This is a genomic window from Klebsiella terrigena (genome assembly GCF_012029655.1).
GTDB lineage: Bacteria > Pseudomonadota > Gammaproteobacteria > Enterobacterales > Enterobacteriaceae > Klebsiella > Klebsiella terrigena.
Genome location: NZ_CP050508.1, coordinates 2,967,511 through 3,883,109 on the forward strand (window position 1 = coordinate 2,967,511; position 915,599 = coordinate 3,883,109).

842 protein-coding genes, 3 tRNA genes, 20 pseudogenes, 2 riboswitches and 1 other annotated feature (1 of these 868 running past the window's edge) are annotated in these 915,599 nt (G+C 57.9%); of the genes and pseudogenes, 384 read left to right on the top strand and 481 right to left on the bottom strand.

Annotated elements, in window-relative coordinates; genetic code table 11:
* Positions 1-124: 124 nt before the first annotated feature.
* The 8 genes from atzF to HCK03_RS14040 form a co-directional block, all read right to left on the bottom strand.
* Positions 125-1,921, bottom strand: a complete 1,797-nt coding sequence (atzF, locus tag HCK03_RS14005) for an allophanate hydrolase (protein ID WP_167691766.1) — start codon at positions 1,919-1,921, stop codon at positions 125-127.
* A complete protein-coding gene (gene uca / locus HCK03_RS14010; RefSeq protein WP_167691767.1) occupies positions 1,918-5,523 on the bottom strand; it encodes an urea carboxylase in 3,606 nt (1,201 codons plus the stop codon). Before uca ends, atzF begins: the two co-directional genes overlap by 4 nt.
* 168 nt (positions 5,524-5,691) lie before the next feature.
* On the bottom strand, positions 5,692-6,327 hold the full coding sequence (locus HCK03_RS14015) for an urea amidolyase associated protein UAAP2 (RefSeq protein ID WP_041145463.1): 636 nt from the start codon (positions 6,325-6,327) through the stop codon (positions 5,692-5,694).
* Between the two features lie 10 nt (positions 6,328-6,337).
* Complete coding sequence (locus HCK03_RS14020; protein ID WP_167691768.1) at positions 6,338-7,066, bottom strand: urea amidolyase associated protein UAAP1; 729 nt, start codon at positions 7,064-7,066, stop codon at positions 6,338-6,340.
* Between the two features lie 4 nt (positions 7,067-7,070).
* Positions 7,071-7,850 carry an ABC transporter ATP-binding protein gene (locus HCK03_RS14025; protein WP_143716755.1) on the bottom strand — a complete coding sequence of 260 codons (780 nt, stop codon included), beginning with the start codon at positions 7,848-7,850 and terminating at the stop codon, positions 7,071-7,073.
* On the bottom strand, positions 7,847-8,662 hold the full coding sequence (locus HCK03_RS14030; protein ID WP_041145460.1) for an ABC transporter permease: 816 nt from the start codon (positions 8,660-8,662) through the stop codon (positions 7,847-7,849). The genes HCK03_RS14025 and HCK03_RS14030 overlap by 4 nt, the downstream gene beginning before the upstream one ends.
* A 24-nt stretch (positions 8,663-8,686) precedes the next feature.
* Positions 8,687-9,745, bottom strand: coding sequence for a putative urea ABC transporter substrate-binding protein (locus tag HCK03_RS14035; RefSeq protein ID WP_041145459.1), 1,059 nt, complete (start codon positions 9,743-9,745; stop codon positions 8,687-8,689).
* Between the two features lie 57 nt (positions 9,746-9,802).
* A riboswitch (guanidine-I (ykkC/yxkD leader) is annotated at positions 9,803-9,901 on the bottom strand.
* A gap of 185 nt (positions 9,902-10,086) precedes the next feature.
* Positions 10,087-10,719, bottom strand: coding sequence for a LysE family translocator (locus HCK03_RS14040; protein ID WP_041145458.1), 633 nt, complete (start codon positions 10,717-10,719; stop codon positions 10,087-10,089).
* Positions 10,720-10,738: 19 nt separating this feature from the next.
* Positions 10,739-10,819: riboswitch (ZMP/ZTP riboswitch) on the bottom strand.
* Between the two features lie 358 nt (positions 10,820-11,177).
* On the opposite strand from HCK03_RS14040, the gene katG reads away from it, so the two are divergent.
* Positions 11,178-13,355: a catalase/peroxidase HPI gene (gene katG / locus HCK03_RS14045; RefSeq protein WP_115192809.1), complete on the top strand. Its 2,178-nt coding sequence runs from the start codon at positions 11,178-11,180 to the stop codon at positions 13,353-13,355.
* A gap of 50 nt (positions 13,356-13,405) precedes the next feature.
* Here the strand turns inward: katG and zapE are convergent, their stop codons facing one another.
* Positions 13,406-14,428 carry a cell division protein ZapE gene (gene zapE, locus HCK03_RS14050; protein ID WP_167691769.1) on the bottom strand — a complete coding sequence of 341 codons (1,023 nt, stop codon included), beginning with the start codon at positions 14,426-14,428 and terminating at the stop codon, positions 13,406-13,408.
* 127 nt (positions 14,429-14,555) lie between these two features.
* Entirely contained in the window at positions 14,556-15,449 is an 894-nt protein-coding gene (locus tag HCK03_RS14055; RefSeq protein ID WP_167691770.1) for a LysR substrate-binding domain-containing protein, read from the bottom strand.
* A gap of 142 nt (positions 15,450-15,591) precedes the next feature.
* On the opposite strand from HCK03_RS14055, the gene HCK03_RS14060 reads away from it, so the two are divergent.
* The 3 genes from HCK03_RS14060 to HCK03_RS14070 all read left to right on the top strand — a co-directional run bounded on the left by HCK03_RS14060 (position 15,592) and on the right by HCK03_RS14070 (position 17,647).
* Entirely contained in the window at positions 15,592-16,134 is a 543-nt protein-coding gene (locus tag HCK03_RS14060; protein ID WP_076947163.1) for a sugar ABC transporter, read from the top strand.
* On the top strand, positions 16,121-16,963 hold the full coding sequence (locus HCK03_RS14065) for an MBL fold metallo-hydrolase (RefSeq protein WP_167691771.1): 843 nt from the start codon (positions 16,121-16,123) through the stop codon (positions 16,961-16,963). The genes HCK03_RS14060 and HCK03_RS14065 overlap by 14 nt, the downstream gene beginning before the upstream one ends.
* Before the next feature lie 165 nt (positions 16,964-17,128).
* Complete coding sequence (locus HCK03_RS14070; RefSeq protein ID WP_115192814.1) at positions 17,129-17,647, top strand: ClbS/DfsB family four-helix bundle protein; 519 nt, start codon at positions 17,129-17,131, stop codon at positions 17,645-17,647.
* A 57-nt stretch (positions 17,648-17,704) separates the two neighbouring features.
* On the opposite strand, the gene HCK03_RS14075 is transcribed toward HCK03_RS14070, so the two are convergent.
* Positions 17,705-17,866, bottom strand: coding sequence for a hypothetical protein (locus tag HCK03_RS14075; protein ID WP_167691772.1), 162 nt, complete (start codon positions 17,864-17,866; stop codon positions 17,705-17,707).
* Between the two features lie 175 nt (positions 17,867-18,041).
* On the opposite strand from HCK03_RS14075, the gene HCK03_RS14080 reads away from it, so the two are divergent.
* A complete protein-coding gene (locus HCK03_RS14080; RefSeq protein ID WP_167691773.1) occupies positions 18,042-19,451 on the top strand; it encodes an MFS transporter in 1,410 nt (469 codons plus the stop codon).
* A gap of 92 nt (positions 19,452-19,543) precedes the next feature.
* Here the strand turns inward: HCK03_RS14080 and HCK03_RS14085 are convergent, their stop codons facing one another.
* Positions 19,544-20,425 (bottom strand): LysR family transcriptional regulator, encoded by an 882-nt coding sequence (locus HCK03_RS14085; RefSeq protein ID WP_041145449.1) that lies wholly within the window; start codon positions 20,423-20,425, stop codon positions 19,544-19,546.
* A 201-nt stretch (positions 20,426-20,626) separates the two neighbouring features.
* Here HCK03_RS14085 and HCK03_RS14090 point away from each other — a divergent pair, with 201 nt between their 5' ends.
* Both HCK03_RS14090 and HCK03_RS14095 read left to right on the top strand, forming a co-directional pair.
* Positions 20,627-21,430: a helix-turn-helix transcriptional regulator gene (locus tag HCK03_RS14090; RefSeq protein ID WP_143967171.1), complete on the top strand. Its 804-nt coding sequence runs from the start codon at positions 20,627-20,629 to the stop codon at positions 21,428-21,430.
* 80 nt (positions 21,431-21,510) lie between these two features.
* A complete protein-coding gene (locus HCK03_RS14095) occupies positions 21,511-22,131 on the top strand; it encodes a LysE family translocator (RefSeq protein WP_167691774.1) in 621 nt (206 codons plus the stop codon).
* A 48-nt stretch (positions 22,132-22,179) separates the two neighbouring features.
* On the opposite strand, the gene HCK03_RS14100 is transcribed toward HCK03_RS14095, so the two are convergent.
* The 6 genes from HCK03_RS14100 to HCK03_RS14125 all read right to left on the bottom strand — a co-directional run bounded on the left by HCK03_RS14100 (position 22,180) and on the right by HCK03_RS14125 (position 28,830).
* Positions 22,180-24,480 carry an FdhF/YdeP family oxidoreductase gene (locus HCK03_RS14100; protein WP_167691775.1) on the bottom strand — a complete coding sequence of 767 codons (2,301 nt, stop codon included), beginning with the start codon at positions 24,478-24,480 and terminating at the stop codon, positions 22,180-22,182.
* A 226-nt stretch (positions 24,481-24,706) separates the two neighbouring features.
* Positions 24,707-25,624, bottom strand: a complete 918-nt coding sequence (locus tag HCK03_RS14105; protein ID WP_115192819.1) for a bestrophin family protein — start codon at positions 25,622-25,624, stop codon at positions 24,707-24,709.
* Positions 25,625-25,871: 247 nt separating this feature from the next.
* A complete protein-coding gene (locus HCK03_RS14110) occupies positions 25,872-26,747 on the bottom strand; it encodes an oxygenase MpaB family protein (RefSeq protein ID WP_041145445.1) in 876 nt (291 codons plus the stop codon).
* A gap of 152 nt (positions 26,748-26,899) precedes the next feature.
* Positions 26,900-27,331 carry an OsmC family protein gene (locus tag HCK03_RS14115; RefSeq protein WP_041145444.1) on the bottom strand — a complete coding sequence of 144 codons (432 nt, stop codon included), beginning with the start codon at positions 27,329-27,331 and terminating at the stop codon, positions 26,900-26,902.
* A gap of 94 nt (positions 27,332-27,425) precedes the next feature.
* Complete coding sequence (locus HCK03_RS14120; protein WP_167691776.1) at positions 27,426-27,905, bottom strand: GNAT family N-acetyltransferase; 480 nt, start codon at positions 27,903-27,905, stop codon at positions 27,426-27,428.
* Between the two features lie 34 nt (positions 27,906-27,939).
* Positions 27,940-28,830 (bottom strand): LysR family transcriptional regulator, encoded by an 891-nt coding sequence (locus HCK03_RS14125; RefSeq protein WP_041145442.1) that lies wholly within the window; start codon positions 28,828-28,830, stop codon positions 27,940-27,942.
* Positions 28,831-28,943: 113 nt separating this feature from the next.
* Here HCK03_RS14125 and HCK03_RS14130 point away from each other — a divergent pair, with 113 nt between their 5' ends.
* The 4 genes from HCK03_RS14130 to HCK03_RS14145 all read left to right on the top strand — a co-directional run bounded on the left by HCK03_RS14130 (position 28,944) and on the right by HCK03_RS14145 (position 34,084).
* Complete coding sequence (locus tag HCK03_RS14130) at positions 28,944-29,795, top strand: Vmh family MBL fold metallo-hydrolase (RefSeq protein ID WP_041145441.1); 852 nt, start codon at positions 28,944-28,946, stop codon at positions 29,793-29,795.
* Positions 29,796-29,953: 158 nt separating this feature from the next.
* On the top strand, positions 29,954-30,094 hold the full coding sequence (gene sra, locus HCK03_RS14135; protein WP_004861775.1) for a stationary-phase-induced ribosome-associated protein: 141 nt from the start codon (positions 29,954-29,956) through the stop codon (positions 30,092-30,094).
* A gap of 172 nt (positions 30,095-30,266) precedes the next feature.
* Positions 30,267-31,964: an NAD-dependent malic enzyme gene (locus HCK03_RS14140; protein WP_041145440.1), complete on the top strand. Its 1,698-nt coding sequence runs from the start codon at positions 30,267-30,269 to the stop codon at positions 31,962-31,964.
* Positions 31,965-32,371: 407 nt separating this feature from the next.
* The gene (locus tag HCK03_RS14145) at positions 32,372-34,084 is read left to right on the top strand and encodes an ABC-F family ATP-binding cassette domain-containing protein (RefSeq protein ID WP_167691777.1); all 1,713 of its coding nucleotides are present in this window, start codon (positions 32,372-32,374) and stop codon (positions 34,082-34,084) included.
* 55 nt (positions 34,085-34,139) lie between these two features.
* Here the strand turns inward: HCK03_RS14145 and HCK03_RS14150 are convergent, their stop codons facing one another.
* Positions 34,140-34,739: an inorganic diphosphatase gene (locus tag HCK03_RS14150; protein WP_041145437.1), complete on the bottom strand. Its 600-nt coding sequence runs from the start codon at positions 34,737-34,739 to the stop codon at positions 34,140-34,142.
* Positions 34,740-34,995: 256 nt separating this feature from the next.
* Here HCK03_RS14150 and adhP point away from each other — a divergent pair, with 256 nt between their 5' ends.
* A complete protein-coding gene (adhP, locus tag HCK03_RS14155) occupies positions 34,996-36,006 on the top strand; it encodes an alcohol dehydrogenase AdhP (protein WP_041145436.1) in 1,011 nt (336 codons plus the stop codon).
* 42 nt (positions 36,007-36,048) lie between these two features.
* On the opposite strand, the gene HCK03_RS14160 is transcribed toward adhP, so the two are convergent.
* Positions 36,049-36,618, bottom strand: coding sequence for a hypothetical protein (locus tag HCK03_RS14160; RefSeq protein ID WP_167691778.1), 570 nt, complete (start codon positions 36,616-36,618; stop codon positions 36,049-36,051).
* Positions 36,619-36,910: 292 nt separating this feature from the next.
* Between HCK03_RS14160 and HCK03_RS14165 the strand changes: the two genes are divergently transcribed.
* From HCK03_RS14165 to HCK03_RS14190, 6 genes are read left to right on the top strand one after another with little or no spacing between them, the layout of a single operon-like run.
* Positions 36,911-38,533: a TIGR04028 family ABC transporter substrate-binding protein gene (locus tag HCK03_RS14165; protein WP_041145434.1), complete on the top strand. Its 1,623-nt coding sequence runs from the start codon at positions 36,911-36,913 to the stop codon at positions 38,531-38,533.
* A 10-nt stretch (positions 38,534-38,543) separates the two neighbouring features.
* Positions 38,544-39,488, top strand: coding sequence for an ABC transporter permease (locus HCK03_RS14170; RefSeq protein WP_041145433.1), 945 nt, complete (start codon positions 38,544-38,546; stop codon positions 39,486-39,488).
* On the top strand, positions 39,485-40,336 hold the full coding sequence (locus tag HCK03_RS14175) for an ABC transporter permease (RefSeq protein ID WP_135184703.1): 852 nt from the start codon (positions 39,485-39,487) through the stop codon (positions 40,334-40,336). The genes HCK03_RS14170 and HCK03_RS14175 overlap by 4 nt, the downstream gene beginning before the upstream one ends.
* On the top strand, positions 40,333-41,937 hold the full coding sequence (locus HCK03_RS14180; protein ID WP_167691779.1) for a dipeptide ABC transporter ATP-binding protein: 1,605 nt from the start codon (positions 40,333-40,335) through the stop codon (positions 41,935-41,937). Before HCK03_RS14175 ends, HCK03_RS14180 begins: the two co-directional genes overlap by 4 nt.
* The gene (locus tag HCK03_RS14185; protein ID WP_115192826.1) at positions 41,934-42,923 is read left to right on the top strand and encodes a putative FMN-dependent luciferase-like monooxygenase; all 990 of its coding nucleotides are present in this window, start codon (positions 41,934-41,936) and stop codon (positions 42,921-42,923) included. The genes HCK03_RS14180 and HCK03_RS14185 overlap by 4 nt, the downstream gene beginning before the upstream one ends.
* Positions 42,924-42,932: 9 nt before the next feature.
* Positions 42,933-44,024: an alkylhydroperoxidase domain protein gene (locus tag HCK03_RS14190; RefSeq protein ID WP_041145429.1), complete on the top strand. Its 1,092-nt coding sequence runs from the start codon at positions 42,933-42,935 to the stop codon at positions 44,022-44,024.
* 42 nt (positions 44,025-44,066) lie between these two features.
* Here the strand turns inward: HCK03_RS14190 and araJ are convergent, their stop codons facing one another.
* Entirely contained in the window at positions 44,067-45,218 is a 1,152-nt protein-coding gene (gene araJ / locus HCK03_RS14195; RefSeq protein ID WP_041145428.1) for an MFS transporter AraJ, read from the bottom strand.
* Positions 45,219-45,555: 337 nt separating this feature from the next.
* Here araJ and ppk2 point away from each other — a divergent pair, with 337 nt between their 5' ends.
* A complete protein-coding gene (ppk2, locus tag HCK03_RS14200; protein WP_041145427.1) occupies positions 45,556-46,374 on the top strand; it encodes a polyphosphate kinase 2 in 819 nt (272 codons plus the stop codon).
* A 147-nt stretch (positions 46,375-46,521) separates the two neighbouring features.
* Positions 46,522-46,953 (top strand): VOC family protein, encoded by a 432-nt coding sequence (locus tag HCK03_RS14205; protein WP_041145426.1) that lies wholly within the window; start codon positions 46,522-46,524, stop codon positions 46,951-46,953.
* Positions 46,954-47,001: 48 nt separating this feature from the next.
* Here HCK03_RS14205 and fdnI read toward each other — a convergent pair whose 3' ends face one another.
* From fdnI to fdnG, 3 genes are read right to left on the bottom strand one after another with little or no spacing between them, the layout of a single operon-like run.
* Positions 47,002-47,658 carry a formate dehydrogenase-N subunit gamma gene (gene fdnI / locus HCK03_RS14210; protein WP_041145425.1) on the bottom strand — a complete coding sequence of 219 codons (657 nt, stop codon included), beginning with the start codon at positions 47,656-47,658 and terminating at the stop codon, positions 47,002-47,004.
* Entirely contained in the window at positions 47,651-48,535 is an 885-nt protein-coding gene (gene fdxH, locus HCK03_RS14215; protein WP_076947191.1) for a formate dehydrogenase subunit beta, read from the bottom strand. The genes fdnI and fdxH overlap by 8 nt, the downstream gene beginning before the upstream one ends.
* Positions 48,536-48,546: 11 nt before the next feature.
* Positions 48,547-51,594, bottom strand: coding sequence for a formate dehydrogenase-N subunit alpha (fdnG, locus tag HCK03_RS14220; protein ID WP_167691780.1), 3,048 nt, complete (start codon positions 51,592-51,594; stop codon positions 48,547-48,549).
* Between the two features lie 225 nt (positions 51,595-51,819).
* Here fdnG and yddG point away from each other — a divergent pair, with 225 nt between their 5' ends.
* Positions 51,820-52,698, top strand: coding sequence for an aromatic amino acid DMT transporter YddG (gene yddG / locus HCK03_RS14225; protein ID WP_041145421.1), 879 nt, complete (start codon positions 51,820-51,822; stop codon positions 52,696-52,698).
* Here yddG and benD read toward each other — a convergent pair.
* The 7 genes from benD to HCK03_RS14260 all read right to left on the bottom strand — a co-directional run bounded on the left by benD (position 52,695) and on the right by HCK03_RS14260 (position 58,937).
* Positions 52,695-53,468, bottom strand: coding sequence for a benzoate diol dehydrogenase BenD (gene benD, locus HCK03_RS14230; protein WP_167691781.1), 774 nt, complete (start codon positions 53,466-53,468; stop codon positions 52,695-52,697). The two genes, yddG and benD, sit on opposite strands and share 4 nt — an antisense overlap.
* A gap of 9 nt (positions 53,469-53,477) precedes the next feature.
* Complete coding sequence (gene benC, locus HCK03_RS14235) at positions 53,478-54,494, bottom strand: benzoate 1,2-dioxygenase electron transfer component BenC (RefSeq protein WP_167691782.1); 1,017 nt, start codon at positions 54,492-54,494, stop codon at positions 53,478-53,480.
* Positions 54,495-54,503: 9 nt separating this feature from the next.
* Positions 54,504-54,989, bottom strand: a complete 486-nt coding sequence (gene benB / locus HCK03_RS14240; RefSeq protein WP_041145418.1) for a benzoate 1,2-dioxygenase small subunit — start codon at positions 54,987-54,989, stop codon at positions 54,504-54,506.
* The gene (locus HCK03_RS14245) at positions 54,989-56,371 is read right to left on the bottom strand and encodes a Rieske 2Fe-2S domain-containing protein (protein ID WP_128878254.1); all 1,383 of its coding nucleotides are present in this window, start codon (positions 56,369-56,371) and stop codon (positions 54,989-54,991) included. The genes benB and HCK03_RS14245 overlap by 1 nt, the downstream gene beginning before the upstream one ends.
* Before the next feature lie 135 nt (positions 56,372-56,506).
* On the bottom strand, positions 56,507-57,433 hold the full coding sequence (gene catA / locus HCK03_RS14250; RefSeq protein WP_167691783.1) for a catechol 1,2-dioxygenase: 927 nt from the start codon (positions 57,431-57,433) through the stop codon (positions 56,507-56,509).
* A gap of 75 nt (positions 57,434-57,508) precedes the next feature.
* On the bottom strand, positions 57,509-57,799 hold the full coding sequence (catC, locus tag HCK03_RS14255) for a muconolactone Delta-isomerase (RefSeq protein ID WP_041145415.1): 291 nt from the start codon (positions 57,797-57,799) through the stop codon (positions 57,509-57,511).
* Between the two features lie 19 nt (positions 57,800-57,818).
* Positions 57,819-58,937 carry a muconate cycloisomerase family protein gene (locus HCK03_RS14260; RefSeq protein WP_041145414.1) on the bottom strand — a complete coding sequence of 373 codons (1,119 nt, stop codon included), beginning with the start codon at positions 58,935-58,937 and terminating at the stop codon, positions 57,819-57,821.
* 302 nt (positions 58,938-59,239) lie between these two features.
* On the opposite strand from HCK03_RS14260, the pseudogene HCK03_RS14265 reads away from it, so the two are divergent.
* Positions 59,240-60,075: pseudogene (locus HCK03_RS14265) on the top strand (IclR family transcriptional regulator domain-containing protein).
* Here HCK03_RS14265 and HCK03_RS14270 read toward each other — a convergent pair.
* A complete protein-coding gene (locus tag HCK03_RS14270; RefSeq protein WP_167691784.1) occupies positions 60,070-61,569 on the bottom strand; it encodes an MFS transporter in 1,500 nt (499 codons plus the stop codon). The pseudogene HCK03_RS14265 and the gene HCK03_RS14270 overlap by 6 nt on opposite strands.
* 120 nt (positions 61,570-61,689) lie before the next feature.
* On the opposite strand from HCK03_RS14270, the gene HCK03_RS14275 reads away from it, so the two are divergent.
* The 6 genes from HCK03_RS14275 to narI all read left to right on the top strand — a co-directional run bounded on the left by HCK03_RS14275 (position 61,690) and on the right by narI (position 70,674).
* Positions 61,690-62,277: a TetR family transcriptional regulator gene (locus tag HCK03_RS14275; RefSeq protein ID WP_167691785.1), complete on the top strand. Its 588-nt coding sequence runs from the start codon at positions 61,690-61,692 to the stop codon at positions 62,275-62,277.
* Positions 62,278-62,581: 304 nt separating this feature from the next.
* A complete protein-coding gene (locus tag HCK03_RS14280) occupies positions 62,582-63,970 on the top strand; it encodes a NarK family nitrate/nitrite MFS transporter (RefSeq protein ID WP_041145411.1) in 1,389 nt (462 codons plus the stop codon).
* A 68-nt stretch (positions 63,971-64,038) separates the two neighbouring features.
* Positions 64,039-67,779, top strand: coding sequence for a nitrate reductase subunit alpha (locus HCK03_RS14285; protein WP_167691786.1), 3,741 nt, complete (start codon positions 64,039-64,041; stop codon positions 67,777-67,779).
* On the top strand, positions 67,776-69,302 hold the full coding sequence (narH, locus tag HCK03_RS14290; RefSeq protein ID WP_041145409.1) for a nitrate reductase subunit beta: 1,527 nt from the start codon (positions 67,776-67,778) through the stop codon (positions 69,300-69,302). The genes HCK03_RS14285 and narH overlap by 4 nt, the downstream gene beginning before the upstream one ends.
* Positions 69,302-69,997: a nitrate reductase molybdenum cofactor assembly chaperone gene (narW, locus tag HCK03_RS14295; RefSeq protein ID WP_041145408.1), complete on the top strand. Its 696-nt coding sequence runs from the start codon at positions 69,302-69,304 to the stop codon at positions 69,995-69,997. Before narH ends, narW begins: the two co-directional genes overlap by 1 nt.
* Entirely contained in the window at positions 69,994-70,674 is a 681-nt protein-coding gene (narI, locus tag HCK03_RS14300; RefSeq protein WP_041145407.1) for a respiratory nitrate reductase subunit gamma, read from the top strand. Before narW ends, narI begins: the two co-directional genes overlap by 4 nt.
* A gap of 30 nt (positions 70,675-70,704) precedes the next feature.
* Here narI and HCK03_RS14305 read toward each other — a convergent pair whose 3' ends face one another.
* From HCK03_RS14305 to HCK03_RS14360, 12 genes are all read right to left on the bottom strand, one after another.
* Positions 70,705-72,144, bottom strand: coding sequence for an anion permease (locus tag HCK03_RS14305; RefSeq protein ID WP_167691787.1), 1,440 nt, complete (start codon positions 72,142-72,144; stop codon positions 70,705-70,707).
* A gap of 94 nt (positions 72,145-72,238) precedes the next feature.
* The gene (locus HCK03_RS14310) at positions 72,239-74,833 is read right to left on the bottom strand and encodes a bifunctional aconitate hydratase 2/2-methylisocitrate dehydratase (RefSeq protein WP_167691788.1); all 2,595 of its coding nucleotides are present in this window, start codon (positions 74,831-74,833) and stop codon (positions 72,239-72,241) included.
* 58 nt (positions 74,834-74,891) lie between these two features.
* Positions 74,892-75,440 carry an RBBP9/YdeN family alpha/beta hydrolase gene (locus tag HCK03_RS14315; RefSeq protein ID WP_123551445.1) on the bottom strand — a complete coding sequence of 183 codons (549 nt, stop codon included), beginning with the start codon at positions 75,438-75,440 and terminating at the stop codon, positions 74,892-74,894.
* Between the two features lie 21 nt (positions 75,441-75,461).
* On the bottom strand, positions 75,462-76,337 hold the full coding sequence (gene citG / locus HCK03_RS14320) for a triphosphoribosyl-dephospho-CoA synthase CitG (protein ID WP_041145403.1): 876 nt from the start codon (positions 76,335-76,337) through the stop codon (positions 75,462-75,464).
* Entirely contained in the window at positions 76,309-76,851 is a 543-nt protein-coding gene (gene citX / locus HCK03_RS14325) for a citrate lyase holo-[acyl-carrier protein] synthase (RefSeq protein ID WP_052474511.1), read from the bottom strand. Before citX ends, citG begins: the two co-directional genes overlap by 29 nt.
* 5 nt (positions 76,852-76,856) lie before the next feature.
* Positions 76,857-78,377: a citrate lyase subunit alpha gene (citF, locus tag HCK03_RS14330; protein WP_167691789.1), complete on the bottom strand. Its 1,521-nt coding sequence runs from the start codon at positions 78,375-78,377 to the stop codon at positions 76,857-76,859.
* Positions 78,378-78,397: 20 nt separating this feature from the next.
* Positions 78,398-79,273: a citrate (pro-3S)-lyase subunit beta gene (gene citE / locus HCK03_RS14335; protein ID WP_115192841.1), complete on the bottom strand. Its 876-nt coding sequence runs from the start codon at positions 79,271-79,273 to the stop codon at positions 78,398-78,400.
* A complete protein-coding gene (citD, locus tag HCK03_RS14340) occupies positions 79,273-79,563 on the bottom strand; it encodes a citrate lyase acyl carrier protein (protein ID WP_041145400.1) in 291 nt (96 codons plus the stop codon). The genes citE and citD overlap by 1 nt, the downstream gene beginning before the upstream one ends.
* 26 nt (positions 79,564-79,589) lie before the next feature.
* Positions 79,590-80,657 (bottom strand): [citrate (pro-3S)-lyase] ligase, encoded by a 1,068-nt coding sequence (citC, locus tag HCK03_RS14345; RefSeq protein ID WP_167691790.1) that lies wholly within the window; start codon positions 80,655-80,657, stop codon positions 79,590-79,592.
* A 23-nt stretch (positions 80,658-80,680) separates the two neighbouring features.
* Positions 80,681-81,544, bottom strand: a complete 864-nt coding sequence (locus tag HCK03_RS14350) for a fumarylacetoacetate hydrolase family protein (RefSeq protein ID WP_143967192.1) — start codon at positions 81,542-81,544, stop codon at positions 80,681-80,683.
* A 69-nt stretch (positions 81,545-81,613) separates the two neighbouring features.
* Entirely contained in the window at positions 81,614-82,858 is a 1,245-nt protein-coding gene (locus HCK03_RS14355) for an MFS transporter (RefSeq protein ID WP_041145397.1), read from the bottom strand.
* Between the two features lie 71 nt (positions 82,859-82,929).
* Complete coding sequence (locus HCK03_RS14360; protein ID WP_148249851.1) at positions 82,930-84,018, bottom strand: 4-oxalomesaconate tautomerase; 1,089 nt, start codon at positions 84,016-84,018, stop codon at positions 82,930-82,932.
* A 155-nt stretch (positions 84,019-84,173) separates the two neighbouring features.
* Between HCK03_RS14360 and HCK03_RS14365 the strand changes: the two genes are divergently transcribed.
* Positions 84,174-85,103 carry a LysR family transcriptional regulator gene (locus HCK03_RS14365; protein ID WP_167691791.1) on the top strand — a complete coding sequence of 310 codons (930 nt, stop codon included), beginning with the start codon at positions 84,174-84,176 and terminating at the stop codon, positions 85,101-85,103.
* A gap of 38 nt (positions 85,104-85,141) precedes the next feature.
* On the opposite strand, the gene nhoA is transcribed toward HCK03_RS14365, so the two are convergent.
* The 4 genes from nhoA to HCK03_RS14385 form a co-directional block, all read right to left on the bottom strand.
* Positions 85,142-85,987: an N-hydroxyarylamine O-acetyltransferase gene (gene nhoA, locus HCK03_RS14370; RefSeq protein ID WP_167691792.1), complete on the bottom strand. Its 846-nt coding sequence runs from the start codon at positions 85,985-85,987 to the stop codon at positions 85,142-85,144.
* A 79-nt stretch (positions 85,988-86,066) separates the two neighbouring features.
* Positions 86,067-87,719 (bottom strand): ABC transporter permease, encoded by a 1,653-nt coding sequence (locus HCK03_RS14375; protein ID WP_134525836.1) that lies wholly within the window; start codon positions 87,717-87,719, stop codon positions 86,067-86,069.
* Positions 87,720-87,770: 51 nt separating this feature from the next.
* Entirely contained in the window at positions 87,771-88,739 is a 969-nt protein-coding gene (locus HCK03_RS14380; protein WP_041145392.1) for an ABC transporter substrate-binding protein, read from the bottom strand.
* Positions 88,736-89,440, bottom strand: a complete 705-nt coding sequence (locus tag HCK03_RS14385) for an ABC transporter ATP-binding protein (protein ID WP_166793775.1) — start codon at positions 89,438-89,440, stop codon at positions 88,736-88,738. Before HCK03_RS14385 ends, HCK03_RS14380 begins: the two co-directional genes overlap by 4 nt.
* 211 nt (positions 89,441-89,651) lie before the next feature.
* Between HCK03_RS14385 and HCK03_RS14390 the strand changes: the two genes are divergently transcribed.
* From HCK03_RS14390 to HCK03_RS14400, 3 genes are all read left to right on the top strand, one after another.
* The gene (locus HCK03_RS14390; RefSeq protein WP_041145390.1) at positions 89,652-90,233 is read left to right on the top strand and encodes a flavin reductase family protein; all 582 of its coding nucleotides are present in this window, start codon (positions 89,652-89,654) and stop codon (positions 90,231-90,233) included.
* Positions 90,234-90,366: 133 nt separating this feature from the next.
* Positions 90,367-90,870, top strand: coding sequence for a MarR family winged helix-turn-helix transcriptional regulator (locus HCK03_RS14395; RefSeq protein ID WP_115192850.1), 504 nt, complete (start codon positions 90,367-90,369; stop codon positions 90,868-90,870).
* Positions 90,867-91,655, top strand: coding sequence for a DNA alkylation repair protein (locus HCK03_RS14400; protein ID WP_167691793.1), 789 nt, complete (start codon positions 90,867-90,869; stop codon positions 91,653-91,655). Before HCK03_RS14395 ends, HCK03_RS14400 begins: the two co-directional genes overlap by 4 nt.
* 13 nt (positions 91,656-91,668) lie before the next feature.
* Here HCK03_RS14400 and HCK03_RS14405 read toward each other — a convergent pair whose 3' ends face one another.
* Entirely contained in the window at positions 91,669-92,493 is an 825-nt protein-coding gene (locus HCK03_RS14405; protein WP_123551434.1) for a helix-turn-helix domain-containing protein, read from the bottom strand.
* Positions 92,494-92,696: 203 nt separating this feature from the next.
* Here HCK03_RS14405 and HCK03_RS14410 point away from each other — a divergent pair, with 203 nt between their 5' ends.
* From HCK03_RS14410 to HCK03_RS14420, 3 genes are read left to right on the top strand one after another with little or no spacing between them, the layout of a single operon-like run.
* Positions 92,697-94,268 (top strand): alpha-L-rhamnosidase-related protein, encoded by a 1,572-nt coding sequence (locus HCK03_RS14410; RefSeq protein WP_167691794.1) that lies wholly within the window; start codon positions 92,697-92,699, stop codon positions 94,266-94,268.
* 25 nt (positions 94,269-94,293) lie between these two features.
* Positions 94,294-95,676 carry a glycoside-pentoside-hexuronide (GPH):cation symporter gene (locus HCK03_RS14415; protein ID WP_115192854.1) on the top strand — a complete coding sequence of 461 codons (1,383 nt, stop codon included), beginning with the start codon at positions 94,294-94,296 and terminating at the stop codon, positions 95,674-95,676.
* A 42-nt stretch (positions 95,677-95,718) separates the two neighbouring features.
* Positions 95,719-97,335: a carbohydrate porin gene (locus HCK03_RS14420; RefSeq protein ID WP_041145384.1), complete on the top strand. Its 1,617-nt coding sequence runs from the start codon at positions 95,719-95,721 to the stop codon at positions 97,333-97,335.
* Between the two features lie 107 nt (positions 97,336-97,442).
* Here the strand turns inward: HCK03_RS14420 and pptA are convergent, their stop codons facing one another.
* From pptA to HCK03_RS14435, 3 genes are all read right to left on the bottom strand, one after another.
* A complete protein-coding gene (pptA, locus tag HCK03_RS14425; protein ID WP_123551432.1) occupies positions 97,443-97,670 on the bottom strand; it encodes a tautomerase PptA in 228 nt (75 codons plus the stop codon).
* A 68-nt stretch (positions 97,671-97,738) separates the two neighbouring features.
* Positions 97,739-98,356, bottom strand: a complete 618-nt coding sequence (locus HCK03_RS14430; RefSeq protein WP_134525830.1) for a glutathione S-transferase family protein — start codon at positions 98,354-98,356, stop codon at positions 97,739-97,741.
* Positions 98,357-98,433: 77 nt separating this feature from the next.
* Positions 98,434-99,438, bottom strand: coding sequence for a LacI family DNA-binding transcriptional regulator (locus tag HCK03_RS14435; protein ID WP_041145381.1), 1,005 nt, complete (start codon positions 99,436-99,438; stop codon positions 98,434-98,436).
* Between the two features lie 304 nt (positions 99,439-99,742).
* Between HCK03_RS14435 and HCK03_RS14440 the strand changes: the two genes are divergently transcribed.
* Positions 99,743-100,939 (top strand): L-talarate/galactarate dehydratase, encoded by a 1,197-nt coding sequence (locus tag HCK03_RS14440; protein WP_076947228.1) that lies wholly within the window; start codon positions 99,743-99,745, stop codon positions 100,937-100,939.
* A gap of 199 nt (positions 100,940-101,138) precedes the next feature.
* The gene (locus tag HCK03_RS14445) at positions 101,139-102,449 is read left to right on the top strand and encodes an MFS transporter (RefSeq protein ID WP_167691795.1); all 1,311 of its coding nucleotides are present in this window, start codon (positions 101,139-101,141) and stop codon (positions 102,447-102,449) included.
* A gap of 65 nt (positions 102,450-102,514) precedes the next feature.
* Here HCK03_RS14445 and HCK03_RS14450 read toward each other — a convergent pair whose 3' ends face one another.
* The 9 genes and pseudogenes from HCK03_RS14450 to HCK03_RS14495 form a co-directional block, all read right to left on the bottom strand.
* Positions 102,515-103,381, bottom strand: a complete 867-nt coding sequence (locus HCK03_RS14450; RefSeq protein ID WP_167692449.1) for a transporter substrate-binding domain-containing protein — start codon at positions 103,379-103,381, stop codon at positions 102,515-102,517.
* A gap of 23 nt (positions 103,382-103,404) precedes the next feature.
* Positions 103,405-104,184 carry an amino acid ABC transporter ATP-binding protein gene (locus tag HCK03_RS14455; RefSeq protein ID WP_041145377.1) on the bottom strand — a complete coding sequence of 260 codons (780 nt, stop codon included), beginning with the start codon at positions 104,182-104,184 and terminating at the stop codon, positions 103,405-103,407.
* Positions 104,168-105,094, bottom strand: coding sequence for an amino acid ABC transporter permease (locus HCK03_RS14460; protein ID WP_041145376.1), 927 nt, complete (start codon positions 105,092-105,094; stop codon positions 104,168-104,170). Before HCK03_RS14460 ends, HCK03_RS14455 begins: the two co-directional genes overlap by 17 nt.
* A 9-nt stretch (positions 105,095-105,103) precedes the next feature.
* Positions 105,104-105,613 carry a GNAT family N-acetyltransferase gene (locus HCK03_RS14465; RefSeq protein WP_041145375.1) on the bottom strand — a complete coding sequence of 170 codons (510 nt, stop codon included), beginning with the start codon at positions 105,611-105,613 and terminating at the stop codon, positions 105,104-105,106.
* Between the two features lie 11 nt (positions 105,614-105,624).
* Positions 105,625-107,897 (bottom strand): annotated as a pseudogene (locus tag HCK03_RS26385) (NtaA/DmoA family FMN-dependent monooxygenase).
* Between the two features lie 31 nt (positions 107,898-107,928).
* Positions 107,929-109,050 (bottom strand): M20 peptidase aminoacylase family protein, encoded by a 1,122-nt coding sequence (locus tag HCK03_RS14480; protein ID WP_123551427.1) that lies wholly within the window; start codon positions 109,048-109,050, stop codon positions 107,929-107,931.
* Complete coding sequence (locus HCK03_RS14485) at positions 109,047-110,048, bottom strand: LLM class flavin-dependent oxidoreductase (RefSeq protein ID WP_167691797.1); 1,002 nt, start codon at positions 110,046-110,048, stop codon at positions 109,047-109,049. The genes HCK03_RS14480 and HCK03_RS14485 overlap by 4 nt, the downstream gene beginning before the upstream one ends.
* Positions 110,049-110,153: 105 nt before the next feature.
* On the bottom strand, positions 110,154-110,699 hold the full coding sequence (locus HCK03_RS14490; protein WP_167691798.1) for a P-loop NTPase family protein: 546 nt from the start codon (positions 110,697-110,699) through the stop codon (positions 110,154-110,156).
* 105 nt (positions 110,700-110,804) lie between these two features.
* The gene (locus tag HCK03_RS14495) at positions 110,805-111,203 is read right to left on the bottom strand and encodes a (R)-mandelonitrile lyase (protein WP_115192862.1); all 399 of its coding nucleotides are present in this window, start codon (positions 111,201-111,203) and stop codon (positions 110,805-110,807) included.
* 108 nt (positions 111,204-111,311) lie between these two features.
* Here HCK03_RS14495 and HCK03_RS14500 point away from each other — a divergent pair, with 108 nt between their 5' ends.
* Both HCK03_RS14500 and ansP read left to right on the top strand, forming a co-directional pair.
* The gene (locus tag HCK03_RS14500) at positions 111,312-112,199 is read left to right on the top strand and encodes a LysR family transcriptional regulator (RefSeq protein WP_167691799.1); all 888 of its coding nucleotides are present in this window, start codon (positions 111,312-111,314) and stop codon (positions 112,197-112,199) included.
* Positions 112,200-112,387: 188 nt separating this feature from the next.
* The gene (gene ansP, locus HCK03_RS14505) at positions 112,388-113,851 is read left to right on the top strand and encodes an L-asparagine permease (RefSeq protein WP_041145367.1); all 1,464 of its coding nucleotides are present in this window, start codon (positions 112,388-112,390) and stop codon (positions 113,849-113,851) included.
* A gap of 57 nt (positions 113,852-113,908) precedes the next feature.
* On the opposite strand, the gene HCK03_RS14510 is transcribed toward ansP, so the two are convergent.
* A complete protein-coding gene (locus HCK03_RS14510) occupies positions 113,909-114,130 on the bottom strand; it encodes a YgdI/YgdR family lipoprotein (protein ID WP_041145366.1) in 222 nt (73 codons plus the stop codon).
* Between the two features lie 142 nt (positions 114,131-114,272).
* On the bottom strand, positions 114,273-115,334 hold the full coding sequence (gene yncE / locus HCK03_RS14515; protein ID WP_076947241.1) for a 7-bladed beta-propeller protein YncE: 1,062 nt from the start codon (positions 115,332-115,334) through the stop codon (positions 114,273-114,275).
* Positions 115,335-115,594: 260 nt separating this feature from the next.
* On the opposite strand from yncE, the gene pqqU reads away from it, so the two are divergent.
* Together pqqU and rihA are read left to right on the top strand one after the other, a co-directional pair.
* Positions 115,595-117,706: a TonB-dependent receptor PqqU gene (gene pqqU / locus HCK03_RS14520; RefSeq protein ID WP_167691800.1), complete on the top strand. Its 2,112-nt coding sequence runs from the start codon at positions 115,595-115,597 to the stop codon at positions 117,704-117,706.
* Between the two features lie 256 nt (positions 117,707-117,962).
* Positions 117,963-118,898, top strand: coding sequence for a pyrimidine-specific ribonucleoside hydrolase RihA (rihA, locus tag HCK03_RS14525; RefSeq protein WP_143967205.1), 936 nt, complete (start codon positions 117,963-117,965; stop codon positions 118,896-118,898).
* Between the two features lie 268 nt (positions 118,899-119,166).
* On the opposite strand, the pseudogene HCK03_RS14530 reads toward rihA, so the two are convergent.
* The 3 genes and pseudogenes from HCK03_RS14530 to HCK03_RS14540 all read right to left on the bottom strand — a co-directional run.
* Positions 119,167-119,256, bottom strand: a pseudogene (locus HCK03_RS14530) (DUF596 domain-containing protein); the annotation flags it as partial.
* A 245-nt stretch (positions 119,257-119,501) separates the two neighbouring features.
* Positions 119,502-120,539 (bottom strand): NADP-dependent oxidoreductase, encoded by a 1,038-nt coding sequence (locus HCK03_RS14535; protein WP_123551423.1) that lies wholly within the window; start codon positions 120,537-120,539, stop codon positions 119,502-119,504.
* 64 nt (positions 120,540-120,603) lie between these two features.
* Complete coding sequence (locus tag HCK03_RS14540) at positions 120,604-121,179, bottom strand: helix-turn-helix domain-containing protein (RefSeq protein WP_167691801.1); 576 nt, start codon at positions 121,177-121,179, stop codon at positions 120,604-120,606.
* Positions 121,180-121,384: 205 nt separating this feature from the next.
* Here HCK03_RS14540 and HCK03_RS14545 point away from each other — a divergent pair, with 205 nt between their 5' ends.
* Positions 121,385-121,903, top strand: a complete 519-nt coding sequence (locus tag HCK03_RS14545; RefSeq protein ID WP_041145361.1) for a GNAT family N-acetyltransferase — start codon at positions 121,385-121,387, stop codon at positions 121,901-121,903.
* The gene (locus tag HCK03_RS14550) at positions 121,900-122,349 is read left to right on the top strand and encodes a DMT family transporter (protein WP_143716801.1); all 450 of its coding nucleotides are present in this window, start codon (positions 121,900-121,902) and stop codon (positions 122,347-122,349) included. Before HCK03_RS14545 ends, HCK03_RS14550 begins: the two co-directional genes overlap by 4 nt.
* Positions 122,350-122,357: 8 nt before the next feature.
* On the opposite strand, the gene HCK03_RS14555 is transcribed toward HCK03_RS14550, so the two are convergent.
* Both HCK03_RS14555 and HCK03_RS14560 read right to left on the bottom strand, forming a co-directional pair.
* On the bottom strand, positions 122,358-122,591 hold the full coding sequence (locus HCK03_RS14555; protein WP_041145359.1) for a YdcY family protein: 234 nt from the start codon (positions 122,589-122,591) through the stop codon (positions 122,358-122,360).
* Between the two features lie 17 nt (positions 122,592-122,608).
* The gene (locus HCK03_RS14560; RefSeq protein ID WP_123551421.1) at positions 122,609-124,210 is read right to left on the bottom strand and encodes an ABC transporter substrate-binding protein; all 1,602 of its coding nucleotides are present in this window, start codon (positions 124,208-124,210) and stop codon (positions 122,609-122,611) included.
* Between the two features lie 269 nt (positions 124,211-124,479).
* On the opposite strand from HCK03_RS14560, the gene HCK03_RS14565 reads away from it, so the two are divergent.
* Positions 124,480-125,913 carry an aldehyde dehydrogenase gene (locus HCK03_RS14565; protein WP_134525817.1) on the top strand — a complete coding sequence of 478 codons (1,434 nt, stop codon included), beginning with the start codon at positions 124,480-124,482 and terminating at the stop codon, positions 125,911-125,913.
* 28 nt (positions 125,914-125,941) lie between these two features.
* Here HCK03_RS14565 and HCK03_RS14570 read toward each other — a convergent pair whose 3' ends face one another.
* On the bottom strand, positions 125,942-126,691 hold the full coding sequence (locus HCK03_RS14570) for an alpha/beta fold hydrolase (RefSeq protein WP_167691802.1): 750 nt from the start codon (positions 126,689-126,691) through the stop codon (positions 125,942-125,944).
* Positions 126,692-126,761: 70 nt separating this feature from the next.
* Positions 126,762-126,935 carry a GhoT/OrtT family toxin gene (locus tag HCK03_RS14575; RefSeq protein WP_148249824.1) on the bottom strand — a complete coding sequence of 58 codons (174 nt, stop codon included), beginning with the start codon at positions 126,933-126,935 and terminating at the stop codon, positions 126,762-126,764.
* Positions 126,936-127,126: 191 nt separating this feature from the next.
* Here HCK03_RS14575 and yncL point away from each other — a divergent pair, with 191 nt between their 5' ends.
* A complete protein-coding gene (gene yncL, locus HCK03_RS14580; RefSeq protein ID WP_071844919.1) occupies positions 127,127-127,222 on the top strand; it encodes a stress response membrane protein YncL in 96 nt (31 codons plus the stop codon).
* Positions 127,223-127,273: 51 nt separating this feature from the next.
* On the opposite strand, the gene HCK03_RS14585 is transcribed toward yncL, so the two are convergent.
* Positions 127,274-127,567, bottom strand: coding sequence for a hypothetical protein (locus HCK03_RS14585; RefSeq protein ID WP_167691803.1), 294 nt, complete (start codon positions 127,565-127,567; stop codon positions 127,274-127,276).
* A gap of 617 nt (positions 127,568-128,184) precedes the next feature.
* Here HCK03_RS14585 and HCK03_RS14590 point away from each other — a divergent pair.
* Complete coding sequence (locus HCK03_RS14590) at positions 128,185-128,307, top strand: small membrane protein (protein WP_095097533.1); 123 nt, start codon at positions 128,185-128,187, stop codon at positions 128,305-128,307.
* A gap of 653 nt (positions 128,308-128,960) precedes the next feature.
* Here HCK03_RS14590 and patD read toward each other — a convergent pair.
* From patD to HCK03_RS14620, 6 genes are all read right to left on the bottom strand, one after another.
* Positions 128,961-130,385, bottom strand: a complete 1,425-nt coding sequence (gene patD, locus HCK03_RS14595) for an aminobutyraldehyde dehydrogenase (RefSeq protein ID WP_167691804.1) — start codon at positions 130,383-130,385, stop codon at positions 128,961-128,963.
* A 22-nt stretch (positions 130,386-130,407) separates the two neighbouring features.
* On the bottom strand, positions 130,408-131,214 hold the full coding sequence (locus tag HCK03_RS14600) for an ABC transporter permease (RefSeq protein ID WP_041145353.1): 807 nt from the start codon (positions 131,212-131,214) through the stop codon (positions 130,408-130,410).
* Positions 131,204-132,133 (bottom strand): ABC transporter permease, encoded by a 930-nt coding sequence (locus HCK03_RS14605; RefSeq protein WP_167691805.1) that lies wholly within the window; start codon positions 132,131-132,133, stop codon positions 131,204-131,206. The genes HCK03_RS14600 and HCK03_RS14605 overlap by 11 nt, the downstream gene beginning before the upstream one ends.
* Before the next feature lies 1 nt (position 132,134).
* Complete coding sequence (locus HCK03_RS14610; protein WP_041145351.1) at positions 132,135-133,148, bottom strand: ABC transporter ATP-binding protein; 1,014 nt, start codon at positions 133,146-133,148, stop codon at positions 132,135-132,137.
* Positions 133,149-133,165: 17 nt separating this feature from the next.
* A complete protein-coding gene (ydcS, locus tag HCK03_RS14615) occupies positions 133,166-134,311 on the bottom strand; it encodes a putative ABC transporter substrate-binding protein YdcS (protein ID WP_041145350.1) in 1,146 nt (381 codons plus the stop codon).
* Between the two features lie 300 nt (positions 134,312-134,611).
* Positions 134,612-136,030, bottom strand: a complete 1,419-nt coding sequence (locus tag HCK03_RS14620) for an aminotransferase-like domain-containing protein (RefSeq protein ID WP_041145349.1) — start codon at positions 136,028-136,030, stop codon at positions 134,612-134,614.
* 314 nt (positions 136,031-136,344) lie between these two features.
* Between HCK03_RS14620 and HCK03_RS14625 the strand changes: the two genes are divergently transcribed.
* The 4 genes from HCK03_RS14625 to HCK03_RS14640 all read left to right on the top strand — a co-directional run bounded on the left by HCK03_RS14625 (position 136,345) and on the right by HCK03_RS14640 (position 139,273).
* The gene (locus HCK03_RS14625) at positions 136,345-137,742 is read left to right on the top strand and encodes a cytochrome ubiquinol oxidase subunit I (RefSeq protein ID WP_115192872.1); all 1,398 of its coding nucleotides are present in this window, start codon (positions 136,345-136,347) and stop codon (positions 137,740-137,742) included.
* Positions 137,742-138,752, top strand: coding sequence for a cytochrome d ubiquinol oxidase subunit II (cydB, locus tag HCK03_RS14630; RefSeq protein WP_041145347.1), 1,011 nt, complete (start codon positions 137,742-137,744; stop codon positions 138,750-138,752). Before HCK03_RS14625 ends, cydB begins: the two co-directional genes overlap by 1 nt.
* Positions 138,752-138,877, top strand: coding sequence for a DUF2474 domain-containing protein (locus HCK03_RS14635; RefSeq protein WP_071844918.1), 126 nt, complete (start codon positions 138,752-138,754; stop codon positions 138,875-138,877). Before cydB ends, HCK03_RS14635 begins: the two co-directional genes overlap by 1 nt.
* Before the next feature lie 162 nt (positions 138,878-139,039).
* Positions 139,040-139,273 carry a DUF2554 family protein gene (locus tag HCK03_RS14640; RefSeq protein WP_041145346.1) on the top strand — a complete coding sequence of 78 codons (234 nt, stop codon included), beginning with the start codon at positions 139,040-139,042 and terminating at the stop codon, positions 139,271-139,273.
* A 12-nt stretch (positions 139,274-139,285) separates the two neighbouring features.
* Here HCK03_RS14640 and HCK03_RS14645 read toward each other — a convergent pair whose 3' ends face one another.
* Together HCK03_RS14645 and HCK03_RS14650 are read right to left on the bottom strand one after the other, a co-directional pair.
* A complete protein-coding gene (locus HCK03_RS14645; protein ID WP_041145345.1) occupies positions 139,286-141,250 on the bottom strand; it encodes a peptidase U32 family protein in 1,965 nt (654 codons plus the stop codon).
* A 233-nt stretch (positions 141,251-141,483) separates the two neighbouring features.
* Complete coding sequence (locus tag HCK03_RS14650; protein WP_115192873.1) at positions 141,484-142,032, bottom strand: helix-turn-helix domain-containing protein; 549 nt, start codon at positions 142,030-142,032, stop codon at positions 141,484-141,486.
* A gap of 312 nt (positions 142,033-142,344) precedes the next feature.
* On the opposite strand from HCK03_RS14650, the gene HCK03_RS14655 reads away from it, so the two are divergent.
* A complete protein-coding gene (locus HCK03_RS14655) occupies positions 142,345-143,511 on the top strand; it encodes a benzoate/H(+) symporter BenE family transporter (protein ID WP_167691806.1) in 1,167 nt (388 codons plus the stop codon).
* Here HCK03_RS14655 and HCK03_RS14660 read toward each other — a convergent pair.
* Positions 143,491-144,357 (bottom strand): helix-turn-helix domain-containing protein, encoded by an 867-nt coding sequence (locus HCK03_RS14660; protein ID WP_115192875.1) that lies wholly within the window; start codon positions 144,355-144,357, stop codon positions 143,491-143,493. The genes HCK03_RS14655 and HCK03_RS14660 overlap by 21 nt on opposite strands.
* A gap of 182 nt (positions 144,358-144,539) precedes the next feature.
* Here HCK03_RS14660 and HCK03_RS14665 point away from each other — a divergent pair, with 182 nt between their 5' ends.
* Complete coding sequence (locus tag HCK03_RS14665) at positions 144,540-145,436, top strand: DMT family transporter (RefSeq protein ID WP_041145341.1); 897 nt, start codon at positions 144,540-144,542, stop codon at positions 145,434-145,436.
* Between the two features lie 85 nt (positions 145,437-145,521).
* On the opposite strand, the gene HCK03_RS14670 is transcribed toward HCK03_RS14665, so the two are convergent.
* Both HCK03_RS14670 and HCK03_RS14675 read right to left on the bottom strand, forming a co-directional pair.
* Positions 145,522-146,190: a DUF3313 domain-containing protein gene (locus HCK03_RS14670; protein ID WP_141334527.1), complete on the bottom strand. Its 669-nt coding sequence runs from the start codon at positions 146,188-146,190 to the stop codon at positions 145,522-145,524.
* A gap of 134 nt (positions 146,191-146,324) precedes the next feature.
* Complete coding sequence (locus HCK03_RS14675; protein ID WP_167691807.1) at positions 146,325-147,917, bottom strand: ABC transporter substrate-binding protein; 1,593 nt, start codon at positions 147,915-147,917, stop codon at positions 146,325-146,327.
* Positions 147,918-148,029: 112 nt separating this feature from the next.
* On the opposite strand from HCK03_RS14675, the gene pepT (HCK03_RS14680) reads away from it, so the two are divergent.
* Positions 148,030-149,259 carry a peptidase T gene (pepT, locus tag HCK03_RS14680; RefSeq protein WP_041145338.1) on the top strand — a complete coding sequence of 410 codons (1,230 nt, stop codon included), beginning with the start codon at positions 148,030-148,032 and terminating at the stop codon, positions 149,257-149,259.
* On the opposite strand, the gene tehB is transcribed toward pepT (HCK03_RS14680), so the two are convergent.
* Entirely contained in the window at positions 149,256-149,852 is a 597-nt protein-coding gene (gene tehB, locus HCK03_RS14685; RefSeq protein WP_148249812.1) for a tellurite resistance methyltransferase TehB, read from the bottom strand. The two genes, pepT (HCK03_RS14680) and tehB, sit on opposite strands and share 4 nt — an antisense overlap.
* A gap of 2 nt (positions 149,853-149,854) precedes the next feature.
* Positions 149,855-150,853 carry a dicarboxylate transporter/tellurite-resistance protein TehA gene (gene tehA, locus HCK03_RS14690; protein ID WP_041145336.1) on the bottom strand — a complete coding sequence of 333 codons (999 nt, stop codon included), beginning with the start codon at positions 150,851-150,853 and terminating at the stop codon, positions 149,855-149,857.
* 111 nt (positions 150,854-150,964) lie between these two features.
* Here tehA and ydcK point away from each other — a divergent pair, with 111 nt between their 5' ends.
* Entirely contained in the window at positions 150,965-151,951 is a 987-nt protein-coding gene (gene ydcK / locus HCK03_RS14695) for a YdcK family protein (RefSeq protein WP_167691808.1), read from the top strand.
* A 1-nt stretch (position 151,952) separates the two neighbouring features.
* On the opposite strand, the gene rimL is transcribed toward ydcK, so the two are convergent.
* The 5 genes from rimL to ycaC all read right to left on the bottom strand — a co-directional run bounded on the left by rimL (position 151,953) and on the right by ycaC (position 157,156).
* Positions 151,953-152,525: a 50S ribosomal protein L7/L12-serine acetyltransferase gene (rimL, locus tag HCK03_RS14700; protein ID WP_134525806.1), complete on the bottom strand. Its 573-nt coding sequence runs from the start codon at positions 152,523-152,525 to the stop codon at positions 151,953-151,955.
* 63 nt (positions 152,526-152,588) lie between these two features.
* Positions 152,589-154,244, bottom strand: a complete 1,656-nt coding sequence (locus HCK03_RS14705) for a glucan biosynthesis protein D (RefSeq protein ID WP_167691809.1) — start codon at positions 154,242-154,244, stop codon at positions 152,589-152,591.
* A 189-nt stretch (positions 154,245-154,433) separates the two neighbouring features.
* Positions 154,434-155,207, bottom strand: a complete 774-nt coding sequence (locus HCK03_RS14710; RefSeq protein WP_041145332.1) for a transporter substrate-binding domain-containing protein — start codon at positions 155,205-155,207, stop codon at positions 154,434-154,436.
* Between the two features lie 11 nt (positions 155,208-155,218).
* Positions 155,219-156,388 (bottom strand): pyridoxal phosphate-dependent aminotransferase, encoded by a 1,170-nt coding sequence (locus tag HCK03_RS14715; RefSeq protein ID WP_076948051.1) that lies wholly within the window; start codon positions 156,386-156,388, stop codon positions 155,219-155,221.
* A gap of 144 nt (positions 156,389-156,532) precedes the next feature.
* Positions 156,533-157,156, bottom strand: a complete 624-nt coding sequence (ycaC, locus tag HCK03_RS14720; RefSeq protein WP_143716815.1) for an isochorismate family cysteine hydrolase YcaC — start codon at positions 157,154-157,156, stop codon at positions 156,533-156,535.
* 189 nt (positions 157,157-157,345) lie between these two features.
* Between ycaC and HCK03_RS14725 the strand changes: the two genes are divergently transcribed.
* Positions 157,346-158,242: a LysR family transcriptional regulator gene (locus HCK03_RS14725; protein ID WP_167691810.1), complete on the top strand. Its 897-nt coding sequence runs from the start codon at positions 157,346-157,348 to the stop codon at positions 158,240-158,242.
* On the opposite strand, the gene HCK03_RS14730 is transcribed toward HCK03_RS14725, so the two are convergent.
* Both HCK03_RS14730 and hglS read right to left on the bottom strand, forming a co-directional pair.
* On the bottom strand, positions 158,181-159,689 hold the full coding sequence (locus tag HCK03_RS14730) for a carboxylesterase/lipase family protein (RefSeq protein ID WP_148249810.1): 1,509 nt from the start codon (positions 159,687-159,689) through the stop codon (positions 158,181-158,183). The two genes, HCK03_RS14725 and HCK03_RS14730, sit on opposite strands and share 62 nt — an antisense overlap.
* A gap of 42 nt (positions 159,690-159,731) precedes the next feature.
* On the bottom strand, positions 159,732-161,075 hold the full coding sequence (gene hglS / locus HCK03_RS14735) for a 2-oxoadipate dioxygenase/decarboxylase HglS (protein WP_041145327.1): 1,344 nt from the start codon (positions 161,073-161,075) through the stop codon (positions 159,732-159,734).
* Positions 161,076-161,317: 242 nt separating this feature from the next.
* Between hglS and pcaH the strand changes: the two genes are divergently transcribed.
* The 3 genes from pcaH (at position 161,318) to HCK03_RS14750 (ending at position 163,771) form a co-directional block, all read left to right on the top strand.
* On the top strand, positions 161,318-162,058 hold the full coding sequence (gene pcaH / locus HCK03_RS14740; RefSeq protein WP_167691811.1) for a protocatechuate 3,4-dioxygenase subunit beta: 741 nt from the start codon (positions 161,318-161,320) through the stop codon (positions 162,056-162,058).
* The gene (pcaG, locus tag HCK03_RS14745; RefSeq protein ID WP_041145325.1) at positions 162,055-162,675 is read left to right on the top strand and encodes a protocatechuate 3,4-dioxygenase subunit alpha; all 621 of its coding nucleotides are present in this window, start codon (positions 162,055-162,057) and stop codon (positions 162,673-162,675) included. The genes pcaH and pcaG overlap by 4 nt, the downstream gene beginning before the upstream one ends.
* Positions 162,676-162,847: 172 nt before the next feature.
* Positions 162,848-163,771, top strand: coding sequence for a LysR substrate-binding domain-containing protein (locus HCK03_RS14750; protein WP_041145324.1), 924 nt, complete (start codon positions 162,848-162,850; stop codon positions 163,769-163,771).
* Between the two features lie 3 nt (positions 163,772-163,774).
* On the opposite strand, the gene HCK03_RS14755 is transcribed toward HCK03_RS14750, so the two are convergent.
* A complete protein-coding gene (locus HCK03_RS14755) occupies positions 163,775-164,095 on the bottom strand; it encodes a hypothetical protein (RefSeq protein ID WP_041145323.1) in 321 nt (106 codons plus the stop codon).
* A 38-nt stretch (positions 164,096-164,133) separates the two neighbouring features.
* Here HCK03_RS14755 and HCK03_RS14760 point away from each other — a divergent pair, with 38 nt between their 5' ends.
* Positions 164,134-166,506, top strand: a complete 2,373-nt coding sequence (locus HCK03_RS14760) for a membrane-bound PQQ-dependent dehydrogenase, glucose/quinate/shikimate family (protein ID WP_041145322.1) — start codon at positions 164,134-164,136, stop codon at positions 166,504-166,506.
* A 115-nt stretch (positions 166,507-166,621) separates the two neighbouring features.
* Here the strand turns inward: HCK03_RS14760 and HCK03_RS14765 are convergent, their stop codons facing one another.
* The 4 genes from HCK03_RS14765 to cybB form a co-directional block, all read right to left on the bottom strand.
* Positions 166,622-167,740 carry an S-(hydroxymethyl)glutathione dehydrogenase/class III alcohol dehydrogenase gene (locus HCK03_RS14765; protein WP_041145321.1) on the bottom strand — a complete coding sequence of 373 codons (1,119 nt, stop codon included), beginning with the start codon at positions 167,738-167,740 and terminating at the stop codon, positions 166,622-166,624.
* A gap of 24 nt (positions 167,741-167,764) precedes the next feature.
* Positions 167,765-168,040, bottom strand: a complete 276-nt coding sequence (locus HCK03_RS14770) for a metal/formaldehyde-sensitive transcriptional repressor (protein ID WP_041147608.1) — start codon at positions 168,038-168,040, stop codon at positions 167,765-167,767.
* Between the two features lie 104 nt (positions 168,041-168,144).
* Complete coding sequence (locus HCK03_RS14775; protein ID WP_041145320.1) at positions 168,145-168,618, bottom strand: GNAT family N-acetyltransferase; 474 nt, start codon at positions 168,616-168,618, stop codon at positions 168,145-168,147.
* Between the two features lie 109 nt (positions 168,619-168,727).
* Positions 168,728-169,255 (bottom strand): cytochrome b561, encoded by a 528-nt coding sequence (gene cybB, locus HCK03_RS14780; protein WP_041145319.1) that lies wholly within the window; start codon positions 169,253-169,255, stop codon positions 168,728-168,730.
* Between the two features lie 230 nt (positions 169,256-169,485).
* On the opposite strand from cybB, the pseudogene HCK03_RS26550 reads away from it, so the two are divergent.
* From HCK03_RS26550 to HCK03_RS14790, 3 genes and pseudogenes are all read left to right on the top strand, one after another.
* Positions 169,486-169,548 (top strand): annotated as a pseudogene (locus HCK03_RS26550) (hypothetical protein); the annotation flags it as partial.
* Positions 169,549-169,595: 47 nt separating this feature from the next.
* Positions 169,596-169,940, top strand: a complete 345-nt coding sequence (locus HCK03_RS14785) for an SOS response-associated peptidase family protein (RefSeq protein ID WP_071844917.1) — start codon at positions 169,596-169,598, stop codon at positions 169,938-169,940.
* A 142-nt stretch (positions 169,941-170,082) separates the two neighbouring features.
* A complete protein-coding gene (locus HCK03_RS14790; RefSeq protein ID WP_227503234.1) occupies positions 170,083-170,601 on the top strand; it encodes a DinB family protein in 519 nt (172 codons plus the stop codon).
* A 131-nt stretch (positions 170,602-170,732) separates the two neighbouring features.
* Here the strand turns inward: HCK03_RS14790 and HCK03_RS14795 are convergent, their stop codons facing one another.
* From HCK03_RS14795 to HCK03_RS14810, 4 genes are read right to left on the bottom strand one after another with little or no spacing between them, the layout of a single operon-like run.
* Positions 170,733-171,377, bottom strand: a complete 645-nt coding sequence (locus HCK03_RS14795) for an ABC-type transport auxiliary lipoprotein family protein (RefSeq protein WP_041145317.1) — start codon at positions 171,375-171,377, stop codon at positions 170,733-170,735.
* Complete coding sequence (locus tag HCK03_RS14800) at positions 171,377-172,315, bottom strand: MlaD family protein (protein WP_041145316.1); 939 nt, start codon at positions 172,313-172,315, stop codon at positions 171,377-171,379. Before HCK03_RS14800 ends, HCK03_RS14795 begins: the two co-directional genes overlap by 1 nt.
* Positions 172,316-172,318: 3 nt before the next feature.
* Positions 172,319-173,119, bottom strand: coding sequence for an ABC transporter ATP-binding protein (locus HCK03_RS14805; protein WP_115192883.1), 801 nt, complete (start codon positions 173,117-173,119; stop codon positions 172,319-172,321).
* Positions 173,113-174,258 carry an MlaE family ABC transporter permease gene (locus HCK03_RS14810; RefSeq protein ID WP_167691812.1) on the bottom strand — a complete coding sequence of 382 codons (1,146 nt, stop codon included), beginning with the start codon at positions 174,256-174,258 and terminating at the stop codon, positions 173,113-173,115. Before HCK03_RS14810 ends, HCK03_RS14805 begins: the two co-directional genes overlap by 7 nt.
* A gap of 350 nt (positions 174,259-174,608) precedes the next feature.
* Between HCK03_RS14810 and HCK03_RS14815 the strand changes: the two are divergent.
* Positions 174,609-174,887, top strand: a pseudogene (locus tag HCK03_RS14815) (transposase); the annotation flags it as partial.
* Between the two features lie 163 nt (positions 174,888-175,050).
* Here HCK03_RS14815 and HCK03_RS14820 read toward each other — a convergent pair.
* From HCK03_RS14820 to HCK03_RS14830, 3 genes are read right to left on the bottom strand one after another with little or no spacing between them, the layout of a single operon-like run.
* Entirely contained in the window at positions 175,051-175,896 is an 846-nt protein-coding gene (locus tag HCK03_RS14820) for a pirin family protein (RefSeq protein WP_041145313.1), read from the bottom strand.
* Positions 175,897-175,910: 14 nt separating this feature from the next.
* Positions 175,911-176,963, bottom strand: a complete 1,053-nt coding sequence (locus tag HCK03_RS14825) for an Atu2307/SP_0267 family LLM class monooxygenase (RefSeq protein ID WP_041145312.1) — start codon at positions 176,961-176,963, stop codon at positions 175,911-175,913.
* Between the two features lie 47 nt (positions 176,964-177,010).
* Entirely contained in the window at positions 177,011-177,625 is a 615-nt protein-coding gene (locus HCK03_RS14830; RefSeq protein ID WP_041145311.1) for an FMN-dependent NADH-azoreductase, read from the bottom strand.
* Positions 177,626-177,762: 137 nt separating this feature from the next.
* Between HCK03_RS14830 and HCK03_RS14835 the strand changes: the two genes are divergently transcribed.
* Entirely contained in the window at positions 177,763-178,671 is a 909-nt protein-coding gene (locus HCK03_RS14835; protein WP_041145310.1) for a LysR family transcriptional regulator, read from the top strand.
* Between the two features lie 269 nt (positions 178,672-178,940).
* On the opposite strand, the gene HCK03_RS14840 is transcribed toward HCK03_RS14835, so the two are convergent.
* The 5 genes and pseudogenes from HCK03_RS14840 to HCK03_RS14860 form a co-directional block, all read right to left on the bottom strand.
* Positions 178,941-179,723 carry a DUF2971 domain-containing protein gene (locus HCK03_RS14840; RefSeq protein WP_041145309.1) on the bottom strand — a complete coding sequence of 261 codons (783 nt, stop codon included), beginning with the start codon at positions 179,721-179,723 and terminating at the stop codon, positions 178,941-178,943.
* 287 nt (positions 179,724-180,010) lie between these two features.
* Entirely contained in the window at positions 180,011-182,212 is a 2,202-nt protein-coding gene (locus HCK03_RS14845; RefSeq protein WP_052474506.1) for a family 16 glycosylhydrolase, read from the bottom strand.
* 15 nt (positions 182,213-182,227) lie between these two features.
* Positions 182,228-183,034, bottom strand: a complete 807-nt coding sequence (locus HCK03_RS14850; RefSeq protein ID WP_167691813.1) for a glycosyltransferase family 32 protein — start codon at positions 183,032-183,034, stop codon at positions 182,228-182,230.
* Positions 183,035-183,310: 276 nt separating this feature from the next.
* Positions 183,311-183,543, bottom strand: a pseudogene (locus HCK03_RS14855) (DUF4113 domain-containing protein); the annotation flags it as partial.
* Positions 183,534-184,415, bottom strand: a complete 882-nt coding sequence (locus HCK03_RS14860; RefSeq protein ID WP_206110924.1) for a LysR family transcriptional regulator — start codon at positions 184,413-184,415, stop codon at positions 183,534-183,536. The gene HCK03_RS14860 and the pseudogene HCK03_RS14855, both read right to left, overlap by 10 nt.
* 102 nt (positions 184,416-184,517) lie before the next feature.
* On the opposite strand from HCK03_RS14860, the gene HCK03_RS14865 reads away from it, so the two are divergent.
* Complete coding sequence (locus tag HCK03_RS14865) at positions 184,518-185,531, top strand: aldo/keto reductase (RefSeq protein ID WP_167691814.1); 1,014 nt, start codon at positions 184,518-184,520, stop codon at positions 185,529-185,531.
* A 530-nt stretch (positions 185,532-186,061) separates the two neighbouring features.
* Here HCK03_RS14865 and HCK03_RS14870 read toward each other — a convergent pair.
* Positions 186,062-186,655 carry a TetR/AcrR family transcriptional regulator gene (locus HCK03_RS14870; protein ID WP_041145306.1) on the bottom strand — a complete coding sequence of 198 codons (594 nt, stop codon included), beginning with the start codon at positions 186,653-186,655 and terminating at the stop codon, positions 186,062-186,064.
* Positions 186,656-186,796: 141 nt separating this feature from the next.
* Between HCK03_RS14870 and HCK03_RS14875 the strand changes: the two genes are divergently transcribed.
* From HCK03_RS14875 to HCK03_RS14885, 3 genes are read left to right on the top strand one after another with little or no spacing between them, the layout of a single operon-like run.
* Positions 186,797-187,852, top strand: a complete 1,056-nt coding sequence (locus HCK03_RS14875) for a sugar phosphate isomerase/epimerase family protein (RefSeq protein ID WP_167691815.1) — start codon at positions 186,797-186,799, stop codon at positions 187,850-187,852.
* Between the two features lie 25 nt (positions 187,853-187,877).
* Positions 187,878-188,774 (top strand): alpha/beta fold hydrolase, encoded by an 897-nt coding sequence (locus tag HCK03_RS14880; protein ID WP_167691816.1) that lies wholly within the window; start codon positions 187,878-187,880, stop codon positions 188,772-188,774.
* A complete protein-coding gene (locus HCK03_RS14885; RefSeq protein ID WP_167691817.1) occupies positions 188,764-189,672 on the top strand; it encodes an alpha/beta hydrolase in 909 nt (302 codons plus the stop codon). The genes HCK03_RS14880 and HCK03_RS14885 overlap by 11 nt, the downstream gene beginning before the upstream one ends.
* A 77-nt stretch (positions 189,673-189,749) precedes the next feature.
* Here HCK03_RS14885 and HCK03_RS14890 read toward each other — a convergent pair whose 3' ends face one another.
* Entirely contained in the window at positions 189,750-190,241 is a 492-nt protein-coding gene (locus tag HCK03_RS14890) for a GNAT family N-acetyltransferase (RefSeq protein ID WP_143716831.1), read from the bottom strand.
* 134 nt (positions 190,242-190,375) lie between these two features.
* A complete protein-coding gene (locus HCK03_RS14895) occupies positions 190,376-190,921 on the bottom strand; it encodes a cysteine hydrolase family protein (protein ID WP_167691818.1) in 546 nt (181 codons plus the stop codon).
* A gap of 463 nt (positions 190,922-191,384) precedes the next feature.
* Between HCK03_RS14895 and HCK03_RS14900 the strand changes: the two genes are divergently transcribed.
* A complete protein-coding gene (locus HCK03_RS14900; protein WP_167691819.1) occupies positions 191,385-192,281 on the top strand; it encodes an ATP-grasp fold amidoligase family protein in 897 nt (298 codons plus the stop codon).
* Positions 192,282-192,307: 26 nt separating this feature from the next.
* Here the strand turns inward: HCK03_RS14900 and HCK03_RS14905 are convergent, their stop codons facing one another.
* Positions 192,308-193,390 (bottom strand): ATP-binding protein, encoded by a 1,083-nt coding sequence (locus HCK03_RS14905; RefSeq protein WP_167692450.1) that lies wholly within the window; start codon positions 193,388-193,390, stop codon positions 192,308-192,310.
* Positions 193,391-193,398: 8 nt separating this feature from the next.
* Positions 193,399-194,103 carry a response regulator gene (locus tag HCK03_RS14910; protein WP_041145299.1) on the bottom strand — a complete coding sequence of 235 codons (705 nt, stop codon included), beginning with the start codon at positions 194,101-194,103 and terminating at the stop codon, positions 193,399-193,401.
* A 383-nt stretch (positions 194,104-194,486) separates the two neighbouring features.
* Here HCK03_RS14910 and crrC point away from each other — a divergent pair, with 383 nt between their 5' ends.
* The 10 genes and pseudogenes from crrC to gap all read left to right on the top strand — a co-directional run bounded on the left by crrC (position 194,487) and on the right by gap (position 208,307).
* Positions 194,487-194,885: a colistin resistant protein CrrC gene (crrC, locus tag HCK03_RS14915; RefSeq protein WP_167691820.1), complete on the top strand. Its 399-nt coding sequence runs from the start codon at positions 194,487-194,489 to the stop codon at positions 194,883-194,885.
* Positions 194,886-195,131: 246 nt separating this feature from the next.
* On the top strand, positions 195,132-196,046 hold the full coding sequence (locus tag HCK03_RS14920) for an ABC transporter six-transmembrane domain-containing protein (RefSeq protein ID WP_141334653.1): 915 nt from the start codon (positions 195,132-195,134) through the stop codon (positions 196,044-196,046).
* A 40-nt stretch (positions 196,047-196,086) separates the two neighbouring features.
* Positions 196,087-199,182 carry a multidrug efflux RND transporter permease subunit gene (locus tag HCK03_RS14925; protein WP_167691821.1) on the top strand — a complete coding sequence of 1,032 codons (3,096 nt, stop codon included), beginning with the start codon at positions 196,087-196,089 and terminating at the stop codon, positions 199,180-199,182.
* 627 nt (positions 199,183-199,809) lie between these two features.
* Positions 199,810-199,958 (top strand): annotated as a pseudogene (locus HCK03_RS26390) (DDE-type integrase/transposase/recombinase); the annotation flags it as partial.
* Positions 199,959-200,208: 250 nt separating this feature from the next.
* Positions 200,209-201,927: a hypothetical protein gene (locus tag HCK03_RS14930; protein ID WP_167691822.1), complete on the top strand. Its 1,719-nt coding sequence runs from the start codon at positions 200,209-200,211 to the stop codon at positions 201,925-201,927.
* A gap of 250 nt (positions 201,928-202,177) precedes the next feature.
* On the top strand, positions 202,178-204,058 hold the full coding sequence (locus HCK03_RS14935) for a hypothetical protein (protein ID WP_167691823.1): 1,881 nt from the start codon (positions 202,178-202,180) through the stop codon (positions 204,056-204,058).
* Positions 204,059-204,337: 279 nt separating this feature from the next.
* On the top strand, positions 204,338-204,910 hold the full coding sequence (locus tag HCK03_RS14940; RefSeq protein ID WP_143716834.1) for a hypothetical protein: 573 nt from the start codon (positions 204,338-204,340) through the stop codon (positions 204,908-204,910).
* 177 nt (positions 204,911-205,087) lie between these two features.
* Positions 205,088-206,659 (top strand): sensor domain-containing diguanylate cyclase, encoded by a 1,572-nt coding sequence (locus HCK03_RS14945; RefSeq protein ID WP_167691824.1) that lies wholly within the window; start codon positions 205,088-205,090, stop codon positions 206,657-206,659.
* Between the two features lie 201 nt (positions 206,660-206,860).
* Positions 206,861-207,109: a hypothetical protein gene (locus tag HCK03_RS14950; protein WP_167691825.1), complete on the top strand. Its 249-nt coding sequence runs from the start codon at positions 206,861-206,863 to the stop codon at positions 207,107-207,109.
* Positions 207,110-207,308: 199 nt separating this feature from the next.
* Complete coding sequence (gap, locus tag HCK03_RS14955) at positions 207,309-208,307, top strand: type I glyceraldehyde-3-phosphate dehydrogenase (RefSeq protein ID WP_167691826.1); 999 nt, start codon at positions 207,309-207,311, stop codon at positions 208,305-208,307.
* A gap of 48 nt (positions 208,308-208,355) precedes the next feature.
* Here gap and aldA read toward each other — a convergent pair whose 3' ends face one another.
* From aldA to HCK03_RS14995, 8 genes are all read right to left on the bottom strand, one after another.
* Complete coding sequence (aldA, locus tag HCK03_RS14960) at positions 208,356-209,795, bottom strand: aldehyde dehydrogenase (RefSeq protein WP_041145293.1); 1,440 nt, start codon at positions 209,793-209,795, stop codon at positions 208,356-208,358.
* Positions 209,796-209,996: 201 nt separating this feature from the next.
* Positions 209,997-210,800, bottom strand: a complete 804-nt coding sequence (locus HCK03_RS14965; RefSeq protein WP_041145292.1) for a YdcF family protein — start codon at positions 210,798-210,800, stop codon at positions 209,997-209,999.
* A gap of 77 nt (positions 210,801-210,877) precedes the next feature.
* Positions 210,878-212,314, bottom strand: coding sequence for an amino acid permease (locus tag HCK03_RS14970; RefSeq protein WP_041145291.1), 1,437 nt, complete (start codon positions 212,312-212,314; stop codon positions 210,878-210,880).
* Between the two features lie 10 nt (positions 212,315-212,324).
* Entirely contained in the window at positions 212,325-213,320 is a 996-nt protein-coding gene (gene astE / locus HCK03_RS14975; RefSeq protein ID WP_135184770.1) for a succinylglutamate desuccinylase, read from the bottom strand.
* Between the two features lie 10 nt (positions 213,321-213,330).
* Positions 213,331-214,671, bottom strand: a complete 1,341-nt coding sequence (gene astB, locus HCK03_RS14980; protein WP_041145289.1) for an N-succinylarginine dihydrolase — start codon at positions 214,669-214,671, stop codon at positions 213,331-213,333.
* Between the two features lie 22 nt (positions 214,672-214,693).
* Positions 214,694-216,160 (bottom strand): succinylglutamate-semialdehyde dehydrogenase, encoded by a 1,467-nt coding sequence (gene astD, locus HCK03_RS14985; RefSeq protein WP_167691827.1) that lies wholly within the window; start codon positions 216,158-216,160, stop codon positions 214,694-214,696.
* Positions 216,151-217,173 carry an arginine N-succinyltransferase gene (gene astA / locus HCK03_RS14990; protein ID WP_166793774.1) on the bottom strand — a complete coding sequence of 341 codons (1,023 nt, stop codon included), beginning with the start codon at positions 217,171-217,173 and terminating at the stop codon, positions 216,151-216,153. Before astA (HCK03_RS14990) ends, astD (HCK03_RS14985) begins: the two co-directional genes overlap by 10 nt.
* A gap of 18 nt (positions 217,174-217,191) precedes the next feature.
* Positions 217,192-218,397 carry a bifunctional succinylornithine transaminase/acetylornithine transaminase gene (locus HCK03_RS14995; protein WP_143716838.1) on the bottom strand — a complete coding sequence of 402 codons (1,206 nt, stop codon included), beginning with the start codon at positions 218,395-218,397 and terminating at the stop codon, positions 217,192-217,194.
* 234 nt (positions 218,398-218,631) lie between these two features.
* On the opposite strand from HCK03_RS14995, the gene HCK03_RS26555 reads away from it, so the two are divergent.
* From HCK03_RS26555 to HCK03_RS15025, 7 genes are all read left to right on the top strand, one after another.
* Positions 218,632-218,742: a hypothetical protein gene (locus tag HCK03_RS26555; RefSeq protein WP_320158117.1), complete on the top strand. Its 111-nt coding sequence runs from the start codon at positions 218,632-218,634 to the stop codon at positions 218,740-218,742.
* A 182-nt stretch (positions 218,743-218,924) separates the two neighbouring features.
* The gene (locus tag HCK03_RS15000; RefSeq protein ID WP_041145285.1) at positions 218,925-220,199 is read left to right on the top strand and encodes a Glu/Leu/Phe/Val family dehydrogenase; all 1,275 of its coding nucleotides are present in this window, start codon (positions 218,925-218,927) and stop codon (positions 220,197-220,199) included.
* A 393-nt stretch (positions 220,200-220,592) separates the two neighbouring features.
* A complete protein-coding gene (locus HCK03_RS15005) occupies positions 220,593-221,024 on the top strand; it encodes a MarR family winged helix-turn-helix transcriptional regulator (RefSeq protein WP_041145284.1) in 432 nt (143 codons plus the stop codon).
* Positions 221,024-222,676: an MFS transporter gene (locus tag HCK03_RS15010; protein WP_041145283.1), complete on the top strand. Its 1,653-nt coding sequence runs from the start codon at positions 221,024-221,026 to the stop codon at positions 222,674-222,676. Before HCK03_RS15005 ends, HCK03_RS15010 begins: the two co-directional genes overlap by 1 nt.
* Before the next feature lie 28 nt (positions 222,677-222,704).
* Positions 222,705-223,790, top strand: coding sequence for an HlyD family secretion protein (locus HCK03_RS15015; RefSeq protein WP_115192911.1), 1,086 nt, complete (start codon positions 222,705-222,707; stop codon positions 223,788-223,790).
* A complete protein-coding gene (locus HCK03_RS15020; protein WP_167691828.1) occupies positions 223,787-225,172 on the top strand; it encodes an efflux transporter outer membrane subunit in 1,386 nt (461 codons plus the stop codon). The genes HCK03_RS15015 and HCK03_RS15020 overlap by 4 nt, the downstream gene beginning before the upstream one ends.
* A 15-nt stretch (positions 225,173-225,187) precedes the next feature.
* Positions 225,188-225,847, top strand: a complete 660-nt coding sequence (locus HCK03_RS15025; protein WP_041145280.1) for an O-methyltransferase — start codon at positions 225,188-225,190, stop codon at positions 225,845-225,847.
* Between the two features lie 790 nt (positions 225,848-226,637).
* Here the strand turns inward: HCK03_RS15025 and hrpA are convergent.
* The gene (gene hrpA / locus HCK03_RS15030) at positions 226,638-230,483 is read right to left on the bottom strand and encodes an ATP-dependent RNA helicase HrpA (RefSeq protein ID WP_266096260.1); all 3,846 of its coding nucleotides are present in this window, start codon (positions 230,481-230,483) and stop codon (positions 226,638-226,640) included.
* A 258-nt stretch (positions 230,484-230,741) separates the two neighbouring features.
* On the opposite strand from hrpA, the gene azoR reads away from it, so the two are divergent.
* From azoR to nadS, 3 genes are all read left to right on the top strand, one after another.
* Positions 230,742-231,347 (top strand): FMN-dependent NADH-azoreductase, encoded by a 606-nt coding sequence (gene azoR / locus HCK03_RS15035; RefSeq protein WP_123551366.1) that lies wholly within the window; start codon positions 230,742-230,744, stop codon positions 231,345-231,347.
* Positions 231,348-231,588: 241 nt separating this feature from the next.
* Complete coding sequence (locus tag HCK03_RS15040) at positions 231,589-231,921, top strand: type II toxin-antitoxin system RelE/ParE family toxin (RefSeq protein WP_041145277.1); 333 nt, start codon at positions 231,589-231,591, stop codon at positions 231,919-231,921.
* Position 231,922: 1 nt separating this feature from the next.
* On the top strand, positions 231,923-232,207 hold the full coding sequence (gene nadS / locus HCK03_RS15045; RefSeq protein ID WP_041145276.1) for a NadS family protein: 285 nt from the start codon (positions 231,923-231,925) through the stop codon (positions 232,205-232,207).
* A 25-nt stretch (positions 232,208-232,232) separates the two neighbouring features.
* Here the strand turns inward: nadS and paaY are convergent, their stop codons facing one another.
* The 13 genes from paaY to paaA form a co-directional block, all read right to left on the bottom strand.
* Positions 232,233-232,829, bottom strand: a complete 597-nt coding sequence (paaY, locus tag HCK03_RS15050) for a phenylacetic acid degradation protein PaaY (protein ID WP_167691830.1) — start codon at positions 232,827-232,829, stop codon at positions 232,233-232,235.
* Between the two features lie 9 nt (positions 232,830-232,838).
* A complete protein-coding gene (gene paaX, locus HCK03_RS15055) occupies positions 232,839-233,765 on the bottom strand; it encodes a phenylacetic acid degradation operon negative regulatory protein PaaX (protein ID WP_166793726.1) in 927 nt (308 codons plus the stop codon).
* A gap of 130 nt (positions 233,766-233,895) precedes the next feature.
* A complete protein-coding gene (gene paaK / locus HCK03_RS15060; RefSeq protein ID WP_167691831.1) occupies positions 233,896-235,212 on the bottom strand; it encodes a phenylacetate--CoA ligase PaaK in 1,317 nt (438 codons plus the stop codon).
* Between the two features lie 26 nt (positions 235,213-235,238).
* Positions 235,239-236,444: a 3-oxoadipyl-CoA thiolase gene (pcaF, locus tag HCK03_RS15065; RefSeq protein ID WP_041145272.1), complete on the bottom strand. Its 1,206-nt coding sequence runs from the start codon at positions 236,442-236,444 to the stop codon at positions 235,239-235,241.
* Entirely contained in the window at positions 236,444-236,866 is a 423-nt protein-coding gene (gene paaI / locus HCK03_RS15070) for a hydroxyphenylacetyl-CoA thioesterase PaaI (protein WP_041145271.1), read from the bottom strand. The genes pcaF and paaI overlap by 1 nt, the downstream gene beginning before the upstream one ends.
* Positions 236,856-238,283 (bottom strand): 3-hydroxyacyl-CoA dehydrogenase PaaH, encoded by a 1,428-nt coding sequence (gene paaH / locus HCK03_RS15075; protein WP_167691832.1) that lies wholly within the window; start codon positions 238,281-238,283, stop codon positions 236,856-236,858. The genes paaI and paaH overlap by 11 nt, the downstream gene beginning before the upstream one ends.
* 3 nt (positions 238,284-238,286) lie before the next feature.
* On the bottom strand, positions 238,287-239,075 hold the full coding sequence (gene paaG / locus HCK03_RS15080) for a 2-(1,2-epoxy-1,2-dihydrophenyl)acetyl-CoA isomerase PaaG (protein WP_167691833.1): 789 nt from the start codon (positions 239,073-239,075) through the stop codon (positions 238,287-238,289).
* A gap of 2 nt (positions 239,076-239,077) precedes the next feature.
* The gene (gene paaF, locus HCK03_RS15085; protein WP_115192920.1) at positions 239,078-239,845 is read right to left on the bottom strand and encodes a 2,3-dehydroadipyl-CoA hydratase PaaF; all 768 of its coding nucleotides are present in this window, start codon (positions 239,843-239,845) and stop codon (positions 239,078-239,080) included.
* Positions 239,842-240,912 (bottom strand): 1,2-phenylacetyl-CoA epoxidase subunit PaaE, encoded by a 1,071-nt coding sequence (gene paaE / locus HCK03_RS15090; protein ID WP_167691834.1) that lies wholly within the window; start codon positions 240,910-240,912, stop codon positions 239,842-239,844. Before paaE ends, paaF begins: the two co-directional genes overlap by 4 nt.
* A gap of 7 nt (positions 240,913-240,919) precedes the next feature.
* Positions 240,920-241,417, bottom strand: coding sequence for a 1,2-phenylacetyl-CoA epoxidase subunit PaaD (paaD, locus tag HCK03_RS15095; protein WP_076945451.1), 498 nt, complete (start codon positions 241,415-241,417; stop codon positions 240,920-240,922).
* Between the two features lie 12 nt (positions 241,418-241,429).
* On the bottom strand, positions 241,430-242,185 hold the full coding sequence (gene paaC, locus HCK03_RS15100) for a 1,2-phenylacetyl-CoA epoxidase subunit PaaC (RefSeq protein ID WP_041145266.1): 756 nt from the start codon (positions 242,183-242,185) through the stop codon (positions 241,430-241,432).
* A 7-nt stretch (positions 242,186-242,192) separates the two neighbouring features.
* Positions 242,193-242,480, bottom strand: a complete 288-nt coding sequence (paaB, locus tag HCK03_RS15105; RefSeq protein WP_041145265.1) for a 1,2-phenylacetyl-CoA epoxidase subunit PaaB — start codon at positions 242,478-242,480, stop codon at positions 242,193-242,195.
* An 11-nt stretch (positions 242,481-242,491) separates the two neighbouring features.
* On the bottom strand, positions 242,492-243,421 hold the full coding sequence (gene paaA / locus HCK03_RS15110; protein WP_041145264.1) for a 1,2-phenylacetyl-CoA epoxidase subunit PaaA: 930 nt from the start codon (positions 243,419-243,421) through the stop codon (positions 242,492-242,494).
* A 285-nt stretch (positions 243,422-243,706) separates the two neighbouring features.
* Here paaA and paaZ point away from each other — a divergent pair, with 285 nt between their 5' ends.
* Positions 243,707-245,752 (top strand): phenylacetic acid degradation bifunctional protein PaaZ, encoded by a 2,046-nt coding sequence (paaZ, locus tag HCK03_RS15115; RefSeq protein ID WP_167691835.1) that lies wholly within the window; start codon positions 243,707-243,709, stop codon positions 245,750-245,752.
* A gap of 187 nt (positions 245,753-245,939) precedes the next feature.
* Positions 245,940-248,207 carry a primary-amine oxidase gene (gene tynA / locus HCK03_RS15120; RefSeq protein WP_167691836.1) on the top strand — a complete coding sequence of 756 codons (2,268 nt, stop codon included), beginning with the start codon at positions 245,940-245,942 and terminating at the stop codon, positions 248,205-248,207.
* Between the two features lie 323 nt (positions 248,208-248,530).
* Here tynA and HCK03_RS15125 read toward each other — a convergent pair whose 3' ends face one another.
* The 5 genes from HCK03_RS15125 to HCK03_RS15145 all read right to left on the bottom strand — a co-directional run bounded on the left by HCK03_RS15125 (position 248,531) and on the right by HCK03_RS15145 (position 255,014).
* Positions 248,531-249,433 carry a LysR family transcriptional regulator gene (locus HCK03_RS15125; RefSeq protein WP_115192925.1) on the bottom strand — a complete coding sequence of 301 codons (903 nt, stop codon included), beginning with the start codon at positions 249,431-249,433 and terminating at the stop codon, positions 248,531-248,533.
* 28 nt (positions 249,434-249,461) lie between these two features.
* Positions 249,462-250,655 carry an MFS transporter gene (locus HCK03_RS15130; RefSeq protein ID WP_167691837.1) on the bottom strand — a complete coding sequence of 398 codons (1,194 nt, stop codon included), beginning with the start codon at positions 250,653-250,655 and terminating at the stop codon, positions 249,462-249,464.
* Between the two features lie 136 nt (positions 250,656-250,791).
* Positions 250,792-251,682 (bottom strand): oxidoreductase, encoded by an 891-nt coding sequence (locus HCK03_RS15135; RefSeq protein ID WP_167691838.1) that lies wholly within the window; start codon positions 251,680-251,682, stop codon positions 250,792-250,794.
* A 127-nt stretch (positions 251,683-251,809) separates the two neighbouring features.
* A complete protein-coding gene (locus tag HCK03_RS15140; protein ID WP_134525749.1) occupies positions 251,810-253,339 on the bottom strand; it encodes a DUF2235 domain-containing protein in 1,530 nt (509 codons plus the stop codon).
* Positions 253,340-253,514: 175 nt separating this feature from the next.
* Complete coding sequence (locus tag HCK03_RS15145) at positions 253,515-255,014, bottom strand: aldehyde dehydrogenase family protein (RefSeq protein ID WP_167691839.1); 1,500 nt, start codon at positions 255,012-255,014, stop codon at positions 253,515-253,517.
* Positions 255,015-255,248: 234 nt separating this feature from the next.
* Between HCK03_RS15145 and feaR the strand changes: the two genes are divergently transcribed.
* The gene (feaR, locus tag HCK03_RS15150) at positions 255,249-256,157 is read left to right on the top strand and encodes a transcriptional regulator FeaR (protein ID WP_041145257.1); all 909 of its coding nucleotides are present in this window, start codon (positions 255,249-255,251) and stop codon (positions 256,155-256,157) included.
* Here the strand turns inward: feaR and HCK03_RS15155 are convergent, their stop codons facing one another.
* The 3 genes from HCK03_RS15155 to HCK03_RS15165 are packed head-to-tail and all read right to left on the bottom strand — an operon-like array spanning position 256,158 to position 259,334.
* Positions 256,158-256,481, bottom strand: coding sequence for a YdbL family probable chaperone protein (locus HCK03_RS15155; RefSeq protein WP_041147600.1), 324 nt, complete (start codon positions 256,479-256,481; stop codon positions 256,158-256,160).
* A 7-nt stretch (positions 256,482-256,488) separates the two neighbouring features.
* Positions 256,489-256,659, bottom strand: coding sequence for a YnbE family lipoprotein (locus HCK03_RS15160; RefSeq protein ID WP_370461201.1), 171 nt, complete (start codon positions 256,657-256,659; stop codon positions 256,489-256,491).
* A 14-nt stretch (positions 256,660-256,673) separates the two neighbouring features.
* Positions 256,674-259,334: a YdbH family protein gene (locus HCK03_RS15165; RefSeq protein WP_167691840.1), complete on the bottom strand. Its 2,661-nt coding sequence runs from the start codon at positions 259,332-259,334 to the stop codon at positions 256,674-256,676.
* A 214-nt stretch (positions 259,335-259,548) separates the two neighbouring features.
* On the opposite strand from HCK03_RS15165, the gene HCK03_RS15170 reads away from it, so the two are divergent.
* From HCK03_RS15170 to hslJ, 3 genes are all read left to right on the top strand, one after another.
* Complete coding sequence (locus tag HCK03_RS15170) at positions 259,549-260,049, top strand: DedA family protein (protein ID WP_167691841.1); 501 nt, start codon at positions 259,549-259,551, stop codon at positions 260,047-260,049.
* Between the two features lie 147 nt (positions 260,050-260,196).
* Positions 260,197-261,186: a 2-hydroxyacid dehydrogenase gene (locus HCK03_RS15175; RefSeq protein ID WP_041145255.1), complete on the top strand. Its 990-nt coding sequence runs from the start codon at positions 260,197-260,199 to the stop codon at positions 261,184-261,186.
* A 122-nt stretch (positions 261,187-261,308) separates the two neighbouring features.
* Positions 261,309-261,731: a heat shock protein HslJ gene (gene hslJ, locus HCK03_RS15180; protein WP_041145254.1), complete on the top strand. Its 423-nt coding sequence runs from the start codon at positions 261,309-261,311 to the stop codon at positions 261,729-261,731.
* Positions 261,732-261,817: 86 nt separating this feature from the next.
* On the opposite strand, the gene HCK03_RS15185 is transcribed toward hslJ, so the two are convergent.
* Positions 261,818-262,084 carry a putative hemolysin gene (locus HCK03_RS15185; protein WP_041145253.1) on the bottom strand — a complete coding sequence of 89 codons (267 nt, stop codon included), beginning with the start codon at positions 262,082-262,084 and terminating at the stop codon, positions 261,818-261,820.
* A gap of 301 nt (positions 262,085-262,385) precedes the next feature.
* On the opposite strand from HCK03_RS15185, the gene HCK03_RS15190 reads away from it, so the two are divergent.
* The 8 genes from HCK03_RS15190 to uspF all read left to right on the top strand — a co-directional run bounded on the left by HCK03_RS15190 (position 262,386) and on the right by uspF (position 274,335).
* Complete coding sequence (locus tag HCK03_RS15190) at positions 262,386-263,384, top strand: LacI family DNA-binding transcriptional regulator (protein WP_041145252.1); 999 nt, start codon at positions 262,386-262,388, stop codon at positions 263,382-263,384.
* A 45-nt stretch (positions 263,385-263,429) separates the two neighbouring features.
* A complete protein-coding gene (locus HCK03_RS15195) occupies positions 263,430-265,115 on the top strand; it encodes a glycoside hydrolase family 13 protein (RefSeq protein ID WP_167691842.1) in 1,686 nt (561 codons plus the stop codon).
* On the top strand, positions 265,102-266,499 hold the full coding sequence (locus HCK03_RS15200) for a PTS transporter subunit EIIC (RefSeq protein WP_076945435.1): 1,398 nt from the start codon (positions 265,102-265,104) through the stop codon (positions 266,497-266,499). Before HCK03_RS15195 ends, HCK03_RS15200 begins: the two co-directional genes overlap by 14 nt.
* Positions 266,500-266,623: 124 nt before the next feature.
* Entirely contained in the window at positions 266,624-268,183 is a 1,560-nt protein-coding gene (locus tag HCK03_RS15205) for a carbohydrate porin (RefSeq protein ID WP_167691843.1), read from the top strand.
* 271 nt (positions 268,184-268,454) lie between these two features.
* Positions 268,455-271,982 (top strand): pyruvate:ferredoxin (flavodoxin) oxidoreductase, encoded by a 3,528-nt coding sequence (gene nifJ, locus HCK03_RS15210; protein ID WP_167691844.1) that lies wholly within the window; start codon positions 268,455-268,457, stop codon positions 271,980-271,982.
* 360 nt (positions 271,983-272,342) lie between these two features.
* Complete coding sequence (ompC, locus tag HCK03_RS15215; protein ID WP_041145247.1) at positions 272,343-273,461, top strand: porin OmpC; 1,119 nt, start codon at positions 272,343-272,345, stop codon at positions 273,459-273,461.
* Between the two features lie 145 nt (positions 273,462-273,606).
* Positions 273,607-273,819 carry a KTSC domain-containing protein gene (locus HCK03_RS15220; protein WP_041145246.1) on the top strand — a complete coding sequence of 71 codons (213 nt, stop codon included), beginning with the start codon at positions 273,607-273,609 and terminating at the stop codon, positions 273,817-273,819.
* 81 nt (positions 273,820-273,900) lie between these two features.
* Positions 273,901-274,335, top strand: a complete 435-nt coding sequence (gene uspF / locus HCK03_RS15225) for a universal stress protein UspF (protein ID WP_041145245.1) — start codon at positions 273,901-273,903, stop codon at positions 274,333-274,335.
* Positions 274,336-274,542: 207 nt separating this feature from the next.
* On the opposite strand, the gene HCK03_RS15230 is transcribed toward uspF, so the two are convergent.
* Positions 274,543-277,209: an autotransporter outer membrane beta-barrel domain-containing protein gene (locus HCK03_RS15230; RefSeq protein ID WP_167691845.1), complete on the bottom strand. Its 2,667-nt coding sequence runs from the start codon at positions 277,207-277,209 to the stop codon at positions 274,543-274,545.
* 1,146 nt (positions 277,210-278,355) lie between these two features.
* Here HCK03_RS15230 and HCK03_RS26645 point away from each other — a divergent pair.
* The 3 genes and pseudogenes from HCK03_RS26645 to ttcA all read left to right on the top strand — a co-directional run bounded on the left by HCK03_RS26645 (position 278,356) and on the right by ttcA (position 279,933).
* Positions 278,356-278,559: a hypothetical protein gene (locus tag HCK03_RS26645; protein ID WP_407692388.1), complete on the top strand. Its 204-nt coding sequence runs from the start codon at positions 278,356-278,358 to the stop codon at positions 278,557-278,559.
* A 50-nt stretch (positions 278,560-278,609) separates the two neighbouring features.
* Positions 278,610-278,891: pseudogene (locus HCK03_RS15235) on the top strand (tyrosine-type recombinase/integrase); the annotation flags it as partial.
* 106 nt (positions 278,892-278,997) lie between these two features.
* Positions 278,998-279,933, top strand: a complete 936-nt coding sequence (ttcA, locus tag HCK03_RS15240; protein WP_041145244.1) for a tRNA 2-thiocytidine(32) synthetase TtcA — start codon at positions 278,998-279,000, stop codon at positions 279,931-279,933.
* 48 nt (positions 279,934-279,981) lie between these two features.
* Here the strand turns inward: ttcA and dbpA are convergent, their stop codons facing one another.
* The 7 genes from dbpA to HCK03_RS15270 all read right to left on the bottom strand — a co-directional run bounded on the left by dbpA (position 279,982) and on the right by HCK03_RS15270 (position 287,177).
* Positions 279,982-281,355 carry an ATP-dependent RNA helicase DbpA gene (gene dbpA, locus HCK03_RS15245; protein ID WP_041145243.1) on the bottom strand — a complete coding sequence of 458 codons (1,374 nt, stop codon included), beginning with the start codon at positions 281,353-281,355 and terminating at the stop codon, positions 279,982-279,984.
* Between the two features lie 14 nt (positions 281,356-281,369).
* Positions 281,370-281,555, bottom strand: a complete 186-nt coding sequence (ynaL, locus tag HCK03_RS26650; protein ID WP_115192936.1) for a proline-rich small protein YnaL — start codon at positions 281,553-281,555, stop codon at positions 281,370-281,372.
* A gap of 282 nt (positions 281,556-281,837) precedes the next feature.
* Positions 281,838-282,821, bottom strand: a complete 984-nt coding sequence (zntB, locus tag HCK03_RS15250; RefSeq protein WP_041145242.1) for a zinc transporter ZntB — start codon at positions 282,819-282,821, stop codon at positions 281,838-281,840.
* Between the two features lie 63 nt (positions 282,822-282,884).
* Complete coding sequence (locus HCK03_RS15255; protein WP_167691846.1) at positions 282,885-283,841, bottom strand: ROK family protein; 957 nt, start codon at positions 283,839-283,841, stop codon at positions 282,885-282,887.
* Complete coding sequence (locus HCK03_RS15260; RefSeq protein ID WP_041145240.1) at positions 283,838-284,698, bottom strand: ABC transporter permease; 861 nt, start codon at positions 284,696-284,698, stop codon at positions 283,838-283,840. Before HCK03_RS15260 ends, HCK03_RS15255 begins: the two co-directional genes overlap by 4 nt.
* A 1-nt stretch (position 284,699) precedes the next feature.
* Positions 284,700-285,620: an ABC transporter permease gene (locus tag HCK03_RS15265; RefSeq protein ID WP_167691847.1), complete on the bottom strand. Its 921-nt coding sequence runs from the start codon at positions 285,618-285,620 to the stop codon at positions 284,700-284,702.
* A 24-nt stretch (positions 285,621-285,644) separates the two neighbouring features.
* A complete protein-coding gene (locus tag HCK03_RS15270; protein ID WP_041145238.1) occupies positions 285,645-287,177 on the bottom strand; it encodes an ABC transporter substrate-binding protein in 1,533 nt (510 codons plus the stop codon).
* Between the two features lie 230 nt (positions 287,178-287,407).
* Here HCK03_RS15270 and HCK03_RS15275 point away from each other — a divergent pair, with 230 nt between their 5' ends.
* The 3 genes from HCK03_RS15275 to HCK03_RS15285 are packed head-to-tail and all read left to right on the top strand — an operon-like array spanning position 287,408 to position 291,827.
* Complete coding sequence (locus HCK03_RS15275) at positions 287,408-288,544, top strand: ROK family transcriptional regulator (protein ID WP_115192938.1); 1,137 nt, start codon at positions 287,408-287,410, stop codon at positions 288,542-288,544.
* 10 nt (positions 288,545-288,554) lie between these two features.
* Positions 288,555-290,006, top strand: a complete 1,452-nt coding sequence (locus HCK03_RS15280) for a M81 family metallopeptidase (protein ID WP_167691848.1) — start codon at positions 288,555-288,557, stop codon at positions 290,004-290,006.
* Positions 290,007-290,009: 3 nt separating this feature from the next.
* Entirely contained in the window at positions 290,010-291,827 is a 1,818-nt protein-coding gene (locus HCK03_RS15285; RefSeq protein ID WP_167691849.1) for an ABC transporter ATP-binding protein, read from the top strand.
* A gap of 47 nt (positions 291,828-291,874) precedes the next feature.
* On the opposite strand, the pseudogene HCK03_RS15290 reads toward HCK03_RS15285, so the two are convergent.
* Positions 291,875-292,137 (bottom strand): annotated as a pseudogene (locus tag HCK03_RS15290) (ferric-rhodotorulic acid/ferric-coprogen receptor FhuE); the annotation flags it as partial.
* Between the two features lie 77 nt (positions 292,138-292,214).
* Between HCK03_RS15290 and HCK03_RS15295 the strand changes: the two are divergent.
* A complete protein-coding gene (locus HCK03_RS15295; protein WP_123551347.1) occupies positions 292,215-292,961 on the top strand; it encodes a DeoR/GlpR family DNA-binding transcription regulator in 747 nt (248 codons plus the stop codon).
* Positions 292,962-292,974: 13 nt separating this feature from the next.
* On the top strand, positions 292,975-294,057 hold the full coding sequence (locus HCK03_RS15300; RefSeq protein ID WP_123551346.1) for an oxidoreductase: 1,083 nt from the start codon (positions 292,975-292,977) through the stop codon (positions 294,055-294,057).
* A 195-nt stretch (positions 294,058-294,252) separates the two neighbouring features.
* On the opposite strand, the gene umuC (HCK03_RS15305) is transcribed toward HCK03_RS15300, so the two are convergent.
* Positions 294,253-295,515 (bottom strand): translesion error-prone DNA polymerase V subunit UmuC, encoded by a 1,263-nt coding sequence (umuC, locus tag HCK03_RS15305; protein ID WP_115192943.1) that lies wholly within the window; start codon positions 295,513-295,515, stop codon positions 294,253-294,255.
* Positions 295,499-295,936, bottom strand: coding sequence for a translesion error-prone DNA polymerase V autoproteolytic subunit (umuD, locus tag HCK03_RS15310; RefSeq protein WP_052474614.1), 438 nt, complete (start codon positions 295,934-295,936; stop codon positions 295,499-295,501). The genes umuC (HCK03_RS15305) and umuD overlap by 17 nt, the downstream gene beginning before the upstream one ends.
* Before the next feature lie 277 nt (positions 295,937-296,213).
* On the opposite strand from umuD, the gene HCK03_RS15315 reads away from it, so the two are divergent.
* From HCK03_RS15315 to HCK03_RS26395, 6 genes and pseudogenes are all read left to right on the top strand, one after another.
* Positions 296,214-296,408, top strand: coding sequence for a hypothetical protein (locus HCK03_RS15315; RefSeq protein WP_041145231.1), 195 nt, complete (start codon positions 296,214-296,216; stop codon positions 296,406-296,408).
* A 157-nt stretch (positions 296,409-296,565) separates the two neighbouring features.
* Positions 296,566-296,811 (top strand): DinI family protein, encoded by a 246-nt coding sequence (locus tag HCK03_RS15320; protein WP_041145229.1) that lies wholly within the window; start codon positions 296,566-296,568, stop codon positions 296,809-296,811.
* Between the two features lie 755 nt (positions 296,812-297,566).
* A complete protein-coding gene (locus HCK03_RS15325; RefSeq protein ID WP_139339383.1) occupies positions 297,567-297,686 on the top strand; it encodes a small membrane protein in 120 nt (39 codons plus the stop codon).
* A gap of 282 nt (positions 297,687-297,968) precedes the next feature.
* Positions 297,969-298,064, top strand: coding sequence for a YnaM/YnfT family protein (locus HCK03_RS26655; protein ID WP_353853576.1), 96 nt, complete (start codon positions 297,969-297,971; stop codon positions 298,062-298,064).
* A gap of 592 nt (positions 298,065-298,656) precedes the next feature.
* A complete protein-coding gene (locus HCK03_RS15330; RefSeq protein ID WP_041145228.1) occupies positions 298,657-299,229 on the top strand; it encodes a DJ-1/PfpI family protein in 573 nt (190 codons plus the stop codon).
* A 246-nt stretch (positions 299,230-299,475) separates the two neighbouring features.
* Positions 299,476-299,622: pseudogene (locus tag HCK03_RS26395) on the top strand (hypothetical protein); the annotation flags it as partial.
* 42 nt (positions 299,623-299,664) lie between these two features.
* Here the strand turns inward: HCK03_RS26395 and HCK03_RS15335 are convergent.
* Both HCK03_RS15335 and HCK03_RS15340 read right to left on the bottom strand, forming a co-directional pair.
* Positions 299,665-300,576 (bottom strand): NmrA/HSCARG family protein, encoded by a 912-nt coding sequence (locus HCK03_RS15335; RefSeq protein ID WP_206110954.1) that lies wholly within the window; start codon positions 300,574-300,576, stop codon positions 299,665-299,667.
* Positions 300,569-301,417, bottom strand: coding sequence for an MBL fold metallo-hydrolase (locus HCK03_RS15340; RefSeq protein ID WP_115192997.1), 849 nt, complete (start codon positions 301,415-301,417; stop codon positions 300,569-300,571). The genes HCK03_RS15335 and HCK03_RS15340 overlap by 8 nt, the downstream gene beginning before the upstream one ends.
* 82 nt (positions 301,418-301,499) lie before the next feature.
* On the opposite strand from HCK03_RS15340, the gene HCK03_RS26400 reads away from it, so the two are divergent.
* Positions 301,500-302,426 carry a LysR family transcriptional regulator gene (locus HCK03_RS26400; protein WP_228283791.1) on the top strand — a complete coding sequence of 309 codons (927 nt, stop codon included), beginning with the start codon at positions 301,500-301,502 and terminating at the stop codon, positions 302,424-302,426.
* Here the strand turns inward: HCK03_RS26400 and HCK03_RS15355 are convergent.
* Positions 302,419-303,318: a LysR family transcriptional regulator gene (locus HCK03_RS15355; protein ID WP_167691852.1), complete on the bottom strand. Its 900-nt coding sequence runs from the start codon at positions 303,316-303,318 to the stop codon at positions 302,419-302,421. The genes HCK03_RS26400 and HCK03_RS15355 overlap by 8 nt on opposite strands.
* 142 nt (positions 303,319-303,460) lie before the next feature.
* Between HCK03_RS15355 and HCK03_RS15360 the strand changes: the two genes are divergently transcribed.
* The gene (locus HCK03_RS15360) at positions 303,461-304,390 is read left to right on the top strand and encodes an aromatic alcohol reductase (RefSeq protein WP_115192999.1); all 930 of its coding nucleotides are present in this window, start codon (positions 303,461-303,463) and stop codon (positions 304,388-304,390) included.
* 14 nt (positions 304,391-304,404) lie between these two features.
* Here the strand turns inward: HCK03_RS15360 and HCK03_RS15365 are convergent, their stop codons facing one another.
* Positions 304,405-304,998 (bottom strand): TetR/AcrR family transcriptional regulator, encoded by a 594-nt coding sequence (locus tag HCK03_RS15365; protein WP_228283743.1) that lies wholly within the window; start codon positions 304,996-304,998, stop codon positions 304,405-304,407.
* 74 nt (positions 304,999-305,072) lie between these two features.
* Here HCK03_RS15365 and bdcA point away from each other — a divergent pair, with 74 nt between their 5' ends.
* Positions 305,073-305,786: an SDR family oxidoreductase gene (gene bdcA / locus HCK03_RS15370; RefSeq protein WP_115193000.1), complete on the top strand. Its 714-nt coding sequence runs from the start codon at positions 305,073-305,075 to the stop codon at positions 305,784-305,786.
* A gap of 83 nt (positions 305,787-305,869) precedes the next feature.
* Here bdcA and HCK03_RS15375 read toward each other — a convergent pair whose 3' ends face one another.
* Positions 305,870-306,106, bottom strand: a complete 237-nt coding sequence (locus HCK03_RS15375; protein ID WP_134525736.1) for a YgdI/YgdR family lipoprotein — start codon at positions 306,104-306,106, stop codon at positions 305,870-305,872.
* Between the two features lie 199 nt (positions 306,107-306,305).
* Positions 306,306-307,922: a peptide ABC transporter substrate-binding protein gene (locus tag HCK03_RS15380; protein WP_167691853.1), complete on the bottom strand. Its 1,617-nt coding sequence runs from the start codon at positions 307,920-307,922 to the stop codon at positions 306,306-306,308.
* 188 nt (positions 307,923-308,110) lie between these two features.
* On the opposite strand from HCK03_RS15380, the gene mpaA reads away from it, so the two are divergent.
* Positions 308,111-308,824 (top strand): murein tripeptide amidase MpaA, encoded by a 714-nt coding sequence (mpaA, locus tag HCK03_RS15385; protein ID WP_076945412.1) that lies wholly within the window; start codon positions 308,111-308,113, stop codon positions 308,822-308,824.
* Here the strand turns inward: mpaA and ycjG are convergent.
* Positions 308,815-309,780: an L-Ala-D/L-Glu epimerase gene (gene ycjG, locus HCK03_RS15390; protein ID WP_041145225.1), complete on the bottom strand. Its 966-nt coding sequence runs from the start codon at positions 309,778-309,780 to the stop codon at positions 308,815-308,817. The genes mpaA and ycjG overlap by 10 nt on opposite strands.
* A gap of 103 nt (positions 309,781-309,883) precedes the next feature.
* Between ycjG and tpx the strand changes: the two genes are divergently transcribed.
* A complete protein-coding gene (gene tpx, locus HCK03_RS15395) occupies positions 309,884-310,390 on the top strand; it encodes a thiol peroxidase (RefSeq protein WP_041145224.1) in 507 nt (168 codons plus the stop codon).
* A gap of 71 nt (positions 310,391-310,461) precedes the next feature.
* Here tpx and HCK03_RS15400 read toward each other — a convergent pair whose 3' ends face one another.
* The 8 genes from HCK03_RS15400 to pspA all read right to left on the bottom strand — a co-directional run bounded on the left by HCK03_RS15400 (position 310,462) and on the right by pspA (position 317,509).
* Positions 310,462-311,517 (bottom strand): AbrB family transcriptional regulator, encoded by a 1,056-nt coding sequence (locus HCK03_RS15400; protein WP_167691854.1) that lies wholly within the window; start codon positions 311,515-311,517, stop codon positions 310,462-310,464.
* Positions 311,518-311,586: 69 nt separating this feature from the next.
* The gene (gene tyrR, locus HCK03_RS15405; protein WP_115193003.1) at positions 311,587-313,128 is read right to left on the bottom strand and encodes a transcriptional regulator TyrR; all 1,542 of its coding nucleotides are present in this window, start codon (positions 313,126-313,128) and stop codon (positions 311,587-311,589) included.
* A 189-nt stretch (positions 313,129-313,317) separates the two neighbouring features.
* Positions 313,318-314,379, bottom strand: coding sequence for a YcjF family protein (locus HCK03_RS15410; protein WP_076945408.1), 1,062 nt, complete (start codon positions 314,377-314,379; stop codon positions 313,318-313,320).
* Positions 314,376-315,773, bottom strand: coding sequence for a YcjX family GTP-binding protein (locus HCK03_RS15415; RefSeq protein ID WP_041147595.1), 1,398 nt, complete (start codon positions 315,771-315,773; stop codon positions 314,376-314,378). The genes HCK03_RS15410 and HCK03_RS15415 overlap by 4 nt, the downstream gene beginning before the upstream one ends.
* A gap of 121 nt (positions 315,774-315,894) precedes the next feature.
* A complete protein-coding gene (pspD, locus tag HCK03_RS15420; RefSeq protein ID WP_041145220.1) occupies positions 315,895-316,113 on the bottom strand; it encodes a phage shock protein PspD in 219 nt (72 codons plus the stop codon).
* A gap of 18 nt (positions 316,114-316,131) precedes the next feature.
* A complete protein-coding gene (gene pspC / locus HCK03_RS15425) occupies positions 316,132-316,491 on the bottom strand; it encodes an envelope stress response membrane protein PspC (protein ID WP_041145219.1) in 360 nt (119 codons plus the stop codon).
* Entirely contained in the window at positions 316,491-316,715 is a 225-nt protein-coding gene (pspB, locus tag HCK03_RS15430) for an envelope stress response membrane protein PspB (RefSeq protein ID WP_041145218.1), read from the bottom strand. The genes pspC and pspB overlap by 1 nt, the downstream gene beginning before the upstream one ends.
* 128 nt (positions 316,716-316,843) lie before the next feature.
* Positions 316,844-317,509: a phage shock protein PspA gene (gene pspA / locus HCK03_RS15435; protein ID WP_041147594.1), complete on the bottom strand. Its 666-nt coding sequence runs from the start codon at positions 317,507-317,509 to the stop codon at positions 316,844-316,846.
* A 152-nt stretch (positions 317,510-317,661) separates the two neighbouring features.
* Between pspA and pspF the strand changes: the two genes are divergently transcribed.
* The gene (gene pspF, locus HCK03_RS15440) at positions 317,662-318,651 is read left to right on the top strand and encodes a phage shock protein operon transcriptional activator (RefSeq protein ID WP_166793725.1); all 990 of its coding nucleotides are present in this window, start codon (positions 317,662-317,664) and stop codon (positions 318,649-318,651) included.
* Here the strand turns inward: pspF and HCK03_RS15445 are convergent.
* Positions 318,642-320,033 (bottom strand): MFS transporter, encoded by a 1,392-nt coding sequence (locus HCK03_RS15445; RefSeq protein ID WP_167691855.1) that lies wholly within the window; start codon positions 320,031-320,033, stop codon positions 318,642-318,644. The genes pspF and HCK03_RS15445 overlap by 10 nt on opposite strands.
* 25 nt (positions 320,034-320,058) lie before the next feature.
* Positions 320,059-321,228, bottom strand: a complete 1,170-nt coding sequence (locus HCK03_RS15450) for a M20 aminoacylase family protein (protein WP_041145216.1) — start codon at positions 321,226-321,228, stop codon at positions 320,059-320,061.
* Between the two features lie 173 nt (positions 321,229-321,401).
* Between HCK03_RS15450 and HCK03_RS15455 the strand changes: the two genes are divergently transcribed.
* Positions 321,402-323,744, top strand: coding sequence for a helix-turn-helix domain-containing protein (locus HCK03_RS15455; RefSeq protein ID WP_167691856.1), 2,343 nt, complete (start codon positions 321,402-321,404; stop codon positions 323,742-323,744).
* Here HCK03_RS15455 and HCK03_RS15460 read toward each other — a convergent pair.
* The gene (locus HCK03_RS15460; protein ID WP_041145214.1) at positions 323,710-324,552 is read right to left on the bottom strand and encodes a helix-turn-helix transcriptional regulator; all 843 of its coding nucleotides are present in this window, start codon (positions 324,550-324,552) and stop codon (positions 323,710-323,712) included. The two genes, HCK03_RS15455 and HCK03_RS15460, sit on opposite strands and share 35 nt — an antisense overlap.
* 97 nt (positions 324,553-324,649) lie before the next feature.
* Here HCK03_RS15460 and HCK03_RS15465 point away from each other — a divergent pair, with 97 nt between their 5' ends.
* From HCK03_RS15465 to sapF, 10 genes are all read left to right on the top strand, one after another.
* Complete coding sequence (locus HCK03_RS15465) at positions 324,650-325,555, top strand: SDR family oxidoreductase (RefSeq protein WP_167691857.1); 906 nt, start codon at positions 324,650-324,652, stop codon at positions 325,553-325,555.
* Between the two features lie 174 nt (positions 325,556-325,729).
* Positions 325,730-326,017, top strand: a complete 288-nt coding sequence (locus HCK03_RS15470) for a hypothetical protein (RefSeq protein WP_041145212.1) — start codon at positions 325,730-325,732, stop codon at positions 326,015-326,017.
* Between the two features lie 150 nt (positions 326,018-326,167).
* Entirely contained in the window at positions 326,168-326,365 is a 198-nt protein-coding gene (locus tag HCK03_RS15475; protein ID WP_041145211.1) for a hypothetical protein, read from the top strand.
* A 153-nt stretch (positions 326,366-326,518) separates the two neighbouring features.
* Entirely contained in the window at positions 326,519-326,833 is a 315-nt protein-coding gene (locus HCK03_RS15480; protein WP_041145210.1) for a PTS sugar transporter subunit IIB, read from the top strand.
* Positions 326,834-327,130: 297 nt separating this feature from the next.
* On the top strand, positions 327,131-328,699 hold the full coding sequence (locus tag HCK03_RS15485; RefSeq protein ID WP_167691858.1) for an EAL domain-containing protein: 1,569 nt from the start codon (positions 327,131-327,133) through the stop codon (positions 328,697-328,699).
* A gap of 550 nt (positions 328,700-329,249) precedes the next feature.
* The gene (sapA, locus tag HCK03_RS15490; RefSeq protein ID WP_052474495.1) at positions 329,250-330,923 is read left to right on the top strand and encodes an ABC transporter substrate-binding protein SapA; all 1,674 of its coding nucleotides are present in this window, start codon (positions 329,250-329,252) and stop codon (positions 330,921-330,923) included.
* Positions 330,920-331,885: a putrescine export ABC transporter permease SapB gene (sapB, locus tag HCK03_RS15495; protein WP_041145208.1), complete on the top strand. Its 966-nt coding sequence runs from the start codon at positions 330,920-330,922 to the stop codon at positions 331,883-331,885. The genes sapA and sapB overlap by 4 nt, the downstream gene beginning before the upstream one ends.
* Positions 331,872-332,762 carry a putrescine export ABC transporter permease SapC gene (sapC, locus tag HCK03_RS15500; protein ID WP_123551339.1) on the top strand — a complete coding sequence of 297 codons (891 nt, stop codon included), beginning with the start codon at positions 331,872-331,874 and terminating at the stop codon, positions 332,760-332,762. Before sapB ends, sapC begins: the two co-directional genes overlap by 14 nt.
* Positions 332,762-333,754: a putrescine export ABC transporter ATP-binding protein SapD gene (sapD, locus tag HCK03_RS15505; RefSeq protein WP_045855077.1), complete on the top strand. Its 993-nt coding sequence runs from the start codon at positions 332,762-332,764 to the stop codon at positions 333,752-333,754. The genes sapC and sapD overlap by 1 nt, the downstream gene beginning before the upstream one ends.
* A gap of 1 nt (position 333,755) precedes the next feature.
* Positions 333,756-334,565, top strand: coding sequence for a putrescine export ABC transporter ATP-binding protein SapF (gene sapF, locus HCK03_RS15510; RefSeq protein ID WP_041145205.1), 810 nt, complete (start codon positions 333,756-333,758; stop codon positions 334,563-334,565).
* Between the two features lie 71 nt (positions 334,566-334,636).
* On the opposite strand, the gene HCK03_RS15515 is transcribed toward sapF, so the two are convergent.
* From HCK03_RS15515 to HCK03_RS15540, 6 genes are all read right to left on the bottom strand, one after another.
* Positions 334,637-336,013 (bottom strand): purine-cytosine permease family protein, encoded by a 1,377-nt coding sequence (locus tag HCK03_RS15515; RefSeq protein WP_041147591.1) that lies wholly within the window; start codon positions 336,011-336,013, stop codon positions 334,637-334,639.
* Positions 336,014-336,120: 107 nt separating this feature from the next.
* Complete coding sequence (locus tag HCK03_RS15520) at positions 336,121-337,623, bottom strand: HAL/PAL/TAL family ammonia-lyase (protein WP_167691859.1); 1,503 nt, start codon at positions 337,621-337,623, stop codon at positions 336,121-336,123.
* The gene (locus HCK03_RS15525; RefSeq protein ID WP_041145203.1) at positions 337,620-338,414 is read right to left on the bottom strand and encodes an ABC transporter ATP-binding protein; all 795 of its coding nucleotides are present in this window, start codon (positions 338,412-338,414) and stop codon (positions 337,620-337,622) included. Before HCK03_RS15525 ends, HCK03_RS15520 begins: the two co-directional genes overlap by 4 nt.
* A gap of 1 nt (position 338,415) precedes the next feature.
* On the bottom strand, positions 338,416-339,147 hold the full coding sequence (locus HCK03_RS15530) for an ABC transporter permease (protein ID WP_134525722.1): 732 nt from the start codon (positions 339,145-339,147) through the stop codon (positions 338,416-338,418).
* A 9-nt stretch (positions 339,148-339,156) separates the two neighbouring features.
* Complete coding sequence (locus HCK03_RS15535; RefSeq protein ID WP_167691860.1) at positions 339,157-339,876, bottom strand: ABC transporter permease; 720 nt, start codon at positions 339,874-339,876, stop codon at positions 339,157-339,159.
* A 12-nt stretch (positions 339,877-339,888) separates the two neighbouring features.
* Positions 339,889-340,746: a transporter substrate-binding domain-containing protein gene (locus tag HCK03_RS15540; RefSeq protein WP_041145200.1), complete on the bottom strand. Its 858-nt coding sequence runs from the start codon at positions 340,744-340,746 to the stop codon at positions 339,889-339,891.
* Positions 340,747-340,965: 219 nt separating this feature from the next.
* On the opposite strand from HCK03_RS15540, the gene HCK03_RS15545 reads away from it, so the two are divergent.
* The 7 genes from HCK03_RS15545 to osmB all read left to right on the top strand — a co-directional run bounded on the left by HCK03_RS15545 (position 340,966) and on the right by osmB (position 347,663).
* Positions 340,966-341,508 (top strand): HutD/Ves family protein, encoded by a 543-nt coding sequence (locus HCK03_RS15545; protein WP_115193016.1) that lies wholly within the window; start codon positions 340,966-340,968, stop codon positions 341,506-341,508.
* A gap of 297 nt (positions 341,509-341,805) precedes the next feature.
* Positions 341,806-342,594 (top strand): enoyl-ACP reductase FabI, encoded by a 789-nt coding sequence (fabI, locus tag HCK03_RS15550; protein WP_041145198.1) that lies wholly within the window; start codon positions 341,806-341,808, stop codon positions 342,592-342,594.
* Between the two features lie 206 nt (positions 342,595-342,800).
* The gene (locus tag HCK03_RS15555) at positions 342,801-343,958 is read left to right on the top strand and encodes a CMD domain-containing protein (RefSeq protein WP_041145197.1); all 1,158 of its coding nucleotides are present in this window, start codon (positions 342,801-342,803) and stop codon (positions 343,956-343,958) included.
* A gap of 80 nt (positions 343,959-344,038) precedes the next feature.
* Positions 344,039-345,973, top strand: a complete 1,935-nt coding sequence (locus HCK03_RS15560; RefSeq protein ID WP_167691861.1) for an exoribonuclease II — start codon at positions 344,039-344,041, stop codon at positions 345,971-345,973.
* Between the two features lie 177 nt (positions 345,974-346,150).
* The gene (locus HCK03_RS15565; protein WP_041145195.1) at positions 346,151-346,333 is read left to right on the top strand and encodes a YciZ family protein; all 183 of its coding nucleotides are present in this window, start codon (positions 346,151-346,153) and stop codon (positions 346,331-346,333) included.
* A gap of 72 nt (positions 346,334-346,405) precedes the next feature.
* On the top strand, positions 346,406-347,155 hold the full coding sequence (yciT, locus tag HCK03_RS15570) for a DNA-binding transcriptional regulator YciT (RefSeq protein WP_115193019.1): 750 nt from the start codon (positions 346,406-346,408) through the stop codon (positions 347,153-347,155).
* 289 nt (positions 347,156-347,444) lie between these two features.
* A complete protein-coding gene (osmB, locus tag HCK03_RS15580) occupies positions 347,445-347,663 on the top strand; it encodes an osmotically-inducible lipoprotein OsmB (protein ID WP_032688354.1) in 219 nt (72 codons plus the stop codon).
* A gap of 103 nt (positions 347,664-347,766) precedes the next feature.
* Here the strand turns inward: osmB and yciH are convergent, their stop codons facing one another.
* From yciH to pgpB, 5 genes are all read right to left on the bottom strand, one after another.
* The gene (gene yciH / locus HCK03_RS15585; RefSeq protein ID WP_041145193.1) at positions 347,767-348,093 is read right to left on the bottom strand and encodes a stress response translation initiation inhibitor YciH; all 327 of its coding nucleotides are present in this window, start codon (positions 348,091-348,093) and stop codon (positions 347,767-347,769) included.
* Positions 348,093-348,830 (bottom strand): orotidine-5'-phosphate decarboxylase, encoded by a 738-nt coding sequence (gene pyrF / locus HCK03_RS15590; protein ID WP_123551333.1) that lies wholly within the window; start codon positions 348,828-348,830, stop codon positions 348,093-348,095. Before pyrF ends, yciH begins: the two co-directional genes overlap by 1 nt.
* 195 nt (positions 348,831-349,025) lie before the next feature.
* Complete coding sequence (lapB, locus tag HCK03_RS15595) at positions 349,026-350,195, bottom strand: lipopolysaccharide assembly protein LapB (RefSeq protein WP_041145191.1); 1,170 nt, start codon at positions 350,193-350,195, stop codon at positions 349,026-349,028.
* Between the two features lie 6 nt (positions 350,196-350,201).
* The gene (locus HCK03_RS15600; RefSeq protein ID WP_041145190.1) at positions 350,202-350,510 is read right to left on the bottom strand and encodes a LapA family protein; all 309 of its coding nucleotides are present in this window, start codon (positions 350,508-350,510) and stop codon (positions 350,202-350,204) included.
* A 144-nt stretch (positions 350,511-350,654) separates the two neighbouring features.
* Positions 350,655-351,413, bottom strand: coding sequence for a phosphatidylglycerophosphatase B (pgpB, locus tag HCK03_RS15605; protein ID WP_041145189.1), 759 nt, complete (start codon positions 351,411-351,413; stop codon positions 350,655-350,657).
* A 164-nt stretch (positions 351,414-351,577) separates the two neighbouring features.
* On the opposite strand from pgpB, the gene ribA reads away from it, so the two are divergent.
* Positions 351,578-352,168 (top strand): GTP cyclohydrolase II, encoded by a 591-nt coding sequence (gene ribA / locus HCK03_RS15610; protein WP_041145188.1) that lies wholly within the window; start codon positions 351,578-351,580, stop codon positions 352,166-352,168.
* Between the two features lie 44 nt (positions 352,169-352,212).
* Here the strand turns inward: ribA and acnA are convergent, their stop codons facing one another.
* The 4 genes from acnA to topA form a co-directional block, all read right to left on the bottom strand.
* Positions 352,213-354,885: an aconitate hydratase AcnA gene (acnA, locus tag HCK03_RS15615; RefSeq protein WP_115193022.1), complete on the bottom strand. Its 2,673-nt coding sequence runs from the start codon at positions 354,883-354,885 to the stop codon at positions 352,213-352,215.
* A gap of 401 nt (positions 354,886-355,286) precedes the next feature.
* Complete coding sequence (locus tag HCK03_RS15620; RefSeq protein ID WP_071844914.1) at positions 355,287-355,454, bottom strand: YmiA family putative membrane protein; 168 nt, start codon at positions 355,452-355,454, stop codon at positions 355,287-355,289.
* A 244-nt stretch (positions 355,455-355,698) separates the two neighbouring features.
* A complete protein-coding gene (cysB, locus tag HCK03_RS15625) occupies positions 355,699-356,673 on the bottom strand; it encodes an HTH-type transcriptional regulator CysB (RefSeq protein WP_041145186.1) in 975 nt (324 codons plus the stop codon).
* Between the two features lie 333 nt (positions 356,674-357,006).
* Positions 357,007-359,604: a type I DNA topoisomerase gene (gene topA, locus HCK03_RS15630; RefSeq protein WP_123551331.1), complete on the bottom strand. Its 2,598-nt coding sequence runs from the start codon at positions 359,602-359,604 to the stop codon at positions 357,007-357,009.
* Positions 359,605-360,015: 411 nt separating this feature from the next.
* Between topA and HCK03_RS15635 the strand changes: the two genes are divergently transcribed.
* Positions 360,016-360,267 carry a YciN family protein gene (locus HCK03_RS15635; RefSeq protein ID WP_041145184.1) on the top strand — a complete coding sequence of 84 codons (252 nt, stop codon included), beginning with the start codon at positions 360,016-360,018 and terminating at the stop codon, positions 360,265-360,267.
* 61 nt (positions 360,268-360,328) lie between these two features.
* Here HCK03_RS15635 and sohB read toward each other — a convergent pair whose 3' ends face one another.
* Positions 360,329-361,375: a protease SohB gene (sohB, locus tag HCK03_RS15640; protein WP_041145183.1), complete on the bottom strand. Its 1,047-nt coding sequence runs from the start codon at positions 361,373-361,375 to the stop codon at positions 360,329-360,331.
* Positions 361,376-361,630: 255 nt separating this feature from the next.
* Here sohB and HCK03_RS15645 point away from each other — a divergent pair, with 255 nt between their 5' ends.
* Together HCK03_RS15645 and cobO are read left to right on the top strand one after the other, a co-directional pair.
* The gene (locus HCK03_RS15645) at positions 361,631-362,392 is read left to right on the top strand and encodes a YciK family oxidoreductase (RefSeq protein ID WP_041145182.1); all 762 of its coding nucleotides are present in this window, start codon (positions 361,631-361,633) and stop codon (positions 362,390-362,392) included.
* On the top strand, positions 362,389-362,979 hold the full coding sequence (cobO, locus tag HCK03_RS15650) for a cob(I)yrinic acid a,c-diamide adenosyltransferase (RefSeq protein ID WP_076945384.1): 591 nt from the start codon (positions 362,389-362,391) through the stop codon (positions 362,977-362,979). Before HCK03_RS15645 ends, cobO begins: the two co-directional genes overlap by 4 nt.
* Here the strand turns inward: cobO and HCK03_RS15655 are convergent.
* From HCK03_RS15655 to rnm, 9 genes are all read right to left on the bottom strand, one after another.
* The gene (locus HCK03_RS15655; RefSeq protein ID WP_115193023.1) at positions 362,951-363,925 is read right to left on the bottom strand and encodes a helix-turn-helix transcriptional regulator; all 975 of its coding nucleotides are present in this window, start codon (positions 363,923-363,925) and stop codon (positions 362,951-362,953) included. The two genes, cobO and HCK03_RS15655, sit on opposite strands and share 29 nt — an antisense overlap.
* 24 nt (positions 363,926-363,949) lie before the next feature.
* Positions 363,950-366,301, bottom strand: a complete 2,352-nt coding sequence (locus tag HCK03_RS15660; protein ID WP_167691862.1) for a beta-glucosidase — start codon at positions 366,299-366,301, stop codon at positions 363,950-363,952.
* Positions 366,302-366,319: 18 nt separating this feature from the next.
* Entirely contained in the window at positions 366,320-367,684 is a 1,365-nt protein-coding gene (locus tag HCK03_RS15665) for an MFS transporter (RefSeq protein WP_167691863.1), read from the bottom strand.
* Positions 367,685-367,858: 174 nt separating this feature from the next.
* The gene (rluB, locus tag HCK03_RS15670; protein WP_041145177.1) at positions 367,859-368,737 is read right to left on the bottom strand and encodes a 23S rRNA pseudouridine(2605) synthase RluB; all 879 of its coding nucleotides are present in this window, start codon (positions 368,735-368,737) and stop codon (positions 367,859-367,861) included.
* Positions 368,738-369,026: 289 nt separating this feature from the next.
* A complete protein-coding gene (locus tag HCK03_RS15675; RefSeq protein ID WP_167691864.1) occupies positions 369,027-371,630 on the bottom strand; it encodes a bifunctional diguanylate cyclase/phosphodiesterase in 2,604 nt (867 codons plus the stop codon).
* Positions 371,631-371,656: 26 nt separating this feature from the next.
* The gene (locus HCK03_RS15680) at positions 371,657-374,137 is read right to left on the bottom strand and encodes a bifunctional diguanylate cyclase/phosphodiesterase (RefSeq protein ID WP_167691865.1); all 2,481 of its coding nucleotides are present in this window, start codon (positions 374,135-374,137) and stop codon (positions 371,657-371,659) included.
* Positions 374,138-374,211: 74 nt separating this feature from the next.
* Positions 374,212-375,645, bottom strand: a complete 1,434-nt coding sequence (locus HCK03_RS15685) for a GGDEF domain-containing protein (RefSeq protein WP_115193026.1) — start codon at positions 375,643-375,645, stop codon at positions 374,212-374,214.
* 166 nt (positions 375,646-375,811) lie between these two features.
* Entirely contained in the window at positions 375,812-376,432 is a 621-nt protein-coding gene (locus HCK03_RS15690; RefSeq protein ID WP_076945377.1) for an L-threonylcarbamoyladenylate synthase, read from the bottom strand.
* Positions 376,433-376,447: 15 nt separating this feature from the next.
* The gene (rnm, locus tag HCK03_RS15695) at positions 376,448-377,311 is read right to left on the bottom strand and encodes an RNase RNM (RefSeq protein WP_167691866.1); all 864 of its coding nucleotides are present in this window, start codon (positions 377,309-377,311) and stop codon (positions 376,448-376,450) included.
* Positions 377,312-377,446: 135 nt separating this feature from the next.
* Here rnm and trpL point away from each other — a divergent pair, with 135 nt between their 5' ends.
* The 6 genes from trpL to trpA all read left to right on the top strand — a co-directional run bounded on the left by trpL (position 377,447) and on the right by trpA (position 384,138).
* On the top strand, positions 377,447-377,494 hold the full coding sequence (trpL, locus tag HCK03_RS26660; protein ID WP_115193975.1) for a trp operon leader peptide: 48 nt from the start codon (positions 377,447-377,449) through the stop codon (positions 377,492-377,494).
* Positions 377,471-377,566, top strand: a sequence feature (Trp leader region). Its footprint overlaps the gene before it by 24 nt.
* A gap of 35 nt (positions 377,567-377,601) precedes the next feature.
* Positions 377,602-379,164, top strand: a complete 1,563-nt coding sequence (locus tag HCK03_RS15705; protein WP_041145172.1) for an anthranilate synthase component 1 — start codon at positions 377,602-377,604, stop codon at positions 379,162-379,164.
* Complete coding sequence (gene trpD, locus HCK03_RS15710) at positions 379,164-380,759, top strand: bifunctional anthranilate synthase glutamate amidotransferase component TrpG/anthranilate phosphoribosyltransferase TrpD (protein ID WP_041145171.1); 1,596 nt, start codon at positions 379,164-379,166, stop codon at positions 380,757-380,759. Before HCK03_RS15705 ends, trpD begins: the two co-directional genes overlap by 1 nt.
* A 3-nt stretch (positions 380,760-380,762) precedes the next feature.
* Positions 380,763-382,121, top strand: a complete 1,359-nt coding sequence (gene trpCF / locus HCK03_RS15715; RefSeq protein ID WP_115193028.1) for a bifunctional indole-3-glycerol-phosphate synthase TrpC/phosphoribosylanthranilate isomerase TrpF — start codon at positions 380,763-380,765, stop codon at positions 382,119-382,121.
* A 14-nt stretch (positions 382,122-382,135) separates the two neighbouring features.
* Positions 382,136-383,329 carry a tryptophan synthase subunit beta gene (gene trpB / locus HCK03_RS15720; RefSeq protein WP_041145169.1) on the top strand — a complete coding sequence of 398 codons (1,194 nt, stop codon included), beginning with the start codon at positions 382,136-382,138 and terminating at the stop codon, positions 383,327-383,329.
* The gene (trpA, locus tag HCK03_RS15725) at positions 383,329-384,138 is read left to right on the top strand and encodes a tryptophan synthase subunit alpha (protein WP_041145168.1); all 810 of its coding nucleotides are present in this window, start codon (positions 383,329-383,331) and stop codon (positions 384,136-384,138) included. Before trpB ends, trpA begins: the two co-directional genes overlap by 1 nt.
* A gap of 23 nt (positions 384,139-384,161) precedes the next feature.
* Here trpA and HCK03_RS15730 read toward each other — a convergent pair whose 3' ends face one another.
* Positions 384,162-384,626, bottom strand: coding sequence for a MarR family winged helix-turn-helix transcriptional regulator (locus HCK03_RS15730; protein WP_167691867.1), 465 nt, complete (start codon positions 384,624-384,626; stop codon positions 384,162-384,164).
* A 76-nt stretch (positions 384,627-384,702) separates the two neighbouring features.
* Between HCK03_RS15730 and HCK03_RS15735 the strand changes: the two genes are divergently transcribed.
* Entirely contained in the window at positions 384,703-385,650 is a 948-nt protein-coding gene (locus HCK03_RS15735; RefSeq protein WP_167691868.1) for a quinone oxidoreductase family protein, read from the top strand.
* A gap of 157 nt (positions 385,651-385,807) precedes the next feature.
* On the opposite strand, the gene HCK03_RS15740 is transcribed toward HCK03_RS15735, so the two are convergent.
* Entirely contained in the window at positions 385,808-386,716 is a 909-nt protein-coding gene (locus tag HCK03_RS15740; protein ID WP_167691869.1) for a LysR family transcriptional regulator, read from the bottom strand.
* Between the two features lie 120 nt (positions 386,717-386,836).
* Here HCK03_RS15740 and HCK03_RS15745 point away from each other — a divergent pair, with 120 nt between their 5' ends.
* Together HCK03_RS15745 and HCK03_RS15750 are read left to right on the top strand one after the other, a co-directional pair.
* On the top strand, positions 386,837-387,544 hold the full coding sequence (locus HCK03_RS15745; protein ID WP_167691870.1) for an SDR family NAD(P)-dependent oxidoreductase: 708 nt from the start codon (positions 386,837-386,839) through the stop codon (positions 387,542-387,544).
* 302 nt (positions 387,545-387,846) lie between these two features.
* The gene (locus HCK03_RS15750; RefSeq protein ID WP_041145163.1) at positions 387,847-389,322 is read left to right on the top strand and encodes an alpha/beta hydrolase; all 1,476 of its coding nucleotides are present in this window, start codon (positions 387,847-387,849) and stop codon (positions 389,320-389,322) included.
* Positions 389,323-389,407: 85 nt separating this feature from the next.
* Here the strand turns inward: HCK03_RS15750 and HCK03_RS15755 are convergent.
* A pseudogene (locus HCK03_RS15755) lies at positions 389,408-389,530 on the bottom strand (OmpW family outer membrane protein); the annotation flags it as partial.
* Between the two features lie 601 nt (positions 389,531-390,131).
* Between HCK03_RS15755 and HCK03_RS15760 the strand changes: the two are divergent.
* Entirely contained in the window at positions 390,132-391,553 is a 1,422-nt protein-coding gene (locus HCK03_RS15760; protein WP_167691871.1) for a PIN-like domain-containing protein, read from the top strand.
* A gap of 22 nt (positions 391,554-391,575) precedes the next feature.
* On the opposite strand, the pseudogene umuC (HCK03_RS15765) reads toward HCK03_RS15760, so the two are convergent.
* The 3 genes and pseudogenes from umuC (HCK03_RS15765) to HCK03_RS15775 form a co-directional block, all read right to left on the bottom strand.
* Positions 391,576-392,620, bottom strand: a pseudogene (umuC, locus tag HCK03_RS15765) (translesion error-prone DNA polymerase V subunit UmuC); the annotation flags it as partial.
* Between the two features lie 4 nt (positions 392,621-392,624).
* A pseudogene (locus HCK03_RS15770) lies at positions 392,625-392,714 on the bottom strand (S24 family peptidase); the annotation flags it as partial.
* A gap of 229 nt (positions 392,715-392,943) precedes the next feature.
* Positions 392,944-393,546, bottom strand: a complete 603-nt coding sequence (locus tag HCK03_RS15775; RefSeq protein ID WP_041145160.1) for a TetR/AcrR family transcriptional regulator — start codon at positions 393,544-393,546, stop codon at positions 392,944-392,946.
* A 144-nt stretch (positions 393,547-393,690) separates the two neighbouring features.
* On the opposite strand from HCK03_RS15775, the gene HCK03_RS15780 reads away from it, so the two are divergent.
* Positions 393,691-394,098, top strand: a complete 408-nt coding sequence (locus tag HCK03_RS15780; protein ID WP_076945365.1) for a RidA family protein — start codon at positions 393,691-393,693, stop codon at positions 394,096-394,098.
* 265 nt (positions 394,099-394,363) lie between these two features.
* Here the strand turns inward: HCK03_RS15780 and HCK03_RS15785 are convergent, their stop codons facing one another.
* The gene (locus HCK03_RS15785) at positions 394,364-394,855 is read right to left on the bottom strand and encodes a DMT family transporter (protein ID WP_041145156.1); all 492 of its coding nucleotides are present in this window, start codon (positions 394,853-394,855) and stop codon (positions 394,364-394,366) included.
* A 9-nt stretch (positions 394,856-394,864) separates the two neighbouring features.
* On the bottom strand, positions 394,865-395,299 hold the full coding sequence (locus HCK03_RS15790) for a DMT family transporter (RefSeq protein WP_041145155.1): 435 nt from the start codon (positions 395,297-395,299) through the stop codon (positions 394,865-394,867).
* A 99-nt stretch (positions 395,300-395,398) separates the two neighbouring features.
* Here HCK03_RS15790 and HCK03_RS15795 point away from each other — a divergent pair, with 99 nt between their 5' ends.
* On the top strand, positions 395,399-396,334 hold the full coding sequence (locus HCK03_RS15795) for a LysR family transcriptional regulator (RefSeq protein ID WP_167691872.1): 936 nt from the start codon (positions 395,399-395,401) through the stop codon (positions 396,332-396,334).
* A gap of 50 nt (positions 396,335-396,384) precedes the next feature.
* A pseudogene (locus tag HCK03_RS26485) lies at positions 396,385-396,495 on the top strand (integrase); the annotation flags it as partial.
* Between the two features lie 32 nt (positions 396,496-396,527).
* On the opposite strand, the gene ompW reads toward HCK03_RS26485, so the two are convergent.
* Entirely contained in the window at positions 396,528-397,163 is a 636-nt protein-coding gene (ompW, locus tag HCK03_RS15800) for an outer membrane protein OmpW (RefSeq protein WP_041145153.1), read from the bottom strand.
* A 363-nt stretch (positions 397,164-397,526) separates the two neighbouring features.
* On the opposite strand from ompW, the gene HCK03_RS15805 reads away from it, so the two are divergent.
* Together HCK03_RS15805 and HCK03_RS15810 are read left to right on the top strand one after the other, a co-directional pair.
* Entirely contained in the window at positions 397,527-398,270 is a 744-nt protein-coding gene (locus HCK03_RS15805; RefSeq protein WP_167691873.1) for a YciC family protein, read from the top strand.
* 54 nt (positions 398,271-398,324) lie between these two features.
* The gene (locus tag HCK03_RS15810; RefSeq protein ID WP_045855040.1) at positions 398,325-398,861 is read left to right on the top strand and encodes a septation protein A; all 537 of its coding nucleotides are present in this window, start codon (positions 398,325-398,327) and stop codon (positions 398,859-398,861) included.
* Between the two features lie 119 nt (positions 398,862-398,980).
* Here HCK03_RS15810 and HCK03_RS15815 read toward each other — a convergent pair whose 3' ends face one another.
* Positions 398,981-399,217, bottom strand: coding sequence for a hypothetical protein (locus HCK03_RS15815; protein WP_041145150.1), 237 nt, complete (start codon positions 399,215-399,217; stop codon positions 398,981-398,983).
* A gap of 183 nt (positions 399,218-399,400) precedes the next feature.
* Here HCK03_RS15815 and yciA point away from each other — a divergent pair, with 183 nt between their 5' ends.
* A complete protein-coding gene (gene yciA, locus HCK03_RS15820) occupies positions 399,401-399,799 on the top strand; it encodes an acyl-CoA thioester hydrolase YciA (RefSeq protein WP_041145149.1) in 399 nt (132 codons plus the stop codon).
* A gap of 32 nt (positions 399,800-399,831) precedes the next feature.
* Here the strand turns inward: yciA and HCK03_RS15825 are convergent, their stop codons facing one another.
* On the bottom strand, positions 399,832-400,368 hold the full coding sequence (locus tag HCK03_RS15825; RefSeq protein WP_076945361.1) for a YniB family protein: 537 nt from the start codon (positions 400,366-400,368) through the stop codon (positions 399,832-399,834).
* A 151-nt stretch (positions 400,369-400,519) separates the two neighbouring features.
* Here HCK03_RS15825 and hxpB point away from each other — a divergent pair, with 151 nt between their 5' ends.
* The 4 genes from hxpB to HCK03_RS15845 all read left to right on the top strand — a co-directional run bounded on the left by hxpB (position 400,520) and on the right by HCK03_RS15845 (position 404,303).
* Entirely contained in the window at positions 400,520-401,188 is a 669-nt protein-coding gene (gene hxpB, locus HCK03_RS15830; protein ID WP_115193052.1) for a hexitol phosphatase HxpB, read from the top strand.
* A gap of 144 nt (positions 401,189-401,332) precedes the next feature.
* Positions 401,333-402,094: a 2-dehydro-3-deoxy-D-gluconate 5-dehydrogenase KduD gene (gene kduD, locus HCK03_RS15835; RefSeq protein ID WP_167691874.1), complete on the top strand. Its 762-nt coding sequence runs from the start codon at positions 401,333-401,335 to the stop codon at positions 402,092-402,094.
* A gap of 91 nt (positions 402,095-402,185) precedes the next feature.
* Positions 402,186-402,776: a metal-dependent hydrolase gene (locus tag HCK03_RS15840; protein ID WP_041145145.1), complete on the top strand. Its 591-nt coding sequence runs from the start codon at positions 402,186-402,188 to the stop codon at positions 402,774-402,776.
* A gap of 135 nt (positions 402,777-402,911) precedes the next feature.
* On the top strand, positions 402,912-404,303 hold the full coding sequence (locus HCK03_RS15845) for an L-cystine transporter (RefSeq protein WP_076945358.1): 1,392 nt from the start codon (positions 402,912-402,914) through the stop codon (positions 404,301-404,303).
* A gap of 72 nt (positions 404,304-404,375) precedes the next feature.
* On the opposite strand, the gene cedA is transcribed toward HCK03_RS15845, so the two are convergent.
* The gene (gene cedA, locus HCK03_RS15850; protein ID WP_041145143.1) at positions 404,376-404,615 is read right to left on the bottom strand and encodes a cell division activator CedA; all 240 of its coding nucleotides are present in this window, start codon (positions 404,613-404,615) and stop codon (positions 404,376-404,378) included.
* Positions 404,616-404,799: 184 nt separating this feature from the next.
* Here cedA and katE point away from each other — a divergent pair, with 184 nt between their 5' ends.
* Positions 404,800-407,058, top strand: coding sequence for a catalase HPII (gene katE, locus HCK03_RS15855; protein WP_167691875.1), 2,259 nt, complete (start codon positions 404,800-404,802; stop codon positions 407,056-407,058).
* Positions 407,059-407,114: 56 nt separating this feature from the next.
* Here the strand turns inward: katE and chbG are convergent, their stop codons facing one another.
* The 7 genes from chbG to osmE all read right to left on the bottom strand — a co-directional run bounded on the left by chbG (position 407,115) and on the right by osmE (position 413,055).
* Positions 407,115-407,873, bottom strand: a complete 759-nt coding sequence (gene chbG / locus HCK03_RS15860; RefSeq protein ID WP_167691876.1) for a chitin disaccharide deacetylase — start codon at positions 407,871-407,873, stop codon at positions 407,115-407,117.
* Positions 407,874-407,885: 12 nt separating this feature from the next.
* Entirely contained in the window at positions 407,886-409,232 is a 1,347-nt protein-coding gene (locus HCK03_RS15865; protein WP_167691877.1) for a 6-phospho-beta-glucosidase, read from the bottom strand.
* Between the two features lie 102 nt (positions 409,233-409,334).
* A complete protein-coding gene (gene chbR / locus HCK03_RS15870; RefSeq protein ID WP_123707623.1) occupies positions 409,335-410,159 on the bottom strand; it encodes a transcriptional regulator ChbR in 825 nt (274 codons plus the stop codon).
* Positions 410,160-410,186: 27 nt separating this feature from the next.
* Positions 410,187-410,534, bottom strand: a complete 348-nt coding sequence (chbA, locus tag HCK03_RS15875) for a PTS N,N'-diacetylchitobiose transporter subunit IIA (RefSeq protein ID WP_041145138.1) — start codon at positions 410,532-410,534, stop codon at positions 410,187-410,189.
* Positions 410,535-410,586: 52 nt separating this feature from the next.
* Positions 410,587-411,945 (bottom strand): PTS N,N'-diacetylchitobiose transporter subunit IIC, encoded by a 1,359-nt coding sequence (chbC, locus tag HCK03_RS15880; RefSeq protein WP_041145137.1) that lies wholly within the window; start codon positions 411,943-411,945, stop codon positions 410,587-410,589.
* Between the two features lie 167 nt (positions 411,946-412,112).
* On the bottom strand, positions 412,113-412,433 hold the full coding sequence (chbB, locus tag HCK03_RS15885; RefSeq protein WP_041145136.1) for a PTS N,N'-diacetylchitobiose transporter subunit IIB: 321 nt from the start codon (positions 412,431-412,433) through the stop codon (positions 412,113-412,115).
* Between the two features lie 283 nt (positions 412,434-412,716).
* A complete protein-coding gene (gene osmE / locus HCK03_RS15890; protein ID WP_041145135.1) occupies positions 412,717-413,055 on the bottom strand; it encodes an osmotically-inducible lipoprotein OsmE in 339 nt (112 codons plus the stop codon).
* 277 nt (positions 413,056-413,332) lie between these two features.
* On the opposite strand from osmE, the gene nadE reads away from it, so the two are divergent.
* Both nadE and cho read left to right on the top strand, forming a co-directional pair.
* Positions 413,333-414,157 (top strand): ammonia-dependent NAD(+) synthetase, encoded by an 825-nt coding sequence (nadE, locus tag HCK03_RS15895; RefSeq protein ID WP_045855467.1) that lies wholly within the window; start codon positions 413,333-413,335, stop codon positions 414,155-414,157.
* 101 nt (positions 414,158-414,258) lie between these two features.
* Positions 414,259-415,131, top strand: coding sequence for an excinuclease Cho (gene cho, locus HCK03_RS15900; protein ID WP_115193059.1), 873 nt, complete (start codon positions 414,259-414,261; stop codon positions 415,129-415,131).
* Positions 415,132-415,213: 82 nt separating this feature from the next.
* Here cho and spy read toward each other — a convergent pair whose 3' ends face one another.
* The 6 genes from spy to astC form a co-directional block, all read right to left on the bottom strand.
* Entirely contained in the window at positions 415,214-415,696 is a 483-nt protein-coding gene (gene spy / locus HCK03_RS15905) for an ATP-independent periplasmic protein-refolding chaperone Spy (protein WP_076945352.1), read from the bottom strand.
* A gap of 356 nt (positions 415,697-416,052) precedes the next feature.
* A complete protein-coding gene (gene astE, locus HCK03_RS15910) occupies positions 416,053-417,018 on the bottom strand; it encodes a succinylglutamate desuccinylase (protein ID WP_123551307.1) in 966 nt (321 codons plus the stop codon).
* Between the two features lie 10 nt (positions 417,019-417,028).
* On the bottom strand, positions 417,029-418,354 hold the full coding sequence (gene astB, locus HCK03_RS15915) for an N-succinylarginine dihydrolase (RefSeq protein WP_167692452.1): 1,326 nt from the start codon (positions 418,352-418,354) through the stop codon (positions 417,029-417,031).
* The gene (astD, locus tag HCK03_RS15920) at positions 418,354-419,829 is read right to left on the bottom strand and encodes a succinylglutamate-semialdehyde dehydrogenase (protein ID WP_167691878.1); all 1,476 of its coding nucleotides are present in this window, start codon (positions 419,827-419,829) and stop codon (positions 418,354-418,356) included. The genes astB (HCK03_RS15915) and astD (HCK03_RS15920) overlap by 1 nt, the downstream gene beginning before the upstream one ends.
* On the bottom strand, positions 419,829-420,860 hold the full coding sequence (gene astA, locus HCK03_RS15925) for an arginine N-succinyltransferase (protein WP_115193063.1): 1,032 nt from the start codon (positions 420,858-420,860) through the stop codon (positions 419,829-419,831). The genes astD (HCK03_RS15920) and astA (HCK03_RS15925) overlap by 1 nt, the downstream gene beginning before the upstream one ends.
* Complete coding sequence (gene astC / locus HCK03_RS15930) at positions 420,857-422,077, bottom strand: succinylornithine/acetylornithine transaminase (protein WP_041145128.1); 1,221 nt, start codon at positions 422,075-422,077, stop codon at positions 420,857-420,859. The genes astA (HCK03_RS15925) and astC overlap by 4 nt, the downstream gene beginning before the upstream one ends.
* Before the next feature lie 446 nt (positions 422,078-422,523).
* On the opposite strand from astC, the gene xthA reads away from it, so the two are divergent.
* The 8 genes from xthA (at position 422,524) to HCK03_RS15970 (ending at position 430,187) form a co-directional block, all read left to right on the top strand.
* Positions 422,524-423,330 carry an exodeoxyribonuclease III gene (xthA, locus tag HCK03_RS15935; protein WP_167691879.1) on the top strand — a complete coding sequence of 269 codons (807 nt, stop codon included), beginning with the start codon at positions 422,524-422,526 and terminating at the stop codon, positions 423,328-423,330.
* Between the two features lie 209 nt (positions 423,331-423,539).
* Complete coding sequence (locus tag HCK03_RS15940; protein WP_407692389.1) at positions 423,540-424,214, top strand: TVP38/TMEM64 family protein; 675 nt, start codon at positions 423,540-423,542, stop codon at positions 424,212-424,214.
* Positions 424,201-424,911 (top strand): TVP38/TMEM64 family protein, encoded by a 711-nt coding sequence (locus HCK03_RS15945; RefSeq protein WP_167691880.1) that lies wholly within the window; start codon positions 424,201-424,203, stop codon positions 424,909-424,911. The genes HCK03_RS15940 and HCK03_RS15945 overlap by 14 nt, the downstream gene beginning before the upstream one ends.
* On the top strand, positions 424,908-425,477 hold the full coding sequence (locus HCK03_RS15950; protein ID WP_167691881.1) for a carboxymuconolactone decarboxylase family protein: 570 nt from the start codon (positions 424,908-424,910) through the stop codon (positions 425,475-425,477). Before HCK03_RS15945 ends, HCK03_RS15950 begins: the two co-directional genes overlap by 4 nt.
* A gap of 2 nt (positions 425,478-425,479) precedes the next feature.
* Complete coding sequence (locus HCK03_RS15955) at positions 425,480-426,652, top strand: ABC transporter substrate-binding protein (protein WP_167691882.1); 1,173 nt, start codon at positions 425,480-425,482, stop codon at positions 426,650-426,652.
* Complete coding sequence (locus tag HCK03_RS15960; RefSeq protein ID WP_167691883.1) at positions 426,625-428,160, top strand: ABC transporter permease subunit; 1,536 nt, start codon at positions 426,625-426,627, stop codon at positions 428,158-428,160. The genes HCK03_RS15955 and HCK03_RS15960 overlap by 28 nt, the downstream gene beginning before the upstream one ends.
* On the top strand, positions 428,160-428,792 hold the full coding sequence (locus HCK03_RS15965; RefSeq protein WP_167691884.1) for an ATP-binding cassette domain-containing protein: 633 nt from the start codon (positions 428,160-428,162) through the stop codon (positions 428,790-428,792). Before HCK03_RS15960 ends, HCK03_RS15965 begins: the two co-directional genes overlap by 1 nt.
* An 87-nt stretch (positions 428,793-428,879) precedes the next feature.
* The gene (locus HCK03_RS15970; RefSeq protein WP_167691885.1) at positions 428,880-430,187 is read left to right on the top strand and encodes a sulfurtransferase; all 1,308 of its coding nucleotides are present in this window, start codon (positions 428,880-428,882) and stop codon (positions 430,185-430,187) included.
* Positions 430,188-430,192: 5 nt separating this feature from the next.
* Here HCK03_RS15970 and HCK03_RS15975 read toward each other — a convergent pair whose 3' ends face one another.
* Positions 430,193-430,816 (bottom strand): CDP-alcohol phosphatidyltransferase family protein, encoded by a 624-nt coding sequence (locus tag HCK03_RS15975; protein ID WP_115193071.1) that lies wholly within the window; start codon positions 430,814-430,816, stop codon positions 430,193-430,195.
* Positions 430,817-430,903: 87 nt separating this feature from the next.
* Here HCK03_RS15975 and HCK03_RS15980 point away from each other — a divergent pair, with 87 nt between their 5' ends.
* Both HCK03_RS15980 and gdhA read left to right on the top strand, forming a co-directional pair.
* A complete protein-coding gene (locus tag HCK03_RS15980; RefSeq protein WP_041147588.1) occupies positions 430,904-431,314 on the top strand; it encodes a pyrimidine (deoxy)nucleoside triphosphate diphosphatase in 411 nt (136 codons plus the stop codon).
* A gap of 308 nt (positions 431,315-431,622) precedes the next feature.
* Positions 431,623-432,966: an NADP-specific glutamate dehydrogenase gene (gene gdhA / locus HCK03_RS15985; RefSeq protein ID WP_167691886.1), complete on the top strand. Its 1,344-nt coding sequence runs from the start codon at positions 431,623-431,625 to the stop codon at positions 432,964-432,966.
* An 84-nt stretch (positions 432,967-433,050) separates the two neighbouring features.
* On the opposite strand, the gene HCK03_RS15990 is transcribed toward gdhA, so the two are convergent.
* Both HCK03_RS15990 and selD read right to left on the bottom strand, forming a co-directional pair.
* The gene (locus tag HCK03_RS15990; protein WP_167691887.1) at positions 433,051-435,009 is read right to left on the bottom strand and encodes a DNA topoisomerase III; all 1,959 of its coding nucleotides are present in this window, start codon (positions 435,007-435,009) and stop codon (positions 433,051-433,053) included.
* 4 nt (positions 435,010-435,013) lie between these two features.
* Positions 435,014-436,057 (bottom strand): selenide, water dikinase SelD, encoded by a 1,044-nt coding sequence (gene selD / locus HCK03_RS15995; RefSeq protein ID WP_041145116.1) that lies wholly within the window; start codon positions 436,055-436,057, stop codon positions 435,014-435,016.
* Between the two features lie 227 nt (positions 436,058-436,284).
* Between selD and phoC the strand changes: the two genes are divergently transcribed.
* Entirely contained in the window at positions 436,285-437,031 is a 747-nt protein-coding gene (gene phoC / locus HCK03_RS16000; RefSeq protein WP_115193073.1) for an acid phosphatase PhoC, read from the top strand.
* Positions 437,032-437,076: 45 nt separating this feature from the next.
* On the opposite strand, the gene HCK03_RS16005 is transcribed toward phoC, so the two are convergent.
* Positions 437,077-437,628: an NAD(P)H nitroreductase gene (locus HCK03_RS16005; protein ID WP_041145114.1), complete on the bottom strand. Its 552-nt coding sequence runs from the start codon at positions 437,626-437,628 to the stop codon at positions 437,077-437,079.
* Positions 437,629-437,793: 165 nt separating this feature from the next.
* Between HCK03_RS16005 and sppA the strand changes: the two genes are divergently transcribed.
* The 5 genes from sppA (at position 437,794) to yajD (ending at position 443,859) form a co-directional block, all read left to right on the top strand.
* Complete coding sequence (gene sppA / locus HCK03_RS16010; protein WP_041145113.1) at positions 437,794-439,647, top strand: signal peptide peptidase SppA; 1,854 nt, start codon at positions 437,794-437,796, stop codon at positions 439,645-439,647.
* Between the two features lie 626 nt (positions 439,648-440,273).
* Positions 440,274-441,290: an asparaginase gene (gene ansA / locus HCK03_RS16015; protein WP_115193075.1), complete on the top strand. Its 1,017-nt coding sequence runs from the start codon at positions 440,274-440,276 to the stop codon at positions 441,288-441,290.
* 10 nt (positions 441,291-441,300) lie between these two features.
* Positions 441,301-441,942 (top strand): bifunctional nicotinamidase/pyrazinamidase, encoded by a 642-nt coding sequence (gene pncA / locus HCK03_RS16020; RefSeq protein WP_041147587.1) that lies wholly within the window; start codon positions 441,301-441,303, stop codon positions 441,940-441,942.
* A 169-nt stretch (positions 441,943-442,111) separates the two neighbouring features.
* Positions 442,112-443,365, top strand: a complete 1,254-nt coding sequence (locus HCK03_RS16025) for a chitinase ChiD (RefSeq protein WP_167691888.1) — start codon at positions 442,112-442,114, stop codon at positions 443,363-443,365.
* Between the two features lie 149 nt (positions 443,366-443,514).
* A complete protein-coding gene (gene yajD / locus HCK03_RS16030) occupies positions 443,515-443,859 on the top strand; it encodes an HNH nuclease YajD (RefSeq protein WP_041145110.1) in 345 nt (114 codons plus the stop codon).
* Positions 443,860-443,930: 71 nt separating this feature from the next.
* Here yajD and HCK03_RS16035 read toward each other — a convergent pair whose 3' ends face one another.
* Together HCK03_RS16035 and msrB are read right to left on the bottom strand one after the other, a co-directional pair.
* Positions 443,931-444,206 carry a YeaC family protein gene (locus HCK03_RS16035; protein ID WP_041145109.1) on the bottom strand — a complete coding sequence of 92 codons (276 nt, stop codon included), beginning with the start codon at positions 444,204-444,206 and terminating at the stop codon, positions 443,931-443,933.
* A 44-nt stretch (positions 444,207-444,250) separates the two neighbouring features.
* Entirely contained in the window at positions 444,251-444,664 is a 414-nt protein-coding gene (gene msrB, locus HCK03_RS16040; RefSeq protein ID WP_041145108.1) for a peptide-methionine (R)-S-oxide reductase MsrB, read from the bottom strand.
* Positions 444,665-445,003: 339 nt separating this feature from the next.
* On the opposite strand from msrB, the gene gapA reads away from it, so the two are divergent.
* On the top strand, positions 445,004-445,999 hold the full coding sequence (gene gapA / locus HCK03_RS16045; protein WP_041145107.1) for a glyceraldehyde-3-phosphate dehydrogenase: 996 nt from the start codon (positions 445,004-445,006) through the stop codon (positions 445,997-445,999).
* A gap of 87 nt (positions 446,000-446,086) precedes the next feature.
* Complete coding sequence (locus tag HCK03_RS16050; protein ID WP_167691889.1) at positions 446,087-446,971, top strand: D-hexose-6-phosphate mutarotase; 885 nt, start codon at positions 446,087-446,089, stop codon at positions 446,969-446,971.
* A 92-nt stretch (positions 446,972-447,063) separates the two neighbouring features.
* On the opposite strand, the gene HCK03_RS16055 is transcribed toward HCK03_RS16050, so the two are convergent.
* From HCK03_RS16055 to HCK03_RS16065, 3 genes are all read right to left on the bottom strand, one after another.
* On the bottom strand, positions 447,064-448,521 hold the full coding sequence (locus tag HCK03_RS16055; RefSeq protein WP_041145105.1) for a DASS family sodium-coupled anion symporter: 1,458 nt from the start codon (positions 448,519-448,521) through the stop codon (positions 447,064-447,066).
* A 98-nt stretch (positions 448,522-448,619) separates the two neighbouring features.
* Positions 448,620-449,474 (bottom strand): aldo/keto reductase, encoded by an 855-nt coding sequence (locus HCK03_RS16060; RefSeq protein WP_167691890.1) that lies wholly within the window; start codon positions 449,472-449,474, stop codon positions 448,620-448,622.
* Between the two features lie 91 nt (positions 449,475-449,565).
* Positions 449,566-450,312 carry a MipA/OmpV family protein gene (locus tag HCK03_RS16065; RefSeq protein WP_041145103.1) on the bottom strand — a complete coding sequence of 249 codons (747 nt, stop codon included), beginning with the start codon at positions 450,310-450,312 and terminating at the stop codon, positions 449,566-449,568.
* A gap of 429 nt (positions 450,313-450,741) precedes the next feature.
* On the opposite strand from HCK03_RS16065, the gene yeaG reads away from it, so the two are divergent.
* Complete coding sequence (yeaG, locus tag HCK03_RS16070; protein WP_041145102.1) at positions 450,742-452,676, top strand: protein kinase YeaG; 1,935 nt, start codon at positions 450,742-450,744, stop codon at positions 452,674-452,676.
* A gap of 155 nt (positions 452,677-452,831) precedes the next feature.
* Positions 452,832-454,112, top strand: a complete 1,281-nt coding sequence (locus tag HCK03_RS16075; RefSeq protein WP_041145101.1) for a YeaH/YhbH family protein — start codon at positions 452,832-452,834, stop codon at positions 454,110-454,112.
* 211 nt (positions 454,113-454,323) lie between these two features.
* Here HCK03_RS16075 and HCK03_RS16080 read toward each other — a convergent pair whose 3' ends face one another.
* Together HCK03_RS16080 and HCK03_RS16085 are read right to left on the bottom strand one after the other, a co-directional pair.
* A complete protein-coding gene (locus tag HCK03_RS16080; RefSeq protein ID WP_167691891.1) occupies positions 454,324-454,626 on the bottom strand; it encodes a putative quinol monooxygenase in 303 nt (100 codons plus the stop codon).
* 263 nt (positions 454,627-454,889) lie between these two features.
* On the bottom strand, positions 454,890-455,201 hold the full coding sequence (locus HCK03_RS16085) for a hypothetical protein (RefSeq protein WP_041145099.1): 312 nt from the start codon (positions 455,199-455,201) through the stop codon (positions 454,890-454,892).
* Between the two features lie 345 nt (positions 455,202-455,546).
* On the opposite strand from HCK03_RS16085, the gene HCK03_RS16090 reads away from it, so the two are divergent.
* Entirely contained in the window at positions 455,547-457,079 is a 1,533-nt protein-coding gene (locus HCK03_RS16090) for an EAL domain-containing protein (protein WP_167691892.1), read from the top strand.
* Between the two features lie 318 nt (positions 457,080-457,397).
* On the top strand, positions 457,398-459,170 hold the full coding sequence (locus HCK03_RS16095) for a sensor domain-containing phosphodiesterase (RefSeq protein WP_167691893.1): 1,773 nt from the start codon (positions 457,398-457,400) through the stop codon (positions 459,168-459,170).
* 160 nt (positions 459,171-459,330) lie between these two features.
* On the opposite strand, the gene ampC is transcribed toward HCK03_RS16095, so the two are convergent.
* Positions 459,331-460,488 (bottom strand): class C beta-lactamase, encoded by a 1,158-nt coding sequence (gene ampC, locus HCK03_RS16100; protein WP_041145096.1) that lies wholly within the window; start codon positions 460,486-460,488, stop codon positions 459,331-459,333.
* Positions 460,489-460,616: 128 nt separating this feature from the next.
* Here ampC and ampR point away from each other — a divergent pair, with 128 nt between their 5' ends.
* Entirely contained in the window at positions 460,617-461,486 is an 870-nt protein-coding gene (gene ampR / locus HCK03_RS16105; RefSeq protein ID WP_143967343.1) for a LysR family transcriptional regulator AmpR, read from the top strand.
* Positions 461,487-461,570: 84 nt separating this feature from the next.
* Here the strand turns inward: ampR and HCK03_RS16110 are convergent, their stop codons facing one another.
* Together HCK03_RS16110 and HCK03_RS16115 are read right to left on the bottom strand one after the other, a co-directional pair.
* Positions 461,571-462,131, bottom strand: coding sequence for a nucleotidyltransferase family protein (locus tag HCK03_RS16110; RefSeq protein ID WP_148250478.1), 561 nt, complete (start codon positions 462,129-462,131; stop codon positions 461,571-461,573).
* A 98-nt stretch (positions 462,132-462,229) separates the two neighbouring features.
* On the bottom strand, positions 462,230-463,114 hold the full coding sequence (locus HCK03_RS16115; protein ID WP_115193087.1) for a LysR family transcriptional regulator: 885 nt from the start codon (positions 463,112-463,114) through the stop codon (positions 462,230-462,232).
* Positions 463,115-463,311: 197 nt separating this feature from the next.
* Here HCK03_RS16115 and HCK03_RS16120 point away from each other — a divergent pair, with 197 nt between their 5' ends.
* On the top strand, positions 463,312-464,448 hold the full coding sequence (locus HCK03_RS16120) for an alpha/beta hydrolase (RefSeq protein ID WP_167691894.1): 1,137 nt from the start codon (positions 463,312-463,314) through the stop codon (positions 464,446-464,448).
* Between the two features lie 200 nt (positions 464,449-464,648).
* On the top strand, positions 464,649-465,842 hold the full coding sequence (locus HCK03_RS16125) for an MFS transporter (protein WP_167691895.1): 1,194 nt from the start codon (positions 464,649-464,651) through the stop codon (positions 465,840-465,842).
* Here HCK03_RS16125 and HCK03_RS16130 read toward each other — a convergent pair whose 3' ends face one another.
* Entirely contained in the window at positions 465,843-466,049 is a 207-nt protein-coding gene (locus HCK03_RS16130) for an AzlC family ABC transporter permease (RefSeq protein WP_227503281.1), read from the bottom strand.
* A gap of 96 nt (positions 466,050-466,145) precedes the next feature.
* Between HCK03_RS16130 and HCK03_RS16135 the strand changes: the two genes are divergently transcribed.
* Complete coding sequence (locus tag HCK03_RS16135) at positions 466,146-466,421, top strand: type 2 periplasmic-binding domain-containing protein (protein WP_228283744.1); 276 nt, start codon at positions 466,146-466,148, stop codon at positions 466,419-466,421.
* Positions 466,422-466,489: 68 nt separating this feature from the next.
* Here HCK03_RS16135 and HCK03_RS16140 read toward each other — a convergent pair whose 3' ends face one another.
* The 6 genes and pseudogenes from HCK03_RS16140 to HCK03_RS26410 all read right to left on the bottom strand — a co-directional run bounded on the left by HCK03_RS16140 (position 466,490) and on the right by HCK03_RS26410 (position 469,348).
* Entirely contained in the window at positions 466,490-466,834 is a 345-nt protein-coding gene (locus tag HCK03_RS16140; protein ID WP_076945314.1) for a cupin domain-containing protein, read from the bottom strand.
* Between the two features lie 51 nt (positions 466,835-466,885).
* Entirely contained in the window at positions 466,886-467,386 is a 501-nt protein-coding gene (locus tag HCK03_RS16145) for a P-loop nucleotide/nucleoside kinase family protein (protein ID WP_115193090.1), read from the bottom strand.
* Between the two features lie 51 nt (positions 467,387-467,437).
* The gene (locus tag HCK03_RS16150) at positions 467,438-468,187 is read right to left on the bottom strand and encodes an SDR family NAD(P)-dependent oxidoreductase (RefSeq protein ID WP_167691896.1); all 750 of its coding nucleotides are present in this window, start codon (positions 468,185-468,187) and stop codon (positions 467,438-467,440) included.
* Between the two features lie 68 nt (positions 468,188-468,255).
* Positions 468,256-468,768, bottom strand: a complete 513-nt coding sequence (locus HCK03_RS16155) for a helix-turn-helix transcriptional regulator (RefSeq protein ID WP_228283793.1) — start codon at positions 468,766-468,768, stop codon at positions 468,256-468,258.
* 60 nt (positions 468,769-468,828) lie between these two features.
* Positions 468,829-468,945: pseudogene (locus tag HCK03_RS26490) on the bottom strand (HTH domain-containing protein); the annotation flags it as partial.
* Positions 468,946-469,000: 55 nt separating this feature from the next.
* Complete coding sequence (locus HCK03_RS26410) at positions 469,001-469,348, bottom strand: hypothetical protein (protein WP_228283745.1); 348 nt, start codon at positions 469,346-469,348, stop codon at positions 469,001-469,003.
* Positions 469,349-469,604: 256 nt separating this feature from the next.
* On the opposite strand from HCK03_RS26410, the gene HCK03_RS16165 reads away from it, so the two are divergent.
* Together HCK03_RS16165 and HCK03_RS16170 are read left to right on the top strand one after the other, a co-directional pair.
* Positions 469,605-470,048 (top strand): MarR family winged helix-turn-helix transcriptional regulator, encoded by a 444-nt coding sequence (locus tag HCK03_RS16165; protein WP_227699850.1) that lies wholly within the window; start codon positions 469,605-469,607, stop codon positions 470,046-470,048.
* 54 nt (positions 470,049-470,102) lie between these two features.
* Entirely contained in the window at positions 470,103-470,681 is a 579-nt protein-coding gene (locus HCK03_RS16170) for a TetR/AcrR family transcriptional regulator (protein ID WP_167691897.1), read from the top strand.
* On the opposite strand, the pseudogene HCK03_RS16175 reads toward HCK03_RS16170, so the two are convergent.
* Positions 470,657-471,764 (bottom strand): annotated as a pseudogene (locus tag HCK03_RS16175) (iron-containing redox enzyme family protein). The gene HCK03_RS16170 and the pseudogene HCK03_RS16175 sit on opposite strands and share 25 nt — an antisense overlap.
* 211 nt (positions 471,765-471,975) lie before the next feature.
* Between HCK03_RS16175 and HCK03_RS16180 the strand changes: the two are divergent.
* The 6 genes from HCK03_RS16180 to HCK03_RS16205 all read left to right on the top strand — a co-directional run bounded on the left by HCK03_RS16180 (position 471,976) and on the right by HCK03_RS16205 (position 479,365).
* Positions 471,976-472,875, top strand: a complete 900-nt coding sequence (locus HCK03_RS16180; RefSeq protein ID WP_167691898.1) for a DMT family transporter — start codon at positions 471,976-471,978, stop codon at positions 472,873-472,875.
* 48 nt (positions 472,876-472,923) lie between these two features.
* On the top strand, positions 472,924-474,063 hold the full coding sequence (locus tag HCK03_RS16185; protein ID WP_143716903.1) for an MFS transporter: 1,140 nt from the start codon (positions 472,924-472,926) through the stop codon (positions 474,061-474,063).
* Positions 474,036-475,265, top strand: a complete 1,230-nt coding sequence (locus tag HCK03_RS16190) for an aminotransferase class I/II-fold pyridoxal phosphate-dependent enzyme (RefSeq protein WP_123551281.1) — start codon at positions 474,036-474,038, stop codon at positions 475,263-475,265. Before HCK03_RS16185 ends, HCK03_RS16190 begins: the two co-directional genes overlap by 28 nt.
* Positions 475,266-475,349: 84 nt before the next feature.
* A complete protein-coding gene (locus HCK03_RS16195; protein ID WP_266096246.1) occupies positions 475,350-476,510 on the top strand; it encodes an aromatic amino acid transport family protein in 1,161 nt (386 codons plus the stop codon).
* A gap of 97 nt (positions 476,511-476,607) precedes the next feature.
* Complete coding sequence (locus HCK03_RS16200) at positions 476,608-478,356, top strand: glycoside hydrolase family 13 protein (RefSeq protein WP_052474612.1); 1,749 nt, start codon at positions 476,608-476,610, stop codon at positions 478,354-478,356.
* Positions 478,357-478,801: 445 nt separating this feature from the next.
* Positions 478,802-479,365: a YagU family protein gene (locus HCK03_RS16205; RefSeq protein WP_041145078.1), complete on the top strand. Its 564-nt coding sequence runs from the start codon at positions 478,802-478,804 to the stop codon at positions 479,363-479,365.
* Between the two features lie 112 nt (positions 479,366-479,477).
* Here HCK03_RS16205 and HCK03_RS16210 read toward each other — a convergent pair whose 3' ends face one another.
* Both HCK03_RS16210 and HCK03_RS16215 read right to left on the bottom strand, forming a co-directional pair.
* On the bottom strand, positions 479,478-480,806 hold the full coding sequence (locus HCK03_RS16210; RefSeq protein ID WP_167691900.1) for a 6-phospho-alpha-glucosidase: 1,329 nt from the start codon (positions 480,804-480,806) through the stop codon (positions 479,478-479,480).
* An 11-nt stretch (positions 480,807-480,817) separates the two neighbouring features.
* Positions 480,818-482,353 (bottom strand): PTS transporter subunit EIIC, encoded by a 1,536-nt coding sequence (locus tag HCK03_RS16215; protein ID WP_123551277.1) that lies wholly within the window; start codon positions 482,351-482,353, stop codon positions 480,818-480,820.
* A gap of 261 nt (positions 482,354-482,614) precedes the next feature.
* On the opposite strand from HCK03_RS16215, the gene HCK03_RS16220 reads away from it, so the two are divergent.
* Entirely contained in the window at positions 482,615-483,313 is a 699-nt protein-coding gene (locus HCK03_RS16220) for a GntR family transcriptional regulator (protein WP_167691901.1), read from the top strand.
* A gap of 186 nt (positions 483,314-483,499) precedes the next feature.
* Here HCK03_RS16220 and HCK03_RS16225 read toward each other — a convergent pair whose 3' ends face one another.
* Both HCK03_RS16225 and HCK03_RS16230 read right to left on the bottom strand, forming a co-directional pair.
* On the bottom strand, positions 483,500-484,144 hold the full coding sequence (locus tag HCK03_RS16225; RefSeq protein ID WP_041145074.1) for a TenA family protein: 645 nt from the start codon (positions 484,142-484,144) through the stop codon (positions 483,500-483,502).
* A complete protein-coding gene (locus HCK03_RS16230; RefSeq protein ID WP_041145073.1) occupies positions 484,144-484,989 on the bottom strand; it encodes a BtpA/SgcQ family protein in 846 nt (281 codons plus the stop codon). Before HCK03_RS16230 ends, HCK03_RS16225 begins: the two co-directional genes overlap by 1 nt.
* 26 nt (positions 484,990-485,015) lie before the next feature.
* Here HCK03_RS16230 and HCK03_RS16235 point away from each other — a divergent pair, with 26 nt between their 5' ends.
* A complete protein-coding gene (locus HCK03_RS16235; RefSeq protein ID WP_041145072.1) occupies positions 485,016-485,885 on the top strand; it encodes a PfkB family carbohydrate kinase in 870 nt (289 codons plus the stop codon).
* A gap of 3 nt (positions 485,886-485,888) precedes the next feature.
* Here HCK03_RS16235 and HCK03_RS16240 read toward each other — a convergent pair whose 3' ends face one another.
* Positions 485,889-486,842: an ABC transporter substrate-binding protein gene (locus tag HCK03_RS16240; RefSeq protein ID WP_041145071.1), complete on the bottom strand. Its 954-nt coding sequence runs from the start codon at positions 486,840-486,842 to the stop codon at positions 485,889-485,891.
* 343 nt (positions 486,843-487,185) lie between these two features.
* On the opposite strand from HCK03_RS16240, the gene HCK03_RS16245 reads away from it, so the two are divergent.
* From HCK03_RS16245 to HCK03_RS16280, 8 genes are all read left to right on the top strand, one after another.
* Entirely contained in the window at positions 487,186-488,208 is a 1,023-nt protein-coding gene (locus HCK03_RS16245) for a LacI family DNA-binding transcriptional regulator (protein WP_041145070.1), read from the top strand.
* A gap of 380 nt (positions 488,209-488,588) precedes the next feature.
* Complete coding sequence (locus tag HCK03_RS16250) at positions 488,589-489,335, top strand: ATP-binding cassette domain-containing protein (protein WP_161795676.1); 747 nt, start codon at positions 488,589-488,591, stop codon at positions 489,333-489,335.
* Between the two features lie 18 nt (positions 489,336-489,353).
* Complete coding sequence (locus HCK03_RS16255; protein WP_166793722.1) at positions 489,354-490,355, top strand: ABC transporter permease; 1,002 nt, start codon at positions 489,354-489,356, stop codon at positions 490,353-490,355.
* 3 nt (positions 490,356-490,358) lie between these two features.
* Positions 490,359-491,438, top strand: coding sequence for a phosphotriesterase family protein (locus tag HCK03_RS16260; RefSeq protein ID WP_041145068.1), 1,080 nt, complete (start codon positions 490,359-490,361; stop codon positions 491,436-491,438).
* A gap of 14 nt (positions 491,439-491,452) precedes the next feature.
* Positions 491,453-492,208: a glutamine amidotransferase gene (locus tag HCK03_RS16265; protein WP_041145067.1), complete on the top strand. Its 756-nt coding sequence runs from the start codon at positions 491,453-491,455 to the stop codon at positions 492,206-492,208.
* Entirely contained in the window at positions 492,208-493,323 is a 1,116-nt protein-coding gene (locus tag HCK03_RS16270; protein WP_135184876.1) for a M20 family metallopeptidase, read from the top strand. The genes HCK03_RS16265 and HCK03_RS16270 overlap by 1 nt, the downstream gene beginning before the upstream one ends.
* 94 nt (positions 493,324-493,417) lie before the next feature.
* On the top strand, positions 493,418-494,230 hold the full coding sequence (locus HCK03_RS16275; protein WP_041145065.1) for an AraC family transcriptional regulator: 813 nt from the start codon (positions 493,418-493,420) through the stop codon (positions 494,228-494,230).
* Positions 494,231-494,307: 77 nt separating this feature from the next.
* On the top strand, positions 494,308-494,670 hold the full coding sequence (locus HCK03_RS16280) for a cupin domain-containing protein (protein WP_167691902.1): 363 nt from the start codon (positions 494,308-494,310) through the stop codon (positions 494,668-494,670).
* 104 nt (positions 494,671-494,774) lie between these two features.
* Here the strand turns inward: HCK03_RS16280 and argC are convergent, their stop codons facing one another.
* A complete protein-coding gene (gene argC / locus HCK03_RS16285) occupies positions 494,775-495,698 on the bottom strand; it encodes an N-acetyl-gamma-glutamyl-phosphate reductase (protein ID WP_228283747.1) in 924 nt (307 codons plus the stop codon).
* 112 nt (positions 495,699-495,810) lie between these two features.
* Between argC and HCK03_RS16290 the strand changes: the two genes are divergently transcribed.
* Positions 495,811-496,698 (top strand): LysR family transcriptional regulator, encoded by an 888-nt coding sequence (locus tag HCK03_RS16290; protein WP_041145062.1) that lies wholly within the window; start codon positions 495,811-495,813, stop codon positions 496,696-496,698.
* 56 nt (positions 496,699-496,754) lie between these two features.
* On the opposite strand, the gene ttrR is transcribed toward HCK03_RS16290, so the two are convergent.
* Entirely contained in the window at positions 496,755-497,369 is a 615-nt protein-coding gene (gene ttrR / locus HCK03_RS16295; RefSeq protein ID WP_041147584.1) for a tetrathionate respiration response regulator TtrR, read from the bottom strand.
* Entirely contained in the window at positions 497,344-499,116 is a 1,773-nt protein-coding gene (gene ttrS / locus HCK03_RS16300) for a tetrathionate respiration histidine kinase TtrS (protein WP_167691904.1), read from the bottom strand. Before ttrS ends, ttrR begins: the two co-directional genes overlap by 26 nt.
* 178 nt (positions 499,117-499,294) lie before the next feature.
* Between ttrS and ttrB the strand changes: the two genes are divergently transcribed.
* The 3 genes from ttrB to ttrA are packed head-to-tail and all read left to right on the top strand — an operon-like array spanning position 499,295 to position 504,104.
* Positions 499,295-500,023, top strand: a complete 729-nt coding sequence (gene ttrB, locus HCK03_RS16305) for a tetrathionate reductase subunit TtrB (RefSeq protein ID WP_143716914.1) — start codon at positions 499,295-499,297, stop codon at positions 500,021-500,023.
* Entirely contained in the window at positions 500,024-501,046 is a 1,023-nt protein-coding gene (ttrC, locus tag HCK03_RS16310) for a tetrathionate reductase subunit TtrC (protein ID WP_167691905.1), read from the top strand.
* Positions 501,039-504,104: a tetrathionate reductase subunit TtrA gene (gene ttrA / locus HCK03_RS16315; RefSeq protein WP_167691906.1), complete on the top strand. Its 3,066-nt coding sequence runs from the start codon at positions 501,039-501,041 to the stop codon at positions 504,102-504,104. The genes ttrC and ttrA overlap by 8 nt, the downstream gene beginning before the upstream one ends.
* A gap of 121 nt (positions 504,105-504,225) precedes the next feature.
* Here ttrA and HCK03_RS16320 read toward each other — a convergent pair whose 3' ends face one another.
* On the bottom strand, positions 504,226-505,374 hold the full coding sequence (locus HCK03_RS16320) for a glycosyltransferase family 9 protein (RefSeq protein ID WP_134528452.1): 1,149 nt from the start codon (positions 505,372-505,374) through the stop codon (positions 504,226-504,228).
* A gap of 263 nt (positions 505,375-505,637) precedes the next feature.
* Between HCK03_RS16320 and HCK03_RS16325 the strand changes: the two genes are divergently transcribed.
* Positions 505,638-506,138: a YbaK/prolyl-tRNA synthetase associated domain-containing protein gene (locus HCK03_RS16325; protein ID WP_041145057.1), complete on the top strand. Its 501-nt coding sequence runs from the start codon at positions 505,638-505,640 to the stop codon at positions 506,136-506,138.
* 126 nt (positions 506,139-506,264) lie between these two features.
* A complete protein-coding gene (locus tag HCK03_RS16330; protein WP_041145056.1) occupies positions 506,265-506,711 on the top strand; it encodes a DUF441 domain-containing protein in 447 nt (148 codons plus the stop codon).
* On the opposite strand, the gene HCK03_RS16335 is transcribed toward HCK03_RS16330, so the two are convergent.
* Positions 506,695-507,489, bottom strand: a complete 795-nt coding sequence (locus tag HCK03_RS16335) for an AraC family transcriptional regulator (RefSeq protein WP_167692454.1) — start codon at positions 507,487-507,489, stop codon at positions 506,695-506,697. The genes HCK03_RS16330 and HCK03_RS16335 overlap by 17 nt on opposite strands.
* A 97-nt stretch (positions 507,490-507,586) precedes the next feature.
* Between HCK03_RS16335 and HCK03_RS16340 the strand changes: the two genes are divergently transcribed.
* Positions 507,587-508,771, top strand: coding sequence for a CynX/NimT family MFS transporter (locus HCK03_RS16340; RefSeq protein ID WP_041145054.1), 1,185 nt, complete (start codon positions 507,587-507,589; stop codon positions 508,769-508,771).
* A 64-nt stretch (positions 508,772-508,835) separates the two neighbouring features.
* On the opposite strand, the gene HCK03_RS16345 is transcribed toward HCK03_RS16340, so the two are convergent.
* The gene (locus HCK03_RS16345) at positions 508,836-509,528 is read right to left on the bottom strand and encodes a CTP synthase C-terminal region-related (seleno)protein (protein WP_076945280.1); all 693 of its coding nucleotides are present in this window, start codon (positions 509,526-509,528) and stop codon (positions 508,836-508,838) included.
* A 335-nt stretch (positions 509,529-509,863) separates the two neighbouring features.
* Here HCK03_RS16345 and HCK03_RS16350 point away from each other — a divergent pair, with 335 nt between their 5' ends.
* Positions 509,864-510,304, top strand: a complete 441-nt coding sequence (locus HCK03_RS16350) for a helix-turn-helix domain-containing protein (protein ID WP_041145052.1) — start codon at positions 509,864-509,866, stop codon at positions 510,302-510,304.
* 93 nt (positions 510,305-510,397) lie between these two features.
* Here HCK03_RS16350 and HCK03_RS16355 read toward each other — a convergent pair whose 3' ends face one another.
* Together HCK03_RS16355 and HCK03_RS16360 are read right to left on the bottom strand one after the other, a co-directional pair.
* Positions 510,398-511,765 (bottom strand): L-serine ammonia-lyase, encoded by a 1,368-nt coding sequence (locus HCK03_RS16355; RefSeq protein ID WP_041145051.1) that lies wholly within the window; start codon positions 511,763-511,765, stop codon positions 510,398-510,400.
* Between the two features lie 63 nt (positions 511,766-511,828).
* Positions 511,829-513,112 carry an HAAAP family serine/threonine permease gene (locus HCK03_RS16360; protein WP_041145050.1) on the bottom strand — a complete coding sequence of 428 codons (1,284 nt, stop codon included), beginning with the start codon at positions 513,110-513,112 and terminating at the stop codon, positions 511,829-511,831.
* A gap of 674 nt (positions 513,113-513,786) precedes the next feature.
* Here HCK03_RS16360 and HCK03_RS16365 point away from each other — a divergent pair.
* Entirely contained in the window at positions 513,787-514,263 is a 477-nt protein-coding gene (locus tag HCK03_RS16365; protein WP_041147582.1) for a 2-thiouracil desulfurase family protein, read from the top strand.
* Entirely contained in the window at positions 514,250-514,615 is a 366-nt protein-coding gene (locus tag HCK03_RS16370) for a DUF488 domain-containing protein (RefSeq protein WP_041145049.1), read from the top strand. Before HCK03_RS16365 ends, HCK03_RS16370 begins: the two co-directional genes overlap by 14 nt.
* On the opposite strand, the gene HCK03_RS16375 is transcribed toward HCK03_RS16370, so the two are convergent.
* Positions 514,605-514,856: a putative hemolysin gene (locus HCK03_RS16375; protein WP_041145048.1), complete on the bottom strand. Its 252-nt coding sequence runs from the start codon at positions 514,854-514,856 to the stop codon at positions 514,605-514,607. The two genes, HCK03_RS16370 and HCK03_RS16375, sit on opposite strands and share 11 nt — an antisense overlap.
* 301 nt (positions 514,857-515,157) lie before the next feature.
* Here HCK03_RS16375 and HCK03_RS16380 point away from each other — a divergent pair, with 301 nt between their 5' ends.
* The 3 genes from HCK03_RS16380 to HCK03_RS16390 all read left to right on the top strand — a co-directional run bounded on the left by HCK03_RS16380 (position 515,158) and on the right by HCK03_RS16390 (position 516,658).
* Complete coding sequence (locus HCK03_RS16380; RefSeq protein ID WP_167691907.1) at positions 515,158-516,171, top strand: sensor domain-containing diguanylate cyclase; 1,014 nt, start codon at positions 515,158-515,160, stop codon at positions 516,169-516,171.
* A gap of 57 nt (positions 516,172-516,228) precedes the next feature.
* A complete protein-coding gene (locus tag HCK03_RS16385) occupies positions 516,229-516,333 on the top strand; it encodes a YoaK family small membrane protein (protein ID WP_041145046.1) in 105 nt (34 codons plus the stop codon).
* A 202-nt stretch (positions 516,334-516,535) separates the two neighbouring features.
* On the top strand, positions 516,536-516,658 hold the full coding sequence (locus tag HCK03_RS16390) for a hypothetical protein (protein ID WP_115193110.1): 123 nt from the start codon (positions 516,536-516,538) through the stop codon (positions 516,656-516,658).
* Between the two features lie 42 nt (positions 516,659-516,700).
* On the opposite strand, the gene HCK03_RS16395 is transcribed toward HCK03_RS16390, so the two are convergent.
* From HCK03_RS16395 to HCK03_RS16410, 4 genes are all read right to left on the bottom strand, one after another.
* A complete protein-coding gene (locus tag HCK03_RS16395; RefSeq protein ID WP_041145045.1) occupies positions 516,701-516,964 on the bottom strand; it encodes a DUF2534 family protein in 264 nt (87 codons plus the stop codon).
* Positions 516,965-517,091: 127 nt separating this feature from the next.
* Positions 517,092-517,730 (bottom strand): leucine efflux protein LeuE, encoded by a 639-nt coding sequence (gene leuE / locus HCK03_RS16400; protein WP_041145044.1) that lies wholly within the window; start codon positions 517,728-517,730, stop codon positions 517,092-517,094.
* Between the two features lie 91 nt (positions 517,731-517,821).
* Positions 517,822-518,736, bottom strand: a complete 915-nt coding sequence (gene lpxP, locus HCK03_RS16405; RefSeq protein ID WP_167691908.1) for a kdo(2)-lipid IV(A) palmitoleoyltransferase — start codon at positions 518,734-518,736, stop codon at positions 517,822-517,824.
* Positions 518,737-519,309: 573 nt separating this feature from the next.
* Positions 519,310-520,092: a class I SAM-dependent methyltransferase gene (locus tag HCK03_RS16410; RefSeq protein WP_167691909.1), complete on the bottom strand. Its 783-nt coding sequence runs from the start codon at positions 520,090-520,092 to the stop codon at positions 519,310-519,312.
* Between the two features lie 265 nt (positions 520,093-520,357).
* Between HCK03_RS16410 and fecI the strand changes: the two genes are divergently transcribed.
* From fecI to fecE, 7 genes are all read left to right on the top strand, one after another.
* On the top strand, positions 520,358-520,879 hold the full coding sequence (fecI, locus tag HCK03_RS16415) for a ferric citrate uptake sigma factor FecI (protein ID WP_041145041.1): 522 nt from the start codon (positions 520,358-520,360) through the stop codon (positions 520,877-520,879).
* Positions 520,876-521,823: a ferric citrate uptake sigma factor regulator FecR gene (gene fecR / locus HCK03_RS16420; protein ID WP_167691910.1), complete on the top strand. Its 948-nt coding sequence runs from the start codon at positions 520,876-520,878 to the stop codon at positions 521,821-521,823. The genes fecI and fecR overlap by 4 nt, the downstream gene beginning before the upstream one ends.
* A gap of 97 nt (positions 521,824-521,920) precedes the next feature.
* Positions 521,921-524,251, top strand: coding sequence for a TonB-dependent Fe(3+) dicitrate receptor FecA (gene fecA / locus HCK03_RS16425; protein ID WP_167691911.1), 2,331 nt, complete (start codon positions 521,921-521,923; stop codon positions 524,249-524,251).
* Between the two features lie 91 nt (positions 524,252-524,342).
* The gene (locus tag HCK03_RS16430; protein ID WP_167691912.1) at positions 524,343-525,245 is read left to right on the top strand and encodes a Fe(3+) dicitrate ABC transporter substrate-binding protein; all 903 of its coding nucleotides are present in this window, start codon (positions 524,343-524,345) and stop codon (positions 525,243-525,245) included.
* On the top strand, positions 525,242-526,240 hold the full coding sequence (gene fecC / locus HCK03_RS16435) for an iron-dicitrate ABC transporter permease FecC (protein WP_167691913.1): 999 nt from the start codon (positions 525,242-525,244) through the stop codon (positions 526,238-526,240). The genes HCK03_RS16430 and fecC overlap by 4 nt, the downstream gene beginning before the upstream one ends.
* A gap of 2 nt (positions 526,241-526,242) precedes the next feature.
* Positions 526,243-527,190, top strand: a complete 948-nt coding sequence (gene fecD, locus HCK03_RS16440) for a Fe(3+) dicitrate ABC transporter permease subunit FecD (RefSeq protein WP_228283794.1) — start codon at positions 526,243-526,245, stop codon at positions 527,188-527,190.
* A complete protein-coding gene (gene fecE / locus HCK03_RS16445) occupies positions 527,191-527,958 on the top strand; it encodes a Fe(3+) dicitrate ABC transporter ATP-binding protein FecE (RefSeq protein WP_041145035.1) in 768 nt (255 codons plus the stop codon).
* 25 nt (positions 527,959-527,983) lie between these two features.
* Here the strand turns inward: fecE and fraE are convergent, their stop codons facing one another.
* Positions 527,984-529,027, bottom strand: a complete 1,044-nt coding sequence (fraE, locus tag HCK03_RS16450) for a fructose-asparagine asparaginase (protein WP_076945267.1) — start codon at positions 529,025-529,027, stop codon at positions 527,984-527,986.
* Between the two features lie 311 nt (positions 529,028-529,338).
* Here fraE and HCK03_RS16455 point away from each other — a divergent pair, with 311 nt between their 5' ends.
* Entirely contained in the window at positions 529,339-530,538 is a 1,200-nt protein-coding gene (locus HCK03_RS16455) for an HD domain-containing phosphohydrolase (protein ID WP_141334722.1), read from the top strand.
* Between the two features lie 83 nt (positions 530,539-530,621).
* Positions 530,622-532,406, top strand: a complete 1,785-nt coding sequence (locus tag HCK03_RS16460; RefSeq protein ID WP_167691915.1) for a diguanylate cyclase — start codon at positions 530,622-530,624, stop codon at positions 532,404-532,406.
* Between the two features lie 10 nt (positions 532,407-532,416).
* Here HCK03_RS16460 and HCK03_RS16465 read toward each other — a convergent pair whose 3' ends face one another.
* Positions 532,417-533,346 (bottom strand): LysR family transcriptional regulator, encoded by a 930-nt coding sequence (locus HCK03_RS16465; RefSeq protein WP_167691916.1) that lies wholly within the window; start codon positions 533,344-533,346, stop codon positions 532,417-532,419.
* A gap of 133 nt (positions 533,347-533,479) precedes the next feature.
* On the opposite strand from HCK03_RS16465, the gene HCK03_RS16470 reads away from it, so the two are divergent.
* On the top strand, positions 533,480-534,535 hold the full coding sequence (locus tag HCK03_RS16470) for an SDR family oxidoreductase (protein WP_167691917.1): 1,056 nt from the start codon (positions 533,480-533,482) through the stop codon (positions 534,533-534,535).
* Positions 534,536-534,726: 191 nt separating this feature from the next.
* On the top strand, positions 534,727-535,209 hold the full coding sequence (locus tag HCK03_RS16475) for a cold-shock protein (RefSeq protein WP_041145029.1): 483 nt from the start codon (positions 534,727-534,729) through the stop codon (positions 535,207-535,209).
* A 150-nt stretch (positions 535,210-535,359) separates the two neighbouring features.
* Here the strand turns inward: HCK03_RS16475 and HCK03_RS16480 are convergent, their stop codons facing one another.
* Positions 535,360-535,899, bottom strand: a complete 540-nt coding sequence (locus HCK03_RS16480) for a DUF2058 domain-containing protein (RefSeq protein ID WP_041145028.1) — start codon at positions 535,897-535,899, stop codon at positions 535,360-535,362.
* Between the two features lie 425 nt (positions 535,900-536,324).
* Here HCK03_RS16480 and HCK03_RS16485 point away from each other — a divergent pair, with 425 nt between their 5' ends.
* The 3 genes from HCK03_RS16485 to HCK03_RS16495 all read left to right on the top strand — a co-directional run bounded on the left by HCK03_RS16485 (position 536,325) and on the right by HCK03_RS16495 (position 539,182).
* The gene (locus tag HCK03_RS16485; protein ID WP_228283748.1) at positions 536,325-536,858 is read left to right on the top strand and encodes a glyoxalase superfamily protein; all 534 of its coding nucleotides are present in this window, start codon (positions 536,325-536,327) and stop codon (positions 536,856-536,858) included.
* Between the two features lie 288 nt (positions 536,859-537,146).
* Positions 537,147-538,124, top strand: a complete 978-nt coding sequence (locus HCK03_RS16490; RefSeq protein ID WP_041145026.1) for a DUF1852 domain-containing protein — start codon at positions 537,147-537,149, stop codon at positions 538,122-538,124.
* A 26-nt stretch (positions 538,125-538,150) separates the two neighbouring features.
* Positions 538,151-539,182, top strand: coding sequence for a methionine synthase (locus HCK03_RS16495; protein WP_123551240.1), 1,032 nt, complete (start codon positions 538,151-538,153; stop codon positions 539,180-539,182).
* A 5-nt stretch (positions 539,183-539,187) separates the two neighbouring features.
* On the opposite strand, the gene HCK03_RS16500 is transcribed toward HCK03_RS16495, so the two are convergent.
* The 3 genes from HCK03_RS16500 to HCK03_RS16510 are packed head-to-tail and all read right to left on the bottom strand — an operon-like array spanning position 539,188 to position 542,316.
* Positions 539,188-540,051, bottom strand: coding sequence for an efflux RND transporter periplasmic adaptor subunit (locus HCK03_RS16500; RefSeq protein ID WP_041145024.1), 864 nt, complete (start codon positions 540,049-540,051; stop codon positions 539,188-539,190).
* Positions 540,048-540,263 (bottom strand): DUF1656 domain-containing protein, encoded by a 216-nt coding sequence (locus HCK03_RS16505; protein WP_041145023.1) that lies wholly within the window; start codon positions 540,261-540,263, stop codon positions 540,048-540,050. The genes HCK03_RS16500 and HCK03_RS16505 overlap by 4 nt, the downstream gene beginning before the upstream one ends.
* Entirely contained in the window at positions 540,253-542,316 is a 2,064-nt protein-coding gene (locus HCK03_RS16510; protein WP_167691918.1) for an FUSC family protein, read from the bottom strand. The genes HCK03_RS16505 and HCK03_RS16510 overlap by 11 nt, the downstream gene beginning before the upstream one ends.
* Positions 542,317-542,393: 77 nt before the next feature.
* Here HCK03_RS16510 and HCK03_RS16515 point away from each other — a divergent pair, with 77 nt between their 5' ends.
* Entirely contained in the window at positions 542,394-543,188 is a 795-nt protein-coding gene (locus tag HCK03_RS16515; protein WP_143716930.1) for an AraC family transcriptional regulator, read from the top strand.
* A gap of 120 nt (positions 543,189-543,308) precedes the next feature.
* Here HCK03_RS16515 and HCK03_RS16520 read toward each other — a convergent pair whose 3' ends face one another.
* On the bottom strand, positions 543,309-543,524 hold the full coding sequence (locus HCK03_RS16520; RefSeq protein WP_115193125.1) for a hypothetical protein: 216 nt from the start codon (positions 543,522-543,524) through the stop codon (positions 543,309-543,311).
* A gap of 481 nt (positions 543,525-544,005) precedes the next feature.
* Between HCK03_RS16520 and iraP the strand changes: the two genes are divergently transcribed.
* Positions 544,006-544,347: an anti-adapter protein IraP gene (gene iraP, locus HCK03_RS16525; RefSeq protein ID WP_135184893.1), complete on the top strand. Its 342-nt coding sequence runs from the start codon at positions 544,006-544,008 to the stop codon at positions 544,345-544,347.
* Between the two features lie 49 nt (positions 544,348-544,396).
* On the opposite strand, the gene HCK03_RS16530 is transcribed toward iraP, so the two are convergent.
* A complete protein-coding gene (locus HCK03_RS16530) occupies positions 544,397-546,571 on the bottom strand; it encodes a TonB-dependent siderophore receptor (protein ID WP_041145020.1) in 2,175 nt (724 codons plus the stop codon).
* Between the two features lie 818 nt (positions 546,572-547,389).
* Positions 547,390-547,662 carry a Ni(II)/Co(II)-binding transcriptional repressor RcnR gene (rcnR, locus tag HCK03_RS16535; protein ID WP_115193127.1) on the bottom strand — a complete coding sequence of 91 codons (273 nt, stop codon included), beginning with the start codon at positions 547,660-547,662 and terminating at the stop codon, positions 547,390-547,392.
* Between the two features lie 123 nt (positions 547,663-547,785).
* Between rcnR and HCK03_RS16540 the strand changes: the two genes are divergently transcribed.
* Positions 547,786-548,904 (top strand): nickel/cobalt efflux protein RcnA, encoded by a 1,119-nt coding sequence (locus tag HCK03_RS16540; RefSeq protein WP_148250595.1) that lies wholly within the window; start codon positions 547,786-547,788, stop codon positions 548,902-548,904.
* Between the two features lie 252 nt (positions 548,905-549,156).
* On the opposite strand, the gene HCK03_RS16545 is transcribed toward HCK03_RS16540, so the two are convergent.
* Positions 549,157-549,957 (bottom strand): SDR family NAD(P)-dependent oxidoreductase, encoded by an 801-nt coding sequence (locus HCK03_RS16545; protein ID WP_167691919.1) that lies wholly within the window; start codon positions 549,955-549,957, stop codon positions 549,157-549,159.
* 96 nt (positions 549,958-550,053) lie between these two features.
* On the opposite strand from HCK03_RS16545, the gene HCK03_RS16550 reads away from it, so the two are divergent.
* Both HCK03_RS16550 and HCK03_RS16555 read left to right on the top strand, forming a co-directional pair.
* On the top strand, positions 550,054-550,422 hold the full coding sequence (locus HCK03_RS16550; RefSeq protein ID WP_135184895.1) for a MerR family transcriptional regulator: 369 nt from the start codon (positions 550,054-550,056) through the stop codon (positions 550,420-550,422).
* A 64-nt stretch (positions 550,423-550,486) separates the two neighbouring features.
* A pseudogene (locus HCK03_RS16555) lies at positions 550,487-550,631 on the top strand (integrase); the annotation flags it as partial.
* A 138-nt stretch (positions 550,632-550,769) separates the two neighbouring features.
* On the opposite strand, the gene icd reads toward HCK03_RS16555, so the two are convergent.
* Complete coding sequence (gene icd, locus HCK03_RS16560) at positions 550,770-552,020, bottom strand: NADP-dependent isocitrate dehydrogenase (protein ID WP_041145017.1); 1,251 nt, start codon at positions 552,018-552,020, stop codon at positions 550,770-550,772.
* 233 nt (positions 552,021-552,253) lie between these two features.
* Between icd and rluE the strand changes: the two genes are divergently transcribed.
* The 5 genes from rluE (at position 552,254) to purB (ending at position 556,735) form a co-directional block, all read left to right on the top strand.
* Positions 552,254-552,904, top strand: coding sequence for a 23S rRNA pseudouridine(2457) synthase RluE (rluE, locus tag HCK03_RS16565; protein WP_041145016.1), 651 nt, complete (start codon positions 552,254-552,256; stop codon positions 552,902-552,904).
* 18 nt (positions 552,905-552,922) lie between these two features.
* On the top strand, positions 552,923-553,369 hold the full coding sequence (locus tag HCK03_RS16570) for an NUDIX hydrolase (protein WP_143716938.1): 447 nt from the start codon (positions 552,923-552,925) through the stop codon (positions 553,367-553,369).
* Between the two features lie 185 nt (positions 553,370-553,554).
* Positions 553,555-554,661, top strand: coding sequence for a tRNA 2-thiouridine(34) synthase MnmA (mnmA, locus tag HCK03_RS16575; RefSeq protein ID WP_141334716.1), 1,107 nt, complete (start codon positions 553,555-553,557; stop codon positions 554,659-554,661).
* Positions 554,662-554,719: 58 nt separating this feature from the next.
* The gene (hflD, locus tag HCK03_RS16580) at positions 554,720-555,361 is read left to right on the top strand and encodes a high frequency lysogenization protein HflD (RefSeq protein ID WP_041145013.1); all 642 of its coding nucleotides are present in this window, start codon (positions 554,720-554,722) and stop codon (positions 555,359-555,361) included.
* Positions 555,362-555,364: 3 nt separating this feature from the next.
* Positions 555,365-556,735 carry an adenylosuccinate lyase gene (gene purB, locus HCK03_RS16585; protein ID WP_041145012.1) on the top strand — a complete coding sequence of 457 codons (1,371 nt, stop codon included), beginning with the start codon at positions 555,365-555,367 and terminating at the stop codon, positions 556,733-556,735.
* Between the two features lie 6 nt (positions 556,736-556,741).
* Here purB and HCK03_RS16590 read toward each other — a convergent pair whose 3' ends face one another.
* Complete coding sequence (locus HCK03_RS16590; RefSeq protein WP_123551235.1) at positions 556,742-557,659, bottom strand: LysR family transcriptional regulator; 918 nt, start codon at positions 557,657-557,659, stop codon at positions 556,742-556,744.
* A 100-nt stretch (positions 557,660-557,759) separates the two neighbouring features.
* Here HCK03_RS16590 and HCK03_RS16595 point away from each other — a divergent pair, with 100 nt between their 5' ends.
* Complete coding sequence (locus tag HCK03_RS16595) at positions 557,760-558,071, top strand: nuclear transport factor 2 family protein (protein WP_076945233.1); 312 nt, start codon at positions 557,760-557,762, stop codon at positions 558,069-558,071.
* Entirely contained in the window at positions 558,071-558,850 is a 780-nt protein-coding gene (locus tag HCK03_RS16600) for an SDR family oxidoreductase (protein WP_167691920.1), read from the top strand. The genes HCK03_RS16595 and HCK03_RS16600 overlap by 1 nt, the downstream gene beginning before the upstream one ends.
* A gap of 19 nt (positions 558,851-558,869) precedes the next feature.
* On the opposite strand, the gene HCK03_RS16605 is transcribed toward HCK03_RS16600, so the two are convergent.
* Positions 558,870-560,084 carry an MFS transporter gene (locus HCK03_RS16605; protein WP_167691921.1) on the bottom strand — a complete coding sequence of 405 codons (1,215 nt, stop codon included), beginning with the start codon at positions 560,082-560,084 and terminating at the stop codon, positions 558,870-558,872.
* Between the two features lie 116 nt (positions 560,085-560,200).
* Here HCK03_RS16605 and HCK03_RS16610 point away from each other — a divergent pair, with 116 nt between their 5' ends.
* The 4 genes from HCK03_RS16610 (at position 560,201) to HCK03_RS16625 (ending at position 564,223) form a co-directional block, all read left to right on the top strand.
* Complete coding sequence (locus HCK03_RS16610) at positions 560,201-560,641, top strand: winged helix-turn-helix transcriptional regulator (protein ID WP_076945230.1); 441 nt, start codon at positions 560,201-560,203, stop codon at positions 560,639-560,641.
* Positions 560,642-560,822: 181 nt separating this feature from the next.
* Positions 560,823-561,497: a two-component system response regulator PhoP gene (gene phoP, locus HCK03_RS16615; protein WP_041145006.1), complete on the top strand. Its 675-nt coding sequence runs from the start codon at positions 560,823-560,825 to the stop codon at positions 561,495-561,497.
* Positions 561,494-562,960: a two-component system sensor histidine kinase PhoQ gene (phoQ, locus tag HCK03_RS16620; RefSeq protein ID WP_148250416.1), complete on the top strand. Its 1,467-nt coding sequence runs from the start codon at positions 561,494-561,496 to the stop codon at positions 562,958-562,960. The genes phoP and phoQ overlap by 4 nt, the downstream gene beginning before the upstream one ends.
* 141 nt (positions 562,961-563,101) lie before the next feature.
* The gene (locus HCK03_RS16625) at positions 563,102-564,223 is read left to right on the top strand and encodes a ribosomal protein uL16 3-hydroxylase (RefSeq protein WP_041145004.1); all 1,122 of its coding nucleotides are present in this window, start codon (positions 563,102-563,104) and stop codon (positions 564,221-564,223) included.
* Between the two features lie 415 nt (positions 564,224-564,638).
* Here HCK03_RS16625 and HCK03_RS16630 read toward each other — a convergent pair whose 3' ends face one another.
* The 5 genes from HCK03_RS16630 to pepT (HCK03_RS16650) form a co-directional block, all read right to left on the bottom strand.
* Positions 564,639-565,499, bottom strand: coding sequence for a ketose-bisphosphate aldolase (locus tag HCK03_RS16630; RefSeq protein WP_123551230.1), 861 nt, complete (start codon positions 565,497-565,499; stop codon positions 564,639-564,641).
* Positions 565,500-565,502: 3 nt separating this feature from the next.
* The gene (locus tag HCK03_RS16635; protein ID WP_167691922.1) at positions 565,503-566,915 is read right to left on the bottom strand and encodes a PTS fructose transporter subunit IIC; all 1,413 of its coding nucleotides are present in this window, start codon (positions 566,913-566,915) and stop codon (positions 565,503-565,505) included.
* Between the two features lie 22 nt (positions 566,916-566,937).
* On the bottom strand, positions 566,938-567,411 hold the full coding sequence (locus tag HCK03_RS16640; protein WP_041145001.1) for a PTS sugar transporter subunit IIA: 474 nt from the start codon (positions 567,409-567,411) through the stop codon (positions 566,938-566,940).
* Complete coding sequence (locus HCK03_RS16645) at positions 567,401-568,924, bottom strand: BglG family transcription antiterminator (protein WP_143716943.1); 1,524 nt, start codon at positions 568,922-568,924, stop codon at positions 567,401-567,403. Before HCK03_RS16645 ends, HCK03_RS16640 begins: the two co-directional genes overlap by 11 nt.
* A 397-nt stretch (positions 568,925-569,321) precedes the next feature.
* Positions 569,322-570,554, bottom strand: a complete 1,233-nt coding sequence (gene pepT / locus HCK03_RS16650) for a peptidase T (RefSeq protein ID WP_041144999.1) — start codon at positions 570,552-570,554, stop codon at positions 569,322-569,324.
* A 274-nt stretch (positions 570,555-570,828) separates the two neighbouring features.
* On the opposite strand from pepT (HCK03_RS16650), the gene potA reads away from it, so the two are divergent.
* The 4 genes from potA to potD all read left to right on the top strand — a co-directional run bounded on the left by potA (position 570,829) and on the right by potD (position 574,703).
* Positions 570,829-571,947: a spermidine/putrescine ABC transporter ATP-binding protein PotA gene (gene potA, locus HCK03_RS16655; protein ID WP_167691923.1), complete on the top strand. Its 1,119-nt coding sequence runs from the start codon at positions 570,829-570,831 to the stop codon at positions 571,945-571,947.
* Positions 571,931-572,788, top strand: a complete 858-nt coding sequence (gene potB, locus HCK03_RS16660; protein WP_041144997.1) for a spermidine/putrescine ABC transporter permease PotB — start codon at positions 571,931-571,933, stop codon at positions 572,786-572,788. Before potA ends, potB begins: the two co-directional genes overlap by 17 nt.
* Positions 572,785-573,576, top strand: coding sequence for a spermidine/putrescine ABC transporter permease PotC (potC, locus tag HCK03_RS16665; protein ID WP_041144996.1), 792 nt, complete (start codon positions 572,785-572,787; stop codon positions 573,574-573,576). The genes potB and potC overlap by 4 nt, the downstream gene beginning before the upstream one ends.
* A gap of 80 nt (positions 573,577-573,656) precedes the next feature.
* On the top strand, positions 573,657-574,703 hold the full coding sequence (gene potD, locus HCK03_RS16670; RefSeq protein ID WP_167691924.1) for a spermidine/putrescine ABC transporter substrate-binding protein PotD: 1,047 nt from the start codon (positions 573,657-573,659) through the stop codon (positions 574,701-574,703).
* Here potD and HCK03_RS16675 read toward each other — a convergent pair.
* From HCK03_RS16675 to lolC, 7 genes are all read right to left on the bottom strand, one after another.
* Positions 574,700-576,331: a long-chain fatty acid--CoA ligase gene (locus HCK03_RS16675; protein WP_167691925.1), complete on the bottom strand. Its 1,632-nt coding sequence runs from the start codon at positions 576,329-576,331 to the stop codon at positions 574,700-574,702. The two genes, potD and HCK03_RS16675, sit on opposite strands and share 4 nt — an antisense overlap.
* A 106-nt stretch (positions 576,332-576,437) precedes the next feature.
* Positions 576,438-576,731 carry a hypothetical protein gene (locus tag HCK03_RS16680; RefSeq protein WP_115193145.1) on the bottom strand — a complete coding sequence of 98 codons (294 nt, stop codon included), beginning with the start codon at positions 576,729-576,731 and terminating at the stop codon, positions 576,438-576,440.
* A 188-nt stretch (positions 576,732-576,919) separates the two neighbouring features.
* Positions 576,920-577,744 carry a Sir2 family NAD+-dependent deacetylase gene (gene cobB / locus HCK03_RS16685; RefSeq protein ID WP_115193146.1) on the bottom strand — a complete coding sequence of 275 codons (825 nt, stop codon included), beginning with the start codon at positions 577,742-577,744 and terminating at the stop codon, positions 576,920-576,922.
* A 14-nt stretch (positions 577,745-577,758) separates the two neighbouring features.
* Positions 577,759-578,670, bottom strand: a complete 912-nt coding sequence (gene nagK, locus HCK03_RS16690; RefSeq protein WP_041144991.1) for an N-acetylglucosamine kinase — start codon at positions 578,668-578,670, stop codon at positions 577,759-577,761.
* A 73-nt stretch (positions 578,671-578,743) separates the two neighbouring features.
* Complete coding sequence (gene lolE / locus HCK03_RS16695; protein WP_076945223.1) at positions 578,744-579,988, bottom strand: lipoprotein-releasing ABC transporter permease subunit LolE; 1,245 nt, start codon at positions 579,986-579,988, stop codon at positions 578,744-578,746.
* Positions 579,988-580,689 carry a lipoprotein-releasing ABC transporter ATP-binding protein LolD gene (gene lolD / locus HCK03_RS16700; RefSeq protein WP_041144989.1) on the bottom strand — a complete coding sequence of 234 codons (702 nt, stop codon included), beginning with the start codon at positions 580,687-580,689 and terminating at the stop codon, positions 579,988-579,990. The genes lolE and lolD overlap by 1 nt, the downstream gene beginning before the upstream one ends.
* Positions 580,682-581,881, bottom strand: a complete 1,200-nt coding sequence (gene lolC, locus HCK03_RS16705; RefSeq protein ID WP_134525563.1) for a lipoprotein-releasing ABC transporter permease subunit LolC — start codon at positions 581,879-581,881, stop codon at positions 580,682-580,684. The genes lolD and lolC overlap by 8 nt, the downstream gene beginning before the upstream one ends.
* Before the next feature lie 352 nt (positions 581,882-582,233).
* On the opposite strand from lolC, the gene mfd reads away from it, so the two are divergent.
* Positions 582,234-585,680 (top strand): transcription-repair coupling factor, encoded by a 3,447-nt coding sequence (gene mfd / locus HCK03_RS16710; RefSeq protein ID WP_167691926.1) that lies wholly within the window; start codon positions 582,234-582,236, stop codon positions 585,678-585,680.
* 163 nt (positions 585,681-585,843) lie between these two features.
* Complete coding sequence (gene ldtC / locus HCK03_RS16715) at positions 585,844-586,806, top strand: L,D-transpeptidase LdtC (RefSeq protein ID WP_041144986.1); 963 nt, start codon at positions 585,844-585,846, stop codon at positions 586,804-586,806.
* Positions 586,807-587,356: 550 nt separating this feature from the next.
* On the opposite strand, the gene bhsA is transcribed toward ldtC, so the two are convergent.
* Positions 587,357-587,614: a multiple stress resistance protein BhsA gene (bhsA, locus tag HCK03_RS16720; protein WP_041144985.1), complete on the bottom strand. Its 258-nt coding sequence runs from the start codon at positions 587,612-587,614 to the stop codon at positions 587,357-587,359.
* A 248-nt stretch (positions 587,615-587,862) separates the two neighbouring features.
* Here bhsA and HCK03_RS16725 point away from each other — a divergent pair, with 248 nt between their 5' ends.
* Together HCK03_RS16725 and HCK03_RS16730 are read left to right on the top strand one after the other, a co-directional pair.
* On the top strand, positions 587,863-588,498 hold the full coding sequence (locus HCK03_RS16725) for a TetR/AcrR family transcriptional regulator (protein ID WP_041144984.1): 636 nt from the start codon (positions 587,863-587,865) through the stop codon (positions 588,496-588,498).
* Positions 588,499-588,762: 264 nt separating this feature from the next.
* Complete coding sequence (locus HCK03_RS16730) at positions 588,763-590,949, top strand: TonB-dependent siderophore receptor (protein ID WP_115193152.1); 2,187 nt, start codon at positions 588,763-588,765, stop codon at positions 590,947-590,949.
* Between the two features lie 54 nt (positions 590,950-591,003).
* Here the strand turns inward: HCK03_RS16730 and HCK03_RS16735 are convergent, their stop codons facing one another.
* From HCK03_RS16735 to hinT, 8 genes are all read right to left on the bottom strand, one after another.
* The gene (locus HCK03_RS16735) at positions 591,004-591,543 is read right to left on the bottom strand and encodes a glycine zipper 2TM domain-containing protein (RefSeq protein ID WP_052698707.1); all 540 of its coding nucleotides are present in this window, start codon (positions 591,541-591,543) and stop codon (positions 591,004-591,006) included.
* Positions 591,544-591,805: 262 nt separating this feature from the next.
* Positions 591,806-593,110 carry an NAD(P)/FAD-dependent oxidoreductase gene (locus tag HCK03_RS16740; RefSeq protein WP_076945221.1) on the bottom strand — a complete coding sequence of 435 codons (1,305 nt, stop codon included), beginning with the start codon at positions 593,108-593,110 and terminating at the stop codon, positions 591,806-591,808.
* A 237-nt stretch (positions 593,111-593,347) separates the two neighbouring features.
* The gene (ycfP, locus tag HCK03_RS16745) at positions 593,348-593,890 is read right to left on the bottom strand and encodes an alpha/beta hydrolase YcfP (RefSeq protein ID WP_041144980.1); all 543 of its coding nucleotides are present in this window, start codon (positions 593,888-593,890) and stop codon (positions 593,348-593,350) included.
* Positions 593,891-593,926: 36 nt separating this feature from the next.
* Positions 593,927-594,937: a beta-N-acetylhexosaminidase gene (gene nagZ, locus HCK03_RS16750; RefSeq protein ID WP_161795650.1), complete on the bottom strand. Its 1,011-nt coding sequence runs from the start codon at positions 594,935-594,937 to the stop codon at positions 593,927-593,929.
* 28 nt (positions 594,938-594,965) lie between these two features.
* A complete protein-coding gene (gene thiK / locus HCK03_RS16755; protein ID WP_041144978.1) occupies positions 594,966-595,781 on the bottom strand; it encodes a thiamine kinase in 816 nt (271 codons plus the stop codon).
* Positions 595,762-596,391, bottom strand: coding sequence for a penicillin-binding protein activator LpoB (gene lpoB, locus HCK03_RS16760; RefSeq protein WP_161795674.1), 630 nt, complete (start codon positions 596,389-596,391; stop codon positions 595,762-595,764). The genes thiK and lpoB overlap by 20 nt, the downstream gene beginning before the upstream one ends.
* Positions 596,392-596,412: 21 nt before the next feature.
* Positions 596,413-596,787: a YcfL family putative periplasmic lipoprotein gene (locus tag HCK03_RS16765; RefSeq protein WP_167691927.1), complete on the bottom strand. Its 375-nt coding sequence runs from the start codon at positions 596,785-596,787 to the stop codon at positions 596,413-596,415.
* Between the two features lie 3 nt (positions 596,788-596,790).
* A complete protein-coding gene (gene hinT / locus HCK03_RS16770; RefSeq protein WP_041144975.1) occupies positions 596,791-597,147 on the bottom strand; it encodes a purine nucleoside phosphoramidase in 357 nt (118 codons plus the stop codon).
* Between the two features lie 362 nt (positions 597,148-597,509).
* Here hinT and fhuE point away from each other — a divergent pair, with 362 nt between their 5' ends.
* Positions 597,510-599,693, top strand: coding sequence for a ferric-rhodotorulic acid/ferric-coprogen receptor FhuE (gene fhuE / locus HCK03_RS16775; protein WP_167691928.1), 2,184 nt, complete (start codon positions 597,510-597,512; stop codon positions 599,691-599,693).
* 114 nt (positions 599,694-599,807) lie between these two features.
* On the opposite strand, the gene ptsG is transcribed toward fhuE, so the two are convergent.
* From ptsG to yceD, 14 genes are all read right to left on the bottom strand, one after another.
* A complete protein-coding gene (gene ptsG, locus HCK03_RS16780; RefSeq protein ID WP_041144973.1) occupies positions 599,808-601,241 on the bottom strand; it encodes a PTS glucose transporter subunit IIBC in 1,434 nt (477 codons plus the stop codon).
* Between the two features lie 304 nt (positions 601,242-601,545).
* Complete coding sequence (locus HCK03_RS16785; RefSeq protein ID WP_167691929.1) at positions 601,546-602,331, bottom strand: metal-dependent hydrolase; 786 nt, start codon at positions 602,329-602,331, stop codon at positions 601,546-601,548.
* 10 nt (positions 602,332-602,341) lie between these two features.
* A complete protein-coding gene (gene holB, locus HCK03_RS16790; protein WP_123551217.1) occupies positions 602,342-603,346 on the bottom strand; it encodes a DNA polymerase III subunit delta' in 1,005 nt (334 codons plus the stop codon).
* Positions 603,343-603,984 (bottom strand): dTMP kinase, encoded by a 642-nt coding sequence (gene tmk, locus HCK03_RS16795; RefSeq protein ID WP_041144970.1) that lies wholly within the window; start codon positions 603,982-603,984, stop codon positions 603,343-603,345. The genes holB and tmk overlap by 4 nt, the downstream gene beginning before the upstream one ends.
* Positions 603,974-604,996, bottom strand: a complete 1,023-nt coding sequence (gene yceG, locus HCK03_RS16800) for a cell division protein YceG (protein ID WP_041144969.1) — start codon at positions 604,994-604,996, stop codon at positions 603,974-603,976. The genes tmk and yceG overlap by 11 nt, the downstream gene beginning before the upstream one ends.
* A 2-nt stretch (positions 604,997-604,998) precedes the next feature.
* Positions 604,999-605,808, bottom strand: a complete 810-nt coding sequence (gene pabC / locus HCK03_RS16805; RefSeq protein ID WP_041144968.1) for an aminodeoxychorismate lyase — start codon at positions 605,806-605,808, stop codon at positions 604,999-605,001.
* Between the two features lie 131 nt (positions 605,809-605,939).
* Positions 605,940-607,181, bottom strand: a complete 1,242-nt coding sequence (gene fabF / locus HCK03_RS16810) for a beta-ketoacyl-ACP synthase II (protein ID WP_041144967.1) — start codon at positions 607,179-607,181, stop codon at positions 605,940-605,942.
* Between the two features lie 89 nt (positions 607,182-607,270).
* On the bottom strand, positions 607,271-607,507 hold the full coding sequence (acpP, locus tag HCK03_RS16815) for an acyl carrier protein (RefSeq protein WP_000103754.1): 237 nt from the start codon (positions 607,505-607,507) through the stop codon (positions 607,271-607,273).
* A 210-nt stretch (positions 607,508-607,717) separates the two neighbouring features.
* A complete protein-coding gene (gene fabG / locus HCK03_RS16820) occupies positions 607,718-608,452 on the bottom strand; it encodes a 3-oxoacyl-ACP reductase FabG (protein WP_041144966.1) in 735 nt (244 codons plus the stop codon).
* Positions 608,453-608,464: 12 nt separating this feature from the next.
* The gene (gene fabD / locus HCK03_RS16825; protein WP_143716949.1) at positions 608,465-609,394 is read right to left on the bottom strand and encodes an ACP S-malonyltransferase; all 930 of its coding nucleotides are present in this window, start codon (positions 609,392-609,394) and stop codon (positions 608,465-608,467) included.
* A gap of 15 nt (positions 609,395-609,409) precedes the next feature.
* Complete coding sequence (locus tag HCK03_RS16830; RefSeq protein WP_041144964.1) at positions 609,410-610,363, bottom strand: beta-ketoacyl-ACP synthase III; 954 nt, start codon at positions 610,361-610,363, stop codon at positions 609,410-609,412.
* Positions 610,364-610,417: 54 nt separating this feature from the next.
* Positions 610,418-611,515 (bottom strand): phosphate acyltransferase PlsX, encoded by a 1,098-nt coding sequence (gene plsX, locus HCK03_RS16835; RefSeq protein ID WP_206110955.1) that lies wholly within the window; start codon positions 611,513-611,515, stop codon positions 610,418-610,420.
* 150 nt (positions 611,516-611,665) lie between these two features.
* Complete coding sequence (gene rpmF / locus HCK03_RS16840) at positions 611,666-611,839, bottom strand: 50S ribosomal protein L32 (protein ID WP_071844907.1); 174 nt, start codon at positions 611,837-611,839, stop codon at positions 611,666-611,668.
* A gap of 16 nt (positions 611,840-611,855) precedes the next feature.
* A complete protein-coding gene (gene yceD, locus HCK03_RS16845) occupies positions 611,856-612,377 on the bottom strand; it encodes a 23S rRNA accumulation protein YceD (protein ID WP_041144962.1) in 522 nt (173 codons plus the stop codon).
* 141 nt (positions 612,378-612,518) lie between these two features.
* Between yceD and HCK03_RS16850 the strand changes: the two genes are divergently transcribed.
* A complete protein-coding gene (locus HCK03_RS16850) occupies positions 612,519-613,103 on the top strand; it encodes a Maf family protein (protein ID WP_041144961.1) in 585 nt (194 codons plus the stop codon).
* 85 nt (positions 613,104-613,188) lie between these two features.
* Here the strand turns inward: HCK03_RS16850 and rluC are convergent, their stop codons facing one another.
* The gene (gene rluC / locus HCK03_RS16855; RefSeq protein WP_166646121.1) at positions 613,189-614,142 is read right to left on the bottom strand and encodes a 23S rRNA pseudouridine(955/2504/2580) synthase RluC; all 954 of its coding nucleotides are present in this window, start codon (positions 614,140-614,142) and stop codon (positions 613,189-613,191) included.
* Between the two features lie 822 nt (positions 614,143-614,964).
* Here rluC and rne point away from each other — a divergent pair.
* Entirely contained in the window at positions 614,965-618,351 is a 3,387-nt protein-coding gene (gene rne / locus HCK03_RS16860) for a ribonuclease E (protein WP_167691930.1), read from the top strand.
* Between the two features lie 39 nt (positions 618,352-618,390).
* Here rne and HCK03_RS16865 read toward each other — a convergent pair whose 3' ends face one another.
* Entirely contained in the window at positions 618,391-619,419 is a 1,029-nt protein-coding gene (locus tag HCK03_RS16865) for a LysR family transcriptional regulator (RefSeq protein ID WP_167691931.1), read from the bottom strand.
* 16 nt (positions 619,420-619,435) lie between these two features.
* Between HCK03_RS16865 and HCK03_RS16870 the strand changes: the two genes are divergently transcribed.
* Positions 619,436-620,650: an MFS transporter gene (locus HCK03_RS16870; RefSeq protein ID WP_041144958.1), complete on the top strand. Its 1,215-nt coding sequence runs from the start codon at positions 619,436-619,438 to the stop codon at positions 620,648-620,650.
* Between the two features lie 52 nt (positions 620,651-620,702).
* Here HCK03_RS16870 and murJ read toward each other — a convergent pair whose 3' ends face one another.
* From murJ to rimJ, 4 genes are all read right to left on the bottom strand, one after another.
* Positions 620,703-622,238, bottom strand: coding sequence for a murein biosynthesis integral membrane protein MurJ (gene murJ / locus HCK03_RS16875; protein ID WP_133597467.1), 1,536 nt, complete (start codon positions 622,236-622,238; stop codon positions 620,703-620,705).
* Positions 622,239-622,349: 111 nt separating this feature from the next.
* Positions 622,350-623,273, bottom strand: a complete 924-nt coding sequence (locus HCK03_RS16880; protein WP_041144956.1) for a Gfo/Idh/MocA family protein — start codon at positions 623,271-623,273, stop codon at positions 622,350-622,352.
* A 2-nt stretch (positions 623,274-623,275) separates the two neighbouring features.
* Positions 623,276-623,923, bottom strand: a complete 648-nt coding sequence (locus tag HCK03_RS16885; protein WP_041144955.1) for a YceH family protein — start codon at positions 623,921-623,923, stop codon at positions 623,276-623,278.
* A gap of 9 nt (positions 623,924-623,932) precedes the next feature.
* On the bottom strand, positions 623,933-624,517 hold the full coding sequence (rimJ, locus tag HCK03_RS16890; protein ID WP_041144954.1) for a ribosomal protein S5-alanine N-acetyltransferase: 585 nt from the start codon (positions 624,515-624,517) through the stop codon (positions 623,933-623,935).
* Positions 624,518-624,746: 229 nt separating this feature from the next.
* On the opposite strand from rimJ, the gene mdtH reads away from it, so the two are divergent.
* From mdtH to HCK03_RS16925, 7 genes are all read left to right on the top strand, one after another.
* Positions 624,747-625,955 (top strand): multidrug efflux MFS transporter MdtH, encoded by a 1,209-nt coding sequence (gene mdtH / locus HCK03_RS16895; protein WP_041144953.1) that lies wholly within the window; start codon positions 624,747-624,749, stop codon positions 625,953-625,955.
* A gap of 113 nt (positions 625,956-626,068) precedes the next feature.
* The gene (locus HCK03_RS16900; RefSeq protein WP_041144952.1) at positions 626,069-626,629 is read left to right on the top strand and encodes a lipoprotein; all 561 of its coding nucleotides are present in this window, start codon (positions 626,069-626,071) and stop codon (positions 626,627-626,629) included.
* A gap of 122 nt (positions 626,630-626,751) precedes the next feature.
* Positions 626,752-627,798: a dihydroorotase gene (pyrC, locus tag HCK03_RS16905; protein ID WP_041144951.1), complete on the top strand. Its 1,047-nt coding sequence runs from the start codon at positions 626,752-626,754 to the stop codon at positions 627,796-627,798.
* Positions 627,799-627,869: 71 nt separating this feature from the next.
* Positions 627,870-628,121, top strand: a complete 252-nt coding sequence (dinI, locus tag HCK03_RS16910) for a DNA damage-inducible protein I (RefSeq protein ID WP_041144950.1) — start codon at positions 627,870-627,872, stop codon at positions 628,119-628,121.
* Positions 628,122-628,512: 391 nt separating this feature from the next.
* Entirely contained in the window at positions 628,513-628,767 is a 255-nt protein-coding gene (gene bssS / locus HCK03_RS16915) for a biofilm formation regulator BssS (protein ID WP_041144949.1), read from the top strand.
* Between the two features lie 125 nt (positions 628,768-628,892).
* A complete protein-coding gene (gene solA / locus HCK03_RS16920) occupies positions 628,893-630,011 on the top strand; it encodes an N-methyl-L-tryptophan oxidase (RefSeq protein ID WP_167691932.1) in 1,119 nt (372 codons plus the stop codon).
* A gap of 76 nt (positions 630,012-630,087) precedes the next feature.
* On the top strand, positions 630,088-630,201 hold the full coding sequence (locus tag HCK03_RS16925; protein WP_167691933.1) for a YceO family protein: 114 nt from the start codon (positions 630,088-630,090) through the stop codon (positions 630,199-630,201).
* Here the strand turns inward: HCK03_RS16925 and trhO are convergent.
* Positions 630,187-631,251 (bottom strand): oxygen-dependent tRNA uridine(34) hydroxylase TrhO, encoded by a 1,065-nt coding sequence (gene trhO / locus HCK03_RS16930; protein ID WP_041144947.1) that lies wholly within the window; start codon positions 631,249-631,251, stop codon positions 630,187-630,189. The two genes, HCK03_RS16925 and trhO, sit on opposite strands and share 15 nt — an antisense overlap.
* 210 nt (positions 631,252-631,461) lie before the next feature.
* On the opposite strand from trhO, the gene HCK03_RS16935 reads away from it, so the two are divergent.
* From HCK03_RS16935 to HCK03_RS16945, 3 genes are all read left to right on the top strand, one after another.
* Positions 631,462-632,385, top strand: a complete 924-nt coding sequence (locus HCK03_RS16935; protein WP_167691934.1) for a Kdo(2)-lipid IV(A) acyltransferase — start codon at positions 631,462-631,464, stop codon at positions 632,383-632,385.
* A 148-nt stretch (positions 632,386-632,533) separates the two neighbouring features.
* Positions 632,534-633,784: a multidrug efflux MFS transporter MdtG gene (mdtG, locus tag HCK03_RS16940; RefSeq protein WP_041144945.1), complete on the top strand. Its 1,251-nt coding sequence runs from the start codon at positions 632,534-632,536 to the stop codon at positions 633,782-633,784.
* A gap of 91 nt (positions 633,785-633,875) precedes the next feature.
* On the top strand, positions 633,876-634,262 hold the full coding sequence (locus HCK03_RS16945) for a MysB family protein (protein WP_041144944.1): 387 nt from the start codon (positions 633,876-633,878) through the stop codon (positions 634,260-634,262).
* Here the strand turns inward: HCK03_RS16945 and HCK03_RS16950 are convergent, their stop codons facing one another.
* The 3 genes from HCK03_RS16950 to mdoG form a co-directional block, all read right to left on the bottom strand.
* Positions 634,263-634,490, bottom strand: a complete 228-nt coding sequence (locus HCK03_RS16950) for a YceK/YidQ family lipoprotein (RefSeq protein ID WP_041144943.1) — start codon at positions 634,488-634,490, stop codon at positions 634,263-634,265.
* Positions 634,491-634,556: 66 nt separating this feature from the next.
* Positions 634,557-637,085, bottom strand: coding sequence for a glucans biosynthesis glucosyltransferase MdoH (gene mdoH / locus HCK03_RS16955; RefSeq protein WP_041144942.1), 2,529 nt, complete (start codon positions 637,083-637,085; stop codon positions 634,557-634,559).
* Positions 637,078-638,631 carry a glucans biosynthesis protein MdoG gene (mdoG, locus tag HCK03_RS16960; RefSeq protein ID WP_076945190.1) on the bottom strand — a complete coding sequence of 518 codons (1,554 nt, stop codon included), beginning with the start codon at positions 638,629-638,631 and terminating at the stop codon, positions 637,078-637,080. Before mdoG ends, mdoH begins: the two co-directional genes overlap by 8 nt.
* Positions 638,632-638,883: 252 nt before the next feature.
* Here mdoG and mdoC point away from each other — a divergent pair, with 252 nt between their 5' ends.
* Positions 638,884-640,047, top strand: coding sequence for a glucans biosynthesis protein MdoC (mdoC, locus tag HCK03_RS16965; protein ID WP_041144940.1), 1,164 nt, complete (start codon positions 638,884-638,886; stop codon positions 640,045-640,047).
* A gap of 50 nt (positions 640,048-640,097) precedes the next feature.
* On the opposite strand, the gene HCK03_RS16970 is transcribed toward mdoC, so the two are convergent.
* From HCK03_RS16970 to ghrA, 6 genes are all read right to left on the bottom strand, one after another.
* Positions 640,098-640,688, bottom strand: a complete 591-nt coding sequence (locus HCK03_RS16970; protein ID WP_167691935.1) for a TetR/AcrR family transcriptional regulator — start codon at positions 640,686-640,688, stop codon at positions 640,098-640,100.
* A 65-nt stretch (positions 640,689-640,753) separates the two neighbouring features.
* Complete coding sequence (gene ymdB / locus HCK03_RS16975) at positions 640,754-641,278, bottom strand: O-acetyl-ADP-ribose deacetylase (RefSeq protein ID WP_041144939.1); 525 nt, start codon at positions 641,276-641,278, stop codon at positions 640,754-640,756.
* 395 nt (positions 641,279-641,673) lie between these two features.
* Positions 641,674-642,165, bottom strand: a complete 492-nt coding sequence (locus HCK03_RS16980) for a DUF1097 domain-containing protein (RefSeq protein WP_123551476.1) — start codon at positions 642,163-642,165, stop codon at positions 641,674-641,676.
* A 102-nt stretch (positions 642,166-642,267) separates the two neighbouring features.
* Positions 642,268-642,822, bottom strand: a complete 555-nt coding sequence (locus HCK03_RS16985) for a TorD/DmsD family molecular chaperone (protein WP_041144937.1) — start codon at positions 642,820-642,822, stop codon at positions 642,268-642,270.
* 22 nt (positions 642,823-642,844) lie between these two features.
* Entirely contained in the window at positions 642,845-643,582 is a 738-nt protein-coding gene (locus HCK03_RS16990) for a phosphatase (RefSeq protein ID WP_041144936.1), read from the bottom strand.
* An 84-nt stretch (positions 643,583-643,666) separates the two neighbouring features.
* Positions 643,667-644,605: a glyoxylate/hydroxypyruvate reductase GhrA gene (gene ghrA / locus HCK03_RS16995; RefSeq protein ID WP_167691936.1), complete on the bottom strand. Its 939-nt coding sequence runs from the start codon at positions 644,603-644,605 to the stop codon at positions 643,667-643,669.
* Between the two features lie 267 nt (positions 644,606-644,872).
* Here ghrA and HCK03_RS17000 point away from each other — a divergent pair.
* Positions 644,873-644,960: transfer RNA gene (locus tag HCK03_RS17000), tRNA-Ser, on the top strand.
* Between the two features lie 188 nt (positions 644,961-645,148).
* Here the strand turns inward: HCK03_RS17000 and HCK03_RS17005 are convergent.
* Positions 645,149-646,054: a LysR family transcriptional regulator gene (locus HCK03_RS17005; RefSeq protein ID WP_167691937.1), complete on the bottom strand. Its 906-nt coding sequence runs from the start codon at positions 646,052-646,054 to the stop codon at positions 645,149-645,151.
* A gap of 113 nt (positions 646,055-646,167) precedes the next feature.
* Between HCK03_RS17005 and HCK03_RS17010 the strand changes: the two genes are divergently transcribed.
* The 5 genes from HCK03_RS17010 to HCK03_RS17030 all read left to right on the top strand — a co-directional run bounded on the left by HCK03_RS17010 (position 646,168) and on the right by HCK03_RS17030 (position 649,857).
* On the top strand, positions 646,168-647,028 hold the full coding sequence (locus HCK03_RS17010) for a pirin family protein (RefSeq protein WP_167691938.1): 861 nt from the start codon (positions 646,168-646,170) through the stop codon (positions 647,026-647,028).
* Positions 647,029-647,047: 19 nt separating this feature from the next.
* A complete protein-coding gene (locus HCK03_RS17015) occupies positions 647,048-647,725 on the top strand; it encodes an isochorismatase family protein (protein ID WP_123551205.1) in 678 nt (225 codons plus the stop codon).
* A 145-nt stretch (positions 647,726-647,870) separates the two neighbouring features.
* Positions 647,871-647,958: transfer RNA gene (locus HCK03_RS17020), tRNA-Ser, on the top strand.
* Positions 647,959-648,118: 160 nt separating this feature from the next.
* Positions 648,119-648,412 carry a YciI family protein gene (locus tag HCK03_RS17025; RefSeq protein WP_115193161.1) on the top strand — a complete coding sequence of 98 codons (294 nt, stop codon included), beginning with the start codon at positions 648,119-648,121 and terminating at the stop codon, positions 648,410-648,412.
* Between the two features lie 203 nt (positions 648,413-648,615).
* Complete coding sequence (locus HCK03_RS17030) at positions 648,616-649,857, top strand: MFS transporter (RefSeq protein WP_041144930.1); 1,242 nt, start codon at positions 648,616-648,618, stop codon at positions 649,855-649,857.
* Positions 649,858-649,949: 92 nt separating this feature from the next.
* Here HCK03_RS17030 and phoH read toward each other — a convergent pair whose 3' ends face one another.
* The 4 genes from phoH to efeU all read right to left on the bottom strand — a co-directional run bounded on the left by phoH (position 649,950) and on the right by efeU (position 654,551).
* Positions 649,950-650,738, bottom strand: a complete 789-nt coding sequence (gene phoH, locus HCK03_RS17035; RefSeq protein ID WP_041144929.1) for a phosphate starvation-inducible protein PhoH — start codon at positions 650,736-650,738, stop codon at positions 649,950-649,952.
* A 509-nt stretch (positions 650,739-651,247) separates the two neighbouring features.
* Positions 651,248-652,531 carry an iron uptake transporter deferrochelatase/peroxidase subunit gene (efeB, locus tag HCK03_RS17040; RefSeq protein WP_123551203.1) on the bottom strand — a complete coding sequence of 428 codons (1,284 nt, stop codon included), beginning with the start codon at positions 652,529-652,531 and terminating at the stop codon, positions 651,248-651,250.
* Between the two features lie 4 nt (positions 652,532-652,535).
* The gene (gene efeO / locus HCK03_RS17045) at positions 652,536-653,663 is read right to left on the bottom strand and encodes an iron uptake system protein EfeO (RefSeq protein ID WP_167692456.1); all 1,128 of its coding nucleotides are present in this window, start codon (positions 653,661-653,663) and stop codon (positions 652,536-652,538) included.
* A gap of 48 nt (positions 653,664-653,711) precedes the next feature.
* Complete coding sequence (gene efeU / locus HCK03_RS17050; protein ID WP_167691939.1) at positions 653,712-654,551, bottom strand: iron uptake transporter permease EfeU; 840 nt, start codon at positions 654,549-654,551, stop codon at positions 653,712-653,714.
* 273 nt (positions 654,552-654,824) lie between these two features.
* On the opposite strand from efeU, the gene HCK03_RS17055 reads away from it, so the two are divergent.
* Entirely contained in the window at positions 654,825-656,009 is a 1,185-nt protein-coding gene (locus HCK03_RS17055; RefSeq protein WP_041144925.1) for a NupC/NupG family nucleoside CNT transporter, read from the top strand.
* A gap of 94 nt (positions 656,010-656,103) precedes the next feature.
* Here HCK03_RS17055 and HCK03_RS17060 read toward each other — a convergent pair whose 3' ends face one another.
* A complete protein-coding gene (locus tag HCK03_RS17060) occupies positions 656,104-656,538 on the bottom strand; it encodes a DUF3574 domain-containing protein (RefSeq protein WP_041144924.1) in 435 nt (144 codons plus the stop codon).
* Between the two features lie 147 nt (positions 656,539-656,685).
* On the bottom strand, positions 656,686-658,194 hold the full coding sequence (gene putP / locus HCK03_RS17065) for a sodium/proline symporter PutP (protein ID WP_041144923.1): 1,509 nt from the start codon (positions 658,192-658,194) through the stop codon (positions 656,686-656,688).
* A gap of 481 nt (positions 658,195-658,675) precedes the next feature.
* On the opposite strand from putP, the gene putA reads away from it, so the two are divergent.
* Entirely contained in the window at positions 658,676-662,638 is a 3,963-nt protein-coding gene (putA, locus tag HCK03_RS17070) for a trifunctional transcriptional regulator/proline dehydrogenase/L-glutamate gamma-semialdehyde dehydrogenase (RefSeq protein ID WP_167691940.1), read from the top strand.
* A gap of 136 nt (positions 662,639-662,774) precedes the next feature.
* A complete protein-coding gene (locus tag HCK03_RS17075; RefSeq protein WP_041144921.1) occupies positions 662,775-663,170 on the top strand; it encodes a lysozyme inhibitor LprI family protein in 396 nt (131 codons plus the stop codon).
* Here HCK03_RS17075 and rutR read toward each other — a convergent pair.
* Positions 663,167-663,805, bottom strand: a complete 639-nt coding sequence (gene rutR, locus HCK03_RS17080) for an HTH-type transcriptional regulator RutR (protein ID WP_041144920.1) — start codon at positions 663,803-663,805, stop codon at positions 663,167-663,169. The two genes, HCK03_RS17075 and rutR, sit on opposite strands and share 4 nt — an antisense overlap.
* Before the next feature lie 285 nt (positions 663,806-664,090).
* On the opposite strand from rutR, the gene rutA reads away from it, so the two are divergent.
* The 7 genes from rutA to rutG are packed head-to-tail and all read left to right on the top strand — an operon-like array spanning position 664,091 to position 669,509.
* Positions 664,091-665,182, top strand: a complete 1,092-nt coding sequence (gene rutA / locus HCK03_RS17085; protein WP_041147574.1) for a pyrimidine utilization protein A — start codon at positions 664,091-664,093, stop codon at positions 665,180-665,182.
* Positions 665,182-665,892, top strand: a complete 711-nt coding sequence (rutB, locus tag HCK03_RS17090; RefSeq protein WP_041144919.1) for a pyrimidine utilization protein B — start codon at positions 665,182-665,184, stop codon at positions 665,890-665,892. Before rutA ends, rutB begins: the two co-directional genes overlap by 1 nt.
* Entirely contained in the window at positions 665,885-666,280 is a 396-nt protein-coding gene (rutC, locus tag HCK03_RS17095) for a pyrimidine utilization protein C (protein ID WP_041144918.1), read from the top strand. Before rutB ends, rutC begins: the two co-directional genes overlap by 8 nt.
* The gene (rutD, locus tag HCK03_RS17100; RefSeq protein WP_115193164.1) at positions 666,277-667,077 is read left to right on the top strand and encodes a pyrimidine utilization protein D; all 801 of its coding nucleotides are present in this window, start codon (positions 666,277-666,279) and stop codon (positions 667,075-667,077) included. Before rutC ends, rutD begins: the two co-directional genes overlap by 4 nt.
* A complete protein-coding gene (locus HCK03_RS17105; protein ID WP_041144916.1) occupies positions 667,074-667,664 on the top strand; it encodes a malonic semialdehyde reductase in 591 nt (196 codons plus the stop codon). The genes rutD and HCK03_RS17105 overlap by 4 nt, the downstream gene beginning before the upstream one ends.
* A gap of 9 nt (positions 667,665-667,673) precedes the next feature.
* Entirely contained in the window at positions 667,674-668,168 is a 495-nt protein-coding gene (gene rutF / locus HCK03_RS17110; protein WP_041144915.1) for an NADH-dependent FMN reductase RutF, read from the top strand.
* Between the two features lie 21 nt (positions 668,169-668,189).
* Positions 668,190-669,509: a pyrimidine utilization transport protein G gene (gene rutG, locus HCK03_RS17115; protein ID WP_041144914.1), complete on the top strand. Its 1,320-nt coding sequence runs from the start codon at positions 668,190-668,192 to the stop codon at positions 669,507-669,509.
* 35 nt (positions 669,510-669,544) lie between these two features.
* On the opposite strand, the gene HCK03_RS17120 is transcribed toward rutG, so the two are convergent.
* Positions 669,545-670,486: a DMT family transporter gene (locus tag HCK03_RS17120; RefSeq protein WP_041144913.1), complete on the bottom strand. Its 942-nt coding sequence runs from the start codon at positions 670,484-670,486 to the stop codon at positions 669,545-669,547.
* A 173-nt stretch (positions 670,487-670,659) separates the two neighbouring features.
* Positions 670,660-670,833 carry a con-10 family general stress protein gene (locus HCK03_RS17125; RefSeq protein WP_041144912.1) on the bottom strand — a complete coding sequence of 58 codons (174 nt, stop codon included), beginning with the start codon at positions 670,831-670,833 and terminating at the stop codon, positions 670,660-670,662.
* A 382-nt stretch (positions 670,834-671,215) separates the two neighbouring features.
* Here HCK03_RS17125 and wrbA point away from each other — a divergent pair, with 382 nt between their 5' ends.
* The gene (gene wrbA, locus HCK03_RS17130; protein ID WP_041144911.1) at positions 671,216-671,812 is read left to right on the top strand and encodes an NAD(P)H:quinone oxidoreductase; all 597 of its coding nucleotides are present in this window, start codon (positions 671,216-671,218) and stop codon (positions 671,810-671,812) included.
* A 20-nt stretch (positions 671,813-671,832) separates the two neighbouring features.
* Positions 671,833-672,060: a YccJ family protein gene (locus HCK03_RS17135; protein WP_041144910.1), complete on the top strand. Its 228-nt coding sequence runs from the start codon at positions 671,833-671,835 to the stop codon at positions 672,058-672,060.
* 50 nt (positions 672,061-672,110) lie between these two features.
* Here HCK03_RS17135 and agp read toward each other — a convergent pair whose 3' ends face one another.
* Positions 672,111-673,358 (bottom strand): bifunctional glucose-1-phosphatase/inositol phosphatase, encoded by a 1,248-nt coding sequence (gene agp / locus HCK03_RS17140; protein ID WP_123551198.1) that lies wholly within the window; start codon positions 673,356-673,358, stop codon positions 672,111-672,113.
* A 259-nt stretch (positions 673,359-673,617) separates the two neighbouring features.
* Between agp and HCK03_RS17145 the strand changes: the two are divergent.
* A pseudogene (locus tag HCK03_RS17145) lies at positions 673,618-673,827 on the top strand (SDR family oxidoreductase); the annotation flags it as partial.
* Between the two features lie 24 nt (positions 673,828-673,851).
* On the opposite strand, the gene HCK03_RS17150 reads toward HCK03_RS17145, so the two are convergent.
* Positions 673,852-674,076 carry a hypothetical protein gene (locus HCK03_RS17150; protein ID WP_041144908.1) on the bottom strand — a complete coding sequence of 75 codons (225 nt, stop codon included), beginning with the start codon at positions 674,074-674,076 and terminating at the stop codon, positions 673,852-673,854.
* A 231-nt stretch (positions 674,077-674,307) separates the two neighbouring features.
* Between HCK03_RS17150 and HCK03_RS17155 the strand changes: the two genes are divergently transcribed.
* Positions 674,308-674,430, top strand: a complete 123-nt coding sequence (locus HCK03_RS17155; RefSeq protein ID WP_095096195.1) for a small membrane protein — start codon at positions 674,308-674,310, stop codon at positions 674,428-674,430.
* Between the two features lie 73 nt (positions 674,431-674,503).
* Here the strand turns inward: HCK03_RS17155 and HCK03_RS17160 are convergent, their stop codons facing one another.
* Together HCK03_RS17160 and HCK03_RS17165 are read right to left on the bottom strand one after the other, a co-directional pair.
* Positions 674,504-675,895, bottom strand: coding sequence for an APC family permease (locus HCK03_RS17160; protein WP_041144907.1), 1,392 nt, complete (start codon positions 675,893-675,895; stop codon positions 674,504-674,506).
* 353 nt (positions 675,896-676,248) lie between these two features.
* Positions 676,249-677,670: a glutamine synthetase family protein gene (locus HCK03_RS17165; RefSeq protein ID WP_041144906.1), complete on the bottom strand. Its 1,422-nt coding sequence runs from the start codon at positions 677,668-677,670 to the stop codon at positions 676,249-676,251.
* Positions 677,671-677,895: 225 nt separating this feature from the next.
* On the opposite strand from HCK03_RS17165, the gene puuD reads away from it, so the two are divergent.
* The 5 genes from puuD to puuE (HCK03_RS17190) all read left to right on the top strand — a co-directional run bounded on the left by puuD (position 677,896) and on the right by puuE (HCK03_RS17190) (position 683,619).
* On the top strand, positions 677,896-678,648 hold the full coding sequence (gene puuD, locus HCK03_RS17170; protein WP_195709582.1) for a gamma-glutamyl-gamma-aminobutyrate hydrolase: 753 nt from the start codon (positions 677,896-677,898) through the stop codon (positions 678,646-678,648).
* A 25-nt stretch (positions 678,649-678,673) separates the two neighbouring features.
* The gene (gene puuR, locus HCK03_RS17175) at positions 678,674-679,231 is read left to right on the top strand and encodes an HTH-type transcriptional regulator PuuR (RefSeq protein ID WP_041144904.1); all 558 of its coding nucleotides are present in this window, start codon (positions 678,674-678,676) and stop codon (positions 679,229-679,231) included.
* Positions 679,232-679,535: 304 nt separating this feature from the next.
* Positions 679,536-681,023 carry an aldehyde dehydrogenase PuuC gene (gene puuC / locus HCK03_RS17180; protein WP_167691941.1) on the top strand — a complete coding sequence of 496 codons (1,488 nt, stop codon included), beginning with the start codon at positions 679,536-679,538 and terminating at the stop codon, positions 681,021-681,023.
* Positions 681,024-681,025: 2 nt separating this feature from the next.
* Entirely contained in the window at positions 681,026-682,306 is a 1,281-nt protein-coding gene (locus HCK03_RS17185; RefSeq protein WP_167691942.1) for an NAD(P)/FAD-dependent oxidoreductase, read from the top strand.
* Between the two features lie 47 nt (positions 682,307-682,353).
* Positions 682,354-683,619, top strand: coding sequence for a 4-aminobutyrate transaminase (gene puuE, locus HCK03_RS17190; protein WP_115193168.1), 1,266 nt, complete (start codon positions 682,354-682,356; stop codon positions 683,617-683,619).
* A gap of 29 nt (positions 683,620-683,648) precedes the next feature.
* Here the strand turns inward: puuE (HCK03_RS17190) and HCK03_RS17195 are convergent, their stop codons facing one another.
* Entirely contained in the window at positions 683,649-684,626 is a 978-nt protein-coding gene (locus HCK03_RS17195) for a LysR family transcriptional regulator (RefSeq protein WP_167691943.1), read from the bottom strand.
* Positions 684,627-684,708: 82 nt separating this feature from the next.
* Between HCK03_RS17195 and HCK03_RS17200 the strand changes: the two genes are divergently transcribed.
* Entirely contained in the window at positions 684,709-685,794 is a 1,086-nt protein-coding gene (locus tag HCK03_RS17200; protein ID WP_167691944.1) for a tartrate dehydrogenase, read from the top strand.
* A 114-nt stretch (positions 685,795-685,908) separates the two neighbouring features.
* Here the strand turns inward: HCK03_RS17200 and ptsP are convergent, their stop codons facing one another.
* Complete coding sequence (ptsP, locus tag HCK03_RS17205) at positions 685,909-688,410, bottom strand: phosphoenolpyruvate--protein phosphotransferase (RefSeq protein WP_167691945.1); 2,502 nt, start codon at positions 688,408-688,410, stop codon at positions 685,909-685,911.
* Between the two features lie 310 nt (positions 688,411-688,720).
* On the opposite strand from ptsP, the gene HCK03_RS17210 reads away from it, so the two are divergent.
* Genes HCK03_RS17210 through HCK03_RS17230 form a run of 5 tightly spaced genes read left to right on the top strand, consistent with a single transcriptional unit; the run spans position 688,721 to position 693,682 of the window.
* Positions 688,721-689,797: a PTS fructose transporter subunit EIIC gene (locus HCK03_RS17210; RefSeq protein WP_167691946.1), complete on the top strand. Its 1,077-nt coding sequence runs from the start codon at positions 688,721-688,723 to the stop codon at positions 689,795-689,797.
* 20 nt (positions 689,798-689,817) lie between these two features.
* Positions 689,818-690,138, top strand: a complete 321-nt coding sequence (locus tag HCK03_RS17215; RefSeq protein WP_167691947.1) for a PTS fructose-like transporter subunit IIB — start codon at positions 689,818-689,820, stop codon at positions 690,136-690,138.
* A gap of 48 nt (positions 690,139-690,186) precedes the next feature.
* Positions 690,187-692,484, top strand: coding sequence for a formate C-acetyltransferase (locus HCK03_RS17220; RefSeq protein WP_167691948.1), 2,298 nt, complete (start codon positions 690,187-690,189; stop codon positions 692,482-692,484).
* Positions 692,450-693,325: a [formate-C-acetyltransferase]-activating enzyme gene (locus tag HCK03_RS17225; RefSeq protein ID WP_167691949.1), complete on the top strand. Its 876-nt coding sequence runs from the start codon at positions 692,450-692,452 to the stop codon at positions 693,323-693,325. The genes HCK03_RS17220 and HCK03_RS17225 overlap by 35 nt, the downstream gene beginning before the upstream one ends.
* A gap of 15 nt (positions 693,326-693,340) precedes the next feature.
* A complete protein-coding gene (locus tag HCK03_RS17230; RefSeq protein ID WP_143967458.1) occupies positions 693,341-693,682 on the top strand; it encodes a PTS fructose-like transporter subunit IIB in 342 nt (113 codons plus the stop codon).
* Positions 693,683-693,734: 52 nt separating this feature from the next.
* On the opposite strand, the gene HCK03_RS17235 is transcribed toward HCK03_RS17230, so the two are convergent.
* Entirely contained in the window at positions 693,735-694,502 is a 768-nt protein-coding gene (locus tag HCK03_RS17235; RefSeq protein ID WP_041144893.1) for a phytanoyl-CoA dioxygenase family protein, read from the bottom strand.
* A 251-nt stretch (positions 694,503-694,753) separates the two neighbouring features.
* Between HCK03_RS17235 and HCK03_RS17240 the strand changes: the two genes are divergently transcribed.
* Positions 694,754-695,587 (top strand): helix-turn-helix transcriptional regulator, encoded by an 834-nt coding sequence (locus HCK03_RS17240; RefSeq protein WP_041144892.1) that lies wholly within the window; start codon positions 694,754-694,756, stop codon positions 695,585-695,587.
* Between the two features lie 8 nt (positions 695,588-695,595).
* On the opposite strand, the gene HCK03_RS17245 is transcribed toward HCK03_RS17240, so the two are convergent.
* The 8 genes from HCK03_RS17245 to hpxU form a co-directional block, all read right to left on the bottom strand.
* Positions 695,596-696,501 carry a GGDEF domain-containing protein gene (locus HCK03_RS17245; protein WP_167691950.1) on the bottom strand — a complete coding sequence of 302 codons (906 nt, stop codon included), beginning with the start codon at positions 696,499-696,501 and terminating at the stop codon, positions 695,596-695,598.
* A gap of 297 nt (positions 696,502-696,798) precedes the next feature.
* Positions 696,799-698,061 (bottom strand): allantoate amidohydrolase, encoded by a 1,263-nt coding sequence (gene hpxK, locus HCK03_RS17250; RefSeq protein WP_167691951.1) that lies wholly within the window; start codon positions 698,059-698,061, stop codon positions 696,799-696,801.
* Positions 698,058-699,299 carry a pyridoxal-phosphate-dependent aminotransferase family protein gene (locus HCK03_RS17255; protein WP_041144888.1) on the bottom strand — a complete coding sequence of 414 codons (1,242 nt, stop codon included), beginning with the start codon at positions 699,297-699,299 and terminating at the stop codon, positions 698,058-698,060. The genes hpxK and HCK03_RS17255 overlap by 4 nt, the downstream gene beginning before the upstream one ends.
* 10 nt (positions 699,300-699,309) lie before the next feature.
* Positions 699,310-700,050, bottom strand: a complete 741-nt coding sequence (locus HCK03_RS17260) for an amino acid ABC transporter ATP-binding protein (protein WP_041144887.1) — start codon at positions 700,048-700,050, stop codon at positions 699,310-699,312.
* Positions 700,031-700,687: an amino acid ABC transporter permease gene (locus HCK03_RS17265; protein WP_041147572.1), complete on the bottom strand. Its 657-nt coding sequence runs from the start codon at positions 700,685-700,687 to the stop codon at positions 700,031-700,033. The genes HCK03_RS17260 and HCK03_RS17265 overlap by 20 nt, the downstream gene beginning before the upstream one ends.
* The gene (locus HCK03_RS17270; RefSeq protein ID WP_041144886.1) at positions 700,687-701,352 is read right to left on the bottom strand and encodes an amino acid ABC transporter permease; all 666 of its coding nucleotides are present in this window, start codon (positions 701,350-701,352) and stop codon (positions 700,687-700,689) included. Before HCK03_RS17270 ends, HCK03_RS17265 begins: the two co-directional genes overlap by 1 nt.
* A gap of 9 nt (positions 701,353-701,361) precedes the next feature.
* Positions 701,362-702,147 (bottom strand): transporter substrate-binding domain-containing protein, encoded by a 786-nt coding sequence (locus tag HCK03_RS17275; RefSeq protein WP_041144885.1) that lies wholly within the window; start codon positions 702,145-702,147, stop codon positions 701,362-701,364.
* 214 nt (positions 702,148-702,361) lie between these two features.
* Positions 702,362-703,201 (bottom strand): MurR/RpiR family transcriptional regulator HpxU, encoded by an 840-nt coding sequence (gene hpxU, locus HCK03_RS17280; RefSeq protein WP_167691952.1) that lies wholly within the window; start codon positions 703,199-703,201, stop codon positions 702,362-702,364.
* A gap of 251 nt (positions 703,202-703,452) precedes the next feature.
* On the opposite strand from hpxU, the gene hpxW reads away from it, so the two are divergent.
* From hpxW to hpxZ, 4 genes are read left to right on the top strand one after another with little or no spacing between them, the layout of a single operon-like run.
* Positions 703,453-705,036 (top strand): oxamate amidohydrolase, encoded by a 1,584-nt coding sequence (hpxW, locus tag HCK03_RS17285; protein WP_167691953.1) that lies wholly within the window; start codon positions 703,453-703,455, stop codon positions 705,034-705,036.
* Positions 705,037-705,045: 9 nt separating this feature from the next.
* The gene (gene hpxX, locus HCK03_RS17290; RefSeq protein ID WP_041144882.1) at positions 705,046-705,234 is read left to right on the top strand and encodes an oxalurate catabolism protein HpxX; all 189 of its coding nucleotides are present in this window, start codon (positions 705,046-705,048) and stop codon (positions 705,232-705,234) included.
* Entirely contained in the window at positions 705,231-706,628 is a 1,398-nt protein-coding gene (locus tag HCK03_RS17295; RefSeq protein ID WP_167691954.1) for an AtzE family amidohydrolase, read from the top strand. The genes hpxX and HCK03_RS17295 overlap by 4 nt, the downstream gene beginning before the upstream one ends.
* On the top strand, positions 706,625-707,011 hold the full coding sequence (hpxZ, locus tag HCK03_RS17300) for an oxalurate catabolism protein HpxZ (protein ID WP_041144880.1): 387 nt from the start codon (positions 706,625-706,627) through the stop codon (positions 707,009-707,011). The genes HCK03_RS17295 and hpxZ overlap by 4 nt, the downstream gene beginning before the upstream one ends.
* 51 nt (positions 707,012-707,062) lie before the next feature.
* Here hpxZ and puuE (HCK03_RS17305) read toward each other — a convergent pair whose 3' ends face one another.
* From puuE (HCK03_RS17305) to HCK03_RS17315, 3 genes are read right to left on the bottom strand one after another with little or no spacing between them, the layout of a single operon-like run.
* On the bottom strand, positions 707,063-708,007 hold the full coding sequence (gene puuE, locus HCK03_RS17305) for an allantoinase PuuE (RefSeq protein WP_143716985.1): 945 nt from the start codon (positions 708,005-708,007) through the stop codon (positions 707,063-707,065).
* A gap of 24 nt (positions 708,008-708,031) precedes the next feature.
* Positions 708,032-708,769, bottom strand: a complete 738-nt coding sequence (hpxA, locus tag HCK03_RS17310; RefSeq protein ID WP_041144878.1) for an allantoin racemase — start codon at positions 708,767-708,769, stop codon at positions 708,032-708,034.
* Positions 708,769-709,485: a GntR family transcriptional regulator gene (locus HCK03_RS17315; protein WP_123707359.1), complete on the bottom strand. Its 717-nt coding sequence runs from the start codon at positions 709,483-709,485 to the stop codon at positions 708,769-708,771. The genes hpxA and HCK03_RS17315 overlap by 1 nt, the downstream gene beginning before the upstream one ends.
* 143 nt (positions 709,486-709,628) lie before the next feature.
* Here HCK03_RS17315 and HCK03_RS17320 point away from each other — a divergent pair, with 143 nt between their 5' ends.
* Positions 709,629-711,128 (top strand): NCS1 family nucleobase:cation symporter-1, encoded by a 1,500-nt coding sequence (locus HCK03_RS17320; protein ID WP_115193183.1) that lies wholly within the window; start codon positions 709,629-709,631, stop codon positions 711,126-711,128.
* Between the two features lie 109 nt (positions 711,129-711,237).
* Positions 711,238-712,563 carry a guanine deaminase gene (gene guaD / locus HCK03_RS17325; protein WP_115193184.1) on the top strand — a complete coding sequence of 442 codons (1,326 nt, stop codon included), beginning with the start codon at positions 711,238-711,240 and terminating at the stop codon, positions 712,561-712,563.
* Positions 712,564-712,589: 26 nt separating this feature from the next.
* Here the strand turns inward: guaD and uraH (HCK03_RS17330) are convergent, their stop codons facing one another.
* Both uraH (HCK03_RS17330) and uraD read right to left on the bottom strand, forming a co-directional pair.
* Positions 712,590-712,916 (bottom strand): hydroxyisourate hydrolase, encoded by a 327-nt coding sequence (uraH, locus tag HCK03_RS17330; protein WP_041144874.1) that lies wholly within the window; start codon positions 712,914-712,916, stop codon positions 712,590-712,592.
* Positions 712,913-713,431, bottom strand: coding sequence for a 2-oxo-4-hydroxy-4-carboxy-5-ureidoimidazoline decarboxylase (uraD, locus tag HCK03_RS17335; protein WP_115193185.1), 519 nt, complete (start codon positions 713,429-713,431; stop codon positions 712,913-712,915). The genes uraH (HCK03_RS17330) and uraD overlap by 4 nt, the downstream gene beginning before the upstream one ends.
* Positions 713,432-713,746: 315 nt before the next feature.
* Between uraD and hpxO the strand changes: the two genes are divergently transcribed.
* Complete coding sequence (hpxO, locus tag HCK03_RS17340) at positions 713,747-714,901, top strand: FAD-dependent urate hydroxylase HpxO (RefSeq protein WP_135184958.1); 1,155 nt, start codon at positions 713,747-713,749, stop codon at positions 714,899-714,901.
* Between the two features lie 6 nt (positions 714,902-714,907).
* On the opposite strand, the gene hpxR is transcribed toward hpxO, so the two are convergent.
* Positions 714,908-715,840, bottom strand: coding sequence for a LysR family hpxDE operon transcriptional regulator HpxR (hpxR, locus tag HCK03_RS17345; RefSeq protein ID WP_041144871.1), 933 nt, complete (start codon positions 715,838-715,840; stop codon positions 714,908-714,910).
* Positions 715,841-715,967: 127 nt separating this feature from the next.
* Between hpxR and hpxD the strand changes: the two genes are divergently transcribed.
* Together hpxD and HCK03_RS17355 are read left to right on the top strand one after the other, a co-directional pair.
* Positions 715,968-717,005 carry a molybdenum cofactor-independent xanthine hydroxylase subunit HpxD gene (hpxD, locus tag HCK03_RS17350; protein ID WP_041147571.1) on the top strand — a complete coding sequence of 346 codons (1,038 nt, stop codon included), beginning with the start codon at positions 715,968-715,970 and terminating at the stop codon, positions 717,003-717,005.
* Positions 717,006-717,017: 12 nt separating this feature from the next.
* Positions 717,018-717,989 (top strand): PDR/VanB family oxidoreductase, encoded by a 972-nt coding sequence (locus tag HCK03_RS17355; protein ID WP_167691955.1) that lies wholly within the window; start codon positions 717,018-717,020, stop codon positions 717,987-717,989.
* Positions 717,990-718,379: 390 nt separating this feature from the next.
* Here HCK03_RS17355 and HCK03_RS17360 read toward each other — a convergent pair whose 3' ends face one another.
* From HCK03_RS17360 to HCK03_RS17375, 4 genes are all read right to left on the bottom strand, one after another.
* A complete protein-coding gene (locus tag HCK03_RS17360) occupies positions 718,380-718,541 on the bottom strand; it encodes a hypothetical protein (protein WP_167691956.1) in 162 nt (53 codons plus the stop codon).
* 83 nt (positions 718,542-718,624) lie between these two features.
* Positions 718,625-719,653, bottom strand: a complete 1,029-nt coding sequence (locus tag HCK03_RS17365; protein ID WP_167691957.1) for an ABC transporter ATP-binding protein — start codon at positions 719,651-719,653, stop codon at positions 718,625-718,627.
* A 1-nt stretch (position 719,654) separates the two neighbouring features.
* The gene (locus HCK03_RS17370) at positions 719,655-721,229 is read right to left on the bottom strand and encodes an ABC transporter permease (protein WP_167691958.1); all 1,575 of its coding nucleotides are present in this window, start codon (positions 721,227-721,229) and stop codon (positions 719,655-719,657) included.
* 22 nt (positions 721,230-721,251) lie between these two features.
* Positions 721,252-722,268 carry an iron ABC transporter substrate-binding protein gene (locus HCK03_RS17375; protein WP_115193191.1) on the bottom strand — a complete coding sequence of 339 codons (1,017 nt, stop codon included), beginning with the start codon at positions 722,266-722,268 and terminating at the stop codon, positions 721,252-721,254.
* Between the two features lie 544 nt (positions 722,269-722,812).
* On the opposite strand from HCK03_RS17375, the gene HCK03_RS17380 reads away from it, so the two are divergent.
* Together HCK03_RS17380 and HCK03_RS17385 are read left to right on the top strand one after the other, a co-directional pair.
* The gene (locus tag HCK03_RS17380; protein ID WP_115193192.1) at positions 722,813-723,130 is read left to right on the top strand and encodes a putative quinol monooxygenase; all 318 of its coding nucleotides are present in this window, start codon (positions 722,813-722,815) and stop codon (positions 723,128-723,130) included.
* Positions 723,131-723,214: 84 nt separating this feature from the next.
* Positions 723,215-723,550: a gamma-glutamylcyclotransferase family protein gene (locus HCK03_RS17385; protein WP_167691959.1), complete on the top strand. Its 336-nt coding sequence runs from the start codon at positions 723,215-723,217 to the stop codon at positions 723,548-723,550.
* A gap of 43 nt (positions 723,551-723,593) precedes the next feature.
* On the opposite strand, the gene HCK03_RS17390 is transcribed toward HCK03_RS17385, so the two are convergent.
* The 3 genes from HCK03_RS17390 to HCK03_RS17400 form a co-directional block, all read right to left on the bottom strand.
* On the bottom strand, positions 723,594-724,622 hold the full coding sequence (locus HCK03_RS17390; protein ID WP_167691960.1) for an LLM class flavin-dependent oxidoreductase: 1,029 nt from the start codon (positions 724,620-724,622) through the stop codon (positions 723,594-723,596).
* A 178-nt stretch (positions 724,623-724,800) separates the two neighbouring features.
* Entirely contained in the window at positions 724,801-726,252 is a 1,452-nt protein-coding gene (locus HCK03_RS17395) for an MFS transporter (protein ID WP_167691961.1), read from the bottom strand.
* 46 nt (positions 726,253-726,298) lie between these two features.
* Complete coding sequence (locus HCK03_RS17400) at positions 726,299-726,898, bottom strand: TetR/AcrR family transcriptional regulator (protein ID WP_041144862.1); 600 nt, start codon at positions 726,896-726,898, stop codon at positions 726,299-726,301.
* A 110-nt stretch (positions 726,899-727,008) separates the two neighbouring features.
* On the opposite strand from HCK03_RS17400, the gene HCK03_RS17405 reads away from it, so the two are divergent.
* Positions 727,009-727,404, top strand: coding sequence for a RidA family protein (locus tag HCK03_RS17405; RefSeq protein WP_041144861.1), 396 nt, complete (start codon positions 727,009-727,011; stop codon positions 727,402-727,404).
* Between the two features lie 135 nt (positions 727,405-727,539).
* Here HCK03_RS17405 and HCK03_RS17410 read toward each other — a convergent pair whose 3' ends face one another.
* Positions 727,540-728,127, bottom strand: coding sequence for a TetR/AcrR family transcriptional regulator (locus HCK03_RS17410; protein ID WP_167691962.1), 588 nt, complete (start codon positions 728,125-728,127; stop codon positions 727,540-727,542).
* A 345-nt stretch (positions 728,128-728,472) separates the two neighbouring features.
* Here HCK03_RS17410 and HCK03_RS17415 point away from each other — a divergent pair, with 345 nt between their 5' ends.
* Entirely contained in the window at positions 728,473-729,228 is a 756-nt protein-coding gene (locus HCK03_RS17415) for an SDR family oxidoreductase (protein WP_167691963.1), read from the top strand.
* Between the two features lie 56 nt (positions 729,229-729,284).
* Here HCK03_RS17415 and HCK03_RS17420 read toward each other — a convergent pair whose 3' ends face one another.
* From HCK03_RS17420 to HCK03_RS17470, 11 genes and pseudogenes are all read right to left on the bottom strand, one after another.
* Positions 729,285-729,824: a cytochrome b gene (locus HCK03_RS17420; protein ID WP_041144857.1), complete on the bottom strand. Its 540-nt coding sequence runs from the start codon at positions 729,822-729,824 to the stop codon at positions 729,285-729,287.
* Complete coding sequence (locus HCK03_RS17425) at positions 729,821-730,876, bottom strand: catalase family peroxidase (RefSeq protein WP_167691964.1); 1,056 nt, start codon at positions 730,874-730,876, stop codon at positions 729,821-729,823. The genes HCK03_RS17420 and HCK03_RS17425 overlap by 4 nt, the downstream gene beginning before the upstream one ends.
* 340 nt (positions 730,877-731,216) lie before the next feature.
* Positions 731,217-732,866 carry a putative bifunctional diguanylate cyclase/phosphodiesterase gene (locus tag HCK03_RS17430; RefSeq protein ID WP_167692457.1) on the bottom strand — a complete coding sequence of 550 codons (1,650 nt, stop codon included), beginning with the start codon at positions 732,864-732,866 and terminating at the stop codon, positions 731,217-731,219.
* A gap of 403 nt (positions 732,867-733,269) precedes the next feature.
* Positions 733,270-734,229 (bottom strand): YbgA family protein, encoded by a 960-nt coding sequence (locus HCK03_RS17435; protein WP_115193196.1) that lies wholly within the window; start codon positions 734,227-734,229, stop codon positions 733,270-733,272.
* A 13-nt stretch (positions 734,230-734,242) separates the two neighbouring features.
* A pseudogene (locus tag HCK03_RS26560) lies at positions 734,243-734,320 on the bottom strand (DUF3833 domain-containing protein); the annotation flags it as partial.
* A gap of 21 nt (positions 734,321-734,341) precedes the next feature.
* Positions 734,342-735,562, bottom strand: a complete 1,221-nt coding sequence (locus tag HCK03_RS17445) for an SAM-dependent methyltransferase (protein ID WP_167691965.1) — start codon at positions 735,560-735,562, stop codon at positions 734,342-734,344.
* Positions 735,559-736,281, bottom strand: a complete 723-nt coding sequence (locus tag HCK03_RS17450; protein WP_041144854.1) for a DUF1365 domain-containing protein — start codon at positions 736,279-736,281, stop codon at positions 735,559-735,561. Before HCK03_RS17450 ends, HCK03_RS17445 begins: the two co-directional genes overlap by 4 nt.
* Position 736,282: 1 nt before the next feature.
* Complete coding sequence (locus tag HCK03_RS17455; protein WP_167691966.1) at positions 736,283-737,539, bottom strand: NAD(P)/FAD-dependent oxidoreductase; 1,257 nt, start codon at positions 737,537-737,539, stop codon at positions 736,283-736,285.
* On the bottom strand, positions 737,536-738,255 hold the full coding sequence (locus tag HCK03_RS17460; RefSeq protein WP_041144852.1) for an SDR family NAD(P)-dependent oxidoreductase: 720 nt from the start codon (positions 738,253-738,255) through the stop codon (positions 737,536-737,538). The genes HCK03_RS17455 and HCK03_RS17460 overlap by 4 nt, the downstream gene beginning before the upstream one ends.
* A complete protein-coding gene (locus HCK03_RS17465; protein ID WP_041144851.1) occupies positions 738,252-738,686 on the bottom strand; it encodes a nuclear transport factor 2 family protein in 435 nt (144 codons plus the stop codon). The genes HCK03_RS17460 and HCK03_RS17465 overlap by 4 nt, the downstream gene beginning before the upstream one ends.
* 219 nt (positions 738,687-738,905) lie before the next feature.
* Positions 738,906-739,634, bottom strand: coding sequence for a MerR family transcriptional regulator (locus tag HCK03_RS17470; protein WP_123551174.1), 729 nt, complete (start codon positions 739,632-739,634; stop codon positions 738,906-738,908).
* A 118-nt stretch (positions 739,635-739,752) separates the two neighbouring features.
* On the opposite strand from HCK03_RS17470, the gene HCK03_RS17475 reads away from it, so the two are divergent.
* Complete coding sequence (locus HCK03_RS17475) at positions 739,753-740,277, top strand: lipocalin family protein (RefSeq protein WP_115193200.1); 525 nt, start codon at positions 739,753-739,755, stop codon at positions 740,275-740,277.
* Between the two features lie 119 nt (positions 740,278-740,396).
* Here HCK03_RS17475 and HCK03_RS17480 read toward each other — a convergent pair whose 3' ends face one another.
* A complete protein-coding gene (locus tag HCK03_RS17480; RefSeq protein ID WP_227503277.1) occupies positions 740,397-740,876 on the bottom strand; it encodes a GlcG/HbpS family heme-binding protein in 480 nt (159 codons plus the stop codon).
* A gap of 18 nt (positions 740,877-740,894) precedes the next feature.
* On the bottom strand, positions 740,895-741,305 hold the full coding sequence (gene uraH / locus HCK03_RS17485; RefSeq protein WP_041144847.1) for a hydroxyisourate hydrolase: 411 nt from the start codon (positions 741,303-741,305) through the stop codon (positions 740,895-740,897).
* A gap of 135 nt (positions 741,306-741,440) precedes the next feature.
* Between uraH (HCK03_RS17485) and hprR the strand changes: the two genes are divergently transcribed.
* Together hprR and HCK03_RS17495 are read left to right on the top strand one after the other, a co-directional pair.
* Entirely contained in the window at positions 741,441-742,121 is a 681-nt protein-coding gene (gene hprR, locus HCK03_RS17490; protein WP_167691967.1) for a response regulator transcription factor HprR, read from the top strand.
* Positions 742,114-743,469: a heavy metal sensor histidine kinase gene (locus HCK03_RS17495; RefSeq protein ID WP_123551173.1), complete on the top strand. Its 1,356-nt coding sequence runs from the start codon at positions 742,114-742,116 to the stop codon at positions 743,467-743,469. Before hprR ends, HCK03_RS17495 begins: the two co-directional genes overlap by 8 nt.
* Positions 743,470-743,743: 274 nt before the next feature.
* On the opposite strand, the gene HCK03_RS17500 is transcribed toward HCK03_RS17495, so the two are convergent.
* A tRNA-Ser gene (locus HCK03_RS17500) sits at positions 743,744-743,831 on the bottom strand.
* 143 nt (positions 743,832-743,974) lie between these two features.
* Positions 743,975-745,603, bottom strand: coding sequence for an ABC transporter substrate-binding protein (locus HCK03_RS17505; protein WP_167691968.1), 1,629 nt, complete (start codon positions 745,601-745,603; stop codon positions 743,975-743,977).
* 267 nt (positions 745,604-745,870) lie between these two features.
* On the opposite strand from HCK03_RS17505, the gene yccA reads away from it, so the two are divergent.
* A complete protein-coding gene (yccA, locus tag HCK03_RS17510) occupies positions 745,871-746,530 on the top strand; it encodes an FtsH protease modulator YccA (RefSeq protein ID WP_041144843.1) in 660 nt (219 codons plus the stop codon).
* Positions 746,531-746,617: 87 nt separating this feature from the next.
* Positions 746,618-746,947 carry a sulfurtransferase TusE gene (tusE, locus tag HCK03_RS17515; protein ID WP_167691969.1) on the top strand — a complete coding sequence of 110 codons (330 nt, stop codon included), beginning with the start codon at positions 746,618-746,620 and terminating at the stop codon, positions 746,945-746,947.
* Here the strand turns inward: tusE and yccX are convergent.
* From yccX to HCK03_RS17530, 3 genes are read right to left on the bottom strand one after another with little or no spacing between them, the layout of a single operon-like run.
* The gene (yccX, locus tag HCK03_RS17520) at positions 746,944-747,225 is read right to left on the bottom strand and encodes an acylphosphatase (RefSeq protein ID WP_167691970.1); all 282 of its coding nucleotides are present in this window, start codon (positions 747,223-747,225) and stop codon (positions 746,944-746,946) included. The genes tusE and yccX overlap by 4 nt on opposite strands.
* Before the next feature lie 53 nt (positions 747,226-747,278).
* The gene (locus tag HCK03_RS17525) at positions 747,279-748,067 is read right to left on the bottom strand and encodes a helix-turn-helix transcriptional regulator (RefSeq protein ID WP_041144840.1); all 789 of its coding nucleotides are present in this window, start codon (positions 748,065-748,067) and stop codon (positions 747,279-747,281) included.
* Positions 748,068-748,085: 18 nt separating this feature from the next.
* Complete coding sequence (locus HCK03_RS17530) at positions 748,086-748,640, bottom strand: YbhB/YbcL family Raf kinase inhibitor-like protein (protein WP_041144839.1); 555 nt, start codon at positions 748,638-748,640, stop codon at positions 748,086-748,088.
* 218 nt (positions 748,641-748,858) lie between these two features.
* Between HCK03_RS17530 and rlmI the strand changes: the two genes are divergently transcribed.
* Both rlmI and hspQ read left to right on the top strand, forming a co-directional pair.
* Positions 748,859-750,034 (top strand): 23S rRNA (cytosine(1962)-C(5))-methyltransferase RlmI, encoded by a 1,176-nt coding sequence (rlmI, locus tag HCK03_RS17535; RefSeq protein WP_172620479.1) that lies wholly within the window; start codon positions 748,859-748,861, stop codon positions 750,032-750,034.
* A 59-nt stretch (positions 750,035-750,093) separates the two neighbouring features.
* The gene (hspQ, locus tag HCK03_RS17540) at positions 750,094-750,411 is read left to right on the top strand and encodes a heat shock protein HspQ (protein WP_167691971.1); all 318 of its coding nucleotides are present in this window, start codon (positions 750,094-750,096) and stop codon (positions 750,409-750,411) included.
* Positions 750,412-750,444: 33 nt separating this feature from the next.
* Here the strand turns inward: hspQ and HCK03_RS17545 are convergent, their stop codons facing one another.
* Positions 750,445-750,858 (bottom strand): CoA-binding protein, encoded by a 414-nt coding sequence (locus tag HCK03_RS17545; protein WP_134525489.1) that lies wholly within the window; start codon positions 750,856-750,858, stop codon positions 750,445-750,447.
* A 154-nt stretch (positions 750,859-751,012) separates the two neighbouring features.
* Here HCK03_RS17545 and mgsA point away from each other — a divergent pair, with 154 nt between their 5' ends.
* Positions 751,013-751,471, top strand: a complete 459-nt coding sequence (gene mgsA / locus HCK03_RS17550) for a methylglyoxal synthase (RefSeq protein ID WP_041147568.1) — start codon at positions 751,013-751,015, stop codon at positions 751,469-751,471.
* A gap of 28 nt (positions 751,472-751,499) precedes the next feature.
* On the opposite strand, the gene helD is transcribed toward mgsA, so the two are convergent.
* Entirely contained in the window at positions 751,500-753,554 is a 2,055-nt protein-coding gene (gene helD, locus HCK03_RS17555; protein ID WP_167691972.1) for a DNA helicase IV, read from the bottom strand.
* A gap of 122 nt (positions 753,555-753,676) precedes the next feature.
* On the opposite strand from helD, the gene HCK03_RS17560 reads away from it, so the two are divergent.
* Both HCK03_RS17560 and yccS read left to right on the top strand, forming a co-directional pair.
* A complete protein-coding gene (locus HCK03_RS17560; protein ID WP_041144834.1) occupies positions 753,677-754,123 on the top strand; it encodes a YccF domain-containing protein in 447 nt (148 codons plus the stop codon).
* Positions 754,124-754,140: 17 nt separating this feature from the next.
* The gene (yccS, locus tag HCK03_RS17565; protein WP_041144833.1) at positions 754,141-756,276 is read left to right on the top strand and encodes a YccS family putative transporter; all 2,136 of its coding nucleotides are present in this window, start codon (positions 754,141-754,143) and stop codon (positions 756,274-756,276) included.
* A 13-nt stretch (positions 756,277-756,289) separates the two neighbouring features.
* Here the strand turns inward: yccS and HCK03_RS17570 are convergent, their stop codons facing one another.
* Complete coding sequence (locus HCK03_RS17570) at positions 756,290-756,889, bottom strand: TfoX/Sxy family DNA transformation protein (RefSeq protein ID WP_041144832.1); 600 nt, start codon at positions 756,887-756,889, stop codon at positions 756,290-756,292.
* A gap of 465 nt (positions 756,890-757,354) precedes the next feature.
* Between HCK03_RS17570 and sulA the strand changes: the two genes are divergently transcribed.
* Together sulA and ompA are read left to right on the top strand one after the other, a co-directional pair.
* Positions 757,355-757,864, top strand: a complete 510-nt coding sequence (gene sulA, locus HCK03_RS17575) for an SOS-induced cell division inhibitor SulA (RefSeq protein WP_041144831.1) — start codon at positions 757,355-757,357, stop codon at positions 757,862-757,864.
* Positions 757,865-758,216: 352 nt separating this feature from the next.
* Positions 758,217-759,287, top strand: coding sequence for a porin OmpA (gene ompA, locus HCK03_RS17580; RefSeq protein ID WP_076945486.1), 1,071 nt, complete (start codon positions 758,217-758,219; stop codon positions 759,285-759,287).
* 103 nt (positions 759,288-759,390) lie between these two features.
* Here ompA and matP read toward each other — a convergent pair whose 3' ends face one another.
* Positions 759,391-759,843 (bottom strand): macrodomain Ter protein MatP, encoded by a 453-nt coding sequence (gene matP / locus HCK03_RS17585; RefSeq protein WP_041144830.1) that lies wholly within the window; start codon positions 759,841-759,843, stop codon positions 759,391-759,393.
* A gap of 185 nt (positions 759,844-760,028) precedes the next feature.
* On the opposite strand from matP, the gene HCK03_RS17590 reads away from it, so the two are divergent.
* Both HCK03_RS17590 and fabA read left to right on the top strand, forming a co-directional pair.
* On the top strand, positions 760,029-761,786 hold the full coding sequence (locus HCK03_RS17590) for an AAA family ATPase (RefSeq protein WP_167691973.1): 1,758 nt from the start codon (positions 760,029-760,031) through the stop codon (positions 761,784-761,786).
* Between the two features lie 69 nt (positions 761,787-761,855).
* The gene (gene fabA, locus HCK03_RS17595; RefSeq protein ID WP_041144828.1) at positions 761,856-762,374 is read left to right on the top strand and encodes a bifunctional 3-hydroxydecanoyl-ACP dehydratase/trans-2-decenoyl-ACP isomerase; all 519 of its coding nucleotides are present in this window, start codon (positions 761,856-761,858) and stop codon (positions 762,372-762,374) included.
* A 64-nt stretch (positions 762,375-762,438) separates the two neighbouring features.
* Here fabA and rmf read toward each other — a convergent pair whose 3' ends face one another.
* From rmf to rlmKL, 6 genes are all read right to left on the bottom strand, one after another.
* Entirely contained in the window at positions 762,439-762,606 is a 168-nt protein-coding gene (rmf, locus tag HCK03_RS17600; protein WP_004871568.1) for a ribosome modulation factor, read from the bottom strand.
* A gap of 256 nt (positions 762,607-762,862) precedes the next feature.
* Positions 762,863-763,426 (bottom strand): membrane integrity-associated transporter subunit PqiC, encoded by a 564-nt coding sequence (gene pqiC, locus HCK03_RS17605; RefSeq protein ID WP_041144827.1) that lies wholly within the window; start codon positions 763,424-763,426, stop codon positions 762,863-762,865.
* On the bottom strand, positions 763,426-765,063 hold the full coding sequence (pqiB, locus tag HCK03_RS17610) for an intermembrane transport protein PqiB (protein WP_167691974.1): 1,638 nt from the start codon (positions 765,061-765,063) through the stop codon (positions 763,426-763,428). The genes pqiC and pqiB overlap by 1 nt, the downstream gene beginning before the upstream one ends.
* Positions 765,053-766,321 carry a membrane integrity-associated transporter subunit PqiA gene (gene pqiA, locus HCK03_RS17615; RefSeq protein WP_115193224.1) on the bottom strand — a complete coding sequence of 423 codons (1,269 nt, stop codon included), beginning with the start codon at positions 766,319-766,321 and terminating at the stop codon, positions 765,053-765,055. Before pqiA ends, pqiB begins: the two co-directional genes overlap by 11 nt.
* Positions 766,322-766,335: 14 nt before the next feature.
* On the bottom strand, positions 766,336-768,243 hold the full coding sequence (locus tag HCK03_RS17620) for an ABC transporter ATP-binding protein (RefSeq protein WP_041144824.1): 1,908 nt from the start codon (positions 768,241-768,243) through the stop codon (positions 766,336-766,338).
* A gap of 12 nt (positions 768,244-768,255) precedes the next feature.
* The gene (rlmKL, locus tag HCK03_RS17625; RefSeq protein WP_076945079.1) at positions 768,256-770,361 is read right to left on the bottom strand and encodes a bifunctional 23S rRNA (guanine(2069)-N(7))-methyltransferase RlmK/23S rRNA (guanine(2445)-N(2))-methyltransferase RlmL; all 2,106 of its coding nucleotides are present in this window, start codon (positions 770,359-770,361) and stop codon (positions 768,256-768,258) included.
* 98 nt (positions 770,362-770,459) lie between these two features.
* Here rlmKL and HCK03_RS17630 point away from each other — a divergent pair, with 98 nt between their 5' ends.
* Positions 770,460-771,569: a YcbX family protein gene (locus HCK03_RS17630; RefSeq protein ID WP_041144822.1), complete on the top strand. Its 1,110-nt coding sequence runs from the start codon at positions 770,460-770,462 to the stop codon at positions 771,567-771,569.
* A gap of 37 nt (positions 771,570-771,606) precedes the next feature.
* Here the strand turns inward: HCK03_RS17630 and zapC are convergent, their stop codons facing one another.
* Positions 771,607-772,149, bottom strand: a complete 543-nt coding sequence (gene zapC / locus HCK03_RS17635) for a cell division protein ZapC (RefSeq protein ID WP_041144821.1) — start codon at positions 772,147-772,149, stop codon at positions 771,607-771,609.
* A gap of 167 nt (positions 772,150-772,316) precedes the next feature.
* Positions 772,317-773,327 (bottom strand): quinone-dependent dihydroorotate dehydrogenase, encoded by a 1,011-nt coding sequence (gene pyrD / locus HCK03_RS17640; protein WP_041144820.1) that lies wholly within the window; start codon positions 773,325-773,327, stop codon positions 772,317-772,319.
* Between the two features lie 253 nt (positions 773,328-773,580).
* Between pyrD and ssuE the strand changes: the two genes are divergently transcribed.
* Genes ssuE through ssuB form a run of 5 tightly spaced genes read left to right on the top strand, consistent with a single transcriptional unit; the run spans position 773,581 to position 777,825 of the window.
* Complete coding sequence (gene ssuE / locus HCK03_RS17645; RefSeq protein ID WP_041144819.1) at positions 773,581-774,156, top strand: NADPH-dependent FMN reductase; 576 nt, start codon at positions 773,581-773,583, stop codon at positions 774,154-774,156.
* A complete protein-coding gene (locus HCK03_RS17650; RefSeq protein ID WP_041144818.1) occupies positions 774,149-775,111 on the top strand; it encodes a sulfonate ABC transporter substrate-binding protein in 963 nt (320 codons plus the stop codon). The genes ssuE and HCK03_RS17650 overlap by 8 nt, the downstream gene beginning before the upstream one ends.
* Positions 775,108-776,253, top strand: a complete 1,146-nt coding sequence (gene ssuD / locus HCK03_RS17655) for an FMNH2-dependent alkanesulfonate monooxygenase (protein ID WP_041144817.1) — start codon at positions 775,108-775,110, stop codon at positions 776,251-776,253. The genes HCK03_RS17650 and ssuD overlap by 4 nt, the downstream gene beginning before the upstream one ends.
* A gap of 10 nt (positions 776,254-776,263) precedes the next feature.
* Positions 776,264-777,055, top strand: coding sequence for an aliphatic sulfonate ABC transporter permease SsuC (ssuC, locus tag HCK03_RS17660; RefSeq protein WP_041144816.1), 792 nt, complete (start codon positions 776,264-776,266; stop codon positions 777,053-777,055).
* The gene (ssuB, locus tag HCK03_RS17665) at positions 777,052-777,825 is read left to right on the top strand and encodes an aliphatic sulfonates ABC transporter ATP-binding protein (RefSeq protein WP_041144815.1); all 774 of its coding nucleotides are present in this window, start codon (positions 777,052-777,054) and stop codon (positions 777,823-777,825) included. The genes ssuC and ssuB overlap by 4 nt, the downstream gene beginning before the upstream one ends.
* 50 nt (positions 777,826-777,875) lie before the next feature.
* On the opposite strand, the gene pepN is transcribed toward ssuB, so the two are convergent.
* On the bottom strand, positions 777,876-780,491 hold the full coding sequence (gene pepN / locus HCK03_RS17670) for an aminopeptidase N (RefSeq protein ID WP_041144814.1): 2,616 nt from the start codon (positions 780,489-780,491) through the stop codon (positions 777,876-777,878).
* Positions 780,492-780,820: 329 nt separating this feature from the next.
* Between pepN and pncB the strand changes: the two genes are divergently transcribed.
* The 4 genes from pncB (at position 780,821) to HCK03_RS17690 (ending at position 786,646) form a co-directional block, all read left to right on the top strand.
* Positions 780,821-782,023 carry a nicotinate phosphoribosyltransferase gene (gene pncB / locus HCK03_RS17675; protein WP_167691975.1) on the top strand — a complete coding sequence of 401 codons (1,203 nt, stop codon included), beginning with the start codon at positions 780,821-780,823 and terminating at the stop codon, positions 782,021-782,023.
* A gap of 166 nt (positions 782,024-782,189) precedes the next feature.
* Complete coding sequence (asnS, locus tag HCK03_RS17680; protein ID WP_041144812.1) at positions 782,190-783,590, top strand: asparagine--tRNA ligase; 1,401 nt, start codon at positions 782,190-782,192, stop codon at positions 783,588-783,590.
* A 591-nt stretch (positions 783,591-784,181) separates the two neighbouring features.
* Entirely contained in the window at positions 784,182-785,264 is a 1,083-nt protein-coding gene (locus HCK03_RS17685) for a porin (protein ID WP_135184977.1), read from the top strand.
* Between the two features lie 191 nt (positions 785,265-785,455).
* Positions 785,456-786,646, top strand: coding sequence for an amino acid aminotransferase (locus HCK03_RS17690; protein WP_041144810.1), 1,191 nt, complete (start codon positions 785,456-785,458; stop codon positions 786,644-786,646).
* A 66-nt stretch (positions 786,647-786,712) separates the two neighbouring features.
* On the opposite strand, the gene HCK03_RS17695 is transcribed toward HCK03_RS17690, so the two are convergent.
* The 7 genes from HCK03_RS17695 to cmoM form a co-directional block, all read right to left on the bottom strand.
* On the bottom strand, positions 786,713-787,360 hold the full coding sequence (locus HCK03_RS17695) for an MBL fold metallo-hydrolase (RefSeq protein ID WP_041144809.1): 648 nt from the start codon (positions 787,358-787,360) through the stop codon (positions 786,713-786,715).
* A gap of 13 nt (positions 787,361-787,373) precedes the next feature.
* Positions 787,374-787,925, bottom strand: a complete 552-nt coding sequence (locus HCK03_RS17700; RefSeq protein ID WP_041147566.1) for a YcbK family protein — start codon at positions 787,923-787,925, stop codon at positions 787,374-787,376.
* Positions 787,926-788,229: 304 nt separating this feature from the next.
* Positions 788,230-790,020, bottom strand: a complete 1,791-nt coding sequence (gene ldtD, locus HCK03_RS17705; RefSeq protein ID WP_148250651.1) for a L,D-transpeptidase — start codon at positions 790,018-790,020, stop codon at positions 788,230-788,232.
* 197 nt (positions 790,021-790,217) lie between these two features.
* Complete coding sequence (mukB, locus tag HCK03_RS17710; RefSeq protein ID WP_115193230.1) at positions 790,218-794,666, bottom strand: chromosome partition protein MukB; 4,449 nt, start codon at positions 794,664-794,666, stop codon at positions 790,218-790,220.
* Positions 794,666-795,370, bottom strand: a complete 705-nt coding sequence (gene mukE, locus HCK03_RS17715; protein WP_041144806.1) for a chromosome partition protein MukE — start codon at positions 795,368-795,370, stop codon at positions 794,666-794,668. Before mukE ends, mukB begins: the two co-directional genes overlap by 1 nt.
* Positions 795,351-796,673: a chromosome partition protein MukF gene (gene mukF, locus HCK03_RS17720; RefSeq protein WP_041144805.1), complete on the bottom strand. Its 1,323-nt coding sequence runs from the start codon at positions 796,671-796,673 to the stop codon at positions 795,351-795,353. The genes mukE and mukF overlap by 20 nt, the downstream gene beginning before the upstream one ends.
* Complete coding sequence (cmoM, locus tag HCK03_RS17725; RefSeq protein ID WP_041144804.1) at positions 796,670-797,470, bottom strand: tRNA uridine 5-oxyacetic acid(34) methyltransferase CmoM; 801 nt, start codon at positions 797,468-797,470, stop codon at positions 796,670-796,672. The genes mukF and cmoM overlap by 4 nt, the downstream gene beginning before the upstream one ends.
* Positions 797,471-797,590: 120 nt before the next feature.
* Between cmoM and elyC the strand changes: the two genes are divergently transcribed.
* On the top strand, positions 797,591-798,370 hold the full coding sequence (elyC, locus tag HCK03_RS17730) for an envelope biogenesis factor ElyC (RefSeq protein ID WP_115193231.1): 780 nt from the start codon (positions 797,591-797,593) through the stop codon (positions 798,368-798,370).
* Here elyC and HCK03_RS17735 read toward each other — a convergent pair.
* From HCK03_RS17735 to HCK03_RS17795, 13 genes are all read right to left on the bottom strand, one after another.
* Positions 798,347-799,240 carry a YcbJ family phosphotransferase gene (locus tag HCK03_RS17735; protein ID WP_041144802.1) on the bottom strand — a complete coding sequence of 298 codons (894 nt, stop codon included), beginning with the start codon at positions 799,238-799,240 and terminating at the stop codon, positions 798,347-798,349. The genes elyC and HCK03_RS17735 overlap by 24 nt on opposite strands.
* Positions 799,241-799,379: 139 nt before the next feature.
* Positions 799,380-800,126: a 3-deoxy-manno-octulosonate cytidylyltransferase gene (gene kdsB, locus HCK03_RS17740; protein WP_041144801.1), complete on the bottom strand. Its 747-nt coding sequence runs from the start codon at positions 800,124-800,126 to the stop codon at positions 799,380-799,382.
* Positions 800,123-800,305, bottom strand: coding sequence for a protein YcaR (ycaR, locus tag HCK03_RS17745; protein ID WP_041144800.1), 183 nt, complete (start codon positions 800,303-800,305; stop codon positions 800,123-800,125). The genes kdsB and ycaR overlap by 4 nt, the downstream gene beginning before the upstream one ends.
* 154 nt (positions 800,306-800,459) lie before the next feature.
* Positions 800,460-801,689 carry a winged helix-turn-helix domain-containing protein gene (locus tag HCK03_RS17750; protein ID WP_167691976.1) on the bottom strand — a complete coding sequence of 410 codons (1,230 nt, stop codon included), beginning with the start codon at positions 801,687-801,689 and terminating at the stop codon, positions 800,460-800,462.
* 57 nt (positions 801,690-801,746) lie between these two features.
* The gene (gene lpxK / locus HCK03_RS17755; RefSeq protein ID WP_167691977.1) at positions 801,747-802,727 is read right to left on the bottom strand and encodes a tetraacyldisaccharide 4'-kinase; all 981 of its coding nucleotides are present in this window, start codon (positions 802,725-802,727) and stop codon (positions 801,747-801,749) included.
* A complete protein-coding gene (msbA, locus tag HCK03_RS17760; protein ID WP_041144797.1) occupies positions 802,724-804,472 on the bottom strand; it encodes a lipid A ABC transporter ATP-binding protein/permease MsbA in 1,749 nt (582 codons plus the stop codon). The genes lpxK and msbA overlap by 4 nt, the downstream gene beginning before the upstream one ends.
* A 36-nt stretch (positions 804,473-804,508) precedes the next feature.
* Positions 804,509-806,773 (bottom strand): ComEC family protein, encoded by a 2,265-nt coding sequence (locus HCK03_RS17765; protein WP_167691978.1) that lies wholly within the window; start codon positions 806,771-806,773, stop codon positions 804,509-804,511.
* Between the two features lie 209 nt (positions 806,774-806,982).
* Positions 806,983-807,270, bottom strand: coding sequence for an integration host factor subunit beta (ihfB, locus tag HCK03_RS17770; protein ID WP_004100704.1), 288 nt, complete (start codon positions 807,268-807,270; stop codon positions 806,983-806,985).
* 151 nt (positions 807,271-807,421) lie between these two features.
* Positions 807,422-809,095 (bottom strand): 30S ribosomal protein S1, encoded by a 1,674-nt coding sequence (gene rpsA, locus HCK03_RS17775; RefSeq protein WP_004860074.1) that lies wholly within the window; start codon positions 809,093-809,095, stop codon positions 807,422-807,424.
* 135 nt (positions 809,096-809,230) lie between these two features.
* Complete coding sequence (gene cmk / locus HCK03_RS17780; protein WP_041144795.1) at positions 809,231-809,914, bottom strand: (d)CMP kinase; 684 nt, start codon at positions 809,912-809,914, stop codon at positions 809,231-809,233.
* 193 nt (positions 809,915-810,107) lie between these two features.
* Positions 810,108-811,391 carry a 3-phosphoshikimate 1-carboxyvinyltransferase gene (gene aroA, locus HCK03_RS17785; RefSeq protein ID WP_167691979.1) on the bottom strand — a complete coding sequence of 428 codons (1,284 nt, stop codon included), beginning with the start codon at positions 811,389-811,391 and terminating at the stop codon, positions 810,108-810,110.
* Positions 811,392-811,463: 72 nt separating this feature from the next.
* Positions 811,464-812,552: a 3-phosphoserine/phosphohydroxythreonine transaminase gene (gene serC, locus HCK03_RS17790; RefSeq protein ID WP_041144793.1), complete on the bottom strand. Its 1,089-nt coding sequence runs from the start codon at positions 812,550-812,552 to the stop codon at positions 811,464-811,466.
* Between the two features lie 311 nt (positions 812,553-812,863).
* On the bottom strand, positions 812,864-813,556 hold the full coding sequence (locus HCK03_RS17795) for a DUF421 domain-containing protein (RefSeq protein WP_041144792.1): 693 nt from the start codon (positions 813,554-813,556) through the stop codon (positions 812,864-812,866).
* 138 nt (positions 813,557-813,694) lie between these two features.
* Here HCK03_RS17795 and ycaO point away from each other — a divergent pair, with 138 nt between their 5' ends.
* The 4 genes from ycaO (at position 813,695) to pflA (ending at position 819,976) form a co-directional block, all read left to right on the top strand.
* Positions 813,695-815,455: a 30S ribosomal protein S12 methylthiotransferase accessory factor YcaO gene (ycaO, locus tag HCK03_RS17800; protein WP_041144791.1), complete on the top strand. Its 1,761-nt coding sequence runs from the start codon at positions 813,695-813,697 to the stop codon at positions 815,453-815,455.
* 383 nt (positions 815,456-815,838) lie between these two features.
* Positions 815,839-816,696: a formate transporter FocA gene (gene focA / locus HCK03_RS17805; RefSeq protein ID WP_041144790.1), complete on the top strand. Its 858-nt coding sequence runs from the start codon at positions 815,839-815,841 to the stop codon at positions 816,694-816,696.
* Positions 816,697-816,747: 51 nt separating this feature from the next.
* Positions 816,748-819,030, top strand: coding sequence for a formate C-acetyltransferase (gene pflB, locus HCK03_RS17810; RefSeq protein WP_041144789.1), 2,283 nt, complete (start codon positions 816,748-816,750; stop codon positions 819,028-819,030).
* Between the two features lie 205 nt (positions 819,031-819,235).
* Positions 819,236-819,976, top strand: a complete 741-nt coding sequence (gene pflA / locus HCK03_RS17815) for a pyruvate formate lyase 1-activating protein (RefSeq protein ID WP_167691980.1) — start codon at positions 819,236-819,238, stop codon at positions 819,974-819,976.
* A 165-nt stretch (positions 819,977-820,141) separates the two neighbouring features.
* Here pflA and HCK03_RS17820 read toward each other — a convergent pair whose 3' ends face one another.
* From HCK03_RS17820 to lrp, 9 genes are all read right to left on the bottom strand, one after another.
* Positions 820,142-821,290 (bottom strand): MFS transporter, encoded by a 1,149-nt coding sequence (locus HCK03_RS17820; protein WP_041144787.1) that lies wholly within the window; start codon positions 821,288-821,290, stop codon positions 820,142-820,144.
* 273 nt (positions 821,291-821,563) lie between these two features.
* Complete coding sequence (locus HCK03_RS17825; RefSeq protein WP_115193239.1) at positions 821,564-822,427, bottom strand: dimethyl sulfoxide reductase anchor subunit family protein; 864 nt, start codon at positions 822,425-822,427, stop codon at positions 821,564-821,566.
* 1 nt (position 822,428) lies between these two features.
* Positions 822,429-823,046 (bottom strand): DMSO/selenate family reductase complex B subunit, encoded by a 618-nt coding sequence (locus HCK03_RS17830; RefSeq protein WP_167691981.1) that lies wholly within the window; start codon positions 823,044-823,046, stop codon positions 822,429-822,431.
* 10 nt (positions 823,047-823,056) lie between these two features.
* A complete protein-coding gene (gene dmsA / locus HCK03_RS17835; RefSeq protein WP_167691982.1) occupies positions 823,057-825,495 on the bottom strand; it encodes a dimethylsulfoxide reductase subunit A in 2,439 nt (812 codons plus the stop codon).
* Positions 825,496-825,696: 201 nt separating this feature from the next.
* The gene (gene serS, locus HCK03_RS17840; protein WP_041144783.1) at positions 825,697-826,989 is read right to left on the bottom strand and encodes a serine--tRNA ligase; all 1,293 of its coding nucleotides are present in this window, start codon (positions 826,987-826,989) and stop codon (positions 825,697-825,699) included.
* Between the two features lie 92 nt (positions 826,990-827,081).
* On the bottom strand, positions 827,082-828,425 hold the full coding sequence (locus tag HCK03_RS17845) for a replication-associated recombination protein A (RefSeq protein ID WP_041144782.1): 1,344 nt from the start codon (positions 828,423-828,425) through the stop codon (positions 827,082-827,084).
* A gap of 8 nt (positions 828,426-828,433) precedes the next feature.
* On the bottom strand, positions 828,434-829,045 hold the full coding sequence (gene lolA / locus HCK03_RS17850) for an outer membrane lipoprotein periplasmic chaperone LolA (RefSeq protein WP_041144781.1): 612 nt from the start codon (positions 829,043-829,045) through the stop codon (positions 828,434-828,436).
* Positions 829,046-829,177: 132 nt separating this feature from the next.
* Positions 829,178-833,377: a DNA translocase FtsK gene (gene ftsK, locus HCK03_RS17855; RefSeq protein WP_167691983.1), complete on the bottom strand. Its 4,200-nt coding sequence runs from the start codon at positions 833,375-833,377 to the stop codon at positions 829,178-829,180.
* Between the two features lie 135 nt (positions 833,378-833,512).
* Entirely contained in the window at positions 833,513-834,007 is a 495-nt protein-coding gene (lrp, locus tag HCK03_RS17860) for a leucine-responsive transcriptional regulator Lrp (protein WP_000228469.1), read from the bottom strand.
* Between the two features lie 531 nt (positions 834,008-834,538).
* Here lrp and trxB point away from each other — a divergent pair.
* From trxB to infA, 5 genes are all read left to right on the top strand, one after another.
* Positions 834,539-835,507 carry a thioredoxin-disulfide reductase gene (gene trxB / locus HCK03_RS17870; RefSeq protein WP_167691984.1) on the top strand — a complete coding sequence of 323 codons (969 nt, stop codon included), beginning with the start codon at positions 834,539-834,541 and terminating at the stop codon, positions 835,505-835,507.
* Between the two features lie 113 nt (positions 835,508-835,620).
* On the top strand, positions 835,621-837,387 hold the full coding sequence (cydD, locus tag HCK03_RS17875; RefSeq protein WP_041144778.1) for a heme ABC transporter permease/ATP-binding protein CydD: 1,767 nt from the start codon (positions 835,621-835,623) through the stop codon (positions 837,385-837,387).
* Positions 837,388-839,109 carry a heme ABC transporter ATP-binding protein/permease CydC gene (gene cydC / locus HCK03_RS17880; RefSeq protein ID WP_141335019.1) on the top strand — a complete coding sequence of 574 codons (1,722 nt, stop codon included), beginning with the start codon at positions 837,388-837,390 and terminating at the stop codon, positions 839,107-839,109. It begins immediately after the preceding gene.
* 144 nt (positions 839,110-839,253) lie between these two features.
* Complete coding sequence (gene aat, locus HCK03_RS17885; protein ID WP_143717256.1) at positions 839,254-839,958, top strand: leucyl/phenylalanyl-tRNA--protein transferase; 705 nt, start codon at positions 839,254-839,256, stop codon at positions 839,956-839,958.
* A 511-nt stretch (positions 839,959-840,469) separates the two neighbouring features.
* Positions 840,470-840,688: a translation initiation factor IF-1 gene (infA, locus tag HCK03_RS17890; RefSeq protein WP_002211347.1), complete on the top strand. Its 219-nt coding sequence runs from the start codon at positions 840,470-840,472 to the stop codon at positions 840,686-840,688.
* A gap of 136 nt (positions 840,689-840,824) precedes the next feature.
* Here infA and clpA read toward each other — a convergent pair whose 3' ends face one another.
* On the bottom strand, positions 840,825-843,104 hold the full coding sequence (gene clpA, locus HCK03_RS17895; RefSeq protein WP_076945049.1) for an ATP-dependent Clp protease ATP-binding subunit ClpA: 2,280 nt from the start codon (positions 843,102-843,104) through the stop codon (positions 840,825-840,827).
* Between the two features lie 30 nt (positions 843,105-843,134).
* A complete protein-coding gene (clpS, locus tag HCK03_RS17900; RefSeq protein WP_041144775.1) occupies positions 843,135-843,452 on the bottom strand; it encodes an ATP-dependent Clp protease adapter ClpS in 318 nt (105 codons plus the stop codon).
* A 325-nt stretch (positions 843,453-843,777) separates the two neighbouring features.
* Here clpS and cspD point away from each other — a divergent pair, with 325 nt between their 5' ends.
* Entirely contained in the window at positions 843,778-843,999 is a 222-nt protein-coding gene (gene cspD / locus HCK03_RS17905) for a cold shock-like protein CspD (protein WP_041144774.1), read from the top strand.
* 68 nt (positions 844,000-844,067) lie between these two features.
* Here cspD and macB read toward each other — a convergent pair whose 3' ends face one another.
* The 3 genes from macB to HCK03_RS17920 all read right to left on the bottom strand — a co-directional run bounded on the left by macB (position 844,068) and on the right by HCK03_RS17920 (position 848,886).
* Positions 844,068-846,014 carry a macrolide ABC transporter ATP-binding protein/permease MacB gene (macB, locus tag HCK03_RS17910; RefSeq protein ID WP_135184984.1) on the bottom strand — a complete coding sequence of 649 codons (1,947 nt, stop codon included), beginning with the start codon at positions 846,012-846,014 and terminating at the stop codon, positions 844,068-844,070.
* Positions 846,011-847,126, bottom strand: a complete 1,116-nt coding sequence (gene macA / locus HCK03_RS17915; protein WP_167691985.1) for a macrolide transporter subunit MacA — start codon at positions 847,124-847,126, stop codon at positions 846,011-846,013. The genes macB and macA overlap by 4 nt, the downstream gene beginning before the upstream one ends.
* Positions 847,127-847,227: 101 nt before the next feature.
* Entirely contained in the window at positions 847,228-848,886 is a 1,659-nt protein-coding gene (locus HCK03_RS17920) for an ATP-dependent endonuclease (protein WP_076945046.1), read from the bottom strand.
* 392 nt (positions 848,887-849,278) lie between these two features.
* Here HCK03_RS17920 and aqpZ point away from each other — a divergent pair, with 392 nt between their 5' ends.
* The 4 genes from aqpZ to hcr all read left to right on the top strand — a co-directional run bounded on the left by aqpZ (position 849,279) and on the right by hcr (position 853,778).
* Complete coding sequence (gene aqpZ / locus HCK03_RS17925; RefSeq protein WP_041144770.1) at positions 849,279-849,974, top strand: aquaporin Z; 696 nt, start codon at positions 849,279-849,281, stop codon at positions 849,972-849,974.
* A 126-nt stretch (positions 849,975-850,100) separates the two neighbouring features.
* Positions 850,101-851,000, top strand: a complete 900-nt coding sequence (locus HCK03_RS17930) for a LysO family transporter (RefSeq protein WP_041144769.1) — start codon at positions 850,101-850,103, stop codon at positions 850,998-851,000.
* 145 nt (positions 851,001-851,145) lie between these two features.
* Positions 851,146-852,798, top strand: a complete 1,653-nt coding sequence (gene hcp / locus HCK03_RS17935) for a hydroxylamine reductase (RefSeq protein WP_115193244.1) — start codon at positions 851,146-851,148, stop codon at positions 852,796-852,798.
* Positions 852,799-852,809: 11 nt separating this feature from the next.
* The gene (hcr, locus tag HCK03_RS17940) at positions 852,810-853,778 is read left to right on the top strand and encodes an NADH oxidoreductase (protein ID WP_167691986.1); all 969 of its coding nucleotides are present in this window, start codon (positions 852,810-852,812) and stop codon (positions 853,776-853,778) included.
* Between the two features lie 49 nt (positions 853,779-853,827).
* On the opposite strand, the gene HCK03_RS17945 is transcribed toward hcr, so the two are convergent.
* Entirely contained in the window at positions 853,828-854,262 is a 435-nt protein-coding gene (locus tag HCK03_RS17945; protein ID WP_041144767.1) for a DoxX family protein, read from the bottom strand.
* 151 nt (positions 854,263-854,413) lie between these two features.
* Between HCK03_RS17945 and poxB the strand changes: the two genes are divergently transcribed.
* The 4 genes from poxB to HCK03_RS17965 all read left to right on the top strand — a co-directional run bounded on the left by poxB (position 854,414) and on the right by HCK03_RS17965 (position 859,804).
* The gene (poxB, locus tag HCK03_RS17950) at positions 854,414-856,132 is read left to right on the top strand and encodes a ubiquinone-dependent pyruvate dehydrogenase (RefSeq protein ID WP_115193245.1); all 1,719 of its coding nucleotides are present in this window, start codon (positions 854,414-854,416) and stop codon (positions 856,130-856,132) included.
* A 116-nt stretch (positions 856,133-856,248) separates the two neighbouring features.
* Positions 856,249-857,250, top strand: coding sequence for a low-specificity L-threonine aldolase (ltaE, locus tag HCK03_RS17955; RefSeq protein WP_123551148.1), 1,002 nt, complete (start codon positions 856,249-856,251; stop codon positions 857,248-857,250).
* A gap of 10 nt (positions 857,251-857,260) precedes the next feature.
* The gene (locus HCK03_RS17960; RefSeq protein WP_167691987.1) at positions 857,261-858,694 is read left to right on the top strand and encodes a DUF2867 domain-containing protein; all 1,434 of its coding nucleotides are present in this window, start codon (positions 857,261-857,263) and stop codon (positions 858,692-858,694) included.
* 96 nt (positions 858,695-858,790) lie between these two features.
* Positions 858,791-859,804 (top strand): NAD-dependent epimerase/dehydratase family protein, encoded by a 1,014-nt coding sequence (locus HCK03_RS17965; RefSeq protein WP_041144763.1) that lies wholly within the window; start codon positions 858,791-858,793, stop codon positions 859,802-859,804.
* A gap of 7 nt (positions 859,805-859,811) precedes the next feature.
* Here HCK03_RS17965 and HCK03_RS17970 read toward each other — a convergent pair whose 3' ends face one another.
* On the bottom strand, positions 859,812-860,642 hold the full coding sequence (locus tag HCK03_RS17970; RefSeq protein ID WP_167691988.1) for an N-acetylmuramoyl-L-alanine amidase: 831 nt from the start codon (positions 860,640-860,642) through the stop codon (positions 859,812-859,814).
* A 531-nt stretch (positions 860,643-861,173) separates the two neighbouring features.
* On the opposite strand from HCK03_RS17970, the gene yahO reads away from it, so the two are divergent.
* Positions 861,174-861,446 (top strand): DUF1471 family periplasmic protein YahO, encoded by a 273-nt coding sequence (yahO, locus tag HCK03_RS17975; RefSeq protein WP_041147562.1) that lies wholly within the window; start codon positions 861,174-861,176, stop codon positions 861,444-861,446.
* 305 nt (positions 861,447-861,751) lie between these two features.
* The gene (locus HCK03_RS17980; protein ID WP_041144762.1) at positions 861,752-862,939 is read left to right on the top strand and encodes an OmpP1/FadL family transporter; all 1,188 of its coding nucleotides are present in this window, start codon (positions 861,752-861,754) and stop codon (positions 862,937-862,939) included.
* Between the two features lie 52 nt (positions 862,940-862,991).
* Here HCK03_RS17980 and HCK03_RS17985 read toward each other — a convergent pair whose 3' ends face one another.
* Positions 862,992-863,858: a hypothetical protein gene (locus HCK03_RS17985; protein ID WP_228283749.1), complete on the bottom strand. Its 867-nt coding sequence runs from the start codon at positions 863,856-863,858 to the stop codon at positions 862,992-862,994.
* Between the two features lie 309 nt (positions 863,859-864,167).
* On the opposite strand from HCK03_RS17985, the gene HCK03_RS17990 reads away from it, so the two are divergent.
* From HCK03_RS17990 to artJ, 6 genes are all read left to right on the top strand, one after another.
* Positions 864,168-864,686, top strand: a complete 519-nt coding sequence (locus tag HCK03_RS17990; RefSeq protein WP_115193250.1) for a lipoprotein — start codon at positions 864,168-864,170, stop codon at positions 864,684-864,686.
* 223 nt (positions 864,687-864,909) lie between these two features.
* The gene (gene artP / locus HCK03_RS17995; protein WP_041144760.1) at positions 864,910-865,638 is read left to right on the top strand and encodes an arginine ABC transporter ATP-binding protein ArtP; all 729 of its coding nucleotides are present in this window, start codon (positions 864,910-864,912) and stop codon (positions 865,636-865,638) included.
* A gap of 20 nt (positions 865,639-865,658) precedes the next feature.
* Positions 865,659-866,390 carry an arginine ABC transporter substrate-binding protein ArtI gene (artI, locus tag HCK03_RS18000; protein WP_041147560.1) on the top strand — a complete coding sequence of 244 codons (732 nt, stop codon included), beginning with the start codon at positions 865,659-865,661 and terminating at the stop codon, positions 866,388-866,390.
* Positions 866,391-866,396: 6 nt separating this feature from the next.
* The gene (artQ, locus tag HCK03_RS18005) at positions 866,397-867,113 is read left to right on the top strand and encodes an arginine ABC transporter permease ArtQ (RefSeq protein ID WP_041144759.1); all 717 of its coding nucleotides are present in this window, start codon (positions 866,397-866,399) and stop codon (positions 867,111-867,113) included.
* Positions 867,113-867,781, top strand: coding sequence for an arginine ABC transporter permease ArtM (artM, locus tag HCK03_RS18010; protein WP_076945036.1), 669 nt, complete (start codon positions 867,113-867,115; stop codon positions 867,779-867,781). Before artQ ends, artM begins: the two co-directional genes overlap by 1 nt.
* Positions 867,782-867,962: 181 nt before the next feature.
* Positions 867,963-868,694, top strand: a complete 732-nt coding sequence (gene artJ / locus HCK03_RS18015) for an arginine ABC transporter substrate-binding protein ArtJ (protein ID WP_041144757.1) — start codon at positions 867,963-867,965, stop codon at positions 868,692-868,694.
* A 75-nt stretch (positions 868,695-868,769) separates the two neighbouring features.
* Here the strand turns inward: artJ and HCK03_RS18020 are convergent, their stop codons facing one another.
* The 12 genes and pseudogenes from HCK03_RS18020 to HCK03_RS18075 form a co-directional block, all read right to left on the bottom strand.
* Positions 868,770-870,242, bottom strand: coding sequence for a sensor histidine kinase (locus HCK03_RS18020; protein WP_041144756.1), 1,473 nt, complete (start codon positions 870,240-870,242; stop codon positions 868,770-868,772).
* Positions 870,239-870,955 carry a response regulator transcription factor gene (locus HCK03_RS18025; protein ID WP_041144755.1) on the bottom strand — a complete coding sequence of 239 codons (717 nt, stop codon included), beginning with the start codon at positions 870,953-870,955 and terminating at the stop codon, positions 870,239-870,241. Before HCK03_RS18025 ends, HCK03_RS18020 begins: the two co-directional genes overlap by 4 nt.
* Positions 870,956-871,033: 78 nt before the next feature.
* A complete protein-coding gene (rlmC, locus tag HCK03_RS18030; protein ID WP_167691989.1) occupies positions 871,034-872,164 on the bottom strand; it encodes a 23S rRNA (uracil(747)-C(5))-methyltransferase RlmC in 1,131 nt (376 codons plus the stop codon).
* 42 nt (positions 872,165-872,206) lie between these two features.
* Positions 872,207-872,696: pseudogene (locus HCK03_RS18035) on the bottom strand (YbjO family protein).
* 60 nt (positions 872,697-872,756) lie between these two features.
* A complete protein-coding gene (potI, locus tag HCK03_RS18040) occupies positions 872,757-873,602 on the bottom strand; it encodes a putrescine ABC transporter permease PotI (protein ID WP_041144752.1) in 846 nt (281 codons plus the stop codon).
* Positions 873,599-874,552, bottom strand: coding sequence for a putrescine ABC transporter permease PotH (gene potH, locus HCK03_RS18045; protein WP_041144751.1), 954 nt, complete (start codon positions 874,550-874,552; stop codon positions 873,599-873,601). The genes potI and potH overlap by 4 nt, the downstream gene beginning before the upstream one ends.
* 10 nt (positions 874,553-874,562) lie before the next feature.
* Positions 874,563-875,696 carry a putrescine ABC transporter ATP-binding subunit PotG gene (potG, locus tag HCK03_RS18050; protein WP_115193252.1) on the bottom strand — a complete coding sequence of 378 codons (1,134 nt, stop codon included), beginning with the start codon at positions 875,694-875,696 and terminating at the stop codon, positions 874,563-874,565.
* 163 nt (positions 875,697-875,859) lie between these two features.
* On the bottom strand, positions 875,860-876,972 hold the full coding sequence (potF, locus tag HCK03_RS18055; protein WP_041144750.1) for a spermidine/putrescine ABC transporter substrate-binding protein PotF: 1,113 nt from the start codon (positions 876,970-876,972) through the stop codon (positions 875,860-875,862).
* A gap of 347 nt (positions 876,973-877,319) precedes the next feature.
* Complete coding sequence (locus tag HCK03_RS18060; protein WP_041144749.1) at positions 877,320-877,802, bottom strand: type III secretion system chaperone family protein; 483 nt, start codon at positions 877,800-877,802, stop codon at positions 877,320-877,322.
* Positions 877,803-877,890: 88 nt separating this feature from the next.
* A complete protein-coding gene (gene rimK / locus HCK03_RS18065) occupies positions 877,891-878,793 on the bottom strand; it encodes a 30S ribosomal protein S6--L-glutamate ligase (RefSeq protein WP_167691990.1) in 903 nt (300 codons plus the stop codon).
* A 116-nt stretch (positions 878,794-878,909) separates the two neighbouring features.
* Entirely contained in the window at positions 878,910-879,632 is a 723-nt protein-coding gene (gene nfsA / locus HCK03_RS18070; protein WP_041144747.1) for a nitroreductase NfsA, read from the bottom strand.
* Positions 879,616-879,906 carry a YbjC family protein gene (locus tag HCK03_RS18075; RefSeq protein WP_041144746.1) on the bottom strand — a complete coding sequence of 97 codons (291 nt, stop codon included), beginning with the start codon at positions 879,904-879,906 and terminating at the stop codon, positions 879,616-879,618. The genes nfsA and HCK03_RS18075 overlap by 17 nt, the downstream gene beginning before the upstream one ends.
* 205 nt (positions 879,907-880,111) lie before the next feature.
* On the opposite strand from HCK03_RS18075, the gene HCK03_RS18080 reads away from it, so the two are divergent.
* Positions 880,112-880,375, top strand: a complete 264-nt coding sequence (locus tag HCK03_RS18080; RefSeq protein ID WP_004859945.1) for a GrxA family glutaredoxin — start codon at positions 880,112-880,114, stop codon at positions 880,373-880,375.
* A 6-nt stretch (positions 880,376-880,381) separates the two neighbouring features.
* Here HCK03_RS18080 and ybjM read toward each other — a convergent pair whose 3' ends face one another.
* Complete coding sequence (gene ybjM, locus HCK03_RS18085) at positions 880,382-880,765, bottom strand: inner membrane protein YbjM (RefSeq protein ID WP_115193255.1); 384 nt, start codon at positions 880,763-880,765, stop codon at positions 880,382-880,384.
* 269 nt (positions 880,766-881,034) lie between these two features.
* Here ybjM and HCK03_RS18090 point away from each other — a divergent pair, with 269 nt between their 5' ends.
* Entirely contained in the window at positions 881,035-882,720 is a 1,686-nt protein-coding gene (locus tag HCK03_RS18090; RefSeq protein WP_041147558.1) for an aspartate:alanine antiporter, read from the top strand.
* Positions 882,721-883,043: 323 nt separating this feature from the next.
* Here the strand turns inward: HCK03_RS18090 and HCK03_RS18100 are convergent, their stop codons facing one another.
* From HCK03_RS18100 to HCK03_RS18220, 26 genes are all read right to left on the bottom strand, one after another.
* A complete protein-coding gene (locus HCK03_RS18100) occupies positions 883,044-884,366 on the bottom strand; it encodes a hypothetical protein (RefSeq protein ID WP_134525471.1) in 1,323 nt (440 codons plus the stop codon).
* 12 nt (positions 884,367-884,378) lie between these two features.
* Positions 884,379-885,236, bottom strand: coding sequence for a DNA-processing protein DprA (locus HCK03_RS18105; RefSeq protein ID WP_134525470.1), 858 nt, complete (start codon positions 885,234-885,236; stop codon positions 884,379-884,381).
* A 181-nt stretch (positions 885,237-885,417) separates the two neighbouring features.
* Positions 885,418-885,723 (bottom strand): hypothetical protein, encoded by a 306-nt coding sequence (locus tag HCK03_RS18110; protein WP_134525469.1) that lies wholly within the window; start codon positions 885,721-885,723, stop codon positions 885,418-885,420.
* A gap of 70 nt (positions 885,724-885,793) precedes the next feature.
* Complete coding sequence (locus HCK03_RS18115; RefSeq protein WP_134525468.1) at positions 885,794-887,473, bottom strand: hypothetical protein; 1,680 nt, start codon at positions 887,471-887,473, stop codon at positions 885,794-885,796.
* A 3-nt stretch (positions 887,474-887,476) separates the two neighbouring features.
* Positions 887,477-888,025, bottom strand: coding sequence for a baseplate complex protein (locus tag HCK03_RS18120; RefSeq protein ID WP_134525467.1), 549 nt, complete (start codon positions 888,023-888,025; stop codon positions 887,477-887,479).
* Positions 887,997-888,719 carry a hypothetical protein gene (locus HCK03_RS18125; protein WP_134525466.1) on the bottom strand — a complete coding sequence of 241 codons (723 nt, stop codon included), beginning with the start codon at positions 888,717-888,719 and terminating at the stop codon, positions 887,997-887,999. The genes HCK03_RS18120 and HCK03_RS18125 overlap by 29 nt, the downstream gene beginning before the upstream one ends.
* A 39-nt stretch (positions 888,720-888,758) precedes the next feature.
* Entirely contained in the window at positions 888,759-888,938 is a 180-nt protein-coding gene (locus tag HCK03_RS18130) for a hypothetical protein (RefSeq protein ID WP_141335015.1), read from the bottom strand.
* Positions 888,939-888,940: 2 nt separating this feature from the next.
* A complete protein-coding gene (locus HCK03_RS18135; protein WP_141335013.1) occupies positions 888,941-891,445 on the bottom strand; it encodes a phage tail-collar fiber domain-containing protein in 2,505 nt (834 codons plus the stop codon).
* Between the two features lie 9 nt (positions 891,446-891,454).
* A complete protein-coding gene (locus HCK03_RS18140) occupies positions 891,455-892,093 on the bottom strand; it encodes a hypothetical protein (RefSeq protein ID WP_141335011.1) in 639 nt (212 codons plus the stop codon).
* Positions 892,086-893,270, bottom strand: coding sequence for a baseplate J/gp47 family protein (locus HCK03_RS18145; RefSeq protein WP_167691992.1), 1,185 nt, complete (start codon positions 893,268-893,270; stop codon positions 892,086-892,088). Before HCK03_RS18145 ends, HCK03_RS18140 begins: the two co-directional genes overlap by 8 nt.
* Positions 893,267-893,596 (bottom strand): DUF2590 family protein, encoded by a 330-nt coding sequence (locus tag HCK03_RS18150; protein ID WP_117083115.1) that lies wholly within the window; start codon positions 893,594-893,596, stop codon positions 893,267-893,269. The genes HCK03_RS18145 and HCK03_RS18150 overlap by 4 nt, the downstream gene beginning before the upstream one ends.
* Complete coding sequence (locus HCK03_RS18155; RefSeq protein WP_167691993.1) at positions 893,593-895,476, bottom strand: phage tail tape measure protein; 1,884 nt, start codon at positions 895,474-895,476, stop codon at positions 893,593-893,595. The genes HCK03_RS18150 and HCK03_RS18155 overlap by 4 nt, the downstream gene beginning before the upstream one ends.
* Entirely contained in the window at positions 895,476-895,631 is a 156-nt protein-coding gene (locus HCK03_RS18160) for a DUF6890 family protein (RefSeq protein WP_157770524.1), read from the bottom strand. Before HCK03_RS18160 ends, HCK03_RS18155 begins: the two co-directional genes overlap by 1 nt.
* Before the next feature lie 32 nt (positions 895,632-895,663).
* Positions 895,664-895,957: a putative phage tail assembly chaperone gene (locus HCK03_RS18165; RefSeq protein ID WP_206110925.1), complete on the bottom strand. Its 294-nt coding sequence runs from the start codon at positions 895,955-895,957 to the stop codon at positions 895,664-895,666.
* Positions 895,908-896,102 carry a hypothetical protein gene (locus HCK03_RS26415; protein ID WP_228283750.1) on the bottom strand — a complete coding sequence of 65 codons (195 nt, stop codon included), beginning with the start codon at positions 896,100-896,102 and terminating at the stop codon, positions 895,908-895,910. The genes HCK03_RS18165 and HCK03_RS26415 overlap by 50 nt, the downstream gene beginning before the upstream one ends.
* Positions 896,074-896,406 (bottom strand): hypothetical protein, encoded by a 333-nt coding sequence (locus HCK03_RS18170; protein WP_167691995.1) that lies wholly within the window; start codon positions 896,404-896,406, stop codon positions 896,074-896,076. Before HCK03_RS18170 ends, HCK03_RS26415 begins: the two co-directional genes overlap by 29 nt.
* Positions 896,406-896,747, bottom strand: a complete 342-nt coding sequence (locus tag HCK03_RS18175) for a M15 family metallopeptidase (protein WP_115667889.1) — start codon at positions 896,745-896,747, stop codon at positions 896,406-896,408. Before HCK03_RS18175 ends, HCK03_RS18170 begins: the two co-directional genes overlap by 1 nt.
* Positions 896,744-897,034 (bottom strand): phage holin family protein, encoded by a 291-nt coding sequence (locus HCK03_RS18180; RefSeq protein WP_042920132.1) that lies wholly within the window; start codon positions 897,032-897,034, stop codon positions 896,744-896,746. Before HCK03_RS18180 ends, HCK03_RS18175 begins: the two co-directional genes overlap by 4 nt.
* A gap of 9 nt (positions 897,035-897,043) precedes the next feature.
* Positions 897,044-897,502: a phage protein gene (locus HCK03_RS18185; protein ID WP_038431874.1), complete on the bottom strand. Its 459-nt coding sequence runs from the start codon at positions 897,500-897,502 to the stop codon at positions 897,044-897,046.
* Complete coding sequence (locus HCK03_RS18190; RefSeq protein ID WP_167691996.1) at positions 897,499-898,617, bottom strand: DUF2586 domain-containing protein; 1,119 nt, start codon at positions 898,615-898,617, stop codon at positions 897,499-897,501. The genes HCK03_RS18185 and HCK03_RS18190 overlap by 4 nt, the downstream gene beginning before the upstream one ends.
* Complete coding sequence (locus HCK03_RS18195; protein ID WP_167691997.1) at positions 898,604-899,320, bottom strand: hypothetical protein; 717 nt, start codon at positions 899,318-899,320, stop codon at positions 898,604-898,606. Before HCK03_RS18195 ends, HCK03_RS18190 begins: the two co-directional genes overlap by 14 nt.
* Positions 899,320-899,823, bottom strand: coding sequence for a phage tail protein (locus HCK03_RS18200; protein ID WP_167691998.1), 504 nt, complete (start codon positions 899,821-899,823; stop codon positions 899,320-899,322). Before HCK03_RS18200 ends, HCK03_RS18195 begins: the two co-directional genes overlap by 1 nt.
* Positions 899,820-900,272 carry a head completion/stabilization protein gene (locus HCK03_RS18205; RefSeq protein ID WP_167691999.1) on the bottom strand — a complete coding sequence of 151 codons (453 nt, stop codon included), beginning with the start codon at positions 900,270-900,272 and terminating at the stop codon, positions 899,820-899,822. Before HCK03_RS18205 ends, HCK03_RS18200 begins: the two co-directional genes overlap by 4 nt.
* 96 nt (positions 900,273-900,368) lie before the next feature.
* The gene (gpM, locus tag HCK03_RS18210; RefSeq protein WP_167692000.1) at positions 900,369-901,070 is read right to left on the bottom strand and encodes a phage terminase small subunit; all 702 of its coding nucleotides are present in this window, start codon (positions 901,068-901,070) and stop codon (positions 900,369-900,371) included.
* A gap of 3 nt (positions 901,071-901,073) precedes the next feature.
* Positions 901,074-902,096 carry a phage major capsid protein, P2 family gene (locus tag HCK03_RS18215; RefSeq protein ID WP_167692001.1) on the bottom strand — a complete coding sequence of 341 codons (1,023 nt, stop codon included), beginning with the start codon at positions 902,094-902,096 and terminating at the stop codon, positions 901,074-901,076.
* A gap of 62 nt (positions 902,097-902,158) precedes the next feature.
* Positions 902,159-902,953, bottom strand: a complete 795-nt coding sequence (locus HCK03_RS18220; RefSeq protein ID WP_167692002.1) for a GPO family capsid scaffolding protein — start codon at positions 902,951-902,953, stop codon at positions 902,159-902,161.
* A gap of 172 nt (positions 902,954-903,125) precedes the next feature.
* On the opposite strand from HCK03_RS18220, the gene HCK03_RS18225 reads away from it, so the two are divergent.
* The 3 genes from HCK03_RS18225 to HCK03_RS18235 are packed head-to-tail and all read left to right on the top strand — an operon-like array spanning position 903,126 to position 906,267.
* On the top strand, positions 903,126-904,901 hold the full coding sequence (locus tag HCK03_RS18225; RefSeq protein WP_167692003.1) for a terminase large subunit domain-containing protein: 1,776 nt from the start codon (positions 903,126-903,128) through the stop codon (positions 904,899-904,901).
* A complete protein-coding gene (locus HCK03_RS18230) occupies positions 904,898-905,947 on the top strand; it encodes a phage portal protein (protein ID WP_167692004.1) in 1,050 nt (349 codons plus the stop codon). Before HCK03_RS18225 ends, HCK03_RS18230 begins: the two co-directional genes overlap by 4 nt.
* The gene (locus HCK03_RS18235; RefSeq protein WP_134525461.1) at positions 905,944-906,267 is read left to right on the top strand and encodes an Ogr/Delta-like zinc finger protein; all 324 of its coding nucleotides are present in this window, start codon (positions 905,944-905,946) and stop codon (positions 906,265-906,267) included. The genes HCK03_RS18230 and HCK03_RS18235 overlap by 4 nt, the downstream gene beginning before the upstream one ends.
* A gap of 305 nt (positions 906,268-906,572) precedes the next feature.
* Here the strand turns inward: HCK03_RS18235 and HCK03_RS18240 are convergent, their stop codons facing one another.
* From HCK03_RS18240 to HCK03_RS26425, 7 genes are all read right to left on the bottom strand, one after another.
* The gene (locus HCK03_RS18240) at positions 906,573-908,639 is read right to left on the bottom strand and encodes a replication endonuclease (RefSeq protein WP_134525460.1); all 2,067 of its coding nucleotides are present in this window, start codon (positions 908,637-908,639) and stop codon (positions 906,573-906,575) included.
* Between the two features lie 34 nt (positions 908,640-908,673).
* Positions 908,674-908,907, bottom strand: coding sequence for a DUF2732 family protein (locus HCK03_RS18245; protein WP_134525459.1), 234 nt, complete (start codon positions 908,905-908,907; stop codon positions 908,674-908,676).
* A 66-nt stretch (positions 908,908-908,973) separates the two neighbouring features.
* Complete coding sequence (locus tag HCK03_RS18250) at positions 908,974-909,375, bottom strand: hypothetical protein (RefSeq protein ID WP_134525458.1); 402 nt, start codon at positions 909,373-909,375, stop codon at positions 908,974-908,976.
* Positions 909,375-909,803, bottom strand: a complete 429-nt coding sequence (locus HCK03_RS18255; protein WP_134525457.1) for a hypothetical protein — start codon at positions 909,801-909,803, stop codon at positions 909,375-909,377. Before HCK03_RS18255 ends, HCK03_RS18250 begins: the two co-directional genes overlap by 1 nt.
* Complete coding sequence (locus HCK03_RS18260; RefSeq protein ID WP_134525456.1) at positions 909,793-909,987, bottom strand: phage filamentation protein Fil family protein; 195 nt, start codon at positions 909,985-909,987, stop codon at positions 909,793-909,795. The genes HCK03_RS18255 and HCK03_RS18260 overlap by 11 nt, the downstream gene beginning before the upstream one ends.
* Before the next feature lie 9 nt (positions 909,988-909,996).
* The gene (locus tag HCK03_RS18265; protein WP_042920091.1) at positions 909,997-910,500 is read right to left on the bottom strand and encodes a phage regulatory CII family protein; all 504 of its coding nucleotides are present in this window, start codon (positions 910,498-910,500) and stop codon (positions 909,997-909,999) included.
* Between the two features lie 32 nt (positions 910,501-910,532).
* The gene (locus HCK03_RS26425) at positions 910,533-910,754 is read right to left on the bottom strand and encodes a hypothetical protein (RefSeq protein WP_032411932.1); all 222 of its coding nucleotides are present in this window, start codon (positions 910,752-910,754) and stop codon (positions 910,533-910,535) included.
* Between the two features lie 133 nt (positions 910,755-910,887).
* Between HCK03_RS26425 and HCK03_RS18275 the strand changes: the two genes are divergently transcribed.
* The 5 genes from HCK03_RS18275 to HCK03_RS18295 all read left to right on the top strand — a co-directional run bounded on the left by HCK03_RS18275 (position 910,888) and on the right by HCK03_RS18295 (position 915,186).
* Positions 910,888-911,499 carry a phage repressor protein CI gene (locus HCK03_RS18275; protein ID WP_042920088.1) on the top strand — a complete coding sequence of 204 codons (612 nt, stop codon included), beginning with the start codon at positions 910,888-910,890 and terminating at the stop codon, positions 911,497-911,499.
* 26 nt (positions 911,500-911,525) lie between these two features.
* Positions 911,526-912,605, top strand: coding sequence for a hypothetical protein (locus tag HCK03_RS18280; protein WP_167692005.1), 1,080 nt, complete (start codon positions 911,526-911,528; stop codon positions 912,603-912,605).
* A 26-nt stretch (positions 912,606-912,631) separates the two neighbouring features.
* Positions 912,632-913,705, top strand: coding sequence for a hypothetical protein (locus HCK03_RS18285; protein ID WP_042920085.1), 1,074 nt, complete (start codon positions 912,632-912,634; stop codon positions 913,703-913,705).
* Complete coding sequence (locus HCK03_RS18290) at positions 913,683-914,054, top strand: ASCH domain-containing protein (RefSeq protein WP_032428730.1); 372 nt, start codon at positions 913,683-913,685, stop codon at positions 914,052-914,054. Before HCK03_RS18285 ends, HCK03_RS18290 begins: the two co-directional genes overlap by 23 nt.
* A gap of 79 nt (positions 914,055-914,133) precedes the next feature.
* Positions 914,134-915,186: a phage integrase gene (locus tag HCK03_RS18295; protein ID WP_141335010.1), complete on the top strand. Its 1,053-nt coding sequence runs from the start codon at positions 914,134-914,136 to the stop codon at positions 915,184-915,186.
* A 222-nt stretch (positions 915,187-915,408) separates the two neighbouring features.
* Here the strand turns inward: HCK03_RS18295 and HCK03_RS18300 are convergent, their stop codons facing one another.
* Positions 915,409-915,599, bottom strand: partial view of a TetR/AcrR family transcriptional regulator gene (locus tag HCK03_RS18300; protein ID WP_041144744.1) — the 3' portion only. The gene runs 355 nt beyond the window's last position; only the last 191 of its 546 coding nucleotides appear in the window; its start codon lies beyond the right edge, outside the window; it ends in the stop codon at positions 915,409-915,411.

Here is a 915,599-nt window from a genome sequence, read left to right on the forward strand (position 1 = left end):
GCCTTATCGGCGCGGGAGCCCTACGGAAAGGTTGCTAATGAATTGGCAGAAATGTTTCAGCATGTGAGTAGCGCCAGCCCAGGGCGGGCCGACGCTATTTTTTCAGAATATGTGACACCGTCACCTAGCGCGCCAGCCAGGCCCGCCATCCGCCGTAGGCCGTAATATCGGTCGCCCCCTGCAGGCCGTACCCCTCGCAGATAAAGCCGCTGAGCCAGCGCCCGTCCGCCAGCTCCACTTTACCCAATCCTAGCGGAGCCGGGATCACCGCCAGGAGCGATCCCAGCTCGGCGGAGGGCAGCTCCCACACCTCCACCGCAATGGCCGCCCCGCCGCTCTCGTCCCGCACCATTCCCGGGCGCCTGCCGTCGGCCAGCGCGTAGAGCCGATAGCAGGCCGCGCTTTCCGTCGCCGCCAGCAGGCGTCCGCCCCGCTCCCGCAGCTGTCCGTTTAGCGCCAGCCCGTCGAGATGGGCGCCGCAGACCACCAGCGCCTGGCGATCGTGGCAGGCGCTAGCCGCCGGCGGCTCGGGGGCTATCAGCGCCCCGCCAGGCAGCGGCAGAGGCTGCGCCCGCTGGAAAGCATCGGCCAGCCCGAGCAGGTACTGGTCGGTGAAGGCCCGGCCAAAGAGCGTCACGCCGGAAGGCAGACCGTTCGCCAAAAAGCCCGTCGGCACGCTGACGGCCGCATAGTCCAGCAAATTCATAAAGTTGGTGTAATAGCCCAGATCGGCGTTGCGTTTCACCGGCTCGGCTTCCAGCTCCGCCAGGGTGACCGGCCGCGGATAGGTCGGCGTCAGGACGCACTCCACGCCGTCGAGCAGGGCATCACATTGCGCCTTATAGGCCTGCAGCTGATACATCGCCTGAAAGGCGGCGACCGCGTCGGTTTGCGGCGCCTTCGCCAGCACGTCGCGGATCACCGGCAGGACCGCCTGCGGTTCCCGTTCAATCAGCGGCCCCGCCACCGCGTAGCGCTCCGCCACCCACGGCCCGTCATACAGCAGGCTGGCAGCGGCGAGAAACGGCGCCATATCGATGCTCACCGCCACGCCGCCAAGGGCCAGCAGCCGCGCTTTGGCCTGTAAAAACAGCGCTTCACTCTGCGCGCAGCCGAGGAAGTTGAGCGTCTGCGGAACGCCGAAGCGAAAGCCCGGCGCGGGGGCCCCGAAGGCCTGCGCCGCGTTCCACTGCGGATTACGGCGGCTGTAGGCATCCCGCGGATCGACGGCGGCGGTCAGCGCCAGCAGCCGGCTCGATTCGGCGGCGGTGGCGGTGAAAAAGGTCGTGCAGTCGAGCGTCCGGCAGGCCGGCACCACGCCGGCGGTAGAGATCAGCCCTTTGCTGGCCTTCAGCCCGACCAGGTTGTTTAGCGATGCCGGAACTCGCCCGCTGCCGGCGGTGTCCGTACCGAGCGCAAAGCTGGCGACGCCGAGCGCCACCGCCAGCGCCGAACCGGCGCTTGAACCGCCCGACGGATACGCAGGGTGCACGGCGTTGCGGCAGCGCCCGTACGGCGAGCGCGTGCCATTGAGGCCGGTCGCAAACTGGTCAAGGTTGGTTTTACCGACCGGAACCGCGCCCAGCGCAATCAGCTGAGCCACAATCGTCGCGTCCCGCTCGGCGGTATAGGCGAACGCCGGACATCCTGCGGTGGTGACGATCCCGGCAAGATCGATATTATCCTTAATGGCAAACGGCACGCCGTACAGCGGCAGGGTCTCCGGCGAGACGCCGTCCAGCGCCGCCAGCCAGGGCTCCTGCTCCTCTGCCGTCAGAATATGAATAAACAGCTGATACTCTGGGTTCAGCGCGCTGGCCCGCTGGCGCAGCTCCGCCATCAGCGCCCGGGGCGTCAGACGACCGTCGCGATAGCCCGTCGCCAGGGTACTCAGGCGTAGGTCAAAACTGTGCTGATTCATACGTTTTCCTCCATTATTACCGCCACCCGTTGCCCGGCGCGAACCGAGGCCCCCGGCTGGACGTTCACCTCGGCAATCACCCCATCGCAGGGGGCCAGCAGCGGGATCTCCATTTTCATCGACTCCAGCACCAGCAGAACGTCTCCGGCGCGAACCCGGCTGCCCGGCGCGGTTTGCACCTGCCACAGGTTGCCGGAAACGGGGCTTTCTACTCCCTGCTGCCCGCTCTGCAGCGGCGCGTCTGCGCCCTCTTCAACCGCCGCCTCCTGGCTCTCGAAATGCGCCTGACCGCTGGCTATCCAGCGCTCGCGCTCCTCGTTAAACGCGCGCTGCTGGTGCTGGCGGAAGGCGTCAATGCTCGTGGCCTCGCGCTCAAGGAACTGCTGATACTCCGCCAGCCGCAGGGTGCTGTGCTCAATGTGCAGCGGATAGCGGCCGAGCGGAAAATCACGACGGATCTGCAGCAGCTCTTCGGCGGATACCGGATAGAAGCGCAGCTGGTCGAAGAAGCGCAGCAGCCACGGCTTGCCGGCAAAATCGGCCACCTCGTGATAGCGATTCCACATCTGCAGCGTGCGGCCGACGAACTGGTAGCCGCCGGGGCCTTCCATGCCATACACGCACAGGTAGGCACCGCCAATCCCGACCGAGTTTTCCGCCGTCCAGGTGCGCGCCGGGTTGTATTTGGTGGTCACCAGCCGGTGGCGCGGGTCGAGGGGGGTGGCCACCGGCGCGCCGAGATAGACATCCCCCAGCCCCATCACCAGGTAGCTGGCGTCAAACACCGTATCCCAGACCGCGCGTTCGTCGGGCAGATCGTTAATCCGCCGGATAAACTCAAGATTGCTGGGGCACCAGGGCGCGTCGCGGCGAACGGTGGTCATATATTTATCGATAGCCTTGCGGCAGGCCGGGTCGTCCCACGACAGCGGCAGGTGCACCACGCGCGTGGGAACCTCGAGATCGTCGCTAACGCACACCGTCGCCCATTCCGCGCGCACCCATGCCAGCAGCGCCTCCAGGGTCAGGGTTTCCGGCTGGAAGTGAACCTGCAAAGAGCGGATCCCTGGCGTCAGGTCGATAACCCCCATCCGGGCCTGCGCCTCCAGCGTCTGCATCAGCGCGTGGATACGAAAGCGCAGAACCAGATCCAGCTCCGCCTCTCCGGCCTCCAGCAGCAGATGGGTATCGCCGGAGAGCCGCGCCACCAGGCGTTTACTGCCTTCCCCGCAGCTCATCACTACCGGTGACGCCAGCGGCGCCGGCTGCCAGCCGATAGCCGCCGGTTCAAGGGTCGCCAGCTCCTCGCGGCGGCCCTGCGCCAGACGACGGGCAGTGGCTAAATCGACCGCCGCAAAGCGGACCTTATCGCCGGCTTTCAGCTGCCCGAGCTGCCACAGGTCGGCCTCAATCACCGTGACCGGGCAGACAAATCCGCCGAGGCTCGGGCCGTCCGGACCGAGGATCACCGGCATATCGCCGGTAAAATCGACCGCCCCGACAGCGTAGGGATTATCGTGAATATTCGACGGATGCAGCCCCGCCTCACCGCCGCTGTCGCGCGCCCACAGCGGTTTCGGGCCAATCAGCCGCACGCCGGTGCGGCTGGAGTTGAAATGGACCTCCCAGTCGGTGGCAAAAAAGGTAGCGATATACTCCGCGGCAAAGAATTCCGGCGCGCCGTGGGGGCCGTAGATCACCCGCAGCGTCCGCACCGCGTCCAGATGGGTCTGCAGCGCAACCGGCAGCGTGGTGCCAGCTTCTGCGCCGGGCGTCGGCGCGAGGTGCAGAACGTCGCCGCTGCGCAGCGCGCGTCCGGCGTGGCCGCCAAACTGTCCGAGGGTAAAGGTGCTTTTACTGCCTAAATAGTCCGGCACCTGAATGCCGCCGCGCAGGCAGAGGTAGCTGCGCACCCCCGCGCCGCTGACCGGGCCGATTTTCAGCGTCGCGCCGGCGGGAATAGTAAAGACGCGGTTCATCGGCTGGGCCACGCCGTCGAGGGTTACCGCCACCGCTGCGCCGCATATCGCCGCCTCGGCGAGGCAGTTAAACTTCAGCGTTGGTCCGCTGAGGGTGATTTCCAGCGCCGCCTCGCCCTGCGGATTGCCGAGCAGCCGGTTGCCGAGGCGCAGCGCGCGATCGTCCATCGGCCCCGACGGCGGAACCCCCACCGCCCAGTATCCGAGGCGCCCCGGATAGTCCTGAACGCTGGTCTGGGTCCCGGCACTCAGCACCTCGACGGTTGCCGCCCGATAGCTCAGCTGCTCGAGGCAGCGGGTCCAGGGTTCGCCCTCGGTAAAGGGGGCGAAAGCCAGAATCTGCTGCAGGTAGAGACGATTGGTTTCCACGCCGTACAGCCGGGTTGCCGCCAGCGCTTCGCTGAGACGGGCGATAGCCCGCTCGCGGTCGGGCTGCCAGGCGATCGTTTTTGCCAGCATCGGGTCGAAGAACGGCGGCACCTCGCAGCCGGCCTCCACCCAGCGGTCAATTCGCAGGGTTTCCCCATCCGCCGGCGGGAAGGTCGCTTCGCTGAGCAGCCCCGGCGAGGGCTGGAACTGGCGGCCGGGATCTTCGGCGTAGATCCGCGCCTGAATCGCGTGGCCGCGCGGCTGCAGATCCGCCATCAGCCGGGACAGCGGCGGCAAATCCCCCGCCGCCAGGGCGACCATCCAGCGCACCAGATCGACGCCCCAGACCTGCTCGGTCACACCGTGCTCGACCTGCAGGCGGGTGTTGACCTCGAGAAAATAGAAGCGCTGCGCCAGGCTGTCGTAAACAAACTCCACCGTCCCGGCGCTGCGGTAGCTGACCGCTTTACCCAGGGCGATGGCCGCCTCGCACAGCGCCTGCGCCATGCCCGCGGGCAGGTTAGGGGCCGGCGTCTCCTCGATAACCTTCTGGTTACGTCGCTGAATCGAGCAGTCGCGCACGCCGAGGGCGATAACTTCCCCCTGCCCGTCGCCAAAGATCTGCACCTCAAGGTGGCGCGCGCGGGAGATATATTTTTCAACGAACACGCCGGCATCGCTAAAGTTGTTCTGCCCGAGGCGGCGGACGGTCTCAAAAGCCTCCGCCAGCTCGTCGGCATCGTGGCACACCCGCATGCCGATCCCGCCGCCGCCGGCGGTGCTTTTGAGCATTACCGGATAGCCAATCTCCTGCGCGGCGCGGCACGCCTCGGCGCTATCGGCCAGCAGATCGGTTCCTTCCAGCAGTGGCAGCCCCTGCGCTTTAGCCAGCGCCCTGGCGGTATGCTTAAGGCCAAAGGTCCGCAGCTGCTGCGGCGTCGGGCCGACGAATACCAGTCCGGCGGCTTCGCAGGCTTCGGCGAAGGCGGCGTTTTCCGAGAGGAAACCGTAGCCGGGGTGGATCGCCTCGGCGCCGCTTTGCCGCGCGGCGGCGATGATTTTCTCCACCACCAGATAGGTTTGCGCCGCCGGGCCGTCGCCAAGGCTAAGCGCTTCATCGGCTTCGCGAATATGCAGGCTGCTGAGATCGGCATCGGAATAGACGGCGACGCCTTTAACCTGCATATCGCGCAGCGTGCGCAGAATTCGGCAGGCGATGGCGCCACGGTTGGCAATAAGTAGCGTATTGAACATAAGCGGGACTCACATCAGGGCGGGTCGTCCCGCAGCAAAATAGCGTTCTTCCCGGGGTCGTCCCCGGGGCGCGTCGGCGTCAGGATTTGCGCGACGGCGTACTGTTCAGGCGTTCGGCGCGTACGGCAAACAGGCGATAGGCCATCAGCCGCCAGCGCTGCCAGCGGGTCAGTTCCATACCAGCACCTCCGCCGGGGTTGGATTCCAGCCGTTGCACGGGTTATTGAGCTGCGGGCAGTTGGAGATCAGCACCATGGCGTTACACTCCGCGCGCAGCTCGACGTATTTCCCGGCGGCGGAGATACCGTCTTCGAAGGTCAGCCCGCCTTCTTCCGTCACCGGCACGTTCATAAAGAAGTTGATGTTGGCGCCGATATCACGCTTGTGCAGGCGGCCGTCGTGCAGGCAGGCGCAGAGGAAGTTGTCCCTGCAGCTGTGCATATAGCGCTTATCGGCGGCATAGCGCACGGTGTTACTCTCCTGAGCGCAGGCGCCACCGAGGGTGTCGTGGCGGCCGCAGGTATCGGCAACGATGGTCAGCAGCGGCCGGCCAAGATTCGAGAACAGCACGCTGCCGGCGGTCAGATAGACGTTCCCCTGACGACGCAGCGTGCGCTGCGGATCGTAGCGTTCGCGCGGGTTATCGGCGTTATAAAACAGAGTGTCGATAGCCTGGTTGCCTTCAAGATCGAGCAGCCGCAGGGTTTGTCCTTTCTTCACTTCGAACAGCCAGGGTTCGCCCGCCGGGATCACGTGACGATAAACGGCATCAGCCGGGTTGCGGGGACTGGTAACAAGGCTCATGGTCGGCTCCTCAGAGGGCAAAAAGTTGGGTATTGGCAAACGCGCGCTGGTTTTCATCGCGGGTGAGCAGCGAGGCGACCGCCGCCTGGGCATCGTCAGCGTCGAACCAGCTCAGCTGGACCGGACGCGGGGCATACTCCGTAGAGGGGTCCTGCGGATGCGGCAGCGCGGTAAGGACGATCAGCACGTCCATCGGCGCAAACAGCTCGACGTAGCGCCCGGCGCTGGACGGCGCGGCGCAGAAATGGAAGCTGCCGTCGGCGGCGACGGTGACCTTGCTGAAGAAGTTGACCACCATCAGCAGATCCTCCAGGCCCAGATCCCATTTGCCCATTTCAACCAGCAGGTTATCGACGCCGTTGCGGTAGTAGCCGTTGCGCAGCTCCTGGTAGCGGCCGGCGCCGTACTTTTCTAAGGTCTCTTCGGCGTTGAGCACGCCGCCAAAGGGATCGTGCCAGCCGCTGCTATCGGCGACGATCCCCGCCAGCACGCGGCCCATATCAGAGTAGAAGCAGTGCCCGGCGGTCAGGCGCGCGGTGTGCTGCCCTTTCAGGGTATCCGGCAGGTTCAGGCGTTCGCTCTTTTCATGCGGATTGAGCATCATCATGCTGACGTTAGCCTCGCCGTCGATATCGGTCAGGCGCAGGATTTGCCCGCGGCGCAGAATAAACGAGGTATGGCCGCCGCCCGGGACAAACTCTTCGCGCAGGCTCGGTGCGGAGTGAAAAAGTGGCTTCATCTGACTATCTCCTTAATGCATAAACGTTGTTATCGCTGCCGGTGCCGAGCATCTGCGACATGCGGGCTTCGTTAAGCGGTATGTCGTAGGTCACGCGCGCGCCGTAGGCGTTGGGCGCCTGCGGGTCGTGGCGCACCTTGTCAAAGACCAGCAGCCGGGTTCCGAGATTGAAGCCTTCGGCCAAATCGTGGGTGACCATAAAGACCGTCATCCGCGTTTCGCTCCACAGCTGCAAAAGCAGCGCGTGCATATCCTTGCGGATACCCGGGTCGAGGGCACCAAACGGCTCATCAAGCAGCAGAATACGCGGCTGCATCACGAAGGCCTGGGCGATAGCCAGCCGCTGCTGCATGCCGCCGGAGAGCTGCGCCGGGTACTTATCGAGCGCGTGGGAAAGGCCGACTTTCTCCAGCATCTGCGCCGCCCGTTCGCGGGCGAGCCGCCTGCGGGCGCCAAAGAGACGGCCAAGCAGCGGCGAGGCCGGCAGCTCGAGGCCAACGGTCACGTTATCCAGCACGTTGAGATGCGGGAATACCGAATAGCGCTGGAACACCACGCCGCGGCTGCGGTCCGGCTCGGCGGCCAGCGGCTGGCCGTCAAGGGTGATGGTGCCCCGGGTCGGCTTCTCCTGGCCCAGCAGCAGGCGCAAAAAGGTCGATTTCCCGCAGCCGGAGGCCCCGACCATTGAACAGAACTCCCCCTCCCTGACCTCGAGATTGATGCGCTCCAGCACCACGTGGTCGCCGTACTCCTGCCAGATATTTTTAATGGCAATAAAGCTCATGCCCGGCCTCCTTCCGCCCACGGGAAGCAGGCTTTATGCAGCTGCCGCAGGGCCAGATCCATCAGCCAGGCCAGCAGGGTTATCCAGATGACGTAGGGAATAATGACGTCCATCGCCATATAGCGGCGAACAAGGAAAATGCGGTATCCGAGACCGGCGGTGGCGGAAATGGCCTCCGCCGATATCAGAAACAGCCACGCCGAACCCAGCAGCAGACGCAGGGAGATAATCAGGCGCGACAGCAGCTGCGGCAGCACCACCCGCAGCACCAGCGTCCAGCTGTTGGCGCCGAGGGTCTGCGCTTTAATAAACAGCTCCGCCGGAATTTCCCGCGCCCGCTGCTCGAGATCGCGCGCCAGCATTGGCGTCACCCCAATAACAATCAGCATCACCTTGGAGAGCTCATCGAGACCAAAGACGATAAACAGCACCGGCAGGATCGCCAGCGGTGGGATCATCGAGATCACGGTCATCAGCGGCGACAGCGCCGCGCGGTAGAGCGGGAAAACCCCGGCGGCGATACCGATGCTCAGCCCTATCAGCGAGGAGAGCGCCAGCCCGGTCAGCAGGCGACTCAGGCTGATCAGGGTGTCGGCCCACAGCAGGTATTCGCCGCTGCGTTTGTCCGGCGTGAACGCCATCCGCTCGACGGCGGCGACCATTTGCGTCAGTCCGGGCAGCAGCTTGTCCTGCGGATTGGCCTCCAGCCGCAGCGCAGAGCCGATAACCCAGGCGGCGATCAGCAGCACAAAGGGCATCAGCATCAGCATCATTCGCATGCCCTGCTGTGGATGGCGGTTAATTTGTCGCATGGCGTTGACTCCCGTCAGCAATCATTACAGCTGGCCCGCGGCGGCCATCTTCAGGTAGCTATCGTCGAAGCGCAGCTTGACGTTGCCCGCGTCGCCGACGGTGACGTTGCCCGGGAAACTCATGCCGATAAAGTCAGCGCTCTGGGCGCCCTCGCCCAGCAGCCCTTTGTCAAAGGAGAACTGCGCCACGCGCTGCATGGTTTTGGCCAGCTCCGGGGTGGAGATAAATTTGAGGGTCTCGTCGGGAGTCCAGAACAGATGGGTGGTTTTCAGCTGCGCCTCATAGCCCGCGAGGTCGGTGCCGGAATCGGCCGCCATGGCGCTCAGCGCCGGCTTATCCCCGGCCTGCATTTTGCTCATCATCTCAAACCACGCGCCGGTCAACGCCTTGCCGAGAGCCGGGTTGTCCTTCAGGGTTTGGCTGTTGACCACCATCATGTCGATAAGCTCTCCGGGCACCTGGGAGGAGCTAAAGACTTCGCTGGTTTGTGGGGTCTTTTTGATAACCGACAGCTGCGGGTTCCACGCCACGGCGGCGCGCACGCTGCTGGTGCCGAAGGCCGAGACAATATCGGCGTCAGAGGTATTGACCACTTTGACGTCTCGCTCCTGCAGTCCGGCCTTTTCCAGTCCGCGAACCAGCAGATAGTGCGAAACCGAGAGCTCCGGGAGGTAAACCTGCATCCCCTTGAGGTCGCTCAGCTTTTTGCCCGCGCCCTTCAGCACCACGCCATCGTTGCCGTCAGAGTAGCTGCCGGTGATCAGCGCGGTGGTATCCACCCCGCCGGCGGCAGGAATGGTCAGGGCATCCATATTGGTCATGGTGCAGCCGTCGAACTGGCCGGCGGTATACTGGTTAATCGATTCGATGTAGTCGTTGAGCTGCACGATATTGATCTTGATACCGTACTTGCTGGCCCATTTATCGATGATTTTTTCGTTGCTGATGGTGCCCCAGGGCATCCAGCCGGCATAAATCGTCCAGCAGATGTTGAACTCTTTTTTCACCGCGGCAAAGGAAGGGAAACTGGCCAGCAGCGCCAGGGACAGGACAAAAGAACGGAGTAGTGGCGATCGCTTCATGATGAACCTCTGGTTGGCACAAAAAACAGGAGCAGCGCGACACCTACTGGTGCTGCTGTCTCCCGGGCTTTTGTCCCGCCGTGTAACCTCGCAGAGGTCGCCAGCTCTCGGACCAGTCATTCACCTGCGTGAACCGGAACCCTAGCCAGCTATTTGATCATCTAAATTGTATGGTGCGCTGCCTTCTGTTTTTATCTTGCAAAGCATATGCCAAAATAATAATTAGCATAAAATCAACAGGATGGAATATTAACCGCCACCAGCACACCAGGATGGGGAGCCGTTTTGGGGCAACGCGTAGATTTGGTGCAGAGGGAGGCAGGCTCGCGCCTGCCGGGGCGTTATTTGCGCGCTTCAAAGGCGATTTTAACCGCCATTCCTGCCAGCACCGTCGCCATCAGCCAGCGCTGAAAGCGCTGCCAGAGCGGGCGACCGGTAAGAAACCGCGACACCTCGCCGGCCATCAGCACAATCAGCGCGTTGACCGCCACGCTGATCGATGCCTGGGTGAAGCCGAGCACCAAAGACTGGCTGAGAATGCTGCCGTGGCCGGGGGAGATAAACTGCGGTAAGAGCGACAGATACATAATGGCGATTTTAGGATTCGCCAGATTGGTAATAAAGCCCATCAGAAAGAGCTTACGCCCGCTGTCTGCCGGCAGGTCGCGCACGGCAAAGAGCGAACGTCCGCCCGGTTTTATCGCCTGCCAGGCCAGGTAGAGTAAGTAGACGACCCCGCTGATGCGCAAAATATCGTAGGCATAGGGCACCGCAAAAATCAGCGCGGTAATCCCCAGCGCCGCGCACAGCATATAAAAGACGAACCCCAGCGCCACGCCGCCTAATGAAATCAGGCCGGCGCGTTTGCCCTGGCAGATCGAGCGCGAGGTCAGGTAGATCATATTCGGCCCGGGGGTCAGCACCAGCCCCAGGGCAACGAACGCGAATGTTATTAACGAACTCAATTCAGGCATAGTTTATCTCCACCAGACAAAGTTATGCCCAGGCGCGCGGCGGTCGCGACCATGCTCCCCGACAGTATTCTGTCTCAAGGCGCCAGTTACATGGCCGTGAATAGTAATAGCCTGTCGCTCACCGCTCAGCAACCCCTCAAATTTCGCCGCTTATGCCCGGCTTCGCCTGATGGGTAATGCCGGTGTTGCCCGCCGCCGCTGGTGCATAAGATTTTTCCTGGTGGGCTGGCGCTTTTATCGCCAAACGTGCCGCGACGATTTCCTAAACTAATACGTTAATACTATGGTTAGTAAGTCGCTTTTACGTATTTCGGAGCTTAACCACAAATAACATATGGATTTCTTTATCACCCGCTGTTAAAAGGATATAACTATTAATTCCGTAGATTTATTCAAGTATCACTTATTGAAAGCAGTGTATATCGTAATGGCATTCACAAAAGTAAACGGAGCCTGATATGAGCACGTCTAACGATTCATCTAACAACGCGTCCGCAGGGAAGTGTCCTTTTCATACCGCGGCGCCCACGCAAAGCGCCGGCGGCGGCACAGCTAACCGAGACTGGTGGCCAAACCAGCTGCGTGTGGATCTGCTGAACCAGCACTCCAGCCGCTCGAATCCGCTGGGTGAAGAATTTAACTACCGGGAAGAGTTTAAAAAGCTCGATTACTCCGCGCTAAAAGCCGATCTGAGAGCCCTGCTAACCGACTCCCAGGAGTGGTGGCCGGCAGACTGGGGCAGCTACATTGGGCTGTTTATTCGTATGGCCTGGCACGGTGCCGGTACCTACCGTACCGTTGACGGGCGCGGCGGCAGCGGCCGCGGCCAGCAGCGTTTCGCCCCGCTGAACTCCTGGCCGGACAACGTCAGCCTGGATAAGGCCCGCCGCCTGCTGTGGCCGGTCAAACAAAAATATGGCCAGAAAATCTCCTGGGCCGACCTCTACATGCTGGCGGGGAACGTGGCGTTGGAAAATGCCGGTTTCCGTACCTTTGGCTTCGGCGCCGGACGCGAAGACGTGTGGGAACCGGACCTCGACGTTGACTGGGGTAATGAAAAAGCCTGGCTTGAGCACCGTCATCCGGAAAGCCTGGCGCAGCAGCCGCTGGGCGCCACCGAAATGGGCCTGATTTACGTCAACCCGGAAGGCCCGAACGCCAGCGGCGAGCCGCTCTCCGCGGCGGCGGCGATTCGCGCCACCTTTGGCAACATGGGGATGGACGATGAAGAGATCGTGGCCCTGATTGCCGGCGGCCATACGCTGGGTAAAACCCACGGCGCGGCCGTCACCAGCCACGTAGGCGCCGAGCCGGAAGCTGCCGGCATTGAGGCTCAGGGTCTCGGCTGGTCCAGCACCTACGGCAGCGGTGCCGGGGCGGACGCTATCACCTCGGGCCTTGAGGTTGTCTGGACCCAGACGCCGACCCAGTGGAGCAACTACTTCTTCGAAAACCTCTACAAATATGAGTGGGTACAGACCCGCAGCCCGGCTGGCGCCATTCAGTTTGAAGCCAAAGACGCGCCAGACCTGATCCCCGACCCGTTTGACCCGGAGAAAAAGCGTAAGCCAACGATGCTGGTTACCGACCTGACGCTGCGCTTCGACCCGGAATTCGATAAGATTTCTCGCCGCTTCCTCAACGATCCGCAGGCGTTTAACGAAGCCTTTGCCCGCGCCTGGTTCAAGCTGATTCACCGCGATATGGGGCCAAAATCCCGCTACCTCGGACCGGAAGTCCCGAAAGAAGACCTGATCTGGCAGGACCCGCTCCCGGCTGCTGTCCACAGCCCGAGCGAGGCGGATATTGCCACCCTGAAAACCGCCATCGCCGATGCGGGCCTGTCGGTGAGCGAACTGGTTTCCGTTGCCTGGGCTTCGGCTTCCACCTTCCGCGGCGGAGATAAGCGCGGCGGAGCAAACGGCGCGCGTCTGGCGCTGGCGCCGCAGAAAGACTGGCCGGTCAACGCCATCGCGGCGAAGGTTCTGCCAACCCTGCAGGCGATTCAAAAAGCCTCCGGTAAAGCATCGCTGGCCGATATTATCGTGCTGGCAGGCTCGGTCGGCGTTGAGCAGGCCGCCGCTGCCGCGGGCGTATCGGTCACCGTGCCGTTTGCGCCGGGCCGCGTGGATGCCCGTCAGGATCAGACCGATATCGAGTCCGTCGGTTTGCTGGAGCCGCTGGCGGATGGTTTCCGCAACTATCGCCGTATTGAAGGGGGCGTTTCTACCGAGACGCTGCTGCTGGATAAGGCCCAGCAGCTGACGCTGACCGCGCCGGAGCTTACCGTGCTGGTCGGGGGTTTACGCGTGCTGGGCGCCAACTTTGACGGCAGCCAGCACGGCGTCTTCACCGACCGCCGCGGCGTTCTCAGCAACGACTTCTTCGTCAATCTCCTGAGCATGGCGACCGTCTGGAAAGCCACCGACGAACGGGGCGAACTGTTCGAAGGCCGCGATCGTAAGAGCGGCGAGAGCCGGTTCACCGCCACCCGCGCCGACCTGGTGTTCGGTTCCAACTCGGTGCTGCGCGCGCTGGCAGAAGTTTACGCCAGCCAGGACGCGCAGCAGAAGCTGGTCACCGACTTCGTGGCGGCCTGGACCAAAGTGATGAACCTCGACCGTTTCGATCTGTAATCTCCCACCCCGGCAGGCTTCTCGCCCGCCGGGGCTTCTCTCTTCCCGCCCTATCCTTGCCGCAGCTGCTGCAGCCGACTGTAGGTTCGCTGAATATCTTCCCGCTCAACTCCCGCGACCAGCTCGGGTAATCCGCATTCGCTCACCAGCACCAGGCGACACTGCTTCTCATAGAGCACATCCACCAGGTTGATAAACCGCTGCTGCGCCGCCGGTCCCGCGTGACCTAAAGGCGGCACCGCGTCCAGCAGCCAGCATGAATGGCTTTCGCACAGCGTCAGGTAGTCCATCACCGACGTCGGGCCCTGGCACAGCTGGCTGAAGGTAAAATGTAAAAAAGCCGCCGGCGCGGAGGCCACCTCAAGGGTGCGATACCCGACCGGCAGCGTCAGCGCCCTGGCGGCGGGCTCGGGTAAAGCATGCCGCCTGCGGGTGTGGTCCGACGGCCGGATCAGCAGCAGGCCCTGGCAAAACGGGCTCTCCGCCGGCGCGTGGCGCGCCCGGTAGTCCTCTTCACCGTCGAGCGCGACTACCGTCATATGCTGTTTAATTAACGCAATCGAAGGCAAAAAGCGCGCATGGTATAGCGGATCTTCCAGCAGCCGTTCCGGAGGGTAGTTGGAGGTTGCCATCAGGACGACGCCGCGCTGAAACAGCTGCGCCAGCAGCGGCTTAACCAGCATCGCGTCCGCCGGATCGTGGAGATGGAACTCGTCAAAACAGATCAGTCGGCAGCCGTCGGTCATCTGCGCGATGACCGCAGGCAGCGACGGCGAGGTGGGCGCGTTCAGGCGCTGATGCAGTTCGCGAAAAAAAGAGTGGAAGTGCACCCGGCGCTTAGCCGCCAGCGGCAGGCCGGCAAAGAAGCTATCGACGAGCAGGCTTTTGCCGCGCCCGGTGCGCCCCCAGACGTAAAGCCCTTTGCCGGGAGCGGCGCTTTGCGCCAGCAATCTCCGCCCCAGCGCATCAAGCTGCGCAACCAGCGCCTGCTGGTCGCTATCAAGGCTCAGAGCCAGCTCCCGAGCCCGCTGCGCCATCAGCGCGGTAAAACTAAAATCGCTCGTTCCTTGCATGATTCTCTCCTTTCTGGGTCAGCGGCGGCGGTTCAACGACGGCAGTGTAGGGACAATTGCTTGCCTTGACCACACCCAGGCCAGCCGGAGAGCGTTAACCGCACCGGCGGCAAAAAAACGCCGCCCGTTACGCCGGTTCGCCGCTGATTTCCGCCACCAGCCAGCGCTCAAAATCCTCTAATGCGCTCTCGTTAATCCCCGTTTCAACCGGCTTGACCAGGCAGAAATTTTTGTTCAGCCGCGCGGAAACCGGCCAGGGGGCAACCAGCGCCCCGCTGCTGAGCTCGTTTTCGACGTACACCTGCGGCACCAGCGCAACGCCAAGCCCGGCCTGCACGGCGGAGATGGCCATTTCATGCAGATCGTAGCGCACGCCCCGGGACGGATTGTCCAGCGCGATGCCGCTCTCCTCGGCGTAGCGCTGCCACGCATCCGGATTTTGCCGTCGGTGAATACGCGGCAGCGCGTTCAGCTGCACGCCGCTGTCCCGCGCGGTCAGCAGCGAGGGATGGCACACCGGGACCAGCTTTTCCTGGAGCAGAAAGCGGATACGCATTCCGGCCCACGCCGGGTGCTCAAAATGAACCGCCGCGTCAAACCCGCTGCCGGTCAGAATAAAGGGGTCCGTATGGGCCGCAATATTCAGCGTGATATCCGGGTACCGGCGGTTAAAACCGCTGAGGCGCGGGATCAGCCAGCGGCTGGCGAAGGTCGGCAGCACGGCGATTTCGAGGCTGCGGCTGCCGTCGGCCATTCCCGTCAGGTACTGGGTGTCCCGGTCGAGGCGCTCAAGCGTTTCGCGCACGCGGTGGGCGTAGCGCGCGCCGTTCGGGTTCAGCCGCACGCGGGTTCCGGTGCGGTCGAATAACCGGCAGTTCAGCAGGGCCTCAAGTCGCCCAATCTGCCGGCTGACCGCGCCTTCGGTCAAGGAGAGCTCCTCCGCCGCGCGGGCAAAATTACCGTGCCTTGCCGCCGCGTCAAACGCCTGTAACGACGCGCTGCTGGGCAGTTTTCTTCGCATGATAGCGCCCCTGGATATGAGAACCTTTAGTGACGAAATGTCACTACATGATGAGATAATATCGATTCAGGCGGCTAAATACAGCCAGTAACATGATGAAATATCAGCAATGCGCTGTTCACCTTCATGCAGAGGCCCGTTTATGCTTTATACCGTTGAATGCACCTATACCGACCCGACAAGCGAAGCCGAATGGAATGATTTTTACACCCGGGTGAAGCTCCCGGCGCTGCTGAGCGTTGACGGCTTCAGCACCTCCCAGCGCTTCAGGGCCCTCACCCCGGGCTGCCCGGCCTGGCTGGCCATTCACACCGTTCGCGATGCCGCGGTCCTCGCCGGCGCGGAGTACCGTCTCAAGGGCGGCGGCAGCTTTGCGCAGTGGCAGGCCAACATCGGCGACTGGCGTCGCGGTCTTTATCAGTGTGCGGAGCCAGCTCCGGCGGTGGCCGCAGAGCAGATCCTGCTGCTCACCGGGCAACCTCTCGACTTTATTGACCACGAGCTGGGCTACCGGCCGTGGCTGCTGCGGGCCGCCGGTCTGGATAGCGCCTCTGAAGACCGGCTGGCATACGTGATTCCGGCAGACAAGGCCCGCCTGCTCGCCGCTGCGGCGGATATCTGTCTGTATCGGCCGATAACCGACCAGCTGTATCCCCAACAAGGAGGCATTCATGAGCATAATTAAACCCATCAGCCGTCGGGTTGGCGATTATCAGGTGACCGCGTTGAGCGACGGGAATATGTCCGTCAGCCTCGGCATCCTCTCCGGCATTGATCCGGCAGATGCGGACGAAAGGCAGCGCGCGGCCGGGGTAGCTGACCCGCAGGCGTTGCATATCAACGCCTATCTGATCCGCGGCCGAGGGCGCACGATCCTCGTCGATTCCGGTACCGGCGGTCGGAATAACGCCGGAGGTCAGCTCCCCGCGCGCCTTCGCCAGCTGGGCATCGCGCCGGCCGACGTCGATACGATCCTGCTGACGCACGGTCACCCCGACCATATTGGCGGACTGCTCGATGCCGACGGCGAAGCCGTCTATAAAAATGCGCGGCTCTATCTGCACCCCCGCGAGGTCGCATACTGGCAGGATGACGTTCTGATGATGCGCGCCAGCGAGCGGGTTCAGGGTAACTTCGCGCTGTTTCGCCGCACCCTGGCAGCCTATGAGGGGCGGGTAAACCTGCTAACGGGCGATGAGCTGCTCCCCGGCATTCATCCGGTCTGGCTGCCCGGGCACACGCCGGGTCACAGCGGATTTCGTATCGATGCCGGCGATAAGCCCCTGCTGATCTGGGGCGACATTGTGCATTTCCCACACATTCAGTCGGCCCTGCCGGCCGTCGCAGTCGCCTTTGACGCCGACCCCGCCGAGGCGGCAGACACCCGGAGACGCATTCTGGCGCAGGCGGCAGGCGAGCAGTGGCTGATTGCCGGCATGCACCTCGCCAGCGCCGGCTTTGCCCGGCTGGAAGCCGTTGATGACGGTTACCGGATTGCCTATCAGCAGGACTGAAGATCGGTGCGGTACTCTTCCCCGCAGCGGGAGGACGGAAAACAGGCCACAGAGAGCGGGGAAAGATACGGCATTCTCAACTTTGTGGCCTCAGCGTGCGCCTGGGCTCATTTTCAGCGCTACTATTTGCGCGTGTACCGAACCCAACGTGAGAGGGAATTCTTTATGAGCGTGCCGCAAACAAAATCAGAATTACTCAGCGCTATCGATAAAAACTTCGACAAATTAATCGGCTACCTGCATGCCATACCGGCAGAACTTACCGCAGAGCGCGCAATGGATGGCCACGCCAAAGGCAGCCAGATGAGCATTCATAACCTCGTTTCTTACCTGCTGGGCTGGAATGCGCTGGTCGTAAAGTGGATCGTTTCTGATGCTAAAGGGCTCGCCGTCGATTTTCCGGAGACCGGCTATAAATGGAATCAGCTTGGCCTTCTGGCGCAAAAATTTTACTCAGACTACAGGGATTTAAGCTACAGCTCGCTAATCGCTGAGCTGCAGACGGTCAACAATGAGATAGTGCGGCTGATTGACGAGCGCAGCGATGACATTTTGTACGCAAAGCCCTGGTACACAAAATGGACGATGGGGCGAATGATCTCATTTAACACGTCGTCACCTTATGCGAATGCCTGCGGACGCTTAAGAAAGTGGGCGAAAGAGAATGATATCCGCTTACAGTAAACGCCTGGGCGCAACGAGTCCGAATGAGTCATCCCCGTCCGCCGGCGGCGGCGGCGGTTACGCCGGGGCGTCATCGATAGTGACATTGATAACGACATCGATAACGACATCGATAACGACATTGATAACGATATCGATAACAACATAGATACGCTTCGCGACGCTAATCCCCTCTCCCGTCTTCGCCACCCGAACCTGATCCTGCGGCCCGTTAGTCATTTCATTCAAATCCACGGCACCCGATCGCGAAAAACCAGCGTATTCCACAACCCCTGAGAAAATTAACCAGATATCCATCTGAAGAATGGATATAGAGCGGTCGATTAAAAATTTAATACTATTAACAATCAATTAACATTAGCAGGCAAACATTTTATCTGAGGAAAATAATAATATGTCTACCACCCACGTTCTGGGGGATGCGCCCTTTGCCCCCGCAGGACAGCCCCACTCCAGCCTGACCAGCCGCATCGATGCCCTGCCTGCCTCCTTCGGCCTGTGGTCATTTATCACCCTGCTGGCGCTCGGTGGTTTCTTCGAGCTGTACGATCTTTTTCAGACCGGGTACATCAGCACCGGCCTGCTGGCGGAGAATATCTTTCACGTCGGCGCGCAGGGCATTTTCGGCATATCGGATCAGGCCGCCTTCGCCTCGGCGACCTTTTTCGGCCTGTTTATCGGTGCCAGCCTCCTCGCGCCGCTGGCGGATAAGCTCGGCCGCCGCCTGACCTTTATGTTTGCGCTCGCCTGGTACGGCGTATTCTCGCTGCTGATGGCCTTTCAGAGCAGCGCGGAGGGGGTTATTTTCTTCCGTTTCCTCGTCGGCATTGGCCTCGGAATTGAGCTGGTCACCATCGACACCTACTTAAGCGAATGGGTGCCCACCCACCTGCGCAACAAAGCTTTCGCCTTTGCCTTTTTCATTCAGTTTCTCTCGGTGCCCGCCGTGGCGCTGATGTCATGGATGCTGGTGCCGATCGCCCTGTTCGGCCTGAGCGGCTGGCGCTGGGTCATTATCTTCGGCGCGCTCTGCTCGCTGGTTATCTGGGTCATTCGCAAGAAGCTGCCGGAATCGGCCCGCTGGCTGGAAGTCAAAGGCCGCAACGACGACGCCCATGCGGTGATGTGTGAGATGGAGCAGCGCTGCGGTATTGCCCCCTCGCCGCAGCACCGGATCCAGGCCGGGACAACGAAAACGCAGACCGGTACCTTCAAGGAGATTTGGGCGCCGGAGTATCGCAAACGCACCATCATGCTGATGGTCATGAACTTCTTCCAGGCGATCGGCTTTTTTGGCTTCGGCAACTGGCTGCCGGCGCTGCTCTCAGGCCAGGGCGCGAGCATAACCCACAGCCTGCTGTACGCCTTTTTCATTACCCTCGCCTATCCGATTGGCTGCCTGTTCTGCACCCGCTTTGTTCACCGCTTCGAGAACAAATGGCAGATCGTCCTCTCCGCGCTGATGACGGTGGTGTTCGGCACCCTTTTCGCCCTGCAAAATAGTCCGGTAATGCTGGTTATCTGCGGCTTTATGATCACCTGGTCCAACGCCTGGCTGACCATCAGCTATCACGCCTATCAGGCCGAGGTGTTCCCGACCCACATTCGCGCCCGGGCGGTCGGCTTCTGCTACTCGTTCAGCCGCCTCTCGACGGCCATCACCAGCATTCTGATCGGCATCATTCTGCAGTACGCCGGTGCGCCGGGGGTGATCAGCTTTATCGTGGCCAGCATGCTGATGGTGATGCTCTCGGTCGGTATTTTCGGGCCCAAAACCCGCGGTATCAGCCTCGAAAAAATCTAGCCACACGCCTTGTCGCCGGAATGCTTCCGGCGGCAACGGCGGCGCGTATGCCGCTGGCTGAACGAAAGTGACGCCAGCAAACGCCGGACCGCTTAGCCAAATATCGCCTGCGCGTCGGCAAAGCATTTTTCCGCCAGCGACGACACCGGCTCTTGATTGCGCATAATCAGCGCCAGCATCGAATCCACTGCCGTTTCGGCAATTGGGATAATCTCCAGGTTGTCGCTCAGCGCCTCCAGACCGTTGTTGAGCGGCATAATGGCGCAGCAGATGCCCGCCTGCACCGCCTGTATGATCTGGAACGTGGAGTCGCTTTCAAAGACGTATTTCGGCGTCAGCCCTTTGCCCTTAAAGCTCATTTCGATCGATTCGCGGTAGTACATCCCTTTGGTGAGAAAGCCGAGCGGCAATGCGGCCAGCGTCTCCCAGTCGGGGATCCCCGCAGCGAACTGAAAGTGGCGCCGATCGTGCAGCAGCCCCATTCGGGTCGCCGGGAGCCACTGCACGTTGAAAAGCTGGCTATCGACGTGGTGCAGATAGCAGATCCCGAGGTCGAGCTGGTTACGGCTCACGCCATCGATAATCTGCTCCGAGGTCAGCGACAGCAGGCTAAACTGCAGCTCGGGATACTTTTCGCTCAGGGGCTTAATCAGCTGCATCGGGTTGAGGCTGGCCAGCGGCACCATGCCGACCCGCAGCTGGCCAACCATCTGCCCGCGGCAAATGGCTGCCTCCGCCTCCAGCCCGTCGTGGGCGGCCAGCAACGCCCGCGCCCACGCCAGAATGCGTTCCCCTTCGGGAGTAAAGCCCTCGAAGCGCTGCCCGCGCTGGATCAGCACGAGGTTCAGCTCCTCTTCCAGGCTGCGAATGCGCATCGAGAGCGTCGGCTGGGTGATATGACAGGCCGCTGCGGCCTGGCCAAAATGGCGGGTCCGGTCGAGGGCGATCAGGTACTTGAGCTGTTTAATATCCATGATTGATCCACTTATTTGCGCTCGCGCGTAATGGTGCGCCAGCGCGATACAGAGCGCTAGTGTAGCCCAAATATGTTAGCCAAATGTTATTTTAAGGCCTAAAAATGCCCGCTGCCGGCGCCGCCAAACGCGCCGCACGCTTGATTTAAGGGCTGACGCTGCCAAACTGGGTACAGGGCTATCGGTAAACGGAGGGGCAAGGTGAAGCGCTATGTACATCAGGTTGAGCAGCACAAAGTTCCGGTCGCCGGGCTCGAAGCGCTGTCGCTATTGACCGAGCACAGCTTCTCCCGCCACTCTCACGACCGGTTCGGCATCGGCGTGTTTACCCACGGCGCCCAGCGTTCGTGGAGCCATATCGGCAAAGTTGACGCCGCTGCCGGCAACGTCATTATGGTCAACCCCGGCGAAATTCACGACGGCGCGCCGCTGCACGGCCCTCGCGGCTGGCAGATGCTGTATATCGATCCCCATTTAGTTGAGCAGGCGCTCCCCGAGGGCGCAAAGGCGGAGGATATTATCCTGCGCCCGGTGGTTGAGGATCCTCGGCTGAACGGGCTGATGGCGCGCATGTTCAGCGAAATCCGCGCCGCGTCCCCCGACGGCGGCGCCGTAGAGGAAGCCTTTCTTCTCTGCCTGATGCAGATCTCCCGCCGCCACCTGCTGGTGAAGCCGCCGGGAGAGCCCGGCTCGCCGGGCATCGCTCTGGCAAAAGAGTATCTCGACGATGCGCCGGAAAATAAGATAACCCTCGAGCATCTCGCCGCGCTTTGCGGTATCAGCCGTTTCCAGCTGATACGCGGCTTCGCCCGCGCAACCGGGATCACCCCGCACGCCTATCTGATCCAGTCCCGCGTGCGGCTGGCCCGCAGGCTGCTGGCGGAGGGGAACGGCCTGGCCGAAGCGGCGCTGATGGCGGGCTTCGCCGATCAGAGCCACTTCACCCGCGCCTTCCTGAAGCAGTTCGGGATGACGCCGGGATACTACCTCACCGCAATCGGCTAGCCTGCCTGCAATTTTGTTCAATACGCGCCGGCTTCGCTGCGAAATACTCAGGCTCTTTCCCCTTAAACGAAGAGCATGCTATGTCGCTTATCACGCCTGAATTTCTTATTACCTCCCTGATCGTTGTCGTCGCCCCCGGCACCGGCGCGCTCTACACCATTGCTACCGGACTCTCCGCCGGCAGCAGAATGAGCTACGCCGCCGCGCTGGGCTGCACGCTGGGGATTATTCCTCATATGCTGGCGGCGGTAACCGGACTGGCGGCCATTCTCCACGGCAGCCCGCTGGCGTTTGAGGGCGTGCGCTATCTCGGCGTCGCCTGGCTGCTGTATCTGGCGTGGATAACCCTCAGGCAGCGCGGCTCGCTGCGCCTCGACGCGGCAGATACCGCGCGGAGCGCGGGTAAAATCGTCACCCACGCGGTATTGATAAACCTGCTTAATCCCAAGCTTCCGCTCTTTTTTCTGGCGTTTTTACCGCAGTTTATACGCAGCGATTCCCCCTCGCCGACGGGAGATATGCTGCTGCTGGGCGCCATTTTTATGCTGATGACCCTGCTGGTGTTTATGCTCTATGGCGCCTTTTCCGCCGCCATGCGCCGCCACGTCCTCACCCGCCCGGCGATCCTGCGGGGTCTGAGCCTGGGCTTTGCCGCCGGTTTTGTTGCGCTGGGCATCAGGCTTATTCTGACGCCGCGCTGATACGGGGCCTCGCCGGCGGCGGCTGCCGACGACGAGGTGCAGGAGGTGCTAGCGGAGGCCCGCGACGGGCAGGATCTCTTTCGAGCGCAGCGTCAGGCGAACCGGTACCGATTTGTAGGACGGCGTCCCGCTCTCTTCATCAAGATAGTTGAGCGGAACCAGAACGTTAGCCTCCGGATAATAGGCGCCCACGGTGCCCGGCGCGATGCTGTAGGCCACCAGCGTAATGTCCTCAAGACGCTGGTGGCTGTCCGGCAGCGCGGTACTGATATCCACCCGGTCGCCGTGCTCCAGCCCCATATTTGCCATGTCCTGCTCGTTCATAAACAGCACGTCGCGGCGGCCAAAGACGCCGCGATAGCGGTCATCGAGCGCATAAATCGTGGTGTTGTACTGGTCGTGGCTGCGCAGCGTCACCAGGCGCATAACGTCCTCCCCGCCCACCTGCACGTTTTCATGAACGCCGTGGAAAACCGAGAACATCGCTTTGCCCGTTGGCGTCGGCCAGACTCGCTCGGTGGGCGGCAGCGGCATGCGGAAGCCGCCCGGATGACGAATGCGCTGGTTGTAGTTTTCAAAGCCGGGAACGGTGCGTTCAATCAGCTCGCGGATGCGATCGTAGTTTGCCACCAGCGCCAGCCAGTCAACTTTGGTGTTCGCCAGCGTCGCCATCGCCATCCCGGCCACAATCGCCGGCTCGGAGCGCAGCTGCGGTGAGGCCGGCTTCAGCTTGCCCGACGAGGCGTGGACCATCGACATCGAATCCTCAACGGTAATCGACTGGCGGCCGCTTTGCTGGACGTCGAGTTCGGTACGTCCCAGACAGGGCAAAATATAGGTCTCTTTAGCCACCAGCAGGTGCGAGCGGTTGAGCTTGGTACCAACGTGTACGCTCAGCTCCAGCCCCTGCATCGCCGGGAAGGCCTGCTGACGATCGGGCATGGCGACGGCAAAGTTGCCGCCGAGGCACAGCAGCGCCTTCGATTTCCCCGCAATCATCGCCTCCAGCGCCTTCACCGCATCGTGGCCATGCGCCTGCGGCGGAACAAAGCCGAACTCACGCTGCAGGCTGGCGAGGAAGCTGGCGCTCGGCTTTTCGGTGATCCCAACGGTGCGGTTGCCCTGCACGTTGGAGTGCCCGCGCAGCGGACAGATCCCGGCGCCCGGTTTGCCAATATTGCCGCGCATCAGCAGCAGGTCGGCGATCAGGCGCACGTTTGAGGTGCCCTTGTTATGCTGGGTGATCCCCATGCCGTAGGTGACGATGGTGGCGTTGGATTTGGCATAGGCCGCGGCGACGCGCTGCAGGTCGTCGCGGGTCAGGCCCGATTCGCGCTCGATGTCGTGCCAGCGGGTCAGGCGCAAATCATCGGCAAAGGCGGGAAAGTTCTGCGTATGTTCGGCAATAAAAGCGCTGTCGAGGACATTATCCAGATCGTCATCCATCTGCAGCAGCGCCTTGGCAATGCCCTTCAGCGCCGCAGCGTCGCCGCCGGCCTTGACCTGGAAATAGGTCGAGGCGATGTTGGTTGAGCTGTAGGTCGCCATTTCGATCACGTTCTGCGGGTCGGCAAAACGCTCCAGCGCCCGCTCTTTTAGCGGATTGAGGACAATTATCGGCACTCCGCGCCGCGACAGCTCGTGCAGGGTTCCCATCATCCGCGGGTGGTTGGTTCCCGGGTTGTGGCCGATGGAAATAACCAGCTCGGTTTGCTCAAAATCATCCAGCGAAACCGTCCCTTTGCCAATGCCAATCGACTGCGGCAGCCCGACGCTGGTTGCCTCGTGGCACATATTGGAGCAGTCAGGGAAGTTGTTGGTGCCGAGCTCGCGAGCGTAAAGCTGGAACAGCCAGGCGGCTTCGTTGGAGGCGCGCCCTGAGGTGTAAAACTCGACCTCATCCGGCTGCATGCCGCTGACAATCTCGCCGATTCGCGTAAAGGCGCGCTCCCAGGAGACCGGGCGCAGGGTGTCGCTGGCGCGATCGTAGACCAGCGGATCGGTTAAGCGGCCGTAGCCTTCCAGCTCAAAATCGCTTTTCGCCAGCAGGGAACTGACCGTATTGGCCGCCAGAAACTCGGCGGTGACGCGTTTGCTGGTCGCTTCCCAGGTCACCGCCTTGGCGCCATTCTCGCAAAACTGGAAGGTCGACTTGTGCTCTTTGTCCGGCCATGCGCAGCCCGGGCAGTCGAAACCGTCCGGCTGGTTGGTGCGCAGCAGCGTCGCGGGGGCATCAAGGGCATCCATCTGGGTGCGAACGGCGATGGCGGTGGCTTTCAGCGCGCCCCAGCCGCCGGCCGGGCCGTCATAGGGATGAACCCCCGGCACTGCGCGTCTTTTCTTGTTCATGCTAGCTCCTGAATGCACCGTCGATAAGCAGGTAAATGCGTGCGTCAGACCGCCTTATCAGAGCGATCGCACTGTTTTTTGGCCGCTCGCCGGCGCGAGGTGAACATCCGCCGCCGACGAGGGTTTTTGTTAACGAAAGAATAACAATCGAGGCCGAGACTGTATAATCAATGTTATCTATCACGCATTAGATTTAACTTATTTAACATTAGCAGCGCGGCGGGGATCAGGTCAGGTTGTAGTACCTGTCGGGCTGAACTTTTTCCGGCAGCGGATGCTGTCCGGTCATGTCCAGCAGATTGCGCTCGATGGTATTGCACATTGCGTTGAGCGGCAGATCGTTGGCGGCAATGCCGAACGGATCCTCCAGCTCTTCCGCCAGCGAATCCCATGACAAAAAGGCGTAGGAGATAAAGACCGAGACAAACGGCGTCATGTAGTGCAAATCGCCGACCAGCGCAAACGGCAGCAGCGTGCAGAACAGGTAGACGGTGCGTTGCAAAATCAGGGTGTAGGCAAAAGGCACCGGCGTCGTCGCTAAACGTTCGCAGCCGCCCAGCACGTGCGCCAGCTCGTCCAGCTTATTGTCCATCAGGCCGTAGGTGATATCGCTGACCTTCCCCGCTTCGCGCAGCTGGCCTAGCTCATGCCCCACCAGCAGCAGGATGCGGTTAGTCGGCATCGAGCTGGCGATAATTTCCGCCACCGCATCGCGCGGCAGCAGGCGGTAAAGGTCGGCGCTGGGATCGGTTTTTCGCAGCTGATGTTTCAGGCTCCAGCTAAAGGCAATCAGGTAGCTGGCTATTTTTTTATGCGTTTCTGCGGCGGCCGGCAGAATATTTTTCAGCTGGCGCATCAGCGTGCGCTCGGCAATTAATACCGTTCCCCACAGGTTGCGCGCCTCGACGAAGCGGTTATAGCTGGCGCTGTTGCGAAAGCCGAGAAATATCGCGATGGCGATACCCAGCAGGCTAAACGGCGCAACGGTTAAATGGATCCCCAGCTGTTCATACCACTGATAGCTAATAATCGCGATAATCGACATCAGCACGTTTAGCAGCAGGCGAAAGACGATTTTTGACAGCACCGAACCGTGCCAGTCAAACAGACGAAGGAACCAGTGTTGTTCTGGTCGGATAATCATTGTACTACTTCCTGATGAGCGCCATTGCGCATGGCTTAATATTATCTATTACGCCATTGGCTTATTTTATTGAGCACTAACACGACAATGCGTTAATTGCGTTAATTATTGACCACTAATAAGAGAGGGATTAATGGCCCGTTAATTATGGTCTCTTTTTATTTATCCGGCAATACGCGGATCCCGGCGGTAATAAAACGCCGGATCGGTTAACCCCTCTTTTATCAGGGCTAACCGGGCGGCAGGGTTACAGCACCCCGCCGTTCATCCGCCGCATCGCGCAGTGCCAGGCTCCGTTACGCACCGAGGCGCGCAGCACGCGGGCAATGCCGTGCACCGCCAGGCGGGTGGCCTGCCGCTGCAGGGGATTCATCCTGAGGGAGAGCATCTCCTGCGCCCAGGGCGGCAGCAGATCGACCCCCGCGCGCATCATCAGCTGGCCCACGGGCTGACTCAGCCGCCCGGGCAGGCGGGTAGCAAACAGCACCTGGGCGACCTCCAGCGTACGTTCGTCGCAGCGCAGGCGCGGGCGCATATCCTGCAAATACTCCGCCACCTGGCGCGGAGTGAGCGGAATATCCCGCGCGCCGAGGCGGCGGGCAATCTCTCCGGCCTCGGCAAAATACTGCGCCTGGCGCGCTTCGCTCACTACCGTTCGCCGGTAGCGCAAATGCGAAGCCATAAAGCTGCTGCACTCGGCCACGTGTACCCAGGTTAATAGCGCCGGATCGCTGGCTGCGTACGGCGTCCCGTCGCGGTCCTGCCCGCTGACCCGCAGATGAATCCCCCTGATCTTCGCGATCAGTCGCTCGGCGTCGTCGGTGGTACCAAAAGTAGTGGCAGAAATGAACTGGCTGGTGCGCCGCAGGCGGCCAAAGATGTCTTCGCGGAAGTTAGAGTGATCCCAGACGCCGGCCAGCGCCAGCGGGTGGAGCATCTGCAGAAGCAGCGCGCTGATGCCACCGCAGAGCATTGAGGTAAAGTCGCCGTGTACCGGCCAGATAGCCGAGCGTGGGCCAAACAGCCCCGGCTCGCCGAGCGGGCGTTCAAAATCAATCTCTTTCAGCGCCATGCCGGTTAAACCCAATACCTGCGCTTCAATCATACCGCGTATGCTGGTCATTACTGTGCCTGCTCCTTTTCATCACAGGCAAAACATACCATTAATTGACGGCGGACTCATTTGCCGGCAGCGGCTTTTAGGCACAATGCGCGGTGCCCGCAGGCTGCGGGCACGCGGTGGCGTCAAGCCGGGAATAGCACAGGAATGGGCGTTTACGGATTGAGCTTATATTCCAGGCTCACTTCGGCATTGAGCACCTGCGAAACCGGGCAGCCCGCTTTCGCTTTGTGAATGATGCTTTCAAACGCCGCATCGGCAATGCCCGGCAGCACGATCTGGCTCTGGAGCGCCACCTTAGTGATGGCGAAGCCGCTGGCGGATTTATCGAGGGTCACCACGGCGACCGTATCAATCGAGGTTGGCGTATACCCTTCTTCACCCAGCATCAGCGATAGCGCCATCGAGAAGCAGGCCGCATGGGCCGCACCGATGAGCTCTTCCGGGTTGGTACCCTTCACGCCTTCAAAGCGGGTATTGAAGCCATAAGGTTGCTGGTTCAGCGCCCCGCTCTCCGTTGAGACGGTTCCTTTACCGCTTTTCAGATCCCCTTCCCAGTGCGCTTGACCTTTCTTATGAATTGCCATGGATTCGCTCCTTTTTTGACGTTAAAGGAGTAAGTATAGGAGCGGATAGCGGATTCGGCCTGCACCATTTACCCCGGGAGGTGATTTTGCCCCGCTACCCGGCGTCGATATTTTTACTCATATTGATACCGGTGATCCCAAAGCCGCTGGCCTCGTACAGGCGGCGCGCGCGCGCGTTATCCCCGGCGACCCGCAGCTTTATCTGCGCAAAACCCTGCTGTCGGAGATCGTTTTCCAGCGCCGCCATTGCCTGTTTGCCCAGCCCCTTCCCCTGACTGTCGGGGTGAATATAGAAGTCGCAAATAAAGGCCGATCGCATTTTGGCGTCCGGCTTATACCACAGGTAGCCAACCTGCCGCTCCGCGTCGCCGACACGTTCAATCAGGCAGAGTAAAACCTGGCCCGGCGTGCCCGCGCCTTCAGGGAGGCTCTCGGCAATCTCCTGCTGCGCCTGGGCGCGGGCAGCCTGAGCGGAAAGGCCGTAGTTATCCGCAATTTCAACGGCGTAATCGGGGATAAAATAGGCGAGCCAGGCCGCATAGTCGGCCTCCTGCATCGGTCTGAATATCATCATTGTTCCATTCCTTTAGTGACGTGTTTAACGGCTGCTAGCCGTTCGCGGGCTGCGCCAGTCGCTGCTGTATATCGTCGAGAAACAGCTGCAGCGCGCTGGGCTGGTAGTCGCGCGAGAGGTAGAGGCCAAAAACGCTCAGCGGCTTCGGCGTCCAGCCCGGCAGTATCGCCTTCAGCGCTCCGCTGCTCAGCGCGCGCTGCGCCTCAAGCTCGGGGAGCATCGCGATACCGCAGCCGGCCACCGCGGCCTCCAGCAGCAGGGAGGAGATCCCGGCGCTTAAATTTCCCGATACCGCCACCGCCGCGCTCTCCCCCTCGGGGGAGATAAACTGCCAGGTCTGGGTGGCGAAGTGGCTGTAATGCAGGCAGTTGTGCTGGCTCAGGTCGTCGGGGGTCTGCGGCTGCCCGTTCAGCTGCAGCCAGCGCGGCGAGGCGCAGAGCACCGACCGGCAAACTCCCAGCCGGCGGGCGATGGCCCCCGGCTCCGGGTTATCGGTGATGCGGATTGCCACATCGATGCGTTCGCCTATCAGGCTGACCGGATGGTTGTTGATATCCAGCTCAAGACGCAGCTGCGGATAGCGGGCGAGAAAATCCGGCAGCAGCGGCGAAATAAGCTGCATCGCCGTAAAGTGGGCGCAGGCCACCCGCAGCGTACCGCTGGGCACCGCCCGCTCGGTTTGCCCGGCAATTTCGTCCGACAGCTGCGTCAGGCTGCGCGTTTTTTGCAGCACCTTCTCTCCGGCGGCGGTGAGCGTTAGCCGGCGCGTGGAGCGGTGGATCAGGCGGCTGCCGGCCCAGTGCTCCATCTGCTCAAGATAGCGGCTGACCATCGGCCGCGACATGCCCAGCGCCCGCGCGGCGGCGCTGAGGCTGCCCAGCTCGCAAATGCGGATATACACTCTGGCGGCGATAATTCTATCCATACGTCGTTTCCATCTGCACGTTTTATGAAACTCAGCATCTCTTTTTTCAGGAATTTTCGCAAATCAGGAAATACGTAAAATAGCGTTATTCACCCGACATTGAGAAAACAATCATGAAACTATCGACCCTTGCCATCGCCACCGCCCTGTTCAGCAGCGCCGCCTTCGCCGCACCGCTGCAGCTGCAAACCTATAACCCGCAGGATAAAGGGATTTTTGCCGTCAACTCAACGCTGGCCTCCGGCCCTCACGAAGCAGTGCTGTTTGACGCCCAGTTCAGCGTCAAGGACGGCGAGAAGCTGGTAGAGATGATCCGCAAAAACGGCAAGCCGCTGAGCCGGATTGTGATCACCTCCGGCGATCCGGATTTCTACTTCGGCCTTGAGCCGCTGGTTAAAGCCTTCCCGCAGGCCAAAATTGTCGCGACACAGGAAGTGGTTAATCACATTAACGCCACTAAAGCCGCGAAGCTGGCCTACTGGGGACCGCAGATGAAAGACGGCGCCCCGCAGCAGGTCTATGCTCCGCAGGTGATTGAAGCCCACACCTTTACCATCGACGGCGAGAAGGTCGAAATCCGCGAGCCGGATAGCTATGCCGCCTTTGTGTGGATCCCGGGTAACAAGGCCATTCTCGGCGGTACCGGTGTCGCATGGGACATGCACGTCTGGACCGCCGATACCCAGACCGCTGAAAGCCGCCTCCAGTGGCGTAAAACCCTCGACGATATGGCCGCGCTGCATCCGCAGCAGGTGATTCCGGGGCACTATCTCGGCACGCCGCCGGCAGGCGACCGCGCAATCGTCTTCACCCGCGACTACCTGCAGCAGTTTGAGCAGGCGCTGCAGAACCATAAGGATTCCGCCGGCGTGATCAAAGAGATGAAGCAGCGCTGGCCGAAGCTGGCGGAAGAGAGCTCGCTGGAGCTGAGCGCAAAGGTCAACACCGGCGAGATGAAGTGGTAGCCGCAGACTGTTCCTAATCCGCGCACATGAGGTTGCCATTGGTGAAAATATAGACCACCATAGAGTGCGCGGTTCGGTTAACGGGCCGCCGTTAGGGTTATATTTCGTCCGGTTTCGCCGGGCTTGTCCTTGAAACAGAAGTGGATTAAGGAGTAAGAATGAAATCGAACCATCAGGCACGTCATCTTCTCGGTCTGAACTATAAGCTGTCCCAGCAGAAAAAAGTGGTGCTGGACGGCGATGTGGAAACCACCATCAACCACGCTCATGCCACCGGCCGTAAACGCCGCGCGGGCTAATTTCTCGACTGAGTGATGATAAAAACACCGTCCTTTTGCCAGGATGGTGTTTTTTTAACGCTATCCCCCCTCTTTAACAGCAACTGCTCTATACTCTGCCCGCAGCATTCCCTGCCAGCCCGCTCGTCTATCGCCGCGCCGGGCCTGAAGCGAATATCAAGGAGTTAGTGCGATGCAATTCACCCATAAAAAAAACCGTTCCCTGTACATCCCCTACGCGGGCCCCGTCCTGCTCGAGTTCCCGCTTCTCAATAAAGGTAGTGCCTTCAGCATTGAAGAGCGCAGCAGCTTCAACCTGCTGGGCCTGCTGCCGGAAGTGGTTGAAACCATCGAAGAGCAGGCCGAGCGCGCGTGGATCCAGTATCAGGGGTTCAAAACCGAGATCGACAAGCACATTTACCTGCGCAATATCCAGGACACCAACGAAACCCTGTTTTATCGCCTGATTGGCAACCATCTTGAAGAGATGATGCCGGTCATCTATACCCCGACGGTCGGCGCCGCCTGCGAACGCTTCTCCGAAATCTATCGCCGCGCCAGGGGCGTATTTATCTCCTACCAGAACCGACATAACCTCGACGATATCCTGCAAAACGTGCCTAATCACAACGTTAAGGTGATCGTGGTTACCGACGGTGAGCGAATCCTCGGTCTTGGCGATCAGGGCATCGGCGGAATGGGCATCCCTATCGGGAAGCTGTCGCTGTACACCACCTGCGGCGGGATCAGCCCGGCCTACACCCTGCCGGTCGTGCTGGACGTCGGAACCAACAATCAGCAGCTGCTCGACGATCCGCTGTATATGGGCTGGCGCCACCCGCGTATCACCGATGATGAGTACTATCAGTTCGTTGATGACGTTATCCAGGCCATTAAGCACCGCTGGCCGGACGTGCTGCTGCAGTTTGAAGACTTTGCGCAGAAGAACGCCATGCCGCTGCTTAACCGCTACCGGAATGAAATCTGCTCGTTCAACGATGATATCCAGGGCACCGCTTCGGTCACCGTGGGTACGCTGATCGCCGCCAGCCGCGGCGCCGGCAGCCAGCTGAGCGAACAGAAAATTGTCTTCCTCGGCGCCGGTTCCGCCGGCTGCGGTATCGCCGAGCAGATCGTCGCCCAGATCCAGCGTGAGGGCCTGAGCGAGGAAGCCGCGCGCCAGCGCGTCTTTATGGTCGATCGCTTCGGCCTGCTCACCGACGCGATGCCGAACCTGCTGCCGTTCCAGAGCAAGCTGGTGCAGAAGCGGGACAATCTGCAGCAGTGGGATACCACCAGCGACGTCCTCTCTCTGCTCGACGTGGTGCGCAACGTCAAGCCCGATATTCTGATCGGCGTTTCCGGCCAGCCGGGACTGTTCACCGAAGAGATTATTCGCGAGATGCATAAGCACTGCCCGCGGCCGATCGTCATGCCGCTGTCGAACCCCACTTCCCGGGTAGAGGCGACGCCGCAGAACATTCTTAGCTGGACCGACGGTGAAGCGCTGGTTGCCACCGGCAGCCCGTTTGCGCCGGTGACGCTGAAAGGCAAGCAGTACGTGATTGCCCAGTGCAATAACTCCTACATCTTCCCGGGCATTGGTCTCGGGGTGATCGCCTCCGGCGCTTCGCGGGTCACCGAGGATATGCTGATGGCCGCCAGCGAAACCCTGGCGAAGCACTCGCCGCTGGTGAACAACGGCGAAGGCCCGGTGCTGCCGGAGCTGAAGGATATTCAGACCGTGTCGCGCGCCATCGCCTTTGCGGTAGGTAAAGTGGCTCAGGAACAAGGGGTGGCGGTGAAAACCTCCGCTGAGGCGCTGCTGCAGGCGATAAGCGATAACTTCTGGCAGCCGGAGTATCGCAACTACCGCCGGACGTCGATTTAATTGCTATTCACCTGAACAAGCTATTCGGATAAACATCTGGATAACGGCAAACGCGGCGGGCCTCAACGGGGCCCGCTTTTTTTGCTCACCGCTTTTGCCCTGCCTCCCTTTACCCGCCTCCCTGCCATTTTTAGCCGCTGGCAAAATCGACGATCTCCCTCTACACTGCCTGCACCCATCAACTAACTGAATAGAAAAGGAGGATCCCATGCCGTACTGTGAAATGTTTAATTTTTCACATACATTTGGCGATCGCACCCCCTCAAGCGTTATCGGTATCGTGCTGCGATAACTTTAGCTTGAGCGAAGAAACCAAACCTTAGTCCCCTTCCCTCGGGCTTACCGGGTTATCGTCAGCGATGTTTGACGAGGCATTTCCATGCCTGTAACTCTTGAGTAAGTTCACAATGAGCACATTCTTAACCGCACAATCTCTGTACGTTGAAACGGCATTTGGCCCCTTATTCAACGATCTCTCCTTTACCCTCAAAAAAGGCGACCGCGTTGGCCTGATTGGCTATAACGGCTGCGGAAAAAGTACCTTACTGCAGGTGCTCGACGGCACGCTTACGCCCAATTCCGGCCGCGTGGCGCTGGCTAACCACTGCCTGATGGCCCGCGTGGAGCAGCATCTGCCGCAGGCGGTATTAGCACAATCGCTGGTGCAGGCGGTACTCGCTCGCCTCCCCGCCGCGGGTCGGGAAAACCATCGCTGGCAGGCGGAGCGCCTGCTGGCTGAAATGGGTTTTGACGGCGACAGCTTCGAGCAGCAGGCGGCCACCCTGAGCGGCGGCCAGCATACCCGACTGCTGCTGGCGCGGGCCCTGATCCAGCAGCCTGATCTGCTGCTGCTTGATGAACCCGGCAACCATCTCGATCTGCCGACCCTGCTGTGGCTGGAAAGCTTCCTGCAAACCTGGCAGGGGAGCTTCGTCGTGGTGTCGCACGACAATCTCTTATTGGATGCTGTAACTAATAGTAGTTGGATCCTGCGCGACAGCAGCCTGCACGCCTTCTCTCTTCCCTGCAGCGCCGCTCGCCAGGCGCTGCAGGAGCAGGACGAAAGCGACGCCCTGCGCCATAGGGCCGAGCAAAAGGAGATCGACCGCGTCACCGCCAGCGCCAGGCGGTTAGCCACCTGGGGCCAGGTCTATGACAACGAAGATCTCTCGCGCAAAGCCAAACAGATGGAAAAACAGGTACTGCGTCTGCAGGAGAACCAAACCAGCGTGACCGCCGGAACGCCGTGGCGGCTGGCGCTACACGGCGACGCGGTGCAGGCCGACCGGCTGCTGGAGATGGAAGGACTGCCGGTCCCGCCGGCGCCGGGCCTGCCCGCCCTCTTTACCACCGGGCTGGCGCGGCTGAAAAGCGGGGATCGGATCGCCATTATGGGGCGCAACGGCGGCGGAAAATCGTCGCTGCTGCGCCTGCTGTGGCGACAGCTGCAGCAGCCGACGCCGGACGCCGGGCTGCGCCTGCATCCCCGCCTCAGCCCGGGTTATTATGACCAGACGCTGCATCAGCTGGATGATAATCACAGCCTGCTGGAGGCGCTTGAGGCCTTCGCTCCGGCGCCGGAGGCGCGTAAACGCGCGCTGATCTCCGCCGGCTTCGGCTGGGCTCGTCACGGGCAGAAAGTCAGCACCCTCAGCGGAGGCGAGCGCTCCCGCCTGCTGTTTGTCGGGCTGTCGCTGGCGCGCTATAGCCTGCTGCTGTTAGATGAGCCCACCAACCATCTTGATATGGAAGGCAAAGAGGCGCTGGCGGATACGCTGCGGGACTACCCCGGCGGCCTGCTGCTGGTCAGCCATGACCGTCAGCTGATCGCTCGCAGCTGTAACCGCTTCTGGCTTATCGACGACCAGGGCCTTAGCGAATGGCACGACGTTGACGAGGTCTATGCCCGGCTGAGCAATGCGACCGGCCGCAGCGAACGGCCAGCGCAGGCACCAGCGGCGCTAACGCACGTGGAGGAGAGCGACGCGCTGCTGGAACGGTTGATTAGCCTGGAGCAGCGCCTGGCCGAGGATATGGCGCGCAAGCCTAAGCATCAGAAACCGCAGCAGCAGGCGCGGTGGCAAGAGGAGATCGCACAAATCAATGCCAGACTGAGTTAATACCCAACCCGCCCGGCCCACGGCGTCAAGCCTGGGCCGGGCTGCGTGTGGCAGATTACTGCGGCTGCTTCGCTTTCCAGGCATCCCATGCCTGTTTAATTTCCTGCTTCGCCGCCGCGGCATCGTTAAAGCCGTTCAGCTCGACCTTTTTGCGGCCCTCCGGCAGCTGCTTATAGACCCGGAAGAAGGCCTGCAGACGCTCCTGCTCCATTTTCGGCAGATCGCTGATGTTCTTAATATCATCATAGGTCGGGTCAATTTTGCTGGCCGGAACGGCGATGATTTTATCGTCCTTCTCACCGCCATCGATCATCTTCAGTACGCCAATCGCCCGCAGCTTAATCAAGGTGCCGGGTGCCATCGGCGCACGGGTGTAGAACACCACGTCAAGCGGATCGCCATCACCGGCCAGCGACTGGGTCAGCGAACCGTAGTTGGCCGGATAAGCCACCGGCATCGACTGGAAGCGATCGGCGATGATAAAGCCGGTTTTGGCGTCAGTTTCATATTTGATAATGCCACCGGTCGGAATTTCGGTAACCGCATAAAACTCCTCCGGATTATTTTCCGGCTGCGGGAAATCCAGCACGTTGTGGGCCTGAGCGGCGGCGGAGAAGAGCAGTGTTGCGGCGAGGATGTTTTTTACCAGATGCATTGGGTTATCACTCTGTTGTTATAAGAAATTGTCCGCTAACAGCCTGCCGGTCGGCGATGAAAGGAATATGACCAATTCATGACATAAATATTAACCGCCATAATATTGACCAACAAACGAACCTTTTGCTACGCACGACGATCATCGCCACATTTTTACCTATTCAACTTGCATTGCGCGGCATAAGCGTTAATCCTTAATGAGTATTATTCACAGAGAATGCGACGTAATTTGTCACTAATATCAAGGAGAAAATATGAAAGCTGCCGTTGTCACTCACGACCATCAGGTCAATGTAACGGAAAAAACGCTGCGTCCCCTGCAACATGGCGAAGCGCTGCTGAAAATGGACTGCTGTGGCGTCTGCCACACCGACCTGCACGTCAAAAACGGCGATTTTGGTGATAAAACCGGCGTCATCCTCGGACATGAGGGCGTCGGCGTGGTGCTGCAGGTCGGCCCCGGCGTCAATTCACTGAAACCCGGCGATCGCGCCAGCGTGGCATGGTTCTTTGAAGGCTGCGGCCACTGTGACTACTGTAATAGCGGCAACGAAACGCTCTGCCGCTCGGTAAAAAACGCCGGTTTTACCGTTGACGGCGGCATGGCTGAAGAGTGTATCGTTACCGCCAACTACGCGGTAAAAGTGCCGGATGGCCTCGACTCCGCGGCGGCCAGCAGCATCACCTGCGCCGGCGTCACAACCTACAAAGCGGTGAAGGTCTCCCACATCAAGCCGGGCCAGTGGATTGCGATCTACGGCCTCGGCGGCCTGGGTAATCTGGCGCTGCAGTATGCGAAAAACGTCTTCAATGCCAAAGTTATCGCCATCGACGTCAACGACGAGCAGCTGAAGCTGGCCGCAGAGATGGGCGCCGACCTGACCATCAACTCCCGCAACGAAGATGCGGCGAAGGTGATTCAGGAGAAGACCGGCGGCGCCCATGCCGCGGTGGTCACCGCCGTCGCGAAGGCCGCCTTCAACTCCGCCGTTGACGCGGTGCGCGCCGGCGGACGCGTGGTGGCCGTTGGCCTGCCGCCGGAAGCCATGAGCCTCGACATTCCGCGCCTGGTGCTGGACGGCATCGAAGTGGTGGGTTCGCTGGTCGGTACCCGTCAGGACCTGATTGAGGCCTTCCAGTTTGCCGCCGAAGGGAAAGTGGTGCCGAAAGTGACGCTGCGCCCGCTGGGCGATATCAACGCCATCTTTAAAGAGATGGAACAGGGGCAGATCCGCGGCCGGATGGTTATCGACTTCCGCCGCTAGCCAATGCGCCTCTCCCGGATCGGGGAGAGGCGTCTGCTCAGGTTATACGCACGGCCCCGTCGCGCACCCGTACATCATGACCAGCGGGAAGAGTGGTGCCAGCGGGATCAGCGCAATGGTTCCGAGGGTAGAAAGCGTTTGCGTCCGATCGTTGATCGAGACGACCACCGGGCTGGAGAGCCGCCACGACTCTTCAAGCTCGTTCGGGTCCCCTGCCGTCCAGTAGCCGCTCGCTTTAAACAGCACGCCGAGATGTTCACTATCCAGCGCCGTCGCTTTATATTCCCTGGTTAATATCGTCTGCTGCGCCGCGTCCAGTTTACGCTTATCAAGCACCACCAGATATTCCGCCACCACCTCATGCTGCTCAACCGCAAAGTTTACCCGCACGCCCGAGGCGACTTTATTAAAACGCTGGTAGAAGCTGCTGTAGCGCTGATACTCCTGCGGAGCGCCGTCGCGATAAAAGCGATAGGTGTATTTGTTGGACACTGCAATAACACCGGCCGAGATTGGCTTAACTTTCGTTATGGTATCGGTCGGCGGTAAATTCGGCGCCGCGGTGCAGCCGGTCAATACCGCCACCGCCAACGCCAGTAAATATTTCAGCATTACCCTTTTCCCGTTTAGCGACATTCATTTGTCAGCCATTAATCTATCAACCCTAAGTATCATCTCAATCTTTTTATTAAATTATGGGATGAGTGCCAGACGACAAAATAAAAAATGCTTAACGCATTCACCCCGCAGTTAAGCGGCAAAAGAGGCTCCCGCCAACGCGGCGTCATTTGAATACTGAAGCGTATTAATGCTTTTTACGCACATGCTTAGCGCAATTCCTTCGTTCCTTTGTCAATAACCGCGCCGGATGATGACAACACAATAGATAACAAAGGAATTCACCATGCAAAGCCGTTTTCGCCTGCCCGCGCTGGCAGCACTCTTTTTATCAGGCGCCTTTTCCGCCTGGGCCGCCGAAACTCCGGTTAAAGGCGGCACCCTGATCTACCTTGAGCAGCAGCCGCACACCAACCTTTATCCGCCCGCCGGCGGCTTCTACCCCAACGGCGGGATCCTCAACCAGATCACCGATAAGCTGACCTGGCAGAATCCCAAAACCTTAGCGGTCGAGCCGTGGATTGCCGAAAGCTGGACCACCAACGCCGACAAAACCGAATATACCTTCAGGCTGCGTCCCGGCGTGACCTTCTCCGACGGCACCCCGCTGGATGCCAACGCGGTCGCGAAAAACTTCGATACCTACGGGCTGGGGAATAAAGCCCACCGCCTGCCGGTCTCGGAGGTGATAAACAACTACGATCGCAGCGAGGTCATCGACCCGCTGACGGTAAAGTTCTATTTCAAAAAGCCGTCGCCGGGCTTCCTGCAGGGCACGGCAACCATCGGCTCGGGGCTGGTATCGCTTAGCACGCTGCAGCGCAACTTCGAGGAGCTCGGCGATGCGCGCAATATTATTGGCTCCGGGCCGTTCAGCGTTAAAGATGAAAAGCCGGGCCGCGAGCTGACGCTGGTTGCCCGCAAGGATTATCAATGGGGGCCCAAAAACCTGCCGCAGCAGGGACCGGCGAACCTCGACGGCATTACCTTTATCGTGACCCCGGAAGATAGCGTGCGCATCGGCGCCCTGCTGGCGGGCCAGGCCGACTTTATCCGCCAGGTGCAGGCCTACGATGAAAAACAGACCACCGACCAGGGCTTTATCCTCTACGCCGCGCCAACGCGCGGGGTGAACGACAGCCTGAGCTTCCGCCCGGACAACCCGCTGGTTTCCGACCTGCGCGTGCGCCAGGCGCTGCTGCATGCCACTAACGCAAAGCAGGTCGTCGATACCCTGTTTTCCACCAACTATCCGCAGGCAACCTCCGCCATCGCCAGCTCGGCGGCGGGCTATGTCAACCTCAGCGACAGGCTGACCTTCGACCCGGCTAAGGCCAACGCCCTGCTGGACGAAGCGGGCTGGAAGGCGGCGGCCGACGGCATTCGCGCCAAAGATGGCCAGCGGCTGGCGCTGACGGTCTACGAATCGCTGCCGCAGCCGCAAAATAAAGAGGTGCTGCAGCTGGTTGCTCAACAGTGGCGCCAGGTCGGCGTGGCGCTCAGCGTCAAGGCCGGAGACGCCGGCAGCAGGACCCTCGATAACCTCGATCCGCTGAAAACGCCGCTCACCGTGTCCGAAGTCGGCCGCGCCGACCCTGACGTGGTGAAAAGCATGTTCTTCCCGGGCAACCGCGATGCCCTGCTGCAAAAAGGCGGCTCCAGCGACAAGGTGCAGAGCTTCCGCGACGATAAGCTCAACGCCCTGCTTACCGCCATCTCCGCCGAGGTTGACGCGCAAAAGCGCCTGCAGCTGACCGGCGACGCTCAGCGCTATCTGCTGGATAACGCCTACGTGATCCCTATCTTTGAAGAGCCGCAGGTCTTTGCCGGAGCGAAATGGGTGAAAGGCGTCAGTTTTGAAGCGGTTGGCCGCCCGTCGTTCTACGGCGCGTGGCTCGACAAGCGCTAAGGAGTCGACGATGAGCCACTATCTTCTCAGCCGGCTGGGCCAGGGTGTCCTGGTGCTGTGGGCGGCGTTTACCCTCTCCTTCGTGCTGCTGCAGGTTCTGCCGGGGGATGCGGTGCTAATCAAGTTCCAGAATCCGGACCTTGGCCTCAGCCCGGCGCAAATCGCCGAAATGCGCCTCGCCTACGGCGCCGATAGTCCGCTGTGGCGGCAGTACCTGCACAGCCTGCTGGCGATGCTGCGCGGAGATTTTGGCTACTCGCTGCAGGCGGGGATCGCGGTCAACGCTCTGCTCGCCAGCAATCTTCCGCAAACCCTGAGCCTCGCGATCCCGGCCTTTATCGCGGCGATCGCGCTGGCGTTTACCCTCGCCTTCGCCGCCCGGCTGCCGGGGCTACGCTGGCTGAGTAACGCCCTGCAATCGCTGCCGGTGCTGTTTATCTCCCTGCCCACCTTCTGGCTCGGCATCGCCCTGATTCAGCTGTTCTCTTTCCAGCTGCGCTGGGTCCCGGTGATCAACCCCAGCCCGCTACAGGGGCTGATCCTGCCGATTATTGCCGTCGCGGTGCCGATCTCCGCGCCGCTGGCGCAAATACTGCTGCGCAGCATGGACCAGGTTGCCGCGCTGCCTTTTGTCGCCGTCGCCCGGGCGAAAGGAATGAGCGAAACCGGCGTGCTGTGGCGGCACGTCATCGGCAACGCGCTGCTGCCGGTGCTGAACATCGCCGGCCTGCTGCTGGGCGAGCTGATCGCCGGGGCGCTGATTACCGAAACCGTATTTGGCCGCGGCGGCCTCGGGCAGCTCACCCAGCAGGCGGTGAATAATCAGGATATCGCCGTCCTGCAGGCGGTGGTGATGATCTCGGCCCTTGGCTTCGTGCTGATTAATCTGCTGGTCGATCTGCTGATGCCGCTGTTCGATCCTCGTCTGAAACCGCTTGCCGGAGGTGCCCTATGAGCCTGGTTGATTACGCTATCGCCGCCCGCCGTCGGACGTTTAGCCGGCGCACCCTGCGCCTGCAGCCGGGGCTGTGGCTGGCCTGGGCGGTCATCGTTACCGCCGTGCTGCTGGCCGTCGCGCCGCAGCTCTTTACTCCCTATAGCCCGCTGGAAGGGATACCCGGCGCCCAGCGCCTGGCGCCGCAGGCCGGACACTGGCTCGGCACCGACCAGCTGGGTCGCGACCTGTGGGCGCGAATTGTCTACGGCGCCGTGCACTCCCTCAGCGCGGCGCTGGCGGCGGTCGCCATCGGGCTGATCGTCGGCAGCGCGCTCGGCACCCTTGCCGGCGCCGCCGCCGGACGCGTGGAGTCGGTGGTGATGCGGCTGGTTGACGTCCTGCTGGCGATCCCTTCGCTGCTGCTGTCGCTCACGGTGATCATCATCCTCGGCTTCGGCACCGTTAACGCCGCCGTGGCCGTTGGCGTCGCCGCGATTGCCAACTTTGCCCGCCTGGCGCGGGCGGAAGTGGTCCGCGTACGCCATAGCGATTACGTCGAGGCGGCTTACGGCAGCGGCGGGACCTTCTTCGCCGTCTTCTGGCGACATATTCTGCCGAACTCGCTGACCGCCGTGCTGGCTTTCGCCACCCTGCAGTTCGGCCAGGCAATCCTCGCGCTCTCAACCCTGAGCTTTCTCGGCTACGGCACCCCGCCGCCGGTCCCGGAATGGGGGCTGCTGATTGCCGAAGGGCGTAACTATCTTTCAACCGCCTGGTGGCTAACCACCTTCCCCGGCGTAGCGGTGGTGGCGGTGGTGCTCGCCGCCAACCGCATCAGCCGTCAATTTAGCGGAGAACGCGCATGAACGTATTAAGCGTTGAAAACCTGCGTATCAGCTACCGCTCCCGGCAGGAGTGGCGCGAGGTGGTGCACGGCGTCAGCTTTAGCATCAGGCGCGGCGAAATGCTGGCGTTCGTCGGCGAGTCCGGCTCCGGCAAGACCACCACCGCCCAGGCGATTATCGGCCTGCTGGCAGATAACGCCCGCCGCGACGGCGGGAAGATCGTCATTAACGCGCAGGATATCAGCGGCTGGTCGGGTAAGCGGCTCGATAGCCTGCGGGGGGCGCGCATCAGCCTGGTGCCTCAGGACCCGGGCAACTCGCTGAACCCGGTGCAGACTATCGGCGCCCAGGTCGGGGAGATCCTGCGTCTGCATCAAAAGCACAGCGCCGCCGAGCGCAAGAGTCAGGTGCTGGCCCTGCTGGAGAAAGTCGGCCTGAGCCATCCGGAACAGCGCTTTAACCAGTATCCGCACCAGCTCTCCGGCGGCATGAAGCAGCGGGTGCTGATCGCGATAGCCATCGCCCTGAAGCCGGATTTAATCATTGCCGACGAGCCCACCAGCGCCCTCGACGTCACGGTACAAAAGCGCATTCTCGACCTGCTCGATACCCTGCGCCGCGAATCCGGCACCGCGGTGCTGTTTGTGACCCACGATCTGGCGCTGGCGGCGCAGCGCGCCGAACGCCTGCTGGTGTTTCGCCACGGCGAGATTCAGGAGCACGGCGCTACGGCAGACGTGATCCGCACGCCGCAGCACGCCTACACCCGCCAGCTGCTCAGCGACCTGCAGGGGCAAAACCTCACCATCGCCCCGGCGGGCGGGCGCGGGCTGGCGACGCCGGCTATTCGCCTGGAAGGCGTCAGCAAGCGCTTCTCGTTGGGCCATTCGCATCTGCAGGCGCTGGACAGCGTGAGCTTCGAGGTGCGGCGCGGCAGCACCCACGCGCTGGTCGGCGAATCCGGTTCAGGGAAAACCACCCTCGCGCGGATCCTGCTCGGCTTTGAGCGCGCCGACAGCGGCGAGATTGCCATTGACGGCATCAATGCCGGACATTTAAGCCGCGAAGCGCAGCGCCAGCTGCGGCGCAAAATTCAGTTCGTCTACCAAAACCCGTTCGCCTCCCTCGACCCGCGCCAGACGCTGCAGGAAATTATCGAGGAGCCGCTGAAAAACTTTGACCGACTCAGCCCGACCCAGCGGCGCGCCCGCGTCGAGGCGGTTGCCGCCAGGGTCGCCCTCGCCCCCGAGCTGCTGGGGCGAACCGCCCGCGAGCTCTCCGGCGGCCAGCGCCAGCGGGTGGCGATTGCCCGCGCGCTGGTACTGGAGCCGACCATTCTGGTGCTGGATGAAGCCACCTCGGCGCTCGACGTCACGGTGCAGGCGCAAATTCTTGCCCTGCTCCAGCAGCTCCAGCAGCAGCTGGGGCTGACCTATCTGTTTATTACCCACGATCTGGCCACGGTGCGCCGCATCGCCCACAGCGTGACGGTGCTGCGCGCCGGCCTGGTTGTCGAGCACGGTGAGGTTGGCCGCCTGTTCGCCGCGCCGCAGCACGATTACACCCGCGAGCTTATAGCCGCTATTCCTCATTTTTCCACCTCAAGCAAGGAGGTTGCATGACGCGTAAACGTCTGGGCTTTTTCACCCGTCTGCTGGACGACGCGGCGCCGAAGGAGCGCTATCGCCTGGCGACCGAGCAGATCCGTCACGCCGAACGACTCGGCTTCGATAGCGCGTGGATTGCGCAGCACCATTTCCATGAGCATGAGGGCGGCCTGCCGTCGCCGCTGGTGTTTCTCGCCCATGCCGCCGCGCATACCGAGCGTATTCGCCTCGGTACCGCCATCATTACCCTGCCGATGGAGGATCCGCTGCGCGTTGCCGAAGACGCGGCGGTGCTGGATCTGCTCGCGGACGGGCGGCTAGAAGTGGGCTTTGGTTCGGGCGGCACGCCGACCTCGTTTTTACCCTTTGGTCTTACCAGCGAGCGGCGGGGGGAGGTTTTTGCCGAACACCTGCATCTGATCCAGAGCGCCTGGCGCGGCGATTCACTGGCCCATCCGGATAACCATCTCTACCCGCCGGCGCCGCAGCTCGCGGAGCGCATATGGATTGCCACGTTCTCCGCCGAAGGGGCTATCCGTGCGGGCCAGGCCGGGCACGGGCTGATGCTCTCCCGCACCCAGCCGCGCCCCGTCGGTCAACCGCAGCTGCCGCTGGACGCCATCCAGAATCCGATTATCGACGCCTACCTCAGCGCGCTCCCGGCGGGGGTCGCACCGAGGATCCTCGCTTCACGCACCGCGTTTGTTGCCGACAGTCGGCAGTACGCCCTGCAGGTGGCGGAGCCGGGCCTGCGTCGTCAGGCGGCGGCGCACCGCGCTGCCGGACATCAGCTTATTGGTGACACTGTCACAGATTATCTCTCTCAGCTGGATGCGCACGTCGGCGATGTCGAACAGGTGAAGGCTTCGCTGGCGCAGGATAGCGTGCTGGCGCGGGTGACCGATATTTCGTTCCAGGTCCACTCCGTTGAACCTTCGCATCGCGACACGCTGCGTTCTATTGAGCTGATCGCTCAGCATATTGCCCCGCAACTACAGTAAGGAGTCACCATGACACTGAGTCAGGATATTTTGGCTGAGCTGGCCGATATTGCCCCGAATTCCGCATTGGCCGAGGCCCGCGCGGTGCGCGAAGCGGCCACCCGCCATGCGCAGGGCAGCTATGAAACGCTGTTTGGCCAGGAGGAGGAGGATTTCCCGCTGAGCGAGCGCTTTGCGGTGGCCGCGAAGGTGGCCAAGCTGCACCAGGCCGACGCCCTCGCCGCCCACTACGCCGGATTTGGCCTTGCCGACCCGACGTCGCCGCGGCTGATCCCGGCGCTGGGATTTGCCCGCCTGCTGACCTTTACCCCAATCGAGGCCACGCCGTCGGCGCTGCAGGCGTTAACTCACGCCGGCTGGAGCCTGCGGGCGGTGGTCACCCTCGCCCAGCTCATCGCCTTTGTGAGCTTCCAGAGCCGGCTGATCGCCGGCCTGCGGCTGCTGAACGGTAAGCCAACGGCCAGCGCGGAGACGCCGGTGGTTGCCGGCTTCTGGCATACCGCGCCGCAGACGGTCAGCGGCAGGCGTGCGCCGGTGCACTTCACCCGCGACGAGCTGGGCTGGGAGCCGTGGATCGCCGCCAAACCGCTGGACGAATTCAGCGAGGACGAGCGCAACATCCTGGCGAAATATGGCCACAGCGACTCGCCCTATTTTCGCCTGCTGGCCCGCAACCAGCCGCTGCTGGAGCAGCGCACGCTGACCGACAAGGGTATTTTCTATACGCCGGGCGGGCTGCCGCGCGCCGAAAGGGAGCTGGCGGCGACGGTAGCCAGCAAAATTAACGGCTGTATTTATTGCGCTTCGGTGCACGCCCGCAAGGCGGCCCAGCTGGCAAAAGAGGAGACGGCGGTGGAAACCCTGCTGGCAGTGACGCCGGGAGATAACCTCGGCGACGGCCAGTCGGCGCGCTGGCAGGCGGAAATTGATTTTGCCGCCGCGGTCTCGGTCACCCCGTCGGCGCTCAACGCTGCCCATCTGGCCGCCGTTGAGCGTCAGGGGCTCGATACCCTCGCCCAGCTCGACCTGCTGCAATCCGCGGCCTTTTTCGCCTGGGCAAACCGCCTGATGCTGACCCTCGGCGAGCCGTTTACGGATTGACTCTTCGGCCCCGCGCGCCGCACCAGGCGCGGCGCGCGGCGGCTAGCGGAGGCTGCGCTGATAGCGAGCGTAAATCAGCAGCGAACTCATGGCGAGGAAGGAGAGCCCGGCGGCAGGCAGCGCAACCGAATTCCAGCCAAAGCCCCAGGTCAGCATCATTCCCCCGCACAGGGCGCCAATCGCGCTGCCGAGGTTAAAGGCAATCTGTCCCCCCGCCGCCCCCAGCATCTCTCCGCCGCGGGCGTTTTGCAGCAGCAGGATCTGCAGCGGCGCCGCGAGCGCAAACAGACCGGTACAGCAGATAAAGGCCAGCAGCAGCGCCGCCGGCTGACGATCGCCGAAGATAAACATCAGCAACAGCACCACGGCAATCATACCGTCGGTGGCGGCGGCAATGCGCAAAGGGCTAAAGCGGGCGGAAATTTTGCCGCTGAGCACGTTGCCCAGCACCATTCCCAGACCCACCAGCATCATAATAAAGATGATCGCGCCTTCGGAAAAACCGGCAACGTTAATCATAAACGGCTTGATATAGCTGAACCACGCAAATACGCCGGCGTTACCAAACAGCGTCGCGGCAAATATCAGCCACGGCGCCGGTGATTTTAAAAAGTAAAACTGTTCGCGCAATCGCGTCGTCGATTTATCAAACAGCGTCGGCACCCAGCGGATAATTGACAGGAAGACCGCGACGTTAAACAGGGAGAGGGCCATAAAGGTGTCGCGCCAGCTAAACTGGTGCCCGAGCCAGGTTCCGGCAGGCACGCCGATCAGGTTGGCCACCGTCATCCCGCCTATCATCCCGGCGACCGCCGCGGTGACTTTTCCCGGCGGGGCTATTTTCGACAGGATAATCGCGCCGACGCCAAAAAAGGCGCCGTGGGGGAAGCCGGAGACCAGCCGGCCGACCGCCAGCATGGCGTAGCTCGAAGAGAAGGCAAAAATGGCGTTACCGATAACGGTGAGCGCGGCGAGAAATAGCATGATCGATTTTAACGAAAAGCGGCTCGAAATCAGCGCCATCACCGGCGCGCCGATCACCACCCCGCAGGCGTAATAAGAGATCATATTGCCGGCGACGGGGATCGAGATCCCTACGTCGTGGGCCACTTCCGGCAGTACGCCCATGATGCCAAATTCCGCCATTCCCAGACCAAAGGTGCCAAGCGCTAACGAAAAAATCGTCTTTTTCATACTTCTGAACCTTAAATAACGCAGGCCTGCCCCGGCCGCAAACGGGCGCGACGGCAGGCCGGGCAACGTGGCAAACAGGTCAATCCCGGCGGTATAACCCTTTGTTTTTACTTTCGGTCGGCATTATTGACTATTCGGCAACCGCAGGCCAGACAAAAACGTGAAGTGACCTGTTTATCCATATAACGGCGCGATCGCTGCATGAATATCGCTTCTGCCGCTTAATTAGCGGGCGGCGCGGCGGCGGTGAATGAATATTTTCCGCCGTACGCTGGCGCTGTTATTACACTTCATAGTAGAGCGCTGACCCGGCGCGATATACGACGGAGAAGAGCCCATGGGAAATAAGAAAAAGAGCAAAGCCATCGACAGCGTCGGTAAAACCGAGCCGCTCGGCGAAAAAGAGTATCAAAAGGCGCTACGCAAGCTGCACGTTGAGCTGGTCAAGCTGCAGCTGTGGGTCGTCAGCCAGGGGCTGAAGGTCTGCATTGTGTTTGAGGGGCGCGACGGCGCGGGGAAAGGCGGCACCATCAAAGCCATCACCGAGCGGGTTAGCCCGCGCGTGTTTCGGGTTATCGCCCTCCCGGCCCCCACAGAGCGCGAGAAGAGCCAGCTCTACTATCAGCGCTATATTCCCTTTTTACCCGCCGCCGGAGAGATAGTGATCTTCGACCGCAGCTGGTACAACCGCGCAGGCGTCGAGCGGGTGATGGGCTTTTGTACCCCCGAGCAGACGGATAAGTTCCTTGAAGGCGCGCCGATGGTCGAGCGGGCGATGGTCGAGTCCGGGATCATTTTGCTGAAATACTGGCTGGAGGTGACCCCGGAGGAGCAGGAGCGCCGCCTGCGCGACCGCATCAACGACGGGCGCAAGATCTGGAAGCTGTCGCCAATGGACATCAAGTCGTTTAACCGCTGGGACGACTACACCGCCGCCAGGGACGCGATGTTTGCCGCCACCGATACCGCCTGGGCGCCGTGGTTTGTCGCCCGTTCGGAGGAGAAGAAGCGCGTTCGCCTGAACATCATTACTCACCTGCTGGCGCAGATCCCCTACAAGAACCCGCATATCGATCCGGTTAAATTGCCCAAGCGCAAAACGGGCAAGAGTAAATCCAGCGAGTACCCCTTCCGTTTTATCAAGGAACATTTCTAGCCTCTCCCGCCGGCTCCCGCATCGGCGGGAGCCTCTTCGCCCTACCTGTTTTGGCGATCGTCAATGGCACAATTCGCGCTTTACCTCAAGTTAACCTGAGGTATTACCGTTGTCGGCAGAACAAAACGACCTAACAGGAGCAGCATGATGCAGGAAGTAGACAGCGGTTTTACCCACGTCGCCTTTATGGTGCGCGATCTGCAAAAAAGTATCGATTTTTATACCCGCTACACCGCCATGCAGGTGATCCACCGGCGCTCGCCCGATCTGCCCTCCGCGCGCCACGTGGCGTGGCTGAGCGACCGCACCCGCCCGTTTGCGCTGGTGCTGGTGCAGACGGATAGCCACACCGATACCCCGCTTGGGCCCTTCGGTCACCTTGGGGTAGCCTGCGCGACGCGCCAGGAGATCGATGAAAAAACCGCGATAGCGCGCCGCGAGGGCGTGCTGCGCAGCGAGCCTGAACAGCTCGGCGAGCCGGTGGGCTACTACGTGTTCTTTGCCGACCCGGACGGCAATACCCTCGAGCTCTCTTACGGCCAGCGGGTGGGGCTGGAGGTCCTGCGCGGCGAAGGCTAAAAAAAATGGCGCGACATCGGTCGCGCCATGCAGAATTCCGCGGCAGGCCTATTTTATCCCCTGCGAACTCTCTTTCTTCGCCTCCAGGCGCTCGACGTCGCGGTACCAGCGCGGGTGGTGTTTTTTCGCCCAGCGGCGGCTCACCTTGCCTTCAACCATGCCTTTAATCGACCCCTTCACCCAGAACGCCATATACATATGGATCAGGATGGCGTGGATCAGCACAATCGCCGACGCCGCGTGGATCAGCAGGCCGTAGCGGATGACCTGAATCGGGAAATAGTGCGCAAACCAGGGCCGCCAGATAATCACCCCGGTCACCAGCAGCACAAAAATCATGCTCATGATGGTCCAGAACATCATCTTCTGCCCGGCGTTATATTTCCCGACGCGCGCCACCTTATGCTCGTTGCCTTTCAGCACCTCAACAATCCCCTTCAGCCACGGAATATCCTGCTTGTCGGGGATGTTATGCTGCACAAAACGGACGAACATAAACATCAGGGCGATAAAGATAACCACCCCAAAGAAGGGATGCAGAATGCGCCCCATCTGCGGCGTACCGAAAGTTTCCGTCAGCCACTGCAGACTCGGGAAGAAGAACGAGATCCCGGACAGTGAAACCAGAAAGAAGCAGATAACCACCGTCCAGTGACAGGCGCGGTCGATAAACTTCGTGCGCACAATCATCTTCGATTTACTCATCATGTTCCTCCTCATCGTCATCCACTTCCTTGTTCGGTCCGATACCGATGTAGTGATAGATAAGCCCGGCAAAGGTGGCGACAAAGCCCAGTGCCGAGAGCGGCTTCAGCGCCCCTTTCCACAGATTGATGCTGGTATCGATTTTCGGATCGTTCGGCAGCTTGTGGTACAGCTCCGGCTGGTCGGCGTGATGCAGCACGTACATCACGTGCGTGCCGCCCACGCCCGGCGGGTTGTACACCCCGGCGTGCGGATAGCCGCGCGCCTTCAGCTTGTTGACCCGCTCCTGCGCCACCTCCAGCATCTCTTTCTTGCTGCCGAAATGAATCGCCCCGGTCGGGCAGGTTTTCACGCACGCCGGCTCCTGACCGACGCTGACGCGGTCGACGCAGAGCGTGCATTTATAGACCCGGTTATCCTCTTTATTGAGGCGCGGGACGTTAAACGGACACCCGGCAATGCAGTAGCCGCAGCCAATGCAGTTTTCCTGCTGGAAGTCGACGATGCCGTTCGCGTACTGAATAATCGCGCCGGCCGAGGGGCAGGCCTTCAGGCAGCCCGGATCTTCGCAGTGCATGCAGCCGTCTTTACGGATCAGCCACTCCAGCCTGCCGTTCTGTTCGGTTTCGCTAAAGCGCATCACCGTCCAGGATTTGGCGCTGAGATCCGCCGGGTTATCGTAAACCCCGACGCAGTGCCCCACCTCATCGCGGATATCGTTCCACTCGGAGCAGGCCACCTGGCAGGCCTTGCAGCCCACGCAGGATGACACATCGATAAGCTTGGCGACTTCCGCCTTAAAGTCCCGCGCGCGGGGCGCGGGAGTGATAGGGTTCGTCGCGGAGCGTTTAATAATGTCCTGTGTTTCCATCGCCATTGAATCGCCCCTTACGCTTTCTCGATGTTGACCAGAAACGCCTTATACTCCGGCGTTTGCGAGTTGGAATCGCCGACGTTCGGCGTCAGGGTATTGGCGATGTAGCCTTTACGGGCCACCCCTTCAAAGCCCCAGTGCAGCGGGATCCCGACGGTTTCCACCTGCTGGCCGTTGACGTTAAGCGTCTGCAGGCGCCGGGTCACTACCGCCACCGCGCGAATAAAGCCGCGCATGCTGCTGACCGTCACGCGATCGCCGTTGGCAATCCCCTTGGCTTTCGCCAGCCCCTCGCTGATTTCGACGAACTGCTCCGGCTGCGCGATGGCGTTAAGCAGCGCGTGCTTGGTCCAGGTGTGGAAGTGCTCGGTCAGGCGATAGGTGGTGCCGACGTACGGGAACCTGTCTTTCTTACCTAAGCGCACGGCATCCTCTTCGTACAGACGCACCACCGGACTGGAGATAACGTTCGGGTGCAGCGGGTTGGTACCCAGCGGCGTCTCCATTGGCTCGTAGTGCTCAGGGAACGGACCTTCCGCCAGCTTATCCAGCGCAAACAGCCGGCCGAGACCCTCCTGCTGCATGATAAACGGACCGGTTTTGCTCCCCGGCGGCGCGGTGTTGAAGTCCGCAATATCGTTCCCGACCCACTTAGCGCCGTTCCACTGGATCAGCATCCGTTTCGCATCCCACGGCCTGCCGTAGATATCCGCCGACGCGCGGTTATAGAGCACCCGGCGGTTTAGCGGCCACGCCCAGGCCCAGCCCAGGGTGTTGCCAAGGCCCGACGGATCGGCGTTGTCGCGGTTGGCCATCTGGTTGCCCTGCTCGGTCCAGCTGCCGGTATAAATCCAGCACGAGGATGAGGTTGAGCCGTCGTCGCGCAGCAGCGCGAAGCTGTTCAGCAGTTGGCCTTTTTTCGCCACCAGCGCGCCGTTGGCGTCGTAGAGATCCGCCAGCGCGTAGCCGTTGCTCTCTTTTGCCACCTCTTCCGATTCCGGACGATCCGGCTGCTTGTAGTCCCAGGCCATTTTCAGCAGCGGCTCGACGCCTTTGCCGCCCTCGGCGCGGTACATTTCGCGCAGACGGTGGTAGATACCGGCAAGGATTTCGCCGTCGTTGCGCGCTTCGCCCGGCGCGTCCTGGCCCTTCCAGTGCCACTGCAGCCAGCGTCCGGAGTTGGCGATAGAGCCATCTTCTTCGGCAAAGCAGGTGGACGGCAGGCGGAAGACTTCCGTCTGGATCGCCGCCGGGTCAACGTCGTTGGACTCGCCGTGGTTTTGCCAGAAGACGGAGGTTTCGGTCACCAGCGGATCGATAACCACCATGTACTTCAGGTTGCTGAGGCTGCGCACCACCTTGTTTTTGTCCGGGAAGGACGCCACAGGGTTAAAGCCCTGGCAGAGGTAGCCGTTGACTTTGCCGCCATCCATCATGTTGAAGTACTTGATAACGTCGTAGGCCTGATCCCATTTCGGTAACCAGTTAAAGCCCCAGTCGTTCTCTTTTTGCGCCGCGTCGCCGTAGAAGGATTTCATCAGGCTGACGAAGAACTTAGGATAGTTGCTCCAGTAGTTCACCTGCTCGTCCAGCGTCGCTTTTGGCGTGTTGGCCTGCAGATAGCTGTGCAGATCCGTCTGCTTTTCCGCCGGCAGCGTCAGATAGCCGGGCAGGCTGGTTGACAGCAGGCCAAGGTCGGTCAGCCCCTGGATATTAGAGTGGCCGCGCAGCGCGTTGACCCCGCCGCCCGCCATCCCCATATTGCCGAGCAGCAGCTGGATCATCGCCATGGTGCGGATGTTCTGCGCCCCGACGGTGTGCTGCGTCCAGCCCAGCGCATAGAGGAAGGTGGTGGTGCGATCCGCCGCGCTGGTGGAGGCCAGCACTTCGCACACCTTGAGGAAGTCCGCTTTTGGCGTCCCGCAGATGTTCTCCACCACGTCCGGCGTATAGCGGGAGACGTGCTGTTTTAGCAGGTTCCAGACGCAGCGCGGGTGGGTCAGGGTTTCATCGCGTTTGGCAAAGCCGTTTTCATCAAACTGGTAGTTCCAGGAGGACTTATCGTACTGGCGTTTTTCAGCGTCGTAGCCGCTGAACAGGCCGTCATCGAAGGCAAAATCATCGCGCACCAGCAGGTTAGCGTTGGTGTAGTGCCTGACGTATTCGGCGTTAATTTTGTTATTTTCAATCAGGTACAGCAGTACCCCCGACAGGAAGGTAATGTCGGTGCCGGAGCGGATTGGCGCATAGATATCGGCCACCGATGCCGTACGCGTAAAGCGCGGATCGACGACGATAAGCGTCGCATCGTTATTGTTCTTCGCTTCTAACGCCCAGCGGAATCCCACCGGATGTGCTTCAGCGGCGTTGCCGCCCATCACCATCACTACGTTAGCGTTTTTGATATCAACCCAGTGGTTGGTCATCGCACCGCGACCAAATGTTGGAGCAAGACTTGCTACCGTTGGTCCGTGTCAGACGCGCGCCTGGTTATCTACCGCCAGCATGCCGAGAGAGCGCACAAACTTCTGCGTCAGCATGCCGGTTTCATTACTCGCCGCGGACGCGCAGAGCATCCCGGTGGAAAGCCAGCGGTTAACCGTTACGCCCTGTTCGTTGTTCTCAATAAAGTTGGCGTCACGGTCGGCTTTCATTAGTTTGGCAATGCGATCGAAGGCCTCATCCCAGGAAATACGCTGCCAACTGTCGGAGCCCGGCGCGCGGTATTGCGGGTAGCGCAGGCGGTTTTCGCTGTGCACGTAGTCCAGCAGGCCCGCCCCTTTCGGGCACAGCGCGCCGCGGCTCACCGGGTGATCCGGGTCGCCTTCGATATGATAAATTGCTTCTTTCGCGTTCTTCGCGCCGTCGCCCAGGCTATACATTAATAGCCCGCAGCCCACGGAGCAGTATGTGCAGGTGTTGCGGATCTCTTTGGCGCGCAATAGCTTGTAGTTACGCGCCTGAGCCAGCGCCATTTTGGGTGCAAAACCCAGGGCAGCAGCTGTTGTTCCGGCCATACCGCCTGCGCAGATTTTGAAAAACTTTCTGCGGCTGACGTCCATTGATTTTCTCCATGCAGGAATTTTGTTCATCGCGGGGGGGAAACTAACAGCAATGTCCCTGTTTTTATTGCGTCAAATCAATGTCGAAAACGCTCGCCCCCTTAATAGTCAGGCCCCGCAGCTTTAATTACTCCCTTAGGATTAACGGCTGATGAAAATATCGGCCGGGCGGAATAGAAAAGTGTTATAAATCGAAGCTGAATTCGTATTGGCATCAGGTTTAAGATGGAAAAGAAAAAGGCAACGTTAACCGGACTGGCGGCTATTGTGCTGTGGAGCACCATGGTCGGTTTGATTCGCGGAGTGAGCGAAGGATTAGGTCCGGTAGGCGGCGCGGCAATGATCTACAGCCTCAGCGGTATATTGCTGGTGTTTACCGTTGGCTTCCCGCAGCTGCGGCAGATCCCGCGCGCCTATTTACTGGCCGGCAGCCTGCTGTTTGTCAGCTATGAAATCTGCCTCGCGCTTTCTCTGGGCTTTGCCGGCACCCGCCAGCAGGCGATCGAAGTGGGTATGGTCAACTATCTGTGGCCCAGCCTGACGATTTTATTCGCCATTCTCTTTAATCAGCAGAAAAGCACCTGGCTGGTTATTCCCGGCTTATTTATTGCGCTGTTTGGCGTCGTTTGGGTATTAGGCGGTGAGCACGGCCTGAATATTGATGAAATTATCAGCAACGTCGTCTCCAGCCCCCTGAGCTATATTCTGGCATTTGTCGGCGCCTTTATCTGGGCGGCCTATTGTACGGTGACCGCCAAATATGCGAAAGGCAAAAACGGTATCACCCTGTTCGTATTATTAACGGCGCTGACCCTGTGGCTGAAATTTCTGTTCAGCGAGCAGCCGCCGATGATCTTTAGCTGGCCGGTAGTTATCAAGCTGGTGATGGTGGCGGTGGCCCTGGGGCTGGCCTACGCGGCGTGGAACGTGGGGATCCTCCACGGCAACGTCAGCCTGCTGGCGGCGGCGTCGTACTTTACGCCAGTGCTCTCATCGGCGCTGGCGGCGGTACTGCTGAGCGCGTCCCTGTCGTGGTCGTTCTGGCAGGGAGCCGGCATGGTGTGCGCCGGCTCCCTGCTCTGCTGGTACGCGACCCGACGCTAGCCGAGATCGCCCCCGGCCACCGGCAGCGTAACGCCGGTGATATAGCTTGCCTCATCGCTGGCGAGAAACAGGATCGCGTTTGCCTGTTCCGCCAGCGTCCCGTAGCGATGCATCAGGCTGCTCTGCACCGTTTGATCGACCACCTGCTGATACCATCCCTGCTCCTGCGCCGTCGGCGTCTCGCGATTGCGCGGCGTCAGGCGCGCCGGGGCCTCGGTGCCGCCGGGCGCTACCGCGTTGATGCGAATGCCGCTGCCGCTGTACTCCATGGCAATCGAGCGGGTCAGCGCGTTGACCCCGCCCTTGGCCGCCGAATAGGGAACCCGGTTGACGCCCGCGGTCGCCACGGACGAGACGTTAACGATGGCGCCCTTGCCCTGGCGTAGCATCCACGGCAGCGCCGCCCGGCAGCCCCATAGCGTCGGAAACAGCGACCGGCGGATCTCCTGTTCAATCTGCTGCGGCTGATATTCGGCGAAGGGCCGCGCCCAGATGGTGCCACCAATATTGTTAATCAGCACGTCGAGGCGGCCGAAATGGGCCACGCCTTCGGCAAAAACCTGCTCGGTGCTCGCCCACTGCTCAAGGTCAGCCTCCAGCGCCAGCACGTCGCAGCCGGACTCCGCCAGCGTCGCCGCCAGCTCGTGTACGTAGCGGGAGCGGTCGATCAGCAGCAGCCTCGCGCCCTCGCGCGCCGCCTGCTCAGCCGTCTGCCGACCGATCCCCTGGGCCGCGCCGGTGATCGCCACTACCTTATCCTGAAATCGCATGCTCTCTCCTTATGCCGCCGCGCTCTGGCTGGCGATAAATTTTTCATACCAAAAACCGGCCGGCGCAACGCCGCGGTCGCGAAGCGCGGAGGAGACCGCGTTAACCATCGGCGGCGGACCGCAGAGGTAGATATCAACATCCCCGCCGTTAAGCATGGACTCATCGAGATGGTCGGTGACAAACCCACGCTGCGGACAGCCGCTTTGCGGGTCGGCCACCACCGGCAGCCAGCGGTAGCCGGAGAGCTGGCCGACGAAGGCGTCCAGCGCCTCGGTTTTGACCAGATCGCTATCGCGGGTAACGCCGTACACCAGGGTCACCGGGCGGGTGCTGCCCTGCTGCACGAGGGTGTGCAGCATCGACAGCAGCGGTGCCAGGCCGGTTCCGCCGGCGAGCATCAGCAGCGGACGCTCGCCGCCGCGCAGATAAAAGCTGCCCATCGGCCCGCTGAGGATCAGCCGCTCGCCGGGCCGCGCGCGCTGCGTCAGCCACTGGCTCATGATGCCGCCGGGCACGTTGCGGATCAGGAAACGACCCTCACGCGCCCCGGAAAGGGAGCTAAAGGAGTAGGCGCGCACGTGGGGGGTACCCGGGACCTGAATATTGATGTACTGCCCAGGCAGAAACGCCAGCGCTTCGTCAAGCGCGACCACCAGCTCAAGGGCGCTCTCCGACAGGGCGTTGACCGCCACCACCGCCGCGCCGACGCTGGCCAGCGCGGTTTTGCACTGCGCCGCCGCCACCGGCACGTCAATCACGCAGTCGCTGGTCGGGATCATCTGGCAGGTCAGCACCTGGCGCGCGGCGGCCTCCTCGTCGCTCAGCGCCTCTTCGAGATAGTCATCGCCCAGGGCGTAATCACCGCTGGCGCAGCGGCATTTACAGGTGCCGCAGACGCCGTCCGAACAGTCCATCGGCAAATTCACCTTCTGCCGATAGGCGGCATCCAGCACCTTCTCCCCGGGGTTGCAGTGGATAAAGCGGGTGATGCCGTCCTCAAAATTGAGCGCAATATTAAAGGTCATAAGCCCCTCTTAAATATGGTAAACGTCGATGACCTGACGGATGTAGTCGTTGTTCAGGCGCACAGTTTTTCGCACAATCTGCGGCCTGCCGTCCTCGACGGTGAGGGTGCAGCAGGTCGAGCCAAAATAGGCATCGGTCTGCTGGTAGCGATGGCTCCAGGTCACCCAGCTGTAGCGCACCTCCAGGCCCTGCTCGCCTTCGCCCGTCAGCTCCACGTTGCTGATCGTGTGCGTGGTCCGCGGCTCCGGGGTGCTGGCGCCGGAGCGTTCCGTTTTGATGCGGTACACCCGGTCCTCAAGCCCCTCGCGGTTGGGGTAGTAGATCAGCGAAATCTCGCGCTGCGGGTCGCGGGTGAGCCGGTCGTCATCGCCCCACGCCGGCATCCAGAACACTACCTTCGGGCTGTAGCACGTCAGCCATTCGTCCCACTGGCGGTCGTCAAGCAGGCGGGCTTCGTAGTAGAGAAACTGGCGAACCTGTTCAAGCGTCAACATTACGCCACCTCCACGCGCTGGGTAATCGACTGGTCGTAGCGCTGCTGCTCTTTATCAAGCGCCGCCAGCATCACGTTCTGCCAGTGGTGGTGATGGGCAATGTACAGGGCTTCATCCTCCGACTTGACACCGCTCAGCAGCGGCGTAAATCCGGCGTGCCGGGCGTGCTCATCCGCACCATCGACCCAGTGCAGCGCGCCGCGGCTGAGGTCGCTCCACGCCAGGCTCTCGCCGAGGTAGCCGCGCTGGCAGGCGCTGAACTCTTCGAGGTCATCCGGGGTGCCCATTCCGCTGACGTTAAAGAAATCCTCGTACTGGCGAATACGCAGGGCGCGGGCCTCGTCGGGCTCCCCTTTTGGCGCAAAGCACCAGATGGTCACTTCGGTTTTATCGACGGCGATCGGGCGGATCACGCGGATCTGAGTGGAGAACTGATCCATTAGGTAGACGTTAGGATAGAGGCACAGGTTGCGGGTTTCGTTGACCATCTGGTCGGCGCGCAGCTCGCCAAACTCCGCCTGCAGGCGCGCCCGGTGCGCGTAAACCGGACGCACCTCCGGATTGAGCGCGCGGGTCCACAGCAGCATATGGCCGTTTTCAAAGCCGTAGCCGCCGCCAAGGCTTTTCGACCAGCCGTTGGCGTCCACCGAGTGCGTCCCTTCCGCTTCATAGTTGCGCCGCGACATCGTTGAGGCGTAGTTCCAGTGCACCACGCTGACGTGGTAGCCGTCGGCGCCGTTTTCCGCCCCCAGCTTCCAGTTACCCTCATACACGTAGCTCGAGGAGCCTTTGAGGACCTCCAGCCCTTCGGCCGCCTGATCGACCATCAGATCGATAATCTTCAGGGTCTCGCCGAGATACTGCTCCAGCGGCTGCACGTCGTCGCTGAGGCTGCCGAACAGAAAGCCGCGGTAGGACTGAAAGCGCGGGAGCTTTTTCAGGTCATGGGAACCCTCGTGTTTAAACGTCTCCGGGTAGCCGCCGGTGCTCTCGTCTTTCGCTTTTAGCAGCTTGCCGCTATTGCCAAAGGTCCAGCCGTGGAACGGACAGGTGAAGGAGTTTTTATTCCCGGTTTTGCGCCGACACAGCATGGCGCCGCGGTGCGCGCAGCTATTAATAAGCGCATGGAGCTGGTTCTTTTTATCCCGGGTAATAATCACCGGCTGGCGCCCGAGGGTCAGGGTATAATAATCGCCGGCCTCGGCAATTTGACTTTCATGGGCGAGAAACGCCCAGTTTCCTTCGAATATATGCTTCATTTCAAAATCAAATAGCTGGCTGTCGGTAAATATTGAGCGATGGCAGCGATAAATATGCTTTTCACGGTCAACAATTAATGCGTTGCTAATTTTAGCTTTTAACGTTGCGTACGTTTTTTGCATGAGTCAGGTCCTCCTGCATTATTCAGGATTAAAAGGCGGTGGCGAAATGATGACGACGCTGTACGAATTAATTAAGGCGATGATACCGGTAGCCCGGACAGGACGCGACGCCGCTGCCCGGGTTAAAAGCGCGGCTTACTCCTGCGCGCGCAGACGAGTGCCGCGCTGCTCTTCATCGGCGTTTAGCGCCGGGCAGAGGGTGAAATCAAAGCACACTTCGGTATGCGCGCCGTCGAGCTTACGCTGCTGGATAAGCTCGCGATCGGTGATTTTAACCGGGTCGGCGATCAGCCCGTCGCGGGTAGCAAATGCGAAGTCATCCCACAGGTATTTATCGCCATTGAGGTTAATCTGACTGGTTAAATGCCTGTGGCCCGGAGCCGAAACGAAGAAGTGAATATGCGCCGGGCGATTACCGTGACGCCCCAGTTGGTCAAGCAGCTTCTGGGTCGGGCCATCCGGCGGGCAGCCGTAGCCGGAAGGCATGATGCTGCGCACGCTGTAGCGGCCGTCGGCGCCGGTACGAATGCGGCGGCGCAGGTTATACTCCCCCTGGCTCTGGTCGAAGAAGGAGTAATTCCCGAGGGTGTTGGCGTGCCAGATATCGACCACGGCGTTCGCTACCGGGCGCCCCTGGGTGTCGCAAACCTGGCCATGCAGCCACATGACCTCACCCGCATCTTTGCCGTCATCCATCCGCGCGTGGCCATCGCTCAGCGGCGCGTTGGCGACGTACAGCGGCCCCTCAATCGTGCGCGGGGTGCCGGTTTCCCGGTGCTGGGCAGCTTCGATAGCGTCCTGGCGCAGGTCGAGGAAGTGCTCGATTCCGAGGCCCGCCGCCAGCAGCGCCGCCTCCTGACGCCCGCCCAGCTCGTGGAGATAGTTCACCGCGTGCCAGAACTCTTCCTGGCTAATATTATAATCATCGATCAGGGTGCACATATCTTCGAGGATGCGATGGACGATGGCTTTAAAGCGCTCGTTGCCGCCGGGAACGTTCAGGCCGGCGCTTTCACGTAATAATTTCTGCACGACTTCTTGTTGTACGAAAGAATTTTTCATCACGATTCTCACTTATTGCTTGCAGCTTATTTGTAGGGTTTACGCCGATATAAACCGGCGCGAGGTTAATTATTATTATTTATCGTCTTCACGAATCGATGATGGATGACGGCAGAGCGCCTCCACGCGTATTTCCATAAACGGGTACAGCGGTAGCCCCATTAATATCTGATGCAGCTCTTCGGCGTCCCGCACGTCAAAAATACTGACGTTGGCGTACAGCCCGGCGACGCGCCAAATATGCCGCCATTTACCTTCCCGCTGCAGCTGCTGCGAGTAGGCCTTTTCACGCTGCTTGATCTCCTCAATTTCGGCGCCGGGAAACCCCAGCGGAATATTGACGGTCATATCCACTTTGAACAGCATTTCTCTCTCCTGTGCGCGCTTACGCTTTACGGGTATAAAACTGCAGCTTATCTTCGTCGAGCTCGACGCCGAGCCCCGGCGTCTGCGGCAGAACGACCTGCCCCTCGGCGAAGGTCAGCGGCACGCTGATGATGTCGTCCTTCAACAGCAGCGGGCCAAACATCTCGGTTCCCCACTGCAGCGGCAGCGTTGACCAGGCGTGCAGCGACGCCACCGTGCCGACGCTCCCTTCCAGCATGGTGCCGCCGTACAGGCCAATGCCCGCCGCCTGCGCCACCCGCGCGAGGGCCAACACGCTGGCCGGACCGCCGGCTTTAGCAATCTTCAGCGCGTAGGCGCCGCTGAATCCCTGCTGGGCCAGGCGATAGCCGTCATAATGGGTAGCGACGGCTTCATCCGCCAGGATCGCGGTCTCGACGCGGTGGCTAAGGCGCACCAGGGCGGCGTTATCCTGCGCGCTAACCGGCTGTTCGATAAGGTCGACCCCCATCGCCGCCAGCTCGCGGCAGCCTCTGGCCGCGGCGGTGGCGTCCCACGCCTGGTTGACGTCAACCCGGATGCTGGCCCGGTCACCCAGCGCCTCGACGATCGCGCGGGTGTGCCTGAGGTCGGTAGCCAGCTCCCGGGCGCCAATTTTTAGCTTGAACGCCTGATGGCGGCGTTCGCTCAGCAGCCGCTCACCTTCGGCAATGTCCTTCGCGGTATCGCCGCTCGCCAGCGTCCACAGCACCGGCAGCGAGGTCTGCAGCGCCCCGCCCAGCAGCGCCGAAACCGGCAGCCCCAGCGCCTTGCCCTGGGCATCGAGCAGCGCGGTCTCAATCGCCGATTTGGCAAAGGTATTGCCTTTAATGGCGCCGTTCATGCGCTCGGTGAGCGCGTTGAGGTTATCCGCCGGCTGGCCCTTGAGCAGCGGCGTCAGATAGTGGGTAATGGCGGAGACGATGGCCTCCGGGCTTTCGACGCCATAGCTCAGGCCACCAATGGTGGTCGCCTCGCCGATCCCACAGATGCCGTCGGAGCGCGTGAGGCGAATAATCACCAGCGTCTGGCAGCCCATGGTGGCCATTGAGAGTTTGTGCGGGCGAATGGTCGGGACATCAACCAGCCAGCTTTCAATGCGTTCTACGGTCGCGGTCATCTTCTGTTCCCAATCGTGAAATAGCCGGCCCCGGGATCTTCGCGCAGCGTCCGCTGCGGCACCGGTAAGGTGGCCAGGCGCGGCGGCTGCATAGTCGATATCGGGTATAACTTTTTGTGCCCCCAACCATAACGGGAGGTGACGATGCCTTTGACAATAGGGGGCAGCCACCGGCACGGTCAACGGCGATAATCGAAATGTTGTGCGATTATCGACGCGCTTGTTAAATTGAGGTTAATAATGTGATCCGGGTGGGAAAACGCGCACATTCCGCCGCCGCCCGCTGTGCGCAGGGTATAGTGATGCCCGCGAGCTTTGTCTTCGAATGGAGAGGAATTCAATGAGCGATAGATCCCCAACCACCCTCAGCGCCAGGCAGGCCGAACACGACCCAAACTTTATGCTGTCGCTGGCGCGCGGGCTGGAGGTGCTCAACGCCTTTACTCCCCAGCGCCAGCGGCTGACCATTTCGCAGCTCAGCCAGAAAACGCAAATTTCTCGCGCCGCCGTGCGCCGCTGCCTCTATACCCTGGCGGCGCTGGGGATGGTACACAGCCCCGATGGCCGCAGCTACGAGCTGCTGCCGCGCGTGCTGGCGGTGGGCCACGCCTACCTTGCCGGCACTCCGCTGGCAAAAGTGGCGCAGACCGCGCTGGATACGCTGGGCAAAACGCTGGGCGAGTCCTGTTCGGCCGCCACCCTCGATGGGGATAACGTGCTGTACATCGCCAGAGCCGCGGTCAACAACCTGCTCAGCGTCGACATCGGGCGCGGCAGCCGCCTGCCCGCCTGGGCCACCTCGATGGGCCGGGTGCTGCTCAGCGCGTTGCCGGAAGAGCAGCTTGAGGTGACGTTGTCACGAGCCGTGTTAATGCGCTACACCCCACATACGGTCTGCGATCTGCCGGGATTGCGCGAGGAAATTGCCAAAGTCCGCATGCAGGGATACGCGCTTGCGGACAGGCAGATTGAGGTTGGGCTGTGTTCGCTGGCGGTGCCGCTGCTGTCGCGCGGCGGCCAGGTGGTGGCGGCGCTCAACGTCGGCGTGCCTGCGGCCGCGATGAGCGCCGGAGCGCTAAAAGAGCTGGCCCTGGCGCCGCTGCGCCGGGCCGCCATGGAGCTCTCTCTCCAGCTATAGGGCGTCACTCACCGGCGGCACTTTCGCGAGGCTGCGCCAGATCCCCATTGCCAGCAGCAGCAGCAGGACGCCAGCCGTTGCCAGGACGATGCTGTGGGCGCTGATAAACGCCGTTTTGGCCGCCTCAACCAGCGCATGGGCCGGAATAGCGGGCATCGACTGGGCCAGATTTATCGCCTCGCTGATGGAGGAGGCGGCCTGCTCCGCCGCGCCGCCGTCAATACCGTTCGGTAATACAATTGACGAGCTGTAGCTGCGGGTCAGGATCAGGCCAAAGAGCGCTATACCCAGCCCGGCGCCGAGCTCATAGGCCATCGTTTCAATCGCGCCCGCCGCGGCCGCCTTCTCTTTTGGCGCGGCGGCCATAATCGCCGAGCTGGAGGCCAGCAGCGCGCTGGCAACGCTGAAGCCCAGCATCGTCATCAGCCCCCACGCCAGCCACGGCTGGCTGCTAAAGTCGGTCATCGACAGCCCAAGGAAGCTGAACGCGCTGAGCAGCATCCCGCCGGTGGCGACCTGACGCAGGCCGAGGCGCGAGACCATCATCCCGGCGATCGGCCCGCTAAACCCGCTGGCCACCATCAGCGGCAGCATAAATAACCCGGCCTCAAACGGCGTTTTACCGTGCACAAACTGCAGCTCCTGCGCCATCAGCAGTTCGAAACCCACCAGCGTAATCAGCGCCGTCATTGCCATCATCACGCCGCTTAGAATAATGCGGTGCGTGAAGAGGCGCATATCCACCATCGGCCTCGCCGATGAGAGCTGCCGGCGCACGAAGGAGAACAGCATCCCCGCGCCGGCGAGGGCTACCAGTCCGGTGATCCACAGCTCAAGCTGCCCTTTGAGCGCCGTTTTGGCGCTAAAGACCAGCATCAGGATTGCCGTAATCAGCATCAACGCCTGCAGCATATTTAGCGGCTGCTCGCGTCGCGCGGGCTGGCGCGGCACCATTCGCGCGCTGAAGGTCATAACCACCAGCACGATGGGAACGTTGAGCAGGAACACCGATCCCCAGTAGAAGTGCTCCAGCAGCATTCCGCCCACCAGCGGGCCGAAAGCCGCGCCGCCTGAGCCAATCGCCGCCCACAGGCCCAGCGCCATGTTGCGGTGGCGGGCTTCAGCAAAGGTGTTACGAATGCCGGCCAGCGTCGCCGGGACGATCATCGCGGCCCCGATGGCCAGCAGCGCCCGGGAGGCAATCAGCACCATCGCGCTAGGGGAAAAGGCCGCCGCCAGCGACGCAACGCCGAAAATCCCGCTGCCGAGCAGCAGTAGGCGCTTAAAGCCAATTTTGTCGCCGAGCGCGCCCATCGGCAGCACCATACCGGCCATCACTAATGAATAGATATCAATGATCCACAGCAGCTCGTTGCTGCTGGTTCCCAGCGATACGCTAAGCGTTGGCGCCGCTACGTGCAGCACCGTGGCATCGATCGCCACTGGAAGATAAACCAGCAAAATCGCTATTAGCGTTAACCATTGCCGAGACATACTACATTTCCTCAATTAACTAAATTGGACACGCGTCCAGGAATGCGATCCTGCCGGATTGTTGAACGACTGTCCAACTTTTTGTTACTATCGATGAAAACCACTGTGCGGCGGGAGCATATGAACTATTTAAGTCGGGAAGAGCGGCGGGAAGTTATCCTGCAGGCGGCGATGCGCGTGGCCCTGCGCGGCGGCCTTGGCGCAATGACCGTTCGGCAGATAGCCGGTGAGGCCGGCGTGGCCACCGGGCAGCTGCACCACCACTTCACCTCCATCGGCGAGCTGAAGGCCCACGCCTTCGTCCAGCTGATTCGGGATATGCTGGCCATCCAGCTGGTTGACGATGCGGCGAGCTGGAACGAGCGCCTGTTTTCTATGCTCGGCAGCGAAGATGGCCGGCTGGATCCGTACATTCGCCTGTGGCGCGAGGGGCAGCTGCTTTCCAGCAGCGATAGCGAGATCAAAGCGGCCTACCTGCTCACCATGAGCCTGTGGCACGAAGAGACGGTCAACATTATTCAGCGCGGAACCGCGGCCGGGGAGTTTCATCCCGGCGATAGCGCGGAGAATATTGCCTGGCGGCTCATCGCCCTCGTCTGCGGCCTGGACGGCATCTACGCGCTGGGAATGAAGGAGATTGATGACGCCGCCTTTAGTCGATATATAAACCATTACATAACACTAGAGCTTTTACGCCTTCCTGAATAATCCCTGGCCTCTCCCGCCGCCACCCTCGGGAGGCGGCTGACACCGTTCTCGCGGCGCGGCCCACCTGCGGATAGGGCCGACACCCTCTTTTTCTTTACAACTTAACCTACAATTTATTTACATTTTGTAACAAATAACAACCCTCTATTCACCGCGTGTTTTCTGCTGCCCCGCTTTTTTTATCTATTCTTTCAAACATTACAATAATTAAAACGACCAGCCTGCATAACAACCGCTGCTTTATTTTCTATTTTCCGCTTTTCAGATCGCTATTTTCTTTGGTTACGGTGCAATCGAGGGCAATATGCCAACACAAAATGAGAAAGATAATCATTACCTCTTAAAAGACTGGAGACCCGAAAACCCGGCATTTTGGGAAAACAAAGGCAAAAAGATTGCACGAAGAAACCTTTGTATTTCAGTTGCCTGCCTGCTACTCGCCTTCTGCGTCTGGATGTTATTTAGCGCCGTAGCGGTCAATCTTAATAAAGTCGGATTTAATTTCACTACCGACCAGCTCTTCTTATTAACCGCCCTTCCTTCGCTTTCCGGGGCAATATTACGCGTGCCCTATTCGTTTATGGTGCCAATATTTGGCGGGCGCTACTGGACGGTGATCAGTACCGTTATATTAGCGATCCCGTGCCTGTGGCTCGGTTTCGCGGTGCAGGACCCGGCGACGCCGTACTGGATATTTATCGCCATCGCCCTGCTGTGCGGTTTCGCCGGCGCCAACTTTGCCTCCAGCATGGGCAATATCAGCTTTTTCTACCCGAAGGCTAAGCAGGGCAGCGCGCTCGGCGTTAACGGCGGGCTGGGCAACCTCGGGGTCAGCGTGATGCAGCTGCTGTCGCCGATTTTCGTGTTCCTGCCGCTGTTTACCTTCCTCGGCGTGCGCGGCACCGAACAGCCGGACGGTTCGATCCTCTGGCTCGGCAACTCGCCGCTGATCTGGGTTCCCCTGCTGCTGATTGCCACCGCCGCCGCCTGGTTCGGCATGAACGATATCGCCGGTTCCAAAACGTCAATTCGCGACCAGCTGCCGGTGCTAAAACGTCCGCATATGTGGCTGCTGAGCCTGCTTTATCTCGCCACCTTCGGCTCGTTTATCGGCTTCTCCGCCGGCTTTGCGATGCTGGCGAAAACGCAGTTCCCGGACGTCAATATCCTGCAGCTGGCCTTCTTCGGGCCGTTTATCGGCGCCCTGGCCCGCTCGTTTGGCGGCATTATCTCAGACCGCCTCGGCGGGGTTAACGTGACGCTCGCCAACTTTGTCCTGATGGCGCTGTTCACCGGCCTGCTGTTTCTCACCCTGCCGGGCTCCGGATCCGGCAGCTTCCTCGCCTTTTACGTGGTGTTTATGGGGCTGTTCCTCACCGCCGGCCTCGGCAGCGGCTCCACCTTCCAGATGATCGCCGTGATCTTTCGACAAATCACCGTCGATAGCGTCAAAAAACGCGGCGGGACCGACGAACAGGCCCAGCATGAGGCGGTGACCGATACCGCCGCCGCGCTCGGCTTTATCTCCGCCATTGGCGCCGTTGGGGGCTTCTTCATCCCCAAAGCCTTTGGCACCTCGCTGGCCATGACCGGCTCTCCGGTCGGCGCCATGAAGATCTTTTTTGTGTTTTACGTGGTTTGCGTGCTGGTGACCTGGCTGGTCTATGGGCGCCGCAAGCCGGCAACGAAATAAACAGAACAAGAAATACATGTTGAGCAGTGTAACCACGGGGGCGCAATCCCCCGTCAGGAGATAATGTCATGAGCAAACTACTGGATCGCTTTCGCTACTTTAAGCAAAAAGGCGAAAGCTTTGCCAACGGCCACGGTCAGGTGTACAACACCAACCGTGACTGGGAGGATAGCTACCGTCAGCGCTGGCAGTTCGATAAGATTGTCCGCTCCACGCACGGCGTAAACTGTACAGGCTCATGTAGCTGGAAGATCTACGTTAAAAACGGCCTCGTCACCTGGGAAACTCAGCAGACCGACTATCCCCGCACACGCCCTGACCTGCCGAACCACGAGCCGCGCGGCTGCCCGCGCGGTGCCAGCTACTCGTGGTACCTCTACAGCGCCAACCGCCTGAAGTACCCGCTGGCGCGCAAGCGGCTGATTGAGCTGTGGCGCGAGGCGCTGACGCAGCACCCGGACCCGGTCAACGCGTGGAACAGCATCATGCAGGACCGGCAAAAATGCCTGAGCTACAAGCAGGCCCGCGGCAAAGGCGGGTTTATTCGTTCAACCTGGAAAGAGCTCAACCAGCTGATCGCCGCCGCCAACGTCTGGACCATTAAAAACTACGGCCCGGACCGCGTGGCCGGCTTCTCGCCCATTCCGGCGATGTCGATGGTCTCCTACGCCGCCGGTACCCGCTATCTGTCGCTGATCGGCGGAACCTGCCTGAGCTTCTATGACTGGTACTGCGACCTGCCGCCCGCCTCACCGATGACCTGGGGCGAGCAGACCGACGTGCCGGAATCCGCCGACTGGTACAACTCCAGCTACATTATCGCCTGGGGCTCCAACGTCCCGCAGACCCGGACGCCGGACGCCCACTTCTTCACCGAAGTGCGCTACAAAGGCACCAAAACCATCGCCATCACCCCGGACTATTCGGAGGTCGCCAAGCTCTGCGACCAGTGGCTGGCGCCCAAACAGGGTACCGACAGCGCGCTGGCAATGGCGATGGGCCACGTGATCCTCAAGCGCTTCCACCTCGATAACCCCAGCGATTACTTCCTCAACTACTGTCGCCACTACACCGATATGCCGATGCTGGTGATGCTCGATCGCCGGGACGACGGTACCTGGGTGCCCGGGCGCATGCTGCGCGCTTCGGACCTGCTGGACGGGCTGGGCGAAAGCAACAACCCGGAGTGGAAAACCGTCGCCTTCAACGCCGAAGGAGAGCTGGTGGCGCCCAACGGCTCGATCGGCTTTCGCTGGGGTGAGAAAGGCAAGTGGAACCTCGAGCAGCTGGCGGCCGGTAAGGCGACCGAGCTGCGGCTCTCCCTGCTGGATATCAAGGATTCCGTCGCCGCGGTGGGCTTCCCCTACTTTGGCGGTAACGAAAACCCGCACTTTCGCAGCGTGAAGCAGGAGCCGGTGCTCATCCATCAGCTGCCGGTGAAGCAGCTGGCGCTGGCAAACGGTGAAAGCGGCCTGGTGGCGAGCGTTTACGATTTGGTGCTCGCCAACTACGGTCTCGATCGCGGCCTCGATGACGCCAACGCGGCGCAGGATTTTGCCGATCTTAAAGCCTACACCCCGGCCTGGGCCGAGCAGATCACCGGGGTGTCGCGCCGACACATCGAGCAGATCGCCTGGGAGTTCGCCGATACCGCGCATAAGACCCACGGTCGTTCGATGATTATTCTCGGCGCCGGCGTCAACCACTGGTATCACATGGATATGAACTACCGGGGGATGATCAACATGCTGGTGTTCTGCGGCTGCATCGGGCAGAGCGGCGGCGGCTGGTCGCACTACGTGGGCCAGGAGAAGCTGCGCCCGCAAACCGGCTGGCTGCCGCTGGCCTTCGCCACCGACTGGAACCGCCCGCCGCGCCAGATGAACAGCACCTCCTATTTCTACAACCACTCCAGCCAGTGGCGTTATGAAAAGCTCACCGCCCAGGAGCTGCTGTCGCCGCTGGCCGACGCCAGCCGCTTTAGCGGCCACCTGATTGATTTTAACGTCCGCGCCGAGCGCATGGGCTGGCTGCCGTCGGCGCCGCAGCTGAGCGTCAACCCGCTGACCATTAAGCAGCAGGCCGATTCCGCCGGACTCTCTCCCGCCGACTTCACCGCCCAGGCGCTGAAATCCGGCGATATCCGCTTTGCCAGCGAGCAGCCGGATAACGGCAAAAACCATCCGCGAAACATGTTTATCTGGCGCTCCAACCTGCTGGGCTCGTCCGGGAAAGGCCACGAGTACATGCTCAAATACCTGCTGGGCACCGACAGCGGTATTCAGGGCGATGAGCTGGGGGCAACGGACGAGGTGAAACCGGAAGAGGTGGAGTGGCAGACCGCCGCCATTGAGGGCAAACTCGACCTGCTGGTGACCCTCGATTTTCGCATGTCGAGCACCTGCCTGTTCTCCGATATCGTCCTGCCGACCGCCACCTGGTACGAAAAAGACGATATGAATACCTCGGATATGCATCCGTTTATCCATCCGCTCTCCGCCGCCGTTGACCCGGCCTGGGATGCGAAAAGCGACTGGGAAATCTACAAAGATATTGCTAAAGCCTTCTCCGAGGTCTGCGTCGGCCACCTTGATAAAGAGACCGACGTGGTGCTGCTGCCGCTGCAGCACGACTCCCCCGGGGAGCTGTCGCAGCCCTTTGACGTCTTCGACTGGCACAAGGGCGAGTGCGATCTTATCCCCGGGAAAACCGCCCCGACCATCGCGGTGGTTGAGCGCGACTACCCGGCGACCTGGGAGCGCTTTACCTCTCTTGGCCCGCTGCTCGACAAGCTGGGCAACGGCAGCAAGGGGATTTCGTGGAATACCCAGGATGAGGTCGATTTCCTCGGCAAGCTGAACTACGTCAAGCTCGACGGCCCGGCCAAAGGTCGTCCGCGCATCGACAGCGCGATAGACGCCAGCGAGGTGATCCTCAGCCTGGCGCCGGAGACCAACGGTCAGGTGGCGGTGAAGGCCTGGCACTCCCTCGGCGAATTTACCGGCCGCGATCACACCCACCTGGCGATCAACAAAGAGGATGAGAAGATCCGCTTTCGCGATATCCAGGCCCAGCCGCGAAAAATCATCTCCAGCCCCACCTGGTCCGGCCTCGAGAGCGAACACGTGTCGTACAACGCCGGCTATACCAACGTGCATGAGCTGATCCCGTGGCGCACGCTTTCCGGCCGCCAGCAGCTCTATCAGGATCACCCGTGGATGCGCGCCTTTGGCGAGAGCCTGGTGGTCTATCGACCGCCGATAGACACCCGCAGCGTCAGCCGTATGAAGGAGATCCCGCCCAACGGCTTCCCGGAAAAAGCGCTGAATTTCCTGACGCCACACCAGAAATGGGGCATCCACTCCACCTACAGCGAAAACCTGCTGATGCTGACCCTGTCGCGCGGCGGGCCGATCGTCTGGCTCAGCGAAGCCGACGCGAAGGAGCTGGGGATTGAGGATAACGACTGGATTGAGGCGTTCAACGCCAACGGCGCCCTCACCGCCCGCGCGGTGGTCAGCCAGCGCGTGCCGCCCGGAATGACCATGATGTACCACGCCCAGGAGCGAATCATGAACATTCCGGGTTCTGAAGTCACCGGCAGGCGCGGCGGGATCCATAACTCCGTCACCCGTATCTGCCCGAAACCGACCCATATGATCGGCGGCTACGCGCAGCTGGCCTACGGCTTTAACTACTACGGCACCGTCGGCTCTAACCGCGATGAGTTCATCATGATTCGCAAAATGAAAAACATTAACTGGCTGGATGACGAAGGTCGCGATCAGGTACAGGAGGCGAAAAAATGAAAATACGCTCACAGGTCGGAATGGTGCTGAACCTCGACAAATGCATTGGCTGTCATACCTGTTCGGTCACCTGTAAGAACGTCTGGACCGGGCGCGAAGGCATGGAGTATGCCTGGTTTAACAACGTCGAAACCAAGCCCGGCATCGGCTATCCGAAAAACTGGGAAGACCAGGAGGAGTGGCAAGGCGGCTGGATCCGCGGGATCACCGGCAAGCTCACGCCGCGCCTCGGCAGCCGCGTCGGCGTGCTGTCTAAAATCTTCGCCAACCCGGTGCTGCCGGGGATCGACGACTATTACGAGCCCTTTACCTACGACTATCAGCATCTGCACTCCGCCCCCGAAGGCCAGCACCTGCCTACCGCCCGCCCGCGCTCGCTGATCAGCGGCAAGCGGATGGATAAAATAACCTGGGGCCCCAACTGGGAGGAGCTGCTCGGCGGCGAGTTTGAAAAGCGCGCCCGCGATCGCAACTTCGAGGCGATGCAGAAAGAGATGTACGGCCAGTTTGAAAACACCTTCATGATGTACCTGCCGCGCCTGTGCGAGCACTGCCTCAACCCGAGCTGCGCCGCCACCTGCCCGAGCGGCGCCATCTACAAGCGTGAAGAAGACGGCATCGTGCTGATCGACCAGGACAAGTGCCGCGGCTGGCGCATGTGCATCAGCGGCTGCCCGTACAAAAAAATCTACTTCAACTGGAAAAGCGGCAAGTCGGAAAAATGCATCTTCTGCTATCCGCGCATTGAATCCGGCCAGCCGACGGTCTGTTCGGAGACCTGCGTCGGGCGTATCCGCTATCTCGGGGTGCTGCTGTATGACGCGGACCGCATCGAAGAAGCGGCCAGCACCGAGCATGAAACCGACCTCTACGAACGTCAGTGCGACGTGTTCCTTAATCCGCACGATCCGGCGGTGATTGAGGAGGCCCTGAAGCAGGGGATCCCGCATAACGTCATCGACGCCGCGCAGAAATCACCGGTTTATAAGCTGGCGATGGACTGGAAGCTGGCGCTGCCGCTGCATCCGGAATACCGCACGCTGCCGATGGTCTGGTACGTGCCGCCGCTGTCGCCGATCCAGTCGGTTGCCGACGCCGGCGGCCTGCCGAACAACGGCAGCATTCTGCCGGCAGTCGAAAGCCTGCGTATTCCGGTGCAGTATCTGGCTAACCTGCTGAGCGCGGGCGACACCGGCCCGGTGCTGCGCGCCCTGAAGCGCATGATGGCGATGCGCCACTACAAGCGTTCCCAAACCGTAGAAGGCGTTACCGATACCCGCGCCATCGAGGAGGTCGGCCTCAGCGTCGAGCAGGTAGAGGATATGTACCGCTACCTGGCGATCGCCAACTACGAAGACCGCTTCGTGATCCCCACCAGCCATCGCGAAATGGCGGAGGACGCCTTCCCGGAAAAAAACGGCTGCGGCTTTACCTTCGGCGACGGCTGTCACGGCTCGGACACCAAATTCAACCTGTTTAACAGCCAGCGCATCGATGCGATCAATATCGGGGAGAGAGACTAATGCGCATCCTCAAGGTAATCGGTCTGCTGCTGGAGTACCCGGACGCCGTGCTGTGGGACAACCGCGAGGAGGCGCTGGCGCTGGTCAGCGCCGATGCGCCGGCCCTGCTGGCGTTTGTTGAACCGCTGCTGGCCGCGCCGCTGCTCGACCGTCAGGCTGAGTGGTGCGAAGTTTTTGAACGCGGGCGCGCCACCTCGCTGCTGCTGTTTGAGCACGTACACGCGGAGTCCCGCGATCGCGGCCAGGCGATGGTCGACCTGATGAATCAGTACGAGCAGGCCGGCCTGCAAATCGACTGCCGCGAGCTGCCGGACCATTTACCGCTGTATCTGGAGTATCTCAGCACCCTGCCACCGGAGGGCAGCCGCGAAGGATTGCAGAACGTCGCGCCGATTCTGGCGCTGCTCGGCGGGCGGCTGAAGCAGCGCCAGTGCGAGTATTATCAGCTATTTGACGCGCTGCTGGCGCTGGCAGGCAGCAAACTTAATAGTGACAGTGTCACGAAGCAGGTGGCGGGTGAAAAGCGCGATGATACCCGCCAGGCGCTGGATGCGGTGTGGGAAGAGGAGCAGGTGAAATTTATCGAAGATAAAGCCACCGCCTGCGACAGCTCCCCGCTGCAAAACTATCAACGACGCTTTAGCCAGGACGTCGCGCCACAGTACGTTGACGTCCGTGCCGGAGGCCCGAAATGATACAGTACCTCAACGTCTTTTTTTACGATATCTACCCCTACCTCTGCGGCACGGTGTTTCTGCTCGGCAGCTGGCTGCGCTACGACTACGGCCAGTACACCTGGCGCGCCTCCTCGAGCCAGATGCTCGACAAGCGCGGTATGGTGCTGTGGTCAAACCTGTTCCACATCGGCATTCTCGGCATCTTCTTCGGCCACCTCTTCGGCATGCTGACGCCGCACTGGGTCTACTCGTGGTTCCTGCCGATGTCGCAAAAACAGCTGATGGCGATGATCCTCGGCGGCGCCTGCGGCGTGCTGACGCTGATCGGCGGCGCGGGCCTGCTGGTCCGCCGCCTGACCAACCCGCGCATTCGCGCGACCTCGTCGACGGCGGATATTCTGATCCTCAGCATCCTGCTGATTCAGTGCATTCTTGGCCTGACGACGATCCCCTTCTCCGCCCGGCACCCGGACGGTAGCGAGATGCTCAAACTGGTGGACTGGGCGCAGGCGGTGGTGACCTTCCACGCCGGCGCTTCGGCGCATCTTGACGGCGTGGCGATTATCTACCGCGTCCATCTGGTGCTGGGGATGACTATCTTCCTGATATTCCCCTTCACCCGGCTGGTCCACGTCTGGAGCGCACCGGTCGAGTACCTGACCCGCCGCTACCAGGTGGTGCGATCCCGGCGTTGAGGGGGAGGCCCGGCTGGCGTAGCCGGGCTATCAGGGCTGCAGCATTCCGTGATGCAGCAGGAATTCCCACCAGGGAATGCCAAGAACCATATGGACCAGAAACGTGCATAGCGCCACGAGAGTGCCGATCGTCCACCACGACTTGATATCGTTATACCCCGACGCGAAGATAATCGGTCCCGCTGCGCCGCCATAGTGGGTAATGCAGCCGCCGTAGGAGTTTGAGAACAAAATGGCCAGCGCCAGCAGCACGGGCGCCGTTCCGGTGACCAGCCCTACCGTGGCGAAGACCGGCACCATCGCCGCTACGTATGCTCCGCCGGAAGCAAAGAAATAGCGCACCAGCACGCTCAGGAACACGATAATGACGATGGTCATATTGCCTGCGCTGAGGAAATCCAGATGCGCTGACAGGAAATCCGCCAGCCAACGGAAGAACCCCACCTTGCTGAGGGTGGCGCTGAGGCCAATAATTCCGCCATACCAAATCAGGGTATTCCAGCCGCCTTTATTTTGCTGAACATCACTCCAGCTGATGATATTAAACAGCAGTGCGCTCCCCATCGCGATAATAGCCACCGACGATTCATTCAGACCAAGATGACGAGAGAAGATCCAGCCTAATAGCGCGGCGATAAATACCACCACTAACCCCTTCTCTTTGTTATTCATTGGCCCAAGATTTTTAAGCCCGTCATTCGCAATGCCAATATTATCGATTCGTTTAATCTCCGGGGCGGACACCTTATAGCAGATATAGGGAATTAGACACAGCATCAATAATCCCAACGGCGCCCCTGCCAGCATCCAGCCGATCCAGCTAATATGAATATGGAAAATATCGGAAATTAACTGTAGCGCTAACGCGTTGCCGGCAAAGCCCGTTAAAAACATATAGCTGGTCGTTTTGGTGACCATATACACGTTGACCATCAGATAGCGGCCAGCTTTACAGGGTGATTCCTTCGGCGTTGAGCCTAATACCATCGCGATACTGTTGATAATGGGAAACACGACGCCACCTGCACGCGCCGTATTTGATGGCGTGGCGGGCGCCAGCACCAAATCCAATAGCGCGGTGACATATCCCAGCCTGAGCGTTGTGTTGCCAAATTTGAGGATAAACCAGTAGGCGAGCCGCTTCCCCAATCCGGTGGTGACGAACGCCGCGCTAAGCGTAAAGGCACTGAACACCAGCCAGGTTGTACCTGAAGCATACCCGCTGAGGACGTCCATTGACTTCACCGGTGAATCGGCAAACTGGGTAATCGTAAAACAGGTTAATGCGACAGCAACCAGCATAATAACGGGTTCGGGATACGGTTTAATAACCAGCCCGACGATAGCGGAAAGGTATATTCCTGCGAGAATCCAGGCCTCCCGGCTCAATTCATTAGGCGGAGGAATGAATGTCGATAATAATATCACCACCGCAAGTAATATTGTTTTTAATACATTTGGTTTAATCATATCTCACCCATGAGAAATGTTCCCTGAATAGCAAAGGCCTCTCCCCGGAGAAACCTCCGCTGACTAAAGATGATTGTTCTAAAATCAATAACCGCTACAGATTAACCACTCGAATATTATCATCCTCGGCGGATTGATATTCAGTAAGCGTGTCGAAACTGAGATAGCGGTAGATATTTTCATTTGCATCGCTAAGTTTAACGGTATGGCTGAAATATTCGTCAACGGTTGGCATTTTCCCCAGGATAGCCGCAACGGTACTTAACTCAGCCGATGCCAGGAAGACTTTGGCATTTGTGCCCAGACGGTGCGGGAAATTTCGTGTGGAGGTTGACACTACGTGACTCCCTTCCCGCACCCTCGCCTGATTCCCCATGCAGAGGGAACAGCCGGCTGGCTCGATTCTCGCACCCGATTGAATAAACTGGTTAAAGTAGCCCTCTCTGGAGAGCTGTTGGGCATCCATTTTGGTCGGCGGCGCCAGCCACAGACGCGCCTGAGTTTCTTTCGTATCCGCCATAATTTTCCCTGCCGCGCGGAAATGGCCAATATTGGTCATGCAGGAGCCAATGAAAACTTCGTCAACTGGCGTACAGGCCACCTCTGAGAGCAGACGGGCGTCATCCGGATCGTCCGGCGCACACACGACCGGTTCGGTGATTTCAGCAAGATCTATGTCAATAACGGCCGCATATTCAGCGTCAGGATCGGCGGACAGAAGTGACGGGTTCGCCAGCCACGCCTCGATCTCAGCAATACGCTTTTCGAGCGTGGCGGCGTTCTCATAACCCTGCTTGACCATCCAGCGCAGCAGCGCCGCATTTGAGCGAAGGTATTGCGTAACGTTCTCTTCCGCCAGGCGCATCACGCACGCTGCGGCAGAACGTTCAGCGGACGCATCGGCCAGCTCAAACGCTTGTTCCGCGCTCAGCGTCTCCAGCCCTTCTATTTCAAGGATTCGTCCGGAGAAAATATTGCGTTTATTCTTCTTCTCCACCGTCAGCAGCCCCTGCTTCCTGGCATAGAGCGGAATGGCATGCACCAGATCGCGCAAGGTGATCCCTTTTTGCATATCACCGTTAAATCGCACCAGTACGGACTCGGGCATATCCAGCGGCATAATGCCCGTTGCCGCGGCAAACGCCACCAGCCCGGAGCCGCCCGGGAATGAAATCCCCAGCGGGAAGCGGGTATGCGAATCCGCGCCGGTACCGACCGTGTCAGGAAGCAGCATGCGGTTGAGCCACGAATGGATGATGCCGTCGCCCGGCTTCAGCGCCACGCCCTTACGGCGGGTGATGAACTGCGGCAGGGTTTCATGCAGCTGGACATCAACAGGCTTAGGATACGCCGAGGTGTGGCAAAAAGACTGCATCACCAGATCGGCGGAAAACGTCAGGCAGGCAAGATCGGTGAGCTCATCGCGCGTCATCCCCCCGGTGGTGTCCTGAGAACCCACGGTGCTGATTTTCGGTTCGCAGTACTGCCCCGGACGGATCCCCGAAACGCCGCAGGCTTTACCCACGATTTTTTGAGCCAGCGTAAAGCCAGCGCGCGATGGCACCGGTGTGCCGGGCTGGCGAAAAACCTCCGATGGCGACAGCTTCAGCGATTCCCGCGCTTTGGCCGTCAGGCTGCGTCCAATAATCAGCGGGATACGCCCGCCTGCACGCGCTTCATCCAGTAACACCTCGGTTTTAAGCGCGAATGTCGTTACCAGATGCTGGTTTTCCGTCTCACGAATTTCGCCCTGATACGGATACAGGTCGATGAGCATTCCGGTCGCCAGCGCGGAGACATCCAGTTCTATCGGCAAAGCGCCGGAATCCTCCAGGGTATTGAAGAAGATAGGGGCGATTTTGCCGCCAAACACAACGCCACCATTACGTTTGTTGGGGACAAAAGGGATGTCGTTCCCGATATGCCACAAGATGGAGTTGGTAGCAGATTTGCGCGATGACCCCGTTCCCACGACGTCACCAACGTAGACCAGCGGCCAGCCCGCCTCTTTTAATTCTGCCAGCTGGCGCAACGGACCGCGTACGCCCGGCTCGTCAGGGGTTACCCCTTCCCGGGCGTTGCTGAGCATAGAAAGCGCATGCAGCGGAATATCCGGGCGCGACCAGGCGACGGGGGCCGGAGAGAGATCGTCCGTGTTCGTCTCCCCGCTGACCTTAAAGACTTTCAGCGTGATCTTTTCTGGCACCGCAGGCCGACGCGTAAACCATTCGGCACGTGCCCAGGATTCGAGCACCCTTTGAGCCCAGGCGTTACCGCTCTTCGCTTTGGATTCGACCAGACTGAATTTTTCAAAAATAAGAAGCGTAGCAGACAGCTGCATTGCGGCAAGCGGGGCCAGAACGGGGTGGTCAAGCAGCTCAATCAGCGGCCTGACGTTGTAGCCGCCCTGCATTGTGCCCAGCAGCGTGGTGGCCTCTTCGGGTGAAAGCCCGCTGATGCTGTGCTCCCCACGCGCGACCTTAAACAGAAAATCGGCTTTAACTTTTGCCGCAGGATCAACCCCGGGCGGCACGCAGCGGGTTAATAAATCAATGAATGCCTGATGGTGTTCGGACGCGTTATCGATTAATGCATTAACGACCGCCTGCGTTTGTTCAGCCGTTAACGGTTTTGCCGGAATCCCCTCGTTTGCACGCAGCGTCACGTGCTGATTGTAATCATCTAACATATGCTCTCCTGTTCAGGACAAAGCTGCCTGAGAGTTAATCGTAAATAGGTAAATGTCGTTAAAGTTGTTCGCAGAATTCCGTAAGTCGTTCGAGTCCGTATTGCCATTCCCCGTAACCAGACTCCGAATTAATATGCCCGGCTTCGCCGATATCGATTAAATGACCGCCCCAGCATGTGGCCCAGTACTGGGCTCGGGAAAAAGGCATCAGGGGATCGTTTTTACTCGCGAACAGGATGCAGGGAACGGATAGCGTCGTCGGCTGGATAGCCTCCTCCAGCCCAAAGAAAGCCGGTTCTGCCGGCGCCACCATAACGAGCCCGGCCACGTTGACCTGCTGCGTTTGTAAGAGCCTGCAGGACGCCAGGGCCCCAAAGCTGTGTCCAACGAGGACCGCAGGCAGCCGGGAAACCGCAAGTTCTCGCCTGATGGCCGACACCCAATTTTCAATATCGGGCGCTAACCAGTTTTTCTGCTGTATGCGTTTCCAGAAAGGTAAACGTCGCTCCCAGCAGCTCTGCCAGTGATATTCATCGCTGTCTCTCAGGCCCGGTACCAGAATCAGGGTGTAACGATCGCTGAGCTGCTGCAGGCGCTGTTCAATCATGACGTTTTCCTTATTTCGCTATTATTCGCGTGGGAATTTCGACAATAACCACCCAACGGCAAGGAGATCTGCGCTACCGCCGGGGCTTAAATTTCTTTTGACGCATTCCGAATTCATTCTGGTTAATGCTTTATCTAATTTTTCTGACGTCAGGTTTTTAATGTTTAATAATCGTCTGGCGTAGCGTCGGACATAATTCAACCCGGCGATCCCACCGCGCGAAAGAAGATTCGTGTCGGGATTTTCTGCCATCAGCCCAAGCAACATTCTCAGCAAGGCCACACGTTCAGGTTCCCCCTGCCGTAACGATTTTTCCAGCACGGGAAGACCCGCGGTGCGCGCGGTCATAAAACCGCTGGCCGCTTCCCCCCTCGCCCCGGTGAACCCAAACGTCTGGAACAGCTGCTCGCCCTTCGTTTTTGCGACGCCCGATTTTTTCAGCTCCAGCTCGACAATGCCGGTACAGATAAGACGGGTTTCATTGCACAAGCTGCGCTGAGTGAGAGCTTCATCCCTTTGGCTCAGACGCCCTGCGGCGGCGCACAGCAGCCCCAGGGAGAAGATCCCGCCTTTATGGGTATTCACTCCGCCTGTAGCTGCAAACATCGCCTGTTCACACGCCAGTCCCGTCGGCCTGATTGCCCGCAGCGTTTGCATTCCCCCAAGCGATGCGGTCTCCTTGCCAACGTTAAAAAACAACGAAAACCAGGGAGCAACCGCCGCGATACTGGCCATAAACACGGTGAAGTTCATGTCCTGATGGGCGCCGCTATTGTCGCGATCCACCAGGCCCGGTTTCGGCGTTAAGGTGATTTCCCGATACATGGCTTCGGCCGCCAGTTCAGCGACGGAACGCTGAACACCGCATTCAGGATGCCTGGCAGGCAAAATAGTCATCGATTAACGCCTCCATGCTGCGCGTAAGTTCGGCCTGCGAATGACGTCGCGCGCGGGAGCACGCGTGCGCAGGTTCATGACAGATAAAGCATCTGCGCATCGGCTGCTGGATGGCATCTCTTTTCAACAGCCCCGTCTTCGGGCAGATGATATCGATATCCCAAAGCCGTCCCAGGCGATGGGTATCTTCAAGATGCGCCGTAACGTGCTTGATCATCCATGCCGGTGCCGCCACCGACCAGAGGGCTTCAGGCCCTGTCACCGGCCGCAACGTCTGGTGCCGACAGACGCGCCAGTGATGCCGCTGGAACACGGCACCGAGCGTCTCATCCGCAACGGCCATTACTCGCCTGGCGAGCTCGGTATCTTTGCGTTCCCCGGGCCAGACCAGCGTGACGGAAACCACGGTATGCTCAGACTGAAATAGCCACGCCTGCTGCCGTTTCGCCCGCTGCTCTCTGGCTGTCAGGATTTGCTCCAGAGAGACGATGGCGTTAGAGGCCTTATCCATCATATTGATTACTCCTTAACCTGGCGGACCACATCAATCACGCTGCCGTCGCGATAGCGCACCACGCCGACGATCCGCGAGGTAAATTCAACCGGCTTAGGCTCACCCGAAATAAGCAACGCTTTTTGATGCAACGCGTCGATATCGACAACGGCCAGGCCCGCAGCCATCAGACGCTCGCGGATCTCCGGACGGGCCGGATTGACGGCAATGCCGTGATCGGTCACCAGAACGTCAATACTTTCGCCTGGCGTCACCAGAGTTGTAACGCGTCTCACCACGGTAGGAATGCGGCTACGGATCAGCGGCGCAACCACAATGGTGAGATTGGCCGCTGCGGCCACATCGCAATGCCCGCCGGAAGCGCCACGCATGACGCCATCGGAGCCGGTCAGGACATTCACGTTAAACTGGGTGTCCACTTCCAGGGCGCTGAGAATGACCACGTCCACCCTGTCGCAGCAGGCCGCTTTTGCCGCCGGATTCGCATAGACGTTGGTTGATATCTCCACATGGTCGGGATTGACCGCCATTGACGCAGCTGCTGCACCGTCAAAGCTTTGCGTGTCGAGGATTTTTTCAATTAGCCCTTTTTGATGCAGATCGACAATGCTGCCGGTGATGCCACCCAGCGCAAACCGGGCGACAATGTTGTGCTTCCTCATGCGGGCTTCCATAAAGCGCGTACAGGCCGTTGACGCCGCGCCGGAACCGGTCTGAATGGAAAAGCCGTTGCGGAAATAGCCCGAGTGTTCAATAACGTCAGCGGCCGAACGCGCAATCATCAGCTCACGCGGATTGCTGGTGACCCTGGCAGCGCCGACGCTGATTTTTGCCGGATCCCCTACGCTCTCTATCTGAACAACATAATCAACCTGATCCTGGACGATACTCGCAGGCAGGTTCGGGAACGGTTTGAGGGTTTCGGTGAGAAGGACCACTTTTTTGGCGTATTTCGCATCGACCATCGCATACCCGAGCGAGCCGCACTGCGACTTCCCGCCGTTGCCGCTGGCGTTGCCGTATTCATCGCAGCAGGATACCGCCAGAAACGCGACGTCGATGGCAATCTCACCCTGTTGAATCAGGTTGACTCGCCCGCCGTGTGAGTGGATTTGTACCGGCTCGTCCATCAAACCGTGTGATATCGCGTCGGCGAGATCGCCACGCATGCCTGATGTGTAGATTTTGCTGATGACGCCGTTTCGGATGTGTTTAATCAGTGGCGTATTACAGGACATTAAGGAACTCGAGGCGAGCGTGAGTCCTTTAAGCCCGCGTTCAGCCAGCTTATCGATAACATAGTTGATGACCTTGTCCCCCTCGCGAAACGCGTGATGGAAGGAGACCGTCATACCGTCATGAAGATCGCAGCGCGCCAGGACATCGTCGACGCTGGCAAACAGTTTGCGCTGATATTTTTGCTGAGCGTCAGAAAGATAAGGCGTCGCGGCATTAGCGCCGCTGAACGCAACGTATTCACGTCGGGTACCGGGAATGTCATGCAGGGTTTCAGTGAGGTTTGTCATCATTTTTCCTGTAAGGGTTATTACTGACGAATGCCGGACGCATTTCTGCGTTCGATAACAACGCGGGCATGGTTGATAATTGGCGCATCGATCATTTTGCCGTTCAGCGAAATCACCCCAAGTCCGTTACGTTCACCTTCCTCTGCCGCTGCAATAACGCGCTCTGCATAATCCACCTCCTCCTGAGTTGGGGCATACGCGTTATGGAGAATCTCAATTTGTCGCGGGTTAATCAGCGATTTACCGTTGAATCCCATTCTGCGGATCAGGTCCACTTCCTTGAGGAAACCGGCCTCATCATTCACGTCGGCGTAGACCACATCAAAGGCATCGATACCCGCGCCCCGCGCGGCATGTAAGACCGCGCATCGGGCGTAGAACAGCTCCGTCCCATCGCCTCGCTCGGTCTGCATGTCCATCACGTAATCAAATGCCGCCAGCGCAATGCCCATCAACCGCGCGGAAGATTTCGCAATAGCAACGGCATTAATAACGCCTACAGCGGATTCAATCGCCGCCATCAGTTTTGTTGAGCCCACGGGACGTCCGCAACTCTCTTCAATACGCACAATTTCACGTTCAAGCTGATGAATATCTTCAGGGGTGTCGGTTTTGGGTAAACGAATAACATCAACGCCAGCCCGGACGGCAGCTTCCAGATCCTTTAAGCCGAAAGGCGTATTAAGCGGATTAATTCTGACAACGGTTTCTATATCGTTATACATAGGATGCTGCAGGGCATGGAATACCAGCAGGCGAGCGCTGTCTTTTTCTTTCAGGGCAACGGCATCTTCCAGATCGAACATAATAGAGTCTGGTTTATAAATGAATGCGGTTGAGAGCATTGCGGCGCTTGAACCGGGTAAAAATAACATACTGCGGCGTAATTTCTTCATTATAACGTTTCCCATACAATATCTTCCCGGGCCATTCCTCTGAGCAGCGCAGCCTGCATGCGCGCGCGGATCACACAGTCCAATGCGCCTTTATCATCGACAACGATCAGCCCCTGCTGGATATTCAATGCTGCAAGTGTTTCATTAACGACCTCGGTAATACGGTCGCCAAATTGCTTGTAGACTTCGCTTTGGATGACCACATCCAGCCCGCTCTCTACGGGACTCACCTTCACCATCAGGTCGCTTGATTCCAGCGTCCCCGCCATGGCGGCTTGCACAATTTTCATATAACTCTTCCTGTGTGATAACGCGGTTAAACTTCTGCCGGCAATCGTTCTGCTAAACAAGACGAATGCAGCACTCCGCTATTCAGATAAACGCGTGTTGTTTCAGGCACCATATGACTGGCGGCAGAAAAATTTCTTTCACTTATTAAACGTCGAACGGCGGACGCAGAGACCGGGATGTTATTGCCATCCGTTTTTCTCGCTATTTCATGCACCCGAATAGTGGCAGCGATGCCGGTTTCCTCTTCCAGCCAGCGATGCATTGCACGGTTATAGTCCGCGGTCAGCTGACAGAATGGTTCGGTACCTACAAAGCGATGACGTATATTCAGCGCGGGGGCGATGTAATTCCTGAACAGGGTTAAATCGATGGCGGCATAAACTTTATCAATCACCTGTTTGTCTTTCAGGAAATAACCGGGGAACGTGCCGCGGGAAATAATATAGGCGGAGCCCGGATGAACCGTCACATTGTGCAGATGCCGCGAGCCGTCGCGAACCATCGCAAGCCGCTCTTTGAAAGAAAAGGCGGAAACATCTTCCTGCACCACAAAAACATGCAGCCAGTCACACTCGCGCGCGGCGTGTTCAATTAAATACTGGTGCCCAAGGGTAAAGGGATTGGCATTCATGACAATGCTGCCGATCTTATTGCCCTGCACCAAATGGTGGCTGCGAAGCTGGCTGCAATAACGGTGAATACCGATCGGCGTGTTCTCCATTAACGCGGCTCGATTCACGATCGTCACTAGCGGATAAAATCCGCACCCGCGAAACGATTTTACATTTCCCGGACAGGTAAAAAGAAAGAGATGATGTTCGCCGTTTTGCGCCGCCTGAAGCTCTGCCTCATGCAGTAACGTCAGGCTTAGTGAAGTCCCCCGCCACTCGGTATCGATAGCAATGCATTTTAAGGTATTCCCGGCAATTCCGGCGCAGGCGACAAGCTTGCGCTGATAGCGCGCAATGACAAACTGGGCGATATCGTCGTCGATGCCTAAACCATTTGTCTCCAGAAAGCAGGCGATCTCCTCTCTGGTATTCCCCTGGCCGGATTGAATGACCTCAAATTCTGGCGTTCTGGCGGTGAACATCTTATTTCTCCTGAGAACCGCGATTAAACAGCCCGCGATTCTTGCAGCGGTTGAGCTTCCACAATGGTATTCATCAGGCGGCCGATATTTTCTATTTCCACTTCAACCCGATCGCCATCATGCATAAAGAGCGGTGGATTGCGTTTTTTACCGACGCCGCCCGGTGAGCCCGTAATAATGACGTCCCCGGCGCTCAGTGAGGTGAAAGTGCTGATATACGCGATAAGATCGGCCACTTTGTGGATCATGCTGCCGGTGGAGTCATCCTGGACCAGCTTGCCGTTAAGCCAGGTATGTATGGTTAAGGCGTGGGGATCGGGGATCTCATCTACAGTGGTCATATAGGGCCCAAAGGCACCGGTCTGTTTCCAGTTTTTACCGGCCGTGAACCAGGCGTGCTGCCAGTCGCGCACCGAGCCGTCCATATAGCAGCTGTAGCCAGCGACGTGGTCGAGCGCATTGTTCGTGGTTATTTGGGAACCTGGTTTGCCAATAATGACGGCCAGTTCACCCTCATAATCGAACTCGCTGGAGTGAACAGGCTTGATCACCGGTCGGGCATGTCCGGTTTGCGAATCAGGGAATCGGATAAACAACGTCGGCGCGCTATTCGTCTCCGCGAACTCTTTTCGTTTTTCGGCGTAATTCATGCCCACGCAGAAAATCTTTCCGGGTTCATCGATGACGGGTAAAAAGGTAATGTCTTCCAGAAGGATATCTGCAGGGCAATCGATATATTGCCTTGCAACCTCAAGCGCATCCCACTGAAGAAGATCTTTTAGGGTTGCATACTGATGACCGATTCTATTACCCAAATCGATAATGCCGGACTCAATAGCTATTCCGTAACTTCTACGGCCGTGATGAATATAACTCGCTAATTTCATGTTGATACCTGATTAATATTCGTGCCCATACCGTGTTCACGCCTTACAGCGTGAACACCTTGCCAGCTTTTATTCAGCGGACTGCGCGGGTACCAGTGCCGGTTTCGTACCGGACGCCAGATAGGTAGCCACAACAACGCCGACCCCGAGTAACGCCAGGATGAATCCCGTCATCCCCTGCCAACCCATTGAATGGAAGACAAAACCGTTTACAAAACCGACAACCGAACCGCCCATGTAATAGAAGAATAAATAGAGCGCGACTGCCTGGCCTCTTGAGTGGGTAGCATTTTTACTGACCCAGCTCAGGCCGATGGAGTGGCAGCCGAAGAAGCAGCCGGTGAAGATAACGGCACCCGCAATAAAGGTGACGACATTCGCGGTCAGCGTCAGCAACATCCCCAAAGCCATAATCAGGAACAGCACTCTCAGCACTTTCATTGCGCCATATTTAGCCGATAAACGCCCTGCCTGTGGAGCAGTAAAGAAGCTCAGCGCGAAGCTAAAGGAGAGCAGGCCCGCGTTGGCTGGAGATATATGGAAAGGTTCGCCTTTAAGGAAGAAAGCAAGGTAGTTATAAAGTGAGGTAAATGCGCCAAAGATAATAAAGCTAATAACAAAAGCCAGCGCCAGATTTTTATTTTTAAAATGTGATGCAGCACCTTTCACCATGCGCATCACGTTGAGATTTTGCGTCGGCGTGAAATTACGGGATGCCGGCAGCAAAAAGTTAACCAGAATGGCAACCACAATAAGACTCACCGCAAAACCGTAGAAGATGGTATTTATGGAGATATGATCGATCAGCTGGCTGGCAATAATACGCCCTGACATTCCCCCCATCGAGTTACCGAAGACAAAATATCCCGTGACGATTCCCGCCGCCACCGGTGCAACTTCTTCGCTGATATACGCCGTCGCCGCTGCGGCTATGCCGCTTAACGCCAGACCAATCACCGCGCGCAGAGCCACCAGCATCGCCCAGGATTCGACCAGCGGGCACAGCAGCGTTAAAACACCGCCCAACAGCAGCGACACAATAATTAATCGCTTTCTGCCATAGTGGTCGGATAAGGTTCCGGTAAAGAGCAGCCCAATAGCCAGCAGTGCAGTTTCAGCAGATAAAATAATACTTACCTGACTGACGGGAACGTTGTATTCCACCGCCAGCGTAGGAAGCAGTGGCTGAATAAAGAAAAGAGAAGCAAGTTCAGCAAGCCCGGATAAGGCTAACGCCAGAATGACACGAATATGACTACTGGCCTTTACGGAATCCGAGTCTTTCAGGGTATTTTTAGCATGCGTTAACGCCATAATAACCTCAGTATTATAGTTTGGGTACAGAGTGGTTTTTTATCTAACCTTTCAGGTCAGGATGTTTTTATTTAAATCGCTTCTGATAAAACGTTTTCCGGCACGCAAACGACGCCTTCAAATAATTTTCGCGACGTGCGTATAACCGCTGCGCGAGTATTTTCGATCTTGTCTCCGTCTCGTAACAATGACACCGTAATTTTTCCGCTGGGATGTTCAATATCAATAATGTTGGTGAATAAATCTCTGGGCCGGTCGGCGATAAGGGTATGGGCAACAGACCCTTCAATCAGCGTTGCGGTTGAAATGCCAATCGAGCCGGTAATGGCCAGCGACTTATGGCAGACGTGTGGCATAAAGTAGCGAACCTGAAGCGTTCCTCCGTTGCACGCTCGGCTGAGCAGAACGGGTTTCGGAATCACTTTCGATGAAACATCGCCAAGCCCCATTGCCTCACCCGCCCTACAACGCAGGCGTTCAAGCTTCGCCTTGAAGGTTGTATCCGCATCCAGTTCTGCCGGCGACTCCCCACCCGTTTTTCCCAGCTGGGCTGCATCTATCAGCACCATCGGCATGGCCATGTCGATACACGTAACGGGGATACCCTCAAAAACGTCCGTCACGCTGCCGGTCGGGAGCAGCTTCCCTGTTTTAGAGCCTGCAGAATTGAGGAAGGTCAAACCAACCGGTGCCGCAACACCCGGTACGCCGTCGATTTGGGTATCACCTTCGTAAACCACCCGATAATCAGGCGTCTGAACTTCTGCATCAACCAGCGTGCCGGTATTCAGGTTACGGATGCGGACCGTCGTCACCGGACTTTGCGCCTTAACCAACCCCTTTTCGATGGCAAAGGGCCCCACCGCGCAAAGCATATTGCCGCAGTTGGGCGTGGTGTCGACGCGTCGCTCGTTAACCATGACCTGCGCGAACAGATAATCGACGTCGGCATCCGCACTGTCGGAAGGACTGACGATCGCCACTTTGCTGGTTTGCGGACTTCCACCACCGATACCGTCAATTTCGAGCTCATGGCCTGCGCCCATTAACGCCAGTAACACGGCGTCGCGTTCTTCATTTTCAGACGGCAGATCGCTGGCCAGAATAACCGGGCCTTTTGACGTACCGCCACGCATTAATACGCAAGGGATATTTAACATGTGTTTTTCTCATTTCGCTTTTTCTCAGGAACGCAATAAGGTTTTCATACTCGGGTTGATAACTCTAATGTCAAAAAAAGCATCATTAATTCGTTTTACACATAAATAGCGCGTGAGTTACCGTAGAGAAATAGAAACGAGAAAGGGATGCTGAGATGCAACATGAATTACAGGGCATACAAGCTTTTGTAAAAATTGCAGAAATCGGATGCTTTACAAAATCATCTCAATTTCTTCACATATCACAACCTGCATTAACACGTAGAATCCAAAAGCTTGAAGAGAGCCTGGGAACGGCGCTGTTTGAACGCTCGACGCGGAGCGTCAAATTAACGGCGGTGGGCAGAGAGTTTTTGCCTAAGGCAAAGAATTTAATCGATTTTTATGAAAGCTCAATATTGAGTATTAAAGAGATGGCGACGCATCAGGCAGGGGTTATTACCGTTTCCTGTATCCCGACCGCCGCGTTCTATTTTCTGCCATCGGTGATACGAGATTATAACAATGACCATCCAAACATCCGTATTCGCATACTTGAGCACAGCGCCAGCGATTGTCTCGAAGCGGTGTTAAATGGCGATGCAGATTTCGGCATAAATATGATAAACATCACACATCCTAATATCGATTTTTCGCCGTTGGTCAATGAACCTTTTGTTCTGGCCTGTCGGCGCGACAATGAACTGGCACAAAAACCGCTGGTAACGTGGGAAGATCTTGCCGGAATGAAGTTAATTGGCGTCAGACGCTCCAGCGGTAACCGGTCGCTTATCGATCAGGCCTTCGAGAAAATGGCCTGGCAACCTAACTGGTTTTACGAGGTCCGACACCTGTCTACTTCACTGGGAATGGTGGAGGCGGGCCTCGGCGTATCGGTGGTTCCCAGCCTGGCAATGCCGACTGATGAACATCATGTTCTGGTCAGCCGCCCGCTGATTGAACCCGTCATTCGACGTACCTTAGGGCTTGTGCAGCGTCGCGAAACGCCGCTGAGCCCGGCGGCGGAGAAATTCAGAGAGATGTTAGTACAGCTGTGGTCTGGCGAAGATAACAGTCCGTGGATTAATAAGTTTAGCCAGCTCTAAGCCCCGCCAGGAGAAAGGGGCCGACGCCCCTTTATGCCCTATTTACCCGCCTGTGGATGCGTTTCAAAGCCAGCCATTACCGCCGTCAGTTCGGCCAGCGAAAAGCCGTGTTTCGGATCCTCCACCCCGAGGCCAAATCGCGTTTGCAGCGTTTCATACAGCGCCACCACGTCGGGTAAATCAACCTTCTCCACCACCCGGCTGCTATCCCAGTGGGTGAAGTGGAAGTTGGTTAAGGTCATCTTCCCGCCGTCAACCAGGTGGCGGCACAGCAGCAGGTGGTGGCGAAAATGCGACTGCGGCCAGTGGGCGGACCAGAAGTTACCCATCACGTAATCGGCGGCAAACTGACAGCCTAAATCGAAATGATACATCGACTGCCAGTGCTCGTGATGGCTGAACTGCAGCGTCCAGCGCTCGCCTTCGTGCAGCAGGCGATAAACCCCGTGCGGGGTCTGCTGCTCAACGTCAGCCAGCAGCCTGATGGGCGCCGTCAGCGTTTGCCCGCCGAAGCCGACGTCGGCAATCCAGCGCTCGCCCTCCGCCTCAACCAGCAGCAGGCGGTGGGTTCGCGGCGGCATCTGCGGCGGATTCGCCAGCACCACGCGCCCCAGCAGGCTGCGTACCGTGAAGCCAATTTCACTTAACGCCCGCTCGAGCAGGCCGTTCTGCTCAAAGCAGTAGCCGCCGCGGCGGGCGTTAATCAGCTTCTCCTCCAGAGACCGATCGTCCAGATGGATCTCCCTCGGCAGCAGAACGTCGAGGTTCTCAAACGGGATCGCGCTGTTGTGGTGGATATGCAGCGTCCGCAGGGTGTTAATCGACGCATCAGGGGTTCCCGTCCAGCCCAGACGAGAAAAATAGGCGCGTAAAAATGGGCTCATCAATGTCTCCAGCATTCGGTGTGCGTCATTTATAGCGTATTTTTCCCGCCTCACCGGTATTTTTGTGCGGTCGAGCGGCTCAGCGCGCGCTGCGCTGCATCAGCGCCAGGGCGCTCAGCATCAGCGTCAGGCCGGTGAGCAGGGTCAGCGTCGCCATCGCCATCCCCTGTCCCGCTGAACCCTGCTCAAACTGACGCCAGATAAACACCGCCACGGTCTGGGTGCCCGCCGGAGCCAGCAGCAGGGAGGTCACCAGCTCGCGCGAGGCGACCGCAAACACCATCAGCATCGCCGCCAGCAGCGCCGGAAACACCAGCGGCAGGACGATCAGGCGCAGCGCCTGCAGCGGCGAAGCGCCGTGGACCCTCGCCGCCGGTTCCAGATTATTACCAAGCTGGCGCAGGGCGCTGCCCACGTAGCGCACCGGCCACGGCAGCAGCAGGCAGCAGTAGGAGAGCAGCAGCATAAACCAGCTGTTATACGGCGAAACCGGCCAGAACGGGCGGTTCCACAACAGAATCAGCCCCACCCCGACCACCACGCCGGGCAGCGCCGCCGGCATCAGCGACAGCGCATCGATAATTGCGCTGCCGCGGATTTTTTGGATCAGCACCAGCCACGCCGCCACCAGCCCCAGCAGGCCAACAATCAGCGCCGAGGCCAGCGCCAGCGAAAGGCTGGTCCCCAGCGCCGAAAGCGCATCGCCCTGCTGGTTAAACAGCGCAATAAAGTGGTTAAAGGTAAAATTATCCGCGCCGATCCCGCCCGACAGCGTGCCCATCAGGCTGGTGACCACCGTCGATGCCACCGGCAGCACCACCGCCAGCCCGGCGACCGTCGCCATCAGCAGCAGTGCCGGAACGGTAAACCAGCCCGCCGTCGCCCCGCTGTTCTCACCCGGTTTGCCGGTCACGCTGGTCACTTCTTTATCCCCCACCAGCCGGCGCTGCAGCCACCAGGCCAGCAGCGCGACGACGATCAGCAGCAGCGAGAGCAGCGACGCGCCGTTGAGATCGATAGGCCAGTCGGCGAGCTTCTTCTCGATTCCGACGGTCAGCATCACCACGCCCGCCCGGGAGCCCAGCGCCGCAGGAACGCCGTACTCCTCAATCGCCAGGGTAAACGCCAGCAGCATGCCCGCCGCCAGCGCCGGAGAGAGCATCGGCAAGGTGATATGCCAGAAGGCGCGCCAGGCGCTGGCGCCGTGCACGCGCGCCACGATAGCCAGCCGCTGCCCGCTCGCCAGCAGGCTGCGGGAGACGGCAAAATAGACCACCGGGAAAATATTCAGCGCCATCACCAGCACGATCCCGCTGCGGCTGAACAGCAGATCGTTGAGATCCCAGCCGGTGAGCTGCTGCAGATAGCCGTTGCTCTGCAATACCAGCATCCACGACAGCGCGGCGATATAGGGCGGCGTGAGAAAAGGAATTAAGAACAGCAGGTCCCACAGGCGCGGCAGCGGCAGATTGAACAGCCCGCGCAGCACGCCGAGCGGGAGCCCGATGGCGACGCTGACCAGCGCCACGCCGCCGGCGATCCACAAGGTGCCGCCGAGCATTGCCGGCAGCTGCGGATCGGCAAACAGCGTCGCGACGCCGCTAAACGCCCCGGACAGCGAACCGGCGCTGAAGTGGGGAAATATCGCCTGTAAGACGATAAAAAACAGCGGCAGCGCCACCAGCACCAGCAGCGCCGCTAGCGTGGCGCCAGAAATGAGTTTTTGATTCACCGTATTTTCCTGCAAGCGAGGGTCCCCCCGCCGCGGCGAGGGGAAGGCAGATTACTGCGCGAAGAGCGTATTGAAGCGGGCCAGCACCGCGCGGCGTTCGCTGCTGCCGTCGCCGCTGGTCGGCAGAACCTTCAGCTCGTTAAGCAGCGGGCGCTTCGCCGGCACGTCGGACCGCGCCGGCATCAGCCAGGCATCCGCCACCATCGCCTGGCCTTCCGGCGACAGGACGTAGTCGACAAAGGCTTTGGCATCGTCAGCGTGCGGGGTAGTTTTCAGGATCATCATCGGGCGCGGCGCAATCACCGTTCCGCTGGCCGGGAAAATCACCTTCAGCGATTCACCCTGGCTAATATTGCCGTAAGAAACGTAGTCCACCGCGCCGAATACCGCCGCTTTCGCGCCCTGCATCACCGGCGTCACCGCCTGCGCATTCGGCCCGCTGACCACCATCCCGTTCTTTTTCAGCGCATCGAACAGCGCCCAGGCCTTATCGCCCATCCCATTCTGCAGCCCGATCAGCAAATCCAGGGATGCGCCGGACAGCGCCGGGTCCGGGGTGGTCACCTTATCCTTAAATGCCGCTTCCGTCAGGTCACGCCACTCCTTCGGTTCCGGCGTGCCGCTTTTGCTGTTCCAGACGATCCCCAGCGCCGAAATGCCCTGCGCCACGTAATCAGCCGATTTCAGATTGGCCGGGACCTTATCGGCGTTGGCGCTTTGATACGCCAGCAGCCAGCCGCGAGCGTGCAGATCTTCCGCGGTGTCCCACGAGGCGGAGATCAGCACGTCCGCCTGCGGGTTGGCCTGCTCGGCCTCAAGCCGCGCCATCACCTTGCCGGTGGTGGCCTGGAAGATATTGACCTTAACGCCGGTTTTCTTTTCGTAACCGCTGGCGAGGCCTTTCGCCAGCGTGCCGGGACCGGCGGTGTAAACGGTTAGCGCGTGGGCGCTGGAGATCATCGTGGCCGACAGCATCATCGCGAGCGCTGCTCCTTTCTTAAATGTCATAACGGATTTCATGCGGGTTCCCCTGAGGATGAAGTAACAATGCGGACGGCAGCAACGCTGCCCGCCGATAAATGCACAATGCGGTCAGCCAGCAGCTCTGCTTCGCGGCGGTCGTGGGTGACGTAGACGGCGGTGATGCCAAGCTGGCGCAGCAGACGGCTCATCTCGATGCACAGCGACTCACGCAGCTCGCTGTCAAGATTAGAGAGGGGTTCGTCAAACAGCAGCACGCGAGGTTCGGCGACGATTGCCCGCGCCAGCGCGACGCGCTGCTGCTGGCCGCCGGAGAGGCCGGAGGGTTTACGCTCGGCAAAGCCGGTCAGCCCGACCCTCACCAGCGCGGCGTTGACCCGCGTCTGGCGTTCACCGCGAGGCACGCCGCGCATGCGCAGCGGAAAAGCGATGTTTTGCGCCACGGTCATGTGCGGCCACAGGGCGTAATCCTGGAAAACCATGCCGATATCGCGCTGCTCCGGGGCCATACCCCAGCCGGCTTTCGCCACCAGGCGGTCGCCAAAGCGGATTTCGCCGCTGGCGGGTACGGTGAGCCCGGCCAGCAGGCGCAGCAGCGTGCTTTTGCCGCAGCCGGATGGCCCTAGCAGCGCGACGATGCTGCCCGCTTCGATATGCAGATCGATATTATTGAGAACGGTATTGGCGCCGAAAGCGAAGGAGACGCTATCAAGCTTGATGCCGGTAAGCGCGCGCATTATCGCCCTCCCCGTTGGGAAAGCGATACTCTACCGACGGTCAAAAACCGCCGGGCCGCGCCCACCTGCGATAAATACAGGGGAGCTAACATGTTGTTATCCTCTTTGGGACTTAGTGCCGCCAACTATAGGGAGCCTGGATGACGTATTGATTACATTTTCATTGCGGCTTAACGTGTTGTCTGGCATCAGACCCATTTACCAAGGAACGCATATGAGCCGCTTTCGCCACGTCGAACTCCAGTACGCCAGTCGCCTGCTCAATCACGGCCCCACCATTATGATAACCAGCTATGACGCGCAATCCGGACGCCGCAACGTGATGGCCGCCGCGTGGTCGATGCCGGTGGAGTTCGCGCCGCCCCGCGTCGCCATCGTGGTCGATAAGAGCGCCTGGACGCGGGAGATAATTGAGCGCAACGGGACCTTCGGCATCGTGGTGCCGGGCGTGGCAGCCGCCAGCTGGACCTACGCGGTCGGCAGCATCAGCGGGCGCGACGAGGATAAGTTCAACGCCTACGGCATTCCGGTGGTTAACGGCCCGGAGCTTGGCCTGCCGCTGATTGAGGAGAAGTGTCTGGCGTGGATGGAGTGTCGGCTGCTGCCGCCCACCGCCGCTCAGGAGCAGTACGACACCCTGTTTGGCGAAGTGGTTTCCGCCGCCGCCGATGAGCGGGCTTTCGTCACCGGACGCTGGCAGTTCGACGATGATAAGCTCAATACGCTGCATCATCTCGGCACCGGCAACTTTGTCGCCAGCGGACGCCACGTTCGGGCGAACACGCCGGAAGAGTAGCCTGCCTGCCGCAGCGGGCGGGTTAATGCCGGCCTGCTTATCCACACCGATGCCGGGAGCCCGCCCTTTTAGCGTTGACCTTGCCCTGGCCCGATCATATAGTTAGGCGCCATACTATATTTCGGAGGCCGCAATGGAGCTTGAACAAAAATACCGCGCTCTGCTAGAGGAGGCTGAACGCCATCAGCTTGCCGATCTCGACAATATTCGCCTTTGCTTTCAAACCCTGTCGCTGGCGGCCGCCATCGATCGCGATTGTGCCGCGCTGCTGGCGCCCTGGGGTCTTTCCGAAGGCCGCTTTGTGCTGCTGTTTCTTCTCAACGCCGCGCCGGAAGGTCTGGCGCCCAACGTGCTGGCGGAAAAGGCGGGAGTCACCCGCGCAACCATTACCGGCCTGCTCAACGGTCTGCAGCGCGATGGCCTTATTGAACGCCATGCCGACGCTCTCGACGGTCGGGCTATGCGAATTGGCTTAACGGTCAAGGGTAAGCAGATCATCGATAGCGTTTTTGCCCGGCATAGCCGCTGGATTAGCGGGCTCTTTGCCGGTCTCTCGGCCGAGGAGCGGGCCCTGCTCGCCGGGCTGCTGAACAAAGTCGCGGCCGCTACGCTGACGGCACAAGGAGCAACGTCATGAGCGAAAATGAGAAACGTAAAGGAGCAACCCGCGTCGCGGATATTCCTGCCGGGATCCTGCAGGCCCTCTCGCGAGGTGAGTTAGCGAGTGCTAACCTGACGGAAGTTCTGGCGCTAAGCCAGTCGAGGCTGCTGCGTGCGGTTTTCCCGGCGCTGCCGCCGTCGGCGCTGGCCGCGGCGGAGAGCCTCGATGCGCAGGGTATTGTGAAGCGCATGGCAGGCATCGCGCACCTGCTGTTGAGTGAGGGCCAACCGGCGACACTCCAGCGCTGCCTGGCGCACCCGGCGGATACGGTTCGCGGCTGGGGCTGCTTTATGCTCGGCGCGCGGTCCGATTTGACGCTCAGCGAGCGCCTGGCGGCAATTCGCCCGCTGGCCGATGATGCCCATTTCGGCGTACGCGAATGGGCGTGGCTGGCCGTGCGCCCGCGTCTGATACCGGAGCTGGATCTGGCCATCGCCGAGCTGGTAACGTGGACCGCCTCGCCTTCGGATCGCATTCGCCGCTTTGCCAGCGAGGCCCTGCGTCCGCGCGGCGTCTGGTGCGCGCATATCGGCGAGCTCAAGCGCCAGCCGCAGCGCGCGCTGGCGATCCTCTCCCCGCTGCGCGCCGACCCCTCGGTCTACGTGCAGGATTCCGTCGCCAACTGGCTCAATGACGCGGGGAAAGATAGCCCCGACTGGGTGCAGACGCTCTGCGCCCGCTGGCTGAGCGAATCACCGTCCCCGGCTACTGCGCGTATTTGCCAGCGCGCAATGCGCAATTTAGCCCGCGCCAGCCGCTGACGCAGCGGCGGCCTCAGCGCTGCAGCCGGCGCCGGTCTTCGCTGGGAGTGAGGCCAAAAACCTTTTTATAGAGGGTGGTAAAGTGGTTGCTGTTGGCGAAGCCGCATAAATAGGCCACTTCGGTAATGGTCATATCGGTTTCACGCAGTTTTACCCTCGCTGAAACCAGGCGCAGGCGTTTTATATAATTATCCGGGGTTAATCCGGTCGCCTCTTTAATATGGCGAAAGGCAGTGCGGGTGGTCAGGTGAAATTTATCGGCCAGCAGCTGCCAGTTATGCTCTTCAAAACAGTGGTCCTGCAGCCAGGTGAGTAATTTATGTAATTTATATTTTGTGTTGCTATATTCCGCTTCACTTTCAGCATGCAGTATCGTCGTCGCCAGCTGAAAGAAAGTCGCCTCGCGCAGCGCGCTGTTTTCACTGCGCTGAAAATCCGCCGAGAATATCTTCTCAACCAGCCCCTTACAGATATGGCGGGTATCAGGGGCCAGCCAGCCGTAGCAGGAAGCCTGCTGTGCGGAGAATTTGCGTAATAGCGCATCAACATTCTGCAAATAATGAAATTCAACGAAAGGGTTAATCAGCACGTTGATTAACTTGAGCGTTCCGAGCTCATCATAATAATGCACGTCCCCCGGCTGCACGTAAAAAACGTCCCCCTGCTGAATATACAGCGGTCGGCCGTTAATAACGTGCAGACCATGCCCGTGCTCGACGATCACCAGTTCAGCAAACTCGTGGCTATGTTCATGGCTGTTATCTTCGGGGTCGCTGGCGTACATCGCCAGCTTGTCCTGCGGATGGGCGAAATAATACTCAACGGTCAGTGTCATCATTAATGAAGTCCAAAACGGCATACGGCGCAGGGGCAAGATAATGCATTTTACCGGCGCTCACGAGCCAGATTTATGGAATTGTGATCGCCAACCAGCCCATCACACCATCAGTGCCATTTCCCGCGGTGCGTTGGCATTGCCAGAGTGGTTGACGCGGGCGGCGGCGTCTTATGCTGCGGATAAATAAACGTAGAGGACGCAGTATGTCACAGGCTATCCAGCACAACTCTGAGGTCACGATGACCCGCCACGAGGACTTTTTACGCGCCGCCGAGGCGCTCAGGCCGGCGCTCAGCAGCCGGGCTTACCCACCGCAGGCGGTTATCGATGCCCACGCCGATCCGCAGGCCATCTTTGGCTGGCGGGCGCAGCCGGTCAGCACGCCCGAAGCGCTTTATCAGCGCGAGCTGACCAGCGGTGACAGCTTTATCATTGATTTCGGCAGCCACTACGTCGGCTACCTCTCTTTCGCCTGCTCCGCCGTCGGCAGCCCGCCGGATGCCCCGGCCCATCTGCACTTTACCTTCGGTGAAACCCTCAGCGAAGTCTGCGAGCCGTTCAGCGAATATCAGGGCTGGCTGAGCAGCAGCTGGCTGCAGCAGCAGGACCTGTGGCTCGACGTGCTGCCCGCAGAGGTTAACCTGCCCCGCCGCTACTGCTTTCGCTACCTGAAGGTGGAGGTGAAGGCCGTATCGCAGAAATTCCGCCTGCGGGTTGGACAGATTCGGCTGAATGCCGTGACCTCAGCGAGCGAAACCTGCCTGCCCGGTACCGCGACGGACCCGCAGCTGCAGGCTATCGACCGGGTCTCGGTAGTGACCTTGAAAAACTGTATGCAGGAGGTTTTCGAAGACGGGCCTAAACGCGACCGCCGCCTGTGGCTTGGCGATTTACGCCTGCAGGCGCTGGTTAACGACGTCACCTTTACCCACCACGACCTGGTTCGCCGCTGCCTGTACCTCTTTGCCGGCCATACCCGGGAGGACGGCATGGTCTCCGCCAACGTCTTTGTCCAGCCAGATGTGATCGCCGACGATACTTTTCTCTTTGATTATTCGCTCTTTTTCGTAGATGTTCTCTACGGCTATCTGCAAAGCACCGGCGATAGCGCCACCGCTCAGCAGCTGTGGCCAACGGCGCGCCGCCAGGTTGAGCTGGCGCTGACCCGCTGCGATGACGCCGGTCTGGTGCGCGATAGCGACGACTGGTGGGTCTTTATCGACTGGCAGGCGTCGCTGAATAAACAGGCCGCGGCGCAGGGCGTGCTGATTTACTGCCTGCAGCGCGCTATCTGGCTGGCAGAACGTTTTGAACCCGAGCTGGCAGCTGCGCTCGGCGATCGTCTGCAGGCGCTAAAAGCGGCGGCCCAGCGCGAGCTTTGGGACCCGGAACGGGGCTTTTTCGTTAGCGGCACCGGGCGACAGGTGTCCTGGGCCTCGCAGATCTGGCTGGTGCTGGCGGAAATCGGCAGCGCAGAGCAGCACCGGGAAATAATGCGCAATTTACGGGAAAATCCCCCGGCCATCGCCATGAATACCCCCTACCTGCGCCACCACTTTGTCGCCGCCCTGCTGCAGTGCGGGCTACGCGACGAGGCCATCGCGGAGATCAAAGCCTACTGGGGGGCGATGGTCGATTACGGCGCCGACACCTTCTGGGAGATTTTTGACCCGGCGCAACCTGACTTTTCACCTTATGGCAGCAAGCTGATCAACAGCTATTGCCATGCGTGGAGCTGTACCCCGGCCTGGTTTATTCGCCAGTACGGACTTTAACAACAACAATAAGCGAGCATATTTTATGGCAGAAACAACCTTTAGCCTGTGGCGGCAGCGCCTGGGCTACGGCATCGCCGACCTCTCCTGCAACCTCGTGTGGCAGCTTATCTCTCTGTATCTGATGTTCTTTTACACCGACGTAATGGGGCTTCCCGCCTATTATGTCGGCCTGATGTTCCTCGTGACCCGCCTGGTGGATGGCGTCGCCGACGTGCTGATGGGGCTGGTGATTGATAACACCACCACCCGCTGGGGGCGCTGTCGTCCCTATCTGCTGCTTGGCGCAGTCCCCTTCGGGCTGCTGTGTGTTTTGGCCTTCTACGTGCCGGATTTCGGCACTACCGGCAAGCTGCTTTACGCCTTCATCACCTATCTGTGCCTGTCGTTTCTCTATACGCTGGTCAATATTCCGTTCTGCGCGATGCTGCCGTTCCTGACCAGCGATTCGCGTGAGCGAACCACCCTCTCGGCGGTGCGAATTCTGCTGGGCTCCCTCGGCGCCACGATTGTTGCCGTCGCGACCCTGCCGCTGGTTGGCGCGTTGGGCAAGGGCAGCCAGGCCCACGGCTTCTTCTATACCGCGGTCATTTTCGGCGTCATTGCGACGTTCTTCCTGCTGGTGAGCTTCCGCAACGTTAAGGAGAACATCAGCATTACCCAGGAACGAATGACCCTGAAACGCGCCTGGGTCAGCCTGCGCGCCAACCGTCCATGGTGGGTATTCGCCAGCAATATTTTCCTGATGTGGGGGGCGTTCTTCTTCCAGACCGGCGCGCTGGTTTACTTCTTCCACTACTACGTGGGCAACAACGATCTGACGGCCATCGTCGCCGGGATCTCCACCTTCGTTCCGCTGCTGGGCACTCTCACCGTGCCGCTGCTCGCCAGGCGGATGAAAAAGCGTCACGTCTACCTGATTGCCAGCGCCATTAACCTTGTCGGCATGGGCATGATGATGGCTGCGGGCGTCAACAGCTGGGGGCTGATTGCCGGGGCGATTGTGCTGTCCCTGGGCGCCGGCCAGCGTACCGCCATTTACTTCTCCATGCAGGCCGATCCGGTGGATTACGGCGTGTGGAAAACCGGCATCAACACGGCGGGAATTTTAACCTCAATCAACGGTTTCTTCGGCAAAGTTGCCATGGCCGGTGCGGGAGCGATTACCGGCGTACTGCTCTCTTCCGGCGGCTACGTCGCCAATCAGGCGCAGAACGAGAGCGCGATGCTGGCGATTAAAGCCTGCTATCTCTACATCCCGGCGCTGCTGATTGTCGCGTCGATGCTGTGGATTGGCCGCTTCTATCGTCTCGACGATGATTACGAGCAGATCCGCGCCGACCTCGACGCCGGTCGCCGTGCGCCGCCGGAAAGCCCGTCCGCCGGCGGCGAAAATCACGCCATGTAAGGCGTCCCCACCTCTTTACCTCTGAAAGAAATAAGGATTCTCATGCGTATCTCTGTGATTAGCGCAGCGGTTTGCTGCGCCCTTTTTTCGGCCTACGGCGTCTGCGCCGCGCCGCTGACCATCGAACAACGGCTGGCGCAGCTCGAAGCCCGGCTCAATCATGCGGAGCAGGAAGCGGGAGACGCCAACCGCCGCGCGCAGCAGTCAGAACAGCGCACAACCGCGGCGGAACAGCGCGCGGCAGCGGCGGAGAAACAGGTGCAGGCGCTCAGCCAGCGGACCGCCGCCAGCGAGCAAAAGCAGCAGGTCACCAACCAGCAGATCAATAGCCAGCTGGCGAAAACCTCGCCCGGCGACGGCTTTGAGTTTAACGCCTACGCCCGCTCCGGCATGCTGGTGGATAGCCACGGCAAAGGGGCGCGCGGCGGCCCGGGGATCTCCCCTGCCAGCTCGCTCAACGGCGATGCCCACGTTGGCCGTCTCGGCAACGAGAAGGATAACTACGTAGAGCTCAGCTTTGGCAAGAAAATGACCTTTAGCGACGGCTCGTGGGCGCATTTCAAAACCATGCTTGCCGATGGCGCCACCAACCCGGACCCGTGGGTCCAGGATAACGACAGCCACCATCTGAACGTGCGCCAGCTGTACGTCGAAATGGGCGGCTTTGCCGATTTTTCCGGACCCTTTGAGAAGTCCTCTATCTGGGCGGGCAAGCGCTTCGATCGCGACAATTTCGATATTCACTTTACCGACAGCGACATTATGTTCCTCGGCGGTACCGGCGGCGGCATCAACGACGTCAGTTGGGGCAGCCATTTGCGCGGCGATTATTCGGTCTATGCGCGCAACTTTGGCGATCTGGGTAGCGATAATTATGAAGATAACGATATTCAGAACCTGATGTTCACCGCTAACCACTTCTGGAACAACTGGCAGCTGATGACCACCGCGATGACCGCCCAGGGCAATGATTCGCTGAAAGATAACACCTCGACCACCGGCAGTTATGCCCTGCGCAGCGACAATACCGCGAAGAACGGCTACTACGCGATGCTGGCCTATCACGATAAGCAGCAGTTCTTCGGCCTGGCGCCGGGGGTATCCGAAAGCGCCTTACAGTACGGTGGCGGCCTTGGGGCCGAAGCGCGTCAGCCCGGCAGCGATGGCGATCTCACCGAGAATGCAAAATCCTTGCGCTTTGCGTCATACGGTATTTTGCCGCTGGGGAAAAACTGGGAGCTGGCGCCGTCAGTCATCGCCCAGCATAGCGAAAGCCGCTATCGCGACGGCGACCGCTACGACTGGGCGACCTTCAACCTGCGGCTTTCTCAAGGCATCACCCGCAATTTCGCGCTGCTGTACGAGGCGTCGTGGCAGTATATGGACCTGAACCCCAACGGGCGAACCTATCGCTACAACGACGAAGTCCATCAGTATCAGGCGGTGAGCGGTGATTTTTATAAGCTGACCTTCGCTCCGACCTTTAAGGTTGGCGACGTGTTTGATATTAAAGCGCGGCCGGAGATTCGGTTCTTCGTGACGTGGATGAACTGGGATAAGGCGCTGGATCGCTACGCCATTAACGATGATTTCGGCAGCAAAGGCTTTACCGCCGGCGGAAACTGGAACTTCGGCGTGCAAACCGAGATTTGGTTCTAAGGCGTGAGTCCCGGGTAAGCGGCGAACCGTTCGGCCCGGGCGACAAAGAGCAGCGGCTTTTGTCGCCCGGGCAGGCGCTGAGTGCCGCCTTCGGGAAAGCGAAGCAGCTACATGCTGTAACCGGGTTTCTTAATCAGCTGCGCCATCTGCGGGGCGATTTCGCTGTCCCACACTTGCTGCCAGTCGCTCGGGTCAACCTGCTTCAGGGCCACGCTCACCGAGCTCTCCTTGCTGTTCAGGTGCTGCACTAATACGGCGGTGATATCGGCGGCCAGCGCCGTTTTTTGCTCATCATTCAGCTCGCGAGGAAAACACTTAATATCAACATGCGGCATAGCAGACTCCTTATTGTCAGAACGATAAAACTACCACAGCCCGGGCGCGCTGGTTTTCATTTTGTGCCTTAAATCAGCTCGTTGCGGCGTAATACCGCCTCCAGCTCGGCGCGTTGATATACCGCATCCGCGACGGCAACGAATTTCGGCGTGTGCGCCTCAAACCACTCCCGCCCCGGCCCCCACGAGCACATGACCGCGATATAGCAGTCCAGCAGGCTTATCCGCTCGCCCAGCGCGTAGGGCCCGGCGACGAGCTGCTGCTCGAGCCACAGGTAGAGCGACTGGCGATAGTTCACGCAGTTTTCCCGCAGCTGCTGCGGTGCATCCGCCGCCCAGCGCTCAGGGTAATCCGCGTAGGTGAAGGTGGGATAGACGTTGGCAACCAACCAAATCAGCAGGCGCTGAAACGGGTGTCGCTGCGGCGTTCCTGGCTCGGGCGCGAGGTCCGGCCGCTGGTCGAGGATGGTTAAGGCAATCGCGGCAGATTCGCTCATCACGCTGCCGTCCGCCAGCTTAAGGGTGGGTACCTGACACAGCGGGTTTATCTGCATCAGGCTGTCGCGCTGCGGTCCGGGTTTATCAAAACCCTCAACGTTAACAAAGTGGTACGGGATTTCGGCCAGCGTCAGCATCAGCTCGCTGATTGCCGACCCCCAGCCCGGTACGCCATAGACGGTGATCATGTTCGGCCTCCACGGTAAACGTCGGGTGTCGGGTGAAAGCCGGAAAAAAGCCCGTCGCGCGCTATTTAACGGCGTGCCTACGCCGACTCTCGCTCCAGCAAATGATAGCCCAGATCGATAATTGCTTCCCCTTCCCCCACGCCTTCAATGCGGTCGGCGAGGAGGGTTGCCGCGCGTTCGCCAATCGCCTGGCGATCGACGCTTACGGTGGTAATCGCCGGTCGGTTGCTGGCGGCAAAATCCAGATCGCCGAAGCCCATTACCGCTAAATCCTTCGGCACGCGCAGGCCGCGGCTTTCCGCCTCCATTATCGCCCCCTGCGCCAGGGTATCGGAACTGCAGACGATAATATCGAACTCGCCGGCGTCAAGCAGCTGGGCCAGGCCGCTGCGCCCCAGCGCCAGCGAGGCGGGAAGCGGCACCGCCACCTGATGCACATCGCTCATACCGCCTTTGACCAGCCGGGCGCACAGCCCCTGCTTACGCAGCGCCGCTCGCGCGTCCCCTGCCCACAACAGCCCCGGGCGTCGATAGCCCTTGTGCAGCAAAAACTCGCCTATCGTCTCGCCAACTTTCTCATGCGAAAAGCCCACCAGCATATCCAGCGGCGTCGGGGTCAGATCCCAAATCTCCACCACCGGGATGGCGGCGTTGAGGATGGTTCTCTTTAGCGCCGGCGCATGCTGAATGCCGGTCAGCACGACCCCGTCCGGGCGACGGGAGAGCAGGGTTGCCACCAGCTCCGCTTCGGTCTCCCGACTGTAGCCCGCGACGCACAGCAGCATATGGTAGCCGCGCGCCGCAAGGGTATCGCTCAGCGCCTGGATGGTGTCGACAAACATATTGTTGTTGATTTGCGGAACCACGACGGCAATCAGCCGGCTGCGTCGCGAAGCCAATCCGCCGGCCAGCGCATTGGGAATGTAGCCCGTGGCCTGCACCGCCTGCAGCACCTTTTCCACCGTTTTAGGCCGCACCAGCTGCGGCGTATTGAGCGCCCGACTGACCGTCATTGATGATAACCCCGCCGTGCGGGCAACATCATCCAGCGTCGGCACGCGCGTCGGTTTTCTGCTTTTCACGGCTAAGCCCCTGTGTTGAGTCGTTCCCAGCGGGCATTATTGATGATGCCCCAGCCAATTGCCAGCACCCGCCCGCGCATCTGCATGAGAATCAATAACCTGAGAGATAAAATGTTATCGCTATCATTAATAGTTGTGCTATTTCACAGATTGTTTTGGATCGTGATGTCACTTGCATAATTTTACCACTAATAACCTAAAGTTGTGATCGTTTGTACAAATTAAACGCACTCCTGTGGTCGAAACACTAAAGCTGGATTAAAAATGTTAGCGCAAACATTTTATAACTCATAAGGAACATGCCATGACCACCAGCGCCAATTCCAGCTCCGTGACCTACGCCAAAACCACCGGCGTCAAAACCGCCGCCGAAACCGGCGACCGCATTGAGCACGTTAAGCTCTCCCTGGCTTTTCTCCCCTTAGCCACGCCGGTCAGCGATGCCAAAGTCCTCACCGGGCGGCAAAAGCCGCTCACCGAAGTCGCGATTATCATCGCCGAAATTCGCTCCCGCGACGGTTTCGAAGGGGTAGGTTTTAGCTATTCCAAGCGCGCGGGAGGCCAGGGAATTTACGCTCATGCCAAAGAGATTGCCGATAACCTGCTCGGTGAAGACCCCAACGATATCGACAAGATCTACACCAAACTGCTGTGGGCGGGCGCCTCCGTCGGGCGCAGCGGCATGGCGGTACAGGCCATCTCTCCGCTTGATATTGCGCTGTGGGATATGAAAGCCAAACGCGCCGGGCTGCCGCTGGCGAAGCTGCTCGGCGCCCATCGCGATTCGGTACAGTGCTACAACACCTCCGGCGGTTTCCTGCATACGCCGCTGGATCAGGTGCTGAAAAACGTCGCCATCTCGCGGGAAAACGGCATCGGCGGGATCAAGCTGAAGGTGGGCCAGCCGAACACCGCCGAGGATATCCGTCGCCTGACGGCGGTGCGTGAAGCGCTGGGCCCCGATTTCCCGCTGATGGTTGACGCCAACCAGCAGTGGGACCGGGAAACCGCCATTCGCATGGGGCGTAAAATGGAACAGTTTAACCTGATCTGGATTGAGGAGCCGCTCGACGCTTACGATATCGAAGGCCACGCGCAGCTGGCCGCCGCGCTGGATACGCCGATTGCTACCGGCGAGATGCTGACCAGCTTCCGCGAACACGAACAGCTTATCCTCGGCAACGCCTGCGACTTCGTGCAGCCGGACGCCCCGCGCGTCGGCGGTATCTCCCCCTTCCTCAAGATTATGGATCTGGCGGCGAAGCATGGCCGCAAGCTGGCCCCGCATTTTGCGATGGAAGTGCATCTGCACCTCGCCGCCACCTACCCGCTAGAGCCGTGGCTGGAGCATTTCGAGTGGCTAAACCCGCTGTTTAACGAGCAGCTTGAGCTGCGCGATGGGCGGATGTGGGTTTCTGAACGTCACGGGCTGGGCTTCACCCTGAGCGAGCAGGCGCGCCGCTGGACCCAGCACAGCTGCGAGTTTGGCCAGCGCCCCTGATGCTTGCGCCGGCTATTTCCCGGTCCGGGAGCGAAAGCGCCGGGGCCGGGCTGGGGGATAAGCGCATCCCCCACCCTTGCGTAGTCCGGTCAGCTTATGGCCGGGGATAGTTATTAACGACCGGCGGACGGCACTTTATTCCCCCTCCCGCCCCTGACTTGCTGTACCCACATCACCAACCCTGAAACGGAGTTGAAAAGTGAATACACAATTAAAACGCAGCAACGTGCGTTACGGTATTTTATTATTTCTTTTTTTGGCCACCGTATTTAATTATGCCGACCGCGCCACGCTGTCGGTCGTCGCACCGATTATGAGTAAAGAGCTCGGCTTCGACCCGGAGGCCATGGGTCTGGCTTTTTCCGTGTTCGGTATTTCTTACGTGATAATGCAAATCCCCGGCGGCTGGCTGCTGGATAAATACGGCTCGCGGCTGGTGTACGGCTGCGCGCTGATCGGCTGGTCGGTGGTGACCATGTTCCAGGGGACGATTTTTCTGTTTGCCAGCCCGCTGGTGGTGCTGGTTATTCTGCGCCTGATGATGGGCGCAATAGAAGCCCCGGCCTTCCCCGCCAACAGCCGCCTCAGCGTGCAGTGGTTCCCGAATAAAGAGCGCGGATTTGTCACCTCGGTATATCAGGCGGCGCAGTATATTTCGCTGGGTATTATCACACCGCTGATGACGATCATCCTGCATAATTTAAGCTGGCACTATGTTTTCTATTATATTGGCGCCATCGGGGTGGTCCTGGGGATATTCTGGCTGGTTAAGGTGAAGGACCCGTTACATCACCCGAAAATAAATCAGCAGGAGCTTAAATATATTCGCGAGGGCGGCGGCGAGCCGGAGCTAGGCAGCAAAAAAACGCAGCACAAATTAACCCTCGCGCAGATTAAAAGCGTCTGCGTAAACCGCATGATGATTGGCGTCTATATCGGCCAGTTCTGCGTCACCTCCATTACCTGGTTCTTCCTGACCTGGTTCCCGACCTACCTTTACCAGGCGAAGGGAATGTCGATTCTGAAGGTCGGTTTTGTCGCCAGCATTCCGGCCATTGCCGGGTTTATCGGCGGCCTGCTCGGCGGGCTGTTTTCCGACTGGCTGCTGAAACGCGGCCATAGTCTGACCACTACCCGCAAGATACCGGTCATCTGCGGCATGCTGCTCTCCTGCGTCATCGTCGTCGCTAACTATACCGCTTCTGAGGTGGTGGTTATCGCCGCCATGAGCCTGGCCTTCTTTGCAAAAGGCTTTGGCAATCTCGGCTGGTGTATCCTCAGCGATACGTCGCCTAAGGAGATGCTGGGTATCGCCGGCGGGGTCTTCAATATGTGCGGTAACCTCGCGAGCATCATCACGCCGCTGGTGATTGGGATCATTATTGCCAATACGCACTCGTTTGATTACGCCATTCTCTACGTCGGCTCGATGGGCGTGCTCGGCCTGCTCTCCTATCTGTTTATTGTCGGGCCGCTGGATCGTATCAACCTGACGCCTCGCGCGGCCTGATTATCAACCCTGGCGAGAGTTCGCCCCCGCTGTTTCGCAACACACTCCTGCGGAACAGCGGTTTTTTAGTAGGTAATCCCCGGCGGATTGACCACCGACTGCGTTACCGCCTCCCCCTGTTCCCCCCAGCGCGCCAGCACCTGCTGGTACTCGCCGCGGGCTATCGCCCCGTCGAGCGCCGCCTGCAGCGCGTACACCAGGCCGCTGCCCTTTTTGGTGGTGGTGGCAACGTAAGCCTTTTTCGGCCCCAGGCCGACGACTTTGGTCGTGCCGGTCAGCGCCGCTTTGTAGGCCGCCACCGACTGCGGGCCAAAGAACACGTCGGCGCGTCCGGACTGAATATAGAGATTACCCGAGGCGTCGTCGGTCAGGTACACCGGCAGCGCCGGCTGGCGCCCCGCCGCTTCGTTCTCGGCGTTCCAGCCGAGCAGAATACGCTCCTGATTGGTGCCGGAGCCGACGATCACCTTCCGCCCGGCAAGATCCGCCGCGCCGTTCACCCGGTCTATCGGGCTGGTGGATTTAACGGAAAAGGCCAGGGAATCGACGCGATAGGTGGCGAAATCGAATTTCTGCTTGCGCTGCTCGGTCACCGCGATATTCACCAGCGCCACGTCGTAGCGCCCGGAGGTGATGCCCAGCGGCCAGTCCTCCCACGCCGTCGGCACCAGCCGGAGCCGGAGCCCCAGGCTGCCGGCCAGCAGGCGGGCGATATCCGGATCGCTGCCGATACGCGTGCGGTTATCGCTCGCCAGCAGCGCCAGCGGCGGTGAATTCAACGCCGAGATAGCCACCGTCAGCGTCCCGGGCTCAACGAAGCGATAATTGGCCGGGATCTGCGCAATCGCCCGGCTGTCCGCCGTCACCGGCAGCGGCCGCTCGTTGGCCCGCAGGTCAATCTCCGCCTGCGCACCCGCCGGGATAATACCCATCAGTAATGCCAGAAGTCCTTTTCTCATGCCGGAAGCACCTTCGATAAAAATTGCCGCGTGCGCTGATGCTGCGGATGGTTAAGGACCTCATCGCTGCTGCCCTGCTCAATGATTTTACCATCGACCATAAAGACCACCTGATCGGCGACCTCGCGCGCAAAACCAATCTCATGCGTCACCACCACCAGCGTGGTGCCGGAACGCGCCAGCTTCTTGATAACGTCAAGCACCTCGCCCACCAGCTCAGGGTCCAGCGCCGAGGTTGGTTCGTCAAACAGAATCACCCGCGGCTTGAGGGCCAGCGCCCGCGCGATGGCAATGCGCTGCTGCTGACCGCCGGAGAGATGCCGCGACCAGGCATCGGCTTTGTTGCGCAGCCCCACCACGTCGAGCAGATCGTAGGCCTGCTCGATGGCCTCCTTGCGGCTGGCTCGTCCGTGGGCAATCGGCGCCTCAATCAGGTTTTCCAGCACCGTCAGGTGCGGGAACAGGTTGAAGTTTTGAAAAACGTAGCCGACGTTCACACGCTGGCGGAGGATCTCTTTTTCCTTCAGCTCGTACAGCCTGTCGCCCTGACGGCGATAACCGATATAGTCGCCATCAATTTGGATAAAGCCCTCATCAACCCGCTCGAGGTGGTTAATGGCCCGCAGCAGAGTGGATTTCCCCGAGCCGGAAGGCCCGAGGATCACCGTTACCGTGCCGGGCTCTATCTCCAGGGAGACATCGTCCAGCGCCTTATGGCGGCCAAAATATTTGCTGACGCCGGTAATCGAGATGTGGCCGTTATGAGAGTTGGGCATGGACGGGCTCCTGCGTCTGCGGTGAACGAGAGGCTTCGGCAACGCGAGTGCGGCGCGGGCTGTTCACCGCCGAGCGGCGCTCGCTGCGCGCCAGCGCGCGTTCGACCAGATATTGGATAAGCGACAGTACGCTGGTGATCGCCAGGTACCACACCGCGCCGACCATCAGCAGGGGGATCACTTCCTGGGTGCGGTTGTAAATCATCTGAATGGTGTAAAACAGCTCCGGCATCGCCAGGACGTAGACCATCGCCGTCCCCTTGGCGAGGCTGATAATTTCATTGAAGCCGGAGGGCAGAATAGTGCGCAGCGCCTGCGGTAGAATAATGCGCAGGGTACGCCGCCACGCCGGCAGGCCGAGCGCCGCCGCCGCTTCATACTGACCGTGATCGACACCGAGGAAGCCGCCGCGAATAATTTCCGCGGTATAGGCACTCTGCACCAGCGTCAGCCCGACTACCGCGGTGGAGAACTGCCCCAGCACGTTGATGGTTTGATAGCTGCCCCAGCTGATGCTGGTAAAGGGAATACCGAGCGACAGCGTGTCGTACAGATAGGAGAAGTTGTAGAGAATAATCAGCACCACGATCAGCGGCAGCGAGCGGAACAGCCAGATATATCCCCAGGAAAGGCTGCTCAGCAGCCACGAGGAGGAGAGCCTGGCCAGCGCCAGCAGGCCGCCAAAGATCACGCTCAGCACGGTACCGAGCAGGGTCAGCAGCAGCGTTTGCCCCAGCCCTTCGAGGATAACCGGATCAAAGAACCAGCGCGCGAAGACCGCCCACTCCCAGCGGGGGTTAAAGGCCACCGATTGCACGACGACGGCCAGCACCAGCAGCGCCAGCACCGCGCCGACGGCGCGCAGCGGATAGCGCGCCGGGATAACTTTTATCGTTTCAGATGTTTTCATCATTGCTCCTCAGGCGCTCTGGCCTAGCGCGCTAACCGCCAGCGCTTTGCTAAACCGCAGCCGTCCGTCATAGGGCGGCTGGCTGTACTCTTCCGGGTTGCGGTCGAGGTCGAACTGCGGCTCATAGCCCTGGCTCAGATAGAGCTTCACCGCCTCCGGCTGACGAAAGCCGGTGGTCAGGTAGATATGGCTGTAGCCCGCCAGCACCGCCCGACGCTCCAGCTCCTGCACCACCTTTGCCGCCAGCCCCTGCTGGCGCAGCGCGTGGTGAGTCCAGATGCGTTTAATTTCGGCGGTGTTGGCGTCTTTGGGCTTGTAGGCGCCGGTGGCGATAATCTCCCCCTCGCGCTCGAGTACGATAAACAGCCCCTGCGGCGCCAGATACCATTCGGTTAGCTCAACTTCGGCATCGCGGGAAAAATAGTCCCCGTAGCGCGAAGCGTACTCGGCAAACAGGCCGTCAATAACCGGCTGCAGCTCAAGGGCTTCGGGTGAAACATCGCGGAATACGTCGCTCATACTGACTCCTGTTAATCGCCCAGTCCGGCCGGATTAATCTCTGACTGCGGGATGCTCTCGACGCCTTCCCCCCAGCGGTTAAGCACTTTGGCGTAGTCGCCGCTCTGGATAGCGCCGTTCAGCGCCGTCTGCACCGGGGTGACCAGGCCGCTGCCCTTTTTCACCGTCACCGCGATATGCGCCGCCTTCGGCCAGCCGCCGTCGACGCTGCCAACCAGTTTGGTTTTGCCGGTGAGCGCCGCTTTCCATGCGCCAATCACGTTGGGGCCAAAGAAGGCATCGGCGCGACCGGACTGCAGGGCGAGGGTCAGCGCGGCGTCATCCTTGGTGTAGATCGGGGTAAAGGGCTTCAGCCCCTTCTTCAGATTCTCCGCGTTCCACGCCAGCAGAATGGCCTCCTGGTTGGTGCCGGAGCCGACGATAATGCGCAGGCCGGCAATCTCCTCCGCGGTGTCAATTTTGTTCAGCGGGCTGGTGCTCTTGACGTAGAAGCCCAGCGAATCCTTGCGGTAGGTGGCGAAATCAAACTTCTCTTTGCGCTCTTTGGTCACCGTAATATTGCTGATCGCGGCATCATATTTGCCGGAGACCACGCCGAGCGGCCAGTCCTCCCACGAGGTCGGAACCACGTTCAGCTGCAGGCCGAGGCTATCGGCCACCAGGCGGGCGATATCCACCTCGCTGCCGAGCAGGGTTTTGTTATCGTCAGAAAAGACGGTGAGCGGCGGCGAGTTCAGCGCCGCGACCGCGACGGTGAATTTTCCCGGTACCGCGAGGCGCAGATCCTTCGGCAGCTGGGCAATCGCCTGCGGATTTTTTGCCGTATGCACCGGCGCTTTGTTGGCTTCGAGGCTGACCCCGGTGCCGTTGATATTGACGTTCTGCGCCCACGACGAAGCGCTTGCGGCCAGGGCGAGCGCGAGGATAAGTGACTTTTTCTGCATAGCGGGTGTTCTCTTATTATTGTTTATTGTTGTTGGAATTGATTGACCGGCTCGGCCAGCCCTAAGCTTGCACGCAGGGTGGTGCCGGGATACTCCTCGCGGAACAGCCCCCGCTGCTGCAGAAGCGGCACCACCTGGTCAACAAAGCGCGGGAAGGCGTCCGGCGTGCCGCCCTGGATAATAAAACCGTCGGCGGCCCGCTGTTCAAACCACTGCTGCAAACCGTCGGCGACCTGCTGCGGCGTTCCGGAAAAGCGCGGACGCGGGCTGGCGGCTTCCAGCGCCACCTGGCGCAGGCTCAGGCCTCGCTCGCGGGCGCTGCGCTTGATCTCATCCGTGGTGCTGCGGAAGCTGTTTTGTCCGAGATCGCCGATGTCCGGGAACGGCGCATCAAGCGGGTACTGCGCAAAGTCGTGATGTTCGAAATAGCGTCCGAGGTAGTTCAGGGCATCCTCAATCGAGACCAGCGCGGCGGTGGTCTGATACTGCTGCTCCACGTCTTCGGCGCTGTCGCCCACGATGACGCTGACGCCCTGGAAAATATGCAGCGAATCTTCCTGACGGCCATACGCCGCGAGCTGACCTTTAACGTCGCGATAAAACGCCTGCGCCTCCTCAAGAGAGTCCTGATGGGTAAAAATGGCGTCGGCATGGCTCGCCGCCAGCTTTTTACCATCATCAGAAGCGCCTGCCTGAAATATAATGGGGCGCCCCTGCGGCGTGCGGGCAATATTCAGCGGACCGGCAACCTTAAAAAAGTCGCCATGATGATCGAGGGCATGCAGCTTATTTTTATCAAAGAACTGGCCGCTGGCCTTATTGCGCACGAAGGCGTCCTGTTCCCATGAATCCCACAACCCTTTAACCACCTTTAGATATTCATCCGCGATGCGATAGCGCAGCGCATGGTCGGGGTGCTGAGCGCGGGAGAAGTTTTTTGCCGAGCCCTCCAGCGGGGAGGTGACGACGTTCCAGCCCGCCCGGCCCTGGCTGAGATGGTCGAGGCTGGCGAACTGCCGCGCGGTGGTAAAGGGCTCGCTGTAGGAGGTTGACAGCGTGCCTACCAGGCCGAGGTTGCGGGTCACCGCCGCCAGCGTGGAGAGCACCGTCAGCGGCTCAAAGCGGTTTAAAAAGTGCGGGATGGATTTCTCGTTAATATACAGGCCGTCGGCGACAAATATAAAGTCGAGCTTACCCTCTTCGGCTTTTAACGCCGTTTGCTTAACAAACTCAAAATTAATGCTGGCATCCGCCTGCGCTAACGGGTGACGCCAGGCGGACATATTTCCCGAGGCGCCGTGTAATATGGTGCCAAGACGCAGCTGTCGTTTTTCAGACATAGTTCACCCTTCCCTTGCCGGTAATTAAAATTTAAATTTGCTGTAAAGCCCGTTCCGCCAGGGTCGCAAAATAGCGCGCCGCCGGGGCGATTAAATTCTCATCCGGATTAAATCCGGGATGGTGGAGACCGAATTCGCTGGCGCTGCCGATGCTGACAAAGGCGCCGGGAATATGCTGCAGGTAGACGGCAAAATCTTCCCCACCCATATGCAGGTCCGCGTGATGGGTGCGGTAGCCGACCTCGTCGGCAACCTCGCTGGCAAACGCTGCCCAGCGCTCATCGTTCACCAACGCCGTTGGCCCGGAGTACCAGAAAACGTCGATCTGCGCGCCGAAGGCGCTGGCAAAACCGGCGGCGATTTCACTTACCCGCGCCTTCACCCGCTGCTGCACTTCGCTGCTGTGGGTACGCAGCGTCCCTTCCAGCTCCACGCTCTCCGGCAGGACGTTCCAGGTGTTGCCGCCCTGGATCCGCGTCACGCTCAGCACCACCGAATCGAGGGTATTAACCTCCCGGCTGGCAACGCTCTGTAGCAGAGTGACCAGCTGGCTGGCAAGCAGGATGGCGTCTTTGCCCTCGTGCGGGCGCGCGGCGTGAGCGCCTTTGCCGGTAACCTTAAAGACGAAGCGATCGACGTTGGCATAAAAGGCGCCGCCGCGGGTGGCAAACTCCCCAACCGGCAGCCCCGGCTCATTGTGCATCCCGAAAATAGCCGCCACCCCTTCCAGAGCGCCGGCGCGGATCAGGGTTTTGGCGCCGCCAAAATTCTCTTCCGCCGGCTGGAACAGGATCCGCACCCGGCCCGGCAGCTGCGCTTCGCGCTCTTTGAGCAGCAGCGCGGCCCCCAGCATCACGCTGGTGTGAATGTCGTGGCCGCAGGCGTGCATCACGCCTTCGTTTTGCGAGCGATACGCGAGGCCGGTCGCTTCTTCGATCGGCAGCGCGTCAATATCCGCCCGCAGGGCAATGAGCTTTTCGCCGCTGCCCACCTCAACCACCAGGCCGGTTTTCAGCTCGTAGGGCAGCAGGCGCAGGCCGCCGCTTTGCAGCCAGTCGCGGATGCGCGCGGTGGTAGCCACCTCCTGCAGGGAGAGCTCCGGGTACTGGTGCAGCTCGCGCCGCCAGCGGATCAGCTGTTCAGCAAAGCTCATGGCAGCACCTCCGCACCCTGATGGGCCTGGGCCAGCAGGCGCAGCGAGTTGAGCCGCGCCTCACCTTCGGCGACCGGCGTATCGATGATGAATTCGTCAATTCCCCACTCCGCGTGCAGCTCGTCCAGCTGCGCTTTGACCTCCTCGGCGGTCCCGGCCAGCAGGGAGGATTCGCGGCGGGCGATGCGCGTCGGGGCGCTCCCCGCCTGGCGGGCAAAGGCGATCCCCTGAGCCTCGCTGCCAACGGTCACGTGCTGGCCGTTTTCCAGCTCCACGCCCCAGACCTCAACCTGCTGCGCGAGATCCCGCGCCGCCGCACGATCCTCGGCGACGATCGCCTGCACGGCGATAATGGCATCCCGGCGGCTCAGCGTGCGCCAGCGGGTCAGCACCTCGCGAAGCAGCGCTTTGTCGCCGTTAAGGTGGGCGGCAAAGACAAAGTTCCAGTCAAGCTGGGCGGCGAGACGAGCGCTCTCAAGGCTGGCGCCGAGCAGGAAGCCGTCCGCGCGCCGGGGCGGGATCGGCGTTGCCCGCACGCTCTCTTCGCCTTCAGCCTCGGTCAGCGACAGCCAGTTATCAAGCTGGGCCAGTTGGTCGGCAAAGGTGCCCTTATCTTTCTGATTCAGCCCCTGCTGCAGCGCGCGGGTGGAGAGCGGCAGGCCGCCGGGCGCTTTGCCGACGCCAAGATCCACCCGGCCCGGCGCAATAGAGGCCAGCAGGTTGAAGTTTTCCGCGACTTTATAGGGACTGTAGTGCTGGAGCATCACCCCGCCGGACCCGACGCGAATCTGCCGGGTCTGGCCGAGGATCCAGGCGATCGCCAGCTCCGGCGACGGGCTGGCTAATTGATCGGTATTATGGTGTTCGGCTATCCAGAAGCGATGATATCCCCAGGCCTCAGCCTGTTGCGCAAGGGTTAAAGTTCGGGTCAGCGCCTGAGCGGCCGTTTCCCCAGCCGCAAGCGGACTTTTATCCAGAATACTGATTCGATAAGACATTTCGCAGACTCGTATTAACTAACGTGTCTGCATTATTAGAATCTGGGGAGGCGGCTGAGAAACAATTTATTTACATGTGCTCTGCCGGAAAATAGATATACGGGCTTAATGCTGAGCAGGCTGCGCTGTCAACTGGCGGAGAAAATCCTCCGTCTGACGCCGGTTACGCAGGCGCACAAAGCGGATATGCTGCCAGGCCGGGTCGGCCGTATCGGCAAGGTAGCGCTGGCGATTGTGACGCCAGGTTTTGATGGTCCACCAGATAATGGATTCGCGGCTAAAAAAGGAGCGACGGAAGCTTTCGCAGTTGCCGGTACCGGGCCACAGCTCCTGATGGCGGCTGGCGCGGGCGGCGGCGCGACACACCGCCTGCCGCAGCGTGCGGCAGAATCCGTAGTCGAGCCAGACCACCAGATCGACATCGCGCCATTTGATCTGACGGCTGCGGTTATAGTTGCCGTCCAGCACCCAGCCCGGCGCGGCGGTAGCGGCGGCTAATTTGGCGAAGAACGCTTCGTCCGGCGTGCCCTGCCACTGCGGAAGCCAGTAGAGCCGATCCATTTCGATACAGGGAAGCGCCAGCTGCCGGGCAATCCGCTGGGCGAGAGTCGATTTTCCGACGCCGCTGGTCCCTACTACGTTGATTTTCATCCTGCGCTCTCAGCCGTCCTTTGGGGTAAGAATATTAACCCACAAACGGCGCGTCGGGGATGAAAATTCCGGCTCAGCGCCTGCGCTACCCGGCTACGGTCGCGTTTAGCAGCCCTGGTACTGCTCGTCGCTGACGTGCTCCTGCCAGGTCACCGGGCTGCCGTTCTCCGCTTCGGCGATGGCAATATGCACCATGGCGGTGGTGCTGCTGGCGCCGTGCCAGTGCTTCACGCCCGGCGGGATCCACGCGATATCGCCCGGGTTCAGCGCCTGCGGCTCTTTGTCCCACTCCTGCAGCCAGCCGCGTCCCTGGACCACAATCAGCGTCTGGCCCAGCGGATGCGTATGCCAGGCGGTACGCGCGCCGGGTTCGAAGGTGACCGTCGCGCCGCCCACTTTCGCCGGCTCGGTGGCCTGAAAAGGCGCGTCGATACGCACGTCGCCGGTAAACCAGTCTGCAGGACCTTTTCGTGATGGCTGTGAGCCGCTGTGGCTAATATTCATGATGCTCTCCTCTTAGGTGTTGCACTAAAGATAGCGCAAGCGCCGGGCCGCGATTAGACTGCAAAATAAGAAAGGAACCATGAGCCAAATTCATTAATCCGGAAAACGATGCTTAAAGACAATATTAACGACCTGCTGTCATTTATGGCGGTGGCCCGCGAGCGCAGCTTTACCCGCGCCGCCGCCCAGCTCGGCGTTTCCCAGTCGGCGTTGAGCCACGCCATGCGCAACCTGGAGGCCCGGCTCGACGTGCGCCTGCTGACCCGCACCACCCGCAGCGTCGCGCCAACCGAGGCCGGCGAAAGGCTGTTTCAGCGCCTCGGTCCGCATCTGCAGGAAATTGAGCAGGAGCTCAGCGCCCTGCGCGATACCCGTGAGCATCCGGCCGGCAATATCCGCCTTACCGCCGGCGAGCACGCCGCCAGCGCGGTGCTCTGGCCGACGTTGAAACCCTTTATGCTGCAGTATCCTGACATTCATATCGAAATTACCGTTGATAACGGCCTGACCGATATCGTCGATGGGCGCTTTGACGCCGGGATCCGCCTCGGCGAACAGGTGGCGAAGGATATGATTGCGGTGCGTATCGCCCCCGATATGCGCATGGCCGTCGTCGGCTCGGCGGACTACCTTGGGCGCTACGGCACGCCGCAAACGCCCTATGAGCTCGACCGCCACCGCTGCATTAATATGCGCTTACCGACCCTCGGCGGTATTTATGCCTGGGAGTTTGCGCACGAGGGGCGCGAAGTGCGCGTTCGCGTTGACGGACAAATCACGCTAAACAGCCTACCGCAGCGCATAGATGCCGCCGCCGCGGGCCTCGGGCTGGCCTATGTCCCGGAGGATTCCGTTGCCGAAGCTCTCGCCGACGGCCGGCTGGTGCGGCTCCTCGAAGCCTGGACGCCCTCCTTCACCGGCTACCATCTTTATTACCCCAGCCGCCGCCAGCACACCGCCGCCTTTTCCCTGCTTGTGGACGCTCTACGGCGCTGAACCCATTGATATATAAGCAAGTGCGGTGCAGAAATGTTTTACGTGCGTCACTATCACGTTGCGTGTAGGATGCTGCGCCATGCTCTGCTTATCTCCTACGCCAGAATGATGAGAAAGCCAGCATAACGTGCTGCCAGTCGGCGGTGCGAGGACCACTCATGGACATTGACAGGAAAATGGGTACATCAATGAATACAAAACACAACGCCGCGGCCGAGCATCAGGCCGCAAAACGTCACTGGCTCAACTCGCAGGAATCGGGTTACCACAAGGCAATGGGCAACCGCCAGGTGCAGATGATCGCCATCGGCGGCGCAATCGGCACCGGTCTGTTCCTCGGCGCCGGCGCGCGCCTGCAGATGGCGGGGCCCGCGCTGGCCCTGGTGTATCTGGTCTGCGGCCTGTTCTCCTTCTTTATCCTCCGCGCGCTGGGCGAACTGGTGCTGCACCGGCCCTCCAGCGGCAGCTTCGTCTCCTACGCCCGCGAATTCCTCGGTGAAAAAGCGGCCTACGTTGCCGGCTGGATGTACTTTGTCAACTGGGCGATGACCGGCATTGTCGACATCACCGCCGTGGCGCTCTATATGCACTACTGGGGCGCGTTCGGCGACGTTCCGCAGTGGGTCTTCGCCCTCGGCGCGCTGGCAATCGTCGGCACCATGAATATGATCGGCGTGAAGTGGTTTGCCGAAATGGAGTTCTGGTTTGCGCTGGTCAAAGTGCTGGCGATTGTTGCGTTTCTCGTGGTCGGGACCATTTTTCTCGGCAGCGGAAAACCGCTGGACGGCAACGCCACCGGCTTCCACCTGATTACCGATAACGGCGGCCTGTTCCCGCACGGCCTGATGCCGGCGCTGGTGCTGGTGCAGGGGGTGGTGTTCGCCTTTGCCTCCATCGAACTGGTCGGCACCGCCGCCGGGGAGTGCAAAGAGCCGCAGACCATGGTGCCGCGCGCGATCAACAGCGTGATCTGGCGTATCGGCCTGTTCTACGTCGGCTCCGTGGTGCTGCTGGTGCTGCTGCTGCCGTGGAATGCCTATCAGGCGGGGCAAAGCCCGTTCGTCACCTTCTTCTCGAAGCTCGGCGTGCCCTACATTGGCAGCGTGATGAATATCGTGGTCTTAACCGCGGCGCTCTCCAGCCTCAACTCGGGCCTGTACTGCACCGGGCGCATTCTGCGTTCGATGTCGATGGGCGGCTCCGCGCCGCAGTTTATGTCGAAGATGAGCCGCCATCAGGTGCCTTATGCCGGGATTCTGGCGACGCTGGCGGTCTACGTCATCGGCGTATTCCTCAACTATCTGGTGCCGTCGCAGGTCTTTGAGATCGTGCTCAACGTGGCTTCGCTGGGGATTATTGCCTCGTGGGGCTTTATTGTGGTTTGCCAGATGCGGCTGCGTAAAGCGATCGAGGAAGGTAAGGCGGCGGAGGTGAGCTTCAAAATGCCGGGTGCGCCGTTCACTTCCTGGCTGACCCTGCTGTTCCTGCTCAGCGTGCTGGTGCTGATGGCCTTTGATTATCCGAACGGCACCTACACCATCGGTTCAATTCCGCTGATTGCGGTGCTGCTGGTCGCCGGCTGGTTTGGCGTTCGTCGCCGGGTGGCGGCGGTTCATAGCACCGCACCGGGTGCGCAGACGGCGCAAAAATAGCGCGATTGCGGTTTGGCCGAAACCGGTCAAACCGCACTTTTCAACAACGATCCAGACTTAGTTATCTTTAACCAGCTGCGAAACGTCGCTGCTGTTAATTTGACGCTGGTTGCCCGATTCGTCGGTGTAGCTGGTCATGCCGGTATCTTTATCCAGCTGTGGCTTGCCGTGGGTCACAATGGTCTGCCCACTTTTCGTTGTCATCACATAGTTCGAAGTACAGCCCGCCAGTAAAGCCAGCATCGCGCCGGCGCACAGAACCATAAATGGCTTATTCATATCGTCTCCAGAATGATTACCACTCTCCCGCAGCAGGCGGGAAAGCGCTGATTGTAAAGCCATTACGTTAATACGGCTAACAGGTGTTTGTAACAGAGGGTGATTCAGGCGAGCAGGAGGGGTCTCCCCCTCCGCTAAATCTTTACAGCGCGATGCGGATAACGTCATCCGGCTGAGTGGCTTCTTTCTGACGGGTTGATTCCTGCTTCACGCTGACGTACAGCGTTTTACCGTCGGCGGAGAGCGCGAGGCTGTTAGGGTAGGTTGGCGTTTTGATGGTTTTCACGACCTTGTAGGTTTTACCATCGATCACGCTGACTTCGCCGGCCTTACGATGGGTCACGTAGGCTTCATTGCGGGTTGGGTTGAACAGCACCGCCAGCGACTCCGGCGCGGCGATTTTCTCCAGCACCTTGCCGTCGCGCAGATCGACAACCAGCACTTCCGGCTGCTTGCCGTCGGTGACAAAGGCGCGATGGCCCGCGGTGTCGAGGCTCAGGTTCAGGTAGAAGTGCTCCTTACCGTCATCCTGCAGCTTTTTACGGCTCAGAATTTTGTTGCTGTCGCTGTCGATAGTCAGCAGCTCGCCGTCGGCATTGGTGGTGTAAATGCGCTTCGCGTCAGCATCAACCGCCAGCCCGGTCGCCATCGCGCCGGTGTTGGTAATGGTCTCTTTCAGGGTCAGCTTGTCGCCATCAACCACCCAGATAACGCTCTCTTTACCCAGCCCGGTAATATAAACGGTGTTGGTCTTCTCATTCACCGCCAGCTCGCGCGGCGCCAGCGGACGCACGGTTTCGCTGCGCTTGCGGGAGTCAAGCACCAGACGGCCTTTCACGGCGCCGGTTTTGGCATCAATTGCGGTAACGGTGCTGTCGGTGGTGTTGCCAAACCACAGCGTCTGGGTCGCGTTGTTGATCGTCGCCCCGAACGGCTTGAGGTCGTTATGGATAACCTGAGTGACCTCCAGCGTCGTCGGGTCGAGGCGATAGACGATCCCGCCTTTATCCAGCGAACGACTTTGCGAAGTCGCGACCCATAGCGCATTTTCCTGCTGGCTATAAGCCATCTCGTATGCGCCCTTTCCAACCGCCTTGCGCAGCATTTCTTCCGCCGCGTGAGCGCTGAAGCTCCCCGCCAGCAGCAGTGAAGTTAACAACAGTGAACGGCGCAGACGCGGCGTGGACAGATGACGTAATGACATGACGACTCCCTTTGATAAAACAAATATGTGCCTGCTCGACAGTGCTTCCGTGACGTAAAGTCATGGCTTTACGCTATTTTATAAATGCGAATAGTAATCATTATTTAACGCAAAGTGGAGCGTTAATTGCGCTCGCGGGCGAAAAAAATAGCCAATAGTTGCCATTATTTAACTAAACTTCCGTTAATAATTTTCAAAAAATTACAAAAGAGTTAACATATGGAGATATGTTCCGTTTGGTTCGTTTTGCGAGTGTTTACATGAAAATCCTTTCCGTGCGCACGGTTGCGCTTCCCGCCCTCCTCTTGCCGCTGGTCGCTATGGCTCAGTCCAGCCCCGAAGGCGAGCAGACGATGGTCGTCACCGCGGCCCCAACGACGGTCTCTGAACTCGATACCCCCGCCGCCGTCAGCGTGGTCAACGGCGACGAAATGCGCCGCGCCGCGCCGCGAGTCAACCTTTCCGAGTCGCTGGGCGCGGTGCCCGGCCTGCAGGTGCAAAACCGGCAGAACTACGCTCAGGACCTGCAGCTCTCGATTCGCGGCTTCGGCTCTCGCTCCACCTACGGCGTGCGCGGGCTGCGGATCTACGTTGACGGCATTCCGGCCACCATGCCCGACGGCCAGGGGCAAACCTCCAATATCGATATCGGCAGCGTAGAGTCGCTGGAGGTTCTGCGCGGGCCCTTCTCCGCGCTGTACGGCAACTCCTCCGGCGGGGTGATTAACGTCACCAGCCAGAGCGGCAGCCAGCCGCCGACCATCGAAGCCAGCAGCTATTACGGTAGCTTCGGTACCTGGCACTACGGCATGAAGGCCACCGGCGCCGTCGGCGACGGTACCCACGCCGGGGACGTCGATTACACCGTGTCGACCAACCGCTTCACCACTCACGGCTACCGCGATCACAGCGGCGCGCGGAAAAATCTCGCCAACGCGAAGCTCGGCGTGCGTATCAACGACGTCAGTAAGCTGACGCTGCTGTTCAACAGCGTGGATATCAAAGCCAACGATGCCGGCGGCCTGAGCTACGACGAGTGGCAAAGCAACCCGCGCCAGTCGCCGCGCGGCGATCAGTACAACACCCGCAAGTCGACCAAACAGACCCAGGCCGGTTTGCGCTATGAGCGCCAGCTGAGCGAGCGCGACGACCTGAGCGTGATGATGTACGCCGGCGAGCGTGAAACCACGCAGTATCAGTCGATTCCACGCGCGCCGCAGCTTAACCCGAGCCACGCGGGCGGCGTGATTGACCTCACCCGCCACTATCAGGGCATCGATACCCGCTGGACCCACCGCGGCGAGCTGCTGGTGCCGGTGACCTTCACCACCGGGCTTGATTACGAAACCATGAGCGAGCGCCGCAAAGGGTTTGAAAACTTCGTGATGGCCAACGGCGCGCCGCAGTACGGCGAAGAGGGCAACCTGCGCCGCAACGAACGCAACCTGATGTGGAATATCGATCCTTATCTGCAGACCCAGTGGCAGCTGACGGAGAAACTGACTCTCGATGCCGGGGTGCGCTACAGCTCGGTGTGGTTCGATTCAAACGATTATTACATTGCCCCGGGGAACGGCGACGACAGCGGCGACGCCAGCTACCACAAATGGCTGCCGGCGGGTTCACTGAAGTATGCGCTGACCGATGCGTGGAACGTCTACGCTTCCGCCGGTCGCGGCTTTGAAACGCCGACCATCAACGAGCTCTCCTATCGCTCCGGCAACCAGGGCGGCCTGAACTTTGGCCTGCAGCCCTCAACCAACGAGACGTTCGAAATCGGCAGCAAAACGCGGATCGGCAACGGCCTGTTCACCGCCGCCTTATTCCAGACCGATACCGATAACGAGATTGTCGTTGACGCCAGCAGCGGCGGTCGCACCAGCTATAAAAACGCCGGCAAAACCCGCCGTCAGGGAATGGAGCTGGGGCTGGATCAGCAGTTCGCTGAGAACTGGCGCCTGAAGGCCGCCTGGACCTGGCTGGATGCTACCTACCGGACCAACGTCTGCGATGACGCCAGCTGCAACGGCAACCGCATCCCGGGGATCGCCCGCAATATGGGCTACGCCTCGTTTGGCTATCAGCCGGATCGCGGCTGGTACGCGGGCAGCGATATTCGCTATATGAGCGACATTATGGCTAACGATGAGAACACCGCTAAGGCGCCGTCGTGGACCGTCGTTGGGCTCACCAGCGGCTATAAGTGGAGCTACGGCAACATGGATATGGACGTTTTCGGCCGTATCGATAATCTGTTTGACCGCAGCTACGTCGGGTCGGTGATCGTCAACGAGTCCAACGGCCGCTACTACGAACCGGCACCGGGACGTAACTACGGCGTTGGCCTGAACCTCGCCTGGCGATTTGAGTAATACCCAGCCGCCGCCCGGGGAGTCACGCCGGGCGGCGGCGTTAACGCGCCGCTCCGGCTACGACCTCATCGTCCCTCTTCGCCCCGGCAAGCACGGACCAGGCGGCAAGCCTACATACGCCAGCCTGTAGTCGGGAGATTCGTCTTCCCCCACCATCATAATGCGGCGTGCATCACGCTTTGTTTTATCCTCCCTCGTCTGTTGTGCTCCAGGGCGTTACCCTTATCACAAATATCGCCCATAAAAAGGAGCCGCTATGGCACTGCCAATCATCCTTGATTGCGACCCGGGTCATGATGACGCCATCGCTATCGTTCTCGCCCTCGCCTCACCCGAACTGGACGTCAAAGCCATCACCTCCTCCGCCGGTAACCAGACGCCGGAGAAAACCCTGCGTAACGTGCTGCGCATGCTGACGCTGCTGCAACGCCAGGATATTCCGGTGGCCGGCGGCGCGCGTAAGCCGCTGATGCGGGAGCTGATCATCGCTGACAACGTTCACGGCGAAAGCGGGCTCGACGGCCCGGCGCTGCCGGAGCCTGATTTTGCCCCACAGAACTGTACCGCCGTCGAGCTGATGGCCAAAACGCTGCGCGAAAGCCCGCAGCCGGTGACGATTGTCGCCACCGGCCCGCAAACCAACGTCGCCCTGCTGCTGAACGGCCACCCGGAACTGCACGATAAGATCGCACGCATCGTGATGATGGGCGGCGCGATGGTGCTCGGAAACTGGCAGCCCGCCGCCGAGTTCAATATCTACGTCGACCCGGAAGCGGCGGAGATTGTCTTCCAGTCGGGTATTCCGGTGGTGATGGCCGGGCTGGATGTCACGCATCGGGCGCAGATTCATGACATGGATATCGAACGTTTCCGCCAGGTCGGCAACCCGGTAGCCACCATTGTTGCCGAGCTGCTCGACTTCTTTATGGAGTATCACAAGGATGCTAAATGGGGATTCACCGGCGCCCCGCTGCACGACCCCTGCACCATCGCCTGGCTGCTGAAGCCGGAGCTGTTCACCTGCGTTGAGCGCTGGGTGGGCGTGGAAACCCAGGGGAAATATACCCAGGGCATGACGGTGGTCGATTATTACTTCCTGACCGGTAATCAGCCGAATACCACGGTCTTGCTGGATGTCGACAGGGAGGGTTTTGTAGACCTGTTAGCCGAGCGGCTGGCGTTTTATGGCTGAATTTAGATTCAGCGAGACGTTAAGAGTTGCGATACTGCCTTCTGGATAAAGACGTGCCGACCGGAAGCGTCGGCAGTTTGCAGCGTATCAGGCGACGAGTTTATCAGGCTCTGGACCTGTCTGTCGTTCGTCAATGCTCCTGACTTTGGTCTGCCCGCGTTGGATCGATCAGAGCGTTAAATTCAATATCGTGACCGACAAAAAGCGTTTACACGGGAAAAGTATACAAGGATAACGGCTCCGCAGAGCCGTTATGACTAGCGGTGTATCAGGTCCAGTCTTCATAGCCGTTCTCGTGGATCCAGACAATCCCTCCTGGACATTCCTCAAATGTGAACCACAAGCCAGAGTATAAGTCCTCTTCGCATTATTCCCCTGTATGTTACTTCCCCCGTCCCCCAACACCTGCGCGAACTCCTTCCCGAACATATTGAGCTTATCGCTACTCTGTTTTGGATTAAAAACTTTAACTAACTGGCCAGTATTGGTTTTCTGAAAGGAGAACGAACAAAGAGACGGGTTAAGGAAAACCCCGGAGAGCGCGCCATTTCTGGCGCCTTGCAGATCGTCGCCCCGGCGCACGGCGGCGCCGGGGCATAGGCGTTACTCGTCCGGCGAAACGCGGACCACGACTTTACCGAAGTTCTCACCCTTCAGCAGGCCGATCAAAGCGCGCGGGGCGCTCTCCAGCCCGTCGATTTGCTGCTCGCGGTACTTGATTTTACCTTCCTGCACCCAGCGCCCCATCTCCTGCTGGAACTCGGCGATACGGTGGCCGTAATCCTGGCTGATGATAAAGCCCTGCATCCGAATCCGTTTTTTCAGCAGCGTGCCCATCAGCAGCGGCAGACGGTCCGGCCCGTCGGGCAGCGAGGTCGCGTTGTAGCCGCTGACCAGGCCGCACACCGGCACCCGCGCCGCGGTATTGAGCAGCGGCAGCACCGCATCGAACACCTTGCCGCCGACGTTTTCATAATACACGTCAATACCCTGCGGGCAGGCCTGCGCAAGCTGTTCGGCAAAATCGGGTGCCCGATGGTCGAGGCAGACGTCAAAGCCCAGCGTCTCGACCGCATAGCGACACTTCTCGCTGCCGCCAGCAATTCCGACGGTGCGGCAGCCTTTAAGCTTAGCAATCTGCCCTACCGTTGCGCCCACCGGCCCGGTGGCGGCGGCGACCACCAGCGTCTCGCCGGCCTTCGGCTGTCCAATATCCAGCAGCCCCATATAGGCGGTAAAACCGGGCATGCCCAGCAGGCCGAGCGCCCAGGACGGATGCTCCGGCTGCGCGCCCAGCTTCACCAGCCCGCTGCCGTCAGACAGCTCATAATCCTGCCAGCCGCCGTAGCCCAGCACCCACTCCCCGGGCGTAAAGTCAGCATGATTTGACGTCACCACCCGGCTCACCGTACCGCCCACCATCACCGCGCCGATGGCGACCGGCGGCGAGTAGGACGGCGCATCGCTCATGCGGCCGCGCATATAGGGATCTAAAGAGAGAAACACGGTGCGAAGCAGCACCTGTCCCGGGCCCGGAGACGGCACATCGCCCTCTTCCAGACGAAAGTTTTCTCCGGTCGGCTCGCCGTGTGGACGAGAAGCCAGCACCCAGCGACGGTGACGTTGCGAATTAAAAGCCATAGCAAACTCCTCTTTTAAAGACCTGTACTGAGGCTAGCCGCAATTACCGCCGCCTGCATTGGCATTATGAGGCAGATTGATTCAGCCTGACGACCAGATAGATGCAGGAGGAGGCGGATTCATTGATAAAGCGGCAATCGTTCGGCGGCCCCAGCTCCAGGCAGTCCCCCGCCTGCATTTCATGGCGCGTGGCGCCTTCAACAAACACCAGCTCGCCCTGCTGCAGCCAGATCAGCTGGCGCGCCAGCGCATAGGAGGCCGCGGGCATCGGAACATCGCTGCCGGCGGGAAGTTCCACCTGCACCAGATCGATAGGCAGGTCGCTGCGCGGCGAGACGTGACGGCGCAGATAATGGCTCTGCGGATCGCGCCACACCGGCTGGTTGGCAAAACGCAGCAGCTTACCTTCCTGCATCTCCGCCCGGGCGATCAGCGTCGACATGCTGATGCCAAAGGCGCCGGAAAGACGCCCGAGCATCGACGCCGTCGGGCTGCTCTCAGCGCGTTCGATTTTGTGGATCATCGCCCGCGACGCGCCGGCCCGTTCCGCCAGCTCGCTCAGAGACCAGCCTCGGGACTCTCGTTCGATCCGAATGCGGGAGCTGATGCGCTGATTGATGTTGTCTTCGATAGTATTCATAGCGTAGTACTATAGTGTATGGCAGGCGGCGTAACAAGGTGATGAAAGCTAAGGTATTTGCACGGCTCTGATTCACGCCTCTTCGCCTGAGGCCGCGCCGGCCAGAGCTGCATAGTAAAAAATTATGCCTAAAACAGATGACAGCGTCGCGTACATTATTGTAATAATAACGTACTACTATAGTGTACAAAACTTGAGGTTTGCTATGACCATCCGCTATGCCTGTAAAGAGGATTGTGCGGCAATTGCCGGGATCTATAACCACGCGGTGCTGCACACCGCCGCTATCTGGAATGATAAAACCGTCGACACCGATAACCGCATTGCCTGGTTTGAAGCGCGCCAGCTGGCCGGTTTCCCGGTGCTGGTGAGCGAAGAGGACGGCGTGGTGACCGGCTATTCATCCTTTGGCGACTGGCGCGCCTTCGACGGTTTTCGCCATACCGTTGAGCATTCGGTCTACGTACACCCCGATCACCAGGGAAAAGGGCTTGGCCGCACCCTGCTTGTGGCGCTGATTAATGAGGCCCGCCGCCTGAAGAAACACGTGATGGTCGCCGGCATTGAGGCGCAGAACCACGCGTCGCTGCATCTCCATGAAACCCTCGGTTTTGTGACCACCGGCCAGATGCCGCAGGTCGGCACCAAATTCGGCCGCTGGCTTGACCTGACCTTTATGCAGCTTCAGCTCGACGATCGCCGCGATCCGGATCCCGAGGCATGAATCAGTCGCTGACGCTGGCCTGCCTTATCGCCGCCGGGATCGGGCTGGTGGTGCAGAATACGCTGATGGTGCGCATTACCCAGTCCACCTCCACCATCCTGATTGCGATGCTGCTTAATTCGCTGGTCGGGATTGTTATTTTCGTCACTATATTGCTCCTACGCCACGGCGCGGCGGGCTTTCATGAGCTGGCGGTTAGCGTGAAGTGGTGGACGCTCATTCCGGGCCTGCTGGGGTCGTTTTTTGTCTTTGCGAGCATCAGCGGGTATCAGAACGTCGGCGCGGCGACCACCATTGCGGTGCTCATCGCCAGCCAGCTGGTCGGCGGCCTGATCATCGATTTAGTGCGCGCCCACGGCGTGCCGTTTCGTGCACTGGTGGGGCCGTTTTGTGGAGCGGTCATGCTGGTGATTGGCGCCTGGCTGGTAGCCAGACGCCAGTTCTGATGCGGATATCAGAGGATAGCGCCACCCCTGGTCAACTGCTCACGCCGCCCCTCCTGCTCTTCCTGGTGCTGGCGTCCGTGATGAGCAATGGTGGTGCGTAGACGCTGCTGCTGGGTATAGCGATCGTCGCGATCGAGTTCAGCATCATCGCTCAGCTCGATCAGCAGCTCATTCATATGGGTAATCACCCCTTCGGCAATCGCCGCGTCTACGCGGGCGATAACCTCATCCAGATGTGCCATCCTGCTCTCCTTGTGGCTTAATTCAGTTTTACCTTCGAAAAATCGCTGCCCATCAGGCTCACGCTATAGCCGCTGACGTTGCTGCGCGTGGCGTAGAAGGTTTTGCCCGTTGCCAGGGTAATCCACGGCGCCTGCTGATAAAAAATCTCCTGCGCCTCGCCGTACAGCTTGGCCCGCGCCTGCGGATCGCTGACCAGCAGCGCTTTTTTCACCAGCGCGTCGTAAGACTTATCGCACCAGCGGGCAACGTTAGAGCCGGTTTTGATGTTATCACAGCTTAAAAGCGTGCCGGCAAAGTTGTCCGGATCGCCGTTATCCGACATCCAGCCAAACAGGGCGCTGTCGTGTTCGCCTTTACGCATCCCGGCGAGATATTCACCCCACTCGTAGCTGACGATTTTAGCCTTGACGCCAACCTTGTTCCAGTCGCTCTGAATCATCTCCGCGATGCGGCGGGAGTTCGGGTTATACGGCCGCTGAACCGGCATCGACCACAGGGTGACCTCTGCGCCATTTTCCAGGCCGGCCTGCTTGAGCAGCGCTTTAGCCTTCTGCGGATCGTAGTCGTAGTCCGGGAGATCTTTCTTATAGCCGAGCATATTGGCCGGCAGCGGCGATTTCGCCACGGTGCCGGAATCGAGGAATACCGCTTTAACGATCGCCTGCTTGTCCGTCGCGTAGTTCAGCGCCTGACGCACCAGCAGGTTATCGAACGGCTTTTTCTCGGTGTTAAACGCCAGATAGCCGACGTTCAGCGCCTCAACCGAGTGCAGCGCCAGATCCTTATTGCCTTTGATGACCGGGAACTGCACCGGTGAAGGCGCCGGAATGATCTGACACTCGTTGGTTTGCAGCTTCGCCAGCCGCGTCTCAACGTTTGGCGTGATTGAGAAAATCAGATGCTTTGTTGGCACCTCGCCTTCCCAATAGTGCGGATTGGCAATATAGCGGATCTGGGAATCCACCTTATACTGCTGCAGCGCGTACGGGCCGGTACCGATAGGCCAGGTATCGACGTACTCCGGGGTGCCCTTTTTCAGCATCGCGTCGCCATACTCCGCGGAGAGAATGGAGGCGAAATCCATCCCCCAGTCGGCGAGGAAAGCGGCATTGGGCTCAGACAGCACGAACTGGACGTGATAATCGTCGAGCTTTTTCACCTCTTTGATCAGCTTATCCAGCCCGACGTCGTGGAAGTACTCGTAGCTGCCCTGGGAAACGTTATGGTACGGGTGTTTTGCATCCTGCTGGCGCAGCACCGAGAAGAGCACGTCGTCGGCGTTGAAATCGCGGGTCGGCTTGAAGTATTTATTGCTGTTGAACTGAACGCCTTTGCGCAGGGTAAAGGTCCAGGTTTTGCCATCCGGCGAAACGGTCCAGTCGGTGGCCAGCGAAGGAACCGGCGTATTTTTCTGCGGATCGAAGGTAATCAGGCGGTTGTAGAGCACCTGCGAGCTGGCCACAAACGAGGGGCCGGAGCTGGCTATCTGCGGGTTGAAGGATTCCGGCGAGGCTTCGGAGCAGTAGACTAGCGTATCGTTACCGGCCGCCGAGGCCGCAGCGGCCGGCAGCAGCAGCGCGCTCAGCGCCAGAGCAAGGCGAGTTTTCCCTGTAGACATGGTTATAAACCTTATTAATTTGTTATATGCCCTCTAATAACAGCACAGCAGGAATCAACCGGCAAATAATCAATCGGTATCAGGTTATGCTGAAAACGCCGTTTTCGCCGATTTATTCAACACTCGCCGCCTTTTTGCACCGTTTAATCGGCTGAAGTTGTGAACTGCCTAAAAAGCTTGAAAAATAGCGTGCGATAACCGCCCTCTCTGCCCCGCGAAATCTCCCCGCCCGGTACACTCGGAAAAACGCGAAAAGATGAGGTTTCCCGATGAGCTTAACCTGCAGCCTGTACACCAACGGCCGGTGGCACGACGCCGACGGCGGTGCCACCTTTACTCGCAGCCATCCGCTGAACGCAGAGGCGCCCTCCACCGCTGCTGCCGCGAGCCTCGCCGACGCCCGGCGCAGCGTTGAGGCCGCGGCCGCGGCATTCCCACAATGGCGCGATACTCCCCCTGGCGAACGCCGCCGCCTGCTGCTGAGCGCTGCCGAACAGATGCTGCTGCGCGAAGCCCGCTTTATTGCCGCTATGGCGGCAGAAACCGGCGCAACGGCGCACTGGTCCGGCTTTAACGTCCATCTGGCCGCCGATATTCTGCGCGAAGCCGCCGCGCTCACGACCCAGATTGAGGGACAGATAGTGCCGTCAAACGTGCCGGGAAATCTGGCGATGGCCGTGCGCCAGGGCGCCGGCGTCGTGCTCGGGATGGCGCCGTGGAACGCGCCGCTGATCCTGGCGACGCGGGCGATTGCCACTCCTCTGGCCTGTGGCAACACGGTGATCCTCAAGGGTGCCGAGCTGTCGCCCGCCTCTCAGGGATTAATGATTGAGGCCCTCGCCGCTGCCGGCTTCCCCGACGGCGTGATCAACTATCTGACCTGCGCGCCTGAGGATGCACCGGCGTTGGTCGAGTCGCTGATTGCCCATCCCGCGGTGCGGCGGGTCAATTTTACCGGCTCCACGCCGGTGGGCAGGATCGTTGCCCGCACCTGCGGCCAGCATCTGAAGCCCGCGGTACTTGAGTTGGGTGGTAAAGCCCCGCTGCTGGTGCTCGATGACGCCGATCCCGAACAGGCGGCTGCGGGTGCCATATTTGGCGCTTTCGCCAACGCCGGGCAGATCTGTATGTCAACCGAACGCATTATCGTCGACCGCGCGATTGCCGATGAGTTTGTCGCACTCATCAGCCGCCGCGCGGCGAACCTGCCCGCCGGTTTGATCGGGCCGGTCGTCGATATGAAGACCGTGACGCGCTGCAATGCGCTGATTGACGATGCGCTGACAAAAGGCGCCAGGCTGCTGTGCGGCGGCAAAGCCACGTCGGTGCAAATGGATGCCACCCTGCTGGACGGCGTCACCCGCGACATGCGCATCTGGAGCGAGGAGTCGTTTGGGCCGGTGAAAGCGATTATCCGCGTCAGCGGTGAAGAGGAAGCCCTGGCCGTCGCGAATGAGAGCGAATACGGGCTTTCATCGGCAGTATACAGCCGGGACAGCGCCCGGGCATGGAACGTCGCGCAGCGCTTACAAACGGGGATTTGCCACATTAATGGCCCCACCGTTCACGATGAGGCCCAGATGCCGTTCGGCGGCTGTAAATCCTCCGGCTACGGGCGCTTCGGCGGGCGCGCAGGCGTTGACGAGTTTACCGAACTGCGCTGGATAACCCTGCAAATGCAGCCCCGCGAGCTGCCGTTTTAACCCATTCCGCCGGCTGGCGTCGACAGCCTCAGCAGCCGCTGGCGATCGCGGCCGCCAGCGCGGCAGGATTTTCCCAGGCCATCGAATGCCCGGCGTCGGGCACAACCCGCAGCGCGATCCCTTGCGCGACGACGTCCTCGGCTTCCTGTGCCGGGAGCGACAGCTCGCCATAGATAAGCGTCTTCGGACAAGAGAGCCGGCAAAAAAGGGTGAACCACGATGGCGTTACGCCGCAGACCAGGCTGCTTGCCCCTCTCAAGACGGCCCAGGGGGCGCTGTTCTGCAGGCACCCGGCCCAGGGCGAAGACTCCGCCGCCAGCATCTCAGCATAGCCTCTGGCGACAAACGCCGCTTCGCTCTGCGCGGCAATCGCCCGGCTGTATATCCCGCCGCCGGCGTACAGGTTGGGCTCGGCCACCAGCAGCGCGAGCACGCGTTCACCTAAGCGTTCAGCCGCCTCGATGGCAATACTGCCGCCCATGCTATGGCCGTACAAATAGCAGCGCGACAGCTGCAGGTGGTCAAGGAGTTCTACCACCACCTGCGCCTGCTCCGTGGTGCTGTAACCAAACTCAGCGGGTTTATCGCTGTAGCCGTAGCCCGGCAGATCGATAAGCACCACCCGTCGCCCGCTCAGCGCGGGATCGGCAGCCACTCGAGGATAATCGTACGAGGAGGCGCACCCCAGACCGTGGATAAAAACGATCGGCTCGCCATCGCCGGGCAGATCGAGCCAGCGCACGGTGGCGCCGGCCAGAGAGGAGAAGAAACCGTTCATAGATAAGCTCCCGCCAATAAATACTGTGCTTTTATACAGTATTGCTTGACGAATGCCAACGCTTTCTGCATCAGAATAGCGAAACGAGGAGCGCGGTCGGGAAGCTAAACGGCCAGGTTGCACCGATCAGCAGCGCGGCCAGCAGGCGAATCAGACGGCTCTCGTTGGTTAAAAACCAGCTGATAACGGCGCAGATAAATCCCATCACCGCATAAAAAATCAGCATCTTTTGATATAGGGTCATTCTTAGTCCTTCCCTGAAAACGCCTTTACGACGCGCCTCTTTCAACTGCGGAAAGCGGACCAGAGATTAATGCATGACAATGTAAAAATGCTGCGCGTAGCCGACAGAAAACGCCCGATTCATCCTTGTCTGATAGCACATCCTGTGACCTCGTACTATACCTGTAAGGGCTTACTCATAAAGGTGGCGTTATGGATGTTTCCAGCAAAACCGTAATTCTGATTAATGTCGGCGCAGCATTTGCGCTTATTAGCCTGTTATCCGTTCGTTTTGGTTGGTTTTACTGATTTATTTCTCAGCAAAGAAACCTAAAAAAGCAGCCTTAATGGGCTGCTTTTTTACGATTTGATAGCGACCGTATGGGCGGCTTCCGCCTGTGAAGTAGCCTGCAGCACGGCGATAGCCTTGAGGTTCTCAGGGTTATACGCCGGCAGCGGATTGATCTTTTCGCTATCCCATTCGGCGGCGAGACAGACGGCTTCACTTGCCCCCTGCTGTTCGCAATCTAAAACACGCTGAGCGGGCAAGTTGCCATAGAGAATGGCGCTGGCGCAGGCCACCAGCACAAAAAATGCTATGTTTTTCAAAACAAAATCAACTTCAAAGTAACAAATTATGACAAATTTTCGCATGGCCTCCCCGTTAAAGTCAAACGCCAAACGGCCGCAAACATTTAATAGATACAAACTTGATCTAACCATTAACATTAATTAAACATTAACTTTAATTAATAAAGTCGTTGCTAAGAAATAAATCTGAAATACATTTCGCCAATACTGCTGATACGCTTAAAAAAAGAGCCCGGGGCGGCGCATGGGCTGGCAAATAGCATTACAAAATAAATGGATATAGAAAGTTAGGATGCCAGGGAAATAAATTAACCGCACTTTTTCAGAAAAACGATCCTCCTCAACCAGAGATCCGCCCTTTGCCGTCAGGAAGTATCAGATTATGCTTAAAAAATCAGCATAAACTCACGTCTAAAGACAACTAACAATAATGTATGACGAAGCGTTCTATTAGCGGAAAATGCGATACTTCTTAAATCTCGTTTTGCTGGCGGAGCGACAACTATGCCGACAACCTCAAGGTTGGTGCGGCCTTAAGCCGATCCCTGGCGTCCTGACCTGCCGGCGCTTCATTTGAAACGGAACAAATACTATTTGCGTTATCTCAAGGATGAATTTACATTCATAATCATTGGTTATGAATAATTTTCCAGTTGCTCATTTTAAATTTGAGGTGGTATATGTCCGGGATTGCCGTGCTTATAGTGGCGTTAATATTGCTGGTTATCGCAGTCTACAATCTTATTTCTTACGTGCGCGAACGCCGTCAGTCAAGCCTGCCGAGTAAGAAGAATAAACGCTAGGCACATGGATTTACCTGCCTGAATAGTATCGGCAATAGCGAACACTTTATTTACCCTGCCCTTTTGTGCGTATTAGCTCGCGCGCTTAGCTGCGTGAGAGCGTTGCGCCGCTGCACCCTCTTTCAGACATTGATGGTGTAGACCGCCCCTTCCCTGCTCCCGCTGCCCGTTTTTATATTTCCCGCGCTAGCGCTGCCGCCTGCTGAGTATTGCAAAGTGGCCCAGGGTTACGCGCATCGGGAAAACGGCGAGAACCCGGGCGCATCCAGAACCGTCCGCCAGGGCAAAATAGCGGGCGCGTTTTGAACGATGCACACCTCAGCCTCGCTGGGGTGAGTCCCCTGGAGAATAGGCGCATGGCGGCCAGCGAGGCCGGTTGGGACGAAGGCGCAAAAAAAGCCCCTGCACTGTTAATGCAGAGGCGAGGATATTTGCGAGCCCCATCCGGCGCTTATCTCCGGCACTCATCATGGCTTAGCTCTTGAAGGGGCGTAAGAATAATCTCATATCACTGCGCCATTTGTCTTAGCAATTCCTGCCATTGATGACTATTAGCACGCTAACATGATTGCAGGGTGATTATTGCGCCCCCGCGCCTGCGGTTTGTCGCCGCCGACGGGCCTGAACGGGCCCCGTCGGCGGCGTGCTGCTCATCAGTGCTTGATCATCACGTGGCGCACGACGGTGTAGTCCTCCAGGCCATACATCGACATATCCTTCCCGTAGCCCGACAGCTTTTGCCCACCGTGCGGCATTTCGCTCACCAGCATAAAGTGGGTATTCACCCAGGTACAGCCGTACTGCAGGCGCGCGCTGAGGCGATGGGCTCTGCCGACATCCCGGGTCCACACCGACGAGGCCAGACCATACTGCGAATCGTTGGCCCACGTCAGCGCCTGCACCTCATCGCTGAACGCGGTGACGCTGACCACTGGGCCAAACACCTCGCGCTGGACAATATCATCCTCCTGCTTCGCCCCGGCCAGCAGCGTCGGCTGGTAGTAGTAGCCTTTCCCCGGCGCTCTGCTGCCGCCGGTCACCACTTTGATATGCGCCAGCGCGCGCGCGGCGTCGACGGCGGCGCTCACCCGATCGAGGTGCGCCTGCGAGCTGACCGGCCCCAGCTCCGTCGCGCCATCCTCCGGCGGGCCGATTTTCAGGCTGGCAACGGCGGCCCCCAGTTTCTCCACCAGCTGGTCATAAATGCCCTGCTGAGCGTAGATGCGGCAGGCGGCGGTACAGTCCTGGCCGGCGTTATAGAAACCGAAGGTCCGCACGCCCTCCACCACCGCGTCAATATCCGCGTCGTCAAAGACGATAACCGGCGCCTTACCGCCCAGCTCCATATGCGTACGCTTAATCGAGGAGGCCGTATGGCCAATGATATGCGCGCCGGTGGCTATCGACCCGGTCAGCGAGACCATCCGCACCTTATGATGGCCGGTCAGCGGATCGCCAACGGTTTTGCCGCGGCCAAACAGCACGTTGAGGACGCCGGCCGGGAAGATGTCTTTTGCCAGCTCGGCCAGCTTCAGCGCAGTTAGCGGCGTAATCTCTGAAGGTTTAATCACCACGCAGTTCCCCGCCGCCAGCGCCGGGGCCAGCTTCCAGGCCGCCATCATCAGGGGGTAGTTCCACGGCGCGATGGAGGCCACTACCCCAACCGGATCCCGGCGGATCATCGAGGTATGCCCTTCAAGATACTCACCGGCGGCCATTCCGGGCAGGCAGCGCGCGGCACCGGCGAAGAAGCGAAACACATCCGCCACCGCGGGCAGCTCGTCGTTAATCACGCAGTGCAGCGGCTTGCCGCAGTTCAATGACTCCAGTTTGGCGAGGGTATCCGCATGGGCGGTAATCACGTCCGCCAGCTTGAGCAGGCACTCCGCGCGGGTTTTCGGCGTGGTCTGACTCCAGCTGACAAAGGCCAGATCCGCCGCCTCAACGGCCGCATCCACCTGGGCCGCCGTCGCCTCCGCAATCTCCAGCAGGGCTTCACCATTAGCAGGATTGAATACCGGCACCAGTTCGCCTTCACCCGCCACTAATTCGCCGTTGATCAAAAGGTTATGTTGCATAGTATGATCCTGTACACGTCAGTTATTTGCCGTTTTCAGCGCTTGTGTCGCCGTCACGGGTGAGCCACCAGGCTCCTAAAATCGGAATGGTCGTCACCAGCATCACCAGCAGCGCGACAACGTTGGTTATCGGCACATCGCGCGGGCGTCCCAGCTGATTCAGCAGCCATAGCGGGAGCGTGCGCTCGTGTCCGGCGGTAAAGGTGGTGACGATTATTTCATCAAACGACAGCGCAAACGCCAGCATTCCTCCGGCCAGCAGCGCCGACCCCAGGTTGGGCAACACCACGTAGCGGAAGGTCTGCCAGCCCGTAGCGCCTAAATCCATCGACGCCTCCACCAGGCTCCAGGAGGTCCGGCGAAAGCGGGCGATCACGTTGTTAAAGACCACCACCACGCAGAAGGTGGCGTGCCCGACAACGATGGTAAAGAGACCCGGTTCGAGGTTAACCGCCTTAAACGCCGTCAGCAGCGCCAGGCCGGTAATGATTCCCGGTAGCGCGATGGGTAACAGCAGCAGCAGGGACACGGCGTTCTTGCCAAAAAAAGCGCTGCGCCACAGGGCTCCTGCAGCCAGCGTGCCAAGTACCAGCGCAATAGCGGTCGATAGCGCGGCAATCTTCAGTGACAACGTCACTGATTCGATGATATCGCCCCGCCCGGCCGCTTCGCTAAACCAGCGCAGCGTCAGGCCCTGCGGCGGAAAGCTGAAGGCAGCGTCTTCGGTGTTAAAGGCGTACAGGGCGATGATCAGCAGCGGAAAATGCAGGAAGATAACCCCGCCCCAGGTCGCTATTTTCAGGAGCAGCGGCGCGCGTTCAGAGTGCATCAAACGCTCCCAGGCGTTTAACAAACGCCAGATAGAGGGCAATCAGGACAATCGGCACGAGGGTAAACGCCGCCGCCATCGGCATATTGCCAATCGCCCCCTGCTGGGAATAGACCATATTGCCGATAAAAAAGCCCGGCGGCCCCACCAGCTGCGGCACGATAAAATCGCCCAGCGTCAGCGAGAAGGTAAAAATCGACCCGGCGGCAATACCGGGAATGGCCAGCGGCAGCACCACGTGGCGAAAGGTTTGCCGCGGCCGGGCGCCGAGGTCGGCCGACGCCTGCAGCAGCGACGCCGGTATACGCTCCAGCGCTGCCTGCACCGGCAGGATCATAAACGGCAGCCAGATATAGACGAAGACCAGGAAGCGGCCCAGCCCCGAAGTCGACAGCGTATTGCCGCCCACCGCCGGGATCGTCAGCAGCAGATTCAGCGCGCCCTCCAGCCCAAGGTGGCGAAGAAACCACTGCGCCACGCCATCCTTTGCCAGCAGCAGCGTCCAGGCGTAGGCCTTAACGATATAGCTGGCCCACATCGGCAGCATGACGGCGATATAGAAAAATGCCTTCATCTTGCCGCTGGTGTAGCGCGCCATATACCACGCCATCGGCAGCGCCAGAACCGCGCTGGCCAGCGTGACCGCCAGCGCCATCACCAGCGTGCGGATAATAATGTCGTAGTTGGCCGGGTTAAACAGCGCCTTGAGATTAGCCAGCGTCAGGTCGGTAGTGACCGACATGGTGAAATCGTCGAAGGTGTAGAAGCTTTGCCACAGCAGCGTTAGCAGCGATCCCAGATAGACGATACCAAACCACATCAGCGGGCCAAGCAGCAGTAAAAACAGCCCCAGCGAGGGCCGGCGCCAGAATAGTCCTGACAGGCGGCCGGAAGGCGCGTTGGCGATGAGCGTTGTCATATCAGCCACCGTTATCCAGAGAGACCATCGCCGCGCGCGACCAGGAGGCCAGCACCCTTTGCCCCGCCTGCGGCGCGCTCAGCGCAGCAGCACCGTCGCTATTGGCCTGGCTCACCAGCAGCCTGCCGCCCTCCGCCAGCTTTAGCTCGATTCGCGTTGCCGCGCCCTGATACTGCACCGCCTGCACCACGCCCTCGACCTGAACCTCGCCACCGCCGTTGAGCCGGATATGTTCCGGACGCAGCGACCAGCTGCCCGCCATGCCGCATAGCCGGGCCGAAAGCTCGGCGTCAAAGACGTTGGCCGTGCCGACGAACCCGGCGACGAAGGCCGTTTTCGGCCGCAGGTAGAGATCGTGCGGCGCGTCGACCTGCTCGATGCGCCCGTGATTAAACACCGCCACCCGGTCGGACATCGACAGCGCTTCGCCCTGGTCGTGGGTGACAAAAATAAAGGTGATCCCCAGCGCCTGCTGCAGCTTTTTCAGCTCCAGCTGCATCTGCTCACGCAGTTTTAAATCCAGCGCCCCCAGCGGCTCATCCAGCAGCAGCACCCGCGGCTCGTTAACCAGCGCGCGGGCAATCGCCACCCGCTGGCGCTGGCCGCCGGAGAGCTGGGAGGGTTTGCGCGCGTGGACAAAGTCGAGGGCCACTTTTTCCAGCGCCTCCTGCGCGCGGCGGTGGCGCTCTTTTTTACCAATCCCCTTCACCATCAGCCCGTAGGCGACGTTATCGAGGATCGACATATGGGGAAACAGCGCGTAGTCCTGGAAGACGGTATTGACGTCGCGCTGCCACGGCGGCAGCTCGCTGGCCTGCTGGCCAAAAATGGCAATCTCCCCGCCGGAGAGCTGTTCAAAACCGGCAATCAGCCGCAGGCAGGTGGTTTTGCCGGAACCGGACGGCCCCAGCATCGAGAAAAACTCGCCGTCGCGGATGGCAATGCTTACGCCATCCACCGCGCGCACGTCGCCATACAGCCGCGAGACGTTATGGAACTCTACCGCATACGTCATTTCACGCCTCCGGCCGCTCAGCGGCCGCCCATAATCGCGATATAGTCCTGAGTCCAGCGGCTGTAAGGGACGAACTTGCCGCCTTCCGCAATCGGGGTCTTCCAGAAGGCGATTTTGGCGAACTGATCATAGCCGTTGGTTTCGCAGCCTTTTTCTCCCAGCAGCGCGCTGGCTTTACAGCCCTGCGGCACCACCGGCAGCGAACCGAACCACGCCGCTACGTCGCCCTGAACCTTCGGCGTCAGCGACCAGTTCATCCATTTATAGGCGCACACCGGGTGCTTAGCGTCGCTGTGCAGCATGGTGGTATCCGCCCAGCCGGTCACTCCCTCTTTCGGGAAGACGGTGGCGATAGGCTGGCCTTCAGCCTTGAGGCCGTTGGCCTGATACGGCCACGCGCTGGAGGCGACCACGCCTTCGTTTTTGAAGTCGCTCATCTGCACGGTGGTGTCGTGCCAGTAGCGGTGAATCAGCCCGCGCTGATCGCGCAGCACCTTCAGCACCGCCTGGTACTGCTCCTCGGTAAGCTGATAGGGGTCGGTAATACCGAGCTGTGGCTGGGTGGCCTTGACGAACAGCGCCGCGTCGGCGATATAGATCGGGCCGTCGTAGGCCTGCACCCGGCCCTCGTTGCTTTTACCGTCGCTAAGATTTTGTTTTACAAACACCACGTTCCAGCTGTCCGGCGGGGTCGGGAACACTTTGGTGTTGTACATCAGCAGGTTTGGTCCCCACTGGTAGGGCGTACCGTAGACTTTACCACCCACGTTGAACCACGCGCCTTTCTCCACCCGCGGGTCGAGGGTCTTCCAGTTGGCGATCAGCGCCGGATTAATCGGCTGCACGCGCTTGCCCATAATCAGGCGCAGCGACGCGTCGCCGGAGGCGGTCACCAGGTCATAGCCCCCTTTCGCCATCAGGCTGACCATCTCATCAGAGGTGGCGGCGGTTTTAACGTTGACCTGGCATCCGCTCTCTTTTTCAAACTGGGTAACCCAGTCGTAGTTTTTATCCGTCTGACCGCGTTCGATATATCCCGGCCAGGCAATGATATCCAGCCGGCCTTCGCCTTTATCCAACGATGTCGGCGGCTCGGCGGCCTGCGCGGTCAGGAAGGCCATACCCAGCACACAGAGGCTGCCACGGGCAATTTTTTTGCTCATCGGGTGTTACTCCTGTCACAACAAAATTAGCGGCAGCCGTGCCGTAAAAATATCTCCCTTAATAACAGTAGACGGCGCGCTATGCCCCTCACGGGAAATTTATTCAGGTTGTGACAAGGGGCGCATTCCGTAAAAATCGGCAAAAGCTGGACAACAATATGGATTATAGACAAGGAGTTAGGGACAGAGAATGGGTATGCGAATTTCCTATGATCGATACCGGTAAAATAATGACCGGTATCGTTGGATGATAATATTTAGTTATTTTCCGCGAGGCGTTAAGTCGTAGAAAAAATAAGTCTAAGGCTCAGCCAGCAGCTCACGAATAAGCTCGCCCAGGCGTTTAACCCCCTGCTCTTCTCTCTCCCCCCAGCCCCAGGCGGTATTGAAGCGGAAGAATGAGGTCCAGCTGGCGGTGGTGGAGAACATTTTTCCCGGCGCAATGCTGATGTTGTCGCGCAGGGCGCGCGCGCTCAGCTCCCCGGCATCGGCGCCCGCCGGCAGCTCAAGCCAGAGAAAGTAGCCGCTGTCGCTATGGTGGATTTTGACTTCGGCGGGCAGATGGCGCAGCAGCGCTTGCCAGGCCTGCTGCTTGCGCTCGGCCAGCTGACGGCGCAGGCGCCGCAGATGGGCGTCGTAGCGGCGGGTCGACAGATAGTCCACCAGCGCCATCTGCATTGGCGAGCTGGTCGACAGCGTGCTCATCAGCTGCAGCTGCTGAATGCGCCGGGCGTGTTTGCCGGCGGCCACCCAGCCGATGCGAAAGCCCGGCACCAGGCATTTGGAAAAGGAGCTGCAGTGAAGCGTCATATCCTGGCGGTCCCAGAATTTGGCAGGCAGCGGCTTCTCGCGACCAAAATAGAGCTCGCTGTAGACGTCATCTTCAATCAGCACCACGTTGTAGCGCGCCAGCAGCTCGACCAGCCGCGCCTTTTTCTCCGCGCTGAGGGTAAAGCCGAGCGGATTCTGGCCGTTGGTCATCAGCCAGCAGGCCTTCACCGGATAGCTCTGCAGCGCCTGCTCCAGCGCCGCCAGATCGATCCCCTCTTTGACGTCCGTCGCCACCGACAGCGCTTTCAGCCGCAGCCTTTCCAGCGCCTGCAGCGCGCCGTAGAAGCAGGGATTTTCCACAACCACCCAGTCGCCCGGCTCCGTGACCGCCTGCAGGCTGAGGTTGAGCGCCTCCAGCGCGCCGGCGGTGATCACTATCTCATCCGGTGAAATGTTCATTCCCTGCAGCGCGTAGCGGCGGGCAATGGCGTGGCGCAGCTCGTCGTTACCCGGCGGCAGGTTTTCAATCACACTCATCGCCGTTGCGGTTTTGCTGACCTGCGCCAGGGAGCGGTTTAGCTGCTGGAGCGGAAACAGGCGCGGGTCGGGAAAAGCGGAGGCAAAAGGCAGCATCGAGGCCTGGCGACTGGCCTGCAGCACTTCAAAAATGTAGGTATTAATGTCCACCGATTCGTGCCGGGTCACCTGCGCCGGCGGCGCCGGCTGGCGCGACTTAACCGGCTTAGGCGCAACGTAGTAGCCCGACTGCGGACGAGCGATAATCCGCCCCTGGCTCTCCAGCAGCTGATAGGCGTGGCTGACCGTCATAAAACTCATTCCGCTGCTGACAACCTGCTCGCGCAGCGAGGGCAAGCGGTCGCCGGGCTGCCAGACGCCGAGCGCAATCTGTTCGGTCAGCTGCTGTGCCAGCTGTTGGTACTTTTTCATAGGTGAGCCCGCGGATGAACGTTGTGGCCTATAGTATAACAGCTGATAAATAATGGCAGTTTATAAAAACTGTTATGCACTAAGCCTGCGGGCGATCTTTTAACCCGCCGCTGCGTCGTGTGGATACTGCGCCGCAGCGGGGCAGCGTTTATCCCAACGTCGGCTATTCCCGCAGACCATTCGGCAGCGGCGGCTGAGAAAAATCCATAACAGTCACCCGACTGTTATGGGAAAAAAGAGCCTTTCTGCCTCTGCAACCAAAGGCAGGCGACGCCTAAAATTGCGCTGAATCAATTTTTATTGCGGAGCACTGCATGTTTGGTCTTGATGCATTCCACCTGGCGCGAATTCAATTCGCCTTTACCGTGTCGTTTCATATTATCTTTCCCGCCATCACCATCGGGCTTGCCAGCTATCTGGCGGTGCTGGAAGGGCTGTGGTTAAAAACCAAAAATCCCGTCTGGCGATCGCTGTACCACTTCTGGTCGAAAATTTTCGCCGTCAACTTCGGCATGGGCGTCGTCTCCGGGCTGGTGATGGCCTATCAGTTCGGCACCAACTGGAGCGGTTTTTCTGAGTTCGCCGGCAGTATTACCGGGCCGCTGCTGACCTATGAGGTGCTGACGGCCTTCTTCCTCGAAGCCGGGTTCCTCGGCGTGATGCTGTTCGGCTGGAACCGCGTCAGCCCCGGCATGCACTTCTTCGCCACCTGCATGGTGGCGACCGGGACCATAATCTCCACCTTCTGGATCCTCGCCTCCAACAGCTGGATGCAGACGCCACAGGGCTTTGAGGTGGTCAACGGCCAGGTGGTGCCCGTCGACTGGTTTGCGGTGATCTTCAACCCCTCATTCCCCTACCGCCTGCTGCATATGTCGGTCGCGGCCTTCCTCAGCAGCGCGCTGTTCGTCGGCGCCTCGGCGGCATGGCATCTGCTGCGCGGCAATCAAACTCCGGCCATTCGCGCGATGTTTTCGATGGCCCTGTGGATGACGCTGATCGTCGCCCCCATCCAGGCGATGATTGGCGATATGCACGGTCTGAACACGCTCGAGCATCAGCCGGCAAAAATTGCCGCCATTGAGGGACACTGGGAAAACCGGCCGGGGGAACCGACGCCGCTGCTGCTATTCGGCTGGCCGGATATGCAGCAGGAGCGCACCCGCTACGGCCTCGAAATCCCGGCGCTCGGTAGCCTGATCCTCACCCACAGCCTCGATAAACAGGTACCGGCGCTGAAGGAGTTTGCGCCAGAGGACCGCCCCAATTCGACCATTGTATTCTGGTCATTTCGCCTGATGGCCGGCCTCGGCATGCTGATGATCCTGCTCGGCGCGCTGGCGCTGTGGCTGCGCTACCGCCGGCGGCTCTACCACTCGAAGCCCTTCCTGCGCTTTGCGCTTTGGATGGGGCCATCGGGGCTGATTGCCATCCTCGCCGGCTGGGTGACCACCGAGGTGGGCCGCCAGCCGTGGGTTGTCTATGGCGTGCAGCGCACCGCCGACGCCGTTTCCGCCCACGGCGACCTGCATATGACCATCAGCCTGCTGACGTTTTTCGTGGTCTACAGCTCGGTCTTTGGCGTCGGCTATAGCTATATGCTGCGCCTGATCCGCAAAGGCCCGCAGGAGGTCAATCCGCCGGTAAGCGGCACCCCGGCGCGTCCGCTTTCCGCCGCCACCGGCAATATTGAGCATAAGGAGTCCCATTAATGGCTATCGACCTGTCGGTAATCTGGTTTGCCATCATCGTTTTCGCCACCCTGATGTATATCGTCATGGATGGCTTCGATTTAGGGATTGGCATTTTATTCTGCACCATCCGCGACCCCGAGGATCGCAACGTGATGGTGAACAGTGTGGCCCCGGTGTGGGACGGAAATGAGACCTGGCTGGTGCTCGGCGGCGCGGCGCTGTTCGGCGCCTTTCCGCTGGCCTACGCGGTCATTATCGACGCGCTGGCGATCCCGCTGACGCTGATGCTGGTTGGCCTGATCTTTCGCGGAGTGGCCTTCGAATTTCGCTTCCAGGCCACGCCGTCGCACCGGCCTTTCTGGGACCTCGCTTTTCTTGGCGGTTCCCTGCTGGCGACCTTTGCCCAGGGCGTGGTGGTCGGCGCGGTCATTAACGGCTTCCCGGTCAGCGGCCGCGCCTTTAGCGGCGGTATGCTCGACTGGCTTACGCCGTTCACCCTGTTTTGCGGCCTGGGGCTGACCATCGCCTACGCGCTGCTGGGCGCCAGCTGGCTGGTGATGAAAAGCGAGGAGCCGCTGCAGGAAAAAATGCGCGGCGCGTCGCGGGCCCTGCTGCTGGCGCTGCTGGCGGTGATGGCCGCTATCAGCCTGTGGACCCCGCTGGCGCAGCCCGCTATCGCCGCGCGCTGGTTCAGCTTACCGAACCTCTTTTTCCTGCTGCCGGTTCCGCTGCTGGTGCTGGCACTCAGCGTCTGGCTGTGGCGGGCGTTAGGCAGCCACGACCATCACGCGCGCCCTTTCCTGCTGACGCTTGGGCTGGTGTTCCTCGGCTTTAGCGGGCTGGGGATCAGTATCTGGCCGCATATTATTCCGCCGGCCATCACCCTGTGGCAGGCCGCCGCGCCGCCGCAGAGCCAGGGATTTATGCTGGTAGGCGCGGCGCTGATTATTCCGGTGATCCTCGGCTATACCTTCTGGAGTTACTACGTATTCCGCGGCAAAGTGCAACACGGTGAGGGGTATCATTGATGAATCGATTATGGCTTAAGCAGATAGTCTGGATGGTTGCGCTGTGGGGCGGCAGCGTGCTGGCGCTGGCGGCGGTGAGTATGGGTTTTCGCCTGTTAATGACCGCTGCCGGGCTAAAAGTCTAGCGTTTTATCTTAACCGTCAATCAACCGGCAGCGCATCTGCCGGTTTTTTTATCTTCCGTCAGCCGGCGCTGACAGAGCCTTTTCCCTTCTTTGACTGGCGTAGAAAAAAGCTCAACAACCAGCAGGCATAGTGGCTGCACTCGCCCCCATACGGAACAGGATATGATCAGGAGATGCGTTGCGACGCTGCTGCTGCTGTGTGCGCTCTTTTCCGGCCACCTGCTGGCCCGTCAGCAGGGACACGACTACTTCCCGGTCCCCAGCCTCGAACAGCGGCTGCTGCACGAGGCCGATTGCGACGAATTACGCAGCCAGTACGACGATGCGGCGTCGAACCTGCGCGAACAGCACCGCTGGCAGAACGCCCGCCGGGCTAAAACCTATTCCCGCAGCTAATCCCGGCGTCGATCAGGCGCCTTTGCGTTTGGGCAAGGTTTTCAGCAGCTCGTCCGGGCTGACGGAGGCAACGATGCTCCCCGGAAGCGGCATTTTCAGAATATGGTTCTTCATTTTGCCCACCACGTGCATTTCGCAGGGACGGCAGTCAAACTTCAGCGTCAGCACCTCGTCGCCGTGGATCAGCTGCATCGGCGTAGCTTTCCAGCTCTTAATCGAACCTTTAGCCTGTTTCGGACACAGGTTAAAGGCAAAGCGCAGGCAGTGCTTGGTGATCATCACCGGCACGTCGCCTTTCTCTTCGTGCGCTTCATAGGCGGCATCAATCAGCTTCACGCCGTAGCGCTGATAAAACTCGCGCGCCTTGTGGTTATAGACGTTCGCCAGGAACGAGAGATGGGTTTCCGGATAGACCGGCGGCGGCACGGACACCGGCTTGCGCTGGCCGCGAGGCACGGCGTCCAGGCGCGCCCGATCGAGACGCTCTACCGTTTCACGACGCAGCTGATTGAGCAGGCCGTTGGGCACAAACAGCGCACCGGGCAGCGCTATCTCAACGTTGCGGGCGAAATAGATGGTCTGGCCTAATTTCGCCACCCCGTCGCGCAGGTTGGCCAGCGCCTTATCGGCCTGGGTCGCTTCGGCAAACTCACCGTCGAGGGTGTGGGTCACGCTGACGCCATCCTCGCAGGTCATCGTCAGCACCAGCTGTTCCTGCCAGCCGCTGAGGGTGATATCTACCGCAATCCGCCGCTCGCTGGAGGTCTTTTGCAGCGCCTGCTGCCAGTTGTGGTCGAGGTTGCGGTTCAGCGCCTGATGCGGGCGCGCCTTATAGAGATCTGCCGGCATTTCGTTTGGCCATACGCGGTAGCGGTTTTCACCGGTTTTCTCTACCGTATTGGCGCGAAAACCGACAATTTCGCGCTTGATCATCACGTTCAGACCATCGCCGTTGGTCAGCGCTTCGCTCACCTCAACGTCAAGATGGTCCTTGCCCACCTTCAGCACTTCGCCCACCGGCAGGCCGATAAACTTCGGCGAATCGAACGCGCCGATATCCCCTTTACGCGCGTTAACGAAGTAGTCGGTGCTGCCGCGATGGAAGGTTTTATCCGTGGACGGCACGAAGAAATGCTCGGTACGTCCGGCAGAGGAGCGCGCAAGATCGCCCCGGTCTTCAATGATTGCGTCCAGCATCTGACGATAGTGGGCGGTAATGTTCTTCACGTAGCTCATGTCTTTGTAGCGGCCCTCAATCTTGAAGGAGCGCACGCCGGCGTCGATCAGCTGGGCCAGGTTGGCGGTCTGATCGTTGTCTTTCATCGACAGGAGGTGTTTCTCATAGGCCACGACCCGGCCCTGGTCATCTTTCAGGGTATACGGCAGGCGGCACGCCTGAGAGCAGTCGCCGCGGTTGGCGCTGCGGCCGGTCTGCGCGTGGGAGATATTGCACTGCCCGGAGTAGGCGACGCACAGCGCGCCGTGAATAAAGAACTCAATCGTCGCGTCGGTGTGTTCGTAGATGGCCTTGATCTGCTGCAGATCCAGCTCGCGCGCCAGCACTATCTGGCTGAAGCCGACGTCGGAAAGAAACTTCGCTTTTTCAACGCTACGGATATCGCACTGGGTGCTAGCATGCAGCTCAATCGGCGGGATATCCAGCTGCATCACCCCCATATCCTGCACGATCAGCGCATCAACGCCGGTTTCATACAGGTCGGTAATCAGGCGCTGCGCGGGCTCAAGCTCATCATCATGCAGGATGGTATTCAGCGTCACAAAAATCTTCGCACCGTAGCGATGGGCGAAAGGCACCAGTTCGGCGATATCGCTGAGGCTGTTGCTGGCATTGTGGCGCGCGCCAAAGCCCGGTCCGCCGATATAAACCGCGTCCGCACCGTGTAAAATAGCTTCACGGGCGATCCCGGCATCGCGGGCAGGGCTAAGAAGTTCAAGATGATGGTTTTGCAGGCGCATACGATCGTCGTTATCCGTTATAGGGGGCGAAATGGCGGCTATTGTAGTCAGAAGTGGGCAGAGACCAAAACAATTTCCGCCGCCGCCGCGGGGTGAATTTTCAGATTCTGGCAAAGCATTGAAGGAAAAGCTATTTCCCAGCGAAAACGGCGCAGGGTAAAGTCACCGCGTATTCCGGATTTTCCTCGTCACGTTGTGGATTGTTTTTATCAGTCATCTTGATTGGCCGCCGGCTAACCCCCGGCGGCTTTTTCTTTGGGGTAGTGAATGAGCGAATGAAAATGGGCCGTCTGCGCGCCGCTGTTGCGATAGGCATGCGCCAGGTCGCCGGCAAAGCGCCGCCCTTCCCCCGCCTGCAGGGTCTGCCACTGCCCCTCAAGGCACAGCTCCAGCGCTCCGCTTATTACCACCACGTGCTCGATCACCCCTTTTTCATGCGGCGTTGACTCGCTGAGCGCGCCGGGAGCGAGGGTGATAGAAAAATGGTCAAAGCGCAGCTGCGGATCCCACGGGAAAACCGGCGTCACCACCATCGCCTGCTGCTGCGGGTCGAAGGCGGCCGGCGCGTCGTCGTCATCGGCGACGATAAACGTCGAGAAGGCCACGTTCAGCCCGGTGGCAATTTTCCACAGCGTCGCCACGGTCGGGCTGGATTCGTTGCGCTCAATCTGCCCGAGCATCGCCTTCGACACCCCGGTCTCCTCCGCCAGACGCGACAGGCTCCAGCCGCGCTGTTGGCGCAGCGTTTTCAGGGTTGCCGCAAGATGTTGCGCAATATTCATTCCACCTCCTGATTTTCTCAGCAGAAATTATACGCGTATTAATATGATTCTACAGGGCGTTTAATTGCGAAAAGCGCCGGCGGTACTCCCGTGAGCCCACGCCAAACTGCTGATTGGTTACCGGAAACATATCGCACAATCCTGAGAAGCGGATGAAATTAGCTGCTGGCAACATAGAGCAATCTGCTATCGCCGCCGGGAGTCGATAGCGATCACATTTCTGCAGCGGCAGGCGGAACAGATCGCCGCACTTGTGCGCTATAACGCACAGTGATACATTTCACCGGATGTTATAACGCACAAGAGGTTACCATGCGCTCGTTCTCCCTACCGCTGCCGACGCTGCTCGCCGGCTTTATCGCGGTGCTGGTTGGCTACGCCAGCTCTGCGGCCATTATCTGGCAAGCCGCCGCCGCCGCGGGGGCGGATGCCGGACAAATCGCCGGCTGGATGACGGCGCTGGGTTTGGGCATGGGGGTCAGCACCCTCGCGCTGACCCTGTGGCGTAAGGTGCCGATCCTCACCGCGTGGTCCACTCCCGGCGCGGCGCTGCTGGTCAGCGGGCTGCAGGGCGTAACGCTGGAGCAGGCGGTCGGGGTGTTTGTTTTCGCCAACGCCCTTATCGTGATCTGCGGGGTGACCGGCCTGTTTGCCCGCCTGATGAAGATCGTGCCCCACTCGCTGGCGGCGGCGATGCTGGCCGGGATATTGCTGCGTTTTGGCCTGCAGGCCTTCTCCAGCCTGCAGGGTAATCTGCTCCTCTGCGGCGGCATGCTCGGCGCCTGGCTTATCTGCAAGGCCCTGCTCCCGCGCTTCGCGGTCGTGGCCGCCCTGCTGGTGGGGGCCGCCATCGCCTGGGCCAGCGGCGAGGTGAGCGGTGAACACCTCAGCCTCTCTTTCGTTGCGCCGGCCTTTATCGCACCGCAGTTTACCCCCTCTCTGCTGCTCAGCGTCGGGCTGCCGTTTTTCCTCGTCACCATGGCGTCGCAAAACGCCCCCGGCTTCGCCACGCTGCAGGCCTCCGGCTATCCGGTGCCGGTGTCGCCGCTTATCGTGGCGACCGGCGGCCTGGCGCTGCTGCTGTCGCCGTTTGGCGTTTACTCCATCTGTATTGCCGCGATCACCGCCGCGATCTGTCAAAGTCCTGACGCCCATCCCGACCCTCAGCGCCGCTGGCTTGCGGCGGCGGCGGCCGGCGGTTTTTATCTTCTGGCGGGCATTTTTGGCGGTTCGATTACCGCACTGATGTCGGCCCTGCCGGTTGCATGGATCCAGATGCTCGCCGGGCTGGCGCTGCTGGGCACCCTCGGCGGGAGCCTGTTTCAGGCGCTGAATCATGAGAGCGAACGCGATGCGGCGGTGGTGGCCTTTCTGGTCACCGCCAGCGGGGTGACGCTGGCGGGCATTGGTTCCGCCTTCTGGGGGCTGCTACTGGGCGGGGTGAGCTACGCTCTGCTGTCAGCGCTGCGCCGCGCGTAGCTGCGACGGCGTCAGGCCGGTGGCGCCTTTGACGCGGTTGCTGAAATGGCTGGCGGAGCTGAAGCCGCAGGCCAGGGCGATATCGGTCAGCGAACGAGCGCTGTGGCAGATAAGCTCCTGCGCGCGGAGCATGCGCCGCTGCATGACGTACTGATGCGGCGCCATTTTCATCGACTGGCGGAACATGCGCGCGAAGTGATATTCGCTGAGCGCCGTTTCCTGGGCCAGGTCGGCCAGCGTCAGCGGCTGGTCAAGGTTCTCTTCAATCCACGCCAAAAGCGTGCGCAGAACGTGCGGCGCCAGGCCGCCGGTAACCGTTGGCAGGCGCCACTGGACGTTCGAATAGTGCTGGATAAGGTGGGTCAGCAGCAGCGTGCTGGCGGAGCTCAGGGTCAGCTGGTTGGCCTGCTGCTGCCAGTCGTAGTCGAGGAGAAACTGACGATAGACCGCGGTGATTTTATCATCCCGGGAAAAGGTCTGTTCCTGCAGGCTAAACGAGGCCGGGCTGCGGTCCCAGACCTGTTCCCCGACGCGTCGCAGATGCGCATCGGTGCAGTAAAGGTGGACAAAAGAGAGGTCGCCGCGGATATCCCAGGTACTCTCCGCCCCCTTTGGCATCAGGCAGAAACGATCCGGCCCGCCGCCGTTTTTCCAGCCCTGCGGCGTTTTCTGATAGCTTTCGTAACCGTCGGCAACGTACAGGCTCAGCGTATGGTGGTCGCTACGTACCGTCACCGTATCGAGGTTGTTGTACCACGCCGCCAGCTGAATGCCGGAGTTCAGCTCAACCGTTTCCCGCAGTACGGCTTTTTGTTGACGTAATGTTTCGAAAGTCCCGTAAGCCATAGCCTTCACAAATCAGATTCCGCAAACCCGTAGTCTATGAAGAGTCGACGGCGGATACCAGACCTCGCGGTCTCCTGAAGCAAAATAAGCGCAAGAATTTGCAAGTCAGCAACAAGATGGTGACAGCGGCGCGGGCCAAAAGCGGCCACACTGCCCGGGAGTGTTCTTACGGGAGAGATATTTTGAACGCATTACTCTATGGGCTGGTCGTCGTTATCTGGGGCACCACGTGGATTGCCATCTTTCTACAGCAGGGGCCGGTCGCCGCGCCGGTATCGATTTTTTGGCGCTTCGCCGTTGCCAGCCTCACCATGCTGGCGATCCTGCTGGTTACCCGCCGCCTGCGCCCGCTGGCGTGGCGCGATCATCTGTTCTGCGTCCTGCAGGGCTGCTGCGTGTTCTGCTTTAATTTCTGGTGCTTTTACACCGCAGCGGCGCATATCAACACCGGGCTGGAATCGGTGATTTTTTCTATGGCGGTGCTGTTTAACGCCATCAACGGCTTTATTTTCTTCCGCCAGCAGCCGCCGGGTCGTTTCTGGCTCGCCGCCGCGCTGGGCCTCGCCGGGATCGTGACGCTGTTCTGGGACGATCTGCTGCAAAACGGCCTGAACGCCTCGCTGCTGTGGGGCATTGGCCTTAGCGCGCTGGGAACCTACGGCTTTTCGCTGGGGAATATGCTCAGTATCCGCCACCAGCGCCGGGGTCTGGAAACGCTGACCACCAACAGCTGGGCGATGCTCTACGGAACTCTGGTGATGGGTGCCATCGCCCTGATACGCGGCGATGATTTTTCGCCCCAGTGGACGCTGAGCTACATGGGCGCGCTGCTCTATCTGGCCCTCTTCGGTTCCGTTATCGCCTTCGGCGCCTACTTCACGCTGGTCGGGCGAATCGGCGCCAGCAAGGCGGCCTATAGCACCCTGCTGTTCCCGCTGGTTGCGCTGACCATCTCGACCTTTTATGAAGGCTACGTCTGGCACGGCAATGCCATCGCCGGACTGGCGTTGATTCTGGTGGGTAATCTGGTGATGTTCGCCCGGCCGGAGCAGTTTTTCCTGCGCCGCAGGCTGGCGTAAACGGCGGTCGCTATCCGCGCTTCCCGGCGGCGCGATACCGCCGGGAAGACGATGGTTCGCGCCGTCGGCGGACGGCGCGGCGGGCTTATCTCTGCGTCGAGTCGAATTTCACCGCGTCGATAGCCATGTCGTCGATAACCTGCTTCAGGGTATCAATGGTCATCGGCGTATTTTCGTTGGCCAGGTTTTTCCCCTCACCTTTACGCACCACTTTGATCACCGGCTTGTTGGTGGCAGCATCAATCAGCTCCCCTTCAAAGTAGAGGCTGGTATCCATCGTACGGTGCCCGGTTGCCATTTCGGTCCCCGCAACCACCATCGCCACCGGCACCACTTCATAGAACTGCAGACCCTCTTTGCTGGAGTCCACGCCGGTGATCGCGCCGCGGAAGATCAGGCTGCGCGGGCCTGCAGTGGTCGCCAGCGGTTTACGCTCGGCAATCGCCTGCTTCATCTGCTTATTGGTGTAGTTAAGGATATCGCTCAGCGCTTTGGCCCCAACCTGGGTGGAGGGTTTCGGGATCGGGTAATAGGTGATTGGGTTGTAGACCACGTTATCGTAGTTTTTCGGATTGTAATCCGGGGAGATCCAGCGCAGTTCCGGTTTACCGGACGCCGAGGTGGTCTCTTTTAATTTGGAATAATCTTTTAAAAACCCTGAATACCGATCGGGTTGGGCAATTTTAGCCGCACAGCCGGTTAAGGCTAACAGACCAGCAAGAGCGGCAGCTTTAAATATAAAATGAGTACGCATGATGAATCCCTGTAAATGCAGTTGTCGGCAAGGTTTATAGCAAAATAGCAGAATAAGTGTTGTGACAAAAAGGGTGAAATGCCAGAGGCTGAGAAAAATAAATCCGCCACGGTGGGCGGATTGAGATAAGCGCTTTATTTTATATCAACCTGATAAAAAATATGCTTGCCAAACGGGTCAATCTCGTAGCCGGAGACATCTTTACGCACCGGTTCAAAAATAGTCGAGTGGGCAATCATGACCGCCGGCATTTGATCGTGCATCATCTGCTGGGCCTGTATGTAGAGCGCCTCGCGCTGCGGACGATCGCTTATCGCTTTCGCCTCGCTAATCAGCTTATCGAACGGCGGATAGCACCACTTCGCCGAGTTGGAGCCGCCGTTGGCCGACTGGCAGGTAAACAGCGGGCCGAAGAAGTTATCCGGATCGCCGGTTGCGGTCGTCCAGCCCATCAGGGCCGCCTGATGCTCGCCGTCTTTGACGCGCTTGAGGTATTCACCCCACTCGTAGGTCGTGATTTTGGTCTGTACGCCAATTTTCGCCCAGTCCGCCTGAATCATCTCCGCCATGCGCTTAGCGTTGGGGTTATACGGGCGCTGGACCGGCATCGCCCACAGGTCGATGGTCATGCCGTTGGCCATCCCCGCTTCCTGCAGCAGCGCCTTCGCCTTCTGCGGGTCATAGTCATAATCTTTCAGCTCGGCGTCCGCGCTCCAGACCCCCGGCGGCAGCAGATTTTTCGCCGCCGTCCCGGTGCCGTGGAATACGGCTTCGATGATTGCCGGTTTATTAATCGCCAGCGCCAGCGCCTGGCGCACTTTGACATTATTCAGCGGCGGCTTTTGGGTATTGAACGCCAGAAATCCGGTATTCAGACCCGCCTTACTGAGCAAATTAATATTGTTATTTTCCTTCATTCTCGGCAAATCCGCCGGGTTAGGGAACGGCATAACCTGGCACTCGTTCTTTTCCAGTTTGGCATAACGCACCGACGCGTCCGGGGTGATGCTAAATATCAGGCGGTCAAGCTTCGCCTTGCCCTGCCAATATTCCGGGAAGGCAGTATAAAGAATGCGCGAATCTTTTTGGTACTGGGCGAGCTTAAACGGCCCGGTGCCGATCGGATCGTTGTCGACGCGCTCAGGGGTTCCCGCTTTAAGCATCGCATCCGCGTACTCCGCCGACAGAATCGAGGCGAAATACCAGCCGAGATCGGCGACAAACGGCGCTTCCGGATGGGCTAAGGTAAAGCGCACCGTATATTCATCAGGCTTATCAATTGCGGTGATCAGCTGACCAAATTCGAGGCTTTCGAAATTGGAATAGTTGCCGTTGGAGACGTTGTGGTAAGGATGCTGCGGATCCTTTTGCCGCATAAAGGAGAAGATAACGTCATCGGCATTAAAATCCCGCGTGGGGGTAAAGTACTTGTTGCTTTGAAACTTCACGCCCTTGCGCAAATGGAAGGTGTAGGTTTTACCATCCTCGCTGACCTCCCAGCTTTCGGCGAGGCTCGGCTGCAGCTCGGTGGTGCCAACCTTAAAGTCCACCAGCCGGTTATAGACCGGAACCGCGCTGGCATCGACGCTGGTACCGGAGGTGTAGAGTTGAGGATTGAAGTTCTCCGGCGATCCTTCGGAGCAGTAAACCAGCGTTTTGCCCGCAACGGTGGAACTGACCGTCAGAGCGGCGAATGCCAGGGCAAGCGTTGTGAGTTTGCGTTGCATCAGGTTTCCTTTTTAATTTGTCAGCTAATGAATAGCTTGTTGTTTTCTTATCCATACATAACACTAAAGCCTGATTGCAAACACCTGAAAAAATAATAAATAAGGAACGTCTATGTCATCTCCACTCGCCGAACGGCTCACCCAGCGCTTCTTCCGCTATCTCGCGATTAGCAGCCAAAGCGACCCTCGCGCCACCACGCTGCCAACCACCCCAGGGCAGCACGAGATGGCGCGCGAACTGGCGCAGGAGCTGCGTCAGCTGGGACTGGACGATATCGAAATTGACGAGCATGCGACCGTCACCGCGGTGAAGAGAGGCAACGTTCCCGGGGCGCCGCGGATCGGCTTTATCACCCATATCGATACCGTCGACGTCGGGCTATCGCCGGACATCCACCCGCAGATCCTGCGCTTTAATGGTGAAGACCTGTGCCTGAATGCGCAAAAAGAGATCTGGCTACGGGTTGCCGAACACCCGGAGATCCTCGCCTATCCCGGAGAGGAGATTATTTTCAGCGACGGCACCAGCGTACTGGGGGCCGATAATAAGTCGGCGGTGACGGTGGTGATGACGGTGCTGGAAAGCCTGACCCCGGAGCATCGCCACGGCGATATCGTGGTGGCCTTTGTCCCGGATGAGGAAGTCGGCCTGCGCGGCGCGAAGGCGCTCGACCTGAGCCGTTTCGCCGTCGATTTCGCGTGGACCATCGACTGCTGCGAGCTGGGGGAGATTGTCTATGAGAACTTCAACGCCGCGGCGGCGGAAATCCGCTTTACCGGCGTCACCGCGCATCCGATGTCGGCGAAGGGCGTGCTGGTCAACCCCCTGCTGATGGCCACCGAGTACATCAGCCACTTCGATCGCCAGCAGACCCCCGAACACACCGCCGGACGCGAAGGCTACGTGTGGTTTAACGGCATTCAGGGGGACCAGAGCAGCACCCTGCTGCAGGCCAGCATTCGCGATTTCGACCTCGACGGCTTTAACCGCCGCAAGCAGCAGATTGGCGAGGTGGCGGCTAAAATCGCCGCGCGCTACCCAACGGCAAAAGTTGACTATCAGGTGAGCGATACCTACAGCAATATCAGCAACGCGATCGGCGAGGACCGCCGGGCCATCGACCTGCTGTTTACCGCGATGGAGAGCCTTGGGATTACGCCCAAACCGACGCCAATGCGCGGCGGCACCGACGGCGCGGCGCTATCGGCAAAAGGCCTGCTGACGCCAAACTTCTTTACCGGCGCGCATAACTTCCACTCAAAGTTCGAGTTTCTGCCGCTGCGCGCCTTTGAGGCCTCTTACCACACCGCGTTCGCGCTCTGCCTGCTGGCGGCGCGCTAGTCCGCCTTACGCGCCAGCATGGTGGCGAAGCGCAGCTTGATACGATGACCGTTGGCGTCGGTGCGGTGCAGCTCACCGACCTCTTCGTTGTACTTGAGGAACGTCCAGCCGGCGTAGTAGCTACGCAGCTCTTCCGGCTTAAAGGCAAACGGGAAGCCAACGGTGCACGGATAGTCTTCGGTATCCATCGCCGCCACGATCAGGTTATAGCCGCCCGGTTTAGTGCAGCGCTGCATGTTGGCGATAAGGCCGGGGATGGTTTTCGCTTCGAGAAACATCATCACCACGGTGGAGAGAATAAAATCGTACTCCCCGTCAAAGCTCAGCGTATTGAGGTCCTTGATTGCCGACTGCAGGTTAGCAATCCCCTCCTGCGCGCGAATCGACTCCAGATTATCGATGCTCGCCGGATTTTTATCCCAGGCGGTAACGTCATAGCCGTTGGCCGCCAGATAGAGGCTGTTGCGCCCGTTTCCGCAGCCGAGATCGAGGGTTTTGCCCGGCTGCATCAGCGTCGCGGCGTGGACCACTTCGGAGTGGGTGCGGGTCATACCATATTTTTCAGTAAAGTAGTTTTCGTCACGGATAGTCATGCTTAATCCTTATTTTTTAACAGAGTGGCGCGCTCGACGCGGATCAGCAGCTTACCGCGCACCAGCAGCAGGAAAGTGCGAATCAACAGCAGCCCGATAATCAGATTGGTAAAGACGAACAGCGGGATCGCCAAAAAGTGGAAAAAACCGTTCGGCTGGCTATGGCCAAGATGCAGCCCGGTCGTCGCCAGCGCCGAGATGCCGAACGAGAAGCTCCAGAATGAGGCGTTGAACGGCTGCTGCAGATACCACGGCATCAGCCGCAGCATAAACAGCAGCTGCAGCAGGCCGTAGCCGAACAGCAGCTTAGCGAAGGTGTCCGCCTCCCCGCCGTTGACGCTCAGCCAGGCGCTGCAGGCCACCAGCGCGGGCGCCAGCTGAATGCCCAGCGAGGTGCGCAGCGCGGCAGGCAGCTCGCCGTCGCTGCGCAGCCGCTGCAGAATAACCGGCTCCAGGCTCAGCCAGGAGAAAATCCCGGCGCCAAGGAACACCAGTCCGGCATCGTTAAAGCCCAGCGCGCCGCAGGCCATGGCACTGATGAAGTTATTGGCGACCGTCGGCAGATAGAGACCCGGCGTCGTCGCGTCGCTGGGGTGATTGCCGCGCCACAGCCCGGCGCTTTGCCAGGCCGAATAGGCGAGCTGCAGCGCCACGCCGATGATAAACAGGCCCAGCGAGAGCGGACGACACCACGGCACGAAGCCGATGGAGACCAGCATGGTGGTTGCCGGAAACAGGCTGACGAAGCTGCCGGCAACCGGGTGGCGCATCTCCTGGCGAACGCTCCACGGAAAGCGGATCGCGCGGGTGATAAACGCGATGGCCAGCAGCGCCCATATCGTGGCCGCCAGCACCACCAGGCCATCGCCAACGCGGCGGCTTACCGGCCAAATGGTGCTGGCATAGCGCCAGGCAAAGCCCATACCGATAATGCCCAGCACCATGCCAAAATAGCCCGCGGGTAGATTCAGCACCCGTTGCCCCGACTGTTGTTTATTCATTTTATTTAATTTTTCAATTTATCTTTAAGGTGCATTTTAAAAGAACCTTCAAAAACGCGCTACGGAGATTTTTGCTATGTTTATGTTAACCAAAAGTAAAGGGAGCCGCAGATGAACAAATATTGCCTGGGCGCGCAGGTTCGCCAGTTTCACTATCACGAGGACGGGGTTAAACATAGCGTAAATCTGCGGCAAATTGTGGCCTTACGTGATTTCGCCGACGTCAAAGCGGGCAGCGAAGGCGGCTGGCTGGACGACGAGGCCGCCCTGAGCCAGGAGGGTGAGTGCTGGATTGACGATGCCAACAGCGCCGTTTTCGCCGGGGCGCGGGTTGAAGGCAACGCGCGGCTCAGCGGCACCTGCACCGTCAGCCATTACGCGATTATCGGCGGCAACGCCCGGCTGGAGCGCGCCGACGTCAGCCACCACGCCCATATTAGTGACAACGTCACCGTTATCGATTCGCAGGTGCGCGGCCGCTGTCGGCTGGCCGACGAGGCGCAGATCCTCCCTCGCTGCCTGGTTATCGCCGCCCAGGGTCTTACCGACGACGGCGACAAAATCCTGCAAATTTACCAGCGGGCTACGGTCAGCGCCTCGCGGATCGTCCATCAGGCGCAAATTTACGGCGACGCCTTTGTCGAGCGGGCCTTCGTTGAGCATCGGGCGGAGATTTTTGACCACGCCCGGCTGGAGGGCAACGAGATTAACGACGTCTGGGTTTGCGATAATGCGCGGGTATATGACCACGCGCGGCTGATCGCCGGGCGCGAAGAGGATGCCATCCCGACCCTGCGCTACAGCTCTCAGGTCGCGGAAAATGCCGTGGTGGAGGGCAACTGTCTGCTTAAACATCGGGTGATGGTCGGCGGTCACGCCCGGCTCTGCGGCGGCCCCATCCTGCTGGATGACGAGGTGTTAATTCAGGGCCACGCCCGCATCAGCGGCGACGTGGTGATCGAACATCAGGTGGAAATTACCGATGACGCGCTGATTGAAGCCCTTAACGGGGAGGCCATTCACCTGCGCGGCCGCAAGCTTATCAACGGCGCGGGCCATATTACCCGCACGCCGCTGGCCGGCTTTCTGTCACCGTGAATCACTCCTCGCCGACGCGATAGTCGATAATCCGCCCGTAGATATTCTGGTCGTCATAGGCGCCGTTGAGATACTCCGCCTGCTGCAGGCAGCCTTCGAGGGTAAAGCCATTGCGCAGCGCCACCTGGTTACTTTTGTGGTTGGCAACCCGGCACTTAATCACAAAGCGGCGAACGATACCGCTGCGCGCGTAGTGGTCGATAAAGGCCTGCAGCGCCTGCGAGAGCAGCCCCTGGCCCTGGTGGCTTTCGTCAATCCAGTAGCCGATATAGGCCGTTTTGTTGATCGGTTCAATCTGGTTAAACGACAGGACGCCAACCATTTCATCCTGCAGGAACAGCAGGAACATTTTGGCGTAGCCGCGCTGATGGAGCATGACGTTGCCCTGCACGTGGCGTCGGGTTTCATCTTCACCGCTCACCGCCGCCGGCCAGCTCAGGGAGTTCTGCAGCCAGCGCTGGTTTTTTTCCACCAGCCGGTGCAGGACGGTGACGTAGCGTTCATCAACGGCGCGCAGCACCAGCCCGTCGTTAACGACGATCTCTTCCGCTGCGGGGGTATTTTCTGTGGTCATAGCACTCTCTCACTACGCGCAGGCCGACCCGGGCGCATTCGTCCAGGTCGGCCTGCCGGGCGGTTACTTCATCACCCGGTCATCGACGTAGCGACGCTCGTCTGCGGCCGGTGGGAAATACTGATACAGCCAGGTTTCGCTGATCGCATCGCCCTGACAGCGCAGGAACATGCGCATCTCTACCGGGTCGGTGGAGTCGTTAGTCGGGTACCAGTCAAAGAGGATCCGGTAGCCGTCAAAGGGTTCAACGTAGAGGATCTCTACCTGCTTCGCCTCACCGCTGGAGAGGGTGATCACCGGCTCGATGCCTCTCGGCGCCGCGGCCTTCAGGTCGCCGCCGACAAAATCAATCGCAAAGCGGCGGGCCCACTTGTCCGGATAGTGCTCGCCAGGCGCCCAGCCTTCCGGGAAGCCGCCCATACCGGTGCGGGTTGCCAGCACGCGGGCCAGCGGTGAACGGACCGGCGGCTGCGCGCTCCAGTAGAGGCGGTAGCTGAAGTCCAGCTCATCCCCCGCCTTGATCGCTTTTTCCGGCTGCCAGAAGCAGACGATATTATCCAGCGTCTCGCCGGTGGTCGGGATCTCCATCAGGCTGACCGCGCCCTTGCCCCACTGGTTACGCGGCTCGACCCACAGGCTTGGGCGCTTGTTGTACCAGCCCATAATGTCCTGATAGTGCGAGAAATCGCGGTCGAGCTGCAGCAGGCCAAAACCGCGCGGGTTTTTGTCCTGGAAGGCGTTGAACTGCAGCTTCTGCGGGTTATTCAGCGGACGACACACCCACTCGCCGTTGCCGCGCCACATGGCGAGACGATCGGAGTCGTGAATTTGCGGGTGGATGGTATCGCAGGTCCGGCGCTCGTTGTTGCCGCAGCTGAACATGCTGGTCATCGGCGCGATGCCGAGCTGCTTGATGTCCTTGCGGGCGTAGATGTGATTTTCCACATCCATGATCACCTGCGTCTCCTGGCAGTTGATGACAAACTTGTAGGCGCCGGTCACGCTCGGGCTGTCGAGCAGCGCGTAGACGGTAAAGATGGTGGCGCCCGGCTTGACGGTTTCAAACCAGAACGAGGTAAAGTCCGGGAACTCTTCCGGCGTGTCGGTAAAGGTATCCACCGCCAGGCCGCGGGCGGAGAGCCCGTACTGGTAAGTGCTGTCCACCGCGCGGAAGTAGCTCGCGCCGAGGAACGCCACGATATCGCGACGCGCCAGCTCCGGCGCTTTGAAGGCGCGGAACCCGGCGAAGCCGAGGTCGGTCTGCCCGACCAGCTGTTTGGTGTCTACGCCGGCATCGTTGTAGTTAAACAGCTCCGGGCGGAAGTGAATTTCACGCGCCTGCTGGCTCTGCGTATCCAGCGAGAACATACGCACCCGGCGACGAAAGCCCATGCCGACGTGGAAGAACTGGATATCCAGCTTGCGATCTTCGATATTGTTCCACAGCGAGTGCCCGGCATCGTACTGAATGCTGTTATAGGCCTGCGGGGTCAGATTCGCCAGCGTCGGCGGCAGGTCGCGCGGAGCGCCGCCCCAGGGCTGACGGGAGAGATCGTGGGCCATCCCTTGTAACACGGAGAAGTCAAAGCGGCGCGTCAGCCCATCGGCAATGCCTGATTCTTCAGCAAGCGCGGCTTTTGAGAAAAGAGAGGCGACTCCTGACGTTCCGCATACGGCGGCAACTGCCATGGAAGATTTAAGAAAACGTCTGCGGTTCATGCCTGAGAAAGCGTCCTTCTGTTGTGCCAATTGGGAGGCAACGCGACAAACAGATGCGTCGTGAATTTCGCTCACTCTAGACAAAAACGATTAATAATCCAATTGTTGGCGACAGAAAAAGCGTGAAAAAAATATGTCCACCGGACCAGACCTAATTCCCCGCCGGAGAAACCGGCGGAGAATGAGGCATTATTTGACGCTCACGTCGATGCCCGGGAAGTATTTCGCCGCCAGCCGGGTGATGGTGCCGTCGGCGCGCACTTTATCAATCGCCGCATCAAGCTGTTTTTTCGTCGCTTCATCGCCCTTGCGCAGACCGTAGCCAATCCCGCTGCCGAGGATGGTATCGTCAGCCACCGGCTTGCCGATAAAGCCAAAACCTTTGCCCTGCGGCTTGCTGAGGAAACCGGCCTGCCCGGCGGCGGACATCACCAGCGAAGCGTCGATGCGCCCGTTGAGCAGATCGGCCCACGCCATATTCTGATCTTTATAGGAGACCACGCTGACGCCGTGCTTCTCCCAGTGCTCTTTGGCGTAGGTCTCCTGAATCGAGCCCTGCAGCACGCCGATGGTTTTCCCCTTCAGCCCTTCCGGAGTCGCCTGCATACCGCTGTCGGCTTTACCGACCAGCTGTGACGGAATGCGGTAGATAGGCTGGGTAAAGTCGATGCTCTTGCGCCGCTGCTCGGTAATGTTCATCGCCGAGTTAATGGCGTCGAATTTCTTCGCCACCAGCCCCGGGATCAGCGCATCAAACGAGGTCTCCACCCAGCTGCACTTGAGCTGAGCGGCCTGGCAAATCGCCATCCCCAGATCGATATCGAAGCCTTCCAGCTCCCCGGCCGAATTACGGCTTTCGAACGGCGGGTATTCCGCTTCCACGCCGTAGCGTAATTCGCTGGCGGCGAGCGAAGAGAAGGTGCAAATCATCCCCAAAGCGAGGGTAAAGGCTTTTATTTTCATCGTGTGGCTCCTCAACGCGGCTTAACGTGACACAGCGCCTGCGCGCCGGCCCGTAACGTGGCTTCATCTTTAGCAAAAGAGAGACGTATCAGTTTGTTATCAGTACCATCCGCGTAAAACGCCGACAGTGGAATAGTGGCGACGCCGTAGTCGACGATCAGCCTCTTCACCATTTCGCTGTCGCTTTCGTCGCTGAAATGGCTGTAGTCCGCCAGCATGAAGAAGGAGCCGGCGCTCGGCAACAGGCGGAACGGCGAATCCGCCAGCTGCTGGCGCAGCAGATCGCGCTTTTGCTGATAAAACGGCGCCAGTCCCAGCCAGGATTGCGGGTCGGTCATCTGCTCAGCAAACGCGTACTGCATTGGCGTATCGGCCGAAAACATCAGAAACTGATGCACCTTGCAGATTTCCTCCATCAGCGCCGCCGGCGCAACGCAGTAGCCTACCCGCCAGCCGGTCACGTGGTAGGTTTTACCGAAGGAAGAGACGATCACGCTGCGCTCTGCCAGCTGCGGATGGGTGGCCATCCCGTGGTGCTGCGCCCCGTCGAAGACCACGTGCTCATACACCTCGTCCGACAAAATAACGATATCGGTATTGCGGGTCAGCGCCGCCAGGCGGGCTAAATCGTCGGCGGAGAGCACCTGGCCGCTGGGGTTGTGCGGCGTATTGATAACGATCATCCGCGTCCGCGGCGTGATGGCGGCGGCGACTTCGTCCCAGTTGATGGCGAAATCGGGCACCGTCAGCTTGATCGCCACCGGCGTGGCGCCCTGCAGGCGCACGATCGGCCCGTAGCTGTCGAACGCCGGTTCGAAATAGATAACCTCATCGCCGGGATGCACCAGCCCACCGATGGCCGAGTAGAGCCCCTGGCTGGCGCTGGCGGTAATCAGCACTTCGTCGTCAACGTCGTAGCGGGTGCCGTAGAGCGCGGCGATTTTCTCGGCGATACGCTCTTTCAGCACGCGCAGCCCGGTCATCGGCGCATACTGGTTATGCCCTTCGGCCATCGCCCGCGTCACCCCCTCAACCAACCGGGTATCACAGGCAAAATTGGGCGCGCCCTGAGAAAGGTTGATCGCATTATGCTGCGCGGAGAGCTGGCCGATGACGCTAAAAATGGTCGTGCCGACATCGGGTAGTTTGGAGCGGGTGGTCACCGGAGAAGTGAGGCGCATGGTTAATCCTTTCTCATTATATTTGCATAACCATTCAATCTAAAGGGACCGGCGGCGACAAACGAAATGTTGTCATAGTAGCCATGAGCGCTGATCATGGCTGAGGGGAAAAGAGGGCCAGCCGCAGGCCGGCCGCGGCAGGAATTACTTGCTGGTTAAGGTGTTAAAGCTGGTCATCAGATTGCGATAGTCCGGGATGTGGTTCGAAAACAGCGTCCCCAGCCCTTCAACATCATTTCTCCAGTCGCGATGCAGCTCACAGGCTGCGCCAAACCACGACATCAGCTGCACGCCGGCCTGCGACATCCGATCCCATGCCGCATCGCGGGTAATCGGGTTAAAGGTCCCCGAGGCGTCGGTTATCACGAAGACATCGAATCCCTCTTCGATGGCCGACAGCGCCGGAAACGCCACGCACACCTCGGTGACCACCCCGGCAATAATCAGCTGCTTCTTGCCGGTCGCCTTTACCGCCTTAACGAAATCTTCGTTATCCCAGGCGTTAATGTTCCCCGGTCGGGCGATATAGGGCGCATCCGGAAACTGCGCCTTCAGCTCGGGTATCAGCGGACCGTTGGGGCCATTTTCAAAGCTGGTAGTCAGGATGGTTGGCAGGCCGAAGTACTTAGCCATGTCGCCAAGGGCAAGGACGTTGTTCTTGAATTTATCGGGGTCGATATCGCGTACCAGCGACAGCAGCCCGGCCTGATGATCGACCAGCAGCACGGCTGCATCACTCTTATCCAGACGAACGTAGGGTTTAGCCATGACCTTTTCCTCATATCAACAACGGGTGATCCCACCGGAACGGGCGCTCCGGCAGCTGTTTTTGCAATAGGGCTGATAATAGTTTAAGCGCGGGCCGCTGATTAGTCGGTGAAAGTGCAACGCATTGTCCCATTCCCGGAACGAAGCGTGGCATACTGCCTATGATCAAAATGCATAGCTGGAGACGACATGTCGCGGAGCGCCCTGCCTTTTAATACCGTCGAGACCTTTCTGGTGACCGCCAGACACCTCAACCTGACCCACGCCGCGCGCGAGCTGTGCCTGACCCAGGGCGCGGTGAGCCGCCAGATTGCCGCGCTGGAAGGTTGGTTCGGTTTCCCGCTGTTTGAACGCCACGCGCGCGGGCTGCGCCTGTCGCCTCAGGGCAGCGCCCTCTATCCGGAGCTCCAGTCGGCGTTTGGCCGCCTGGTCACCGTCGCCGAGCAGGCGCGTCAGCAGCAAACGGTGGTGCGCCTGAAGGCGCCAACCTGCGCCATCCGCTGGCTGGTGCCAAAGCTGGTGGCGATAGAACAGCGCCACCCGGAGCTGCAGATAGCCCTGACCACCACCACCGAACACAGCGTTAACTTCAAAACCGAGCCCTACGACGCGGCGATCGTTTTCGGCACCCATCACAGCGCCGGCGATCTGCTGTTCGAAGAGGCGCTGACGCCGGTCATTAGCGGCAGTACGCCCTGCGACGCCCGCCTCGACGGCGTGACGTTTTTACATCCGACGCGGGATAAAACCGACTGGTCGCTGTGGCTGACGCACTTCTCCCCCGATGCGCCGCTGACGATGCGCAAAAACCAGCACTTCGATACCATGGATCTGGCGATCACCGCCGCCATGCAGGGGCTGGGGATCGCCATCGCCGATGCGACGCTGGTGGCGGAAGATCTGCGGGTTGGCCGCCTGGTGCGTCCTTTTACCCTGAGCGTGAAAACCGGCGCCAGCTACCGCCTGCTGGTGCGGGCATCGCAGAGCAAAGCCGATGGCCTGGCGCGGTTTCGCGAGGAGCTGGTTAATCCAGCGTCACGTGATGGCGCATCACCCGGCGGAACAGCGCCAGCCGCGCGCGCATAAAGCGGTTCTCCAGCTTAAACCCCACCCGTTTATGCAGCCCGATACGCAGCAGCCGATCGCGACCGCGCCGGCAGGCCAGCCAGCGCACCGGACCCGGCAGCTCGCTGCAGCCGCTGCCGGCGAGGCGGGCGAAGCTGGCCCAGTAGTCGGCTATCTGCCCGGCAAAGGCTTTATCGCCCTCATCGGCGTAGCCGCGCACCGGCTCGGCGAGCGCGAGGGTATCAAAGACGTAGGGAACCTCGTCCCCGTGCCACGCGCCGTGCGGATAGGCCTCATCCGCAGCCTGCGGAACGTAGTCGAACCAGTAGCGCCAGCAGGGCTGTCCGACCCGCTGCTGGGCCTGCATCACCACGTAGCCGAGGGTGGTGAACGCCATGTCCCGGCACACTTCGCGGCCGAGCGCCGCGTCGCCCTTCACGCCGGGATAGAGCAGCTTAATCAGGCCGAGGCCGAAGCGCCGCTCGCGGCGCAGCTTCTGGATCTGCCCGGCGATATCAACGCCGAAGACCGCCATTACGCTGGCCTCGTCGCTGTTCGAGCCGATCATCACCGGCATGGGATGCTGACGACCGGCGAAGAAGGTCTCCAGCATCGGCTGCGGCAGCACCGCATCGCCGACGATGGGCGCCGGGCCAACGCTCAGCGGCGCGGTCAGCGACCAGAAGGCGTCGGCGGGGATCGCCCGCAGCTGCTCGGCGCTGGCGTCCGGCAGCGAAAAATGCGCCGCCAGCAGCCGCCCTTTCTCCAGCGCCCTGGCGCGCGGAAGGTCCGGCAGCGTATAGCCGCTTTGGACGATCGCTTTATGGAATAGTCCTTTGGCCTTCGGCGAGACCATCAGCGACAGCACGCTGCGCGCGCCGGCCGATTCGCCAAACAGGGTGACGTTTGCCGCATCCCCGCCGAAGGCGTGAATGTTCTCCTGCACCCACTGCAGGGCGGCAATTTGATCGAGCAGCGCGAAGTTATATATCCGCTCGCCCTCCTCGCCCTCCAGCGCCGGGTGCGCGAAGAAGCCGAGATGCCCCAGCCGGTAGTTCACCGTCACCACCACGACGTCCCGGCCCGCCAGCGCCTGCCCGTCGTACGGCGGCAGGCTGCCGGCGCCGATGGTAAAGCCGCCGCCGTGCAGCCAGACCATCACCGGCAGCGGCTGGGTGCGGGCGGCTGGTGCCCAGACGTTGAGATAGAGGCAGTCTTCCGAGAAGCGCCCGGGATCGCCGCCCCCCAGCTCGCGACAGTACTCAATGTCCTGCCAACTGGCGGCGGAGAAGGCGTCGGCCCGGCGGACGCCCTGCCAGCGCGCCGGCGGGCGCGGGGCGCGCCAGCGCAGTTCGCCAACCGGCGGCGCGGCGAAGGGGATGCCGCGCCAGATGTGGATCCCCTGCTCGGCGATCCCGGATAACGTGCCCTGGCGGGTTTTCACCAGCGGCGTAGACGGATTCTGCATGACCTGCTTCCTTTTACGGTTTATGCCAGCAGAGTACCGGTTTCAGAGCAGACCGCAACGCCGTTTACTGCGTTCCTCCGCCTGCTGATAGAGCGCAAACTCGTCGAGCACCGGGCAGCCGAGGGCCGTTTCGAAGGCGTCGCGGCTGGCGTTGCCGTGGCTGCGGGCCTGCGTTTCGTTACCCAAATTAGACTGGAAAATCCCCGCCGCGCTCACCGGCAAAAAGTCTTCGTAAATAATCGGTTGGGCAATCAGCCAGCCGCGCTCGATCAGCGGCTGCGGATCGTCGCCGGGGCCGAAAGCCTGGCGATGGGCTTCTCCCGCTGGCGTCAGCCGATAGCGGAACCACGCCAGCCCCTGCTGGCGCAGCAGAAACTCGCTGTCCGGAAACTGGCTGAACACATCCTGCAGGTGGCGCTGATGATGGAGGTTGTCTTTACCCACTCCGGCCTCGTTCAGCAGGCGATCGTACAGCGCCCGCCCCTTCGGCGTCAGCGCGATCCCGCGCTGCTCGATTTCGCCAAAACGCGCGCTGTGGGTACCTTTATGCTCCCCGGCGAAGATAACCGGCTCCTCCAGCGCCTTAAAGCTGGTCTGGCGCAGCAGGATCGGCACCTCCCGGCGCGGCGGGCCTTCAATCAGCGCCTTCGGCACGATGCCGCACTCCGGCATCAGGGCCTGAACCCGGTCGATATCCAGCGTGCGCGGCGTCAGGTGATTGATATGGCAGCCCGGGAAGCAGACCACGTCGGCAATCAGCCGATGCTCGTTCTGCAGGGCGTGATAGGTTTCATCATCTACCGTAGCGTGGCTGTGCCAGCGGAAGGTCTCCAGCGCCTCGCGCACGAACTCCCGCGCTTCAGCGGGCGTGAAGGCGCCGCGCTCTTCGTACTGCGCAATCAGCTCCCGACAGCGCGGGGTAAAAATATCGCGCTTAGCCAGAATCTGCGCCGCCCGCTGACGCAGTTCGTCGCTGGCGATCAGCTCGAGGCGCAGCAGCGAGGTGAAGATACGGAACGGATTGCGCGCCAGGGCGGCGTCGTCAACGGGACGAAAGGCGGTGGAATGGACCGGCACTCCGGCCTGGGAGAGATCGTAATAGCTCACGGGGTACATCCCCATGATGGCAAACATGCGGCGCAGCGTCGCCAGCTCTTCGGCGGTGCCGACGCGGATCGCGCCGTGGCGCTCAACGTTCAGCCGGGCCAGCTCATCGGCGTTCGCCAGCTGCTCATGCAGCCTGGGGTTGTTCTCCAGCACCGCCAGATTGACGTCCGCGACCAGCTCGAGGAGCGTCCCGTACTGCGGAACTTCCTGCTGATACATCGCCGACATAGCCTGTGAAAATTGTTCCCGAATCTCATCAGCCGTGATGGTGTTCGCCATGATGTCTTACCTCCAGTGAATACTTCCTGGAGTGTAGAGAAGGCCTCCCGCGCCAGCAGGAAGAATTTACAAACTGTGATGCGGGTAACCTGCCCCTGCCCTTTGTCCCGCGCGGGACATAACCCTGAGTTATGGAATAGACCCTTTAATTTCACTTTAAATTAACAAAACATTTACACACACTGTTTCTGGCGACATTAAAACAACAAGCCCTGTACCGAATAAAACGGAGTACGTACCCTATGAACGATAAATGGTCCCCGCGCGAGGTGGTTCATCGCGACTATAACAGCCATCCTCCCGCTTACGCCCCAGGCTACAAAACCAGCGTTCTGCGCTCGCCGCGCAATGCGCTGATCTCCCTGCAGAACTCGCTTTCTGAAATTACCGGTCCGGTGTTCAGCCACGATGACCTCGGGCCGCTGGATAACGACCTTATCCTTAACTACGCCAAAGAAGGCCTGCCGATCGGCGAGCGTATCATCGTCCACGGCTACGTTCGCGACGGCTTTGGCCGGCCGATGAAGAACACCCTGGTGGAGGTCTGGCAGGCCAACGCCGGCGGCCGCTACCGGCATAAAAAGGATAGCTATCTGGCGCCCATTGACCCCAACTTTGGCGGCTGTGGCCGGGTACTGACCGATGAAAACGGCTACTACTGTTTTCGCACCATCAAGCCGGGGCCCTACCCGTGGCGCAATCAGGTCAGCGACTGGCGTCCGGCGCATATTCACTTTTCCCTCTCCGGCGACGCGTGGGCGCAGCGCCTGATCACCCAGATGTATTTTGAAGGCGACCCGCTGATTAAGCAGTGCCCGATCGTCAAAACCATCAATAACGACGATGCCATTCGCACCTTGATTGCCGAGCTGGATACCCATGCCGCCGTGCCGCTGGATTGCCTGGCGTACCGCTTTGACCTGGTGCTGCGCGGCCACCGCGCGACGCTATTTGAAAACCGCACTCAGGGGGCCGCCCGATGAAAGACTATTTACCCGAAACCGCCTCACAAACCGCCGGCCCCTACGTTCATATCGGACTGGCGCCGGATGCCGCGGGCTTCCACATTTTCGAGAATAACTTTGGCCCGCGGCTCACCGCTGCGGATACCGAAGGTGAGCGTATTACCATTGAGGGGCGGGTTATTGACGGCTCCGGCACGCCGGTGCGCGACGTGCTGCTGGAGATCTGGCAGGCCAACGCCGCCGGGCGCTACGCGCACCCCGACGACCGGCAGGCCAGCAAACAGCGCGATCCGGCGTTTCGCGGCTGGGGCCGCAGCTGCTCCGACTTCGACACCGGGATCTGGCGCTTTGAAACCATCAAGCCGGGCGCGGTTGTCGGCCGCGACGGCCGAATGATGGCGCCGCACGTCAACCTGTGGGTGGTGGCGCGGGGGATTAACATTGGCCTGAATACGCGGATGTACTTTGCCGACGAAGAGGAGGCCAACCGGGCCGATCCGGTGCTCAATCTGATCGAGTGGGAGGTTCGCCGTCAGACGCTGATTGCCCGGCGCGAAGTACGCGGCGGCGAAATTGTCTATCGGTTCGATATTCATCTGCAGGGCGAGAACGAAACCGTCTTTTTCGATCTTTGAGACCCTTGCGCCCCCGGCATGCCCCGGTTCTCCCCGGGGCATCGGCTTTTTGGCGTCAGGTAAAATTATTTGTAATATAACAAGAGTAAATGTTAATAATATTTTGCCATTGGGTTATCAAATTTAAACAATATCGCTTGTCACTCATACCGCTCTGTTTTTAGTATCAATTATGGAAAAAAACGCTCTCTTTAGTCAGCGCATTCGCTTGCGCCATCTACACACCTTCGTGGCCGTCGCTCAACAGGGAACGCTGGGGCGCGCGGCTGAAACACTTAATCTTAGTCAACCCGCTTTATCAAAAACGCTCAACGAGCTGGAGCAGCTGACCGGAACGCGGCTTTTTGAGCGCGGGCGGCTGGGCGCGCAGCTGACGCTGGTTGGGGAGCAGTTTCTCACCCACGCGGTAAAGGTCCTCGACGCGCTCAATACCGCGGGTCAGGCGCTCAACCGCAAAGAGGGAATGAACCCCGACGTGGTGCGTATCGGCGCGCTGCCTACCGCCGCGCTCGGCATTTTGCCGACGGTAATCGGCCAGTTTCACCAGCAGCAGAAAGATATCACCCTGCAGGTCGCCACCATGAATAACACCATGCTGCTGGCGGGTCTGAAATCGGGGGAGATTGATATCGGTATTGGACGCATGTCCGACCCGGAGCTGATGAGCGGCCTCAACTATGAGCTGCTGTTTCTGGAGTCCCTGAAGCTGGTGGTTCGCCCAGGTCACCCGCTGCTGCAGGAGACGGTGACGCTCAGTCGGGTGATGGACTGGCCGGTCGTCGTTTCACCGAAGGGGACCATTCCCCGCCAGAATGCCGAAACGCTGCTGCAAAGCCAGGGATGTAAAATTCCCGCGGGCTGCATAGAAACGCTCTCGGCGTCGCTATCGCGCCAGCTGACCGTCGATTACGACTATATCTGGTTCGTCCCTTCCGGGGCGGTGAAGGACGATCTGCGGCGCGGCCTGCTCAGCTCGCTGCCGGTACCGACCCAGGGCGCCGGGGAACCGATCGGTATTCTGACCCGGGTTGATGCCACCCTCACCTCCGGCGCGCAGACCCTGCTCAGCGCGATTCGAAAATCGATGCCCGCCTGAGCCTCAATTCCGGACGGAGCGCCGCCCCTCGGCGCCTCTTCCGGGCAAACCTGCTCCCCTTCCGGCATCCGTAGCCTCCCGCCAGGCCCGGTTTGACTCCCGCCAGGCTCGGCGGCGCCCGAGGGCGGATAACGCCGCTTGCTTAGCAGCGTAATCAATTAGTGCGAAATTATTTATTAACAATTGCGCAAACTTCAGTAACAGATTTATCATTGCCACGATTTCACCATACGGTTCACATGAAATCAAAATTAGCGAAAAACCCTCTTTCATGAAGCCATTTATCGCTTCACTCAAAAGACACACATTTATTTTTTGATTCATTTGGTTCACACCTGAGAACGGGTGGTTAAGGAGACAACATGACAACGGGTCACGCGCCACGAGGATTCCCCCGGATCCTGAAGTGGCTTCTCGCCGGGCTGATGCTGATAATCGGCCTGGCCATCGGTATTCCTGGCATAAAGCTCGCCACGCTCGGCGGCAGCCTCTATTTCAGCCTGATGGGGCTGGCGATGGTTATCGCCTCCGTACTCATCTTCCGCAACCGTCGCAGCGGCATCCTGCTGTACGCGCTGGCGTTTGTCGCGTCCATTATTTGGGCCATCAGCGATGCCGGATGGACCTACTGGCCGCTGTTCTCGCGCCTGTTTGTCTTCGGCGCGCTGGCGCTTCTTTCGGCCCTCGTCTGGCCTTACTTGTCGGCTAAAGCGACCGCCAAAGGCCCGGCCTTTGGCCTCGCCGCAGCGCTGGCCGTGGTGCTGGCCGTCAGCTTCGGCTGGATGTTCAGGGCACAGCCGCTGGTGAGCGCCACCGAAGAGGTGCCGGTTAAGCCGGTTGCCGCCGGCGAACAGCAGAAAAACTGGGAGCACTGGGGCAATACCACCCACGGCGATCGCTTCGCCGCGCTGGATCAGATTAACAAGCACAACGTGAATCAGCTGCAGGTGGCGTGGGTCGCCCACACCGGGGATATTCCGCAGAGCAACGGCTCCGGCGCGGAAGACCAGAACACCCCGCTGCAAATCGGCGATACGCTGTATGTCTGCACCCCTTACAGCAAGGTGCTGGCGCTGGACGTTGATAGCGGCAAGGAAAAATGGCGCTACGATTCGAAAGCCACCGCGCCGAACTGGCAGCGCTGCCGCGGGCTCGGCTATTACGCGGACGGTGTGGCCCAGTCGGCCCCGGCGGCTGACGTTCAGCCGGCCGCCTGCTCCCGTCGTCTGTTCCTGCCGACAACCGACGCGCGCCTGATCGCCATCGACGCCGATAGCGGCAAACCCTGTGAAGCCTTTGGTGAACACGGCGTCGTCGATCTGAGCGTTGGGATGGGTGAAATCAAAGCGGGTTACTACCAGCAGACCTCGACGCCTCTGGTGGCGGGGAACGTGGTGGTGGTCGGCGGCCGCGTGGCGGATAACTTCTCCACCGGCGAGCCTCCGGGCGTGGTGCGCGCCTACGACGTCCACAGCGGCAAGCTGGCGTGGGCGTGGGATCCGGGTAACCCGAGCCTGACCGGTCTGCCGCCGGAGGGTCAAACCTACACGCGCGGTACGCCTAACGTCTGGTCAGCCATGTCTTATGATGCGAAGCTGAACCTCATTTATCTGCCGACCGGCAACGCCACGCCGGACTTCTTTGGCGGCGAGCGCACCGCGCTTGACGATAAGTACAGCTCGTCGATCGTCGCCGTCGATGCCACCACTGGCCGGGTACGCTGGCACTACCAGACGACCCATCACGATCTGTGGGACTTCGACCTGCCGTCGCAGCCGCTGCTGTACGACCTGCCGGATGGCAAAGGCGGGACCACCCCGGTGCTGGTACAGACCAGCAAGCAGGGCATGATCTTTATGCTCAACCGCGAAACCGGTGAGCCGGTTGCCAAAGTTGAGGAGCGTCCGGTTCCGCAGGGCAACGTGGCGGGCGAGCGCTATTCGCCAACCCAGCCCTACTCCGTCGGCATGCCGATGATCGGTAACGAAACGCTGAAAGAGTCCGATATGTGGGGCGCCACGCCGGTCGATCTGCTGATCTGCCGCATTGCCTTTAAATCCATGCGCCATGAAGGTATTTTCACCCCGCCGGGCGAAGATCGTTCATTGCAGTACCCGGGCTCGCTGGGCGGCATGAACTGGGGCAGCGTGTCGGTCGACCCGAATAACGGCCTGATGTTCGTCAACGATATGCGTCTCGGCCTGGCAAACTATATGGTGCCGCGCGCCAAAGTGGCAAAAGACGCCAGCGGGATTGAGATGGGTATCGTGCCGATGGAAGGTACGCCGTTTGGCGCAATGCGCGAACGCTTCCTGTCGCCGCTGGGCATTCCGTGCCAGAAACCGCCGTTCGGTACCATGTCGGCGGTGGATCTGAAAAGCGGGAAGCTGGTGTGGCAGGTGCCGGTCGGCACCGTTGAGGATACCGGCCCGCTGGGAATTCGGATGCATATGCCAATTCCAATCGGCATGCCGACCCTCGGCGCATCGCTCTCTACTCAGTCCGGCCTGCTGTTCTTCGCCGGTACCCAGGACTTCTACCTGCGGGCGTTTGATACCGCCAGCGGTAAGGAAATCTGGAAATCCCGTCTGCCGGTCGGCAGCCAGTCCGGTCCGATGACCTACGTTTCGCCGAAAACCGGCAAGCAGTACATCATCATTAATGCGGGGGGCGCGCGTCAGTCTCCGGATCGCGGCGACTATATCATCGCCTACGCGCTGCCTGACCAGCAGTAAGCGCGGCATCCTGTAAAAGTCATACCTGCCGGTGAAGCCACCGGCAGGTATTTTTTTGCCCAGGCGAAGCGCCTCGGCGTCGACGGTAGCAGGCCGCGATGCCTGCCAGCCGTGATTACTGGTCGCCGAAGTGAATAACGGTACGAATTGATTTACCTTCGTGCATCAGGTCAAACGCTTCGTTGATCTGATCCAGCGGCAGGCGATGGGTGATAAACGGATCGAGGCGAATTTTGCCCGCCATCGCGTCCTCAACCATGCCCGGCAGCTGAGTGCGCCCCTTCACGCCGCCGAATGCGGAACCGCGCCATACGCGACCGGTTACCAGCTGGAACGGCCGGGTTTTGATCTCCTGACCCGCACCGGCCACGCCGATAATCACGCTCTCGCCCCAGCCTTTATGGCAGCACTCCAGCGCCGAACGCATGACGTTGACGTTGCCGATACACTCAAAGCTGAAGTCCACGCCGCCGTCGGTAAGCTCAACGATGACGTCCTGTACCGGCTTTTCGTAATCACGCGGATTGATAAAGTCGGTCGCGCCCATCTCTTTGGCGAGGGTGAACTTATCCGGATTGGTATCGACCGCCAGAATGCGCCCGGCTTTCGCCTGTACCGCGCCCTGAATCACCGCCAGACCGATTCCACCGAGGCCAAATACCGCCACCGTATCGCCCTCTTTTACCTTCGCGGTGTTGTGAACGGCACCGATCCCGGTGGTCACGCCGCAGCCCAGCAGGCAAACTTTCTCCAGCGGCGCCTGAGGGTTAACTTTCGCCAGCGAAATCTCCGCACACACGGTGTATTCGCTGAAGGTGCTGGTGCCCATATAGTGATAAATCGGCTCGCCGTTATAGGAGAAACGGGTGGTGCCATCCGGCATCAGGCCTTTGCCCTGGGTGGCGCGAACCGCCTGGCAGAGGTTGGTTTTGCCGGATTTACAGAATTTGCACTCGCCGCACTCGGCGGTGTACAGCGGAATAACGTGGTCGCCCGGCTGCAGGCTGGTCACCCCTTCGCCGACTTCAACGACAATGCCGCCGCCTTCATGCCCCAGCACCGCCGGGAACACGCCTTCCGGATCGTCGCCGGAAAGGGTAAAGGCATCGGTATGGCAGACGCCGGTGTGGGTGATTTTGACCAGCACTTCGCCTTTTTTCGGCGGCGCGACGTCAATCTCAACGATCTTCAGCGGCTGGCCCGGGCCAAACGCGACTGCTGCACGTGATTTCATAAGGGTCTCTTCCTTCGTCGTGATTTATTTTAAGTAGGATCGTAGCAGATGGCCGACTTCCGCCATTCTTATCGCTCTCTGGTCGGGGGTGGTTTCGCCGCTTACCAGCTCATCCTGGAGATGAATTTCCACCATCTCCCCCATCAAACCGTTGGTTGCGCCGCGAATTGAGGCGATCTGCTGCAGGATTGTCATACAGGACTCGCCGGACTCCAGCGCGCGCTCAAGCGCCTCGACCTGCCCGCGAATACGGCGCACGCGGCTCAGCGCGCGTTTTTTGTCTTCAGGTGAATGTGGCACGGTGACGCCCTCCATATCATATAGGGGGGTATACTATATTTAATTACGCAAGCTGGCAAATTGAAACGCCGCTTTAACCGTAGCACAGCGGCGCCGTTTTGGACTCAGTTCAGCTCCAGCGCCATATCCACGCAGCGTAAATCGGCGTTAGCCAGCTTTGATGGCAGCCATTTTTCACCGAGCGCGACAAAGCCGTGGCGCAGATAGAAACCGGCGGCGTTGGGCGTGGCTTCCAGCGTGATCCGCGTCAGCCCCCGGCGGCGCGCCTCGGCGATTATCGCCGTCACGATGAGCCCGGCGTAGCCCTTACCGAAGCACTCCGGGCGGGTAAAAATCGCCTCCACGCTGCCGGCGCGCAGGTCGAGATAGCCGGTAGCGGCCGTTCGCCCGCCCTCCTCTTCAACCACGTAAAAGGGGTTGTCGCGCACCGCATGACGATAGCCTTCCGGCATCATCTCCGGCGTCCAGGCCCGCAGAACCTCAGCCTCATAGCTTTCACGACAGCCGTGGCGTATCGCCTGATTGCGGATCTCCCATAGCGTCGGCGCTTCGTCCGGCGCGGCAAGTCTGACTCTCATCTTCATTCCCCTTTTCCCGTGGATGCGATCAGATGTATCACAGTCTGCGGCAAAAGAGATAAAAAAACCCCGCACGAGGCGGGGTCTGAAGGTAGAGAGCCAACGGGCGCTAGCGCCTGCGCGGCATCATGCGCAGTAGCGTATTGTCTTTCCACAGATAGTGATGCATCAGCGCCGCCAGCGCATGCAGGCCAACGACAAAGTAGCCGATATTCGCCAGCAGGCTGTGTACGCCCTTCAGCGTGTCCACCAGCTCAAAATTACTTTGCGCCGCATAGGGCATCGTCAGACCAAACGCATACCACGGGTTACCGCGGTTATACATCATGACCATGCCGACGATCGGCAAGGCGATAAACAGCAGATAGATAACCAGATGCCCGAGGTGCGCGAAGCCGGTCATCATCGGCGATGGCTTCGGCACAATCGGCGGTGCGGGCGACTTCAGACGCACCAGCAGGCGCACCACCATCAGTACGCAGATGGAAATGCCGCAGGAGACGTGAATCATATTAATCAGCGGCCGGTCGCTGCGGGGGAAAAAGCCCCGTAGCTCCATGGCAGCATAGGCGCCAACCACTAATAAAAATACCAGCCAGTGGATGCCTATCTGCAGGCCGGAGTATTTATCGCGCATGGAAAACCCTTAACAAAACTGTGATGTCGACAACATAACGACCTTTTGTTAAAAATTCATTAACTTTTACGTAGTTAGAAAAAACAATCGCAACGAATCATGCATTTATTGGCAATACAAAGAGTTACAACGTCGCGCCCGGTACCAAAGTCCTGGTGCTGAGCGAACGCAATGAATAACTACACCTCGCTCCTGTTCACTGGGGATACGCGCCCAGGTGGTGGGATAAACCTGCGCTCATCAATGCCCGTGTAGAAACCGCAGCAACCAACCGGATGTTTAGGCCTCTCTGACAACATGGCGGGCGATCTGTTTTGCGGATGGCGGGTTTGAGTGGAGCATGAAGGTGACAAGAAACAGCCCTATTTCATCCACAGGAAAGACGGCAACCCCATCTTCATGGCTGCTGCCTTTCGAGCGCGGGGATGAAACTGAGGGATTTTTGATGGTGACCGCTGCCGCCGCTCAGGGGCTGGTCGATATCCACGACCGTCGGCCGCTCGTTATGGTTCCTGAAGCTGCGCGCGAATGGATGAGGCAGGATATCGGAGGGAAAGAGGCGGCGGAGATAATTGCAGCTGGTGCGGTACCAGCAGACCATTTCACAGGGCACCCTGTTTCCCGCGCGGTGGGTAACGTTAAGAATCTGGGGCAGGAATTGATTGAGGCTATCAAAAACCAATAGCTTTGATAATGTCCGGAATGTGCTGTGAGTTAAACCGATGGATGCAACACATTGACTAAAAGGGAACGGGTCAAAGTATCTTTATTGCGCTGCTAAATGCGCAACTATAATTAAAACGGTTGTTTTTTTAATGGATGAAATTATGAGTTCACTCAACATGCATTTCAACATTCTAGCCGGCTACAACGCCTGGGCGAATGAACGGTTATATTCCAGCGTTGGAAAGATTGGAGAAGATGCTTACCGTAAAAACTGCGGCGCTTTTTTTGGGTCTATCGAGGCGACGCTGAATCACCTGCTCGTGACGGACAGGATATGGAGGCATCGTTTAAACGCATTACCGGAAACAGGGTATCGGCTGGACCAGATACTGTTCGATAGTGATTTTCCCGGTCTGGAAACGGCGCGAAGAGAAGAAGATAAAAAGATCGTTGATTTTATCATCGGATTATCAGAAACCGATTTAGCTGGCATAGTCTTCTACCGGCGGGCTTCAACACCAGAACTTAAGCAGCAGGTAATCTGGTCTGCTCTGGCTCACTGGTTTAATCATCAAACCCATCACAGAGGGCAGGTCCATGCAATGTTGCACCGCGTATCCGAGGAAGCACCCGAACTGGACTTGCTGATATATCAAAGGCAGCTAAACGATAAATATTAAGTCGGTTAACTTCATCCAAAGTGAAAAACGCCGCCGCGTGAGCCGTCATCCGAATCCCTCAATGGTGAATCTACGTGACGGACACCACAACTTTGCTCTTACACCTTAACTTCGCTTAAGGCGTTTTATTTTCAAGGTGACCTCATCGCGCTGGTGTTTCCCAGCCAGCGAAGTATGTCTGCGGCCAGCCTGTCGCTGGCCAGGCCAAAGGCCTCGACAACCTCGCTCATCGAACTACCGCCTATGGGCTGGTGTATCACGAAACGCTGGCTGGCTATCACGCGACGATCGGATGTTTGCACCAGACGCGCGTCAAACTGAATCAGCACTTCGCCTTTTTTACCGCTATAGACCCCCTGGAATGATGATAAATCCCCCCCGAGTTCAAAATCAGCCTGCAAATTATCTTCATCACTGCTGACAGAAATGAAACGGCCATCAGTGCGCAATTCCTGCGTCAGACGATTACGAATCAATACGGGCACCGAATCACTCCAGCGCGCCCCGCTGTAGACTGTTATCTCAGCACCCTGAGGCTGAACCGCAATGCGTGAACTGTTGATAAACTGGCTGGTACCAGGCTGCATAACACGCAGCGATCGGTTTGTGGTTTGACCGCTGGCAGGCGCTCCCGGATGAGCGGGCAATAACCAAACCTGCGAAACAGGTCTTTGCGGCAACACCGTGCATGCGGCCAGCGGCAGACATACCAGCACAATCAGCAGCCTTAGCTTCTTGAGAGGTAAACAGGAAAGCCTAAGAGTAAAAACGGCCATTATGGGGTAAACTCCTTCATACGTTCAGGGCCTCTTAACAAGGCGGCTGGGTTTGCTTCCAGGCTGTTGATCGCTCCGCGTAAAGTGGCCAGGGTTTTGCGTAACTCAGTTAAGGCTGGCCCCAGTTCGTTAAATCCCTGAATGCCGTTGTTAAGTGAATGCTGATTATCGATGACGATCTGATTCAACAAACTGCTCGTCTTTTGCAATAGTGCCAGGGTATTGGCCGCATTATTAACCAGATCTTTCCCCTTACCGTCCAGCAGCACGTTTGCATTGCGCATCAGACGGTTGGTTTGCGCCAGCGTCTCGTTACTTTGTTTTGTCACTATCGCCAGTTGCTGCAGGATGGTACTGATATCTTCACGCTGACCGGCCACGGTATCAGTAATTTTTTCCAGGTTGTCTAACGTTTTGACTATTCGCTGCTGATTTTCCGTAGTGAGGACCTGATTTAAGCGTAACAGGACCTCATTAACGTTGGTCATTACATCTTCGCCATTTGTAAGCAACTGGTTCAGCGGAGAAGGGGTGGCAATGATTACTGGGATCCTCTCGTTATCTCCCTCCAGCACTGGGCTGGTTTCACTTCCACCGCTAAGCTGAATAATTGATGTCCCGGTAATACCGGCCATAGCCAGCCGTGCCTGGGTATCCTGACGAACGGGCGTAGAGGCCTCAACTCTGATCCGGGCCCAAACCTTACCGGGGTTATCCCTGTCCAGACGAAGCTGAACCACCTCACCGACCCTGATCCCGCTGAAATTAACCGTACTTCCCTGGGAAAGGCCGCTCACGGCTTCGCTAAATACGATATCGTACGTGTGGAACTGGCGATCTCTGTCAGACTTGCTCAGCCACAGGCTAAACAACAGTACCGCTGTGAAAATAATGAGAGTGAACAATCCAATGAGAACATGGTGAGCGCGAGTTTCCATTTTTTATTGCCTCTCTTGTAACGTCGCCAGGGTCTGCTGTGCTGCTCGCCCGCGTGGGCCGTGGAAATATTCCTGAATCCAGGGCTCCGGCGTTGCTGCCACCACGTCCAGTGAATCCACGACTAAAACTTTTTTTTGTGAAAGCACCGCTACCCTGTCGCAGATTGTATAAAGGGTATCCAGATCGTGGGTAACTAAAAATACGGTTAATCCCAGCGCATTGCGTAGCGTGGCAATGAGATTATCAAACGCGGCGGCGCCGATAGGGTCCAGCCCAGCGGTTGGCTCATCAAGGAACAGGATTTCCGGGTCCAAAGCCAGCGATCTCGCCAGTGCAGCGCGTTTCACCATGCCTCCTGACAGTGAGGATGGATATTTATCTCTGGCGCTGGCGGGCAAACCGGCCAGCGCGAGTTTAACCTGCGCCAGCTGCTCGGCGTTGCGGCGATCAAGCCCCGCGTACTCAATAAGCGGCAGGGCCACGTTCTCCGTGACCGTCAGCGAGCTGAACAATGCCCCTCGCTGAAACAGGACGCCAAAACGTCTTTCTAGCACGGAGCGGCGCACGCCGCTGAGTTCCGTGAGATTTTCACCAAAGACCTCAATTCGTCCGTCCGTCGGGCGACGAAGACCGACGATGCTACGCAGGAGCACTGACTTCCCGGTACCCGATCCGCCCACTACGCCCAGTATTTCGCCACGCCGCACGTCGAGGTCGAGGTCGACGTGTACACATTGCGGACCGAAGCAGTTACGCAGTTTACGAATGCGAATAATGGCATCCTGACTCATGTCTTTTACCATCCCATCTCCATGAAAAACAGTGCCGCAACCGCATCCAGCAGGATCACCACGAATATTGAATGCACAACGCTCGCGGTTGTATGCTCTCCCACCGATTCCGCGCTTCCGCTGACCTTAAACCCTTCAAGACAACCGATGACGGCAATCAGAAAAGCAAACACCGGCGCTTTAATCATTCCCACCCAAAAATGCTCAAGGCCGACGTTGTTCTGCATTATGGTTAAAAACATTGTCGGGGAGATATCCAGCGTTAAAGCACAAACCACAAGCCCACCCAAAATCCCGCTGATCATGCCGATGAAGGTCATCATTGGCAGCGCCACTAGCAGCGCCAGCACGCGTGGAAGCACCAGCAGTTCAACCGCATTTAGCCCCATTGCCTGGATAGCATCAATTTCTTCATTGGCCTTCATCAGGCCAATCTGTGCAGTGAAGGCACTGGCGGTTCGCCCGGCCATCAGTATTGCCGCCAGCAGCACGGCAAATTCGCGCAGGAATGAAAACGCCACCAGCTGAACGGTAAATATACTGGCGCCGAAAGTGGAGAGTACCGATGATCCCAGGAAAGCAATTACCGCGCCGACCATAAAGGTCAGCATCGCGATGATAGGCACGGCATTCAGGCCAATTTGCTGCAGATTAGCGACCAGTGAAGTCACCCGCCAGCGAGCAGGACGCAACAGGGTGGCAAAAAGTGCCTCCATCGTCAGCCCGATAAACCCGATGAGGGCAACCAGGTTCTGCCAGAAGCTTTCCACCGACTTACCGATGTTCGCCAATAGCTCGGTCACTATCCCCGGCTGATGCTGCGCAGGAGGCGCGACGTAATCCGCTAGTGCCGATCTGACTGTTTGCAGCAGGACACGACGCTCTATGGGAAGCGTTGGTGCAATACGTTCGAGCTCAAGTACCTTTTCTTCACCCATAAGCTTAACCAGCAGCGTGGCACCCGCGGTATCAAGTGTCCCTAACTGGCTCAGGTCGAAAATGGCGTTCGAAAGGAGTTGCGGCTGCAACGCCCTGACGGCAGGCTCCAGATGAGCATAATGCGCTAGCACCCAGTCACCGGAGGCAGTGATACGCGGAGGATTTACCGTCTTATCAATATTGAGCAATGTAGCGAGCGTCTGTTCAGTCATCATGAGGGCCTGTAATTACTCAATCTGTTCACGTGGCCTGAAGTCAAACCAGAAAAAAGATGTCATTACTCAAAACCTGTTGCCGGGTTGAAACAATGAACCCGCAGCATCCTTTTGAAAGTCGAAATCATAATAGGTCCCCAATAGTACGCCGAACGCCAGTTACTCAGGGTGCCTTTACAAAAATTTTATCAGGAAAAATAAATACCTGGCCGGGATATTAATCACACCAGATAATGAAAGTTGACGCTTCATACCGTACGGTAAGCATAGCAGCAATGACCCGCTCCCCGTTGATTAACACACTGTGATGTTAGTAATGCCTTCATAAGTCACATGAGGACGTCCCCATGAAGAAGCGTTTTTCCGACGAACAGCTCATCAGTATTCTCCGCGAGGCCGAAGCCGGAGTTTCTGCCCGTGAGCACGCCATTTCAGATGCCACGTTTTACACATGGCATAAGAAGCATGGCGGTATGGAGGTGCCTGAGGTTAAGCGCCTGAAGTCGCTTGAGGAAGAGAACGCCAGACTCAAGAAGCTGCTTGCTGAAGCCATGCTGGATAAGGAGACGCTTCAGGTGTTTTTTGGAAGGCTTTTCGGATCCGCCAGCAGACGTGGAAGGGCCATAGGAACCTCCCAGTACGTTTTAGGATCAACCAGTATAACCCGGGCGACATCCCGTAACTGATAAGCAATCTGATGCCCTGCGGCACCGCCGCCAATGATGACGACAGTTTTCTCTAGTATGAGAACGGACTGACATGATTTTTTCCTTCATTTCGGCGAGAGTTTCAGCGCGATGTAAGCGCACTGTATACCGGGCTGTTGCGAATTGAGGCGATTGTTCGTTCGCCTTCAGCCAGTGAAGCGGCCGTTGTATGGACAGAGGAGGTCCCTCGGATAAGTGGATACGGATGCCCGGCCGCTGAGCCGATCACAAATTCGGCCTCTCCATGAGCCATGATATTGATGGCTCCATTACCTTCTGCGAAAATTGCCAGCTCACGTTCGAGCAGGGTATCCCCGGTCTCCAGCTCGCCGGCGTTAGTTGCCAGCCATGCGATGTCATGATCTGTCTGTGGCTGATAAGTCCACCGTTCACCATCAGCAAGTCGTACATGCAGATAAGTCATTGATGATGGTGGAGGAACAGGACTCGTCCTGCCATTGTAATGTCCCAGTAATACACGGGCCGGGCCATCGTGCTCGAAGCGATCGGCTTCGAAATAAAGGCTTTCCGCCGGTGCCAGTTCCAGTTCAGGTGGTAAAGCCACCCAGAGCTGAAAACCTCGCATGACGCTACCCGGCGATGGCTCGCCTGCATGCCAGACACCAGAGCCTGCGCGCATCCACTCAACTGATCCATCCGACATGGAGCCCTGTTTTCCTGTGGTATCTCCGTAAGTCATACTGCCTTCAAAGAAGGCAGTCAGAGTGGCTATACCTGAATGCGGGTGAGGAATGAAACCGCGGGTATTTGTTGGAGTGAACTCAAACATATCCAGAAAAATGAACGGCTTGATATATTCTCCCAGATCGCTCGGGCTCAGTAATCGTGTAATGGGTCCTGAGCGATGGCCCGGCGTACGGTAGGCAATGGCGCGACTCACCCCCCTGCTCTCCAGATAATTGGTCATGGCAAAATTCTCCTTCAATATACAATTCTGGCTGTGTGCGATGTTTCACGAAGGGCCGGAGCCACTTCATATCCAATAAGTTTGATTGAACGAGCCATTACCTCAGATCCTGCACTGGCAGCACTCATCTGAAATGACAGCCGGTCAATCCCTCCCAGTGATGTGGACATCGCCCGGGCTTTGGCTATTACGGTGGCTGGGTCGCCAACGAGGAATGCACCTTCAGGGCTACAGGATGCATCAAATTGCGCACGCGTCACGGGCCCCCATCCCCGCTCTTTGCCCACTCGTGAGAATGCATGCAGCCAGCCCGGGTAGAATGCGTCTTTGGCTGCATCCGTTGTGTCGGACACAAAACCGGTAACATGCAGTCCCACCTTTAGCTGTTCGTGCTGGTAACCGGCCCGAATACCGGCCTGGCGGTAGAGGTCAACTAACGGCCGGAAACGAGCCACATCGCCGCCGATAATCGCCACCATCAGAGGCAACCCCGCAGTGCCGGCCCGGATGAAGGACTGTGGTGTCCCGCCAACACCAACCCAGACCGGCAGCGAATTCTGCAGTGGTCGGGGATAGACGCCCTGGCCCGTAAGCGCCGGACGGTAACGACCTGACCATGTGACATGCGTTTCCTTGACCAGTTGCTGCAGCAGTCCGAGCTTCTCTGTAAATAAAGCGTCATAGTCATCCCGGGAGTGACCGAACAGCGGATAAGCTTCGGCAAAAGACCCGCGTCCAACGGTGATTTCAGCACGGCCCTGTGAGAGCAAATCCAGCGTGGAAAAATCCTGAAACAGCCTGACCGGATCAGCCGTACTGAGAACAGATACCGCACTGGTTAATCTGATCTTTTTCGTACGGGCGGCCGCGGCTGCAAGGATGACAGCAGGGGATGCATCGGCAAAATCAGGACGGTGATGCTCACCGACTCCAAACACATCGATACCGGACTCATCGGCAAGTGCGATTTCTTCCAGCAACGCCGCGAGACGTTGTGCCGGATCCGGTATGCGTCCGCTGCCGGCCTCAGGTAATAATGAGGCGAAACTGTTTATACCTGTCTCCATCAAGAAACTCCTGATCGTCGGTTTATTTCTCTAATCCCGGCAACAGGTCAGATAACCCTTGTTTCAACAGAGTTCTTCGCGCTGGCGAGTGCAGTTGCCCTGGATTCATCTCCCAGAGCAAGCCCTTCCGCACGAATAACAGTGATATCTGTGAGTCCGATGAAATTAAGCGCAGCGGTAAGCAACGTTTCCTGATGGTCTAGATGGGCTAACGGACTGGTACCGCTGTAGACACCACCGCGGGTTGAAGCGACATACACTTTTTTACCTGCAGGAAGTAGTCCCTCCGGACCATTCGCGGTGTAATGGAATGTCCGCCCCGCGACAAGTACACGGTCAAGCCACGCTTTTAGTTGGCCAGGAATAGAAAAGTTGTACATCGGAACGCCAATAATAATGATATCCGCTGAGAACAACTCATCGATGTAGGTGCCGCCAAGAACAATGTCATTCCCTAACGATTCTGAAGACGGTGCATTTCCCTGAAACACAGCCAGATGGGCGGGGCTCAGGTGCTGTAATTCATCGTCAACCAGATCGCGACGCAGAAGTGTGGCTCCAGGGTTTAATTTCACTTCTTTAGCGACGATTTCAGCTGTCAGGCTGCGACTGGCAGAGTTGCTGCCAAGGATGCTCGAGTCGATATGCAGAATAGTGGTCATAATAAATCTCCAGGGATTGGACTGCGGTCATTGTGAAAAAGTAGTGCCGCCACAATAATTGCACCTCCAGATGCATCTGAATAGACGCTATAATCTTATGGATACCATCTGATAATTCGATACATGTGTGAGGGCTTATGCTTGACGGAATATCACTCGACCAGTTACGAACATTTGTTGCCGCGGTCGATGAAGGAAGTTTTTCGGCCGCTGCACGTCGCCTTGGCCGGGCTCAGTCAGCAGCCAGTGAGCTTGTGCGTGGGCTTGAGCTGCAATTGGGCGTCACCTTATTTGATCGTTCCGGGCGTTATCCACTGCTGACACCTGCAGGCTCTGCATTGCTTGTCAGTGCGCGAAAAGCCGTTTCTATTGTGGATGCAATGAAATCGCGGGCAAAAGGTATGGCGGCCGGGATGGAACCTGAACTGGCTGTGGTTGTGGATGTTTTTTTTCCCATTGATGCCCTGGCGGGAGTCGCTAAAGAGTTTCGTCAACAGTTTCCGGCAGTACCGCTCCATGTGTACGTAGAAGCTCTTGGTGCTACGTTCCAGCCCGTTCTGGACAGACGAGCCACTGTGGGTATTGTTGGTTTCCTGCCGCTGGCGCCCCCCGGAATCATCACTGAACCCTTAGTGAATATTCCTTTTGCAATGGTCGCAGCGGCAGAGCACCCGCTGGCGGCGTATCCAGGCCCTATCCCGCAAAGTGAACTCGCAAAGCATGTTCAACTGGTACTGACTGACCGTTCTGAACATTCAAAAGGTCGCGATTTTGGCGTAATGTCTCCCGATACATGGAAACTCGCTGACCTGTTTGCCAAACGCGCATTCCTCCTTAACGGACTGGGATGGGGAGGTATGCCTCTCCACGCCGTGCAAGCCGATCTGGACAGTGGTCGCCTTGTGCGTCTGTCCATTGAGGAAGAACCTCAGGGTGGCGTCAGTATGTTGATGTCAGCGGTGTATCGTGTGGATAATCCGCCGGGGCCGGCAGGGCGCTGGCTTATCGACCGAATTCAGGCCTGTTCCAGCCACAGGCAGCTATGATAGTCACGAATATCGTTATGCTGGCCATTGTGGCCAACAACTCCGGAGTTTGAGCGAAAAGTCATCAGCTTAATGAATGGCGCTATGAAAAGGGGAACCGGGAAAAAACCTCAGAGTAGTAGTCATAATTCCCCCTCCCAGACGGTAGCACCATCAAGAAGTAGCAAGAAACTTTTGTGACTAGCAGTCTGACGCATCAGGCTATGTAATTAAAGTCCGCTGCGTGCCAGGAGCGGCCATTGTCGACATGGTATTCGCCACGGATAATCTCAATCGCCTATGTGGTTACGTTCCATCGCTCTTAAAACCTTCGCTACAGAATCAAATACATCCATTCTCTGCATATCATGCGGGTATTTGGTGTATTCATAACCTTCTATGGCGAGATCCCATGTACTTTTCTTAAATTCACACTGATATAACTGCACTGTTTTGTTTAAAATCAATGTCTCTAATATATTGTTATTTTTGATAATTTCATCAAATCCCTTATTGTTTATCCCGATATAAATACCTGTTACCGATTTTAGATCAATAATTTTATCAATTAAAACAGTGCCTTCCTTATGTAATGATTCTGTCTTCTTTATTATTCTGATTTCTTCTTCATATTGCCAATGCGATGATTTAGTAAGTAATAATTTACTAATTATATCAGTATCATAGATGTTTTCTTGACTGATTTTTAGTTTGCTTTTTATTCGGCTACCTAAATAAACAACATCACCTTTCGGAGCTGTAATCAGGCATTTTGCTTCATCATCGAATCCTGCTTTCTCAGTATCGATTGCTACAACAAAACCCTGATGCTTATCAGCATAATGTGACCACATCAATACGTTGAGTGGATTTTTAGAAAGGCATAAGCAGGCAAGGCTTTGATTGATCTCATACCTCATAGTTAATGATTCAATTGATTCATCATCAAGTGCATATCCATAACTTTCGAAAGGATCATTAAACTCACTGTGAGGGGTGAATTTTATAGAGATGTACCCATCCTTGAAGAATCGATCTAATGATGCATTGTCTATGTATTTGTACAAAATCATAAAATAATCAGAATAATTTATAGGTGTTATCAGTGTACAGCCTTTCGACAAGGTAGGTGAAGAGATCCTCTGTCATGTGAATTAGGTTACCCGAAAGCGAACTTCCGCTCCTAGCTCTCAGAGGACAGAGGACAGAGGACAGAGGACAGTCCGTCCGCATCGAGCTGCTATGTGCCATGAGCGGACATTATTGCCAACCAAATTATCTAGAAGAATAGCTCCTAAGGCACTGATAGCCTCTACATATCTACCAGCAGCTTACTAAGATTTATTTTTCACTCAAATGACTAACCAGCTACCACTGACTGTTCGTCTAATTTTGGATTATTAATATCCATTGTTGCATCAATACATATTTTCCTAACATAAGTGATACCTGGTAAAGAGCGTGTGTGAAGACGCCCTGCCAATTCTTTTGAACGAGTTGGCCACATGTTAGCATGAAGGGTCATGGGCAAATGAGGTATAGGCGTAGGCCCCCAAATTCCCCTCCGATAAACCATAACTCCATCCACAAACCATTTAATCTCATCAGGTCCCCATTCAATCATGTAATCATGAAACTCTTCTGAAGCATCAAACCCTAAAGGAATAAAGTTTGGTGTGCCACGATACCCATAATCAAATTTTGCTCCTTCATCACCAGGATTATAAAAAACATTGATCAGCATATGGTCAGGCCTATTCCCAACAAACTCAATATCGATTTCTTGACGAGGCGAATCTCTATGTAAAAAGAAGCCAGTTACTATCCCTGGGATTTTTGCCGCCCGTAAGGATACCTCGAATCTACCATATAGAAATTTCATCCTACTTGAAATCGCGGCGGCACTAAACTCTCTAACTCCTAACTGTTCCGCTTTGACAACAAAATCTAATCCACTAATATCATTTTGAATCACATTTTGAGGTCGAAACAGCCCAAGATTCCCAGGAAAAGTATCATCGCGAACCTCCCAATATTCATTGTTAATATTTTGCAGTGAATCAATGATGGAGAAGTTAACAAGGTCTTTTTTAATTCGCTTCGGATCGGGCTTTATAAAAAAACCATTGCCTGACAAATTTTTTCTTTCTAATACCCAAGGGGAATTGTCATGCGTCATGCTAATGTCTGAATCATTAAATTTTTCTTTGACGTTATCTTCTATAATCTGCCTGGAAACAATATCATCTATTTCTGGATACATTGAGATGGGCGGAGGGCATTGAAGGTATTCACATATAACCTTCCATTTGTTTTTTTCACCTAAAGGCAGTATCACACAGTCAGTATCACTAAGATCTTTAATTATATTGGAGGTCACCTCATCGATTTTCATTGAATCACTAATGGTAACTATAAATTTTGCTTGTGGATATTCTTTTTTTAATAAAACGACATTCCTACTGAGGCACCCGACATTTACATAAGCGTTGAATTTACCCCCTCCTGAATTATCCAATAGTTTTTTTAAGTCTTCATCGGGAAGTCGATCAATATCACTGCAACACTTATAACCAAGCATGGATAGTGCCATACCCAAAGAAGAAATGCCTGAACCGTTTGCGCCAAATGAAAAAACAGGCCAATATACTGGAAGCTCATTAAAGTTTGAAGCTTTTTCATTGTCAATAATGCCAACCTTCACTAGGGTAGGTAATATTGAATAGGAATTGGATGAGTTAAAATCCAATCTCTGCGCAATGATCGATTTATGCACTGCTCTCACATCGAGTTTTTCATATTGATGATTTATCCATAAGTCAATTGGTCCATAGGTTGGTAGGAGTGAGAGAATTTTATTTGCTCCTTTTTTAGATAATACATATCCTGAAAAATACCATAATCCTCGTTCTGGTTTAAATATATGTTCAGAAATTATTTTCTTTTTCGCACCATTCATAACCTCTTTAAACGACAAATATAAGATATCAAACTTAGGTGAAGATCTATCACCCTGAATCATTTCAAACCAAGCGGCATCTAATATTTTGGCGAAATCTCTTTCGAAATACACGTCATCTTCAAGAACTAAAGCATACTCATCAGGGCCTTCTGCAATTAGTCTGATAACATTTATGTGCGATAATGCTACAGCAATTTCTGCCTTGCTCATTTTTATTGGTACATCGAGATCAAATTTATCAGGTAAAATTCTTGGTTGAGGATCAACATATAATTGGTCTGCTAAAGTATAATAAGGGATAACTTCTTCCTCATTGAAGGTATCTGACATTTCCCTAGCATTTATAGCGGAGAATCTGGTTAATTGCCCAGTTAATTTTTTATTGGATTTATCTCGTACTTTATCCAACTCTTTATTTAAATCTAGCCATCTGACTGTTTCACGATCTAAGTTTATAGCGTAAATCCTACTGATACCCTCCCCGCTTTGATCTAAAGTGTTAAATGTTGATGATTTTTGTGCTGGGAAAAATAACCGAGAGCGTAAATAAAAAGAGTAAATAAAACGGTTAATGCCTTTTAGATGTTTATTAATATTCATAAGTAAAGGTTCCTTTTAATTCATCATGCGCCAATTTCTATAATCAGATCTATATTCTAATTCCCACTTGGTTTCTGCAATTTTTTCCCAGTTTGATATAACCGTGATTTGGGATGGTAAATCTATTTCTTCACGGCATGAAAATATAATTTTAGATAAATTACCTGGGCCAGTTATTGACTGAATGTCTGTAGGAGGGAGGCTTGACTTATTAAGTAAGCATGTTGATTGCTCCAGTGCTTTATCAACTATAATATGATGAGGCGGAGCAATTAACGGATTGTTATTGAAATAAAAAATCCAAGATTCTTCATAAGTGTTTCCCTCAGTGAATATCTCTGGGGGAATCATAGAGTCGGTTGTTATATCGTAGCATAGAGGTTGTATTTTTAATTTATCATCAGTAAAAAAAACATTTATATCACTACCTAGATAAACATCATCAGTATCAACATAACCCCCCCCATTTACCGAGATGTAACATAATCGAAAATAATCTGATTGCATAGCAGGATGAGTGCATTTGGCAAAAGCTTCGCTGTGTGTTTTGTCTAAATTATGCTCAATGAATTTTTTAGCACTTACACAGTCATATAAATAATATTCATACCCAAAAGACTCTAGAACATTCCATGATTTCATGCAATGTCTGACATCATTAGGGATATTATTGGCTGAGTCCCAAAACTGAATGATTTTTTTTGGTATAGTGCATGAAGAAATGGGGGGTGGGTAAATCTCGCCAACAGGCTGTTGAATAAGTTTTCTGATAAACTCCGAACGCTGTTGATAGTTCTCTTCTTTAGCTTCATCTGATTCCATCATAGGTTCCTTCAAAAAACTAATGTTTAAAAAAGATAAAATATAAGGACGAAAACAAGTAATTAACTATAGTATTCTAAACCAGCGTGGATTTTTATCAATGTGAACTTTTACTTTAATGAGACATATTTTTATAATGTATTTTGCCAAAGCTCGTATGCCAGCCAGAACTCAATTTGATAAGAAAACCAGTCTTGGATAGCGCAAAGATCATAGTCCGCTCCTCGCTCTAAGCAGACTTTAATAGCTGCAAAACCCCTAATGTTAATGGCTGAATCACCTGACTTTGAATCGGTCACAGAACCTCGTAGTATGGCGCGGTGATGGCATTTCTCGCTTCATCTGCCATGCGGTCTGGATTCCCTGCCCTGCAAAATACAGCATCCCCCTGCCGTCCTTCGCGTTGAGATGGTCGCCGCGGCGATTACATCCCGGCAGTCCTGGGTCGGGGTCAGTATTTTCACTGATGCACTATTGCCGTAATACGGCTCGTGCACCGTCACTTCCGAATAAAATCCACGAAGGCCCGCAGCGGCATCGGCAGATGCCTTCGCCCGGAGTAGTAGAGAAAAAAACAACCCGCTGGCGCGCTAAAGGCATCCAGTAAAACCGACAACCTGCCTGCGGCCAGGTCCTCGCGGACCATCGCCTCGTAGACGTACGCAATACCCGCTCCGTCACGGGCGGTCTGGATCATCAGCTCGTCGTCGTCTAAAACCAGCGGGCCGCTGGCTTCGATGATCAACGGCCTGCCCTCAGACTGGAATTCCCAGCAATAGCGTTGACCGCCCGGGAAGCGACGGGAAATGCAGGCATGAGCGAGCAGTTCGCCAGGCGTTTGCGGTACGCCGCGTAAGGCCAGGTAGGACGGTGCCGCAACGCACACGAAACGCTGTGGCTCCCCGACCGGCACGGCTACCATATCCCCGGCCAGGCTCTCGCCAAAGCGAATACCTGCGTCGAATCCATCATCCACGATGTCGACCATGCCGTCGTCGGTCACAATCTCAAGCTGCACGCGCGTATACTTCGCCACGAAACTGGCCAGGATTGGCGCCAGCACCAGCTTTGCCGCCGGACGCGGTACATTCAGGCGCAGCGTACCCACGGGCTCAGCCTGTAAGGCCGTTATATCCACCAGCGCGTCGGCGACATCCCTGAGTGCGGGAGTTAGCCGCGCCAGCAGGCGCAGACCTGCCTCGGTCGGCGTTACGCTGCGCGTGGTGCGGTGGAGCAAACGCACGCCCAGCCGTTCTTCCAGACCGCGCAGAGCGTGGCTTAAAGCTGAGGCGGATACACCTCTCTCGGCTGCAGCCTTACGGAAGCTCCGGTGGCGCGCCACCGCGGCAAAAGCGTCAAGTTCATGCAAATTGATTGTCATATTAATGAATATTATTCAGTAGTTCATCAAGGATACCACGGCTTATCGCTTACTCCATACCGTGTGACACTGTTGTTTTCTAATAGGCAGGAAGGTTTAAGCATGAAACAGCAACGACTTGGTTGTGCCGATTTCACGATATCGCCCATTGGCCTGGGCACCTGGGCGATCGCTGGATCGGGCTGGGAATTTGGCTGGGGGGAACAGAATGACGCTGAAAGCCTGGCGGCACTGGAATATGCGGTGGAACGCGGCGTCAACTGGATCGACACCGCTGCGGTCTACGGTCTGGGCCATGCCGAGGAAATTGTCGGCAAGCTCCTGCGCCGCGTGCCTCCCTCACGTCGCCCGCTGGTATTTACGAAGGGTAGCCTGGTCTGGGATCGAACGAGCCGGCAGATTTCTCACTCGCTGTCTCCGGAGTCGCTGGAACGGGAGATTGACGACAGTCTGCGTCGCCTGCAGATCGAGACCATCGATCTGTATCAGATCCACTGGCCAGCGTTCCCTTCAGGTGGCCCGGACGAAGGCATTGAGGCGGCCCTTACGGTGCTTGCCAGGGCTCGTGAAAAGGGCAAGATTCGCGCTATCGGCGTATCCAACTTTGACGTGGCTCAGCTCAGGCGTGCCAGGATGGTAACGGAGATCGCCTCGCTGCAGCCACCCTACTCGGCGCTTATGCGCGATGCTGAATCCAATATCCTGCCGTTCTGCGAGCAGACCGGCACCGGCGTCATAGCCTATTCCACACTGCAATCGGGTCTGCTTACCGGTGCGATGACCCGCGAACGCATCGCCGCCCTGCCCGACGACGACTGGCGTAAAACCCGCAGTTCGGACTTCAAGGAGCCACGCCTGACCAGGAACCTGAATCTGGTCGAATCCTTCCGCCGTATCGGGCAACGCCACGGGCTGACTCCTGCAGCGGTAGCGATCGCCTGGGTACTTCGTCATCCGGCAGTGAGCGGGGCAATTGTCGGCGTACGCCAGCCAGCGCAGGTTGATGGGCTGCTGGGCGCCGCGAACTTAATCCTGAGTGCGGCCGAGCTGGTCGAGATCGCGATGTCGCTGCCTGAAGGCTCGGGCACCAACGTCCCCGAGGCTGCGGCCTCCTGAAAGGCGATTTGTTATACCGCCATCTCACTCTCCCCCCGGCATTGAGGTAAACGCTGAGGTAAATCTTAAATCCTTTACCGGGCGGGAGTTTTAATATTTCGGCCATATCTTAAATGGTAAAATTCGCGCCGGTTGTAGACCCCCTATGACCAAGGTCCGCCCTTGTGCTCTGGCACAGGGATCCCGGGCGGGCCACCTCATCACGCCCCGGCATCGAACCGGCATGCCGTGCGAAATGTAACCGGGACGGTCAACGTGCACCGTCGCATGCGAAGCGCAACAAATAGCCGCCCCCTGGCCTGTGTCAACCCAATGATCTGGCAGTTGCCTGCCGCGGCTTCAATAAGCATGGTTCATCGCGCTGATAGCCTCATGCGTTATCAACTGGAAGCTGTCGGCCCATATTAAGAAGCTGAGCCGCCCTGCTTAACCGCATCGTAACCGGCACGCCATCGGTACTTGTCGAGCCGCAGCGACGTGAGGAAAAATTTGCCGCAGGCGGGCTTCACGTCGTTGCCAGCGAAAATCCATTAATCCGCATGCGGTAGCGCGGTCAGCGCCACGTTAACTGCCGCCAGCAGCCGCGATTGCGCAACGCCGTCGCGAGCCTGAACCGACAGCCCGTGCAAAAAGGCGGCGAAATAATCACCCAGGCCGTCAGCGTCGGTCGCGGCTGGCAGCTCGCCGCTTTGCACCGCCTGCCGCAGACGGTCGATAATCTGCTGCGTGCGCTGAAGACGATGCTGGGCCAGCCAGGTTTTGATGTCGTCATTGTCCGCGCTGACGCTGGCCGCGGAGGCGACCACCATACACCCCTGCGGCAGATCCGGCTGGCAGTACAGATGCACAGCATCCATCAGCAGCGTTTCAATTGCCTGGCGCACGCTGTTCCCGGCGGCAAAGGCGCGATCCGCGAAGCCCCCTTCCCGCTGTTCATAATCCGCAATTGCTTCCCGAAAAAGCTGTTCTTTTGAACCGAACGCCTTGTAAATACGCGCGGAGGCGATACCCAATTCGGCCACCAAATCCGACATTGACGTCCCTTCATAGCCCTGTCGCCAGAATAGATTGCGCGCTTTCAAAAGCGCCAGCTCACGATCGAATTCGCGCGGTCTGCCTGCCATTACGTTGCTCCAGTTTGCCCGATATTGAGTGCGACAGGATCGCTTAAATCATTGAGATTACCAACGCATTTATAATTTTCGCTTGCGGTTATCCGTTTTTACTCCTATTGTTTGTCAATCGACAAACAATAGGAGTTTACGATGAGAACCCTCAAAGGTCCATCCCTGCACCTCGCTCAGTTCAGCGACGAGGTTGCCCCGTTCAACAGCTTACCTGCGATTGCCCGGTGGGCCGCGGAAACCGGCTTTAAGGCATTGCAGATCCCGGCATGGGATCGGCGTCTCTTCGACGTGGCCACCGCGGCGGAAAGTCAGACCTACTGCGACGATGTTACCGGCATGCTGGCGGAACACGGCCTGGTAGTCAGCGAACTGACCAGCCATATTTTCGGCCAGCTGATGGCGGTACATCCGGCCTACGACAGCTTATGCGACAGTTTTGCGCCGCCCGAAGTGCACGGCAATCCGCAGGCCCGCGGCGAGTGGGCCCGACAACAGCTGCTGATGGCCGTCAAAGCCTCCGCACGCCTTGGCCTCAGCGAACTGGGTACGTTTTCCGGCTCGCTGGCCTGGCCGTATCTCTTTCCCTTCCCGCAGCGTCCGGCCGGGCTTATCGAAACCGCTTTCGACGAGCTCGCCAGACGCTGGCTACCGGTGCTCAACGCCTGCGAGGATTGGGGGATTAATCTGTGCTATGAAATCCACCCCAGCGAAGATCTTCATGATGGCGTGACGTTCGAAATGTTCCACCAGCGGGTGGGCGAACATCCCCGCTGTCGGGTGCTTTTTGACCCCAGCCACATGGTGCTACAGCAGCTCAACTACCTGGAGTTTATTGATATTTATAAGGACGTGATCGGGATGTTCCACGTTAAAGACGCCGAGTTTAATCCCACCGGTCGTCAGGGGATCTACGGCGGCTATCAATCATGGATCGATCGCGCGGGCCGCTTCCGCTCACTGGGTGACGGTCAGGTTGATTTCAAAGCCATTTTCGCAAAGCTTGCGCAATACGATTATGCCGGCTGGGCAACGCTGGAGTGGGAATGCTGCCTGAAGAATCCGCTGGACGGTGCCCGTGAGGGGGCGGAGTTCATCCACAGCCACATCATTCACATCACCGATAAAGTATTCGACGACTTCGCCGGCGCGCCGGTAAATCCTGATCAAATCAAAAAATTACTCGGCATTTTCTAGGCCAGAACATTTCAAGGAACCCCTCATGGAACAACAATACGACGAGATCCTCTACGCGGATCTTGAGGCGCAGCACGTCTATCCGAAGGTTAATGGGCAGCGCATCCACTGCGTCGTGGCGGGAAAAGGGCAGCCGGTACTGCTAATACCCGGCTGGCCCCAGACCTGGTATACCTGGCGCTACGTCCTCCGCGCGCTTGCCGACGCCGGTTTTCAGGCGATCGCGGTTGACCCGCCCGGCATCGGCGATTCCGATAAGCCTCTCGGCGGTTACGACACCGGCAGCGTTGGCGCCGTGCTGCACGCGGTCATGGCGCAGCTGGGGCATCAGCGCTACAGCCTGGTGGGCCACGATATTGGCATGTGGATTGGCTACGCCATGGCGAGCGATTTTCCGCAGGCAGTTGAGCGACTGGTGCTGACGGAAGCGGTGATCCCGGGGCTGGCCCCTGCCCCGTCGATTTTTGTCGCGCCGGAGGAGAATATTTTTCTTTGGCACTTCATGTTTAATCAGCTGGCTGATTTACCGGAAACCCTGACCTACGGCCGTGAATCACAGTATCTCAGCTATATATTCAACCGCTGGTCTCATCGCCGCGATCGGGTAGCCGCGGAGGTTTATATCGCCGCTTATTCAACTCCGGGCGGGCTGCGCGCGGGCTTCGATTACTATCGAGCGATCCCGGAGACCATTCGGCAGAACCAGCGCCGGGCGAAAACGCCCTTAACGATGCCGGTGCTGACGGTGGGAGCTGAATATGCAACGGGTGATGCGCCGCTGACGACCCTGCGCGGAAATGCCCACGATCTGCGCGGCGAGACGGTGGCCGACTGCGGCCATTTTATTACCGAAGAGCATCATGAGGCGTTTATCGGCCTGATCGTCCCCTTTCTGTCAGAGGAAACTCACTATGCCGCTTGATCCGCATATTGCCGACTTTCTCGCCGCGTCGTCGCCAGCGGATGCCCCGCCGCCCGCCACGCTGGCCGAGATGCGCGCGGCCACGGAAGCCGGTTTGCTTCAGCTCCAGGGGGAGATGGAAACCAACGGTGGCTACAAAGACTATGTCGCTACCGCTGATGATGGTCACGGTATTGCCCTTCGCGTCTATACGCCAGCCGGCTTAAACGCAGAAGTCGCGCGGCCGGCGATGCTGTTTGCTCACGGTGGCGGCTGGTGTCTGGGATCGCTGGCGCTGTACGATCGGCCCTGCCAGGCGCTGGCCAATGCTACCGGGCGGGTAATCGTGTCCGTGGATTACCGACTGGCGCCGGAGCATCCGTTTCCACGACCGTTAGAGGATGTTTACCAGGCGCTATGCTGGGTCTACGAGCAGGCGCCGCGTTTAGGTATCGACAGCCGCCGCCTGGCGGTGGGCGGCGATAGCGCCGGCGGGAACCTTGCCGCGGCGACCGCGCTGCTGGCACGGGATCGCGGCGGCCCACGCATTGAGCATCAGCTGCTGCTGTATCCGGCGTTAAGTCGCGATATGGCAACCGAGAGCTATCGCGCGTTCGCTGAGGGCTACTATTTAACGCGCGATGCGATGACGTTTTGCTGGCACAGCTATCTGGGAGAGCGTCGCCATCCTTACGCCGAACCGCTAAACGCGGCTTCACTGTGCGGTTTGCCGCCGGCAACCATCCTGAGCTGCGAATACGATCCGCTGCGCGATGAGGCCGAAGGATATGCGCTTCGGCTTGAGGAGGCCGGGGTGGCGGTACGCTGCGAACGACTGCCGGGCATGGTGCACGCCTGTATCCATATGTCAGGGTTGACCCCGGCGGCGCGTCGGCTGTTTGAACTGGCACGCAGCTAAGCAAGCCTGACGGCACGTCCCCGACGCCTTTTATCAACGATGGCCCGGTTCAGCCAGGCAGCTATTGGTGATAAAAATCAGGGACGTGCCGCTTGCAGCCCAACCTCCGCTCTCCCCGCAGCCAATACCTTCGAGAAGCAGACCGCCTCTTCTCGGCCGATATAGGGGCCGTAGTTTTCAATCCGCGCGTAACCATTTTTCTCATAAAAACGAACCGCCCGCTGGTTAACTCGCCGGGTCTCAAGCCAAAGCTCGCGATATCCCATACCCTTTGCCGATGTCTCCAGCAAAGCGAGTAAGGCGTGACCAATACCATGAGCGCTGCGGTCGGAATACATCCTTTTCAGCTCGGCAATATCCTGCGTTAAGGGCCGGATCGCGCCGCATCCTACGGCATCACCGCGCGTATTTCTTGCCAGAACCCAGAGCGTTCGCTCCCCGTCCATTGCGTCAACGGTGAAATGGCTCTTGCCACTGTCGCCGGTGATCGCGGCAAGTTCAGCGGACAAAGACTCGATCAAACCACAGGATTCGGGCGAAAATGGATCCGCTTTCTCTACTGTTATCATGGGAATAGGTCCTTTATCAAAGCGTTGGTCAGCATAGAGGATGCTGGCCTGGGGTCGATAATAATAAATCCCGAAGGCAGCCTTGCCGGCTGCCTCGATGGACGCTGCGCGCGATGTCCTGACGTATACGGCACTCACCTGTCAGAATCAAAGTTCCAGTCAACAGCGGTCGAAAGCGTGACAAACGGGCCCGCCAGCGTTCTGTTGTGGTGACCAATAATTTCGTTTGCCGATAAATGCGGGTTATCCATTGTGGTATGCGCATCCGCAATCAGCACGGTGCTGAAGCCCAGCTCCGGCGCTGCCCGGCAGGTAGTGTCGACGCAAAACTCTGTTTTCATTCCGGCGATAACCAGCTGCTTGACGCCTCTGTGGCTGAGCTGAAGCTGCAGTTCGGTATCGCGAAAACAGCTGGGATGCTTTTTAGTCAAAACGATGTCCCGCTCGGCGTCCACGTCGAGTTCGGGTATCAGCTTTGTTAGCGGGCCGTGCTCTGAGAAGGGGGAATCGTCAGGCCCAATGTGGCGAACAAAAAAGACCGGCACCTGAGCACGCCTCGCTTTGGCTATGAGCAGACGGATATTTGACAGAACCGCGTCTGCACAATGTGGAGCAGCCGGGCCCCGGAAGAGTCCCTCCTGCATATCGATAACGATTAGCGCTTGTTCAGATGAAATCATGATGTGTCTCCATTCAAAATGTGATGAACGGAGAGCCGTGCCTCCCCGTCCGGACTGGCGGGGAGTGGGTATCTGTTTTGTCAGGAGCCAGCCACAGATACGCTCACACCGCCGCAGGTTGCGGTGGTGGTTGTGGTACGCGTCGTTGCTGGCTGAACTGACTGAATCATTTTCCGACCTTTACGTATTCGTTGCGCAGCGATAACCAGAAATAGCAGGCATCACTCAAAAGTACTCTCATCTTATAGCACCGCTTAAATACCAAATTCAAGAGAGGAGCACGGCCCTACCCGCCCTCTTTTTTCGCTCTGTGCCGACCTGCGCCCGACCTGGACCCCAGGCGGATACTATTCGATTTAAAGATATCGTTAACCCTGGCCCATCGCTCCACGTTCCCTCCATAATCTGAGCAATATAAATCAATCATCCCCCGCCAGAATGTTCATTCTACTCAGGGGGAACCATGAACAAACTCAATTACTCGCTTAAATATATCGAATATTTACTCAGAAAAAGCAGAGTCTTTTTTACCACAGATCTTTACTATCATACTGCCGCGCTGACTAAAGCTTCAGGAAACGCATCAAACCTAAGAAACCCAGTGACGCTGAATGAGAAAATTTGTCATCGAATGATATTTGACCGCAACGCATTTTATACCTTACTGGCTGATAAGCTGGCGGTGAGAGAGTATGTAAATTCAAGAACCGAGTTGGTTAAAACCATCCCTTTAATTGGTGTCTACAACAGAGCCGATGATATCGATTTTAACAAGCTGCCTGAAAAATTCGTTTTAAAATGTAACCATGATAGCGGTAGCGCGGTAATTTGTACGGACAGAGAAAAGTTCAACCCGGTTAACGCGCTAAAAAAACTACAGCTGGCACTTAAAAAGAACATGTATTACACCACCAGAGAATGGCAATATAAGAACATCGCTCCCGTCATTCTCTGTGAAAAATTTATCGACTTATTTTCCGACAAGGATATAAGCAACACCCCAGAAATGTTAAGAATACATTGTTTTCACGGCGTGGCTTGTTTTGTCGAGGCGGATTTCACTAATGAAAACGGCAACGAATTCATTAATGTATATGACAGATCGTGGAATTTGCAGCCATTTCAGATGGAATACCCAAATACGCCAGACGCCGTAGCGGAACCAAAGTCATTTCATAACGCCATCACCGCCGCTCAGGAACTGGCCAAAGAAATTGACTATTGCCGCGTTGACCTGATGTTGCAAGGCGATGAGGTCTATTTCAGTGAAATCACATTAAGCCCAAAACGAGGCAAACTTAAAATCACTCCGGCGCTGTGGGATGCTAAGCTAGGAGAAATGTGGCAATTACCCATCTAAAATAAGGCTCAACGGAGCCTTATTTATCAGTAGGTTTTTTCAACCTTCGCAGCGGGCCATGATAGCGTAAACACTGAGTGATTATCGCCTGTTAACGTATAGCTAACGTCACCTCCGTGCGCCAGCATAATAGCCTTAACGACCGATAGCCCTAATCCACATCCATCAGGGTTAACGCTTCTTGCATATTCGCCACGCTGAAAAGGTTGGAATAAATATTTCTGTAGCTCTTGCGGGATCCCTGGCCCCTTATCCTGCACCAGGATAAAATTATTTTCCCCTGAGACACCATTTTTCAAAATTAACGTTCGTGATGTTGAATATTTCAATGCATTATCAAAGAGAACCGTCAGGCACTGAATAATCCGCAACGGATCGCAGATACAGTGCTGCTCTTTGAGCTCAGTTAAAATAGTAAACTGCTCTCGTCGAAACTCCGGTAAAAAGATATCAAGGGCGCTGGTCATGGTGGCGGAAAGATCGACCTTCTTGAGCGTAAGAGTATACCCGGCGCCGCCGGAGGAGCTGACAACCCGCAGGTCTTCGATCAGATTAGTTAACCCTTCCGTTTGCTTAAGCAGGTTTCTGAACAGTACCGGTTCGGGCTGAAACACCCCGTCAACCAGACCCTGAAGCCTTCCTCGCAGAATCGTCACCGGCGTTCTGAGCTCATGAGCGATCGCCGCATTCCATAAATTCCGCTGAACATCCAGGGTCTGCAGTTTTTGCGCCATTTCATTAAAATCATTCACCAGATTATTCATCTCCCCCAGCTGATAGCGGGTGCAAGATGCCCGTGCATCAAGGTTTCCCTGGGAAATTTGTTTCAGGCTGGAGGCGACAGCGTTTAGCGGAGTCAGTATTCTTGACGACAGCTTAATGGTAAAGAACAGGGAAACGACAAGACTGGTTACCGAAGCCATCGCTATCCACATCCAGTCCTGCATGGTCATAACATCTTCATTACCTGCGGCTGTCCCTCCCGGCAGATAGTCGATCAAAAAGCTGTAAAATAAATAAGACCCCACTACGGCGATAGCAATAATAGTGAAGGTGAGTGACAGCATATACGTCAATATTTGCCGACTCAGAATCGTTTCTTTATTCATTTCTTTATTCATTTATTTTCACCCAAGCGGTAACCCAGACCTCGAACGCTTTCAGGGATCCCCTTGAGGCCCGCTAGTTCGAGCTTTTTCCGCAGCTTACTCATGTGGCTATCTACCGTGCGATCGAGGGTATCACCTTCCGGCAGGCAGGCATCAAGCAGCTCTTCGCGGGAGCACACCTTTCTGGGATACCTTGCCAGATAGGTCAGGAGTTTGAATTCAGTTGTGGTTAACACCGGGGTGACGGACCGATCCCCTACGGTAATTTCAATAAAGAAATCATCCGGGTAGATTGTCATAAATGGCGTTCTTAAGGGCCTTGAATTCACCAGTTCGGTATTCTGCCTGGTTCGCCGGAGCACCGCTTCGACTCTCGCGATAACTTCAGAGGGATTAAACGGTTTTATCACATAGTCATCAGCTCCCAGCCTCAGGCCCATCAGCTTATCGACGTCCTGATCCAGGGCGGTGACCATGATGACCGGTACATTGCTCTCTCTGCGCAAGGTCGTCAGGACGCTCCAGCCATCATACACGGGCAGATGGATGTCCAGTAAAATGAGATCTGGCTTATGTAAACGATTCAGGTTCAGGGCCTGCTCGCCATCGGCAGCCCTGAGCGCCCTCATTCCCGCCCGATGCAAATAGCTTGTAAGTATGTCGGCAATTTCATCATCGTCTTCGACGACAACGATCAGATTATTGTTGTTCATTTTATCTCCTGCCCGTACGGATCATCGCTATTATTTTACGCTGAAAAGCTGGCCTGTCGTTATTAATTTACCCGCACTGAAGAGACTCATCGCAGGGGAATAAATGGCGCATAATTTAGCTGTCCGATAACGACGTGACCATCAGACCATCGGGTTGTAAAAAAGTTGCAACGGCAATTAATTTTTACGGCGGTGCAAAAATACCCGCAGGGAAAGTGTCAGACGACCTGTCCATACTCGCTACACAATTCAGATATAAATGCTCAACATTGTCATGCAACACTCGGCCATCAATAGCCATTGCTGAATATGATTCCGCTCATAACAGCAATTCTCGATAATACAATCGAACGGTCATAGACTACTTCATTATGGTAATGAGCATGCATATTATAAAAAACGTCTACCCCCAAAAAATTATCGATTCTATTTTATTCATTCTAACATCATGGGGGATGTTGTATGCCTGGCTGTTTCTGATGCATCATGTCGAAGAGAGAGTCGCTACCACAATACTATCATCACCGTTCATTTATGTCTGCATAGCCGTATCGGTCCTGTTGTTCCTCAAGCAAAAACAGGCGGGGGCGTTTAAAGATCTCTCGATCGTGACGTTCTGGCTTGCAGTGATATTTATTTATAGCGCTGTGGTTTTTAATCTGCTTTTGAACATAATGCCGGAAATCGCTGATATCGTATTTTATTATGAGTTTTTCCTGGTGATATTCTTCTGTGGCTCACCCATGTTTTTACTTATCCGGTTGATCTCAGCCACGCATTAACATGAGTACTCCTGACAGCTCAACCCGGCGTAAAAGCAGTATCGAGGAAAAGCCCGACATTATTTGCCTCCACACTGTCTCCATAAACATCTCATACAGGGTCAATATCAGCCTCGTAGAATCAGCATGGTGCTCAATCTTACCCGGGCTGTAACCGGGATTTTGAGCCAAAAAACGCAACCATTTTGGGCCGGTGATGCCCATGACAGAACGGATGCGCTTTCAGGCGCACAAGAAGAAATAACGATGATTTATAAAGATACCGCGCATCCACCAGCCCCTTCCGAGGTGGGTAACTCACTTAAAATCCTGGCAATCCGCCACAGAAAAAAACTGTTCGTCACTTTTTTTCTTGTCTTTGCCGAAAATATCGCCTTTCTGCTCTACCCCGTAGCGGCGGGTATCGCGATAAATGCCATTCTTGCCGGACAGACGGTCAGCGCGGCCATATATGGCCTGATGGTTCTGTTTATGTGGTTAATCGGCGCGGCAAGACGCAGTATCGATACGCGTACCTTTGCCAGGATCTACGCCAGGCTTGCCGTGTCGGTGGTGGTCTCCCAGCGAAAATACTCGCTTAATCATTCGACCATTGCCGCCCGCGTGACGCTCTCGCGCGAGTTTGTTGATTTCTTTGAAATGCATCTCCCTCTGCTTATCACGTCGGTCATTTCACTTTTCGGCGCGGCAATAATGCTGTTATTGATTGAGTTCTGGGCAGGGGTTATCTGTTTGGTCATTGTGGCAATCCTGATGTGTTTTGTGTCCGGATATGCAGATAAAAATGAGTCGTTATACCGACGCCTGAACAATCGTCTGGAAAAAGAGGTCGAATATGTTCACAAGGCGGTGCCGCTGGCGCTGAGCAGGCATTATTCCATCCTTGCGCGCCTCCGTATCGCATTATCAGACAGGGAAGCGTGGGGATATTTAGCCATTGGTATCCTGATATCTTTACTTTTTACCATAACCATCATCTGGATGACGCTAACACCGGGCACCAATGCCGGCCATATTTATTCCGTGATGACCTATATGTGGATGTTTGCGACGAGCCTTGACGACGCGCCGCAGCTCCTTGAGAAATTCTCACAGCTCAGGGATATCGGCAAACGAGTCACGGCGGATGATGAGGTTCGTGTATCAAACGAATCGTTTTGATTTTCCTGAACGTTATATTTGTTGACTGGAAGTTTATCTGATGCCGCATTTTTTTATTGACCGTCCCATTTTCGCCTGGGTGGTCGCCCTGTTTATTGTTCTGAGCGGAATACTGTCGATCCCGCGCCTGCCGGTAGCGCAATATCCGGCTGTCGCTCCGCCGGGTATTATTATCTCGGTCAGCTACCCCGGCGCCAGCCCGGATGTAATGAACACCTCTGTCGTTTCGCTTATCGAACGCGAGATTTCGGCTGTGGATAATTTACTCTATTTTGAATCCTCAAGTGATACCACCGGCATGGCTTCAATTACGGTCACCTTCAAGCCGGGAACCGATATCAAGCTCGCTCAGATGGACCTGCAAAACCAGATTAAGATCGTGGAGGCGCGTCTACCGCAGGCGGTGAGACAAAACGGCATCAACGTTGAGGCGGCTAATTCCGGATTCCTGATGATGGTGGGATTAAAATCCCAAAGCGGAGCATATGAGGAAGCAGATTTAAGTGATTATTTCGCCAGAAATGTCACCGATGAACTGCGACGCGTGCCGGGTGTTGGGAAAGTGCAGTTATTTGGCGGGGAAAAGGCCCTTCGCATATGGCTGGACCCAATGAAATTACACAGCTATGGGCTTTCCGTCACGGACGTATTAACCGCACTCAGTCAACAAAACGTGATTGTTTCGCCCGGCAGAACGGGAGATGAGCCTGCCGTTCCCGGCCAGGGCGTCACCTACCCGATTAACGTCAGAGGACAGCTCTCTACGGTTGAGGAATTTCGCAATATCACGATTAAATCGGAGGTCTCAGGCGCGCGCCTGAAATTATCTGATATTGCCCGCGTAGAGTCCGGGTTACAAAGCTATGCATTTGGCATTCGTGAGAATGGCGTTCCGGCAACGGCAGCGGCTATTCAGCTCTCGCCGGGAGCAAATGCTATCAGCACGGCATCGGGTATTCGCGCGCGGCTGACGGAGTTGTCAGCCGTGCTTCCTGAAGGAATGGAGTTTACGGTTCCTTTTGACACCGCGCCTTTTGTTAAGCTTTCAATTATGAAAGTTGTGCAGACCTTTGCCGAAGCGATGGTGCTGGTCTTCCTCGTGATGCTGCTTTTTCTGCATAAAATCCGCTGCACTATTATTCCCGCCATCGTGGCCCCTGTGGCTTTGCTGGGAACCTTTACGGTGATGTTATTAAGCGGCTATTCGATCAACATACTGACCATGTTTGGCATGGTGCTGGCGATCGGTATTATCGTCGATGATGCGATCGTTGTGGTGGAGAACGTCGAACGTTTGATGGAGGAAAAAGGGCTCTCCCCCAGGGAGGCCACACGAGAAGCTATGGATGAAATCACCCCGGCAATTATTGGCATTACGCTGGTACTGACCGCGGTATTTATTCCTATGGGTTTTGCCAGCGGATCCGTCGGAATTATTTACCGACAATTCTGCATTTCTATGGCGGTGTCCATTTTATTATCGGCATTTCTGGCGCTGACGCTCACCCCTGCCCTCTGCGCAACGCTACTCAAGCCGCACAGCGATGATCAAAGTAAAAAAAGATCCTTTTCCACGTGGTTCAACGCGCGTTTTAATCGCCTCAGCGCCTTTTACGAATCCGGACTGGGATTTGTTCTGAAGCGGAGCGGACGCATGATGATGCTCTATACCGCGCTATGCTTTGCGCTGTATGCCGGACTCTCGTCATTGCCTTCGTCATTTTTACCGGATGAAGATCAGGGCTACTTTATGTCGTCAATCCAGCTTCCAGCCGACGCGACGATGCAGCGAACGCTTAAGGTGGTGCAAAAATTTGAGGATGAAATCGCCACTCAGCAGGCCGTTGAAAGCAACATTATGATCCTCGGATTTGGCTTTTCAGGCTCAGGCCAGAACTCGGCCATGGCGTTCACCACCCTGAAGGACTGGAAAAAACGCGTGGGCACGACCGCGCAGGATCAGGCTGACTCTATTCAGTCCACAATGGAAAACGTGCCTGATGCGGTAACGATGAGTCTGCTTCCCCCGGCGATTTCCGATATGGGGACATCATCCGGATTTACCTATTATTTGCAGGACCGGGCCGGTAAGGGCTATCAGGCACTCAAAAAGGCGGCGGACGGTCTCGTGCAGCACGCGAATCAAAGTCATCAGCTGTCAGACGTCTATATCGATGGGCTCCCCGAAGGCACCAGCCTTACTCTCGACGTGGACAGAGAAAAGGCGGAAGCGATGGGCGTGTCGTTTGACGAAATTAATCAAACGATTTCTGTCGCCACAGGTTCGAATTATGTCAATGATTACACCAACAAGGGCCGGGTTCAGCAGGTAATTGTCCAGGCCGATGCGCCGCACCGTATGCAGCCGGAGCAATTATTAGCCCTATCGGTCAAGAACCGTTCGGGGCAGATGCTGCCTTTAGCCACCTTTGTGACGCTATCCTGGAACGTCGCCCCGCAGCAGCTGAGCCGCTATCAGGGGTATCCTGCCATACGCATTACCGGCAGCGCCGCCGCAGGGCAATCCACAGGTAACGCCATGAAGGCAATGGAGGCGCTGTCGCAACAGCTGCCGTCAGGTTTCGCAGGAGAATGGGCGGGAAGTTCATTGCAGGAAAAAGAGTCCGCATCGCAGTTACCTGGGCTAATTGTGCTCTCGGTGTTGGTCGTATTTATGGTCCTGGCGGCGCTGTATGAAAGCTGGTCTGTTCCATTCGCGGTTATGCTTGTTGTTCCCCTGGGCCTGCTCGGCGCGGTTATCGCCGTTACCGCGGTCAATATGACCAACGACGTCTTCTTCAAGGTAGGCCTGATAACCCTTATTGGACTTTCCGCCAAGAATGCAATCCTGATTATTGAATTTGCCAGACAATTAATGAGTCAGGGTATGGGTTTGCTCGAAGCAACGCTGATCGCGTCGAAGCAGCGTTTACGCCCGATCCTCATGACATCGCTGGCTTTTACATTAGGCGTCGTACCCTTGATGCTTGCCAGAGGGGCGAGTGACAGCACCCAGCATGCAATAGGAACGGGCGTGTTCGGGGGCATGATTAGCGGAACTTTACTGGCTATCTTCTTTGTTCCCGTATTTTTCGTCGTCATTACGCGGTTTATTAAAACCCGTAAAAAAGTCTAACCCCAGCCCGCTCTCCCGGCCAGCTACCGCACCTGCTGGCCCAAAAGTTAATCACAAGCTGATCGATGCAAAAAAATCCCGAATATGGACTGCACCCCAAAAGTTGGACACCCAACTGAGTAAGATGCAGTTTTTTATGGCAAAACCAAAACATTCCCTCGAACCCAGACTGGCTGTGGTCAGCGACTATCTCGCCAGCAATGACGGGACGCGACGAATCGTAGAATGCTTTGGTGTCGAAATAACCTCTGTTCGTCGCTGGGTCAGAGCCTGGAAATTACACGGCATCAACGGGATAGACGGAAAAAGGACCACCACTCTCCGGTGTTCCGGATTACTGTTGTCCGGACCATTCTTGCTGAAGAACTTTCGATGCTCGAAGCGGCCGCACGGTTTAATATCTCCGCTGAAACTGTTGTCCGGCACTAGGTTAATGTCTACAAAGACGCAGGTGACAAAGGACTTCTGAATATAAAACCAGGGCGGAGCAAAGACATGGCAAAACCCAAAAAAGCCTCACCACTTACCGATGCAGCGCTGGAAAATTGTCTCCCAAAGAGTTACGGGCTGAACTCCGTTATTTGCGTGCAGAGAATGCTTACCTAAAAAAGCTGAAGGCCTTAGTTTAAGTGGGTTACAGATGTGACAGAGTTCCCGATACAGGGCAAAAACTTTATCTGTCGCCAGTACTTGATCTTTTTAACCGGGAAATCATCTCATACAGCCTGTCGGAAAGGCCGGTGATGGAAATGGTTAATATCATGTTGCGTGATGCGTGATGCGTGATGCGTGCGCGAAGCTAGAGCCCAAACTTTAGCTACTGACAAACATGCCATCGGAACCTTCTCCGGATTCGACAAATAACAATCTCCCCTATATCGCGGTCGTCTACACGAGATTCCCCCCAGTTCCTGCTCACGTCATCATTCTCATCGCCGAAGAAGCGCAATGGAGAGCAAAAAACAGCCTTGACACTGTATAAATATACAGTATAAATAAAGTGAGCAACAACAGCGGAGAATATTAATGGAAATTTCAACAAATGATGATGACCTTCGTGCAGATTTAGCTTCAACAGCGATTGATAAAGGAGCTTCGTTAGTTGCTCTCGAACAAGGGGGTTCAGTTCAACAAGCAATAAATTTTGTCATGCCAGAGTGGTTTGGTGCAAAAGGAAACGGCATTGATGATGATTCAGTTGCATTTACGCTCGCGGCTAAAACAGGGAAAAACATCTCTCTAAGATCCGATGCAAGGTATTTAATTTCCTCACCTGCGGTTTTGGCTTTTGTGCCAGGATTTATTGATGGTTCACGACGAGACATACTTGGTAACGGTGCGACGATTATCACCACTGGCCCCTATGAACCGTTTCATCAATATTCAGACGAAACCAATACGGCCACTACGGTCATCAAGTATGGCTGGAATTATTATGCTTTAAATTTTGAAGGTTATACTGATAAAGACGGAGCATGGTCCATTGTTAACAAGTCTATTGGCTTATCCTTTGGATTTGGTCGCGCAGAGAAAATCACTGGGAAAGGTCTATGCAATGTAATACGGGCGTATGGTAAAACGCTAACGCGAGATATTTACGGGGACAACCTTAGAAATGCCCTCTATAGTTGCTACACCTATCCTGATGATAATGTCACTGGGGAAAACCAATTATTTAATGCCAGCATTGGATGGTGCTCTGGGGATGGTCTGGTATTAAAAGGACGCAATGTTCAGGTTGATAACTTTTCGTATGAGTATGCAGGTTGCATCACACCACAGAATGCCGATGAGATATCCAGAAAGGCCGCAGGTAAGGCTGGAGAGCCTCGCGGCGTAGCAATCTCAATTGGAGCTGATGAGACCCAAGGGGGAGATATAGTCATAACTAACGTCACCGGTAAGTACTACGGTGCCGGAGCATTCAGCTTTAATGGTGACAACATCTCCTTAGGCGGAGTATTGAATGTTGGCAGCCATTATAAAGAAAACTTTATCGCAAGCCTAAGCGGTAGTGTAGCCTGGCTCAATATTCAGAATTCCTACATTGGTTTTATTCATGCGAAGGATGTTTATTCGGGTTTTGGCATAAACGCCGGAAGCGAAAACTTTCGTTTCGAGGGTATATCGATAAGAAGCAAAATGGCTATAAATGGTGCTGTATTGTGTTCTGCCACGGACTCCAGCACTTCTTCCATCACGCGCGGTTCCGTTGGTCCGATTTACCTCCATGGTGAAAGCACAGTTAATAATGATATTTATTTAAACACCGCTGGCATTGTTTTTGAAGGCTTCTACATTGCGCAAATGAACAACCAGCAGGGCGGAGTTTCAGTAGAATTCGCAAAAGCCTGCTGGGTACATAAACTTGATTTAATCGCTACAACATCAGCCGCCACTAATACATGGGTACGTTTTTCAGCGAACGCACGGGTCGATCAATACAACTCTGAGCGGGCATTCGGGACGGCGTTATTGGTGCGTGATGGCGCCGTACCGTCTCTTGGTAGCATAAACCTGCGGAATAAATTTGGAAATAGCGCCCCAATAATTATCCAGGGAGATGGTACAGCCATTCATAATTGGTCCACCTGTACCATTACTGGCTCTACAACCGGCCGGCCTGCTATTTCAGGGAGCCTGATAATGGAGGGTTATAGCGGACCAACCTGGAAATTAGCCGCTTCAGGAATAAATGGCAGCGTATGCTATCCAGATAAAACAACCAAAGTTCTGACGGAGTAATACTAATGACTATCACAGCGAAAGTAGTGAGACTTTATCTGAAAGGCGTAAGCGTTTAAGAAAATGGCACAGCAGCTGAGCATATTGATGTTTTCGAATCACAGTAATATGCCCTGGATGCTATGGGGTGGCGATTGTTAAATGAGGAAGAGACGCCAACCTGAATAATGCCCCTTTAAAATACCAACCAGCATTTATTTGCACGGTTATAAGATTCTATTTTTCAACGAAAAAATAACGGAGGTTTAACTTGAATACTTGTTCTGATATTACAATGCTTCGTGCAATTATACCAGATTCCAATGGTGATGTGATCTATCTTAAATCTTATTATTCAGAACAATTCCCCGCTCAGGGTGGAGGTTTATTTATTGCGAGGCAGGATAGCGCAAGAGCAGATGATGACGGCATCGTTATTCGTTCCACAGCAAGTTGGATATGGATACGTTCTTTAGAAAAATCAGGCACCGTTTCACCATATATGTTTGGGGCAAAAGGTGACGGTATAAATGATGATACTTTATCCATCCAAAAAGCTCATAACTATGCAAGATCTCAATCAACTCTGAATGGTAATAGATTAATTAAAAACGGAACACTCTCATTTGGCACTGGCCACTTCAAATGCAGATCCTCTCTAAAGCTCGATCTTAAAACCATCGATTATGATTTCTCAGGGGCTTTATTGGATTTTACGGAGATTCCAGCAGGAGTCAGTGAAACAGAAAGAAATGTTGCAATTCAATGGCAAAATGATAGTGGATATACTCAAGGTAATTTAAGCGTTAACAATTTAAGGATGATTGGTCCGGGCATAGATTCTTATGTTGATGGCATGACCTTTTCAACATCATTGTCCGGTAGTTACCCACGAAACTCGTTAACATTCTTTGGTGGAGGGATGGACAATTTCGCATATGGCTTAACCGGGACCAAAAATTTTTACTTTCTGCGGATGTATGGGTTTACCTTCAATCATTGTGATGTCTGTTATTACTTCCCAGATGGCGCTCAAGATTCAGGCGAGGAGATGAATTTCCATAGTTGTGTTTTCACTCAAAGCAACTGCGCCGTAAGACTACACTCAGGTTTCAGCTACTTCTTCAATTGCTCTTTTGATTATATTTATGGCAACAAGGGTCAGCAAAACCCCACAGGGCACGAAGGGAAGTATATTCATATTGAAGGCGGGCAACACATTTTCCGGGATTGTCACGTTGAAGGATATGGTCCTCAAAACTATATTATCAACATTCCTGATAATAAAATATGCAAAGTTAATTTTTGCGGTGGATTATTTTCGTTTAGAGCTGGCGCAGATCAGATCAAATACCCTACAACATCCAATCCATTCTACTGTGGAAATAAATCCCGGGTGGTTTTTGAGAAAGTTAATCTTGGAGAAATGCAAGCATTAGGAGATGCTAATGTTACAGGATGGTTTGATGGGAGCGGTTATGTTTCGTTACGTGATACCCAGCTGCCTCCTTTTTGGCCAAATTTACTGACGCAAGTTAGAACAACGCCTACAGTTCAAGATAACTGGCTTGATAGTTCTTGCTACAACGGTGGACCAGAAAATGTTCAGTGGACAGAAGAAGTTTGGGTTTTACCACCAGGCGGCACTAATAATGTCAGAAAATCCAGATATGGCTGGGGGACAGATGTCAGCACGAATTTTAGTATAAACAGGAGTAACGGCTATATCTCTTTGGGGCGCAATAGCGCCGCAGATGATGGGACATTTCAGGCAATTCTTGGCACTATAAAACTTAAGGGTTATGGAAGTGTAATCCATCACATTAAGGCAAGCACTTATGCTGGCACGGGTCAGTCTTGTCAAATAAGAATTATTTGGGCGAAACTAATCGAACACGGACCAAACCAGGATAGAGAGCCTCAAATAACGCTTCAGCAGAACGGTCATGTTTATGAATATAAATTCAGTGGAACTAACTCGACTCTAAAAACAGTCGTTATGCCCGGCCAAATGCAAGGAGAAATTAACCAACCTCCGAGTATTGACAGAGCGCCGGATTGGGCCACTCATGCGTTTATTCTGATAGACACTTCAAAAATTTCATATGAGTTTGATTTACGTATTACCGATGTTTACATGCGGCAAGTTTAAGCCATCAATCAAAATAGCGGCTATCATCATTGATGGCCGCTCTTAATTAATGAAAGTTCCGGTGGCTGCTGAGACGGACTTAATTTAGTGAGGCAGAACAGGCATCAGCTAGCCTGCGGTTTATCGAATTTTTCCTCAAGCGGCTCCATGGCAGGAGGATATACGGGCTATAGCAAACGGCACTCATCGCTTTACGATAGCCCCTTAACCCCTCCGATAGCGCGTAATTAGCGGTATGTTATATTGCCTCTACTTATTTCATTACCAGACTGTACCCATATGGACATTACCTTAATGCGGCACGGGAAGCCTGAAATCGCAGCCCGCCGCGGCGGGCGCTGGCTTAGCGCCCACGAAATGCACGCCTGGATAGCGGATTACAATGCGGCCACGGTAGCTGAAATGCCCTGCCCGAGGACAACATCCGCCTGCGAGGCCGGCGACTATATCGTGTCCAGCCCCCTGCCGCGCGCGCTTACCTCTCTCTCTACGCTGGGTGCAAACCCGCACGCTATCCTCCACGAACTCAGCGAAGCGCCGCTGCCGGTTATCAACGTTCCGCTAATAAAATTCCCCTCCGCTATCTGGCTGATACTGTTCCGCCTGCTCTGGCTTACCGACCTTGCGCGCGGTTCTGAAGCAAAAGCTGAAGTCCGGATGAGAGCCGCCAGGATGGCGCGGGAGCTGATCGACGCGGCGGCGCGATACGGCCACGTGGTCAGCATGGGACACGGCATTTTAAACAAATTTATTTCGCTGGAATTAACGCGGCTGGGCTGGATAAAAATTGCGAGTACCGGTTCAGGCTACGGGAGCTATGTCACCTGGCGTTCCCCGACGGGGAGGCTCTGACCGCCCCTGATATCACACAAGCTGCTGCGATTAGCGCCTCGCATAGCGGTGCACCATAATGGCGGTCGGCCGCCATTGTCAGAACCTGCTGTCAGCCGACGGAGCGGCAGAAGCGGCTTATGTTCTGCGCTAAAAAACTGATAAAATGCGCAAAATTTTTAAGATACGTGAAAACCTATGCCAGGAAAAAAACTGCATCTGCGCACTCTCATGCTGATGTTGTCCGTCGGAGGGATCCTGCTGACATCAATGCTGCTGCTCAGCGCCCTGACGTTTTTCCAGAAGGGCAATATTGAGAACCGGCTGCTTGAGAACAACCTCGCTTACGCCCGTAAGCTGGCGGATACCACCGACCGCTACCTGGTGACGGCGCAGCGGGAGCTCACCTACAGCGCCGGGCAGATAAAAAACCTTAACGACCCCCAGCAGCTGAAGAGCGAAGCGGAAAGGCTGCGCCTGCAGTCCGGCTTTTTCAACTCGGTGGTTATCGTTAATTCCGACGCCGTTATTGCCGCCGCCTCCCCGGAAAGCCTCAAGCTGGTGGGAATAAAACTGCATTCGAGCGCCAGCCGACAGGCCATTACCTCAAAGAAGCTCTTTATCTCTGAACCGTTCATTTCGGCGGCGGGTAATTACGTGGTGTTTGTCTCGCAGCCATTATTTAGCCCCGGCGGCGACTATCTCGGCTATATCGGCGGCAGCATCTATCTGCAAAAAGAGAGCATGCTCAGCGATATTCTAAGCATGCATTTCTATGAAAATACGACGGACGTCAGCGTTATCGATAATGACGGAAAAATCATCTTTAATCGCAATCCGGCGCGCGTGGGAGGCGAGTTTCGCCCCACTCCCGGCCTGCAGGCGCAGATTATTAACGCGCAAAATGGCCACTTTTTTGGCGATGACAAAAGCGCAGACAGCCTGGTCGGCTACGCCAGCCTGAAGCAGGCCGACTGGAAGATTATCATCTCGGGGGCGTCGGAAAGCGTATCGCGTATATTAATGCAGACGGTGGTTAACGCCTTCTGGTTCACGCTCGCGATCATCTTCCTGACGGTGACAACCGTGACGATTTTTGCCGCCATCATTTCGGCCCCGCTGGAGAAACTCGCCGAATTCACCCGCGCGGAAAACAACGCGTCCACGCGCAAAAAGCTGGCCAACATTAACGTCTGGTACAAGGAAGCGGAGCGCCTTAAAGAGGCGTTCAGCCAGCATCTGCAAATCATGGCCCGCCGGGTCAACGCCCTCAGCGATGAAACGATGACGGACCCGCTTACCGGACTCTATAACCGCAAAGGGTTCAGCACGCTGCTGAAACAGTCCTCCCATCGCGCCGAGCGCTGCGTCATTGCGATTGATATCGACCATTTCAAAAAAATTAACGATCTGCACGGTCATGACGGCGGGGATGCGGTGCTGGTCACGTTCGGCGAGAAGCTGCGCAACCTCTGCGCCGACGGGCAGGTTGCCTGCCGGTTTGGCGGCGAGGAGTTTGTCGTATTCCTCCCGGACACCGGCCTGACTGCGGCAGCCGAAGTGGCGGAGCGTATCCGGGTGGAGATCGAGCATGCCGATTTCCCCCACGCCGAAAAGGTGACCATCTCCCTCGGCGTTGCCGGGTTCAGCGAGAGCGTAAACGACGTTTACAGCGTCCTGCGCAAAGCTGATTTAGCGCTCTATGAAGCCAAACGCGCCGGCCGCAACGCCGTGGTTATCGCCGACGCCGAAGGCTTTTCCCGCATCTGAACGGCCGCGAACTACTGCGCCACGCAGGTGCCATAATGCTGAGAGGCAAAAATGCCTCCCGGCATAACCATATTGCGGCTATCGGAGGCTCGCGACGCCAGGCCTAATTCATTCATCATGCAAATATATTCCTCAGCATTCACAGCCACCATCGCATCATCAACATATGGAATGATTGGCGCCCACTTTTCAGGAGGCGTTATGTCAGCTTACTCTTCATCTTTACCCCATTGCCCTGCTTGCAGCTCAGCGTTAACCGCGGCAATCCCCTGGGGAGATTTTCATATTTTAACCTGCCCCAATCATGGAACCTTCACCGTAACCGACACCGCCGTAGCCATGGCAAACGCCAGCCAGAAGCACAAAGCCGCTCTGGCGGTAAAAGTGGCGGAAGGGAGCGGTGCGGGAAGCGCGGCGATGATTTGGTCAGGCGATCTCGAGAGCGCCTGAGCCCGGCAGGATCAGGCCCGCAAACTCGCTTTTAGCGGCCAGCTTCCGCCCTCCCCGCGATGAGCAAACGCATGAATGTTTCTGTCGCGTTTTTTCAAAAGCTTAGCCGCCCGGTCGATTTTGCGGGTTGCCCAAATCGACCGACTGGAGTATGCCTGTATGAGTTTTACCCTCTAACCGACTCACCAGGAGATTTTCCATGAGCAAGCTTGGAATTAATGGATTTGGTCGTATCGGACGTCTGGTATTACGCCGTTTATTGGAAGTTAACAGCCCACTGGAGGTCGTGGCCATTAACGATCTCACCTCGCCAAAAGTGCTGGCCTATCTGCTAAAACATGACTCTAACTACGGTCCCTTCCCGTGGAGCGTCGACTTCACCGACGATGCCCTGATCGTTAACGGTAAGAGCATCACCGTCTACGCGGAGAAAGAGGCCCGGAACATTCCGTGGGAAAGCGCGGGCGCGGAGCTTATCGTTGAGTGCACCGGCTTCTATACCTCGACGGAAAAAGCCCAGGCCCACCTCAGCGCCGGGGCGAAAAAGGTCCTGATCTCCGCTCCCGCCGGGGAGATGAAAACCATCGTCTACAACGTCAATGACGACACCCTCACCGCGGACGACACCATTATCTCCGTCGCCTCCTGCACCACCAACTGCCTGGCACCGATGGCGAAAGTGCTCCACGATGCGTTCGGCATCAGGCTCGGCACGATGACCACCATTCACGCCTACACCGGCACTCAGTCGCTGGTGGACGGCCCGCGCGGTAAGGATTTACGCGCCTCGCGCGCGGCGGCGGAAAACATCATCCCGCACACCACCGGGGCGGCGAAGGCGATTGGTCTGGTGATTCCCGAGCTCAGCGGCAGGCTGAAGGGCCACGCCCAGCGCGTGCCGACCAAAACCGGATCGGTCACCGAGCTGGTGTCGATTCTTGAGAGAAAGGTCACCGCCGAAGAGATCAATCAGGCGATGAAGAACGCGGCGGCGAATAATGAATCCTTCGGCTATACCGAAGAGGAGATTGTCTCTTCCGACGTAATTGGCAGCCACTTTGGTTCGATTTACGACGCCACCCAGCTCGAAATCGCCGAGGCCGGCGACGTTCAGCTGGTCAAAACCGTGGCGTGGTACGACAACGAATACGGCTTCGTCACCCAGCTCATCCGCGTGCTGGAAAGGTTCGCTAAATAAGCAAATAAAAGCGGATAGCCCTCGGCTATCCGCGTCTTCACCCGCCGCTTAGGCCTGCAAATAGACCACCTGGGTCTGCAGGTACTCGTTCAGACCGTGGCGACCGTCGGCGCCGCCGATGCCCGATTTGCGCCAGCCCGCATGAAAGCCCTGCATGGCCTCAAAGTTTTCGCGGTTGATGTAGGTTTCGCCGAACTTCAGCCCCTTAATCGCCTTCATCGCTACGTTCAGGTCGCGCGTATAGATGGACGACGTCAGCCCGTAGTCGCTGTCGTTGGCCATCGCCAGCGCCTCCTCAAGCGTGTCAAATGCCACCACCGGCAGCACCGGGCCAAAGGTTTCTTCGTGGACAATATCCATATCCTGGCGCACGTCCAGCAGCAGCGTCGGCGGATAAAAATAGCCGCGACCGCCGGTTGCTTTGCCGCCGAGCGCCAGGCGCGCGCCCTGGGCCAGCGCTTTGGCTACCTTCTGCTCGACCCGCTCCAGGGCGGCGGCGTTGATCAGCGGCCCCATAGCGATATCATCCCGCTGCGCCGGGTCGCCAAACTGTACCGCTTTCAGCGCTTCGCCGAGGCGGTTAACAAAGCGATCGTAGATCCCCTTCTGGACGTAAACGCGCTCGACGCAGTTGCATACCTGCCCGCTGTTGATCACCCGCGAATCGACCACCGCCCGAACCGCCAGCTCGAGGTCGGCGTCATCCATCACAATCGCCGGCGCCTTGCCACCCAGCTCGAGGCACACTTTGGTGATGTTTTTCGCCGCGGCGGCCATGATTTTTTCACCCGCGCCCACGCTGCCGGTCATGCTGACCATCGCCACTTTCGGGTTCGCCGCCAGCTCCTGGCCAACGGTCTCCCCGCGGCCCAGCACGAGGTTAAACACCCCTTTCGGCAGGCCGATATCATCGACTATCTGCGCAAAAGCGATGGCGTTATTGGGGGTGAACTCGCTCGGTTTGATCACCATCGTGTTGCCGGTCAGCAGCGCGGGGGCGAGCTTGCGGGCAATCAGGAAGAACGGGAAGTTCCACGGCAGAATGCCGGTGGTCACGCCGAGGGCGCGTTTGAACACGAGGATATTCTCACCGGGACGGTCGCTTTGCACGATTTCACCTTCGTAGCGCCGCGCCCACTCGGCCATATAGTCGAGATAATCGGCGGTAAAGGAGACCTCCACCGCCGCCAGCTGCTGGGTCTTCCCGCCCTCGGCAACGATAAGCGCCGCAATCTCGCCCGCGCGTTCGCGGATCCCGACGGCGATTTTACGCAGCCAGCCGGCGCGCTCGATAGCCGGCAGCGCCTCCCAGCCCGGCTGCGCGCGTTCTGCGGCATCAATGGCCCGCTGCGCGTCTTCGGCGCTGCCGTCGGGAATGCGGGAGAGCAGCGCTTCGGTGGCAGGATTAAGCACGTCAATCCAGGCGTCGCCGCGCCCGGCAACAAACTGACCATCAATATACATCGGGTGCTGAACGGGTGCTGTCATAGCCTGCTCCTGTGGATTTATTGTTTTTAACAAGTGATTTATTTGTTAAAAATCTATCCATAACGGGCAGCCGGAGCAGTGCATACGCGTGATTATGTGAATTACTTCATAGAATCGGGCCCTAAGCCCGGAGAAAAAGTTACATTCAGGTAACACAAACTGCCCGTTTGCGGCAAATCCGGCGCAAACGGGCAAAAATCATCAGCCTAAGGTGCGATCCCCGAGGGCGTGGGTCAGGAGGCTATCTTCACGCAGCTGGCGCCACGCGCTGACAATCTGCGGAGGCGTATCAACGTGGGCAATAAAATCTTTGCCCAGCGGGCCGTATCCCTGGGGGCTGTCCTGCAGGCGCGGCAGCTCGCCAAGGAGTAGCGCCAGATAGCGCCCCACCGGCCACAGCCCCTGCGCCGCGCCGCTGAACGCGAGGCCGCTCTCCGCCGTATTGTGCAGCTGCGGCACGTAGCCCGGGTAGCTGTACCAGCGCGGGAGCGGATCTTCTCCCTGCCAGACGCGGGCGAAGGTGGCCATCGTGCGCCGCTGCATGGTCGGGTCCTGGATAACCACCCCGACGCGGTGCGCCAGCCCCTCGGCCTCGAGCACCTCGCGGCTAAAGCGCGCGTTCTCGCCGCAGTTGGTCGAGCGCGCTTCCGCGACAATCCGCTCGCGCGGTATGTGCCAGTACTGATGGGCGATATCGGCAAGAATATGCGCCTCGGCGCGCCCCGCAACCGGCAGCGAGCCATAGCGCGGGTCGTTGCGTACCGCCTCATAGAGGAACGACGTTGAATGGCCAATTCCGCCGCTTATCAGCAGCGGAACCTCGGCCTCGGCCGCCAGCCGGCAGGCGGCATCAATGGTTGGGATCACCGCGTTGCCCGCCAGTACCACCACCTCAAGCGGCGGCTTCTGCGCCAGGGTGGAAAAATCGTCCTGCGCCAGCCATGCGCCGACGAGGTTCGCTGCCGCCAGCGTATCGGCGGACAGCGCCGGGAAACTATCTGACATACTCTCTCCTTTTCAATTTGCGCGGCGACAACGTCCTGCTTTATCGCCGCGCAGCCGATTAGGCCGATTGTATCCCGTCAGGCGTTAAGTTTCTCCAGCCGCGTTTGCCCTTCTCGCTTCTGCTTTATCTTCCAGCACAGCCACAGCGCGATAAACCACAGCGGCGTGGCGATCAGCGCCTTCAGGGTATCGGGGTCGAAGATCATGATAAAAATAGCGAAGGCAAAAAACAGCAGGCTTAGCCAGCTCATCGCCACGCCCGCCGGCATCTTAAAGGTCGAGCTTTCATGCAGATCCGGGCGCTTTTGCCGATATACCAGGTAGGCGACGAGGATCATGCCCCAGCTGAAGACCACCATGATGGCCGCCAGCGTCGAGACGATGGTGAACAGGGTCATCACGTTCGGCACGAGGAACAGCAGCAGCGTGCCGCTGAGCATGCAGAAGCAGGAGAACAGCAGGCTGCGCACCGGAATGCGGGTGTGGCGCGACAGGATGCGGAACTGCCCGTGAGCATGCTTCTCAACCGACAGGCCGTAGAGCATGCGGGTGCTGGAGTAGACCCCGCTGTTGGCCGACGACATCGCCGAGGTCAGGGCTACAAAGTTAATCACCGCCGCGGCGGCGGGCAGGCCGGCTTTGGCAAACAGGGTCACGAACGGGCTGGCATCGGGCGACACGCCCGGCCACGAGGCCACGGCAATAATCACCACCATCGACAGCAGATAAAAAATGATGATCCGCAGCGGCAGCGCGTTGATCGCCTTAGGTAAAATCTTCTGCGGATCGCGGGTCTCGGCGGTCATTGTCCCGAGCAGCTCAATCCCGGTGAAGGAGAAAATCGCTATCTGGAAGCCGGCCAGGAACCCGGTGACGCCGTGAGGCATAAAGACCGTCGGGTCGGTGATATGGTGCAGCGAGGCCTTCACGCCGTCCGGCGAGGTCCAGCCGATGGCAATCATCCACGCGCCGGTCACAATCAGCGCGATAATCGTAATCACCTTGATCAGCGCAAACCAGAATTCAGCCTCGCCAAACATCTTCACCGACAGCAAATTGAACAGGAACAGAATGCCGAGGGTGCTCAGAGCCGGCATCCACGCCGACATCTCGGGAAACCAGTACTGCATATAGCTGCCGCACACCACCACGTCGGCGATACAGGTCACCACCCAGCTCAGCCAGTAGGTCCAGCCGAGGTAAAAGCTCGCCTGCGGCCCCAGATAATCGCCGACGAAATCGGCGAAAGAGCGGTAATCCAGGCGGGTGAGCAGCACTTCGCCCATCGCCCGCATCACCATATAGGTAAAAAAGCCCACCAGCAGGTAGATCAGCAGGATCGAGGTCCCCGCCACCGCAATATTTCGTCCCGCCCCCATAAACAGGCCGGTACCGATAGCGCCGCCCAGCGCAATCATCTGAATGTGCCGGGCGCCAAGGCCGCGTTTGAGCTGCGACGGGCACTCCCCGTCGATGGCAGGATGCTCCTGCCCCTCGCGTTGATGTTGAGTCATGTCGATTCCTTCAGAGAGGCAAAGAAAGGCATGGCGCGGCAGACTTCAGCAGCAAACCGGCGCGTTGCCCGCGAGCCACTCCCGCATTCGGAAACAGGATATAGGGAGCCTGGGCATCGATAACCCACGTCTTCTCCGCCTGGCGGGCAATGACCTGCCCGGCGGCAAGCGCGGTGAAGTTTTCGATTTTAGGATCGAGGTGCAACGTGAAGCGATCGTCACCCTTGATGATGCTCTCCTGAACCACAAAATGGTGCATCGGCTCCTTAAGGCGCGACGGCAGCGCCCCGCCGCCAATCGTCGCCCGCAGCGCCGCGTCGGCGGCGGCAAACAGGCTCAGATCGTTCTCACCAAAGGGCATCACCTTGCCCAACTCGAGGGTCGCGCTTTCGGCGGCAAACGCCTCGCCGGTAAAGTGGGTGAAGGTCCCGCCGGGTTCGGTATGCCGCACCACCGCGTCCATGCCGCTGGCGGCGAGCAGCCGATAGAACTCGGCGCTGTACTCCCCCTCCCGCGCGGGCAGAAGCGCAAACTGGCGGTAGCGCGAGCCGCGGATGGCGGTATGCAGATCGAGATGCGCTCTGGCGACGGGGCCGTGCGCGTCGGCCGCCGTATAGAACGCCAGGGTCGCCGCCTCCAGCTCTGCCGCACGCCGGGACTCGTTGCCCGGCGCAACGCGCAGATGACGCCCGCCGAACAGGCGGTTGAGGTCGTTATGCAAATAGCGGCGGGAGGCGCGGATCGCCGGCAGGTTGCCGAAGACGATCAGCAGCGCCTGCGACAGCGGCTGCCGGCCCTGGCTCAGCGCATGCACAATCTCCAGCAGCAGCTCTATCGGCGCGGTTTCGTTGCCGTGGATCCCGGCCGAAACGATCGTCGCCTGCCGCCACGGGCTCTGCGGCAGCAGCTGCAGCACGCCATCCGCCAGCCAGCGCGCCTCGATTTCTGCGGGGAACGCCCACTCTGTCAGCCGGCAGTGCAGCAAATCATTCACCTTGTTGTCCATTCCCGGCCCCTTAGCGCTGGAAGTCATAGATGCAGCCCAGGCGCAAAATCTGCGTCAGTTCATCAAGGGCCCGATAGACCTCGTTCAGGAGCTGCGGGTCGGCCAGGTCGCGGGCATGGAGGCGATCGCGGTAGTGCTTCTCAACCCACTGCGTGAGCTGCAGATAGCGCGCGTCGTCCATCAGGCTGTGCGGATTCACCGCCGCCAGCTCGGCGTGGTTCAGCACCACCCGCAGGCGCAGGCAGGCCGGGCCGCCGCCGTTGCGCATGCTTTCGCGCAGATCGAACACCGCCAGCTCGTCGATCGGCGAGGCGCTGTCGCTCACCAGCCCGCTCAGGTAGTGCCAGACGTTCTCCCGCTGGCGGCACTCTTCCGGCACCACGATCAGCATTTTGCCGTCCGGCTTACTCAGCAGCTGGCTGTTGAACAGGTACGAGGCGACGGCGTCATTGAGCCCCACCTGCGCCTGCGGAACCTCAACGCTGACAAACGGAATATCCAGGCGGGCCGCTTTTTCCCGCAGGGTCTCCAGCAGCGCCTGCTGCTGCACAAAGGCCTGCTGATGATGGAACAGCACGTGGCGATTGCTCACCGCAATGACGTCGTTATGGAACACGCCGCCGTCAATGGCCGCCGGGTCCTGCTGGGCAAAGACGGTATATTCCGGGTTCAGCCGATGCAGCCTCGCCACCGCCTGGCTCGCCTCCAGGGTCTGGCGCGCCGGATATTTTTGCGGGGCCACGCCGCCGCTGGCGCGCCTGCCGTAGACAAACAGCTGCAGCCCCTGGCGGCCATAGTCGTAGCAGAAGCGGTTGTGGTTTGCCGCCCCTTCATCGCCCAGATCGCCGTGCTGAGCGAGGGCATGGTGATGAACGAAATAGTTTTCGTCGGCAAAGGTCGCGCGCAAAATCGCCGCGGTGGTGGGCGCTTCCTGGGAGCGGTGCAGCTTATTGGTCAGGTTGGCGACCGTAAAGTGCAGCCTGCCGTCAGCGCTGTCGGCGGATGGCGATACCGTTGCCGCGTTGGCGGTCCACATCGATGACGCGGAGCTAAAAGCCGAGAGCAGATGCGGCGCGTCGGCGGCGGCGCGGGTAATCACCTGCTCATCGCTGCCGTAAAAGCCCAGACCGCGCAGGGCGGCGATATTCGGCCGCGGCTGCGGCGGTAAAATCCCCTGAATAAAGCCCCTGTCAGCGAGGGCCTTCATTTTGCATAAGCCCTGCAGCGCCGCCTTCTTCGGGTTGGATACGCCGTCGCGGTTATTTTGCGAGGCTTCGTTACCGACCGACAGCCCGGCGTAGTGGTGCGTTGGCCCAACCAGGCCGTCAAAATTAGCTTCAAAACCAGACATAGTGTCCTCACAGAATCCGTTGTCAGAATGGCAGGCCGGGCGACGTTGCCGCCGGCAGCGTCAGCGTTTCGCTAATCAGCGAGGCCATCGGCCAGGCGCAGTAGTCCGCCGCGTACCAGGCCGACGCCCGGTGGTTGCCGGAGGCGCCCACGCCGCCAAACGGCGCTTTGCTGGAGGCGCCGGTCAGCGGCTTGTTCCAGTTGACGATCCCGGCGCGCGCTTCGTCGCTGAACCTGGCGAACAGCGCCGGGTCGGCAGAAATCAGCCCCGCCGCCAGCCCGTAGCGGGTGTTATTCGCCATGCGGATCGCCTCATCAAACTGCTCATAGCGCACCACCGTCAGCAGCGGGCCAAAATACTCTTCGTCGGGCACGTCGATCCCGGTGACGTCGATAATCCCCGGCGTGAGCAGCGTAGAGTTCGGGTCCGGCTGGGTCATGCGCAGCAGCACCTTGCCGCCGAGGCGTTCCAGCTTGTCCTGCGCCGCCAGCATTGCCTGCGCCGCCTGCAGCGAGATAACGCCGCCCATAAACGGCTGCGGTTCGGCATCCCAGCGGCCGGCGCGAATGCTGGCGCTGGCGGCAACCAGCCGCTGCAGCAGCGCGTCCCCCTGCTCCCCGTGTCTGACCAGCAGCCGGCGGGCGCAGGTGCAGCGCTGCCCGGCGGAAATAAACGCCGACTGGATAATCACGTGCAGCGCCGCGTCGATATCGGCCGCGTCGGCGACGATCAGCGCGTTGTTGCCGCCCATCTCCAGCGCCAGCATCTTCTCCGGCTGGCCGCCGAGATAGCGGTGGAAGTGGGTGCCGACGGAGGCGCTGCCGGTAAACAGCACCCCGTCGATATCGCGGTTTTCCAGCAGAGCCTGGCCGGTCTCTTTGCCGCCCTGAATCAGGTTGATAACCCCTGCCGGGATCCCCGCCTGCTGCCACAGCTGAACGGTCAGCTCGGCGGTTGCCGGGGTCAGCTCGCTGGGCTTAAAGACCACCGTGTTGCCGGCAATCAGCGCCGGAATAATATGACCGTTCGGCAAATGGCCGGGGAAGTTGTAGGGGCCGAAGACCGCCATCACCCCGTGCGGCTTGTGGCGCAGCAGCGCTTTGCCGTCCGGCATCGCCGATTCGCGATCGCCGGTACGCTCGGCGTAGGCGTCGATGGAGATCGCCGCTTTACCGATCATCGCCTGTACTTCGGTGCGGGTTTCCCACAGCGGCTTGCTGGTTTCGCGAGAAATCATCTCCGCCAGCGCCTCTTTATGCGCATCCAGCAGCGCGGCAAACCGCTGCACGCAGGCAATACGCTCCGCCAGCGCAAGATGAGACCACGCATAAAAAGCGCCGCGCGCCGCCGCGCAGGCGGCCTGCACCTCCGCCGCTCCCGCGCTGGCCGCCCGCCACAGCGGCGCCTGGTTTTCCGGCGCCAGCTTGGTTAACGGCGCGCCCGAGCCCTGCAGCCACTGTCCCGCTATAAAATGTGCGTTTATCGCCATGATGTTCTGCTCTCCGGATTGAGTGTTACCGCATGAACCCGGTCAGTCTCGCTAACCTCGAGGGCGTCCAGCGCGGCGTGTTCGCATTGGTGATTCTCTTCCGGGGTCAGCAGCACCGCGCGGAAGCGTTCAAACTGGTTATTGGCGACGATGATCGGCGCCGCCCGCTGCGCCATGACGTGCATGGCCGGGATAAACTGACTCTCGCCGATCGCTCTGATGCTGTCGGTTTGCGCTTCAAGCACCGGGCCGGCGTCAAAAATGTCGACCGACCCGCGCCAGCTGAAGCCCTCTTTTTCGAGGATCGCCCGCGCCGGTGAAGTATTGGCATGCACCTCGCCAATCGCCTGGCGGGCGTTTTCCGGCAGCAGCGAGACGTAAATCGGATACGCCGGCATCAGCTCGGCAATAAAGGTTTTCATGCCGGTGCCGGTCAGCCGGTCGGCGTCGGCAAACGGAATATCGAAGAAGTGGTGGCCCAGCGCATCCCAGAACGGTGAATTGCCCTGCTCATCGCTGCGCCCGCGCAGCTCGGCGAACAGATGCGGCGAAAACAGCTCCCGGAAGGCGGCGATAAATAAAAACCGCGCTTTCGAGAGGAACAGCCCGTTGCGGTTTTTTTGATACTCCGGGTCGAGAAACAGGGTACAGAGCTCGCTGTGGCCGGTGTGGTCGTAGCTCAGGTTCAGCAGCTCCTGATTTTTATAGACCCCCAGCTCCTTCGAGGCGCGAACCGTGCGCTGCAGGCGGAAATTGTAAAAGGGTTCGTCGAGCCCTACCGCCACCTCAATGGCGCTGACGCCTACCGCCCGCGACAGGTCGGTATCCTCCAGCACAAACAGGAAGCCCTGCTGCCCGCGAGGGAGCCTGCCGGCAAAGGTGTCAACGCTGCGCTGGATCCGCGCGGCCAGCCGCGCGGGATCGTTGGGGAGCGACGTCATGCCAACCCCCGCCCGTGATGCGAGGCGGATGATGTCGTCGAGATCGTTTTCCCTGACGGGACGAAATAGCATCATAAACCGTCTCCCGAATTAACGCGTCAGGCGGGCGACGGCACGATCGAGGCGCACAAAGGCTTCCTCAATGTCCGCCAGCGGAATATTGAGCGCCGGGGCAAAGCGCAGAACGTCAGGCCCGGCAATCAACGCAATCAGCCCCTCCTGCGCCGCAAGGTTAGTCAGCGCTTTGGCCTGGCCCCGCAGGCGGCTCGCCAGCTCGGCGCCAATCAGCAGCCCAACGCCGCGCACCGCGCTGAAGAGATCGTACTTCGCGTTGAGGGCATTCAGCCCCGCGACGATCGCGTCGTGGCGCTCGCCAACCCCGGCCAGCAGGGCCTCATCGAGCTGTGCCAGAACGCCGTTGGCCGCCGTTGCCGCCAGCGGATTGCCGCCGAAGGTGGTGCCGTGGGTTCCCGGCTGGAAAACCTGCGCCCACGCCTCTTTCGCCAGCATAGCGCCAATCGGGAAGCCGCCGCCCAACCCCTTGGCGCTGGTGAGAATGTCCGGAACCACGTTGTAGTGCTGGTAGGCGTAGAGCGCGCCGGTCCGCCCGGCGCCGGTCTGCACTTCGTCAAAAATCAGCGTGACGTCATGCCGATCGCACAGCTCGCGCAGCGTGCTGAGAAACGCCGGGTCGGCCGGAACCACGCCGCCTTCACCGATGATCGGCTCAACGATAACCGCGCAGGTGCGCGCTGAGATGGCGGCGGTGAGCGCCGCGATATCGTTATACGGCAGATGGGTAATATCCGGCGGCAGCGGCGCGTAATCGCAGGAGTATTTCGGCTGTCCCCCTACGGATACGGTAAACAGCGTGCGGCCGTGGAAGGCGTTGTTGAAGGCAATGATTTCGCTTTTATCGGCGCCGAACTTGTCGTGCGCATATTTGCGCGCCAGCTTCAGCGCCGCTTCGTTGGCTTCTGCCCCGGAGTTGCAGAAGAAAACCTTATCGGCAAAGGTGGCGTTAACCAGCGTTTTAGCCAGCTGCAGCACCGGCTCGTTGGTATAGCCGTTGCCGATATGCCACAGGCAGTCGAGCTGCGCCTTTAGCGCCTCCACCAGCGCCGGGTTGCAGTGCCCAAGAGCGTTAACGGCGATACCGCCCGCCAGGTCGATATACTCTTTACCCTGCCGATCCCATACTCTCGAACCCGCCGCTTTCAGCGGAATAAACGGGGCTGGAGAGAAGCAGGGAACCATATAAGAATCAAAATCTTCACGAGTAATACTGCCTGACATAACACTTCTCCGGAACAATGGTTGACAATAATTAAATTTGTCAGTCGTGGATATTTGAAATTAACAATTCCCGGCCGCCGTTTTTATTGCGAGCGAATCCGTTGCGCGGAGATGAAATTCAGCGCAGGAAATAAAGCCCTTATCAATGCAGGGGTAATTGTTAAGTCACGGTTAACACCTTGTGTATTGCGTGCTCTCATGCTGGGGCCTGTCGTGCCGTAAAGTCAATACGGTATCACGGCATTTATTCACTTTTTGAAGATCATCAAGGTAATGAAAAATATAGATAATTTATTTTTATATTCACTAATTTGCATAGAGTATGCATATCAATGCACTGCATGAGGTGGGTTTTCAGTGCTTAGTTATTCACTTAAAAAATAAAATTTCTAACAAAAATGTAAAATTCGCCATTGCCGTCAAATACTGCTTTATAAAATTGGTGATATTATTCTTCACACAGAGTTTACTGCTGTAGCTATTCCACGGTTTCACACGATATAAATAACACTGAGAACAGGACTCTTATGGAAAAGTTATCTTACGCATCTGAAAGTAGTGCATCTCCCTGGACCACCTATCTGCGCCAGATCGACCGCGTAGCGCCTTACCTGGGCGACCTTGCCTATTGGGTGGAAACCCTGCGTCACCCGAAGCGCGCGCTGATCGTCGATATCCCGGTGCAGATGGATGACGGCACCATCCGCCATTTTGAAGGCTATCGCGTACAGCACAATCTTTCGCGTGGCCCGGGTAAAGGTGGTGTTCGCTACCATCCGGACGTTGACCTCAACGAGGTGATGGCGCTTTCTGCCTGGATGACCATTAAGTGCGCGGCGGTCAATATTCCTTACGGCGGTGCGAAAGGCGGCGTTCGCGTTGACCCGTTCAGCCTGTCGGAAGGCGAGCTGGAGCGTCTGACCCGCCGCTACACCAGTGAAATCGGCCTCATCATCGGACCGCAAAAGGATATCCCGGCGCCGGACGTTGGCACCAACGGCAAAGTGATGGCGTGGATGATGGATACCTACTCCATGAATCACGGCACCACCATCACCGGCGTGGTTACCGGTAAGCCAATCCACCTCGGCGGTTCTCTCGGTCGCGAAAAGGCCACCGGCCGCGGCGTGTTTATCACCGGTCGCGAAGTGGCTGGCCGCTTCGGAATTGAAATTGAGGGCGCGAAAGTTGCGCTGCAGGGCTTTGGTAACGTGGGTAGCGAAGCGGCCCGCCTGTTCTCCGAAGTTGGCGCTCGGGTGGTGGTGATTCAGGACCACACCGCGACGCTGTTCAACGAGGGCGGGATTGATATGGCCGCCCTGACCGCATGGCAGGCGGAGAAGAAGCAGATTGCCGGCTTCCCTGGCGCCCGCGAAATCGACAAAGAAGCCTTCTGGACCACGCCGATGGATATTCTGATCCCGGCGGCGCTGGAGGGTCAGATCACCCGCGAGCGCGCGGAAAAAATCAGCTGCAAGCTGGTGCTGGAAGGCGCGAACGGCCCGACCTACCCTGAAGCCGATGACGTGCTGGCCGAGCGCGGCGTAATCGTGGTGCCGGACGTTATCTGTAACGCCGGCGGCGTGACCGTCAGCTACTTCGAGTGGGTGCAGGATATGGCGAGCTTCTTCTGGAGCGAAGAGGAGATCAACGCCAAAATGGACCGCATCATGACCGATGCAATCGTCCACGTCTGCGAGAAAGCCTCCGAGAAAGAGTGCTCTCTGCGTACCGCAGCCTACATCGTTGCCTGTGAGCGTATTCTGATGGCGCGTAAAGATCGCGGGATCTATCCGGGCTAAGGCTCGACGACGATCGCCACGACAGCCCGGGCCCTGGTCCGGGCTTTTTTTGCCCTTTCATCGCCCGACGCGCGCGTCTTCTTGCGGGGACGTGAGCAAGAGTGCTGTTTATTTTTGCAGATTATCAGCACGGTGGCGTTTTCCGTTATCGATCGTTCCCTATTCCTTAACAATCTCCTCCACGGGTCAACGGCAAGAGGGCGTTTCGCCCGCCCCCGTGAGCCCGGCATGGCGTTGAAAATTGCCGCTGCGCGATACCGTCTCAGCATCCAACTTCCACCGCCGCCCCGTACATTTTACGTACAGTCCATTAACAATTTTTCTATTTAACCTTGAATTCGCCAATCCGTCGGGCATAAAATCATTAGAGCTCTAATGACTTTGCGGAAGATTATGGATAACCGACAGCTCACCTTTTCCCATTTACTCTACCTTACCGCCCATCACTGGCGGCTGGCGGTCAACCGCCGGCTCAAGGACCTCGGCATGAGCCAGGCCAGCTGGGTCGCGGTCTCGGCGATTGCCCGCAACGAGCAGCCGCTCTCGCAAAGCGAGCTGGCCCAGGAGCTGGGCGTAGAGAGCGCCACCATCGTCCCGCTGATCAACCGGCTGGTGGAGCTGGCGCTGGTGGAGCGCGTAAAAACCGACAGCGACCGGCGCAAGCGCCTGCTGGTTGCCACCGACAAAGGCCTTGAACTCTATCTGCAGGTCAAAACGGTGGCCGATGATTTACGCGAAGAGATCTTAAGCGCCATTAGCCCCGAAGAGCGGCAGCAAACCCACCTGGTGCTGGAAAAGCTGCTGCGCGAGGTGGAGAAAAAGTAATGCCTCGCCGTCCTGAAAACCCCTACGTGCCCCACGACTGGGCGCCGCATGAAAAGCCGGCGATCCTCGGCTCGCCGTCGACGCCGATTCACTCTACGCCAAAGCGTATCGCCTACGGCATCGTCGGGCTGCTGGTCTGCCTGACCGGCGCGCTGGGCAACGCGGTGGTCACCGCCAACCTGCAGAACCTGCAGGGAACCTTCGCCGCCTGGTCGACGGAGATCGCCTGGCTGCCTGCGGTCTACGTTATGACCAACGTCTCGATCAACCTGCTGCTGGTAAAATTTCGCCAGCAGTTCGGCCTGCGCGCCTTTACCGAAGGCTTCCTGGTGCTGTACGTGCTGGTGACCTTTTTCCACCTCTTCGTCAACGATCTCAGCTCGGCCATGATGGTTCGCGCCGCGCACGGCATGGTGGCGGCGGCGCTCAGCTCGCTGGGCATTTATTATCAGGTGCAGGCGTGGCCCGCCCGCCACCGCCTGAAGGCGCTGACCATCGGGATAACCGGCTCATCGCTGGCGATTCCCCTCGCCCGCCTCTTCTCCACGGAGCTGCTGCAGCTTGACGAATGGCGCGGCCTCTACTTTTTTGAACTGGGGCTGGCGCTGGTCTCACTCGCCTGCGTGATGGTGCTCAAGCTGCCTCCCAGCGATCGCAAGAAGGTGTTCGAGAAAAAGGACTTCATTACCTTTATTCTGCTGGCCCCCGGCATGGCGCTGGTCTGCGCCGTCCTCTCGCTGGGCCGTCTTGACTGGTGGTTTGAGGCCCCGTGGATCGGCTGGGCGCTGGCAGGCGCGGTGGTGCTGATTGTGTCGGCCATCGCCTTCGAGCACAACCGCAGCAACCCGCTGCTCAACACCCACTGGCTCTCCAGCGGCAGTATCCTGCGCCTGGGATTAATTATGCTGCTGATGCGGATCGTGCTGGCGGAGCAGAACACCGGGGTTATCGGCTGGCTGCAGTACGTCGGGCTACAGAACGAGCAGATGACCCAGCTGGCGTGGTCGATCTTCGCCGGGATCCTCTGCGGAATTATCGCCAGCTGCCTGACGCTGAACCCGCAGCGGCTCTACTGGCCCACCGCCACCGCGCTGGCGCTGATCATGGTAGCCTCGCTGCTCGACAGCCAGTCGACCATCCTGACGCGTCCCGAGCAGCTGATGTTCAGCCAGTTCCTGCTCGGCTTCGGCAGCGCCTTCTTCCTGGCGCCGGCGATGCTGGCCGGGATCGGCGGGGTCATTGCCGACCAGCGCAACCTGGTGAGCTTTTCGGTGCTGTTTGGTATGAGCCAGAATATCGGCGGCCTGCTGGGGTCAGCGATCCTCGGCACCTTTCAGACCTGGCGGGAAAAGTTTCACTCCAGCCAGCTCGCCGACCAGATAACCACCCTGAATCCGCTGATTGCCGAGCGTCTTCAGCAATACAGCCAGATGTATCAAAGCCAGATTGGCGACAGCACGCTGCTGAACGTTCAGGCCAGCACGCTCTTGCAGAACGCCTCAACGCTGCAGGCCAATATTCTTGCCTACAATGACACCTATCTGCTGACGGCGATGATTTCCGCCGGCACGCTGATCTGGGTGTTCTGGCGCCTGATAAGGCTGCGTATTACCGCTCGCATTGCGCTTAAGCGCGCGACGGGAAACAAATAACAAAGATAATTTTTACTCTGGAGTCGTTATGAGTCAGCAGGATGCCGCCAGGCAACAGGCCAATACCCGCAATAATATTCGCGTGGTCTCTATTTTTACCGCCGCCGCCATTGGCCTCGTTGGAGTGCTGGTGATTTTATACGCGTGGCAGCTGCCGCCGTTTACCCGCCACAGCCAGTTTACCGATAACGCCTACGTGCGCGGGCAGACCACCTTTATCAGCCCGCAGGTCAGCGGCTATATCACCGCCGTCAACGTTCAGGATTTTGCCCAGGTTAAGCCCGGGCAGACGCTGTTCCAGATTGACGACCGGATCTACAAGCAGCGCGTCCATCAGGCACAGGCCACCCTGGCGATGAAGGAGTCGGCGCTGAAAAATAACCAGCAGCAGCGCAGAAGCGCCCAGGCGGTCATTGCCCGCAACGAGGCCGCGCTGCAAAACGCCCGCGCGCAGAATCAGAAAACCCAGGCCGATTTAAAGCGCGTGCAGGATTTGACCGCCGACGGCTCGCTGTCGATTCGCGAGCGCGACTCGGCAAGGGCCAGCGCCGCGCAGGGCGCCGCCGATATTGAGCAGGCGAAAGCCACGCTGGAAATGTCGCGTCAGGATCTGCAATCCACCATCGTCAACCGCGACGCCCTGGAGGCCGACGTTGCCAGCGCCAGGGCCGCGCTGGAGCTGGCGGATATCGATCTGCAGAACACGCGGATCGTTGCGCCAACCGACGGACAGCTGGGGCAAATTTCCGTCCGGCTCGGCGCCTACGTCAGCGCCGGTACCCACCTGACGTCGCTGGTGCCGCCGCAGCACTGGGTGATCGCCAATATGAAAGAGACCCAGCTGGCGCACATTCGCATTGGCCAGGCCGCCACCTTTAGCGTCGATGCGCTCAGCGGCGAGAAGTTCAGCGGCGTCGTCCAGAGCATCTCCCCGGCCACTGGGGTTGAGTTCAGCGCCATTTCACCGGACAACGCCACCGGCAACTTCGTCAAAATTGCCCAGCGAATTCCGGTGCGCATCGCGGTTGATGAGGGGCAGAAAAATAGCCAGCATCTGCGCCCCGGCATGTCGGTGCAGGTCACCATCGATACCCGTGAGGGAGAGAAGCCATGATGCGCCGACTCTCCCTTGCGCTGGCGCTCGGCGTCGCGCTGGCCGGCTGCCGGTCGGCAGACGTGCCTCCTGCCGCGCCGTCGCTGCAGATCCCCGCCGCCTGGCGTGCCGATATTGGCCCCGCCAGTCCGCTTGAGGGCTTGTGGTGGCGCAACTTTCACGACAGCCAGCTCAATCAGTACGTGGAGCAGGCGCTGCGCTATAACAGCGATGTGCTGATCGCCCGCGAGCGGGTGAATGAGTATCAGGCGCGGGCCTACGCCGCCGACAGCAGCCTGTTTCCGTCGCTTGACGCCTCGTTGACCGGCAGCCGCGCCCGCGCGCAGTCCACCGCCACCGGCCTGCCCGTCCACAGTACGGTCTATAAGGGCGGGCTGACCGCCAGCTATGACGTCGATATCTGGGGAGCCAACCGCAGCGCCGCCGACGCCGCCGAGGCCACTCTTGAGGCGCAGAAGGCCGCCGCCGCTGCCGCCGATCTGACCGTCGCCACCTCGGTGGCCGCCGGCTACCTGACGCTGCTCTCTCTCGACGAGCAGCTGCGGGTCACCCGGCAGACGCTGAAATCCCGCGAGGACGCCTACAACATGGCTAAACGCCAGTTTGAGACCGGCTACACCTCGCGCCTCGAGCTGATGCAGGCCGATTCGGAGCTGCGATCTACCCGGGCGCAGATCCCGCCGCTGGCGCATCAAATTGCCCAGCAGGAGAACGCCCTTAGCGTGCTGATCGGCAGCAATCCGCAGGCCATCAGCCGCCAGGACTTTGCCCATTTGACGCCGCTGGCGCTGCCGTCGCAGCTGCCCTCCAGCCTGCTGAACCGCCGACCGGATATCGTGCAGGCCCAGCGCCAGCTGCTCGCCGCCGATGCCACTCTTGCCTCTTCTCAGGCCCAGCTGCTGCCGTCGATCAACTTAACCGCCACCGGCAGCATGCAGGACCGCACGCTGCCCGACCTGCTCGATAACCCGCTGCGGCTGTGGAGCCTCGGCGGCAGTATTCTCGCCCCGCTGCTTAACCGCCAGGCGCTGAACGCCCAGGTCGACGTCTCGATGGCCCAGCGTAACCAGGCGCTGTACGGCTATGAGAAAACGGTGCGCGGCGCGTTTCGCGAGGTCAACGATAGCCTGGACGCCATCACCCGCTACGGCGAGCAGCTGACGGAGCTGCAGGATCAGGAGGCGGTGGCGCAGGAGACGCTGCGGATAGCCGGAAACCGCTATCGCAACGGCTACTCCTCTTATCTCGACGTTCTTGACGCCCAGCGCACCCTGTTCTCGACGCAAACCAGCGTCGTGCAGGTGAAAAATAACCTGCTGCTGGCGCAGGTTGATTTATATCGGGCGCTGGGAGGCGGCTGGTCTGTTTCATCAGGGACGTAATACAGGAAATTAGGCATGCAACAACAATGGTCTGCTGTAGATAGTTATCTTGTTGAATCGCTGATCCCGTCCGACCCGCTATTGCAGCAGGTGTTAGAGAATAACCAGCGCGCCGGCCTTCCGGCCTACGACGTTGCCGCCAACCAGGGACAGTTTCTGGCGCTGCTGGTGCGCATCACCCGCGCCCGGCGGGTGCTGGAGATCGGCACGCTCGGCGGCTATAGCACTATCTGGATGGCGCGCGAGCTGCCGTCGGACGGCGAGCTGCTGACCCTGGAAGCCGACTCGCACCATGCGCAGATCGCGCGGCAGAATCTTCAGCTGGCGGGGGTGGACGATCGGGTTGTGCTGCGCGAAGGCCCGGCGCTGGAGACCCTTGAGAGCCTCGGCGATCGCCCCGCTTTTGATCTGATCTTTATCGATGCCGATAAGCCCAACAACCCGCACTATCTGCAGTGGGCGCTGCGCTACTCCCGCCCGGGAACGCTGATTATCGGCGATAACGTGGTGCGGGAGGGTGAAGTGACCAATCCGCACAGCGCCGATGAGCGAGTCCAGGGCGTGCGGCGGTTTATTGAGATGATGGGCAGCGACCCGCGCCTGACGGTGACGGCGCTGCAGACGGTGGGCAGCAAGGGCTGGGATGGGTTTACGCTGGCGTGGGTCAACGGGTAGCGTTTGTACGGTTCGGGTCGGGCTTAGCTGATGGATCGCCGTGAAACGGTGGTTTGGGCGAAGGCTGCTTTTTAAGCTCCGTTCATTTCCGTGGAATGTTCCGTTCACCATTGGTCCCGCATACTTCTGTTTACTGCGGCATAGGTGAACGGCCCAGGGCCGGTTTCGCCCGGCCCTGGGGACCCGGCATCCCGGCAAGAAAAATCGTCGCTGCGCGATACCTTCGTCTCCGCCGTCTGGCTATTCGGGGACGGCAAGAGGTAACTTCCCTGTAAGGCTTGCCTCCGCCAGCATCCATGCTGGCGGCCCCGGCCAGCCGCCTGCGCCTCAGCGATTTTTAGCCGGCCCAACCCCCCTGCTGCACGTCCCGATGCCTCATGCCACGATTGCCATTACTGAAAAACCTTCAGCAGCAGCCTGGCTACAGCATGGCCACGGACCGGCAGCGCGGGGGTTAAGGCGCATCAAGAAAACTGGCGGGAACGCAGGCGCGCATCCAGGACTGGCCGCCAGGACGGCGGCCAGAGAGGCAGGTCGAGACAGGGACGTCGAGTCCTGCCCGGTCCGCCAGATGAAGCCGGAGTGGAGCGTACCGCGCAGCGGCAGTTTTCAGCGCCATGCCGGGGGCCACGGGGGGCGGGCGAAACGCCCCCCGTGCCGTTCACCCGCAGCGGGTTTGAGAATAGCGCCAGATTTACCGTGAACGGAATATTCCACGAAACTGGACGGAATATCCATACCACCAGCATCCAACGCGCTTATTCGCCCAAACCACCCTAAAGCCCGCCGATCAGGCGACGATCTGCTCCATCGCCTGCAGGATCCGCTTATCGGAAATCGGGTACGGGGTACCCAGCTGCTGGGCAAAGAAGCTAACGCGCAGCTCCTCGATCATCCAGCGGACCTCCTGCACGTCCTCATCGTCGCGCCGCGCCGGCGGCAGCTTATTCAACCACTGCTGCCACGCCTGCTGAATACTCTCAATCTTCAGCATCTGCGCGCGATCGCGATGGGGATCGACGGCCATTTTCTCCAGACGCTTTTCAATCGCCTGCAGATAGCGCAGCGTATCCCCCAGCCGGCGGAAGCCGTTGCCGGTGACGAATCCGCGATAGACCAGCCCGCTCATCTGCGCCTTGATATCCGACAGCCCCAGCGCCATGGTCATATCCACGCGCCCTTTCAGCCGCTTGTTGACGTTGAACACCGCGGTCAGGATCTGCTCAACCTGTTTGGCTATCTCCACCACCGTATCGTTGAGCTCGGCGCGGACCTTCTCGTGCAGCTTCGCAAAGCCCTCTTCCGTCCATACCGGCCCGCCGGCCTCGTCGATAAGCTTATCGACGCCGCAGGAGATGCAGTCGTCAATCAGGTCCAGCACCTTACCGTAGGGGTTAAAATAGAGCCCCAGCTTGGCTTTATTCGGCAGCTTCTCGTGCAGATATTTAATCGGCGACGGAATGTTCAGCAGCAGCAGCCGCCGCAGACCGCGCCACATCGCCTGCTGCTGCTCGAGCGGATTGTCGAACAGCTTAATGGCGACGCTGTCACGTTCGTCCACCAGCGCCGGCCAGGCCTTAACCCGATAGTTGCCGCGCTTTTGCTCATAGCTTTCCGCCAGCGTGCCGAAGCTCCAGATATGCAGCCCGCTCTGCTCGATACCGTCATCGGCCACCGCGGAGAGCGTCTCCTGCACTTTCCCCTTCAGCGCGTCCTTTAACTCCTGCAGCGAACGGCCTTCGGCGAGCTTCTTGTTCTTATCATCCACCACCCGGAAGGTGATTTTTAGGTGATCGGGCACCTGATCCCACTGCCAGGCCTCGCGGTCGATGGTCACGCCGCTCATCCGCCGCAGCTCGCGCTCCAGCGAATCCAGCAGCGGCAGCTCCAGCGGCGTCGCCCGGCCTAAAAAGGCTTCGGCGTAGTTCGGCGCCGGGACAAAGTTACGCCGCACCGGTTTCGGCAGCGACTTAATCAGGGCGATAATCAGCTCCCGGCGCAGGCCGGGGATTTGCCATTCGAAGCCGGCCTCCTCTACCTGATTGAGCAGCGGCAGCGGAATATGCACCGTCACCCCATCGGCGTCGGCGCCCGGTTCAAACTGGTAGGTCAGGCGCAGCTTGAGGTTGCCCTGATGCCAGAAGTTCGGGTAGTCCAGCTTGCTGACCTGCTCCGCGCCCTCTTTAATCAGCATGCTCTTTTCGAAGTTGAGCAGATCCGGCGTCTCGCGGCTGGCCTGCTTCCACCAGTTGTCGAAATGGCGCGCCGAGATGACGTCATGACTGATGCGCCGATCGTAGAACTCAAACATCGTCTCGTCATCGACCAGGATGTCGCGGCGGCGCGATTTGTGCTCCAGCTCTTCGATCTCTGTTCGCAGCTTGAGGTTATCGCGGAAGAAGGTGTGCCGGGTCTGCCAGTCACCCTCCACCAGCGCGTGGCGGATAAACAGCTCGCGGCACAGCGCCGGGTCAATCTGGCTGTAGTTCACCTTGCGGGCGGCAACGATCGGCAGGCCGTAGACGGTCACTTTCTCCGTCGCCATCACCGCGCCCTGCGCCCGCTCCCAGTGCGGTTCGCTGTACGAACGCTTAATCAGATGCTGCGCCACCGGCTCCACCCATTCCGGGTCGATGCGCGCGGCAATGCGCCCCCACAGGCGGCTGGTTTCCACCAGCTCGGCAACCATGGTCCACTTCGGCGGCTTCTTAAACAGCCCGGAGCCCGGGAAGATCGAGAAGCGGGCGTTACGCGCGCCGGTAAACTCCTGCTTGTCGGTATCCTTCATGCCGATATGCGACAGCAGCCCGGTCAGCAGCGCGGTGTGAATTTCGCGGTACTCCGCCGGTTCGCTATTGACCGGCAGGCCCAGCTCTTTCACCACCTGGCGCAGCTGGGTATAGATATCCTGCCACTCGCGCACCCGCAGATAGTTAAGAAAATCAAGGCGGCACTGGCGGCGGAACTGGTTCGACGACAGCGCCTTCTGCTGCTCGCCGAGGTAGTTCCACAGGTTGACGAAGGCGAGGAAGTCCGACTCTTTATCGTGGAAGCGGCGGTGCTTCTCATCCGAAGCCTGCTGCTTGTCCATCGGCCGTTCGCGCGGGTCCTGAATCGACAGCGCCGAGGTGATGATCATCGCCTCGCGCACGCAGCCGTGCTTTTGCGCTTCCAGCACCATTCGCGCCAGCCGCGGGTCAACCGGCAGCTGGCTGAGCTGGCGGCCCATCGGGGTTAGCTTATAGGCGGCCATCTGCTCGTCGGTGGTAATCGCCCCGAGCTCCTCCAGCAGGCGCACGCCGTCCTGGATGTTACGCTTGTCCGGTGCCTCAACGAACGGGAAGGCGGCGATATCACCCAGCCCCAGCGCGGTCATCTGCAGAATAACCGACGCCAGGTTGGTGCGCAGGATTTCCGGGTCGGTAAACGCCGGGCGCGACAGGAAATCGTCTTCGGAATAGAGGCGAATACAGATCCCTTCCGATACGCGACCGCAGCGGCCTTTACGCTGGTTAGCGGAGGCCTGAGAAACGGGCTCAATCGGCAGGCGCTGCACCTTGGTGCGGAAGCTATAGCGGCTGATGCGCGCGGTGCCCGGGTCGATAACGTACTTAATTCCCGGCACCGTCAGCGAGGTTTCCGCGACGTTGGTCGCCAGCACGATGCGCCGCCCGCTGTGGGACTGGAAGACGCGGTTCTGCTCGCTGTTCGACAGCCGGGCGTAGAGCGGCAGCACTTCGGTATGCCGCAGGTTGAGCTTATTGAGCGCATCGGCGGTATCGCGAATCTCCCGCTCGCCGCTCATAAAGATCAGGATATCGCCGGGACTTTCATGGCCCAGCTCATCCACGGCGTCGAAAATCGCCTGCAGCTGATCGCGTTCGGTGTCGTCGGCCTCTTCCACGATCGGCCGGTAGCGGACTTCGACCGGATAGGTGCGGCCGGAAACTTCGATAATCGGCGCGTGGTTAAAGTGGCGCGAGAAACGTTCCGGGTCGATGGTCGCCGAGGTGATGATGATTTTGAGGTCCGGACGCTTCGGCAGCAGCTCCCGCAGGTAGCCGAGCAGGAAATCGATATTGAGGCTGCGTTCGTGGGCCTCATCGATAATGATGGTGTCGTACTGCATCAGCAGCCGGTCCTGCTGGATCTCCGCCAGCAGAATACCGTCGGTCATCAGCTTGACCATGGTGTTGTCGCTGACGTGATCGCTAAAGCGCACCTTATAGCCGATGCAGCCGCCCGGCTCGCTTTGCAGCTCCTCGGCGATGCGGTTTGCCACGGTGCGCGCCGCCAGACGACGCGGCTGGGTGTGGCCAATTAAGCCTTTCACCCCGCGCCCCAGCTCCATACAGATTTTTGGCAGCTGGGTGGTTTTACCGGAGCCGGTCTCCCCCGCCACAATCACCACCTGGTGGTCGCGCACGGCTTCGAGGATCTCCTGCTTTTTCTGGCTTACCGGCAGGTTTTCCGGATAGGTGATCGCCGGTCGCGCCGCTTCACGCAGCAGGACTTTCCCTGCCGCCGCCGCAATCTCCTGCGCCATCTCCCGCAGAATAGTCTGCTGGGATTCAGGATTTTTAACCTTCTTCACGCCGTGCAGACGGCGGGAAAAGCGTGACCTGTCGCGCAGCATCAGGCCGTCAAGCTGCTGGAAGAGCTGGGGGAAGGTGAAAATTTGTTGTTCTGTCATAGCGTTATCGGGCAGTGCTCTGCCAGGAAAAATCTCTTTTGAAGTATTGCTGTAGATTACCACAGCTGATCATTTCATGCCTTGTTCAAAAAAACTGAACACGGAGTTCGATTTATTGCGCTTTCTCTGTGGCATGATTGTGAATAAAGTGTCAGCAAGCACCAGGGCATCGACCCGTCAATCTCATATAAGGAAACACCCATGAGCAAAGTATTAGTTCTCAAATCCAGTATTCTGGCAGGGTACTCGCAATCCGGTCAGCTGTCCGACTATTTTGTTGAACAATGGCGTGAAAAGCACGCTGAAGACGTTATCACCGTGCGTGACCTGGCAGCAAATCCGATTCCGGTACTGGATGGCGAACTGGTGGGTGCTCTGCGTCCGAGCGATGCGCCGCTGACTCCGCGTCAGCAGGAAGCGCTGGCGCTGTCCGACGAGCTGATCGCCGAGCTGCAGGCAAATGACGTGATTGTTATCGCCGCGCCGATGTATAACTTCAACATCCCGACTCAGCTGAAAAACTACTTCGACCTCGTGGCTCGCGCTGGCGTCACCTTCCGCTACACCGAGAAAGGGCCGGAAGGTCTGGTTACCGGTAAACGCGCTGTTGTTGTTACCAGCCGCGGCGGCATCCATAAAGATACCGCGACTGACCTGGTCACGCCGTACCTGTCGACCTTCCTCGGCTTCATCGGCATCACCGACGTGAACTTCGTCTTCGCTGAAGGCATCGCTTACGGTCCGGAAGTGGCGGCCAAAGCGCAGAACGACGCCAAAGCGGCCATCGATAGCGTAGTTGCGGCATAATAGATTTCCACTCCCACCGCCCGGTGGGAGTTTTTTCTCCCCATCACCCACTTTACGAGACGCCTCGTAACATCAGCAGCTCATTCCGTCAGAAAACCATTCAACCTGTACGATAGCGCTCACGGCTTGAGGCAACCCGTCTCCGACCTGCGGGCACCCGCCTGACAGATGGCCGTAAAATTATGCATGGGTACCATGTACACATGAAAGTGTACATGGTACCTTAATAAGGAGCGTACTCATGTGCTGTGCGATTGAATTTATCGAAACACCGCTGTTTACCCGGCAGATACAACAGCTTGCTACTGACGATGAGCTTCGGGCGCTGCAGAAAGAACTCATTGGCAATCCGGATGCCGGGGATATCATCCAGAATACGGGTGGCTTACGGAAAATCAGGATGGCGACAGGCTCTCAGGGGAAAAGCGGCAGCGCGAGGGTGATCTACTTCCTCGCAACCGCTGAGATTATCTATCTGGTTTTGGCTTACCCAAAAAGCACTAAAGATAGCCTGACCGATGCTGAAAAAGCGCAGCTCAAAAAACTAGCAAAACAACTGAAAAATGAGGTGTGATATGAGTTTTTTTGATGAGCTTCAAACGTCTCTCAAAGAAGCCGTGGATATCAAAAATGGCGATAAAGCCCCGGCCCGCGTGACTCGCTATGAGATTGCTGACGTGAAGGCCATTCGAGCGCGGCTGAACGTTTCCCAGACGGAAATGGCGCAAGCGCTGGGAACCAGCGTGGATACCATTAAAAGCTGGGAATCCAGACGACGCAACCCAACGGGGCTGGCGGCAAAAGTGCTGGCGGCGATTCAGGCGAACCCGGCGCTCTTTCAGGAGCTGGCTAAATATTAGGCCCTCCATGCCGGAGGGCTATGGTTCAGGATGATGATTTCGGCCGCAGGCTTTCGTCAAACTCCAGGCGCTTTCTCTGCGGTTCCACCTCTTTCAGCGGCTCCACCTGATGCAGCGTTTGCTGGCAGCGTTCGACCAGCACCTGATACTCCCGCGTCCCCTGCTTTTTCCACGCGATCTCCTGCTCGCTCAGGGTGCGAATCGCCTTCGCCGGGCTGCCGACGATCAGATGGTTGGCCGGCATCTCGGCTTTGGCCTTAACGAACGCCGAGGCGCCAACGATGCTGTTTTCGCCAATCGTCGCGCCGTCGATAATCACCACGCTCATCCCCACCAGCGCGTTGCGGCCGATGACGCAGCCGTGGAGGATCGCCCCGTGGCCGATATGCCCGTCCTCTTCGACCACCGTATCCTGGCCGGGAAAGCCGTGCATCACGCAGTTATCCTGAATGTTAGCGCCGTCTTTCACCACAATACGCCCGAAATCACCGCGCAGGCTGGCGTTGGGCCCGACGTACACGCCTTTCCCGAGGATCACGTCGCCAATCAGCACTGCCGTGGGGTGAACGTAGCTTTCATCGGGGACCACCGGGGTCATTCCGTCTATCTGATAAATCGGCATCGGCTCTCCTTAAGCGGCGGTCAGGCCGCCAAAACGTTGAAAATAGAGCGGCCCCGGCGCAGGCAGTTCGCCGACCGAGCTCTCCCCGTGCTCGCTCACGAAGGCCAGCGCGCCGGGGGCGACGCGTTGATAAATATTGATGCACAGCTGGCGCGCGGTCTGCCCCAGCCAGTGCGCCGGCAGCAGCTCCTCCGGCAGGAGCGGATCTTTGAGCACCACCCGACGATAAAAATGGATTAACAGCAGCTGGATCTGGAAGCAGCGCTCTGCGGTCAGCTCCGCGCTATCGACGTCGCGCAGCAGCGGCAGCAGCGGGCGAAACAGCGAAATAAAGGTTTCGTACATCGCGTTTTGCTCGGTCAGATGCCAGCACTCCTCAACGCGCGCGCGCAGCGCCGCCCGGGAGAGCGCCAGCGGAGAGTGCGCTTCAAAACAGATGACGTTCTCCGCCACTCCCGCCTCATGCAGCAGCGACTGGACGTCCGCCAGCTTCTGCGACGGCGAGGCGAGCAGGCTCGGCGCGAGCGCGCCAAATCCCTGCCACAGAAGCTGCTTTTTCACTTCCGCCAGGGTGTTTTTTTCCAGCCCCTCGGAGAGCAGCAGCAGCCAGGTGCCGTCCCACTCCGGGGCGCCGGCGCGATAAATTTTGTGCTCCGCGCGGCGGGTCAGGCGCAGCCCCTTGTCGCTCAGACGATAGAAGCTGCGGCGGCCGATGCGCACCACGTCCAGCCACTCCTCCTTGTTGAGGCGAAACAGCGCCGTACGCACAAAGCGTTCGCCAAACCCCAGCCCTTCAAGCAGGGCCGCCACGCTGCCGAGCCACACTTCGCCCCCGCGCTGCAGCAGCGAATCGCCGTACAACGAGGCGATCAGCGAGGTCCCGCTAATCGGCATCGCCGTTACCGCCTGTTGAATAAAATTATCAAGCCTGCTCATCTGATTCATTCCGTTGCTGTTATTAGTCCATGACGAATCATAGCACAGGGAGCTCCCGGCAGGCGCGCGGCGTCCCGCCGGGGGTTTCATCGCCCGGCCGGCTGTAATGCGCGGGCCGGGAGGCGCTGACCTAGCCGTTGGCGGCAACCTTGCGCAGGTCGAACACCCGGCAGGCTTTGCCTTCTGAACGCGGGATGCTGCCGCAGTTGACGATGCTGATATCGGTGGAGATCCCGACCATCGACTTGATGCGGTGGCGCAGCTGATGGCAGATCTGGCAGCGCTGCTCGTGGGTCAGCGACAGGCTGCTCTCTTTCAGCTCCACGCGTACCGAAAGTGAATCAAGATGGCCGCGGCGATTGACCTCCAGCTGATAGTGCGGCGCCAGATGCTCCACCTTGAGGATCTCCTCCTCCAGCTGCGACGGGAAGACGTTGACGCCGCGAATGATCAGCATGTCGTCGCTGCGTCCGCTGATGCGATCCATCCGCCGCATGCTGCGCGCGGTGCCCAGCAGCAGGCGGGTCAAATCGCGGGTGCGGTAGCGGATCACCGGCAGCGCCTCTTTGGTCAGGGTGGTGAACAGCAGCTCGCCGTGTTCGCCATCCGCCAGCGGCGTGCCGTCGTGCGGGTTGACCACCTCCGGGTAGAAATGATCTTCCCAGATGGTCGGGCCGTCGGCGGTTTCCAGACACTCCATCGCCACCCCCGGCCCCATGACTTCCGAAAGTCCGTAGATATCCAGGGCGGTGATCCCGAGACGGCGCTCGATTTCCGCCCGCATTGCCAGCGTCCACGGCTCGGCGCCGAATACGCCAACCCGCAGGGAGCAGCGGCTGGCATCGCCGCCCATCTGCCGCTCGAGCTCTTCAATCAGGTTCAGGCAGTACGAGGGCGTAACCATAATCATATCCGGCTGAAAATCGCGGATCAGCTGCGCCTGTTTTTCCGTCTGGCCGCCGGACATCGGGATCACCGTGGCCCCCAGACGCTCCGCGCCGTAGTGCGCGCCAAGGCCGCCGGTGAACAGGCCGTAGCCGTAGGCAACGTGGATTTTATCCTTCGCCGTGCCGCCCGCCGCGCGCAGGGAGCGGGCGACGATGTTGGCCCAGGTATCAATATCGTTTTGCGTGTAGCCGACCACCGTCGGCTTGCCGGTGGTTCCCGACGAGGCGTGGATACGCACAATCTGCTCCATCGGCACCGCAAAGGTATCGAACGGGTAGTTATCGCGCAGATCCTGCTTGGTGGTGCACGGGAACTTGCTCAGGTCGCTCAGCTCATGGAAGTCGTCAGGATGGACCCCCGCCGCGTCAAACTTGCGGCGGTACATCGGAACATTGTCGTAAGCGTGTTTCAGCGTCCACTTCAGACGCTGGGTTTGCAGAGCCTGTAATTCGTCACGAGAAGCGTTTTCAATCGGATCTAATTTTGTATTAGTTATCATTTTAGGGTACTCGCAGGTAAATTAGCTCACACTCGCTCGAGGATCATGGCAATGCCCTGACCCACGCCAATACACATCGTACACAGGGCGTAGCGCCCGCCGCGGCGCTGCAGCTCCAGGCTCGCGCTCAGCGCCAGCCGGGCACCGCTCATTCCCAGCGGGTGGCCGAGAGCGATGGCGCCGCCGTTGGGGTTAACGTGCGCGGCATCGTCCGCCACGCCCAGCTGTCTGAGCACCCCCAGCGCCTGGGCGGCGAAGGCTTCGTTCAGTTCAATGACGTCCATATCGTTAATATTCAGCCCCGCGCGCTCCAGCACCTTGCGCACGGCGGGCACCGGCCCGAGCCCCATCAGCCGTGGTTCAACCCCCGCCGTGGCCATCGCCACGATGCGCGCCCGCGGCGTCAGCCCCTGGGCCAGCGCCTGCTGTTCGCTGGCGATAATCAGCGCCGCGGCGCCGTCGTTAACTCCGGAGGCGTTTCCGGCGGTGACCACGCCGCCCTTGCGGAACGGGGTTTTTAGCTGTGAAAGCTGCTCCAGGGTGGTCTCCGCCCGCGGATGTTCGTCCTCGCGAACGGCGCTGACCGCCCCTTTCTTGCCGATAATCTGTACCGGTACGATCTCCTGCGCCAGGATGCCGTTACGCTGGGCTTTCGCCGTCAGCTGCTGGCTGCGCAGGGCGAAGGCGTCCTGATCGGCGCGGCTAATATTTAACAACTCGGCTACATTCTCCGCCGTTTCCGGCATGCTGTCAGTGCCAAATTGCTGCTGCATGAGCGGGTTCACAAAACGCCAGCCGATGGTGGTATCAAACAGCTCCGCCTGACGCTGGTAAGGCGCGCTGGCCTTGCCCATCACAAACGGTGCCCGCGACATCGACTCGACCCCGCCGGCAATCATCAGGTCGGCGTCCCCGGCCCTGATGGCGCGGGCGGCAAAGCCAATTGCGTCCAGTCCGGAGCCGCACAGGCGGTTGATGGTGGTACCGGAGACGCTCTGCGGATAGCCCGCCAGCAGCGTCGCCATATGCGCCACGTTGCGGTTATCTTCTCCGGCCTGGTTGGCGCAGCCGAAAATCACGTCGTCAATGCAGCCGGGATCGAGGCGCGGGTTGCGGCTCAGCAGCTCGCGCAGCGGAATGGCGGCCAAATCGTCGGCCCGCACGCTGGCGAGTGCCCCGCCGTAACGGCCGATCGGCGTACGAATGCCGTCACAAATAAAGGCGTCGCGCATCAAACTTCTCCTGTGATTGTGCCGCCGATGCGGTGCGATTTACCGCGAAACAGGGCGACAATTTTCTGTTGTTGGTTAACGATGTCGATGTCGTAGACGCCGGTCAGTTTGCCCTGCTGCCTGACCCGCGCGGTGGCGACCAGCCGGTCGCCGGCGAAGGCCGGGCGCAGAAAGTCTATGCTCGCCGCCGAGGCTACCGCCGCCAGCCCCTGGCTGTTGCAGGCGTAGGCAAAGGCGGTGTCGGCGAGGGAAAAGAGCTGCCCACCGTGGCAGGTTTGATGGCCGTTAAGCATGTTCGGCGCGACGGTCATGGTCATCTGCGCGTAGCCTTCGTCCATCTCAATAATGTCGATCCCCAGCGTTTGGGCGCAGGTATCGAGTTCGTACATCGCGCGCGCGTTGCGCCAGGCCTTATCGTTCATGATGCATCTCCAGCAGCGCCTTCTGGCGCAGTAGCGAACAGGGGCGATAGCGCTCCTCGCCGTAGTGCTGCTGGAGGTTTTCCAGCAGGTGCAGCACGCGGTTCCAGCCCAGTCGGGCGCCCCACGCCAGCGGACCGTGCGGATAGTTCACCCCGAGGCGCATCGCGGTGTCGATATCCGCCGGCTCGGCCACCCCTTTCTGCACCGCATCCAGCGCTTCATTTACCAGCATCGCCACCGTGCGCCACACCAGCAGCCCCGGATAGTCGGCAATCTGCAGTACTTTTTTGCCCTGCTGCTGAAAATAGTGCACCGCTTTATCGGTGGCCGACTGCGGATTAGACTCCGCGCTCGCCAGCACCACCGTCTCCCCGGCGCTGTGGTCATAGACCACTACCGGACGGCCGTACTGGACGCTCAGAGCCTCGGCGGTTTGGCCTTCGGTCTCCATCAGCAGCAGTTCGTCAAGCTCAGTGACGGCGTCACTTTTACGGCGAATTTTCAACGCGCCTGCCGGGTTGGGCACCGCGCTGAGGGTCAGTTCCGTTTGGGCATCCAGCGGCCAGCGGTAGACGCCCTGCCCGCTCTTTTTGCCCAGACGCCCGGCCAGCGCCAGCTCCTGCTGCAGCAATGAGGGAAGGAAGCGCCGGTCCTGCCAGAAGGCGTTGAACACCGAACAGGTCACCGCGAAGTTGACGTCCTGGCCGATCAAATCGGTCAGCGCCAGCGGCCCCATCGGGAAACCGCCGCCGTCGCGCAGCGCCGCGTCAATGACCTGCGCGGGAGCGACCTGCTCCTCCAGCGCGCGCCAGGCTTCGGCGTAGAACGGCCGCGCGACGCGATTGACGATAAACCCCGGCGTTGAGCGGCAGCGTACCGGCTGCTTGCCCCACGCGGTGACGCATCGGCACAGCTGTTCGACCACCTCCGGCGAGGTGGCCAGGCCGCTGACCACTTCCACCAGCTTCATTACCGGCGCCGGATTAAAGAAGTGCAGCCCGGCAACGCGCTCCGGGTGCTTAACGTCGGCGGCAATCGCGGTAATCGAAATCGAGGAGGTGTTGCTGGTGAGCAGCGCGGAGGGCGAGCAGATCTCCGCCAGCTGGCTGAACAGCGCTTTTTTGACCTCAGGACGTTCGGAAGCCGCTTCAATCACCAGCTGCGCCGGTGCCAGCGCGGCCAGCTCCGTCGTCGGCACGATACGGGCCAGCAGCGCCTCGGCCTGCTCTGCGGTCAGCCTGCCGCGCGCGACGCGCGAGGCCAGCCGCTGGCGAATACCGTCCACCGCGCGGGTTAGCGCATCGGCGGCGATATCGTAAAGCAGCACCTGATGTCCGGCACCGGCGGCAACTTCCGCAATCCCTGAGCCCATGGTGCCGCCGCCTATCACGGCGACGAGATGCAGTGTTGTGCTCATAGGCTATTTCCCGCTGAACTGTGGAGGACGTTTGGCGAGGAAAGCGCTTACGCCTTCGCGGTAGTCGGCGCTGCGTCCGGCCATGCGCTGGTAGTCGCGTTCCAGGTCAAGCTGGGCATCAAGGCCGTTGGTTTCCGCGGCCAGCAGGGCTTGCTTAATCAGGCCGAGACCAAAGGTCGGCTGCGCCGCCAGATGGCGGGCCAGCTGCAGGCTGGTGTCCGCCAGCTCGGCGTCTTCCACCAGCTGCCAGATCATCCCCCACTGGGCGGCCTGTTCGGCGCTGAGCTTCTCGCCCAGCAGCGCCAGCCCCATCGCCCTGGCGCGTCCGGCAACCCGCGGCAGGAACCAGCTGCCGCCGCAGTCGGGCACCAGCCCGAGCCTGCTGAAGGCCATCACGAAGCTGGCGGATCGCGCGGCGAGCACCATGTCGCAGCCCAGCGCCAGCGTTACCCCGGCCCCGGCCGCCACGCCGTTAACCGCCGCAATCACCGGCTTAGGCAGCGCCGCCAGGCGGCGCACCAGCGGGTTATAGAAACGCTCCACCGACAGCCCCAGATCCGGCGCCGGGCCGCTAGGGTCAACGTTGCGATCGTTAAGATCCTGGCCGGCGCAAAATCCGCGTCCGGCACCGGTGATCAGCAGGCAGCGCACGCTGTCGTCGCGCTCGGCCTGGGTCAGAGACTCGGCGAGCTGCTGATGCATCAGGTCATTAAAGCTGTTCAGGCGATCCGGACGGTTAAGGGTAATCGTCATCACGCCCTGTTCTACGGTGCTGAGAATAAAAGCTTCCACCATTAGCGTCCTTTAAATTGCGGGGTACGTTTTTGTAAAAAGGCGTCGATGCCTTCGCGCCGATCTTCCGTCGCGCTGAGCAGCGTAAACAGCTGGCGCTCCTGCTGGAGCCCGGCCTGCAGCCCCACCTCCTGCGACTGGCGCAGCGCCTGCTTCGCCGCCCGCAGCGCCAGCGGCGAGTGGCGGGCTACGGTGGCGGCCAGCCTGAGGGCATATTCATCGGTTAAGGCCGGCGGATAGATATCGCTCACCAGCCCGGCCTGCTGCGCTCGCCGGGCGTCGATGGCTTCGCCGCTCAGCACCATGCGGCTGGCCAGCGCCTTGCCGACGCAGCGGATCAGCCGCTGGGTGCCGCCCGCGCCGGGCATCATGCCGAGGGTGATTTCCGGCACCCCGAAGCGGGCGTTATCCCCCGCGACCACCAGGTCGCAGAGCAGCGCCAGCTCGCAGCCCGCGCCGAGGGCGTAGCCGTTTACTGCCGCAATCAGCGGTTTCGGGAAGGCGTCAATTCGCGCCCACAGGCGGGGGCGAAGATCATCGAACGTGGCCGGAAGATCTTTTTCCGCCATTTCGTTCAAGTCGGCGCCGGCGGCAAAGAAGCGCTGGCCGCCGCTAATCACGCAGGCGCTCACGCCCGGATCGGCCGCCGCGGCTTCCAGCGCCTCGGCAAGCAGCGTCAGCAGCGCATTATTGAGCGCATTGCGCGCCTGCGGCCGGTTGAGGGTCAGATGCAGCACCCGCTCGTGGCGGCTCATCAGCAGTTCGCTCATGCCATCCCCCTGGCGTCAAAATCCACCACCACGTCGCCGCTGGTCGGCAGCGCCTGGCAGCTGAGCACGTATCCGGCCGCCAGCTCCTCCGCTTCGAGGCTGTAGTTTGCCGCCATCGCCACTTCCCCGCGCAGCACCTTGCATTTGCAGGTGGCGCAGACGCCGCCTTTACAGGCGAACGGCAGATCCGCCCCCTGACGCAGCGCCGCGTCGAGAATGCTGTCATCCTCCGCGCTGAGGGCCACCAGCCGGTCACGGCCGTCCTGACGAATGGTCACGGTTCGTCCCTCGGCCTGCACCCCGGTGGCGCGCTTAACGCTGCTGCCTGGGGTATTAAAACGTTCAAGATGAATGCTGTTCGCCGCCATTCCCAGCTCCCACAGCGCGGCTTCCGCGTCATCCATCATCGCCGCCGGGCCGCAGATAAAGGCCTCGTCGAAGCGGCTGAAGTCCAGCAGCCGGCCGGAGAGCGCGCGCAGCTTATCGCCGTCGATGCGCCCCTGCAGCAGGTCGCTGTCCATCGACTCCTGGCTAAACAGGTGCACCACCTGCAGCCGCTGCGGATAGCGGTCTTTCAGGTCCGCCAGCGCCTGGCGAAACATCATGCTGTGGCTGCTGCGGTTGCCGTAGATCAGGGTGAAGCGGCTTTGCGCTTCGGTGGCGAGCGTGGCGCCAATAATCGCCATCATCGGCGTTATGCCGGAGCCGGCGGCAATCGCCAGGTATTCGCCGCGCCGTTCGGCCTGCGGCCGGTAGCCAAAATGGCCCTGCGGAACCATCACCTCCAGGGCCATGCCCTGGTGGATATCGTTCTGCGCATAGCGGGAGAAGCGGCCGCCGTCGATGGCCTTTACCGCCACGCTGATTTCGGCCGGGGAGCGGCTGCGGCAGATGGAGTAGCAGCGCCGCAGCTCTTCCCCGCCGAGGCGGGCTTTCACGGTCAGATGCTGGCCGGGACGGAAGGCGTACTCGGTCTGCAGCGCGTCGGGGATCGCAAAGGTAATGGTCACCGCATCGCGGGTTTCCGGCTCCACTCTCGCGACGGTAAGCGAATGAAACGTCGTCATGGCAACCTCAAATACATTTAAAGTAATCAAAGGGTTCGCGGCAGCTGTCGCAGCGGTAGAGCGCTTTGCAGGCCGTGGAACCGAATTCGCTAATCAGCGAGGTGTGGACGCTGCCGCAGCGCGGGCAAACCACCTCCTGCGGCATATCGGCGTGGCAGGCGTGCCCCTGCGGCGGGCTGATCCCGTACTGGCGCAGGCGCTCGCGGGCCGCCTGATTCATCCAGTCGGTGGTCCACGGCGGGTCAAGCTGCAGGACAATATGCACCGGCGTGTAGCCGTGGCGGGCCATCGCCGCGCGGATCTCGCCCAGCAGATGCTCCGTTGCCGGGCAGCCAGAGTAGGTCGGCGTAAAGCCAATCACCCAGCCCTCGCCGCGCGGCGCCACGCTGCGCACCATCCCGAGGTCGGTAATGGTCAGCACCGGCACTTCCGGGTCGGGGATCTCGCTGAGCAGGGCCCAGATAGCGTGCACGTCGGCGGGGGCGATCGCGGTCAGTCGTTGCATAGCTACCTCCTGCTACCACTGCTGGCCGGGATAGGCGCGCTGCAGATACTGCATCTCCGCGAGCATCGGTCCGAGGTGTTCGCTGTGCAAACCCTGCTTGCCGCCGCTGCGAAACGCCGCTTCCTGCGGGATCTGCAGACCCGACTCCAGCAGCGCGGTATGCACCGTGTTCTGCCACGCCCCCTGAAGCTCGCGCGGGTCGACGGCAATTCCCTGCTCGACCAGGCTCAGCTCCAGCGCGTCGGCCATAAACAGCTCGCCGGTAAAGCGCCACAGGCCATCGACCGCCTGCTGCATTTTTTGCGCGGAGAGCGGCGTGCCGTTGCCCAGACGTTCGAGCCAGCCGCGGCTAAAGCGCAGGTGGTAGCGCACCTCCTTCAGCCCCTTGGCGGCGATCGCGGCAATTTGCGCATCGCGACTCTCTACCAGGCGGGTGAACAGCGCCACGTGCCAGGCGTCAATAAAGAACTGGCGGACGAGGGTGTCGGCGAAGCTGCCGTTCGGCTGCTCCACCAGCAGCAGGTTGTGAAACTGGCGCTCGTCGCGGCCAAAGGCGAGAGTGTCTTCGTCCCCGCTTCCCGCCAGCTCCGCCGCGTAGGTAAGGAAGTTACGCGCCTGCCCGAGCAGGTCGAGGCCGATATTGGCCAGCGCCAGGTCAATCTCCAGCTCCGGCGCGTGGCCGCACCACGCCCCCAGGCGCTGGGCCAGCACCAGGCCGTTATCGCCCAGACGCAGGGCATAGGTTGCAACGGGATTCAGGTTATTCATCGCTGCCTCACATATGTTCCATGCCGTCCGGCACGCTGTAGAAAGTAGGATGGCGGTAGATTTTGCTCTCCGCCGGGTCAAAGAATTCGCCGCGCTCTTCCGGCTGCGAAGCGATAATTTCGCTGGCCTTGACCACCCACAGCGAGCAGCCTTCGCTGCGGCGGGTGTAGACATCGCGGGCGTTTTCCAGCGCCATCTGGTCGTCGGCGGCGTGCAGGCTGCCGACGTGGCGGTGCGAAAGTCCCTGTTTGCTGCGGACAAAAACCTCATATAACGGCCAGTAAACGTTGCTCATGGTGGTGCTCCTTACGCCGCGTCGCGGGAGTGTTGTTTTTGCGCGTGGGCCAGCGCGGCTTCCCGCACCCATGCCCCCTCTTCCCAGGCTTTACGCTTGGCGGCCAGCCGTTCGTGGTTGCAGATCCCGCGGCCGCTAATGACCTCGTTCAGCTCCTGCCAGTCAATCTCGCCGAAACGGTAGCGGCCGCTGGCCTCGTCGAAGCGCAGCTCGGCGTCCGGGACGGTCATTCCGAGCAGCTCGACCTGCGGCACGGTGTTGTCGACAAAGCGCTGGCGCAGCTCATCGTTGGAGTGCAGCTTGATCTTCCACGCCATGCTGCGCGCGCTGTTGGGCGAGCTGTCATCGCTGGGGCCAAACATCATCAGCGCCGGCCACCAGAAGCGGTCGATCGCGTCCTGCAGCATCCGCCGCTGTTCGTCGCTGCCCTGGGCCAGCACCATGCAGGCTTCAAATCCCTGGCGCTGGTGGAAGCTCTCTTCCTTGCAGATTTTGACCATCGCCCTGGCGTACGGGCCGTAGGAGGTGCGGCACAGGGCGACCTGGTTGACGATGGCGGCGCCGTCCACCAGCCAGCCGATCACGCCGATATCCGCCCAGCTCAGCGTCGGGTAGTTAAAAATAGAGGAGTACTTCATCCGCCCGTCGAGCATCTTCTGATAGAGATCTTCCCGGGCGCAGCCGAGGGTTTCCGCCGCGCTGTACAGATAGAGGCCGTGGCCGGCCTCATCCTGCACTTTAGCCAGCAGGATCGCCTTGCGGCGCAGCGTCGGGGCGCGGGTGATCCAGTTCCCTTCCGGCAGCATGCCGACAATTTCCGAGTGCGCATGCTGGCCAATCTGGCGGATCAGCGTCTGGCGGTAGGCGTCGGGCATCCAGTCCTGCGGTTCGATGGCCGTATCCTGCGCGATGCGCTGGTCAAAGCGTTGTTCTTCTGTCACGTCATCACCTTTATGATTCCTGTAAATTCAACAAATCAATTTTTGTGAATCACTTTGTTTTATAAAAGTTACACTCTGGTTAAATAAAACCACAAATTTTGTTTGTCTTTTTTGTGACGATCGCCGCAAAACATTCCACTAACAGCGTAAATACAACAGCATACGGCACGAACTCACGACATCATCGATCACAATGTTAATAAATTATTAAATATAGGCTTGCATTTAATGATTCATAAAATAACTATTTATAGATATTTCACGTAACACATCTGGAGATTCGCGATGCAGCAGTTAGCCAGCTACTTATCCGGCGCCTGGCAGACCGGCCGGGGCCGCACCCGTACTATTCACCACGCCATCAGCGGCGAAGCGCTATGGGAAGTCACCAGCGAAGGGCTGGATATGGCGCAGGCGCGCCGCTTTGCCATCGAGCGCGGCGGCAAAGCGCTGCAGGCCATGACCTTTATTGAGCGCAGCGCGATGCTCAAGGCGGTGGCCAAACACCTGCTGGAGCACAAGGCCGACTTCTATGCCATTTCGGCGCAAACCGGGGCGACCCGCGCCGATAGCTGGGTCGATATCGAAGGCGGCATCGGCACGCTGTTTACCTATGCGGGACTGGGCAGCCGGGAGCTGCCGGACGATAATCTGTGGCCGGAAGATGAGCCGGTCCCGCTGTCAAAACAGGGAGGCTTCGCCGCCCGCCACGTGCTGACCTCAAAGTCCGGCGTGGCGGTGCATATCAACGCCTTCAACTTCCCCTGCTGGGGGATGCTGGAGAAGCTGGCGCCAACCTGGCTGGCCGGGATGCCGGCGATCGTCAAGCCGGCTACCGCCACCGCCCAACTGACCCAGGCGATGGTGCAATCCATCGTTGACAGCGGCCTGGTGCCGGAAGGCGCCCTCAGCCTGATTTGCGGCGGCGCGGGGGATCTGCTCGAGCATCTCGATAGCCAGGACGTGGTGACCTTCACCGGCTCCGCAGCCACCGGCCAGCAGCTGCGCGTGCACCCGAACCTGGTGGCGAAATCCATCCCCTTCACCATGGAAGCCGACTCGCTGAACTGCTGCGTGCTGGGGGATGACGTCACGCCAGAGCAGCCGGAGTTCGCGCTGTTTATTCGCGAAGTGGTGCGCGAAATGACCGCGAAAGCCGGGCAGAAATGTACCGCAATCCGCCGGATTATCGTGCCGCAGGCGCAGGTCAGCGCGGTGAGCGAGGCGCTGATCGCCCGGCTGGAGAAGGTGGTGGTGGGCGATCCGGCGCAGGAAGGGGTCAAAATGGGCGCGCTGGTGAATAGCGACCAGCGCCGGGACGTGCAGGAGAACGTCAATAAGCTGATTGCGGCCGGCTGTGAAATCCGCCTCGGCGGCCGGGCGGACCTCAGCGCCGCCGGGGCCTTTTTCCCGCCAACGCTGCTGTTCTGCCCGCAGCCGGATGAAACCCCGGCGGTGCACGCCATCGAAGCCTTCGGCCCGGTAGCGACCCTGATGCCGTACCAAAACCGCGAGCATGCGCTGACCCTCGCCCGGGCGGGCGAAGGCAGCCTGGTGGGGACGCTGGTCACCGCCAGCGGCGAGCTGGCACGATCGTTTATTCTCGGCGCCGCTCGCTGCCACGGGCGTATTCAGATCCTCAACGAAGAGTCGTCCGCCGAGTCTACCGGCCACGGCTCTCCGCTGCCGCAGCTGGTTCACGGCGGCCCGGGACGCGCCGGAGGCGGCGAAGAGCTCGGCGGCCTGCGGTCGGTGAAGCACTATATGCAGCGCACGGCGGTTCAGGGCAGCCCGACCATGCTGGCCGCCATCTCCAGACAGTGGGTTCGCGGCGCGCAGGTGGCCGAAGACCGCGTTCACCCATTCCGCAAATATTTCGAAGAGATCCAGCCCGGCGACAGCCTGCTGACGCCGCGCCGCACGCTGACCGAGGCGGATATCGTCAATTTTGCCTGCCTGAGCGGCGACCACTTCTACGCCCACATGGATAAGATTGCCGCCGCCGAGTCGATTTTCGGCGAACGGGTGGTGCACGGTTACTTCCTGATCTCCGCGGCCGCCGGGCTGTTCGTCGATGCCGGCGTCGGGCCGGTTATCGCCAACTACGGCATGGAAAATCTGCGCTTTATCGAGCCGGTGAAGCCGGGAGACACTATCCAGGTACGCCTGACCTGCAAGCGTAAAACGGTCAAACGCCAGCGCACGGCGGAAGAGAAAGCCACCGGCGTCGTCGAGTGGGCGGTAGAGATATTTAACCAGCACCAGCAGCCGGTGGCGCTCTACTCCATTCTGACCCTCGTTGCCCGCCAGCACGGCGACTTCCCGGCCTGACGGCAAAACGCCCTTCCCATCGCCCCGGAACATAGCCGCAACGTCCTTCCGGGGCATAACTGGCAAATCTGACAAACAACCTGGCAAGAGCAAACAAACGCCTGATGGCCCGGCGCTGATAGCTTAGTGCTACTGAAGCCGACTTTCGCAGCGGCAAGGCACAACACAACAATAAGACGAGGTCACAATGGCAAACGGCTCGATCCTTTCCCCGCGTAAGACGGCTTTGGCCCTGGCTGTCGCCCTGTTTTGCGCCTGGCAGACGCCGGTACTGGCGCACGGTAGCGAAGCGCATATGGTCCCGATGGACAAGACGCTGCAGGAGTTTGGCGCCGACGTGCAGTGGGACGACTATGCCCAGATGTTTACGCTGATCAAAGACGGCGCCTATGTCAAAGTGAAGCCCGGCGCCAAAACGGCCATCGTCAACGGCAAGCCGCTGAACCTGCAGGTTCCGGTGGTGATGAAAGAGGGTAAAGCCTGGGTTTCCGAGACCTTTATCAACGACGTGTTCCAGTCCGGCCTCGATCAAACCTTCCAGGTTGAAAAGCGCCCCCACCCGCTCAACTCCTTAACCTCGGCGGAAATTAGCGAAGCGGTCACCATCGTCAAAGCGGCGCCGGAGTTCCGGGCGAATACGCGCTTCACTGAAATCTCCCTCCACGAGCCGGATAAGGCGGCGGTGTGGGCCTTTGCGCTGAACGGTACCGCCGTGGACGCGCCGCGTACCGCCGACGTGGTGATGCTCGACGGTAAGCACGTTATCGAAAGCGTGGTCGATTTACAGAACAAGAAGATCCTCTCCTGGAAAGCGATCAAAGACGCCCACGGCATGGTGCTGATCGACGATTTCGTCAGCGTGCAAAACATCATCAACGCCAGCGATGAGTTTGCCGCGGTGCTGAAAAAGCACGGCATCACCGATACCAAAAAGGTGATCACCACCCCGCTGACCGTCGGCTACTTTGACGGCAAAGATGGCCTGAAGCAGGACGCGCGACTGCTGAAGGTAGTGAGCTATCTGGATACCGGCGACGGCAACTACTGGGCGCACCCGATTGAGAACCTGGTGGCGGTGGTCGATCTCGAGCAGAAGAAAATCATCAAGATTGAGGAAGGTCCGGTGATCCCGGTGCCGATGGAGTCCCGCCCTTACGACGGCCGCGACCGCGTGAAGCCGGCGGTGAAGCCGCTGGATATCACCGAGCCGGAGGGCAAAAACTACACCATCACCGGCGATATGATCCACTGGCAGAACTGGGATTTCCACCTGCGCCTGAACTCGCGCGTCGGGCCGATTTTGTCCACCGTGACCTACAACGACAACGGTAAAAAGCGCCAGGTGATGTACGAAGGCTCCCTCGGCGGGATGATTGTGCCGTACGGCGATCCGGACGTCGGCTGGTACTTTAAGGCCTATCTCGACTCCGGCGACTACGGCATGGGCACCCTGACCTCACCTATCGTGCGCGGCAAGGACGCGCCGGCCAACTCGGTGCTGCTGGATGAAACCATCGCCGACTACACCGGCACGCCGACCACCATTCCGCGCGCCGTGGCGATCTTTGAACGCTATGCCGGGCCGGAGTACAAGCATCAGGAGATGGGCCAGCCCAACGTCAGCACCGAGCGTCGCGAGCTGGTGGTGCGCTGGATAAGCACCGTCGGCAACTACGACTACATCTTTGACTGGGTCTTCCACGAGAACGGCACCATCGGCATCGACGCCGGCGCCACCGGCATTGAGGCGGTGAAGGGCGTGTTGGCGAAGACCATGCACGATCCGAGCGCCAAAGAAGATACCCGCTACGGGACGCTGATCGACCATAACATCGTCGGCACCACCCATCAGCATATCTACAACTTCCGCCTCGATCTCGACGTTGACGGCGAGAACAACAGCCTGGTGGCGATGGACCCGGAAGTGAAGCCGAATACCGCCGGCGGCCCGCGTACCAGCACCATGCAGATTAACCAGTACGCCATCGATACGGAACAGAAAGCGGCGCAGAAATTTGACCCGGGTACCATCCGCCTGCTGAGCAACACCACGAAAGAAAACCGGATGGGTAACCCGGTGTCGTACCAGATAATCCCTTACGCCGGCGGGACGCATCCGGTGGCAACCGGCGCCAAGTTTGCCCCCGATGAGTGGATCTATCACCGCCTGAGCTTTATGGATAAGCAGCTGTGGGTCACCCGCCATCATCAGGAAGAGCGCTACCCGGAAGGCAAATATCCGAACCGTTCGATTCACGATACCGGCCTTGGTCAGTACGCAAAAGATAACGAGTCGCTGGACAACCACGATGACGTGGTGTGGATAACCACCGGCACCACCCACGTGGCGCGCGCCGAAGAGTGGCCGATTATGCCTACCGAATGGGCCCACGCGCTGCTGAAGCCGTGGAACTTCTTCGATGAAACCCCAACCCTGGGGGAGAAGAAGAAGTAGCCGCTGCCCTGCTGAAGCAAGACGAGCTAACGCCGCCGGAGCCCTCTCCGGCGGCGTTTTTTATTATCAGGCTCCGCCGCTGTTCCATGACTGAACCTTGGCAGCCCACTCTTTACAGAGATCAAGCCGCCGGCGGCACATCCCCCGCTTTATTTGCGGGCAACCCGCCGAGATGTCGCTAAACGCAGCCCGCCACTCGCCGACGTCCAGCAAGCTGGCGCCGGATGATGCGGCGGCCCGTAACGGTGGGAGCAGATGGCGTGGTTGAGCATATTCAGCACCGCACGATAAAAGCAGGATGATAGCCGAGTTTGCGCGCTGGCCTACCCGTCAAGAGTGTGGCGAGCGGGGACGACAAAATCAGCGGCAATCAGATCCTTAATGCGATTCAGGCGCGGGTTCTCTTTTCTGCGATGCCAGACGAGGTAGAGATGGCTGCCGGGTGAAACCTCCGGCGGCGTTGGCGAAACCAGCCGTCCTTGCGCTAACGCCTCTGCGCAGTGATAGTCCGGCAAGACGCTCCAGCCCTGCCCCTCAATCACCATCTGGCGAATAATTCGCATATCTGCCACCGTTAACGCGGCCTGAACCGACGGTTGCGTCTGAAACATCTGATGCCATAGCGTTCTTATCAACGGCAGCTCTTCATCAAAGGCGATTAACGGCAGCTGGCTCAGCGCTTGCGCCGTCGGGTTACGGCCAATCTGCTCGCTTAACGCCGGGCTGTGAACCAGCAGCATTCTTTCGCTGTGCAGCAGAAAATAGCGATAGTTTTTCTCATCGGGGATGCTGGCGGTGATCGCAAAATCGACGCTTTCATCCTCCAGCATCGCGTAAATTCGCGACCTGTCGCCAATGGTAAAACGCACCTGATACCCCGCCTGAATCAAGCGGGACAGGGTAGATGAAAAGCGATAGTAGACAAAGTCCGAAGAGCCGACAAAAAAGACCGTACCACCAGCATCAGCCTGTGGACGATAGCCGGCAATTTTGGCCTCTATGCCATCAATAAAGGGCGCCACCGAGCGTGCCAGCTCCTCGGCCGCAGCCGTCGCCACCACTCCCCGTGCCTGGCGAACAAAAAGCGGTTTGCCGACCAGAGATTCCAGCGCCTGTATGTGCTGTGAAGCCGCGGGCTGGGTTATTCCCAACGCCTCGGCGGCGCGTGAAAAGGAGCCGCTGCGGTATGCTTCAAGAAATGTCCTCAGGTGGGTCAGGTGGCTCATACAGATTTGCTCTCAGACTATCGGGCCTTCAGGCTACCGCATCCCTGGCTGAACCGCCAAGGCGGCGACGGCTAATTTGCCACAGCAGCAGGCCTAATCCCAACAGCGACAACATCGCTCCGGCTATCCCCACATAGCTAATTCCGACGCAGGCAATGGTCACACCGCCTAATACGGAGCCAAGCGCAATTCCTGAATTAAAGCCGGCAATGTTCAGCCCGGCGGCCACCCCGTGCGCATGCGGCGCATGCAGCTGCGCCACGCCGATCAGCCTTGCCTGCAGCGCCGGAACGGCGGCGAACGTGAGCATGCCGAGCAGCGCAATCAGCACACCCATTATCCACGGCGATGAGCTGAACAGCCAGACTCCTGCGGTCACAATAACGATCCCCAGCACAATACCCCCCGAAGCCCGATTAACCCCCAGCGTATCGGTCATTTTGCCGCCGAGGATATTGCCTAACGCCGCCATCACGCCGTAAATCAGCATAAACAGGCTAATCGTCGCCGTTGTGACGCCGGTAAGAGAGGTCAGCACCGGGGCAATATAGGTGTAGGCCGTAAACGAGCCGCCGTAGGCCAGCGCGGTGACCAGCGCGCCCGATAGCAGAGCCGGGTTCACCAGCGCCGCAAGGCTCGCGAAAACCGTCGCTCCCCGATCGTTTTTGGCCGTAGCAAGCGGATTCTTCATGCCGAACAACAGGCCGAAGAAGCCGATTGCGCCGAAGAGACCGATTGCCGCCATAACGTAACGCCACGACACGTGCTCAGCCAGAACGGTACTCAGCGGTACGCCTATCGCCATCGCCAGCGTAAAGCCACCGAAAACCACGGCCACCGCCCCTCCCGCTTTTTGTGGCCCTGCTAAACGCGCGGCGGTGCTGGACGCCACGGCAAGAAAGAGACCATGCCCGAGTCCCGCCACGAACCGTGCGCTCAGCAACCACGCGAGATTCCCGGCAAAGGCGGCAACCACGCTGCCGAGCGTAAATACCACGGCGGTCGCCAGCATAACGTTTTTTCGGCTCCAGGACGCCGTGAGCGCGGTGAGTATTGGCGCGGCAACGGTCGCGCCCAGCGCATAGGTCGTTACCGCCCCGCCGCTCTGTTCGACGCTGACGCCCAGACCGTGGGCCATCACGTTCGTCAGGCCAATTGGCACAAATTCAGCCAACCCCAGCGCGAACGCGCTAATGGTAAAGATATAGATAACGAGTGGCATAAACGCCTCCAGTAAGAGAGAGGCGTTCACCTTAGTTGGCGTGCACATATAAATGAAATTATCCATTTTATGGAATATATAATCTATTTTATATGAACCGTATCGTTAGCCGACCGCTGAGGCGGCCGGGTATTTATCAGCCCGGCCCGTCGCTGGCGGCGGCCAGCAGCGGTACGATAAGATCGCTCATCGGCGTCGGGATACCGTGCCGGCGAGCGCGTCGCTGCACCACGCCGTTGCGAATATCCCACTCCAGCGGCAGCCCGGCCTCGCGGTCGATAAGAATGGAGGTGCTCAGATCGGCGGGCGCGCGGTGAAAGACTTCAACGATCTCCTGCGGCACGCTATCGCTCAGTTTTGCGCCCTCGGCGCGCGCGACGCTCAGGCACTCGCGCAAATAGGCTAAGGCCACGGCGGTAATATCCTCCCGGGCAAACATGCCGGCGCGACGCCCCGCCAGCACCATCAGGCCGGCGACGGCATTCTGCAGCAGCTTGCGCCACGCAACGGTCGTGAAATCATCGGCCAGATCCACGGCGCAGCGGGTCCCGCGCAGCGCGTCCTGCACCCGTTTGGCCTGCGCGGTGTCGGGTATCGTCAGCCTCGGGGCCGCGCGCAGCCAGACGGAGGCGTCAGCTTCCCGCAGCGCCGGGAACCACACCACCGCAGGCAGCACCGTGGCGCCCGCAACTCTGGCGGCAAACTGCTCCTGCTGCTCAACGCCGTTTTGCAGCACGCAAACCAGGGTATTTTTATCGCACAGCGCCGTCAGCCATGCGCTAATGCCGTCAATTTGCGTCGCCTTCACCGCCACGAAAACCAGGTCGAACGGGCGCGTAACGGTCGCGGGATCGGTCAGTACCGGACCGGGAACGGTGATCTGTCCGCCGTCAAAGCGCAGCGATAGCTGCGGATGAGCGGTACGCCCGCAGACCGTCGGCGTACGACCGACCTCGTGCAGCGCTGCCGCGATGGTGGTACCGATGGCGCCGGGGCCTATCAGCGCAACTGCAGGTTCTTTCGACATGACGATCGCCTCCTGTTGAGTCAGTTCCCACCCTGGCGGCGGGAAGGAAAACAAACAGTAGCGATAAATCATCGCTTTCGGCAAGCCCTGCCGGTCGGAAAACGCTTATTGGCGGCCCGCGGTCGGTTTAGCGGCTGACGGTCAGGGCGACGCTGCCGCGATTGTTATCGTACATCTGCCAGGCGTCGTTGGCATAAGCATATAGATAGCCGCTCCTGGCCGGCGTAAAGCGGCATCCGCTGCCAATGACGAAGATCTGATGCAGCTGCTGAGGGACGGCGGGAGCGGCGCCGGCGCCGTTGGCGACCACGCCGATCAGCGCGAACCACGGCGCCGTGCCAACCCGCCTGCTCAGCCAAAAATCGACGTCCTGGTTTTTGGTCGCCCCCTTCCACAGCATCTCCAGCTTATCGGCCACGGAAGCCAGAATCTGCGCCGCCTCGCCGGGGTAAAACTTCCCGTCATCGGTGCCGTCGGCATCGCAGGGAATCGAGCTGTCCATCCATTTTCCCGAGGCGCTGAACCGATACTCGACGCCCGCCTCCAGCCAAACCCCGGTTTCGTTCCAGCGCTCACGAGAAAAGACGTCGAACGTTACCGGATGCGCTGGCGTCAGCGCCCTGAGGCGTCGGTAGCCGCCGTGGAGCAGCGACGGCTGGCTTTGACGCTGCAGGACGCTGTTATCAACGTCGGCGCTGCCCGCCACAATCTGCGGCACCCCGCGCGGGCAGGTGTGCAGCAGCTTAAACACCCCGGTCACCGAGTCGTGCAGCAGAGCCTGGGGATCGGGCTTGAGCTGGGTAGCGATATCCGGATGCAGCTCAAGGCCGAGATCGCGCGCTTCGGACATCATCCACCGCAGGGGGATATCCGATAGGCCGCACTGCGCGTAGCCGCCGCCAACGTCGGAGTGCACGCCGACGAACCAGCGCTGCTTCACCCGCGGGTTTGCCGCCACGTTATCCCACAGCGTCGGGATAAAGCTTTGCCGCTGCTCGTCCAGCGCCAGCGCGTGGCGGGCGTTTTTGACGATCGGGCTCAAGGAGGTATCGTGGAACGCGTACTTTTGCGGGTCGTCCAGCAGGTTGGCTAAGGCCAGGTCGTCAGGGATCCCCAGCGACCCCACGGTTTCCCAGACGCCAATAAAATAGACAGGCACGCTCTCTTTGGTGGGATTTCCCGTGGCGACCTCATAGAAAGGCCGCCCGACGCTGGCTATCACCGCCGGCGCGCTGGCCGCCGGCTGGCGGTAAAGGCTGAACAGCGCGTTGATGTCCTCCCAAACTTTATCGTCGCCGGTTCCGGCTCCGCCGGCATTTAATAAACCGCAGCGCGAGATCATTCCGCCAAGGCTTCTCACCGTATAAGCCCCGCGGCTAAAGCCAAATAACCATATTTTATCGCCGGGTCGATAGTTGGTGGCGAGCCAGTAATAGGCGCTAATAATATTTTTATCCAGACCGTCGCCTATACCACCGCCAATATAACGATCGACAACCCCGCCGTCGGTGCCGACGCCGGGGTGATAATAGACGCGCTGGCCGCTATTTTCCGCCACGGCGTTGCGCAGTTTGACCACGTTCGTCGGCGCGGGTTTGCCATCATCAAGCTGCTGGGGGGTGTTCCAGGTACCGTCACAAAAGACCAGTAAGTTCATATGAACCTCATCGACAGGCCGCATTAAGAGAGGGGTGTTTGACAAATTAAAAATAGCAGACGTTTATCGAGCAGGGGCATCGGAAAAGAAGTAGATCGGAGGGAAGCGTTGCGCCATGCGGCGCCCGAAATTCGCGGCCAGGTAAGCGGCCGAACCTCAGGCGCCGGGTCAGCGGTTAATAGCGCACGCAGACCGATTTGGTTTCACACCAGTCGTCCAGCCAGTCCGGGCCGAAGTCGCGCCCGGTACCGGACTGCTTCATGCCGCCAAACGGCAGGTTGGCGTCGATAAGCGTATGGCTGTTGACCCAAACCGTGCCCGCCTGCAGGCGCTCGGTGTAGCTCAGCGCCTGGCTCAAATCGCCGGTCCAGACGCTGGCCGTCAGGCCAAAGTCGCTGTCGTTGGCGAGACGCAGCGCCTCTTCGCCATCGGCAACGCGCACCAGGTTCACTACCGGGCCAAAGACCTCCTCTCTGCTGAGCCGCAGCCCGGCATCGGGGTTAATCACCAGCGTCGGCGCAATGTAGTAGCCCTTGCCGTCCGGCCCGCTGCTGCCGGTAATCAGCTCGGCGTTCTGCTGCCGCGCCTGATCGAGATAGGCGGCGACCTTGTCGCAGTGCGCCCGGGAAACGACCGGGTTAATGTGGGTTGATTCCTGCATGCCTGGGCCGACCTGCAGCGACTTCACCGCCTGCTCAAAGCCGCTCACCAGGGTATCGAACAGCGGCGCTTCGATATAGATCCGCGAGCTGGCGGCGCACACCTGCCCCTGATTGAGGAAGCTGCCGGTCATTAGCCCTTCAATGACCCACTCCGGGTTGGCGTCTTTCAGCACAATCGCCGGGTTTTTGCCGCCCAGCTCAAGGGTCACGCGGGTCAGCCGGTCGGCGGCCACGCGGGCAATCTGTTTGCCGGTTGCCGTCGAGCCGGTAAAGCTCACCTTTGCCACCTGCGGATGCGAGGTTAACGCCGCCCCACACTCCGCGCCGCTGCCGGTGACCACGTTAAATACGCCGTCAGGCACGCCGGCTTCGCTCGCCAGCTCCGCCACGCGCAGCAGGGTCAGCGGCGTGGTCTCCGAGGGCTTAATCACGATGGAGCAGCCCGCCGCCAGCGCCGGCATCACCTTCCACATGCCGATCATCAGCGGGAAGTTCCACGGTACGATCCCCGCCACCACGCCGACCGGCTCCTTGCGGGTCCATGCCTGGTAACGCGCGCCCTGCGGGAACGGAATCGACACGTCCAGCGTGCGGCCGCTGATTTTGGTGGCCAACCCGGCGGTGTAGCGCATCCAGTTCAGCGTACAGCCGACTTCAAAGGCGCGGGAGATATTAATCGATTTGCCCTGCTCGAGGGTCTCCAGCTGCGCCAGCTCCTCGCCGTGCTGCTCAACCAGGTCGGCAAAGCGCAGCAGAATACGTTCCCGATCGGCCGGCGTGCGGCCGGCCCAGCTGCGGGAGACAAACGCGCGCCACGCCGACATCACGGCGCGGTCGACGTCCGCGGCGCCGGCGTCCGCCGTGCTGGCTATCGCCTCCCCGGTCGCCGGGTTCCAGACGGTCAGCCGCTTTTCGCTCTGCGCCGCCTGCTGGGCGCCATCGATATACACGCCATGCTGTCTGTCTAAAAACTGCTGTACGCTGGCAAGCAGCGCTACCTGTGCTGTGGACATATCGCTTCCTTATTCCTTACGGATCGTGAATTCAGTCTACGACGCGCTCAGGCTTCGCGCTTTTTTCTCTGTGACATTCGTTTTTGCCGCTGTGACAGCCGCCGCAATTAGGCATATTGCGCGGGCAAAAATGTGCCTCAGGTAATAGTTCTTTCATATACTCCGCGCTTCGCTCTTGTTTGGCGCAGCGTAAATGCAACAATGCGAAAACATTATTATTACAAGAGACGAGCTATGGCGGCGGCAGATAACGGACAGGACTACCAGCGCTGGTTGGCGAAAATCAATCAGGTCTGCGGAAACTTTGCCGCACGTCCGCTGGACAGCGATTTTCACGGGGAGATTGACGCCAGCTATGCCGGCAATCTCAAGGTCAGCACCGTCACCGCGCGCGGCGTCAACCTGTACCGCACCCGCAACGAAATCAGGCGCGATAACGATGCCTGGTTTTATACCGTATTCCAGCTCTCCGGCCAGGCGGCCATTGAGCAGGACGATCGTCAGGTAGTGCTGGAAGCCGGCGATATCACGCTGATCGATGCCTCCCGCCCCTGCTCTATCTTCTGGCAGCAAACCTCGCGCCAGGCGTCGCTGCTGCTGCCCCGCCAGCTGCTGGAGCAGCAGCTGCGCGGGAGCGAAATCAGCATCGCCACCCGCCTGGGCAAGTCCCTGCCGATGGTGCAGCTGAGCCAACGCCTGCTGCACGAAAGCATGAGCAGCCCGGCGCTTTCGCAGAGCGAGAGCGAGGCCGCGCTGGAGGCCATCGTCTGCCTGCTACGCCCGATGCTGCACCATCACGACGCCCAGCCGTCGCGTCGTGAGAAGCAGTTTCAGAAAATTATGGCTTTGATTGATGAGTCGATTCAGGCGGAACATCTGCGCCCGGAGTGGCTGGCCGGTGAAACGGGGATGTCGGTGCGCAGCCTCTACCGGCTGTTCGCCGATAAGGGGCTGGTGGTGGCCCAGTATATTAAGAACCGCCGTCTGGATCTGTGCGCGCGGGCGCTGAGCAACGCCCACGATGATGAAAAGCTGGCGGGGATCGGCTACAGCTGGGGCTTTAGCGACCACAGCCACTTCTCGACCGCCTTTAAGCAGCGCTTCGGCGTTTCACCGGGAGAGTACCGCAAGCGCTGCCGTTGATTACTTACGCAGCCATTTGCCGTTCAGGCCCTGGACGTATTCACCCGGCTGCGCCCGCGTCACCAGCTTCTGACCGGCCATTTTCGCCACCTCATCAACCGGCAGATTGTTATCATCCGCCAGCCGCTGATAGCCTTCGCTGCGCGCGGCGTTGATCTGCTTCACCAGATCCAGCGTTTCCCGGTCCTGGCGCAGCGGGGCAAGATAGCCGCTCTGCGTTTCGCCAACTCGTCCCTGCTCCCGCGCTTCGCTGAGCGTCAGGGCCATCGCCGAGGTGCTAAAGAGTGCCAGCGCCAGGCCGGCCGTTAATAGTCGTTTTCTCATCGCCACCTCAGAACAGGTCGCTACGCGACTTGAGCAAATCCTCGACGTCCTTATCCACTTTGATATGAATCTCATGTTCAATTTTGACATTCATATTGATGGTGATCGGCTCCTTCGATGCCGCAATCTCAATCCTCGGCGTACAGCCCGTCAGCAGTATCGTCGTTGCCAGCAGCATCGTTAGCAGTTTTATCATCGTTGTTCCTTAGAGCCTGTCCCAACAGGCGTACAGTGTTGCTTATCCTTACAGCGCTGAGCGGGAAGCACCGCATTCTGTTCAAGCCATGCCTGCAGGTTGTCGCCAAAGCGCAGGCTGCGCCACAGGTCAAAAATGTTCTCTTGATGAGAGTAGTTGAGATGCACCGTATTACTTCTCTCCCCGACGCGGCTGGTGCCGCTAATCGTCGCCTGCAGCGTCAGGACGCCGAGATTATCGAGATTAATGCGCGTCCACGAGCGGGCGATCTCCATATAGCGCAGCCAGTTGATCGCCGCGCCCGCTGAAATATTGTCCTTCACCATCGCATCGGCCATATCCGGGTCAAGGCGCAGGGTCATCGGACCGGGGTTACTCAACCAGCCGTCCTTGACTATCCATTTTTCGTTATCCAGCCACAGCGGCAGCGCGCCGTTAAACGCGCCGGACATGGCGAACTGTTTGATATTCACCGCGCTCACCAGCTCGCTGCTGGAGATGTGCCGCAGGCGCAGCAGCGCCGGGTCGTGCTGCGGCATGCGCAGCTGCTGCATGGTCAGCTGGCCGCCGAGAATATCGACGCTGACGTTGCTGAGCTGCAGCGGACTGCTTTCGCTCCAGGGATACGAGCCCTGCAGGTCGGCGGTGAGATTCCGCGCCGTCACCTGGTTAACTATCTCGCCGATACGCAGCGAAACCGGCCGCCGGGTGCCGAGCTGCCAGGTCCCCTGGCTAAAGCGAAACGGCAGCACAAAATCGACGCCGTTGATCTGATTATCCGGCATCCAGGCGCTCCCGCCTTTCAGCACCCCGTGCCCGCCGGCCTCAAAGCCCTGCTCGGCGGCGGCGGAGAAGGCGACCTGGGCGTACAGCGACCCTTCGCGCAGGTTCATTCTCCACTCCGGCGGCAGCAGCGGCTGGAAGACGGTCAACGACTGCTTCGGCCACCACGCCTGGCCGCGCAGGCGCTCGCCGTCCCAGCGGCCGGTCAGCCGCACGGGGCCGATTTTATTGGCGTGCAGCGACCCGTTAAACTGGAACCAGGTCGGGTCGCGCCCGTCGAGGCTAAACTTCAGCGTGGAGGGCGGCAGTTCGCTGCCGCTGCTAAAGCTGGTTTTGCCGGCATCCAGCGACAGCGCGCCGGTCAGCTTCGGATGCTGTTCGTCGCGCAGCCAGCGAATCGGCTGTTCCAGCGTCAGCCGCGGGGTGCTGACCAGCATGGTGCCGTACTGCAGCTTATCGAAGCCGGTCGACAGGCTGTTCAGGACGATAGCGCTGTCCACCCACTCTCCCGCGCCCTTCACGTCCCAACGCGCCTGCATCGGCGTGAAGTGCCCCTCTCCCCAGTAGCGCCACTGCCAGCGCCCGCGGTCGGGCATAAAGTTGTCGGCCTTGCCGTCAAGATGCAGGACGAAGTCGCCCATCTCCTGCTCGTGGGCGCGCAGAATCGCCTGCAGCCGGCCGTCGACGCCCTGCTGGGTGACCTTGACCCCCGCCAGCGGCAGGCGTATTTCATCGATATTGAGAGAGTCAATCACCCGCCCGCGCGAGCGCAGCAGCGCGCCGGGATGGAAACTCAGCTCCGGGGTGGTCAGCGGACCGCTCAACCTGGCCGGCAGCGCGGCGTAGACGATAAGATCCCCGAGCTTCGCCTCGCCGGTGAGCCGCAGCGGCATATCGCTGCTATCCATACTCAGCTTACCGGGCCCGACGTTCAGAACCGCGTTGCCTTTTCCGGCCTCCCCCTGGGTCAGCACGTTCAGGCGCCCGCTGACCTGCATATTCTCGGTTCCCTGCTGCCAGTCGTCCACCGACAGCGCCACGCGGCCGCTCAGCGGATAGCCGGCATATTCGGTGCTCCAGCGACCGTCGCTGATCGCAATGCGTTCGGGGGTAATTTCCCACGGCAGGTCGAGCATCGGCCGCACCTCACCCCGCGGCGTCACCAGCAGCTGCCCGCGGTTTTTCTGCCACTCCAGCTCGGCGTCAACCAGCCCCGGCTCCTGTGGAAATTCGAAGGTGCTCAGCAGATGGCCGTCAACCGGGAAACCGTCAGGCACCAGCGGCATATTGAACTCACCGACCAGCCTGACCGGCGCCTGGCCTTCAACCAGCCGCGCGGAGAAGTCGCTGACGGTCAGCGCCTGGCCGCGCAGGCGAGCCTGCACGGTGACCTCCGGCCCGCTGTAGCCGATATCCTGCTGCGTCGGCGTGAGCGACATCACCAGCCGCCCCTGCCATCTTTCCCACGGCGACAGGCGCAGATTCTCGATGGTCAGCCAGCTATAGGGCAGCATCGACTGCCACTCCGCCAGGGTGCGCGGCGCGCCGGGGGCGGGTTCACTCTCCGGGAGTTTGCTCAGGCAGACGCTGTTGATATCCAGCTCATCGAGATGCAGGCGCCAGCGGCTGGGGTGGGAAAGCTGGGCGTTGGTGACCCTTGCCAGCTCGCAGTCGCCAACCATATAGCGTAAATCGGGGATACGCAGCGCGGTGCGCGTCAGGCGCGGGCTGTCGTTTAGCGAGATCCGCGTCCCCGCCGGCAGCCAGATCCCGGCGAGCGTCGGCACCCAGTGGGTTAGCGTCGACAGCAGCGCCAGCGGGAGCAAAAGGAGTGCTAACACCAGCGCGATAGCGGCTTTATATTTACCCTTCATGGGCGCTTAATATCCTGAATCAACAAAAGTATATGCCGAATGTAGCGCGTATTGTGGCACGTTCGACCAGTGAGTTAAAGTTTGCGTCCTGCCTAAGAATAGCCGCTGCGCCGCCATCGTTGCGGCGATTTTTGACCCACCGCTGATTTAGCCTTCATTTAGCCAACCCCTGTCACACTGGCTAATCATCATCAGAGCAGGCCGGAGGGGAAGCGTGGCGTTTATCTACTCGCTGATTGAGTCGGCGCAGGACCACTATGCGCTGCTGTTGCTGCTGGTGTTCCTGCTGACGTTCAGTAAATCCTGCGCGATCGTCTCGCTGCTGGTGCCCGGCACCTCAGGTCTGCTGCTGCTCGGTACCTTCGCCTCCGCCAGCTTCGGGCATTTCTTGCTAATGTGGCTCAGCGCCGGGCTTGGGGCAATCGGCGGATTCTGGCTCTCCTGGCGGGTGGGAAGGCGCTATCAACACCATCTTCACCGCCTGCGCTGGCTTAGCGCCGAGCGCCTCGCCCGCAGCCGGCTGTTTTTACGCCGCCACGGGGCCTGGGCGGTATTTTTCAGCCGCTTTCTCTCTCCGCTGCGCGCCACCCTTCCGCTCGCTAGCGGGGCCAGCGGCGCCTCTTTCTGGCGCTTTCAGCTCGCCAACGTCAGCTCCGGTCTGCTGTGGCCGCTGATCCTGCTGGCGCCAGGCGCCTTTAGCTTCAGCCTGTGGTAAAAACGCATTATGTTTTAAAGCGATACCTCCACGCAGAGATATACTCTAGAATTATGATTATAACCTGTTATTTAAACTAATTTTTAAAAATTGTACGATTATTTTAAATATGCTACCGTGACGGTATAATCACTGGAGAAAAGTCTTATGAAAATCGCTGTTTATAGTACAAAGCAGTACGATAAAAAGTACCTTCAGCATGTTAATGATACATATGGCTTTGAACTCGAGTTCTTCGATTTCCTGTTAACCGAAAAAACCGCCAAAACGGCCAACGGCTGCGAGGCGGTGTGCATTTTCGTTAACGACGACGGCAGCCGCCCGGTGCTGGAAGAGCTGAAGTCGCACGGCGTGAAGTACATCGCCCTGCGCTGCGCCGGCTTTAATAACGTCGATCTGGACGCGGCCAAAGAGCTGGGTCTGCGGGTGGTGCGCGTGCCGGCCTATTCGCCGGAAGCCGTCGCCGAGCACGCCGTCGGCATGATGATGTCGCTGAACCGACGCATTCACCGCGCCTATCAGCGCACCCGCGATGCCAACTTCTCCCTTGAAGGCCTAACCGGCTTTACCATGCACGGTAAAACCGCGGGCGTTATCGGCACCGGGAAAATCGGCGTGGCAACCCTGCGGATCCTCAAAGGCTTCGGCATGCGCCTGCTGGCGTTCGATCCTTACCCAAGCGCCGCCGCGCTGGATCTCGGCGTCGAGTACGTTGACCTGCCGACGCTGTACGCGCAGTCGGACGTTATCTCATTGCACTGTCCGCTGACCGATGAGAACTATCATCTGCTGAACCATGCGGCGTTCGATCAGATGAAGGATGGCGTGATGGTGATCAACACCAGCCGCGGCGCCCTGATTGATTCACAGGCGGCAATCGACGCCCTGAAGCACCAGAAAATCGGCGCGCTGGGGATGGACGTCTATGAGAACGAGCGCGATCTGTTCTTCGAAGATAAATCCAACGACGTGATTCAGGATGACGTGTTCCGCCGCCTGTCGGCCTGCCATAACGTGCTGTTCACCGGGCATCAGGCGTTCCTCACCGCCGAGGCGTTAATCAGTATTTCGCAAACCACCCTCGATAACCTGCGCCAGGTTGACGCCGGTGAAGCGTGCGCCAACGCGCTGGCCTGATATCCTTCCCCTTTTGTGCCCTCCCCCTGCGGGGGGCACATTCAGATAAGCCCCACAGAATTTGCCTGCAGTACAGTTACACTCCGCTTACCTAAAAGATGTGAAATATTTCTGGAGAAAAAATGAATAAGTTTGCTGCACTGCTGGCGGCAGGAATGCTGCTTTCCGGCTGCGTATATAACAGCAAGGTGTCCACCAGCGCGGAGCAGCTTCAGCACCATCGGTTTGTCCTGACCAGCGTCAACGGTCAGCCGCTCAAGGAGGGCGCGAAACCGCTGGAACTGAGCTTTGGCGAGAAGACGTTCGTCTCAGGCAATATGTGCAACCGCTTTAGCGGCGAAGGCAAGGTGTCGGACGGCGAGCTGAAGGTCAAAGAGCTGGCGATGACCCGGATGCTGTGCGCCGACCCGCAGCTTAACGAACTGGACGCCACGCTCGGCAAAATGCTGCGCGATGGGGCGCAGGTCGATTTAACCGAAAATCAGCTGACGCTGGCGACCGCCGATCGCACGCTGGTGTATAAGCTCGCCGATCTGGTTAACTGATTCCCCCGTCCGGCTGGCGCCCAACGGTGCCTCAACGCAGCGGGCACGAGGGTAGCTCACGGCGCCCGCAGAGGCAGGAGTGCTGCTTAGTAGTTACCGCAGCTGCCGCCGGCCAGAGCCTGCTCGCTGCAGCGCTTGCCGTTAGGCAGCGCGCACATCCCTATCGCCGAGCCGTCCAGCTGACGCGCCACCGACAGCGAGCCGCCGATCATCGCGCAGTTTGCCTGCCCGGTACTGCTCATCGCAGCGCGCATGCCCGGTGATACGTGGGCCGCCGTCGCCTGCTGAACGGGTTCACTACTGCAGGCCGACAGTAATAACGCGGCACACCCAACTAAAAACGCAGCTCGCATCGTCTCTCCCCTCGGAAACATCTTAAAATAAACAAACCCAAGAATAATAGGCAGCCCGGCGCCCGACGTCGAGAGGCGAAACCGCTATTTATGCGCTCCATTAACATTTTCTAGCAAATTTCCCGCCGAACAGCCGATTCCCGGCAAGATATCCCCTCACTCCCCCGCAGATGAATAACCGCAGCGGCTCTCGGCGGATAAAATTGTTGTGAGATCGATCATGTTTTAAAACATGCAGGTTGACTTAACGGGCAGCTGAAAATAGCTTACCGAACTATGATATCGTTTTCATAAAAATTCTATGGCCACCATAAAAGACGTAGCAGAAAAAGCCGGGCTTTCCGTCACCACGGTCTCCCGCTTCCTGAATAATCATCCCTATATCTCTGATGATAAAAAAGAGAAGATTCTGGCGGCGATGAAGGCGCTTGATTACGAGCCAAGCACCGTTGCCCAGCAGATGCGCGGCGTCAAAACGTACCGTATTGGGGTGCTTATCTCGCGCATTACCAACCCCTTCTTCGCAAGCCTGGTCGATGCCCTGGAAGTCACCGCGCGCAAAAATGGCTACTCGGTGCTGATTGTGCAAAACCACGACAGCGCCGGGGAGGAGAAGAACTGCCTCGACCTGCTGAAGAAAAAAATCATCGATGGCCTGATTTTGTGCGCGGTCGAGAGCAATAAGAACGTGCTGGAGAAGTACCAGCAATACGGACCGATCCTGCTGTGTAATACCAGCCTCGAGGCCACCAGCCTGCCGGTGGTCAAAGTTGACGATCGCCGGGCGACCTATAACGCCGTGACCTACTTGATCAGCAAAGGCTATAAAAATATCGCCTATTCTACCGGCGGCACCTTCGAGCAGAAAGGCCACGGCAGTCGCAGAAACCAGGGCTTTATCGACGCCATGCAGGCCGGAAAGCGGGATATCAATCCCGCGCTGATTTTCCGCCAGATGCATACCTATAAAGACGGGCAAGGCCTCGCCGCCAAAATGCTGCAGATGGCCGCCAGCGAGCGCCCCGACGCGATTTTTGCCGGCAGCGATGAGGTCGCCTGCGGCCTGATTGCCGGCCTCACCGCCGGCGGCGTTAACGTACCGGCAGATCTTGCGGTGGTGGGCTTCGATAATTTGCCGGTGGCGGAGATGATCAACGTCCCTCTCACCACCGTCAGCCAGCCGATTGAGCAGCTGGGCAGAATTTCCGTTGAACGCCTGCTCGCGCTCATTAGCGGCACCCGCTATCAGTATGACGAGCAGGATCTGCACTCTGAATTGATTATCAGAGCGTCCGCTTAATTTTTTTATTTCAATATGGTATCGATATCATATCAAGGAGAAGTGATGAACACACCCCAGCAGCGCGCATGGTGGAAGGAATCCGTCGTCTATCAGATTTACCCAAAGAGCTTTTATGACAGCAACAACGACGGGACCGGCGATATTCGCGGCATCATTGCGAAACTCCCCTATCTCAAGACCCTGGGGATTACCCTTATTTGGGTGTCACCGTTTTATCAGTCGCCGATGGCGGATAACGGCTATGACATCGCCGATTACTTCGCGGTGAATCCTGATTTTGGCGATATGCAGGACGTGGACGACCTGATAGCGCAGGCCGGAGAGATGGGGATAAAAGTGATGATTGATCTGGTGGTCAATCATACCAGCGACGAGCACCGCTGGTTCCGCCAGGCGCTGGCGAACCCGGACTCCCGCTACCGCGATTACTACATTTTTAAACCGGCGGTTAACGGTGCGGCCCCCAACAACTGGCGCTCTATTTTCGGCGGCAGCGTGTGGGAAAAAGTACCCGGCGAAGAGACTTACTATCTCCACGTGTTTCATAAAAAACAGCCCGACCTGAACTGGGAAAACCCGGCGCTGCGCGAAGAAATTTACGCAATGATTAACTGGTGGTTGGCAAAAGGGATCGCCGGGTTCCGCATCGACGCCATTACCTTTATCAAAAAGGATCAGGACTTCAGCCCGCTGCCGCCAGACGGTATCGACGGTCTGGCCTCCGTCAAAAGCAAGGCCCGCAACCGGCCGGGGATTGAGCTTTTCCTCAACGAACTGAAGCAAAAGACCTTTAAAAAATTTAACTGCGTGACCGTCGGTGAAGCCCCTGGCGTACCGCTGGAAGAGTATGAGCGCTTTATCGGACCGGAAGGTTATTTCGACATGATATTTGACTTCCACGCCGCCGATATTGACGTTGAAAATGGTTCAGAGTGGTTCAGGGAATGCGACTGGAGCGTCAAGGCGTTCAGGGAAACCCTGTTTGCCAGCCAGCTGGCCTTTACCCGTGCGGGATGGGGCACCACTTTTATTGAGAATCACGACCAGCCTCGCGCCCTGTCGAAACTGGTGCGCGACGCTGACTATCAGAACGAGATCGGCGCCACGGCCCTCGCAGCCATGTACTTTTTCATGCACGGCACGCCGTTTATCTATCAGGGGCAGGAGCTGGGAATGAAGAACTTCTGCCGCAGCGAGATCAGCGAATTTAACGATATCTCAAGCCTCGATAACTACTACCGTTCGCTGGCGGAAGGCTTTAGCGCCGAGGAGGCCATGGGCTTTGTTAACCGCCGCTCAAGAGATAATTCGCGCACGCCGTTCCCGTGGTACGACGGCGTCAACGCGGGCTTTAACAACGGCGCTACGCCGTGGCTGGCGCTGTCCACTGACGATACCTCGCTGAACGCGCAAAGCCAGCTGGCGCGAGCCGACTCGGTATTCTCTTTCTACAAAAAGATGATTGCCCTGAGAAATATCGACTTCCCTGAAACGCTGATTTACGGCACCTTCACTCCGCTGGAGGAGGCTGCAGAGAGCGTTATCGCCTATGCAAGAAGCTCGGCAACCGAGCGCCTTATTTCCATCACCAACCTCAGCGCCAAAGAGCAGCCGTTTACCCTGCCTGACGGGGAAATCGTGCTCAGTAATTACAGCAACGTGACTTCTACCCTCAAACCCTACCAGACCATTCTCATTAAGGGATGCGTTAAAAATGAACAAATATAAAAATATCGCGGTTGATATTGTTAATACGATTGGCAAGGACAACATTGCATCGGCCACCCATTGCGCGACGCGTTTGCGCTTACAGGTGAAGGATCGCGAAGCCATTGATGACGAAAAAATTCGTCAGATCGGCGAAGTGAAAGGCGTATTTTATAATTCAGGTCAGTATCAGATCATTCTCGGCACCGGTATCGTCAACAAAGTTTACCAGGCCTTTGTGGAAGAGTTCCAGGTGGCCGAAGTCAGCAAAGACGAGATGAGCCGGCAGAGCACGGGCAGGCTGCAGCGGGGCATCAGAAACCTCTCTGACGTGTTCGTGCCGATCGTCCCGGTGCTCGGCGCCACCGGCCTGTTTCTCGGTCTGAAGGGGGTTATTTTTAATGATACGGTGCTGGGCTGGTTTGGCAGCAACGTGCAGGATATCCCGGTTTATCTGCAGACGTTAACCACCGTCCTTTGCGATACCGCCTTTGCCTTCCTCGCGGCGTTTATCTGCTGGTCGGCATTTAAAAAGTTTGGCGGCACGCCGATTATCGGCTTTTTAATTGGCCTGATGCTGGTTTCACCGGCGCTGCCCAACGCCTACGATGTGGCATATGGCAACGCCGCACCAATATATATATTTAGCTTTATTCCGCTGGTCGGCTATCAGGGTTCGATCCTCACCGCGCTCATTACCGGTATTATCGGCGCGAAGCTCGAGATCTATTTCCGCAGAGTCATGCCGAACTCGATGGACCTTATTTTCACGCCCTTTATCGTCATCCTGATTGCGATCGCCATTGCCCTGCTGGTATTAGGCCCGCTGGTGCACGGATTCGAACATTATGCGGTGATGGCGATTGGGCAGTTCCTCGCCCTGCCGGCAGGAATTGGCGGCCTGCTGATCGGTTTTATTTATCCCATCGCCGTGATGACCGGGATGCACCATATGTTCATCATGATTGAAACGTCGCTGATTGCCGGCACCGGCTTTAATCCGCTGATTACGGTCTGCGCGATGTACGGTTTTGCCAACGCCGCCGTGTGTCTGGCTATTTCGCTGAAATCAAAGAACGTGGCCTTTAAGACCGCCGGCATCTCCGCCACTATAACGCAGCTGCTGGGGGTCTCAGAGCCGGCCCTGTTCGGGATTGTGATGCAGTCGGGGATCCGCGCCATTGTTGTGATGCTCACCAGCTCCGCGCTGGGCGGCATGGTGCTCTCGCTGATGGCGATCAAGGCTAACTCTTATGGCCTGGCGGTGCTGCTCTCTCCGCTGATGTACCTCTATGACCGCTACCAGTTTATTAGCTATATCACCGTCGGCATCGCGGTATTTATTTTTGCCTTTATTGCCACGACTCTTTTTGTTAATACCAATAAACCCGTGGCCAAAAAATGATAACCCGCAGCTAGCCGCCACCTGACGGCTTAATCACCGCAACATAATTTTTGCTGGCACACACTTCCGTGCTGCAGGCTTGCCTATGCCCGCAGCGCGGGAATTCTCTGCACAGGGATTAATAATGAAAGCCTATACCCTTACGCTTTGCGCGCTGGCGCTGCCGTTATCGGCGCACGCCGCCGATATTACGCTTAATGCCATCAACGCCCGTCTGGAAAAACTTGAAGCTGAATTAAAACAATCAAAAATAGATTTACGCTCCGCCGAACAAAAAATTGATAATGCGGAAAAGAGAGCCGCCGCCGCCGAGAATAACGCCAACCAGGCCCGGCAGCGCCTGCTGGCCGTTGAGCAAAAAACGGATCGCGATATTGCTTCAATAAAAAAACAGCCGCTTAACCAGGACCCGGCTGAAATTAAAATCGGCGGCTATGCCCGCACCGGGATCCTCACCGGAAAGCAAGGGGCCACCAGCACCGTCGGCCCTTCCCTGACGCCGGCCGGAAGTACCGGCGGCAGCGTCGGCCGTCTCGGCAATGAATCAGACACCTACGTCACCGCCGATATTAACTATCTGCGTCGCTATGATAATAACGCTAAGCTGCGTTATTACATGAAAATTGCCGAATGGGATAAAACCTATAATACCGACAGCGCCTTTAACGGCCAGATGAACCTGCGTCAGGCGTTTGCCGAAATGAGCGACCTTCCGGCCTTTTCCGGGGCGTTTAAGCACGCAACCCTGTGGGCAGGCAAGCGCGAGGATCGCGATAACTTCGATATTCACTGGCTCGACTCCGACATGATGAATTTAATCGGTACCGGCGCCGGTATTTATGACGTTAACCTGGCCGGCGACGTCAAAACCAATCTGGCGATTTACGGGCGTAACTTTAATGATATTGATGCCATGGAGAACGTTGAATATAACAACATGACCGGGGCCGCCAATACCTATATTCAGAACTATACCCTGTCGCTCAATAATAAATTAGGCCCGTGGCAGTGGATGGTCAACGGCCTCTACTCTAAGGATAACGATAAGCGTATTAATGACGGCCTGGCGACGGATAAAGCGGCGTCCAAAGGCTTCAACACCATGCTGGCGTATCATGGCGACACGTTCTATGGGCTCCGGCCCGGACTGTCCAAAACGGTGCTGCTGTATGGCCAGGCGCTGGGAGCGGAAGTGCGCGGCCCGGGGTCGGACGGCTATCTGATCGATAACGCCTGGACCGTTAAATTTGCCTCCTACGGCATCACCTCCCTGACCGACCGGCTTAGCCTGGCGCCGCTTATCGTCGCCCAGAGCAGCAATAGCCGCTACCTGGACGGCGACCGCTACGACTGGGTCACCCTCAACGGCAGGGTTATCCAGGAGCTCAATCAGAACTTTGCCCTGCAGTACGAGGCCAGCTACCAGTATATGGATATCGACCCGAAAGGCTTTAACGGCAACCGGCACGCCCGCGGGAGCTACTACAAGCTGACCTTTGCTCCGACCTTTAAAATGCACAACGTGACCGACTTTTTCGAGCGCCCGGAAATTCGCTTCTTCGCCACCTGGATGAACTGGGACAAAGCCCTGGATAGCTACTCCACCACCGACACCTTTGGCAGCGCGGGCTACCACAGCGGAGGCACGCTGATCTTCGGCGCCCAGCTCGAGACCTGGTTTTAAACGGCGTCCGCGCGCCGGGCGCGGGGCTTAGCCGCCAGCGCGCCCGGCGCGTTCAGACTAATGGCATAGTAATCAGCAAGATAGCAGCCACTGGTTCTCCTCGCCCGGCGCGCAGGCAGGGAGAACCTCATGGATCAATTTGTGCACTCGAAAGCCGCATAACTTCAAGGGCATACTGAAAGCCCCTATACTCACTCCATATAATTACAGGATCCGCCGCCGTTTTGCGGGTCCCTTCTTTTTTGTTTGCGCAATGTTAGGGTCTCTTTTTATGATTACTATCGACGGTAATGGCGCGGCCGCTTCTGTCGCGTTTCGCACCAGTGAAGTTATCGCCATCTACCCCATTACCCCCAGCTCAACGATGGCCGAGCAGGCGGATGCCTGGGCGGGTAACGGGCTAAAAAATATCTGGGGCGACGTGCCTCGGGTGGTCGAAATGCAGTCGGAAGCCGGGGCTATCGGCGCCGTGCACGGGGCGTTGCAAACCGGGGCCCTTTCGACCTCCTTCACCTCCTCGCAGGGCCTGCTGCTGATGATCCCGACGCTGTACAAACTGGCCGGTCAGCTGATGCCGTTTGTCCTGCACGTCGCCGCACGTACCGTCGCCACCCACGCGCTCTCTATTTTCGGCGATCACTCCGATGTGATGGCCGTGCGCCAGACCGGCTGCGCGATGCTCTGCGCCAGCAACGTCCAGGAGGCGCAGGATTTCGCCCTGATTTCGCACATTGCGACCCTCAAAAGCCGGGTGCCGTTTATCCATTTCTTTGACGGCTTCCGCACCTCGCACGAAATCAACAAAATCGCGCCGCTGGCGGATGACACCCTCCGCAGCCTGCTGCCGCAGGCTGAGATCGACGCGCATCGCCTGCGCGCGCTCAATCCCGAACATCCGACAATCCGCGGAACCTCCGCTAACCCGGACACCTATTTCCAGTCCCGTGAAGCCACTAACCCGTGGTACGACGCGGTCTACGAGCATGTTGAAACGGCGATGGACGATTTCGCCGCCGCCACCGGCCGTCGCTATAAACCGTTCGAATTCTATGGCCATCCGCAGGCCGAACGGGTGATTGTGGTGATGGGTTCCGCCATCGGCACCTGCGAAGAGGTGGTGGATGAGCTGCTCAGCCGCGGCGAGAAGGTCGGCGTGTTGAAAGTGCGGCTCTATCGCCCCTTCTCCGCCGCTCACCTGCTGGAAGCGCTGCCGGAAAGCGCGCGCGCCGTCGCCGTGCTGGACCGCACCAAAGAGCCCGGCGCCCACGCGGAGCCGCTGTACCTCGACATCATGACCGCGCTGGCGGAGGCGTTTAACCGCGGTGAACGAGAAACGCTGCCGCGCACCATCGGCGGCCGCTACGGCCTGTCGTCAAAAGAGTTCGGCCCGGAGTGCGTGCTGGCGGTGTTTAACGAGCTGAACGCGGCGAAACCGAAGCCCCGCTTTACCGTCGGTATCTATGACGACGTCACCAACCTCTCTCTGCCGCTGGGGGAAAACACCCTGCCGTCGGAGGCGAAGCTGGAGGCGCTGTTCTACGGCCTGGGCAGCGACGGCAGCGTGTCGGCGACCAAGAACAACATCAAAATCATCGGCAACTCGACGCCGTGGTTCTCGCAGGGCTACTTCGTCTACGATTCGAAAAAGGCCGGCGGACTCACCGTTTCGCACCTGCGCGTCAGCGAGAAGCCGATTCGCTCTTCCTATCTTATCTCGCAGGCCGATTTCGTCGGCTGCCATCAGCTGCAGTTTATCGACAAATATCAGATGGTGGAGCGCCTGAAGCCCGGCGGGATTTTCCTGCTGAATACGCCGTATGCCGCCGATGAGGCGTGGTCGCGTCTGCCGCAGGAAGTGCAGGCGATGCTCAACCAGAGGCAGGCGCGCTTTTATATCGTCAACGCCGCCAAAATTGCCCGCGAATGCAGCCTCGGCGCGCGTATCAATACCGTGATGCAGATGGCGTTCTTCCATCTGACGCAAATTCTTCCGGGCGACAGCGCGCTGGCCGAACTCCAGGGCGCGATTGCCAAAAGCTACAGCAGCAAAGGCAAGGAGCTGGTTGAACGTAACTGGCAGGCGCTGGCGCTGGCCCGCGAGTCGCTGGCCGAAGTGCCGCTGCAGCCGGTCAACGCCGCCAGCCCTAACCGCCCGCCGGTGGTCTCCGATGCCGCGCCAGACTTTGTCAAAACCGTCACCGCCGCCATGCTGGCCGGCCTCGGCGATGCGCTGCCGGTCTCCGCTCTGCCGCCGGACGGCACCTGGCCGATGGGCACCACCCGCTGGGAAAAACGCAATATCGCCGAAGAGATCCCTATCTGGAAAGAGGCGCTGTGCACCCAGTGTAACCACTGCGTCGCGGCCTGCCCGCACTCGGCGATCCGCGCCAAGGTTATCTCTCCTGAAGCGATGGAAGCGGCCCCGGCCAGCCTGCATTCGCTGGACGTAAAATCCCGCGATATGCGCGGCCAAAAATACGTGCTGCAGGTGGCGCCGGAAGATTGCACCGGCTGTAATCTGTGCGTGGAGGTTTGCCCGGCCAAAGACCGGCAGAACCCGGAGATCAAGGCCATCAATATGATGTCGCGCCTTGAGCACGTTGAGGAGGAGAAGGTCAACTACGACTTCTTCCTCAGCCTGCCGGAGATCGACCGCAGCGCGCTGGAGCGCATTGATATTCGTACCTCTCAGCTGATAAGCCCGCTGTTTGAGTACTCCGGCGCCTGCTCCGGCTGCGGCGAAACGCCGTACATCAAGCTGCTGACCCAGCTCTACGGCGACCGGATGCTGATCGCCAACGCCACCGGCTGCTCGTCAATTTACGGCGGTAACCTGCCGTCAACGCCGTATACCACCGACGCCAACGGGCGCGGCCCGGCGTGGGCCAACTCGCTGTTTGAAGATAACGCCGAGTTTGGCCTCGGCTTCCGCCTCTCCGTGGACCAGCATCGTCAGCGCGTGATGCGCCTGCTGGGGCAGTTTGCCGACGCGATACCGGCGGAGCTCAACGATGCTCTGCACGCCGAGGCCACCCCGGACGTCCGCCGCGAGCAGGTGGCGGAGCTGCGCCGCGCGCTGGTCGGCGTTGAGGGAGCCCAGGAGCTGCTGACCGACGCCGACGCGCTGGTGGAAAAATCCATCTGGCTGATCGGCGGCGACGGCTGGGCCTACGATATCGGCTTCGGCGGCCTCGACCACGTGCTGAGCCTGACCGAAAACGTCAATATCCTGGTGCTCGACACCCAGTGCTACTCCAACACCGGCGGCCAGGCCTCGAAGGCTACACCGCTCGGGGCGGTCACTAAATTTGGCGAGCACGGCAAGCGTAAATCGCGCAAAGACCTCGGCGTCAGCATGATGATGTACGGTCACGTCTACGTGGCGCAGATTTCGCTGGGCGCCCAGCTAAATCAGACGGTGAAAGCGATTCAGGAAGCGGAGGCCTATCCGGGACCGTCGCTGATTATCGCCTACAGCCCGTGCGAAGAGCACGGCTACGATCTGGCGCTGAGCCACGATCAGATGCGTCAGCTGACCGCCACCGGGTTCTGGCCGCTCTACCGCTTCGACCCGCGCCGGGCGGATGAAGGTAAGCTCCCGCTGGCGCTGGACTCTCGCCCGCCGTCGGACGCGCTGGCGGACACGTTGCTCAACGAGCAGCGCTTCCGTCGCCTCAACGCCCAGCAGCCGGAGGTGGCGGAGCAGCTGTGGAAGGATGCCGCAGCCGATCTGCAAAAACGCTATGAGTTCCTTGCGCAGATGGCCGGTAAAGCGGAGAAGCCCGCCGTCGAAAGCTAATTTGTACCGCGCCTGAGCGTTGCCATAAAAAAAGCCCGAATAGATATTCGGGCTTGTCATTTTACCGTTTAAATAGCCCGTAAGAGGACAGCGAGCTGCGGCAGCAAAAATGCGGCTGACAATAAACAAAGGCATATAACGCGCGAATAATATCCCATTAATTTTCCGCCGTATAATTTTTATTTTATATGTGTTTTCTTTATATATTCACCAAAGCTATCGCCGTAACAACGGTATTATTTATTTTAGATTTTACTTATATCGTAACAATTGATACTTACCCGGATTTAACAGCCTTCATTTAGCATGAGTTTACTTCCTCGCAGGAAGTCAAAACAAAAACATTAAAGGAATATCTAAATGAAAAGAAAAGTACTGGCCCTCGTTATTCCGGCATTATTAGCTGCTGGCGCTGCTCACTCCGCCGAAATTTATAACAAAGACGGCAATAAGTTAGACCTCTACGGTAAAGTAGATGGTTTACATTATTTCTCCGATGATACTAACTCTGATGGCGATATGAGCTATATCCGCCTCGGTTTTAAAGGCGAAACTCAGATTAACGATCTGCTGACCGGCTACGGCCAGTGGGAATATAACGTTCAGGCCAATAATAGCGAATCCGATACCAATAACGCCTGGACCCGTCTGGCATTCGCCGGTCTGAAATTCGGCGACTACGGTTCGTTCGACTATGGCCGCAACTACGGCGTACTGTACGACATTGAAGGCTGGACCGACATGCTGCCGGAGTTCGGCGGCGACACCTGGTCGAAGGCCGACAACTTTATGACCAACCGCGCTAACGGCGTGGCAACCTATCGCAATAGCGACTTCTTCGGTCTGGTGAACGGCCTGAACTTCGCGCTGCAGTATCAGGGCGCGAACGAAAACCAGGTGTCAAACGAGCAGCAAGGCACCGGCAACGGCGGCGACCGCTCGGTTAAAAACGCCAACGGCGACGGCTTCGGTATCTCTTCGACCTACGATCTGGGCATGGGCGTCAGCTTCGGCGCGGCGTACTCCAGCTCCGACCGTACCAACGAGCAAACTCACCGCTCGACCGCCGGCGGCGACAAGGCCGACGCCTGGACCACCGGCCTGAAATATGACGCCAACAATATCTACCTGGCCACCATGTACTCTGAAACCCGCAACATGACCCCTTACGGCAACCAGAGCGGCACGATCGCCAACAAGACGCAGAACTTTGAAGTCACCGCTCAGTACCAGTTCGACTTTGGCCTGCGCCCGGCGGTCTCTTTCCTGATGTCGAAAGGGAAAGACCTGAACAACACCGACGGCGACAAGGATCTGGTGAAATATGCCGATATCGGCGCGACCTATTACTTTAACCGCAATATGTCCACCTACGTTGATTACAAAATCAACCTGCTGGACGAAGACGATAGCTTCTATGCAAACAACGGCATCGGCACCGATGACGTTGTGGCGCTAGGCCTGGTTTACCAGTTCTGATGCCGTGGCCCGCTGGCGACAGCGGGCCTATGCCCCTCTTTCTGCCGACATTTTAATCAAATCAAAACAATATACCTGTTGCGTTAAAATAGTCGTCCAGTGGATGATATATTGCTTAAAAGACCGCTCGTAAAGGACGCCAGCAATGCATCATCATCCCGTAAAATCATCACGAATTAGCTCCGTCGCCTACGACGAAGCCTCCGGCATCCTTGAAATACGCTTTCGTGACAATAAAACGCTACAGTACTGCGACGTTCCACCGCGGGTGTTTCACAACTTTCTGCAGGTCGTTTCAAAAGGTCGTTTTTATGACGGGGTTATCAAAGGTAAATTTACCGAACGTGCCGCGGTCTGAAGCCAAAGTGTGACCCTGGTCATTGTACATATTGCCCCTGAATGTCGTACACTTTTAAAGGTTAATTAAACAGGAGGTTTTATGACCAGAATAATTCTTGTACCCATAGATATTTCTGATACAGAATTAACTCAACGCGTTATCAGCCACGTTGAAGCCGAAGCACGGATTGATGATGCCGAAGTCCACTTTCTGACCGTGATCCCCTCTCTTCCCTATTATGCCTCGCTGGGCATGGCCTATACCGCAGAGATGCCGCCGATGGATGAGTTCAAGGCGGATTCCGAAAAGCGGCTGAAAGAGGTGGTGAAGCAGTTTGCCATCCCTGAAGACCGGGTGCATTTCCATATTGCCGAAGGTTCGCCGAAGGACAACATTCTGGGGCTGGCGAAGTCGCTGCCGGCAGATCTCGTCATCATCGCCTCGCACCGCCCGGATATCACGACCTACCTGCTTGGCTCTAACGCCGCGGCCGTCGTGCGTCACGCTGAGTGCTCCGTACTGGTTGTTCGCTAACCTCGCAAGCCCGCCGCCGGTGCGGGCTTTTTATCTTAATCCTTCGCCGATGAAACGCTCTTAACTGTGCTGGTGAATCCGTACCCTACACGCCACAGACTGATACTCCGATGTCAGGCGCCATAAGTGATACAGAATGAGTGACAGGCTCGCGCTTATGCGACAGAGCCTGTACAGGGTCCTTTCTGCTATCCAGCCTCTGTACTATCAGAAACTGTACTTTCCCCCTAGCGTCGCGGATGTGTCGCTGTACCCCTTGTCGCCAAGCTGCTGAGCGACATTACCCCAAAGACCAAACTGCTTATTGAGCTGACCTTCTACTCCCATTTTCAACTCAGCAATATTCTTTGCGCCATTCTGTTTCACCACGACACCATCCATACGACTGGCAAAATCATGGGTGTTATGCAGCCAGTTCACTTCCGCGAACGGTTGGAAGGTACTCTCCTTACCATCATCGATTTTTGTGGTGCTGATGTAAGTTTTCGCACCCAGACTGGTCTGGACATTACCATCCCCTTCTCCGACAACTTCCGTACCGTTTAGCTCTGTGTGTTTATCGGCCTTCACACCCATCCAGGTCAGCGCGGCTTTAGGCTGGATGAAGTACGACTGTAGGCCGTCTTCAGCCTGCCCCAAACGGAAGGTATAACCGCTTTCCACTGACGCGGTGAAACCCTGCGAGTCATAGGCTTCACTGCTCATCCCTTCACCAGTCACCCGGTTTTTAAACCAGCTGTACTGTGCCCAGGTGCCTACATACGCCCCGGTCTTGTCCGTTTTGTTGGCATACCAGGTACCGTACACGCCAGTGCTGTAGCCATTGATCGAGCCATCTGCACGGTAGCCATTGGCATTCGATATCGTGTTACTTTTGCTGTTCGCATAGCCTGCCATAACCCCGAGATGGTAGAGGTCATCACCGTTCGAGCTCCACTGGGCAATCTCCCCTCCGATCTGCAGAACGTAGCGGTTAGCCTGCGTTTTCAGTTGACCACTGCTGTCCCGTGAACGGTTATGGCCTCCTTCATTGCGCAGCCACATGCTGGTCACTTTCTTCTCGCCAGTCAGGGCGTCGGTGTACTGCGTTTCCCCGATAAGGTCGTGAACACGCGTGGTGAACAGGTTGTTAGCTGCCGCTAAATTGGCAGCATAGGCACCGGATTCCGGACGCAGCACCTGAGTAGTATTACCCTGATCTTGCCAGCTATTCAGGTACCAGTTGCTGGCGTTACTGCCCTTGCCGCGCACCAGTGAGTAATCGTAGGCCCCTGCTGCAATACGACCATCCTGGATAAAGACGCCGTCGGATTGACCATTGACCGAAATAATCTCGATACCATTCAGGGTCTGCGCTCCGCTGCCGCCGATATTGTTAAACAGGACAGAAGAGGTACCGGAGGTATTGCCGTTAACGATCAGCTTATCCGTTACCGAACTGTCGTCACCCAGTACGGTATCAAACGTCAGCGTGCCGCCATTGCCAACGTAGTTGCCGTTAATAACGGTGGTATCGCCGGCGCGTTCGTTCGCCATGGTCAGACTACCGGAGTTAGTGAGCGTACCGACCTGGTTAAGCGTGGTGGTCTGCACGCCGTCACTGGAAGAGCCGCTGGCAGTCATCAGGATACCCGCGTTAATAAGGGCGTTAGCACCTGTACCGAAGTCGCTCGTGTCGCCTGACATGTCCCACGTACCTTCGATGGCATTGGTGACGGTATTTCCTTCGTTTCCGAGCTGAACTTTACCGATAATGCGGCCGGCATTGGTGATGGTGCTGGTTCTACCCTGGGTAATAATGGCGTTGCCATAGGAGGGAGCTTCAATCTTGCCGGTGTTGGTGATGGAGGTCGGCCCGTCGCCATTGTTCTCAGCATAAATTCCGTTCCCCCAGCTTGCGATATCACCGCTGACGTTAATCGTCATATCCGTGGCGTTACTGCCATTAACGGCATAAATCCCATGCGCCCCGGAGACTGCGCCTGATGCGGTGATGTCGGTCATCCCGGTGCCATTATTCGTGGTATTAATCCCGTCCCCTCCCACACCGATATTACCGCTGGCTTTAATCGTCATGTCCGTAGCGGTGGTATCGTTATTGGCATAAATCCCGTGCCTGCCGCTGCTGATATTGCCTAATGTGGTAATGGCGGTCACCCCGGTGCCATTGTTGGTGGCATTAATCCCGTCCGCCCCAACGCCGAACGTGGAATCAGCGGCAATCGTTAATCCCGTGGTGTTACTGCCATTAACGACATTAATCCCCACGTTTCCGCTGTTAATAGTGCCTGTTGTTGTAATGACGGTCGCCCCGGAGCCATTGTTCGCGGCATTAATCGCATCCTTCCCGACGCCGAACTCGTTATTGGTGGTAATCGTTAATCCCGTAGTGTTGCTGCCATTGACGACATTAAGCCCGACGTTTCCGCTGTTGATAGTGCCTGTTGTTGTGATGACGGTCGCCCCGGAGCCATTATTTTGGGCAGAAACCGCGTAGGACCCACCGTTGACATGACCACTGGTGCTAACCATCATGTTCGTGGCGCTATTATCATTAATGGCAGTAATCCCGGTCTCCCCGCCGACAATCTTCGACTGATTCTCATCCTTAAATATCAGGTCCCCCCCACTGTTGGTAAGCTCGAGAGCGTGCACATCCGTAGTATCGACACCAAATCCGGGCGTTGTGGAGACATTCAGCGATGACCCGCTCAGGTCTATACCATTCGTTTCACTCCCGGAGCAGACATAGGTCATCGCGTCGGCTGAATTACAGGGACCGGCTGCCTGAACGGAGGTAATAAGCCCGGTGATAATGACCGGCGTGGAGAGAATGGCAAGTCTTACAGAATTAGCTAATACGTTACGCTTCATAGGATAATCCACTCTGGTATGATTGTTATGGTCCAGGTTCCTGTAAATGCTGTGTTCATTGTTGTTGCGTCATGACGAGCTGAATATATCGCTCTCAATACCGCCACTTGCTCACAAATTGGTCCTGGTGCTTTTGGATGAAAAAACAAATAAAAAAAATTAATAAACATTCATTCTTAACGGATAGTTTCCGGGATTAATCCATTACCAGCAGTGGCATTTTGTCGGTGTATTCCCCGCGGGAAATCTGTACACATACTTTTACCAGGCCGGAACGGCTATTCGCCAGAAGCACTTTAGCGGGCTATTATCCCAGCCATTTTGACACTGCCACATGCTTTGCTTTATTGGGTAACGCCAGCTTGCGCGAATTTCACAGCGCACCTTTATTTGCACTGAGTTAATGGGATTGCAGCAGCTATACCAGTCGCGATATATCCTGCGATGTCGCACAAAAATTTTGCAGCGCATCGCAACCCGATGGCTACAGTTCATTTAGCAGATGCAAAGTCAGCATAATAACAATGACTGGAATTAAAACCGCAAAAGGCCTTGCAACTCCCTGAGGGCCTGCCCTGGTAGTTTTATCTTAAAAATCTTTTTCAGCCTGTGGCATCGTTCTTTCGCGTATATTAAGCAAATTAAAGCCGTGCTCCAGTCGAGATAAAGAGTACTGTTTGCCTTAGTTGGCGCCGGTGCCCACTGAAATAGATAGGGTTACCGGCCCTGAACTAATATTAAACGACAGCATTCATGCTTCACGAAAACTTTCGTAAAATTCAGCCTGGTGCTGATAAATCGAAAAATCGTCTCGCCAGCAAATACCTTTCCTGAGGGATGACACCGCTACAACGATATCAAGTTTTTTTAACCTGCATACGTGTAAACACTCCGCCAGAACAGCAGGACATCATCCTGACCCTTTTACACGCACCTTCTTCCCTACTATTTGAAATAATATAAATCGATATTCCACCAAAGGAAATCGGTTTCACAAATAAAAATACATAATCGTGATGCGGATCACAATGATTATATTATATGCATAAATATCAACATCATATAAAAACAAGCGCACTGCATAGCAAGATAATTTCTACGATGAAATCGATTTCTTATGGATGCAACTAATACCGTACCGTGAAAGTGGCGCCGACCTGCCACGTTCAATATGCACGTCACCGATACTCGGTAGCGCATAAGCTGGTTGGTCCGTGTCTGTTGCTAAAGGCAGGCCAGATGACGATCGCGCGCGGGCATCAGGGGCAGCGTGTAACCCGGAAGCCGTCAGTAAGATTTAAATGGCGCAGATCGTTTTTAATGAAGAGCGGATGGTTAGACAGGTCCTGAAGGCTTGGGCTGGCACTGAAGCCCGGCAGATTGAACGTTACCGACAAGGCTTTCACTACAGGGAGTATGGCGCCAGCGATCCCCAGGATCTGCGCGTTGTTTTAATCCCTGGAAAGCGGAATGAGCAGCAGAAGCCCTGCTACTCTCACCGCAGTATTGGTCGTAGATGGGAAGCCGCAGTAAAACGCGCTGGCATTCGGCGTCGGAATCCGTACCATACGCGACATACTTTTGCCTGTTGGTTGCTATCAGCCGGTGCTAACCCATCTTTTATTGCTAACCAGATGGGGCATGAAAACGCGAAAATGGTTTACGAAGTCTACAGTACATGAATTGAAGAAATGAATGGCGATCGGGTAACGATGCTCAACGCCAGGCTTGAACTGTGATTTAACCTTGCCCCTTATCTGCCCCTTTTTGTTTCAGAGAACGTTAATAATGCTTGATATTCAGCAAGTTACAAAGAAAGAGAAGTACAACATCGACAAGTTGCAGAAGCGCCTGCGCCGCAACGTCGGCGAAGCCATTGCCGATTTCAATATGATTGAAGACGGCGACCGGATTATGGTTTGCCTTTCCGGCGGGAAGGACAGCTACACCATGCTGGAAATCCTGCGCAGCTTACAAAAAAGCGCCCCCATCTCTTTCTCTCTGATCGCGGTAAACCTCGACCAGAAGCAGCCCGGCTTCCCTGAGCACATTCTGCCTGAGTACCTGCAGCAGCTCGGCGTCGAGTATAAGATTGTCGAAGAGAACACCTACGGGATCGTCAAAGAGAAGATTCCTGAGGGCAAAACCACCTGTTCGCTCTGTTCGCGCCTGCGTCGCGGGATCCTCTATCGTACGGCCACCGAACTCGGCGCGACTAAAATCGCCCTCGGCCACCACCGCGACGACATCCTGCAGACGCTGTTCCTCAATATGTTCTACGGCGGCAAGATGAAAGGCATGCCACCGAAGCTGATGAGCGACGACGGTAAGCATATCGTTATCCGCCCGCTGGCCTACTGCCGTGAAAAGGATATCGAGCGCTTCTCGCAGGCGAAGGGTTTCCCAATTATCCCATGCAACCTCTGCGGCTCTCAGCCTAACCTGCAGCGTCAGGTGATCGGCGACATGCTGCGCGACTGGGATAAACGCTATCCGGGGCGCATCGAGACCATGTTCAGCGCCATGCAGAACGTCGTGCCGTCGCACCTTAGCGACGTCAGCCTGTTTGACTTTAAAGGAATTACCCACGGTTCTGACGTGGTTGACGGCGGCGACCTCGCGTTCGATCGCGAAGAGATCCCGCTTCAGCCTGCTGGCTGGCAGCCGGAAGAGGATGATGCCCAGCTGGACGAGCTGCGGCTGAACGTGGTGGAAGTGAAGTAACCCGCCAACAGGCGTCTCAGCGCGGTGGCTGAGACGCTCTTGCCTACTCTATTTCAGCAAACGAACCCGGCAGTTCTTGCCCTTAATCTTGCCGTTCTGCAGCAGCTTAAACGCTTTGTTGGCCACGCCCTGGCGCAGCGCCACGTAGACGTGCGCCGGATGAACGTTGATCTTGCCGATATCGGCGCCATCGAATCCCAAATCTCCGGTCAGCGCACCCAGTACGTCCCCTGCGCGCATTTTGGCCTTCTTACCGCCGTCAATGCACAGGGTCGTCATTTCGGCTTCCAGTGGTACGATCGTGCCGCCGGTCGGCGCGTTCATCCAGTTCAGCTTCAGCTGCAGCATTTCCGCCAGAATATTGGCGCGCTGGGCCTCTTCCGGCGCGCAAAGGCTGATCGCCAGCCCGCTTGCGCCGGCGCGTGCGGTACGGCCGATGCGGTGAACGTGAACTTCCGGGTCCCAGGCCAGCTCGTAGTTAATCACCAGCTCCAGGGATTTAATATCGAGACCGCGGGCCGCCACGTCGGTTGCGACCAGCACGCGCGAGCTGCCGTTCGCAAAGCGGATCAGGGTTTGGTCGCGATCGCGCTGCTCGAGATCGCCATGCAGCGACAGCGCGCTCTGCCCGGCAGCGTTGAGCGAATCGCAAACGGCCTGGCAATCCTTTTTGGTATTACAGAACACCACGCAGGAGGCCGGCTTGTGCTGGCTGAGCAGCTTTTGCAGCAGCGCGATTTTGCCTTTCTGCGAGGTTTCGAAGAACTGCTGTTCAATTGCCGGCAGCGCGTCAACAGAATCGATCTCGATGGTTTGCGGGTCGTTCTGCACGCGTCCGCTAATCGCCGCAATGGCCTCCGGCCAGGTCGCGGAGAACAGCAGCGTCTGCCGCTCGGCGGGCGCAAAGCGAATCGCTTCATCAATGGCGTCGCTGAAACCCATATCGAGCATTCGATCCGCTTCGTCCATCACCAGCGTCTGCAGCGCGTCCAGTGAGACGGTGCCCTTCTGCAGGTGATCGAGCAGGCGTCCCGGCGTGGCGACGATAATATGCGGCGCGTGCTGGAGTGAATCACGCTGGGCGCCAAAGGGTTGGCCCCCGCAGAGGGTGAGAATTTTAATATTCGGCAGAAAGCGCGCCAGGCGACGCAGCTCGCCGGCGACCTGATCCGCCAGCTCGCGCGTCGGGCACAGGACCAGAGACTGCGTCTTGTACAGCGTGGCGTCAACCTGCTGGAGCAGGCCGAGGCCGAATGCGGCCGTTTTTCCACTGCCGGTTTTTGCCTGCACGCGCACATCTTTACCGGCCAGAATCGCCGGCAAAGCCGCCGCCTGGACCGGGGTCATCGCAAGGTATCCCAGCTCGTTCAGGTTATCGAGCTGGGCGGCGGGCAAAACGTTCAGTGTTGAAAAAGCGGTCACAATTTTTTCTCGTGTTAAAGGGCGCGCAATTGGCAGGCGCGTATCCTCGCAGAATTGCGCCTCTGATGCGACAATTTAATCGGTTCGTCGTCCGGCGGCGGATCGGGTAAAGGATGCGGACGAGGCCGCGGGTCCGGCACCGGCGTCGGGTCGTTGGGTTCAGGTGAAATAGGTATTGAATGTAAAGGCTGGTATCGCATTTTGACTCTCCCGGTTATGAGCGGGTGTACCACCCATTAAGCGTAGAAGCTGGCCGCAGGAGAGCAAAAAAAAAGCCGACTCAATAAAGTCGGCATCGTACGAATCAATTGTGCTATGCAGTAATTCAAAAAAGGAAGTAAGACAATATGGAGCGCAACGCCCATCGCTTGACGTTGCATTCACCTGCGAGAGAGATATTGCCCCGAATGGGTAGATGGTTTATTGATTTCGCTCAAACATTGCCGGTTTTTCGCAATCGGACGCTGATAAAAGGCGATTATTTACAGCCATTTACTGCGATGTAACCACCACGCAACACCGCCAATCAGAACAACTAACATCACGCAAAAGATGGAGAAGCCCAGATGCCACTCATTACCGGGGATCCCGCCGAGGTTGACGCCAAACAGGCCGGTCAGAAAGGTACTGGGCAGAAAGACCATTGCCATCAGCGACATGGTATAGGTTCTGCGCGACATCGCCTCCTGCATAATTTGCGCGATCTCATCGCTCATTATCGCCGTGCGGGCAATGCAGCTATCGATCTCATCCAGGCCGCGGCCGAGGCGATCGGAGATATCCTGCATGCGCCGACGCTGGTCGTCATTCATCCACGGCAGACGTTCGCTGGCCAGCCGGGAGTAGGCATCGCGCTGCGGGGCCATATAGCGGCGCATCACTATCAGCTGCTTGCGCAGCAGGGCCAGGAAGCCGCGCGGAGGGACCTGCTGATCCAGCAGATTATCCTCAAGGTCGATTATCCGGTCGTGCAGCTGTTCGATAAATTCGCTGGCATGATCGGTCAGCGCATCGCAGATATCCACCAGCCAGCTGCCGCAGTCCACCGGGCCGGTACCTTCGCGCAGGTCGCCGAGCACGTCGTCCAGCGCCAGCACCCGCCGCTGGCGAGTAGAAACGATCAAACGCTCGTCCATATATAAGCGCATCGCCACCAGCTGATCCGGCCGTTCGTCGGTACTGCCGTTAATGCAGCGCAGCGTAATCAGCGTACCGTCGCCGACCCGCGTCACCCGTGGCCGGGTGCTTTCGCCCGCCAGCGCATCCCGCACGCTGTTCGGCAGCAGCGGCGTTTCCGCCAGCCACTGTGCGCTATCGGCGTGGGTGTAGTTGAGATGCAGCCAGCAGGGATGCTCTTTATCGATAGTGTCGCTATCCGTCAGCGGTTTTACGCCGCCCTGTCCGTCAAACTGCCATGCAAAAACGGCATCCGGTACATTCAGTTCCGCACCTTTAATCGCCTCCACCAGACCTCCGTCAACTCAGGCTTAATTTTCGTAGTCTAGCCTGACGCCTCCGTTAAGCAAGGGCTAAAACAAGCAGGGTGCTGAATTCGCTGATAAAAGCCGCTGCCCGAGAATGCTGGCGCCGATAAGGCCGCCGTCGCTCGCGTGGCGGCCCGCAACGATCAGCGGCCGCGCTGTTTTCAGCAAAATCTTACGCCGCAGGGCCTCGTCAAGGCGGCTAATCAGCGCCGCCTCGCTCGCCATGCCCCCGCCGGCCACTATTCGGTGCGGCCCGAGAATATTGACCGCATGGGCCAGCGGCTCGCTCACCACCTCCAGCCACGCGGCGAGAGTCAGGGCCTGGGGTTCGCGGCCCGCCAAACCCTGGGCAACAATCTCCCGGCTGCTCAGCGCCTGGCCGCTCAGAATATGATGCAGCCGCTCAATGCCTCTCGCCCCGCCTAAGGTGTCGAGGCACCCAGTCTGCCCGCAGCCGCAGCGCAGGCGCGGCAGGCTCAGGCTGTGCTCGCCGACCTTTAGCGCGGTCTGCACGATTGGCGCATGGCCCCACTCGGCGCTGATCCCCTGATTACCGTAAAGAATATTGCCATGAATCGCGATGCCGCCGCCGATGCCGCTGCCGAGAATAATCCCCAGCACCACCGGGAACCCCTGCGCCGCGCCGCCGCTCGCTTCCGCGAGGGTAAAGCAGTCGGCGTCATTGGCCATCACCGCCGGACGCCGCAGCTCCGCGCTAAGGGTCCGGGTCACGCTGACGCCCTGAAAAGGCGGCACGTTGCTGGAGAGAATGCGATCGGTGGCGACATCCACCACCCCGGCGCAGGAGAGCGCCAGCGGGCTCTCTGCCGCTAGCCTGTCGCCGTAGCCGGCAATGATATCGCCAATCGCTGCGGAAAAATCGCCCCAGTTGCCGGTGGGAACAGGGCGCTGGCGGATATCGTCGATAGCGCCCGCGGTTTCGGAGATGGCGCTTTTGATAAACGACCCGCCAATATCGAGACAGAGCACCGGCGCGTTCACAGGCGAGTGTCCAGCAGGTCGCGCAGGCCGTCGCCGAGAATATTAAACCCGAGAACCGAAAGGACGATAGCCAGCCCTGGCCACAGCGAGATCCCAAGGCTGATCCCAAGGAAGTTGCGCCCGTCGCTCATCATCGTGCCCCATTCCGGCATCGGCGGCTGCACCCCCATGCCCAAAAACGACAGCGAGGCGGCGGCCAGAATCACCGAACCGCCGGTCAGGGTGGCCTGCACGGTAATCGGCCCCAGCGTGTTGCGCAGAATATAGTGAATAATCTGCCGCCGGTAGCCGATCCCCAGCGCGCGCGCCGCTTCCATATACTCCATATTTTTAATGCCCAGCGTCAGGTTGCGGCTCAGGCGGGCGTATACCGGCACCGAGAAAATGGCGATCGCCAGCAGCATGTTTATCAGCCCCGCCCCCAGTACGCTCACCAGCAAAATAGCCAGGACGATCCCGGGAAAGGCGAAAATTACATCCATAATCCACATAATGATGTGGTCGACGCTTTTGCCGCACAGCGCCGCCATAATGCCCAGCGGCAGCCCCATCGCCAGCGACAGCGCCACGCTGACCACCACCTCGATAAGGGAGATCCGCGCGCCGTATATGATGCGAGAAAAAATATCGCGCCCGTAGTCGTCGGTGCCCAGCCAGTGTTCCGCCGAAGGCGCAGAGAGAATATTGAGGAGATCCTGGTCATAGGGATCGTAGTGGCTCAGCCACGGCGCAAAGAGCGCGCCGAGAACAATTAAGGCCACGATAAAACCGCCAATGGCGATCGACGGATGGTCTATTCCCCAGCGCAGGCCGTTCATCAGGCCATTGCGCGATTTGGCGAGTGAGATTTCAGACATATTAATCAAACCTTATTTTCGGGTTGATCCTGGCGATAATCATTTCGCCCACCAGATTCATCACCACCACGCTGGCGACCGTTATCATCGTCACGCCCTGAATAACCGGATAATCGCGATAGCGCACGGAATCCACCAGGTAGCGCCCGATGCCCGGCCAGTTAAATACCGACTCCGTCACCACCGCTCCACCGATCAGGCTGCCAAAGTTGAGCGCAATAATGGTCACGATGGGGATGAGGGCATTGCGCAAGGCATGCTTAAAGTAGACGTAGAACGGCGCCAGCCCTTTGGCCCTGGCGGTGCGAATATAGTCTTCACCGAGCACGTCCACCATGCTCGAGCGGGTCATGCGCGACATCACCGCCATCGGGAAAATACTGAGGCACACCGAGGGCAGAATATAGCTTTTCCAGCCCTCGGCCCCCAGGAGCGGCAGCCAGCCCAGCTTCACCGAGAAGGTGTCCATCGCGATCAGGGCCAGCCAGAAGTTGGCGATTGAGGCGCCGGCAATAGCGATCAGCATCAGGGCGTGATCGGCGGCATGATTGCGATAAATCGCCGCGCACATCCCCATCGGAATGCCGAGCACCACCGCCATCAGCCACGCCAGCAGCGCGAGGCCGAGGGTATAGGGCGCCCGCTCGCCCAGCTCGGCGGAGACCGGCTGCCCCGATTTTAGCGAAATGCCGAAGTCGCCTTTGAGCATCCCAACCACAAAGTGCCCGTACTGCAGCGCCAGCGGATCGTCAAGCCCGAGGCGGGAGTGCATGCGGCTCACGTCGTCCTGGGTCGCCTGCGGGCCGGCCATCAGCCGCGCAGGATCGCCGGGGAGCATCCTGATCGCCAAAAAGACGATCAGCGATGCGCCGAGCAGGATAAGCGGCAAGGAAAGCAGTTTTTTGATGACGTAGACTTTCATAACGACTCCAGTCAGGCCCCTGCTTTACGGCTTCTGGGCGTTGATAACGATAATTTCGCCGCCCGGCTCCATCCGCACGCCTTTGATATCCGCGCGGGTGGCGTAGAGATCGTCCTGGAAGTAGAGCATCACGTGCGGCGCATCCTGCATGATGACCTTCTGCGCCTGCACGTAATCGGCGATGCGCGCCTTGTCATCCATGGTGGTCGCCGCTTTGTCCAGCAGGTCGTCGAGGGTCGGGTTTTTATAGAAGCCGAGGTTGGCGCCAACCGGCGCGGCGCTCTGGGAGTAGTACAGCGGACGCAGCTGTAAATCGGATCCGTTGAGGCCGGAGGACCAGGAGGCAAGCACGGAATCGGTGCGGTTCGCCAGCTTTTCAGCCGCCGGTGCAAAGGCAGCCTTGCTCCAGACGCCGCTTTCCATCTGCTGAATATTCAGCTTAACCCCCACCTTGCCCCACATCGCCTGCAGGATTTGCGCGGTCCGGGCGTCTGGCCCCTGTACGGCGATATTGATGTCAAATCCCTGCGGATAGCCGGCATCCTTGAGCAGCGCTTTGGCTTTGTCGATGCTGTAAGCGTATTCGTTGAGCGACTTATCGTAGCCTTCATTCACCGGCGCCAGCGGCGAGTTAGCGGCGGAGGCGTAGCCAAACATCACCGCCTTCAGCAGCGCGTCTTTATCCGTCGCCAGATTCAGCGCCTGGCGCACGCGGACGTCGTTGAGCGGTTTCTGCTCAACGTTGAGCGCCACCCAGAATACCGACGCGCCCTCGCCCTGCTCCAGCTTCACCTGCGGATTGCTTTTCAGCTGCATACCGAACTGCGGCGGCACCGGGTTAATCACGTCAACCTGGCCGGAGAGCAGCGCCATATTCATCACCGAAGGCTCCGAGCTCCATGTCCATTTGATTTGCTCCGGGCCGCCGTTTTCTCCCCAGTAATGCGGGTTCTTTTTCTCTAAAACATACTCCCCGGTTTTATATTCCTGCAGCATATAGGGGCCGGTGCCGTCCGCTTTGCGGCCAATGGTGCCGGCTTTGTCCGCCGCCGGACTGACCATTTTCGCCGCGCCGCCGGTGAGTAAATTGAGGAACGAGGGGTAGACTTTTTTCAGCGTAATTTCGACGCTGCCGTCGTCAATTTTCTTCACCGACGCAATCACGTTGCGCATCCTCGAGCTGGCGGCCAGGCTGCCTTTTGGATCGATATGGCGCTGAATGTTAGCCACCACCGCGTCGGCGTTAAACGGCGTACCGTCATGGAAGGTGACGTTCTTGCGCAGCGTGAAGGTCCAGACCTTGCCGTCCTCGCTCACCTGCCAGGCCGTGGCCAGCGCGGGGGCGATTTTGTAATCGGGGGAGAGATCGACCAGCCCTTCATACATCGGCTTGAGAACCGTGTCGGTGAAGGTCGCCGTCTGGTCGCCGGGATCCATGCTGCGCGGCGCTTCATTTTGCATCACATTCAGCGTCGCCGCCTGCAGCGCCGTGATATTGCCTACCGCCAGAACGCCTGCCAGAACGGCAAGTCGATATTTGCTCATCAATACCTTCATCGCGTACCCCTGCCCGTATGTTATTTCGCCAGTTGTGGTCATTATGTTGCTATTAAGTTTTGTTTTTACACATAACAAAATTCTTTAAATGTGACATTAGCCACCATTAGCGCTTAATTAGGTAATAAATTTAACTTATATGCGATCAATTAGTTATTTTTGTGAAGAAACTGATTGCTAAATCAGCAGGGCGCAATTATGTTCAGAAAAAAGCGAAGGGTCGGGGCACTATGCTGAACAAACTCCAACAACAACTGGTTCATCTGGTCTGCAGCGAAGAGGGGGCCAGCCGGGCCGACCTCGCCCGCCTGACCGGCATGAGCAAGCCGGCCATCGGCGCGCTGGTCAAAGAGCTGCTGGCCGCAGGCGTCCTGCAGGAGAGCGCGATGGCCGCCTCCAGCGGCCAGGGGCGGCCTTCGGTTACCCTGTCACTTTCCCCTGATGCCGCCTGTGCGATCGGCATCTCCTTGATCGACCATCAGTTGGTGGTGGTGCTGATGAACGGCATCGGCGAAAAGATGGCCGAGCGCCATCTCACTCCCGAGGTCGAGATCCCGGCGCTTATCCAGCAGCTGGCGGCGGAAATTGCCGACCTGCTCAGCAGCGCGGCCGTTAACCGCCAGCGCCTGGCCGGCATCGGCTTTGCGCTCTCCGCCTTCGTTGACGCCGCGCAGTCGGTTTGCGTACAGTCCGCGCTGATGGGCTGGCATCAGGTTCCGCTGGCAGAGCTGCTGAGCCGCGCCACCGGCGGGATCCCGGTGGTTATCGAAAACGATACCCGCGCCCTGGCGACCTACGAAAAGACCTTTGGCCATCTGCGCAAGTATCAAAGCGCGGTCGCTATCTCCCACGGCAGCGGCATCGGCAGCGCGGCGGTGATTTACGGGCGCATCTGGCGCGGCGCCCACGGCGGCGCCGGGGAAATCGCCCACTGCACAATCGTGCCGGCGGGTAAGCCCTGCCGCTGCGGGAAGCGCGGCTGCCTCGACACCGTGGCCTCCCTGACCGCCATTTTTGAACAGGCGCGCATGGAGGGCATCGAGGCCACCAGCCTCGCCGAGCTGGAGGCGCTGGCCCGCAAAGGACACTCCGGGGCGATCCATATCCTGCACCAGGCCGGCGACGCGCTCGGGATGGCTATCTCCCATCAGATTCAGACCCACGATCCGGCGGCGATCATGCTGGCGCATCAGCCCGATAGCTTTCAGGGACTGCTCAATACCGTGATGCAGCAGGCCATCGAAACCTATCTGCTCCCCGGCATGGCGGGGAAAACGCCGCTCATCTACCGGCCGCTCGAGCAGGACAGCTGGGCGCTTGCTGCCGCAAGCGTGGCCCTTACTCACGTTTTATTTCCTGAATATTAACGAGGTCCCTATGCGCATTGCCGTTGGCGGAATACACATTGAATGCAGCACGTTCAATCCCGTACTGACTCACGAGGACGAATTTCGCACGGTCGAAGGTGACGCGCTGCTGGCGGCGCCCTACTTTCAGTTTCTCAAGGACTATCCGGCGACCTTTCTGCCCACCCTGCACGCCCGCGCCATCCCCGGCGGCCCGGTCGCGCGTGCCGCCTATGAGAGCTTTAAGGCCGAGTTTCTGACCCGCCTGCAGGCGGCGCTGCCCGTTGACGGCCTCTATCTGGCGATGCACGGCGCGATGTACGTTGAAGGGTTGGAAGATGCCGAAGGCGACTGGATCGCCGCCGCCCGAGCCTGCGTCGGCGACGCCTGCCCGATAGCCGTTAGCTACGATCTGCACGGCAACGTGACCCAGCGCATTATTGACGCCATTGATATGTACTCAACCTACCGTACCGCGCCGCATATTGACGTTGAAGAGACCATGCGCCGCTCCGTCACCATGCTGGTCAACAGCATCACCACCGGCGTACGGCCCGGGGTGGTCTGGGCGCCGGTGCCGGTGATGCTCCCCGGCGAGCGCACCAGTACCGAAGATGAGCCGGCGAAAAGCCTCTACGCCACCCTGCCGGCAAGCGATCGCCTTCCCGGCGTGCTCGATAGCTCGCTGATGGTGGGCTACGTCTGGGCCGATGAACCGCGCGCCACCGCCGCCGCCATTTTTACCGGCACCGACCTGAAGGTGCTGAAACAGCAGGCGGAGAAGCTGGCGCAGTCCTACTGGGACGCGCGCGAGGCGTTTGCCTTCGGCTGCCGCACCGGCAGCGTGGCGGAGTGCGTGAAGGAGGCCATCGCCAGCCCGACGGCGCCGGTTATTCTGGCGGACTCCGGCGATAACCCCACCGGCGGCGGCGTGGGCGATCGCGGCGACGTGCTGGCCGAGCTTCTGCGCCAGCATGCCGGCAATACCCTGGTCGCCGGCATTGCCGATGCCCCGGCGACCCAGGCTGCCTTTCGCGCCGGCGTTGGCGCACAGCTTGAGCTAACCGTTGGCGCGCAGCTCGACCCGGCTGGCGAAAGCGTCAGCGCACGCTTTACCGTGAAGCATCTTCTGCCCGCGGGCGCGCACGGTAGCGCTAACCAGGCCGTGTTACAGGTCGACGGCATCACCGTGGTGGTCGCCGACCGTCGTCGCCCCTATCACGATCTTGCTGATTTTAGCGCGCTCGGCTTAGATCCGCGCCGGGTGCAGATTCTGGTGGTCAAATCGGGCTACCTGTCGCCGGAGCTGGCGCCGCTGGCCAACCCCAACCTGATGGCCCTTTCCGAAGGGGTGGTCGATCAGGATATCGAGCGCGTGCCGCGCCGGCGGATGCTCACCCCGACCTGGCCGTTCACCGGCACGCTTGAGTTCACGCCGCGGGCGTTCGTTTCCGCCAGAGCCCCTTTTGCCGGGGAGTGCTGATTGATGAATACCCCGACGCCTTCTCCGGTGCTGAGTGTAGACAATCTGTCGGTCTCGTTTCGCCGCGGCGACAGCTGGCAGAAAGTGGTGCGTAATATCAGCTTTACCCTTAATCCGGGCGAAACGCTGGCCATTGTCGGCGAATCGGGTTCGGGGAAAAGCGTCACCGCGATGGCGATTATGCGCCTGCTGTCATCGCGCAATAGCCGCACGGAGGGCAGCGTGAGCCTTGGCGGCAGGTCGCTGCTGGCGCTGCCGGAGGAGGAGATGCGCCGCATCCGCGGCGCCGAGGTGGCGATGATTTTCCAGGAGCCGATGACCAGCCTCAATCCCGCCTTTACCATCGGGCATCAAATCGCTGAAGTCTTTATTCATCACCAGGGATTATCCAAACGCGAGGCCAAGCGCCAGGCCATTGCCCTGCTGGAGAAGGTCCGTATTCCCCACGCCGCGCAGCGCTATGACGAGTACCCGCATCAGTTTTCCGGCGGCATGCGCCAGCGCGCCATGATTGCGATGGCGCTGGCCCTCAGACCTAAGCTGCTGATTGCCGACGAACCGACCACCGCCCTCGACGTGACGATTCAGGGGCAGATTCTCGATCTGATTAAAACGCTGCAGGCGGAAAATAATACCGCGGTGCTGTTTATTACTCACGACATGGGCGTGGTGGCGGAAACCGCGGATCATACGCTGGTGATGTTTCGCGGCGATGCGGTGGAGTGCGCGCCAACGCCGGGGCTGTTTTCCGCCCCCCGGCAGCCCTACACCCGCGCGCTGCTGGCCTCGGTGCCGGCGGCCGGTGAAATGACGGCCGTTAGCGCCCCGTGCCGGTTCCCGTCGGTGGATTTACAAACCGGCGAAACCCAGCGCTATCCCCCCGAGACCGCGCTACCCGACCGCTCGCAGCCGCCGCTGCTGTCGGTAAAGAATCTGGTGACCCGCTTCCCGGTTAAGCGCGGTTTTTTCAATCAGCTAGCCGGCCATATTCACGCCGTGGAGAACGTCAGCTTCGATTTGTGGCCGGGAGAGACGCTCTCGCTGGTGGGCGAATCGGGCTGCGGAAAATCGACCACCGGGCGCAGCCTGATCCGCATGATTCAGGCGCAGTCCGGCGACGTGACGCTCAATGGCTACAGCGTCCTGCAGGCCGACCGCGCGCAGCAAAAGCGCCTGCGTCAGGATATGCAGATGATTTTTCAGGATCCCTTTGCCAGCCTCAACCCGCGGCTAAAGATCCTGGAAACGCTGATTGAGCCGCTGCTGGAAAACGGGCTGGCCACGCGCCAGCAGGCGCTCGCACGCTCGCAGGAGCTGATTGAAAAGGTTGGGATGAGCGTGTCGGTGCTGAACCGCTATCCGCACGAGTTCTCCGGCGGCCAGCGTCAGCGTATCTGCATCGCCCGGGCGCTGGCGATGAACCCGAAGGTGATTATTGCCGATGAGTCGGTGTCGGCGCTGGACGTGTCGGTGAAGGCGCAGGTGGTCAACTTAATCATCGAACTGCAGCGCACCATGCAGATCGCCTTTCTGTTTATCTCGCACGACATGGCGGTTATCGAGCGCATCAGCCACCGGGTGGCGGTGATGTATCTCGGCGAAATCGTCGAGATTGGCCCGCGTCAGGCGATTTTCACCCACCCTCAGCACCCGTATACGCAAAAGCTGATCGCGGCAATTCCGAAGACCGATCCCGCGCGCCGCCATCTGCTGCGCGAAGGCAGTAACGACGAGCTGCCGACGCCGTTTCGCGATAAGGCCTGGCAGCCCCCCGCCCGCACCTATGAACAGGTTGGTCCCCAGCACTGGGTGATGCGCTAGCCTCCCCGCCCGCAGGCCCTCTTGCGAGGCGCCTGCGGGAGCGGTAATCAGAACCTGTAGTTCATGCTCAGCGAAACGCTGCGCGGCTCCCCGTACACCGCGGAATCATCGAGGTAGGCGTCATATTCACGATCGAAGAGGTTGTTGATATTGGCGTGAACAGGCTCACCAGCAGGTAGCTGCCCTGATACAGGCGCTGCGTTTCGCCATCCGGCCCGCTGAGGTCTTTGTAGACCCGATTCTGCCAGGTTACCCCGCCGCCGACGGTTCGCACGGGCAGCGCCGGGATACGATAGCGCGTGAAGAGCTTGCGCTGGCGCGGGATTTCTTTTGCCGTAAAATGCTGTATTATGCGATTTATTGCAGCAATTTGCAGGATTGAAGACCGTGCACAAAACCGCCAGACAAAAATACCTCCTGGATATCATTAGCGAAAATGGCCAGGTCAGCATCAGCGAGCTGGTCGACAGGCTGCAGGTTTCCGCGGACACCGTTCGCCGCGACCTGACCGATCTGCAAAAGCAGGGGCTGGCGCAAAAGAATCACGGCGGCGCTATCGCCCTCGACCTGTCAGCGATGAACCGCCAGGGCAGAAACGCTCTGCTGCCGAAGACCAAACAGCGGCTGGGTAAAATGGTGGCGGAGAAAATTCCCGCCGGCTCGACGATCTTTTTAGATGCCGGCAGCACCGTGCTGGCCGTCGCCAGCCACATCAAAGAGCCAATGACCGTCATCACCCCCTCTTTAGACATCGCCCAGCACTTCAGCGACCGGGCGGATATTCAGCTGATCCTGCTCGGCGGAAGGTGGGATATGCAGCAGCGTCTGTTTGCCGGCAGCGCCACCCTCGCGCTGCTCGCGCGCTATCGGGCTGATATCGCTATTCTCGGCGCCTGCGCGCTGCATGCGCAGCTGGGCTTAAGCGCCAGCCAGGAGGCCGACGCCGAGATCAAGCGCGCCATGCTGGCGGCCAGCACCGAGTGCTGGCTGGTTGCCGACCATATGAAACTGAACCACTGCGAGCCCTATCTGGTCGCCGGATTAGCCGAAATTCATCAGCTATTTTTAGATACGGCCTGGGAAGAAGCCGGGGACGATATTTCAACGCACATCAACATTGCTGACGCTCAATAGCGTGGAGAGAATAATGAACAAAGTTATCGCCGGTGACGGTAAGAACATTAATATTGCGCTGATCGGTTATGGGTTCGTGGGCAAAACATTCCATGCGCCGCTGATCCGCTCGATTGACGGCCTGAAGCTGGCCGTCGTCTCTTCTCGCGACGAGGAGAAAGTTAAGCGCGACATTCCCGATGTTACCGTCATCGCCTCACCCGAAGAGGCGATCCGGCATCCGGATATCGATCTCGTGGTGATCGCCTCCCCTAACGCCACCCACGCCCCGCTCGCCAAACTGGCGCTAAACGCCGGTAAGCACGTGGTGGTTGATAAACCCTTTACCCTCGATATGCAGGAAGCTCGCGAACTTATCGCCCTGGCGCAGGAGAAGCAGCTGCTGCTCTCGGTATTCCACAACCGCCGCTGGGACAGCGACTTCCTCGGGATCAAGCAGGTTATTGAGCAGGGGCTTATCGGCAACGTGAAGCACTTTGAGTCGCATTTCGACCGCTTCCGCCCGGAAGTTCGCGTGCGCTGGAGAGAGCAAAACGTGCCGGGAAGCGGCCTGTGGTTTGATTTAGGCCCGCACCTGATCGATCAGGCCCTGCAGCTGTTTGGCCTGCCGCAGTCGGTGCAGGGCAACATCGCCACTCTGCGCCAGGGCGCGGAGATCAATGACTGGGCGCACGTGGTCTTAAATTACCCCCAGCACAAGGTCATTCTGCACTGCAGCATGCTGGTCGCCGGCGGCAGCGCGCGCTTTACTGTTCACGGTGACCAGGGCAGCGCGGTCAAACAAAAAGCCGACCAGCAGGAGAGCCAGCTGCTGGCGGGCGTCATTCCCGGCAGCGCAGGCTGGGGCCAGGATGACGATAGCCTGAGCATTTTTGACGCGCAATCGCAGGTTCAGGAAGTGGGCGCGCCGCAGGGCGATCAGCGTCAGTACTACATCAACGTGCGCGATGCGCTCACCGGCAAGATTGAAAACCCGGTGCAGCCGCTGCAGGCGCTCGCCGTCATGGCCGTGCTGGAGGCCGCCGTTCTCTCCGCAGAAACCGGCACGCTGCAGACGTTAGCGCTCACCGCCGACGAGCTGGCCGCGCTGAAGTAATCGTCGTATAAACATGGCCTGCGGCTTCGCAGGTCATGTCCTTCCCCCGGCTTCAGCCCAGGGCTTCGTTTTCCGGCACGATCCCCATCATCTTCCAATAATGCGCGGTAAGCCGCGACGTCGCCAGCGCGACATTGCGATCCAGCGCGGCCTGCAGCAGCCGCTCGTTGGTCGCGCCGTGAATACCCCGGCGGCCTATTTGACGACGGGCAAATCGGCGTAGCGGGTCGTATAGCCGGGCGATAGCATCTCACGCTTCATCGCCCAGCTTTTTTGAATGCCCTGCCCGGCAAACCACACGCTGCCGCGACCCGAGCGATTCAGTCTATCCACCACCTGCATCAGCGCGGCGCTGTTCGCCTGCGGCTGATACTCATCAAAGAGGTTGAGCTGCGCCACGCCCTGACTGAAGAAATCCCCCAGCATGATACCGGCTTTCATATAGCGAAAGCCGTCCTTCCACACTCTGTCCAACGCGTGAATAGCGACGCGAATAATGTCCCGGGTATCGTCGGAAGGCGTTGCCAGCCGACCGCTGGCCTGGGGAGCGTAGAAGGCTTCATTTTCGGCGTGCGGGCTGGTCCGCATAAAGACGCTAACCGCGCGGCAGTACTGCTTCTCTACCCTGAGCTTTTCCGCCGCGCGTTCAGCATAGGCGCAAACCGCCTGATGCATATCGCTATATTGGGTAATGCGGTGGCCAAACGAACGGCTACAGATAATCTGCTGTTTGGTCGGCGCAAACTCATCCGTCTGCAGGCAGGATTCCCCCCGCAGCTCGCGCACCGTGCGCTCCAGCACGACGTTAAAGTGCTTACGTATCACCCAGGTAGAGCTGTCGGCAAGCTGCAGCGCGTTTTCGATGCCCATCAGCTCCAGCTTTTTTGCGATCCGACGACCCACGCCCCAAACTTCATGCACCGGCACCAGAGCGAGCAGCTTACGCTGGCGATCGCGATTCGATAGTTCGACCACGCCGCCGGTTTTACTCCACGTTTTAGCCGCGAAATTCGCCAGCTTGGCGAGCGTTTTAGTCGGCGCGATGCCAACCCCAACCGTAAGTCCGGTATGCTTCAGGACCCGAGCGCGCATTTGCTGGCCGAAGGTCTCAAGCGGCATATAGCTGGAGATACCGGCTAAATTAACGAAGGCCTCATCGATGGAGTAGATTTCAATCGCCGGCGCCATCTCCGTTAGCGTCATCATCACCCGGTGGCTGAGATCGGCATAGAGGGCATAGTTCGAGCTAAAAACAGCCACCTGCAAACGCTGCAGATCGTCTTTAATTTTGAAATAAGGCGCCGCCATGGGAATACCCAGCGCCTTTGCCTGCGCCGAGCGTGAAATAATACAGCCATCGTTATTTGACACCACCACCACCGCTTTTCCCTGCAGGTCTGGCCGGAAAACGGTTTCGCAGGAGGCATAGAAGCTGTTGACATCAACAAGCGCGAACATGTCGGTGTGATTTTAAGCTGAAGGTGACCACGCCGAATATTTGCAGCTCCTCTCCCGGCTGACAGACAACGGGGGAATAGCTGAGGTTACGCGGTATGAGCTGAAGGACAGGCCGGGTTTGCAGCTCCTTGACGGTAAACTCGCCGGCGACGGCAGCAATCACAATATCGCCATGCTCCGCGGTTAGCGAGCGGTCAACCACCAGCAGGTCGCCATCATCAATCCCGGCCCCCGTCATTGAATCACCGCTCACCCTGACAAAGTAGGTCGCGTTTGGGTGCCTGATGGCCAGCTTATTCAAATCAAGGGTATCCTCGACATAGTCCTGGGCCGGGCTGGGAAAGCCGCAGGGAACAAGATCGCGAAACAGCGGCACCAAAAACCGTGGCGACGACTCAACCGGCTTGTAGAACGTCAACATAAACTCACCTGGCATAATAACTGTGTTTATATACAGTATTAATAAATCATCAGGGTTAATCAAGCCGCTCATGCTCCGTTATCGCGAAGGCCTTGAAGTTCGGCCATATTTAGGCGGATGCTGCGGCTCGCAGCGCCAGGCGGCGCTAAAAATAACGCGTCTCTGGCAATCTCACGCGATTCGTAGCAGGATAGATGCTTGCAAGCAGCGCGTTATGGTGAGGTACCATAACCACAAACTATGGCGATTCGTCCGACATACTGAACGGGAGATTCTTATGTACTACACGTTAGGAGATACCACCCTCCACTTTTATCGCTATCAGTGCCGTTTCTACGTTGCCCACTGGGATGGCGGCAACGTAATGACCGACAAGTTTAAGCAGTTCATCGAGCTGATTACTGAAAAAACGGGAATTGACGCGAAGAACGTCGAGGCGGTTGCGCGAGACTATTTTAACAACGTCGATTAACGGTTGTTCAGTAGCTGAATAACCGACCACCGCTTATTACGTACAAGCCCTGTGCTGGCCGGCTGGCGAGGCGGAAAATGCGCGCTGTTCTCCCTCTCGCCTTGACACTGTACAAAAAAACAGTATAACTACTGCCTACCGTTACAGGAGCCAAAGCATGTTTGTAGAACTGGTTTATGACAAAAGAAATTTTGAAGGGTTAGCCGGGGCCAGAGAGACCATTATGGCTGAACTCACCAAACGTATTCACCGCATTTTTCCTGAAGCTGACGTTCGCGTTAAGCCGATGATGACGCTGCCCGCCATCAATACGGATGCCAGCAAGCATGAAAAGGAGCAGATCAGCCGCGCCGTTCAGGAGATGTTTGAAGAAGCGGATATGTGGATGACCGCAGACGAATAAACCAGGCCGCCGCGTTGATATCAACAGCGTTTTTTCAGGGACCAGCGTTAGCATTACCCAATACTGTTCCCTGGATATCAATTTGCCCTGCAAATATTTTCCCTGGCCACCGGCGCTGCTCGCCGGCCGTTTAAATACGCTCTCCTGTTCACCTGACTTAAATTTATCCGCGACCAGAGAAACAAGTAGCGGCATCAACACCAGACACAAACTGACTCCCTGAATATTACGTAATTTTATATTCACAATCTGAATATAATGAAACCCACTGCAGATTATCCCGACCATAGCGGCTGAGGAATAACTCCCGTCGTACCCATAGCCCTTTTTTCAGGCAACGTTGCCGCAAAATATTCTGGCAACGGCCGGCAGCTTACGCGGGCAACACCGATCGGCGGCATCCTTTTCCCTACGCATTCCCTTCACGGCGATTTTCGTCCGAGGGTGAGCCTATGTTTCTAAATTGTTTCAGTCAGTTAGTTCATGAAAACGGCACAAATGATGCTCACTTTTGGCCCTCACAGCCCAAATCCCCTCTAGCATCTTTAAGCAAAATAGCGGCGATTAATTGAAATATTATGCTACACCGATGCGAAGGCATCCATATGAAAACCCAGCATTCATTCATAAACATCATTAAAAAATTTTTTTTGATAACTATGAAAAATATTTCATTAGGATTTTTCTTAATGCGAGAGTAAATTTCTTCGCATAAAAGCAAGAATATCCATAAATTTCTCGGGGAATAAACGCGTATGGCGAATTTACTCTTTTTAGCACTGGCGGTCGCACTGCTCCTGGTCGCTGTTTTTTCTCTTATTTCGTATATAAGAGATCGCAAGAAACAAAAGTTTACCTTCAAAAAAAGACGCTAGCGGCAACAACGTTAGGGGGACGAGCACGCGTTGAGTCCCTTTAACCTACGCAGCCGGGCGCGCGCAGGGGCCGTCCTTGACGGTATCTCTTTGAAATAGCTTAAATAGCCAGAATTACTGCGCTGTACCCAGGCTTGGGGAAGCGAGAAATATATTATTGCATCACGTCAGGCCATCGCATCCCGAACGGGTTCTGTTTATTTTTATTTGCGGAACTATTGCTCAGGTACGCAGTCTGATTACTGTCTGTATAAAACTATCGAGACTGCTGTGACCACACTTATGATTGTTGTAACAACGCTTGCCGTGCTTAGTCTGTTCGTATTGAGTCTGGCAAAAGTTGGAATCGCTGTATCCAATAACCCCGACGAGTTCTGATTGCTCTTCGGGCCATCGTCGAATCACCAAACTCCCTGTCGCTGATCCTACATACCGCACGTCAGCGATTATCGTTTTTCCGTACCGCCGCCCTCTTCTTTTTTGCAGAACCCTCTCCTTTGCAGAAGCGCTTTACCACCGCGGGTGCCCGCCGCTTCCTTCCGCTGCCGTCACCTCTCTCCGATCCGTCACCCGGAGCCGCTGACGCACTGGCCGAGGAGACGGCCGGCAAACCTACTCCTTCGTTCGCTTACGCCGATATTTACGCTTAAATTTAAGATCGATGGCAAAAATAACCACGATAACACCGACAAGCCATAACAGGGTGGCACCAGTTTCAGCAACGTTCACAACATCCCTTTATCCATCACTTAATGTTATGGGTAACATTAAGAACCATATAAAACCAGTAAGCAATCGTTTTCGTTACAATTGTATGGCAAATAAATGGCGGAATGTCGCATCCGCAAGCAACAGCTCAGAAATCCGCCGCCGGCGGATGGAATGAAGCTCCCAGGGCAGAAATTGACGGTTCGCATTCCCTCTTCCACCAGGCTATATCTTAGACACCTTTATACGTACAGGAGTGATGATGGTGAGCAAGAAGATTCTGATGCTGGTGGGCGACTACGCCGAAGATTACGAAACGATGGTGCCGTTTCAGGCATTGCAGATGATTGGTCATCAGGTTGACGCGGTGTGCCCCGATAAAACCAAAGGTGACTACATCATGACGGCGATCCACGATTTTGACGGTGCCCAGACCTATAGCGAAAAACCCGGCCACCGCTTTGTTCTTAACGCCGACTTTTCCGCAGTGAAAGAACAGGATTACGACGCGCTGCTGATCCCCGGCGGACGGGCGCCTGAATATCTGCGCCTGAATGAGGAGGTGCTCAAGCTGGTGCAGGCGTTTGACCGCGCGGGTAAGCCGATTGCCGCCGTTTGTCACGGCCCGCAGCTGCTGGCCGCGGCCGGCGTGCTAAAAGGACGTACCTGCAGCGCCTATCCGGCCTGTGCTCCGGAAGTCCGGCTCAGCGGCGGACACTATGCCGACATCGGTATCGATCAGGCGCACGTTGACGGCAACCTGGTCACCGCTCCCGCCTGGCCCGCACACCCGCAGTGGCTGGCGAAATTTGCCGAAGTGCTGCAGCAGCAATAGGTTGAACCGACACGTCAAAGCGGGCGAAGGCCGCTGGCAGGCGGTAATGGCGTGGAGAACCGCGCCATTACCGAATCACGATGAGATAACGAACTACGGGTGCTTGGTTATGTACTCGTCCCATAACATTATGTTTGATAATGGTTTTTTCTTATCTGCAAAAACCGATACCGACATTATTACCGCAGGCAAAAAAGTTTCTGTTTGCCGCTAATATCGCTCTCGCCTTAAGAGGCGCAAACGCATTTTGACTGGTTCGCGATGTTCGCCGCCATGAACCTGCGTGCATCATCGGTCTGGACGCGTCAGCAGTTGAATTGGCAACCCACCGGCCCCGGCCTGCTCGACGATTTGCAGAATATGGATTACGCCTCGCTATTATCGTCCCGATAGCCCCTTCCCGGCGCCACATTGCTGGAGCCGGGTAAAGCGGGTTTACCGGTTAAACTCCCAACTGGCAGAGGTTGCCAGCGCCCGTTCGAAAGCCTCTCGCCCGCTTCCCGCCAGCCACGACTCAAAGGATTGCAGCTGCGGATTCATTTGCCGCATCGTCTCCAGGGAGGCGTGCCCCACCAGCCGTCCATCATCCACCAGCGCGGTCAGCTTTTGCAGAAAGGGATTGGCGGCCAGCACCTCATCGGAAAAACGAGAATAGGGAATCAGCCGCCCTGCTGCTGCGGAGAACCGTTCCTGAAGCTGCTGACCAGTGACGACATCGCTGGCGATGTCAAACGTTTTACCTTTAAACCGCTCTGGCCCAGCGTAAATCGCGGCGACAATTTTACCGATATCTTCAACCGCGATAACCTGCACGAAGCCTTCAGGCTGCATAAAAAAGGTAAAACGGCTTTCATCAAGCCCGAAACCGGGCATCACCAGCAGTTCCATAAACATGGCTGGTCGCACGATAGTCGAAATAATTGGCAGCGTACGAATATAGCGTTCGATTTCAGCTTTTGTGTCGAAATGCGCAAGACCCGTTGGTTTATCACCCACCGCGCTACCTGAAGAGTAGACCAGGTGCTGTACACCGTACTCGACGGCAAGACTGGCGATCGTCTTACCATAGCGAACTTCATCGTCGTCGGTTACCGTCCCTCCCGGTGAACTGGGCTGGACGCTGAAAACGCCGTATACGCCTTTCATCGCATCTCTCATCGCGTCGACATCATCGAACGTCCCGGTCACCATTTCAGCACCCGAATCCCGAAGGGCGAGCGATACCTGAGAGGAGGGATTACGCACCATAACGCGTACCGGCCAGCCGTTATTGAGTAGCGCCCTTGCCACGGAGCCGCCCTGCTGACCCGTTGCGCCGAAAACCAATATGAAAGATCGGTTATTCATCATTATTGTCACTCGCCTCCATCCAGCCATAGTTCCCATGCCCGTCGACGCTAAGCCAGCCGCAGGACTGTCCGGCGAAATGTGCGCTAAGCCACAGGGCATGATGTTCCGCACACCACGCCATCGCCCAATGTCGGGATTTTTCCGCCTGCTCGTGGTCGCCGCAAAACACCGAATTCCATGCCGGGTGGCTAAACTGCAACGGTGAATGCACAATATCTCCGGCAAAAAAGGCATATTCACCGCCGCAGGACAATATCAATGCCGCATGATCGGGGCTGTGCCCGGGCGTTGGCACATAGCATATTCGTCCGCCAAACAACGGCTGTGCAGCAACATCTATTGTTTCCAGCAGGCCCGCTTCAATCACCGGCAGCAGGCTGTCGAGCCATAAATTCCGGTAGCGTTCGCTGTCTTTTACCCGCATCAGCTCTTTCTCAGAGCAGAAATATCGCGCATTAGGAAACAGCGGCACCCAACGATTTTCACGCCAAACGGTATTCCAGCCGACATGGTCAGTATGCAGGTGCGTCATTAATACCAACGTCACCTCTTCCGGCTTGATACCTGTTGCCAGAAGGTTCTCCAGATAGGGCGTGTCTAACTGATGATAAAACGGATTATTCCCGCGATCGCGGTCGTTACCGGTCCCGGTATCAATCACAATAATATCGTCGGGGGTGCGGACGACCCAACTATGTATTGATAGTGAAACCGGTTGGTTAGCCTCATCAGAATCCGCTGACTGGAGAGAGTCTGGATATAAATCCGCTACCGAAATGTGAATTTCACGTTCCAGCACTTTAAAAATAACGCTGTCGCCTGTTCGATACTGTTGCATCAAGCCCTCCGCGCATGGTTGATTTTTCCGGGTGATGTTCACTATCCTTCTGGCAGGAATAACATTCAAATTGATTATTATGATGAAGAAAATCATTGAAAATGATTTCAGCCGAATAGATTTGAATCTGCTGACAGTCTTTCTGGTGCTATACCGGGAGGGCAGCGTCACCCGCAGCGCAGAGGTTCTGCATCTGGGGCAGCCCGCCATCAGCGGGGCGCTGAAACGGCTGCGCGAGATGTTCAACGACCCGCTGTTTGTACGCAGCGCCAAAGGGATGCTGCCGACACCGCGCGCTGAAGCGTTGATGGTCAATATGCAGCCGCTGATGGAAAACCTGCATACGGTGATGTTTGGTGCACAGGACTTCTCTCCCGCCACGGCAAAGCACACCTTTCGACTGGGCATGAGCGACTGGAGCGAGCACTGGCTGATGCCAGATTTATTGCCCGCCATCGCCCATGAAGCACCGGGCGTGGAGCTGCATATTGTCGCCGCCGATCCCTTTCAGGTTCGTCGATTACTGGAAGACGATGTTATTGATATTGCCGTTTCGCTGAATAAGCCGAGCACCGGTGAAGTCGTCAGCGAGCCGGTCATGACGATGGGGGTTTCCACGCTCTGGTCGCCACAACAGATCCCTTGTGATGGGCCATTGTCGATAAACGACTTTATCGCTTATGAGCACATCATGGTGTCGTATCGCGAATCAAACCACAGCGAAATTGACCGCCAGCTCGCCGATCAGGGGTTACAACGTCACGTGCGTTATGTGACAGCGAATTTTTCTACCTTTCCTCTGCTGTTAACCACCATGCCGGTTTTCGCCACGGTTCCCGACGGGCTGGCCCAACGCTGGCAGCAGCATTTTGCTTTGCGCTCCAGCGAAACGCCCGTGAATTATCCCACTTTTACGCTGTGCATTTTGCGCCACAAGCGCCGGGTACAGGATCCTGCGCTGAACTGGTTGATGGAAAAGTTAAAACAGGCCATGCAGAGCACTACATAACCTGCTGGTGCAAAACTGCACGGCTCCACTCATAAAAAGCGCGAACCGAAGGCGGAAGATAGCGGTTTTGCGGATAGACAAGGGAAAGCGGCAGATCGAAAGTAAAATTGTCCATGCAGGAAACCAGCGCCCCACTCTTCAAATATGGCGCAACCAGATAGCTGGCAACACGAATGAGTCCAAGACCTTCGATACCAGCCTGGATGTAGGCATCCGTATCATCAACGACTAGCGTCTCTTTCATACGGATCGCACAATCGCCGTCATCACGTGTAAAAAACCACTCGGTGGTACGTCCGGTGCGGTGGTTCAGGTAGCCAACTGCATGATGCCTTTCCAGATCGTCAAACGTCACTGGCTTGCCATGGCGCTCAATGTACGTCGGCGACGCCAGAACCACCCACCTAAAATTCGCCAGAGGTCGCGCGACCAGCGTCGTTGAATCCTCGATCCTGCCGGTGCGGATCACGCAGTCATACCCTTCCTGAATGATGTCTTCCACGTTATCGCTGGAACAGAGTATCAACTCCAGTTCGGGATACTGGCGCAGAAATGCCGGGAGCCGGGGAAGAATGCAATGTCGGGCGAGAGACTGCGGCATCCCGACTTTAAAACGGCCTCTGGGCTGTGCAGTTCTGCCGGGAAATGAAGACTCCATTGTTGCAATATCCGCCAGGAGACTTTTGCACTCATCGTAGTAACGGCGGCCCTCTGCGGTCACGCTAAGTTTGCGGGTGGTACGCTGTAAAAGCTGAATCCCCAGGTATGCCTCCAGCGCCTTAACGACCCGCGATACCGTTGAACGCGGTAGCCCCAGCACTTCTGCCGCCCTGGCGAAGCTATGGGTATCTACCACGTGAACATAGACCTGCATTGATTCCAGCTTATCCATATTCCCACCGTGCCTGAACGCGTTGATTATCCCATTTTTACGAACAGTCTAACCTGTATTCATCGTCTTATCGAATGAGGCACGCTGACGTAACCTTTCTCTACTCGCAGAAAACAGGCGATTTAACAAAGTGAGGTTCCACATGAAAGAACGTAATATTAAGACGAGCGAGAGAGTATTAGTGCTGGGAGCGGGACAACTGGGGGCCGCCGTGCTGGACTCACTGATTCCGGCTGTCACGCAGCACAATGGCGCCGTCTCCGTTATCGTGTCGCCCGGCTCCTGGGATACACAAGGCAAACTGCAATCTGAAACTCATCAAAAACTGTCTGATGCGGGGGCAGAATTTATCGCTGTCGATGTCGCCGCTAGCGCGATTGAATCATTAAAAAACTACTTTGCGGATTTTGATACCGTAATTAACTGCATGGGGTTTGTCGCTGGCGCAGGTACCCAGATAAAAATTACCCGCGCGGTGCTGGAAGCTGGCGTTAGCCGCTATTTCCCCTGGCAGTTTGGCGTGAATTACGATGTGGTCGGCAAAGGGAGCGGTCAACCCGTCTGGGACGAGCAGTATGACGTCAGGACGCTGCTGCGGGAACAAAACACGACGCAATGGGTCATTGTTTCAACCGGCATGTTTACCAGTTTTCTCTTCGAACCGGCATTCGATGTGGTGAATTTATCCGAAAATACCATCAATGCGCTTGGGGGATGGAACACGCAGGTGACCGTCACCTCTCCTGCGGATATTGGCCGACTAACCACCGAAATTTATTTGCATCAGCCGCGAATCATAAATGAAGTGATATTTGTCGCGGGTGAAACAACCTCCTATGGAAAACTGGCGGAAACCGTTGAACGCGTGACAAATCAAACCTTTGCCAAAGACGTATTGACCCTACCCACGCTACTGGATGAACTGCGTTTAAATCCGGGTGACCCGATGCTTCGCTATCGTGCAGCTTTCGCCAGGGGAGACGGCATGTGGTGGCCGATGATCAACACCTGGAATGTACAGAATAATATTCCGACTCAGGATATTGAATCCTGGCTAAAAACAGTCATTTAATTGAAACGCTGGCATCAGCGTGAAAGTATCTGTCGCAGCGCCAGACCCGCCAGGCGTACGGTTTCCCGTAGACGCTCCAGGCTATCCCCTGCCCGCGCTTTCGCGGAGAGACCAGACATCAGCGTACTCATAAAGTCGGTCAACCGAACGGCGTCCTGCGGATATTGCCTGGCAATATAGTCCCGAAGGCTATTTTCAGCGGCAGTATGCAGCGCGCACGCCGCCTCGCGAGCCTCGGGATCGTTGCAATGGGTGCCTTCCAGCACCAGGCACCCGGCAGCGGTCAAATCAGTAACGTAACGTCTCGCTGCCTCGTTCAGAACATCTATCAAACATTCAACTACTGGGCGATCGTTACGCAAAAGCGACGTAAAAGGGATCGCGCCGGTATGGCTATAGCGCTCCAATACGCGGGTATACAGCCCGAACTTACTGCCAAAGGCAGCATAGAAGCTGGGCGGATTGATGCCGATCGCTTTTGTCAGGTCAGCAACACTGACTGCGTCATAACCCCGTGAGTGAAAAAGGTGTTGCGCGGTTTCAATGGCCTGCACGGGATCAAACTGGCGGGGGCGTCCCGGGGTGCGACTATTTTTTGTAGTGCTCACTACATTACTCCTTGACGGCATGATCTTTCGAAGCATATTGTAATCATCACTACAATATCATGAGGAACAGGTTTATGGCTGCATTACACAAGAAATCGGTACTGGTGTTGGGCGGGAGTCGTGGTATTGGCGCGGCTATCGTACGACGCTTTGCTTCAGATGGCGCTTCAGTCGTTTTCACCTACGCCGGATCGCCGGAAGCCGCAGCGAAACTGGCAACGGAAACCGGAAGTACCGCAGTTCAGACGGACAGCGCCGATCGTGACGCGGTGATAAAGCGGGTGCGTGACAGCGGGCCGCTGGATGTGCTGGTGGTCAATGCCGGTATCGCCATTTTCGGTGATGCGCTGGAGCAAGATAGCGATGCCATCGACAGCCTGTTCCGTATCAACATTCACGCGCCTTACCATGCTGCCGTCGAGGCGGCCCGTAAAATGCCTGAAGGCGGGCGCATTATTGTTATCGGCTCCGTAAATGGCGACCGTATGCCGGTCCCGGGAATGGCGGCCTATGCCGTCAGCAAGTCGGCCTTGCAAGGGTTAGCACGCGGCTTAGCGCGTGACTTTGGCCCGCGCGGGATTACGGTTAACGTCGTGCAACCCGGTCCCATCGATACCGATGCCAACCCGGAAAATGGCCCAATGAAAGAATTGATGCACAGCTTTATGGCTATCAAACGGCATGGACGCCCTGAAGAAGTGGCGGGAATGGTCGCCTGGCTGGCAGGCCCGGAAGCGTCATTTGTGACAGGAGCCATGCACACCATCGACGGTGCGTTTGGCGCATAATTGTATGATGACCGGCACTTCCTTAAGCGGTAGAACGATTATCGGGTTACCGCTTTTACCCTCCATCAAATGAAAATCTCACATCACCATCCCAGCTTTGTTGCCCCTTTTGTCGTCTGAACGACCTCACCGGTTTTGATGACGCGATGATAACCATAAGCATCAGCGTATTTCGTCATGCCCGTCGCAGCATCCACCTCAGGCGCTCCCTGAGTTTCAATATGCTCTCCCGACCGGGTTGTCATCGTGTATGTCGTTGTGCATCCGGTCAACATCAGTACCACAAAACCCAATACTGTGGAAATAATAGGCTTTTTCATCTCAATATCCCGTAAATAATATAATTTTCTGTACATTACCGAAAATTAAGGGAGCGGGATGAATGATTGTTGCTTTATCAGCTTTTGACGACTCCCCGCTCAGATTGAGCGAGGGTCTGAAAGAGAACCTGGCGCAACAAGCCGCGCCAGTTCTGGGTTTAGCGATGGTTGCCTGACACCATCAGGCAACCGGTACTGATTAGTGCTTGACGATATACATTGTCCGGCTATAGGCGACATCTTCCGGGTTGGTAATCGGATAGCCCTTCAGCCACGGCTTAATCAAACGTCCGTTGGTGTATTGATAAATTGGCGCAATGGGCGCTTTGGCCATGATTATCTTTTCTGCCGCGTTGTAATCATCGTTACGCGCCTTATCCGACGTCTCCTGCGCCGCCTGGGCTAAGATCTTGTCATAGCTCGGATCGTTAAAGCGGGAGATATTGCCGCTATGGGTCGAGGTCAGCAGCGACAGGAAGGTGGAAGGCTCGTTGTAATCGCCCACCCACGAGGCGCGAATCACGTCAAAATTACCGGTGTTTCGGCTATCGATATACGTTTTCCACTCCTGATTCTGTAGCTTGACGTCGACGCCGAGGTTTTTCTTCCACATTGACGCCACCGCGATGGCAATCTTCTGGTGGTTTTCCGAGGTGTTATACAGCAGCGTCAGCTGCAGCGGACGGCCAGGGCCATAGCCCGCCGCCTGCAGCAGCGCCTTGGCCTGCGCGTTCAGCTCGGCCTGGCTCATGCTCTCCGCCTGCGAGGGCTGCGGCGTAAACCCTGCCGTCACGTCCGGGGTGAAGTGCCAGGCCGGCTTTTCGCCGGTTCCCAGCACTTTTTCCGCCATCAGGCGGCGGTCGATGGTCAGGCTCAGCGCCAGGCGCACGCGCTCGTCGGCGGTCGGCCCCTTCTGCGTGTTAAAGGCGTAGTAGTAGGTGCCCAGCTGCGGCGGGGTGTACACCTGCCCCGGAATATCTTTCAGCAATTTTTGGTACAGGTTTTTCGGGAAGGACTCGGTGATATCGATATCCCCGGCCAGGTAGCGCTTGGTCGCCGACGACTCCTGGTTAATCGGTACAAAGGTCACCTGCTGGATAACCGTTTTGCCATTATCCCAGTAGTGGCTGTTAGGGACGACAACCAGCTTTTCGTTAACCACCCGGTCTTTTAACACGTAGGCCCCGTTGCCGATAAGGTTGCCCGGACGCGTCCAGTTAGCGCCGCTCTCGACGTTCGCTTTCTGTACCGGATAAAACGCAAAGCTGGCCGTCAGATTGCTGAACCACGGCAGCGGCTTATCCAGCTGCACCCGCAGCGTGCGCGCATCTACGGCGGTAACCCCCAGCGTATCGACCGCGGCCTTACCGTCGATAATATTTTGCGCATTTGTTATGCCCGCCAGCGCGGCGAACCAGGCAAAGGGTGACGTCGTTTTCGGATCTACCAGACGCTGCCAGCTGTAGACGAAGTCCTGCGCCGTAACCGGGGTACCGTCCGACCAGCGGGCGTCATCGCGCAGGGTAAAGGTCCAGACCCGGTTATCGTTGCTCTGCCAGCGGGTCGCCACGCCGGGAATAAGATTGCCCTTAGCGTCCTGGTTGACTAAACCTTCAAAAAGATCGCGGATCACCTGAATTTCCGGCAAGCCCACGGCTTTAGCGGGATCTAATGAGGCCGGCTCATCTTTAATATGCCGTACCAGTACCTGTTTCTCGGCTAAGACGGTACCCGGAGGGACATCCGCCGCCCAGGCCAGAGATGAAACGCTGGCTAACCACAGCGCGCCGCATGTCAATGTGACAGGATACTTCATAAGATCCCCTTTAAAATAAAAAAACCAGAGCTGGCAGAAGGATGATTATTTGTTTCATCACCTGAAATTGCAAACGGCTTGTGATAGAAAATTGACGCGTATTCTGATTTCATCGTCCAGGGAAACTAATTGATTCCGGGACGGTTTTACACAACACTGCTGAAAATAACCTGCTAACAGGATGCCCTATGCCCGTTTCTCGTCCTCGTACCCAGCGCGGCGCCTTTCCGCCCGGCACCCAGCGCTACGGCCAGTCACATCTTGGCGCACCGCTGCTGTGGTTCCCCGCGCCGCTGGCCGATAGCCGCAGCGGCCTGATCCTTGCCGGCACTCACGGCGATGAAAACTCGTCGGTGGTCACCCTCTCCTGCGCGCTTCGAACCCTGAAGCCCGAACTGCGTCGCCATCACGTCGTGCTGGCAGTTAACCCCGACGGCTGCCAGCTCGGGCTGCGCGCCAACGCGCGCGGCATCGATCTCAATCGCAATTTTCCCGCGGCAAACTGGAAAGAAGGGGAAACGGTCTATCGCTGGAACAGCGCGGCCGAGCAGCGCGACGTCGTGCTGCTGACCGGGGAAAAGCCCGGCTCGGAGCCGGAAACCCAGGCCCTGTGCCAGCTGATCCACCAGATCCACCCGGCGTGGGTGGTCTCGTTTCACGATCCGCTGGCCTGTATTGAGGATCCTGGCCACAGCGAGCTCGGCCAGTGGCTGGCCGACGCGTTCGCCCTGCCGCTGGTCGGCAGCGTCGGGTACGAAACGCCCGGCTCTTTCGGCAGCTGGTGCGCCGATATCGGCCTGCCGTGCATTACCGCAGAATTCCCGCCGATATCCGCCGACGAGGCCACGGAAACGTACCTGCCGGCGATGATCGACCTGCTACACTGGCACTCTCAAAGATGAAGAACGCCGGTGCTGAAATGCAGCGCCGGCTCCACATCAACCGCCAGCCAGGTCGGGCCATCGAGATCGGCGAAACGCGCCAGCGGAGCCAGCGGCAGCGCCGCTGAAATCGCCCGCGAGGTGCAGAGCATACAGCCGAGCATGCGCTCAAAGCCCTGCTGCTCCGCCTCCTGTGCGAGAAACAGCGCTTCGGTCAGGCCTCCGGTTTTATCAAGCTTGATGTTCACCATCTCATAGCGCCCGCGCAGCCGCGGCAGGCTGTCGCGGGTGTGGCAGCTCTCATCGGCGCAGACGGGCAGCGGATGAATAAAATTCTCCAGCGCCTCATCGGCGTCCGCCGGCAGCGGCTGCTCAAGCATCGCCACTCCGATATCGGCCAGCAGCTGGCAGCGCGCCGCCAGGCCATCGCTGTGCCAGGATTCATTGGCGTCAACAATCAGCGTGGCCTCCGGCACCGCGCTGCGAATGGCGATCAGCCGTTCGCTGATAAGGCGATCGTCAAGCTTGACCTTCAGCAGGCGCGCGCCCTTTTCCCACAGCGCCGCGGCGCTGGCCGCCATCTGCTCCGGGGTGCCGATCACCACCGTCTGCGCCGTCACCACCCGGTTCGGCAACGCAACCCCCAGCAGCTGCGGAATGCTTTTGCCCACGCTACGCGCCTGCAGATCCCACAATGCGCAGTCGACGGCGTTACGCGCCGCCCCCGCAGGCAGCAGATGCTGAAGCTGTTCGCGGGTCGCGCCGCTTTCCAGCTGCTCGCCAATCGTCAGAATTTGCGCCATAACCGAGGCAATGCTCTCCCCATAGCGAGGGTACGGCGTGCACTCGCCGACGCCCTTCACGCCATTCTCCTCCACCTCTACCACCACTACCTTCGCCTCGCTGCGGCTGCCGCGGGCAATCACAAACGGGGTATGTAGCGGCCAGGCTTCTTCGTACACTCGCAGGTTTCGCATTCCCAGGTTCCTCCAGGGGAAACGTTAAATAGGATTTGCCGTGCTGATAACGGATGTCATACACTACCCGTGACGTTAACTATATGTAAACAGGAAGATAAACATGTCACAAACCGTGCATTTCCAGGGCAACCCCGTTGCCGTTCAGGGCACCATTCCGCAGGCAGGCGCAGCCGCGCAGCCGTTTACGCTGGTCGCCAAAGATCTCTCCGACGTCGCGCTGAGCCAGTTCGCCGGCAAACGTAAAGTACTGAATATTTTCCCAAGCATCGATACCGGCGTGTGCGCGGCATCGGTACGTAAATTTAACCAACTGGCATCCGAGCTGAACAACACCGTTGTGCTGTGCATCTCCGCCGATCTGCCGTTCGCTCAGTCCCGCTTCTGCGGCGCTGAAGGCCTGAACAACGTCGTCACCCTGTCCACCCTGCGCGCGCCGCAGTTCCTGGCTGATTACGGCGTTGCCATTGCTGCTGGCCCGCTGGCCGGCCTGGCCGCTCGCGCAGTGGTCGTTGTTGATGAAAATGACCAGGTTGTTTACAGCCAGCTGGTGAATGAAATCACCGAAGAGCCGGACTACGATGCGGCCCTGGCTGCGCTGAAAGCGTAATCAGCCTCTGCCCCGGACCGCGCTTCACGCCCGGCCCGCATGTTCTAAGCCCTCGTTTATCGGGGGCTTTTTTATTTTCGCGGCGCATAGCGGGAGATAAACCGCGCAATCGCCGGGCCGGTCAATAAGATGGTGAACAGGCGCAAGGTCTGCATCGCCATGATAAACGACATGTCGGCTCGCGTTCCCGCCGCAATAATCGCCACCGTATCCAGGCCCCCGGGGCTGGTCGCCAGATAGGCGGTCATAAAATCGAGCGGCAGCACCTGCGTCAGGCCAAACGCCATCAGCGAGCAGAGTAAAATCAGGCCGATGATGGAGGCGAGAATCTGCGGCAGAGTCTTTAGCGCCAGCATAAAAATCTCCCGATTAAATTTTAGACCAACGCTCCAGCCAATGGCGGCATAAGCCAGCGCCAGCAGCCATTCCGGCAGCTCCAGCATCAGCCAGCCCTCTCCCTGCACCAGCGCCCCGGCCAGCATCGGCAGCAGCATCACGCCGGAAGGAAAGCGCATGCGCAGGCCCAGCCAGCCCGCGGCGGCGGTCAGCAGCAGCGTCAACGGCAGCTGCCCGCTGATGGCGGGAAACCAGACGATCTGCTGGCTCATCTCCTGCGCCTCGCCGTCAGAGGCAAAACGCACCACCAGCGCCGCCGCGCCGGCGACGAACAGCACCCGCAGATACTGCATTAAGGCCACCAGCCGCACGTCGGCGCCGTAATCCTGCGCCATGACCACCATCGCCGAAGCGCCACCCGGCGAGCTGCCCCACGCGCCGGTTGCCCCGGGTAGCGAGCTGTAGCGCACCAGCAGCCACCCGGCCAGCGCGCTGAAGGCCAGCGTAGCGAACAGAATAAACAGCACCAGCGGCCAGTGGCCGAGCAGCACGCCAAAAATTGAGGGTGTGAGGGTTTGGGCGATCATGCAGCCAATAATGGCCTGAGCGGCGATAAAAAAGGGTCGAGGTACGCTGATTGTCGTGCCGCGCAGGCTGAAGGTTATGCCGGCGATCATCGGCCCGAGCAGCAGCGCCGCGGGCAGATGTAGCCAGAACAGCACAAACGACAGCGCGGCGGAGAGGGTCAGGAGTTTCAGCCACGACAGCAGCGGGCCAGGCGACATTACCATCTGAATTCCTGGAAAATAAGTTTGCAGCACGTTGGCCGACGGTCAATCCCGCCGGCCAACGAGGCTACGCTATTCTTCACTCTTCTTTTGGCTGAGACCATACTCGCGCAGCTTATTGGCAATCGCGGTATGGGAAACCCCCAGACGCTTCGCCAGCTTACGGGTGCTCGGGAAGCTGCGGTAAAGCTGGGTCAGAACGGAACGCTCAAAGCGACGAGTAATATCGTCCAGCGAACCTTCCATCGCCTCTTCGCCTACCGGTAGCGAAGCGACGTCGCTATCCGGCAGCAGGATATCCTGGGGCCGCATTTCGTAGCCATCAAGCTGCGTCAGCGCACGATAAACCGCGTTCTTCAGCTGGCGAACGTTGCCAGGCCAGCTATAGCGGGTCAGCACCGTACTGAGATCGGCGGAAAGCTTCGGCCGCGGGATCCCCTGCTCGTCGGCAAACCGGGCGACGAACAGCTCGGTCAGCGGAATGATATCCTGCGGGCAGTCGCGCAGCGGCGGTAAATGCAGGGTCAGGACGTTAAGGCGGTAGTAAAGATCTTCGCGGAACAGACCCTTCTGTACCATCTCCACGAGGTTTTTCTGGGTGGCGCAAATCACCCGCACGTCAACGTGAACCTCGTGATCTTCCCCCACCCGGCGGAAGGTGCCGTCGTTAAGGAAACGCAGCAGCTTCGTTTGCATGCGCGGCGACATTTCGCCGATCTCATCCAGCAGCACCGAGCCGCCGTTAGCCTGCTCAAAGAAGCCTTTTTTGCCCTGAATGGCATCGCCAAACAGCTCGCTTTCCACCGCGTCTTCCGGGATAGAACCGCAGTTCAGCGCCAGATAAGGCTTGCTCGCCCGCGGGCTGGCGAGGTGGCAGGCGTGCGCCAGAAGATCTTTCCCGGTACCGGTATCGCCGACGATCAGCAGCGGCGCGCTGAGCATCGCCAGCTTGCGGGCCTGCTCAACTACGTGGCGCATTTTCGGGCCGACGGCGAGAATTTGGCTGAACGCGCTGGTATCCTGGGTCGTCATGGTCTGCAGCTGACGCCCCATACGCACGGTGGAACGCAGCATTGCCACCGCTCCGGTAAGCACGCGTTCGCCGTGCTCGCCTTCGAGGTAGACCGGCGTAATCTCCAGAACAAAGTTCTGTCCGCCAATCACCACATGCTCGCTGTGCGACTCCAGCGGGCTGCTTTCCAGCCAGCGCTGGATGTTAAAATCGGTAATCAGCTGGGCCACCGGGTGATTGCGCAGCCGCTCCTGGCTTTGCGCAAATAGCTGGCAACTGGCCGGGTTCGCCAGCTCGACTTTCCCTTTGGTGTCCAGCGAGAGCACCGGTTCCGGCATCGCCACCAGCAGCGCCGACAGCGCAAGATGCTCACGCTCAGACGGCATCCACGGCACGGTGCGCACGTCGGTCACGCCGGCGATACGGCGGATTTCCGCCATCAGGCTGCTAAAATTAGCGAACTCCAGCTCGGCAAAATTGAGGTAGATCCGGCCAATAGGGTCGATGTCGATACCGCGGAGGTCGATCCCTCGCAGCACCAGCAAATCGAGCAATTCACGGGTCAGACCAAGACGGTCCTCACAAAAGACTTCAAGACGCATAGGAGTTTTCACCCTAAAAAGGCCAATGACGGATGAATAATAGGACAGTTATTTGCTGGCGTGAAGATAGCTGTCAACAAATATTGACAGTATGGCGGAAAAATGGCCGCTGTGGCGTAAAGGCGAGCGAAGAAAAGCGAGAATGCGCCGCTGGCCGCCGGGGAGCGACGGCCAGATCGGCTAAGAAGGTTATTCCGGGCGGGCTTTGCTTTTTTGCAACGTCTCTTTCAGCTGGCCGATCAGCTCGCGGCGGAAATCCCCCAGCCGTGGCTTATCGTCAGCGATCCACGGCAGCGGGCGGCACAGCTCCATCGCTTTGATCCCCAGCCGCGCGGTAAGCAACCCGGCGCCGATGCCCTGCGCCGCGCGGGCCGATAGCCTCGCCGCCAGATCCTGCGACATCCAGTCCATTCCGACCTCCCTCACCAGCTCGCTGGCGCCGGCGAAGGCGATATTCAGCAGCACCAGACGGAACAGGCGCAGTCGGCTGTAGTAGCCCAGCTCGATGCCGTACAGGGTAGCAATCCGGTTAATCAGGCGTAAATTACGCCAGGCGATAAACGCCATATCCACCAGCGCCAGCGGGCTGACGGCGATCATCAGCGTCGATTCCGCCGCCGAGCGGCTGATTTCGCGCCGCGCCTGGGCATCCAGCACCGGCTGAACCAGCTGTGCATACAGGCTTACGACTTCACGATCGCTTTGCGTTTCGTGGATCGCGGCATACCAGCGCTGGAGAGCCGGGTGCGCCTGATCGAGCCCGGCCTGCTGCGCAAGCTTTTCGCAAAACGCCCGCCCTTTTCCGACCGCATGGCTGTGCATTAGATCGCGGGCCTCGTCGCGCTCGTGGGCGCGCTGGCGCAACCGCCACAGGCGCCGCCATTCGGTGGCAACGGAACCGACGCCCGCGCCAACGATCAGCGCCCCGGCCGCGCAGCCGCCGAGCGCAATCCAGTCCTGCGTCTGCCATGCGGTCATCGTCCACTGCACGCCCTGCGCCACCACGCTGACGCCAAATATCGCCAGCCCGGCGCTGACCATCCGTCGCCACAGGCTGCGCTTCGGCCGCAGAACCGACTCTACCACCGCTTCCGCCGTGCCCTCTTCGTCCTCTGTCAGCAGGTCAACCCGCGCCGGGGCGAACTTTTCTGCGTCAGCGCCGGCAAACGCGCGGGCAGACTTTAGCGCCTCGGCAGGCTCCGCCTGCAGCGGTCCGTTGAAATCAACGCGTGGTTTTAACGGTTCGCTCATCGCAATTTATCTCCAATCAAAAACTCAAGCGCCGCGTCCAGGCGAATATGCGGCAGCGGCTTATCGACATCCATCACCCGCGGGCGGAAATTCTCAAACTGAAAGCCCTGCTGCTGCCAGAACGCCTGGCCCGGCAGGCGCGACGGCACTTCGCCGGGATAGATGGTCAGCGGCTGGCCATCGCTCAGCCGATCGCCGCGCAGCGCGGGAATGTTCTCGCCGTTGACCGCAATCAGCCCGCCCTGGGTGGCCTGAATCGACGCCAGCCCCAGGCAGTCCATGCTAATCCCTTCGAAGGCCGCATTTTGCCACGCGTCCTGAATCAGCTGCTGCAGCAGCGACACCATGTTGGCATGCTGATCGACGGTCACGTGATCGGCCTTGGTCGCCGCAAACAGCAGCTTATCAATCACCGGGGAGAACAGGCGGCGGAACAGCGTCCGCTGGCCGTAGTGAAAGCTTTGCATCAGCTGGGTCAGCGCGAGGCGCATATCGTTGAAGGCCTGCGGCCCGCTGTTCAGCGGCTGCAGGCAGTCCACCAGCACAATCTGGCGGTCAAAGCGCAGAAAATGGTCCTTGTAGAAGCCCTTAACCACCTTCTCGCAGTAATATCTGAAGCGCTCGCGCAGCATCCCGGCGTTGGTATGCTTGTCCGCCTGGGCCAGCCGGGCTTCGCCGACGGCGTCCACGTCCGGCCAGGGGAAGAACTGCAGCGCCGGCGCGCCGGCCATATCTCCGGGCAGCACGAAGCGGCCCGGCTGAATAAAGTGCAGCCCTTCGCGCTTGCAGGCGTGCAGATAGTCGGTCCAGGCGGCGGCAATTTCCGCCAGCCGGTTTTCATCGGCCGGCGCCAGCGGATCCAACCCTTCGCACAGCTGGCGCCAGCGCGCCGACCACTCCGCGCGCTGGCCCTGCAGCAGCCCGGTCATTTGCCGCGACCAGCCGAGGTAGTCCTGCGCCAGCATGGGTAAATCCAGCAGCCATTCGCCGGGATAATCGACGATTTCCAGATACAGGGTGGAGGTGTCCTTGAAGTGGCGCAGCAGCGATTCGCCGGAGCGGTAGCGCAGCGCCAGGCGGATCTCGCTGACGCCGCGGGTCGGCGTCGGCCACATCGGGGGCGAGCCGTAGAGCTGAGCCAGCCCTTCATCATAGGTAAAACGCGGAATGCCGAAGTCGCGCTGCGGGACGCGCTTGACGCCCAGCAGGCGCTCTTCCCTGACCGCGCTGAGCAGCGGCAGGCGCGCGCCGGAGTGGATGTTCAGCAGCTGGTTGACCAGCGCGGTGATAAAGGCGGTCTTGCCGCTGCGGCTAAGGCCGGTAACGGCCAGACGCAGGTGCCGGTCAACGCCACGGTTGACCAGCGCATTGAATTCAGTTTTAAGTCGCTTCATTGCCATCCCATGCTATCCGTAATATTTCAGGCTAGTGCTTTGAAGAAAGTGCTTTAATCATAAGCCATTAGGTGGGGATAAGCCGAGAAGTTATAAAGTGCGGCACTGCGATCCCCGCCCGCTACTTCATGTTGCGAGTTAAGCGATTTGCCAGGCGGCTGAGCAGCGGCTCGAGAGCAACCGCCAGCAGCATTTTCACCGGCCGACGCGCAACCGACTTGATTGCCCAGCCGGCAACGCCCGCCGGGCCATAGCGCAACGCGGTCAGCAGCACCAGCCGGCCGGCGATTTTCAGCCCGGGTTTCATTTTTTGTCCTGCCTGCTGCCATTTGATGTTCATAGGTGACCTCAGTTTAAGCTACAGCTGACGAAAGCGGCTGCGCAGGGTAAAGGTGTCGGAGGTGACGTAGCGCTCCATTTCCCGCAGGCGCCGTTCGCTGGCCGCCAGTTCGCGATCCGCCTCGGCGAGCAGCTCGCCGCTGGCCGGTACTTTCTCGCCGTTCAGCTCGCTTTCCGGTATCGGATCGAGGGCAAACGTCAGGATAATATATGCCACCAGCACAAAGAAAAAGAGACCAAAAATCATCGCCAGGACGGTTATCAAACGCACCAGCTTAACCGGCACATCAAGGTAGTGCGCGATCCCGGCGCAAACGCCCTTCACCATACCGCGCTGGGGAATTCGCCACAGTTTTTTACTCAAATCGAGTCCGGCCATTATTTGTCTCTCCAGTTTGGATGCTCAGCATCAAGAATGTCTTCCAGCGTCTGAATCCGTTCGCGCATGCGCTTCGCGTCATCGGTCAGCTGCAGCAGGCGCTGCTGTTCATTCTGTGACAGGCTGCCGCTGGCAGAACGATTGTTGTAGTGCAGCCAGAGCCACACCGGCAAAACGAACAGCACAAATAACGTCAGGGGTATGGCAATAAAAAGCGTACTCATGTGTACTCCTTACAGTGAGTGAGCGGCGGCGCGTCACGGCGCCGCGACGCTTGATCCTTCAGGCTGGCGGCATCGCCTGCCCCGGTCTTTCGACCGGCAGCGCGGCCTGAAGGATTTTGCGAATGTCATCAGTTATTTTGATTCATTTTGCTTTTCAACGCCGCCAGCTGTTCGCTGATTTCGTCGTCGGCTTTCAGGTCAGCAAACTGCTGGTCCAGCGATTTTTGCTTGCCGAAGCCGTGGCTTTCCGCTTCCGCTTCCATCTGATCGATGCGGCGTTCGAAGGATTCAAAACGCGCCATCGCTTCATCAATTTTACCGCTGTCCAGCTGACGACGCACGTCGCGGGACGAGCTGGCCGCCTGGTGACGCAGAGTCAGAGCCTGCTGACGAGCGCGCGTTTCGCTGAGCTTGTTCTCCAGCTCGCCGATCTCTTTTTTCATCCGCGCCAGGGTTTCATCAACCAGCTGCGCCTCATTTTCCAGGCTGCCGATAAGGTCGGTGAGCTTCTGTTTTTCCATCAGCGCGGCGCGGGCGAGATCGTCTTTATCTTTGCGCAACGCCAGCTCGGCTTTTTCCTGCCATTCGGCCTGCTGCGCGAGCGCCTGCTCAATGCGTCGACTCAGCTGTTTCTTTTCAGCCAGCGCGCGTGCCGAAGTCGAGCGGACTTCAACCAGCGTATCCTCCATCTCCTGGATCATCAGGCGAACCAGCTTCTGCGGGTCCTCCGCTTTCTCCAGCAGAGAGTTAATGTTGGCGTTCACGATGTCGGCAAAACGAGAAAAAATACCCATAATTTCAATCCTCATAGTTCTGTTATCAGGCAACGGCCTGTGCAGAGACTAATACAAATAGCGTGCCAGTTTTTTATCTTATTGATTTTAAAAGGCATGGTTGTTATATGCGCAGCGGGTTGCTAAAGTAACCTGGTGAATCACACGACTAAATGGCGAATTTCATCATGGCGGAATACAAGGACAACCTGCTCGGCGAAGCCAACAGCTTTCTTGAGGTGCTGGAGCAGGTCTCACGGCTGGCGCCGCTGGATAAGCCGGTGCTGGTGATTGGCGAACGCGGGACGGGTAAAGAGCTGATCGCTAACCGTCTGCACTTTCTCTCATCCCGCTGGCAGGGGCCGTTTATCTCCCTCAACTGCGCCGCGCTGAATGAGAACCTGCTGGATTCCGAGCTATTTGGCCACGAAGCCGGCGCCTTTACCGGCGCCAGCAAGCGCCATCCGGGACGCTTTGAACGCGCCGACGGCGGGACCCTCTTTCTTGATGAGCTGGCAACCGCCCCGATGCTGGTACAGGAAAAGCTGCTGCGGGTAATTGAGTACGGGGAGCTGGAGCGCGTGGGCGGCAGCCAGCCGCTGCAGGTCAACGTGCGGCTGGTGTGCGCCACCAACGCCGATCTGCCGCAGATGGTGGAGAGCGGCCATTTCCGCGCCGATCTCCTCGACCGCCTGGCCTTCGACGTGGTGCAGCTGCCGCCGCTGCGCCAAAGGCAGAGCGACATTATGCTGCTGGCAAACCAGTTCGCCATTCAGATGTGCCGCGAGCTGGGGCTGCCGCTGTTCCCCGGCTTTAGCGAGCGGGCGACCGCAACGCTGCTGGGCTACCGCTGGCCGGGCAATATCCGCGAGCTGAAAAACGTGGTGGAGCGCTCGGTGTATCGCCACGGCACCAGCGACAGCGAGCTGGATAACATTATTATCAATCCCTTTCAGCCGCAGCAGCCTCTGCCAGCCGTCGTCGAGCAAACCCCGGACGGCCCCGCGCTGCCGCTGGATCTGCGCGCTTTTCAGCAGGAGCAGGAAAAAAGCCTGCTGCAGTCCAGCCTGCTGCAGGCAAAGTACAATCAGAAGCAGGCGGCGGATCTGCTAGGACTCACCTACCACCAGCTGCGGGCGCTGCTCAAAAAGCATCAGCTCTGAACCGTTCTCGGCAGCATCAGCGCGCTGACCGCCGTCGACCCCAGGCACAGCGCCGCGTTGAACCACAGCGCGTACTGCGCGGCGCTGGCCATGCCGAGGGGCAGAAACAGCGCGAAAAGTGACGCCGTCACGGCTATCCCCATGGCGCCGCCCAGCGAGCTGCCCATTTTGTAAATACCGGAGGCCACCCCGACTTTGTTCTCCGGCGCATTAACCACCGCGGTGTCCGTCGACGGCGTCGCGTAGCAGCCCAGCCCGAGGCCAAACAGCACGTTGCTAAAAAAGACGGTCACGATATAGAGCGATTTATCAAGAAAGGTGCAGGAGATAAGCAGGATCCCAACGGCGGTGAAAATGGGGCCGGTCATCATCGGCAGCCGCGCGCCGTAGCGCTGCAGCAGCTTCTCCCCGACGCGAATCATGACCAGCACGGTGACCAGATAGCCCAGCGTCATCATTCCGGTCTCCAGCGGGGTCATGTTGTGGCCCTTCTGTAGCCAGATGCTGGTAATCATCATGGTGCCGATAGCGCCGTTGAGCATAAAGTTCGACAGCACCGCCGCCCCGTAGGCGCGATTGCGAAACAGCGCAAAATCGATCAGCGCCGCGTCGCCCTTGCGCCGTCCGCTGAGGATAAAATAGCCGCCCGAAAGCAGCGAACCGGCCAGCAGCGACAGCGACAGCCCGCTGCTCCAGCCCCAGCTATGCCCTTTGCTGATAAACAAATTCAGCAGCACCAGCGAGACAATCAGCGTTAACAGGCCGCTGACATCCAGCTTCTGCCGCTCCGCGCTTTGGCTGCGGCTTTCCGGCGTACCGCGGAGCAGCAGCAGAGCCGCCAGCGCCACGACGATGGAAAAGACGAAAATCCAGCGCCAGCCAAGACCGGTGGCAATCGCGCCGCCGACGAATGAACACAGGCCGCTGCCGCCCCAGGATCCAATCACCCAGAAGCTCACCGCCCGCTGGCGCGCCTTGCCTTCGTACCAGGTTTTGATCAGCGCCAGGGTCGCCGGCATGATGCAGGCCGCCGATAGCCCCTGCAGCACGCGGCCCGTCAAAAACAGCCCCGGGCCCTGGGCCACCACCAGCAGCGCGCTGCCGACAATACTCAGCCCCAGGCCCAGATGGGTCATGCGCATGCGGCCAAACTTATCCGCCAGCCCGCCGCTGGCTACTACGAAACATCCGCTGAACAGGGCGCTGAGGCTGACCGCGAGGGTCAGGGTTTCGAGGGAAATGTCGAGACTGCTTTTCATCGCCGGCACGACGTTAATCACCGACTGGGCAAACAGCCAGAACGTCAGCACGCTGAGTACGATACCCGCCAGCAGGCGATCGGTACCGACGAACGACGTGGCGCTCAAAGATACGGAACTCATAATTGGGATCTCCCGTCGCAGGTGGTTAACGCAGATAGTCTTCCGTCAGGCCGCACCACAGCGCCGCGCCCTTGAGGAGGATCTCGTCGTTGAAGTCGTAGCCGGGGTTATGCACCATGCAGCGTTCCGCTTCATCCCCGGCGCCGATGGTGAAGTAGCAGCCGTGCGGATTGTGCTCGAGCATAAAGGCAAAATCCTCGCTGCCCATAAACGGCTTCACCTCCCCGACCAGCCCGGCGCCGAACAGCGACGTCGCCACCGCGCGCACTCTGTCGTTGGCGGCAGGATCGTTTCTGAGCACCGGACTGCCGTTGACGTGGGTCAGCGTGGCGGTGGCATTGAAGCTTTCCGCCTGCGCGACGGCAATATCGTGGATCCGCTGCAGCACGGTTTCACGCACCTCTTCATTCAGCGTGCGTACCGTCAGCTTCATCAGCACTTTGTCGTTGATAATATTCGGCGCATGCCCGGCCTGAATGCTGCCGACGGTCACCACCGCCGGCTCAAACGGCGTGATGTTGCGCGACACGATGGACTGCAGCGCCAGCGTGATGTGGCAGGCCACCAGCGTTGCGTCGACGGTATGCTCCGGCACCGCGCCGTGGCCGCCAACGCCTTTTACCTCGATATGCAGCGTGTCAGAAGAGGCCATCATCGCGCCGTCGCGCAGGCCGATTTTCCCCAGCGTTTGCCCCGGCATGTTGTGCAGGCCAAAAATGGTGTCGCAGGGAAACTTATCGAACAGCCCGTCCTCAACCATTACCCGACCGCCGTACAGCAGCTCCTCCGCCGGCTGGAAAATCAGGTGCAGCGTGCCGTTGAACCGGCGGGTGCGCGCCAGATACTCGGCGGCGTAGAGTAAGGTGGTGGTGTGCCCGTCATGCCCGCAGCCATGAAAGCGGCCGTCGACCTGGCTGGCCCACGCTTTCCCGCTGGCCTCCTGCATCGGCAGCGCGTCCATATCCGCCCGCAGGCCAAGGCGACGCTCGCCGCTGCCGACTTTTAGCGTCCCGACCACGCCGGTCCCGGCCAGGCCACGGTGCACCTCATAGCCCCACTGGCCAAGCAGCCGGGCGACCTCATCGCTGGTTTTATGCTCTTCAAAACCAATTTCCGGCTGCTGGTGAAAGCGACGACGGAGGGCAATAAACTGCGCTTCATTAACCTGTAGTGCTTCAATAAGGGGATGTGTCATTTTTATTATTCCTGTTGTGGTGTTTGCGCGACACTTTCGAGTTTATGCTGCCGGACCGGCTTTAATACGCCTTTTTTTGTTTTATATTGACGGGATATTGAGAAGTGTTTTTCATATAAATCGGTTATGACAAAAAATAACACGCTGTTTTTTGTCTTTACCAGGAGGCGACGGTGGAACATCATTCAGGCGACTTTAGCGTCGCGGTTCGCGATATTCGTCAGCTCAGCCAGCCGGAGAGCGACGCGCTGACGCTGCTGTGGACGCTGCAGGGCAGCGTCAGCCTGCATGACGGTGAGGGGCATCAGCTGCTGGATGTCGATCGGCTGAAAATAGTGAACCGCAACCGCCCCTGGCGTCTGAGCAGCCGCGAGCCCAACGCGGTGATGGTTCTGACGCTCTCCGGCAGCTGGCTGACGCGCCTCGACGGTGATTTTTTTACCTTCGACTACCAAACTTCCCTCGACACCCGCGACGCCGACGATAGCCTGCGCCGCCTGATGCGCCAGCTGCTGGTGATTGAGCTGGTGAACCACCAGCCCCGCTATCGCCTCGAGGCCAACCGCTGGCTGAGCGAAATCGTCCTGCTGCTGGCCACCCGTTTTACGCAGCCGATCGCCGCCGGCACGAGGCGCGGGACGGAGAACTGGAGCCGGCGGATTGCCCGGGTCGTCGCGCGCATAGAGGCCAGCTACCGGCAACGGCTATCGCTGCACGAGGTCGCCGCCGCCGAGTTTGTCTCCGAAGCCTGGCTGTCGCGTCTGTTTCACAAAGAGGTCGGCATGAGCTTTGTGCAGTACATCACCACGCTGCGCCTGAACAAAGCCGCCGAGCAGCTTATCGGCACCCGTAAAACGGTGCAGCAGGTCGCTCAGGAGCACGGTTTTGCCAGCACCCGCATGATGAGCGATCTGTTTAAACGCCAGCACGGCCTGACGCCGCGACAGTATCGCCAGCAGCGCCCGCAGCCGACGGCGGATGCAGCCCGCCCGCGCGCCGGAGCCGGCGACGACTGGCAGCCGGTGGCCGTCGAGCGGCTCTACGCCCGGCTAAACGAGCCGGAGATAAAAGGCTGGGACAGCCCGCCGCTGCTGCTCAATCCCCAGCAGACGCGCCAGATTGATCTCCGCCAGTTTCCCGAACGCACGGCGCCGCTGCGCCATACCCGGATGGTCGTCACCGTTCGCGAACTCGACGATTTACTGCGCGAAGACGTGCGCCGCGAGCTCGAGCAGCTGCACGGCAGCCTGCCGATTTACGCCATCGATATTAACGACCCTTTTCTCAGCAGCCGGCTGTTCGGCACCGGCTGGGACGACCCGCAGATGGCGGGCTACGCCTGCTGGTATAATCTGCAGCGAATTTTCAGCTGGCTGGCAAAAATGGGCTGGGGAGTGATTTTGCATACCGGACTGACCACCCGCTGCGACCTGCTCCAGCGCTTCTTACGCCTCGCCGCTAACCATTTCTCCCCCGCCACGCTCGCCAGCTGGCGCTTTGTCTGGCACTGGTCGCCCCAGGCCAGCGAAGAGGCGCGCCTGCACGCCTGGCGTCAGCAGCGTGAAACGCTGCAGGCTTTACTGTCGCAGCCGCAGCTGGGCGTCTGGCACCGCTTTAGCGAAGAGGCGATGAGCGACGATCCTTTTCTTGCTTCGCCGATCCTCGCCGAAGCCGATTTTCTCGCCTGCCAGGCCGACGCCAACGAGCTGCTGGATCTGGCGCAGCTGGATAGCAGCAGGCTGGCCTCCAGCGAGAGCTATCCGGTGCACAAGCTGCGGCAGATCCAGGCCGCCCTGCGCCAGCACCAGCTCGCGCTTCCCCTGTGGCTGCTGTCGTGGAATACGCTAACCGGCAACACCCGCGACACCAACGGCCGCTTCTTTCGCGGCGCGCTGCTGATGGATAATCTGCTGGGGCTGGCCGATCGGGTATGGCTGGCGGGATTCTGGCTCAATTCAGGCCTGCAGGGAGAGGCGCGCGCCAACGGCAGGCTGGATACCTCCAGCCTGGCCCTGCACTACCTTCACGGTCTGCCGCGTCCGGTGTACTGGGTTCTGTGGCTGTGGCGGCGCCTGCGCGGCGAAGTGCTGATGGCGGATAAAAACCTGCTGCTGCTGCGCCACAACGGGCACTATCAGCTGCTGCTGCGCAATACGGTCGTGTTCAACCCCTGGCTCTCCAGCGAAGAGACCTTTACCCAGCGCTTCAGCCAGCCCTACAGCATTCAGCTGCTTGGCCTGACCGGGCGCTGGCGGATTAAACAACATCTTTTCGACCAGCATCACGGGGCGCTGTTTCCGCTGTTTGAAGCGTTTCGCAGCCGCAGCGGGCCGGATGACGAAGACTACGGCTGGCTGATGCACCAGGCGCGCCCGGCGCTGAGCGTCGCCGAGGAGAGCCCGCAGTCTGGCTGGCATCGCGTTGATTCTCTGCAAAGCAACGCGCTGGTGCTGTATGAATTCTCGCCGCTGAATGAAGAGCCTATCGGGTTTCCACCTGCGGCTTCTGTTCCCTGATCCGGGCGGCGATTTTAATCCGACTCTCTTCGCTGGCCGGATTGAACACCATCATGTTCAGATCCGCGCGCCCCTCGACGCTAAAGGTCGAGAATTCCAGCTCAATCATCCCTATCTGCGGGTGGCGCATGCGCTTAAACCCTTCCCCGTGCCCGGCGACATCGTTACTCCGCCAGTAGGCGTCAAACTCCGGGCTTTGGCGGGAAAGTTCGGCAATCAGCCGATCGGTGTCTGGAGAAGCGCCCACCCGCGCGACGTCGGCGCGAAAGGCGCTGACGATAAGCCGGGCAACGGCATGCCACTCCTCCAGTGCGCCGCGGGCCTGGGGGTTGGTAAACAGCCGGCGCAGAATGTTACGCTCGGCCAGCGGCAGCTGCCCGTAGTCGGTCAGAATGCAGGCCGCAGCGTGGTTCCACGCAATAACATCCCAGGTCGCCGTTTTGATAATCGCCGGCACCTGGAGGACATCAAGCACGCGCTGCAGGCGCGGAGTGATATCGTCGCTGACGATGAGTCGGGACTCCGGCAAATGCCCGAACGCCAGGATAAACAGATGGTCGCGCTCCGGCGTCGTCAGCCTTAGCCCGCCGGCAATGCGGCTAAGGACCTCCCGGGAGGGCGCGCCTCCGCGCCCCTGCTCCAGCCAGGTGTACCAGGTCGGGCTGATACTGGCGAGCTGGGCGACCTCTTCCCGCCGCAGCCCGGGCGTGCGCCGTCGGCCGGCCTGAAAGCCAAACGCGGTCGGATCGAGGCGTAACCGTCGCGCCCGCAAAAATTCACCAAGTGCATGGGTTGAGGAGTCGGTCATCGTTAGCCTGTTAGTTTTTATACCCTGATAATGTCTCTACTTTTATAGTATCGCGTTAAGACTACCATAGCCTGGATACTCATTCTGGAGGTAGATCATGCGCATTTTTCTCACCGGCGCGACCGGTTTTATCGGCTCGCGTATTCTCACGGAACTGCAGGCCGCCGGACATCAGGTCATCGGCCTCGCGCGCTCTGACGCCAGCGCCGCTGCCCTGACGGCCGCCGGCGCTGAAGTGCAGCCCGGCACGCTGGACAGTCCCGAAACGCTGCTGGCGGCGGTTAGCGCTGCCGATGCGGTGATCCACACCGCCTTCGATCATGATTTCAGCCGCTTTGTCGCCAATTGCGAAAAAGACCATCGGGTCATTCTCGCCATCGGTAACGCGCTGGCGGGCCGGCATTGCCCCCTGATTATCACTTCAGGCACCGCCATGGGCGACGCCGACGACGGAGAGCCGGCGAGCGAGTTAAACTTCAATCCCGCCCACCCAAACCCGCGCGTGGCCTCAGAACTCGCCGGCAACCAGCTGCTGGACGCCGGCGTGGACGTGCGGGTGGTGCGCCTACCTCAGGTTCATGACACCGTCCGCCAGGGGCTGCTGACGTACTATATTCAGCAGGCCGCCGAAAAAGGGGTCGCGGCGATCGTCGGCGAGGGCAATAACTGCTGGTCGGCCGGGCATATCAACGATGTGGCCCGGCTGTATCTGCGGGTGCTGGAACGAGGTGAGAAAGGTCGGCGCTATCATGCCGTTGACGAGGAAGCGGTGCCCTCAAGGCTGATTGCCAACGTGGTGGCAGAAAAGCTCGGCATTCCGCTTAAATCGTTAAGCGCCGAACAATCTGTGGCGCATTTCGGCTGGTTTGCCGCCTTTGCCAATATGGATTTACGCGCCACATCCGCCCTGACCCGCCAGCAGCTCGACTGGCTGCCGCAGGGCCCAACGCTGCTCGACGACTTGAATAATATGGACTACCGAGGCGTGACAACGTCACGATAAGCGCGGGCGAGCTGCCGTCGCCTTCCCGCTTTACCGCGCTCCGAGGCCTCTCCCGGCCGCCGGAGCGCGCATTCCCGCAGGCCTGCCCGGTGCGGTTAAAGATTTGTAACTGGTAAGATGTGCGAATGTGAATTATCATCTGCGCTATCATCTTTCAATGGACTGAAAACGCACATGATTCCGGTTAACATTCATACTCTTAGTCGCTATGCGGCGCATGTCAGCTTAACCCATACGATGAAAAGCCATCGCTCGCCGGCGCTCTCCGTGATGATGATATTTTCCGATCTGTGTATTCGCTCAACCCGCGACGCCTATCTCCAGCAGGGCTGGGAAATTAACGAGAAAAGAAGCGGACTGGTGCTGCGCACTTTTGTCGCCGTTCATCACGACGGCGCCGAGTTAGAAATCACCCCTAAAGACTATATCGGACGCTATAATCGGCTGCTGCCGCTGGACTAACCCCACTCTTTTTACCCCTTCTGACCTCGCGCCTGCCGGCAAAAATCGCCTAAAAAAAAGACAAATAAAAAAGGCGATTGTCGTATGTTTGTAAGCTTAAGGGTGTATAACAGGGCTCGGACGCCACCAAAGCTAAGACGAGGTGCAGTTGTGGGAATCATTAAAGCCAGCAGTTTAGAACAAGCAGAAGCGCTCCTGAAGTCCGGTGAACCCATTAAGATCGAGCTTGATTTTGAGCTCGACTCTGATGCGTTTTTTAACTTTGCTATGGAATATTGCACCAACGGAACCAAACTCACCCGTAACGACGATCGTTTCGTGGTTTCACGTAAGAAAGTCGCTTCCTGAATGAGCCACCCTGCGCCATTTTTAGCCTCCGTGCGGCGCAGCCTGCGGGATCCACAAAAGAGAACAAGCGTTAGCCAAAAAATTGATGGCTAACGCATTTTCACCGCTAACAGCGTAATAAGGTAAACACGGGACTTCATAGAGGGTTAAACCGTGAAAAAGTTACTGATATGTTGCTTGTTTGGTGAAACCGCCGGTATTTTAGCGAAAAGAATGCAAAAAATAGCCGATGCGCAGGATCTGGATCTGTTAATTAGCGCCGTGGGTATTGAGAACTACCCGAGCGTGGCCCCCGCGTATGACTGCGTGCTGGTCGCGCCTCACATTCAATATAAAATAAATGAATTCACCCACGCGCTGAACCATCATCAGGAGATTGCCGTTATCGAGAGCTTACCTTATGCATCTTTCGATGGTGAAAAGGTGCTGAAGTTTGCCATCGCCCATATGCCGCAATCACTTTTCTAATATCGCCGTAGCCTTATATACGCGACGCCGTGCGGATTGACAGTGGATATGCGATCCGCACCGATTGAGTATCACACCACGCTTTCATAACTTCGCGCCTTCCCTGCTCGCCAGCCTTATCTGGGGCAGGAGCTCGTTGGTCACCGGCTCTTCATACAACTCGACAGCGCAGCACCGCGGCCACCCGCCGTTCGCCCCTGATAAAAAGGGAGGTGCCTTTCACCGCCATTGGCAATTATACTCATAGCGTCTGCCGCATATTTCAGGGAACCTGGCACAACATCGCACGGTGGAAAAATGAACATAAAAGAAAAAAAGATCGCCATTATGTGCATTGTCTCTTGTTTATTTATTGGCTATCTCTGCGCAAAAATGGCGCTTTATACTTTTGATAAAAATAAAACCGAACAATATTCTAAAACCCTATTAACCAGAACCATTTTAGTCATAAAACAAATCGATGAGATTTATGCGGATGCGGTTCGAATATCGCCAAGCCGGCCCTGCTCAGCCGATTATCTCAGCAGCATCCGGGCGCTTTTATGGTCTAAATCGCTGCTGAAAGATATTGCCTATATCGACGGCAAAAGCATGCGCTGTTCGGCGCTGTGGGGAACCTTCTCGCCGCCAGAAAATATTACCCACACGCCTGCCGATATTATCTATCGCGGCGGAACGTGGTATCTCGATAAAGCGATAAATCAGGAATTCAAAGCCAGCATTTATGCCAAAGGCAACCTCGCCATCACCGTTTCTCCGTTCCTCTTCAATCGCTTCACCTCTGACCCGGAAAACAAAAGCGTCAGCGCCATCGTGGGTAACTACGATCACAGCCAGCATATCTTTTTTATCGGCAACGAGACCGCTGCGGTGTATCACACCGAGCACGGCGGCGAGCGTTATAAAAAATACGCCTTATCCAGAGCCTGCAGCAAGGAGTACGATCTTTGCGTGGTCTCCGGCATGTCTCCACAGGGTATTAAAGATATTCCGTGGGCAATAAAGGCCGCCGCGCTCATGCTCTCGACGCTGATTGGCGTCCTGCTCTCGATCAGCATCAACCTCTACATTCGCAAAAAAAGCTCGATTCTCACCCGACTCCAGTACGCGCTGCGTAACGATCGGTTCAGCATCGTCTATCAGCCGATCGTCTCGCTGGATCGCGGAGAAACGGTGGGCGTTGAAGCGCTAATACGCTGGAAAGATAATGAGCTGGGCATTATTCCCCCGGACGTCTTTATTCCCCTGGCGGAGAAGCGCGGGGTGATTAACCAAATCAGCCACTACGTTGTCAAAAAATCAATTAATGAGCTACATGACGTTATAAATAACCACAAAATATACCTGAGTATTAACGTCAATTCCTCCGACCTGTTCTCTAAAGCCTTTAAAGACCATCTCGATACCGTCAGCAACAAGTTTAATATTCCGCCGCGGCTGATCGCCCTCGAGTTAACCGAGAGGCAGACGGCAAACCTTGCCAGCCTCGGTGAGAAAATAGCCCGCTTCCGCGCGGCAGGCTATCAGATTGCGCTTGACGACTTTGGTACCGGTTATTCCAACCTCGACTGGTTATCAAAACTGGCGGTGGATAAAATAAAAGTCGACCGCACCATTACGGAGTCAATTGGTACGGACTCAATTAATTCCGCCCTGCTCAATAACATCATCACGCTGCTGAGCAATATGCACAGTCAGGTTATCTTTGAGGGCGTAGAGAAAGCGCATCAGAAACGTTTTCTTGAACAGCGAATACCGCAGGCCAACGTTCAGGGATGGTATTACGCCAAACCCATGAGCGCCGGCGAGCTGAAGAAATATCTCTTAGCCACCAGCAGTCCGGCAGCCAGCGATCCGCTGCCATAACATCCCGCCGGCGGCCGGTGATCAAAGCCCTAAGTCGTTGCTAACTGGAGAAGTTAGCCAGAAAAAGATACCATGTCTCACCAGACAAGGCTGCGCCCGGCGCACCCAAACTCAAGCGCCTTATATTTTGCGGCATTTGCCGCTGGCGCAACCAGAGCGGATGACCCGCCGTGCCGTGCATGAAAATTTAAAAGAATCTGAATGTGTCCAAAAATACGCCAGCCCTCTGCCTTTTGACCCGTAGCTGGCCCGCAACAGAGCGAAAGATGAATCCGAACGCCTTACCTGGCCAGGCGCACCTCCGCCTGCCGGGCGCTTTGCTGCTGATGCGGAACCCTTTTTTATCGTCGTCCTGCCCCGGAATGAGAATGCCTGGGTGGTTTACGGGATATACTCAAGGTGAAACCCGGCGCGGTCAGGATCGGGCCAGAGCGTTGAGCGGTTCACCGCCAGGCACCGCGGCTAACGACGTCTCAGGACGATAAAGGGGATGAGAAATGTCATTGAATATTAATAAGACAGAGCGTTGCTCTGGAATCATAAAACCACTATGCGCCTGAAACTATGCTCTCTACTGGCAGCCGTATCGATGCTGTGCGGGCAGGCCGTTGCCGCCCCCGCGCTACCTGCTCACGCCGATATTCGCGATAGCGGCTTTGTCTACTGCGTTAGCGGCCAGGTTAATACCTTTAACCCGCAGAAAGTCAGCAGCGGCCTGATTGTCGATACCCTGGCCGCCCAGCTCTACGATCGTCTGCTCGACGTTGACCCTTATACCTACCGTCTGGTGCCCGAGCTGGCCGAAAGCTGGGAGGTGCTGGACAATGGCGCCACCTACCGCTTCCATCTGCGCAGCCACGTGCCTTTCCAGACGACGTCGTGGTTTAAGCCCAGTCGCGCCTTTAATGCCGATGACGTCATTTTCACCTTTAGCCGTATCTTTAATCGCGACCACCCGTGGCACAACGTTAACGGCAGCAGCTTCCCCTATTTCGACAGCCTGCAGTTCGCCGACAGCGTGGAGAGCTTGCGCAAGCTCGATAACCAGACCGTCGAATTCCGCCTGAAGCGCCCGGACGCCTCGTTCCTCTGGCACCTGGCGACCCACTACGCATCCGTTATGTCCGCAGAGTATGCCGCCCAGTTAACCAAAAGCGATCGTCAGGAGCAGCTCGACCGCCAGCCGGTGGGCACCGGCCCGTTCCAGCTGGAAGAGTATCGCTCGGGCCAGTACGTTCGCCTGCAGCGTCACCCCGGCTACTGGCGCGGCAAACCGCTGATGCCGCAGGTGGTGGTCGATCTGGGCTCCGGCGGCACCGGCCGCCTGTCGAAGCTGCTGACCGGCGAGTGCGACGTGCTGGCCTGGCCCGCCGCCAGCCAGCTGACTATTTTGCGCGACGACCCGCGCCTGCGCTTGACCCTGCGTCCTGGGATGAATATTGCCTGGCTGGCGTTCAATACCGCCAAGCCGCCGCTGGATAATCCGCAGGTTCGCCACGCCCTGGCGCTGGCAATCAATAACCAGCGTCTGATGCAGTCTATCTATTATGGCACCGCGGAAACCGCCGCCTCGATGCTGCCCCGCGCCTCCTGGGCCTACGATAACGAAGCGAAGATAACCGAGTACAATCCGAGCGCCGCCCGCGCCCAGCTCAAAGCGCTGGGGCTGGAAAACCTCACGCTTCGGCTGTGGGTGCCCACCAGCTCGCAGGCCTGGAACCCCAGTCCGCTAAAAACCGCCGAGCTGATTCAGGCCGATATGGCGCAGATTGGCGTAAAGGTGATCATTGTTCCGGTTGAGGGTCGTTTTCAGGAGGCGAGGCTGATGGATATGAACCACGACCTGACCCTTTCCGGCTGGGCCACGGACAGTAATGACCCGGACAGCTTTTTCCGCCCGCTGCTGAGCTGCGCGGCGATTGCCTCGCAGACCAACTTCGCCCACTGGTGCAACCGCGAGTTCGATGAGGTGCTGCAAAAGGCGTTAACCTCGCAGCAGCTGGCTTCGCGCATTGAGGCCTATAAAGAGGCGCAGCATATTCTCGCCCGCGAGCTGCCGGTGCTGCCGCTCGCCTCGTCGCTGCGTTTACAGGCCTACCGCTATGATATGAAAGGTTTGATCCTGAGCCCGTTCGGTAACGCCTCCTTTGCCGGCGTTTCGCGGGAGAAAAAAGACGATGTGAAAAAAGACGACGTCAAAAAAGATGAGGTGAAAAAACCATGATCATTTTTACCCTGCGACGCCTGCTGTTACTGCTGGTCACGCTCTTTTTTCTGACCTTCGTCGGCTTCAGCCTGAGCTACTTTACGCCGCACGCTCCGCTACAGGGCGCGTCGCTGTGGAACGCCTGGCAGTTCTGGTTCACCGGGCTGCTGCACTGGGATTTCGGGGTCTCCAGCATCAACGGCCAGCTGATTTCACAGCAGCTAAAAGAGGTCTTCCCGGCCACCATGGAGCTGTGCATTCTCGCCTTTGGCTTTGCCCTGCTGGTGGGGATTCCCGTCGGTATGCTGGCCGGCATTATGCGTAACAAGTGGCCCGACACCCTGATTAGCGCCCTGGCGCTGCTCGGCTTTTCGATTCCCGTTTTCTGGCTGGCGCTGCTGCTGACGCTGTTCTTCTCCCTGACGCTGGGCTGGTTCCCGGTCTCCGGGCGTTTCGATCTGCTCTACGAGGTCAAAACGGTGACCGGGTTTGCGCTGATCGACGCCTGGCTGTCCGATTCGCCGTGGCGTCATGAAATGATCGTCAGCGCCGCACGCCATATGGTGCTGCCGGTTCTGACCCTTGCCGTGGCGCCAACCACCGAAGTGATTCGCCTGATGCGCATCAGCACCAGCGAAGTGTACGACACCAACTACGTGAAGGCCGCCGCCACCCGCGGCGTGTCGCGGCGGACGATCCTGCACCGTCACGTGCTGCATAACGCCCTGCCGCCGGTTATTCCGCGCCTGGGGCTGCAGTTTGCCACCATGCTGACGCTGGCGATGATCACCGAAATGGTCTTCAGCTGGCCGGGGCTGGGCCGCTGGCTGATCAACGCGATTCGTCAGCAGGATTACGCCGCCATCTCGGCGGGCGTGATGGTCATCGGCGCGCTGGTCATTACCGTGAACGTGCTATCTGATATTCTGGGAGCCATGGCTAACCCTCTGAAACATAAGGAATGGTATGCCTTACGATAGCGTGTACCTGGAGAAGCGCCCCCCGGGAGCGCTGCGCACCGTGTGGCGCAAATTCTACGGCGACACCAGCGCCATGATCGGCCTGTACGGCTGCGCCGGGCTGCTGCTGCTGTGCGTTTTTGGCGGCTGGTTTGCCCCTTACGGCATCGATCAGCAGTTCCTTGGCTACCAGCTGCTGCCGCCCTCATGGTCGCGCTACGGCGAGGTTTCGTTCTTCCTCGGCACCGACGATCTCGGCCGCGACGTCCTGAGCCGTCTGCTGAGCGGCGCGGCGCCCACCGTCGGCGGCGCGTTCGTCGTCACCTTCGGCGCCTCGCTGTTTGGCCTGGTGCTCGGCGTGATTGCTGGTTCGACCCACGGCCTGCTGTCGGCAATGCTGAACCACGTCCTCGATACCCTGCTGTCGATTCCGTCGCTGCTGCTGGCGATTATCGTCGTCGCCTTTGCCGGACCGCACCTGAGTCACGCCATGTTCGCCGTCTGGCTGGCGCTGCTGCCGCGCATCGTGCGTTCGGTCTATAGCATGGTGCACGATGAGCTGGAAAAAGAGTACGTTATTGCCGCCCGGCTCGACGGCGCCTCAACGCTGAATATTCTCTGGTTCGCGGTCCTGCCCAATATCACTTCCGGGCTGGTGACCGAGATTACCCGCGCGCTGTCGATGGCGATCCTCGATATTGCCGCGCTGGGCTTCCTCGACCTCGGCGCGCAGCTTCCCTCTCCGGAGTGGGGGGCGATGCTCGGCGACGCGCTGGAGCTGATTTACGTGGCTCCGTGGACGGTGATGCTGCCGGGCGCCGCCATTATGATTAGCGTCCTGCTGGTTAACCTGCTGGGCGACGGCATCCGCCGCGCAATTATCGCCGGGGTGGAATAATGCCGTTACTCGATATTCGCAATTTAACCATCGAATTCAAAACCAACGAAGGCTGGGTCAAAGCCGTCGATCGCGTCAGCCTGACCCTGAACGAGGGCGAAATTCGCGGGCTGGTCGGCGAATCAGGTTCCGGTAAGAGCCTGATTGCCAAAGCGATATGCGGCGTAACCAAAGACAACTGGCGGGTCACCGCCGACCGCATGCGCTTCGACGATATCGACCTGCTGCGGCTCTCCAGCCGCGAACGCCGCAAGCTGATTGGCCACAACGTGTCGATGATTTTCCAGGAGCCGCAGTCCTGTCTCGACCCTTCCGAACGGATCGGCCAGCAGCTGATGCAGAACATTCCCGGCTGGACCTTTAAGGGCCGCTGGTGGCAGCGTCTCGGCTGGCGTAAACGTCGGGCGATAGAGCTCCTGCACCGCGTGGGTATCAAGGATCATAAAGACACGATGCGCAGTTTCCCCTACGAGTTAACCGACGGGGAGTGTCAGAAGGTGATGATCGCCATCGCCCTTGCCAACCAACCGCGTCTGCTGATCGCCGATGAGCCGACTAACGCGATGGAACCCACCACCCAGGCGCAAATTATCCGCCTGCTGACGCGGCTGAATCAGAACAACAGCACCACTATTTTGCTGATCAGCCACGACCTGCAGATGCTGAGCAAATGGGCGAACAGAATCAACGTCATGTACTGCGGACAGACCGTGGAATCAGCGCCGAGCGAAGAGCTGGTCACCACGCCCCATCACCCCTACACCCAGGCGTTAATCCGCGCGATCCCCGATTTTGGCAGCGCGCTGCCGCACAAAAGCCGACTGAATACCATGCCCGGGGCCATTCCGCTGCTGGAGCAGCTGCCGATCGGCTGCCGGCTCGGGCCGCGCTGCCCTTACGCCCAGCGTAAATGCATCGAAGCCCCGCGGCTGACCGGCGCGCGGGCGCATCTGTACGCCTGTCATTTCCCGCTGAACATGGAGAAAGAGTGAAATGGTCGAAACGTTGCTCGAAGTCCGCAATCTGAGTAAGACCTTTCGCTATCGTACCGGCTGGTTTCGTCGTCAGACGGTGGAAGCGGTCAAGCCGCTGAGCTTTACGCTGCGCGAGCGCCAGACTCTGGCGATCATCGGCGAGAACGGCTCGGGGAAATCCACGCTGGCAAAAATGCTGGCCGGCATGATTGAACCCAGCGCCGGCGAGCTGCTGATTGACGACCGTCCGCTGGAATTCGGCGACTACTCGTTCCGCAGCCAGCGTATCCGCATGATTTTCCAGGATCCGTCAACCTCACTGAACCCGCGCCAGCGCATTTCGCAGATCCTCGACTTCCCGCTGCGTCTGAACACCGAGCTTGAGCCGGAGGCGCGGCAGAAGCAGATTATTGAGACGCTGCGAATGGTCGGCCTGCTGCCGGACCACGTCAGCTACTACCCGCATATGCTGGCGCCGGGGCAAAAGCAGCGTCTGGGCCTTGCGCGCGCGCTGATCCTGCGGCCTAAGGTCATTGTCTGCGATGAGGCGCTGGCGTCGCTGGATATGTCGATGCGTTCACAGCTGATCAACCTGATGCTGGAGCTGCAGGATAAACAAGGTATTTCATATATCTACGTTACCCAGCATTTAGGCATGATGAAGCATATTAGCGATCAGGTTCTGGTGATGCATCAGGGGGAAGTGGTGGAGCGCGGCAGCACCGCTGACGTGCTGGCTTCGCCGCTGCACGATCTGACCAAGCGGCTGATCGCCGGCCACTTTGGCGAAGCGCTGACCGCCGACGCGTGGCGCAAAGACGGTAAATAGCCCTTCAATCACCCGGGTAAGGCTGGCGCCTTACCCGGGCCTGTTACTTAGCGGTGCCCGCAGGCGCGTTCTCAGCCCGGAAGTATGGTTTGCGCCGGCAGCACCCGCCGGTCAAAGCGACGCAGCGAGTAGTACAGCAGCCCGGTGGCGAACCAGCCGATAATCCACGACACGTCGTTACCGGCGAATATCCACGTCAAAGAGCCGTGGAACAGCGGGTTCTCGATAAACGGCAGCTGGATAAGCACCCCCACCACGTAGATGGTTATGGCGTAAATATTCCAGTAGCCGTAGCGTTTTTTCGGATCAGACAGCGCGGGAATATCCACGGCGCCGGCAGAGATAAGATAGTAATCGGTGAGGCTAATGGCGCTCCACGGAACGAAGAACGCCAGCAGGAACAGCAGGAAATGGGTGAAGTTCTTCAGAAACGCCGGCTCGCTCAGCAGGGCGATAATGCACGATATGGACACCATCAGAACCACGAAGATGAGGCGCGATCGCTGCGATAGCGACGTCTGGCGGCGAAAGCCGGAAACGATGGTGCTCAGCGACATAAAGCTGCCGTAGGCATTGAGCGTCGTGAAGGTGATTTTGCCGAAGCAGATCGCAAAGTAGATAACCATCGCCATCACCTGGCTTTTACCTAATCCCACGATAAAGCTCACTTCATGTCCGGGGAAAGCGCTGCCAGCAATGGCCGCCGTCAGCACGCCCAGGGTCATTGACGCCTGGGTGCCAAGCACCGTCCCGCTAAAGACGCAGAAAAAGGTTTTCGCGCCAGACACGTTGCTCGGCAAATAGCGCGAGTAGTCGGAAACGTAGGGACAGAAGGCTATCTGCCACGACGAGGAGAGCGACACGGCCAGCAGGAACATCGGCAGGGAGAAATGGCTATTCTGCGCGATGGCCGTCAGGTCTGCGGAGAGCAGCAGCGTAATGAACAGATAGGCAAACGCCAGCACGCCGACGATGCTCGCCACTTTGCCCAGCTTATGGATAACCCGATAGCCCAGCACGGCAATGACGATGATAATCGCGCTGAACAGCAGCATGCCGGTGACGTTTGAGACCGACAGCAGCCTTGCCATCGCCTGCCCGGCAAGGACGGTGCCGCTAGCGGAAAAACCAACGTACATAATGCAGACCAGCACCAGCGGCACCACCGCGCCAAAAACGCCAAACTGCGCGCGGCTGATGATCATCTGCGGCAGCCCCAGGCGCGGGCCCTGCAGGGCATGCAGCGACATCACCGCGGCCCCAAGCACCTGCCCCAGCAGCAGACCAATCAGCGACCACACCACATCACCGCCCAGCACCACGGCCAGCGCGCCGGTGACGATAGCGGTAATCTGCAGATTGCCGCCAAACCACAGCGTAAACTGGCTGAAAGGATGTCCATGTCTCTCGCCTTCGGGAATAAAATCGATCGAGCGCGTTTCCGTTATGCGCTGCTCACTGCCTTTTGACTGCCCATCTGTTGAAGAAAAAGAAGACATAGTTTCCTCGCTATAATCGGTGTTCTTGTTGCGTCGCGTTTTTCACCGACGGTCCGCTATGCCAGCCAGTTCGCCGGCTGTTTTTTAATCGTCGCGACCGCTTTAGCGATTTCTGGGGCAAGCCAGCGATCGTCTTCCCACGTCGCCACGCTTTGCCGCAGCAGCGCCAGGCCGTGGCGGGTGCCCCGCGCCAGCATGTCGATGGGATGGAACTCCAGCGCCTGAGCGGCGAGTAAATACTCGATCGCCAGAATTTGATACAGGTTGCTCAGCAGACGCTGAAGCTTCAGCGCCGAGCCGGTCCCCAGGCTCAGGTGATCCTCCTGCAGACCCGAGGTGACAAAGTTATCGAGCACCGCGGGCTGCGCCAGCTGCTTGTTTTCCGCGCACAGCGAGGCCGCGACGTACTGCGCAATCATCATCCCGGAATTCACCCCCGGCTTTGCCACCAAAAACGCCGGCAGGCCGCTGACGAGCGGGTTAACCAGCCGATCCAGACGCCGCTCGGCAATGGCGCCGAGCTCGGCCATCGCAATCGCCAGCAAATCGCAGGCCATAGCCACCGACTCGCCGTGCGGATGCGCCTGGGAGACCACTCGCCAGCGATCCAGCGTCCCGAGAATCAGCGGGTTATCCGTGCAGGCGTTCAGCTCAACGTCGACCTGCCCCGCCGCGTGCGCGAACTGATCGCGACAGGCGCCGTGGACCTGAGGCATAGAGCGCAGACTCAGAGCGTCCTGGGTACGCACTCCCTGGCTGGCCGCCAGCAGCGGGCTGTCCGTCAGCATCTGCCGTAAGCGAAGGCCGCAGTGCTGCATTCCCGGGCTGGCCTTCAGCGCGAGGATCTCGGCGTCAAAGGCCACCGCCTGCCCGCACAGGGCTTCAAAACTCATGGCACCGGTCACATCGGCCCAGTCCAGCAGCCGGGCGGCATCATCCAGCGCCAGGCAGGCCATGCCGGTCATACAGGGCGTACCGTTGACCAGGCTTAGCCCCTCTTTTGCTCCCGGCGCAATGGGCTCGAGCCCGGCCTGCGCCAGAACCTGCTCGGCGGGAACGACCTGCCCCTGCCAGCTCACGTCGCCGATCCCCATCAGCGCCAGGCCGATATGTGCCATATGGGTCAGGTAGCCCACCGACCCTTGCGACGGGACCTGCGGCGTAATCTGCAGATTCAGGAAGGCGAGCAGCTGCTCAACGATGGCGCAGGAAATCCCCGACTTCCCGTGGCTGTAGTTGGCGATCGCCGCGCACATAATGGCGCGCGTGTGCGCTTCATCCAGCAGCGGGCCAACGCCGCAGGCGTGGCTGAGCAGGGTGTTGCGCGATAGCTGCCCGAGCTGCTCTTCGGGCAGCGTGATATTGCACAGCGCCCCCAGGCCGGTATTAATGCCGTAGGCTATCTGCCCGGAGTCAATAATGTGCTGAACAATCGACCGGCCCTGGGCAATGCGCTGCCAGGCGCTGTCGCTCAGCGCCAGCGCGGCTTTTTCTCGCGCTACCCGCACGACGTCCTGCCAGCATAACGGGGCGTCCCCCCACAGCACGCGTTCGCTCATACTGGCTGCCCCGGCTGATGGTGGCTGGAAATAAACTGCTGAAAACGCGGCGATGCGTGTGAACCAAAGAGCGCGTCCGGCGGGCCGTCGCAGTCGATCGTCCCCTGATGCATAAACACCACGCGGTTGGAGACGTGGCGGGCAAATCCTAGCTCATGGGTCACCACCAGCATGGTGCGCCCCTCTTCTGCCAGGCTGCGCATCACTTTCAACACCTCACCGACCAGCTCCGGGTCCAGCGCCGAGGTCGGCTCATCGAAAAGCATCACTTCCGGATCCATTGCCAGCGCACGGGCGATGGCCACCCGCTGCTGCTGCCCGCCGGAGAGCTGCGCCGGGTAGAAGTCCTTGCGGTTCAGCATGCCAACGCGATCGAGCAGCTGCTCCGCCTGTTCAATACACTCCTGCTTACTGCGTTTTAAAACGTAGTGTGGGCCTTCGATAACATTTTGCAGTACCGTCATATGCGACCACAGGTTGAAGCTTTGAAAAACCATCCCCAGCCGCGAGCGGAGGCGCTCAATCTGCTTCGGGTTGGCCGCCAGACGGTGGCCGCGGGCATGATGCTTCATCTCGATGGTTTCACCGCCGACGCTGACCACGCCCGCATCCGGCGTTTCCAGCAGGTTAATGCAGCGCAGGAGCGTGCTTTTTCCTGAACCGCTGGCGCCAAGGATCGAAATCACATCGCCTTTTTGCGCCTGGATAGAAATCCCCTTTAACACCTCGAGCGAACCAAAGGATTTGTGGATGTCGCTGACTGACAGCGTCACGGGACGGGAATCGTGCATACTACTCTCCTTTCGCGGCGGTATTGAGTGAAACTGTGGCAGGGTTTTGCCGGGTGTGCGGCGTCAGGCGACGCTCCAGCAGGGCATAAAGCTGCACGATAATAAAGTTAAGTAGCAGGTAGATCGCTGCGGCGCAGAGAAAGACCTCCATCGTCCGGTAGGTTCGTTGGATAATCTGCTGCGCCACGCCGGTGACGTCCCATACCGTGACCAGGCTGGCCAGCGCCGTCGATTTCACCAACAGAATCGCTTCGGTGGAGTAGGCCGGCAGCGCGTAGCGCAGCATCACCGGGGCGACAATCCTGCGCAGCAGCAGGAAGCGCGACATTCCGCAGGCCTGGCCGGCCTCAATCTGGCCGATGGGAACCGCCAGCAGCGCCCCGCGCAGGATTTCGGCCGTATAGGCCGCAGTGCACAGCGCCAGCGCCAGCACCGCGCAGATGAACGGCTCCCGCAGCAGCGGCCATAAAAAGCTGTGGCGGATAACGCCGAACTGCCCCAGCCCGTAGTAGATCAGAAACAGCTGAATCAGCAGCGGAGAGCCGCGAAAGATCAGAATGTAGCCTTTCGCAAAACCGCTCAGCAGCGGCCAGCGGCTCATCCGCAGCGCCAGCACGCCCAGCGCCAGTACCCCGCCGCAGATAAACGAGCTGATAAACAGCCCCAGCGTCACCGGCAGTGCGGTGCAGAGTTTTAAAAACGTGTCGCTGAGGAAGGCGAAGTCGATAAACATAGATTCTCCTTAGACCTGAGCCGCCGCGCGGCGGGACCAGGCCCGATTGAGACGAATTTCCGCCCGAATAAATGCCCGGTTAGAGAGTAACGTCAGGAGCAGGTAGCAACCGCCGCCAATCAGGTAGAACAGGAAGTATTCCCGGGTGGATCCGGCGGCTATCTGGCTGGCGCGCATCAGCTCCACGATCCCGGTAACCGAAACCAGCGCCGAGTCCTTCAGGCTCATTTGCCACACGTTGGACAGCCCCGGCAGCGAGTAGCGCACGATTTGCGGCAGCATAATCCGCTGGAAAATGCGCCAGCGCGGCATGCCGATGGCCAGCGCCGCCTCGACCTCACCCGGCGTCAGCGCCAGACGCGCCGCGCGATAAACTTCGGCCTGATAGGAGGCGGAAATGAGGCCGATAGCCAGCGAACCTATCAGGAACGGCGGGATTTCAATAAAACCATCGGCGCCAAACAGCTGCCCTACCCACGACACCAGCCCCGACCCGCCAAAATAGAACAGGTAGATAACCAGCAGCTCAGGGATGCCGCGAAACACCACCGAATAGGCCGAGCCAAACCAGCGGGCCGGCGCTCGGGGCGACAGCTTTGCGGCGGCAATGATGCCCCCCACTACCGCCCCCACCGCAAGCGCGGCGAGGGACAAAAGAAGCGTTGTCAGTGTTGCGCTAAGGATGACCGTCCCCCAGCCGTTCTCACCAAAACTCAGCAGACTTGCCATCTTCAACCTCGCTTATGGGGTGACGTCACTCTTAAACCATTTTTCACTCAGCTTTTTCACCGTTCCGTCGGCCAGCGCGGCCTGAATTGCCGCATCGAGCTTCGCTTTCAAATCGGCATCCGCATGGCGAACGCCCATCGCTTCGCCTTCCCCCCAAATGGGGCCGCTCAGCTGCGGGCCGCTGAAGTTCAGGTTGCTATTTTCCGGGCGCGCCAGGGTGGTATTGGCAAAGGTAATATCGTCAAACACCGCATCAATACGCTCGGACTGCAGATCGAGAATCGCATCCGCCGAGCTGTTGTATTCACGAATATCCGCGATATCTTTGAAATACTTGTCAATAAACGGCGTATAGACGGTACCGGAGGCGATACCAATGGTTTTCCCTTTTAGCGCCGCCCGCAGCGGCGCAATCGCCGCCTGAATCTCTTTTTCGTCATCGTGGAGCTTGATGGTGTGGCCGGCGCCGGTCGCCGGCGGCAGCAGCGTGCCTTTTACCGCAATAAATGAGGCCGGCGTGGCGGCATAAGGCTGCGTGAAGGTGACCACCTGCTTCCGCTCAGGGGTGATCACAATGGCATCCATAATCACGTCGTATTTGCCCGCGTTCAGCCCGGCGATCATCCCGTCCCAGTTTTGCACCACCAGCTTGCACTCAATCCCCATGCGCTGGCAGAGATTTGCCATCAGCTCGGGTTCGAATCCGCTCAGCTTCCCTCCCGGCAGCGTCAGGTTCCAGGGCTCATACCCTCCTTCGGTCGCGATGGTAATCGACTTCCACTCCTTCGCATTGACCGATCCACCGCAGAGCAATAGTCCAGAAAACAGGGCTGACAGGCAGGTCTGACGAAAGGTGATGCTCTGATTCATGATTGATTCTCCTGATGCCATTAAAATAGTTGCCGTGCGGCTGCTGCCAGGCGGGTGTAAATCGCAGATGACAGATCATGTATATACAAGCATTGACAATTCCATACACTGTTCCGATGATGGATTTGTGAACCAGGCTGTAAATAATTTGTAATTGAATTGAAAAATAGATGTATCAAAAAATTTACATGTATTCACATATAAGGTGGTATGCCCGCGATGATTATGCCCTTTACATTTTCCTCCCTGCCCGTCACGCCGTGGAAAAACGGCGGCGGCGAAACCCGTGAAATCGTCAGCGTGCCGTCGCCTGATGCGCCGTTTCTCTGGCGGGCCAGCATCGCCACTTTACAAAGCGACGGGCCGTTTTCGGCTTTTCCGGGCGTAGATCGGGTGATAACGCTAATAGACGGCGGTTCGCTGTGGCTGCGCGGCGGAGATATCGCCCATCACCTGCACCTGTGGGAGCCGTGGGCCTTTGCCGGCGAATGGCCGCTGGCCAGCGAGGGGATTGCGCAGCCGGGGCTGGACTTCAACATCATGACCCAGCGTAGCCGGGCCACGGCGCAGGTGAGCGTGGTATCCACCGCGCGGCGGCCCGGCGCGGCGGGTGTCGCCTGGGTGCTGCAAGGTCGCTGGCAGTTGGGAGAGCAGCTGCACGCTGCCGGGAGCGGCATCTGGTGGCAGGATACGCCGCCGGGGGAACTTCTCCCGCACTCCGCCGACGCCAGGCTGCTGCTGGCGAGCCTGAGCGTACGTTAACCGCATTTTGCCCGGAGAACGGCGCCGAACGCCCGCGATATCCGGTGATATACTGGAGAGTACGCGATGGCAGGGATACGATAAGCCGCCTGCGCTGACCGTGAAGGTTGACGCCCATGAACGCAGCGGTAGCGCCGATGTCGCCCGCGGGATGTCGGCTATTGCTGAAAAATAGCGTGACACAGGGGGTCGTCAGTGGGATATAATTCTCGGCTAAATTTGAGTTATTTTGAAATAACAACACTAACTACATGATTGTTAAAGTAAAAATAAGCAATAACGATAAGGATTAAAGCTATGGGTTTTCTTTCCGGTAAGCGCATTCTGGTGACTGGCGTTGCCAGCAAACTGTCCATCGCCTACGGTATTGCGCAAGCAATGCACCGTGAAGGGGCTGAACTGGCGTTCACCTATCAGAACGACAAACTGAAAGGTCGTGTGGAAGAATTTGCTGCGGCACTGGGTTCCAACATCGTACTGCCGTGCGACGTGGCTGAAGATGAGAGCATTGAGTCTCTGTTCACCGAACTGACCAAAGTATGGCCGAAATTCGACGGTTTCGTTCACTCAATCGGTTTCGCACCGGCCGATCAGCTGGACGGCGACTACGTTAACGCGGTAACCCGTGAAGGTTTCAAAATCGCTCACGACATCAGCGCATACAGCTTTGTGGCGATGGCGAAAGCCTGCCGCGAGATGCTGAACCCGGGCTCCGCCCTGCTGACGCTCTCCTACCTGGGCGCAGAGCGCGCAATCCCTAACTACAACGTGATGGGCCTGGCTAAAGCGTCTCTGGAAGCGAACGTACGCTACATGGCGAACGCGATGGGTCCGGAAGGCGTGCGCGTCAACGCCATCTCTGCCGGTCCGATCCGTACTCTGGCAGCATCCGGGATTAAAGATTTCCGTAAAATGCTGGCCCACTGCGAAGCCGTCACCCCGATTCGTCGTACCGTGACCATCGAAGATGTCGGCAACAGCGCAGCGTTCCTGTGCTCTAACCTCTCTGCGGGCATCTCCGGTGAAGTGGTTCACGTTGACGGCGGCTTCAGCATTGCCGCTATGAACGAGCTGGAACTGAAATAAGTTCTTTGCCCTCCTCACGCCCGTGAGGAGGGTTTTACTCTGCTGCTGCTGACGACCTTTCGCGCCATCTCTCCCGCTCTGTTATTCCAATCAGCTATTTGTTAGCACGTATCAATATTTTCTCCTGCTCCAGGGTTACGCCAGGATAGTTATGCATAGATGGCCCACAGAAGTGCGGCCGGACACATATCGATCAAGGAACGCCCATGGAGCAACGCCGCGTGTATGGCAAAAACCACTGGTATCACGAGACCCAGTCAACAATCTGCCCGGTGGATGTATTACCGCTCGTCCCTGAAGCCGCGTATGTCGAAGACCGTTTTTTACTCGACCTGACGTTGCCCGCAGAGCTGCTCCACGCGCATGCGGGCTGGCTGGCGCCGGCACGATGTTTGGCCGACGCGCTCTTTCCGACCTCCGTGACGGCGAATCGTCTGCAAACTTTTAGCGCCTACGACCGCCTGAGCACGGCGCTCACCGTCGCGCAGGTCTATGGCGTGCAGCGGCTGTGTAACCACTATGCGGCGCGCCTGGCGCCGCTGCCTGGCCCGGACTCCTCCCGCGAGAGCAATCGTCGTCTGGCGCAGATCACGCAGTATGCGCGCCAGCTGGCCAGCTCGCCCTCGGTCATTACCGCCCTCTCCCGCAGCCAGCTGGACGAAGTGGGCTTAACCAGCCGCGATATTATCCTGATTAACCAGATTATCGGTTTCGTTGGCTTCCAGGCCCGCGCGATCGCCACCTTCCAGGCGACGCTGGGCTTTCCGGTGCGCTGGATGCCGGGAATGCCGCAGCAGGAGGATGCGCCGGCAGAAGGCTTTGCCGCCGCGGACGCCGACTGGCTGGCCGACGTCAACGACAGCGACCTGCGCTACGCTGACGACGATCGCCAGGCGCGGCTGGTCAGCTGGCAGCAACATCCCGGCCTCGCCGAGCTGGCGCCGCTGCTGGCGGTCCATGATGCAATCCTCAGCGCGCAGGATGAGCTGCTGACTCGACTGAGTGAAAATCAGCCGTTTGCGCCGCTGGTCGCGCTGATTGCGGCACGGATCAACGGCAGCGTCAGCTGCTTTAACGCCTGGGCGCGAGAATGGTCCGGCTCGCCGACGTTTCCTGAGGCGCTCCGCCACGACGATCGTGCGCTTCAGGCGTGGGGCGAAAGGCATCAATCCGAACGCGCAATCTATCTGGCGGTGCAGCTGTTAACCCGCTCCCCCGACCGCTTCAGCGCCGCTCAGCTAACGCCCCTCACTGAATACGGGCTTTCCCGAACTCAGGTTATCGATATTCTGGCCTGGTGTGGGCTATGCGGCTGGATCAACCGGCTGAAAATCGCCCTCGGCAATGTTGGTCAACGGACGTAAAATGCCAAACAGCGCTTGCTGCAACAGGCATAATCGCGTAAAAATGACAGCCGCTCTTTTAGCCACGAAAATACCAAATTATGTTTCAGGACAACCCGCTGCTAGCGCAGCTTAAACAGCAACTGCATTCTCAGACTCCTCGCGTTGAAGGGGTCGTTAAGGGTACGGAAAAAGGCTTTGGCTTCCTCGAAGTTGACTCGCAGAAAAGCTATTTCATTCCGCCGCCGCAAATGAAAAAAGTGATGCATGGCGATCGTATTACCGCCGTGGTCCATACTGAAAAAGAACGTGAAAGCGCGGAGCCGGAAGAGTTGATCGAGCCTTTCCTGACGCGTTTCGTTGGTAAAGTGCATAAGAAAGACGATCGCCTGTCTATCGTTCCCGATCATCCGCTGCTGAAAGATGCCATTCCGTGCCGCGCCGATCGTAGCGTCAGCCACGATTTCAGCGAGGGTGACTGGGCGGTTGCCGAAATGCGCCGTCATCCGCTGAAAGGCGATCGCGGCTTCTACGCCGAATTAACCCAGTTCATCACCTTCAGCGACGACCATTTCGTGCCGTGGTGGGTTACCCTGGCGCGCCATAATCTGGAAAAAGAAGCGCTAGACGGCGTGGCTACCGAGATGCTGGACGAAGGGCTGGAGCGCCGCGACCTGACGGCGCTGGCGTTCGTGACCATCGATAGCGCCAGCACCCAGGATATGGACGATGCGCTGTATGTGGAAGCCGCCGCTGACGGCAAGCTGCAGCTGACCGTCGCGATCGCCGACCCGACCGCCTGGATAGCCGAAGGCAGCAGGCTGGACGACGCGGCAAAAATCCGCGCCTTCACCAACTACCTGCCGGGCTTTAACATCCCGATGCTGCCGCGCGAGCTCTCCGACGACCTGTGCTCGCTGCGCGCCAACGAAACGCGCCCGGTGCTGGCCTGCCGCATGATCCTCTCGGCCGACGGTACGATTGAAGACGATATTGAATTCTTCGCCGCCACCATTGAGTCGAAAGCGAAGCTGGCCTACGACAACGTCTCCGACTGGCTGGAGAATAGCGGCAGCTGGCAGCCCGAAAGCGAAGCCATCGCGCAGCAGATTACCCTGCTGCAGGACCTGTGCCTGCGACGCAGCGAATGGCGTAAAACCCATGCGCTGGTGTTTAAAGACCGTCCGGACTACCGCTTCGTGCTGGGTGAGAAAGGTGAAGTGCTGGATATCGTTGCCGAGCCGCGCCGTATCGCCAACCGCATCGTTGAAGAGTCGATGATTGCCGCCAACATCTGCGCCGCTCGCGTGCTGCGCGACCGTCTGGGCTTTGGCGTTTACAACGTGCATACCGGCTTCGATCCGGCCAATACCGAACAGCTTGCCGCGCTGCTGAAGACCCATGACGTGCACGTCGATCCGCAGGAAGTGCTGACCCTTAACGGCTTCTGCAAGCTGCGCCGTGAGCTGGACGCACAGCCTTCCGGCTTCCTCGATAGCCGCATCCGTCGCTTCCAGTCCTACGCCGAAATCAGCACCGAGCCGGGCCCGCATTTCGGCCTTGGCCTCGAAGCCTACGCCACCTGGACCTCACCGATTCGTAAGTACGGCGATATGATTAATCATCGCCTGCTGAAAGCCATCATTAAAGGTGACACCATCGCGCGCCCTAATGATGACGTAGCGGTGCAGATGGCAGAACGCCGTCGACTGAACCGGATGGCCGAACGCGACGTCGGCGACTGGCTGTACGCGCGCTATCTGAGCCCGAACGCCGGCACCGATACGCGCTTTGCGGCGGAAATTATCGATATCAGCCGCGGCGGCATGCGCGTGCGCCTGGTTGATAACGGCGCGGTTGCCTTTATCCCGGCACCGTTCCTGCACGCCGTCCGCGATGAGCTGGTCTGCAGCCAGGAAAACGGCACCGTGCAGATTAAAGGTGAAACCGTCTACAAGGTGACCGACGTTATCGACGTTAAGATTGCCGAAGTCAGAATGGAAACGCGCAGCGTGATTGCCCGGCCGTTCGCCTGATATTGCCCCTCAGCGGCTCCCGACTCAGGGAGCCGTTCTTTTAGCCAATCCCCGTTCACCGCCCGCGCCTGCGCTAAAAACCTCCCGATGAGATAGGTTGTGCGATCTTTTCACTTCTCTTTTGCATCCGTTTTTTGCATCATTGATTTCATTCGCTTTTGTAACCAGGATAATACTATGTCTGATCTGAATGCCCGCCTGCTCGCCCAACGTATCGATACCGTGCTGGATATTCTGGTTGCCGGAGACTATCACTCCGCGATTCATAATCTGGAGATCCTCAAGGCGGAGCTGCAGGCTCTTGCTAACGATGAGCCGGAAAGCAAGCCCGGTCAGCCGAAAGCCCCCTGGGAAATCTGACAGCCCTTCGCGCCGCAGCCGACCGTACAGCGTCGATTGCCCGTAAAATAGCCCCCTAACTGTGATGTTGCTATGAACGCCCGACAACAAAGTATTTTGCAAATGGTCATCGATAAAGGCCGCATGAGCGTGGCCGATCTCGCGAAAATGACCGGTGTCTCTGAAGTGACCGTACGTCAGGATTTGAATCTGCTGGAAAAGCAGAGCTATCTGCGTCGTACTCACGGTTTTGCCGTGCCGCTGGATAGCGAGGACGTAGAAACCCGCATGATGACCTATTTCGCCATTAAGCGTGAGCTGGCTATGCGGGCCGCTGAGCGGGTTTCGTCCGGCGAGACGGTATTTATCGAAAACGGTAGCTGCAACGCCCTGCTCGCCCGGACGCTTGCCGAGCGTGGCGATATCACCATCATTACCGTCAGCAGCTATATTGCTCATCTGCTGAAAGAGACGCCTGGCGAGGTGATCCTCCTCGGCGGGATCTACCAGAAACGCAGCGAGAGCATGGTCGGTCCGCTGACCCGGCAGTTTATCCAGCAGGTTCATTTCAGCAAAGCGTTCATTGGCATCGACGGCTGGCAGCTTGAGACCGGGTTTACCGGGCGGGATATGATGCGCGCGGACGTGGTTAACGCGGTGCTGGAGAAAGGCTGCGAGGCCATTGTGCTCAGCGACAGTTCAAAATTCAGCGTCGTACACCCTTACCCGCTCGGTCCGGTTGGGCGCTTTGATCGCATCATTACCGATAGCAACCTGCACGATACCGCTCGTCAGCAGCTGGCTGACAGCGGTTTAACCGTCGATATCGTCAACGTCGCCTGATCTGCTCCCCTTCTTCTATTCCTTTCTTCGTCGCCCACTCAGGTGGGCGCAGGCCGCGCCGCACCACGTCTGAGAGTATTCTGAGCCGCCAATTCAGACTTTTTACCTGCCGGTAAAGTTTAAAAAAAGTAGAATTATTGTTAGCGATATAACAGGAAGTGACTATCACCCGCGTGATTAAAGTAACACCTGCGCAACTAAACTTCATGGAATAGCCCTTAACGCATAGTTCACGCTATGCTTTAAAGGAAGTTGTATCCATGAATAGATTATTCAGGAGAAAAATATGATGACTTCAATGAGCAAAAAAATGGCTGCAGCTGTTCTGGCTGTAACAGTGGTAATGTCCCTGAGCGCGTGTTCTAACTGGTCAAAACGCGATCGTAATACCGCCATTGGCGCCGGTGCTGGCGCGCTGGGCGGCGCGGTATTAACCGACGGCAGCACCCTGGGTACTCTGGGCGGCGCAGCGGTCGGCGGGATTATCGGTCACCAGGTAGGTAAATAAGTTTTAAATCAGTTCAAATAAAAAATAACTGCTCGCAGATTTTCTGACTTACGCACCGGAAAAAATCAGGGCCACGGTATTTACCGTGGCCCTGTTGTTATTATCAGCCGCCGGCCAGCTTGACCTTCATGCCCTTAGCTTCGAGCAGCGATTTTATCAGGTCGCGCTTATCACCCTGAATTTCAATCACCCCCTCTTTTACCGATCCGCCGCAGCCGCATTTCTTTTTCAGCTCAGCGGCCAGCTTCGCCAGCGCGTCATCGTCCGCGTCAATGCCAACGATCAGGCATACACCCTTACCTTTACGGCCGCTGGTCTGGCGCTGAATACGCACCACGCCATCGCCTTTAGGGCGCTCGACAACCTGCTTCGGCTCATCGATACGTCCGCTCTCCGTCGAGTAAACCAGACGGCTGTTAGAATCGGTCATTAGGCCCCCTTGTTCAGCGATGCATTAATCTGGCGTAAGGTCGCCGCCGGGTCGGCAGACTGCGTCACCGGACGACCGATAACCATATAGTCCACGCCCGCGGCCTGCGCCTGCTCCGGCGTCATAATGCGGCGCTGGTCGCCCGCATCGCTGCCCTCGGGACGAATGCCGGGGGTCACCAGCTTAAAGGCCTGGCCCAGCTCCTGTTTGAAGCGCGCCGCTTCCTGCGCCGAGCAGACGACGCCATCAAGGCCGCAGCGTTGGGTCAGCGCCGCCAGCTTGGCCGCATGGTCGGCCGGAGAGAGCGTAATACCCAGCTCCTGCAAATCACCGGCTTCCATGCTGGTCAGCACGGTGACGGCAATCAGCAGCGGCGCATCTTTGCCAAACGGCAGCAGGGCTTCGCGCGCTGCGGTCATCATCCGCGCGCCGCCGCTGGCATGGACGTTGACCATCCAGACGCCAAGCTCAGCCGCCGCCGCAACGGCATGCGCGGTGGTGTTAGGGATATCGTGAAATTTGAGATCGAGGAAAACTTCGAAATTACGCTGGTGTAAATCGCGGACAAACTGCGGCCCCAGCAGCGTAAACATCTCTTTGCCAACCTTGAGGCGGCAGTCCCGCGGATCGATGCGGTCGACGAACGCCAGCGCCTTATCGCGGTTATCATAATCGAGAGCCACAACAACGGGAGAGGATGTGACAACGCGAGAAGAAGATGTAGCAGTAGACGTCATGACCAGACCTTAATTGTTGATGGGCGCCGGGCTCGGCGCAAAAAAGGTAAACGGGCAGCATTCTACCTGCGATAAGGGGAAAATAACAGGCTGCGTTTCAGCACCTGCCGGACGATGGCGGCGCAATGGCCCAACGACGGCGCGGTGCAAAAAACCATCAGAATGTTGTAACTAAAGAAGGGCTTTTTTTAAATCTTACTGGCCGTCAAGGCCGCGAATCGGTTTGATGGTGGACCACGAGCGGCAGGACGGGCAGTGCCAGTAGAGGCTGTGGGCGGTAAAGCCGCATTTTTGGCAGCGATATCGCGGCTTGCTGCGTACCTGCTCACCGACCATATTGCGCAGCACGCCGAGGCTCTCTTTCGCGCGCCCCTCTTCCGCTTCGTTAAGGTGGTAGTCCATCAGCTTATGGAAAACGCGCATCGTCGGATGGCGCTCCAGCTGACGGGTGACGTAGCTTTGGGCCGCTTCAATCCCCTCGCGCTGCTCGAGGATCTGCGCCAGCATCAGCTCGGCGGTCGCGCCGGTATTTTCATCGGCGCAGCGGCGGAGAAACGCTTCCCACTCGTCGATTTTACCCAGCTGCTGGTAGCAGGTCTGGAGCATTTCGAGGGTCTCGCCGACCAGCTCTTTGTCCTGATTGATCACCCGTTCCAGGCTTTCGACCGCCTTCGGATAATCGCCCTTTTCCATCCACACCCGGCCCATCATGATCGACACCCTGGCGCTGTTGCGATCGGCCGCGGCGCCTTTTTTCAACAGCGACATGGCCTTTTCCATATCGCTGTTTGCCATCTGCTGCAGCGCCAGCTCGCACCAGAAGTTGGCGATATCGCCGCGATGCTTCTCTTTGCCGAGCTTCACCAGACGTTCGGCTACATCAATGGCGGACTGCCAGTCGCTGGTGGCCTGATAAATCTGCAGCAGCTGCTGCAGCGCGCTGAGGCGAAAATCGGTTTCATCCACCAGCTGTTTGAACATGTCCTCCGCGCGGTCATACAGGCCGGCGGCCATATAGTCACGTCCCAGCTGCTGCACGGCAAGCAGGCGCTGATCGTAGGTCAGCGAGGCGCTTTCCATCAGGCTTTGGTGAATGCGGATAGCCCGGTCAACCTCGCCGCGGGAGCGGAACAGGTTGCCGAGAGTCAGGTGAGCTTCAACGGTGCCGGTATCCTCTTTCAGCATATCGAGGAACAGATCCACGGCTTTATCCTGCTGATTGCTCAACAGGAAGTTAACCCCGGTCACATAATCACGTGACAGGCGGCTAGCGTCGTCCTGTTTGGACTGTTGTGCACTTCTGCGCCCCATATACCAGCCGTACGCGGCGGCTACGGGCAAAAGCAGAAACAACAACTCCAGCATAAACGATTATTCCTTCACCGCAGGGGTACCTGCGTCGACTGGCGCTACGCCCGCTGGCGCAATCTGATGCTCAAGGCGCTTAACTTTGCGCTCGGCGCGAGCCAACGAGACGCGAACCCGCAGCCAGAAAAGGCCGCAAATCAGCCAGCCAATAGCAAACCCTGCCGCGAAGAGCACCGCCAGCAGCGTTGAAATACGGAATTCACCCTGTGCGAGTAAATAGTTGAACGTAACCAGTTGGTCATTTTGCGCACCCAGCGTCACGGAGATGACGAAGATCGCGAGTACCAGTAAGAAAATGAGTAAATATTTCACACTACTTCCCGTTATGTGGGTTGCGCGAAAAAATCCCGCGTTCAGCCCTATAAAGTATCATTTTCGCTGCAGCGGTGGAATGGAAAAGCACGACACCACTGCAGGATATGGGGCCGTATGGCGCGAAAAACAACGTTAGCCCCGTTATTGCGTCCGTTTCTTAATATCCTGCGTCTCTTCCCCAGGCGGCGTCAGCGGGCCACACAGCCGCTGGGTCAGCCAGGTGGCCAGCGTCACCAGCAGCCAGGAGATAAGCGTGGCAACGAGCAAATCCTGCGGCCAGTGCATTCCCAGCGCCAGACGGCTCCCCATCACCGCGGTGGCCCAGACCATCAGCAGCGCAATGGTTAGCCAGCGGCGGCGCGGCCACAGCAGCCCCACGCCGAGCAGCGCCCAGCTGGCCGCAAACATGGTGTGTCCGGATGGAAAAGCAAAACCGGTCTCTTTCTGCCAGTGTTTGCGCAGGAATTTAGGGATCCCCTGCTCCTGAACCAGCTGTTCATGCACCAGTTTAGCGCGTTCTTTGCGTTTTAACGCGTAGAATTGATCGACCGGAACCTGCTGCGTTTTTTCCAGCCAGATAACGAAGGGACGCGGCTCCTGCACCTGGCCTTTGATCCAGGACTTAATGCCCTGTCCGAGCAAAATAGCCGCGGCCAGAATCATAAACAGCACCACCGCCGCCCGCAGGCGAAAGCGCAGGCACCACAGGAACCAGCCGCAAAGGATCGTATGGGTGATGATGCCCCACGGCTGAGTCACGCTCTCGGTAACCCAGTACAGCAGCTTTAACCCCTGCTGCGGAAGTCCAGGATGCCACTTCCAGCCGGTCAGCCAAACCACTGCGGGCATAATCATTAATAGTGCCGCACCGGTGGCGGTTCGTCTGGCAATCGACAGCATTTCATCTCCTTAATCCTTTCTGCCGACTATCATAACGGAAAGTGGTTCGTTTGTGCGCTTTACGCGCAGGCAGCAGTGCGTAATTAGGAGAACCTCACGGCATTGTGGCAAAATAGCGGCAAACAGAAAGCACATTCAGGTGCTGACAAAGTCTGGAGAATCACATGCAGCTTAAACGTGTGGCAGAAGCCAAACTGCCAACCCCCTGGGGCGATTTCCTGATGGTGGGTTTTGAAGAACTGGCAACCGGGCAGGATCATGTCGCGCTGGTTTTCGGCGATATTTCGGGCCAGGCGCCCGTCCTGGCTCGCGTACACTCTGAGTGTCTGACGGGCGATGCCCTTTTCAGCCTGCGTTGTGATTGCGGTTTTCAGCTGGAAGCGGCGCTGTCGCACATCGCCGAAGAGGGTCGCGGGATCCTGCTGTACCATCGTCAGGAAGGCCGCAACATTGGCCTGTTAAACAAAATCCGCGCCTACGCCTTACAGGATCAGGGCTACGACACCGTAGAAGCGAACCATCAGCTCGGCTTTGCCGCCGACGAGCGCGACTTTACGCTGTGTGCTGATATGTTCAAGCTGCTGAACGTTGAACGCGTCCGCCTGCTGACCAACAACCCGAAAAAAGTAGAAATTCTGACCGAAGCCGGGATCAATATCGTGGAACGCGTGCCGCTGATCGTCGGACGCAATCCGAAAAATGCCCACTATCTGGATACCAAAGCCGCCAAGATGGGGCATCTGCTGAATAACTGATTCGGCAGCATAGATTCAGGGCCAGCGATTGCTGGCCCTTTTTTTTACAGCATATTGCGGATCACATAGTGCAGAATGCCGTCGTTCTGATAATAGGTCAGCTCGGTGGCGGTATCGATACGGCAGCGGCAGGCAATCACCTCCTGCTTCCCGTCCGTCCGCGTCAGGGTCACCGGCACCGTTGCGCCGGGTTCTAACGCCTGCAGCTGGCTGATATCAATCCGCTCTTCACCGGTGAGCCCCAGCGTTTTGCGGGTTACGCCCTGCGGGAACTCCAGCGGTAAAATCCCCATGCCGATCAGGTTAGAACGGTGAATACGTTCAAAGGATTCGGCAATCACCACCCGTACGCCGAGCAGGCGCGGGCCCTTCGCCGCCCAGTCGCGGCTGGAGCCGGAGCCGTACTCTTTCCCGGCAACCACCGCCAGCGGCGTCCCCTCATCCTTGTAGAGCATGGCCGCGTCATAAATCGCCACCGGCTCGCTGCCCGGCAGGTGTCGGGTCATGCCGCCCTCAATGCCCGGCACCATTTCGTTACGAATACGGATGTTGGCGAACGTTCCGCGCATCATCACCTCGTGGTTACCGCGCCGGGATCCGTAGGAGTTAAAGTCGATACGCTCTACGCCTCGGTTTTGCAGATAGCGTCCGGCGGGGCTTTCCGCCTTGATGCTTCCCGCAGGCGAGATATGGTCCGTGGTCACCGAGTCGCCGAGCATCGCCAGAATCCGCGCGCCGCGAATATCCTCAACCGGTTTGGGCTCAACGCCCATCTCATCGAAGAACGGCGACAGGCGGATATAGGTTGAGTCGCTCTGCCAGTCATAGGTATCCGAACGCTCGACGCCAATGGCCTTCCATTCAGGCGTGCCTTCGAAGACCTCGGCATACTCTTTATGGAACATCTCGGTGGAGACCTGCTCTACCGCCCGCGCAATCTCCAGGCCGCTCGGCCAGATATCCTTCAGATAGACCGGCTGACCGTCTTTGCCAACGCCCAGCGGGTCGCGGGTCAGGTCAACGTTCATATTGCCGGCCAGCGCGTAGGCCACCACCAGCGGCGGCGAGGCCAACCAGTTGGTTTTCACCAGCGGATGAATGCGCCCTTCGAAGTTGCGGTTGCCGGAAAGCACCGCGCCTACGGTCAGGTCGCCCTTTTTAATCGCCTCTTCAATCGGCTCCGGCAGCGGACCCGAGTTACCGATACAGGTGGTGCAGCCATATCCCACCAGGTTAAAGCCCAGCGTATCGAGATAAGGCGTCAGTCGCGCATGCGCGAGATAATCAGAAACCACCTTCGATCCCGGCGCCAGCGAGGCTTTGACCCACGGCTTCGGCTTCAGGCCGAGCTCCACCGCCCGTTTTGCCAGCAGGCCGGCGGCCATCAGGACGCTGGGGTTGGAGGTGTTGGTGCAGGAGGTAATGGCGGCGATGGCCACCGCGCCGTCCGGCAGCGAATACTGCTGTCCGTTCAGCGTATAGTCGACCGGCCGTTTGTCTTTCTGCGCGTGGTTGACCTCCAGCTCGGTGCTGGCCGCAAAGGCTTTCGGCACATCGCCCAGCGCGACGCGGTCCTGCGGGCGCTTCGGCCCGGCAAGGCTTGCTTCTACCGAGCCCATGTCCAGCGCCAGGGTGCTGGTAAATACCGGCTCATCGCCGGTCAGGCGCCACATGCCCTGCGCTTTGGCGTAGGCTTCCACTAGCGCCACCTGCTCTTCACTGCGGCCGCTCAGGCGCATATAGCTGAGGGTCACCGCATCGATCGGGAAGAAGCCGCAGGTTGCACCGTACTCCGGCGCCATGTTGGCGATGGTTGCCCTGTCCGCCAGCGGCAGCGAATCCAGGCCGTCGCCGTAAAATTCGACAAACTTACCCACCACGCCGTGCTGGCGCAGCATCTGGGTGACGGTGAGCACCAGGTCCGTCGCGGTGATCCCTTCGCTTAATTTACCGGTCAGCTTAAAGCCGACGACGTCGGGGATCAGCATCGAGACCGGCTGGCCTAACATTGCCGCTTCAGCCTCGATGCCGCCTACGCCCCAGCCGAGCACGCCGAGGCCGTTAATCATGGTGGTATGCGAGTCGGTGCCGACCAGGGTATCGGGCCAGGCAAACCATTCGCCGTTATGCTCTTCGCTCCACACGGCCTTGCCGAGATACTCGAGGTTGACCTGGTGGCAAATGCCGGTACCCGGCGGCACTACGCTAAAGCGGCTGAACGCCTGCTGCCCCCAGCGCAGGAACGCGTAGCGCTCGTGGTTACGCTCCATCTCCAGGCGAACGTTCTCCTCGAAGGCGTCATCGTTACCAAAGCGGTCTACCGTCACCGAGTGGTCAATCACCAGGTCGACGGGGGAAAGCGGGTTAACCTTAGCGGTATCGCCTCCCAGGCGTTTTACCGCTTCGCGCATAGCGGCGAGGTCCACCACCGCCGGCACGCCGGTGAAGTCCTGCATCAGAACACGCGCCGGACGATAGGCAATCTCCCGATCCGCATGGGCCTGCTTAAGCCAGGCGGCCAGGGCGTGGATATCCTCTGCGGTGACCGAGTCACCGTCCTGCCAGCGCAGCAGGTTTTCCAGCAATACTTTGAGCGATTTCGGTAACCGGGTCAGATCGCCCAGTTCTTTAGCGGCCAGCGCGAGGCTGTAGTAGTGGTAGGTTTTATCATTGACCTGTAGCGTGTCCTTACTGGCTTCTCGTAGGGTTGACGACATAGCTCCTCCTTTATCTCAGGGATGGCATGCCCTGATGCTCCTCAGGGTTTATATTAAAGATAACACATACCAGGCATAACACTTTGATAACAACCCGAATTGCTAAAATCGGCAAAACCGCATCAAAGATATTGCACCAAAATAGACAGCATGAATTTTGTGGTTATAAAGAGATGAGTTCAGGAGGGATATTATTAGCTGAAAGAGTAACAGGTAGCGAAATGTGAAAAAGAACTAATCGCCGGTTCAGTGACGATTAGTTCAAAGGAATGGATTGTTGATTAAAAACCATCGTGGCGAAATATATCCTCCTGAATGCCGTTGGTTTATTAAACTGGAATAAACACCGAGGTTCTTACTGTCATAAAAGTGACATTTTCAGCGAGACGAAAAAGTGTCGCTTAGCTCACGATCCAGACGTTACAGATGACGAGTGCAACGATACTCCAGAACATAGCAAGCCCGATGAACACAGCGCCCCAGGCCCGACTTCTCAACACAGGATCCACTTCCGTCTTGTCACCGGCCTGTGACATCGCCAACTTCATATAATCGATATCACTTATCATATCTTCACCACCAATCGTTAAAATTATCAGGTACAGTTAAATATTAATTACGGACACTCTATTAATCCAGTGAATTTTGCCCAGAATTATTATCTTTAACCGTTAATTTGATCGGGGTAGGTATAATTGCAACCCTGTTAAAAGGAATAATGAAATTTGTGAGTTATACGAGGTTTACAATGTTAAATACGGTCCATTATAGGTATTGGCATCCCGGGGATGGGATGCCGAATATTTAGCCGAATCATTTCTCAGGCAGTTTAATATCCTTAAACATCGCCTCAATATCTTCATTCGAGCGTAAAGCCACCGCAGTATCCACCACGTCGCGCGTCAGGTGCGGCGCAAAACGTTGAATAAAATCATACATATAGCTTCGCAGGAAGGTGCTGCGACGGAAGCCTATTTTCGTGGTGCTGTGGCTGAAAATGCCGTTGGCGTTGAGCTTCACGAGGTCCGGGTCGGACACCGGATCGACCGCCATGCTCGCAATAACCCCAACGCCCAGCCCCAGGCGAACGTAGGTTTTGATGACATCGGCATCGGTAGCGGTAAACACGATGCGCGGCGTCAGGCCGGCGCGGTTGAACGCGGTATCGAGCTCGGAGCGCCCGGTAAAGCCAAAGGTGTAGGTAACCAACGGATACTGGGCCAGCTCTTCAATCGTTACCGAGCCTCTGGAGGCGAGCGGATGCTCAGGGGTCACGACAATCGAACGATTCCAGTGGTAGCACGGCAGCATCACCAGGTCATCGTAGAGATGCAGCGCCTCGGTCGCGATAGCAAAATCGGCATTCCCCTTCGAGACCGCTTCTGCGATCTGCGTTGGCGACCCTTGATGCATATGCAACGAGACGCGCGGGTAGCGTTCGATAAAGCCCTTAATCACCCCAGGCAGCGCGTAGCGCGCCTGGGTATGAGTGGTCGCCACGTACAGCGACCCCTTATCCGGCCACGTGTGCTCGCCCGCCACTGACTTGATGGCGTCAACCTTCGACAGCACTTCGCGGGCAATGCGGATAATCTCCTGACCGGCAGGCGTCACCTGAGTTAAATGCTTGCCGCTGCGGGCAAAAATCTGAATACCCAGCTCATCTTCCAGCATGCGGACCTGCTTGCTGATGCCGGGCTGCGAGGTATACAGGCCTTCGGCGGTAGAGGAGACATTTAGATTATGGTTAACAACCTCAACGATGTAGCGGAGTTGCTGTAGTTTCATGGCTGATATCCGTTAACGCGTAAAATGAATTCGCTTGATACAGTTGACGTTCAGGCCGCCTGCCGGCAGAGAGGCTGCGCGCCGCTGCCGCCCCTGCGGTTTGCCGCGCTGGCACCACAAAGCGTCCTGAAGCGAGAATGTAGTAAGACGATTTAATAATAAAAAAGGGATTAACTATAACCACTATATCATTTATATCTACAGTGTATAGACGCTAACGGAAAATAATAAGGCGGTTATAAGCCCGGATAAATGCGGCAAAACTTCAAGGATTTCAGCAATCAACGGGAAAAGAAAAGGGCCGCAGTGCGGCCCTTTTGAGGGGTAAGGCGCTTACTTTTTCGCTTCAGTCCACTTGCCGTCGATGTAGAAGGCTGACCAACCGGTCGCTTTGCCATCTTTTTCCGACGCAACGTACTGCTGCTTGGTTTTACGGCTAAAACGCACCAGCGTTTTATTGCCTTCCGGATCCTGCTGCGGCGCATCGGCAAGATAACGCAGCTTCTCGGCGAGGCGGTCACGGAAGCGGTACAGCTCCTCAACCAGCGGCGCGCGAGTTTCGCGGGATTTCGGGAAGGTGTTTGCCGCGAGGAACACGCCGGCTGCACCGTCACGCAGAACAAAATAGGCGTCCGATTTCTCGCACGGCAGCTCCGGCAGCGGAACCGGATCTTCTTTCGGCGGCGCCACTTCCCCGTTACGCAGAATTTTGCGCGTATTCTTACATTCGTCGTTGGTGCAGGCCATGTACTTACCGAAACGACCCATTTTCAGGTGCATCTCAGAACCACATTTCTCACACTCAACTACCGGGCCATCGTAACCCTTAATGCGGAACTCGCCCTCTTCAATCTCATAGCCGTCGCAGGTCGGGTTGTTACCGCAGACATGCAGCTTACGCTTAGGATCGATGAGGTAGCTGTCCATTGCCGTGCCGCACTTCTGGCAGCGACGCTTGGCGCGCAGCGCGTTGGTTTCGGCATCGTCGCCTTCCAGCACGTTGAGTACTTCGTTTTCCGGCACCAGGTTAATGGTGGTTTTGCAGCGCTCTTTCGGCGGCAGCGCGTAGCCGGAGCAGCCGAGGAACACCCCGGTGCTGGCGGTACGAATGCCCATCTCACGACCGCAGGTCGGACAGTCGATGCTGGTCAGCACCATCGGGTTAGGCTGCATGCCGCCCTCTTCCGGATCCTTCTCCGCCGTTTCCAGCTGAGCGGTAAAGTCACCGAAGAAGTGATCCAGCACCTGCCGCCACTCGGCCTGATGGTTCGCCACCTGGTCGAGACGGTCTTCCATCTGCGCGGTAAAGTCGTAGTTCATCAGATCGCGGAAGTTCTCTTCCAGACGATCGGTGACGATCTCACCCATTTTTTCCGCATAGAAGCGACGGTTTTCAACCCGAACGTAGCCGCGATCCTGAATAGTCGAAATGATCGACGCATAGGTTGACGGACGGCCAATACCGCGTTTTTCCAGCTCTTTAACCAGCGATGCTTCGCTGAAGCGCGCAGGCGGTTTGGTAAAGTGCTGCGCCGGGCTAAGTTCAACCAGGCTTAAGCTATCGCCCTGATTAACCACCGGCAGGACGCGGTCTTCATCGCCCTTGCGCAGCGCAGGCATGACTTTCGTCCAGCCATCAAAACGCAGCGTACGGCCGCGCGCCTTGAGCTTAAAGTCGCCGGCTTTCACCGTCAGGGTGGTAGAGTCGTACTGCGCTGGCGTCATCTGACAGGCGACAAACTGGCGCCAGATCAGCTGATAGAGCTTCAGCGCGTCAGATTCCATACCTTTTAAATCTTCCGCCATCACGTTCACATCGGAAGGACGAATCGCTTCGTGCGCTTCCTGCGAGTTTTCTTTGCTGGCGTACTGGTTGGCGTTCTCCGGCAGATACTTTTTACCAAAGTTATCGCCGATGTAGCCGCGCACCATGCTCAGCGCATCCTGACTCAGGTTGGTAGAGTCGGTACGCATATAGGTGATGTAGCCGGCCTCATACAGACGCTGCGCCATCATCATGGTTTTCTTCACCCCGAAGCCCAGACGCGTGCTGGCCGCCTGCTGCAAGGTTGAGGTGATGAACGGCGCGCCCGGCTTGCTGCTGGTCGGCTTATCTTCGCGTTCCAGCACGCTGTAGCTGGATTTCTCCAGCAGCGCGACGGCAGACATGGTCTCATCGCGGTTAACCGGACGGAACGGCTTATCGTTCTTGTGCGTGACCTGCAGCGCTAAAGCGTCGCCGCCAGGCGTCGTGGTGCTGGCGTCAATCTCCCAGAACTCTTCCGGGACGAAGGCTTTAATTTCGCGCTCACGTTCGACCACAAGGCGGACGGCAACGGACTGAACGCGGCCTGCGGAGAGGCCACGCGCTATTTTTTTCCACAGCAGCGGAGAAACCATATAGCCCACAACGCGGTCCATAAACCGGCGCGCCTGCTGGGCATTAACGCGATCGATGTTCAGTTCGCCCGGCTTGTCAAAAGCCTGACGGATCGCGTTTTTAGTAATTTCGTTAAATACAACGCGGCTGTAGCGTTTTTCATCACCACCGATAACTTCCCGCAGGTGCCATGCAATGGCTTCCCCTTCGCGGTCAAGGTCAGTTGCGAGATAGATGTGGTCGGCTTTTTCAGCCAACTGCTTGAGTTCTGAAACTACCTTTTCTTTACCCGGGAGTACTTCATAGTGCGCATCCCAGTCATGCCACGGGTCGACGCCCATGCGATTGACCAGAGCGCTACGTTCGTCCTTTTTAGGCTTTTTGGCCCCTTTGGTGGCGGTAGAGTCGGCGCTCTTTTTGGAAGCTGAGCCACTGGTCGGCAAATCGCGGATATGACCGACGCTGGACTTAACCACGTAGTCATTACCCAGATACTTATTGATCGTTTTGGCTTTTGCCGGGGACTCAACGATAACGAGAGCTTTACCCATATTCACCTTTACCTAATTTGATTCATCCAGGAATACATCGCACATTGATTCACCATCCGCTGGCGACGTCCGTCATATGTTGCGTCGTCGTCGAAGGATATCAACCCTCTGCACGTCCGGCCTCACGTCCATAAAACCAGATAGCCGGGTTTACTGACTTTGTCTAGCCAGGCGACATAGCACGAATAATTTTTGGCCGAATGTCAAGCAAATCTGCTGCCAGATCGCTGAAAGCGTCACACTGTACCTGATAAAATTCGTTACGCAACTTTATTAGCATGCAAAAACGAATCCTGCCAGTAAAGTCATGTTTCTTAGGCCGTTGTCAGTACCCCTGCAGAATAAATGGAAAATTTGCCCCTGCCCGCCGCGCGGCGTAAACTATTGCGCGAGGAATCACAGGAGGCCGTAATGCAAGGTACAACCCAACCCATCGATCGCCAGACGCTGCTTGAAAAAGCCAATAAACTTATTCGCGAACATGAAGATACGCTAGCCGGGATCGAAGCCACCGACGTCGTTCAGCGCAACGGCATTCTGGTATTTAGCGGCGAGTTTTATCTTGACGAGCAGGGTCTGCCTACGGCGAAGAGCACGGCGGTATTTAACATGTTTAAATACCTGGCGCACGCGCTGTCTGAAAAATATCATCTGGTCGATTAAGCCCTTGCGTGTGGCAGGGCGCTAAACGATAACGCGAGGCCAGGGCCTCGCGTTATTTTGCCTACATCAGCGGTTTTTGTCCCCGCTGCCACCAGCGCAGCAGCAGACGATCGGCGCTTTCAGCGGCGCTGCCGGTGAAGCGGTCAAACATCTTTTTCCTCTGCTGATAGCGCACGCTAATCACGTCGTGGCTGTCGATCAGCCCCAGCAGCAGCTCATCGCTGGTTTCTACGGCATCGACCAGCCCTTTCTCCAGCGCCTGAACGCCGTACCAGTGCTCGCCGGTCGCCACCTGCTCAATATCCAGCGTCGGCCGCATTTTGTGGACGAAATCTTTAAACAGCTGATGGGTATCGTTCAGATCTTCCCGGAACTTACGCCGCCCTTCGTCGGTGTTTTCACCGAGCATCGTCAGGGTGCGCTTGTACTGCCCGGCGGTGTGCAGCTCAATATCGATATCCTTGTTCTTAAGGAAACGATTAATGTTTGGGATCTGCGCGACCACGCCGATGGAACCGAGAATGGCAAACGGCGCCGAGACGATTTTATTGGCCACGCAGGCCATCATGTAGCCGCCGCTGGCGGCAACTTTGTCTACCGCCACCGTCAGCGGAATTTGCTTGTCTCGAAGGCGCTGCAGCTGCGAGGCGGCCAGACCGTAGCCGTGCACCACGCCGCCGGGACTTTCGAGGCGGATAATGACCTGATCGCGCGCTTTCGCCGTTGCCAGCACGGCGGTGATCTCTTCGCGCAGGCTGCTCACCTCGTGGGCGTCCATGCTGCCTTTAAAGTCGAGCACCCAGGCGCGCGGTTTGCCGTTTGGCTCCGTCGAACCAAGCTTCGCCCGCGCCTTCGCGGCCCTGGCTTCCTGCTTGAGCTTTTTCTTTTGCGCTTTATGCCAAAGCTTCTGCTGCGGGCCATCGAGCAGCGCTACCGCGAGCTCCTCCCGCATCTCTTTATACTGCTCGCTAAGGTTGGTGACCCGCAGCTCCCCGCGCTGTTTCTTACGCTGAGCGAGGTTAACGATAATTGCGGCGATAACCGCAATAGCGACGACAACAGTCGCGATTTTGGCCAAAAATAAGCCATATTGAGCAAGTAATTCCACGTTTTCACCTTGTGTAAACCACTGACGTTGAAGCACAGTGTACATCAGCCTTTGCCGGGAAGTCTCTGCGCTTTGTGTCCTGTGCGAGGCGCCTTCTTGTTTTTTTCAGCGACGATGAAATCGTTGCAAGATATTAATTCCGCAAAGAGTTTCCGCTTCGCCGATTGCATTACCCGGCCGTTTCAGGCATAAAACGCAAAAGTGAACGACCGAAGAGAAAGCGTGACCCGTCAGCAGGTCACCCAAGGAGTCACCGTGCACTATCAGCCGCAGAATCATTTATTGAAAGATCGCATCATCCTGGTGACCGGCGCCAGCGACGGGATCGGACGCGAAGCCGCGCTGACCTACTCCCGCTACAGCGCCAGCGTTATCCTGGTCGGCCGTAACGAAGAGAAGCTGCGCCGCGTAGCGCAGGAAATTGAGCAGGACGGCGGGATCCCGGCGCCCTGGTTTACGCTCGATCTGCTCACCTGCACCCCGCAGGAGTGCCAGCAGCTGGCACAGCAGATAAGCGTCCACTACCCGCGCCTCGACGGCGTATTGCACAACGCCGGTCTGCTCGGCGACGTCTGCCCGATGGACGAGCAGAAGCCGGAAGTCTGGCAGCAGGTTATGCAGGTCAACGTCAACGGTACCTTTATGCTGACCCAGGCGCTGCTTCCTTTATTACTCAAGTCCGAGTCCGGTTCGCTGGTTTTCACCTCATCAAGCGTAGGTCGTCAGGGTCGCGCCAACTGGGGCGCCTACGCGGCGTCAAAATTTGCCACCGAAGGGATGATGCAGGTGCTGGCGGAGGAGTATCAGAGCCGCCACCTGCGGGTTAACTGCATCAATCCGGGCGGCACGCGCACGCAAATGCGCGCCAGCGCCTTCCCGACGGAAGATCCACAAAAGCTTAAGACCCCCGCCGATATCATGCCGGTTTATTTATGGCTGATGGGCGACGATAGCCGTCGCAAAACGGGAATGACCTTCGATGCCCAACCGGGGCGCAAACCAGGAATTGCACAATGAGTGAAGAACGCCACCGCGAACGCCAGCAGCGGGTAAAAGAGAAGGTCGACGCCCGAATCGAGGCAGCCCAGGAAGAACGCGGAATTGTTATCGTCTTTACCGGCAACGGCAAAGGTAAAACCACCGCCGGTTTTGGTACCGTTACCCGCGCCATCGGGCACGGCAAAAAGGCCGGCGTGATCCAGTTCATTAAGGGCACCTGGCCCAACGGCGAACGCAACCTGCTGGAGCCGCACGGCGTCGAATTTCAGGTAATGGCGACCGGCTTCACCTGGAATACCCAGGATCGCGAAAGCGATACCGCCGCCTGCCTCGCCGTGTGGCAGCACGCTCTGCGCATGCTGTCAGACGAGAGTCTCGACATGGTTCTGCTCGACGAGCTGACCTATATGGTGGCCTATGACTATCTGCCGCTTGAAGAGGTGCTTAGCGCGCTGCGCCGTCGTCCGGCGCAGCAAACGGTGATTATCACCGGCCGCGGCTGCCATCGCGACATCGTGGAGCTTGCCGATACCGTCAGCGAATTACGCCCGGTTAAGCACGCCTTTGACGCCGGCATTAAGGCGCAGATGGGCATTGACTACTAAGCGCCAGCCTCTCCAGCAGCGCGCCGTTTAGCGCCAGGCACAGGCAATCCTCGCCCTGAGCCAGCACGCTTTCGACGCTGTTTTGTCGGGAAATAAAGCGCTTACGGTATTCTGTCGGCGTCAGCCCGCAGTATTTTTTGAAGGCGGCAATCAGGTACTTATGCTCCTGAAAGCCGCAGCTATGACTAATTTCGGTGATCGGCGTGCGGGTATCGCGCAGCAGCGTCTTCGCCTTATTCAGCCGCACCAGCGTCAGATACTCCTTGAAGTTGTGCCGGCTCACCTTCTTAAACAGCCGCGAAAACCACGAATAGCTCATTCCGCTGCGGCTCGCCACCTCGCTGAGGGTCAGCGGCTGGTCAAAATGCTGGTTAATAAAGTCGATGCCTTTCTTTATCATCGCCTCTTCGCGCAGGGAGCTTTCCGCCTGCGGCACCGCGTCCCCCGCCAGCGTCAGCGCATCGAGCAGGAGATAGATAGTCGCGATGCGTTGGAACGGGGCGCGGTTGTCAATCAGCTGGCTGAGCAAGCTCAGGAGCCGTTGACGCACGACGCCATCGGCCTCGCTGCCGCCGCGCCCCGCGGTGCACCAGCTCAGCACCGGCGCGGGATGGAGCTCATCGAACAGGCCCGGTGAAAACTGCACGGTCACCAGCTGGCTGCCGGCCTCCTCCGCGCACAGCGAATGCACCGCCTCGGCGTTGATGTACAGCATGTCTCCCTGAGCCAGCTCCACGCTCTGCTGGCCGACAACGATAGCAAAGCGTCCCGTCAGCACGGTTATCAGCTCCGGCGCCGGGTGCCAGTGCGGTTCGCAGTAGCGTACCTCGGCGGCAAACGCGTTCAGCTTCTCGGCATCAAAAGCAATCAGCTCGTAGCCGCTGTTCACCGTGTGCCGCCCGGCTTCCGTCGCCGAACGGGGGTGAGTGACTGAAAAGGGAAACATGCGCCATCTCCTGTAGTCGGGCGGTTATTCGCGCCCGGCAAGGACGCGATTCAGCTCATCGCTGTCAATATCAAGCGCCAAAAACTCCGTCAGGGCGATCAGCAGGCCGCAGAAGAGATCCGGCGCCAGCTGGATCAGTCTCTCGCGGATCTGCGCCGGCGGCAGCTGGCTCTTGCGCGCAATCAGGGCAACCACCCGGTCAAGCGCCTCGGGCTGCTGGATCAGCTGCTGCAGCGAATTGTCGTCCCGCAGCGGCACGTAGCGCGGCGCAGTGGCCACTTCGACGTCGGCGACGAGAGGCAGATCGCGCGAAGAGCCGCCAATCCGCACCTGCCAGAGGCCCGGAGTGATAACCCAGTCCGAAAGCCCTGGATGATAGCAGGCCAGGTCGGCAATCGGCAGCTGCAGGCTGACGCGACGGCTCTCGCCGGGGGCAAGGGCTACTTTACAGAACGCCTTCAGCGCCCGATCCTCGCGGATCAGCTCACCGTCCGGCGCGCTGACGTACAGCTGCGCGATCTCTTTCCCCGCCCGATCGCCGTCGTTGGTCAGGGTGAACGAGACGGTCAGCGTCTCGTCAGGCCCGACGCGAGAGGCGGAAAGTTCGGCCTGGCCGTAGGTAAACCGGCTGTAGCTAAGGCCAAAGCCAAACGGGAACAGCGGCGTCATCCGGCGTTTGTCATAGTAGCGATAGCCGACAAACAGCCCTTCACCGTAATGGTGACGCAGGTTCTCTCCCGGGTAGTTGAGCCACGCCGGCGTCTCTTCCAGCGTATTCGGCACCGTCACCGTCAGTTTACCGCAGGGGTTACGCTGGCCGAAAAGAATTTCCGCCACCGCCCGCCCCATGCCCTGCCCGGCGAAGAAGGTTTCCAGCAGCGCTTTACACTCCGCCAGCCACGGCATCACCACCGCATCGCTATTGGCCAGCACCACCACCACGTTGGGCTGCACCGCCGCCACCTCGCGGATCAGCCGTTCGTGTACCGCGAGGATGTTTAAATCATGACGGTCGCCGTTTTCGCCATCCTCACCCACCGCGGTACTGACGAAGATAACCGCCACGTCCGCCTCCTGCGCCACCGCGCACGCCTGGGCCAGCGCCTGTTCATCGCAGCGCTCGTCATCCGGAGCGCCAACGGCCCAGGTCACGGTAAAGTCGTCGCCCGCCAGGTCGAAGATCTCGTCCAGCGGACGATCCAACAGATAGGGTACCGTGGTGGCACAGCCCGATCCCTGAATCACCGGCTCCTGCGCCGGCTTGCCCAATACCGCAATCCGCCGGCTGCGCTCCGGGGTCAGCGGCAGGAGGTTATCTTCATTTTTCAGCAGGACGATTGACTCGCCGGCCAGCTGCTGCGCCAGCTGGTGATGGGCCGTGAAGTCGACCCGGGTCTCCGGGCGACGGTTGCACTGCACCTTTTCCAGCAGCGCCAGCATTCTCCGGCAGGCGCGGTCGACCACCGCCAGAGGCACCTCTCCTGACTCGATCGCCGCCAGCAGCGTCCGCTTGTCGCGGCGGGTTTCCGGCATCGCCAGATCGTTGCCCGCCAGCAGCGACGCCGGGCGGTCCTTGATGCCGTACCAGTCGGACATCACCAGCCCGTCGTATCCCCACTCATCCCGCAGTACCTGGGTGAGTAAAAAGGGATCCTGCGAAGTTTGTACGCCGTTGAGGCGGTTGTAGGAGGACATTACCGTCCACGGCTGCGATTTCGCTATCGCCCGCTGGAATCCGGCGAGGTAGATTTCACGCAGCGCCCGCTCTTCGATTATCGAATCCATCTCGGTACGGCGATATTCAGAATTATTGGCGGCAAAATGCTTGAGGCTGGCGCCTACTCCTTCGTGCTGCAGGCCGTTGATCAGCGCCGCGGCAATATCGCCGGAGACAACCGGATCTTCGGCATAGTATTCATAACCCCTGCCGGCGAGCGGCGTGCGGCGAATATTGATGCCGGGCCCCAGCAGGATCCCGACCCCCATCTGCTGACATTCGCGGCCCAGCGCCTGGCCCATCTGATAGACCAGCTCCACGTCCCAGCTACAGGCTAAGCTGGAGCCGTTAGGAAAGCAGGTTGCCGGCAGTGAGGCGCTGAACAGCGCTTCGCTGCCGCCTTTTGCCGCCGGTTCCTCCGCGCTGACCAGGTCAGCGGTTTGGGTGATGACCGAAATAAAGTCATCCATGCTCCACTTTTCGCTGCCGTCGATTTGTGCGCTGCTGTAGCGCACGCCGTAGGTTCCGTCGGTCATCACGATATCGTTGATACCATGCTGCGGCAGCGATGCCGTGCGCCACAGGCCGCTGCCGGTCAGCAGCGCCACTTTTTCCTCTGCCGTCATGGCCGCAATCACGGTATTAAATTCACTCTTCATCTCTCTGGCTCCCTGAGGTTACAGCGCATTCTGCTTGCGCAGGCTAATTTTATGGACAATATCGCGGTAGGTTTTTTCATCCAGCGAATAGCACGCCACAAATATGGCGCTGAGGGCAAACATGGCGCCGGGGAATAATGTCATCAAAATATTAATCCCGTTAATCGCGCTCGCCGTGATATTCCCTGCGTCATAATGATAATAGTCCAGCATCCATCCCGCGCAGCCACCGCCAATCGCCATCGCGATTTTAGTGATGAAATTAAAGAAGCCGTAGATCGCGCCTTCACTGCGCACGCCGTGATGCCATTCGGCATATTCTACGGTATCGGCAATCATCGACCACATCGCCACAAAACCCATCCCCAACGTAATACTATACAGGCACACTCCGGTCATAATCAGCCACAGGTTATTTCCGGCCACAAAATACTGCATCATCACCCCCAGGATACCAATCCCCAGAGCAATCAGCGTCATTCTCTTTTTACCCATCAGGGCAATAACTTTTTCAGAAATAACCGTACCGACGATATACGCAGCTGACTGAATCAAAAAGAAGGTCGCGGTATAGCCTTCGCTGCCAATGATATATTTAATAAAGTAGATCGCTATCGCCATCCAGACGGTATAGGCAATATAGAAAAACACCGTAAACAGCGACAGGTTAAGCAGCGGTGTATTGCCCGTTACCGCACGCAGCATCTCGCGCAGCGTCGGCGCAGGCGCCTCATCCTCGTCTTCGCCCACCCGCTCTTTAGTCATGCCAAAACAGGCGAGGAACAGAAAAGTGGCCAGCAGCGCAAAGCACGAAACCGCGAAAACGTAGCCCGTCTGTTTATCCGTAAACGGCGAAATTAGCAGGTCGGCGGTCGTCGAAACAATTAAATAGCCAACGATCGCCAATACGAAGCGATATACCGACAACGACGAACGCGAGGCTTCATGCTGCGTCAGGCGGTTGGTCAGCGCCGAGTACGGCGTATTGACCGCCGTATATGCCAGGCAATATATCGTATAAGAGATTAAGGCAAAGTAGAATTTCGCTTCGCTGCCAAACGGCACGAAGCACAGCACCGTCAGAAAGCCCAGCGGAATCGAACCGTATAATAACCAGGGACGCAGCTTACCGTAGCGGCTGTGCGTTTTATCAATCGCCAAACCAATCAGGATATTAAAGATAGCATCAATGACTCGGGCAATAACAAATATCAGACTGGCCTGCACCGCGCTAATGCCATAAATATTGGTATAGAAGAAGAGTAAAAACAGCGAGACGAAACCAAATGATAAATTAGAAGCAAAGTCACCGAAGCCGTAACCTACTTTCTCTTTAACGCCGATAACCACATAGCTGGCCGATAGTTTTCCTGCTGTATCCATTTTTGGCTACCTGTTTTTGTAATCAGTGTTGCCAGTATATGGCGTTCGCCGCCGCTTCACTTTGCGTTATTTGTCCGGGTATTTCCTGTTTTTTGTCTTTATAAGGAAGTGTGAAAGGAGTCACATCAGGAAGGGAAAATAAGCGTCCGGCGGGAGCCGCCGGACGCGTCAACATCAATCTTTGCCACGACCCGCAGAGCGGCGGTTATTGCTGCTACCTACCTGGCTATGGCGTTTAACCGCGCGGCGGATCTGGTTCGCCTTCACGCGGCGACGATCTTTTTCTACCGCCACTTTAGACGTGGTTTCTGCCGGCAGCTCCACCAGCTCGCGCAGGTAGTTAGTCTGCGCCAGATCCAGCTCGGTATAGCCGCCGCGAGGCAGGCCTTTCGGCAGCAGAATGTCGCCGTAGCGCACGCGGATCAGGCGGCTAACCTGAACGCCAACCGCTTCCCACAGGCGACGAACCTCGCGGTTACGCCCTTCCGTCAGGGTGACGTTATACCACTGGTTAATGCCTTCGCCGCCGGTGAATTTGATGGTTTTGAAGGCAGCAGGGCCATCTTCCAGCTGCACGCCGCGGGACAGCTGGCGCAGTTTGTCTTCATCGACCTGACCGAACACGCGCACGGCATATTCACGCTCAACTTCGCGGCTCGGGTGCATCAGTCGGTTCGCCAGCTCGCCATCGGTGGTGAACAGCAGCAGGCCGCAGGTATTCACATCCAGACGGCCTACCGCAATCCAGCGCGCGCCGCGCAGCTTTGGCAAGCGGTCGAAGACCGTCGGGCGGCCTTCCGGATCGTTGCGGGTGCAGAGCTCGCCTTCCGGCTTGTAGTAGGCCAGAACGCGGCAAATTTGCTCCGCGGACTCTTTCACCGAAATCAGGTGACCATCGATACGAATTTTTAAACCAGGGACAATTTCTACGCGATCGCCGAGGGTGGCGATTTTGCCATCGACGCTGACGCGGCCAGCTTCGATTTTAGATTCAATTTCACGGCGGGAGCCGTGGCCGGCGCGGGCCAGCACTTTCTGTAGTTTCTCGCTCATTGAGCTTCCTTAAGGTGTCGCCTTCCCAGGCGTCTGGTATACTTTGTAAAACAGCAGGCTAAAACGCTCTAACCTGCTGTTCTGTAGATACTTTTCAAATAACAGACGCTCACCATCTTCAGCCGATGCCGGACGCGCCCGTATATACGTGGCCGAACATACTACACTAACTTCGAAATGAAAGCTTCTTCGCGTTGCATTCGTCGGCGAATTCGCGCCGTTTTTTGTGCAGCGCAGAGTGAATTATGTATCAGCCTCGCGCTTTTATCTCCCCCGCCCGGCGGTTATTTCAGCGCGATTCGTCCTCCGGCTTAGCGTGCTGGTAATAGAACGAACCCGTATCGCAGCGGAAGCTGGAAAACTCCGCCGGACGGTGGAAATAGTATCCCTGCGCTTTCTGGCAGCCCAGCTGCTGCAGCTGCAGCTTCACGCTTTCGTCTTCGATGCCCTCGGCAATCAGCGGCACTTTAAAACCGCGGGCAAGCACAATCAGGGAGTTAATCACCGATTTGGCTTTATCATCCCCCAAATAGCCGCTGACAAAGTGCCTGTCAATTTTGATGCTGTCGAAGGGCAGCGTATGCAGATACGAAAGGCTGGAGAAGTTCGCGCCAAAGTCGTCGAGCGCAATGGCGATCCCGTGGCGGCGCAGATAGTTCAGCATCTTGCTGATGCGCTGCACGTTGCTGGTCAGCACGCGCTCGGTAATTTCAATGCACACGTTGGCGTTTATCAAACCGCTGCGGCGAATCGAGTCCATCAAATGCCAGGCAAAGTCCTGCTGCAGCAGCTGGATCGCCGAGACGTTGATATAGATAACAAAATCCTTCGGCGCGCCGCGGGCGATCATCGCCGCCAGCTCCCGGCAGGCCTCTTCGATCACCCATTTCCCCAGCGGAATAATGAGTCCGGTCTCCTCCGCCAGCGGAATAAAGCGATCCGGCGGCACGTTGCCCAGCGCCTTCGAGTGCCAGCGAATCAGGCACTCGCCCTCGCGGCAGTGCTCTTCATCTCCCTGATCGATAATCGGCTGCAGTACCAGATGGAATTCATGATGATGTATCGCATCGCTAAGATGCTCATGCAGGCGGATGTTGTAGAGCTCATGCTCGCGCATTTCGCTGGCAAACAGCGAAACGACGCCGTTACCCTGCTTCTGCGCATGTTTTAGCGTGATCCAGGCTTCCTGCAGCACCTGAGTGATGTTTTCGCTGGTGACCTCGGTCATGACCATGCCCACGTTACCGGTATAGACGTATTTCTTGCCCGAAGGATGCTGGTCCAGACCTTCGCCAATAAACAGCTGGGACAGCATATCGCGGTAGCGCTGGTAGTCCTTCTGCTGATTAATTCCCGGGAACGCCAGAATCAGCTTATCGACTTTATCCCGGGCGATCAGCGTGTCCGTCGGTAGCAGGCTCCGCAGACGGCTAACGAACTCGTTGATAAAGGTATCGCCGTACTCCGCTCCCAGGGAGTTAATAATGGTGTTCATATTGCTGATATGCACCAGCCCCACCAGGTTTCGCCGGCTGTACAGCGCTTCCTGCTGCAGCAGCCCCGCCCGGGTGAGAAGCCCCGTCATGCTGTCTTCTTCAATTTTCTGCCGCTGACTTTCAAAGCTCTCCGCCAGCTTGTGCGACAGCGCCATAAAGGTGGTTTCCAGCGAAATAATTTCCGGGAAGTGGCGCTTATTGTCCGGCGGCGTCCAGCGGTGGGTCGCCAGCCGGTCAGCTTTACGCACGATCTCCTGCAGCGGCTTGGCCACCCGCGACAGAACCAGGAAAACAATCAGCAAACCGGAGGTCAGAACGATAAACAGCATCCCCATCGTCATCATCAAGTACTTCACCACCGAGTGGGTAAGCACCCTGGCGGGGCTGATGATAATGCCCTTCAGTTTCAGCAGCGACTGGCGGTCGTGGATGGCGAAGACGTCGACATAGTAGCTATCGCCATCGATCTCAATCGAGCGAAAACCGCTCTGCAGGGGACGCGGCAGCGCTTTATTGACTGCGCTGATGACCGGTATACCGGTTTTATCCAGAGTTGGCAGCACGACCTCAGACTGCTTAGCATCCTTTAGCATGGCCTGGGACAAAGCCGGAAGCGAAGACGAGAGCAGCTGGTTGTGTTCGTTGACAATCAGCAGCATGCTTTCAGGAAACGGATTGAATTTCTGCAGATTTTTATTGAGTTCGTTGAGATGCAGTTCGCTGGATACCACGCCAACAAACTTGCCCTGGCGATTAAACGCCGGCGAGCTAAACGCGACGGCAACCTCCCGATTATATTCATAATCATGAAAAGGCTTTATCCAGTGAGGGTTGCGATCTTTTTCCGCCGACGTAAACCACGCCCGCTGATAGATGTCGTAGTTATCCATGATCTGCTCGACGGCAGAGTCCGGGCTAAGGTGATGAAACGACATCAGCTTGTGGTGAGTACCGGCATCTTTGAGGGTCAGGTAATCGTCGTGGGTGCGGTGCTTATCATGGGCGATCTGCACGAAATCACCGTTTACCCCGCCAAACTCGACCACGTTGAGGTACTGCTTCTCGGTAAAAACGTTGTTGATGTTATTCACCATTTCGCCAATCAGGCTGCGTACCGCAATGGAGTCCCCCTCCTCGCGGCCAATGGCGTGCACGATAATCGCGTTGGACTGGATCGGCACGTCAATATATTCGTGGATTGCGGCCTCAATCGTCGCCTTTTTGGCGCTGAGGATATTTTCGCTGACCTCATCAAAAAAGGCGTATCCCTCGTAGTAAAGGAAGGCGTAGACGGTGATCAGCACCACGCTAACCGTCGCCAGCAGCGTCAGCAAAACGGCGTGGGTTAACGACAGCGGGTAGCGCTTAATCGAGAACTGCTTTTTTAAAATTTGCATAGATGCTCTGCCCTGAAACGCGCCTGTTATTCCGGTTTGATGAGTAAAACACCGTCTTGCGGAACAAAATGATCGAACGGCTTCGGTCGCGAATAGTAGTAGCCCTGCGCCAGGTCGCAGCCCATCTCCCGCAGCTTGGCGCCCATTTCGGCGGTTTCAACGCCTTCGGCGACCAGGGGAACATCAAAGCTTTGCGACAGCATCAGAACGGATGCGATCACCGCCTCACTTTTCTTGTCATCAAGGACGTTCCTGACAAACCCGCGATCGATTTTCAGGCAATCGAACGGCAGCGAGTGCAGATAGGAGAGGCTTGAGTAGCCGGAACCAAAATCATCGATGGCCACGGAGACGCCCAGCCGGCGTAAATAGGCCAGAATTTCGACGATCCTGTGGGTATCGTGAAGCAGCACGCTTTCGGTGATCTCAATGCAGATATTGCTGTTCATTAGTTCATTGCGATGAATTGACTCCAGCAGATGATGCGAAAAATCAGGCTGCTGAAGCTGGACCGCGGAGATGTTGACGTGAAGCTTGAAGTCCCGAGGCGCGCCGCGGGCGATAAACATCGCCAGCTCGCGACAGGCGGTTTCGACGATCCACTTGCCGAGCGGTACGATCATGCCGGTGTTTTCCGCCAGGCCAATAAACTTGTCCGGTGGGACAAAGCCCAGCACGTTAGACTGCCAGCGAATCAGGCATTCGCCTTCATTACAGGCGAGCTCGGGGTCAAAAGGCACGATCGGCTGCAAAACCAGGTGGAAGCCCTCCGTTTGCAGATCGTCGCACAGCGCCTGATGCAGGCGCAGGTTATTGACCTCCTCCTCGCGCATCTGGGGCGTGAAGAGCTCGCTGGCGCCGTTGCGCTGGAGCTGGGCGTGCTGCAGCGCCAGGCTGACGTTCATCAGGCACTCGCTAATATTCTCCTGCGACAGCGTCTCAATCACCATTCCCACGTGGCCGGTATAGATGTGCGATTCGCCGGACATATCCGTCGTGGTCAGGCGGAAAACCGAGGAGAGCAGCGAGCAGTAATAGGTCACATCCTTACTCTCGTAGATGCCATCAAACGCGATGATGAACAGATCTTCCCGGTCGCAGCAGCAGAGCGCCCCTTCTGGCAGCATCGCGCGCAGGCGCTGGGTAAACTGTTTGATAAACTGCCGCGCCAGCTCGTTGCCCAGCACGTTTTTGACCGAGTTGTAGTTGCTGACATGCACCATTGCCAGCAGGTTTCGGTTCTCATACAGCGATTCGGTATGCAGCAGACCGCTGCGGGTTAAAAAACCGGTTTCAACATCCTCCTCCAGCTTCTTGCGCTTAAATTCGAACGTTCCCGGTAGCGCCAGCGCCACCTTATTCAGCGCCTCATCCAGGCTGGCAATCTCCGGGAACAGGCGCTTACGCTCTTTTTTCCACGGAGTCAGCCCCAGACGAACCTTACCCACCACCTCTTTCAGGGTGCCGGTGAAGTGAGAAATGATCAGCGCCAGCACCACCATCAGGGCGAAGACAAACAGCATGTTGCTGAAGGTCATCATCAGCCGCTGCTTTTTCATTTCGGCAATCGCGGCGTGTCGCGGCGCGATAAGCACCGCTTTCCACTTCAGTAAATGCTGGCGATCCTGCACATCAAACGCGGTCGCCAGGTATTCGTCTCCGCCGACGCGAAACGTCAGCATCCGCTGGCGGCCGTCCGATTTCAGCAGTTGGCGAATCACGGGCTGGTTTTGCTGCAGCAGCGCGCCGGCGCCGACCTGCACCACGATATTGCGCCTGTCGTCCGCAATCAGCAGCGAGTCGTTTTTTCCCGGCAGAATGCTGTGCAGGTACTCCCTCATATCGGTCGGCATCGTTTTGCCGGTCACCACGCCGCGAAACTGCCCCTGGCGGTCGTACACCGGCAGGTGATACGCCACGACCGGGCCGTCGGTCAGATACTCCGTGCGCCAATACGGCAGCTTTTGCCGCCGGGCTGCGCTAAACCACGGCTGCTGCTGAACGCTGAAGCTCTCGTTGACCTTGACGATATTGGAGTCCTGGGTGATACCGCTGTATTTCACCAGCCGCTGAGAATTGGCTTCCAGGGTGCGCTCAAGATATATTTGATTACTGTGATTGGCGCGCGCAATAGCATAATAGCGGCCGTTCCTTTCAGCCCAAGAGAGGCTCTTGAACGCCGGGGTAGTATTAAAAGCGTGGGCCGTTAAATAGACCATCTCTGGAATAAGCTGGGGATCCGCCGTGCTGTTTTCGACGCCCTGCAGATACTGCAGTAATAAATTACTGACCTGCTGGGGATAGTCGAAAAAATCTTCCAGCTTATGCTGTATCAATTCACTCTTGCCGAGCAGCAGCTGTTTATTCACCACCTCATCGACCTGATGCGACTGGTAATTAAACAGCCCCGTCAGGCAGAACACGCTAACGATCAGCGAGAGTAATGAAACGATGAGAACACTTTTCAACAAAGTGAACGGATACGCTTTAAGAGAAGACTTTGCCATAAATCACGTTACTTTATAAATTCGTTGTGAGTGAAGCGATGAAATAACCCTGCCGATAGCTCTCGGCAGAATAATCAGATTGACGCCAGCGGCTGGCTGATGGCCGTTACCGGCGGGGCGCTGGTGCGATTGCGGCCCATTTTTTTCGATTGATAGAGATAGGCGTCGGCCTCTGACAGAAGCTTGTCGAAAATATCGACGATATTCCAGCGCATGGCCTTGCCGTAGCTGAGGCCAACGCTGACGGTCAGAGAGAGCATTTTGCTGCCCCATTCCACCTGCATACTCTCTATCTCCTTGCGGATCTCTTCTGCCAGCAGATAGCCTTCGCCGCCCGGTTTACCCGCCATGATGACCGCAAACTCCTCGCCGCCAAGCCGCGCCACGATGCCGCGCTGGCCCACCACGTTCTGCACCCGAACCGCAAATGCCGCCAGCACCTTGTCGCCGCAGTCGTGGCCCCAGGTGTCGTTGATATTTTTGAAATGGTCGATATCAAGAACCAGTACGTTCAGCGGCGTATCGCGCTCGCCATCGTGCAGCTCTTTTAGCCGCTCGTAGAGGCCAAAACGCGAATATACGCGGGTCAGGTAGTCGTACCTGACCTGATGAGAAAGCTGCCTGACCAGAGTATTGATGGCCTGAACGCTAACCGCGACAATCACCGGGCTAATGGCAATCGACGCAATCCCCAAACGGGCCGAGATTATCAGGGGAACATGCCCCACCAGGCTGATACCCCCGGCCTTTTGATCGACCATCAGCACCTCAACCACCCCGGCCAGCAGCGTGAGCAGGCAGGTCGTGGGCAGCGAGTAGCTAATTGCGCACCAGATTAGCGCCGGGAGAATCATTGACAGCGTCCCCATACTCCCCGCCGTGCCGGTGGCAATCGAGATAGCCAGCGAGACGGCCAGCAGCCCCACCGGGATCAGTCGCCTGAGCTCGGTGGGACGAAACGGCTGCTGCGCCGTACAGATTAAGACAAACGGCAGAATCAGTACGCTGGTGGTAAACTCTTCGCTAAACCACACCGGATAAATACGCCAAAAATCGATCTGATGGGATAGCGAGAAAAAATAGCTGCCTGGCCCGGAACATGCGACCGCCGTTAATAAGCAATAGCTATACAGGCGAAATATCGTTATTTTGATAAAACTTTCGCAACGCTTTTTTTCGCTGATAATCATCCAGCTGAGCATCGCCACAAAGGCAATATCAGAAAAGTCAGTGAGCAGTTCGCTTACGCTGCGGCTCCCCACTGCCAGGCTGCAAAATAAGGTCGCGAGAATAAAAATCGTAAAATAGTGAAACTGACGCAGCACCCGATGGCGAATAAACAGCCCGGCCAGCACCGCATTCATCGGCCAAAATAATGCAATGTCATTATGCCGAATCAGACGTCCGGCGGCATATAGCGCGACCGTCGTAGAAAACAGCACCACGGCATTAAATAATGGATTCTCCTGCTTAAAAAAATCGGCAGGGGTGATTGTCAGCTTATGCATAATATTGAGGTTCTAATCAGGAACGATGTCTGTAGCAGATATCGTAAGCGAGCTAATAATACGGCTGAGAAAAGAATGCCTCAATATCAATGTTATCTTAAAATAAATATTGTGTGCAGAACGCGGAGTGAATGCCGGGCGCAGCGCCCGGCGGAGGGGAAAAAGATTACAGGAACGGCTTCACGTCGCCGACGCCTTCACGCACGACGATCGGCGCATCGTCGGTCAGATCGATAACCGTGGTCGGCTGCTGGCCCAGATAGCCGCCGTGGATAATCAGATCGACCAGCTTCTCCAGCCGATCCTTAATCTCTTCCGGATCGGACTCGGTGAATTCGCTGCCCGGCAGCATCAGCGAGGTGGAGAGCATCGGCTCGCCCAGGGTCTCGAGCAGTGCCTGGGCAATCGGGTTCGACGGCACGCGCATGCCGATCGTTTTACGCTTTTCCTGCAGCAAACGACGCGGCACCTCTTTGGTCCCTTTGAGGATAAACGTGTAGTTGCCCGGCGTGTTGTTTTTAATCAGGCGAAACGCCACGTTGTCGACAAACGCGTAGGTCGAAAGCTCCGAGAGATCGCGGCACATCAGGGTGAAGTTGTGGCCATCCGGCAGCTGACGAATGCGGCAGATCCGCTCCATCGCGCCCTTATCTTCAATCTTACACCCCAATGCGTAGCCTGAATCAGTGGGGTAGACAATCACCCCGCCTTTACGCACGATCTCCACCGCCTGGTTAATCAACCGCGCCTGCGGGTTGTCCGGATGGATGTAAAAAAACTGGCTCATACTTCCCTCTCAATTTTATTCTGCGGCCGTTTCCCAGCTGTGCCAGATCCCTTCTACACCTGCGGGTAGCCAAAGTTTACGGCCCAGCTCAATCCACGGGCAGGGCTGATGGAAATCAGAACCCTGGGAGCCCAGAAGACCAAACTGGACGGCATACGCGGCGAGCTGCGTGCGCTCATGCGGCGCCTGCTGACACTGGGCCAGCTCCATGGCATCGCCGCCCTGCTCGCTAAAGTGGGCCAACAGCCTTTTCAGCCACTTGGCGGAGAGGTCATAGCGCCCAGGATGGGCGACAACCGCTTTGCCGCCAGAATGATGAATGACATCAATCGCTTGTTTTATTGTACACCACTGCGGCGGAACGTAACCGGTTTTCCCGCGGGCGAGGTATTTTTTAAAAACATCGGCCATATTGCTGGCGTGGCCGGCTTCCACGAGGAAGCGGGCAAAATGTCCGCGGGTTACCGCCCCGCCGTCGGCAAGCTTCATCGCCCCCTCCCACGCGTCGGGGATCCGCGCCTTATCCAGCCGCTCGGCAATCATCTGCGCCCGCAGCTGGCGGCGCGCCTTCTGCTCATCAAGCAGAGCCAGCATGGCCGGGTGCTCAATATCAATATTCAGACCCACGATATGAATTTCATGGTTTTCCCACAGAGTGGAAATCTCCACCCCGGTCACCAGCGTCAGCGGCAGGCCGGCGCGGGCAATTTCCGCCCGTGCGGCGGGAATGGCCGCCACCGTATCGTGATCGGTAATCGCCAGCGTCCCCACCCGCATCTGGTGGGCACGATGGACAAGTTCTTCTGGAGTCAGCCGCCCGTCAGAGGCGGTGGTATGGCTATGCAGATCGTAAATCACTGCGTAAAGGGTATCGCTCAAGGTGACTCCTGCTGGACATGGACTTAAATAAGCGCATTATCATACCGACTCGCGGAGAAAATCTGCAAACAGGGGTTGACATTATTCCTCTGGACTAGTTAACTAGTACGCAAGTTCACATGAAGGGGTATCACGATGAAAACGCAAACTATCACTCTGCACGGCTGGTGGCGCACCTCCTGATAACGGGCGGCGTGATCGCGTTTTGCACTCAGCATACAGATACCCGGCCCGCCAATGAGCGGGCTTTTTATTGGACAAATTATTATACCGAACAGGCGAGAACAATAATGCAAACATCAAAACCGGCACTCGAGCTTCTCACCAGCGACGCCATCTATCGCGAAAACCCGACGGCGCTGTTCCACCAGCTGTGCGGCGCGCGTCCGGCAACCCTGCTGCTGGAATCCGCGGATATCGACAGCAAAGATGATTTAAAGAGCCTGCTGCTGGTTGACAGCGCGCTGCGCATCACCGCCTTAGGTGACACCGTCACTATTCAGGCGCTTTCCAGCAACGGCGCATCGCTGCTGGATTTACTCGACAACGCCCTGCCTGCGGGCATCGAAAATCTGCGTCAGCCGAACGGCCGGACGTTAACTTTCCCCCCGGTCAGCGCCCTGCTGGATGAGGATGCTCGCCTCTGTTCTCTGTCGGTCTTTGACGCCTTCCGCCTGCTGCAGGAGCTGGTCACCGTGCCGCACGACGAGCGCGAAGCGATGTTCTTCGGCGGCCTGTTTGCCTATGACCTGGTGGCCGGTTTCGAAAACCTGCCGCCGCTGGAAAGCGACACCGCCTGTCCGGACTACTGCTTCTACCTGGCCGAAACGCTGCTGGTTATCGATCACCAGAGCAAAAGCACGCGCATCCAGTCGAGCCTGTTCACGCCGCTGGCGAGCGAAAAGCAGCGTCTGACGCAGCGCATCGCCCAGCTTCGCCAGCAGCTCAACGAGCCGCCGGCACCGCTGCCGGTCACGACGGTCGAGCATATGACCTGCGACTGCGACCAGAGCGACGAAGAGTACGGCGCCGTGGTCCGCAAAATGCAGCGCGCTATCCGCGCCGGCGAAATTTTCCAGGTGGTGCCATCGCGCCGCTTCTCTCTGCCCTGCCCGTCACCGCTGGCGGCCTACGACGTGCTGAAGAAGAGCAACCCGAGCCCGTACATGTTCTTTATGCAGGATAACGACTTCGCCCTGTTCGGCGCGTCGCCGGAAAGCTCGCTGAAGTACGATGCCGTCAGCCGCCAGATTGAGATCTACCCGATTGCCGGTACCCGCCCGCGCGGCCGCCGCGCCGACGGTTCGCTGGATCGCGATCTCGACAGTCGTATCGAACTCGAAATGCGCACCGACCATAAAGAGCTCTCCGAGCACCTGATGCTGGTAGACCTCGCGCGTAACGACCTCGCCCGCATCTGCACTCCGGGCAGCCGCTACGTGGCCGACCTGACCAAAGTCGACCGCTACTCTTTCGTGATGCACCTGGTGTCCCGGGTGGTCGGCGAGCTGCGTAACGACCTCGACGTGCTGCACGCCTATCGCGCCTGTATGAATATGGGCACCCTGAGCGGCGCGCCGAAGGTGCGCGCGATGCAGCTGATCGCCGCCGCGGAGGGTAAGCGTCGCGGCAGCTACGGCGGAGCGGTCGGCTATTTCACCGCCCACGGCGACCTGGATACCTGCATCGTGATCCGCTCAGCCTACGTGCAGGACGGCGTGGCCACCGTTCAGGCCGGCGCCGGTATTGTCCTCGATTCAGTGCCTCAGTCCGAAGCAGATGAAACCCGAAATAAAGCCCGCGCGGTGCTGCGCGCAATTGCCCAGGCTCACCACGCGAAGGAGACTTTCTAATGGCCGACATTCTGCTGCTCGATAATATCGATTCTTTTACCTATAACCTGGCAGACCAGCTGCGCGCCAACGGCCATAACGTCGTGATTTACCGTAACTCGGTTCCGGCACAAACCTTAATCGAGCGTATCGGCACGATGGACAATCCGGTGCTGATGCTCTCCCCGGGCCCGGGTACGCCGAGCGAAGCCGGCTGCATGCCGGAGCTGCTGATTCGCATGCGCGGCAAGCTGCCGATCATCGGCATCTGCCTTGGCCATCAGGCGATTGTTGAAGCCTACGGCGGCTACGTCGGCCAGGCGGGCGAAATCCTGCACGGTAAAGCGTCCAGCATCGAGCATGACGGCCAGGCGATGTTTGCCGGCCTGACTAACCCGCTGCCGGTTGCCCGCTACCATTCGCTGGTCGGCAGCAACATTCCGGCCGGGCTGACCATCAACGCCAACTATAACGGGATGGTGATGGCGGTGCGTCATGATGCCGATCGCGTTTGCGGCTTCCAGTTCCACCCTGAGTCGATTCTCACCACCCAGGGCGCGCGTCTGCTGGAGCAAACGCTGGCCTGGGCGCTGCAGAAGCTGGAGCAAACCAACACCATCCAGCCGATTCTGGAAAAGCTGTATCAGGCGGAAACCCTGAGCCAGCAGGAGAGCCACCAGCTGTTTTCTGCGGTCGTGCGCGGCGAAGTGAAGCCGGAGCAGCTGGCCGCCGCCCTGGTCAGTATGAAGGTGCGCGGCGAGCAGCCGCAGGAGATTGCCGGCGCCGCCACCGCCCTGCTGGAAAATGCCGCGCCGTTCCCGCGTCCTGACTACCCGTTTGCCGATATCGTCGGCACCGGCGGCGACGGCAGCAACAGCATCAATATCTCTACCGCCAGCGCGTTTGTGGCCGCAGCCTGCGGGCTGAAGGTCGCGAAACACGGTAACCGCAGCGTCTCCAGCAAATCGGGCTCTTCCGACCTGCTGGCCGCATTCGGCATCAACCTCGATATGAACGCCGATAAATCCCGCACCGCGCTGGATGAGCTGGGCGTCTGCTTCCTGTTTGCACCGAAATATCACACCGGTTTCCGCCACGCGATGCCGGTCCGTCAGCAGTTGAAGACCCGGACGCTGTTTAACGTCCTTGGGCCGCTGATTAACCCGGCGCACCCGCCGCTGGCGCTGATTGGCGTCTACAGCCCGGAGCTGGTGCTGCCTATCGCGGAAACCCTGCGCGTGCTGGGCTACCAGCGGGCAGCGGTCGTCCACAGCGGCGGCATGGATGAGGTGTCGCTCCACGCGCCAACGGTGGTCGCCGAGCTCCATAACGGCGAGATCAAAAGCTATCAGCTGACCGCAGATGACTTTGGCCTGACGCCTTATCACCAGGAGCAGCTGGCCGGCGGCACGCCGGAAGAAAACCGTGACATTCTGACGCGCTTACTACAAGGTAAAGGTGAAGCCGCTCATGAAGCCGCGGTCGCCGCCAACGTGGCAATGCTGATGCGTTTACACGGGCATGAAGACCTGAAAGCCAACGCCCGGCAGGTGATTGACGTGCTGCGCAGCGGAGCGGCCTATGACAGAGTGACCGCATTAGCGGCAAGAGGGTAAATAATGCAGACCGTTTTAGCAAAAATCGTTGCCGACAAAGCGATTTGGGTAGAAGCCCGCAAGCAGCAGCAGCCGTTAGCCAGTTTTCAAAACGAGGTCGTCCCGACGCAGCGTAACTTTTACGATGCCCTGGCGGGAACGCGCAGCGTGTTTATTCTCGAGTGCAAAAAAGCCTCGCCGTCGAAGGGCCTGATTCGCCAGAATTTTGACCCGGCGGAAATCGCCAGAGTGTATAAGAACTACGCCTCGGCCATCTCGGTGCTGTGCGATGAGAAATATTTCCAGGGCAGTTTTGATTTTCTGCCCATCGTCAGCGCCATCGCGCCGCAGCCGATACTGTGCAAGGATTTCACCATCGATCCTTACCAGATCTATCTGGCGCGCTACTACCAGGCCGATGCCTGCCTGCTGATGCTGTCGGTGCTTGACGATGAACAGTATCGCCAGCTCGCCGCCGTCGCGCACAGCCTCAATATGGGCGTGCTGACCGAAGTGAGTACCGAAGAAGAGCTGGAACGCGCCATTGCGCTGAAGGCAAAGGTGGTCGGGATCAACAACCGCGATCTGCGCGATATGTCGATTGACCTCAACCGCACCCGCCAGCTGGCGCCGCGCCTGGGCCATGACGTCACCGTGATCTGCGAATCCGGGATTCATACCTACGCCGAGGTCCGCGATCTCAGCCACTTTGCTAACGGCTTCCTGATTGGCTCCGCGCTGATGGAGCACGATGACCTCGACGCGGCCGTCAGGCGCGTGCTGCTCGGTGAAAACAAAGTTTGCGGCCTGACCCGTCCTCAGGACGCGCAGGTGGCCTGTGAATCCGGCGCCATCTACGGCGGGCTGATTTTTGTCCCTGGCTCACCGCGCGTCGTCAACGAGGCGCAGGCTAAAGAGATTATCCAGGCCGCCGGGCTGCGCTACGTCGGAGTATTCCGCGATGCGCCGGTCGAGGACGTGGCCGAGCGCGCAGAGAGCCTGCAGCTGGCTGCGGTTCAGCTGCACGGCAGCGAAGATCAGGCCTATATCGACGCGCTGCGCGCGCGGCTGCCGGAGCAAATCCAGATCTGGAAAGCGCTCAGCGTCGGTGACACGCTGCCGGAACGCAGCCTGCATCACGTCGATAAATATCTCTTCGATAACGGCCAGGGCGGCAGCGGTCAGCGCTTCGACTGGACGCTTTTACAGGGCCAGGACCTGGGTAACGTCCTGCTGGCAGGCGGACTCGGTGCCGATAACTGCGTAGAAGCCGCCAAAAGCGGCTGTGCCGGACTCGATTTTAATTCAGGCGTTGAGTCGCAGCCGGGTATTAAAGATGCCAGCAAGCTGGCCTCGGTTTTCCAGACGCTGCGCGCATATTAAGGAGCAATGCAATAATGAGTACTTTACTGAACCCCTATTTTGGCGAATTTGGCGGTATGTACGTCCCGCAGATCCTGATGCCCGCCCTGCGCCAGCTGGAAGAAGCTTTCGTCAGCGCGCAGAAAGATCCTGAGTTCCAGGCTGAGTTTAGCGACCTGCTGAAGAACTACGCCGGTCGTCCAACGGCCCTGACCAAATGTCGTAACCTGACCGCAGGCACCCGCACCACGCTGTACCTCAAGCGTGAAGATCTGCTCCACGGCGGCGCGCATAAAACCAACCAGGTGCTGGGCCAGGCATTACTGGCGAAGCGCATGGGTAAAACCGAAATCATTGCCGAAACCGGCGCCGGCCAGCACGGCGTGGCCTCCGCGCTCGCCAGCGCGCTGCTCGGCCTGAAATGCCGCATCTATATGGGCGCTAAAGACGTTGAGCGCCAGTCGCCAAACGTCTTCCGCATGCGCCTGATGGGAGCGGAAGTGATCCCGGTGCACAGCGGCTCCTCCACGCTGAAGGACGCCTGTAACGAAGCGCTGCGCGACTGGTCCGGCAGCTACGATACCGCTCACTATATGCTCGGTACCGCAGCCGGCCCGCACCCGTTCCCGACCATCGTCCGCGAGTTCCAGCGCATGATCGGCGAAGAGACCAAAGCGCAGATCCTCGAGCGCGAAGGCCGTTTGCCGGATGCGGTCATCGCCTGCGTCGGCGGTGGCTCCAACGCTATCGGCATGTTTGCTGACTTTATCGATGAAACCGACGTGGGGCTGATCGGGGTTGAACCTGCGGGCCACGGAATTGAAACCGGCGAGCACGGCGCGCCGCTGAAGCACGGTCGCGTGGGTATCTATTTCGGCATGAAATCACCGATGATGCAGACCGATGATGGCCAGATTGAAGAATCTTACTCTATCTCCGCCGGGCTGGACTTCCCGTCGGTGGGCCCTCAGCATGCGTTCCTCAACAGCACCGGCCGCGCCGACTACGTGTCGATCACCGACAACGAAGCGCTGGAAGCGTTCAAAGAGCTCTCCCGCCATGAGGGGATTATTCCGGCCCTGGAATCCTCCCACGCCCTGGCCCATGCGCTAAAAATGATGCGTGAAAATCCGGAAAAAGAGCAGCTGCTGGTGGTTAACCTGTCCGGTCGCGGCGATAAAGACATCTTCACCGTACACGATATTCTGAAAGCGCGAGGGGAAATCTGATGGAACGTTATGAGACGCTGTTTGCACAACTGAAATCTCGCCAGGAAGGCGCGTTTGTTCCCTTCGTCACGCTGGGCGATCCCAACCCGGCGCTGTCGCTGCAGATCATCGATACGCTGATCGAAGCGGGCGCCGACGCTCTGGAGCTGGGTATTCCCTTCTCCGACCCGCTGGCCGATGGCCCGACTATCCAGGGCGCAGCCCTGCGTGCGTTCGCCTCTGGCGTGACGCCGGCGCAGTGCTTCGAGATGCTGGCGGCAATCCGTCACAAGCATCCGACGATCCCTATCGGCCTGCTGATGTACGCAAACCTGGTGTTCAGCCCCGGCATTGACGCCTTCTATGCCGAATGCGCGCGGGTTGGCGTGGATTCCGTGCTGGTCGCCGATGTGCCCATCGAAGAGTCGGCGCCGTTCCGCCAGGCGGCAATGCGGCACAATATCGCGCCCATCTTCATCTGCCCGCCGAATGCCGATGACGAACTGCTGCGCCAGATTGCCTCTTTTGGTCGCGGCTATACCTATCTGCTGTCGCGCGCCGGGGTCACCGGGGCGGAAAACCGTGCCGCCCTGCCGCTGCATCATCTTATTGAGAAGCTGAGCGAATATAACGCCGCACCGCCGCTGCAGGGCTTTGGTATTTCCGCAGCCGATCAGGTGACCGCCGCGATTGACGCCGGCGCCGCCGGGGCAATTTCCGGCTCCGCCATCGTCAAAATCATCGAACGTAACCTCAGCGATCCGCAAACGATGCTGGCCGAGCTGAAGGCTTTTGTGCAGAGCCTTAAAGCCGCCACTAAAGCAGCGTAGCGCCCCGACCGCCTGGCCATTCGTCAGGCGGTTATTTTTTGCTGCAGGCTGTCCGCGTATTTACGCGTCAGGCGAAACAGCGCCAGCACATCCTCCTGCGTCCAGTCCATGAGCACCTGATTCATCAGCCGCGTTCTGGCTAACGCGATACGTTCAATCAGCGTCTGACCCTGCCCGGTCAAGGTCACTTCACTAATCCGTCGATCGCTAACGTTGGGCTGCTTCAGCGCCAGGCCCTGCGCCTCCAGCTTTTTCACCTGCCGGCTGACGGTGGTGTAATCCCGTCCCAGGCTATCCGCCAGCTCAACCACGCCCACCGGCCCATAGCGCCCTATCGCCACCAGCAGCGGGAAGAGGATCTGATCGAGCTGCACCCCGGCGGCCTGCAGTATCTGCTCATCGCGCACCGGCAGATTCATCACCCGGATGATATCCAGCAGCGCGCCGTGAAAGTCGGTGATATCGTAATCATTATGTGCATCTTGCATATATTATTTAACCCGGTGTATAGTGCCGTTATCTGATATGTGCATTTTACACGTAATTCTTCCCGGAGGTAACACCATGAAAGCAGCCGTCGTATTCGAACTCCAGCAGGGCCCGGTGTGGGCCGACTTTGCCGATCCGCAGGCCGATGAGCATCACCTCCTGGTCGACGTACGCGCCGCCGCCATCAGCCACGTCGTCAAGGGCCGGGCGAGCGGCAAGCACTACAGCTTTGACGGTCGTCTGCCCTTCGTGGTGGGCATCGACGGTGCGGGAACCCTCCCCGACGGGCAGCGCGTTTACTTCGCCTTCCCTCGCGCGCCCTGGGGCAGCATGGCGCAACGGGCGCCGGTGGCGGCGGCTAACTGCCTGCCGCTGCCGGATACGCTGGATGATGTTACCGCCGCCGCCATGGCCAACCCCGGGATGTCGGCCTGGGCTGCGCTGGTTAAACGCGCGGGCTTTATCGCCGGTGAGACGGTGCTGATCAACGGCGCCACCGGCAGCGCCGGACAGCTGGCCATCCAGATCGCCCGCTATCTGGGCGCGAAAAAAGTGATCGCCACCGGGCGTAATGCGCAGACGCTGGCCGCGCTCGACGCGGACGTCTGCATCAACCTGAGCGCGGATGACGCGACTTTGTGCGCTCAGTTCGCCGAGCTTGCCGCAGGGCAGATTGACGTCGTCGTCGACTATTTGTGGGGGCATAGCGCCGAGCTGCTGCTCCCGGCGCTGGCAAAAAGCAGCCCCGGCCATGCGCCGGTACGCTATGTCCAGGTCGGCTCTCTCTCCGGGGCGGATATTTCACTCAACGGCGCGGTGCTGCGTTCGGCGCCGCTGCAGCTGCTGGGCAGCGGGATCGGCAGCCTGTCGATGGCCCAGCTGCTGGCGGCAACCGGGGAGATGCTGCAGGCCGCCGCGGCCGGCGGGTTTACTATCGCCACCACGCCGCTGCCGCTGCGGGAAGTGGCGGCCGCCTGGCCACGCGACAACAGCCAGAAGCGCAGCGTTTTCGTGATCGATTAAAAAAATCGCTTCCGCACAAAAGATGGGGTTGATATCTTAAATGAGAAACATTATCTTTCTCATTACCGAATAGTTGAGCAAAACACTCAGGTATTCGGTACGACATTGCTCACATTGCTTCCAGTATTTTTCGCCCGCATTCGTTGCGGGCTTTTTTTTACCCCTGGTGCGCCCGACGACATACGCTAAGCACCTGCTGACGCAACCAGCGGTGGCCGGGCTCCTGCTCCTGTCGGGGATGCCACATCTGTGAAACGGTGATTTCCGGCGTCTGTACCGGCAGCTCAAAAACGGCGATATCGGCCGCAGGGCCGTCGCCAATATAGGATGCCGGCACCAGCGCAATCAGCTGCGAACGGCGGGCCACCGCCAGCGCGGCGGCAAAGCTGGGCACCACGGCGACAATCTTACGCTGCAGGCCGAACCCGGCGAGGGCGTCATCAACCGGCCCCCGCACCATGCCATGACGAGACGTAATCACGTGCCCGCAGGAGATATACGCTTCCCGGGTCATGCGTGCCGACTGCGCCAGCGGGTGGCTCTTCGCCAGCACGCCGACGAAGCGATCGCGGAACAGCGCCTGCAGGCGGATTTCCGGCCCCATATTCTTGAGTACGCCAATCTCGAGGTCCACCCGCCCCTCGCGCAAAAACTGCGGATCCTTCTCGGTCTTCGCCACAAAGGTGAGCGTCACTCCCGGCGCATCCCGCGCGCAGGCGGCAATCAGCGCCGGGGCGAAGGTTTCGACGAAGCCTTCGTTGGTGCGCAAGGTAAAGGTTTGCACCAGCATCGGGAGCTGGAGCGGCGAAAGCGACGCGTTCAGGACCGAACGCACCTCGAACAGCACATTCTGCGCGCGCGCTTTGATATTTTGCGCATGTGGGGTTAGCACCATTTTACGCCCAGCCCTGACCAGCAGCGGATCGCCGGTCGCGTCGCGCAGGCGGGTGAGCGTCCGGCTCATTGCCGATGCGCTGAGCCCCAGCCGTCGCGCCGCCCCGGCCACGCTCTCTTCGGCCAGCAGCGCGTCGAGGGCAACGAGAAGATTAAAATCGGGATCGGTCATAAGGTATCCTGCCGTAAGATAGAGCGTGCGGCGCATGCTAATAGTGCACATGTTGCGCCTTCCGCCTGATATAGCCTATGACTATAGTCAGATCCTCACTCTTTACTGCGGATTTCGACTATGACCCCTCTTACTCATCACAGCATTTTAATCGTCGGCGCCTCTCGCGGGCTGGGCCACGCGATGGCCGCCGAATTTTTGCAGCACGGCTGGAACGTTATCGGCACCGTACGCGATATTGAGCACCCTACGCCGCTTCACCAGCTCGCCCGGGATAACCCCGGCCGGGTGCGCCTTGAAACGCTGGACGTCTGCGACGACGAGCAGCTGGCCGCCCTGGACCACAGGCTCTCGGGAAGCCGCCTGGAGATGCTCTTTGTCAATGCCGGAACCACCAACCGCGATCCTTCACAGACCATCGGCGAGGTCTCCACAGCGGAGTTTATGCAGGTGATGCAGACCAATGCCCTGGCGCCAATGCGGGTCATAGAGCGCCTGCAGCGCCACGTGACCCCGTCGGGATTGCTCGGCGTGATGTCTTCCGGACAGGGAAGTCTCGGCAATAACCTTAGCGGGCAGCGCGAGCTGTACAGAGGCAGCAAGGCCGCGCTGAATATGTTTATGCGCAGCTTTGCCGCCCGCGCGGCTGCGGCGACGCATCCGATGGTGGCGATGGCGCCGGGCTGGATCCGCACCGCACTGGGCGGCGACACGGCGCCGCTGACCATCGAGGAGACCATCCCCAGCCTGGTCAAAGTGCTGCTGGAGAAACGCCAGCGCCCGGGGCTGGAGTATCTGGATTATCAGGGCCGCACCGTGCCGTGGTGATGGGTACAGAACGGCAGGCGGGGTAAGGCACAAAGGCATCGAGAGCCGGCAGAGAACCACAGCAGGCCCTGGTCATACCGCGGCCAGGGCGGCAAGAGGCCTGGAATCGGTAACATCGGGATGGGTTCATCAACGGGGAGCACTCCAGCCCCTTTCGCGGGTTCGAAAAATAGCCCGCTTTCTACAGGGGATAACCCACCGAAAACGACTTAAGTTTTGCATAAGCGTCAAGACGGTCTGTATGTAACGCCTGATTTTATTTTATACTTAAAAAATATGGGATTAGGACAGGAACCAAAGCGATGAAATTCGCGAAGTGGTTAAAACGTATCGTATTCTCCTTACTTCTTTTAGTGGTTGGCGCTATTGGGATACGCCTGTATGACATTCAGCGCGGACCCGACCTGCAGCTCTGGCATACGTACGTCCCTGATGAGATGGACGCGGATGAGATCGACAGCGCAGACTGGAACGATTACATCAAGAGAGAAAATTCGCTCTTCAACGAAGTTAAACGTAACGTCACGGATAAGCTTGATGTTCAGCAGCAAACTGAACTGAATCGTTACTATGCCGATAGCCCTATCTATCCGGACACATTCCCAACAAACTGGAATCGGTCTTACATCATGATGCCGGACGCCAGGCCCAAAGGGGCAGTGGTGTTGTTGCATGGTCTGACGGATACCCCCTACAGCCTAAGGCATATTGCTAATAACTACCGTCAGCATGGCTATATCGCCATTGGGATCAGATTACCGGGGCACGGCACCGTCCCTGCAGCATTGACCGACGTGAACTGGCAGGACTGGCTTGCCGCAACGCGCCTTGCGGTGAGAGAAGCGCAAAAGCTTGCTGGTCACGATGTGCCGCTGCATATGGTCGGATTTTCCAATGGCGGTGCTCTGGCGATGAAATATACGCTGGACGCACTGGATAATCCCGGCCTGGCTAAGCCACAGCGCGTGATCCTGATTTCGCCGATGATTGGTATTACGAGCTTCGCGCGTTTTTCCGGCCTGGCGGGTTGGCCTGCGTTTCTACCCGCATTCGCCAAAGCCGCATGGTTAGGCATAATGCCGGAGTTCAATCCGTTTAAATATAACTCATTCCCGACCAATGCCGCCCGCCAGTCGTTCCTGCTGACAAAGGCGCTTCAGAGCCAAATTATCACTGACTCGCGTAACAAAAAAATGGCAAGCCTACCTCCGGTGCTGACATTTCAATCGGTCATGGATTCAACCGTCAGTACGCGGGCGATCGTCACGGCGTTGTACAACCGTTTACCGGATAACGGCAGTGAAATAGTGTTGTTCGATTTGAATCATGCGGTGAGGTTTAATTCGTTATTACGCAGAACATCATACACCGCGCTGTCCCGGTTGCTCCCTGCAGCTCCGCGGCTTTATAGCACCACGATCATCACTAACGCGAATCCTGGCACGACAGAAATGGAGATCCGCACCACGCCGGCCGGGAAAACAGAACAATCTGTGGAAAAACTACAGGGGCAGCGCTATTTGCCGGACGTCTACTCCCTTTCCCACGTTGCTCTCCCCTTCCCTTTAAGTGACTCCTTATATGGGCGCTATCCACATCCGCTAAATCAATATGGTATCAGCCTCGGGACATTTGCTGCCCGTGGCGAGCGCTCGGTGCTTGTTGTTGGGCTGGATTCACTCATGCGCCAGTCTTCAAATCCATTCTTCCCCTATATGATTACGCGGATCGATGAAGGAATCGACGCCGGTGCCGCCGCCGCTCCCGGCAGTGATTGATTTCGGCTGCGGCGTCGAATGACCCGGTCGCACCGGCAAGGCGGGTCATATCATGATCCGCCTTGCCGGAATTTTGCAGTAGAAATCAGAACCGATATTCCGCAGAGAACATAAACACCCACGGATCCAGGCGGGTACTGACCTTCTGGTCCACGCCGCCGGCTTTGAATTTCACATCGGTGTCGATATCCATGTACCACACCGACACACCACCAGGAAAAGAGTAATGACATGTTTTTTAAGAGAAAATCCTTGTATTAGCATGTCAAAATAAGGTTTTATTGCGCGCATTTAACATGTTGATTTTCCTGAAAATAAAATTTTTTTGCAGAACGATCTTTTTGTTTGAAATGTAATAATTCCTCATCAAAAGACCGGTTTTCAAGACCGGAGAAATGAATATTAAAATCAATACGATACTTTAAAAAACACGTTAATTACTCATATTTAGAACCTATTTTAATCAAGAAGTTAAGCACTTCTGGTGATTTAGTATTCCAGCATTTTTTGAACGCACTATCCTCATATGCTGATACTTCCCCTACATTTTATTTGAATGTTAGGAATACTCGCGACAGTTGTGAACGCTGTGATGAAGCGAAGATTTTGTGACTGTAATCACAACTGACGACTTAGAGATTGTCGACATGCAAAGTGCTGGGCAATCGTGCCGTCTTTTCCGCGGAGTACACTTAAGATACTGTGTCGTGTAAAGAGATTAATGTACATAGCCAGAGTAAATCTGTTGTAGACAATATTCTAGCTCTGATATGGTATAGGAAATCTCTTCTGTTAACGTGGGATATGTAATGAAAAAAAAATTTTGCGGATTTTACACTCCTAAACAAAATGATTATAAGAAGATATGGAATGATAAAGATACGATATTTATTTTTGATACAAATACTTTATTAAATTTATATAGATGCGAAGAACAAACAAAGGATGATATATTTGCAGTGATGAAAATGTTATCCTCCAGGTCATGGTTTCCATTTCACGTATGCTTAGAATATCAAAAAAATCGAATTAATGTCATTTCTCAAAGCATAAAAAGCCTTGAAAAACTTAAAAAAGGCATTACTTCTCTTGTCAATTCAACTGACAATGCACTTTCCGATGCTCAAGTAAAAAAACATTTGTACGCTTCACTATCTGAAGAAGTTTCTTCACTGAAAGATTCTTTATCCACATCAATCAATGATTTTATAAAGCAAAAAATTGAACCGAGAATAAAAATAAAAGAAAAAACTAAGGAATCAGATCTTATCAGAAAAAATCTTGATGAAATCATTGGGGAAAACTGTGGAGAAATTCCCGAACAAGATTTAATAGACACTATTAATACTGAAGGTGCGCTAAGATATTCTAAAAAAATCCCTCCAGGCTTTATGGATGAGAAAGAAAAAGGAGAAGGCATAAGTTTTTATAACGGAGTGGAGTTCAAAGATAAATTTGGCGATTTATATTTATGGAAGGAAATATTAAACTTTGCTAAAAGTCATGATGACTGCAATATAATATTTATTACTGATGATTCAAAAAAGGACTGGTGGTTCAGTCATGATAATAAAACTATCGGGCCAAGCGAACCTCTGCAAACAGAAATTTACTTTAATAGTAATATTAAAAGCTTTAGAATGATAAGTCACTCTAGTTTTTTATACGAAGCCGGAGAATACTTAGAAAACTCACAGATAAAACAATCATCGGTTGATGATATTAAAGAAATCTCATCCGAGAGTTTCAACAAAGCAATAAAAACGTTGTTCAACTCAAATTCACACACTTCTTCGAAACCATCTGGCCTTTATGATTTGTCAAAATCAGACATTGTTAGTTTTGATTATATTATTGACAAGCCATTTGAAACCTCATTTTTGAAAGAGAACATTGATACTATTGAAGACATAATTGACATTTATAATCATTTCCAATCCAAGTATGAAGAACTAAATAAAAGATACATTGAGTTAAGTGAACTTGTAGACTTTGAGTATGATATAACCTCTGACAATATGGATTTATACAATGAGAGAATATTGCGATTAAAAAAAATAAAAACAAAAATGAACCAATTATGCAACTCACTTGATTTGTTCAAAACTGTTGTAAACACTTCCGAAGTTACTGGCATTCAAGCAAACACTGAGATCTTAATATCTAATATCTCAGTTCAAATTAAAACAATAAAAAGGATGTTGTTTAGTTTGAAAAGAGTGTTGAAATAACTGAATGTATTAAAGGGGGAGGTTATTTTACAATTAAAATATCTTTAAATTGTGTTGTATAGCGCGGGGATACCATCTCGCGCTTCATTTGCCAGGCGGTCTTTATCCCCTGCCCTGCAAAATATAGCGTCCCCCTGCCATCCTTCGCGTTGAGATGGTCGAGAACTTCCATTAACTTTTCGCTGTTCTGCCGTGGTGCGTTGTCATCGAACCGATTCAACTGTGCCACGCCCTGGCTGTAGAAATCCCCCAGCATTACTCCTGCTTTCTGGTAGCGATGCCCGTCTCGCCATATCGCGTCGAGGCATTTCGTCGCCGCGGTGATGATGTCGCGGCTGTCCTGGGTTGGCGTTAGCAGCTTTACCGATGCGCTGTTACCGTAGTACGGTTCATTCAGCGCAAACGGGCTGGTTTTAACGAACGCAGAGATGAAGCGGCAGTACTGATGCTCGCCACGGAGTTTCTCCGCTGCGCGCGATGCGTAGCTGCAGATCGCCTGCCTCATCTCATGGTATTCCGTAATTCGGCCGCCGAACGAGCGGCTGCAGACTATTTCCTGTTTTACCGGCGCGAACACCTCCACCACGCAGCTCCCGCACGGTTCGCTCCAGCACCACATTAAAATGTTTCCGGATAAAACGGATATCGGTATCAGCCAGCTGCAGCACAGTTTTAATCCCCATAGCCTCTAGTTTTTTACTGATGCGGCGCCCGATGCCCCACACTTCATGAATCGGCAGTGCGCCCATCAGTTTGCGCTGCTTCTCAATATTGGAAAGATCCACGACCCCGCCGGTCTGCCGCTGCCATTGTTTAGCCGCATGGTTTGCCAGCTTGGCGAGTGTTTTAGTTTGGGCGATTCCCACGCCTACGGTTAGATGTGTCCTGCATAACACTGTCTCACGTATCTCCCGGCCAAAATCGGTAAGGTCCCGGCAGTTACGAACACTGGTGAAATCGCAAAAAGCTTCATCGATACTGTAAATTTCGCACCGCGGTGAGAGCTCTTCCAGCGTCGTCATCACGCGATTGGACATATCTGCGTAGAGCTCGTAATTACTGTTGAAGCTTTCGCGAGCTATCGACGACCAGGAGATCTCCCTCACTGATGCCACCCTCGATCATGCTATCTCCGGCTGCCTTAACGAAATAAGTAGTTGCATAAAAAAACCCGCCGTAGCGGGTTGAATTGACAAGGTTTATTTTTCGTTACGGCCGGACATATCAAAGTAGTACGCGTCACTGGCTCGTGGTATCTGGAGCCTTGATCCACATTTGTAGCGCTCACATTCCGTAAAATGTAAGAGAGTAAAGTCCGCTTCTGGCACATAGCTGTCAGATCAGATGTAATTACCCATCCGCACTGCAATATATTAGCTCAAACATCTCATCATATTTTATTGGAACTGTTCCGTAAGCCGCTTGCCAGTTGCGTAAACGCTTCAATAATTTTTGGCAGCGCCTGCTGCGGATCGTCGCTCGCAGCAATCCAAAGTGCGGAATTCAGCGCGGCACTGTTTAACAGATGTGCAGCGGCATCCGCGTCAACCGATTTAAGTACACCTCGTTCGATCAAATTTATGACGGTCTGTCGGGTGGATTCGAGGCAACTATTTTGGCTGGGCCATTGTGCAGGATCCCCAAGGAAAGCCGGGCCATCAAGCAGAACGATACGCCTTACTTCTGTATCCAGCGCCATCTTAATGTAGGCAATCCCTTCAGCCAGCAGCCTTTCCCAGTCGTCACCGGCATTCGCGGCGGCGGCTTTGGCTCGTTGTGCCATTTCACCATCTACTTGAGCAACAACAGCGGCAAGCAGCCCCTTTTTATCACCAAAGTTGTGGTATAGCGCCCCGCGTGTCAGGCCAACGCTGGCGGTTAATTCATCCATCGATGCGGTAGCAAAACCTCTTTCGGCAAAGTGCTTCCGGGCTGCCGTAATCAATTTGGCTCGGTTCTCTTCCATTGTTTCGGCACGGCGTTTGGCGGCCATACGATCTCCTTTTTGACATACGTAACGAATGTCATTTGACATACGCGGCGTATGTGTGATTAATTCAACATACGCCGCGTATATTAAATCAATTTTGCATACCGCGCATCCCGCATCACACATTGACTTAAGAAAGGAAATGCCATGATCCAGCGTGAACCTATTTTCCCTGTTAACCGCCATGCTCTCTATGAAGAGCACGGTTATTCCGCCGCGATCCGTTCTGGCGATATGTTGTTCGTTTCCGGTCAGGTTGGCAGCCGCGCCGACGGTACGCCGGAGCCGGATTTTGCCGCACAGGTTCAACTTGCGTTTGATAACCTGGCAGCAACGCTTGCAGCTGCTGGTTGTACATTTGACGACCTACTTGATGTCACCACTTTTCATACTGACCCGGAAAATCAGTTTCCGAAAATTATGCAGGTGAAACAGTCAATTTTCCCGAAGCCCCCTTACCCGAACTGGACAGCTGTTGGAGTTACCTGGCTTGCGGGATTCGATTTTGAAATTAAGGTCATTGCCCGAATTCCAGCATCAACCTCCGCAGGTTGAAAGGCCTTGATGTTAGTGGCGGCCTCATCAACGAGATGAGGCCGCCACCATGAAAAGCGTTGTTTCAGAACCGACATCATATCCGCTTCTGGCACGAAGCGGTCATCTGACAGACCTGAAGGTCCGTTGTGAGTGAGGAGAGGACATTCCAGCTTTGCCCTGCCCCGGACATCTGAATTTAGCCTGGGCATTGCAGTGTAATAGCTGAAGAGTGTCAGGACATTTCTGGCACTCTTCAGACAGTGTTCATCTGAACTGGCTGGGCTTATCTATTAGGTGCTTCCTGCTGCAGGGGCTTTTTCGCCGGAGCGGCTTTTGACTTGCTGCTGGAATAAATGAAAAACAGCGCGATACCCAGGCAGATGATGGCGCCGAGTCGGCTCATCGAGAACGGAATCGACTCATTGCCCAGCCAGCCGAAGTTATCGATCAGCATGCTCATGGTCAGCTGGCCAAAAATGACGGCGACCGTGGCAACTGCAGCGCCAATGCGCTGGACGGCCAGTACCATAATGACGATATACGGCACGCCAAACATTGCACCCAGCAACTGCCATTTAGGCACGTCCATCAGGGTTAGGGTGTGTTTGGGTTCGAAGAAGAAGATCAGCAGTCCCGTCACCAGCGCGCCAATCGAAAATGTCAGGAACGCACTTTTGAATACGCCAACCTTGCTGCCCAGTTGGCCGTTGATAGCAGCCTGGATACTCAGCATGGCACCACCGACGACAGCGAGAAGAATCATCATAATAGTCATAATATTACCTTACCCCTGTGCAACCATAACCAGCGCTGTAATGATGAAAATCAGCGCGATGAAGCGTTTGCTGTCAATTTTCCTGTGCCGCGTACCGAGAAGGCCGAAGTGGTCAATAATCAGGCTCTTGGAGACCTGGCCTGCCAGGATGCCGATCATGGTCATGCCAATGCCGATTATCGGCGTTGCCACGGTCAGGATGATGACGTAAATCGGCCCAAGTACGCCGCCAAGCAGGTGCCAGGAAGGCTGCGCAAAGAATGACGGGCTGTTACGCGGGCTGAAAAACAGCATCAGCAGGAAGGTCAGCGCCGCGCCCACGCCAAATACGCTGAAGGTGGCCCAGAGGTCACCGACCTTCCCACCCAGTGGCCCGAGCAATCCTGCCTCTACGGACAGTCCCATGCCTCCGGCAATTACAATTAAAATCAGTATCAGTTGCATAGCAATCAATCTCCAGTTCTTCAGACGGAGAAGATTACGCCTTAACATGAATGAGAAAAATGCCATAATAAGCTAAACACCTGTGTAGAATATGCATTAATGAATGAGCCAAGAAACATCAGCATACGCACCCTGCTGATTTTTATAGACGTTTATGAAGCGCAGAATTTCTCTGTGGTGGCGCGGCGGGAAGGGATATCAGCCTCTCAGGTATCGCGCGTCATCCATCAGATGGAGGATGCGCTCGGGCAGCAGCTCTTTTACCGCAATACCCGGGCGATCATCCCGACGGAAAGCGGCCATCTTTTCATACGCTATGCGCGGGCCATGACGGGAAGTCTGGAGGAGGCGCGGCGGGAACTCAACGAGAGAGCACTTGAGCCTTCAGGAATGGTCCGCATAAACGCACCGGTGTTCTTTGGACAGCGGCATGTGGCACCAGCGTTACCCGGCCTGACTGAGCGATATCCGAGGCTCAGCATTGAGCTCACATTGACCGATGATTATATCGATCCGCACAGGGACCCGGCTGACGTAATTTTCCGGATTGGCGCGCTGACAGATTCCTCATTTCATGCACGCGTGTTTGGCCAGCAGTTCTATCATCTTGCCGCGTCACCGGATTACATCCGCCGGCATGGCATGCCTGAATCACCTGAAGAGCTTGCACGTCATAAATGTTTGGTCTATCGAGGTTCATCAGGAGCAAACCGCTGGTTGCTGCGCAGGCAGGAAGAGGAATGGGTGCACTATCCCGTCTCGCCCCTGATGTCATCCAATAATGCTGAAACTCTGCTGGTTGCTGCACTCGGAGGGATGGGAATCGTGCTGTTTCCTGACTGGCTGATTGGAGACCGGCTAAAGAGTGGTGAGCTTGTCGGGCTGCTGCCGGATCTCGACAAGTCCATAAAAACGGAGCCGCAGCACATCGCGGCAATCTATCCGAATACCCGCCACCCTCCGCTGAACGTTCGGACGATTATCGATTACTACCTTGACGCGTTCGGTTCACCGCTTTACTGGCAGTCTGAATAAGATATCCGTCATTATTGCACTTCTTGAAACCGGCTTTGACGCATTGAAGGTACCGGGAACAGGGTGTAAACACTCAGATCCTGCTCGGTCATACGAACAAAACAATGACCGACAGGTACAATGACTCACGCGGAAAAGAATGGAAAAAACTGGTCATATAATGACCAGTTTTACTGGAGTTTTGCAGAAGAATTCAGAACCGGTATCCCGCAGAGAACATAAACACCCACGGATCCAGGCGGGTACTGACTTTCTGGTCCACGCCGCCGGCCTTAAATTTCACATCGGTGTCGATATCCATGTACCACACCGACATATTGAGCAGCCAGTCGCGGTTAATCAGATAGTCCAGACCTACCTGCCCGGCGGCGCCCCACGAATCCTTGAGGCTCAGATCGGAGAGCCCGGCGTCTTTGCCGGTATCGTTAAAGTCTTCGTTAAAGAAGGTGGTGTAGTTAATACCGGCGCCGATATAAGGGCGCACCTTGCTTTGCGCATCGCCAAAATACCACTGCGCCATCAGGGTTGGCGGCAGCTGGTGTACCGTGGCGATAGTGCCCGTCGGGCCGGTGCCGACCTTATGGCGAAACGGCGTGGCCGCCAGCAGCTCGATGCCGATATTATCTGTCGCCATATAGGTGAAGGTTAATCCCAGCTGCGTGTTATTGCTGACGTTAAAACTGCCCAGACTATTTAACACGTTGTCAGAACCTTCCGTCGGACGCACGGTGGCCGAACCTGCGCGAATGAAAAACTCTCCGGCTTCGTGCGCCCAGACGCCCCCGGAAAGCGTACTCAAAATTAATCCTACCGCTGCTAACTTCTTCATATCCACTTCCTCATTATGGTTATTCAGCGCGGAGAATATACCCACAATGAGTTAAGTTTGATCCAACATAGATCACACAAAATCATTAGTTTTAACATTTGTTGATCCAGATTAATTTTTACAGCAGGATGCAATAAGCGAATGATTAAGCAGATCAATTTTCGCCATATTTCGTCGCCGACGCACCGGCGCCCCGCTTTTACGGCGACAGCGCCCGCGGCAAAAGCCATACTCAGCGGGATACGGCGCTCACTCCTCTTTACAAAGATATACTTAGCCTGGCGTGAGCAGAGGCTGCTACGCTGAAGCGATTTGCGGTACAATCGCCGGCTAGTTAACACCTGCAATACTCAAGGAGAGTGCATGTCTATCACGGCGAAGTCCGTCTACCGTGACACGGGAAATTTTTTTCGTAATCAGTTCATTACCATTTTGCTGGTTGCGTTGTTGTGCGCGCTAATAACGGTAGTCCTTGGTCACGCGTTTTCACCCAGCGAAGAGCAGCTCTCGATTCTGAGCGAAGGCGATAATCTGGCGGGTAGCGCAGGCTTGTTTGAGCTGGTACAGAACATGACGCCGGAGCAGCAGCAGGTTCTGCTGCGCGCCTCTGCGGCCTCAACCTTCTCCGGACTGGTGGGTAACGCCATCCTTGCAGGCGGCGTGCTGCTGATAATTCAGCTGGTCTCTGCCGGGCAGCGCGTCAGCGCTCTGCGCGCGATTGGCGCCGCGGCGCCGGTTCTGCCAAAGCTGCTGCTGCTGATCCTGTTCACCACCTTCCTGGTGCAGATCGGGATGATGCTGGTGCTGGTGCCGGGCGTGCTGTTAGCCATCGTGCTGGCCTTTGCTCCGATTATGCTGGTGCAGGATAAGCTGGGGATCCTCAGCGCTATGCGCGGCAGCATCCGCCTGGCGTGGGCAAATATGCGCCTGGTGGCGCCGGCGGTGCTCGGCTGGCTGCTGGCCAAAACCGCGCTGCTGCTGCTGGCTTCCAGCTTTGCGGTGCTGACGCCAAACGTCGGCGCGGTGGTTATCAATACCATCAGCAACCTGATTTCCGCACTGTTGCTGATCTATTTATTCCGCCTGTATATGCTTATCCGCAACTAAATTTAACCAGGGTCGGGAAACCTCCCGACCCGCTCTGAACTACGGAACCTATGCATGAAGCAGTTTCTGGATTTTTTACCGCTGGTCGTCTTCTTCGCATTCTATAAGCTCTACGATATCTACGCCGCCACCACGGCGCTGATTGTCGCCACCGCGGTGGTGCTGATCTACACCTGGGTGCGCTATCGCAAAATTGAGAAAATGGCGCTGATCACCTTCGTGCTGGTCGCCGTTTTTGGCGGCCTGACGATCTTCTTCCATAACGACGAGTTTATTAAATGGAAGGTGACCGTTATCTACGTGCTGTTCGCCGGCGCCCTGCTGTTTAGCCAGTGGGTCATGAAAAAGCCGCTGATTCAGCGCATGCTCGGCAAAGAGCTGACGCTGCCGCAGCACGTGTGGTCACGTTTAAACCTCGCCTGGGCGGTGTTTTTCATCCTCTGCGGGCTGGCGAATATCTACATTGCGTTCTGGCTGCCGCAGAACATTTGGGTCAACTTCAAGGTCTTTGGCCTGACCGCCCTGACCCTGGTCTTCACCCTGCTGAGCGGCGTCTATATCTACCGCCATATGCCGCAGGATGACAAGTAATCGATAAAGGCCCGTCGCGCTGATTGCGCGTTTAACGCTAAAAAGCACGCCTGCGGATTCAAAAAACGCAAAGCGTGCTTTTTTTTCGCCGCAGCGCAGGGTTTGCGGCAAAATCCGGCCTAGGGTTTGCTCCTGCTGAGGGCGGCAAACCAGTCATACTTCTGCCGCGTGCCGATCTCTTTTTCTCCCTCATCTAACTTGATGAGAAATCTGCGCTTATTGATGTCATCCAGGTTAAAGAAGTAAGGCGCCAGGCGCTGCGATAAGGCCCCGTACATTGCCTGGGCGATCCCTTCCCCGGCCTCTTCCCCGTGCTTCTCGAATTCATCTTTTATCGCCTGGAAATCGTCGTTCATGCCCGCGTCCTCAACTTATACAGAGGAAGTGAGTATGATTTAGCCGTCATACATTTTCCATACCCCTTAATTTTTTAGCCGGCCCGGCGCTGGCTAACGGCCAGAGCAGCAACGGCTATTCTCACGCGGCGGTTTTCATAGTAGCATCGCGCCAGATCTTCATTGACCCTGACAGAGTACAGAATGACAACAACGGATCTCGTCCCGAAGGGCGAAATGGTTTTACGCACCCTGGCAATGCCGGCAGATACCAATGCGAATGGCGATATTTTTGGCGGCTGGCTGATGTCGCAGATGGATATCGGCGGCGCGATTATGGCCAAAGAGATTGCCCACGGCCGCGTGGTTACCGTCCGCGTGGACGGCATGACCTTTTTGCGCCCGGTGGCCGTCGGCGACGTGGTGTGCTGCTACGCTCGCTGCGTAAAGCGCGGCAATACTTCTATCACCATTAATATCGAAGTGTGGGTGAAAAAGGTCTCATCTGAGCCTATTGGCCAGCGCTACAAGGCAACGGAAGCGCTATTTATTTACGTGGCGGTGGATAACCAGGGCAAACCGCGCGCCATTCCCGGCGAGTGACACATTGCCCGGCGTGCCGGGCAATTTATCGCTTACAGGAAGCCGAGCAGAGAAAAGCAGAAGTAGCCGATAATAATGATCACCACCGGCAGAACGTACAGCGGGAAATACTGCACCAGGATGGTGTGGCGCGGCACCACGATACGTTCGGCGATTTGCTCCCGCGTCAGACCTTCCGCACCTTTGGCCTGTTCCAGAATCAGCTGATCCTCAACCCCTTCACGAAGGAACTTCGCCTGGCGGCTCATGCGCGCGCCGGATGCCTGCAGCGCCATCCCGACGAAGACCAGAATATAGATTATCCAGAAGCCAACGTTGAGGCCGTGCTTAAAGTCCGGCAGCGGCGAGTTGTACCAGAAAAAGTTAAGAAACGGCGTATTAAAACGCATCATTTCAATCATGACGTGCGCAAAATCCATCATCACCGCGTCAATACCCGGCTTCTTCTCGCTGTGCTCATACATAAACTTCAGTACGGAAATCAGCGTCGATAGTATCGCCGGAATAAAGATGACCCACCCCAAAATACGTTTAAGTACTGCAATGCGTCCAGCTTGTTGATACGTCATGGGTTCCCCTTGTTTAAGACGCCTTCACTGCCAAGAACCAACCGGTCAGGTTCTAAGTCTACCTTCACTGGCGAATTTCGCCCAATAAAGCGCGGTATGATATACCATGAACGCAAATTGGTTATCGACTTACGCTACAGGAGAGGGACATATGTCAGCCAGGCGCCAAATTCATGCCGCAATCTTCGATATGGATGGATTACTGATTGATTCTGAGCCGCTATGGGATCAGGCGGAGCTGGAGGTGATAGCCAGCCTCGGGGTAGATACCAGCCGTCGCGGCGAACTGCCCGATATTCTCGGGTTACGCATCGATTTAGTGGTGGACCTGTGGTTTGCACAGCAGCCGTGGACCGGGCCGGATCGCGCCGACGTCACCGCGCGTATCATCAGCCGGGCCATTGAGCTGGTGGAAGCCTCGCGCCCGCTGCTGCCGGGCGTGCGCGAAGCCGTGGCGCTGTGCAAGGCCCAGGGGCTGAAGATCGGCCTCGCCTCCGCCTCGCCGCTGCGGATGCTGGAAAAAGTGCTCACCATGTTTGAGCTGCGCGACCAGTTTGACGCCCTGGCCTCCGCCGAACTGCTGACCTACAGCAAACCGCATCCGCAGGTCTATCTCGACTGCGCGGCAAAGCTCGGCGTCGACCCGATGCACTGCGTGGCGCTGGAGGACTCGATTAACGGCATGATCGCCTGTAAAGCGGCGCGCATGCGCTCAATCGTGATCCCCGCCGAGGAGCATAGCCACGACCGTCGCTTTGCCCTCGCCGACGTTCAGCTAACGACGCTGGCGGCGCTTAGCGTCAGCGACCTGCGCGGCTAACATGCCGGCGTGATGAGGGAGCAGCGGCTGCCTCATCACATAAAATAAAACACCGTTTCATTTTTAATTGTATTTTCCCGCAGGTGCCTCTATGCTGGCTGTAACGGCGTGTACTCACGCATACATCAGCATACGGAGGGACATATGGGACTTAACGCCTTCGATCTTACGGGTAAGGTCGCGATCGTGACGGGATGTGACACTGGACTGGGTCAGGGAATGGCCGTCGGGCTTGCCGAAGCCGGGTGCGATATCGTCAGCGTCAACCGTAAGGTCCCGCACGAAACCGCAGAAAAAGTCCGGGCGCTGGGCCGCCGCTTCAGCGCGATTCAGGCGGATCTCAGCCGCCAGGACGAGATAAGCCAAATCGTGGCGACAGCCGTTGCCGCCATGGGGCGGATAGATATCCTGGTCAACAATGCCGGAACAATTCGTCGCGCCGACGCGCTCGAGTTTAGCGAGCGCGACTGGGACGACGTCATGAACCTCAACCTGAAGTCGGTGTTCTTTTTATCCCAGGCGGTCGCCCGGCAGTTTATTCAGCAGGGCGGCGGCGGCAAGATCGTTAACATCGCCTCGATGCTCTCCTTCCAGGGCGGAATTCGCGTCCCCTCCTATACCGCCTCAAAGAGCGGCGTGCTCGGCCTGACCCGCCTGATGGCCAACGAATGGGCGGAACATAGAATTAACGTTAACGCCATCGCGCCGGGCTATATGGCGACCAATAATACCCGACAGCTGCGTGACGATAGCGAGCGCAGTAAAGAGATCCTCGACCGCATCCCCGCCGGGCGCTGGGGGCGACCGGACGATTTGCAGGGACCGGTGGTGTTCCTCGCCTCCGCCGCGGCGGATTACGTGAACGGCTACACCCTGGCGGTGGACGGCGGGTGGCTGGCACGCTGACAATTTTGTGACAAAGAGTTACACCGTCACCTCTTTCACACACTGTATAAAAACCCTATACTGTATGAATTGACAGTTTAGGGTTTTTATCATGACGGCGGAAGGCCATCTCTTCTTTTCTATCGCCTGTGCGGTATTTGCTAAAAATGCGGAACTCACGCCCGTGCTGGCACAGGGCGACTGGTGGCATATCGTCCCGTCCGCGGTGCTGACCTGCCTGCTGCCCGATATCGATCACCCTAAATCATTTCTCGGCCAGCGGCTGAGCTGGGTCTCCAGGCCGGTGGCGCGCGCGTTTGGCCATCGGGGATTCACCCACAGCCTGCTGGCGGTATTCGCGGCGATCACCCTGTTCTATCTGAAAGTCCCGGAAAGCTGGTTTGTGCCCGCCGACGCGCTGCAGGGGCTGGTGCTCGGCTATCTCAGCCATATTCTTGCCGATATGCTGACCCCCGCCGGGGTGCCGCTGCTGTGGCCCTGCCGCTGGCGTTTTCGCCTGCCCATCCTGGCGCCGCGCAAGGGCAACCAGCTGGAGCGCGCGCTGTGCATGGCGCTGTTTGTCTACGCGGTGTGGATGCCGCAGACTTTCGCCGATAATAGCGCCGTTCGCTGGTCGTCCGGCATGATTAATACGCTGCAGATAACCTTCAATCGCTTTATTAGTCAGCAGACCGGGCGATAAATAAACGAAATATCAAATTAGTTATAATCAATTCCATTTGAATATAAGGAATGAATTCCGCTTCTGCTAACCTTGCGCCATAAGAGCTGGTCCACAGGCCAGCCCAGGTAATAAAAAGATATCAGGAGAACGGGGATGAACTTTCCACTTATAGCGAACGTTATCGTGTTCGCGATTTTGCTGTTTGCGCTGGCCCAAACCCGCCACAAACAGTGGAGCCTTGCCAAAAAAGTGCTGGTCGGTCTGGTCATTGGCGTCGTATTCGGTCTTGCGCTACAGCTGATTTACGGCTCCGACAGCCAGGTACTGAAAGATTCCATTCAATGGTTCAATATCGTTGGCAACGGCTACGTACAGCTGCTGCAGATGATCGTCATGCCGCTGGTGTTCGCGTCTATTCTGAGCGCCGTCGCGCGCCTGCACAACGCTTCGCAGCTGGGTAAAATCAGCTTCCTGAGCATTGGCACCCTGCTGTTCACCACCCTTATCGCTGCCCTGGTGGGCGTGCTGGTGACCAACCTGTTTGGCCTGACCGCCGAAGGGCTGGTACAGGGGAGCGCGGAAACCGCCCGCCTGAACGCTATTCAGAGCAACTACGTCGGTAAGGTCGCGGACCTCAGCGTTCCGCAGCTGATCCTTTCCTTCGTGCCGAAGAACCCGTTTGCCGACCTGACGGGCGCTAACCCGACCTCCATCATCAGCATCGTTATCTTTGCCGCCTTCCTCGGCGTCGCTTCTCTGAAGCTGCTGAAGGATGACGTCGCCAAAGGCCAGCGCGTTCTGACCGCCATCGATACCCTGCAGGCCTGGGTGATGAAGCTGGTGCGCCTGGTGATGCAGCTGACGCCGTACGGCGTACTGGCGCTGATGACCAAAGTCGTGGCGGGCTCCAACCTGCAGGACATCATCAAGCTCGGCAGCTTTGTTGTCGCCTCCTACCTCGGCCTTGGCATCATGTTCGTGGTCCACGGACTGCTGCTGGCGGTGAACGGCGTGAGCCCGCTGAAATACTTCCGTAAAGTGTGGCCGGTGCTGACCTTTGCCTTCACCAGCCGCTCCAGCGCCGCGTCTATTCCGCTGAACGTGGAAGCGCAGACCCGTCGTCTGGGCGTCCCGGAATCTATCGCCAGCTTCTCCGCCTCCTTTGGCGCCACGATTGGTCAGAACGGCTGTGCCGGCCTCTATCCGGCCATGCTGGCGGTGATGGTCGCCCCCACCGTCGGGATCAACCCGCTCGATCCGCTGTGGATTGCCACCCTCGTCGGCATTGTGACCGTGAGCTCCGCCGGTGTCGCCGGCGTTGGCGGTGGCGCAACCTTCGCCGCGCTGATCGTTCTGCCGGCGATGGGCCTGCCGGTAACGCTGGTCGCGCTGTTAATTTCGGTTGAGCCGCTGATCGATATGGGCCGCACCGCGCTGAACGTCAACGGCTCAATGACCGCCGGGACCCTGACCAGCCAGTGGCTGCGTCAGACCGATAAAACCATTCTTGAGAGCGAAGACAACGCCGAACTGGCGCATCGCTAGCCTCAGACCGGGATAAAAAAAACCGCAGATAGCGCGCGCTACCTGCGGTTTTTTTATTGCTCAATTCTGCGCTCAGGGAGCCAGTTCGTTTTCCTGCCGGGTTTGCATCGCCCAGCGCTGCGCCGATTCCGGCACGCTAAACGGCGGAGAACGACGAAAGTGCTCTCCGAGCAAAATAAAGGCAACGTACTTCCCCCGCAGCAGCCACACATCGCGAAAACCGTCCATTTTGACGGCGTGTTCCGGCGGCGCTGGCTCCGCTCGAGGCACGTAGCTAATGACAGGGCGATTTTGTTGGCGAAGTGTTTTCATAGCTCATGGATTCACTAAACAAAGCGGGAACAGAACCGCCATCATAGCCGAAAATCCCCCTTTGCGTCGCCCCCTCTTGCCGCTCGTTTTGCTCCAGCAAGGCACGATGGCCGTAATGTTCTATAGTTAGAAGGGTTTTGGTTCAGCAACGACCATTTTCAGTAATGGAAACAGGAGACGAGCAATGTCTGATAAACACCATAACCCGCAGTACCCCCTACCGTCTGTAGACGATGACCGCGAAGCGAAACCCGGTCTTGACTCGCTGGCCCCTGATGACCAGCAGTGGCGCCCAACCCCGCACCCCACCGCCCCTGGCGAAGAGCCAACCGCCCCCGGCAGCCTGAAAGCACCCGATACGCACAGCGACAAGCTTGACGCCCTACAGAGCCAGCGTAAAGGCGGGGAAAATTTCCCGCTCACCACCAACCAGGGCGTCCGCATCGCCGACGATCAGAACTCCCTGCGCGCGGGAAACCGCGGCCCGACGCTGCTGGAAGATTTTATCCTGCGCGAAAAAATTACCCACTTTGACCACGAACGCATACCGGAGAGGATCGTCCACGCCCGCGGTTCGGCCGCACACGGCTATTTTCAGGCCTATCGCAGCCTGAGCGACGTCACCAAAGCCGATTTTCTCGCCGACCCGGCAAAGAAAACGCCGGTATTTGTCCGCTTTTCTACCGTGCAGGGCGGCGCCGGCTCCGCCGATACGGTGCGCGATATCCGCGGATTCGCCACCAAGTTCTATACCGACGAGGGGATTTTCGACCTCGTGGGCAACAATACGCCGATCTTCTTTATCCAGGACGCGCTGAAATTTCCTGACTTCGTCCACGCCGTGAAGCCCGAACCGCACTGCGCCATGCCGCAGGGGCAAAGCGCTCACGACACCTTCTGGGACTACGTCTCCCTGCAGCCCGAAACGCTGCATAACGTCATGTGGGCGATGTCCGATCGCGGGCTGCCGCGCAGCTACCGGACGATGGAGGGCTTTGGGATCCATACCTTCCGCCTGATAAACGCCCAGGGTAAGGCCACCTTCGTCCGCTTCCACTGGAAGCCGGTGGCGGGCAAAGCCTCGCTGATTTGGGACGAGTCGCAAAAGCTGACCGGGCGCGATCCCGACTTCCACCGCCGCGATCTGTGGGAAGCCATTGAAGCCGGTGATTTCCCCGAGTATGAGCTCGGCCTGCAGCTGATCCCCGAAGAGGATGAGTTTGCCTTCGACTTCGATCTGCTGGACCCAACCAAGCTGATCCCCGAGGCGCTGGTGCCGGTGCAGCGGGTGGGCAAAATGGTCCTCAACCGCAACCCGGATAACTTCTTTGCCGAAAACGAACAGGCGGCGTTCCATCCAGGCCATATTGTGCCGGGGATCGATTTCAGCAACGACCCGCTCCTGCAGGGGCGCCTGTTCTCCTATACCGACACGCAAATCAGCCGCCTTGGCGGGCCCAACTTCCATGAAATCCCGATCAACAAGCCCACCTGCCCGTACCACAACTTCCAGCGGGATGGCATGCACCGGATGGATATCGACACCAATCCCGCCAACTATGAGCCAAATTCGATCGGCGATAACTGGCCGCGCGAAACGCCACCCGCTCCCCGGCGCGGCGGCTTTGAATCCTACGCCGAGCGCGTGGATGGCGAAAAAATTCGCCAGCGCAGCCCCTCCTTCGGCGAATACTATTCGCATCCGCTGCTCTTCTGGCGCAGCCAGACCCCGTTTGAGCAGCAGCACATTATCGACGGCTTCAGCTTTGAGCTGAGTAAGGTGGTCAGAACCTGGATCCGTGAGCGGATGGTCGATCAGCTGGCCCATATCGATATCCGGCTGGCGGAGGCGGTAGGGAAAAATCTCGGTATTGCGCTTAGCGACGCCCAGCGCGCCATCACGCCGCCGGCGGACGTCAACGGCCTGAAAAAAGATCCTTCTCTGAGCCTGTACGCCATTCCCGACGGAGAGGTCAAAGGCCGCGTGGTGGCGGTATTGCTCAACGACCGTCCGCTTGCCCAGGAGATGCTTACTCTCCTGCAGGCCCTGCGGGCGAAAGGCGTCCATGCTAAGCTACTTTTCTCACGGATGGGGGAAGTCAGCGCCGATGACGGGACCCTGCTACCCGTTGCCGGAACCTATGCCGGCTCGCCTTCGCTAACGGTGGATGCGGTGATTGTTCCCGGCGGCAATGCGGCCAGCCTCAGCGCCAGCGGCGACGCGCAGTACTATCTGCTGGAGGCCTACAAACACCTGAAGCCCATTCTGCTGGCCGGCGATGCGCGACAGTTCAAGTCGCTGCTTCAGGTTGCCAGCCAGGGCGAAGAAGGGATTGTCGAGACCGACGCCGTCGACTCACCGGCGATGGATAATCTGTTAGCCCTGATGAAGGCGCATCGGGTGTGGTCCAGAAGCGGGAAAACGGCGACGATCCCGGCATAGTAAAAGGCCCGGCGGCGTCACCGCCGTCGGGCCCTTATCACCGGCAAACCCATTGTTTAGACGTCGCGGTAGGTACCGAGACGATAGCCGCGTTCGGCAACCGCATATTTCAGCGCCTCGGAGGTCAGCACCTCCAGCTCCGCCAGCCGCGGGTGGCAGTAGGCGCTGCTCATGATGGCGTGGTCAATAAACGCCGGATGGCACATCACCTCCAGCGACGCTTCTTCCCGCTGGATTGAATCATCCAGGATCTGCAGCAACAGCGCTTCAGAAATCGCCTCCCCGTAGAACTCGCTGGCAAAACCCTCGCTGCTGCGCGCCGCATCCTGATCCAGGCCGTCGCGCTGCGCCAGTTGGCGGTCAATACGCAGCGCCACGCCCTTCTCGCGGGCAAACGCCGCCACGATGGGGTACACCGGCGCGATCATATGCACATGGTGATGGCTGTCAATATGCGTCGGTTCACAGCCAAACAGCTCGATAAACCGGCGATACTGGCACTCCAGCTCGTGCGCGATCTCATCCAGCGGCAGGCTACCCTCTTCCACCATCTGCCAGATCCACTTCCCCAGACGCCCTTCACGGACGAGACCCGGCATCGCGGAGAGCGGCTCGCCCAGCGTCAGGACAAAGTGCATCCCGACGCCCAGCTCGGGCACGCAGCGGCTGAGCTGGGCCGCGTGGCCGATCGCCGCGCCGTTAACCAGCGCCGTGGTGGAGGTCACCAGCCCGTTCTTGCAGGCTTCAATAATGCCGTAGTTCTGCCCCTTGCTGAGGCCAAAATCGTCGGCATTAACGATTAACACGCGTTCCATCAGCCGCTCCCGTTACTGTTTCAGTTTCGCAATCGTCGCCGCAAAGTTGGGCAGCCACTTTTCATGCGCGAGGATCATTTCACGCGCCAGCATTTCGGCATCGCGGTCGGAGTGAATCAGCGGGCTCAGATTGAGCGCCAGCAGAACATCGTTCAGCTCACCGCTTATCGCCGCCTGGCTCGCCGCCACTTCAAAGCCCTTGATGGTGTAAATAAGCCCCTGGACTTTCTCATCGAAATGGGTGATGCGCGGCGTCGGCTTCGCCCCATCGCGGCCGAGCGTACAGGTCATCTCCACCGCCCAGTCGGCCGGAATATTATCGATGTGCCCATTGTGCGGGATATTCACGTAGTGCTCGGTCTGCTTATCGTTGTAGATAGCGTTGATCACTTCGCAGGCCGCGTCGGAGTAATAGGCTCCGCCGCGCAGCTCCAGCTCCTTCGGCTTAACGTTGAGATCCGGGTTTTTATACAGCTCGAAGAGCTGTTTTTCCACCTTCTGCACCACCTGAGCGCGCGCGCCGCCCTTATAGTACTCGCCCATTTCAATCGCCAGCATCTCTTTTGGCTTGAAGTAGTACAGCAGATAGGAGCACGGGATCAGGCGCAGGGAGCGGATCAGCCCTTCGCTGAACGGCAAGTCGAAGATGTTTTTCACCGAGTTGGCGCTCAGGCTGCCGGAGGCGACGCCGTCCAGCAGTTCGTCAAAGCGCGATACGCCGTTCACCAGCACGTCGCGGACAAACACGAGGTGGTTGAGGCCAAACAGGTCGATATTCAGCTCATCGCTCGGGCTCACGCGCAGCACGTCGGTGATAAACATTTTCATGCCGATCGGAATGTTGCACACGCCGATAAAGCGCCGGAAGCCCGTGTGGCGATACACGGCTTCGGTCACCATTCCCGCCGGGTTGGTAAAGTTAATCACCCACGCGTCCGGGCAGATCTCCTGCACATCTTTAACGATATCAAAAATCACCGGAATGGTGCGCAGGCCTTTGAACAGGCCGCCGGCACCGTTCGTTTCCTGGCCAAGATAGCCGTGGCTAAGCGGGATACGCTCGTCTTTCTCACGCGCCTTCAGCTGGCCAACGCGCAGCTGAGTGGTGACGAAGTCCGCGCCTTCCAGCGCCGCGCGGCGATCCAGGGTTTTGTAGACTTTCAGCGGAACGCCGGCTTTTTCGACCATCCGCTCGCAGAGAGCGTGGATAATATCGAGCTTCTCCTGCCCTTCCGCCACGTCCACCAGCCACAGCTCCGTAACCGGCAGCTCGTGATAACGCTTGAGAAATCCTTCGAGGAGTTCAGGGGTATAGCTGCTGCCGCCGCCGATAGTAACGATTTTTAATTTCTGGCTCATCATATTCTCCCTTGTGGCGCCACGAATTGCGCGTAGCCCACTCGCCGTATCAATACGGAGAGTTAACTTGAATATTTTCCAGCGCGGAAGGTTCCGCTCCGGTTAATTAAGGATGGTAAGCTTTTTACGATAATTGCTTGGCGTAAATGAGGTCAGCTTTTTGAATGTTTTAATAAACAAACTGGGGCTGCTGTATCCTGATTCGTAAGCAATATCGGTTACCGAGTAGTTGGTAATTTCCAGCTGTTTCTTAGCGAAGTTGATGCGAATGTCATTAATAATCTGCATCGGCGTTTTACCATAATAGCGTTGGGTCGCTCGGGTTAAATATTCCTGAGTTTTCCCGGAGAGCTCAACCATCTGTTCAAGCGCCCCTTCGCCAAATTTATGTTTATCGTGCATATCCTCGACGGTATTTTTTAGCCACTGCGGAATAACATCCTGCACCGGCTCCTCGCGGTAATGCCGTAAACGGTTAATGGTATAAAACGAGACCAGCTCAATAAATTCGTCAAATTCAGTTTCGCGAAAGTTCAGCGAAGCAATCACCGATTCGATGTAGCTGAGAAAGGTGCTTTTGACCGCGTAGACCTGAGAAGCAACCAGACCAAACGGCAGCAGCGGCAGATAGTGTTTCTCAAAGAAACTGCGGCTGATGCCGACGTTAAGAATGCGCGTCGCGCCAAACTCGTAAAAGCTTTGATGGTGCGACCCCATTGGGATGAAGACAAAATCCCCGCGCTCCAGCAGCACCCGTTTGCCGTTAATCTCCTGATAATAGCGCCCGGTCAAAACGATGGTGTATTCGTAATAGTCATGCTGGTGAAGCCCGCTCACGCTCTCGGTCTTGTTGTAGATAACCACATGAAAATTATTCCCGTTGAAGAGCTGCTGTTCGCGGGCGGTACTAATTTCTGTGGTCATCATCTTTGGCTGCCTCATCGTGTAGATGGCCTATTGTACCTTCTCATGGAGTTCAATCAATTCGGCAACCAGTTCGCGGGCCAGCATTGAGGTCATCAGATGATCCTGCGCATGAACCAGCACCAGGCTGACCTTCATTTTTCCTTCGCCCTCATCGCTCTCAATCAGCTGAGTCTGTACGCGGTGGGCTTCGCTCAGCGCCATCCGCGACTGCTCCATCATCGCTTTCGCGGCGGCGAAGTCGCCCTGTTTCGCCTGCTTCAGCGCGGCATAGGCCAGGCTGCGTGCCTGTCCGGAGTTGATAATCAGCCCCATCACCACCTCTTCGAGGTCATTCTCAGGCATCTCTGTTGCTTCAATATGGTCCAGATCAAACATAATATTCCCTCATTTCTCAGGCGGTACGGGAAGCCTCCCGTACCGCTCGACATCAGAATTTCAGTGCGTTAGCGATATCTTCTTCACTCTCTTCCTGCTCGATGGTGCTTTGCGCTTTATTAGAAATCGCGACAAACGGCAGGTAGACCAGGGTCGAGATACCCAGGTTGAACAGCGCCACCAGCAGAGCAGCGACGCTGCCGTTACTGTTAAAGAAGGCGCCGAGGCCGGTCGGCATGGTCCACGGAGCCAGGTTGGTCACCGGTGGAATAATCCCCATGCTGTAGGCCGCCAGGGTGATGGCTGCCAGAATCGGCTGCACCAGCACGAACGGGATAAACATCACCGGGTTCATGATAATCGGCAGGCCGAACAGGATCGGTTCGTTAATCTGGAAGATGCCTGACGGCAGCGCCAGCTTAGCAACCTGACGATGGTCAGCGCGGCGTGAGCCGATAAAGATGGCGATAATCAGACCCAGAGTCGCACCGGAACCGCCCAGCAGGATGTAGGAGTCGAGCATCGGCTTGGCCCAGAAGTGGAACTGTTTGCCCGCTTCGATGGCCGCTTCAACGGAGCCATATTGGTTATACAGCGCGATGTTTTCCAACGCCCACGGGGTCATGATGCCGTTATCCAGCGCGGTCAGCGCCAGCGAACCGTGTACGCCAAAGAACCACAGCAGGGAGTTGAAAATAACGTACGCCCAGCCGACGACGCTACCCATCGCCGCCAGCGGCGTGGAGATGGAGTCCATAATAATCTGGTGGAAGTTGCTGCCATACGAGGCCAGCAGCCAGGAGACGATGCCGAAGATCGACAGGATCAGGAAGCCCGGGATCAGCGCCGAGAAGGAACGCGATACCGATGACGGCACGCTCTCCGGCAGGGTAATGACCCAGTTGCGGCGAATAACGAAGGTGAACAGCTCCGCCACCACCAGACCAATAATCATCCCCGATATAATGTTTTGCCCGCCCAGCCAGTTGGCGCCCACGGCGTAGGCGTCGCCGACGCTATAAGGGGTGACGGTCATAAATGCCGCGACGGCTAACAGCCCGGCGGCCATCGGGTCGACCTTGCGCTCTTCCGCCAGCGCCGCGCCGATGAAGAACGGCGCCATCAGCGACATAATGCCGAGCGTACCGTTATAAACGTTACCGCCGATGGCCTTAAAGCTGTTTAAGGTTTCAATGGTTGAGGCATCCAGGCGGATCCCCATTGAATAGAAGAACGAGCCTTCACCAAAGCTAAGAAATACGTTGTTAATTAATACGAACATGGCCCCGGCGAGGGTCAGCGGCATTAATTTAATAAAGCCGTTTTTAATCGCATTAATATGCGGTTGCTTTCCTATTTTAACAGCAAAAGGAAGGAGTACCTTTTCAAGCGAGTCAATCACTTTACTCATAGTCAATACCCTTTAAAAGCCGTAACCGTGCAATTACGGCATAATGATGAAATTACTCTTTGACGGGAAAATAAACTCTTTAATATTCGGGTAGCCGGCAATATTCATATTTCATGAAAGCGAAATTGACTTTACCCGTTACCCGAAAAGTGAGTTTTAAAATTAAATTATTGTGCAGCAGCTTTCTTAATGGCCGCAACGGCCGCTTTCAGAACACCTAATCCATCAACCTTGCCGTACAGCGCAGAGTCGATCACTTCCACCGGCTTATTGGACAGCAGCCGCTGAATCTCGGGAAGCATATATGCAATCTGTGGGCCTAATAAAATCACGTCGGCTTCCGGCCCCTTTTCCCCGGCGAGGGTCTCAGGAAATGCTTCAATAATGACCGGCACCTCATATTTTTCAGCCTGGGCACGCATTTTGGATACCAGCAGCGAAGTGGACATTCCAGCCGAGCAGAACAGATAGATATGTTTCTTTTCCATGAACGCTTCCTCAATTTGTAGAACCTGGCGGCCTCCTGACAGAATATTATGCCGAAGAACCGGGTAAGGCCTGACACTGTTCAATTGATATTGTTTATGCATTGAGTATACGGCATCCCCTGGCACCTGGATAATTCCTGGTTAAGCAAAATTGTCTCTCATTGACCTCGCGTTTTGACTACCTTCACATTTCCCTCAAATAATTCGCGCAATTAAATAAGCATCAGCACGCATAAAAAAGCCCGACCAGAGGTCGGGCATTCGTAGAGCTCAGTATCACGTACTACTTGCTGTTGCGCGGGTCCGTATCGTACTCCGAGCAGGTCTGGTAGCCGGAGTTCATGACATGACCGGTCTCGTCAAGCGCGACAAAGTAGGTTTCCATTTTACCATCCCGTTGACCCAGGATGTAGGTCTGGCAGGTGCCGCGGGCGTGGATCATCGTCACCTCAGATGACGGTTTGCCCGCCACCTGCAGTACCTGGGAGCGCGACATCCCTTTTTTGACATCTTTAACAACCGGCTGTGTGAACTGGTCTGCAGTACGATCGTAGGCTGTACAACCAGCCAGCATGGTCAGTACTGCCGCTGCGCCCATAAGTCCTGCTAAATTCTTATTCATATTCCGTCCTCTTTTATTTGGCGTGTGAATAAGCCTGGAATAAATATCGTTATTTTTCAAGCCGAAGGTCGATTTAAGCGAAATTTCCGTGCGATATGCCGGATTAGCCCGCCGCAGCGTGCCGTCAGCCGGCCGCCGCGCGTACCATAAAAAAATCGTATGTCATTGATTGCCTTCTTTTGCAGCACTCAAAACGACGATCCTTGTCGTTTCAACGGCAAAGAGGTAGCTTTAAGCCATGCTGGTTGCCAAACAGATTCACTTTCCGGAGGGCGCGATGACGCTACAACAAGAAATTATTCAGGCGCTGGGTGCCAGTCCCCAGATCGATACAGACGGTGAGATCCGCCGCAGCGTAGATTTTTTGAAGTCCTATTTGCAGACCTATCCCTTTATTAAGGCGCTGGTTCTGGGCATCAGCGGCGGCCAGGATTCAACCCTGACCGGTAAACTGTGCCAGCAGGCAATTAATGAGCTGCGGGCAGAGGGTGACGATAGCCGCCAGTTTATCGCCGTGCGCCTGCCTTACGGCGTGCAGGCGGATGAGCAGGATTGCCAGGATGCCATCGCCTTCATCCAGCCGGATCGCGTGCTGACGGTCAATATTAAGGGCGCGGTGCTGGCCAGCGAGCAGGCGCTGCGGGAAGCCGGGATTGAGCTCAGCGACTTTGTTCGCGGCAATGAAAAAGCGCGCGAGCGCATGAAGGCGCAGTACAGCATCGCCGGCATGACCCACGGCGTGGTGGTCGGCACCGACCATGCGGCAGAAGCGATCACCGGATTCTTTACCAAATACGGCGACGGCGGCACCGATATCAACCCGATTTTCCGCCTCAACAAGCGTCAGGGTAAACAGCTGCTGGCGCGCCTGGGCTGCCCGGAGCATCTGTACAAGAAGCTGCCGACCGCCGATCTGGAAGACGATCGCCCGTCCCTACCGGATGAAGCCGCGCTGGGCGTCACCTACGATAATATTGACGACTATCTGGAAGGCAAAACCCTCGACGAGAAGACGGCCAAAATTATCGAAGGCTGGTACCTGAAAACGGAACACAAGCGCCGGACGCCGATTACCGTCTTCGACGACTTCTGGAAGAGATAGTCCTGCCCCATCGCCCCGGCGCCGGCCGGGGTTATTTTTTGTCCTTTTCGCCCTCTCCCCTGGCTGCTATACTGGTTAAATAAACAGCATCAGGAGCCATTGTGGTCAGAAGGCAATCCGCCCCGCGTCTGGAGTTTGAAGCGGCGGCAATTTATGCATATCCCGAACATCTGCGTCCCTGGCTGGCGTCTTTGCCCAGCCTGCCGGGCGTCTATCTGTTTCACGGCGAAAGCGATACCCTGCCGCTCTATATCGGTAAAAGCGTCAACATTCGCAGCCGGGTGCTGTCGCATCTGCGCACCCCGGACGAAGCCGCCATGCTGCGCCAGGCGCGGCGCATTAGCTGGCATCGTACCGCGGGCGAACTCGGCGCGCTGCTGCTCGAAGCGCAGCTGATTAAGCAGCAGCAGCCGCTGTTCAACAAGCGGCTACGGCGCACGAAACAGCTCTGCTCGCTGCTGCTGAGCGACGCCCGCCCGCAGGTGGCGTATGCCCGCGAGCTGGACTTTTCCCGCCAGGAGCATCTTTACGGCCTGTTCGCCAACCGCCGCGCGGCACTGCAGGCGCTGACCAGCCTCGCCGATGAACACCGGCTGTGCTACGGGCTGCTGGGGCTTGAACCGCTCAGCCGCGGCCGGGCCTGCTTTCGTTCCGCGCTGGGGCGCTGCGCCGGCGCCTGCTGCGGTAAAGAGAGCGTTGAAGCCCACAACGCGCGGCTGCACGCCAGTATGGCGCAGATGCGGCTGGTGTGCTGGCCCTGGCCGGGCCCGGTTGCGCTGGAAGAGAAAGGGCCCGATATGACCCGCTATCATGTGATTCATAACTGGCTGTGGCTGGGGGCGGTCGAGACGCTAGCGCAGGCGCAAACGCTGACGCAGCTGCCGGCGGGCTTCGATCATGACGGCTACAAAATTCTCTGCAAGCCGCTGCTGCGCGGCGATTTTACGCTCCACCCTCTCCAGCCAGGGTCCTGACAAACGAAAAAACCGCCGGTCCTGCCCAAAGCCTGACGGCGTATGTTGGGCAGAACCGGCGGTCTTCATTCCGCGGGCTGAATTACTCAGCAGATGGAGGCATTTTACCTTCCGGCGCTTTACGATCTGTCAGATGCTTCTCAAAATTAGCATTGAACTGTTTTTTCTGTTCCGGCGTCAGAATGTTGTAAATCTTATTCTGGGTTTCGATACGAGAGAGCGCCATATCTTTATGCTGCGCTTCCATCTTGTCGATTTGCGCTTCCGCTTTCGCCTTATCGAAGGTATCGCTGGCAATCAGCGCATGCATCGCGCGGCGCTCGTCGAGAGACGGACGTTTCATATTTTCGCGCTGGCTCTTCATGATGTCGCGGATCTGCTGTTTCTGCGCATCGGTCAGGTTCAGACCTTTAAACATCATATCGTGCTGGCCGCCAGGCATACCTTTATGGTGCATCATAGGTTTGCTGTCGGTCGGGGCCGCGGTGGTGTCCGCAGCGTGAGCAAGGTTAGCGGCACCCAGGGCCAGAGTAGAGGCAACAAACAGAGCAGTAATCTTCTTCATATTCAGTCCTTACTTTAAGTTATTCTTACGGCCTGATGCCGTGTTGACGAGATAAACTTTACGACGTTTATCGTCAATTAGTCAGAGCAAGCGTAAAACAATGAAAGTGTAAAAAACATTTTCTCACCAATTGTGGAGAAAATAAGGAAAATGAGGAGATAATTGCAACGAAAAATAATTAAGAAGCTGTTTTATAAAGAAATCGTGGAGATTATAAAGCAGCAGAGATTAAAAACAAAGCGGTTAGCCAGGAATAATCTGTAATCAAACGTCAGAGCACGAAAAAATAAGATTATACAAGACGACCGACGGTGAGAATTTACGCCGCCGCGGTCAGGCAGCGGGCGTATTTATGTTCAGGGCAGCCGCTCCAGCATCAGCCCGGCGCGCAGGCCCAGCGCGACCGAAGGGTTCGGAAACAGCACGTACTCCTCGGCCTTTTCCACCACGTAGCGGGTCTCACCGTCCTCCGCCAGCAGCGTCCCGGCACTAAACGGCGTAAAGTTAAGCGTCTGCGCCGACATATGCAGCTGAAAACGCTCGCTGGCGCGGGTGATCTGCTGTACCACCCGATAGCGCAGCGCTTCGTGCCCCTCTTCTACCGCCAGGTCGCCGACCAGTAAACGCATCAGCGCGCGCTGGGTCACGGCAAACTGTGTCAGATCGTTCGCGCCAAACGGCAGCGCCTTGCCCAGCTCAAGGGTGCAGGCGAGCGCCGTAAAGCGGTCGCTGCTGAAGTGGGTAAACGTGCCCGCCGGCTGCTGATGAAAGACCAGCGCCTCCAGCCCCGCTGCGCCCAGCCAGCTAAGGAAGGCGTCATCCCACGGCGCCGGTCGCGCCGGAAGCACCCCAAAACGAACGTGATGCGATCCGCGGATGGCGGTATGCAGATCGAGATGCCAGCGCGCGCCGCTGGCGTCGGCATAAAACCGCGTCAGCACCGTTTCCAGCCGCCGCGCCCGCCTCGTTTCATCGCTGGCGGGGAAGCTCTGCCAGCGTCCGCTAAACATGCGGTTGATGTCGCTATCGAGATAGCGCCTGTCGGCCCGCAGCGCCGGAGGATTACCCAACACCACCAGCAGCCGCCAGCGCAGCGGCAGCTCGCCGCTGAACAGCTGCCGCAGCAGGATGTCGGTCATCTCTACCGGCGCGGTTTCATTACCGTGAAGTCCGGAAGAGAGCACCAGCGCCCGCTCGCAGCGCGCATGCGGCGTGAGCTGAAGCACGCCGTGGTCCAGCCAGTGCCAGCGGAAGTGCGCCGTTTCACCGTGAAAATGATGGGGCAAACGCCCCGCGAGGGTTAATGCCAGAAAGTCGTCCACTGCGCCACCTCTATTGCTGGAACGGGTAAACGGAACCGAGCTGCATAATCTGCGTCAGCCGGTCAAGGGCCTCGCGTCCTTCGCTCAGCAGCTGCGGGTCAGCCAGATCCGCCTGCGTCAGACGATCGCGGTAGTAGCGCTCGACCCAATCGTTAAGGGCGATGAACAGGCGATCGTTCATCAGCACCGCCGGGTTGACCGCCCGCAGCTCCTCTTCCGTTAGCACCACCCGCAGACGCAGGCAGGCCGGGCCGCCGCCGTTGGCCATGCTCTCGCGCAGATCGTAGACCTGCAGCTCATCGATGGGGTTGTCCTGCTCCAGCAGCCGGTTCAGATAGCGCCAGACGCCGGCGTGCTCCTGTGCCTCCTGGGGCAAAATAAGCCGCATCGCGCCGCCGGGTTTGCTCAGCAGCTGGCTGTTAAACAGGTAGGTCGCCACCGCCTCTTCAACCGTCACCGCGCTGGTCGGCACCACCACCGGCGTAAATCCGGCCACCTGTCCGGCCAGCCGATGCAGCAGCTGCGGCTGATCGACAAACGCTTCTTCATGGCAAAACAGCACCTGCTGATTGCTCACCGCAATGACATCGTTATGAAAAACGCCTTTATCGATAACCGCCGGGTTCTGCCGGGCGAAGACGATCTGCCGGGGGTTAACCTGATTGAGCCGCGCGACGGCCTGACAGGCCTCCAGCGCCTGGCGCGCCGGATAGCGAGTGGGCAGGCCGTCGCCTCCCTGCTCGCGGCCATAGACAAACAGCTGCAGGCCGGGCGCGCCGTACTCGCCGCCGAGGCGGTTATGGTTCGCCGCGCCTTCATCGCCAAACAGCGCCACCTGCGGAAGCGCCGGATGCACGGCAAACCGCCGCTCATCCGGGAAAATGGCGCGCAACAGCGCCTCGGTGGTCGGCGCCTCGCTGGCGCGGTGGAATTTGTCGTTCAGATTGGCGACGGTCAGATGCACCCTGCCATCCAGCGAATCGGCAGAAGGCGACACCGTCGCGGCGTTGGCCACCCACATTGAAGAAGCGGAGCTGGCCGCGGACAGCAGATCCGGCGCCTGCCGCGCGGCGCGCTCCACCACCTGCGCATCGCTGCCGGTAAAACCAAGCTGGCGCAAAAGCGCGACGTTTGGCCGCTCCTGCGGCGGGATCACCGCCTGCTGATAGCCCGCGTCCGCCAGCGCCTTCATTTTTTTTAGCCCCTGCTTCGCCGCCAGCTGCGGGTTCGATACCCGATAGCGATGCTTCGTCGAGGCCTCGTTGCCAAAGGAGAGCCCGGCGTAGTGGTGCGTCAGGCCAGGCAGCCCGTCAAAATTCACTTCCCACGCGTTCATCATGCCGTTCCTTGCCGAAAGTCGAGGCCCGGGCTGAGGGTTTCCGGCAGCGTCAGCTCCGGAGACTCCAGGCTTGCCATCGGCCAGGCGCAATAATCCGCCGCGTACCAGGCACCGGGACGATGGTTGCCGGACGCGCCGATGCCGCCAAAGGGTGCGGTGCTGGCGGCGCCGGTCAGCGGTTTGTTCCAGTTCACGATCCCGGCCCGCGCCTCCAGCAGCAGCTGGTCAAACTTCTCGCGCTCGGCAGAAATCAGCCCGCACGACAGCCCAAAACGCGTGGCGTTGGCCAGCGCGATCGCCTGCTCAAATTCGTCATAGCGCCAGACGCAGAGCAGCGGGCCAAAGACCTCTTCGTCTTTCACCCCGGCAACATCGGTCAGCTCGACGATCCCCGGGGTCAGCAGCGAGGTTCCGGCCGCCAGCAGCCGCGGCTCCAGCAGCGTTCTGCCGCCGTTGGCGACGTGCTGCAGCCAGGCCTGATGGACCTTCTGCGCCGCCTGCGGAGAGATTAAGCCGCCGAGGAACGGCTGGGGCTCAGCGTTCCACGCGCCGGGAATGAGCCGCTGCGCAACGGCCACCAATCGCGCCAGGAACGCATCTCCGGCCTCGCCGCGCTTCACCAGCAGACGGCGGGCGCAGGTGCAGCGCTGCCCGGCGGTAATAAAGGCCGACTGGATGGTCAAATGCACGGCGGCATCAATATCCTGCGGCTCGTCAACGATCAGCGGGTTGTTGCCGCCCATTTCGAGCGCGAGGATCTTCTCCGGCTGTCCGGCCAGCTGGCGATGCAGCTGAAAGCCGGTAGCGGAGCTGCCGGTGAACAGCAGACCGTCAATATCGGGCTGGCCGCTCAGCGCCTCGCCGGTTTCGCGCCCGCCCTGCAGCAGGTTCAGCACTCCCGGCGGCAGACCTGCTTCGGCCCACAGCTTCACCACCGCCTCGCCGCTCTGAGGCGTCAGCTCGCTCGGTTTAAACACCACCGTATTCCCCGCCAGCAGCGCCGGTACGATATGGCCGTTTGGCAGATGGCCGGGGAAATTGTACGGACCGAATACTGCCAGCACGCCGTGCGGCCGATGGCGCAGCGTCGCCGACCCGTCGCCCATGGCGGTTTGCGCCTCGCCGGTACGGCTGTGGTAGGCCTTGAGCGAAATGGCAATTTTATTGATCATCGCGCCAACTTCCGTCGCCGCCTCCCAGCGCGGCTTGCCGGTTTCGGCGGCAATGATGGCCGTTAGCGGCGCTTTGTTGGCCTCCAGCAGGCCGGCAAACTTTTCGACGATCGCCTGGCGCACGCGAAGCGGCGCTTTGGCCCACGCCGGAAACGCGCGCCGGGCGGCCTCAACCGCCTGCGCAACCTGCCCGGCGTCGGCGTCATTGCCCTGCCACAGCGGCTCGGCGCTTACCGGGTTGCTTTTACTGCGGGCCGGGCCGCGCCCGGTTTGCCAGTCGCCGTTAATCCATAGACTCATCACTTTTTCTCCTCGGGGATCAGGCGCACCATGCGGATACGGTCACCGGGGTGACATTTGAGGGCATCCAGCTCGCGGGCGCTCAGCAGCAGACGATCGGTATCGGGGTCGGCCTGCACCAGCATCGCGCGAAACTGCTGATACTGCTCGTTGGCGACCAGGCACAGCGGCCACTCGCCCGGCGCCGGCTGTCCTTCAGCCACGGCGACCAGCCGGCTTTTGCGAATCGCCCGCACCCGGTCGATATCGCACTCCAGGGTTGGGCCGCCGTCAAAAATATCGACATAGTTGCGATAGCGGAATCCCTCCTTCTCCAGCACCGCCCGCGCAGGAGCGGTTTGCGGATGCACTTCGCCAATGACCGCCCGCGCTTCATCGGATAAAAAGTCGATATAGAGCGGATGCTTCGGCATCAGCGCGGCAATAAACGCCTTCTGCCCGGTGCCGCACAGATAGTCAGCGCGGGAAAACTCCATCGCAAAGAAGCGTTTGCCCAGGCTTTCCCAGAACGGCGAGTAGCCGCTGTCGTCGATGACGCCGCGCATCTCGGCGACCACTTTTTCATTAAAGCGCTCGCGGAAGGCGGCCATAAACATAAAGCGTGATTTCGACAGCAGGTAGCCGTTGCCCTCTTTACGCCACGCCGGGTCGAGAAACAGCGTGCACAGCTCGCTGCTGCCGGTGTGGTCATTGCTGAGAAACAGAGTCGGCAGCGCGTTATAGACGTTCAGCTCTTTTGAGGCGTGCACCTGGGTGCCGACGCGGTAGTTGTACCAGGGATCGTTCAGCCCTACCGCCACCTCGACGGCGCAGATGCCCACCACCGCGCCGCTGGCCGTATCTTCAAGGACGAAGACGTAGCCCTGCTCGCCTTTCGGCAGCTCGCCGCGCCAGGTCTTTTGCGAGCGTTCGATCCGCGCCGCCAGCGTCGCTGCGTCGGCCGGCAGCGAGGTCAGGCCGCCGCCGGTTTCACCCGCCAGCGTCAGCAGCCCCGCCAGATCGCCCTGTTCCACCGGACGGATAACCATCATGATGACGCTCCCGCGAGGAAGTGACGGCAGGCCAGCTCAAAGCGATCCAGACCGGCGTTCACCTCTTCCTCACTCACTATTAGCGCCGGCGCGAAGCGCACCACGTTCGCGCCGGCAATCAGGATCATCAGCCCATCCTCCGCCGCCTGGGTACTGATGGCTTTGGCCTTACCGGCGTACTCATCCTTCAGCACGCAGCCAATCAGCAGCCCGAGGCCGCGGGTCTCTTTGAACAGGCCGTAGCGGGCGTTAATCGCCTCCAGCCGCTCGCTGAACCACTGGTGCCGCTGCTTAACGCCGTTCAGCACCGCCGGCGTATTGATAATCGACAGTACCTCGCCGGCGACCGCGCAGGCCAGCGGGTTGCCGCCGTAGGTCGTGCCGTGGGTACCCACGGTCATCACGCTGGCGCACTCTTCGCTGGCCAGCAGCGCGCCAATCGGGAAGCCGCCGCCCAGCGCCTTGGCGGTCGACAGCACGTCCGGCGTCACGCCGTAGTGCATGTAGGCATACAGCTCACCGGTGCGCCCGACGCCGGTTTGCACCTCATCGAAAATCAGCAGCGCATTGTGGGCGTCGCACAGCTCGCGCAGGCCGCGCAGGAAAGCCGGGTCCGCCGGCACCACGCCGCCTTCACCCTGTATCGGCTCGACGATAACCGCACAGGTATTGTCGTCAATCAGCGCCCTGGCGGAGTCCAGATCGTTATATACCGCGTGCTGGATCTGCGGCGGCAGCGGCGCAAAGTCTGCGGAATAGGCCGGCTGGCCGCCGGCAGAAACGGTAAACAGCGTCCGGCCGTGGAACGCATTCCTGAACGCCACGATGCCGCTTTTCTGGCTACCGTAGCGGTCATGAGCGTATTTGCGCGCCAGCTTCAGCGCCGCTTCGTTGGCCTCGGCGCCGGAGTTGCAGAAAAAGACGCGATCGGCAAAGGTGGCGTCAATAAGCTGTTTCGCCAGCCGCAGCGCCGGCTCGTTGGTGTAGCCGTTGCCGGTATGCCAGAACTTCCCGGCCTGCTCCGTCAGCGCGTTCACCAGCCGAGGGTGCGCGTGCCCCAGCGCGTTCACCGCGATGCCGCCGGCAAAATCGATATACTCTTTCCCCTGCTGATCCCACAGGCGTGAGCCCTCACCGCGTACCGGAATAAACGCCGCCGGCGCGTAAACCGGCATCATCCATTGATCAAAGTTGCTGCGCGTAATTGACTGAGACATATCGACCTCTTCCGGTAAATAAAAAGTATGAATAATGTTAAATATTATGAGTGGTTACGCTGTAAATGTAGATTGCACGCATCGTGCCAGCCAGAGGAAAAAATGCATAAACTGAGGTAGATCGCGGAATATCAATAGCTTACAAAAATGGAATATTCACATTAAATGCATAAATAGTGAATAACAATCCGATAAAGGCCGATGAACAGTGAATAAAACAGATAGTTTATTCATCAGTAAGATATAATTCTGTATTTGTGATCCTCTACGAAATTTATCGTAGATATTCGCCCTTTTTTGGCGCGGGACGCGCCAGAATGGTGCAGGATTTGGCCATTCGCCGCCGTGCGCCCGGCGCGGCGGACAATAAAATGCCTTCCGGCAGCCAGCCTGCCGAATTTCTGCTAACATCCCTGCACTATTCACCTTGCACAGTGGCAGCGACTATGAAATTTGTCTCTTTTAATATCAACGGCCTGCGTGCGCGCCCGCATCAGCTGGCCGCCATCGTCGACAAGCATCAGCCTGACGTCATTGGCCTACAGGAAACCAAAGTTCACGACGACATGTTCCCTCTCGAAGAGGTGGCAAAGCTCGGCTACAACGTGTTCTACCACGGACAGAAAGGCCACTACGGCGTCGCCCTGCTGACCAAAGAGACGCCGGTTAGCGTCCGTCGCGGCTTCCCGGGCGATGATGAAGAGGCCCAGCGTCGCATTATCATGGCGGAAATCCCCAGCGCATCAGGTAACGTGACGGTGATCAACGGCTACTTCCCACAGGGCGAAAGCCGCGATCATCCGACAAAATTCCCCGCCAAGGCGGCATTTTACCAGAACCTGCAGGACTACCTCGATAACGAGCTGAAAAAGAACAATCCGGTGCTGATCATGGGTGATATGAACATCAGCCCGACGGATCTCGATATCGGCATCGGCGAAGAGAGCCGCAAGCGCTGGCTGCGCACCGGTAAATGTTCGTTCCTGCCGGAAGAGCGTGAGTGGATGCAGCGCCTGCTGGGCTGGGGCCTGGTCGATACCTGGCGTCACGCCAACCCGGAAAACAACGAGCAGTTCTCATGGTTCGACTACCGTTCCAAAGGCTTCGACGACAATCGCGGCCTGCGTATCGACCTGCTGCTGGCCAGCACTCCGCTGGCGCAGCGCTGTATCGAAACCGGCATTGATTACGAAATTCGCGCCATGGAAAAACCCTCCGATCACGCGCCGGTGTGGGCCAGCTTTAAGCCGTAACCCACGCTGACCTGACTCTCCGCCCTCTGCCGGCGGAGAGTCTGATTATCCTGAGCAAAATCAACAAAGCGGCGGTAATCCGTTGTTGTGCTGCGCGATTTACTATACTGTCGCGCGCACCGTTATTTCCCGAGAACAGGCTCAAGGCGCGCGGTTTATACAGGAGGCCCCAATGCAAAAGAAGCCGTTATCGCGCTGAATATAAACTGCTGCTTGCCGCTATTCTGCTGTGCACTGCCGTCAGCGCCGTCTATTACTTCGGCCTCGGCGGGCTGCTGACCCATTTTCGTCATCTGCAGACGCTGATCGCGCAAAGCGGCGCCTTCGGCTATCTGCTCTATATCGCGCTATTTATTGTCGCCACGCTGTGCCTGATCCCTGGCACTATTCTGGTGGCGGTCGGCGGTATTGTCTTTGGCCCGCTGACGGGCACGCTTTTATCGCTCTGCGCCGCCACCGTTGGCTCTGCGCTCTCATTTCTGCTGGCCCGCTGGCTGGGCCGCGACGCGCTGCTGAAATACGCCGGCGATACGGCAACGCTGCGGGCAATCGAGCGCGGCATTGCCCGTAACGGCAGCGATTTTTTAATTCTGACGCGGCTGGTTCCGCTGTTTCCCTATAATATCCAAAACTATGCCTATGGCCTGACGGCCATTTCATTCTGGTCATTTACGCTTATTTCCGCGCTCACCACTCTGCCGGGTATCTTTATCTATACCCTGATGGCCAGCGAGCTCGCCAGGGCGGGAATAACCCTCGCGTTTATGCTTAAACTGAGCCTCGCCGGCATGGCGCTGTTTGGCCTGGTTCAGGCGGCGAAAATGTTTGCCCGCCATCGGCGGATCGCACCCGAGAATATCAAGGCTGAGGATGAGACCCGATAAACCGCGCCCGTTCCGCTACTATCGGCTCGCGACCGTCGTCGCGCTGGCCGCCGCGCTGCTTATCGGCTGGCGGGTGCCTGCCGCGAATGAGTTTATCCAGCGCAGCCTGGCGGCGTTCTCGGCGTTAGATCCGCAGGCCATTGAGCGCTTTATCGACTCGTACGGCCCGCAGGCGGCGCTGGTCTCCTTCGCCCTCATGATCCTGCAGGCCGTGGTCGCCCCGCTGCCCGCCTTTTTAATCACCTTCGCCAACGCCTCGCTGTTTGGCGCATTTTGGGGTGGCGTTCTCTCCTGGGCCAGCGCGATGGCGGGCGCGGCGCTGTGCTTTTTCATCGCCAGAGTCTTCGGCCGCGAGGCGGTTGAGAAGCTGACCGGAAAAACGATTCTCCGCAGCATGGACGCCTTTTTTGACCGCTACGGCAGGCACACCGTGCTGGTCTGCCGGCTGCTGCCGTTTGTTCCGTTCGATCCCATCAGCTACGCCGCCGGCCTCACTTCCATTCGCTTTCGCCAGTTTGCGATCGCCACCGGCATCGGCCAGCTTCCGGCCACCATCGTCTACTCCTGGGCGGGCAGCCTGTTAACCGGCGGAATCTTCTGGCTGGTCACCGGACTCTCTATTTTGCTGGCGCTGGCGGTGGTTATCGCTATCGCCAAAGCGCGCTATTCTGAACGTCAAAAGAGGAATTCACCATGAGTTTGCCGCCGCTGGACTCCGTTCCGCCGATCCTCCGCCCGCAGGCCTGGCTGCACCGCCGCCACTACGGGGAGGTGCTCAACCCCATTCGCTGGTGGGGGCGCATTCCGTTTATTTTTTACCTGGTGTCGATGTTTGTCGGCTATCTCGAACGCCGACGCTCGCCGCTCGACCCGGTGCTGCGTTCGCTGGTCAGCGCGCGTATCGCCCAGATGTGCCTGTGCGAATTTTGTATTGATATTACGCAGATGAAGCTGGCGCAACGCAGCGGCGGCCGCGATAAATTACTGGCGGTTGCCGACTGGCGGCACAGCGGGCTGTTCAGCGATAGCGAGCGGCTGGCGCTGGAATATGCCGAGGCCGCCAGCCTGACGCCCCCTACCGTTGACGACGCGCTGCGCGACCGGCTGGCGACACGCTTTGATGCCCGGGCGCTCACCGAGCTGACGGCGCTGATCGGCCTGCAAAATCTCTCCGCGCGCTTTAATTCCGCCATGGCCATCCCGGCGCAGGGCCTGTGTCGGATCCCGACCTCCGGGCCTGCAGATTCAAATCATAAGGAGTGAGTATGCGTTGTTGTTGGATTTGGCTGGCGGCGCTGCTGCTGCTGATGCCGCTGGCCGTCAACGCCGGCGAGAGCTGGCAGCAGACCGAAGCGCAGGCGCGCGGGCAAACGGTGTGGTTTAACGCCTGGGGCGGCGATCCGGCGGTCAACCGCTACCTGGATTGGGTCAGCGAAGCGGTTAAGCGCGACTATGCGATTGACCTGCGGATCGTTCATATTGCCGATGCCGCCGATGCCGTCAGGCGGATCCAGACCGAAGCGCGGGCCGGGCGCAGCCGGAGCGGCTCCATTGACCTGCTGTGGGTTAACGGCGAGAACTTTCACACCCTGAAAGCCGCCGGGCTGCTGCAAACCGGGTGGGCGCAGACGCTGCCCAACTGGCGCTATGTCGATCGGCAGAAGCCGGTCAGCGAGGATTTTTCCATGCCCACCGACGGCGCGGAGTCGCCGTGGGGCAGCGCCCAGCTCACCTTTATCGCCCGCCGCTCGCAAACCCCGGACGGGCCGAAAAGCCCGCAGGCGCTGCTGGCGTTTGCCGCCGCCCATCCGGGAAGCGTCACCTATCCCCGCCCGCCGGACTTCATCGGTACCGCTCTGCTGGAGCAGCTGCTTATCGAGCTGACCCGGCAGCCCGACGCCCTTCGCCAGCCGCCGCAGGCCGCGAGTTTTGCCGAGGTCACCGCCCCGCTGTGGCGCTATCTCGACGAGCTTCATCCGCTGCTGTGGCGCGAAGGCGGCGATTTCCCGCCCTCCGCGGCGCGCATGGATACTATGCTGGCGAACGGCACCCTGCGCCTCTCGCTCACCTTTAACCCGCTGCATGCGCAGCAGAAGGCCGCCAGCGGCGAGCTGCCGAAGGATAGCTACGGATTTGGCTTCACCAAAGGTACCCTCGGCAACGTGCACTTTGTGACGATCCCGGCCAACGCCCGCGCCTCGGCGGGGGCGAAGGTGGTGGCGAATTTTCTGCTGTCGCCGGCGGCGCAGCTGCGCAAGGCCGATCCCGCGGTATGGGGCGATCCGAGCGTGCTTGATCCACAGGCACTGCCGCCGGCCGAGGGCGATGCCCTGCGGCGGCTGATGCCGCAGAATATGCCGCCGGTACTGGCGGAACCGCACGCCGCCTGGGTTGACGCGCTGGAGCAGGAATGGCTGCGCCGCTACGGCACGCGCTGAGCCTGCTGGCGTGGGGCGCGATGGGGCTGATTTATCTGCCCCTGCTGCCCGCCGCAGGGCTGATGCTTGCCCCCGCGCTGCGTCTCTCCCGCTGGCAGGCGCTGTTTGCCGATCCGCAGCTGTGGCAGGCGCTCAGCGCAACCCTGGTCTCAACCCTGCTGGCGGTCGGCGGCGCGCTGCTGCTCACCCTGACCGTCACCGGGGCGCTGTGGCCCTCCCGACGCTGGCGGCGGCTGGCCGGGCGTCTGCCGCTGCTGCTGGCGGTACCGCACGTGGCCTTCGCTACCGCCGCGCTGCTGCTGTTCGCCGAAGGCGGCTGGTGGTATCGGGTCTGTACCTTCTGCACGCCCGCCGTCGATCGCTACGGCCTGGGGCTCGGCCTGACGCTGGCGGTGAAGGAGAGCGGCTTTTTGCTGTGGGCGATCTACGGCCTGATGGGCGAAAAGCGGCTGGCTGAGCAGGTCACGGTGCTGAAGAGCCTCGGCTACGGCCGCTGGCAGTGCCTGCACTGGCTTATTCTGCCGACGCTGATGCCCTCGCTGGCGATTATCCTGCTCGCCACCACCGCCTGGAGCCTGTCGGCGGTAGACGTCGCGCTCATCCTCGGTCCGGGAAATCCGCCAACGCTGGCGGTGCTGGCCTGGCAGTGGCTAAACCAGGGAGACGAACTGCAGCAGGCAAAAGGGGCGCTCGCCAGCCTGCTGCTGGTGGGTATTCTGGGGCTGCTGGCCGCCGGCGCGTGGGGAGCCTGGCGCCTGTGGCGTCGGCGGATACCGGACCTGCGCGGCGTGCGGCGTCTCCACTCCGGCGCGGGCGTCGGGCGCGTGGTGGCCATCGCCGTACCGCTGAGCGGCCTGCTCTGCGCCCTGTTTCTCGCCGCCGTCGCGCAAACCGCCGTTCCGGCAGGCGCCAGCGTCGCCAACAGCCTGACCCTGGCGCTCCTCTCCTGCGCGCTGGGCGGCATCATTTGCCTGCTGTGGCTGGAGTATGGACCTTCCCGCGGCGACGGTTGGGTCTGGCTGCCGCCGCTTCTCCCGGCGCTGCCGCTGGCGGACGGTCAGTATCAGCTGGCGCTCTACGCGTGGCTGGACGGGCGGCTCTTCACCGTCCTGTGGGGCCACCTGCTGTGGGTCGTGCCGTGGATGCTGTTTATTTTGCGCCCGGCATGGCGCAACCGCGATTCGCGCCTGGAGCTGATCGCCCGCACGCTCGGCTGGCGACGCGGGCGGATATTGTGCCTGGTTAAGCTGCCGCTGCTCGTTCGCCCGCTGCTGGCGGCGCTGGCGGTTGGCTTCTCGGTCAGTATTGCCCAGTATCTGCCAACGCTCTGGCTGGGCGCCGGACGCACGCCGACGTTAACCAGCGAAGCCGTGGCGCTAAGCAGCGGAGGGGATACGCAAAGCCTTGCCGCTCAGGCATTATGGCAGCTGCTGCTGCCCGCGATCTTCTTTACCCTCACCGCCCTGCTGGCCTGGCTGGCGGGCCGCTACCGACGAGGATTACGCTAGTGCTGACCGTGAACAACCTGACCCTGACGCTCAACGGCAGGCCGCTGCTGCGGAACGTTGAATTTTGCGTCGCCCCGGGGGAAGTGCTGACGCTGATGGGCCCCTCCGGGAGCGGGAAATCGACGCTGTTTGCCTGGATGGCCGGCGCGCTTGACGAGAATTTTCACGCCGCAGGCGAACTGTGGCTGGACGGCGAGCGCTGCGACGGACGCCCCACCGAGCGGCGGCGAATCGGCGTCCTTTTTCAGGATGCCCTGCTGTTCGATGGCTTTAGCGTCGGGCAAAACCTGATGCTCGCGGTTGCGCCTGAGGTTCGCGGTGCCGAACGGCGCGCCCTGGTGGAGCACACCCTGGATCGCGCCGGTCTGGCGGGGTTCTACCCTCGCGATCCGGCGACGCTCTCCGGCGGACAGCGCGCGCGCGTCAGCCTGCTGCGGGCGCTACTGGCTCGGCCGCTGGCGCTGCTGCTGGATGAGCCGTTTAACCCCCTCGATGCCGAACTGCGCGCCGATTTTCGCCGCTGGGTGTTCGACGAGCTCGCCCGGCTGGCGATCCCGGCGGTGCTGGTCACCCACGACGGCCACGATATCCCCGCAGCTGGCCGCTGCCTGCAGATGAGCCGCTGGCAATGAAAACCGCCCTGACCTGCGTTATCGCAAAGAATTCACCGCCGGGAGCGAGGAGAATAGCCGCTCAATTTTCTACTGTCGGGCATTTCGATGAAACGTGTTTCTCAATTGACCGCGCTCGCCCTGCTGGTTGGGCTTGCTGCTTCCTCCACTTTCGCTGCTGACGCCATGCCAGCGCTGACGCTCTCCGCCCTGCAACAACAGCACGGCGTCGCCATCGATACCCGCCTGAGCGCGTTTTATAACGGCTGGCCGCAGGCCAACGGCGGCCCGCAGGGCCACGAGCCGCAGGCGCTGAATCTCTCCGCCAGCTGGCTGGGCGCCATGAACGACCAGCAGCTCGGCGCATGGGCAGCCCGGCATCGGCTGCAGGCCGCGACGCCCGTTGCGCTGTACGGTAGCGATGAGGACAATGCCCGGGTTGCCGCTCGCCTGAAGGCCGCGGGCTTTACCCATATCAACACCCTCAGCGACGCCCTCAGCCAGCCCGCGCGCCTGCAAAAGCTGCCGCACGTCGAACAGCTGGTCTACCCTCAGTGGCTGCACGATCTGCAGCAGGGTAAAGCGGTCGCCGCCGCGCCCGCCGGCCAGTGGAAAGTTTTTGAAGCCGCCTGGGGCGCGCCGAAATTTTATCTGCTGAACCACATTCCTGCCGCCGGCTATATCGACACCAACGAGGTGGAGAGCGAACCGCTGTGGAACAAAGTCTCCGACGCGCAGCTGCAGGCCCTGCTGGCAAAAAACGGCATTCGTCATGACACCACGGTCATTCTCTACGGCCGCGACGTCTACGCCGCCGCGCGCGTGGCGCAGATCATGCTGTATGCAGGAGTGAAGGACGTCCGCCTGCTCGACGGCGGCTGGAAAACCTGGTCCGACGCCGGGCTGCCGGTCGAACGCGGCATGCCGGCGAAGCAGAAGCCGGAGCCGGACTTTGGCGCCGTTATCCCCGGACAGCCGCAGCTGATGCTGGATATGGAGCAGGCGCGCGGGCTGCTGCATCGTCAGGATGCCTCGCTGGTCAGCATTCGCTCGTGGCAGGAGTTTATCGGCACCACCAGCGGCTATAGCTACATCAAGCCCAAAGGTGAGATTGCCGGCGCGCGCTGGGGCCATGCGGGAAGCGATTCCACCCATATGGAGGATTTCCATAATCCGGATGGCACCATGCGCAGCGCCGACGACATTACCGCCATGTGGCAGCAGTGGAATATTCGCCCCGATCAGCAGGTCTCTTTCTACTGCGGAACCGGCTGGCGCGCCTCCGAGACCTTTATGTACGCCCGCGCGATGGGCTGGAAAAATGTCTCGGTCTACGACGGCGGCTGGTACGAGTGGAGCAGCGATCCTAAAAATCCGGTACAGAGCGGCCAGCGCGGCCCGGATAGCAGCATATAGCTGGCCTACGCCTGGCGCTGAACCTGCTTCAGCGTCAGGTAGCCGCTGTAGATGCGGGTCGCCGTCGTCAGCCAGCACAGTCCGCCGAAGACCCACGCCAGCCAGACGAAGTGCGCCGGAAACAGGCAGCACAGCACGAACAGCAGGATCGTCTCCGTCCCCTCCGTCAGGCCGCCAATATAGTAAAACGATTTATGCGCATAGCCCGGATTATCAATCTGGTGCTTTGCCGCCAGCGCCGCAAAGGCAAGGAAGCTGCTGCCGGTACCGATAAAGGCAAACAGCAGCCAGCCGCCGGCAACGGCGTTGTGCAGCGGATCGGCGAGGATAAAGCCAAACGGCACCAGCGCATAAAACAGGAAATCGAGCGCAATATCGAGAAAGCCCCCGGCGTCGCTTAGCCCTCTGCGGCGCGCCAGCGCCCCGTCAAGCCCGTCCAGCAGCCGGTTCACGACAATGGCCGCCAGCGCCGCGTAATACCATCCCGCCGCCAGCAACGGCAGCGCCAGTACGCCAACGGCGAAGCCCAGCAGGGTTACGCCATCGGCGGAGATGCCGGGGCGGTCGAGCCGCGCGGCGCAGGCGTTGAGCAGCGGCTTCAGGCGGGGGTGCAGATGGCGGTCGAGCACGGCATATCTCCAGCGGGCTAAGGGGTTGTCTGGGCGTCACAAAGGCGGTGATAATAGGCCATTATCCTTCATGGAACGATGATTCAGATGCTAAAAACCATTGATGTTGTGGCCGCCATTATTGAACGAGACGGCAGCATTCTGCTCGCGCAGCGCCCGCCGCACGCTGACCAGCCGGGAATGTGGGAATTTGCCGGCGGAAAGGTGGAGTCCGGCGAGAGCCAGGCGCAGGCGCTTGCCCGCGAGCTGCAGGAGGAGCTCGGCATCGTCGCCCTTCCCGCCCGCTATATCGCCAGCCACCGGCGGGAGGTCTCCGGCCGGCTGATTCATCTTCACGCCTGGTGGGTGCCCCACTTTAGCGGTACACCAACCGCGCACTACCACAGCCAGCTGCGCTGGTGTTCGCCGCAGGAAGCCTTAACCTTCAACCTCGCGCCAGCGGATATCCCCCTGCTGGAAGCCTTTATCGCCCAAAGCGCGTCTCTCCTTTCCCGCTAATACCGCCAGGCCGCCGTCATCGTTTTTAGTTATGACAGTCGGCGGATTATAAATTTTGCTTTCAGGATAACTTTTCCTTGCTTGCCTAACGATTGCTGGTGTTATAGTCGGAAAATCGGCTTTTTCAAGGGCCGAATCATAATAAATATCCATAAAATCATTCAGGTTGCATCGAGGCGGCAAGAGAGTCGTTCTCCGGCAGCTTACGCGAGTAAGCACACGGGGTAAGCGAGCGCTGCAGCGCCGGGAGGCGGGCTGAAGGATGACATGTATAAACGCAACCACAACTATAAGGGGAAGTTATATCTATGGATCAGACGTGCACTCTGGAAGGTTTTCTCGCCCGCGTTCAACAGCGCGATCCTCATCAAACCGAATTTGCTCAGGCCGTCCGCGAGGTGATGACCACCCTGTGGCCTTTCCTTGAGGAAAATCCGCGCTATCGCCAGCTCAATTTGCTGGAACGTTTGGTTGAACCGGAGCGGGCTATCCAGTTCCGCGTCGTATGGGTTGATGACCGTAATCAGGTTCAGGTTAACCGCGCCTGGCGCGTGCAGTTCAACTCCGCTATCGGCCCGTACAAGGGCGGCATGCGCTTCCACCCGTCGGTCAACCTGTCGATCCTCAAATTCCTCGGCTTCGAGCAAACGTTCAAAAACGCCCTGACCACCCTGCCTATGGGCGGCGGTAAAGGCGGCAGCGACTTCGACCCGAAAGGAAAGAGCGACGGCGAAGTGATGCGCTTCTGCCAGTCGCTGATGACCGAACTGTATCGTCACTTAGGCCCGGACACCGACGTACCGGCTGGCGATATCGGGGTTGGCGGTCGCGAAGTGGGCTTTATGGCCGGGATGATGCGTAAGCTCTCCAACAACAGCGCCTGCGTCTTCACCGGCAAAGGGCTCTCCTTTGGCGGCAGCCTGATTCGCCCGGAAGCAACCGGCTATGGTCTGGTCTACTTCACCGAAGCGATGCTTAAACGCCACGGTCTGGGCTTCGAAGGGATGCGCGTAGCGGTTTCCGGCTCCGGCAACGTTGCCCAGTACGCCATCGAAAAAGCCATGGAGCTTGGCGCGCGCGTCATTACCGCCTCCGACTCCAGCGGAACCGTGGTCGACGAAGCGGGCTTTACCCCAGAGAAGCTGGCGCGCCTGTGCGAAATTAAAGCCAGCCGCGACGGTCGCGTGGCCGGCTACGCCCGCGAGTTTGGCCTGCAGTATCTCGAAGGCCAGCAGCCGTGGTCCGTGCCGGTAGATATTGCGCTGCCGTGCGCCACGCAAAACGAACTGGACGTTGACGCCGCCCGCCTGCTGATCGCCAACGGCGTGAAGGCCGTTGCCGAAGGCGCCAATATGCCGACCACCATCGCGGCAACCGATCTGTTCCTCGAAGCCGACGTGCTGTTCGCGCCGGGTAAAGCCGCTAACGCCGGCGGCGTAGCGACTTCCGGTCTCGAAATGGCGCAGAACGCCGCGCGAATGAGCTGGAAAGCAGAGAAGGTTGACGCTCGTCTGCACCACATCATGCTCGATATTCACCACGCCTGCGTGGAGTACGGCGGCGAAGCGAAGCAGACTAACTACGTGCGCGGCGCCAACATCGCTGGCTTCGTTAAGGTCGCCGACGCGATGCTGGCACAGGGTGTGATTTAATCCGCAGGCTCTCCCGGGTCGCGCTTTTCCGGGAGAGCCGCTGACGGAGCCCAACGAAAAAGACCCCGCCTGCGGGGTCTTTGATTATGGATTGTCGGCAGGCGCATCCGCCGCCGACTTCTTGCCCTTGCCCTTGGCCTTCGCCCCTGGCTTGCCTTTGCTGAACGCTTTCTTAGCGCCACCCGGCGCAACGATACCGCGGAACTGACGCGCGGGCGTGCTGCGCGCCTGGTCGATAAGCTGATACAGCGTTCCCACCAGCGGCTGCATAAAGTCCTGATAGCGGCACTGCTTTTCGCTGATTTGCGTCAGCACCGATTCCCAGTGCGCGGTCATATCCGGCCGAGCGGCCATTTCGGGCAGGGAGTGGATCAGCGCCCGTCCCGCGTCCGACGAGTGGATATAGCGCCCTTTCTTGACTAAAAAGCCGCGCTTAAACAGCAGCTCAATAATTCCGGCGCGGGTCGCCTCGGTGCCCAGACCGTCGGTGGCGCGCAGGATCTTCTTCAGATCCTTATCCTGCACGAAGCGGGCAATCCCGGTCATCGCAGAGAGCAGCGTCGCGTCGGTAAAATAGCGCGGCGGCTGGGTTTGCCGCTCCACCACTTCGCCCTTCTCACACAGCAGCTCATCGTCTTTCGCCACCACCGGCAGCGGCGTACCGTCGTTCTCTTCGTCGCGCTCTTTATTACCCAGCAGCGCCCGCCAGCCGGCCTCGGCGAGGAAGCGCGCCTTGGCGACAAACTTGCCGTTGGCGATTTCAAGGTCAATCTGGCATTTGCGGAACACCGCATCCGGGCAAAACTGCATCAGGTACTGACGCGCGATCAGGCCGTAGACCTTGATCTCGTTCTCCGTCAGCCGCACCTGGCTGCTGCGCGCGGTGGGAATGATGGCATGGTGCGCATCAACCTTTTTATCGTCCCAGCAGCGGTTGCGGATCCCCGGGTTAACCGCCGGCTGAGGCAGTAAATCCGGCGCGTGGACGCCAATAGCGTTGAGTACCGTATGGCGACCGGCGAAATGCTCCTCCGGCAGGTAGCGGCTGTCCGAACGCGGGTAGGTGATAAGCTTGTGGGTCTCGTAGAGCTTCTGGCAAATATCCAGCACGTTTTGCGCGCTGAAGCCAAAACGCTTTGCGGCCTCAATCTGCAGCGCAGAGAGCGAAAACGGCAGCGGAGCGGGCTCCGAATCCCGCTTATCGTTGTAGGCGGTGACCAGCGCCGGCTGGCCGGTAATCCGCGCGACGACGTGTTCGGCCAGCGGGCGGTGCAGGAGGCGTCCTTCATCATCCTGCCAGGATTCGCAGGCATCGCTCGGCTGCCAGGTCGCGACAAAGCGCTCGTCCTGGGGAGTGACGATATGCGCTTTCACGTCGAAGAAATCCTTCGCCACAAAGTTCTCGATCTCTTCATCGCGGCGCACCACCAGCCCGAGCACCGGCGTCTGCACGCGCCCGACCGAGAGCACGCCCTGATAGCCCGCGTTGCGCCCGAGCAGCGTGTAGGCGCGGGTCATGTTGATCCCATACAGCCAGTCGGCGCGCGCGCGGGCCAGCGCCGATACGCAGAGCGGAATAAACTCGCTGTTGGCGCGCAGGCGAGAGATCGCCCGCTCAACCGCCTGCGGGTTAAGATCGTTTATCAGGCAGCGCTGCACCTGCTGACGCTTTTCCGGCGCCAGCTGCAGATAGTCGAGAACTTCATCCACCAGCAGCTGGCCTTCTCTGTCCGGGTCACCGGCGTGGATCACCTCCTCGGCGTCGCCCAGCAGCCGCTTGATAACGTTAAGCTGTTTGCTGACCGAGGGTTTCGGCTGTAGCTGCCACTTATCCGGGACGATAGGCAGATCGACCAGGTTCCAGCGCGCGTAGCGCCCGTCGTAGACATCCGGCTGCGCCTGCTCCAGCAGATGGCCAATACACCAGGTGACCACCTGCCCGTTGCCGCACTCAATATAGCCGTCACCCTTGCGATGCGGCTTGGGTAACACCTCGGCGATGGCGCGGCCGAGGCTCGGTTTTTCTGCAATAAACAGCCGCATGTAATCAACGGATCTCGATCATGGGACGTCCGCCGCGGGCGGTAACCAGCTCGCCGATAGCGGCCAGCGTCACGCCGGACGCCTCTGCCGCCGCGCGGACCTCGGCTTCAGCTTCCGGCGAGACCGCCAGCAGCAGGCCGCCGGAGGTTTGCGGATCGCACAGCAGATCGCGCCACTCCGCGGGCATTTCGCCCATCAGATGGCCGTAGCTGGCGAAATTGCGTCCGGTGCCGCCGGGAACCGCGCCGGCGAGAATGTACTCCTCCACGCCCGGCAGTTTGGGGATGTCGGCATAGTTCAGCTGCGCCTGTACGCCCGCCCCGCGGCACACCTCGCTCAGGTGGCCAAGCAGGCCAAAGCCGGTGACGTCGGTCATCGCCTTCACGCCGTCGATATTGGCAAACGCGGCGCCAGCGAGGTTCATCTGACACATGGTTTCGGTAGCCAGCCCCTGATGCTCAGGCTTGAGCAGCGATTTTTTCTCGGCGGTGGTCAGCACGCCGATCCCCAGCGGTTTGCTGAGGAACAGCCGGCATCCCGCCTCGGCGGTGCTGTTTTTCTTGATCCGCTCGGTGGGCACCACGCCGGTCACCGCGAGGCCAAAAATCGGCTCCGGCGCGTCAATGGAGTGGCCGCCGGCCAGCGCGATCCCCGCCTGCTGGCAGGCAAAGCGGCCGCCGTCAACCACTTCACGGGCGATTTCCGGCGCCAGGGTATTAATCGGCCAGCCGAGGATCGCTATCGCCATAATCGGCCTGCCGCCCATGGCGAAAATATCGCTGATGGCGTTAGTCGCGGCAATGCGGCCAAAGTCGAACGGGCTGTCGACAATCGGCATAAAGAAGTCGGTGGTGCTGATGATGGACGTGCCGTTGCCCAGGTCGTAGACCGCCGCATCGTCGCTGGTTTCGTTGCCCACCAGCAGATTGGGGTCAATAAATTTTGCCTGGTCACTTTTAAGGATAGTTTCCAGCACTTTAGGGGAAATTTTACACCCGCAACCGGCTCCGTGGCTGTATTGCGTTAAACGAATAGCTTGCTCGCTCATGGACATCTCCTGTCATTGCAATCCCGCTATGGTAGCGCCCAAACGTCAAGGTGGTAAGTACGACAGTCTGAAATCGCGAATAGTTGCTCATTAAGCAGACAAATATGCGATTTTGCGATAGAGAACAATTTTTTCAGCGTCATTTTAACTTTAACTAAAAGATGACAGAAATGTGACAGCAAAACGTTCTGCTCTCTCTGGAGTGATAACAACGAAAGGAAATTTTGATGAAAAAGCGCGTTCTCGCCCTTTGCCTGGCAGGCCTCTTCTCCGTTAACGCTTTTGCCCTGACGGCAGCGGGTAACGATGCCACGACTAAACCTGACCTCTACTACCTGAAAAATGCTCAGGCCATCGATAGCCTGGCGCTCCTGCCGCCGCCGCCGGAAGTGGGCAGTATTGCCTTCTTAAACGACCAGGCGATGTATGAAAAAGGACGTCTGCTGCGGGCCACCGAGCGCGGTAAGCTGGCGGCAGAGGACGCAAACCTCAGCGCAGGCGGCGTGGCGAACGCCTTCTCCGGCGCATTCGGCTCCCCGATCACCGAAAAGGACGCGCCGGCGCTGCACAAGCTGCTGACCAATATGATTGAAGATGCCGGCGACCTGGCGACCCGCGGGGCGAAAGAGAAGTACATGCGCATTCGTCCGTTCGCGTTTTACGGCGTCGCCACCTGTAACACCACCGAGCAGGATAAGCTGTCGAAGAATGGCTCCTATCCTTCCGGCCATACCTCTATCGGCTGGGCCACGGCGCTGGTGCTGGCCGAAGTTAACCCGCAGCGGCAGAATGAGATTCTCAAGCGCGGCTACGAGCTCGGCGAGAGCCGGGTGATCTGCGGCTATCACTGGCAAAGCGACGTCGACGCCGCGCGCATTGTCGGCTCGGCGGTCGTCGCGACCCTGCATACCAACCCGGCTTTCCAGCAGCAGCTGCAGAAAGCGAAAGATGAGTTTGCTAAACAGCAGAAGTAGCGCCTGAAGCAGCCCGGCGGCAGTCGCCTGCCGGGCAATTCATCCTCAGAAACGCACGACGAACGGCGCGGTGTCGGCCAGAGCGATGCTGGTTGATGCCTTCAGCTGCGGCGTACCCAGATAGAGGAAACCGACAATCTTATCCTGCTCGCGGCAGGCAAACCCTTCACGCACGATGGCGCTTTCGGTTAACGCTCCGCTGCGCCAGATACCGTTGAATCCCTGAGCGACCGCGGCCATCTGCATCGCCATGACCGCACAGCCCGCCGACATCTCCTGCTCCCACTTAGGCACCTTGGGGTGATCCTCACAGCGGGCAACCACGGTAATAATCAGCGGCGCCCGGAACGGCGCGCTGCGCGCTTTCTCGACGCCCTTTTCATCCTGTCCGGCCGCAACGGCGCCTTTTTCCAACAGCTGGCTGAAGCGCTCGCGCCCTTCATCGGCAATAATAAAGAACCGCCACGGCTGTAAGGTCCCGTGATCCGGGGCGCGCAGGCCGGCGCGCAGGATATTTTCCAGCTGTTCGCCGGCCGGGGCTGGTTCAGCCAGGCGCGAGGCGCTGCGGCGGTTAATCAGTAGGTCGAGAGCATCCATCTATGTGACTCCTGTGAGGTTATTTTTCATAAAATTAACATGCACACGAATTTTGTTACAGCCCGACGGGTGATTCCTGCTGACAAGCGCCGATGGTCTCTTTAGGATAGCCAGACGCGGCAGCCCCTGCGGTTAGCCCACTTTTGATAATGTTAGGGAGAATACATGCGAACCCTTTGGCGACTGATTGCCGGATTTTTTAAATGGACGTGGCGAGTACTTAATTTTGTTCGTCAGCTCGCGCTGAACCTGGTTTTCCTGCTGCTGGTGCTGGTTTGCTTCGGCATCTGGGCGCAGTTCAGCAGCACCACTACCGAGCATGCCGCCCGCGGCGCGCTGCTGATGAATATCACCGGCGTGGTGGTCGACAAGCCTTCAGCCAGCAGCAAGCTTGGGGTCATTGGCCGTCAGCTGTTTGGCGCCAGCTCCGATCGCCTGCAGGAAAACTCGCTGTTTGATATCGTACAAACCATCCGTCAGGCCAAAGACGACCGTAATATCACCGGTATCGTGCTGGATCTGAAAAATTTTGCCGGCGGTGACCAGCCGTCGATGCAGTACATCGGTAAAGCGCTGCGCGAATTCCGCGATAGCGGCAAGCCGGTCTACGCCGTCGGCAGCAGCTACAGCCAGGGGCAGTACTATCTGGCAAGCTTCGCCAATAAAATTTGGCTCTCGCCGCAGGGCGAAGTCGATCTGCACGGTTTTGCCACTAACGGCCTGTACTACAAATCGCTGCTCGATAAGCTGAAGGTCTCAACCCACGTTTTCCGCGTCGGCACCTACAAGTCAGCGGTAGAGCCGTTTATCCGCGACGATATGTCTCCGGCCGCCCGTGAAGCCGACGGCCGCTGGATAGGCGAGCTGTGGCAGAACTATCTCAATACCATCGCTGCCAACCGGCAGATCACCGCCCAGCAGCTCTTCCCCGGCGCTCAGGGCGTGCTCGACGGCCTGCGTAAGGTCGATGGCGATACGGCGAAATACGCCCTGGACAGCAAGCTGGTTGACGAGCTGGCGACCTCCACCGACATCGAAAAGGCGCTGACCAAACAGTTTGGCTGGAGCAAGGCGGATAACAACTATCGCGCCATCAGCTATTACGATTACAGCGTTAAGACGCCTTCCGACCAGGGCGCCTCGATTGCGGTTATCTTCGCCAACGGCGCGATCATGGACGGTGAAGAAACGCCGGGCAACGTCGGCGGCGATACCACCGCGGCCCAGATCCGCGATGCGCGCCTCGATCCGAAGGTGAAAGCCATCGTGCTGCGCGTTAACAGCCCCGGCGGCAGCGTCAGCGCTTCGGAAGTGATTCGCGAAGAGCTGGCGGCGGCGAAAGCGGCAGGCAAACCGGTGGTGGTTTCCATGGGCGGCATGGCAGCCTCCGGCGGCTACTGGATCTCTACCCCTGCGGACTACATCGTGGCGAACCCGAGCACCCTCACCGGTTCAATCGGCATCTTTGGCGTGATCAACACCGTTGAAAACACCCTCGGCTCTATCGGCGTGCATACCGACGGCGTATCAACGTCGCCGCTGGCGGATGTTTCCACCACCAAATCATTGCCGCCAGAAGTGCAGCAGATGATGCAGATGAGTATTGAGAACGGCTATAAGCGCTTTATTACCCTGGTGGCTAACGCGCGTAAGAGTACGCCGGAGAAAGTTGACCAGATTGCCCAGGGCCACGTCTGGACCGGTGAAGATGCCAAAGCCAACGGCCTGGTGGATAGCCTCGGCGACTTCGATGACGCGGTGGCGAAAGCCGCTGAGCTGGCGAAGCTGAAGCAGTGGCACATCGACTACTACCAGGAAGATCCGACCTTCTTCTCAATGGTGGTTGATAGCCTGACCGGCTCCGTTCGCGCCTCTCTGCCGACGGCGCTGCAGGCCTGGCTGCCCGCGCCCGTCGCGGCCGCCGCTAATGCGGTGAAAGCCGAAAGCGACAAGCTGGCGGCGTTTAACGATCCGCAGAACCGCTACGCGTTCTGCTTAACCTGCGCCAATATCCGCTAGCCCTCCTCGTTCGACAGCAAACCCCGGCCACAGGCCGGGGTGAGCAAATCCAACCAACATATCTGCATTCAAGTTAACGGGTATACCCTAAATAATACCGGCTGCAAGATGACGGCAAGTGAGCGAATCTCCGAGAGCATAAGCCACTATGTGACCAGGTAAACTCATTCAACCAGCGCATCTCTCCCTTTGCCATAACGGGTATACCCTAAATAATTCGAGTTGCAGAAAGGCGGCAAGTGAGCGAATCCCCGGGAGCATAAGCCACTATGTGACCAGGTAAACTCATTCAACCAGCGCATCTCCCCCTTTGCCATAACGGATATACCCTAAATAATTCGAGTTGCAGAAAGGCGGCAAGTGAGCGAATCCCCGGGAGCATAGGCCACTATGTGACTGGGGTGAGCAAGCGCCGCCAACGCATCTGCAGCTCGAAGTATGACGGGTATAGGCTGGGGTGAGCACACGCCGCCAACGCATCTGCAGCTCGAAGTATGACGGGTATAGGCTGGGGTGAGCACACGCCGCCAACGCGCCTGCAGCTCGAAGTATGACGGGTATAGACGCTGTATTTTTTTCGCGACCACTTTATACTGCGCCTGTCTACGTACAACCTAAGCGATGTTATGCAAAAGAAATCGATTTACGTTGCCTACACCGGTGGGACCATCGGTATGCAGCGCTCCGAACACGGCTATATCCCCGTTTCCGGCCACCTGCAGCGTCAGCTCGCGCTGATGCCTGAGTTCCACCGTCCGGAGATGCCGGACTTTACCATTCACGAATATGCCCCGCTGATGGATTCGTCCGATATGACGCCGGAGGACTGGCAGCATATCGCGGAAGACATCCGCGCCCACTATGATGAGTACGATGGCTTCGTGATCCTCCACGGCACCGACACCATGGCGTTTACCGCCTCGGCGCTGTCGTTCATGCTGGAGAATCTGGGCAAACCGGTAATTGTGACAGGGTCACAAATCCCGCTGGCCGAGCTGCGCTCCGACGGGCAGATCAATCTGCTGAACGCGCTGTACGTTGCCGCGAACTATCCGATTAACGAAGTGGCGCTGTTTTTCAACAACTGCCTCTATCGCGGCAACCGCACCACCAAAGCCCATGCCGACGGCTTCAACGCCTTTGCTTCACCTAACCTGGCGCCGCTGCTGGAGGCCGGGATCCACATTCGCCGCCTCGGGACGCCGCCGGCACCGCACGGCGTGGGCGAGCTGATCGTGCACCCGATTACGCCGCAGCCGATAGGCGTGGTGACGATTTACCCGGGGATCTCCGCCGACGTGGTGCGCAACTTCCTCCGTCAGCCGGTGAAGGCGCTGATCCTGCGCTCTTACGGCGTCGGTAACGCCCCGCAGAACGGCGAGTTTATTCAGGTTCTGACCGAAGCCAGCCAGCGCGGGATTGTGGTCATTAACCTGACGCAGTGTATGTCCGGCAAGGTCAACATGGGGGGCTATGCCACCGGCAACGCCCTCGCCCAGGCGGGCGTGATCGGCGGTTTCGATATGACCGTCGAGGCGACGCTGACCAAGCTGCACTACCTGCTGAGCCAGAATCTGGACGTTGAGACCATTCGCCGCCTGATGCAGGAAAACCTGCGCGGCGAGCTGACTCCCGATGAGTAAGGAGCTGATGATGACCAATCGAGCACTGCTGCTGGTTGATTTACAAAATGATTTTTGCGCGGGCGGCGCGCTCGCCGTGCCGCAGGGCGATAGCACCGTTGATGTCGCCAACCGGCTGATCGACTGGAGCCTGGCGCGCGGCGAAATCGTGGTCGCCAGCCAGGACTGGCATCCGGCAAACCACGGCAGCTTCGCCAGCCAGCACCAGGCCGAGCCCTACTCGCAGGGTGAGCTCGACGGGCTGGCGCAGACCTTCTGGCCGGATCACTGCGTGCAGCACAGCGCCGGCGCAGAGCTGCATCCGCTCCTTAAGCAGCAGGATATCGCCGCCGTGTTCCACAAGGGCGAAAACCCGGCGATTGATAGCTATAGCGCCTTTTTCGACAACGGCCATCGCCACAAAACTCAGCTTGACGACTGGCTGCGCGCGCGCGGGATCGCCGAGCTTATCGTGCTGGGTCTGGCGACCGACTACTGCGTCCAGTTTACGGTGCTCGATGCGCTCAACCTCGGATATCGCGTTAACGTGATTACTGACGGCTGTCGCGGCGTCAATATCCAGCCGCAGGACAGCGCCCACGCCTTTATGGCCATGGCCGCCGCCGGCGCGACGCTCTATACCCTCAGCGACTGGCTGGAAACCCAGGCCTGACCCCTTGCCCGAAGCCGCCGCTTCGGGCCACTCCCTTGCGCTTCCTCTGCGCGATTCATTGAGCTAACTCGCAGATTCAACAGGCTATTGCTGATAGTGTGGGCGGGCTATTTTTTCGCCACGCCATTCCGTGGCGTGTTTGCTTTTTTAATGTCAAAGAGGATCGTCCATGAAACTTTTGCCTTTGCTGGCAGCATTACCCCTGCTTTGCGCTTCTGCGGTCTCAGCTCAAACCCTGATGTCCGTCGGCTACTTTAACGGCGGCGGCGACGTGACCGCCGGTCCGGGCGGCGACATCGATAAGCTGGACGTGCGCCAGATCACCCACCTCAACTACTCCTTTGGCCTGGTCTACAACGACGAAAAGGATGAAACCAATGCGGCGTTAAAAGACCCTGCCCGCCTGCATCAGATTTGGCTGTCGCCAAAAGTGCAGGCTGATTTACGCAAAATCCCCGCCCTGCGCCAGCAGAACCCGGAGCTGAAGGTTCTGCTCTCCGTTGGCGGCTGGGGGGCGCGCGGCTTTTCCGGCGCGGCGGCCAGCGAGGAGAGCCGCGCGACGTTTATCCGCTCGGCGCAGGAGATCGTCGCGCAGTATGGCCTCGACGGTATCGACCTCGACTGGGAGTATCCGGTCAACGGCGCGTGGGGACTGGTCGCCAGCCAGCCTGCCGATCGCGATAACTTCACCGCCCTGCTGAAGGAGCTGCGTGGCGCATTTGGCCATAAAAAGCTGGTGACCATCGCCGTGGGTGCCAACGCCGAAAGCCCTAAAAGCTGGGTCGATGTCAAAGCTATCGCCCCGCTGCTGGATTACATCAACCTGATGACCTACGACATGGCCTACGGCACCCAGTACTTCAACTCGAATCTGTACGATTCAACGCGCTGGCCGACGGTGGCGCCAGCGGATAAGTACAGCGCCGATTTTGTGGTTAATAACTATCTTGCCGCCGGTTTAAAGCCGAGCCAGATGAACCTCGGCATCGGTTTCTATGGCCGGGTGCCAAAACGGGCGGTTGAGCCGGGCATCGACTGGAGCAAACCCGATGCGCAGAAAAATCCCGTCACCCAGCCGTACTTCGGCAGCGAGCAGATCGCGCTGTTCAAATCTCTGGGCTTCGATCTGAGCAAAGATACCTACGTGAAGTACAACGATATCGTCGCGAAGCTGCTTAACGATCCGCACAAGCGCTTTAGCGAGCACTGGGATGACCAGGCGAAAGTGCCGTGGCTGTCGGTGCAGTCGGCGGACGGCAAGGCGCTGTTTGCGCTCTCCTATGAAAACCCGCGCTCCGTGGCCCTCAAGGCCGACTATATCAAGAGTAAGGGGCTGGCAGGGGCGATGTTCTGGGAGTACGGCGCCGACGAGCAAAATCAGCTGGCTAAACAGCTGGCAGAGTCGTTAGGCATTAAGCACTAGCCTGCGGACCGTTACGGCCCCGCAGCGCGGGACTCGGCGCTCTGGAGGAGATGAGGTGTGTCGCGTCCTGGGATAGGTTATGATTGTTGCAATCGGCTGCGCCAGGCTTTGGCGCAGCTTTTCATTTGCTACAGGAGGCATGGGGCTTTATGGCTTTTATCCCCAAAAACTACGCCCGTCTGGAAGTCGGTTATCGCGAAAAGGCGCTAAAACTCTTCCCGTGGGTCTGCGGACGCTGTTCCCGTGAATTTGTCTATTCGAACCTGCGTGAGCTGACCGTGCACCATATCGATCACGATCACGGCAACAACCCGGAAGATGGCAGTAACTGGGAGATGCTGTGCCTGTACTGTCACGACCACGAGCATTCCAAGTACACGGAAGCCGATCAGTATGGTTCAACGGTGGTGGCGGGCGAAGACGCGCAGAAGAGCGTCGGTGAGGCGAAATATAACCCGTTTGCCGATCTTAAAGCGATGATGAACAAGAAGTAACCGGTTCGTAAAGCTTCAGCGCCCGGCGGCGAAACCCGCCGGGCCTGCGTAAGCATCCCCGCGCCAGCCGCTCAGGATTTAAACGTCGCAATAGGTTCTGGCGTAATGCCGAACTCCACCTTCAGCTGCTGCTTGCTCTTCATCACCATCTGCCCGTTGGTATCAATCGTCATATGCTGGGCCTGGACGTTGTGTCGCGCCTGCCACAGCATCACCAGCTGCAGGCTGTTCTCTTTCTGCTCCGGGGTTAGCGCCACCCCATCCGGCCATTTTCCCAGCTCCACCGCCGTGGCCAGACGCTGATAAACTTCCGGGGTCATACTGTCGATAATTTGCTCGATATCCATCGTCCGCTCAACTCCGCATTGGAATAATTTGCTGAATCGTTTCTCTAACCCTTGATCTGCTCGCCGTTATCATCGTCGTTGAAGCTTAACGACGCCGAATTTACGCAAAAACGCTCGCCGGTCGGCTGCGGACCATCCGGGAAGACGTGCCCAAGGTGAGCATCGCATTTGCCGCAGCGAATTTCCGTGCGCTGCATACCGTGGGAGTAATCATTCAGGTAGCGAATAGCCTCATCGCTCACCGGCTCAAAAAAGCTCGGCCAGCCGCATCCTGAATCGTACTTGGTTTGCGAGTGAAACAGCGCCGCGTCGCACACCAGGCAGTGGTAGACGCCGTCTCGCTTGTTGTGGAGCAGTCGGCCGGTGAACGGCGGCTCGGTGCCGTGATTCTGCGTCACGTAAAACTGCATCTCGCTCAACTCTTTTTTGAGCTCGTCCGAGGAGGGTTTATTCGACATGTGCATGCTTCTCGCTGTGAAAGGACAACTTTAACCGCTCGATTCTAACAAAACATTAACAATGAAGCGTGGACTTTTGTTCTAAACTTATTCGATGCCGATGGGCAGCTAGATAATTGTGATGCAAATCACATTTTTATCTTTAACGACCTTTAAAATTCCGCGCGCAGTCCCCATATGGAATTGGGCTCAAAGGGAGAGTGAGGCAAATCGATCGCGCAAAGGTGTGCTCAGGATTGATTTGTCGCAATGATTGACACGATTCCGCTTGACGCTGCGTAAGGTTTTTGTAATTTTACAGGCAACCTTTTATTCACTAACAAATAGCTGGTGGAATATATGACTATCAAAGTAGGTATCAACGGTTTTGGCCGTATCGGTCGCATTGTTTTCCGTGCTGCTCAAGAACGTTCTGACATCGAGATCGTTGCAATCAACGACCTGTTAGACGCTGACTACATGGCTTACATGCTGAAGTATGACTCCACTCACGGCCGTTTCAACGGTACCGTTGAAGTGAAAGACGGTCATCTGGTCGTTAACGGTAAAAAAATCCGTGTTACCGCTGAACGCGATCCGGCTAACCTGAAGTGGGACGAAGTAGGCGTTGACGTCGTTGCTGAAGCAACTGGTCTGTTCCTGACTGACGAAACCGCTCGTAAACACATCACTGCTGGCGCGAAAAAAGTCGTTCTGACTGGCCCGTCCAAAGACAACACTCCGATGTTTGTTAAAGGCGCTAACTTTGACAAATACGAAGGCCAGGACATCGTTTCTAACGCATCCTGCACCACTAACTGCCTGGCACCGCTGGCTAAAGTTATCAACGACAACTTCGGCATCGTCGAAGCGCTGATGACCACCGTTCACGCGACCACCGCAACTCAGAAAACCGTTGATGGCCCGTCTCACAAAGACTGGCGCGGCGGCCGCGGCGCATCCCAGAACATCATCCCGTCCTCTACCGGTGCTGCTAAAGCAGTTGGTAAAGTACTGCCAGAACTGAATGGCAAACTGACCGGTATGGCGTTCCGCGTTCCTACTCCGAACGTATCCGTTGTTGACCTGACCGTTCGTCTGGAAAAAGCTGCTTCTTATGAAGAAATTAAGAAAGCAATCAAAGCTGCTTCCGAAGGCGCAATGAAAGGCGTTCTGGGCTACACCGAAGACGACGTTGTATCTACCGATTTCAACGGCGAAGTTTGCACTTCCGTGTTCGATGCTAAAGCGGGTATCGCACTGAACGACAACTTCGTGAAACTGGTTTCCTGGTACGACAACGAAACTGGTTACTCCAACAAAGTTCTGGACCTGATCGCTCACATCTCCAAATAAGTTGAGATGAGAACCTGATCCAAAAAGGCGACTTCGGTCGCCTTTTTTTATGGCTTAACTCAGTACCTGCACACCAAGGATTGCACCATGATTAACAAAATATTTGCTCTCCCGGTTATTGAACAAGTTACCCCTACCCTCTCCCGCCGCCAGCTTGACGATCTCGAGCTGATTGTCGTTGACCATCCGCTGGTCAAAGCCTCCGTCGCCTACCAGGGCGCGCACCTGCTCTCCTGGAAACCAGCCGGAGAAGAAGAGGTGCTGTGGCTGAGCGGGAACACGCCGTTTAAAACCGGCGTCGCGCTGCGCGGCGGCGTGCCTGTCTGCTGGCCGTGGTTTGGTCCGTCGGCACAGCAGGGCCTTCCCTCCCACGGTTTCGCCCGCAATCTGCCGTGGACGCTGAAGGGCCATGATGAAGATGAAAGCGGCGTGATGCTGACCTTCGAACTGAAAAGCAGCGATAAGACCCGTCAGTACTGGCCGCACGAATTTACGCTGTACGCGCGCTTCAAGCTGGGTAAAACCTGCGAAATCGAACTGGAAGCGCACGGCGAATTTGAAACCACCTCCGCCCTGCACAGCTACTTCAACGTTGGGGATATCGCGGCGGTGAAGGTCAGCGGCCTCGGCGATCGCTATATCGATAAGGTGAACAACGCCCAGGAAGGCGTGCTGAGCAACGGCGAAGAGACCTTCCCGGATCGCACCGACCGCGTCTATCTCAACGCGGATGCCTGCAGCGTTATCCACGACGGCGCGCTGAACCGCAGCATTGACGTTGTCCATCATCATCACCACAACGTGGTGGGCTGGAACCCAGGCCCGGCGCTGTCCATGAGCATGGGCGATATGCCGGACGACGGCTACAAAACCTTCGTTTGCGTCGAAACCTGCTGCGTTACCGAGCCGCAGAAAGCCAGCGAAGAGAAGCCGTCTCGCCTGGCGCAGACTATTCGCGTCACGCGGCGCTAAAACCGCAGCGCTTCCTGAGCCACAGACGCAGGATCAAAAACAGGGCGTAATGGCCCTGTTTTTTTACGCATGACGCCGCAGGCGCTGCCGCGTTACCAGAACCCCACCAGCTTCATCCACGCGCCTCCCAGCACCAGCCAGATGAGAATAGACGCCACCGACACCACGAAACTGACGCCCCACCACTGACCCGCGGTGTTATAGCCGGAGCCAAACAGAGCAGGCCCAGGGCCGCCAGAGTACTGCGTCAGGCCCATCGACAGGTTAGAGGTATAGCCCAGCACCAGGGCGGCGAACAGCGGCGGGACGCCGACGGAAACGGCAACGGCCAGAAACGCCAGATACATCGCGGAAATATGCGCCATCGCCGACGCGAAGAAGTAGCGGGTATAGAAATAGACCAGCACCAGCAGTAAAAACACCGTTATCCATGCAAAGTGGCCGACGTAGCCGACAATTCGCTCAGATATCCAGCTAATCATGCCGTATTTATTGAGCGCGTTGGCCATCATCACCAGCACGGCAAACCAGAACATCGTATCCCAGGCCGTTTTTTCTTCGATGATATTTTTCCACGACATAATATTGCTGACCAGCAGCACCATCAGCCCAATAAACGCGGAAAGGGTGGCGGGAATGGCAAAGAAAATGTCGCCCACCGTCCAGAGCAGGATCAGCAGGACAAAATCAAGCGCGAGGATTTTTTCCGCCAGCGACATCGGCCCCATCTTGCGCAGCTCTTCTCTGGCGATCGCCGGGATTTCCGGCGTTTTCTTCAGCTGCGGCGGATAAATAGCGTACAGCACCAGCGGCAGCAGGATCAGCGAGGCGATCCCCGGCACGATCGCGCCGACAAACCAGGTCGTCCAGGTGATTTCAATGCCCTGGCTTCTCGCCAGTTCGGCGATCAGCGGGTTACCCGCCATCGCCGTTAAAAACATCGTACAGACGATGGCGTCAATCTGAGAAACGCAGAGCATTAAAAAGGCGCCGGCTTTTCTGGCCGTCGGGCCGGGCTCCGACTGGTAGGCGGTGGCAATGGACTGCGTGATCGGATACATAATGCCGCCGCCCCTCGCCGATGCCGAGGGAATACCCGGCCCGAGGACCACGTCAGAAAGTGCCAGACCATAGGCGACGCCCAGCATGCTTGAGCCGCATTTGGAAATAAACCACAGCGCCACCCGCTTGCCCAGCCCGGTCTTAATCACCGCCCGGGAGATAAACATCGCGATACCAATCAACCAGATCGTACCGTTGGCAAAGCCGGACAGCGCCGCGACTTTGTCGCTCTTGCCCGGCGAGAGAGGCGTTACCCCTAAAAATGCGGAGACGATCAGCGCGATCATCGTCACCGCCCCCATCGGCATTACCTTCAGGATGATGGCAAAGATCGTTGCGGTAAAAATAGCAAACATTTGCCATGCGTGAATGGCTAACCCATCGGGGGGAGGGATAAACCAGATAAGTGCGCCGAACAGGATTGTCAGGGCGGCTTTCCAGAGGGGAAAAGCCAGCTTCACGTCCAGGGGTTTGTTAGGTTCAGTCATGTGATTCTCCTTTTTCTTTTATCTTTAGGAGGAGAAGCACGGCTGAGCATTGATATCCATCAACGAATCACGTAGATACCGTTACAAAATCAGCACCCTTACACCATATCTAAGGGCGTTTTGCGCCCCGGCGCCGGAAAGGCCTGTTCCATCACCGCGATATCGTTCTCATCGAGCACCAACTCAAGCGCGGCAGCGTTCTCTTTGACGTGGGCAATGCTCCCGGCTTTTGGGATCGCCATCACCCCTTCGTGGCTGATGATCCACGCCAGCAGGAGCTGCGCGACCGTGACGCCCTTTTCCCGCGCCAGGCCGTTGAGAGCGGGATGATTCATGAGACCGTCGCGCAGGCGACCGGCCTGAGCCAGCGGGCTGTAGGCCATCACCGGCAGCTGCTGCTGCTGACACCACGGCAGCAGATCGTATTCAATGCCGCGCGATGCCAGATGGTACAGCACCTGGTTGGTCGCACAGCGTCTGCCGCCGGGCACCTGCCACAGCGCCTGCATATCGTCGGTATCGAAGTTGGAGACGCCCCAGCGGCGAATTTTGCCCTGGGCAACCAGCGCCTCCATCGCCTCGACGGTTTCGGCCAGCGGGAACTCCCCCGGCCAGTGCAGCAGATAGAGATCGAGATAATCACTCTTCAGGCGACGCAGGCTGGCTTCACAGGCCTCGCGCATTTTGTGCCCGCCGGCGTGCCAGGGATAGACTTTGGACACCAGCGTCACGCGGTCGCGCAGGCCGTGAATCGCCTTGCCCACCACCTCTTCCGCCCCGCCGTCAGCGTACATTTCGGCGGTATCGATAACCGTCAGCCCGAGCTCAACGCCCGCTCGCAGTGCAGCCGCTTCCTGCGCACGATGCGCGCTGCTTTGCCCCATATACCAGGTTCCCTGCCCGATGGCGGGAACCGCCTGCTGGTCGCCGAAACGGCGCATTTTTACGCTCATCGCTACCTCCTGTCACTATTGCACCACCGTAATGCAAAACAGGGCATTACGCCCTGTTTTGATGCACAGATATCTCTATAAAGATGCACTATCAGAAAGTGTAGGTGATCCCGGTAGAAATCAGGCCGCTCCAGGATTTGTCCACCATCGGGCTGTCGGTGATTTCGTCGGACAGACGGGTGTAGCGCGCCACGCCGTACACGCTCCAGTCGCCGAGGAAGCGATAGTTTGCCGACAGTTCGAGATACGGGTTCCAGCTGCTATCCGGGTCGTAGCTGCGCAGGCCGCTGCGCTCGGATTCGCGCTTCGAGACGCCGTAGTAGTATTCGTTCTGGTTGTCGCTGCTCCACTCCATACCGATACCCGGCGTTAAGGTCAGGTTGCCGTTGGTATAGCGATAGAGCCAGGCCATGTCCCAGGTAATGCCGTTGCTTTTGTCCAGCGTGTCGCCGGCCAGCACCGTACGCAGGAAGCCATACTGGGTATTGTGCACATAGGAGAGCCCGGCCATCATCGTCGTTTTACGCCGATCCAGCTTACGCATCTGCTCGCTGTCGCTGTCGCCGGGCTTAAAGTACATCGGCGACCAGTAGGCGGTAACCGACAGCTTATCGGTCTCGTCATTCCATAAATAGTAACCGCCGCCTAAGCCGCGGAACCAAAAGTTATCGCTTTCGTAGCTGATAGCCGGCACCGGGTAAACGTCAACGTCATATTGCTTATACGGGCTTTCGACGATACCCACGCCGGCCCCCAGCGTTAACTTCCCGTCGGCGTGCGCTGCCGAGACACAAGCCAAAAGACACACGCCTGGTGCCAGAGATTTGATCTTCTTCACAATCCATATTCCCGTTTGTCAAATAATCCGCGCAGGCAGTTTAACGTCGTAGGCCTCATGCCTCAAATTCTTTACCCGTCATTACAAAAAATGACTCACTCACTCGTCAATACGCGAGCCCATACCTGCGGCTTCATGACAACAGGATGAAGGTCCCCGGCAAGACGTGCGAAATAGCGGCCCTTTTTGGGATGAGTTATTGATATGTCATTGAAATTGATTTTTCGCTGCATGCAAGTTTTCTAAATGCATCTACGCTTTAATTTAGAAGGCGTCATTGCAGGGCGCGTTATCTTAATCTCGTCGACAACCTGGCATAAGGGTTGCTGGAGAATCAGTAGACGTCGCGCTCTGCTTACCTCTTCCGGGAGCACCCACTATTCATATGAACGCTCTCAACTTGTGCTAAATACGAAAGGACGGCATGCCATGAATATATTCGATCACTATCGCCAGCGTTATGAAGCTGCCAAGGACGAAGAGTTCACACTGCAGGAGTTTCTTACCATCTGCCGGCAAGATCGCAGTGCTTATGCCAACGCGGCAGAAAGGCTACTGATGGCCATTGGTGAACCCGCAATGGTCGATACGGCCCTGGAGCCAAGGCTGTCCCGTCTCTTTTCAAACCGGGTTGTCGCACGCTATCCGGCATTTGAAGAGTTTTACGGCATGGAAGATGCCATTGAGCAGATCGTTTCTTACCTGAAGCATGCCGCACAAGGTCTGGAAGAGAAGAAACAGATTCTGTATCTGCTGGGGCCGGTGGGCGGCGGTAAATCATCCCTTGCCGAGCGTCTGAAATCATTAATGCAGCGCGTACCCGTTTACGTGCTGAGCGCCAACGGCGAGCGCAGCCCGGTGAACGACCACCCGCTGTGCCTGTTTAATCCGCAGGAAGATGCGCAGATCCTCGATAAGGAATATGGCGTACCGACCCGCTATCTCGGCACCATTATGTCGCCGTGGGCGGCCAAGCGCCTGCATGAGTTTGGCGGCGATATCACCAAATTCCGCGTCATCAAGGTGTGGCCGTCGATTCTGGAGCAGGTTGCCATCGCCAAAACCGAACCCGGCGATGAGAACAACCAGGATATCTCGGCCCTGGTCGGTAAGGTTGATATTCGCAAGCTCGAGCACTACGCGCAGAACGATCCGGATGCCTACGGCTACTCCGGCGCCCTGTGCCGCGCCAACCAGGGGATTATGGAATTCGTCGAGATGTTCAAAGCGCCGATTAAGGTGCTGCATCCGCTGCTGACCGCGACCCAGGAAGGCAACTATAACGGCACAGAAGGGATCTCCGCCCTGCCGTTTAACGGGATTATCCTCGCGCACTCGAACGAATCTGAGTGGGTGACCTTCCGTAATAACAAAAACAATGAGGCCTTCCTCGACCGCGTCTATATCGTCAAGGTGCCTTATTGCCTGCGCATTTCCGAAGAGATGCGTATCTATGAAAAACTGCTCAACAACAGCGAACTGACCCACGCGCCTTGCGCCCCAGGCACTCTTGAAACGCTGTCGCGCTTCTCGATTCTGTCGCGCCTGAAAGAGCCGGAAAACTCGAGCATTTACTCTAAAATGCGCGTCTACGACGGTGAGAGCCTGAAAGATACCGACCCGAAAGCGAAATCCTACCAGGAGTATCGCGACTATGCCGGCGTCGATGAAGGCATGAACGGTCTCTCCACCCGCTTCGCCTTTAAAATACTGTCGCGGGTATTTAACTTCGATCACGCCGAGGTTGCCGCTAACCCGGTGCATCTGTTCTACGTCCTCGAGCAGCAAATCGAACGCGAGCAGTTCCCGCAGGAGCAGTCGGAGCGCTACCTCGAGTTCCTCAAAGGCTACCTGATCCCGAAATACGCCGAGTTTATCGGCAAAGAGATCCAGACCGCCTATCTCGAATCCTACTCCGAATACGGGCAGAACATTTTTGACCGTTATGTCACCTATGCGGATTTCTGGATTCAGGATCAGGAGTACCGCGATCCGGATACCGGCCAGCTGTTTGACCGTGAATCGCTGAACGCGGAGCTGGAAAAAATTGAAAAACCGGCGGGGATCAGCAACCCGAAAGACTTCCGTAACGAGATAGTCAACTTCGTGCTGCGCGCCAGAGCAAATAACAGCGGACGCAACCCGAACTGGACCAGCTACGAAAAACTGCGCACGGTTATTGAGAAGAAAATGTTCTCCAATACCGAAGAGCTGCTGCCGGTTATTTCGTTCAACGCCAAAACCTCTACCGACGAGCAGAAAAAGCACGACGACTTCGTCGACCGGATGATGGAGAAAGGCTACACCCGTAAGCAGGTACGTCTGCTGTGCGAATGGTATTTGCGGGTACGTAAATCGTCCTGACGTTCGGCAAGCCCGCTCGCAGCGGGGTAAGAGAGACCAGCAATTCGAGTTGCAGGGAGCTCCGGACGTTTACTCAGGTAAGCGTCCGGGGTAAGCAACGCAAATGCGGCTTGAAGTATGACGTGTATGGTTGGCAAATGCAGTACGGGGGGCATATGACCTGGTTTATAGACCGGCGCCTGAACGGAAAGAATAAAAGTGCGGTGAATCGCCAGCGCTTTTTGCGTCGCTACAAGGCGCAGATAAAACAGTCGATCTCTGAGGCTATCAACAAGCGCTCGGTGACCGATATTGAGAGCGGAGAATCCGTCTCTATTCCGACGGATGATATCAACGAACCGATGTTTCATCAGGGTCGCGGCGGCCTGCGCAATCGCGTGCATCCCGGCAACGACCATTTTGTGCAAAACGACCGTATTGAACGCCCGCAGGGCGGCGGAGGCGGCGGCGGTAGCGGCCAGGGGCAAGCCAGCGCCGACGGCGAAGGCGAAGATGGGTTTGTCTTTCAGATATCCAAAGACGAGTATCTCGACCTGCTGTTTGAGGATCTCGCGCTGCCGAATCTGAAGAAAAACCAGCAGCGGCAGCTGACCGAGTTCAAGACGCACCGGGCGGGCTTTACCGCTAACGGCGTCCCGGCGAACATCAGCGTGGTGCGTTCGCTGCAAAACTCGCTGGCGCGACGTACCGCCATGACCGCCGGCAAGCGCCGCGAACTGCGCGCGCTGGAAGCGGATCTGGACGTCATTAGCAAAAGCGAGCCTGCGCAGCTGCTGGAAGAGGAGCGGCTGCGCCAGGAGATAGCCGAGCTGCGGGCGAAGATTGACCGCGTGCCGTTTATCGATACCTTCGATCTGCGCTATAAGAATTACGAAAAACGGCCCGAGCCCTCCAGCCAGGCGGTGATGTTCTGCCTTATGGACGTTTCCGGCTCGATGGATCAGGTCACCAAAGATATGGCCAAACGTTTTTACATCCTGCTGTATCTGTTCCTCAGCCGGACCTATAAAAACGTCGAGGTGGTCTATATCCGCCACCATACCCAGGCAAAAGAGGTGGATGAACACGAGTTTTTCTATTCGCAGGAAACCGGCGGCACTATCGTCTCCAGCGCGCTGAAGCTGATGGATGAAGTGGTTAAAGCGCGCTACGACCCGTCGCAGTGGAATATCTACGCCGCGCAGGCGTCGGACGGCGATAACTGGGCGGACGACTCGCCGCTGTGTCACGAGCTGCTGGCGAAGAACATCCTGCCGGTGGTGCGCTACTACAGCTACATTGAGATAACCCGCCGCGCCCACCAGACGCTATGGCGTGAATATGAACATCTGCAGACGACCTTTGAAAACTTCGCCATGCAGCATATACGCGACCAGGAAGATATCTACCCGGTGTTCCGCGAGCTGTTCCATAAGCAGGGCACTACCACCAGCTAACCCTAAAAAATCAGCCAGTTAATGCTATTTTCTGGCTGATTTTCTCACCACCGCCGTAGTGCTATTCTCCCCTTGCCGCAGCACTTTTTCCCGTTTCACCATGCCCCTGCGCCTAAAGCCGCCTCGGGCCATCCGTCGCCGGGAAGGCTAGTACGAGCGCCACAGCGGGTCGCCTGAGCAATTATAGAGCTGATGAATAGCGACGGAGGCTTTACTCGCCCGTCGTGTTCACCTGATCGTTCATCAGGATATATCGGGCCTCTTCCCGCTTGTGCCGATCGATCAACGGGACCAGCCGTCTGAAATGCTCGCTGGCACAGTGGGCATCGAGGGCCGCATGGTCTGGCCACTCCTCGATAAAAATGAAATGTCCGGGGTCCTTTTCATCAGTATAGAGATCGTAGGCGATGCACAGCGGCTCCAGCCTGGTTGCCGCGACCAGCTCCCGGTATAACGGCAGAACGGTTGCAACGCATTCGAGCTTGATAAAATCTTCGGCAATGACTTTTAGCATAGGGTCCTCTCAGTGAAAACGGATACGCAATCGTCCCGGGGATGACCGGGACCTCGGCCGCACCGGGCCCGTTCGCGCCGACGTCCGTCATTTTTTGCTGGCAGCAGCATAGCGTTTGCTCTCGGGAAGTGCACGACGGCACGTCCTTCCCGGCAGAAAGTCAGCCGCCCCGAAAGCCCCAATCAGGCCTTTAGCACTGCGCAGCGATGACCAATGTGAAAGCAAATCCGGGCAACCGGCAGACGGGTGCCACGGAGATCAAGTCAAAGCGGTGAAACAGCTTCGACAACGTGCTGGAAAACGTAAGGATCGGAAAGGAGCTCAAATTCTTCGTCGTCCGGGTAAGTCACTGCTACGTGATAGTTTTCTCCCGCGAATTCCTTTACCGAATGCAGATCCTGCCAGTAGGTTGCCAGAAAGAAATGCTCCCGGTCTCCCTGGGTTTCCCGGCGTACGAACGCCCCCCGGTTTCCGCGTATGCTCCTTGAATGCTCCACGCCGGTCCTCTCAAGGTGCTTCGCAAAACCTTCCGCATGTTTAAGCGGAACACAGCCGTGCCAGGTCCTGACAATCATCAATTCTTCCTCGTGTGATGCTAAAGATATAACCATACCCCTGGAAAGCACCTTATGGTTTTTCCCGGAAGCGTCGCTGCGTAGTTCGAAAAAATTCAGGGTGCCAGCACAGGCTTCTTCACGGCTGTCGCTCCCCTTTTCGCTCACCGCGGACCCGCAAGCAAGGCCATCGCCCGCTTCAAGCCTGGAGCTTAACCTCTCAGAATAAGTACTGGTTTCCTATGATATATTTCACTGTTAATGATGGTTAATTTAAATTTTATCAACCATGCTTTTTATAATGATAAAACCAGACACTTCTGATGCCCCAGAGAAGTCGGCTTCGAACTTACCCAGGATATATAAATGCGCAACACGCTTATTCCCATTGTCGTAGCTGTGGCAATGTTTATATTGGGTGTTTTTATTCTGAATACACAATTCTGGTATACCGAGCGCGCAGACAGACTTGCTGGCGCAGAGCATGCGGTAAAGAATATGAATGTGATTCTTAATGAAGCCAGGCTTGCCACCCGGACGGCAATGAGTATTGTCGAAAAAGGCTGTGGCCCGGAAGAGCAATATCGGCTCGGCAGCGAAGCATCACTGCAGCCCCATCTCAGAACGATCATTATTCTCCGCCAGGGCGTGGTCTGGTGTTCATCCCTGCCGGGGAATCGCGTGCTACTTGTTAACGTTTCCGCATGGCCGAATTCACCTTTGTTCCTCATACCTGCCAGCGGCACCGTAAACGGTCTGCCTGTTCTTTTAATTCAGACAGAATTTGCTGACAGCCGTATCATCGTCACCGTGAGCGACAAGCATATCAGGGATGCCCTGGACATCCCGCTAAAAGGCGCCGGGTACGCACTGAAGGTAGGAAATACTCTCTTAGGTATCTCGGGTGACGTCACCAAGGCAAATGAAGCGCAGCATCATCTTCTACACCTTGCGGCTACAGAATATCCCTTCAGCATTCAATACGACCCCACTGCATTTTTCAGTCTGCAAAATCTGCTGAATATGCTCAGCCGGGCCGGAGGTGTATTACTGTTTTTACTGCTGATGTCCTGCCTTGCCGCTTATATTCTGAAGAAGTATCTGACTAAAAATACGTCCCCTGAAGAAGAGCTCCACCGGGCAATTGACGAGGGTGAAATCGTCCCTTTTTATCAGCCCATCGTCAATGGCAAAGACGGCACGCTGCGTGGTGTGGAAGTGCTGGCCAGATGGCGGCATCCGCTAGAAGGCGATATTTCACCGGCGTCATTTATTCCTGTAGCGGAAAAATCAGGCTTGATCGTGCCGTTAACGCAAAGCCTGATGGCTCAGGTTGCGTCTGATATGAACACCATCGCCAGTAAATTGCCGGAAGGCTTCCACGTTGGGCTTAACTACAGCGCTTCCCATATCGCTGCACCGACATTCCCTGAAGAGTGTCTGAAATATAAGGACAGTTTCAGCCGGCGCGATTTGAACCTGGTCATTGAGTTGACGGAGCGTGAGCCTCTGGAGATCAATGAAACACTTGTCCAGACTTTTAAGAAACTGCATGCAAATGGTTTTGCCATTGCGCTTGATGATTTTGGCACCGGCTACTCGGGGCTTTCCTACCTGCAGGACCTTCATATCGATTACATCAAAATTGATCAAAGTTTTGTCGGCAGGGTAAATGAGCATGAGGACTCGACGCTTATACTGGATTCCGTACTTGACCTGGCACATAAACTCTCGATAAGCATCGTTGCTGAAGGTGTGGAAACGCAGGAGCAGCTCGACTATCTCATGCGCAAAAAAATCACATTTATGCAGGGGTACTATTTCTTCAGGCCCGTCCCTTTCGCTGAATTAGTCACTATTTTGTTATCCAAACCGAAAGTACGGGTGCAGGTTGAGTGACAGGATCGGCCCGACATTCTGGCCGACGAGATAAACAATCGTTAACGCCCCCCTCTCGCTGTAAGCCCGACAGCAGCCTGCTTCGCGCCATCTGTCACGGATGTTGTCCGATCGGGTGCTGGCCACCGCCGTGCGGTAGGCCGTACCAAAAACGTCAGGAGGACGTTACTTTTCGCAGACAATCAATGGCAAACATTCTAATGTGTATGGGGCCAGACGGGCGATGGTACCCGTGTTGACACCTATAGTGAGTAAAGAGACCTACGCGACCATCAGGTTTGGATGACCAAAAAATAGACTGCAGCGGGGAGCGTTACTATGTTGACTAATCTCAGCAGTGATGACAGGAAAAGACGCGCGGCGATTGACCTGTTGAAAAATCCTGACGAAGGCCGGGACGACGCGTTAAAAAAATACACGCATCTGGTCTGCCAGCTGCTGAAAATGCCGATGAGCTTTGTGTCGGTTCTCGATGATGAAAAGCAATACATCAAATCCGCTCAAAATATCACCATCACGGAAACCAGCCTGGGCGAGGCATTTTGCGTACAGACCGTGAAACAGGGCGAAACGTTAATTTGTCATGATACACATCAGCACCCGGCCTTTCGTCGCTATCAGGCGGTCAGAGAAGCGCCATTCATTCGCTTTTATGCCGGATGCCCACTGAAAACCCAGGACGGGATACCCGTGGGCACCCTGTGCGTCTTAGATACTCAACCCAGAGTGCTTTCGGACGAGCAGATCGGTATTTTAGAGACGTTCGCCCAGCTGATAGCAGATTTCTTAGCGTCCTGGCACGCTGTCGGCTTCATCGATGTTGTCACGCTGTTACCCAATCGACAGCGACTTCTGAAGGACATCGACGTTTCGGCGGTGAGCACCTTCAGGCTCGTCATCATTGACTGTATTGATATGCCATTTGCCTACGAGATGGCCCGCTCATTGGGGATGATTGCCGTAGAAAATCTACTTCGTGATATGGCCGTAGAGCTGCAGGCTCGGCTGCCGTTGGAGGGGAAACTTTACGCCGTGGCGGTCGGACGATTTGCCTTTTGCACCCATACGCAAAAGACTCTGTCACTGGAAAATATCGCCTTAAGTCTTCAGGGAACCCAGGCCAGGCTCAACCCGGAAGTCCCCCTGGATTTGGATATCCACATGGGTGACTCCGGACTTTGTGATAACACCCTGACGCCGAATGAAATTCTGCGTCGTGCGATCAGCGCACTGCATGAGGCGATAAGCCAGAAACACCGTTTTAGTACCTATGATGACGCTCTCGATACCCGCAAGAAGAGTGACTTCAGCCTTCTGACCGAACTCAGGCAAACGCTGCAGGAAAACCAGGGGTTATATCTCGTTTATCAGCCGAAAATCTCGCTGTTGACGGGGCGTGTGACCGGTGCTGAAGCACTGCTAAGATGGCAGCATCCTAAAAACGGCGAAGTGCTGCCGGGAAAATTTATTCCTCTGGTCGAAAAGACCGGCCTGATGCGTGAACTCACGGCATGGGTAATCGATCACACTATCGCGCAGCTGAGTGCCTGGCGACGCCGGGGGCTTTCGCTTCCCGTGTCAATAAACCTGGCCGCCAGTGATTTTTCGCGACCCGATTTCGCTGAGCAGCTTGAACAGAAATTGCGGGATGCGCATCTGGATCCATCCCTGCTGGGGGTCGAGTGTCTGGAGACAGAGAAGATGCTTGAAAGTCCGGCCGCCCTTAACGGACTGGAGATGCTCAAACAACGCGGTTTTAAAATATCGCTGGATGACTTTGGTTCCGGATACAGCAACATTAACTACCTGCGGCAAATTCCAATGGACATCATCAAGCTCGACCGCTCTATTGTGAATAAAATTGACCGCGACAAAGCCAGCCTAATTATTGCGCGCAACGTTATCAGGCTGCTCAAGCAACTGGATTATGTCGTCCTGGCCGAAGGCGTCGAGGATGGCAAAACGGCTGAGATTTTAAAAGACCTGGGCTGCGATGAAGTTCAGGGATATTTTTATGCCAGGCCGATGGCATCTGTTGCCTTTGAAGCCTGGTACCAAGCCAGAAACGAAGCGCGGGAAAATAAGCCCTGAAGCGAACGCATTATCAGGGTAAAGGCGAAGGCTCTGCCGCTGCACGGGACGGGGTAAACCCCGCCCGGGCATATTAACCCGCGCCCCGTTACCGCTGGCGTTTAAGCGGCCCACCGAAATACCGCGGCGCCCGAAGAGCCTATCTTGCGGGCGTACGGATTTACTGCAAAGCGTTGAGGATGGTATATCCGGCGGTGATGCGCGCCGGGTTCGGGTAGCTCTTATTCGCTAACATAACAATCCCCAGCTGCAGCTGCGGGATAAACGCCACATAGGCGCCGAATCCCCCGGTAGAGCCGGTTTTATGTACCCATGAGGCGGCGACCGCCGGGACCGGCGGTTCTATCGCCGCTGCCGGATGCGGGGCCAGCGCCACCGCGTTATCGCCACCTTTCGCTATCGCCGCGCCATTGACCGGCCAGTTGAGCATCTCCCAGCCCAGCCCCTGATACATATCGCCAATCCGCCAGTAGCGCGCCTGCGCCATCTCGAGGCCTTTTCTGAGCGTGGGGCTGCCGGCCTCCCGGGGGGCCATATTGGCCTGTAGCCAGGCGGCCATATCCGTAATCGTTGATTTCACCCCGTAGGATTCGGCATCCAGCATACCGGGTGAAACGTGCACCGGCTGGCCGCTGCGATAGCCCCAGGCATAGTTTTTCTCTTCCGCAGCCGGAATGTTAATCCACGTATGGTTGAGCTTCAGCGGCCGCAGGACCCGCTGGCTCATGGCGTCTTCAAAACCGAGCCCGGAAGGCTTCACTGCCAGCATGCCGAACAGACCGATGCTGCTGTTGGCATAAACGCGCATGCTGCCCGGCGCCCACTGCGGCTGCCAGCGCCGGTAGAAATCGAGCAGCGAGGCCCTGTCCGTAACGTTATCCGGCACCTGTAGCGGCAGCCCGCCTGCGGTATAGGTTGCCAGATCCAGCAGCGTTATCCCCTGCCACCGCTTGCCGTTAAGTTCCGGCCAGTAGCGGCTGGCGTTGTCGCTGAGCTTGATTTCGCCGCGGGCCACGGCGTCTGCGCCCAGTACGCCGGTGAAAGTTTTGCTCACTGAGCCAAGTTCAAACAGCGTGTCCGTCGTGACCGGGCGGCCGCTGCCGACGTCCGCTTTGCCCCAGGTAAAATAGTACCGCTGGCCCTGATAAATAACCGCCACCGCCATGCCAGGGATCGCCTGCTCTTTGAGCAGAGGCTCGATGGTTTGGGTGACCACCTGAGAAATCTGCTGCTCGGTGAGCGTCTTCGGCGCAGCAAGACTTGCCGCGGTGAGCGAAAGCGCGGACAGTGCCAGAACGCCGTTCAACATTTTGTGCATGGGTAAAACCTTCCATAGAGTGAGAGAGAGTTCAGGGCCTGAAAACGCGCTAAGTCTGTGGGCTTTGACTCGCTCTGACAAACGATTAAACTTAGCATCTGCCTGCAGTTTTTCTAACACATACGGCCATGACCAGAAGCTATCTCCCACTGAATGCCCTACGCGCTTTCGAAGCCGCTGCCCGGCACTTAAGCTTTACTCGCGCAGCCGTTGAGCTCAACGTCACGCACTCTGCTATTAGTCAGCAGGTAAGATCGCTGGAAGAACACCTTAATTGTCAGCTATTTGTGCGGGTATCGCGCGGGCTGACGCTGACGACAGAGGGCGAAAACCTCCTACCGGTGCTGAACGGTTCTTTCGACATCATCGCCGACACGCTCGATCGTTTTAGCGCCCCGCAACGGCGAGAAAAACTAAAAATAGGCGTCGTCGGGACATTTGCGGTGGGGTTCCTGCTGCCCCGGCTGGAGGATTTTCGCCGCTGCTGCCCGCATATCGACCTGCATCTGTCGACGCATAACAACCGGGTCGATCCCGCAGCCGAAGGGCTGGACTATACCCTTCGTTTCGGCAACGGCGCCTGGCACGATACCGAGGCCATATTTCTTTGCGATGCGCCGCTCACCGCGCTCTGCACGCCGGCGATAGCCCAGACGCTCTACAAACCGGCAGATGTGCTTAAGTACACCTTGCTGCGTTCCTATCGCCGCGACGAATGGGCAACATGGATGACGACGGCCGGTGAAGCCCCGCCGGCACCGACGCATCCGGTGATGGTTTTTGACACCTCGCTGGCGATGCTGGAGGTGGCGCAGTGCGGGGCCGGGATTGCGATTGCGCCAGCCAGCATGTTTAGCCATTTGCTCAGCGCCGGGCGCATCGTGCAGCCGTTCCCGACGGAGATTGATTGCGGTGGATACTGGCTCACCCGGCTGCAGTCGCGCCCCGAGACTGTCGCCATGCGCGACTTTGCAGCCTGGATAGCGAAGCAGTGGTAAGCCATGACGCTATTCATTGCGAAAAATGTCCGCGGTTCGAGGGAGTGACCCCCATCAGGAACATGCCCGTTCACCCTGCTCCGGCTATCCGGGAACAATCAGCTGCAGCAGGGGATAACGCTCAACCCATCTTTTGGCGGCAACCCGGTGTTTAAATACGGACAACCTTTGCTGCTCAAACTGCGGCGTCGGCCTTAGGCGGAGCGCGAATAGATCGGCAAGGCCGTAGGGAGCAATAACCTCAATAAGGCCCGTGTCGCCTATTCTGACGGCGACAGCCGTGGCCGTTTCAGGCCAGTAGCGGATAGCATCCTCCGTAGAGCGGTACGGCGCATTGCCGCTATGGTGATGCATTCTGGCCTGGTTCTTCACCGACCAGTCGAACGCGGGGCTCACTTGATTAAGCGCGGCTTCCAGAAGGCGATCGCCATCGGCAGTGCAGCGCGCAGCGTCAAACCACACCACGTCAACGTCTCCGCCGACGGGCCGCTGGCCGTATCCATGCAGGTGGTCCCAGACCGCATCCCGCACGAATCCGGCGCCGATCCAGCCGTCGTTGAGCCTTAAGGTTTGAACGGCATAAAGCGCCTTCATCCTCACGGCATCGTCTAACAACACTCTCTGCAACGCCTGCTGATATTCCATCGTCTTCCTCACCTGTTCCCTTCCGGCTATTGTCGCTTTAGCCCCCGCAGCTCGCTCCGGGTTCCCCGATGCCCTGCATTAAACTGTCGCGGCGCGCCTCATATCTTCAGTGTATCAATGACGATTCTCAGGGCCGGCGACACGTTGCGATGGGGATAATAGAGGAATGAGCCCTCCATGCGCAGGCTGTAGGGCTGCAGCACGCGGATAAGCACGCCGCGCGCTAAATCATCGGCCACCAGCTCTTCGGGAACATAGGCCAGCCCCAGACCTAGCCGGGCGGCCTCTGCCTCCATGTAGCTGTCGGAGAAGACCCACTGCCCCTGCGGTCGGTGGGTCATTTTTTTACCGTCCAGATTGAGCTCCCACTGGTACAGGCTTCCGTCGCCAAACTGATAGGCAATACAGGGGTGCGCCGCCAGCTCAGCCGGAGTTTGCGGAAAGCCGTAGCGACGAAAATGCTCGGGAGTGGCGACAACGACCATCTCCATATCCGGCGTAATGCGTACCGCGATCATGCCGCTGCCCACCTCCGGCCCCAAACGGACGCCGGCATCGAATCTCTCGGCAATAATATCGACGAAGCGGCTTTCACTCATCAGCTCCAGCCGGATATCGGGATAGCGTTGCTTAAATACCGCGAGCTTTGGCAGGAGGCATTTATCAATGGCGTGCTGGCTGGCATTGATGCGCACCGTGCCGGATGGGGTCTGACGATAGTGCGCCAGCGTGGCAAGCCCCGAATCTAAGGCGTCAAATCCGGACTCGGCCGTCTGGTAGAGCTGCTCGCCCGCCTGCGTCAGGGATAACCTGCGCGTGGTGCGTACCAGAAGCTGGACGCCCAGCCTTTCTTCGAGCTCGCGAACGGAACGGCTAATTCCCGACTGCGCCAGCCCAAGCCGCTGGGCCGCTGCGGTGAAGCTCCCCTCCCGCACCACCTGCATAAACAGGTAGAGCTCATTATAGTTTTCCCGTTTTGCCATCAGTGCCTCCTGCGGTGCCGGGCGACATCTCGCCCGCTTCACCGCCCTTTCTATAACAATATGATATTAATCCTAGCACTTTACCCCCTCTAATCAGCACTATTTCTGCTAACTATAATGAGCCCCATGAAACAAAGCACCGCAGCGTTGTCCGGATGAAACCTGTACCTGTATCCTTTTTTCCAGGGGAATTTTTGATGAATACTTTCACCAAAAAACTGACGTCCGCTATACCTGCGATGCTGCTATGTGCATCATTAAGTGGAGTCACGACAATGAGTTATGCTGATACGACCAATCCAAATGCGCCCGTTTCGATGATTGAGAAATGGAATAAGACCTTCGCCGAAAGCAGTAAGGTGGATCACCGTAAGGTGTCATTCCAGAACCGGTATGGCATCACCCTGGTGGGCGATCTTTATCTCCCCAAACAGCGGGGAGATCGCCGGCTGGCGGCAATCGCGGTCAGCGGGCCTTTTGGCGCGGTGAAAGAGCAATCCAGCGGCCTGTATGCGCAGACTATGGCTGAGCAAGGCTTTGTGACGCTGGCGTTCGATCCCTCCTACACCGGCGAGAGCGGCGGTCACCCCCGCAACGTCGCCTCCCCGGATATCAACACCGAGGACTTTAGCGCGGCGGTTGATTTCCTCGGCTTACAAAAAGAGGTCGATCGCAACCGTATTGGCATCCTCGGCATCTGCGGCTGGGGCGGGATGGCGCTGAACGCGGCGGCAATGGATACCCGCATTAAGGCGGTCGCTACCAGCGTGATGTACGACATGAGCCGGGCGATGGGCCACGGCGTTGGCGAAGGCAAAGACCGTTATTCCACGGCCGATCGCCGCGCCGTCCTGCAGTACCTGAACGAGCAGCGCTGGAAAGATGCGCAGAGCGGAACCTTCGCCCATGCCGGTCACGACATCTACGTCGACCAGAACGGCAAAGCCAGCGCTGCAGAACGTATTCTGCCTGAGACCCTCCCCGCCGATCCTCACCCGGTGCTGAAAGAGTTCTTTGACTACTACCGAATGCCGCGCGGCTTCCACGAACGTTCGGTGAATTCCACCGGTGCATGGACGGCGACGACGCCTTTATCGTTTATGAATATGCCGCTGCTGAGCTACGCCAGTGAAATCACCATCCCAACGCTTATCGTGACGGGAGAAAAGGCCCACTCGCGCTACTTTGCGGAAGATGCTTTTAAAGCCGTCGGCAGCAAGCAGAAGGCGCTGGTTATTGTGCCGGGCGCGAACCACGTGGACCTCTACGACAACGTCGCCGGTAAAATACCTTTTGCGCGCTTCGAGCAGTTCTTCAAAGACGGCTTAAAGTAGAAACCTCGAAAGCTAACCTTTGACAAGCCGCCGGACGCTGGCCGGCGGCTTTTATTCCGATGCCTCCAGGCAGATGTTATCGAGCCCCGCTGACAGCATCGCACTTCATCCTTATCCATAATGTTGATCGCTATTGCATAAATAGCGTCCGTTCCGGCGCGAGCACCGCCAGCCCGGGGCGATATCCAGAGATGTAGCCCATGTCCATACTGAACCCTGTAACACCCCGCGCTGAAGAGCACGCCCACTGGGGCGGCATTTTTGCCATGACCCTCTGCGTTTTCGTGCTGATTGCCTCGGAATTTATGCCGGTCAGCCTGCTGACGCCGATTGCCAAAGATTTGGCCGTGACCGAGGGGCTGGCAGGCCAGGGAATTGCCATCTCCGGGGCGCTGGCGGTCCTGACCAGCCTGACCCTTTCCGCTATTGCCGGCAACCTGAATCGCAAATACCTCCTGCTGGGAATGACGGCTCTGATGGCGGTGTCGGGGATCGTTATCGCCCTCGCCTCCAGCTTTGCGATCTACATGGCGGGACGAGCCCTGATTGGTATTGCCATCGGCGGATTCTGGTCGATGTCTGCGGCCACCGCCATTCGCCTTGTGCCGCAGCACCAGGTCTCCCGCGCGCTGGCTATTTTTAACGGCGGTAACGCGCTGGCGACGGTGGTGGCCGCGCCGCTGGGTAGCTATCTCGGGGCGACTATCGGATGGCGCGGAGCCTTCCTGTGCCTGGTGCCCGTGGCGATCGTCGCCTTCATCTGGCAGTGCATCAGCCTGCCCAATATGGCGGGCAGCACAAGCCGCGCGCCGCGCGCAAACGTCTTTCGCCTGTTCGGCCGCCCGGTGGTCGCCATGGGCATGTTTGCCTGCGGCCTGTTCTTTATGGGGCAGTTTGCGTTATTTACCTACGTGCGCCCGTTTCTGGAGACGGTAACGCGGATAAATAGCTCCGGCCTGTCGCTTATCCTGCTCACTATCGGGGTGGCGGGTTTTGTTGGCACGCTGTTCGTCTCCGCGTTCCTCAACGCGAGGTTTTACCTGACGCTGATGGCCCTGCCTCTGCTGATGGCCGCCATCGCCGGGATGCTGATACTGGCCGGGCACAGCCTGTGGATGGTTGCCCTGCTGCTGGGCCTCTGGGGGATGTTTGCCACCGCTGCACCCACCGGATGGTGGACATGGGTAGCCCGCACCCTGCCCGAAGATGCCGAGGCCGGAGGTGGGCTGATGGTCGCGACGATCCAGCTCTCGATCGCCCTGGGTTCGACGGCAGGCGGCGTTGTGTTTGACCATTTCGGCTGGCAGTACGCTTTTGCGATGAGTCTCGCGCTGCTGCTCGGCGCCGTCGTGCTGACGTTTTTCACCGCCCGTCAACAAGCCGACGCGCGTTAATCACCGTCTGACGAATGCTGAGACGAGGATCCCATAGCGCTTAGCCGGGGATAAATAGCGTAGCCACGGATACAGCGTGGCTCCCATTAGCAGATGCCTGGCATTGATCGCGAAAACGGTCGCCGCAAGCGTGACTAGCGGCACCGGCTCTCCCCACAGGCCAAGCGCGGCGAACTGGGCGTAGCCGGCGAAAACCAGCAGGCTCATCATGGTCGCCGTAAGATGGCTTAGGCCCTCCTGCGAGGCCGCGAGGCCAAAGGCAGCGCTATCAACGCACTAGCCCTACAGGGACGCCGGTATAAAGTGGTTTATAACAGCTCCAGCCTCTCAGGCCAGATTGCGGCAGTGGAGAGCGGGCTGGCGGTCGCGGTGCTGACCCAGTGTAGCGCCCCGCCGCACCTGCAAATTTTGGGCAGGGAGCAGCAGCTCGGGCCGCTGGAGCCGATGGCGGTGGCCTTATACCGAAGCCGGGCGTCAAAAGAGTCTCTGGCGGTCGGGAGCCTGTATGAGTCGCTGCTGAGGACGCTGAGAACGTCGGCGGCGGACCCTTTCGCTTATCGCGACCCCGAGCAGCGCTGACGGCCCGTTTTATGCCCCGGACGATCGCCGCTAACTCATCGCGCCCGGTGCCAGCCCGGGATTGGTTGTCAGGATGGCGCGAGGTCGGTTCGATCGCCGCGCGTCGTCGGATGGGAGATAACGATAAATTCCACCGCAGAATCGCTATCGTTTCTCGCCTGGTGCTCTGACCCGGGGGGAATTTCCAGCCCCTGCTGAGCGCCGATCTCGTGCCTCTTCCCCGCCAGCTCCATGGTAAGAACCCCCTGCAGCACGAAGAAGAACTGTCTGGACAGGCAATGATAGTGGCGCTTTTCGCAGGTGCCCGGCGGCATTTTTTCGTGAATAATGAGCATGTCCTGGCGGTTGAGCAGATACCAACCGTCGCAGCTATCGCCCCAGACATAATGCTCAGCGTTCTCTTTTGAAATCATCGCCCTGCTCCTTTTTTAAGCTATCCGCTGCTCGGGGAAGTGACGGCAAGCTTACCGGGCAAGCGCGGCGACCGCCAGCGTAACGCATTGCTCAACGGACAGTTTTCCGCTGTCGAGCACCAGCCGCTCTCTGTTCCAGGGCTCATAATGCAGGCCGGTAACGTTATGCCACTCCGGCAGGATTAATCCCTTGACCTCTGATGTCCGGGTTTCGACTCGCCGGCGATGTTCATCCCTGTCGGAGCACACCACTTCTATCTCTAAGAAGTCGCGCCCCGTAGAGCGCGCAACGTCGCGGTAAGCATCGCGCGTGAGGGTCAGGGGGTTCACCGAATCGGCAACGACCGTCGCCCCCATCTTGAGGTTTTCCCTCGCCACTGAACAGGCGACAAAGTAGCCCTCAGGCCCCATCTCCCGCGGATGTTCATCCGCTTCGCGAATTGCCTGCTCGATGGTGTCTATCCGCAGATAGAAGGCGCCGAGTCGCTTCACCAGCGCCTGCGCAATCGTGCTTTTCCCGCTACCGGGTAAGCCGCTGAAAATAATGAACATCGTTGGTCCTTAATCTCCTTTTGGCCGGAGAATATCGTCTCAGGCAAGCATTTACTCCGCCAGGTAGCCGCCATCGATGGGATAGACGCCTCCGCTGCAGAACCCTGACTTTTCTGACAGCAGGAACAGGATAAAATCTGCCACCTCCTGCATTTTAGCCATTCTCTTTAGCGGATGGCTATTCGCAAAGGCGCGCTGAACGTCTGCGGGCAGTTGATTTATACGCGGCGTGCTGACGTATCCCGGAGCCACGGCGTTGACCCGCAGGCCCTGCTGCGCAAACTCCAGCGCGGCGGTTTGGGTGAGGCCAATAACGCCGTGTTTGGCCGTCGTGTAGGGCGCCAGCCCGGGAATACCGACCAGGCCATTGACTGAGGATAAATTCACGATCGCCCCGCCGCCAGATTTCAGCAGCGGCGGAATTTCATATTTCATACAGTAAAATACGCTGCTCAAAGAGGTGGCGATCACCCTCTCCCAGTTATCTATCGTCTGCTGCGCAATATTTTTATTACTTTCGCCGGTGATTCCCGCGTTATTAACCGCATAATCCAGTCTGCCAAAGCGGGACACCACCTCATCGATCATCCGCCTCACCTGCTCCGGCTGCGAAACATCGCACGCGATACCGGCGGCGGTGCGTCCATCCGCTGACAGCGATTTAGCCTTGCGCTCCGCCTGTTCGCGGGATCGACCGACCACGATCACCCGCGCCCCCGCCTGGTGTAATTGCTCCGCGACCACCTCACCGATGCCGTCGGTGCTGCCGGTCACTATTGCGACTTTGTGTTGAAAGCTCATGTTCGCTCCTGTAGAGAATGATGTTTTTTGCTCTACAGGAGTATATGAAAAGGCAGTGACAGCTTTTGTCAGTACTCGTCGTCCAGGCGAAGCCCCTCCTGCGCCCTCCATTTTCGCAATAAGCCGATCCTGCTTTCGTTATATTTATCGGCAAGCAGCGCGATTTGTATTATCCGGTCGGTTCTGAAGTGGCGAAAATCTTTTCGCAGTTCGCACCATCCGGCCAGCAGCCAGCACTCCTCCATATAAACCAGCGCCACCGGCCATATTACTCGGGAAGAGCGCCGCTCGTTTTTAGCGCAATAGGCTATTTGAACTTTATGTCGGTGATTAATTGCGTGGCGCAGCTCAGGAAAAAAAGCCTCATCTCTTTCACCCGGCCCGGTCAGCAATGACTGATACTCGATATGCTCCTTTAATTTATCAGGCGTCACCGAATGTATTTTAGCCAGCGTGCTTTTAGCGATCCTTTTAAAATCCGCATCGGTATTATGACAAACCCAGCTTAGCCCGAGCGTCAGGGCGTTAATTTCCTGGGCCGTAAAAACCAGAGGCGGCAGATGATAGTCCGACTTAATCATATATCCCATGCCGGAACTGCCCTCAATGCAGACCCCCTGCTGCTGGAGCGTCTGAATATCCCGGTAAACGGTGCGCACGCTTATCGCCAAATTTTCTGCAAGGGTCGATGCGGTAACCGGATAGCGGTGCTCCCGCAGGATCTGGAGCATTTCAAGGAGCCTTTGCGTGCGGGTCATCGCGTTTTCCTGTTATTCGCCGTGCCTCGTTGTGCACTTTGCCCGGCTGCGGGTGTTAATACCGGGACGGGCGCAGAGAATCAAACGCCGATCGGCAACGGCCTGATAATAGATAGCTGAAGAATACCCCATTCCTCAATGCGGCGGCATCTATCGCAGGCCTGATTGCAGACCATCTTTGAAACTCGCGGGCGGAGGCCAGCCGTGCGTTATCGGATAGCTGAGATGAGTCATCTATCTGCCGGTTATTAACCCAGCGCACGGACAGCGGCGTAATAATGGCGGCAACCACCGACAGCGCGGCAATTAACAGATAGCCGGACGACAGATTAATATGCTGCAGCATCAGTCCCATAATCACCGGGCCGACGAACATTCCCAGCGAGTAGTTTGATTCGCTCATCACCGGTTCGAGGTGATACGTTGTCTCTTTATGCGCCCAGCGCAGTGCTGAAAAGCCGCAGCCCGGCGAAAGAGAAGAGTAAGCCCTGCGCGTCGGGCAAACGACAGCCGGTGCGCCTCCCGCCGGGCGGCCAGGGTGAGGGTTCTGCGCCACACCGCGCAAAAATACCCCGCCGCCGTTCTTTATCTCTCTGATAAATTCCCTTAAAATTTTATCTGTTGCGCAAGATAATCAACAGCAAGGTAACTTTCTCGCTATGAAAACGCAGACGCGACGGGAAATCGGCACCCAGCTTTCATTCGCGCTTTACGGCGCGGCCAGCCGCATGAACCGGCTGCATAAGCCTTTCCTCGATCCGCTGGGGCTTACCTTCCCACAGTATTTAGTCATGCTTGAACTTTTTCGCATGACGCCCCGTACGGTGGGTGACATTGGCAACAGTCTCGGCATGGATACCGGAACTATTACGCCGGTATTGAAACGTCTTGAGCGCGCAGGACGCATCTGCCGCACCCGCGACAGCGCGGATGAAAGGCGCGTTCTCATCACCCTGACCGATGAAGGGAACGCCCTGCAGGACAAACTTTGGTGCATAAGCGAGCGCATAGAATCCGCCTGCCGGCTGTCGGAAGCCGAGCTGGCGGAGCTTCTTGACGCCCTCAATCATTTTGCGCAACCGGCTAAAAGAACCGCAGGGTGAGTGCTGCGGGAGAAGAGAACAGAGATGACGTTAAAGAGCTCGACAGGAACCAGCATGAAGCCAAAACAGGCGGAAATTATCCGCCAGTCCACGTCTCTGTTTAACAGGGAGGGATATCAGTCGCCGAGCATCGATCGTATTTCGGAGAACGCCGGCATCTCCAAAATGACGTTCTATCGCTACTATCCGGATAAAGAAGCGCTCATCCTGGCCATTTTACAGCTGAAAGAGCATGAGTTTATGCAGGCTCTGCAGAGCATTACTGCGGATAAACCCTCCCCGCGAGAGAAGCTGTTTGCCGTGTTTGAGTACTATAACAACTGGTTCACCTGCGAGGATTTCCACGGCTGCATGTTTACCCGCGCGCTGTTCGAATATGGCACCTCATCCCCGGCAATCCGCGAGAAATGTTCGCGGTTTAAATCGCGCCTCTACCAGTTTTTCCGCGATATTTTGCGGCTAGTCTTAAAACCGGAGCCAGCCGAGCGGGTGGCAATGATGATGGTCATGCTTATCGACGGTGCAATCGCCGCCCAGCAGGCGGAGTCGTCAGAGTGTCGGGAGATCCCCCCGGGTATGACGGCCTGGAGCGCGGCGAAAGCGCTTATTTACTCCGAAGGTGGAACGCTCTGATCCTCACGCCGCGCCGGGCGCATCCAGCGCCTGCAGGGACTCGAGCAGGCGATCGTAGTAATCGCAGCACGTCTGCAGTCGAAGCGCCGCGCCGGCGTAGACCTCCTCCAGCGCCGCCGGATATTTTTTGCCGATGGGGACAATAACGTTATTCAGCCATCCGTCGGCATGGCCGATATCCACCGTGATGTGTTCCGAATAGTAATGCACATCGCGCTCCGTCAGGCCAATGCGGCGGCACCCTGCAACGAGCTTCTGATACTGCGGCGGATCCAGCAGCTCCGTCATCGCCATTACGCCAAGGGATTTATAGTAATGCTGCCGGTTAACGCCGCCGAGCATGAAAGCGTTGTATCCGGCGAGCCCCTGCCAGTCATACAGATGGGCAAAATGGTTATCGGGTAAGGCAATATCCCGGCGTTTCAGCAGATCCTTATACAGATTAACGTGGGTGATCTCATTGCTTCCCTGGCCTATCTCATCCCAGAGGTTTTGCGCAATCTCCGCGCGGGTTTCCGGCATAGAGCCCACCAGCCCCATCGCCACCAGATCGAAGAACAGCAGGTTCAGCGCGCTATCGCTTTTGAAAAAATACTCTATTTGCGCTTCTGAAGCGCAAGCGGAGAGAAAGTCGAAAAGCGGATGGTGCGAGGCCGGGTGCCTCTGACATAAATCACGCAGCTCTTCGACGATATTCCCGGCGTTCAGTACCGGCTTATGGGCAATAAAACGTTTGTTTTCCACCCGCAGCCACTCTGACTCAATATAGCTTCTTACCGCAGAGAGCAGAGGGTGGAACTGGTTCTGCGCCGGCGCGGATAGTGGCTCAGCCAGCCAGGCCTGATAAAGCTTGAACAGCGCACCGTGGGCGCACTTTCGTGCCTCGGGGTCGCCGGCGGAAAAAGCCCTGGCGCAGGTGTTCTCCGTAAGATGCCAGACCCTGTCTGCGAGCAGCGGATTGGCCGTTAGCTTCAGCGAAAGTGCATTGCTGTGGATGAGCTGGTCGATCGTTTCATCCAGAGAAGGCATCGACACAGAGCCATGGCGCTCGTTACCGGTGAAATCATTCTCATTGGTACGCATTAATTTATCCCTGTAAAATGCATGGTATATATACGTTATAGTACAGCCATACACGCCGCAATAAGATTTTTAGCACACCCGCGATAAATAACTAAACCAATGATAATAATATAAAAATTTATAAACTTTATTTTATATTAAAAAAAAGTTGATGTGGTTAAAATTTTAACGTTACCATTTAGTACAGTTTTAAGCGATGAAAGGAATCAGCATGCCTTATCTGTTACTCACGCTGGCGGCCCTGTTCTGGGGGGGGAATTATGTCGTAGGACATATTCTTGTGCAGGGTGCAGATCCGATCCTCATGACCGAAGCACGATGGGCGCTGACGGCGCTGCTGCTGGTGGTGCTCTACCATCGGCAAATAAAGGAGAGCCGCGTGCTGCTGCGTGAAAATGCCCCTACGCTGCTGATCTTAACCCTCTGCGGGCAGGTAAGTTTCCCCCTCACGCTCTACATAGGCCTGCAGACGACCTCTGCGCTGAATGCGGCGATCTACATGTCCGCGACCCCCTGCATGGTCCTGATTATTAATCGTCTTATTTTCCGCGACCGGGTTTCGGCGCGTAACTGGCTGGGCGTCGTCTTCAGTACGGCGGGCGTGCTGATCCTTCTTCTGCAGGGCAACCTGCTGCATCCAGAGGGGCTGAGGAGTTTCCAGTCGGGCGATCTCTGGGCGATGGGATCGGCGCTGAGCTGGGCGCTCTACTGTTCCCTGCTGCGCAATAAGGACCGCCGCATTCCGGCGAACGCTTTCGTCGCCGTCAGCTCGCTCGTGGGCGCCCTTCTGCTGATCCCGGTGGTGGTATTGTGGCTCGCGCGCCATCCGGCCCTCTCTTTCGCCGCTTACCACGACGTATTTTTTCTCAGCGGCCTGGCGTACCTGGTTATTTTCCCCTCGTGGCTCGCCTATTTATTCTGGAATAAAGGCATCGCCGCCATCGGTGCCACCCGCGGTGAAATTTACACGCATATTATTCCTCTTTCCGGCGGGATATTAAGCATCCTGTTTTTACATACTCCACCGCACGTATATCACCTGGCGAGTGCCCTGTTAATCATGACAGGGATCGGCATCTGTTCCGTCGAGAAAAAAGCCTGCAGAAATTAAATAACCACTCCCGATGATTTAACCCGCTAACTTAAGGAAGAGCTTATTATGCTCAGGATGTATCTGTATCTTATTCTTGCCGCATCGGTATCGGCGCTGGCAACGGATATGATCGTGCCCGCGCTGCCGATCCTCCAGACGGCCTTCAATACAGATTACTCAACCATCCAGTTGACGATTAGCGGCTTTCTTGTGATATACGCAGCGAGCCAATTAGTATCGGGATTTGTCGGGGATAAATTTGGTAAATTACGGGTACTGACGTGCAGCTTTGCCATTTTCCTCGCCGGAAGCGTCCTCTGTTTTATGGCCGAGAGCTTAACGATGCTGCTGGCCGGCAGGGTATTACAGGCCGTAGGCGCCGGGGCCGGTCCGGTGCTTTCAAAAGCCATCGCCAAAGAAACGTTCCCCCCGCTGAAGCTAAAACGCGCGCTTTCCGATATCTCCTCAGCCAGTGCCGTCGTTCCTCTTATTGCCCCGCTGGCGGGGGCGGCGATCCTCGGGCATCTGAGCTGGAACGTGATTTTCCTGGTCATGGCGCTATTTAGCGTCCTGACCATGCTCCTCTCCCCACGCGCCCTCGCGCATCACGATCGGCTCGCCGCTTCCTCCACCGGCGGTTTTATCACGCCGGCATTTATCCACGGAACCTTGCTGGTTTCGCTGATCCTCAGCTCACTGTTTTGTTATATCTCGCTATCTCCGGCGATCTTTATGCAGCAGCTTGGTCTGAGTACGATGAATTATTCCCTGCTGTTTTCAGCATCGGTGTTGTTTTTCATTATTGGTAATCAGGCGGCGAAATTCGAGCAGTTCATCAATCCGTGGGTTTTATTTTCGCTAAACGCCCTGGCGGTTGCGCCATTTATCCTCGGCAGCCACTCGCTTAGTTTATGCGTTGCCGGCGCGATGGTTTTTAACTTCAGCCTTGGCGCCTATTATCCGACCGCTAACTTTATCGCGCTGCAAATTAAAGGCAATAAAACGGGGGTGGCCGCATCCCTCACCGGATTTATTCAAACAGCGAGCGCCGGAACCATTAGCTTTTTGGCGGTAAAACTGACGGATACCGGTATTGGTTTCGACAGGACGCTTGGCGTGAGCACCTTATCGCTGGCGATGCTGTCTCTTGTGGTAGTCACTTCAATTAAGGTAACACAATGGAAAACTGGCAAAAAAAGAAAATAGACAGGTCGTTGAAATATCAGTCCCGGGTATTTTCAGAGCATATTAATGAACTGGTGGCGGTGCAGCGAGAAGGAAAAGAAATTACCCTCGATGACGGGAGAAAAATGGTCGAGTTCGTCTCCTGCTCTTACCTCGGCCTCGAGACGCACGCGGCGCTGAAACAGGCGGTTGTTGACGCTATCGACCGGTTTGGAGTGCAGCTGTCGGTCGCCAGAACGCGAGTGAAGGTCGATCTCTTCCCGCAGCTGGAAGCACGTCTGAACAGAATCATGCATGGGGCCCATACCCTGACGTTCAACGCGGTGACTCCCTGCCATATTGCGGTCTTACCACTGCTGGCGTCCGGGACGCTGCCGAACTTTACGTTCAGCAAAAAACCCTACTTTATTATGGAGAAAACGGCGCATGCCACGCTGCAGATAAACCGCGGTCTTCTCCAGCAGTTCGGGGAAGTGGTCAGGATTGATTTCCAGAACGAGGCGCGAATTGAACAAGCCTTCCGCTACGCTTTCAGCAACGGTCTGACGCCGGTCTCAATATCAGACAGCGTAGGGTCAATGGGCGGCGTGGCCCCCGTGGCGCTCATCGTCCGCCTGGCGCATCAGTATGACGGCTATGCCTATATCGATGACGCGCACGGCACCTCTATCTATGGCGAATATGGTTCGGGATACGTGATGTCATGCCTCGACCATCAGCTTGACGAACGCATTATTATCGCCGGGTCGCTATCCAAAGCATTCGGCTCCCACGGCGGATTTATTGCCTGCCGCAGTGCGGAGACCATTAACTTTATCAAGACCTACGGAACCACCTACGCCTTTGGCGGGCCGCCGTCATTGCCCGGGATTGCCGCCTGCGTAGCCGCAGCCGATCTCCACCTCGACGGTACCGTTGCCGCCCGCCAGGAGAAATTGCACAACGTCATTCGCTATTTCGACGAAGTGTTTGCTAATACCGCAATCGTTAACCGGGGTACCACGATGCCGATTAGGGGGATCCTGATTGGTGACGAGGATCTCGCCATCACGATGTGCAAAAAAATGCACGACCGCGGCTTCGCCACCACCGTCGCGATGTATCCGACCGTTGAAGAGGGGCATGCCATTCTGCGCTGCGCCCTGTCGGCTCTCCACCAGAGCGGACAAATCGACAGCTTCCACGAAAGCTTCGAAAAATCACTGGCTGAAGCCACAAAATAGCAGCTGCTGGCCCGCGAAGACGGGCCGCTTACGGACATCACTCATATGAAAGGAACCGGGTTCCCTCTGCGGGGAACGTCTCTCATGGTGGCAACAATTATCGGCGGAGGCATGTTCGCGTTGCCGGTTGCCTTCGTCCACGTGTGGTATTTGAAGGGTCTGCTGGCACTCTCGGCGACGGGGCTCCTGATGCTGATGACGGGGCTGATCCTCGTGGATATCACGATGCGATTTCCACAGGGAGCAAGCTTTCATACCTTCACGAAAGCGCTGCTCGGTCCCGGCGCCAGCGTTGTCATCGGTATCGCTTTTTGTTTTGTGCTTTATTTGCTCACCTATGCGTATATATCAGGCGCGGCATCTATATTAAATGGCCTCATTCCTCCCGCCGGGATGGGCCGCGGCTGGCTGCCAATTGTCCTGCTGTCGCTGACGACCTCGGTTATTCTGTGGGCCGGCGGCAGGCTCCCCGGCTATATTCTCTCCTGCCTGATTGCGGTGAAGTTTACCCTCTTTCTGCTGCTGTTCGCAGGGGCTGCCGGCGGCGTGAAGCTGCTCAGGCTGCTGGAAACCACCCGTGGAACGTCGCTACAGTATTACCTGCCCGTCATTCCGGTATGCATTATTGCCTTTGGTTTTCATGGCAGTATTCCCTCCCTGACGAGGATGTACCGACGGGACAACCACCGCGCTATTACGCGCTCTCTCTATTACGGCTTCGCCGTCTCGTTGCTGATCTACGCCTTCTGGCTGACCATTACCCTGGGAGTACTCACTCCCCAGGCTATTCAGCATGTTAGCAACGAAGGTGGAAACATCGGCGCGTTTCTTGCGGCCCTCAATATCAACCAGCCCACGTCCGCCACCGGCCTGATGTTCATATCATTCGGATGCATTGCCGTTTTGGCCTCTCTGATGTCCGCCTCAATCGGCCTGTGTGATTATCTTGAGGATATACTCAATAAACGCTACCGCCGCGCCTCGCGGCCGCTGGCGATATTCCTGACCTATTTCCCTCCGGCCCTGGCCTGCATTTTCGCCCCACAAGGTTTTTTATCTGCGCTGGCCTTTGCCGGGATCTCATTGGTGCTGTGGAGCATATTACTGCCGCCCTGCTTGCTGATTAAGGCCCGACGCTCGTCGCTGCCTCCGGTATATAACTTCCCGGGCAATAACCTGCTGCTGAAATTTATCACTGTCGTTGGCGCCATGCTTTGGCTGCTGATGATTTACACCTTTATTTAACGATTAAAAATTTAAGCACTCACAACTCACTTATAAGGAAAACAGTATGTCTTTTATTAAACGCCGCACGGCGGCGGCGCTGGCACTGTCATCGCTAATGATGACCTGGGCTTGCCCGAGCCTCAGCGCCACCCCCTCCTTCGCCGATGATATCGACGTTCATAAGGAAAATACTTTCCCGGCGTGGTGGAAAGAGGCGGTTTTTTATCAGGTGTATCCGCGTTCTTTTAAAGATACCAACGGCGATGGCATTGGTGATATTCGAGGTATTATCGAAAAGCTGGACTATCTCAAATCTCTCGGCATCGACGCAATCTGGATAAACCCCCACTACGACTCACCGAATACCGACAACGGTTACGACATCAGCAATTACCAGCAAATCATGAAAGAGTACGGCACCATGGCGGACTTCGATACGCTGATCGCCGAAATGAAAAAGCGCAATATGCGCTTAATGATCGATGTCGTCATCAATCATACCAGCGATCGCCATCCGTGGTTTATTCAAAGTAAAAGCGGTAAAAACAATCCTTACCGCGACTACTATTTCTGGCGTGACGGAAAGGATAATCAGCCGCCGAATAACTATCCGTCATTTTTTGGCGGTTCGGCATGGCAAAAAGACGCGAAGTCAGGGCAATACTATTTGCACTATTTTGCCAGGCAGCAGCCTGACCTGAACTGGGATAACCCGAAGGTACGCGAAGATCTCTACGCGATGCTCCGCTTCTGGCTGGATAAAGGCGTTTCAGGAATGCGCTTTGATACCGTGGCGACCTACTCCAAAATTCCGGGATTCCCCGATCTCACTCCCGAACAGCAGAAAAACTTTGCCCAGCAGTACACCATGGGCCCCAACATTCATCAGTATATTCAGGAAATGAACCGGGAGGTGCTGTCCCACTATGATGTTGCCACCGCCGGTGAAATCTTTGGCGTACCGCTGGATCGCTCGTCGCAGTTCTTTGACCGCCGTCGTCATGAGCTGAATATGGCCTTTATGTTTGACCTCATCCGTCTTGACCGCGACAGCAACGAGCGCTGGCGCCACAGACCCTGGACGCTCTCCCAGTTCCGTCAGATCGTCAGTAAAATGGACACTACCGTCGGGGAGTATGGCTGGAATACGTTCTTCCTTGATAACCATGACAATCCTCGCGCGGTGTCGCATTTTGGCGATGATTCACCGCAGTGGCGGGAGGCCTCCGCTAAAGCGCTGGCGACAGTCACCCTAACCCAGCGGGCAACGCCGTTTATTTATCAGGGCTCTGAGCTGGGAATGACCAACTATCCGTTTAAAAAGCTAAGCGAATTTGACGATATTGAAGTAAAAGGCTTCTGGCATGACTATGTCGAAAGCGGAAAAGTCACGGCCGCGGAGTTTCTCGACAACGTGCGCCTGACCAGCCGGGATAACAGCAGAACGCCTTTCCAGTGGGATGACAGCCAAAATGCCGGGTTTACGTCCGGTAAGCCCTGGTTTCACGTCAACCCGAACTATGTGCAAATCAACGCGGCGCGTGAGTTAACTGAGAATAAATCAGTGCTCAACTACTACAAACAGATGATTCACCTGCGTCATGAGCTCCCGGCGCTGGTTTACGGCGCCTATCAGGATCTCAACCCGCAGGATAATAGCGTTTACGCTTATACCCGAACCCTTGATAACGAACGCTATCTGGTGGTGGTGAACTTTAAAGAACAGCCGGTTCGCTATGCCCTGCCGGATAATGACGCTATTGAACAGGTGATGATAGAGACCAATCAGCAAAGCGATACGGCAAAAGAGAGTACCGCGATCGCGTTGAGTCCGTGGCAGGCGGGGGTATATAAATTACGCTAAACCGGAACGGGACATTATTGCCATTACGTTTCGGCAACCTGTTTTTCTCTTAAACGGCGATAAAAATAGGCAGGCGATGATGCTCCACGGCTGCTGAAATAAAAATCACGGCCCCGGGACGCTATTTAAAAGGGAATCGGGGAAGTCGGTTAAGTTTATTAAACGGTAGCCATCGCGTTTTTAGCGCACGTGAAAATAGCCCCGGTCAGACGCCGTGACCGGGCATGATGGGCGCTCTCCTGAGGGAGAACGAACGCGATAAAAGCGTTTATAACCGCCTCAATATGGGGTTTGTCAACGACTATAAATGGTGTTTCTTTACTCTCATTTCATGAAGAGTACAAGTTCGACTCTATGGACTTAGTGTGATCGAGATCAAAGAATCAAAACTACTTATTTATGAGTATGAGTGAACGTAAACTTATGTAATTACAGGGTGGTAGAAATGGCAGTTAAGGATTTTTTTGTGCAAACAGAGCCCGGCAGGCGTCGTTATGGCGTGGCGCTCTTCGTGGGTATTATTGCGGGGGTAATGTCGGCGTTTGTCAAATGGGGAGCCGAGGTTCCTTTACCGCCGAGAACATTCTCCGGTGGCCGGGATGAGTTTAACCCGCCATATATTTTCTTACGTGATTACCTTGGCATCGATCCGACTCAGACGGTCTACACCTTTTCAGAACACATTATTAACCCGGTGATGGTAACGCATATTATTTTCTCTCTGGTGTTCGCCATTGGGTATTGCGTGGTCGCTGAGGTATTTCCTAAAGTCAAATTATGGCAGGGGGCATGGGCAGGGATTATCGCCACTATTGCCGTTCACTGGATTTCATTCCCGCTGCTGGGCCTGACGCCCTCCTTGCTCAATATACCCGCCGGGGAATATATCTCTGAACTGGTCGGACATATATTTTGGTTCTGGGCAATTGAGATGATCCGTCGCGATCTGCGCAACCGGATAACTCACCAACCTGATGCAGAAGTGCCCCTGAGCTCTCCGTTCAGGTAATCCGACGGGCGCCAACGCGGCGCCCCGGATGAGCAAGGTGCACAACGTTTGGCACCCTGCTCCCGTCTATGCCCGACAGGGTTCATCGGGCATAGCGACGGCAGGCAGAGGTTTACTTCAGCACCGGCCAGTAGCTGCGGTTAGCAGCAATTAAGTCATCGAGAATAGCTTTAGCCACCGAGGCGCTCGGCACCGTCTTAGACAAGGTGATGGCCTGCCAGAGCTTCTGATAGCTGCCCTCAACCCAGGCATCAACAACCAGCTTCTCCACCGCCACCTGCTGCTCCATCATCCCCTTCTGGAAAAGCGGAATTTTTCCCATCGCCAGCGGCTCCGGACCGTTAATTCCCACCAGGCAAGGGACCTCAACCATCGCCGTATCATCAAAATTAGCGATAGCGCCGTTATTTTCCACGATCAGCAGCATCCGCTCCTGGGTATTAAACGCGATGGCGCAGGCGAGGTCGACGATAAAGGTCGCGTGCGCCCCGGCGTGGAAATGGGCCTCGCTGGCGCTCTGGCGCACGACTATCTCTCTGGCCATATCGAACACCTCCTTCTCTCTTCCCGCCATGACCTCATTGGCGCGGGTAAAATTAGGGTCGGAGTGGGCAACCTCGTAATCGGCGTAGAAGTAGTATTTCAGGTAGGTATTCGGCAGCGTATCGGGATCGAGGGCGAAGACGTCTTTCACCTTTTTGAAGGTTTCAATCCAGCTCGGCGCTTTATGCTGAAAATCCTCTTTCGGGCTGCAGTACCCCAGCTCGGCAACGTGGTGCTTCAGGGCGGGCATTAAATCATTACCGGCTTTATCCGTAATACTGGTCCACCAGCCGAAATGATTCAGGCCAAAATACCTGACGTTCATCTCTTTACGCGACGAGAGCCCGAGGATGTCGGCAAACAATCCTTCAATGGCGACCGGCATGTCGCAAATATTGATAATCTTCGCCGTGGGGCGTAATCGACGGGTCGCCTCGGCAACGATAGCCGCCGGGTTGGAATAGTTAAGCATCCACGCCCCCGGCGAGTAGGTCTCCATATAATCCACCAGCTCAAGCACGCCGGCGATGGAGCGCATACCGTAGGCAATGCCCCCCGGCCCGCAGGTTTCCTGGCCGATAACGCCGTACTTAAGCGGGATTTTTTCGTCCTTTTCCCGCATCTCATACAGGCCAACGCGAATATGGGCCATCACGAAATCAACGCCGGTAAACGCCTCCTGCGGATCGGTTGTGAAGCTGAACGCAACCTGCGGATAGCGCTCCGCCACCAGAATGGTACAGGCTTCGCCGATAACGCGCTGACGCTCGGGGTTATTGTCATACAGCCGGATCTCGCTCAGGGGGAAGCGGTCCATATTTTCCAGCAGCATCATAACAATCCCCGGAGTATAGGTACTGCCACCGCCGGCAATAGTGACAACAAATTTATCTTTCATTTTCCACCTCTTTATTCATGAATATCTAAATAGCTATTTACGGCACTGCGGACTTTATTCACCCCTACGCCGTAGATAACCTGAACGTGATGACCGTTGATAATGACGCTGGCGCCGCCGCTGCTCTTCAGAAGGCTCTCCTGAATCAAAGCGGGGTCCCGCACGTCAACCCGCAGTCGTGTAAAGCAGTTATCGACAGAGCAGACGTTCCCTTTGCCGCCAAGCCCGAGGACCACCTGTTCACCCGATGCCTGACCCGCCGGACCGGCGCTCGCCTTTTTTTCAGCGCCGGGCTCGCCCTGCTCCCGGCCCGGCGTATTTAGCCGAAGGCGGGTGATCAGGAATTTACCGACGAAGTACATGGTCGCGGTTTCCATCAGGCCCAGAACCACAAAGATGGGCCAGCGCGTCAGATGCGCCCCTGCCGGGATGTTATAAACAATGAAATCGATAATGCCGTTGGTTGCACAGACCCGGACGTTAAGGAGCCAGGCCAGCATCTGGAAAAAGCCATCCAGCAGCGAATAGACCAGCCAGAGCAGCGGTGCGGTAAAGATAAACAGGAACTCAAAGGGCTCAGTGATGCCGACCAGAAACGAGGTGACGATCAGCGGAATAAGGGTGATTTTTAATTTCTGCTTATTTTCCGGCCTCGCGGTTTTATAAAATGCCAGGGCCATTCCCGCCGTACCGAATATTTTCACCATCCCGTAGGTTAAAAAACGCGCCGAATCGCTTAAGGCGCCGCCGGTATTACTGGCAATTTCGGCGAGAAAAATGGGCTTCGCCCCGACGACCGTTTGGCCGTCTATCAGCAGCTGCCCGCCGATGGAGGTAAACACAAAGGGCGACCAGATCAGGTGATGTAAGCCTGTTGGAATAAGAAAGCGGTTAAGAAAGCCGTACAGAAACACGCCCGCCGCACCGAAGGTTTTCATCACGCCGGTGAGCGCCGATATGCCATGCTCAACAATCGGCCAGATATAGACGGTGCCGATGGCAAACAGGCCCACCAGCGGGATCATGACGATCAGCACCAGCTTGCTGTTGCCGTAGATGGAGAACGCGCCCTGAAACTCTATCGCCACGAAGCGGTTATGGATAAACGCCACGACGCAGCCGAGAATGATGCCGAGAAACACCCCCATATCAATAACCTGGAAGCCAAAAATAAAGGTTTGGCCGCTGCCGTATAGCTGCGCATTGCTGCTGCCTTCGGCCAGCCGTTGCGTGAGGGTTAGCCAGCTGTTATTCGCCGCCAGATACATAAACCAGGTCATGGCCGCCACGAAAGCCGCTTCCGCTTTGCGGCTTTTTGCCAGCCCGCTGGCCAGCCCGAGGCAAAAGAAAAAGCCGAGGTTATTCATGATTGCCCAAAGCATACTGGAAACATATTTACCCAGTAGATAAAGCGTGCTGCTTTCGGCCACCCATAATTTATTGGTAGTGATGCTGAGTAATGCAATCAAAAGGCCAACGACCGGCAGATATAAAACTGGCCCAATCATCGCCTTCGAAAAGTCCTGTAATTTTTTAACCCCAACCATTGTCGACCCCTTTACCATCCGACGCCTGCCAGCGCCGCGGAACATGGAACTCAGCTTATGTCGAGGCCGAAATAAATCAGATCGGCAAAACCATCATTTGTGATAGAAGTCATATACCTTTGGGTGGAATAGATATATATGTAAAACCTTATTTTTAGATGACTTTGTGCCACCAGCTTTCATGCGTTAATTTATTTAGATACTAATCAATGAATTACTTGATATCTCGCAAAGTCACTCATCAACCTGAGACATCTATAAGTGATATATAAATCAATTGCAGGTGAGCTAAGAAATCGCATCAACAGCGATGAGTACGAAATCGGGGATGCGCTACCCAGCGAGAAGACGCTGGCTGAGGAACTGCAGGCGTCGGTGATGACTATCCGCAAGGCGCTGACGCTGCTTGAAGAGGAAAAGCTGATCGTCAAACGGCACGGCAGCGGCTCGTACGTGGCGCGCAAGAGCAACTACCACGGCGGCGAACTTGATGGGTTTAATTACCAGATGCATGTCGTCGGCGTGACCAATTACCGCAATAAGGTGATTGAATTCACCATGATCGACGCCCCGTTGGCGATCGCCCAGCAGCTAAAAATTGAGCCGGGGGAGAAGGTCTATTACGTCAGGCGCATTCGCCTTATCGACGACGTGCCCATTTTGATTGAAAACAGCTATATCCCGGTGGCGGTTTTTCCATGGCTGAGCATCGGCAATCTGGAAAGATCGAAATTTAACTATTTCAAGAAGGAGTGCAATATTTCCATTCTGGAGAGCCACCGCAGCTATTCCCCGGTTCTCGCCACCCGGGAACAGGCGGAGTTCCTGCAGGTACCGGCAAACAGCCTCCTGCTGCGGGTCCAGTCGCTCAGCTATACGCAGAATAATATCTGCGTCGATTTATCCGATATCTACCAGAACACCAACAAATACAACGTCAAGCATATCACCCGTCGTTAGGCCGCCAGCCTTCGAAGGCGGCGCGCGACGCGGCGTCCGTCTGCTCCCCTGACGCACGCATGCAAGCGGCGCATCGTGCAGCGCAGGGGAATCGGCTGTCCCCTCTGCCCACGATGCGCCGGATACCCTCTTTAACGCCAGGCGGCAGGGGCGCCGTTTCAGGTCGCCCCGTGTTTATCGCTGCGGCTACGCCTCGTACGCCGCGGTATGGAAATCAATCTCCCACTGCAGCACCTCGCCGTACAGCGCCGACAGCGCCTGCTTTTCGCTCTCATTAAGCGCCATTGCGCAACGGTCCAGCTCCTCCTTCAGCCAGCAGGCCTGGCGGTAGAACGCCTCCTCCGCATGCATCTCGACCCAGCGCCGCAGATCCGCGTCGCTCTGGCGGCCCTCGCTCACCCGCCGGCACCAGCAGTAGTACATCCACTCCGCGCCGAACATCAGGGTAATAATCTGTTCATAGCTCCCCTCCCGGGCGATGCGCAGCATGCCGTCGCGAAAGCGACGCACGCCGGGGCGGTCGTCCGGATAGTCGGCAGGATTAACCCGGCGCTCGGCCAGCACCTGTTCAAACCAGGCGATCTGGGTGTCCACCAGCGCGTTGAGGACGCCGATCAGCCAGCGCTGCTGGCGAATATCCGGCGCCTTGCTGACGCCGAGGGCAAAAATGGCAATCGCCGTGGCGACAAAGTTGCCCTCAAAGACCAGATAGCGGTTAAAAACCGCCTCCGGCAGGCTGTCCTGCTCGATATCGACCACAAAGCGGTGCTGCTGCATCGCCTGCCAGACCGGCTGATGTTCACGCAGCAGGCGCTCGCTAAAGTCCTCCATTACGCCTCCTCCAGCACGGCCTGAGCAACCGACATAAAGTGCTTCACCCGCGCCAGATCGACATCGTTCCACCAGACGCCGTCCACCTTCATGGTGCTGGCGACGATCACCCCCTGCGTGCGCCCGAGGATCTGGCAGACGTTGGCCGGCGTCACGCCGGAACCCACCAGCAGCGGCAGCTCGGTGGCGGCGCGGATCTCATCGATCTCCTCCATGGTGGCGCTATCGCCGGTGCGCTGGCCGGTGGCGATCACCGCGTCGGCCTCGAAGAAGTCCACGTCGCGGGTCAGCTCCTGAATCGAACGGTCGGCGACAATGGCGTGACTGCCGTGCTTGACGTGGCTGTCGGCAAAGACGCGAATATGCTCCGCGCGCAGCTGGCTGCGATAGCGCAGGGCCTTCGCCGCCGCCCCTTCAATAAACCCCTCGTTGGCGATATAGGCGTTGGCCCACTGGTTTACGCGGACGAAATCGGCCCCGCCGGCCAGCGCGGTCGCCAGCGCGGGAATCGCAGCGTTGGCCAGCACGTTAATCCCCAGCGGCACGCCGAAACGCTCGCGAACTTTCTCGGTAATGACCGCCATCAGCGCCGATGTTTCAGGGCCAATATCCTCTGGTTTGGCAAAGGGAATATCGCCGTGGTTTTCAACAATCAGGCCGTGAACGCCTCCCGCAATATAATTTTCGGCATCCCGAAGCGCTCTTTCAATAATAGCGCTCACTGATTTACCACGATATTTAGGCGTACCTGGAAAGGGGTCACAGTGAATGACACCGATGACCACTTTGCGACGAGAAAAAATATCTTGTATTGCGTTAGGTTTTTCTGCTGATATAGAAGTCATGTTATCCATCCTGTTAAGGGAACACTATGCGTGTTTACGTTATCGGTAATATTACCGTAGATGAAACCTGGTCTATTTCGGATATACCGAAAAAAGGTACCTCGATTCATGGCATTAAAGTTTCGCAGGATCTCGGCGGAAAAGGCGCGAATCAGGCGATTATATTATCCCGCTGCGGTATAGATACGCGCTTAATTGCGGCCACGGGAAATGACAGCAACGGAGCCTGGATACGCCAGCAGCTAATAAATGAACCATTGACGCTGCTACCCGTCGAAAATTTCAACCAACATAGCGACACCTCGATTATCTTAAATAGCGCCGATGGCGATAATGCCATTATTACCACTACCGCCGCCGCCGATACTTTTAGCCTCGATGATATTCTGCCGCATCTGGCAGAGGGCGCTGCGGGCGATATTGTGCTGCAGCAGGGTAATTTCTCGCTGGAAAAGACCCGGGCCCTGTTCCAGTTCGCCAAAGCGCGCGGGATGACCACGGTATTTAACCCTTCGCCGGTCAATCCTGATTTCTCCCTCCTGTGGCCGCTCATCGATATCGCGGTCGTGAATGAGTCGGAAGCGGAGCAGCTACAGCCCTACGGCGTACCCACCCTCGTCATTACCCAGGGCGCCGCCGGTGCCTGGCTGGTTCGCGATGGCCAGCGCCGGTTCTCTCCCGCCGCCGCCGCCGAGGCGCTTGATACCACCGGCGCGGGCGACACCTTTCTCGCCGTTATGCTGGCATCCGCGCTGCGGCGTGGCGTGGCGCCCGACGCTCTGGCGCTGGCTCATGCCAGCCGCGCGGCCGCCATCACCGTGAGCCGTCGGGGTACGTTCAGCGCCTTTCCCGACGGCCGCGAGCTCGCCGCCCTGCTCGCGGCGGACGATGCCTGAAGATTACTTAAACAGCGAGCGGTAGGAATCCACGTTCGCTTTGGTCACCACCGTAGCCGGAACCAGAATGGTTTTCGGCACGGTTTTACCCGAAGTAATCGTGTTCAGCGCCTTCAGCGCCTGGGCCCCCATCTGCTCAGGATCCTGCTGCAGCACGGCGGTAACGTAGCCGCCGTCGATGCCCGAAATCGCCTTCGCCGTCAGATCCCAGCCGAAGACCTTAATATCCTTCTGCCGCCCCTGGTTTTCCACCGCGGCAATAGCGCCGAGCAGCGCGGGTTCGCCGGTGGCGTAAATCGCCGTCAGATCCGGGTTGCCGGTAATCAGGTTCTCCGCCGCGGTCATCGCTTTATCCTGCACGTTCTGGCCGTCAACAACGTTGGCGATGGTAATTTTCGGGTTACTTTTCAGCGTCTCCTCAAAGCCCTTCTGCCGCTGGTTCTGAATCGCCGAGTTCAGGGCGCCGACGATCCCCAGCCGCGCCTGACCGCCCATCTCTTTCTGCACGTAGTCAACGAAGTATTTACCAATAATGCGTCCCCCTTCGATATTATCCACGCCGACCTGGGCCGCCTGAGGCCCCGCCGGTAATACCGCATCAATAGCAATCACCGGAATGTTAGCGGCGGCGGCCTCTTTTACCGCTGGCATAATTCCGTTGACGTCGATGGCGGCAACCAGGATGCCTTTAACGCCTTGCTGAATATAGTTTTCAATCGCATCATTCTGCGCGACGGGATTATCGTTGGAGTTGAAAATAACTAAATCCTTGCCGCTCGCCGTGGCCGCATCCTGCGCGCCTTTATTCATCAGATTAAAAAACAGCGCCTGCTGATTGATTTGCACTAACGCATAGGTTGGATTGGCGGCACTGGCGCAAGAAATAAAGCTAACCGATGCCAGCAGAGACGTTGCAACAGCAATAAAACGCAGTTTTCCGGTGTTAAATAACATCATCAGTATCCTCGTCGGGAATAATTGATAGCCAGCAGAGTTCCGCGCCGCGATGCGAACGCAGAAGGAGTATTTTTTTGGCGGGCAAATATCGTATCTGGCCAGCACGATCGCAGATCGTTTGGCTAATACCTGCTTGATGCATTCCGGCAACCGGTCCGTTTCGGTGCGCTACTGGAATGTTTTAAGCGGGTTTGGGAATGACTTCCCGGATGATGCGGTAAACTTCTTATACAATTCTCCGCCGATTAAATTTTGTCAAGTCTTTATTTAGCGCCGCCGTGGGCGGAAAAATTGCTGTATTGACCGCGCTTAACTATGTTACAGATAGCCGACTCTGGCAGAAATGGCGCAGGAAATGAGTATAAAACGCGTATTGTTATCCGATGTGGCAAAGCTGGCGGGACTGTCGAAGGCCACCTTATCTCGCTATATGAACAACAATATCGTGCTGCCGCAGGAAACTATCGACCGCATTGAAACGGCGATCCGCGAGCTGGACTATCGCGGAAACAGCCTGGCACGCCGCCTTAGCAAAGGGGGCAGCGAAACCCTCGGTCTGGTCCTCCCCGATATCACCAACCCCTTCTTCGCCGAACTGGCCGACGCCGCCGAGGAGGCCGCTTCGGCCAGCGGCTACAGCCTGGTGCTGTGCATCACCCGCAACAACCCGGAAAAAGAGTGCCAGTTCATTCGCTGGCTGGATACCTGCCAGGTCGACGGCCTGCTGTTCACCACCAACCGCCCCGATAACGGCCTGCTGCGTAAAGAGGTTCAGCGTCACGAGCGCATCGTTTTGCTGGATGAGGATATTCCCGGCAGCAAGGTGCCGAAGGTCTTTGCCGATAACGTCCAGGGCGGGCGAATTGCCACGGAAAAGCTGATCGCCGCCGGGCATCGCCGTATCGCCTTCGTCGGCGGGCCGGACAAGCTGATGAGCGTGCGTGAACGCTACCAGGGATTCTGCACCGCCATGGAGCAGGCCGGCCTCAGCTGGCCCCCCGAGTGGGTCATGTACGGCGACTACCAGCGCGAGTTCGGCCAGCAGGCGCTTAAGCGCCTGTTCAGCCAGCCGCTGCGCCCCACCGCCGTCTTTGCCGCCAGCGACTATCTGGTGCTTGGTCTGCTCGACGGGCTGCGCGCCTGCGGACTACAGGCGCCGGAGGCGCTGTCGCTGGTCGGCTTCGATGACGCTAACTATGCCGATTTTACCCAGCCGCGCATCTCCACCATCCGCCAGCCCGCGCGGGAGCTGGGCCGCACCGCGGTGAGCATCATGCTGCGCCTGCTGAATAACGAGCAGGATATCCCGGCGGAAACCCGTCTGCCGGTGGAATGGATTGGCCGCGATTCGATCAAGATTTGTTAAGCGCGTCCCAAAATGGCGCAAAAGCGCCCAATTTTGGCGCAAAAAACGTTCAACTTAAAATCTCTTTATTATAATTAGTAAACCGGTTTACTTATAAACCGTTAATAAATTCTTTCTGTTACATAGGGTTAAGTGATGGGGCTGCTGTGGTTTTTCTGCCCTGGCACGGATGCTGCAATGTTCTTACTGGCGAACAAATATCTTAAATAGCGTTTGACCTGACTGTGCTTGTGAAAGCTCCACTCCGCAGGTAAACCGGTTTACAAGGGCGTAAACCGTGTTGGATGGAGTCTTTTACCCACGACGGCAAACATTTTCCCGGCAATAGCGATGGGAGCGATCGGATGCAGCAGCCACAAACTATCCCGCCAAGGGTAGAGATGATCAATATCACCAAGACCTACGGGTCGATACGTTCCCTGCGCGGCGTAAACCTGGAGCTGGCTCCGGGCGAAGTGCTGGGCCTGGTGGGCGATAACGGCGCGGGGAAATCAACCCTGACCAAAGTGCTGTCCGGGGCGGTGATCCCCACCAGCGGCACTATCCGCATCGACGGCGAACAGCACCAGTTTACTAACCCGGCGGACTCTCGCCGCTGCCATATCGAGATGGTGTATCAGGACCTGTCGCTGTGCGACACCGTTGACGTTGCGGGCAACCTGTTTATGGGCCGCGAGCCGATGAAATCGGTGCTCGGCATCCCCTTCCTCGACGAGGCCAAAATGCACGCCGACGCGCGGGAGATGCTCAAGGGGCTGGGGATTTCCATTCCCGATACCCGCCTGCTGGTCCGCAACCTCTCCGGCGGTCAGCGCCAGGCCATTGCCATCGCCCGCGCGGCGGCCTTTGACCCCAAGGTGCTGATTATGGATGAGCCCACCGCCGCGCTTGCCGTGGCGGAAGTGGAGGCAGTTCTGGAGCTTATTCGTCGCGTTTCGGCTCGCGGCGTAAGCGTCATCCTCATCACCCACCGTCTGCAGGATCTGTTCCTCGTCTGCGATCGGATCATGGTGATGTATGAAGGCACCAACGTCGCCGACCGGCGGGTGGCCGACACCAGCCTGAGCGATATCGTAAACCTTATCGTGGGCGAAAAATTCACCGCTCGCTCAGCGGCAGCACACTGAGGTAACAGGATGAGTATCATGAACTTAAGCAGCTCCCGCATGATCCAGCATTCGCTGCCGCGCCGCCTGCTGCATAACCACTCTGGCGTGGTCAGCATCGCGCTGTTTTTCGTCTTCTGCTGCGTGGTGTTTTCACTCATTACCAGCAACTTCCTTACCGGGACCAACTGGCTGAATATCATTCGCCAGAGCGCCCCGCTGCTGATCGTGGCAACCGCGATGACCCTGGTGATTACCACCGGCGGCATCGACCTGTCGGTGGGTTCCACCCTCGCGCTGGTGGGCGCGCTCTCCGCCATCGCCCTCAACAACTGGGGTTTACCGTGGCCGGTTGTGCTGCTCGGCGGCCTGCTGCTCGGCGGATTAGTCGGCGCCATCAACGGCTTCTTTATTGCCTATGAAGGCATTCCGGCGTTTATCGTCACCCTCGCCACCCTCGCCGTGGTCCGCGGCATCGCGCTGCTGGTGACCCAGGGCTACTCGATCCCGGTCCCCGCCGACAGCCTGTTTACCTTTATCGGGCGCGCGTGGGTTGTGGGTATCCCGATGCCGGCACTGATCGGCATTATGATCCTGGTTATCGGGCATATCGTGCTGAATCATATGCGCTTTGGCCGCTACGTCACGGCGATCGGCGCCAACGCCGAGGGCGCACGTCGCAGCGGGATTAACACCAAAGCGGTGACCATGCGGGTGTATATCATCAGCGGAATGGCCGCCGCGCTGGCCGGCATGATCATTACCGCGCGCCTCGGCAGCGGCTCGTCCAACCAGGGGGAAGGCTTCGAGCTGCAGGTGATTGCCGCCGTGGTCCTCGGCAGCACCAGCCTGTTTGGCGGCTTCGGCACCATTATCGGCACGCTGCTCGGCGCGCTGTCGATTGCGGTTATCCAGAACGGGCTGATCCTGTCGCATATCTCGCCGTTCTACACCCAGATAGCCACCGGCACCATTATCCTGCTGGCTATCTGGCTCAACACCCGCATTCTTAACCCCACGCGATCTGCGGCGAAAGGATAGCTCATGAAAGGATCAATTTTTCGCCACCCCACTCCGCTGCCGGTCGGCGTCAGCAGCGGCTACGTGATGACGGTGCTCGGCCCGCTGCCGGTCAGCGAGATGGGCGTCACGCTGATGCATGAGCATATTCTGCTGGATGCCTCCGGCAAATGGGTACCGCCCTGCTGCTGCAGCGATCGCCATCTTGCCGAAATGCCGGTGAAGATGGAAAACCTCGGCGAGCTGTCGCTGAACCCGCTCATCAGCCGCGACAACTGCCAGCTGTTTGACGTCGACGTGGCCATTGAAGAGCTGACCAAATATCGCGCCCTGGGCGGGGAAACGGTGGTCGATCCGACCAATATCGGCATCGGCCGCGATCCGCTGGCGCTGGCGCGCATCGCTCGCCTCACCGGCCTGAACATTGTTATGGGCACCGGCTTCTATCTGGAGCCGTCGCACCCCGAGTGGGTGAAAAGCAGCAGCGTCGAACGGCTGACCGAGCGGCTAATTTACGATCTCGGCGGCGCGGAGGAGAAGCCGGAGGTGATCGCCGGGCTGATCGGCGAGATCGGCGTCTCCAGCCGCTTCACCGCCGATGAAGAGAAGTCCCTGCGCGCGGCTGGCCGGGCAAGCGCCGCGACCGGCGTGCCGATCGAGGTCCATCTGCCGGGCTGGGAGCGGCTGGGCCATCGGGTGCTGGATATTCTCGAACAGGAAGGTGCCGATCTGCGCCATACGGTCCTGTGCCATATGAACCCAAGTTTTGCCGACAAGCGCTATCAGCGCGAGCTGGCGCAGCGCGGGGCGTTCCTCGAATACGACATGATCGGCATGAGCTACTACTACGCCGATGAGTCGGCGCAGTCGCCCTCCGACGAGGAGAACGCCCGCGCCATCCGGGAGCTGATTGATGACGGCTATATCCAGCAGATTTTGCTGTCGCAGGACGTCTTCCTGAAGACCATGCTCACCCGCTACGGCGGTCACGGATATGGCTACATACTCAAGCATTTCGTTCCTCGCCTGCGCCGCCACGGCGTCAGCGGCGAACAGCTTGAAACCCTGATGATTGGCAATCCCCAGCGGGTATTTGGCGGATAAAAAGGAAAGTGATAATGAAGAAGAAAGTTTTACTGGTCGGTGAATCCTGGACCAGCACCTCAACGCACGTTAAAGGCTTCGATCAGTTTGCTACCGCCACCTGGCACACCGGCGCGACGGATTTTCTGGCCGCGCTGGCCGACAGCAGCTATGCCATCACCTATATGCCGGCCCACGCGGCGGCCACCGAGTTCCCGCTGACCCAGGAAGAGCTGCAGGCGTGGGATGCGATTATCCTGTCGGACATTGGCGCCAACACGCTGCTGCTGCACCCCGACACCTGGCTGAAAAGCCGCCGCACCGCCAACCGCCTGACGCTGCTGCATGACTACGTTGCCGCCGGCGGCTCGCTGATGATGATTGGCGGCTACTACAGCTTCCAGGGGATAAACGGCGGCGCGCGCTATCGCCATACCGCGGTGGAGAAGGTTCTGCCGGTGCGCTGCCTGGCGTGGGACGATCGTATTGAAACCCCGGAAGGCTGCTACGCCGAAGTCACCGAATCCCACGCCCTGTTTAACGATATTCCCGGCGAGTGGCCGTGGCTGCTGGGCTATAACGAAGTGGAAATGCACCCGGAGGGCAGGCTGCTGGCGACGGTTGCCGGGACCGGACATCCGCTGCTGGCGGTGCGCGAATATCAGCAGGGCCGTTCGCTGGTGTGGACCAGCGATATGTCCGCCCACTGGCTGCCCGAGGAGTTTGCGCAATGGCCCGGCTATCGCCAGCTGTGGATTAACTGCCTCGACTGGCTGACGGAACGCGGCTGATGGCGAACGCTACCCGCGAACTGGCCCGGCGGCTGCTGGGCTTTAACACCATCAACCCGCCGGGAAACGAAGCCGACTGCATGCGTTTTTTTGCCGACTGGCTGCGCGATAGCGGCTTCGAGGTTGCGCTGTCGTCGTTCGGCGAAGGGCGCTGCAACCTGATTGCCCGGCTGCCGGGGGCGACGGCGGGTAAGCCGCTGGCCTTTACCGGCCATCTCGATACCGTGCCGCTCGGCAATGCGCAGTGGCGCTTCGATCCCTTCGGCTCGCAGGTTGAGAACGGCCGGCTTTACGGGCGAGGATCCAGCGATATGAAGGCGGCGATAGCGGCGTTTGCCGTCGCCTGCGTCCAGCGGCGGGAGGCGATCCTCAAAGGGCGCGGCGCGGTGCTGCTGATCACCGGCGGGGAAGAGACCGGCTGCGACGGCGCGCGGGCGCTGATCGCCTCCGGCACGCTGCCGGAGATTGGCGCGCTGATCGTCGGTGAACCTACCGCCAATTACCCGGTTATCGGGCACAAAGGCGCGCTGTGGCTGCGCGCTGAAACCCGGGGCAAAACCGCCCACGGCGCGATGCCGGAGCTGGGGATTAACGCCATCTATCTGGCGGCGGATGCGCTGGGTAAGATTCGTCATTTTTCGCCAGGCGCGCCGCATCCGCTGATGAAGCAGCCCACGCTCAACGTCGGGCGCATTGAGGGCGGACTCAATATTAACTCCGTGCCGGACCGCGCGTGCTTTGATGTCGATATCCGCAGCGCGCCCAATTTACAGCACGCCGTCATTCGACAGCGGCTGAGCGCGCTGCTTGGCGAGAGCGTGACGCTTACCACCCTGGTCGATCTGCCTGCGGTGCTGAGCGAAGCGCGGCACGCGTGGATAGCCCAGGTTTATCAGCGCTGCCAGCCGCTGCACGATATGCCGCTGACGCCGCGGGTGGTGCCCTACTTTACCGACGCCTCCCTGCTGCTGCCCGCGCTGGGTAATCCACCGTGCATTATTCTCGGTCCCGGCGAGCCGTCGATGGCCCACCAGACCGACGAGTACTGCCTGCTCAGCCGGCTGGAGGAGGCCGAGCGGCTGTACGGGGAGCTTATCGGCGACTGGATGGCCTAGCCATCTTCAGCCGCCTGCCGAACAGTCCGCTTTGCGCAAGCGCAAGGCTGTTGCACAATGGGCTCACCGTTTTGCCAGGCGAAGGCGTTTCCTGATGTCACACATTAAAGGCTTAAAAGACTGGGTCAAACCGGCCCACTCTGCGGCGAAAATAGAGCGCATTGAAGCTTTTTTTAGCGGCCATGGGTACTCGCCGCATCGGCACGATACCTACGCTATCGGCCGCACGCTCTCCGGGGTGCAGAGCTTCAGCTACCGCGGCAGCCGGCGCCATAGCCTGCCTGGGGGGACGATGGTGCTGCATCCGGATGAAATCCACGACGGAGAGGCGGGGACCGAGGATGGATTCCGCTATCGCATGATCTATATCGAGCCGGCGCTGGTTCAAAAGATACTTGGCGGCAGGCCATTACCTTTTATCGCGGACGGACTCTCTACCGACCCGCGGCTATTTGCCGCCACTCAGCCCTTACTCAAGGCGATGGATGAGTCGTTTGAAACGCTTGAAGAAGACGATGCGCTTTACGATCTGGCCCACACGCTTGCGGCGGTAGGAGGGCAGCATTCCAGACGAAAAGTTTACGACTATCCGGCGGCGGAGCGGGCAAGAGAGTACATCCACTGCCGTTTTGACACCCCCATTACCCTGGATGAGCTCTCCTTTGTCAGCGGAAAAGATCGCTGGAGCCTCAGCCGCGACTTTCGCGCCCTCTTCGGCACCAGCCCTTACAGATACGTGACGATGCGTCGGCTGATACAGTGCAAAAGGCTGATGTTAACGGGCAAAAACCTGGCGGATATTGCCGTTGATTGCGGTTTTTCGGATCAAAGCCATATGACTCGCCAGTTTATCGGCAACTTTGGCGTTTCTCCCGGCCGCTGGCTGCGGTTCATTAAAAACGTATAAGGCAGCCTGCACGATCGTTCAATCTATCCTTTGTGGGATTCACTATGCTCGACTCTTCTTACATGAGGAGTCTGAAAATGCAGCAACCGATTAATATTGAACATAAACTTTCGCTTATCACCGAGCAATGGCAGCCCAAAGTCATTGCGGAGATGAATGATTATCAGTTTAAGGTCGTCAAAATCCTCGGCGACTTTGTCTGGCACGCTCATCCGGAAACCGATGAGGTGTTTATTGTCATCGACGGTGTTTTGACAATTTATTTCCGCGATGGCGAAGTGGCGGTGAATGCGGGCGAAATGTACGTTGTTCCGCGCGGAATCGAACATAAAACCTACGCACAAGCTGAAGCAAAAATCATGCTTATCGAACCCCGCGGCATAGTGAATACCGGCCATGAAGGGGGAGAGCGAACTGCAAAAAATGATATCTGGATTTAGCGTAGCCAAATAACGTCATCCCGGCGGACAAGCCCTCCCGACGCCATCTCAAGGATGTGGCGGGAAGGCGTCAATGGCTGCAGCCCTAAAAGCTGCAGCGACGGTCAGGCGGCGCCGATCATCAGGTCGAGGTTTTGCACCGCGGCGCCCGATGCCCCTTTGCCGAGGTTATCGAACACCGCCGTCAGCAGGATTTGCCCGCTCTCAGGATTGGAAAATACGCCCAGCGCCATCTCGTTGGTACCGTTCAGCCGCTGGGGATCGAGACGCTCAATCTCGCCGACGACTTCAGGCGTCAGCACCTTGACCAGCTCGCTATGGCGATAATGCTGCGTCAGGCAAGCATGTACTGCTGCCGCGTCGGCATGTTCAGGCAGCAGGCGCTGCTGAAGCGGCACGCTGAGGATAATCCCCTGGCGGTAGGCGCCGTAAGCCGGCATGAAAAACGGCGGCATTGAGAGCCCGGCGTAGCGCGCAATCTCCGGAACATGCTTGTGTCTGAGGCCTAAGCCATACGCCTGAAAAGCAGGGCCGGAGCCCGCTTCCCCGCCCTCGTACAGCTCGATCGCCGCCTTCCCGCCGCCCGAATAGCCGGACACGGCGTGAATGGAAACGGGGTAATCAGCGGGCAGCAGCCCGGCGTTAACCAGCGGGAGCAGCAGACCGATAGCGCCGGTTGGGTAGCAGCCTGGGTTGGTGACGCGCTTCGAGGCTCTGATGCGTGCGGGCTGGTCGGCGCTCATCTCCGGGAAACCGTACGTCCACCCGGAGACGGTGCGATGGGCCGAGCTGGCATCGATTACGCGCACCTGCGGATTCTCCAGCATCGCCACCGACTCGCGCGCCGCCTCATCGGGCAGGCACAGAATGGCGATATCGCATCCGTTGAGCATCTCCGCCCGGAGCCGCCGGTCTTTGCGCTGGGACGGGGGCAGAGTCATGAGCTTAATATCCGTACGGTGGCGCAGGCGGTCGTGGATTTGCAAACCCGTCGTGCCCTGCTCGCCATCAATAAATACGTGAGTCATCGTCATTTCCTTAAACCGGTTAGAACGTCAGTGCATGAATGTTGTGCCAAGTTTAAGTATTGGTAAAGTTGCATTATCCTAACGTCAAATTCAGTTTTTCTGAGGTACGCCAATGCGGGAGATCAATCTCGATCAGCTGCGCACGCTGATCACCATTGCCGACACCGGCTCCTTCAACGAAGCCGCCCGGCAGCTGCACCTGGCGCCGCCGACGGTCAGCCTGCACATCTCCGAGCTCGAAGGCCGCGTGGGGGCGAAGCTGCTCTCCCGCACCCGGGGCAAAGTCAGGCCGACGGCCATTGGCGAGAACATGGTCGCCCACGCCCGCCGGCTCCTTGCCGACGTCGCCTATGCGCTTGACGATATATCCCGCCAGGCTCAGGGGCTCACCGGCCAGGTCCGACTAGGCGCCTCCACCGGCGCCATTGCTTACCTCCTGCCCCAGGCCCTTGAAAAGCTGGCGCAGTCCCATCCGCATATTGACGTGCATATCACCATCCTGACGTCGCAGCAGACCCTTGAGCAGCTGAAATCCGGTTCGCTCGATATCGGTATTGTGGCGCTTCCGCAGCCGCGGAGCAGCGGCCTGAAGATTGACGCCTGGCGGCGGGACCCCGTTGTCGCGTTCCTGCCCGCGGACTGGACGGCCCCGGAGTTTGTGACCCCGGAATGGATGATTGCCAGGCCCCTGCTGCTCAACGGCTCCGGCACCCACCTGTCGCAGCTGACCAACGGCTGGTTTGCCGATACCGGCCATAGCCCCACGCCGCGGATCAAGCTGGATTATAACGATGCCATTAAAAGTCTGGTGGGTGCCGGCTATGGCGCCACGCTGCTGCCGCTTGAATCGGGTACCCAGCTAGCCGCCGATAGCCGCATCGCCATTCGCCCCTTACAGCCGCCGCTGTGGAGAGAGCTGGGATTAGCCTGGCGGGAGAGTGAAAACGAGCTTTCGACGCAGCACCTGCTTTCCGCCCTGCGGGAGCTGCGCCAGGCGTAGATTCATCGACCGCTGCCGAATGTGGTTGAGCGCGCGCGCCGCCGGATCGGCCGGGGCTATCTCCCCGTGGCCTCCCCGCGCAGGGTATCGGGCACGGCCTGTACCCTGCTGACCAGCTCCGCGAGGCTGCCGGCCTGCATCTTTTCCATGACCCTTGCACGATGCACCTCAACCGTACGCACGGCGATGCTCATCGCTTCGGCAATCTCGCGGTTGATCAGCCCCTTTACCACCAGCCCGAGCAGCTGGCGCTCCTTCGCCGTGAGCTGCTGATAGCAGTTCACTATCTGGCGCCGGGAGATCGCCGTCGAAGAGACCGCCAGCGCGTGTTCCAGCCCCGTTTGCAGCGCCTGAGCCGAAACGGGCTTCTGCAAAAAATCCACCGCCCCGCGCTTCATCTGCTCCACGGCCATCGGTACGTCGCCGTGGCCGGTCAGAAACACCACCGCCAGGGTGCTTTCGCGCCGTCGCAGGGCCTCATGCACCCGCTGGCCGTCCAGCACCGGCATGCGCATATCCAGCAGCAGCACGCCGTGCTGATACAGATCGGCCTCGGCCAGAAACCTTTCGCCCTGCTCCCAGCACCGCACCGCGTAGCCGAGGCTTTCCAGCAGAAAGGCGCAGGCGCGGGTCACCGCCACGTCATCATCCAGCAGATGTATTATCGCCATTGTCGCGCTTCTCCTCCCGATGGGTGAAATCCAGTATCACAGCCGCTCCGGCCAGCCCGTCGGGCGCCGCCCGGTTGACGATCGCTATCTCTCCCTGACAGTAGCGCACCAGCCGCTGGCAAATCACCAGCCCCAGCCCCATGCCCTCCCGGCGGCTGGTCACAAACGGCTGGAAAACCTGCTGCATCAGCGCGTCATCAATTCCGCCCCCGTTGTCCTGCAGCGTGATGCGCAGGCCGCCGGCTTCGCCAGTCGCCTCAAGCCACACCGCCGTGGCGCCCGCCTGCGCGGCGTTGAGGATCAGGTTAGCCAGCACCTGCTCCAGCAGAACCGGCGGCAGGGTTATCCTCAGGTCGCCGCGGGCTCTGTTGTGCAGCGACAGCGCGGGAAAATGCTGCGCCATGCCTAACAGCTGCCAGACGTGCTGCAGCGCATCGCCAACGGCGATGCTCTCCCACTCGTCCGTCGGGACGGGGTTTCCCTGCGCCTGGCTGACCCAGCGGCGCAGATTACGCACGGTATCGGCCCCGCGCTGCGCCTGCTGGTCAATATGCTCCAGCGCGGGCAGTAACGGATGCTGCCGATCCTCGGCCTGCAGACGGATCGCGCAGCCCTGCGCGTAATGGCGGATAGCCGAAAGCGGCTGGTTCAGCTCATGGGCGAAACCGGAGGTCATCTCCCCCAGCACGCTCATCTGCCTTGCCGTCGCCAGCGCCTGCTCCTGCTGGCGCAGCTGGACGCCATTACGCTCAAGCTGCCTGCCGCGCCGGCGCACCAGCAGCATCACCCAGACGTAGTTCAGCGTCAGCAGGAGCAGCGCCAGCGCCGTGGAGCCCATCAGCAGCCGATGCTGAATCAGCCAGCTTTTAACGTCCAGCCACAGACGCCGCTGCTGCGGATGCTGTTGCACCTCGCGCAGCAGGGCCTCAACCTCGGCGGTAGACGCCGGGGCCCCCCAGTGAAATGCCGCCTGCTGCGGCGCATTAAACAGCGCGCGGGTGACCCTGTCGGCGAGGGCATCGCTCACCGCAGGCAGCGCGGCAAACGACCAGTCGGGATAGAGCGGCGTGCTGGTTAAGCAGGGAATGGCGGTCGGCCGCTTTATCAGGGCGACGAAATCGCTTTTATTTATCAGCCCCTCGTGGTCCATTTTCTCCAGCAGACACACCGGGACAATCGCCGCGTCGATCGCCTTCTCGCGCAGGAGATAGATCAGCGCATCGGCGGGAAAGCCGCTAAACGTCAGGCGAAGGTCGCGCTCGGGGCGCAGGCCGCTATCGCTCAGCGCCTTGTATCCCAGCAAGTAGCCGCCGAAGGCCAGCGGGTCGATTGCACCCACCGTTTTGCCGATCAAATCATGAACGGCGGCGATCCCGCCGTCGCGGCGCACGAGGATCGCGCTGCCGGTGACGTTGCCCGCTGCGGGCGAAGAGCGCAGGGAGGCCAGCCAGCGCAGCGACGCGTGGCTGTTCAGCTGCACAAACTGCGCGGGGTTGGTCACCACAAACTGCACGCTGCCGCTGCTCACCGCCGCCTGCATCTGCGGCAAATCCAGCGGCAGAATATGAAACCGTTCACCCGGCAGCTGCTGATTGAGCTGCGCCTCCAGCGGCAGCCAGTGGCCGCGCGTGGCCTCCTCTCCGCGCATCGCGAGGACGCCCACCTGCCATGACCCCGCCCACGCCGCGCCGCTCAGCAGCCACGCCAGCCCCAGTAACGCCAGAGATCTCACCGTTTTCTCTCTCACCCCATCATCCATGCCGATTATGTTGTTTTAGATCAACAAGCCGCCGGGTATGTGGTTAACCACAATAGAGCCGCCCGGCGGCGATTTTTACACTGTAAATCATCGACATTGTTTATTCATCATACGTAAACCAACGGCGTGACCCATGTTTCGTTGTTGCCGCGTGAGGGGAGAAAATATGGACAGCAGTAAACGGCAGTTTCTCCAGCAGCTGGGCGTTCTGACCGCCGGCGCCTCGCTGGTGCCGCTGGCGCAGGCAAAATTTCCCCTGTCGCCGGAGCGTCACGGCGGGTCTGCGCAGCGGCGCTACGCGATGCTGGTCGATCTGCGCCGCTGCATCGGCTGCCAGGCCTGTACCGTCAGCTGCGCGATAGAAAACCAGACTCCGCAGGGGGAGTTCCGTACCCACGTCAATCAGTATCAGGTGCAGCTGGCGGATGAGGTGACCAACGTGCTGCTGCCGCGCCTGTGCAACCACTGCGATAGTCCGCCCTGCGTCCCGGTGTGTCCGGTGCAGGCGACCTTTCAGCGCGAGGACGGGATCGTGGTAGTGGACAACACCCGCTGCGTCGGCTGCGCCTACTGCGTGCAGGCCTGCCCCTACGACGCGCGCTTTATCAACCATGAGACGCAAACCGCCGATAAATGTACCTTCTGCGTCCACCGCCTTGAGGCCGGGCTGCTTCCCGCCTGCGTGGAGTCCTGCGTGGGCGGGGCGCGCATCATCGGCGATATCAAGGATCCGCACAGCCGCATCGCGCAGATGCTTCACCAGCATCACGACGACATCAGGGTGCTGAAACCGGAAAACGGCACCGCCCCCCACGTGTTCTATCTGGGGCTGGACGCGGCGTTTGTTAGTCCATTGATGGGACGGGCGCAGCCCGCTCTCTGGCAGGAGGTTTAAATGTCGCATTCAGCGCTGATTGCAGAGGTTCTGACCCAGCCGCAGGAGGTGAGCTGGCTCCCGTGGGCAGTGCAGTATTTCTTTTTTATCGGCATTGCCGCCTGCGGGGCGCTGTTTGCCTGCGCGCTGCGCTGGCGCGCCGGGAGCAGCGAAAAGCTGGAATACCTGACGCTGCTGATTACCCTGACCTGCGCGATAACCGCCCCGCTCGCGCTCACCGCGGATCTCCATCAGACCGCCCGCTTCTGGCACTTTTATGCCTGGCCCACTCCGTGGTCGTGGATGCCGTGGGGAGCCCTGTTTTTACCGCTGTTTACCCTGTTTCTCGGGCTGTGGTTCCTCGCGCTGCTGGCGCAGCGGCTGTGGCGTAAAAGTTACATTGTCACAAAATGGTTAGCCCTCGCCAGCGCCCTGCTGGCGGTCGGTCTGCTGCTCTACACCGGCCGCGAGGTATCGGTGGTGCTGGCCCGCCCGGTGTGGTTCAGCTACGCCCTGCCCGTCGTGATGTTCCTCAGCGCGCTGCAGGCCTTTTTCAGCCTGACAGCGGTGGCCGCGGGGGATGATTTTCACCTGCAGCGGCGGCTGGCGCGGCGGCAGCTCGCGGCCCTGATCCCGCTGGCTGCGGTGGTCATCATTTGGCTCAGCGGCGACACGCACTCCGGCCACGCCATTCGTCAGTGGCTGGCGGTCTCACCGTCGGCGAGGGGCTACGCCGCCGGCTGGGCGCTGCTGTGGGCGGCGTCGCTGGCCTGCTGCGGCCTCGCGCTTCGCCGTCCGCTGGCACTGCACGCGCGCGGGGCGCTGGCGGTCGTGGCGATGGCGCTGTGCTGGCTGATCCGCTGGACGCTGCTTATCCAGGTACAAAGGATTCCGAAATTCAACGCCGGGTTTAATCCCTACACCCTGCCCGCCGGCACCGACGGCTGGCTGGCGATCCTCGGCACATTTGGCCTGTGGGTGGCGCTGCTGATTATTGTGCGCGAAACCGTAAACGGCCTAGCAAGGAGAGTGCAACATGGCTAATTTAACCCGTCGCCAGTGGCTCAAAGTCGGCCTGGCCGTCGGCGGTATGGCAACCTTCGCCCTCAGCTATCGGGAGGTTGCCAGGCGCGCCCTCGACGGCTTGCTCAACGGCACGTCCGGTAAAATCACCCGCGACCGCATCTTTGGCAATGCGCTGATCCCTGAAGCGAACGCGCGGCCCCGCTGGCAGCAAAACCCGCAGCAGGTCATCTCCATGACCCAGTGCTTCGGCTGCTGGACCCAGTGCGGCGTGCGGGTTCGCGTCGATCGTCAAAGCCATAAGGCGCTGCGCATTGCCGGCAACCCCTATCATCCGCTGTCGCACGAGCAGCACGTAGATTCGGCGGTTCCTTTTGCCAGCGCAATGCAGCAGCTGGCGGGCGAAAGCGGCCTCGACGGCCGCTCCACCGCCTGCGCGCGGGGCGCAACGCTGCTGGAAGGGCTCTACAGCCCGCTGCGCATTCTGCAACCGATGAAGCGCGCAGGTAAACGCGGCGAAGGCCGATGGCAGCGCATCAGTTTTGAACAGCTGATCCACGAGGTGGTGGAAGGCGGCGATCTGTTTGGCGAGGGCCACGTTGAGGGCCTGCGCGCCATCCATGCCCCGACAACGCCGGTGGACCCGCAGCATCCCGGGTTCGGCCCCAAAAGCAACCAGCTGCTGGTCACCAATACCAGCGACGACGGTCGCGATACCTTTCTGCGCCGCTTTGCGCTGAACAGCTTTGGCAGCAAAAACTTTGGCGCCCACGGCTCATACTGCGGCCTGGCCTACCGCGCAGGCTCCGGTGCGCTGATGGGCGATCTGGATAAAAACCCGCACGTGAAACCCGACTGGGAGCACGTTGAGTTCGCGCTGTTTATAGGCACCTCCCCCGCCCAGTCCGGCAACCCCTTTAAGCGCCAGGCGAGGCAGCTCGCCAGCGCCCGCCTGCGTAGCGACTTTCGCTACGTGGTGGTCGCCCCGGCGCTGCCGTTGACCACGGTGATGGCCGACGATCGCGGCCGCTGGCTGCCGGTGATCCCCGGCAGCGATTCGGCGCTGGCGATGGCGATGATCCGCTGGATAATCGAAAACCAGCGCTTTAACGCCGATTACCTGGCGATGCCCGGGGCGCAGGCGATGCGCCAGGCCAGAGAAAAAAGCACCACCAACGCCAGCCATCTGGTGATAACCGATGAGATCCCGGGTCTGGCCGGGCAGCATTTAACCCTCGCCCATCTGAGCGCCGGCGGCGCCGATGAGCCGCTGGTCGTTAACGAGGCCGGCGAGCTGGTCTCCGCCGCCACCTGCCCGCGCGCGCAGCTGCTGGTCTCCCGCCGGGTCACGCTTGCCGACGGGCGCGAAGTGACGGTGAAAAGCAGCTTCCTCTGCCTGAAAGAGTCGGCCGAAAAGCTGACGATGGCGCAATACGGCCAGCGGTGCGGCGTGCCGGAGGAAAAAATCATCGCCCTGGCGGATGCCTTTACCCGCCACGGACGCCGGGCGGCGGTTATCACCCACGGCGGGATGATGGCAGGCAACGGTTTTTACAACGCCTGGGCGGTGATGATGCTCAACGCGCTAATTGGCAACCTTAGCCTGCAGGGCGGGGTCTTCGTCGGCGGCGGCCGCTTCAACGGTGCGACCGACGGCCCGCGCTACAATCTGGAGAGCTTCCCTGGCAAGGTGAAGCCCAAAGGGCTGAGCATTGCGCGCAGTAAAACAGCGTATGAATCCTCCGAAGAGTACCGCGACAAGGTGGCGGCCGGGATCTCGCCCTTCCCGGCGAAGGCTCCGTGGTACCCGTTCGTTGCCGGGCAGTTGACCGAGCTGCTGAGCTCGGCGCTGGAGGGGTATCCTTATCCGCTGAAGGCGTGGATCTCCAACATGACCAACCCGCTGTACGGCATTCCTGGCCTGCGGGCCGTGGCGGAGGAGAAGCTCAAGGATCCGCAGCGCCTGCCGCTGTTTATCGCCATTGATGCCTTTATGAACGAAACCACCGCCCTGGCCGATTACATCGTGCCGGATACGCATAATTTCGAAAGCTGGGGATTTAGCGCCCCGTGGGCCGGGGTTGCCAGCAAAGCCAGCACCGCGCGCTGGCCCATTGTTCCGTCGGCGACCGCGCGTAGCGCCGACGGTCAGCCGATCTCGATGGAGTCTTTTTGCATCGCGGTCGCCCGGCGCCTGGCGCTGCCGGGGTTCGGCGATAGTGCGATTACCGACGCCGAGGGCAACAGCTACCCGCTGAATCGCGCCGAGGATTACTACCTGCGCATGGCCGCCAACATCGCGTTTATGGGCAAAACCCCGGTCGCCGAGGCCGTCCAGGAGGACCTCACCCTGACCGGCGTCGAGCGTATTCTGCCGCTTATGGCGCAGACGCTGAAATCCGATGAGGTGAGTCGGGTGGCCTTTATCTACTCGCGCGGGGGCCGCTTCGCCCCCGACAAAAGCGGGCGCAGCGGCAACCAGATAGGCACTAGCTGGGAAAAACCGCTGCAGATCTGGAACGCGGAGGTGGCCGCCCATCGTCACGCTATTACCGGCGAGCGCTACAGCGGCTGCCCGACGTGGTATCCGCCCAGGCTCTCCGACGGCCGCGCTATCGATGAGCTTTTTCCGCCCAGGCAGTGGCCGCTGAAGCTTATCTCCTTTAAGTCGAACACCATGGGCAGCGCCTCGACGACGATCCCCCGGCTGCACCACCTTAAGCCGCTCAACCTGGTGGCGATGAATCCCCTCGACGGCCAGCGTTTCGGCGTGGCGCACGGCGACAGGGTGCGCATTATCACCCCCGGCGGCGAGGTAGAGGCGGGGATCAGTCTGCTGCACGGCGTGATGCCGGGGGTTATCGCTATCGAGCACGGCTACGGACATCGGGAGCTGGGGGCGGCGCAGCATACGCTGGACGGCGAACCGCTGCCGTTTAGCCCGCAGGTAGGCTCGGGGGTGAACCTGAACGATCTGGGGTTTGCGGACCCGACCCGCAGGGTGAGTAATACCTGGCTGGACTGGGTCTCCGGCGCGGCGGTACGTCAGGGGCTACCGGCGAGGATCGAACGGGTATAGCGCCCCGCGACGGTTGCGGTCGCCGGGCGCGGGCTAAAACCGGCGGCGTGAGCATCCCGTGGCGGGCTTCGGTCCCGGCGCGGTCTTTAGCGCGGGGCCGACATCCGAATCGGTGCTGCGCCTAGCGGCTCTTCAGCACCTGGGGATCGATCTGCGCGACGATCAGGTCGGCAAGATCGTGCTGCTGGTGCACCTTGCCGCATTTAACGATGATCTGCCGGGCATTGTCGTACCCCGGCGCCCACAGGCGGTTGTTCATCTGCACATCTTTGTAGACCGCAACCAGCGGTTTCTTCCACGCCGCCGCCATGTGCACGATCGACGTATCCGGCGAGATAACCAGGTCGGCTTCGGCAATCAGCGCCATCGCGTGGTGCAGGGTTTTAAACGGATTGACGCTCACCTTTTCCGCAAGCGGAATGCGAATTTCGTTGCGATGGTCGAGCAGAATAACGTTGACCCGAGGATACTCCGCCTGCAGCCTGGCGATCAGCGCCGACAGCTGCTCCTGCGACAGGCTGCGGTCCTGATGGCCGGCAAAAATGTTCACCACCGCTTTGGGCCCCTCAATAGCGGCCAGATGCTGGCGAACCTGCTGGTGGACATCCTGCGGAATATGCAGGTCGTAGGTCCCGAGATGTTTTTTATCCAGCTGCATATGCTCAGCAATAAAATCAAAGGTTTTGCTGACATGCCAGTTTTCACAATCAAATTTAAACGAGGTGGTGTAATGGTTAATTGATGGCCATTTATTAAAACCGAGTACGGCTTTTGCTTTTATTTGTCGAAGCAACAGCATTCGGTGTACGGGCATATCAAACAAAGAGGGGTCAATAACGATATCGTACTTATTATTTGCCAGCTCATTAATAACGGACTGAGGAACGTTGTGGGTAAATTTCCGCAGAAAAGCGGCGGAGTCGACGTTATCAGCCTCATAGATATGACGGATCCGCGGGTTATGGCGCATCACCTGGCTATTCGATTTGGTCAGCAGGAAATCCACGGTATAGCCCGATTCATGCAGGCATTTCACCAGCGCGGAATCGACGACTACGTCCCCGACGGCGCCTTCGTTGCGCATCAGCAGCACGGTTTTCGCCGAGCCGAAGTCGGCCTCACGACGGGTATGCTGGTCCCAAAACGCTTTTGCAATATAAACGCGCATCAGGTTGCGGACTTTCTTAATAAAATAATTACGACGCCTGTTCAGTTCCCTTATTTTTTTGAACTTCCGGGGGGATACCTGCACCGCTGCGTTTTCCATCATCATAACCTCGTTACCACTATCAACAGCACCTCGTTAGTCTGATTAAGGACTAAAGAAAATGAGAAAAGTTCGCTTGATTAATAAATTCCTTTCGCTTTAAGCAGCGCAAGGATAGTAATACGTTTCACTATTCCAGCATATCGTTACGCAGATAAAATGAGTGAAATATGGATTTAATGTGGAAGAATGCGGCGCTCGCCAACGGTTTTCATTCGCCACGGGGAGGATTAGACTGGCGGTTTTATCCCCGGAGAGAACCGCGCATGAACGCACCTGAAAAACCGAACACCCACCAACTGCTGCTGGCGCTGCTCGACGAACGCCAGGCCCGCTACCGGCTGGTCGAGCATGAGGCGATGGGGAAATGCGAGGCCGTTTCTGAAATTCGCGGCACCGCGCTCGGACAAGGGGCGAAGGCGCTGGTTTGCAAGGTGAAAGGCCACGGCGTCAATCAGCACCTGCTGGCGATCCTCGCCGCCGACCAGCAGGCCGATCTCGCGCGCCTGGCGCTGCACGTTGGCGGCAGCAAAGCCTCGCTGGCCAGCCCCGCCGAAGTCGATGCGCTGACGGCCTGCGTTTTTGGCGCCATTCCCCCTTTCAGCTTCCATCCGGCGCTGCGCCTGGTAGCCGACCCGCTGCTGTTCGAGAACTTCAGCGAAATCGCCTTTAACGCCGGGCGGTTGGACCGCTCAATTATCCTCAATACGGCAGACTATCTGCGTATCGCCCGTCCCGAGCTGGTTGCCTTTCGCCGGGAAGCCTGAGGGTTCTCCATCTCTGCCGCGCCAGGCCATCAGCAGAAAGCGCGCCGGCGTGATAAATAAGCCTGTTTATTCACGCTATTATGCGTAAAGTAGACGGGCTTATTATTTTGGCAAGGATCTCCTGACATGTTCGATACCACCCTGTTCGTTCTTCTGGGGCTGGCCGCGCTCGGCTTTATCAGCCACAACACCACCGTGGCAATCTCTATCCTGGTTTTGATTATCGTGCGCGTTACGCCGCTCAACGTCTTTTTCCCGTGGATTGAAAAACAGGGGCTGACGATCGGTATTATTATTTTGACCATCGGCGTGATGGCGCCTATCGCCAGCGGCACCCTGCCGCCCTCGACGCTGCTGCACTCGTTCGTGAACTGGAAGTCGCTGCTGGCTATCGCCGTCGGGGTGTTTGTCTCCTGGCTCGGCGGGCGCGGCATTTCGCTGATGGGCTCACAGCCGCAGCTGGTCGCCGGACTGCTGGTGGGCACCGTCCTCGGCGTCGCGCTGTTCCGCGGGGTGCCCGTCGGCCCGCTGATCGCCGCCGGGATCATCTCGCTGTTTATCGGAAAGTCGTAGTCAGGCTGGCAAGATAGCGTCCGGGAGACTGGCCGAGGCCCTTTTTGAACATGGTGATAAAGGCGGTCGTCGAGTCATATCCCAGGCCGTGCGCGGTCTGCTGCACCGTTTGCCCGCGGATCAGCATCTGTAGCGCGAGGATCAGCTGCAGCTGATGGCGCCAGCGGCGAAAGCTGAGGCCGGTTTCGCGAACCACCAGCCGCGCCAGGTTGCGCTCGCTCATCGCGAACTCCGCCGCCCACTGTCCGAGGGTTTGCCACTGTGCCGGCGCTACCGCCATCAGCTCCGCCATTTGGCGGATTTTCGGGTGCGCGGAAACCGGCAGCTGCAGATGCTCCTCCGGCTGCTGCGGCAGCTCGTCAAACAGCACCTGCACCAGCCGACGGGTGGCGGGAGCGTCGCTCTCGGTCGCGCTGCGCCCGGCAAGGGTCAGGATCAGCTCCCGCACCAGCGGAGAGATCTTCAGCGTGCAGCTGCGCTGCGGCATCGGCGCCGCTCCCGGCTCGATAAATAAAAAGCAGATCCGCGCCCCCGGCGTCGCGCGGTTGCTATGGGGCTGCTGGCCCGGTACCCACACCGCATACTGCGGCGGCACCATCCACATTCCGCTTTCCACCTCACAGGTCAGCGCGCCGTGCAGCGCGAGGATCAGCTGCCCTTTGCGGTGCTGGTGGCGCGGAATAAACTGCTCGTCCTCCACCACCCGAATATGGAACGCGAGAGCCGCCTCGTGCCCGCTGTCCGGGTCATAGCCGTCAAGATTTAATCCAATCATCAGATTGTCCGATATTAGCGATAATCTGTCATTTTAGCTTGATTTAAACATTCAGCAAACGCGCTATTGTAGCCTCCCTGTTTACTCGTTTGAGATAGCCATGAGTTCTGTTCTTCCTTCTGCCGGCCGCCGTAATCTGCTGCTGATTGCCGGTATTTTATTTATCGCCACCACGCTGCGCGTGACCTTTACCGGCGCCGCCCCGCTGCTCGATGCCATTCGCGCGGAGTACGGGCTGACCACCGCCCAAACCGGGCTGTTAACCACCCTGCCGCTGCTGGCCTTTGGTCTGGTTTCGCCGCTGGCGGCAGGCGTTGCCCGCCGCTTTGGTATCGAGCGCAGCCTGCTGATCGCGCTGGGGCTGATTTGCCTCGGCATCGGCCTGCGCTCGCTGCCTTCCGCGGCCATGCTGTTTGGCGGAACGGCCGTAATAGGCTGCGGGATTGCGTTAGGCAACGTGCTGCTGCCGGGCTTAATCAAGCGCGATTTTTCGCAGCACGTGGCTAAAATGACCGGCGCCTACTCGCTCACCATGGGGGCCGCCGCGGCGCTGGGCTCCGCCATGGTGGTCCCGCTGGCGCTGGCCGGCTTTGGCTGGCGCGGGGCGCTGTTGATGCTGATGGTCTTCCCGCTGCTGGCGCTGTTCATCTGGCTGCCGCAGTCGCGCAAAGAGGCCGCCGCCCCGCTGACCGCGTCAGGCGCCCTGCACAACCGCGGGATCTGGCGCTCGGCGCTGGCCTGGCAGGTGACGCTGTTCCTCGGCATTAACTCGCTGGTGTATTACGTGATAATCGGCTGGCTGCCGGCCATTTTGCAGAGCCTCGGCTATAGCGAAGCGCAGGCCGGCTCCCTGCACGGTCTGCTTCAGCTGGCCACCGCCGCGCCGGGTCTCGCGATCCCGCTGATTCTGCACCGCCTGAAAGACCAGCGCGGCATCGCAGTGCTGGTGGCACTGATGTGCGCCGTCAGCTCGGCCGGGCTGTGGCTGGCGCCGGGGCAGGCGGTTCTCTGGACGCTGATCTTTGGTTTCGGTTCCGGGGCGACGATGATTCTGGGGCTGACCTTTATCGGCCTGCGCGCCAGCTCGGCGCACCAGGCGGCGGCCCTCTCCGGCATGGCGCAGGCCGTTGGCTATCTGCTGGCCGCCTGCGGGCCGCCGGTGATGGGGAAAATTCATGATGCCAACGGCGACTGGCATATTCCGCTCATCGCCGTTGCGCTGACCGCCGTGGTGATGGCCATATTCGGCGCCCTTGCCGGTCGCGCCAGGGAGATTAACGGCTAACGTTCTTTTTTACCCCCGGCCTACGGCCCCGGCGTTCCGGGGTCGTGGCGGAGGTCAGAGCGCGCTATTGGCTGGCGGCGCGTAAAAAGGCGTGCACCAGCGGCGACGGACTTCCGGCCAGCGCGTTGCGCTCGTGCTGGAACAGGGTCGCGACAAAGAACGGATGCGTTACCAGCTCCACCGCCCGAATATCCCCCTCTTCGTCCCAGCCGGTCACCCGCAGGTCACCCTGCTCCAGCTCGCGGGCAAACTCCTCGGCAATGCCGTAGCTGCAGTGATAGCCCTCTTCGATGCTGTCGCGGCCGTAGGCGCGGGCAATCAGCGTATTCGCGCGCAGCTCAATCGCCGCCGTTTTCTCCACCAGCGAGCAGCTCAGCGGCGCAATCACCATTCGCCCTTCGCTATCCGTTTCCGCATGCGCCGCATCCTGCCAGCCCAGGACGTTGCGCGCATACTCAACGATCGCGTGCTGAAAACCGCCGCAGGTGCCGAGGAACGGAATACTGTTTTCGCGCGCATAGCGGATCGCGATAAACGCGCCGGCGGCATTTTTATAGGGGCTGGCGGGAACCACCCAGATGGCGTCGTAGTCGGCGAGCGCTTCGGCATCGTGGATATCGCTGGTTGCCAGCCAGTCATAGCGCAGAGGCAGCTCCAGCACGGCAGCAGCATCGTCGATGGCCAGGGGAATCGCTTTGTGAGCGACAACGTCAGGGTTGTAGTCGCCAACCAGGGCAATACGCAGGGGAGTGTTCATAGCAGGGTCCTTATGTCAGAACGATTTTCGGGCAACACAAGGAGCCTCAGGTTAGCGATCTCCCTCACGGAACACAATCCTTATTTTTCGCCCGGCGGGCGATCCGCATTTGGCGTGAGAGGCGCTGCCCGCGCTGAAAATAAATTAAAAGTCCTCTCCGCTTTTTGACTATCTTATTCAATTCCCGCTATTTATTTACCCTGCTCTTTTTGTAGCTACTTTGTTAAATAAAAAAACAGTGTTATTACTCTCGCAAAAAAGGAATTATTCACTTTATTTATAAATTAGCCTGTTAAATAATCCGTAATGATTTATTAAGCAGTAGAGGCAGCAAAATGCGTTTCAGTACCATGTCCGATAGCGAAATTATCTCTGAACTGTGCCGCAGAATTAAAGAAACGCGTATGCAGCTCGGGCTCTCCCAAATTGAACTCGCCGAACGTGCGCAGGTCGGCGCAGCAACCATCAAACGCGTAGAATTAGGTGAATCTGTTACCCTGAGCACGCTAATCGGAATATTGCGCGGTCTGGATCGTTTGCATCAGCTGGAGTCCGTTTTATTCGATTCGCACATTCGTACTTTTAATGCGCAAATCAACGCCACCGCCCCTCCCCGTATCCGTATTCGCAAAAAAGCGCAGCCGCCAAAAGAGAAATGCGCCGTTGCCGAAAAGGCCAGCGACGCGAACGCCACCATTAACGAATGGTACACCTCGTCAGCATCTCACAGCGTTGTCTGGTCTTTTCCGCCGGCGGAAGCAGAGAAAAAAAACTAGCCTGGCGGGGGAAATCGCCCGCCGGCTGAGATAGCCGCGCGGGCAAAGAATGGCCGAAAAAACCGCCTGCGGCGCAGGCGGCGTGAGCAAACGTCAGGATTCGCAGACCGCGACTTTAATCGCCAGCCCGCCGCGGGCGGTTTCGCGATACTTGGCGTTCATGTCTTTGCCCGTCTCAAACATGGTATCGATGACCTTATCCAGCGAAACCTTCGGATCGCTGGTGCGGTGCATCGCCATGCTGGCGGAGTTGATCGCCTTCACCGCCGCAATCGCGTTGCGCTCGATGCAGGGCACCTGAACCTGGCCAGCAACCGGGTCGCAGGTCAGCCCAAGGTTGTGCTCCATGCCGATTTCAGCGGCAATGCAAACCTTCTCCGGGCTGCCGCCCAGCAGCTCCGCCAGCCCGGCGGAAGCCATGGAACACGCCACGCCGACCTCCCCCTGGCAGCCAACTTCCGCGCCGGAAATGGAGGCGTTCATTTTGTACAATATGCCTACCGCGCCGGCGGTCAGGAAGTAGCGCATATAGATTTCCGGCGTCACCGTTTTGATAAAGCGGTCGTAATAGGCCAGCACCGCCGGCACGATACCGCAGGCGCCGTTGGTGGGCGCAGTGACCACCCGGCCGCCGGAGGCGTTCTCTTCCCCGACCGCCATCGCGAACATATTGACCCAGTCCATCGCGCTGAGCGGCGTTATGGACTGGCTCTGGGGAGCCAGCACGCGGTGCAGCGCGGAGGCGCGACGCGGCACCTTTAACGGCCCCGGCAGAAGACCTTCGGTGCTCATGCCCCGATTAATGGCGTTTCTCATGGTCTCCCAGATTTTCGCCATATTTTGCTCAACGCTTTCTCTGCCGTGGCGGGCAACCTCATTTTTCATCATCACCGCGGAAATCGACAGGCAGTTATCGTGGCAGTGCGCCAGCAGGTTGCGCGCGGAGTAGAACGGGAACGGGATATCGACCTCCGCATCCTGGCTCTTGCCGAACTCCTCCTCGGTGACGATAAAGCCGCCGCCGATGGAGTAGTAGGTCTGGAAGTGGACGATTTTTCCGTCGCAAAGCGCGGTGATGCTCATACCGTTCTCATGCAGCGGCAAAAACTCATTATGAAAACGCATGCACTCCACTACCGGGAACTCAATTTCCCGCTGGCCCTCTTCAATACGCAGACGCTGCAGGGTATTAACGTCACGGATAATCGTGGGAATGGCGTCGATATCAACGGTATCCGGCAAATAACCCGAGAGTCCAAGAATAATCGCAATATCGGTATGGTGGCCCTTACCGGTTAACGAAAGGGAGCCGTAGACGTCCACCACCAGGCGAGTCACTTTATGCAGCAGGCCCTTTTCCTGCAGGGTATCAACAAACTGTTTTCCCGCTTTCATCGGCCCGACGGTGTGTGAGCTGGAGGGCCCGATACTGATTTTAAAAATATCGAAAACGCTAATCATGTGGCACCCATAGGGTTACAAAGCAAAACGAATGCGCCTCCCGTGACGGGAGGCGCCGGGAGCTTAGCTGAACAGAGAGTAGAAGATGGCGGAGATGGCAATCAGCCCAATCACCACCACAAACGCGTTGCTGATGTGGCCGCTGTATTTACGCATGGCCGGGACTTTATTGATGGCGTACATCGGCATCAGGAACAGGATCATGGCGATAACCGGGCCGCCCAGGGTTTCGATCATCCCCAGAATACTTGGGTTGAGGGTCGCCACTATCCAGGTGGTCACCAGCATGAACAGCGCGGTGATCTTGTTCAGTTTGGTAATTTCAATGGTTTTGCCTTTACCGCGCAGGGACTTGATAACCATACCGTTAAAGCCTTCACGCGCGCCGAGGTAGTGGCCGAGGAAGGATTTGGTAATCGCGATCATGGCGATAATCGGCGCCATCCAGGCAATCAGCGGCGCGTTAAAGTGGTTTGCCAGATAGGAGAGGATGGAGATGTTTTGCGCCTTCGCTTCCGCGAGGTTTGCCGGAGAGAGGCTCAGCACGCAGCTGAACACGAAGAACATCACCGTCAGCACCATCATGATGTGCGCATAGCTGAGGATGCGGGCGCATTTACGTTCGGCGTCCTGACCGTACTCTTCCCGTTTCGCTACCGCGAAGGAGGAGATAATCGGCGAGTGGTTGAAGGAAAACACCATCACCGGAATAGCCAGCCACAGCGTCATCCACAGACCGTTACCGGTGGCGGCAGCGCTGCTGAACGACAGGGTATCCAGTACCGCACCGTTCCACTGAGGAATCAAATAGAGCGCCAGGACCATCAGCGCCGCAACAAACGGGAATACCAGTACGCTCATGGCCTTAACAATCATTTTTTCGCCAAAACGTACAATGCCCATCATGCCCACAATTAAAATCAGCGATAAAATTGCGCGCGGCGGAGAAACCAGGCCGAGCTGATGGGTAATAAAGCTGTCGACGGTATTGGTGATCGCGACGCTATAAACCAGCAGAATCGGGTAAATCGCAAAGAAGTACAGCAGGGTAATCAGCTTGCCGGCACCGACACCAAAATGCTCCTCCACTACTTCGGTAATATCTTCGCCAGGATTTTTACCTGAAAGCACGAAACGGGTTAAACCACGGTGGGCAAAAAAGGTCATCGGAAAGGCGAGGATGGCCATGATGATCAGCGGAATCAGGCCGCCACCCCCGGCATTAATCGGCAGAAAAAGCACCCCGGCACCAATCGCCGTCCCGTACAGCCCCAGCATCCAGACGGTGTCACTTTTTCTCCAGCCGCTGCTTTCGCGAGCAACGAGGGTATTTTGAACGCTTTCCATAATATGGCCTCAATAATATAGAGAGGAGTCAGATTTAACTGACTCTGTTTCAGGTAATAAATTGCTGTGTTTGTTTTGCTATTTTATTAAATTAAGCCAAACTGATGTATATACGGCGATCACATAACCTGATTTATCGCGAGGACTTTTAAAGTATCAAAAATAGCACCTGAAATTTAATATATTTTTAAGGTATCATTTTTAATACGTTATTATAAATAAGAGATTTTCAGAAGGCGTAAAATAATATATTACAAGAGCGCTATAGCGGAGAAAAGTCCCATTTTTAAACAAAAAAAAACCCGCAGAGATACGGGCTGATTTAAAGCGCAAAATCCATTTGTAGCAATAACAACTCAATGTGTCCTGCGCTATTCTATGCGTCGCACAGAAAAATAACACTCCTGATTCCAGGGGGATTCCCCGCTTTGACAACAGGCCGCCCGCCGACGACGACGCTTTGGTAGTCGGTGATGGCAGATGATAATATCGGTATCGCCAAACGCTGCCGTCAGCCTTCCGCGCCTGCTGCGGAATCAATGAGGCATTACGGTGAATTTTTTATACCGGAGAGAGCGATGCAAAAACCACTTCCCATTACGGCCGATGACGGGACGACCCGTTTGCTTTCGCCCCGCCCCGGCGGCGGTAAGCTACTGGTGAGCGCCTGCCTGATGGGGTTCCAGGTACGCTATAACGGCAGCGACAAGGCGCAGCTGGCCGAGACTCTGGCGCGCTGGCAGCGCGAAAACCGGCTGGTTATCCACTGCCCCGAGCTGGCCGCCGGGCTACCGGTGCCGAGACTGCCGGCGGAAATTGTCGACTCTCAGGGCGCGGAGGTGATGCAAAATCGCGGGCGCATCGTGGAAAGCGACGGCCACGACGTCACCGCACACTATCAGCTGGCCGCCTGGCTGGCGCTGAAGGCCGCCCGGGAGGAGGGCTGCGAGGCGGCGCTGCTCACCGACGGCAGCCCGACCTGCGGCAGCCAGTTTATCTACGACGGCTCCTTTAGCGGGCAGCGCAAACCGGGCTCCGGCGTGGCGGCCGCCCTGCTGCGCGAACAGGGTATTACGGTTTTTTCCGACGGGCAGATCCCGCAGCTGCTTGCCTGGATGCAACGGATGGAGAATAGCGATGATTCAATGTAAACGCGTCTACGATCCGGCCGACGCCGGCGACGGCTATCGCGTGCTGGTCGACAGGCTTTGGCCTCGGGGGATTAAAAAAGAGGCGCTGCGCTACGATGAGTGGTGCAAAACCCTGACCCCGTCCGCGGAGCTGCGCAAGGCCCTGCACGGCGAAGCTATCGACTTCGCCAGCTTCCGCGAGCAGTATTGCCGGGAGCTGGAAAGTCATCGTGACGAGGGGCTACGCCTGGCCACGCTGGCTCACCGGCAGCCGCTAACGCTGATCTACGCCGCAAAAGATACCCGGCAAAACCACGCGCTGGTGCTGGCCGAGTGGCTGGAAAACCTGCCGGTCGGCGAGGTTACGCCTTAGCAGGATGATCCCGGCGCCACAGCTCCCATTCATCGAGGGTTTCACCGCCGGGCAGCCTGCAGTCGCTACGCACGCCCTGCGGCGTCTGTACCGGTATCAGCTTACCGCCCTTCTCGCCGCAGTAGACCGAGGCCGGGTTCGCCATGCCGATTGACTTCGGCGGCGGCGGTGCATCCGGCGGCGTTGTCGGCTTCGCACATCCGGCCAGCGCCAGCGGCAGTAGTATTGTCATCCACTTCATTTTGACTCCTTCTATTGACCAGAGCCGCGATGAGGGCCCTGATTCTTCACGATTTCTCCATTTTAACTACACTTTTGCGCCGTAGAGTAGCCCTTGTTCTCGAATTGACCAGAGAACAGATCATTCCATAATCAATGAGTTTTTCCCCGTCGCCCCCGACGGGGCTTTTTTTTCCCCACTGCGACCGCAGGTATTCCCGCCGCTAATGTGTTAAATTTGTTGTATCTATGTTTACTTTTCGCTGTTAGCCGTTTCAGCCTTTTATCGGCGATAGCGCTCGGCGATCGGGAGCCGTACATTCATGTCAGATTTTATTCTTGCTCGCGTCTCGCAAACGCTCGCCAACGAACATTCGCTGGAGCTGTTGGTGCGACAACTGCTTGAGATGCTGGAACTTGTGACCCGAATGGAGTCGACCTATCTGACCCGAATTGATCTTAGCGCCCAGCGCCAGCTGGTTATGTATGCGCATAACAGTAGCGAAATGACGATCCCGGAGGGCTTTTCCGTCCCGTGGAACGAGTCGCTGTGCAAGCGCGCTATCGATGATAACTGCCTGTTCAGCAACGACGTCGCCAGCCGCTGGCGCTCGTGCATTGCCGCCCAGGAGCTCGGGATCACCACTTTTTTCAGTATCCCCGTGCGCCTGACCGACGGCTCGCTGTACGGCACGCTCTGTGCGACCAGCCGCCAGAAACAGCCCTACAACCTGGAAGGTGAGCAGGTGATGGGCCTGTTCGCCAACCTCATCTCGCACTACGTTGAGAAAGAGACGCTGGTCGAGCAGCTGCGCGCCGCCAACTCGGCGCTGGAGCTGCACTCCTACACCGACGAATTAACCGGCTTACCCAACCGTCGCGCGCTGTTCAAGCACCTCTCGACGATGTTCCCGCGCGCGCGGGAACTGCAGCGCAATATCTTGCTGATCTTCATCGATCTCGACGACTTTAAGGCGATCAACGATCGGTTCGGCCACCCGTGCGGCGATAGCTTCCTTGTCCAGGTCGGCGAGCGTTTAAACGCCCGCGTGCGCCAGGGGGATCTGGTGGGTCGCCTCGGCGGTGACGAGTTCTTGATTATCGGCGCGGGTCTCGAAGCCGAAGAGCAGCAGACGTTTATCGCCGCTCTGCGCAAGGAGCTCGGCGGGATTTACTTCCTCGCCGAGCACCGGATTAGCTACCCTGGCGCCAGCTTTGGGGTGATCGACGTGGATCCGCAAACGATGGATATGGAGAGCGCGCTGCGGGCCGCTGACGATGCGATGTATCAGGATAAAAAGTCGCGCCGCAAAGAGACCTTCCTGGATATTGACTAACCCGGCGGGATTTCCAGTATGATAGCGGACATCACTTGCAGGCTCAGGGACAACACAATGAAATTGGGTATTCTTTTCCCGGTAGTAATTTTTATTATCGCCGTCATTTTTCTTGGCTGGTTTTTTGTTGGCGGATACGCGGCGCCGGGCGGTGCTTCGTGAAAAAAAGCACTATTTTGATGATTGTTATCGCCGTTATTGCGCTGGCCGGCGTGCAGTTTGGCTGGTGGTAACCGCCCTTTACCGCCGCGCCTGAATTGCAGAGTTGTCTTATCCACTCAATAACTTAACGCGATACACTCACTTCACCAGCCGAACCCGTCGCCAGTCGCGGGCGGACGGCGGACTAACGGAGAAGTGAGAAATGAAAAAACCGATCGTGTTGTCGTTGATGCTCGCGCTATGCACGCTGTTATCGGGATGCATTGTTGATGATGGCTATCATCACAGACACCACCACCATCATTACGACGGCAGAGGCTGGTGAATAAAGGCGGATCAAGGCGAACATGGGTTCGCCTTGTTTCATTTAGTCCTGGCGGTCAGAACCTAAGAAGACGAAGCCCAGCGGAATGGAAAAAAGCAGCGTAAATACGATGCTGTAGACCGTCACCATCGCCCCTTGCAGGAAGAACATCGAGGTTGTCCATTCGGAGTACGGCATATTGTACTCGCTCACCACGCCGCCAAACGTCGCGCGTCCAACCACGGCAAGCGCGATGGCAAACACCACCGCTATCGACAAGAAAAATTTCTTACTGTTTTTATTGCTGATGAGTTTATGCAGAATCATCCGGGTTCCCTTTTATCTGACCGATAATCGGCTGTATATGTAACACCAATGCAATTAAAATTGAAGGGCTTTTGTTACAATCCAGAGATTATCGCTGCGGGCCGGCGCCACGCCACCGGCCGGACGGCTACGACTGCAGCGTCGCCAGGCGCGCGGCAAAGCCGACAAAGACCAGGCCTATCAGGCTGTTGCCAATTTTGGCGAGCTTCTTCTTCGTTTTAACGTAGCGCGTCACGAAAGAGCCGGAAACAATTAAGAAGCTCATGTACATGAAGCTAATCACTTCCAGGGTCAGCGCCAGAATAAAGAAGGCCAGGCCCGGCGTCTTCGCGCTGACGTCGATAAACTGGACGAAGAAGGAGACGTAAAACAGGATAGCTTTAGGGTTGGTGAGGCTGAGGGTCAGCGAACGCTTGAGGATCGCACTCGCCGGCTCGGCGTCGGTATCGCTATGCCCTTCCCGCTGCGTCAGCACCGCGTAGAGCATTTTGCCACCCAGCCACAGCAGATAGATGGCCCCGAGATAGCGCACGATATTGAACAGTACCGGCGTCGTCTTGATCAGCGTCGCGACGCCGGCAAAGGCCAGCAGCATCAGCACCGCGTCGCCAATAAACACGCCAGCCGCCGCCAGATAGCCCTTCCTGATGCCGTGCGCGATGCCGGTTTTGAGGACAAAAAAGGTATTTGGGCCGGGCACCAGGATGATAAAAATAGCCCCGACCAGGTAGGTCAAATAGTTCAAAACACCAAACTCAGCGAACACACTGCACTCCTTCGCGTTCAACAAGAAATATGATCGCGCTCACGTTAACGCAACTAACGTGATTTTGAAAGAGCTTACTCTGCCTGGTGGCTTAGTACAGAGAGGCTTCGCCCAGCGGACGCGTTTTGAAGCGTCGGTGAACCCACAGATATTGTTCAGGCGCGCGCAGGATCTCTTTTTCGATAACCCTGTTGATATAGGTGGCCGCTTCCTGCTTATCTTCAACAGGATAATCGTCCAGCGTGTCGCCGATATATAAGGTGTAGCCTTTGCCGTTCGCTTTTCGCACCATGCTGATGGTCAGCATTTTGGCACCCGAGAGGCGCGACAGAACGTAGGTGCCGTTGGTCGTTGCGGCCTGGGGCACGGAGAAGAACGGGGCAAAGACGCTGCCTTTGGGGCCGTAATCCTGATCGGGCGCAAACCACACCGCCTCACCGGCTTTCAGGGCGTGCACCAGGCCGGATAAATTGCGGCGATCGATCATCGCTTTGTTCGAACGCAGGCGTCCGCGGGTCTGTACCCACTCCATCAGCGGGCTGTTGTGCGGGCGGTAGGTTGCCATCATCGGTCGGCAGATGCCCATCGTACGGCCGCCGAGCTCAAGAGAGATAAAGTGCACGCCGACCGCCATGACGCCTTTACCCGCGCTCATCGCCTTTTCGAGATTGTCGAGACCTTCGACATCAAACCATTTCCTGACGCGCTCGTCGCTCCAGAACCACGCCATGCCGGTTTCAATTAACCCCATTCCCAGCGACATAAAGTTCTGCTCGATCAGCTTTTCTCTCGCTTCAGCAGACATGTCGGGGAAACAGAGCTCAAGATTTCTTCTGGCAATCTGCTCCCGGCGCTTAAGGAAGCGTCGCGACAGCTTACCGGCGCGGGTGCCGATGCGGTGAAGGAGCGGATAGGGTAATTGCACGAGCGACCAAAGAATGGCCAGGCCAAACCAGGTTCCCCAATTGCGGGGATGCAAAAGACTCTTATCAAAAGCGGAAGGCATCATTTTTCCTGTAAACATCCTAAATGAGGTAACGCTTAAGGAAAAAACGATTCCCTTCATCAGTCGTTAGGCGGTACATATAGCAAGTACGACAATAGTAATCTGCCTAAATTCACTCGGGCAAGTAAAAATGAACGCTGAGGGTAAAAAAACATAATGCCAGCACACTTGTTACAAAATGTAAATTAAAAATCAATAATTAATTAAGAATATTCATCTGTAAAATCATTTCCATGCTATTCATTTATACAAGCGCCAAACTTGCGCCTGCTGAAACGCCCTTTTCCGCCGCAGTTGCCGATATTGCCGTCGATCGGCAAAAGCCCGACGATCCGGCGCTGCCCGTGCCTTCAGCCGCCCTCAGGCGCGGCTTAATAATGACGCAGAACGAGGCGGCGCGGAATCAACCGTGGCATCGCCGGCGACAGCGGGAAGAATAAGGCCTTGCGCGCATATTCGGCCAAAAATTTACCGCCGGCGGGGAAGCGAAAAATAAGACTCAGCTTATTTTATCTTCCTGACAAATAATGACAGATATAGAGAGTTGTTTTTATTTCGAACGTTTATTGTGCATTATTTTTGTACAGTACGGCCTTTAGCCGAACAGCAGGCAATAAAATTAAGCTGCCGCCGCTGACGCCGAAAAAAGCGCATCATCGCCAGAAAGCGCGGACGATTCTCCCGCTTAAGCAGGCCATTACAGATGATCCTCAGGGCCTGGCGCAAACCTTCGTCTTTTATCAACCCCTGCGCCGACATCAGCGACATCGGTCCCGCGTGGCAGCGCACGGAGTCAAACCCCGCCTCTTCGAAGAGAGACTGCCAGCGCGCCTGGCTCATCGGGCTGACGTGAGATTTGACCACTCCCTGCAGCGCCATACGATCTCCCTCCCCCAGCGCCTGCCGGGTGTACATAATGTCGTGGGTCAGCAGGCGGCCGCCGGGCTTGAGCACGCGATAATATTCCGCCACCAGCTTTGCTTTGGCTTTATCGGCATACATGGTCAGCATCGCCTCATTAATCACCGCGTCAAAGGTGGCGTCGGGAAACGGCAGGCTCGTGGCGTTAGCCTCCATCACCAGAACCTTATTATCCACGCCCTCAAGAACGGTATTTTGCCGGGCCTTCGCCAGCGCGTCTTTATCCATATCGATGGCGTACACCCGACAGCCAAACCGTTTCGCCAGCTCTATTGAGGTGGTCCCCATATTGCAGGCCACCTCCAGTACCGTACTGTCCGAGGACAAATCGGCCTGGCGGAACAGCCACTCCGTCGCCTCTACGCCACCGGGCCGCAGCCGGGTTTTCCCCAGGCTGGCTAAAAATGTGTGTCCGGCCTTTTCACTCGCATTCATCTGCAGCACCTCACGATCCATAAGATGCATTATAAATACATTATTATTTTTGGTGAGGGAATATTGATAATGACTTTTATTTGCATTTGACCAGTGAGAAGCCGCCGCCGCACGCCAGGCGGAGATAAAATCAATTGTAATGGGTAACAATTACTTAAGGTGATAATCCGGCCTGGAGGCGCGCTTAGTGCTGCGTTTTAATTGTAATGAGAACCATTCTCATATTAACATATGCGCCATCGTTCCATTTTTCCTGAATCCGGCCATGTCCTCACTCTCCGCCACCGCCGCACCGCTGACGCTTGCTTCGCTGTATCACGCCCATCACGGCTGGCTGAAAAACTGGCTGACCGGCAGGCTGCAATCCTCTTTCGACGCCGATGACGTCGCCCAGGACACCTTTATGCGGGTGATGGGCGGTGAACCCTTAACAACCATCCGCGATCCGAAATCCTTTCTGTGCACCATCGCGAAGCGGGTAATGATCGATCTGTTTCGCCGCAATGCGCTGGAGCGCGCCTGGCTGGAGATGATCGCCCAGCTTCCGGAGGCGCTGGCGCCCTCCGCCGAGCTGCAGCAAATTCAGCTGGAGACGCTGCAGCAGATCGACGCGATGCTGGATGGCCTGAGCCAGAAGGCGCGGGAGGCGTTTTTGCTCTCGCAGCTGGAAGGCCTGACCTACGCCGAGATCGCCATACGCCTGACGGTCTCCGTCAGCTCGGTGAAAAAATATGTTGCCAAAGCGACCGAGCACTGCCTGATTTTTCGCCTGGAGAACGGTCTGTGAGCCCAAAGCTTACCGACTCCCGTCGCCAGGCCCTGCGCTCGGCCTCCCACTGGTATGCCCTACTCAGCGACGGCCGCCCCAGTCCGCAGCAGGAAGCCCGCTGGCAACAGTGGTACGAGCAGGACCACGATCACCAGTGGGCCTGGCAGCAGGTCGAAAACCTGCGTCAGCAGATGGGCCATCTTCCGGGCGCGCTCGCCAGCCGCGCGCTCAACGATGGTCGGGCCGCACGCCGTCAGGTGCTGAAAGGATTGATGCTGCTGGCCATCGCCGGCGGAAGCTGGCGGCTGTGGGACAGCGAGCTGGCGGAGGGACTTCGTGCCGACTACCGCACCGCCAAGGGGATGACGCGTCGCCAGCCGCTGGCGGACGGCTCGATTCTGACCCTCAACACCGACAGCGCCGCCGACGTCTATTTCGACGCGCGCCAGCGCCTGGTGCGCCTGCTCTACGGCGAAATTGCCATCCGCACCGCCCGCGACGAGAGCCAGCGGCCGTTTCTCGTGCAGACCCGCGACGGGAACCTCACCGCGCTGGGCACCGAGTTTACCGTGCGCCAGTTTGCCGATGAAACCCGCCTGGCGGTGCAGCAGCACGCCGTTGAGGTGCGCTTAGCGCACGGCCAGATTCAGCGGGTCGAGGCCGGAGAAAGCCTGCGCTTCAGCGCCGGGGCCTTCTCGCCAATACGGACGCTGAGCGCCGGGGAAGATAGCTGGACCCAGGGCGTGCTCAGCTTTCGCGACCGTCCGCTGGGCGAGGTTATCGCCACGCTCTCCCGCTATCGTCCCGGCATTCTGCGCTGCGACCCCCGCGTTGCCGATTTACGCCTCAGCGGCGCCTTTCCGCTGAGCGATACCGGGCAGATTTTGCAGATTATTACGCAAACGCTGCCGGTAAAACTGCAGTTTGCCACCCGCTACTGGGTCACCGTCGTACCCGCCTGAGAAAAAAAATACAAAAAATTCTCATTCTCCATTGTCCCTTTTCCCCTGCTCGTTCGACTTAACAGGTGAAAACAACCAAAACAATCGTGGAGAACAGATGACGCCTTTACGCGTTCTACGCAAACCAATGCCTCTGGTGATGGCAATCCGCTTAAGCCTGCTGCCGCTGATAGCGCTCGCCGCCGCGCCGGCCTTTGCCGCCGCGCAGTTTGATATTGCCGCCGGAGATTTAGATACCGCGCTCAATCAGTACGCCGCCCGCAGCGGCATCACCCTCGCAGCCGATGCCAGCCTGACCCGGGGCAAGCACAGCGACGGCCTGCACGGCAGCTACGACGTTGAGGATGGCCTGCAGACGCTGCTCGACGGCAGCGGCCTGCGGCTCAAAGCGCTGGGCAATAACGCCTGGACGCTGGAACCCGCCCCCGTTGACAACGAAGCGACGCTGACGGTTGTCGGCGACTGGCTCGGCGACGCGCGCGAAAACGACGTGTTTGAGCACGCCGGCGCCCGCGACGTTATTCGCCGCGCGGAGTTTGCCAAAACTGGCGCCACCACCATGCGCGAGGTGCTGAACCGCATTCCGGGAGTCAACGCCCCGGAGAATACCGGGACCGGTAGTCACGACCTGGCGATGAACTTTGGCATCCGCGGCCTCAACCCTCGGCTGGCCAGCCGCTCGACGGTGCTGATGGACGGCATCCCGGTGCCCTTCGCCCCCTACGGCCAGCCCCAGCTGTCGCTGGCGCCGGTATCGCTGGGCAATATGGATGCCGTGGACGTTGTTCGCGGCGCGGGCGCCGTGCGCTACGGACCGCAGAACGTGGGCGGCGTCGTTAACTTCGTCACCCGCGCTATTCCGCAGGATTTTGGCATTGCGGGCGGCGTCGAGGGCCAGCTGAGCCCAACCTCCTCGCAGAACAACCCCAAAGAGACGCACAACCTGATGATTGGCGGCACGGCGGATAACGGTTTTGGCTCCGCGCTGCTCTATTCCGGCACCCGCGGCAGCGACTGGCGCGAGCATAGCGCTACCCGCATTGACGACGTGATGCTGAAAAGTAAATATGCGCCCAACGAGGTGCATACCTTTAACAGCCTGCTGCAATATTATGACGGCGAGGCCGACATGCCCGGCGGGCTCTCCCGCGCCGATTATGATGCCGACCGCTGGCAGTCTACCCGCCCGTACGACCGCTTCTGGGGACGCCGCCAGCTCGCCAGCCTCGGCTATCAGTTTCAGCCGGACGCCATGCACAAGTTCAATATTCAGGGCTTCTACACCCATACGCTGCGCAGCGGCTACCTTGAGCAGGGCAAGCGCATTACGCTCTCGCCGCGCGAATACTGGGTGCGCGGAATTGAGCCGCGCTACAGCCAGAGCTTTACGCTCGGCGCTACCGCGCACGAAGTGGGCGTCGGCTATCGCTACGTGAACGAATCCACCCATGAGATGCGCTACTACACCACCACCGCCAGCGGCGAGCTGCCGAGCACCGCCAGCCCTTACGATCGCGATACCCGTTCCGGTACCGAGGCGCACGCCTGGTATATCGACGACCGGGTGGATATCGGCAACTGGACGATCACCCCGGGCATGCGCTTCGAACATATTGAGTCTTATCAGGACAATAACCTGAAGGGTAGCCGCGAGCAGGTCAGCTACAACGCCCCTCTGCCGGCGCTTAACGTGCTTTATCATCTCACCGACAGTTGGAATCTTTATGCTAATACCGAAGGATCGTTCGGCACCGTACAGTACAGCCAAATTGACAAGGCTGTGGAGAGCGGCAACGTGGAGCCGGAAAAGGCCCGCACCTGGGAAATCGGCAGCCGCTACGACAACGGCGCGCTGAGCGCGGAAATGGGCCTGTTCCTGATTAACTTCAATAATCAGTATGACTCCAACCAGACCAACGATACCGTCACCGCCCGCGGCAAAACCCGCCACAGCGGGCTGGAGACCCAGGCACGCTACGACCTCGGCGATCTCTCGCCGCGCTTCGACAACCTGTCGGTCTACGCCAGCTACGCGTACGTTAATGCTGAAATCCGCGAAAAAGGCGACACCTACGGTAATCAGGTCCCCTTCTCGCCGAAGCATAAAGGCACCCTCGGCGTCGACTATAAGCCTGGCAGTTGGACCTTCAACCTTAATAGCGATTTCCAGTCCAGCCAGTTTGCCGACAACGCCAACACCGTCGAAGAGAGCGCCGACGGCAGCACCGGCCGCATCCCGGGCTTTATGCTGTGGGGCGCGCGCGTCGCCTACGACTTTGGTCCGCAGATGGCCGACCTCAACCTCGCGGTCGGGGTGAAGAATATCTTCGACCACGAGTACTACACCCGCTCGTACGACGACAACAACAAAGGCATTTACGCCGGTCAGCCGCGCACCCTGTACCTGCAGGGATCGCTGAAATTCTGACACTGCCCGTTCGCCGCCTCGACCTGAGGCGGCGCTGGAGCTGATTGATATCGGCGGGACGGTTGAAGCGTCCCGCCATTGTGGAGTGAGTATGTTGGCTATTTTGCGTCTTGTCTTTGCCGCGCTGCTGGCGCTCGGCGGCCCTGCTTTTGCCGTGACGGTCGAGGATCTGCGGGGGCAGTTTACCCTCGCTAAAACCCCGCAGCGGATCGTCGTGCTGGAGCTCTCTTTCGCCGATGCGCTGGCGGCAGTTGACCTCAGCCCCGTCGGCATCGCTGACGATAACGACCCCGAGCGCATTCTGCCCGAGGTCCGCGCGCGCCTGAAGCCGTGGCGGTCGGTCGGCACCCGCGCCCAGCCCTCTCTGGAGGCGATTAGCGCCCTGCGCCCGGACCTGATCGTAGCCGATAGCAGCCGCCATCGCGGTATTTATGCCGCCCTGCGGCAAATCGCTCCGGTGCTGCTGCTAAAGTCGCGCAATGAAACCTATGCCGAAAACCTGCAGTCGGCGGCCATTATCGGCAAAGTCGTCGGCCAGGACCCGCTTATGCAGCAGCGCCTCGCGCAGCACCGCCGGCGGATGGCCAATTTCGCCGTTCAGCTGCCGGCAGGCGCCAGCGTAGTCTTCGGCACCTCCCGCGAACAGCAGTTCAACCTCCATTCGCGCGATACCTATACCGGCAGCGTGCTGAGCGCGCTGGGGCTGTCGGTTCCGGCGGCTATCGGCGGCGCGCCGATGGCGACGATCGGCCTCGAGCAGCTGCTGGCCATCAACCCGCAGTGGCTATTTGTGGCCCACTATCGAACGGAAAGCATCGTGCGCAAATGGCAGCAGGACCCGCTATGGCAGATGCTGCAGGCGCAGCAGAAGCAGCAGGTGGCCGCCGTGGACAGCAACAGCTGGGCGCGGATGCGCGGCATGTTTGCCGCCGAACGCATCGCCGCTGATGCGGTTAACATCATTCACCATCGGGCGGTCGACGGGCAGCAATGAAATCATCCCGCTCCGCTCTGCCGATCTGGGGGCTGCCGCTGGTCGGGCTGGCGGGCCTGCTGTGGCTGAGTCTGTTTGGCTTTTCGCCGATCCCCATTGCGCCGCTGGAGGCCCTGCAGGCGCTGCTGGCCCCCAAAAACCCCTCTCTGGCCCAGGCGCTGGTGCTTAATCTGCGCCTGCCGCGTAGCCTGGTGGCGATCGCGCTTGGCGCCAGCCTGGCGCTTTCGGGCGCGCTGCTGCAAATTCTGACCCACAATCCGCTAGCCTCGCCGTCCCTGCTCGGCATCAACAGCGGTGCGGCGCTGGCGATGTCGCTGACCAGCGCTTTCAGCCCGGCGCCGCTGGCGGGCTACTCTCTGGCATTTATTGCCGCCTGCGGCGGCGGCGTCTGCTGGCTGTTGGTGATGGCGGCCGGCGGCGGCTGGCGTCAGGAGCTCGATCGCAGCCGGCTGATCCTCGCCGGGATCGCCCTGTCAGCGCTGTGCATGGCGCTGACCCGCGTCACGCTGCTGCTCGCCGAAGATCGCGCCTACGGCATTTTATACTGGCTGGCCGGGGGCGTTTCGCACGTTCGCTGGCCGGAGTTCTGGCAGCTGTTTCCCTTTGCGGCGTTGATTATCCCCGGCGTGTTTCTGCTGGCGAACGCCCTGAACCTGCTCCACGTCGGCGACAGCACCGCCCACTCGCTGGGAGTAAATCTCTCCCGGTTGCGGCTGCTAATCAACGCGGCGGTGCTGCTGCTGACCGGCGCCTGCGTCAGCGTGGCGGGGCCGGTGGCATTTATCGGCCTGCTTGTACCGCACCTCGCGCGGCTATGGGTGGGCCAGGACTGCCGCGTCCTGCTGCCGATGGCGGTGCTGCTGGGGGGCGTATTTATGCTGCTGGCGGATATTCTCGCCCGCGCCCTGGCCTGGCCCGCGGAGCTTCCGGCGGGCGCAGTGCTGGCGCTGGTTGGGGCGCCGTGCTTTGTCTGGCTGGTCAGGAGGCGCGGATGAAAATGCGCATCGCCTGCCTGCTACTGGCGCTGCTGGCGTTAAACGTTATCTCCCTGCTTATGGGGGCCATTCCGCTGCCCTGGCGGGCGTTGTTCGAGGGCTGGAACGGCGCCAGCGAGTACCACTACGCGCTGACGCAGTATCGCCTGCCGCGGGTGGTGCTGGCGCAGATCGTCGGCGCCGCGCTGGCGGTCGCCGGGGTGCTGATTCAGGGCCTGGTGCGCAACCCTCTGGCCTCGCCGGATATTCTTGGCATCAACCACGCCGCCAGCCTGGCGTCGGTCGCCACGCTCTATTTTATCCCCTCGCTGTCCGTGCTGTGGCTGCCGCTGGTGGCGTTTAGCGGCGGCATGGCGGCGATGCTGGCGCTGATTGCGCTGGCCGGATTTGCCCGCCCGATGCGTCTGGCGCTCACCGGCGTGGCGCTGTCGGCCTGCTGGGCCAGCCTTACCGACTACCTGCTGCTCTCCCGGCCCCAGGAGATCAACAACGCGCTGCTGTGGCTGACGGGGAGCCTGTGGGCGCGGGACGGTTCATTCGTCGCTATCGCCCTGCCCGTTCTGGCGCTCCTGCTGCCGTTAAGCCTGCTGCTCAGCCGCGGCCTGGACTTACTGGCGCTCGGTCATGAGCGGGCCGGGACCCTCGGCGTCAATCTCCGCCAGCTTCAGCGCGGCGGCCTGCTGCTGGCGGTCGCACTCGCTTCGGTGAGCGTCGCCGTCTGCGGCCCAATCGCGTTTATTAGCCTGGTGGTGCCGCACCTCGTGCGCCGCTTAACGGGCGGCAGCCATCGCTACCTGCTGCCCGTTTCGGCGCTGACCGGCGGGCTGGTGCTGCTGTTGGCCGACCTGCTGGCCCGCACGATTCATCCCCCAATGGAGCTGCCGGCGGGCGTATTAACCGCCGTTATCGGCGCGCCATGGTTCATCTGGCTGCTGGTAAGGATACGTTGAATGGAACTAAGAACCGAAAACCTGAGCGCCGGCTATGGCGCAAAGCGCATTATCGACCGGCTGGATCTGACCCTGCCCGGCGGACAGATCAGCGCCCTCCTCGGGCCAAACGGCTGCGGTAAATCGACGCTGCTGAAGTGCTTCTCGCGGCTGCTGGCGCCGACCGCCGGTAAAATATGGCTCGGTGAGCGGCCCCTGCCTAGCTTTAGCCCGCGCCAACTGGCACGGCATCTGGCGCTGCTGCCGCAGCAGCACCACGTTCCGGAGGGGATTAGCGTACGCGAGCTGGTGAGCTACGGCCGCAGCCCGTGGCTGCCGCTGTGGGGACGCCTCAATGCCGACGATCGGCGGATAGTTGACGAAGCGCTCGAGCGTACCGGCATGACGCCGCTCGCCGGGCAGGCGCTGAGCGAGCTGTCCGGGGGGCAGAGGCAGCGGGCGTTTGTGGCGCTGATCCTTACCCAGCAGACGCCACTGGTACTGCTTGATGAGCCGACAACCTGGCTGGATATCAATCATCAGGTGGAGCTGATGAAGCTGATGCGCGAGCTGCAGATGTGCGGAAAGACGGTGGTGACCGTCCTTCACGATCTTAATCAGGCCAGCCGCTACTGCGACCACCTGGTGGTGCTGGAAAGCGGGAAAGTGCGGGCCCAGGGCCTGCCGGAGCAGGTGCTGAGGCCCGCGCTGCTGCGCAGCGTTTTCCAGCTGGAGGCGGAAATCCATCCCGACCCTATCTCACGGCGCCCGATGTGCGTGATGAAATAGTGCACACCTTGCGCTCGCAGGAGAATCAGTAAGTATGGAAGTAGTTCTGAATCACTTCAGGGTTACGCGTTTGCGTCAGGGCGGTCATCAGCAGGATGCGCGCTTTTGCCGGGTTCAGCGAGTCGGCCACCAGCCCAGGCTGGCTATCGTCGGCCGGGACCACGCCGCTGCCGGTGCGGGAGGCGCGTACCACCACGATGCCGGCTTTTTGCGCTTTTTCGATCCCAGCGGCGCTGCGCACGGATACCGAACCGGCGCCGGTTCCGGCGTAGACGATGCCGTCAACGTGATGGGCAATCGCCGCATCGTACATATATTCCGGGTCGTCCTGATAGCCGTAGATAATCACCACCTTCGGCAGCGTATTCAGCTGACGAACGTCAAAGACCGAGCGCAGGGTATGAATCTTATCAACGCGCGTTTCAAACTGCGGCTTGCCGCCGACGATAACGCCCAGGTAGCCCTCTTCCGGCGCTTTGAAGGTATCGAGGCTGTTAGCGTTGGTTTTGGTCACAAAGCGCGCGGCGCCGATGCGGTCGTTCAGCACCACCATCACGCCCCGCCCCTTCGCCTCGGGATCGGCGGCGACGGTTACCGCCTCCAGCAGGTTCATCGGGCCATCGGCGCTTATCGCCGTTGCCGGCCGCATCGCCGCCGTCAGCACCACCGGCTTATTGCTTTTCACCGTCAGGTTGAGGAAGTAAGGCGTCTCATCCAGCGTATCGGTACCGTGGGTGATCACCACCCCGTCAACGTCATCCCTGGCCAGCAGCTCATTCACCCGCTTAGAGAGTTTGAGAATAATATCGCTGGTCATATTTTCGCTGCCGATATTCGCCACCTGCTCGCCGTCCACCCGCGCCACCTTGCTCATTTCGGGCACCGCGTTGATCAGGGTCTGGACGCCAATCGCGCCGGCCTTATAGCCGGTGGTTTGGGTATTGCTGGCCGCCGACCCGGCAATGGTTCCGCCGGTGGCGAGGATCACGATATGCGGCAGGCGCGTTTCGCTGGCAGCCAGGGAGCTCATCGTCAGTAACGCAATCGCAAGTAATGCTCTAAAATTCATATTCACTCTTCCCCAAAATAGACATTTATCAAACTGGCGGAGAGTTAATGCAAACGGCTTGCCACTATTTATTTTCTTTTTACGGGCAAAATGGTTAACTATCGGGCAACAAAGGCTTTTTCATTCATTTTTCGCGCAAATTTGGTGCAGCGATGCTCCCAGGACGGGCGCGTCAGACGGTGAAACCGCCGCCGGGCTCACCGTTTATTATTTTTCGTCGTCCCGCTTCAGACGCCTTGCCATTAAATTATCAATACCGTAACGGACATGATCGACCTATTTTATGTGGATATCGCGAAGAGGGAATAACGATGCGTCTCGCCTTAAAATCAGCATTGATGCTTACCACTCGCGTCATACAGACAATCAATCCCGAACTCCACCTGCATATGCAGCGCACGGCGCTGATCGCCCTTGAGCTATCGCTGGCGCTGCAGCTGCCGCGTCAGCAGCAGCAGACCATCTTTTGCGCCGCGCTGCTGCACGACATCGGCGTGCTGGGCGACAAGCGGATGATTACCTCGCTCAATGCGATAGATAACCTGAACGATCCTCACCAGCATCGGGGGGCGGAAATGCTCAGCGGCCTGACCACCCTCGCGCCCATTCTGCCCATTATTCGCCACCACCACCTCAGCGCGGACTACAAAGGTAGCCTCGACGAGCATATCGTCTGTTTTGCCGACGCCTTCGAACGCCTGCTCTCCGCCAGCGAAGCCAACGCCGAGTATCAGACTGATATTATTATTGATAAATTCCGCGCCCTGCATCAGGAGCTGGATCCGCAGCTGTGCCAGACCCTGTGCCAGCTGGCGAAAAAGGAGCACTTCTGGCTGCATCTTAATCCCGGCCATATTCAGCGGATGCTGGAGATCATCGGCCCGATTAACGATCTGTACATCGATATCGACGGCCTGAAGGATATCTGCCTGTTGATCGCCAAAATCGTCGATACCTACAGCAGCTTCACCGCCAGCCACAGCATTATGGTCGGTGAAATCTCCTGGCAGCTGGCGCGCTATATGGATCTGCCGCCCGAGGAGTGTAAGAAAATCGAGGCCGCCGGCTACCTGCACGATATTGGCAAAATATTTATCCCGCTGGATATTCTGGAAAAACAGGGGGAGCTCGCCCCCGAAGAGCTGCTGCAGGTGCGCGAACATAGCTATATGACCGGCGAACTCCTCAGCGCCTTTAGCGAGCTCGGCGAGATTATTAACTGGGCCGCCAACCATCATGAAAAGCTCGATGGCAGCGGCTATCCGCTGCATCTGAACGCGGATTATCTGCATCTGCCGGACAGAATCATCGCCATCGCCGATATTTTTACCGCGCTAACCGAAAATCGCCCCTATCGCCAGGCGATGGGCTATCAGCAGGCATTACGGCTGATTGAAAACGATGTTATAAATGGCGCGCTGGACGCGAATGTTTTTGCCGTTTTATGCCAGCATGCCGACACGCTTCATCGCGACATCATCGGTAAAAAACGCGATCGGTCACCGCCGTAACCTGCCGGCAGCCTGCGGACAGGACGGGGTTCTATAATAAAAAAATAACGTTATAAATTCATCTGCACGCAAGGAAATTACCGGTGAGAATCGCCACCATGACCAACTGGGCCTACGGTATAACCGTCGCCCTGACCCTCGCCTCAGGCATTGCGATGCTGATGGCCTCAAACGCGGATACTGCCGAACGCCAGGCGGTACAGCAGCGTCAGATTTTCGACCAGCTTACCGAAGAAGTCGAAACCGACACCTGGGAGCTTTCAGACCTCGCGCGGACCTATGTCATCAATAAAAACCCTGACGTTTTAGAGGAGTATCGCCAGCAGGCTCAGGCGACGATCGCTATTGAGCACCGGCTAGGAAAGCTTAAAGATAGCGGCGCGACGCCCCAGGAGCTGGCGCTGCTGCGCGAGGGTTTACGCATTGCCGACGAGCTGCAGGACGAACAGCAGGCGGCGCTGGCTAGCGTTGCCCGCGGCGAAGAGAGAGAGGCTATCGACCTGCTCTACGGCAAGGCCTATGAGCGCGAGCTCGAACGGGTTCAGACGCAGATCGACCACTTCCGCCTGCTGCTGGATGGCCGGGCCAGCGGCGCTATTGTGCAGGCCACCGAGAAGTCCCACACCTGGCGCAGCCTCTCCGAGCTGATGGTCGGGCTGACGGCACTGATGTTCCTGTTTGTGCTAGGTTTTATTCTGCAGCGCCGGGTGCTGTACCCGGTTGTACGCCTGAGCGATGTCGTGCAAAGGCTCGCCTCGCAGGATTACGCCGTCGAGGCGCCTAACTTCACCCAGATTGATGAGATTGGCGATATGGCGCAGGCGATCCGCATTTTCCGCGAGAACGGCCTGGCGCGCCAGCGTCTGGAACAGGAGCGCGACGCTGACTGGGCGATCCGCGAGCTGCTGGCGCGGATGACCCAGCGCCTGCAGGGATGCGAGTCTTTCGAGGATGTGATTAAAGTGGCCGAGCTTTTCGCGCCCAACATCGCGCCGGAGATCCCCGGGCGGCTCTATATTCTCGATCTCGATCCCTGGCAGATGCGCAGCGTCGCCAGCTGGCTCTCGCCGCCGGATGAGCCCGAGCTCTTTCATCCCGATGACTGCTGGGCCGTGCGCCGCGGGCTGAGCCATCCTCCGGTCAACGGCGAGCCGGATATCGCCTGCTACCATCTGCCGGAGTCAAGCGCCCAGTGGTCGCTTTGCGTCCCGCTGATTGCCCAGGGAGAAGCCATCGGCCTGCTCTCCTTCAGAAACGTCACGCCGGCCACCGCCCCTTCGCGCGCCTACCTTGAGCTGATGGCCGAAGCGCTGGGCCTGGCGCTGGCGAACCAGCGCCTGCGCAGCGCGCTGCTGGAAAAGGCGCTTTTCGACTCGCTAACCGGGCTGCGCAATCGCCATCACCTTGAAGACGCCCTGCATACCCAGATGAACCTGGCGGTGCGCAACGGCACGCCGCTGAGCTGCCTGATGATCGATATCGACCACTTCAAGGCGATCAACGACAGGTACGGTCACGAGGCGGGCGATCTGGTGATTAAAAACGTGGCGACCATCGTTCAGCGCGCGGTGCGTGATATCGGCATGGCTTTCCGCTACGGCGGGGAAGAGTTTTTAGTCCTGCTCGCCGGGACCAACGAAGAGTCCGCCCTGGCCTGCGCCGAGGATATCTACAACAACGTTCGCAACATGACGCTGCGCTACGGCCTGAGCGAAATGGGTCAGATCGATGTCTCTATCGGGATTGCCAGCTTCCCGCAGCATACGCAAAGCGACAGCCTGCTGCGCGCCGCCGATGCCGCGCTGTACCGGGCAAAAGAGCTCGGCCGCTCGCGGATCGTCAGCTTCGGGATGCTAAAGACCGACTGAATTCAACCCGCTATTTTTCGCGAGGGGCCAGGGACGGGTGCATGGCTATTCCGCTGACGTTGCTCATCCCGCTGATGATGGCCTCGGTGAGCATCCGCGCCTTCAGCGGGATAAAGCGTCGGGTAGGATAGAGCGCATACAGCGCGAGCGGCTGCCAGCGGTACTCCAGCAGCACCTGGACCAGCGTTCCCTGTGCCAGCTGCCTGGCCACCAGCGGCTGCTGTATGCCGCCAATCCCGGCCCCCGCCTCCAGCGCGGCAATGAGCGAGAAGCTATTGTTGGCGCGAAAGACAGGGTTCAGGCGGACGCTCTCTTTGCCGCCCGCGCCTTGCAGGGTTAGTTCGTCTCCGGCGGCGAGGCCGCTGTAGCGAAGCGTCCGGTGCTGTGCCAGCTCTGACAGCCGCGCCGGCATCCCCGCCTGCTGCAGATAGTGCGGCGCGGCGACCAGCACGCGCTGAACGTTAGCCAGCCGTCTGACGACCTGGCTGAGACCTGCGGGCTCTCCCAGGCGGATGGCCAGATCGACGCCCTCGCTCACCACATCGGCAAGCCGGTCCTCCAGCGTCAGCTCGACGCTGAGCTGCGGATTCTGCTGCTGAAAGGCGACAACGATCGGCGTCAGAAGATGCTGGCCAATCCCCGTTGGCGCCTGCACGCGCAGCGTTCCGCTAAGTTTCTGCTGCTGCTCAAGCAGCGTCTCTTCCGTTTCGCTCAGCGCATCGAGGATTGGACGGATCTGCTGATAGTAGCGCTCGCCCGGCTCGGTCAGGGTCACCGAGCGGGTGGTGCGCAACAGTAACGCCACCCCGAGGCTCTGCTCGAGGGCCATCACCTGCTGGCTGACCGCCGGCTGGGTCAGCCCGAGGCTGCGGGCCGCGGCCGAGAGATTGCCGGTTTCAGCCACCCGGATAAAAACTTCCATCGCTTTGAGCTTGTTCATCGTCTTCACTTCAAAGATTTTGTTATTAATCTTATTACAAACGCCCCTCTTCTGCCTTCATCGCTAATGAATCATGCTCAGGTTTCACTTTTGACCCGCAATTCCACTTTCGACTCGCAAAGAGGTGCTTAGCATGAAGACTCAACAACATCAGCGTTTGGCCGTGGTTGCCGGCGCCAACGGCGTCGCCGGAAACAAGCTTATCGATGAGCTGGAGCGCTCCGGCTGGCAGGTCATCGGACTGTCGCGGCGGGGAGGCGCCTCGCGTCCCGGCGTTCGCTACCTGGCGGTGGACCTGCACGATCGCAAGGCGACGATGGCGGCGCTGGCGGATTTGCCGGTCAGCCATCTGTTTTATGCCGCCTATCAGCATGCCGATAGCTGGGCCGGACTGGTGGAGCCGAACCTCACGATGCTGGATAACGTGCTCAGCGCCGCCGAGCAGTCGCCCCGGCTTGTGCACGTCAGCCTGATGCAGGGCTATAAGGTCTATGGCGCGCATCTTGGCCCGTTTAAGACCCCGGCGCGCGAAAGCGATGCGGGGCATATGCCCCCGGAGTTCAACGTGGCGCAGCAGATGCTGCTGGAAGCGCGTCAGCCGGGAACAAACTGGCACTGGACGGCGTTACGCCCGTCGGTCGTGGGTGGGCTATCCACCGGTAATCCGATGAACCTTGCCCTGTCGCTGGCGGTGTATGCGGCTATCTGCAAGGAGCTCAATATTCCGCTGCGCTTCCCCGGCCGGCCGGGCGCCTGGCACAGCTTGATTGAGATGACCGATTCCGGCCTGCTGGCCAGGGCGACGCGGTGGGCGGCCACCAGCGAGGCGGCTGAGAACCAGGCGTTCAACGTCAATAATGGCGATCTGTTCCGCTGGCAGGAGATGTGGCCGCGTATTGCCGCCTGGTTCGATCTGCCGGTCGCCCCGCCTCTGCCGATGTCGCTGCGGGAGGTGATGGCGGATAAAGCGGCCATCTGGCAAAAAATGGCGGCCAAATATCAGCTCAGGGAGAGCAATATCGGCGCCATTACGGGCTGGGAATTCGTCGATTTCGTTTTCAGCTGGGACTACGACATGTTTGCCGATGGCAGCAAAATACGCCGCGCCGGCTTCCATGATTACTGTGAAACCGAGCAGATGTTCTTTCAGCTGTTTACCCAGTTCCGCCAGCTGAAGCTCATTCCCTGAGCGATGCCTGCGCGGGTTAACCCGCGCTGAATGAGCCTGGCCACGGCTCATTCAGCGTTAGCCGGCCGCCGCCTATTCGCATAGCTGAAATTTATCATCCAGACTTAAAGCAAAGACGTAGTCTGCGCAGGGATTGTGTTTTACACTGCGCGCTGCAAAAACTCAGTAGATAAACGATTAAGTAGGCGGTAATGGCGATGAACGGAACAATCACAACCTGGTTTAAAGATAAAGGCTTTGGATTTATCAAAGATGAAAACGGCGATAACCGTTATTTTCATGTGATTAAGGTCGCCAATCCGGAGCTGATTAAGAAAGATGCGGCGGTGACTTTTGAGCCCACGACCAATAACAAGGGCCTGTCAGCCTATGCGGTGAAGGTGGCCCCGGAAAGCAAATATATCTATATCGCCGGCGAGCGCATTAAGCTCACGTCGATCAAGTCTTACCTGGTCTACAGCGAAGAAGTGCCTGCCGATATCCGCATTGATAAAGAAAATGCGGTGCTCTCCGTGGGGGCGCTGATGGGCAGCATTCGGCCGAAGGCAGCCGCCGAGCCGGGTGAAATGCGCGCGCTGAAAAAGCTGGCGATCACCACCTTCCAGGGGACGACGTTAATCTTCTCGGAAGACGAGATAGACGTCGATGCCACGGTGAAAATGCTCAAAGTCTGAGAACCTGCGAACGGGCCCGCGGCTAAAGCCCCGCCTGCACATGGCGCAGCGTCCGGGACCAGGGCCGCGTTTTGCAAAAGCTATCCGCACCGCAGAGTGAATGAAAAGTCCGACAGGACTTTTCATCTGAACGCGGCGGCACAGGCAGATTTACCACATCAAATCATCAGGCACTTTGAAGTCGGCGTACGGATCGTCTTCATCCTGCTCTTCCTGACTCAGCGCGCTGTTTAAGACAATGCTGTTGGCATCGCGCTGGGCAATTTTATCGGCGACGACGGCGGGGATAATCGCGTATTCGTTCTCGCCGCTGCCCTCAGCAATCAGGCGCGCGATGGCGAGACGGCCGCTAATCAGCTGAGCGTGGGTTGGCTTATCGACCACGATTTTTTTAATTAAGTTGTTATCGGTGAAGTTAAAATCGATATTGCCTCTGGCGACGCTGATTCGGTTCATTTCAATCAACTGCTTGACCTGCGCTTTATACTCTTTCGATAAGGTGGCCTGCTTTTGCTGTTCGCTCAGCTGCTTATCACGCTCAAGCTGGGTCTTTTTGTTTTCTTCCACCGCCTCTCTGGCCTCACGCGCCTGAACCCGTGATTTTTTAGCCGTTCTTTGGACTTTAGCCATTTTCTTGCTGGTCACCAGACCCGCTTTTAGCATCTGCTCTTGTAAGGTAAGTTTTGTCATTTCCGCTTCTGAACCCGTTGAATAATGCGTGGGATTATACCCGTAATTTTAGCCGATATACCAGGCCACCTGCCCCGTTTGCGAGGGGTTTCCCAAACGGCGCGCCCGTGCAAAAGCGCTCATCCGCCTTAAGCCACTTAAGAACCTACGGGCAGCGATAAGCGGTACGCCAGCGATCGGCGACGGTCGGACGAAGAAACCGACGCCCGCTGTTAGCGCTTTTTTCATTCAGGGGCAGCGGCCTGGCGCAGGGCTTGCGTCATTGACCCTCATTATATATTTTAATCCCTGGCCCGTGCTGCCCGCCGCTCGCTTCCGGATGGAAAAGGTGAAAGCACGTCATTGACCCACGTTGCTTAGCTCACATCTTGTGACGATCGGGGTTTGGTAATGCGAGCGCCAAAACGCCCTGACGACAGGAGAAAATGATGTTTTCGATCGAGCAGGCAAAGCTTATGGCAACCAAACTGCGCAACTCCCTTGAGTCGCGCAACGTCACCCTCCCCCACTCTTCCGCGCTTGAAATTGTGGCGCAGCAGCTGGGCTATAAGGACTGGAATACGGCAGCGGCAAGGTTAGATCCCCCGGCGGCGCCCGCTGCGGTCTCATTTGAAAAAAGCATCCCCATTTTACGCATGTTTGACGAGCGCAAAGCGCGCGAATTCTACGTCGATTTCCTCGCCTTCAGCGTTGAATTTGAGCATCGTTTCGCGCCAGACCTCCCCCTTTATCTCGGGATCGGCCGAAACGGCCTGCAGATTCACCTCTCTGAACATCACGGCGATGCCAGCCCGGGAGCGACAATTTTCATACCGATGCGCAACATTGAATTATTCAGGGATGAGTTAAGGCACAAGAATTACGGCTACGGGCGGCCGGAAATCGTGCACCAGGCGTGGGGAAAAACCCTCGAGGTTCACGATCCCTTTGGCAACAGGCTGCGCTTCTGCAAAAGCTAATCCCCGCCAAAACCTCCGCGCAGCGCCCTTCCCCCGTCGGTTGATGGGGGAAATCCTCCACTCAAGGGCCGTGCGCAACGCTGACGCATTCTGCTGTTTCCCGGATCATGAAGATAGCTCATGTTGTAATGAAATTAAGTCGCTTTCGCTCATCTAACGCCTCTGGCATAAATACACAATATTAACTTATTGACAACATGAACAGCGGCGGACGAAAAGACCAGCCGCTGCTGGAAAATCACCACGCAAATTCAGTTTTCATGTTAGAACCAGGGATACCAGATCGCGATGAATAAAGACTTTACGTTTACGGTTAAGAGCACGCTTTTCGATGAAAACTATAACCCTTCTGAAAATACGCGTATTACCACCAACTTCGCGAATTTAGCCCGCGGGAAAGAGCGGCAGCAGAATTTGCGCAACACGCTGGTGATGATTGACAATCGTTTTAATACGCTGGCGCATTGGGATAACCCTAAAGGCGATCGCTATGCTGTCGAACTTGAAATTATTTCTGTTGAAATGAAGCTCGAAGCCAATGGCGAAACCTTCCCGGCGATCGAAATTTTAAAACCCAATATTATTGATAAAAAGACCCGGCAGCGCCTTGACGGTATTGCGGGGAATAATTTCTCATCCTACGTGCGAGATTATGACTTTAGCGTCGTGCTGTTAGAGCACAATAAGAACCAGGCGCAGTTTAGCATCCCGGACAACTTCGGCGTGCTGCACGGCAATATATTTAAAAACTTTGTTAGCTCCAGCGAGTATAAAGAGAACTTTAAAAAACCGCCGGTCATCTGCTTAAGTATTTCAAGTAAGGATACCTACCAGCGAACCGGCAACCAGCATCCGGTATTAGGTATCGAATACCAGCAAAACGGATCGTCTTTGACCGAAGAGTATTTCGGCAAAATGGGCTTAACGGTTCGCTATTTCATGCCTAAAAATAGCGCGGCGCCTTTGGCCTTTTATTTCACCGGGGATTTGCTGAGCGATTACACCGACCTTGAGCTGATCGCCACCATCAGCACCATGGAGACATTCCAGAAAATTTACCGCCCGGAGATTTACAACGCCAACTCCGCGGCAGGGCAATACTATCAGCCCAACCTGAATCACCAGGATCATTCATTGACCAAAATCGTTTATGACCGGGAAGAGCGTAGCCGGCTGGCTATTGAGCAGGGAAAATTTACCGAAGAGCATTTCATCAAACCATACCAGAATATTCTTGCGCAATGGTCTGCTAGCTGCCCTCTTTGATTAATAGAAAATAAAGGTCATCCATTATGAAAACGTTATTACCGACTTCAACCGCCGGCAGCTTACCGAAACCTTCCTGGCTTGCGCAGCCCGAGACCCTGTGGTCGCCGTGGAAACTGCACAACGAGGAGCTCGTCGAGGGCAAACAGGATGCGCTGCGCCTCTCCCTGGATGATCAGCTTCGTGCGGGGATCGATATCGTCAGCGACGGCGAACAAACCCGTCAGCACTTTGTCACCACGTTTATTGAGCACCTCAGCGGCGTTGATTTTGAGAAACGCGAGGTGGTTAAAATACGTAACCGCTACGACGCCAGCGTTCCGACGGTTGTTGGCGCCGTGGCGCGTCAAAAGCCCGTTTTCGTCGAAGATGCGCGCTTTTTGCGCCAGCTCACCAGCCAGCCGATTAAATGGGCCCTGCCGGGGCCGATGACGATGATCGATACGCTTTACGATAACCACTATAAAAGCCGCGAAAAACTCGCCTGGGAATTCGCAAAAATTCTCAATCAGGAAGCAAAAGAGCTGGAGGCGGCCGGCGTCGATATCATTCAGTTTGATGAGCCCGCCTTTAACGTCTTTTTTGACGAGGTGAATGACTGGGGGATCGCCGCTTTAGAGAGAGCCGTCGAAGGGCTGAAATGTGAAACGGCGGTACATATCTGCTATGGATACGGCATCAAGGCCAACACCGACTGGAAAAAGACCCTGGGCTCAGAGTGGCGGCAATACGAAGAAGCGTTCCCCAAACTGCAAACCTCTAATATTGATATCATCTCGCTGGAGTGCCACAACTCGCGCGTGCCGATGGATCTGCTCGAACTGATCCGCGGTAAAAAAGTGATGGTCGGGGCCATCGACGTGGCAACCAATACCATCGAGACGGCAGATGAAGTCGCCGCTACCCTGCGAAAAGCGCTGCAGTTTGTCGATGCCGACAAGCTCTACCCTTCGACCAACTGCGGCATGGCTCCCCTCTCTCGCCGGGTAGCCACGGGTAAACTCAACGCCTTAAGCGCGGGCGCGGAGATTATTCGCCGCGAGCTCGCAAACAGGTAGTCTCGTTACGGGGTGATGGCGATACTCGCCGACAGCCCGGCGACCAGCTCAACCCCTGCCGGTAGCCTGTCTATATGGATACGTACCGGCACCCGCTGCGCAAGCCGCACCCAGCTGAAGGTCGGGTTTACCTCCGGTAGACCCAGCCCGCCGGTTTCATCATTACTGTCGCCGATGCCGTGTCCGATACTCTCAACGTGGCCGGCGATGGTCGCTTCAAATCCCATCAGCGCGATCTGCGCGCTGTTGCCCACCCGAATATGGCGCAGCTTCGTCTCCTCAAAATAGCCCACTACCCAGAAACTCTGCGCATCGATAACGGCAACGGTGGTCACTCCGGCGGTGGCGTAATCGCCGGGACGCAGCCTGAGATGGGTGACGTAGCCGGCGACCGGCGCCCGAACCGTAGCATGGGCCAGGTTGAGCTGCGCCAGCTCCAGCGCCGCCAGCGCGCCGTGATAGTTCGCCGCCGCGACGTTCGCCGCGCTGCCCGTTTGCTGTAAATCCTCCTTCGAAATCACGCTGCTGAGCTGCGCGCGCCTGCGGGCGGCATCCTGGCGCATGGACATCTCATGGCGCCTGGCTTCAACTTCGGCCTCGGCGCTGGCTACCGCCAGCTTCAGCCAGTGCGGATCGATGGTATAGAGCACATCGCCCCGATTGACCCACTGATTATCCCTCACCGCCACGCCGTTCACCGGCCCGGAAACATCCGGCGCAATCCGCACCACATCCGCGCGAACCCGGCCATCCCGGGTCCAGGGTCTCTGGGCATAATGCTTCCACATCATGAAAGCCAGAATGGATGCCGCCGCGACCGCAATAAGCGTCAGCGCGTAGCGGCTCAGGAGAGACAGAAATGACTTCATGCTAATAACCCCAGCGCGTTCAGTCCCTGCAGCAGCAGGAAAAAGGTGAAAATATAGGTCGAGAGCCCAATCAGCGGACGACAGGGCAAACTGCGGTATAGCCTGCTGAAGGCGAAAAGCGCCACCAGCAGCAGCGTGCACAGCAGGGTCACCAGCGCGACCACCAGCAGACCGGGAACGAAGACTCCGCCAAAATTAACGTCACTCATCATCGGATGACTTCCTGTTTTGTTCACTTAAGGCACAGTGCAGATCGACAAGCTCGTCCGTCAGCCGACACGATAGGCCATCCGTCGCCGGCGCATAGCGGTCCGCTATAGCCAGGATCCGCTGGCGTAAGACGGCGGCCTCTTCCCCACGGGCCAGCCGGGAAAATAGCGCGTTAATCTCTTTCGCCGCCTCGCTCCCCATCTGAAGACGCAGGCGGCGTAACCGCATCACGCAGAGCCCCACGCGCAGATGGTGCAGCATGTGGTTGAGCGCCTGCCCCGACGATTGCCGGCTTCGCGGCAGGCGCGGCAGCAGGAGCGCCGTGCGGTCAATCATCAGATTCGTCCACTGCGCCTCATCCGGCGCAAACGTCCCCTTCAGGCTGCGCCTGACGTCGCGGCGGCAAATGCGCAGCAGGCGATTGATGGCGGAGTCTGCCTGCACCGTTTGCAGCACGCCCATGCTCGCCACGGCAAAACCGGTGGCGGCAAACAGGGCGATGGCCGTGTTGATCGCCACCGCGAAGTCGCCGCTATAGTGAGGGCCCAGCTCGCATAAAATGGGCAGCGTCAGCGTAATCCCCATGGCCATAAACGTGGTGGGCGGCCGCGCCTGCAGCGAGCCGGCGAGCAAATAGACAGGGGCCAGCGCCGCAACCAGCACGCTGAAATCGGTAATCTGGGGGAGAAGCACGAAGCTGTAGAGCAGGCTGGCCGCCACGCCATAGGCCGAGCCGACGATATACTTAACGATATGGGGCGCCGGAGTATCGAAACTGCCAAACAGCGTGCAGCAGACTCCGAGAATGGAAACCGCCGTGCCGCCATCGGGCCAGGCAGAGTAAATCCATACCGCGCAGCCGCTCGCTATTATCGTGAAAGCGCCCAGCGCGGTGCGCGCAGCCGACAGGCCGTCGCGGTGGAAAACGTAGCCTTTTACCGCCCTTCCTTCGGCCGCTATTTGCGCGGGCTGCGCATGGCGGATGGCGTCAGCGAGTCGCTCGCACTGCTGCAGCAGGATGATTGCCTGCTGAAGGTGACGAGCCAGGCTCACCTGCTGGTGTCGGGCAAACGTCTGCGCATCGGCCGCGAGCCGCGCCGTGAGGCGTGCGCTGCGTTCTGCCAGCGCGTCTCCCGCTATTTTCCGCTGCCCCGCCTCCTCGCAGGCCAGCCATGTTTTGACCTCCTCCAGCAGCCGCTGCAGATCGCCCGGAATGGCGCCGTTCATCTGCAGGCGATCGCGTAATTCGCAGCTGACCACCAGCAGCTGCGCCAGCCGGTCATGGATCGCTTTTCTGCCGTTGCGGGCAAACCCCGGGATCGCAAAGTCATAGGGGAGATGGTGATTGACGCCCTGCAGGAACTGCAGCGCCAGCGCCAGCTGCAGGCTACCCGCGGCCTCATCGGGTTTACCCGTTAGCGCGTGGGCGAGGGTCTGGCGCACGGCGCGCAGCGTATCCGCAACCTTGCTGTTAAACAGTCCGGATAGCCGCTTTGGCAAAACGTACCTGTGGACCAGCGCTGCACAGAAGATGCCGATGGTAATTTCCTGCACCCGGGTGATGGCGACATCAAAAATGGTGCCGGGATCGAGCACCGCGGGAAAGCCGATCAGGCTGGCGGTGTAACCGGCTAATACATACGCATAGGCGCGGGGCGTGCGCTCAAGCAGCGACAGGTAAAGACAGAAGGTGATCCAGCCGGCGAGCACCGCGCTGCAGACCAGCGGCATATTAACAAAGGCCGGCACGATCAGCACGGTCGCCCCGGCGCCGGCTATCGTGCCGATCAGGCGATAGACGCACCGGCTCAGCGACGCTCCCACCGACGTTTGCGACACAATGTAGACGGTAATAATGGCCCAGGAGGGCCTTTCCAGGCCGATGGATAAAGCGAGGTAATATGCCAGCATCGCGGCCGCAAAACTTCTCGCGGAATAGAGCAGAGCGCCGGCATCGCTCAGGAGGCCGGGCGAGGAGAGTAGCCCCCCCGCACGACGGAAGACCACGCTTTTAGCCCGCAGCAGGCGGGAGGGACAATCGTTTATTTGGCTCATGCCGGCAATTATTACCGGGTTGCGCATCTCATTAAATACTATATTCTGTCAAAAAATACCTAAATACTGCCAATACGATGCCGTCCCAATACGCCACCACATTCTTTGACCCGGACGCCGCAGGATCGCCGGCGGTCGCCCGGCAGCTTGATTTCGTTGATTACGCCGCGGAAGTGCCGGTCCACACCCACCGTAAGGGGCAGCTGATTATCGCGCTTTACGGCGCCGTTATCTGCCGCGCGGAGAACAACCTGTGGATCGTCCCACCCGACTGTGCCGTGTGGATCCCCGGCGGCGTCCCTCATAGCGCTAAAGCCACCTGGAACGCGCATCTCAACTATTTATTCATTGAGCCCGGCGCCGCGGCGCTGCCGGAACGCTGCTGTACCCTGGCGGTATCCGGGCTGATCAAAGAGCTGGTCGAGCGCTTAACCCGCGAGGAGGTCGGCTATTCGGCAGACAGCCACGCCGCCAGGCTGACCCGAGTAACGCTCGATGAGCTGACCGCCATGCCGCAGCAGAACTTCAGCCTGCCGGTCTCGGCGAATGCCAAAATACGCGCCATGGCCGATGCGCTGGTGAGCCATCCGGAGGATCGCAGCACGCTGCAGGAGTGGGCGAAGAGGCTGGCGCTCAGCGAGCGCTCGCTGGCGCGGCTGATGCAGCGCGAGACGGGCTTAACCTTCGGGCGCTGGCGCCAGCAGCTGCACCTGATTATTGCGCTACGGGAGCTGGCCAGCGGCACCTCCGTGCAGAACGTCGCGGCTCAATTGGGCTATGAGTCCGTGAATGCCTTCATCACCATGTTCAGAAAAATGATGGGCAGCACCCCGGCGCACTATTTCGCCGAGCGTAAAACCGCGGCTTCCTGACCGCGCAGGTGAATGAACGTGCGTTCACGGCGATATTTTAACCTCCGCATTTGGGGCGGGAAATTCCGCCCCTTTGCTCGCTCAGCGCTCGGCTCAAAATAGGTTCAGCAATCTGCGGAATTAACGGCGGACGCTATTGTCTTTAATGCAGTGCCCGTCATTGCAGCTCAGCGCATCGGCGGTGGCGACAGGATGTTTGGTGTTATCGCCGGTGACGGCAGCGGCGGCAACGGGGTGGTCGGACTTAGCCACAATGGTGGTGCGGGCGACGGGATGATTAGCAAAGGCAGGAAGCGCGACGGTAGCGAAGGCCAGGGCCAGAATGATTTTTTTCATCGTATTATCTCTATTAAGTTGGCCTGATATTATCAGCGCCGGACGTTGTTGAAACTTATTAACAAAAAATATCTTATTGTTATTTTCAGGTCAGAACAACAGCATTGATAAAGTTTATTTTTACACATCACAGCAGCGCTGAAATTATTTAAAATTAAACAAAATAGGCATTATTAAGGCATGTGGACAAATAACAGCCGCACCATCTTAATATAAACACTCGCTCCCTTGCTTGATTCTCTTTTTTCAGATGACGCATGCTCGCGTACCGACCCCGGCGAACGCCCGACGGTGAACGCTGGTTGAGGATATCCGCATCGGGAAAACGGCCCGTGTTGTGACAACATGGCGACAAGATCGCAGCCCTGCTAACACTGAAGATATTTTTTCTGGCATATTTATGTGCTATGGGTATTTCGCCGCACCAACAACGAAGATAGCCATCGGCAACCCCGTTTATCTTATTGATTTGAGGAGTATCATGAACAATGTCATTCTCAGCATAATCGCGAAAATCTCTTCTATGGACGCAGAAAGCAAACAGCTTGCTGCTCAGGTTGAAGCACAGTCATTACTTATCAGCGCCTTAATGCTGGCCATCGGCAAGGAAGGCGGCGTATCAGAACTGGTAGGCAGCGTTTCTAAGGCGATAAATTCCGTTCTTGAATCGTCCGAAGAGGTTCTGAAAACGGACGCTGAGCTTCTGTTGACCAAATTCCAGGAGCAAATCGCGCTGACGCAGTTGATCAGCACGCATGGCGAGGAGATAAACCCGGAAGCGACGGACGGTTCCTCCCCCTCTTCCGATCCGCGCCCTGATTGAGCCGGCAGCGATAAAAACAATGAGGGCGGCCTGAAGACCGCCCCGTTGATTAAAACGACATGGTTACGCCGGCGTAATAAGCGCGACCCGGTTCGTTATAGGTTGAAGCCCCCGCGTTCTCACGGTAGATCTGCTTATCAAACAGGTTGTTGATACCCGCATTGGCGCGCAGATTCCTGGTAATATCGTAGTTAACGTTCAGGCCAACGATGGAATAAGGACTAATTTCACGTTGTGAAAGGCCGTTATTGTTTTCAAGGGACGTTTCCGCATACTGGCGCGGTTTCTGCCGACCATATTGCGTCCAGTTAACGTTCGCGCTCAGATCTTCAGTGGCCTGCCATTCCAGCTGGGAGTTGATGGTAAATTCCGGGATCACCGACAGCGGATTGCCGGTCTTCTTGCTTTCAGAACGGAACATGTAGGTGGCGTTAGAGCGCCACTCCAGCGTATCGGCAATCAGAGGAATGGTCAGGTTGCCTTCCAGCCCTTCAACGATAGCTTTACCGCCATTCTCCCACTGCAGCACGTTATAGGCGCCGTTGCTGTAAATGGCCGAAGTGCCGGAGACGATTTTATTTTTGTAGTCATTGCGGAAGTAGGTAATACCCGCGGCATAGCCCGCATGACTGAATTCCAGACCCACCTCTTTGTTCACGCTAATTTCAGGGTCGAGATTGTCGTTACCCAGTAAATAGCATTGACTGAGGCCAATCGGGCAGCCGTTACCGCGCGTAGAAAGCAGGTAGCCCGGCGTTGACTGATAAAGATTAGGCGCTTTGAACGCGCGGGCGATACCGGCTTTCATGGTGAAATATTCCCCCAGCCCCTGCGAAATATTCAGGCCTGGGCTCCAGTTAGCGCCGAAATTATCGTGATAGTCAAAGCGCAGCCCCGGAATCACCTCGGTGCTGTCGGTCGCGGCAATATTATCCTCGAAATAGAGTGAGCTAATCGTGGCCGAGTTTTCACTGCTGCGCTGGGACGGATCGCCTGAGCTACCCGGTAAATAGAGGTTAGTACTCGACGACTGCATGGAGGCGGGATCGTTGAGCTCATCGCGGTTCCACTCCGCGCCGAGGGTCACCGTTTGATCGACCAGCAGCTGCAGCGGGAAGCTGACCTCCCCGCCCGCCCGATAGCTTTCCAGCCGGCTGGTTGAGTAGACATCGCTGTTGATCATCCCTTCCGTACTGCCGCCGGTGCCCTCTTTTAAACGGGTGTTATTGGTCTTTTCATAGTTAAAGTTAAGCCTGGACGTCCCCCAATCCCAAATACCGTTGTGAGTGATGCCATAGTTTTGCCGGTATAAGCGGTTGGTTTCATCGCCATAGAGCGACTCTACTAAGCCACCAGCGCTGCTATTACTGTTGCTGTTTTGCGTATCACCCGCGTAGATATTGCCCTGACGGCTATAGCCATAGGAGAAATCAACGATCTGGGCCGGGGTGATTTTCCAGGAGAGCACGCCGCTGATATCTTTATTACGCACGCCTTCGCGACCCGCTGCATAGGAACCGTTTTGTGCGGTATTGATGTCATAGGCATCGGCATCGGTGCGGTTGATATTGCCATACAGACGCATCGTTAGCGCGTCACCCGCCAGCGGGCCGCTGAGGTTGAAGTTAGCGCGTCGGGTGTCACCTTCTTTGCTGCTTTCCGGCTGATTGGTGAAGAGGGAGAGCGAGCCATGCCAGTCATTGGTGGGGCGTTTAGTAATAATATTGACCACGCCGCCCGCAGCGCCAGAACCATAGCGGGCCGCTGCCGGGCCGCGAATCACCTCAATACGTTCCACCATTTCTGCCGGCACCCAGTTGGTATCGCCGCGAGAGTCGCGTTCGCCGCGCCAGCTGTAGCGCACGGAGTTACGAGAGCTCACCGGCACGCCGTCAATCAGCACCAGGGTGTTTTCCGGGCCCATGCCGCGGATGTCGATTTGCCGATTGTTACCGCGGCTGCCGCTGGCGCCATTGCCGGTCAGGTTCACACCCGGCATTTTGCGGATGATGTCGGCAAGATCGTTAACAGGAGGGCTTTTTTGAATATCTTCTTCGGTGATAATTGACACACCGGGCTGCTGTTTGAGCACCTGTTCGGCGGTGACGAGCATCGTTTCGTCGTCAGCCAATTTCTCCGTGGCTTCTTGTGCAAAAACGGGTGAGCTGAGCAAGCCGGCCAAAAACAGCGCAATTGGGCGCTTTTTATCTAAAGTTACATTCACTTAAATAATCCCCAGAAGAGTTAATATTTGTAAGTAAATGCTTATGATAATGAGAGTGATTCTCATTGTACACACGCCGAAATAGATCCTCCTTTTTTTCTACATTATTTGATGGCTTTGCGGTTTATATGTAAATAAACGTAAGGCCATCGATAGAGGAACAAAGAAATAGATATTGGAAAATACTCAACCACCAAACACTCATTAATATTCTTATAAATCATAGTAATGAAAACAGTAATAACGCACCGCAATTATCTGGCTTTTGGTTCCTCTCCGCCGTTATGCCAAAAAGAGCTGCAGTTAATGAGCGAAAATTGAGGAGAAACCGTGCAGAAGATCATACAAAGCTTTACATTGAGCGCCATTATTTCGCCAATACTTGCCCCTCCTCAACGCTCGACGTAGGCCGCCCGATTGCGCCGTAATACCCAGCATATGAATGAGTTAAATCTTATGCTGTGGCCCTGCCCTGACCAATGTGCTCCAGTCACAATCAGACGTTGACGCCGAGGGCCGCCCGCTCGAATAACCGTTCACGATTCTGGATATAACGATCAGTATTAATTTTGAATTAAGTACTAACTGAAGAGGAATTCCGGGTCGGGTTACAGAGAGGATCGTGCGAAATTATGAGTGCCTGGTTTCAAGCGCCAAAATGGCTACCCGATTGCTGATTTCAACATATTGCATGGAGTGGCTTCGATGGCGCCGGAGGGTGATTTAAGGTGCAACAGTCACCCATACGCTGACCGCTTCAGTTTATCGACCAGGCTGCCTGATTAATCTACAACGCAGGTGAGTGTCAGGTAATTGATTTATTTAATATAAGAGTCTAAAACTTTCAGCACTACGTCTAAATCACCCTCACGTTTTGCTTCACTCTCTTCATGAACAATGTGTTCGCTCAGATGGCCTTTAATAACCTCACGCATCAAGCCATTGACTGCTCCACGAATGGCGGCAATTTGCTGTAGTACGGCAGCGCATTCATGAGGTTCATCGAGCATTTTTTTTAGCGCAATGACCTGTCCCTGGATTTTACTGGCCCGGGCCTTAAGTTTCTGTTTATCACGAATAGTGTGTGACATGCTGCCCTCTTAAAAGCTGTAAATTATTAGAGATTATATCATTGTCGTTCTACTGGGGGGTAGTATTTGGTACTGGGGGGGAGTAGAATTCCCGTCACGTATTCTACTATGTCGATCATCCTCATGTTTGAATTCACAACGCTTTTGCAGCAGGGCAATGCATGGATCTTCATCCCCAGCGCGATCCTTCTCGGTGCCATGCACGGCCTGGAACCCGGTCACTCAAAAACGATGATGGCGGCTTTTATCATCGCTATCCGCGGAACGGTGAAGCAGGCCGTTATGCTGGGCCTCGCCGCCACGCTTTCGCATACGGTAATAGTCTGGATGATTGCGGCAGGCGGCATGTATATAAGCCGCAAATTCACCGCTGAATCGGCTGAACCCTGGTTTCAGCTCATTTCTGCCGTCATCATTCTGGGCACTGCGGCCTGGATGTTCTGGCGCACCTGGCACGGAGAGCGCCTGTGGCAACGGGAGCAGGAAGAAGAGCATGCGCACGGCCATCATCATCATGCCGAAACGCGGATTATTGATACCGGCCACGGTCGAGTTGAACTCTCTATTTTTGCAGAAGGACAGTTAGCGCGCTGGCGTTTGCGCACCCTGAGCGGACGCAGCTGGCAAACGCGGGATGTGTCACTGGAGACAAACCGGGGGCAAGGCACTTCCTCGCAGGTTTTCGATTTTGTCGACATGGACGGTTTCATGGAGTCCACAAAGACTATCCCTGAACCGCACAGCTTTGATGTTCGTCTGACGCTGGGCCATCGCGGCCATGTTCATGACTACGACCTGACATTCCATGAGCACCATCACGATCGTTCGGTGCTGGCAGGAGTGGATGCATCATCACAGGAGTACCAGGATGCGCATGAAAAAGCGCACGCCAACGACATTGCAAAACGTTTTGCCAACCGGAATGTGACCACGGGTCAGATAATCCTCTTTGGTCTGACGGGCGGACTGATCCCGTGCCCGGCGGCCATCACCGTGCTTCTGCTTTGCATCCAGGTGAAAGAATTTTCGCTCGGTGCGGCGCTGGTTTTATGCTTCAGCGTCGGTCTGGCGATCACCCTGGTCACGGTCGGTGCTGCTGCGGCATACAGCGTGCGGCAGGCGACAAAACGCTGGAGTGGTCTTGATACGCTGGCGCGACGTGCTCCCTATTTTTCCTGCGTGTTGATTGCTCTGGTGGGGATTTATATGGGCTATCACGGCTGGACCGGCGTCATGCAGTAACTCGCTGAAGACTCTCTCCAGACCCGCTTTGCAATTCGACCTGAGCATGTGCTTGCTGAGGTCGAATATTCGGACCCTGCCCTTGATGATTAAGACAGATAAGCGGTTGCCGGTTAACCTTTACGCCATGTGCGCGATATTTCCGTTGTTTACCTGTCGCAGCGCCCGGTCATTGCCGTCTCCCCCTTATGTTCGATGGAAGTTCATAAAGGTTTGGGGCTTGCACACATTGATGTCCAGACCCAGTTGCGATTAATCTCGCGCTGGCTTTGGGCGTAAGACTTTTTCTGCAATGAGCAAGAGGCGCTGGCGCGTAACGAAACGTTGTAACTGGCCGAGCAACCAGTTTTTGCAACCAGTAATCAGATAACTACGGTTAGTATCAACGGCGTATAGCGCCTGTTTTACCACGCTTTCAGCCGACATTCGTTTACCCACTGAAGCCTCCTGCGCATTGACCACATCAAAAAAGGCCGTATCCGTTGCGCCGGGGCAAAGCGCCAATACGCGGATGCCGCGCGCGCGATATTCCGCCCAAAGCGCATTCGAAAATGAAAGCAAAAATGATTTCGTGGCACCATAAACCGCCATATAAGGATCCGGTTGCATAGCGGCTGTAGAGGCGACGTTAATAATCACACCGGAACCGCTTAGCAGCATTCTGGGCAGCATAGCGTGAGTGAGTTCGACGGGCGCCAGGCAGTTAACTTTTATTTCTTCACGTTGTCGCTCAAGAGATAGCGTTTCGAACGGCCCATATGTCGCAAAACCGGCGTTATTAATAAGAATGTCGGGATAAAGCCGTAATGCATCAAGTCGTGCCGCAATGTGCGGAATGGCATCAGATGCCATTAAGTCCTGCACAATGATAGTCACTGATACACCATGATCCCTTTCTAACTCGGCCGCGAGAACCTGCAGTTTTAGCTCTGAGCGAGCCGTTAAGATCAGTGCCACACCGCGAGCAGCCAGCTGTTGAGCGAAGACCCTCCCTATTCCTGAGGATGCCCCCGTAACCAGCGCTGTTTTCCCTGTATAATCAAAAGAATTCATACTATGTTTCCTGTTTGCCAATATGCGCACAACAAGATAAACCGTGCACTTAGGTCAACGGTCAAGAGTGATTTTATACGAGGTAAGGGCGGCAATATGAGAATCGGTGAGCTGTGTGTAAAAGCGGGGTTATCTAAGGATACGGTACGTTACTATGAAAGGCTGGGATTGCTGGAGAAAATTCCTCAACCTAATGGCAGCAACAACTATAAAGTCTATTCCGCGGTGGATTTGCAACGTTTAAAAATGATCAAACATGCCAAAATGCTGGGGTTTACTCTGGCAGAGATTTCTGATGTCTTAGCTGTCTGGATAGAAGACCAATTTACCGTTGCGCAAAAGCAGGCCTGTCTGCACCGCAAGCTCGAACAGCTTGAAGAGAAAGCAAAGGCATTAGCTGAGCTGAGGGCCGGACTGATAAATGCCCTTAACAAGGTCGGCGAGCGTTGTGTAGACGTATTTTGAGACGGTGCAGTTGACCTGCCAACGCATTGGTGACATATGCAATATGAAGCTCTCAGATATCCGGGATGACGGAACTGCGCCCACCTTTCATGAGCAGAGGTCTCTTTCTGAACGTTTATATCGTGAACAGGGTTTGGATACTCAAAACTGTTAGGCCATAAATCTAAGAAATGGCGGATAACTACAACGATGACCGAGTCCAAGAATAGGTCGTTGTAGGAAATAAATCGGTATGATTTTTCGTCGGTTTTGGGGAATAGTTTTGGGGAAGATTTTGGGGAAAGCTTTGGATGATAATAAAAACGGGAGCTCAATGGCTCCCGTTTTTGTCTAACCCAGAGACTGGATTACATGTTCGCGATAATCGCGTCGCCAAACTCGCTACATTTCAGCAGTTTAGCGCCTTCCATCAGACGTTCAAAGTCATAGGTCACGGTCTTAGCGGCGATTGCGCCTTCGGTGCCTTTAACGATCAGGTCTGCGGCTTCGAACCACTGCAGGTGGCGCAGCATCATCTCAGCGGAGAGGATAATGGAACCTGGGTTCACTTTGTCCTGGCCGGCGTATTTCGGTGCAGTACCGTGGGTCGCTTCAAACAGCGCACACTCGTCACCGATGTTCGCGCCCGGTGCAATACCGATACCGCCAACCTGCGCCGCCAGGGCGTCAGAGATGTAGTCGCCGTTCAGGTTCATACAGGCAATAACGTCATACTCGGCCGGACGCAGCAGGATCTGCTGCAGGAAGGCGTCAGCGATAACGTCTTTGATGATGATCTCTTTACCGGTGTTCGGGTTTTTAACCTTCTGCCACGGGCCGCCGTCAATCAGTTCACCGCCGAATTCTTCGCGAATCAGCTCGTAGCCCCAGTCTTTAAAGGCGCCTTCGGTGAACTTCATGATGTTGCCTTTGTGTACCAGCGTCAGCGAATCACGGTCGTTGGTAATGGCATATTCGATAGCAGCGCGAACCAGGCGTTTGGTGCCTTCTTCGGAGCACGGCTTGATGCCGATGCCGCAATGTTCCGGGAAGCGAATTTTCTTCACGCCCATCTCATCACGCAGGAATTTGATAACTTTTTCGGCTTCAGCGGAGTCTGCTTTCCATTCGATGCCCGCATAGATATCTTCTGAGTTTTCACGGAAGATAACCATATCGGTCAGTTCAGGATGTTTAACCGGGCTTGGCGTACCCTGGTAGTAGCGTACCGGGCGCAGGCAGACGTACAGGTCCAGCTCCTGGCGCAGGGCAACGTTCAGAGAACGAATACCGCCGCCAACTGGCGTCGTCAGAGGGCCTTTGATAGCAACACGATAGTCACGAATCAGATCAAGAGTTTCGGCAGGCAGCCAGACGTCCTGGCCATAAACCTGGGTCGATTTTTCGCCGGTGTAAACTTCCATCCAGGAAATTTTACGCTCGCCTTTATAGGCTTTCTCAACGGCGGCATCCACCACTTTCAGCATCGCTGGGGTCACATCAACACCGATACCATCACCCTCGATAAACGGGATAATCGGGTTATTAGGGACGTTCAGTTTGCCATCTTTCAGGGTGATTTTTTGACCTTCCGCCGGAACTACTACTTTGCTTTCCATTAACCTCTCCTTCGAGCGCTTCTGGTTCTGCTCTTCCTTTTCACACTAACCGAGCGTTGGCTTTATCCGCCCACTCCGCTACCGGGTGATCCCGCTAACCGGAGATTCGCGTCCGTGCCGCCTTCTAGTAGCGCGAATCAGTTTGAGCAATATTTTTGTTAAAAAATTGTGATGAGCATGTCAATACTACCTGAATGTTTGCATCCATGAAAGGCATTCGTAATTAGGCTATAATGCGGCAATTGACGGGGCCTGAAAATACCATGCAGAAAACTTCATTTAGAAAACATCGCGTTGAGCGATTCAGCTCACAACAAGTCACCAGACAACGTAAAGAACGCCAACCAACCAGCGTGATCTTGTTCAATAAACCCTATGATGTATTGCCGCAGTTTACCGACGAAGCCGGACGCAGCACGCTAAAAGATTTTATTCCGCACGCCGGCGTCTACGCGGCGGGCCGTCTTGACCGCGATAGCGAAGGGCTGCTGGTGTTAACTAACGACGGCGCGCTCCAGGCGCGGCTCACCCAGCCGGGCAAGCGCACCGGTAAAATTTACTACGTCCAGGTGGAAGGCGAACCGACGCCAGAAGCGCTGGAGGCGCTGCGCAACGGCATTACGCTCAACGACGGCCCCACCCTGCCCGCCGAAATTGAGCGCGTCGCGCAGCCCGAATGGCTGTGGCCGCGCAATCCTCCCATCCGTGAACGCAAGGCGATCCCCACCAGCTGGCTGCAAATCACCCTCTATGAAGGCCGCAACCGTCAGGTACGCCGCATGACCGCGCACGTGGGCTACCCCACGCTGCGCCTGATTCGCTACGCGATGGGCGGCTATACTCTCGACGGTCTGGACAACGGCCAGTGGCGTCAGGTCGAATAATCATCCCAGGAGTGGAATATGTTTAAACCGCACGTCACCGTAGCCTGCATTGTACACGCTAAAGATAAATTTTTAGTGGTAGAAGAGACCATCAACGGCAAAGCGCTGTGGAACCAGCCGGCCGGTCATCTCGAGGCGGATGAAACCCTGGTGCAGGCGGCCGAACGCGAGCTGTGGGAAGAGACCGGGATCCGCGCCACTCCCCAGCACTTTATCCGCATGCATCAGTGGATCGCGCCGGACCGCACGCCGTTTCTGCGCTTTCTGTTCGCCATCGAGCTTGACGAGCCCTGCGCTACCGAACCGCACGACAGCGATATCGACCGCTGCCTGTGGCTAAGCGCCGAGGAGATACTCCACGCGCCCAACCTGCGCTCTCAGCTGGTGGCAGAAAGTATCCGCAGCTATCAGGACGATCCGCGCCACCCGCTGTCGCTGATCGGCGCCTTTAACTGGCCGTTTTAACACGTAAAACCGGAGCCAGCGCTGACGGGACGCGGCGGCACTTTTGGCGCGCTTGCGCGCTATCCCCGCAGAGATAAGGCCAGTCAGCGCAGCGGCACGCAAAGTATGCCCCCTTGAGGGGGTGCCTGAGCCGCGACTGCGTGCTAGAATATGCCGCCTTGAAGTTCAATGTGGTGAGTATTCCAATGTCAGAAAATCCAAAAAAAGTGATCGTCGGCATGTCCGGCGGCGTCGACTCCTCGGTTTCCGCCTGGCTGCTGATCCAGCAAGGCTACAAGGTCGAAGGCCTGTTCATGAAGAACTGGGAAGAAGACGATGGTGAGGAATACTGCACAGCCGCCGCCGATCTCGCTGACGCTCAGGCCGTCTGCGATAAGCTCGGCATTGAGCTTCACACCGTCAACTTTGCCGCCGAATACTGGGACAACGTGTTCGAACTGTTCCTGGCTGAATATAAAGCCGGACGCACGCCAAACCCGGATATTCTGTGCAACAAAGAGATCAAATTTAAAGCCTTCCTCGAGTTCGCGGCAGAAGATCTTGGCGCCGACTATATCGCCACCGGCCACTACGTGCGCCGCGCCGACGTTAACGGCAAAAGCCAGCTGCTGCGCGGGCTCGACGGTAACAAAGACCAGAGCTACTTCCTCTACACCCTCGGCCACGAACAGATCGCCCAGAGCCTGTTCCCGGTCGGCGAGCTGGAAAAGCCGCAGGTACGTAAAATCGCCGAAGAGCTGGACCTCATCACCGCGAAGAAAAAAGACTCTACCGGCATCTGCTTTATCGGCGAACGCAAGTTCCGCGAATTCCTTGGCCGCTACCTGCCCGCCCAGCCGGGTAAAATCCTCACCGTGGACGGCGAGGAGATCGGCGAGCATCAGGGGCTGATGTACCATACCCTCGGTCAGCGTAAGGGCCTCGGCATCGGCGGCACCAAAGAGGGCAGCGAAGATCCGTGGTACGTCGTCGATAAAGACGTCGAGAATAATATTCTGGTGGTCGCTCAGGGCCACGATCACCCGCGCCTGATGTCGGTGGGGCTGATTGCCCAGCAGCTGCACTGGGTCGATCGCGAGCCGGTGCAAGGCACCCTGCGCTGTACGGTGAAAACCCGCTACCGCCAGACCGATATCCCCTGCACCGTGAAGGCGCTGGACGACGAGCGCATCGAAGTCATCTTTGATGAGCCGGTTGCGGCGGTGACGCCGGGCCAGTCGGCGGTCTTCTACAGCGGTGAAGTGTGCCTCGGCGGCGGCGTTATCGAACAGCGCCTGCCGCTGCAGGCCTGACAGACAGTTTTTACCGCCGATAGCTGAATCCGCTACCGGCGGCTTACAAGGAGCACGTGTGGCGAAGAATTACTATGACATCACGCTGGCGCTGGCTGGCGTTTGCCAGGCAGCCCGTCTGGTTCAGCAGCTGGCGCACCAGGGGCATTGCGATAGCGACGCCCTGCACGTCTCGCTGAACAGCATCATCGACCTCAACCCGGATTCAACGCTGGCGGTGTTCGGTGGCAGTGAAGCCAATCTTCGCCTCGGGCTTGAAACCCTGCTCGGCGTCCTCAACACCGGCAGCCGTCAGGGGCTGAACGCCGAACTGACCCGCTACACCTTAAGCATGATGGTGCTTGAACGTAAGCTTGCGGCAGGTAAAGGCGCCATGGATACCCTTGGCAACCGCATCGCCGGCCTGCACCGCCAGCTGGAACATTTCGATCTGCAGTCTGAAACCCTGCTCAGCGCCATGGCGGGCATCTACGTAGACGTTATCAGCCCGCTGGGACCGCGCATCCAGGTCACCGGTTCTCCCGCCGTGCTGCAAAGCCCGCAGGTGCAGGCGAAGGTTCGCGCCTCGCTGCTGGCCGGCATCCGCGCGGCGGTGCTGTGGAACCAGGTTGGCGGTGGACGTCTGCAGCTCATGTTTTCTCGTAATCGTCTGGTTAACCAGGCAAAACAAATTCTTGCTCATTTAACCCCGGAGTTATGATCTATGGAATTATCCTCACTGACCGCCGTTTCCCCTGTCGATGGACGCTACGGCGATAAAGTCAGCGCGCTGCGCGGTATCTTCAGCGAATTCGGTTTGCTGAAGTTCCGTGTTCAGGTAGAAGTACGCTGGCTGCAAAAACTAGCCGCGCACGCAGCGATCAAGGAAGTTCCTGCTTTTGCTGCTGACGCAATCGGTTTCCTTGATAAAATCGTTGCTGATTTCAGCGTAGAAGATGCGCAGCGTATCAAAACCATCGAGCGCACCACTAACCACGACGTGAAAGCGGTAGAGTATTTCCTCAAGGAAAAAGTGGCCGACGTTGCCGAACTGCACGCGGTTTCCGAATTTATTCACTTCGCCTGCACCTCCGAGGACATCAACAACCTGTCCCACGCGCTGATGCTGAAAACCGCTCGCGACGAAGTGATCCTGCCCTACTGGCGCCAGATGATTGACGCGGTAAAAAATCTCGCCACGCAGTACCGCGACGTGCCGCTGCTCTCCCGTACTCACGGCCAGCCGGCGACGCCGTCCACCATGGGTAAAGAGATGGCTAACGTCGCTTACCGCATGGAGCGTCAGTACCGTCAGCTGAACCAGGTCGAGATCCTCGGCAAAATTAACGGCGCGGTCGGCAACTATAACGCCCACATCGTCGCCTATCCGGAAGTGGACTGGCACCAGTTCAGCGAAGAGTTTGTCACCTCCCTGGGTATTCAGTGGAACCCGTACACCACGCAGATCGAGCCGCACGACTATATCGCCGAGCTGTTCGACTGCATGGCGCGCTTCAACACCATCCTGATCGATTTCGATCGCGACGTGTGGGGCTACATCGCGCTCAACCACTTCAAGCAGAAGACCATCGCCGGTGAAATCGGCTCTTCCACCATGCCGCACAAGGTCAACCCTATCGACTTCGAAAACTCCGAAGGCAACCTGGGCCTGGCTAACGCCATGATGCAGCACCTGGCAAGCAAGCTGCCGGTCTCCCGCTGGCAGCGCGACCTGACCGACTCCACCGTCCTGCGCAACCTCGGCGTCGGTATCGGCTACTCCCTGATCGCCTATCAGTCCACCCTGAAAGGCATCAGCAAGCTGGAGCTGAACGGCGATCGCCTGCTCGACGAGCTGGATCACAACTGGGAAGTCCTGGCCGAGCCGATTCAGACCGTGATGCGCCGCTACGGGATCGAGAAGCCGTACGAAAAGCTGAAAGAGCTGACCCGCGGCAAGCGCGTAGATGCCGAAGGCATGCAGCAGTTCATTGACAGCCTGCCGCTGCCGGAAGACGAAAAAGTGCGCCTCAAGGCCATGACGCCGGCCAACTATATCGGCCGCGCGACCACCATGGTTGACGAGCTGAAGTAAGCCCCGCTACCCTCTTCCCGCAGGGGAAGAGGGTTTTGCCACCTCGCGCGCCAGCGCCAAAAAAGCGGTCAGTCCGGCAGACGGATTGCGCCGACCGGGATAGTAAAGACACAGCCCCGGAAACGGCGGCGTCCAGTCCGACAGCAGCCGAACCAGTCGCCCTGCGGCAATGTCATCCATCACGTTTTGCTCCAGAAAAAAACCGATCCCGACGTTTTCAAGCACCGCAGCGCGGGCCAGCGAGGCCTCGTCCAGCGTTAGCGGGCCATCGATCTGCGGATGGACCACCTCCCCCTGCTTTTCCAGATGCCAGCGATAGAGAGAGCCGTCCGGCAGCCGCACGCGAATGCACGGATGATTTTGCAGATCTGCCGGCTCGCGCGGCGCCTCGCGGTTGGCCAGATAGCCCGGGGAGGCGACCACCGCATAGCGCTGCGGCTGCCCGAGGGAGAGGGCGATCATGTCATTGGGTATCAAATGGGCGACGCGGACTCCGATATCAAAACCCTCGGCGACGATATCTATCAGCCGCCCCTCCGTCACCAGATCGACGTGCATCTCCGGATAGCGCCGCAGGAACTCCAGCACCAGCGGCGTCAGAATCGCGCGCCCGGCAAACGGCGGCGCGTTAATCCGCAGCACGCCCGACGGGGTCTCCCGCCGCGAACGCACCTCCGTCAGCGCGTCGTGAACGCCCTGCAGCGAGGGGCCCATGCGCGCGATGAACAGCTGCCCGGCATCGGTTAACGCCACGCTGCGCGAGGTGCGATTAAATAGCCGCACGCCGAGGCTGGCCTCAAATTTGGCAACGGCATGGCTCAGCGCGGTGGTGGACACCCCGAGTTCAATGGCCGCCGCCCGAAACGTTCCCCGGCGAGCAATCGCCATCACAGCATCTAAATCAGTGAGCGCAATACGCGACATTATCCCGATTCCTTCATTGTGGCATCCCGGTTGGACCCAATTGTTTAAATTATAAAGAGTTCTTACAGTAAGCAGGTCATTTAATTACCGGAGTTTACCGATGAATATACCCGCAGCCGTCCAGCTTTTTTTTACCGCCCACGATGAAGATTCGATTGCCGAAGCGTTCACCGCCGACGCCGTGGTCCGCGATGAGGGTCATACCTACCGCGGGCGTCAGGCCATTCGGGCATGGCGGATCGCGGCAAGAGCGCAATATCAGTTCGTTGCCGAGCCCTTCGAAGCGCTGAGCCAGGACGATATCGTGACGGTACGCGCCAGGGTGAGCGGTAATTTCCCCGGCAGCCCGGTGGTGCTCGACTACCGCTTTCAGCTGGCGGATGCGCGCATCGCCCGCCTGGAGATTAAATAATGGCTGACTTTCTGACCTTCAGCGGCAAACGCGTTCTCATCACCTCCGGAACCAAAGGCGCCGGCGCCGCCACCGTCGCGCTGTTCAGCCAGCTCGGCGCGCGGGTGCTCGCCTGCGCCCGCCATTCGCCCGCCGTCCCCTCAGAGGCGCTCTTTGTCAAAGCCGATCTGAGCGACGAGGCGGGCTGCGCCCTGCTGGCAAAGCGCGTACAGGAGCAGCTGGGTGGCGTCGATATTATCGTGCATATGCTGGGAGGCTCTTCCGCGCCGGCGGGCGGGTTTGCCGCACTCGATGACGCGCAGTGGCAGCGGGAGCTGGCGCTTAATCTGTTTCCGGCGGTGCGCCTCGATCGGCTCCTGCTGCCTGAAATGCTCGAAAGGCGGTCCGGGGTGATTATTCACGTCTCCTCCATCCAGCGGACCCTGCCGCTGCCGGAAGCGACCACCGCCTACGCCGCCGCCAAGGCCGCGCTGTCGGTGTACAGCAAAAGCCTCTCCAAAGAGGTTTCGCCGGCAGGCGTGCGCGTGCTTAGCGTATCCCCCGGCTGGATTGAAACCGAAGCCGCCGTCGGCTTAGCCAACCGGCTGGCGGCGCAGGCGGGTACTGACTACGCTGGCGGACAAAAGATCATTATGGACGCCCTCGGCGGCATTCCGCTCGGCCGCCCCTGCCGGCCAGATGAGATAGCTAATCTGATCGCCTTCCTGGCCTCCGAGCGCGCCAGCGCCATCACCGGCGCCGAGTACGTTATTGACGGCGGCACCATCCCAACCGTCTAAGCTCAGCGCGCGTGGCGGCCTATTTGCCGGAGGCCACGCGGCGGGTCGCAAACCAGAACATGAGCGCCAGCAGGCTGACGACAGACCCCAGCAGGCACACCCCCTGCCATCCGGCGGCGGCGTATACCGCCGTCGTAGCGGCGGCGCCCAGGCCGCTGCCGGCGGCATAAAACAGCATATAGAGGCCCACCAGTCGGCCGTGGGCTTCCGGCCGGGTGCGAAAAATCATACTCTGATTGGTCACGTGTAGCGCCTGGCCGCCCAGATCCAGCAGCACGATGCCAATAAGCAGCGCCACCGGCGACCACGCCATCAGCGCGAGCGGCCACCAGGCGAGCAGCAGGATCACCAGCGCCGCGGCGCTGGTGCGCTGCCCGTAGCCCCTGTCGGCCCACTTCCCGGCACGTCCGGCGGCCAGCGCCCCGATAACCCCCACCAGCCCCAGAGCGCCGATAGCGGTATGGGAATAGCTATAGGGCGGCGCGCTCAGCGGCAGCACCAGCGCGCACCAGAAGATATTGAAGGCGGCAAACATCAGCAGCGCCAGCACGCCGCGAACCTGGAGTATTTTCTCCTGACGCAGCAGCGTCAGCATCGATGCCAGCAGCTGGGGATAGCTCAGCGGACTCCTTGCCGCCGCCAGCGCCGGCAGCCGTCGCCAGAGCGGCAGGGCAATACCCAGCATCAGCAGCGCGGCAAAGAGATAAACCCCGCGCCAGCCGACGAGGTCGCTGATGCCGCCGGAGAATACCCGCGCCAGCAGCAGGCCGATAAACACCCCGCTCTGCGCGGCGCCGACCACCCGCCCCTGCTCGTGCGTCCCGGCGGCGCTGGCGGCATAGGCAATCAGCCCCTGGGTCATCGCGGTGCCCAGCAGGCCTACCGCCAGCATGCTGACCAGCAGCATAAGCGCCGACGTTGCGGCGCTGACCGCCACCAGCGCGGCGATCAGCAGGATCAGCTGCGCGCCCATCAGCCGACGGCGATTTAGCCGATCGCCAAGCGGCACCAGCAGCAATAGCGCCAGCGCGCAGCCGATCTGGGTCGCCGTTACCACGCCGCCGACGGAGGCGTCGCTGATAGCAAACTCCCTCCCCAGGGCATCGAGCAGCGGCTGGGCGTAATAGACGTTTGCGACGCTCAGGCCGCTGCCGATAGCGAACAGCCAGACCAGGCCTGCGGGCATAGCCGCGACCGGGTCAGCGGGTGCCAGGGATGCAATGGATGCCTTCATGATTCTCTGCCTCACTAATCTGGTTTCAAAATAAAACCACTTGAAGGCTAGAGCATGTGGTTTTAAAATGCAACTACATTGCATCACGCCGAGGAGCGCGCATCGCGCGGCACAACATGATGAAAAACGAAACCTGTCCCGTCGCCCGCAGCGTGGATATTATCGGCGACCGCTGGTCGCTGCTGATCGTGCGCGACGCTTTTGATGGCATGAGCCGGTTTAGCGACTTTCAGCGCAGCCTGGGAATGGCGCGCAATATTCTCTCCGATCGCCTGCAAAAGCTGGTTGCCGCCGGTATCCTCAGAACCCAGGCCGCCTCGGACGGCACCGCGTATCAGGAGTATGTCCTGACGGAAAAGGGAGAGCGCCTGTTTCCCCTCGTGGTCGCGCTGCGTCAGTGGGGGGAGCGCTATCTTTTCGCCAGCGGCGAGCCACATTCCGTCCTGATCGATAAACGCACGCTGCAGGCGGTTCCGCCCATGGCGCCGACGGCCGAAGACGGCGCCCCGCTGTTGCCTTCGGCGACCGAGGTCCGCAAGGTGCAGGCGGACGGATAGCGGCCGGCGCCGCGCGTTTAAATATTCCGCCCGCTTATCAATGACCTGCTGCGAAAATAGCGGCCCAGCGAGAAAGCACGGGGAAAAATAATTGAAATTCGTTATTTAACAGCCGTTTATATTCAACGTGTATAATTAGCGCTAAACTATTCAAATCAAATAATGAATATGGAGAAGCGGCATGCGCGTACTCGTGGTTGAAGATAACGCTTTACTGCGCCATCACCTGAAAGTTCAGCTTCAGGAGTTAGGCCACCAGGTCGATGCGGCGGAAGATGCAAAAGAGGCCGACTACTATCTCGGCGAACACGTGCCGGATATCGCCATTGTCGACCTCGGCCTGCCGGATGAAGACGGCCTGTCGCTGATCCGCCGCTGGCGCAGCCACGAGGTGTCGGTGCCGGTACTGGTGCTCACCGCCCGCGAAGGCTGGCAGGATAAGGTCGAGGTGCTGAGCGCCGGTGCGGACGACTACGTCACCAAACCCTTCCATATCGAAGAGGTCGCCGCCCGCATGCAGGCCCTGCTGCGCCGCAACAGCGGCCTGGCGTCGCAGGTTATCTCCCTGCCGCCTTTCCAGGTCGACCTGTCGCGGCGCGAGCTGTCGGTCAACGAGCAGCCGATTAAGCTGACGGCGTTTGAGTACACCATTATGGAAACGCTGATCCGCAACCGCGGCAAAGTGGTCAGCAAAGATTCGCTGATGCTGCAGCTCTATCCTGACGCCGAGCTGCGCGAAAGCCACACTATCGACGTGCTGATGGGGCGTCTGCGCAAAAAAATCCAGGCTCAGCATCCGCACGACGTGATTACCACGGTGCGCGGCCAGGGCTATCTGTTCGAACTGCGCGGATGAAGGGTCCGCTACGGCATATTTTGCCGCTTTCCCTGCGCGTCCGCTTTCTGCTGGCGACGGCGGCCGTGGTGCTGGTGCTCTCGCTGGCCTACGGCATGGTCGCGCTGGTCGGCTATAGCGTCAGCTTCGATAAAACCACCTTCCGCCTGCTGCGCGGCGAAAGCAATTTGTTCTATATGCTGGCGAAGTGGGAAAACAACCGCATCGACGTTGATATCCCCGAAAATCTCAATATGCAGAGCCCGACGGTCACCCTTATCTACGACGCTAACGGCAAGCTGCTGTGGACTCAGCACGACGTCCCGTGGCTGACCAAACGTATTCAGCCGGAGTGGCTGAAGAGCAACGGCTTCCACGAAATTGAATCCGACGTCGACAGCACCAGCATGCTGCTGCGCAATAACCATGAGGTGCAGGAGGAGCTGGACGCGCTGCGCCAGCAGGACGATGGTTCTGAGATGACCCACTCGGTGGCTATCAATATCTATCCGGCAACCGACAAGATGCCACAGCTGAGCATCGTGGTGGTCGACACTATCCCGGTGGAGCTCAAACGCTCCTATATGGTGTGGAGCTGGTTTATCTACGTCCTGGTCGCCAACCTGCTGCTGGTGATTCCGCTGCTGTGGGTCGCCGCGTGGTGGAGCCTGCGGCCCATCGAATCGCTGGCTAAAGAGGTCCGCGAGCTGGAAGAGCACCACCGCGAAATGCTCAACCCGAATACCACCCGGGAGCTGACGCGGCTGGTCAGCAACCTGAACCGCCTGCTGAAAAGCGAGCGCGAGCGCTACGACAAGTACCGCACGACGCTGACCGATCTCACCCACAGCCTGAAAACGCCGCTGGCGGTGATGCAGAGCACCCTGCGCTCGCTGCGCAGCGAAAAGATTGACGTCAACGCCGCGGAGCCGGTAATGCTCGAGCAGATCAGCCGCATCTCGCAGCAGATTGGCTACTACCTGCACCGCGCCAGTATGCGCAGCGGCGGAACCCTGCTCAGCCGCGAGCTGCATCCTATTGCCCCGCTGCTCGACAGCCTCACCTCGGCGCTGAATAAGGTTTATCAGCGCAAAGGGGTCAACATCACCCTCGATATCTCGCCCGAAATTAGCTTCGTCGGCGAACAGAACGACTTTATGGAGGTGATGGGTAACGTGCTGGATAACGCCTGTAAATACTGCCTGGAGTTTGTTGAAGTCTCCGTCCGCCAGGCGAACGATAACTACCTGCATATTCTGGTCGAAGACGACGGCCCGGGGATCCCGCACGGCCAGCGGAGCGTGGTGTTCGATCGCGGACAGCGCGCCGATACGCTGCGTCCAGGCCAGGGCGTAGGCCTCGCCGTCGCCCGCGATATCGTCGAGCAGTACGATGGCGATATTCTTACCGGCGACAGCCTGCTCGGCGGCGCCTGTATGGAGGTGGTTTTCGGCCGCCAGCTGCCCGACGAGAGCGAAGGCTAACCGCCCTTCTCCCCTAATGACGCCTGCGTCCTGCGGGCGTCGCGGATCTCTGTGACCAGACGAACAAACGCTGCCAACAAAGAGGCAGTTTGAGGGATGGCGTGTATAATCCCAAACAGACACCTGCTGTGGAATATAAAAATGGATTATCAATTAACGCTTAACTGGCCTGACTTTATCGAACGCTACTGGCAAAAACGCCCGGTGGTATTAAAGCGGGGCTTTGCCAATTTCGTCGATCCCATTAGCCCGGATGAGCTGGCCGGACTGGCGATGGAAAACGAAGTCGATAGCCGCCTGGTCAGCCATCAGGACGGAAAATGGCAGGTCAGCCACGGCCCGTTTGAAAGCTACGATCACCTGAGCGAGAACAACTGGTCGCTGCTGGTGCAGGCGGTCAACAACTGGCACGAGCCGACGGCGGCGCTGATGCACCCGTTCCGCGCCCTGCCGGACTGGCGTATCGACGATCTGATGATCTCCTTCTCGGTTCCCGGCGGCGGCGTAGGCCCGCATCTCGATCAGTACGACGTGTTTATTATTCAGGGAACCGGACGCCGCCGCTGGCGCGTGGGCGACAAGGTGCCGATGAAGCAGCACTGCCCGCATCCGGATCTGCTGCAGGTTGACCCGTTCGAGGCGATCATCGATGAAGAGATGGAGCCGGGCGATATCCTTTATATTCCGCCGGGATTCCCGCACGAAGGCTATTCGCTGGAAAACTCGCTGAACTATTCCGTGGGCTACCGCGCGCCGAACGCCCGCGAGCTGTTCAGCGGCTTTGCCGACTATATCCTGCAGCGCGAGCTCGGCAGCCAGCGCTACGCCGATCCTGACGTACCGTCGCGCGAGCATCCGGCGGATATTTTACCCGTCGAGCTGGATCGCCTGCGCGAGATGATGCTGGAGCTGATTAACCAGCCTGAGCATTTCAAACAGTGGTATGGCGAGTTTATTACCCAGTCCCGTCACGAGCTGGACGTGGCCCCTGCGGAACCGCCGTATCAGCCGGATGAAATTTACGACGCGCTGCAGCAGGGCGACAAGCTGGTGAGGCTCGGCGGGCTGCGCGTGGTGCGCATTGACGGCGAAGTGTTCGTCAACGGCGAGAGGATTAACTCCCCGCATCGTCCGGCGCTGGATGCGCTGGCCATGCACCTGGCGCTCAACGCGGAGCACTTCGGCGATGCGCTGGAAGATCCGTCGTTCCTCGCGATGCTGGCGGCGCTGGTCAACAGCGGCTACTGGTTCTTCGAAGACTAAGCTAGCTTTCCCGGCCTGCGGGCCGGAATATGAGCTCCCTGCGTCCTTGGTTCGATTCCGAGCTCGGGGCACCAGACATTCAGAAACGGACGCTCTTTGGCGTCCGTTTTGCTTTATGAAGTCAACATGTTATCCCGTTCTTCATGTTCACTACTGTTCCTTGACATACACTGGCAGCCACCGCTTTTTGTTGGTAAAAAGTTGGTAAACTCAGTTCGGTGAGTTTTTTACCGACATCTACCTTACCGGAGGCCCGCCATACGCTTAACGGATATTGCAGTAAAAAACGCCAGGCCATCAGAACAGCCAACCAAAATTTCCGTTTGCCTTCGCTTTCCCGCTTAACCTGTTTTACCTGAGCCAGTCTGAGCCAGGGAGAATGAGAGCGATGCCGCCCTCATCCCCGTTCTGGTCGTTAAGCGTAAAGTGATGCTTTGCCTACAGACGAAAACAGACGCATTTTGTGTGCGACGACTTCTCGAGCCGCAGCCATCGGCTTGAGAAACAGCGCATTTGGCTCATGGCTGTTACCTTTGAGCTCCTCTTCCAGCGCCACAAAGAATGCCTTTTTCATATCGCTGGAAATATTGATTTTACCCACGCCAAATTGAATAGATTCGGCGACTTCGCTGTCCTTATTGCCGGAACCGCCGTGCAACACTAGTGGGATATTCAGACGCTGACGGATTTCCTGCAAACGTTCAATATCGAGCTTAGGTTGCATCCCCACAGGATAAAGTCCGTGAGAGGTACCAATCGCCACCGCAAGCGTGTCGACTCCAGTTTCAGCAACAAAACGTTCTGCCTGCGCGGGATCGGTATAGAGGATCTCGCTGTGTCCGCCCTCTGCACTACCCAGGGCGACACCGATGGTACCCAATTCTGCTTCAACGGAAACGTTCACCGTATGAGCGACTTCGACGACGCGTCGGGTAATTTCAATATTATCTTCTAGCGGTACTGCGGAGGCATCGATCATCACTGAGGTATAGCCAGTGCGGATCGCCCGCATAATATGTTCAAACGTCTGCCCGTGATCCTGATGAATAACGACCGGCACCGTGGCGGTTATCGCCAGTTCCCGCAAATAACCGATGAATGCATCCCCCACAAACTCATGTTCATCCGGGTGGATTTCAAGAATAACCGGTGAGCGCTGCGCTTCGGCAACCTCAATAACCAACCGGGCAAATTCCGCCGAGGCGATATTAAATGCGCCTACCCCAAATTGGTTTTCCTGTGCAACGCGCAGCAGATCTTTCATATTTATCAACATGGTTTAATTCTCCAGAACAGTTTGTGGAGCGTCTTTTTTAATAAAGCGCAGAATGAGGGCGGTCAAAATTGCACCTGCAAGAATGGCAAAGAGATAGCCCAGTACATTGGTAATAACATTGGGAATAAACATCACGAACACACCACCGTGCGGTGCTCGAGAGGCGCAGCCCAGCGCCATTGAAAGCGCCCCCGCCAGACCAGAACCCGCGACGATTGCGGGGATCACTCTCAGGGGATCGGCAACGGCGTAAGGGATTGCACCTTCAGTAATGAATGAAAGACCCAGCACATAAGTGACTTTGCCCGTTTCTCTCTCCTGTTCAGTGAATTTGCTTTTAAATAAGGTGGTTGCCAGGGCGATGCCCAGCGGTGGCACCATGCCCGCCGCCATACATGCGGCAATGGGCTCATAGATACCGGTGGACATTAAGCCAATGGCGAACATACATACCGTTTTGTTTAACGGCCCGCCCATATCAAAGGCAACCATCATGCCCATCATCAAACCCATAATTGCCGCATTGGTATTCCCCATATTGGCGAGGAAAGCCGTCAGGGCTTCGAGAAGCAGTTTGATCGGTTCGCCAATCACCAGAATCATCAATGCGCCGGTGATAAAAACGCTTAGCAGAGGGACTATCAGAATAGGCTTCAGGCCTGCGATAGCTTTAGGCAGGTTGATATACTTCACGATAGCAAAGGTGACGTATCCGGCCATAAATCCGGCAAGTAGCGCCCCCAGGAAGCCTGAACCGGTATGAATGGCCAGCATCCCTCCTACCGCGCCGGAGACAATTCCGGCGTTGCCGCTAATTGATTTACTGATCCCCAATGATAGGATCGGCAGCATCAGTGCAAATGCTGCTCCCCCACCAATATCGGAAAGCATTTTAGCGAGGGGGCTGAAATGCGGATCTCCCGGAGTGGCGGCTGTAATACCGAACGAAAAGCTCAAGGCAATCAATATCCCTCCCGCAACGACGAAGGGGATCATCAAATTAACGCCAGTGATCAAATGGACGTAAATTTGCGATAGTAATGTTGATTTATCTCCCGCTGTAGTAGGTTCATTGGCAGATTTCGCATCGCGGCTTTCCATCAACTCAGGCGCTAAATTACCTGAGACAATATCTTGTAATAATCCTGATGCATCTTTAGCTGCACGGGTGACTGAAACCCGAATGATTTTTTTACCTGTGAAGCGGGACATGTCGATAATTTTATCTGCGGCAATCAGAACAATATCCGCCAATTTAATATCATCGACAGTAAATATATATTCACTTTCTACAGCGCCCTGCGTTTCAACCAGTAGATTGAGGCCCATCTTCTTTGCATGTTTTTTTAAATTAGCTTCTGCAAGGTACGTGTGAGCAACGCCTGTTGGACAGGCCGTTATGGCTATAATGTTCAAGATATCTCTCCTGGGAAAGTTATTATTCTTCAGTATTGTTAACAATCAAACCGTATAGTTCCTCTTGTGAATTAGCATTAAGTAATTTTTCGACAGTGTCATCATCACCAAGAGCAATAGAAATTTTGGCGAGGACACGAATATGTCCGGCACCGCTATCAGCATCTTTTACGGCAAAAAGAATGACGAGTTTGACATCCGTGCTGTCCATCGTTTCCCAATCAACGGTATGCTTTAATTTCGCCACGGCGATACGTGTCTCTCTGACCCACGGTGATTTTCCATGAGGAATCGCAATTTGATTTTCGAAACCGGTAGAGCCTAATTCCTCACGGGCCAGAACATCCTGAATAAACCCTTTTTTATCACTTATCGCTCCTGCTGAGCACAGTCGATCGGTCATTTTTTCAATAACATCAAGTTTGGTATTGGCGACCAGGTCAGTCAGCACGCACTCTTTACTAAGTAGATCAGAGATGACAATCTTATCTAACATCATAATTCTCCTTAATATTTATATTCAGGTCTGACCCAAGACACTCAGTCACGCGGATAATATCTTTGGTTGAGAACAGGGCCGAAACATAAGCGATTGGCAGATTAATATCGTCGAGACGAATGGTGGAAATGATAAGGTCGCAAGCTTTCTGCTCCAGCGTTTCTTTCAGACGGGCACCTGGCACAATATCTACGATGTCCCACTCCGGAAATGCCCGTTTAATTCGGCTATACAATAGTTGTGAGGTACCAATGCCGCTGGAACAGACAAGAATAATCTTCTTGCTAATTTTTATTTTCTCAATGGCGGCCTGAATATAAACGGTCAGGTATGCGACTTCGTCGTCTGAGGCAGAGAGAAGCGCCTGCTGTGTATTGATTTTTTCGACCGTTGCCTTGACCGATGTGAAGACGGAAGTCAGCTCCTGTTTAATCTCTTCCAGTAATGGATTATGGATGGTAATGCCATAGGCTAGCCGGTTAAGCATCGGTTTGATATGTGATATCAGGGCACTTTTGAGAGTGGGGTCGTACGACAGATCGATAGCCAGCGACGCCGAAATCTCTTGTATAAGCTGTTCCACGTAATGAGTCGCCTCGTGGTTGCTATGCAGGTTTTCATCCGGCGGAGCGAGAGTGGAGTGAACTCCTGAAGAGACAATATACTGATAGATATAGCTCACTTCGATTGTCGGCAGTGAGGTGCTGTATTCTGTTTCCAGCCACTGGATGGCCTTCTCCGCAATATGCCACTCTTTATTCTCGGCGCGTACGTAATCATCATCGCAATGATCGCGAAAATGATTTTTAGCCCGTCGAATGGTGACTAAAAGATGTGAGAATAAATTGGTATAATACGGCTCACTAATTGAGGATTGCAGGTCCTCTTCGATGAGTGAAATCAGCGTCATGCAATTAGCGACATTTTTCTTGCCAAATTCCTTGATGAGCTGTACGCGTGAAAAGCGGTCGATACGGCTATCGGTCATCTGGTAATTATTGAGTACGCTATAAGTAATAATATCTTTTAAGGCTATGCGAATATTAAAATCATTACCTTCAATATAGGTTCCGGTATGATTTCTTATCATCGTTAGATTAAAAGACGCTACCCATGCCTCCACCTTTTTTAAGTCAACAACAATAGATGAACGACTAATGAAATATTTTTCTGCAAGCGCATTGATGGAGAGTGGAGCCGGAGAATGAGTTAATAAATCGGTGGCAATTCCGATAAGCCGTTTGCTTTTTAATATTTCCTGAATAGAACCATCACCGGAGTTGTGCGGCCGAGTGAGTACTTTAGTACCGACAAGTTTGAGGCCTAACCCAGGTTTGCTGTCAATGCGGTTCCCTTTATAACGATAGAAAGCATTGACAGTGTCGATATCTCTACGCAACGTGCTGACCGAAACATTTAAAATTTCAGCCGCGTGATTCGTTGCCAACCATTCATTTTCGTTAGCCAACAAGTTAATCAGGTTAATTTGTCTTTGATTCAGCACGCTCATTATCAACATCCTGGTGGAGATATGGGGCTTCTTTAATGTTAGTTATAGCAATGCAGGGAAAAAACTAAAATACCAAAGGATGAACAGAATAGGGTCATAAAGGTGAACAGATGTTGTGACGTGAGTCGTTTATTTGGAGAGAGGAGTCAGGCCCAAAGCCTCCAGTTAATCTTCTTGCCCCTCACGGTAGCAGTGGTGATAATTGATTTTATCGCTTTGAACTTGCCACGAGCGAGGTAGGCAGCGAAAGTCGACTTGCCTTCACCGCCTTTTGGGGAAATAACGGATATAATTTTCGCAGTTTGTACGTCCACTCGGATAACGTACAAACGCACTCATACATCCGGTTAATGCCTGCTAAGTGGTCGCGATGCCGGCAGCCCGGTTCAGCCGGGCGCTACTGCGCGCCCCGCTTTGCCGTCAGTTCGGCTATCCGCACGATAACCTGTACCGCCTTCTCCATCCCTTCCAGCGTCACGAACTCATGCTTGCCGTGGTAGTTATAGCCGCCGGTAAACAGGTTCGGGCAGGGCAAGCCCATAAAAGAGAGCTGCGCCCCGTCGGTGCCGCCGCGAATGGGCTTCATTTCCGGTTCGATATGGCAATCGACCATCGCCTGACGGGCAATCTCCACGACGTGCGGATGGGCGATCACTTTTTCATGCATGTTGTAGTAGCTGTCTTCAATTACCAGCTCGATATAGCAGTCCGGATGCAGCCCTTTGCCGACCTTTTTGGCGATCTCCATCATCCTGCGCTTGCGGGCTTCAAACTGCTTGCGGTCAAAATCGCGGATAATATAGTGCATCTCGGCGCGGTCAACGCTGCCCTTGATAGTCGACAGATGGTAAAAGCCTTCATAGCCTTCGGTGGTTTCCGGCGCTTCATCGGCCGGGACTTCGGCATGAATTCTTGCCGCCAGCGACAGGGCGTTAACCATCACCCCTTTGGCGGTGCCGGGGTGAACGTTATTGCCGACGATTTTAATGGTCACCGAGGCGGCATTGAAGTTCTCAAACTCCAGCTCGCCGACGCCGCCGCCGTCAACGGTGTAGGCCCAGCGCGCGTCGAAGGCGGCAACGTCAAAGTGCTTCGCCCCTTTCCCCACCTCTTCGTCGGGAGTAAACGCCACGCGGATATCGCCGTGGGGAATATTTTTCGCCTGCAGCGTCGCCAGCGCGGTCATAATTTCGGCAATGCCGGCCTTATCGTCCGCGCCGAGCAGCGTTTTGCCATCGGTGGTGATCAGCGTTTGCCCCAGCAGCTGATGCAGCACCGGGAACATCACCGGCGAGAGCACCTCGTCGCCGATGCCGAGGGCGATATCGCCGCCGCGGTAGTTTTCGACAATTTGCGGGCTGACGTGCTTGCCGCTGAAGTCAGGCGCGGTATCGACGTGGGAGATAAAGCCAATGGGCGGAATATCCCCCGCCACGTTCGCGGCCAGGGTTCCCATCACCGTCCCTTTCTCGCTTAGCGTCACGTTAACCAGCCCCATTTCTTCCAGCTGCGCCTGCAGCAGGCGCAACAACTTCCACTGCCCTTCCGTGCTCGGAACCTGACGCACGCCGGCCTTCGACTGCGTGTCTAAAGAAACGTACTGTAAAAAACGCTCAAGCAATTTATCCATGTGGCCACCCTCATCTTTTGTGACAACATTATTGATAAGCCCGAAAAGACAAATATTGCGTCAGGTCATTTTTAACCCGGCAAACAGGAATTTAATACATTAACTCGCGTAATGTTGTAAAGGTAAGCTATCTGCAGGCGACAAGGATTGGCGATCGGTAACCTTTGCCGTAGAATGCTTGCCCTTATTAATTATGTGCAGCCCCAAAGGTGGTTAACCACAAACCCCGCATCGGTAAGCCTTCCGCTGCGTCTACACGGGACAGAGTCAAAAATTGAATATACAACCGCGTTCACGTTCTCCGCTGGTTCAGCTGGCGGGAATTGGTAAAAGCTTTGATGGCAAAACGGTTATCGCCGATCTGAATCTGACCATCAATAACGGTGAGTTTCTCACTCTGCTTGGCCCTTCTGGCTGCGGTAAAACAACCGTTCTCCGCCTTATTGCCGGGCTGGAAAATGTCGATTGCGGACACATTCATCTCGAAGAGCACGATATCACCCACGTTCCGGCGGAAAACCGTCACGTCAATACCGTCTTTCAAAGCTACGCCCTGTTCCCGCATATGACGGTATTCGAAAACGTCGCCTTCGGCCTGCGGATGCAAAAAACGCCGGCGGCGCAGATAGCGCCCCGCGTCGTCGACGCCCTGCGCATGGTGCAGCTGGAGGAGTTTGCCCAGCGCAAGCCACACCAGCTCTCCGGCGGCCAGCAGCAGCGCGTAGCCATTGCCAGAGCGGTGGTCAACAAACCGCGCCTGCTGCTGCTCGATGAATCCCTCTCGGCGCTGGACTACAAGCTGCGCAAGCAGATGCAAAACGAGCTCAAAGCGCTCCAGCGCAAGCTCGGCATCACCTTCGTCTTCGTCACCCACGATCAGGAAGAGGCGCTGACGATGTCCGACCGCATCGTGGTGATGCGCGATGGCAAAATTGAGCAGGACGGCACCCCGCGCGAAATTTACGAAGAGCCGAAGAACCTGTTTGTTGCCAGCTTTATCGGCGAGATCAATATCTTTAGCGCGACGGTGATTGAGCGCCTCGACGAGCAGCGCGTTCGCGCCTGCGTTGAAGGCCGTGAATGCAATATCTACGTTAACTTTGCCGTTGAGCAGGGGCAGTCGCTGAACGTCATGCTGCGTCCTGAGGATCTGCGCGTCGATGAGGTTCACGACGCCAGCGAAGCCGATGGCCTGATAGGCTATATCCGCGAGCGCAATTACAAAGGCATGACCTTCGAATCGGTGGTCGAACTGGAAAACGGCAAAATGGTGCTGGTCAGCGAATTCTTTAACGAGGACGATCCCGACTTTGACCACCCGCTTGACCAGAAAATGGCCATCAACTGGGTCGAGAGCTGGGAGGTTGTACTGGCTAATGAAGAACACCAGTAAATTCCAAAATGTGGTGATTGCCACCATCGTCGGCTGGCTGGTGCTGTTTGTTTTCCTGCCCAACCTGATGATTATCGGCACCAGCTTTTTGACCCGCGACGACGCTAACTTCGTCAAATTGGTCTTTACGCTGGATAACTATGCGCGCCTGCTGGATCCGCTCTATTACGCCGTGCTGCTGCACTCGCTGAATATGGCGCTGATAGCGACGCTCGCCTGCCTGCTGCTCGGCTACCCTTTTGCCTGGTTTCTCGCCAGGCTGCCGGAAAAGGTCCGTCCGCTGCTGCTGTTTCTGCTGATCGTCCCGTTCTGGACCAACTCGCTGATCCGCATCTATGGGCTGAAAATCTTTCTCAGCACCAAGGGCTACCTCAACGAGTTTCTGCTGTGGCTGGGGGTTATTGAGACGCCTCTGCGCATCATGTACACCCCGTCGGCGGTGATTATCGGCCTGGTCTACATTCTGCTGCCGTTTATGGTGATGCCGCTCTACTCCAGCATTGAGAAGCTGGATCGCCCGCTGCTGGAAGCGGCGAAGGACCTCGGCGCCAGCCGGCTGCAAACCTTTATCCGCATTATCATCCCGCTGACCATGCCGGGGATTATCGCCGGCTGCCTGCTGGTGATGCTGCCGGCGATGGGGCTCTTCTACGTCTCCGACCTGATGGGCGGCGCGAAGAACCTGCTGATCGGCAACGTCATTAAGAGCCAGTTCCTCAATATTCGCGACTGGCCGTTTGGCGCGGCCACCAGCATTACGTTAACCCTCGTGATGGGCCTGATGCTGCTGATTTACTGGCGCGCGGCAAGGCTGCTTAACAACAAGGTGGAGCTGGAATGATCGGTCGACTGCTGCGCGGCGGTTTTATGACCGCCATTTACGCGTATCTCTATATTCCCATTATTATTCTGATCGTTAACTCGTTTAACAGTTCGCGCTTCGGCATCAGCTGGCAGGGGTTTACCACCCATTGGTATAGCCTGCTGATGAACAACGACAGCCTGCTGCAGGCCGCGCAGCACTCGCTCACCATGGCGGTGCTGTCGGCGACCTTTGCCACCCTGATCGGTTCGCTGACCGCCGTTGCGCTCTACCGCTATCGCTTTCGCGGTAAGCCCTTCGTCAGCGGAATGCTGTTTGTGGTGATGATGTCGCCGGATATCGTGATGGCGATCTCCCTGCTGGTGCTGTTTATGCTGATTGGCATTCAGCTGGGCTTCTGGTCGCTGCTGTTCTCGCATATCACCTTCTGCCTGCCTTTCGTGGTGGTGACGGTGTTTTCGCGGCTCAAGGGGTTCGACGTGCGGATGCTGGAAGCCGCGAAGGATCTCGGCGCCAGCGAGTTAACCATTTTGCGCAAGATAATCCTGCCGCTGGCGCTGCCGGCGGTGGCGGCGGGATGGCTGCTGAGCTTTACGCTATCGATGGATGACGTCGTGGTGTCATCGTTCGTCACCGGACCGGGCTATGAAATACTGCCGCTGAAGATCTACTCGATGGTCAAAGTGGGCGTGTCGCCGGAGGTGAACGCGCTGGCAACCATCCTGCTGATTCTGTCGCTGGTGATGGTTGTCGCCAGCCAGCTCATTGCCCGCGACGGCACCAAAGGCTCACCCAAACGGGCCTGATTACTGCAGCCGGTTCGGGCCTCGTCCCGGACCGGCAACTACCATAGCCTGCTGAACAGGCTTAAACCAGGGGACGTTAAATGAAAAAATGGTCACGCCACCTGCTCGCAGCGGGTGCTCTGGCAGTCGGGATGAGCGCCGCGCACGCGGACGATAGCAAAACGCTTTATTTCTATAACTGGACCGAATACGTGCCGCCGGGGCTGCTGGAACAGTTCACCAAAGAGACCGGGATCAAGGTTATCTATTCGACCTACGAGTCGAATGAAACCATGTACGCCAAGCTCAAAACCTATAAAGACGGCGCCTATGACCTGGTGGTGCCGTCGACCTATTTCGTCGATAAGATGCGCAAAGAGGGCATGCTGCAGAAGATCGATAAGAGCAAGCTAAACAATTTCAGCAACCTCGATCCGCAGATGCTGAATAAGCCGTTCGACCCGAATAACGACTACTCCATTCCCTATATCTGGGGCGCAACGGCGATCGGCGTAAACAGCGACGCCATCGACCCGAAAACCGTGACCAGCTGGGCCGACCTGTGGAAGCCCGAGTACAAAAGCAGCCTGCTGCTGACCGACGATGCCCGGGAAGTGTTCCAGATTGCGCTGCGCAAGCTGGGCTACTCCGGCAACACCACCGATCCGAAAGAGATTGCCGCCGCGTATAACGAACTGAAAAAGCTGATGCCAAACGTCGCGGCGTTCAATTCCGATAACCCGGCGAATCCGTATATGGAAGGGGAAGTGAATCTCGGCATGGTATGGAACGGCTCGGCGTTCGTCGCTCGCCAGGCCGGGACGCCGCTGGAGGTGGTATGGCCGAAAGAAGGCGGCATCTTCTGGATGGATAGCCTGTCGATTCCGGCCAATGCCAAAAACGTCGACGGCGCGCTGAAGCTTATCAACTTCCTGCTGCGCCCGGACGTCGCCAAACAGGTTGCCGAGACCATCGGCTATCCGACGCCGAACCTCGCCGCGCGCCGGATGCTCAGCCCGAGCGTTGCCAACGATAAGTCGCTCTACCCGGATGCGGAAACCATCCAGAAAGGCGAATGGCAGAACGACGTCGGCAGCGCCAGCACCCTGTACGAAGAGTATTATCAAAAGCTTAAGGCCGGTCGTTAATCCCGCGGCTCGCGCATCAGTATCTGGCCGAATTCGGCCCGCAGCTGATTCTTCAGGACCTTGCCGGTGGCGCTCACCGGCAGGGCATCAATGAAAACGATGCGGTCCGGTACCTGCCATTTCGGCACCCGCTGCTGGTACCACGCCAGCAGCGCCTGCTCCTCGACCTCTCCCCCTTCCGCCCTGACGCACAGCAGCACCGGACGCTCATCCCAGCGCGGATGCTGCGCGGCAATCGCCGCCGCGCTGCGAATGGCCGGGTGGGCAAGGGCAATATTTTCCAGCTCCACCGTTGAGATCCACTCCCCGCCGGACTTGATAATGTCTTTGGCCCGATCCTGAATCGTCAGATAGCCGTTCGCATCGACGGTGCCGATATCGCCGGTATCAAACCAGCCGTCGTCGGTGAGCGCCGTTTCGCTGCGACCAAAGTAGCTGGCCACCACCCAGTGACCGCGGACCTGCAGATACCCGCGGCTTTCGCCATCGTCGGGCAGCGGCTCTCCGTCAACGTCCACCACCCGCAGATCGATGCCAAAGATAGCCCTTCCCTGCCCCTCGGCCACCCGCTGGCGCTGCGCCTCGGTCAGCGCCTGATGTTTACCCAACGGCGTATTGATGGTGCCGATGGGTGACGTTTCGGTCATCCCCCAGGCGTGGATCAGCTCGATACCGTAGTCGCGGCGAAACGCCTCCGCCATCGAGGGAGGCAGCGCGGAACCGCCGACGAACGAGCGTTTAAAACAGGGCAGGCGGATATCCGATTTACGCAGCGCCGCCAGCAGCCCGGCCCAAATCACCGGCACGCCAAAGGCCACGCTGACCCGCTCGGCGCTCAGCAGCCGCAGCAGGCTCTCGCCGTCGAGATGCGGCCCCGGCAGCACCAGCCGCGCCCCGACCATCGCGGCGATAAACGGCGTTCCCCAGGCGTTGACGTGAAACATCGGCACCACTGGCAGTAGGGAGTCGCAGGCGGAGATCCCGGCGGCATCGGGCTGATTGCCGCTCAGCGCGTGCAGCACCAGCGAACGATGGGTATTGAGCACCCCTTTGGGTTTCCCCGTGGTGCCCGAGGTGTAGCACAGCGATGCGGGAGTGATTTCGCTCAGCGCCGGCCAGTCGTAGCCGGGATCCCCTGAGGCCAGCAGCTCATCGTAAAACAGCAGCGAATCGAGCTCGCTGAGCGCCTCTTCGCTGCGGGCTTCCATCAGCACAAAGTAGCGCACGGTGGTCAGATGGGGCCGCAGCTGGCGCAGCAGCGGCAGGAAGGTGGCGTCAAAAAACAGCACCTGATCCTCGGCGTCGTTGATGATAAACGTCAGGTGCTCAATCGACAGCCGCGGGTTGAGGGTATGGGTAACCCGCCCTCCCGAGCCGATGGCGAAATAGATCTCCAGATGACGGCGATTATTCCACGCCAGAGTAGCACAGCGGGCGCCGGCGGGGATGCCCAGCCGATCGACGGCAGACGCCAGGCGGCGCGCGTTATCCGCCACCGCTCCCCAGCTGCTGTACTCCCTCTCCCCGCTCGTGGATACGGAGACGATTTCGCTATCGGCATGATAGCGCGCCGCGTGATTGATTAACGTTCCGGTGGTTAAATCCTGATACATCATCGATGGGTGCATGGCAGCTTCTCCGCGGCGTCAGCGCGCTTTTCGGGCAAAAAAAGCGCCGATACGGGCGCCTTAGGGGATGATGCAAATTTTCTGGATTCGGTTTCGCGGCCAGCGATCAGGCGCGCACGGGATGCGCCCGCGATTTAATCAGCGCATCTTCCACGTCAAAATCGCTCAGCGGGTAGTTCGTCGCCACCATATAGAAGCGGCCATCCTGGGCTGGATATTCGTGGACGTTGTAATTCACCGTTCGCGGCTGGGTGCCGGAGGCTTCTTCAGCAGGGGAATGGGCATGATTCGCCAGCGGGTATTTCGAACGAACTTCAAGACGGTGGGTTTTAACGCCGCTGTAGATCTCGCCGTGATGTTCATCCCCGAGGATCAGGTAGTCAAAATACTCTGTGCGCATGCTTACACTCCCTTTCTGTTGCAAGAATGTAAGAAGATGTCATAAAAGAGCACGCAATACTGTTTTACCTGTCACATCATCGTATCAATTCCACAACCTCAGACGATAATGCCGGGAGCGCCGGGCGGCAATACGCCGGAGGGCGCTACCCGGTAACGCCCTCCGGCCCTGAGATCCGCGTCGCGCGATCAGAGATCTTTGAGCAGCTGGTCGATAAACTCCGGTACCACCTGGCTTGCGAGGCCATAGCGTTTTTCGGCAAACTCGCTGCCCACCTGGCTCGGCTCAAGGTTGAGCTCAACCGTATGCGCCCCCTGCAGGCGGGCCTCGTGAACGAAGCCCGCCGCCGGATAGACGTGCCCGGAAGTGCCGATAGCGATGAAAATATCGGCATCGGCCAGCGCGCTGTAAATGTCGTCCATTCCCAGCGGCATCTCGCCAAACCAGACCACGTGCGGGCGCAGCGGCGCCGGGAACTGGCAGCAGTGGCACTTGTCGTCCACGTTGACGTCCCCGGTCCACTCCAGCACCTGTCCGCTCCACGAACAGCGCACCTTCAGCAGCTCGCCGTGCATATGGATAACCCGGCGGTTGCCGGCGCGCTCGTGCAGGTTGTCGATATTCTGCGTCACCAGCACAAAACGATCCCCCAGCGCCTCTTCCAGCCGCGCCAGCGCCAGATGCGCGGCGTTAGGGGCGATATCCTGCCCCTGCAGCTGACGACGGCGGGCGTTGTAAAACGCCTGCACCAGCGCGGGATCGCGGGCAAAGCCTTCCGGCGTCGCCACGTCTTCCACCCGATGTTCTTCCCACAGGCCGTCGGCCGCGCGGAAGGTTTTAATCCCCGACTCAGCGGAAATGCCTGCGCCGGTGAGCACCACTACCCTGGGTTTTTCCATCGTTTCCGGAGCCACCTTATCCTCTTTAAAGAAAATTCGCTGACGCAGTCGCTCGCGCAGGCGTCGTTTATTGCGGCGAAAACGGCTCAATCGATGTAAGCGGCGCGACAACATAGCTACCTCTGTGATTAATCAGTCAAATGAAGGAAGGCCGCACCGCGCATTCCTCCCGCATCGCCGTGGCGCGCCCGCTCAATCCGAGGCACCCGGGCAACGGGAAGTAAGTGACGCGGCAGGCGCTGCGCCAGCCCTTCGGTTATTGCAGTAAAGTTAGACAATCCTCCGCCAACTACCAGCAGATCCGGGTCAACGATGGTTAAAATATTCCCCAGACACACCGCCAGCAGGTCAAGATAACGCTCGACGTGGGCGCGCGCTTTTTCATCGCCCTGCTGCCACAGCGCGACGATTTCGGGTGAGGTCAGGGATTGGTGATAAAAGTGCTGGTACAGCCAGGCAAAGCCGCGGCCGGAAAGGTAGTTTTCGATGCAGCCCAGCTGGCCGCAGCCGCAGCGAGTTAGCGGAAAGTCACGCCCCACCACCTCCAGGGCATCCACCGGCAGGCGGATATGGCCAAATTCGCCGGTGATATAGCTATGTCCGGTAATCGATTTGCCGTTGAGGATCAGGCCGCCGCCTACGCCGGTGCCAAGAATCAGCCCCATCACCAGCGGATAGCGGGTAAACTCGTCGTCCCAGGCTTCTGAGAGCGCAAAACAGTTGGCGTCGTTATCCAGACGCACTTCACGCCCCAGCCGGGCGCTAAGGTCGGCGCGCAGCGGTTTACCGCTGGCGGCAGGCACGTTGGCGGCGTACAGAGTGCCGTCCGCGGTCTCCGGCATTCCCGGAATGCCGATCCCGACCGAGCCCTGGCAATCGAAGCGGGCGTCCGCCTCAAGCACCAGCGCCTCTACCGCCTGGAGAAAATCTTCATAACTGTCCTGCGGAGTGGCGACGCGCTTTTCCCACTGCAGCCGCCGCTCCTTGTTAAATACGCCCAACGCAATCTTGCTGCCGCCAATGTCAAATCCGTAATACATTTCAGCAATTCCTCTTTCTAACCCTGCGCTTCACCTTGCAAAATGAAGCGCATTAGCGGGTCATGACGATAAATTACTGGCCACTCAGCACCCTCGCCGGGTCAATGCGGCTGGCGCGGCGGGCGGGATACCAGCTGGCCAGCAAACTCAGCAACAGTGCCGTCACCAGCACGTAAATGACGTCCAGCCAGTGCAGTTCAGACGGCAGGAAGTCGATAAAATAGATGTCGCCGGAGAGGAATTTATGCCCAATCAGGGATTCAAGGCCGTTAATAATCGACGTCAGCTTCAGCGCGCAAACCACGCCAATGGCGACCCCGATCAGGCTTCCGACCGAACCGGCAAGTAAACCATACCATACGAAAATCGCGCGGATCAGGCCGTCTTTTGCGCCGAGCGTGCGCAGTACCGCAATATCGCTGCTTTTATCTTTCACCGCCATCACCAGGGTGGAGACGATGTTAAAGCAGGCGACGCCGATAACCAGCACCATCGCGAGATACATAATGGCGCGGATCATCTGGATATCGCGATACATATAGCCGTAGGTGCCGATCCAGCTCTTGATATAGACGTAGCTGTTGGTGACTTCACCGGCGTCGCGCACCAGGGTGTTGGCGTGGAAGACGTCGGTGACTTTAATCGCGATCCCGGTGACGCTGCTGCCCATATCCAGATACTGCTGAGCATCCGGCATCGGGATCATGGCGAAGCTGTGATCGAGCTGGCCGCTCAGCTGCAGGATCCCGGTGACGTGCAGCCTGACGCGTTTCGGCTGCAGCAGCTGGTGCTCGGCGTCGGAGTTCGGGATCATTATCGATACCCAGTCGCCCTGCTTAACGTGCAGCGCATCGGCGACGCCCTTGCCTAAAATAATCTGCTGCTCGCCGGGCTTAAAACCGGCCCAGGCGTTGTTCTGCACGAAGGTCGGCAGCGAGCTCAGGCGGCTCTCCTGCTGAGGATCGACGCCCTTGACCTGAATGGCGCGCATGTTGCTGCCGCTCTCCACCAGCCCGGTAAAGTTGATATAGGGCGCCGCCGCAACGATGCCCTTGACCTTCTCAACCTTCGCCAGCGCCTCGTTCCAGTTGCTCCAGGGCTGCTTAACCGGCTCGATTTCCCCGTGGGGAACCACCGCCAGAATGCGGTTATTGAGCTCGCGTTCAAAGCCGTTCATAGCGCTCAGGCCGACGATCAGCACCGCCACGCCCAGCGCAATGCCGACGGTCGAAATCACCGAAATAAGCGATACCATGCCGCCGCGTCGACGGCCCCGGCTAAAGCGCAGGGCGATCAATAGGGATAACGGAGAGGCCATTACTCGGCCCCCATCAGGGTCAGTTCCGCGTTCAGGTGGCCATCACGCATCTCCAGCTGACGGTTCATCCGTTTTGCCAGTTGCAGATCGTGGGTCACCACCAGGAAAGCGGTGCGCTGCGCGATATTGAGCTCGCCCAGCAGCTGGAAGATGCTGTCGGCATTGCGGGCGTCAAGGTTACCGGTCGGCTCATCCGCCAGCACCAGCCGCGGCTTGTTAACCAGCGCACGGGCAATCGCCACGCGCTGGCGTTCGCCGCCGGAGAGCTCGGACGGACGATGGCTGCTGCGGTGCTCAAGGCCAACCGCGCGCAGCATCTCTTTTGCCTGGCGTTCGATATCGGCCGCTTTCTGCTTGCCGATCAGCAGCGGCATCGCCACGTTTTCAAGGGCGGTGAAATCCGGCAGCAGGTGGTGGAACTGATAGATAAAGCCCAGCTCGCGGTTGCGCAGGTCGGCGCGGGCCGCGGCGGAGAGCTGGCTCATCGGCTGGCCGGAGAAAATAACGTCGCCCGAGGTCGGCGTATCGAGGCCACCGAGCAGATGCAGGAGCGTACTTTTGCCGGAACCCGAGGTGCCGACAATCGCCATCATCTCGCCCTCTTCAATGCTGAAGCTGACATCGTGCAGCACATCCGTTTGCACGTTGCCTTCCTGATAGCGTTTGCACAGATTGTCGCATTGCAGCAGGATCTTATTCATAACGTAAAGCCTCAGCGGGTTGGGTGGCGGCAGCGCGCCAGGAAGGATACAACGTCGACAACAATGCCAGCACCATCGCCACCAGCGCAATCATCGTCACCTGCAGCGGTTCGATGGCTACCGGCAGCGCGGCGCCGTCAAGAAACGCGCCGATAATCGGCATCAAATTGTTCAGCTGGCTGGCGAGCAGCACGCCGAGCAGCGCGCCGAGCAGCGCGCCGACGATACCGGCGCTGGCGCCCTGTACCATAAAGACCAGCATAATCTGCCGCGGCGTCAGGCCGAGGGTTTGCAGGATAGCCACCTCGCCCTGTTTTTCCATCACCATCATTCCGAGCGAGGTGATGATATTAAAGGCCGCCACCGCCACAATCAGGCTCAGCAGCAGGCCCATCATATTTTTTTCCATCCGCACGGCCTGGAACAGCTCGCCCTTGCGCTCGCGCCAGTCCTGCCACTTCGTGCCTGCAGGCAGGGTTTGCTGGCTGAGCGTATCCACCTGCAGCGGCTGGTTCAGCCACAGGCGCCAGCCGGTAATATTTCCCAGCGGGTAGCGCATCAGGCGCGACGCATCGTCGATATTGGTCAGCATCTGGTAGCCGTCGACTTCGCTACTGGCGGCGAAGGTGCCGATAACGTTAAACAGGCGCTGGCTCGGCACGCGGCCCATCGGCGTAAACTGGCTGGCGGACGGCACCATCACGCGGATCTGGTCGCCGCGATTAACCCCGAGCTGGCCGGCCAGCTGCTCGCCGAGAATAACGTTATATTTCCCGGCCTGCAGGTCGCTCTGCTTGACGTTAACGAGGTACGGCGTCAGCGGATCTTTTTGCGCCGGGTCGATACCGAGCATCACCCCAACTGCGACGCTGCGCGCGCTTTGCAGCACCACGTCGCCGGTGGTCAGCGGCGCGACCCGGCTGACGCCCTGCAGCTTGACGGCGCTTTCCGGCAGCGTTTGCGGATTGATTGAGCCCTGCTGGGCGCTAAGAATGGCCTGCGGCATCAGCCCCAGGATGTTGTTCTGCAGCTCGCGTTCAAAGCCGTTCATCACCGACAGGACGGTCACCAGCGCCATCACGCCGAGCGTAATGCCAATGGTTGAAAGCCAGGAGACGAAACGACCGAAGCGGTCAGCTGCGCGCCCGCGCATGTAGCGAAGGCCGATAAAGAGTGCGGCAGGTTGGTACATGTATTCCATCTGGTTGCTGATAGCCGATGCACGAGTATATATGTCATAGCACAACGCGTAAATCACTGAAACGGTAAGTTTTTGTCGCCAAGCGGAGAAAAAGTAAAGATAAATCAATCGGATATTTGATATGTCAGTTCTTATCTATCAGAATCTTTCCCCGCAAACGAACATCCTTTTGTCATTCGGGTTGGCGAATTAAGGCCAATCGCGGATAATCAGAGGCATTGAATATCAGCGATTTGCCCCTACATCGTAGAGCGAATCACTCAGAGCCTATTGCGGTAGGCGTACTTTGCTGGCAAATAAAAAAGCCTAATGGGATAGGCTCTAAGGGATCCTGACAACCGCTATGTCTCAACAATATCGATACTCACTGCCGGTCAAACCCGGCGATCAGCGGCAGCTCGGCGAACTCACCGGCGCGGCCTGCGCGACCCTGGTCGCAGAAATGACCGAGCGCCACGACGGCCCGGTGATCCTCGTCGCCCCCGATATGCAAAACGCCCTGCGCCTGAATGATGAAATTCGGCAGTTTACCGACAGCATGGTCATCGCCCTGGCGGACTGGGAAACCCTGCCCTACGATAGCTTCTCGCCGCATCAGGATATTATCTCCTCCCGTCTGGCGACCCTTTATCAGCTGCCGACCATGCAGCGCGGCGTGCTGATCGTACCGGTCAGCACGCTGATGCAGCGCGTCTGTCCGCATAACTACCTGCATGGCCACGCGCTGGTGATGAAAAAAGGCCAGCGCCTGTCGCGGGATACCCTGCACGAGCAGCTGGATAGCGCGGGCTATCGCCACGTCGATCAGGTCATGGAGCACGGCGAATACGCGACCCGCGGCGCCCTGCTCGACCTCTACCCGATGGGCAGCGAGCAGCCGTATCGCCTCGATTTCTTCGATGATGAGATAGACAGCCTGCGCCTGTTTGACGTTGACAGCCAGCGCACGCTCGAAGAGGTGGCGGCGATCAATCTGCTGCCCGCCCACGAATTCCCGACCGATCAGGCCGCCATCGAGCTGTTCCGCAGCCAGTGGCGCGATCGCTTCGAGGTCAAGCGCGATGCCGAGCATATCTATCAGCAGGTCAGCAAAGGCACCCTGCCCACCGGCATCGAATACTGGCAGCCGCTGTTTTTCAACGAGCCGCTGCCGCCGCTGTTTAGCTACTTCCCGGCGAACACGCTGATCGTCAATACCGGCGAGCTGGAAGCCAGCGCCGAACGTTTCCAGAGTGAAACTCACGCCCGCTTTGAGAGCCGGGGTGTTGACCCAATGCGTCCGCTGCTGCCGCCGGAGCTGCTCTGGCTGCGCAGCGATGAGCTGTTCAGCGAGCTGAAAAAATGGCCGCGCGTGCAGTTAAAAACCGACCGTCTGGCGGAGAAAGCGGCCCATACCAACCTCGGCTATCAGAAGCTGCCGGAGCTGGCGATTCAGGCGCAGAACAAAGCGCCGCTGGATAACCTGCGCCGCTTCCTCGAATCCTTTAGCGGGCCGGTTATCTTCTCGGTCGAGAGCGAGGGCCGTCGCGAAGCGTTGGGCGAAATGCTGGCGCGCATTAAGGTTGCGCCAAAGCATATCTTGCGTCTCGAAGAGGCGACCGGCAGCGGCCGCTATCTGATGATTGGCGCCGCCGAGCACGGCTTTATCGATGGCCCGCGCGGCCTGGCGCTGATTTGTGAAAGCGATCTGCTGGGCGAGCGCGTGGCGCGCCGACGCCAGGACTCGCGGCGCACCATCAACCCCGATACCCTGATTCGCAACCTCGCGGAGCTGCATATCGGCCAGCCGGTGGTGCATCTTGAGCACGGCGTCGGCCGCTATGCGGGAATGACCACCCTCGAGGCCGGCGGCATCAAGGGTGAATACCTGATGCTTACCTACGCCAATGACGCCAAACTATACGTCCCGGTCTCCTCGCTGCATCTGATTAGCCGCTATGCCGGCGGCGCGGAGGAGAGCGCCCCGCTGCACAAGCTCGGCGGCGACGCCTGGGCGCGAGCGCGGCAAAAAGCGGCGGAGAAGGTGCGCGACGTGGCGGCGGAGCTGCTGGATATTTATGCCCAGCGCGCGGTCAAATCCGGGTTTGCCTTCAAGCACGATCGCGAACAGTATCAGCTCTTTTGCGACGGCTTCCCGTTTGAAACCACCCCCGATCAGGCCCAGGCCATCAACGCGGTGCTGAGCGATATGTGCCAGCCGCTGGCGATGGATCGTCTGGTCTGCGGCGACGTGGGCTTTGGTAAAACCGAAGTTGCCATGCGCGCCGCCTTCCTGGCGGTAGAAAACCATAAGCAGGTGGCGGTGCTGGTGCCGACGACCCTGCTCGCTCAGCAGCACTTCGACAACTTCCGCGATCGCTTCGCCAACTGGCCGGTGCGCATCGAAATGTTGTCTCGCTTCCGCAGCGCCAAAGAACAGGCGCAGATTCTGGAACAGGCGGCCGAGGGCAAAATCGATATTCTGATCGGCACCCACAAGCTGCTGCAGAGCGAAGTGAAGCTGCGCGATCTTGGTCTGCTGATCGTCGATGAGGAGCACCGCTTCGGCGTGCGGCATAAGGAGCGCATCAAGGCCATGCGCGCCGATGTCGATATTCTGACGCTCACCGCGACGCCGATCCCGCGTACCCTGAATATGGCCATGAGCGGCATGCGCGATCTGTCGATTATCGCCACTCCTCCGGCGCGCCGTCTGGCGGTGAAAACCTTCGTTCGCGAGTACGATGCGCTGGTGGTACGCGAGGCCATGCTGCGTGAAATACTGCGCGGTGGCCAGGTCTACTATCTCTACAATGACGTGGAAAACATCCAGAAAGCCGCCGACCGCCTGGCCGAGCTGGTGCCCGAGGCCCGCATCGCCATCGGTCACGGGCAGATGCGCGAACGCGAGCTTGAGCGGGTGATGAACGATTTCCACCACCAGCGCTTTAACGTGCTGGTCTGCACCACCATTATTGAAACCGGGATCGATATCCCGACCGCCAATACGATCATCATCGAGCGCGCCGATCATTTCGGCCTTGCTCAGCTGCACCAGCTGCGCGGGCGCGTCGGGCGTTCACACCATCAGGCCTACGCCTGGCTGCTGACTCCGCATCCGAAGGCGATGTCCACCGATGCGCAAAAGCGTCTGGAAGCGATCGCCTCCCTGGAGGACCTCGGCGCCGGGTTCGCCCTGGCCACCCACGATCTGGAAATTCGTGGCGCCGGCGAGCTGCTGGGCGAAGACCAGAGCGGGCAGATGACCACCATCGGCTTCTCGCTGTATATGGAGCTGCTGGAGAACGCCGTTGATGCCCTGAAGGCCGGACGCGAGCCGTCGCTGGAAGACCTGACCAGCCAGCAAACGGAGGTCGAACTGCGGATGCCGTCCCTGCTGCCGGACGACTTTATCCCGGATGTAAATACCCGACTCTCGTTCTACAAGCGCATCGCCAGCGCCAAAAGCGAGCACGAGCTGGAGGAGATCAAGGTGGAGCTTATCGACCGCTTCGGCCTGCTGCCGGACGCGGCCAGAAATCTGCTGGATATCGCCCGTCTGCGCCAGCAGGCGCAGAAGCTTGGCATTCGCAAGCTGGAGGGGAACGAAAAAGGCGGCATGATTGAGTTTAACGAAAAGAACCACGTCAACCCGGTGTGGCTGATTGGCCTGCTGCAGAAACAGCCGCAGCACTTCCGCCTCGACGGGCCGACGCGGCTGAAGTTTATGCAGGATCTCGCCGAGCGGAAAACGCGCATGGAGTGGGTTCGCCAGTTTATGCGCCAGCTGGAAGAGAACGCCGTCGCCTGACCGTGACGGAGAAAATGGATACGGTGATATTCATCGTATCCATTTTTTCATCCGACACATTCAGCAAACTTTACAAATGTTTTGCAATCCACCAGGGTTTCCCCACACTCCCCCGCGCCATAATTTGTCTCTGTTTCCGTAGGAAAATAACCACTTATTTATTATGGTCATAAACTCTTCGCGTATCTCTCTGTGGCTGGCGCTGGTTGCCGTTGTCGCCGCGCTGGCGCTTCCGGCCCATGCTAACACCTGGCCTTTACCGCCGCCGGGAAGCCGTCTGGTGGGGCAAAATCAGTTCCACGTGGTCCAGGATAACGGCGGTTCGCTGGAAGCCATTGCCAAAAAGTATAACGTCGGTTTTCTGGCGCTCCTGCAGGCTAACCCCGGCGTCGACCCCTACGTTCCCCGCGCCGGCAGCGTGCTGACCATTCCGCTGCAGACGCTGCTGCCGGACGCGCCGCGCGAAGGGCTGGTGATTAATCTCGCCGAACTTCGTCTGTACTACTATCCGCCGGGCAAGAATGAGGTGACCGTCTACCCTATCGGTATCGGCCAGCTTGGGGGCGATACCCTTACGCCAACGATGGTCACGACCGTCTCGGATAAGCGCGCTAACCCGACCTGGACGCCGACGGCCAATATCCGCGCCCGCTACAAGGCGATGGGCATCGAGCTGCCTGCCGTGGTTCCCGCCGGGCCGGATAACCCGATGGGGCACCACGCGATCCGCCTGGCGGCCTACGGCGGCGTCTATCTGCTGCACGGTACCAATGCCGATTTCGGCATCGGTATGCGCGTAAGCTCGGGCTGCATTCGCCTGCGCGATAATGATATTAAGACGCTGTTCAATAAAATTACCCCCGGAACCCGGGTAAATATTATCAACACGCCGATTAAGGCTTCCGTTGAGCCAAACGGCAGCCGGCTGGTCGAGATTCATCAGCCGCTGTCGAAGCACCTTGATGACGATCCGCAGACGCTGCCCATCGTGCTTAACGCCGAAATGCTGGCCTTCAAGGAGGCGCCGCTGACCGACCGGCCGGTTATGGAGCGCGCAATCGAACTGCGTTCGGGCATGCCGATTGACGTGACCCGCCATCAGCCGGATAGCGGGCAGGCGCTGTAATCGCCCTATTCTGCCTGGCGTCTTTCCGTCAGGCAGAACGTCCTTCCCCGGCGCCGGGTGAGCGGATTTGTGGGAAGAGAAGCCTCTTCCCCTTTAACCTCTTGTAACCATCTTCGCAATCCCGCGCCGAAATCGCTGCTGCGCGCTGCGCTCGGCTCAATTCGACCTACTCGCTCCTGCCTCAATTCACCTCTTGCGGCCTTCGGTTCGCCTTTTCCTCTGCACCGGTTTATCCGCGCGAAAGCGTCGGTCAAAACAACCGATATTATCCGCCGCAAGAGGGCGACGGGACTGCCTGCAACCTCACGCGAGGAAACGGGGATCGCAGCGATGCAAGACGTCCGCTGAGCGGAAAACCGCTTAACTGAGGGGGGTCTTTATGGTGTTTTATTGGGGAGAGAGCCGGACATTCAGACAGCGAGTCGCGGTCCATAAGGGTGTGGACCGCTTCGCAATATTGGCATAACAGGGGAACAACTTACTGCTTACTACCGCGGCCTGATAAAGGGGTCAGAACCGCGTTTGTCAGTGGCATGACAGAGGGAACAGCTTATTTGTAGATAACCGCAGTCCCGTGCAGGGTGTTAGGACCGGTTACCGACGTAATGCGGAATGAAGTCGCGCCCATTTCTTCAGCTTTCTGCGCCAGCTGGTCTTCCAGAGAGCCCAGGTTGGTACCGGCAGAAGCGGAAACGGTGCCGATTTTTTGCTGGCCAGCAGGAGTGGATTGCACTTCAACGGCGGCAAAGCTTGCGAAAGAGAGTGAGCTTAGTACGGCAGCGAGGGTCAGAGTTTTGATGGTTTTCATGATTATTATACCTATGCAGATGATTTTTATTAGGGTCGTAAGAATTAACTTAACGATCGATAGGTAAATAATAATGTGACCTGCATCACACGTCAACGCATTTTTATAACGATCGTTTAATTATTTATAAACAACTTAAAATTCATACATATATGAATTATTTATTTTTGGACTGACTCTGCTGGCAGGTTATGCCGTTTATTTTTATAATGGCCCTTCAACAAACCAACATAGGTACAGGCGGCATCATGACAACTGACGTTCAAAGTTGCACAAAAAAAAGCCGTGGCCGACCTAAAGTGTTCGACAAGGAAGCGGCGCTGGATAAGGCCATGACGCTGTTCTGGCAGCATGGGTATGAGGCAACCTCCCTTGCCGACCTGGTGGAAGCTACCGGGGCAAAGGCCCCTACGCTCTACGCCGAATTCGTCAATAAAGAGGGGCTGTTTCGCGCGGTGCTCGATCGCTATATCTCGCGCTTTGCCGCCAGACACGAAGCGCAGCTGTTTGACGAAGAGAAGTCGGTCGACCAGGCTCTGCGGGACTATTTCACCGCGATCGCCACCTGCTTTACCAGTAAAGATACCCCGGCGGGCTGCTTTATGATCAACACCTCCGCGGCGCTGGCGGCCTCCTCTACCGATATCGCCAACACCATTAAGTCGCGGCACGCTATGCAGGAGCAGACGCTGACCCAGTTCCTGCAGCAGCGCCAGCTGCGCGGCGAGCTCCCGGAAAACGGCGACGTTCGCCAGCTCGCGCAGTTCTTAAACTGCGTCCTGCAGGGGATGTCGATCAGCGCTCGCGAAGGCGCCGATTTCAGCAAATTAATGCAAATTGCCGAGACCACCCTGCGCCTGTGGCGGCAAATCCTCCAGCACTAACCCGCTCTGCTGCCCGGTGATCTCCGTCACCGGGCCTGCGTCTCCCCGGCACCACCCTCTGCCTTAACCCCATTTTCACTAATGTTTTCACACCTTTAAGCGTTAATTTGTTGTAAATGATATTGATAACAATAATCACTACGTGCAGAATTCGCATTTGAGTTTTTCAATTTGTTTCACCCTGTAACAATCGGTGCGCACGCGCCGAAAAAATAGAACAACAATGCTTAACAACAAAGCAATTAACTCATAAAAGGAATGCGAATGAACACGCGTCTCTGGGTGCTTAACCCACTGCTGCTGGCTACCACCCTCCCCGTCTTTAGCACCCAGGCGGCTGAAGAAAACCTGATCGTTAGCGCCAACCGTACGCACCGTACCGTTGCCGAAATGGCGCAGACCACCTGGGTTATTGAAGGTCACGAAATTGAACAGCAGGTTCAGGGCGGCAAGGAGTTCAAAGATGTGCTGGCGCAGCTCATTCCAGGCATCGACGTCAGCAGCCAGGGACGGACAAATTACGGCATGAATATGCGCGGTCGCGCGATCGTGGTGCTGATCGACGGCGTGCGGCTAAACTCCTCCCGCACCGACAGCCGTCAGCTCGACGCCATCGATCCGTTCAACATCGAGCACATCGAGGTCATCTCCGGCGCCACCTCGCTGTACGGCGGCGGCAGTACCGGCGGCCTGATCAATATTGTCACCAAAAAAGGCCAGCAGGATCGCCAGGTCGATCTCGAACTGGGCGGCAAAACGGGTTTTGCTAACAGCAACGATCATGATGAGCGGGTGGCGGCAGCGGTGAGCGGCGGTACCGACCACGCCTCCGGCAGATTATCGGTGGCCTATCAGCGCTTCGGCGGCTGGTATGACGGCAATAACGATGCGCTGATCCTCGATAATACCCAGACCGGTTTACAGCACTCCGACCGCCTCGACGTGATGGGCACCGGCACCATCAACATCGACGATAATCGTCAGCTTCAGCTGGTCACGCAGTACTATAAAAGCCAGGGCGACGACTACGGCCTGTACCTGGGGAAAAACATGTCGGCGGTCACCGGTGACGGCAAGGCCTACACCACCGACGGGCTGGACTCCGACCGCGTACCCGGCACCGAGCGCCACCTGATAAGCCTCCAGTATTCCGACGCCGACTTCTACGGTCAGAATCTGGTCAGCCAGATCTACTATCGCGATGAATCCCTGACCTTCTACCCCTTCCCGACCCTCGCTAAGGGCCAGGTCGGCAGCTTCTCCTCCTCGAAGCAGGATACCGATCAGTACGGAGCCAAAATTACCCTCAACAGCCAGCCGCTGGAGGGCTGGGACCTGACCTGGGGGCTCGACGCCGATCATGAAACCTTCAACGCCAACCAGATGTTCTTCGACCTCAACGAATCAATGGCCTCCGGCGGGCTGAATAATCAGGCCATCTACACCACCGGCCGCTACCCGGGCTACAGCATCACCAATCTCGCTCCGTTCCTGCAGAGCAGCTACGATCTGAACGATATCTTCACCGTCAGCGGCGGCGTGCGCTACCAGTGGACGGAAAACCGGGTGAATGATTTTGTCGGCTATGCGCAGCAGCAGGACGTCGCCAACGGGAAAGCCCGCTCGGCGGACGCCATTCCCGGTGGGAAAACTGATTACGATAACTTCCTGTTTAATGCCGGGATTGTCGCCCACATTACCGACCGTCAGCAGACCTGGTTTAACTTCTCCCAGGGCGTCGAGCTGCCGGATCCGGGCAAATACTACGGCATCGGTAAATACGGCGCCGCCGTTAACGGCAACCTTCCGCTGCTGTCGAGCGTCAACGTCGGTGATTCACCGCTGCAGGGGATAAAAGTTAACTCTTACGAGCTGGGCTGGCGCTACACCGGCGACAACCTGCGCACGCAGCTGGCGGCCTACTACTCAACGTCGGACAAAACCATCGTCGTCAACCGCACCGATATGACGATTGACGTTGAGTCCGATAAGCGGCGTATTTACGGCGTTGAAGGGGCGGTAGATTACGCCTTCCCGCAGAGCGACTGGAGCACAGGAGCTAACTTCAACGTCCTGAAATCGCAGGTGAAGAGCGAAGGCAGCTGGCAGAAATGGGATGTGACCCTCGCCTCACCGTCGAAAGCCACCGCCTGGGTCGGCTGGGCGCCGGACCCGTGGTCGCTGCGCGTGCAAACCCAGCAGGTGTTCGATCTTAGCGACGCCAGCGGCAACAAGCTTGATGGCTACAACACCGTCGACTTTATCGGCAGCTACGCGCTGCCGCTGGGTAAGCTGACCTTCAGCATCGAAAACCTGCTGAACGAAGACTACGTCACTATCTGGGGACAGCGCGCGCCGCTGCTCTACAGCCCAACCTACGGCAGCAGTTCGCTGTATGAGTACAAAGGCCGCGGCCGCACCTTTGGTCTGAACTACGCCCTGAGCTTCTGATAAAAAAAGCCCCTCACCCTGAGCGTGAGGGGCAAATATCAATAAACGTCTTTTTTACGCTTTGTTATTCAGGATCAGCTGACCGTTACTATCCAGCGGAATTTGCGTGCCGGGGTCATGTTCCATGCGAATCTTGCCCTGCTGTCCGCCAATTTTGTACGTGACGTCATAGCCCAGCATTTTATCCGATTTGTCATACACCGTTTTGCAGCGCTGCTGCGTGGTGGTGTAGGTATCGCCTTCCTGCATCGATCCCTGAATCTGGTTACCGGCATAGCCGCCGCCCAACGCGCCCACGACGGTGGCAACGCTGCGGCCACGGCCGCCGCCAAACTGGTGGCCGATAACCCCGCCGGCAACCGCGCCGAGTACCGAACCGGCAATGCGGTTTTCATCCTGTACCGGACGACGGTGGGTTACGGTGACGTTGCGGCACTCCTGACGCGGCGTTTTAACACTTTCTTTAATCGGCGTACTGGAGACCACCTGCGCATACTGCGGTCCGCGATCCAGTACGTTCAGACCGGCGACAGCTGCCACACCCAGCGCGGCGGCCACGCCAATCCCTATACCCGCCAACATTGATTTATTCACGGGGCATCCTCCGTTGTTGCTGATAGCGATAATTTTGCTATCTACCCGGGGAGCTTGCAAATGAGAAAGCGGATGAAAAATGCGAGGATATGCAGCAAACAGCGGGGATTCAGAGGAATCCGAGAGGATATAGCGAATCTTACAGGACGATATTCCGGATAATCGCCCGGCAGCGCGTTATCTGACCAGGCGACAGCTCGTCGCGCTCCGCGAACCCGGACAAGGCGTTAACGCCGTCATCCGGGAGCGGAGCGCCCGAGAATTAGTGCAGCTTCAGGCGCGGACGAATGATGCGGTTGATGCGCCCTACCAGCATCATCAGGCCGGTTTTAAAGTAGCCGTGCAGCGCAATCTGGTGCATGCGGTACAGGGAGATGTAAACGAAGCGCGCAATGCGGCCTTCGATCATCATTGAACCGCGCATCAGGTTACCCATCAGGCTGCCGACGGTCGAGTAGTTGGAGAGCGAAACCAGCGAACCGTGATCCTTATAAGCATAAGGTTTCAACGGCTTGTTTTTCATCTGCGCGAGGATGTTATGCAGCGCGCAGGTTGCCATCTGGTGAGCGGCCTGCGCGCGCGGCGGCACGAATCCGCCTTCCGGACGGGCGCAGGAAGCGCAGTCGCCGATGGCGTAGATATCCGCATCGCGGGTCGTTTGCAGCGTCGGCTCAACCACCAGTTGGTTGATGCGGTTGGTTTCCAGACCGCCGATCTCTTTCATAAAGTCCGGCGCCTTAATCCCGGCAGCCCAGACCATCAGATCGGCCTTAATAAACTCGCCGTCTTTGGTGTGCAGGCCGTTAGCATCGGCGCTGGTGACCATGGTTTTCGTCAGCACCCGCACGCCGAGCTTGGTCAGCTCGCTGTGCGCGGCGCCGGAAATACGCGGCGGCAGCGCCGGCAGAATACGCTCACCGGCCTCAACCAGCGTGACGTTCAGCGCTTCGTTGGTCAGCCCTTTGTAGCCGTAGCTATGCAGCTGCTTAACCGCATTATGCAGCTCGGCAGAGAGCTCTACGCCGGTGGCCCCGCCGCCAACGATAGCAATATTCACTTTGCCGCTGGCGCCGAGATCCGCGGAGTATTTCAGGAACAGGTTCAGCATTTCCTGATGGAAACGACGCGCCTGGTGCGGGTTATCGAGGAAAATGCAGTTCTCTTTAACGCCCGGCGTATTAAAGTCGTTAGAGGTACTGCCCAGCGCCATCACCAGGGTGTCGTAAGGCAGCTTACGCTCGGCCACCAGCAGCTCGCCCTTTTCATCACGCAGTTCACTGAGCGTGATGGTTTTGGTTTCGCGATTGATATCCGCGACTGACCCGAGCTGGAACTGGAAACCGTGATTGCGGGCATGAGCCAGGTAGCTCAGCGCATCTACACCTTCGTCGAGCGAACCCGTTGCCACTTCATGCAGCAGCGGTTTCCACAGGTGGCTATGGTTGCGATCCACCAGGGTGATTTTCGCTTTTTTGCTGCGGCCCAGCTTTTTACCCAACTGAGTAGCCAGTTCCAGTCCGCCGGCGCCGCCACCCACGATTACTATTTTTTTCAATGGTGTAGTCACGTGACCCCCTAAAATTATTAACCAATTGTTAATTAAAAGTTATAAAAATAGCCTTTAATTAACAACAAGTTACAGCATTGAAACCATTCAGCGGAATCGAGAATAACATGAACGGTTCATTGGTCATACCAAAATTGATATGCATCAAGTTTTACCGCATATTTTTTGCGCAGGCAATCACGGAATGGATAAAAAAAAGCCCGCGGTGCGTTCACACAGCGGGCTGGAGGGGGGCTATCAGCCGAGGGTTTTAAAGGCCTTTATCCGCTGCAGGTGCGGGGAGATACTCTTGAATTTATGGCCCTGTTCGTTATCCCAGATGATTTCATAGTAGTGGTGCAGCAGCTCAGCCGAACGCTGGCTGTCGAGCGCTTCATCCTTGCGGGAAAGCATCACCAGGCAACGATCGCGATTTTTTTCACGGAAGTTATTCACGCACTTCGTGCCGATATCCGCGTACTCTTCCGGGCGATCGATCTTCCCTTCCATATTCTCATCGGGAAACAGGTTCGGGTTAAAAATAGCCTGGCGGATATCGCAGAGGAAGCCAATCCGTTCCGCCCAGTAGCCGCCGAGACCGACGCCGCAAATCAGCGGCCGATCGTCGGCGTTGAGCTGCAGCATCTTATCGACTTCTTTTAACAAGTGCTGCATATCGTGTTTCGGATGCCGCGTACTGTAGCTAATCAACCGCACGTCGGGATCGATAAACTGCAGCTGCAGCACCTTTTCATGGTTACCGGGGCTGTTAGAGTCAAAACCGTGTAAATAGATAATCATCGCATCCTCACCAGACAACAACGCCCTTCAGGTTCGCTACGCGGACTTCGCCTCCTGCCAGCGCGCGTGGAGCTGCTCCAGCTGCGCGTTGACCCTCTTCCAACGGGCGGAATCCCTTAGCTCCTGACGGGTAAAGGAACCTTTATGATACAATTTCGTAACACGCTCTGCTTTGATCGGCGACAGGTTATCCAGCACGCTGACCGCACCCTTACGATTATTGCAGACCAGGATCATATCGCAACCTGCATCCAGAGAAGCCTGTCCGCGTTCGGCATAGCTGCCCATAATCGCCGCGCCTTCCATCGACAGGTCGTCGGAGAAAATCACGCCGTCAAAGCCTAACTCCCCGCGCAGTACCGTCTTCAGCCAGTGCGGCGAGCCGCTGGCCGGACGCGGGTCAACGTCGGTATAAATAACGTGGGCAGGCATAATTGCATCAAGGCGCTGCTCCGCAACCAGGGTGCGGAAAACGGCCATATCCCGGGCGCGAATTTCCGCCTCAGCGCGCGGGTCGCGCGGCGTCTCTTTATGCGAATCCGCGGTTACCGCGCCGTGACCTGGGAAATGCTTCCCGGTCGCCTTCATGCCCGCTTCATGCATACCGTCAATAAAGCAGCGCGCGATGGCCAGCGCCTTCTCGGGATCCTCATGATAAGAGCGCTCGCCGATGGCGGCGCTGATGTGGCCGACGTCAAGCACCGGCGCAAAGCTGATATCTATATCCATCGCGATCATTTCGCTGGCCATCAGCCAGCCGGCCTGCGCCGCCAGCCTGCCGCCCTCTTCCATTCCCAGCAGTGCGGCAAAGGACTGCGCGGCCGGCAGGTGGGTAAAGCCCTCGCGAAAACGCTGGACGCGCCCGCCTTCCTGATCGACCGCGATCGCCAGATGATTGTGCGAAGCTTCGCGGATCTGACGCACCAACTCGCGCAGCTGCGCCGGATCGTGATAGTTGCGGGTGAAGAGAATCAGCCCGCCAACCAAAGGGTGCGCGAGGATCTCCCGCTCTTCCGCATCCAGTTCAAAACCTTCGACATCCAACATTACCGGACCCACACTGACCTCTCTTATATTATGTGTCTAACTGACGCCAGGCCGCATCTGCCAGGGCGATAAACTGCCGGTCGCCGGTTTGCTGCCAGCGACGCTCGTACCAGCCTGCCATGAGCATCAATACCCACGGGCGCCAGCGCTGAATTTGTCGCCACAGCTGACGTTCATTCATCTTCGCCAGCCGGGCATACTCCGCCGTCAGCCGTCGCTGCTGTGCAGAATCAATCCACACGGCGGCAAGCTCCAGCGCAATATCGCCGTCGCCGGCATATTCCCAGTCGATCAGCCGCAGCCCGCCCGCGGTATGAACCAGATTGCCCGCATGTACGTCCATATGCAGCGGCGCCAGGCGCAGCGGCTGGGGCTCTCCGCGGCGTAGCAGACGCTTATACCAGCGCAGCCATAGCGGGGTTCGTCGCGAGCGATCGCTCTGCTGCCAGTAGCGTTCCAGCAGCGGCGCCAGCGCGATACGCCAGCCCAGGCACGGCTGCTGGTGCAGATGATACAGCACCCCGGCCAGCTGCGGGCACGGCGGCAGCGCGCTTTTCATTTCACCGACGCAGTATTCCACCACCATCCAGCGCGGGGAGTAAAAAATCGGCGACGGCGCAAGCGTATCCGGCATCCGGGATAACGCGCGATATTGACGAAGGAAATCGCTGGCGGGGGCGGCAGGATCGTGCGGCTGGCGTAATACCAGCCGCCGGGTGCCGTCGCTGACGATGCAGCTACCGCCGCTCAGACCGGCAAAGGCCGGATCGTCGAGCGGCGAATAGCGGGGGAAAAAGCGCGACAATAGCTCATCGCGCGTTAGCTTACTGTTGCTGAACTGCACCTTTACCTGACCAAATAATCTCGCCGGTTTGTACCAGCATCAGCTGCATCTTCAGCTCAGGTGAGTTGACGTTGCCGGTGGCATTAGAGTAGAGCACGTACTGGGCGCCAACGGTGCGCGCAATGCCCATCGCTTTGCTGCGGCTGCCGAGGCTATCCTGCGGTGACAGGCCAAGCTGCTGTTTCGCCACGCCGAGCTGCTGCTGCGAGACCAGCGTAAACTTGCCGTTTCCCGTCAGCGCATTGCGCAGGGCCTCGGTCGCCTCACCCGCGTTCAGCGTACCGTTCGTGCGGTTATTGACGCTATCGACCAGCAGAATACTGCCCGCGTTCACGCCGCCCGCCTGCAGCATCTGCCCGACCATCGGCTGTACCGCACCGCTCCAGTCATAGTGGCGAACGCGCGGGGTTGGCTGAGTCGGCTGCTGTTCATGCTCAATCGGACCCGGCTGCGCCGGCACTGCCGGAATGCCCGGCACCGTTGGTACCGTAGGCTGAGCGGGCTGCTCCGGTTTCGGCTGCGCCTCCCCTACCGGCGCGGGCTCCTGACGCTGCCCAACGCACCCGGCAAGGAATATCGCCAGTGCTGTGATCAACGCATAGCGACACATTTTAATCATCACAATTACCTCTTACAGATAAAGATAGAGTCGGGCCTTATGCGCCCCCAAAATATTTGCGCTACCGTAAAGCGTCACGGATGAGCGTGCGGGCACCGTTATGCTGCGTGCCGGCTCCAGCGGGTGCATCTCCAGCCCTCTGGCGTCATACCAGAAAAAGCGGTAATGCACGACGATCGGCTCCTGGCGTTCGTTGAACAGCTTTGAGGTCGCGGTGGCCTGAATCTCTGAGGCGGTGACCTCAGGCGCATCGGCGCTGATACCTGCGGCTAAGACGTTAGATTCCATCACCAGCGTCTGCTGCTCTCCCACCGGAATTTCCGCGTGAGAACCGCAGCCGGCCAGCAGCGCCGCCGCCAGAAGAGTGCCGAAATGAGCTGCGCGCATTGATTAGCCTTTGTGAGCCAGCATGGGACCCAGCGGGCGACCGCCCAGCAGGTGCATATGGATATGGTAGACTTCCTGGCCGCCGTGGCGGTTACAGTTGACGATCAGGCGATAGCCGTCGTCGGCAAGACCTTCATCACGCGCAATTTTCGCCGCGACGGTCATCATGCGACCCAGCGCCAGCTCGTGCTCCGTGGTGACGTCGTTGACGGTAGGAATCAGGATATTGGGGATAATCAGAATATGGGTCGGCGCCTGCGGAGAAATATCGCGAAAGGCAGTAACAAGCTCATCCTGATAAACAATATCCGACGGGATCTCCCGGCGAATGATTTTGCTAAAAATCGTTTCTTCTGCCATGACTGATTCCTTATTAATTTTTATACCGTGCTCTGGCCTGCCTCTGCAGATAAACGCGGATGCACAGGATTCGTCTAAGAGTATGAGCGAGTTACTCCCCCTCTTTCAACCCGAATGCACTTTTTCTTACGCGGCGGCGGACTTAGCTGATGACGGATTAAGCATATCCCTGATTCTGTCCCGGCACCGCCGTCGATAAAGCGCCTTTTTGCCCCCCTTCTTACGTCTGTTTACACATTAAATATAAATGCGTATATTTCTCATTTGTATTAACAACATGGACGCACCGCACTTCGGGAATGATTCGACCGCGGCCACAGAGCCCCGGCGTATAACGACAGTCTCCTCATTAAGGGTTAATCATGTCTTTCACTACCATCTCACGGGACGGCCGCCGCGCGCCGTCTCTTCTTGCCGTCGGTATTGCGTTAGCGCTCTACCCCACCCTCGGCCTTGCCGCCGACGCGACCGACGACACCATCATTGTAGAAGGAGCAACGCCAGCCGGCACCGACGAACAGCGGCAGGATTACAGCGTTAAAACCACCACCGCCGGAACAAAAATGCTGATGACCCAGCGCGATATTCCGCAGTCGGTCAGCATCATCAGCGAGCAGCGGATGCAGGATCAGCAGCTGCAAACCCTCGGCGACGTGATGGATAATACCCTCGGGATCAGCCGGAGCCAGGCGGACTCCGATCGCAGCAGCTATTATTCCCGCGGCTTTCAGATAGACAACTATATGGTCGACGGCATTCCGACCTGGTTTGAGTCCCGCTGGAACCTCGGCGACGCGCTCTCCGATACCGCGCTTTTTGAGCGGGTCGAGGTCGTACGCGGCGCCAACGGCCTGCTGACCGGGACGGGCAACCCCTCCGCATCGATCAACATGATCCGCAAGCATGCCACCAGCCGCGAGTTTACCGGCAATATCTCCACCGAGTACGGCAGCTGGAACAAGCAGCGCTACGTCGCCGATATGCAGAGCCCGCTGACCGAGGACGGTAACGTGCGGGCGCGTATTGTCGCCGGCTATCAGAATAATGACTCCTGGCTCGATCGCTACAACAGCGAAAAAACGTTCTTCTCCGGCATTCTCGATGCCGACCTCGGCAGCGCAACCAGCCTCTCCGCCGGCTACGAGTATCAGCGTATCGACGTCAATAGCCCAACCTGGGGCGGCCTGCCGCGCTGGAACACCGACGGCAGCAAGAACCACTACGATCGCGCCCACAGCACCGCGCCGGACTGGGCCTATAACGATAAAGAGTTCAACAAAGTCTTCGTTACGCTGAAACAGCGCTTTACCGATACCTGGCAGGCGACCATGACGGCAACCCACTCCGAGGTCAAATTCGACAGCAAAATGATGTACGTCGACGCGTACGTTAACAAAGAGACGGGAATGCTGGTCGGCCCCTACGCCAGCTATGGGCCGGGCTACGATTACGTTGGCGGAACGGGCTGGAACAGCGGCAAACGTAAAGTCGATGCCGTGGATCTGTTTACCGACGGCGGCTTCGATCTTTTCGGCCGCCAGCATAACCTGATGATCGGCGGCAGCTACAGCAAGCAGAACAACCGCTACCTTAGCTCCTGGGCAAACGTATTCCCGGATGAGATCGGCAGCTTCTCTGGCTTCAATGCGGCTAACTTCCCTGAAACCAACTGGGGCCCGCAAAGCCTCGCCCAGGACGACACCACGCGGATGAAGTCCCTGTACGCCGCGACGCGCTTCTCGCTGGCCGATCCGCTGCACTTAATTCTTGGCGTTCGCTATACCAACTGGCGTATCGACACCCTCTCCTACAGCATGGAGAAAAACCATACGACGCCGTACGCGGGCCTGGTTTACGACATCGATGATAACTGGTCGACCTACGCCAGCTACACCTCCGTCTTCCAGCCGCAGGATAAGCGCGACAGCTCCGGGAAATATCTGACGCCGATCACCGGAAATAACTATGAGCTTGGTCTGAAGTCGGACTGGATGAACAGCCGCCTAACCACCACCCTGGCGATTTTCCGTATCGAACAGGACAACCTGGCGCAGTCTACCGGTACGCCGATTGCCGGCAGCAACGGCGAAACGGCCTACAGAACGGCGGACGGCACGGTCAGTAAAGGAGTTGAGTTCGAGATTAACGGCGCCTTAACGGATAACTGGCAGATGACCTTCGGGGCCACGCGCTACGTTGCGGAAGATAACGAAGGCAAGGCGGTGAACCCCAACCTGCCGCGCACCAGCGTCAAGCTGTTCACCCGCTACCGTCTGCCGGCAATGCCCGAGCTGACCGTTGGCGGCGGCGTGAACTGGCAAAACCGCGTTTATACCGACACCGTGACCCCGTACGGCACCTTCCGCGCCGAGCAGGGCAGCTACGCGCTGGTGGACCTGTTCAGCCGCTACCAGGTCACCAAAAACTTCGCCTTACAGGGCAATATTAATAACCTGTTCGATAAAACCTACGACACCAACGTCGAAGGGTCGGTGGTTTACGGCGAGCCGCGCAACTTCAGCATCACCGCCAGCTACCAGTTCTGATTTATCCTCAGCGCTGACCAGCAGAACCCAGGGAGCCAGCCGGCTCCCTTTTTACTCGCTTAAGCCAATAAAAAAGGCAGCCATTCGGCTGCCTTAGTCTCCCCACATCACAACTTAGTTGGCGCGGATGTACTCGTCCATTTCAGTTTTCAGGTTATCGGATTTAGTCCCGAAGATCGCCTGAACGCCTGAACCTGCAACGACCACACCGGCAGCACCCAGTTTTTTCAGGCCAGCCTGATCAACTTTCGCTACGTCAGCAACGCTAACGCGCAGACGGGTGATGCACGCATCAAGGTTAGTGATGTTTTCTTTACCGCCGAACGCCGCGATCAGAGCCGGAGCCATTTCGCTGGTGGTGCCCACTTTGCTGTCTTCGGTTGAATCTTCACGACCCGGAGTTTTCAGGTCCAGTGCTTTAATCAGCACGCGGAAGACAACGTAGTACACGATCGCATAGCAAATACCGACAATCGGGAACAGCCATAGCTTGCTGCTGTTACCGGACAGGACGATAAAGTCGATCAGGCCGTGAGAGAACGATGTACCGTCACGCATACCCAGCAGGATACAGATCGGGAATGCCAGACCTGCAAGAATTGCGTGGATAACGTAGAGGATCGGCGCAACGAACATGAAGGAGAACTCGATCGGCTCGGTAATACCGGTCAGGAACGAGGTCAGCGCTGCGGAGATCATGATACCGCCCACTTTTGCGCGGTTTTCCGGTTTAGCGGAGTGCCAGATAGCGATAGCCGCAGCCGGCAGGCCGTACATTTTGAACAGGAAGCCGCCGGACAGTTTGCCCGCAGTCGGGTCGCCTGCCATGTAGCGCGGGATATCGCCGTGGAAGACCTGACCTGCCGCGTTGGTGTATTCACCAATCTGCATCTGGAATGGAACGTTCCAGATGTGGTGCAGGCCAAACGGTACCAGGCAGCGTTCAATGAAGCCGTAGATACCGAACGCCACAACCGGGTTCTGGTACGCAGCCCACTGAGAGAAGGTCTGGATAGCAGTACCGATCGGTGGCCAGATAAAGGAGAGGATCACGCCGGTGAAAATAGCGGCCAGACCGGAGATAATCGGCACAAAACGCTTGCCCGCAAAGAAGCCCAGATACTCTGGCAGCTTGATGCGATAGAAGCGGTTGAACATGTACGCTGCGATTGCACCGGAAATAATACCGCCAAGTACGCCGGTATCAGCCAGGTGTTTAGCCGCAATCTCTTCAGCAGGTAAATGCAGAACCAGAGGGGCAACAACCGCCATGGTTTTCACCATGATGCCGTAAGCAACGACCGAAGCCAGCGCGGATACGCCGTCGTTATTGGTGAAACCAAGCGCGACACCGATAGCGAAGATCAGCGGCATATTAGCGAATACTGAACCGCCTGCCTCTGCCATGACGTGGGAAACGACTTCTGGCAGCCAGCTGAAGTTTGCGGAACCGACGCCCAGCAGGATACCTGCGATAGGCAGTACGGAAACCGGCAGCATCAGCGATTTACCGACCTTCTGCAGGTTAGCAAATGCATTCTTAAACATAATTGAGAGTGCTCCTGAGTATTTGGTACTTTTTTACGTTTTCACGCATTGGCACGGGGGGAGAACCGTGCCGTGGACAGGACATCTAAGCGCCCTTTATTTATTACACAGAGTAAAATAATTGGCGGAATGATTGTTTGACGGCTATCACGTTTCAATCAGTCGGCGTGGGAAAATTTACATCAACTTACATAAGCTGTATCTAAATGTTGCCAAAATCCGCTCACCGCCCCTTTTGTGGCGGTGAACTTTACTCGCTTTAAGTATTAATTACGAGCCTTAAAATAATAGGAAGATCGGCGGGTTACAGGCGGGAGGGGTCGATATGGAACAATCTGGCGAAATTATCGGTGGTCTGCTGCGCCAGCTGCGCCAGCGAAACGCCCTTCAGAACCGCCATGTATTCGGCAACGTCACGAACCATCGCCGGCTGGTTCTCTTTACCGCGATGGGGTACCGGCGCGAGGTACGGCGAATCGGTCTCCACCAGCAGGCGATCGAGGGGAACGTAGCGCGCGGCATCGCGCAGCTGTTCGGCGTTGCGGAACGTGACAATACCGGAAAACGAGATATAGAACCCCATGTCCAGCAATTTACCCGCTGTCTCTCTATCCTCTGTGAAACAGTGTAGTACGCCGCCGCAATCCGTCACTTTTTCTTCCTGCAAAATTGTCAGCGTATCGGCCCGCGCGTCGCGGGTGTGCACAATTACCGGCTTGTTGAGCTTGCGGCCGATGCGGATATGATCGCGGAAGGACTCCTGCTGGCGGGGCTTGGTTTCCGGGGTGTAAAAATAGTCCAGCCCGGTCTCCCCCATCGCCACCACGCCCTCTTCCGCGGCCAGCTTGCGCAGCTCGTCAACGTCGTACGCTTCATCCTGGTTGAGCGGATGCACGCCGCAGGAGAAAACCACGTTGTCACGCTGTCCGACCAGCTCGCGCATCCCGCGATATCCCGGCAGCGTTGTCGCAACGGCAAGGAAGAACTTCACGTCACGCGCGGCGGCTTTTGCCAGCACATCGTCCACGTCTTTATGCAGGGTTTCATAATCCAGGCCATCAAGATGGCAGTGGGAGTCGACTAAAAACATAATGTCTCGCTCAGAGGTGGGAAACGGGCAGGACCGTCCCAGGTTGCAGGTAATGTTCCCAGCGCAGAAGGCGCTCGGTTAGCAGCAGTTCTCGGTTGACGCCGACCACGCTCAGCAGCTGCTCGCGGCAGGCGCTGACGTCCTGCGTAATGGCCTGCAGGCGGCTAGCAGGCAGCGCCTGCGCCAGCTGGTTGATTAGCGTCCAGGCATCGGGGTTGCTCAGCAAAGAGATCCCCTGCTGCCTTTTTTGTGCATCCAGCAGCAGCGATGCCAGCCAGTGCAGGCGAACGGCGGCCTGTTCATGATTGAGGATCGGCAGCAGCGTTAGCCAGTCGCCGCCGGTTAGCGCGTTTGCCAGAGTCTGGATGAGCTGCTGCCGGGCGGCCCAGCGGCTCTCCTCGAGCAGCTCCAGCGCCGCCGCCGGCGCATTAGCGCTCAGGCGCAGCGCGGCCAGCAAGGCGTTTTGCTCAAGCGTTACCTCGCGCTCAAGCCACGCCAGGCCATAGGACTCCGCCGGCGGAGCAAGATGATACAGGCGGCAGCGGCTGCGCAGCGTGGCCAGCAGCCGCGCCGGCTCCTGACAGGCGAGGAAGAACCAGGTATTTTCCGGCGGCTCTTCCAGCGTTTTCAGCAGGGCATTGGCCGCCGCATCGGTCAGCAGCGCCGCGTCGCTAATCCACACCACCTTGGCTCCGCCGAGGCGCGAGCGTTCGTAGAGCTTTTCATTCACTTCGCGAACGGCATCAATGCCGAGAGCGCTTTTGCCCTTTTCCGGCACCAGCGTGTAGTAGTCGGGGTGGGTACCGGCCTGCATCAGCTGGCAGCTATGGCAGTGGCCGCAGCTTTTGTGTCCTTCCGGCTGTCGGCACATCAGGTAGCGGCACAGCGCGTAGAGCAGCGCATCGCCGCCCATTCCGGGCAGCGCCTGAAGCAGTAACGCATGGTGACCCCGCCCGGCCTGATAGCTGGTGACTAACTGCTCGAACGGCGGGCGTAACCACGGATACCATTTCATGCGCGCTGCTCCGCCACCCACTGGCCGATCGTCGCACGGATATCGCGCGCGACCGCTTCCAGCGGCTGGGTGGCGTCGATGGTGCGGATCGTCGGGTCCTGCGCCGCCAGCTCAAGATAGCGCGCGCGGGTCCGGTTAAAGAAGTCCAGCGACTCCTGCTCAATGCGATCGAGCTCACCGCGGGCGCGGGCGCGCTTGAGACCTACCTCAGGCGTCACGTCGAGATAGAGCGTCAGGTTCGGGCGAAAATCGCCGAGCACCGCGTCGCGCAGCGTCGCCAGCATCGTCTGGTCAATGCCGCGGCCGCCGCCCTGATACGCCTGGGTTGAGAGATCGTGGCGATCGCCAATCACCCACTGCCCGCGGGCCAGGGCCGGTTTAATCACCGTTTCCACCAGCTGAACGCGGGCGGCATAAAACATCAGCACTTCGGCTTTATCATTAATCACTTCATCGCCGGTCGACTGAATATCGAGTACCAGGCTGCGCAGTTTCTCGGCGAGGATGGTGCCGCCCGGTTCACGGGTAAACAGCAGATCGCTGACGCCAGACTGTTCCAGCGCCTCCACCACCAGGTTACGCGCGGTGGTTTTCCCTGCGCCCTCCAGGCCTTCGATAACGATGTAATTACTGCGCATTTTTTTCCTTAAGAACTTTTAGATAATCCTGAACCGAGCGGTTGTGGCTGGACAGATTGGTATTAAACGTATGTCCACCCTTGCCGTCAGCGACAAAATAGAGGTACGGCGTTTTCGCCGGATGCGCGGCGGCGGTCAGCGAGGCCTCTCCGGGCGCGGCGATCGGCCCCGGCGGCATACCGCTAATCACATAGGTATTATAGGCCGTCGGGGTTTCGAGATCCTTGCGCGTCAGCCTGCCATTATAGCTCTCACCCATGCCGTAAATCACCGTCGGGTCGGTTTGCAGGCGCATGCCGATGCGCAGGCGGTTGATAAACACCGACGCCACGCGATCGCGCTCTTCCGCTACCGCCGTCTCTTTTTCGATAATTGACGCCATGGTCAGCAGCTGGTTTTGATCCTCGTACGGCAGGTTATCCATCCGCCCTTCCCACGCCTTGTCCACCTCGGCGACCATCTTCTGATGGGCCCGCTTGAGGATCGCTACATCGCTGGTATTGGCGGTATACATCCAGGTATCCGGCCAGAACCAGCCTTCGACCCAGTCCGGGTGTTCAAGGTCGAGCGTTTTCGCCACCGTTTCGTAGCTGTCGTCGGCCAGCGTATGTTTGACATACGGCGCATCGCGCAGCTGGCGCAGATAGTCGCTCACCCGCATTCCTTCGACAAAGCGTAGCGGGAACTGGGCCTCTTTGCCGCTGCCCAGCAGCTGGAGCATTTCGCGCACCGTCATTTGCGGCGTGAAGCGGTAGGTCCCGGCTTTGAAGTGCGACAGCTCCGGCTCAATGCGCAGCAGCCACTGGAAGACGCGAGGCCGGTTGATGACCTTGTCACCATACAGCTGCTGGCCCAGCGCGATGCGCCCGGTGCCGGCTTCCAGGGTGAAGATGGTCTCTTCTTTGATAAGCAGTTTGCTGTCAGCGAGATGGCGGACTTTCCACATGCCCACGCCTGCGGCAATGCCAAACACCACTAACAACAGCAGGATAAAACGTAACATTTTCTTCATGACTAACCAGACAGCTCACACAGTGGGGCTAAAAAATGATAAAGCTCGCGCGAGGACCAACGGCTCTCGTCCCAGCGGCGAACCGGCACCAGCGGCATCAGGGCGTTGCAAATCAGCACTTCATCGGCATCCCGCAACGCATCAGGGCCCGCGGTGACTTCGACAACGCGAAACGGCGATTGTGCCAGCCGCGCGATACAATACTGGCGCATGATCCCGTTCACGCCCGCCTGGTCAAGGCGCGGCGTAAATACCGCCATTCCCTTGCGCCAGAACAGATTCGCGGCACAGCATTCCGTAAGCCACCCTTCGCTGTCAAGAACCAGCGCCTCGTCGGCGTCCGTCTGCTCAAGATGAGAGCGGATCAGCACCTGCTCGAGGCGGTTAAGGTGCTTAAGGCCGGCAAGCGACGGGTTACGCCCCAGCCGTATCGGGCTCAGGGCCAGGGTGATGCCCTCTTCACGCCAGCGGGAGTAGTGCGCCGGCAGCGGGGATACGCTGAGGATACGGGTCGGCTGCTGGCACAGCGTACCGCTATAGCCGCGGCCGCCGGAACCGCGCGTCAGAATAACCTTGAGGACGCCGCTTTTCTGGACCTGCGCCAGGCGCAGCATTTCCTGTTCCAGCGTTTGCCAGTGGGTATAGGGGATCATCAGCTTTTCGCAGGCCTGCTGCAAACGCCGAAGGTGGGCAGGCAGCATCTGCACCTGACTCTCTACAATCCGCGCGGTGGTAAAGCATCCATCGCCAAACTGTATCGCCCGGTCGTTAGCGGCCAGGACGTCCTGTTCAAGGCCATTAATCAAGAACATAGTGGCTCCTTATCGGTGGCCCGCTAGTGTCGCAGGATGAATTACGCAGGACAAGCAGAGAAAGCTGAAGAAAAAAGAAGGCCCGCATAAATGCAGGCCTGAGTCATGGCTGGGTGAGGCAACTAACGCGCTTAGACCTTTTTAAAGATCAGCGAACCGTTGGTGCCACCAAAGCCGAAGGAGTTACACAGCGTGTACTCCATACCGGAAACCTGGCGGGCTTCGTGCGGAACGAAGTCCAGGTCGCAGCCATCGTCCGGGTTATCCAGGTTGATGGTCGGCGGAACCACGCTATCGCGCAGCGCAAGGATTGAGTAGATAGACTCTACCGCGCCTGCGGCGCCCAGCAGGTGCCCGGTCATAGATTTGGTCGAGCTAACCATTACGCTGCGAGCCGCATCGCCAAAGACTGACTTAACAGCCTGAGTTTCCGCTTTATCGCCCGCTGGCGTCGAGGTACCGTGCGCGTTAACGTAGGCAATCTGGCCCGGTTCAATGCCCGCATCGCGAATGGCGTTAACCATTGCCAGCGCGGCACCCGCACCGTTCTCCGGAGGAGAAGTCATATGGTAGGCATCGCTGCTCATACCAAAACCGACGATTTCCGCGTAGATTTTCGCGCCGCGTTTTTTAGCGTGCTCGTACTCTTCCAGCACCACCATGCCCGCGCCGTCGCCAAGCACGAAGCCGTCGCGATCTTTATCCCACGGACGGCTTGCCGCCTGCGGATTGTCGTTGCGGGTAGAGAGCGCACGCGCTGCGCCAAAGCCGCCCACGCCAAGCGGGGTACTGGCTTTTTCCGCACCGCCGGCAACCATAGCGTCAGCATCGCCGTAGGCAATGATACGCGCGGCCTGACCGATATTATGCACACCGGAAGTACAGGCGGTCGCGATGGAGATGCTCGGCCCGCGCAGACCAAACATGATGGTCAGATGTCCGGCCACCATGTTAACAATTGTAGACGGTACAAAGAACGGGCTGATTTTACGAGGTCCGCCGTTGGTCAGCGAGCTGTGGTTTTCCTCAATCAAGCCGAGGCCGCCGATGCCGGAGCCGATAGCTGCGCCGATGCGGTCTGCGTTCTCTTCCGTTATTTCAAGACCAGAATCCTGCATGGCCTGAACGCCAGCGACAATTCCATATTGAATGAAGGCATCCATCTTGCGCTGCTCTTTGCGCGAGATAATGTCATCACAGTTAAAATCCTTTACTAAGCCAGCAAATTTTGTTGCATAGGCGCTAGTATCGAAATGGTCGATCAGGCTGATGCCACTCTGACCGGCAAGGAGAGCTTTCCAGGTAGACTCTACGGTATTGCCGACAGGAGACAACATGCCCAGTCCGGTCACAACTACACGACGCTTAGACACGGTTGTCCTCCAGGGAGGGAAAATAGATTCTTGTGGGACAAACTAAAGATAAAACTCAGGCGGTCGAATGACCGCCTGGAGATGTTCACTTACGCCTGGTGACCGTTGATGTAATCAATGGCAGCCTGAACAGTGGTGATTTTCTCAGCTTCTTCGTCCGGAATCTCAGTATCAAACTCTTCTTCCAGAGCCATTACCAGCTCAACGGTGTCAAGAGAATCAGCGCCCAGATCTTCAACGAAGGAAGCATTGTTGGTAACTTCTTCCTGCTTAACGCCCAGCTGTTCGCCGATGATTTTCTTAACGCGTTCTTCGATAGTGCTCATACTCTTAAATTTCCTATCAAAACTCGCTTTCGCGATGGTTTTCGTAGTGTATAAAATGTTGAAAAATTTGCAACTAAATCCCGGCAGGTCGTACCACGATTTTACGCTATTTTGCGGCTGTTTGCCCTCATAACGCAAATCATTTTGCACAAAACCGTACCCGGAACCGCACAGACTGCGCGGTTCCTGAACGTTTTGCACAAAACTCGGTCAGACCATATACATTCCGCCGTTGACGTGCAGGGTTTCACCAGAGATGTAACCCGCTTCGTCAGAAGCTAAAAACGCAACCGCACTGGCGATTTCTTTTGCATCGCCGAGGCGACCCGCCGGAACTTGCGCCAGAATACCCGCACGCTGATCGTCAGATAGCGCACGCGTCATGTCCGTTTCAATAAAGCCCGGAGCAACAACGTTAACCGTAATACCGCGGGACGCGACTTCACGTGCCAGCGACTTACTAAAACCGATCAGACCCGCTTTCGCCGCAGCGTAGTTAGCCTGACCAGCATTTCCCATGGTACCGACCACAGAACCGATAGTAATAATGCGGCCATGACGCTTTTTCATCATAGCGCGCATTACTGCTTTTGACAGACGGAAAACTGATGACAGATTGGTTTCGATAATATCGTTCCACTCGTCATCTTTCATCCGCATTAACAGGTTATCACGAGTAATACCGGCATTATTAACCAGGATATCAACTTCACCAAACTCTGCGCGAATATTTCCCAGAACAGATTCGATAGATGCCGGGTCGGTCACATTCAGCAGCAGACCTTTACCGTTAGCACCTAAATAGTCGCTGATCGCCTGCGCACCGCTCTCGCTGGTGGCAGTACCGATAACCTTCGCGCCACGGGCGACGAGCGTTTCAGCGATTGCACGGCCAATCCCGCGACTTGCACCGGTAACCAGCGCGATTTTTCCTTCAAAACTCATGATATTCCTCTTTTATTGCTCAAGCGCCGCAGACAGCGCTGCAGGCTCGTTAAGCGCGGAAGCGGTCAGGGTGTCAACAATACGTTTAGTCAGGCCGGTGAGGACTTTACCCGGGCCCACTTCATACAGATGTTCTACGCCCTGAGAGGCCATAAACTCGACGCTTTTGGTCCACTGAACCGGGCTGTAAAGCTGGCGGATCAGCGCGTCGCGAATGGCGTCAGGCGCGGTTTCGCACTTCACATCAACGTTGTTCACCACCGCAATAGCCGGGGTGTTAAAGGTAATTTTTTGCAGCTCAACCGCCAGCTTTTCCGCCGCAGGTTTCATCAGCGCGCAGTGGGACGGGACGCTTACCGGCAGCGGCAGCGCGCGTTTGGCGCCGGCAGCTTTACAGGCGGCGCCAGCGCGTTCTACGGCTTCTTTGTTGCCCGCGATAACCACCTGACCCGGGGAGTTGAAGTTGACCGGTGAAACCACCTGGCCTTCGGCAGACTCTTCGCAGGCTTTGGCAATTGAGGCATCGTCGAGGCCAATGATGGCCGACATCGCGCCGGTACCTTCCGGTACCGCTTCCTGCATGAATTTGCCACGCATCTCAACCAGACGCACGGCATCGGTGAAGTCGAGAACCCCGCTGCAAACCAGCGCGGAGTATTCGCCAAGGCTATGGCCTGCCAGCAGAGCCGGCGCTTTGCCGCCCTGCTGTTGCCACGCGCGATACAGCGCCACGGAGGCGGTCAGCAGCGCGGGCTGGGTCTGCCAGGTTTTATTCAGTTCTTCTGCCGGGCCCTGCTGGGCAAGCGCCCACAGATCGTAACCCAACGCCGCGGAGGCTTCACGGAAAGTCTCTTCAATCACCGGATAAGCTGCTGCCATCTCTGACAACATGCCTACCGCCTGCGAGCCCTGTCCCGGGAACACAAAAGCAAATTGCGTCATCTCTAAATCCTTATACTAAAAACGAACCAGCGCGGAACCCCAGGTGAAACCGCCACCAAAGGCTTCCAGCAGAATCAGCTGACCGCGCTGAATGCGGCCATCGCGCACCGCTTCGTCCAGCGCGCAAGGGACGGAGGCGGCAGAGGTATTGCCGTGACGATCGAGCGTCACCACCACGTTGTCCATCGACATCCCGAGCTTTCTCGCCGTCGCGCTGATGATACGCAGGTTGGCCTGGTGCGGGACCAGCCAATCGAGCGCGGAGCGTTCAAGATTGTTCGCCGCCAGCGTTTCGTCAACGATATGCGCCAGCTCGGTCACGGCCACTTTAAAGACTTCGTTACCCGCCATCGTCAGATAGATCGGATTTTCCGGATCTACGCGATCGGCGTTCGGCAGCGTTAACAGCTCGCCGTAGCGGCCGTCGGCGTGCAGATGGGTCGAGATAATGCCCGGCTCGGTTGACGCGCCCAGCACAACGGCGCCCGCGCCGTCGCCAAAAATAATGATCGTCCCGCGATCGGTTGGATCGCAGGTACGCGCCAGAACGTCAGCGCCAATAACCAGCGCGTAGTCTACCGCACCGTTTTTGACATACTGGTCGGCGATGCTCAGGGCGTAGGTGAAGCCGGCACAGGCCGCGGCAACGTCAAACGCCGGGCAGCCGTTAATGCCCAGCATAGACTGAATCTGACAGGCCGAGCTCGGGAAGGCGTGGGTGCCGGAGGTGGTCGCAACAATAATCAGACCAATTTGCTCCGGCTTAACGCCCGCCATCTCCAGCGCATTTTTTGCAGCTTCAAAACCCAGCGTAGCAACGGTCTCATTCGGCGCGGCAATACGACGTTCACGGATACCCGTACGGGTGACAATCCACTCGTCAGACGTATCTACCATTTTTTCCAGGTCGGCGTTAGTACGCACTTGCTCAGGCAGATAACTGCCGGTACCAATAATCTTCGTATACATGTACGCTCAGTCACTCTTGGGTAACATACCCGCCTTGTTCAAACCGCTGGGGCGTCAATCCTGCTCGTTCGTCCCACTTTGCTGTCGGGAGTTCCCGTTTCTGCCGCCCCCCGGCAGTTCAAAGCCTGCTGGGTATAAAGATTCCAGGCGAGCGGCGATCCGTTGAGGTATCTGCCGCTGCACCGCCTGCACTGCCTGCTCTATTGCAACGCTAAAGGCGCGCTGATTGGCAGCACCATGACTCTTAATCACGGAACCGCGCAATCCTAACAGACAGGCGCCATTATACTGGTCGGGGTTGAGGTGACTGAATCGCCTTGCGAGGCTTTTTTGTAACCAACGTTTCAATAACAGCAGCCACCACGACCGTTTTTTGCCCTCTCCCTGCGATTTCAGCAGCGAAAGAAACATTCTGACAACACCTTCCATAGTTTTTAATGTGACGTTGCCCGTGAATCCATCACAAACCAGAACATCGGTTTTGCCCGTCAATAGTTCATTGGCTTCAAGATAGCCTATATAGTTGAGAGACGGCAGCGTTTTCAAAACCGCCGCGGCGTCGCGAATGCTGCTGAGGCCCTTCATTTCTTCTTCGCCAATATTCAGCAGCGCGACGCGGGGATTTTCAATACCGACAACTTCTTCCGCCAGTACCGCCCCCATCACCGCAAACTGGACCAGCATGGTGCTGTCGCAGTCGACGTTGGCGCCAAGATCCAGCACCACCGTTTTCCCCTTCTGCTGGTGCGGCAGCACCGTCACCAGCGCCGGGCGCTCAATTCCCTCAATGGGCTTGAGCAATAGTTTTGCCAGCCCCATCAGCGCGCCGGTATTGCCCGCGCTGACGCAGGCCTCTGCCCGCCCCTCTTTCACCAGCTCGAGCGCCATGCGCATTGAGCTTCCGCGGCTGCTGCGAATCGCCTGCGCGGGTCGCGCATCACTGGCAATAACTGACTGCGCAGGGATAACCTGCAGACGTGAACGTTGTTCGAAATCAGCTTTGGCAAGTAATGGCGTGATGGCGTCGGGGTCGCCGACTAAAAGAAGTGTGAGTTGCGAATTAGAGATCAGTGCCTGCAGTGCTGCAGGCACCGTCACGGAGGGACCAAAATCGCCCCCCATGACATCTAACGCCAGGGTTAGACGTGTCAAGGTATCGTCGCTGCCCGGTTCGGTTATTCCCCAGTTACCTGGGGAAATCCTCACTAAGCTTCACCACGCTTATACTCGTTGTCCTTCACGCTGCAGCACCGTTAACTGCGCGGGCTTCATACAGCACGAAGTTCATAGAGTATCGCGTGATTACTTAGTGATAACCTTGCGACCGCGGTAGAAACCGTCGGCAGTCATGTGGTGACGCAGGTGTTTCTCACCAGAAGTTTTGTCTACAGACAGGCTGGTGACTGCGGTCAGAGCGTCATGGGAACGACGCATGCCACGTTTGGAACGGGTTGGTTTATTCTGTTGTACGGCCATGGACCTTACTCCTCAATTACTTATTCTTTAAGCTGGCTAATACGGCAAATGGGTTTGGCTTCTGTGCCTCTGCAGGCAGTTCACCAAAAACCATGTCCGCGTCGGACACTTCACAGTGTTCAGAATCATGCACCGGAACTACAGGCAAGGAGAGAATAATTTCATCCTCAACCAACGCTTGCAGATCGATTTCACCGAATTCGTTAACCTCAATCGGCTCATACGCTTCCGGCAGTGCTTCGGCCTGTTCGTCATTTCTGACCGGGCTGAAACAATACGTTGTGTGGACATGACGAGGGAACGGTTTCCCGCAACGCTGACATTCGAGGGTTACTGATACCGTCGCATCGCCGGTTATAACGGCAAGACGCTGGTTATCAATAGCGAACGACATGCTGCATTCCACATCGGTGTCCACGCTGACTACAGAATCGGCCACACGTGCTACCTGATCGCGAGCATAAATGCCCTGGTAATCAAGGCGTTTTTGAGCCGTGCGAACCGGGTCGAGAGTCAGGGGTAATTTTACTTTTTGCATAGGGCGCGCATATTAACTTTGTAATGTCATAGAGTCAAAGAAAAAGGCAGCCTCAGGTTGCCTTTTGCCATTTATTCGCACACATTGCGGCCCATAGTTTAAAATGATGCTCTTCGAAGCGCTATATGTGGATGAAAAAATATGTCTGAGCTTATCCTGGCGTCGACCTCGCCCTGGCGGCGCATGCTGCTGGAAAAACTGTCCGTGCCGTTTGAGTGCGCGGCGCCTGAGGTCGATGAAACGTCTCACCCCGGCGAGTCCGCTCGCCAGCTGGTCGTGCGTCTGGCGCAGGCTAAGGCGCAGGCTCTCGCCGCGCGCTACCCGCAGCATCTCATTATAGGCTCCGATCAGGTTTGCGTCCTTGACGGCGAAATCACCGGTAAACCGCATAGCGAAGCGAACGCCCGCCTGCAGTTAAGAAAAGCCAGCGGCACCATCGTGACGTTTTACACCGGGCTGGCGCTCTACAACTCGGCGAACGGCCAGTTGCAAACCGAATGCGAGCCTTTTGACGTTCACTTTCGCCATTTAAGCGACCGGGAGATAGAGACCTACGTGCGTAAAGAGAACCCGCTGCAGTGCGCCGGGAGCTTTAAAAGCGAAGGGCTGGGGATCACGCTTTTCGAGCGCTTAGAAGGCCGGGACCCCAATACGCTGGTCGGCCTGCCGCTGATTGCGCTTTGTCAGATGCTGCGCAGAGAAGGCTATAACCCGCTGCTCGCCTGAAGCGCGGATCCCCGTTCTGAGCATCACCGCTGCGGGCTTATCGGCCCGCGCGGTGCAAGCGGCGGAGAGTGCATCCGCCGTTCCGTTACTTCTTGTCGCGTAGCACCTGCAGGCAGCGCTTCAGCTGGCCGTCCAGCGGCGCTTCAACGCGCATCACCTCACCCGTGCCCGGGTGGGTAAACTTCAGCGCCGCGGCGTGCAGGAACAGGCGATTGAGGCCGGTTCCCGTTAGCTGCTTATCAAATTCCCGATCGCCGTAACGATCGTCAAACGCGATCGGGTGCCCGGCATACTGCGTGTGCACGCGAATCTGATGGGTTCGACCGGTCACCGGGCTGCAGCGCACCAGCGTGGCGTCGGTAAAGCGCTCTTCTACCTTAAAGCGGGTTTCCGACGGCTTGCCTTCCTGATTCACGCGCACGATACGCTCGCCGCTTTGCAGGATGTTTTTCAGCAGCGGCGCCTGTACCACTTTGGTATGCGACTGCCACTGCCCGCGCACCAGCGCCAGATAATCCTTTTGCATCCCCTTCTCGCGCAGCTGCTCATGCAGCGAACGCAGCGCGGAACGCTTCTTCGCCACCAGCAGCACGCCGGAGGTATCGCGGTCAAGACGGTGCACCAGCTCAAGGAAGCGCGCCTCAGGACGCAGCGCACGCAGGCCCTCAATCACGCCAAAGCTCAGACCGCTGCCGCCGTGAACCGCGGTACCGGAAGGCTTGTTGAGCACCAGGATATGATCGTCTTCATACAGAATCACGTCCGCCAGGGCCGCGACTTTTTGCAGATGCGGGGAGACCGCGTCTTCCTCACGCTCGGCTACGCGGACCGGCGGAATACGGATCTCGTCGCCCGCTTCCAGCTTGTACTCAGGCTTGACGCGTTTTTTGTTTACCCGCACCTCGCCCTTACGCAGGATGCGATAAATCATGCTCTTCGGTACGCCCTTAAGCTGCGTACGCAAAAAGTTATCGATGCGTTGCCCCGCTTCATCAGCGGTAATGGCAACCATTTTTACGGTTGGGGTCTCAGTTTTCATGGTGCGCGATTCTAAATAGCCCGACGCATTAGCGCCACTCATTTTTATATGCTTATATTTATCATTATCCGGTTTTCACCGTATGGGTCATCGTCGTTTTGTTTGTTATTAGAACAATCTGTATACGCAGGTGATAAAACTGTGAGTAACCGGGTGATAAAAGGTAAAAGTCAACTTGCTATAACAAGCTCAGCAATGGAATAATGATGCCGTTTTCCGTGTTGAATCTTGTTAGAACAAGAGATTAGCGGAATGACCAATTTTGTCTGACCGATCATCAACGCAGCAATGGCGTAAGACGTATTGATCTTTCAGACAGTTAGCGGGCTGCGGGTTGCAGTCCTTACCGGTACAGGCTCTATGGATTTCACGTCGCAGGAAGGCGTCGACTCCGGGTATCCCCGGGAGCTCATGATAATCGCATGATTGTGATGAGCAGGTTAAGCCAACACGCCTGCAACGTGAAAGACGATAGAATATACGCAAAATTATTCGAGATGCGTCATGGCAGCAAGAGAGTGAATCCCCGGCAACCTGCATCGCCAGGTAACAGGGATGAACGAGCGCAGCCAGTGCAAAAGCAGCTCGATGCATGAAGTGTATAAATGGAATCTTCTCTGGTGATACATCCCAGGCAATTCCCCTGACAATTGCGCTGTGTTTCCGTTTGAAATGCAGGCGACCGACACTCTGCGCCTCTTAAGCGCGCGACAACCGTGAGGTTGGCGACGTGAAACAGACACGAGGCCATCGGTTTCCCCCGGCAAGGCGTTACTCTGCCCGCAGCTTAGTCGTCAATGTAAGAATAATGAGTAAGTTACGATGAAAAGAATGTTAATCAACGCAACTCAGCAGGAAGAGTTGCGCGTCGCCCTTGTTGATGGGCAGCGCCTGTACGACCTGGATATCGAAAGCCCCGGGCACGAACAGAAAAAAGCGAACATCTACAAAGGCAAAATCACCCGTATTGAACCTAGCCTGGAGGCCGCATTTGTTGATTACGGCGCCGAGCGTCATGGTTTCCTCCCTCTTAAAGAAATTGCCCGCGAATACTTCCCAGCCAGCTACAACGCTCACGGCCGTCCTAACATTAAGGATGTGCTGCGTGAAGGTCAGGAAGTTATTGTCCAGATTGATAAAGAAGAACGTGGCAACAAAGGCGCCGCGCTCACCACCTTTATCAGCCTGGCAGGCAGCTATCTGGTACTGATGCCGAATAACCCGCGCGCTGGCGGTATTTCCCGCCGCATCGAGGGTGACGATCGCACCGAGCTGAAAGAAGCGCTGGCCAGCCTCGAGCTGCCGGACGGTATGGGGCTAATTGTACGCACCGCGGGCGTCGGCAAATCTGCCGAAGCGCTGCAGTGGGACCTTAGCTTCCGCCTGAAGCACTGGGAAGCTATCCAGAAAGCCGCAGAAAGCCGCCCGGCGCCGTTCCTGATTCACCAGGAAAGCAACGTCATCGTGCGCGCGTTCCGCGACTACCTGCGTCAGGATATCGGTGAAATTCTTATCGATAACCCGAAAGTGCTTGAGCTGGCTCGCCAGCACATCGCCGCGCTGGGTCGCCCGGACTTCAGCAGCAAAATTAAGCTCTACACCGGTGAAATCCCGCTGTTCAGCCACTACCAAATCGAATCGCAGATCGAATCCGCTTTCCAGCGTGAAGTTCGTCTGCCGTCCGGCGGATCTATCGTTATCGATAGCACCGAGGCGTTGACCGCGATCGATATCAACTCCGCACGCGCAACCCGCGGCGGCGATATCGAAGAAACCGCCTTCAACACCAACCTTGAAGCATCCGATGAGATTGCCCGCCAGCTGCGTCTGCGCGACCTCGGCGGTCTGATCGTTATCGACTTTATCGATATGACCCCGGTACGCCACCAGCGCGCGGTAGAAAACCGCCTGCGCGAAGCCGTACGTCAGGATCGCGCGCGCATCCAGATCAGCCATATTTCTCGCTTTGGCCTGCTCGAAATGTCGCGTCAGCGCCTGAGCCCGTCGCTCGGCGAATCCAGCCATCACGTCTGCCCGCGCTGTAGCGGCACCGGCACCGTGCGCGATAACGAATCCCTGTCGCTCTCCATTCTGCGTCTGATTGAAGAAGAAGCGCTGAAGGAGAACACCCAGGAAGTTCACGCGATTGTTCCTGTGCCAATCGCGTCCTATCTGCTGAACGAAAAACGTGCGGCGGTAAGCGCTATCGAAACCCGTCAGGGCGACGTGCGCGTTATCATCGTGCCGAACGATCAGATGGAAACCCCGCACTATTCCGTGCTGCGCGTGCGCAAAGGCGAAGAGACCTCTACCCTGAGCTATCTGCTGCCGAAGCTGCATGAAGAAGAGATGGCGCTGCCAGCTGATGAAGAACCGGCGGAACGTAAACGTCCGGAACAGCCGGCACTGGCAACCTTCGTCATGCCGGATGCTCCGCCTGCGCCGGCATATGAAGAGCCTGAAGCCGTCGCCGTAGCCGCCAGCGCACCGACAGCGGCCGTGGCCTCAGCGCCGGCCCAGCCGGGCCTGATCTCTCGCTTCTTTGGCGCCTTGAAAAATATCTTCTCTGGTACGGAAGAAGCCAAACCGGCTGAAGTCCAGGAAGAGAAGAAAGTCGAAGAGAAGCCGGAACGCCAGCAGGAACGTCGTAAACCGCGTACCAATAATCGCCGCGATCGTAACGATCGTCGTGACAACCGCGAAGGCCGTGATAGTCGCGATAACCGTGAAAATCGTGATAACCGCGAGAATCGTGACAACCGCGACAACCGTGCCGAGCGCGATAACCGTGTAGAGCGTGCTGACCGCGATAACCGCAGCGAAAATGGCGAAGGTCGTGAGTCTCGTGAATCCCGCGAGGAGAACCGCCGTAACCGTCGTGAGAAGCAGCAGCAGAACGTCGAGCTGCGCGAACCTCGCCAGGCCACCGGCGACGAAGCGGAAAAAGCGAAATCCCGTGACGAGCAGCAGCCGCGCCGTGAACGTAACCGTCGTCGTAATAATGACGATAAGCGTCAGGCACCGCTGGAAGCCGTTGCCGTTAAGGTACAGGATGAGCCGGTTGTTCTGCAGGAAGCTGAGCTGGAAGAACGCGTTCAGAACATGCCGCGTCGTAAACCTCGCCAGCTGGCCCACAAGGTTCGCATCGAATCTGCGGTAGCGGAAGTCGCCGTAGAAGCAGCTGAAGCCGTAGTTGAGAAAGCGCAGCCAGACGTTGTTGTGGCTCCGCGTACTGAACTGGCGAAAGTTGACCTGCCTGCGGTGGTTGAGACTCACGTTGAGCACGAAGAGAGCAACGAATCCCGTGATGCTAACGGTATGCCGCGCCGCTCCCGTCGTTCGCCGCGCCATCTGCGCGTGAGCGGTCAGCGTCGTCGTCGTTACCGTGACGAGCGTTATCCGACCCAATCACCGATGCCGCTGACCGTAGCCTGCGCGTCGCCGGAAATGGCTTCAGGTAAAATCTGGATCCGTTACCCGGTAGCCCGTCCGAACGACCAGCAGCAGGAAGAGCCGCAGGTTCAGGCTTTTGTTGCCGAAACCGTCGCGCCAGCTGTCGTTGCCGAGCCGGCCATTGCCGAGCAGATCGTTAGCGAACCGGCCATTGCGGAAGTCATCGCACCGGTCGCGGCTGACGTCGCTGCCAGCGAAGCCGAAGCGCCGGAAGCGGCTGCGCAGGTTATCGCCAGCGAACCGCAGGCGGCGCCTGAGGAAGTCGTTGCTGAGACCGTAGCAGAAGCTGAAGCTGAAGTTGAGGTTAAAGCTGAAGCCATCGCTGAGCCGGTTATCGCTGCTGAGCCTGTCATCGCCGCTGAGTCTGCAGCCGTAGACGAAGAAGCCGTGGTTGAGCAGCCGGCTGCCGAGTCTGAAACCGCCGTTGTTGACGCCGAGCCTGCAGTCCAGGCAGAAGCGCCAGCTGAAGTGGAAGAAGCTGTGGCACCGCAGGTCGTTGACCAGGCACCGGCAGCAGCACCGGCCCCTGTCGCCGCGGTAGCACCCGCTCCCGTCGCTGCAGCGGTTATCGATACTGACCGCCACGCTACCGCGCCGATGACCCGCGCACCGGCTCCGGCTTACGAACCGGAAGCACCGCGTCGCAGCGACTGGGTTCGCCCGTCGTTCGCGTTCGACGGCAAAGGTTCTGCCGGCGGTCATAGCGCAACTCATCAGGCTACGGCGGAACCAACCCGTCCACAGTCCGTCGAGTAAGCGTTAAGTCTAAAAAAACCGGCCTCTGGCCGGTTTTTTTTATTCCCCTTCCGGGCGCTGCATACCCGCCACCTGCGGCATAACCTCGCGCATCAGGTCGAGAAACTTGCGTAAACGGGTCGGATAGTACCGCGCCCACGGATAGACCAGGTGGACCGGCAGCGAAGAGGCTCGCCACTGCGGGAACGGCTCGACCAGCCGTCCGGCGGCGATATCCTCCACCACCGCCCAGCTTGAAACGATAGCCACTCCCAATCCCGCCAGCGCGGTATTGCGCGCCACGTACACGCTGTCGGTACTCAGGCACGGCACGATGCCGAAGACCTGCTGCTGACTATGCTCCTGATGGAATAATTTCACCTCATGCTGATAAAAGGTGCTGATCGCTACCCACGGCAGCTGCGACAGCTGCTGGGGCGTTTCTAATGCCGGGTAGCGCGCCAGCAGCGAGGGAGAAGCAACCACGCTGCGCGGTACTTCAGCCAGCAGCACAGATACCGTCTCCGGATCGACTTCGGCCCCGACGCGTATCGCACAATCGATATTATCGCTGAGAAAATCGACGTTTTTGTCATTGAGCATCCACTCTACGGCGAGCTGAGGATAGCGCTGCAGAAAGCTGACCAGCGGCTCCAGCAGCTGCTGCTGACCAAACGCGTGCGGCGCACGTACCCGCAGCACGCCGACGGGTCGGTCATCGGCAATGCTCAGGTCGTCCTCCAGCGCCAGCCACGCATCAACCACCCGACGCGCATGCTGATAGCAGCGCTCGCCGTCGTCGGTCAGCTTCATCGCATGGGTGGTGCGCAGAATAAGCTTGCTGCCCAGCAGCCCCTCCAGCGACTGCAGGCGCCGGCTCACCGTCGCCTGAGTCGTGGTCATCTGCAGCGCAGCGGCAGAAAGCGAGCCGGCTTCGACGATTCGAATAAAGGTGCGCATCAGTTCAATTCGGTCTATACGTTCCTGCCGTTTCATATTTACCATGCCTATACGTTTAGCGTATAACCGTTTTACCACCACGCTATCTACCGCGCCAGCCGGATTCAGGGAAAAATAGCGCCATCGCATCTACGAGGGCTTTATCATGGCACCGACAACACTATCCCCCCGCGAAGCCGGCTGGATTATCTTCATACTCGCACTTGGCGCAGGTTTTAGCGTCGCCTCTATTTACTACGCGCAGCCGCTGCTGCCGCTGATGGGTGCCAATCTGCATCTTAGCGTCGAAGGCATGGGGCTGGTTCCTACCCTGACTCAGGCGGGCTACGCGCTGGGCATTCTGTTTCTTCTGCCGCTGGGCGATCGTCATGACCGCCGTACGCTAATTTTGATGAAAAGCGCGGCGCTGGCCGTGCTCCTGCTGCTGTGTAGCCTGACGGGGCAGCTCACTTCCCTGCTGATTGTCAGCCTGCTTATCGGTATGGCGGCGACGATGGCCCAGGACATCGTGCCGGCGGCCGCAATCCTCGCCCCGGCGGGAAAACAGGGGAAAATGGTCGGCACCGTCATGACCGGCCTGCTGCTGGGGATCCTGCTCTCAAGAACGGTGAGCGGCGTGGTCGGCGCGCTATTTGGCTGGCGGGTGATGTACCAGGCGGCGGCGGTGAGCATCGCGCTGATTGGCCTGCTGATGTGGCGGGTGGTGCCGCGGTTTGAAATTCACTCCGCGCTGAGCTATCCGCAGCTGATGAAGTCGATGGCGCATCTGTGGCAGCGCTACCCCGCTCTGCGCCGCGCCGCGCTGGCGCAGGGGTTCCTCTCCGTCGCCTTCAGCGCCTTCTGGTCAACGCTGGCGGTCATGCTGCTCGAACGCTATCAGATGGGCAGCGCCGTTGCCGGTGGATTCGGCATCGCCGGGGCCGCAGGCGCGCTCGCCGCACCGCTGGCCGGTGGCCTGGCGGATAAGTATGGCGCCGGGAAGGTCACCCAGCTGGGTGCCGCGCTGGTTACCCTCTCTTTTGCCCTGATGTTCCTGATGCCGGTACTGCCGCCTCACGGCCAGCTGGTGCTGATCGCCATCGCGGCTATCGGCTTCGACCTTGGCCTGCAGTCAAGCCTCGTGGCGCACCAGAACCTCGTCTACGGCCTGGAGCCGCAGGCCCGTGGCAGGCTGAACGCCCTGCTGTTCACCGGGGTCTTTATTGGTATGTCGCTCGGCTCCGTGCTCGGCAGCAAGCTGTACGTGATAGCCGGCTGGAACGGCGTGGTGATTCTGGCCGTCGCCGCGGGCGCAATCGCCCTTGCAATTCGCCTGCTGGAAAACGCACGGATCGCGGCGCTGCAGCGCGCAGGAGAATAAAAAAACCCGCTCCGCGCTGCGGAGCGGGTCTGTTTCTACCCGGCGTTTAGCTTCAGGCCGTGCGTCGGGCAAACTCTTTCACCCTAAAGCCCAGCAGCAGCAGGCTGGCAAAATAGGCCACCACGCCAACCCCCACCACCGCCATCAGGCGCAGCAGACGGAACGGCATGGTCCCCTGGGACCACTCCGGCATGATATACATCATCCCGAGCAGCGCCGCAGACATCACCAGCACCGCAATCACCAGACGCAGCAGGAAGGCAAACCAGCCCGGCTGCGGAGTGAATATTTTTTGCTTACGCAGCTGCCAGTAGAGCAGCGCGGCGTTGAGGCAGGCGGCAAGCCCGATAGAGAGCGACAGGCCGGCATGCTTCAGCGGGCCGATAAAGATCAGGTTCATCACCTGGGTCATAATCAGGGTGACGATGGCGATTTTAACCGGCGTTTTAATATCCTGGCGCGAGTAGAACCCCGGCGCCAGGACCTTGACGACGATGAGCCCCATCAGGCCGACCGAATAGGCCACCAGCGCGCGCTGGGTCATCGCCGCATCAAAGGCGCTAAACTTGCCGTACTGGAACAGGGCTACCGTCAGCGGCTTCGCGAGGATCCCCAGCGCCACCGCGCTCGGCAGGGCCAGCAGGAAGCACAGGCGCAGCCCCCAGTCCATCAAACGGCAGTACTCATCATGATTGCCGCTGGCAAAGCTTTTCGACAGCGACGGCAGCAGGATGGTCCCCAGCGCCACGCCCAGCACGCCGGAGGGAAACTCCATCAGGCGATCGGCGTAGTACATCCAGGAGACCGACCCGGAAACGAGGAAAGAGGCGAATATGGTGTTGATAATCAGTGAGATCTGGCTGACGGATACGCCGAGGATCGCCGGCCCCATCTGTTTTACTACCCGCACCGCACCGGCGTCTTTCAGGCTGATACGCGGCAGCACCAGCATGCCGATTTTTTTCAGATGCGGCAGCTGATACGCCAGCTGCAGCACGCCGCCGACGGTGACCGCCCACGCCATTGCCAGCATCGGTGGGTGGAAATACGGCGCCGCAAATAGCGCAAAGCCAATCATGCTGACGTTAAGAAAAGTCGGCGCAAAGGCAGGGACCGAAAAACGGTTCCAGGTGTTAAGGATCGCGCCAGCTAACGAGGCCAGCGAGATAAGCAAAATATAGGGAAAGGTGATGCGCAGCAGCTGGGTCGTCAGCGCAAATTTATCCGGGGAGTCGGCAAACCCTGGCGCGGTCACGGTGATGACCCACGGCGCGGCCAGCATGCCGAGCACGGTGACTACCGCCAGAACCAGCGTCAGCAGGCCTGAAACGTAGGAGACAAATACGCGGGTGGCGTCTTCGCCCTGCTTGCTTTTATATTCAGCCAGTATCGGTACAAACGCCTGAGAAAACGCGCCTTCGGCAAAAATGCGCCGCAGCAGATTCGGTAATTTGAACGCCACAAAAAAGGCGTCCGTCGCCATGCCGGCACCAAAAATACGCGCGACGATGGCGTCTCGCGCAAAGCCCAGCACGCGCGAAAACATGGTCATCGAACTGACTGCCGCCAGTGATTTTAAAAGGTTCATTGAGGTGTTTTCCACAACCCTGAAGTAAAACGCCCGCAATGGCGGGCGCTGGAAAGTGGCGATAGTCTACCGGGTTCGTCATGAATTACTACTGCCAGATGTTACAACGAATTATTCGCTCATCGCCTCGCGCCACAGCTTTTCAACGATGCGCTGGGCCAGCAGCGCCTGTTCGCCAGCGGTTTCGGGAACCGTCTGATTTTGCACGCATTCGATAAAATGACGCGCGCAGCCGACAAAGCCGCGCTGCTCGAGGGTGGTTTGCCAGCCGGGAACCGGACGCTGAACCACGCCCTGCCCGCGCTCTTCCTGCCACTCGCGCATATCGCGAACCTCATACAGGCCGCCGTCGGTAACCGCCTGCACCCACTCCCGCTGGCTACCGGCGCGCCGGTGCATACTGGTGGTGACCTCCAGCTGCGACGAGCTGAAGTGGTGCTCAGCATAGAGCATTTCGCCCTGGGCGGTGGTTTGCAGCAGACCGCCGCTGAGACGCGCCTTCCCGCCGGCCAGCCACAGCGCGGTATCGACCACATGCAGGTAGTCATCAAGCAGCGTAAAGCGCAGGTCGTGACCGACGCTGTCGCTGCGATGCTTATCCATACGCAGCGAGGCGGCATCGTCCAGATGCGCTTTCAGCTCGCGATAGAGCGGCGCAAAGCGACGGTTAAATCCGACCATCAGCGTTAGCCCACGGCGGGCGGCCAGCTCGACCAGGGATTCGGCATCGCTGAGCTTATCCGCCAGCGGCTTATCCACGCAGACGTGCACCCCGGCGCCAAGCAGCCGGCTGACGACCTCAAAATGCGAGGCCGTTGAGGTATGGACAAATACCGCATCGCACTGCGCCGCCAGCTGCTCCAGAGAGTCAGCGTAGGGTATGCGCCAGGTTTCGCAGACGCGCAGCGCCTTCTCTTTCCCCGGAGACCAGGCCGCCTGCAGCGTCCAGCCGTCCGCGGCGCCTAACACCGGGAGCCAGGCCTTCTGCGCAATGCCGCCCAGCCCCACCACTCCAACGCGTAGTTTCGCCGTCACGATTAATCCCCCAGATGAGCCAGCAGCGAGGCCAGCCGCTCTTTAAGTTCCGCCACTTCGGCCTCCAGCACCTCAACCCGGGTCTGGAGATCGTCTCCCGCCGGCGATACCGCTTCTACCGCCGTAATCAGCGAGTCCATATCATCGCAGAACAGATGCATGTAGCGGCATTCGCGCTTCCCCGGCTCGCGAGGCAGACGCGCGACAAAGGGGCCATCTTCGCGGCCTGCCAGCGTCTCGAGCACGCCTTCGATTTCCGCCATATCGCTAAATTCGTACATTCTTTGCGCCCGGCTGCGCAGCTCACCCGGCGTCTGCGCGCCGCGCAGCAGCAGCGTCGTGACCACCGCGACCTCCGCCGGTGTCAGCTTCAGATCGCCGAACTCGGAGTTGCAAAAGCGCTGTTCGTATTTGGTCACCCGATTGCCAAACCCGCTCACCGTGCGCAGGAAATGGCGCTTAACTAACGTATCCAGCAGGTCCTGGATATCGCTTTCGCTGAGCGACATCACCGGCTCGCGGTTGGTTTTCTGGTTGCAGGCGGTCACCACCGCGTTAACCGATAGAGGATACTGTTCCGGCGTCGTGACCTGTTTCTCCAGCAGGCAGCCAATAACGCGCGCTTCGTGCGCGGTTAACTGATATTTCATGCTCTCTCCTTAGCGACCCGGGATCCAGTCCGGTGTCGTCAACGCCGTCAATACGTGGTCACGCCACTGGCCATCGATTAGCAGATAATCTTTGGCGTAACCCTCTTTTTCAAAGCCAAGACGCGCCAGCAAATCGCCGCTGCGCTGGTTGTGCGGCATATAGTTGGCCATGATGCGATGGATATGCTGCGTGCGCTGCATATAGCGAATCGCCGAAGTCAGCGCTTCAAACATCAGGCCCTGCCCCTGCCACTTCTCGCCGATAGAGTAGCCGAGGTAGCAGGCATGAAACGACCCGCGCACCACGTTCGAAAAATTCGCCACGCCGACTATCTCTTTTTCTTGCGGATCGAGGAGCGCAAAGTAGAACGCCGATCCCTGCTTATGAAACTCCGAAATCATCGACAAGCGCGCCTGCCAGCCGGAGGGGTAGCAGTGGCTGTCATCGCGCACCGGCTCCCAGGGTTTTAAGAACCCTTTATTCTCCGCGTAGTAGTCGGCCAGACGCCAGGCGTCACGATCGTGGACCAGCCGCGTCACCAGCCTGTCCGTCGTCAAACGCACCTTTGGTACGTTACTGCGGTAGCCAAACATTCCCCTCTCCTGTTCCCCTGACTTATTACCCTGCACCCTTCACTATACCTGTCCTGAACGACGGTGTGAAAACAGCAACATACCATTTTCTGCACCATCTCCCCTTTTCGATGAATAGCCTCTATCAAACTTGCTTTTTGATAAAAAAATATTGTCGCAGGTACGCTGGGAAACGCCCGCTCTTCCCCGCACACTAGAAAGGCTAATCTCTATTTTCCCAGGAGGGGAAATGTCCCGCGTATCGCAGGCAAGGAGCCTGGGTAAATACTTCCTGTTGGTCGACAATATGCTGGTCGTTCTCGGCTTTTTTGTCGTCTTCCCGCTGATTTCCATTCGCTTTGTTGACCAGATGGGCTGGGCCGCGCTGATGGTCGGGATCGCCCTCGGCCTGCGCCAGCTGGTTCAGCAGGGTCTGGGGATTTTTGGCGGCGCGGTTGCCGACCGCTTCGGCGCCAAGCCGATGATCGTCACCGGTATGCTGATGCGCGCGGGCGGCTTTGCCGCGATGGCGGTGGCCCACGAGCCGTGGGTACTCTGGCTATCCTGCATTCTCTCTGGCCTCGGCGGGACGCTGTTTGACCCGCCGCGCGCGGCGCTGGTGGTTAAGCTGGTGCGTCCGCATCAGCGCGGCCGCTTCTTTTCGATTCTGATGATGCAGGACAGCGCCGGCGCGGTCATCGGCGCCCTGCTCGGCAGCTGGTTGTTACAGTACGATTTCCGCCTCGTCTGCAGCGTCGGCGCGGCGCTGTTCGTCGCCTGCGCCGGCTTTAACGCCTGGTATCTCCCGGCGTGGAAGCTGTCGACGGTGAAAACGCCGGTGCGCGAGGGGCTGGGGCGCGTGCTGCGCGACAGGCGCTTCGTGACCTATGTCCTGACGCTAACCGGCTATTACATGCTGGCGGTGCAGGTCATGCTGATGCTGCCGATTATGGTCAACGACATCGCCGGCTCCCCTGCCGCCGTCAAATGGATGTATGCCATTGAAGCGGCTATCTCCCTGACGCTGCTCTACCCGATTGCCCGCTGGAGTGAAAAACGCTATCGGCTGGAGCATCGGCTGATGGCCGGCCTGCTGGTCATGACGCTGGCCATGCTGCCGATCGGCTTAACCAGCAACCTGCAGCAGCTGTTTACGCTGATTTGCATTTTCTATATGGGGTCGATCATCGCCGAGCCGGCGCGTGAAACGCTGGGCGCATCGCTGGCCGACGCCCGCGCGCGCGGCAGCTATATGGGCTTTAGTCGACTGGGGCTGGCCTTTGGTGGGGCCTTCGGCTACGCCGGCGGCGGGTGGCTATTTGACGCCGGTAAAGCGGTCAACCAGCCGGAGCTGCCGTGGCTGATGCTGGGTATTATCGGCTTCATCACCTTTATCGCCCTGTGGTGGCAGTTCAGCGCCAGGCGCTCGGCCTCCGGCATGTTGGAGCCACGAACCTGATTCGCTGCGTCATGCCGGGCTGATTTTCAGCATTTTCCGCTAGCGCCTGTGGTGCTGGCAGGCCATGCTGCTTTGTGTCAGGATGAGTCCATGGCATTACGTTAAGGAACCCAATGAAAAAGATGTTTATCGTGGCCGCGCTTATCGTGAGCGGCCTCCTGAGCGGCTGTAATCAGCTTACGCAGTATTCGGTAAGCGAACAGGAAATTAATCAGGCGCTGCAGAAACGTAATCACTTCGCCAAGGATATCGGCCTGCCGGGCGTGGCGGATGCGCATATTGAACTGCACAATTTAACCAGCGCGATTGGTCGCGAGGAGCCGAATAAGGTGACTTTGAGCGGCGTTGCCAGCCTGGATCTCAATTCGCTGTTCGGTAATCAAAAAGCCACGATTGACCTTAAGCTGAAAGCGCTGCCGGTATTCAACAAGGAAAAAGGTGCGATCTTCCTGCAGGAAATGGAAGTCGTCGATGCGAAAGTCGCGCCGGAGAAGCTGCAGTCGGTCGTGCAGACGCTGATCCCCTACCTGAATCAATCCCTGCGCAGCTATTTTAACCAGCAGCCCGCCTACGTGCTGCGCGAAGACGCCAGCACCGGCGAAGCGCTGGCGAAAAAGTACGCGAAAGGTATAGAGGTCAAGCCGGGTGAGATAATCATCCCCTTCACCAATTAACATCACGGGCGCCAGGCGCCCGTTTTTTTACGGAAGTTGATGCAAAGGAAAACGTTTACGCTTATCCTTTGTGCCCGGTGAAAAACAGCCCTGATGACTGAACCTATTAGCCGGAGCCTTCCATGACAGCACAACCCCAGGTACTGAAAATCCGTCGCCCTGACGACTGGCACATCCATCTGCGCGATGACGATATGCTGGAAACCGTCGTGCCTTACACCAGCGAGTTTTACGGTCGGGCGATCGTGATGCCGAATCTGGCGCCGCCTGTCACCACCGTTGAAGCCGCCGTCGCCTATCGCCAGCGGATCCTTAACGCCGTGCCCGCCGGGCATGACTTTACCCCTCTGATGACCTGCTACCTCACCGATACGCTCGACCCAGCCGAGCTGGAGCGCGGATTTGAGGCCGGCGTTTTCACCGCGGCTAAACTCTACCCGGCCAATGCCACCACTAACTCCAGCCACGGCGTGACCAGCATCGATGCCATTATGCCGGTGCTTGAGCGCATGGAAAAACTCGGCATGCCGCTGCTGGTCCACGGCGAAGTCACGCATGCGGAAATTGATATTTTCGATCGCGAAGCGCGCTTTATCGAGACGGTCATGGAGCCGCTGCGCCAGCGCCTGCCGGGTCTGAAGGTGGTGTTCGAACATATCACCACCAAAGACGCCGCAGAGTACGTTCGCGATGGTAACGAGCTGCTGGCCGCCACCATTACGCCGCAGCATCTGATGTTTAACCGTAACCACATGCTGGTTGGCGGTATTCGTCCGCACCTTTACTGCCTGCCGATCCTCAAACGTAATATTCACCAGCAGGCGCTGCGCGAGCTGGTCGCCAGCGGCTTTACGCGCGCTTTTCTCGGCACCGACTCCGCGCCGCACGCCCGTCATCGTAAGGAAGCCAGCTGCGGATGCGCCGGCTGCTTTAATGCGCCGACCGCGCTGGGCAGCTACGCGACGGTGTTTGAAGAGATGAATGCGCTGCAGCACTTCGAGGCGTTTTGCTCGCTTAACGGCCCGCGCTTCTACGGCCTGCCGGTCAACGAGACCTTTGTTGAGCTGGTGCGCGAAGAGAGCGTTGTGGCAGAGAGCATCGCGCTGCCTGGCGACACGCTGGTCCCCTTCCTGGCCGGTGAAACCGTGCGCTGGACGATGAAAAAATAAAACGCTGCCCTCTGTTGTAAATCCGCAAATGATACTGTATAAATAAACAGTATATTACACAGGGGGCTATCATGCGCATCGAAGTGTCTATCGCCAAAACTACCGCCTTACCGAGCGGCGCTTTAGAAGCGCTGAATAATGAACTCTCCCGACGTATCGATCAGCAGTTCCCGGCCAAACCAAGCCAGGTAACCGTACGCTTCGCCACCGCTAACAATCTTTCTGTTATTGGTGGCCTTAAAGAAGATAAAGACCGGATAAGCGAAATCCTGCAAGAAACCTGGGAAAGCGCTGATGACTGGTTTATCCACGACGTACCCTGAGTCATTCGGGTTGTATGCAGACGGCGGCGCAAAATACCTCAGGTCGTTCATCGAGGTTTTTGCCTGTTCCAGGCTCATGCAGCTCGAAGTCTGACCGGTACAGCAAATTAATTTGCTCCCTCATTGTGCTTCTTTTGCCGGGTCGCCCCGGCTTTTTTATTCCCTCTTCCTGAATACTCAGACTTTTCTTTAATTTCCTGATTATTTCCTTACAAAATAATGTACAGCGGGACAAAATTTGCGCAAAAAAGCGGCAAAAAGAGAAAAGCTCGCCCCGCGCGCGTTAATTTCTCGAGTTTATTCTTAACACCTGATATAATTAACTTGCTTCAAAAAATATGCATTAAACCTCGAGAATTGTTGTCTTTTAACATATGAATAAGGGGTTATGATGGAAAAGAATAATGAAGTCATCCAGACCCATCCCCTCGTCGGATGGGACATCAGCACCGTAGATAGCTATGACGCGCTGATGTTGCGCCTGCACTACCAGAACCCCACTCATGAAAGCAGTAATGAAGCTGAAATTGGCCAGACTTTATGGCTGACGACGGACGTCGCACGTCAATTTATTTCTATTCTTGAAGCCGGTATTGCGAAGATTGAAGCAGGTGAATACCAGGTAAATGAGTACCGCAGACATTAGTGATTCTGCGGTCATCCATATACTCTAACTAAACGGGCACCGATTGGTGCCTGATTTATTTTCGGGCTTGTATAAGTGCGGGTTGTTAATTACCCTGCTAATAAAGCAAAAACCCGGAACATACCATGCAATACGACCTCATCATTATCGGCAGCGGCTCAACCGGCGCCGCCGCAGGCTATTACGCTCGTCGCGCAGGACTCAACGTTCTGATGATCGACGCCCACCAGCCTCCGCATCAGGAAGGCAGTCATCACGGCAATACGCGTCTTATCCGCCACGCCTATGGTGAAGGTGAACGATATGTCCCTCTGGTGCTGCGGGCGCAGCAGCTGTGGGATGAACTGGCGACCCTCAGCGGTGAAGCCGTTTTTGAGCGTACCGGGGTTATCAATCTTGGCCCGGCGGAGTCTGCGTTTCTCACCAACGTCATGAACAGCGCTCGTGAATTTGAGCTTAACGTTGAAGAGATGGACGCCCAGGCCATTATGGCCCGCTGGCCGGAGATTCGCGTGCCTGAGGGCTATCGCGGGGTTTTTGAGCCAGCATCAGGCGTTCTGCACAGCGAGCTGGCCATTGAAACCTGGATTCGCCTGGCCCGTGAAGCGGGCTGCGCGCAGCTGTTCAACTGTCCGGTCACCGCTATCGACCATCACCAGGACGGCGTCACTATCGACACCGCGGATGGCCAGTACAGCGCGCAAAAGCTGCTGATCAGCGCCGGTACCTGGGTAACCCGCCTGCTGCCGGAATTGCCGGTTCAGCCGGTGCGCAAAATCTTTGCCTGGTTCCAGGCCGATGGCCGCTATAGCAGCAAAAACAACTTCCCGGCGTTTACCGGCGAGCTGCCCAACGGCGACCAGTTCTACGGCTTCCCGGCGGAAGATAATGAACTCAAGATAGGCAAGCACAACGGCGGGCAGCTTATCTCCAGTGCCCAGGAGCGCACGCCGTTTGGCAGCGTGGCGACGGACGGTTCGGAATCGTTCAGTTTCCTGCGTAACGTCCTGCCCGGCATCGGCGGCTGCCTGCACGGCGCATCCTGCACCTATGACAATACGCCGGATGAGGACTTCATTATCGATACGCTCCCCGCTCATCCGCAAACGCTGCTCATCAGCGGATTAAGCGGCCATGGCTTTAAATTTGCGCCGGTTTTGGGCGAAATCGCCGTCCAGTTTGCCCGCGGAGAATCGCCAGCGTTTGATCTGACCCCCTTCTCGCTGGCCCGCTTTCAGCAATAATAGCCCACCCGCGGTGCCGCCACTGCACCGATAAAAAAACGGCCTCATCGGAGGCCGTTTATCACTGAGAGATCCTATGCGTCGCCTGTATGACTTACTGATCAACAACGTCCGCGAGCACTTTATGATCTATCTCGCTCTGTGGCTGCTGCTGACCATTATCGACCTCGTCTGGCTATGGTTTTTCTGACGTCTCAGGATCCGGGATCCCCAGTTTGGTATTCAGACGCCCGCGGGATTTATTGAAAATCTTATTCCCATTCTCACGCCCGGCCCGCAGCTGACGCTGCTCCTCTTCCGGCAGCTTATGCTCTTCCATACAGGATTCACTGCAGCATCCGGCAAACTTCTCCGCGCAGCTCGGACACTGGATAAACAGCAGATGGCAGCCGTCGTTCAGGCAGTTGGTGTGGCTATCGCAGGGCTCACCGCACTGATGACAGTGCGCGATGATGTCGTCAGAAATACGCTCGCCCATGCGCTCATCAAAAACAAAGTTTTTACCGATAAAACGCACCGGCAGACCCTGCTCACGCGCGCGACGCGCGTACTCAATGATGCCGCCTTCAATGTGCCAGACCTTGCTGAAGCCGTTATGTTTCATCCACGCGCTGGCTTTTTCGCAGCGGATACCGCCGGTACAGTACATAACGATTTTTTTATCTTTATGCTCCTGCATCATCTCAACCGCCTTCGGCAGCTGATCGCGGAAGGTGTCGGCGGGAATTTCCAGCGCCTGTTCGAAATGCCCCACTTCGTATTCGTAATGGTTACGCATATCGATAAAGATCGCGTCGGGATCGTCCAGCATCGCGTTAACTTCCGCAGCCTTCAGGTAGTCACCAACGTCAGAGGCATCAAAGGTCTCATCATCGATACCGTCGGCAACAATTCGGTCACGCACCTTCAGGCGCAGCACCCAGAATGATTTGCCGTCGTCGTCGAGGGCGACGTTCATGCGCAGCCCTTCCAGCGCCGGGTTGAAGGCGTACAGATATTCGCGCAGGGCCTCAACGCGGCTTTGCGGGACGCTGATTTGCGCATTGATCCCTTCGTGGGCCAGGTAAATACGGCCAAACACGTTCAGCTTAGTCAGCGCAATCCACAGGGCGTCGCGCGTCGCTTTTGGGTCAACGATGGTGAAGTACTTATAGAAAGAGATCGTCGTGCGCGGCTCGCTCTCGGCCAACATCTGCGCTTTTAACGTCTCATTTGAAATGCGGTTATGTAACACTGGCATGGTGTACCTGCTCGACATAAAAATGAGTAAAACAAACGGCCGGCATCATATAGTAAAAAGGCATTAATTTACATCCATACATTTCACGCTACATTTTTTACCGCAACCTTCGCTCTGATTTAACAATAAATGCCAACCGGGCCGCTGGTTTTGGCTGAACCATAAAAAAATGCGATAATATAACGCGTTGCTTAATTAAACAGGTATGAGATGACCCATTTACCTAAATTTTCCGTGGCGTTGCTGCATCCGCGCTATTGGCTACTTTGGCCAGGAATCGGCCTGCTGTGGCTCGTTGTCCAGCTCCCCTATCCGCTGATTTATCGCCTGGGTACCGCCCTGGGTCGACTCGCGATGCGCCTGATGACCCGGCGCGCAAAAATTGCCTACCGTAACCTGGAGCTCTGCTTTCCCGAGAAGAGCGAGCAGGAACGTCATCAGCTGATAAAACAAAATTTTGAATCCGTTGGCATGGGCCTGATGGAAACCGGTATGGCCTGGTTCTGGCCTGCGCGCCGCATTGCGCGCTGGACCGACTCTATCGGCGTCGAACATATCAGGGCCGTACAGGCACAAAAACGCGGCATTCTGCTGATCGGTATCCACTTCCTCACTCTCGAAATGGGCGCCCGCATGTTCGGGATGAATGAGCCGGGTATTGGCGTCTATCGTCCGAATGATAATCCGGTTATCGACTGGCTGCAGACGTGGGGACGACTGCGCTCCAACAAGGATATGATCGACCGTAAGGACCTGAAGGGCATGGTGCGGGCGCTGAAAAAAGGCGATGTTATCTGGTACGCGCCGGACCACGACTACGGCCCGGCCTCCAGCGTCTTCGTGCCTTTTTTCGCCGTCGAACAGGCCGCCACCACCTCCGGTACCTGGATGCTGGCAAAAATGTCGAAAGCCTGCATCGTTCCCTTCGTGCCGCGGCGTAAGCCCAACGGTAAAGGCTATGAGCTGATTATTCTGCCGCCGGAGTGCGATCCGCCGCTGGACGACCCACAGACGACCGCCCTGTGGATGAACCACATCGTCGAGAAGTGCATTCTGATGGCGCCGGAGCAGTATATGTGGATGCATCGCCGCTTCAAATCGCGCCCACCCGGCGTTCCTTCGCGCTACGAATAGCCGCCGTTATTACGCACAAAGCCCCCGTTCGGGGGCCACGACCTTAGCATTAAAAGCCCTCCTCCGTTGCAGCAATCCTTTCTCAGGCGCATAATTAGCAGGCTCATATTTTCAACTTTTGACCTGCAGCGCAGGCCAGTGGGATCCTATGTCGTCTGCCGATCTACCTGTTAACTGGAAACGCAATCTTACCGTCACCTGGTTCGGCTGTTTTTTAACCGGCGCGGCGTTCAGCCTCGTGATGCCGTTCCTTCCGCTTTACGTTGAACAGCTCGGCGTAACGGGCCACGGCGCCCTCAATATGTGGTCGGGGCTGGTCTTCAGCATTACCTTTCTTTTCTCTGCCGTTGCCTCACCGTTCTGGGGCGGCCTGGCCGACCGAAAAGGTCGCAAAATCATGCTGCTCCGTTCCGCGCTCGGAATGGCTATCGTCATGGCGCTGATGGGCCTGGCGCAAAATATCTGGCAATTTCTGCTGCTGCGCGCGCTGCTGGGACTGTTAGGCGGGTTTATCCCGAACGCCAACGCCCTTATCGCCACCCAAATTCCTCGCCAGAAGAGCGGATGGGCGCTGGGTACGCTCTCCACCGGGGCGGTCAGCGGCGCCCTGCTTGGCCCGCTGGCCGGCGGTTTTCTCGCTGACCTGTGGGGCCTGCGCCCCGTCTTCTTTCTCACCGCCAGCGTCCTGTTTATCTGTTTCCTCCTGACGCTGTTCTTCATTCGCGAGCAGTTTGTGCCGGTGGCGAAAAAAGAGATGCTTAGCGCCAGAGACGTCTTCTCCTCCCTGAAAAGCCCAAAACTGGTGCTCAGCCTGTTCGTCACTACCCTGATTATCCAGGTGGCGACCGGGTCGATTGCGCCGATCCTGACGCTGTACGTGCGGGATCTGAGCGGAGACATCAGCAATATTGCCTTTATCAGCGGGATGATCGCCTCCGTGCCCGGCGTGGCTGCCCTGATCAGCGCTCCGCGTCTCGGCCGGCTGGGAGATCGGATCGGGCCGGAAAAAATCCTCATCGTGGCGCTGATCCTCTCCGTTCTGCTGCTTATTCCGATGTCATTCGTCCAGACTCCGCTGCAGCTGGGCATTTTGCGTTTCCTGCTCGGCGCCGCCGACGGTGCGCTGCTGCCGGCGGTGCAAACGCTGCTGGTGTACAACTCCACCAGCCAGGTCGCCGGCCGCATCTTCAGCTATAACCAGTCGTTTCGCGATATTGGCAACGTCACCGGCCCGCTCATCGGTGCCTCCGTCTCCGCCAACTATGGCTTCCGGGCGGTCTTTTTGGTCACCGCCTGCGTGGTGCTGTTCAACGCTATCTACTCGACCATCACCTTACGTCAGCCGCGAAGCAGCGAACCCTCTGACGGCCGGGGCTCCGGCGATCGTTCGGTAAATTAGGTCCGCAAAGCCTCCTTGCCCTTGACGCATCGCCCGCCGCCTTCTATAGATTGGATCGTGTCCATTTCTCATTCTTCTTAGGGGGTTAGCCATGCCAAAGGATTCCGTTTTCTATGCCACGCTCGAAGAAGCTATCGATGCGGCCCGCGAAGAGTACCTGGCCAATAATCCGGAGAGCGACGAGGAGAGCGCCAACGTCGAGCAGCTGAATATCCAGAAGTACGTCTTGCAGGATGGCGATATTGCCTGGCAGGCCGAGTTTTTTGCCGACGATGAGGGGGAAGGCGAGTGCCTGCCGATGCTCAGCGGCGAAGCGGCGCAGAGCGTTTTTGACGGCGACTACGACGAGATAGAGCTCCGCCAGGAGTGGCTGGAAGAGAATACGCTCCATGAATGGGACGAGGGTGAATTTCAGCTTGAACCCTCACTGGATACGGAAGAGGGTCAGACGGCGGCCGATGAGTGGGACGAGCGCTAGCTAATTGTAGGGGCCGTGGCTCGCATCAAGCGGCAGCAGCAGCGTATCGAACACCAGCGAAAAAGGCAGGTCGAGGATGGTGATATAGCGCCACGGCGAGTCGCGAACATCCCACTGGACGCCGGGGTAATACTGATTGCCGTGCCCCTGCCCCGGCACCGTGCGGCTAATAATACTGCCGCAGCCGCTGAGTACCACGGTCATGACGATGACCAGCAAAATTCTCATCTGTAACCTCAATTCCTGGAGAAAAAAATACCGGCAAAATTGCCGGTATTTTTCTTAACGTGCGGCTTACTTCGTTTTTAACGCCAGCGGATTCAGCGCCAGCTTGCCATAGGCATCCACCCACGAAGAGTATTTCTCCGGCGCGGCCCATACGCGATAGTGCAGGCGCGACAGGGTCACCGGGTCGCTTAACAGCACCAGACGACGGTCGCGGTTAAGTTTATCCGGCGTCTCGTTCAGCGCCTGCTCAACGTGACGTTCACGGGCGATATCGAGGATCGGACCGTGGCGGTGACGAGCGGTAGCCATTGCCGTTGCCAGCGCGTTAAACGACGGGTTAAACACGGCGTGCATAAAGCCATCATCCAGCGAACGCTGACGGTTTAGGGTCAGGTAGGCGTCGGTATCTTTCAGCACCTGCGGCGGGGAGTACTCTTCCGGGATCAGGAACAGCTTCCAGCGTTTGGTACGCAGACCAATGGTCGCCCGGCTGGAGATCACCGACACAAACGGCGACAGAATCAGCGAGAAGACGATCGGCGCCAGCCAGAACAGGAAGCGCAGATCCAGCCACGCCATGCCGACGGCCCAAACCAGGCCCAGCAGCAGCTGTGAACCGTGGCGCATAAACGCTTCGCCCCACGGGGTTGAGTCGTCATCACGCTGCGGCGAGTTCCAGACCACTTCCCAGCCGAGGAACGCGCTGACCACAAATACGGTGTGGAACAGCATACGTACCGGCGCCAGCAGCACGGAGAACAGCACCTCCAGCAGCAGAGAGAGGGTCACGCGGATAAACCCGCCGTACTCTTTCGACCCTTTGCACCACACCAGAATGATGCTCAGCAGCTTCGGCAGGAACAGCAGCACCATGGTTGAGGCAAACAGGGCTATCGCCAGCTCAGGACGCCACTGCGGCCAGACCGGGAACAGCTGACGCGGCTGCAGGAAGTACTGCGGCTCGGTGAGCGCGTGCACTACCTGCAGAGCGGTCGACAGGGCGAGGAACATAAACCACAGCGGCGCGGAGAGATAGGACATGACGCCGGTCAGGAACACCGCCCGGTGTACCGGGTGCATACCTTTAACCAGGAACAGGCGGAAGTTCATCAGGTTACCGTGGCACCAGCGACGGTCACGCTTCAGTTCATCCAGCAGGTTCGGCGGCAGCTCCTCATAGGAGCCCGGCAGATCATAGGCAATCCACACGCCCCAGCCGGCGCGACGCATTAGCGCGGCTTCCACGAAGTCGTGCGATAGAATCGATCCGGCGAAAGAGCCTTCACCCGGCAGCGGCGCCAGCGCGCAGTGCTCAATGAACGGTTTTACGCGGATAATGGCGTTATGACCCCAGTAGTGCGACTCACCAAGCTGCCAGAAGTGCAAACCGGCGGTAAACAGCGGGCCGTATACGCGGGTAGCGAACTGCTGGCAGCGGGCGTAGAGGGTGTCCATCCCGGAGGCGCGCGGCGAGGACTGGATGATCCCGGCGTTCGGGTTCGCTTCCATCAGGCGCACCAGACCGGTCAGGCACTCGCCGGACATCACCGAGTCGGCGTCCAGCACCACCATGTAGCTATACTGGCTGCCCCAGCGACGGCAGAAGTCATCGATGTTGCCGCTTTTACGCTTCACGCGACGACGACGACGGCGATAGAAAATCTGCCCTTCCCCCTGGACTTCAGCAATCAGCTCCATCCACGCCTTTTGCTCCGCTACGCAGATATCCGGGTTGTAGCTGTCGCTGAGGATGTAAACGTCGAAGTGCTGCTGCTGGCCCGTCGCCTTCACCGATTCCCAGGTGGCGCGCAGACCGGCGAATACGCGATCGACGTCCTCGTTACAGATAGGCATGATAAGCGCCGTCCGATGCGCCGGATTCAGCGGCTCGTCGCCGACGGTGGAGGCGGAAATACTGTACTTATCGCGCCCCATCAGCAGCTGCAGGAAGCCCATCAGCGCCGTCCAGAACCCCGCAGACACCCAGCAGAAGAGGACCGCAAAGAGGATCAGAATGCCGGTTTGCAGCATATACGGCAGCAGCTGCATAAATGAAACCCACAGGTTCTGCCCTACCATGTCGGCGGGGTTGATTAACGCCCAGCCCTGATACGGCAGAATGGTTTTCATGTACCAGGTCGCAACGACGGTCTGCGCCAGCGTTAGCAGCAGCAGCGTGTAGCGACGGATGGTACCGGCGGTGCGCCATTTCTGTTCGTTTTCCTGCTCTTCTTTGGTCAGACGAGAAAGATAGCGCGGGGTGACATCGCGTCCACGCAGCCGATCCCAGAAGCGGCCGACCGGGTTGGTCCGCCACGGATCCGGGAACATAGAGGAGCGCTTCGCCTTCGGCATGGCGTGCAGCTGGGTGCGACCTTCATCATCTTTGATGAGCTGATCGCCCGCCAGCGCGTCCGGCCAGCTATGCTCCAGCCGCGCTTTCACCGACCCGAGAGGGGAATCGTCTTCGCGGGGAAAATCGTGACGATCGGCGTCCAGCGCTTCATGTACCGCCTTCAGGCTGGTATCAGGAAGTGCAGACTTCTCTGCACCCGACAGCGGTAAGGCGTCAATGTACTTGGTTATGTTATTCATTAGCAGGCAGCTGATAGCTCCAGGTTTCACTCAGCGTCTGGTCGGCATTGACCAGCGCAGCGCGCATTTCCGTGGTTTTCTTCGGATCTTTCACTTTCACGCGCAGAATCATACGCCAGCCCTTGGTGATCGGGTTGTAACGCACCGCGTTCTCCACGATCTCCGCGTTATCGCCAATGCTCGCCTGCGCCGTTACCGGCGTATCTGACGGCAGTTTTTTCATCTCAGCGCCGGTGAAATCAACGATGAAGGCGATAGTGCCGTCCGGCTGACGAATCAGGTTCGACTGCTTCACATCGCCGGTGGAACGACGGGTCTGCATCACGTAGGCGTTATCCGGCGCGTGCAGCTTGTCTTCATCGCGGCTGAAGGTAATAGAGTATTTGAAGTTCATCTCTTTACCCGGCTCCGGCAGCTGATCCGGCGTCCAGTAGGTCACGATGTTATCGTTAGTTTCATCGTTGGTTGGAATCTCAACCAGTTCGATTTTACCTTTACCCCAGTCACCTTTCGGCGTGATCCATGCGCTCGGGCGCAGATCGTAGCGGTCGTCGAGATCTTCAAAGCGAGAGAACTGACGTCCGCGCTGCAGCAGGCCAAACCCTTGCGGATTTTCCATCGCGTAGCTGCTGACGGCCAGATGCTTCGGATTGTTCAGCGGACGCCAGATCCACTCCCCGTTGCCGGCGAGAATAGAGAGACCGTTAGAGTCGTGCAGCGCCGGACGGTAGTTTGTCGCCGGAGAGGGCTGATTCGGCCCAAACAGGAACATGCTGGTCAGCGGTGCAACGCCCAGCTTACCGACCTTGTCACGCAGATAAACCTTGGACTGCACGTCCACCACGGTATCGCGACCCGGCATAATGACAAAACGATACGCTCCGGTTGCGCGCGGGGAATCGAGCAGAGCATAAATCGTCAGACGTTTGTCGGTCGCTTTTGGACGCTCGATCCAGAACTCGCGAAAACGCGGGAACTCTTCGCCTGAAGGCAGCGCGGTATCGATAGCAAGGCCGCGAGCGGAGAGCCCGTAAACCTGGCCCTGGCCCAGTACGCGGAAATAGCTGGCTCCGAGCATGCTGACAATTTCGTCATTCTTATCTTTGCTGTTGATCGGGTACAGCACTTTAAACCCGGCAAAGCCAAGGTCTTTGACCGTGTCTTTGTCATGCTGGACGCTGCCAAAATTGAAGTAGTCCGGGTTATATTTGATCTTATGCACGCTACTTGCAGTCACTTCGTTGATAGTGACCGGCGTGTCGAAGTACATGCCCTGATGATAAAATTCAAGTTTGAACGGGGTCTTCTGGTTGTTCCAGTATGCTTTATCGTGGTTAAACTGGATTTGCTGGTAGTCCGCGTATTTCATGTCACGGAAAACGGAGGGCAGGTTGCTCTTCGGCGCTTCATAGCCCTTCCCGGCTAACGATTTTGCCTCTTTTGCAACGTCATCAATGCTAAACGCCCATGCAGATGAAGTACACAGGGACAACATTACGGCTGCGCTTAACCAGCGCATTTTCATCATCTGTGGTTTATGTTTCATATAAGTAAGCACTTCCCCCTTTGTGTGCTTAAATCGATCCGATCTATTTTAATGGAAATTCAGGCAATCCGACAACATAATCCCTGCATTGTTCAGCTTAGCAGTACAGGTAATGGACAGTTCTCTGTCACTTTTGCACTTTGCGTGCTTATCCTGGAGACAGGTATCCAGAGTTGATGTAGGGTTGCTGAGAATTTAAACGTTATCACCTTGAGTGATAAGACGAATTGTCTGAGAATGTAGTGAAACTGTATGAATAATGCGCCAGTAGAACGTGAATATTTCTTCGATAGCATCCGCGCATGGTTAATGTTGCTGGGGATACCTTTTCACATATCGCTTATCTATTCCAGCCACAGCTGGCATGTTAATAGCGCCGAACCTTCGTGGTGGCTGACGCTGTTCAACGATTTTATTCATGCATTTCGCATGCAGGTTTTTTTCGTCATCTCCGGCTACTTCTCCTACATGCTTTTTCTTCGCTATCCGCTAAAAAAATGGTGGAAAGTGCGGGTCGAGCGCGTGGGCATCCCCCTGTTAACCGCCATTCCGCTGCTGACCCTGCCGCAGTTTATTATGCTGCAGTACGTCAACGGCAAAGCCGATAGCTGGCACGCGCTCTCAGGGTACGACAAATTCAACACCCTCGCCTGGGAACTGATCTCGCATCTGTGGTTTTTACTGGTGCTGGTCGTTCTCACCACCCTCGGGGTGGTGCTGTTCAAATGGCTCACCGGGCGCCGCACGGAAGGCGGCCCGAGCCTTGGTGACACTGTCACATTGTCTCAGCTGTCGATGATTTTTCTCGCGCTCGGCGTGCTCTACGCGCTGATTCGCCGCACGCTGTTTATTCTCTACCCGCCGATTCTCAGCAACGGCCTGTTTAATTTTATCGTCATGCAGACCCTGTTCTACCTGCCGTTCTTCATTCTCGGCGCGCAGACCTTTATCAACCCGCGCCTGAAAGCGCTGTTCACCCGGCCGTCGCCGTGGTGCTACGTCGGGGCGCTGCTGGGCTTTATCGCCTACCGCCTGAACCAGCAGTACGGCTCCGGGGACGCGTGGATGTTTGAAACCGAGTACGTCATTACCATGGTGCTCGGACTGTGGATGGTTAACGTGGTGTTTTCCCTTGGGCATCGCCTGCTGAACTTCCAGTCGGCGCGGGTGACCTATTTTGTCAATGCCTCGCTGTTTATCTATCTGGTGCACCACCCGCTCACCCTGCTGTACGGCGCGTGGATTGCTCCGGCTATCCAATCAAACACCTTAGGCTTTATTGCCGGGCTGATTTTTGTGGTGGGGATTGCGGTGATCCTCTACGAAATTCATCTGCGGATCCCGCTGCTACGCTTCCTCTTTTCGGGAAAATTCCAGACTAAAACGCCGAAGCCGCAGGTTTCGGCCAACGGATAGCCCCGTCGGGGCTGCGCCAGGCGCGCGGCCCCGGAGCAGGCCAGCGAAGATTATTTTTTGTCAAACAGAAGCTGGAACAGGTCGCGATAGATCGCGGCCATCGCCGGCTTATTGGCCTCCGCTGCGGTGGTCAGCTCGCGACGATATGCCGCGCCCTCGGTTAATATCGCAATCAGTTCAGTGGCGGCATCGATCTGCGCCGCCGACATCTCGGGACGAGAGTGACGGGTAAGCCGCCCGCCCTCCTCTTTCAGGCGCCGGTCGGCCTGCTGTAAAATTTCGCGCAGGCGCGGGTTTCTCGAGGCTTCGGCGTTAATCTCCATCAGCAGATAGCTGTCGGTTATCGTGGCGGCCGACGGCGGTATGACGCCAGCCAGCATCAATGCCATCCGCTCGAGGTCGTGATTGCCGCGAATCATCTCCTCCACCCGGGCGTGAACAATTTCGCTGACTATCGCCTCGATAATCTCCTCTTTGCTGGCAAATATGCGGTACAGCTGCCCTACGCTAAGCCCGGCCTCGCGGGCAATATCGGCAACGGATGCGCCGTGGAGCCCTTTTGCGGCAAAACATGCTTGTGCAGCAGAAACAATCTCCGCCCGACGAACGAGCTGCTTTTGCGCTACCTTTCCCTCAGCCACCAACGGATCTCCTTCATTGATAATTTCCGACGCCTGCCTGGCCAGCAGCGTCGGCTGCGCTGCGCTTATTGTGCCTGCAGCAGGCGGTGATAAATCTCAGCCGTTTCGGCATCAAAACAGACAAAGCAGACGCGTTCCAGCGGATTGTAGCGCGTGAGAAAGGCGTTCACCGTCCGCACGGCTATCTCCGCCGCAGCCTGCTTAGGGTAGCCGTACACGCCGGTACTGATTGCCGGGAAGGCAATAGAGCGGTAGCTATTCGCCGCCGCCAGCTGCAGGCTGTTTTTATAGGCATCGGCCAGCAGTTCAGCCTCCTGGCGATCGCCGCCGTGCCAGACCGGCCCAACGGCGTGAATAACCGCGCTGGCCGGGAGCTGGCCGGCGGTGGTGATCACCGCATGACCGGGAGCGCACTCGCCCTGCTGCTGACGCACTATTTTGCACGCGGCCAGCAGCTCCGGCCCGGCGGCCCGATGAATAGCGCCATCAACCCCGCCGCCGCCGAGCAGTGAAGGGTTAGCAGCGTTGACGATAACATCGACTGCCAGCGTCGTGATGTCTCCGAGAATAACCTCAGGTTTAACAGCCATTTCGCCTCCTGTCGGCAAACGTCTTAAGTAAAGCTTAGCGGTAATATCGCATGACGGCCCCGAGGACGAAAGCCCGAGGCCCGGCAATGCGCGATATTCGGTTGCCAGAATAGCAAGGGTATGTTGCGGATTAATATACTTTAATTGCACTGGCTTGCTGTTTTCCTCGCGCAGGCTCCCTTTTGCGGGCTACCGACCGGCAATCCGTTCAATTTTTCGCCTGGGCCAGGGCGTAACAATATGATTAGCCATCGAATAAAACGGCTTCGAGAGTACAGTCCGGGGGCGTGTTACGCTCGCCGTGGCGCAAAGGAGCGCTGCGCAAGCAGGGAAAGTGATGTACAGAAAAGCAAAACAGGACCTGAGGTCCTGTTTTAGGTGCGGGATAGCGCCGCTTAGGCTTCGTCGGGAGTTTCGTGGGCCAACGATTTACTCTTTTCCGCCCGCGCCGCCAGCCAGAGTCCGCTGTTTTTCATCGCGTAGCCAAAAACCAGCCCCAGCGCCAGAGAAGGCACAATCAGTCGCCAGTCGCCGCCGCCGGCAAAGGTTGCGCAGGCGCCGATAAAGGTTCCGGGCACGAAGGAGAGCAGTACCTGACGCGCCTGAATGCACATCAGAAACGCCACGATGCCGGTTATCATATAGCCGAGGATCTCCAGATGCGGCGCCAGCGCGCTGCCGTAGACGATAGCCTGGGCCCATATCACGCCGCTCATCACTGTACATGTAGAGATCAGCAGCCCTTTCAGGCCGCCCTGCGGGCAGGCAAAATAGGCCGTACAGCCGAGAAAGCCCGCCCAGCTCAGCAGGCCGAGCGCGACCGCCACCCATCCCCAGATCCCGGAGAGAATGCCCGTCGTTATTGCAATTGCGAGAAGTATGTTCATGGCGCGTATCATAGCAGATACGCACCCTCCAAATGCGATCCTGAGCACACTATCTGAAATGGCATTCTCTTTGTTGCATTTGAATTGTGATATTAATCACATTTACTCTTCGTTCTCTTCCTGCAGCTCGTCCCACATGGCGGAGAGCGCCTCGCGCGTCAGCGGCGCCATTGTCCGCCAGAAAGGCGTCACCGCATGGGCTTCGACCTTGCCGAGGAAGATCCCGCACCACGGCAGAATATAGTCGGCAAACAGCGTTTCCAGGGTCTCGCTTTCATCTTCCGTCGCATGATCCTCAAGCCACGAAGCGGCCAGCAGCAGGGAACCAATATGGTCGGCTCGCCCCTCTCCGGTTGGGATCCCGTGCTCGCTCAGAAAGCCACGAACTTCGGCCTCCGTAGCGCCCTCAACCCAGGCGCTACGGTACGGCGGGACGCCGCACTCTTCGCCGACAAACAGCGCGTTGTAATCGGCGGCCAGCGGCTGCACGTCGCAGCTTTTTTGCAGGCGCTCCAGCTGCTCATCCTGCTCCAGCGGCCAGCTTGCCGCCAGCTTGCCTTCACGAATAAGGGTAAACAGCGGCACCAGCAGCGGGTCCTGTGGCTGACGATAGTACAGGGAGCCCAGCACGCGGCAGAGGATTGAAAACTCGTTCATTCATTTATTCCAGTTAGACAAATTAAAGATCGGCAAACTCAGCGATCGCCGGCATCCCGCGAGATTCAAGGAAGTTCAGCAGCCGGCGCGGAGAAACGTTAAGGATCCTCTCCTCGGGGAAATTCACCTCATCGAGGATCTTGCGGCACTCCCTGAATTCGCCCAGCGTAAAGGCAGTATGCGAATCAGAGCCAAGGGCCACCCAGCCTCCGGCATCACGCACCGCGGCGGCGATGGCCCGGCAGTTATCTTCACTGCCTACGCGTGAAGAGATAAAAGAGGAGTTGTTGATTTCCAGCGCCACCTGGTATTTTGCCGCCGCTTCGGCGACGGCCGGGATATCGACCGGATATTTAGGGTTGCCCGGGTGGCTGATAATGTGCACCGCCCCGCTCGCCATCGCGGCGATCATCGCCTCGGTATGGGTTGCTTTGTCCTGCGGTGGAAAGACCGGCTCATGGAAGCCCGCAATGAACAGGTCCAGGGAGGTGAGCATCGGACCGGAGCAGTCAATTTCACCGTGGATATTTTTAATATTGGCTTCGATACCGCGCAGAATGCCAACGCCGTCCACCAGCCGCGGCCAGATGCGCATATTGACGAAGTGCCAGTAGTGCGGCGCATCGGCCATATCCGGGCCATGGTCAGTGATCGCAAAGAGTTTGATCCCCTTGCGCTTTGCTTCGGCAATGTAATCGTGCAGGGTGCTGTAGGCGTGGGTACTGGCGACGGTATGCATGTGCAGGTCAACAGGATACATCACAATCTCCTTCTCTGTTTGTGGCAAGAATAGCAGGAATCAGGACGTATGATTAGCAAAACCCCGCCGCAGCGGGGTTCTCTTTTAATAACCGCGCTGGCGATCGACCTGCCCGCTGACCGTTTCCCCTCGCTCGAGCTGGCTAATCGTACCGGCTATATAGGTAATCGCTTCCTGCGGCCGCGTCACCGCGGCGATATGCGGCGTCATTGCCACTCGCGGATGCGCCCACAGCGGGCTTGCTGCCGGGAGCGGCTCGCGGCTAAAGACATCAAGCATGGCGCCTTTAAGTTTACCGCTTTCCAGCGCCGCCAGCAGATCGTCTTCAACGACATGGACGCCGCGCGCCAGGTTGAGAACATAGCTGCCGTCCGGAAGCTGCGCCAGTAGCTGCTGATTAATAATGCCGACCGTCTCCGCCGTGTTGGGCAGCAGGTTGATCAGGACCCGGGTTTCGCGCAGGAATTCATTCAGCTCGTCCGCCCCGGCAAAGCTTTGCACCTGCGGCCACGCCTTGCGGCTGCGGCTCCAGCTACGCAGCGGAAAGCCCCATGCCTGCAGCCCTTGCGCAACCTTCGCGCCAAGCACGCCGGCCCCCATGATGCCGATGGTAAAATCTTCGCGCCGGTATTCATCGAGCGGCTGCCAGCGCGCCTGCTGCTTCAGCGCCTGATAATCGTCAAAGCGGCGGAACCAGTGCAGCACCTGGCTGACCGCATACTCCTGCATCTGCAGCCCCATACCGGTATCTTCCAGGCGGAACAGCGGAATCGATAGCGGCAGCATCTGCGGATATTCGCGCAGCTTGCTGAGGATCGAGTCCACCCCCGCGCCGAGCGCAAAGACGGCCTTTAGGTCGCGGCCCTGGAGCATTTCCACCGGCGGGTGCCAGACCAGCGCATAGTCGGCGGGCCGATCGTCGCCAGGCTTCCACTCACGTACGCGCGCACCGGGGAGCTGTTTTTCCAGCTCGGCAATCCAGTACGGGATATCAAACGTCGGGTGGTAAAAGATAATCTCCATTGTGACTCCTGATAGCTAATGTCTTAAGCAGGTTTGCGTTAGCGTCGTATTTTACTTGTTGTTTTCTATTGGTTTGCCAGCATAGCAAATTTCGCCAGGCCGGCGGGAAAAAGAGAGTGGCGACAAAAAAAACGATTGTCGTGCGTTTCACCAGCAGGTTGCGCGAAGTTTGGCTAAACGCGCGCTTTTTTTAAAAAGTTGATTGACGAGAGATACGTATTTCCCTAAATTAGCGCCCGTTCCCAGCGACAACGGGAACGACAATATGGTGAGGTGTCCGAGTGGCTGAAGGAGCACGCCTGGAAAGTGTGTATACGGCAACGTATCGAGGGTTCGAACCCCTCCCTCACCGCCATATTTGAAGAAGAGCTCGTACGCAAGTACGGGCTTTTTTTTCGTCCGTTTGTGCAGCCTGAACGGCGCTCTGCCGATGACCGATAACATACCGACCTTAAGTCTCACCGCAACAATGGCGCAGGCAAAGAGTCGGTTATCCTCGCCGGACATGCCCATCACGATGAGAGAGAAACCCACGCCCCGGCGCTAATCCTCCTCCATCCGCTGATACTCTTCGCTGAGGAAATCCACCAGCGCGCGCACCGACGGCAATAGCCCGCGACGTGAAGCAAAGACCGCATGAATCACCTCCCGGCGCGGCTGCCACTCGTCAAGTACCACCACCAGCTCACCCGCCGCCAGCCGATCGCGCGCCATTAATAGCGGCAGCTGAACAACGCCAATGCCGGCGACCGCCGCTTCGCACAGCGCCAGCATGTCGGTGGTCACCATTCGCGGCGTAAAATAGACCTCCGCGCGAGCGCCCTGCGGACCGCTCAGCTGCCATTTATGCTGATGTTTGCCGGCGGCCAGGCTCAGTCCCGGCCACTCGCTGAGTTCAGACGGCGCCTGCGGCTGCCCCATGCGCGCCACCAGCGCGGGGCTGGCAAACAGCCGGTGCCCGCGATCGGCCAGCACCCGCATCACCAGATCGCTATCATCGAAGGGCCGCGGGCGCACGCGAATAGCCACGTCAACCCCCTCACCGACCACATCAACCCGTCGGTTGGTTGCCTCCAGATGCACGTTCACCCCCGGATAGCGCTGCATAAAGCGCGCCAGCATCGGGCCGATATGCACATGCAGTAGGGTAACCGGACAGGTGAGCTTCACGCTGCCGCGCGGCTCAGAACGCAGGGTATCCACCGCCTGCTGCGCCGCCTCGGCCTCGATCAGCATCGCTTTGCAGTGCTGATAAAACGTCTGCCCAACTTCGGTTACCGCAAACTGCCTTGTGGTGCGATGAATCAAGCGCACGCCGAGCCGCTCTTCCAGCTGGGCAATGCGGCGGCTGAGCTTCGATTTTGGCTGATCGAGCGCCCGACCCGCAGCGGCGAATCCGCAATGATCCACCACCTGGACAAACCAGGCTAAGTCGTTGAGATCCTGCATCCTTCCCCCATCGTTCCATTTTTAGAACAGTATAGGTCATTTTTGCTATCTACCGGGATATTAGCCGCGCATCTAAGCTTATCGACATCGAAACAACCGCACAGGAGAGAACAATGAAACAGATTACAGGCGTCTATACCGCGCCATCCCAGCACTGGGTGGGTAACGGTTTCCCGGTACGCTCGCTGTTTTCTTATCAAACCCACGGCGAGCAGCTGAGCCCCTTCCTGCTGCTGGATTACGCCGGGCCGCATAGCTTCCCGGCGGGAAGCGGCAAACGCGGCGTTGGCGAGCATCCGCATCGCGGGTTTGAAACCGTAACCGTCGTGTATTCAGGTGAAGTTGAGCACCGCGACTCGACCGGAAAAGGCGGCGTGATTGGCCCCGGCGATGTGCAGTGGATGACGGCGGGCGCCGGGATCCTGCACGAAGAGTTCCACTCGGCGGAATTTACCCGTACCGGCGGCGAGCTGAAGATGATCCAGCTGTGGGTCAACCTGCCGGCCAAAGACAAAATGGCCGCGCCCGGCTACCAGAGCATCACCGCTGACCTCATTCCCCGCGTCGCGCTGCCGGATAACGCAGGCCACGTTCGGGTCATCGCCGGTGATTACGCCGACGTTTCCGGCCCGGCGCGCACCTTCTCGCCGCTGAACGTCTGGGATATGCAGCTGACGCAGGGCCACGACGTCTCGTTACGCCAGCCTGCCGGCTGGAGCACCGCGCTGGTTGTTCTTGAAGGTGAAATCAGCGTTAACGGCGCTGAAAATGCGCGCGAAGGGCAGCTGGTGGTGTTGAGTCAGCAGGGTGAAACGCTGCACCTGGGCGCTACCGCTGATGCCAAAGTCCTGCTGCTGGCCGGCGAACCGCTGGGTGAGCCTATCGTCGGCTATGGCCCATTTGTCATGAACAGCAAAACGCAAATCGCCGAAGCGGTGCGCGATTTTAATAGCGGCCGCTTTGGCCAAATCTGACGCTACAGAGGTACAAAAAATGTCTACTCCAGCTAATTTTAACGGGGCTCGCCCGGTGATTGACGTAAATGACAGCGCCATGCTGCTGATTGACCATCAGAGCGGCCTGTTCCAGACCGTTGGCGATATGCCCATGCCGGAACTGCGCGCCCGGGCCGCCGCGTTGGCGAAGATGGCCTCCCTTGCGGGGATCCCGGTCATCACCACCGCCTCGGTACCGCAGGGGCCTAATGGTCCGCTGATCCCTGAGATCCATGAGAATGCGCCGCATGCTCGCTATATTGCGCGCAAGGGTGAAATTAACGCCTGGGATAACCCGGATTTCGTGGCGGCAGTGAAGGCCACCGGGCGCAAAACGCTGATTATCGCGGGCACCATTACCAGCGTGTGCATGGCGTTTCCGTCTATTGCGGCCGTCGCCGATGGCTATAAGGTCTTCGCGGTTATCGACGCTTCAGGCACCTACAGCAAGATGGCGCAGGAGATAACGCTGGCTCGCGTCGTTCAGGCCGGCGTCATCCCGATGGATACCGCCGCGGTGGCGTCCGAGCTGCAGCGGACCTGGAACCGTCCTGACGCCGCCGAGTGGGCCGAGGTTTATACTAAAGTGTTCCCGGCCTATCAGCTGCTGATTGAGAGCTACGCCAAAGCACAGGACGTGGTGAAGAACGGCGAACAGCTTGATTCACAGCGTTAAAGCCACCGCCCCGGCGTTTTTTGCCGGGGCGGTGTTCATTGCTTGAGCGAACGGTAAGGAAAGAATAAATACTGCTTGACCGTTTTAGCGCAACTCCCTATAGTACCGCCCCGTTGCCCGCCCAAGGTGTGCAGCGAAACAATATGGTGAGGTGTCCGAGTGGCTGAAGGAGCACGCCTGGAAAGTGTGTATACGGCAACGTATCGAGGGTTCGAACCCCTCTCTCACCGCCATATTTGAAGAAGAGCTCGTACGCAAGTACGGGCTTTTTTTTTCGCCTGTTGCCTCCCCCATTCACAGGGAGCGCCCCGAACCGAAACAGCGCTCATCCGGCTACCGCCCCTGGTCTCCCTATGCTACTTTTATATACCCAACAACAACATGGATATAAAAATGAGCACGATTGCCGTTGTGGTTCTGACTTACGTTAAACCGCTGGATGACGTTGACGCCCTGCTTCCCGCGCACGTGGAGTGGCTTAAAAAGGGGTATGCCGACGGCTTGTTTCTGGCCTCGGGTCGCAAAATGCCCCGTTCTGGCGGCGTGATCCTCGCCAGGGGCGATGATATGGAAACGCTGCGCGCCACGCTCAGCCAGGATCCGTTCCAGCAATCAGGCGTTGCCAGGGCCGATATCATCCCTTTTGAAGCCACGATGGCCGCTCCCACATTACAAAACCTGCTGTAAAAGGAAATAACAAAGCCCTGGTTTCCTCTCCGAGGGGCGACGCCCGCTATTCATCACTATTTCGTCTCGTTTATCGATACGGCGGGGCATCTGACGATGCTCCGGCTTTGCTCGCGCCTCCTGACCCTGGGCCCCTCTTTGCAGTAGATTACGATCGCTGACAAATCTATACTTGGCGCACAATTTCATCCTAAGGCCTGGACATGACCTTCTCTTCCCCACAAAACAAACGCGGCGTGACGCCGGCTAAAGCCATGGTCGCGGCGATCAGCGGCTACGCAATGGATGGTTTCGACCTGCTGATCCTCGGCTTCATGCTGCCGGCAATCAGCGCTTCTCTGGCGCTTAGCACCTCTCAGGCGGGTTCTCTCGTCACCTGGACGCTCATTGGCGCGGTGCTGGGCGGGATTTTGTTTGGTCATCTCAGCGATCGCCTGGGGCGCATTCGCGTCCTGACCTTCACAATTTTGATGTTCTCCGTTTTTACCGGTCTTTGTGCGGTCGCCCAGGGCTATTGGGATCTGCTGGCCTATCGCACCCTGGCGGGCATGGGCCTCGGCGGCGAATTCGGTATCGGCATGGCGCTGATTGCCGAAGTCTGGCCCGCCCATAAGCGCAACCGGGCCTCGGCATGGGTCGGCATCGGCTGGCAGCTAGGAGTCCTGCTTGCCGCCTTTATCACCCCGCTCCTGCTGGACATCATCGGCTGGCGCGGGATGTTTCTGGTCGGCCTGCTGCCGGCGCTGGTCTCATTTGCCATCCGCCGCGGCATGGGCGAACCCGAGGCGTTTACCAAAGATAGCCGCGTCGCTGAGGAGATGTCGTTCACGGCGCGGATCAAGATGCTGTTTGCCGACAGAGCCACCTCGAAGGCCAGTATCGGCATTCTGATCCTGTGTTCGGTGCAGAATTTTGGCTACTACGGCCTGATGATCTGGATGCCCAGCTATCTCTCCTCCAGCTTTGGCTTTTCGCTGACCAAATCCGGACTGTGGACGGCGGTCACGGTGGTGGGGATGACCTTCGGCATCTGGCTGTTTGGCGTGTTGGCGGATCGCTTCCCGCGCTGGAAAATCTTCCTTATATACCAGGTCGGCGCCGTGGTGATGGTCATTATCTACGCCCAGCTGCGCGACCCTGTCGTCATGCTGTTTACCGGAGCGCTGATGGGGATGTTCGTCAACGGGATGATCGGCGGCTACGGGGCGCTTATCTCCGATACCTACCCGCTGAAAGTGCGCGCCACCGCGCAGAACGTGCTGTTTAATCTGGGGCGCGGCGTCGGCGGATTTGGCCCGCTGGTGATTGGCCTGTTCGTCAGCCACTGGTCGTTTACCGCGGCGATCACCCTGCTGGCCCTGCTCTATCTGCTGGACATTTTCGCCACCCTGTACCTGCTGCCGAAAAATCAGGGCAGCGAAGATGCGCTGGGGGCGATTGGCTAAGCCACGCACCGCGTCGGCGACGGCGTCGGAATAGGCTCCGCGCAGAAAAAACAAAGCCCGGGTTTCCCCGGGCTTTGCACTAAATTTAACCGCTAGTAGTAGGCTTTCAGCGCTCGCTGGCAGAGCATCGAGCGGACGCAGTCGTCGGTCGTAAAGCGGACAATACCAACCATCTCGTCTTCTTCAAAACGCGCCAGCGCATCGACCAGGCCAGACCTTACGCCAGAGGGTAAATCACACTGGGTAATGTCGCCGTTGACGATAACCGTCACGTTCTCCCCGAGGCGGGTCAAAAACATTTTCATTTGCGCAGCGGTCACGTTCTGAGCCTCGTCCAGAATCACAACCGCATTTTCAAATGTACGTCCGCGCATATAGGCGAACGGCGCGATTTCCACCTTGCCGATTTCCGGCCGCAGGCAGTATTGCATAAAGGAAGCGCCCAGCCTTCTCACCAGCACATCATAAACGGGGCGGAAATAGGGGGCGAATTTCTCGGCGATATCTCCCGGTAAGAAGCCGAGGTCTTCATCGGCTTGCAGAACGGGACGGGTAACAATAATTCTGTCCACATCCTTATGGATCAGGGCTTCAGCTGCTTTTGCCGCGCTAATCCAGGTCTTCCCGCACCCGGCTTCACCGGTGGCAAAGATCAGCTGTTTATTGTCGATGGCATTCAAATAATGCACCTGAGCGTCATTGCGCGCTTCAATCGGCGATAAATCGCGGCTGTCCCGCGCCATGCCAATGGCTTCTACGCCACTCATTTGCACAAGCGATGTGACCGATTCTTCTTCGCGCTGCTTATGGCTGCGCGAATCCTGTCTCAGCACACGTTTGGCCTCACGACGAGCTTTGGTCACTGCTTTTTGTCTTCCCATGGATAGCACCTTGCGTTGTTGGTTTACATCACACGCGTCAATATCGACGCGATTATGCGCACGAACGATTGAGGTTTGGCTTCCTTGTAAGCCATTGCTTGCCTGTCGAATTGACAACGGGTCACGGCTACGCGCACCGCTCACCCGGTCTGGGTTAGGATGGTCTGTAGTGACTGGAGAAATATTTGGGGTGTGGGAATCGCGGCCGGAAGTGTGGCCCCCGTGCTGATGAGTACGGTAAGAAGTTTTACATTTTCCGTTACAGCAATCGGGCATTCGCGATCTCCATAGTGAAACGACATCACTGCCGGGAACTACCGCGTCTGTAATAAGTACATCAAAAATAATTCTTAATGCAACTTATTTTTCACATACAGACAACAAATAATTTTCATTGCAGCTCTGGAGAGTTTCCGACAATTAGATTACAGAAAAATAACACAAGGCAGGAAATACAAAAAAAGAATGGAAAAACAGCAGAAAACGCCCTGCCCTTGCGGGCAGGAACGTCAGGCTTCAAGCAGGGACTGCGCCAGGTAGTGCTGGCTATCCTTGACGCCCGGCAGTGCAAAGAAGTAGCCGCCGCCGATCGGCTTGACGTACTCCTCCAGCGCTTCGCCGTTGAGACGCTTTTGCACCGTCAGGAAACCTTTTTCCAGATCGTGCTGATAGCAGACAAACAGCAGCCCCATATCCAGCTGCCCGGAGTTGGTCACCCCCAGCGAATAGCTGTAGCCGCGGCGCATCATCAGGCTCGACTGGGTCTGCGGCGTACGCGGGTTAGCCAGCCGGATGTGGCTATCGAGGGCGATAATATCGCCATCGGGATCCTTCGCGTAATCCGGCACGTCGTGCTCGTGCTGCATTCCCAGCGGCGCGCCGCTGTGCTTGTCGCGACCGAAAATAGTCTGCTGCTCTTTCAGCGGCGTACGATCCCAGAACTCAACGTGGAACTGGATAATACGCGCCGCCTGGTAGCTGCCGCCCGTCGCCCACGCCGGTTCTCCCTGCCCGGCGGTAACCCAAACTACCTCGTCCATCAGCGCGCCGTCGGTGCTGACCGGGTTCGCCGTACCGTCCTTAAAGCCCAGCAGGTTAACCGGCGTCTCCTTGCCTTTGCTCCGCGCGGCGCTATCGGAGATAAAGCCCTCGCGCTTCCAGCGGACGCTCAGCAGATCCGGAGTATGCTTAATCACATCGCGCAGCGCGTGGATCACCGTATCCTGGGTGTTGGCGCAAATCTGTAGCAGCAGATCGCCGTGACAGAGCGCGGCATCCAGCGAATCGTTGGGAAAGCGCGTCATCTTCTGCAGCTTCTTCGGCGCGAGACTCGCTAACCCGTAGCGCGCGTCAAACAGCGAATGGCCGACCGAAACGGTCATCGTCAGGTTATCCGGGGCGATCCACGGCCCGAGAATGCCCGAGTCCATCGGCGGCAGGCGCGGATTCGGCGTGTCCGGCGCCGGCCCGCCCTTGGTCAGGAAGGCAATACGCTGGGTCAGCAGACGAAACAGCCGCTCGAGGTCGGCCTTATCGCTGGCCAGCACGTCGAAGGCCACCAGCATCATCGCGGTTTGCTGCGGGGTGAGGATCCCCGCCTGGTGCAGGCCATAAAAGGGCTGCTCCTCCATACGCGCGTTGGGCGACAGCGTGCCCGGCGAGCTGGTGCTTTTGGCCGCATGCGCAACCGGACAGCCGCCGGCGATAGCCAGCGCGCCGCCTAGCGCGCCGATCCCTTTTAGTAACCGCCGACGTGAAGGTTCATTCACGTCGAATTGCTTCTGTTCTGCCATCGCTTTAGTCCAGACCCAGGATCCCGCGCAGCTGAGCCAGATCTTCCGCCAGGGTGGTGATCGGGCCTTTCAGCGCGTTACGATCCGCATCGGTCAGCTTGTCATAGGTCTCATAGCCGTCTTTGGTGCGGTATTTCGCGAGGATCGCGTCAACTTTCTTGAAGTTAGCGTCAACTTTCGCCAGCAGCGCGGCGTTCTCTTTTTGCAGCTGCGGACGCAGCAGGTCGACAATTTTCTGCGCGCCGTCAACGTTGGCCTGGAAATCCCACAGGTCGGTGTGGCTGTAGCGATCTTCTTCGCCGCTGATTTTACTGGCGGCCACTTCTTCAATCAGGCCCGCCGCGCCGCCCACCACTTTAGACGGCGGGAACGCCAGCTCGCTGATGCGCTTTTGCAGCTCCAGCACGTCGCTGTTCAGACGGTCGGCGTAGCTCTCCATGCCCTTGGTGCTGTTGTCGCCAAACAGGGCTTTTTCCAGACGGTGGAAGCCGGTGAATTTCGGATCTTCCTCCTTCTTCTCGTAGTCGTCTTCACGGGCATCAATGCTGCCATCAAGATCGGAGAACAGCTCGGCGATCGGTTCGATGCGCTCGTAGTGCTGACGCGTCGGGGCATACAGCGCTTTCGCTTTTTCGATATCGCCCGCTTTCACCGCGTCGGTGAAGGCCTTCGTGCCGCTAACCAGCTGGGCAGTTTGTGCCGTGACGTAGGCTTTATAGGCGGTAATCGCTTCGCCGAGGCTCAGCAGCGCGTCGGCTTTCGCCGCGTCTTGGGTGGCCGCACCGGTGACAATCAGCTTCCCTTTCGGGTTAGTCAGCAGGCCGCAGGTCATATCGTATTCGCCCGGCTGCAGGTTAGCCGTCAGCTTTTGCGTAAAGCCCGGCGCAATGTTTTCGCGCTCTTCCACGACCATCACGCCTTTAAGGATCTCCCACTCCAGCGCCTTCTGACTGTGGTTCTGAATGATGAACTGCGTTTTACCCGCTTTCACGGTCACGTTCATCGGTTCACACTGCTTGTCATTAACGGTCACTTTTACCTGCGGAATATCCGCAGCCTGGACGCAAAAGGCGGAGCTGAACAACGCTGCGACGGCAAGCTGCAGCGCATTACGGCGAAAATGAGTCATTATGATCATCCCTTTCGGTAAGTATGTTGTAACGATATATCCTGCGGCGCCCTACTTAAGCGGAGCGGTACGCGAGGCTGCTGGATTGCTACGCGGCGGCAGCGCAAACAGCACCAGCGCCGGAATCAAATAGATAAAGTACACCGCCACTTCGCTGACGGTCGGCGCTTCCTGATAGCCAAAGATGCCTTCAAGCAGCGTACCGAACAGGCTGTGCGTCGACAGCACGCCGCTCAGATCGAACGCCACGTCCTGGAAGTGGTTCCACAGCCCGGCCTCGTGAAAGGCGCGAATGGCGCCGGCGGCAAGGCCCGCGGCGACCAGCAGGATGAACAGGCTGGTCCACTTGAAGAACGCGCCGAGGTTAAGGCGGATGCCGCCCCAGTACAGCAGGAAACCGAGGACGACTGCGGTGGCGAGGCCAAGTATCGCGCCCAGCGGCGGCCAGATACCGACATCCTGCTGGAACGCCGCCAGCAGGAAAAATACCGACTCCAGCCCTTCGCGCGCGACGGCAAAAAAGACCATCATCACCAGCGCCCAGCCGTGGTTGTTACCGCGCTGCAGGGCGTTATCCACCGCCTGCTCCAGCTGCTGCTTCACGTTGCGCGACACCTTGCGCATCCAGAACACCATCCAGGTCAGGATAAAGACCGCGACCAGCGCCACGATGCCCTCAAACAGCTCCTGTTCACGCTGCGGAAATTCGCCGGTTGTTTCGTTGATAAAGGTCCCCAGGCCGAGGCACAGCGCCGCCGCGAGGAACACCCCAATCCACATTACGCCAATCCAGTTTCCACGCTGAGTGCGTTTCAGATAGCTGGCGATCAGGCTGACAATCAGCGCGGCCTCCAGGCCTTCACGTAACATGATGAGAAATGGAACAAACATGCAGACATCCTTAAATGTGAGCCGCAGTCAACGGATGCAAAGATAGGTAAATATTTCTGATAGTGATTATCATTACAATAATCAGAAACACAAGTGAAATGTGTAGAGAATGATGACGAGGTGTAAATTAATCGCTGGAAAATAATTACTTAGGCAAGTATTCGCCTGTGCCAGCGGCGAAGAACAGGATCGACGGTTTTTTCGCAGCAGATATTTACCGGGCGTAGCGGCTGTGGCTAAATAGCGGCCTTATTTATCTGCGAAAAGAATAATATGACTCAGTTTTTACACTTCCTGCTGGCGCTGGTGGTTATCCTCGGCCTTGCCTGGCTTGCCAGCTATGACCGACAAAAAATCCGCTTTCGCTATATTATCCAGTTAATTGTTATTGAAATTGCCCTGGCTTTCTTTTTTCTCCACGCCGAAAGCGGCCTGTGGATAGTTAAAAATATCTCCGGCTTTTTCACCTCATTACTCGGCTTTGCCGCTGAGGGCACCAACTTTGTATTTGGCGGCATGAGTGAAAAAGGCCTGGCCTTTATTTTCCTCGGCGTGCTGTGCCCGATTGTCTTTATCTCCGCGCTGATTGGTATTCTCCAGCACTGGCGCATTCTGCCCATTTTCATTCGCGTCATTGGCACCCTGCTGTCAAAGGTCAACGGCATGGGCAAGCTCGAATCCTTTAACGCCGTCAGCTCGCTGATCCTCGGACAGTCGGAAAACTTCATTGCCTATAAGGGCGTGCTCGGCGATCTCTCCTCTCGCCGGCTGTTCACCATGGCCGCCACCGCGATGTCGACGGTGTCGCTGTCGATTGTTGGCGCCTATATGAGCATGCTGGACGCGAAATACGTCGTCGCGGCGCTGATCCTCAATATGTTCAGCACCTTTATTGTGCTGTCCATTATTAACCCGACGCGACCGGGCAGCGAAGAAGAGATTAAGCTGGAGAAGCTGCATGAGTCGCAGAGCTTCTTTGAAATGCTGGGCGAATATATTCTGGCTGGCTTCAAGGTTGCGATGATTATTCTGGCAATGCTGATGGGCTTTATTGCCTTAATCAGCGCCGTTAACGCCCTCTTCGCTACCGTATTTGGCCTCAGCTTCCAGCAGATTCTGGGCTACGTCTTTTACCCGCTGGCGTGGCTGATCGGTATTCCGCTCAGCGATGCGCTGAACGCCGGGAGTATTATGGCGACCAAGCTGGTGGCCAACGAGTTTGTCGCGATGATCGAGCTGCAGAAAATTGCCGCCGGCATGACGCCGCGCGGGCTGGGCATTCTGTCGGTCTTCCTGGTCTCTTTTGCTAACTTTGCCTCGATTGGCATTATCGCCGGCGCCATTAAGGGGCTTAACGAGCCGCAGGGCAACATTGTTTCCCGCTTCGGCCTGCGCCTGGTCTACGGTGCGACGCTGGTCAGCCTGCTCTCCGCCAGCTTCGCCGGTCTGGTGCTGTAAGCGCGAGCTTGCGCCGCGAATATCGCCGCAATTAAGGCGGGGCATCGCCCCGCCTTTTCTTAAGCAAGAAGCCTTATTCAGCAATAACGCTTATTTAGAAATGAACGCAAACCTGGCGATCGACGCGCATCACCGACTCCTGGGCGAAGCGCGACTTATAGATCGTGCGCAGCGCCTCAATCCCCTCTTCGCTCTTCGCATCTTTCCCGTGGATCAGCATCAGCGCCTTGCTCTGCTCGCGCGCCACGCTCCCGTCGTTACCCAGCCACTGGCCCCGGGCGTCAAATACCGTCAGGCCGTCGCGAAAGCGCGGGGTGACGTCGCGGTCAACAAACTGCTGCCACTCCGCGGGGGTGATATCTTTACCCGCCGGACGGCTGAGGCCAAAGTACAGCGTGGTCTGCTCCATGGAATTGTCCGCCGGGCAGGCGCCGGCAGCCGGCGCTGAAACGGTCGTTTTGGCTGGTGCCACGCAGCCGCCAAGCAGCCCTGCCAGCACCAGCGCCATTGCACCCTGTCTGAAACTCATATTGCTATCCTCATTGTTATTTGTGCTCAGATATCAGCGTATTTTCAGAGAATTAGCAAGAGGGTTCCCGTCGGTCTCGGTCCGGCTGCGGCGAACCGCGGAGACAAAAAAGCCCGCCGGAGGCGGGCTTTAGCAGAAAGCCTATGCTTACTCTGCGGTCGCGCGGACCGGCGGCGCGGAGTGATAGTGGGCGTCGGCCTCGGCAAAACGCTGCTGCATGGATGCCGAAGGCGCTTTGCTCAGCAGGCTGAAGACCACAATCCCGAGGCTGCCAAAGATGAAGCCAGGGATGATTTCGTACAGGCCAAGCCAGCCAAACTGTTTCCAGACGATAACGGTCAGCGCGCCGATAACCATACCGGCCAGCGCGCCGTTGCGGGTCATGCGTGACCACATAACGGAGAACAGCACCACCGGACCGAAGGCCGCACCGAAGCCCGCCCACGCGTAGCTCACCAGGCCCAGCACGCGGTTGTCCGGATTGGCCGCCAGCGCGATAGCAATCAGCGCCACCACCAGCACCATCATCCGACCCACCCACACCAGCTCTTTCTGCCCGGCGTTCTTGCGCAGGAATGCCTTATACAAATCCTCGGTGATCGCGCTGGAACAGACCAGCAGCTGGCAGCTCAGGGTTGACATCACCGCCGCCAGAATCGCCGACAGCAGGATACCGGCAATCCACGGGTTAAACAGGATTTGCGCCAGTTCAATAAACACGCGCTCGGAGTTCTGATTTACCGCCCCGGCCAGCGCCGGGTTGTTGTTAAACCACGCGATGCCGAAGAAGCCAACCGCCACGGCGCCCGCCAGGCAGAAGATCATCCAGGTCATGCTGATACGGCGAGCGTGGACGATGCTGTGATGGGAGTCCGCCGCCATAAAGCGAGCCAGAATATGCGGTTGACCAAAGTAGCCCAGCCCCCAGCCCATCAGCGAGATAATGGCGACGAAATTAAGCCCCTTCAGCATATCGACGTTTTCAATGCTCTTTTGCTTAATCACCTCCAGCGAATCGCCGAAGCCGCCGACGGAAATAATCACCATCACCGGCGTCAGGATCAGCGCGAAAATCATCAGGCTGGCCTGCACGGTATCGGTCCAGCTTACCGCGAGGAATCCGCCGACGAAGGTATAAATAATCGTCGCGGCAGCACCGGCCCACAGCGCCGTTTCGTAGCTCATGCCAAAGGTGCTTTCAAACAGACGCGCACCGGCAACGATGCCGGAGGCACAATAAATAGTGAAGAACAGTAAAATAACCAGCGCGGAGATAATACGCAGCACCCGGCTTTTATCTTCAAAGCGGCCGGTGAAATAGTCCGGCAGGGTCAGCGCGTTATTATTCACCTCGGTATGAACACGCAGGCGACCGGCTACCAGCTTCCAGTTAACCCACGCCCCCAGCGTCAGGCCGATGGCAATCCAGCTCTCGGAAATACCGGAAAGAAATATGGCTCCCGGCAGCCCCATCAGCAGCCAGCCGCTCATATCCGAGGCTCCAGCGGACAGCGCGGTCACGAAGGGACCGAGGCTACGGCCACCGAGAATATAATCATCGAAGTTCTTCGTCGAACGCCAGGCAATAAACCCGATCAGTACCATGCCAAATATATAAATAGTAAAAGTCACCAACATCGGGGTGCTAATAGCCATGCAAATCTCCAGATTTTTTGTCGACAGCGTCCAGATTTGTCGTTTTATTCCACTACCGGAACGGGGTAATGGCACAATGGTTGTATTGGGCGACCGTATCCTGACGGAAGCTGCGGTTTTTCACAAACGATTTAACACAGCATTTACACTAATTCCGCCGATGACCAAACCTCATTTTGTTATAGGTTGCACTTCCTCACGTTTTTATTGGTTGCACCTTGTAAAACTGTTAACTAACGCAGGTAAATATGCCTTTAAATAAAGGTTAAATTACCGCTAATCCCATCATTAAATTTAACAACAAACCCATTTTTCAGCCTGACCCACAAGTTGCGATTAACAAGGTTGCACAAAGTTGCAACATAGTAGATATTCCTACGCAACCGCATAACCGCACAGAAGCTCAGCTCGCCGAATCATGCCGCCACAATACGGGTCGGGTCATGGATGAAGCGAATGACCAATAACAGGAGTTCATGACATGGGCACCACCACCATGGGCGTTAAACTTGACGAAGCTACGCGCGAACGCATCAAGTCCGCCGCCAGCCGTATCGACCGCACGCCGCACTGGCTAATTAAGCAGGCGATTTTCAACTATCTGGAAAAGCTGGAGAATGATGAATCGCTGCCCGAGCTTCCGGCACTGCTCTCCGGCGCGGCCAACGAAAGCGACGAAGCGGGTCCGCTGAGCGAAGAGCCGTACCAGCCGTTCCTTGAATTTGCCGAGCAGATCCTGCCGCAGTCGGTGGCGCGGGCGGACATTACCGCCGCTTATCGCCGCGCCGAAACCGACGCCGTGCCGATGCTCCTCGAGCAGGCCCGCCTGCCGCAGGCGCTGGGCGAACAGGCGCACAAGCTCGCCTGGACGCTGGCGGAAAAGCTGCGCAATCAAAAAAACGCCAGCGGGCGCGCCGGGATGGTGCAGAGCCTGCTGCAGGAGTTCTCCCTCTCCTCGCAGGAGGGCGTGGCGCTGATGTGCCTCGCGGAGGCGCTGCTGCGTATTCCGGATAAAGCCACTCGCGACGCCCTGATCCGCGACAAGATCAGCAACGGTAACTGGCAGTCGCATATCGGCCGCAGCCCGTCGCTGTTCGTTAACGCCGCCACCTGGGGGCTGCTGTTTACCGGCAAGCTGGTCTCCACCCACAATGAAACCAGCCTGTCGCGTTCGCTGAACCGCATCATTGGCAAAAGCGGCGAGCCGCTGATTCGCAAAGGCGTTGATATGGCGATGCGCCTGATGGGCGAGCAGTTCGTCACCGGCGAAACCATCGCCGAAGCGCTGGCCAACGCCCGCAAGCTCGAAGAGAAAGGCTTCCGCTACTCCTACGATATGCTCGGGGAAGCGGCGCTGACCGCCGCCGACGCCCAGGCCTATATGGTCTCCTACCAGCAGGCCATTCACGCGATCGGCAAAGCCTCCAACGGCCGCGGCATCTATGAGGGTCCGGGGATCTCCATTAAGCTCTCCGCCCTGCATCCACGCTACAGCCGCGCGCAGTACGATCGGGTGATGGATGAGCTCTATCCGCGCCTGAAGTCGCTGACCCTGCTGGCACGCCAGTACGATATCGGCATTAATATCGACGCCGAAGAGGCCGATCGCCTGGAGATCTCTCTCGACCTGCTGGAGAAGCTGTGCTTTGAGCCAGAGCTGGCGGGCTGGAACGGGATCGGCTTCGTTATTCAGGCCTATCAGAAGCGCTGCCCGTTTGTGATCGACTCGCTGATCGATCTCGCCACCCGCAGCCGCCGCCGTCTGATGATCCGCCTGGTCAAGGGCGCCTACTGGGACAGCGAAATCAAGCGCGCGCAGATGGACGGCCTGGAAGGCTACCCGGTTTATACCCGCAAGGTTTACACCGACGTCTCCTATCTCGCCTGCGCGAAAAAGCTGCTGACGGTGCCGAGCCTGATTTACCCGCAGTTCGCCACCCACAACGCCCACACCCTGGCGGCCATTTACCAGTTGGCGGGGCAGAACTATTACCCGGGTCAGTACGAGTTCCAGTGCCTGCACGGCATGGGCGAGCCGCTGTATGAGCAGGTGGTAGGCAAAGTAGCCGACGGCAAGCTCAACCGACCGTGCCGAATCTATGCCCCGGTCGGCACCCACGAAACCCTGCTGGCCTACCTGGTACGCCGCCTGCTGGAGAACGGCGCCAACACCTCCTTCGTCAACCGCATCGCCGATACCAGCCTGCCGCTTGACGAACTGGTCGCCGACCCGGTCAGCGCGGTCGAGAAGCTGGCGCAGCAGGAGGGCCAGGCCGGCCTGCCGCATCCGAAAATTCCGCTGCCGCGCGACCTTTATGGTCAGGGCCGCAGCAACTCCGCGGGGCTGGATCTGGCGAACGAGCACCGCCTCGCCTCCCTCTCCTCCTCTTTACTCAACAGCGCCCTGCACAAGTGGCAGGCCCTGCCGATGCTGGAGCATCCGGCTGCCGAAGGCGAGCTGCAGGCGATCGTTAACCCTGCCGAGCCGAAGGATATCGTCGGCCACGTGCGCGAAACCAGCGACGAAGAGGTACAGCAGGCGCTGACCAGCGCGGTCAACTGCGCGCCGATCTGGTTCGCCACCCCGCCGCAGGAGCGCGCGGCCATCCTCGAACGCGCGGCGATCCTGATGGAAGGCCAAACGCAGACGCTGATCGGGATTCTGGTGCGCGAAGCGGGTAAAACCTTCAGCAACGCCATCGCCGAAGTTCGTGAAGCGGTCGACTTCCTGCACTACTACGCCGGCCAGGTTCGCGACGACTTTGATAATGAAACCCACCGTCCGCTGGGGCCGGTGGTGTGCATCAGCCCGTGGAACTTCCCGCTGGCGATCTTCACCGGTCAAATTGCCGCCGCGCTGGCCGCGGGCAACAGCGTGCTGGCGAAACCCGCCGAGCAGACGCCGCTGATCGCCGCTCAGGGCGTAGCGATTCTGCTGGAAGCCGGCGTCCCGCCGGGCGTTATCCAGCTGCTGCCGGGCCGCGGGGAAACCGTCGGCGCCGCGCTCACCGGCGACCACCGCGTGCGCGGGGTGATGTTTACCGGCTCCACCGAGGTCGCGACGCTGCTGCAGCGCAATATCGCCAGCCGCCTTGATGCCCAGGGGCGTCCGACGCCGCTGATCGCTGAAACCGGCGGCATGAACGCGATGATCGTCGACTCGTCGGCGCTGACCGAGCAGGTGGTGGTTGACGTGCTGGCCTCCGCCTTCGACAGCGCCGGCCAGCGCTGCTCCGCGCTGCGGGTGCTGTGCCTGCAGGAGGAGATTGCCGACCATACGCTGACCATGCTGCGCGGCGCGATGGGCGAATGCCGGATGGGCAACCCTGGCCGCCTGACCACCGATATCGGGCCGGTGATTGATGCCGAAGCGAAAGAGAATATCGAGCGCCACATTCAGACGCTGCGCGCCAAGGGGCGCAACGTCTTCCAGGCGGTGCGCGAGAACAGCGACGACGCGCGCGAATGGCAGAGCGGAACCTTCGTTCCGCCGACGCTTATCGAGCTCGACAGCTTTGACGAGCTGAAAAAAGAGGTCTTTGGCCCGGTTCTGCACGTGGTGCGCTACAACCGCAACGCGCTGGATCGGCTGGTTGAGCAGATCAACGCTTCCGGCTACGGCCTGACGCTCGGGGTCCATACTCGCATCGACGAAACCATTGCCCAGGTCACCGGCAGCGCAAAAGTCGGCAACCTGTACGTCAACCGTAATATGGTCGGCGCGGTGGTTGGCGTTCAGCCGTTTGGCGGCGAAGGCCTGTCGGGCACCGGCCCGAAAGCGGGCGGTCCGCTGTATCTGTACCGCCTGCTCTCAAGCCGTCCGCAGAACGCCGTCGGCGCAACCCTCGCCCGCCAGGACGCTGAACGTCCGCTGGACGCCCAGCTGAAAACCCTGCTGGAAAAACCGCTGATTGCCCTGCAGCAGTGGGCCACAGGCCGGCCGGAGCTGCAGGCGCTGTGCCAGCAGTATAGCGAACAGGCGCAGGCCGGCACCCAGCGCCTGCTGCCGGGGCCGACCGGCGAGCGCAACACCCTGACCTTTATCCCCCGCGACCGCGTGCTGTGCGTGGCGGATAATGAACAGGATGCGCTGACCCAGCTGGCGGCAGTTGCCGCCGTCGGCTGCGAGATCCTGTGGCCGGACAACGCCCTGCATCGCGAACTGGCGAAGAAGCTGCCGCGCGAAGTCAGCGAGCGCATCCACTTCGCCAAAGAGGCCGATCTCACCGCCCAGTCCTTCGACGCGGTGATTTACCACGGCGACTCCGATCAGCTGCGCGCGCTGTGCGAGCAGGTGGCGGCGCGGGACGGGGCGATCGTTTCGGTACAGGGATTCGCCCGCGGCGAAACCAACCTGCTGCTCGAGCGCCTCTATATCGAGCGCTCGCTGAGCGTCAATACCGCGGCGGCGGGCGGCAACGCCAGCCTGATGACCATCGGCTAAGGCCGATTCCCGCAGGCGGCGTCGGGCAAAACTCTAGCCCGCCGCCGGGGGATCGCAGACCAGATGACAGCAGGCCAAAGCTGTGGTTAATTAAGGCTCCCGGACGGGGGCCTTTTTTATGTATGGGAGTGGAACAATGAAACGCACTTTACTCGCGCTTGCCGCCCTGTTAGCAAGCGGGCAGGCGCTGGCGGACGAATGCGCCAACGCCAACAATCAAATGGAGATGAACCAGTGCACGGCGGCGCAGTATCAGGCGGCCGACGGCAAGCTCAACCAGACCTACCAGCAGGCCCTGAAGCGTGCCTCAGCCAGCCAGCAGGCGCTGCTGAAGAAATCCCAGCTGGCGTGGATCGCGCTGCGCGACGCCGACTGCGCGTTTTTAACCTCCGGGGCCGAAGGCGGCAGCGTCCAGCCGATGCTGATCAACCAGTGCATGGCGGACAAAACCGTAGAGCGTGAATCGTACCTCTCCTCGCTGCTGCAGTGTGAAGATGGCGATCAGAGCTGCCCGCTGCCGCCGGCCAACTAGCGTACCCGGATCCCTTCAACGATCATCCGCTGAACGTTTTCCACGGTCTGCTGAAAGAACGCTTCATCACGCAGCGTTGCGCCGGTCACCGCCTCAATCTGGGTGGCAAAATCGGCGTAATGCTGCGTGGTGGCCCAGATCATAAAGATCAGGTGCTGGGGATCGACCGGCGCCAGCTTGCCGCTTTCAACCCAGCCGGAAACGATCGCCGACTTTTCATCCACCAGCGCTTTCAGATCGCCGGTCAGCTCTCCCATCAGCAGCGGCGCGCCCTGCAGCATCTCGAGGCAGAACAGCTTTGACGCCTGCGGATGGTCGCGGGAGACCTCCAGCTTCAGGCGTATGTATTCGCGGATCGCCACCAGCGGGCTGATATCTTCGCGAAAGGCCTTCAGCGGCGCCAGCCAGATGGTGAGGATCTGCTGCAAAACGGCAACGTACAGCGCCTCTTTCGACGGGTAGTAGTAAAGCAAATTGGTTTTCGATACCCCGGACAGCTCCGCAACCTGCTCAAGCCGCGTGCCGTGAATGCCAAATTGCGAAAACGCGTCCAGCGCGGCGGCGAGGATAGCCTCTTTCTTTGCGCTCACCGCCAGCGAACGCTTGCCGCTTTTTTTCTCGGCGCCCTGTGCCATTTGTTATCTCCTTGTTTCACCGCCATCAGCATAGCAAAAGCCCATCGCCGACACGACCTCCTGCACCCCAATTGCGCATGACTGCCGTTTTTTCGTGCACCAATTTTGACCATTTAGTCTACTTTTCTCAGCATCACATCCGGCAACCATTAAGCAACACATTAATAACATTAGCTTTTGTAAAACTGGCATCGTCTTTGCTTTATCAGATTAGCGAGGTGGCTCAGGGAGATGCAGGATGCAGCGCCGCACGCCTTCTTGTTTAACGACCGCAAAGAGGTGCATATGAAAATTGGTGTCTTCGTTCCGATCGGCAATAACGGCTGGCTCATTTCCACCCATGCCCCGCAGTACATGCCGACGTTTGAGCTGAATAAAGCGATTGTGCAGAAAGCCGAGCACTACAACTTTGACTTCGCGCTGTCGATGATCAAGCTGCGCGGCTTTGGCGGTAAAACCGAATTCTGGGATCATAATCTCGAATCCTTCACCCTGATGGCGGGCCTGGCGGCGGTAACGTCGCGGATCCAGATCTACGCCACCGCCGCCACCCTGACCCTGCCTCCGGCCATCGTCGCCCGGATGGCCTCCACCATCGACTCCATTTCCGGCGGCCGCTTCGGCGTTAACCTGGTCACCGGCTGGCAAAAGCCGGAGTACGAGCAGATGGGGATCTGGCCGGGTGACGACTATTTCGCCAGCCGCTACGACTATCTCAGCGAATATGTCCAGGTGCTGCGCGATCTGTGGGGTACCGGGAAGAGCGACTTTAAGGGCGACCACTTCACGATGAACGACTGCCGCGTCAGCCCGCAGCCGTCGCAGCCGATGAAGGTTATCTGCGCCGGGCAAAGCGATGCCGGCATGGCCTTCTCCGCCCAGTACGCCGACTACAACTTCTGCTTCGGCAAAGGGGTCAACACCCCGGCCGCCTTCGCCCCGACCGCCGCGCGCATGATGCAGGCGGCGGAAAAAACCGGCCGCGACGTCGGCTCGTACGTGCTGTTTATGGTTATCGCCGACGAAACGGATGAAGCCGCGCGCGCCAAATGGGAGCACTACAAGGCCGGCGCCGACGAAGAGGCGCTGGCGTGGCTCACCGAGCAGAGCCAAAAGGATACCCGCTCCGGCAGCGATACCAACGTCCGCCAGATGGCCGACCCCACCTCGGCGGTCAATATCAACATGGGCACCCTCGTCGGCTCCTACGCCAGCGTCGCCCGCATGCTTGATGAAGTCGCCGCGGTCCCCGGTACCGACGGCGTGCTGCTGACCTTTGATGATTTCCTCGGCGGCATTGACGCCTTCGGCGAGCGCATTCAGCCGCTGATGCGCTGCCGCGACCATATTGCCACCGCTACTCGCGAGGTTGCCTGATGATTACCCTTCCCGCTCGCCCGGAATCCCTCACCTTCGCGGCGCAAAACAGCGCGCTGATCGTGGTGGATATGCAAAACGCCTACGCCAGCCAGGGCGGCTATCTCGATCTGGCCGGTTTTGACGTCTCCGCCACCCGGCCGGTTATCGACAACATTAACACCGCCGTCGCCGCCGCCCGCGCCGCCGGAATGCTGATTATCTGGTTCCAGAACGGCTGGGACGACCAGTACATGGAGGCCGGCGGCCCCGGTTCGCCCAATTACCATAAATCCAACGCCCTGAAGACCATGCGCCGCCGCCCCGAGCTGCAGGGCAAGCTGCTGGCTAAAGGCGGCTGGGACTACCAGCTGGTCGATGAGCTCAGGCCGCAGCCGGGCGACGTGGTGCTGCCGAAACCGCGCTACAGCGGCTTCTACAACACCCAGCTGGACAGCATCTTGCGCAGCCGCGGCATTCGCCACCTGGTGTTCACCGGTATCGCCACCAACGTCTGCGTGGAGTCCACCCTGCGCGACGGCTTCTTCCTCGAATATTTCGGCATCGTGCTGGAGGACGCCACCCATCAGGCCGGGCCGGCCTTCGCTCAGCAGGCGGCGCTGTTCAATATTGAGACCTTCTTTGGCTGGGTCAGCGACGTCGCCAGCTTCTGCGATGCCCTGCAGCCCGCCAGCCCCATCCCGTTCCCGGAGGAGAAACGTTATGCCTAAACAGGTCATTATTCCACCCGGCACCACCACGCCGATCGCCCCTTTCGTTCCCGGCACGCTGGCCGATGGCGTGGTGTACGTCTCCGGTACGCTGCCGTTCGATAAGCAAAACAACGTGGTCTATATCGGCGACCCAAAGGCGCAAACCCGTCACGTTCTGGAGACCATCCGCAGCGTTATCGAAACGGCGGGGGGCAGTATGGAGGATGTGACCTTCAACAGCATCTTTATCACCGACTGGAAAAACTACGCCGCGATTAACGAAGTTTACGCCGAGTTCTTCCCCGGCGATAAGCCGGCTCGGTTCTGCATTCAGTGCGGCCTGGTGAAGCCAGAGGCGCTGGTGGAGATCGCCACGGTGGCGCATATCGGGAAGCCGGCGCTATGAAGCTCAATATCGCCCCTGCGCCTTATGCCGGCGCCCCGGTGGTGGTGCTGAGCGCCGGACTGGGCGGTGCCGGCAGCTACTGGACCGCGCAGCGCGCGTCGCTGGCCGAGCAATACCAGCTGGTGACCTATGACCAGAACGGCACCGGCGAAAACGCCGGCCCGCTGCCCGCCGCCTACAGCATGGCAACCATGGCCCAGGAGCTGTGGCAGGCGCTGGAGAAGGCAGGAATCACGCGCTTCGCGCTGGTGGGCCATGCGCTGGGCGGGCTGATCGGCCTGCAGCTGGCGCTCGACAAACCCCGGGCGGTCAGCGCCCTGGTGCTGGTTAACGCCTGGCTGACGCTGTCGACGCATACCCGCCGCTGCTTCCAGGTACGCGAGCGCCTGCTGCATACCGGCGGCGCCCAGGCGTGGGTGGAGGCGCAGCCGCTGTTCCTCTATCCGGCGGAGTGGATGGCCGCGCGCGCGCCGCGCATGGAGGCGGAGGACGCCCTTGCGCTCAGCCATTTTCAGGGTAAGGACAACCTGCTGAAGCGGCTACAGGCGCTGAAGCAGGCCGATTTCTCTCGTCAGGCGGCGGCGGTGACCTGTCCGACCCTGGTGATCAGCGCCCGTGACGATCTGCTGGTGCCCGCCTCCTGCTCGCGTTCGCTGCAGGCCGCGATCCCGGGCAGCCAGCTGGTGGAGATGGCCTGGGGCGGCCATGCTTGTAACGTCACCGATACCGCTACCTTTAACCCCATTTTATGCGACGGGCTGGCCGCAATGCTGCCCGCCGGCCAGGAGAGTTTATGAGTGAGAGTATTAGCCAAAGCGCGTGCGACACGCTGTTCAGACACGCCAGAACCCACGGCAGCTGGCTGGATAAGCCGGTGTCCGACGGCCTGCTGGAGGAGATTTACGCGCTGATGAAAATGGGCCCGACCTCGGCCAACTGCTCGCCGGCGCGGATCGTTTTTGTCCGCACCCCGGAAGGCAAAGAGAAGCTGCGCCCGACGCTCTCCAGCGGCAATCTGCAAAAAACTCTCAGCGCGCCGGTCACCGCCATCGTGGCCTGGGACAGCGCCTTTTACGATCGCCTGCCGGCGCTGTTCCCCCACGGCGACGCCCGCAGCTGGTTTACCTCCAGCCCCCAGCACGCCGAGGAGACCGCCTTTCGCAATAGCTCCCTGCAGGCGGCCTATCTCATTTTCGCCTGCCGCGCCCTTGGCCTCGATACCGGGCCGATGTCGGGGTTCGATCGGGAAAAGGTCGACGCGGCCTTCTTTGCCGACGGCGCCTGGAAAAGCAACCTGTTGATTAACATCGGCTATGGCGATGAGACAAAGCTCTACGATCGCCTGCCGCGTCTCTCATTTGACGATGCCTGCCGGCTGGCATAAGGAGCCTCCATGCCTATTGCGGATAAACAAAGCTTTCGCGACGCCATGGCCCAGGTCGGCGCCGCGGTTAACATCATTACCACCGACGGTCCGGCGGGCCGCGCCGGCTTTACCGCCAGCGCGGTGTGCAGCGTGACCGACGAGCCGCCGACGCTGCTGGTCTGCCTGAACCGTTCTGCCTCGGTGTGGCCGACCTTTAGCCAGCATCAGGCGCTGTGCGTCAATACCCTGGCGGCGGGACAGGAGCCGCTCTCCAATCTGTTTGGCGGTAAAACGCCGATGGCGGAGCGCTTCGCCGCCGCGCAATGGCAGCCCGGCGTCACCGGCTGCCCGCGCCTGAACGATGCGCTGGTGAGCTTCGACTGCCGCATCAGCCAGGTCGTCAGCGTCGGCAGCCACGACATTCTGTTCTGCGAGGTCGCCGCCATCGTTAAGCATCCGCAGCCGCGCGGGCTGATGTGGTTCGACCGCGGCTATCACACGCTTATGCGCCCAGCCTGTTAACCTTGAACCCGGGATATCATCATGGCACTTTTCGATTTTCCTCGCTGGCAGTTGACCTCCCCCTCCGCCGCTTCCGGCGTGGTGGCTCCCGATGAACGCCTTTCCGTCGGGCAAACCGTGGTTATGGGCGTGCAGCACGCGGTCGCGATGTTCGGCGCCACCGTGCTGATGCCGATACTGATGGGGCTCGACCCCAACCTGTCGATCCTGATGTCAGGCATTGGCACCCTGCTGTTCTTTCTGGTGACCGGTGGCCGGGTGCCGAGCTATCTGGGCTCCAGCGCGGCCTTTGTCGGCGTGGTCATCGCCGTCACCGGCTTTAACGGCCAGGGGCTGAACCCGCACCTGGACGTCGCCCTCGGCGGGATTATCGTCTGCGGCCTGCTTTATACCCTGATTGGCCTGGTGGTGATGAAAGCCGGCACCCGCTGGATCGAACGCCTTATGCCGCCGGTGGTCACCGGCGCAGTGGTGATGGCGATTGGCCTGAACCTCGCGCCGATTGCGGTGCGCAGCGTTTCAGCGACGCCGTTTGACGGCTGGATGGCGGTGCTGACCGTGCTGTGCATCGGCCTCGTGGCGGTCTTCACCAGCGGCATGCTGCAGCGGCTGCTGATCCTCGTCGGCCTGATTGCGGCCTGCGTGCTCTACGCGCTGCTGGCAAACGGCCTCGGGCTGGGCAAGCCGCTCGACTTTTCTCTGCTGGAACAGGCCGCGTGGTTTGGTCTTCCCCGCTTCACCTCCCCGACCTTTAACGGTCAGGCGATGATGCTGATTGCGCCCGTGGCGGTGATTCTGGTTGCTGAAAACCTCGGCCACCTGAAGGCCGTAGCCGGAATGACCGGGCGCAATATGGACCCGTATATGGGCCGGGCGTTCGTCGGCGACGGGCTGGCGACGATGCTTTCCGGCGCCGTCGGCGGCAGCGGCGTCACCACCTATGCGGAGAATATCGGGGTGATGGCGGTCACCAAAGTCTACTCGACGCTGGTGTTCGTTGCCGCCGCGCTGATTGCCGTCCTGCTCGGGTTTTCGCCCAAGTTTGGCGCGCTGATCCACACCATTCCCGGGCCGGTCATCGGCGGGGCCTCGATCGTGGTATTTGGGCTGATTGCGGTGGCCGGGGCGCGGATTTGGGTACAGAACCGGGTCGATCTGAGCCAGAACGGGAACCTGATTATGGTGGCGGTCACCCTGGTGCTCGGCGCCGGTGATTTTGCCCTCTCGCTGGGCGGCTTCACCCTCGGTGGGATCGGCACCGCGACCTTTGGCGCCATTCTCCTGCACGCTCTGCTTAGCCGCCGCGCGCGGGTAGCAGAAGCGCCTAACGCCACGGTATAAAGGGTGCCTTCCCGGTCATGCCAGACCGACCGGGATTAGGGGTCCGGGCGCTCCGCAAGCTCGGGCAGCGCCCCGGCCTCCGCCGGGGCCTCCTGCGTAGCGGAGGCCTTTTTCCGCTTAAGCTTCAGCTCGCTCACCAGAACGCCGGCCAGAATAAAAGCGCAGCCCACCAGCGCCAGCAGCGGTAAGCGCTCGCCGGCAATACGGCCAAAAATCCCCGCCCACACCGGCTCGCCGGTATAAATAAGCGTCGCCCTGGTCGGCGAGACGCTGCGCTGCGCCCAGTTCATGGTGACCTGAATAATGGCGCTGAAAATGCCCAGCCCCAGCGCAACGCCCAGCAGCCCCGGCGACATCGCAGGGATCGCTTCCCCTGCCGGCACCATCGCCGCAAACGCCACCAGCGACGCGGTGGCCAGCTGCACCACCGTCACCCGCCGAACGTCGACCTTTCCGGCCCAGGCGCTAATTAAGATAATCTCTGCGGCGATCGCCAGCGCGCTGGCGAGGGTGATCGCTTCGCCGACGCCGAGCGCCAGCAGATTATTTTCCGGCCCGGCCAGCAGAATCAGGCCCGTAAAGGCCAGCACCACGCCCAGGCAGGACATCACTCCCGGCATTTTGCCGAGGCACAGCCACTGCAGCAGCGGCACCAGCGGAACGTACATGGCGGTAATAAAGGCCGACTTGCTGCTGGAGATCGACTGCAGGCCCCAGGTTTGCAGGCTGTACCCCAGCGCTATCGAGACGCCAATCGCCACCCCGGCCTTCAGCTCAAGCCACGTCAGCCCGCGCAGGACGCGAAGCGATAGCAGAGCAACCGCCAGCGCCGCGGTCGCGAAACGCACGCCGACAAAAAAGAACGGCCCGCTGAGCGTCACGGCGTACTGTACGGCGAGGAAGGTACCGCCCCAGAACATGGTGATCACAATAAGGATCGCTTCCTGGGGTTTGATGGAGAATTTGAACGAAGACATAGCGCGGCCGGTAGCGAATGATTAGCTGGATAGTGTGCAATTAGCCCGCCGGGAGCGCAACCGTTGGCAATAAAAAAACCGCCGGCAGCTGCCGGCGGCGAGGGCGATGCGCAGGGTGCCAGGGAGATTAACCCCGCATCATAAAACGCCCGACCTGCGTCATTGGCGATAAATCAGCTATGACGATTGCCGTGGCTGTTTTTGCCCCCTTTTTTGCCCGCATCCGAGGCGCGCTGGGGATCGTTTTTAAAGTTCCCCCCGCTGTGTTGTCCACCTTTACGACCTGCTTCTGATGCTCTTTCACGATCCTCGGCAAAGTTGCCGGAACCGCCACGATGGTTTGCCATCACTGACCTCCGCTTGGTTAGACATCATGCTGCATTACGCGCAATACGCAGCCGCAGCGTCTGCGGCCTATGGCATGACCATTAGCGTATCGCGTGCCTTTAAGCGTAGTGAATGAAACTCATTCATCCGGCAAATAGTAACATCCTGCAACAGCTTTCAGCGCTGTCGGGATATTCCCGCCCCGCCAGTGCGCTAAGCTACTCTTATGGCAGACGAAAACAGCGCAGCGGAAAATGTATCTTTTTGCGACAAAGGCAATCTTTGCAATTTTGTTATAAATCAAATAAATGATTGTTAGATTTGCACTCTCCGCCAGACGCCTTATCTTTAAAGGTAGCCAGTCGTTTGGCTGGCCTATAACGCAACCGAGGAGTGATGCAAATGGCTAAAATTCTGGTGCTTTATTACTCAATGTATGGACACATCGAAACCATGGCTCATGCCGTCGCCGAAGGGGCGAACAGAGTAGACGGCGTGGAAGTGGTGGTGAAGCGCGTGCCGGAAACTATGCATGCTGAGGCATTCGCCAAAGCAGGCGGGAAAACGCAAAATGCGCCCGTCGCCACGCCGCAGGAGCTGGCAGAGTATGACGCCATCATCTTTGGTACCCCAACCCGTTTCGGCAACATGTCCGGACAGATGCGCACCTTCCTCGATCAGACGGGCGGTCTGTGGGCATCCGGCGCGCTGTACGGCAAGCTGGCCAGCGTATTCAGCTCCACCGGCACCGGCGGCGGACAGGAGCAGACCATTACCTCGACCTGGACCACCCTCGCCCATCACGGGATGGTGATCGTGCCGATTGGCTACGGCGCGCAGGAACTGTTTGACGTCTCGGTGGTGCGCGGCGGTACGCCGTACGGCGCCACCACTATTGCCGGCGGCGACGGCTCTCGCCAGCCGAGCGAGGAAGAGCTGGCGATCGCCCGCTACCAGGGCGAACACGTCGCCGGCCTGGCGGTTAAATTACACGGTTAACCCTTAGCAGGAGGATTTGCATGCCAACTCAAGAAGCAAAAGCTCACCGCGTCGGTGAATGGGCAAGTTTACGCAATACCTCGGTGGAGATCGCCGAGGCGATTTTCGAATTAGCAAAATACGATGAAAAGTTAGCGGAAAAAATCTGGGAAGAAGGCAGCGATGAAGTGCTGCCGCTGGCCTTTGCGAAAACCGATAAAGATTCGCTGTTCTGGGGTGAGCAAACCATCGAACGTAAAAACGTATAACTACGATGCAGCAGAATAAAAAAACCCGGAATTTTCCGGGTTTTTTTGTTTTATTTTGCCGCCTGGTTCATCACCGTTTTAAAGGTCTCCATCGGGCAGAACCCGTCGGCGTCCACCGGACAGCCGTTCAGCGCCAGGGTCACCCGCTGCGGCGGAGACTGCAGCGTCAGGGCGTCGGCGTTGCGCAGCTGCGCGGTACTTTGATAGACGTACTCAATCTTCATCAGCTCGCGGTTGCTGCCGCTGTCGTGCCAGCGCTGGAAGACAATTTTGCCGCCAATCGGCGTGCGCTCGTTCTGATCGTGCAGCTGATAGGGTTTAAAATCCAGCGCCGTCAGCAGCGAGGCGATATTGGAATCATGCCCCACCAGCAGCGTCACCTTCGCCGCCTGCGCCGCGTCGCCCACCAGCGCCTTGTCGATATACTTCACCAGCGGCTTCGCGACGTTGCGCGCCACTTCCGTTGAGGTAAACAGGCTATCCTGATAGCCGTTTTTCAGCTTCGACAGCACCTGCCACTGCTTATCGGTTTTGATTTCGCCCCACGCCACCTGGTCCTGCGGGAAGCCTTCGTAATACTGCAGGGTGAACGCGTCCACCAGCGAATTACCGACCTTCAACGGCCCGGAAACGCCCGGTTCCTGCTGATATTTGGCGCTGAAGGTGTCCTTCCCGTCGCTCAGCGAACACTGCTGCTTCTCTTTGCAGGAAGGCGAATTGCGATAGTCGGTCATCTCTTCGAGCAGCTTGTAGCTCTCGGTGAGCTGCATTTTTTGCCGCTCTGCCTCCATTGCCTGCACCGCTTTCTCGCTAAACGCCGCGGAGTCATCGGTGATAACCGGGTTAAAGGTCGGGTCCATGGTGCCCATTTGCGGCTGGTGGTGGACGGTTACGCCGCAGCCAGGAAAGGCGCCGGTGATAAAGAACTGGGCGGTCGCGACGGTGCGCTGCAGGCTATTAGCATAGGCATACACCGCGTTGTCCGGCGGGCACTCGCCGCTGGTCACCAGCTTCTGCTGCGCCAGCCACTCCCGCATATAGTGCCCCATATAGACTTCCAGCACCCCGCCCTTGGTGGTCAGCTGCCCGCCCGGAACGTCCCACTCCGGCCAGGATTTCGGCGTTGACTGCTCCAGCACGCTGCCGTTATTCGCCAGCGGCGCGCGCAGGTTGTGGCGGCTCATGATCAGCACCTGCTGGAGCTGATAGCCCTGCGGGGCCGCCTGATCCTGCGCCTGGACGCCCGCGGACAGCAAAACGCCAGCGGCAATCGCGCCGGCGAGTAGACTTTTTCTCATCCCTTAACCCTCAGTCAGTGATTAGCATCGTCCTGATTGTGACAAATTTATGACATTTTGCCAGACGACAGCGCGCAAACTGAGGCCGCGGGCATTCTTTTAGCGCCGAAGCCGATGGCCGTTGTGGTTCATCCACTCCGCCAGGCTGCAGCGCTTCGCGCATCGACAGCCCGAGCTCGCCCACTTCCCGGCGATCAGGTTAACGAAGCTGGTCATCGGGCAGACCGGGGGGGACAAAATTATTTTCCGCAGCCTGCGCCCTGGCCCGGTGAGCACGACAGCGTTGGATAAGCTCGGCCTCAGCGCGCAGGCGCTCGGCGCCCTGCATCAGGAGATTAAAAACCGGATCCCGCTCGGGCGGATGGGCACGCCGCAGGAGCTGGCGAAGGCCGCGCTGTATCTCGCTTCGGACGAGTCCAGCTACGTGGTGGGAAGCGAGCTGCTGGTGGATGGCGGCACGGGAAATCTCTCATCTCCCCGGCGGCGGTCGCGGTTACTCCGGCAGCGGCACCGCCGCCAGGGTGCAGATAGCCTCATGCTCTCCGCCGCGGCGATCGACCATCACCACTTTGTCTCCGGCCTTCTTGCCTTCGCAGGGCTTGAGCACCTGATCGACGATCCGTTCCCGGGTTTGCTGACGTTCGGTCTCTGCCTGTGCAGCAAACGAGACCAGGATAAGTGCCACCCCTGACAGGCTGACGACATGTTTATTACGCATTCAATATTATTCTCAGACAATTCGTACTCGCGTGCAGAGTAGCAGCCTCGAGGCCGCGCGTCTGTAAAATCGCTTAACGGAGTGTTACCCCGCCCGACAAAACAACAGGTTTACTCTGCGGCAGTTGTTAGGTTTTACCGATGGAAGAGTCATATTTCAGACATATCCCGATGCTATCTTAGCCGCGTATTTATAGAGTGCATCGTTTTCAACCAGGACCCAGGATTGTGTATGTCCGGTATTATTCTCCTTCTCGCCGCGGTCATTTTGCTGGGGGTTGCGCTTTACAGTTTGGTGTCATACGTCAAAGAGCGTCGCGCCAGCCAGCTGCCTTTCCACAAGAAGAAAAAATAACCCCCGTTCCGCGATAGCGACAAAAGAAAAGCAGGCTATGCCTGCTTTTCTTTATTCAGCGTCCACCTTTGCGCTACGACTCCCAGGCCTGCTCCGCTTTAGCGCCGTCAAACTGCGGCGGCGGCTTGCGAAAGCGCCGGGTCAGCCAGGTCAGGTACAGCAGACCGACCGCGGCCCACACCAGGCCCAGCGTCAGCGATGTCGCCTCCAGGTTCACCCACAGCACGCCTACCGTCACCGCGCCAATCAGCGGCAGCAGCAGATAGTGGAAGCGATCCTTCCAGGTTTTGTTATAGCCCTTGCGCCGCCAGAAGTGGTTGAACACCGACAGATTGACAAAGGTAAAGGCCACCAGCGCGCCGAAGTTGATCAGCGCCGTGGCGGTGACCAGGTCAAAGAACAGCGCCGACAGGGCGACAATGCCGACCATAATCACGTTCAGCGCCGGCGTCCGCCATTTCGGGTGGATATAGCCGAAAACGCGCTCCGGGAAGACGTTGTCGCGCCCCATCACGTACAGCAGACGCGAGACGCTGGCGTGCGAAGCCAGCCCCGACGCCAGGGTATTGACGAAGGTGGTGCAGAGGAAAATTGACTGGAACAGCTTGCCGCCAACGTAAAGCGCAATCTCCGGCAGCGCCGCGTCGGGGTCCTTAAAGCGGCTGATATCGGGGAAAAAGAGCTGCATAAAGAACGAGGCGGCGATAAAGATAACGCCACCGTACATGGCGGTGAGGAAAATGGCCTTCGGGATCACCCGCGCGGCGTCCGGCGTCTCCTCCGACAGCGTGGTTACCGCATCGAAGCCGAGAAACGAGAAGCAGACGATCGTTGCCCCGGTGATGATGGGGATCAGATGCGCGTTCTGGCTGATAAACGGCTGCAGCGACCAGACGGTCCCCACCCCTTCACCTTTATGCAGCCCCTGCACCACCAGCACGATAAAGACCACCATGATCGAAATCTGCACCAGCACAAACAGGGTATTGAAGTTGGCGACCAGGCTCACGCTCTTCAGGTTCGCAGCGGTGAGGATCGCCACAAACGACACCACCCACACCCACGGCGGAACCTCAGGGAACAGGGCGGAGAGATAGATTTTAGCCAGCAGAACGTTGATCATCGGCAGGAACAGATAGTCCAGCAGCGACGACCAGCCGACCATAAATCCGACGTGGGGGCTGATTGATTTTTGCGCGTAGGTGTACGCCGACCCCGCTTCCGGGAACTGACGCACCAGCTTGCCGTAGCTGATGGCGGTAAACAGCACCCCCGCCAGCGCCAGCAGGTAGGAGGCGGGGACGTGGCCGTTGCTGATACCGGAGACAATACCGAAGGTATCAAACACCGTCATCGGCGTCAGGTAGGCGAGGCCCATCATCACCACCTGCCAGAGCTTGAGCGACTTGCGCAGCCGGGGTTTTGCCGCCTCGGCCGGGAGGTTAAGAGAAGTATTAGCAGCCATAGACGCTCTCCCCCAGGCAGGCACGGGTTTGTGGGTACAGCGACCGGGTTACAAACCTGCTTAGCAAGGGGGTTAATCGTAAATAGCTGGGCAAAACGTACCGGCGAACGGCGGCGGGTTCACATTCATAGCGGCCCTCATGGCCCCCTTCTCCCTGCGGATATTTGAACATCTGCATCATCTCCTACCTCGTCACACACTGTGTCGTTAACTGAAGCCCCGCTGTCGCCTGCGCTCCTTAACGCGACATTCGGGAAACGGCTGGATCCCCAGCAAAATTTTCGGCCAGGCTCCGCTCAGGCCGTATGATGCTACCGATAGTTCTCACCCGTTGGCCCCTTGCGGGGCGGCGATCAGGCGTTTTTCAACATCCAGTCAATCTCTGTTTCGGTGATCAGGCGCTCAAACTGCAGCAGCTCATCATGCTTACAGGCATGGTAAACGTGGCAGAAGCGCTCGCCGAGCAGCGCTCGCAGAGCGTCGTTTTGCATAAACTCCCACAGCGCGTCGCTTTGGCGAATCGGGAACGGCAGCCCTTCCTGCTCGAGCCCGTTGCCCTCCACCTCTTCCTGAAGCGGCAGCGTATTGTTGTCCAGGCCGTGTAAAATCCCGGCGAAGATGGCCGCCATCACCAGATACGGGTTGGCATCCGCTCCCGCCACCCGATACTCGACGCGGTGGTTATGGCGATCGCCGCAGGGAATGCGCAGCGCCACGGTGCGGTTGTTGTGTCCCCACGATGCCTGAGTCGGGACGTACATTCCCGGCTGGAAGCGACGGTACGAGTTCACGTTCGGCGCCAGCAGCGCCATCGACGCCGGCATCAGGTCAATCATTCCGGCCAGCGCGCGCTTGAGCAGCGCGGAGTCTTCGCCCTGAGCGTCCGCCAGCACGTTTTCACCCTTATTGTTCTGCATGCTGATATGGATGTGCATCCCGCTACCGGCGTGCTCTTCATAAGGCTTGGCCATAAAAGTGGCGTGCATCTTATGCTTCTCCGCCATTAAACGCACGAGGCGTTTTAACGCCAGCGCATCATCGCAGGCGTCGAGCACGTTATCGGTGTGGTAAAGGTTGATTTCAAACTGTCCCGGCGAGGCTTCCGCAACCGCGCCGTCGGCCGGGATCAGCTGCAGCTGGGCCAGCTCGTCGATATCATTCAGCACGTCGGCGAAGTGGTTGAGGTTATCCACGGAGTAAACCTGGCTTTGGGTGTTGCGCACGTCGGTGCCCGGCGCGCAGGGCGGCTGGAGATAGCCTTCGGCATCGCGTTTGCGATCGAGTAAATAGAACTCCAGCTCTACCGCTACCACGGGGAACAGCCCGCGCTGGCGCAGCTGCTGCCAGAGGCGGTTAAGTACGTTCCGCGGCTCAACGTCAAAGGGAGCGCCATCTTCATCAATCATGGTCAGCAGCACCTGGCCGACGTACTGCGGATCGGCGGCGGAAGGCGTTAAGGTGCCCGGCACCGGGACGCAGGTGCAGTCCGGCTCGCCCATATCCTGGCCAAGGCCCGCCTCTTCAACCACGTTGCCCAAAATATCCATCGCAAAAACCGACGCCGGGAAGTAGCAGCCCTTCTCCAGCTTGCTGAGGCTGGAGACCGGGATGCGCTTGCCGCGGAAGCAGCCGTTCAGGTCGGTTAACAGCACGTCGACGTACTGGGTATCAGGGTAGCGTTCAAGGTAGCGCTTTACTTCAGAAGTAAATGCGCTGCCCCGTCTCTCTTCTGACTGCTGAACAAAATTCTCAACTTCTACGATATTGGTTTCCATCATTCACCGCCGTTGTGTTGGTTTCGGACTTCGGCCTGCTTGCCGTTAAATATAATGTCCACCCTTCGAATGTGTATGCAAACAAAATGTTTGTCAAATGTTAAATTAAGTTTGCAAACGGCTATTTGCGCTGCTAGATTGAGAAAATATTGAACGATATGGCCTTTTAACACCCTAAATGGTCATAATTTAGTCCACTTTGTGAGGGCGATCATGGAAAATATAATGTACAAGCCAGTTATTGGCGTCGTGATGTGCAGGAACAGGCTTAAGGGTCACCAGACCCAGACCCTGCAGGAGAAGTACCTGAATGCGATTATTAACGCCGGTGGGCTGCCGATTGCCCTGCCGCACGCCCTGGCCGAACCGGAAATGCTTGCCGCTCTGTTACCCAAGCTTGACGGAATCTACCTGCCAGGCAGCCCCAGCAACGTCCAGCCGCACCTTTATGGTGAAAACGGCGATGAGCCTGACGCCGATCCCGGGCGTGATCTTCTGAGCATGGCATTAATTGCCGCCGCACTCGAAAGGCGCATCCCCATTTTCGCCATCTGCCGTGGGTTGCAGGAACTGGTTGTCGCCACCGGCGGGACTCTGTATCGTCGTCTTTTCGAGCAGCCGGAACTGCTTGAACATCGCGAAGACCCCGAGCTTCCGGTAGAGGAGCAGTACGCTCCCTCTCACGAGGTTCAGGTGCAGGAAGGAGGATTACTTTCTCAGTTAATACCGGGCTGCAACACGTTTTGGGTAAACTCGCTACACGGGCAGGGAGCAAAAACATTAGGCCCACGTCTGCGCGTGGAGGCCCGCTCTTCGGACGGGCTGGCGGAAGCGGTCAGCGTTAACGACCACCCTTTCGCGCTGGGCGTACAGTGGCATCCTGAATGGAACAGTAGCGAATACGCCCTGTCGCGTATGTTGTTTGAAGGTTTTATCACCGCCTGTCAGAACCACGTTGCTGAAAAGCAGCGGCTCTGACCACTACAGTTAAGGAAATGCAAATATGAGCGATGACGGACTGGCGCCAGGGAAACGTCTGTCAGCGATCCGGCAACAGCTGGGTCTCTCACAACGTCGTGCCGCCGAACTGTCTGGGTTAACACATAGTGCCATCAGTACCATAGAGCAGGATAAAGTCAGTCCTGCCATCAGCACGCTGCAAAAGCTGCTGAAAGTCTATGGGCTGTCGCTCTCGGAATTCTTTTCTGAACCAGAAAAACCTGATGAACCGCAGGTGGTTATTAATCAGGATGACCTTATCGAAATGGGCAGTCAGGGCGTTTCGATGAAGCTGGTTCACAACGGAAATCCGAACCGTACGCTGGCGATGATTTTTGAAACTTACCAGCCTGGAACCACTACCGGGGAGAGGATCAAACATCAGGGTGAGGAGATAGGCACCGTACTGGAAGGTGAGGTTGTGCTGATTGTTAACGGTCAGTCGTATCACCTGGTTGCCGGGCAAAGCTATGCCATTAATACCGGCATACCGCACAGCTTCAGCAACACTTCGGCCGGTATTTGCCGAATTATCAGTGCCCATACTCCCACCACGTTCTAATTTTAGCCTGAGCAGGTTTCAGGTTTTCTTCAGGCCCGCGCCGGCGGATGAAATATTTCCACCGGCGCGAAGAGTACGCAAATAATCTATTTGCGCAGCGCGGTAATATCACTCTCCGCCGGCCTCAATAAAATGCGCCAATAAATAGCGCTGAACGGTATCTGACTCCGGGGAACATCTGTATCCCAACGCATCGGCTTGCGCTCTGGCCGAAGCCGCCCCGCGCTGTCTGGAAATACCGAATATTATTATCCGATTACTTTATGAATACTCTTACCCGCTTATATTATGATGGAGTCTATATATGGATTTTCAGCATCTAAACTACTGGCAGGAAAAAGCAAATAGCCTGCAACCGGAAACCCGTTTATTTATTAATGGTGAATATTGCGCCGCTGCCGATAATAGCACCTTTGAAACCATCGACCCCGCCGCTCAGCAAACGCTGGCCCACGTGGCGCGCGGTAAAAAAGCCGACGTCGAGCTTGCCGTTCAGGCCGCGCGCAGCGTCTTCGATCGCGGCGACTGGTCCCAGGCCTCGCCGGCCCGACGTAAAGCGGTGCTGCATAAATTTGCCGACCTGATGGAATCCCATCGCGAAGAGCTGGCCCTGCTGGAAACCCTCGACACCGGCAAACCGATTCGCCACAGCCTGCGCGATGATATTCCCGGCGCGGCCCGCGCGATCCGCTGGTACGCCGAGGCTATCGATAAAGTCTATGGCGAAGTTGCCCCGACCGGCGTGAACGAGCTGGCGATGATCGTCTGCGAGCCGATTGGCGTCGTAGCCGCGGTGGTGCCGTGGAACTTCCCCCTGCTTCTGGCCTGCTGGAAGCTGGGCCCGGCGCTGGCGGCCGGCAATAGCGTGATCCTTAAGCCGTCAGAAAAATCGCCGCTCAGCGCGCTGCGCCTTGCCGGGCTGGCAAAAGAGGCCGGGCTGCCGGACGGCGTGCTCAACGTCATCAGCGGCTTCGGCCACGAAGCGGGCCAGGCCCTCTCCCTGCACCCGGACGTTGAAGTCATCACCTTTACCGGCTCGACCCGCACCGGCAAGCAGCTGTTAAAAGATGCCGGCGACAGCAATATGAAGCGCGTGTGGCTGGAGGCCGGAGGCAAAAGCGCCAACATCGTCTTCGCCGACTGCCCCGATCTGCAAAAAGCGGTGAACGCCACCGCCGGCGGCATCTTCTATAACCAGGGCCAGGTGTGCATTGCCGGCACCCGCCTGCTGGTGGAAGAGAGTATCGCCGACGAGTTTCTCGCGCGACTGCAGGAGCAGGCGAGCCTCTGGCAGCCGGGCAATCCGCTCGATCCGAACACCACCATGGGGATGCTTATCGATAACACCCACGCCGATAGCGTTCACAGCTTTATTCGCGCCGGAGAGAGCAAAAGCACTCTGCTGCTCGACGGGCGCAAAAACCCGTGGCCGGCAGCCATTGGGCCAACCATTTTTGTCGACGTCGATCCCACCTCGACCATCAGCCGGGAAGAGATCTTCGGCCCGGTGCTGGTGGTGACCCGCTTCAAAACGGAAGAACAGGCGCTGCAGCTGGCCAACGACAGCCGCTACGGCCTCGGCGCCGCGGTGTGGACCCGCGATCTCTCCCGCGCCCACCGCCTGAGCCGCCGCCTGAAGGCCGGCTCGGTCTTCGTCAACAACTATAACGATGGTGATATGACCGTACCTTTCGGCGGCTACAAGCAGAGCGGAAACGGACGCGATAAGTCCCTGCATGCGCTGGAAAAATTCACCGAACTGAAAACCATCTGGATTGCTCTGGAGTCCTAATCATGACCGAACATACCACCAGCTATTACGCCGCCAGCGCCAACGCCTATGAGCCGTTCCCGACGCTGGATGAATCCATCAGCTGCGACGTCTGCGTCGTCGGCGGCGGCTATACCGGCCTCTCTTCGGCCCTGCATCTTGCGGAGATGGGCTATGACGTGGTGCTGCTGGAAGGCGCGCGCATCGGCTTCGGCGCCAGCGGTCGCAACGGCGGCCAGCTGGTTAACTCTTACAGCCGCGATATCGACGTGATTGAACGCACCTACGGCCCGGATGCGGCAAAAATGCTGGGCAGCATGATGTTTGAGGGCGGGGATATTATCCGCGAGCGCATCAAGCGCTATCAGATTGCCTGCGACTACCGCCCTGGCGGCCTGTTTGTGGCGATGACCCCTAAGCAGATGGAGACGCTGGAAGAGCAAAAAGAGAACTGGGAGCGCTACGGCAATAGCCAGCTGGAGCTGCTGGACGCCAACGCTATCCGTCGCGAAGTCAACAGCGATCGCTACACCGGCGCGCTGCTCGACCACAGCGGTGGCCATATTCATCCCCTGAATCTGGCTATTGGCGAAGCGGATGCCATCCGCCTCAACGGCGGCCGGGTGTACGAGCAGTCGCCGGTCACGCAGATTCAGCACACCAGCCCGGCGGTGGTCAGCACCGCCCGCGGCCAGGTCACCGCGCGCTACGTTATCGTCGCCGGTAACGCCTATCTCGGCGATAAGGTCGAGCCGGAGCTGGCGAAGCGCAGCATGCCCTGCGGCACCCAGGTGGTCACCACCGAGCCGCTCTCTGATGAGGTCGCGCGTTCGCTGATCCCGCAGAACTACTGCGTGGAGGACTGCAACTACCTGCTGGATTACTACCGCTTAACCGGCGATAACCGCCTGCTCTACGGCGGCGGCGTGGTCTACGGCGCCCGGGATCCGGACGACGTCGAGCGCCTGATTATGCCCAAGCTGCTGAAAACCTTCCCCCAGCTGAAGGGCGTGAAGATCGACTATCGCTGGACCGGCAACTTCCTGCTGACCCTGTCGCGGATGCCGCAGTTCGGCCGTCTCGATAAGAATATTTACTACATGCAGGGCTACAGCGGCCACGGCGTGACCTGTACGCACCTCGCCGGCAGGCTGATTTCCGAGCTGCTGCGCGGCGACGCCGAGCGCTTTGACGCCTTTGCCAAACTGCCGCACTACCCGTTCCCGGGCGGGCGCAGCCTGCGCATTCCGTTCACCGCGATGGGCGCCGCCTACTACAGCCTGCGCGATCGCCTCGGGGTGTAAGCCTCCGCGCCGGTCAACGTCATTAATTTTGCTAAAAGGTGTTAAACATGAGCAACAGCGAATTTCATCAGCGTCGTCTCGCAGCGACCCCGCGCGGCGTGGGCGTGATGTGCAACTTCTTTGCCCAATCGGCGCAAAACGCCACCCTGACCGACGTCGAAGGTCGGGATTACATCGACTTTGCCGCCGGGATCGCCGTGCTGAATACCGGGCATCGCCATCCGGAACTGGTCGCCGCCGTGCAGCAGCAGCTGCAGCAGTTTACCCATACCGCCTACCAGATTGTGCCCTACGAGAGCTACGTGGCGCTGGCCGAGAAGCTTAACGAGCTGGCGCCGGTACGGGGCCCGGCCAAAACCGCCTTCTTTTCTACCGGCGCCGAAGCGGTAGAAAACGCGATTAAAATTGCCCGCGCCCATACCGGACGCCCCGGCGTTATCGCCTTTGGCGGCGGCTTCCACGGCCGCACCTACATGACGATGGCGCTGACCGGTAAAGTGGCGCCCTATAAACTGGGCTTCGGGCCGTTCCCCGGCTCTGTCTACCACGTCCCCTATCCGTCGGCCCTGCACGGCATCACCACCCAGGACGCGCTAACCGCCATCGAACGCCTGTTCAAGGCCGATATTGAAGCCAAACAGGTGGCGGCGATTATTTTTGAACCGGTACAGGGCGAAGGCGGCTTTAACGTCGCGCCGAAAGAGCTGGTCGCCGCCGTTCGCCGCCTGTGCGACGAGCACGGCATCGTGATGATTGCCGATGAGGTGCAGAGCGGCTTTGCCCGCACCGGTAAGCTGTTCGCCATGGATCACTATGCCGATAAGCCGGACCTGATGACCATGGCGAAGAGCCTGGCAGGCGGCATGCCGCTCTCCGGAGTGGTCGGCAACGCGCAGATTATGGACGCCCCGGCGCCGGGCGGATTAGGCGGCACCTATGCCGGTAACCCGCTGGCGGTGGCCGCCGCCCACGCGGTGCTTAATATCATTGATAAAGAGGGGCTGTGCGCCCGCGCGAACGCCCTCGGCGAGCGCCTGACGGCAAGCCTGGAAGAGGCAAAGGCCTGGTGTCCGGGACTGGCGGAGGTACGCGGCGTGGGTTCGATGATTGCCGCCGAGTTCGTTGACCCGGCAAGCGGCGAGCCTTCGGCGGCGCTGGCGCAGGCGATCCAGCGTCGGGCGCTGGAGCAGGGTCTGCTGCTGCTGACCTGCGGCCAGTACGGCAACGTGATTCGCTTCCTCTATCCGCTCACCATCCCGGACGCGCAGTTCGCCAGCGCGCTGGCTATTTTGCACAACGTGACCCGCCCGTAACGCCCTCGGCCGGCGGCCAGCGCCGCCGGCTATTTCACCTCGCCGCTGATCACGCTCTGCTGCAGATAATGCTGGGGATAGTGCTGGGGATAGTGCTGCTGAAAATAGTGGCGCAAAAACTCCACGGTAGCGCGAATTTTAGCCGAGGTCGCCAGCCGCGACACGTATACCGCCCAGACGTTGGCGGGCTGGTAATAGTCCGGCAGCACGTGAACCAGATGGCCGCTGGCGATATTTTCACTGACGTCCCACCGGGAGCGTAAAGCGATCCCCTGACCGTCGAGACACCATTGATGCACAATTTCGCCGTGATTCGACGACAGCGGTCCGCCGACCTTAATCGCCCTCTCTCCCTCTTTGCCCTGCAGCTGCCATACGCCGAAGGGCCGATCGCGCTCTTTAATCACCAGGCACGGCAGGGTCGCCAGATCGCTAAGCTGCTTAGGCTGCGGATAGCGCGCGAGGAAGTCCGGCGACGCGCAGAGAATGCGCTGATTGGTCGCCAGCTTGCGGGCAATCAGGTTCGGGGCAATATCGTCCCCAACGCGAATATCTAAATCCACCCCTTCGCTGACCAGATCCACCAGCCGGTCCTCAACATCGAAGCGCAGCTCCAGCTGGGGATACTCCCGGGCCAGCGCCGACAGCGCGGGCGCCACCACCCTCCGACCGAAACCGAAGCTGCTGATAATCCGTAGCGTCCCCTGCGGGACCTGACGGACGTCGGAGAGTTCGTCCATCATCTGATCCACATCCTGCAAAATGCGCTGCGCCCATTCGTAGATGCGCTCGCCCTCTTCGGTAATGGCGACGCGCCGGGTGGTGCGATGTAAAAGCACCACGTTCAGGGCCTGCTCAAGCAGGGCGATCCGCTTGCTGACGTAGGCCGGTGAGACGCCCAGCTCTTCGGCGGCGGCGGCAAAACCGGCCCGGCGGGCGACCAGCATAAACACGCGGAGATCGTTAAGCAGCGGCAGATTATTCATAAAGTGTGTTTTATGTTTCACCAGTTGGCATGATTAATTATGAACCAGTCAATTATAGGATAGAGGGGAAGTCAATTTCGCAGGCCAACAAATGAGAACCCGTATGAAGAAAACCTGGCGCATTGCCGCCATTCCCGGCGACGGTATTGGTAAAGAAGTTCTGCCCGAAGGTATTCGCGTGTTGCAGGCCGCGGCCGAGCGCTGGGAACTGGCGCTCAGCTTTGAGCAGATTGACTGGGCGAGCTGCGACTACTATGCCCGCCACGGCAAAATGATGCCGGACGACTGGCATGCTCAACTCAAAGAATTCGACGCCATCTATTTCGGCGCCGTCGGCTGGCCCGACGCCGTGCCGGACCACGTCTCCCTGTGGGGATCGCTGCTGAAGTTTCGCCGCGAGTTCGATCAGTACGTTAACCTGCGCCCGGTGCGCCTGTTCGCCGGCGTCCCCTGCCCGCTGGTGGGGAAAAAGGCCGGTGATATCGACTTCTACGTGGTGCGTGAGAATACCGAAGGCGAGTATTCGTCCCTCGGCGGACGCGTGAACCCGGGCACCGAGCACGAGGTGGTGATTCAGGAGTCGGTGTTCACCCGCCGCGGCGTCGATCGCATTCTGCGCTACGCCTTTGAGCTGGCACAGAGTCGGCCGCGCAGAACCCTGACCTCGGCGACCAAGTCCAACGGTCTGGCCATCAGCATGCCTTACTGGGACGAGCGGGTTGAAGCCATGGCTGAGCACTACCCGGAGATCCGCTGGGACAAGCAGCATATCGATATTCTCTGCGCCCGCTTCGTGCTGCAGCCCGAACGCTTTGACGTGGTGGTGGCCTCGAATCTGTTCGGCGATATTCTCTCCGATCTCGGCCCGGCCTGTACAGGCACCATCGGTATCGCCCCTTCGGCAAACCTCAACCCCGAGCGCACCTTCCCGTCGCTGTTTGAACCGGTCCACGGCTCAGCGCCGGATATTTACGGCAAAAATATCGCCAACCCGATAGCGACCATCTGGGCCGGGGCGATGATGCTTGATTTCCTCGGCGCCGGCGACGCGCGCTACGAAGCGGCGCACAGCGGCATTCTGGCAGCCATCGAGCAGGTGATTGCCAGCGGGCCGAAAACGCCGGATATGCAGGGCACGGCCTCAACTCAGCAGGTCAGCGAGGCGATTTGTCAGGCCATTCTGCGCTGAGGGCAGCAGACCAAATAGAGGCCGCGTCGCTGACGCGGCCTGACTCTCGAAGACGCCGGGCTCGGGTATCTGCTTTTTCCGCGCCCTATTCAGGTCCGCAGAGTCCGCAGCGCTTTACAGTTCGAGTTCGCGGTGTAGCAGTTCAGCAATAGCGTCGCTGCTCTGTGCCATCACCAGCGAGTTTCTGAATGCTTCATGCATAATGCGCCGCGCCAAACGGGAGAAAATGCGCATATGCTGGTCGCCGGCGGCGTGCTTATTCAGCGTCAGCATAATGACAAACTGCACCTCGTCGTCGCCCCACGCCACCGGCTGAGCCAGGCGGGCAACGCTGATGGTCGATTGTTCGATATGTTCCGACTTGCTGTGCGGAATGGCGAAACTGAAGCCCAGCCCGGTGGAGAACACGGCCTCCCGCGCCCAGAGATCGGCCTCCAGCTTGCGTGGATAGCGGCAGCGGCCGGCCAGCAGAAGGTTGTCAGTCATGCCTTTAATCACCTCCTCTTTGCTGCGCCAGTCGCTGTTCAGGGTGATGCACTGGCTGGCGATCAGCGGGGCGTCCTGCTGGGTCATACGGAACTGGGCCAGCAGATGTTCCACCTCCAGCGAGGTTCGGCACCGCATCGCCTGGTTCAGCAGCTGGCGACACGCCCGGCTATCGAGCTGCGCCAGGCGCGATTTCGCGGCCGGAATTGACGGCGAGCTCATGCTCAGCTCATCCACTCCGAGGCCGACCAGCAGCGGCAAGACGGAGCCCTTCGCGCCCAGCTCGCCGCAAAGACCAATCCATTTTCCCTGGCGATGCACGGCCTGAACCGCGTGGTCCAGCGCGCGTAAAAAAGCGGGGTTGAGGCTGTTATAGTGACGCGTCACTTTCGCGTTATCGCGGTCTACCGCCAGCAAATATTGCGTCAGGTCATTACTCCCGATACTAAAGAAATCGACCTCTTCGCAGCACTGATCGATGATGAACATCACCGACGGCACTTCCAGCATGATGCCGAGCGGGATCTTCTCATCAAACGGGATATGTTCATCGCGCAGCGATTGCCTGGCTTCCGCCAGCCGATCTTTCACCCACAGAATCTCCTCCATCGACGAAATCATCGGGATCATGATTTTCAGCGAACCGTGCGCGGAGGCGCGCAGAATGGCCCTGAGCTGGGTATGAAACAGCGCCTGATACTCTTCATAAATCCGCACCGCACGGTAGCCGAGGAACGGATTGTTTTCAGCAGGAATATTCAGATAGGGCACCGGCTTATCGCCACCGATATCCATCGTGCGAATGATAATGCTGCGCCCAGCGGCCGGCTCCAGCGCCTGGCAGAAAATATTATAGAGCTCGGACTCGGACGGCGCGCCTGGCCGGTCCATATACAGCATTTCGGTGCGGAACAAACCTACCGACTGCGCCCCGTTATTGAATGCCGCAGCGGCTTCAACGGAGTGCGCGATATTTGCCGCCACCTCCAGACGCAGGCCGTCCTGGGTCTGCCCTTCCTTGTCCAGCCACGCCCGCTGCTGGCTATGCACCTGCGCCTGAACCCAGGCCTCCTGCTGATAATAGCGCGCGACCGCCTCATCGGGATTGACCACCACCAGCCCGGCGTTGCCGTCGATATGCACCGCCTGGCCGACCCAGGGGAGCAGCGCGTCCATATCGACGCCAACCAGCGTAGGAATATTAAACGAACGCGCCAGAATCACGGTATGCGAGGTGGTCCCGCCGCTGCGCAGCAGCAGGCCTTTGAGCAGGGTCTTGTCCAGTTCAAGAAACTGGCCGGGCGTTAGCTCTTCTGCCAGACAAACTGACGGCGCGTTCAGCTGTCCCGGCGCCGAAAAACGGGCCTCGCCGTAGATATGCTGCAGCAGCTGAAAGCAGATATCGCGGACGTCGAGCACCCTTTCCTGCAGGTAGCTATTCGCGGATTCGCTAAACCGGGAGCAGAAGTGCTCGCCGCTGGCGACAACCGCCTGTGCGCAGCTCAATCCGTCAAGCAGCCCGTCGAGCAGATGCTGGCGCAAGGAAGCATCGGTCGCCAGAGAACGATGCGCTTCAAGGATGGCGCCGGCGGTACCGTCGTTGTCCAGCAGGCGGAATTCGATATTCCTCACCAGGAGCAGCAATCCCTTATCCAGCAGCGCCTGCTCCTCTTCAATACTGCCGGCAGCGGGCAGCGGCCCGAGATCGCTAAGCGCAAGAGACTTCCGATGACTGAGCCTGCCTCCCGCACTCCCTCCACAGACGGGATGACCGCGAAATAGCGTCGGGTTCAGGCGGGAAAGCGATTCAGGAACCGGCTGCACGTCCACGCTGTTCACCCTTGCCAGCGGCGTATCGCAGTGCGGAAACTCCTCCACAATAAACGTCGACAGCGCGGCAAAGGCCTGCTGCTCGTCATCGCCGCTGATGATTAACTGACACTCATCCCCCTTAACGGTATCGGTACCGATGATGGCCAGCGCGCTTTTCGCATTCCCGCGCCTTGTGCTGCGCGTATTCAGCCAGTCAACGGTGGACGAAAAGGTATTGCAGCGCGTTTCGACCAGACTGGCCGGGCGGGCGTGAACGCCATTCGACAAATCGCATATGAATTTAATGACCAGAGCCATCGCCTTTCTCCTGAGCAATACGTTAGTTACCCAAAAGGTAAAGAAAGAACCCTGCCAGCACTACGCGAAATAACCCTTAATTACTGGACTATTGTACACAGCATTCTTTTTCATGCCCGCGGTCACAAATGCGGTATGTAAATTGGTTTTACACCCGCCAACGCTAAGATTTGAGGTGGATCGCAATTTTATTCTCACCTTACAAATATCCAGTAAATGCACTTTTTCTCTTCTATTTTATGTACCGCCATTTTCCTACTGTTGAGGCATCAATACCGTCACGAGCGAAGAGCACGCTCAGGAGCAAGCAATGAACGAACTGGTGCAAATACTAAAAAATACACGCCAGCATCTCATGACCGGCGTTTCACATATGATCCCCTTCGTGGTCTCCGGCGGCATCCTGCTCGCTATCTCCCTGATGCTGTACGGCAAGGGCGCGGTCCCGGATGTCGCCACCGATCCGAATCTGAAAAAACTGTTTGATATTGGCGTCGCAGGTTTAACGCTGATGGTGCCCTTTCTGGCAGCGTATATCGGCTACTCCATAGCGGATCGTGGGGCTCTGGCGCCCTGCGCCATCGGGGCGTGGGTAGGCAACAGCTTTGGCGCCGGCTTCTTTGGCGCGCTGATCGCCGGGATGATCGGCGGTCTGGTGGTCTATTACCTCAAGAAGATCCCGGTCCACAAGGTGCTGCGCTCGGTGATGCCTATATTTGTCATCCCGATCGTCGGCACATTTATAACCGCCGGGATCATGATGTGGGGGTTAGGCGAGCCGGTCGGTGCGCTGACCGCCAGTCTGACCGGATGGCTCCAGGGAATGCGCGAGGGCAGTATCGTCCTGCTCGCCATCATCATGGGCCTGATGCTGGCCTTCGACATGGGCGGCCCGGTGAATAAAGTGGCTTACGCCTTTATGCTGATTTGCGTCTCCCAGGGCATTTATAGCGTCGTGGCCATCGCCGCTGTCGGTATCGCCATTCCACCGCTGGGCATGGGGCTGGCAACGCTTGTTGGGCGCAAATATTTCAGCGCCGAAGAGCGTGAAACCGGCAAAGCCGCGCTGGTGATGGGCTGTGTAGGCGTCTCCGAAGGCGCCATCCCCTTTGCCGCCGCCGACCCGCTGCGGGTGATCCCCTCCATTATGATTGGCGCCGCCAGCGGCTGCGTCACCACCGCCCTGCTCGGCGTCCAGTGCTATGCCGGCTGGGGCGGGCTAATCGTGCTGCCGGTCGTGCAGGGTAAAGGCGGATTTATCGCGGGCCTGCTGGTCGGCGCCTGCGTCACCGCCGCCTGCGTCATCACGCTTAAGGCGCTGACAAAAAAGAAAACGCCGGCCGCTAAAGCCGATGACGAGCTGGATCTTGATTTCGAAATTAACTGAGAAGCAGAGAGGATAAGTCTATGACCCACATTATTGCCGTCACCGCCTGCCCGTCAGGAGTCGCGCATACCTATATGGCCGCCGAGTCGCTGGAGAGCGCCGCCAAAGCTAAAGGCTGGCAGATTAAAGTCGAGGCCCAGGGCTCTATCGGGATCGAAAACGAACTGACGGCGGAGGATGTCGCCCGCGCCGATATCGTGATCCTGACCAGAGATATCGGCATCAAGTTTGAAGAGCGTTTTTCCGCTAAAACCATCGTCCGCGTCAATATCAGCGATGCGGTGAAGCGCGCGGAGGCCATCATGCAAAAAATCGACGGCCATCTTGCACAGAAAGCCTGAACAGAGCGGAGCGCGCTGGCGCTCCGCCGGACTAACATGGAGTTTGTCATGACGAATCGTACTCAACGCTTAAAAGAGAGGTTGTTCGCCCAGCCGCGGGAGATCTCACTTGAGCGAGCGCTGCTGTATACCGCAAGCCACAAACAAACGGCGGGTGAGCCGGTAGTGTTACGCCGGGCGAAAGCCACCGCGTGGATCCTTGACCATGTGCAGATCTCGATTCGTGAGGATGAACTCATTGCCGGCAACCGCACGGTCAAGCCGCGGGCCGGGATCGTCTCCCCGGAAATGGACCCTTACTGGTTACTGAACGAACTGGACGGTTTCGCCTCTCGCCCCCAGGATCGTTTTGCCATCAGCGAAGAAGATAAGCGTATTTACCGCGAAGCGCTGTTCCCTTACTGGGAAAAGCGCTCGATGAAAGACTTTATTAACGCCCGGATGACCGATGAGGTTAAAGCGGCCGTCAGCACCCAGATTTTCAGCGTCAACCAGACCGATAAGGGCCAGGGGCATATCATTATCGACTACCCCCGACTGCTCAATAATGGCCTCGCGGCCCTGGTTGCAGAACTCAGGGCAGCAGCCGAAAGCGCGCCATGCAACCACTTCTATCAGGCCGCGCTGATTCTGCTGGAGGCCTCGCAGCGGCACATTCTGCGCTATGCGCTGCTGGCCGACGAGATGGCCGCCGCCTGCAGCGACGCCAGGCGGCGTCAGGAGCTCGCCGCCATCGCCGCGATCTCCCGGCATAACGCGGTTCATCGCCCGGAGGATTTCTACCAGGCCTGCCAGCTGTTCTGGTATATGAATATTATTTTGCAGCATGAGTCTAACGCCAGCTCCCTCTCGCTGGGGCGCTTCGACCAGTACATGCTGCCGTTCTATCAGACATCGTTAAATCGGGGCCAGGATCCGGCTTTCCTGCAGGAGCTGCTGGAGTCATTGTGGGTCAAGTGCAACGATATCGTCCTGCTGCGCTCGTCAAGCAGCGCTCGCTACTTTGCCGGCTTCCCAACCGGCTACACCGCGTTGCTCGGCGGACTAAGCGAAACCGGGCGCAGCGCGGTGAACGTACTCTCGTTTCTGGCTCTGGATGCGTATCAGGAAGTCCGGCTACCGCAGCCTAATCTTGGCGTTCGCATCAATGAACTGATCGACCGTGCGTTCCTGCGTAAGACCGCGGAAACGATCCGCTTTGGGACAGGTATCCCGCAGGTCTTTAATGATGAAGTCGTGATTCCGGCGTTTCTGAATCGCGGGGTATCGCTCGAGGATGCTCGCGATTACGCTGTCGTCGGCTGCGTTGAGCTGTCGATCCCCGGGCGAACTTACGGACTGCACGATATTGCGATGTTTAACCTGCTCAAGGTTATGGAGATCGTCATCCTCGAGAATGAAGGCAATCCCGACGTGAGCTGGAACGGACTGCTCAACCAAATCCGCGAAAAAATTCGCCACTACATCAAGCTGATGATTAACGGCAGCAATATTTGCGATATCGGCCATCGCGACCAGGCGCCGGTTCCCCTGCTCTCCTCTTTTATTCTGGACTGTATTGAACGCGGTAAAGATATCACCGAGGGCGGAGCGCGCTATAACTTCTCCGGCGTGCAGGGCATTGGTATCGCCAACCTTAGCGACTCCCTGCATGCGCTAAAGGGAATGGTTTTCGAGCAGCAGCGGATGAGTTTTGATGAGCTCATTCAGGTTCTCAAGGCCAATTTCAAAACCAAGGAAGGGGAAAAAATCCGCGCGCGGCTGATTAACCGTTTTGAAAAATATGGCAATGATATCGATGAGGTCGACAATATCAGCGCCGATTTGCTGCGTTTTTACTGTAAAGAAGTCGAGCAACATCTCAATCCGCGCGGCGGACATTTCACGCCGGGCTCCTACACCGTCTCAGCGCATGTGCCCCTGGGGTCAGTCGTCGGCGCCACGCCAGACGGTCGTCTGGCTGGCGATCGGCTAGCCGACGGCGGGCTCTCACCCATGGGCGGCCAGGACTCTCAAGGGCCGACGGCGGTACTGAAATCCGTCAGCAAGCTGGACAACTATCTTTTATCCAACGGTACGCTGCTTAACGTGAAGTTTACGCCAGCTACCCTTGCCGGCGACGGCGGCCTCAATAAGCTGGCTGACTTTTTGCAGGCATTCAGCAAACTCAAGCTTCAGCATATCCAGTTCAACGTGGTCAATGCCGATACCCTGCGCGAAGCGCAGCAGCGTCCCCAGGATTTTGCCGGTCTGGTGGTACGCGTCGCGGGTTACAGCGCCTTCTTTGTCGAACTATCAAAGGAGATTCAGGATGACATTATCCACCGCACCGCGCATCAGCTGTGAGGTTCTGGAGACGCGCGCCGATCGGGCGCGCATTTTTAACATCCAGCGCTACTCGCTGAACGATGGCCTGGGGATCAGGACGGTGGTCTTTTTTAAAGGCTGTCCGCACCTCTGTCCGTGGTGCGCCAACCCGGAATCTATCTCAGCTAAAATAGAGACCGTACGCCGGGAGAGCAAATGCCTGCGCTGTACGCGCTGCCAGCAGGATGTCGAAGAGTGTCCCTCCGGCGCATGGGAGCAAATCGGCCGCGACGTCACGCTGAATGATTTAGTTAAGGAAGTCCTCAAGGATGACGTTTTCTTTCGCACCTCCGGCGGCGGCGTCACCCTGTCAGGCGGCGAAGTATTAATGCAGGCCGGCTTTGCAACCCGCTTCCTGCAAACCTTACGCCAGCTGGGAATACGCACGGCAATTGAAACGGCAGGCGATGCGGCATTCAGCCGCTTTTACCCGCTCGCCAGACAGTGCAATGAGGTGCTGTTCGATCTGAAAATCATGGATATTGAACGTGCACAGGCTCAGCTGCGGATCGATGTACCGCGGGTGTTAGATAATTTCAGCAGGCTGGTGGACAAGCGCATTCAGGTTATTCCCAGGGTTCCGCTCATTCCCGGGTATACGCTTAGCGAAGCGAACTTCCGGCAAATTCTGGCGTTTCTGGCGCCCTTTAAGCTTCCTGAAATCCATCTTCTCCCTTTCCATCAATATGGCGAGCCTAAATACGCGCTGCTCGGCAGGAAGTGGTCGATGGCGAAAATTAAAGCCCCGGACGCCTCACAGATTGAGCCATTCAGGATGATGGCTGAGAAAGCGGGTTTTCACGTCACCATCGGCGGCTAGCGCCCGGAGGAGAATATGGAACTGAATATCGTAGCGGTAACCGCCTGCGTCAGCGGCGTGGCGCATACCTATATGGCGGCGGAACGTTTGGTAAAAGTCGGGCACCATGAAAAATGGCATATGAAAATTGAAACCCAGGGCGCATTAGGCGTTGAGAATAAGATCACCCCTGACGATATTACCCACGCCGACGTGGTGCTGCTGGTGACAGATATTGAAATTGACGATGCGCAACGGTTTATCGGCGTTCGAACCATTAAAACCAGTATCAAAACTTTTTTACTTCAGCCGCAGCAGGTTATTGAGGCGGTGAAGTGCATCATGAAAAAACCGGTCGTCTATCTGGACATTCCCTGAGCGTCTCTTCAGCAAAGGGCGGATCCCCTGAATCCGCCCTTATTGCGCTGGCCTACTTCACATCAAGCAACCATTTTTGCGCCGGCGTGAGACGACTTGCCGTTTCGGGTTTGAGCCAGCGCTGCTGGTCCTGCTGCGGCGTATCTTGTCTGTCAATATAGAGGCCGTGCAGCACGCGCCTTCTGCTGCCGATGTGATTACAGGTGCCGCCATGCCAGGTATGGGCGTTATAAATCATCACGCTTCCCGCTGGCGCGGCGAACACCACCTCGTCAGGATGCGGCAGTTCGGGGTCCTCCAGCACCTCCTCCGGCAGTTCCGGTCGCAGATGAGTGCCGGGAATAATGCGCGGTGCGCCATTTTCGGCGCTTAAATCATCAATGGCCCAAATCGTATTGACCAGATGCACTTTCGGAAAATCCGGCCGCGGCTTTTTCCAGTCGGCATGTAGCGGCTGGCTGCCGCCGTTGCGCAACGCTTCCCGCGCGTTGAGGCTGGAAACCTTAAAATCGCCCTGAAAAATATAGCGACAGGCGGAGAGGATCAGCGGATGAGACCAAACTTTCTCCCAAATCACCCCCTTGTTAATCAGGTTGGCAATACGGGTCGCCGTGGCTTCCTGATGGTGTTCGATGGCGAGATTATCCCCCTCTTTCTCAACAATCGCGTCGATAAGGTCCCGCATTGCTTCCAGCCATTGCGGGTCGGCGACGCGATGCACCACGGTGTAGCCGAGGGTATTCAGCTCCTCTTTCATCTTTTCTGTGAGCGCAATATTGGCGCCAAGCGCATCCAGATATACGGCAGACTGATGTTCCATATTTATTTCCCTTAACCTTTCGATAACACGAAATAAACTTTAAACGCCGGCCTGCTGAAATACATGAGGCTAATCCTACGAAAAACTGGATATCCGTACGCGGGAGAGCAAACTGTGATTGCCATCAAAATCTCCGTATCTGCTACCGCCCGCGGCGAAGCCAGCGCTCTGCAAGGTGATCCAATCGCGTCATTAATTTATAAAATAGTTTATAATCAAAAGGATAATAGCTATCTTTCGGGGTTTAGAGGATGATTGCGGATCTGCCTGAAATTCTACATCGCCTGGTCAATCAGCAGGATACGCTGCAGGTCAGATTCCCGGAGCCGGACGTATCGGTCCCTGAGCTGGCCTATAAAGTGCCCTTCCCCCGGCTGGAAATTGTCCTCGATGGCGAGCTTAAAGAGCGCGGTTTGCCGCTGTCTGATAGCCAGCTAACGCTATCGCAGGTGCTGTACGTGCAGGCAGGGAAATGGACGCTACCGGAGTGGACCGGCCCGGCTTCTACGCTGAGTATCCTGTTCGGCAGACAAAAGCTGGGATTCTGCATCCAGCGCTGGGATGGCAAGCAGCTGCACACGGAGAAGCAGAACGTCGCCCGACTGGGGCCTCGCGTCGGATCGTATCTGCTGTTGGCGCTGAATGAAATCTGCCTTCAGCCGGACCCGGTCACCGCCAGGCTGGTGGTGTCTGCACTATTAAACCATTGTCTTGAGCAGCTCGTCGGCCTTGAGATGCAGGTCAGCCGGAGCCGCGATCTGTTTTTGGCCGTCCAGGATTTTCTGGAGGACAATCTCAGCCAGCCCTTAACCCGGGAGTCGGTGGCGAAACGTTTCCATATTACCCCCAACTACCTCTCGCATATATTCCAGAAGTCGGGCTCCGTTGGGTTCAACGAATATCTGACCCGCGTCCGGCTGGAAAAAGCCAAAAAGCTGCTGCGCGGCTATGATTTAAAGGTCAAAGAGATCGCCCATAACTGCGGCTTCGTTGACAGCAACTATTTTTGCCGGGTCTTTAAACGCTACACCGAGCGCTCTCCTTCAGAATATCGTCGCCACTGCCGCAGCGCGCAGCAGGCGTAATCTCCGCCTCAAGCTGCGGCCCACTCCACCCGGCCGCGGCCTCTGTTTTTCGCCTTGTAGAGCGCTTCATCCACTTTCTTGATAAACGCCTCCTGCGGCTCATCGCGCCCGCGCATGCCGACGCCAATGCTCACCGACAGCGGGTAATCGCTATTAATCAGAATGGTGCGGACGTTCTCCAGAATCGACTGCGCCAGGCTACGCACCTCTTCTGGCGACATCCCGTCAACGATAATGGCGAACTCTTCGCCGCCAATCCTCGCCGGCTGTATTTTGTCGCTGGTTAATTTTGCCAGCTGCTTGCCGAGCGCAAACAGCACCTCATCGCCCATCAGGTGGCCGTAGGTGTCATTTATTTTCTTGAAGAAGTCGATATCGAGAATCATCAGCGCCAGCTGGTGGCCCTGCTTTTCGCGAATGGTATCGATAAAGAAGCGCCGGTTGGGCAGCTGGGTTAATTCATCCTTCAGCGACTGCGAGCGCGCGTCGACGTAGAGGATGTTAATGCGATCGATAATTTTGTAGATCCCGATAGTGGTCAGGAGCATGCCGGACAGGCGCAGCAGATCTTCGCAGTAGTAGCCCATCCATCGCGGCTGGACGAAAATCTCATCCATTAAATCGAAGGTGCCGCCGGCGATCCACAGCAGCAGCCCGTAGCGCACCCAGTTTACCGCCACGTGGCTCATTCTGACTTTTGCCGAATTCCACAGCATAAATACCAGAAACAGCAGGGCCAACAGATCGATATAGAGTCCGGAGTTGGCAAATATCACGTTCCAGGGGCCTAAGGGTTTTGAGATGAAAATACAGAGCGCCGATACGGCGATAATCACCAATAGCGCGGGCAGCAGGTTGGCCCGGCCAGCGGCCAGCGGGGCCTTGGGAGGCAAATGTTTTTGTAAATCAGGCATTGGCATGTCTCTCAAACAACGTTGTCTCTCTCAAAACGCAGCATACCAGCCCGATGAGATTCGGCACATCAAAAACCCGCATTACGGCGGCGTAAATCAGGAGCACTAAGGGGGTATCAACGGTGGAGGAAGAGAGTGGACTGACCCCGCGGAATTTTTCCAACTGACTACCAATCCATGGCGACGAGGTCAGTGCCGCGGATGGTATAGCGATCGCCGGCGGTATTTTTAGCATTTAGTGCTAATTTCTTTACACATCCCCCCGGTTTTCCGGCGCCAACGCGGGGGGGAAGAGCGTCAGGTCATATCGCTCAGGGCGAGGGTTGCCTGGCTAAACGCGGCGATCGCCAGCGCAACGTCCGCCGTCGTCACCGACTCCGCCGGGTGATGGCTGACGCCGCCTTTGCAGCGGACAAACAGCATGCCTACCGGCCAGCGTTCGGCCATCGCGATGGCGTCGTGTCCGGCGCCGCTCGGCAGCGACAGGGAGCAATCCTGCACCCGGCACACGGCCGTACTCAGCACCTGCTGCAGCCGCTGATCGCAGGCGGTGGCCGCAATCCGGTAGAACTCCTCGCAGCCAAACTGCAGGCCGCGGCGGTCGGCAATAGTCCGCGCATCGTCGAGCAGCGTATCCAGCAGCGCCTCCAGCGGATCCTCGTGCGGACCGCGAATATCAAGGCTCAGCGTGACCTCGCCGGGGATCACGTTGACCGCCCCCGGCGCGCAGTGCAGGGTGCCCACCGTCGCCACGAGGTTGCCCCCCTGCTGGCGGGTACGGCTCTCAATCAGCGTCATCCATTCGGCGGCGGCGGCCAGCGCGTCCCGGCGGTGGCTCATCGGTACCGTCCCCGCGTGGCCCGCCTCGCCGAGAAAACGGCAGTTCAGGCGACGCGCGCCGTTGATCGCCTCAACCACGCCCAGCGCCAGCCCCGCCTGTTCGAGGCACGGCCCCTGCTCAATATGCAGCTCCAGATAGGCGGCAATCTCCTCCACCCGGCGGGCAGAGCGCGCGACCCGCGTCGGATCGAGCCCAGCCTGCGCCATCGCCTGCGCCACGCTGATGCCTTTGGCGTCGGTCTGCGCCAGCCAGCCCTCGGGCCAGGTGCCGGTCACCCCCCGGCTGCCGAGCAGGGTGATGCCGAAACGGGTCCCCTCCTCGTCGCAGAAGCCGACAATCTCAATCGCCCGCGCCGGCCGTCGTCCCTGCAGATAGAGGCTGTGTACGACCTCGATCGCCGTCAGCACCCCCAGCATGCCGTCGTAGCGCCCGGCGTTGCGCACGGTATCGAGATGCGAACCCAGCAAAATAGCCGCCGCGCCCTCCTGCTCACCTTCGTAGCGGCCGCAGATATTGCCGACGCTATCCTGCCAGACGCGCATCCCGGCCTCGCTCATCCAGCGGGCGACCTGCTGGTTAGCCTGCAGATGCTGCGGTGAAAGATAGACCCGGGTCAGCGCATCGGCGCTTTCGCTGATCGCGGCCAGCTCGTCGGCCCGCGCCATCACCCGCGCCGCGGCCTGCGCCCACTCCGCCTGCTGGCGTACCGTCTGGCTCATTGCGGAGTCTCGCTGCGGTAGTGATCCCATGCCGCCTGCATGCCGGCGCCCTGGGTGGTGGCAAACTTGAGGTGGTTCAGCACCGACTCCAGGGCGCTGAGGGTGGTCATTACGCAATCCTTGCGCGCGTTGTAGCCCATCGTGCCGATACGCCATACCTTGCCGTGCAGCGGGCCGAATGAGGTGCCTATCTCTATCGCGAAATCGTCGAGCATGATTTTACGCAGCTGGTCGCCGTTGATCCCCTGCGGGATAACGACCCCGAGGACGTTGTTCATCTTGTGCCTGAGGTCGCCGAAGGTCTCCAGCCCCATCGCCTGGATCCCCTTCAGCAGCGCATCGCCGTGCAGCTTATGCCGGGCAATGCCGTTATCCAGCCCCTCTTCAAGGATCAGGCGGGCGCATTCGCGGGCGGCGAACAGCGCCGAAGTGGCCTCGGTATGGTGGTTGAGGCGCTCCGGCCCCCAGTAGTCCATGATCATGCCGAGATCGAAGTAGTTGGAGTAGATAGCCTCATCAACGCCGTCGAGATGGGCCTCGGTGCGAATCCCCTCTTCTACGCACTTGCGGCGACGAATAGCCTCCTCCATCCGCGCGCTCAGGGTCACGGGCGAGGTCCCGGACGGGCCGCCGAGACACTTCTGCATCCCCGCCGATACCGCATCCAGCCCCCAGGCATCGCTTTCGAGGGCGTTACCGCCCAGCGACGCGGTGGCATCGGTATAGAACAGCACGTCGTGGCGGCGGCAGATTTCGCCCAGCTCGGCCAGCGGCTGCAGCATGGTGGTGGAGGTATCGCCCTGCACCGTGAGCAGCAGGCGCGGGCGGACGCGCCGGATGGCGTCCTCAATCTGCTGCGGGCTGAAGACCTCTCCCCACGGCACCTCAATGGTATGGACCTCGGCGCGGCAGCGGCGGGCGATTTCGCACAGCAGGTGACCGAAGCGGCCAAATACCGGCACCAGCACCCTGTCGCCGGGACGGATGGCGGAGACCAGAATCGCCTCGATGCCGGCGCGCGAGGTGCCGTCTACCAGCATCGTCCAGCGGTTATCGGTGCGAAACACGCCGCGATATAGGGCCATCACTTCGTTCATATAGTGGGTCATCGCCGGGTCATACTGGCCGATAAGCTGGCTCGACATGGCGCGCAGCACGCGCGGGTCGGCGTTGATCGGTCCCGGCCCCATCAGCAGGCGCGGTGGCGGGTTAATTTGCGAAAACTGAGTGATATCCATCGTTAATTCCTTATTGATTTAAGCCGCGCACGGAGGAGATAAACTGCTTCAGCTCGAGGGTCTGCGGGTTGGCGAACAGCGTCTTGCTGTCGCCCTGCTCCCAGACGCGCCCCTGATGCATAAACACCACGCGGTCGCCCACTTCACGGGCAAAATTCATTTCATGGGTCACGAGGATCAGCGTCATGCCCTCGGCGGCCAGCTGCTCAAGGACCTTGAGAACTTCGCCAACCAGCTCGGGGTCCAGCGCCGAGGTTATCTCGTCGCAGAGCAGGACCTTCGGCGACATCGCCAGCGCCCGGGCAATCGCCACCCGCTGCTGCTGGCCGCCGGAAAGATTGGCCGGATAGTAGTCCAGGCGGTCGCCGAGCCCCACTTTTTCCAGCATCTGCCGCGCCAGCTCGCGGCACTCGGCGGCGCTCTTTTTCAGCACCCGCCGCGGGGCCAGCATCACGTTTTCCAGCGCCGTCATGTGCGGGAACAGGTTAAAGTTCTGGAACACCATCCCGACGGAGCGGCTAATCTCGCGGGCCTGCGAATCGCGGTCGGTGATGGTCATCCCGCCCAGCTTAATGCTGCCGTCCTGATACCCTTCCAGGCCATTGATGCAGCGCAGCAGCGTGCTTTTTCCCGACCCGCTGCGGCCGATAATCGAGATAACCTCGCCCATATCGATATCCAGATCGACGCCTTTGAGCACGTGGTTGTCGCCGTAGTACTTCTGCATCTGATTAATGGTGATGAGAGGCATTGAATTTGTTCTCCAGATAGCGGCTGTAGCGGGACAGCGGGTAGCACAGAATGAAGTAGCCCAGCGCCACCAGCGCAAAGACCTTAAACGGCTGGTAGGTGACGTTGGTCAGCATCGTCCCGGCCTTGGTCAGCTCGACGAAGCCGATAATCGACGCCAGGGCGGTACCTTTTACCACCTGCACCGCGAAGCCCACCGTCGGGGCAATGGCGATGCGCAGCGCCTGCGGCGCAACGACCCGGCACAGCGTCTGGGTGAAGTTCAGCCCCAGGCAGCGCGAGGCCTCCCACTGCCCTTTCGGCAGCGCGCGGATGCTGCCGAACCAGATATCGAGTAAAAAGGCGCTGGTGTAGAAGGTCAGCGCCATCGACGCGGCGGTCCACGGCGAGACGTCGATGCCGAACAGCGCCACGCCGAAGAAGGCGAGGAACAGCTGCATTAATAGCGGCGTTCCCTGGAACAGCTCAACGTAGCCGCGGATCAGCCGCCTGACCTGGCGGCCGCCGGTGAGGCGCAGCAGCAGCAGCGGGAGCGTCACCAGCGCGCCGCCGAGAAACGCCACCAGCGACAGCAGCACCGTCCAGCGCCCGGCCAGCAGCAGATTGCGGATAATGTCCCAGTCGGTAAAGGTGACCATCATGCCCGTACTCCCAGCCATTTTCGCCCTGCTGCCATCAGCAGCTGGCGCATTGTTATCGACAGCACCAGGTAGATCCCCGTGGTGACCAGATAGACCTCAAAGCTGAGGAAGGTTCGCGACTGGATCAGGTTCGCCGCGAAGGTCAGCTCCTCATAGGAAACCTGCGAAACCACCGACGATCCCAGCATCACGATGATGCACTGGCTCACCAGCGCCGGATAAATCCGCTGCAGCGCCGGCGGCAGAACCACCTGGATAAAGGTCTGCGTGCGGCTCAGCCCCAGCACGCGCCCGGCCTCCCACTGTCCCTTGGGGGTCACCTGAATCCCGGCGCGCACGATCTCGGTACTGTAGGCCCCGAGGTTGATCACCATCGCCAGCAGCGCGGCTTCACCGGCGGTCATCTTTAAGCCCAGGTTGGGCAGGCCAAAGACGATAAAAAACAGCTGCACTACGAACGGCGTATTGCGTATCAGCTCCACGTAGCCGCCCCAGATGCGGCTGAACCACGTCGCCCGCCCGCTGCGAATGGCGGCACCGAAAATGCCTATCGCCAGGCCGCCCGCCGTCGCCAGCACCGTCAGCTGCACGGTGACCCACAGCCCCGCCAGCAACTCTGGCCAGTGTGGCCAGAGCTCAGAAAAATGAAGTTGCTCCGTCATGCCGGGGCCTTATGCGCCAAAGCCTGCGGGCAGCGGCGCTTTCAGCCACTGCTGCGACAGCGCGTTGAGCGTGCCGTCCTTAACGCCCTGCTCAATCAGCGCGTCCACCTTCTCCTTCAGCGCCGGCTCGTTCTTTTTCAGGCCGATAAAGCACGGCGAATCTTTCAGCATAAAGCTCGGTACCGGCGCCTTCTGCGCATTTTGCCGGGAGATAGCCGCCACCACGAGGTTGCCGGTCGCCAGGTACTGCACCTGCCCCGAGAGGTAGGCTGACAGCGTGGTGTTGTTATCCTCGTAGCGCTTGATCTGCGCCTCTTTCGGCGCCAGCTCGCTCAGCACCATGTCCTCCACCGCCCCGCGGGTGACGCCGACGGTTTTGCCACTCAGCGCCGCCGCATCCTTCAGCTCGGCCCCCTTCGGCCCGAAAACGCCGAGGAAGAACGGCGCGTAGGCGCGGCTGAACGCAATCACCTTCTCGCGCTCCGCATTCTTGCCGAGGCTGGAGATCACCAGATCAACCTTATCGGTCTGCAGATAGGGCACCCGGTTGGCGCTGGTTACCGGCACCAGCTGCAGCTTCAGCTTCATCTGCTTTGCCAGGTAGCGCGCCATATCGATGTCATAGCCCTGGGGCTGGAGATCGGTGCCCACCGAGCCAAACGGCGGGAAATCCTGCGGCACCGCGATACGGATAACGCCGCGCTTTTCGATATCCTGCAGCTGGTCGGCTCTGGCCGCGCTCATTTGCGTAAACAGACAGGCGGCCCCGGCCAGTGCGATCAACAGTTTTTTCATGATGTTTACCCGTTACGTTAGTATGAAACAAAAGATTCTTTAAATAAACTTCTGCAACTAATGTGCCAGATATACGCCGCGCCGCTGCCGAGGCGGAAGATGCCATAAAAGAGTGATGAAACAAGGAAGAGAGAGAGAATGCGCGGCAATATCGCCTTCTCTCACCGCTGGAAATCCGCACTAAAATAATGCAAAGCACCAGACTGACGCCCCATTATCGCTGTTCGAGCTCGTCCAGCTGCTGATAAAGGGTGGCGATATCGTGAATCCGCGGGCGGCCCTTATCGAGGATCTCATGCAGAAAAGCGTTGGCCAGCAGGTTGATCAGGCTGTTGACCGAGCCGTAGCTATCGTAGGCCGAGACGCTATCGAGCGGCGCGCAGAGCTGCCAGCGCGCCAGCGGGAACAGGCCGTGCGCCTGCGGCTCGCACATCAGCAGCACCGGCACGCCGCTGGCCTGGAGCTGCTGCAGCAGCGGCCGAATAAGGCGCGGGCGGCGGCGAAAGGCCATCACCACCACCACGTCACTGGCCGACAGGTCCACCAGCTCCTCGCTCAGGCTCTGCCCCGGCTGGGGCAGCACCTGCACCTGACCGCGCGCCTGCAGCAGCTGCTGGCGCAGGTGCAGCGCCGCCGGATAGGCGTTGCGCATGCCGACGATGACCACCCGTTCGGCGCTCACCATCGCGTTAATCGCTTCGGCAAACTGGCGCGCGTCGAGGGCGTTGACCCACTGGGTCAGGTTGGCCATCTCCTGCTTATAATGGCGCGCCAGCAGCGTGTTTCCCTGCACCGCGTCGCGGTTATCGGTCAGCGGCATCCCGCTCTGGCGCAGGGTGCGCAGCTCGTCGCGCATATCCTTATACTTCTCGTACCCCAGCCGCTTGAACAGGCGGCTCACCGTCGCTTTCGACACCCCGCTCAGCTGCGCCAGCTCGGCGCTGTTGTAGCTAATCAGGTCATCAAAGTGATCGAAAATAAAATCCGCCACCCGCTGCTCCTGGGGCGACAGGGAGGCGTACTGCCCTTTGAGTCGTTCATCAAGCTGTTGCATAAGGCCCCTGTAACTTTTGTTTCATCGCACTATACCCGTCATATTCCGCGTTGCCTATGCGCTGGCGCTGCGTCTCGCGCTGTTGTCGCCGTTAATACCCGATCCGCGGCGCGTATGACCTTGAATATCTCTCCTTTCACGATGCGTGCCACTCCGGCAAAAAGCGCCGGCGGCAGGGAATGAAACTTTGGGTTCAGAAGTGGAACGGCTTTTGCACCCTGAGAGAATACATCGCGTCACGAGGACAACGAATGCACAGTCATGTATCCACCCGCGGGATGGCGGTCGCCCCCCATCACCTGGCCAGCCAAAGCGCGCTTGCCGTACTGCGCGAAGGCGGAAGCGCAATCGAAGCAATGGTCGCCGCGGCGGCCACCATCGCCGTGGTTTATCCGCATATGAACGGGCTCGGCGGCGACGGCTTCTGGCTCATCGTCCCTCCCCAAGGGGAGCCGATAGCAATAGACGCCAGCGGCGCGGCGGGCTCGGGGGCGACGCCGGAGGCCTATTCCGACCTCAGGCAGATCCCGCACCGCGGCCCGCGCGCCGCGCTGACCGTCGCCGGGACCGTCAGCGGCTGGGACGAAGCGCTCCGGGTATCGCACTCCCTGAGCGGCAAGGCGCTGCCGCTGGCGCGTCTGCTGGAAGACGCTATCGGCTACGCCAGCGACGGGATCCCGGTCACCGCATCCCAGGCCAGCGCCACCGCCGGCAAGTTTGCCGAGCTCCGCTCGCTGCCGGGATTTGCCGAAACCTTTCTGGTCGACGGCCAGCCGCCGGTTGCCGGCAGCCGCTTTCGCCAGCCCGCGCTGGCCAACACCCTCAGGCGGCTGGTCGACGAGGGGCTGGACAGCTTCTATCGCGGCCCGCTGGCTGAAACCCTGGCCGCGGGCATGGCGCAGTACGGACTGCCCGTCACCCTCGACGATCTCCGCCAGCACCGCGCCCGCCGCCCTGCGCCGCTAAAACTGACCCATCAGAACGGCGAGCTGTGGAACCTCGCGCCGCCGACCCAGGGGCTGGTATCGCTGGCCATTCTCGGCATTACCGATCGCCTGGCGATGGCCGAGGCCGACGAGGCGATGACCGTCCACCGCATCGTTGAGGCCACCAAGCTGGCCTTTAGCCTGCGCGACGCCCATATCACCGACCCGCGCCACCTCGATGTCGATATTCAGAGCCTGCTGGAACCGGCGGCGCTGCAGGCGCTGGCTGAGCAGGTCAGCGACCAGCAGGCCGCCCCGTGGGGCGCCGGCAAAGGTCCCGGCGATACCGTATGGATGGGGGTCATGGACGACAGCGGGCTGGCGGTCTCCTTTATTCAGAGTATCTACCACGAGTTCGGCAGCGGCGTGGTGCTGCCGGAGAGCGGGATTGTCTGGCAGAACCGCGGCGCCTCGTTCAGCCTCGATCCGCAGCATCTTCTGGCGCTGGCCCCCGGCAAGCAGCCGTTCCATACCCTTAATCCGGCGGCGGCCCGCCTCAGCGACGGCCGGGTGATGGTGTACGGCTCGATGGGCGGCGACGGCCAGCCGCAGACTCAGGCCGCCCTCTTTACCCGCTACATCCTGCAGGGCGTGCCGCTGCAGGAGAGCATCTCCCGGCCGCGCTGGCTGCTGGGCCGCACCTGGGGACAAACCTCCGACTCGCTGAAGTTGGAGGGCCGCTTTACGCCGCAGAGCATCGCCCGCCTGCGGGCGCTGGGTCATGAGGTCGAAGTGCTGGACGATTTCAGCGAGGCCATGGGCCACGCCGGCGCCATCGTCCGTCATCCAAATGGCCTCTTCGAAGGGGCATCCGATCCGCGCAGCAACGGCTCAGCCGCCGGTTATTAGGAGTTCAGCATGCAAAAAGTGACGCTCGACTGGAGCACGTACCTGGCACAAATGGAGCAGATCCTCGGCCTGGAGCTGGATGAAACCCGCCGCGCCGAACTTCAGCTGCAGTTCAGCCGCATCGCCGCCATGGCCGAACCGCTGATGGCCTTCCCCCTCGACGAACGCCTGGAAATCGCCGGAGTGTATAAAGCATGACGCTTAGCCAAATGACGATTAGCGAGATCCAGCGCGCCCTGCAGACCGGGGAGCTCAGCGCCCGGGAGATCGCCCGCCGGACTCTGGACGACATTGCGCGGGTCAACCCGCACATCAACGCCTGGACCACGGTGACGGAAGCGCGAATGCTGGCCGAAGCGGACAGCATTGATACCCTGCGCCGGGGCAAGCAGCCGCTGCCGCCGCTGGCCGGAGTCCCCTACGCGGTAAAGAATCTGTTCGATGTTTACGGACAGACCACCCTCGCCGGCGCCCGGCTGTTTAGCGAACGCGCCCCCGCCACGGCCGACGGCTGGGCGGTGCGCCAGCTCCACGCCGCAGGCGGGCTGCTGTCAGGGATGCTGAATATGGACGCCTACGCCTACGGCTTTACCACCGAAAATAGCCACTACGGCGCGACGCGTAACCCGCACGACCTGGCGCGCATCGCCGGCGGCTCGTCCGGCGGTTCGGCGGCGGCGGTAGCGGCCGGGCTGGTGCAGTTCGCGCTGGGCAGCGATACCAACGGTTCCATCCGCGTGCCGGCCTCCTTATGCGGTATTTTTGGCCTCAAGCCGACCTTTGGCCGCCTGTCGCGATCCGGCAGCCATCCGTTTGTTGCCAGCCTCGACCACATCGGCCCCCTCGCCCGCAGCGTCGGCGACCTCGCCGCGGTCTACGATGCGCTGCAGGGGCGCGATCCCGGCGACGGTTTCCAGGCCGATAAGGCCAGCGAGCGCACCAGCAACCTGCTGCCGCGCGGTCTCGAAGGCCTGCGCTGCGCGGTACTCGGCGGCTATTTTAGCCGCTGGTGCGATGACGACGCCCGCGCCGCCGTCGCCCAGGTAGCGCAGGCGCTCGACGCCCGCGAGGAGCTGCAGTTCCCCGAAGCCGAGCTCTCCCGCTCGGCGGCGTTTATCATCAGCGCCTCCGAAGGCGGCAACCACTACCTGCCCGCCCTGCGCCGCGAGCCGGAGCGCTTCGAGCCCCACTCCCGGGAGCGGCTGCTGGCCGGGGCGATGGTCCCGGCCAGCTGGTATATTCAGGCCCAGCGCTTTCGCCGCCACGCCCAGCGGGCGTTCCAGGCGCTGTTTGCCCACGCCGATATTCTGATCGCGCCGGCAACGCCGTGCAGCGCCACGCTCATTGGCGAGCAGACCATGGAGATCAACGGCCAGCAGCTGCCGGTTCGCGCCAGCATGGGGATGCTCACCCAGCCCATCTCCTTCGTGGGCCTGCCGGTCACCACGGTGCCGCTGCGCAGCGCCGCCGGGCGGCCGATTGGCCTGCAGCTGATCGCGGCCCCGTTTAATGAACAGGCCTGCCTGCGGGCGGCGCGCGTACTGGAAGAGATGGGGCTGACCGATGCCAGCCTTGCGGAGGTAATAGCATGATCGATCAGGACAATATTAACCGGCCTCGCGTTCTGGCCGAGGTCACGGCCGCCTTTTATCGCTATGAAGAGGCGCTGGTCAGCAACAACGTCGCGGTGCTCGACGAGCTGTTCTGGGAGGATAAGCGCACGGTGCGCCTCGGCGCCGGGGAGAATCTCTACGGTGCCGACGAGATCCGCGCTTTCCGCGCCGCCCGTCCGGCGGCCGGACTCCAGCGCGAGCTGCGCCACACGGTGATCGTCAGCTTCGGCGAGGATTACGCTGTCTGCAGCACCGAGTTCACCCGTGAGGGCAGCGATCGCGTGGGCCGCCAGCAGCAGACCTGGGTACGTTTTCCCTTCGGCTGGCGCATTGTCGCCGCCCAGGTGAGCCTGATGAGCTAATGAACGCGGCAGCCGTAGCCGGGCCGGAGCGAACTCCGGCCCGGCTATCGGCTAGCGACGAAACGGATAGGTTTCCCGCCAGCGGTCGGCAATCTGCTGACGGGTGCAGACCCACACCTGCTCATGCTGCTGGACGTAATCAAGGAAGCGCTGCAGGGCCCGAAAGCGCCCCGGCCGGCCCAGCAGGCGGCAGTGCATGCCGACAGACATCATCTTCGGCGCCTCGCGCCCCTCTTCATACAGCACGTCAAAGCTATCTTTGAGGTAGGTATAAAACTGCTCCGCGGTATTGAACCCCTGCGCGGTGGCAAAACGCATGTCGTTGGTATCGAGGGTATAGGGCACGATCAGATGCGGCTTACGCGAACCGTCGCCGCACGGCACCTCGACCCAAAACGGCAGATCGTCGCCGTAGTAGTCGCTGTCGTAATCAAAGCCGCCGTGCTCGACCACCAGCCGGCGAGTGTTGGGGCTGTCGCGCCCGGTGTACCAGCCGGTGGGCGGCCTGCCGAAGAGATCGGTTAACACCTGCACCGCCTGCTGCAGATGCGCGCGCTCGGTCTCGATATCCATATGCTGATAGTGGATCCAGCGCCAGCCGTGGCTGACCACGTCGTAGTTGGCCTCTTTGATCGCCGCCACGATATCGGGATGCCGCGCCAGCGCCATCGCCACGCCGAACACGGTCAGCGGCAGCCCGCGCTGGCTGAACTCGCGGTGAATGCGCCAGAACCCGGCGCGGCTGCCGTACTCATACAGCGAGTCCATCGACATATGTCGGTCAGGGTAGCTGGCCGCACCGATAATGTCGGAGAGAAACTGCTCGGAGCCCGCGTCGCCGTGCAGGACGTGGTTTTCCGCCCCCTCTTCATAATTTAAAACAAACTGTACGGCGATACGCGCATTCTGCGGCCACGGCGCGCGCGGCGTCTGGCCGGCATAGCCGCGCAGATCGCGAGGATAATCCTGATTAAAAAGCGCTGACTGCTGATCCATCTCCCACCTCTTTATTCATCACCATCAGTTAAATGACTGAAACCTGCCGCCTAAATTTTTTGCTTCCGGGAAAGCCAGGTCGCCCTGCTTGCTGGTCGACAGGCCGAGCGCCACCAGCGACTCGACCATTTTTACCGCCGCGCTGACGCCGTCGATGACCGGTACATGCAGCTCGCGAGTGAGCTCCTGCGCCAGCGTCGCCATCCCGCCGCAGCCCAGCACAATCGCCCCGCAGCCGTCCTCCTTCAGCGCCTGAATGCAGCGCTGACGTACCTGCTCCTGCGCCCGACCGCTGCCGTCCTCCAGCGCCAGCACCGGCAGATCGATAGCGTGCAGCCCGGCGCAGTGGTGGTAGAAGCCATACTGGTGCAGCAGGTGGCGGGCGATAATCAGCGTGCGCGGCAGCGTGGTGACAATGGAAAAGCGGGTGGCGACCAGGGTGGCCATATGCATCGCCGCCTCGGCGATGCCAACCACCGGCCCCTGCGCCAGCTCCCGCGCCGCCAGCAGCCCCGGATCGCCAAAGCAGGCGATCACGTGACCCGAGACCCCCTGCTGGCGCCCGGCCTTAATTTGTTCGAGCACCCCGACCGCGGCGATGGCTTCATCGAAGTGCCCTTCGATGGAGGGCACGCCCTCCGTCGGGCAGACCGCCACAATCTCGGTCCCCGGCGCGGCCGCCGCCCGCGCGGCGGCGCCGATGGTCTCGGTCATGGCGCGGCTGGTGTTGGGATTAATCACTTGTATACAAACAGAGGACATTACGACTCCTTGTAGCCGGCAAACAGCCGGGCGAAATCGGGCAGGGAAACGCCCGCGGTGTCAAAGCGCAGGCTGGCAACGATATGGGCAAAGTGGTGGGTCAGCGCCGCGCTCAGCGGCTGCAGCTCCCCGGCGCGCAGCAGCCCGATCAGCTGCCCGTGATCGTCGCAGCGGCAGCCCTGTCGCCACGGCGATCCCCATGCCGCAACGGCTAATGACGAGCGCTGGCTCAGGCGGGTGACCATCTCGGTAAGCACCTGGTTGGCGGAGATCGCCTGCAGCTGAATATGAAATTCGGCGGAGTAGCGGATCGCTGCCGGGCCGTTGCAGGCCTCATGCGCCTGCTGCTCCTGGCGAATAATCGCCTCCAGCGCCGCCAGATGCGGCGGCTGACAGCGGGCCAGCACGTCGGGCAGATTGGCGACCTCCAGCAGCTCTCGGGTGCGGAAGATCTCCCGCGCCTCTTCTTCCGTGGGGCTGGCAACCTGTGCACCACGCTTGGGCGTCAGAGTGACCATTTGCACAGCGGCGAGTCGCTGCAGCACCTTGCGGATCCCCGTGCGGCTGACGCCAAAGACCTCCGCCAGCGCCTCTTCCGGCAGCTTGCTGCCCGGCGGCAGCTGGTGTTCAACGATGGCGGTCATCAGCGCCTGATAGATGGCTTCATCCTTGTCCTGCAGGCCTGGCGCGGCGTGCAGACGATTTTCGTGACTCATTAACCGGCTCCGTATTCACGTTTCGACATCAAACTGTATACATAAAAATTAAATATTGCATACAAGATTAACTATTTTGGCCTAATTCCTGCAACAGCCTCAGCAATCCATATTCAGGGGTTTCATCAAGAGGAGCAGGTTTCATGCCACATTCACAAAATACGCATCAGGTTAAGGCCACGGGCTCCAGCGCCGGCTACAGTCCACGGCTGTGCAACGAGGATCTGGCGCCGACGCGCGACCAGAACTGGAGCTGGTACAACATCTTTTCCTTCTGGATGTCGGACGTGCATAGCATGGGGGGCTACGTCGTGGCGGCGAGTTTCTTTACCCTCGGCTTAGCCAGCTGGCAGGTGCTGCTGTGCCTGCTGGTCGGCATCTGTATTGTCCAGCTGTGTGCCAACCTGGTGGCCCGGCCGAGCCAGATGGCGGGCGTGCCCTATGCGGTGATCTGCCGCCAGGCGTTTGGCGTCTTCGGCGCCAATATTCCGGCGGTGATCCGCGGGCTTATCGCCTTTGCCTGGTACGGGATCCAGACCTATCTGGCCGCCAATGCGCTGATGCTGGTGATGCTAAAGTTCTGGCCGTCGCTGGCGACGCTCACCGCGAGCAGCTTCCTCGGGCTGTCGCATCTTGGCTGGCTGTGCTTCGCCACCATGTGGCTGCTGCAGGCGATGGTGTTCTGGCACGGGATGAGCGCCATCAAGCGCTTCATTGATATCGCCGGTCCGGCGGTTTACGTGGTGATGCTGGCGCTGGCGGGCTGGATTGTATACAAGACCGGCTTCGACGGGATCTCCTTTACCCTCGCCAGCAAGTCGCTGAGCGCCGGGGAGCAAACCTGGCAGATGATCACCGCGACCGCGCTGGTGGTCTCCTACTTCTCCGGCCCGCTGCTTAACTTTGGCGACTTCTCGCGCTATGGCAAAAGCATGGGTGAAATCCGCCGCGGCAACCGCTGGGGGCTGCCGTTCAACTTCCTGCTGTTCTCTATCGTTACCGTGGTGATTGTCTCCGGGACGCAGTCGCTGTTCGGCCGGATGATAACCGACCCGATTGAAACCGTAAGCCGCGTAGGCAACGACCTGGCGGTGGCCATCGGCCTGCTGACGATGATCACCGCGACCATCGGGATCAACATTGTCGCCAACTTCGTCTCCCCGGCCTTCGACTTCTCCAACTGCTCGCCGCAGAAAATCAGCTTCCGTACCGGCGGGATGATCGCCGCGGTGGGTTCAATCCTGCTCACCCCGTGGAACCTGTTTAACTCCCCGGAGCTTATCCACTACACCCTCGACGTGCTGGGGGCGTTTATCGGCCCGCTGTTCGGCATTCTGCTGGTCGACTTCTACCTGATTAAGCGCGGGAAAATCTCGGTGGACGATCTGTTTGACGATACGCCGAAAGGACAATACTGGTATCGCAACGGCTTTAACCCGAAGGCCATCGCCGCACTGGTGCCCTCCGTGGCTATCGGTCTGGTTATCAGCTTTATCCCCGCCCTGCATGAGGTCGCCAACTTTAGCTGGTTTATCGGCGTCTTCCTGAGCGGCGCCGCCTACCGCTGGATTGCCCGCGACGATCGCGTCGCCGTCTCCGCCACCGCGCGCTACGGCGCCCGCGCCGTGGCGCAGAAAGAGTAGTTTCCCCTCTCTGGCCGCGCCCTCCGGCGCGGCGTATTCCTCAACCGCGACGGCTGGCATTAATATTGCTTTAGATCTTGCTCAATGCGCGATTCAACAGGGAGCCAACATGGCGGAAACCATCAAGTCGTACGATGCTGCAATTCGCGGAGCATTTTTTGATATCGCCCGGGTCGCCGACGGCGCCGACGATATCGCCCGCCACGCGCGCTACCTTGCCGACGGCCTGCTGTTTATTGAGAACGGCACGATCCAGACGCTGCTGCCGTGGCAGGAGGGGGAGCAGTTTCTCCATCCGCACAAGGGATACACTGACCTGCGCGGCAGACTGCTGCTGCCGGGCTTTATCGACGCCCACGTCCACTATCCGCAAACGGAGATGATTGGCGCCTACGGCGAACAGCTGCTGGAGTGGTTAACCACCTACACCTTCCCGGTTGAAAGCCAGTTCGCGGACGAGGCCTACGCCACGGAGATCGCCCGCTTTTTTGTCAACCAGCTGCTCAGCCACGGCACCACCACCGCGCTGGTGTTCTGCACTCTGCACCCCGAGTCCGTCGATGCGCTGTTTAGCGAAGCGCTGCGCCTGAATATGCGCATTCTCGCCGGGAAGGTGATGATGGACCGCCACGCGCCGGAATACCTGACGGAAACGGCGGAACAAAGCTATCGGCAAACCCGCGAGCTGATCCAGCGCTGGCACCACCGCGGGCGCCTGGGCTACGCCATTACCCCGCGCTTTGCCCCCACCTCGACGCCGGAGCTGCTGTCGGCCATTCAGCAACTGCGGGAGGAGTTTCCGGATACCTGGCTGCACACCCATCTGAGCGAAAATCTCAGCGAGGTCGCGTGGGTGAAAAGCCTGTGGCCGGAGCATGAGCACTATCTCGACGTCTATCACCACTACCGGCTGACCGGCGAGCGCAGCGTATTTGCGCACGGCATTCACCTCGCCGACGCCGAGTGGCGCTGCCTGCACGAAACCGGCTCCGCGCTGGCCTTCTGCCCGACCTCGAACCTGTTCCTCGGCAGCGGCCTGTTTCGCCTGCCCGCCAGCTGGCAGCAGCGGGTGCGGATCGGCATCGGCACCGACGTGGGGGCGGGAACCACCTTCAGCATGCTGCGCACGCTGGGGGAAGCCTATAAAGTTGCCCAGCTTCAGAGCTATCGCCTGCCCGCCTGCGAGGCCTTTTACCACGCCACGCTCGGCGGCGCGCACGCCCTGCGCCTTGACGATAAAATTGGCAATTTCGAACCGGGAAAAGAGGCCGACTTCGTGGTTATCGACCCGGCCGCCACCCCTTTACAGCGGCTGCGCATCGGACGCTGCAAAGATATCTACGAGCAGCTGTTTGTGCTGATGACCCTCGGCGACGAGCGCAATATCAGCGAGACCTGGGTCAACGGCGAGCGCGTCTGGCACCAGCAGGGCTGACGCCCCCGCCGGGCCAGAACGCAACATTAGCTCCCCCGATAGGTCGACCAGCCGCCGGGGGCAATCAAAAACGGCAGGTGGAAGTGCTCATCGGCGTCCTCGGCGATCGCAAAATCGATCTGCGCGCTGAGGTAGAGCGTTTCCCGCCCGTCGCGCGAAAACCAGTCGCCGATCTCCGCCACCAGCCGATAGCGCCCGGCGCTCAGCATACCGGGCGCCAGCAGCGCAATGCGGCCCTGCTCATCGGTCAGACCGCTGGCGATCGTTTGCCCGCCCAGCAGCAGGTTCACCGCCACGCCCTGCGCGGGCCTGCCGCTGGAGATATCGAGAATATGGGTACTCAACGTATTCATTCGCCTATGACTCCCGTCAATCTTAATAAGGTAATTTCGCGCAGCTGCGCCAGCGCCACCCGCGTCTCTTCCGCCTCGTCGTGGTTCAGCCGCTGCGTCAGCGCCTGCAGGATCTCTTCCCCGCTGCGGCCTTTGGCGCGGATCAGGAAGACCCGCCCGAAGCGGGCTTCGTAGCGGGCGTTGCCCTCTTTCAGCGCCCGGGCAAGAGACGCATCTTCATCGTTGATGGCCCCCTGCTCGTGCCGCGACAGCGCGGCGTGCGGCCTCTCTTCGGGCAGCTTTTCACCAATGCGCGGATGGGCGCTCAGCGCCCGATCCAGCTCGGCTTCTCCCCAGCGCTGCGCGGCCTCCTTCGCGGCGGCCAGCAGCGCGGTGCGGTCGGGGTAAGGACGGCCCTGCACCAGCGCCGTCGCCCAGGCGGGGATCGCCACGCAGGGCTGCAGCAGGCCACGGGCCGCCTCGTCGTCCAGCCGGTTAAAGTCCTCAATCGCGATCGTCGCGGCCACTTCGGACATGTTGTTGCTCCTTATACCAAACGGCCCATACGGCTCGTTGTTAATAGCATTAGCGCAGGATTGCACAGAGCGGCTTGCACAAAGCAGGCCACATTCCCTCCGTGCGGGTCCGGATGCCGCGGGCGGGTGAAACGGTCGATTCGCAAGCGCCCGGTTTAAAATTTTTGATGCAATAAAAGGCAATTATTGCCCGATAACGCACCACTTTAGCGCATAACCTCCGCCGACGCCTCCGGCAGCCGCCTCGTGGCGCCTGTCGGCAAGCTGGTACGCAAATTGCTCGGTTCTTCACAACACATGCCACAGGAGAAGATAATGAAAGCATTAGTGATGGGTGCCGGTATCGGCGGCCTGAGCGCGGCGGTCGCGCTTAAAGCAGCCGGAATTAGCTGTGAGGTGTTTGAAGCGGTGCAGGAGATTAAGCCGGTTGGCGCCGCCATCTCAATCTGGCCCAACGGGGTGAAGTGCATGAACCTGCTGGGCATGGGTGACATCACCGAGACCTACGGCGGGCCGCTGCGCTATATGGCCTATCAGGATCACCGGCATGGCAAAACCCTGACCCGCTTTAGCCTTGCGCCGCTGGTCGAACGCACTGGCGGCCGCCCCTGCCCGGTCTCGCGCAGCGAGCTGCAGGGCGAGATGCTGAACTTCTGGGGCCGCGACGCGGTACGGTTCGGTAAGCGGGCCACCCGCGTGGAGGAGGACGATGACGGCGTGACGGCATGGTTTAGCGACGGAACCACCGCCCGCGGCGATATGCTGATCGCCGCCGACGGCAGCCACTCTGCCCTGCGCCCGTACGTGCTCGGTTTTACCCCCGAACGACGCTACGCGGGCTACGTTAACTGGAACGGGCTGGTGGAGATTGATGAGGCCATCGCCCCCGCCGATCAGTGGACCACCTTTGTCGGCGAGGGCAAGCGCGTCTCGCTGATGCCGGTCGCCAACGGGCGCTTCTATTTTTTCTTTGATGTCCCTCTCCCGGCCGGGCTGGCGGAAGATCGTAGCACCCTGAGGGCGGATCTTAGCCGCTACTTCAGCGGCTGGGCAGCGCCGGTGCAGGAGCTGATCGCCCGCCTCGATCCGGCCACCACCAACCGAATCGAAATTCACGATATTGAGCCCTTCGACCGCCTGGTACGCGGCAGGGTGGCGCTGCTGGGAGATGCCGGACACAGCACCACCCCGGATATCGGCCAGGGCGGCTGCGCGGCGCTGGAAGACGCGGTGGTGCTGGGGGAGACGTTCCGCGACGGCGGGGATATCGCCGCCGCGCTGCGCCAGTACGAAGCCCGGCGCTGCGAGCGGGTTCGTGACCTGATCCTCAAAGCGCGCAAGCGCTGCGATATCACCCACGGCAAGGAGATGGCGCTCACCGAGGCCTGGTATCGGGAGCTTGCAGAGGAGAGCGGCGAGCGGATCATCAACGGCCTGTGCGAGACGATACAGGGCGGCCCGCTCGGCTAGCCGCCTTCAGGGCCGCGGCTCCCGGTTTTCGCCGACGGCCCGCATCGCCTCCATCACCGCCGTCAGCTTCTGAATCGCCATCTGCGCCGGACGAGAGAGCTGGCGCGATGGCGCGGTGCACAGCGCCAGGGTCAGCGGGCGCAGCAGCTTGTTGCGCAAAGGGATAAACGCCAGCTGCCCGCTGTTGACTTCATCCAGCACGTCCAGCAGGCTCAGGATCGTGACGCCGCTGCCTTTGAGGACCAGCGATTTAATCAGCCGAATATCATTGCAGCTGATGCTGTTTGCCGGGGAAAAGTCGTAGTGCCGATAGAGCATCGCCACCCGGTCGTGCACGATAAGCGGCGCGCCGGGAACGATATGCCGCAGGTGGCTAAGGTCGCCTAACGACAGCGCCGCAGCCTGCGCGAGCGCACAGTCCGGGCGCATCACCACCCCCATCTCCAGCTCAACGAACGCCAGCACGCTGAGCCCCGCCTGGCCCTCCGGGTCGAGGATCAGACCAAAATCGACATCAGCCTGGCGAACCTTTTCGCTCACCGCGTGGCTATCCGCCACCCGCAGATTGAGCTCCAGCCACTGCCACCCGGTAATGATATCGGCCAGCGCCGCGGCAAAGCTGCCCTCCGCCAGCGCCTGCACCATGCCGATGCTGACGCTGCCGCGCTTTAGCCCCTGCAGCTCGTCAAACTGCTGGCGGGTCAGCTGAAACTCCTTTTGCCAGCGCAGCAGGTTGTCATAGAGCAGCTCTCCGGCGGTGGTCATGCGCAGCCCCTCCGGCAGCCGTTCAAACAGCGGCGTGCCGAACTCCTCTTCGGCCTGCAGGATCTGGCGGTTTATCGCCGAGGCCGAGATATGCAGCTTTTCAGCCGCCCGGCGCAGGCTGCCGCAGCGGGCCACCGCGGCGAAATAGATAGCGAAACGCGAAAACGGACTCATATCCCCCCTGTACTCTTTTTTGCAACGGGTTAGTGAATTAATGGCGATGGATGTCAACACCCTAATATGACAACAATAAACTCACAACAATTAAACAAATGCTTTTCCGTGAGCAGGAAGGAATATGATGAACAGAACCCACCCCACCCCACCGGCCCGCTGCACCTTCGAGCCGGACGACTGGCTCCGGCTGGCGAAATGCTGGCACCCGGTCGCCCGCGCCGAGGACGTCGGCGGCGCTCCGCTGAAGGCAACCCTGCTGGACGAACCGCTGGTTCTCTACCGGATTAAAGGTTCGGTGGTGGCGGCCCGCGACGTCTGCCCCCATCGCGGCGTCCCGCTGACCCTCGGCTCGCACGACGACGAAGGGATTATTTGCCCCTATCACGGCCTGCGCTTCGGCGAAGAGGGGCGCTGCAACCGGATCCCCTCCAGCCCCGACCAGCCGGTGCCGGCCAGGCTCCACCTGACCCACTACGCGGTGGAGGAGCGCTTTGGGCTGATCTGGGTGTGCATGGCCTTCGACCCGGAGAACCCGATGCCGCTGCCCACCATGCCGCACTGGCACGATGAGGGGTTTCAGCAAATCAACTGCCCGGCGTTTGAAGTCAACGGCTTCGCCGGCCGCCAGGTGGAGGGGTTTCTCGACGTGGCCCATTTCGCGTGGATCCATACCGATACCTTCGCCGACCCGGAGAATCAGGAAGTGCCGGCCTACAGCCCGCAGGAGACGCCCTTCGGCTTTATTGCCGACTACTGGAGCTCGGTCGGCAACTATCCGGCCAGCGCCGGTTTCCGCGCGCCGGAAGGGTTTCAGTGGCTGCGCCATTTCGAGATGCACCTGCCCTTCACCGCGACGCTAACCATCCACTTCCCCGGCGAAGCCCGGCTGGTGATTATGAACGCCGCTTCGCCGGTATCGTCGCGCGTCACCCGCATGTTCGCCCCGATTGCGCGCAACTTCGATCTCCACGTGCCGGTCGCGGACGTGCACGCGTTCAATCTGCGCGTCTTCGAGGAGGACCGGCTGATGGTCGAAACCCAGCGTCCGGAGAGACTGCCGCTGGACTTAACCCTTGAGGCGCACATTCCCGCCGACCGCAGCTCGATTGCCTATCGTCGCGGGCTGCAGAAGATGGGCTTTGGCGACTTTTTCCTCGTATAGGCGGAGGCATAAATGAGTGAACAGCTGCAGGTAGTCGTTGACGGAATGTGGCGCGAGGGCGATACCAGCCTCGCCGTCAGGCTGGTATCCAGCCGCGGGGAGCCGCTGCCCGCGTGGCGGCCAGGGGCGCATATCGATCTCCATCTGCCGGATGGGACCCAGCGCCAGTACTCGCTGACCGGCCCCACCACCGGCGCTGAGGGCTATCTGATCTGCGTCGCCCGGGATCGTAAATCGCGCGGCGGATCGCGCTATATCCACGAGGCGCTGCGCCCGGGGCAGACGCTGCGCATCTCTCCCCCGCGCAACCTGTTTATGCTGCAGCCCGCGGAGCGCGTTGTGCTGCTGGCCGCCGGTATCGGCATTACGCCGCTGTACGCGATGCTGCTGCAGCTCGAAGCGGACGGCGTGCCCTGTGAGCTGCACTACTACGTCAAGCGTCGCGAAAACGCGGCCTTCGTCCGCCAGCTGGCGCAGCGCTTCAGCCAGGGAAGCTGCGCCCTTTACTGCTCTGAGGAGGGGCAAAGCCCGCGTCAGCACCTCGCCACGACGCTCGCCGGGGCGCGGGCCGGAGAGCTTCTGTATCTCTGTGGGCCCCAGGGTTTTATGGCCTGCGCGCGCGAGGTCGCGGTACAAAAGGGTTGGCAGGAGGCGCAGATCCACAGCGAAGCGTTTCAGGCAACCGCGCCGGTCGCCGACGCCCGCGGCGAGGCCGATACCTTTACCGTCACCCTGGCGTCGTCAGGCGCGCAGTGGCCGGTGCCGGCGCACCTGACCATTGCCCAGGTGCTCCAGCAGCAGGGGGTTGCGATCCCGCTCTCGTGCGAGATGGGAATGTGCGGCGCCTGCCTCACGCCGGTTATCGAGGGCGTGGTCGATCACCGGGATACGGTGCAGTCCCCGGCGGAGAAAGCCGCCGCCGAGCAGCGCATCGCGCTCTGCTGCTCCCGCAGCCGTTCGCCCAACCTGCTGATCGATCTCTAACGGGGTCGCTTTTCACCGGCGCCAGGCTGCCGTAGAGCAGGCTGGCGCCCTGCTCGCTGACAAAAATTAAACGCCATCAACAAGCCATCAAAAGTCGGTCAATCATTCCCTAATCGAATAATTTTAATAAAAATTATTCATTTCCTTTCTGAATCAAATACCATCATATTTGTATGACAAATCCGGCATCGCCAGACGCCTGCTGCTGGCTGAGGGGAAGAGACGATCTCTCCCGGCGCACGATAAGCGTGACGAGCCTGACCAGCTGTCTGGATATTGCCTGTCGCAGCTTCCAGACCGGTGCTCAGGGATCATTCTGAACATCCACTATAAAATTGAGTACTATCCGAGTATTTGCCAGCCAGCTTTTGGCTGGCTTTTTTTTGGCCGTCACCGGCCTGATTTTTCGTTTTTCAGCAGGTCGCTTAATCTGCCACGGTTTTGCGCTAAGAGAGCGTTAAACGTCTCGCGGCTCTGCGGGTCTAACTCCGCCGCCAGCGCCTCGCGCTGCGCCTGCCTGCGGATACTCACCGCAAAATATTGCGTTATCATTATCTGGCCGCAGATATGCAGCGCTCTGCCCGCTCATTTGGCGGCACGGGCAGAACAATCCTCGACAAAAAAGTATCGCTATTTTAATGCATAAATACCCGCGCTTTCCCGGCGACCGCTAAACGCACCCTGGCCCCCGTCGTCCAGCCGGCCTGGCTAACGGTTTTGAGGATCAGCGGTTCACTCATCCCCGGCGCGGCCAGACTTAGGGTTGAGAGGTGTCCACAAAAATCGACGTCAACGATGGTGATGGCGCTTTCATCCTCCTGACAGAGGGTGACAATCAGCTGCTCCGGACGCAGCATAATCCGGCCGCTCCCCGCGGCGTGGTCATTATCGGTGAGCACCTCGCCAATAATGCACTCCGCGCGGCCGGCGCTGAGTCGGGCAGGAAGCACCAGCGCATCGCCAAGAAAGAGCGCGGTCGCTTCATCGACCGGTTGCGAGTAAACCGCAAAGGGGCTGCCGACCTGAGTGAAACGACCCCGGCGCATCACCGCCACCTGGCTGGCGAAAGAGAGGGCTTCGTTCTGATCGTGGGTCACAAGGATTGACGCCACGCCGCTTTGCGCCAGTAAATCGGCGGTGGCTCTGCGGGTGGCGGCGCGAAGCCCGGTATCAAGGGCCGAGAAAGGCTCATCCAGCAGCATCAGCGAGGGACGCTGCGCCAGCGCCCTGGCTAAGGCCACGCGCTGCTGCTGGCCGCCAGAGATTTCGTGCGGCCAGTGGGTCGCCAGCTGCTGGTCGAGAGAAACCATCTCCATCAGCGCCGCCACCTTACGCCGCTTCTCCTGGCGAGTATCGTCCAGCCCCCAGGCAATATTGTCCGCCACGCTAAGATGAGGGAAAAGCGCCCCCTCCTGCGGTACAAAGCCAATACCACGCTGGTGAGCGGGAATAAAAATCCCCTCGCCGTAGAGCGTTTTCCCCTGCATCACGATCCGCCCCGTATCCGGGGTTTCAAATCCGGCAAGAATGCGCAGCAAGGTGGTTTTTCCGGAGCCTGAAGGCCCGACAATCGCCGTACGGCTGCCCGGAGCCACCGTCAGATTGAGGTTATCCAGCACCTGAGCATCGGCAAAAGATTTAGAGAGCGCGGTGAGTTCCAGCATATTACAAACCTGCAATTTTTTTCGACTGTACATAAAGAATGCCGGTCAGCGGCAGCGAGATCAGAATCATTAACATCGCGTAGGGCGCGGCGGCCACGTAGTCAATCTCGCTGGTGAGCGCCCAAAAGCCGGTTGCCAGCGTGCGGGTGCCCAACGGTGAAAGCAGCAGCGTGGCGGTGAGCTCGTTGCTTACGCCGAGAAAGACCAGCGCAGCCCCGGCGGCGGCACCGGGTGCCGCGAGGCGCATGGTGACGCTCCAGAGCGCCCGGGCAGGACTTCGCCCCAGGCTGCGCGCAACGTTTTCCAGCTCGACCGGCGCCTGGGCAATTCCGGCACGCAGATTGATCAGCGCTCTGGGCATAAACATCAGCAGATAGGCAAGAAACAGCGTGACTTCCGTTTGATAGACCGGCCGCGCGTAGTGGATGGTGACCGTCACCAGCGCCAGCGCCGTGACGATACCCGGCAGCGAGCTGGTTATATAGTTGACCCCCTCCAGAAGGCGGAACACGCGGTTCGGATAGCGAACGCCCAGCCACGCGATAGGGATAGCGCAGGCGGTGGTCAGCAGGGCGCCGGCGGCGCCGGTCATCAGCGTCTGGCGCAGCGAGAGCCAGAGATCGGCGTGGGACCAGTTTGCCACTCCCCCCAGCCACAGCCAGCGGCAGAGCACAATCAGCGGCACGCCGAGGGCGAGCAGCACCAGGGCAAAAAGCAGCAGCTGCGCGGCGAATGCGGCCGGCGCGTTCAGCGTCTGCCGCTTTTGCTCGCGCGCGGCTCCCGCACCGATCCTCGCGTAGCGAGCTTTACCGCGCGTTGCCCCTTCCAGCAGTAAAATAGCCAGGCAGCATAGCGCGAGGACGCCAGCCAGCATATTCGCGGCCGGACCGCTGAACGTGGACTGAAACTGGTCATAGATCGCGGTGGTAAAGGTATCGAAGCGGATCATCACGTACAGGCCGTACTCCGCCAGCAGATGGAGCGCCACCAGCAGCGCCCCGCCGCAAATCGCCAGCTTCAGCTGGGGTAGTATCACGCTGAAAAAAACCTTCCATGGCGGCGTCCCGAGCGATGCGGCCACGTCTTCAAGCGTGGGATCGAGGCGTTTGAGCACCGCCGCAACCGGCATATAGATAAACGGGTAGTAGGCCAGGACCGAGAGGAAGACGCCGGAGGAGAGGCCGTGCATCGACGGCACGGCGCTCACCCAGGCATAGCTTTGGACAAATGCCGGAATGGCCAGCGGCGCAACGGCCAGCGCCGACCATACCCCGCGCCCCGCCAGCGTCGTACGCTCCGTCAGCCATGCCACCATCACCCCAAGCGTAATGCACAGCGGGATCGTCAGCACGGTCAGCCACAGCGTGTTGCTGAGCAACTCCCCCACCCGCGGGCGAAATACCAGCGCCTTGATGGTCTTCCAGCCGGTTTCAATGCCGACGGCGATGACAAAACCGGGCGGCAGCAGCGCAAGTAATGAAAACAGGACGGCTAATGCCACCATCGGAAACGCAGGACGCCTGCGCTCAGGCAGGCGTCCAACTTTTTTTCCGAGTATAAGACTCAGACCAGACATAAATTTTTCACTTCAGCAGAGATTACAGCAGGCCAGCCTGCGTCATCAGATCGATAACCTTTTTACCGTTCAGCGAAGAAGGCTCAACTTTTGGCGCATCCAGCTCACGCAGCGGCGTCAGCTTCGGGTTGGAGGCCGCATTGACGCCAACGGCATATTCAAAGGCGTTATTGGTGCGCAGCTCTTCCTGGCCCTGCTTGCCGGTGATCCACTTGATAAAGGCCTGAGCCTGCTGCGGATGCTTGCTGGAAGCCAGGACGCCACCGCCGGAAATGCTGACGAATGCGCCCGGGTCCTGATGTTTGAAGTAATAGAGCCCGGTATTCTTGCTGTTTTCGCCGGTTTTAGCCTGATCGACAAAGCGGTAGTAGTGATAGATAACGCCGCCATCAATCTGGCCGGCGTTGACCGCCTTCATCACCGTGCTGTTGCCTTTATAGGCCACAAAGTTGGCTTTCATGGCTTTGAGCCAGTCGAGGGTGGCCTTCTCGCCTTTCAGCGCCAGCATCGCGCTAACGATAGCCTGGAAATCTGCCCCTGACGGAGAGGCCGCCCAGCGCCCTTTCCACTCCGGTTTTGCCAGATCCATCAGCGAGCGCGGCAGCTGAGATTCACTGATTTTTTGCGGGTTATAGACGAACACGGTGCTGCGTGCGGCAATGCCAATCCAGCGCCCGTGTTCCGGGCGATACTCTGGTGCCACCTGCTTCAGGGTATCGGCATCCAGGGGGGCAAACAGCCTGGCGTTATCAACCAGCACCATCGACGGCGAGTTTTCGGTCAGGAAGACGTCTGCGGGCGATGCCGCCCCTTCCTGCACCAGCTGGTTGCCCAGCTCGCTGTCGCCACCGTTACGTAAGGTCACTTTAATACCGGTCTCTTTGGTAAAGCCATCTACCCACGACTTAACCAGGTTTTCATGCTGCGCATTATAAATAACAATGCCTTCACCGCTATCAGCTGCCAGAGCCTGCGGTGCCAGGAACATTGCCGAAGCGACCAGAGCCGCAGAGCAACAGGATAAGAGGCGGAAATTCATAGGCTAATCCTTAGTAATAGTAGAAAAATGGCAACCAAAGCAGAGCGAAAAGGATTAAAGCACAGCGAAAAAGGAATGATAATGAAAACAATTACCATCAAAACAAAACAGTTAAAAATACTCTGTTTAATAAACCGAGTGTTTGATTATTCTTGGTTTAAATTAAGGAACAACGAAAGATTAAAGTAACCTTAAGGCGATATTAATTTTTAAGCGCAATATTTAAAAATACGCGCGGTGTGGCATTTTATTGCGCCAGGAATAAAAACCAGGGCGGCAATTAGGGCAAGGATTGCACGCCGCCTGCTCGCCTGATTAGGCTATCGTGCTGGCCTGGTATGTGTGGCGGCCCATCCGCTTCGCTGTGCGTGGTTTATCTCGTTGCCAACGAAGCATATCAGGGTAGCGAACGTCCTCTCGGTTTCTCTTCTTCATCGCGGCTGGTGGATCCCTCAATTCATCGCTACGCTGAATAATTCACGCCCCGGCTGCGCTTTTTGCTCGCTCAGCCGGGAATGCTTATCGCTGAGTCGAAGGAGACCCCATGAGCGAAGTCAATATTGTTGCCACCCTAACCCCGCTCCCTGAGCATATCGAAGCGGTCAGGGCCGCTGCCCTGGCAATGGTCCCCCTGACGCATCAGGAAGCGGGCTGCCTGCAGTACGATCTGCATGAAAGCCGGGCGATTGCCGACGTCCGCCAGCTGCAGAATGAGGGCAAGGCGTCATTTATCTTTATTGAGCGCTGGAAGTCAGAGGAGGATCTGAAAAAGCACGTCGCCATGTCCTACCACGATGATTTTCTCGCGATCCTCGACGGCAGGCTGGAGAGTCTGAACGTTCAGCGGCTGACCCGCCTGTAGCGCTTTAAAAAACGTCATTATTCCGCAGTATGAGCTATCTCCCCCGCCCGCCGGGGAATTTATCATCTTGCTTAATGAGGAATAATGGAACGCTTATTTGTCTACGGTACGCTGCGTCCGGGCCACGCGAATGCCTATATTCTGGAAAATATCGGCGGAGAGTGGCTGCCGGGAACGGTGACCGGCACCTTTTATGCCCGCGGCTGGGGCGCTGCCGCTGATTTTCCGGGGATCGTCCTGAGTGAAAGCGGGCCGCAGGTCCACGGCTATCTGTTTTCGTCCGCAAAGCTGGCGGAGTTCTGGCCCGCGCTGGACGAGTTCGAAGAGGGCTACGACCGGGTGGAAGTTGAGGTGACGACGGCCGATGGTCGGCGCCTGTCCGCGTGGATCTATCAGCTACAGCCGCCGGCTCAGCCGTAGGATTTAACGCCCCGCATGGCTCACGGGGCGTTGGCGTTACCGCCTATTTGTCGCGCCAGCCCAGCGCCGGCGCAACCTGTTTGAGAATGGACTCAATAACGTGCACGTTGTAATCCACGCCCAGCTGATTCGGCACGGTGAGCAATAAGGTGTCGGCTTCGGCAATCGCTTCGTCTCTCTTCAGCAGCTCGATAAGCCGGTCCGGCTCGGCGGCATAGCTGCGCCCGAAGATCGCCCGCGTTTTCTCATCAAGCTGGCCAATTGTATCCCCGTCATCCCGGCCTGTACCAAAATACATCCGGTCGCGATCGTTCATCAGGGCAAAAATACTGCGGCTGACCGAGACGCGCGGCGTACGGGAATGCCCCGCCTGCGCCCAGGCCTCGCGGTATGCCCGGATCTGTTTTGCCTGCTGAATATGGAAAGGCTCGCCGGTTTCGTCATCTTTCAGCGTCGAGCTCTGCAGGTTCATCCCCAGCTTCGCCGCCCATACCGCCGTGGCGTTGGAACCCGCGCCCCACCAGATACGCTCGCGCAGCCCTTCGGCATACGGCTCGGGGCGCAGCAGGCCCGGCGGGTTGGTGAACATCGGCTGCGGATTCGGTTGGGCAAACCCCTCCCCTCGCAGCACGTCCAGCAGCACTTCGGTATGACGACGCGCCATGTCTGACTCGTTTTCTCCGTCGGCGGGCACGTAGCCAAAATGACGCCAGCCGTCAATCACCTGCTCCGGCGAGCCGCGGCTGATGCCAAGCTGCAGGCGACCGCCGGAAATCAGATCCGCCGCCCCCGCGTCCTCGGCCATATAGAGCGGATTTTCATAGCGCATATCGATAACGCCGGTGCCGATTTCAATCCTGCTGGTTTTTGCGCCTATCGCCGCCAGCAGAGGAAACGGCGAGCTGAGCTGACGGGCAAAATGATGCACCCGAAAATAGGCGCCGTCCGCGCCCAGCTCTTCGGCGGCAACCGCCAGATCGATGGACTGCAGCAGCGCGTCAGCCGCCGAACGGGTGGCGGACTGCGCCGACGGCGTCCAGTGGCCAAATGACAAAAATCCAATCTTTTTCATGACGTATTCATCCTGGTTTGCAGGGAAATTATCCGCAGGCCGGTATTAACCGCGATACCGTAAATCAGCGCCTGGCGAGGTTTAGGTCTACTTTACGCATTCGCTGATGGGAATAAATATCGTTTGTTTAACATAATGCATCAAATAAATTGACCGAGTCGCACCGGACCTGCAGGGCTCACAGGTCCGATTTGAGCAGCTTCAGCGCAACCGCCGACCGGCGGGCCAGGCTGATGCTTAGCCCTGCCCCGGCCGCCAGGCAGCAGGCGATGCACAGCACGGCGACGATAAACGCGTGGGTGATGGCGCCAGGATCGCCGCGCGAACCCAGTACGGCATAGAAAATGCCGCCAATAATCGTCACGCTAAGGGCGGTGCTGAGCTGTAGCGTCGAGCTGACCACGCCGGCAATCATCCCGGCGTAGGCCGGCGCAACGCGGCCGGTAATAATGTGCATCAGCGTCGGGAGCGCCAGCCCCTGGCCGAAGCCAATGATAAACAGCGCGGCTGACAGAGGAGCCACAGCTGGCGGGATACCGTCCGCGGTCGTCATCATCAGCCCGGCAAACCCCAGCAGGCCCAGCGTTTCCAGCCCCATGCCGATGGGATTGACGTAAGGACCGGCAATCCGTCTGCCAAACGGCGTTAACAGCGGGCCCAGCAAAAAACCGGCGCCGAACGGCAGAAAGATCAGGCCTGCCCGCAGTACGCTTTGGTGCAGAGCGCTCTGTAAATAGATCGAAAACAGCAGGAAAAAGACGCCAATCGAGTAGAACAGCAGCGCCAGCAGCAGGGAGAGCCCCATGCCCGGCTGGCGAAAAATCATCGGGTCGATAAGCGGGTCGCCGCCCCGCTGCGCAAGCCGGTTTTCATAGCGCCAGAACAGATAGGCGGCGGCCGGGGTGAGCGCCAGCGCCAGCCAGGACCACCACGGCCAGCCCGCTTCCCGGCCTTCGATCAGCGGCACGATAAGCAGACCCAGGGCGATGACGGAAAGCACCATCCCGCCCATGTCTAACCGGCGGGCCTGCCGCGCGCGGGTCTCTTTGATTAGCGGAATACCGAACAGCAGGACCAGTAGCGCAATCGGCAGGTTGACGAGGAAAATGGCCCGCCAGCCGCTATCAAAGAGATTTAAAGAGATCAGAATGCCGCCCAACGCCTGGCCGATAACCGATGCCAGGCCGAATACCGCCCCGTAAAGGCCGAGCGCGCGCGATTTTTCCGCTTCCGGGAAAATCGCCTGAATCGACGCCAGCGCCTGCGGAGCCATAATCGCGGCGGTGATTCCCTGCAACACGCGGCCGCCGATCAGCGCCCCGGGTGACCAGGCAAAACCGCACAGCGCCGACGCCGCGGCAAAGCCAATCAAGCCGGTGAAAAACATCCGCCCGCGGCCAAACAGGTCGCCCAGCCGCCCGCCGGTGATCAGCGTCACGGCATACAATCCTGCGTAGGACGATATCACGAACTGCTCGGCCGACGCCGAGGTCCCCAGCTCCCCCTGAATAGAAGGCAGCGCCACGTTCACAATGAAGAAATCCAGCGGCGGTAAAAAGGCCCCCACCAGCAGGACAATAAACATCGCCCAGCGGTGAGGCTCGGCTGAGTCAGGATTTAAGTGGGACATATACGGCCTCCAAATGGAACCAATCGATTCCAAATTAGATAAAAATTTAACCCGCGATAACGCGCATCGTGCAATCAACCACGGCGTGCATCTCCTCTTCGCGTGCGCCGGTTTTGCCCAGCACCCGCATACCTTCAATCTGACAAACCAGGAAACGCGCCGCCGCCTGCTCATCGCACTCGGGCAGCTCGCCGCCGATCTGACCGCGCACGATCGCCGCGGCATAGAGCTGCTGCAGCCGCCGGAACATGCGCCCGGTTCGCTCGGCCACCTGCTCGTCGCGCGCGGCCATTTCGGTGGTCAGCGACACCACCAGGCAGCCGCGCCGCCCCTTCTCGCCCGATGAGAGAGCGGCATAGCGCAGCAGCGAAGCGCGGATCGCCTCGGCGACCGATCCGGGCTGCGACAGAATATCCGCCGTCGCCTTCAGCCCGTCGGCGGTATAGAGATCCAGCGCCGCCAGCAGCAGCCCCTTTTTATCGCCGAACGCCTTGTAAAGGCTGCCGCGCGACAGGCCGGTCCCGGCGATCAGATCCGGCAGCGACGCCGCCTCATAGCCGAGATCCCAAAATACGTTCATCGCGTCGCGGGCGGCGTCTTCAAGCTCGAACTCCCGCGGACGCCCGATAGCAGACAGATTTTTCATTGATAAACCCAGATAAGAGGCTTAGATTATAAACCGATTGGTTCCTATACTAACAGCGGCTGAAGGACAAACGCAAGCCGCCCGCCGCGCAACGAAGGATTAAAGACGTCATGACCGATAGAACATTCATTATCCCCGCCGCCATGCGGACGCTTTCGGAACGCACCGGCTACGTGCCCGCCGTGCTGGTCGGCAACACGCTGTACTGCGCCGGGCAGGTGGGCCGCACAACCGAACTTGAGGTGATTAGCGACCCGGAGCAGCAGTTTATTGCCTGCTGGCGTAACCTGGAATTAGTGCTCAACGAAGCGGGCTGCAGCTTTGATGACGTGGTGGAGATGACCACTTATCACGTCGCTATGGCAGAGCATATGGATACCTTTCGCCGCGTGAAGAACGGCCTTTTCCCGCGAGGAAGAAGTGCATGGACCTGCGTAGAGGTCACGAATCTGGCCCATCCGGGCCTGCTGGTCGAAATAAAATGTATTGCCGTTCGCGGTGCGTAAACGCGGCCCAGCTGCGCGCCGTGCCATTGGCCGATGACGCGCCATCCTTCCACGCCGTCGTGGCGGGTAATTTGCGTGCGGAACGGGGGGAGGTAAGCGAAGCGAAAAAAATCGCGCGCGCTTTCCCGATAACGATCAGGCGCGCAGAGTCAGGTTATCGAGCAGCGGCTGCACTATTGTGCGGAAAATATCCGCATCGTTAAAGGCGCGCGCCGACAGCATGGCGCCGTGCACCGTGGCCATCAGCAGGCTCGCCTCATCCGCAGGGCTGCCGGCTAGCCGCAGGCGCTTTTCGCTTTCCCCTCTGCGCAGCAACGTGGCCAGCCATTCGGTAAGATCGGCGAAATGGCCGCTCACTTCGCGGGCCACTTCCGCCGGCAACGTCGGCAGCTCAACGGCAAGCATGGCGCAGATGCAAAACGGCGAGGAGCCCTCGCGAATGCAGGTCGCCCAGTAGTCGACGTAGGCCTGAAGTTCCGCCAGCGGGTCATTCATCTGCCGGGTCATCGCCTGCATTCCGGCCCGGGCCTCCTCCCGATACTCGGTTACCACCACCTTCACCAGCTCCGCCTTGCTCGGGAAGTGGTGATGAATGCTCGCCTTACGAATATTCACCTTTGCAGAGATATCGGCAAAGCTGAAGCTCTGGTAGCCACCGGTGGTAAGTAGCTGTCGGGTATAGGAAATAATCTCGTTTGCTTTCGGTGAACGCTCAGTCGTCATCGTCGGATCCGTGTGTGCATATCATGCTGAATAAGGGGAATATTATCAGAGCCCTGGCAGGAAACCTACCAACAGGTAGACCTGTCGCCAGTACCCGATTTAGTCGGCGGTCTCGGGCCAGATAATCCACTTGCCGACGCCGGAGGGCCTCAATATACTCATCGGGCATTGCCACAATGCCGTAGGCGTTACCGTCATCCAACGCGCCCGGATACCCCAGGGTCTCAGCAGAGAATAGGGGATCTATGCGGCGACGTTCCCATCTCAGGCGGCTATCAGCGACGACATCAGATCCGATAGCCCCTCGCCGCCTTTCCATCTGCTCTATCCGGAGAGGACAATGTTATGAATATTAGCGGTAACACCATTCTGATTACTGGCGCCACCCGCGGTATCGGCCGCGCGCTGGCCGAAGCGTTTTACGCCCGCGGCAATCGGGTCATCATCACCGGGCGCAGCCAGGCCCTGCTCGCTGAAATCACCCGCGCGCATCCCGGAATGACGGGCTTCAGGCTCGATACGGACGATGAGACGATGCCTGCCGCCGTGGCCTCAGAGGTCAAAAGGCGTTTTCCACAGCTCAACGTGCTGATCGCCAACGCCGGTATTTCGCGCAGCGAAAACTTCCTCACCGACGGCGGGAATACGTCCGTCGCAGAGGAGATAGTCAGGACCAACATACTCGGCACCCTCCGCTTCGCGGCGGCCTTCCTACCGCTGATTCAGGGCCAGGCTGACGCCACCTTTATGGCAACCAGCTCCGCGCTGGCATTTGTGCCTAAGGCAGATTTCCCAACCTACTGCGCCAGCAAGGCGTTCCTGCACTCGTGGCTGATCTCGTTACGTCATCAGCTGCGACATATCCCGGTAGAGGTTCTTGAGCTGTCGCCGCCGTACGTGCAGACCGGGCTGACGGGCAGCGCGCAGGCCGTGGACCCGAGGGCGATGCCGCTGGCGGAGTATATATCGAGGGCGATGGTGCTGATTGAGCACCGGCGGCACCCGAACGGCGAGATCCTGCTTGATGGCGATAAAAGCCGCCGCTGGGCGGAAAAAGAGGGCACGTTTGCGGCGCTTTTCCGCGCCATAAACCCGGATTAATCCCCCCAGCCCCGTGCCGAAAATCGTTCGGCACGGTTTTCGCCGACCTCAGGCGCTTATCGCCTGCCGCCGCCGGACATGCTTTCAAAGACGCCGTCGCGGCGCACTAAAGCATGAAACAGCGCGGCGGCCAGATGCAGCATCACGGTCATAAACAGCAGCAGCGCAACCGCTGAGTGCAGCGGGCGCAGGAGCGCATACCAGTCATTATTCACCGGCGCGATCGGCGGTAAAACAAAGGCCCCGCCGACGGAGATGGGATACCCCGCGGCCGACTGCATCGCCCAGCCGACCAGCGGCTGGAGGATCATCATGGCGTAGAGCATCCAGTGCGAAAGATGGGCCAGCCGCCGTTGCCAGCCGGGTATGGTGCCCGGCAGAGGCGGCACGGCGGTGTAAAAACGCAGCCACAGCCGCACCACCACCAGCAGCAGGATCATCAGGCCCAGCGGCTTGTGAATGGACACCAGCAGCGCGTGCAGGGACGAAACCGTGGAAACCATCGCCACGCCAATAAACAGCATCGCCATGATTGCCGCGGCCATCAGCCAGTGCAGCCAGCGCAGCGCCGGATGAAAATGGGTTACCTGTTTCATAAGTGGGCTCCTGACCGTTGGGACTGTTCGCGGGTGCGCGCGTTATAGGATTTGGCGTAGGCCGACGACCGCGCGTTGAGTAGAGGATCGTCCGAGGCGGCGATCCCGGTCGGCAGGATCAGCGGATCGTAGTTGATACCGTTGCAGGGGCCACTCTCCTGGGCGGTGGCGCTCACCAGCTCGAGCGTACCGGCATTGATGGTTTGACGATCGTCAGGCCAGAGCTTCGCCGCATCGTTGCTTGCATCCCCCGGTTGGGCGACGGTAATCAGCAGATCCCAGCGCAGCGGCCCCTGAGCCAGGCGCTGCGTGATATCGTGCTGCAGGAAATCCTTATCGCTTTTATCCGCCTCGCTCAGGGGCTGATAGCTGGTACGCGGCACCATGCTCCAGCGAACCAGATGTCCGGCCCCCGCCTTATCAATAAAGCGAAACGCATTCAGGCTGTTATAGCGATCGCTCGCCCAGCTGGACGAGGGGACGTACTGCTTTGCCCAGGCCAGATAGCGCTGCAGCTGAGGGTGCGAGCCGACAAACGCCTTCAGTCTGTCAGGGTCAGGCTTGCCGGTTGCCGGGTCGGGCAAGGTGACGGTTTGCAGTTCGTAGAACTCTTCCACGGTGGAGACCGGGAACAGCGGCATGGCGTTCATTCCTGTGCGCCACTGCTCCCCGTTCCCCTGCCTGAACTCCAGCGCCATGCTGCGCACGGGAACGGCATAATCCGGCGCGTTGGGGTTGCCGCCGGCGATGGCAAAGCGGCCCGTTACCGGGGTTTCTCCGGCGGCGAACAGCGCCGCGCGCGACAGCCCGCTGGCGTTGCCGTTAGAGATAAAACGGCCCACAACGCAGACGCCTTTGGCATGATTGCGTCGAAAGCCCGGGTGCTCGCCGCCCGATTTTTGCAGAACCGTCACCAGCTTGTCTGCGCTGAGGCGATTCGGCGCCAGCCAGCCGCCAGCCCACAGAAAGAGCAGTATCACGCCTAAAGGAATAAGGCCCACCAGCAGCAGGCGCGCTATTTTCTGGCCAGCGGAAAGTGAAGAGGTTGTCATATTTTCGCTCACACTATTAACATTGAACCCACAAACAAAAACGCGAGAAGCGATTCCCGCAGGAAAACTCTAATGGCCGCCAGCCGCTTTAAAGGCCGAGGCTTGCGTTAAGCAACCGACGCGTATCGGCCATAATTGGCGGGTGATTTTGCGACCGGAAAAACAAACCTACTAGTTGGTAGGTTTTCTGTCAATACTATCGCGCTTGCCCCATCGGGGGCGCGGAGGTTTTTCATTCGCAGGTTTTATTGGCTGAGTGAGCCGCAGCAGAAGCCGACTTCCTGCCGGCAGGCAGGCCTCTCGGGCCTGCTTACGGCGCCGCGATGAAGGGCCTGAGAGGCTACTTTTTTAATTGCCCAATGATCGTCGGCTTGCCAAAAAGAAAGCCCTGGACTTCGTTGCAGCCTTCATCTTTCAGGATTTTCAGCTGCTCCAGGGTCTCAACGCCCTCGGCAATCAGCGGGGTATTAATCGATTTACTGAGCGAGATAACCGCCCGCACGAAGGAGCGAACTTCGGTGTCGTTCTCAATGTTTTGCAGAAAACTGCGGTCCATTTTGATGAGGTCAAAATGAAATTCACGCAGCATGCTAATGGAGGAGTAGCCGGTGCCAAAATCATCGAGGGCAATACTGATCCCCATGTTTTTTATTTGATTGAGAACGTTAAACACCAGCTTTTTATCGACCATAAACGCCGTCTCCGTGACCTCGAATTCAAGGAGGCTAACCGGGAAACAGGTTCTCATTAAAATTCCGCGGACGTTGTCTATAAAATCACGATGGCGCAGCTGTACCGGAGAGATATTTACCGAAACCTTCTTGTGAATTTTATTCACCAGCGCTTCACGACATACCTGCTCTAATACCCAATAGCCCAGCGGTATAATCGTCGCGCTCTCTTCCGCCAGGGGAATAAATTCGTCAGGGTATATCAGCCCGAGTTCGGGGTGCTGCCAGCGTAGTAAAGCCTCATATCCCGTCACCTGTTTTCCGGAGATCGAGCGCTTTTCTTGATAATGAAGATAAAACTGGTCCTCCTTGATCCCCTGCCTGATATCCGAAATCATTTGATTGCGCTTACGCGTTCGCTCGTCCATCTCAGGTTCGTAGCGGCACACCTTATTGTCGATATCAGATTTGGCACGATACATAGCCAGATCTGAGTTGCTGATTAAGGTATTAAGATCGGTACCGTCGCGAGGAAAAACAGAAAAGCCGATGCTCGCAATGACTGAAACCGAGGTAGTGGCAAAATCATGTATTCCGCTAAAGCACCCCTGCAGCTTCTCGGTAAAGAGATCGAGTTCTTCGGCAGACTCAAACGGCTTTACCGCCACAAACTCATCGCCACCAAACCGGGCCACCAGCTCATCGTTCTTGACCATTTTAGCGACATTTGCCGAAACTCTTTGCAGCAGCAGATCGCCAATAAGATGGCCCTCAACGTCGTTTATTTCCTTGAACTTATCAAGGTCTATAGTAAAAATAGCCAGCTGAGGATAGTTATTACCCGCGATCAATCCTTCGACAAACGCAAAAAACGCCACCCGATTAGGTAGCCCGGTCAGAGAATCATATCTCGCCATCCATGAGAGCTTATCAATCACTTGCTTATGTACGGTAATATCCCGGGTTATTTTGGCGAAACCCTGTAAAGTCCCGTCGTCATCGCGGATAGCGTCTATTACTACGTGCGCCCAAAATGACGAACCGTCCTTTCTGTAGCGCCACCCTTCTCCCTCGAATTTGCCGGTTTTCAGGGCCAGCGCCAGGTTTCTCGCCGGCTCTCCTGATTGCTGCTCGCCTTCGCTGTAAAATATGCTGAAGTTACTGCCAATAATCTCTTCGCTGGTGTAGCCCTTAGCCTGGCGCGCGCCCTCATTCCAGCTGGCAATCGTCCCATCCAACTCCAGCATATAGATAGCATAATCTTTCACATTTTCGACGAAATGACGATATGAAATATCAGTTAACATTCTGTTATCCATATAAACCAACCCAACGGCGTAGCAGCGTATTGACAGAATCACGAAACAGAAATGTGAAAATGTGTTAATCACAATGTAACCCATCGCTACCGCTCTTGCCACAAGCATCTCTGGCCCGCAGTTTCGCCGCATCCGCCGCCAGCGCGCGCGTCGCCCCTTCTTGTACCTCAAGGGACGATGCGCCTGAAAAAGCCCGCTTTCATTATTTATCGCCGAAACTGTCGTCAACCATATTAATAAACAGCATCAGCATTGATGATGAAAAAAAATAAGCTCAGCAACCTGGTTCATGACCAAAAAAATCAAGCAAAAAAAGTGATGCTGTTATTTCAAAACGCGGCGTTAGCGACGTTAAGTACCGGTAAAATAGTGGCTCAGAAAGGCGCTATGCCGGGCGGCCGATTTAATTTACCGTCAGGCGCAGGGCTAAATCCTGCGGATAGGGATCAAAGTAGTTCTGCGTTAACAGGTAGCGATCCGGGTATTCCGCCAGGTAATGCTTCAGCAGCGTTAAGGGAGCGAGTAACGGCAGCAGCCCGGCACGATAGTGGAGGATCGCGTCGCGCAGTTCACCGCGCTGACGGGTATTCAACTGCTCACGAAAGTAGCCCTGAATATGCATCAGCACGTTAGTGTGATTTTTCCGCGAAGCAGGTTGCTTGAGGATCGCCATCAGCTTTTCGCGGTAGGCCACGAAAAAAGCGTCCAGATCCTGCCATTCGTGCAGCGAGGCGACGAACGGCCCGATCTCACGGTAGCGCGCCTGATGGTGCGCAAGCAGCTGCAGTTTGTAGCGGCTGTGGAAATCGAGCAGACCACGGCGATTCAGGCCGTTAGCCCGTAGGCTATTGAGCTCATGCAGGGCGAAAACGCGCTCGACAAAATTTTCACGCAGCTGCGGGTCGTGCAGGCGGCCATCCTCTTCTATCGGTAGCCACGGGTAATTCTCCAGCAGCGCCCTGGTGAAAAGCCCCACTCCCTCTTTACGCCCGCGATTGCCTTCTTCATCGTACAGCCGCACGCGCTCCATGCCGCAGCTCGGCGATTTAGCGCAAACGATGAACCCCGACAATTCGCCCAGGCGCGGAAGAGCATGCTCGGTGAAATCAGCCATTTTCTGCGTGACATCGTCGTGCGGTGCGTGGCTGAAACGCATACGAATATCCCCTTCCCGGGTTTGCAACAAACGCAACGCCGGGCGAGGAACCGGCAGGCCGATGGCCATCTCCGGGCAGATGGGTTTGAAGGTCACGCACCGTGCCAGCTCATCCATCACAAAGGCCATCCGCTTATGTCCGCCATCAAACCGTACGGCCGAGCCGGTTAAACAGCCGCTGATCCCAACAACAGGTTGCGTATTCATGACTCTATCCTCTTTACGGCGTTTTGCGTGTGAAGAAAAGCGTGGCTGTTCCCACGGTTAGGTCGAATTTCTTCATCTCGGTTTTGTTAAAAGACCGGCACATAGCGGCGCTTCAAACGCGTTCTGCGGTCAGTTGCACCACGCTAATGGTGCGGGCGTTGAACCCCGCTTCGCAGTAGCTGAGGTAATACAGCCACATGCGGCGAAAGCGATCGTCAAAACCCAATTTTTCTATGTCCTGCCATGCGTGAACGAAACGCTGTCGCCAGTGCACGAGCGTGCGGGCGTAGTCAGGCCCCATGTCGATCAGATTGCGGATGACAAAATCGGTGTGGCGGGTCATCAACGTGCTCATCGCCGTGACGCTGGGCAAAAAGCCGCCGGGGAAGATATAACGCTGAATAAAATCAACGCCTTTGCTGTAGTCACGGTATCGCTGATCCTGAATGGTGATGGCCTGAATCGCCATTTTCCCCCCGGAGCGCAGGCGGGCCTGGCAGGTGCGGAAGAAAGTGGGAAGGTAGCGCTGCCCCACCGCCTCGATCATCTCAACCGATACCAGCTTGTCGTACGTGCCGGTCAGATCGCGGTAATCGCACAGCAGAACCTCAACCCGCTCTTCCAGCCCGGCCTCGGCAATCCGGGCTTTCGCCCAGTGATATTGCTCCTGCGACAGCGTGGTCGTCGTGACGCGGCAGCCGTAATGGCGCGCGGCGTACTCCGCCATCGCCCCCCATCCGGTGCCAATTTCCAGCAGGTGATCGCCGGAGGTCAGCGCCAGTTGTTCACACAGACGCGCCATTTTCGCCCGCTGAGCCTCTGCCAGACTCTGCTCATCGGCGGTAAACAGCGCGCTGGAATAGAGCAGCTCTTCATCGAGGAAGTGCGCATAAAAATCGTTGCCGAGATCGTAATGTGCGGCGATGTTTTTCCGTGCCTGCTGGCGGTGGTTGCGACGTGCCCGGTGGTGAAGGCGGGCAATGGGCCTGCCCAGCAGGCGAAAACCGCGATCCAGCCGCCCCAGCACGCGCCGGTTTAGCGCCAGTATTTGCAGCAGCGGGGTGAGCTGCTGGGTTTCCCACTCCCCTTCCATCCAGGCTTCGGCGGCGGCCAGGCTCCCGCCCGTCAGCAGGCGCCAGTAAACGGCCGGCGTGAGAATCGCCACGTCGGCGCTCAGCGACGCGGCGGCGTCACCAAAATGAAACGTCTGCGCCCCCTCCCGCAGGGTCAGCGAGCCGTGGCGGATGCCGCCCAGCAGCCGGAAAAGCAGCCATCGCGCAATACGCACGTTGCACGGAATATCGGGCTCAAGCGCAAAGACGGGATCGGTCATGAGCGTTCACTCCTGCTAGCGGGATGAGGGTGGACGGGCATACGCTTGAGCCACAGCCGCAGAGCCTGCCAGTAAATGGCGAGCACGGTTTTCAGCGTCATCCACGGGATGCGTAGCTGCAGTGACCTCAGGTTTTTGCGCGTCAGCGGCCGGCGCTTCAGCATCAGAGTGGCGTCGAACACTTTCGACACCTTGTGATTCTCGATATGCATATAGAGCGTGCTGTCGGGATGGTTGAAGCGCCAGTGATAAACCATGTCCATCGGGTTGAAGGGGGAAACGTGGAAGGCTTTTTCCAGCGGACGCGGCGTCCGGGCATCGACCGCGTAGTAGTGACGCTCGTTCCACGGGGTATTGCGCACCTCGACCAGCACCCAACGCAGGGTGTCAGCGCGGTCGTAGCAGTAGTAGAAATTGACCGGATTAAAGTGCAATCCAAAGTAGCGAAACTGGGTCAGGAGCATGACGCGGCCGTCAGGCCGGATTCCCGTCAGGCTTTCGAGCCGGTTGAGCGCCTTCTCTTTCAGCGGCGTTCCCAGCGGGTAATCCGCATCGTGGAATGCGGCCGCGGCGAAGCGGTTGCGGCGCACGCCGACGCAAGGCAGCAGCGTCAGTTCATCCAGATCGAGCCAGCCCATAAACACGTTATAGCTAAACCGGTGCGTTTTCGGCTGAAGACGGCGATGGCGCAATACGCCCTGATACAGGCAACTGTTCATCTTAGCGCCCCTCTCCGGCGGCAATCCCCTGCACCACATCCAGCGCGCTACGCACCCCATCTTCATGAAAGCCGTTGTACCAGTATGCGCCGCAGAACCAGCTGCGCCGCTGGCCGTTAATCTCATGACGGCGAGCCTGTGCGCGCCAGCTTTTAGGGGTAAACAGCGGATGCTCATAGGCCAAATGCCGCCAGACATAGCGTTCATCTACCGGCGTATCCGGATTCAGGGTGACGCAGAACAAAGGGGCATTTGCCGGCAGGCCTTGCAGGATATTCATGTTGTAGGTGACGCAGGCGCGGGCCCGATCGTGCTCGCTCAGGCGATAGTTCCAGCTCGCCCAGGCGCGCTCGCGTACGGGTAGCCAGCGAGGGTCACCGTGTAATACCACCTCATTACGCTGCCAGCAGATGTCGCCCAGCACCTCACGTTCGGCCTTAGAGGGCTCAGCGAGCATGGCCAGGGCCTGCCCTGAGTGGCAGGCGAAGATCGCCTGATCGAACGTATGACTCGCAGCTGCAAGCTGAACCGTCACGCCGCGGTCATCACGGATAACCTTCTGCACGGGGGCATTGAGGTGTAGGGTCAGACGATCCCCCAGCTGCGCCAGCATGGCGCGAATATACTCCCGCGAACCGCCGGGTACGACGAACCACTGCGGGCGATGGGTCATATCCAACAGGCCGTGATGCTCAAAAAACTGCAAAAAAAGCGGCAGTGGAAAACGACGCATCTCCTGCAGTGACGAGGACCAGATAGCGGCCCCCATCGGCAGAATGTAATGGCGGGCGAAAAATGCGCTGAAGCGGTGCTGTTCCAGAAAGGTGGCGAGCGTGGCGTGCCGATCGACGTTGCCTAACGTCCCTTTTGCCAGCCGATTAAAACGGGCGATCTCTTTTAGCAATCCCCAGAACCTCGGGCTCACCAGATTGCGACGCCGGGCAAACAACGAGCTTAAGGTATGTCCGTTGTACTCCAGGCCGCTTTGCGGGTTATGCACCGAGAAGCTCATCTGCGTTTTTTGCCCGCTGATGCCCAGCTCGCTTAGCAGGCCGGTAAAACGGGGATAGGTGCGGTCGTTGTAGACGATAAACCCGGTATCAATGGCCCAGGCCCCCTGCGGCGTCGCGACATCGACCGTCGCGGTATGCCCGCCAACCGTGGGCTCTGCTTCGAAAAGCGTCACCTGATGATGCCCGGCGAGCCGCCAGGCGCAGGTCAGCCCGGCGATGCCGCTGCCGATAATGGCGATGTTCATGAGCGTACCATCCTGCGCAGAAATATACGCTGAAGGCCGGCAGGAAGAGCAGCAAGCAGGCGCAGGGTAAGACCGAACCCCGTCGGGAAAGCGATATCGTCTTTCCCTTTGGACAAGCCGCGCCGGATAGCCTTCACTGCGCTCTCCACGCTGACCCGTCCGGGCATAGGGAAATCATTTTTACGCGTCAGGGGGGTATCGACAAAGCCCGGCGAAACTACGGTGATGGCGATACCCCTGGGCTCCCAGTCCAGCCGCAGGCTGTTAGCAAACCAGGTCAACGCGGCTTTTGACGCCCCGTACGCCTCGGCGCGTGGGAAGTGCAGCCAGTGCGCCATCGAGCTGACCAGCACCACGCGGTTTCCCGAAACCAGCTGCGGTTCAAGCGCGGCCAGGCAGTTGACGGGGCCCAGAAAATTGGTGGTGATGACCCGTTCCACCAGGGCGGCATCCACCACCCCATTTTGCAGATATTCACAGGTCCCCGCGCAGAGGATCGTCAGCTCCGCGGAACAGCCCGCCAGCGCCTGGCGACAGGCGTCCCTGTCTGTCATATCGAACAGGCGTATGGCGATGTTTGGGCTGCAGCGCTGCAGGGCCTCCAGGCGGGCCCGATCCCGCCCGCAGGCGATGACGCGGTAGCCGTCATCGGCCCAGGATTTGGCGAGTCCGGCCCCAATCCCGGAGCTTGCACCCGTGATGAGGACAGTCATCATGGGCGCACCCTGCGCTTCACGCTGCGCACCGCCCATCCCAGCAGCGGGAGATGCTCGTAGATCATCTCGCCAGCATCGTAGTAGTCGCGCTGGCTAGTAATCATCTCGCCCTGAATCTTTACTACCGAGCATCCTGGCAACGTCAGGATCGCACCTCCGTCAATACGCGGGTGCGACCAGTGCATGGTCCAGGTCACGACAAAAAAGTGGCCGTCGCACAGCGGCGGATCGATGGAAAAGCGACAGTGCTCCACGTTGGCCAGAAGATGGGTGAAGTAACGCTGGATGGCGTAAAGCCCCCGGTGCTCACCAAACGGATCGATAAGCGTGGCGTCAGCCTCATAGAGCGCGGCCAGCGCCGATGGCGGCTGGTTATCCAGTCCGGCGTAGTACTCAACAAACCGATTGATAACGGACGGCATTGTGCTCATAAGTCTCATCCTGACGTTAAACAACGTAGCGCACTCGCATAGTTAAAACTTAGACAATTAAGTTTATTTGTCCAAGTTTATAATGATATTATTTTTTTACTTAATGTATTTCAATCAATTAAATTAAGTTCTTTAGGCGCTTAATTTTTGATAGTCACACGCAGGCACGCCACCTTGCGGTGGCGCGTGAGGAACAACATCGGCAGTGGACGAAAGAAACTACAGAGGAATAACTTCGAGGGAAACGCCCTGCTGCTGCCAGAGAACGATCTGCTTTTTGCGAACGGCGGTAAGCTTGCCGCTGGTGACCAGCAGCCATGTGCGCTCCGGGAAGATTTCCGGAGCCAGCGCGGCGGGCGGGACGGGAAGTACGTCAATGCGCTGCCCCTGGCCGGTGCGCTTGAGCGCTTCGAGCCAGATTTCACACGGATCGGCCAGGTGCCAGCCGGTAATCAGGGCGTTATCGCCGGGCGCTTTTTTATCTCCTTCAAGGCAAAACGAGGTGTAGGCGATAATAATGCCGTCGAGGATTTCGCGCAGGGTCATCATGGCAGGAATGTTGGCCGAGACTTTACTGCGCAGGGGGCGCAACACTTCAGTGACCAGCTCCGGGCGAGGATATTCGCGGCCAGAATCGTAAATTAACTGGCGCAGGGATTCGATTTTCCCCTCTTTGAGACGCTGTAGCATCGTCTCCTGGAGGTTGACCCAGTTGTTGGTACGTCGCGGGCCGGGGCGGGCCAGCAGCGGCTTAACCTGGCTGACAGGCACCCCTTTTTTGACCCAGTCGAGAATTTTTAGCGCCTGCTGGATATCGTCGTCGCTGTACTGGCGATGTCCGCCGTCGGTGCGCAGCGGTTTTAGCAGGCCGTAGCGACGCTGCCAGGCGCGAAGCGTGGTGGCGTTGATTCCGCAAAGCCGGGCAAATTCCCCGATGGAGTAAGACATAGCGGGTACCTGATCATAAAGAATACTCTCAATATACTACGAATCATTTCGGGTGGAATGAAGTGCGAAAAGTTTGCACTACACTTTACTCCCAACTGCACAGATGAAAGGAGTTCTCATGAAGCTATGGCCCGTTGCAACCGGTATTGCAATCGCCTTGACCCTGGTGGCCTGTAAATCCCCCACGCCGCCAAAAGGTGTGCAGCCTGTCACCGGCTTTGACGCCGACCGTTATCTGGGTAAATGGTACGAAATCGCGCGCCTGGAAAACCGCTTCGAGCGCGGCCTTGAGCAGGTGAGCGCCACCTACGGCAAACGCAGCGACGGCGGTCTTAGCGTGCTGAACCGCGGCTACGATCCGCAGAAAAACAGGTGGAGTGAGAGCGAAGGAAAGGCCTATTTCACCGGTCCGGCGACCACTGCGGCGCTGAAGGTCTCGTTCTTTGGGCCGTTTTACGGCGGCTATAACGTGATTAAGCTCGATGAAGATTACCAGTACGCGCTGGTCAGCGGCCCGAACCGCGACTATCTGTGGATCCTGTCGCGTACGCCAACCCTTCCGGAAGCAGTCAAGCAGGACTACCTGAACACCGCCCGTGCTCTGGGCTTCCGGGTCGATCGGTTAGTGTGGGTGAAGCAGTAAACAGGCGATCGCCGCGCCCTCGCTGACGCGGCTCTTAGGTTATTTCATCCGGATAATCAGCGTCGCTAAAGGTAGGGAAAGCGCTCTTCCCCACCTTTAGTACAGCCGTGCTTTCAGCGCTATTTATTCTGGCTTTGCCCAAGTACGTTGTTAATGGCTTCACTCCCACAGCGATCGTCGGACTCAGCCCCGCCGGTTCCCGCCATACCGACGGCACCAATCCACTGGCCGCGATATTGTACCGGTACGCCGCCGCCAAGGAGCAGTAGCTCGTTAACGGTATTCAGGTTCGCGGCATCCGGCGATGACTGAGACTGTTTGGCCAGCTGCCTGGTCGGCGTTTTTGTCGACAGCGCCGTGAAGGCCTTACGCCATGCGGCCTGGGTATTATGCGGCCCCACGTTGTCATCCCTCATCAGCGAAACCAGGTTCCCGCCGCGATCTACCACGGCGACCACGCCCTGACGATTCATACCGTGACAGACGGCCAACGCTTCCGTCGCCAGTTTCTGACTGAGCGCCTGGGTCATGTCATAGACGACCGCGGGTTCAGCAGCAAACGCGAAGCCCGATCCCGTGGCAAGGGTCAGTGCAAGCATAAAACGTCTCATTTATGCTCAGCTTCCCCGGTAGGTGGAGTAGCCGTACTGGCTCAGCAACAGCGGGACGTGATAGGTGGTGGTCGTATTCGTTATCTGGAATTCAACCGGGATTTCTGGGAAAAAACTCTGCTGTTTTTGTTCAGCGAAGTATTTCCCGGTTTTAAAAGTCACCCGGTACTCTCCCGCTTCAAAGGGCTTTCCCGGCCATAGCGCATCAATGCGGCCATCCTCGTTAGTGCTGGCCGTATTCAGAACCTTCCAGTTCTCACCCTGTTTCTGCTCAAGCGTCACGCCAACGTGCGGTGCCGGCAGCCCCGTTTGCTGGTTTAGAACATGGACGCTCAGCGGGTTTTTGCTGGCGGCAAGGGTAATACCGGGGGCAGCCAGAAGCATGGCGAGGGACAAGGCGGCAACGGACTTTTTCATAGTTGATTCTCCTGTGTTAATCACCGCACTTTTATACCCGAGTGGTTTTCGAAATAACCTGTCAGAAAGATGACCATATTGTCATCTGGCGCTGAAACGCTGGGGCGGTCATACAATTCATGGCAAACTGCGCGAATGAAACTATTACTCATTGAAGATAACCAGAGAGCCAGCGCCTGGGTGCGCAAGGGACTGGAAGAAGCGGGCTATATCGTGGATCACGCGGCGGACGGACGGGACGGCCTGCACCTGGCGCTGGCACACCCCTACAGCCTGGTCATACTGGATATTATGCTGCCGGGTATGGATGGATGGCAGGTGCTGCAAGCCCTGCGCACCGCCTGCAATATTCCCGTTATTTGCCTCACCGCCAGAGATTCGGTTGACGATCGGGTCAGAGGGCTGGAGCTGGGAGCGAATGATTATCTGGTCAAACCGTTCTCATTTTCTGAGCTGCTGGCAAGAGTAAAGAATCAGCTCCGCCAGCACCAGCCGTACAGCACTTCGCTTCGTGTGGCCGATCTGGTGATGGACTCGGTGCGCCTTCAGGTGACGCGCGGCGGCATACCCGTGGCGCTAACGCGTAAAGAGTTTATGCTGCTGTGGCTTCTGGCGAGTCGTCACGGTGAAATCCTGCCCCGGACTCTGCTTGCCAGCGAAATTTGGGGGGTTAATTTCGACAGCGAAACCAACATCGTGGATGTCGCCATTCGCCGCCTGCGACGTAAAGTAGACGATCCTTTTGCTAAAAAGCTTATTACCACGGTAAGAGGCATGGGATATTGTCTGACGGAACAGGAGCCCGGCGGTGTATAGCCCTTCCCTCACTCTGCGGCTGACGGCGATTTTCACGCTGATTATGACGATGGCCTGCAGCGGTATAAGCCTGATCCTTTATAACGCATTACGCAGCGAGCTTATCTGGCGTGACGATCAAACTCTTCTTAACCGTGCGGCCCAATTAAGGCAGTTACTTGAAGATGGCGCCCATCCCGGCTCCCTGCCGCTCTATTTCAATCGCATGGTCGATATCCGCCAGGATATTCTCAGCATCCGCTCACAGCATGAGCAAAACGTCAGTATTAACCATACGGGCGTTGCTTTGCCGGATATCACGCCCACGTCGATAAGCAGCCCACCCAACGCGAAACAGCTGCACCGCTGGGTCAACGCTGACGATACCGAAGTCTCAGCGCTTAGCCTGCAGGCAAATTCACAGGAAGGACCGATAACCATTACCCTTGCACGGGTTGCACGCGAGCGAGCGCTCATGCTCGAACGTTATCGCCAGCAAAGTATTCTGGTTTCGCTGGCCGCCATTCTGCTGTGTGCCGCCGTCAGTCCGATACTTATCCGTAGAGGGCTTCGCGCGATCGGTCAGTTAAGCAAGATCATGGCAGAAACCGGCAGCGACAGGTTAAATAATCCGGTGCCGCTTCAGGCGATACCGCAGGAGCTTCTTCCGCTCGGCGAGGCGCTTAATGCCATGCGCCAGCGCCTGTCGACGGACTTTATCCGTCTGACCCAGTTTGCCGACGACCTGGCTCATGAGATACGTACCCCCATCAACGTTTTATTAGGTCAGAATCAGGTTGCGCTTGGTCATGAGCGTTCAGCGGCGGAATACCAGACTCTGCTTGAATGGAATATTGAGGAGCTGGAGGGTCTGTCGCGGCTGACAGAGAATATTCTCTTTCTCGCCCGCGCCACGCACAACAATATCAAACTCAATGAACAAACGTTCCTACTCCATGACGCCCTGGAAACGCTGATCGACTTCCTGGAGCCCGTCGCGGAGGAACGGGAAATATTCATCGAGCTGAAAGCCGAAGGTAGCCTCACCGCGGATAAAATGCTCTTCCAGCGGGCGATGACTAACCTGCTGACGAATGCAATTCGCTATTCACCGGGAAAAGGAACGATATCCGTCGGAGCCTTTCAACGCGGTGAATTCGTTGAGGTTGAAGTCTCCAACGCCGGTGAAGTGCTTGCCGAGCCTGACAAGCTATTCGAACGTTTCTGGCGCGGAGACAACGTCCGCCACACCGCCGGTAGCGGACTGGGGCTGTCGCTGGTCAGCGCAATAGCCACATTACACGGTGGCAGCGCTTATTACCGGCACGCGCGTGGCAACAATATCTTCGGCCTCCGTCTGCGCGCCTGATCGATGACGCGGGTCGGATCGGTTGTCTGCTTCGCGCAGGCGATATTTCGGCCGTTGAGGGGAGCAGCAAAGATAAGGTGTTGTTCAGCATAGACAAAACCGAACAGCCCAGGACAGGAAGAGGGAAATTTCGCCGACGCTCAATGCTCCATCGCCGTGGAAAGGCAAACGATTGAGGGTGTCAAAATGGACAGTATGCCCGGCGAATAGACCAACACGATACCAACAGCCCAAAGCAAAAAGGGGCTACCTTTCGGTAACCCCTTCTTTTATTTGGCGGAAGCGTAGAGATTCGAACTCTAGAACCCTTTCGGGTCGCCGGTTTTCAAGACCGGTGCCTTCAACCGCTCGGCCACGCTTCCGGTATGGGGCGCACTATAAACACCTCCGTTCAGGCTGTAAAGCACGATTTTGTTCAACTGCCTTAAAAACAAACAAAACTGTGTTATTCGTCTGAAAATCAGGCGGTTTGCGCAGAATTTCAGCGCCAGCCGCCCTCCCGGCGTTAATGTTTTTTGATGTACATATCGCGGGTAAAGTAATACCCCAGCTTATCCGGCGTAAATCCGCCTATCCACGGCTTCACCAGATGCGTACGGACATAGTGGTAAACCGGGACTGCCGGGACATCTTTGCCCAACAGGTCCTCTGCCTGCTGATAAAACTTGCCCCGGGTGGCTACGTCAGGCGCTTTGGCCGCATTACGCAACGCTTCATCGTACGCAGGGTTGCTGTACTGGCTGGTATTTTCACTATCGCCGGTGCGGAAGTTATTGAGGAAGGTGGCGGCATCGTCATAATCGGCAATCCACGCGTAGCGCACCGCATCAAAATTATGCGTATGCATGGTGTCGAGCATCGTTTTCCACTCCTGATTTTGTAGCTTCGCCTCAACGCCGAGGTTTTTCTTCCACATCGAACTGGCGGCAATGGCCACGCGCTGATGCGATTCAGAAGTGTTGTAGAGCAAATTAAACACCAGCGGGTGGCTGTCATTATAACCGGCTTCGCTCAGCAGCTTTTTAGCCTCGGCAATACGCTTGTCGCGCGGCCAGCTGGCATAGTCCGGGTTATGCAGCTTTACGCCGCCGATATCAGGCTGGCTAATTAACCATGCCGGACGCTGCCCCTGCCCCAGAACCTTCTCTGCGATGATGTCTTTATCCAGCGCCATATTCAGCGCCAGCCGGACCCGCGGGTCGTTAAACGGCGGCCTGGTGGTATTGAATTCGTAATAGTACGTCGCCAGCTGCGGGGAGACGTTCAGCTGCTCGCCCATGGTTTTTTTCAACTGCGTAAACTGGTTAATCGGTAGCGTAAAAACGATATCGATTTCTCCCGCTTTATAGCGGTTAACATCTGCCGCCTCGGAGCTAATGGGTAGATAGGTCACTTTATTGATCACGGTAGCGGCATTATCCCAATAGCGCGGATTGCGCTCGGCCACGATGCGCTCGTTCACCACCCACCTGGACAGCTTATAGGCGCCGCTGGTCACCATATGCTCGGGTTTGGTCCACTTCTCGCCGAAGCGGCTGACCAGCACTTTATCAATCGGCACCAGAGACGGGTGCGCCAGCATCGGCAAGAACGCGGCGTTAGGCTGGTTCAAGGTGACTTCCAGCGTGGCGTCATCGAGAGCCTTCACCCCCAGCGTATCGGGCGTTTTTTTACCCTGCGCGATATCCTGCGCATTCACAATATGCATATTTCCCGGATAGCTGGCATAGGGTGATGCCGTAGCCGGGGAAACCAGCCGCTGCCAGCTCCAGACAATATCCTGGGCGGTAATTGCGGTCCCGTCAGACCAGGTGACGCCCGGACGCAGGTGGAACGTCCAGACGGTGTTATCTTTGTTGTCCCATTTCGCCGCCAGACGAGGCTGAATTTCGCCTGCCGGAGAGACGCTGACCAGCCCATCGAAGAGATCGCTGATGATGTTGAATTCCACGTCACTTTCGACTTTATGCGGATCCAGCGATGAGGGCTCGCTGCCGTTATTTCTGACCAGCTCCTGCTTCTCTGCCAGCGCGGTGCCGGCCGGGACCTGTGCTGCGAGAGTCGGCGCCGCTGCGGCGAGTAAACCCACCACCAGTAGCGCCCGCGTGATGTCGTTATATTTTTGTAATTTCATATCCCTTGCCTTTATGGTGCTTCGTTTGTACCCTCTCCACACTTAGCCACAGAATCGCCATAACGCAATATCTTTCAGTGACCTATCAGATTCCGATCGGGTTCCTGACGCCAAACGCACAAACGCGCCGCCTTACCGTCATTTATTAGAATAATATGCTGGTTCTCTGCGCTGAGGTCTAAGTAAAGATGGGTAAAAGCACTATGGCTTCTGGCGTGGTTTTTTTATGCTTCGTTATTAATAACATCTGTCATAAGAGAGTGACTCATGGATCGTATAATTACGTCGTCGCGTGACCGTTCATCGCTGCTCAGCACGCACAAAGTTCTGCGGAACACCTATTTCCTGCTCAGCCTGACGCTGGCATTTTCTGCCATTACGGCAACGGCAAGCACGGTCCTGATGCTGCCATCTCCCGGGCTGATTCTGACTCTGGTCGGTATGTACGGACTGATGTTCCTGACCTATAAGCTGGCCGACAAGCCATCGGGCATCCTCGCGGCCTTCGCCTTTACCGGCTTCCTGGGCTATATCCTTGGGCCGATGCTTAACGCCTATCTGTCGGCGGGTATGGGAGATTTGATCGGCCTGGCGCTGGGCGGTACGGCGTTGGTGTTCTTCTGCTGCTCGGCCTATGTGCTCACGACCCGCAAAGATATGTCTTTCCTTGGCGGCATGCTGATGGCAGGCGTAGTGGTGGTGCTGATCGGTATGGTGGCGAATATCTTCCTGCAGCTGCCGGCTCTGCATCTGGCAATCAGCGCGGTGTTTATTCTGATTTCATCCGGCGCCATCCTGTTTGAAACCAGCAACATCATCCGCGGCGGTGAAACCAACTATATCCGCGCCACCGTGAGCCTGTACGTGTCGCTGTACAACATCTTTGTCAGCCTGCTCAGCATTCTGGGCTTCGCCAGCAAAGACTAATCTCTCCCACGTTCTTCTCGGGCCCTGCTTATGCGGGGCCTTTTTTTTTGCTAAACTGCCGCCAGTTTTAGCGGTATGTGAAGAATTATGTTTATCTTTGAAGGCAGTGAAATTGAGACCGATAGCGAAGGCTATCTGAAGGATACCACCCTCTGGAGCGAAGCCCTGGCGACCGCCATTGCCGAGCGGGAAGGTATTGTCCTGTCGACTGAACACTGGGAGGTCGTGCGTTTTGTTCGCGACTTTTATCTGGAGTTCAACACCTCGCCGGCCATTCGGATGCTGGTGAAGGCGATGGCAAATAAGTTCGGCGAGGAGAAAGGCAACAGCCGCTATCTCTACCGCCTGTTCCCCAAAGGCCCCGCCAAACAGGCAACGAAAATTGCCGGGCTGCCCAAACCGGTGAAATGCATCTAGTACAGAATAGAGAACTTTTGCCACTCTCTGGTGGGCTGATGGGGCTCGATGTGCACCCGATCGACCCGTGCGCTGCGAGGCCCGCCCTCCTTCAGCCAGCTCACCAGCGCCGCCACCTGCTCCGCCTCGCCGCAGGCCAAAACCTCGACGCTGCCGTCGTCCAGATTGCGCGCGTAGCCCGTCAGCCCCAGGCGTAACGCCTCCCGCTGCGTCGTGTAGCGAAAGCCAACCCCCTGAACTGAACCATATACCCATGCCATCGTGCAGAGTGTCGCCATGATTGCTCTCCTTTTATTGCCAATAACTCTACGCTGAGAATAGCAAATTCTGGCTAGCGTACGTGCTTCGGCAACAGGCCATAGTGCTGGCGAAAGCGCGCCGTGAAGCGCGAACCGGACTGATAGCCGCTGTTGAGGGCGATTTCACCTATCGGTAATGAGGTCGATTGTAGCTGACCGAGGGCATAGGCCATACGCACCTCCTCAACAATCTGGCGAAAACTTTGATCTTCCTGCTGCAGGCGACGGCGCAGCGTCGATTCACCAAGAAACAGCATCTTCGCCACCCGCGGGACGCTCCAGGCCTGCGCGGGCGACAGCATGATAATTTGCCGCACCTGGCCGCTCAGGTTTTGCTGGCGCTCATTGAGCAGCGGCCCGGCGTAGCCCGCCTGATGCAGCGCCAGCAGCAGCCCCATCGCCTGATGATGCTGCAGCTCCGCCGACAGCCCGCTGCGCACCGCCTGCAGGACGTTTTGCCACATAAACAGCAGGTCCGGGGTCGCCGGTGCGCACAGGGAGGTGAGTCGTCCGGGCTGCGGCTCGCTCATATAGCGGGCCTTAAAATCCGCCAGCAGCTCCGGCGTCAGAGAGAGTAGATCGGAGCAAAACAGCCCCTTATCGGGCTGATTAATCACCTCGAGCTCAAGATCGGCGGGCAGAATAATCAGCTGCTGCGGCGTCGCCAGCATCTGGCTAACGCCCTGAACGATAATTTTGCTGCCGCGATTGACCCGGCACAGCGCGGGGGTAAATAGGGTCACGCGATGCAGTTTATACAGGCGCCTGGAGGTAATTTCCGCCGCGGTTAAGGCGTTATGGCGAAAGTTTATATTCTGCATCTGGCCATCCTTACGGGGTTAGCGCCCTGCCCTTGCCGTCAGCTGCGCGCTGGCGATAGCGTGGCTGTGCAACATAAATCCGACCAGCGCACCGCTGGCCTGTGCATCAATGGGTAACGTCGGCGTATCAAGCGCCCACACGGTAAAGCGGTAGCGGTGAGGCTTATCGCCAGCGGGCGGACAGGCGCCGCCAAAACCGGCATAGCCAAAATCATTGCGCCCCTGAACCGCTCCGCCCGGCAGTTTAGCGCTGTTTTTATCTCCGGCGCCAGCGGCTAAGCTCGTCACGCTGCTGCTGATATTCACCACCGTCCAGTGCCACCAGCCGCTGCCGGTTGGTGCATCCGGATCGTAGGCGGTGACGGCAAAACTGCGGGTCCCCGACGGCGCATTTTTCCAGGCCAGCTGCGGCGAGACGTTGCCGCCGGTGCAGCCAAAACCGCTGAACCAATGTACTTGAGCGAGGCTCCCTTCATCCCGCATATCGCCGCTGGTGACCTGAAACTGCGCCGCTGCCGCGCTGCCGCACGTCGCGAGCAGTAAAACCATAGCTAAGCCAAATCCTGTTTTCATTGCATTTTCCTCCATTGGGTTGAGGAAAACACTGTAAGATCCGCGGGTGATTTTTATTGTGCCAAAGTGCCTGTGTTTTGTGCCGAAACGCTCATCTGCCTGCACAGCGGGCATGGTGCTTGCGGCGGCCACATGTGCTAACCTACGCGCCATTTTTCGGTGCCGACATTCCCGTTGCTAAAGGTAGCCCCATGACAGATTCCATTTTCCCCCGCTTAGTGTTGACCAAAGGACGCGAGAAATCCCTGCTGCGTCGCCATCCCTGGATTTTCTCCGGCGCCGTCGCCCGTATGGAAGGTAAAGCCCGTTCCGGCGAAACTATCGATATCGTTGATTCGCAGGGGAAATGGCTTGCTCGCGGCGCGTTCTCTCCATCGTCGCAGATCCGCGCTCGCGTCTGGAGTTTTGACCGCAGCGAGGAGATCGATATTGCCTTTTTTGAACGCCGTCTGCAGCAGGCGCAAACCTGGCGCGAATGGCTGGCGGAGCGCGATGGCCTCGACAGCTATCGTCTGATTGCCGGCGAGTCTGACGGGCTTCCGGGCGTAACTATCGACCGCTTCGGCAATTTTTTCGTTCTGCAGCTGCTTAGCGCTGGCGCAGAATATCAGCGCGCCTCTATCGTTAGCGCGCTACAAACGCTGTTCCCGACCTGTTCCATCTACGATCGCAGCGATGTCGCGGTACGTAAAAAAGAGGGTTTGGATCTGGCACAGGGCCTGGTTACCGGCGAAATGCCGCCTGCGCTGCTGCCCATCACCGAGCACGGAATGCAGCTGCTGGTTGATATTCAGGGCGGCCACAAAACCGGCTACTATCTCGATCAGCGCGATAGCCGCCTGGCGACCCGCCGCTATGTTGCCGACAAACGCGTCCTCAACTGCTTCTCCTATACCGGCGGTTTTGCCGTTTCTGCCCTGATGGGCGGCTGCAGCCAGGTCATCAGCGTGGACACCTCTCAGGAAGCGCTGGACGTGGCGAAGCAGAATATCGAACTGAACCAGCTCGATCTCTCCAAAGCTGAATTTGTCCGCGATGACGTCTTTAAGCTGCTGCGTAAGTATCGTGACCAGAATGAAAAATTTGACGTGATCGTGATGGATCCGCCGAAATTTGTTGAGAACAAAAGCCAGCTGATGGGCGCCTGCCGCGGCTATAAAGATATCAACATGCTGGCTATCCAGCTGCTCAATCCCGGCGGGATCCTGCTGACCTTCTCCTGCTCAGGTCTGATGGCTACCGATTTATTTCAGAAAATCATCGCCGATGCCGCAATTGACGCCGGACGTGATGTACAATTTATAGAACAGTTCCGCCAGGCTGCCGACCATCCCGTGATCGCAACCTACCCGGAAGGTCTGTATCTAAAAGGGTTTGCCTGCCGCATCATGTAACTTGAAAAGCGCAACGTTGCCCGCATATAGCAGGTAATAACGTTTCCCAGGAGGTGCCTATGATTGCCAGCAAATTCGGTATCGGCCAGCAGGTTCGCCATACTCTGTTAGGCTTCCTCGGCGTGGTCGTTGATATCGATCCAGAATATTCGCTTGCAGAGCCGGCGGAGGACGAAATTGCGGCCAACGACGAGCTGCGGGCGTTGCCCTGGTATCATGTGGTGATGGAAGATGAGGATGGTCAGCCCGTTCATACCTATCTTGCCGAAGCGCAGCTCAGCAACGAGCCCAGCGATGAGCATCCGGAGCAGCCGTCAATGGACGAGCTGGCACGGACCATTCGCCAGCAGCTTCAGGCACCTCGACTGCGCAACTAGCAGAAAAAACCCCGCACCGGCGGGGTTTTTTATTTACTTCGCCAGACCTAATCTCGGGATTTCAATCGCCGGACAGCGGTCCATCACTACGGTTAGTCCTGCCTCTCGCGCCAGAACAGCCGCCTGCTCGTTAATCACGCCTAGCTGCAGCCACAGCGTTTTCGCACCGATGGCAATGGCCTCCTGAGCGACGCCCAGCGCCGCATCGGAGTTGCGAAAGACGTCGACCATATCCACTTTTTCCGTGACATCTGCCAGCGTGGCGTAGCCCTGTTGCCCCATGAGGGTTTTACCCGCCACCTTCGGTGAAACCGGGATCACGTGGTACCCCTGCTCCAGCAGATACTTCATCACCCGGTAGCTTGGACGGTCCGGTTTGTCACTGGCTCCCACCAGCGCAATCGTCCGTGTTGAGGTCAGAATGCCTGCGATATCGTTCTCTTTCATTTTATCCTCCCGCTATTTAGCCCAAGTGTAAGCTAATCCAGGCTAACCGGCCATCCACGCTGACTAGCGGATACGTCAAAATTTTTCACCCTGATGCTTGCAGCAGCAGTCACTTCCAGTAATCTGTCTGCAGGCTAAAATGTGGAATGAAATTATGGAACTGACGACACGTACGCTACCCGCGCGCAAACATATCGCTCTGGTTGCTCACGATCACTGTAAAGATATGCTGATGAAGTGGGTTGCTCGCCACCAGGCGCTGCTGGCTCAACACGAACTCTACGCAACAGGTACCACCGGAAATCTTATCTCCAGGGCAACCGGGCTTGAAGTGAACGCGATGCTGAGCGGCCCGATGGGCGGCGACCAGCAGGTCGGTGCGCTGATTGCAGAGGGGAAAATTGATGTGCTGATTTTCTTCTGGGATCCGCTAAACGCCGTGCCTCATGACCCGGACGTTAAGGCGCTGCTGCGTCTGGCGACGGTATGGAATATTCCCGTTGCGACCAATGCCTCAACCGCCGACTTTATTATCCTGTCGCCGCACTTTGGCGAGCCTCTCGATATTCTGATCCCGGATTATCAGCGTTACCTGGCGGAACGCCTTAAGTAGCCCCTGCTGGCGGCCAGGCCGCCAGCCGCTAAGGTTTTCTTGCTACCGGTACATCCAGCGCTTCCAGCATCTCCACAAACGCAGACGGCCGCTCTTTGTTGAACAGCAGCCAAACGCGAAGACGTGCACGAGTGATGGCAACGTACAGCAAGCGCCGCTCTTCTGCATCGGGAAAATCCTCCGGCTGCGGCAGCAGCGCCTCTTCCATGATCGACTCACGCGCCGGAGCCGGGAACGCATCATCACCATCCTGAAGCCCAAGGACAATCACGTAATCTGCCTGCTGCCCTTTGCTGGCATGGATCGTCATAAAATCGAGCTGCAGATTCGGCCATCGCGTAGCGGCCTTCTCCAGCGCGGCGGGTTTCAGGTGATGGTAACGCGCCAATAGCAGGATCCGCTGATCCGCTTTCACGTAGCCGCTCATCTTATCGAGCAAATCATCAAGCTTATCGTCCGCCAGCAGCGTAACGGCTTTTTTATCCCCGGCGGTCAGGCTGTTGAGCGGCTTGCTTAACTGGTGCGGGTTCTGTTGAATAAAACCGTTCGCCACTTCACCAATGCGACCATTAAAGCGGTACGTCGTATCCAGCGCGCAGCAGTCCCCTTCGCCAAAGTAGTGATTGAAAGCGGTAGTCAGCGAAAGCTGGGCACCGCTGAAGCGATAGATTGCCTGCCAGTCGTCGCCGACGGCAAATAGCGTGGTCTGGGTATTCTGCCGGCGCAGCGCGGCCAGCAGTGAGGCCCGCTGCGGTGAAATATCCTGAAATTCATCGACCAGAATATGCTTCCACGGGCTGACAAAACGGCCTTTATCAAGAATATTGATGGCCTGATGGATCAGGCCGGAGAAATCGACCGCATTTTCCTCTTTTAGCGCCGTTTTCCACGCTTTCAACAGCGGCGCCATTAATTTTACGCGCTTAGCAAAAAGCTCGCGTATCTCCTCCGGCGCGCCGGCGATCATCTCCGCCTGCGAACCGCCGTGCATACGCATCAGGCTGACCCAGCGATCGAGGCGGCTCGCCATTCGCCGCGCTATTTTTTTGTCCTGCCAAAAATCGGTTTCCGGAACCTGCCAGCCCATCTCTTCTTCCAGCCACTGTCGCCAACCTTTGGCGTGAGCTTTTTTCTCCCGGCACTGCTGCTGCCAGTTTTTCAGCAGCAGCGCCTGGCGCGCCGGACTGTCGCTCTCAAGCTGACTAATAGACGGTACTTTTTTACTGCCCTGCTGGATGATATGCAGAGCCAGGGAGTGAAATGTCCGCGCCGAAATATCTTCGGAGCCCAACCGCTCGCGAATGCGCTCATCCATCTCCTGCGCCGCCTGACGACCAAACGCCAGCAGCAGGATCTGCTCCGCCGCCGCTTCACCTCTGGTCAGCAGCCATCCGGCACGGGCAACCAGCACCGAGGTCTTGCCGCTGCCGGCGCCGGCAAGCACCAGCAGAGAGCGCTCGCCGTTCACTACCGCTCGCGCCTGCGCCGGGTTAAGCGGTGACGACTCCACGCCCGCAAAAAATGCGCCGTACTGCTCGAGCATCGAGGCCGTGAAAGCCTGATTGTGGGCCATCCGGGCCACCTCGGTATCACCCAGCCAGCTCTGACATTGACGCCACAGCTCGTGGCAGTTGTCGAAAGCGTCAAGCCGGCTGGTCGGTATCGGCAGTCCGGTGAGCGCCCGCCGAATTTTCCCCTGCACCTCGCTGACCTGCTGACGGGTCAGCCACTTGCCTTCTGCGTTGGAGCGGGCGATCTCAGCCAGCTGCTGGCTCAGCACGTCGGCGGCAATGGTGCTCATGTCCGCGCTCCACTGCTGCCATAGCGTATTCAGATGATGAAAGAAACGCTGGGTTTCATTCCATTCGGTACCATGCAAACGCACGACCTTGCCATCGGGGAGCACGAACTCAAGCTCGCCCCAGACCAGCCCACGCCGACAATGAACTGACAATAACTGATTGAAAGGTATAAGATACTCGTGGCTATCGCCGGAAACTTTTACCCCGGCGTTAAGCAGCTGCACCCTATCATAGGGATGCTGCGCCATGCGTTTGCCCAATGTTGTCGCTTTAAGTTCCATATCATGCCGAATTTCAATCAGGTTGGATGTTTTTAAGTTTAACCGCCAGTGACCGGGTGCTCCAGCGTAAAAAACGTTACAATGGCCGGGTCTTATTATCCACAGGAGTGAACGGAGGGTTTATGCGTACCATTCTGAATATTTTGAACTTTATCCTCGGCGGTTTCGCCACTACGCTGGGCTGGCTGCTGGCGACGCTGGTCAGCATCATTCTGATCTTCACGCTGCCGCTGACCCGCTCATGCTGGGAAATTACCCGACTCTCTCTTTTACCCTATGGGAATGAAGCTATTCACGTCGATGAGCTCGAGCCGCAGGGCAAGAATAGCCTGCTGAATGCAGGCGGTACCGTGCTGAATATTTTATGGTTTATTTTCTTCGGCTGGTGGCTGTGCCTGATGCATATCTTTAGCGGTATCGCCCAGTGCCTGACCATTATCGGTATTCCGGTGGGCATCGCTAACTTTAAAATTGCCGCTATTGCGCTGTGGCCCGTGGGACGCCGGGTTGTTTCCGTCGAAACCGCCCGCGCCGCGCGTGAAGCGAATGCGCGCCGTCGCTTCCAGTAATCGGACGGAATACTGACATGCTTAGCCCCCTGCTACGCCGTTATACATGGAACAGCGCCTGGCTCTATAACGCCAGGATTTTCATCGCACTTTGCGGCACAACCGCCGTTCCATGGTGGCTTGGCGAAGTAAAACTCACGATTCCATTAACGCTCGGAGTCGTTGCCGCCGCGTTAACCGATCTCGACGACCGCCTGACCGGGCGGTTGCGCAATCTGGCCATCACCCTGGTGTGCTTTTTTATCGCATCGGCTTCGGTGGAGCTGCTCTTTCCCTGGCCGTGGCTATTTGCTCTCGGTTTAACCCTCTCGACCACCGGGTTTATTTTACTCGGCGGTCTGGGGCAGCGTTACGCCACTATCGCCTTCGGCGCTCTGCTGATCGCTATCTACACCATGCTGGGGGTCACGCTCTACGATCGCTGGTATCTACAGCCGTTATTTTTGCTGACCGGTGCCGTTTGGTACAACCTGCTGACGCTGGCCGGACATATTATTTTCCCGATTCGCCCGCTTCAGGACAATCTTGCGCGCAGCTATGAGCTGCTGGCGCGCTATCTGGATCTCAAATCACGCATGTTTGACCCGGATATTGAAGACGAAAGCCAGGCGCCACTCTACGATCTGGCTATCGCCAATGGCCAGCTGGTGGCAACGCTTAACCAGACTAAAACGTCGCTGCTCACCCGCCTGCGCGGCGACCGCGGGCAGCGAGGTACCCGACGGACGCTGCAGTATTACTTCGTTGCCCAGGATATCCACGAACGCGCCAGCTCGTCGCATATCCAGTACCAAACGCTCCGCGACCGTTTTCGCTACAGCGACATCATGTTCCGCTTTCAGCGCATGCTATCGATGCAGGCTCAGGCGTGTCAGAAGTTATCCCGCGCTATTTTGCTGCGCGAACCCTACCAGCACGATGCGCATTTCGAGCGCGCATTTATGCATCTTGACGCCGCACTCGACCGCGTACGAGCCAGCGGAGAGCCGTTAGAGCAGGTCAAAGCGCTGGGCTTCCTGCTGAATAACCTGAGAGCAATTGACGCTCAGCTGGCAACCATCGAGTCCGCTCAGGTTGCCGCACCCGCGCACGGGACGACGGAAAATTTACTCGCAGAAGACCGTCTTAGCGGCTTCAGCGATATCTGGCTGCGCTTACGCCGTAACCTGTCACCGGAATCGGCCCTCTTCCGCCACGCGGTGAGAATGTCGCTGGTACTGTGCGCAGGCTATGCGTTTATCCAGCTAACCGGGCTCAATCACGGCTACTGGATACTGCTTACCAGCCTGTTTGTTTGTCAGCCAAACTATAACGCTACCCGTCACCGCCTGGCCCTGAGGATTATTGGCACCCTGGTGGGGGTCGCTATCGGTCTACCGATACTGCTGCTGGTACCCTCGGTCGAAGGCCAGCTGCTGCTGATTGTCCTTACTGGCGTCCTGTTCTTTGCCTTTCGCAATGTACAATATGCCCACGCCACAATGTTTATTACCCTACTGGTTCTGCTCTGCTTTAACCTGCTGGGGGAAGGCTTTGAAGTCGCTCTGCCGCGCATCTTCGATACCCTCATCGGCTGTGCGATTGCCTGGGCTGCGGTCAGCTTTATTTGGCCGGACTGGAAATTCCGTAACCTGCCGCGAGTTCTGGATCAGGCCATAAACGCCAACTGCCGATACCTCGACGCCATTCTTGAACAGTATCACCAGGGGCGCGATAACCGTCTGGCGTATCGGGTTGCGCGACGGGATGCCCATAGCCGGGACGGTGAGCTGGCTTCAGTGGTATCGAATTTATCAACGGAGCCCCGGGCAAATGCCGATATTCGTGAAACGGCCTTCCGCTTGCTCTGCCTGAATCATACCTTTACCAGCTACATTTCAGCGCTGGGGGCGCATCGGGAGAAGCTGACCACGCCGGAGACGTTGGCGCTGCTGGACGACGCAGTCTGCTACGTAGATGATGCACTCCATCATTCACCGGCCGACGAACAGCGGGTACAGCAGGCGCTCACCCGCCTGCAGACCCGGATCCAACACCTCGAACCTCGCGCCGATAGCAAAGAGCCGCTGGTGCTCCAACAAATCGGTCTGTTGTTAGCACTATTACCTGAAATCTGCCGCCTACAGCAGCAGGTGGCAGTTCGGCCAGAGTAAATAGCGGCCAGCCTTACCGCTGGTTAAGCGCCCACTCCTGCAGCTCCTGACGCCGTGCCGTCGGGAGCGCAGCGGCGTGAACGCCGGTAATTGCCCCTTCCAGTGAATAGAGAATATTCAGCGTGACGGCCTTATTCGACTCTCGCAGCTTTAGCCACGCACGCTGTGCACCAATATGACGCAGCGCCTGCTGATCTATTACCCCTGAGTTAATTAATAGTAGCTCCATATGAAAACTAATATTTGGCAGATCTTTCAACCTGCCGGAATAACGCTGCTGGTTCTTTTCTTTTTGCGCCGCCTGTAATGAAAGCGACGATAGTTTGAAAAGCATTTTACTGTCACACCAAAGAGTTTCATTTATCTGATAATATTTAAGCAAAATTGGCCGCCCGTTTTTTCGCATTTTTAAAAGCGGATTTTCATGAGCAACGCAATATGCGGCGCCCTGCTCACAAATCTTAAGATAGATCTCCCCCTCTGCAACCATCGCAAATACGGTGTTGTCTATTGCCAGGCTATAGCCACCAAACAAAGGACGGCAGATTATTTTTCCTAATGGCGACAAGCACTTCTGAAATTTATGAAACCGTAGGGATGATATTTTTTTCATGATTATTCCTTGGTTAATCATGCGAATACTGAGTCATTTAGTTAACGGATCCGTTAGTTCAGAAAATAAGTGAGTTCCTTTATTGCAGCAAGGTGATTTTAACGTTCGGCTCAATCAACTCACCATTTTGCGAGGTGCTTTCAAGAAATTACGCCTGTGCGAAACCTGATGTATTAAAGATAAAATATAAACGGAGCATTAATTAATAGTCGCACAAATAGTTTGTGCTCAGGGAGAGCAGCGCTAAACCTGGAGCATCGTAAAAATGTGCGACCAGGCTCGTAGGGCTTGCTGTTTATTGCGCAAAAATTTATGCCACGGCTTTAGCCTGGCGAGAGCAGGTCGTGGTGGGTATGGCCGACAACGTCGAACAAATTTCGAGCGACAACACGATAAATGAGGTTGATCTTTTCGCCGCCCGGATATACTGTATATGCATACAGTAACTACAGGCGGAAATAGACAATGCTTACTTCAGCTTACGCAAATCGTTCATCACTGACTTCTGCTTCAGTACGTCGCCACTCCCATGACGCCGTCGAACAACCAGCCAGCGGGCTGATTAGTGAGATTGTCTACCGTGAAGATCAGCCGATGATGACGCAGCTGCTGCTGCTTCCTTTATTACAGCAACTGGGTCAGCAATCCCGCTGGCAGCTCTGGCTGACGCCAAAACAGAAGCTGAGCCGCGAGTGGGTGCAATCCTCCGGCCTGCCGCTGTCGAAAGTCATGCAGATAAACCAGCTCTCCCCTTACAACACGGTAGAGTCAATGATTCGCGCCCTGCGTACGGGTAACTATAGCGTGGTAATCGGCTGGCTGGCAGATGAGCTGACGGCCGAAGAACATGAACGGCTGGTTAGTGCCGCGGAAGAAGGTCATGCGATGGGGTTCATCATGAGGCCTGTAGGAAATACGAGCCAGCATGGGAGACAACTGAGCGGGCTAAAAATTCACTCTAATTTGTATCATTAAGGCAAATTAGGATTAATCCTAGAATTTTTTTTGCGCAGTCCAAAGGCATACTTTTATAAGGGTTGTTTTTGTGCGGATGCCTGTCTGATGCGGTCTCGCAGGTTTCTCCGGTGAACGAAAACCAACCATATTTGTTAAATATTGTGTATACAACCCTTTTTTTTCATATGCCTGACGGAGTTCACACTTGTAAGTTTCGAACTAAGTTGTAGACTTTACATCGCCAGGGGTGATCGGCTTACGCTGCATGTATCAGCATAGTTAACAACAAGTCACGCCCCGGGTGAAGGATCTAACCGTGAGGTCTTTTGTACCTTCATGGCGAATTTTGGATGATAATGAGGCGCAGAAAATGAAAAAGACAGCTATCGCGATTGCAGTGGCACTGGCTGGCTTCGCTACCGTAGCGCAGGCCGCACCGAAAGATAACACCTGGTATGCAGGTGGTAAACTGGGCTGGTCCCAGTATCACGATACCGGTTTCTACGGTAACGGTTTCAAAGGCAACAACGGCCCGACCCGTAACGATCAGCTCGGTGCTGGTGCGTTTGGTGGTTATCAGGTTAACCCGTACCTCGGTTTCGAAATGGGTTACGACTGGCTGGGACGTATGGCCTATAAAGGCAGCGTTGATAACGGCGCTTTCAAAGCTCAGGGCGTTCAGCTGACTGCTAAACTGGGTTACCCGATCACTGACGATCTGGACATCTACACCCGTCTGGGTGGTATGGTTTGGCGTGCAGATTCGAAAGGTAACTACGGTTCTACCGGTACTTCCCGCAGCGAACACGACACTGGCGTATCCCCGGTATTTGCTGGTGGTATCGAGTGGGCAATGACTCGTGACATCGCTACCCGTCTGGAATACCAGTGGGTTAACAACATCGGTGATGCAGGTACCGTTGGTACGCGTCCTGATAACGGCATGCTGAGCGTAGGTGTTTCCTACCGTTTCGGTCAGGAAGAAGCAGCTCCGGTTGTAGCTCCTGCTCCGGCTCCGGCTCCGGAAGTGACTACCAAGCACTTCACTCTGAAGTCTGACGTACTGTTCAACTTCAACAAATCTACTCTGAAACCGGAAGGCCAGCAGGCTCTGGATCAGCTGTACACCCAGCTGAGCAACATGGATCCGAAAGACGGTTCCGCAGTTGTTCTGGGCTACACTGACCGCATCGGTTCTGACGCTTACAACCAGCAGCTGTCTGAGAAACGTGCTCAGTCCGTTGTTGATTACCTGGTATCTAAAGGTATCCCGGCTGGTAAAATCTCCGCTCGCGGTATGGGCGAATCCAACCCAGTTACTGGCAACACCTGTGACAACGTGAAAGCTCGCGCTGCACTGATCGATTGCCTGGGTCCGGATCGTCGCGTAGAGATCGAAGTTAAAGGTTACAAAGAAGTAGTAGCTCAGCCGCAGGCTTAAGTTTTACTACCGATAAAAAACCCCGCTGATGCGGGGTTTTTTTTGTCTCAAATTTGGCGCTAACGCGAAAAACGCTCGTGCATCGCGCTATCAGTCTTGCGGACTACTCTTTACCTAGCAATACCTGCAGGTCGTGCTTCAGGCTGGACATCTTGCTGGCATACTTCTCTTTATGCTCAGCATCCTCAATCAGCTGTACGATCGTTTCCGACAGCGTTTTTCCCCGTCGCTGCGCCAGACCCGCGAGACGCTGCCAAACCACAAACTCCAGGTCGATAGACTTTTTACGCGTATGCTGATGCTCAGCGTTAAAATGACGCTTGCGACGCGCGCGGATAGTCTGCTTCATCCGGTTCATTAGCTCCGGATTAATATGCTGATCAATCCAGGTGTTCACCAGAACCGGTTCATTTTCGAGCGTCAGCAAGACATCGACCGCGGCTTGCGCTGCGCTGGCTTCAATATAGCGGGTAATCAGCTCACCTTCCCGGTGCTTTTTAACCAGGTATTTCCATTTCCAGCCGCTTTCAAGATTTTCCAGTTGTTGATATTTCATTGCGATCTCAATGTGACCGTGTAACTCACTTCAGGATATCAGTTTTTTCTCGATGTGCTGAGAATAAATCATCATTCGTGATATGCATTGCGTCGTTATCGTTAACGCAAACACGATCCTCCGTGTGCTCGGACGCGGCATAAGGTATAATCGCGCGTTTTACATCTCACTAAAAAACAGCGACTTTGACCATTACGAAACTTACCCGAAACGACCTTGCTCCTGATACGGAAAGTTATCAGGCGCTGTTTGCACAAGCTGATTTAGCCCAGCCAGAGGCTTCCCTGTCAGGCGAACTGCAGCCCCGTTTATTCTATGCGTTGGAGCAGCTACTGGTGACTCCGACCATTTCACCGTTCATGCTGGTTAAGGCCCCGGAAGAGCCGGAATACCTGCAGTGGTTAGCTGCAGAGACCCGCAGCCTGTACCAACCGGCCGCGCCGCTTTACGGCGTGCGCTACCAGGTTAACGGTGGAAACGTCACCCTTTCACCAGCCAAAAGCGCCGATGATAATTTTGCCAGCACCGCGCCGGTTGAATCAGCCGACTGGATTGAAGCAGAGCAGCTTTTTGGCTGCGTGCGCCAGTTTAACGGCGAAATATCCCTGCAGCCGGGTCTGGTCCATCGCAGCAACGGCGGCGTGCTTATTATCGCCCTGCGCGCGCTATTAGCCCAACCGCTGCTGTGGATGCGCCTGAAGAACATCGTTACTCGCCAACGCTTTGACTGGCTCTCCATCGATGAGTCTCGCCCGCTGCCGGTCAGCATCCCGTCGATGCAGCTCAATCTGAAGATTATTCTGGTCGGTGAACGCGATTCATTGGCTGATTTTCAGGATATGGAACCTGAGCTCTCGGCCCAGGCGATTTACAGCGAGTATGAAGACAACCTGCAAATCGCCGACGGCGACACCCTGAAACAGTGGTGTCAGTGGGTGTGGCAAAACGCGCAGCAGCTTGAGCTGCCCGGGCCGGCCGCCGATGCCTGGCCGCTGCTGATTCAGGAAGGTGCACGCTATACCGGCGATCAGGAAACGCTGCCGCTGTGTCCGCTGTGGATTGCCCGCCAGCTGCGCGAAGCCGCCGCTTTCAGCGAAGGTGAGCTTATCTCTGCGGAAGAGATGCAGACCATGCTGGCTCGTCGTGAATGGCGCGAAGGCTACCTTGCCGAGCGGATCCAGGATGAAATCCTGCAAGAGCAAATTTTGATTGAGACCGATGGCGAATGCATCGGGCAAATCAACGCGCTGTCGGTGATCGAATTCCCCGGTCATCCACGGGCCTTTGGTGAGCCATCGCGCATCAGCTGCGTCGTCCATATCGGCGACGGTGAATTCATCGACGTTGAGCGTAAGGCAGAGCTGGGCGGTAACATCCATGCCAAAGGCATGATGATTATGCAGGCGTTCCTGATGTCCGAACTGGAACTCGAGCAGCAGCTCCCCTTCTCCGCATCGCTGACCTTCGAGCAATCCTACAGCGAAGTGGATGGCGATAGCGCCTCCATGGCCGAACTGTGCGCTTTAATCAGCGCCCTCGCCGGCGTGCCTATCAACCAAAGTATCGCCGTCACCGGCTCAGTCGATCAGTTCGGCCGCGTACAGCCGGTGGGCGGGCTTAACGAAAAAATTGAAGGCTTCTTCACCATTTGCCAGCAGCGCGAGCTGACCGGCAAACAGGGAGTCATCATTCCTGCGGCGAATGTTCGCCATCTGAGCCTGGCGCCAGAACTACAGCAGGCTGTCGCTGAAGAGAAGTTTTTCATCTGGGCGGTGGAAGACGTCACGGAAGCGCTGCCTATGCTGACCCAGCTGTTGTGGGATGGTGAAGGGCAAACTTTACGGCAAACCATTCAGGAGCGGATTGCGCAGGCGACGCAGCAAGAGAGTCGTCATCGTTTTCCGTGGCCGCTACGCTGGTTAGGTGGTTCAGGTTCTAACTGATCGGACTTGTTCAGCTTACACGTGTTAGCTATCCTGCGTCCCGAACTCAAAATAAGGCTTACTGAAAACATGGTAGATAAACGCGAATCCTATACGAAAGAAGACCTTCTTGCCTCTGGCCGTGGTGAACTGTTTGGCGCAAAAGGCCCGCAGCTGCCCGCGCCAAGTATGCTGATGATGGACCGCGTCATCAAAATGAGCGAAACCGGTGGCAACTACGATAAAGGTTATGTCGAAGCAGAGCTCGATATCAACCCGGACCTGTGGTTCTTCGGTTGCCACTTTATCGGCGATCCGGTGATGCCTGGCTGTCTGGGCCTGGACGCAATGTGGCAGCTCGTCGGCTTCTATCTGGGCTGGCTCGGCGGCGAAGGCAAAGGCCGCGCGCTGGGCGTAGGTGAAGTTAAATTCACCGGTCAGGTACTGCCGACTGCGAAGAAAGTGACCTATCGTATTCACTTTAAACGCGTTGTTAACCGTCGTCTGATTATGGGCCTGGCGGATGGTGAAGTACTGGTTGACGATCGTCTGATCTACACCGCAGCCGATCTGAAAGTGGGCCTGTTCCAGGACACTTCTGCTTTCTGATAAGCAGTAACGCTTAAAAAAGGCGAAGCCCCCGCTTGCGGAGGCTTCTTTTTTAAAGAGACAGTCAGGCAGTTTGTACCCTGTCCTCCATGGCTTCTCGCCAGCCTCCTAGCCAGTATGACCTTTGATTCAGGGTCTGGTAAGGACACATTTCTTTCGATCTTCCGGTTATCCCGGCCTGATATCCACGTTGATGTGCCCGTTCCAGGCGATCTCGTTTTTGTCTCTTCATGCCTCGTTTCCCTCATTCTTTGATCTGGTGGAAAAGAAAACAGTGGTCACTAAATATGCAACCACGGTTAACGAATACCGCGAATCAGAGGTAACGTCAATGCGCAAAATTCACGCCATTGTCATATTTGTGAGCTACATGAAAGTTCATTTGTACAAAAACTGTGAACCAGCACAAGTAACAATCTGACGAGACAAATAAAAAAACCGCCGTGGTTTTTCAGACCACGGCGGCTATTTAGCTTCATTAATTATACTTATGGCAGTCGATTCAGCTCGTTGGCAATAGCGGTCGCTTCCTGAGTCCAGGCCTGGGCCATCGTTTTCACCATCGCATCATAGCCGTCCTGCTGCTGCTTAAGCTCAATATTAAACGGACGCTTAATCAGCTGCCCCTGGTGCTTCAGCAGCCACTCTCCGCTGACGATAACTCGCCCGTCATAACGGCCATGGAAGCCGTTAACGGAGACGTTCAGCGTATCCTGATCGTTGCCCAGCGGCTGCGATGCCACCACCCAGCCGGGCAGCTGATTGCTCAGATTAGCGACCAGGGTGGTGCGCAGCTGCTGATCGAGCGGGCTGGCCCACAGATTATTACTCGCGATCACGTACTGCACGTCGGTGGTCTGATAGACCACCCCGTTGCCCGCCAGATAGTCAGGAATAGTGACCTGCTCAACCCACAGCAGGTTCTTCCCCTGATGGGCGGCGCTTTGCGCACCGCTTTGGGCGACCGGCAGCTGATAGTAGGTTTTATCCTCCCCGCTGCTGCTGCAGGCCGCCAGCGCGCATACCGCTGCCGCTACTAACCACTTTTTCATTATTTCGCTCCCTTCGGCTGCGGATCTTTTTTACCCTTGGCCTCAAATACCAGCGCGTTGCTCTTATCGTTGAGCGTTTTCAGTACCGGCTGCAGTTCACGAAGAACCTGATCCAGTCGCTGCATATCCGCAACCATCTTATTGTATGCCGCAGACCCCGGCTGGAAGCCCTGCATACTACGGTTCAGTTCGCGCAGCGTATTCTGCATATCGCCAGGCAGCTGCTGCATCGACTGGCTTGAGGTGATCTTATTCAGGCTATCCAGCGTCGTCTGAACGTGCTGCATTGTTTTTTCGCTCTGCGCCAGCGTACTGGTCGCCTGCTCAAGCAGCGGGTTAATCGGCAGATTGTTAATCTTATCCAACGCATCCATCAGGCGCTGCTGAATTTGCGCAAGACCGCCACTGACCGTCGGAATGATCGGATACGAGCCAAACTCATGCATCTTGCCGCGCGGCGGCGCTTTCGGATAGAAGTCGAGATCGATAAACAGCGCCCCGGTGATCAGATTGCCCGTTTTCAGCGAACCGCGCAGGCCGCGATTGATCAGATCCTCCATATGGGTGCGGATATCCGGATCGCCGCCAAGCTGGTTGATCAGCCGCTCCGGCTCGATGCGTACCTCTACCGGAATGCGATAATCGTCATTCAGCCGCTGATGCAGTCCTGGAATAAAGAACGGCACCTTGCCGACCGTGCCCAGGCGTATCCCGCGGAACTCCACCGGCGCGCCGGGCTGAAGGCCGCGAATCGAATCTTTAAAGAACATCACGTAGTCAATGTGCTGAGTAAAGACCGAATCCTGAATGCTTTTCTGATCGTCAAAAAGATGGTAACCGGTTTTGTTCGCCACCGGCTCGCCAAGATCCAGCCCTTCCGGAATATCAAAGCTCACCCCGCCGCCAAACAGCGTCGACAGCGATCCCATTTCCACCCGCATCCCGGCGGAGGTCAGATCCACGGCAATACCGCTGTCTTTCCAGAAGCGAACGTTGGTGGTAACCAGCCGATCGTTCGGCGCGTTGATGAACAGCTGATAGGTAATATTGCGCTTTTGCGGATCGAAGGTGCTGGTTTCAACCGACCCGACCCGATAGCCGCGAAAGAGCACCGGATCGCCTGGAGAGAGCTGGCCGGCCTTGTTGCTTTCCAGCAGGATACGGATACCCTTCGCATCCGGCGAGGCCAGCGGCGGCGAGTCCAGCAGCGGGTACTGCGCAGCATCCGAGCCTTTTGTTCCCGGTTGCAGCTCGATAAAGGCGCCGGATAGCAGCGTGCCAAGCCCGCTGATCCCTTCACGCCCGACCTGCGGTTTTACCACCCAAAACACCGTATCCTGATGCAACAGTTTCTCCATACCGGAGTTCAGGCGAGCCTTAATCTCTACGTGCGTCAGGTCGTCCGTCAGAGTGGCGGTTTCTACCACGCCGACGTCAACGCTGCGGCTTTTAATCCGGGTTTTACCACCCTCAATCCCCTCGGCGTTGGTGGTGATCAGCGTCACCTCCGGCCCCTGATGGCTATAGTGATAAAAAATAATCCACGCGCCGATTAGCACAGTGACGATGGGGAAGATCCATACTGGTGACCAGTTCTTCACCTTTTGCACTTTTGCTTCTCCGCTATTATTTTCCATGCTGCTGTATTTCCTCATGGCTTGAATCTGGTTCACGGTCCCACAACAAACGAGGGTCGAACGTCATCGCCGAAAACATTGTCATCACAACAACCAGCGCAAACATCACCGCTCCTATCGCAGGATAGATATTCATCAACCCTCCCATGCGCACCAGCGCCGAGAGTACAGCGATGACAAAGACATCAATCATTGACCAGCGGCCAACAAACTCCACTACTTCATAAATCAGATGCATGCGCTCTGAATCACGCGAACCATTGCCGTTGGCGTTCCAGCACAGCCAACCAATCGCGATCATTTTTAAGGTCGGCACCATAATACTGGCGATAAATATCACCAGCGCCACCGGATACGATCCTTCACTCCACAGCAGGATCACCCCGGCCATGATCGTCGACGGCATCTTATCGCCCAGCAGGTCGGTTATCATGATGGGCATGATATTGGCGGGGAGATAGAGCAGGCACGAGGTTATCAGCAGCGCCAGCGTCCACTGCAGGCTATGCTTGCGCCGCGCCGTCCCTTTCGTCTGGCAGCGCGGGCATACCGCGGCGTCAGCGGGTAAAATAGCCGTACAGCAGGAGCAGGAGCGCAGGCCCTGGCGAATGCCCGAGACGCCAATCTTCAACGGCTGTTTAACCGCAGGCATTGGCGCAATATCGTCCCACAGCCAGCGTCGGTCCACGCACTGCAGCGCGCGCAGCTGCAGCAGGCAGAACATACACCAGGGGAAAAAGCTCAGGCCAACGCCAATATCGCCGTAGGCCATGAGCTTCACGAAGCTCACCAGCACCCCGGCGAGAAATATTTCCGCCATTCCCCAGGTTTTGAGGTGGAACAGGATCCGCGCGAGGAAAGCCTTTAGCCCAGCGGGCATATGAACGCGATTGACCAACAGCAAAATCGATATCAGGCAAAAGGCCGGCACCAGCTGCACAAAGAGGAGAAAGAAGGTGCCGAGGCTGGCGTAATCTTCGCTAAACAGCACGTCGGGGATCTCCAGCAGCCCAATTTCACTGTTGAGGCCCCCTACTTTCATGTAGACGAAGGGAAACAGGTTTGCCAGCAGCAGCATAAACAACGCGACCAGAGCATAGGCTGTGGGACGCTGCCGAGGCGCGTCCCATGAAGTCGTTAACGTTGTTCCGCAGCGCGGACATACGGCTTTCTGGCGATGCTCCAGCTGGGGCAAAGCCACCAGCAGATCACATTGTGGACACAGGATATGCCGCGCAGCATGATGATGATCGCACATGAAAACTCCTCAGCTTATGCGCCGTTTTTTAATCCTTCGAGATATTCCCAGCGCTCAAAGGCCTTTTCCAGAGCCTGTTCCGCTTCAGACAGCTGCGCCAGCACCTGCTGCGTATGGTCATGCGACTGACCAAAGAAGGAGGCGTCGGCAACCTGATCCTGCAAGCTCTGCAGCTCGGCCTCCAGCTCTTCCAGACGCTGCGGCAGCTGCTCCAGCTCGCGCTGCAGGTTATAGCTTAGTTTGCTCGCTGCACGTTTGACACTTTCCGTTTTCGCCGGCGTTGCTTCAACATTTTTTTTAGCCACTGACTGTTTTTGCGCCAAAGACTGAGACTGCTGTCCGCGTGCGTCGTGGTAGCCGCCAACGTACTGGCCGATGCGCCCTTCACCTTCGAAGATCCAGCATTCGGTCACGGTGTTATCGACAAACTGACGGTCGTGGCTGACCAGCATCACGCTGCCCTGATAGCCGTCGATAAGCTCTTCCAGCAGCTCCAGAGTTTCGACATCCAGGTCGTTGGTCGGTTCATCGAGAATCAACAGGTTGCTAGGCTTCAGGAACAGACGCGCCAGCAGCAGACGGTTACGCTCCCCGCCGGAGAGCGCGCGCACCGGCGTCATCGCCCGCTTCGGATGGAACAGGAAGTCCTGCAGATAGCCCAGCACGTGGCGCGGCTTACCGTTAACCAGCACTTCCTGCTTGCCTTCAGCGAGGTTATCCATCACCGTGCGGTCCGGATCCAGCTCGGCGCGGTGCTGATCGAAGTAGGCCACTTCCAGCTTGGTGCCGACGTGAACCCGTCCGCTGTCCGCCTGCAGCTGACCGAGCATCAGCTTCAGCAGGGTCGTTTTACCGCAGCCGTTAGGGCCAATCAGCGCTATTTTGTCACCGCGCTGGATCTGCGCCGAGAAGTCTTTGACCAGCACCTTGCCGCCAACTTGGTAGTCAACGTTCTCCATCTCGAAGACAATTTTGCCCGAGCGTGACGCCTCTTCTACCTGCATCTTCGCGCTGCCCATCACTTCGCGGCGCTCGCCGCGCTCGCGACGCATCGCCTTCAGGGCGCGCACGCGGCCTTCGTTACGGGTACGACGCGCTTTGATCCCCTGACGGATCCACACCTCTTCCTGCGCCAGCTTGCGATCGAACTCCGCGTTCTGCAGCTCTTCAACGCGCAGCGCTTCTTCTTTTTCCAGCAGATACTGATCGTAGTTGCCCGGATAGGTCACCAGCTTGCCGCGATCGAGGTCGACGATCCGCGTTGCCATATTGCGAATAAATGAACGGTCGTGCGAAATGAAAATAATGGTGCCTTTGAAGGTCTTCAGGAAGCCTTCCAGCCAGTCGATGGTTTCGATATCGAGGTGGTTAGTCGGTTCATCCAGCAGCAGCACGCGCGGGCCGCTAACCAGCGCGCGGCCGAGGGCCGCTTTACGCAGCCAGCCGCCGGACAGCGAAGCCAGCTCGGCGTTAGCATCGAGGCCCAGCTGCTCCAGCACTTCGTTAATGCGGCTCTCCAGCTGCCACAGACCGAGGTTATCCAGCAGATCCTGCAGACGCGCCAGCTCGTTGAGGTTTTTATTGCTCGGGTCGGTCATCACCAGACGCGAAACGTCGTGATAGCCTTTAAGGTACGCCGCCTGCTCTTCGATGCCTTCGGCAACGAAGTCGTACACGGTGCCCGCAATATTGCGCGGCGGATCCTGCTGCAGACGCGCAACAACCAGATCCTGTTCATAAATAATGCGCCCGTCATCCAGACCCTGCTCGCGGTTGAGGATCTTCATCAGGGTGGATTTGCCCGCGCCGTTACGCCCAACCAGGCACACGCGCTCGTTATCTTCGATATGCAACTCGGCGTTATCCAGCAGCGGAGAGTCGCTGAAGGAGAGCCAGGCACCATGCATACTAATCAATGACATTCTTTATTCCTTTCAGGCTGCGGTAATCAGCCAGCAGTTGTGAATCTGACGGTTACGGGCAAAATCCTGAGATTGCGTTTTTTGCGTAATTTCCTGCGCTTTCAGGCCAAGCTGCGCCAGCCCGTCATGATCCATACGGAAACCGCGTTTATTGTTCGAGAACATAATCGTGCCGCCTTTACGCAGCAGACGTTTAAGATCGGTCAGCAGGCGCAGGTGATCGCTCTGTACGTCGAAGGTTTCTTCCATACGCTTTGAGTTAGAAAACGTCGGCGGATCGATAAAGATCAGGTCAAACTGTTCATCGCTCTCACGCAGCCAGCCCAGCACGTCAGCCTGCATCAGGCGGTGCGAACGGCCGGTTAAACCGTTGAGGCGCAGATTTCGCTCGGCCCACTCAAGGTAGGTGCGTGACATATCGACAGTGGTCGTGGAGCGCGCGCCGCCGAGACCGGCATGAACGCTGGCGCTGCCGGTATAGGCAAAGAGGTTGAGGAAATCTTTGCCTTTGCTCATCTCGCCAAGCATACGCCGCGCGATGCGGTGGTCGAGGAACAGACCGGTGTCGAGGTAATCGGTCAGGTTGACCCACAGACGAGCGTTATACTCCTGCACCTCGATAAAATCGCCTTTTTCGGCCATTTTCTGGTACTGGTTTTTGCCTTTCTGCCGTTCACGGGTTTTCAACACCAGCTTATTCGGCGCGATACCTAAGACCGAAATCGTCGCGGCGATAATATCAAACAGGCGCTGGCGGGCTTTATGCGCGTCGACCGTTTTCGGCGGCGCGTACTCCTGCACGACGACCCACTCGCCGTAGCGGTCGATAGCGACGTTATATTCCGGGAGATCGGCATCGTACAGGCGGTAGCATTCGATACCTTCCTGGCGCGCCCATTTCTCAAATTTCTTCAGGTTTTTACGCAGACGGTTAGCGAAATCTTCGGCAAGCGAAACCGCTTTACCGCCTTCGTTTTCGGCAATGTGATAGTTTTTCTGCACGCAGTCCAGCGGGCCGTTTTTAGCCTTAAACTGCTTGTCGGCCCGCAGCTGCAGGCAGCTCAGCAGATCCGGAGAAGCGCTGAACAGCGACAGGTTCCAGCCACCAAACTGGCTTTTCATCGTCCGGCCAAGCAGGCTGTGCAGCGCAATCAGCGCCGGCTCGCTCTCCAGACGCTCGCCGTACGGCGGGTTACCGATCACCGTTCCGTACGGGCCTTTCGGCAGCGGGTTGCTCAGCTGAGCAACGTCTTTAGCGGCAAACGTAATCAGCTCGCCTACGCCCGCGCGACGGGCGTTGCTGCGCGCGCGTTCAATAACCCGCGCGTCGACATCGGAACCGTAGAAGCGGGACTCATACGCCGCGAGGCCTGCGCGAGCGCGGGTCTGGGCTTCGGTTTTCACTTCTTGCCATACCGCATCATCGTGCTGGAGCCAGCCATTGAAGCCCCAGTGGCCGCGATGCAGGCCCGGTGCGCGATCGGTAGCCAGCATTGCGGCTTCGATCAGCAGGGTACCGGAACCGCACAGCGGATCGAGCAGCGGCGTACCCGGCACCCAGCCGGAACGCATGACGATCGCCGAGGCGAGCGTCTCTTTGATTGGCGCCATACCGGTACCGTCACGGTAGCCGCGCAGATGCAGGCCTTCGCCGCTCAGATCTAACGAGATGTGCGCCGTCTCTTTGTTCAGCCAGACGTTGATCCGCAGATCGGGATTTTCACGATCGACGTTCGGCCGCGGCAGATTTTTGCGCGTAAAGCTGTCGACGATGGCATCTTTTACCTTCAGCGCACCGTACTGGCTGTTACGAATCTCTTCGTTCAGCCCGCTAAAGTGCACGGCAAAAGTGGCGTCAGGGGTGAAAATCTCCGTCCATGGAATGGCCTGTACGCCGAGGTAAAGGTCCAAATCGCTATACACGCTACACTGGCCTAACGGCATCATGATACGTGAGGCCAGCCGGCTCCACATCAGGCTTTGATACAGCAGGCGCGTATCTCCCTGAAAATGGACCCCGCCCTGGACTACCTGGCAGTCCGCTGCGCCAAGTGATTCCAGTTCAGTTTTTAACAGCTCTTCAAGCCCACGAGCCGTACTGGCAAACAGAGAATTCATATCGTCACTTTTACTAAAAGAAAATTGGTGCGCATTATAGCCAATATGCGCCTCATGTCATAAAGTTAAAGGCTTATTTTTAAGCCCAGAGACTCCGCATGAAAACGCTATCGCGACTTTTTATTCATCCCGTCAAATCCATGCGTGGAATTGGCCTGACGCACGCGTTTGCCGATATCAGCGGCCTCGCCTTCGATCGCCTGTTTATGGTGACGGAAACGGATGGCACCTTCATTACCGCCCGCCAGTTTCCGCAAATGGTGAAATTCACCCCCTCTGTGCTGCAGGATGGCGTTCACCTGACCGCGCCTGACGGCAGCAGCGCTATCGTTCGCTTCGCTGATTTTGCGCCTCAGGGCGAGCCTACCGAGGTGTGGGGAAACCATTTCACCGCCCTGGTGGCGCCGTCAACGGTTAACCAATGGCTAAGCGGCTTCTTTAATCGCCAGGTTCAGCTTCGCTGGCTGGGCCCGCAGCTGACCCGCCGCGTGAAGCGCCATGACGCCGTCCCGCTCAGCTTTGCCGACGGTTACCCCTATTTACTCACCAACGAAGCCTCGCTGCGCGATCTGCAGCAGCGCTGTCCGGCCAGCGTCCGTATGGAGCAGTTTCGCCCTAACCTGGTGGTCACCGGCGCCGAGGCGTGGGAGGAGGATAGCTGGAAGGTGATCCGCATTGGCGAAGTGATTTTTGATGTCGCTAAGCCCTGCAGCCGCTGCATTTTTACCACCGTCAGCCCGGAACGCGGGCAAAAGCACCCGTCCGGCGAGCCGCTGGCCACGCTGCAACGCTTCCGCACCGCGGTGGATAATGGCGATGTCGATTTCGGTCAAAACCTGATTGCCCGCAGCAGCGGCGTTATTCGCGTCGGTGACGAAGTCGAGGTGCTGACGCGTGGGCCTGCCAGGGCCTACGGCGCGGGCGAAAGCGATGACGGTGAACCCACCGCAGCCCAGCAGGAAGCGACGGTTGATATTGAGTGGCAGGGGCAGCGCTTTACCGGGAATAACCAGCAGGTTCTGCTGGAACAGCTCGAGCAACAGGGGATCCGCGTGCCCTACTCCTGCCGGGCGGGCATCTGCGGCAGCTGCCGCATTCGGCTTGAAGAGGGGGAAGTCAACCCGCTGAAGAAAAACGCCGTGGCGGCGGATGGCACTATTCTGTGCTGCAGCTGCGTACCGAAGACCGACCTGCGCCTGGCGCCCTGAGGCCTGCAGCGGCTGGCGGGCAAAGAGACTCGCCGGCCTAAACCGCCTCGCCGAGGCTGTAGCTGGAGAGACCCGGCGCGGGCTGCAGCCTGTCGTTCATAATTTTAATCACGTCGCCAAGCTGCATCACTCGTCCGGCCAGGGTTAACCCCGGCTGGGCCAGCAGGCACAGGGCGGCGTTTTCGCCGGGCTCCACCACCAGCAGATTCACCTGCTGCCCGGTATCGCTGAGCCAGGCGCTGGCGGTATCGCCGCCGCTGGGCTGCCAGCTCTCTTCATGGCTGGTGAAATGCCAGCTTTTCGGCATCTGGGGCTTAAGAAAACGAATGGCGACCAGCGCGTTAAGGACTAATTCAGCGCGCTGCTCTTTAGATAATTCTATATCCCGGCATTTTTCTTCGAAGGAAAAATAAAGAGCGGCGTCGTCAACGCAAAATCCGGATGGCGCGAATGCATCGGGCGTGAGCATCCGGCGCGCAAAGCGCGAGCGGAACAACATGCCATTGGCCAAATCGAGCATCATACGATCGTGCTCTTCATCGTAATACCAACGCCAGTTATCGTCAGGTTTAATCCGCATTTTTCCCCCGTCCTCTTTCACTTCTATCTGTAATGCACGGCATACGGCAACAGAATTATTTCCAAAATTAAGAAAAGACTAAAATGTCTAAATAAGCAACAATGAGGGAATATAAAACAACCAGGGCCGGAAATAAAGCCCTGGGGGTGTTTCAGAGGGGGAAAAGATTAGATATTGGTAACAATTTCTTTAATCAGCGGCGGACCTTTAAAAATAAAGCCAGAATAAATCTGAACCAGCGTCGCGCCGGCGGCGATTTTTTCCCGGGCCGCAATCGCAGAGTCAATCCCGCCGACTCCGATAATTGGCAAGCGGCCGTTTAATTCTGTCGCCAGCATGCGGATAATCTCAGTGCTTTTTAATTGCAGAGGACGACCGCTGAGGCCACCGGTTTCATCGCAATATTGCATTCCCTGCACCAGCGATCGATCGAGGGTGGTATTGGTGGCAATCACGCCGTCAATATTATGGCGAACCAGGCTATCGGCCACCTGGATCAATTCCTCAAGGGAAAGATCCGGGGCGATCTTCACGGCCACCGGGACATATTTTTGATGCTTTTGCTGCAGCTCAAGCTGCTTATTTTTAATACCGGAAAGTAAATCATCGAGCGCGTCGCCATATTGTAAAGTACGCAGCCCTGGGGTATTCGGTGAGGAGATATTAATGGCGATATAGCCGGCGTAGGGATAGACTTTTTCCATACAAATCAGGTAATCATCTTTGCCCTGCTCAACCGGGGTATCTTTATTTTTCCCGATATTAATCCCAAGAATACCGTCAAAATGCGCCTTTTTAACGTTCTCGACGAGGTTATCAACGCCGAGATTATTAAAGCCCATACGGTTGATCAAACCTTCTGCCGCCACCAGGCGGAAGATCCTCGGCTTATCGTTACCCGGCTGCGCGCGCGGCGTCACGGTACCAATTTCGATTGAACCAAAACCCATTGCCCCGAGCGCATCGATACACTCGCCGTTTTTATCCAGCCCGGCGGCAAGGCCCAGCGGATTCTTAAACGTGAGCCCCATGCAGGTCACCGGTTTAGACGGCACCTTCTGGCGGATCAGCATTTCAAGCGGCGTTCCCGATACACGGCGTAATTGTTGGAAGGTTACTTCATGAGCGCGCTCAGGATCGAGCTGAAAAAGAGCTTTACGAACGAAGGGGTAGTACATGAACTCTCCTGGATTCCCGGTGTGCAAACCGGGGGCGTATTATGTTCGATCCTCAGCGGAAAGGGAATTGACCTGCGACAAAAAATCGTCCATCCGACGCAAACGTTTACTTTTTCCGCCCTGCTTTATGCAAATTTTGACAAAACAAGGGTGGAAAAATCATTTAGGTAAATAAATCGCCTCTGTCACACTGCCGGTAAATGTTATCAATAATAGATAAATGCGAACATTTGGTTATAAGGAGAGAGAGAACATGCGTGTCATCACACTTGCGGGCAGCCCGCGCTACCCTTCCCGTTCCAGCGCCCTTCTGGAATATGCCAGAGAGACGCTCTCCGCCGCTGATGTTGAAGTCTGCCACTGGCACCTGCAGAATTTTGATCCGGAAGATCTTCTTTATGCGCGTTTCGATAATCCAGCGCTGCAGACTCTTAATGAACAGCTGGCCGGCGCGGATGGCCTGATTATCGCCACCCCGGTCTACAAGGCCTCTTTTTCCGGCGCGCTGAAGACGCTGCTCGACCTGCTGCCAGAACGCGCGCTGGAAGGCAAAATCGTCCTGCCCCTGGCGACCGGCGGCACCATCGCCCATATGCTGGCGGTGGACTATGCCCTGAAGCCGGTTCTTAACGCCCTGAAGGCCCAGGAGATCCTCCACGGCGTGTTTGCCGATGATAGCCAGGTGACTGACTATCAGCACAAGCCGCAGTTTACGCCAAACCTGCAGGGTCGCCTCGACCACGCGCTGGAGACCTTCTGGCAGGCGCTTCATCGCCCAACCAGCCGCGCGCCAGCCCTGAAAGCAACCCGAGGGGTCGAACATGCGTAAACTCCTCGCTCCCCTGGCGCTCGGCGGGCTGCTGATGCTCTCCGCCCTGAGTCACGCGGCGCAGTCCGCACCGGACGCTCTGCGAATCGGCTATCAAAAAGGCAGCGTCAGCATGGTGCTGGCAAAAAGCCACCAGCTGCTGGAACAGCGCTACCCGGGCACCAAAATCTCCTGGGTGGAGTTTCCCGCCGGCCCGCAGATGCTCGAAGCGTTAAACGTCGGCAGCATTGACATTGGCAGCACCGGCGATATTCCGCCTATCTTTGCCCAGGCCGCCGGGGCCGATCTGGTGTACGTCGGCGCCGAACCGCCGAAACCCAAAGCCGAAGTGATTCTGGTGGCGGAAAACAGCCCGATCAAAGAGGTCGCGCAGCTAAAAGGCCGTAAGGTCGCCTTTCAACGCGGCTCCAGCTCCCACAACCTGCTGCTGCGCGCCTTACAGCAGGCGGGCCTGACGTTCAACGATATCCAGCCGATTTATCTTGCTCCCGCCGACGCGCGTGCGGCTTTTCAGCAGGGTAACGTCGACGCGTGGGCCATCTGGGACCCTTACTACTCCGCGGCTCTCCAGCAGGGCGGCGCCCGGGTTCTGAAAGATGGCACCGACCTGAAGCAAACCGGCTCTTTCTATCTCGCTTCACGCCCTTATGCGCAAAAAAACGGCGCCTTTATTGAGGGCGTGCTGCAGACCTTTAGCCAGGCCGATGCGCTGACGCTCAGCCAGCGTGCGCAAAGCATCACCCTGTTAGCCAAAATCATGGGTCTTCCTGAGGCGGTGATAGCCAGCTATCTCGACCATCGCCCGCCGACCACCATTACGCCGGTTAGCGCCGAAACCGCCGCTCGCCAGCAGCAAACCGCCGACCTGTTCTATGAGAACAAGCTGGTCCCGAAAAAAGTCGATATCCGCGCGCGCATCTGGCAGCCCGCGACCCTTCAGGGAGCGAAATCATGAGTCTGAATATGTTCTGGTTTTTACCTACTCACGGTGACGGCCGCTATCTTGGTACCGAGCAAGGCGCGCGTCCGGTTGATTACGGCTATCTGCAGCAGATTGCGCAGACCGCCGATCGCCTCGGATATACCGGCGTCCTGATCCCCACCGGACGCTCATGTGAAGACGCCTGGCTGGTGGCCGCCTCGATGATCCCGGTGACTCAGCGCCTGAAGTTTCTCGTCGCCCTGCGTCCGAGCGTGGTATCGCCAACGGTCGCCGCGCGCCAGGCGGCGACGCTGGATCGGCTCTCCAACGGCCGGGCGCTGTTTAACCTGGTGACCGGGAGCGATCCGCAGGAGCTCGCCGGCGACGGCGTATTCCTCGATCATACCGAGCGCTATGAAGCCTCGGCGGAATTTACCCATATCTGGCGCCGGCTGATGGAGGGCGAAACCGTCACCTTCAACGGCAAGCACCAGCGCGTGCGCGGTGCGAAGCTGATGTTCCCGCCGCTGCAGCAGCCGCGTCCCCCGCTCTACTTCGGCGGATCCTCTGAGGTGGCGCAGGATCTCGCCGCCGAGCAGGTCGATCTCTATCTGACCTGGGGAGAGCCGCCGGCGCAGGTGGCGGAAAAAATCGCCCAGGTGCGCGAAAAGGCTGCCCGTCACGGCCGTAAGGTTCGTTTCGGCATCCGCCTGCACGTCATCGTGCGTGAAACCAACGAAGAGGCCTGGCAGGCGGCGGAGAGCTTAATTTCCCATCTGGATGATGACACCATCGCCCGGGCGCAGGCCGCCTTTGCACAAACCGATTCCGTCGGCCAGCACCGCATGGCCGCGCTGCACAACGGACAGCGCGACAGGCTCGAAATCAGCCCTAATCTGTGGGCCGGCGTCGGGCTGGCGCGCGGCGGCGCCGGAACCGCGCTGGTCGGCGACGCCGCCACGGTTGCCGAGCGCATCAACGAATATGCCGAGCTCGGTATCGATAGCTTCGTGCTTTCCGGCTACCCGCACCTTGAGGAAGCCCTGCGCGTTGGCGAGCTGCTGTTCCCGCTGCTGGACGTCAATATTCCGTCAATCCCGCAGCCGCAGAACCTGCGTCCGCAGGGTGAAGCGGTAGCGAATGAATTTATCCCGCGTAAAGCGGCGCAGAGCTGAGGAGCGACACATGGCTATCGCTGGGCAAAAACTGCTGATCCGCCTTGCCCCCTGGTTTTTACCGGTCGGCACCGTTATCGTCTGGCAGCTCGCCTCTTCGGTGGGCTGGCTCTCCACCCGGATCCTGCCTTCGCCGGAAGGGGTGCTGAAAGCCTTCTGGACGCTCTCCGCCAGCGGCGAGCTTTGGCAACATCTGGCCATCAGCTCGTGGCGCGCGCTGCTTGGCTTCGCTATCGGCGGCTCCATTGGGCTGGCGTTGGGGATGATCAGCGGCCTCTCACGCTGGGGAGAGCGTCTGCTGGACACCTCGATTCAGATGCTGCGCAACGTGCCGCACCTGGCTCTGATACCGCTGGTTATTTTATGGTTCGGCATCGACGAGAGCGCCAAGATTTTTCTCGTCGCGCTGGGCACCATGTTCCCAATCTATATCAACACCTGGCACGGTATCCGCAACATTGACCGCGGGCTGGTCGAGATGGCGCGCAGCTACGGCTTATCCGGCTTTGCGCTATTTCGTCACGTGATTCTTCCCGGAGCCCTGCCGTCAATCATGGTCGGTATCCGCTTCGCGCTCGGCCTGATGTGGCTAACGCTGATCGTCGCCGAGACCATCTCGGCAAACGCCGGCATCGGCTACCTGGCGATGAACGCGCGCGAGTTTCTGCAAACCGACGTGGTGGTCGTGGCCATCATTCTCTACGCCATTCTGGGCAAACTGGCCGACTTCAGCGCGCAGCTGCTGGAACGCGTCTGGCTGCGCTGGAATCCGGCCTATCATCTTCAGGAGGCTAACGCATGACTACCGCCCGTCTGAACCCAGGGATCCCGCTGTTGCTTAACGGCGTGACCAAACGCTACGGCGAAAACACCATTCTTAACGCGCTAGATTTACATATTCCCACCGGGCAGTTCGTCGCGGTGGTCGGGCGCAGCGGCGGCGGTAAAAGTACCCTGCTGCGCCTGCTTGCCGGACTGGAGAAACCCAACGCCGGCGAGCTGCTGGCGGGATCCACGCCGCTGGCGCAAATCCAGGACGATACCCGCATGATGTTTCAGGATTCGCGCCTGCTGCCGTGGAAAACGGTGATCGATAACGTCGGTCTCGGGCTTAAAGGCTCGTGGCGTGAGGCGGCCCTGCAGGCGTTGGCCAGCGTCGGCCTCGAAAACCGCGCCAACGAGTGGCCGGCGGCGCTTTCCGGCGGACAAAAGCAGCGCGTGGCGCTGGCCCGGGCGCTGATTCATCGCCCCGGCCTGCTGCTGCTCGACGAGCCTCTCGGCGCCCTGGACGCACTCACCCGCCTAGAGATGCAGGATTTAATCGTCTCGCTCTGGCAGGAACATGGCTTCACCGTCCTGCTGGTGACTCACGATGTGAGCGAAGCGGTGGCGATGGCCGATCGGGTGCTGTTGATTGAAGAGGGCAAGATTGGGCTGGACGTTACGGTGGATATTCCGCGCCCGCGGCATACCGGTTCGGCGCGGCTGGCGGAGCTGGAGGCTGAGGTTCTCAACCGGGTAATGAAGCGCGGCAGGCACGAAGCCTCCCCGCGCCTGTTTAGTCATGGCTAAACAACTCCCGAAGCGCGGCACCGACGCCGCACTTCGGGAGCGAGACGCTACTACGCCAGCGCTTTACTAATTTTCTCGAACAGATCTCCGGAGAGATTCTCCAGACCTTTCAGCTGCTCCAGCGCCGCGCGCATCAGCGCCTGACGTTTGGCATCATAACGCTTCAGACGAATCAACGGCTCAATCAGGCGCGACGCCACCTGCGGGTTGCGGCTGTTGAGCTCGGTCAGCATCTCCACCAGGAACTGATATCCGCTGCCATCTTCGGCGTGGAAGGCCGCCGGGTTGCTGCCGGCAAAGGCGCCAATCAGCGAGCGAACGCGGTTCGGGTTGTTCATGCTGAACGAACGGTGGTTCAGCAGCGCGCGCACCGTCTCCACGGCGTTATCCGCCGGGCTGGTGGCCTGCAGGATCAGCCATTTGTCCATCACCAGGCCGTCCTGATGCCATTTATCGTCATACTCCTGCATCAGCGCATCGCGGCACGGCAGCTGCGCCGCCACCGCTGCCGACAGAGCCGCCAGCGCGTCGGTCATGTTATCGGCCTGATGGTACTGGGCGACGACCAGCTTATCCGCCAGCTCTGCGTCGCCAAATGCCAGGTAGCGCAGGCAGGTATTGCGCAGCGAACGCTTGCCAATATCGGCATGCTCTACGCGATAGCCGTCGAGCTTATTGACGTTGTAGATAGCGAGGAACTCGTCCGCCAGCTCTTTCGCCAGCGTGCGGGTGAGCGCTTCGCGCACCGCCACAATGGCCAGCGGATCGATAATCGCAAACAGCTCGGCGATTTCACTGGCTGACGGCAGCGTCAGGATCTCTGCCGCCAGCGCCGGATCGATCTTCTCATCCAGCAGGATCGCGCGGAACGCATCGGCGACGTGAACCGGCAGCGACAGGGGCTGGCCCTGCTGATGGCGATTGACGTTAAGCTTGATGTAGGTCGCCAGCAGGCTCTGCGCGGCATCCCAGCGGGAGAAGTCGTTGCGCGCGTGGCGCATCAGGAACGTCAGCTGCTGATCGCTCCACTTATATTCCAGCTTCACCGGCGCGGAGAACTCGCACAGCAGCGCCGGAACCGGCTGGAAGTAGACGTTATCAAAGACAAACGTCTGCTCGGCCTGGGTGACGTTCAGCACGTGATGCACCGGGTGTCCGCCCTTCTGCAGCGGAATCACCTTGCCTTCGTTATCGTAGAGCTCGATATCGAACGGAATATGCAGCGGCTGCTTTTCCGCCTGCTCGGAGGTCGGCGGCGTACGCTGGCTGATGGTCAGCCGGTACTGCTCGGTTTCCGGGTTGTAGTCGTCGTGCACGCTCACCACCGGCGTACCGGACTGGCTGTACCAGCGGCGGAAGTGCGACAGGTCAACGTTCGACGCGTCTTCCATCGCCTGAACGAAATCGTCGCAGGTGGCGGCGCTGCCGTCATGGCGCTCGAAGTACAGCTGCATGCCTTTCTGGAAGTTGGCCTCACCCAGCAGGGTATGCAGCATGCGGATCACTTCCGCACCCTTTTCATATACCGTCAGGGTGTAGAAGTTGTTCATCTCGATAACCTTATCCGGACGAATCGGATGGGCCATCGGGCTGGCGTCTTCGGCAAACTGCAGCCCGCGCATGGTGCGGACGTTGTTAATACGGTTCACCGCGCGCGAGCCCAGATCGGAGCTGAACTCCTGATCGCGGAACACGGTCAGCCCCTCTTTGAGGCTCAGCTGGAACCAGTCGCGGCAGGTCACGCGGTTGCCGGTCCAGTTGTGGAAATATTCGTGGCCAATCACGCGCTCGATATCGAGGTAGTCTTTATCGGTGGCGGTATCGGTGCGGGCCAGCACGTATTTGGAGTTAAAGACGTTCAGTCCTTTGTTCTCCATGGCGCCCATGTTAAAGAAGTCGACGGCGACAATCATGTAGATGTCGAGATCGTACTCGAGGCCGAAACGGGTTTCGTCCCATTTCATCGAGTTTTTGAGCGACGTCATCGCCCACGGCGCGCGGTCAAGGTTGCCACGATCGACGAACAGCTCCAGCGCCACTTCGCGTCCGGAACGGGTGGTGAAGGTATCGCGTAGAACGTCGAAATCACCGGCCACCAGCGCGAACAGGTAGCACGGTTTCGGGAACGGATCCTGCCACTGAGTCCAGTGACGGCCGTTTTCCAGCTCGCCCTGCGCCACGCGGTTGCCGTTAGAGAGCAGGTACGGGTATTTCGCCTTATCGGCGATAATTTTGGTGGTGAAGCGCGCCAGAACGTCCGGGCGGTCCAGATACCAGGTAATATGGCGGAAACCTTCCGCTTCACACTGCGTGCACAGCGCTTCACCAGACTGATACAGCCCTTCGAGCGCGGTATTGGCCGCCGGGCTGATTTCATTGACGATAGTCAGGGTGAAATGTTCCGGTAATCCGCCAATAACCAGCTGGTTATTTTCTTCTTTATAGTCGCTCCACGGTTGACCGTTAACCTGCAGAGAGACCAACGTCAGGTCTTCGCCATCCAGACGCAATGGCACATCAGACGCAGCCGCGTGACGGGAGACTTTACTCTCGGCCGTAACAACGGTTTTCGCGGCATCCAGGTCAAAGGTCAAATCGATATCGCTAATCAGATAGTCCGGCGCACGATAGTCGTGGCGGTATTTGGCTTGGGGCTGTTGTGTCATAAAAAACCTTTAGCATGTTCCATAAAGTGTCAAACCCAGTCTATTCCTGTTGTGATGTTCTCGCTATGCAGAATCTTCATCTTTTCAACGTCAAACACGAAAATCGCTACATATTGATAACACAGGAGGCACGAAATGCGCTCGACCCGGTGCAAAGCTTGTGGTGTGATCCGTGTTCAATATATTAAACTAGGCCTCGCAAATGACCGTCAGCGTCGCCATCGGCCTTCACTGCGGGACAGAGTCGGGGAATAAAGCTATACTCCGCCTCCTTTTTTCTGCTCTGGTTTTGATGGATACGCTCCAGTGAGAGGATGCTACTGCGCACCATGACACAATTCACTGCTCCTGTACTGCACTCGCTGCTTGATACGGATGCCTATAAGCTGCACATGCAGCAGGCCGTGTTCCACCGCTATAACGAGGTACACGTTGCGGCGGAGTTCCGCTGCCGCGGGGATGACTTGCTCGGCATTTATGCCGATGCGATTCGCGAACAGGTTGAGGCTATGCGCGACCTGAAGCTGCAGAACGATGAGTATCACTGGCTGTCGACCCTGCCGTTCTTTGCCGAGGATTACCTCGACTGGCTGCGCGACTTCCGCTACGACCCGCGACAGGTCACCGTCAGCAACGACAACGGCAAGCTGAACATTCGTCTATCCGGCCCCTGGCGCGAAGTCATTATGTGGGAAGTCCCGCTGCTGGCGGTGATCAGCGAGCTGGTTCATCACTACCGTTCGCCGGAAATCGGCGTTGATCTGGCGCTGGAGACCCTCGAGCGCAAGCTGAGCGACTTCAGGGAAATCACCGCCGATATCGATATGAGCCGCTTCCGTTTGATGGACTTCGGCACCCGTCGTCGCTTCTCGCGCGAGGTCCAGCAGGCTATCGTCAAACGCCTGCAGCAGGAGCCGTGGTTTACCGGCACCAGCAACTACGACCTGGCGCGTCGCCTGCATCTCACGCCGATGGGTACCCAGGCTCATGAGTGGTTCCAGGCCCATCAGCAGATCAGCCCAAGCCTTGCCAGCAGCCAGCGCGCGGCCCTTGCCGCCTGGCTGGAAGAGTATCCGGACCAGCTGGGTATTGCCCTGACCGACTGTATTACGATGGATGCCTTCCTGCGTGATTTCGGCCCGGAATTCGCCGAACGCTATCAGGGGCTGCGCCACGACTCCGGAGACCCGGTTGAATGGGGCGAGAAAGCCATTGCCCATTACCAGAAGCTGGGTATCGACCCGCTGAGTAAGGTGCTGGTCTTCTCCGATAACCTCGATCTGACGAAAGCCGTCGATCTCTATCGTCACTTCTCATCGCGGGTGAATCTCAGCTTTGGCATCGGAACGCGCTTAACCTGCGATATTCCACAGGTTAAGCCGCTCAATATCGTGATAAAGCTGGTGGAGTGCAACGGCAAGCCGGTGGCCAAGCTTTCAGACAGCCCTGGCAAGACCATCTGTCACGATAAGGCATTCGTGCGCGCCCTGCGCGAAGCCTTCGACCTGCCGCCGATCAAAAAGGCCAGTTAATCACCACAAGGAGCCGTTCTGGCTCCTTGTTCTTTATTTATTTCCGAAAACTCCCTCTCGCGGTGCGAAATCTGCTTGTCTGACGGAAGATGACAGGTAACATAGATATCCCCCCATTGCAGGGGGAAACAGATATTTTTATTGGACTACGAATAGAGAGACTATTATGAGCGTTGTGCCTGTAGCCGACGTACTCCAGGGCCGTGTTGCGGTTGACAGCGAAGTCACCGTCCGCGGATGGGTACGTACCCGCCGAGATTCAAAAGCTGGCTTTTCCTTCCTGGCCGTCTATGACGGTTCCTGCTTTGATCCTGTACAGGCCGTCATTAGTAATTCTCTTCCCAATTACAATCAGGAAGTGCTGCGTCTGACTACCGGCTGCTCGGTCATCGTCACCGGTAAAGTCGTGGCATCTCAGGGCCAGGGCCAGAGCTTCGAAATTCAGGCCAGCAGCGTCGAAGTGACCGGTTGGGTAGAAGATCCGGATACCTACCCGATGGCGGCCAAGCGCCACAGCATCGAGTATCTGCGCGAAGTCGCCCACCTGCGTCCGCGTACCAACCTGATTGGCGCGGTTGCCCGCGTGCGTCATACCCTGGCGCAGGCGCTGCATCGTTTCTTTGACGAGCAGGGCTTCTTCTGGGTTTCTACTCCGCTGATCACCGCTTCTGATACCGAAGGCGCAGGCGAAATGTTCCGCGTCTCGACGCTGGATCTGGAAAACCTGCCGCGTAACGACCAGGGCAAAGTGGATTTCGATAAGGATTTCTTCGGCAAAGAGTCGTTCCTTACCGTTTCCGGCCAGCTGAACGGCGAAACCTACGCCTGCGCGCTGTCGAAAATCTACACCTTCGGCCCGACCTTCCGCGCGGAAAACTCCAACACCAGCCGCCATCTGGCGGAGTTCTGGATGCTGGAGCCGGAAGTGGCCTTCGCCAGCCTGAACGATGTGGCAGGTCTGGCGGAAGCGATGCTGAAGTACGTCTTCAAGGCCGTACTGGAAGAGCGCGCGGACGACATGAAATTCTTCGCCGAGCGCGTGGATAAAGATGCGGTCGACCGCCTCGAGCGTTTCGTCTCTGCCGATTTCGCCCAGGTCGATTATACCGACGCGGTCACGATCCTCGAAAACTGCGGCAAGCAGTTCGAAAACCCGGTGTACTGGGGCGTGGACCTCTCTTCCGAGCACGAGCGCTACCTGGCAGAAGAGCACTTCAAAGCGCCGGTGGTGGTCAAAAACTATCCGAAAGACATTAAGGCGTTCTACATGCGCCTTAACGAAGACGGCAAAACCGTCGCCGCAATGGACGTTCTGGCACCGGGTATCGGTGAAATTATCGGTGGTTCGCAGCGTGAAGAGCGCCTGGACGTGCTTGACGCACGTATGGCGGAAATGGGTCTTAATAAAGAAGACTACTGGTGGTATCGCGACCTGCGTCGCTACGGCACCGTTCCGCACTCTGGCTTCGGCCTGGGCTTTGAGCGTCTGATTGCCTACGTCACCGGCGTTCAGAACGTTCGCGATGTGATTGCGTTCCCGCGTACTCCGCGCAGCGCGACATTCTGATTTTTATTCCCGCCTTACAAAAAGGGTCAGCGTAAGCTGGCCCTTTTTTATGTCAATTATTGTTAACGAATATCTAGAAACTTAAACATCAACCCTTCCGCGTCACATTTATGTTACTCACTATTTCGACCCCCACCGAAACAAGAAAGCGCACCTTATGTTCATTCATCGGTGAAATGACTGACTATTTTGCTCATTTTTTAACCACCCGCCGCACAACATGCAAAGACAAATGCTGAGTGAAAAAAAAGCGAAATCCAGCCACAAAATGCACAAATCGCCACTTATCTAAATTAATCATAATTAATTCATATAGATATATAAGACATGGTGATTTTATGCGCAAAGTGGAACGGAATTTTGATTGAGTTCACAAAGTTCCCAAAAATTCACATTTTGTTACATACACTTTCTTATTGTTACTCATATGCGACATTGGTAGCATTTTCAGGCTAGCGAAACGCTGGCGCGGATGGAAAGATGCCTTCAGACACCAAACTATCATCAATGGTTCTGTAAATTTTTATTGACAGAATGTATTGGCGGCAGTGGCAAGTGTTCATATAAAAATACTAATGAGGGTAATAAATAATGATGAAGCGCAATATTCTGGCAGTGGTAATCCCTGCTCTGCTGGTAGCCGGCGCAGCAAATGCTGCAGAAATCTATAACAAAAACGGCAACAAACTGGACTTTTACGGGAAAATGGTTGGCGAGCACGTTTGGACAACAAATGGCGACACCAACAGCTCCGACACCACCTATGCACGTATCGGCCTGAAGGGCGAAACCCAGATCAACGATCAGCTGACCGGTTACGGCCAGTGGGAATACAACATGGATGCGTCCAACGTTGAAGGTTCCCAGGGGACTAAAACCCGTCTGGCATTCGCAGGCCTGAAGGCTGGCGAATACGGTTCATTCGACTACGGCCGTAACTACGGTGCAATCTATGACGTTGAAGCTGCAACCGATATGCTGGTTGAGTGGGGCGGCGACGGCTGGAACTACACCGACAACTTCATGACTGGCCGTACCAACGGCGTTGCTACCTACCGTAACTCTGACTTCTTCGGTCTGGTTGACGGCCTGAGCTTCGCGCTGCAGTATCAGGGTAAAAACGACACAAGCCGTGCTATCCAGAAACAAAACGGCGACGGCGTCAGCACCTCTGCAACCTACGCATTCGAAAACGGTATCGCGCTGTCTGCAGGCTACGCGAGCTCTAACCGCAGCATCGCTCAGAAAGCTGATGGCAACGGTGACAAAGCTGAAGCATGGGCAACCTCCGCTAAGTACGATGCAAACAACGTCTATGCGGCAGTGATGTACTCCCAGACTTACAACATGACTCCGGAAAACCAGGCTAACTACTTCGCTGGCAAAACTCAGAACTTTGAAGCCGTTGCTCAGTACCAGTTCGACTTCGGTCTGCGTCCGTCCGTGGGCTACGTTCAGACCAAAGGCAAAGACCTGCAGGGCCGCGCTGGCTTCTCCGGCGGCGATGCTGACCTGGTTAAATACGTAGAACTGGGTACCTGGTACTACTTCAACAAGAACATGAACGTCTACGCAGCATACAAATTCAACCTGCTGGACGACAACGAATACACCAAAACTGCTGGCGTAGCCACCGACGACCAGGCGGCAGTGGGTATCGTTTACCAGTTCTAAGTTTTCAGCAGTACACCCCTTCGTGATATGCCTAAAAAGCAGGACTTCGGTCCTGCTTTTCTACGTTACTAAGGCAAAGATCGTAACTTTGGAAAACCTTCGCGCTTTTTGTCGCAAACGGTTGGCAATTGGTCATTCTCCCGTTACCCTGATAGCGGAACTCCCTTCAGTAATCACAATGGAACCTCGTCATGTTTGAGAACATTACTGCCGCCCCTGCCGACCCTATTCTGGGCCTGGCCGATCTGTTTCGTGCCGATGACCGTCCTACAAAAATTAACCTCGGGATTGGCGTTTATAAAGATGAAACGGGTAAAACCCCGGTCCTGACCAGCGTGAAGAAGGCAGAGCAATATCTGCTGGAGAATGAGACCACAAAAAATTATCTGGGTATCGACGGTATTCCGGAATTTGGTCAATGCACGCAGGAGCTGCTGTTCGGTAAAGGAAGCGCTATCATCAGCGACAGGCGTGCCCGTACCGCCCAGACCCCTGGTGGTACCGGTGCCCTGCGCGTTGCCGCTGACTTCCTTGCCAAAAATACCGACGTTAAGCGCGTTTGGGTGAGCAACCCGAGCTGGCCGAACCACAAGAGCGTATTCAATTCCGCCGGCCTTGAGGTTCGCGAGTACACCTACTACGATGCGGCTAGCCGCACGCTCGACTTTGCCGGCCTGCTGGCAAGCCTCAATGAAGCTCAGGCGGGTGACGTTGTTCTGTTCCACGGCTGCTGCCACAACCCAACCGGTATCGATCCGACGCTGGAACAGTGGCAACAGCTGGCACAGCTCTCCGTTGATAAGGGCTGGCTGCCGCTGTTCGACTTCGCCTACCAGGGCTTTGCCCGCGGTCTGGAAGAAGATGCTGAAGGCCTGCGCGCCTTTGCCGCGCTGCACAAAGAGCTGCTGGTTGCCAGCTCCTACTCGAAGAACTTCGGCCTGTACAATGAGCGCGTTGGCGCCTGTACGCTGGTCGCGAGCGATAGCGACACCGTTGACCGCGCGTTCAGCCAGATGAAGTCAGCGATCCGCGCTAACTACTCCAACCCGCCGGCGCACGGCGCTGCCGTTGTGGCGACAATCCTCAGCAACGATGCGCTGCGCGCTATCTGGGAGCAGGAGCTGACCGACATGCGCCAGCGCATTCAGCGTATGCGCCTGCTGTTCGTCAATACCCTGCAGGAAAAAGGCGCTAACCGCGACTTCTCCTTCATCATTAAGCAAAACGGCATGTTCTCGTTTAGCGGCCTGACCAAAGAGCAGGTTCTGCGCCTGCGCGAAGAGTTCGCTATTTACGCCGTGGCTTCCGGGCGTATCAACGTTGCTGGCATGACGCCGGACAACATGGCGCCGCTGTGTGAAGCGATCGTCGCCGTACTGTAACGCCGCAGGACCCTAAAAAAAGAAGGCCGCATTTGCGGCCTTTTTTGTATTTAGCGTCCGGCATGGTTACCAGACCGGCATTTCATCCTGCAGGAAGGGATTGTGCAAACGCTCATGACCCAGCGTTGACATCGGCCCGTGGCCGGGGATAAACGTCACGTCATCGCCCAAAGGCAACAGCTTGCGTTTAATCGCGTCGATCAGCTGGCCGTGGTCGCCGCGCGGGAAGTCGCTACGCCCGACGCCACCTTTAAAGATAACGTCGCCGGAAACCAGCAGCCGCGACGCGTCATCGAAGAAAACAACGTGTCCCGGCGTATGGCCCGGGCAGTGCAGAACCTGCAGAGAAACGTTCCCCACGCTGACGACATCGCCTTCATTGAGCCAGCGGTCAGGATGCAGCGGCTGGCAATCCTCCAGGCCGAACATCCGGCTTTGCGCAGGGAGTCCTTCCAGCCAGAACTCATCTTCTTTTTCCGGGCCGATAATCGGCACGCCGTAATGTTGCGCCAGCTCGGCTGCCGCACCAACGTGATCAAGATGACCGTGAGTGAGCAAAATCTGCATCAGGCTAACGCCCGCTGCCGCCACTTCCTGTTTGATTCGCTCTGCATCACCGCCGGGATCGACCAGCGCAGCAAGTCGGGTTTGCTCACACCAGATTAAAGAGCAGTTCTGGGCGAACGCGGTAACCGGAATAATACGATAGTTCATGACGCTCCTTTCGTTACCAGTGCCTTACCGGACCGGTATCAATATGCACAAAGTTGCTACGTGGGTAGTATCCTACACCACCCGCGCCCATAGATAACGCCGCTTTGCGAACATTGCTCAACGAAATGCCTTCAATATGAAAATCCATGGCCTGGCCTTTGGTGTGGTAGCTATGTTTGGCTACACCGCGGCTTCGTGCACGTAGCTCATCGTTGGTATCGAGGGAACGATAGCCGGAGATCAGCTGGACAGGCTTACTGGTGCCAAGTAATCCCTGCAGGCGATAAAGATGATCGAATAAGCTCGGATCGATGGACTTTATTTTATTCGCGCGGAAATCACGGAAGAAATGGTTAAGTCTTGCTAATTCATCCTGAATATAGCCTCTGCCATCGAAGAACTCCGCTTTGAGTGATTCACCGGTATGCAGGTTATTCAGCGTCAAAATACGCGGTCGGGGGGTCGAGAGGGTGGCAAATGCCGGCGCAGGCAAAATGGCTGCTGCACCTAGCGCAGCGCCACCTAGCGCCAGCAGTTTGCGGCGATTAGCGTCAAATTTGTCCATGATAATCAGGTCTACAAGTAAATGAATCGAAATATACACGCCATCCTTCAAGCTGCCTGTTTACTGGCGACGTCTTCTCCCCCGCGCACTCACCGTAGCAAGCGTCAGGAGGTTCCCAGACCTGTCACCTCAATGCAGTTTTAATGGTGTTGTGTAATATGCACTTCTGGCGCACGAAAGGCACCTTACCGGGCATTATTGCCAACGTCAAGGCGGCCTAACCCCAGTGAAAACGGGCCCTGTAGACGAACAGCGCCTGTTTTCACCCAGAGTTAGGACAACGATATCCGTTGAACTACTTCATTTACCTGATTAATTGTTCGGCTTTTGCCAGAATTTGTGCGCCAGATCGCGCGGTGAGATCGTAATTGTAAATATCTGTTCGATATTGTGTGCGTCCATCAGCGCCAACAAAGGCGGTGAGATAATAAAGATTCACCGGGATATTGTTGCGGATATTCACATAGCGGGTATCGCCCTGCTTAAGCGCGGCGGAAATTCGCGTATCGTTCCAGCCCGCATCCTGCAGCAGCATATTTGCCAACTCGGAGGCCTTATTCACGCGCACGCAGCCGGAGCTCAGCGCCCGTACGTCTTTCTGGAACAGGTTGTGATTCGGCGTATCGTGCAGATAGATAGCGTCAGAACTCGGCATGTTGAATTTGTAGCGCCCCAGCGAGTTGCGCGCGCCCGGAGCCTGCTGGAAGCGGAACGGAAGATTGCTCTCGGTGATTGTCGACCAGTCTACGCGATAAGGGTCGATCGCCTCTTTGCTGTTCCAGCCGCGCATCAGGGTATAGCCATGCTGCTCAAGATAGCCCGGATCGTTGCGCACCTTCGGCAGAATATCTTTGCGCGCCAGCGTCGGCGGCACGTTCCACGGCGGATTGACCACCACGTTATTCAGCGCGCTGCTCATCATCGGCGTTTTACGGTCCGGACGACCGACGATCACCCGCGATGCCAGCACCTGGCTACCGTCCTGGTAATAGACCAGCGAAAAGGCCGGAATATTCACCATTATGCCGGTCGACAGCTTGCCAGGCAGCAGGCGCAAGCGCTGAATATTGAGCGCCACTACCCCGGCACGCTGCGCCGCGGAGACGTTCAGACCATCGCGCGTGGATTGGCCAATCACGCCGTCCGCGCCCAGCCCCTGCCAGGCCTGAAAGCGCTTTACGCCCTCAACCAGCTGGCGATCGTAAATGCCGCGGGCGGCCGGCTTGCTTTTCTTGCCCGCCGACGGGCTGACAACGTCGCCCGGGAGGGTAATTTTCGCCGAATCATCCAGCATGCCGGTACGCTGTAATATCTCGCGCAGCGCGCCGATATCATTACTCCACTCGCCCGGACGCAGCGAAGCGCTGCCGGTCATCTGCGGCCACGGCCGCGAATCGGCCACCAGCTGCAGCAGCGCCTGATGCATCGCTTCATACTGCGGATGACGCGGCGTGAGTCCGGCAATAAACTGCGGCAAAGAGCCGTTGTCCAGCGCCAGCTGCCACTGATTGATGACCGATAGCGGCGGCGTGGCCATGGCGTAGGGTTTGGTTCCGTATAGCCAGCGGTTGCCCTGAATCGGAATACCGCTAATAAAATGCAGGTAGCCCATCATGGCGTCGGACAGCACGACATCACGCGCCATTCCGCTCACCGCGGGATCGGTCAGCAGGCTCACCCAGGTGGTGAACTGCGGCTGGAAACCGGCGATAGCGACTTCGGCCAGCTGCTGCTGAAATGCCTGCACCGCCTCACGGCTATCCCACATCGGTTTCATATCCCTGGCCGCATACAGCGACACCAGCGGATTCATAAAGACGGGCTTATAGCCAGCCGGAAGCAGCGCTTCAATCTCGGCCCGGCTTTTCGCGGCGACCTCGGTCGCCAGAGGCTGCTCGCCGGCCATTTTCGCCACCGTGGCAGACTGGCCGTTGTTTAGCAGCAGCGCTGACGAAAGCTCTCCCAGCGTGGCGGAACTATCCGCGGGTACGACTTCAGGCTCTTCGGCCTGGACATTGAACAGTGGAGCAAATGCAAAAGCCAGGCTCAAGCTCAGCGCCGACAATTGACGACCATACCGTTTCTTTAGCAACATCCCTTGCCCCCCTGTTGACACATTGCCGCCCTTAAAAATAGGGCTCACTCTCAGTATATAAAGGCGAAAACGCTTTTGCCTTCCCAAATGTAAAGAAGTTTAAAGATTATACAACGTTAACACATCATACCGGCTAACAAAAAGGGCGACATCATGTCGCCCTTTTAGACTACTCACTCCCTACCGCAGCAGATCGGTCAGGAAGCGTCCGCCGTGCCCGGCAGCGTTTGGGGCAGCTGGGCCGCGAAACCGCGCAGGCCAACCACGTGCACGTGCTCATGGTTATTGAACACCTTACGCACCAGCTTATAGGTGGTGCCTTTTTCCGGACTGATATTTTCCGGGGCGGCAATAATCAGCTGCATTTCCAGACGTTCGCACAGCTCAAACAGGGTGGCGATAGAGCGGGCGTCAAGACGCGCCGCTTCGTCGAGGAACAGCAGACGGCACGGCGACAGGTCTTTACCGCGCAGGCGGCGGGACTCGTCTTCCCAGCTCTGAACGACCATCACCAGAATCGACATCCCGGTACCGATCGCTTCCCCGGTCGACAGCGCGCCGGACTCCGCGCGCAGCCAGCCGTCGGAGCCACGGTTAACTTCCACTTCCATCTCCAGATAGTTGCGGTAATCCAGCAGCTCTTCGCCGATGGTTTGCGGGGTACGCTGGCCCATATCAATCTGCGGATTGAGGCGCTGATAGAGCTTCGCCAGCGCTTCCGAGAAGGTCAGGCGGTTGCTGTTGAACAGATCCTGATGCTGCTCATGCTGTTCAGACAGCACGTCGAGCAGCGTCGAGTGGGTTTCCCGCACGTTGACGTTGAGACGCACGCTGTTGACCTGACCAAAGGAGACGCTCTGCAGACCCTGGTTGAGCATCCGAATACGGTTCTGCTCGCGCTGAATGGTCTTGCGGATGATATTGGCCACGCTGCGGGAGCTGATCGCCAGCTTCTGCTCGCGGTTGGTCAGCTCTTCGGTCAGACGGCTGAGCTCGATCTCCATCTGCTCAATCGCCTCGACCGGGTCGTCGGTGCGGATAATATCCTGACGGATACGCTCGCGCAGGTGCTGGTAGACGGCGACGAAGAACTGAATTTTGCGCTCAGGACGCTTCGGATCTTCAGAGACTCGCAGCACGTCACGCAGGTGTTCGTTATCGGAAACCGCCAGACGCAGCGCGCCGAGCGCTTTATCCGACATCGAACGCAGCTCATCTGCCGAGAGGTAGGCCAGCTCGCGACGGTGCAGTCGGCGCTCAACGCCGTTGTCTTTCACCAGCCGCATCACCGCACACCAGCCGGCTTTGGCGCTGACAACCTGCTCACGCATTTCGCAGTAATCACGCTCAAGCTTGCGCAGCCTGCGGGTCAGGTTGTCCATCTCCGCTTCGCAGAAGGTCAGGGCTTTTTCCAGCTGATTGCGCCGCGAGCGGTTATTGCTCAGACGCGTATGCAGCTCATCACGACGCACGCGGGCGCGCTCTTCCGCCCCGCTATCGGCGCGCACGCCGATATCCTGCAGCTCTTTATACAGATCGCCCAGCAGCTCTTTTTTGGTGTCATACGAGCTTTTCAGCGAGGCCAGAACCTGGTTGTACTGGTTCAGCTGCGCGGTATGCGTACGCGTGGCGTCACGAGCCCGGCTGCGTTCGCCCTCCGCCTGCTCCAGACGCTGGCGCAGTTTTTCGTTGAGATCGCTGTTGCCGCTGAGCATCTCGGCGGAATCAGAGTAGCTAAAGTGAGCGCGACGCTGCACGACTTCGCTGAGCGCAAACGCCTGCTGGCGCGCTTCACGCTGGGTTTGCTGCGAGTAAGCGTAATCTTCTTTCAGCTGCTCGAACTGCTCCGGATCGCTCTGCAGTACCGAGAGCATCGGTTCCAGCTTCGCCAGCTGATTGCCATGCTGCTGGATAAAGCGAGCCGCTTCCTCGGCTTCGTCCAGGCGCTCCTGAATTTCGTCGACGCGATCGGCCAGCGTATCGTCCGCCAGCAGGCTAAGGCGCGGCAGCAGGCGGTTAAGCGCGGAAACGCCCTCTTTCGCCTGCTCGTACTGCACCCGGTTCTGCTGGTTATCGCTCTCGTGCGCGTTAAGCGCCCGCTCCAGCTCGCCGCGGCGGCCGTTCAGCTTACGGATCTCTTCTTCCGGATCGTCTTCAAAGGCCACCGCCAGATGGCTGCCGATAAAGCGGCTGAAGGCCTGGTGCTGACGCTGGGTCTTCTGCACGTCGAACGACAGGGTCGCAAAACGCTCGGAGAGATCTTCCCGCTCGGCGTGCAGGCTTTCAATACGGCTTTCACGGGCGGCGCGGCCAAACAGCGGCAGCGTCGGGAAGCGCGAGTAGCGCCACTGGCGATCGGCAACCTTGACGACCACCGCTTTTTCCAGCTCATCAACGCTAAAGACGCTGTCATCGAACGACTGCGGATCGCCTTCGATCAGGTAGAGATCTTCCGGGCAATCCTCCAGGCCTTCAAGCTGCCCGGTGAGCTGCGACAGGTCGGGAACCACGATGGCATGGCGCGACGGGCCGTACAGGGCCGAGAAGTACGGCGCATCTTCGAGGCTAACGTCGTCATAAATTTCTGACAACAGCACGCCGCCAAAGCGCTCAGCCAGGGCATTCAGCCGCGGATCTTCCGAGCCGCCCGGTTGGCTAAGACGCTCAATCTCTTCATCAATGGCCCGCTTACGCGCGCCGACTTCGTCGCGCTCAACGATAGCCTCGCGCTCGCGCTCCAGCAGCTGCTGGAGATATTCGGTCACGTCCTGGCTTGATTCAAACTGCTGGCCGCTCTGCTCGCAAAGCTGGCTGAGGCTGTTCTGCGCCGCCAGCCAGATCGGCGCCCGACGCAGCAGCGTCTGGGTACGGGACTGCAGCTGCTCCAGCTCCTGACGCAGCGTCATTCGCTGTTCGCTGGCGGAGGAGACGCCGTCGGACAAGGAGGCAATTCGCGCTTCCAGCTCCTCGTGCAGCGTTTCCAGGCGGTCAATATCGTAACGCTTGCCCTGGCGCTTGCAGAATTCGTTGAGCTGGCGTTCAGCTTCCTGCTGCTCGCGCAGGCGCTGCTCCAGCTCGGTCAGGCGGCTACGCAGCCCCGCAGCCTGTTCGGCGTGATGGCGCTGGTTGACGCCGTCGCGCAGCAGCTCGCGCGCCACGTTCCAGGCTTCATTACGCGCCAGCGGGCCGTTGATAGCCACCACCAGCTGGAAAGCCTGCTCAAACTGACCGTGCGCAGTTTGCGCAACGCTCATTTTTTGTTCCAGCGACAGCATTTTCTCCGTCGCTTCCTGCTCCTTCGCCTGGAAGGTTTCCAGCCACTCGCCGGCGCTTTCCGCAGTTAAATCCGGCAGATGGCACAGCGCCTTCGCACGGTCTAAGGCCTGCAGCGCCTGGTTGTACTGGATCGCGCGGGTCTGCTGGACGTCCAGCGCCTGCTGGTAGTCGGCAAGCTGGCTTTTCAGCTCATCCACTTCCAGCTCTGCGGCTTCCGCACGAGCCTCGTTCTCTTCCTGCAGATCGGTCGCTTCCGCCACCACTTCGTTCTGCTCTTCAAGACGGATCTGCAGCTCATCGAGATCCGCTTCGTAGCGCTCGATTTTTTCCTGCTGGCGAAGCGCGGTTTGCACCAGGTTCAGATGATCGCTGGCGGCCTGATAGTCGGCCTCAAGATCGCCTTCTGCCCCGTTATGCTCCTGCAGCTCGCGGGCCATATCGACGTGCTTATACTGCTCTGCCGCCAGCTGTGCGCGGGAGGTGAACAGATCGCGGCGATACTCCAGCGCCTTATCCAGATGGACGCGACGCTCGTTGGCGTGACGCATGTAGTCCGCCGCCACGTAGTTGGTGGCCTCGCTGATCAGGTGCTTAAACAGATCGCGGTCGGACTGCGTGACGCGAATCGCCTCCAGGGTCATGCGGTTTTCACGCAGCGCGGCTTCCATATCCTGGAACGCCTTGCGCACGCCGCTGTTTTCCGGCAGCAGGTAGTCGCGCAGCGAGCGGGTAATGGTGTTGGAGATCCCGCCGTACAGCGAGGCTTCGATCAGGCGATAGTATTTGCTACGGTCAGAGGCCGAGCGCAGACGACGGGCGACCACGCCCAGGTCGAACATCAGCGAGTGGTAGTCGGTTATCGAGTTGAACTGCTTGAACTGCACCCCTTCGATCTCTTCCAGCTTATCTTTCAGCTCGTTGAGGCTCAGGACGCGCGCCTGGCGTTCGTTAAGGGTTTCCGTCAGCAGCTGCGTCGGTTGGATAGCGTCCGGTAGGCCCTGAATAGCAAACGGCTTAATATCCACTTTGCGATCGCGACCGGCGATCTGCTGCAGGCGTACGCCCACCACCACCCGCTGGTGGTGAGAGTTGATAACGTCCAGCACCGAGTAGCACACCCCGGCGCGCAGCTTGCCGTGCAGGCCCTTATCGCGCGAGCCGCTGGTGGCGCCTGCTTCGGTGGTGTTACGGAAGTGCAGCAGGGTCAGGTCCGGGATCAGGGCCGTGACGAAGGCCGCCATGGTGGTTGATTTCCCGGCGCCGTTCCCCCCAGAAAGCGTGGTAACCAGTTCATCCAGGTCAAACGTTCGGGCAAAAAAGCCGTTCCAGTTAACCAGCGTTAGCGAGCGAAATTTACCGCGTTCGATCATTACTCTTCCTCCCCGCTATCCGGCTGATTCTCTTCATTCTCATCGTTGAGCTGCAGGTGATTCTCCAGCGCCATCGCTTCGCCGTCGCGGATCAGGCGCTTCTGCGCCTCGCGCGGATCGTCGCCGGCGCGAACGTCAGCGCCGAAGCGGAACACCGATTCGGTTATGCGGAATTTGCTGCTGTCATGGCCCATAAACCACACCATGCCGAGACGGCGCAGGCGGTTAAGCGACGCGCGCATTTTTTCCTGCAGCTTCTGCCTGTCGAGGTCGGAGCCGGTGGAGCGGTTATTCACCAGCTTCAGCAGCTTGGCTTCGTCCGCCAGGCTCAGCAGCTCGTCATAGAGCTCCTGCTGGGTGAAGATCCCCTCATTCGCCAGACGCTCCGGGCTAAGATAGAGGTAGCAGAGAATTTTGCCGACCATCATATCCAGCTCTGACAGCACCGAGCGCGGGATCAGCGTGGTGGAGCGCGGACGCAGGTAGAAGAACCCTTCCGGCGCGCGAATCAGCTCAACGTTATAGCGAGCGTAAAACTCTTCCAGGTAGTCCTGAAAATCCATCAAAAATGCGTGATTATCCAGTTCGTCCAGGCCGATATGACGGCCCGCACGCAGGGCGCTATCCAGCGCCGGAAATAACGGATTGCCCAACGCCAGCGCCAGCTTAACTGGCATCACTTGTTCAATATTTGTCGATGACATGCGCCTGTACCTTGGCTCCGTAATCATTAATCGGCTGCCATTGTGCCGGCAGTCCGGTGAAATCTGCTTGCGCTACGCCCAAACGTACCGCCTGATCGACGACGATTCTCGCCACATCGAAGTGCCGCGCGCGCGGATACTGCGCCAGATACTCGCGAACGACCAGGCCGAGGTCCAGCGGCAGACCTTTGTCTTTATAGATAACCAGCTGCGCTTCAATCAGGGCCGCCAGCTGTTCACGGATCTCATTAAACTCTTCGTACTCCAGATCCTCAGGGAGCTCCCCGGTGACCTCTTCGTCGAGCAGCGCCATCTCTTCATCACGCATATCGAGCAGGCGGTCGGCGCTGGCGTGGGTCAGGGCCCACGGCGCATCGAAGTAGGTCTGCACCGACTGGCGTAGACGCTGAGCAAAGACGCGGTTTTTATCCATATCAATGGCGGTACGGATAAACTTGTGCACGTGGCGATCGTAGCCGATCCACAGGTCGATGGCCTGCTGGCCCCAGCTTACGATACGATCCAGCTTGCTTTGCAGATCGAACACCAGGCGATCGACAAAATGCAGGTCGTCCCGCGCGATAGTCGCGTCCTGGATCCGCAGCAGGTTAGCCTGCAGCTTATCGCCCGCCGCGTCCAGCGTATCCTGCAGTTCGCGCAGCGTCCCGGAGGTTTCCGAAAGCAGCAGCTCGCAGCTGGAGATCGCCGCTCGCCAGTCTTTGTTCAGCAGCTGGGCGATGTCGTCCTTCACCAGCTGCTGCTGTTCATCCATGATCCTCTGGGTCAGATCGATGCTGTCAAAAATTTCCGCGACCGAATATTTCAGCGGCGCGAAGACGTTACGATGCCAGTGAAACTCGTCGCCGCCCTCTTCCGCAGAATCGGCGGCGCGCTTGAGCTCGCCGGCGACGATCGAGAGCTGCATCGACAGGCGCAGCGTGGAGAACTCGCGCTGGCGAATATAGTAGTCGGTAATGCCAATACCTAACGGCGTCAGGCGATAAATGGCGTTGCCTTCCGTGAGTTCGCTGGTAAAGCGGTTCAGCAGACGCTGGCGCACCATATCGTTAATCGCGTTATTGGCGCGCTGGCTGATGGTTTCGCTGGTCTGCTCAAACGCATCACTAACGTGGCGGAACGCGTCCACCAGTTCTCCCTCGGTCATTTCCCCTTCAAGCCGCTCGCCGTTCAGCGTGGCAACCGCCAGCAGAAAAGAGAGTCTGTCGACCGGCAGCGAAATAGAAAAATCATTTTTTCTGGCCCAGGCAACCAGTTCGGGGACTGTCTGGGAAAATTCACTCATACTTTATCCTTGCATCTGCAGCTCTGAGCCTGGTTCTTCATCGCGGTGACGTGAATATAGCGACCCAGGCTAATATACGGCTCCTGGCGACAGTAGCGCGTCTCCAGCTCCAGCAGCGCCGCAAAATTGTCGCGCTGTCTGCGTTTTTCACGCAGATAGTCATGAAACACCCGCACGCCGGTTTTACCGGTAATTTGCCAGCCCTGCTCTTCCAGCCAGCCGTACACCTGCTCCGGGGAACGCGGATAGTCCGGCGATAGCGTGCGTTTTTTCTTTTTTGGCATCCCGATCTGCACGTAATCGAAGTTTCCGACAACCATGTTGTGCATCAGCAGACCGTTAGCATTGTAGAACATTAGCGACAGCGCGCCGCCGGGACGCAGCACCGACCACAGCGCCTGCAGCATCTCCTGAGGCTCGGCCACCCATTCCAGCACCGCATGAAACAGTATCAGATCGACCGGGCTTTCCAAATGCTGCTCAATATCCTGAGCCGCGCATTGTACAAAATGCATGTTGTCGATCACACCTTTATCGACTGCCGCCTGTCGGGCGCGGGCAACCATCTCGGCAGAAAGATCGCAGAGCGTGACGTGATGGCCCATCTGCGCCACCTTTACCGCCGTTTGCCCCTCGCCGCCGCCGGCGTCAAGAACGCGCAGCGGCCCGGGACCCAGCCGATCCAGCAGCGGCTGCAGATCCTGCCAGAGGATAGCCTGGCGCAGTTCGCCCTTGGTAGTGCCGTATATATTGCGCGAAAACTTTTCGGCAATGTCATCGAAATTGCGATCCTGCACGGGCGACTCCACAAGCCAACACAAAGCCGCTATTTTGTCATACCCGCGCTGAGAGTGAAGCGATCTGTTATAAGATCGGGGCATAAGTTTGGTTATGTGGTTAAAAAGGACCCATCTGGCATGCTTTTTACGCTGAAAAAGTATTTGGGCGGCATGATGCTGCCCCTTCCCCTGCTGCTGATGCTGATAGCTTTCGGCATTGCGCTACTGTGGTTTAGCCGTTTTCAAAAAACCGGCAAGGCCTGCGTCAGCATCGGCTGGCTGGTGCTTGCCCTGCTCAGCCTGCAGCCGGTGGCCGACAGCTTGCTCAAGCCGATTGAAGATACCTATCCGACATGGCGCGGCGGCGAAAAGGTTCAGTATGTGGTGGTACTCGGCGGCGGGTATACGTGGAATCCGGCGTGGGCGCCCAGCTCGAACCTGATTAACAACAGCCTGCCGCGGCTGACCGAAGGGATCCGCCTGTGGCATGAGAATCCGGGGTCGAAGCTTATTTTCACCGGCGCGGCCGCCAAAACTAACCCGGTCAGCACCGCGCTGGCGGGAGCCCGCGTGGCGGAAAGCCTCGGCGTGCCGGCCAGCGATATTATCGTCCTCGATCGGCCAAAGGACACGGAAGAAGAGGCTCAGGCGGTAAAACAGGCGATTGGCGATGCGCCCTTCCTGCTGGTCACCTCCGCGTCGCACCTGCCGCGAGCGATGATCTTCTTCCGCAATGCCGGGCTAAACCCGCTGCCGGCGCCGGCCAACCAGCTGGCTATCGAATCGCCGCTAAATCCCTGGGAGCGCGCAATCCCGTCGCCCTTCTGGCTGATGCACAGCGATCGCGTCGGCTATGAAACGCTGGGGCGCATCTGGCAGTGGCTCAAAGGCGCGTCAGGCGAGCCAGGGCAGGAGTGATTTCGCGGCCAAATCAAAGCGGGCGCGATCGAAGCGCCCGGTGTTGACCAGGCTGTCGACCTCGTCCCACAGCAGATAGAGCCAGCGCCGCCAGAGGAAGGATTCCGCGACCGGCGCGCGGTGCAGATAGTGCCACAGCAGCTGTTCCGCCTGGCCGCCGTCGCAGAGGCGAAACAGCTCATATTCACGCGGAGCCCACAGCATCATCCCCGGCCCCACCATGGCCAGCAGCTGGTCGCTACGCGCGTCCTTCAGCATGCTGCGCAGCGTGAAGCTGCCGTGCACCAGCACGCAGTTGTCGTTGAAGTCTTTAAATAATTCGCCAAGGCACTCGCGCGCCCGGAAGAGGATCCGCTTGTCCTGCATCGTCAGGCCGGTATCCTGATAAAGGTTAAGCGTTCCCCACAGGACCTCCACCCGCTGGCGGTACCAGTTTGGCCACAGATTTTCCTGCGTACAATCCACCACCCCGACGCAGCCGCCGCTATCCTGACGGTGCCACGACAGCAGCGCTTCGACGATCTGCTCCTGCAGCTGCTCCCAGCGCTGGGGGGTGCGGGCCGGAGCTTCGACGGAGACGCCGCGCAGCCGCTCAATCAGCAGGACGTCCGGCCCGGGGTGCTCCTCATGCGTCATCACGCCGTAGACCACCGGCATACGCACGGAGCCGCTGCGGGCCAGGGTTGATATCTTCCACGCCAGCTGGCGCGCAACGCCGGGCGTGGTGAAGCTTCTCGCCAGCAGCGGCAGCGGATTTCCCTGTGCATCATAGAGCGCCCACAGCGCCGTTAAGGGCTTCTCGCTCACGCACTCTACCCGGCTGAGCTTTTCGCCCAGCAGGTGACTCAGCTCGGTTCGCAACTGTTCCATTGAATTACCCTCATGAACACTACTGGTTTCATCATGAGCGTCGGTCGCGAGGTTGTCATCGGGTGAGATCAAAAATTGCGGCGAAAAGTATGGAAAAATAGCCTGAGGATATCCCCTCCTGGCGGAGGGGATCGGGGAATTAACGCAGCTCGGCGCGAACGCGCTCCAGATCTTCCGGCGTATCGACGCCGGTGCCCGGGACAACTTCCGCTACCGCGACATGGATTTTTTCACCGTACCACAGCACGCGCAGCTGCTCGAGCATTTCGATCTGCTCCAGCGGGCTCGGCGCCCAGCTGACATAGCGGCGGATAAAGCCTGCGCGATAGCCGTAGATGCCTATATGGCGCAGCAGCGAATCGCCGATGGCGTCGCGAGACTGCGCGAAGCGATCGCGATCCCAGGGAATGGTGGCGCGGGAGAAGTAGAGGGCGTAGCCTTCGGCATCCATCACCACCTTCACCGCATTTGGGTTAAACGCCTCTTCTGCATCGTGGATCGGCACCGCCAGCGTCGCCATCCCGCTGGTGCTGGAGGCCAGGTTCTCGGCCACCTGGCGTACAATCGCCGGCGGGATCATCGGCTCGTCGCCCTGAATATTGACGATAATCGTCTCATCGCTGAAGGCGCACTTCTCGACAACTTCCGCCAGGCGTTCAGTACCGGACTGGTGGTCGGCGCGCGTCATACACACTTCGCCGCCGGCGGCTTCCACCGCGCGCGCCACCTCTTCATGGTCGGTCGCGACGATAATACGCTCGGCCCCGGACTCGCGCGCGCGCTCCAGTACGTGGACGATCATCGGTTTGCCGTTGATATCCTGCAATGGCTTGCCGGGCAAACGCGTGGAGGCAAAGCGCGCAGGAATGATGACCACAAAACTCATGAGTGGCTCTCTCCAACGGCTAGCGAGCGGGCTTCGGTTTCCAGCAATACGGGAATACCGTCGCGCAGAGGAAAGGCCAGGCTGTCAATTTTGCAGATCAGCTCTTGCTTATCCTGGCTGTAATAGAGTTTACCGTTGCAAACAGGACAGGCGATAATTTCAAGTAAACGGTGATCCATGTTTCCTCCTGATGGACCGAATAGATTCCGCAGCAGCATAGCACAGGATACCTGACTCCGGGATCCGTTTGCGCTAGCGGCGAAGGGGGCGAAAGCCCGCCGACGTGCCGCTGCCGCGCGGCGTTTGGCGATGCGACCGGACGGATGCCGGCGCTCAACTCGCTTCGAGCTGCCAGCCCTGCCGGCGGTCGGCAAAGAGTTCCGGCGGCAGTTGGCCGAAGCTCACGCGTTCGGCTTCCTGCCAGCGGGCGAAATCGTTAATGGCCCGCTGCAGCCCGCTCTCCAGGCCAGAGGTCACCTTGACGCCCTCTTCCAGCCATAGCGAGAAAATTTCCAGAACCCCGGTTTTGCGATGCATTTTGCTGTCCATGCGGCCCACCAGCCTGCCCTGATGCAGCAGCGGCAGCACAAAGTAGCCGTACTGGCGCTTTGGCGCCGGCGTGTAGCACTCAAGACGGTAGCTAAAATTAAACAGCTGCTCGGCGCGCTTACGGTCCCAGACAACCGGGTCAAACGGCGACAGCACCGCGCTATGGCTCGCCGAAAGCCTGCCGCCCGGCGCCGCCTCCAGCTGCTGCAAGGCCTCCTGATGCAGCCACATATCGCCAAGCCCTTCGACGTTCACCGCCGTCACCAGCCCCTCTTCCTGCCAGTTTGCCAGCAGGCTCGCGAGCGCCGGTTGTCGCAGGCGATAATAGTCCGCCAGCCACTGCGGGCGGAAAATACCCAGGCTGCGGGCGCTATTGCGCAACATGATTTCTTCAGCCTGCGCCTGCGACAGCGCATCGCGCTCATCATCCCAGTGCGGCATCACCCGCTGCGTCAGGTCGTAAACCCGCTGAAAGTTGCGCCGTTCCACGACCATTACTTCGCCGGCGGTAAACAGCCCCTCCAGATGACGCTTGTGCGGCTTCCACTCCCACCAGCCGCTGGCGCCTTTACGCGGATGGCTAAAGTCGGCCGAGCGTACCGGGCCATTTTGCGCGATGTGCTCCAGCAGCAGCTGAATATCATCCGCATGCTCCGTCATCCACCCCTTATGGTACTTCCAGCCCATATTATCCGGCGTCAGCATGCGGTGGCGCACCAGCGAAAAATCGCTGCGCGGTAAAAAGCAGGCCTCATGAGCCCAGTACTCCATGAGTTCGCCCGCGCGCAGCGCCTCGTCCAGCCAGCTTTGCGGATAGCTGCCAAGGCGGCTGAAAAGCACCAGATAGGGGCTACGGGCGACAACGTTGATGGTATCAATTTGCAGCAGCGACATCTGGCGGATAGCGTGCAGAATATCGGCAGAGCGGGCGCGACGGCGGGGCCTTTTCAGCAGGCCCTGCGCCGCGAGGTGAAGATGGCGGGCTTCTTTAAGTGAAAGCATTAGTACCGACATGCAGGTTCTCCGTTGAGGATCACGATACAGCGGCACCGAAAGCAGGCGTGGCGAAAACTAACGTTGCGCCAGCGTCGCCAGATCCGTAAGCAGCCGCTGCGCGCGTTCGTCCGTCATTATGGCGTCGACGGGCAGATACCACCAGTTGGCTTCGGCGAAGGCCCGGCATTTCACCGCGTCTTTTTCGGTCATCAGCAGCGTTTGCCGCTCGGTTACCAGAGCGGCAACGTCGGCTCGGGTGAGAGCCTGATGATCGGCCAGCGCCACGGTTTTTACCGGCCGCACGCCGCAGCTTTCGAGGGTGGCAAAAAAGCGCGGCGGATGGCCAATCCCGGCCATCGCGACGACGTTATCAAAGCTCGCCACGTCGCGTCGTTCGCCGTTAAGCACATTCACCGCCTGCCCGGGGCGCAGCTGCATGGCTATCTCTCCCGGCCGCGCGACGCCGCCGTTAGCGATAATGGCGTCGACGCTGCGCAGGCGCGGGGCGCGTTCGCGCATCGGCCCGGCCGGTAGCCACCAGCCGTTGCCAAAGCGGCGTACGCCGTCAATAACCACGATTTCTTTATCGCGCGCCAGCCCGTAGTGCTGCAGGCCATCGTCGGTGACGATAAGCTGCAGATCCTGTACGGCAAGCAGTGCCCGCACCGCCTCGCTGCGCTGGGGGGAGACCGCCACCGGCGCGCCGGTGCGTTGATAAATCAGCACCGGCTCGTCGCCGGCTTCCGATGTGCCGGTGGTGCTGTTGAGCACCAGCGGATAGCTCGCCGCCTTGCCGCCGTAACCGCGAGAAACGACGCCAACGCGGATCCCGCGCTGCTGCAGCTGCTCCACCAGCCAGATGACAACCGGCGTCTTGCCGTTACCGCCGGCGGTGAGGTTTCCGACAACAACAACCGGAACCGGCGCGCGCCAGGCCTTCTTCAGCCCCAGCCGGTAGCTGAGACGAATCAGGCCGCTCACCAGGCCGTAAAGCCAGGAGAGCGGAAGCAGCAGTCGCCATAAAGGCGACTCACCGGACCAGATTCGCGCGATCATTGGCCAAATTGCATTTTATGCAGCTGAGCGTACACGCCGCGATGTTCCAGCAGGTCAGCGTGGCTGCCGCGTTCAACGATGCGTCCATCTTCGACCACCACGATTTCATCGGCCTTCTCGATGGTTGACAGGCGGTGGGCGATAACCAGCGAGGTGCGGTTTTTCTGCAGCTCGTCCAGCGCCGCCTGAATGGCGCGTTCAGATTCGGTATCCAGCGCCGACGTTGCCTCATCAAGGATCAGGATTGGGCTGTTGCGCAGCAGCGCGCGCGCGATGGCGATACGCTGGCGCTGGCCGCCGGAAAGCAGCACGCCGTTCTCGCCGATGACGGTATCGAGGCCGTTATCCATTTTACTGATAAAGTCCATGGCATAGGCCATCCGCGCCGCCTCTTCGATCTGCTCGCGGCTGTACTCTTCGTTACGCGCGTAGGCAATGTTGTTGGCTACGGTATCGTTAAACAGGTGCACGTTTTGCGAAACCAGGGCGACCTGATCGCGCAGGGAGGCCAGGGTGTATTCGCGCAGATCGTGACCGTCGAGCAGGATCTGGCCTTCATCGATATCATAAAAGCGCGTGATCAGGCTCGCGATTGTCGATTTACCCGATCCCGAACGCCCCACCAGGGCCACGGTTTTACCTTCCGGAATATTCAGGCTGATGTTACGCAGCGCCGGCGTTTCACGGCCAGGATAGGTAAAGGTGACGTTATTGAACTCAAGGCTCCCCTTCGCGCGCTCGATAACCAGCTTGCCTTCGTCTTTTTCCTGCTCGGAATCAAGAATAGCAAACAGCGTCTGGCAGGCGGCCATCCCGCGCTGGAACTGCGCGTTGACGTTGGTGAGTGACTTCAGCGGACGCATCAGGGCGATCATCGAGGAGAAGACCACGGTAATCGTACCGGCAGTCAGCGTTTCCATAACGCTTGGGAAGCTGGCGGCGTAGAGCACAAACGCCAGCGCCAGAGAGGCGATCAGCTGAATGATAGGGTCAGAGATGGACGATGCGGAGACCATTTTCATCCCCTGCAGGCGCATTTTGTTGCTGACCTTATCGAAACGCTTGGTTTCTACGGCCTGGCCGCCAAACATCAGCACTTCTTTATGCCCTTTGAGCATCTGTTCCGCGCTGGTGGTCACCTGACCCATGGTGTTCTGCATATTCTTGCTGATATTACGAAAACGCTTCGAGACCACGCGGATCGCGATAGAGACGATTGGCGCCAGTACGATCAGAATCAGCGACAGCTGCCAGCTGTAGTAGAACATCATGATAAACAGACCGATGATCGACGCACCTTCGCGCACGACGGTGATCAGCGCGCTGGAAGAGGAGGACGCAACCTGCTCGGAATCATAGGTGATGCGCGACAGCAGCGTACCGGTGGACTGTTTGTCGAAGAAAGAGACCGGCATCCCCATCATGTGGCTGAATAAACGGCGTCGCATGGTCATCACGACCTTGCCGGAAACCCACGAGATACAGTAGCTCGAAATATAGCTGGTGACGCCACGCAGCAGCATCAGCCCAATCACCACCAGCGGCATCCATAGCAGCACTGAGCGATCCGTTTTACCAAAACCATCATCCAATAACGGTTTAAGAAGCGATAGCATGAAGGTATCACTAGCCGCGTTAAAGACTAACGCAATTGCCGCGACGATCAGTCCGGTTTTAAATGGCGCAATAAGCGGCCAGAGGCGGCGGAAGGTCTGCCACGTGGAGAGATCTTTATCATTCTGCATTCAGTAAACCAGCTTATGTTGAAATAGCCGCATATTCTACCCGTTATCCTCGGTCTCGCCAAACCACTGATGATACCAACGAGGTAAAAGTTGATCTCGTAAGCTAAGGATTTGCCAACCATCTGGGGAAAAAACAACCGTCATTTGCCCCTGATGGGCCGTATCGAACCAGCGGTATCCCTGCTGTCGATAGCGCTGGACAACCTTATCCGAGGGCATCCGCCACGCATTATAGCGGGATACCGAGGCCAGCGCCGCCTCGCCGCCGGTGCGCTGCAGCAGCGCAATGGTCGAAGAGGTATTGCTGCCATGATGTGGAACCTGGATAAGTGTAGACGCCAGATGCTGCCAGTAGCGGCTCAGCATTGCCCGCTCTGCTACCGCTTCGATATCACCGGTGAGCAAAATACTGCGCTGGCCGTCATCAACGCGCACCACGCAGGAGTGATTATTGCCGGTAGCAGTCGCTCCCGGCAGCGGCCAAAGCGCGCGAAAGGTTAAGCCGCGCCACCGCCAGCGCTCTCCCCTGCTGCACGCGCGATGCCCCACCCACCCCAGAGGGCTGCGTATCCAGGCCGCTGGCCAGATCTGGCGTATCGAATTCAGGCCGCCGCGGTGGTCAAGATGCTCGTGGCTCAAAATAATCCCTTCCACACGCAGATGGTGCCAGCGTAGCCAGGGGATGATAATCAGCTGACCGCTGTCGCCCTCGGGCCAGGCCAGGCCGGTGTCATAGAGGATTGCAGCTCCCTGCCGTTCGATGACCATCGCCAGCCCCTGCCCGACGTCCAGCATCGTCACCCGCCACTCCTCCTTCACCGTCGGACGCCAGAAGGGCCAGCTCAGCAGCACGATGCTGCTCAGGCACAGCGCCGGAAGCGAGCGCCAGGCGTGAAAGCGCCAGACCAGCAGCAACAGCCAGGGCAGCGCGCTGACGCCCGTCCAGCGAGAATCCAGCGGCAGCCAGCCCTGCGGCAGCCCGCGCAGGAACCAGAACAGCACCGCCAGCAGGCGATCTGCCGATAGCCATAGCGCCATCTCAACCAGCGCAGGCCCGCAGAGGTGCAGCAGCATCGCCGCCAGAATAAGGGGCACGATGGCAAAAGTGACCAGCGGCACGGCAACCAGGTTCGCCAGCCACGAGGTCAGGCTGATACCGTGAAAGATAACAATCTGCATCGGCAACAGCAGCAGCATCAGCCCGAACTGCAGGTGGCATAACCCCAGCAGCTGGCGCAGCAGCCAGCCCCGCGATGTCGGGGGCAGCGGCACCAGCTGATACCAAAAAATGAGCGTCGCCACGGCAAACACCGAGAGCCACAGGCTGTCGGATAGCACGGCCAGCGGATCGGCAAACAGAATAGCGCCCACGCAGCATATCCCTATCTGCCATGACGTCCAGCGCCTGCCGGATAGCCGCAGCCCGCAGCCGACGGCAAGTGCGACGCAGGTTCGCAGCGCGGGTGGCTGCATGCCGGTAAGCCAGGCATAGAACAGCGCGCAGGCCAGGCCAATCAGCAGCGGCAGCTGCCAGACAATCCAGCGGCAGGGGAAAAAGAACTGCGCGCCGCGAGTCAGTAACCCACCCAGTATGGCGCCCAACGCAATATGTAAACCGGAGATGGCCATCAGATGGGAGGTCCCCGTTTGCTGCATCAAGAGCTTAATCTCCTTCGGCACCACCAGCCGCTCCCCCATCCCTAATCCTAATATCACCGACCGCCACGGCAGCGCATCGAGGGTGCGGGTTAACGAGCGCAGATAGGCCGCGCGCCGGCTGCAGCGCAGGTCAAGGGCCTCTGCGGATGTGAAGCGTCCGGTCACGGGGCGAGACTGCGCCAGGGCAAAACGCTGGCTGTCAAAACCACCGTCGTTAAGCTGGCCGTGTACCGGGCGAATGTGGACGGTCATCATCCAGCGCTGTCCCGCGCACGGCGGTTCGGGAAGCGCCTGGCCGTAGAGCGCGATCCCCGGCGCCGGGAACAGCCGCCGTCCGTCAACCCGGATGAGGCTTCCCTGATGGGTGGTCTGCCCGTCCGTCGCCGTCAGCTCAACCTCTACCCGCCGAGGGCTACCGGGTAAAGCCTGCGTCGGCCAGATGACCTGGTGAGCGCTCAGCACGCCCCAGAGGAAAAAAAGCAGCGTCAGCGCCGCAAAGCGCAGGGGCCGCCAGCGCAGTAGCAATGGCACAAGCGCCAGGCCCGTCAGCCACCACAGGGTAGCCAGCTCGGGCAGCCGCGCGAGCAGCAGCAGCGGCAAGACTCCGACGATCGCACAACCCGCAAGCTGGGGTAAACGCATGCCAACCTCCCTGTTTCAGGGAAGTATCGCGTCGGGTTAGTCGATAGTCATCCAGCAAGCTCGCAGCGCGGGTGCCGGCTTCCGGGAATATCGGCGCGTTGCGCCAGAGCAGGCAGAGGTTTGCGAGGAAGGTCGAATTGCGGGCATAAAAAAAGCACCCTCAGGTGCTTTTTTTATCTTCGGAGTACGTTAACGCCGTTCAGCGGAACTTACTCTTCGTAAATATTGGCGCGGTCGCGTAGTTCTTTCCCAGGCTTAAAGTGCGGAACGTACTTGCCTTCCAGTTCGACTTTATCGCCAGTTTTCGGGTTACGCCCGGTGCGAGGTGCTCGGTAATGCAAAGAGAAGCTGCCGAAACCGCGGATTTCAATGCGCTCACCTTGAGCAAGCGTTGAGGCCATATGTTCCAGCATTTCTTTAACAGCATCCTCAACCGCTTTCGCGGGAATGTGGGATTGCTGGCTGGCAAGTCTTTCTATCAATTCTGACTTGGTCATTTTTCCTCCGGTTTCCTTCAAGGCCAGATTAGCTAACAGCTTTAAACAAGGGCGGCCGTAGCCGCCCTTTGTGCTTGATTACAGGACGAATCCTGCAATCTGTCAAGTAAACTCGTCGTAATTCAGGTTGTTGTAACCCGAAAGACTAAGATTACTCGCCTTTAGCTGCTTTGAAAGCTTCAGCCATTGCGTTGTTAGAGAAGTTTGCATCTTCCTGTTTGTTAACAGTTGCGATTGCATCTTTCTCGTCAGCTTCGTCTTTCGCACGAACAGACAGGCTGATTGCGCGGTTTTTACGATCAACGCCGGTGAATTTAGCTTCAACGTCATCGCCAACGCTCAGAACCAGAGTCGCATCTTCAACGCGGTCACGGGATGCTTCAGAAGCACGCAGGTAACCTTCAACGCCGTCAGCCAGTTCTACGGTTGCGCCTTTAGCGTCAACTGCAGTGACTTTACCGTTTACGATTGCGCCTTTCTTGTTCAGTGCAACCCAGTTGTTGAACGGATCTTCTGCGAGCTGCTTAACGCCCAGAGAGATACGCTCACGTTCTGCGTCAACCTGCAGAACAACTGCTGCGATTTCGTCGCCTTTTTTGTATTCACGTACTGCTTCTTCGCCTGCAACGTTCCAGGAGATGTCAGACAGGTGAACCAGGCCATCGATGCCGCCGTCCAGGCCGATGAAGATACCGAAGTCAGTGATAGACTTGATTTTACCTTCAACACGGTCGCCCTTGTTGTGGGTTTCCGCGAACTGCTGCCATGGGTTGTTTTTGCACTGCTTCAGGCCCAGGGAGATACGACGACGTTCTTCGTCGATATCCAGAACCATAACTTCCACTACGTCGCCAACGTTAACAACTTTGGACGGGTGGATGTTTTTGTTGGTCCAATCCATTTCGGAAACGTGAACCAGGCCTTCAACGCCTTCTTCGATTTCTACGAAGCAGCCGTAGTCGGTCAGGTTGGTCACGCGACCGGTCAGTTTGGTACCTTCCGGATAACGCTTAGCGATAGCTACCCACGGATCTTCGCCCAGCTGTTTCAGGCCCAGAGATACACGGGTACGCTCGCGGTCGAACTTCAGCACTTTAACAGTGATTTCGTCGCCAACGTTTACGATTTCGCTCGGGTGCTTAACGCGTTTCCACGCCATGTCGGTGATGTGCAGCAGGCCATCGACGCCGCCCAGATCAACGAATGCGCCGTAGTCAGTGAGGTTCTTAACGATACCTTTGACTTCCATGCCTTCCTGCAGGTTTTCCAGCAGCTGATCGCGTTCTGCGCTGTTCTCGGATTCGATAACCGCACGACGGGAAACAACAACGTTGTTACGCTTCTGGTCCAGCTTGATTACTTTGAACTCAAGCTCTTTGCCTTCCAGGTGCAGCGTGTCGCGAACCGGACGAACGTCAACCAGGGAACCCGGCAGGAACGCGCGAATACCATTCAGCTCAACAGTGAAGCCACCTTTAACTTTGCCGTTGATAACACCGACTACAGTTTCAGCTTCTTCGTAAGCTTTTTCCAGCGTGATCCAAGCTTCGTGACGTTTAGCTTTTTCACGGGACAGCAGGGTTTCACCGAAGCCGTCTTCTACTGCATCCAGAGCAACGTCAACTTCGTCACCGACCTGGATTTCCAGCTCGCCCTGGGCGTTTTTGAACTGCTCTGCCGGAATGGCAGACTCAGATTTCAGACCGGCGTCAACCAGTACGATATCTTTGTCGATAGCAACAACAACACCACGAACGATGGAACCCGGACGGGTTTCGATTGTTTTTAAGGATTCTTCAAATAGTTGAGCAAAAGATTCAGTCATGTTTAATCTTCAGGTTTCATATTTAACGTCCACCTGGCTCCGTGCCGGATGGGGTTGTTTAACATACCCGCTAACACTCCGTTGCTGCGGGGGTACTGCTATAATTCGGAGGCCGCTGCGCTTTGCCGATTACGGCTAAGCGACTGCCAATTTCTCGCGCGCATATTGTAGCGCTTTTTCAATTACTTGCTCAATGTTTAGTTCCGTTGAATCGAGAACTAAAGCATCGGCAGCCGGGACAAGTGGCGCCACGCTGCGATTACGATCGCGGTCGTCACGCTCTTTTATCTCGGATAAAAGGCGGTCAAAGTTAACACTAAAGCCCTTTTCCTGCAACTGCAGCATGCGCCGATGCGCACGTTCTTGCGCGGACGCATCAAGGAAAATTTTCACCGGCGCATCGGGGAACACCACGGTGCCCATATCTCGTCCGTCGGCAATCAGACCCGGCAGTTCGCGAAACGCACGCTGGCGGCGCAGCAGGGCTTCACGCACCCGGGGAAAAGCCGCCGCTTTCGAAGCGGTATTGGCCACTTCCTGCGTGCGGATTGCCGCGCTGACGTCCTCACCTTCAAGGATAACTTCGAGGCTGCCATCGGTGGAAATAAAGCGCACGTCCAGGTGCGCGGCCAGCGGCACCAGGGCTTCTTCAGACTCGACATCCACATGATGATGCAGCGCGGCCAGCGCCAGAACGCGATAGATGGCGCCGGAATCCAGCAAATGCCAGCCTAACGCTTCCGCCATCGCCTTGCACAACGTTCCCTTACCCGCACCGCCAGGCCCATCAATGGTGATTACCGGAATAGCTGCCGTCATCTTTTTCTCCTTCAGCAAGGCGCATAGAATATAAACGCCGCGCATTATACGCATCTATACGACGGAAAGTGAGCATTGGATGCAAAATACGGACGACCGGAAATGAAATGCAGAATAATTGCGCAATTATAGCGGGCTGACGGAATATCAGCCCGCAGATGACAAAGCTTTACGTTGGCGCAACCGCAGGCGCTTACGCCTGGGTGCTAATCCGCGCCAGCTGCTCGAAGTAGTCAGGGAAGGTTTTTGCCGTACACTTCGGATCGAGGATCGTCACCGGCGTGTCGGAAAGCGCCACCAGCGAGAAGCACATCGCCATGCGGTGATCGTTATAGGTGCCAATCTCAGCAAACTGCAGCGCCAGCGGAGGCGTAATGCGGATGTAATCCTCGCCCTCTTCCACTTCAGCGCCGACTTTGCGCAGTTCGGTGGCCATCGCGAACAGACGATCGGTCTCTTTTACCCGCCAGTTATAAATATTACGCAGCGTGGTGGTGCCTTTGGCAAACAGCGCCGCGGTGGCGATAGTCATGGCCGCATCCGGAATATGGTTCATATCCATATCGATGGCGTTCAGTTCGCCGCGGGTACAGGCAATATAGTCATCGCCCCAGCTGACGATAGCGCCCATTTTTTCCAGCACGTCGGCAAAGCGGATATCGCCCTGCACGCTGTTACGGCCGATACCGGTGACTTTCACCGTACCGCCCTTAATGGCGCCCGCCGCGAGGAAGTAGGATGCCGAAGAGGCATCGCCCTCAACCAGGTAGTCGCCCGCAGAGCGGTACTGCTGGTTGCCGCGAACGACAAAACGCTGATAGGACTGGTTTTCAACGTCCACGCCGAAGGTCTTCATCAGGTGCAGCGTAATATCAATATACGGTTTGGAAACCAGATCGCCTTTAATGGTGATAACGGTATCCTGCGGCGCCAGCGGCGCAGCCATCAGCAGAGCGGTAAGGAACTGGCTGGAAACGCTACCGTCAACCTCAACGCTGCCGCCGGCAAAGCCGCCGCGCAGGCGCATAGGAGGATAGTTTTCCTGCTCCAGATACTCAATTTGGGCGCCCCCCTGACGTAGCGCATCAACCAGATGACCAATCGGACGCTCTTTCATCCGCGGTTCACCGGTCAGCACAATATCGTTGCTGCCCAGGCACAGGGCTGCCGCCAGCGGGCGCATGGCGGTCCCGGCATTGCCAAGGAACAGCTCCAGCGCGCTATTCGCCTGCAGCGGACCACCGTTGCCGGTCACTTCGCAGCGGGTACGATCGGAGGACAGGGTGTAATGAACTCCCAGGGCGCTCAGGGCATTCAGCATGTGGCGAACATCGTCGCTGTCCAGCAGGTTGGTCAGCACCGTGGTGCCACGGGCTAATGCCGCCAGCAGCAAAGCGCGGTTAGAGACACTTTTAGACCCAGGCAGGTTCACGGTGCCATCCACGCGCGCGATGGGGTGTAACGTCAGGGATTCCATCAAACTCAACTCTCAAAAAAACGGAATAAAAACCCCGCAGGCCGGCTGCGGGGATGAAAAGCACAACATTGATTAGCCGTGACGACGTTCAAAGTCCTGCATAAAGTCGGTCAGCGCCTGCACGCCCGCCAGCGGCATTGCGTTATAGATAGATGCGCGCATGCCGCCCACGACGCGGTGCCCTTTCAGTGAATGCAGGCCAGCGGCGAAGGACTCTTCGAGGAACAGCTTGTCCAGCGCGCTGTCGGCCAGCTGGAACGGAACGTTCATGCGCGAGCGGTTGGCCGCCGCGACGTCGTTACGATAGAAGCTGCTGCCGTCGATGGTGCCGTAGAGCAGATCGGCTTTTTGCTGGTTGATTTTATCCATTGCCGCCACGCCGCCGTGCTCTTTCAGCCATTTGAATACCAGGCCAGAGAGGTACCAGGCAAAGGTCGGCGGCGTGTTGAACATGGAATCATTGGCATCAAGCACGGAGTAATCGAGTATTGACGGACAGGCGACGTTCGCTTTACCCAGCAGGTCTTCGCGAACGATCACCAGCGTCAGCCCTGCCGGGCCAATGTTTTTCTGCGCACCGGCGTAGATAACGCCAAAGCGGCTAACATCGATCGGCGCGGACAAAATAGTCGAGGAGAAATCGGCGGCAACAACGACGTCATCACCGAAGTTCGGCGTTTCGTCAATGGCGATGCCGTCGATGGTTTCATTCGGGCAATAGTGCAGGTAGGCCGCGCCCGGTGTCAGCTGCCATTCGCTCATCGGCCGGACGGCACGCAGGCCATCAACGGTGACTTTGGCGTCAATGGTATTTGGCGAACAGTATTTTTTCGCTTCTTTGATGGCGCTTGCTGCCCAGTAGCCAGCGTCAACGTAGTCAGCGGTGGTTTTATCGCCGAGCAGGTTCAGCGGGACGCCGGCGAACTGGCCGCGACCGCCGCCATGGCAGAATAAAACTTTGTAGTTGGAGGGGATGTTGAGCAGATCGCGAAAATCCTGCTCCGCCGCCTCGGCCACCTGGATAAACTCTTTACCACGGTGACTGATCTCCATTACCGACGTTCCCAGACCCTGCCAGTCGCAAAGCTCCTGCTGAGCCAGTTTGAGAACTTCCGCCGGCAGCATTGCCGGGCCCGAACTAAAGTTATAGACCTGAGCCATTTCCCCTCACCACGTTGCTATGTTATTTGCCCGCGAACCGTCGCGTGCATAAGTTATTCCGGTATCTGAACCATGATAATTCGAGCTGCGGACGGACGACCAGTGGATTCTTCCGCTGGCGCCTGCTGAAGTCAGCGGCCGGCTTGCACGAGTGCGGCCAGCGCACATGCAGCCTGAAGTATGACGGGTACATCGGTTTTATCATTCAGCGACACGCATCGCAATGCCTAAAACTTATGACCGGAAAAATATGATCGGCTTCACACAAAACAATTCACTAGCCCTCCGTAACAAAACCGACAAAAAGGCTGTCAGGTGATGCGTTTAGCTCTGCTAACCCTCGCCCATTCTGGATTTTGACAGCGCCGACATAATTGTTTTTTACCGGCCTGAATGACGATCACCTGGCTACAGCGCACGCAGGCGTATTCGCCGGTCTCAGGAATGGTCACAAAACGTTCATAGCAGCTCTCCGGCAGAATACATAGCCCCGGCTTAACCTCTTCATCAGCGTAATAGTACATGCTGATTTGTCCGTTAGTTTCCATTATCGCCAGCCGAACCTGGCCGAGCTGCTCCACGCTGTAGAGGCGAAGCTCCATAAAAAACTCGAACTCGGTCATATTGGCGCTGTGGACTTTCTCCCACGCCAGCTCCCCTTCTTCGACGATGACCACCGGCTTCCCTTCCAGCAGGTTTTCCAGCTTCTCGCTTTTTGACATCAGCCACATCACCAGGCGGTAGAGCAGCGCCAGGGTGACAAACACGACGAACACCGGGATCAGCGGCACGTCGTCATAAAAGGCGACGTCCCCGGCCGCAGAGCCTAGCGTCAAAATAATCAGCACTTCAAAGAGCGACATCTGGCGGACGCCGCGCCGTCCGGTAATTTTAAGGAACAGGAAAACCAGCAGGAAGGTAAAGAGGCTGCGCAGCGCGACCTCCCCTAAAAACTCCGGCGGAACTTTATCAAACGCCATGCGGTGAAGATCGAACGCTTTCATTTTTTAATGCCTTAACAGTAGGTTACTGCCTGTAAGCATAGCCCAGGCTTTTATTTTCGCCGGGGCCTTCACGAAGATAGCGCCTGACACACAAACCCCGTATCATTGCGCGCTTTACGTACGAAAAAAGTGACCGCTATGACTCAAACGTTTATCCCCGGCAAAGACGCCGCCCTGGAAGATTCCATCGCTCGCTTCCAGCAGAAATTGCTCGACCTCGGATTTGATATTGAAGAGGCCTCGTGGCTGAATCCGGTACCGCACGTGTGGTCAGTTCATATTCGCGATAAAGCCTGCTCGCTGTGCTTCACCAACGGCAAAGGCGCGACAAAAAAAGCGGCGCTGGCCTCTGCGCTGGGCGAGTACTTCGAACGTCTGTCGACCAACTATTTCTTCGCTGACTTCTGGTTAGGCGAAACCATCGCTAACGGGCCGTTTGTTCACTATCCAAACGAAAAATGGTTCCCGCTGACCGAAGATGATGAAGTTCCGCAGGGGCTGCTCGATCCTCGCCTGCGCGCCTTCTACGATCCTGACGATCAGCTGACCGCCGGCATGCTGGTTGACCTGCAGTCGGGTAATGACGATCGCGGCGTTTGCGGCCTGCCGTTCACCCGTCAGTCCGATGGCGAAACCGTTTATATTCCGATGAATATCATCGGCAACCTGTACGTTTCTAACGGGATGTCCGCGGGCAACACCGCGAACGAAGCGCGCGTTCAGGCCCTGTCGGAAGTCTTTGAGCGCCATATCAAGAACCGCATCATTGCTGAAAGCATCAGCCTGCCGGAGATCCCTGCCGAAGTAATGGCCCGCTATCCGGGCGTGGTGGAGTCGATTAATAAGCTGGAAGCAGAAGGTTTCCCAATTTTTGCTTACGACGGCTCGCTGGGCGGCAAGTATCCGGTGATCTGCGTGGTGCTGTTTAACCCGGAAAACGGAACCTGCTTCGCCTCCTTCGGCGCGCACCCTGACTTCGGCGTCGCGCTGGAGCGCACCGTCACCGAGCTGCTGCAGGGCCGTAGCCTGAAGGATCTCGACGTCTTCACGCCGCCAACCTTCGATGACGAAGAAGTGGCTGAACACGCCAACCTTGAAACCCACTTTATCGACTCCAGCGGCCTGATCTCCTGGGATATGTTCAAACAGGATGCCGACTATCCGTTCGTCGACTGGAGCTTCTCCGGTACCACGGAAGAAGAGTTCGCTACCCTGATGGCCATCTTTAAAGAAGAAGATAAAGAGGTCTACATCGCCGATTACGAGCACCTCAGCGTCTACGCCTGCCGGATTATCGTTCCGGGGATGTCGGATATCTATCCGGCAGAAGACCTGTGGCTGGCGAACAACAGCATGGGCAGCCATCTGCGCGAAACGCTCCTCTCTCTGCCGGGCAGCGAGTGGGAAAAAGAGGACTATCTGGCGCTGATTGAGCAGCTGGACGATGAAGGTAATGACGACTTCACCCGCGTTCGCGAACTGCTGGGCCTGGCAACGGGCAAAGACAACGGCTGGTATACGCTGCGTATTGGCGAACTGAAAGCGATGCTGGCGCTGGCCGGCGGCGATCTGGAGCAGGCGCTGATCTGGACGGAGTGGACGATCGAGTTCAATGCGTCAATCTTCAGCGCAGAGCGCGCCAACTACTACCGCTGCCTGCAAACGCTGCTGCTGCTGAGCCAGGAAGAAGAGCGTCAGCCGCTGCAGTACCTGAACGCCTTTGTGCGCATGTACGGCGCAGATGCGGTGGAAGCCGCCAGCGCTGCGCTAAGCGGCGAAGCGCCGTTCTACGGCCTGCAGGCGGTGGATAGCGATCTGCACGCGTTCCCGGCCCATCAGTCCTTACTGAAAGCCTACGAGAAGCTGCAGCGTGCTAAAGCGGCGTACTGGGCTAAATAGCCTTTAGCGCCGCCTGAAGTGCCCCATCACGGAGTCGTTTACGGCTCCGTTTTTTTATATTTTATTCACGGGACCAATAATTTGTAGTTGTGAAGTTAATTTACAGTGAAAATTGATCGCGCAACAGTTTGGAGATGTTAATTTTAATAAAAATACCCCATTTTAATTAACCGTGGCCTGTGCCCAAAAATGAAAAAAATCAACATAATTTGTAAATATTAAACTTTATTTTCTTTTTAAAAAACAATAAATTAGAATTAATTACCGCAAAAACCATACGCTAAACGGGCTTATAGTTCCGGTGGGATATGATCTACATCAATTTCCCTTCTATAATGCTTTGTTAGTATCTCACCGCCAACTTATATAAAGAGAGAGTTAGTGTGAAAGCTGACAACCCTTTTGATCTATTACTCCCCGCTGCGATGGCGAAAGTCGCCGAAGAAGCGGGTGTCTATAAAGCGACAAAGCACCCGATGAAGACCTTTTATCTGGCGATTACCGCTGGTGTCTTTATCTCCATTGCTTTTGTCTTCTACATCACCGCGACGACCGGTACTGCCGCGATGCCTTTCGGTATTGCCAAGCTTATTGGGGGGATCTGCTTTTCACTCGGCCTGATTCTGTGCGTCATCTGCGGTGCTGACCTGTTTACCTCCACCGTACTTATCGTTGTGGCGAAAGCCAGCGGCAGGATTACCTGGGGTCAACTGGCAATAAACTGGCTCAACGTCTATGTTGGTAACCTGATAGGCGCGCTGCTGTTCGTGCTGCTGATGTGGCTATCGGGTGAATATATGGCCGCTAACGGCGGTTGGGGGCTCAACGTCCTGCAAACCGCTGACCACAAAATGCATCATACATTTATTGAAGCCGTCTGCCTGGGTATCCTGGCGAACCTGATGGTCTGCCTCGCGGTGTGGATGAGCTACTCCGGCCGCAGCCTGATGGACAAAGCAATGATTATGGTTCTGCCCGTCGCCATGTTCGTTGCCAGCGGCTTTGAGCACAGTATCGCTAACATGTTTATGATCCCGATGGGTATCGTAATCCGCGACTTTGCAAGCCCGGAATTCTGGACCGCCGTTGGTTCAACTCCGGAAAGTTTCTCTCACCTGACCGTCATGAACTTCATCACTGATAACCTGATTCCGGTAACTATCGGGAACATTATTGGCGGTGGTCTGCTGGTTGGGTTGACATACTGGGTCATTTACCTGCGTGGCGACGACCATCACTAAGGGTTGTTTCAGGCAGTAAATAAAAAATCCACTTAAGAAGGTAGGTGTTACATGTCCGAGCTTAATGAAAAGTTAGCCACAGCCTGGGAAGGTTTTGCGAAAGGTGACTGGCAGAACGAAGTCAACGTCCGTGACTTTATCCAGAAAAACTATACCCCGTACGAAGGTGACGAGTCCTTCCTGGCTGGCGCCACTGACGCGACCACCAAGCTGTGGGACAACGTAATGGAAGGTGTTAAACAGGAAAACCGCACTCACGCGCCTGTTGATTTTGACACTTCCCTTGCATCCACCATCACTTCTCACGACGCAGGCTACATCGAGAAAGCGCTCGAGAAAATCGTTGGTCTGCAGACTGAAGCTCCGCTGAAACGTGCCATTATCCCGTTCGGCGGCATTAAAATGGTTGAAGGTTCTTGCAAAGCGTACGATCGCGAGCTGGACCCGATGCTGAAAAAAATCTTCACCGAGTACCGTAAAACTCACAACCAGGGCGTTTTTGATGTTTACACCAAAGACATCCTGAACTGCCGTAAATCCGGCGTGCTGACCGGTCTGCCGGATGCCTACGGCCGTGGCCGTATCATCGGTGACTACCGCCGCGTTGCGCTGTACGGCATCGACTTCCTGATGAAAGACAAATACGCTCAGTTCCTGTCTCTGCAAGGCAAACTGGAAAACGGCGAAGATCTGGAAGCAACCATCCGTCTGCGCGAAGAGATCTCCGAGCAGTACCGTGCGCTGGGCCAGATCAAAGAAATGGCGGCCAAATACGGCTGCGATATCTCTGCTCCGGCAAAAACCGCGCAGGAAGCTATCCAGTGGACCTACTTCGGTTACCTGGCTGCCGTTAAGTCTCAGAACGGCGCGGCAATGTCCTTCGGCCGTACCTCCAGCTTCCTGGATATCTTCATCGAACGCGACCTGAAAGCCGGTAAAATCACCGAGCAAGACGCTCAGGAAATGATTGACCACCTGGTCATGAAACTGCGTATGGTTCGCTTCCTGCGTACTCCTGAGTATGATGAACTGTTCTCCGGTGACCCGATTTGGGCAACTGAATCAATCGGTGGTATGGGCGTTGATGGCCGTACTCTGGTCACCAAAAACAGCTTCCGCTTCCTGAACACCCTGTACACCATGGGGCCGTCTCCGGAGCCGAACATCACTATTCTGTGGTCTGAAAAACTGCCGCTGAGCTTCAAAAAATACGCGGCTAAAGTCTCCATCGATACCTCTTCTCTGCAGTATGAGAACGACGATCTGATGCGCCCTGACTTTAACAACGATGACTACGCTATCGCTTGCTGCGTAAGCCCGATGGTTGTTGGTAAGCAAATGCAGTTCTTCGGTGCTCGCGCTAACCTCGCGAAAACCATGCTGTACGCTATCAACGGCGGCGTTGATGAAAAACTGAAAATGCAGGTTGGTCCTAAGTCTGAACCGATCAAAGGCGACGTTCTGAACTTTGACGAAGTCATGGATCGCATGGATCACTTCATGGACTGGCTGGCTAAACAGTACGTCACCGCGCTGAACATCATCCACTACATGCACGACAAGTACAGCTACGAAGCTTCTCTGATGGCGCTGCACGATCGTGACGTTGTTCGCACCATGGCATGTGGTATCGCCGGTCTGTCCGTTGCCGCTGACTCCCTGTCCGCTATCAAATATGCGAAAGTTAAACCGATTCGTGACGAAGACGGTCTGGCTGTCGACTTCGAAATCGAAGGCGAATACCCGCAGTTTGGTAACAACGACTCTCGCGTAGATGATATGGCGGTCGATCTGGTTGAACGTTTCATGAAGAAAATTCAGAAACTGACTACCTACCGCAACGCTATCCCGACTCAGTCCGTTCTGACCATCACTTCTAACGTTGTGTATGGTAAGAAAACCGGTAACACCCCTGACGGCCGTCGCGCTGGCGCTCCGTTCGGACCAGGTGCTAACCCGATGCACGGTCGTGACCAGAAAGGTGCCGTTGCCTCTCTGACCTCCGTTGCAAAACTGCCGTTTGCGTACGCTAAAGATGGTATCTCTTACACCTTCTCTATCGTTCCTAACGCTCTGGGTAAAGACGACGAAGTTCGTAAAACTAACCTGGCCGGTCTGATGGACGGTTACTTCCACCACGAAGCTTCTATCGAAGGCGGTCAGCACCTGAACGTCAACGTTATGAACCGTGAAATGCTGCTCGACGCGATGGAAAACCCGGAAAAATATCCGCAGCTGACCATCCGCGTATCCGGCTATGCAGTACGTTTTAACTCCCTGACTAAAGAGCAGCAGCAGGACGTTATCACTCGTACCTTCACTCAGACCATGTAACGGGTTTTGACTGAAATCGCGATATAAAAAGCGTACAATAAAGGCTCCACGCAAGTGGGGCCTTTTTAGCAATACCTCCCTGCCCCCCAGTCTCTTTTGTCCGCTATCTATACTCAATGGATAACTGCCAAAACAGACTTAACACAGCCGGTTTGAGCTGTGCATCACAGGTCCCGGACGGGCCGAATCTGGAGATACCACCGCAATGTCAACTATTGGTCGCATTCACTCCTTTGAATCCTGTGGCACCGTCGATGGGCCAGGGATCCGCTTCATCACCTTCTTCCAGGGTTGCCTGATGCGCTGCCTGTACTGCCATAATCGCGATACCTGGGATACCCACGGCGGGACTGAACTCACCGTCGAAAGCCTGATGAAAGAGGTTGTCACCTACCGTCACTTTATGAACGCATCCGGCGGCGGCGTGACCGCCTCCGGCGGTGAGGCTATCCTGCAGGCTGAATTCGTACGCGACTGGTTCCGCGCCTGCCGCAAGGAGGGCATCCACACCTGCCTCGATACCAACGGCTTCGTTCGTCGCTACGATCCGGTGATTGACGAGCTGCTTGAAGTGACCGATCTGGTGATGCTTGACCTTAAGCAGATGAATGATGAAATCCACCAAAATCTGGTTGGCGTCTCTAACCACCGTACGCTGGAGTTTTGCCGCTATCTGGCGAACAAAAATATCAACGTCTGGATCCGCTACGTAGTGGTACCCGGCTGGTCAGATGATGATGATTCCGCGCACCGCCTCGGCGAGTTTACCCGCGATATGGGCAACGTCGAAAAAATCGAGCTGCTGCCGTATCACGAGCTGGGCAAGCATAAATGGGTGGCGATGGGTGAAGAGTACAAGCTTGACGGCGTGCATCCGCCGAAGAAAGAGACCATGGAGCGCGTAAAAGGCATTCTCGAGCAGTATGGTCATAAGGTGATGTACTAGGGCTGAATCTCCCGGCGGCACAATGCGCCCGCCGGGAATCATCAAAACTGTTTTAACGCCAGACTGCACTCACCAATTTATCTCCCGCCAGGCACAGCAACGTTCCCTTCGCTCCAAATTTGCGGTGATAGCACCGCATCCAGAACGGCCAGTGCGCGCGCGGATTCAGGCGTGGGCCACCGGCGTCGGGTGGTGCCCCGCTTTGCGCAGCAGCGTCAGCAGGTAAATAAACGACACGCTCGCGATCATAATAAACAGCAAGTTATCGGAGAAGTTCTGCATCAGCATCGCGGTCAGCGTTGGTCCAAGCAGGCTACCGATGGTGTAGCTCATCAATAGCGCCTGGTTCATCGCCACCAGCTGATGGCGCTCAACTTTTTCGCATGCCCAGGCCATCGCTACCGGATACAGCGTAAAGCCCGAGGCGCCAAGGATAAACAGCGCGGGCGCCATCGCGGCCTGGCTAAGCATGGCCAGACAGCCGAGAATAACGATAAACACCTGAACGCGCAGCACCAGCAGGCGACCATAGCGATCCGCCAGGCGACCCACCGGCCACTGGCCGAGGATCCCGGCGCTCACCATCACCGCCATCCAGAAGCCAATCCCGGCGTCGCTCACTCCCTGATGGTTCAGCCACAGCGGCATAAGTCCGTACAGCGAGCCGAGGACGATCCCGGAAATAATGCAGCCGTTGACGCCGTGGCGAGCCTGGCGCAGCCTGAGCATTGGCCAGATGCGCGCCGGCTCGTGCGGCTCGTCCGTCTGATTGACCACGCGCGTAAACAGCAGAGGAAGGATGGCGGCCAGCGCCAGACCGGTTACCCACGGCAGGACGCTCATCAGATCCGTCGGCAGCTTGCTCACCATCAGCTGGCCCAGCACGGTACCGACGTAGTAAACCATCATGTACGCCGCCAGCAGGCGACCGCGGCTGCGAGAGGTACCGCTGCACACCAGCGCGCTCTCTACCACGACCCAAATCATTGCGCAGCCCACGCCGGCCACAAAGCGCCAGCTGAACCAGGTCCAGAACCCCATCGTTACGCCAAGCCCAACGCAGCCGACGGCAAAAATCAGCGAGGCAAGATAGTAGCTGCGGTTAAATCCGAGATGCTTAATGACCCATCCGGCCAGCAGGGTTCCGACAAGGTTACCGGTGAAATAGGATGAGCCGACCATCCCGACCTGCCAGGTAGGCATATTTTCATGGGCGAGCCAAAGCGGGACGAGGGTATTTAAAACCGCTATCGCCAGCGTCAACAAAAGCAGGCCGCAGAGCAACATTTGCACCGGCCGGGTGTAGATGGACATGGATATAAACCGTGAGGAAGTTCGGATTTCGTGCGCATCATGCCACCGCTATAAACATTGTCAATCCACCTGAAATCAGGCAGGACGCGGTTTGTCGGGCAACGATTGAAGTTTTTTATCCATCGGCGAGACGGCAGAATTATTCTTTATATTATTCCATTGTTTTTATTAATTTATTGGAATTAACGGGCGGGAATATCAGTTGAAATATTTCATGAAGAGAGCGCATTTTTTATCGCGCCGGAACCGCGAAGTTCCGGCGCGAATCAAGGCTTAGCTGGCGATCGCCATACCCACCGTCATATGCAGACCGTAGAAGACCCCGCGGCCCACCATCTCGCCCACCAGCACCAGCACAAATGCCAGGCCTAGCAGCGGCAGCGCCGGCTGATATCCTTTAAGCATTGGCGCAACCCAGCACGCCAGGGCCAGCGCCAGGGCCGCAACGCGCCACGCCATCAGCGAGCCGTAGTCCGGCACCAGCGCAGACGCCTGCTGGATAGAGCTGTGGATAGTCGACAGCTCGCTTCCCTGCATCAGCGCCACGGCCACGCTCGCCACCAGGGCCACCAGCGTTACGACGGGCAGCAGACGCATCGCCCAGCCGTTCACGCCGGCCACGCGCAGCAGCAGATAGCCCAGCAGCGGTCCGCCGATAAACAGCGTCAGGAAGAAGCTCAGCGGCGTCCAGACGCTATACCAGGTCGGGACCGTATCAATGGTGTTGTACACCCGCACCATCATCCAGACGAAGATGACGCCCAGCACCATCGTGACGATCAGCCACAGGCTGCGCAGCCCGGCCGGAAGCTTCTTAACCGCCGACAGCAGCCAGCCAATGCCGCCAACGGCGAAGAAGAGCGCTCCGCTGGCGATTTCATTACTCAGCGACGATGCTCCGACGCGGTTGAGCGAATTGAAGGCCCGCATCGGCGACCCCAGGTGCAGCGTCGAGGCGATAAATCCAATCCCCATCAGCACCCACAGGCCAAACATACTCAGCACCACGCGCTGCTGCTGCTCAGGCGACAGGCTGCCTTTCATAAGCGCCAGCGCCAGGACAATAAAGCCCCCCACTACGCACTGACCAAAGACCGTGAAGATCATCAGCGGCCATTCATGCCATCCACTTCCCATCTCACACCTCCTTCGGGTTGGCCAGATAGCCGGTTGTATCGCCACACGGACGACTGTTGGCGTTCGGTTTAATGACAATGCTGGGTTGCGTAAAATGCGCCGACGGCAACGGCGCAACGGCGGCCAGCTTGCCATGCTTCTGCCGCAGCTCTTCGATTGGGCCAAAGTCCAGCGCCCGCAGCGGGCAGGACTCGACGCAGATCGTTTTTTTACCCACGGCGACGCGCTCGTGGCAGCCGTCGCACTTGGTCATATGCCCTTTCGCCGCGTTGTACTGCGGCGCGCCGTACGGACAGGCCATATGGCAATAGCGGCAGCCGATACAGACGTCTTCATCCACCACCACAAAGCCATCGTCGCGCTTGTGCATTGCGCCGCTCGGACAGACCTTGGTACAGGCCGGATCCTCGCAGTGGTTACAGGCGATAGAGAGGTAGTAGGCAAACACGTTCTGCTGCCAGACGCCGTTATCCTCCTGCCAGTCGCCGCCCGCGTATTCATAAATGCGGCGGAAGCTGACGTCCGGCGTCAGGTTCTTATAGTCTTTACAAGCCAGTTCGCAGGTTTTACAACCGGTGCAACGGGCGGAATCGATAAAAAATCCATATTGAGTTGTCATCGGTTATTCCTTACAGCTTTTCAACCTGGACGAGGTTGGTATGCGACGGATTTCCTTTCGCCAGCGGCGACGGGCGTTGGGTGGTGAGCACGTTGATACTCCCCGCCTGATCCACGCGGCCTGCGTCCGGGCTATACCAGGCGCCCTCACCCAGCGCGACAACGCCAGGCATCATACGCGGCGTCACTTTGGCTTCGATATGTACCTCACCGCGGGCGTTGAAAATACGAATTCGGTCGCCGTTGGCGATACCTCGCGTCTTCGCATCAAGCGGGTTAATCCACATCTCCTGGCGACAGGCCGCCTGCAGCACGTCTACGTTGCCGTAGGTCGAGTGCACGCGAGATTTATAGTGGAAGCCGGTCAGCTGCAGCGGGAACTTCTCGGTCAGCGGATCGTTATAGTTCTCAAAGCCGGGGGTATAAATCGGCAGCGGATCGATAACATCCCCTTCGGGTAACTCCCAGGTGGCGGCAATTTTCGCCAGCTCCTGCGAATAGATTTCGATTTTTCCCGACGGCGTGGTCAGCGGGTTAGCCTGCGGATCTTCACGGAACGCCTTATAGGCAACGTGGTGGCCTTCAGGGTCACGCTGCTTATAGATCCCCTGCTTGCGGAAAGTCTCAAAGTCCGGGAGATCGGGGATCGCTTTGCGGGAGATCTCGTGCAGATAGCGCATCCAGCCTTCCTGGCTACGGCCTTCCGTAAACTGCTGCTCCACGCCCATGCGTTTCGCCAGCGCCGTCGTCATGTCATAAATCGTTTTGCATTCAAAGCGCGGCTTAATCGCCTCATCGGTGAAGATAACGTACGACATATTGCCGCAGGAGGCATCCAGCGCGAAGTCCATCTGTTCGGAGGCGGTGCAGTCCGGCAGCAGGATATCGGCATATTTTGCCGACGAGGTCATATGGCAATCGATCACCACGATCATCTCGCACTTCTTGTCGTCCTGCAGAATTTCATGGGTGCGGTTGATATCAGAGTGCTGGTTAATCAGGCAGTTGCCCGCATAGTTCCAGATCATCTTGATCGGCACATCGAGCTTGTCTTTGCCGCGAACCCCGTCGCGGAGCGCCGTCATCTCCGGACCACGCTCAATGGCGTCGGTCCACATAAACATGGAGATGCTGGTCTCAACCGGGTTTTCCAGCGTCGGCATACGCTCAAACGGCAGATCGTATGAGCCCTCGCGCGCGCCGCTGTTGCCGCCGTTAATGCCGACGTTGCCGGTAAGAATAGAGAGCATCGAGATAGCCCGGGTCGCAATTTCACCGTTAGCGTGGCGCTGCGGCCCCCAGCCCTGGCTAATATAGGCGGGCTTCGCGGTGGCTATCTCACGCGCCAGCTTGACGATGCGATCGGCCGGAATACCGGTGATGGTTGACGCCCATGCTGGCGTTTTGGCGATACCGTCGCTGCCCTGGCCCAGGATCCAGGCCTTATAGTGGCCGTTTGCCGGCGCATCGGCAGGGAGCGTTTTCTCATCATAGCCAACGCAGTATTTATCGAGGAACGGGGTATCGACCAGGTTTTCGGTAATCATCACCCACGCCAGCGCAGAGACCAGCGCCGCGTCGGTACCCGGGCGAATCGGGATCCACTCGTCCTCACGACCGGCCCCGGTATCCGTATAGCGGGGATCGACAATGATCATCCGCGCATCGGATTTTTGTCGCGCCTGCTCCAGATAGTAGGTCACCCCGCCGCCGCTCATCCGCGTTTCGCCCGGGTTATTGCCAAACAGAACCACCAGCTGGCTGTTTTCAATATCCGACGGGCTATTGCCGTCGGCCCAGCCGCCGTAGGTGTAATTCAGCCCGGCAGCGATCTGCGCGGAAGAGTAGTCGCCGTAGTGATTAAGATAGCCCCCGCAGCAGTTCATCAGGCGAGCAATGAGCGTTTTTCCCGGCGGCCAGGAGCGGGTCATGGTCCCGCCCAGGGTTCCGGTACCGTAGTTCAGGTAGATAGACTCGTTGCCATAGTCTTTGATCAGGCGCTGCATATTGCCGGCAATGGTATCGAACGCCTCTTCCCAGCTGATGCGCTCAAATTTCCCCTCGCCGCGTTTACCCACGCGCTTCATCGGGTACTTCAGGCGATCGGGATTGTAGACGCGACGACGCATCGAGCGTCCGCGCAGGCAGGCACGCACCTGGTGCAGGCCGTCGTAGCTATCGTCACCGGTATTGTCTGTTTCAACGTATTTAATTTCGCCATCAACGACATGCATGCGCAGCGGGCAGCGGCTACCGCAGTTCACGGTACAGGCGCTCCAGGTCACCGTTTCGCCTGCCGGTGACAGGGTGTCTGCGGCATGGGCAATGCGCGTGAAGGGTAAAGTAAATGCGTTACTGGCCACTGCCAGACCGCCAATCGCCGTGGTTTTCATTAAACCACGCCGGCTTACTTCGGCAGCCAGTAAAGCATCGGGGGCTTTAATTTTCATGGATACTCGCTTTGGTTGCTCACAATTTACTGATAATCGCTATATAGACTTATATATAGCGTAACTAGCTTTTATTAGTTTTTTATGCTGCTTTAACACCAAGGGAGTATGGGGGTATTGAACGGACGGGTTATTGCCCGGCATCAAGAAGGAGATGAAAAAAAAGCGCCCGTAGGCGCTTTTGAGAAGGGGGTAGAAAAATCAGCCGATGAACTCAAGGCCGCGCATATACGGGCGCAGAATTTCCGGGATTTCAATACGGCCGTCAGCCTGCTGATAGTTTTCCATCAGCGCAACCAGGGTACGACCCACTGCCAGGCCAGAGCCGTTCAGCGTATGGACCAGGCGCGTTTTCTTATCAGACTTGCTGCGGCAGCGTGCCTGCATGCGGCGCGCCTGGAAATCCCAGACGTTCGAGCAGGACGAAATTTCGCGGTAGGTATTCTGCGCCGGTACCCACACTTCCAGATCGTAGGTTTTGCATGCGCTGAAGCCCATATCGCCGGTGCAGAGCGCCACTTTACGGTATGGCAGACCCAGCAGCTGCAGAACTTTCTCCGCGTGGCCGGTCATCTCTTCCAGCGCCGCCATGGAATCTTCCGGACGGACGATCTGCACCATCTCAACTTTGTCGAACTGGTGCATACGGATCAGACCACGGGTATCACGACCGTAGGATCCCGCTTCAGAGCGGAAGCACGGCGTATGCGCGGTCATTTTGATCGGCAGATCGTCTTCATCGATGATCTCATCGCGAACCAGGTTAGTCAGCGGAACTTCGGCGGTCGGGATCAGCGCGTAGTTGCTGCTATCCGCCTCTTCTTCCAGCGGACGAGTATGGAACAGGTCGCCGGCGAATTTCGGCAACTGGCCGGTGCCATACAGCGTTTCCTGGTTTACCAGATACGGGACATAGTTTTCACTATAGCCGTGCTGTTCGGTATGCAGGTCCAGCATAAACTGCGACAGCGCGCGGTGCAGACGAGCCAGCTGGCCCTTCATGACCACAAAGCGCGAGCCGGTCAGTTTAACCGCCGCAGCGAAGTCCAGCCCGCCGTGCATTTCGCCCAGAGTCACGTGATCGCGTACGTCAAAATCGAACTCGCGCGGGGTACCCCAGCGGCTCACTTCGACGTTGTCGTTTTCACTTTTACCCAGCGGAACGTCATCATGCGGAACGTTAGGAATGGTCAGCGCGATATCGCGGATTTCGGCCAGCAGCGCGTCCAGATCGGTTTTCGCCGCATCCAGCTGTTCGCCAAGCTTGTTCACTTCCAGGCGTAACGGCTCGATATCTTCCCCACGCGCTTTCGCCTGGCCAATGGATTTCGATCGGGAGTTACGCTCCGCCTGCAGATTTTCAGTTTCAACCTGCAGAACTTTACGACGCTCTTCCAGAGCGCGCAGTTTATCTACATCCAGCTTAAAGCCCCGGCGTGCCAGTTTTTCAGCGACTGCGTCTGGCTCGGTACGCAGCAGATTGGGATCGAGCATGCTTATCCTGTGCTTATCGAATTAATAAAATGAAAAGTGGCCGCAGACTACGACCACCGGAATATCCTGGTAACCTTACCGCAACGCCTCTGTTAGCGGTAGCGTTTTGTGGGGCTATTTTGATCCTGTTCGGCAAGCCAGGCGAGCTTTTCGCCAATTTTCCCCTCAAGCCCTCGGTTTGTTGGCCGATAATAGCGCGTTTGCGCCATTTCCTGCGGGAAGTACTCCTCGCCGGCGGCATAGGCGTTGGGCTCATCGTGGGCGTAGCGATACTGCTGGCCATAGCCCATCTCTTTCATCAGCTTCGTTGGCGCGTTGCGCAGGTGGACCGGCACGTCGTAGTCCGGGCGTTCGCGGGCATCGGCCATCGCGGCCTTAAAGGCGCTGTAAACCGCGTTGCTCTTCGGCGCGCAGGCGAGGTACACAATGGCCTGAGCAATCGCCCGCTCGCCTTCCGCAGGGCCGACTCGGGTAAAGCAGTCCCAGGCAGAGATAGCAACCTGCATGGCCCGAGGGTCGGCGTTGCCGACGTCTTCCGAAGCAATCGCCAGGCAGCGGCGAGCAACGTACAGCGGATCGCCGCCGGCGCTAATGATCCGCGCATACCAGTACAGCGCGGCGTCCGGCGCGCTGCCGCGCACGGACTTGTGCAGCGCCGAAATTAAATCGTAAAAGCGATCGCCCTTGTTATCAAAACGCGCGCTACGCTCGCCGGCAATTTCGGTCAACAGTTTGGCCTGCAGCACCCGCTGACCGGCGGCGTCGGTTTCGGCCATATCGGCCATCATCTCCAGCGTGTTGAGCGCCCGGCGCGCATCGCCGTTTACCAGCTCGGCGATCGCCCGACGCGTGTCGTCAGGCAGCACAATATTCTGCCCGCCGTAGCCGCGGCCCGCATCGCTCATCGCCTGCGTGAGCACCTGCTCGATATCTTCCGTGGTCAGTGATTTCAGCAGATAAACGCGCGCTCTCGATAACAGCGCGGAGTTGAGTTCAAAAGAGGGATTTTCCGTCGTCGCGCCGATAAAGGTGATGGTGCCATCTTCGATATGCGGCAGAAACGCGTCCTGCTGGCTTTTATTGAAGCGGTGGACTTCGTCGACAAACAGGATGGTACGCCGACCGGCGTTACGGTTCTGCCGGGCGCGTTCGATGGCTTCACGGATCTCCTTCACGCCGGAGGTCACGGCCGAAATACGCTCGACGTCGGCGCTGGCATAGCGAGCAATCACTTCCGCTAAGGTCGTTTTCCCGGTACCCGGCGGGCCCCACAGAATCATCGAATGAAGATGCCCGGCCTCAATTGCCCGCGGCAAAGGTTTACCCGGTGCCAGCAGATGCTGCTGGCCGATGTACTGCGCTAAATTTTCTGGCCGCATACGGGCGGCCAGAGGTTGAAACGCATTGTCGGAAAAATCGAGCGACAGATTGCCCACATTCGCCTCTATTTACGTTGATCGTCCACCGTAACCCCTTGCGGCGGCGTAAAGGTAAACTTAGATGCGTCTATCGCACCGTTTTGCTGCGACTTCAGCTGGTAGCTGCTGCGCTGGTCGTCCTGCTCTACCGCGCTGAACTGATGAATGGTGCCATCACGCCCTACGTTAATGGTGAACTGCTTCAGGTTACCGCTGCCGCTTTTCGGCGTCAGGACGAAGTCATCGCCGTTTTGCTTAATATTGTACTGCTGCCAGTCGTTAGACTGGTTACGCGCAATCAGCATAAACGGCGTGTTGCTGGTGGCGTCTTTCAGCCAGGTGACGGTCGCCTGCTCAACGAACGGGTTATAGAACCACAGCGTTTTGCCGTCAGAGACCAGAATGCTTTCATCCGGCTGGGTCATGTGCCAGTTGAACAGATTCGGGCGTTTCACCCACAGGTCGCCCTGTCCGTCCTGTACCGCGTTGCCGCTGCCATCGGTCACTTTCTGCGTGAAGCTGGCGTGGAAGCTGCTCACCTTATCCAGACGGCTTTTCAAATCGCCGGCGGCGTCAGCCCAAACCTGGCTGACAACAAATCCAGACAGTAATGCACAGGTGATTGCGAGTTTTTTCATTGTTATTCCTTAATGTCCGTCAATGTGCGTCGCTCCCTGCGCGGGAGCCTCTTCTGCCCCTAATGTAGGACCGCCTGGCGCGGCGGGACAGAAGAATAGGCTGATTTTGCTCTTATTTACCCAACTTTGCACTCACTCGAAGGGCGGCGGTGCCAGCACTTCGCGGTTTCCGTTATGGCCCTGCTCGCTGACGATCCCCTGCGCTTCCATCTGTTCGATGATGCGCGCGGCGCGGTTATAGCCGATACGGAACTGACGCTGAACCCCAGAGATAGAGGCTTTACGCTTCTCGGTCACGAAATTAACCGCCTGGTCGAACAGCGGATCCAGCTCTTCTCCGCCGTCAAATCCACCGCCGCCGCCTTCGCTTTCGCTATCCGAAGTGATGCCGTCGACATACTGCGGGCGCCCGCGCGCTTTCCAGTCCTGGACTACCGCATGGACTTCCTGATCGCGTACGAATGCGCCGTGCACGCGCACCGGGATAGTGGAGTTCGGCCCGGAGTAGAGCATATCCCCCATCCCCAGCAGCGATTCGGCACCGCTCTGGTCAAGAATGGTACGCGAGTCAATTTTACTCGACACGGTGAACGCAATACGCGTCGGGATGTTGGCCTTAATCAGGCCGGTGATCACGTCAACCGACGGGCGCTGGGTCGCCAGCACGAGGTGAATACCCGCCGCACGCGCTTTCTGCGCCAGACGAGCAATCAGCTCTTCCACTTTTTTACCCACGGTCATCATCAGGTCGGCGAATTCGTCCACCAGCACCACGATGTAAGGCAGTTTTTCCAGCACCGGATGTACCGCATCCATGCTGTCGCCCGGCTTCCAGTACGGATCCGGAATTGGGCGCCCCATGCGCGCCGCCTCGGCAATCTTCTCGTTGTAGCCCGCCAGGTTACGCACGCCCAACGCTGACATCAGCTTGTAGCGGCGTTCCATCTCGTTCACGCTCCAGCGCAGAGCGTTGGCGGCGTCTTTCATATCGGTAACCACTTCCGTCAGCAGATGCGGGATCCCTTCATAGACCGACAGTTCGAGCATTTTGGGGTCGATCATAATGAAGCGCACGTCTTCCGGCTGTGCCTTGTAGAGCATGCTGAGGATCATGGCGTTGACGCCGACCGATTTACCGGAGCCGGTGGTACCGGCAACCAGCAGGTGCGGCATTTTTGCCAGGTCGGCGACGACCGGATCGCCGGCGATATCCTTGCCCAGCACCACGGTCAGCGGCGAGGGGTTATCGCGGAACTTGGTATTATCCAGCACTTCGCGCAGGTAGACGGTCTGACGCTTCTTATTCGGCAGCTCCAGGCCAACGTACGGCTTGCCGGGAATCACTTCCACGACGCGCACGGCAACCGTGGAGAGCGAACGGGCAAGGTCGCGCGACAGGTTAGAAATACGCGCGGCCTTCACGCCCGGCGCCAGGTTCAGCTCAAAGCGGGTGATAACCGGGCCTGGCGAGTAGTTCACGACGTCCGCTTTAATACGGAAATCGGCAAGGCGAGCTTCCACCAGGCGCGCCATTTGCTCCAGCGCGAAGGTATCAACCGGCTCTATCTCACTCGGCGGCGGCGTCAGCAGATCCAGAGACGGCAGCGGCGTCGTCGGCCGCTGCAGCGGATGGCTGTTGCCGTTACGCATCAGGAGCGGGTGAATCAGGCTCTCCTGCGGCTGCGGCGCCGGCTGTTGGACCGGCGGCTGCATCGGGGCCTGAGGGGCCTGCTGCGGCTGGTAGCTCTGCGCCGCTGGCGCAGATTGTACCGGCTGCTGAGCCTGAGGCTGCTGGTAAGCAGGCTGCGGCGTCGGCTGCTGATAGTGCTGCACGGGCTGCGGCTGCTGTACCGGCTGATGCTGATGCTGCGCCGGCTGCTGGTATTGCGGTGCCGACGGCTGAACCTCCGGCATCGGCGTAAACAGCGGCTCGCTCGGGCCGTCGTCCACCAGCGTTTTCATCGGCGAGAAGTCATAATCAGCCGGAGAGAACGGATTCGCCCCGCGCGGCTGCTCGCTGCTGTAGCGCTGCTGTTGGGTGGCGGCAAACTGGCGAGCCAGCTCGGCTTCGGCGGCTGAATCGTCATCTCCGCCGTCGTCAGCCTGGTAGACCTCACCGTAGCGCTGCTGCTGGGTGGCGGCAAACTGACGCGCCAGCTCGCCCTGCTCCAGCTCGTTAACTTCTTCATCGGTGAGCGGCTCATCGTCATAATTTTGATCAAGCTCCGCCTGGCGAGCGCGCTCTTCCGCGATGCGCTGAGAAGGCAGCTTAATGCCATACGATGCCAGCTCACGGCGCGTCGGTACGCGGACGTGGTTAGGACGCGGCAGCTTCGGACCAATGCCCTCTTTGACCTGCACGCGCGGCCCGCCCGCTGCCGGACTGAACAGCGGCGCAGCGGATGACGCAGCGGAGACCACCGCGGCAGCGCTAGCACCAGCGCCCGCGGCCTGATGTACGCTGGCGGCGAGCGTAGTCACCGCGGCGGCATCAACCGGAGAAGATGGCGGCGGCGAGATAGGCCTGGTCGCAACCGGACTCGCAGGCTCCGGAATCGGCTGATACCAGGCGGCAAGCTGTTCGCGCTCACGCGCGCGCTTCTCTTCAACCTCTTCGAAATAGTACATCGGCGGACGCTGCGGCTTGACCTCTTCCTGGGGAGCTTCTGGCTCAATAACAGGCGAGGCGGCATAAGGTTCAGGCTGATAAGCAGGCTGCTGTACCGGCGTCTGCTCAGGCTGATACGCCTGCTGCGGCTGATACGCGGCTTCAGGCTGGTAGTGAGGCTGCTGTACCGGCGCCTGCTCAGGCTGATACGCCTGCTGCGGCTGATATGCGGCTTCAGGCTGGTAGTGAGGCTGCTGTACCGGGACCTGCTCAGGCTGATAAGCCTGCTGCGGCTGATATGCGGCTTCAGGCTGGTAGTGAGGCTGCTGTACCGGCGCCTGCTCAGGCTGATACGCCTGCTGCGGCTGATATGCGGCTTCAGGCTGGTAGTGAGGCTGCTGTACCGGGACCTGTTCAGGCTGATAAGCCTGCTGCGGCTGATACGCGGCTTCAGGCTGGTAGTGAGGCTGCTGTACCGGCGCCTGCTCAGGCTGATACGCGGCTTCAGGCTGGTAGTGAGGCTGCTGTACCGGCGCCTGTTCATGCTGATAAGCCTGCTGCGGCTGATATGCGGCTTCAGGCTGGTAGTGAGGTTGCTGTACCGGCGCCTGCACAGGCTGATAAGCCTGTGCTTCTGGCTGCCAGCCGGCCTGTGGAGTCTGGCCGGCTACCGGCTCAGCCCACGCCTGCGGCGCCGCGGTGGCTGCCGCAGCCGCGCTCACAGGATCGGCAATGCTATGGCCGTTCAGCAGCGGATCGTAGGGGTCAAAGTCCCCTGGACGCGTTGCGCTGGCACCGGAGAATAAGACATCGTCCGCATCTGCCGGGCGCGCGGCGCTGGCGCCAGAAAACAGCACATCGTCTGCCGCAACCGGCGCGCCGTTGGCGCTGAACTGAACCTCTTCCTCGGCATCATCCATGCGCTTACCGGAAAACAGCGCGGCGTCGGTCTTGCGCCCCAGCGGATTGGAGAATTTCTCTGCCAGACGCTGGCGACGCGCTAAGGCGCTGCGTAGAATTCGCGCGCGACGCGAGCCCTGCGGTTTCGCCGTATCGTCGTCTTCGTCATCCTCATAGTCGTCCTCATCAACCCAGGTGTCGTCCCGACGGGTACGGTTGCTGGCAAAGGTAAGGACGGAAAGGATCACGCCGCCGAGTTTTTCGGCAATGCTGACCCACGACCAGCCGGTAAACAGGGTTAAACCCGCCGCCCAGATGCAGAGCAGCGCAATCGTTCCGCCGCTGCTGTGCAGCAGCGGTTGCAGGGTGGTGCTCAGCAAGCTGCCAATGACCCCGCCCGAGGCGAAATACCAAATATCATCGGCATTGATAGAGGCCAGGCCACAGGAGGTGAGGATCAGCGCCAGCGCGCCAATTAAGCGCAGCGAAACGGCGAAATAGTCGATGTATTCGTCGTTAGTTTGATTGCGCCAGGCAAACCAGCAGCCGCCGATAATAATCACGGGAATGGTGTAAGCCATTACGCCAAAAATGAAAAATAGCGTATCGGCAAGCCAGGCTCCCGGCGTACCGCCGATGTTGTGGATAGGCTCGTGCCAGGCCGTTTGCGACCAGCTTGGATCCGAGGGATTAAAGCTGAGTAAGGCCGCCATCAGCCAGATAGCAAAAAGGGTGCAAAGGATAAGTAACGCCTCAAGGAGTCGGCGCCCGCTGCTTAGCTTCGTCAGTTTGACTTCTTTGTCTTCGGTGTATTCCTGGCTCAAAAAAGGCTCTCCAGGTATCAGGCTGTTTCCTGCCTGCTGCTAAAACGGACAACAGTGCCGGGTCTCCCCGGCACTGTTGCTGTATGGATTAACAGGAGTGTAATCAAACTACGTCGATTTTGCACCTGTTCCGTGTTAGCGCGTCTTAATTACCAGACGATTGCTCTGCTTGACCTCTTCCATTACCACGTAGGTACGGGTGTCGTTTACGCCCGGCAGGCGCAGCAGGGTTTCGCCCAGTAGTTTACGATACGCTGACATGTCCGGTACGCGAGTTTTCAACAGGTAGTCGAAATCGCCGGATACCAGATGACACTCTTGAATTTCTTCAAGTTTTTGCACAGCGGCGTTAAATTGCTCAAACACATCCGGCGCGCCACGATTCAGAGTAATCTCAACAAATACCAGAAGTGATGCATCCAGATAATGCGGGTTAAGCAGCGCCGTATAGCCCTGAATAAAACCCTGTCTTTCCAGTCGACGCACGCGCTCAAGGCAAGGCGTCGGAGAAAGTCCCACCCGTTTAGAAAGTTCGACGTTAGAAATACGTCCATCTTTTTGTAACTCATTCAGAATGTTACGATCGATGCGGTCGAGATCTTTGCCAGGGCGCTTCTTGCTATCTACCATTATTATTGTCTCTCTGTATTCCTTCCCTACTCCTGTTCTGACTCTGAGCCTTCACTGCCAGAGCCCATCCTGTTCTTACCCGTACGACTTGAGTAACCCAGGGGTACGTGAGAAGCCCGTTGCCTGACGGCAGCCACCGACATCACGCATGGCGTCTGTCCACACCATGCGTAGATTTCGCTAACCCGGATAAAAATGGCATTTGCATGCATGAAAATTCGCCACACGCAAAACGCTGCTTTTCTTCTTCCATGAATGTTTTCGCAAAAGCACAGGGGATTGTCAAAGCAAAACATCGATTTTTAGTACAAGATGCCAGATATTCATTATCCCCCCCCGTTGATTCTCATGTTTTCCTCTTATAATTGTGCTGCTGACAGTAGAATTAGTTATATTCTCCGTTCGTTAAATCGCCAGTTCATCGGCGGATGCTATTGCACATATCGTTAACAAAATCGCTATGCTCTTTTTTTACGACAACAAATTCCCTACAATCCAGCCCAATGTATGCCAATAAATTATGGGGTTCTCATGGGCACGGCCAAACACAGTAAGCTGCTAATTCTTGGTTCTGGACCTGCGGGATACACCGCTGCGGTCTATGCCGCACGTGCAAACCTGCATCCGGTGCTGATTACCGGGATGGAAAAAGGGGGTCAGCTGACCACCACCACAGAAGTGGAAAACTGGCCTGGGGATCCGAACGATCTGACCGGGCCGCTGCTGATGGAACGTATGCACGAGCATGCGGCCAAGTTCGAAACCGAAATTCTTTTCGATCATATCAACAGCGTCGATCTGCAGAACCGTCCGTTCCGCCTGGTCGGCGACAGCGGCGAATACACCTGCGACGCGCTGATTATCGCTACCGGTGCTTCCGCGCGCTATCTCGGCCTGCCGTCTGAAGAAGCCTTTAAGGGCCGCGGCGTTTCCGCCTGCGCCACCTGCGACGGTTTCTTCTACCGTAACCAGAAGGTCGCGGTTATCGGCGGCGGCAACACCGCGGTTGAAGAAGCTCTGTATCTCTCTAACATCGCGTCTGAAGTCCACCTGATCCACCGTCGCGACACCTTCCGCGCTGAAAAAATTCTTATCAATCGCCTGATGGACAAAGTGGAAAGCGGCAACATCGTGCTGCATACCCACCGCACCCTGGAAGAAGTGACCGGCGACCAGATGGGCGTCAGCGGCCTGCGCCTGCGCGATACGCAGAATACGGACAACGTCGAATCGCTGGAAGTCGCGGGCCTGTTTGTCGCTATCGGCCACAGCCCGAACACGGCGATTTTTGCCGGTCAGCTGGAGCTGGAAAACGGCTATATCAAAGTTCAGTCCGGCATTCACGGCAACGCGACCCAGACCAGCGTTGCTGGCGTCTTCGCCGCCGGCGACGTGATGGACCATATCTACCGTCAGGCTATTACCTCTGCCGGTACCGGCTGCATGGCCGCGCTGGACGCCGAGCGCTATCTCGACGGCCTGGCTGACGCTTGCAAATAATCTTTACAAGTCAGTAACAAAGGTAAAGAAGGCGACGAAAAGTCGCCTTTATTTTTTCCGCGTTGTAACATTGCCGTGCCCAAAAACCTATAACTCCACCTGCTAAGTGCGCAATGAATAAAACCCGTCAACAAGAGTTAACCCGCTGGTTAAAAGAACAGAGCATTCTCTCCCGTCGCTGGTTGATGATTTCCCGCACGCTGGGCGTCATTAGCGGGCTACTGATCGTCGCTCAGGCCTGGCTGCTGGCGCGGATCCTTCACCGCATGATCATGGAGAATATTCCGGCGACGGCGCTGGTGCTGCCGTTTACCGTACTGGTGCTGATTTTCGTCCTCCGCGCGTGGGTGGTATGGCTGCGCGAGCGGGTAGGATTTTATGCCGGGCAGCATATCCGCTATGAGATCCGTCGCCAGGTGCTCGACCGCCTGCAGGAGGCCGGTCCGGCTTGGATCCAGGGCAAGCCAGCGGGCAGCTGGGCCACGCTTATCCTCGAGCAAATCGACGATATGCACGATTACTATGCGCGCTATCTGCCGCAGATGACGCTGGCCGCGTGCGTGCCGCTGCTCATCGTTATCACTATTTTCCCGATTAACTGGGCGGCAGCGCTGATCCTTCTCGGCACCGCGCCGCTGATCCCAATGTTTATGGCGCTGGTTGGAATGGGTGCCGCGGATGCAAACCGCCGCAACTTCCAGGCGCTGGCGCGGCTGAGCGGCCACTTCCTCGACCGCCTGCGCGGTATGGAAACGCTGCGTATTTTCGACCGCGGCGCCGCGGAAACTGACAATATCCGCGAGGCTTCGCAGGATTTTCGCCAGCGCACGATGGACGTCCTGCGTCTCGCCTTCCTCTCCTCCGGGGTACTGGAATTTTTCACTTCCCTCTCCATTGCGCTGGTGGCGGTCTATTTCGGTTTCTCCTACCTGGGCGAGCTGAACTTTGGTCATTACGGCGCAGGCGTTACCCTGATGGCCGGCTTTTTGACCCTGATCCTCGCGCCGGAGTTTTTCCAGCCCCTGCGCGATCTGGGCACCTTCTACCACGCTAAGGCGCAGGCTATCGGCGCGGCGGACAGCCTGAAAACCTTTATGGAAACGCCGCTGGCGCAGGCCGAGCGCGGCGAGAAGGTGCTTAGCGACAACGAGCTGGTGAGTCTTGAAGCGCGCGATCTGCGGATCAAATCACCGGAAGGCAAGGTGCTGGCAGGGCCGCTGAACTTCTCCCTGCCTGCCGGTAAGCGGGTGGTGCTGGTTGGGCAAAGCGGCTCAGGCAAAAGCTCGCTGCTGAATACGCTGGCGGGCTTTCTGCCCTATGACGGTTCGCTGATGGTCAACGGCGTTGAGCTGCGCGATCTTGATAGCCAGCGCTGGCATCGCATGCTGAGCTGGGTTGGACAAAACCCGCAGCTGCCGGCGGCCACGCTGCGTGAAAACGTGCTTCTGGCGTGGCCTGAAGCAACCGAGGCGCAGCTTCAGCTGGCGCTGGATAAAGCCTGGGTAAGCGAATTCATCTCGCAGCTGCCGCAGGGCATTAATACGCCGGTGGGCGATCAGGCGGCCCGCATATCGGTGGGCCAGGCGCAGCGCATCGCCGTCGCGCGCGCGCTGCTGGTTCCCTGCCGTCTGCTGCTGCTCGATGAGCCTGGCGCCAGCCTTGACGCCCACAGCGAACAGCGGGTGATGCAGGCCCTGTCAAACGCCTCTTCGCAGCAAACCACGCTGATGGTCACTCACCAGCTAGAAGGTATAGCCGGCTGGGATGCTATCTGGGTAATGCAAAACGGACAGATTGTCGAACAGGGTGAGTATTCACAGCTTGCCGCCGCCGAAGGGCCCTTCGCGACCCTGCTGGCCCATCGTCAGGAGGAGATTTAAATGCGCGCATTATTACCTTATCTGGCGTTGTACAAGCGGCACATATGGCTGCTGATGCTCGGCGTGGTGCTGGCGATCGTCACCCTGCTGGCGAGCATCGGGCTGCTGACGCTGTCGGGCTGGTTCCTCTCGGCATCGGCCGTTGTCGGCGTTGCCGGTATCTACAGCTTTAACTATATGCTGCCCGCAGCCGGCGTACGCGGCGCGGCGATTATTCGTACCGCCGGGCGCTACTTTGAACGCCTGGTGAGCCACGACGCGACTTTCCGCGTCCTGCAGCATCTGCGCGTTTTCACGTTCAGCAAGCTGCTGCCGCTCTCCCCTGCCGGGCTGGCGCGTTTTCGCCAGGGCGAGCTGCTTAACCGCATCGTTGCCGACGTCGATACCCTGGATCACCTCTATCTGCGGGTCATCTCGCCGCTGGTTGGGGCGCTGGTGGTCATTATGGTCGTCACCGCCGGCCTGAGTATTCTGGACGTCACCCTGGCCCTGACGCTGGGCGGCATCATGCTGCTAACCGTGCTGATACTGCCGCCGCTGTTTTACCGTGCCGGTAAGCCCGCCGGTGAGTGCATAACCCAAATGCGCGGCCAGTACCGCCAGCAGCTCACCGCCTGGCTGCAGGGCCAGGCGGAGCTGATGCTGTTTAACGCCAGCGATCGCTACCGTGAGCAGCTGGAGAAAACCGAACAGCGCTGGCAGGATGGCCAGCGCCGTCAGGCCGAACTCACCGCGCTTTCCCAGGCGCTGATGCTGCTGATTGGCGGCGTTGCGGTGATTGCGATGCTGTGGCTGACCTCCGCCGGCGTGGGCGGCAATAGCCAGCCGGGCGCGCTGATCGCGCTCTTCGTTTTCTGCGCCCTGGCGGCGTTTGAGGCGCTGGCACCGGTCACCGGCGCGTTCCAGCACCTCGGGCAGGTCATCGCCTCCGCGCGGCGGATTACGCAAATCACCGAGCAGCAGCCGGAAGTCTCCTTTGCGCAGAGCGCGGACCAGACCTTCTCACGCGTGGCGCTGACGCTTAATCAGGTCACCTTTAGCTATCCGCAGCAGCCCACCGCGGCGCTGGAGAATATCTCGTTACAGGTTTCTGCCGGCGATCATATTGCTATTCTCGGACGCACCGGCTGCGGCAAATCGACCCTGCTGCAGCTGCTTACCCGCGCCTGGGATCCGGCCCAGGGCGAGATTTTACTCAACGACCAGCCGCTTGCGCAGCTCAACGAGACAACCCTGCGCCGGGCAATGAGCGTGGTTCCTCAGCGCGTGCACCTGTTTAGCGCAACGCTGCGCGACAACCTGCTGCTGGCGGCACCGCAGGCGAGCGATGCGCACCTGGTCAACATCCTCGAGCGGGTTGGGCTCGGCAAGCTACTCGATGACAGCGGCCTCAACAGCTGGCTGGGAGAAGGCGGTCGCCAGCTTTCCGGCGGCGAGCTGCGCCGGTTAGCCATTGCCCGCGCCCTGCTTCACGACGCGCCGCTGATGCTGCTTGATGAGCCGACCGAAGGTCTGGACGCCACGACCGAAAGCCAAATCCTTGATTTACTGGCCGAAGTGATGAAAGAAAAAACCGTGCTGATGGTCACCCACCGCCTGCGCGGGCTGGCGCGTTTTAATCAGATAATTATCATGGACAACGGCAAGATTATTGAGCAAGGTAGTCACGCAGAACTGCTGGCTCAACAAGGGCGCTACTACCAGTTTAAGCAGCGCCTGTAGGTCAGTCGTTATCGGGCCATCGCCGCAAGGCATCCCGAATGATTTTGTGTATATACTCGATGAGTTTCAGGTGCGCGCATACTGCGCTGACGCCTGAAAGACAGCGAATATACTGGACAATTGCTGGTGCGTATTGAGGTTAAAATGCGTCTGGTTCAGCTCTCCCGTCAGTCCATTGCCTTCCCCGCGCCGGAAGGCGCCCTGCGTGAACCGAACGGCCTGCTGGCGCTGGGTGGCGATCTTAGCCCCGCGCGCCTGCTTATGGCCTATCAGCACGGCATCTTTCCGTGGTTTTCACCGGGGGATCCTATTTTATGGTGGTCTCCCGATCCCCGCGCGGTTCTGTGGCCCGGGCAGTTTCATCTCAGCCGCAGCATGAAACGCTTCCACCAGCACTCTCCCTATCGCGTGACGCTGAACCATGCTTTTGGCGAGGTAATTGAAGGCTGCGCCGCCAATCGCGATGAGGGCACCTGGATAACCGCCAGCATCGTCAAGGCCTATCACCAGCTGCACGAGCTCGGGCACGCGCACTCAATCGAAGTGTGGCGCGATAAGACGCTGGTTGGCGGTATGTACGGCGTGGCTCAGGGGGCGCTGTTTTGCGGCGAGTCGATGTTCAGCCACGCGGAAAACGCGTCGAAAACGGCCCTGCTGGTATTCTGCCAGGCATTTATGCGCGACGGTGGCCAGTTAATTGACTGTCAGGTGCTAAATAACCATACCGCGTCGCTGGGCGCCGTTGAAATTCCCCGCCGCGACTATCTCAATCGGCTGGCGCAATTGCGCAGCCAGCGTTTACCGGAAAGATTTTGGGTGCCGAGGGTGCTATTTACCGGCAATGTGTAAATGTTTTCAGCACATTCTTCGCCGGGATGGTATAATTGCGCGGTAGAGTAGCTTCTGCCCGTTGCCCCGCCGCCGTTTGGGAATAATAAGAGTCAGATAACGCCCATCGTTCTGTCACTCCCCCCTTTACGTTTGCGCCTGTCGTGCGGTTTATCCGCGTGCGTTCCGGGCAATGCGCCAAAACTACTTCAGTGATTTAAACCCAAACTTATTCATGATGCGCCGGGACGACAAACCAAACGCCAGGCAGCATCAATAACTATGTGACCGTGAGAACTAAGACAGCCAGAAAGATAAAGTATATAGACTCGCAACAGCTCGGGTTGCAGGCGGGCGGCAAGTGAACGGATCCCCAGCGCTTACTGAAAAAAGTAGCCGGGATCGAAGAACGCAGCCAACGTGGACGCAACGCGAAGTGTGACGGGTATAAACGTAAAACTTTACTTACTCGCTGAACTTCGGCATTATCTTGCCGGTTCAAAACTACGGTAGTGATACCCCAGAGGACTAGATGGCCAAAGAAGACAATATTGAAATGCAGGGCACCGTACTTGACACGTTGCCTAACACAATGTTCCGCGTAGAACTGGAAAACGGTCACGTGGTAACTGCGCATATTTCCGGTAAAATGCGTAAGAACTACATCCGCATTCTGACGGGCGACAAAGTGACTGTTGAGCTGACCCCGTACGACCTGAGCAAAGGCCGCATTGTCTTCCGTAGTCGCTGATAGTTTTCCGCCCTCGTGGCGTCAGATGCTAAAGGCCGGGATAATTCCCGGTCTTTTTACATCCCCTCTCCGCTAAGCGACTGCGGATATAAAAAAACCGGCCCACAGGCCGGTTTTTGACGTTTCAGAGTAAGAATTAATGCGCCGTTTCCGGTTTGTGCTTCTGCGCACTTTGGAAATCATAGGTCAGCGAACTCTTCTCTTTATCCAGCGCAACGGTCACCTGGCCGCCGTCAACTAACGAACCAAACAGCAGCTCGTTGGCCAGCGGTTTCTTCAGGTTATCCTGAATCACCCGCGCCATTGGACGCGCGCCCATTGCCCGGTCATAGCCTTTCTCTGCCAGCCAGTCTCGCGCTTCCTGACTCACTTCCAGCGACACGCCTTTCTGATCCAGCTGAACCTGCAGCTCGACGATAAACTTATCCACCACCTGATGGATGACCGTCGTTGACAGGTGATCGAACCAGATAATGTTGTCGAGGCGATTACGGAACTCCGGCGTGAAGATCTTCTTGATCTCATCCATCGCATCCGGACTGTTATCCTGATGGATAAGGCCAATCGACTTACGCTCGGTTTCGCGCACGCCGGCGTTGGTGGTCATCACCAGCACCACGTTGCGGAAGTCCGCCTTGCGGCCGTTGTTGTCGGTCAGCGTACCGTTGTCCATCACCTGCAGCAGCAGGTTAAAGACGTCAGGGTGCGCTTTTTCAATCTCATCAAGCAGCAGCACCGCGTGCGGATGTTTAATAACCGCATCGGTCAGCAGCCCGCCCTGATCGAAACCAACGTAGCCCGGAGGCGCACCGATCAAACGGCTCACGGTGTGACGCTCCATATACTCGGACATATCAAAGCGCAGCAGCTCGATACCCAGCGCCTTGGCCAGCTGTACGGTGACCTCGGTTTTCCCGACGCCGGTAGGTCCGGCGAACAGGAAGGAGCCCACCGGCTTATGCTCATGGCCCAGCCCGGCACGCGCCATCTTGATGGCTTCGGTTAACGCCTCAATCGCTTTGCCCTGACCAAAGACCAGCATTTTCAGCCGATCGCCAAGATTTCTCAGCGTATCGCGGTCGCTTTGGGAGACGCTCTTCTCAGGGATGCGGGCAATGCGCGCCACCACCGATTCGATATCCGCCACGTTAACCGTTTTCTTACGCTTGCTGGCCGGCATCAGCCGCGCCCGCGCGCCCGCTTCGTCGATAACATCTATCGCCTTATCCGGCAGATGACGATCGTTAATGTATTTCACCGCCAGTTCAACCGCCGCACGCACCGCTTTCGCCGTGTAGCGCACGTCGTGGTGCGCTTCGTACTTCGGCTTCAGGCCGTTAATAATCTGTACCGTCTCTTCTACCGAAGGTTCAGTAATGTCTATCTTCTGGAAACGCCGGGCTAACGCGCGGTCTTTTTCGAAGATATTGCTGAACTCCTGGTAGGTCGTCGAACCCATCACCCGAATCTTGCCGCTGGAGAGCAGCGGTTTAATCAGGTTGGCGGCATCGACCTGGCCGCCGGATGCGGCGCCCGCACCGATGATGGTGTGGATTTCATCGATAAACAGAATACTGTTGGTATCCTGCTCCAGCTGTTTCAGCAGCGCTTTGAAGCGTTTTTCAAAATCGCCGCGGTATTTTGTCCCTGCCAGCAGGGAGCCGATATCCAGCGAATAGATCGTGCAATCGGCCATGATTTCCGGCACATCGCCCTGCACGATTCGCCATGCCAACCCTTCGGCAATCGCGGTTTTACCCACGCCGGACTCACCCACCAGCAGCGGGTTATTCTTACGACGGCGGCACAGAACCTGAATGGCACGCTCCAGCTCTTTTTCGCGACCGATCAGCGGATCGATTCCGCCAACGCGAGCAAGCTGATTGAGATTGGTGGTGAAGTTTTCCATACGATCCTCCCCGCCTGCTTGCTCTTCGTTGCTGGGCTGGCTTCCGCTGTTTTCGGAAGGCTGGCTCGGCTCGTCTTTACGCGTACCGTGAGAGATGAAGTTCACCACATCAAGGCGGCTGACTTCATGTTTACGCAGCAGATAGGCCGCCTGCGACTCCTGCTCGCTAAAAATAGCGACCAAAACGTTGGCACCGGTCACTTCGCTGCGGCCAGAGGATTGTACGTGGAAGACGGCACGCTGCAGTACGCGCTGGAAGCTCAGCGTCGGCTGAGTGTCGCGCTCTTCTTCCGTGGCGGGTAGAACAGGCGTGGTCTGTTCGATGAAGGCTTCAAGTTCCTGACGCAGCGCCACCAGGTCCACGGAACACGCTTCCAGCGCTTCGCGGGCCGAAGGGTTGCTGAGCAACGCCAGCAGCAAGTGCTCGACGGTCATGAACTCATGACGGTGCTCGCGCGCTCTGGCGAAAGCCATGTTTAAACTGAGTTCCAGTTCTTGATTGAGCATAGGCACCTCCCCCAATTTTCTTGCCTGTCTTCAGGCTTTCTCTAGCGTACACAGCAATGGATGCTCGTTCTCCTTCGCATACTGGCTCACCATCGCAACTTTGGTTTCCGCAACCTCTGCGGTAAATACACCGCAAATCGCTTTACCTTGATAGTGAACCGTCAACATCAGCTGCGTTGCACGTTCTACATCATAAGAAAAGAATTTTTGTAACACGTCAATAACAAACTCCATTGGAGTGTAGTCATCATTGAGCAATATCACTTTATACATCGATGGTGGTTTAAGCTCATTACGTACTTCGTCTTCTACCAGCTGATCGAAGTCCAGCCAATCTCTCTTACTCATCGTCAGTATTCATCATCGGTTGCTGTTGCCAACAGGCGGTGGCCTGTCGATGACCAAAAGTTATGCCCATCACAAATCTACAATAGATCATAGATAACTATCATCTATTACTTCCATCCGCGATGTCTGTCACATTCCCCGGCAATAGCGTTAACTGCTTCAAATTTTGACGCATTTTTCGCCTTCCCCTACCGTCAATCGCTTGACGCCTTTTCGTATTTCTCTAAATTGTACTGGCGAGAGTTGGCGAGCATTTGAACAACTCGTCACTCCACTACCGGTTCATTCCATCTTACTTATAAAGAATTACGAAGGATGTCGAAGTATGGAAATGGGTACTGTTAAGTGGTTCAACAATGCCAAAGGGTTTGGTTTTATTTGCCCTGAGGGCGGAGGCGAAGACATTTTCGCCCATTACTCGACCATCCAGATGGATGGTTACAGAACGCTAAAAGCCGGACAAGCCGTTCAGTTTGATGTTCACCAGGGACCGAAAGGTAATCACGCCAGCGTGATTGTTCCTGTAGAAGCGGAAGCGGCTGCATAACTCTTTCGCTTCATTGTGTACATCCCGCCAGTAAAATGCCAGTCCTTCTGACTGGCATTTTTTTAGCGCTACTCGCGAGCCAGCGCGTCCACCGGGTCAAGGCGTGCGGCATTTCGCGCAGGAAGCCAGCCAAACAGCACGCCGGTTAGCGTCGAACATAAAAACGCCGTCAGCAGCGCCAGCGGTGAGAAGCCAATCTCCCAGCCGGGTAAAAAGAGCTGCAGCACAAAGGCAATCATTAGCGATAGGGTCACGCCCAGCGCGCCGCCCACCAGACAGACTAAAACAGCCTCAATCAGAAACTGCTGCAGCACGTCGCTGGCCCGCGCCCCGACCGCCATGCGGATACCTATCTCGCGGGTCCGTTCGGTGACCGATACCAGCATAATATTCATCACGCCAATACCGCCAACCACCAGCGCGATAACCGCCACCAAAGTCAGAAACAGCTGTAGTGTATGTGTGGTCCGTTCCGCCGTTTTCAAGATGCTGTCCATATTCCAGGTGAAAACATCTTTTTTGCCGTGCCGCAGTTCGAACAGACGCAGCAGCTGCTGTTCGGCGGTTGAGCTATCGTATCCTTCATGTACCCGCACGGTGATTGAATTCAGCCACGACTGCCCCATCACCCTCCCGGCCATGGTGGTATAAGGCAGCCAGACGCGGAGGATTTTGCTGCTGCCGAACATCGACTGCTTCTCATCCGCCACGCCAATCACCGTCGCGGGCATATTGCCAACCAGAACAACCTCGCCCACCACCCGCGCCTTGTGCGGAAAGAGCTGGCGTCGGGTATTACTGTCCAGCACCACCACCTGCGCCCGGCTGCTTAGCTGCAGCTCATTGAAGGTATTACCTTCGCTAAAGGTCATGCCGTAGACGTTGAAATACTGCGCCCCGACGCCCTCGGCGCTGGCGGCAACGTCGATATTATCGGCGCGCAGGCGCAGGTTTTTCGATACTGCAGGCGTCGCCGAGCTGACCCAGGGCTGCTTCTGAATAGCCAGCAGATCGTCATACTTCAGCGCCTGCTGATAGCGGGGATCGTCATCGCCGAAATCCTTCCCGGGATAGACATCAATCGTGTTAGTGCCGATGGCGCGAATGTCCGCCAGCACCATCTGCTTCGCCGCATCGCCCACCACCACAATCGATACCACCGAAGCGATGCCGATAATAATGCCGAGCATGGTGAGCAGGGTGCGCATTTTGTTGGCGGTCATTGCCCGCCAGGCCATCACCAGCGCTTCGCGAAAGCCGCTGCTGAACTGACGCCACGCGGAGGGTTCGGCCGCAGCGCTCTGGCGAATAACGCCGGCGCTGTCTGCGCCCTTAGGCGGCGGATTACGCACGATCTCGCCGTCGTGGATCTCAATGATCCGCTCGGCCTGCGCCGCCACCAGCGGATCGTGGGTGACGATGATCACCGTATGCCCCTGCGATTTCAGCTGATGCAGGATAGCCATCACCTCTTCGCCGGAATGACTGTCCAGCGCGCCGGTCGGCTCATCCGCCAGAATAACTTCCCCGCCGTTCATTAGCGCACGGGCAATGCTCACCCGCTGCTGCTGGCCGCCGGAGAGCTGCGAAGGCTGATACTCCGCCCGATCGCCGAGCCCCAGGCGCACCAGCAGCTCGCGCGCGCGCTCCAGGCGAGCCCGTCGCTCAGTACCGGCGTAGACCGCCGGCACCTCGACGTTCTGTACCGCCGTCAGGTGCGACAGCAGATGGTAGCGCTGGAAGATAAAGCCAAAATGCTCTCGCCGCAGCCGGGCCAGCTCGTCGCCGTTGAGCCGCGATACGTCGGTTCCCGCCACCCGATAGGTGCCGCTGCTCGGCTTATCGAGACAGCCGAGGATGTTCATCAGGGTCGATTTACCGGAGCCGGAAGCGCCGACAATGGCCACCATCTCTCCGGCGTTGATGCTCAGCGTGACCCCCTTCAGGACATCGACACTCCCGTCGCCGGAGAGATAGCTGCGGCGTATATCACGCAGTTCGAGCAGCGCCGTCATTTAGCCGTCCCGGGCGCGCTTTCCCCGACGATGACCTCATCGCCTTCGTCTAAGCCCTTGACTATCGCCACATCGATATCGTTGCGCGCGCCGATGGTGACCTCGCGCTCTTTGACCTCGCCGGTGCGCAGCAGCCGCACGTGGTAGCGGTTTTCGCCGATGGCATCCCCCAGCGCGCTCAGCGGAATAGTGATCACGTTTTTCACTTCCGCCATCTGGATATGGACCTGAGCCGTCATTTCGAGGCGCAGGATCCCCTGCGGGTTCGGGACCTCAAAGCGGGCGTAGTAGAAGATAGCGTCGTTGACCTTTTCCGGAGTGGGTAAAATATCTTTCAGGGTCCCTTCGTAGCGGGTAAGCGGGTCGCCAAGCACGGTGAACCACGCCTTTTGCCCGGCGCGAAGGTGGATCACGTCTGCCTCAGAGACCTGCGCCTTCACCAGCATGGTGCTGAGATCGGCGAGGGTCAGAATATTCGGCGCCTGCTGGGCGGCAATCACCGTCTGCCCCTGCAGGGTGGTGATTTGCGTCACTTCCCCGGACATCGGCGCCAGAATTTTGGTGTAATCGAGGTTAGTTTTCGCGGTATCCAGCGTGGCCTGGTTGCGCTTAACCTGCGCCTCGATGGTGCCAATCTGCGCCTCTTTGACCGCTAAATCGGTGGCCGCGGTATCCAGCTCCTGACGCGAGACCAGCTGGCGCTGCGCCAGATGCTGCTGACGGGCTAAGATCACGGCGGCCAGCTGACGCTCGGCGCGGGCCTGATTCAGCTGCGCGCGCAGCTCCATTAGCGTCGCTTCGACTTCCTTAATTTGGTTCTCCGCCTGTTCGGGATCGATAACCCCCAGCAGCTGATCCTTCTGTACCTTATCGCCGATGCTCACGCGCAGCGTTTTCAGCTGCCCGCTCACCTGCGCGCCAACGTCGACTTTACGTACCGCGTCCAGCTTACCGGTCGCCAGCACGCTCTGCTGGAGATCGCCTTTACGCACCACCAGAGTCTGATACTGCGGCAGCGGCGCATTCAGCACCCGCCATCCCCAGATGGCCAGAGCCAGTACGATAATGGCCAGTAGCCACCAGACTTTCCTGCGTTTTCCATTGAGCTTCATAAAAATTCCTGATGTTTTAAACCGCAGCGCAAGCCGATGATTCTATCTGGAGATAGCGAAAACATAACCCTGAATTTGCTGCATCCTTACCGCCAGCGCGCTTAATCCGCCCGGCCACGCGCCAGCCACAGCACGCGGGAGAACATTTTCTTCAGCAGCGCCGGCACGGATTCAACCCCGCGCCTCCCGGCTTCCATCGCCACTTCAATCGCCAGGTCCGGCTTTGATGAGCGATGGATAGCTTTGGTGATCACCCGCCGCAGATTCATCGGCACGTTTGGCGGCAGCTGCGCCACCCGATGATAAACATCGCTAAAGCCCTGGCGATACATAAAGTGTTCCATGTCCAGCGCCGGCAGCGTTGTCAGATGGTCACGCTCCAGGTCGCGATCGTCGTTAAGCAGGCTGCGCACCGTCGCGGCGTATTTCTTCCCAGCCTCGTCGCCATCGACCAGAACGTGCCATTGAATCCCCATCCGGCGGGCGAACTTGATCAACGGCTTTAGTCCCGACTGGGCAAACTCAATAACCTTCACCCCTTCCGCATCAAAGTGATGCCCGCACTGTCTGGCCAGTTCGTTGATAACCCAGGTTTCGGTCTCCCCTTCCACCAGCAGCCAGCAGCGGGCAAACAGCGACGAGGCACGATTGAAGCGAATGTGAAAGGCGATGCGCCGGCTGTCTTCAGCATTCATTCCCCCCGGCCCAAGCCGCCAGGCCGAGACGCGCGACGATTCGCGCACCAGGCGGCAGACGTGCTCAACGGGAGTCAGCGACAGCAGCTCGCCGGAGTTGGTGGTGGTCACGCGCTGCAGCGGCAGCAGGTTGAGCAGATGCCAGGCGACGGAGAGCATAATCGGGTGCAGCCGGGTTTCCGGGTCTTCAATCAGCAGCAGCGGCCGCGCGTCGCGGTCAAGCCGGACCGTGCCCTTGGCCTGCAGCAGAGTAGAGAACAGGCCGAGGAGGATGACCCGGTGGCTTCGCCCGCCGGGCTTATCAATCATCCGGTTGATGATATCCAGATAGCGCCAGCTGCGCTGTTCATCGTGGGAATGGCGGCGCATCAGACGGTTGCGGGACTGCACGCTGCTCTGCTCGGCAAAATAGTGTTCAAGGAGCTGCACCATGGCCGACAGCCCCTGACGAATCTGGCCGTCGGTTAAATTTTGCGGATGGCTCACCAGCTCGCGGGAGAGATAATCCAGCTGGCGGGCGGTGATTTCAATTTGCGGAGAGTGCGGCACGCTGTCGTTATGAATGCGCCGCATAAAGCGGGCGTCGCGCAGGCGCAGAACCGGCATCAGGCGCACCAGGTGGCGCACGAGCTCGTCGATATCCTCCAGTTCCAGCGCTTCCCCTTTGCCGTCAATAAAGCTGCGCAGCGTCATTACGCTGCCGTCATCGGCCAGCTCGCCCTCCAGGCGATAGAAAATTCGCTGATAGCCGTCATCACAGGGGACCCAGCTGTCGCTGAGCGGGCGGAAGCGCCGCACCCGATGGTGGCCAGGCTCGCTCTCGCGGAAGGTCAGAATGATGTGCAGATGGTGCTCGCGTCCCTGCACGTCGCCGGGCGGAAACCAGAAATCATCCCGGACAAAATGATAAAGCTCGAACTCTGGCGACAAGAGCAGCGTCAGGGCATCCAGAAGGCTGGATTTTCCCCACGCATTCTCGCCGATCAGCACGTTATTTTGCTCCAGCATCAATGATAAACGATTGATACCGCGAAAACCGACGATCTCCACGCGCTCAAGAAGCATATCCCCTCCGCTCAGTCACCACTTTCTCCTTCAGTTATCAGCAGTATAGCGACACATGCTGGAACATGACACTGCCGCAAACGCCAATATCAGCAGAGGCGAAAAATAACGTTTTCAATATGATTATTGATAGGGGTATTTGTTTAAAAAATAATTCATTCATTGCAGTGGTTACATCTATTATTTTTGTACTACTCTTTTCTTGCACAGTGAATGGTATAAGGATTAACATCACCTTGCCCTAAATCAAATTACATCTATTTATTTAACTGGTTACGGGATGACGATCGTCCATAAAATAGCGACGCTTTATTTTTATCTTCATCCTTTAGTTGATAAATAAAGATCGGCACGTTAAATCGTGCTCATTAACATTATTATTTGAGGTGGTTATGTTTAGAAAATTAGCAGCGGAATGTTTTGGTACATTCTGGCTTGTGTTCGGTGGCTGCGGTAGCGCGGTTCTGGCAGCAGCCTTCCCGGAGCTGGGAATAGGGTTTGCCGGGGTCGCTCTGGCCTTTGGTTTAACCGTATTAACGATGGCGTTTGCCGTGGGGCATATTTCCGGCGGGCACTTTAACCCGGCGGTGACCTTAGGCCTGTGGGCCGGCGGTCGTTTCCCGGCCAAGGACGTGATCGGTTATATTATCGCCCAGGTAGTTGGCGGTATTATTGCAGCGGGCGTTCTGTACGTGGTTGCCAGCGGTAAAGCAGGCTTTGACGCAGCGGCCAGCGGCTTTGCGTCCAACGGCTTTGGCGAACACTCTCCGGGCGGCTACTCAATGCTTTCGGCGATTGTCATCGAAATTGTGCTGACCTGCGGCTTCCTGCTGGTTATTCACGGCGCAACGGATAAAAACGCCCCCGCGGGCTTTGCACCGATCGCTATCGGCCTGGCGCTGACCTTAATTCACCTCATCAGCATTCCGGTCACCAATACCTCCGTCAACCCGGCGCGTAGCACCGCGGTCGCTATCTTCCAGGGCGGCTGGGCGCTGCAGCAGCTGTGGCTGTTCTGGGTGATGCCAATCATCGGCGGGATCCTCGGCGGCGTGCTCTACCGCACGCTGCTGGAAAAACGCAGCTAGTCTCACCGTAGACTCGCGCTCAGGCCCGGCTATGCCGGGCCTTTCTTTTTGGTGACGGCTTTACTCGGTACCATGATTTGGGTAGTGTCAGTGGCGCTATTTTCATTCTGCAAGGACCAGCCGTTCATGTTTTCGGGATTATTAATCATTCTGCTGCCGTTGATTATCGGCTATATCATTCCACTTCGTCAGCCGGTAGCGCTTAAAGTCATCGCGCGACTTTTGAGCTGGATTGTCTACGTTATCCTCTTTTTCATGGGGATCAGCCTCGCCTTCCTCGACAATTTAGCCAGCAACCTGCTTTCCATTCTTCATTACGCCGCAGTAAGCGTCGTCGTTATTATGCTGTGTAATATTGCGGCATTAATGTGGCTCGAGAAGAAGATGCCGTGGCGCAGCCAGCATCGGCAGGAGAAATTACCTTCGCGCGTGGCGATGGCAATGGAATCACTGCAGCTGTGCGGCGTGGTGCTTATTGGTTTCCTGATTGGCTTAAGCGGTCTGTCATTTCTGCAGCACGCCACCGAAGCCAGCGAATATACGCTGATTTTCCTGCTGTTGCTGATTGGTATTCAGCTGCGCAATAACGGTATGACCCTGCGGCAAATAGTGCTTAATCGCCGGGGAATGATTGTGGCGGTCGTCGTCATGGCCAGCTCATTACTCGGCGGGATGATCAACGCCTTTATTCTCGACCTGCCGCTCAAAACCGGGCTGGCAATGGCTTCAGGATTTGGCTGGTATTCGCTCTCAGGGATCCTGCTGACCGAATCCTACGGGCCGGTGATTGGCAGCGCCGCGTTTTTTAACGATCTCTCCCGTGAGCTGCTGGCGATTATGCTTATTCCCGGCCTGGTTCGCCGCAGCCGCTCAACGGCCTTAGGCCTCTGCGGCGCGACCTCGATGGACTTTACGCTGCCGGTATTACAGCGCTCCGGCGGCGTTGAAATCGTGCCGGCGGCGATTGTTCATGGCTTTATTCTCAGCCTTCTGGTGCCCGTGCTGATGGCCTTTTTCTCCGCTTAATACCCCTGTGGCGGTAGTCATCTACCGCCAAAATTGCGCTAAATCAATCTCCCTGTAAATTGTATTAGAAATCCCTTTAATCCCTGCGCGCCCGGGCATAACCTTAAACATGTATATTAAATATAACTTTAAAAAAGGTGTGACCATGTTTTGTGTGCAATGTGAACAAACCATCCGTACCCCCGCAGGGAACGGCTGCTCTTACGCGCAGGGTATGTGCGGTAAAACGGCCGAAACCTCCGATCTGCAGGATCTGCTGATTGCCTCCCTGCAGGGCCTCTCCGCCTGGGCCGTTAAGGCTCGTGAATATGGCATCGTTGATCATGAAATTGATAACTTTGCGCCGCGTGCCTTCTTCTCCACGCTGACCAACGTTAACTTCGACTCTCCGCGCATCGTGGGCTACGCGCGTGAGGCCATCGCGATGCGCGAGGCGCTGAAGGCCCAGTGCCTGAATATTGACGCCAGCGCGGCGCCAGACAACCCGATGGCCAGCCTGCAGCTGGTTAGCGACGATTTGGGCGACCTGCAGCGTCAGGCGGCAGAATTTACCCCCAACAAAGACAAAGCAACCATCGGCGAGAACATCCTCGGCCTGCGTCTGCTGTGCCTGTACGGCCTGAAAGGCGCCGCGGCCTATATGGAGCACGCTCACGTTCTGGGTCAGTACGACAACGATATCTACGCTCAGTACCACAAAATTATGGCGTGGCTGGGCACCTGGCCTGCCGATCTGAACGCTCTGCTGGAGTGCTCAATGGAAATCGGCCAGATGAACTTCAAAGTGATGAGCATTCTGGACGCCGGTGAAACCACCAAATACGGCCACCCGACCCCGACTCAGGTCAACGTGAAGTCGGTTGAAGGTAAGTGCATCCTGATCTCCGGTCACGACCTGAAAGATCTGTATAGCCTGCTCGAACAAACCGAAGGCACCGGCGTTAACGTCTATACCCACGGTGAAATGCTGCCGGCGCACGGCTACCCCGAGCTGCGTAAATTCAAACACCTGGTCGGTAACTACGGCAGCGGCTGGCAGAATCAGCAGGTTGAATTTGCCCGCTTCCCTGGCCCTATCGTGATGACCTCCAACTGCATCATCGATCCGACCGTTGGCGCCTATGACGACCGTATCTGGACCCGCAGCATCGTCGGCTGGCCGGGCGTGAGCCACCTTGAAGGCGAAAACTTCGCGCCGGTGATCGCCCAGGCGCAGCAGATGGCCGGCTTCCCGTATAGCGAAATTCCGCACCTGATCACCGTAGGCTTCGGCCGTCAGACCCTGCTGGGCGCGGCGGATACGCTGATCGACCTGGTCAGCCGCGAAAAACTGCGTCATATCTTCCTGGTCGGCGGCTGCGACGGCGCGCGCGGCGAGCGCAACTACTTCACCGACTTCGCGACCAGCGTTCCGGACGACTGCCTGATCCTGACCCTGGCCTGCGGTAAATATCGCTTCAACAAGCTCGACTTCGGCGATATCGAAGGCCTGCCGCGCCTGGTGGATGCCGGTCAATGTAACGACGCCTACTCGGCGATTATTCTGGCCGTCACCCTGGCTGAAAAACTGGGCTGCGGCGTGAACGACCTGCCGCTGTCGCTGGTGCTCTCCTGGTTCGAACAGAAAGCGATCGTTATCCTGCTGACCCTGCTCTCACTCGGCGTGAAAAACATCGTCACCGGCCCAACCGCTCCGGGCTTCTTCACCCCGGATCTGCTGGCAATCCTCAACGAGAAATTTGGCCTGCGCTCTGTGACGACCGTTGAACAAGACATGCAGCAACTGTTGAGCGCGTAAGGAGCGATCGAATGACTATGCCAACCCAGCAGTGCCCATGGCGGATGCAGGTACATCACATCCATCAGGAAACCCCCGACGTCTGGACGGTATCGTTGCTGTGCCACGACTACTATCCCTATCAGGCCGGGCAGTATGCGCTGGTCAGCGTACGCAACTCGGCGGATACGCTGCGTGCCTACACGATCTCCTCTACGCCGGGCGTCAGCGAGTACATTACGCTGACCGTGCGTCGTATTGATGACGGTGCCGGCTCTCAGTGGTTAACCCGTGACGTCAAGCGCGGTGACTATATCTGGCTGTCCGATGCGATGGGTGAGTTTACCTGTGCAGATAAGTCGGCGGACCGTTTCCTGATGCTGGCAGCCGGCTGCGGGGTGACGCCGATTATGTCGATGCGTCGCTGGTTGGCGAAGTATCGCCCCGAGGCGGATGTGCAGGTCATTTTCAACGTGCGTTCGCCTGAGGACGTTATTTTCGCCGAAGAGTGGCGCCAGTACGCGGTCACCCTGGTGGCGGAAAACAACGCCACCCACGGCTTTGTTGCCGGCCGACTGACCGCCGATCTGCTGAAAAGCGTACCGGATCTGGCCTCGCGTACCGTAATGACCTGCGGGCCTGCGCCTTATATGGAAATGGTTGAGCGGGAGGTCAGCGCGCTGGGCGTCACGCGCTTCTTTAAAGAGAAGTTCTTTACGCCGGTCGCCCAGGCGGCCACCAGCGGGCTGAAGTTTACCAAACTGCAGCCGGCGCAGGAGTTCTATGCGCCGCCAGGCACCACCCTGCTGGAGGCGCTGGAAAGCAACAAGGTTCCGGTTACCGTCGCCTGCCGTGCCGGCGTCTGCGGCTGCTGCAAAACCAAAGTCGTTGCCGGCGACTATACGGTCAGCAGCACCATGACGCTGACCGGTCAGGAGATCGCCGACGGCTACGTGCTGGCCTGCTCCTGCCACCCGCAGGGCGATCTGGTTCTGGCTTAGCGGGGGATCATCCTCAACGGCAAGCCCCGCCCTGTAGGCGGGGCTTTTTTTATTTCCACGCCGGATCTTTTACCAGCGAATAGCGGCCGGCACCCATAAAGGCAATCGCCAGCGCGCCAATAAAGAAGTAGACCAGGCTCTCAATCGCCCAGGCGCCGGTTTTATCCAGCTGCCAGGTTTCTCCCGTACCGACCATCAGCCACGCCACCACCATGGTAAACGCCAGCACCAGCGCCGCCGGTCGGGTGAGGATCCCCAGAATCAGCAGGCACGGCGCCAGCACCTCGCCCACCAGCACGCCATAGGCAATAAAGCCCGGTAACCCTTTCGCCACCAGCATCCCGCCGATCCCCGCGACGCCGTCAAACAGCTTATGCAGCCCGTGGAATAACATCAGCCCGCCCACGGCAAGTCGTAACAAGAGTTTGCCAAAATCGTCGTGAGCCAGCATTTTATTAACAGCATTTAACAGTGATTTAACCATTTGAAATGATTCCTGTTTACCCTTTTAGTGGTTACAGATTATGCGCAACTTTCGCGCAAGAATACCAGCTGAAAATGGGTGGGAGATGCGGGCGTAACGATGAGTTTCATCTAAGCTTGTAAGCGTTATCACATAAAGGAGATGGAGAACCATGAAACAGACCGTGGCCGCATACGTAGCGAAAACTCTTGAACAGGCCGGCGTGAAGCGCATCTGGGGCGTCACCGGCGATTCACTCAACGGATTGAGCGACAGCCTGAACCGCATGGGCACCATTGCATGGATGCCGACGCGCCATGAAGAAGTTGCCGCGTTTGCCGCCGGCGCCGAAGCCCAGCTTACCGGCGAGCTAGCGGTCTGCGCGGGCTCCTGCGGCCCGGGCAATCTTCATCTGATCAACGGCCTTTTTGACTGTCACCGCAACCACGTTCCGGTGCTGGCCATCGCCGCCCACATTCCCTCCAGCGAAATCGGCAGCGGCTATTTTCAGGAAACCCATCCGCAGGAGCTGTTCCGCGAATGCAGCCACTATTGTGAGCTGGTCTCCACCCCGGAACAGATCCCGCAGGTGCTGGCCATCGCCATGCGCAAAGCGGTCCTCAACCGCGGCGTTTCGGTGGTGGTGCTGCCGGGAGACGTGGCGCTGAAGGCGGCCCCGGAAGGCGCCAGCAGCCACTGGTACTCCGCCCCGCTGCCGGAGGTGACGCCGCCGGCGGAAGAAATAGCTCGTCTGGCGCAGCTGCTGCGCTACTCCAGCAACATTGCCCTGATGTGCGGCAGCGGCTGTGCCGGAGCCCATGAAGAGCTGGTCGCGTTCGCCGCTAAGCTCAAGGCGCCCATCGTCCATGCCCTGCGCGGCAAGGAGCACGTTGAGTACGACAACCCTTATGACGTCGGGATGACCGGGCTGATCGGCTTCTCGTCCGGCTTCCACACCATGATGAACGCCGACACCCTGGTGCTTCTCGGCACCCAGTTCCCCTACCGGCCCTTCTATCCCAGCAGCGCGAAAATCATTCAGATTGATATCAATCCCGGCAGCATCGGCGCGCACAGCAAAGTCGATATGGCGCTGATCGGCGATATCAAATCGACCCTAAAAGCGCTGCTGCCGCATCTGGAAGAGAAGACGGATCGCCGCTTCCTCGACAAAGCCCTTGAGCACTACCGCGAGGCGCGTAAGGGGCTCGACGATCTGGCCAAGCCGAGCGATAAGGCCATTCACCCCCAGTACCTGGCGCAGCAGATTAGTCGCTTCGCCGCTGACGATGCCATTTTCACCTGCGACGTCGGTACGCCAACCGTCTGGGCCGCACGCTATCTGAAGATGAACGGCAGGCGCCGGCTGATCGGCTCGTTTAACCACGGCTCAATGGCCAACGCCATGCCGCAGGCGATTGGCGCGAAGGCAACGGCGCCGGAGCGTCAGGTGGTGGCGATGTGCGGCGACGGCGGCTTCAGCATGCTGATGGGCGACTTCCTCTCGCTGGCGCAGATGAAGCTGCCGGTAAAAATCGTGATTTTTAACAACAGCGTGCTGGGATTTGTCGCAATGGAGATGAAGGCCGGGGGCTATCTGACCGACGGTACCGAGCTGCACGACACCAATTTCGCCCGCATTGCTGAAGCCTGCGGCATAAAAGGCATTCGCGTCGAAAAAGCCTCTGAGGTCGACGACGCGCTGCAAACCGCGTTTAGCACCGACGGCCCGGTGCTGGTCGATGTGGTGGTTGCCAAGGAGGAGCTGGCGATCCCGCCGCAAATCAAGCTGGATCAGGCCAAGGGTTTCAGCCTGTATATGCTGCGCGCCATCATCAGCGGACGCGGAGATGAAGTTATCGAACTGGCGAAAACCAACTGGCTCAGGTAAAACATCCTTTTGAGCCCACACAACATCATTCATGATGCATCGAAGGCCCCGCTGGGGTGATTTATGCGACTAACGCGGATACAGCGTGAAGGATGAAACACTAACAAGGAAATGCCGTGATAGATCTCCGCAGTGATACCGTAACCCGTCCGGGGCGCGCCATGCTGGATGCCATGCTGTCAGCCCCGGTCGGCGACGACGTTTATGGCGACGACCCGACCGTTAACGCGCTCCAGCGCTACGCCGCAGAGCTGGCCGGCAAAGAGGCGGCGCTGTTCCTGCCGTCCGGCACCCAGGCGAATCTGGTGGGCCTGCTGAGCCACTGCCAGCGCGGCGAAGAGTATATCGTCGGCCAGGGTGCGCATAACTATCTGTACGAAGCCGGCGGCGCGGCGGTGCTCGGCAGCATTCAGCCGCAGCCCATCGACGCGGCGGCTGACGGCACTCTGCCGCTGGATAAGGTCGCGGCAAAGATTAAGCCTGACGATGTCCATTTTGCCCCCACTCGCCTGCTAAGCCTCGAAAATACCCATAACGGCAAGGTGCTGCCGCGCGAATACCTCAAACAGGCGTGGGAGTTTACCCGCGAACGCGGCCTGGCGCTGCACGTCGACGGCGCGCGCATCTTTAACGCGGTGGTGGAGTACGGCTGCGAGCTGCGCGATATCGCCCAATACTGTGACTCCTTCACCATCTGCCTCTCTAAAGGTCTGGGAACGCCGGTAGGCTCGCTGCTGGTCGGCAGCCACGACTACATTCACCGCGCCACCCGCTGGCGTAAAATGGTCGGCGGCGGCATGCGCCAGGCCGGAATTCTGGCGGCTGCGGGCCTGTACGCTCTGCAAAATAACGTCGCGCGCCTGCAGGAGGACCACGACAACGCCGCGTGGATGGCCGGGGAGCTGCGCGCCATCGGCGCAGACGTCACCCGCCACGACACCAATATGCTGTTCATCCGCGTTGGCGAAGAGCAGGCCCAGGCGCTGGGCGCGTTTATGCAGCAGCGCGGCGTGCTGATCAACGCCTCGCCGGTTGTGCGTCTGGTCACCCATATCGACGTCAATCGTCAACAGCTGGCGGAAGTGGTTGGCCACTGGCAGGAATTTTTGAACCGCTAAGGAGTCAGGCGTGTCGCAACGAATTCTGGTGCTCGGCGCCAGCGGCTATATCGGTCAGCATCTGGTGCAGGCATTGAGCGATCGGGGCTATTGCGTGCTGGCGGCGGCGCGCCATATCGAGCGGCTAAAAAAGCGCAATCTCCCGGGAGTGAGCTGCCATGCCATCGACCTCACCCGGCCGCAGGGGCTTTCTGCCCTGCTGGCGCAGGCGGACACCGTTTACTATCTGGTGCACGGCATGGGCGAAGGCGGCGACTTTATTCGGCACGAGCGCGAGGTGGCGCAAAACGTGCGCGACGCCCTGCGCGAAACGCCGGTAAAGCAGCTGATATTTCTCAGCTCGCTGCAGGTACCGGCGGCGGAACAGTCTGACCACCTGCGCGCCAGGCAGGTCACCGCCGACGTTCTGCGCGAGTCCGGCGTGCCGGTCACCGAGCTGCGGGCGGGCATTATCGTGGGCGCCGGCTCCGCCGCGTTCGAGGTGATGCGCGACATGGTCTACAACCTGCCGGTTTTAACGCCGCCGCGCTGGGTGCGCTCGCGCACCACGCCTATCGATCTTGAAAACCTGCTCTATTATCTGGTGCAGCTGCTCAACCATCCGTGCGCGGAACATCGCGTCTTCGAAGCCGCCGGGCCGGATGTTTTAAGCTACCAGCAGCAGTTCACCCACTTTATGGCGGTCAGCGGCAAGCATCGCCTGCTGATCCCGATCCCTTTTCCCACCCGCTGGATTTCGGTGTGGTTCCTCAACGTGATTACTTCGGTTCCGCCGACCATCGCCAAGGCGCTGATTCAGGGGCTGAAGCACGATCTGATCGCCGACGATCGCGCGCTGCGGGCGCTGATCCCCCAGCCGCTGATCTCCTTTGACGAAGCGGTACGCCGCACGCTTAAAGAAGAGGAGCAGCTTGTGAACTCCAGCGACTGGGGCTACGACGCGCAGGCCTTCGCCCGCTGGCGGCCGGAGTACGGCTACTACCCTAAGCAGGCCGGCTGCACGGTTAGCACCACCGCCAGCGCGGCGGCAATCTGGCAGGTCGTCAACCAGATCGGCGGCAAAGAGGGCTACTTCTTCGGCAACGCGCTGTGGAAAATTCGCGGCGCCATGGACCTGCTGGTGGGCCATCGCCTGGCGAAAGGCCGACCGTCGCGCGACCTTCTGCAGACCGGCGACGCGGTAGACAGCTGGAAGGTGATTATTGTCGAACCGGAAAAGCAGCTCACCTTACTCTTTGGCATGAAGGCGCCCGGCCTGGGGCGCCTGAGCTTTACCCTCAGCGATAAAGGCGACCACCGCGAGCTCGACGTCCGGGCCTGGTGGCACCCTCACGGTATGCCGGGGCTGTTCTACTGGCTGCTGATGATCCCCGCCCATCTGTTTATCTTTCGCGGCATGGCGCGACGTATTGCCCGGCTGGCAGACCAAATCACAGGCAAATAGGAAGTATCTACGTCATTCTGCTATCATTCTCATTGCATCGTGAGGAGAATCACGGAAAAATGCGCACGAAATTCTTTTCTGGGACAGTAGGTTGATATGAAGGTACTGGTTACCGGTGCGACCAGCGGGTTAGGCCGCAACGCGGTGGAATATCTGCGTAACAAAGGCATCAGCGTCAGAGCGACCGGGCGAAACGAAGCGATGGGCAAGCTTCTGAGCAAAATGGGCGCCGAATTTGTCCCTGCAGATTTAACCGAACTGGTTTCATCCCAGGCCAAGGTGATGCTTGCCGGTATCGATACCCTATGGCACTGCTCAAGTTTTACCTCGCCGTGGGGCACACAGCAGGCCTTCGATTTAGCCAACGTCCGCGCCACCCGTCGCCTTGGCGAATGGGCCGTGGCCTGGGGCGTACGCAACTTCGTTCATATCTCCTCTCCTTCGCTCTATTTTGATTATCACCACCATCGCGACGTGCAGGAAGATTTTCGCCCGCACCGCTTTGCCAACGAATTTGCCCGCAGCAAGGCGGCGAGCGAAGAGGTGATTAATCTGCTGGCCCAGGCGAACCCCAATACCCGCTTTGCCATCCTGCGCCCGCAGGGTCTGTTCGGCGCCCACGACAAAGTGTTCATCCCCCGCCTCGCGCAGATGATGCAGCACTACGGCAGCGTAATGCTGCCCCGCGGCGGCCGCGCGCTGGTTGATATGACCTACTATGAGAATGCGGTGCACGCGATGTGGCTTGCCAGCCAGCCGCAGTGCGACCACCTGCCTTCCGCCCGGGCGTGGAATATCACCAACGGTGAACCGCGCACCCTGCGCAGCATCGTGCAAAAGCTGATTGATGAGCTGGGAATAAAGTGCCGTATTCGCTCGGTCCCCTATCCGATGCTGGATATCATCGCCCGCAGCATGGAGCATTTTGGCAATAAGTCAGCCAAGGAACCGGCCTTTACCCACTACGGCGTCTCCAAGCTGAACTTTGATTTTACCCTTGATATTTCCCGCGCTGAGGAAGAGCTGGGCTACCGCCCGGTGGTGACGCTGGATGAGGGAATTATCCGCACCGCGGCCTGGCTGAAAGATCACGGCAAGCTGCACCGCTAGCGCCGAATTAACCCTGGCCGTATTTCTCCAGCAGCGCTTCGGCGATGGCCTGGGTTTCCGCATCGGCGACGCCGTCCCAGCGCGCCGGCCGGAAATGCATCTGAAAGGCCATAATCACCCGCTTGTGCTGCGCTGGCGTCATCTCCGGCGTCACCTGATAGCCGTAGCGGGCGAGTAAATCCAGCAGCGCTGCGCTATCGACCGGCTGCCAGGTCGGGCGACCGTTGAGATAAAACGCGACCCGCTCTTCATCCGGCCAGGCGCCAATGCCCTGTTCGGCCAGCTGGCGCCAGGGGAATAGCGGCCCGGGATCGTCCTTACGCTGTGGCGCAATATCGGCATGAGCCACCACGTTTTGCGGCGCAATGTGGTAGCGGGCGATAATATCCTTCGCCAGGGGGATCAGGGCATCAATCTGCGCCGGGCTAAACGGCGTAAAGCTTTTTACCCCCGCCGCTTTCTGCCAGCCGCGGTTTTCCAGCTCAATGCCGATAGAGGTGTCGTTAATGCGCGTACTGCCGCGCCAGAAGCTAATCCCCGCATGCCAGGCCAAATCCTCTTCCGGCACCAGCTGCCAGATGCGCGGCTTACCGCGGTGCAGCGGCGGTCGTTCAGGGATCAGGTAGTGGGAGCTCACCTGGTTGTCGGTTAAGGTCGCCAGCGAGACGTCAAAATCATCGGCGGTATAGTGAATGACCAGCACCTTCACCCGCGGGTAGGCGGCCTGCGCCGGATGGCGGGTATCCAGCTGATAGCCGTCACGATCGATAATCCCCTTTTCCGTTGCGCAGCCGGCCAGCAGCAGCGCAACGAGAACCATCACTCCCCTGAGCTTCATCGGGAGGCCCTCCCGGCGCGTGCGGTGAAACATACCATCACAAAATCCTTCCTTTTGGCCTAAGAGAGCCTGAGCGTTGCGACATAAGGCGGGGCAAAGCGCTCACATCTCTCCCGCATTCAGTAAAAGGTGCAACCGTTAACACGAAATTATAATAATTACGGACGGCAACAAATACGTTTTCCCATTTGCGGCGGCGTTAATAACAACCTGTTTTATGATAAACGATAAGCTCGGTGCTGTCTGCCAGGGGCGATTCGTCGATCGGAACGACCATTTTTATATAAGATAAATTTTTACTAACGACAGTTATAAAATGATGATAAGACGATGCTCAACCACAGGCATCATGCAGGTCGCCGCCTGCAATGAAGTCGGGTTCATCTTTTCCTTACGAATTCGCGAGTTAGCGGTCATGGTTTTGTAGTATTTTGCTTGAAATTTTTTCTTAGTTGATTCAATCTGAGTTCGCTCATGAGCAGTTAAAATAAGAGCATGATGATAGCAAGATAAACAATGGAGTTTAAAAATATGAAATATGCAGCTTTAGTGGCAGGTGCAGCATTGTTTTTGACCGCAAACGCCTTCTCCGCAGAAATCTTATCTAAAGAAGATTTTGCCAAGGTTGAGACTCAGTATCAGAAAGTCGGTACGATCTCTTCTACCGGCCAGACCGCACCAAGCGATGCGCGTGCTGAGCTGATTAAGAAAGCCGATGAAAAAGGCGCAGACGTTATCGTTCTGTCCTCCGGCAATACTGATAAAAAGCTGCACGTCAGCGCCAATATCTATAAGAAGAAGTAATTAATTCTTCTCGAAAGAAACATTATCATCGTCAGATGATAATGTTTCCCATCCAGAACCGCGCGAGCAATATTTATTTTTAGATAGCATGACTATTTACCGCTATCACATTCTGTCATCAAATACCCGCAACGTCCCCGAATAAAACACTCAAACGTCACGCAGAAAGTCAATCGCTGCGCCGGCGTCTTTATGTTTTCCAGCAAACTCATGTTTAAAAGCATAAGCCCCTGCCGGTGAGTCAATGCTGTCTATACTTCTGGGGTATAAAAATGAGACTCAATTTTAAACATTGCAGGTAGAAAATGAAAAAAATCGCGTTAATTATCTCTGGGCTCCTCTATTCCGGTCTTTCACAGGCAAGCGCGCTCTATTTTTACGAAATAGGTACCGAAGATGTCGGCCTTGCCGGCGCGGGCCAGGCCGCGAGGGCGCAGGATGCGTCAACGATCGTGACTAACCCCGCAGGAATGACCCGCCTGCCGGACCATATGTTCACCGGCGGGATGCAGGCGATGGGCGGGGATATCTCGTATCAGCTTAAGGATGAGAACGGCAGAAGCAGCCCCGGCAACGTGATGAACGTATTTCCTAACGCCAGCGGCTTCTATACGCAAAAAATCAATGACGACCTTTACGCCGGCATTGGTCTCTACGGCAACTACGGCTTAGGGATCGATTTTGGCAACTGGGCGGGCGATCGGCTGATCAAGAAAAGCACCATGGTCGCGATGACGCTGAGCCCGTCGCTGGCCTATAAGCTCAACGACCGTCTCTCCATTGGCGCGTCCGCTAACCTTAACTACGGCTTCCTTTCCCTGACCCGCAGCGTTGATGGAACCGACCAAAAGGACAAGGATCACGACTGGGCCATGAGCTATCGCCTGGGCCTGCTGATGCAGCTGACGGAGCAAACCCGCGCCGGTATCACCTGGACCAGCAAGACGGACTACAACTTCAATATTGACGGTAAGGCCCGCTTACCCAATCTGCCGAATACCGAGTACGACCTGCCGATTTCAGCCCAGGTTCGCGCACCGCAGCAGATCATGCTGAGCCTTGTGCACGACATCAACAAGCAGTGGTCGGTGATGGGGGATTTAGGCTGGCAGGACTGGAGCCAGTTCGGTAGCCCGCAAATCACCGTTGCCGGCAAGGAGAGCAACAAACAAAACCGCCTGAAGGACTCCTGGCATACCGCGGTGGGCGTCCAGTACCGGCCAACCGAGCAGTGGCGTTTGAACGCCGGGGTAGGTTTCGACAGCACGGTATACGACTCGCAGAGCGACGTGGCGCTCACTCTTCCGACCGGCGACGAATGGCGCTTTGCCACCGGCGCGCAGTATCAAATTACGCCGGCAAGCAATATTGGCGTCGCGGTCTCCTACCTGCACATGCAGTCGTCGCACGTGAAATCGCCGGAAATTATCGCCGGGGATTACGATCATCCGTACCTGTGGTTCGCCAGCGTCAACTACAGCTACCAGTTCTGATAGCGAATATCGCCCGCTGCTCCATCGCGCATCGGGCAATATTTTCATGGACTTAAATCAGTTTGAATAAAAATCTTACCGGTTTAATCTGCAGAATATCCTGCCAGATTTTATGTAAATCAATCACTCCCGCCAGCCCCAGCAGTGCCAGCGTAATCAGTACCGTCGCGGCGGTAATGATCAGCATCAGGCGCACCATATTACGCTGAATTTTATCCTGCTGCTTCGCGCGGCGCTCATCCTTCTCATGCTCGACCAGGGTGGCAATGGCGTTTCCCTGGACCCTGTATACGTTATTCTCTACCGCCAGCTCGCCGGAAAAAACCAGTGACGCCATTAACAACGTCACCTTCCGGCGAAACTGCTCGTTGCGAATATGCTGATACCACAGCTTGCCGTATAAAATATCAATAACTTCATCGACCGTAATCCCGGATGAGAGCCTTGAAGGCCGCTGGTGCACAAACTCGTTAACGATCAGGCCGAGCAGATAAATACGGTCCTGGCTCCTCACCTCGCGCTCGCGGAAAAAAGCGGACACCACCGCAGCCTTACCCCTTAAGAGGGCTGTTTTTATATTAAAAATAGGTAGGTAGCAGTTAACAAAATAGCCAAAAACGTTTATGAAGGTTATCTTGCCATATTTTTTATAGCTAACAATCTCACTCTCCATTGCGGCCAGACGGGCGACAGGAAAAGCAATATCGCTATTGGCAGCGGCCCCAGTTGGCTTTAAACAGCGCATGCTGACATTGCTGCCGTTAAAACCCGTTAACTGATAGCGGTTACGCTCAACGTCGGCAAAATAGACCGCGTAATAATCGTAAGGATCGCCGCCGCGTTCATTTTTGGCCACCAGCTTTGGTAAATGCGCAGCCCAGATCCTGGCCTTCAGGCTGGCCAGCGTTTTTCTTAACATAATATATTCCGTCGAGGTAGGTTTAATACTGGCTATAAATATAGCCTGAGATTGACTCAATCTTTTAGCATTAAGCCCGATCGGTGGTTTATTTTTAGCTAAGAATAGGTTTTACAAAGCGGCATTTATCAATATAAAAACTGCGTTCTGGCGCCAGAAAATAGCGCTCGCGCTGAGCCAGATGCATTAATGCAGTCGGATAACGGCGATAACTTAATAGCTTAGCTCTTAGAGTCAAGCGCATTCTGGAGCCAGTGCGCTATGCTTGAACAGCAACTAATAACGTAGTGAGCTTATAAGGAAATCATCATGCGCTACAAAATCATGGCCTTTATTATCCCCTGCGCGCTGGTACTTAGCGCCTGTACCACCGTCACGCCGGCCTATAAAGATAACGGCACCCGCAGCGGTCCCTGCATCGAAGGCGGCCCGGACGCGGTTGCGCAGAAATTTTATGATTATCAGATCCAGCACCGCAATAGCGACCTGACGGCGCTGCGTCCCTACCTGAGCGACGATCTGGCGAAGCTCCTCAACGACGCGCGCCAGGATCCTTCCCGCAACGCCGTGCTGCAGTCCAACCCGTTCTCCAGCTCGGCCACCCCGGCCGATAGCGCGGATGTCGCCAGCGCCTCCACCATCCCGAACAGCGATGCGCGCAATATTCCGCTGCGCGTTGAGTTCAGGCAGGGCAGCAAAACCTGGAAAGATGAGGTGCTGATGATTCAGGAAGGCCAGTGCTGGGCGGTAGATGACGTTCGCTACCTCGGTATTAACGCCCACGCGCCGGCGGGTTCACTGCAACAGAGTCTCGAAAAACGCGGATAAGGGCGCTGAACCTGCTCTACAAAACCGATAACCCCGGTAAAATGTCGGTATTTCATGCGGTAATGCCGACATTTGCTCCCGCCTTCCCCACGAACCCATATTTTGTGCTAAGTTTAGAGGTAAATGCGGGTTACATTTAACTTTTAACGCATAAATATTGCATAACTATTCTGTCAAAGGTAGTATTTGCGGCCTCAATAGCTATTCGTATCAGACTGCCCAGATGAGTATTAAACTAAACGGCATTAACTGCTTCTACGGCGCGCACCAGGCGCTGTTCGACATCACGCTGGATTGCCCGCAGGGGGAAACGCTGGTGCTGCTCGGCCCAAGCGGCGCCGGGAAAAGCTCGCTGCTTCGCGTACTCAACCTGCTGGAGATGCCGCGTTCCGGTACGCTACATATCGCCGGCAACCACTTCGACTTTACCAAAGCGCCGTCTGACAAAGCCATCCGTGAGCTGCGCCAGAACGTCGGTATGGTTTTCCAGCAGTACAATCTGTGGCCGCACCTGACCGTGCAGCAAAACCTGATTGAAGCGCCCTGCCGCGTGCTGGGCCTCAGCAAAGATAGCGCTCTGGCCCGCGCCGAAAAGCTGCTGGAACGTTTACGCCTGAAACCCTACAGCGACCGCTATCCACTGCACCTTTCCGGCGGCCAGCAGCAGCGCGTCGCCATTGCGCGGGCGCTGATGATGGAGCCGCAGGTGCTGCTGTTTGATGAGCCAACGGCGGCGCTCGATCCGGAAATTACCGCCCAGATCGTCAGCATTATCCGCGAGCTGGCGGGCACCGGCATTACGCAGGTCATCGTCACCCACGAAGTGGAAGTGGCGCGTAAAACGGCCAGCCGCGTGGTGTATATGGAAAATGGCCATATCGTTGAACAAGGGAATGCTGACTGCTTCGCGCATCCGCAGACCGACGCGTTTAAAAACTATCTTTCACATTGATGTTTTTCGGGGAAATGACGATGAAAAAAGTACTGATTGCCGCGCTTCTGGCCAGCATGAGCCTTTCTGCTACCGCAGCCCAGACCATCCGTTTTGCCACCGAGGCGTCCTATCCTCCGTTTGAAACGACCGACGCCAACAACAAAATCGTCGGCTTCGACGTCGATCTGGCTAACGCGCTGTGTAAAGAGATCGATGCCACCTGCACCTTTACCAACCAGGCTTTTGACAGCCTGATCCCTGGCCTGAAATTCCGCCGCTTCGACGCGGTGATGGCCGGGATGGACATTACGCCTGAGCGCGAAAAGCAGGTGCTGTTTACCGCCCCTTACTATGAAAACTCCGCGCTGTTCGTGGGCCAGCAGGGCAAATTTACCAGCATCGAGCAGCTGAAGGGCAAAAAAGTCGGCGTCCAGAACGGTACCACCCACCAGAAGTTCATTAACGACAAGCATCCGGAAATCACCACCGTTCCGTATGACAGCTACCAGAATGCGAAGCTGGATCTGCAAAACGGCCGCATCGATGCCGTATTTGGCGACAACGCCGTGGTCACCGAATGGCTGAAGAGCAATCCGAAGCTGGCAGCGGTGGGCGATAAGGTGACGGACAAAGACTACTTCGGTACCGGCCTTGGCATTGCGCTTCGTCAGGGCAATACCGAGCTGCAGCAGAAATTTAACGCTGCGCTGGAAAAAGTGAAAAAAGATGGGACTTACCAGACCATCTATAGCAAATGGTTTCAGAAGTAATCCTCAATGAACGAATTTTTTCCATTAGCAAGCGCCGCCGGGATGACCGTCGGCCTTGCGGTCTGCGCGCTGATTATCGGCCTCGCCCTGGCGATGCTTTTTGCCGTGCTGGAGTCAGTCAAATGGCGCCCGCTGGCGTGGCTGACCACCGGCGTAGTAACGGTCCTGCGCGGGCTGCCGGAAATTCTGGTGGTCCTGTTTATCTATTTCGGATCGTCGCAGCTGCTGCTCACGCTCTCTGACGGCTTTACCCTCAATCTCGGCTTTGCGCAGATCCCGGTGCAGATGCAGATTGAGAACTTCGACGTCAGCCCGTTCCTGTGCGGCGCGGTGGCGCTCTCTCTGCTGTACGCCGCCTACGCCTCGCAAACCCTGCGCGGCGCGCTGAAAGCGGTACCGCAGGGACAGTGGGAGTCGGGCCAGGCGCTGGGGCTGTCGAAAAGCGCGATTTTCTTCCGCCTGGTGATGCCGCAAATGTGGCGCCACGCCCTGCCGGGACTCGGCAACCAGTGGCTGGTGCTGCTAAAAGATACCGCCCTGGTCAGCTTAATTAGCGTTAACGATCTGATGCTGCAAACCAAGAGCATTGCCACCCGCACCCAGGAGCCGTTTAACTGGTACATCATCGCGGCGGCAATCTACCTGGTGATCACTCTGCTCAGTCAGTACATCCTCAAGCGCATTGACCAGCGTGCGACGCGCTTTGAACGGAGGCCCGGCTGATGCTCGACTACTTACCAGAACTGCTCAAAGGGCTGCATACCAGCCTGACGCTGACCGCGGCCTCGATCGTCGTCGCGCTGATTCTGTCGCTGATCTTTACCATCATCCTGACGCTGAAAACGCCGGTGCTGGTATGGATTGTGCGCGGGTATATCACGCTCTTTACCGGTACGCCGCTGCTGGTGCAGATCTTCCTGATTTACTACGGCCCGGGGCAGTTTCCGTCACTGCAGGAGTACCCGGTGCTGTGGCATCTGATTTCTGAGCCGTGGCTGTGCGCCCTGATTGCCCTGTCGCTCAACAGCGCCGCCTATACCACCCAGCTCTTTTATGGCGCGATCCGCGCCATTCCTGAGGGCCAGTGGCAATCCTGCGGCGCGCTGGGGATGAGCAAGAAGGACACGCTGGCGATCCTGCTGCCGTACGCCTTTAAGCGCGCCCTCTCCTCCTACTCCAACGAGGTGGTGCTGGTCTTCAAGAGTACCTCCCTGGCTTATACCATTACGCTGATGGAGGTGATGGGCCACAGCCAGCTGCTGTACGGACGAACCTACGACGTTATGGTCTTCGGCGCGGCCGGTATCGTGTACCTGATCGTCAACGGCCTGCTGACGCTGCTCATGCGTCTGGTGGAGCACAGGGCGCTGGCATTTGAGCGTCGAAGCTAACGTTCTGAAATGCATAATTAGTAAATAGAAAGGCGGGTAATCCTGATGAATTACCCGCTTTTTTTATATAAATAAAAAATACTTATACATCTTTATTGAATATAAATTCATTTAATGGCATTGTGAAACCCGGCCGCAAGCACGGCACGACATCATAAGATTGACCGACGGGAGTTCGACGATGAAAAAGTTAGTTCTGGCTGCACTGCTTTCCACTTTCGCTTTTGGCGCCGTTGGCGCAGAAAAAATCAGCTTTGGCGTTTCCGCTACCTATCCACCGTTTGAATCCATGGATGCCAATAATCAGATCGTTGGCTTCGATCTCGACCTGGCGAAAGCGCTGTGCAAACAGATGCAGGCGGAGTGTACTTTTACCAACCATGCCTTCGACAGCCTGATCCCGGCGCTAAAATTTAAAAAATATGATGCGGTGATTTCCGGCATGGACATTACCCCGGAGCGCAGCAAGCAGGTGTCGTTTACCGACCCGTACTACGCTAACTCCGCGCTGGTTATCGCCAGGAAAGACGCCTTCCACACCTTTGCCGATCTGAAAGGCAAACGTATCGGCATGGAAAACGGCACCACTCATCAGAAATACCTGCAGGATAAGCATCCTGAAGTGAAAACCGTCGCCTATGACAGCTACCAGAATGCGTTTATCGACCTGAAAAACGGCCGTATTGATGGCGTATTTGGCGACACCGCGGTGGTTAACGAGTGGCTGAAAACCAACCCGCAGCTCGGCGTCGCCACGCCGAAAGTAACTGATGCGCAGTACTTCGGTACCGGCCTTGGGATCGCGGTTCGTCCGGATAACAAAGCGCTGCTGGAGAAGCTGAACGGGGCCCTGAAAGCGATTAAAGCGGACGGCACCTATCAGAAAATCAGCAGCCAGTGGTTCCCTGAGTAAGCGCAGGCCCTTCCCGACCCCGGGCGTGAGTGCCTGAGGCGGGCGCCCAGCCAGCACGGCGCGGCCGGGAAAACCTTACAGCGGCAGGGTAAAGCGGAAGCTGGCCCCTGCCGCCGCCTCCTGCAGGCGAATATCACCCCCGTGCAGCTGCAGCATGCGGCGCACGATCATCAGCCCCAATCCCCCCGCAGACTCCCGGCGCTGGCCAGGTTCAAGTACCGAAGGTCGTTCAAAGAGGGTTGCCCGCAGCTCGCTGGCGACGCCGGGGCCGCTGTCCGCCACCTCAACCACTATCTGCGACGCCTGCTGGCGCGCCGTCAGGCGAATCACTCCTCCTTGCGGGGTGTGGCGAATGGCGTTATCGAGCAAATTGGTCAGCACCCGCTCCATCATCGATAAATCGGCCACCACCGGCGGCAATCCCTCGGCCAGCGACAGCTGTAAGCCGATGCCGCGGGTCGCAATCGCCAAATCGAATTTCTGCGCGACGTCCTGAACCAGCTCGGCGAAGATAAATTTCTCCGGCTGCGGTTTGATGCCGCCGTGTTCGAGCCGGGCCAGCTCAAACAGCTGCTGCGACAGATGGCGAACCTTATTGCCCTGGCGCAGCGCGATATTCAGATACTGCTGGCGATCCTCGGCGTTGAGCCGGTCGGCCTTCAGCGTCAGCGTCTCCAGATAGCCCAGCAGCGAGGTCAGCGGCGTGCGCAGATCGTGGGAGATATTGGCGATAAACTCGCGCCGCTGGCGGTCGCTATCAGCCAGACGATCCCACTGGTCGGCAATCTGGCGGGCCAGCTCAATAAAGCGATTATGCAGGATCGCCACCTCATTCCCGGGATGCGGGTCGGGCGCCTGGGCCGCCAGCGCTTTGATCGCCACCATGCTGTCCGGGCCGGAGATCGCCACCTGGGCGGTCAGCTGACGCACCGGGCGCGTGACCCAGAACCACGCCAGCCCGCCCGCCAGCAGGCCAAACAGCGCCACCAGCAGCAGCGTCCACAGCAGCAGGCTCCACAGCGTCTTCTGCCAGGCGGTGGCCGCCAGTTCGTTAAAAGTTTCGCCCTGCAGAATAATATAGAGATAGCCGCGCAGCTGACCCTCCTGGTGCAGCGGCGCAACGCTAAAGACTTTCTGCTGCCCGAGGCTGCGGGGATCGTCGCCGTACACCGGCCACGCGGCGCCGGAGAGGAACGCCTGCACCGGCGCCAGATCGATGCGCTGGCGTTTGATATGGCCCGGCGGCGCGGCATCGGCTAACAGCTCGCCGTCGGGAGAAACCAGATAGAGCTCAACGCTAGGGTTAAACACCATCAGCCGATCGAACAGCGGCTTCAGCGCCTGACGATCGACCTGCCCCTGCGCATCCAGCAGCGGCTCGCGGGCGACAATTTGCTGCGCCAGCCCGGCGGAAAGACGCTGCACCATCGCGTTACCGTACTGCGCGCTGGTATAGAGCTGAACGAGGCACACCGCCGCCGCGCACAGCAGCAGCAGCGAGGTGAAGACCAGCGCCAGGCGCTGGCTCAGGCTGAGACGGCGCATCATTGCCCCACCTCCTTGCGCTCCACGGCAAACTTATAGCCCTTTCCCCACACGGTGAGGATAATTTCAGGCTCCGTCGGCTCGTGCTCGATTTTGCTGCGCAGGCGGTTGATATGGGTATTAACCGTATGCTCGTAGCCTTCGTGCTGGTAGCCCCAGACGCTGTCGAGCAGGGAGAGGCGAGAGAAGACCTCTCCCGGATGGCGGGCGAAGTAGTACAGCAGATCGAACTCGCGCGGGGTCAAATCAACCGGCTCGCCGCGCAGTCTGACTTCGCGCGACAGCGGGTCGATATTGAGGCCGTGGCAGGCGATGCGCCCGGCATCCATCAGCAGATTTAGCCCCATCGCCTCCTGGCGGCGGAACACCGCTTTGACGCGGGCGATAAGCTCCAGAACGGAGAAGGGTTTGGCCAGATAATCATCCGCCCCCATCTCCAGCCCCTGCACGCGCTGGGTTTCGCTGGATCGGGCGCTGATGATGATCACCGGCAGATAGCGGGTCATCTGGCGGATGCGCCGGCAGATCTCCAGGCCGTCAACGTTCGGCAGCATCAGGTCAAGGATCACCGCATCCCAGGGGCTTTTTTCCAGCAGCCTCAGGGCCTCTGCGCCGTCCGCTACGTGGACAATCTGATACCCCTCGTCCTGCAAATTCAGGCGCAGCAGGGCGGCAATATCATCGTCATCTTCAACTAACAGGATTTTCTTCGCCACCGGTGTCGCTCCGCTAATATCATGCTCTTATTAGCAAAGCTTACCCGATTTTGGCCGGCAGAAGAGTTCACATTTTGTTTAAACTTCGCGGACCAGCAGCGTCAGCACCTCATAGTGCGCGGTGTGGGGGAACATATCGAACAGCTGTACCCGCTCGGTACGATAGCCCGTCAGCTGAGCGATATCTTTCGCCATCGTGCGGGCGTTGCAGCTGGAGTAGATGATATAGGGCGGAGCCATGCGGCTTAAATAGTCGCACAGCTCGCTGCCAATCCCACGGCGCGGCGGGTTAACCAGCACCAGCTGCGGAACTTCGCCCTCGCCGGTAGCAAAACGGGTGGAGTCCAGCGCCTGGAAGCGGAGGTTGCTGAGGCCAAGCTCGGCGGCGGACTGCCGCGCGCAGGCGATGGCCTCTGGCGCAATCTCAATGCCGGTCAGCCGCATCTGCGGGGTGGCGCAGTGCAGGCCAAAACCGCCGACGCCGCAGAACAGATCCCACATATGGTCTACCGGCAGCTGGCGCACCCAGTCCCGGGCGGTGGCGTACAGCCGGCTGGCAACTTCGGGGTTGGTTTGAAAGAAGCTTTGCGGGCGGATCCACAGCGGTACGTCGTTGAAGCGCTCCGCCAGCGCCTGCTGCGAGGTGAGGAAAATCTCCTGCTCCCCTTCCATAATCGCCATATGCACCGGCTGAATATTGGCGGTAATCACCTTCAGCTGCGGCAGCTGCGCCTGCAGCCACGGCAGCGCGGCGCGCAGCTGGGCGATCTTCGCCTCAGAGCGCAGCACAAAGCGCAGCATCATGCCGCCGTCGAGGCGGCTTTCGGTGAGCAGCAGATACTTCAGCTCTCCGCGTCGGCGGGCCACCTGATAGGGCGTGAGGCCGGCGCGGGCGATAAACGGCTTCAGCAGGGCGAAGACCGGCGCAAAGCTTGCCGGGTAGAGCGGACAATCGGTGAGGTCTTCAGGGTTGCCGTCACGGTGCAGCATGCCGAGCAGCGGGCGCTCAACGCTGCCGCTGACCACCATTTTGGCCTTATTGCGAAAGCCGGCTTCCGGACCGGAGACCGGTTCGCACCACGTCGCTACCGGGCGTTCTGCCAGCAGCGACCGCAGATCGGCCATTTTATCGGCGAGCTGTTGTTCTGGCGGCAGTTCCAGCCACTGACAGGAGCGGCAGCGGCCCGCGTCATAGAGTGCGCAGTGCATAAAAAGACCTTCAAAAAATCAGGGGCGGGGATTGTATCACCGTTATTGCAGTTGGAAAAAGCGTCGGCACGATGCCGGGATAAACAGCAGCGCCAGCACCAGCAGGTCCGGCAGCTTCTGCATCACCAGCGAACGGAAAATTTCCCGCTTCGATTCGCCGGCAATGCTGAACAGTTCAGGGTAGCCGTAGCCCAGCGAGGCGGCCCACAGATAGCCGCTGACGATAATCTGCGTCAGCAGGTAAATCCAGCGCGCCCGGTTCTGCCCTTTGACCAGGGAAAACGCGCACCAGATTTCAATAAACACCAGCAGCAGGCTTGAGAAGAAAACCAGCGTCAGGGGCCACGTCTGCACGCTGCGGTGGATAAACTCACTCATCCCCCGCACGCCAAGCTGATTGAGGATCATCAGCAGGTCGAGAGCGCGGATTAAAATAATGGCGAACGCCGCCACCTGCACCAGCGCAGGGACGTTCAGGCGAGCATGAGATGAGCGAGCTTTAGTAAACAATCCCAACGGTTAAGTCTTCCATGAAAACGGCGTCGCACAATCGCGACGCCGGCACCAGGTCTTGCTATCGATTTTAGGGGCTTCAGCCGCGTCTTGCACGCTGGATATCGCGTACTCGCTGCTTTTCTGCGCGGGCCATCAAATACCAGGCGATAAAACCAACAATCCCGACCACGCCGAGGATAAGCGTCGCCAGGGCGTTGATTTCCGGATTGACGCCCATGCGCACGCTGGAGAAAACCAGCATCGGCAGCGTGGTGGCGCCAGGACCGGAAACAAAGCTGGCAATCACCAGATCGTCCAGCGACAGGGTGAATGCCAGCAGCCAGCCGGAAATCACCGCCGGCATGATCATCGGCAGCGTGATGATGAAAAATACCTTCAGCGGCGCGGCGCCCAGATCCATCGCCGCCTCCTCGATGGAGTGATCCAGCTCGCGCAGCCGCGACGAAATCACCACCGCGACGTAGGCGGTACAGAAGGTCACGTGCGCCAGCCAGATGGTCAGCATACCGCGATCCGACGGCCAGCCAATCGCGTGTCCCAGCGCGACGAAAAGCAGCAGCAGCGACAGCCCGGTGATCACGTCCGGCATCACCAGCGGCGCGGTGATCATAAACGCAAAGCCGCTCGATCCGCGAAAGCGGCCAAAGCGCACCAGCACCACCGCGGCGATAGTGCCGAGGATCGCCGCCGCCGTCGCCGCGCAGGTGGCGATAGTCAGGCTCAGACCCACGGCGCTCATCATCGCATCGTCGTGGAACAGCTCGCTGTACCAACGCGTTGACCAGCCGGCCCACACCGTCACCAGCTTCGAGCTGTTAAACGAGTAGATAACCAGCATCAGCATCGGCGCATACAGGAAGGTAAACCCAATCACGAGGATTAATATTCGCCACGGCGAACGCACTACCGGCAAATCATTCATCCGTGTTCCCCTATCTGTTTTTGCTGATGCTTGTGGAACCACATAATCGGTACGATCAGCAGCAGCAGCATCACGATGGCCACCGCCGACGCGACCGGCCAGTCGCGGTTGTTAAAGAACTCCTGCCACAGCACGCGGCCGATCATGATGCTGTCCGGGCCGCCGAGCAGCTCAGGGATAACGAACTCGCCCACGGCCGGAATGAAGACCAGCATCGAGCCGGCGATAATTCCGCCCTTGGTTAACGGTACGATCACCTGGAAGAAGGTTTTCAGCGGGCGAGCGCCCAGATCCAGCGAGGCCTCCACCAGCGAGTAGTCGATGCGCGTGAGCGCGGTATAAATAGGCAGCACCATAAACGGCAGGTAGGCGTAAACGATGCCGATATAGACCGCCAGGTTGGTGTGCAGGATCTCCAGCGGCTGGTCAATAACCCCCAGCCACAGCAGAAAGTTATTCAGCACGCCGTTGCTTTTCAGCAGCCCCATCCACGCGTATACGCGGATTAAGAACGAGGTCCACGACGGCAGGATCACCAGCAGCAGCAGGATATTGCGCGTTGAGGGCTTGCTGTGCGCCACCGCCCACGCCAGCGGGTAGCCCAGCAGCAGGCAGCAGAAGGTGGAGATCCCGGCCACCTGCAGCGACTGCAAATAGGCCTCAAAGTAGAGCGGATCGTCGGTGAGCTGCAGGAAGTTCGCCAGATTAAGGGTAATCGTCAGCTGACCGTCGGCCCACTCCAGCAGATCGGTATAGGGCGGAATAGCCCGCGCCATCTCCGCGAGGCTGATTTTAAAGACGATCAGGAACGGCAGCAGAAACAGCAGCGTCATCCACAGATACGGCAGCGCAATCACCAGCTTGCGGCCGTGGGCCATTTGCAGGCGCGTTAGCCACGGCGTTGTGCCGCCCGGCTTTTTCGCCCCTGCCGGTGGTTCTAATGTACTCATCGCCCTCTCCTTACACCGTCAGAACAACGCAGCTGTCCGCGTCCCAGCATAAACGGACTTCATCACCCCAGGTTGGCGAGCCTTTGCGATGACGATGTTCGTTCTGCAACTGGGCGCTGAGCATCTGCCCGCTTTTCAGGCGCACGTGGTAGATAGACAGATCGCCGAGGTAGGCAATGTAGATAACTTCCCCGACGGCAAAGTTATAGCCGTCCGCCGGCGGCTCGTCGCAGAGCATGATTTTCTCCGGACGCAGGGCGACCCACACCGGCACGTTGTCGACGACGGAAGCATCGGGGTCAACCTTGAGCGGATGCACCAGCCCCGGCGAGTTCAGGACCAGACCATCCTCCAGCCGCTCCTGCACCAGCCCTTCGAAGACGTTGACCGAGCCGATAAACTCCGCGCTATAGCGGGTCGTCGGGTGCTCGTAGATCTCCTCCGGTTCGCCGATTTGCACGAACTTGCCGCGATTCATGATCGCAATGCGCCCCGCCATGGTCATCGCCTCTTCCTGATCGTGGGTCACCATGACGCAGGTCGCCCCCACGCGCTCGAGGATGTCCACCACCTCCAGCTGCATTCGGTCACGCAGCTTTTTATCCAGCGCGCCCATCGGTTCGTCGAGCAGCAGCAGCTTCGGCCTTTTTGCCAGGCTGCGCGCCAGGGCCACGCGCTGACGCTGGCCGCCGGAAAGCTGGTGCGGCTTGCGTTTGGCAAACTCCTGCATATGCACCAGCGCCAGCATCTCCTGTACCCGGCTGGCGATTTCGGCTTTCGGCAGCTTGTCCTGCTTCAGGCCAAAGGCGATGTTCTGCTCCACCGTCATATGGGGGAACAGCGCGTAAGACTGAAACATCATGTTGATAGGCCGCTGGTACGGCGGGACGCGCGACAGGTCGACGCCATCGAGCATAATCTGTCCGGCTGTCGGCTGCTCAAAGCCCGCCAGCATGCGCAGCAGCGTTGATTTCCCGCAGCCGGACGCGCCCAGCAGGGCGAAGATTTCGCCTTTATAAATCGTGAGATTGACGTCATCGACGGCGTGCTGACCATCGAACGATTTGGTCAGGTTACGGATTTCCAGCAGCGGGGTCAGCGCTTTCGGGGCTTTCATTTGTGGGCGGGAAATTAGGTCATTCACTTAAGCGCTCTCCGGCAAAAACTCACCACCGTATGGCCCGGTTGCCATACATCATTCTTTATCGTGCAGTCGCACCATCCTGGTGCGTTTTTTTAGCCGGGCATACTGCAATACTCCGGCTATTTATACCCTTTTCAGGCCCGGCGAACCGGGCCATCAGGTTTTATTTCCCGCTTTTTACCTTGGTCCACGCGCGGGTGCGCACGCGGTCAATTTTCGGCTCCTGAACCTTCAGGGTGAACAGCTTGGCGAACACGTCGGCCGGCGGATAAATTGCCGGATTGCTGCGGATGGCTTCGCTGACCAGCGGCGTAGAGGCCTTGTTGCCGTTGGCGTAGTACACCTGATCGCTAATCTTAGCGATAACTTCAGGGCGCATCAGATAGTTAAGGAACTGATAGGCTTCATCTTTATTCTTAGCATCTGCCGGCATCGCAAAGACGTCAAAGAACGCCATCGCCCCCTCTTTCGGAATAAAGTAGGAGACGTTGACGCCATTTTTCGCCTCTTTGGCGCGGTTTGCGGCCTGCCATACGTCGCCCGCCCAGCCGATCGCGACGCAGATATCGCCGTTGGCCAGGTCGTTAATATACTGCGAGGAGTGGAAGTAGCGGATGTTCGGCCGCAGCTTGAGCAGCAGGTCGGTCGCCGGACCGGTATAGTCATCGGCCTTCATGCTGTTCGGGTCTTTGCCGAGGTAGTTAAGCACGGTGGCAAAAATCTCTTCCGGTGCGTCAAGGAAGGAGACGCCGCAGCTTTTCAGTTTTTCGAGGTTTTCCGGCTTCAGCACCAGATCCCAGCTATCCAGCGGCGCGTCTTTACCCAGCGCGGCCTTCACTTTATCGACGTTATAGCCAATCCCGGTGGTGGCCCACAGATACGGCATCGCGTATTTATTTTCCGGGTCGTGCTTAGCGACCAGCTTTAAGACTTCCGGGTCGAGGTTTTTCCAGTTGGGCAGCTTGCTTTTATCCAGCGGCTGGAACACCCCCGCCGCCAGCTGGCGCTCGAGGAAGCTGGCTGAGGGTACCACCAGGTCAAAGCCGGTGCTGCCCGCCATCAGTTTGCCTTCCAGCACTTCGTTGGAATCAAAAACGTCGTACACCACTTTAATCCCGGTCTCTTTTTCAAAATCGGCCACCGTGTCCGGGGCAATATAGTCAGACCAGTTATAAACGTGCAGGGTTTTCTGTTCAGCGGCGAGCGAACCGGCAGAGACGGCCATCAGCGCGCCGGTAACCAAGCCTGTTAACCATTTTTTACCAAAGGCGGTCATATCTCTTATTCCTTCTCAATGCCCGTTAACCACGGACTTAATATACGCAATTATCCGCATGCAAAAATCATGCATATTTTTTCATTGTCTAAGAAAAGGAGAGAGGACCTCTCCCGGAATGGTTGCCCGCAACTGGAAGCAGCGTCAGAATAACTGTAGCCAGAATAAGAGGCTATAGCCCAGGTAAAATAACGGCTTTTATCAATTTTTTATGCAATATGGGTCTATGTGATAAGCCGAAAGCGGCAGAATGGCGGTGAATAATTCTTTAACGGCGGGTTAATAGCAGAATAAAAGCGTGTAATACGCAGCCGCTCTGGCAGTGGCTGCGCTATTCACCGGCGAGGCTAGTGAAGAAAATGGTGCTGAACCTCCTGCACCGCGAGATCCTCTTCCTCATCGGCCTTATACAGCAGCTGGTTGGCCGCGGCTTCGAGGATAACCATCGAGATCTGCTCTTCGCCCTGGCGGAAGAACCAGCCGAACTGCTCGAGGGTAATGCCGACACCCACCGGCAGCGCCTGACAAACCACCAGCTTGGGCAGATTGTCGTCCTGGATATCGAGGAAGGCTTTGGCGGTCAGCGAGCTGGCGTTAATCGCCGAGAGATCAGCCGACAGCGGCAGCAGCGCGGACGGCTTCACCTCCGCCAGCGCGGAAAAGAGCACCACGTTATCCACCAGATCGAGCTTGGCGTCAAAAATGCCGTCGAAGTTCTGCATGTGCGGCAGGTGCAAAGCCTGGCAGGAATCACACTCAAAAAAGCTGATGCCTAATTCGTCGAGCCAGTGACGTAACGTATCCAGACCCGGAACGACCAGAGAATCCATATGACCTGTAACCTCTTGCTGTGGAAAAACGACGTCATAGCTTACGCAAAAAACGCGGCGCATACCATGAAAGTGTCATCAATGCGCGCTATCCGCCCATTTTCAGGCAGAATTCTGGCGTCGCCTGGCGCTCAATCCAGGCAATCATGTGCCCGGCGATATCAACCCCGGTGGTGGTTTCAATTCCCTCAAGGCCCGGCGAGGCGTTAACCTCCATCACCAGCGGCCCGCGGTTGGCGCGCAGGATATCGACCCCGGCAACGTCCAGACCGAGCGTTTTTGCCGCCTTGATGGCGATCGCTCTCTCCTGCTCGCTAATCGTTGCCACCGTAGCGACGCCGCCGCGGTGCAGATTGGAGCGGAAATCGCCCTCTTTCGCCCGCCGCTCAATGGCTGCCACGACTTCGTCCCCCACCACCAGGCAGCGAATATCCCGCCCTTTCGCTTCGGCGATATACTCCTGCACCAGAATATGGGCGTTGAGCACGCGGAAGGCGTCAATCACGCTCTCCGCCGCCTGGCGGGTCTCTGCCAGCACCACGCCGATCCCCTGCGTGCCCTCGACCAGCTTGACCACCAGCGGCGCGCCGCCGACCATGGCGATCAGGTCGCTGGTGTCGTCCGGGGAGTGGGCAATACCGGTCAGCGGCAGGTCGATCCCCTGACGCGCCAGCAGCTGCAGCGAGCGCAGCTTGTCGCGCGCGCGGGTAATGGCGACGGATTCATTCAGTGGATAGCTGCCCAGCAGCTCGAACTGGCGCAGCGCGGCGGTGCCGTAATAGGTAATGGCCGAGCCGATGCGCGGGATCACCGCATCGAAATGCGGCAGCTGGCGGCCTTTATAGTGAATCGATGAGGCCACCGGGCTGACGTTCATATAGCAGGAGAGCGGATCGAGGATTTCCACCTGGTGGCCGCATTTGTTCGCGGCTTCGGTCAGGCGGCGACATGAATAGAGCGTCCCGTCCCGGGATAATATGGCAATTTTCACCCTGCACCTCGGCAAAAAGGCCCGTTCAGACGGGCCGTTGATAGCTGATAAGTCTCAACATTCGCGCTGGCCTGGCGCAACCCCCGGATGCCAGTCCGGCTGCAGTTTACACGCAATCAGCGCGTTGCCCAGCCCTGCTTATGCAGATAGTCGAGAATAAACGGGCGGCTTTCTTTAATGATGGTGCGGCGGATATGGTCGCTCCAGGTATCCCGGCGCGCGTTGCTGCTGCGCGACAGATAGTACTGCGCCAGCTGCTCATCATACTGGGCCAGCACCTCGTCATCGACCGGCTGATAGCCGTTTTCGTGGACCAGCATCGCCGCCGGCATGCGCGGCTTGACGTCCGGATTATCGGCCGGCCAGCCGAGACACATGCCAAACAGCGGCAGGACGTGCTGCGGCAGGTTCAGCAGCTCGGTCACCGCCTCGATGCTGTTGCGAATGCCGCCGATATAGACCCCGCCAAGGCCCAGCGACTCTGCGGCCACCAGCGCGTTCTGCGCCAGCATCGCGGTATCGACGGCGCCAAGCAGAAGCTGCTCCGCGAGGCCCAGCTGGGCGTCCGGGCAAATCTGCAGCAGGCGGTTAAAGTCGGCGCAGAATAGCCAAAACTCCGCCGCCTGCACCACGTGCTGCTGGCCGCCGCTCATCGCCGCCAGCTGCTCGCGCAGGCGCGGATCGGTAATACGGATAATCGAAGTACACTGTAAAAAGCTGGAGCTGGAGGCTCCCTGCGCGCTGGCAATAATTGCCGCGCGCTGTTCGTCGCTGACGGGTGCGTCGGTAAAGTGGCGAATGGAGCGGTGGCTACGCAGCAGCTCAATGGTCGGCGTCATCTCGTTTTTCTCTGTCTGACAATGAAGAAGGTGTTTTTTTGCTTTCGGTTAGCTGGGGAGCAACGATCTTCGCCATCCGCCACACCAGCGCGATGGCGGCCGGGATCATCAGCAGGACGCCGGCAAAGATCATTATTAGCGCGGCGGTTGGGCTGGCAAAAGGCGCCGGCAGCTGCAGGTACTGATTAAGCGAGAGCCAGGCCAGCGTCAGCAGTACGATGCCGACGATCTCTATCACCAGAACGCTTTTGGGTAACACAGCGGGCGAACGCATCGCTCTCCTCCAGTCCGTGGGCTTAGCGCGGCGAAGCAAAAAATCGTCGCGCAACGAGGTTAGTATAACGGTTTAAAAGCAAAGTCATTTATCAAACATAGCCTTAAACCATCGAAGCAAAAGGCAGAACCTTCTTTTACTCGCCGGCAGAACGCGGCATCATAGGGGTCATTCGCCATCCGGCTGAGATTTAAGGAGAGAAATAATGTTTACCGTAATTTTTGGTCGTCCAGGTTGCCCCTATTGCGTCCGTGCCAAAGAGCTGGCTGAAAAACTGACCAACGAGCGCGACGATTTTAACTACCGCTACGTTGATATTCACGCTGAGGGCATCAGCAAAAGCGATCTGGAAAAGACCGTAGGTAAACCGGTTGAAACCGTGCCGCAGATTTTCGTCGATCAGAAGCACATCGGCGGCTGCACAGACTTTGAAGCCTGGGCTAAAGAGAACCTCGGCCTGTTTGCCTGAGACGGTTTAATGCTCCGATGAGTTGCTGCGTCTGGTATCGAGCCAGGCGCAGATAAACATAAAGCACAGCGCGCCGAGCGCGCACCAGAATACCGCGCTAAACAGCCACGCCAGCTCCTGCCAGAACGTCCTCTGAGTAACAAAGAAAATCCGCATCACCGCCAGGCAAACCGGCGCCGCCAGAATTGCGCCAACCAGCGGCTGTATCACGCGTCGTCCCGGAGAGAGAGAGCTCGCCAGCGCGCCGGGCAGCAAAAAAAGCAGCAGCCCGAGCTCTGGGTTACCGCCAGCCCGAAAGGTGCCTTTCATATGTAGTAACAGCGATAAACAGACCACGACAAACAGAAAAAATCCGCAGACGGCACCCGTCCAGGCACGCTCAGCTTTCACAACATCCTCCTGATTCTGCCTCTAACCCACTTCCAATTAGCCCAGTCAGATAAAGCATTCTGGCAATCCATGCCAATAAAGGCTCCCGCCGGAGTAAATACGATTGTGACTAGCCGCAGCATCCAGGAAGGATTAAACTATCGACTATATTTTTGCCGGTTATAACGGGATGCCAGAATAGGGTTCGGGACAACGCGAACACTGGAGCAACCTTAGACCAAATAACCATTTCCTTCAACAACTTACTAGTAAATGAGAAGTTGGTTTTCGTGAATATAAACGTCGCAGATTTGTTAAACGGGAATTACATCCTGTTATTATTCGTTGTCCTTGCACTCGGTCTTTGTCTCGGGAAACTGCGCCTCGGGTCAGTACAACTTGGTAATTCCATTGGCGTTTTAGTGGTTTCCTTATTATTAGGCCAGCAGCATTTCAGTATTAACACTGATGCGCTGAATCTGGGCTTTATGTTGTTTATTTTTTGCGTCGGCGTCGAAGCCGGCCCCAACTTTTTTTCTATTTTTTTCCGCGACGGGAAAAACTATTTGATGCTCGCCCTGGTGATGGTCGGCAGCGCGATGCTGCTGGCCTTAGGGCTGGGTAAACTGTTCGGCTGGGATATCGGTCTGACCGCCGGGATGCTCGCCGGCGCCATGACCTCCACGCCGGTGCTGGTGGGCGCTGGCGACACGCTGCGCCACTTCGGTCTGCCCGCCGACCAGCTGGCGCTTTCGCTCGATCATCTGAGCCTCGGCTACGCCCTGACCTACCTGGTTGGCCTGGTGAGCCTGATCGTCGGCGCGCGCTATATGCCCAAGCTGCAGCATCAGGATCTGCAAACCAGCGCCCAGCAGATTGCCCGCGAGCGCGGGCTGGATACTGACTCCAAGCGTAAGGTCTATCTGCCGGTGATCCGCGCCTATCGCGTTGGCCCGGAGCTGGTGGCCTGGGCGGACGGTAAAAATCTGCGCGAGCTGGGCATCTACCGTCAGACCGGCTGCTATATCGAACGTATTCGGCGTAACGGCATTCTGGCCAACCCGGACGGCGATGCGGTGCTGCAGAAAGGGGATGATATAGCGCTGGTGGGCTATCCGGACGCCCACGCCCGACTCGACCCCAGCTTTCGCAACGGCAAGGAGGTCTTCGACCGCGACCTGCTGGATATGCGCATCGTCACCGAAGAGATTGTGGTGAAAAACCACAATGCGGTGGGCCGTCGTCTCGCCCAGCTGAAGCTGACCGATCACGGCTGTTTCTTAAACCGCGTGATCCGCAGCCAGATTGAGATGCCGATTGACGATAACGTGGTGCTCAACAAAGGCGACGTTCTGCAGGTCAGCGGCGACGCGCGACGGGTAAAAACCGTGGCCGACCGCATCGGCTTTATCTCCATTCACAGTCAGGTCACCGACCTGCTCGCCTTCTGCGCCTTTTTCATCGTCGGCCTGATGATCGGGATGATCACCTTCCAGTTCAGCTCGTTCAGCTTCGGGATCGGCAACGCCGCGGGGCTCTTGTTCGCCGGGATCATGCTTGGCTTCCTGCGGGCCAACCACCCGACTTTCGGCTACATCCCGCAGGGGGCGCTGAATATGGTGAAAGAGTTCGGCCTGATGGTCTTTATGGCCGGGGTCGGCCTGAGCGCCGGCGCCGGGATTGGCCACGGCCTCGGCGCCGTCGGCGGACAGATGCTGGCGGCGGGCCTGGTGGTCAGCCTGGTGCCGGTAGTTATCTGCTTCCTGTTCGGCGCCTACGTTCTGCGCATGAACCGCGCAATGCTGTTTGGCGCGATGATGGGAGCACGAACCTGCGCGCCGGCGATGGAGATTATCAGCGACACCGCACGCAGCAACATTCCGGCGCTGGGATATGCGGGGACCTACGCGATAGCCAACGTGCTGCTAACTCTCGCCGGGACGCTGATTGTCATCATCTGGCCAGGGCTTCAGTAATTTTTTGAGAAAAAAATGCACATCGGCAGAACTTTTCTTACGGGCATCAGTCATAAGTAGTGCCACTGCTTTTCTTTGATGTCCCCATTTTGTGGAGCCCATCAACCCCGCCACTTAGGTTCAAGGTTGATGGGTTTTTTGTTGCCTTGAAATTAAAAGAATAAAAATCAACAACATATGTCAAACATCAAACACCAATGGCGACGAAATGGCGACAGAGTCATTGTGTTTGGTTGAGGAGAATAAGCAGCCTCCTCGACCATGAGTCCATTCGACAAAGCGTGGGAGTGGGCAACATGACATAATGCCTGTAGGATAGTTACTCATGATCCAGCAATTTCAGATGCGCTAAATAGCCTCAACAATTCGGAGACATCTGCACCTGGACGTGTTGTTCGAGCAAAGGCGTATCCGTAAAAAGGAATCTCATTTTTAAAAATTCCAACTTCGGTTAGTAGTGTTGCAACAGCATTCATTTGAGTTCCAGAGGTAACTATATCATCTAAAATTATTACAGCCGTTCCATCATTTTTTGTGATTTTCTTATAAGTACCTAATGTCTCAAGATGGGGCCTAACCTCTCTCCTTCCATTTGACATATGAGCTGGAGGCGTTGGCCAAAAGCGTTCAACGATGTAAAAATGTTCAAGAATAAAGTTTATCTCACCCTTTTTCCGCGCAAAATAAGCATACTTTGACCACCACTCAGCCAAAATTAGCATCGGAAATGATTTATTACATTCCATCGGAACTGAGGGTGGTGTAGGAACCAAATATATTTTCCCAGTTAGCTTCTCTTTTTTCGCCCATTTTAAAAACTCCTGGAATGATACCCACATCAATGCTTTGAAAGCTTTTCCATACCCGATAGTTTTATTTCGATTGTAAAATGCAACTCTTTCACTACTTTCTATTTGGCTTGGAGTTAATTCTTTTGCAACTTTAATTGATCTCTTTACTTCAAACCATACTTTTTTTCGATCTTCTACGTCATCCCAGTCATCTGAATTTGGCCAATATTCAAAGGCATGCCCCATATTTTCTGATGGTATTGTTGTTAATTCACACTCATCAGGATCGACGGTATCATAATTTTTTTTAAAATCATGTTGCTGGAAAACTAACTGTCCATTTAGGTAGTCATCAACAGCAGATTTCAGTTCATCCAGATTTGTACATATAGCACTTGGCTTTGTCCAGCGATTATAATATTCACAGGATTTTTTGCTCAATCTTCCAAGCAAGATAGAGGGGAAAGCCCTTAAATGAGCAAAATATATATCTTTGGGACTATCACCAACCACCAAAATATCTTGATATGAAGTAAAGATGTTATTATCATCAACTGTAGGTTTATGTTGACTACAATAAACATTATCTCGACTTACATTGACACCACCTTTATCAAGAATAGCAAAACAATAAGCCGAGGGAGAGTCAGAGAATATAAAGATAGCAATCCCGTTATTTATCAGTTCATTGATATATTCCACAACGCCCTGATGCCTTTCTCTAACTTCAATCTCACCGCGTTCAATAAGACCAGGAATGGTTTCTCGTCCAAATTCGGTTCGGAGGTATGGTTTAAATTCTTCTGTAGCAAAGATTGTATCATCTAAGTCAAAGATTATAGCTCTTGAATTCATGGCAAACTCCCTTTATCTATCCTTAACAACTTTAATCGATTTTTTATACTTATGAACCCACTGATATTCTGGTTCATGAATATTATTTTCTAACGCATAAACAGTTTTGTTTTGTTCAACACATGTTCTTATCGCATATTGAGTTCCACTTTTATCTCCAGCTCTTGCTACCACAACACCTTCTCTTGAAAGGCTAACGGTTGTGAGATTTCTGTTTGCAAAATAAGAGCCTTGAGAAAGTATACCAACCGGATATTCACTCAAAACGAGATGTTCTTTCGCAATCAATTCTTGAAGCTTTTTGTTTTCAGCTGGATAGGCAATATTTATAGGGTTACCTAAAACCGCTATCGTTTTTGCTCCAAGTTTTATTGCTGTTTGATGGCCAAGCGTATCCGAACCTTTTGCAAGTCCGCTGACAATAACCTGAAAACCGGCTTTTACAAGCCGTTCCAAGGCATTTAAACCTTGCGTAATATGTTCAGGATTATCAAGATTCCTTGTACCAACAAAAGAAATGCTTCGAGGCAGTTTCAATATATTAATATCACCTCGATAATACAAAACAGGTGGAGCACCATAAATATCTTGAAGTAAATCTGGATAATTATCGTCTAAACAATTAATCACTCCAAAATTTACTTTCAAACTTGAAAATATCTTATCAAGCTTAGAAACTATATCCGAATCGGGTGGTATCATTGAAAAGTGATAATCATATAGCTTTTGTATACTCCCAAAATTTAATAATAAACTTTTTAACTCGGCATTGGATTTTTTGGATCCTACTCCTATTTTTTTGGCTAAAATCAATGCTGCGTGTTGCCAAGCTTCACTTTGTGCAACAGTAAGTGTAAGAGAGCTATCCATGTTTGTTCCTATCAGTCACTCGTTGTCTGTCCTCCACATTATAAGATAATGAATCAATTTGAAATCCAGTTTGTTTATACATTTCAGTTTCCGGTAGTTTTTCAAAGCCATATGGAGTTAGGAGATGGGTTTTTTAAAAATGCTTAACAGAGGCCAAAAAAAATAAAAAAAATAAATAATATCAACACATTAAAGGCATAGCATTGATACCAAACACTATAGTAAACTGAAAAACACTGAAATTCTTTTCAATCTTTTCAGTTCTGGTTTTCCGCAAAGCCGCCAGCACTGGCGCGGTCTGGCGGTGCGGTTTGAAGAAAAATAAAACTGAAAAATTTTTATGATCCAAAAACCGCAGGCGGGTGCGGTGTAGCGCCGATTTCGTCCGGGAAAGATTTATTTTGCCAGGCTGTGGCGCAGCGTGCCGCCATCTGCTGCGGTGATCTATTTCTGGCGCAGCCCGCGTTGGATTGGGTGTTCGTGGCATTCTGGGGCGTCTGGCGCGGTCTGGTGGCGGGTACAAAAAAACCCGCATTATGCGGGCTGAGTAAGAGGGGTTATTCAGCGATGATGGGGGAGTATTTCTCGTTAAGTGTATCGGTCTTCGCCGCCACCCCCTCAATCTCTCTGGCGTTGGTTGGCAGGCCGGTCTCCGGGTGGGCATGTCTGGCAGTGAGTGTGGCCAGTTCTTTCACCACGTCGAGCGTGTCCAGCATCAGTTGTGTCACATTTATTTGTTCTGAGCCGATCCAGACCACCGGCGCAACAATCTGCTGCTGCACGGCGGCGACGCTGCGGCGTATCGCGCCAATCTTCTCTATCAGGCCTTTGCCAGTGGTTGTGGTCTGCTGGCCAGCAACCTCCGTTTCATCATCGCCGCTGATTGTTGCCAGGCGATTTCGACCTGTGGCCACAGCATAATCCCCGGTCGCAATCTGCTGAATGGCCCCTGCCGTCATTTGCGCCGTGCCGAGCACCGTGGTTTTGTCAGTGGCTTTCACCATCGTTTCCCGCGTGACCAGCTCGCGTTTTTCCGTATCGGCGGTCACTTCCCTGGACATGGAGTCTTCACGGATACTCTGATCGGTTTTTCGTTCCCAGTCTCCGGCCTGGGTGACGCGCTGCGATACCTCTTCGCGTTGCTGTTGCAGCTGCTCTCCCGACTTCAGGTCAGGCAGGCTTGTACCGTCTGCATGACTGCCACGGATGAAAGGCTTATCCGGACGCCCTCCGGTGAACCCGATTTCGACCAGCGTTCCCAGCGCCGGGAACTGAAACAGCCCGGAATCATGCCCCGCCATCGGCACCGGCAGCGGTACGGCTGAATACACCGGCGTGCTGCCGTCCGGGTTGCCGTTCGCGTCCAGCAGTTGCACATCCACGGCGTAGCGCGGGCGAAACGGATCGGCAAAATTACCGCTGCTGACTGGTTCGGTATGCGCCACGACGCGCCCCATTCTTGGGGTATGCAGTCCGTTGGCCAGCTCCGGGTAAGCTGCTTCAATCTGGCGCTGAAAGGCGGTTTTCTGTAACGGCTGGCCCGTCTGTTTGTTGCGCGGCGTCCAGGTCACGGTCATATCCGCATTATGCAGATGAACGCGGGTGATCCGCTGGCCGTTCATCTCCACACCGGGGCGCAGGCTCTGCACCACCGGCAGCGTCATACTGTTGCCTCCCGCCGTGCTTTGGGCAAATTCTGCCGGGATTTCCACTTCCCGACCGGCGAACATGGCTCCTTCAGCACCACCCAGATATAATCCACCGTCCGGCAGTGGATGCCAGATATAGTCCGGCACGCTGAATGCCTGCCCCAGTACATTCAGAAGCTGAAAACCAGTGCCGCTGTGGGTGAAATGGGGGATCGGCGTAGTCGCATACGTGGCATCCGGCACCTGAACGGTGATGCCGCTCTGCTCTGCCAGCCAGCCGCCAATTTGTTTCAGTGTCGGGTGCTGCATGGAGCATGGCCACAACTTATCGAATACGCCCGCCAGCTCGCGCACGAAGAGGCGCTGGAAGCCGTTTTCCGCAGGCTGGGAGCGCTCAACGTACCCGGTAAACCAGCGAAGCAGCAGATCGGTATAGCCCACATCAACCCGCACCAGCTTGCCGGTATAGTCCTGATCCGTCTGTGCGGTGATAAATCCCCGGCCGCAGCTGTTCAGCTCCAGCACCAGATCGATATCCGGGCAGTGAACCTGCTGCGTTGATAAATAAACTCGTTGAACTGGTTTCACGCATTACCCCAGCGCTTCATTTACGGGCTTAAGCACCTTGCTCTCAAACCACGTCAGTTTCTCGTCACTTTCCCCGGCTGAGGCTGTTCCGCTCCCCGTGGCACCTGTACCCGCCGTTTGCTTCTGTGCGGAGACCTTTCCGGCCGCACGCTCTTCCCGCTTTTCCGGTACGCTGATAAATTCGGTCAGCGTGAACGTGACCAGCCAGGACATGCGCCCTTCCTGCTGCGGCGCGTCCAGGCTTCCGGTAAACGTCGCTTCACGGAATCCGACTGCACGGGCTGCATCGTGCGCAACCCGGTATTTCTGCCGCTGGCCATCGTCACCGGTGGCGCTGGCCAGCTCAAAGATGCGCTTCAGCACCTCCGGGGTTTTAAACGGTACTTCGCCGGATACGCGCAGCTCTTTGCCCTTCGTTCCCTGCTCTGCCCTGGCAGTGGAACTGGTCTGCCCGGACTGCTCTTTATCCTGAAACTGCATAGTGAGCGTGACCCGCATATTTTTCAGCGGGATACCTTCGCCGTTAAGCGCCAGTGTCGCTATCGAGTTCATGTATCATCTCCCTGAGTCCTGCCAGATTTTCCCCGACCATCATCACCGCAGCGCAATGCACCGCCGACACGGCCGGAATATCTTTCACCATGCTGCGCAGCGTGGTGGTGATATCGCCCTGCGCGGTGAACGCCCAGGCACGGGCGCTTTTCCCCTTCAGCGATCCCAGCCCGCTGGACACCTCGTCAAGAATGCCGGTTCTCTCCCGGATGAAGTCGGCCAGCGCTGCCTTTGCCCCCGCCAGACTAAAACCGGATGCGGCCTGCATCTGCCCTTCCACGATTCGTTGCGCATTCAGCGCTGCGCGTGTTGTCGGTGTGGAGAACGGCACGGCCGCAACTGACGCGATTGCAGGTGACGGGATCAGCATCCTCTCTGTGGCCAGCTCTGCCGCCGACTGCGCCAGTCGTTTAACCTGTGTCATGGCGGGAACCGGCAGAACATCAACCAGTCCATCGAGATTCTGCATAAAATCATCATGGCTGCTGCCGGTAATTAGGAATATCACCACATCGGAAATATCGCCGATATCAGCCAGTTGCTGCGCCAGATACGAAACAGCATTCGCCGGGCTGAGATATGTGCCGTTCTCCGTTTTCTGGCCAAGCCCATATACCCAAGGGTGCGCTGGCAAAACAGTACAGCTTCCAAACGGCATGGTTTCTTTTAACTGAATTTTACTGTATTTCCACATGTAGCCTGCCAGTACAGATAAAAATCACTGTGCGAGTGATCAGGATAATGGCTGCAATCTCTCGGCATTATTAGATATTGCCTCAGATGGTGTCATTCCATTATCAAAAAAATCCACCCACGCCCCTTTATAAACTGGCCTTAGATTACTTTCTTTTGCCAGAGAAACAATTTCAGAAAACCATTTATCAAAAGGAGGCAACATTTTTTCTTCATCCATGCTCAATCCCATAGCAGTGTTGCAGTTAGATGCCGGTCAAGCCCATCGATACTGGTGACTGACACGTTTAATTGTTTTCCCTCTGTGTCAGATTTAATCTGCACTGAGGCTCCGTTAGACCCACCATCAATATCTATTCTCGAACCATAATTCTTTGCTTCACTTGCGATAATAACCATATCAACATATGTTGACTCATATTTAAAGACCAACGGAACACGAAATAAAACACTCGCACCAGTAGAGTTCACTCGCCCTTCAATCAGTAATGTTCTGAATATATGATCACCGTACAGGCCAGGTGATATATTCCCCAGCGTTGTTGAAAATACGCTACCAACACCAGAACTCAGCACACCTGACTGACTGTCAATACACCCTCGTCCATTAACTGACTTCGAAAGTCCCGTATTAACTTCATCAGGGCACCCGAGACAGGAACGGATCACTTTCAGAAGCGTGTTTTTTTCATTGTGTAAAGATTTTACAAACCCAAAGAAATTACATCCCGCAGCAATGACATTCGAACTTCCCGTTCCCGTGGAGGAAAAGATAAACGAAGGTGATCTCAGCCCACCGCCATCGTCATCAGCCCCGGTACCTGTCACGACTCCGTTCATCGTAATTGAACTTTTGTCACCGACGACCATGAAATGACAGGAGCTATTATCACCCTCAGTGACATTTGCGCCCGACCGGCGAACAACGGTGCCATCAATAACCCAGCTCCCCCCTTCTAAAGCTGCAATAGCCGCATATCCTGCGCGGTCGCATAATTCACCGGAAATAATATTTTCAACAGATTTATAAGCATAATAATTTTCCTGTCCGTTCCATTCATTTCTTACACCTATGAAAGAATTATTATTCGCCCCGGTGAGTAATGATACCCCTCTTGTTTTATTCGCGTTAATGACAGAGTCGATCACACGGGAATCTATCAGGTTACGCACCCCCGTTCCATTCCCGGAAATATTGCACGCCTGTACATATAACGTTGCAATATAATTACTCCAGCCAAGCCCCACGCCAAACCGATAAATACCGCACTCAATAAAACGACTGCCATTCATTTGTGATGAACTGGATACACCGTATGTCAGACTGCCACTTTGCTCACGCCCGTCAAAATTTACCTGCCTAAAAGTGTGGCGACCTGTCATATAAAATAAAAATGCCTTTCCGGATGCCTTACGGATAACCGTGCCGCACCCGTTAAATGCTGAATCATTACCGACTACGTAGGGACGTTTACAGACACCATACATATTAAAACCGGATGGCAATGTTACAGGTGTATTTCCGTGAACATAAACCCCAGCTACTGGCGGATAAAAAAGCTCGGTGACGCCATCATTAATTGCTTTCTTCAGCGCATAATCGGTATCAATCTCCGCCCCTGCCTGGCTTTTTATCTTAACCAAATCTTCATCAGTCATATATTGATGAATGGATGCACGTACAACACGGTCAAGCTCCAGAAAACTCACCATATCTTCCACTGATTCTTTTCCGAGCATTCCCCTCCCGGCAGGCGTTAATTCAGTCAGTCCGGTGCTTTTTTCCCCGGTAAAGTAAGGGATCATATCCTTTCTGGCATCCAGACCAGACAGTGATGTGAGAGTGTCATCAAGCGGCTGTTTTTTATTTATTTCGTTAACAATTCCTGATTTCACACCGGGTAATCGGAGGTCACTCACTCCCCCGTCCACATTGATTTCAGCAATAGCGAAAACATAATGCTTTTCGTCATTTTCTGTGTAGTTTTCCAGCATCTCCGCAACCGTCAGTTTCACTGACGACGCCCAGACACTGGTTAGTGTCCCCTTCCAGGACACATCCACCCAGATTTTACTCGGTAGCTGACCAACAGTAAGATTCTGATCAAACAGCAGTTCCCCACGAACACCGGCAATGTATGCCGTGCCTTTTTTAACCAGATAGTTGTCGGTGTCTTTTACTACCAGAAAACTGTCATCCATGAATGCGGCCGAACCGTAAATGTCCATGTTCTTACAGCGGATACGCTCATCAACACCGTTCAGGCGGGCAGTGAAATCAATCTGCCAGGTATCTGCCGGGGTGATAATCTGGGTCTGCTCTGACGCGCCGTTATACTCCATCAGAAAAGAACGGGTTAAAACGTTACCCTGCTGGCCAGTCGCCGTTTTAATTTTCTTCTGCGTGGGCGCATGAACAATCATCGCCACCACGTTATTATCTTTGTTGACCAGCCCCACCCAGTTGAAGTCAAAGTCACCCACATCCGCGCCCATCACCACGGAGTAAACCACGGCGTTGTTATTCACCATCCCGGTTTTACCCACAGCCTGACGATGCACAATCAGCGCAGCGTCCGGCAACCCCTCACCGCGATCAACAGGACTGGTAATGTCCAGATTTGGAATATTTGCAAACACAAATTCATCAAGAATGACAACGCCACCGTTGGCCGCTTCCTGGGCTTTCAGCTGTTCAAAGGCGGAAGTAATCACCGTCTGACTCATAAATAATACCTACAGTTTTGCGCCAAATATGGCGTTATCATTGATTCCATCACTGGCCGGAAAACAAATATATTCCCCGTCCAGTCGTTTTTCCCCGCCGATATATTCCCCGGCGTAATAGCAGACTAATTCCCCGTCATTCCACCCGGCGTTGATATACAGCTGAAGCGTGTTCATTACCTCAAAGCGATAGCGGCGGCAGGTACGGCCGTACTGGCGGATAATCTGCATCATCAGATCTGCGTTCTGCGCAATCTGGCTGTCCGAAACACGAACAATAATCACATCCCAGTCAATGTCCGGCTGACGTTCCAGCAGCTCCACGTAGCCAATCCCCAGGCGTTCAAAGATGGCAATAAAACCGGCGATGGAGCCTGAATCCGCCGCGTTCACAAAGGCATACGCCACGCGCTTTCTGAACAGGTACAGCGGCTCACCGTTGAAGCGGGTAATATCCCTGTCATAGGCCATCAGCCGTAAAATCGACTCCGAGCAGGTCAGCGGGTCGAACTGGTTAACCGGCCAGGTGATCCACTCCCAGACCAGCTTCCAGTAGAGCCGGGCTGTATTCAGTAATTTGCGCGGCTCGCCTTTGTTCATCCATGACGGCAGCGTTAACCCGGCCAGTTTTTTATCAAAATCAGTCATGTTCGATACTCACCGTCAGGCTGGTCAGACGCGGGACGTTCAGATCGCTGACGATATCCCGCAGGGAAAAGGTGACTGAATCCACCGCCGTAAACGTCCGGTGGATCTCCCTGCCCAGATTAGAGAAGGAGAACCGGCCATACGGCCACGTCTTCTTCACGTCATAATCCGTGTTTTCCCGAAACGCACAGCGCACCAGATTTTCCACCCCCGACAGCAGCGCATCGCGTTCATCAGCCAGCATGTTGTCCGGGTCAGGCAGGTACAGAACAACATCCAGATCGTGGGATGTTTCCGGCATAGCGTAACACTGCATATCATCGCCATGTCCGTGGTGACCCTGCGTGTTGATGTAGTCATTCACCGCCGCCACAAAGGGATCGGAGATCACGCCGCTGTCCAGCAACAAATAGGCGTTAGCGGTTCCTGGCCCGCGCGGGGCGTCATGCTCAAAGTAAATACGGTCAATACTCAGCCCGGCAATGCCCGCAATCATGGAGCGGTAAACCGCATCGGTGTGGTAATTACCCACCAGGTTGAACTGGTTACGGCAGCGTTCACGCAGTTCATCGTCGCTCTCTTCATCAGCTCCCGGCACCGTCAGCCAGTTTTCTTCACTCACCACATGGCTGATACCTGACACCGCCACCGGCAGAATCCGGTAATATCCCGGCGCGAGGTTATACGCGCCGCCCGTCCCCTCCGCTTTCACCGGTACCAGTGCACTGGCGGTGCCTGCGGTGAGGGTAAAATCTTCCGTTACCACAAGGCGGTATACCGTGCCGTTGATACGCTCGGTCTGCACCAGCGTTTTGGCTTTAATCGTGACGGCTGCGGCCGGTGAGGCTTTATAGAAGCGGATCACACCCTGTGCGGCCGTTGCCGGTTTAACCGTGATATTGACCGCCCAGGCCAGCAGACGCAGCATCTGCCCGGAAGCCGTCGCCACGAACATATTGGCCAGCACGGTATGGATCATCACGTCGCGCAGCCACATCACCGGTGCAGTGACAATGGCCGTGATCAGCCGCCAGAACGGTGACATTTTCGACGTGTTGGTGATAATGCCTTCATCAGCGGCGATGGTATTAAACCGGTTGCGGGCCTCATCGGCCGTCGCGGGCATACCGCTTTCATTGACCAGGATTTCAAAATCCACCTGCGGTTTTTCCGTCATAGATCCACCCTCAGCGACAGCGGCCCAAAATCATAGGTATCTGCCGTCACCCACAGGCGCGACAGGGTTTCTTCAGTAATGGATACCGTGCCGGGTATCAGCCGTTCATCGTCTTCAATCAACAATTCCATGCGGGTAAAAATATCGCCGCGCAGTGTCGGGCTACGTTCGGCAATTAATTCCGTTGCCAGCCCGCTTTCAATAATGCTGTGAATCACGTCCTGCCCGATACTCTGGCGGTTATTACATAAAACAGGCTCATTACCGGTATTCAGGACAAAATCATCATTTGTAATCAGCAGATCGATATACAATAAATCACTCATAATCCCATCTCCTGCCACTCCTGCAATTTACCCGGTGTAAATGGCTCCTGCGGATAAATATTCACCGTACCGATGCTGTTACCACGCTTATCCACTTTATTATTATTGCTGTTATTAATGGTTCGGCTGATACCGCCCGGCTCAACGCTGCGCAATTGCCCACCCGTTGAAAGTTTATTTTCTGTCACGGGTGGCGTTGTCGTGGTGGTGCTGATATTCACACCGGGGATCATGTTCAATTTATCCACAATCCAGTTCCATGATGCGCTGAAACTTTTTTTAATGGCCTGCCATATACCGTCAAAGAGTTTCATTATTCCCGACGCCATGCCGCTTAATGCGTCGAGCGGCGAAAATCCCGTCAGCAGCGCAATAAAACTATTCCAGCCCGCTGAAATATATTCCCACACGGAGGCAAAGAGATTCGCCAGCCAGCTGACAGCCTGCGCCACAGCCTGAAAAGCGGCTGTGTCCATCACAGCAGCTTTGACCGTGTCCCAGTGCTTAACCAGCAGATAACACCCGGCGACCAGCAGCGCGATGGCCCCGATAACCAGCAAAACCGGCCAGCTCATAAAGTTAATGGCGGCACCGGTCAGCATCGCGGCCGTACGAACCACCGTCAGCGCTCCACTGACCAGTTTCAGCGCGGCTCCCCAGCCCGTCAGGATGAAAGCAGACAGCCCCATGATAATATTCAGGATCGCCCCCACCGCAGCAAACCCCAGTACTGCCATTGCCACCCAGCCCACCGCGCGGGCGATATTCGAGAATAAGCTCATCCAGCGGGCAAAGGTCTGGCCTGTCCGCGCGGCCCAGTCCAGCAGAGGGTTAAGCGCCGGAACCAGCGTTAACCCGATGGCAATCTGAATAGCCCGGATAATGGCCATAAACCGATCCATCGGTTTAACCAGTTTTGCTGCCGCCTCTTGGGTGCGTTTAAGCCCGTCCGCGCCGCCCAACTCGGTGATATTGCGCTGGAGCACGGACACATTGCCATAAAGCTGCTTTACCACCGCCGAACTATCACCGAAGGCGTCATCCAGCTCTTTCTGGGCTTTCAGATTCCCTTCCAGGCTCTGGCCGTATTTCCCCTGTAGCTTAGTGAGAATATCCGGCATGGAGAGCATCTTCCCGGCCGTATCCGTGAACGAGAGGCCCAGCTTTTTACCGCCCTCGATAGCTGAGGTCATGAAGCCCTCGTAGGCGCTGCTGGCTTCCGTTCCCAGGGTGCGACTCAACTCACCCATTACGGCCAGTTGCTCATTCATGCCGACCCCGTAGTTTGTGCCCGCGCCGCGAGCACCTTCCATCAGGTCTTTGACCATCCCCATTTCCAGCCCGAAGCGCTGGCGCATCAGCGTCATTTTCCCGGCCAACTGCTCCGCAAACTGCACTTTTCCCAGCGAATCGGCGTCTGTGCGGAAGTTAGCGAACATCTGGCGCATAAACTCAGCCGTTTCTGCGGTGGATGATTGCATTTCAAATGCCATCAGGTTGGCGACCTTCGTCACCTTCGGCAACTCCTGCCCGGTCAGCCCGGCAATGGCGCTGTTAATCTCTGCGGTGGAACTGACAAAATCGGTGGCCACCGTGCCGTAAGTGGTGCTGAAGGCCAGCGCGTCGCGCTGGACAGTCTTCAGCACGCCAAAATCAATGCCCCTTGCGGACTGCTCCTGAAGCGAGTTAAACATATCAAATGCCGGGGCCAGCATTCCGCCGATGGACTGCCCCACGCCATACAGTGCAGCGCCACCGATACCGATACGTTTAAACGCCTGAACGGACTTATCCGCAAACTGAACAGCCGAATTCTGCGCAGCCTTAAGCGGGCGCGTGAATTTATCAATCAGACTTAACGTAAAATCCAGGCTGTTCATTAGCTTCCCTTAAAAGCAGTCCCAATTCCGTTCGCCACGGCCACACTCATATTTTCCCAGTAGCGATTATCCAGCCACAATGCAGCAGCAATATCATCCAGTGAATCATCACCGCGTGGTAAATAATGTCTGCGCAAAATATAATACTGCTCCATCCCGTTCTGATTAATGGCGGTAATCCGGGCGCTCAGTTTTTTGCAACAATATCCAGCTCAGGCGCAAAGCGCTTATTCACTTCGTTAACCAGCTGCAACGCCGCTCCGGGTAATTTAAGAGTATCAGCCAGATTATCTTTGGTTTCCGTCGTCACAATACGCATCAGATAATTATGTGCGGGAGACACTTTATTATCCATTGACATATCGTTAATTAATTTATTGTAGGCGGCGATGTTCGGCTTAAAGGAAATATCCTTTCCGGCCACGGTCAGTTCAATAATTTTGTTTTCCACGCTGTATTTCCTCTCGCAAGTTAATTTCATCGACCAGCTGGTTATGCCTGGCGGCACACTGCCCGTATAGGTCGCGATAAATCGTTAATACCTCGGCGGCATCCCTGCCCGTTGTGCCTGCCAGCCTCGGCAGGTTCACTGCACATTTAGTTTTCAGGTTTTCCTGAAAGCGCACGCTCGGTGGCTGCTGCTGCATCGTTGTACATGCTGACAAACTCACCAGACATGCACACGTTAGTGAACACCGGCTTAACCACTTCGGTGCGGATCTCACGCGGTGGCGCATTTTTCAAAGCCTCCAGTTGCTCTTCCAGCCTGCGTCCGGACTGGCTGGCCGCGTCCGCCAGGCGGTTGCCGGTAGCCGTCGTCGCCTTGCTGATTGCCAGCGCCACGCTGTCATGCTGCCAGGTGGCCACTTTCCACCCTCCGACAAATGCCAGCACGCAAAGCAGCAGCACACCGGCGACAAGCCTTTCCATCAGCGCACCCCGTTATGTTCCAGGCTGAAGTGATTGCCGTCCGGGTTGGTTTTGAAGCGACCGCCCCAGCTGCCGCCCAGCGACTCCCAGTATTCGCCCAGGGGGCGGTAATCCTCGGTGCGGGTCTTATACTGGCCGTTCACAAACAGATTAAAATCCACTGCCAGACGCTGGGTATGCAGGCTGTTCGAAATCCCGCTTCCCTTTTTCGCGTTCAGCGCCGCCTGCTCCGGCGTGCGGTACGCTTCACCAAACGTCAGACGGAAGCCGTGCTCTTCGGCCCAGTGGATCAAATTGGCCACCATCACCACAAACAGCTGTTGTTTTTCGCTCAACGTCATTTCCCGACTCCTTTACCCAAATCAAAACCCTTTTTCCGCAGCCACACTTCCACACCGTTCAGACCCGCAATACCCAGCGCGGAGCCAATCCCGGCCAGCGCCAGCGGGTGGATATCCGGCACAAAGTACAGCGCCACGCCTGCGGCGAGAGACAATGCGCTGCCGACGATAACGCGCCCCAGGATAAGACGAGCGGTAATCGGCTCATTGCTGGTCAGCATCTTACCCAGCGCAATCAGCGCCCCCATGATGGCCAGCGTGATAAACCCCTTTTCATACTCCTGCATAACTCTCCCTTACGACGCGATCAGGCTTTGCGTGGTTTCCGGCTCCAGATACGGAATGCCGTCGATATTGATAAAGCGCGGGTCTGTGACCAGTACCTTGATTTTGCGGGTGGACAGAGAGCCGCCCTTCGGATCAAGGTCGAGAATGCTGCTCAGTACCAGCTTGACGCCAAAGGCTTCAATTTTGGCCTCTTCCTCTCCGGCTTTGCCGTAAAAGAGCATGTCCGCGACCGGAATTCCGCGCCACGACCCCGCCGAACTGGCCTGCGCTTTGAGGGTGGCCAGTGCCTTGATGGATAGTTCAATTTCCCCTTCAGCGGACACATCCCCGTCCACATAGCCATCCGGCACCCCCTTCGTCTGCGCCAGCGCAGTGTTATCCGTAATATCCAGTGTCAGCTTTTCGACGTGGATCAAATCCGTTCCCCAGTAGGTGTCAAACGACGCCCCGGAAATACGCTTACTCATACGGCCCCCTCAAGGCTGGCATCCAGCATCAGATTGATGGTGATTTCCAGCGGCATCTCATACGGACGGATCACCACGTAAACCTCCACTTTCTTGCGCGTTTTCCAGACAATGGTCACATCGCCGTCCTTTGGTGATTTGACCTCCCCCGGAAACTGCACCCCGTTAATTTCGCTGGATTTCGACATTTCGCGCAGCGGACGGGCAAAATACAGCTGGTTTGCCGCAATACTTCCCGGCGTGCTGTTCAGCGCCCGATCGGCAATTTTGGCAATGGCCAGCAGTCGCACGCGACGGGCTACCTTATCGACGATCCGCACCATCTCCAGTGCCTGATAGTCGCCGCCTTCCGCGTCCAGTGTGCGGCAGTCAGACCAGTAATACCCGTCATAGTCCGCATACCACATCGGCACGCTGAAACGCTGGGCTTCCAGCGCCTGAAGCGTGGCCAGCTGAAGCGATACGCCGTCGCCATCCACCGGCACATCATCACTTCCCATGCTGACCAGCGCCCCGGTTTTCACCCGCGCCGGGCTGTCTGCGATAGTCACGGCACGGTTACAGAGCCGCCCGGCGAGTACGCCCGGCTCATTGCCCCACAGCACCGGCACCAGACAAACAGCCTTTTCAGCTATCCCCGCCTGTAGCGCAGTCAGTCGCGTCAGATAATCGGCCTGGGCTTCGTCCCCCTGCATAGCCTGAACGGCCAGGATAAACCACACCCAGCGGCCATATTTCGCGATCAGATTACTGCGCAGCGCGATGGCTTCATTAATGACGGTCTTCTCTGAAACCGCATCGCACAGCACCACGCCCTCCACTGAGGCCACCTGCTGCGCATCCTGCACGGCATCCGTCCACTTCCCGTCCTCACCCAACACCCGCACAAAAGCCCACCAGTTTTGCCCGACATTGTCGCGGGCCGCAGACAGCTGGCGTTTCAGATCGCTGTCAGCCTCACCCAGCAACACATCCAGATCGCTCTGGCTGTTCACCGGCAACGTTTTACCGGTATTCACAGTTCCCCGGCCAACAAACAGCAACACGCGCTCCACTTCCGTGGTTTCGCCCTGCTGCTGATTCAGCTGGTTCACCCCAACATTAGGCCACGCCATTTCGTCCCCTTATATCCTGTGCTCTTACATCCCAGCCGAAGCCAATCCCCTGTAACTGACGGGCCAGCGCCTGGCTGAAATCCTCGTCGTTCATACCCAGAAACTCACGGGCCGGCAGATCGACAGTCCAGCTGTCCTTAACTGCTTTGCCCGACAGTTTGCGGATCAGCAGACCAGCCTGGTCATAGGGCATTGACGCCAGCAGTTCTTTGGCTGTGGGCTTGCGCCAGCGCTTACCCTTCCTGACCCGGTAGCCCAGTACCCGCAGGCGTTTCACCTGCGCAGGCGTCGCCATCTGCCCGGCCCGACTGCCGCGCCTGACACTGCTACGGTTGACCCTGACGCTCATTCCGTTCTGCTGGCTGTATGCCACCACTCCGGCAGGCACATCCCCTGTGCCGTTCCGGTAGCCACCTCCCTGGAGATACACCCGCACCGCGCTGATTTCCGGCATATCCCGGATATGCAGCAGCTTCGGCAGGTTGCGCAGCATTTTGCCTTTACGCTTCGACCTGCGACCTGGCCATGCTTCCCCGTCCGGATCGGCCTGATTGCGGACGTTTCGCTTTGCAGCGGCGATCAGCCCGTATTTGGCCAGACGCCACAGCAGGCGCTGCCGCTTCGCTTTTGGCAGGTCTGCACGGGCCAGTGTCCTGCGCAGTTCCGACAGCTGGGGTTTGTTCAGCTCACCGCCGATAATCATCAGGCATCCCCTACCGGCGCACCGGTGCTGTCAGCGCCGAAAATCTGCGCACTGAATGCCGTCCAGATCTCAGGGTCAGCCAGTCGCCAGCGTTGCCCCTGCCACGGAATTGGCCCGTTTTCGTCAGGCACCAGAACCAGCTCTTCCACCATCGGAACACTGACCAGCACCGTGGCCGTCTCTTCGCTGTCCACCGACACATCCCAGTCAGGATCAGCCTCGTTAATCCCCAGTTCTTCGAACAATTCCCGGTCTGTGTCGTCAAGCCACGCGGCCATCAGCGAAAACAACAGGCGCGGATCGCAAATCCGGTACGGGAAGCGCTCCCAGGAAAGCACAGCACTGTAACGGATAACCGCCTGGCGGTACTGTTCCAGCCCCAAATCCTTTGCGGCGGGAATAAACTGCATTTCGTCCATCACGCTGGTAAATGCCCCCATTGCACGGGCGGGTACATTTTCCCTGAAAAAGGCGGTCAGTGATTCCAGTTGTGTGTTTTTCATACCTTTTTCACCGTTGCTCTCTTCAGCCCCTTCATTCTGCGGATCACCACCGAGGCTTCAGTCAACAGCCCGGCGCGTGTCTCCGTGCTTTCCTGCCCCGGATGAGAGTCACGCCGCCCGATAGTGGCGAACTCGCCCAGTAAATCCGCCTTGCCCCGTGCAAACACCGCCTTGGTATACTGGGCGCACAGGCCGTTAAGGCCATTCATCGCGACACCCGGCACCGCGTCTGCCGTCAGATGCCCTTTTGCCTGATATCCGGCCTGTACCCCTTCCAGCTCTGCGTTAACTTCCATCACAGCACTCAGCAACGCCTGCGCGAGTGTTTCCGCGTCGATATCTGGCGGCAGGGAGCGCTGTGCCTGAAAATCCTTCAGGTTTAAGTCCGGCCAGAAGCCGTTATTGCTCAGTTGCTCATCCTGGTAATCAATCGGGTTGCCACTGAACATAAATCCCCCTTAAAAAAACGGGCTGACCGGTTTCCACGGCGCAAATTCACATCCGTGATTTGCCCTCCACCGCGCCCGTCTGGCGGTTGGTAGTTGTCAGCCTTGCGTCAGTTTGCGCAGACGTGCGGCGATGGTCTGCCGGGCTGTTTTCACGCCAATTTTGAAATAGTGCTGTTCCGCAACAGCCAGTAACCGATCGGCTTTTTCCAGCGTGTCGATATCGTCCACGCCCGCCGCCGTCTTCTGGCCATCCTCATTACGCAGCAGTTCCAGTCCGGCGAACTTGAACCACTTCGCCGTGACCTGCTCATGCAGCCTCCAGGTATTGGCGACGCGCTCAAAGGTGCGCGAAAAATACGGTTCAATACTTTCCCCGCGTCCGGCAGACTCTTCCGCCCACGCCAGCATCGTATCGGCCACGAACGTGGGAAAGTTGCTGCGCAGACGGTCAGGCGTGGCCTGCTGCTGGCTGATAGCGATATCCGCCCAGTCAAGCGCCTTATCCAGATTTCCCACATCAAACAGCCAGATCACGCACCAGGCGAAAACCGGGTTTGCGTATATCTGACCGCTGGCCAGATAGGCTTCCACCGTTGGTATCCAGCGAGGCATCAGTACATCCCGCTTAAACACAATGCGATCAGGAATAAACTGAATGCTACGTGTCTGCTCCACGTCCTTTTCCAGCGCTTTTACCAGAATGTGCATACTCTCACTGCTGTCCACAGCCTGACTGCGCTGTAACTGGCGTTCAGTGGCAATGCGCTGGCTGTGCCGTTGTGCGGGAGAAAGTGCCATTTCTTAGCCCTCCGGCTGCTCACTGACCTTACCGATGGTCACGGCGGACTCGTCGATCGCCGCGTACAATTCCGGCACCTCAACGGCGTAACCTTCGTTGCGCAGGTATTTGTTTTCAAACTGCTTACGGTCATCAACAAACTCGGCCTTACGCTGACGGGTGTTACGCTGGGTGTAGATGTGCAGGTTACTGAGCGGCGTAACAACCATGCGCTTGCCCGGCATAAACGGCGGGATAATGGCCTTACGGCCCGCGATAGTGTTACCCAGCAGCTGCGCGGCAATTTTCTCAGTCGGACGGTCTGCCGCCTGATACAGTCGGTACTGCTCCGCCGCAACCAGATCGGCCCCGACCAGCACCACCAGACGCGGGTCATTGCGGAACTGAGCCGGAATTTTGGCGTTAATCAAGTCTGACGCCATCGCATCCAGAGAGTGATAATCTCCGGCATCATCCAGCACGACCGGATCGGTCATAATCTGGTTGCCATTGAGCAGCGTTTTCATGCGCTCATGCCAGCCGATGTTGACGTCTTCACCGTTCGGATTCGCAGTCGGATCGGTGGTTTTGGCGCGACTCTTACCGTTAAAGCCAATGCGCAGCATGTCCAGTGCAAACGCCTGGGTGGTAAACGCCTGCACCAGGTTGTAAAAATCATTCTCTTCTTTCCCGGCATTCGCCCAGACGGAAAGCAGATCCCAGCGCAGGGCGGCACAACTGTCGGTTTCCACCAGGGAATAATCGTTACCGTCCACACCGACCTGACGGATAAAGCGCCCATTTTCGCTGCGGCCGGTATGCAGTACAGACGACCCTACGGAAATCACCTGGCCACTCAGCTGGTCAACGTCCAGACAGGTGATCATGTTCAGGAACTCCACCGATTCCAGCAGGGCTAGACGCAACGCATTTTCCTGCGGGTCATTGAGGGCAAAATAACGGCTGGTATCACGCGCCCCAAACTGCTGCGCCATCCCCGCCGAATATTTGTCCAGTAATTCCCGCGCACGGTTATTAAGGTGCATAAAACTCCCTCGCCATTAAGCGATAATAAATTTTGTTTCTACGTTATTCGCAGCGCGAACAATTACAGGAAATTAAATTTTCCGGCCTTGCCTGGGATCTGACGCTGTTTACGTTTACCGTTATTACCCAGTTCATTAAAGCGGGTCACAATTTCTGCCGCATTATCACGAATAGCGGCAAACTCTTCGGTATCGACCACTTCAGAAATGGTATCAACATCGTCCTGTACAGAATTAAGCTTCGTTTCGATAGCCCCCACACGCGCTTCCAGATCGTTTAATGCACTGGCCAGAGCCTGCAACTTATCATCACCCGCTGGCGTATCGTCAGCCGGGTTTTCGTTTTCAAACTTCGGCTTCAGACCAAAAAGTTTTTGCCAGTTTTTCATCAGTCCATCCTGTTTAATTTTGCCATCACGGGAGATCACACCACTGTAATATCCCTGCCTGTTCAATCGACGGCGACCGAATCGCAGTCTTGTTGTGCCTGTGCTGGCCGGATTATCCGTGACACCCAGCCCCATCAGATAGGTGCGCTCACCGCCTCGCCAGTTCAGCTCCGGCTCTACGGAGAAAAACAACAGCTGACCTTCGTCATTGGCATAAATCAGGCGCTTATTCGGGCGGATACTGGCAAACAATCTCGCCAGCCCGTCTTCACCCTCATGCCATTCAGCTTCCAGCACCTCGCCAAAATTCCCGAAATCGCGCTCATGCTCCGGCCACAGCAGGGCGGCATAATGATTAGCGTCGTAGGTTTCCCCCATGTCGATAATCCACTGTCGCTCAATCACCCGCCCGTCAACCGTATCGCCTTCAGTCGCTACGCACAGCCAACCCGTTTTTAAATGCGACACATATTCCCTCCCCTGCCGATTTAATGAATCTCATGCTGTGAACTGAATTATTGCGAAATAATCCCCAGACCGCATCCGGCTTAATTCTGGTTAATTCGGTTAAACGCTTATTCCGAACAGCCCCGAATATCGACCGCCGTTTTTTAATTCAGGCCACGGCATAATTAAATCTATGGCTAAATACTCAGAAGAATTAAAAGGCGTGGCGCGGGCGCTGTATCTGCGCCGCTATACGCCGAAAGAAATTGCATCAGAATTAAATCTGCCGAATGCGCGGATCGTTTACTACTGGGCGCATAAAGACGGCTGGGCGGATTTGCTCAGTTTCGAAAGCACTGAGGAAGCGATTGAACGCCGCTACCAGCTGCTGACCGCACGCGACGGAAAAACCGATCTCGACCTTAAAGAAATGGACATGCTCATTGCGCACGCCGTGAAGCTGCGGGCGCAGAGCAATAAACATAAGGAGAAACTGGCCTCAAGCAGAACACACGCCGATCACGCCTGCGATAACGTGAATGACGACGGCGAGCCGCGTAAAAAGCGGAAGTATAAGAAGAATGATATTTCCTCCCTCACCCAGGAGGACTTCGATACCTGGGCCGATGAGCATCTTTTCGACTATCAGAAACATCTGCGCCTGAACATTGGCCAGCAGGTGCGGAACATTCTGAAAAGCCGTCAGATTGGCGCGACCTGGTATTTTGCTTTTGAGGCGTTTGAAAACGCCGTCATGACCGGAGATCCGCAAATATTCCTTTCTGCCTCAAAGGTTCAGGCAGAGTATTTCCGCTCTTATATTGTCAATATCGCTGAACAGTATTTCGGTATCACCCTGACCGGCAATCCGATCCGGCTCAGCAACGGCGCAGAACTGCGCTTTTTGTCCACCAACAAAAATACCGCGCAGTCCTACAGCGGCCATCTGTACTGCGATGAATATTTCTGGGTGCCGAACTTCGCCAGGCTTAACGAAGTGGCCAGTGCAATGGCCACGCATGACAAATGGCGCACCACCTACTTTTCCACCCCGTCCGCGAAAACGCACCAGGCCTACCCGTTCTGGACAGGCGAAGAGTGGAAAAGAGGCAGTAAAAAACGCGCGGCCGTTAAGTTTCCGTCATTTGATGAAATGCGCGACGGCGGGCGACTCTGCCCGGATGGCCAGTGGCGCTATATCATCACGATGGAGGATGCGATCGCGGGCGGGTTCAACCTGGCCGGCATCGAAAAACTGCGCAACCGCTACAACGATACCACCTTCAATATGCTCTATATGTGCGTTTTCGTTGACAGCAAAGACAGTGTTTTCAGCTTCTCCGACCTGGAAGCCTGCGCCGTCGAAACGGAAACCTGGCAGGATCACGATCCGAACGCTGCGCGGCCGTTCGGCAATCGCCCGGTATGGGGCGGCTTCGACCCGGCCCGCAGCGGGGATTTATCCTGCTTTATCATACTGGCCCCTCCGGTGCTGGCCGCAGAAAAATTCCGCGTACTGGCCGTCTTTAACTGGAAGGGGATGAACTTCCGCTGGCAGGCCCAGCAGATAGAGACGCTGTTTAAGCGCTACAACTTCACCTACCTGGGTATTGACGTGACCGGCATCGGCCAGGGCGTCTTTGACAATATCCAGCACTTTGCCATGCGCGTGGCTGTTCCCATTCGCTACGACATGAGCACCAAAAACCAGCTGGTGCTGAAAGCCGCGGACGTGGTGGAAAGTCAGCGCATTGAGTGGGACAAAGAGCTGAAGGAGATCCCGGCCAGCTTTATGGCCATCCGGCGCACCACCACACAAAGCGGTAACGCCATGACCTTTGTTGCAGACCGCAGCCCGGAGACGGGCCACGCAGAATCATTCTGGGCGATCACCCACGCCCTGCACAACGAACCGCTGAACTACGAAAATAAACCAAAATCCCGTTGGGGAATGAAGAAGGCAGCATGACGAAAAAACGATATACCGCCCGTAACAAGCGCGGCGATAAAGCCAAAAAGATGAGCATTATTTCGTTCGGCAAACCCGAGCCGGTGCTGACTACCGGTACGGATTACCGGGATATCTGGTACGACAACGCCGCCGATCACTACACCCAGCCAATAGACCGCCTGGCGCTGGCGCAGCTGATTAACCTGAACGGCCAGCACGGCGGCATCCTGCACGCCCGCAAAAATATGGTGATATCGGACTACATCAGCGGTGGCCTGACCCATGACGAACTAGACGCGGCGGTGTTTGATTTTCTGACCTTCGGTGATATCGCCATTGCAAAAATCCGCAATGGCTGGGGTGACGTTATCGACCTGGCACCGCTGCCGGGCCTTTACATGCGACGCCGTAAGGACAGGGAGAACGCGCAGCCGGTTCCTAGTGACTACGTGGTACTACAGGAAGGAGAACCGCTGGTTTACCCGGAGGAAGATATTATTTTCATCAAGATGTACGACCCGCAGCAGCATATCTACGGCCTGCCGGACTACATCGGCGGCGTCCATTCTGCGCTGCTCAACAGTGAAGCCGTTATTTTCCGCCGTCGCTACTACCACAATGGGGCGCATACGGGCGGTATCCTCTACACCCGCGACCCCAGCATGACGGACGAGATGGAGGAAGAGATTGAACAGCAGCTGCGTGACAGCAAGGGGATCGGCAACTTCTCCACCATCCTGGTGAATATCCCTGGTGGTGAGGGCGACGCCATCAAATTCATTGAAATGGGCGATATTTCTGCAAAGGATGAATTTGCCAACGTGAAGAACATCAGCGCCCAGGACATTCTGAATGCGCACCGCTTTCCGGCCGGGCTGGCCGGTATCGTGCCGCAAAATGCGGCGGGACTGGGCGACCCGGAAAAGACAGAGCGAACCTATAAACGCAACGAAGTACGCCCGATTCAGCGCCGCCTGGCGATAGCCATCAACGGCGATCCTGAAGTTCCCCCACGACTGCACCTACATTTTTCAGATGAAACAACGGATAAGGATGCGGCATGAGACAAAAAAGGCTAAAATCCAGGCATATTTTGACAGCTGGAGAGTGGAATATGCGCGTGCTGAAAATCGAATGCCCGGAATGCGGCTCAAAGGCGGTTATTCGCAAGACAAACCGGAAGCACCGGCAGATTGCTGATATTTACTGCGCCTGTGCGGACGTAGAGTGTGGGCATACTTTTGTTATGAACCTGACTTTTTCCCACACTCTCAGCCCGAGTGCGAAAACAGGTGATGCGATGGTTCAGGCTCTGCTTAACAACCTGTCACCTATTCAGAAGCAGATGGCGCTTGATCTACTGAAAGCCACACCCGCCGCGTGAAATGCCCCCGCTCTGGGGGCTATTAGCTTCATTCTCATCCAGCTTTCTGGATAACGCCTCCGTCAACTCCCCCAGCCATGCTATCGCCACGTCTTTTTCATCAACAGAGCAATCCCCCCGAGCAACCAACTTTGTAAATAACGCAATCCGCTGAAGCGCAATAGTCTCAACAAATAAATCCTGCACTAATATCCTCCCACGCAAATAACTGTATAAATATACAGTATAGAGTAAATCACATTTTGAGAATTGAAAACAGAAACATAAGAATGTTCCGCAATATCTAACACTTAAATCAAAAATACTCACGACCAACCCGGCCAGCGCTGGCTGCTCGAATCATGCTGTTTCTCCTGTAACCGACCATTCCTGTAAATCAACGTTCCCCGGCCATACATCAGCCCGCTGCCGCGCATCAGTATGGCTATTTCTTCGTCGGAGCCGACAAACCCTCTCTGGTTTAAATCACTTTTTAACCGCCAGGGGGCTTCACCCTCCGTACAGTTATTGACAGAACTCCTAGGCGGCGCATTCGCGCCGCTAACTGCTGCCGCCTGATCGGCGGCTAACTTCGGGACAATCTTCCACTTTGTTAATCGGGTTAAAATAGGCACATCCATGCCAACGACAGGAGAGAAAACCCCCTTAACCCGAACGATTTCTTCGCCGTAGGCGTTAAATTCCGGGCTGGTTTCATACCATGTGCGTGCGATCAGCTCATCCCGTCTTACGAATGGTCCACCCTGCTCATTGATATATTTCGCCCAGTCTCCGCTGTCAGCAGCATCATGTACCGCAGCAAATTCAACGCTTAACCCCATCGCGGTATCGTGATCAGCCATCCGGCGCAATTCGCGCCATACCGTTACCGGTGCACCACCTACGAACTGAAACTGGCGGATACGCCAGCATGATGCCCATGCAGCAGCTGCGGCGGCGGCTTCTTTCATTGGCTTGCCGCTTTCGTCGTCCAGTTCATCATCCAGCGCATAGCCATCAATATTTTTTGATATGTATTTGGCTACATAACCGGTTGCCGACCCTTTTTCCGGATCGATACTTTCAGCATGAAAGCGTGCCTTTCTGGCTTTATCGGTGATCAGCTCGCCATGGTCTTCATCCATCGCATAATCACGTAGAATGCCGCGCACCTGTTCAACTTCTTCAGGACGCATAAATAGCAACATGTGCCAGTGTGGCGTGCCATCGTGATGCGGCTCCGCAACCCTGATTCCGAACACGCGCAAGTCTTCCCGGTGAAGCTTTGCCCTGATCCGTCCCCAGATTTTACGCAGATATCCCTGGGTATCAGCCGGACTGCTGCCATTCCATTTACGGTTGCGGTGGCCATGAATAGTAGTCGCGTGATATTTAGACGGCGCAGTGATGGTGTAAAACTCCCCAACATACCCCAGCTCATTACAAACGTTTTCAAATCCACGAATACGCACCATCATTTCTGTACGGCGAATCGCGGGATTGGCCACGCTTCCCCAGTACTTATCAATCAGGCTAATCCGGTTGCCGAATTCATCCTCAAGTTCCATCGACTTCAGAAATTCCCGCGTGCGGCGCTTCTGCTCCTTCCAGTCACGGATAAGCTGTTTGCTGGCATAAGTGTTGACCTTTCTGCTGACGTGATTCAGGGCAATATGTAAATGCTCGCGCCACTCAGACGCATGGCGGCGCAGGCGAAGCGCCCACCACTGATCAGACATCATTTTGGCGAGAGAAGCGGCGGCTTTTGGCTCCTCGAAGCAGCGACGCATTAACTTTTCATAATCCGGCGCAGACTGGCGGAATGAATGAGTAATGGCAGCAGCACGAACATAAAGTGTATGCAGCAACTTAAGCGCACCGGCATCCGGCATTTCATCGTTTATACTACTGAGTTCCATTGTGATGAACGTCGAAACATCCTGCGCCAGCAGGTCAATATCCTCTTTCGACATATCAGGTAGGTGATTAAAGCGGTACATAAGACGCACCGTATCGGCGGTCATTTTGCCAATGTGATAACGCTCTGAAACAATATTGATACGCGGCAGAATGCGTTCAAGGAAGGTTTTAGCCAGGTAAGCATTTGCGCGCTTTACGCCCTGTTCTTTTTCCAGCTTGCTGACCGTCGCATTTACCGACATACGAACAATCACAGATTGCTTTTGTAGCAAATCCTGGGCGCAAGCCAGCGCTGCATTCTCTCGATCATGGCGCTGTAGTTCTTCGTATGTGGGTATCGGGCTTGAGATGGCCTTACGGGGCGCATTCCATGAATACGCCCAGTGTGTGATGGCGTCTGCATCTTCAGACTGATTAGCATCACGCCGCCCTGAATCGGCGGCGCAACGTTGTTTGTCTAAGGCCAACGTCATGCGATGGCCTTCGCAATGGAATCAATTGGGGATTTTACTGCCATGATGTCCCCCCTTTACTGCAAATGGCCTCAGCCTCTTGCCGGATCAGTTCTACAATCTCAGCCGCGCTCAAACCTTCATTTGCGGCATGGGTAGCTAGCTTATCCAGACGAGTGGAACACAAATCGGCGGCAACGGCTTTACCTTCCGCAGTTGCTTTGGCCAGCATGGCCAGCAGATCGGTACCGGAATTTATTACGGGCAAATGGTTACATGTCATGTTCATTTTGGTTTCCTTAAGGCAAAAGAATCCCCTGCCACCGCAGGGATGGCCAAAAAATCAGGCGATTAATTAGTGGAAAGAAAAGGTAATAGGTACGGCGGTATAGCTAGGCGCAGGAACCTTATGCAGTTCATAAGTATTGCGCCACCACTCCTGGATCAGCGCCTTGATTTCACCAGCCCCCAACGATCCAGCGATGTAATACATGGAACGGATGCTGGCCAGCGCTTCTACCTGCTGTAGCTGGCTTTCTGCCTCACGATATACACAGCACCAGTAAGCTGCATTGACTGCCAGCCAGTGGCGCTTGCTGGTCATATGCTCAGTGTCATTAAAGAAAAACGGATGCAGGGCAACACGATTATTTTTTACAGTGCTTTTTTCCACAAAGCGAATGGCGTAATTGTGTGGTACGCCCCATGCGGCCAGCTCGCGCCCCAGCTCTTTAGCGTCTACTGAAATAATGGACATTAGTGATTCTCCTGCTGCATTTTGCTAACGATATGAGGCGCAATAATCATCTGCACCCCGTTGCGGCTATTAATCTGATGCGCTTTTTTAATCGGTCTGTCATGTGCTGTACGGGCTGAAAAATCAGAGTCCCGCAACGAACCGAATCCCTCAAAAGTCAGACGCGCCCTGGATATACCCTGGCGCAAGTGGATCATGGCGCGATAGTCCAGACGTTCGAAAAGTTCGCGCCAGCAACACTTGCTCAGACTGGCTTTAAACTCCCCGGAACCGGAAGAGATGCCCGCAGCATGGAGGACAACCCCGCGCCACTCCGGCGTTAACTTGTCCCACCAATCTGCGGCTTCACTGCTGTTACTGAAATATTTGCGGCGTATGTTGCGAATCTGCGCCAGCCCCAGCTTTTGCTGTTCCTGATTAATGGCCATACTGCCCCCGCAGTAATCCCATCAGGCGATGCCACCAACGGCGGCGCGGTTGATGCGCCGTAAATTTATATACGTGGCTAGGATTCCAGCGCTGACCATCTGGCAGCTCAATCCAGCCAGTTGAACCGCTGGCTAGCTGCATAGGTGGTGACTGGTGTTTCAAATAGGTAACAAAGGCTTTCATTGTTTTCCCTTACATCATTCCTGTGACGTTAGTTGTCACGATATCGACAGCAGCAGCCAGCACCGGCGCGGACTGAATACGGCTTTCAACGGTATAAGCCAGTACGGAAAGGCTCCGGATAGCATCGCGGGCGCGATCAAGGATTTGTGTACGGCGGGCGGCGGTCATATGACCAGTAGATACGGCTTCCCCAGCAATTGCGCCCACACAGGCTGTGGCACTCAGTGCGCACAGCTGCATGTTGCCTTCGGTGGCATTGTTTACCGGTACGGATGGAAGGCAGTTAATCTGTCCCAGCATTCCATCCAGTAAACGCGCATCTTCGGTGTAATCCGTAATAGCTAAAAGCTCGTCACAGGTTAAACGGTGTGGCTGTGCTGGATTCAATTTGTTGCGCAGGATCTGCGGCCTCATGCCAACAGCAGCGGCTACATCTTCCAGATTGTGCTCAATCGCAAATGCTCGGCAAGCCGCATCAAAGTGCGCATGTTTGGAGGTTTGATAATCAAACATAGTCATTGCCCTCAGTCGGTCTCAAAATCGAACTAATTGATGGACACGTTGCAATCTGAGAGAGCATCGACAGTCATAGCCGCAATGTTGATCATAACTTTTTCGCGCTTTTTATCTTTGCGTAAGCGGTGCCGTATCAAGCGACCATCCGCTAGCATGTCGTTGATTGTGTCAATTGATAGCCCAGTAAGTTCGCTATATTTTTCAATTGATACGGAAGGAACAGTCAACGTGATTGAAATGTGAGGAGTCATGATGCAAGATTCCTTTTTAAGTAAGTAAGCCGTGTCTAGCGGTGTTCAATAGTGAAGACTCCAAATGAGCTTCAATAGCAATATTACGTCTCATTTGGAGTTTGTCAACATGTAAGGTTCCAAAGGAGCATTAATGGATTTTAACAATGGTGGCCGTGAGGCTATTCTTCGTATGCTTGAGGCCTACGGAGTAAGTACTCGTAAGGCTCTTTGTGAGCGGCTTGGGATTTCAACAAGCACGATGAGCACCAGATGGATGAGAGACGTGTTCCCTGCGGACTGGATAATAAAGTGCTCAATTGAAACTGGCGTCCCAGTTGAGTGGCTTTCATTTGGAACTGGGAGTCCTAAGCCACCCCAAAAATCTTTAGGTATCCAATCAGCAAATGAAAATGTTCTTGCTGATTTGTTTTCCGTACCTCGAAAAAAAATCAAAGATGGGAAATTATTAGATTCAAATTTTTACCTACTCGACAAAGCGTTGGTGCCAGATTCTCTGCAAAAACCTATCGTAATCATGGATTCAGATCAGCTCTATTTAGCTGATCAGCATTTTCACGAAGTGACCGATGGTAAGTGGGTGGTAGAGATAGAAGGGAAAGTGAGTATTAGAGAACTTACGAGAATACCTGTAGGAAGAGTCAAGGTTGGAGCACCCAATCCATGCCATTCATTTGAGTGCTTTATCAGTGAACTTAACCCAATTGCACGATGCCATTTTTACTTACTGGTCAATTTGAATTAAAACCGTTACTGACAAAGGAAATCGATATGTCACGAAGTTTTGCGGTCTGGGGGTGTAGGGATTATCATAGTAGTTCAGGCTCGACCTACAACTCTGAACATAAGAATTTCATTGAAGAGTTGCATATTAATTTTTGGAACATAAGCGCTCATAAATTTGGCTATTTAGATTTTGGCATCACATTCAAAAAGCCTGAAGATGAAACCATTGCTAAACATGGGGCAATATGCATATTCCTACCATTCGAAAAAGAAAATAATTTTTTTTCAGATCTTAGTGAAAACCTTGAATCAAGCAGAGATCTCGTAACTGCAGTTTTCAATGAATACCTTATTGACACTAAAACAGTAGATGGTAGACATTTAAAATTAGTGCTCGCCAATAAAGGAGACTTAGTTGTTAATACTAAGTTATCATTTAGCGGCGGCGAGCTTGACCATAGAGTCAAAATAACAAAAATCCACAATGGCACCTTACTAGCCTTTAAACTCAAGGATTGTCTCTCTTCCGAAGATGCTTGCAATCACTATTTAAGATTCCGTGTCCAAATTAATAAAGAAGATATCGGTCTTTTAGTGAAAACATTTTACCCCAAAGATCTCTTCCTTAAGAGTAGTATTGAGCGGTCTGATATCATTGATTTTAGGGTTAATGAGCAAAGAAATCTGCCCTCAGAAATAGCCACAACTCTTGCTAGCGCCGCTTGTACCCCTTTGAAATGCCATATTTTTATAATCCGCGATATGGTTGATGACTGTGCTGCATCCGGTTCAAATTATAAAGGTTCAAGAATTTTAGAGTCTGAGACATGGACAAAATATTTTAGCAAAGGCATATCTTTCGGGTCTCATGATCCAATGATATATCATTGGAAAATATCGAATGATATAAATTCGAGACTTAATGATTTTTCTGTCGTCGTAAAATTTAAAAACACGAAATCTAAACTAAGCAAAATATTTGCATACATTTTCTACGGCGCAGCAATAACATTTGTTATGAAATTTGTCCCAACAGAAAGTTTAGATAAAAATCTATTTATTTACGGCTCACTATCGTTAATAGCATTATATATAATCGCACATTTCATTAAATTTAGAAAATGACTTTTCAATGAGACATGGAGATTAAAATGGAAAATTTAAAGCACATTAGTTTTAATGAAGTAAACTTTGACGATGCTTTTTTTGACTCATTGAAAGCTGACTATAAAGCTGGTTTTGTAGAATGGTTTCACAAAAAAGCAAAAGATCTAAGAGAAAAAGCATACGTGCTCTACAATGAGGATGATTCAATTGATGGATTCATGTATCTCAAAATTGAAGATGGCGAGGTTACTGATGTTAACCCTTCATTGGCTGATTTAAAACATCTCAAAATAGGGACCTTTAAGTTTAATACGAAAGGTACATTGCGAGGTCAACGTTTTTTGAAAAAAATATTTGACCACGCATTAAGTGAAAAAGTGAACGATATATATGTAACAGTTTTTGATAAGCATGATTACCTGATTAAACTTTTTTTAAATTATGGATTTATAAAATACGGAAAAAAAGAATCCGAAAACGGTATTGAAAATGTTTTAGTAAGAGAAATGAGCACAGATGATCTCACTGGAGACCTTCTTGCCGATTATCCCTTCATCAACAACAGACATAAAGAAAACAAATACTTACTATCTATTTATCCAGATTTTCATACTCGTCTATTCCCAGATTCAAAACTTATAACTGAATCACCAGATATTATTACTGACGTGTCTCACGCTAACAGTATAAGAAAAATTTACATCTGCGCCATGCAAGATGTAGCAAATATAAAAATGCATGACATTCTCGTAATTTATCGAACGTCAGATAAAAAAGGTCCAGCTCATTATCGTTCTGTTGCTACATCTTTATGTGTTGTAGAAGATGTTAGAGATATTTTTTCATTCCCAACAGAGCAAGATTTTATTAAATACTGTGCTCGGTATAGTGTATTTACCGAAATAGAATTGAGAAGTTTTTATAAAACAAAGAAATACCCCTATATTATAAGTTTTACATATAATCTTGCTTTACCGAAAAGAATCACTCGTGCTAAACTAATAGAAGACGTTGGTTTAAACCCACAAGCATATTGGGGTGTATTAAAATTAACCGACAGAGAATTTGACAACATTATTAAACTTGGTGCTGTAGATGAAAGTATTATTGTCAATTAAACCTGAATTTGTTGAAAAGATTCTTGATGGAACAAAAAAGTTTGAGTTCAGAAAAGGAATCTTCAAAAATCCAGATGTTAAATCTGTGGTTATTTATTCAACAATGCCTGTAGGGATGATCGTTGCTGAGTTCGATATTGCCGATGTTATTGAAGACAAACCCAGCAATGTCTGGAAAAAAACCAGCCGTTATGCGGGTATCAGTAAACAATTCTTTGATTCTTACTTTCAAAGCAGGGATAAAGCCTTTGCGATTAAGATCGGTGATTTGAAAGTCTATGAACAACCACGTTTGCTAAGTTCATTAGGTGACAACATAACAGCACCGCAGTCATACCGATACCTATGATGTATAAGGTTCTTAACATCATACATTGACACTGTTTATACATACAGTAAAAATGCTTTCCAAAAGGAGGGCATTTTTTATGTCAGTACGAAAACTCACCACCGGAAAATGGATTTGTGAATACTACCCCGCAGGTCGTAGCGGACGCCGCGTGCGTAGGCAATTCGCTACTAAAGGTGAAGCGTTAGCGTTTGAACGGCACATGATGGATGAGACTGAGGCGAAACCCTGGCTGGGCGAATCGGTAGACCGTCGGACGCTAAAAGATGTCGTAGAACTCTGGTACAAGCTGCACGGAAAATCTCTGACCGCAGGCGAGCATGTTCACGACAAGCTGATCCTGATGGTCGATGTTCTCGGAAATCCCCTCGCCACTGATTTAACATCCAAAATGTTCGCGCACTATCGAGATAAACGCCTGACGGGTGAAATCTACTTTAGCGAAAAATGGAAGAAAGGAGCCAGCCCGGTAACTATCAATCTTGAGCAAAGCTATATGAGCGGAGTGTTTAGCGAGCTGGCACGACTTGGAGAATGGACTGCGCCAAACCCACTGGAGAACATGCGCAAATTTACCATCGCAGAAAAAGAGATGGCCTGGCTGACACATGAACAAATCACTGAGCTTTTGTGCGACTGCAAACGCCAAAGCCCCCTGCTCACCCTGGTTGTCAAAATCTGTCTGAGTACCGGTGCCCGCTGGCGCGAAGCTGTAAACCTGACTCGTTCTCAGGTTACAAAATACCGGATCACATTCGTCAGGACTAAGGGCAAAAAGAACCGCAGCATTCCAATCAGCAAAGAGTTGTATGAGGAAATCATTGCCTTGGACGGTTTCAAGTTCTTTACTGACTGCTACTTCCAGTTTTTATCTGTGATGGAGAAAACTTCTATCGTGCTGCCGCGCGGTCAGCTTACCCACGTTCTGCGCCATACGTTTGCAGCACACTTTATGATGTCAGGCGGTAACATCCTTGCTCTTCAGAATATCCTTGGTCACCACGACATAAAAATGACCATGCGCTATGCTCACTTGGCCCCTGATCACCTTGAAACAGCGCTGCGCTTTAACCCATTGGCTACCCTGCCAAATGGCGGCAAAGTGGCGGCAGCGGTTGGCAATGCCCCGTAATCGCCACCTTTCCCCACCAAACTAACTTATTGATTATCTTACAACTCATTGTTTTTATTAACCCATTTACATAAATGGGTTTTTTGTTGCCTGAAATTCCCCATCCTGAATGACCCCGCTGTTTTACAGCGCCGACGGCGGCGTGCGGCGTGACATTTGTTCCCCATCGTTTGCGCTAACGGGGCACAAGCTCTCTTATCTAAAGACAGATCTTCGGCGGCGCTACGCCTCCCCGGCCAGGCGGCCGACCATCAGGCGAATCGCCTCTTTTGACAGCGGTGCGCTGTCGGTGACGAAATGCAGGGTCATGCCTTCAATAAACGCATCCAGCCCGCGAGCGGTCTGCGGTTCAAACCACTGCTCCAGCGTCTGCTGGCTGCGCTGCATCCAGCTCTGCATCACCGCCTTGAGCG

Excerpts from the sequence above, each read along its gene's own strand:
- atzF (WP_167691766.1), bottom strand. The coding sequence starts at position 1,921 with ATGAATCAGCACAGTTTTGACCTACGCCTGAGTACCCTGGCGACGGGC.
- uca (WP_167691767.1), bottom strand. The coding sequence starts at position 5,523 with ATGTTCAATACGCTACTTATTGCCAACCGTGGCGCCATCGCCTGCCGA.
- HCK03_RS14015 (WP_041145463.1), bottom strand. The coding sequence starts at position 6,327 with ATGAGCCTTGTTACCAGTCCCCGCAACCCGGCTGATGCCGTTTATCGT.
- HCK03_RS14020 (WP_167691768.1), bottom strand. The coding sequence starts at position 7,066 with ATGAAGCCACTTTTTCACTCCGCACCGAGCCTGCGCGAAGAGTTTGTC.
- HCK03_RS14025 (WP_143716755.1), bottom strand. The coding sequence starts at position 7,850 with ATGAGCTTTATTGCCATTAAAAATATCTGGCAGGAGTACGGCGACCAC.
- HCK03_RS14030 (WP_041145460.1), bottom strand. The coding sequence starts at position 8,662 with ATGCGACAAATTAACCGCCATCCACAGCAGGGCATGCGAATGATGCTG.
- HCK03_RS14035 (WP_041145459.1), bottom strand. The coding sequence starts at position 9,745 with ATGAAGCGATCGCCACTACTCCGTTCTTTTGTCCTGTCCCTGGCGCTG.
- HCK03_RS14040 (WP_041145458.1), bottom strand. The coding sequence starts at position 10,719 with ATGCCTGAATTGAGTTCGTTAATAACATTCGCGTTCGTTGCCCTGGGG.
- katG (WP_115192809.1), top strand. The coding sequence starts at position 11,178 with ATGAGCACGTCTAACGATTCATCTAACAACGCGTCCGCAGGGAAGTGT.
- zapE (WP_167691769.1), bottom strand. The coding sequence starts at position 14,428 with ATGCAAGGAACGAGCGATTTTAGTTTTACCGCGCTGATGGCGCAGCGG.
- HCK03_RS14055 (WP_167691770.1), bottom strand. The coding sequence starts at position 15,449 with ATGCGAAGAAAACTGCCCAGCAGCGCGTCGTTACAGGCGTTTGACGCG.
- HCK03_RS14060 (WP_076947163.1), top strand. The coding sequence starts at position 15,592 with ATGCTTTATACCGTTGAATGCACCTATACCGACCCGACAAGCGAAGCC.
- HCK03_RS14065 (WP_167691771.1), top strand. The coding sequence starts at position 16,121 with ATGAGCATAATTAAACCCATCAGCCGTCGGGTTGGCGATTATCAGGTG.
- HCK03_RS14070 (WP_115192814.1), top strand. The coding sequence starts at position 17,129 with ATGAGCGTGCCGCAAACAAAATCAGAATTACTCAGCGCTATCGATAAA.
- HCK03_RS14075 (WP_167691772.1), bottom strand. The coding sequence starts at position 17,866 with ATGACTAACGGGCCGCAGGATCAGGTTCGGGTGGCGAAGACGGGAGAG.
- HCK03_RS14080 (WP_167691773.1), top strand. The coding sequence starts at position 18,042 with ATGTCTACCACCCACGTTCTGGGGGATGCGCCCTTTGCCCCCGCAGGA.
- HCK03_RS14085 (WP_041145449.1), bottom strand. The coding sequence starts at position 20,425 with ATGGATATTAAACAGCTCAAGTACCTGATCGCCCTCGACCGGACCCGC.
- HCK03_RS14095 (WP_167691774.1), top strand. The coding sequence starts at position 21,511 with ATGTCGCTTATCACGCCTGAATTTCTTATTACCTCCCTGATCGTTGTC.
- HCK03_RS14100 (WP_167691775.1), bottom strand. The coding sequence starts at position 24,480 with ATGAACAAGAAAAGACGCGCAGTGCCGGGGGTTCATCCCTATGACGGC.
- HCK03_RS14105 (WP_115192819.1), bottom strand. The coding sequence starts at position 25,624 with ATGATTATCCGACCAGAACAACACTGGTTCCTTCGTCTGTTTGACTGG.
- HCK03_RS14110 (WP_041145445.1), bottom strand. The coding sequence starts at position 26,747 with ATGACCAGCATACGCGGTATGATTGAAGCGCAGGTATTGGGTTTAACC.
- HCK03_RS14115 (WP_041145444.1), bottom strand. The coding sequence starts at position 27,331 with ATGGCAATTCATAAGAAAGGTCAAGCGCACTGGGAAGGGGATCTGAAA.
- HCK03_RS14120 (WP_167691776.1), bottom strand. The coding sequence starts at position 27,905 with ATGATGATATTCAGACCGATGCAGGAGGCCGACTATGCGGCCTGGCTC.
- HCK03_RS14125 (WP_041145442.1), bottom strand. The coding sequence starts at position 28,830 with ATGGATAGAATTATCGCCGCCAGAGTGTATATCCGCATTTGCGAGCTG.
- HCK03_RS14130 (WP_041145441.1), top strand. The coding sequence starts at position 28,944 with ATGAAACTATCGACCCTTGCCATCGCCACCGCCCTGTTCAGCAGCGCC.
- sra (WP_004861775.1), top strand. The coding sequence starts at position 29,954 with ATGAAATCGAACCATCAGGCACGTCATCTTCTCGGTCTGAACTATAAG.
- HCK03_RS14140 (WP_041145440.1), top strand. The coding sequence starts at position 30,267 with ATGCAATTCACCCATAAAAAAAACCGTTCCCTGTACATCCCCTACGCG.
- HCK03_RS14145 (WP_167691777.1), top strand. The coding sequence starts at position 32,372 with ATGAGCACATTCTTAACCGCACAATCTCTGTACGTTGAAACGGCATTT.
- HCK03_RS14150 (WP_041145437.1), bottom strand. The coding sequence starts at position 34,739 with ATGCATCTGGTAAAAAACATCCTCGCCGCAACACTGCTCTTCTCCGCC.
- adhP (WP_041145436.1), top strand. The coding sequence starts at position 34,996 with ATGAAAGCTGCCGTTGTCACTCACGACCATCAGGTCAATGTAACGGAA.
- HCK03_RS14160 (WP_167691778.1), bottom strand. The coding sequence starts at position 36,618 with ATGCTGAAATATTTACTGGCGTTGGCGGTGGCGGTATTGACCGGCTGC.
- HCK03_RS14165 (WP_041145434.1), top strand. The coding sequence starts at position 36,911 with ATGCAAAGCCGTTTTCGCCTGCCCGCGCTGGCAGCACTCTTTTTATCA.
- HCK03_RS14170 (WP_041145433.1), top strand. The coding sequence starts at position 38,544 with ATGAGCCACTATCTTCTCAGCCGGCTGGGCCAGGGTGTCCTGGTGCTG.
- HCK03_RS14175 (WP_135184703.1), top strand. The coding sequence starts at position 39,485 with ATGAGCCTGGTTGATTACGCTATCGCCGCCCGCCGTCGGACGTTTAGC.
- HCK03_RS14180 (WP_167691779.1), top strand. The coding sequence starts at position 40,333 with ATGAACGTATTAAGCGTTGAAAACCTGCGTATCAGCTACCGCTCCCGG.
- HCK03_RS14185 (WP_115192826.1), top strand. The coding sequence starts at position 41,934 with ATGACGCGTAAACGTCTGGGCTTTTTCACCCGTCTGCTGGACGACGCG.
- HCK03_RS14190 (WP_041145429.1), top strand. The coding sequence starts at position 42,933 with ATGACACTGAGTCAGGATATTTTGGCTGAGCTGGCCGATATTGCCCCG.
- araJ (WP_041145428.1), bottom strand. The coding sequence starts at position 45,218 with ATGAAAAAGACGATTTTTTCGTTAGCGCTTGGCACCTTTGGTCTGGGA.
- ppk2 (WP_041145427.1), top strand. The coding sequence starts at position 45,556 with ATGGGAAATAAGAAAAAGAGCAAAGCCATCGACAGCGTCGGTAAAACC.
- HCK03_RS14205 (WP_041145426.1), top strand. The coding sequence starts at position 46,522 with ATGCAGGAAGTAGACAGCGGTTTTACCCACGTCGCCTTTATGGTGCGC.
- fdnI (WP_041145425.1), bottom strand. The coding sequence starts at position 47,658 with ATGAGTAAATCGAAGATGATTGTGCGCACGAAGTTTATCGACCGCGCC.
- fdxH (WP_076947191.1), bottom strand. The coding sequence starts at position 48,535 with ATGGCGATGGAAACACAGGACATTATTAAACGCTCCGCGACGAACCCT.
- yddG (WP_041145421.1), top strand. The coding sequence starts at position 51,820 with ATGGAAAAGAAAAAGGCAACGTTAACCGGACTGGCGGCTATTGTGCTG.
- benD (WP_167691781.1), bottom strand. The coding sequence starts at position 53,468 with ATGCGATTTCAGGATAAGGTAGTGGCGATCACCGGCGCGGCCCAGGGG.
- benC (WP_167691782.1), bottom strand. The coding sequence starts at position 54,494 with ATGACCTTTAATATTGCGCTCAATTTTGAGGACGGCATCACCCGCTTT.
- benB (WP_041145418.1), bottom strand. The coding sequence starts at position 54,989 with ATGTTGACGCTTGAACAGGTTCGCCAGTTTCTCTACTACGAAGCCCGC.
- HCK03_RS14245 (WP_128878254.1), bottom strand. The coding sequence starts at position 56,371 with ATGCAAAAAACGTACGCAACGTTAAAAGCTAAAATTAGCAACGCATTA.
- catA (WP_167691783.1), bottom strand. The coding sequence starts at position 57,433 with ATGAAAAATTCTTTCGTACAACAAGAAGTCGTGCAGAAATTATTACGT.
- catC (WP_041145415.1), bottom strand. The coding sequence starts at position 57,799 with ATGCTGTTCAAAGTGGATATGACCGTCAATATTCCGCTGGGGTTTCCC.
- HCK03_RS14260 (WP_041145414.1), bottom strand. The coding sequence starts at position 58,937 with ATGACCGCGACCGTAGAACGCATTGAAAGCTGGCTGGTTGATGTCCCG.
- HCK03_RS14270 (WP_167691784.1), bottom strand. The coding sequence starts at position 61,569 with ATGTCTCGGCAATGGTTAACGCTAATAGCGATTTTGCTGGTTTATCTT.
- HCK03_RS14275 (WP_167691785.1), top strand. The coding sequence starts at position 61,690 with ATGAACTATTTAAGTCGGGAAGAGCGGCGGGAAGTTATCCTGCAGGCG.
- HCK03_RS14280 (WP_041145411.1), top strand. The coding sequence starts at position 62,582 with ATGCCAACACAAAATGAGAAAGATAATCATTACCTCTTAAAAGACTGG.
- HCK03_RS14285 (WP_167691786.1), top strand. The coding sequence starts at position 64,039 with ATGAGCAAACTACTGGATCGCTTTCGCTACTTTAAGCAAAAAGGCGAA.
- narH (WP_041145409.1), top strand. The coding sequence starts at position 67,776 with ATGAAAATACGCTCACAGGTCGGAATGGTGCTGAACCTCGACAAATGC.
- narW (WP_041145408.1), top strand. The coding sequence starts at position 69,302 with ATGCGCATCCTCAAGGTAATCGGTCTGCTGCTGGAGTACCCGGACGCC.
- narI (WP_041145407.1), top strand. The coding sequence starts at position 69,994 with ATGATACAGTACCTCAACGTCTTTTTTTACGATATCTACCCCTACCTC.
- HCK03_RS14305 (WP_167691787.1), bottom strand. The coding sequence starts at position 72,144 with ATGATTAAACCAAATGTATTAAAAACAATATTACTTGCGGTGGTGATA.
- HCK03_RS14310 (WP_167691788.1), bottom strand. The coding sequence starts at position 74,833 with ATGTTAGATGATTACAATCAGCACGTGACGCTGCGTGCAAACGAGGGG.
- HCK03_RS14315 (WP_123551445.1), bottom strand. The coding sequence starts at position 75,440 with ATGATTGAACAGCGCCTGCAGCAGCTCAGCGATCGTTACACCCTGATT.
- citG (WP_041145403.1), bottom strand. The coding sequence starts at position 76,337 with ATGACTATTTTGCCTGCCAGGCATCCTGAATGCGGTGTTCAGCGTTCC.
- citX (WP_052474511.1), bottom strand. The coding sequence starts at position 76,851 with ATGATGGATAAGGCCTCTAACGCCATCGTCTCTCTGGAGCAAATCCTG.
- citF (WP_167691789.1), bottom strand. The coding sequence starts at position 78,377 with ATGACAAACCTCACTGAAACCCTGCATGACATTCCCGGTACCCGACGT.
- citE (WP_115192841.1), bottom strand. The coding sequence starts at position 79,273 with ATGAAGAAATTACGCCGCAGTATGTTATTTTTACCCGGTTCAAGCGCC.
- citD (WP_041145400.1), bottom strand. The coding sequence starts at position 79,563 with ATGAAAATTGTGCAAGCCGCCATGGCGGGGACGCTGGAATCAAGCGAC.
- citC (WP_167691790.1), bottom strand. The coding sequence starts at position 80,657 with ATGTTCACCGCCAGAACGCCAGAATTTGAGGTCATTCAATCCGGCCAG.
- HCK03_RS14350 (WP_143967192.1), bottom strand. The coding sequence starts at position 81,544 with ATGAAATTAGCGAGTTATATTCATCACGGCCGTAGAAGTTACGGAATA.
- HCK03_RS14355 (WP_041145397.1), bottom strand. The coding sequence starts at position 82,858 with ATGGCGTTAACGCATGCTAAAAATACCCTGAAAGACTCGGATTCCGTA.
- HCK03_RS14360 (WP_148249851.1), bottom strand. The coding sequence starts at position 84,018 with ATGTTAAATATCCCTTGCGTATTAATGCGTGGCGGTACGTCAAAAGGC.
- HCK03_RS14365 (WP_167691791.1), top strand. The coding sequence starts at position 84,174 with ATGCAACATGAATTACAGGGCATACAAGCTTTTGTAAAAATTGCAGAA.
- nhoA (WP_167691792.1), bottom strand. The coding sequence starts at position 85,987 with ATGAGCCCATTTTTACGCGCCTATTTTTCTCGTCTGGGCTGGACGGGA.
- HCK03_RS14380 (WP_041145392.1), bottom strand. The coding sequence starts at position 88,739 with ATGAAATCCGTTATGACATTTAAGAAAGGAGCAGCGCTCGCGATGATG.
- HCK03_RS14390 (WP_041145390.1), top strand. The coding sequence starts at position 89,652 with ATGAGCCGCTTTCGCCACGTCGAACTCCAGTACGCCAGTCGCCTGCTC.
- HCK03_RS14395 (WP_115192850.1), top strand. The coding sequence starts at position 90,367 with ATGGAGCTTGAACAAAAATACCGCGCTCTGCTAGAGGAGGCTGAACGC.
- HCK03_RS14400 (WP_167691793.1), top strand. The coding sequence starts at position 90,867 with ATGAGCGAAAATGAGAAACGTAAAGGAGCAACCCGCGTCGCGGATATT.
- HCK03_RS14405 (WP_123551434.1), bottom strand. The coding sequence starts at position 92,493 with ATGATGACACTGACCGTTGAGTATTATTTCGCCCATCCGCAGGACAAG.
- HCK03_RS14410 (WP_167691794.1), top strand. The coding sequence starts at position 92,697 with ATGTCACAGGCTATCCAGCACAACTCTGAGGTCACGATGACCCGCCAC.
- HCK03_RS14415 (WP_115192854.1), top strand. The coding sequence starts at position 94,294 with ATGGCAGAAACAACCTTTAGCCTGTGGCGGCAGCGCCTGGGCTACGGC.
- HCK03_RS14420 (WP_041145384.1), top strand. The coding sequence starts at position 95,719 with ATGCGTATCTCTGTGATTAGCGCAGCGGTTTGCTGCGCCCTTTTTTCG.
- pptA (WP_123551432.1), bottom strand. The coding sequence starts at position 97,670 with ATGCCGCATGTTGATATTAAGTGTTTTCCTCGCGAGCTGAATGATGAG.
- HCK03_RS14430 (WP_134525830.1), bottom strand. The coding sequence starts at position 98,356 with ATGATCACCGTCTATGGCGTACCGGGCTGGGGGTCGGCAATCAGCGAG.
- HCK03_RS14440 (WP_076947228.1), top strand. The coding sequence starts at position 99,743 with ATGACCACCAGCGCCAATTCCAGCTCCGTGACCTACGCCAAAACCACC.
- HCK03_RS14450 (WP_167692449.1), bottom strand. The coding sequence starts at position 103,381 with ATGGGTATTATCCCGGCGGGTGCGCAGGCGGAGATTGACCTGCGGGCC.
- HCK03_RS14455 (WP_041145377.1), bottom strand. The coding sequence starts at position 104,184 with ATGCCCAACTCTCATAACGGCCACATCTCGATTACCGGCGTCAGCAAA.
- HCK03_RS14460 (WP_041145376.1), bottom strand. The coding sequence starts at position 105,094 with ATGAAAACATCTGAAACGATAAAAGTTATCCCGGCGCGCTATCCGCTG.
- HCK03_RS14465 (WP_041145375.1), bottom strand. The coding sequence starts at position 105,613 with ATGAGCGACGTATTCCGCGATGTTTCACCCGAAGCCCTTGAGCTGCAG.
- HCK03_RS14480 (WP_123551427.1), bottom strand. The coding sequence starts at position 109,050 with ATGAGCTTTGCTGAACAGCTGATCCGCTGGCGGCGCGAGCTGCACCAG.
- HCK03_RS14485 (WP_167691797.1), bottom strand. The coding sequence starts at position 110,048 with ATGTCTTATCGAATCAGTATTCTGGATAAAAGTCCGCTTGCGGCTGGG.
- HCK03_RS14490 (WP_167691798.1), bottom strand. The coding sequence starts at position 110,699 with ATGAAAATCAACGTAGTAGGGACCAGCGGCGTCGGAAAATCGACTCTC.
- HCK03_RS14495 (WP_115192862.1), bottom strand. The coding sequence starts at position 111,203 with ATGAATATTAGCCACAGCGGCTCACAGCCATCACGAAAAGGTCCTGCA.
- HCK03_RS14500 (WP_167691799.1), top strand. The coding sequence starts at position 111,312 with ATGCTTAAAGACAATATTAACGACCTGCTGTCATTTATGGCGGTGGCC.
- ansP (WP_041145367.1), top strand. The coding sequence starts at position 112,388 with ATGAATACAAAACACAACGCCGCGGCCGAGCATCAGGCCGCAAAACGT.
- HCK03_RS14510 (WP_041145366.1), bottom strand. The coding sequence starts at position 114,130 with ATGAATAAGCCATTTATGGTTCTGTGCGCCGGCGCGATGCTGGCTTTA.
- yncE (WP_076947241.1), bottom strand. The coding sequence starts at position 115,334 with ATGTCATTACGTCATCTGTCCACGCCGCGTCTGCGCCGTTCACTGTTG.
- pqqU (WP_167691800.1), top strand. The coding sequence starts at position 115,595 with ATGAAAATCCTTTCCGTGCGCACGGTTGCGCTTCCCGCCCTCCTCTTG.
- rihA (WP_143967205.1), top strand. The coding sequence starts at position 117,963 with ATGGCACTGCCAATCATCCTTGATTGCGACCCGGGTCATGATGACGCC.
- HCK03_RS14535 (WP_123551423.1), bottom strand. The coding sequence starts at position 120,539 with ATGGCTTTTAATTCGCAACGTCACCGTCGCTGGGTGCTGGCTTCTCGT.
- HCK03_RS14540 (WP_167691801.1), bottom strand. The coding sequence starts at position 121,179 with ATGAATACTATCGAAGACAACATCAATCAGCGCATCAGCTCCCGCATT.
- HCK03_RS14545 (WP_041145361.1), top strand. The coding sequence starts at position 121,385 with ATGACCATCCGCTATGCCTGTAAAGAGGATTGTGCGGCAATTGCCGGG.
- HCK03_RS14550 (WP_143716801.1), top strand. The coding sequence starts at position 121,900 with ATGAATCAGTCGCTGACGCTGGCCTGCCTTATCGCCGCCGGGATCGGG.
- HCK03_RS14555 (WP_041145359.1), bottom strand. The coding sequence starts at position 122,591 with ATGGCACATCTGGATGAGGTTATCGCCCGCGTAGACGCGGCGATTGCC.
- HCK03_RS14560 (WP_123551421.1), bottom strand. The coding sequence starts at position 124,210 with ATGTCTACAGGGAAAACTCGCCTTGCTCTGGCGCTGAGCGCGCTGCTG.
- HCK03_RS14565 (WP_134525817.1), top strand. The coding sequence starts at position 124,480 with ATGAGCTTAACCTGCAGCCTGTACACCAACGGCCGGTGGCACGACGCC.
- HCK03_RS14570 (WP_167691802.1), bottom strand. The coding sequence starts at position 126,691 with ATGAACGGTTTCTTCTCCTCTCTGGCCGGCGCCACCGTGCGCTGGCTC.
- HCK03_RS14575 (WP_148249824.1), bottom strand. The coding sequence starts at position 126,935 with ATGACCCTATATCAAAAGATGCTGATTTTTTATGCGGTGATGGGATTT.
- yncL (WP_071844919.1), top strand. The coding sequence starts at position 127,127 with ATGGATGTTTCCAGCAAAACCGTAATTCTGATTAATGTCGGCGCAGCA.
- HCK03_RS14585 (WP_167691803.1), bottom strand. The coding sequence starts at position 127,567 with ATGCGAAAATTTGTCATAATTTGTTACTTTGAAGTTGATTTTGTTTTG.
- HCK03_RS14590 (WP_095097533.1), top strand. The coding sequence starts at position 128,185 with ATGTCCGGGATTGCCGTGCTTATAGTGGCGTTAATATTGCTGGTTATC.
- patD (WP_167691804.1), bottom strand. The coding sequence starts at position 130,385 with ATGCAACATAACCTTTTGATCAACGGCGAATTAGTGGCGGGTGAAGGC.
- HCK03_RS14600 (WP_041145353.1), bottom strand. The coding sequence starts at position 131,214 with ATGCACTCTGAACGCGCGCCGCTGCTCCTGAAAATAGCGACCTGGGGC.
- HCK03_RS14605 (WP_167691805.1), bottom strand. The coding sequence starts at position 132,133 with ATGACAACGCTCATCGCCAACGCGCCTTCCGGCCGCCTGTCAGGACTA.
- HCK03_RS14610 (WP_041145351.1), bottom strand. The coding sequence starts at position 133,148 with ATGACGTATGCGGTAGAGTTCCATAACGTCTCGCGGCTGTATGGCGAC.
- ydcS (WP_041145350.1), bottom strand. The coding sequence starts at position 134,311 with ATGAGCAAAAAAATTGCCCGTGGCAGCCTCTGTGTGCTGGGTATGGCC.
- HCK03_RS14620 (WP_041145349.1), bottom strand. The coding sequence starts at position 136,030 with ATGAAAAAGTACCAACAGCTGGCACAGCAGCTGACCGAACAGATTGCG.
- HCK03_RS14625 (WP_115192872.1), top strand. The coding sequence starts at position 136,345 with ATGTTTGGTCTTGATGCATTCCACCTGGCGCGAATTCAATTCGCCTTT.
- cydB (WP_041145347.1), top strand. The coding sequence starts at position 137,742 with ATGGCTATCGACCTGTCGGTAATCTGGTTTGCCATCATCGTTTTCGCC.
- HCK03_RS14635 (WP_071844918.1), top strand. The coding sequence starts at position 138,752 with ATGAATCGATTATGGCTTAAGCAGATAGTCTGGATGGTTGCGCTGTGG.
- HCK03_RS14640 (WP_041145346.1), top strand. The coding sequence starts at position 139,040 with ATGATCAGGAGATGCGTTGCGACGCTGCTGCTGCTGTGTGCGCTCTTT.
- HCK03_RS14645 (WP_041145345.1), bottom strand. The coding sequence starts at position 141,250 with ATGCGCCTGCAAAACCATCATCTTGAACTTCTTAGCCCTGCCCGCGAT.
- HCK03_RS14650 (WP_115192873.1), bottom strand. The coding sequence starts at position 142,032 with ATGAATATTGCGCAACATCTTGCGGCAACCCTGAAAACGCTGCGCCAA.
- HCK03_RS14655 (WP_167691806.1), top strand. The coding sequence starts at position 142,345 with ATGCGCTCGTTCTCCCTACCGCTGCCGACGCTGCTCGCCGGCTTTATC.
- HCK03_RS14660 (WP_115192875.1), bottom strand. The coding sequence starts at position 144,357 with ATGGCTTACGGGACTTTCGAAACATTACGTCAACAAAAAGCCGTACTG.
- HCK03_RS14670 (WP_141334527.1), bottom strand. The coding sequence starts at position 146,190 with ATGCGTACTCATTTTATATTTAAAGCTGCCGCTCTTGCTGGTCTGTTA.
- HCK03_RS14675 (WP_167691807.1), bottom strand. The coding sequence starts at position 147,917 with ATGCAACGCAAACTCACAACGCTTGCCCTGGCATTCGCCGCTCTGACG.
- pepT (WP_041145338.1), top strand. The coding sequence starts at position 148,030 with ATGTCATCTCCACTCGCCGAACGGCTCACCCAGCGCTTCTTCCGCTAT.
- tehB (WP_148249812.1), bottom strand. The coding sequence starts at position 149,852 with ATGACTATCCGTGACGAAAACTACTTTACTGAAAAATATGGTATGACC.
- tehA (WP_041145336.1), bottom strand. The coding sequence starts at position 150,853 with ATGAATAAACAACAGTCGGGGCAACGGGTGCTGAATCTACCCGCGGGC.
- ydcK (WP_167691808.1), top strand. The coding sequence starts at position 150,965 with ATGAACAAATATTGCCTGGGCGCGCAGGTTCGCCAGTTTCACTATCAC.
- rimL (WP_134525806.1), bottom strand. The coding sequence starts at position 152,525 with ATGACCACAGAAAATACCCCCGCAGCGGAAGAGATCGTCGTTAACGAC.
- HCK03_RS14705 (WP_167691809.1), bottom strand. The coding sequence starts at position 154,244 with ATGAACCGCAGACGTTTTCTTAAATCTTCCATGGCAGTTGCCGCCGTA.
- HCK03_RS14710 (WP_041145332.1), bottom strand. The coding sequence starts at position 155,207 with ATGAAAATAAAAGCCTTTACCCTCGCTTTGGGGATGATTTGCACCTTC.
- HCK03_RS14715 (WP_076948051.1), bottom strand. The coding sequence starts at position 156,388 with ATGCGCCTCACTTCTCCGGTGACCACCCGCTCCAAACTACCCGATGTC.
- ycaC (WP_143716815.1), bottom strand. The coding sequence starts at position 157,156 with ATGGCTAAACCCTACGTTCGTCTGGATAAGAGTGATGCAGCCGTGCTG.
- HCK03_RS14725 (WP_167691810.1), top strand. The coding sequence starts at position 157,346 with ATGTCGCGGAGCGCCCTGCCTTTTAATACCGTCGAGACCTTTCTGGTG.
- HCK03_RS14730 (WP_148249810.1), bottom strand. The coding sequence starts at position 159,689 with ATGCAGAATCCGTCTACGCCGCTGGTGAAAACCCGCCAGGGCACGTTA.
- hglS (WP_041145327.1), bottom strand. The coding sequence starts at position 161,075 with ATGGCGAACACCATCACGGCTGATGAGATTCGGGAACAATTTTCACAG.
- pcaH (WP_167691811.1), top strand. The coding sequence starts at position 161,318 with ATGAACGATAAATGGTCCCCGCGCGAGGTGGTTCATCGCGACTATAAC.
- pcaG (WP_041145325.1), top strand. The coding sequence starts at position 162,055 with ATGAAAGACTATTTACCCGAAACCGCCTCACAAACCGCCGGCCCCTAC.
- HCK03_RS14750 (WP_041145324.1), top strand. The coding sequence starts at position 162,848 with ATGGAAAAAAACGCTCTCTTTAGTCAGCGCATTCGCTTGCGCCATCTA.
- HCK03_RS14755 (WP_041145323.1), bottom strand. The coding sequence starts at position 164,095 with ATGAATCAAAAAATAAATGTGTGTCTTTTGAGTGAAGCGATAAATGGC.
- HCK03_RS14760 (WP_041145322.1), top strand. The coding sequence starts at position 164,134 with ATGACAACGGGTCACGCGCCACGAGGATTCCCCCGGATCCTGAAGTGG.
- HCK03_RS14765 (WP_041145321.1), bottom strand. The coding sequence starts at position 167,740 with ATGAAATCACGTGCAGCAGTCGCGTTTGGCCCGGGCCAGCCGCTGAAG.
- HCK03_RS14775 (WP_041145320.1), bottom strand. The coding sequence starts at position 168,618 with ATGAGAGTCAGACTTGCCGCGCCGGACGAAGCGCCGACGCTATGGGAG.
- cybB (WP_041145319.1), bottom strand. The coding sequence starts at position 169,255 with ATGCGCGATAAATACTCCGGCCTGCAGATAGGCATCCACTGGCTGGTA.
- HCK03_RS14785 (WP_071844917.1), top strand. The coding sequence starts at position 169,596 with ATGAAGGTGACAAGAAACAGCCCTATTTCATCCACAGGAAAGACGGCA.
- HCK03_RS14790 (WP_227503234.1), top strand. The coding sequence starts at position 170,083 with ATGAGTTCACTCAACATGCATTTCAACATTCTAGCCGGCTACAACGCC.
- HCK03_RS14795 (WP_041145317.1), bottom strand. The coding sequence starts at position 171,377 with ATGGCCGTTTTTACTCTTAGGCTTTCCTGTTTACCTCTCAAGAAGCTA.
- HCK03_RS14800 (WP_041145316.1), bottom strand. The coding sequence starts at position 172,315 with ATGGAAACTCGCGCTCACCATGTTCTCATTGGATTGTTCACTCTCATT.
- HCK03_RS14805 (WP_115192883.1), bottom strand. The coding sequence starts at position 173,119 with ATGGTAAAAGACATGAGTCAGGATGCCATTATTCGCATTCGTAAACTG.
- HCK03_RS14810 (WP_167691812.1), bottom strand. The coding sequence starts at position 174,258 with ATGACTGAACAGACGCTCGCTACATTGCTCAATATTGATAAGACGGTA.
- HCK03_RS14820 (WP_041145313.1), bottom strand. The coding sequence starts at position 175,896 with ATGACCAATTATCTGGAGAGCAGGGGGGTGAGTCGCGCCATTGCCTAC.
- HCK03_RS14825 (WP_041145312.1), bottom strand. The coding sequence starts at position 176,963 with ATGGAGACAGGTATAAACAGTTTCGCCTCATTATTACCTGAGGCCGGC.
- HCK03_RS14830 (WP_041145311.1), bottom strand. The coding sequence starts at position 177,625 with ATGACCACTATTCTGCATATCGACTCGAGCATCCTTGGCAGCAACTCT.
- HCK03_RS14835 (WP_041145310.1), top strand. The coding sequence starts at position 177,763 with ATGCTTGACGGAATATCACTCGACCAGTTACGAACATTTGTTGCCGCG.
- HCK03_RS14840 (WP_041145309.1), bottom strand. The coding sequence starts at position 179,723 with ATGATTTTGTACAAATACATAGACAATGCATCATTAGATCGATTCTTC.
- HCK03_RS14845 (WP_052474506.1), bottom strand. The coding sequence starts at position 182,212 with ATGAATATTAATAAACATCTAAAAGGCATTAACCGTTTTATTTACTCT.
- HCK03_RS14850 (WP_167691813.1), bottom strand. The coding sequence starts at position 183,034 with ATGGAATCAGATGAAGCTAAAGAAGAGAACTATCAACAGCGTTCGGAG.
- HCK03_RS14860 (WP_206110924.1), bottom strand. The coding sequence starts at position 184,415 with ATGACAATCAATTTGCATGAACTTGACGCTTTTGCCGCGGTGGCGCGC.
- HCK03_RS14865 (WP_167691814.1), top strand. The coding sequence starts at position 184,518 with ATGAAACAGCAACGACTTGGTTGTGCCGATTTCACGATATCGCCCATT.
- HCK03_RS14870 (WP_041145306.1), bottom strand. The coding sequence starts at position 186,655 with ATGGCAGGCAGACCGCGCGAATTCGATCGTGAGCTGGCGCTTTTGAAA.
- HCK03_RS14875 (WP_167691815.1), top strand. The coding sequence starts at position 186,797 with ATGAGAACCCTCAAAGGTCCATCCCTGCACCTCGCTCAGTTCAGCGAC.
- HCK03_RS14880 (WP_167691816.1), top strand. The coding sequence starts at position 187,878 with ATGGAACAACAATACGACGAGATCCTCTACGCGGATCTTGAGGCGCAG.
- HCK03_RS14885 (WP_167691817.1), top strand. The coding sequence starts at position 188,764 with ATGCCGCTTGATCCGCATATTGCCGACTTTCTCGCCGCGTCGTCGCCA.
- HCK03_RS14890 (WP_143716831.1), bottom strand. The coding sequence starts at position 190,241 with ATGATAACAGTAGAGAAAGCGGATCCATTTTCGCCCGAATCCTGTGGT.
- HCK03_RS14895 (WP_167691818.1), bottom strand. The coding sequence starts at position 190,921 with ATGATTTCATCTGAACAAGCGCTAATCGTTATCGATATGCAGGAGGGA.
- HCK03_RS14900 (WP_167691819.1), top strand. The coding sequence starts at position 191,385 with ATGAACAAACTCAATTACTCGCTTAAATATATCGAATATTTACTCAGA.
- HCK03_RS14905 (WP_167692450.1), bottom strand. The coding sequence starts at position 193,390 with ATGAATAAAGAAACGATTCTGAGTCGGCAAATATTGACGTATATGCTG.
- HCK03_RS14910 (WP_041145299.1), bottom strand. The coding sequence starts at position 194,103 with ATGAACAACAATAATCTGATCGTTGTCGTCGAAGACGATGATGAAATT.
- crrC (WP_167691820.1), top strand. The coding sequence starts at position 194,487 with ATGCATATTATAAAAAACGTCTACCCCCAAAAAATTATCGATTCTATT.
- HCK03_RS14920 (WP_141334653.1), top strand. The coding sequence starts at position 195,132 with ATGATTTATAAAGATACCGCGCATCCACCAGCCCCTTCCGAGGTGGGT.
- HCK03_RS14925 (WP_167691821.1), top strand. The coding sequence starts at position 196,087 with ATGCCGCATTTTTTTATTGACCGTCCCATTTTCGCCTGGGTGGTCGCC.
- HCK03_RS14930 (WP_167691822.1), top strand. The coding sequence starts at position 200,209 with ATGGAAATTTCAACAAATGATGATGACCTTCGTGCAGATTTAGCTTCA.
- HCK03_RS14940 (WP_143716834.1), top strand. The coding sequence starts at position 204,338 with ATGGACATTACCTTAATGCGGCACGGGAAGCCTGAAATCGCAGCCCGC.
- HCK03_RS14945 (WP_167691824.1), top strand. The coding sequence starts at position 205,088 with ATGCCAGGAAAAAAACTGCATCTGCGCACTCTCATGCTGATGTTGTCC.
- HCK03_RS14950 (WP_167691825.1), top strand. The coding sequence starts at position 206,861 with ATGTCAGCTTACTCTTCATCTTTACCCCATTGCCCTGCTTGCAGCTCA.
- gap (WP_167691826.1), top strand. The coding sequence starts at position 207,309 with ATGAGCAAGCTTGGAATTAATGGATTTGGTCGTATCGGACGTCTGGTA.
- aldA (WP_041145293.1), bottom strand. The coding sequence starts at position 209,795 with ATGACAGCACCCGTTCAGCACCCGATGTATATTGATGGTCAGTTTGTT.
- HCK03_RS14965 (WP_041145292.1), bottom strand. The coding sequence starts at position 210,800 with ATGTCAGATAGTTTCCCGGCGCTGTCCGCCGATACGCTGGCGGCAGCG.
- HCK03_RS14970 (WP_041145291.1), bottom strand. The coding sequence starts at position 212,314 with ATGACTCAACATCAACGCGAGGGGCAGGAGCATCCTGCCATCGACGGG.
- astE (WP_135184770.1), bottom strand. The coding sequence starts at position 213,320 with ATGGACAACAAGGTGAATGATTTGCTGCACTGCCGGCTGACAGAGTGG.
- astB (WP_041145289.1), bottom strand. The coding sequence starts at position 214,671 with ATGTCTGGTTTTGAAGCTAATTTTGACGGCCTGGTTGGGCCAACGCAC.
- astD (WP_167691827.1), bottom strand. The coding sequence starts at position 216,160 with ATGGCGATAAACGCACATTTTATAGCGGGACAGTGGCTGCAGGGCTCG.
- astA (WP_166793774.1), bottom strand. The coding sequence starts at position 217,173 with ATGCTATTTCGTCCCGTCAGGGAAAACGATCTCGACGACATCATCCGC.
- HCK03_RS14995 (WP_143716838.1), bottom strand. The coding sequence starts at position 218,397 with ATGTCAGGCAGTATTACTCGTGAAGATTTTGATTCTTATATGGTTCCC.
- HCK03_RS15000 (WP_041145285.1), top strand. The coding sequence starts at position 218,925 with ATGGAAAAGTTATCTTACGCATCTGAAAGTAGTGCATCTCCCTGGACC.
- HCK03_RS15005 (WP_041145284.1), top strand. The coding sequence starts at position 220,593 with ATGGATAACCGACAGCTCACCTTTTCCCATTTACTCTACCTTACCGCC.
- HCK03_RS15010 (WP_041145283.1), top strand. The coding sequence starts at position 221,024 with ATGCCTCGCCGTCCTGAAAACCCCTACGTGCCCCACGACTGGGCGCCG.
- HCK03_RS15015 (WP_115192911.1), top strand. The coding sequence starts at position 222,705 with ATGAGTCAGCAGGATGCCGCCAGGCAACAGGCCAATACCCGCAATAAT.
- HCK03_RS15020 (WP_167691828.1), top strand. The coding sequence starts at position 223,787 with ATGATGCGCCGACTCTCCCTTGCGCTGGCGCTCGGCGTCGCGCTGGCC.
- HCK03_RS15025 (WP_041145280.1), top strand. The coding sequence starts at position 225,188 with ATGCAACAACAATGGTCTGCTGTAGATAGTTATCTTGTTGAATCGCTG.
- hrpA (WP_266096260.1), bottom strand. The coding sequence starts at position 230,483 with ATGCTGCGCGACAGGTCACGCTTTTCCCGCCGTCTGCACGGCGTGAAG.
- azoR (WP_123551366.1), top strand. The coding sequence starts at position 230,742 with ATGAGCAAAGTATTAGTTCTCAAATCCAGTATTCTGGCAGGGTACTCG.
- HCK03_RS15040 (WP_041145277.1), top strand. The coding sequence starts at position 231,589 with ATGTGCTGTGCGATTGAATTTATCGAAACACCGCTGTTTACCCGGCAG.
- nadS (WP_041145276.1), top strand. The coding sequence starts at position 231,923 with ATGAGTTTTTTTGATGAGCTTCAAACGTCTCTCAAAGAAGCCGTGGAT.
- paaY (WP_167691830.1), bottom strand. The coding sequence starts at position 232,829 with ATGCCGATTTATCAGATAGACGGAATGACCCCGGTGGTCCCCGATGAA.
- paaX (WP_166793726.1), bottom strand. The coding sequence starts at position 233,765 with ATGAGCAGGCTTGATAATTTTATTCAACAGGCGGTAACGGCGATGCCG.
- paaK (WP_167691831.1), bottom strand. The coding sequence starts at position 235,212 with ATGATAACTAATACAAAATTAGATCCGATTGAAAACGCTTCTCGTGAC.
- pcaF (WP_041145272.1), bottom strand. The coding sequence starts at position 236,444 with ATGCGCGACGCCTTTATTTGTGACGGCATTCGTACGCCGATCGGCCGT.
- paaI (WP_041145271.1), bottom strand. The coding sequence starts at position 236,866 with ATGAACGATAAGGCCTGGCGCAACGCGCGCGCGATGTACGAACTCGAT.
- paaH (WP_167691832.1), bottom strand. The coding sequence starts at position 238,283 with ATGAGCACAACACTGCATCTCGTCGCCGTGATAGGCGGCGGCACCATG.
- paaF (WP_115192920.1), bottom strand. The coding sequence starts at position 239,845 with ATGAGCGAACTGCTGATGAGCCGCCACGAGCGGGTGCTGCATCTGACC.
- paaE (WP_167691834.1), bottom strand. The coding sequence starts at position 240,912 with ATGACGACGTTTCATTCGCTTACCGTCGCGAGAGTGGAGCCGGAAACC.
- paaD (WP_076945451.1), bottom strand. The coding sequence starts at position 241,417 with ATGCAACGACTGACCGCGATCGCCCCCGCCGACGTGCACGCTATCTGG.
- paaC (WP_041145266.1), bottom strand. The coding sequence starts at position 242,185 with ATGAATAACCTGAATCCCGTTGCAACCTATGCCCTGCGTCTGGGCGAT.
- paaB (WP_041145265.1), bottom strand. The coding sequence starts at position 242,480 with ATGAGCAACGTTTACTGGCCGTTATATGAGGTTTTTGTCCGCAGCAAA.
- paaZ (WP_167691835.1), top strand. The coding sequence starts at position 243,707 with ATGCAGCAGTTAGCCAGCTACTTATCCGGCGCCTGGCAGACCGGCCGG.
- tynA (WP_167691836.1), top strand. The coding sequence starts at position 245,940 with ATGGCAAACGGCTCGATCCTTTCCCCGCGTAAGACGGCTTTGGCCCTG.
- HCK03_RS15125 (WP_115192925.1), bottom strand. The coding sequence starts at position 249,433 with ATGAGCCACCTGACCCACCTGAGGACATTTCTTGAAGCATACCGCAGC.
- HCK03_RS15130 (WP_167691837.1), bottom strand. The coding sequence starts at position 250,655 with ATGCCACTCGTTATCTATATCTTTACCATTAGCGCGTTCGCGCTGGGG.
- HCK03_RS15135 (WP_167691838.1), bottom strand. The coding sequence starts at position 251,682 with ATGTCGAAAGAACCTGCAGTTGCGCTGATAGGCCCCGGCGCCATCGGT.
- HCK03_RS15140 (WP_134525749.1), bottom strand. The coding sequence starts at position 253,339 with ATGAACTTACTGGTCTTTTGTGACGGTACCTGGAACACCCCCCAGCAG.
- HCK03_RS15145 (WP_167691839.1), bottom strand. The coding sequence starts at position 255,014 with ATGTCCACAGCACAGGTAGCGCTGCTTGCCAGCGTACAGCAGTTTTTA.
- feaR (WP_041145257.1), top strand. The coding sequence starts at position 255,249 with ATGGCGGCGGCAGATAACGGACAGGACTACCAGCGCTGGTTGGCGAAA.
- HCK03_RS15155 (WP_041147600.1), bottom strand. The coding sequence starts at position 256,481 with ATGAGAAAACGACTATTAACGGCCGGCCTGGCGCTGGCACTCTTTAGC.
- HCK03_RS15160 (WP_370461201.1), bottom strand. The coding sequence starts at position 256,659 with ATGCTGCTGGCAACGACGATACTGCTGACGGGCTGTACGCCGAGGATT.
- HCK03_RS15165 (WP_167691840.1), bottom strand. The coding sequence starts at position 259,334 with ATGAAGGGTAAATATAAAGCCGCTATCGCGCTGGTGTTAGCACTCCTT.
- HCK03_RS15175 (WP_041145255.1), top strand. The coding sequence starts at position 260,197 with ATGAAAATCGCTGTTTATAGTACAAAGCAGTACGATAAAAAGTACCTT.
- hslJ (WP_041145254.1), top strand. The coding sequence starts at position 261,309 with ATGAATAAGTTTGCTGCACTGCTGGCGGCAGGAATGCTGCTTTCCGGC.
- HCK03_RS15185 (WP_041145253.1), bottom strand. The coding sequence starts at position 262,084 with ATGCGAGCTGCGTTTTTAGTTGGGTGTGCCGCGTTATTACTGTCGGCC.
- HCK03_RS15190 (WP_041145252.1), top strand. The coding sequence starts at position 262,386 with ATGGCCACCATAAAAGACGTAGCAGAAAAAGCCGGGCTTTCCGTCACC.
- HCK03_RS15195 (WP_167691842.1), top strand. The coding sequence starts at position 263,430 with ATGAACACACCCCAGCAGCGCGCATGGTGGAAGGAATCCGTCGTCTAT.
- HCK03_RS15200 (WP_076945435.1), top strand. The coding sequence starts at position 265,102 with ATGAACAAATATAAAAATATCGCGGTTGATATTGTTAATACGATTGGC.
- HCK03_RS15205 (WP_167691843.1), top strand. The coding sequence starts at position 266,624 with ATGAAAGCCTATACCCTTACGCTTTGCGCGCTGGCGCTGCCGTTATCG.
- nifJ (WP_167691844.1), top strand. The coding sequence starts at position 268,455 with ATGATTACTATCGACGGTAATGGCGCGGCCGCTTCTGTCGCGTTTCGC.
- ompC (WP_041145247.1), top strand. The coding sequence starts at position 272,343 with ATGAAAAGAAAAGTACTGGCCCTCGTTATTCCGGCATTATTAGCTGCT.
- HCK03_RS15220 (WP_041145246.1), top strand. The coding sequence starts at position 273,607 with ATGCATCATCATCCCGTAAAATCATCACGAATTAGCTCCGTCGCCTAC.
- uspF (WP_041145245.1), top strand. The coding sequence starts at position 273,901 with ATGACCAGAATAATTCTTGTACCCATAGATATTTCTGATACAGAATTA.
- HCK03_RS15230 (WP_167691845.1), bottom strand. The coding sequence starts at position 277,209 with ATGAAGCGTAACGTATTAGCTAATTCTGTAAGACTTGCCATTCTCTCC.
- ttcA (WP_041145244.1), top strand. The coding sequence starts at position 278,998 with ATGCTTGATATTCAGCAAGTTACAAAGAAAGAGAAGTACAACATCGAC.
- ynaL (WP_115192936.1), bottom strand. The coding sequence starts at position 281,555 with ATGCGATACCAGCCTTTACATTCAATACCTATTTCACCTGAACCCAAC.
- HCK03_RS15260 (WP_041145240.1), bottom strand. The coding sequence starts at position 284,698 with ATGTCTGAAATCTCACTCGCCAAATCGCGCAATGGCCTGATGAACGGC.
- HCK03_RS15265 (WP_167691847.1), bottom strand. The coding sequence starts at position 285,620 with ATGAAAGTCTACGTCATCAAAAAACTGCTTTCCTTGCCGCTTATCCTG.
- HCK03_RS15270 (WP_041145238.1), bottom strand. The coding sequence starts at position 287,177 with ATGAAGGTATTGATGAGCAAATATCGACTTGCCGTTCTGGCAGGCGTT.
- HCK03_RS15275 (WP_115192938.1), top strand. The coding sequence starts at position 287,408 with ATGCTGAACAAACTCCAACAACAACTGGTTCATCTGGTCTGCAGCGAA.
- HCK03_RS15280 (WP_167691848.1), top strand. The coding sequence starts at position 288,555 with ATGCGCATTGCCGTTGGCGGAATACACATTGAATGCAGCACGTTCAAT.
- HCK03_RS15285 (WP_167691849.1), top strand. The coding sequence starts at position 290,010 with ATGAATACCCCGACGCCTTCTCCGGTGCTGAGTGTAGACAATCTGTCG.
- HCK03_RS15300 (WP_123551346.1), top strand. The coding sequence starts at position 292,975 with ATGAACAAAGTTATCGCCGGTGACGGTAAGAACATTAATATTGCGCTG.
- umuC (WP_115192943.1), bottom strand. The coding sequence starts at position 295,515 with ATGTTCGCGCTTGTTGATGTCAACAGCTTCTATGCCTCCTGCGAAACC.
- umuD (WP_052474614.1), bottom strand. The coding sequence starts at position 295,936 with ATGTTGACGTTCTACAAGCCGGTTGAGTCGTCGCCACGGTTTTTGGTG.
- HCK03_RS15315 (WP_041145231.1), top strand. The coding sequence starts at position 296,214 with ATGTACTACACGTTAGGAGATACCACCCTCCACTTTTATCGCTATCAG.
- HCK03_RS15320 (WP_041145229.1), top strand. The coding sequence starts at position 296,566 with ATGTTTGTAGAACTGGTTTATGACAAAAGAAATTTTGAAGGGTTAGCC.
- HCK03_RS15325 (WP_139339383.1), top strand. The coding sequence starts at position 297,567 with ATGGCGAATTTACTCTTTTTAGCACTGGCGGTCGCACTGCTCCTGGTC.
- HCK03_RS26655 (WP_353853576.1), top strand. The coding sequence starts at position 297,969 with ATGATTGTTGTAACAACGCTTGCCGTGCTTAGTCTGTTCGTATTGAGT.
- HCK03_RS15330 (WP_041145228.1), top strand. The coding sequence starts at position 298,657 with ATGGTGAGCAAGAAGATTCTGATGCTGGTGGGCGACTACGCCGAAGAT.
- HCK03_RS15335 (WP_206110954.1), bottom strand. The coding sequence starts at position 300,576 with ATGAATAACCGATCTTTCATATTGGTTTTCGGCGCAACGGGTCAGCAG.
- HCK03_RS15340 (WP_115192997.1), bottom strand. The coding sequence starts at position 301,417 with ATGCAACAGTATCGAACAGGCGACAGCGTTATTTTTAAAGTGCTGGAA.
- HCK03_RS26400 (WP_228283791.1), top strand. The coding sequence starts at position 301,500 with ATGAAGAAAATCATTGAAAATGATTTCAGCCGAATAGATTTGAATCTG.
- HCK03_RS15355 (WP_167691852.1), bottom strand. The coding sequence starts at position 303,318 with ATGGATAAGCTGGAATCAATGCAGGTCTATGTTCACGTGGTAGATACC.
- HCK03_RS15360 (WP_115192999.1), top strand. The coding sequence starts at position 303,461 with ATGAAAGAACGTAATATTAAGACGAGCGAGAGAGTATTAGTGCTGGGA.
- bdcA (WP_115193000.1), top strand. The coding sequence starts at position 305,073 with ATGGCTGCATTACACAAGAAATCGGTACTGGTGTTGGGCGGGAGTCGT.
- HCK03_RS15375 (WP_134525736.1), bottom strand. The coding sequence starts at position 306,106 with ATGAAAAAGCCTATTATTTCCACAGTATTGGGTTTTGTGGTACTGATG.
- HCK03_RS15380 (WP_167691853.1), bottom strand. The coding sequence starts at position 307,922 with ATGAAGTATCCTGTCACATTGACATGCGGCGCGCTGTGGTTAGCCAGC.
- mpaA (WP_076945412.1), top strand. The coding sequence starts at position 308,111 with ATGCCCGTTTCTCGTCCTCGTACCCAGCGCGGCGCCTTTCCGCCCGGC.
- ycjG (WP_041145225.1), bottom strand. The coding sequence starts at position 309,780 with ATGCGAAACCTGCGAGTGTACGAAGAAGCCTGGCCGCTACATACCCCG.
- tpx (WP_041145224.1), top strand. The coding sequence starts at position 309,884 with ATGTCACAAACCGTGCATTTCCAGGGCAACCCCGTTGCCGTTCAGGGC.
- HCK03_RS15400 (WP_167691854.1), bottom strand. The coding sequence starts at position 311,517 with ATGGTAATGTCGCCTGGCCCGCTGCTGTCGTGGCTGAAACTCCTGACC.
- tyrR (WP_115193003.1), bottom strand. The coding sequence starts at position 313,128 with ATGCGTCTTGAAGTCTTTTGTGAGGACCGTCTTGGTCTGACCCGTGAA.
- HCK03_RS15410 (WP_076945408.1), bottom strand. The coding sequence starts at position 314,379 with ATGAGCGAACCGTTAAAACCACGCGTTGATTTCAACGGACCGCTGCAG.
- HCK03_RS15415 (WP_041147595.1), bottom strand. The coding sequence starts at position 315,773 with ATGAAGCGACTTAAAACTGAATTCAATGCGCTGGTCAACCGTGGCGTT.
- pspD (WP_041145220.1), bottom strand. The coding sequence starts at position 316,113 with ATGAACATCAAATGGCAGCAGGCAGGACAAAAAATGAAACCCGGGCTG.
- pspC (WP_041145219.1), bottom strand. The coding sequence starts at position 316,491 with ATGGCCGGACTCGATTTGAGTAAAAAACTGTGGCGAATTCCCCAGCGC.
- pspB (WP_041145218.1), bottom strand. The coding sequence starts at position 316,715 with ATGAGTACGCTTTTTATTGCCATACCCCTGACGTTATTTGTGCTGTTC.
- pspA (WP_041147594.1), bottom strand. The coding sequence starts at position 317,509 with ATGGGTATTTTTTCTCGTTTTGCCGACATCGTGAACGCCAACATTAAC.
- pspF (WP_166793725.1), top strand. The coding sequence starts at position 317,662 with ATGGCGAATTTCATCATGGCGGAATACAAGGACAACCTGCTCGGCGAA.
- HCK03_RS15445 (WP_167691855.1), bottom strand. The coding sequence starts at position 320,033 with ATGAGTTCCGTATCTTTGAGCGCCACGTCGTTCGTCGGTACCGATCGC.
- HCK03_RS15450 (WP_041145216.1), bottom strand. The coding sequence starts at position 321,228 with ATGACACATCCCCTTATTGAAGCACTACAGGTTAATGAAGCGCAGTTT.
- HCK03_RS15460 (WP_041145214.1), bottom strand. The coding sequence starts at position 324,552 with ATGACCGACTCCTCAACCCATGCACTTGGTGAATTTTTGCGGGCGCGA.
- HCK03_RS15465 (WP_167691857.1), top strand. The coding sequence starts at position 324,650 with ATGCGCATTTTTCTCACCGGCGCGACCGGTTTTATCGGCTCGCGTATT.
- HCK03_RS15470 (WP_041145212.1), top strand. The coding sequence starts at position 325,730 with ATGATTCCGGTTAACATTCATACTCTTAGTCGCTATGCGGCGCATGTC.
- HCK03_RS15485 (WP_167691858.1), top strand. The coding sequence starts at position 327,131 with ATGAACATAAAAGAAAAAAAGATCGCCATTATGTGCATTGTCTCTTGT.
- sapA (WP_052474495.1), top strand. The coding sequence starts at position 329,250 with ATGCGCCTGAAACTATGCTCTCTACTGGCAGCCGTATCGATGCTGTGC.
- sapB (WP_041145208.1), top strand. The coding sequence starts at position 330,920 with ATGATCATTTTTACCCTGCGACGCCTGCTGTTACTGCTGGTCACGCTC.
- sapC (WP_123551339.1), top strand. The coding sequence starts at position 331,872 with ATGCCTTACGATAGCGTGTACCTGGAGAAGCGCCCCCCGGGAGCGCTG.
- sapD (WP_045855077.1), top strand. The coding sequence starts at position 332,762 with ATGCCGTTACTCGATATTCGCAATTTAACCATCGAATTCAAAACCAAC.
- sapF (WP_041145205.1), top strand. The coding sequence starts at position 333,756 with ATGGTCGAAACGTTGCTCGAAGTCCGCAATCTGAGTAAGACCTTTCGC.
- HCK03_RS15520 (WP_167691859.1), bottom strand. The coding sequence starts at position 337,623 with ATGAGCGAACGCGTGCTGTGGGGGGACGCCCCGTTATGCTGGCAGGAC.
- HCK03_RS15525 (WP_041145203.1), bottom strand. The coding sequence starts at position 338,414 with ATGCACGATTCCCGTCCCGTGACGCTGTCAGTCAGCGACATCCACAAA.
- HCK03_RS15530 (WP_134525722.1), bottom strand. The coding sequence starts at position 339,147 with ATGTTTATCGACTTCGCCTTCCTCAGCGACACGTTTTTAAAACTCTGC.
- HCK03_RS15535 (WP_167691860.1), bottom strand. The coding sequence starts at position 339,876 with ATGGCAAGTCTGCTGAGTTTTGGTGAGAACGGCTGGGGGACGGTCATC.
- HCK03_RS15540 (WP_041145200.1), bottom strand. The coding sequence starts at position 340,746 with ATGAATCAGAGCATCACCTTTCGTCAGACCTGCCTGTCAGCCCTGTTT.
- HCK03_RS15545 (WP_115193016.1), top strand. The coding sequence starts at position 340,966 with ATGATTATGCCCTTTACATTTTCCTCCCTGCCCGTCACGCCGTGGAAA.
- fabI (WP_041145198.1), top strand. The coding sequence starts at position 341,806 with ATGGGTTTTCTTTCCGGTAAGCGCATTCTGGTGACTGGCGTTGCCAGC.
- HCK03_RS15555 (WP_041145197.1), top strand. The coding sequence starts at position 342,801 with ATGGAGCAACGCCGCGTGTATGGCAAAAACCACTGGTATCACGAGACC.
- HCK03_RS15560 (WP_167691861.1), top strand. The coding sequence starts at position 344,039 with ATGTTTCAGGACAACCCGCTGCTAGCGCAGCTTAAACAGCAACTGCAT.
- HCK03_RS15565 (WP_041145195.1), top strand. The coding sequence starts at position 346,151 with ATGTCTGATCTGAATGCCCGCCTGCTCGCCCAACGTATCGATACCGTG.
- yciT (WP_115193019.1), top strand. The coding sequence starts at position 346,406 with ATGAACGCCCGACAACAAAGTATTTTGCAAATGGTCATCGATAAAGGC.
- osmB (WP_032688354.1), top strand. The coding sequence starts at position 347,445 with ATGACTTCAATGAGCAAAAAAATGGCTGCAGCTGTTCTGGCTGTAACA.
- yciH (WP_041145193.1), bottom strand. The coding sequence starts at position 348,093 with ATGACCGATTCTAACAGCCGTCTGGTTTACTCGACGGAGAGCGGACGT.
- pyrF (WP_123551333.1), bottom strand. The coding sequence starts at position 348,830 with ATGACGTCTACTGCTACATCTTCTTCTCGCGTTGTCACATCCTCTCCC.
- lapB (WP_041145191.1), bottom strand. The coding sequence starts at position 350,195 with ATGCTGGAGTTGTTGTTTCTGCTTTTGCCCGTAGCCGCCGCGTACGGC.
- pgpB (WP_041145189.1), bottom strand. The coding sequence starts at position 351,413 with ATGCTGTCGATTGCCAGACGAACCGCCACCGGTGCGGCACTATTAATG.
- ribA (WP_041145188.1), top strand. The coding sequence starts at position 351,578 with ATGCAGCTTAAACGTGTGGCAGAAGCCAAACTGCCAACCCCCTGGGGC.
- acnA (WP_115193022.1), bottom strand. The coding sequence starts at position 354,885 with ATGTCGTCAACCCTACGAGAAGCCAGTAAGGACACGCTACAGGTCAAT.
- HCK03_RS15620 (WP_071844914.1), bottom strand. The coding sequence starts at position 355,454 with ATGATAAGTGATATCGATTATATGAAGTTGGCGATGTCACAGGCCGGT.
- cysB (WP_041145186.1), bottom strand. The coding sequence starts at position 356,673 with ATGAAACTACAGCAACTCCGCTACATCGTTGAGGTTGTTAACCATAAT.
- topA (WP_123551331.1), bottom strand. The coding sequence starts at position 359,604 with ATGGGTAAAGCTCTCGTTATCGTTGAGTCCCCGGCAAAAGCCAAAACG.
- HCK03_RS15635 (WP_041145184.1), top strand. The coding sequence starts at position 360,016 with ATGCAAGGTACAACCCAACCCATCGATCGCCAGACGCTGCTTGAAAAA.
- cobO (WP_076945384.1), top strand. The coding sequence starts at position 362,389 with ATGAGTGAAGAACGCCACCGCGAACGCCAGCAGCGGGTAAAAGAGAAG.
- HCK03_RS15655 (WP_115193023.1), bottom strand. The coding sequence starts at position 363,925 with ATGTTTCCCTTTTCAGTCACTCACCCCCGTTCGGCGACGGAAGCCGGG.
- HCK03_RS15660 (WP_167691862.1), bottom strand. The coding sequence starts at position 366,301 with ATGAAGAGTGAATTTAATACCGTGATTGCGGCCATGACGGCAGAGGAA.
- HCK03_RS15665 (WP_167691863.1), bottom strand. The coding sequence starts at position 367,684 with ATGGATACAGCAGGAAAACTATCGGCCAGCTATGTGGTTATCGGCGTT.
- rluB (WP_041145177.1), bottom strand. The coding sequence starts at position 368,737 with ATGAGCGAGAAACTACAGAAAGTGCTGGCCCGCGCCGGCCACGGCTCC.
- HCK03_RS15675 (WP_167691864.1), bottom strand. The coding sequence starts at position 371,630 with ATGCAAATTTTAAAAAAGCAGTTCTCGATTAAGCGCTACCCGCTGTCG.
- HCK03_RS15680 (WP_167691865.1), bottom strand. The coding sequence starts at position 374,137 with ATGGCAAAGTCTTCTCTTAAAGCGTATCCGTTCACTTTGTTGAAAAGT.
- HCK03_RS15685 (WP_115193026.1), bottom strand. The coding sequence starts at position 375,645 with ATGCATAAGCTGACAATCACCCCTGCCGATTTTTTTAAGCAGGAGAAT.
- HCK03_RS15690 (WP_076945377.1), bottom strand. The coding sequence starts at position 376,432 with ATGAGCCAGTTTTTTTACATCCATCCGGACAACCCGCAGGCGCGGTTG.
- HCK03_RS15705 (WP_041145172.1), top strand. The coding sequence starts at position 377,602 with ATGCAAACATCAAAACCGGCACTCGAGCTTCTCACCAGCGACGCCATC.
- trpD (WP_041145171.1), top strand. The coding sequence starts at position 379,164 with ATGGCCGACATTCTGCTGCTCGATAATATCGATTCTTTTACCTATAAC.
- trpCF (WP_115193028.1), top strand. The coding sequence starts at position 380,763 with ATGCAGACCGTTTTAGCAAAAATCGTTGCCGACAAAGCGATTTGGGTA.
- trpB (WP_041145169.1), top strand. The coding sequence starts at position 382,136 with ATGAGTACTTTACTGAACCCCTATTTTGGCGAATTTGGCGGTATGTAC.
- trpA (WP_041145168.1), top strand. The coding sequence starts at position 383,329 with ATGGAACGTTATGAGACGCTGTTTGCACAACTGAAATCTCGCCAGGAA.
- HCK03_RS15730 (WP_167691867.1), bottom strand. The coding sequence starts at position 384,626 with ATGCAAGATGCACATAATGATTACGATATCACCGACTTTCACGGCGCG.
- HCK03_RS15735 (WP_167691868.1), top strand. The coding sequence starts at position 384,703 with ATGAAAGCAGCCGTCGTATTCGAACTCCAGCAGGGCCCGGTGTGGGCC.
- HCK03_RS15740 (WP_167691869.1), bottom strand. The coding sequence starts at position 386,716 with ATGACCGATCCCGATTTTAATCTTCTCGTTGCCCTCGACGCGCTGCTG.
- HCK03_RS15745 (WP_167691870.1), top strand. The coding sequence starts at position 386,837 with ATGACCCCTCTTACTCATCACAGCATTTTAATCGTCGGCGCCTCTCGC.
- HCK03_RS15750 (WP_041145163.1), top strand. The coding sequence starts at position 387,847 with ATGAAATTCGCGAAGTGGTTAAAACGTATCGTATTCTCCTTACTTCTT.
- HCK03_RS15760 (WP_167691871.1), top strand. The coding sequence starts at position 390,132 with ATGAAAAAAAAATTTTGCGGATTTTACACTCCTAAACAAAATGATTAT.
- HCK03_RS15775 (WP_041145160.1), bottom strand. The coding sequence starts at position 393,546 with ATGGCCGCCAAACGCCGTGCCGAAACAATGGAAGAGAACCGAGCCAAA.
- HCK03_RS15780 (WP_076945365.1), top strand. The coding sequence starts at position 393,691 with ATGATCCAGCGTGAACCTATTTTCCCTGTTAACCGCCATGCTCTCTAT.
- HCK03_RS15785 (WP_041145156.1), bottom strand. The coding sequence starts at position 394,855 with ATGACTATTATGATGATTCTTCTCGCTGTCGTCGGTGGTGCCATGCTG.
- HCK03_RS15790 (WP_041145155.1), bottom strand. The coding sequence starts at position 395,299 with ATGCAACTGATACTGATTTTAATTGTAATTGCCGGAGGCATGGGACTG.
- HCK03_RS15795 (WP_167691872.1), top strand. The coding sequence starts at position 395,399 with ATGAATGAGCCAAGAAACATCAGCATACGCACCCTGCTGATTTTTATA.
- ompW (WP_041145153.1), bottom strand. The coding sequence starts at position 397,163 with ATGAAGAAGTTAGCAGCGGTAGGATTAATTTTGAGTACGCTTTCCGGG.
- HCK03_RS15805 (WP_167691873.1), top strand. The coding sequence starts at position 397,527 with ATGTCTATCACGGCGAAGTCCGTCTACCGTGACACGGGAAATTTTTTT.
- HCK03_RS15810 (WP_045855040.1), top strand. The coding sequence starts at position 398,325 with ATGAAGCAGTTTCTGGATTTTTTACCGCTGGTCGTCTTCTTCGCATTC.
- HCK03_RS15815 (WP_041145150.1), bottom strand. The coding sequence starts at position 399,217 with ATGAACGACGATTTCCAGGCGATAAAAGATGAATTCGAGAAGCACGGG.
- yciA (WP_041145149.1), top strand. The coding sequence starts at position 399,401 with ATGACAACAACGGATCTCGTCCCGAAGGGCGAAATGGTTTTACGCACC.
- HCK03_RS15825 (WP_076945361.1), bottom strand. The coding sequence starts at position 400,368 with ATGACGTATCAACAAGCTGGACGCATTGCAGTACTTAAACGTATTTTG.
- hxpB (WP_115193052.1), top strand. The coding sequence starts at position 400,520 with ATGTCAGCCAGGCGCCAAATTCATGCCGCAATCTTCGATATGGATGGA.
- kduD (WP_167691874.1), top strand. The coding sequence starts at position 401,333 with ATGGGACTTAACGCCTTCGATCTTACGGGTAAGGTCGCGATCGTGACG.
- HCK03_RS15840 (WP_041145145.1), top strand. The coding sequence starts at position 402,186 with ATGACGGCGGAAGGCCATCTCTTCTTTTCTATCGCCTGTGCGGTATTT.
- HCK03_RS15845 (WP_076945358.1), top strand. The coding sequence starts at position 402,912 with ATGAACTTTCCACTTATAGCGAACGTTATCGTGTTCGCGATTTTGCTG.
- cedA (WP_041145143.1), bottom strand. The coding sequence starts at position 404,615 with ATGAAAACACTTCGCCAACAAAATCGCCCTGTCATTAGCTACGTGCCT.
- katE (WP_167691875.1), top strand. The coding sequence starts at position 404,800 with ATGTCTGATAAACACCATAACCCGCAGTACCCCCTACCGTCTGTAGAC.
- chbG (WP_167691876.1), bottom strand. The coding sequence starts at position 407,873 with ATGGAACGCGTGTTAATCGTTAATGCCGACGATTTTGGCCTCAGCAAG.
- HCK03_RS15865 (WP_167691877.1), bottom strand. The coding sequence starts at position 409,232 with ATGAGCCAGAAATTAAAAATCGTTACTATCGGCGGCGGCAGCAGCTAT.
- chbR (WP_123707623.1), bottom strand. The coding sequence starts at position 410,159 with ATGATGACCACAGAAATTAGTACCGCCCGCGAACAGCAGCTCTTCAAC.
- chbA (WP_041145138.1), bottom strand. The coding sequence starts at position 410,534 with ATGTTTGATCTGGACCATATTGAAGCAACAGAGATGCCTGAGAATGAC.
- chbC (WP_041145137.1), bottom strand. The coding sequence starts at position 411,945 with ATGAGTAAAGTGATTGACTCGCTTGAAAAGGTACTCCTTCCTTTTGCT.
- chbB (WP_041145136.1), bottom strand. The coding sequence starts at position 412,433 with ATGGAAAAGAAACATATCTATCTGTTCTGCTCGGCTGGAATGTCCACT.
- osmE (WP_041145135.1), bottom strand. The coding sequence starts at position 413,055 with ATGAATAAGAATTTAGCAGGACTTATGGGCGCAGCGGCAGTACTGACC.
- nadE (WP_045855467.1), top strand. The coding sequence starts at position 413,333 with ATGACGCTACAACAAGAAATTATTCAGGCGCTGGGTGCCAGTCCCCAG.
- spy (WP_076945352.1), bottom strand. The coding sequence starts at position 415,696 with ATGAAGAAGATTACTGCTCTGTTTGTTGCCTCTACTCTGGCCCTGGGT.
- astB (WP_167692452.1), bottom strand. The coding sequence starts at position 418,354 with ATGAACGCGTGGGAAGTGAATTTTGACGGGCTGCCTGGCCTGACGCAC.
- astD (WP_167691878.1), bottom strand. The coding sequence starts at position 419,829 with ATGAGTCTATGGATTAACGGCGACTGGCAAACCGGGCGCGGCCCGGCC.
- astA (WP_115193063.1), bottom strand. The coding sequence starts at position 420,860 with ATGATGGTTATCCGTCCGGTGGAACAGGGCGATCTGGCGGGGCTGCTG.
- astC (WP_041145128.1), bottom strand. The coding sequence starts at position 422,077 with ATGTCTCAGTCAATTACGCGCAGCAACTTTGATCAATGGATGATGCCG.
- xthA (WP_167691879.1), top strand. The coding sequence starts at position 422,524 with ATGAAATTTGTCTCTTTTAATATCAACGGCCTGCGTGCGCGCCCGCAT.
- HCK03_RS15945 (WP_167691880.1), top strand. The coding sequence starts at position 424,201 with ATGAGACCCGATAAACCGCGCCCGTTCCGCTACTATCGGCTCGCGACC.
- HCK03_RS15950 (WP_167691881.1), top strand. The coding sequence starts at position 424,908 with ATGAGTTTGCCGCCGCTGGACTCCGTTCCGCCGATCCTCCGCCCGCAG.
- HCK03_RS15955 (WP_167691882.1), top strand. The coding sequence starts at position 425,480 with ATGCGTTGTTGTTGGATTTGGCTGGCGGCGCTGCTGCTGCTGATGCCG.
- HCK03_RS15960 (WP_167691883.1), top strand. The coding sequence starts at position 426,625 with ATGGCTGCGCCGCTACGGCACGCGCTGAGCCTGCTGGCGTGGGGCGCG.
- HCK03_RS15970 (WP_167691885.1), top strand. The coding sequence starts at position 428,880 with ATGAAACGTGTTTCTCAATTGACCGCGCTCGCCCTGCTGGTTGGGCTT.
- HCK03_RS15980 (WP_041147588.1), top strand. The coding sequence starts at position 430,904 with ATGCTAAAAACCATTGATGTTGTGGCCGCCATTATTGAACGAGACGGC.
- gdhA (WP_167691886.1), top strand. The coding sequence starts at position 431,623 with ATGGATCAGACGTGCACTCTGGAAGGTTTTCTCGCCCGCGTTCAACAG.
- HCK03_RS15990 (WP_167691887.1), bottom strand. The coding sequence starts at position 435,009 with ATGCGGCTGTTTATTGCAGAAAAACCGAGCCTCGGCCGCGCCATCGCC.
- selD (WP_041145116.1), bottom strand. The coding sequence starts at position 436,057 with ATGAGCGAGCAAGCTATTCGTTTAACGCAATACAGCCACGGAGCCGGT.
- phoC (WP_115193073.1), top strand. The coding sequence starts at position 436,285 with ATGAAAAAGCGCGTTCTCGCCCTTTGCCTGGCAGGCCTCTTCTCCGTT.
- HCK03_RS16005 (WP_041145114.1), bottom strand. The coding sequence starts at position 437,628 with ATGGATGCTCTCGACCTACTGATTAACCGCCGCAGCGCCTCGCGCCTG.
- sppA (WP_041145113.1), top strand. The coding sequence starts at position 437,794 with ATGCGAACCCTTTGGCGACTGATTGCCGGATTTTTTAAATGGACGTGG.
- ansA (WP_115193075.1), top strand. The coding sequence starts at position 440,274 with ATGCAAAAGAAATCGATTTACGTTGCCTACACCGGTGGGACCATCGGT.
- pncA (WP_041147587.1), top strand. The coding sequence starts at position 441,301 with ATGACCAATCGAGCACTGCTGCTGGTTGATTTACAAAATGATTTTTGC.
- HCK03_RS16025 (WP_167691888.1), top strand. The coding sequence starts at position 442,112 with ATGAAACTTTTGCCTTTGCTGGCAGCATTACCCCTGCTTTGCGCTTCT.
- yajD (WP_041145110.1), top strand. The coding sequence starts at position 443,515 with ATGGCTTTTATCCCCAAAAACTACGCCCGTCTGGAAGTCGGTTATCGC.
- HCK03_RS16035 (WP_041145109.1), bottom strand. The coding sequence starts at position 444,206 with ATGGATATCGAGCAAATTATCGACAGTATGACCCCGGAAGTTTATCAG.
- msrB (WP_041145108.1), bottom strand. The coding sequence starts at position 444,664 with ATGTCGAATAAACCCTCCTCGGACGAGCTCAAAAAAGAGTTGAGCGAG.
- gapA (WP_041145107.1), top strand. The coding sequence starts at position 445,004 with ATGACTATCAAAGTAGGTATCAACGGTTTTGGCCGTATCGGTCGCATT.
- HCK03_RS16050 (WP_167691889.1), top strand. The coding sequence starts at position 446,087 with ATGATTAACAAAATATTTGCTCTCCCGGTTATTGAACAAGTTACCCCT.
- HCK03_RS16055 (WP_041145105.1), bottom strand. The coding sequence starts at position 448,521 with ATGACTGAACCTAACAAACCCCTGGACGTGAAGCTGGCTTTTCCCCTC.
- HCK03_RS16060 (WP_167691890.1), bottom strand. The coding sequence starts at position 449,474 with ATGAGCGTAAAAATGCGCCGTTTCGGCGACCAGCAGGCGGTTCCCGCC.
- yeaG (WP_041145102.1), top strand. The coding sequence starts at position 450,742 with ATGAATATATTCGATCACTATCGCCAGCGTTATGAAGCTGCCAAGGAC.
- HCK03_RS16075 (WP_041145101.1), top strand. The coding sequence starts at position 452,832 with ATGACCTGGTTTATAGACCGGCGCCTGAACGGAAAGAATAAAAGTGCG.
- HCK03_RS16080 (WP_167691891.1), bottom strand. The coding sequence starts at position 454,626 with ATGCTAAAAGTCATTGCCGAAGATTTTATCAAGCTCGAATGCGTTGCA.
- HCK03_RS16085 (WP_041145099.1), bottom strand. The coding sequence starts at position 455,201 with ATGATTGTCAGGACCTGGCACGGCTGTGTTCCGCTTAAACATGCGGAA.
- HCK03_RS16090 (WP_167691892.1), top strand. The coding sequence starts at position 455,547 with ATGCGCAACACGCTTATTCCCATTGTCGTAGCTGTGGCAATGTTTATA.
- HCK03_RS16095 (WP_167691893.1), top strand. The coding sequence starts at position 457,398 with ATGTTGACTAATCTCAGCAGTGATGACAGGAAAAGACGCGCGGCGATT.
- ampC (WP_041145096.1), bottom strand. The coding sequence starts at position 460,488 with ATGCACAAAATGTTGAACGGCGTTCTGGCACTGTCCGCGCTTTCGCTC.
- ampR (WP_143967343.1), top strand. The coding sequence starts at position 460,617 with ATGACCAGAAGCTATCTCCCACTGAATGCCCTACGCGCTTTCGAAGCC.
- HCK03_RS16110 (WP_148250478.1), bottom strand. The coding sequence starts at position 462,131 with ATGGAATATCAGCAGGCGTTGCAGAGAGTGTTGTTAGACGATGCCGTG.
- HCK03_RS16115 (WP_115193087.1), bottom strand. The coding sequence starts at position 463,114 with ATGGCAAAACGGGAAAACTATAATGAGCTCTACCTGTTTATGCAGGTG.
- HCK03_RS16120 (WP_167691894.1), top strand. The coding sequence starts at position 463,312 with ATGAATACTTTCACCAAAAAACTGACGTCCGCTATACCTGCGATGCTG.
- HCK03_RS16125 (WP_167691895.1), top strand. The coding sequence starts at position 464,649 with ATGTCCATACTGAACCCTGTAACACCCCGCGCTGAAGAGCACGCCCAC.
- HCK03_RS16130 (WP_227503281.1), bottom strand. The coding sequence starts at position 466,049 with ATGAGCCTGCTGGTTTTCGCCGGCTACGCCCAGTTCGCCGCGCTTGGC.
- HCK03_RS16140 (WP_076945314.1), bottom strand. The coding sequence starts at position 466,834 with ATGATTTCAAAAGAGAACGCTGAGCATTATGTCTGGGGCGATAGCTGC.
- HCK03_RS16145 (WP_115193090.1), bottom strand. The coding sequence starts at position 467,386 with ATGTTCATTATTTTCAGCGGCTTACCCGGTAGCGGGAAAAGCACGATT.
- HCK03_RS16150 (WP_167691896.1), bottom strand. The coding sequence starts at position 468,187 with ATGAGCTTTCAACACAAAGTCGCAATAGTGACCGGCAGCACCGACGGC.
- HCK03_RS16155 (WP_228283793.1), bottom strand. The coding sequence starts at position 468,768 with ATGATTAAGTCGGACTATCATCTGCCGCCTCTGGTTTTTACGGCCCAG.
- HCK03_RS26410 (WP_228283745.1), bottom strand. The coding sequence starts at position 469,348 with ATGAGCGAATCAAACTACTCGCTGGGAATGTTCGTCGGCCCGGTGATT.
- HCK03_RS16165 (WP_227699850.1), top strand. The coding sequence starts at position 469,605 with ATGAAAACGCAGACGCGACGGGAAATCGGCACCCAGCTTTCATTCGCG.
- HCK03_RS16170 (WP_167691897.1), top strand. The coding sequence starts at position 470,103 with ATGAAGCCAAAACAGGCGGAAATTATCCGCCAGTCCACGTCTCTGTTT.
- HCK03_RS16180 (WP_167691898.1), top strand. The coding sequence starts at position 471,976 with ATGCCTTATCTGTTACTCACGCTGGCGGCCCTGTTCTGGGGGGGGAAT.
- HCK03_RS16185 (WP_143716903.1), top strand. The coding sequence starts at position 472,924 with ATGCTCAGGATGTATCTGTATCTTATTCTTGCCGCATCGGTATCGGCG.
- HCK03_RS16190 (WP_123551281.1), top strand. The coding sequence starts at position 474,036 with ATGGAAAACTGGCAAAAAAAGAAAATAGACAGGTCGTTGAAATATCAG.
- HCK03_RS16195 (WP_266096246.1), top strand. The coding sequence starts at position 475,350 with ATGGTGGCAACAATTATCGGCGGAGGCATGTTCGCGTTGCCGGTTGCC.
- HCK03_RS16200 (WP_052474612.1), top strand. The coding sequence starts at position 476,608 with ATGATGACCTGGGCTTGCCCGAGCCTCAGCGCCACCCCCTCCTTCGCC.
- HCK03_RS16205 (WP_041145078.1), top strand. The coding sequence starts at position 478,802 with ATGGCAGTTAAGGATTTTTTTGTGCAAACAGAGCCCGGCAGGCGTCGT.
- HCK03_RS16210 (WP_167691900.1), bottom strand. The coding sequence starts at position 480,806 with ATGAAAGATAAATTTGTTGTCACTATTGCCGGCGGTGGCAGTACCTAT.
- HCK03_RS16215 (WP_123551277.1), bottom strand. The coding sequence starts at position 482,353 with ATGGTTGGGGTTAAAAAATTACAGGACTTTTCGAAGGCGATGATTGGG.
- HCK03_RS16225 (WP_041145074.1), bottom strand. The coding sequence starts at position 484,144 with ATGGAGGACTTTAGCGAGCGCCTGCTGCGTGAACATCAGCCGGTCTGG.
- HCK03_RS16230 (WP_041145073.1), bottom strand. The coding sequence starts at position 484,989 with ATGACTTCTATATCAGCAGAAAAACCTAACGCAATACAAGATATTTTT.
- HCK03_RS16235 (WP_041145072.1), top strand. The coding sequence starts at position 485,016 with ATGCGTGTTTACGTTATCGGTAATATTACCGTAGATGAAACCTGGTCT.
- HCK03_RS16240 (WP_041145071.1), bottom strand. The coding sequence starts at position 486,842 with ATGATGTTATTTAACACCGGAAAACTGCGTTTTATTGCTGTTGCAACG.
- HCK03_RS16245 (WP_041145070.1), top strand. The coding sequence starts at position 487,186 with ATGGCGCAGGAAATGAGTATAAAACGCGTATTGTTATCCGATGTGGCA.
- HCK03_RS16250 (WP_161795676.1), top strand. The coding sequence starts at position 488,589 with ATGATCAATATCACCAAGACCTACGGGTCGATACGTTCCCTGCGCGGC.
- HCK03_RS16255 (WP_166793722.1), top strand. The coding sequence starts at position 489,354 with ATGAACTTAAGCAGCTCCCGCATGATCCAGCATTCGCTGCCGCGCCGC.
- HCK03_RS16260 (WP_041145068.1), top strand. The coding sequence starts at position 490,359 with ATGAAAGGATCAATTTTTCGCCACCCCACTCCGCTGCCGGTCGGCGTC.
- HCK03_RS16265 (WP_041145067.1), top strand. The coding sequence starts at position 491,453 with ATGAAGAAGAAAGTTTTACTGGTCGGTGAATCCTGGACCAGCACCTCA.
- HCK03_RS16270 (WP_135184876.1), top strand. The coding sequence starts at position 492,208 with ATGGCGAACGCTACCCGCGAACTGGCCCGGCGGCTGCTGGGCTTTAAC.
- HCK03_RS16275 (WP_041145065.1), top strand. The coding sequence starts at position 493,418 with ATGTCACACATTAAAGGCTTAAAAGACTGGGTCAAACCGGCCCACTCT.
- HCK03_RS16280 (WP_167691902.1), top strand. The coding sequence starts at position 494,308 with ATGCAGCAACCGATTAATATTGAACATAAACTTTCGCTTATCACCGAG.
- argC (WP_228283747.1), bottom strand. The coding sequence starts at position 495,698 with ATGACTCACGTATTTATTGATGGCGAGCAGGGCACGACGGGTTTGCAA.
- HCK03_RS16290 (WP_041145062.1), top strand. The coding sequence starts at position 495,811 with ATGCGGGAGATCAATCTCGATCAGCTGCGCACGCTGATCACCATTGCC.
- ttrR (WP_041147584.1), bottom strand. The coding sequence starts at position 497,369 with ATGGCGATAATACATCTGCTGGATGATGACGTGGCGGTGACCCGCGCC.
- ttrB (WP_143716914.1), top strand. The coding sequence starts at position 499,295 with ATGGACAGCAGTAAACGGCAGTTTCTCCAGCAGCTGGGCGTTCTGACC.
- ttrC (WP_167691905.1), top strand. The coding sequence starts at position 500,024 with ATGTCGCATTCAGCGCTGATTGCAGAGGTTCTGACCCAGCCGCAGGAG.
- ttrA (WP_167691906.1), top strand. The coding sequence starts at position 501,039 with ATGGCTAATTTAACCCGTCGCCAGTGGCTCAAAGTCGGCCTGGCCGTC.
- HCK03_RS16320 (WP_134528452.1), bottom strand. The coding sequence starts at position 505,374 with ATGATGGAAAACGCAGCGGTGCAGGTATCCCCCCGGAAGTTCAAAAAA.
- HCK03_RS16325 (WP_041145057.1), top strand. The coding sequence starts at position 505,638 with ATGAACGCACCTGAAAAACCGAACACCCACCAACTGCTGCTGGCGCTG.
- HCK03_RS16330 (WP_041145056.1), top strand. The coding sequence starts at position 506,265 with ATGTTCGATACCACCCTGTTCGTTCTTCTGGGGCTGGCCGCGCTCGGC.
- HCK03_RS16340 (WP_041145054.1), top strand. The coding sequence starts at position 507,587 with ATGAGTTCTGTTCTTCCTTCTGCCGGCCGCCGTAATCTGCTGCTGATT.
- HCK03_RS16345 (WP_076945280.1), bottom strand. The coding sequence starts at position 509,528 with ATGAACACTCCCCTGCGTATTGCCCTGGTTGGCGACTACAACCCTGAC.
- HCK03_RS16350 (WP_041145052.1), top strand. The coding sequence starts at position 509,864 with ATGCGTTTCAGTACCATGTCCGATAGCGAAATTATCTCTGAACTGTGC.
- HCK03_RS16355 (WP_041145051.1), bottom strand. The coding sequence starts at position 511,765 with ATGATTAGCGTTTTCGATATTTTTAAAATCAGTATCGGGCCCTCCAGC.
- HCK03_RS16360 (WP_041145050.1), bottom strand. The coding sequence starts at position 513,112 with ATGGAAAGCGTTCAAAATACCCTCGTTGCTCGCGAAAGCAGCGGCTGG.
- HCK03_RS16365 (WP_041147582.1), top strand. The coding sequence starts at position 513,787 with ATGGGGTTCCAGGTACGCTATAACGGCAGCGACAAGGCGCAGCTGGCC.
- HCK03_RS16370 (WP_041145049.1), top strand. The coding sequence starts at position 514,250 with ATGATTCAATGTAAACGCGTCTACGATCCGGCCGACGCCGGCGACGGC.
- HCK03_RS16375 (WP_041145048.1), bottom strand. The coding sequence starts at position 514,856 with ATGAAGTGGATGACAATACTACTGCCGCTGGCGCTGGCCGGATGTGCG.
- HCK03_RS16380 (WP_167691907.1), top strand. The coding sequence starts at position 515,158 with ATGTCAGATTTTATTCTTGCTCGCGTCTCGCAAACGCTCGCCAACGAA.
- HCK03_RS16385 (WP_041145046.1), top strand. The coding sequence starts at position 516,229 with ATGAAATTGGGTATTCTTTTCCCGGTAGTAATTTTTATTATCGCCGTC.
- HCK03_RS16390 (WP_115193110.1), top strand. The coding sequence starts at position 516,536 with ATGAAAAAACCGATCGTGTTGTCGTTGATGCTCGCGCTATGCACGCTG.
- HCK03_RS16395 (WP_041145045.1), bottom strand. The coding sequence starts at position 516,964 with ATGATTCTGCATAAACTCATCAGCAATAAAAACAGTAAGAAATTTTTC.
- lpxP (WP_167691908.1), bottom strand. The coding sequence starts at position 518,736 with ATGCCTTCCGCTTTTGATAAGAGTCTTTTGCATCCCCGCAATTGGGGA.
- HCK03_RS16410 (WP_167691909.1), bottom strand. The coding sequence starts at position 520,092 with ATGAATGCGAGTGAAAAGGCCGGACACACATTTTTAGCCAGCCTGGGG.
- fecI (WP_041145041.1), top strand. The coding sequence starts at position 520,358 with ATGTCCTCACTCTCCGCCACCGCCGCACCGCTGACGCTTGCTTCGCTG.
- fecA (WP_167691911.1), top strand. The coding sequence starts at position 521,921 with ATGACGCCTTTACGCGTTCTACGCAAACCAATGCCTCTGGTGATGGCA.
- HCK03_RS16430 (WP_167691912.1), top strand. The coding sequence starts at position 524,343 with ATGTTGGCTATTTTGCGTCTTGTCTTTGCCGCGCTGCTGGCGCTCGGC.
- fecC (WP_167691913.1), top strand. The coding sequence starts at position 525,242 with ATGAAATCATCCCGCTCCGCTCTGCCGATCTGGGGGCTGCCGCTGGTC.
- fecD (WP_228283794.1), top strand. The coding sequence starts at position 526,243 with ATGCGCATCGCCTGCCTGCTACTGGCGCTGCTGGCGTTAAACGTTATC.
- fecE (WP_041145035.1), top strand. The coding sequence starts at position 527,191 with ATGGAACTAAGAACCGAAAACCTGAGCGCCGGCTATGGCGCAAAGCGC.
- fraE (WP_076945267.1), bottom strand. The coding sequence starts at position 529,027 with ATGAATTTTAGAGCATTACTTGCGATTGCGTTACTGACGATGAGCTCC.
- HCK03_RS16455 (WP_141334722.1), top strand. The coding sequence starts at position 529,339 with ATGCGTCTCGCCTTAAAATCAGCATTGATGCTTACCACTCGCGTCATA.
- HCK03_RS16465 (WP_167691916.1), bottom strand. The coding sequence starts at position 533,346 with ATGAACAAGCTCAAAGCGATGGAAGTTTTTATCCGGGTGGCTGAAACC.
- HCK03_RS16470 (WP_167691917.1), top strand. The coding sequence starts at position 533,480 with ATGAAGACTCAACAACATCAGCGTTTGGCCGTGGTTGCCGGCGCCAAC.
- HCK03_RS16475 (WP_041145029.1), top strand. The coding sequence starts at position 534,727 with ATGGCGATGAACGGAACAATCACAACCTGGTTTAAAGATAAAGGCTTT.
- HCK03_RS16480 (WP_041145028.1), bottom strand. The coding sequence starts at position 535,899 with ATGACAAAACTTACCTTACAAGAGCAGATGCTAAAAGCGGGTCTGGTG.
- HCK03_RS16485 (WP_228283748.1), top strand. The coding sequence starts at position 536,325 with ATGATGTTTTCGATCGAGCAGGCAAAGCTTATGGCAACCAAACTGCGC.
- HCK03_RS16490 (WP_041145026.1), top strand. The coding sequence starts at position 537,147 with ATGAATAAAGACTTTACGTTTACGGTTAAGAGCACGCTTTTCGATGAA.
- HCK03_RS16495 (WP_123551240.1), top strand. The coding sequence starts at position 538,151 with ATGAAAACGTTATTACCGACTTCAACCGCCGGCAGCTTACCGAAACCT.
- HCK03_RS16500 (WP_041145024.1), bottom strand. The coding sequence starts at position 540,051 with ATGAAGTCATTTCTGTCTCTCCTGAGCCGCTACGCGCTGACGCTTATT.
- HCK03_RS16505 (WP_041145023.1), bottom strand. The coding sequence starts at position 540,263 with ATGATGAGTGACGTTAATTTTGGCGGAGTCTTCGTTCCCGGTCTGCTG.
- HCK03_RS16510 (WP_167691918.1), bottom strand. The coding sequence starts at position 542,316 with ATGAGCCAAATAAACGATTGTCCCTCCCGCCTGCTGCGGGCTAAAAGC.
- HCK03_RS16515 (WP_143716930.1), top strand. The coding sequence starts at position 542,394 with ATGCCGTCCCAATACGCCACCACATTCTTTGACCCGGACGCCGCAGGA.
- HCK03_RS16520 (WP_115193125.1), bottom strand. The coding sequence starts at position 543,524 with ATGAAAAAAATCATTCTGGCCCTGGCCTTCGCTACCGTCGCGCTTCCT.
- iraP (WP_135184893.1), top strand. The coding sequence starts at position 544,006 with ATGAACAATGTCATTCTCAGCATAATCGCGAAAATCTCTTCTATGGAC.
- rcnR (WP_115193127.1), bottom strand. The coding sequence starts at position 547,662 with ATGTCACACACTATTCGTGATAAACAGAAACTTAAGGCCCGGGCCAGT.
- HCK03_RS16540 (WP_148250595.1), top strand. The coding sequence starts at position 547,786 with ATGTTTGAATTCACAACGCTTTTGCAGCAGGGCAATGCATGGATCTTC.
- HCK03_RS16545 (WP_167691919.1), bottom strand. The coding sequence starts at position 549,957 with ATGAATTCTTTTGATTATACAGGGAAAACAGCGCTGGTTACGGGGGCA.
- HCK03_RS16550 (WP_135184895.1), top strand. The coding sequence starts at position 550,054 with ATGAGAATCGGTGAGCTGTGTGTAAAAGCGGGGTTATCTAAGGATACG.
- icd (WP_041145017.1), bottom strand. The coding sequence starts at position 552,020 with ATGGAAAGCAAAGTAGTAGTTCCGGCGGAAGGTCAAAAAATCACCCTG.
- rluE (WP_041145016.1), top strand. The coding sequence starts at position 552,254 with ATGCGGCAATTGACGGGGCCTGAAAATACCATGCAGAAAACTTCATTT.
- HCK03_RS16570 (WP_143716938.1), top strand. The coding sequence starts at position 552,923 with ATGTTTAAACCGCACGTCACCGTAGCCTGCATTGTACACGCTAAAGAT.
- mnmA (WP_141334716.1), top strand. The coding sequence starts at position 553,555 with ATGTCAGAAAATCCAAAAAAAGTGATCGTCGGCATGTCCGGCGGCGTC.
- purB (WP_041145012.1), top strand. The coding sequence starts at position 555,365 with ATGGAATTATCCTCACTGACCGCCGTTTCCCCTGTCGATGGACGCTAC.
- HCK03_RS16590 (WP_123551235.1), bottom strand. The coding sequence starts at position 557,659 with ATGTCGCGTATTGCGCTCACTGATTTAGATGCTGTGATGGCGATTGCT.
- HCK03_RS16595 (WP_076945233.1), top strand. The coding sequence starts at position 557,760 with ATGAATATACCCGCAGCCGTCCAGCTTTTTTTTACCGCCCACGATGAA.
- HCK03_RS16600 (WP_167691920.1), top strand. The coding sequence starts at position 558,071 with ATGGCTGACTTTCTGACCTTCAGCGGCAAACGCGTTCTCATCACCTCC.
- HCK03_RS16605 (WP_167691921.1), bottom strand. The coding sequence starts at position 560,084 with ATGAAGGCATCCATTGCATCCCTGGCACCCGCTGACCCGGTCGCGGCT.
- HCK03_RS16610 (WP_076945230.1), top strand. The coding sequence starts at position 560,201 with ATGATGAAAAACGAAACCTGTCCCGTCGCCCGCAGCGTGGATATTATC.
- phoP (WP_041145006.1), top strand. The coding sequence starts at position 560,823 with ATGCGCGTACTCGTGGTTGAAGATAACGCTTTACTGCGCCATCACCTG.
- phoQ (WP_148250416.1), top strand. The coding sequence starts at position 561,494 with ATGAAGGGTCCGCTACGGCATATTTTGCCGCTTTCCCTGCGCGTCCGC.
- HCK03_RS16625 (WP_041145004.1), top strand. The coding sequence starts at position 563,102 with ATGGATTATCAATTAACGCTTAACTGGCCTGACTTTATCGAACGCTAC.
- HCK03_RS16630 (WP_123551230.1), bottom strand. The coding sequence starts at position 565,499 with ATGTTGATAAATATGAAAGATCTGCTGCGCGTTGCACAGGAAAACCAA.
- HCK03_RS16640 (WP_041145001.1), bottom strand. The coding sequence starts at position 567,411 with ATGTTAGATAAGATTGTCATCTCTGATCTACTTAGTAAAGAGTGCGTG.
- HCK03_RS16645 (WP_143716943.1), bottom strand. The coding sequence starts at position 568,924 with ATGAGCGTGCTGAATCAAAGACAAATTAACCTGATTAACTTGTTGGCT.
- pepT (WP_041144999.1), bottom strand. The coding sequence starts at position 570,554 with ATGGATAAATTGCTTGAGCGTTTTTTACAGTACGTTTCTTTAGACACG.
- potB (WP_041144997.1), top strand. The coding sequence starts at position 571,931 with ATGAAGAACACCAGTAAATTCCAAAATGTGGTGATTGCCACCATCGTC.
- potC (WP_041144996.1), top strand. The coding sequence starts at position 572,785 with ATGATCGGTCGACTGCTGCGCGGCGGTTTTATGACCGCCATTTACGCG.
- potD (WP_167691924.1), top strand. The coding sequence starts at position 573,657 with ATGAAAAAATGGTCACGCCACCTGCTCGCAGCGGGTGCTCTGGCAGTC.
- HCK03_RS16675 (WP_167691925.1), bottom strand. The coding sequence starts at position 576,331 with ATGCACCCATCGATGATGTATCAGGATTTAACCACCGGAACGTTAATC.
- HCK03_RS16680 (WP_115193145.1), bottom strand. The coding sequence starts at position 576,731 with ATGCGCACAGAGTATTTTGACTACCTGATCCTCGGGGATGAACATCAC.
- cobB (WP_115193146.1), bottom strand. The coding sequence starts at position 577,744 with ATGTTGTCGCGCCGCTTACATCGATTGAGCCGTTTTCGCCGCAATAAA.
- nagK (WP_041144991.1), bottom strand. The coding sequence starts at position 578,670 with ATGTATTACGGATTTGACATTGGCGGCAGCAAGATTGCGTTGGGCGTA.
- lolE (WP_076945223.1), bottom strand. The coding sequence starts at position 579,988 with ATGGCCTCTCCGTTATCCCTATTGATCGCCCTGCGCTTTAGCCGGGGC.
- lolD (WP_041144989.1), bottom strand. The coding sequence starts at position 580,689 with ATGAATAAGATCCTGCTGCAATGCGACAATCTGTGCAAACGCTATCAG.
- lolC (WP_134525563.1), bottom strand. The coding sequence starts at position 581,881 with ATGTACCAACCTGCCGCACTCTTTATCGGCCTTCGCTACATGCGCGGG.
- mfd (WP_167691926.1), top strand. The coding sequence starts at position 582,234 with ATGTCTCAACAATATCGATACTCACTGCCGGTCAAACCCGGCGATCAG.
- ldtC (WP_041144986.1), top strand. The coding sequence starts at position 585,844 with ATGGTCATAAACTCTTCGCGTATCTCTCTGTGGCTGGCGCTGGTTGCC.
- bhsA (WP_041144985.1), bottom strand. The coding sequence starts at position 587,614 with ATGAAAACCATCAAAACTCTGACCCTCGCTGCCGTACTAAGCTCACTC.
- HCK03_RS16725 (WP_041144984.1), top strand. The coding sequence starts at position 587,863 with ATGACAACTGACGTTCAAAGTTGCACAAAAAAAAGCCGTGGCCGACCT.
- HCK03_RS16730 (WP_115193152.1), top strand. The coding sequence starts at position 588,763 with ATGAACACGCGTCTCTGGGTGCTTAACCCACTGCTGCTGGCTACCACC.
- ycfP (WP_041144980.1), bottom strand. The coding sequence starts at position 593,890 with ATGATTATCTATTTACACGGTTTTGACTCTAACAGCCCCGGTAACCAT.
- nagZ (WP_161795650.1), bottom strand. The coding sequence starts at position 594,937 with ATGTTGGATGTCGAAGGTTTTGAACTGGATGCGGAAGAGCGGGAGATC.
- lpoB (WP_161795674.1), bottom strand. The coding sequence starts at position 596,391 with ATGTGTCGCTATGCGTTGATCACAGCACTGGCGATATTCCTTGCCGGG.
- HCK03_RS16765 (WP_167691927.1), bottom strand. The coding sequence starts at position 596,787 with ATGCGCGCAGCTCATTTCGGCACTCTTCTGGCGGCGGCGCTGCTGGCC.
- hinT (WP_041144975.1), bottom strand. The coding sequence starts at position 597,147 with ATGGCAGAAGAAACGATTTTTAGCAAAATCATTCGCCGGGAGATCCCG.
- fhuE (WP_167691928.1), top strand. The coding sequence starts at position 597,510 with ATGTCTTTCACTACCATCTCACGGGACGGCCGCCGCGCGCCGTCTCTT.
- ptsG (WP_041144973.1), bottom strand. The coding sequence starts at position 601,241 with ATGTTTAAGAATGCATTTGCTAACCTGCAGAAGGTCGGTAAATCGCTG.
- HCK03_RS16785 (WP_167691929.1), bottom strand. The coding sequence starts at position 602,331 with ATGTTTTTAGTCGACTCCCACTGCCATCTTGATGGCCTGGATTATGAA.
- holB (WP_123551217.1), bottom strand. The coding sequence starts at position 603,346 with ATGAAATGGTATCCGTGGTTACGCCCGCCGTTCGAGCAGTTAGTCACC.
- tmk (WP_041144970.1), bottom strand. The coding sequence starts at position 603,984 with ATGCGCAGTAATTACATCGTTATCGAAGGCCTGGAGGGCGCAGGGAAA.
- yceG (WP_041144969.1), bottom strand. The coding sequence starts at position 604,996 with ATGAAGAAAATGTTACGTTTTATCCTGCTGTTGTTAGTGGTGTTTGGC.
- pabC (WP_041144968.1), bottom strand. The coding sequence starts at position 605,808 with ATGTTCTTGATTAATGGCCTTGAACAGGACGTCCTGGCCGCTAACGAC.
- acpP (WP_000103754.1), bottom strand. The coding sequence starts at position 607,507 with ATGAGCACTATCGAAGAACGCGTTAAGAAAATCATCGGCGAACAGCTG.
- fabG (WP_041144966.1), bottom strand. The coding sequence starts at position 608,452 with ATGAGTTTTGAAGGAAAAATCGCGCTGGTTACCGGTGCAAGTCGCGGG.
- fabD (WP_143716949.1), bottom strand. The coding sequence starts at position 609,394 with ATGACGCAATTTGCTTTTGTGTTCCCGGGACAGGGCTCGCAGGCGGTA.
- HCK03_RS16830 (WP_041144964.1), bottom strand. The coding sequence starts at position 610,363 with ATGTATACGAAGATTATTGGTACCGGCAGTTATCTGCCTGAGCAAGTG.
- rpmF (WP_071844907.1), bottom strand. The coding sequence starts at position 611,839 with ATGGCCGTACAACAGAATAAACCAACCCGTTCCAAACGTGGCATGCGT.
- yceD (WP_041144962.1), bottom strand. The coding sequence starts at position 612,377 with ATGCAAAAAGTAAAATTACCCCTGACTCTCGACCCGGTTCGCACGGCT.
- HCK03_RS16850 (WP_041144961.1), top strand. The coding sequence starts at position 612,519 with ATGTCTGAGCTTATCCTGGCGTCGACCTCGCCCTGGCGGCGCATGCTG.
- rluC (WP_166646121.1), bottom strand. The coding sequence starts at position 614,142 with ATGAAAACTGAGACCCCAACCGTAAAAATGGTTGCCATTACCGCTGAT.
- rne (WP_167691930.1), top strand. The coding sequence starts at position 614,965 with ATGAAAAGAATGTTAATCAACGCAACTCAGCAGGAAGAGTTGCGCGTC.
- HCK03_RS16865 (WP_167691931.1), bottom strand. The coding sequence starts at position 619,419 with ATGCGATGGCGCTATTTTTCCCTGAATCCGGCTGGCGCGGTAGATAGC.
- HCK03_RS16870 (WP_041144958.1), top strand. The coding sequence starts at position 619,436 with ATGGCACCGACAACACTATCCCCCCGCGAAGCCGGCTGGATTATCTTC.
- murJ (WP_133597467.1), bottom strand. The coding sequence starts at position 622,238 with ATGAACCTTTTAAAATCACTGGCGGCAGTCAGTTCGATGACCATGTTT.
- HCK03_RS16885 (WP_041144955.1), bottom strand. The coding sequence starts at position 623,923 with ATGAAATATCAGTTAACCGCGCACGAAGCGCGCGTTATTGGCTGCCTG.
- rimJ (WP_041144954.1), bottom strand. The coding sequence starts at position 624,517 with ATGTTTGGCTACCGCAGTAACGTACCAAAGGTGCGTTTGACGACGGAC.
- mdtH (WP_041144953.1), top strand. The coding sequence starts at position 624,747 with ATGTCCCGCGTATCGCAGGCAAGGAGCCTGGGTAAATACTTCCTGTTG.
- HCK03_RS16900 (WP_041144952.1), top strand. The coding sequence starts at position 626,069 with ATGAAAAAGATGTTTATCGTGGCCGCGCTTATCGTGAGCGGCCTCCTG.
- pyrC (WP_041144951.1), top strand. The coding sequence starts at position 626,752 with ATGACAGCACAACCCCAGGTACTGAAAATCCGTCGCCCTGACGACTGG.
- dinI (WP_041144950.1), top strand. The coding sequence starts at position 627,870 with ATGCGCATCGAAGTGTCTATCGCCAAAACTACCGCCTTACCGAGCGGC.
- bssS (WP_041144949.1), top strand. The coding sequence starts at position 628,513 with ATGGAAAAGAATAATGAAGTCATCCAGACCCATCCCCTCGTCGGATGG.
- solA (WP_167691932.1), top strand. The coding sequence starts at position 628,893 with ATGCAATACGACCTCATCATTATCGGCAGCGGCTCAACCGGCGCCGCC.
- HCK03_RS16925 (WP_167691933.1), top strand. The coding sequence starts at position 630,088 with ATGCGTCGCCTGTATGACTTACTGATCAACAACGTCCGCGAGCACTTT.
- trhO (WP_041144947.1), bottom strand. The coding sequence starts at position 631,251 with ATGCCAGTGTTACATAACCGCATTTCAAATGAGACGTTAAAAGCGCAG.
- HCK03_RS16935 (WP_167691934.1), top strand. The coding sequence starts at position 631,462 with ATGACCCATTTACCTAAATTTTCCGTGGCGTTGCTGCATCCGCGCTAT.
- mdtG (WP_041144945.1), top strand. The coding sequence starts at position 632,534 with ATGTCGTCTGCCGATCTACCTGTTAACTGGAAACGCAATCTTACCGTC.
- HCK03_RS16945 (WP_041144944.1), top strand. The coding sequence starts at position 633,876 with ATGCCAAAGGATTCCGTTTTCTATGCCACGCTCGAAGAAGCTATCGAT.
- HCK03_RS16950 (WP_041144943.1), bottom strand. The coding sequence starts at position 634,490 with ATGAGAATTTTGCTGGTCATCGTCATGACCGTGGTACTCAGCGGCTGC.
- mdoH (WP_041144942.1), bottom strand. The coding sequence starts at position 637,085 with ATGAATAACATAACCAAGTACATTGACGCCTTACCGCTGTCGGGTGCA.
- mdoG (WP_076945190.1), bottom strand. The coding sequence starts at position 638,631 with ATGAAACATAAACCACAGATGATGAAAATGCGCTGGTTAAGCGCAGCC.
- mdoC (WP_041144940.1), top strand. The coding sequence starts at position 638,884 with ATGAATAATGCGCCAGTAGAACGTGAATATTTCTTCGATAGCATCCGC.
- ymdB (WP_041144939.1), bottom strand. The coding sequence starts at position 641,278 with ATGGCTGTTAAACCTGAGGTTATTCTCGGAGACATCACGACGCTGGCA.
- HCK03_RS16980 (WP_123551476.1), bottom strand. The coding sequence starts at position 642,165 with ATGAACATACTTCTCGCAATTGCAATAACGACGGGCATTCTCTCCGGG.
- HCK03_RS16985 (WP_041144937.1), bottom strand. The coding sequence starts at position 642,822 with ATGAACGAGTTTTCAATCCTCTGCCGCGTGCTGGGCTCCCTGTACTAT.
- HCK03_RS16990 (WP_041144936.1), bottom strand. The coding sequence starts at position 643,582 with ATGTATCCTGTTGACCTGCACATGCATACCGTCGCCAGTACCCACGCC.
- ghrA (WP_167691936.1), bottom strand. The coding sequence starts at position 644,605 with ATGGAGATTATCTTTTACCACCCGACGTTTGATATCCCGTACTGGATT.
- HCK03_RS17005 (WP_167691937.1), bottom strand. The coding sequence starts at position 646,054 with ATGCAGGATCTCAACGACTTAGCCTGGTTTGTCCAGGTGGTGGATCAT.
- HCK03_RS17010 (WP_167691938.1), top strand. The coding sequence starts at position 646,168 with ATGAAACAGATTACAGGCGTCTATACCGCGCCATCCCAGCACTGGGTG.
- HCK03_RS17015 (WP_123551205.1), top strand. The coding sequence starts at position 647,048 with ATGTCTACTCCAGCTAATTTTAACGGGGCTCGCCCGGTGATTGACGTA.
- HCK03_RS17025 (WP_115193161.1), top strand. The coding sequence starts at position 648,119 with ATGAGCACGATTGCCGTTGTGGTTCTGACTTACGTTAAACCGCTGGAT.
- HCK03_RS17030 (WP_041144930.1), top strand. The coding sequence starts at position 648,616 with ATGACCTTCTCTTCCCCACAAAACAAACGCGGCGTGACGCCGGCTAAA.
- phoH (WP_041144929.1), bottom strand. The coding sequence starts at position 650,738 with ATGGGAAGACAAAAAGCAGTGACCAAAGCTCGTCGTGAGGCCAAACGT.
- efeB (WP_123551203.1), bottom strand. The coding sequence starts at position 652,531 with ATGGCAGAACAGAAGCAATTCGACGTGAATGAACCTTCACGTCGGCGG.
- efeU (WP_167691939.1), bottom strand. The coding sequence starts at position 654,551 with ATGTTTGTTCCATTTCTCATCATGTTACGTGAAGGCCTGGAGGCCGCG.
- HCK03_RS17055 (WP_041144925.1), top strand. The coding sequence starts at position 654,825 with ATGACTCAGTTTTTACACTTCCTGCTGGCGCTGGTGGTTATCCTCGGC.
- HCK03_RS17060 (WP_041144924.1), bottom strand. The coding sequence starts at position 656,538 with ATGAGTTTCAGACAGGGTGCAATGGCGCTGGTGCTGGCAGGGCTGCTT.
- putP (WP_041144923.1), bottom strand. The coding sequence starts at position 658,194 with ATGGCTATTAGCACCCCGATGTTGGTGACTTTTACTATTTATATATTT.
- putA (WP_167691940.1), top strand. The coding sequence starts at position 658,676 with ATGGGCACCACCACCATGGGCGTTAAACTTGACGAAGCTACGCGCGAA.
- HCK03_RS17075 (WP_041144921.1), top strand. The coding sequence starts at position 662,775 with ATGAAACGCACTTTACTCGCGCTTGCCGCCCTGTTAGCAAGCGGGCAG.
- rutR (WP_041144920.1), bottom strand. The coding sequence starts at position 663,805 with ATGGCACAGGGCGCCGAGAAAAAAAGCGGCAAGCGTTCGCTGGCGGTG.
- rutA (WP_041147574.1), top strand. The coding sequence starts at position 664,091 with ATGAAAATTGGTGTCTTCGTTCCGATCGGCAATAACGGCTGGCTCATT.
- rutB (WP_041144919.1), top strand. The coding sequence starts at position 665,182 with ATGATTACCCTTCCCGCTCGCCCGGAATCCCTCACCTTCGCGGCGCAA.
- rutC (WP_041144918.1), top strand. The coding sequence starts at position 665,885 with ATGCCTAAACAGGTCATTATTCCACCCGGCACCACCACGCCGATCGCC.
- rutD (WP_115193164.1), top strand. The coding sequence starts at position 666,277 with ATGAAGCTCAATATCGCCCCTGCGCCTTATGCCGGCGCCCCGGTGGTG.
- HCK03_RS17105 (WP_041144916.1), top strand. The coding sequence starts at position 667,074 with ATGAGTGAGAGTATTAGCCAAAGCGCGTGCGACACGCTGTTCAGACAC.
- rutF (WP_041144915.1), top strand. The coding sequence starts at position 667,674 with ATGCCTATTGCGGATAAACAAAGCTTTCGCGACGCCATGGCCCAGGTC.
- rutG (WP_041144914.1), top strand. The coding sequence starts at position 668,190 with ATGGCACTTTTCGATTTTCCTCGCTGGCAGTTGACCTCCCCCTCCGCC.
- HCK03_RS17120 (WP_041144913.1), bottom strand. The coding sequence starts at position 670,486 with ATGTCTTCGTTCAAATTCTCCATCAAACCCCAGGAAGCGATCCTTATT.
- HCK03_RS17125 (WP_041144912.1), bottom strand. The coding sequence starts at position 670,833 with ATGGCAAACCATCGTGGCGGTTCCGGCAACTTTGCCGAGGATCGTGAA.
- wrbA (WP_041144911.1), top strand. The coding sequence starts at position 671,216 with ATGGCTAAAATTCTGGTGCTTTATTACTCAATGTATGGACACATCGAA.
- HCK03_RS17135 (WP_041144910.1), top strand. The coding sequence starts at position 671,833 with ATGCCAACTCAAGAAGCAAAAGCTCACCGCGTCGGTGAATGGGCAAGT.
- agp (WP_123551198.1), bottom strand. The coding sequence starts at position 673,358 with ATGAGAAAAAGTCTACTCGCCGGCGCGATTGCCGCTGGCGTTTTGCTG.
- HCK03_RS17150 (WP_041144908.1), bottom strand. The coding sequence starts at position 674,076 with ATGCGTAATAAACATGTCGTCAGCCTGTCAGGGGTGGCACTTATCCTG.
- HCK03_RS17155 (WP_095096195.1), top strand. The coding sequence starts at position 674,308 with ATGTCCGGTATTATTCTCCTTCTCGCCGCGGTCATTTTGCTGGGGGTT.
- HCK03_RS17160 (WP_041144907.1), bottom strand. The coding sequence starts at position 675,895 with ATGGCTGCTAATACTTCTCTTAACCTCCCGGCCGAGGCGGCAAAACCC.
- HCK03_RS17165 (WP_041144906.1), bottom strand. The coding sequence starts at position 677,670 with ATGGAAACCAATATCGTAGAAGTTGAGAATTTTGTTCAGCAGTCAGAA.
- puuD (WP_195709582.1), top strand. The coding sequence starts at position 677,896 with ATGTACAAGCCAGTTATTGGCGTCGTGATGTGCAGGAACAGGCTTAAG.
- puuR (WP_041144904.1), top strand. The coding sequence starts at position 678,674 with ATGAGCGATGACGGACTGGCGCCAGGGAAACGTCTGTCAGCGATCCGG.
- puuC (WP_167691941.1), top strand. The coding sequence starts at position 679,536 with ATGGATTTTCAGCATCTAAACTACTGGCAGGAAAAAGCAAATAGCCTG.
- HCK03_RS17185 (WP_167691942.1), top strand. The coding sequence starts at position 681,026 with ATGACCGAACATACCACCAGCTATTACGCCGCCAGCGCCAACGCCTAT.
- puuE (WP_115193168.1), top strand. The coding sequence starts at position 682,354 with ATGAGCAACAGCGAATTTCATCAGCGTCGTCTCGCAGCGACCCCGCGC.
- HCK03_RS17200 (WP_167691944.1), top strand. The coding sequence starts at position 684,709 with ATGAAGAAAACCTGGCGCATTGCCGCCATTCCCGGCGACGGTATTGGT.
- ptsP (WP_167691945.1), bottom strand. The coding sequence starts at position 688,410 with ATGGCTCTGGTCATTAAATTCATATGCGATTTGTCGAATGGCGTTCAC.
- HCK03_RS17210 (WP_167691946.1), top strand. The coding sequence starts at position 688,721 with ATGAACGAACTGGTGCAAATACTAAAAAATACACGCCAGCATCTCATG.
- HCK03_RS17215 (WP_167691947.1), top strand. The coding sequence starts at position 689,818 with ATGACCCACATTATTGCCGTCACCGCCTGCCCGTCAGGAGTCGCGCAT.
- HCK03_RS17220 (WP_167691948.1), top strand. The coding sequence starts at position 690,187 with ATGACGAATCGTACTCAACGCTTAAAAGAGAGGTTGTTCGCCCAGCCG.
- HCK03_RS17225 (WP_167691949.1), top strand. The coding sequence starts at position 692,450 with ATGACATTATCCACCGCACCGCGCATCAGCTGTGAGGTTCTGGAGACG.
- HCK03_RS17230 (WP_143967458.1), top strand. The coding sequence starts at position 693,341 with ATGGAACTGAATATCGTAGCGGTAACCGCCTGCGTCAGCGGCGTGGCG.
- HCK03_RS17235 (WP_041144893.1), bottom strand. The coding sequence starts at position 694,502 with ATGGAACATCAGTCTGCCGTATATCTGGATGCGCTTGGCGCCAATATT.
- HCK03_RS17240 (WP_041144892.1), top strand. The coding sequence starts at position 694,754 with ATGATTGCGGATCTGCCTGAAATTCTACATCGCCTGGTCAATCAGCAG.
- HCK03_RS17245 (WP_167691950.1), bottom strand. The coding sequence starts at position 696,501 with ATGCCTGATTTACAAAAACATTTGCCTCCCAAGGCCCCGCTGGCCGCT.
- hpxK (WP_167691951.1), bottom strand. The coding sequence starts at position 698,061 with ATGAGCCAGACGGTACGCCAGCAGGCGGAGTGGGCGCAGGCCGCGGCG.
- HCK03_RS17255 (WP_041144888.1), bottom strand. The coding sequence starts at position 699,299 with ATGGATATCACTCAGTTTTCGCAAATTAACCCGCCACCGCGCCTGCTG.
- HCK03_RS17260 (WP_041144887.1), bottom strand. The coding sequence starts at position 700,050 with ATGCCTCTCATCACCATTAATCAGATGCAGAAGTACTACGGCGACAAC.
- HCK03_RS17265 (WP_041147572.1), bottom strand. The coding sequence starts at position 700,687 with ATGGTCACCTTTACCGACTGGGACATTATCCGCAATCTGCTGCTGGCC.
- HCK03_RS17270 (WP_041144886.1), bottom strand. The coding sequence starts at position 701,352 with ATGACGGAGCAACTTCATTTTTCTGAGCTCTGGCCACACTGGCCAGAG.
- HCK03_RS17275 (WP_041144885.1), bottom strand. The coding sequence starts at position 702,147 with ATGAAAAAACTGTTGATCGCACTGGCCGGGGCCGCCTGTCTGTTTACG.
- hpxU (WP_167691952.1), bottom strand. The coding sequence starts at position 703,201 with ATGCAACAGCTTGATGAACGACTCAAAGGGCAGTACGCCTCCCTGTCG.
- hpxW (WP_167691953.1), top strand. The coding sequence starts at position 703,453 with ATGCACAGTCATGTATCCACCCGCGGGATGGCGGTCGCCCCCCATCAC.
- hpxX (WP_041144882.1), top strand. The coding sequence starts at position 705,046 with ATGCAAAAAGTGACGCTCGACTGGAGCACGTACCTGGCACAAATGGAG.
- HCK03_RS17295 (WP_167691954.1), top strand. The coding sequence starts at position 705,231 with ATGACGCTTAGCCAAATGACGATTAGCGAGATCCAGCGCGCCCTGCAG.
- hpxZ (WP_041144880.1), top strand. The coding sequence starts at position 706,625 with ATGATCGATCAGGACAATATTAACCGGCCTCGCGTTCTGGCCGAGGTC.
- puuE (WP_143716985.1), bottom strand. The coding sequence starts at position 708,007 with ATGGATCAGCAGTCAGCGCTTTTTAATCAGGATTATCCTCGCGATCTG.
- hpxA (WP_041144878.1), bottom strand. The coding sequence starts at position 708,769 with ATGTCCTCTGTTTGTATACAAGTGATTAATCCCAACACCAGCCGCGCC.
- HCK03_RS17315 (WP_123707359.1), bottom strand. The coding sequence starts at position 709,485 with ATGAGTCACGAAAATCGTCTGCACGCCGCGCCAGGCCTGCAGGACAAG.
- HCK03_RS17320 (WP_115193183.1), top strand. The coding sequence starts at position 709,629 with ATGCCACATTCACAAAATACGCATCAGGTTAAGGCCACGGGCTCCAGC.
- guaD (WP_115193184.1), top strand. The coding sequence starts at position 711,238 with ATGGCGGAAACCATCAAGTCGTACGATGCTGCAATTCGCGGAGCATTT.
- uraH (WP_041144874.1), bottom strand. The coding sequence starts at position 712,916 with ATGAATACGTTGAGTACCCATATTCTCGATATCTCCAGCGGCAGGCCC.
- uraD (WP_115193185.1), bottom strand. The coding sequence starts at position 713,431 with ATGTCCGAAGTGGCCGCGACGATCGCGATTGAGGACTTTAACCGGCTG.
- hpxO (WP_135184958.1), top strand. The coding sequence starts at position 713,747 with ATGAAAGCATTAGTGATGGGTGCCGGTATCGGCGGCCTGAGCGCGGCG.
- hpxR (WP_041144871.1), bottom strand. The coding sequence starts at position 715,840 with ATGAGTCCGTTTTCGCGTTTCGCTATCTATTTCGCCGCGGTGGCCCGC.
- hpxD (WP_041147571.1), top strand. The coding sequence starts at position 715,968 with ATGAACAGAACCCACCCCACCCCACCGGCCCGCTGCACCTTCGAGCCG.
- HCK03_RS17355 (WP_167691955.1), top strand. The coding sequence starts at position 717,018 with ATGAGTGAACAGCTGCAGGTAGTCGTTGACGGAATGTGGCGCGAGGGC.
- HCK03_RS17360 (WP_167691956.1), bottom strand. The coding sequence starts at position 718,541 with ATGATAACGCAATATTTTGCGGTGAGTATCCGCAGGCAGGCGCAGCGC.
- HCK03_RS17365 (WP_167691957.1), bottom strand. The coding sequence starts at position 719,653 with ATGCTGGAACTCACCGCGCTCTCTAAATCTTTTGCCGATGCTCAGGTG.
- HCK03_RS17370 (WP_167691958.1), bottom strand. The coding sequence starts at position 721,229 with ATGTCTGGTCTGAGTCTTATACTCGGAAAAAAAGTTGGACGCCTGCCT.
- HCK03_RS17375 (WP_115193191.1), bottom strand. The coding sequence starts at position 722,268 with ATGAATTTCCGCCTCTTATCCTGTTGCTCTGCGGCTCTGGTCGCTTCG.
- HCK03_RS17380 (WP_115193192.1), top strand. The coding sequence starts at position 722,813 with ATGAGCGAAGTCAATATTGTTGCCACCCTAACCCCGCTCCCTGAGCAT.
- HCK03_RS17385 (WP_167691959.1), top strand. The coding sequence starts at position 723,215 with ATGGAACGCTTATTTGTCTACGGTACGCTGCGTCCGGGCCACGCGAAT.
- HCK03_RS17390 (WP_167691960.1), bottom strand. The coding sequence starts at position 724,622 with ATGAAAAAGATTGGATTTTTGTCATTTGGCCACTGGACGCCGTCGGCG.
- HCK03_RS17395 (WP_167691961.1), bottom strand. The coding sequence starts at position 726,252 with ATGTCCCACTTAAATCCTGACTCAGCCGAGCCTCACCGCTGGGCGATG.
- HCK03_RS17400 (WP_041144862.1), bottom strand. The coding sequence starts at position 726,898 with ATGAAAAATCTGTCTGCTATCGGGCGTCCGCGGGAGTTCGAGCTTGAA.
- HCK03_RS17405 (WP_041144861.1), top strand. The coding sequence starts at position 727,009 with ATGACCGATAGAACATTCATTATCCCCGCCGCCATGCGGACGCTTTCG.
- HCK03_RS17410 (WP_167691962.1), bottom strand. The coding sequence starts at position 728,127 with ATGACGACTGAGCGTTCACCGAAAGCAAACGAGATTATTTCCTATACC.
- HCK03_RS17415 (WP_167691963.1), top strand. The coding sequence starts at position 728,473 with ATGAATATTAGCGGTAACACCATTCTGATTACTGGCGCCACCCGCGGT.
- HCK03_RS17420 (WP_041144857.1), bottom strand. The coding sequence starts at position 729,824 with ATGAAACAGGTAACCCATTTTCATCCGGCGCTGCGCTGGCTGCACTGG.
- HCK03_RS17425 (WP_167691964.1), bottom strand. The coding sequence starts at position 730,876 with ATGACAACCTCTTCACTTTCCGCTGGCCAGAAAATAGCGCGCCTGCTG.
- HCK03_RS17430 (WP_167692457.1), bottom strand. The coding sequence starts at position 732,866 with ATGGATAACAGAATGTTAACTGATATTTCATATCGTCATTTCGTCGAA.
- HCK03_RS17435 (WP_115193196.1), bottom strand. The coding sequence starts at position 734,229 with ATGAATACGCAACCTGTTGTTGGGATCAGCGGCTGTTTAACCGGCTCG.
- HCK03_RS17445 (WP_167691965.1), bottom strand. The coding sequence starts at position 735,562 with ATGACCGATCCCGTCTTTGCGCTTGAGCCCGATATTCCGTGCAACGTG.
- HCK03_RS17450 (WP_041144854.1), bottom strand. The coding sequence starts at position 736,281 with ATGAACAGTTGCCTGTATCAGGGCGTATTGCGCCATCGCCGTCTTCAG.
- HCK03_RS17455 (WP_167691966.1), bottom strand. The coding sequence starts at position 737,539 with ATGAACATCGCCATTATCGGCAGCGGCATCGCCGGGCTGACCTGCGCC.
- HCK03_RS17460 (WP_041144852.1), bottom strand. The coding sequence starts at position 738,255 with ATGATGACTGTCCTCATCACGGGTGCAAGCTCCGGGATTGGGGCCGGA.
- HCK03_RS17465 (WP_041144851.1), bottom strand. The coding sequence starts at position 738,686 with ATGAGCACAATGCCGTCCGTTATCAATCGGTTTGTTGAGTACTACGCC.
- HCK03_RS17470 (WP_123551174.1), bottom strand. The coding sequence starts at position 739,634 with ATGTCTTACTCCATCGGGGAATTTGCCCGGCTTTGCGGAATCAACGCC.
- HCK03_RS17475 (WP_115193200.1), top strand. The coding sequence starts at position 739,753 with ATGAAGCTATGGCCCGTTGCAACCGGTATTGCAATCGCCTTGACCCTG.
- HCK03_RS17480 (WP_227503277.1), bottom strand. The coding sequence starts at position 740,876 with ATGCTTGCACTGACCCTTGCCACGGGATCGGGCTTCGCGTTTGCTGCT.
- uraH (WP_041144847.1), bottom strand. The coding sequence starts at position 741,305 with ATGAAAAAGTCCGTTGCCGCCTTGTCCCTCGCCATGCTTCTGGCTGCC.
- hprR (WP_167691967.1), top strand. The coding sequence starts at position 741,441 with ATGAAACTATTACTCATTGAAGATAACCAGAGAGCCAGCGCCTGGGTG.
- HCK03_RS17505 (WP_167691968.1), bottom strand. The coding sequence starts at position 745,603 with ATGAAATTACAAAAATATAACGACATCACGCGGGCGCTACTGGTGGTG.
- yccA (WP_041144843.1), top strand. The coding sequence starts at position 745,871 with ATGGATCGTATAATTACGTCGTCGCGTGACCGTTCATCGCTGCTCAGC.
- tusE (WP_167691969.1), top strand. The coding sequence starts at position 746,618 with ATGTTTATCTTTGAAGGCAGTGAAATTGAGACCGATAGCGAAGGCTAT.
- yccX (WP_167691970.1), bottom strand. The coding sequence starts at position 747,225 with ATGGCGACACTCTGCACGATGGCATGGGTATATGGTTCAGTTCAGGGG.
- HCK03_RS17525 (WP_041144840.1), bottom strand. The coding sequence starts at position 748,067 with ATGCAGAATATAAACTTTCGCCATAACGCCTTAACCGCGGCGGAAATT.
- HCK03_RS17530 (WP_041144839.1), bottom strand. The coding sequence starts at position 748,640 with ATGAAAACAGGATTTGGCTTAGCTATGGTTTTACTGCTCGCGACGTGC.
- hspQ (WP_167691971.1), top strand. The coding sequence starts at position 750,094 with ATGATTGCCAGCAAATTCGGTATCGGCCAGCAGGTTCGCCATACTCTG.
- HCK03_RS17545 (WP_134525489.1), bottom strand. The coding sequence starts at position 750,858 with ATGAAAGAGAACGATATCGCAGGCATTCTGACCTCAACACGGACGATT.
- mgsA (WP_041147568.1), top strand. The coding sequence starts at position 751,013 with ATGGAACTGACGACACGTACGCTACCCGCGCGCAAACATATCGCTCTG.
- helD (WP_167691972.1), bottom strand. The coding sequence starts at position 753,554 with ATGGAACTTAAAGCGACAACATTGGGCAAACGCATGGCGCAGCATCCC.
- HCK03_RS17560 (WP_041144834.1), top strand. The coding sequence starts at position 753,677 with ATGCGTACCATTCTGAATATTTTGAACTTTATCCTCGGCGGTTTCGCC.
- yccS (WP_041144833.1), top strand. The coding sequence starts at position 754,141 with ATGCTTAGCCCCCTGCTACGCCGTTATACATGGAACAGCGCCTGGCTC.
- HCK03_RS17570 (WP_041144832.1), bottom strand. The coding sequence starts at position 756,889 with ATGAAAAAAATATCATCCCTACGGTTTCATAAATTTCAGAAGTGCTTG.
- sulA (WP_041144831.1), top strand. The coding sequence starts at position 757,355 with ATGCTTACTTCAGCTTACGCAAATCGTTCATCACTGACTTCTGCTTCA.
- ompA (WP_076945486.1), top strand. The coding sequence starts at position 758,217 with ATGAAAAAGACAGCTATCGCGATTGCAGTGGCACTGGCTGGCTTCGCT.
- matP (WP_041144830.1), bottom strand. The coding sequence starts at position 759,843 with ATGAAATATCAACAACTGGAAAATCTTGAAAGCGGCTGGAAATGGAAA.
- fabA (WP_041144828.1), top strand. The coding sequence starts at position 761,856 with ATGGTAGATAAACGCGAATCCTATACGAAAGAAGACCTTCTTGCCTCT.
- rmf (WP_004871568.1), bottom strand. The coding sequence starts at position 762,606 with ATGAAGAGACAAAAACGAGATCGCCTGGAACGGGCACATCAACGTGGA.
- pqiC (WP_041144827.1), bottom strand. The coding sequence starts at position 763,426 with ATGAAAAAGTGGTTAGTAGCGGCAGCGGTATGCGCGCTGGCGGCCTGC.
- pqiB (WP_167691974.1), bottom strand. The coding sequence starts at position 765,063 with ATGGAAAATAATAGCGGAGAAGCAAAAGTGCAAAAGGTGAAGAACTGG.
- pqiA (WP_115193224.1), bottom strand. The coding sequence starts at position 766,321 with ATGTGCGATCATCATCATGCTGCGCGGCATATCCTGTGTCCACAATGT.
- HCK03_RS17620 (WP_041144824.1), bottom strand. The coding sequence starts at position 768,243 with ATGTCATTGATTAGTATGCATGGTGCCTGGCTCTCCTTCAGCGACTCT.
- rlmKL (WP_076945079.1), bottom strand. The coding sequence starts at position 770,361 with ATGAATTCTCTGTTTGCCAGTACGGCTCGTGGGCTTGAAGAGCTGTTA.
- HCK03_RS17630 (WP_041144822.1), top strand. The coding sequence starts at position 770,460 with ATGAAAACGCTATCGCGACTTTTTATTCATCCCGTCAAATCCATGCGT.
- zapC (WP_041144821.1), bottom strand. The coding sequence starts at position 772,149 with ATGCGGATTAAACCTGACGATAACTGGCGTTGGTATTACGATGAAGAG.
- pyrD (WP_041144820.1), bottom strand. The coding sequence starts at position 773,327 with ATGTACTACCCCTTCGTTCGTAAAGCTCTTTTTCAGCTCGATCCTGAG.
- ssuE (WP_041144819.1), top strand. The coding sequence starts at position 773,581 with ATGCGTGTCATCACACTTGCGGGCAGCCCGCGCTACCCTTCCCGTTCC.
- HCK03_RS17650 (WP_041144818.1), top strand. The coding sequence starts at position 774,149 with ATGCGTAAACTCCTCGCTCCCCTGGCGCTCGGCGGGCTGCTGATGCTC.
- ssuD (WP_041144817.1), top strand. The coding sequence starts at position 775,108 with ATGAGTCTGAATATGTTCTGGTTTTTACCTACTCACGGTGACGGCCGC.
- ssuC (WP_041144816.1), top strand. The coding sequence starts at position 776,264 with ATGGCTATCGCTGGGCAAAAACTGCTGATCCGCCTTGCCCCCTGGTTT.
- ssuB (WP_041144815.1), top strand. The coding sequence starts at position 777,052 with ATGACTACCGCCCGTCTGAACCCAGGGATCCCGCTGTTGCTTAACGGC.
- pepN (WP_041144814.1), bottom strand. The coding sequence starts at position 780,491 with ATGACACAACAGCCCCAAGCCAAATACCGCCACGACTATCGTGCGCCG.
- pncB (WP_167691975.1), top strand. The coding sequence starts at position 780,821 with ATGACACAATTCACTGCTCCTGTACTGCACTCGCTGCTTGATACGGAT.
- asnS (WP_041144812.1), top strand. The coding sequence starts at position 782,190 with ATGAGCGTTGTGCCTGTAGCCGACGTACTCCAGGGCCGTGTTGCGGTT.
- HCK03_RS17685 (WP_135184977.1), top strand. The coding sequence starts at position 784,182 with ATGATGAAGCGCAATATTCTGGCAGTGGTAATCCCTGCTCTGCTGGTA.
- HCK03_RS17690 (WP_041144810.1), top strand. The coding sequence starts at position 785,456 with ATGTTTGAGAACATTACTGCCGCCCCTGCCGACCCTATTCTGGGCCTG.
- HCK03_RS17695 (WP_041144809.1), bottom strand. The coding sequence starts at position 787,360 with ATGAACTATCGTATTATTCCGGTTACCGCGTTCGCCCAGAACTGCTCT.
- HCK03_RS17700 (WP_041147566.1), bottom strand. The coding sequence starts at position 787,925 with ATGGACAAATTTGACGCTAATCGCCGCAAACTGCTGGCGCTAGGTGGC.
- ldtD (WP_148250651.1), bottom strand. The coding sequence starts at position 790,020 with ATGTTGCTAAAGAAACGGTATGGTCGTCAATTGTCGGCGCTGAGCTTG.
- mukB (WP_115193230.1), bottom strand. The coding sequence starts at position 794,666 with ATGATCGAACGCGGTAAATTTCGCTCGCTAACGCTGGTTAACTGGAAC.
- mukE (WP_041144806.1), bottom strand. The coding sequence starts at position 795,370 with ATGTCATCGACAAATATTGAACAAGTGATGCCAGTTAAGCTGGCGCTG.
- mukF (WP_041144805.1), bottom strand. The coding sequence starts at position 796,673 with ATGAGTGAATTTTCCCAGACAGTCCCCGAACTGGTTGCCTGGGCCAGA.
- elyC (WP_115193231.1), top strand. The coding sequence starts at position 797,591 with ATGCTTTTTACGCTGAAAAAGTATTTGGGCGGCATGATGCTGCCCCTT.
- HCK03_RS17735 (WP_041144802.1), bottom strand. The coding sequence starts at position 799,240 with ATGGAACAGTTGCGAACCGAGCTGAGTCACCTGCTGGGCGAAAAGCTC.
- kdsB (WP_041144801.1), bottom strand. The coding sequence starts at position 800,126 with ATGAGTTTTGTGGTCATCATTCCTGCGCGCTTTGCCTCCACGCGTTTG.
- ycaR (WP_041144800.1), bottom strand. The coding sequence starts at position 800,305 with ATGGATCACCGTTTACTTGAAATTATCGCCTGTCCTGTTTGCAACGGT.
- HCK03_RS17750 (WP_167691976.1), bottom strand. The coding sequence starts at position 801,689 with ATGTCGGTACTAATGCTTTCACTTAAAGAAGCCCGCCATCTTCACCTC.
- lpxK (WP_167691977.1), bottom strand. The coding sequence starts at position 802,727 with ATGATCGCGCGAATCTGGTCCGGTGAGTCGCCTTTATGGCGACTGCTG.
- msbA (WP_041144797.1), bottom strand. The coding sequence starts at position 804,472 with ATGCAGAATGATAAAGATCTCTCCACGTGGCAGACCTTCCGCCGCCTC.
- HCK03_RS17765 (WP_167691978.1), bottom strand. The coding sequence starts at position 806,773 with ATGCGTTTACCCCAGCTTGCGGGTTGTGCGATCGTCGGAGTCTTGCCG.
- ihfB (WP_004100704.1), bottom strand. The coding sequence starts at position 807,270 with ATGACCAAGTCAGAATTGATAGAAAGACTTGCCAGCCAGCAATCCCAC.
- rpsA (WP_004860074.1), bottom strand. The coding sequence starts at position 809,095 with ATGACTGAATCTTTTGCTCAACTATTTGAAGAATCCTTAAAAACAATC.
- cmk (WP_041144795.1), bottom strand. The coding sequence starts at position 809,914 with ATGACGGCAGCTATTCCGGTAATCACCATTGATGGGCCTGGCGGTGCG.
- aroA (WP_167691979.1), bottom strand. The coding sequence starts at position 811,391 with ATGGAATCCCTGACGTTACACCCCATCGCGCGCGTGGATGGCACCGTG.
- serC (WP_041144793.1), bottom strand. The coding sequence starts at position 812,552 with ATGGCTCAGGTCTATAACTTTAGTTCGGGCCCGGCAATGCTGCCGGCG.
- HCK03_RS17795 (WP_041144792.1), bottom strand. The coding sequence starts at position 813,556 with ATGAAAGCGTTCGATCTTCACCGCATGGCGTTTGATAAAGTTCCGCCG.
- ycaO (WP_041144791.1), top strand. The coding sequence starts at position 813,695 with ATGACTCAAACGTTTATCCCCGGCAAAGACGCCGCCCTGGAAGATTCC.
- pflB (WP_041144789.1), top strand. The coding sequence starts at position 816,748 with ATGTCCGAGCTTAATGAAAAGTTAGCCACAGCCTGGGAAGGTTTTGCG.
- pflA (WP_167691980.1), top strand. The coding sequence starts at position 819,236 with ATGTCAACTATTGGTCGCATTCACTCCTTTGAATCCTGTGGCACCGTC.
- HCK03_RS17820 (WP_041144787.1), bottom strand. The coding sequence starts at position 821,290 with ATGTCCATCTACACCCGGCCGGTGCAAATGTTGCTCTGCGGCCTGCTT.
- HCK03_RS17825 (WP_115193239.1), bottom strand. The coding sequence starts at position 822,427 with ATGGGAAGTGGATGGCATGAATGGCCGCTGATGATCTTCACGGTCTTT.
- HCK03_RS17830 (WP_167691981.1), bottom strand. The coding sequence starts at position 823,046 with ATGACAACTCAATATGGATTTTTTATCGATTCCGCCCGTTGCACCGGT.
- dmsA (WP_167691982.1), bottom strand. The coding sequence starts at position 825,495 with ATGAAAATTAAAGCCCCCGATGCTTTACTGGCTGCCGAAGTAAGCCGG.
- serS (WP_041144783.1), bottom strand. The coding sequence starts at position 826,989 with ATGCTCGATCCCAATCTGCTGCGTACCGAGCCAGACGCAGTCGCTGAA.
- lolA (WP_041144781.1), bottom strand. The coding sequence starts at position 829,045 with ATGAAAAAACTCGCAATCACCTGTGCATTACTGTCTGGATTTGTTGTC.
- lrp (WP_000228469.1), bottom strand. The coding sequence starts at position 834,007 with ATGGTAGATAGCAAGAAGCGCCCTGGCAAAGATCTCGACCGCATCGAT.
- trxB (WP_167691984.1), top strand. The coding sequence starts at position 834,539 with ATGGGCACGGCCAAACACAGTAAGCTGCTAATTCTTGGTTCTGGACCT.
- cydD (WP_041144778.1), top strand. The coding sequence starts at position 835,621 with ATGAATAAAACCCGTCAACAAGAGTTAACCCGCTGGTTAAAAGAACAG.
- cydC (WP_141335019.1), top strand. The coding sequence starts at position 837,388 with ATGCGCGCATTATTACCTTATCTGGCGTTGTACAAGCGGCACATATGG.
- aat (WP_143717256.1), top strand. The coding sequence starts at position 839,254 with ATGCGTCTGGTTCAGCTCTCCCGTCAGTCCATTGCCTTCCCCGCGCCG.
- infA (WP_002211347.1), top strand. The coding sequence starts at position 840,470 with ATGGCCAAAGAAGACAATATTGAAATGCAGGGCACCGTACTTGACACG.
- clpA (WP_076945049.1), bottom strand. The coding sequence starts at position 843,104 with ATGCTCAATCAAGAACTGGAACTCAGTTTAAACATGGCTTTCGCCAGA.
- clpS (WP_041144775.1), bottom strand. The coding sequence starts at position 843,452 with ATGAGTAAGAGAGATTGGCTGGACTTCGATCAGCTGGTAGAAGACGAA.
- cspD (WP_041144774.1), top strand. The coding sequence starts at position 843,778 with ATGGAAATGGGTACTGTTAAGTGGTTCAACAATGCCAAAGGGTTTGGT.
- macB (WP_135184984.1), bottom strand. The coding sequence starts at position 846,014 with ATGACGGCGCTGCTCGAACTGCGTGATATACGCCGCAGCTATCTCTCC.
- macA (WP_167691985.1), bottom strand. The coding sequence starts at position 847,126 with ATGAAGCTCAATGGAAAACGCAGGAAAGTCTGGTGGCTACTGGCCATT.
- HCK03_RS17920 (WP_076945046.1), bottom strand. The coding sequence starts at position 848,886 with ATGCTTCTTGAGCGCGTGGAGATCGTCGGTTTTCGCGGTATCAATCGT.
- aqpZ (WP_041144770.1), top strand. The coding sequence starts at position 849,279 with ATGTTTAGAAAATTAGCAGCGGAATGTTTTGGTACATTCTGGCTTGTG.
- HCK03_RS17930 (WP_041144769.1), top strand. The coding sequence starts at position 850,101 with ATGTTTTCGGGATTATTAATCATTCTGCTGCCGTTGATTATCGGCTAT.
- hcp (WP_115193244.1), top strand. The coding sequence starts at position 851,146 with ATGTTTTGTGTGCAATGTGAACAAACCATCCGTACCCCCGCAGGGAAC.
- hcr (WP_167691986.1), top strand. The coding sequence starts at position 852,810 with ATGACTATGCCAACCCAGCAGTGCCCATGGCGGATGCAGGTACATCAC.
- HCK03_RS17945 (WP_041144767.1), bottom strand. The coding sequence starts at position 854,262 with ATGGTTAAATCACTGTTAAATGCTGTTAATAAAATGCTGGCTCACGAC.
- poxB (WP_115193245.1), top strand. The coding sequence starts at position 854,414 with ATGAAACAGACCGTGGCCGCATACGTAGCGAAAACTCTTGAACAGGCC.
- HCK03_RS17965 (WP_041144763.1), top strand. The coding sequence starts at position 858,791 with ATGAAGGTACTGGTTACCGGTGCGACCAGCGGGTTAGGCCGCAACGCG.
- HCK03_RS17970 (WP_167691988.1), bottom strand. The coding sequence starts at position 860,642 with ATGAAGCTCAGGGGAGTGATGGTTCTCGTTGCGCTGCTGCTGGCCGGC.
- yahO (WP_041147562.1), top strand. The coding sequence starts at position 861,174 with ATGAAATATGCAGCTTTAGTGGCAGGTGCAGCATTGTTTTTGACCGCA.
- HCK03_RS17980 (WP_041144762.1), top strand. The coding sequence starts at position 861,752 with ATGAAAAAAATCGCGTTAATTATCTCTGGGCTCCTCTATTCCGGTCTT.
- HCK03_RS17985 (WP_228283749.1), bottom strand. The coding sequence starts at position 863,858 with ATGTTAAGAAAAACGCTGGCCAGCCTGAAGGCCAGGATCTGGGCTGCG.
- HCK03_RS17990 (WP_115193250.1), top strand. The coding sequence starts at position 864,168 with ATGCGCTACAAAATCATGGCCTTTATTATCCCCTGCGCGCTGGTACTT.
- artP (WP_041144760.1), top strand. The coding sequence starts at position 864,910 with ATGAGTATTAAACTAAACGGCATTAACTGCTTCTACGGCGCGCACCAG.
- artI (WP_041147560.1), top strand. The coding sequence starts at position 865,659 with ATGAAAAAAGTACTGATTGCCGCGCTTCTGGCCAGCATGAGCCTTTCT.
- artQ (WP_041144759.1), top strand. The coding sequence starts at position 866,397 with ATGAACGAATTTTTTCCATTAGCAAGCGCCGCCGGGATGACCGTCGGC.
- artM (WP_076945036.1), top strand. The coding sequence starts at position 867,113 with ATGCTCGACTACTTACCAGAACTGCTCAAAGGGCTGCATACCAGCCTG.
- artJ (WP_041144757.1), top strand. The coding sequence starts at position 867,963 with ATGAAAAAGTTAGTTCTGGCTGCACTGCTTTCCACTTTCGCTTTTGGC.
- HCK03_RS18020 (WP_041144756.1), bottom strand. The coding sequence starts at position 870,242 with ATGATGCGCCGTCTCAGCCTGAGCCAGCGCCTGGCGCTGGTCTTCACC.
- rlmC (WP_167691989.1), bottom strand. The coding sequence starts at position 872,164 with ATGCACTGCGCACTCTATGACGCGGGCCGCTGCCGCTCCTGTCAGTGG.
- potI (WP_041144752.1), bottom strand. The coding sequence starts at position 873,602 with ATGAATGATTTGCCGGTAGTGCGTTCGCCGTGGCGAATATTAATCCTC.
- potH (WP_041144751.1), bottom strand. The coding sequence starts at position 874,552 with ATGAGTACATTAGAACCACCGGCAGGGGCGAAAAAGCCGGGCGGCACA.
- potF (WP_041144750.1), bottom strand. The coding sequence starts at position 876,972 with ATGACCGCCTTTGGTAAAAAATGGTTAACAGGCTTGGTTACCGGCGCG.
- HCK03_RS18060 (WP_041144749.1), bottom strand. The coding sequence starts at position 877,802 with ATGGATTCTCTGGTCGTTCCGGGTCTGGATACGTTACGTCACTGGCTC.
- nfsA (WP_041144747.1), bottom strand. The coding sequence starts at position 879,632 with ATGACGCCGACCATTGAGCTGCTGCGTAGCCACCGCTCCATTCGCCAC.
- HCK03_RS18075 (WP_041144746.1), bottom strand. The coding sequence starts at position 879,906 with ATGCGTTCGCCCGCTGTGTTACCCAAAAGCGTTCTGGTGATAGAGATC.
- HCK03_RS18080 (WP_004859945.1), top strand. The coding sequence starts at position 880,112 with ATGTTTACCGTAATTTTTGGTCGTCCAGGTTGCCCCTATTGCGTCCGT.
- HCK03_RS18100 (WP_134525471.1), bottom strand. The coding sequence starts at position 884,366 with ATGAATTCAAGAGCTATAATCTTTGACTTAGATGATACAATCTTTGCT.
- HCK03_RS18105 (WP_134525470.1), bottom strand. The coding sequence starts at position 885,236 with ATGGATAGCTCTCTTACACTTACTGTTGCACAAAGTGAAGCTTGGCAA.
- HCK03_RS18110 (WP_134525469.1), bottom strand. The coding sequence starts at position 885,723 with ATGCCACGAACACCCAATCCAACGCGGGCTGCGCCAGAAATAGATCAC.
- HCK03_RS18120 (WP_134525467.1), bottom strand. The coding sequence starts at position 888,025 with ATGAACTCGATAGCGACACTGGCGCTTAACGGCGAAGGTATCCCGCTG.
- HCK03_RS18125 (WP_134525466.1), bottom strand. The coding sequence starts at position 888,719 with ATGTGGAAATACAGTAAAATTCAGTTAAAAGAAACCATGCCGTTTGGA.
- HCK03_RS18130 (WP_141335015.1), bottom strand. The coding sequence starts at position 888,938 with ATGGATGAAGAAAAAATGTTGCCTCCTTTTGATAAATGGTTTTCTGAA.
- HCK03_RS18135 (WP_141335013.1), bottom strand. The coding sequence starts at position 891,445 with ATGAGTCAGACGGTGATTACTTCCGCCTTTGAACAGCTGAAAGCCCAG.
- HCK03_RS18140 (WP_141335011.1), bottom strand. The coding sequence starts at position 892,093 with ATGACTGATTTTGATAAAAAACTGGCCGGGTTAACGCTGCCGTCATGG.
- HCK03_RS18145 (WP_167691992.1), bottom strand. The coding sequence starts at position 893,270 with ATGACGGAAAAACCGCAGGTGGATTTTGAAATCCTGGTCAATGAAAGC.
- HCK03_RS18150 (WP_117083115.1), bottom strand. The coding sequence starts at position 893,596 with ATGAGTGATTTATTGTATATCGATCTGCTGATTACAAATGATGATTTT.
- HCK03_RS18155 (WP_167691993.1), bottom strand. The coding sequence starts at position 895,476 with ATGAACAGCCTGGATTTTACGTTAAGTCTGATTGATAAATTCACGCGC.
- HCK03_RS18160 (WP_157770524.1), bottom strand. The coding sequence starts at position 895,631 with ATGGAGCAGTATTATATTTTGCGCAGACATTATTTACCACGCGGTGAT.
- HCK03_RS18165 (WP_206110925.1), bottom strand. The coding sequence starts at position 895,957 with ATGAAATTAACTTGCGAGAGGAAATACAGCGTGGAAAACAAAATTATT.
- HCK03_RS18170 (WP_167691995.1), bottom strand. The coding sequence starts at position 896,406 with ATGGAAAGGCTTGTCGCCGGTGTGCTGCTGCTTTGCGTGCTGGCATTT.
- HCK03_RS18175 (WP_115667889.1), bottom strand. The coding sequence starts at position 896,747 with ATGACGTTGAGCGAAAAACAACAGCTGTTTGTGGTGATGGTGGCCAAT.
- HCK03_RS18180 (WP_042920132.1), bottom strand. The coding sequence starts at position 897,034 with ATGCAGGAGTATGAAAAGGGGTTTATCACGCTGGCCATCATGGGGGCG.
- HCK03_RS18185 (WP_038431874.1), bottom strand. The coding sequence starts at position 897,502 with ATGAGTAAGCGTATTTCCGGGGCGTCGTTTGACACCTACTGGGGAACG.
- HCK03_RS18190 (WP_167691996.1), bottom strand. The coding sequence starts at position 898,617 with ATGGCGTGGCCTAATGTTGGGGTGAACCAGCTGAATCAGCAGCAGGGC.
- HCK03_RS18195 (WP_167691997.1), bottom strand. The coding sequence starts at position 899,320 with ATGATTATCGGCGGTGAGCTGAACAAACCCCAGCTGTCGGAACTGCGC.
- HCK03_RS18200 (WP_167691998.1), bottom strand. The coding sequence starts at position 899,823 with ATGAAAAACACACAACTGGAATCACTGACCGCCTTTTTCAGGGAAAAT.
- HCK03_RS18205 (WP_167691999.1), bottom strand. The coding sequence starts at position 900,272 with ATGTTCAGTGGCAACCCGATTGATTACCAGGATGAGCAACTGAGCAAT.
- gpM (WP_167692000.1), bottom strand. The coding sequence starts at position 901,070 with ATGGCACTTTCTCCCGCACAACGGCACAGCCAGCGCATTGCCACTGAA.
- HCK03_RS18215 (WP_167692001.1), bottom strand. The coding sequence starts at position 902,096 with ATGCACCTTAATAACCGTGCGCGGGAATTACTGGACAAATATTCGGCG.
- HCK03_RS18225 (WP_167692003.1), top strand. The coding sequence starts at position 903,126 with ATGGCTAAATACTCAGAAGAATTAAAAGGCGTGGCGCGGGCGCTGTAT.
- HCK03_RS18230 (WP_167692004.1), top strand. The coding sequence starts at position 904,898 with ATGACGAAAAAACGATATACCGCCCGTAACAAGCGCGGCGATAAAGCC.
- HCK03_RS18235 (WP_134525461.1), top strand. The coding sequence starts at position 905,944 with ATGAGACAAAAAAGGCTAAAATCCAGGCATATTTTGACAGCTGGAGAG.
- HCK03_RS18240 (WP_134525460.1), bottom strand. The coding sequence starts at position 908,639 with ATGACGTTGGCCTTAGACAAACAACGTTGCGCCGCCGATTCAGGGCGG.
- HCK03_RS18245 (WP_134525459.1), bottom strand. The coding sequence starts at position 908,907 with ATGAACATGACATGTAACCATTTGCCCGTAATAAATTCCGGTACCGAT.
- HCK03_RS18250 (WP_134525458.1), bottom strand. The coding sequence starts at position 909,375 with ATGTCCATTATTTCAGTAGACGCTAAAGAGCTGGGGCGCGAGCTGGCC.
- HCK03_RS18255 (WP_134525457.1), bottom strand. The coding sequence starts at position 909,803 with ATGGCCATTAATCAGGAACAGCAAAAGCTGGGGCTGGCGCAGATTCGC.
- HCK03_RS18260 (WP_134525456.1), bottom strand. The coding sequence starts at position 909,987 with ATGAAAGCCTTTGTTACCTATTTGAAACACCAGTCACCACCTATGCAG.
- HCK03_RS18265 (WP_042920091.1), bottom strand. The coding sequence starts at position 910,500 with ATGTTTGATTATCAAACCTCCAAACATGCGCACTTTGATGCGGCTTGC.
- HCK03_RS26425 (WP_032411932.1), bottom strand. The coding sequence starts at position 910,754 with ATGACTCCTCACATTTCAATCACGTTGACTGTTCCTTCCGTATCAATT.
- HCK03_RS18275 (WP_042920088.1), top strand. The coding sequence starts at position 910,888 with ATGGATTTTAACAATGGTGGCCGTGAGGCTATTCTTCGTATGCTTGAG.
- HCK03_RS18280 (WP_167692005.1), top strand. The coding sequence starts at position 911,526 with ATGTCACGAAGTTTTGCGGTCTGGGGGTGTAGGGATTATCATAGTAGT.
- HCK03_RS18285 (WP_042920085.1), top strand. The coding sequence starts at position 912,632 with ATGGAAAATTTAAAGCACATTAGTTTTAATGAAGTAAACTTTGACGAT.
- HCK03_RS18290 (WP_032428730.1), top strand. The coding sequence starts at position 913,683 with ATGAAAGTATTATTGTCAATTAAACCTGAATTTGTTGAAAAGATTCTT.
- HCK03_RS18295 (WP_141335010.1), top strand. The coding sequence starts at position 914,134 with ATGTCAGTACGAAAACTCACCACCGGAAAATGGATTTGTGAATACTAC.